Origin of the sequence: Paenibacillus pinisoli (assembly GCF_003605435.1) — a bacterium.
Taxonomy (GTDB): Bacteria; Bacillota; Bacilli; order Paenibacillales; family Paenibacillaceae; genus Pristimantibacillus; species Pristimantibacillus pinisoli.
Map to the genome: position 1 here is coordinate 172641 of NZ_QXQB01000003.1, position 694938 is coordinate 867578.

A 694938-nucleotide genomic window follows, 5' to 3' on the forward strand; every position below is an offset into this window, starting at 1 on the left:
AGACTGCGGACGTCGTGTTCACTGCTTGCGCCGAACTGGGGCAAGCCCAGCAATTTTACGCTAAATTAAAAGCTCAGCTGCCTGCATTCGATCGTCAGCCTGATGAATTGAAAGTAATGCCTGGCGTCATGTTCTTCTTGGGGGATACCGAAGAGGAAGCCAGAGCCCTGGAGGCGGAGTTCCATGAGCTGATCGTCCCCGAAGCAAGCACATCCTATCTCTCCCGCTTGCTGAATTATGATCTGAGCGCCTATCCGGTCGACGGTCCGCTTCCGGACATACCCGTTCAAGGCAATTCCAGCAGAGCCCTTATGGTCATAGAGAAAGCGAAAAGGGACAGCCTTTCGATCCGTGAGCTCGGCTTGTACTTCTCCGTGGCGCGCGGGCATCTGACCGTGACCGGTACGGCGGAGCAGATTGCGGACAAGCTGCAAGAGTGGTTCGAAGGAGGAGCCTGCGACGGCTTTAACATTATGCCTCCTTATTTGCCAGGCGGACTGGAGCAATTCGTGGACCGCGTCATTCCGCTGCTGCAGGCACGGGGCTTGTTCCGTACCGAGTATGCGGGAAGCACACTTCGCGGGCATCTTGGACTTAGCCGGCCTGCAGGACGGTACAGCTTGCTTGAAGCAAGCGGACAATCAACCTAATCAACCTAATTGATACAGTAGGAGGCTTCATACTATGAAAACTGCACGCGCATCGCTGCTTATTTTATCCGCTCTCACCGCCCTTATCGTATTGGCGGCATGCGGACAATCCTCATCCGGGAATGATCCCGGCCAAGCCAATAACGGCAGCGGGACGAAGAGCGCGGAGGGCGTCGTCGTCTCCATCGAGTCCAGCCAGATCGGACCGATTCTGATTGCGAAGGAGAAGGGCTACTTCGAAGAGGAATTCGCTAAATTCGGCGCTACCATCAACTATCAGCCGCTGCAGAGCTCCTCGCAGTTTCTGGAGGGCATTGCCGCAGGCAGACTCGACTTTGCCCGAATCGGCTATATCGGTACGATTACCGGACAGACAGCCGCTATACCCTTCCTCTCCATCAGCGAAGGAAGCGACGGCGCAGGAGACGGCATTCTCGTTCAGCAGGACAGCCCGATCCAATCCGCCGCTGATCTGAAGGGCAAAAAAATCGCCGTTGCCAAAGGCAGCAGCTCATGGGGACTCATCCTGCGGGCGCTGGACAAGGAGGGGCTGAAGGCCTCCGATGTCGAGATGATCAACTTGCAGCCGGATGAAGCGCAAAGCGCCTTCCAGTCCGGAAAAGTAGACGCTTGGGCAGTCTGGGAGCCTGCGCGGTCCAATCAGGTGAACAACTTCGGCGCCAAGGTTATCGCGGATTCGAAGAGCATAGGAGCCTATACGCCGGGCTATAATATCGTCCGGTCCAAATTCGCGGAGGAGCATCCGGATCTGGTCGTTGCGTACCTGAAGGCTTACGAACGCGCGCTCCGCTGGGAGAACGAAAATCTCGATGAAGCGATTGCCCTGCTCGCTGGACTGAAAAAGCTGGATGAAGAGACCGTACGTGTGTCTATTGCGAACAACGTTCCTCTTAACCTGCCAATATCGGATACAGCCAATGAGAGCCAGCAGAGAACCGCAGATATATTGCTTGAGCTAGGAGAGATCAAAGAACAAGTCGACGTGACCGCAGTAGTCGACAACACGTTCATTACACGAGCATTAGAGGAACTTAAGGCCGAGTAGTAAACCATCCTGCTTCAATTGAAGGGACTGTTCGGCTTAGTGAGCTCCGCCGAGCGGAAAGCACAGCTGCAAGACGAGAAACTCGGCTTAGAGAGCCGCCGAGCGGAAAACGAAGCTGCAAGACGTGTGAAACCCGGCTTTGAGTGCGCCGCCGAGCAGAAAACGGAGCTGCAGGACGAGAAACTCGGCTTAGAGTACGCCGCCAAGCAGAAAACGAAGCTGCAGGACGAGAAACTCTGCCTAGAGTGCGCCGCGACACAGAAAATGGAGCTGCAGGACGAGAAACTCTGCCTAGAGTGCGCCGCGACACTGAAAACGGAGCTGCAGGACGAGAAACTCGGCTTAGAGTGCGCCGCCACGCAGAAAACGGAGCTGCAGGACGAGAAACTCGGCTTAGAGTGCGCCGCCGAGCGGAAAGCAGAGCTGCAGGACGAGAAACTCGGCTTAGAGCTGCCCCGCAGCTGCCAATCATAGCTCACGCCGCAAGCGAAAAGCCTTCAAGTCCACTTTTACGGTGGTTTTGAAGGCTTTCATTCAAGGTTGGGGCATCCACTTAACCGTTGCTTCCCTTCTGGGACAGCCCCTTCCTTCACTTCCTGATCCATCAACCGCTTTATCCTTCAAATAAATACGCAACTTTTCCCGAAGTACAAGCGTCCTTACTAGTATATGTTTACATAACCTATGACGTACAACGGGAGAAGATCATGTTGAACAACAAGAAATGTTGGATTATAACCCTTCTTGCGCTTGCGATGTCACTCGCGCTGTCTGCTTGCAGCAGCGGCAATTCCAATAACCAGTCTAGCATGCCGCCCGGTCCCAGCGAGAACCCGATAGAGTCTACAGCGCCCTCTGCGACACCGGAGCCGGAACCGACTGCAAGTGCCGATCCCAAGGAAAGCAGCTCGTCTGCGGAGGAAGAGCCGCCGTCCCAAGCACCATCAGAGCAACCGGCAGAGACGCCTGTCGCAACAGAGAAGCCGAATGCGACAGCAACTCCAAGCGTCAAACCTACTGCTACAGTCAAGCCGACGCTGCAGCCATCAATCAGGCCAACCGTGAAGCCGACCCAGCAGCCTTCGCTGAAGCCAAGCGCGAAGCCTACCTTCACACCGCCGCCAACTTCAACGCCGACACCAACACCGCTGCCGACCCCGCAGCCGTCGCAGAAGCCGACAGAGAAGCCCAATACGGCAGTGACCGTTCAGGATATCGTAGACAAGATTACAGCCGATCTCGAATTTGCCGGTCAGGCAACCATAGAGAAAACGGCGGTTCCCGACTTCTACAACGGGATCGATCCGGATAGCCTCCTCGAGGAAGGTATCTTTCAGCAAGCAAGCTTCATGATCTCCGCCAGCGAGTTCTCGATCGTAAAGCTGAAGTCTGCGGATCAATACGATACGATTAAGCAAGCTTTCGAATTCCGCGCAGCGACAGTGCAGAAAACGTTCGAAGAATATTTGCCAGACCAATATGAGCTTGCCCAGAATTATAAAATCGTGCGGAACGGCAACTATGTGCTTTTCTGCATCTCCAGCAAGCAGGATAAAGCAATCGATATTTTCAACGGATTTTTCACGAAATAAACGCTATAAATAAAAAGGAAGCAGCGCCGATACGTCGGCCGCTGCTTCTTTTTGTGTAGCGTGCATGGCAGAGACAATTCGATTAAATAGCCACATTGTCGATAAATTGCTGCTCCACCAGCTTGGCATACAGCTCATGGGATTGCAGCAATTCGGCGTGCGTGCCTTGGCCGGTCACTTCGCCCTTCTCCAGCACGACGATCTTATCCGCATTGCTTATCGTAGACAGACGGTGCGCAATCACCAGAGTTGTTCTGGCCTTCATCAGTTCGTTCAGCGCCTCCTGCACCAGCTTCTCCGAATCGCTGTCCAGATGCGCTGTCGCTTCATCCAGCAGCAGAATATCGGGGTCGCGCAGCAGCGCTCTTGCAATCGCCAGACGTTGCCGCTGGCCGCCGGACAGCTTCACGCCCCTCTCGCCGACTTCAGTCTCCAGACCTTGAGGCAGCGATGCGATGAAATCCGTCAGATTAGATTGCGCCAGCGCCTCTCTAATGCTGGATTCCTCTGCTTCTGCGAGGCCATAGGTGAGATTATGGCGGATCGTCCCCGCCATCATTGGGCTGTCCTGGGACACATACGCAATACGGCTGCGCCAGCTCTGAAGCCCGATATCCGCGATCGGGACATTGCCGTACCGGATGACACCGCCGCTAGGGTCATAGAATCGCTCGATGAGAGAAAACAGCGTCGTCTTGCCTGTTCCGCTCGGTCCCACAATAGCGGTCATGCCTCCCGGCTGCGCCTCGAACGTCAAGCTCTTCACGATCGGTCTGTCAGGCGAATAAGCGAAGCTGACGCCCTCGAAGGACAACGCCTGGTCCTTGCCTCTTGCCAATGCCTGCGCCTTCGCGGCAGCTCCCGAACCATCCTTCTCCGCTGGCTCTTCCATCAACTCGATGATGCGCATCGACGCCCCCATCGCCTTCTGAAATTGTGTGAAGAACGATGCCATCTGAGTAAACGGCATAACGATCTGGAACATATAGAGTATAATGGCTACCAATTCACCCGTGGACAAGGAGTTCTGCGCGACCCTAACCCCGCCATAGCCGATCAATAGAACGAGAATGAGCAGCATGATGGTCATCATAAGCGGGGTTACGATCGACATAATCTTCGCTTCCTGCAAGCCGAAGCGGAATAAGCTCTTGATCCGCCCTTTGCCCTGCTTATACTCTACCTCTTCGGCCAGAGAAGCTTTGACGAGCCGGATATCGGACAATACTCGCCCGAGATCGCCTTGGAACAGCGCCGTCTCATCTTGCATGGACTTGGAGATTTTGAACATTTTGCTGCCGAGCGGCCATAGAATCAGCATCGCAAGCGGCACAGCGATGAACATGAGCACCGTCATCTTCCAGTCAATATAGAGCAGAATGACAATGCCCCCGATAATAGAGACGATGCCGCCCAGGAACGAGATGACATGGCTGATAATAAAATCCTTAATGACATTCGTATCGTTCGTCACCCGGCTCATCGTCTCCCCGGACGTATTCCGGTCATAGAAGGGAACCGGAAGGCGAAGCACACGCTGCCACAGCTCCTTGCGAATGCCTCCGATGATGAACTGGCCAACGTAAGACATCGTATAGACCGAAAAACCGGATGCCGCAGTCTGCAATACAAATACCGCGGCAAGCGCTATGATCGTAAAGGTCTCCAGTGCCGAGGCCGAAAGCTGCTCCACCACATCCTTCGTCAGCAGCGGAATGAGCAGCGACATGACGGTCTCCAGCAGCCCCAGCACAACAGCCGCCACAATGATCCACTTCGCAGGCCTATGCTTGCCTATCAGCGCAAAAAACGGTTTAATGTCCATCGGAATTCCCCCTGGCTTCCTGATTTTCAATCTCTTTCTCTCTTTTCTCGAGCTCCTGCATGACAGCCTGCACAAATGCCTCCTCTTCCTTGGATAGGCTGATCTGGAACAGAACCGGATCAAGATTCTGCTCGATTTCCTGCTCCAGCTTCGAAAGCTCCTGCTCGCTCAGCTGGCTAATTGCTGGTTCCAGCACCTCTTTTACGATCTCTACCATCTTGCTGCCGACAACCAGCACCTCCGGATCGATTGGACTTTTGCCGGCCTTGCAATGCGACAGAAGCTCGATGAGTGTAACGGTCATTCTGCGCTCCCGCTCCAGCCTGACCTCCTCCTTCACGCCCACATGGTAGATCGCGTCTACCAGAACGGAAGGCATGCGCTCCGACAGATATTGCTTCTGGCTCTCTTCATTCTGAATGTTGTGAATGAACATGAGGAGCAAGCCGCTATCCAGCTTTTCCGTTCCCTCAACATAAGTTCTGAGCCGCTCTATGGTAAAGATCGCCTGATCTAGCTGCTGCCGCTTCTTCTTGAGCAGCTCGTATTGAAGAGACAGCGATTGCTCCAGATGGGCCCCCGGCTTGGCGAATTGCTCCGCGATTTCCTCCAGGCTGAAATCGAGATACTTCAGCGTCAATATTTGCTGCAGCCGAAGCAGGTCCCGTTCCGTATAGTAACGATGCCCCTGGGTATTGCGGCCGGAGGGCTTAAGCAAATCTTTGCGGTCATAAAACCTCAGCGTGCGCTCGGTCACTCCGGTCAGCTTCGCGAATGCCCCAATGGTGTATATCTTCTCCGTATCCGGTCTGCTCTCCATCCTGTCGTCCTCCTCTCTCTATGATACGAGCATATCACTTGACGTAACGTCAAGCGCAAGCTTTTTTTCACAAAAAATTGTAGTCGGCCCAGCTTGTCATCATCGGTCGAATCGTGGATAAGCGCCGCGATAATTTTGGTTTTAATTACGGCATTCCTCTATATAATGAATTGTGGCTTTCTAGCTACCTATCCCGTTCGGAAGGAGCGATTAATGTGGAGAACAACCAGATTCCGCCATCCTTCGAAGAAGGCGGTCCCCAGCATACTTACCATCAGCATGCCTTGCAGCAATCCCGGGACACGGCGCCTATCGTACCGGTCAAGGAGTGGCTGCTCACGATGCTGATCATGATCATTCCTGTTGTGAACATTGTCATGATGTTCGTATTCGCCTTCGGGGAGGGCAACCCGTCGAAGCAAAATTACTTTAAGGCTGCGCTCATATGGGCAGCCATTATTCTGGCTTTTTATCTGCTTATCGTGGTGCTGTTGTTCGGCACGCTTTTTGCAACCAACTTTTAGATCAGCCCTTGCGAAAAGAATCAGCCGGCGATTGTGTCCGGACCGCGCATATAAAAAAGGCATAGGAGCCAGCCAAGACTTAGTCCTGGCAAACTTCTATGCCTGCGCGAATACTTTTAAGATTTTTTCCCTTTAGGCGCTTCCTTCTCCGGCGCCGCCTTCGGTTGAGGCTTCGCTTCCTTCTCCGGCGCTGCGGTCGGCTGAGGCTTCACTTCCTTTTCGGGCGCTGCGGTCGGCTGAGGAGTAGGCTCCTCGCGCTGCTCGCTTCTTTCCTTCCAGTGATGCTTCTCCTTGTCGCCGTGTGCCTTCTCGAGCTCTTCGCGAAGCTGATCCTCGGTCTTGCCCTTCGTCTCGATGCCATGCTTCTCGGCGATCTTCTGCAGGTGCTCCAGCCGCTTGGCACGATGCTCAGCCTTGAACGCTTCCCACTTCTCCTTGTTCGCTTCCTTGGCAACGAGAAGCTCCTTCTTCAACTGATCTGCGGACTTGCCTTCTGTCGAGATGCCGAAGTATACAGCCATTTCCTGCAATCTTTTCAACCGGTAAGCTTCGAATTGCTCCTTGGACATGCCGCCGTGATGATGCTTCAGCTCTTTGTCGTTCTTAAGGTCCGGCCCCTCCAGCATCTGAGCTACGGATTGATGCTCCGCATAAATGGCTGTATGGGACGAGCCCACGGAAGCTGCAGCTATGCCGATTGCGGCCGCCATTATCAGGTATATATTGACCTTCTTCATCTGTTGTCTCACCCTTCTGTCGCAATGTATGTGGAGCCAATGCAAGTGCAAGTGCATTCCCCTCATTTGGAATATTGTTTCCATACATGCGGCTGATTAGACATGATTCAACAAATTACGACTTCACTTGCAGCTCCTCAATCATCTTCCTTAGCTCGTCCTTGGAGAAGTGCTCCCCGATAAATACCGCTACATCATTCACATGGCCTTGCGGATCAATTCGGATGAAATCCGATTCCTTATATGCATATTGGAACAGATAACGGCTGCCGCTCGACATATCCGAGAAGGACACAACCCCTTTGGCACGATAGACAGCATCCGGCAATCGCTTCAGCAGAGCCTCGAACGCTTCGCTTTGAACGGGGCCGTCAAAGTAATGCGTATACGCCATAACATGGCTGTGGCTATGATGATGTCCATGATGCTCGTGATGACCGTCAGGCTCGCTATGCCCGCCTCCTGCCTCCGCATCCCGCTCCTTCAGCTCGGGAGCAGCCGCTTCATCCAGCCAGCCCCAATCGTCAATCCCGCATCGTACCGCAGGCACGATGGCTGCGTGGGCATTCAGCTCCCGAAGCAATTGCTGCGCCTCCACCAGCTGATCCGGCGCCAGCTTGTCGGTCTTGTTAAGCAGCAGAAGCGTAGCGCATCTGATCTGCTCCGCCATCAGCTTATAGGTCCGCCCTTTGCCCAGCTTCCTCCGCTCCAGCAGCTCAGGTCCGTCGACCACGGTAATAACGGAACGAAGCTCCAGCGAAGCGTACATCGATGCATCCGTCACCCCATCCAGCGTCTCCATCGGATGGGCGGCTCCCGTCGATTCGATGATGATGGCATCAGGATGATGCTGCTGGACCAGGGATGCAATCTCCACGCCCAGATCGCCGCGAATCGAGCAGCAAATGCAGCCTCCGAGCATCTCGGCCATCGGCACATCGCGGCTGACTAATTCTCCATCCAAATTAATGTCGCCCAGCTCATTCATAATGACGGCAGGCCGTTTCCCTTCATTCTTCAATCGGGCCAGCATACTGGTCAGAAACGTCGTTTTGCCGCTGCCAAGGAAACCCGACAGCAAGTATACGGGAATCCTTTGCGTTTCCCCTGCAAATTGATTATGTTCATTCATCATTCATTCTCCTCATACCGTTCTAAGAGGGCACCCTCCCCAGCAATTGTCCCAGCGCCTTGGCATGCGCATCCTGGACGCTCGCAGCTATCTTCTTCGGATCTCCTCCCTCCAGCAGCTCCTGCAGCCCGTCATTTAGCGCCTCTGCGCCTTCTGTTGTCAGTACACTGTCATAGACAGGGGTCAAGCTGACGCTGTTCACCAAATCATAGACTTCAGCGAAGATGGGCGAGACCTTGCTTTTATCCAGTTCAATCTTATAGCTGACCAATTGGTTGCTCTCCAGCGTCCGCTGCTGAGCCTCCGGGCCAGCCATTGCATAGATCAATTCGAAAGCAGCTTCCTTCGCGGCGCCCTCCACGTTCTTGCCCAGCGCCATGCCGGATCCGACTACCCCTGCCATCGTATTGGGATCGCCCTTGCCTCCCGGAATAGCAGGCAGCAGCTCAGCCCCCATCTCATTCATCGCTTCCTGCGAGGCATTCGCCGCCAAATTCGTAAGCGCCCATCCGCCGTCAATCATCATGGCGGCTTCGCCTCGGGCGAACTTGAGCTCCATCTCGACATTGTCGATATGCTGGTAGCCTTCTTGAAAAGCGCCCGAATCGCCAAGCTGCTTCATATAATTCAGCGCATCGATGAACGCCGGGTCCGTGAAGCGAACGCCCCGTTCCTGACGCGCCGCATTCATCAGCCATTCAGTGCCGGTCACGCGGTCTGCAAGCGTGCTGAAAATGCTGGATTGCGCCGGCCATCCGGCCTTGTTGCCGAGAACAATAGGCGTAACCCCATTTTTGTTGAAGGTATGGATCACATACAGCAACTCGCTCCATGTCTTCGGTACGGTTAGTCTGTTCTCTTCGAATATCCGTTTGTTGTAATACAGAATGGATGTAGGCGACAAGCCCATTGGAGCGCCGTATACCAGTCCACGGTCCTTGAAAGCCTCCAGCGAATTAGGCAGGAAACCATCCCTCCATTCCGGGTACGCATCCACCAGCTCGTCAATCGGCTGAATTAAGGATTCCGCCGCATACTCCCTAGTCATCGCCCCGCTCCAAAGGATGAATACATCCGGCATATTCCCGGACTTGGCGCTTTCCTTGAGCCGTTTTCGGTATTCATCAGGCGCGATTTCCCTTACTTGAACTGTAATCTTGGGATGCTCCTCTTCAAATTCTTGTATGATCGCCCGCATCGTCTGCGCGCGCAGATCATCTCCGGTGAAATTATGCCACAACGAAATGGTTGCCTTGATGTTGCCGGCATTGCCCGCGCCCTTCAAAAAGCTGCAGCCTGCCGACACGGCAAGAAGAACAGTCAAGGCGATAGCAGCCGTTACAGTTCTTTTCATCCCGTGCTTCCCCCCATATGAATAATAAATTAACGGCTAGCACGAGCCTACCCCCTGCGGCGGTATTCCCAAGGTGTATACCCTGTATAATTTTCGAATAATCCGCTGAAAAACTCCACATCTCCGTAGCCCACACGACTGGAAATCTCGCTGAACGATACATCCGTTTCTTTCAGCAGCTCCATCGCCTTATCTACTCTGGCCTTCGCCACGAATTCCGCATACGTCTGGCCAGTCTCCCGGCGGAACACTTCGCTGAAGTGATGCGGAGTCAGCTGGACACGCCCCGCCACAAGAGCCAGCGACAGGTCCTCATCCAGATGCTCATGGATGTAGGCAATCGCGCGATTCATAGGCGGCATGCTGTGATGGCCCGAAGCGGTCAAATAATGCTTCATTAATTCCAGCACGCGGCTTACCATCATCTCGCGCCCGTGCTCGGCAGCAAGCTTTAGCGGAACAGGCTGCGCCTTGACGGCCTCCGGCAACTCTGCTCCCGACTCTTGAAGCAGGCGATGGACCGTTTCCTCAGCACATTGCAGCATAGCGTTCAGATAAGCATGATAGGATTCCGGCGTCGTCTCCTCATCCGATTCCAGCGCTTCCGCCACGCCTTCCAGCCACAGCTGAAGCGCCGGCGCATCTCCCTCCAGCAGCAGCGCATGAAGGTCTTCCTTATCCGCTGGCGTGCATACCCGGCGGCTGCCCTTGCGGCTGCTGACATCACGGGTATGAATCATCCTGACGTCGGGCAGCAGACCGTGGTACAGGAAAGTGTGCACGGCGCTGTCAATGGAGCGCTTCAGCTCGTCCAAGCTGCAGACTTCCTCGCCAATTGCCGCGTACAGCTTGCACTTCAGCTTGCGCTCGATCCGCATCAGCATATCTTCCAGCTTGGCCAGACTGCCTTCATCGCCCTTCACAAGCGGGAGGATAAGCAGAATATGATCCTCCCGCAGGGCCGCTTCTCCGTCGACCAGCTCATCAATTACATTATGGGCGGCGAACAGCAGAAGCTTGCCGTAGCCGTTCTCCGTCCCCCATCCGGTAGCGCCGATACAGCAGACAACATAGCGCGAAGCCGTATCCATCCGAAGCCGCGGCAAGAGCCTCATACTCTGGCGCAGCGTCCCGTAGTCCACTTCTCCGCCTTGAACAAGCGTCTCGATCAGCTTCTCCCGCAGCTCATTCCGATTGCCGCTTTCACCGCGCATAATGATGCGCTCGCGGGCGGCGCCTATCGCGCTCTTGATTTCGTCGGGTCGGCTTGTCTTGAGCAGATAGTCGCTTACCCCTTCCGTAATGGCCCTTCTTGCATATTCGAATTGATCGTACCCGGTCAGGATGATGACTTCCGTGCTGGGCAGCAGCCGCTTCACTTCTCTCGCCAGATCGAATCCGTTAAGTCCGGTCATCTGAATATCGGTAAGCACAATATCCGGCCGCTCCGATTCCAGCCTTCCAATCGCCTCTTCCGCCGATGCGGCAGGGCGAAGCAGCTCATAGCCGTATTCCGACCACGGAATTACAGTGCTAAGGCCTGTGCGAATGATGACTTCATCATCTACAATTAACAGCTTCATTCCAACTCCGCCTCCTCTTTAAGCGCTAACGGTATGGCGAAGGTTACCTTCGTCCCCTCTTGGTATGCACTCTCTATCCTCAAGCCCGATTCCATGCCATAGTGCAGCTGAAGCCGCTTGTGCACATTGCGCAGCCCATAGCTGCCTCTCTCTAGCCGCTCCATATCCCGCTTCTGATCCTCGGGGCCGTGCAGCTCTTGCCTGATCTCGGACAGCTTCTCGGGCGGCATGCCGGCTCCGTTATCCTCCACGCTGAAGAGCATCCGTCCCTCCGCACGCTCCGCGGTTACTTTGATCTCTCCCGCCTCCGGCTGCTGCTGAATGCCGTGAATGAGCGCATTCTCGATCAGCGGCTGCAGCAGCAGCTTCAGCATGCGCTCTCCATTCAGGTCCGGATCGATGTCCAGCTTGATCCAGAACTTGCCCGGGAAGCGAATGGACTGGATATTGGCGTAGTGCTTGGCATGAGCGACCTCCTGCTCCACGGAGCAGAACTCTTCCCCTTTGTTCAGGCTGAACCGCAGGAAGTCGCTTAGGCTCCCCACCATATCGGCTATCTTGTCATCCCTGTTCATCAGCGCCATCCAATGAATCGACGATAGCGTATTGTATAGGAAGTGGGGATTGATCTGCGCCTGCAGCGCCTGCATGTCCGCTTCCTTCTTGCTGGATTCCTCCTGCTTCACCTGCTCGGTAAGCTGGGCGATCCGGTCGCTTAGCTTATTGTAGCTTCGCACGAGCTGGCCGACCTCGTCCATCGATTCGACGGGATACGTCTGAAAGGAATCCTCCGGGTTTGAATTTTTCATAAAGCTTGTCAGCATCATCAGCGGGTTCGTAATGCGTTGTACAAAATATAAAACCAATATGGAAGCAATGAGCATCGATACGCCAATGACCGCTACCATCAGCTTCAGCACGTAGCTGTTCTCATTGCGGAAGTCTTCCATCGGCATAATGCCCGTTAAGGTCCAATCCACGCCCTCGACTGTGTCATAGATTACAGTGCGCTTGTTATCTCCAGTCCCATCATAAAGCCAGCCCGACGCTTTCTCAAGCCGGGAGTCCATTAGCAAATCTGCAAGCTTGCCCGCCTGATCCGAATTCTCGCCCGTTCCGGACAGGACTGTGCCTTCGGCATTGCTCAGCCATACCTCTCCGTTCTCCGATATGCTGGCCTGATTCAAAATTTGCGTAAGCGCTCTTTCATTCACGCTGATGACAAGCGTGCCCAGATGCTTGTAGCTCGTCAAGCTTCGGATGGGCCTGACCAGCGAGATCACGTTGTTCGTGCCTGTTGCGGTATCCGTCACATATTTGCCTGTCCAGAATTTAGATAAGGATTGAAAATCCTCAATCCGATTGTCCGCCTCCGGAAGCTCCGTATGGAATATCGTTGTATTGGATATCGGCGGAGAGGAATGAACCGGATATATAGTAATATCGGAAATATAACCTTTGGAATAGACCAAATTCGATAAAAACTCAATCATTTTCGTTTGCTGCACAGGATCGGTGCCCGGGCCGCTCAAAAATTGCTGCACATCCTTCTGTCCGATCAGAAAAAGAGAGATATTCTCGGCGTCCTGCACGATGAACTCCATATTGGTCGCCATCTGCCTAAGAATGCTGGTGCCGGACTGCTTCGCCTTCTCCTCCGTCGCTGTCGCCGCCATATTGTAGGCGAACAAGCCAAGCGCAAGTAAAGGAATCAATACGGCCAACAATAAAAATACGGATAGTTTGCGTTTCAACGAGCTGCTGATCCAACGCATAATTTCTCATTCCTCCTGCCCCAAAACCTCTATTTAGAATGACCATTCCAGCCATCGTCTATCTGTTCAACAGCCTGTCATACTTTTTTTTAGTATAACAAAATTTTAGTTTGATTTTTCGTTTGCGTAGGTGTACCATTTGGACTAGATAAAGGTTAGAGGTATGGAAAGGGGGCGTACGTTGGAGACTATATCCCAGGAATTTATGTTTTTTGCCGAGCTTGCCAAAGGCTTGGCCGCTCAGTTCGGGGACAATTGCGAGGTCGTCATTCATGACTGGTCGAAGCCTTATGACAGCACCATCGTCGCCATTGAGAACGGGCATGTAACGGGACGAAAAGTCGGCGATCCCAGCACCAATCTCGGTCTGGAGATTATGCGCGGCACATCCGACGGCGACAATCGCCATAATTATATTACCCAGACGGCGGACGGGCGCATCCTACGCTCTACCTCGATGTACGTGAAGAACAAGGCAGGCCAGATTATCGGAGCCGTATGCATTAACTTTGATATTACCGACATCATGATGGCGGAGCGAACACTTCAATCCTTGACGGGAAGCGGACTTCAGCCGGTACGCGAATCGTTCGTCAGCAATGTGAACGATCTGCTGGATACGCTGATCATGGAGGCTCAGGAGACGATCGGCAAGCCGCCGGCGCTCATGTCCAAGGAAGATAAGATTAAGCTGATTCAGCTCCTCGATGAAAAAGGCGCTTTCCTGATCAAGAAATCAGGAGAGAAAGTATGCGGATACTTAAGCATCTCCAAATTCACATTATATAACTACTTGGAAGAATCGAAATCTTGATGGATCACTAGGAGGTTCTTATACAATGAGCCGTAACGCAAGCACAATCGCTGCAGCAATCGAAACACCTGGCGTCATCATCTCGCTGGAAGCGGTTGCCGCCAACATCGCCAAGATGGCGGAAGCGATCAGTAAGACGGGCGTTCAATTGCGTCCGCATGCCAAGACGCATAAGCTGCCCCAGATGGCGCAGCGCCAGCTTGACGCGGGTGCAATCGGGATCACCGTAGCCAAGATCGCAGAAGCGGAAGTCATGGCTGCCGGAGGCATCACCGATATCTTTGTCGCTTATCCGATCGTAGCGATGTCCAAGCTGGAGAGAGCTGTCAAGCTCGTTCAATCCGGCGTCCGTCTAATCATCGGCGTGGATAGCCTGAGCGGCGCGCAGCGCGTCTCGCAAGCTGCCGTGAAGCATGGCGTACAGCTGGAAGTAAGGCTCGAGATTGAATCCGGCTTGAACCGGACGGGTGTCGATGCGGCGGAAGCGCCGGCTCTGGCGCAGCAAATCGCCAAGCTGGATGGCGTCCTGCTCGGCGGCATATTCACTTACCGCGGTGCTATGCTGAGCGGTGCTGCCACGATGGACCTGAAAGCGGCAGGCCATGAGGAAGGCCGCATCATGGTACAGACTGCTGAAGCGATCCGCGCTGCCGGCGTAGAGATTCGCGACATTAGCGTCGGCTCTTCGCCAACCGCCCTGTACGCAGCAGAGGTTGAAGGCATTACGGAGGTTCGTCCCGGAACGTATATCTATCAGGATGTCATGCAAGCGGCATTCGGACTTTGCGAGACTGGCGATTGCGCTGGCGCTGTCGTGGCTACAGTAGTCAGCCGTCCGACGCCAACTCGGATTGTCATTGACGGCGGCAGCAAGACGTTCGCAACGGATGTGCAGCCGGACAAAGCCCCGCTTCATCTGAAGGGCTTCGGCCATATTGTCGGCGATCCCGACGCAGTGTTCGAGCGCATGAACGAGGAGCATGGTGTCATCTCGGTCAAAGCGGACAGCACTTATCAAGTCGGAGACGTCATTGCCATTATTCCTAATCACATCTGCAGCACGATCAATTTGCATAACTTCGTCTACCTGCAGCAAGCCGACGGCACGCTGGTCCAAACGCCAGTAGCCGCACGCGGTCTGCTGGAGTAGCGCCACACGAGAGGAGATTGGCTAACTATGCTTGACTTAGTATTAAAGAACGGCAAGATTGTCGACGGTACCGGCAACCCTTGGTTCCGCGGAGATATCGGCGTCAAAGACGGCATGATCGTATCGGTAGGCAGCATCGATCAAGAAGCGCATAAAGTCATCGACGTCGGCCGTCAAATTATTTCGCCCGGCTTCATCGACGGCCATTGCCACTCTGACCTAATGATTCTGGATCATCCGAACAGCGACATCAAGCTGCAGCAAGGCGTGACTACCGAAGTTGTGGGCAACTGCGGCCTGGCTCCCGCTCCGCTTGTGCCAAGCAGAGCGGATTTGCTGAAAACCTACATTCAGCCCGTTGTCGGCAATACAAGCTGGGAGTGGCCTTGGGAGACAGTGGGCCAGTATATGGAGCATGTCGCCAAGTCTTCCATCTCCGAGCACATCGCAACCTATGTCGCGCATGGCGCGCTGCGCATCGCCGTTATGGGCTTTGAGAACCGCCCTGCTACTTCGGCTGAGATCGCGCGCATGAAGGAGCTGCTGGAGGAAGGACTCCGTGCGGGAGCTATCGGCTTGTCCATCGGCTTGCTGTACGCGCCTGGCAGCTATACATCCCGTGAAGAGCTGGCCGAGCTTTGCAGCGTACTGCCGAAGTACAACGGCCTGCTGTCCACTCATATCCGCGGCGAAGGCAACAATCTGCTTCCGTCGGTAGCGGAAGTGATCTGGATTGCCGAGAAAACAGGCATCTCGCTGCACATCTCCCATCTGAAAGCCGCCGGCAAGATCAACTGGGGCAAGGTGATGGACGCGCTGGAGCTTGTTGAAGCGGCAAGAGGGCGCGGCATGGATGTAACCGTCGACGTCTATCCGTACAATGCGGGGTCGACTACACTGACGACCGTTCTTCCGCCGTGGGTATTGGAAGGCGGCATCGAAGCGACTTTGGAAGCTTTCCGCAACCCAAGCCTGCGCGCACGCATCAAGGAAGAGCTTAGCCACGAGCAGACCGAATGGGATAACCTTGTATGCTCTACCGGCTGGAACAGCGTCATCGTATCTTCCGTGAACTCGGACAAAAACAAACATCTGGAAGGCAAGCATATCGCGGAAATCGCCGACATGCGCAGCCAGCATCCGGTAGATTGCATGATGGATCTGTTGCTTGAGGAAGACGGTCAAATCGCGATTGTCTACTTCCATATGTCCGATGATGATGTGAAGAAGGTCATTTCTTACGAGAAAGCCTTGATCGCATCCGATAGCTTGAACTGCGAGATCGGCAAGCCGCATCCCCGCACTTACGGCACATTCCCTCGCGTCTTCGCCAAATACGTGCGCGATGACAAGGTATTGTCGCTGGAGCAGGCGGTCCGCAAGCTGACTTCCTTCCCGGTACAACGCTTCAAGCTGGGCAAACGCGGTCTTCTCGTGCCGGGTTATGCAGCGGATATTACCGTATTCGATATGGATACGATTCAAGATACGGCTACTTTCGCCGATCCGCGCCAGTTCCCGAACGGTATCTCTCATGTCGTTGTTGGAGGCCAGCTGACTCTGTCGCATGGCGTTCATACACATAAACGCGAAGGCTCGCTAATCCGGGCTCAGCACTGCTGCTCGCATCATCATTAATGAGCAGCAATCCAAAAAAAGTTTCAAAGGAGAAATGAACATGTCTAAAATCGAACAACGTCTTGCTGAACTAGGAATTACTTTGCCGGTATTGCCAGAACCAAAGTTTCTGTACAAAACGGTTAACCAAACAGGCAACCTGATCTACACATCCGGCTTCGACTGCCGTATCGACGGCGTTCTTATGTATGAAGGCAAAGTAGGCTCCGACCTGACAATCGAGCAAGGCCAAGAAGCGGCTCGCCAAGTTGTCATCAACCTGCTTGCTGCTATGAAGCAGCACCTGGGCGACCTGGACCGTGTGGTGAAAGTCGTGAAGATCCTTGCATTCGTGAACAGCGCTCCTGGCTTCGGCGACCAGCCATACGTAATCAACGGCGCTTCCCAGCTTCTGATCGACGTATTCGGCGAAGCTGGCCGTCATGCCCGTTCCGCAATCGGCACAAGCGACCTTCCGTTCCATACGCCAGTTGAGATCGAACTGATCGCAGAAGTTCGCGACTAATATCCTGACCTGGCGCATTCCGCGCGTCATGGCAAAATCCCCAAGCGACAACATCGCTTGGGGATTTTTTTGATTCCTATCGTCAGCATGTGGACTCGCTTATCATGTTGGTTCGCTGCAAGTTCGCTCTGAGTACGTATTAGAACAGAATAGTGCGTGTTATGATAACCAACAGAATAAATAGAACAAGGATCGCTCCAGCGTTATTTGAGCAAGGATTGCCGCAAGCTACGCCTGCGACTGGGAAGTGGGAGTTAGGTCCACCGGATACATTAGCGGCGGATACGTTGGCCGCTGACATGTTTGCCGCGTAATTCAAGTCGTTCAGCTCCTTTTTTTTGAAGGTACAGTATCCTATGTATTTCTCCCCAAGATGTATAGGCGATTCGGAAAATTGTGCATTTGCTCATTTTTGCGCTGCGCCCGCACCTTTTCTCTTGTGTCACGGCATGTGGCCAGGCCCTTCTGAGCCTCTGCCCCGCTAACTAGGCGTTAGCCGAAGTTTAATGTCCGCATGATAATTGCCCAATCATATTGAACCAGAGGCGAATAACATACAGAGTACTCAAAACGTAAGGAGGTGCATGTAGCAATGTCCGGTTGCGTTGGTGGTGCTTTCGGTAACAACTCCGTTGGAGCGATTCTGGTTCTCTTTATCCTGTTGGTGATTATCGCTTGCAGCTGCTTCGGCTTTGGCGGCTTTGGCGGCTTAGGCGGTTTCGGCGGTAAATTTTAATCTGACGTCTGATATGTATCCTCCATGCATGCAGACTTGTTAGGATGCCCTTGACTCATTCAGAAAGGCCCGCTTCGGTGGGCCTTTCCTTCAGTCTTGTAACGGGACAAGACTATAGCCGGCCAGCTCCATCTTGAAACGAAGCGTAGTTATGCCTCGTAAAAAATAGCATCAATCTTGAAAATTAGAAAAGAGAGCCGCCGCCGGCAGCTCTCTCTGTTAACCAAACAAAACTAATTAATAAATCCTGCTTGCTGCAGCAGCCTGCGCACCATCGCGGCCGTCTCGGCTCTCGTCATTGTAGCTTCCGGATTCAGATTGCCGTCCGGGCTGCCCTTCGCAAGTCCGCTCTGTACGATCGCCGCCACAGACTCCTGCGCCCAAGCCGCTACCTCACCCCCGTCATTGAAGCTGGATAACGCCGACCTTTGCTGCGTCTCCGACAAGGAAGGCTGATCCGCCGTAAGTTGCATCGCGCGAGCGATCATTACTATCGCTTCCTGTCTGCTAATCGTAGCGCCCGGCTTGAAGGTTCCATCCGTGTACCCCGTAACGATACCGTACTCTACAGCCTTGCTTACCGCCTGATAGTACCACTCGCTCTGGCTCACATCACTGAAGGAATTGGAAGCTCCATTGTCTTGCAGCCCTAACGCCCGGACAAGTATAGCCGCGAACTCTGCGCGGGTCACAGAGCCGTCTGGATTGAAGCGGTCCTCACTGATTCCTTTGACGACTAATCTCGAGCCCATATCATTCACATCCTGCTTCGACCAGTGTTTCTCCACGTCCGCAAATTGAACAGGGTTCCAAATAACGGAGTATACACTGTTCGTCAAGCTATGAATATGAGCAGAATATTGCCCGTCTTGCAGTGATACAAAGGTTGGTACATGATAGATGATTTTGCCGTCCTGATCGAGTACAACCCCTGTCGTTATTTTCGAAGGATCGATGCCTTTAGGAAGCAAAATCTCTCTCTTTACGAATCCGGTGAATGTATTCAGTTGGACAGACCGCTCTCCATTCGTGACGTGAACTGTAAATTCCACCGGGTGAACGATCAGCTGTGCTCCCGCTTGCTCAGCTGCTTGGCTAAAGTCTGATTGCTGCCGTTCAGAAGCTTTACTTAACTCAATCGTAATTTGAATATCTTCTATCTTCGCGCCCAGCTGTTCAGCAGCCTGAGCCAGATTCAAACTAGCTGCCGGCAAAGTATAAGCTGCGCCATTGGTCCGAATCTCTAGTGACGACTCCCGCGCAAGAAGCTTCGCAAGCAGCTTGCCGCTCAGCGTCACGTCCAACTGATCAGGATCGGCATTTACCTTTAGATTCAATTGAGAATGCTGCCCTTCTTCATCCAGTTTCTGCGCAGCCTTATCCTCGTTCAATTGAACATCGATCATTTTATGATCGCTAGAGACGGCAGCTTCTTTAATCAGATCCTCTGAGTCACCCTGTACATTACTGGACACAATGCTGTCCCCTATCGGCGGATTCGTTACCGGATCCGGATTCGGGTTCGTTCCAGGCGTCCCCGGATTGGGGATTGCCGCCCATTGGGCATACAAAATAATATTCTGTGTCCCGATGGTCAGTGTAGAGCCTGCTGTATAAGCTGTACCGGTTCCATCCGCCTTCGTATTCCAGCCGGCGAAGGTGTAACCCGTTTTTCTAACGGTTCCAATACCCGCAACCATTGCAGAAACGCCCGATTCATAAGCTGTAGCGTCTACAGGAACATTGCCGCCCGTATGCCCATTCCCTTGATACGTAATAGTAAAGGCAGGCGCCGGCACATTCGTCCATTGCGCATACAGCGTTACATTCTCAGACACCTGCAGTGTTGCGCCTGCTGCGTATGCTGTGCCCGTTCCATCTGCCTTCGTGTTCCAGCCTGAGAAGATAGAGCCTGCTTTGGTCATACTTCCCGCTATTGCCAGAGTAACTGGAGTACCCGGAGCATAGCTTGCGCCTGATGGTACTGTGCCTCCATCACTTCCATTGCCATCGTAGCTGATCGAATACGTGATCAGCTCCCACTGCGCGTACAGCGTTACATTAGCTGAACCCATCGTCAGCGTCGAGCCTGCTGCATATGCTGCTCCCGTTCCGTCAGCCTTTGTGTTCCACCCTGCGAACGAATAACCGGCTTTCTCCAGTGTGCCTTGCGGAGCCACTGTTACTTGAGCGCCTGGAGCATATGAACCGCCCAGTGGTGCCGTGCCGCTGCCACTTGTGTTTCCATTATAGTTCAGCGTGTACGTGATCAGCTCCCACTGCGCGTACAGGGTTACATTGGCAGCGCCCATCGTCAGCGTGGAGCCTGCCGCATAGGTAGTACCCGTTCCATCCGCCTTCGTGTTCCACCCTGCGAACGAATAACCGGCTTTCTCCAGCGTGCCTTGCGGAGCCGCTGTTACTTGAGCGCCTGGAGCATACGCACCGCCCAGCGGTGCCGTACCGTTATCACTTAGATTTCCCTCATAGTTTAACGTGTACGTGATCAGCTCCCACTGCGCGTACAGGGTTACATTAGCTGAACCCATCGTCAGCGTGGAGCCTGCCGCATAGGCTGTGCCCGTTCCGTCAGCTTTTGTGTTCCACCCTGCGAACGAATAACCGGCTTTCTCCAGTGTGCCTTGCGGAGCCACTGTTACTTGAGCGCCTGGAGCATATGAACCGCCCAGCGGTGCCGTGCCGCTGCCACTTGTGTTTCCATTATAGTTCAGCGTGTACGTGATCAGCTCCCACTGCGCGTACAGGGTTACATTAGCTGAACCCATCGTCAGCGTCGAGCCTGCCGCATAGGCAGTACCCGTTCCATCCGCCTTCGTGTTCCACCCTGCGAACGAATACCCGGCTTTTCCCAAAGTGCCTTGCGGTGCTGCCGTCACTTGTGCACCAGGGGCATGAGAACCGCTCGCTGGCACGGTTCCACTTTCATTTCCATTGCCATTATAGCTAAGTGTATACGTAATCTGTTCCCATTGTGCATACAATGCGATATTGGCTGTGCCCATTGTCAGCGTTGAGCCAGCTGCATAATGCGTCCCCGTACCATTAGCAGCCGTATTCCAGCCCTTAAACTGATAACCCGGCTTGGCTAATGTGCCCTGCAGCGCCACACTCACAGTCTGACCTGTTAGATAAGTATGGCTATCAGCGGGAACATCTCCGGATTGCTGTCCATTCCCGTGATAGCTTACGCTATATCCAGCCAGATCCCACTTTGCATATAAGGTAACATCAGATGAACCAATCGTGTAGGCCCCGTTAGCCGGATATGTAGTGCCTGTTCCATCTGCTTCTGTATTCCATCCTGCAAATGCATAACCGTCACGAACCAATGTCCCCTGATTGGCCAAGGTTATAACATTGCCTGGATAATTCTTGCTGGAAGGCGCAGGCGCAGAGCCATTGGACTGACCGTTGCCATTGTATACAACGCCATACCCGCTGCTCACATTAGATACTGTGATATTATCTAAATTAAGATTAGAAGGCGCAAGACTATCCGTAAACTTCCATGTAATTTCGATAGCAGCAACATTAGAAATGGAGTAGCTGGAAGAAGCTCCGAGCAGCGCCGACAACTGTGTAACTGTCGTCGTTATTCTTATGTTCCCAGAATTCGTTAAGGATTGAATGATCCCGCCATTATGATCTCTTAACACAACGGATAACTGAGAGAGCTGATACCCTGTACCGCTGCCCATATCATAGCTGCTGAATCCGAAATTATTAAATGCAAAAAATTTGTTTGTCGCCATTCCCTCAGCCTTTAAAACAAAAGTTCCCGTTGTATTTGGATCTTGTTGATTCATTGACCACAAATTCGTAGTTCCCGGATCGTTGACAAACCCATTGCTCACCAGAAACTTATCCCCGCTCTTCTGAAATCCCGTAACGTCCGAAGACGTTAAAGGACCGCCAAAATCATAGGTCCCATTCCCGGTACCTTGCCACGCGGCCATAGCCTTATCTGCGCCAAAACTAGCGATCCCCCATAAAGTCATTACCATCATAGCCGTCACGAGCATCATCGTTCGAATGGCTTGGTATGCCCTCTCATTGCCGCTGCCGCTCTTCTTCATTCGAATTCCTTCTCCCTTTCCTACAGTCCGCTATCCTATGAGGAATATGAACACTCACGCGGGCAATAGGGATTCAATTACATACGCTTTCTGTTATTTAACACAGAAAACTGCATAGAGCCGGATGCTCTATGCAGTTGTCATGCAGGCCTGATCAGCTTATAAAGTTTGTATCCTCGGTTACTGCTGTTTGGGAGGATATACACCTTCCAAAGCGATAATAAAATTCATGGCCAAAAACGGCTGCATATTGTTATGCGGCTGGCTTCCCCCTTGGACTGACAACGCTGTAGGCAGCATCTGAACATTCGGCTGCTGTCCATAAAGTGACAACTGCACAGGCGGACGCCCAATGGCGGCTGTCTCCGCCCAATACTGGTTCGCCGGATTGCTGGCCGTCCCCGGCTGATTAACGGCTTGCGGCACATGGGTATGCATCGGCATCTGATTTTGCGTTAAGGTTACCGACTGTGTCCCTGCCTGCTCTCCAATCGTACGCGGCGTCAAGCCAGGCCCTTGGCCTGTTCCCATCGCAGCTTGTCCCATTAAATTCGGCAATTTAAAATTCGTCTTGCCATCGCCGCCATATTGGAAACCAATTACGCTAAATAAAGCTGGGTTTTGTTCAATCCGGATTTCCTGCCCATTGCATAACGCCCAGCCTGCAGGCGGATAATTCCCGGCAAATATTCTTATTTCGCCAACATACGGATCCATGTTTTCCCCTCCTATTGTCTTGGTGGAAAGATACCCTGCAGGGCAATACAATAACGTACCGCCAAATAAGGCTGCATATTGTTATGAGCCTGACTTCCGCCCGAAGCTCCGATCGCGCCAGCATTCATGGTTGTTATAGCTGCAGCTGCCCCATAACGATCGCTTACACCGGCCCATACTTTCCCTTCCGGATCCGGCGATTCTGCCGGATTGGATGAAGCCGATACTTGATGCGTATGCGCAGGCATTTCATTCATAGTCAGCGTATGATTCGCCTCGCCGGCAGAGGTGCCATAATTAATGCCCGCTCCCGCATGAATCGGCACCCTTCCGCGCAGGTCCGGAAGAGCAAAGGTCGATCTTCCATCTCCGCCATAAGTCGCGCCTAACAAAGAATACAATGCCTGGTTGGTTTGAATATTCAAAATCTGTCCTTCGCAAGGCATCCACCCGCGAGGCGTAATACCGAATGGAAATAGACGAAGCTCTCCCAAAAATGGTTCTGCCATCTCAATTCCTCATTTCATAATTAGTGGTGGATAGAATCATTAGCCCTCCGATGGAAATATTCCCTCAAGCGCAATAATAAAAGATACAGCCGTCGAGGGCATCATATTGTCATGTGCCTGGCTTCCGCCTGCCGGAGCAACTGCATTTGCATTCATAGATACAATTTTGCTCGCATCTTCCGAATAATTCGTAATCGCAGCCCATACTCCATTCGCAGGAGAAGACTGATCACCCGTATTCGCAGTTGCTGAAGCCATGTGCGTATGCGCAGGAAGCTGCTGCGATGTCAGGGTAACTTTCTCCGATCCTCCTAAGCTGCCCAAAGGTATTGTATTATTGTTATGAATCGGAACTCTTCCTCTCAGATCCGGTAATGCGAACGTAGTTCGGCCATCGCCGCCATATGTCGTCCCTAATAGAACGTATAAGACTTCATGCTGAGAGATGCTCAGCAGTTGACCATTGCACAGCGCCCAGCCTTGAGGAGCGTAATTCCCTGCAAACATTCTAATTTCCCCAACGTATTGATCACTCACCATAATCACCTCGCGCATAGATTTAAAAGCGGCAACACTACTATTGAAATGTCATTTCGATATATATCTCATTTTCAGCTGTCTTCAGGAAGCCAAGGCGCTCGTAAAGCCTGATCGCGCGATTGGACCTCATCACATGCAGCATGGTCGACCTCCCCGTGGCCAGAGCTTCTTGCAGAAGATTGTTAATGACTAACGTGCCGATACCGTTATTTCTGAAGTGCGGGAGTATAGCCACATCAACCAATCGAATGGCTGTGTCCTCTCTCGCCACCAACAGATGGCCAACCTTCACCCCACCGTATAAAATGATTTGATAGGATTCATTCGGATAACGGGCGGCATATGACCTTTGCTGCATCATAAATTGCATCTGGAGAAAAGCATCCTGCTGGGCGTCATTCCAGCCCATCATCTCCATCTCCTCAAGACGGGTGCTTGCATATACCTCGTATTGAAAAGCTTGGTCTTCATGCCCTTCCCTGACAGGGTCCAACATTATGGGCTGCTGTTGTACCATGACTTTTCTCCCCCTGCCATTTAATGCATATTTACTAGTTTATACCGGAATTATTTTTTATTCTAGTTAATTTTCTATGATGAACCAACTATTTTGTCGATATATGTAACTCATTATCTCTTCACTCTGTCATTTTCTTCTTTTCACATTGCACTTCCCCCACTATACTAGAATTCGTACACCATTTTTCCAAACGAGGAGAATGCCAATTGAAAAAGAAAATTATGCTGCTTTCGCTTGCTCTCATGCTGGTGGCAATCGGAGCTGTCAGCGCTGCTGCAAAGTGGGGAACATTCGAGGGCTATAACATCGTCAAGCTTGTCATTAATGGCAAAGAGGTTATACCGAAAGATACCCCGCCTGTTATATTGAAAGGGCGCACCATGGTGCCATTGTCCATGCTGGAGCAAGCCGGAGTGAAATCGACTTGGGACGGCTCGACATACACCGTAAATGTGGAATCCAATGCCCCCGTCAAATCGGATAATGAGCAGCAAATCATCAACTATGTAGAAGCGATGGACTTCTACAAAACCCTGGATGACCTTGGCGTCCGGCTAATGGATTTGGCTGAGAGCCTGATGGATGCCTATGACGGCATTATCTATTACGACGAGACTGACACGCTCGACAAGTGCTATGACTATTACAACACAGCCGCCAAAAACTACAACAGCTTGCTGAAGGAATATGAGGCTTATAAGAAGCTGTTCACCAGCATTGGTATGGATACAAATGGCGTGACCAAAGCATTTACACTTTACAAAGGTGCCCTAGACGACTATAGCAATGCACTGGATTATTTGGAAGACATCGTTTTGAAGCCTGATTCGGAAGCATTGACTGATCAATTCCTCGATGTATTCGTCTCCGGGCACGACAAGTCAACCGACGGATCGATTATCGGCATGCAAGGCTACTATAAATACAGAGGACTGATTCTGGACTAGCTCCCTCTGCAGCCAAAAAAGACCCGCAAGCGGCAGCTGTGCATACAGCTCGCTTGCGGGTCTTTATTATTCAGGCAATCGCTCATCCTGATGAATATGAACGCTCAGCACCAAGCCGATCGACAGCATATTCGTCAATAACGAGCTTCCGCCATAGCTTACAAAAGGCAAAGCGATGCCCGTCAGCGGCATGAGGCCGGTATGCATAGCAATGTTCTCAAAGATCTGCAGCACCAGCATAGCGATAATACCGACGATGATATACGAGCCGGCGCGATCCCGGCTTTTGTAAGAAATAATGATCATACGATAGATTAACAGAAAGTAAAGCAGAAGCAGCACGGTGGATCCGATAAAGCCAAACTCCTCGCCAATCACGGCAAAGATAGAATCCGCATAATGATATGGAACATAGCCGCCTTGTACGAGACTGCCTTGCATGAAGCCTTTGCCGTACAGCTGGCCCGATCCGATCGCGGTTTGGGCATTTTTCACATGCCAGCTGTTCCCGGGATCCAGTGTAGGATCAAGGAAGGTCTGGATGCGCTCAAGCTGATGCGGCTTGATTACTTTCGAGAACAGATCAAATTGCACGTAATATAAGGCAGTTACTCCGGCTGCAATGACTGCGATAACGGATAACCCTATCACAATCTGCTTCCACTGCATATTAGCCATCCATAGGATGCTGACCAATATGCTGATAAAAACAATCGCCGTCCCCAAATCCGGCTGCTTAAACACCAGGTAAAAAGGAACAAGGAACATCATGAGCGACGGCACAATATCCTTCCAAAAACGGAGCGTCTGGCCTTCGCGGGTTCCCAAGAAACGGGCCAGCGTCAGAATAAAGGCGATTTTCATCAATTCCGACGGCTGGAACTGCTGCGAGCCGATCTCAATCCAGCGTGTCGAACCATTCAAATTAACGCCAATGAGCAGAACCATAACAAGCAGAATAATGCCAACCACATAAGACGGATAGGATAAATACCGGATGATAAGCCGATAATCCATCATGGCAACGATCAGCATCGGAACCAGCATGATGGCATACATCTCGATATTCGCTATATGCAATCCTTCATAGCGTGTGCCCGTCGTCGCGCTTTCGATAACCAACGTACTTATAATGGCAAAACATGCGACAATGCCGAGAATAATGCCATCCAATCGTTTAGCTTTTTGAATCATAATAATAGCTTAACCTTGCTTTCTGACCGACACGCATTACGTTTCGATCTGATAACGAATCAGCTTGCCGATTCGAGCGGAGGGGTGAGCGAAGTCAATTGCTCCACCAGCGTCTCCAGATTCTCATCATCCACGATCACAAACGGACTCTGCCATTCACCAGGGAATGATAGACTGTAAATATTATCCTTATTCATCTTACCATAATAAGCTCTCACCATCGAGAGCATGGTTCCTGGCGCCATATCTGTCTTAAGGTTAGAGGTCACAATATCTACGATCTCGAATGCTTTGGGAAGGCTGTTCCATGAGTTCAGCTTATCCACGAGTGCGCCAATCACCTGCTGCTGCCTCAAGCCGCGTTCAAAATCATTGGAATGATAGGCTTCGCCGCGGTTGTCCTTGCGGAACCGGGCATATTGCAGCGCCTGTTCTCCATCGAGCACCTGCAAGCCCGGATAAAGGCGGATGTACATATTTTCACTGGGGGCATCATATTCCATACGTCGCTCCACGTTGACCTCTATCCCGCCTACCGCGTCGACAAGCGACGTCAGCGTCTCGAAAGATACAAGAAAGGTATAATCAATATGGATATTAAAATAACGCTCTATCGTCTCTCTGGCTGTTACCATGCCTGAGCTTATGTATTCCTCTGCAACCTTAAGGCTGCCCAGCTTCACCTTCTTGCCGGATAACAATTCCGGATGGTCCCGTGCTTCTCGTACCGCATACTGGTATCCGCTCGCGAACATCGAATTCACTTTGGCCCCTGACCCGCGCAGATTGGTAACCCGAAGATCTCTTGGAATCGACAGAAGCTTCACGCTGTCCGATTGCGGAATGACATGCGCTAGCAGCAACGTATCGGTGTTCATCCCGCTGTGGCTGTCGCTATGGTCAAGACCGATAACAAGCATATAGAAGTCTTCCTGCACTTCTGCCAGATCCTCATCCAATCTATCCTCTTCATCCTGGTCGGCCGTCTCTATCATCTCTCTATCGAGAATGGGATTGTTCAAATTAATCGTCGTATCCGACATATGCTTATACACCGCAAAACAACCTGCCGCAAGAAGCAGCAGCCCAACTAACAACACTATATACAAGCGATTGATCCTCAAACGAGATACCCCTCCTGATGCTGGACGCGACATGGCTAGCGCTGACGCGCGTTGACACTAATATATCGAATACGTTGACAAATTGTCAACAGACCGATATATTCATTGAAATCAAAGCGCCTTATATCGCATAATATAATGGCAAGGAGTTAATACCGAGGAAAGGATCGTGTATCTGTCATGACCGAACCGAATCGCCTGAATCCCTTGGGGGAGCAAATGAAACACACGCTGCATCAGCGCGGTTACTCTTTGCGTAAGTTCAGCGAGCTTACATCCATCGATACAGCTACAATCTCGCGAATTATTAACGGGAAGCGCAAAGCTACACCAGAGCATTTGCAGCGTTTTGCCGAATGCCTGAACATTCCGGCTTCAGAATTGTTTCTGGCGGCGGGCTATTCTGTGGAGCCCCGTATGACGGATCTTCAATCGTCGATTGCCGACATTCAGTCGCTGCTTGCCCACTCGAACCTGAATACGCAAGCTTACAACATGGCCAATATGGAAGAAGAGCTGGCCAAGTACGAGCTGTTCTCCCAAACAGAGGAAGGCAAAAAAACCATTCTAAAAAAATTCGAGCAGAAGCTTGCAAAAGCCGGGAGCGCCGGTCCGTATATTCAATTTCTGAGCAGCATGTACGAGAAGTTCCGCCTGAACAAAGGGACCTGGGCAGAACGGGCTCTAATCGGGAGCGCGCTGATTTATTTCATCGTCCCCACCGATCTGATACCAGATTATATCTTTCCGCTAGGTTATATCGATGATGCTATCGCCGTTAATCACATCGTGCAAAAGCTGCATTTGAAAAACCCATCGTTTTTCAATTAAGCCCATACCATGCCTAAGTTTGGGCATGGCACGCGTATGTACACGTGTTGTCAATTTGTCATTATAATTGCCATACTGACAAAAAATGTTTTTCTCTCCGTTCACATGACCATGCCTGCGCCATATACATGGATATCATCAGACACAAAGGAGAGATTGACAACATGACAACATGGATTATGATTGCCGCTCTGACGCTATCATCAAGCTTGGACAATTTAGGGGTGGGCTTGTCGTATGGCATTCGGGGGATACGAATTCAAATTCGCGCCAATGCCTTTATTGCCTTAATCTGCTTTTTGTTCAGCATCTGCGGCATTTATTTCGGAATGTGGGTATCGGATATTCTGCCTGGGATTCTTCCCATCATACTCAGCGCAATCATTCTGGTATTGTTCGGCATTCGCATGATTTTATTATCGGTACCCCGCGGCGCCAGTCCTGCCGATGAACCTGCGGAGGTCCTTATATCCGGGAAGCTGCAAAGAGTCATGAATGATCCCACTGCCGCCGATTTCGACCGTTCCAAGAGCATCGGATTAGGCGAGGCTGCCTTTCTTGGCATAGCGCTCTCGGCCAATGCCTTAACCAATGGGGTTGGCGCCGGCTTGCTTGGATTGTCCCCCGTCCTCATCTCGCTGCTAGCCGCGGCTGGCAGCTTCATCACCGTATGGATCGGTGTCTCTTTCGGGATGAAGCTCGCTCATATACGGCTTGGCAAATGGACGATCGGGCAATCCGGAACGGTTATCAGCGGCGCTTTTCTTGTGTTGATCGCCGTCAGCTTATTTCTAGAAGGATAACTAGCTGCAGAACAATAGTTGATCGACCCTGCTATGTAGGATAAGATAGAACAGAATTTATGAAGGAGGCAATGAAACATTTTGGAATGGAGAAATCTTTACCGGGGTATGCTTATGGGCATTACCGATCTCATCCCCGGCATAAGCGGCGGCACCATTGCCGTCATGCTCGGCATTTATGAAAGGCTGCTTGCAGCAATCAGCGGGTTTTTCAGCAAAAACTGGAAGCGGCAGATCGGGTTTCTTATCCCGTTAGCCGTCGGCATGGGATCGGCCCTGCTTATCTTCAGCCGTCTCATCAAATATTTATTAGAGCATCATTATGAGCCGACGCAATTTTTCTTCATCGGTCTCGTCATCGGCGTGTTGCCTCTGTTATTGCGTCAATCCCAGGCCAGAAAGAACTTCCGTCCCGGACACGTTATTCTGCTGGTTCTGTCAGGCTTGCTTGTCGCATCGCTCGCATTTTTCAACGCAGACAAATCGGGACTGCCTATCGATGACCGTTCGGCCTTAACGCTGCTCGGCCTGTTCTTCTCGGGCTGGCTCGCCAGCATGGCGATGCTGCTGCCTGGCATTAGCGGTTCCTTTGTACTTCTGATTATTGGAGTATACCCGACTGCCATCAATGCGCTCTCTTCGCTGGACTTTTTACTTATTGCAGTCATCGGCGCAGGCGTCATGATCGGCTTCGTCGTCAGCAGCAAAGCGATCCGCGCGCTCCTGACCCATCATGCCAATCTGACCTATGCGCTTATGATCGGAATGATTATGGGTTCTGTCGCCGTCATGTATCCCGGATTCGCGGGTGAGACAAGCACGATTCTGCTGAGCGTGCTGACCTTTGTTCTTGGCATCGCTGTCACGCTGTTGTTCAGCTTAAGAAAAAAGGCTTAAACAAAAAGGCTCTGCTTTCGTTCAGATGAACGGGGGCAGGGCCTTTTAATTGGATAACTGTGCAGCGCGAGGTTAATCGCATGATGCGTTCAAGCTGCGCAGCTTCAATAGAATCCTCAAGAACACCTTGTCCTTAGCAGCCATCCCCCATATTCCCTCTTGAAACCGCTCTTGCCGAACAAAATAAGTGAGTGCTGCAAGCAGTATATCCCTGTCATTCGTTTCGTCTATCACTTTTAGGATATCCTTCTCGGGACCAATTTTATCATTCAATAAAGCCAAATAATTACTGTTCATCAGCCCGCTTTTATCTACAGCTCGAATAAACTCTTGCAGCCTATCATCATAAACGGGGTACGGCATGTAACTCATGCCATTCTCGAGCTTTTCTCCTGTTTGCCATCTGCAATACTCGATATCGTCGTCTTCGAAGTAGCTGATGAAACCAAGCAACTTTATTAAACCTTGCTGCTCGTCCAAAATGACCTTCCCCTTTCAGTTGCAAATTTTAGCGCATTCAAAATAAGAATAGCTGAGGACTGAATAATAAATAGGCTTCTCACAACATTCGGTTAGAACGCGTGAGAAGCCTATTTTAGTTCAATGCGTTAATGCATGGAGCGGTCTCCAGCTCCATCGGCAATGAAAACTACCGCTACAGCGCGGTCGCTCATTATCGAATTACTTCGATAATGATTTCATTACATCATGCCGCCCATACCGCCCATGCCGCCCATGTCAGGCATGCCAGCGCCGCCAGCGCCTTTTGGTTCTGGCTTATCGGCAACAACTGCTTCAGTTGTCAGGAACATAGCCGCTACGGATGCTGCGTTTTGCAGAGCGGAACGTGTTACTTTCGCAGGGTCAACGATACCCGCTTCGAACATGTTCACCCAAGCGCCAGTAGCTGCGTTGTAGCCTACGCCGATTTTTTCGTTTTTCAGACGCTCAACGATAACGGAGCCTTCTTGGCCAGCGTTCGCTGCGATTGTGCGGATTGGCTCTTCCAGAGCGCGAAGAACGATGTTCACGCCTGTCGCCTCATCGCCTTCTGCGCTAACAGCCGCTACCGCTTTATATACGTTCACAAGAGCTGTGCCGCCGCCGGATACGATGCCTTCTTCCACCGCTGCGCGAGTGGAGTTCAGCGCGTCCTCGATGCGAAGCTTGCGCTCTTTCAATTCAGTTTCAGTAGCTGCGCCGACTTTGATAACCGCTACGCCGCCAGCGAGTTTCGCCAGACGCTCTTGCAGCTTCTCTTTGTCGAAATCGGAAGTTGTTTCTTCCAATTGAGCTTTGATTTGGTTCACACGAGCTTGGATATCAGCGGAGTTGCCAGCGCCGTCTACAACGATCGTGTTTTCTTTTGTGATGCGTACTTGACGCGCGGAGCCCAGTTGCTCTACAGCAGTCGATTTCAGCTCAAGGCCGAGCTCTTCTGTAATCACTTGGCCGCCAGTCAGAGCAGCGATGTCTTGCAGCATAGCTTTGCGGCGGTCGCCGAAGCCAGGAGCTTTAACCGCTACGCAAGTGAATGTGCCGCGCAGCTTGTTGACGATCAGCGTAGCTTGAGCTTCGCCTTCTACGTCTTCTGCGATGATCAGAAGCTGCTTGCCGGATTGAACCACTTTCTCCAGAACAGGCAGGATCTCTTGAATGTTGGAGATCTTCTTGTCTGTGATCAGGATGTATGGATTGTCCAGGATCGCTTCCATTTTGTCCGTATCCGTAATCATGTACGGGGATACGTAGCCGCGGTCGAACTGCATGCCTTCAACCACTTCCAGCTCCGTATTGAAGCCTTTGGACTCCTCAACGGTAATAACGCCGTCGTTGCCGACTTTCTCCATCGCTTCAGCGATCAGTTGGCCTACTTCTTCGTCAGCGGACGAGATGGAAGCAACTTGAGCGATCGATTGTTTGCCTTCGATTGGCTTGGAGATAGCTTTCAGCTCTTCTACAGCAGCTTTAACAGCTTTCTCGATGCCTTTGCGGATAACCATAGGGTTAGCGCCGGCTGTAACGTTTTTCAGGCCTTCGCGAATCATCGCTTGAGCCAGAACAGTCGCCGTAGTTGTACCGTCGCCTGCTACGTCGTTCGTTTTTGTTGCTACTTCTTTAACCAGCTGAGCACCCATGTTTTCGAATGCGTCTTCCAGTTCGATTTCTTTTGCGATAGACACACCGTCATTAGTGATGAGCGGGCTGCCGAATTTTTTCTCCAGAACGACGTTGCGTCCTTTTGGTCCAAGCGTAACTTTCACCGCATTTGCCAGAGCGTCAACCCCGCGGAGCATGGAACGGCGAGCGTCTTCGCTAAATTTGATTTCTTTAGCCATGTTCAATTACCTCCCGAAAATTGGATTAAACTAGATTAAGTATGTGTTCGCGATATTATCCGAAAATCGCGTGAATGTCGCTTTCTTTCATAATCAAATATTCTTTGCCTTCATATTTGATTTCTGTGCCCGCATATTTGGAGAACAGAACGCGGTCGCCTTCTTTTACTTCCAATGCAACACGAACGCCGTCTTTCAGCGTGCCGCTGCCCACTGCTACTACTTTGCCTTCTTGCGGCTTTTCCTTAGCCGTATCCGGCAGCACGATGCCGCTCGCAGTTGTTTCTTCCTTCGCGATTGGTTCGATCAATACGCGTTCACCCAAAGGTTTGATCATTGAAAATAGCCTCCTTCTAAATTTGTCGCTTATTGTAAATTCGTTAGCACTCGTAAGCGTGTAGTGCTAACAACCATTTTTATCATACTTTTTTTTGCGATTGATTTCAAGTGCCTGGCTTTATTTTTGCACGATTTTTACACCCGCTTATTCGCCTGCTTGTCCCGCTGGCTCTAATATCCGGGCGTCATTCTCCATTGTAGCGCAAGCCATGCAGGATAAAATCCGTCAGATCATCGGCCAGCGCCTCTACATCCGGCTTCTGTTCCTCGCGAAGAAGCATCCAATACTCCTGATCCCGGTGAAACAGCAGCGTTCCCGTGACCGACATGAATGCCGTATCCAGCGAACGGAAGGTGAAGTACCCTTGCCTGCGCCCTTCCTCCATCCAATGCCTCAGCATCTGCCACATCGGCATGACATGCTCACGGATCTTCTGGATGCGCGGCGTATTCAGAATGATCTCCTGTTGAATAATGCTGATCAGCTGAGGCTCCGCATGGCGGTACATCGTCACCTCGCGGATAATCAGCCTCACTCCCTCTACGGGATGAAAGCCAGGATCAATCGAGGCGATTTTTTGATTCGGAAAAAAGTTCTCGAACAGCGCGCCGAACAAATTTTCCTTCCCGCCGAAATGATACGAGACAAGCGCCACATTGGCGCTTGCCTCCTCGCAAATTTGTCTGATGGTCGTACCGTCGAATCCTTGAACCGCAAACAGCTTTTTCGCCGCCAGCAGAATCCGTTGTTTAATATCATGTTCTTCGGCCAATATCATAATCAACCTCCGATAATCATTGTGCTTACTTTTCTTTGCGCTGGCCCGCAATCGCAACCTCCGGCTGGCGAACCGCCTGCCCTCTCCCTTTGGCAAGCACCGCTGCTGCGCTAACGACGATCGCCGCCAGCGCGATAGCCACCAGCATGCCGGCATCAGAGCCGACGCCCGGACCGCCGAACAGAATATTCATCGTTCCGTCAACCGCATACGTAGCCGGCAGCCACTCGCCGAGCCCCGTGTAGAAGTTCGAGAGCAGCTCGCGAGGCACGATTGCGCCTGAGGATACGAGCTGGGCCGAGAGCAGCATAATGTTGAACAGCATGCCTGCCATGCCGAACAGGTACAGGAACATTTGAGATACGAACATGAAGGTTAGCAGGAACAAGCATTGGAACCCCCACAGATACAGGAATCCGTGATCAAGCTGGCCTCCCAAAGCTACGAGCAGAGCAGCGCCTACCAGCGACACCAGAATAGCAGAGATGACATTGATGATTGCTCTTGCTCCGAACCTTCTCCATTTGCTTACAGCTGCGGCTGTAGCCATAGACGATTGCTCCAGATTCATCCCCATAATCATCGCTCCGACATAAGAAGCGAGCACCAGCATCATCGGCACCATCTGATTGTTCATGCCTTGTACGACGTTGGAAGACTCGACAACGCCCTTAACCCGCTCTGCCAGTACAGGCGCGGCAGAGGCTGCCTGGTCCTCCGGCATATGCATGCCCGTCAGCGTCTTCTGGATGCCCATCGTAACCGCTGTACGATTCACTTCATCCGTAATTTGAGCTGCAGCGCTGCTCATGATGCTTTTGATCAAAGCCGGATTCGATTCATTCAAGTAGTAATGCAGATCGGCCGGTTCGCCCGGCTGTCCCGCTTGCTCGCTGAAGCTTGCCGGTATGTGCAGCACCATCTGAACCTCGCGTTCATTCAGATCAGTACGCGCTTCCTCCAATGAAGAAATCTGTACAATGTCGAAAGGAAGATTTTGCGCCAGATTAGCGGCAATCTGCTCTCCCATTACGGCATCTTCGTTCACAACCGCAATACGAAGCTGGTCCACACGGTCTGTCACTCCATTATACCCTGTCATCCATATGACTGCGAAAATGATTTGGAACATAAATGCAGTAATAATGCCTACCCAAGTCGTAGGCCTCTTCATAAACGCTTGAATTGCTGACTTCATCCTATCCACTCCTATTTATATATGTTAAACGTTTGTTTAAAACATTTGTTTAAATTATGCTCCTGCTCCTCCGATCTGTCAAGCATAAAAAAAGACCTGCCGTAATCACGACAGATCTTCTGTAAGCTATGTCGGGCTTCGCCCTGCTATTCTTCCTCTTCCCGCCACTTCGCATCCGCAATCTGCTGTTTCTTGTAGACCACGTCAGACATGAACAAGCTAAGCTCGTACAAAGTAATGAGCGGAATCACAACCAGAATATCCGATATAAAGTCCGGAGGCGTTACGACGACGCCGATTACCGCTAGAATGAAATAGGCCAGACGGCGCATCTTGCGGAGCCGTTTCGGATTCAAAATCCGAATCGCCGTCAGGAACATGATTAGAAGAGGCAGCTCGAACAATAGCGAGATCGGAATCAATATGCCGAACATAAACGAAAAATATTGAACGATGCCGTACGTTTCCTCCAGATTCAAATGTCCCGCAATCGTACGGGTGAATTCGAAGGCAAGCGGAAAGACGACAAAATAGGCAAAGGCCAGTCCAATCAAAAACATAATAAGCGCGAACGGAACGTACTTCAGCGTAGAACGCTGCTCATTCGGCCTCAGTGCCGGCTTTACGAATGACCATAGCTGGAAAGCGATGAAAGGGAGCGTCACGATAAGCGCGATCACAAATGCGATCTTCATGTACATCCCGATGCCGTCCCATAATGAGAACGTATGTAGACTTAATGTGTTGGCCGGCTTTTGGCTCATCAGGAAATTGTAAGCGGGCTCGGCAATGGCAATACCCAGCACAAGGCTTAGCGTAAGCACGATCATCACATAGATAAGGCGCTTCCGCAGCTCTCCCAGATGCTCTAGCAAGGGCATCAGCCCTTCTTCACGTATCAGCTTTCTGCGTGATATCGCAGCCCCATCGGTTCTCTCTTTCGTCATGCCAATTTGCTGCTCCTTTCTACCCGGGCTTAAGCAAGAAAAAAGCGGACCCGTTTAATCCGGAAGCCGCTTATTTTCCTTCTCGTTATGCTCCGACCGATTCACTTCGGTGCGATTCTTGTCCGAATCTCTGCGATCATTGTCGTCCATAATGTCACGAGCACCGGATTTGAACTCACGAAGCGTCTTGCCGAAAGCGCGTCCCAGCTCAGGCAGCTTGTTCGGTCCAAACAGCAACAGCGCAATCAACACTAAAAAAATAATACCAGTAGCGCCAATACCACCCATAGGTCAAACCTCCACATCTGAAAATTCTATTCTAGTATAGGTCATAAAAATGGTACATTCAACCTGACCGCCGCATTAGCGGCCAAGCAAACCGCCGTAGCCCATCCCTACGATATCCTCGCGGACGATCCGGTCTCCTGCCAATATCTTGGGCAGCAGCACGTCGAAGGAGGTATACGGATCATGCATGACACAACCGGGCAAGCCCATAATCGGCACTTCCCCTATGTACCCTATCAATAACATCGATCCCGGCAGCATCGGCGTTCCGTAGCTCACAATATCCGCTCCGGCTGCCCCAATGGCGCCAGGCGTACGATCATCGGGGTCTACCGACATACCGCCAGTTACGAGTATCATATCATACCCTTGGCTCATCAAATAGTGTATTTCTTTGACAATTATTTGTCGGTCGTCCGGGGCGAAACGCTGCTCCGCTACTTCGGAGCCGAAAGAACGCAGCTTTTCTTCAACAGCCGGACCGAATTTGTCTTGAATTCTGCCGTAATACACTTCTCCGCCCGTCGTGAGCAGGCCAGCTCTCGCCTTGCGGAACGGCCGAACCTGGAGAGGTGCTTTCCCATGCTGCTCCCTGTATGCCGCAGCGATTCGTTCGACTTGCTCGACCTTCTCCTTCGAGACGACAAGCGGAATCGCCCGAGTGGCCGCGAGCGGGCTTCCTTCCTTCACGACAGCATCCGTCTTCACTGTCGCCAAGGCGATCTCGCCAAGCCGGTTGACAGCTTCCACCACTTCCTCGGCAATATGGGCAAGTCCCACAATTGGCGACTTGATGCTGACCTTGCCTTCATGAGGCTCCGTTAGCAGAAGAGATGGATCTGCAAGCGCCTTAGCCATGCGGATGGCGGCATCATCCTCGTGGAGCTCTGCCTCATCCAGCTCCATGATGTAGATATGCTCTTTGCCGATATCGAGCAGGCTTGGGATATCCGCTTCAGTGATAGCATGTCCGCGCTTGAACAGCCTCCCTTTGAACGATCCTGGAATGATCTGCGTCAAATCATGGGCTAGCCTGAGTCCAATCGCGTCCTGAACCCGCACTTCCTTTAGCTTTGTTTTCATGCCTGATGCGGTTGCTGTAAATTCTGTATCTATCGATTTTTCTGTCTTTTTCATGCGTTATGATCACCATGCTGGCCCGATAGAATAGCAAGCGCATGAGGCAGCTGATCCATAATGGCCATGAGGCTTTCATGAACGCCTTTTGGACTGCCGGGAAGGTTCACGATCAAGGAGCTGCCGCGGATGCCGCAGACGCCTCTGGACAGCATAGCCCTTCGCGTCTTGTGCAGGGCGCCCATCCTCATCGCCTCCGCAAGACCAGGGACTTCACGATCAATAACCTTGAGTGTGGCCTCCGGCGTAATATCGCGCGGTGCCAGCCCTGTCCCTCCAGTCGTCAGCACCAGATCGGCCTGGTAATATTCCGTCATCTCGATGATCGCCGCCATAATCTCGTCTTGTTCATCCGGTACAATCCGATAATCTACGATCTCACCGCCAAGCTCTTCCTCTACAAGCTCCCGAATCACCTGCGCGCTTGTATCCTCGCGCTCCCCACGCGAACCTTTATCGCTGGCTGTCAACAACGCAACCTTCCACTGCATATCCCGTTCCTCCCTCTCTATTTCGTTCATGGGTATGCTTAACGCTTATAATCTCCGCTCTTTCCCCCAGACTTCGCCATCAATTGGGTCGGTCCGATAACCATATCCTTCTGCAAAGCCTTGCACATATCGTATACGGTAAGCGCGGTAGCAGATACCGCAGTTAAAGCTTCCATCTCTACGCCTGTTTTTCCTTTGGTCTTCACCGTTGCTTCTATGTAAAGTTCATCCGTTCCGTTATCGCTGAACGCAATATTAACGCCCGTGAGCGGAAGCGGATGGCACATGGGAATCCAGTCCGATGTTTTTTTGGCCGCCATGATGCCGGCTACTTGTGCGACAGCCAGCACATCGCCTTTGCCGATGCTGCCTTCCTTTATACGTGCAAGCGTCTCGCTTGCCATGCGTATGGTCGTCTGGGCTGTCGCTTCCCGCACCGTAATATCCTTATCCGATATATCGACCATCTTGGCACGTCCCTGGTCGTTGAAATGGGTCAGCTCCATTCTTATCGCCCTTTCCTCCATCAATATAGCTATTGGCCGATCATCGCCAATTGCCGTTCCGTAACAAGTCCGTCCAGCCGCAAGTCATGCGGATCGGACGGAACAGCCCCTTCCAGAACCTGCGCTTCATACCCCGCTCCTATCCAGAGGGGCTTGCCGCCTGCATTCGATACGGCTTCTGCGAACCGGTCATAATAACCGCCTCCATAGCCCAAGCGGCCGCCATTCCGGTCAAAGGCCAGTCCAGGTACAATAATGGCTTCCGGTACTGTACCCGCAGGCTTAAGGGCGGACAAATCCGGGTCAGGCTCTCTGATCCCGTAAGCACCCGTAGCCAACTGGCTCCATTCTGTCACCGAATAAAGCTGCATAGAGCGGTCCCTCTTCACACATCTGGGAAGAAGCAGCTCAATCCCTTGCCCCCAGCACCATTCTATGAATCCGTTTATATTCAATTCGCTTCTGAACGATACGTAAGCCATGACACTCCGGCATGATTGCACCTCACACCACTGAGCCAGATGGCGGCATGCCAGATCCGACCACTCTGCACGAAGCTCCTCAGCCAGCCCGTTGCGCCTATCCGCAAGCTTCGTCCGCCAAGCTGCCTTATCATGCCCCGCATATTCCGTTAGCATTTGACTTCATCCATTCTTCCTGTTTCAACTAATCTTACCTGTAGTGTACCATTGTTATACAACTTTCGCCAATGGCGGCGCTGGTTTGTGGTACACTAAAGGGTAATAATTGATGACATTTAGGAGTGGAGGATTCATCATGTTGTTGCAAGTTTCCAATATTTCCAAAAGCTACGGCGTAACCGCCATATTATCTAATATATCGATGCAAGTACTGGAGAAGGAACGCATCGGACTTGTCGGTGTCAACGGCGCAGGCAAATCCACCTTGCTCAAGATCATCGCCGGGGAAATGTCTGCCGACTCCGGTGATGTTCATAAGCCGAAGGAGCTGAGGCTCGGCTATCTCGCCCAGAACAGCGGCTTGCAATCTGAACGCAGTATTATAGAAGAGATGCGTGCGGTTTTCTCCCATCTGATTGATGCCGAACAGGAACTGCGCGAGCTTGAAGTCAAGATTGCCGATCCAGAGCTTCATGCCGATGAGAAGAAATATGCCGAGGTGCTGGACCGTTATTCCCGCCGTTCCGACTGGTTCCGTGAGCAGGGAGGCTTCGAGATCAACACCCGGATTAATAGCGTACTGCATGGCATGGGGTTTGGCACATTCAACCATGACACGCCGATCTCGACGCTTAGCGGCGGACAGAAGACTCGCCTTGCGTTAGCCCGCATTCTGCTGCAGGCACCCGACTTGCTTATGCTGGACGAGCCTACCAACTATCTCGATATCGAGACATTAACATGGCTGGAATCCTATCTTCGCGGCTATCCCGGCGCGATTGTCGTAGTCTCTCACGACCGATATTTTCTCGATGCGCTTGTCGACACCATTATCGAGATCGAACGGCATCAAGCCAAGCGTTACACAGGGAACTATAGCCGTTACCTGGAGCTGAAGACCGCCGAATACGAAATCAACCTCAAGCACTATGAGAAGCAGCAGGAAGAGATCGAGCGAATGGAGCAGTTCATCCAGCGGAATATCGTCAGAGCCTCTACCACAAAGCGTGCCCAAAGCAGGCGCAAAGCGCTGGACAAGATGGATCGCATGGACCGACCTGCAGGCGAGCTTAAGAAAGCGCACTTCTCGTTCGAAATCGAACGAATGACCGGCAAGGATGTCCTGACCGTCGATAACCTGTCCGTGAAGTTCCCGGGAAAGGACGACCCGCTGTTCCGCAATGTCAGATTCAATCTGACAAGAGGCGAGACAGTAGCCTTGATCGGACCGAATGGGATCGGCAAGTCAACGCTGCTGAAGACGCTCGTCGGGCAGCTTGAGCCTTCCTCCGGCACTATTCAATTCGGCTCTCATGTCAAGCTTGGCTACTATGACCAGGAGCATACAAGGCTGAATGGACAAAATACGATTCTGGAGGAAGTATGGGGGATGTACCCTCATATGGAGGAAGCACGCATCCGAACGGTATTGGGCAATTTCTTATTCAGCGGCGAAGACGTGCTGAAGCGGATTTCTTCACTGAGCGGCGGCGAGAAAGCACGAGTGTCGCTCGCCAAGCTGATGCTGGCGCAAGCCAATGTACTCATTCTCGATGAGCCGACGAACCACTTGGACCTGTTCAGCAAGGAAGTGCTGGAGTCCGCTCTGCTGGATTATGAAGGCACGCTCTTCTTTATCTCCCATGACCGTTATTTCCTGAATAAAATGTCTGATTGTATTGTCGAACTCGGTCCGAACGGCGTCGATCATTTCCTGGGAAATTATGACGAAATGTTGGAGAAGAAACGCGAGATCGAAGATGCAAGACTCGAAGCAATTGCAGCGCAGAGCAAAAACCAAAAGCCCGGGGAATCATCGGATGTTACGCCAGCATCCTCATATGAAGCAGAGAAGCAAGCAAAGCGCGATGAACGCAATCGCCAGCGCAAAGCAGAGCAGTTGGAAGCTGAGATTGCTCTGCTGGAGGAAAAGATCGGCGAACTGGAGCAGCAGCTTACTGACCCTGAGGTGTTTAACAATTACATTCGCATCCAGGAGCTGCAAACTGAAATCGACGAATTGAAATCGAAGCTGGCCTCAGCCTATGAACAGTGGGAACAATATATGTAGCTTGTAATAATGGCGGCCTCATGATGGATTCATGAGGCCGCCTTCGCATTGTTTCTTCTATTAATATTGCTCCATGCTAATCAAGCCTAGCCGCTTCGCTTCCCTTATCGCTTCAGATCGGGATCTCACATTCAGCTTCTCGAAGATTTTGGTCAGCTGGTATTCTACATTCCGCTGGCTGACATGAAGCATCGCGGCCAGCTCTTTATTGCTTACGCCAGCTGCCACTTCATGAAGAATCGTCATTTCCTTCTCATTGATCGATACATCATCAATGGACAGCTCCGAGCGCGAGATCGCCACTTCATGTCTTCTGAGCTGCTTGAGAAGAGGAATCGGAATAACCGCCTCTCCCCTAAGGGCGCAGCGAATGGAATTATGCAGTTGATCCCTGGATGCAGTCTTCGAGATAAAGCCGGATACGCCCGACTCTACCAGCAGATTAAAGTGCGTCCCGATTTCATATCCGGAATATATAATAACTTTCCGCTCCGGGTCATTCTGAATCAATCGCTTCGTCAGTTCCAGGCCGCTAATGCCAGGCATATTCAGATCGCATAATATAATATCAAAAGGCTCGGAATGAACCTTGTCCAATGCCTCTAGCGCAGACAGCACTACCGTTACTTTCATATCGCTGTCTTGCTCAATCATTGTTTTGGTTCCTTCACCAACGGAAGGATGATCGTCAACTAATAAGATACGAATCACGCGATATACCCCTCTCCGAAAGTCCGCTCGACACAATGATCGGCATCAAAATAATGACCTCCAGGCCTTTACCGCGTTCCGAATAGAAGGAGATGTCTCCTTCAAGGCTAGCCACACGTTCTTTAATTCCTGACAGGCCCATATGTTCAAACGTCTCTACCATATAATTCACATCAAGGCCGACACCGTCATCCTGATAACGGAAGTAGATCGTACCCTCGCGCAGCTCCAGCTCAAGCTGGACGAGCTTGGCGCCGGAATGCTTGTCTGCATTGCGCAGCAGCTCTTGGACAATCCGGTAGATGGCCGTGATTTGCTCCTCGTCCATCTGTTCGTGAATCGCCTTGGAACGGAACTGCACCTCGAAATTAACCCTCATTTGCGTATGCTCGATAATGGACTCGACAGCTTCAACTACACCCATCTCCTTCAGCAGCGGAGGGCGCAATTCATTACACGTTTCCCTTATCTGATGAATGACATCAAGCAATCCTTCTTTAATATCCTCCAGCTCGTTCCCAAGCTTATCCGATATTGGATGATCCATCATGACAGACTCCAGCTTGCGGTACCATAGCAGTTGATCCTGCAGCGCAGAGTCATGCAAATCCGCAGCCAGCTTCCTTCTCTCATTCTCCGACAGACAGAAGAGAAGACGCAGCACCCATGGCGATGTCGTGTGCTCCTTGCGCACCTCCGACTCCAGATCCTCGATCAGCCCTTCGATCAAATACAGGTTCTCGAATACAATGCTGGAATAATTGGACATGGTCTTGAGCCATCTAATCTCATCCGAGTTGAACCGTGTATGGTTGGTCTTGAGACCAATCCACAAGATATGATAGCGCGAACGCTGTCTGCCGATAATGAGGCCAAGCCCGTATGGCAGATCGATCAATTCGCCCAGCTTGAACGTATTCATCACGCTCAGCAGGAAGTCGCCCGTTACTCTTTCCTCATGATCATCGCCCATCGGGAAGACGGCATTCTCCGCCTGATCCACAATGAGGAACTTAATGCGGCTCACCGGCAGCAAGGAATCAATCTCTTGCTTCAGGACAGCTTCAAGATCAGCCTGCTTCATAACCCGGGCGATGCTTCTGGAGAATCGGTCCAGACTATCTTGATAGCTGTACATCGCCTTGAACAGCTTCGGCCGGAAGCGCTGGTCGATCTGCTCCTTGGCATACAGGAATAAGGTGATGCCGATGAAGATGACAAGAAAAATTCCAACCCAATTCGTCCAGACAATACCCGGTGTATCCATTAATACGGCCGAGATAATGAGCGTGATCACAATAGAAGGAATGAGCGAAAGCGCAGTGTAATATTTGAAGCGCGTCAAAATAAAATCGATATCGAACAACTGGTTCGAAGTCGACAAATAGAAATAAACGACTGGCAAAATAAATAGGAACAACGCCGTAAAAGCTGGAGGCAGAATTTGCCCAGCGCCGAACATTTGCGGCAATAAGTTAAGTGTAGCAAATGGCGTAAATGCTACGAGATGGGAAGTCAGAGTAATTGTGAACAGCGACTTCAGTTTTGTCCGCCGATGCTTGATAAACTTTCCAATCAGCTTCAGCGCACAAATCAAATTGCTTATTAATACAATGGCGCTATATGCACCCTTAATATAAGTAAATACTTCAATAGTAAATAAATCCGTCCATATATAAATCAAGCTAAATAAGCTCTGTGCTCCTACAATGGCATAAAGCACAGACAGCGTTTTATTCCCGATTAAGTAATTATCGAACCGCTTCAAATAGATGTTCATGAAGCTCATGAATATAAGCGGTATATTAGGCAAAACGACATAAATAATAGAGATACCTATGGGATCTCGTAAAATCGAGGCGGAGGAGCTGTAATAGGAAAGTCCTATAGATAAGAAAAAAAGAATAAGCATGATAACAGCCGGATCATGCCTTCTTTTCACGTAGAGAAAGACGGAAAACGCACAAAAAATAATCAAAGATATCCCGGGTATATATAGCTGAAGCAAGAGTTCTAACGTGGAATGGTCACCTGACCATGCTTTAGAGAAAGTAATCAGTTTCGTCTCATTATCACGATTTAATATGAGGACATTATCGGCGTATTCCAGTGAATAATATTTTGTTACATTCTCGAACTCTTCTGCAGGCCTGTGATTGACTTCCAGAACCCGATCGCCAATCTGAAGGCCTGTCATCCTTGCTTGCCCTTCTGGTTCAATGGATTCAACCGTGTATCCATTAACCGGATCATGGGTAAGCACAGCTCGTATAGATGGCGCACTGGTTATGACCAAGGTCAGATATACCAAGAGACCGACAAATACCACCAGGAAGAAGGTTGTAGTGATGCGATTCAACATAGTAGATTTCATACAACCTCTTCCTTTCAGCCCGTTAGTCCATTAGTTCCAGATGAATGCGTATCCATTCTTTTCGTGTTTGTTGTTCATCTCGTTTAGCAGAGCCTTATGTTCTGCCGCGGAAACTCCAGCGAATTGAGGTTGTCCTCCCAAAGCCAGTGACATCTTTTCAGTGCTGCTGACCAGTTGACGAATTGTGTCTTTCAACATTAGAACTCCTCCGCCTCTCTACTAAATCTTATATTAATTCTAGTACATTTATACTATATCAAGATTTAATAGGATAGCCAACGCAAAACTAATTCGTATTTACCGAAATGGGTTTTGCGCGATTGTCGAAAAGTCTTATGCTGACTGGCCTCCCGCAAGCAGATGAAGCAGCTTGTCCTTCCAAACCGCATCCGCTTGCAGCTCCGCCAGAAGCTCTTGAAATCGGTTATAGTGCATACGGCTTACGACAGAACCGTATAATATTACGCCGGATTGCTCGCATGCCTGCAAAAATAATTCTTTCTTCCCGGTTGCATCATTTTGGCTTCCGCTGCCGTTGTAGTAGTCCCTGATCCAGCCTACCTGCTCGTCTGGCCCTTCAAGAAGATACATGGTCAGCAGCGTATGCTTGCGGTTCAGAAAATCGCTTTTCTCATCCCATCGCAGCAGATCTCTGCAATCGTTCCGAATCTGCGCCGATATGCCTAGCTCTGCCGCATACTCCGCAACCGTCTCATTCCATGGACGGCCGGCAAGCAGAACACCCGCCATGCATGCCATCACGAGCAGCGAAGCGGACTTGCTTCGCACCATCTGGAAGTAGCTTTCTTCCGTAAGCGTGTCATTGGCCAAATCCAGCATTTGCCCGTTGGCCGATAGGAGCAACTGCTTGTTCATCATAATAGCCAATTCGCCCCGAAGTGCGGGATCAGCAGCGCTGAGAAGCAGCGCTTGCTGAGAGAGTGTCACCAGCGACGTGGCAACGTGAAGAGCAATCGGCATAGGCGCCTTCATCCAAGGCTTCGACGGAGCATCCCCGTCCTCCAGATCATCCAGAATGTCAGATGCGAGAATAAAGAGTTCAACTGCAGCCGCAGCCCCTTCAATATCAGCGTCTTTGCCCCGGAACATATGATAATGGATGGCGGTAAGCTCGCCGAACATCATGGTCTCTCCCAGCTTTTCTTCTATAAAGGATAGCGAGACATCCAGCAGGGGCTGCGCTGTAAACCACTCTGAGGCATACTGCTTCATTCGGGTGCCTACATGCTCTTTCACAATTGACACAGCCAGTCCTCCGATGCATTCAATAATATTCCAATTATACTATGAATATCGGATTGTTTCATCCTTGCTTGACGACTTCTTATTTCCCCCCTCGCTTCTCTTCATTAAGAGATGTGCAATCATCTCCATACGTTTCTCCACTAGGCTCTTGCGCTCATTGGCCGGATCGTTGCCGCGTCTGCCGAGATTCGTGGATTTAAACTTCAACACCTCCCGCATTGCTTACGGCGTAATGCATATATACGGCTTCCATGGTCAATCCGCCACCAGGGAGTTCTGCAATCAATTTTGTCGGGCTGTCACAAGCAACTAAGCTTCCCTCCCTCATGACACCAACACGATCACAGTGGTACTGGATCTCGGTCATATCATGCGATACGATGACGATGGTTTTGCCCTGCAATTTGAGTGAGGCCAGGATGGCCCAATATTCCTTCTTCGCTTGTGCGTCGAGCCCGGTTGTCGGCTCGTCCAGGAAGATGATCGAGGGATCGTTCACGACGGCGATCGCCAAAGTCGTGCGCTGCCTGAGTCCTCCGGACAGCCTCCTTACCACCTTATCCTCATAAGGCGTAAGGCCGAATTGCTTCAAGATGCCTTCAATATTATTCTTCTGATGGTAGAATCCCTGGAACATGTCCAAAGCCTCTCGTACCGTAAGCCTGTCAACAAGCGAAGTGCTTTGCGAAAATATATTGATATGCTCCTTCAGCTTGTCCCCTTCCGTGCTCATATTAATCCCCATTACATTCAATACGCCTTCATCGAGAATCTGATTGCCGGATAGCAGCTCAAGCAGCGTCGTCTTGCCTGCCCCATTCTTGCCGATTAAACCGAATAGCTCGCCCTTCTTGACCTGAAAGGATACTTGCTTGATCGCATTATTCGTCCCATAGTGCTTGCTGACTGTGTCCATCTGAATAATCGCTTGCTTATCCATTCGGTTGCCTCCGTAATTATTTTATTGATTCTACGATAGCGCATTCAAAACGCGATTTCACCGAAAATCTGACTCGTAATTAACGCAAAACAATTGCGTTCCGAAAAACCTCAAAAATGTTATGCACAATGATATCCACAGACGTGAATAAATTGTTAGTTAATTCTGTCGAAATATATAACGAACTCCTTTACTAAAAATGTCGTTTTGGCGCGAGGCGGTCGTTTCTCAATAAAGAACGTGGATCATTATCCACGTTATACACATTATCCACAGTGTATAAGTGAAAAAACTATCCACGTTTGCATGTTTTATTTTATTATCGTAAACCCGCATAATTGCACATATTAATGCAATTATTCACACTATTCTGTAGGTATGTGGATAACTTTGTGCACAATTCATTCATCCACAGCTTTTTTTACGCTAAAAAATCATTTTCGCCGGCCAATATACAAAATATGAGTAGAACTGCCAAGCATAGACGGGTCATCCGACAATTCCGAGATGAGCTCCATCAGTTGACGGCAGCTTTCTTCTCCCTGACCGCTCCAATATTCGTACGACTGGCCATGCAGCGCAGACGCATATCCGTCTGAACCGACCAGTTTGACCGTCTCGAAGCCCTCTTCTTCCATAAAAGGAGCGATTCGCTCCACGCGCTCGCCATACATGCCAGTGAACCTGCCGGCGTCGCTATGATTAAATACCCCCGTCCGCGCGAATTCAACCAGCCCATCGATGCGGTCATTAGGCTTCCATTGCAAAGGGTTCTTCATGCACTGCTGCAAGAATGCGCCGCGGGGCATAAAGGCCACAGCCGCCATTCCGCCAGGCTTCGTAATGCGGCGCAGCTCCCGAACAGCCTGTCTGCGGTCCTTCTCCTCCTGCAAATGATAAAGCGGCCCCATCATGACCGCAGCATCAAAGGACACATCCGCAAAACATTCCAGCGCTGTTGCATTGCCGACATGAAATCCCGAGAACGCGCCTTCCACGCCTGCCGCCTTAGCATTCTCCCTTGCCTGCGCTGCAAAGCGCGGCATCATATCCGCCAGCCCTACGCGATACCCTCTCTTCGCAAGCTCGACCGCATACTTGCCTGGCCCCGATCCAATATCGGCAACATGCCCGCCTTCCGGCAAGTACCTTAGCAAGTAATGCAGATTTACAAAAAACTCGAGCGGCTCCCGATCGAGCCGCCCCCATTCATCATACTGTTCGTAATAATCCTGTACCGTTCCCACTGGAACTCCCCCTGCCTATTCGCCCGCAGTACGCTTCTCTTTCGCCTTGCTGCGCGCCCCTGCGGTCATTATCGCTTGGTTGCACGCCGAGATATAAGCTTCTGCCGCCGCCAAAATAATATCCTTGTTCGCTGACGTTCCGCGATATCGCGTGCCATTATGGATAATGCTGACGACTGCTTCTCCATGAGCATCTTCTCCTGTGGACAGCGAGTGCAGCTCCAGATCTTCGAACTCCACCGATACCGGAATCGCTTGGCCGATCGCATGAATTACCGCTTCGACAGGACCGGCGCCCATCGCGATGTAGGACTTCTCAGCGCTTTGCCCATTCTCGCGAACCGTTACGGTAGCGCTGCGCGAACGCTGTGTTCCGGCATGCACATGCAGATCGACAAGCGCGAACGGATCAGGCTGCGTCTTGGTCATCTCGCCCGCAATGCGAATCAATTGATCGTCCGTGACAATCTTCTGTCCATCCGCCACTTCCTTGAAGCGGTTGTATACGCTCTTGAATTGCTCCTCTGTCACATCCACGCCGTACTCTGCCAGACGATGCTTGATGGCATGGCTGCCGGAGTGCTTGCCCAGAATAATCATGTTGCGGGAGATGCCCATCGCTTCCGGGTCCATAATTTCATACGTATTGCGATTTTTCAGCAGGCCGTCCTGATGGATGCCCGACTCGTGCTGGAAGGCGTTGCGGCCGACAATCGGCTTGTTGTACGCGATCGGGAAGTTCATCGTGCGGCTGACAAGACGAGAGGTCTCGTAGATCTCGCTAATATCGACATTCGTTGTCGCCTGCATGGCATCCTTGCGCGTCTCGATTGCCATAACCAGCTCCTCCAGCGAACAGTTGCCCGCACGCTCGCCAATGCCGTTCACTGTCACCTCGATCTGCGTTGCTCCGCCTTGAATCGCCGCCAGGCTGTTCGCTACAGCCAGACCCAGATCATTGTGGCAGTGCGCGCTGTAGCGGACCGTCTCCCCGCCTCTCGCTTCACGGCGGACCGCTTGGAACAAATCGATAATTTCATTCGGCATGGCATAACCAAGCGTATCTGGCAGATTGATGACCGTTGCCCCTTCAGCAATGACCGCCTCCACCAGCTGAATGACGAAGTCGCGACCCGATCTTGTCGAATCCATTGCCGAGAATTCAATCTCGTCGACGAACTGCTTGCCATAGGCTACCATCTCACGCGCAATTTGGACGACCTCGTCGCGAGACTTGCGCAGCTGATGATTCAAGTGAATGTCCGAAGAAGAGATGAACAGATGCAATCTGCGCTTGGCCGCGTCCTGGGTCGCTTGCACTGCAGCATCAATATCCGCTTTCACTGCGCGAGCGAAGCCTGCAATCTCTACATTTTGCAGCTCACGGGAAATTTGCTGCACCGCAGCAAATTCGCCCGGGCTGGATACGGCGAATCCAGGCTCAATAACATCAATGCCAAGCTTGGCCAGCTGCCGCGCAATAATGATCTTCCGCTCAGGCGCAATGGAAGCGCCCGGGGATTGTTCGCCATCTCTCAAAGTTGTATCGAAAATTTGTACATTCTTCATTGTGTTCGTCATTGTGTATTCCTCCTAATGGGTTTTGGGTAACAAAAAAGCATGCCGTCTCGATGAAGAGACGACATGCTTTCGCATATGCCGTGGTACCACTCTACTTGGCAGCATCGTATGCAGAACGCCGCATGCATACTGCATGCTTTATGCGCGTCCTGGGACAACTGCCCGCTTGGAGCCGGTTGACGACGGCTAGCCGTAACGGAGTAGGATATCCCCTGCCTTATGCCGGCAAGAGTATCGTTCCCCTGTTCCGCTCCCAGGCGAGTTTCAAGCCAGGCATTCGGCTGCGTCGCACCAACCCGCAGCTCTCTGCTTGAAGGACTGCCTTCTCGGGTTTCGAGAAGAGCTCCCCTTCGTATTCCTGCTCTGACTTTACTTGCTCCTGTTCATTGCGTTTGTGCTATAAGAATTGTCGGTTAATTGATGATTGAATCTACTTGCAACCTCCAGACAACAAGAAAAGCCTGTCGCCTCTACTCAAGAGACGACAGGCTATAATGACCCGCGCGGTACCACCCTTGTTGACCATCTCACGTTATTGGATCATAACGGGAGACATGCCCACCTTAGTCATAAGACCGGCTCCGGATGCCGATGCTTATGTACCCCGTTACGGAGGTTAACCGTAGCCATGTACGCAAGCTCGCCCAAGAAAACAAAGGCCGCTTCTTTCCATCGCTCCGCTCCCAGGCGAGCTTCGAACCCTTCTTCGGCTGCGTTGCACCTTCCCGCAGCTCTCTGCTTCCCCGATTGGTTCTACTGTTCCTGTTCCCAGCGTTTCATCCATATGTGATTGAAGTATTGTTGCTTATTATATCCATTCCCTAATTATCTGTCAATTCTGAAATGATTATTCCGCCAAAAAAATGATTATACGCCCCTGGACACCGACCACTCTTCAAGCGAGAGACCAGGGTCAGCCTTCATATCCAGCTCGGTGAATTGTCCTCTAGTCAGCTTCAAATAGGCGGCAGCCCCAATCATGGCGGCATTATCTGTGCATAGCGAGTTAGGCGGAATCAGCAGCTGAATGCCCGCTTCCCCGCACCGTTCGGAAAGCTCCGTCCGCAGTCCGCGATTGGCGGCTACGCCTCCGCACAGGAGCAATTGCTTCGTTTCGTACTGGGCAACTGCCCGAAGCGCCTTTGTCACCAGCACATCTATGACGGATTCCTGGAACCCCCTTGCAAGTGCCCCCTCGTCCAACTCCTGGCCCTTCATGCGGGCTTGATTAATGACCGCCAGCACTGCTGACTTGAGCCCGCTGAAGCTGAAGTCATAGCTGTCCGCCTCCAGCCAAGCCCTCGGCAGCGTGATCGCTTCGGATGCTTCGCCCGCAAGCCTGTCGATATGCGGTCCGCCCGGATAAGGCAGCTTGAGCGCGCGGGCCACTTTGTCGTAAGCTTCACCTACCGCATCGTCTCGCGTCCGGCCAATCACCCGGAATTCCCCTTCGCTCTCCAGCAGCACCAGCTCCGTGTGGCCTCCCGAAACAACCAATGCCATGCATGGATATTCCAGCTCATGCACAAGCGCATTGGCATAGATATGCCCCGCGATATGATGCGTGCCGATCAGCGGAATATCCAGCGCCAGCGCCAAGCTCTTCGCCGCCACAATTCCGACGAGCAGCGCGCCGACCAGCCCCGGGCCTTGCGTCACTGCTATCGCCGTCAAATCGCCCAGCTTATGGCCGGACTCTCGCACCGCCTGCTCCATAATGATTGTAATCGTCTCGACATGCTTGCGGGACGCAATCTCCGGCACGACTCCGCCGAATCGTTCATGCACATCAATTTGGCTGGAGACGATATTGGACAGAATATGTTTGCCGCCCCGTATGACCGATGCTGATGTCTCGTCGCAGCTCGTCTCGATCGCAAGGATCAGACTGTCGCCGTATAGATTATCTTGCTGTATATTCAATTCCATCTCTCTCCCGTCTTAAGCCGGTCCGCATCAAGCTCCGCCCACATAATAAGCGCGTCCTCGTCATTATCGGAATAATACCGGGGGCGAATGCCCGCAGGCTGGAACCCGAATTTGCGGTACAAATGCTGGGCTGTCTCATTGGACACCCGCACCTCCAGCGTCATGCGAGCCGCTCCATAAGATACTGCCTGCCGCTGAAGCTGCTCCAGCAGCAAGTGCCCGAGCCCCTTGCCTCGCAGGTCGGAGCGCACTGCAATGTTCGTCACATGCGCCTCGTCCATAATGATCCACATGCCTCCATAGCCAAGCAGCTCGCCTCGATATTCCATAACCAGATATTTGGCGAACATATTGTTGGTCAGCTCGTTGATGAAGGCATCTTCCGTCCAAGGACTGGTGAAGGCCTCCTGTTCAATAGCGATAATAGCCGGAATATCGCCCATCTCCATTGAGCGGTACAGCAGCTTGTCCGTATCCATGCTCATCGCTTCGCCTCTTCCGCTTCCTTCGCCTTCCACTTCACTTCTGCTTCCGTCAGCTGCGTATAGTTCGGCGTGAAGCCATGCACATGATCCCGTTCTCCGCTGTCGTAACGCTTAGCTCCTAGATAAGCAAGCGCGCTTCCCTTAAGTACATGGGTGAGCAGCCGCACCTCGATGCCCGCTGCCGAGCAACGCTCCTGCAAGGAAACGGCGGAATCGCCGTGCAGCGACAAATCGCCTGTCAGCCAGATGGTCAGCGGGCCTTCTTCCGCCTCCGCTGCCGCCGCAATCTCATCTCCCCAATCCTTCATCATCCTGACGCCATCATTCAGCCAGCGGCTCCAGCCTCCCTGCGCATCCATCGCAAAGCCCGCGCTGTATACCTGCCCGCGGCGCGCATCCATAATCGGAAGCAGCCAGTGCTTGCCCGTCGTCCCTGCCGGAAGCGCTTCGCCATACCGCATATCGAGACCGGCATGCAGCGCGCCAAATGCAATCGCCTCCAGGCTGGACACGCCGATAAGCGGCTTCTCCCATGCCCACGCCAGCGTCTTCGCCGCTGATACCGCAATCCGCATCCCCGTATAGGAACCGGGTCCGCTGCCGACTACAATCGCATCCAGATGCTCTGCCCCCATGCAAGTATCCCTAAGCATATCCTTCAAATGCGTAATGACATGGACGGAATGGTTGCGCTCCGCAAGCGATTCTATTTCCGTCAGCACCTCGCCATTCCGGGTAATGGCAGCCGCCATGGCCGCCGTCGAAGTGTCCAGCGCAAGGAATGTTCCGCGTATAGTCTGTTCCATTAAGTCGTCGCTCCCATCTTGTCCCGTTCATCGCACCAAGCGGCGTACGGCTCTCCAATCCCCTTCGCGCGGATAATCCGTTCTTCTCCGCCCGCATGCTCGATATACAGCTCCAGCCGGCTTGCTGGCAGCAGCTCCCCAATCAGGCTCGCCCACTCGACCAGCGTCACGCCGGAGCCGAAGAAGTAATCGTCCAATCCCAGCTCATCCGCTTCCTCAAGCGAAATCCGGTATACGTCCATATGATAAAAAGGCATAGAACTGCCTTCATATTCTTTAATAATCGTAAAGGTCGGACTGTTCACAATTCCCGGCACGCCAATTGCAGCGGCAAAGGCCTGGGAGAACGTCGTTTTGCCTGCGCCCAGATCGCCGTCAAGCGCAATGACCGTACCAGGTCCCGCCTTGCTTGCCAGTAAGGCGGCAAGCTGCGCCGTTTCCTGCAAGCTGCCGATCCGCCATTCGGCAAAGGTTGTTCGTTGCTCCATGTTAACCACCCGTTCATGTTCCAAAATGATTAAATCCTCTCTTGGGCAGCGGCAATCTGGCAAGCGTCTCATTCGCTGCCCCGTCTCCGCTGCCGTCCCATCCGCGAGGAAGCGGAATCAGCTCCACTCCCGGACTTCCCGCTTCCGTCCTGCCAATCACATAGAAGGGCAGTCCATGCCGCTCGAATTCCGCCTTCACAGCAGCCGCGCCCCCGCCATCGATTGTGCCGACAAGCACGTAATCCTCTCCGCCGTACAGCATCCAATCAAGCGGATTCGCTCCGGCTCTCGAAGCATAAGCGCTCATGCTTCCGCTTCTCGGCAGGGAACGCTCGTCCAGCACGATACGCAAGCCCGAAGCTTCCGCAAGCTCCCAGGCCTCGCTCGCCAGACCGTCGCTCACATCGTTGAGCGAATGGCATATTCCGGAGCGAAGCAGCAGCCTCCCTGCTAATACCGATGGCGCGGGCTGCTGATGGGCTGCAAGCAGAGACCGGTAAGCCGGGTCATCTGCCCCCGGGCGATCCGCTTTGCCGGCCGCCGCTTGCAGCAGGTGCAAGCCGGCTGCCGACATCCCGACCGGCCCCGTCACGAAGACGGCATCGCCGGGCTTCGCCCCTGACCGCACCATTTCCTTGCCGGCCTCTACCGCCCCTGTCAACGCTACCGAGATGACCAGATGAGACGGCGACGAGGTCGTATCTCCGCCTACAATCGCTACACCGTATTGCTCGGCACAGGCATACAGCCCGTCATAAATTCGCTTCATGCGATCCGGTCCCCAGGATGGCGGCACGCACACCGAGACGACCGCATGCAGCGGCACGCCGCCCATCGCCGCAATGTCGCTGACGTTGGCCGCCAGCGCCTTGTGGCCGATATGCTCGTCCGCCATCGTATGCTCGGCAAAGTGAATCTGCTCCACCATCGTATCGGCCGCGAGCAATTGCCTTCTCTCTCCCGGAATGCCGTCCTTTGCGGAGCTGAAGTCCAGCACAGCCGCATCGTCGCCGATGCCGAGCGCGACACCGCGCTGGAGCTGCCATTCGGCCGATTGGCGCTCCAAGGTCCAATATCGTATGCGTGCGAACTCTTCCACCTGCGTCCAATCCCCTTCTATGGCGCTTTCCTGCTCTATTTCTCATCATTTTACCTTAATCGCCACTAGAATCAAAGGCCATGCAAGCTTAAGCGGCAATCGAGCCTTTCTTGTAGCGGCTGCCCATGTGCCGGAACAAGAAAGGCTCGATTGATCTACAGTTCTTTTATAATCGTGATATGCGGGGTATCCTTCAGTTCAATCTCGTATGGAGATGCCGGCGGCTTGCCGTCCGGTTCCTTAATGACGCGAACGCGCGGACGATGCACTGCCAACTCGTTGTTGTGCGAGACGACCACCTCTTGCCCCGTGCTCAGCATCAGCGTCGTCGCCACCGGATAGACCGAGATATGGCTGCAGAACAGCTTGATCAGCTCCAGGTCGAAGAAGGTTCCGCCTGCGGCGAACAGAAACTCGATCGCTTCGCTTGTCGTGTAGCGTTTCCTGTGCGGCCTAGGAGATACAAGCGCATCGTAAGTATCCGCCAGTCCGACGATTTGCGCATAGATATGAATTTCGTCCTTCTTAAGTCCGCGGGGGTAGCCGGAGCCGTTATACCGCTCATGATGCTGAAGGGCGCAATGCGCAGACACAATGGAGATGTCGTGATATTTCCGTAAAATATCGAACCCTTCCATCGGATGGGTATGAAGAATTTTCAGATCATCGGTTGAGTAACGGCCTGTGTGCGTCAGCAGGGTTTGCGGCATCTTCGTCATCCCGATATCGAAGAGCAGCGCGCCGATGCCAAGCTCTTCCAGCTGATTCCGGTTGAATCCCTTTGCAATTCCCATAATGCCGGCGAGCACTGCCACGTTGAAGGAGTGCTGGAACAGATACGCATCCCTGGAATGGATGCTTGTCAGATTCACCAGCATATTCGGCCGTGTAGCGAGGTCCTGCATGATGCTGCCGAATACGGCGCGGAAGTTGCGCCCCATATCCGGAGCGATCGTCCGGTTTCTCGTCACGATTTCTTCCTTGAAGGAATTCATCGTCTTATATATGACATTGACTGCATTCGAACGCGTCTCGTCTCTGATCGTATCCTCAGGTACGATGTCGGTCGTGTTCCCGTCTTCGATATACAAAAAATCGATGCCCAAGTTTTCCAACCGCTGAATATAACGCTCGTTCAACTGGACGCCTTCCCCAAGAAGAACGTTGCCGTTATCTTGAAAAACGGATTTTGCAACCTTGTCACCAGGCTTGACCATTCCAAGTTGCACTTTTCTCATTAGACTTGTTCCCGCCTTTAAACAAAACTTTGCACTTGCAGCCAGATAAAACTATCTTAACAGACTGTGATCCTTCTTACTATGTAAGGAGCAGGTAACTACAAAATGGAAACTTGCCTCACCCGACCGCAGCTGCCGTACGCAAAAAATCCCAGACAACGCGCCGGGACTTTAGGCTAGCTTGCGCTTCACAATACGGTTGCGCCCATTGTACTTCGCCTCGTATAAGGCGGCATCGGCTTGAGCCATTAGCTCGCGAAGGAAGGCCTTCGGATTGTCCAGATCTGCCGAATTGAACTGCTCGATTGAGATAACGCCCATGCTGATCGTTACGGCGATCGATCCGTCGCCGATGCCTGTCGGCACCAAATTTTGCTCAACAGCGGACTTCACCTGCTCGGCAATAAGATCCGCTTGCTCCCGATTCGTGTGCGGAAGATAGACTGTAAATTCCTCGCCGCCGAACCTTGCAAGCACATCGGTCAGGCGCAAGGCGCTGCGCACCGCGTCGACTGTGCTGCACAGCACCTCATCGCCGATCAAATGGCCGTACTGGTCATTGATCGTCTTGAAATAATCCAGATCGAATATGAAAATCGAAAACGGAATGCCATAGCGGATATTGTTGACGATCTCGCCTTCAAGCTGCTGCAGCAAATATCTGCGGTTGTAGCAGCCGGTAAGCCCGTCCGTAATCGCCATATGCTCCAGCTTCCGGTTCGCTTGATACAGCTCGTCCTGCATAATAAGCAGTTCGCGGTTCCTCTCTTGAAGCAGCTCGTTCTGAGTATTGGTCTCCTCGACCAGCATACGCAGCTCCGTCACATCGTGGAAGGTCAGCACACGCCCCACAATCCGCTTCTTCTGATTGAGAATCGGCGCCGACTGGACAATGACGTGGCGGATATGGTTCATATCAAGGAACAGCTCGATCTCCAGCCGCTCCATCGGCCGCTTCCGCTGTGCCTCGAAGAAGGCATGCAGCTGCCTTGCGGTGTCGCTCTTGAACTGGGCAGCCAGCACGTCGGGATTGAAGCTGTCTCCGATCCGAATCCGCAGAATGGGCTTGATGACCTTGTTAACCTCAATAATCGTGTCGTTCTCGTCCATCACAATAATGCCCATCGACATCGTGTTCATGACATCCTTCTGGACGATCTGAATAATATCGAACACCTTGTTCCGGCTGATGGCATGGACAATATAGATTGCCGTTACCGTCATCCCCACCGAAATAAGCGGGATATACCGGGCAAAATATTCGATATAAGCCACATTGACGAAGAAGTCGGTTATGGAGAAGAACGAGAGAACAAATACGCTATTGAGTGCGGTTCTGACCATCTTCCGCTGCCGGATGGAGTCGTCTTTCCTGCCCACCTTATATAGTAGGATGACGAGAGATACCGATAAATACAGCACAAGCTGGATAATCATGACCCAATACAGCGAGCCGTGCTGAAGCTGTTTAAGCGGTTCCACGGATTGGTTAATATCAAGAAACCCGCCGTCAGGATTCCATATAACGACAATAACCGACACAAGTGCCGGTATCGATAGCAGAAGTAAGCGACTCTTCCGAATGATGTAGTACTGTCCTGTCAAAAAGAGAATAAATGCAAACCAGCCAATGCCTAGCAACGAAAGGCCTATGTACGATGCTGATAGGTAAAAAAGCCTATAACTAACCACGGTCGTCGTCTGCGAGGCGAACTGAAACAGGGGCCACAGCATGAAGACGATATGCAAGAAGAGGTAGATTCGGTGCAGAACCGTAACTGAGCTTGAGGAGAATAAATACAAAAATAAGCCCAGCAGCACCACAAACGTACTAAAGTCTAGCCAAATCATCCATTCCAATACGGTTCACCCATTCATTTGGTAGCCATCTTCTTCCATTGTAGCAAATGTTAATCCTATCGACAATTGGCTATTTCGTAGTTTTTACGAATTCCTATTCCGAGCCCGGCCAGCGATCGGACAGCATGCGCTCTAGTGCTGGAGATAGATGCAGAAAGTCTCTGAAGCTTTCATATTGCTTCCACTTGGCGAGAGATAGTTCTTTGTGCGGAGCTGCAACCGCACGGATGAGCAGGTTCTTCGGCGTATGCTCCGGATCTACGAATTCCAGCATATTCACCCTGTAGCCCAGCACCTCCAGCAGATTCCCCCTGACGGCATCGGTGGCGAGAGCAGCGAATCTCTCCTTCAGCAGACCCTGTGACAGCAGCGGTGCCATAACATCGTTCTCTACTTGCCGGAACAGCTCATGCTGGCAGCAAGGCACCGACATAATAACGGAGGCTCCCCAGCCTACCGCTTTGGCCAAAGCGGCGTCCGTAGCCGTGTCGCAAGCATGGAGGGTCACGACCATATCGGCCGCTTCCAGATCTTCATACTCCGCAATATCTCCCACGAGGAATTGCAGCTTGTCATACCCCAGCTTCTCTGCCAGACCGGAACAGAAGGCGATTACGTCCTTCTTCAAATCCAGACCGATGACGGAGATATCGCGTCCCTGCTCGACAGCAAGCAGATGATACAGGGCGAACGTCAGATAGGACTTGCCGCAGCCGAAATCAACGATCTTCAGCTGGCGGTCCCGCGGAAGCGCGTCCAGCACATCGGTCACCATCTCCAGGAACCGGTTGATCTGGCGGTACTTGTCCTGCTTCTTCGCATGAACGCGGCCATCCTCCGTCATGATGCCCAGCTCCACCAGGAACGGAGCCGGCTTGCCCTCTTCCAGGATGCGCTGCTTCTTCCGGTTATGCTCCTGCGGCGCGGACTTCTCCCTGCCGCTCACCGCCGCCTTGCGTACCGTAGCCTTGCCCTTCTTGCTGAACAGCAGCTGAACGTCCGTATCCGGCGTCTTCAGCAAGCCCTGCCGGTACAGCGGCCCCACAATCTCCAGCAATCGCGCGATTGTCTCATCTTCATCCAAGTTGTGGTGCAGCACTTTATTTGCAAAGTGGGACTCGAATTGATAACGCAGTCCCTCCTTCAGCTTCACCGGGCGCACAATTGTGCGCGGAGCCGTCGTCTCCCCGCCGCCGCGAGGCGAGCTAAGCGTCGCTTGCAGCAGCTGCCCGTTACGCACCCAGCTCTCGATATCCTGTTGCCATTGTTCCGTCATGCTTGACTGGTCACTCCCTCGTTGCCTTATGCTTTCACTGCCGATTCCAGATCGGCTATGCCTTGGCGGATCTCTTCTCTTGGAAGGCCTCCCGCCTCCAGCGCTTCATCACTATGCGCCAGCAAGCGGTGATAAATCCCCTCCGCTTCCTCCGCGGACAGCCCGCCTGATTCAAGCAGCTCATACATGATATTTTCGGTTTGATCGTAACGCCCTTCCGCCTCATGCCACTCCATCAGCAGCCGCTTGGCTGAATCAGGCAGCTCATAAGCGCTAAGCAGGCCAAGCAGCTCATGGATCTGCTCTCTCGGCTCTACGATCGTCGGCTCCGCCCCCATGAGAGACAGCCGGATGAAGAGCCGGAGCGAACGGACATACATGCCGTAGCACTCCGTCTCACGCCCAAGCTCGCCTTGAAGCAGCCCCTCTTGCTTCATGATTACCGCAATCGCCTGCAGATGGTCGGTATCGACCAGGCCATTCGTCGTCATCACCTTGATCAGATCCTCATCGGACAATGACCGGATCAGCTTGCTGCTTAGCCGAAAATGCTTATCCAGCAGATCGTCCAGCACAAGCAGCGCTTCCTCCTGCTTCATCTGCTTGCGGAGGCCAAGCACTTGCCCAAGCGCCTCTGTCATCTGGCTGATCATTCTCATGAAATAATCCCGCTGGAACATCGCCCGCGTCCCCCTCGCCCTTCCTCATTCCCAACCGCCTAAATCGACCTTACGAAAGAAGCAATCTCTTCCGCAAGCTGCGGCGCGCACTCCATCATGCTCATATGTCCCGCCTGCTCCAGTTCAACCTTTCTTGTCTCTTCATTCACAGCAGTAAAAGTGCTCTCCACCGGAATGACTCCGTCCCCAGCGCCTGCCACGAGCAGCACCGGAAGATTGGAGCCGCGAATAACCTCGCTGCGATCCGCTCTTTCCTTCATTCCCTTGGCCGTCGCGATGGCGCCATGCTGCGCCGTAATCTCACCGATCTCCTTGCACCAAGCTACCTCAGGCCCCATGCCCTCCAGACGGTCCTTGGCGAACAGCTTCGGAATGAGCCCGTCGACGAACGCAGCGACGCCGTTCTCTTGAATCGCGGCAGCTGCCTTGTCCCGATTGGCGCGAGCTGCCTCGCTGTCCGGCAGCGGCGTGGAGTGAACCAGCCCAAATGCAGACAGCCTGTCCGGATAGCGCTCCGCGAATGCCAGCGTAATATACCCGCCCAGAGAATGGCCCAGCACGATCGCTTGGCGAATGGACAATGCATCCAGCAGGCCAGCCAGATCATCAGCGAACAGCTCCATGCCGTACACCTCGTCGCCGGGAGCAGAGCTTCTCCCATGGCCTCTCGCGTCGGGCGCTACAACCCGGATAGACGCCGCCAGCTCGTCTACAATCTTCGTCCAGTAGGCAGAGCTGCCGCAGTAGCCGTGCAGCAGCACTAACGCCGTATCCAGTCCATGCGATTCCTTGGAATCATAATAAGCCAGCTTGGCCCCGTTCCCTGCAGCAATAGTATCCTCTGCTATTGATAGTTTGCTTCCGTCCGATTTTGAATGTTGTTCCATCACTTCATGCCTCCTTGTCAGTTTGAATTCCACTACCCGTTTTGCGCTTCGGCCAACCATGCTCCCCTGATCGCCGCTGCCGCTTGCTTCGCCATGCCCATGACCAAATGCAGCGATGTTGTCTGCAGCATCCCGTACGCCTTTACGCCGTTCTGGTTGACGACTCCGGCAATGCTGTAATCGCCCACGGCAGGCAATCTTCTTCCTCCAGTCGCCGCGCCAGGCTGCAGCGGTCCTTCCCAGGCAATAAAGCCTCCTACCGATTGCGGCTTGCCAAGACAAGCATCCACGGCAACAATCGTCAGCCGGCCGCTGCCTTGCAGCGCTATGGCCTCTCGAACAGCCCCTTCCACTGCGTGAGCATCGCAAGGCTCCTCCAGCGTGCCAATAACATGCTTCCAGCCTTGCTCCTTCAACAGCGAGCCCAGCAGCGGTCCGAAGGCATCTCCCGTAGAACGGTCGGTCCCGATACAAATGAACATAATGCGCTCACGGTCAGGCTCCTTCTCTGCAATCCTATCCAGAAACTCGGCCAATTCCCCGGCATCCCTTACTGCCGGAAGCTCGGCCACCGCTTCCCTGCCTCTCACTCTGGCCCTTGGACCTTTCGCTTCGCCTTGTCCTATAGACTGCTCTGTTATCCGCAATTGCTCTTCACCCGTTTCCGCACTCTTTCCCAATCCCGTTTATTGTACCGAAAATTGCCCTTGTCTTCAATTTGTGGCGATCGCCTCCCGAGTCGTGATACAATGACGGAAGCCAACTCCCAAGGAAAGGGGCGTATCCCTATGAGCAATATGGATCAGCAGACTCAAGAAAACGTTGAGATCATGATCGAAGCGATCAAAACCAAGCTAAGAATGGCGTCTGGCGCGGCCATGCAGGCATCCAACTTTAGCGTAGACCAATACGAGGATATTAAGGATCTGTATGATATCGTCAACGGCAAAGATAGATTCAGCATCAGTGAAGTCGAAGCATTGGTATCAGAGCTTGGCAAGCTCCGCAAAAAATAATAAATCGATAGACTTGCATATATCGTTTATTCTGCCATTAAGAACCATTAATTATCATTATTCGACAAAAAAGAACCGGGATCGTTCAAGACGATTCCGGTTCTCTTCTTATCCAATTCCGTTACTCCTGCGTATCCGAATCTTCGCTTTGCTCCGCATCCACCGCTTCAATAGACAGCTTAATGGAGATCTCCTTGTGCTCGCCCTTCAGGAAATGCGCCAATCTCTCCAGCTTATCGGCCAGCTCAGGTCCTGCAAGCGTCGTGTTGAGCTGATAGCCGAACGAGTCGGAAGGAAGCTTCGCGCCATAACTGCCGCCGCGCCAGCCGCGATCATCGGCATGGCCTTGCCGTTGGTTCAGGTTTTCTTGCGCAGGGTAGAACTTGTCCGATTTGTTCACAACACGTTCGTAGATTCTCAGCTTCTTCAGCAGCATGTAATATTGCGCAGAATGCTTGAAGTTCCAAGCCTCCCGAATATCTTTAAGCGTATAGTCCATCTTCCATCGCTTTAGTTTCTCCACCTGCTCATCTGAGCTGAGCTGCAAAAATTCGTCGAGCGGCAGCATTTTTTCTGGCATTACTATCCCTCCATTATGATCTATCATCATTAAAAATTATTAATTCTAAAAACAATATTTATTATATAAAAAATACCATAATCATTCAAAAAACACAACAAAGAACCTTCCCGTTCATCGCATCGCCGATTTTCAGGAAGGTTCGCTATTCATTTTGGACTTGTTCCTGCCGACGCAAGGAACCGATGGAAGGCTTCTTGGCCCTGCTTTGTACGCTTGAATACGCCAGCATCCGTCAGCACCTCAAGGAACCGCTCGCCGGTTTCCCGCTGCATGATTGCCCATGCCTCCGCCTCCGAATTCGCCGTGCCGTACTTCTCCGCCAGCTCCAACAGCCACTCTGCATGCTTGTGCAGCGGATGCTCGTCCCGCTCCAGCAGTCCGATATCCTCACCCGCATCCGCCGTCAGATACAGGGACAAGCTCCGCAGCTCCTCGCTCAGCCTGCCCGGAAGCACCGCCAGCCCCATCACTTCTATCAGTCCTATATTCTCTTTCTTGATATGATGCAAATTCTGATGAGGGTGGAAGATGCCGTCCGGATGCTCGCTGCTGGTCCGGTTGTTGCGCAGCACGAGGTCCAGCTCGTAGTCGCCGTTATCCCGCAGGCGCGCGATTGGCGTAATCGTATTATGAGGCTCACGCTGTCCGCCGGCATGTTCCGTCCATGCCAGAACTTCGGCAGCTTCATCGCTGTAGCCTCGCCATGCGTCAAGAATCCGTCCCGCTGCAGCCAGCACCGCATCCCGCGACGCTCCGTTCAGCCGGATGACCGACATCGGCCACTCCACGATCCCCATTGTGACGCCAGGGCAAGCGGCATCCGTAAAGCTCGCCTCAACCTTCGCCGTCTCCATCGGGAATACATGACGCCCGGCCTGGAAGTGGTCATGGCTCAGAATGGAGCCGCCTACAATAGGCAGGTCCGCATTGGAGCCGATAAAGTAATGCGGGAACTGCTCGACAAAATCAAGCAGCCTCACAAACGTGCCCTGGGAAATCGACATCGGCTCATGCGCCGCTTTCAGCACGATGCTATGCTCGTTGTAATACACATAAGGCGAATATTGAAAATACCAGTCTTCGCCCCCAAGTCTAAGCGGGAGCACTCTCAGGTTCTGTCTGGCCGGATGATCGAGCCTCCCGGCATAGCCTACGTTGTCAGCACATAGGAGGCATCGCGGATATCGCCCTTGCGGCATCGTTCTCAGCTTCGCGATTTCTTGCGGATCCTTCTCCGGCTTGGACAAGTTGATGGTCATCTCCAGACTGCCGTAGGAGGTATCATGACGCCAGTACAGATTGCTTGCGATTCGGTCCATGCGTATATAATTGCCCGCGATGCTCATCCGGTAGAAGGCGTCCGTCGCGCTTGCCAGCCCTTCCCGCTCCGCCCGCTCGCGGAAACGCGCGGCCGCTTCGGAAGGCCTTGGCATCAGCAGCCCCATGATCCGGGCATCCAGCAAATCCCGTTGCGTCATTGTGCTATCCGGCACAAGGCCGATCGAGCAGCCGTAATCCAGCAGCGGCTCCAGCAGCTCGGAGGCATTCTCCACAGCTCCCTCCGGGACCGCTCCGCCATAAGGCTCCGTAAATCCGAATAGATCGAGCAGGGCATTGCGCCCATAAGTCAGATCCAGCTCATGAAGCAGCTCCTGCCGCTGCGCGAATGCCAATAAACGTTCGATCAGCAGCAGCGCTTCTTCAGAGGAAGGCAACGCTTGCGTAGCGATACTCATGCTGTCCAGCTCCTCTCGCGCATGTGCGGGTTGATGCCCACTAGCCCTCGTAACCGTTCGGGCGCGATACATGCCAGTTCCATGCGCTTGTGATAATATGCTTTAGCTCGCTGCGGCGCGGCTCCCATCCCAGCTCCGTGCGCGCACGCTGGGAAGATGCGATCAGCACGGCAGGATCGCCTGCGCGGCGCGGCTCGATCACCGCCGGAATCTCCTTGCCGGTTACAGCCCGGGCATGCTCGATGACTTCTTTGACAGAGAAGCCCTGGCCGTTGCCCAAATTGTAGATCGCGCTGTCAGCGCCGGAGCGCAGGCGGTCGACTGCCAGCACATGCGCGTCTGCCAGATCGCTGACGTGAATATAATCGCGGATGCAGGTGCCGTCCGGCGTATCGTAGTCATCGCCGAATACGGAGATATGAGGACGCTTGCCAAGCGCCGCCTCCAGTACGATCGGCACCAGATGCGTCTCCGGCCGGTGGTCCTCCCCGATCTTGCCGCTCTCATGGGCTCCTGCTGCATTGAAGTAGCGCAGGGATATGAATTTGATGCCATGGGCCGTATCGAACCATCTCATCATCTTCTCCATCGCCAGCTTGGTCTCGCCGTAAGCATTAGTAGGCAATGTCCGGTCATACTCGTCGATTGGGACATTCTCCGGCTCGCCGTATGTCGCTGCAGTCGATGAGAAGACAATTTTTTGAACCTCGTATTCATTCATCTTCTCAAGCAGGCACAGGGTTCCGTATACATTGTTGTGATAATATTTGCCCGGCTGCTTCATGCTTTCGCCGACAAGAGAGTTCGCGGCAAAGTGAATGACCGCATCAATCTCGTTCTCTGTGAATACCCGGTCCAGCACGTCGGCATCGCGCAAGTCGCCGACATAGAGCTTGCCGCCAAGCAATGCTTCCTTGTGACCCTGCTGCAAGTTATCCAGCACAACGATTTCCTCGCCGCGCTCAACCAGCGCCGCTACCGCATGGGAGCCGATATAGCCTGCTCCGCCCGTTACTAATACTGCCATTTCACCATCTCCTCGTTCATATTGGCGGCAAGCAGATTACGCTTCCAGCCGTTCGACGCCGTTGCCGATGCTGCATACATAGAAGTCTGCCTTAAGTCCGGTAGCCCCTGTATACTGGCGCCCGACCTCTTCCTGGAACAGAGCCACGCTTTCCTCATGAACAAGCGAGACTGTGCAGCCGCCGAAGCCTGCTCCAGTCATGCGCGAGCCTGCCACGCCCGGCACTTCGCGGGCGGCATCTACCAGCGCATCCAGCTCGGGGCCGGTTACTTCGTACAAGTCGCGCAGCGATTGATGAGAGGCATACATCAGTTCTCCGAATCGCTCCAGATCTCCCTCGCTAAGCGCCTTCACCGATTGCAGCACGCGCTCATTCTCTTCCACCACATGCTGTGCGCGCCTTCTGACCGTCTCGTCTTTTATGAGATGCTTGCTGTTATGGAATTGCTCCGCGCTTAGCTGGCCCAGCAGCTCAAGGCTTGCATACTCGGCGCGAAGCTCTTCGACTGCGCGATCGCATTCGGAGCGCCGTTCGTTGTATTTGGAATCCGCAAGGCCTCTACGCTTGTTGGTATTGGATATAATCAGGCGGTAATCTCCTGTGCGGAACGGAACCTGTTCAACTTTCAACGTATCGCACATGAGCAGCATCGCATGATCGCGCAATCCATTCGCGACAGCGAACTGGTCCATAATGCCGCATTTGACGCCGTTGAACTCATTCTCCGATTTTTGGGACAATAATGCAATTTTTGTTTTATCCAGAGGCAAGCCCTCCATAGACAGCAATGCATAGGCCGTCACCACTTCAATCGACGCAGATGAGGACAAGCCCGCTCCATTCGGAATTTCGCCATGATAGAGCAGATCATAGCCTTGAGTGAACGCAATGCCTTGGCTCAGAAGCTCATGGACAATGCCTTTCGGGTAGTTCATCCAGTCGTCCTCGCGGTCATACGCCACGGAGTCGATGGACAACAGCTTCGACAGCTGAAAGTTGGTCGAAGCCAATCCCAGGCTCCGGTCCTTTCTTCTCCGGATCAGCAATGTTGTGCCGAAGGTAAGCGCCGCAGGGAATACATAACCTCCATTGTAGTCCGTATGCTCGCCGATCAGATTAACTCTTCCGGGCGCATGATAGACTTCAATATCCGACGGCTGTCCGCCAAAGTGTTCGATGAATTGAGTTTTTAGAGCTTCTATATTAGCCATTCGCCTTCACGTTCCTTTGCTGATGGAATTAAACTCTGGTCTCTTTAGCCTTAGTATAGTGGATGAGGGCTGGAAGGGAAATGGCGGAATGGTTACATCATATGGATTTATGTGACTTTTCGCAGCCTATTCATGCATGATAAGATGGTCGCACAAGCTTCGGATTACAGAGTCACGGAAAGGGGTAATGCTTATGAAGCCGGAAACCTATCGCGTCGCATCGAACCCGGCCATTGAGACTGACGAGGATACGGCCCTGCGCGTCTTGTTCTCCGGTGAGAGCCAGACCGCTCCAAGCCATCTTCTTGGGCCGAAGGTCTACGACTTCTACCTTATGCATCTAGTCTTATCGGGACGGGGCACGTTCGAGCTGGAGGGCGCAAGCTTCAAGCTGGAAGCCGGACATACATTCCTTATCAAGCCGGGCCAGCTCATTCGCTATGAATCCGATGCGGCCGATCCGTGGCGTTACCGATGGATTGCTTTCAAAGGAACGCAGGCGGACGACCTCGCGGCATTAGCCGGCTTCGACGCCGGGAAGGGGCAGCCTATTCGCCTATCCGACCTCCGCCGTGCAGCTATTTTGTACCGCAGCGTTTACCTTGCTCTAAGCGGCGATGGCGCTGCCGCCGCAATGGAAGCTGCCGGATATCTCCAGATTCTTATGGCGGCATACCGTAAGGCCTCCCTCGCGTCCAACCGTCAGCCGGGGGAAGAGGACAACCACGGCGATCAGCTGTATCAGCGGGTTGTGCGCTTCTTGTCCGCCCAATATACGCATCCTGTATCCATAGGAGCGATGGCCGATTCGCTTGGTTATAACAGAGCTTACCTGTCGCGTGTCTTCAAGAAGAAGACCGGCTTATCGCCGGTAACATTCCTGCTCAGGCTCAGGCTCGACCGGGCTAAGCTCATGCTTCGCGAGCAGCCAGAACTAACCGTAGGGCAAGTCGCCGCGTCTGTCGGCATACAAGATGCGCTGTATTTCTCCAAGCAATTCAAGAAGCAGCACGGACTGTCCCCAATGGCTTATAGACAGGATATACGAGGGCAGCTGGCGGATACGTGAGAACCGGCGATGGATATACTACAGATAGAGCTTTCAAGGGAAGGGTGTATCTATGAAGGAGCTTCACTCAGGACAACTCTATTGGCCGACAACACGGCCGGAATCAAGATCTTATCCCGCGCTCCGGGAATCGACATCAGCCACAGTAGCCGTCATAGGCGGGGGCATGTCCGGCGTGAATTGCGCCCACGCCTTCATCTCAGCGGGATTGGATACCGTGCTTGTCGAGCGCGGGGAAATTGCCGGAGGGAGCACGTCGGCGAACACGGGCATATTGCAGTACAGCAACGACGTGATGTTATGCGACCTGATCGGCCAGATCGGCCAATCCAATGCGCAAATCTTCTATAGAAGATGCCTGCAGGCGATAGATGAATTGGAGCAGACTGCCTCGGCCTTGCCTGAGAATGTCGGCTTCAAGAGAAGAAGCAGCCTGTACTTTGCATCTACGGAACAAGAGCTGCCCAAGCTTAAGAAAGAATTCGAGGCGCTAAGCGAAGCTGGTTTGCCAGTAGAATACTGGTCAGCCGATGAGATCTCAAAGCACTTTCCATTCCGGAAGCCGGGAGCGATTATTACGCATGGAGACGCAGAGGTGAATCCATTCCAATTCGTAAACGCGCTTGCCGATGCGGCATCCGGGAAAGGCGCACGTCTATATGAACACACCGATATTGTCCGTCATGAGAGACTTGATGGCGGCCGACACAGACTTCACACATCGGGCGGCCATACGATTGAAGCGAATTACGTTGTATTTGCTATCGGCTACGAGCCGGAAGAGCTTCGAGGCAAGCTGGTAAAAGCTATTATGAACCGTTCTTACTCTATCGCTACTTCCCCCGTCCCAGAACCGTACTTGAAGCAATGGCATCAGCATTGGCTTATCTGGGAGACAGCCAGACCCTACCTCTATATGCGGTTGACTGGGGATGGACGCATTATAGCAGGCGGTCTGGACGAGCAAATCGAGCAGCCCGTCCATAGCGAAGAAGTCTTGAGAAAAAGAAGCTTGCAGCTATTGAATCGAATTCAATCCTTATTCCCTGAATGGCCGCTGGACATTGAATATGTATGGAACGCCACCTTCGGAGAATCGCAGGACAATCTCCCCTTTATCGGAGAAGATCCTGCACTGCCCGGGGTTTATTACAATCTGGGATATGGCGGGAACGGAACCGTCTATTCTATGATTGGGGCGAGGACGATACTGGGACTAGTGCTTGGCGATTACTCGGCTCACCCACTGCCCTTTATCAGCATACGAACCTAAATCAAGCTGCCTCATCGGCATCATCCCGATGAGGCAGCTTTTATGATATAAGATCATTATGCGGCAGCCGCCTTCTTCCTCTTCCCTTTGCCTTTGCCCGGCTTCATGCCGAACAAGGCAACGACACAGCATAATAACGCTACTCCCGCCAAGGAATAAAACAGCCATTCTTCATGATTTAGAAGCGCAGACGCCGTTAACGGCCCTACGGCTACACCAATAAACCTCATACTGCTGTACAATGACGTGATTGTCCCCCGCTGCTCCTTCTCCACGCCTTCCGTAATAAGCGCATCCAGGCAAGGCAGCGATAATCCTATCCCAACGCCGCCTGCAAACATGACGGAGATTAGAAATACGATACTCTTTGTATTCACGAGTCCGCATATCAGCATAGCCGCTGTGAGCAGTGCCGCCCCGACAACGGAGAACCATTTCATCTTAGGCTTGCTCTCGCCAACAACTTTGCCGGCAATGAATGAAGACAAGCAGATAGCGCATAGCGGAATCGCAAGGATAAGGCCCTTCCAGAGCCCGTCGATATGATAATGATCCTCCAGTACGGAAGATAAATAATAAAGGAAGGCGAACATCACAAACATCAAAATACCGCCAATCGCGAAGATAGCGTAAAGCCAACGATTCTGGCCCAGTATTTCCTTTGTATTGCTTATGAAGTCCTTCAAGCCCCTTGGGGCTTCCTTCTTCTGCTTCTTCGGTTTTGGCACTTTTACGAAGTAAGCCACAGCAAAGATTGATATCGCCGAAAATAAAGGAATGACAGCAAGCGGCATAAACCAGATGATCAGCGCCAGAGCAGAGCCGAGTATCGGGCTAAGTACCTTGCCAAATGTATTAGACGTCTCGATCATGCCGAGTCCGCTGCTGATCTGCTGCTGGCTTCGGAACATATCTCCAACCAAAGGGAGCACAATCGGAAATGCGCCTGCTGCTCCCATGCCTTGTACAAGCCGTCCGCCTAAAATAACGTAATAAGCGGCTTGATCCTGTAATAGCCAGGCGCCTAGTCCTGAAATAATGCCTCCAATAGCTGCAATTATTAATCCGATAAGAATAATGAGTTTTCTGCCGAAACGATCCGACAGATAACCCGCAATCGGGATGCAGATAATGGAGACCGCGGCGTATACCGTAATAATCAGGCTGGATTGGACGGGAGAAATGTTCAGCTTTTTCTGCATCAAGGGCAGAACAGGGATCAACATGGAATTGGCAAGCGTCATGATGAGGGGGATAGAGGCTAACGCCGCCAAATCCCATTTTTTCTTATCGCTCACGCTTATTCCCCATTCTATAATGTGATAACAACAATAAACCACCGACGCTGCACCGCAGACTCGCCTATTCTCTCCCGATTAATTTGTACGGTTAGACCAAATATATTCCGCATCCCTGCTGTCAGAATATGAATAAGACAGGGATTCCACCCCATAGGCTATTGTAGGGAGGGATCGTACATATGGATGAACAAGCTTGGTTCGAGCACCGCTTCTGGCTGCAAATATTAGGGGATCATTCCAGATTTATTTACAACGCGCTGTCGCCCGTGGAATTAAAAGATATTCAGACCGCCTCGCAATTTATTCATCACTATGATCAGCTGCTGAATCAAGCAAGGGAGCAATCCATTGCTCTTGCCGAGCTGAATGCGGCGGCCAATACCTTGACCGGACAGCTTCGCGCCTTCAAGCTGGATCTGCTTGACCGCACGCTGCGCGGGAAAGTGAAAATCGGCTTTACTCCTACATTCCTGAATCATATGGTCAATGAGCTGGAGGAGTATCAGCGTATCCTGGCTTCCTTGCTGGAGGGAAAAGGAGTTCCCCAGTTCCCTTCGCTTCACCATGACCTGCTCTGGCTTCAGGATGCTTCCGGGCATGCCGCCTCCATCGCCATGGATCTGGATTCGGTCGAAAAGCGCCTGATCAAAAAAAGCCGAAAATTCGAAAAGCACTTTACCCAGTTCTATATAAAATCCATTGAACTGGTAGGCTACTTCCGTACCATGAGAGACCGTTATCCCGTATTAGGCAAATTCCATAACGACGTTAATTTGGAGATGAAGATATTCATGTCGTTCCTGAAGGAGCTCGAAGAGCTGGAGCTAAGCGAAGAGCTGCTCAGCCGTATCGATCCGCTTATGCCCAATCACATGTACCGGGAAGAATGTTATTATTTGCTCAAGCTGTCCCAAAGCGGCGATATCGCCAAACCTGATTGCGACCCGGCGGAGCCCAGAATATAACAGGGGGCCTTCACAAGCCCGACTTCAATGAGGCATCGGCTTAATGCGGCATTGCCATTTCATTGAAATGCTCGGCGAGCGTCGCTAATTGCTTCTCAAGCTCTTCATCCTGCATTGGCATGCCATGACCCGTTATGACGGCGCGCGGCTTTAACGCTTCCAGCTTGCGAACCGATTGCCTGGCCGCCTCCCAATCGGTCGTCAAATATTTGGGCGGCCCGTTCATCTCCCGCTCTTGCGTGAACACCTTGTACAGCGACTCTTGCTTGACTGTAACAAAAGCATCTCCGGCTATCAAAACACGGTCACGCTCACGGAATAATGAGATATGGCCCCCTGTATGACCGGGTGTATGCAGCCACTTCCAATGGGGCAGATAAGGGATGCTTCCATCCTCGGGCAGCGTATGGATATATTCCCCCAATTGAATCGGCCGGACGGGGAACAAGGGAGACATCTTGGCAACAAGGCCGCTATCGACACTTGGGTCCGGCTCTGGATAGCTCTCTTGTCCGGTCAGGTAAGGCATCTCCGCAAGATGAGCGTACACTGGCACATTCCAATGCCTGATAAGCTCCACAATAGCGCCGACATGGTCGAAGTGACCGTGCGTCAGGACAATGGCCGCCGGCTTCTTCCCGCTTCCGAATCGCCGCTCTGCTGCCTCAATGATCGCATCGGCAGAGCCGGGCATACCCGCATCGACCAATACCCACCCTTCCTGCCCAGGCATGCCGACAAAGCATATATTGACGATCTGAACCGTATATCCCGCAACATCCGAAGCCACTTCATGAATGTCCCCGCTCTCCAGCGAAGTTACTGGAAGATAATGATAGTCGCTTCCATAGGATAAATGGTCATGCTGCTTCTCTTCCATTCGTTCCTCCTCCTAACTTCCATCGGCAATACGATACGCGCCGCAGCGGCGGAAGGCCGCTTCCGCAATGCCTAGCTTGGAGAGATCCGGTCCGCCGTCCTTGTCGAGAAGCGACTTGCTTTCATCGGTTTCTACAATAAAGGCGATCGCGCCGCTTCTTACGGCCTCCGAGCATAGCTTCGATTCCTTGCTGTCCAGTCCAAGCGCCTGGTATGCGCGGGTGCTGCTGTTGTCGATGAAGCCAAGCGGCGCGCCCGTCGAGTAGTTGCCGTTCCATCCGCCTCCCGCCGAATCCAGAAATGAAGTCATGCCATACCCGCCCGCCACATTGGGATAGCCGTTGCTAGGATTAATGACCAAGCCCATATAGCTAAGCTCTCCTCCCCTTGTGCCTGTCTCCTCCAGCTCGCGCATTTCCTCTACATGAGTGTCGGTCTCCGTCTCGATTCGTCTGGAGTGCTCCCAATCCTTCGTCAGAATAAGCATCTCTCCCGGCGTAAATCCCGCCTGCTCAAGCTCCTCGATTGCCGTAATAACATCCTGCTGCCTTTCAAATAATCCGATTTTTTTGGCCATATTGATGGTTCGCTTCCCTTCCTTAAGCTATTGGTCCTTTCAGTTGGTATGCCCAATGGCACTCGGAATCAATCGAATTTGTCGCTTGAAGCAGAATTTTGACAAATAACGTCAGATTAGGAGCAACAGGTTGTGCGGCTAGCCAAGTTCGGGGTATGATGTTGTGTAGATATGGGAGAAAACGAGCAAAGGGGATGGAAGGATGATTCATCGGATGCTTCGGTATCCCGAGGGCTGGGAATGGCATGTCGTTCAGCAAGCCAGATACGAGCCCCTGGATCAGCAGCCGCTCCCGAGCAGGAAGGCCGCCGCTAGAGGCGAAGATGCACCTGCATTGACACGCGCAAAACCAAAACCTACGGTGTCCGAAGCACAATCGCAAGCCGAAGAGCACATTACGGAGTTGAAACGCGAATTTCCGGAATGCGCAATATGGCTGGATGAATGCCAGGGCAGACGAACGAATCATATATATGTAGACGAACAGCCGGTGATTGGCTCCATTCTGTGCGGCACCTTGATGATCCAGGTGACCGAGGATCAATCCGACTTGCAGCCCTTCCACTTCTGGCTGTCTCGAAGCCGATTGGTTACGATGCATGAAGATATGCGGGTACCATTACGGCTTCAATCCGGCTCGCATACGCTGAAGTTCGATGATTGCAAGATTGCGCCAGAAGCTTTCTTCATTATGATCAGCGTGCTGCTGGAGACCTTCCACACCGGCTTGGACGGCTTTGAGCGCAGACTTGGCGAGCTGGAGAAGACGATGAGGCAGCGCAATCAGACCGGATTGCTTGATGTTATCTTCGAGAGACGGTACGAGCTTCTCCACTGGAGTCATCTCTTTATTCCAATCAGAGAATTGTACGGAGCGGCTAAGGAGTCGTTCACAGACGATCTGGGGGACAAGGAAGCCTTCATCCGCATCACGCATAAGCTGGAGCGTATCGAGACGCTGCTGAAGCATTACGCACTGGAGATCGATACCCTAATATCCATGGACGATGCCATATCCAGCTTCCGAGGCAACGATATTATGAAGACGCTCACGATTTTCACTGTTCTGTTCCTCCCTGCTACAATTGCAGGCTCGCTTATGGGAAGCAACTTTAGCAATCTGCCGTACAAGGATCACCCTTGGGGCTTCACAGCCATGACGATTGGCATCTTCGCCATTACAATCGGCATCTACATCTGGCTATATAAAAAAGGCTGGACCGGCGACTTGCTGAACAAAAAAGGAAATCCAATTCTTATGGAAGACAAGCCGGATTTGCAAAAAGGCCGCAGCTCTCGCAGGCAGGCCAAACGGAAGAAAGCAGCGAAACCAAAAAACAGCCATGCGCCAGCACCTGGCGATACATCCCAGACTTCCCTTGCTATGCGTTCCCGAAAAAATCGCGTGTAATTCGCCGATTGAGTACGGGAACGTTTTTTATATGCGCGCCTGTGCAAGCACCTATTCTGGGCGATTCACATACATTATCCCATCAGTCGGTTGCGACGGAGGGATGACAATGATGTCAGAATCGGAGCATGCGAGAGGCATGGAGCCGGATTTGGGGACTGCGCTGTTCATGGCTGCGGTATGCGGACAAACTTACGTACAATTCAACAACAAAGATGACGGCTTATTCCTCGTTCCCCGCTCATACAGTCTGGTAGGGGAATTTACCGCTGCGAACGCTTATGATCAGCGGCAGGAACGCTTCGGCTTCCTGATCGTGTCTGAGCAATGCGCTATATTAGCCTTTAGAGGCACCGGCTCCGCGGTGGATTGGGTTTCAGACTTCATCGCGCACCAGACGGTCTATCGCCCTGTCCGCAATGCAGGACTGACACATAAAGGCTTTACCGATATCTATATGTCCGCGCGAGATCAGGTGCATGCCTTGCTCGGGCAGCTTCCATACGACAAGCCCTTGTTTATTACAGGCCATAGCCTTGGCGGCGCTCTTGCTACTCTGGCAGCGCTGGATATCGCAGCGAATACGCCGTTCCTGGCCCCCATGGTCTACACCTTTGGCGCCCCTAGAGTCGGCGATCCCAAATTCGTGCAAGCCTATAATTACATCGTACCTTTACACTTCCGATTCCAGAACGAATTCGATATCGTGCCGCATCTGCCTCCGCTTGTTTATCAATCGCCGCGAACGAAAGGCACGTATTTCTATTTGCACGTCAAAGGCGAAGTACAGCGCTCCTTCCGCATGGGCTCTGTCTCCAGCAATCATATCTTATCCAGCTACTTCTCCGATTTGGCCAAAGAAAAACCCGCAGACGCAGCACTGATGTGCGCTGAGCCTCCGGGCTGGTGTCCGGCTGTCGAGGATGAATAAGGATGCCTCTATGCCGGCAAAACGTAAAGCAGAATAGCAAAGAAATGAACAATCGATCCCGCCAATACGAACATATGCCATACGGCATGATGATACGGGAAGCTGCGCCACATATAAAAGATGGTGCCTACCGTATACAGAATGCCTCCAGTTACAAGCAATTGCAGGCCGCCTGGCGCCAAATGCGTCGTTAGCGGCTTCCATGCAAATACGATAATCCAGCCCATTGCGATGTACAATATCGTGGAGGTGAACAGGTATCTGGATGGAAAAATCGACTTAAATACCGTTCCGACGATGGCGATTCCCCATACAATGCCGAACAATACCCAACCAAGCGCTCCTTGGACGATATGGAACAGAATAGGCGTATACGTACCCGCAATAAAGACATAAATTAATGAATGGTCAAGCGATTCGAATACGCGCTTGGCCTTTCCAATCGGAAAGCTATGGACAAGAGTCGAAGCCAAATACAGCAGCAGCATGGCGGAGCCATAAATCGTGAAGCTGACGACATGCATGGCCGTGCCCTTTAGAGATGCGAATACAATGAGCAGCACAAGCCCCGCTATGCTGAGCAGCGCGCCAATGCCATGCGTAATCGCATTGGCAATCTCTTCGCCTTTGGAGAATGTATGAGTATTAGCCATAAGATAACCATCCTCTTCCGACGCGGCCTGCGAACATGCAGGAAGCGTCATGGTATGATGCTTACCTTCAAGTCTAATGGATTACAGCCATTCTTTCAACCACGCCCGCACCCGCCCGATCGTCTTATCCAGATTGCATACCGATTCCGTATCCATAAATGGCTCCGTATTGCGGAAGTAATCGGCATGTCCGCCCACCGTCGGAATGCCCTCCACATATCCCGGCGCATACTTGAAGCGATTCCAGGTCGGCATGGTCCGCCCCGCTCTCGTCCACCCGCCCCAGCTGCCAATGCGGCTAATGGGGTCGTTCAGCTTGCCCAGGTTGTCGATGGAGTGAAAGTAGCTGACCCGATCCTTAAGGACAGGATCGATCGGCGTTCGCGGCGAACCGACTTGTACAACGCGCAAGTCCCGCACGGAGCCCTCTTCGACCAGCATGCGGGCGGCCTGGTAAGCAGCTGCGCCTCCACCGCTATGACCAATGAATAGCGCCTTCTCCCCTTTGACGGTATCCTTGATTTGCTGCCATACATATTTGCCTCCGATTCTGCCTGCCCGCATCCGATTGGACAAGTCCGTCTTGACCTCCATCAGTTGCCTCATTAAGCTGCGGCTGGCGTCACCGTAAGGAAATAACACCTGTATCGTATGTTCAATTCCTTCCGCATGCAGCTGCTCAGTAAGCCTGGACTGGCATGCATTGAAGGAGCAAGGGTTTGTCTTCACTCCGGCAAGCAGATAGACGCGGAGCGACGATGTACTCACTGCCATAGAGAATCCCTCCAGTGAAATATCGATGTGTCGTTATCCTCATTATGCGGGGACTCCGGGATAATCATTCTTGAATTTCACTGTCAGTTCCGACCACACTTGCAACCCGGCACAACACCCGTCCAAAAAACAATTCATGCAAACAACTGCCGCTGGCAGCGCTCACATGACAACTAGGCTATATCCTATTCAACACATTGGCGGATTGCGAATCCGTCAAATATAAAAAGAACGCCAATCGCTTCTCGCGGCTGACGTTCCGTTCATGATATTGCGTGTTATACGCCCATTTTTTTGCGCTGGTTGTTAACCTTTTTTGTGTTCTGGCTTTTCAGCTCCTGAGTCCCGGTTGAAAGATGCTTCTGACCTGGCTTGCCGCCGGAGGCTGCTTGCTTCTTCTGAGCCAGCAATTGCTTGGCGCGCTCGGCCTGGGATAACGGCTTGGACGGCTGAGCTTCGTTTTGTTCATTCGTAGACATAGGTTCACCTCGCTTTATGCTCCAATCATTACTATTCTACTACACTTACATACCGCGTAAAAGAGCCTTTCGACAGCCTTGCCTGATTCCTTACCCTGAAATCCGCTTTGATGAAACGCTCCGGGATATCCTCCGTCGTCACAATGACCGCTCGCCCCGCCATTCTTCGGACAGCCCGCAGCATATCCAGCGATTCCTCCTCCGGCAAGACAGAGCAGAGGTTGTACGGCATGTCCACGATCGCCGCGTCATACTGCTTCGCCGCATTCCGCATATCGCCAAGCATCACCTTATCGGGATAGCCGAAGTGAGCCAGGTTCAGCCTCGCTCCCCGCACTGCAAGGGGGTTGCGGTCTATCCCGTCTATAGCAATGCCCATCGACATCGCCTCGATAAGCACCGTACCCATGCCGCAGCATGGATCGATCAACCGCAGAGACGCCGGCTTCGCCTCCCCGGCAGCAATATTCACGATCGCTCTGGCCGCGCGGGTTGGCAGCGCAGTGGAATAATTTTGAGGCTTGCTCTGGTGCTTGAGCCATATCGATTCAGCGTCCTCGCTCGGTCCGAACAGCCAGCCCCCCTTGTAACGGATCAGTCCAAACTGCCTATCCGGCCTGCGCATCTCTGCCTGGCCCTTCATGACGGAACCGACAGTTCGCTCCAGCTTGCGGCGCTCTTCATAATCGTGATGCTCGTCCCCTTCCGTGTACAGCACCTTAAAGCTTCCGCTCACAGGCTCAAGCAGGGCAAGCCGCTCCGTAAGCTCAGTCAGATTCTCCGCTTCCTCCAGTATGCGAATGCGCCGTTTGAAGAATGGGCTTCGGTTCACGGACGGCAAGTCTTCATTCGCCTGCACAGATACGATGCCAGGCCCGATAGCCGCCTCGCACCCGAACAGGGAATCCAGCTCCAATGCGCATAACTCCGCCTCGTCTTCATGCCTTGCATATGTATAGATGGCTTTCATGCTCTCACACCTTAATTTTTGCTTTCGTCCGCTCCATCCGCCACGCTATTCGGCTGCTCCTCTGAAGAGAGAGATTCCTTGTCGCCATCGTACGCATAGTTTGCCTCGAACTTATCCGATACAGACGGTCCCTCCGCTATGCGCTTCTCAAGCGACTTGACTGTCTTCTGAAGCTTATAAATCCGCAGCATCCCGAACAGCCCTACAGTCAGTCCGCCAAGCAGCGTCGATACGAGAATAACGAGAATAAGCGGTGTGTTCGTCTTCGCGAATAAGAAATTCACCTGCACTTGATCCACATTAATGACTGCGAATACTGCGATAACCAGCGCAAATGCGAATGCCGATATCAGTATGCCTTGTCCCTTCATGAATGATCCCTCCAGTTCTTAGGATTAGATTCTCATAATTAGTCCAAATAGTCTAGTGGTAAGGGGATCTCCGTATGGCAAAAAAAGAGCCGGCCCCGTCCTGTGACAAGAGGCCAGCCCTTCCTTTTCCTTTATTGATAATTAATAGCCGCGGATATAAGCTTTCGGCACATGGGCGCGGAAGTCGCCGCCCGTCTCCTTGATCGCGTGGATCGCCCAATACGGATCGCGCAGCAAGCCGCGTCCAATCGCCACCAGATCAGTCTTCCCAGTCGCAAGCGTCTCGGCTGCGAAGTGAGGATCATCCAGCATGCCGACTGCAATCACCGGTACGCCCAGAGCTTGCTTCACCGTATGCGCGGCTTCCAGCTGGAAGCCAGGCTCAACCTTCGGCCGCTTGGCCGGAGCAGGCGTGCCTTCGCCTCCTGTAGAGATATGAAGCAGATCGACTCCTGCTTCGAGATAAGCGCGGCACAGCTCGATCCCGTAGTCAATGCCGTAGCCGTCCTCGACATATTCGAGCGCAGAGATACGGAATAACAGCGGCATATCCTCAGGCATATGCTTCTTCGCTTCGGCAATAGCCTCTCGGCCGAACAGCGTCAGATCTTGCCCATATTCGTCATCCCGCGTGTTCGTGCGGGACGAATGGAATTGATGAATCAGGTATCCGTGCGCGCCGTGCAGCTCGATCGTGTCGAACCCGGCTTCTACCGCCCTGCGGACGGCTTCTCCGAATTTCTTGACCATATCCTTCACTTCTGCCGTTGTCAAAGCGCGCGGCTGCTTGTATGTCTCGTCGAACGCGATAGCCGATGGCGCTACAGGCTGCTCTGCATCCTGTGCCTTGCGCCCGGCATGCGCGATCTGGATGCCGATCTTGGCGCCATGCTCATGCGCAGCATCGACAATACGCTTCAGCGCCGGAATTTGGTCATCGGACCATAAACCCAGACACTGGTCCGTAATCCGGCCGTCCGGCTCGACATTCGTCATCTCCACGATGACGAGCCCAACGCCTCCAAGGGCTCTGGATGTATAGTGTACATAGTGCCACTCATTGGCAATGCCGTCCTTCTCCGTAACGCTGTACTGGCACATAGGCGCCATGACCGTTCGGTTGCGAAGCTGAAGTCCTTTCATGGCAAAGGGCGTTTCTAACGTAAATCCACTCATTGGTTTCTTCCCTCCCTGAATCTGTCTATGACCGCGCCGTTCGAACGGTACGTGGTTATCTATTGTACTGCTGCGGTCATAAGCTTGCAAGTATTCAGAGTGGCCCGCCGGCTCCAACCGCCTGAAGCCAGGCTCTAGCCATAAGCGCATGTCCGGCAGGAGTAGGATGGACGCCGTCCGGCGCCCAATAGGCAATGGATGCGGTTGCTCTCGCTTGTGCAAAAAGCCCGTCGAGCGGTATGTAGATAGCACCCAGCTCCTCCGCCAGATCGCGGATGGCATGGATCTTGGGATCGAGATCCTCGCGGCATTGCCTATGAACCTCCGCTTGCGGCAGCACGAAAGGCTCGATCAGAATGAGCTTGGATCCGCACTTCCGGGCTGCCTCCAGCAGCAGCTTCCGGTAGATGCCGATGAATCTATCCGCTGGCGTATGCTGATCGCGGTCGTAGCGCCTCATCGCATCATTAATGCCGATCATGACACTGATCCAGTCTGGCTTCAAGGCGATGCAGTCCTCTTGCCAGCGGCTCTCCAGATCGATGACTCGATTGCCGGAGATGCCCCGGTTATAGAACTTGACACCGAGATGCGGATACATGGCTCCGAACATACCTGCAGCCATAAGCGCATAGCCGCTTCCCAGACTGTGCGGATCACTATAGTTGCGCCCCCCATCGGTTATGCTGTCCCCGATAAACAATACGGTCTCGCTCTTCTGAATAACAGGACTGGACACTTCGATCATCTCCTTCAGAAAGTTTCGGCTGCCTGGTAGCGGATAAGCGTAGCAATCGATTTGCCAGGCACTCTGTAGTTCTCATAGGCCTCCGCAGCGCGCTCCAGAGGGTAGATGCCCGTAATGAGCGGCTTCATTGAGATGCGGCCTTCACTAAGCAAGCGAATGTACTCTGCGATGTTGCGGCCTTCCGTCCACCGGACGTGGCCGCGGGGATAATCCCGATTCTCCAGCTCATATTGCGGGTCGTACCGCCCCGGCCCGCCAGCCCGCGAGATGAGGATTTGCGCTTCCTTGGCGAACATAAGCGCCCTGGAGAACACCATAGACAGATCGCCCACGATAACGACCTTGCCGCGATCCCTGATCCACTCCAGCGCCTGATTGATTAACGCCTCTCCCGGACCGCCGGCGCACAACAGCACCGCGTCCGCTCCGCCCGCTCCCGCAGCCTCGCTCAGATTGGCGCTGAGCTTGGCCGCATCGTCGTACATCTGAGGGTACCCCTGCCTTCTCAGCATATCCGCCCGCTCTGTGCTGATGTCCACTCCAGCGGTCCGAATCGCAGCGGCGCCGGCAATCTGGACGATCAGATTGCCCAGTGTTCCAAGCCCGGCCACTATGGCCGATTCGCCGAAGCGAAGATCCGCCACGCGCAGCGCATGAACGGCAATTGCGCCCAGCCCGGCGAAGGCCGCTTCCTGCGGATCGACGTGATCGGGCACGACAGCGGTCAGATTGGTCGGCACGTTCAGCCACTCTGCATGTCGGACATATGGCACGCCGTAGCAAGCAAGGCGTTGTCCCCGCCGGAGGCCTATGACATCTGCGCCTATGTCTTCTATAATCCCTACAGCGCTATAGCCCAGAGGAGCCAGCGCATCCCCGCCGCGGGTGACAAAGCCCATCTCCGTGCCGGGACTGATTGCTGAGTATTCCGTACGGATCAGCACATGGCCCGGCGGAGTCTCCGCCCTCTCCATTTCGGCGATTACGATTTTTCCGTGCTGCGTGGCAACTGCTTTCATCCCGTTAGCCTCCTGTGCTTGTCAGCCCGTATTTTGTTTTTGTTTGCGATATTCGCTCGGCGAGATGCCGTAATATTTTTTGAATGTCGTTGTAAAGGTAGAGGAATTCAGATATCCGGTCTTCTCTCCTATCTCGGATACGCTGTAGCTTGTTTGCCTCAGCAGCTCGCGCGCATGGGACAACCGCACTTTGTTCAGATACTCCACATAGTTGACGCCGAACGTTTTTTTAAAGTAGCTGGAGAAGTACTTAGGCGAAGTGCCTGTTACCTCCGCCAGCTGATCCAGATACAAATTGCGCATATAGTTCAGTTCAATATATTGGGCGATGTACGCTTTGTTCAGCTTGCTCGCCGGTTCGACAGTCGCGCTATGCTGCACGATATGCTGCGCCGCTTCATGAAGAAGCTGCTCCAGCTTCTCAGGGTCAGCTGACGTCTCCGCGCAGCGGAGAAACTCGCTCTCAAGCAGGTACAGCTGGTCGTTCCGGTTAGCGGAAGGAGCCGCATGACGGACCATCGCATAGAGTAGCGATTTCGCAATATATGCGAATTGATGCTGATGCACATTGCGCTCCGCCGTCTCGCGAAGCGTCTCTGTTATGACCAGCTTGCTCTCCTTCAGCTTGCCGTTCATAACGAAGCTGGCCAGCTTCTCCAGCCTCTCGATCGGCAGCGGCATGCTCCACTCATACTCCAGCTTGCCCGCATCAATGACAGAAGCCTTTTCATTGACATGGCGGTAAGCCATAGCGCTTGTCAGGCTTTGATAAGCCTTGCTGCAATTCGCGAGCTCCGACGCATATACCTTGCTTACGCATGCAACGCCGGTATTACCGGCCAGCTCCCCATGCTGGAGCTGGCCGAGCAGCAAGCCTAGCAGCTTGAACAAGGTATCGCGCTCACTCGCCTGCCTGATGCCGATCAGCGCCAGGAATTGCAGCTCCCTCTCATGGTAGACATTCGCCATAGCCTGCCTCTCGCGAAGCCCTGTCTGAAGCAGCTCTGCAATCGACTCCGCAGATACTTGCGGCCCCTCCCCTGCCGGAGTGCTCCAGCGGAACATGACCATGACGAACTGCTTGTTCAGGAAGAAGTCCGATTCATAACGCCGGATAAGCAGCTCATGCTCAGCGGACAGCTCGCGGTTATCTAGAGCAAGCAGCAGAATTCCTCTGCGCGCTTCTCCATCTACGAATGCCAATTGTTTTTTATAAATGTCGTTCTCCGCTTGCATATGCTTGATTCCGCTCAAAATCTTGGCAAAGTCATTGCCGCTATGCCGTCCGCCCAACTGATGCAGAATACGCTTCACGGGCTTGTTCAGATAGATGCTGAGCAGGATAGACAGCAAGATGGCGCATAAGATGGCGGTGAACATAATAAGCCGGTTCGCCTGCGAGACGGAATCGATGTTCTGGAACTGGAACGGAATCTTCTCGATATAAATAAACCCGTTAAAGTCCGACTTGTAGAAATGGTATTCATAGTTTTCCCGGGTCAGCGAAGCTTCCTGGGTCGAGCTCAAATAAACCTCTTCCATCATGCCCGTAATGTTCAGCGCCGAATCTGTCGTATAGATGACCTGTTGATTCTCATCCAGTACAATTAGCGAAGCGCCTGGAATCATCAGGTTTTGGCTGACTTGCTTCATGAATGCCTTTTCATTAATAAGGAGAATTACATTTTTATTGGACAATCTGACCTTATTGCCGCCTGCCGCGACCATCAGCTTTTTGCTCGTTTCCTTGAACGTATCCGACGAGATGCGGTAATACTCGCCCTGGAACAGCTTGAACGAGTTGCGCTCTTTCATATAAGTGCGCCAGTAGCTGGCATTGAACCGGTCATGCTTATACTTCTGGTTGAAAAATGCTGGAAGGCCGCTCGTCCCTGATGAAGTAATAACTAGATCATAATCATCGTAGAAGACGACCGCCTCCTCGATAAAATCGACTGAGGACACGAGCGATGACAAATTATCTTGCAGCAAATAAACATCGGACATATCCGCATGCCCTTCATCGTCCGGCTCTAGCACGTTATAGGGCAGCATATGAATGGAATGAATCAAATTGTTGATCGATCGGAAGTTGTTGTCAAAGGAGCCGATCATCGCCTTCACGGCAAGGGAATTGTTCTCTGTCATCCGGTCGTAAATGCCCGAGATCGAATTTCTGTAGAGATAGTACATGGAGATCACCATGATTCCGATGACAAGCAGCATTGCGAAGAAAATCTGGAAGGTTCCTTGATTTTTCAACAATCGCTTCATCCTGTCGGCCACCCTTTCTGCCCATGCTGTATCTCAACTATTTCTACAAAGAGAGCAGCTACCCCTTCTCCGCCCCCAACATGACACCTTTGGCAAAATACTTCTGCACGAACGGATAGATGAGCAGCACCGGCACCATCGACAATACGATCGTCGCATTCTTCTTCGCCTGCGGCGCGAGCGCAGAGGCGTCCACCAGCCCAGCCCCGCTGCCTTCATTAAAAATTAGCATATCCCGGAGCACGACCTGAAGCGGGTACATATCCGAGTCGTTCAAATAAATCATCGGCAGAAAAAAGCTGTTCCAATGGCCCATGAAATAGAACAGGCCGATAGATGCAAGCGCCGGCTTCGACAGCGGGATGACGATATTGAACAGGATCCGGTATTCCGACGCGCCGTCAATAAGCGCGGCTTCCCGCACCTGCGAGGACATGCTCTCGTAAAAACTCTTCAATATAATAAGCTCCATCGTCCAGATTGCATTCGGGATAACCAGCGACCATACGGTATTCGTCAGCCCCAGCTCCGAGACGATCAAATAATTCGGAATTATGCCCGGATTCAGGAACATAGTCAGCACAATGCCGAGCATCCAATATTTGCGCCACAGAAAATCCGGCTTCGACAATGGGTAGGCAGCGATTGCCGTTACAAGCAGATTAATCGCCGTACCCAGCGTCGTATACAATATCGTATTCAAATAAGCGCGCGGAATGCGGACATCCTTCAGCACATCCGCATACGCCTTGAAATTAAGATCAATCGGATACAGCCACACGCTGCCCTGAATAACCTGAGAAGTGCCGCTAAGCGAGATAGCGAGTATATATACGATCGGATAAAGTGTAGCCAAAGCTGCGATCGTAAGGACCAAGCCGTTCAAGATGCCGAACAGCGTAATTCGTGATTCTCCTACCATAAGCCGCGACCTCCTAGCCTTCTGCTGATGAAATTAGCGGCAAGCAGCATAATCATGGCAATCAGCGCTTCGAACATGCCGACAGCCGCTGCATAGCTGTAGTTCGTCTCCAGCAAACCTTTGCGATAGACGAATGTCGAGAAGACATCGGCGACCTCATAGGTGGTCGGCGTATAAAGCAGCAGCACCTTCTCATAGCCGACGCGAATCATCGATCCCGTCTTCAGAATGAACATCACAAGCACTGTCGGCAGAATCCCGGGTAAGGTTATATGCCAGATGCTGCGAAGCCTGCTGCTTCCGTCTACCCTTGCGGCTTCGTACAGCGTCGGACTAATGCCCGATATGGCTGCAAGATAGATGATGGCTTCATATCCGGCAGTCAACCATATATCAGATACGACATAGACCGTCCGGAACCACTCCGGCAGGATGAGGAAATAGATTTTTTCCAATCCGAACCATGCGATGATTTGGTTAATAATGCCGCTCCCGGGCGACAAGAAGTCAATAATCATGCTGCTGATGATGACGACGGATAGAAATGCCGGCAGATAGGTAAAGGTTTGCACCGATTTTTTGAACCACTTCACCCTTACCTCGTTCAGCAGAACCGCCAGAATAATCGGGAAGGGAAACCCGAAGATAAGCGAGTAGAATCCAAGCAGCAGCGTGTTTTTGAACAAGAGATAGAAGTCATCCCCCGTAAAAAACTTGGTGAAATGCTTCAGCCCCACCCAGTCGCTCCCCATAATTCCCTGAAAGACGCTGTAATCCTTGAAGGCAATAATCAGCCCGTACAACGGGCCGTAACGGAACAGCAAATAAAAAACAATGCATGGAATAAACAAAATAAGAAGCTGCCGGTCGCGCTTCATATGCTTCCAGGTTGCTTGCAGCCTTGAACGGAATGAGGCGGAGCCTCGCCGGTTCTCCTTGACCGCCGTCCCGGTGACTGGACTTGCCATGTTTCCTTCCCTCCTTACGAGGATAGCGGCGGCGTCCAATGGCAGACGCCGCTCGCAGCATCCTGGCCGATCGTTATTTCGCGGCAGCATCCAGACGCTTCTGTGCAGCGTTGTACACTTCCATATACTTGCTCTCGCCCAGCTTCTCCGCCGTCTTCAGCCATGCTGTCCATTCTTTCTCGCCATACGACTTGTTAAGAACATACTTCGCGTTGAACTCATTGGCCGCTTTCTCCATAGCTACCTGATATTCCGCGACAATAGCGATTTCCTCATCCGTCAGATTGAGCTCCGGGTCCATGGGCTCGAACTTGTTCGCCGATACGATCTTGTCCTGCGCCTCCTGCTCCTTCTCGGTGAAGTTGTAATAGACGGAGCGTCGATCAGGGGCCAGATACATGCCCTCCAGCCATAGACCATAGCGGTCCTCCAGCACCTTAATGTCGACCAGCGGGACATCCGTAAGCTCCGGATACACCGGCTTCCCAGTTGCATCAAAGTTGAAGGTCTCGCCTTCCACGCCAAGCGTAACAAGAGCGGCACCCGACGGGCTTGTCAAATAATCCAGCAGCTTAAGCGCGGCCTCCTTATTCTGGTTGTTGGCTACAGCGATGCCAAAATTGGTATCGATCTTAGCCAGGGTCCTAATATTGTTTGTCGGTCCAATCGGATTAGCGTAACGCATATCATAGTCCGGGTTTTCCGCGCTGATCTGGTTGTAGAACAAGTCCAGACGGCCTATCCAGTCCCATGTGACGAATGACTTGCCAGTCGTCATCTTAGACGTCCAGGAATCCGGCGTATCGGTCAGAAATTCAGGATCAAGCAGCTTCTCATCGTACAGCTTCTTCAGGAAATCAAGCATTTGCTTATGCTCCGGCTGCGTAGAAGCAAACTTCCACAGCTTCTCCGATTCATCGAAATATGCCGGATAGCTGGCGCCCCCAAGCCCCCATCCATAAGCCAGATCGCGGAAAATATATTCCTTTGTCTTGGATGCCATCGGATACGAATCCGGGTATTGTTCCTTCAATTTTTTGAGCGCGTCATAGAACTCATCCGTATTCGTCCATTCCTCAATTCCGTGCTTGTCGAAAATGTCCTTGCGGAACATCATGCCGTGATTGACATCACGGTTCATATTATAGATAGGCCAACTGTACAGCTTGCCGTCCTGATCGCCATGGGAAGCGATAACCGACGGATTCTCGTCGATATACAGCTTCTTGAAGTTCGGCAGCATATCTGCGTAATCGTTAATGGCGACTACGGCTTTCTGTTGGCCGATCTTTTTCAGCTCGGATGGCTTGAGTCCATGAAAGATATCGGGCAGCTTGCCCGAAGCCAGCGTCATCCGCAGCTTATCCTGATACGTCGCCGAGGAATAGTTCTGAATATCAAGCTTGATGCCGGTGCGCTTCTCGATTTCTTTTACAATCATCTTGTCATTGACCGGGTTCTCGCTGACGAGCATCCAGGTCAGCGTGGTTGGCTTATCGACGAGCGGCAGCGTCAGCCCTCCCGTATCTCCATATGGATTCACCGCTTCTCCCCCGTCAATATCTCCGTCGCTTGAAGGCGGCGGCGACTGCGGCGGCGCCGTGCCCCCGCTGTTGCCATTGCCGCTGCACGCAGCAAGCATAGATGCGACCAGCGTCAAGGCAAGCACAATTGTCATTAGCTTCTTGGACATCTCTGTTTCCTCCCTGTGGTATGGTTTGGCTAATTCCATGCTGTATGTTCGACCCTCATCCGGCTGATTCACATTGTATAGAGAGGCTGCTGCATTCGTAAATAAAGCGTTTTCATTTCTGTCGTCTTTTTGCTTCCGCATATGATCATAATCCCTATGAACACAGTCCTGTCATGGGTTTCGTAGCAGTGGAATTTGCTAAACCGATTGAAATTGCTAAAGCAGCGCGGCGTAAATACAAGCAGGCTCGTTGCTGAATTCAGCAGCCAGTCTCTGCCGATTGGCAGACAATAAAAAAAAGACCTCTGTCGCAGAGATCTTTGATATTAAGCGGTACGGAATGCGCTAGCGGCCGGCACGGCATCGCAGCCTGCATAGGAATGAAGCTTGCCGTGATACACCAGCTCCAGCTCCGGCGTATGCTGCAGATCGCCTGGCGTCACCAGCAGCGGTGATTTGTTGACCAGGCTCATGCCGCTTCGCTCGAAGACGGTCGCTACAAACTGTGAGCAGAAGTATGCGTAACGGCGTTCCCACTCGATATTGAATACGACGCCAAGCATGCCTACCAGATTATATTTGTATAGATCCTGATATTGTTCAAAATGCTTGATTTGGTTGCGGATGCTGTTGTACGTCGCTTGGCTGACCTTGCAGCGGTACAATGCGCACATCGACTCCTCGAAAAAGTCGCCCCGCACATTCTCTCTCACAAATCCCGCAAAAAAAGGATTGCTGGGATTCTTGCGGCCGAAGCTGTATACCTCGTTCAAATCCTTGTCAAAGGCAATCGATGCATGGTTAAGCGGATCTTTCGTGAAGGTTCTTATAATTTTGGTTAAAACGGTTCCGGTATCGGTAAGCAATACATATATTTCTTTATCTCGGTTCATGACCTTTCTGACCTCCACATGAAAGAACTCTTCTAGGTATTAACTTTAATGCAGGAGACGCAATTTATTAACCTGCTCAGGTAATAGATGACCCTCGACTTTAGTCCAGTTGTGCCAGTCTCTCATGAAAGAGAAAAAGTGAATTTTTTATGAACGTCATCAATCCTTCTTCATTCTACTGGATTTTCCAGCTTTACTCAACCTATCAAATAAAAAGAGTCATCAAAAATAATTCATGTTCTTCCAGCATTTGCAGGTGCACTTCGAGGCGCCGTGATATAGTAGGAGATAGCTTGTTCCCTTCATATCCTACTCTATTCAAGAACGGGAGATCGGTTACAATGGACTGGTACCAAAGACACGCTGCAAGACTGACATCTGCATTTCGCGAAGCCCAGCTCCGCATCTCGCAATTTCCGCCGCCTCTTGGGGCTATCGGTCATGCCTACGCGGAGAAATTCAACCCCGTGGATGAGTCTGATCAGGGCAAAGATTACATATGCGCCTTGCTTCCGTATTGGATGCAGGAGGTTACCGGCATTTCGGACGAGCAGTCCCATAGGCTGGCGCTTGCCAATATATATGGCATGCTTTACTTTTTTATTCTTGATGATGTAATGGATAGTACGCATGCGGGAGGGATAAAGTCTCAACTTTCTCTGGCGAGCCTGCTGCAATTGGAGATGTATGCCCTGTTTCGGGAGCTGTTCTCTTCCGATAGCCCATTCTGGTCTTACTACGACCGCTATGTGACGACATGGGCGGATTGCGTCGTCAATGAGGCTTCGGCGGACTACTTTGTGAACGATCCTATTCGTACTGCCGGCAAGGCAGGACCTGTCAAAATAGCAGCCGTCGGCGCCTGCCTGCTCGGCGGTTATGAGCAACGGATCGAAGAAACCGAGCAATCCATTGATTTGGCGCTGATGACCTTGCAGATGCTGGACGACTGGGCGGACTGGCAAGAGGATATGGAGGAAGGAAGCTATAACGGTCTGCTCGCAATGATAGCTTCCGAGAAGGACATGGCCTTGGGTTCGCTAACAGAGGAGGCGGTCCGCACGCAAATCTACGTGCTTGGCTGCATGAATCGGTATGCGGACATTGCAAACCGCAATCACGACAGCTTATTAAGGCTTGGCTATCGCATTCCCTCGATTGAGGAATACCACTACTATATGGCGAGCAGCCTTCGACAAATTGCCGACGGGATCGAAAAGGCGAAACGCAAAGCGCTGGGCGGCGGCATCAACTTTTTGGGCTAGCGTCACACAAGCCTATTTTCCTAGACCTCAAATCCTAGTATTTTGTAGAATCTAGTAAAAAAGTTGTAGTAAATGTCGAATAATCATGCTATCCTATTCTTGGTAATCCTATACATATTTGAGAGGATGATTACGGTGCCAAGCGAAAAGGAACTACGAGAGAAGATTATTGAGAAAGCATGGTCCGACAGCGCGTTTAAAGAAAAGCTTCTAGCGGATCCGAAGTCCGCCATTGCAGCTGAATTTGGTATCGATATTCCTGCCGAATTCAACCTCAAAGTGCTGGAAGAAACAGATGATACATTCTACCTGGTTCTGCCTAAGAAGCCAGATGATAACGATAGTGCGCCTACTCAGGTCTGTGGACCAAGATGGATTTAATAAATAAAACCGTGATCTCGCAATAAGAGATCGACGGTTTTTATTTTTAAGCTGATCTAATTGTTATATAAGCTTCCGTTCCGATGCCTTTTGTACTTTCAAATTTCAAATTCCCATTCATCGCTTCGATTATTCGATAAGTAACCATTAGACCTAATCCCGTACCTTTGGTTTTCTTCGAATAATATGGTTCTCCTAGTCTCTTTAAATCTTCTGGGTCAATACCTTCTCCATTGTCTTTAACTTCAATTACGACATCATTGTTTTCGTTTTTATATGCATTTATCTCAACCTTTCCATTTTCCCCCAATGCTTCGATGCTATTTTTTATAATATTAATTAGTGCTTGCTTAAATCTTGATGAATTTCCACGGATTAATAATGCTTCGTCACAGTCTAATTTTACCGATCCTCCTGACATTGTTGCTAATGGAGCTATGATAGCTGCAATTTGTTGCAATTCCTCTGAGACATCAATTTGTTTTACTTCACCTAAATCCGGCTTTGCAAATGTAAGGAAATCAGTGATTATCTCTGATGCTCGGTCCAGTTCATCTATTGCCAATGTCATATAACTTCTGTCTCTATCGTTAGATTTTTGACCCAACAATTGCAAAAAGCCTCTTGTTACTTGCAATGGATTTCTAACTTCATGTGCGATTGATGCTGCTAGATTGCTGATTAATTCTATTTTTTCAGACCTTTGTAGCTCGTTGTTGAATATCTCTATCTGTTTTGAATATTGAATGGCTTGCTCATAGTTGTGCATTACCCTACGAACTAAAATAATAATGAGCGATGCCAGGAAAAATAGAATACTAATTTTCCAATAGAACATCTTATATAATTTGTTATTGTAAAAGTACCAAAGCAGCTCTAATAGCACTACCCCGGCGAATATAGAAATTCCTGTTGATAATATCATAGCTTCTTTATTTTTACTTTTGAATTGATAGGCTAACGATACTAATAATATTATGTTGCCAATCAGGATAGAAACCGTGAAACCAATAAACCCAACACTATAATATATCTGGGATATGGTATCAGAATATAAACTCGCTATTAATAAGCAGAGATAAAACACTATAAAATATTTCTGAATAGTTTTATATTTTGTGATTAACCCATATGGTCCGCTTCCAAATATTTTTTCGAAAAATGAAAATAGTGCTGGAATTAACAGAGATGAAGCAACATCAAAGAGGATATAAACCACTTTCCCATATTCAGGAAAAAACTTATCGACAAATGAAGAGTAAGTAAATATCATGACGCCAATTGTCAACATTACTAAAAAGAGCGAGTTCCATCCCGGCAAGAACCTTCGACTTAGAAATAACATACTTACCATCATAAAAAATGCAATAAATATTAATCCGGTACCTAGTACTACATCAATTAAATCAAATTTAATATAATTTCTATATAAGTCATCGTATTCCCCAATTTCGATTGGGTTCTGCAACCCTAATCTTTCTATATTCACAACAAGTTTCACGTATATCGTTTTAAAAGATTCTACATTTGATAATGGGACAATTACTTCATTAATATCATATGAGTAATTCCTGTGACGCTCCATCGTTATGCTATCTTCAATATAAATAAGCATATCCTTAGCATAGAGCTTGGAAATATTTAAAGCTGGTCTATTAAGACTTAGCTCTGGTAATTGAAATTTTAACCACGCCGATTTGATTCCCTCTGGGAGTACCGGGTACTCCCCTTCAGCCTTCACGGGGAACCAGCCATCTTGGTCGCCTAGCGCGCTGACTTGCTCGATTGTCATCTCTTCGCCGGGCTGCTCCCAGAGCATTTGCCACTCCGTAATGGCGCTGACTTGCTCTTCGCCTGCGGCATGCAGATGGGCCCAAGGCACTAGAAAGGACAAAAGAACTAATGAGATGGCAATTCTATGTATAAATCCTCGTGTTTCCCCCATTGTTGACACCGTTGACCAACCTCTTCACGTTGAAATATTTTTCATAATTCGACAATCTTCAGCAAAATTTTCCTACTAACATTTTCCTCTATTCCAAAAATAATAGCAACAGTCTAAATGGGCTGTTTTGCAAAAAAAATGTCCCGGTTGCCTCTCACTCCATGAAGAAGTGATAAGCACCGGGACATAACGGGACACATCGTTTAGATCAATTTTCGCTTAATAGCCGCCTTGCGAAGCATCGCATAATTGATGGCCATAATAATCGCAACAATGAACAAAATCAGCAGCATCTCTACTATGAAAGGAATCTCTGGCCATGCAATCGCGGATCCGAACAGCTCCATTGTTCCATTGCTGCCCACTGCCTCAATTAATATAAGAGGCAAGAGAGATAGTATGGAGATCACAACGCCAGCCTTCCAATTATAACGGTAGAAGCCGCTTCCGATCATCCATCCTACAACATAATAAGCCAGAAACCCAAGGAAAAATTCCACGCCAGATTGCAGCAGCGAAGGATTAGCCATAATCTCTTTCCCTCCAACCCAGTCCCTCAGCAATTGCTCCACAGGAAAGCCGAGAGTCATCACGACAGCGCTGATAAGCGCCATCGGGATGCTTAATAAAATGGTGCCTCCCACAAAATGCTTGCGGGTAATGCCATTAGAGACATAACTCGTCATGGATACAGGCGTAAGCAAAATGCCAATGACCAGCAGATATACTTTCGGCGAAAAGCCGGCTCCCGCCCAAATTCCTTGAGTTTCCATCTGGTCGGATAAGTTATTGGGCAGAAACAAATTAATGCCTACAAAGACAACAACAAAGATCATCCAATACCCGATTAGCGAGGCACGATAGCCGGACCATAAACTATTAGATACAATAAGCACGGGATGCTTGCGCTTCGCTGTCATGCTCCCTCGCCTCCCTTCTTCGTCAAATGAACGAACAGATCTTGCAGAGGCACAGGGCCAAGATCCAATCCATCCGTACGTGCGCGATTCACACGCTCCTGATTCAGCTCTCCGTAGACTGTCACGGACTTCGTCCCGCCAAGCCGCTGTTCCCCGAGCACTTGCAATCCGATCACAAAATCATCCACCCGCTCAGCCGGCCCTGTAATGGATACCCCCCGTTGTCTCAACGTGTCGGATTCCTCATGCAAGAGCAGCCGCCCTCTGTCGAGGATGAGCACCTCTTCGAACAAATTGCCTACTTCCTCAATGAGATGCGTCGACAGAATGAAGGTGCGGGGATGCTCCATATAATCGCGAAGCACCTCGTCATAGAAGGCATAACGCGTAGGCGCATCCATGCCGAGATATGCCTCGTCGAATATCGTAACAGGCGCCCGGCTTGCCAGGCCAAGCGTAACGCCAAGCGCTGACTTCATGCCTCTCGACAGGCTGGAGATGCTCTTCTTGAGCGGCAGCTGGTACAGGTCCAGCAAATGATTCGCATATTGCTCATCCCATTTCGGCCAGCAGCTTGCTGCCAGCTTGATCGCATCCTTCACCTTGTAGCCGTCCATCATATGGCCGTTCTCTTGAATGAAGCATACCTGGCTCATAATCTCCGCATTCTCGAAGGCGATCTTGCCGTCGATCAGCACTTCACCCTTCGTAGGTTCCCTGAAGGAAGCAAGCAGCGACAGCAAGCTGGTTTTGCCCGAACCGTTGCGCCCTAGCAAGCCGTAGATTTTGCCCCCTTCCAGCTTGAAAGAGACATTCTCCACCGCTACCGTGCGTCCGTACTGAACCCCTGCACCTCTTACATCTATAGCTAGCGTCATTGTCCCTCACCCTCCTTTCGAGCTTCAATATGCTTCAAAATATCCGTAATCGGCACGCCGATCTGTCTTGCTTCCTCAACCATCCGGTCGACAACTTCTTCAAAGAAACGATTCTTGCGCACCTGAACGAGCGCCTGCCTTGCATCCGCACTTACGAACATGCCAATCCCTCTCTTCTTATATAAAATGCCTTCCTCCGTCAAAAGCTGGAAGCCCTTCGCCGCCGTTGCCGGATTAATCCGGTAAAATGCTGCATATTGATTGGTCGACATGACCTGCTCCTCTTCCTTCAATGCGCCGGATATAATGTCAGCCTTGATTTGATCAGCGATCTGCTGGTAGATCGGACTCCGTTCATCAAACATGCCATCACCTCATTACTTATATGGTTCATTACTTATGTAACTAACCATACAACTTCTAATCATCAGCGTCAAGCCTATTTTGGAAAAAATCTATAAATCTTGCGTGCCAAAATGGTTTGCCCTACCATGTGAAGGGAGCGGTTAATGAAGCAAAGGAGCGGTTCAAATGACCAAAACTATACATGTAGCAGGGGCTGTCATCCGCAATCAAGACGGATATGTTCTATGCGCCCTGCGTTCCCGGACGATGTCAATGCCTGGACTATGGGAGTTTCCTGGCGGCAAGCTGGAGGCGGAGGAGACGGCGGAGCAATGCCTTGTGCGGGAAATTGAAGAGGAACTGGGCTGCATCATTCAGGTTGGACGCTTAATCGCCGATGTTGTTCACGAGTATCCGACCATTCGGGTACGACTCGTCACGTATGAATCCAGTCTGGCAAGCGGCACCCCAGCGGCGCGTGAGCACGAGAGGCTGATCTGGCTTCCGGTTAACCGTCTGACAGAGCTGGAATGGGCCCCTGCAGATTTGCCGACCGTAGATGCCTTAATCACCATGATCTGAACCTTGCATCATGATGCTGAGGAATTGTAACTTCTGAAACCGTTCTTGCGTTGTAGATGATAACAACAAGGAATTTCGGCACGATGTGAGAGGAACACATTTTATTCATTCAAAAGGAGGAAAAGGCTCATGAAGCGAACTGCCTTATTGGCGGCTTGCCTGGCGATTGCGTTATGTCTTCCTTCTTCGCTTCCATGGTCGGCAACTAGCGAAGCCCAAGCTTCGCAGAAGCCGATTCGCATCGAATTGGAAGGAAAGGAACTGCCGCTGGGGTCGTCCGCTTATATTGAACAGGGCTCTACCCTCGTGCCTGTACGGGAAATTGCCGAAGCATTGGGGGCGGTGGTCACCTATGACAAGAAAAACGGAGTACGGACTATACTCTTGACCAAAGGAGAGCGGGAAGCGCAGCTTACGATCGGCTCGAAGGAGATGCTGGCGCAAGGCAGAACCATCGCGCTTGCCACAGCCCCGCGTACCGTGAACAGCATCACGTTGGTCCCGCTCCGGGCGATATCCGAAGCGCTCGGAACCGTTGTGACATGGGACAGCTTGACTCGTACCGCCCATATCGACAAGCCGCTCGAGCTCCCGGCGATTAGATCGCAGGAGAAGCTTATCGAGCTTCTGAAGTCGGCTCCCACCGATGACAGAGCCAAGATCTCGCTGCCCGGGTTTTCAGGCAGGGACGAGATAGCTGTCGACAGCTCCAATTCGCCGCAGGCCGAAGCTGCCGGGGAGGGCGGATCTCCTGGCGCCGGTGATCATTCACAGACGAACATTCAAGTCAGCGGCGTTGACGAAGCCGACTGGGCCAAGACCGATGGCCGGTTCATCTATCAGATCAGCGGCGCCCGCGTCGTCATTACGGATATCTCCAACCCTGACAAACCGCGTCTCGCCAGTGTACTAACATACGAATCGGCAGAACGCTTCCAGCCCGAGCAGCTGTATGTAGACGGCACGCGTCTAATCGTAATCGGACATTCGACAGACTATGGCACTGACACGGATACGGTCCAGCCGCAGAACGCGGCAATCGCCGTTCTGCCTGACAGCGGCAGCATGCCGTTATTGCCTCCGTCACAGCTTAAGCAATCGGTAAGATCTTATATCTATGACCTGCAAAGCAATGGCCAGCCGAAGCTGCAACGCACGCTGGAGCAAGAAGGCACTTATCTGTCCTCCCGCAAGATCGGCGACGCGTTATACATCATTACGAATAAGCCCTATCGCAATTATTCGTTATATGCCAAATCCAAAGGGCTTCATCTGGATGCCATAACCGGGCAGTCGACTAACTTCAATGAGCTGGCTGCTTCCTTTCAGACCGGCTATACCGATACAGCCATATCCGATAAGCCGCAGAGCTTATCGCTTGACGATGTTCGTTACTTCCCTGACATCATTGATTATTCTTTGCTGCTTATCGGGTCTATCGATCTCGGGCAGCCGGAAGGGCTGCTTCAAGTATCGGCCTACCTGGGGTCCAGCGACAGAATTTTTGTATCCCAGCGGCATCTCTATGTGTCGCAGGTGATCTATAAGGCAAAGGGCGGCGCATTTGAATTCATTACGAAGTTCCACAAATTCCGGCTGGATTATGGCAGCGTGCTCTATATGGGCGAAGGCAGCGTTCCCGGCCTCGTTACCGATCCGTTCTCGATGAATGAGCATGAAGGCTACTTCCGCGTAGCCTTGACCAATGGCGATCTTACGTCTGACCATCCAGGGGAATCGAGCCAAATCTACATTATGGACGAGAAGCTTCGGATCGTCGGGAAGCTGGATGGCATAGCGCCGGGCGAGAAGATGTATTCGGTGCGCTTCATGGGCAAACGCGCCTATATGGTCACCTTCCGCAAAGTCGATCCCCTCTTTGCCATTGACCTGAGCAACCCGCAGCAGCCCAAAATTCTTGGCCAGCTTAAGATTCCGGGATACAGCGATTATTTGCATCCTTATGACGAGAATCATCTGATCGGCTTCGGCAAGGACACAACGGAAATCAAAAGCCACGGATCAAATGATACGAGAGCAATCGCCACAGGAATGAAGGTCGCACTGTTCGATGTCAGCGATGTCAGCCGTCCAAAGGAAAAATTCAAGGAAATCATCGGAGACACCGGCACTCACTCAGAGCTGCTGGACGACTACAAGGCGCTGTTGTTTTCCAGAGAGAAGGGTCTCTTGGCCTTCCCTGTCACGCTCTATGAAATCGGGGACAAAGGAAATACAGACCTATTCTCCTACGGCCAATTTGCCTATCAGGGCGCTTACGTGTACAGCCTTGATCTGGAGAAGGGTTTCCGGCTGAGAGAGAGAATTACGCATCTGTCGGATGAGGATATGCTAAAGAGCGGCATGTATGGCTACAACCCATCCAAGGCGGTTAGGCGGATCATGTATGCGGGAGATACGCTGTATACGTTATCGGATGCCATGCTGAAAGCGAACAGCCTAAGCGATCTTAAGGAACGCGGAGCGCTTCTATATCCATAGGTGCGGCAGGAAGGAGGCCAGCGATAAGCTGTCCTCCTTCACTATTTTTCGATTTGCGCGACATCCCGCTTTAATCTGGTATACTATTGACCGATAACCATGATGCAACAGAAGCTATGCTAACCCGAGGAGGAATTTCGACATGCCACAGCCTTATGACTTGCCTTTGGAACAGCTTCGCACTTATAAGCCGCTGCCAACCAGACAAAACGACTTCGACGACTTCTGGAACACGACTCTGGAGAAGCTTGCGGAGGTCCCTCTTCACTACGAACGCACGGAGTTATCCTATCCTGTCAAAGGAATCAAAGTGTACCGCGTCCTATATGCCGGATTCAATCATGCGACGATCGAAGGCTTGCTGGCTTTGCCCGAGCAAGCGGATCCTCTGCCGGGAATCGTATTCTACCACGGCTATAATTGGTGCGTGGACAGCGATATTCATGATACGGTCAATCTGGCACTGAAAGGCTACGCGGTCATGAAGATGGTATGCCGCGGCCAGCATGGGCTGAGCATCGACAATGTCGTGTCCTCGAACGGGCATGTGGCAGGCTGGATGGCAAAGGGGATTCAGGACAAAAACGAATATTACTACAGAGCCGTCTATATGGACGCGGTACGCGCCATTGACGTTCTGGCCGCTATGCCTGAGGTAGACAGCGAGCGCATTGCCGTAACGGGCGGCAGCCAAGGCGGCGCCCTGACTCTAGCGGCAGCTGCTTTGTCAGACAAGCCCAAGCTAGCGGTGGCGGACTACCCGTATCTGTCCGACTTCCAGCGCGCGATTGATCTTGCGCCGCGCGGGCCATACGGCGAGCTGAACGAATATTTCCGCCGCCACTCCGGCAGCCCGGAGATTGAGGCGAATGCGCTGCGTACGCTTTCCTACTTCGACCTGGTCAATCTCGCGCCGCGCATTCAGTGCTACTCCTGGCTTACGATTGGTCTGGTCGATGATATTACGCCGCCTTCCACCGTATTCGCCGTCTATAACCATATGGAATGCCAGAAGGATATCGCGGTATACCGCTACTTCGGCCATGAGACGATTCCAGGCACGATCGCGCCAAGACTCCAGCTGTTCATGGATTATTTGCAGCAGAGCTGAGCTTGCGCCGATGCCATATCCTATATCAACGAACGACAGCAACGGACTGCGCTTGCATTCCGCTTCTGTCGTTTTCTTTTTCCAACCATTGACAATAACGCTTTATTCCACTATCATTTTTACCGAGGTAAATATTTTTTCCTCAAGGAAACAATTTGGACTTGCGAGGTGGATGAAATGCCGAGAGCCGCTATTGAGCACCCGCTATTCGAGCAACTGATTGCTTTCCGAACAACCTACCCCAGACATACGATTTCGCGCAACGGATTGCAATGGAAATATCATATAAGCGGCAAAGGAAAGCCCGCGCTGCTGCTGCTGCCTGGCGGTCTGGGCAGCGGCGAAGCGTTTTTTGCGCATTTCATGGAGCTGGCGGGCCGCTACACCGTTATTGCTCCTTATTATGGCAGAGCCGAGCATATGGATGAACTGGCGGATGGCATAATCGCTATCATGGAGCATGAGGGCATCGATACGTTTCATGTGCTGGGCCAATCCTTTGGCGGACTTGTTGCGCAAGCCCTGTTATCGAAGGCGCCGCATCGGATCGACAGAATCATTTTATCCCATACCACCACCGCATCTCCCGACCCCACAGCTGCTTCCAGCCTGAAACGTATCGTTCGTATCCGCAATTTGATGCGCGTCATCAAGATGGTTCCGCGCTCCATGCTGATTACCGTATCCCGCAACAAAATCCAGAAGCACTTCCGTTCTATGCCTCCTGAAGAAACGCCGTTCTGGCAGTGGTATTTTGGTGAGCTGATACAAAATCAATCCAAACAAGAGCTTCTTGCGATCTACCGGTGTATGTTGAATCTGGATTCGAACCCTGTCCCGCCAGTAAGTCCGGCATTCGACCAGAGCAACATGCTCATTATCGATTCGCACGCAGATGCGTCCTTCTCGGAGGAAGAACGAAATGCGGTTCGCACGCAATTCCCGGAAGCCGACTTCCTGCGCTTCAAGCATGCCGGACATCTGAGCATCATTACGGAGCGGAAGCCGTATATGAAGGAAATCCGCAAGTTTCTAATCTCTTGAAGAAACATGAAGCAGCTTATACTCCGCTATTGGGGCGCAGTAAAAGCTGCTTCATTCCTTCCTGCCCGTTCTCTCTCGCTAGCGATATACCCGTATGCTGATCAGCTCCGCGTGCTCTGAGCCGTTCGTCGACAATACGGTAACCCGCAGCGCTTGAACCGGCAGAGGAGCGTCCAGCTTCAGCTCATTGCGGCGCTTGCGGTTGCCGTGAATCTCGAAGAGCGGCTTCCACGTCCCTTCCGCCAGCGCTTCAATCCGGTAATCCTTGGCCAGCTCCGGGATCACTTCGAAATCTGTGCGATGATGATGCAGGTTAATCAAATCTTCGTTCACGTCATCATTCCAGATCAGCTGTATGCTTCCAATCTCGACAGGCTCCTGCCAATCGAGCTGCAGCCATGGCGCTGCATCGTTCCGTCTGGAGCCGGACATCCACATATTAGGCCCGCTATATGGGCGCAAGTAGCCGTCCAGCGCTTTCGCCGGCTCGTATACGCCTGCCGCCGCATCGCTTCGGAAGCAGAACGGCCGCCGTACAAGCCGTTTCATACTCCATTCCAGCACCGGCTGTGTCGGGTCCAGATCCTCCAGCTCTCGCGCCGCATTCGGCGCGGGCCGCTTCTCGAACGCCAGAACTCCGGAGAGCGGGCGGGCGGATAGATGCAGACTGACGGCTTCGTTTTGCGAGATGACGACGAATGCATTCTGAGGCTTCTCAGGCTGCCATGCAAGCGGCACGCTTACCCATTGACGCATCCCTTGCCGCAGGCGAATCTCTACCGCTGCCCGCACGCTTCCCGGGATGTAATTATCCGGTCTGCCCGTATCATACAGCTCCACCCTCAGGGTCGTATCCTCCTCTGCATCTGCGAGCAGCTCCAGCATGCGAAGCTCGCGCCCGACCGGCAGAAGCAGTCCGGCTTCATGCTCCAGTCTGCAGGTTTCGCCGCTGCTCTCTTCAAGGGAGAAGCGTACGAGCGCCGAGGAACTGCTGGCTTGGGCGCTCTGCGCCAAGTCCAGGCGATCCGGCAGCGAGAGGCCCACGATGGATGCGTCCTGGCGAAGCAGCGTCCGCTGCAGCGTCTCCAAGTGCTCGCTGTAGAGCTCGCGCGGCGAGGCTCCAAGCTTGCCGCATAGCGAAGCCGCCGTGCCGGCTGCTTCGCCCATGACGGCACATGTCGCCATGACGCGTGTTGTGCCAAACGCAACATGGGTTGCGCTGATATTCCGACCAGCGAACAGCAGGTTGCCGACGTTCACCGAATACAGCGAGCGGAACGGAATGGAGTAGACGCCGTCGGGATGCATGTTCTTCGAGCCGCTTTCCGTGGCATACATGCCCTGGGGCGGATGCAGATCGATGGACCAGCCGCCGAAGCCGATCCGGTCATGGAACGGCTCTTGGGCGATAATATCGTTTTGGGTGAGCACGTAATCGCCCACGAAGCGTCGAAACTCCCTTTTGCCCGGAATGGAGCCGACCCACTCCAGCGTCATCGTATCTGCATCGAATTTGCCCGAGTTTTTGATATAATCCCAGACGCCATAAATAACCGCCCACAGCTCATCCCGAATGCGCTCATTCTCATGGACGGTATCCAGTTCGCCGCCCCACTCGATCCACCAATAATGGCAGCCGGAATCGCCGCTGCGGATGACCCGCTTCATCGGAATCGACGTCGCAGCAATATCCTTCGCGAAGCTCGGCGGCACAAACTTGACCGGATGGCCCGCATCCTTTGTATAGAACAGGATCGTACTGCCCAGCGTCACATCATCCCCCTGCTCGGGAGCCCATATCTCGTTGTATTCATGCCGCGCTTCCCGGCCAATCCGGTACTTGGCCCCTGCCAGAAACCCGACAAGCCCGTCTCCCGTGCAATCCAGATACATGTCACCGGTAAAGCGTATACGCCGCTCCGACCCCATCATCCAGCCCGTCGCCGACAGGATGCGGCGCTCCTGCTCGTCTCCCTCCGCCTCCACTTCATGCACATCGGTGTTCAGGAACAGCTCGATATTCGGCTCCGCCTTTACGGTCTCCAGCACGACCAAGTCCCAAATATACGGATTGCCATCCGGATTGCGGTATTGGTTCTCCACGAACATTTCGCCCATAATCCCCGTCTCCCGGGCATAGCGATTCACCCCATGCTTGGTCGCCCCGCACACCCATACACGCACCTCGCTGCTGGAGTTCCCTCCAAGCACCGGACGGTTGTTGATGAGCGCAACCGAGCTTCCGTTTCTCGCCGCCGCCACAGCCGCGCACACCCCCGCAAGTCCGCCGCCTATTACGATTACATCCTTCCGTACCTCTTCCAGTCTCATCTTGTCGTCATCCCTTCACCGCTGTATTGGATATGCCCTGCACAATAAACCGCTGCCCAAGCAAAAACACGATAATCATCGGAATAATCCCCGCCGTCGCCGCTGCCATCATGCCGTTGTAGTCAACCGTATTTTCCAGAATAAAATTTTGGAGTCCGAGCGGCACCGTATAGAGACTGTCGTCAATCAGGAACACCAGCGCATTCTCGTAGTCATTCCAGTGCCAGGAGAAGTCAATAATCGCAAGCGTCGCAAGCGCCGGCTTCGCCAGCGGCAGCACCAGCTGGAAGAAGATGCGAAAGTGGCCCGCCCCGTCAATAAACGCCGACTCCGATATTTCATAAGGCACCGACAGGAAAAACTGGCGCATCATGAACACGCCGAAAATCGTGAATAGTCCCGGCAATATAAGCGCCAAATGCGTGTTATAAATCCCCGCCCAATCGAACATCAGAAACTTGGGAACGAACAATACCTGCGGCGGCACCATCATCATGGACAAATAAATCATGAACAGCGCGTTGCGCCCCTTGAAGTAAATTCTCGCAAACCCATATGCGGCAAAAGCAGACAGAAACGTAGCGCCCGCTGTGCTGATAATCGATACCTTCAAGGAATTCAAGTAATAATGCACGAAGCTGTTGTCGCCGGTCCACACCTTAATGTGATGATCCCATCGCAGGTCCGCGGGGATCCATTTGATCGGATATTGGAACACCTCCGCCGGCGTCTTGAACGAGGTGCTGATCATCCATAGGAACGGCACTACCATCAGGATGCCAAAAAACAGCATGACCAGCGTGGCGGCCGATTGGAACAGCCCCTTCTTGACGACGGCGGTGTCCGGCTTGCGCGCAGGCTCGCGAGAAGGAGGCTGCAGAGATGCTTTTGCAATCGTGGTTGTTTTCATCGAGTCATCCTCCTTCTAATAGTGAACCCAGCGCTTCTGTCCCCACCACTGGATCATCGTAATGACCAGAATAAGCGCGAACAGCGCCCAAGAGATGGTGGCGGCATAGCCCATATCGTAGTAGCGGAAAGCATTCTGGTAGACGAACAGCGACAGAATCGTCGTACTGTTGCCCGGCCCGCCTTGCGTGATTGCCTGTATGATGCCGAAAGTTTTGATCGTCATGATCAGCCCCGTAATAAGCAGCAGGAACGTGGTCGGACTGACGAGCGGCCAGACGATGCTGCGAATAATCTGCCAGCGCTTCGCTCCGTCCATGCGCGCCGCCTCCAGCAGCTCGCTCGAAATCTCCTGAAGCGCCGCCAAATAGATGATCATGTTGTAACCGAGCATGAACCAGATCCATATGATATCAATCGCAAGCATCGATGTCTCTGTCGTCGACAGCCAGCCCGGCGGATTGCTGAAGCCGATTGCGCGCAGGAAGCCGTTAATCGGTCCTTGCTGCGGCTGGAACAGCAGCATCCATACAAAAGCGATGGCAACGCCGCTCGTAATATACGGCATGAAGAAGAGTGCCCGCAGCAGCTTTTTCATATAAACAGCGCCGTTCAGCACCACTGCAACCAGGAATGCCAAGCCGATGGATACCGGTACGGACAGCAGGAAGATGACCGTATTTTTGAGCGAAAGGTAGAACAGCTCGTCCTGGAACAGCCGCTTGATATTGTCCAAGCCGACGAAGCTCACCTCCGGATTCATGAACTTGTAATCGGTGAACATCAGATAGAACGAATAAAGCGCCGGAATTACGAAAAACAACAGCACGCCCAGCATATTCGGCCCGATAAACAAATAGCCGAGCATGGACTGGCGCCGCATCCAGTTGTTCATTTTCATTTGCGTTTCCCCCTTGGCAGGCTAACTAAGTTTGGCTGACCCCATCTTACCAAGGAGGAACAAGGCTTATAAGGAACATATCCACCGCTTTCGTATTACAAAATAACGCTTTTTCGCCGCCCTCCCCGCCAGCCGTAATCGTAGATTTGTTCTATATGTGCGGCGCTGGCACCGCTACATCGCATTTCCGCGCCATTCTCGCTCTCCAAGCACTCCTGACACCGCTACATCACATTTCTGCGTCACTCCCACTCTCCAAGCACTCCTAGCAACGCTACAACGCATTTCCGCACCACTCCCGCTCTCCAAGCGTTCCTAGCAACGCTACATCGCATTTCCGCGCCATTCCCGCTCTCCAAGCGTTCCTGAAACCGCTACATCACATTTCCGCGCCATTCTTGCTCTCCAAGCACTCCTAGCAACGCTACAACACATTTCCGCACCATTTCCGCGCTCCAAGCACTCCTGACACCGCTACACCACATTTCCGCGCCATTCCCGCGCTCCAAGCGTTCCTGGCACCGCTACAACACATTTCCGCACCATTCTCGCTCTCCAAGCGTTCCTAGCAACGCTACAGCGCATTTCCGTGCCATTCCCGCGCTCCAAGCGTTCCTGGCACCGCTACAACACATTTCCGCACCATTCTCGCTCTCCAAGCGTTCCTAGCAACGCTACAGCGCATTTCCGTGCCATTCCCGCGCTCCAAGCACTCCTGACACCGCTACAACACATTTCCGCACCATTCTCGCTCTCCAAGCACTCCTGACACCGCTACAACACATTTCCGCGCCATTCCCGCGCTCCAAGCACTCCTGACACCGCTACAACACATTTCCGCACCATTCTCGCTCTCCAAGCGTTCCTAGCAACGCTACAGCGCATTTCCGCGCCATTCCCGCTCTCCAAGCACTCCTGACACCGCTACAACACCTTTCCGTGCCATTCCCGCTCTCTAAGCTTTCCTAGCACCGCTACAGCGCGCATTCCACCCAATCTCGCTCTCCAAGCACTCCTAGGCTTGAACCGCTCCGCCCCCTAATCAACAAAAAAAGAGACACTCGTCTTCAACGAATGTCCCTGCTTCTGCAAACCCTCTATTCTATCGTACGCCAAGCCCACCTATCCTTGCTCTACAGTACGCCTATCCTAACCTTGCTCTACCGTACGCCTATCCTAGCCTATCCTTGCTCAACCCGACTACCCCGTCCAAATTCCCGAGGCTTGCCGAAGCTCGCCGCAATGCGCCACCACACACCAAAATCTACGCCTGATGCAGCTTCTCATACTCATGCTCCAGAATGGAGTACTGGTGAGAGTCATGCCATTTGCCCTTATGGAACATATGCTCCCGCATATGACCCTCATAGGTCATGCCAAGCTTGCGCATCACGGTGGCGGAGCCGAGGTTCCCGGGGCGGCAGGTTGCATAGATGCGGTGAAGGCCTAGCTCCCGGAAGCCGTACCGCATCAGAGCGCCTGCAGCTTCCGTCGCATAGCCCTTGCCCCAATACCGCCGGTTAAAGCAATAGCCGATCTCGCCCTGTGACGAAGGTAAGGCGTATAATCCCGCACCGCCGATCAGCTTGCCGCTTTCCTTCAGCACGACAGCAAGCTCGTACGCTTCTCTCGGCAGCTGCGCCTGCATGCGAAGCATATGCACAATGAAGTCTACCGTGTCCGCCGCCGAGTTCGGCCCCCAGATCGTATGGGTCGTCACCTCAGGGTCTGACGCATATTCATGCACGGCTTCATGATCCTCATGCGTAAACTCCCTTAAGCACAATCGTTCCGTCTCCAACTGCATGTCACACCGCCTCCTCTAATCTGTTTTCGTTCAAGCAGCACTGCGTGGCTCAGCGAAAATGACTGTTATGAGAATGCGCAGCACTGCGTGGCTCAGCGAAAATGACTGTTATGAGAATCCGCAGCACTCCGTGGCTCAGCGAAAATGACTGTTATGAGAATGCGCAGTACTCCGTGGCTCTGCGAAGATGAATGTCATGAGAATGCCAGCACTGCTTCCCCTTATATCTCAACCCAAAACCGCTTCAGCACTTCGCCGTTATCCGTCGTAAAAAGGGAATCCAGCACGCCTCCTGCTCCGCGGATCGTCCGCTCCGAAGCCGTGTTGTCGTCATCGCAGACGATCAGCACACGGCTCAGTCCCATCGCTTTCGTAATCTTCAGCGCTTCCGCAAGCTGTACCGAAGCGTATCCTCTGCCGCGGCGCGAAGGACGAATGCCATAGCCGATATGCCCGCCGCTCTCCAGCAGCTTCCTATTAAGCCGATGGCGAATATTGACCGCCCCAACCACTTCCTCATCCTCGTTGATCAGCCAGTACGTCGAATGCGGCACAAAGGCGTCATCCTTCAACTTCTCCTCGCTGTCCGCCGAGCTCAAGAATGCCAAATAAGCTTCGAAGTCCTGCGGATCTTGAGCCGCCACCCAAGGCACGACGGCATCGGCACCCTCCGTCATCCAGTCTTCGTAAAAATCCAAATAAGCTTCACGATAAGCCATAGACGGCTCCACCAGTCTCAGATTGCCCATGCGGCATCCCTCTTTTCCATTTCCAGCATCAAGATAATGGACACTATTATATCGAGGCGGCTGCAACAATGCAACATCAATAAAGCCGTCCCCAGGTTCATCCAGAACCCAGGAACGGCTTTTCTTAACTATAACTTACTTCTGCTGCTTCAAATAATCATTATGGCGCTGCGCCATGCGAGCCAGCGTCTCATCGGCTGTCTGGTTCCCGAGGAAATACTTCTCGTACTCCTGCGCGCGCAAATCCATGACCTCCTGCGGCACGCTGCGCACGAATGTAGGCGTCTTGTCTTCGTACAATACATAGCGCAGTGAATCTACATCATACGTATCCGCCTTGTCGCCAAGCAGGCTTGTCAAAGCCGTCTCCTGGTCCACATCCTTTGATGCCGGCAAGCGTCCGCCCGCTGCCATCGGCGCCATGCCGCCGTCAGCGTACCATTTCAGAAACTCCCATGCCGCTTCCTGGTTTTTCGACTTGGCGTTAATCGAGATAAAGTCGCCTAGTCCGCCGCGAGTGACGAAGTCAGCCCCTGAATCGGACAGGCGCGGCACTGGCGCAAATGCAATTTTGAAATCGCGAGGGAAATCCGTTGTATTGTTCGAGCTGCGTATCAGCCATTCGCCGATATTGAGCATCGCCGCTTCGCCGCCAAGGAATACATTTTCCACCGGCATCTTCGAAGTCAGCTGCTCGCCGAGCAGCGGAGTCGTCTTATCTTCGCGCATCATGCCGTTCATCGTCTCCAGCCACTGCTTCACTACCGGATTCTCCAGATTGGAGCTGCCGTCTTCCTTCGTATATCCGGCTTTCACCAGTCCCGAATCCACCGGATCGATCAGCGGCTCCGTGTGCTGAACCAAGCCGTAATTGAAGTCCGCCTTAAGCGTCTTCGCATACTCGCGCATCTCATTCCAGGTCCATTCCTTCGGCACCGCAAGCCCCGCTTTATCAAGCGCATCCTTGTTCAAAGCTACGAAGAAGACGTTTTTCTTCGTTGGGATTCCGTAGTATTTGTCGTTCACCTTCCATGCGGCTGCATCAGCGCCCATCTTCTCGTCAATGTTGTAATCGGAGAATCCGCTCAGATCAAGCGCAACATTGGAGGCAATTCTCTTCTCCACCTGTGTCAGCGAGTAGTTGACGTACAGATCCACATCCTGGCCGGTGAGCAGAGCCGTATCCAGCTTCAGGTTGCCGTCGTCGTCATTGACGAACCGCACATACTCCACCTGGATATTCGGGTTTTCTTTATTCCAAGCATCCACCACAGCCTGCGGACCGGACTCCGGCGGCACGCCTCCCCACATCTTCAGCTTGACCGGCTTGGCGTCGCCGCCGCCTGTGTTCGAACTCTCCTGCGGCTTGCTTCCTTCATTGACCGGAGCGCTATTGCCCCCTTTATTGCCCGCACAGCCTGCCAGCAGACTGAGCACAACGACCAGCATGACTGATAACGTAAGCCACTTCCTATTCTTCATTCGGTTATCCCCCTTGGAAGTAATCGCAGTATCCTGCATGACCAGAATAGCAAGCCGCGGGCAGCCCTCATAAGTAACAATTCTGTTTTCTTCATGGAACAAAATCACTTAATTAAGCGCTTTCTTTTAGCCGCATATCATCTATTTGTTCTATCGCTTCGCCTCGGCATGGCGGTATTGGCTCGGGGTGATACCCGTATCCCGCTTAAAGATTTTAATAAAATAATTATCGTTGGCAAAGCCGACTCTCAGCCCGATCTCGTGGACCGGAAGCTCCGTTTCCTTAAGCAGCCGCTTCGCGTGGCTGACGCGCACCTCATGGACGTAATGGATAATGTTCCGGCTCGTCTTTTTCTTGAACAGGGCACTAACATAATTTTCGCCCATCATCACGTATTGCGACAACGATTTGACCGTAATATCCTGCGCGTAGTTTTGTTCGATATAGTCCAGTATTTTGTTCACTTCGGGATGCGCGGTCTGGGGCGTTGTCCGATCCGGCGGCAAGGTCTCGGCTCCTCCGGAAGCTGAAGCCGCTGAAGCCCCCTTCTCTTGCCCCAGCAAAGCCGTCAGCTCCTTGTTCATCTTCATCAGCGTCTCCCGCAGGTCATTCACGCTCATAGACAGCTTCAGGATATAGTTGGACGCTCCGTATTCCATGGCTTGCCGGATATATTCGAACTCGCCCATGCACGTCAGCATAATGAACTTGCTCCGCATCCCCGCTTCCTTCGCTTCCTTCAGCAGCTGGATACCGTCCATGCGGGGCATAACGATATCGGTCAGCACCAGATCGGGCGCATCCGCCTTCATTTTCTCCAGCGCTTCAACCCCATCCCCTGCTTCTCCGATAAGCTCGAATCCAAGCTCCTCCCAGCGAATCAGCTCCTTCACCGACTCCCGCACAAAAAACTCATCCTCTACCAGCAGCACCTTCCACATCTCTCGTCCCCTCCTTCTGCTAAGCGTTAAGCTTATTCCCTTCAGCCAGCGGCAAAGACGGCTCATCCCCCAGCTTGAACGGCTCCGAGAGCAGATACGGAATCGTCATGCGTACCAGCGTTCCCTGCTCCAGCTCTACAGTCTCCAGCTCCCCCTCTTCCTTATAAAGCAGCCGAAGCCTCTCCCGCACATTCGTCAGCCCGATACCCGGCCGAGTACGGTGCCGCTTGCTCATCAACGACTGCTGAATGCCGATGCCGTTGTCCTCCACTTCAAGCTCCAGCGCATTCCGCTCAGGCAGCATCCGAATCCGGATTCGAATACGCCCTCCCTCCGGCAATGCCGATACGCCGTGCTGGATCGCATTCTCCACCAAGGGCTGCAGGCTGAGCTTCGGCACCAGCGCATAATGCAAGCTATCATCATAATCATAGCGGACATCGAAACGATAATTATGGCGCACTTGCTGGATGTAGACGAACGCCTCGATCAGCTCCAGCTCGTTCCGCAGATGGATCAAATCCACTTCCGCATTCAGGCTAGTCTCCAGCAGTTTGCCAAGCGATACGCACATATCGGCAATATCCTTCTGCTCATGGCGCAGCGCAATCCACTTCATCGTGTTGAGCGTATTAAGCAGGAAGTGCGGATTCATCTGCGCCAGCAGCATCTGGAACCGGACGGCATCCTTCTGTCTCTGCTCCGCGCGCAGCTCCCCGATCATCCGGTCCATATCGCCAAGCATCCCGTTGAATGTACGTGTCAGATCAAGCACCTCACCGGCATATTTTCGTTCCGGAAGACGGATTTTGAAGTTTTTGGCGACGGCATCCTTCATCTTGTGCTGCAAATGGGTCAGCGGCCTGACAAAGGCATGAGTAATCAGGAAGGTCATAGCGATAAAAGCGGCTGTCAGCAAAAAGAACGTCATAAAGTATTTATTCTTGAGCTCATCCAGCTCGCCGAACAGCAGCGACAGCGGTATCCGGTTAATCATGTACCAATCTACCGAATCCATATAGCTATAGTTGATCAGGCTGTCCGTATCCGCATCGATAAAATAACCGTCATCCCGATTGCCCGTAATGCGTTCCATCACGGTGTCGGGAAGCGCCGCATCGCGCACGGAACGCGCCACCGTCTCCCCTTCCTGCGTCACTATGAAATAATCCTGATCCAGTCCCGACCCCGACACAGTCGATTGGAACCAGTAAGAGTAATCGATGCTTACCCGGGCTTTGCCGTACGGCGTCCCGTCCCGCTCCCGCAATATCGCATACAGCGACAGCAGATAGGGGCTGGTCGAGACATCGCGGAACACGTAGTTCTCCTCATTCGGCACCCAGCGGTACGGAACCGTATCCTTCTCTGCCAGCTCGAACCATGGATTGCCCCCGAGCTCCTCATAATTCAGCGACTTCTTGGGCTGATAGGATGTATAGACATGCCCGCGCAAATCGAGCAGCGAGAAATAGACAGACGGATTATAGAGGAAGAAGCTATTATTCAGGTTTTTGAACTTCTCTTCCATCAAGTCCTTATTATCCAGCACATCTCTGGACTCCGGATGCTTCAGCACATCCTTGACGGTAGAATCCTGCTCCAGAAATATAAGAGTTTTGAAGGCTATGCTCATTTGGTCCAGGAGCTGGCTATGCAGATTTTCAAGCTGGTCATGGCTCTGTTCGCTAATCTTCTCCTGCATCAAATCTTCAATCCGATGATAGTTGTAAAAATTCAGCAAGCCGAACGGCAGCAAAATGAGCAGCACAAACGCGACGAAGATCCGGTGCTTCAGCTTGGAAGGCAGCAGCCATCTTCCCCAACTCTTCATGCGAGCAGCTCCTTTAAGTCATAATCGTAAGCTCCTTCATTATAGCACCCTCGTGTCCAAGTTCGGCTTCCCTCCAAGAAATGCATCGAATTGTTGCCTCCCGGCTGCATTCCGAAATCTGCATGTGTAGATTTGTTCTATTGCGGACTGCCTTTTGACAAAATATGCAACTCAATTCAATCCAAAAACGTATTAATGATGTAACTTATTGGATTAGATGGAATCAAAGAGTAAATTCGAAAGGAGAACACAATGAAAAACTGGTTTAAAAAAGGGGCAGCAATCGCGGTCGCAACTTCGCTATTGGCAGGCTGCAGCTTTGGCGGCAACGAGGAGGAACCCGCTGCGCCGCAGGCGCTGAAGGTCATGTATCACAATGAGGACGGCTTCTACCGGGACTACGGCATGCTGTTCAGCACCGCCTATCCGGAGATCGAGATATCCGTTGTCTCGACAGGAAATCTCTATCGCGGCAATTCAGGCGAGGACGGCGAAGAATTCGATTACGAAAAGGCGAAGCAGGAACTGATTGAGAAAGAAAAGCCCGACATTCTGATGCTTAATTCCAGCGAATACGAAACGATGGCGCAAGAAGGCAAGTTCATCGACCTTGAGCCTTTTATTGCAAAAGATAAATTCGATACGTCCGGCATTGTGCCCGGCCTCATTGACTTCATGAAAGAAATTGGCGGCGGCCAGCTGTATGGTCTGCCTTCCGGCTTCAACAGCCAAGTCTTGTTCTACAACAAAGGGCTGTTCGACAAATTCAATATTCCTTATCCGACGGATAGCATGACGTGGAATGAAGTCATTCAATTGGCCAGACAATTCCCGACCGACGGCGAGAAGGATGAGCGAATCTACGGCCTGAAGGCCGGCTACAGCGGCAGCCTGAACGAGCTGTCGCAGATGATTGCCGGCTCTGAAGGGCTGAGCTACGTCAACCCTGCAACCAAGACGATGACGATCAATTCGGCGGGATGGAAGAACGCAGTTCAGACTGCCCACGACGCCATTAAGTCGGATGCATTATATTTTGAGTCGAGAAATCATATGAGCTACTCAGGCAGAAATGAATACTTATTAAATAACCCGTTCACCGGCAATCGTATCGCGATGTCGCTCGATTACAGCTATTTGATCCGTGAGCTTAAAGAGGCAGCAAATTACTACAGCAATGAAGAAGGCAAAGTCGCGAAGGATTGGGATATTGTGACGATCCCGGTCAGTCCGCAAATGCCGGATCAGAGCTCGGGCACATGGTACAGCAACATCTTCGCTATTTCCAAGGATGCTCCGAACGCTGACGCGGCGTGGAAGCTGATCTCCTACATCTCCGGCGAAGAACATGCGCGCGTCAAGTCGAAGGTGGCTTTCAACAATGGCTTCCCGATCCATACGAAGTACATCAAGGATGAAGAAGGACGCAACTTTGCAGCCTTCTACAAGCTGAAGCCAGTCAAGCCTGCGGTTAACTACATAGAGATGGAGAAGCTCCCGAAGCAATTCGGCGTTATATTCTACGCCGATATGGAAGAGCAATTCAAGGCAATCCAGGACGGCCATACATCTGTTGACGATGCGCTTGGGCTCCTCCAGGCGAAGGGCGAAGAGCTGCTTGCTCAGGAATCCATGACCGATGAAGAGGTCAACAAGTTATGGGAAGAGCGAAATGCTGAAATGATGAAGAAAATGCAAGAGGCTGCCGGGGAAGCTGGAGAAACCGTTACTATAAATTAAGATTCGAATAGCAAACGAGACATCCCCTGGCCTCCGGCCAGGGGATGTCTCGTTTTTCGTTGCTTTTATTCTACAACAACAGAGTTTACAGCAGGGCTGCCAGACTCTTGGGCATAGCGTTCTTCCCACAGCTTGTTGATTTCCTCGTCCGTCATCGACTCTTGGGCAAGCAGTTCCTCGCCTTTCGTATGCAAGGCCGCAAGCGCATCGTCTGCAGACTTGTTGCCGTCTTGAACAGCTTTGAATTCATCTTCCATGTAGGAGTAGAACATCATGCTGAACTGCTTCGGAAGCTTCTCCATTTCCTTGTAGTCCATCGTAGGTTTTGCAGGCTTCAGCTTATAGAAGGCTGCGTAATTGTGGCCCTCTTCATCCTTGATGTACTTCGTATGAATGGAGAATCCGTTGTTGTATGTCAGCTTCGACTTCACGCGCGCATGCTCTTCGCTGGAGATGTAAGAGATGAACTTCCACGCCGCGTCAGCATTGGTCGAATCCTTCGTAATGGCAAAAATGTTATTATACCATGCGCTGGTGCTTTGATCCGGCATTTGCGGGCTAACCGGAATGGTCACGATATCCCAATCCTTCACCACTTTGCCTTCATCCTTGCTGTAGTACTCCATCGCTTCCTTCATCTCGCGGATGTAGTAGCTGCCGTCAATCGTCATCGCCGCCCGGTTGCTTGTGAACGGGTTGCGCAGCAAATAATCATTGTAGTCGCCAGACCAGCCCATATTGTTCTGGTCTTCAAAATATAGCGCCTCAGACTTAATCGCATCATAAGCGGTCTGTACCGCATTCTTCCATCCCGCCGAATTGATCGTCATCGTCTTGGTTGCCGGATTGACATAGTTCAGTCCTTCGGCGCTCGCAATCATTTGGGCGAGGCCGCTCAGGCTGCTGTTGTAGCCGGCTTTGAGGCCATAGATACGGTCTTCCTTCTCACCGTCGGTCGGGAACTGTCTCGCCAGCTGAATAACCTCGTTCCAGGTCATGTTATCCGTCGGGTAAGAAATATTGAATTTATCGAACAGCGCTTTGTTGTAGAACAACACTTGGCTGCTGAAGCCGGAAGGCAGTCCGTACAGCTGGCCTCCGCCCATTTGTTTCATATAATCAATCATGCCCGGCACTAGACCGGCCGTGTCGAACTTGTCCTTGGCAATATAAGATTCGAGATCGATGAACTTGCCTTCCTGCGCCATCTTCTCGTACTCTGTCATATCAAGCATGACGATGTCCGGCTTTTCTTTATCGATCAGATCCTGCTTAGCCTTCTCATAGTCGACCTCTTCGCCATTCTCGCCAGAATTGCTGCGGTAGATGCTCTGAGTCGAGACAACCGTAATTTCAATCTCCGGATACAGTGTGCTGAACAGCATGCCGTACTCCTGGAAGAAGCCGCCCTCATCGTAATACATGACCTTCAGCGCCTGCGGCGTAGCAGAGCTGTCCTCTTTGCCGCCAAAGCTGCAGCCCGCCAGAAGCGTCGTTACGAGCACGACGGAAGCCGCTTTTTTGAACCAATTTTTCATTTCTTTTTCCTCTCCCCGTCTTTTTACTGACTCCCATGAAACCCAATATGTACCATAGACTATACGTTCTTAGGGTCAAAAATGTTGCAGATGCCATGATAATTTAAAATTTTTTTTCATAGTTGCGATTTTGCCCTTGTCCCGCTTAGTATAGAAGGGGTTTTTCCCCCTCTTAACTATAATCGGAAATCCTTTTTTAGTTGTAAACATGTTGTAAAAATGTTGTAAATATTTTCTTAAACTTTCTTAAGAAGTGGACTGCCTAATCATAGAAAAAAGAGCCGGTCACTTGAACCAGCCCTTCTCCTTGAATCTCGTAATGGCTTCGATCCGATTGCTCACGCCCAGCTTATCCAGAATGACGGAGATGTAATTGCGTACCGTCCCTGTTGTCAGAAAAAGCTCGCTTGCGATTTCCTTCGTATTTTTGCCGTCGGCCACCAGCCCCAGCACTTCCTTCTCCCGCTCCGTCAGAGGATTGTCGGAGCCGCCGCCGTATGCCTCGTCCATCAGCTCGGATGCGTAGACTCTCCGGCCGGATATGACGCTTCGGATGGAGCTGGCAAGCTCCTCGCTGGGACTGTCCTTCAGCAGATAACCGCTGACGCCCGCCTTGATCGCCCGCTCGAAGTAACCCGCCCTCGCGAAGGTCGTCAGGATGATGACCTTGCACGTGCCTCTCATCTCTTCCGCCGCTTCCAACCCGCTCTTCAGCGGCATCTCGATATCCATAATGCAAATATCCGGTTTATGCCGCTTCACCAGCGTAATCGCCTCTTCGCCATTCGAAGCGCGGCCTACTACCTTCATGTCGTCTTCCAGATCCAGAAGCGAAGCAAGCGCGCCGAGCAGCATCCGCTGATCCTCCGCTATGACTATGGTAATCATTCGCCCGCCTCCTTCGTTGGCCGCTTCACCACATGCGGCACTGTAATATGAAGCTCGGTCCCGCTGTCCGACCTTATGCTCATGCTGCCGTTCACGAATTCCAGCCGCTCCTTCATGCCGCGCAGCCCGTTGCCCCGATAGTACCCCGGCCGCACGGTCATGCCTATGCCGTCATCTGACACCATCACCGTAAAGTCGGTAGGCGTCGATATGAAGGCGATCATGCACCGCTTCGCCTTGCTGTGCTTTACGACATTGGTGACTGCTTCCTTCAGGCACATGCTCAGCACATTCTCCGTCAGCAGATTCGTATCATTCAACCGGTAATCTCCTTCTACGAGCAGCTCGATATCAGCGGCGCTCAATATTTGGGTAACCCGGTGCATCTCTTCATCGAGGCGGGCTCCTCTCATCTGAGTAACCATCTCGCGCACTTCCTTAAGCGCCGTACGCGCCGTCTGCTGCACGTCGCGTATCTCGGCCTGGGCCCGGGACGGATTCTTATGAATCAGCTTGCCCGCCAGATCGCTCTTAAGTCCGATGAGCGACAGCTTCTGGCCCAGCGTATCATGCAGATCGCGCGCAATCCGCTGGCGTTCCTCCTGCTTCACCAGCTCTGCAATCCTTTTGTTGGCGTCCTCCAGCTGGCCTTCCAGCTGGCCTTGCTTCTTCTGGCTATACGTATTGAACGGCAGCAGGATGACGACGATCAAGCTGATCAGAATAAACGGAAATTGCGTGAAGAACAGCTGATTTTGAGTCGCAAAGCCATAATTGACCGTGATAAACGTACTTGCCAGATGAATCGCGTATAAAGTAAAGAACCCTGCGCGGTTCTGAATATTGCCGATAAAAAAAGCGAGAAAGATCGAAAAGTACACATAGCTGAACAGAAGCGTCATCGCTATAGAAATAAGGATTTGCACACTTGTCCAGAAATAGACAAGCCATCCTTTGGAGACAAAGGACAGCCGGTAGCAAACAAAAAATAAAATGATCATGACAATGCCGGATACAACCTCCGGCGTGGATGACGATCGGAATATAAAGTAGAACGGCAAGATGCAGAAGACGACCCATACGTACGGGCTCAGTCCTGTATTGCGGTGAAAGATTTGGTACCACTTGTTCATCTGCGCTCACCCTCTGCCCTGCGGCTCATGCCGCCTGTCTTTGCCATTATTGTAGCATACTCCGCATCAGCTTGCCTTGCGGGGATTGCCTGCCGCTGCCGCTGTCCGGCCTGGCGATGCCAGATTGCGCAGGCGATCCTTCACCGCGCGGAAGCTGACGAATCGCTTGCTCTCCTCGTCCCACAGCCGGAACTTGAGCGACTCCAGGCTTTGGAGAATCGTAATCGTTGTTGCTTTATGAAGGGGCGGCACAGCGTCATGCGCCGACTCCAGATAATAGTTCGGAACTTTCGGGCTCAGATGGTGCACATGGTGGAAGCCGATATTGCCGGTCAGCCACTGGAACAGCTTCGGCAGCTTGTAGTACGAGCTGCCGTCTACCGCAGCTTTCACATAGCTCCATTCTTCCTCATTCTCGAAGTACGAGTCCTCGAATTGATGCTGTACATAGAACAGCCATACGCCCAGCACGCCGGACAGATAGAAGACCGGTCCTTGCACAAGCAGCATCGCTTCCCAGCCGATCGCCCAAGTAAGCAGCGCGTATGTCACTACGATCAGAGCGTTCATCAAGTAAGTATTCATGCGCTCCTTGCGCCTTGCACCCTTGCGGTTGAAGCGGTACTGGAACAGAAACACGTAAATCGGGCCCAGACCGAACATGATGAACGGATTGCGGTACAGCCGGTAAGCCAGCTTCTGCAGCTTGGATGACGACGCGTATTCCTCCACGGTCAAGATCCACAGATCGCCGACTCCACGCTTGTCGAGATTGCTGCTTGTCGCATGGTGAATAGCATGCGAATTTTTCCATTGCTGATAAGGCACCATCGTGATGACACCCGTAATAATCCCCATGATATCGTTGGCACGCTTGCTCTTGAAGAATGAGCCATGGCAGCAGTCATGGAAGATGATGAATGTTCGAATAACAAAAAACGAAGTGGCTACGCCAAAAGCCAGCGTCAGCCAATAGGATATGGACAAGCTCCAATAAGCGGCGTACCATAAGGCAACCAGCGGGAGCAGCGTATTAAACAATTGTCTTATGCTTACAGAAAGCTCGGTACGCTCGTATGGCGCTACGCTTTTCTTTAATTGCAATTGCTTGTGATGATCAGCCATGTTGACGTCCTCCTCGAATATCCAAATGAGCGGGAGGAACTGCCTTCTCCGGCTCTTACTTCCTCTATTGTAGGGGAAGCGCATACCGGCTCCTAGTCATAAACGTCAAGTCGCCTATATGACATTTGTCATATAGGCGGCTTGCGCATCATGTATGGATACAACAGAATAAGGCCTGCTATGTACAAGAACACCGCCACAAATGCGGGAAGAAGATGCATGAAATCAACGTAGCCAATTCCGAAATGAACCGACAGTCCGGCATAGAATCCAGGCGCTCCTCCGATTAAGAGCGTCCACCATAACCAGCGCTCGCCTTGGCCGATTCCCCATAAGGCAATGATGAGTATGGCAATGGCATCGCAGAGCAGCGCTCCCCCGAAGCCCGCACGGTCATGGGCGATCAGCGAGATCAGCTTCGGATTCACAGCATTCAGCTGATCCGGCGTCGTGCCGAGGAAAGCCAGATCCGCCTTCACGAATACATTCGTTACGCCGACACCGGCAATTGCGATGCCGCCGGCTGCAAGCGCAAAGCCTAAAGCAACGAAGCAAAGCTGTCCCCACATCGCCAGCTTCCACGCCCGGTCATTACGCAGATTGACCGGCTTCAGATTCGGCCTGTCCGTATGACCTCTTAGCGAGAAGATGAACATGGGCAGCAGCACGGCAGCAGCTAGCGCATGGAGCGGGTCGAAATAACCGTAGCCCAGGTAGAGAAAAAAGCTGGAGAAGCCCACTATGCAAGAGGATACGATAGCCGTACGCGCCCAGTGCTGGCCATAACGCAAGCCATGCCTCGCAAGCTGATAGTAGATAATGCCAATCGAGATCATCGTCCCTGCCAGCGTAATCCGGTCATGGGACATAAAGTGGAGCAGATGATGGTTCACATGATGAATATCTGAGATGGCCATTCCGAGAAAGCGGGTATCGTAGGTGAGCAGCACCTCTGTCGCCCCGATCCACCAGGCCAGCAGCCCGCCAATAATCATGCCAATCCCAAGCAAGCACATCCACCCCCAATTGCGCCAGAAGGAAATCGGCTCGGGCGGCGGTTCCTTGCGAACCGTCTCATAGATGACCGCTTCGTTAATCCGCTTCGGCAAGCCAGGGCCGGAATGAACAAGTCCGCTATGCAGCATGATCAGGTCCGCTCCTGCCTCCAGCAGCCGCAGCGCATCCAGCGGCTCATGAACGCCTCCGCCGGCTTTGATGATAAAGCCATCCCCCATCCGCTCGCGAAGCAGCACCGTCTTGCCCAGCGATGCCTCCAGGCCCGTCTTGCCTACGGCAGCCAGCCTGGGAGGACTGCCGTTCCGCACTCCCGCCCTCGCTATCTGGCTGTCCGCTGGGATAATATGATCCAGCCAAGCTTCCCCGATGACAGCGCCTTGCCACTCTATATCTATGGTGCAATCCAGCCATTCGCTCAGCCGGTCATCGGGCAGCGACAGAGGGACGTATACATACAGCGGCAGTCCTGCAGGCATGCTTAGGCCTGCCAGGCCCTTCCCTATCTGCAATACATGCTCCCACGGCTGATTGCCTGAAGCGATATCGAGATAAAATCCGGCCGCTCCTGCCTCGCCCAGCGTCTCTATCATCCGTCTAATTTGATCCAGCGCCTCAACCGGCGATGCATCCGGCATCGGAGCCAGGCGCGCGAATTGGGGCAGCCCATGCCCCTTGCGCGATATCCGCCCGGCGATTGCGGTGAGTCCGTCATTTTCGAAGTAGTCGGGATAATAGATCATCTCGCCTCTGAGATCATTCCTTATCGGATCATCGCTTCGAATCGCGTCGACCGTTACAGGTCCCAGCTCCATAAAGCCGGGCCCGAACTGCGCAAGCGCCTTATGTGCCGCACCCGAAGGATCAACGCCGCCCGATACGCCGATAGGCGAAAGAAGCGTCAAGCCTGCCGCTTGACGCTTCAATATCGGGGACAGCTCCATATGGCCAAGCGTCCGGATGACGAACGAGCCGCCGGGCAGGCGGCTGATCATCCCCATCGCCCCTAGCGTGAATGACCGGCTGACGCGAGACGGCAGCCGGGACAACAGCGGTCGGAATATGGTTTGATAAGACCAATCCGGCATGCGTGCAGCTCTCCCCTTCCCTAAGCTTTGCCTTTAATCTTCGGCAAGCTTATTAGATTGCCCAAGCTCCCTTGCGGAAGACCGGTACGACTGTGCCGTCAGCCTGAATGCCGTCGATATCCATCTCGGCAGAGCCGATCATAAAGTCGTTATGCGTAATGCTGGAGTTGACGCCATGAGCTTCAAGCTCCTCCGGCGACATCGTCTTGCCGCCTTCTACGTTGAACGCATAGCCGCTGCCGATGGCCAAGTGGTTGGACGCATTTTCGTCGAAGAGCGTATTGTAGAACAGGATGCCGGACTGGGAGATAGGGGACTCGTGAGGCACCAAAGCTACCTCGCCCAAATATTTGGCGCCATCGTCCACATCAACCAGCTTCTGCAGAATCTCTTCCCCTTCCTCTGCCTCCACCTTCACGACGCGTCCGTTCTCGAACGTCAGCTTGAAGCGGTCGATAATGTTGCCGCCATAGCTAAGCGGCTTCGTGCTGGATACATATCCGTTCGTGCCTGTCTTCACAGGAACAGTAAATACTTCCTCCGTCGGCATATTCGCCATGAAGGAGAAGCCCTTCTCGTTCGTGCTGCCTGCCGCTACCCAGATATGCTTCTCATGCAGCTCGATTGTCAGGTCCGTGCCAGGCGCTGTGTAATGAAGCTTCTGGAAGCGGTGCGCGTTCAGCGTCTCGGCCTTCTGATGCAGTGTATCGTTATGCTTCACCCATGCTTGCACCGGATCGGCATCATGCAGACGGACGGAATCGAAAATCGCTTTCCAGAGCAAATCCACCGCTTCGCTTTCAGATACGTCAGGGAATACTTTTTTGGCCCATTCCGCGCCTGCCGCAGCTACGACCGTCCAGCTTACTTTATCCGATTGAATCGCTCTGCGGAATTCACGCAGGCCTTGGCCGGATGCCTTCTGGAATGCGGAGATGCGCTCCGACGGAATGCCTTTAAGCAGATCAGGGCTGGAAGCCGTGATCGAGATGAACGCCGCTCCGCGATTCACGAAGTCATTGCGCTTCGCTGTCTCCCACTCCGGGAAGTTGCTGAACACATCGTCCGCAGCTTTCTCGTATTTCAGACGGGACAGCTGGTCATCCGCCCATTCCACATGGACATTGGAAGCTCCCGCTTCATAAGCCTTCGCAGCCACAAGCCGCACAAGCGGCGCGATCTCGATGGAGGCGCCGTTAATGTATACCTCTTGCCCCTGCTGAATGTTAACGCCGGTGCGAACGATCAGCTCGGCATATTTCTCAAAGTACTGCTCCATATTTGTGCTCATATGTACATCTCCTCTATCAACAAAATAATGGATTCGGCATGCGCCTATCCTTAATTTATGCACGATTCCAGTATACCACTCGGAGCGCCTCGATTTCATCCATGATCATCTTTCTTAGCGCGGACGGCTCCAGCGCTTCCATGCCCGCTCCGTAGCTAATCATAATCTGGCAAGCCGACTCCAGCGTCTCGAATTCGACTCGGGCCCTCACCCATTCTCCGCCTGCAGTGCCATCCTCTTCTTGATGAACAGACAGGACATACCTCTCTGAATTCAACTGGCGAAGAAGGCTGCGCTTCATCCTGACCAATGCCGGATAACGCGGCAGCTGGTCCTTGAATTCCGCCAAGGAGCGCTCCCAATATTCCGCGAGAATGAAGCCTTCCGGCGGGCGGAATCCGCCTGGCAGCAGCTCTGCAGACCGAAGCCTCGATACGCGGAAGGTTCTGATCTCATCCTCTTCCGTCAAGGCTGCGACGTACCAGACATTCCGCTTCGCCACCAATCCCAGCGGCCTGATCATGCGTTCATATACTGCACCTTCGCGCTCATAGGCGATATGCAGTTCCCGTTCTTCCCAGACCGCTTCCTGCACAACCGGCAAGAGCGGATGCTGCACCTTGCCGAATTTCTCCGCATGCCAGCCCGCTCCGTCGATATGAATCTTGCTGCGGACCAGTTCGGCATTCTGCCTCGCCGCATCTGTCGTCGCCGCCAGCAGCTTCCGAAGCCCCGCCTCCAGCGATTGCCGCTGCCCCAGATCGCCAAGCGCTTCCCCTTGGCTGGACAGCAGCAAAGCCGTAAGCTCATCCGCATGCAGACCTGTCAGGCTAGCCCGATATCCTGGCGTCAGCAGCCAGCCTCCTTGCGGACCGCGCTCCGCATACACGGGCACGCCCGCGCTGCTCAGCTCCTCCATATCACGCAGAACGGTCCGCTCAGTGACCTCCAGCCGTTCCGCAAGCTGCTTCGATGTCAGCTTCCCCTCGGACTGCAGCAGCAATACAATAGAAACCAGCCTTCCTGCACGCATCCTCTTCACCCTCTGTCCAATGATTGTCGTCTGCTTTTATTTTATCATGTTTATATGACAAGGGATGTCGTATACAGCCGCTATGCTTAAAGAGAAGCATGCGGATACTATATTGAGAGCGAAGGAGCTGGACAAATGATGTCAACCAACAAACCGCTGAAAGGAAAAATCGCCGTTGTGGCCGGGGCTACCAGAGGGGCGGGCAGAGGCATCGCCGTCAGCCTGGGCGAAGCGGGCGCAACCGTGTACTGTACGGGACGCAGCATAGCCGGAAGCCCGTCAGATCTGAACCGGAGCGAGACGGTGCAGGAAACGGCGCAGCTCGTCACCGAAGCGGGAGGCAACGGCATCGCCGTTCGCGTCGACCATACGAATGAAGCCGATGTGGCGGCGCTGTTCGAGCAGATCAAGCGCGAGCAGAACGGGCAGCTGGATGTGCTCGTGAACAATGTTTGGGGAGGCGAGAAGCTGGTGGATTGGGACGCGCGATTCTGGAAGCATTCGCTCGCGAACGGCCTCCTTATTCAGGAGAGAGCCGTGAAGGCGCATCTCATCACCAGCTATTACGGCGCTCCTCTTATGCTTGAGCAGGGATCAGGCCTTGTTGTCGAGATTACCGACGGGATCGATTACCGGTACCGGGGCAATCTATTCTACAGCCTTGCCAAAATCTCGTCGATCCATCTGGCAGAAGCCATGGCCGCGGAGCTGAAGCCGCATGGCGTGTCCGCTGTCGCTGTGACGCCAGGCTTCCTCCGCTCCGAGGAGATGCTGGAGCATTACGGCGTGGCAGAAACCAACTGGCAGGACGCCGTTGGGAGCGGCAAACCGAACGCTGAGCACTTCGGGCAGTCGGAGACGCCCCGCTTCATTGGCAGAGGCATCGCGGCGCTGGCAGCCGATCCGGATTATGCGGCGAAGAGCGGCGCCGTGCTGGCGAGCTGGGATTTGTCGGACCTGTACGGCATTATGGACATCGACGGCCGATACCCGCATTGGGGACGCTATGCGAAGGAGCGCGGCTTTCTATAAGCCTTCATAGAATTGGCTGCGCATGACGCGAGAAGCCTCCAGAACCACCATGAACGTGGGCTGGAGGCTTCTTCTATGCGTCGCCTTATCCGTTCACGATCTCTCCGCCGTTAATATGCAGGATCTGGCCTGTCATATAGCTGGAATCTTCGCATGCAAGATAGACATAGGCTGCCGCCAGTTCATGGGGCTGGCCGGGCCTGCCCATCGGCGTATCCGAGCCGAAGGTCGACACCGCCTGCTGATCGAAGGAAGCCGGGATAAGCGGCGTCCAGATCGGTCCGGGAGCAACGCCGTTGACGCGTATGCCTTGTCCTGCGAGATTGGCCGCGAGCGCGCGAGTGAACGATACGACAGCACCCTTCGTCGAGGAGTAGTCGATCAGCGTCGGGTTGCCTTTGTATGCCGTGATCGAAGCGGTATTAATGATCGTGCCGCCTTGCTTGAGATGAGGCATAGCCGCAATCGTCACATGGAACATGCCGAATACATTGGTGCGGAACGTCGCTTCAAGCTGCCTTGGCGTAATATCCTCCAGCTTCTGGCGCACATGCTGCTCTGCCGCATTGTTCACCAGAATGTCCAGCTTGCCGTGGGCTTCGATAGCTGCGCGGATGAGCCCTTGCCCGAACGTCTCGGATCCGATATCGCCCGCTACAAGCTTGCATTTCACGCCATGCTGCTCCACAATCTCCTTCGTCCGGTTGGCATCGTCATGCTCGTCCTTATAAGCAATGACAAGCGATGCGCCTTCCTTCGCGTAAGCAACTGCGACCGCCCGGCCTATACCGCTGTCCCCGCCTGTAATGACCGCAACCTTGCCCTCCAGCTTGCCTGCCGCCTTGTACTGATTCGTCTCGAAGATCGGCTGCGGGCTCATATCCGCTTCAATGCCGGGCTGTCTCTCCTGATTTTGAGGCGGGAACACTTGCTTCTTCTCATTGGAGTTCGCCATTCTTACCCTCTCCTTTACTTTGCAATATGATAAAAAATTTCGTCCATCTCGCGCCGGAGCAGCCTTTCAATCTCCGCCTGCTCGCCTTCGCTTAACGAGTCCTTCGTATACCCGAACAAATAATTGTTCAGATCGAACTGCTTCAGCCTGCATTTCGTATGGAACGTATTTTCCTGATAGATGTTCACGTCAATCATGTCGTAGAGCCTGCTCTGCTCCTCCGGGATATAATTCTGGATCGAGTTGATCTCATGGTCGATGAACAGCATGTTGCCATCGATATCCCGGGTAAAGCCGCGCACCCTGTAATCGATCATCATAATATCCGTGTCGAAGGAATGAATCAGGTAGCGCAGCGCCTTCAGCGGCGATATCTCCCCGCATGTCGATACGTCGATATCCGCGCGGAACGTGCTGATCCCTTCGCTCGGATGGTACTCGGGGTACGTATGCACCGTAATATGGCTCTTGTCCAGCGCCATGACGACAGTGGAGGGGAGCGGACCCGGGGTCTCCTCGAAGGAGTCGATCGGCACTTCCACGACAGGCCCTTCGGATACGAGAAGCGTTACGCTCGCCCCTTGCGGCACATAATCCTGCTTCGCCGTATTGAGCACATGGGCGCCGATCATATCCGCCACATGATTCAATATCGAGGTGAGCCTGTCCGAATTGTATTGCTCGTCGATATAAGCGATGTACGCCTCCCGCTCGTCCTTCGTCTTCGTGTAGCAGATGTCATACATATTGAAGCTCAGCGATTTCGTCAGATTGTTGAAGCCATGCAGCTGAATCCGCTGCTCCGGCGTCAGTTTCACTTGGGAGCACCTCTTTTCCATACCTACTATTTCCTTTTACCCCCCTGCCAATTCCATGAATCTGCCCTCGGCTATTCCCTGCTCATCCGCCCATACCAAAAAGACACCCGCCTCGCTGCCCGTTATAGGGAACAAGGGGATGTCCTCGGCCTTAGCTTTCTTCGTTTTTTGCAACGTCAACCACAATGCTTCCAATCAGCTTGCCGTTCATATAAGGCAGCAGCCGCCATTTGCCCGGCTCCGGCAGCATCATGGAGGATGGCAGTCTGTCATAGCTGCCCGCCGGCCCGTACTTGAGGATAGATAACAGCTTATCGCTGCCTTCCCTGACAGCCTTCACCTCAAAATCGCCCTTCTGAGCCAGATTCCTGTCCAAGAAGAACCACATATATTTGTTGTGTTGGTTGGCGATAAAGCCGGGATCAACGAAAGCAATGGTGCCCGGAATGCCTCTTAGCTCGTAGGTTTCCTTGGAGAAGGTTGGTGTAAGCGACCAGTCCGGCTCCGCGACCTCCAGCACCACATCCGCATAATGCTCACCGTCTAAAGTGAATTCATATCGCCACATTCCCGGCAACGGCAGCGCGAAGCTTGCGGTCCATCTCTCCAGCCCCTCGTAGCCTGAGCTCGGGGCCTCGACTACAAAAGGCTCAACAGCCTTTGTCCTCTCTCCCGTGCGCAGATGCACCGCCTCCAGAGAAAGCGTCTTTCCTCTCAACTCTTCGAATGGAGCTGCAAAATGAAACAGATATCCGTACGAAATGCCTGCCTTCAGCTCAGGGTCGGGGAATGCCTCCAGCAGCAGCTGTCCATCCCGATAATAAGCCTGACGCGCCTCTATTTGCTCCCCCCTGCTGAAGAGCGAGCTTCCGTCCATCGCATAAAAGATAACCAATCCGATAAAAGCGACCGCCCCCAGGAGCACGGCCGGCACCCTAAGGCTCCTTCTTACAGCACCGCCTTTCACACGGCTTCTCACGTTTTCCTTCAGCTCCTCTGTGAAACGGGACGAATCAAAGGGCGATTCCGCCAGCCGATCCTCCCAGCTCCGATCATGCTTGCTCATACTCATGCCTCCCGTCTTCCCTGCGCGACCAGCATTCGGACATCTTTTTCCTGGCACGGGACAGCCTGGACTTGACCGTACCTTCCGGCAAGCCGAGCGCTGCTGCGATCTCCTCCGTCTTCAGCCCGAAGTGATAGGCCAGGAGCAGCACTTCCCTATACTTCCTTGGCAGCTCCAGCACGGTATCCCATACCTCCCGCGAAGCCATTCGCTCGAACGCGACTTGCTCGGCGGACGCTGAGGCGCCGTCCTCTCTGAACGAACCCATCAGCACGACTCTGCGCACAAAGGCATTGCGCAAATACCCCAGCGCCTTGTACCTCGTAATGCCAAGCAGCCAGCTCTTGACGCTGGCTTCGCCCCTGAAGCTGTACAGGCTGTTGTATGCCGCAAGAAACGCGTCCTGGGCTATGTCATCGGCAGCCTCCCTCTGGCGGGTCAGAAAGTAAGCGAAATTCCAGACATCCTCGCCATACTGACTCATCAGTTCCTCCAGCACGGCAGAGCGGTCGAAGCCCGGCGCCAGATGATGCAAGTAATGCTTCTCCACTGCTCTTCACCTCTATGAATAAGTGTCTTCAAGCGGCCTTCCGGTTCCCGTTTTCCAATATTTTATCGTTTCATGTTCCGTATCCGGGGTTATTTACCTTAAAGCTATCATGATTCGAGAGCAATAGGGAAGGGGACGAATGAGATGTCGTGGAGAGAAAAAAAGGGGCTGAAATGGCTCGTAGCCGCTATTCTGGTGCTGCTGTTGTTTTATCTGCTCCGCCTGAACCGCGAATGGCTTCGTCCCATCGGCGTCGTTCTGAATGCGGTGTTTTTTCCGTTCGCCGTTACCGGCGTCTTGTATTATCTGTTTCGCCCGCTCGTGGAATGGCTGGAGAGGCGAAAAGCACCGCGCGGGCTCGCGGTGCTTCTAGTCTTTGTCGCTATCGGCTTGTCGCTTGCAGGCATCATCTGGACGGCGGGGCCGTTCTTTCAGAAGCAATTCACCAGCTTCGCGGCGCAAGTGCCCGAGATGGTCGAATTCGTAGCCGACGGCATCGAGTCGCTCCGCAACGGGCAGGAGGCGCTGGCCCCGCCTATCAAGGAAGCGATCCCGAATCTCAGCCAGGAGATCGGGTCGGAGTGGAACCGGTATGCAGGCTCCATCGCAAGCAGCCTGCTGCGCGTCTTCAACTGGATGAGCAATGCCTTGTTCGTCCTTGGACTCGTGCCGTTCATTCTGTTCTATATGCTGAAGGACGGAGACAAGCTTGTGCCCCGCTTAATCGCCTTGACGCCTCCAGCCTACAGAGAGCAAATGCCCGCTTTGCTGAAGGAGCTGGACGAGACGCTGTCTTCCTTCATCCGGGGCAAAGCAGTCATCAGCATCGTTGTTGGCCTCATGCTGTTAGCGGGCTATTCCATCATCGGCCTGGAGTATGCGCTAGTCCTCGCCGTCATCGGCATGCTCGCCAATATCGTGCCATTCTTCGGGCCGGTCATCGGCGCGGCGCCAGCCGTGTTGGTCGCGCTGTTCCAGGACCCCGTCAAAGCGCTGTACGTCGTGCTGGTCACCGTCATCATCCAGCAGATTGAAGGCAACTTCATCTCCCCGCAGGTCATGGGCAAGACGATGGACATCCACCCCGTCACGGTCATCGTGCTAATCGTAGCGGCAGGCAGTGTCTCCGGACTGATCGGCATCCTGATCGTAGTGCCTGTATATGCGGTTGTAAAAGTGATCATCAAGCATGGGCGCAATCTGTATCTGTCCCGTCGCCGCGAGCATGACAAAGGCTGCCACGGAAGTCGGTTATGACTTCCGGGCAGCCTTTATTAGACCGTGGAGCTTCGCTTTATAGGAATACAATCATCGAAAGCACGAACATAAAGATGACTCCGGCAATCATTGGAACAGACGTCCGTTTGACAATGGCGATCGGGTCGGCTTTCACCGTTCCGGCCACGATTAGGATTACTGCGGCTACCGGCGAGACGGCACGGAAGAGATTGCCCGACAGGCCAAGCGGAACGGAAATCGCAATCGGGCTAATGCCCGCTGCAACCGCCAATGGCACGATAAGCGGCACCATCGCAAAGATCAGGGCTGTGCCGCTTCCGCTCAAGATAACGATAAGAGCAGTCAGCGCTACCAGGATGAGCGGCAGGATAAAGTCCAGCCCATTCCCTTGAATATGCTGCATCGAGGTTTGAAGCTCGTCCACCAAACCAATCGATTTCAGACCCGTTACGAATACGGATGCGGCTACGAGCAATGCCACGATCGGAATAGCTCCGCCCATGCCTTTGAAGAAGGCTTCCGTCTTCTCCAAGACACTCTTATTTCCTTTATGCCTGATCAATTCACACACAATAGCGAGAATCAGGGATACCAGTGTCGCTACCTCTACACTAATGTTGATCGATTCGCCTGTCGTGATCTGAACAGCGTATACACCTAACAACAAGATGATAGGGAAGATCGGAAGAATCGCATATACCGTTTTGAACAGCTTGCCTCCGCTGATCTCAGCAACAGCTGGCGCATCAAGGTTCTCTGCTTCATCGGCTTTTACATTCAGCTTTTCTTTTTTATCCATTCGCTTCTGCCAGAAGTAATGAACGATTGCGATAAAGATCAGCGTCGGAATGGACACGACGGCATGATAGTTGAAGACATAGTTCGTAACATTCATGCCCTCGAACATGGCATGCTTGGCCAATTCCTCGGCAATCGCCACGTTGTCGCTTCCTAGCGGAGTCGGTACAATGGTTGCCGACGTAGCGATGACCGCGCCTGCGGTCAGGGCTGTCATGCCCGCTTTTCTCAAGATCGGATAAAGAGTGGCGAGCAAGATGATTGCCAGGTTTGATGCACTAGGAATAACCAGGGACAATGCGTTGCCTAACAAGAATACGATTGGTACCAAGATATATACGGATTTGATTTTGGCGATAGGTTTCGTTAACGCATTTACCGTCACCTCATTGGCGCCGATGGAGGACATGTAAGCCGTATATCCGCCCAAGATAAGGACGATAAAGCCCGCGGCTCCAAAGGTTTGTTTGAACTGCGCAACTATGACTTCAAGCGGATCCAGCCAAAACGATCCCGTTGACTCAAATCCTTTAATCGCAATTTCTTTTCCCATGCCCATGCTGATGAGGATGAGAATGATGCCCATCAAGAAGAGCGTAATTTTGATATCCATCTTTTTGATCAGCATATAAATAACGATCGATACGGCTATAATCGCCGAAGCATACATGATGATGTTAGAATCCATGATGTTATTCCTTCCCTAATTGGAATGGTGTAGTTAATTGCATTTTCTCAAACTTTCCATGAACCATTGCTTGAACATGTCCGGATCCAGATCGACGCATACTTTGGCGTTGCTAGGCTGCTTCAAGTATCCCTTCAAATCTACGACCGTACATCCCGCAGTTAATGATCCGTTCAGCTCTACATCCACAAATGTGTCCGCCACTTGGAACATTTCCGGCTGCAGCAGGTAGGCGATCGCGCAGCTGTCGTACATCTTCAAGCCCGTCTTCATGCTGCCGCCTCTATATTTTTGGAACAATTGATAAATCATGTTCCCGGTCTTATTCATCACTTTCAGCTCAGCGCTGTCTTCCGGATACACCAATGCCTTCAAGCCCACATCGAGTCCCACCATGACAACAGGCAGACCGGCAGAGAAGACGATCTTCGCCGCTTCCGGATCGGCGAATATATTAAATTCGGACATGACGCCCATATTCCCGCGTGTTGTGGAGCCGCCCATCAATACGATTTCCGCAATCTTCTCTTTGACTTCCGGGTACATCTTAAGCAAGAGCGCGATATTGGTTAGCGGACCGATAGGCACCAAGGTGATAGGCTCATCGCTTTCCATAATGACGCGGCGCATAGCATTCACGGCATGCTCCTTCAACACCAGATCCTCCGTCGGCTCTTCAAATTCAAAGCCGTCCATCCCCGTTGAACCGTGGATATCGCTGGCATCAATAGGAGCCTTGATGAGAGGCCTATCCGCACCAAGCGCAACCGGGACGTTTTTGCCAAAGAACTTCAGCAAACGCAAAGCGTTAGTCGTTACCTTCTGAAGGCTGACATTGCCGGCAATCGTCGTAATTAAGCGGACATCCAGCTTTTCGCTATAAAGAGCTATGGCAAGCGCAACGGCATCATCAATCCCTGGATCTGTGTCAATAATGATTGGTCTTGGTTGTTGAGTCATCGTATAATTCCTCCTAAAATGAAATATGAAGTAAGCGATTCCAATGCATATATAAAGCAGCCGCCGGGTTATTACGCCCGGCTCTTAATAAACTCTTCCACTTCTGCTGCTGTAGGCATTCCTGTCTGTGCTCCAAGCTTCGTAGTAGACATCGCTGCAACTGCGTTCCCATAGTAGCAAGCTTCCCTGAGCGGAACGCCTTTCGAAAGCGCAAGGGCCAGCCCTCCATTAAATGAATCCCCGGCTCCAGTCGTATCCACTACATCGATCTTGAAAGCTGGAATGTGGATGTCCTTGCCGCCCTCGCGAATGGACACGCCTTGGCTTCCCTTCGTGACGATCAGCTTCCCATCCAGCTCTTCTGCGCTTCTCCCTTGTCTGAGCAAGGTTTGTTCGTGTTCGTTCGGAGTCAGATAATCGATATCGTGAATGAGTTCAGACGGCAGCTCTTGAATAGGGGCCGGATTAAGAATAACCGTTACGCCGTTCTCCTTCGCAATCTCAACAGCCTTCTGTACGCCTTCCAGCGGAATCTCCAATTGAAGAATGAGAATATCGCTTGCTGCAATCACTTCCCGCTTGGATTCAACGAACGCAGCTGTTACATAATTATTAGCCGCAGGCACAACAATGATACTATTGTCCCCGTCAGCCACTACAATCGTTGCCGTCGCCGTCGAATCTGTAACCGGTTCCACATTGCTTACATCGACACCTTCCTTTTGAAGATGCCTCAGAATCTGCTGGCCAAAATCATCATTGCCAATGCAGCCGATTAATTGAACATGAGCTCCAAGCCTAGCGGCAGCTACTGCCTGATTAGCTCCTTTGCCTCCAGGATTCATTTGGAAACGATTGCCGAAGAGCGTCTCGCCTACCTTCGGCACCTGGGAAGTTATCGTCACTAAATCCATATTAATGCTGCCTACAACGGTAATTTTGGGTTTCTGCTCCACACCGGTAACTCCTTAAGTAGAATTTCTCTCTATCAGCTCTACATCCAATTTATAATAAGTGTTCTCTATAGGTTGTTGCTCCATTAGACTAATCAGCATCTCAGCAGATACTTCTCCCAATTTGTAAATAGGCTGAACAATGGTCGTTAGCTCCGGCGTCATAACGGTGGACAGCTTAATTCCGTCAAATCCGATAACGGCAAGCTCTTCGGGCACCTTCTTGCCAAGCTGGTGAGCGACTTTAAGCGCCCCGATAGCCATAATATCATTGGCTGCAAAAATGCCGTCTATCTCCGGATGCTGACGCAGCAGCCCTGCCGTCGCTTCAATGGCTGTCTGCATATCGTAGTTTCCTTCCACGATATAGCTTTCTCTGAACCAAGCCTCACCCGCAACGACTTCTTTATAGCCTTCATAACGCTCTTCCGCATTGACTACGCCATAAGAACCTCTGATATGGCCAATGTGCTTGCACCCCTTGCTCTGCAAATAGCGCGTTGCCATTATGGCGCCCTTCTTGTTCTCCACTACAATTGTCGGAAGCCCCTTGCTGATCTCTCGGTCAATGCTTACGACAGGAATGTTAAGCTCTTCAACCTGCTGAGCAGTCAGTGTATTGGAAGAAACAATAATACCGTTTACATATTGCTGCTTCAGTACATCCAAGTAGGCTTGCTCTTTATCTCCATTACCATCGGAGTTGCACAGTATAACATTATAGCCAAGCTTCGTGGCCATATCTTCAACAGCCCGGGCGAGCTCGGTAAAGAATGGGTTCATGATATCAGGAACAATTAAGCCGATCGTACTCGACTGCTTCTTGAACAAGCTTCTCGCCACTTCGTTGGGCTTGTAGCTTGTTTCTTTGATAGCCTTTTCAACCTTTTCTCTTGTGCGCTGACCTACATATCCTTTATCGTTCAGCACTCTGGACACCGTCGCAACAGATACGCCCGCAATCCTCGCAACGTCTTTAATTGAAGTCATACTCTCACTCCACCCTGATAGGTAACCGGTTACACAATTAATATACACTTGATTATAACGTTAGTCAATATATCAGATTTTGTCGGAACGGTGTCGGCCGAGGTTCACTGAAACGACAAAGAGACCAGCGCGGCAAGCGGCTGGTCTTCTAGTTGAGAAATTAAGATAATCTTACGAGCTTACAAACAAAGCCATATTCACCCGGTTAAGGGTTAAAACGAAGTTTGGGATACTCGCCGGGCTGCATGTCCCAAATCCCAACAATCGGTAATGACATCCACCCATTATACGTACTGGGATTTTGCATCATTAAGGTTAGCATTCCGACGCCTTTTCCAATATCGAATTGCAGGCTCTTCTCCATGTCGTAGTAGCAAGCCATAATGCTTCCGCCATTCATGCCGACCAGTCCGCCCCTGTTCTGAGCGGCGCTATTCACGGGGCCAATCGAATAAGAGTGGGTAATGGAACCCTGGTTATAATTCTCGCCAACCAAGCCCCCGACATTGTTGGAGCCTCCCTCGACAGTAGCGCTCGACCAGCTATTGGTGATTGTACCCAGATTAATGCCTGCTAACCCGCCTAATCCCCAACCATTATTGGATACATTGCCGGTTGCGTAAGATTCCAAAATAATTCCCGAATTAGCCCCTACTAATCCGCCAATGTATTGCAACCCTTCAATATCGACATGGGCAGATGAGCGGAACAAAGTAGCCTGGGGCTCCAACCGGCCAATTAATCCTCCAGCATATGAAGCACCTCCATTAGGATCTCTGCGAATCGTCGTTGTCGCATGAACATTTGTAATTGTCACGCTGCCTTCCACATATCCAGCCAAAGCTCCTATGTTGAATGCTCCCTGGATGTAGGCATTCTCCATTCGCAAATTCCGGATATCAGCCTGTTCACTTATAGTACCGAATAATCCAAGACCAGTGTGACTTGAGTTATCTGTAATGGTCATATTACTTACCTTGTAACCATGTCCATTCAAGCTTCCGGTAAATGGGCGCTCTCTGGTTCCAATCGGCCTCCAGCCGTTACCTGTAATGTAACCGTTCAAGTCGATATCCGCACCAAGCGCAAAGCTGGAAGTCGGGAAGTCCCTCATCATATCCAAATGAGAAGGCGTCATTACGATAAAAGGGTTATTCAGTGTGCCTTCCCCATCATGGAACGGAGACTCGATCGTAATGGGATCGCTCTCTACGGCATGAAGACCATTTGATGTGAATTCAATCCTGACAGCTGTGTCCATCCCCTGGATGCTTAAATCCATGAACGCCGCCACTCCTTCTTCAGCCTGTACGGATGTAGTCCCGCTAAGCTGATGCCCGGAGTCTGTTAGCGCCGCTGTTACGATAGCTGACGATAACGTTCGGTTGCCGTATTTGTCCACGATATGAATAGCAGGCTGAACAGGCATAATCTCCTTATACTTAACTACGATGCTTGGCTGTTCCGCAATCACTAGTTGGGCCGGAGAAGAAGCTTCAATCGTCACAACTCCGGTAGTTGCCGGATGGACTAATCGTCCAATGGTAAAGGATAGGCGCTGCTCCGCAGCGTGATGGAGCTTCATACTTAGATTTGCTTCACCATTCACAAATTCGGCTTCCGCAAGAATGGAGTTTGCAGTGATCTCCAGCTCCTCCACGCTTCCAATTGTTCCATCCGGCGCTTTGCTGAATCCTGACAACAGCACCTCTTCCGTACCTGTGAAGCTTTGATCAACGCTATCGTCTTCCCTCATAACAATCAACTTAACTTCAACCACATCACCTGCGATATGATTACTCGTGATCACATGTGCCTCTGCCCGAAAAGCCCCTTGAACAGGTGTTGGCGTTGGTGTTGGCGTTGGCGTCGGCGTCATTGTTGGTGTTGGCGTCGGTGTTGGCGTTGGCGTTGGCGTCGGCGTCATTGTTGGTGTTGGCGTCGGTGTTGGTGTTGGTGTTGGTGTTGGTGTTGGCGTCATTGTTGCTAGCGGTCCCGGCCAAGTCGCTCCTTCGTATTCGATTTGCTCCACTACACCCAGCCCGAGGAAGCGGGCAAGCCCTTTAATGACAGCTTTTGCGATACGTGTCCCTTTCTCCAAATCGACTATTAAATCCGAGCCCTGATTGACGGTCAAGCGAATGATCTCTCCGCTGTTCAGTTCAATGCTAATAGAATCCGCATCGGATACAACTTCGTCGAAAGAACCAAACAGGCGAATCAGCGACTGAGCCGCAATTTCCTTCGTCAGCCATAGCGCCTCAAAACCTTGCCCCGAAAGCTCCAGTTCTTCCAATACAGCTCCCGACAGCAGCGTTGTATTAGCGATTGCTGTAGTGCCGGAGACGACAATACGCACGTTGCCGTCAAGCTTGTTTACCGTCAAGGAACGGATATCGCTGTCTTCCACATAGATGCTGTGAAGACCTCCACCTCGAACGTAGAGTTCTCCGTTAACGGTCACATTCCGCAGGTAGACTTCTCCTGCACCGACAGATTCGGCAATCGTCAGATTGCCGTCTATGATGATGTTGCTAAGCATTACGCCAGGTGCTGTGATGCTCGTAGAACCGGACAGTTCGAGATTACCGTCGGCCGGCCCGTACGATCCCGCGGCACGGTACGTATACGCAGCTTCGCGAATCATCTCATATGCTCTGTTCAATACGACAACAGCTTGCGCACGCGTTAACGGATTGTTGCCTCCGAACGAGCCGTTCGGGTAGCCCTTCATCCAGCCCGCTTCGATCACTGCTCCCACGGAATCCCGGCTCCATTCCGGCAATTCCTCTGAAGAAGTCGGCATCTCCTGCCCCTTCAGACTGCCAAGCCGGGTCAACATCACAGCCGCCTCGAACCTTGTCAGATCTTTCTCTGGCAGCAGTTTACCGCCTTCGCTCCCGCTCATATACCCCTGGGCGACGGCTGCAGCCGCATCATTGGCATACCAGTCCGATTCCGACACGTCGGTATAGACGACACTGCCGAAGGACCCCCTGAATCCAAAAAGGCGATTGACAAGACTCATCCACTCTGCCCGCGTCACGGAAGCATCAGGCCGGAATGTCCCGTCCGGATACCCGGACATGAATCCTTTTGACAGCCAATCCTTTATCTCAGCTTTGGCCCAGTGATTTCTCAGATCTGGAGGTTCGCCTCCAATGCCCGCTTGGCTGGCTTCTCTTGCATCCGCCTGCTCAGCTGTCAGCGGCAGCACGGATACGATGACCGCCACTGAGAGCGCAACAGCGGCTATCTTCCGAATGATCTTCTTCATTTGACTTGCCTCACTCCCTTGCTTTCTTTCATTCTAGTATTATAAATGGTGAGGTCTTTCAAGAAATCTACCCGCGGTTATAGGTAAGGTTATAGACCTTCTAATTCCTTGCCGCGGCGCAGCGCTTCAACACGGTTGCTCACTTGCAGCTTGCCGTAGATATGATTAATATGCGACTTCAATGTGCCCATGCCGATCCCCAGCTCTGACGCAATCTCCTTATTGTGCAAGCCTGCTGCCATCTTGGCATAAATCATATATTCCCTCTCGGTTAATATAGTCTTGAGAGACACCTCTCCCGCCGACGGGATCGAGATGGCCTGCTCTCCGAAGCCAAGCAGCACCCGCCTGACGAATGCCAGTGTCGGCAAGCCCCGGTCACCGCCCACATGGCCTCTTTTGCGATGCATCATATACTCGTTCAGCAAGCCTGCAACTTCCACTCCCTTGTCCAAAAAGATACGAGTGTACCCGTCCGGCTCCGCATAACCAAGCGCCTCCTCCAGCGTCAGCAGCGCATGCTCCGTCTTGCCCGTCCTGCGATACATCATCGCCTGCAGAATCTGAACTTCAAGAGCGTCCATTGGACGGTGCCCCTTCTCTGATACCTTCAGCAACTTAATCGAAAGCGGATAAGCCTCGTCGTAGTTCTCTTCCGCTATCAGAATGCGCAGAAGCAGAATATAAGGAAATAGCAGATAGATGGACACAGGGTCCGTAGACGATAATTCGTATTTGTCCCGCCATTCAACCGCCGCTTGCAGCCTTCCATGCTCTATCTCGATGGCTGCATGCTCCGCTTCAAGATACAGCCAAATATCATCTGACGCTTTTCTCGCTACGGCCTCAGCAGCCGCTTCATCCAGCCATCGGAGCGACTCCTCCGGATCCTGTCTCGCACGATAGAGCCTCGAGAGGAATAAGTAGACAGGCAGATAGACCTTCTCCGGTTGGAATGAATTGCCGGTGTTCTCTGCCAAAGTCAGACGCAGCTCCTTCTCTGACTCTTCCAGTTCGTCGCGCTCGTACAAATATTCGGCGTAGCACATTCGCGCCTGCGCCTGAATATTCATAGGCGTAAAAAACTCAATCATTCCACGAAATAATGGCTCGGCCACCTCCCGCGGCAAATGCTTGCCTCGTTTACCGTTATAATTGCGGAAGGCAGTAGGGACCAACTGGGGCGAAGGCGAGGCATACAGCAGCTCGCTCCCCTCTGGAATATAACGCATGGAATGCATAATATGCCCAAGACCGTCCACAACGTCCATCTCATATTTGGTTGCCTTGATGCTTCGCAAGAAATGGAGATTGCCGAGCAGGTTTTCTTTCTCCCCTTCTTTCCAATCTGACACCGGATCGCTTAAGCGCTCGTCGGCTTGCCTCAGCAGCAAGTCCGCCTGATCAGGCTTATTGTCCATTAACAAAGCAAGTATGTAGGATAAATAGAGCGACCGATTCTCCCATAGCAATGCTTCCGGAATAACCGACAGCCATCCGCGCAATGTAGAGAATTCGCGCCGAATCATGAATGCGTTCATCTTTGCGAGCAACCGGACCGCCTCTTCATAACACTTCCCCGCCAAGTAATAATCGACCGCTTCCTCCTCAAGCTTCTGGCTTTCGAACCATGCCGCGGCTGCTTTTTGGAGCTCGGTTACTCGCCCGTGCCGCTCTTTCTCCAATCTGGCCCGCAGGAAATCTGCAAAGAGATGATGGAATCTCCACCATCCCCGTTCATGGTCAAGCGGAATAAGAAACAAGTTGGCATTCTCCAAAAACTCTATGCACTGTCCCGCATCGCCCCTTCCTGTAACCGCGCGGCATAATGGCTCGCTGAATCGGTTTAATGGCGAGCATTCCATAAGAAAGGACTTTTGTTCGGCAGTCAGTGACTCAAAAATCTCCTCGAACAAATACTGCTCCATCATTTTTCCGTTTACCGGAAGATTGCTTACCTTTGCAAGATCGAATGACTTGCCTTCCCTTACCTGCGATAGCAAAAGCAGCTTCAGCCCAGTAATCCAGCCTTCCGTCATCTGCAGTATTTGTTCCTTCTGTGCGCCAGTCAAACCGCGAACGCCGCTCTGCCTGAGGAACTCCTCTGTATCCCCCAGATTAAATCGAAGCTGCGTTTCATCAAGCCGCATAGCCCAGCCCCTGCTGAAAAATCTGGCTTTCGACAGCATCGCATCGGTTCGCGCCGCCACAATCAAATGCATATCCTCAGGCAAATAATCGATCAAATAAAAGAAGGCTTCTATGACGAGCGGTTCACGGATCAAATGAAAATCGTCAAGGACCAGGTATACTCTCCCTTTATCGTTTCGAAGCTCGTTCATAAATCGAATCAGAAAAGACTCGAAGCCCTCTGAAGGCATGGATGCAAGCGCTGGCATGACCCGCCCGGCAAATCCCGGACGGCAGCAGTCGATGGCAGCGGCGACATATTGCCAGAATCGGACGGGGTCGTTGTCTCCTTCATCAAGGGAAAGCCAGCCGATTGCCCAGCCTTGACGCTGATGAGCCCATGCGCTGATCAGCGTGGTTTTTCCATAGCCTGCCGGAGCGGAAACATAGGTGATTCTTCTTCGGGCCCCTTCATCCAGCAAATCAAGCAGTTGAGGCCGAGAGACATATGCTTTTGACGGTATGGGCATGTGCAATTTGGAAGTCAATAGATGCGAGTCAGATCCAGTCATCCTGCTTCTTCCTCTCTGTGCATTATCTTTGATGTCATTATACCTCACATTTTGTCAGAACAGCGTCGAAAAGAGTGTAATGAACCGCAAAAAAAGACCAGTCCGGCAAATGACTGGCCTCTTCTTGATAAAACCGGCATAACTAGTCCCTGATGCTCTCTACCACAGAGCGGCAAGCGGTCAACGGTACCACTATCTGCATTTTACAGCAATAGCTCAAGCCACTGTTCTTTCGTAATTGCGCCAAAATAATACGGCAAATCCAGGCTGTCCGTCAGCTCGCGCAGCGAAGCTGCATCATAACGGGTGCCCGCAAGACGCTCCGCAACCTCGGCGCTGTCGCCCCTGCCGAAATAATCGCCGAAGATGGCCGCTTCCGCAATGACGCCCTCTTCCACTTGCAGACGGACGTCGAAGGTGCCGACGCCTTCAATCCGCTTGCGCTGCTGCACGTTGAAAGCAGGCGAGCGGCCATAGTTCCACTCCCAGCTGCGATAGCGCTCGTCCGCCAGCTTGCGGACCTTGTCCCAGTCCCCGTCGCTCAGCTCGTAGACCGGAATCTCTTCGGAATCCTCGAACAGCGATTGCAGCAGCTTCTGCCGGAATTCCTCGGTCGTCATCGGCTCCTGCAGGAATTCGGAAATGTTCGCCACGCGGCTGCGGATCGATTTCGTCGACTTGGATACATATTTTTCGGCGTTGACCTTAAGCGCCGACACCACGTTTTCAATCTCGGAGTCGAACAGAAGCGTGCCGTGGCTGAACATTTTGCCCTTTGTATGGAATTGAGCATTGCCGGATATCTTCCGCTCTCCGACCTGCAGGTCATTGCGTCCGGTCAACTCGGCTTCTACGCCCAGCTTGCGGAGCGCGCGGACGACAGGCTCCGTGAACTTCTTGAAGTTATGGAATGAACCGCCGTCATCTTTCATAATGAAACTGAAATTGAGATTGCCCAGGTCGTGATAGACCGCGCCGCCTCCCGACAGCCTCCGCACGACATGAAGATTGTTGTCCTTCACATATTCGGCGTTGATCTCTTCAACCGTATTCTGGTTTTTGCCGATAATGATGGACGGCTCGTTGATATAGAACAGAAGATAGTCGTCTTCGTCCGGCAAGGAACGAAGAATGTATTCCTCAAGCGCCAGATTAAGCGCCGGATCGGTAATGCCGTTGTTGCTGATGAACCGCATGAGTCATCCTCCTTCACGTTGTCGAAGCTATGGCCGCTTCCAAAGGTACATTGTCTAATAGGCATGTCCTTAGGGAGATTATACCTGTGAGCGGCTCTCCGGTTCAACCGGGATAGCTTTTGCCGCGGACGAGGAGTAGAATGGGTAAAAAATGGTGAGGAGCTGATCTGATATGGAATACCGTCGTTTGGGAAATAGCGGGCTGAAGGTGTCCGCTCTGGGACTGGGGACGAACGCGTTCGGCAAGCGGTCCGACGAGCGCGCTTCGATCGATATTATTCATGAGGCGCTGGATAACGGCGTTACGTTCATCGATACTGCCAATATCTATGCCGGAACGGAGTCGGAGAGGATCATCGGCCTCGCGCTGGAGGGCAGACGCCATGAAGCGGTGCTGACGACCAAGGCAGGCTTGCCGCGCGGCGCGGGCGCCTATGAGCGCGGATCATCCCGCCGCCATCTGATGAGCGAGCTGGAGGGCAGCCTGCGAAGGCTGAATACCGATTATGTCGATTTGTACCAAATCCACACCTTCGATCCCGAGACGCCGCTGGAAGAGACGCTGCGGACGCTCGATGATATGGTGCGCTCCGGCAAAGTCCGCTATATCGGCGCATCCAACTACTATGCGTGGGAGCTTATGAAAGCACTCGGCATCAGCGACAAGCTGGGACTGAATGCGTACGTATCGATGCAGACGAGCTATTCGCTTGCGGACCGGACGCCGGAGCGCGAGCTTATCCCGCTTTGCCTCGATCAAGGACTCGGCGTTATTCCATATTTCCCGCTGGCGGGCGGCATTCTTACCGGCAAATATGCCTCGGCGCAGGATGCGCCGGAGGGTTCGCGCGCAGACACTGACCCCGGCTTCAAGCGGTTCATGGAAGAGAGGAACCTGACGCTTGCGCGCCAGGTGAATGAATTGGCGGCGGAAATCGGCACGACGGCAAGCACGCTGTCGCTTGCCTGGCTGATGGCCCGGCCCGCTGTCTCCACGGTCATCGTCGGCGCGACACGTGTCAGCCAGCTCCGCGACAATCTCTCCAGCTTAGATCTGAGGCTGAGCGCTGAGACGCTGGCGCGGCTGGACGAGATCAGCCTGCCGTTCAGGCAAGGCGAGCCATTCGCCGTGTACCGGCTGTCTTAATCCAGCCCGTCGCTGGAGCTTTCGTGAGCTGCCGGCTCCGATACGGCCGTCACCCGGCTGGCCCGGATGACAAGCTCATTCATATGCTGCAAGCCGCTGCCCGAATCCAGCAGCGCGCGCAGCTCGAAGCCGCCGCCGCTTACGTCCAGCTCCTCATAGAGCCAGTGATTGCCCGGCAAGGGACTGAGCGCCTCATAATGGGTCACACCTTCGAACCGAAGGAATAGATGAGCATGGCCAAGCATCGAGCCGCTGCAGTCCAGCAGCAGCTCGATGCTTTTTTCATCCTCGCTGACCGTTGCGGCGATGACCCTCGCGTCATGAAGCCGGTGGATGATGCTGCGCTCCTCGGGCAGCTTAGACTCGACCCGCCGGTAACGCGTCCAATATGCATCCCTTGCCTCTTCCCATTCGCGCTCAAGGTCTTGCTTCCATGCCTCGGCTTTTCTACGAAATTCAGTGGACGGCATCCCCATTCTTTTCAAGTCGCCTTCGCCGCGCTTAATAGCTTCCTGTAGCTCTTGCGGCATATGGCGGGTAATGATTGGCTCCAGATAGGAATAGAAGGCAAGCGATTCCGCCTCGTAATCCCTGTCATTCTCCACATACCACTGCCTGTCGGCTGCATAGTCCTCCTCACTTTCATGAAAGACGAGAAAGCCCCGAATTTGCATCTTCCGATACTGCTCCGCCGTGAAGTACTTCAACCTAGTCCCCTCCTCATATGAACGCCAGACACCAATCATGCCAAAAAAAGGGCCGGATACGAGCTCCTCTCCCTCGCCCCGGCCTTAGACCTTCTATACGTTATCGGCTGGATAGACAATGCCGAGCTGCCTTCTGGCCTCGTCCATAATTTCCATCGTAATAAGAGACACCTCGTGCGTATTTACCGATGACTCTCGCTTGCCTTCATTCAGCAGCTGGATAAATTCATCCAGCTCATAGTACATCGTATGCTCGATTGTCGGCCTTGTCAGATCCTGAACCTGGCCGTCACGCGTATGCAGCTCGATCCGCACCGGCTCGCTGATTTTATTAATGACAAGATTGCCGTTCTCCCCTTGAATCTCATTCGGCAGCGATGAACTAGTAATCTTGGAATGCATCAGCACCGCATCCATCGAATCGTAGCCCAGAATGATGCTGCCTTCTCCGTCTACGCCTGTCTCAAGCTTAACCCCTTCCGCCTTGACCGTGCGAGGTCTGCCGAATAGGGCAACTGCAGGATAGATGCAATAGATGCCGATATCCATCAGGGAGCCGTTCGACAGCTCCGGCTTGAACGCATTCATCACCTCGCCTGCCTTGTAGGCGTCATAACGGGAGGAATATTGACAGAAGCTCGCAAAATATCGCCGTACCGGTCCGATTCGCTCCAGATTGTCGCGCAGAACGCCAAAGCCCGGCATAAGCGTCGACTTCACCGCTTCCATCAACAACGTGCCTGTGCGGTTCGCCGTTTCTATCATTTCCTTCAGCTCGCGGACATTGGAAGCCGCCGGCTTCTCGCACAAGACGTGAATGCCGTGATTCATCGCCGTGACCGCATGCGGAGCATGAAAGCTGTTAGGGCTTGCGATGTAGACGGCGTCGATCTCTCCGCTGGCGAACATAGCGTCCAGGCTCGTGAAGCGGTGCGGAATTCCATGCTTGTCCGCGAATGCCGCAGCTGTCTCTTCCGTGCGGGAATAGACCGCCGTCAGGCTGAATTGCTCGTGCAGCTTGGCCGCCGCGAGGAATCTTTCGGTAATCCAGTTCGTTCCGATAAGGCCGAATCGTATCATGTTGAACAGCTCCTTCTCATTTTGACAAAAACATATGTTCTATATTATATTGGGCGAGAGCATCAGAGATATCCTAACGGGAGGTAGAATATTGGACACATTGATCTTGCTTATTCCGGGTCTGATCGTATATATTTCCGTTCTGATCGTATACGGGACGCAGTCGAAGCCGAAGAACGGCATCCTGTTCGGCCTTAAGCTTGCTGAAGCTGCGCATTCGGACCCGCGTATCGCCGCGCTCCAAGCGCAATTCCGCAAGTCGTACCGCTGGTACGCCGGCGCCGCGCTGCTCGGGCTTGCCCCTTTGCTATGGCTCGGCTCGTATTTCACGTTATCTTTCATCTACTTCTTCTTGTGGGTCGCAGGTGTCATGTACACCTCCACCGTACCATTTAAAACCATCCATCACAAGGCCGTCGCGCTGAAAAGGGATGAGCAATGGTTTGTCGGCAAGAAGCGGTACATATCGGTCGATAAGGACATTGCCCGACTGGCAGCCATGAAGCCTTGGTCGCCTTATTGGTTCATCCTGCCCGCCGTTCTGAGCATTCCGCTGATCGCCTTGTCGATCTCGCATGACAATCCGCTGCTGCGCCTGACCGGCTTCGCCTCTCTGGCCATGACCGGCATTCTGCTGCTGCTGTCGCTCAGCTTCACCCACGGCAAGGCGCGGGCCTACAGCCGGAACCCGGTTGCCAACAATGCCATTCATCATGCGGCTAGACGGTATTGGTCGATCTTATGGCTGCTGCTGGCGATCTTCGAGGTCGCCAATGCTTTTATCGCCTATAACGTGCTTTCTGAAGGAACGATGATTCATATCAACCTATGGATGGGCGGCATCGCCATGGTCTCGCTCGTTCCCCTGCTTGGCATCTATTACGTGCACAACCGCGTCAAGGAGCTGGAATACCGCTTCGGCAGCACCGACGGCAAGGGCTACTATGCAGAAGACGACGACCTTCACTGGAGGCATGGCTTGTCCTATTACAATCCGGAGGACAAGTCCATCATGGTGCAGAAGCGCGTCGGCACCGGAACCACCGTCAATCTGGCCGCCAAAGGCGGCAAGCGGATTTATTACGGAAGCCTTGTGCTTGTTGCCGTCATCGTCCTGCCCGTTATCATCTTGATGATCCGGGCGGATGCTTCTCCGCCGCAGCTGCGGATTAGTGACCAGGGAACGGTATCGATCAAAAATACCGAATATGCCTACAGCTTCGAGCTCGACGAGATCAAGGAGCTGACGCTGGAGGATGCTGTGCCGACAGGCTTCCGCACGAATGGCATGGCGACCTCAGCTTATGCGAGAGGCAACTTCAAGCTGGCTGAGCTTGGCCCTGCCAAGCTCTATGTATTCAAGAAGACGCCGCCATACATTGTAATGAAACTGGATGACTTGGTGGTCATCTACAACGATGAAGAGCCAGCCAAGACAAGAGCTCTCTATCAGGAGCTGAAGAAAGCGTCTGGACTTTAAAGCGGCCTGTTATTATGGAGCGTTGGTGCGGCTACGCCTCTAAGCAAGCAGCCCCTGGTTTACACCTCATATCCGGAATCATATTTTAATCGCTTTAGTAAATGCCGGCTGGCCCTTCGGGGCCAGCTTTTTATTTGTTTATCCGATCCCTATTCTTCGTTCAGCAAATCCTTCAGCAGCCGGTCCCGATTGTTCAGAAATTGCTTCGTAATGATGTAATGCTCCGTCTCCTCCCAAGTCGTCGTGTTAACTCCATCAGCAGTCAGCTCATATATAACGGAATCCGGATAAGCCATGACGATTGGCGAGTGAGTCGCAATAATAAACTGAGAGTTGTCTTGAATCAAATCATGCATGCGGGCGAGCAGCGCCATCTGTCTGGACGGCGACAGCGCCGCCTCGGGCTCATCGAGAATATACAGCCCGTTGCCGCCAAATCGGTGGAGGAAGGTAGAGAAGAACGATTCCCCGTGCGATTGCTGGTGGAGCGACTTTCCGCCGTAGGAAGATATGATTGGCGGCCCCATCCCCACACCCTCGCGATCCATCTCGTCTATGTTCGTCGCCAGATTATAATAGCTTTCAGCCCGGAAGAAGAAGCCGTCTTTCGGCCTTTTTGCGCCGCGAACCGGCTTCAAATACTGGTGCAGCTCCGAATGCGTCGCTTCGGTCTGGAAGGTGAAGTTGACCGTGCCGCCCTCCGCATTAAAGCCGAGCGCAACTGCGATCGCCTCCATCAGCGTCGACTTGCCCGACCCGTTTTCGCCGACCAGGTAAGTCACTTTCGGGTGAAACTCCAGCTCATCCAGCTCTCGCACCGCATTCAGGCTGAAGGGATATTGGCGGAAGGAAGGCACGCTATCCCTCAGCAGGGCAATTTTGCGCAGGAACCCGCTTCGTTCATGTATAGACATGCTTCATCGCTCCTTTAATATTTTATCGCCCGCTAACCTATTCCTCTTGCCACTACTTTTACTGCTTCTCTTACAGCTTCCTTTACTGCTTCTCTTGCCACTTCTCTCCCTGCAGCTGCTTCCATACCGTCTTGTTGCTGTATTGCTTCTGCGAGCTGATGTCCTCCCCGAACCATTCCGGCGCCTGGAAGGAGTTAGCTTCCTCCAAGGAAGGGAACTCCACTTCAAGCACAGACAGCTGAATTTGGTCGTAGGTGTCGATCTCAACCGTTCTGCCGTTCCATGATGCGGTAATCCGGTTTTTGGTCAGCGGCATAAAGCCGAAGGCCTGGGTTACCTGCTCATAAATGCTTCCCGATATGCTGTACTCCACTTCTTCTCTCACAAGTCCGTTGCCGCTCTTGAACGTATGCGTGTGGGACACCTGGCCTGTCGCCAGATCAGTCAGCCTGCGGACTCTCAGCTCTTCATTTTCATCCATTGCCAGATATGTCTGCTCGATGCGCTGCTCCGATTGGAGAATCAGTTCTCCCGCTTCAATCTGCGCCGCCGGGTAACGCGGCAATAAAAACTTGCGTTCTATTTCCAATGACATACGAGTTCACTTCTCCTCTGTGATTGCTTCTCTCGATAATTGCTGTAATTGCTTATTCTCCAAACTACCAAATTCGCCAAACCGAATCAACCGCGCTGCCCGGCGTTTATAAAAAATACATTTCGACAGGCGTCCCGCACTGATACAATAATAGCTAATCTATGTGTGAGGAAAGGAAATTCCACTATGTCATCTGCAACCGTCATCCGCAAAGCGTTAACGATAGCCGGCTCGGACAGCGGCGGCGGCGCGGGCATTCAGGCTGATCTGAAAACCTTTCAGGAGCTGGGCGTATACGGGATGTCAGCGGTCACAGCGATTACCGCGCAGAATACGCTTGGCGTGCAAGCCGTCTATCCGATGGAAGCAAATGCCGTTGCCGAGCAGCTGCGCTCAATTGGCGATGACCTGCCGCCCGATGCCGTCAAGACGGGCATGCTGGCCCATGCCTCTATCATAACAGCCGTCGCTGACCAAATAGCCCGCTACAAGCTGCCCCAGCTTGTCATTGACCCTGTCATGATTGCAAAAGGAGGCACCTCCCTGCTGCAACGCGAAGCGTTGTCGGCCCTGATTGCGAAGCTAATCCCGTTATCCTTCATGATTACGCCGAATATTCCGGAGGCCGAAGTGCTGACGGATATGCGTATCTTGAGCTTGAACGACCGGGAAGAGGCGGCCCGCCGATTGCATCAGTTGGGCAGTAAAAATGTGCTGCTGAAAGGCGGACATGATCCCTCTACGCGCGACTTGGTCGTCGATATGCTGTATGACGGCACAACGTATCGTTACTGGGAGCATCCGCGCATCGATACACGCCATACGCATGGCACCGGCTGTACCTTCTCGGCGGCGATAACCGCCGGACTAGCTCAGGGCATGAACGCTTATGACGCAGTCGATCTTGGAAAAGCGTTCATCCACGCCGCTATCCAGCATTCGCTCCAGATTGGGGCAGGCCACGGACCTACCAATCATTTTGCCTATCGCCGATTGCAATGAACTGATAGATATACTCTCAATTTCTGCAACCTTTCTAAGCATCCGACCGTCTAGTTGTTCGACTTCAAGAGATGAAGGAGAGAACAGCATGATCAACAACAAGAAGCTATTCAAGACGGCGGCTGCCCTGGCCATTGCATTGTCATTATTGGCAGGCTGCAGCAATGGGAGCGGCAAAGAAGCCGGCAACGCAGATGCCAGCCCGAATGTGACCGCATCGGCAACGCCTGATTCTGGAGGCGCCACGAGCGGTGAAGACGCAGACGGTTCGCCAGATCCATCTGGCGAAGCGGAGCTGCAAGCCTCCGAGACGCCTGCTACGGATGAGCCCTCGCAAGAGAGCGCTGCACCGTCTGCAACAGCGAAGCCATCTGCGGAAGCATCCGCAACGGCGAAGCCGACACCGAAGCCTACAGCAAAACCAACAGTAAAGCCGTCTGAGAAACCAGGCTCCAAGCCAGCTGAAAAGCCGTCGACCTCGACACCAAGCCAAAAGCCGTCACCCAAGCCGACTGTGAAGCCTACCGAGAAGCCGAAGCCATCGCAGAAGCCGGAAGCTTCCGTTAATGTGAAAACTTCCGAAATCGTCGACAAGATCAAAGAAGAAGTTGAACTGCCGATGCTGTTGTCCGTATCGGGCGAGCAGGTGAAGGATTCGTATTATTTTGATCCGAGCGAGCTGATTGCCGAGGGTTCCTATAACCAGGCGATGATGAACACAAAAGCGACGGAGCTCGTGGTTGTGAAGCTGAAGTCGGACAAGCATTATGATGCTGTCAAAGAAGGTCTGACCAAGCGCGCCGAGGACATCATCAAGACGTTCTCGCAGTATTTGCCGGACCAGCACGAGGACGCAAAAAACTACCAAATTGTGCGTCAGGGCAACTACGTGATGCTTTCGATCTCCCACGATCAAGAGGCGATCAAGAAGGTTTTTGATAGCTTCTTCAAGTAAGAGAACTTGCGCCTAAAACTGCGGTATACATAAAGAGGCTGTCTCCCAGGTCAACAGTGTTGATCCTCCGGGACAGCCTCTTTGATTTGCTCCGCGCTTCGCTCCATTCACAGAATTTGCTCCTCTAACGACGTCACGCGGCGCTACATCGCTCCATACGCCGAGTTTGCTCCTCTAACGACGCCTCACGGCGCTACACCGCTCCATTCGCAGAATTTGCTCCTCTAACGACGCCTCACGGCGCTACACCGCTCCATCCGCCGAATTTGTCCCTCTAACGACGCCTCACGGCGCTACATCGCTACATTCGCTGAATATGTCTCTCTAACGACGCCACGCGGCGCTACATCGCTCCATACGCCGAATTTGCTCCTCTAACGACGCCTCACGGCGCTACATCGCTCCATTCACCGAATCTGCTCCTCTAACGGTGCCACGCGGCGCTACACCGCTCCATTCGCAGAATTTGCTCCTCTAACGACGCCACGCGGCGCTATACAGCTCCATACGCGAGTTTGCTCCTCTAACGACACCTCACGGCGCTACACCGCTCCATCCACCGAATTTGCTCCTCTAACAACGCCTCACGGCGCTACAACGCTCCATTCGCAGAATTTGCTCCTCTAACGACGTCACTCGGCGCTACACCGCTGCATTCGCAGAATCCGCTCCTCTAACGACACCTCACGGCGCTACATCGCTCCATTCGCTGAATCTGCTCCTCTAACGACGCCTCACGGCGCTACATCGCTCCATCCACCGAATTTGCTCCTCTAACGGTGTCACGCGGCGCTATACAGCTCCATCCGCTTAATTCGCTCCTCTAGCGGTGCCACACGGCGCTATACAGCTCCATACGCGAGTTTGCTCCTCTAACGACGCCTCACGGCGCTACACCGCTCCATCCGCCGAATCTGCTCCTCTAACGACGCCACGCGGCGCTACACCGCTCCATTCGCTGAATCTGCTCCTCTAACGACGCCTCACGGCGCTACACCGCTCCATTCGCGCTACATCGCTCCATCCACCGGATTCGCTCCTCTAACGACACCTCACGGCGCTACACCGCTCCATCCGCCGAATCTGCTCCTCTAACGACGCCTCACGGCGCTACATCGCTCCATTCGCTGAATCTGCTCCTCTAACGACGCCACGCGGCGCTACATCGCTACATCCGCCGCATTTCCACCTCTAACGACGCCTCGCGGCGCTACACCGCTCCATCCGCCGAATCCGCTCCTCTAACGACACCTCACGGCGCTACATCGCTCCATTCGCTGAATCTGCTCCTCTAACGACGCCACGCGGCGCTACATCGCTCCATCCGCCGAATCTGCTCCTCTAACGACGCCTCACGGCGCTCCCTAACTCCACCTCACCGCTCCAAAGCGTTCTGAATGACCAGACCATTGTACCCTTTCATACCCAGGTTGCTATCCAGCTCCGTGTAGCCCTCCGAATATTCGGTTCGCAGCGTGCCAAAGTCATGGAAGGTCCATTCAAACTCATCCAGCCTCAATAGTGCATCGAGATGGGCAACCCATCCCACCGCATAGAACAAATTAAACGCAAAGGTAACACGGATATTACCGTATTCGTCAAACCGCGCGTTGACCGGCTGCAAGGCAAAAGCGCGCGACGGATTCCCCTCCTTCTCCAGCTTCGCGAAGTCCGTCTTGAGCCGCTGGAAGCCAGGATTATGCCAAGCCTTCTCCGTAAATAACGAACGCAGCTTTACCCCGTCCATCTTGCCTTCCGGCAGCGCAATATCAGTCAGTCCCAGCGCCTGCTCCAGCCGGTTGGCATATCGCTCCACGACCGTGCGGATGCTTTCATACTCCTTCGTCCGGTCCTCGAGCGCAGTCAGCGTAAGCGTCTTGGCCCCGGTATCTGCCCTCCAGGTTAACTCCATGCGCTTGTCACCCACGTAGGACTGCATAATTGCCGTTTGCCCTGAGACGCCAACTGCCGATTCCTGATTCATAATGCATATCGACTCCGCTAATTGAACCCCTCCCGTGCCCGCGTAGCGGAATGTCAGCGGCGTTGCTTCCCCCTTCTCCGTCACTGCAAAGGCATATACATTGCTAGTTCCACTATCATAGCTAATATTAATCCGGGACTGATGCGTCAGCAGCATAACGAGATCGTATCCGTCCATTGACCACACCTTCATCTCTCCAACAGGCTGTTCCAACAGAAGCTCCGTCTCTTCCAAAGCAGGAAGACTGACTTTTTGTCCGGCAGCATTAATGAACTCTACATCATATCGTCCAAAATACCGCCGCGCTCCCTTATATTGCTCAAGCTCCCCTTCTTGAGATCTTACCTGCAGCGTGCCGTAGCGGCTCTTGCCCATTGCGCGAATCTCATTGCCGGGCAGTCGAACCAAGGTATCGTGATTCTCCTTCCACCAATCCGCCGAAGGTTTACGGGCCATTTCACCCGGCAAGAGAGGCAGCCCCTCCGTATTGCGCTCCGGCTCCGCCCGCGTATTCATATAATAATAGGAGCTTTCATTGCGATCCTTGAACATGAGCCAATTGCCAGCCACCTGGTACAGCTGCTGCTCCGACGAGTTTGTGCTGTATACCATACGCAGCGACTTAGTCTCTTCATTCCATTCAAAAATGCGCCTCTGCATGTCAGCATCGGCCACGTTGATATACAAGCTTCCGCCGGTATGATGCGTCCACCCCTTCACATCCGGCGTCCATATCCGTTTGCTCTGCTGATCAAGGTATACGAAAGCCTTGGAATCATAGGTTCCTCCAGCAGTCCGGAGCGTCAGCGTCTCGCCGTTTGCCAGCTTGGTTGCGTCCTGCTCCATGCGGTAAGCCGCTAGCTTGCCAGTACGCACATCATATTCTTTATAGACGATGTCGCCTTTGCTCCAGACTGCCCTTGATCTCTCTACCGGGCGATAGCTCTCAATTAACAAGCGATGCTCGTCCAGCCAATCGTACACGCTGAGCCGCTCACCGCTCCCGGCATGAAGCACTCGCGACCTCTCTCCATTCGCATCATAAAAGGCAATGTGCTGCGCGAAAACAACGGGTCCGCTGTCATAATTGACCCCCATCTCCTCGCCTTTCTTCGCATATTCCAGAAAAAATCGGCTGCTTTCTTTATTCCATACCAAGCCCGAATCCGACAGCTGCATGCCATCGTCGATACTGAACAGCTTGAATATCTTGCCGCTTTTCGAATCCGCAACCATAAAGTGATTGCTGATATCGATTGGATCTTTTGCTGTAAAAGAGTAGGCGAATCTCTCCAGGTCAGGCGTCGGGTACATGAGCGGCCTGGACGGGCCGCCGCTGCCGGCATCACCCGTCGCTGGGTAGGTCTGGCCTCTATGCCCAATGAGCTTGAACCCTTCCAGGTCCATCAGCCATCTCTTGCCCTCATAGCTCGTCAGCATGACCTCAACTACATGTCCCCTCTCATTCCATTCATAGTGGGCGCTTAGCAGAAAGTCGCGTTCCTCGTCGCTGTCCGGATGAACCTTCCAAAAGACTGGGAGAGTGAGCAAATTCCCGCTGCCCAATTGAAGCACGACAAGCTGGTATTGTATGACCTCTCCTTCCATCAAGCGTCTAATAAACATCACTTCATGCTCGTTCAGAATCTTGACCTTGGGATAGTAATAATGCTTTATTTCTTGTTCTTCCGTATACAAAGGGAATGTATCAACTTGGCCGCTATCTGGCCGAACGACGACAAGATCATACTGCTTCACCCATCTCCGTTCGTGATCACCCGTTTCGACCTCCCTCTCCACCATATGAACCGCCATATTCCCCATTGCGTCTTCAGCCACGCTGTTCATATACAAAGCATCGCCCTTGTCCAATACCAACCGGATACCGCCTACGGCCGGCTGCAAGTATGCGTTCAACGGCGGAATACCGTCTTCGCCGCTCTCCTTCACGACCGTTGACAGAGGCTGCTCTGCCTGATCAGGCGGAGCTATGTTTATCGTAAGCGGAGTTTCCACAGCCTCAAGCGCAGGCTGATTCATATCCCCCGGCTTCTCCAATGCCGGAATAATCAGAAGCAAAATAATAACTGCAGATACGAGCGCCATCATAATCATTTGTCGAATCATTCGCTCTTCTCCTTATGCTCTTAATAATGCTTGCAGCCTAGTAGACGGTATAAATATTGAAATTGTTACACTTTTTTACAAAATAAACGAGTGTAGTCCAATTTCTTCTACATGTCCGGCGTAGTCTGGTATATAATAGGGTCGTCCCATTCGGACATCTCCATACGAGAATGACAGATACGAAGGAGAATGAACGTGGATATCATTGAACTTCCGATTGCGCTTATTGATGAAGACAAAGATCAGCCCAGATACCAGTTCGACGAGGAAGCGCTGCAAGAGCTCATGCGCAGCATCGAAGAGCTTGGCTTGCTGTCGCCGATTAAAGTAAGAACGACCTCGGACGGACGCTACAAAATCATATATGGTAACAGACGCTACAAAGCGACCGAGCGGCTCGGACGCGCTACCATTCCTTGCATCGTCAGCAATACAACCGATGAAATGGAAATTTATCTGGAGCAGATTGCAGAGAATTTGACCCGGGAAGGCTTCTCGCCGATTGAAGAAGCGGAAGCTTTTGATAAACTGATGAATGATTCCAGATTCCGCAGCTCGCTTAAATTCCTGGCGGCAAAGCTCGGAAAGCCGGAAAGCTATATCAAAAATAAATGCGAGCTGCTGAAATTCAGCAATGCCGTGAAAAAGCTGATCGTCAGCGGCGTCGAGATCCGCAAGGACAAGCTGACAGAGGATCAGCTCATGCCGCTGAAGGATCTGCCGATGGAGCATCGCGATCCGCTGGCGCTTATTGCCGCCCGTGACGAGCTTCCCGTCAGCGACGTGAAGAAGATTGCCAAGCTGTTCAAGGACAAGACGATCTCGGACAGCACCAAAGAAAAGCTGCTGCTGAAGTCGGGACCAGGACTCATCGAAACCTGGTCGGTCTATGAGCAGAACCGGAAGGAGCGCGCCCGCCAGCAGGAGGAGCCTAAGCCTCAGAAGCCGGCCGCCCCAAGCGCCAGCCCAGCTGCAGCCGGCTCCGCCCCAAGCGTAACACCGCCCGAGAGCAAGCCGGCCGCTCCAGCCCATCCGAATCCGGCGGGACAAGCTGAGCCCGCTGCCGCTGCAGGTTCCGCAGCTGCGGCGCAGGCCACAGCGCAAGCTGCTGCTCCATCCGTCAGCGCGCAGCCTGCCGATTTGCTCGCTCAATTGCAAGCGCAGCTGAAGCAGCAAGATGAGCTGGCCGCGCAGCTTATCGCTCTCGACAAGGCTAACGGCGGCGTGTTGTTCCCGCATGAAATTGATGACATCATCACGCAATTAGAGAAGCAGCTCGCCCAGTGGAAAGCGCTTCTGTAACCTGAATAGGCTGCACGGAGTCTCCTTGGCTCCGGCAGCCTATTCTTTTACGCGCATACAGAAGCCCTGCTTCTTCGCATATTTTCCAGCCCGCAGGAGCACCTTATTCTGGAGCGGGTATGGCGATGCTCCCGTTCCAACTGCTCGATCAGGAGGGATGCAAGCTGGCTTTTCTCAAAGACTCGCTGCTCGTCATCGGCCGCATCTATACGATCTATCCGCTGCTCCTGGCGATCACCTTGTATATGGGGAGGCGCTCGATCGGACAGCTGCCCGTCTTCGACTTTCTGATCTTCCTATCGCTCGGCTCGGTGGTGGGCGCCGATATTGCCGATCCAAGAGTTCAGCATGTCCATACCGCTGTTGCGATTATTGCGATTGGCATTATGCAGAAGCTGTTTTCTTACTTTCTGATCAAAAGCGGCAAGTTCGGCAAATGGATGACCTTCGAGCCCGTCGTCGTATTAAAGGACGGACAGTTCCTGCGCAAGAACCTGAAGAAGCTTCAATATAGCGTGGATGATATTTTACGGATGCTGAGAGAACAAAGCATATTCGACGCCGCGCAGGTCGAGGTCGCGATTCTGGAGGGCAACGGCGAGCTAAGCGTCCTGAAGAAAGCGATACATCAGGAGACAACGCCGTCCATGCTTGGCATCCCGAATAGCTCGCTCGGCCTCTCTTACGCAGTCGTGAAGGAAGGGAAGCCCCAGTTGCTCACGCTAGGCGCTCTCCATCTCAGCGAGGAATGGCTGGAGCAGGAACTGAACAGCCTGAACCTAAAAATAGAGGGCGTGTTTTTCGCCACCTTGGACGAAAGCAAAAAACTGACCGTCACATCCTATCATCAGGAGCCTGCGGTAGAAGTTTTTTTCCGTTAAAGCATCAAGCAGGGAAAAGAATCGGCAGCTTACAATTCCACAAGACATCATCTCTCACTCACAAAAAACAGCCTTGGCCGTTAACCGGCCAAGGCTGTTTCGCATACAAGCGAGTGTCAAAACTAGTGTCCGATTACCGCAGGTTCCGGACTGTCTCCGCCGACAGCTGCCGATTCCTCCTTCTGCTGCTTCGGCTTGCGGAGCAGAAGCGTCAGCGCGACTCCCGCCGATACGAGGCATGCGGATAAGAAGAATGTATCGCCGTAAGCCGCAACAACGGCGGTCAGCGGATTGGTTTCCGCTCCCGTCCTTGCGGCGTGGAATGTCATCTGCGACGTTAGATAGCCGGTAAGGCCGGCAGCCGCGAATGAGACGACAACCTGCTGGGCTGCAGTGGTCATCGGCGTAACACGGCCTACCAGATGACGCGGCGCAGCGCTTAGAACATGCGTGTTGAGCGGCATCATCGAGAAGCCCATGCCAAGACCCATGACGGAGATGCACACCATAATCAGCCATAACGGAGTATCCATTGAAAGGCCGGATAAGATGAACAAGGCAATGGACACGACGGATAAGCCGCAGATGGCGAGCGGGCGGGCGCCAATCTTGTCGAACAATCGTCCGCTGATTGGCATACCGATCGCAGCACAGATGGCATAAGGCATTAGAATCCAGCCCGACTCAAGCGCGCTATAATGCATGACCCCTTGCAGATAGAGCGGCACAATCAGCAAGGCGCCGAACAATGCCAGCTGTATGACCCATGTCAAGACGATGCCGCGTGTAAAGTCGGACGACTTGAACGCTCTCAGCTCCAGCAGCGGCTGCTTCTGCCTCAGTTCTACGATGATGAATAGAATGAGCGCAATGCCGCCCACGGTCAAGCCTGTAATGGCCGATGCGCTGGTCCAGCTCGTGCCGCCTTCGCTTACGCCGAATGCCAGCATGGAGAAGGCAATCGGCGCAAGGCACATGCCGATAATGTCCAGATGCGGCGCGGCATGGCGGGCGGACTTCGGCAAATATTTATAGCCGAGAATGAAAGCGATAATGCCGATAGGCAGATTGATCATGAAAATCCAGTGCCAGCTGACCGAATCGACCAGCCATCCCGACAGCACCGGGCCGAATGCCGGTGCAATCAGCATGGGGATGCCTAGCACGCCCATAATGGAGCCGCGGCGTTCCGGAGGCGCAAGCTTGAATACCATAGCCATGCCGATCGGTCCCACCATTCCGCCCCCCAAGCCTTGTATAATGCGGAACAGGATCAGCTGTTCCGGCGTTTGCGCAATGCCGCACAATACAGAGCCGATCGTGAATAGGGCTATTGTCGTCATAAAAATTTGCTTAATGCCGAATTTATCCGACATCCAGCCTGCAAGCGGAATAACGGCGGATAAAGCCAGCGTATAGCCGGTGATCGTCCATTGAATCGTCTTCAGATCGGTGTCGAAGTATTCCACTAGCTTTGGAATGGCGTTGTTGACGACTGTGCTGTCGAGAATAACCATAATCATCCCGACCACAATCGCGATGAGCGGCGGCAGAATCGCTTTTAGCGAGAAGCTGCCTTCTTCTGGTGCTGGCGGATTCGTTGGCTTAAGAGTAGTCATAGATCCCTGCTTTCTGCTCATTTGAGCTTAATATCGATTAATAGGAAGCTTGCTCATATAAATCCGCAGGCAGCGCCTGCACGAATGGCGACCAGTCTCCCGTTGTATACAGATGAAGCCGGTGCATAGCTCGCGTGCACGCCGTATAGAGAAGCTTTCGTTCGTGTTCCTGACCGTAAGTCTCCGTAGAAGCGTCCCAGACCAATACCGCATCGAACTCGACACCTTTGGCGAGGTACACAGGAATAACCATTACTCCTTTCTCAAAAACCGGCGTTTCCTTCGTAATGAGCTGCAGAGCCTCGACTTCATGCATGCGCAGAGCGTCATACACCTCGCGGCTTTCGGCTGCGGTTTTCGTAATGATGGCGATGGAGTCGTAGCCCTCGGCGATGAGCGAAGCGATATCTCCCGCCACCTGCGCAGTGCGCTTCTCGCCGCTCCCCATTGTCGCCAGCAAGGGCTTTTGCCCTCTCCGGTCGAACGGCATAATGGCATCCCCGCCTGGAAGCATTAATTTCGTAAACTCAACGATCTCTTTCGTTGAGCGATAGCTGCGCAGCAGGCGGATCAGGGTCGTCTCATCTGCGCCATAGAGGCGAACCAGCGGCGAATTCGACGCGTCCAGGCTTGTAGCCTGCATGAAGATCGCCTGACCGAAATCGCCAAGCACCGTCATCCGGGCGCGAGGAAAGAGCTTTCTCACATATTCATATTGGAACGGCGAATAATCCTGCCCCTCATCGATGAAGACATGCCGAACCTCCGTATTCGTCCGAACGCCTTCAATCAGTTCCTTTAAATACAAATATGGAGTCGCATCCTCGTAATACAATGCCTGCGCGTCCAGCCTGTCTCGGGTCTGCCTGCAAATTTCAGGCCACAGAGCAGGAAGCTCCTCCCGATTAGTCCTCTCCCGATAAACGGCCTCGCTCTCGAATAGCTGGCCATATATGCTTTTGACATCGATAAAAGAGAACTTTCGGACACCCTTCCTAAGCGGTTTGAAGCTCTCCTTTGCCACTCTTTGGCGAAGCAGGTCTTCCTCCTTCGAGGCAAAGTCAAAGTCGCCTTCATCTTCCCGGCGCTTGTTCATTAATTTCTCGCGAACGGAGGTGAAGTGCTCCGTCAGGTCGAATAGCTCCTTCTCCTTATGCAGCGATCGGAATGCCTCCGCATATTGCTCATTGTCCAGATAATTCAGCTCTTCCTCCACCCAAGACGCCGCTCGTTCCTTGCGTTCCAGCAAAGTCAGCTCATCCAGCAGCCATTCCTGCAGCAGGGCGATTCGATTGTACAGGGGCAGGGAGCGTTCATAATCGTAAAATGCAGCCCGCATACGCTCTGCGGTGATCAGTGTGCGGTTTCGAAAACGTATAGGTTTGAATCGCATGCCTTCCCGGCCCAGCCAGTTCCCGTAGTTCTGCAGGTCTTGCAGGAAAGACTCCGATGATTTGTATTTCATCCCTTGCAGCCTGGCCTCATAGCCTGGCTCTTCTTGCGCAGTCAGCACATATTCGATCCCGTCAAACGGGTCCTCCAGCTGCAGCGTGGAACCGAGCCAGTAGTCGAGATATTCTTGAAAGGTCGTCTGCTGCATATTCTCTTCGCCAAGCTCCGGGAGGACGGTGGAGATATAGCTGGCAAACATCGTATTGGGCGAAAAAAGCACGATCTGATCAGCCTTTATCGTCTCGCGGTATTTGTACAGCAGATACGCGACACGCTGCAAAGCCGCCGATGTTTTGCCGCTCCCCGCGGCGCCTTGGACGATTAGCATCCGGCTCTTGTCATTGCGGATAATGGCATTTTGCTCTTTCTGAATCGTGGCTACAATGCTTTTCATTTGCGAGTCCGCGCCTTTGCCAAGCACCTGCTGCAGCAATTCATCTCCGATCGTCTCGCTTGCGTCGAACATATTGCGGATTTGCCCGTTTTGAATTTGATATTGGCGCTTGAGCTCCATCACTCCTTCGATTTGCCCTACCGGCGTGACATAGGCCGCCGGGCCCGGAGAGCAATCGTAATACATGCTCGCAATGGGCGTACGCCAGTCATAAATTAGGAAGCTTAGTCCGTCATCGTCTACGAAGGAGGATACGCCGATATAGATCTGCTCGTTCTGGCTAGCGCCCTCCTCTTGAAAGTCGATGCGTCCAAAATAAGGGGACGGAAGCAGACGATTCATGTTCCGCCATTGCTGCTTGAGGAGCTTGTGGCCGCGCTCCCGTTCCGCCAATATCGCCGATTGCTGGTTAATCGAGTAGAAGGACTCTTCGAAATCTTCATACGTGCTTGTGTTGATCGTCACTTCTTCCCAAAACCGCCTCCGGATATCCGCCGCCTGGTCGTACAGGCCGCCAACTTCCGGCTCCAGCTCGCTGATTCTCGTCTGAAGCTTGTTCCTGACCCAATCCAGCCGCTTCTGCTCCTGCTGCCAATTGTTTGTATCCATCTCTCGATCAACACACTCCTTTTTCCATTTTTCTGGGTTAAAAAAGGGCATTGACAAATCAAAACTCAAGATGTACAATTAAAGTGGGAATAAAACTGAATACATCCATTTTGTGAAATGTCAATGACGCTATCGATTATATCATAGCGCTATTTTGCGTTCAATTGGTTTTTTGTGTATTTTATTAAAAATGTAGATGAATTTATTGGGCGGCAGATTCGATCCCCTCCCCCTTGCCTAAATCATGAAACGGTGCCACACACCGCTAATTGCAAAAAAAGCGCTGAGTTTCGGATATAGCGACGTATAGCGTCGTTAGAGACTCGAAATCGCGACTTGAGATGATACAACGGTGCCACACAACGTTACACGCACCAAAAGCGCTAAATTTCGGATATAGCGACGTGTAGCGTCGTTAGAGACTCGAAATCACGATTCGAGATAATGTAACGGTGCCACACACCGTTACACGCACTAAAAGCGCTAAATTTCGGATATAGCGACGTGTAGCGTCTTTAGAGACTCGAAATTGCGACTTGAGATGATACAACGGTGCCACACAACGTTACACGCACCAATAGCGCTGAATTTCGGAATTAGCGCCGAAACGTACAGGAGTGCCCACAATGATTGGCTAGATAGAAAACGAGTGACGTCCTCTCAAAGTCGTATTAAACAAAAAAGATGGCGGTGCAGGGAACACCCTGACACCGCCATCTCATCATTATCTCCGATCTATATTCATCAAGCGAGATGACTCATCGAGTTAACCTTCTTTTGAAGACAGCTCCATCTTTTTAGGCAAGTGGAAGGCTTGCCCAACATTTGTAATGAAACTGAAACATTAAGTTCATCGTCCATTAATGAAAGGGGCATATAATAAATCTCGACCCCCTTTTTTATAATATAAACCTTTTGGCCCGCTGCCCGTTGCAGCGGGTCCCTTTTTGTTTTTAGAGAGCTTAACGCCACTACGGCGAGCGCGAGTCTTGCGGGAACCGCCCTTTCGTCTCGATACGCTCGCCGTGTTTTCACCCTGGTTCGCTTCATCTGCTTGCGCTGGCGTCTCCGTTGCCACCTCATTGGTGCTGGGCGCATACTGCCGTATATTCCCGAATATGATCGTGCCTTCATTTTTGCATATCTGCACATTTCCGAGGCAACAGGGCATACCATCATCCGCCTTCTCCGTTTTCTATCCTCCGTATACGATAGCGTATGCGATTGATAGAAGGGACGAATTGGCGCTTCCAACAGGTCATTCGCCTCTTTTGCGATGGTAACAGACTTCTCTTATGCCGCCGTTTCTGCAGTCAGCTCAACCACCACGATCTCGGGCTGATTGAACAAGCGCAGCGGAAAGCTGCTGTTGCCCAGGCCGCGATTGACGATCATGGCGCTGTCGCCGATCTCATGCATGCCCTCCGTCCATTCAGGCCACATGCCTTGGCCCGGGGAGAATACTCCGCCTTTGAACGGAATGCGGATTTGCCCGCCATGGGCATGTCCCGTCAAGCTTAAGTCGATTCCATTCTCCGCGTATACAGGGAATAGCTCTGTTCGGTGGGATAGGAGCACCGTGAATGGATAGGAGCCGTCCGCATCCGCCAAGGCTTCGGCCAAGTGGGCGTTCATCTTGTCGGCATCGCCGTCGCCTTGGCGATTGTACGTAGGATCATCCACGCCGATCAGCCTGATGACTCCATCACCAAGCGGAATATCCTCATGGGCATTCTTCATAATATGGATGCCAAGGGCAAGCAGGCGCTCCTCCAACTCCTCATACTCTCTGGAAGCCTGCTCATGGTTGCCCCGGACAAAATACACGGGTGCAATCTTCACCAAGCCTTCCATCAGCTTAAAGCTCGCCTCCCCGTCATAATGCACCTGATCTACAAGGTCTCCAGTAAAGACGATAACGTCGGGATCCAGCTTATCCACCTTGCGGATCAGCGGGCGCTGCTCCTTGCCGAACTCCTTGCTCTGAAGATCGGACAGCTGCACGATACGATACGAATCAAAGCCGTCAGGCAGCTTGGCGCTGGCGACCTTATAGGTCGTTACGACGATTGAATTGTTTTGCGCGTACAAAAAATAAATGCACAATACAATGGCAGCAGGCAAATAGATAAGCAACCACCTCTTTGTTCTGCTCATCCTTCACCTCCTCATTCATTCTTTCCTGCGTCACGGCAATTGACGATGGTAAGACAGGTTCCACGATTGCCAATGCTTTCGTCTCTGCGCTTCTCCTTCATATCCTTGCAGAATATCCCCCAGCTGCGTATATTCCGGATATTTCTCATATAGCTTCGCAATCGCTGGAGCGGCATCGGCGGACAACGATCCCAGATAGTACATATCGATCTTCCCTGTCTCCTCAAACCGTGCAATATTATTGACGGCAATACGGGCGTCAATGTTCACGAAATTCATAATGACATACGAAGTGATGGCTATGGCAATATATATTTTCGCTAGCGAGAACCTTGTATACCAAATTCGGACGAATGCCACAGCCATAAGCACGCCGAGGAAAATCATAAACCCATGGACAAGAAGGCGCAGCTCCGTATAACCGTAGATCTCCTCGTATAGCGACAGACGGCTGTAGGCCGAGATGAGCATGACAATCGTGCAGCCCATCAGCACGCTAAGCATCACTTGGCGCAGCCGCTCGAACAGGGCGCTGCCTTTGCCGATGAAATGCAAGCCTACCAGCAAGACGCCGATATTAATGAGCGCAACAATGACCAGCTCCGTGAAGCCTCTGCGCGCATATTCTGCATATGCTGTGCCTTCCGGAAGCAAGCCTTCGGCTGCCCCGAACAAGTAAGTAAACTGGATCGCAGCAAATAGGACATACACAATGTTGACGCACACAAGCACAGTAGCCGCCGAGATCGGATCAAACTTCTCCCGCTCCACACCGGGACGCTGCTTCGGCTCCCCGTCAGGCGTCAGCTCCGTGGCGCTCCAATCCGCAGTCTTGCGCTTCTGGAACAACAGGCCCCACAAATAGCAGAAAACATATATCGATAAGCAGCATGTAAAAATAATTCTGCTCACAACACTGTCGATAGAGTCGCCGGCGAACAGCGTGCCAAGCCCGTTCATCCAGGACATAAAGATGCCGTCGGCCGAGGCGAGCAGCAGGATAACGACAAATAAGAGCGGAGCGGCCAGCATAAGGCCGAAGCCGACTTTGCCTGCTACCGATCTCGCTTTATTGGTATCCCTTCTGCTGTTCACCCAATCCGCCATCGTATTGAACGGCGCAGTCAAATGGGCGAAGGGCGTAACCAGCCATTGCTTGACATGCTCCAGGATGAATCGGGGGCGATGCCACGGCTGCGAGCCTCCGCGCGCAAGCAGCATCGTCTGGGCTACAATCAATATAAACAAGGCGAGCGGATTCAAAAACCGGAAGAGATCATTCGCGAATAGAACAAACGTCATGGAGAGCAGAGCGACCGGCGCGAACAGGAACCATCCCATTCTCGATTGCCCTCTCCAACGGTCGAAGCCGCCCATTCTTCCTTTCATCGCATAGAAAAACAAGACGTAGAACAACGCGACGAATATCGGTACGGACACGCCGGCCGGACGGCTCACGAACAAATATTGTCCGAGAACCCCGAGCAGGACCGATAAAATCCACATATTGTTGTATCGCCTCTGCCATGGCGCGGGATCTCTCATCGCAAATAACCTCCCTTTGAGTTAATCTCCCTTTTATTGTAACCTATAAAATAAGAACAAAAAGTGCAACTTTCTATTGCAGAATTTCATATTTTGCGTATAGCGGAGGATCATCGTGAAAATTCGGAGACATTATTTCATATTAAGAGAAGCCTACCCGCAGGCGACTGACGGTATACCGCTGGAAGTGACGACAGCCGAGCTGGCCGAGAAGCTGGATTGCACGCACCGCAATATGGTTCTATTGCTGAAGCGGATGGTGCAGGAAGGCTGGGTCGACTGGTCGGCCCGGCGCGGCCGCGGCAATCGCTCCCTGCTCACCTTCATGCAGCCGCTCGACTCCTTGCTGCTGGAAGAAGCGCAGGAGCTCGCGATGAGGGGCGACTTGCAATCCGCGCTGGAGCTGCTCCAGCCGAGAGGCGCCGCTGTGGTCGGCCGCTTCCAGCAATGGCTGTCGGGTCAATTCGGCTTCCAGACCGTTGTGGAAGGCGAGCGGCGGACCGATACGCTGCGCTTCCCGATGCCCGGCATCATCGACAGCCTCGACCCTGCCCGTATCCATTACATCGGCGAAGCCCATCTGGTGAACCAGCTGTTCGACGGGCTGGTCAGGATGGATGTGCGCGGCGATAGTGTGCATCCTCATCTCGCCCATGCATGGGAGACCAATAAAGCGCGTACGGAATGGACCTTCTTCCTGCGCAAAGGCATATACTTCCACCATGGCCGCGAGATGACCTCCTCGGATGTCAGATATACGCTGAACCGCCTGAATCGGCTTGCGCCGAATGGCCTTTACAGCTGGGTGTACAACGGCATTGAGCATATGGATACGCCGGATGACCTGACGATCCGCTTCCGCCTGAAGGAGCGCAATGAAGCATTCCTGTCGTTTCTTTCCACCAACCGGGCCTCCATTGTGCCGGAAGATCTGTGCGAGCAAGTCGGCGATTCTTTCGGCCAAGCGAGCGGAGCCGTCGTCGGCACCGGCCCCTTCAGGCTGGCTGGCAGCAGCCACGGCATCTGGACGCTCGAGGTCTTCCCTTCTTACTTCCAGGAGCGTCCATTCCTCGACCGGGTAGAGGTATGGACGATGCCCTCCGGAGCAGAACGCAAGGAAGAGGACATAGAGGAGCTGCGTCAATTCCAAGTCATGCACAACGTTCGAATCGAAGGCATGGCTGGCGGCGAATGGGAGCAAGTCAGACAGTCCGGGACGACTTGCAAGTTTCTAACCATCAATGAGCTGAAGAGCGGGCTTCTTGCAAGTCCGGCCTTCCGGCAGGCGCTGGATTGCGCCATTCATCGGAAGGAGCTGCTGAAGAAGCTGTCCGGCGATGTCCTTGAAGAGGCAGCAAGCTTCTGGTCCCGGCCAGCCAATCATGATGCCAGAGATATGGATGACGATGATCTGCGAAGAAGATGCAGCGAGCTGCTGCATGAATGCGGTTATAAGGGCGAGACGCTGACACTGACGACCATTCCGCAATATGAGCATGATGCCGGCTTGATCGGGGAGCTTTTGGCAAGCGCAGGCATTAGGCTGCAGATCAATCTCATCGCGGCTGAGCAGTTCAAGGGACGGGACCGCATGTCTGCCGACCTGCTGCTATTCGCCATTATGCTCGACGAGCATCGCGAGCTGCGCCTCATCGACTTGTACAAAAGCATGATGCAGCATATGGACCGGCCTGCAGGAGCCATTCTGGGCGATGCGCTGCAGCGCATTCTCGCTGAGCCCGACGCGGCAGTCAGGATGAACTTGTTCATGCGGATTGAAGACGAGCTGATGGAGCGGCACTCCCTGCTGTTCCTGTACCGCAAGCATCTCAAGACCGCATTCCACCCTTCCGTCCAAGGGATCTCGTTAGAGTCGCTGGGCTGGGTCAGATTTCGAGACCTATGGTTTAGGTAAGTGCAACACGAGAGCCGGAAATTACGTATTAAGAGTAGCTCGCGCAATCGACGCGGCCGACAATAAATCAGGGGGTTATCGCCATGTTTGACTTTGGGCCCGGTCCATCATTTCCCGGCGGGGGCGGCGGATTCGATTTTATGTTTACGGTTGTGCCGATCATCATTATTATCGGGTTCGTTTTTATGTTCGGGCTGATCGTATATTCGATCATCACTCATTTCCGCAATGCCCGCGCGCCTCAAGAGAGCGCCTATGCAAAAATTGTTGCCAAGAGGATGGATGTCCAAAGCCATAGCAATCACCATCATCATCAGGAGAATCATATCGGCCACACCAGCACGTCTTCGCACACGTATTATTACATCACTCTCGAATTCGGCAACGGCTCGCGCAAAGAATTTCTGGATGTCAAAGGGTTGTATGGACTAGTCGTAGAGGGCGATGCGGGTTACGCCGCGACCAAAGGCGACTGGATCGTCGCCTTCGAACGAAGCGCGGGGTAAGTTCAGAAAGCGGGACTATCCGATTCTCTTCTCCATGCAGAGGCTGGAGGCACAGCCGATATATTCCCCGAATGCGGGAATCTCGTAGAAGCCCAGCTTTTTATAGAAGGCAATCGCCTCAACCTGCGGAGCGCCCGTCTCCAGCCTGATAATCGAGCAGCCAAGCTCCAGCGCTTGCTGCTCCAGGTACTGGTACAGCTGACGGGCGACGCCATGCCTTCTCATCCGCGGATCTACATAGAACCGCTTCAGCTCCACAGACTCCCCGTCCAGCTGCCGCAGACCGGCGCATCCTGCCGGCTCTCCATCTCCATAGGCCATGACGAATACCATCTCGCTTGTCTTCGGATCGTCGAAATCAACGACAAATATCTCCTCCGGCGGATACAATCCTTCCAGATAGCGGTCCAGCTCACGGATGAGCGCCGCAAGCCCGGGATTTCCGGCCGTCACTCTCTCAATGACAAGTTTCTCCATGCTCTAGCCCTCTCTCCCCGAGATCTGCTTCTCGAACCAATCCCATCCGAAGCCGACCTGTTCCGGCTTATGCGAGTCGGATCCATACACGCATGGAATGCCCAGCTTCAAGCATTCCGCCAGGAACCACTCCGGGACATAAGGCTTGCCGCAGGTTGCGACCCGCATCCCGGCCGTATTGACGTCAACGCCCACGCCGGATTTTACAAGCAGCGGCAGCATCCCTTCCAAGCGGCTGCGAATGAGACCCTCGTCGATCTCAGGAAGCGCCTGATTGAACTTCTCGATCAGATTGATATGGCCGATCCGCTTGCGCATCGGGAATCTCGCCGCCCATTCAATCGCAGCTTCGACATGGTCATAATATTCATCGACGACCCGCTCCATGGAGCCATAATACGTCAGCAGCTGCGCCTTGAAATGCTCGGCCTTGAAATCCAGGCAGCGCATGCCGTCTCTGCCCGGCAAATAATGCACCGAATAGACGACATCTTCCAGCTCGTCCTGCCAGCTGTCCAGCATGCGCTCCGTATAGTCCAATCTTCCCGGCAAATAGTCAAATTCCAGTCCGGCTGCAACCTCAATCCTGCCTTCATAGGCTCGCTTCATCTCTTGCACATAAGCCATATAGAGGGGAAGCTCCTCCTCCGGCATCGCAAGCTCGTCCCATATGTCATGATCGGCAATCCAGCCTTGCGGCAGCGGCGGATGCTCGCTAATGGTATAGCGCTCGAATCCTAGCTCAATCGCCCGTTCCAAGTACAGCTCCTGTGCCGCATCGCTGCCATGATAACAAAACTTCGTGTGTGTATGCCCATCCCACTTCAGCATGCCTCTCGCTCCTGTCCCAGCCCTTCATGCGGTTATTATTCACCAGCCTCAAGGCTTCTTTTTCAACTAGCGTATCACGCGGCGGGCCCGGCGTAAATATCGTTCAAAAGTCATGGAAACCCCTATAATTCCCGGCAATCCGATAAATCTGCAGCAATTGGACTCGAAATAAAGGATTTTTTTGGAGACGTGTCGAATAGGAGGAAGTTGAAGACGTATTGGAAAATCTAGGAGGAAAATCATGAAGTGGATGTCAAAGCGATTCACGTTCGTGGTCATACCCGACGCGAATCAATCCGTCCAGCGCTACAGCGTATCTGGACTAACCATCGTACTCATACCCGCCCTTATCATACTGCTTGCTGTCTGTTCAGCATTATTCATCGTATTATTCTCGGGACAGGCCGGTAATCTCAAGGAAGCGAAGCATCAGCTGTCCCTCTCCGAATCGGGTTATGAGGAGCAGCTGAAGGAACGGGAGGATACCATCGCCGCTCTGGAAGCCGATGTAACCGCCTTGTCAGCTCAGGCGAAGCATGTCGAGACCAAAATGTCCGAGATTGCCGAGCTGGAGCTTCAGCTTAAGGAAATTGCAGGCATCCAGGAATCCGAGGTTCGAATCTCCTCTGGCGGCGTTACGGTCGAGGAAGGAGGACAAGGCGGCGAAGAGCTTCTCTTGCCTGAGGATCTGAACGATGCGCTTGCGGCGGAGACGCTCCAGGAGCTGTCCAGCATGGCCTTGCAGATGGATGAGATGAAGCCTAGCCTGGAGGCCACGAAGGAAGCGCTTCTGAAGCACCAGCGCATATTGGAGATCACGCCAACGATATGGCCGGCCGATTCCCGCAAAATCACATCCACCTTCGGCGTGCGCCGCGATCCGTTCACGGGAAGGGCAGCCGTACATTCCGGCCTGGATCTTGGCGGCAGCCGCGGAGATCCGATCTACGCCGCAGCGGATGGTACCGTTACCTTGTCAGAGCGGACATATCCGCACGGCAACAATATATTGATCGACCACGGACGCGGCATTGAGACCCGTTATCTGCATCTGAACAAACGGCTGGTCGAGGTTGGCGACAAGGTGAAGAAAGGCGATCTCATCGGCGAGCTTGGCAATACAGGCCGAAGCACGGGACCCCATCTTCATTACGAGGTAATCGTAGGCGGCGAGCATGTCGATCCTATGCCTTATCTACAAGAAGACAGAGAGGAAAAGTGACCATGTTCAAAAGCAGCAAATCGGGAAACGGAAAAATCAATCCGGATACGACGGATACGCTGATCGGCGAAGGCACGATCTTCGAAGGCAAGATCAAATCCGAAGCCAGCATCCGCATTGAAGGCAGCATTATCGGTGACATTATGTCGAGCGGAGATGTCATTGTCGGGGAGAACGGAGTAGCCAACTCCAACATTATCGCACGGGACCTGGTCCTTGCCGGACAATTGAACGGCGACGTCGAAGCAAGAGGCAAGCTGACGATTTGCGCATCCGGCGTATTGAACGGCAACATTACCGCCCAGTCGCTTATAATCGAATCCGGCGGCGTGTTCAACGGCAGCAGCAAGATGGCGGCCAGTCCAGCCCCTGCAGCACAATCGCAGAAGGAACTGAAAGCAACCTCATAATTCAAGAACCGAAGAACAGTCGCTGCAGCGCCTCTCTTCGGTTCTTTTTTTCAATTTAACAAACCTTTATATCGCCTTGACATTCCGTTCACACTCATCAGGTACACTGGTCCTAATCAGACAACCTCGGGTAAGGAGGAACAAGCGATGAAGCTTCCAATCCGCAACATATTCCTCATGCTGTTCGCAGCCGCAACGCTGTACGGCGCGCTCGCCAGCCCGCCTGCTCCTGAGCAGGCAGCTGTCGCAGCTCCCGTTCTATCCGCTCATTCCGAATCCGCAATTAAACTGGCATCCGCCCAAAACCCGTCTTATGCTCCGCTGCATGAATTGGTGAATCAATATGGTGGCCTGCTGACCTATAACCGCGAGACCGATACGATCGACCTGACGGTAAGCGGCGCGAATTTCACCCTGCTGCTGGAGAACGGTACGGTCCTTCAGAACGGTTATGAAGCTCCGGGAGACTATTACTTGCAGGACGGTGTGTTGTACATGAACGCAGACCAGTTCAAGAAGCTGGCTGCGTTCTCCGATCTTGCCTCATGACCCTCGATGCTGCTCCATCCAGCTCACACCGTAATCCACCAACCTGCGAATCGGCATGAGCCGCACTTCCGCATCTCCTATCTTTCCTCTGAGCACGGCATCGGCACATTCCTTCTCGAACGCTTCTCCAATTGCATTGAAATCATCCGAATCGTAATCCAGATCCTGATACACCGTCCACTCGCGCAATCCATTGACAAGGCGTGGCGCACCTTGCTGCCTGTACTGTTTGGTCCGATACGCCGCTCTATGCTCCGACAGATGAAGAGATGTATTCCGGTCGTATCCTACGCCCAGCAGCATCACCCATCCGTCCAGATCATACAGCCTGGCCAGCGGCGATTGTTCGCCCAGACCATTGGTTAAACCATGACCCTCTGTCATTCTGGCAGCATGCGGACCTCGAGCCGCGAAGGATACTTGCGGATGCGAGCTTCTCAGCGTCCCCTCCTGCTTGCGGAAGCATTCTGCCGTATGGCCCATGCTTCTTGTAGGCGTCAGATCCGCTTCGAATGGCGGCATCTCGGCTCTAATGATAGGCCACCAGGCTTCCGGAACAGGCGGATTCTGCCACTCGGCAGGGTCCGACAAGTCAGACGTATGCGTCGGCATAACCAGCGTACCCTGCGGTCCCAGAGCATGCTCCAGCGCGTGTATGACGGCGGCAGGCCCTCCCACAATCCAGCGCCCGGTTGCCTTGAGTGATGTATGAAGAAGCAGCGTCAAGCCGCGCTGAACCCCCAGCTCCTCGAAATCCCGCGCCAACCCCGATACCGTCAGCGGCAATTGCTGTATATTCATAGGCTTAGCCCGCCTCCCTTTTCTCATGCATGTATAACAACTATTGTATCGCCTTCCGCGGGGACGGCGCCAACCCTCATTTGATTATAAGCAAAAAATACAAAAAACCATGCCAGCGCAGCATATGGCTCCGGGTGGCATGGTTTCATCTCGTTACTTATTGTATATCTATTGGACGGTCCTCTGCGTATTACAGCTGATCCGCATTCCTCAAGGCATGCTCCCAGCTAGGAAAATAAAACAGCGCATTCCGCATTAACTCAGGATCACTCTGCTTTACCTGCTTCTTGCTGGTGGCTCCTCCGCTCGATTGCAGCTTCTTAATCCGGCGAACGACCTCGTCCGCGCCTAGTGTGAATTCCATCGGCTTCGCTCCTTTCCTAGGATGCTCCCCCATTCTCCAGTCTTTCATCGAGAGGAAGATCTATACCTATGAAAGTGAAATTCGTGGAAGCCGCTAGAACTGGAAGTAGATAAAGCTGCTTGATTCGCCTTTCATCAGCAAGAAGAGCAGCACAATGGCAATGATCGCATATACGGCGCCCCGCACGATCGACGGCACGTTAAATTGCCATGCCAGCGACCATCTCTTGAATCGGGATACGACGATATATTCAAGGATATGAAGCAGGTAAAGCCCCGCTGCCACCGCAAGGAGCAGCAGATGCTGCTTCGTAAACTGAATGCCGTCCATCATCGTCATCTTCTTCAGCATATAGACAGCGTCCGACCAGCTGTTCGCCCGGAAGAAGACCCAGCCGACTACAGTCAGGTGGAAGAATACAAATATCGAAAATACTTTGTAAATCCGGTTATTAAGCGCATCCTTCCAGCCAAGGCGCTTAATGCCCTTGTCATACAGCCGGTGGCCCGCCGACAGCAAGCCGTGGTACAGGCCCCAGATGATGAACGTCCAGGCCGCGCCATGCCAAATGCCGGATATCGTCATCGCCGCAATCAAGTTGGCATATATGCGCCAGTTCGCTACGCGGGAGCCGCCGAGCGGGATAAAGATATAGTCGCGAATCCATTGCGACAGCGTAATATGCCATCTTCTCCAGAACTCGGCCGGATTCGCGCTCAGGTAAGGCGTCTTGAAGTTCAGATCCAGGCGCAGGCCCAGCAAGAAGCCGATACCGACCGCCATCTCGCTGTAAGCGGAGAAGTCGAAGTAAATCTGGAACGCAAAGAGATAGGAGGCGATCCATGATTCCACGCCGCTAAGCGTCTGCGCTTTGGAGAAGTAGTCGTTCACATACGGCGCGATCTGCTCCACAATCACCACTTTTTTGAACAGGCCGAGCAATATAAACGCCAGTCCCAGCTTCACGCGAGGGGTGCGGAACAGGATTGAGCTGATCTTGCGCAGCTGCGGAATGAAATCGTTGCCCCGCAGTATCGGGCCTGCCGCGGAATGCGCGAACAGGGAGATAAAGACCCAGAATTCCAGCAGCGAGCGGCTAGGCTTCAGCTTCCCTCTATGCACATCGACGAGATAAGCAATGAGCTGGAACGAGTAGAAGGATATGCCGATCGGCAGCGCAATGCTGCGGTCCGCGAACGCCGTTCCTTGCAGCGAGAAGGTCATTCCCAGCATGCTCTCGATATTTTCGAGCAGGAACATCGAATACTTGAAGAACAGAAGGTTGGCAAGCACGACAGCCAGTCCAAGCCCCAGCGCCAGCTTGCCCTTTGGTCCCTGCAGACCCTTGGATATAAAGTACACAGATGCCACAATGGCGAAGAACAGCAGAAAGTAGCCCACTCCCGCGTAAGCGTAGAACGCGGCATTCGCCAGCGCCAGAATGATCATTCTGCCGCGAGGGAACGCATAATACAGGGCAAAGACGGCAGCCAGAAATATGAGAAATGTCGGTGAATTAAATAACATGATTAAGCCCCCTTACCCGTCCAGGCGTCCCAAATGATACGGGCAAGGAGCTCATTGCCTTCTTTGGTCAGATGAACATGATCAGTGAATAAGTTCGGATCAATGCGGTCTTGCAGCGTGACGTAGTCCACGCCCAGCTCCGCCAGATAGGAGTCGATTTTCTCCATATTGGCGACATAGCCGGGATTCGTCACTTCTTTCTTGGACAGCTCGCCGTTGCTTCCGGCCACGAAGACAAACAAGCGTTTCCCTTGCTGGTGCTCCGCGATCCGGTTCATGAAGTAGACGGTCCAGTTGGAATCCGTCATATTGAACGGCTCCGGACTGAAGAAATTCAAATACTGCGGCGATGTAATCCACTTTTCCGAAAATTTCTTTTCGTTCCATGCCCGCGGATCGCCCATGACGTCGCTTTCTTTGCCCATTGCCTTAATCGCTTCCGGGATAACCGTCTTGTATTTGATAACCGGCACCCAATCCGTGATCGCTTCGATTGCGTTATGCTCGGTCCCTTTCCAGCCTGTCACATTTTTATAGCCGTTCGCTTCCAGATGCGGCAGCACCTTCTTGAAGGTAGCCGGATCCGCTTTCTTCAAATCGTCACCCAGCCAAAATACCTTCCGTACGCCAGGACTTGCCTCTACGAATGAGGAGTATGTCAAGCCGATCATAACGTTGTCCGTCTTGATGCCGCGCTCGTCCAGCATCAGAAGCAGCGTGTAGGCGTCGCCCGCCATAATCGACGGCGCCGACAGATTGAACACCGCCTGAAGCTTGCCGTCTCCGTCCGCCGTAGCGTTGTCGGACAGATATCTTCCCAAGGAATGATCCGAGCTCTCATTCGTGCCCCAGGCAACAGAGTTGCCAATCAGAATCGCATAGTTGGTCAAGCCATTGTCCTTAATATGCCGGGCCATCTCATCGACGACAATGCCCATTACCTTGGAATCGGCCAGGAACATGTCATAGTTAAGCCTGTGCTTGTATACGGTATCCAGCTTCACCATATAACTCGCCGCAAACTGTGCCAGAATGAAAAATAGTAACGCAAATGCAATGCCGTAGTACCCGTATCTCGCTTTCCGAAGCTTGGAGTAGGGGGCTTTCTTGCGCGCTGACGGTACTGATATCTGCGCTGTCGTGTTCAGTTCCTGGTTCATGACGTACTGTAAACCTCTCTTCAACTGATTGTAGTTGGATAATCGAAAGTTGTCTCTAACATTTATACCATGCGTGACGACAATTGGATAGATGTGTCGCATGCCAAAATATTTGTCAGCAAGGTGATTGCCAATCCTGATTCCGCCTCGCTATAATGAGTCGTTGAGATTCGGGGAGGCTATCTAATCATGCTGCTCGCGCTAGGTATTTTTGCAATTACGATTACATTCGTCATCTGGCAGCCGAAGGGATTGAATATCGGCTACTCGGCAGCGGGCGGCGCTATTATCGCGCTTCTGCTGGGCGTAGTGACGCTTCAAGACGTCTGGGATGTTACAGCTATCGTCTGGAACGCCACACTCGCTTTAATCGGAATCATGATCATTTCTTTGCTGCTGGACGAGACCGGATTTTTCGAATGGGCTGCGCTCCATGTGGCCCGATTATCGGGAGGCAGCGGCAAGCGGCTGTTCGTCTATATCATCCTGCTCGGAGCAGGCGTGTCCATCTTCTTCGCCAATGACGGAGCCGTGCTTATTCTGACGCCGATTGTGCTGGCGATGGTCAGAGCGCTGCGATTCGATGAACGGATGGTCTTGCCTTTCGTCATGGCAGGCGGCTTCATCTCGGATACGGCTTCGCTTCCGCTCGTCATCAGCAATCTGGTGAACATCCTGTCGGCCGACTTCTTCGGCATCGGATTCATGGAGTATGCCAGCCGCATGATCGTGCCGACCGTATTCGCGGTTCTATCCAGCTTGCTGGTGCTCTATCTGTTCTTCCGCAAGAGCATTCCGCAAAGCTACGAGAACAATGATCTGAAGGAGCCCCGCGACGCGATCAAGGACAAGCGAATGTTCACGCTATCCTGGTATGTGCTCGCCCTGCTTCTTATTGCTTATCTGGCAAGCGAATATATCCCGGTTCCGATCTCCGCCATGATCGGCGCCGCTGCGCTGGTGCTGCTCATGGCCGCCCGCAAGAGCGAGGCAGTCCGCACGCGGGAAGTGATCTGGAAAGCGCCGTGGTCCATCGTCATCTTCTCCATTGGTATGTATGTTGTCGTCTACGGGCTTCGCAACGCAGGATTGACTGACCAGCTCGGGGCGTTGTTCCAGTGGGCAGCCGATCAGGGCTTGTTCGCCGCAACAATGGTTACCGGCTTCTGCGCGGCGATCCTCTCCTCGGTCATGAACAATCTGCCTACGGTCATGATCGATGCGCTTGCGATTGACGGCGTTGCCGCTGAAGGCGCGCTGCGGGAAGCCATGATATACGCCAATATCATCGGCTCCGATCTGGGTCCCAAGATGACGCCTATCGGGTCGCTTGCGACGCTCTTGTGGCTCCATGTCTTGTCCAGAAAAGGAATGCGGATCACATGGGGCTATTATTTCAAGGTTGGCGTCATCCTGACGCTGCCCGTCTTATTCCTAACGCTGCTCGGCTTATATTTGTTGCTTTTTTCCATCTACTAATTTTTAGAAATTAAACAACAGAAAGGTATCTCTTCAGGGAGCTCGCTCCCTGAAGAGATACCTTCTTTTTATATACAGGGTGGGGAGAAGCCGTTATCCCCCAATCCCAAGCGCTCCGCCTGCAGCACCTATCACGACGATGATCCATGGCGGAAGCTTCCAATAGGAAAGCAGGACAAACAGGATAGCGGCAAAAGCAGCGTCCTGCGGCGAGCCTATGGCGCTTGTCCAGATCGGATCGTAGAATGCAGCAAGCAGCAGGCCGACGACTGCCGCATTGACGCCGGCAAGCGCCCGGCGCGCCAGCGGCACGCTCCGCAGCGTGTCCCAGAAGGGAAGCGCTCCGGCGACGAGAAGGAACGCAGGCAAGAAGATCGCAAGTGTTGCTATTGCGGCGCCTAGAGGCCCCTCCATAACGGTCCCCAGATAAGCCGCAAACGTAAAGAGCGGACCCGGCACAGCTTGAGCCGCGCCATAGCCGGCCAGAAACTGCTCGGCGCTTACCCAGCCCCTGCCTGCAATCTCGTCCTCCAGCAGCGGAAGCACAACATGCCCGCCTCCGAATACGAGAGAGCCTGAGCGATAGAAGCTGTCTGCCATAGCCATAAGGCCTCCTGTCTCCCGCAGCATGGGCAAGGCAACCAGCAGACCTGCGAACAGCAGCAAGCAGATCATGCCGAAGCGCCGGGACAGCGGTGCGCGGCGCTCCGGCTCCATCTCGACCGGCTTCAGCGTCCCGGCCTCGCCCGATTGATCCCGGCACAGCCACACCCCTGCCGCTGCTGCCAGCGCAATTATGGCGATCTGAGTGAAGGCAGTTGGCCAAAGCAAGGCTGACGCCGCCGATACGACGGCTATCGTAGCAAGCAGCCGTCCCGAAGCCAGCTTCTGGCCCATGCCCATGATGGCATGGGCGACAATCGCAACCGCTACAAGCTTAAGCCCGTGCAGCCAGCCGCTCCCGTCCGTGCCCGATGCTTGCATATACCATCCGAACAGCATCAGCGCCAGTACAGACGGCCACGTAAAACCGATGAACGACAGGATTCCGCCAAGCAGACCGCCCCGCTTCAGCCCGATGCCAATACCGACCTGGCTGCTTGCAGGGCCGGGGAGGAACTGGCATAACGCGACCAGCTCCGCATATTCCCCCTCGCCGAGCCACTTCCGGCGGCAAACATATTCATCATGGAAATAGCCTAAGTGGGCGATAGGCCCGCCAAAGGAAGTCAGGCCAAGCTTCGTCGATACCCATAACAGCTCCAGCCATACGGCCATCTTGCTTTTCAACGTATCAGATCCTCCCTGTATACTGATCCTATATAGCTAACGCCATTGTAAATTAACAATCAGCGGCTGGGAAGAACTATTGCAGCAGGCGAGTGTCCTTGCAGGGAGAATGCTTATCCGGCGAGCGTGCTTCCGCCCTTCTTCAAGCGCCATGCTTCCAGACATGCCCGCAAGCCAGCCGCTGTCGTCACGACCAAAAATGCGAGCGCCGCAAGCGGCAGCAGCGACCATTCCAGGAGCGGCCGCTCCAGCAAGGTCTGCACACCGATAGCCATAAGCCCTCCAATAAACGTCACCCCTGCAATATGGAGCAGCGTCCGCTGCAATCGCTCCGTCATCGCGCTTCTCCATGCCAGCCACGCGATAATCGGCAGCACCTGCAGCGCATGGAACCCAAGCCCGTGGAACCAGATCAGATTGCCATCCAGGCCGACGTATCTGCCGCCGTTAATCGAGATGCAAATTCCACCTATAAACGAGAACATAACGGCGATCATAGCGTAACGCACGCTCAGTACGACGCCCCGCTGCAGCTGTGAGGCGCGCTTCCGGAAAAACGCCGCCGCAAAAACCACATAATACGCAACCAGCAGCAAAGCGACCATTCCAAAACCGTTCGCTACCGCAAGATCAAAGGCGGAACCGTCTGTCACGAACCGGGGATTAACCCCGCGAATATGCTGGACCGTCTCTGCAAAATAAGAATACAGCCCAAGCGCAATGTACGACCATCGGAAGAAGGCTCTGCTCTTGCGCCCCATACCCGAATACGGGCTGACAGCTGCCGTAGACAGCAAGAAGATGCCAAGCGCCGCATTAAACGAAAAAGCTTTGGCCATGCCGGAGCCCGGCGTTTCGTCCGTGCCGAGCAGAAGCGCTCCTAATCCGCACACGAGCGCCAGGGCGAAGCCCAGAAGTCCCGTGAGCACCATCCACTTCTCGCCTTTAAACCATAATGGCTGTTCCTTCACCGTAACCATTCCTCCTGTAAGTTCGATAGCTCAACTTTACAGAAGGATGGATCATCCCGTTACGGTCGGCGGCTGTATTTCTTCCTCCGACATTGGTTCATGGGAAAAGCTGGACTTCAGTCGCATCGCCTGTCATTCTACAGACAGAACTTGGCCATCGCCTCCACGACTCCCTCGCCGTAGCCATGCTTGCATACATAATCAGCCTCCGCCTTCAGCTCATCATGAGCGTTCGCTACAGCTACTCCAATCTCGGCATATTGCAGCATGTCCAGATCATTCAGCTGATTGCCCAGCGCCATAATTTCCTCTCGCTTAATGCCGAGCCGCTCCGCAATCTTGCGCAGCGCCGTCCCCTTGCTCTGTCCGCCATTCATAATCTCCCAATAGTCCGCTTCCGACTGAAAGGCGGAGAACCGGGCATGGACTGGCTCATGGTGCGCCCATACCCCGCGGATCGTGGTCATATCGCCCATTAGAATGACCTTCTGAATGGGGACGTCCCTCCAAGTGCGGTCTCCCTCCCCCAGCAAGGTGCACTGCACGGCCTCCTTCACCTCGTAGCGTCTTACCGCTTCCGATTCGCGGAATACAAACACGCCATCCTCGCGGAACAAGAATGCGTCGACCGCAGCCTCTCTCGCATCCCCGAGCAGCGCTTCAACATCGCCGGCAAGGAAGGAGGCCGACTCCAGCACCTCTCCCTTCTGCGCGATGACAGCGCCGTTGCACAGAATATAGGGCATGCCGAGCGCCAGCTCTCTCTCGAAAGGGGCTGCGGTAAGCAGCGGCCTCCCTGTGGCGAACGTGAACAATCCTCCCCGCTTTGTGAATGCCTCAATGGCCTCCTTGACCGGATTCGCCAACTGATGTTCAGGAGACAACAGTGTGCCGTCCAGATCGCTTGCAATAAGGCGTATCGTCACCTAATTCCCTCCTACCCAAGCCTTAATTTCCATGAAAAAACCGAGTCGCCACACGAAGCGAACGGGTGACTGCCGACCCGCCCATCGCCTGATTCCTCGGTTATCTCGTCAACTCGATCCTTATATAAAGCTGTTATCGCTGCTTCCAGAAGCTCGGATGGCCGACGGACACATAATCCGCGCCGCTATTCAGCGCCTCTTGGATCTCTTCCTCATAGCGGATCAGCCCGCCCACGATAAGCGGCCGGTTCACCTTGGCCTTCACCTCGCGGATAATGCGCGGCATGAGGCCGGGCATCAGCTCGACCTCGTCGGGCTTGCTTGTGCCCGTCAGCCGAATGCCCGTCTCGACCGCAGCCGTATCTATCGCAAATACGCGCTGCACGCTGCGAATGCCGGCTTGTCTGGCCGCAGCAATAATATGACTTTTCGTCGTGACGATGCCGTCTACGCCAAATTCTCTGGCAATGAAATGCACGGCGGATGCATCCCGTCCGAGCCCGTTCACCATCTCCATATGGACATACACTTGCTTGTCCATGCTGTGCAGCTTGCTCACTATGCCGCCCAGTGTCGTAATGTCGCCTGTCATCAGGATGACGCGGGTGAGCGGAGCGTCCCATACATGAGACAACTGCTCCTCATTCGTAATCGAGGCAATAATCGGGCTGTTCATCGTCAATTCCTCCCTTGAAGCTTACTTAATGCCCGAATGAATAAAGCTGTTCATGAATTGGCGCTGGAACACCATAAATCCAAGCAGCAGCGGCAGGATTACCAGCATCGTCGCCGCCGTTACCTCGCTCCATTGCGCGCCCGTCTCGAACGACTGGGCGAAGATCGCCAGGCCAACCGTAAGCGGCCGGTTCTCGACGGAGTTCGTAATGATGAGCGGCCACAGGAAGTTGTTCCAATGATAGCTGACCGAGACAAGCCCGAAAGAGACATAGGCCGGTCTGGCTAGCGGCATATAGATTCGCCACAGAATTTGCCACAGGCTGCAGCCTTCCATCCGTGCGGCCTCGTCCAGCTCGAACGGAATCGTCTTGAACATCTGCCTGAGCAGGAACACCCCGAAGGCGGAAGCAAAATACGGAATCATAATGCCAAGCTTCGTATCCAGCAAAGACAAGTCTCTCAGCACCGTATAGTTCGGGAAGATGAGAATGTCTGCCGGAATCATGATTTGAGCAAGGAAAAGCAGAAAGATTGCGGACTTGCCCCAAAACTCTACCCGTGCAAAGGCGAATGCCGCCATCGACACCGTCAGAAATTGAACCGTGAATACCCCGGCAACGATGAGCAGCGTGTTCATGTAATAAGTGCCGAACGGCGCCGAGTTCCATACATGCGTAAAATTCGAGAGGGTAAAGTCAATCGAGATCGATGACGATAGCGCCAGCCGTTTTGGACGAAAGGCGGTCCATACCGTCCACACAAGCGGAATGAGCCAGACCGCCGCCAGTATATACATCAAGCCATAGCTTATTTTCTTCATCATAAAGCGGTTCCTCCTATCGGTAGTGAATGCGGCGGTCGAACCCGAAAAACTGTATGGCCGCAAGCACCAGCAGGAGAATAATCATCACAGTCGTCAGAGCCGACGCCATGCCTTGGTCCCAGAAGCTGAAGGCCGTCTCGTAGATGTAGAACAGCAGCAGATTGCTGGCGTTCTCCGGGCCTCCCTTGGTCATGATCCATAGATGGTCGACTAGCTTGAACGAGTTCGTAAGGGCGATAATCGAGACGAACAGCGTCGTCGGCATAAGCAGCGGGAATGTAATCCGCCAGAATACGCGCCATGCCGGAACCCCGTCCACTCTGGCAGATTCATAGAGCTCCTCGGAGATGTTCTGCAGTCCGGCCAGATAGAACAGCATGAAGTAGCCGGCTTCCTTCCATACAATCATAATAATCATGGCCCACATGACGAGGTCCGGCGTACCGAGCCAGTTGGGGCCCTTAATCCCGAAGGTTTCGAGAAATCGGCTGACCATGCCGTATTCCGGGGTATAGATGAACAGCCAGATGTTGCCGATGGCAATCATCGGCACGACTGTCGGGTAGAAAAATGCCGTCCGCACCAGACCTCTTGCCCGCATGACTTTGTTCGCAAACATCGCCATCAGGAGAGACAGCAGAATGCTGGTCGGCACGGTGCCGATTGCGAACCAAATATTGTTGTTGACCACTTTCCAAAACACGCTATCTTCCGCCATGCTTTTGTAGTTGTCCAGCCCGATAAAGGAAGGCTGCGGAGTGCCGAGGTCAGCCTGGAACAGGCTGAGCTTCAGCGCCCCCGCAACCGGATAGAGCGTGAACACAAGGAGGAAGATGAGCGAAGGAAGCAGGAGCAGCCACGCGAATGCGTTCATTTTCCATGCTCTTCTGCGCCTTGCCGCCATCTTCATGTCATAACCTCCCGCTTATTTGTTGAATGGCGCAAGCGCTTTGTCCGCTTCTTCCTGCGCCTTCTTCAGCGCAGTTGCGGAATCGGATGAACCTGTCAGGACGGATTGGATCGCGTCGCTGAAAATTTTGGACACTTTGCCGTTGTTGTGCGTCGACAGCTCTGCCGAAGCGTATTGCAGCTGGTCGCGCGCCACAAGGGCTGCAGGGAATTCCTGCACGTACGATTTCATCTTGTCCGTCTCATAAGCGGAGATGCGCGGCGCTACATAGCCGGTATCGATGCTCCACTGGGCAATGCGCTCGGATTCCGTCATGAACTTAATGAATTTCCAAGCCGCTTGCTTCTTCGCTTCGCTGATGCCTTTGAACATATAGAAGTTGCCGCCGCCTGTAGGCGTGCCGTATTGCTTGTTTTTTGGAAGCATAGCTACGCCGAAGTCAAACTTGGCATTGTTCTTTACGTTCGTCAGATTGCCTGTTGTATGGTACATCATAGCTGTCTTGCCTTCGATAAAGTCGGACGGAACTGTGCCCCACTCGATCGCGCCTTCCGGCATCGCCTTATGAACGGCTGCAAGGTCTCTCCAGAATTGCATCGACTGCACATTTTCCGGCGTATCGAAAAATACTTTTTTGCCGTCTTGCGTCATGATGTTGTCGCCGCTTTGAAGCGCGAACGTCTGGAACATCCAGTACAGGAAGCCTGTCGACGGAATTTCAAGGCCCCACTGTCCGTCCTTCGTCAGCTTCTTCGCATAATCAGCCAGCTCTTCCCAAGTCGCAGGCGCCTTCTCCGGATCAAGGCCGGCCGCTTTGAACATTTCTTTGTTGTAGAAGAGTACGATCGTGCTGCGCTGGAAAGGAATCGACCATGTCTTGCCGTCTGTCTGGCCGTTAGCCAGGAAAGCCGGATAGAAATCCTTCAGATATTCATCGCCGCCGTCAACCGCAATCAGCTCATCCAGCGGTTCGATTGCATCCATATCCAGCAAAGTGAACAGCTCCGTGCTCAGAAGCACAGCCAGATCCGGAGGCGTCTTGCCTTGGATCGCCGCTTGCGCTTTGACCATGGTGTCGGCATAGCTGCCCGTGTATACCGGCTTCACCGTAATGTCCGGATTTTCAGCCATAAAATCCTTCGCCATGTTCTCGATCACTTCCGTGATCGGACCGCCTACCGCGACCGGGTAATAGAAGCTGAGCTCTACCTTCTCCCCTGCAGGCTTGTCCGTCTCCTTAGCTGGCGTCTGTGTTGCCGTGCCGTTGCTGCCGGCATTGCTTTCGGATGGCTTCGCTCCGCCATTGCCGGAACAGCCGACGACAAACATGGCGCAAGCGCAAATGACAATCAGTGCTTTCATCATGGAACGCATGGATGGATAACTCTCCTTTTTACTTGTCTTTTTTATATAACATGGCGGCCCCCGCAGCCAGCGCGCTGAAGCTTGTGTGCGGCGAAAGGGCTGCCAACGTTATTGCAGCTTTATTGCGGCGTGATGCAAAAGAAGGCAATAAAAAAGAAAACACTTATTTGAGCAGAAGTAATCATCACGGCATTCCCCTTGCGGAATAATCGCTCGCGAACGACCGTACATCTTTTCAAACAAGGGTTTTCTCATATTCTCAACCCGTGTGTTGGCGTATTCTGTTGGTGCCTTGCTTCTAGGACAACTATAGCTCCCAACTATTAAAGCAGTGTCAACGAAATGTAGAGATGTTGTAAAGAAAAGATGATCTGTCTTTCCTATGCATTGCATTTACCCTGAACAAACTCACCCTGCGGGTAATTGAAAGTCACAAGTGTTTTTCGATGCTGCTCCTGATTCTGTTCCTATTCCTGTTCCTGATGCTGATCTTGATGCTGTTCCTGATGCTGATGCTGATCCTGATCCTGATTATGTTCCTGATGCTGATCCTGATGCTGATCCTGCCTTCTAACGGAACTGAGAGACTCTATGCTTCGATTTTTGAAGGTTTTAACGTCTAACGGAATCAAGAAGCCTTATTTGCACCATCCGACCCGTATTTCGGTTCATTTAAGGCAAATAAGGGCTCTCTGTTCCTTTACCGTTAAAAATGGTAGAAAAACAGGCAAATAGAGTCTCGTAGTTCCCTTACGAATTTCAAAAAATAACTAACCCCACTTCAGGACCTGCTTCAGCAACTTTAAGAAGGTTTTTGCTGCTTAGAACTCTCCTTTCGACGGATTTATCCGCATCATTTCCTTTCAATTAAGTTGCCTGGATTCATAATCCCGACATATCCAATATAAGAGGGTTGTCCCCAAGTCATCAGTGATGACTTGGGGACAACCCTTCTCAGTAATTGCATGACTAGCCATAACTTTAAATCAGCAAGCTCTCTTATGGTTTAAGGCAATAGATTAAGTTTCACTACAAAGTTGTATAGCGCCTGTACGCTTTCGGCTCGGCTTGCTTGCTCCAGCGGAGCGAAGCGATCTTCGCCGCGACCGTGCATAAGCCCCTGCTCAAGTGCTGCGGCTACCTCTTGCACGGCCCAGTCGGCAATGTCAGACTTATCCCGCAGCGCGTCAAACGAATTGGATCGCGCTATAGATGTTCCTGTGCCGCTCGTTTGTTCTTGCCCATGCTGCTGAGCCCACTGCGCGGCGCGCACAAGCAGAATCGCCATCTGCTGGCGAGTGATCTTCGACTCAGGCGCAAAGGTATCTTCCGACACTCCGCTTACGAGTCCCGCCTGGTAGGCTGCCGCAACGGAATCGGCATACCATCTTCCGCCTGCAATATCCGAGAACGGCATGTCGCCGGCCGTTGCCTGCAAGCCCAGCGCCCTGACAAGCAGAGCCGTAAATTCCGCTCGCGTCACCGGTCGCTCCGGAGCAAAGCCGCCAGTTCCCGTACCTTCTGCAATATGCTTGGCAGCTAGTCTCGTAATCGCTTCATGCCCCCAGTGCAGGCTTGGCACATCATGGAATGTCGGGCTGTATTCCATTACCGCATAGCGGCTAAAGTGCATGCTGCCTGTTTCGATATATCCGTTGTTCACCTTGCCTCCGGCATAACGCAGCGTTCCGTCATTCATCAGCTGGTAGATGCCCGCAAGCCATGGATCCGTTCCTTCCTCAAGCTGGAATTGCATAGCAGCCTCTTCACTAAACAAACTTACGACCTTCCGATTGCCGTCTCGATCAACGACCTCCAATTTGAAATCCATGATCATGCCGCGCTGCTTCATTCCATCAATCCCGTTCTGCGCTGCCTCGACCGGAATCATGGACAGCTCCAGCCTGCCATCCTCCCGCTGCTCTTTAGGCAGGGCTTGCAGCGCTGCCTGCAATAGCTTGGATGGGAGCTGCAGCGTCCATGAACCGGCTTGGACAGACAAGCCGTCCGCAGGAAGCCAATCGCTCATACCACCCGGCATGGACAGCAGCGTCTGCTTGCCGCTGAGCTTCAGCTTGCCGCCAAAGGCAGCAATCTCGGCTGCGGCAGGTTCATATCTGGATGCGTCCTCCGAACCTTGTCCGCCATCCCCCGGTGTGACCGGTGCAGTCTGATTCGCTACCGTCACCCGAATCGGCGCCGAATAGACTCTCCAGCTCGACTCCGGCACAGCCTCTCCTTCCACCGGCTGGAACAACGGGAAGTCATGATAGAATTGCAGAGTCGCATGACCGGGTTTAACTGCCTTGATCAGATTGCCGTCCAGTTCCACAGCGCCTGAAGCTTCGCCTAGAATGCGGACTCCGCCATTCAATGAAATGTCTGCTCCTGACCGTGATGCAACAGCAACAAGCTCATCAAAGGCCAGCTCTGCTCCCGGACGCAGCGTGTAGCTGCCGCTTGCCCGCAGGCTGCTTAGACCGGTTGGCAGCTCATTCATCCAGTTCGCATAATCGGTAATAATGCCGCCGACTCCGCGCGTCACCAGCTCCTGCATGCCGCTCTTTGTATTCACCGTCCAGCCTACGGCGGTCACGCCGCGCTGCTTGGCATAGGCGACAAGCTCTGGCGTCATCAATGTCGTATTGGCCAGCAGGAATGCGCCAAGCTGCACATTGTCCGTAATCAGCTTCTCCGCTTGCACCAGCTCTTTGCCCGCCTCAGGCGCGCCGCCGTCCAGCACGAAGCCGATGCCAATCTGCGGGTTCAACTCATGCACCCGCTTTAGTACCTCACTGCTGAAGCTGGACACATAGACATTGGCGACCATTCCGTATTGCTCAATCAGATCGACAAGCTCCCGCTCGTATCCGATCCCTTTCATCTCCAGCGCCAGTACAATATCCTTATCCTTTGCATAGGCAAGCAGCTCAGTCAGAGTAGGGATTCGGGCATCCGGGAATTGATCATAGATCGGCTGCCATGCTGCCTGATCCGTACGGTTGGCCGTCAGCGCCTGCAGCTCAGCCAATGTCATTTCGCTCGCCCGTCCGCTGCCATTTGTTGTCCGGTCTACTGTAAAATCATGCAGCAGCACCAGCTCCCCGTCCTTGGTGCGCAGCACATCTGTTTCAATCACATCAGCGTTCATCTCTACCGCAAGCTTGAAGGCATCCATCGTGTTCTCCGGAGCCAACGAGCTCATGCCGCGATGCGCGACGAACAACGGCGGAACGCTCAGCGTCGCTTGTTCGCCATAGCTTTCGATCGCTTCTACCGCCGCTTGCGGTGTGCTTGTCATCAAGCCGGTAACGCCTGCCGCGATCGCCTGGTGAAGGTCAGCCTCTTGCTCCATTCCGTATGCCCACACGGAGATTCCCCGCGCAGCCAAGTAAGAGGTCAGCTCGGCGCTTGCGGCCCGGTAATCCAGCAGAGCTGTCAAGCCAGTGCTGTTTCTCACGGCTATGACGATATCGCTCCATTGCTCCCGCTTGAAGCTTGTGCCCTCCATACGCACAACTCCGCGATATTCATCATTCAGCTCGCGCATGTCCTTCACGATGGCCGCATTCCCCGAGACGATCATGACATCCTGCATGCCTAGCTCGACCAGCAATCCGTGTACCGCCAGCATAAGCGAACGGTCCCTCAGCTCAAGCATCGGCAGTCTATGGCCGTCAAGCCGCTGCAGCGCATCCTTCAGCTCCATGTTCACATTGGTTGCCATCAGCTTGCCGCCCGATAAGCCAACCGTCAGCAGAAAAGCCGATGTTCCTGCGGCTAAGGTGTCCGGCAGCACGCCGGAAGCATCCGCTATCGTTGGCGCAGCAGCCAGCCTGCTCTGCGGCTCTTCGGTCAACAGCACATTCTCCTTCAAGTCCGGTACCGGAATCAGATCGGGACGTCCATATGGCCCGAACAGCAGCAATCCCGGCGTCGGATTCGGCTGATCGATAAAGTCGGCGCGGCTGTTTTTCGTATCCGCTTCGCTAATCCGCTCCAGTGAATGCCCGCCCGCAACGCCCGGATGGGCTTCAATGCCCATATACATGCCGGAGCGGTACACGACGACATCGATCAAAGCCTTATTGCGGTCAAGCAGCAGCACCTCGTCGCCCGTATTGGCAAGCTGCATATTGCCGCAGCCCCAATCGCAATTCGGAATCATTTTCGCCACTGCTGGATCGGACTCGTCAAGCTCGAAATCAGCTTTGATGCCATAACGCTCTTCAATGCCTTTGGCATTTTTGGCCACGACAATGACCTCATAAGGCGCAAGCACCGTCCCTTCCGGGAAGTTATACATCCCTTCCGCAGCTGCCTGTCCTTCCGTTTCTTCATCGCCCAAATAATAGCCGCTTATATCAATAGGCTGTTGGGAAATATTCGTCAGCTCAATATACTCGCCCGTAATCTCTTCAAAAAGGGGATCGTACACCACTTCTGTAATGAGCAGCGTCTGGCTGGTCGGAATCGGGATCGGCCTGTTCGGCAGCTCCGGCGGCGCAGCCGCAAAGTCCGCTGCCGGAACGCCGGTATCGCTGATGCGATGAATCGCATTGCCGTTGCCGCCCGCCGCAGCCGTTACCCCTTTGTAAGCAATGCCGCGGTACGTCATATCTTTCAGATAGGGCACAAAATCAACAACTTCATTGGCTCTATCCATCAATAGAATTTCGTCGCCGCCATTCGCCAGCTGGATGACGCCGGTGGACCATGTCGTCGGCAGCAGATTAGGAACGGACGGATCATCCTGCGGCCTGAATACGCCCTCCCATGGCACTTCGAAGTCTGGCGATACGCCGTACGTTTGTTTGAATATAAGCGCGGATTGGCTCACAACGATGACCTCTCCCGGTTCCATCACCGTACCGGCCGGGAATTCTGCCATGCCTTCGCCGCCGCCTTCGTTAATGCCGTCACCCAGCTTGAAGCCGCCGATATCCACCGGCTCCGTGCCGTAATTACGCAGCACAATATATTCCTTGCCGTCATCGGCACCCGGCGCATCGTACATGAATTGCGAGACGCGAACAGGCGGCCGCTCCGCTGCCGGAGGCTCCGTGCCGTAGTTCTCCCATGCCGCCAGGTTGAGCTTCAGCATCCGGTCCATAATGAATGTCGTGGTATACCGGTATTTGTTCGCCCCGGATTCCAACAATACATACAGCTCTCCTCCCGCCACGGCAATGCCTTCCGACATCGGCACCGTAACAAGCGAAGCATTCGTCTCTGCTGCGGATTGGCCGTCCAGGAACCACAGCGGCACGGTCACGCCGTTCACTACAGCGCTCGCATGCGGCGTGCCTGCCAGATCCGGCGTACGGTATCGGAATAGCGTGCTGTCATTGGCGCGACCGTACGATGTGCTCAAATAGACATTGCTGTCGTCGAATGCCGCTCCTTGCACTTTTTCCCGAATAGAGAAGAGATAATCAGGCGTTGCTGTTGCTGCCTTATCTCCATTCCAGTTGTCTGCGCCCGGAAGGCCGGTGTCGACCGACAGCTCGTAGCCCGCCATCCATGCATAATGCGTCTCGCCATCCCGGTTCGCAATATGATGCTGAGGATCGGTCGGATACGACTTCGCCTCATAGAACTCGCCTACCCACAGCACTCCGTCCGCATAAGTCATAAAGGCTGCTTGCAGCGGCACCGGAATGACTCCTGTGAAGCGCACCTCTCCGCCATGCTGGGCCGCCTCAATATCCGCAACGTCGAGCCGGTACAGGTACGTCTCCGAAGCGACCCACACATGCTCGCCGATAATGGATACGCCCCCGGCATGGCCCATGTAAGGCGTACCGTTCTCGTTCATCAGCGCGAGCGACTCCAGCTGAACGCCTGTCGATGCCTGCATGACCGACAGCACGCCGGGACGGCCGTCATCCATATACGACACTGTTACAAGCCAGTCCAACCCTTCATCGTAAGCAATGCCCTGCGGCACGACGCCTTCGGCAAGGCCGGGAATAACCGGCCCGGCTTCGCCAATCGCCCAGGTCAGCGCATATTTATCCGGCTGCTGGAACGGTGCCCGCTCCGTCTGCGTCAGCTTCTGATGATTAGGCTCTGCTGAGGCAATCGCAGAAGGAGCGGATTCCAGATCCGATCTGTTCACCGCGCTTACTTGGAAGTCGTAAGAAACATTGCCGATCAGCCCGTCTACCCTAAAAGAAAGCTGGGATGCCGGCACCTCGAATTGCAATTGTCCATCCATATAGATGCGGTAGCTCCACAGGTCCGCTTCTCCGTTCGGAGACCAGCTAAGCTCTGCCGAACCCTCGCCTCCAGCAGCGGTCAGCCCAGCCGGAGCTTGTGGCGCTTCCGTGTTGACGACTGGCTTCGGAGGAGCTTGTCCCGCTACGACATAACCCGGCGTCGGCGCCTGCAAGCCCCCGGTCAGCTCCATGGCTGTGCCGCCTCCGCTTGGATAGCGGAACGTAATCGATTTGCCTTCCGCCACATGCGAGGCGGAGTAGGAAGCTTTGGCAATCTCATTGCCTGTGATGCCTCGAACCGTGACGTTTTGATTGCCGCTGTTCGTCAGCCCGCCAATGTTCTCAAAGATGCGATAGCTGCCCTCGCGCACATATTTGCCCGCATATTCGGCGTAATAATAGCTGTTGAAAGCATCCATGCCGATTGGCGCAATCTCGCCTCTGCGCGTCCAGATCACATAGGTGCTCCACTCCGGCAGCACAAGAGAGTCTTCAATGGTTACAGTCCAGCTGGCGGAAGCAACCGTGTGGCCCTGAAGTTCTACGGGATGGCTTGCAGCATTGTACAGCTCGATAAATTCAAAGGCGTCGTATCCGGCAAAGTTAGCCGTATCCGGTATTAGCTCCGTAATGAGCAGCTCGCCCGGAAGCGGCGCCGCAATATCGCCCTCGCCCGGCGATGGCGTAGGCTCAGGCTCGCCGCCCGGATCAGGCGCTCCCGGCAACTGCTCCACCAGAAGCGTGCCCGGCGTCGGCGTCTCGTCATTGCGCAGCCGCTTCATCTCTGTTGCGTCTCCTGGCTTGTAGATAACGCTGCGATTTAGAAGGCCATCGGCTGTGCCTTCGTTGAACAAGGCCGACACTAACGGCTGTCCAGTTGTGTCCGCGATCGCCACTTTGCGAAGTGCGCTGTCATGAAGACCTTGCGCCGATGTTGTAAGCGCTATCTCAATGACATCTGCGGAGTCCATCGAAACGCCGTAGTTGGCGTTAAAGTCCTCCAGCGGGACATTCGGGTAGTCGAACTTTTTCAGCCATAGCACCTTGGTCTCCCCTGCCCCGATTGTCGTATTGCCAATAGGCCAGCGGTTGGCCGGATTCGTCATGCTGCTGGTAAAGTATTGAAGCTGATATTGATTCAGATTGATCGCTGCCTCGCTGCTGTTGTGCAGCTCGATAAATTCATAAGGCTGGCCCTCTCCCCCGGAACGCGGCACGATCTCGGTGATCCACAGCGCTGACGGCGACTCGGCCGCATGCGCGCGGTCTGTCCATCCCTGCGGCAGCAAGCCTGCGAGCAAGGCGGCAACCAGCACATACGCACTCCACTTCTGAAACTTTTTCTTCAACACGATCCCTCCCAGAAATATTGGTTTCTACCAATCTCACAACCTGCGAATCCGGGTCCGATAGCTTTTGCAACAAAAAAAGAGAAAACCCCGTTTGATTCAGGTAGAAGCAAATTGCTTCCAGCCTTCGTGCAAACAGGGTTTTCTCGTCTTCTCCGACCCTAATTCAATTCAGTTGTTAGCCTTATTATATACACGAATGTTACGAGAGTGTGAAGAAGATTTTGAGAAGTTGTAAAAAAAGTAACAGAAAAAGGGGACGAACGCCCTAAAAAAAGTAATAGTAATAGACTTGCCTGGCTTCAAGAATGACACGTTTAAAGAATCCATAGAATAACAAAATAACAGGAGAGCGTGCGAAAGGAGTGTTTGGGTATGACGATTCTGAACAGAGGCGAAAGAGGCGCGGAAAAGGATAGCTGTGATTTCACAATTGAGGTAAGCGGGGAAGGCATGACATCGGCAGCTCCGGACCGGACGATCATTACGCTCGGCGTTGTGACGGAAGGAAAAGAGGTTGTGCCTGTCCAGCGCGAGAATGCAGCTGCAATCAGCTCCATTATCGAAGCGCTGACGGAGCTTGGGCTGCCGCGATCGAATGTGCAGACGAAATCGTACAGCATCGACCCGCAATATGATTATGAGGACGGCAAGCAAGTCTTTCGCGGATACAAGGCCACGCATCTGCTGCAAATCTCGCTGGATGGCGTGGAGAATGCCGGCACGGTGCTGGACACGGCTGCCGCTCATGGCGCTAATCTGATCTCCGAGGTAGCATTTGCCTCCTCCGAAGCGGAGAAGCATCAGGCGGAGGCGCTAGCGCAAGCTGTGCGCCGCGCCCAGCAGAAAGCGGCCGGCATTGCGGCAGCGCTTGGCGTATCCCTGTCCGCCGTGCCGTGCAAGGTACAGGAAATCGGAGGCGAAGGCGAGCCCATCCGCTTCAAAACGATGATGGCAGCCAGCGACGGTCATACGCAGATCGAGCCGGGTCAATTGACTTTCAAAGCGGCTGTGCGGCTTTGGTATCTTTTCGCATAAGACACGTTCAGCTTATGGCGATCCAGCTCAGGATAGTCGGTCAGCTTGCCTTCGTACACCTTCTCCATCCGGGGGTGGTGATGGAAGTGCTGAGGCGTCACGAGAGCAGGCGGCAATTCGCCCGCTTCCGGGCTATTCCATAGCGAGAGTCCGCCTCTGCGGAGCACCTCCGCCACGAATTGCGAGCAGAAGTAAGCGTCCGGAATGTCGAGGTCGCGGTTCAGCAATACGCCGATCAGACCGATCAAATTGTAGGAATAGCGCTCCCGTTCATGGCCGAATTGCTCGATTGCCGCGGCGACGGCTTCCTTCTCCTGGCGCGTCACTTTGAGCCGCAGCACGATGCAGGATGTATTTTGATAATAGCTGTAAGTGCCATAATAGATGTCCTCTTGGACAAAGCCTGCATTGAGCGGATTGCGCGCCGTCTTGCGGCCAAAGCTGTACAGCTCGTTCAGCTCCGGATCTAGCGCGATGGACGCATGGTTATAGGGAGCATTCGTAAAGCATTGAATCAGCCTCGAAAATGCCGTTCCCGTATTCGTAAGCAAAATATATAAGTATGATGGGCGTTTGGAAGCAACCTTCGGATGATTGGTTTTGGTTTTGCCTGCTGTCATATCCGTCACCTCTTCGTTCATAATGGCAGCCAGTCGTATGTTTAAGACTTGGTACCAATATATCAACGGTCCGAGCGACGGAATAGTACCAACTCTGTGTGGTACTGGCCTGAACGTGCCTTAGTAGCGTGTGGCAGCGTTATTTTGCTCACGGCGAGCAAATTGGGGCATGCAGCGGGGCGTGGCAGCGTTGCACGCCAAAAAAGAGCATTTCCAGGCTTGCAACGGTGCCTGGCGGCGTTGCACGCCAAAAACAAGCACTTCCAGACCCGTAACGGTGCCTGGCGGCGTTGCATGCCAAAAATGAGCACATCCAAACCTGCAACGATGCCTGGCGGCATTGCATGCCAAAAATGAGCACTTCCAGACCCGCAACGGTGCCTGGCGGCGTTGCACGCCAAAAATGAGCACTTCCAGACCCGCAACGGTGCCTGGCGGCGTTGCACGCCAAAAACAAGCACTTCCAGACCCGCAACGGTGCCTGGCGGCGTTGCAGACCAAAATCGAGCATATCCAGGCTTGCAACGGTGCCTGGCGGCGTTGCACGCCAAAAACGAGCACTTCCAGACTTGCAACGGTGCCTGGCGGCGTTGCACGCCAAAAACGAGCACATCCAAACCTGCAACGGTGCCTGGCGGCGTTGCACGTCAAAAATGAGCACATCCAGACCTGCAACGGTGCCTGGCGGCGTTGCACGCCAAAAACGAGCACATCCAAACCTGCAACGATGCCTGGCGGCGTTGCACGCCAAAAACGAGCACTTCCAGACTTGCAACGGTGTGTGACGGCGCTATTTCGCTGAAGTCGAGCATAACCTGGCATGCAGCGATGTGAGGCAACGTTATTTTCTGGTTTTTAGTGCCAACTCCTAATTAGCGTTATGTCGTAAAGTTATTTCAATTTTGGCCCCTGTTCCTTCAGGTGAATAAAGCTAGCACTCCACACAGAGCATAACAATAGAGCATATATGTCTCAGAACATAAAGAAACCTCGCGACCACACAGGTTGCGGAGCTTCTTTGCTTGCTTTGCACATTGACGTACGCCTTGCATCTGCATATTACTCATCAGCACACGCTTTGCATTTACACATTACTTATCAGCGCACGCCTTGCATTTGCACATTATCAGCACACGCTTGCATTTACCTATTACCACTCGCGGCACATAATGCATTTACCTATTACCACTCGCGTAAGTTAATGCATTTGCATATTGCCCTCCCGTACACTTTGCATTTGCATATTTGCGCATTCGTTGCGACTATTTCAGCCAAGCATCAGCGTCTTAGCGAAGTCGTGCTTACTACGCCGTAACGGGACAGCAGCTTGCGGCCGATCCAGGCGACGCCGCGGTCGGTCAGGAAGCCCATGAGGCCAAGGCAGATCAGGCCGACGAAGATCCAATCCGTGCGGAAGAACAGACGAGAGTTCCAGATCAAGTAGCCAACGCCCTCATTGGATGCAATCATCTCCGCCCCAATAATCGCCATAAAGGATGTGCCCATCGCCAGCCGGATGCCGGTGAACATATAGGGAACGGTGGAGGGAATGATGACATGCAAGACAATTTGCCATTCCGATGCACCCATGCTGCGTGCGGAGCGGATTTTGTCCTCCTCCACCGACAAGACGCCGGTCAGCGTGTTCAAGACGACGATAAAAAATGTCGCGTACAGAATCAATGCAATTTTGGACGTTTCGCCGATTCCGAACCACACCAGGAAGAGCGTAATAAACGCAATCGGCGGAATGAACCGGATGAAGTTCAAAAACGGCTCCGCTACAGCGCGAATGGCCCCTACTTTGCCGATAATCAATCCAACCGGAATCGCAATCAGGCTGCCCAGCGTCCACCCCGCCAGCACCCGGTACGAGCTGATGCCGATATACTGCAGCAGCGTGCCGTCCTGCAGCAGCTCATATCCGCCTTGCGCCGTGTAGATCGGTCCCGGCAGTATCTCCGGTCCATACACGAGCGAAAGCAGCTGCCACACCGCTAATCCTCCTAGCAGGAAGAGGCTGTGAACCCCCCATTTTTTCAACCTCGCACTCATGATGATCACTCCGTTTCCCTAATCAAAATCATACGCCGTGCTCCCAACGATTGAGCTGCTATTCTTCAAAATGCGATTGGATCGCCCCATGCAGCTGGTGGAAATCCGGAGAGGCCAGATCGCGCGGATACGACAGCGGCACTTCGTAAATATGGGAGATGCGCGACGACGGTCCCGCTGACATGATCCCGATCCGGCCGCCCAGCAGAAGCGCTTCTTGAATGTCGTGCGTCACGAAAATGACCGTCTTGTCGGTGCTGCGCCAAATGTTGACCAGCTCCCGCTGCATCGTGCGCCGGGTCATGGCGTCGAGCGCCCCGAACGGCTCATCCATCAGCAGAATGTCGGGATCGTTAGACAATACGCGGGCGAGCTGCACACGCTGCTTCATGCCTCCCGAAAGCTCGCGCGGGAACTTCCCTTCATGCCCGGAGAGGCCGACCATCGCAATGTACTTGTCGGAAATCTCCTTCCGCTTGGCAGCCGGTATCCGTTTCATACGAAGCCCGAATTCTACATTTTCCCGAACGGTCAGCCAAGGGAACAGAGAGGAGTCCGCCTGCTGGAAGACGACGGCGCGATCCTGGCCGGGACGCACCACTTCCTTTTCCCCGACGCGCACCTCGCCCGAGGTTTTGGAGACGAAGCCGGCGATGAGGCTGAGCAGCGTCGACTTGCCGCAGCCGCTTGGCCCCAGCAGGACAAAAAACTCTCCGCCTTTAACGGTCAAGTCCACATCCTTGATAATGTAATGGAGTTCTCCTGCCGACGGCTGCGAATAGCTTTTATTCAATCGCTCGATATAAATTTCATTGCTTTTCGGCGCTGCGCTCATCCCATCATCCCCCTATTTCAATTCGACGCGATCCGGGAATGCCTCCCGCACCAGCTCCAGATTCAACTTATCGTCCAGATTAAAATCCTTCTCGATAATGCCGTTGTCGACCATATACTGCTTCTGGCCGGCCATGCCCTCATAAGCCTTTTGTGTAAACCCGATGTTCCACGGATTTTTCGGCAAATCCTTCAGCGTCGCCTCGCGCGGCTGCTTCACTTCCTTGTACAAAATATCAGCCGTCTCGTCGGGATGCTCCTGCGCATAACGCGCAGCTTCGTCGACCGCCTTCAAAAACGCGATGACACCGTCCCGCTTGCTGCCGATCAGCTCATTAGAGGTAATCAGCCCCGTGCCCAGACGCACCGGCGTCTGGGACATATCCGTCAGCTCGCGGGCTTCTTCCAGCGCGCCGAATTTTTCGTTCAGTACCGCGCCGTACACCCATGCACCGTCGATCTCGCCTTTTTTCAAAGCGACATAGGCTTCATCAAAGCCGCCTTGGCCGATCAGCTCAACCTCGGACAGGTCAATGCCGTTCTCCGCCAAATATACGTCCCACAGGTACGGAACAAAGGTGCCTCTGGAGAAGCTCAGCTTCTTGCCCTTCAAATCCGCCGCGCTGCCGATCTCCTTGCGCACGAACAGCTTCCACTCGCTGGCACTCAATTCGGTGGCGGTGCCGGAGGAGGCGATAATGGAATAATCGCCTTTGCTGACGGCATTAAGCAGCGGGAAATCGGCGCCGAACGCGACATCAACCTGCTTGATGAAGAGAGCGTTAACCCCCTCGGCCGGAGTCGCGAATGTCACCAGCTCGGCGTCAATGCCGTGCTTCTCGAAGAAACCTTTGCTCTTCGCAACCTGAAATACCGTGTTCGTTGTAATGTCTGCGATTCGGAGCTTAAGCTTGGCGTCTCCGTTTTTTCCGCTGGAGCAGCCAGCCATCAGTGCCGCAGCTACGGCCACGGTCAGCAGCACCAGATTCCAACGCTTGAACGAGCTACGATCCTTCATGGCTATCCCCCTCCTTCACTGGAGCCTCATCGGTGCGTGCCACGCATAAAGCACCCTCTCCATATGACAATGTGCCTTCCACTTCTACTGCTGTAATCGCACCTCTAGGCGCTGCGCCCGGCAGCCGATAGTCCGCTACATCCAGCAGCGCAATCTCCGTCTCGACCGGACGCTCCAGCTGAGGAACCCATTCGTACGGCACGCGATAAGCGCGATAGACCATGTTGGAGTTCCGTTTGTTTTTATACGGGGAGATATGCTCCCACACCAGCTCATGCTCACGCGTCACTTCGAAAATGCGTCCGTCCGCGCCCTCCGTAATGAGCGTATTGCCGTTCGGCAGCCGCTGGGCGGAGCTGATATACGGGCTGTAGAAGCGGTAGGAATCAAGCGGTGCCTGGAAGCCCGCTTCCGTCGGCGTATATTGCCATTCGATCTCGAGCGTGACCGGATTGATCTCCAGAATGCGGGAGTGGTCGCGCCTCGCGTTTTTCAGACCGTCCGGAGATTCCGGATTCGGCGAGCCGTAGCCGCCCCAGCCGCCGTTGTCGAAGATAAGAATATTGCCCTCTCCCGGCAGTCCTCTCGGAATCATGTGGGCATGGTGCTGGCCGATAATCCAGCCGATATGCTTCGTCGCTTCGTCATTGTAATTCGGGCCGAGCTTCCATACGATGCTCCCTGTTTTTTTATCAATAATGGCAATTATATTCGTCTCGCGCGCATCCCAAATGATATTGTCCGGATGGAACCGCTCGTCGCCCTCGTCATAAAATTTGTTCGGGCCAAGCACCGAAGCGGAATTGATGTGCATCCAGTCGCCTGCGTTTGTACCAAAAAATCTCGTATTCGGATCCTTGTACAGCGCCAGCTTCGCATCTTCGTCAAAGCCCAGCTCCTCGAAGTGGTCGCTGCACGTCCATTCCCATATCACATTGCCTTCCCAGTCGACTTCAAGAATCGTGTCGTCCAGCAGCTCTTTATCGGAGATCTCAGGCCTGCTTACATTTTTGTGGGCCAGTACAATTGTATTGCCGGAATCCGTCTTCGGCTCCTGGCCGGGCACGTAATAGCCGACGGGATTGCCTTCACGCTGATAATCATGATGCTGGCGCGCCATCCACTGAGCTGGATGTCCAGGATCTTCAATCCACTGATAGCGGTCGAACTTCCAAACGATATTGCCGTTCCAATCGACCTGCACCAAATTCAGCTCATCCTGAAAGCCGTATTGCGGATCGCGCTCCGCCGTGCTGCCAAGCACATAGCCGCCGGGCAGCAGCTTGTTCGGAAAACCTCTCAGTCCCTTCCAGAGATGCACCTCTCTTCCGTTCATATCGACCAGCAGCGCGCCCGTCTCCGCCGCCTGATAAAGCGTATAGCCGCTCCATGCCTTGACCGGGTTATATACCGTCGTTCCTGTCGGATAAATCGTAGGGTGTCCCATCGTAAAATTGCTCCTCTCTCGCGTCAAAGATTAGTAAGATATAAATCGATTCGTACGGCTTGACGGCTCTTGGCTCTTCGCCTTCTCGCTCCCAGCCTGCTTCTCCGCCGCATAAGCCATCACGGTATCCGAGAATCGTTCCACATTGCGGCTCAGTCGTTTGAAAGACCCGACTTGCGCAGCCAGTTCCTCGGACGTAAAGCCCTCGAACAATATCGAGATCATATAGGCTCCCGCATCCCGATTGCGCTTCAGCAGCTCCCGCCCTTGCCCGGTAATCCGCAGAACCACGGTACGGCGGTCTTCCTCGCTTCGCACCCGGACGGCAAAACCGCCATCCTCCAGCTTGTCGCATAACGCTGTGACTGCTCCGGATGTAAAATCCAATTGTTCCGCCAGCTCCCCAAGACGCTGGTCTCCCTGCTGGGAGATGGAGTTCAATATGAGCATGCCTGGCAGCGAAATGCCTTCAATCGTAATTTTGTCGCGCTCCTTCACAAAACGTCTGACCAGCTTGCGGAACAGCCAATCCGCTTCCTCAAGCAGCTCCCAATCCCTGTTGTCCATGTATCCCCCTTCATCCAACGCCAGGTAACAAAAAAACTCCTGGCTTCCTCTAGCAAGTAGAGAAAAGCAGGAGCCTTTGGCGGTCCAATCGGCGACTGATTGATTTAATTTTAAGATAATGAACATTCATCAAATGACCAATCATTAAATGAGCGTTCGTTGATTTGCGTTGAATACAGACTAAACCAATTATTCATACCTGTCAAGTGGGAATAATAAATATAAATGATGACACCTCAAAAAAAGCTCCCGCGCCCTGTTCAAGAGACGCGGAAGCTTCGTTCATCATATGGCGCTTTCGCTTTTGGGCTCCAGTCGTTCTGGCCCAGCAGTTACTTCTGCGCTGCGGCAAGGCCCGTCTTGCGCAAGTAAACTCTCCAGCTTGTGCACCACAGCGCCGGATCGTCGAGCGATGATTCGTCAATGCGATGCACGGTGCTGGCATGCGGCGCATCCTTGACGATTTGCGGCTCGTTGTACGCCTCGTAAGAGATATGCTCCAGCGCGGCAATGTACTCGTCCAGATCGTCCTTGGAGTACGATTCCGTCGGCTCCAGCGTGAACGGCTGCGGTACGATATACGGATGATGGCTGGTCCAGTAATGGAGGCCGAAATCGCACATTCTGCGCTGGACATCTTCGGTTGTCACGCCTGTTTCTTGCGCAAGCTGCTCCCAGCTGTAGCGCACTTGCTCCAGACGCATGCCCTCGACATACGGCGCGCTGGCTCCGCGGATTTTCGTAATATGGTGGTACAGATAATTGTTGTTGAGCACGGCGATTTGGGCCACATTCAGCAATCCCTCTGCGCCAAGGCTGCGGATCCAGGCGTACGAGCGCAGCACGGTCTGGGCGACGCCATGGAAGGAGCGCACTTTGCCGATGCTCAGCTCCTGATCCCACTTGAAGGTGTAACGGCCGTTCTCTTCCTCGACATAAGGCCCCGGAAGGAATGGCTTCAGCTTCTCCACCACGCCGAGCGCGCCCGTTGCCGGACCGCCGCACATATGCGGCGCGGCAAATGTCTTGTGCAGGTTGAAGAAGCACATATCGAAGCCCGCTTCCTTCGCTCTTGCAATGCCGAGCAGCCCGTTGGCGTTCGCCTGGTCATAGAAGCACAGCCCGCCCGCTTCGTGCACCAGGTCGGTAAATTCGCGGATGCGCGGATTGAAGATGCCCGTATCCTCCGGGTTCGCCACGACAAAGCCCGCCGTCCGCTCCGAGATGACCGCCTTCAGCTTCTCGATATCCGGGAAGCCGTTCTCGTCCGGGTAGAGGGTAATAATCTTGTAGCCCTTGACCGCAGCCGTTGCCGCTTGCGATGGATGGGAGAAGATCGTCGTAATGATCTCATCGCGCTGATCGCCTTCGCCGTTCGCCTCATGATAGGCGCGAACGATCGACGCCATGGCGAACAGCGCCTGCGTGCCGCTGCTCGGCTGGAAGCTGAATGCATCCATGCCCGAAATCTCCCGCATCGCCAGATCCATGCGATGATAGATTTCCAGCATGCCCTGTACGGTGCTTTCATCCTGCAGCGGATGCAGATCGGCTACCTTGTCGCTGCGGATCAGAAACTCGTTGACGCGCGGAATGTATTTCATCGTGCAGGTGCCTTGCCCGATCTCGACATTGAGGTCGGAGCCAAGCGTTTCCTGCGATAATCTCAAATAATGGCGCAATACCTTGGCTTGCCCGATTTCCGGCAGCTTGGGCGCTTCGCTTCTGCGCATCGATGCCGGAATTTGCGATACGCCATCGCCGACCGCTTCCTTGATTTCAGCCTCCGCCTCGGGCACCCAGACGCCGCGCTCGCCGGGCTGATGCAATTCAAATATAACCGGCTCATCCCATTTCGCCTGGTGAAAGGCTCTTACTTTATGCTCTCTCTTGATCGGTTTCATATGATCGCTCCTCCCCTTACGCTCTGTCCGTCAGACGCTTCAGCGCCGCAGCCAATCGGTCGATGTCTTCCTGGAAAATAACCTCTGTTACGCAATAGAGCGCGCATTGCCCTAGCTCCGGGAAGTCCTCCGACAGATCCTTGCCGCCGAAGATGCCTTCCGCCAGCAAGCCTTCATTCAGCTCGCGCACCGTCTTGCCCGTCCCATTGAAATCTACGACAAACTCCTTGAAAAACGCGCCTTCAACCCTGACTTGGACTCCCGGAATTCGCCCAAGCACGCGCGCCGCATACTGGGATTTCTGCATAATCGTTGTGCCCAGCTCCCGCATGCCGTGCGGCCCCATAATGGCGAGATAGACGCCTGCTACAATGCCCCACAGCGCAGTCTGCGTGCCGACCGATTCCTTGCCCTTCTCCCGCTTGGCGAAGGAAGTCCGCTCATACGCCACGTCGCCGAAGCCGTATTCGCCTTCCACGCTGGTCGGCGCAATGCCGAACAGGCGGGACGGATATTCCATCACATAACGCTCTTCGTCGCGTGTCGCGATAAAGCCGGCTTGCCCGCCGCCGTAATTCATCCGGATGCCAAGCGGCTGCAGGTCTCCGCAGACGATGTCCGCGCCGTAAGCGCTCGGCGGCGCAAGCACGCCGAGCGAGCTTGGATCTACGCCGACTACAAATTCCGCGCCATGCGCATGCGCCAGATCGGCGATCTGCCCGCCGTTTGCCTCAATCATGCCGAGATAACCCGGATTCTCGATATAGACTGCGGCAACGTCGCCGCCAAGCTTGCCCTTCAAATCTCCCAAATCAAGCGCGCCCGTTGCCGCATCGAACTTGACCGTCTCCACTTGAATGACCGGGGTGCAGTAGTTGGTGATGATTTTGAGCTTGTCGGGCGAGACAGAGCCCGCTACCAGCACGCGTCCTCTTCCCGTCATCCGGGCAGCCATGCGCAGCGCGGTGGAAGCCGCCTGCGCCCAGTCGAACGTCGGCACGTTAACGACATCCATATCGATGAGCTCAGCCATCAGGCTTTGGTATTCGAACAACGCCTGGAATCGGCCATGATCCTCGTACGGCTCGCCGGCATACGCCGTCACGAACTCGGAGCGCTGGCTGATCTCATCGCATACCGCCGGAATAAAATGCTGCCAGCAGCCCGCGCCCAGGAAGCTGACCGCTTCCTTCGCGCTAGTATTGCGGGCAACAAGCCGCTCTACATGCCGCTGCAGCTCATACTCCGCCAGCGCCGGAGGCATATTCATCGCCTCCGGCATCCGCAGGTGGGCGGGTACGCCGCGGTACAGCTCTTCTATATCGTGAATGCCTATGGAGCGAAGCATCGCTTCGCGCACCTCAGGCACTGTATTCGGAATATAAGGATGGACCGTTCTGTTAGGGGAAGTCATGTCATTCGCCTCCTGATTCTGATGAAAATGTTGCATCGCTTCTATAAGTCAAAAAGACCGTTGTTCAACACATGAGCTTCTGCTTCCGATGATGCGTTTTTTCAAAACGCTGCAGAAGACGGGATGAAGCTGAACAGCCTCTTTAGGCCAGCCCGCCGCCGTCCACGACCAGCACAGAGCCTGTCACCCATTGCGACATATCGCTTGCCAGGAACAGCACTGCATTCGCGATATCCTGAGGCGTGCCGAGCCGGGCCAGCGGACGATCCGCGGAGGAGACGAGGAACGACTTCTCCTCCAGCTGGAGCTGCCGCGCCTCATCCCGCAGCAGCGGCGTATCGGTGTCGCCGGGGCAGACGCAGTTGACCCGGATATTGTCCTTGCCGTGGTCAATCGCCATTGCTTTCGTCAGATTGACCATGCCGGCTTTCGCCGCGCAATAGGCGGCCGCCTTGTCGCCGCCCTTCAGCCCCCAGCCGGATCCGGTATTGATAATGCTGCCGCCCCCATTCTCCGCCATGAACGGAATGATGAATTTGGAGAGAAGGAAAGCGCCTTTCAGCGTAACGTCAAGGACGAGATCCCATTCCGCTTCTTCGGTCTCGACAACGGTTTTGCGGCGGATAACGCCTGCATTGTTGAACAGAATATCCGCTCTGCCGAACCGCTCGCGAATGCTCTTGACCGCCGCCTCGCATTGCTCCGCCGACGTTACGTCGCAGCGGAAGCTCTCCGCTTCTCCGCCGCCCTCGCGTATGCCCTCTGCGGCAAGCTTCGCTTGCTCTTCGTTAACGTCGAGAATGGCTACCTTCGCTCCGAAACGGGACAGCGTCTGCGCCGCTGCCAGGCCGATGCCCGACGCGCCTCCGGTTACAACGGCTACCTTCCCCTGCACATTCAGCAACTGTTCAAACATGTCCGCTTTGCCCATTGTCATGACTCTCGCTCTCCTCTCGTTGTTAATTCCGCGCCCAGCGCTACAGGCGATATCTCCTCCGCATGGTACGGCTTCAGCTTCACCGCGAATTGGAACGGCTCCGGCTTCGCCTGATACGGCGGGAGCTGTCCCGGACCGCAGCTGTTGCTGCCAAGGCCGGATTGCTTCCAGTCCAGATGCCAGACGATATACTCCCGCTCCTTCAGCTCGGTGCGATGCTTGGCAAGATCCAGATCCTCGGTCGTATAGCGATGCGCGCTGAAATTCAGCTCCGGCGCGCCTGCCGCCATCAGCCCGATGCCTCTGTCATCATGGAGCGTCACCCAGCGGACATCGGTCCGGTTGCCGTTCTCCTGCGGGTACACGTACGGGAATTCCAGCTCCTCCACACTGCTGCGATAGATGCCCACCGGGTTTGCGCGCTTGCTGTCGGCATAGTTCTCGCCCGGTCCGCGCCCGTACCATACAGCTTGGCGCAGCGTTTGCGGCACCACCAGCTCCCAGCCGATGCGCGGCAGCATCTCCGGCGGCTTGCCCTCCGGCAGGCCCGATACGTCCAGCGTAACCAAACCATCCGGCGCAATCCGGTAGACAACCTCGCAGCGGAAGCCCCAATCATAGACCGGAGGCGCGATGCGCAGCGAGAAGCAGATCAGCCACTCGTCTCCGTCCGCTTCGGCATGCCATCCATCTACACGCGTCTGCATCCGGTCCATATGGGCTTTGCGCCAATCCTTCACGACATACATATCGTTGTCGATCACCGCGCGCCAGAAGCTCATGCTTGGCCCCTTATGCAGCAGCGGGCTTCCTTCGAACGTCCACTCCGTCAGCTGCGCCTTGTGCAGATCGAATTCAAGCATGAAGCGGTCCCCGGCAATGACAGCGCGGCTGCCCTCTTGCTCATAACGCAATGCGCCGCTCATCTCTCGCTGCAGCTCGACTGCCCCGGCTTCTTCGGCTTCAGCAGCTGCTGCAAGCGGCAGCGCCCATTGGTCGAAGGCCAGCTCATGTCCTCTCGGCGCCCAGCGCTGATCCGACGCAAGCGTCACGCTGACGCGCAGCCAGGCGTCTCCGCTGCCAGCATTCAGCCCTCCGCGCTCATACGGCAAACTGATGATCCCCTTCTCCCCTGCCGGAATCGGCGGCAGACGAAGCTCTCCGCTTTGAACAGCCTCTCCATTCTGCATAACCGACCAGGACAGCGACAGATGGTCCAGCTTCAGAAAATCGTAACGGCTCAGCAGTTCCAGCTTGCCATCTGCGGCATCCAGAATCCGCATCGTAACCGGCTCAATCGTCTTCTTATATTCCAGCAGCCCCGGCGACGGGGTGCGATCCGGCAAGATCAGGCCGTCAATGACAAAGTTGCTGTTGTTCGGCTCATCGCCATAATCCCCGCCGTAAGCATAATCCGTTTTGCCGCCCTCGCTTTTCAGCAGCAGACCGTGATCGATCCACTCCCATACGAAAGCGCCTTGCAGCCGCTTGCTGCCGCGGAACGCTTCCTCGTATTCCTGCAATCCGCCCGGACCGTTGCCCATGGCATGAGCGTATTCGCACAGGATATGCGGCTTGCCCAAATCTTCTTTCTCGCCAAAGCCGATCATCTTCTCCACGGAGGAATACATCGTGCTGTAGACGTCGCATACCTCCGCCTCGCGGTCTCCCTCATAATGGATAAGCCGCGTCGGATCGGCAGCCTTGCACCACGCGCTCATCGCGCGCTGATTGCAGCCGAAGCCGGATTCATTGCCGAGCGACCACATAATGATGGAAGGGTGGTTTTTGTCCCGCTGCACCATACGCGCGACGCGGTCGACATAAGCGGCCTCCCATGCGGGGTCGTCGCTCAGCATATGCGGCTTGCCGATCAGCTCCACGCCATGGCATTCCAGATCGGCTTCATCCATGACGTACAGTCCGTATTCGTCGCACAGGTCATAGAAGCGCGGATCGTTCGGATAATGCGCCGTACGAACGGCATTGATATTGTGACGCTTCATCATGAGCACATCCTGCTTCATGACCTCATACGGCACATAGCGGCCGAGCTCGGGATGATGATCGTGGCGGTTCACGCCCTTGAGGCGTACAGCCACCCCGTTCACCTTCATCAGCCCTTCGCTCACTTCCACCTGACGGAATCCAACGCGGGCCGGAACAACCTCGATGGTCTCGCCATCCGGCGTTTGCAGCGTCATAAGCAGCAAATACAGGTTCGGCTCCTCCGCCGTCCATTTCCGCGGAGCGGCAATCGTCGCCTTCTCTCGCAGCACTGCTTTCCCCTCAGCATCCATGCGAACTGTATCGCTCGTCCACGAAGCAATCTCGCGGCCGCTGCCCCACTCGGACAACGAGTAATGAATCTGGCAATCGGATGCCCCGCCACGGCCTTTGCCCACAAGCTCGCTGTCAATCGACAGCACAGCGTCATCGCTCCCGCCTGTAAGCCCGGTACGAACCGTAAAGTCGCGAATATGGGTCTGCGGGCGGGCGATCAGCGATACGTCGCGGAAGATGCCGCTCAGCCACCACATGTCCTGATCCTCGATATAGCTGCCGTCCGACCATTGGTAGACCTTCACAGCAAGGCTGTTCCGCCCTTCCTGCACGTAGTCGGTAATGTCAAACTCCGAAGGCAGGCGGCTACCTTGGCTATAGCCGACGGCCTTGCCGTTGACCCAGACATGGTACGCGCTGTCGACACCCTCGAACCGAAGCGTGATGCGGCGCGACAGCCAGCCGCCCGGCAGGCGGAATTCCTTGCGGTAGCAGCCTGTCGGATTGTCGCTCGGCACGCGCGGCGGATCGATCGGGAACGGATAATACAAATCGGTGTAATGCGGCTTGCCGTAGCCTTGCAGCTGCCAATGTCCCGGTACGGCAATGCCGGCCCAGCCGCTGTCATCGTAATCCTCGCCGTGGCAATCCTCCGGCGCCAGCTCCGGCGCTTCGGCGTAGCGGAACTTCCATGTTCCGTTCAATAAGCGGAACCAAGGCGACTTGCCCCGGTCATATGACCTCGCGCCCGCCTTGTCCGGATATGCGATAAAGTAAGAGCGGCCCTCCTCGCGGTTCCGCTCCAATACGTCCAGCCGTTGCCAGTCCGGCAACCCAGTAGATGTTGTCATGCTGTATGGCCTCCTGTCTCTTTATGTTGCAATAATGGCTGTACGAACTTGTAGTAATAACCGTAGCCGAGCAGCAGCATAACGCCCGTCACGGCGAACGGCAGCTCCACTCGGCCTCCTGCCAGCAGGAGCCCCGCCGTATAGGTGGCACCCGCCGAACCGACGCTGCGGAAGACGGAGCGCATGCCCGCATAGATGTTGCGGTCGCGCTCATGCAGCGCCGACATCGACTGGCTGTCGATCATATTGCTTAGCATGGTGAATCCGCCGCCCCTCATGAGCAGGAGCATAGCGAACATGGCCACCGGCAATTGCATGCTCAGCACGAATGCCAGCAGCGCATTGCCCAGATACACCCAGCGGAACGCCTTCGCCGTGCCGAAGCGCTCCAGCACCCACGGCGTCAGCAGCGAAGCTATGAACAGCAATATGCCGTTCGCCGTAAGCAGCAGCGAGATCGCGCTGTCCTCCCAGCCCGTCCGGTGCTTCACCATCACGTTCAGAAACCCGCCGATCATCGCAAAGCTGATGCCGCTAATAAACGTATAGCAGGCCAGCGTCCATACCGTCCGGCTCGGCTTGCGCCATACGAACGTCTTCGGTCCGCGCCCGCTCTCTTGAGGGGTAGCTGGCGATCCGGCAGACTGGCGGCTTCCCGCAGCCTGAGCCGTAAGCCCTCCCTCTGAATTCGCTGCGGTCATTCGTCCGCCCCGGCGCTCCGGAGGGAGCCATAGCGCCCTCAGCAGTCCCAGTGCCGCGAGCGTGCCCGCAGCGCAATAGAGCACCGCCCGGTAGCCGGCTGCGGCCCCTTCCGGGTCCGCGCTGCCAGAGAGCCAGCCCGGAATCATGCCGCCAAGCAGCGTCCCCGCTCCGACGAACATGGTGAATACCGCAAACATCAAGCTGAACGACCGGGTTTCTTCCTTGCGCGACCGGCTGTAGGAGAACAGCAGCTGCACCTCCGTCGTCTCGATACAGCACAATCCCATCGATATCAATATTTGAGCCGCATAAAACCGAATCTCTCCACTGCCCGAGGCGAATAAGGCGACCCCGCCCGCTACGGCGAACACGCCGGACACGAGCAGGGGCTTGCGCCCGGCCTTGCCCGCCAGCAGGCTCACCGGAATCGCGAGCCCGCCCATCACGAGAATGCCTGTCGAGACGATGCCGCCGACCTTCGCTTCGGTCAATCCCATCGCCAGCAAATAATAATTAAGCACAAGCGTGTACAACCCGATGCCGATCCCGTACAGCGCCTCGCTGGTCAGAAACCGGCGCGCGCCTTCGCTCATTTGCAGCGTATCTCTAAAGTAGCTGTTGCCTGCCATGATGTGTCAGAACCTTTCCCTGCTCACCCTTTGATGCCCGTTCCCGCAACGCCTTCCACGATATGCTTCTGCGCCATAAAGAAGATGGCGAGCGGCGGGATGCAGATGAGCGTCGTTACGGCCATAATGCCCTCCATGTCGACGCCGTACATGCCGCGGAATTGCGCCAGTCCAAGCGTCAGTGTGTACTTGCTTTGATCGTTCAGGAAGATCAGCGGTCCCAGATAGTCATTCCAGCTGTTCAGCATATGGAAGACTCCGACCAGCACCAGCGCCGGCGTCATAAGCGGCGTAATGATGCGCAGGAAGATTTGCACGGGATTGGCTCCGTCGATCCGCGCCGCTTCCTCCAGCTCCACCGGGAGCGTCATGATGAACTGCCGCAGCAGGAAGATGAAGAATGGAGCCCCGAAGAACGAAGGCACGATAAGCGGCTTCAGCGTATTGATCCAGCCCAGATAATTAAATTCCATATAGAGCGGAATCATCGTCACTTCCCACGGAATCATCATCGTCGCCAGGAGCAGAATGAACAGCGCGTCGCGCCCCTTGAACTTGTATCTCGCAAAGCCGTAAGCGACCAGCGCAGAGGACAGCAGCTGTCCGAGCAGCGACAGGCAGGTGACGATCAGCGAGTTTTTGAGAAACAGATTGAAGGGCTGGGATGTCCACGCCTTGGCGAAATTATCAAAATGAAGCGCTGACGGGAGCCACTTCGGCGGGAACAGGTACAGCTCCGTAGGCGACTTCAGCGACGTCGTCAGCAGCCAGAAGAAAGGCGCCAGGAACAAGGCGGACAGGAACGCCAGCAGCGTATAGATGATGACTTTTTTCATGCGCGTCCCCTCATTTCGCTTTCTTTTTATTGCCGTTCTGCTTCATCTCGCCCTCGTAGTACACCCACATGCTGGAGGACTTGAAGACGACCATCGTGAGCGCCAGCACGATCAGGAACATAAACCAGGCGTTGGCGGAGGCATAACCCATCTTGGAATATTTGAAGGCGTTCTCATACATGTACATCGCGTAAAAGTAAGTGGACCGCATCGGCCCGCCGCCTGTCAGCACAAGCGCAAGCGTCAGCTGCTGGAACGCCGCAATAATCGTCGTAATCAGATTGAACAGCACCGTCGGGCTGAGCATCGGCAGCGTAATGCTGAAGAACTGCCGGCCGCGTCCCGCACCGTCTATCGAAGACGCCTCGTATAGCTCCTTCGGAATGTTTTTGAGCCCGGCAAGAAAGATCAGCATCATCGTCCCTTGCCCCCACAGGCTGGCGATGACGATGGCCACCGGCGCCCATGTCGTATCGTTGAGCCAATCCGGCCCCGTAATGCCAAGCAGCGACAGGAAGTAATTCAGAATGCCGTATTCGCCGCTGTACACCCAAGCCCAGATCATCGCCAGCGCAACGCCAGAGATGACGGAGGGCAGATAGAAGATGGTGCGGAAGATCGACTTGCCTCTGACATTCTGGTTCAGCAGCATGGCAAGCCCCAGGGCTATAATGATATTGAGCGGAACAAATAGTGCCGCGAACTTGAGCGTGACGCCCAGCGATGTCCAGAACATCGGGTCTTCCGTGAACATTTCCGAATAATTGCGAAAGCCTATAAACTCCACCTGGCCGACAACCGGCCAATCAAAAAAGCTGATGACAAGCGAAAAGAGGAGCGGCCCCAGCGTGAAGGCGAACAGACCGATTATCCATGGGAGAATAAAGAGGTAGGGTGTTGCCCTACCCCATTTGATCTTGCTTCGCCGTTTCGCCGCTTGCGGGGGGATGATCGCTGTCTCGTGTGTGCTCATGTTAATTCCCCTTCCCCGGCGCATTCATCGTTATTTCAAAAACTTCTCCGATTCCTTCACAGCCTGATCCAGCATCTCCTGCGGATTATTGCCGAGCATGATCGCTTCCACCGCGACCGACAGGTTCCGGTTGATCTGGCTCCAGTTCGGATGCAGCAGGAACGCCGGCGCATTGGAGGAGCGCTCCAGCATGGTGTAGAACGGTTTGTACAGCGCGTCCTCCTTGAAGCCCTTCTCTTCAACGATGCTGATGCGGATCGGCAGATCGGCCGTTCTCATCTTGATCGCTTCCTCGGAGACATAGAACTTCACGAACTCCCATGCCGCTTCCTTATGCTTGGAATCCTTGGCGATGGAGACGGCGGATTGCGCCAGCACGCCCTTCACATCCTTGCCCGGGAAGACTGGCGGCTCGACCGTACCGACGTCGATGCCCGCTTCCTTGAAGCCCTCCAGCGGCCAGATGCCGCTTTCCCACATGGCGATTTTGCCGGCTTTGAAAATGTCATCGCCGCTTTGCTGGTTTTTGCCGCCGACGAGCACGCCGTAGCCTTCCTTCACCGCTTGGCCGAGCACGCCGATGGCTTCCGCTGTTTCCTTGCTGTTCATATAGCCCTCGATAGCTTTGCCGTCATCGCTGATCAAGCTGCTGCCGTTGCTCCAGACGAAGCCTTGCAGATCATAGGTGTCGTTGTCGGCGCGTACGCCGATGCCGTATTGCTTCTTGCTCTTGTCAGTCAGCTTCTGGGCGATGGCCTTCATGTCGTCCCATGACCAGCCGTCCTGCGGATACGGGATGCCCGCATCGTCGAACAGCTTCTTGTTATAATAAAAGACCCTTGTCGTGAAGCCCGCCGGCAAGCCGTACAGATTGCCCTCTACTTTGTTGTAGGCGAACAGGCCCGGATAGAAATCGTCAATTTGGAGCGTCTCATCCTTCTCGACAAAGCCGTCCAGCGGCTCCAGCGACTTGTAGTACGTCGGGAAGTCCCACATGTACATCACATCCGGCGGATTGCTTGCACCGAATCCCGCAGCCAGCTTCTGGTCGAAGCCGTCGCCGTAAGGCTCCACCTGCACCTTGATGCCGGGATGCGCCGCTTCGAACTTCTTGGCGATTTCCTGCTGAATCTTCAGCGCCTCTCCGGTATCCCACGTTGCGAAGCGAATCGTAGCGTTGCCTGTGCCGTCTTTGCCTTCATTTTGCGTGTTGGTATTGCCTTTGTTCTGATCCTTGCTTCCTTCCGAATTGCCGCCTCCTCCGCATGCGGATAGGGCCAGCACGATGACCATCATGATTGCGGTCAGGAGCATTGCGGACTTCTTCATTTCGAATTCCCCCTGTGGTGTAGGATCGTTGCGGGTCCAAAATAATTGAACCGCTTTCATTGTAGCTCGATGAAAGCGGTTCAAAAACGTTCACGCGTCCGCTCTTTGGCATCCGTTTGTTCGATAACGGGCGAGCTTCGCGAATTTGTATGTTAGGATTCTCCTTTTTGTTGGCCCCGATACTGGCTCGGGGTCATGCCGCTTGAGCGCTTGAACCATTTGCTGAAATATTTGCCGTCGATAAGGCCGATATGCTCGGCAATATCCTGCTGCGTCAGCGTCGTATGGGCCAGCATGTCGCGGGCGGCCCTCAGGCGCATCCGGTGGATGAAGTCCACAAAGTTCTCCCCCGACACCTTCTTGAACAGCGTGCTGAAATGGCTGCGGCTCAGCCCCACACGATCCGCCACGTTGCTGACGGACCACGGATAGCGGAGATCCTGCGCCACAATGGCGACTGCCTTCTGCAGCGCCTCCGGCCATGATTCCGCATGTATGCCGTAGCTGCGGTCGCGCTCCGCCTTCGCATGCAGCGAACGGACGGTGCGCAGCCAGCCCTCCATGCCGCGCTGTGCGCCCTCCTTGTACCAGCGGAAGGAGGAGTCCTTGCCCAGCCTCTCCATCAGCAGCGCATCCAGCTCTTCCTTCAGCCCAGGCGCAAATACGAGATAGCAGCGATTGTGCCCGCACAACAGCGCAGCGGCTCGCGGCTTCTCCGCAAGCGAATGGGCGAGCTCGCCGAGACCTTCCTCCTGCTGCAGCAGGTAGACCTCGTGGCCGCCCTCCATCCAGCTCCATTCGGCCGCCCAGCGCTGCCGGAGCCCCTCCAGAAATTCGGCTTCGTTATGCGCTCCGAACAGCCAAGCGCAGAACAGATCGTCCAGGCGTCCGGCAGCCTTTGATTCCCGAGGCGCAGCCGCTTCGGCGGACAATTCGTCCCGAAAGCCCCCGAGCAGCCGCTCCATCTCTTCATCCTCGAAGGCGGTCTTGAGCAAATAACCAGCCACGCCCAGCTTGATGCCTTGCTGCGCATACTCAAAATCGCGGTGGCAGCTGAGCAGCAATATTTTGGTATGAGGGGCCAGCTCCTTGATTTTGCGCGTCAATTCAATGCCGTCCATCTCCGGCATGACGATATCGGTAATGACGACCTCCGGCCGATGCTCCAGAAAGCTCTCCCACGCCTTGCGCCCGTTCGGAACATCGTCGACAACCTCCATCCGGAAGTCGCTCCAGTTCACCGTAGCGCGCAGTCCTTTGCGGACAATGCTCTCATCATCGGCAATCAATACCTTAATGCGTTCATTCATGCGAAGCCGACTCCTTTCTGGGCCATACGATCATGATGCTGGTGCCTTGCTCCGGCGTTGACTCGATAGACAATCCATACTGCGGGCCAAAATGCAGCTTGAACTTCTGATCGACATTGGCGACGCCAAGCCCGCCCCTCGTCGTCCGCTTGCTGCCCGGATTTAGCAGCGCACGCGCGCGCTCCTCCGTCATGCCGCGTCCGTTGTCCTGAAGCGTCAAGCGCAGCAGCTCCTGCTCCGCTTGCAGCTTCAGCGTGATCAGGCCTTCGCCATCCTCAAAGCCGTGAAAAAATATATTCTCGAACAGCGGCTGCAAGCTCATGCGCGGAATAAGCGCCTCTGCCGCTCCTTGATCGACATCCACCTCATAGCTGAACATATCGCCATAGCGAATGCGCTGAATATGCAGGAAATGATCGATCATCGCCAGCTCCCGCTCCACCGTAACAAGCTCCTGCGTAATGTCCAGATTGCCCTCCAGTACCATCGTCAGATGGTAGAGCATCTTGCGGATGTCCTCGTTGCCCTGTAGCCGCGCCTTCCACTGGATCGAATTAAGCGTATTGAACAGCAGATGGGGATTGATCTGATAGTGGATCGCTCGCAGCTCGGCCTCTTTCTTCTGCTGCTCTGTACGGGTCACCTCGTCCAGCAGCGTCTGGATTTGGGCGACCATGTTGTTGAAGCTGCGCCCCAGCACGCCAAGCTCGTCCTCGGAGTCCACCTCAATCCGGGTCTGCAGCTTGCCCGCCCCCGCTTTGTTCATGGAATCCTTCACCCGCTTGATGCGCGAGGTGAACTTGGACGCCAGCCATACCGCCAATATCAAAGCAAGCAGAACAGACAGCGCCAGGCCAATTACCGTATATGAGCGAATGACATTCGACGATTGATAGAACGTCTCGTACGGCAAGCGCGCCTCTACTGTCCAGTCATTCTCCGCAAGCGGCTGCGACCAGATGACATCATCCGTCTGCGGCTCCCTGTCGCCTAGCGAATCGTAGATGACCTTCCCGGCGCTATTCCGAATGGTTAGCGAAGCAACCATATCCCGCTCGAAGCGCTTCAGCTGATCATAGATATCGTCTGCTTCCATCTCGATCAATATGCTGCTTTCCTTGAGCGGCCCCTCTTTATTGCGAATCGGCACGACCAGCCCCATCACCTTGCGGGATGCATCGCGATAGTCGGCGCGGTAATGATGCGTCTCGTACAGGCCTGTCCAGTATTGACCGCGGAACTCGGGGCTAATGCCGGTCCACCAGCTCTCCTGCCGCAATACGTCCGGCATCAGCGTATTCTCGCCATAGAAATAACCGGATTTCGTGACGATGAATACACCGGCATGCATCTCAGTTTTAAGCGCTTTCAAAAAATCTTCCAGATTGTTTTTCTCCTGAATTTGCGAATAGGACTTCGGCACTTCTTCCGTTATGACGCTTTTGGTCGGGTCAAGCAGATAGGAATGGATATATTCGGCCGTCAGCCTCATCTGGCGAAGCTGGGCATCGATTTGGTATTGAAGCTGGGATACCGCATTCTCCCCGTATTTGCCGAACTGCACATGCAGCAAGTCCGAGGAAGTGCGGTACGATAAGAAACCCAGCGACAGCAGCGGTATAATGGCGACTACCAGAAAAAAAGTGAGCAGCTTGAAGCGTATGCTCTTGCGCGGAAGCTGCAGTCCTCTCCGAATCCAACCTTGCGGCGTTCTGTCCACGCTAGTCGCCTCCTCCTGACATCATGCTTGTGTATCAGAAGTGTATCACGCCGGATGCCTCTCTTCAAACGGTGGAAAAATGTTCCTTAGATGCGTATTCATTCGCCAAAATCAGGAATACGCTTGATGTCCAGGTGAATGCCCGGTCCCGCAAGCCTTCGCCGGTCAAGGCATTGTAATTCTCCGCCATGCCGCTTACGCTCGCCATGCGGCAGAAGCGCTCCGCAGCCGTCCGCGCAAGCTCATGCTCCCCAGCGCTTGCCAGACCGTCGGCCAGCAGCATCATCACCGGCGCCCAGATCGGCCCGCGCCAATAGCCGTCCGGCGAATAATACGAGCTGCCGACGCTTTCGGTGGCAAAGCCGTGCTCTGTCAGGAAACGTCCCTCCTCCGCCAGCCCCGCCACCAAGTGGCGGAAGAGTGGCTCCGGAAGCCGCTTCCCAAGAATAACGGGCATATACAGCAGGAGGCTGTCTCCGCCCCGCTCCAGCTGTTCGTCGCGAACCCATGCGCATAGGGACGTTCCGTCCCAGAAGCGTTCGACTAGCCGGTCCGTCAGCGACTTGGCGCGATGCTCCCATTCCCGTCCCTCGTCAGTCTTGCCCAGCTCATGGGCAACCTTCGCAATCGCCTCGCATTGCAGGATGAGGAAGGCGCATAGATCCGGCGTCTCGATCGGACCGCCGAAGCGGAATACGGTGCTGTTGTCCCAGCCGCTGTCATTGCCGTGCTGATACTCCGGAATGTCGTTTCCGTTGTCGTCGCGCTCCTCGAACCACCAATTGGTCCATCTTACGAGCGGCTCGTAAATTTCCGCAAGCTTCTCCTTGCCGATCCAGCCGGACCGCTCCATCATCCAGTTCAGCGTCCAGCCGTGGATGGGAGGCTTACAGCAATTCCATAGCGCGTACTTGTCATTGATAAAATCGGGCAGCGCCCCGCTTTCATCCTGCGCATCAAAGAAAATCATCAATTGATCCCAGGCCAGCTGGGGCTGATGACGGATTAACGCCATCGCATTGAAGCAGTGGTCCCAGCTCCATATATTCGTCATCCAGTTCTTCGACATATACATGGCCGGCCTCGTCAGCATGCCCCGCTTCGGCACGACACAGGACCAGGTAATATAGGCCGCCAGCTTGCGCGCTTCGCTCCACTTGCCGTCCGACGGCAGCGTGCGGCTAAGCCATTCGCGGTACTCGTTCCCCGCTTCCCGCTTGCATGCCTCCATCATCCTCGTTACCCGGACCGGCGGACGCACTGTCCAGAATTGCTCCAGCTTCACTTCAGCCAGCCCGCTCTCGGCATCCTTGCGAAGCTCGGCAATTACATGGCTGCACTTCGTTCCCGACCATGGCGCATCCACCGCCAGCTCGCCCGAGACGCTCTCCAGCATGAAGCGCGACTCTGTCGAGAAGTGATTCACTTCCCATCGTCCGTCCTTCATCGGCGAAGCATAATCATAGCCTCCGCATACCAGCGTCAGCCGGATATCAATTCCGCAGGAGAGAAGCTGCATTGTAAGCTCCCCTGTAATGCAGCATTCCGCATACCCTTCCGCTGCCAGCAGCCGCACGCTCTCCGGCGATGCGATGGTCTGGCAGCTGACTGCCTCACCCTCATGGATAAGCTCCAGCTTAAAAACCGCGCCATGGCTATTATCCCCGCCATGCACCGTGCGGATATAGATTCCTTCCTCCAAATCGCCTTGCTTCTTCAGCGGAGATACAACCAGAAACGAGCCATAGCGGCTATACGGCACTTGATGAAGATCATAAGTAAACATGGTCGGCAATTCCCCCTCGCTTCAAGTTAAATCTACTTTCAGTGTAGAGGAATTCGGTTCATTAGCAGACTTGCATCAGTCGCTTATTGCTCTCCATTTTGTTCGGCCCAAGCTTTAAAAACGCTTACATTCGTTCTTTTGTCAGTCGGGATTCTTCTTTTTGTCCGATCCTAAATACGAGAACAGCCCCTTCCTGGCTCCCGGCGTTGGCCGCAAACGTTGGAAGGGGCTGTATAGGATTTTAAGCTAAGCTTATTTAAATACTTTCACACGCTCTTCAAGCGAACCGAATTGCTTCTCGCCAGCAGGAGCGACGGGCTTGCCGAATGGCATTTGAGCTAGCAGCTTCCAGCCGGATGGAATGTTCCATTCCGCTTTCACCGCTTCGTCGATAAGCGGGTTGTAGTGCTGCAGCGACGCGCCGAAGCCTTCAAGCTCAAGCGATGTCCAGATCACGAACTGCAGCATGCCGTTCGATTGATTGGACCATACCGGGAAGTTGTCCGCATATGCTGCGAATTGCTTTTGCAAGCCTTCAACAACGGACTGGTCTTCGAAGAACAGCACCGTTCCGTAGCCTGCGCCGAACGCATTCATCTTCTCTTGCGTTGGGGCGAATTGGTCGGCAGGCACGATCGCTTTCAATGTATTCGTAGTGATTTCCCACAGTTTTTTGTGCTGGTCTCCCAGCAGTACAACAACTCTTGCGCTTTGCGAGTTGAACGAGGATGGCGTATGCTTCACCGCATAATTGATTACTTCATGGATGCGGTCGTCCGATACGACCTGTTCATTGCTGATGCCATATATAGAGCGTCTTCCCTCAACGGCCGCGTAGAAGTCCGTTGCCGACGCTTCCGAATTTTTATTTCCTGCTCCAAATAAAGTGTCCATAATTCCCATTGTAAGTTCCCTCCGATTGGTTGCTCTTGTTGGTGTGTGACATATTCCTTATCCAATAAAGCTCTATCTATATGAAACGCGCCAGCCCGCTTACGCTTCGCCGACAACGGTATATCTTTGGTTGAGATGTTTCGGGTTTTCGATTTCATCCAGTACCGCAATGGCATAATCGGCATAGCTGATATAGCTGTCGCCTTTGGCATTGAGGATCAAATGATCCAGACCTGTTTCATAGGCGCCCGTTCTTCTGCCTTCCGCATGGAAGAAAGCCGCCGGACTAAGGAATGTCCATGTCACATCTTGCTGCTTTTGGAGAATCTCCAGATTTTTGCCCTGATTCTGCGCAGTCGCCAGATAAGCCGCCGGGAAATCAGGTGTTTCGAATACTCGGACCGACTTAGCTTCATCTACAAAGAGGCTGCCAGCTCCACCTACAACGAATAGGCGCACCGATGTGCCCTTAAGCGCATCAATTAGCGCATTACCTGCATCAACATGAAGATGCTCTTGACCGGGCGCAGCGCCAAACGCATTCACCACTACTTCGAAGGAAGCCAGGTCAGCTTGCTTCAGATCGAATACATCCTTCTCCAGCACGGCTGCGCCCGTTATCTGTACGTTCGCCTTGTTGCGGACAATCGCTGTAACCTCGTGGCCTCTGCTAAGAGCCTCCTGCGCGATCAGCTTGCCTGCTTTGCCGCTTGCTCCGACGATACCGATTTTCATTGATCTATTCTCTCCTTTATTTCATGTGTGTTGTTCAGACTGCTGCCCTAAGCTGTACGGCTATCCCGTTCGGGTCCTTCGTCCACCAGGACGAATCCCTCAGCTCCAGCTCTATGCCTAGCCGCTTCACCCGCTGGACTGTCGCTTCCAGTTCGGCTGCATTCGGCACAATAATCGTAAAGTGCTCAATGCCCGTACCGTTTGGCTTTACAGGAGGCGCGCCGGCTCCTGCCCATATATTAAGCCCCATATGATGATGGTAGCGGCCAGCCCCGATAAAGAGCGCGCCCATCTGCCGCATCAAATCCGCCTCAACCTCGAAGCCGATCGCATCGCAATAAAATTGCTTAGACTTGTGAAGATCGCCGACATGGAAATGCACGTGGCCGATGACAGTGCCCTCCGGCAAGCCGTTCCACTCGCTTCCCTTCGCTTCGGCAAGCAGCCCCTCCCAATCGATCGGGTCGGTTGCCATCTTCACAAAGCCTTGAGCATCGTATTCCCATTGTTCCCTTGGACGGTCCCGGTAAATCTCAATGCCGTTCAAGTCCGGATCAGATATATACAGCGCCTCGCTGACCAGATGATCCGCTTGCCCGATCTTTACGCCTGCATCCATCAATCTGCGAAGCGAAAGGCCAAGATCCTTCCTGGTTGGCAGCAAGATCGCAAAATGATACAAACCGCTCGATGAGCGAAGCGGCGTAATCGTCGCGTTCGGCACTTCTTCCAGCACGAGCAGCGGAGTACGACCATCGGCTGTCAGTTCAGCTATGCGTTCCGTACGCGACAACACGCGGAGGCCGACAATTTCCTCGTAAAACTTCAGCGAGCGCTCCAAATTGCTGACCCGCAATTTGACTTCGCCTAAGCGCGTATCTGCATGAAGCTTGTTAGCCATGCGATCACCACCTTGTTTTTCGCTTGTTACTTACTATTTGTAATTAAGTATATAATCAATATATACTTCAGTCAAGTTTAATATTTTACTCCAGATGTAGAATGCCCATATGCCGATATTTCACGCCTGCACGCGCCAAAAAAAGGATCAGGGAAACCCAAGTTCCCCCGATCCTTCACCTTACATGATTTAGTTCTGGCTCTGTCCTGTCAAAGCAGCGATCTCGGATAAATGATCGGCAAATCCGACGAATACTTGGCCGTCAATGACGAGCGTCGGCACGACTTGCTTGCCTGTCAGCTCCCATACTTCCCTGCGGTACGCTTCCTCTTCCTCGCACTTCAGCTCCGTATACGGCAGCCCTCGTTCGCCAAAATAACGTTTTGCAAAGGCACAATCGCTGCAAGTGGGAATCGTATAGATTTTTATCGAGTGATCCAATGGATATCCCTGCCTTCCAAGTTATATTTTCATACGCTGCAGCCGGAGCGCATTCAGGACAACGGATACCGAGCTGAGCGCCATAGCCGCGCCTGCTACCCATGGCGCCAGCAAGCCGATTGCCGCAATCGGAATGCCCAGCGTATTGTAGCCAAGCGCCCAGAACAGATTCTGCTTAATGTTCGCCATCGTCTTGCGGCTCATCATGATCGCATCCGGAATGCTGGACAAGTCGCCTCTCATCAGGGTCACGTCAGCCGCTTCCATCGCTACGTCCGTTCCGGTGCCCACCGCCATGCCGACATCGGCCGTAGCCAGCGCCGGAGCGTCGTTGATGCCGTCTCCGACCATCGCCACTTTTTTGCCTTGCGCCTGCAGCTTCTTCACTTCCTCGGCCTTACCCTCCGGCAGAACCTCAGCGAGTACATAGTCGATGCCAACCTTGGCCGCTATCGCTTTGGCGGTACGTTCATTGTCGCCTGTAATCATGACAACCTCGATGCCCATGCTCTTCAGTCTGGCAACCGCAGCCGGCGAAGAATCCTTGATGGTATCGGCTACTGCGACCATGCCTGCATACTCGCCGTCAACCGCAGCCAGCATCGCGGTTTTCCCCTCCATCTCCAGCGCCGTCATCGTATCGAGTGCATCTTTCACATTAATTTGATGGCGTTCCATCAGCCTTCTTGTACCTACCAGCACTTCACGGCCGTCGATTGCCGCGCTTATGCCGAAGCCAGGGATGGCTTCAAAGGATTGAGCGTCCGCAAGCTTGATGCCGCGCGCTTCAGCACCTGCTACAATCGCCTCCGCAAGCGGATGCTCGGAGCCCTTCTCCGCCGATCCGACCAAACGGAGCAGCTCTTCTTCATTCCATTCCGTTACAACATCGGTCAGTTCAGGCTTGCCTTTGGTCACCGTTCCCGTCTTATCCAGAACAACGGTATTAATGCGGTGCGTGCCCTCCAAATGCTCGCCGCCCTTGAACAGGACCCCAAGCTCAGCCGCACGGCCGGAGCCCGCCATAATCGAAGTCGGCGTTGCGAGTCCAAGCGCACAAGGGCAGGCGATAACCAGTATCGCAATGGCCTTCTCCAGCGAGCCGCCGAAGTCGCCCGGCGTAACGATAAAGTACCATACGAGAAACGCCGCAATCGCAATCGCTACAACAATAGGTACAAAGATGCCGGAGATGATATCCGCAACCCGCTGAATCGGCGCTTTCGAGCCTTGCGCGTCTTCCACGACCTTAATGATTTGCGCCAGCGCAGTATCTTTGCCGACCTTTGTTGCCGTAATGCGCAGCAGGCCGTTTTTGTTTATTGTTGCGCCGATGACATGGTCACCTGCATTTTTTGTAACCGGAATACTCTCGCCCGTCAGCATTGATTCATCAACCGCCGAGCTGCCTTCCAGCACCTGGCCGTCTACCGGAATTTTTTCGCCCGGTTTGACGATGACGATGTCACCTTTCAGCACTTCTTCAATCGCAACGGTGCGTTCCTCACCATCTCGAATGATAAGCGCCGTCTTCGCCTGCAAGCCCATCAGCGACTTGATCGCTTCCGAGGTCCGGCCCTTCGCCAGCGTCTCGAACAGCTTACCTAGAACAACGAGCGTAATCAGAACGGCGCTGGTCTCGAAGTACAGGGAAGGACCGTGATGCGAAGATGCTCCGTCCGCCCACCATTGCAAGGTGAGATAAATACTATAGAAGTAAGCCGCCGATGTTCCTAATGAAATCAGCACATCCATATTCGCGCTGCCGTTGCGAAGCGCTTTATACGCGCCTTTGTAGAACGGAGCGCCTACATAGAATTGAACCGGCGTAGCCAATACTAACTGGAACCATGGGTTCATGAACAAATCAGGCACATACATCCATGACGTGAACGAGAAGTGGCCTACCATGCTCCAGAGCAGCGGCAGCGACAGAAGCGCGGACAGGATGAGCGTCAGCTTATGCTTTCTCGCTTCCCGGGAGCGATGCTCCTTCGTCTCTTTCTCCTCTGCCTTTAGTGCCGCAGCATACCCTAACTGCTTCACTTTGCTCTGCATATCCTCCACAGAAATCTCCGAGGAGGAGAAGCTGACGCTTGCCGTCTCCATGGCGAAGTTGACGCTTGCCTGTGAGACTCCGGGCATCTTGTTAAGCCCCTTCTCTATGCGGTTGGCGCAAGCTGCGCAGGTCATGCCTGATATATCGAAAGTCACTTGATCGGTGCTTGCCGTTAAAGCTTCCTGTTTCATCTTGAACACTCCTATGCTTCTTGATGGGATATGATGGCCTAAAGTTCCGCTCATTAGCGGATGGATGAAGCCATTTCCAGTTCGTCGACATCATCAGTATACCCCACCCCCCTATATTCGTCAACGAAAATTTACGATACCCCCGTACCCTATTTTTCGAATAGTGAGAAAGGCTTGCTTTCTTCCCTTAGTATGTTCTTTTCTAGAAAAGTCATAATAATTGGCTGGCTTAGATACTAGGCTTGTATAGTCTCCCCTTTTTCGTCCGTATCCAAAAATGGCGGCCTCAAAAGAATATTTACTCGAAGCGCGAAAATGCAGAAATGGCGGTGCCAGGGTATTATACCTACACCACTATTTCTGCTAAGAAAATAGTATTATAACTGAACGATGCCTCCTTCAACTGCTACAGCTACTGCTTGAGATCTGGAACTCACTCCCAGTTTGTTGTAGATATTCGTCAGATGTGCTTTAACCGTACGCTCGGATATCCCCATATCACCTGCGATCTCTTTGCTTTTATAACCACGTGCTATAAACTGTAGAACGATTCGTTCTTTCTCAGAAAGCACCATATGCTTCAAGGATGTATCTCGCATATCCTGACGTTTTTTTCTTGCCGCAAATACTCTCTCCATTATCTCAGGCTGCAGCAACATATCGCCGTGAACTGCGGATTCGATCGTTCGAAATAAATAATCTCTACCCGTGTCTTTCAAAAGATAACCTTTGGCACCCATTTCTAGTCCGTTTAACATCAGTTCATCTTCATTATAAGTCGTTAAGATAACGACAGGAATTTCAATATTTCTTTCTTTAAGCTCCCTCATTGTATCTAATCCACTCATTACAGGCATATTTAAATCCATGAGAATCACATCTGGAGAAAGAGTTTCAAGCAATCGCAGAGCCTCTTCCCCGTTTCCGGCCTCACCAACAACTTGAAACTGATCATTCGTCTCGATCATAAACTTCAACCCTTCTCTTACGACCAAATGATCATCGACAATAAGCACGCTATATGTCACGAACACTCGCCCCCCTCAGCCACTGTGTCAATCTTAATCAACGTCCCTTGTGGCACGTTATTGGTTATGTTAAGCGATCCACCTAAGATACGCACACGTTCCTTAATACCTATAAGGCCATAATGTCCCGACATGTTGCCGATTTGATTTAAGTCAATGCCTTTCCCATCATCTTTAACCTCTAATTCTAAGTTTTCGTCCTCTATACGGATGTATACCCACACTTGCCTAGCTTCAGCATGGCGGGCGACGTTAGTTAAGCATTCACCTATAATGTGGAGCATATGCTCCATCACCAATTCAGAAATGCCGCCATCAACTCTCATATCAAGAACGACTTGTATACCTGTTGCTTTCTTGAAACGCTCTACTTCTTCACGAACAGCATCGGAAAAGTCAATCGTAACAAAAGCTTTTGAACGCAAATTGTCAATTGCCAATCTCGCTTCCGACAGCGTCTTCTTTGCATGACCCATGGAATGCTGTACAATTTCATGAGCTCTTTTCGAATTGCCTTTCATCAAATGTGCATCGGCTGCATCCAATTGCATGACGATACCCGCCAAGCCTTGGGCTAACGTATCGTGTAGATCCCGTGCCATCCGCTGACGTTCATTTGCCAGGGTCAATTCCTTAACCTTCCGATGAGCGAGTTCTAGTTCTTCAAGAAATGCTTGCGTTCGAATTCGAGCCTTCACTTGTTTTAAATATAAACCGGCGAATGAAACAAATACGAAAACCATCATCATATATAAGATCGACATTAATATCAATATTTCAGATTGCCCCATCAATAAGAGTGTTGCGACATATAAACCATAATACAAAGCGGACATAAGAATCATCTTGATTCTGTGATTGTATTTGCCTACGCTTTGACCAGTCAAAACGGGGTACATTCCTAACAACAATAAAAATGCGGCTTGATACATAATGAGCGCACAAACTTGAATAATCAGACCTTGAATCAAAAAATAAACCCAAGGATGTTTTTCTGTAAGTAATGGAAAGTGCCATATTAATGAGCCGTGAAGAAGCATCAATCCCGAAAAGAAAGCCAACGAAATGATCGAAGGCTCATACAGAATCTGTACAAGCATAGATATGATATAGATGAATAGAACCCACATCATGCTCGGAACTCTGGCATTGAACATGGCATCTGGCAAATCATTAAATCGATTGCGCTGCAGCCATTTCATGAACCCGCTTCCAATTACCATTTGTCCCCCTACTTTCATCCTCTAATTCATCGTCATCTTGCATATTTGATATTTCTCCTATTATACCCACATAGTAAAACCGAAAAAAATCGTACATAAGGGTAGTTCCCTCATGTACGATTGGGCAATGACACAAATCAGCTATTTTAGATTCAGCTTCACTGTATGACAGATTTTCTCTTTTCCTCAAAATTTTTGGTTATGGATTCTCCCTCGACATCTATATTTGGCAAGATCCGTCCAAGCCACTTCGGAAGATACCAAGCCGTACGGCCCATAAGGGTCATTACTGCCGGCACGATTGTCAACCGCACAATAAATGCATCGAATAATATACCAAAGGAGAGGGCTAAGCCCATTGACTTAATCATGGTATCCTCGACAAAGATGAAGCTTGCGAATACAGCAATCATAATTAACCCTGCCGCCGTTACGACAGTCCCGCTATTTTTAAGGCCAGACAAGACAGCGCCTTTCGCATTCCCCGTGTGGCTAAACTCCTCACGCATGCGACTGACCAGAAACACCTCATAGTCCATTGCCAAGCCAAACAGGATTCCTGCTGTCAAGATTGGCAGAAAGTTAAGAACGGGACCTGCTGCAGGAATATTGAATAGCTCGGCGAAATGACCATCCTGAACGACAAATACGACGAGTCCAAGTGTTGCTGTAAGGGTAAGGAGATATCCTAATACGGCTTTGATCGGCACTAAGATAGACCGGAACACCATCATAAGAAGGATTAATGCAAGTCCAACGATCAGAGCCGCAAATTTAGGCAATGCCTCATTCAACTTCTCACTTATATCAATATTAACGGCCGTTGAACCGGTAACCATCACCTCTACTTGGTCCTTCTCCTTGAATTCAACCGCCTTCTCACGGATCAAATGAACCAAATCAGTTGTTTTCTCATCCTTTGGATCTGTTCCCGGAAGGATCGTTACCATAGCAACGTCTCCTGATGCATTCGGTATCGGAGGCATTGCCATTGCCACATTCGGCAGCTCCCCTAGCTCCTTGGCAACTTTCGCAAAAGCCGCTTGGACATCATTTGTTCCGTCTGCTTTAATGATTATTGCGAGTGGTCCATTCATACCTGGACCAAACCCGTCCGCTATCAAATCATACCCTCGGCGCTCGGTTGTTTCAGTTGATTTAGATCCAAAGTCCGGGAGACCCGTCTGCATATGAAGTGCCGGTAAACTTATAGCTCCTAATAATAATATTCCTGCGAGGGCAATCGGCAATGGATACTTTGTAATGAAGCGCCCCCATGAATTTGATTGTTCATGATCCTTCTGAAGACGCTCTGCAGAAGCAGCTTTTGCCTTTGGACGAATCCGTTCACCTGCCATACCGAGAAGCGCAGGAACGACGATAACGGAGACCAATACTGCGATTAACACCGTAAACGCCCCGGCTATACCCATAATCGTGATAAATGGAATTCCGGTGACAGATAATCCAGCCAGTGCAATGATTACCGTTAATCCAGCAAAGATAACCGCACTGCCTGCAGTCGCATTTGCATGCGCAATGGACTCCTCTACACCTTTGCCTTCCACAAGATTCTGTCTGAATCTTGATATGATAAACAGACCATAATCGATTCCTACCGCGAGTCCAAGCATGATGGCAAGAATGAGCGAGAAAGAAGCCATTTCTACAAAATTAGATGCGATGATAACGGACATGACTCCTATTCCAAGTCCGATTACAGCTGTTAATATTGGCAATCCTGCTGCAAGCAATGATGTGAATGTGATTGCCAAAATCATAAATGCTGCGATGATGCCTATGATTTCCGAGGCTCCGCCTATCTCAAGAGCTGAGAATTCGACTGTTCCGCCAAGTTCAGCCTGCATCCCTTTGCTTCGCACTTGCTCCACAATCTCCAATACGTGCTCTTTAGAAGCCTCCGTGACTTTGGTTGCTTCGTTCTTGTACGTAATGACTGCATATCCAATCTCTCGAGTAAAACTAATCGTTCCTCCCTCATAAGGGCTTACTACAGATTCAATCTCAGGATCTTGTGATATCGATTCTAACGATTCAGCGATCAAGTTTTGAGCAGATTCCGATTCTAACGTTTGACCTTCAGGAGCTTTGAAGATCACTTGTATCGTTCCGCGTTCCGGACCTTGCGAAAATTCTTCCTTCAACACTTCCATGGCTTCCTCAGATTTTGTGCCAGGAATGTTCATTTCACCGTTCAGATGAACTCCCATGCCAAGACCTAGAGAAACAACGAGGATAAGGACCCCTATACTCCCAAACAACACTTTTTTTCTGTTTCTTGATGCAAAAAGCCCTAGCTTGTACAAAAACCTTGCCATACAAATCACCTTTCTCTACCTACTCTGCATTTCTCCTTATATTAACGTGTAAACAACACTTTGAAATCGTACAAGCGGGCAGCAGCAGCATGTACTTTTGGGCATGCCCTTTTGTGAATGCATAACAAATAAACAAATAAGACTCGCTTGATAAGACAGCTCAACTCTTGAATAAACGGGTGAAGATAAAGAAATGGCGGCGCTAGGGAGTTATCCCTGCACCGCCGTCTTTTGCTTATGGTTGTCTTTCTATTTAGAGGAGAGCGTCCCAAGTTTTCTAGCCATTCCATTCTGGACACCCCGTACTTTTGAAGTAATTAGCGGTGTGTGGCACAACTAATTCGCTTTTTCGGGGCGATTCCGAGCCTTTAACGTTGCTCAACAACGCTATTACAAGATGCTACCCTTTCGATTCGATTATTTGTGTACGGCACAACTATTCCGCTTCTTAAGACAGTCCCTTTCGCTCACTTCACCCTCTGAATCGGTACCCACCGCCGTTCTTCCGCCGCCTGCATGACGGCCTCCATGACAGCCTGCGCATAATACCCGTCGGCAAAGGTCGGGTAATCGGCCGACGCTTCCGCCGTTCCTTCCTTTCGGTCCCGTATCCGGTCGATCCACTTCCATACCTCATTGCGATCCGTCAGCCGCCAAGGCCGGAAGCTCGATTCCGAGGACGGCTCGTCTTCATTCCAAGCCGGAAGGCCATCCTCGCGAAGGTCTACTACTGTCTTGCCGCCTTCGTGCAGCGTATAAGACAATGAAGAGCCCAAATGGCTCACAGCAAATTCAATGATACCGAGCGCGCCGTTCAAATGCATGCGAATGGTCTGCCCCTTCTCCCCTTGATGCTCCATCCAGCTTGTGCGGAAAGAATGCTGCGCGCCCCCCTCTGAACGGGCCAGGAAGATGACGGCATCCGCCGCCGCATCAGGGTTCTTATCCCGATGTGCGAACGTCGCATCGGCGCTCACCTCGGACAAGCCGTCACCGGTAACGTATTGCGCCAGGTCGATCAGGTGCGAGCCCAGATCCGCCAGTACGCCGCCAATGCCGCCTTTGGCAATCGAGCCTCTCCAGCCCGGAGGGCCGGTGACGCCATAGTCTCCCGTATATTCAAAATGTCCGGATTGAAGCCGGCCGATCAAGCCTTCCGAAAGCATCGCCTTGATCCGGCGTACGCCAGGATGCTCCCTGTACGTAAAATTAACGCCATGGATGATGCCGCTTCTCTCTGCGGATAACATCATCTGCCCCGCTTCCTTAAGGTCGAGCGCAAGCGGCTTCTCGGACATGACATGAATGCCGCGATTCATGGCGGCCTCTGCGATCGTCACATGCACATCGTTGGGCGTAATGATGCATACGCCGTCAAGCCCGCCTCGCTCCAACATCTCCTCGTAAGAGCCGAATACATGCGGAATGCCGTATTGATCCGCCATTCGTCTGGCGCTTCCGCCGCCTTCGCTGCATATCGCATAGAGCTCGGCATCCGGATGCATCTGAACGACCGGCAAATACCATAAATCCGCAAACCAGCTTGCTCCCACCAATCCTATTTTCACTCGATTCTGCTCAGCCAACCGCAATCCCTCCCGAATTGATGTTGTCTTGCACACGCGCGGTGCGCCAGGCCGGCTGCAGCTAATCTGCCCTCTCCGGTCCCGGCCCACGCCTTGTCTCTATTGTAGTATAGGCTGCGTCATGTTGCACGGAAATGCCTGTTCCAGTTACTTTTTGTACAATAATGACTTTGCGCAAAAGCACCGTTCCTAACCCGGCGCTCAATAGAGCCATTACAATAACGCCTGCGATGACAGCCGCTTGCAGCGATCCCCACTCCGCCCATAACCCGAGTGCAATCGTCGTCAGCATAATCAAGACGGCCTCGACAAACCCGTTCACGCTGCCGAATCGTCCCATCATCTCTACCGGAATGTTGTTTTGATAGAACGTCGCAAAACCCGCGTTGGCGAATGCGATAAAAAACGCCAGAATAAAAAATCCGGCTGCCGCAATCCCGAATGAGGAGGAGGTCGCATAGAGCAAGTATCCGCCGCTGACGCCAAGCACGCCAAGTCCGATTAGGGCAACGGGCTGCGCTTTGCCTGCCACCGCCGTGTTTACCAGCGCGCCTGCGATGATGCCCGCTCCAGAGACGCTGACAAGCAGCCCGTAGCTGCTCTCCGACAGTCCCAGCACTGTCAGCGCAAAAGCCACTTCGAGCGAATCGACCGCTGAAGCCATGACCATCATGATAGCGCCGAATAACAGACACACAGCCGTGACGTATACATGCGACCGATAGAATCGCAGCACCGTTCCCCAGTCCGCTTTGATCACCGACCACTCCAGCTTGACGCTGCTCCCTTCGCTGTAAGCATTCTTCTCCAGATTCGGCATGAATAGCGTAATCACCCCGGACAGGAGCATTGCCGCGGCGTTAATATAGATCGCCATCACCGGAGAGCCGGCAAGGAACAGCAGACCGGCAATCGCCGGACCGATCAAGAAGGCTCCGGAGCCGATCAGCGCATTCAGCGAGTTGAAGCGCGGCCTTTGCTCAGGCGGTATCAGCATCGTAATGTATGTGCTGGAAGCCGGACCGAATACGGAGCCCGCCATTTGGATAAAAAACACAAGGCCATAGATATACCAGACGGAAGAATAGAGCGGCAAAAGCACGATCAGCCCCGCCCTCAGCACATCCAGCAAGACCATCAAGCTGCGCTTGTTCGTCCGGTCGATCAGGCTGCCCGCCCATAGATTGCTGGCCATTGTTGCTAACGGGCGGATGAGATATAGCAGGGATACCGCCAAGACGGACCCTGTCCTATCTAAGACAATCAGATTAAGCGCGATAAAATAGATCCATCCCCCGACATTGGATATGCCGATGCCGAACAAGAGGATGGACGGATACTTCCACTTTTCCAACCAGGCATCATTTTTCATAGACGCGGCTCCTTCACCTCATGATGATCGACAACAAAAAAATCTCGCCCCCAAGACCAATAGTCTTGGGGGCGAGATTGATCATCGCGGTGCCACCCATATTCGCCGGCTTGTCGCCAGGCCGGCCTCTTCAAGTACGGCATGCTGCGCGCATGCTTATACTCTAGCCCTGTAACGGGAGCACCCGTCACACCATCCCGGGGTTGCTCGCGCCCGTTCCAATGTGCCGCTCGGAGGCTTGGTTCAGCAGTATGTTCCATGACTCCTTTTCAGCGGGCGGAGCTCTCTGTACATGGACATGAAGGCTTACTCTTCTCGTCATTGCATTTGTGCTACTCTACCAGACGCCCTTGCCGCTTGTAAACCCCTATCTCTTAGAAAAATGGAGAGACCGCTACCGGATGCGAAGCCGCGTAGACTGAATCATGCCCCTTGCCGCACGCGGCGCCAGCCTTGCCAGCGCCGGCAAGGCGCGGGACAGCAGGGCGGAGCTGAGCAGCGATTCCGCGAATCGTCCCCAACGCAGCGGTCTGCTGAATTCCCGCGCAATCGCCGCCTTGTATTCGCGTTCCCATTCGCTAAGAGAGAATTCGCCGCGCAAGTACCCGTCAGCATATGCTGAGCATAGCTCCGCGGAGCGAAGCGCCATCGACATGCCGTCCCCGCACAGCGGCGGGATGCGGCAGATGGCATCGCCGATCAGCGGGATGCCGCTCCATGCCGCGGGACGCATGCTGATCCGGACGGGCGATACGGCGGCAGCGGAATCGGGCAGCGGGCTTAGCGCTGCCATCCGTTCACGGAGGGCTGGATGGCGGCGGGCAGCCTCCTCAAGCATGGCGGGCACGGAGCGATGATTCAATGGAATATCCCCGCGTTCAAGCAAAGCCGCGATATTCACCTTCCCATCCTCCACCCCATTAATGCCTGCATAGCCTCCCCGGAAGAAATACAGCTCCACGGAATCCCCCCCGCTAGCCAGTGCAGCCGAGTCTGCGCTTAGATAATGCATCTTCACGCCGACCAGGCCAGGCGCTTGCGCCGAATGCCGTGCGGACTGGCCCCTTGAGTTCCTTGCAGGCCCCTCCATTCTCCGTTCGCTCGAACGCTCGCGACCATCCGGCAAGATTCCGGTGAGACCCGCTCCGCCCCATGCGGCAATAACTGCCCTGGCACGTAGCACCTCCGTCTCTCCTCCGCACCGCACGATCAGTTCATAATGCCCGTCCAACCGTTCAACCGACAGGACCACAGCACCCTCCCGAATAGAGGCGCCGGCAGCGGACGCTTCCCGATGGAAGGCGCTGTCCAAGCTATATCGGCTAACTCCAAGCGCCGCGTCCGGGAGCGGAATCCGGATAACGCCCCCGTTCTCGAGGAACAGGCTGGTCTGGGTAATCCGACTTGGCGATAACGACTGCACAGGCTCCAGCAGCCCGAGCCGGGCAAGCGTCTCCAGGGATTCCGGCGACAGAAACTCGCCGCATACCTTATGTCTCGGGAATCGCTGGCGGTCCAGCAGAACGGCGCTCCAGCCTCGCGAGGCAAGCGCCTTGGCCGCTGCGCTGCCCGCGATTCCAGCCCCAAGCACCGCCGCATCATAGATCATCCGCGCCGCCTTCCTTTCTGATCATGACCGAATAACGGAACAATGGCCGCCAGACATACTTGAACTCCGATGGGTCCAAATCCAGCGCCTCCCGCAATTTCCTCCAGTCCTCTCCCCGAAAGCCCTTCGCCACCGACAACGGTCCGTCGTGCCGGATATAGGGATTGCGCGAGATGATTCGAGTGGCCATCCATACAGCCGTCCAGGATATGGGATGCCGATGAATGTCATTAATGACAACGCCCATCCGCGACGTTTTCAGCATCTGTCTTGCAGCCTGCTTCAGCTCGTCTCCATTGAAGTGATGCAGGAATTGGGTTCCTGTGACGATATCTGCAGATTCAGCCTCCAGCTCGAACAGATCGCCTTGGCATACCTGGACACGCGATTCATTCCAGAAGTACAGGCTGGCCTCCTTCACCGCTTCTTTCGTCATATCGACAAGCGTGACATTAAGGCGGACGCCTTCCTCCAGCGCCCATCTCAGCAGCTTGTCGTTCACATCGCCCGAGCCTGCGCCAACATCCAGTATCGACAATTCCTTGGGCGAGCCCGCCGCCTTCCATAAACGTTTGACCCCATACAGCGTAGGCGACGCCGCCCCGAACAGCCGGTTCAGCCGGCGCAGATGGACCAGCGCTTCCTGCAGCCGCGGACCGCCTTGAGATGCATCGTCCATATGCTCGGGCCTGTTCTCCCGTTCCTGAAGATTGTTAAGCATAGGCATCGGCCTCTTCGGCGCCAGCTGTCGAACCTCCCGCTTGGCAAAGTTGCGGGTATGGCGAATAGGCGATACGTATCATCTCCGCGGTGACGCCGGGTCCAAAGGCCAGCGCGATGCCTTCCTTGTAGCCTGCCTTCTCTTCGCCAAGCATGCGCTTCATCTCGCTCAGCACAAACAGGATCGTAGCCGAGGACATATTGCCATAGTTCCGCAATATCGAGCGGCTGGCGGACGTCTGCCCGTCGCTTAATGCGAACGTCTCCTGCATAATGTCGACGATGCCCCTGCCGCCGGGGTGAATGGCCCATAGCTCCGGCTCTGGCCCGCCTTCCAGCAGACGGTTAATCTCCGCCGGAACATGCTCGCCGATCAGCCTGGGAATGGAAGGCGACAGATAGAGATCGAACCCGTGGTTGCCAACCTCCCAGATCATCTCTCCCGCGCTGTCCGGCAGCAAAGCCGAACGCTCCTCGCCCAGCAGGAATACGCCGCGATGCCGCTCATCCGGCCTGCCAATGACACAAGCGGAAGCTCCATCCCCGAAGAAGGACGCGCCATAGAGCGCTTCCCTGTCGCTGGAGGGCTGAATATGCAGCGTGCACAACTCTACACATACGACCAGCGCCCGCGCATTCTGCTGTCCTGCAACAAGCCCCTTGGACAAGCAGACAGCCTTTAACCCCGCCGCGCAGCCGAGAAAAGTAAGCGGCACCCTTGCGACTGTCGGGCGAAGCCCCAGTTCGCCGATCAGCGCTGCATCCAATCCCGGCAGGAATTGCCCTGTGCAGCTCACCGTAATCAAATGCGTAATGTCCTCCGGATGAATGCCGCTATCCGCCAGCGCTTTCTCCGCCGCCTCAGCAGCAAGCGGTACGGAGGCCCGCTTATATAGGGCCATGCGCCCGCTGGTCGACGGCACCGCCGCTTCGCTGTCTGCGCTGGGGAAGTACCTGCAGCTTGCAGCCGACTCAAGCAAATTCGGCTCGCAGGTATAGCGGCTCTCCACGCCGCACTGCCGGAATATTCGCTTCGCCCACCGGCTGGAGTCGGAATGCCCCGCACTTGACAGCGCCTCCGTCAGCCTGCGGGAGGTATCCTCCTGATCCATCCGATAAGCCGGCACCGCCGTCCCTAGTCCCAATATTGCTGCGCCTGATCGTTCCATGCTCATTATCGCATCCCTCTTTCCCTTTCATGATCAAGCTTGTCTCCTCGATCTGACCGTCAGACAAGCTGCCTGTTATGGAAAGTGTATTCGGGCTTGTACCCGATTATGAAAGAAGATGTCCATCATCACCTTCAGCCGAGCCAATCGAGGGACATCAGCCCATCTCCGAACACGCCAAAAAGCCCCGTTCCTTGCCTCGGCAAGAAAACGGGGCTTTATGTGTGCGATTAATGATTCTATCAGGAATGGTCGCCGGTAGAGTGGCGCAGCTTCAGCTCATGCGGCACCCAAATCTTGACGGGTATTGTATAGCGGCGTTTCAAATAGTCGAGCAGCGTACCTGCAGCAATCATGCCCATCTCCATCTTCGGAACATGAATCGTTGTGAGCGGCGGAGAAGTGAACTGTGACAGCTCGATGTTGTCGACGCTGAAGAACGCGACATCTTCAGGAATGCGCAGCCGCTGCTCCGTCGCCGCCCGCATAGCGGGTATCGCCATCATATCGCTGGCGCAGAAGAACGCCGTCGGACGCTTCACTTGCCGGGAGAATGCCTCCTTCATCATCTCATAGCTTTGAGAGACATCCCAGTTAACGTTAATGATCCACTCCGGATCAATCGCCAGACCTGCCTCGTCCATCGCATGCTGGAAGCCGCGGAACCGCTTCTCCCGCTGAATGTCGCCGTAGCGGCCGGGCCCGCCCACAAATCCGATCTCGCGATGCCCCTTGGCGATCAAATGCGCCACAGCCGCTTTGGCTGCCGCAACGCGATCATAAGCGATAACGGGCACTTCATGGTCGGAGATGTCGATGCCGACGACGGCGCGGACATTTTTTTTGATCCATTGATACGCTTCGGGCTGAATGCCTTCCACGACAATCATGCCGTCGACGCCATGGTCCTTCACGAGCCGCTGCAGCTCGCTTAGATCATCGCCGGTCGCCATGCTGTGTATGAACTCCAGGCGGTAGCCCTGCGAGGACAGGCCGCGCTCGACCCCTTCCAAAATAATTGAGAAATAAGGGTGGTTATATTTATTTTGAGGAACGGCTACGACACAGCCCACATGAAATCCCGGAATGGCGGCGTCGCGCTTTCCTTTTGCGCTTTTCCCGATTTTATTCGTCTTATAGCCGAGCGTATGCGCGGCCTCCAATATTCTGTTGCGCGTATCTTCGTTGACCGAGCGGCTCACATCGTGATTGATGACCCGGGATACCGTGGACACCGAGACGCCAACCTGATCGGCAATATCCTTAAGCTTTACCAAATTTTGAGTGCCTCCTTCCCTTCCACTTAGTTATATCATTTCTGCTCGTTTGCGGCAAATGTTTTTTCATTTCAAAAAAAGTTGCCGCAAACTACATCGGACTACGGCGTATACGTCAGCCGCGAGCGCGAGAAATGTTCACTGGCAGCAGAAGGAGGGAATGCAAAAAAAACTCCCCCGAAGCGTCTGAACAGTACAGCGCGCTTCGGAGGAGTTCCACATCCTGTCAAATTGGCTTATTGAATTTTGGATGCGAGGTCCGCGATGGCAGCGGCGAGGTCGCCGTCGCCTGCCAGCGGGTTCTTCATCACTTGCTCGCCGTATGTCCAGACGAGGTCGGTTTTTTTCACGGTGAACGGCGATACGATGCCGTATTGCTGCGCATCCAGAAAGATTTGGAACTCCGAGCCGGCTGTCTCCAGGTATGCGCTTGCCGCCTGCTTGTTGGCCGGAATGGAGAAGCCTTGCTTCGCAAGCGCCGTCTGCCCATCCGAGCCAGCCAGCCACGAAAGCAGCTTGTAAGCCGCCGCTTCATGCTTCGTCGAAGCGCTCATCGCGACGCCAGCCGGCTGCACTACTGTCTGCGTCGTCTTGAACTTCGGCAAATGCGTGATACCGTACGTAATGCCCGCTTCCTTGTAATGCGTCGTATTCCAGCTGCCGCCCGCGTTCATGGCTACCTTGCCCGTCGTGATGCCAAGGTTCGCTTGGCCGCCGAGGCCTTCCATTTGAGCCGGTGTCGTGTTGATGTTGCTGTTTTTGGTCATGTCGATAAAGTAGTTCAGCACTTCCTGAGCTTCCGGCGTATCCAGCGCCAGGGTGCCGTCGTCATTGATCAGCTTGCCGCCGTTCGACCAGAGCATCGGCTCCAGGAACCAGTCCATTGTCGAGCCCGGCACGAGGGAAAGCCCCCATTGCTTGATCGAGCCTTTGTCGAAGCCGTCTTCGCCCGGATTTTTGTTGTTGGCATCAAGCGTCATCTTGGTCGCGATATCCGCTACCTCTTGCCAAGTCGGCTCCATTCCCGGGTAAACCGCGCCCTTCGGATTCGTCTCCGGATTGTCGAACAGTCCTTTATTGTAATAGAACACGATTACGTTGGCATCGATTGGCATGGACACCTGCTTGCCTTGATATTGATGAAGCCCAAGCAGGCTCGGATCAACATCCGCAAGCGGGAAGCTGTTGCTTCCAAGCAGGCCGTCCAGCTCCTTGAAGATGCCAAGCTCGGCGTATTTCTCGATAAACGCGTAGCTCGTCTTCAAGACATCGGGAAGCGTGCCGCCCGCGGCATTGGCCGTCAGGCCGTCCCAATAGCTGCCCCAATCCTTGCCCTCCAGCTTGACCGTAATGTTCGGATTGGCCGCCATGAACTGGTCAAGCAGCTCCTGCACGCGCTGCAGCTCCTCCGCCGTTCCCCACTGGGAATACGTAATCGATACTTTATCCTCAGGCGCCTTTGTGCCCTCGCCTGCCGTCTCTGATGGTTGGTTTGTATTTCCGCCGTTGTTTTTATCTCCGCTGCCGCAACCCATCATAACCATGGAAAAGACGAACATCAATGATACGATCCATACCCATTTCCTCGAAACTTTCATGGACAAAACTCCCCTTTTCGATCCAATAGAATGATGATGCCGTCATGCCTGAACATAATTGCCTTAGCCCTTCGAACCGGTCAGCACCACCCCCTCGACGATATACCTTTGCGCGAAGAAATAAATGACGCCGATCGGGAGGATGCTGATAAACGCGCCCGCGGCAAGCGCGGGGAAGTCCTGGCTCGTTTGCCCGATCAGGAACTGCAAGCCGACGCTTAGCGTATAGTTCTCGCTCGATTTGAGATACAGGAACGGACCCAGAAAATCAAGCCACGAGTACACAAAAGCAAAGATCGACGCCGTAATGATAATCGGCTTGGACAGCGGCATCACAATCCGCGAATATACGGTAAAGCGCCCGCCTCCGTCCAGATAAGTCGCCTCGTCCAGCTCACGCGGAATGGTCATGAAGAACTGGCGGAACAAGAAGATATAGTAAGCGCCTCCTAGCCAGGCCGGCACAATCAGCGGCAGCCAGGTGTCAATCCAGCCCAGCTTCGTGTACAGCACGAAGGACGGCACGATCATGACGGAAGCCGGAATCATAAGCGTAATAAGCACGATGAAGAACAGACCGTTTTTCGCGCGGTTATCGAACCTCGCAAAGCCGTAAGCGGCCAGCGAGCTGGAGACGACCGTCCCGAGAGCGACCAGCACCGAGATCAGCACCGAGTTGCCGATCCACTGCCACATAAGCGGCTGCAGCGTGAACAGCCTTTCGAACGCCTCGAACGTCACGGTCTCCGGGAATAACGATGGCGGATATTTGTATGTTTCCGCTTTCGTTTTGAGCATCGTGGAGAGCATCCAGAGCAGCGGCCCGGTGAACAAGGCGAGGACGCCGATCAGCAAGATGTAGCTAAGCGCTTTGGAGGCCGCCTTGCTTCTTTTGTACGATACGTTCATCCATTAGCCCCTCCCTTCGCCTTCATAATAAACAAACCGGTTGGACGCCTTCAGGATGAACATAGTCACTGCCAATATCATCGCGAACAAAATGATCGATTGGGCCATCGCCATGCTGAACTTCAAATCCGTAAACGCCGCTTTATAGATATGGAACACATACGTGTAGGAAGCGTAATTCGGGCCGCCGTTCGACAGCAGCATCGCTTCCGTGAACATCTGGAAGTTGTACATCGTCTGGATGACGAGAACGAACAGAATCGAGGGGCTGATCATCGGCAGCGTAATGGAGAAAAATCTTCTGATTCTGCTTGCGCCGTCGATCAGTGCCGCCTCGTACAGATGGGACGGCACGCCCTTCAGCGCCGCCAGGAAGATCAGCACGCCGCTGCCGGATATCCAGATCTGAAGCAAGATGATGACCGGCTTGATCATGCCCGCTCCGCCAAGCCAGTTCACCTTCCCCATGCCGAACAAGCCGAGGAAGCCGTTCAGGACCCCAAATTCGGAGTTGAACACCAGCCGCCAAATAATAACCGTCGCAACGATCGGCACCAGCGTAGGCAAGTAGTAGAACGTGCGGAAGAGCGCGATGCCCTTCACGTCCAGATTAAGCAGCAGGGCGATCAGCAGCATGCCAGTGGTGACAATCGGCACCCCGAGCAAAACAAAATAGATCGTATTCGCTACGCTCTTGCCGAAGATCGGATCGCCCATCAGCGTCGAGAAGTTGCTCATCCCGATAAAGTTGAAATCCGTGGAGCCCGGCAGCCGGGCATCCGTAAAGGCATAGAATACAGCGGTTCCAAAAGGAAGAAGGAAAAAGATCGTGAAGCCGATAAGCCACGGGGCGATAAAAAGCAGAAACTTCCACCCGTCCAGCCGTTTTGATGAGATCAAAGGATCGCCCCCCAGCTATTTGATTTCGTCGATGTAGACATACCGTTCCTCGCGGATCGACTTCTCCGCTGCCAGCGCAACCAGAAGGGCATCGCGTCCGATCTGGCCGTTCGCGAACGGCTTCTTGCCTTCGAGGATGCACGCCACAAAATCCTTGCGCTGCGTCTGCCCGCCGGTATGGCCGCCCATGATGGAATCGGAGCGGACATCGACATCGATATATTCTTTCGTGTAGTCGTCGCCGCCGTATATGCCGATGCGCGAATCTCTTTTTGCTGTCATCTGCACGCCGTTATTGCCGATCAGACCGAACTCCAGGCCGTCCTCCATCAGATTGCGCGGCTTCAAGTACATGCATAACCCCAGACTTGCTTTGCTTCCGTTCTCGTATTCCACGATGACCCAAGCATGGTCGACGATCGAGCTGTCCGAAATGACCTTGGCAGGATAGTGGGTATAGGAGTTGTTGATCAGGATGTCCTCGCCGTTCTTGATGACATGCTGTCCGCCTGAGGCGAATACGCGCTTCGGCCGCGAGCCGATCATCCAGTTGAAAATATCGAAATGATGGCAATCCTTCTCCACCAGCGCGCCGCCCGACTTCGACGAATCATAGAACCAGTCCGCCGGAGGGAACGGATCGCGGAATTCCTTGCACCACATCATCGATACCTGGCCGAGCCTTCCCGAGGCCAGTTCCTTGGCCATGCGGCGGTACAAGTTAGAGTAACGGTACACAAGCCCGATCTGCAGCAGCTTGCCGCTCTTCTCCGCTTCCTCCAGAATGGCATCGCAATCCTCGATGCTTGGCGCAACCGGCTTCTCCAAAAATACATGCTTGCCGGCGCGCAGGAAGGCAACAGCGACTTCGCGGTGCAAATAATTCGGCACGCTGATGACGACCGCATCAATGTCTTCCTTATCCAGCAGTTCCTTGTAATCTTGGACGATGACCGGATTCCCGCTGCGGATCTCCTTCAATGTCCGCTCGATATTGCCCTCATGGAAGTCGCATATGTAACGCACATCGCATTCCGGCAGCATATCGAAACCGATCGCATGATGGGAGCCCATATCCCCAACACCAATAAAAGCCATTCCGATTTTCGTCATTGCACTCTCTCCCTTGCTGTGTCTGCTAGTATCATTTGCGCCAAATTTTACGCAATTTATTCGCATTATTTGCGCCAAATATTACTTAAATAGTAATCCAAACGGGCTTCCTTGTCAACGACTTTTTGCTTGCGATTTGGGTTCATTTTTTGCTGTTATGTTAGGCAAACAGGAGATGCTCAGGTCTACAGCCGGTACGGTCCAAAACCGCTAATGCGCATGAAAAAGGCAGGCCCAGCGGCCTGCCTTTCCCGCGTATCAAGGCAGAAAATACTGCAGCAATTGCGCAGCTTCCGCTCTTGTCGCCCCCTTCACGGGTCTGAAGCTTTCATCCGGATAACCGCGCATATACCCGGCATCCGCCAGCAACCGGACGGCATCAAGCGCCCAATCGCTAATCAAGTTTGCATCTGCGAATGAATCTGAAGGATTTTTTTGCGCCAAATTTATATCCAAATAATTAAGCGAACGAACGACTATCACGGCGATCTCTTCGCGCGTAATGTAAGCATTCGGCTCGAAGCGGCCGTCGGCTTTGCCGGATAGAATTCCGGCTGCCTGCAAGGCTGATACATGGCCGCGATACCAAGCGCCCTCGTCAACATCGCCAAATGACGTTCTTGCCGTTTCTGCAAGGCCGAGAGCGCTGGCAATCCACGCAGCGAACTCCGCCCGCGTGACCGGCTGAGCAGGCGCAAACGTCTCTGCTGTCGCGCCTTTGACGATGCCTTTCGCCGCAAGCCGCTTCACGGCGTCAAGCGCCCAATGGCTTTGCGGCATATCCGCAAACCGCTTGTCATAGAGCAGCGCAGCGTACGTGCCGGACGCATTCGCTTCGAACGTCCATCTGCCATCCTTGAAAGTCCCGCCCTCATAGCTGATCGTCCCGTCAGCAAATCGGTATACACCGGACAACGCGCCAGCGTCCGCAGAAGGCACGGATTGTGCCAGCTCCAACCGCACAGGCGCGGCAAACTCGCCTAATTCGACCCGCTCTCCGCTACCCTTCTGCAGAGACAAGCCGAATACAAGTGTCCGGCTAAGCTCATGGAGACTGGCATGCTCCTTCTCTCCGGCAGCCGCCCAGTCCGCGCCGTTCTCCTGGCGGAACTGGAACAGCAGCTTGGCCTCGGAATCACCGTCAGCCAGCTCCCGAAGCTGGGCGATCAGCTCTGCCGGCAGCTCTGCCGCAAAGCCGTCTCCATGCAGCTCAAGCGCATATTGCTCCTTCCCGCTCCATACGGTCAGCGGCACGATGACCTTCGATTTGCCTTCGGAGATAACAATGGCCAATTTGTTCTCGCCGGACAGGGCAGGCGAATCGACATGCTGCTCGTCAGGCGGAGGCGCCACACTCCCGCCGCCTCCCCCGCCGGAGCCTGACCCGCTGCCCGCAACCTGGATCTGGCCGATCCGATAGCTGCCATCCGCTTCTCTGCCTTCGTTCGCCAGACGAATGCCCGGCTCTCCCGTCTCGGGATCGAGAATCGCGACATTCAAAGCATAGCTGCCTGCAGCCAAGCCACCAGGCAGCTTGAGGCTGGCGGAAGCTTCTGTTCTTCCCGGCAGCCATTGTCTAATATCTGAGTTCTCTGCTGTTGCTTTAGCTGCAACCTGACCGTTATTATCGACCAGTCGAAGCTCGAGCGGCCAATCGAAGTAGAAAGGCGCCACCCCTTTGTTGTTCCACAGCATCGACAGGTTAAGCTCTCCGCCCGGGACTGCGGAGCCGGTCAGCTTTGCCGCTTCCAGCACAAAGCGGTAGCCCATCAGCTTGTGCATCGCATCGATGTTGCGCTGCAGCTCCGAGCCAAGCGGAATATCGCTTGGCGCAGCTGGTCCCAGCCACGACGTGTGGCTTTCGCGCGTTTGACGCAGCGTCTCCATAATGGCATCGTCCCTCAGCCACTTGGCCGGATTGCCTTCGGCGAACTCTCCACCGGAGAACGAATGCTTCCAGAAATCAGGCATTGCGGAAGCTGCCTGCTTCTCGGCAGGATCGTCGCCCGCATCGACAAATTCGCCGATGCCTGCCCAGCCGTTCTTCGACCAGCCCAGCCATTCATTGGTCGAAGACTTGATGCCGAACACGTCGTTGAACAGACCCAGGTTATGCTCGTTTGCAATCGGGAACGGTTTTCTCATGCCGATCTTTTTGTCTGTAAAATAGGCCAGATAATGTCCGACATATTGATCCGATACGCTCAAATTCGGGAACACGCCGGAGCCTGCCGGCCATGTATGCCATTCGCCCCAATGCCCAAGGCTCCCGAGCTGGATATATGCAATGCGCGGATCGTTGTTGTAGCGCTCCGCTACCGCTGCAATCAAACGCTCATGCTCTTCGAGCAGCAGCTCGCTGTTGTAGTTCGGACTGAAGCCGGCGCCAATCTCCACGGTGTTATACCATACCCCCGCATCGCCTTCATCCGCCAGACTATCATACAGCCAGTCCGGGATGTCCAAATGCGCAGGGTCTGAGGTCGGAAGATCAAGCACGATCCGCAGATTGACCCGTTTGCCCGACTGCGCCCAGAAGTCGAACTGGTATTTCTCCTCGACGCCCGCCCAGTCGAACTGCCCGCGCACCGGCTCCAGCTCCCTCCAGGAGACGCCTGCATAGACAAGACTATGCGGCTGCGCGTAGCTTTCGCCGTCCGGCTTACTTTTGTCCTTCGCCCACGGCACCCAGCCAGCGTACGGATTGTTCAGCACCTCGAACGATTCCTTGGGAAAGAACATACCTTGCCCGCCCGGATGAGCGATTGTGCTGTCGACCGCCAGCGCCGAATCGCCGGCAAGCGGGAGCGGCAGCGCATTTCGGCCCACGTAGCCAATCTTGATGCCGCTGTTCGCCGTCGCGCCGATATCGGACAAATACAAGTACATCTCGGCCGTTTCGCTTGTCACGTTCGTATAGACAGGGCCGCGCGCCTCCCATTCGCCTTCGTCGTAAGCGTATAATATGCCTCCACTCACTTTGTAGTCCATGCCGGCGTCCGGCCAGCGCTCGCTTGAGTAGCCGGTTGCGGCATTGCCGTCGCTGTCCAGGAAATAGTCATTGTCAAGATTCAGCTGATTGCCTGACACAAGTGTATACAGCTTACGGTCGTCGCGCACCGCCCGCAGCTTGGTGACGAAGCCGGAAGGAGACGCGCCAATTGCAATATCCGCCCAATCATCCTCCTGTCCGTCTACCACAATTTCCGCCGTAGTTGCTTTCAGCGCGATGGCGGCCGGATCGCCTGCGGTATCAGGCGCCGCCTGTGTATTAGACAGGAACGCCACATTAATGCCATCCGCATCCGATAGGCCAAGTACACTTAACGGGATGCTCCATTCGATAATCTTGTCCGCGCCTGTGCCTGCGCGGGCGTAATCGAATGCTGTACCGGTATCGTTCCATGCCCAGCCGCCATCCGCGGTGCTTTCATAGAGAAGGCCGAATTGGACCAGATACTCCGCGCCAAGCGTATTCGCCCATGCCCATGAGACGCTGCCTGTCGCCGGATTGCGGTCGGCATCGATCAGAATATGCTCCCATATGCCATCGGCAAATTCATTCGTATCGATCGCCCCTCTGATCAGCATATGAAGCGAGCCGCCCGATACATGGGCATAGATCTTGGTGGAATCGCCCTCAGATGCCGCCAGCTGCTCCACACCTGCCCACTCCGAAGGATCGCCGTCCGCTTCGACAGCTATGGACAGCGGAACTTGCACATAAGCGGGATCGCCTGCAGCATCAGGCGCCGCCAGCGTGTTGGACAGAAAAGCGACATGAATCGAAGTCGGCTCCTCCAGTCCCAGCGCCTCCAGCGGGACCGCCCACTCGATCACTTTGCCCGCGCCGGTGCCGGAACGGGCATAATCGAACGCTGTGCCCGTGTCGTCCCAGCTCCAGCCGCCGTCAGCCGAGCTCTTGAACAGCGAACCCGATTGCACAAGGAAATCCGCGCCAAGCGTATTCGCCCATGCCCATGAGACGCTGCCGGTCGCAGGATTGCGATCGGTATCGATCAGAATATGCTCCCACAGCCCGTCCGCAAATTCATTCGTGTCAACCTGCCCTTCGATCAGCATATACAGCGTCCGATCGTAGATGTTGGCCTTAATGGTCGTGGATCCGTCGGCCGTCACCGCAAGCGGGGACGCTCCTGCCCAATCAGCAGGATCTCCGTCGACGGCAATCGCTCTGCCCTCGCTTGCTGGCACCCCTCCTGCTGCAGCCTCTACGGTCAGCATGGCTCCTCCCATCTCCGGCAGCATGCTCGCCCCGTCCTCGACATAACCGACCCTCAGCTTGCCGGATGCGGCGAGTCCAAGCTCGGACAGGCTAATGCCGAATTCGGCGAAGCCTTCCTCATAAGCCAAGGCTGCCGGCGAGACGGGCGTCCAATCCACGCTATCGTAACGGTACAGCCCTCCGTCCGACACCTTGTAGTCAATGCCTCCGCCATTGCTCCACAGCCCGGAGCTCCAGCCAGTGTACGCATCATTGTCGCTGTCGATGTACAGCACGCCTCCTTCGGACACTGAATTCCCTTTTACCGCTACATGCAGCGAATCACCCGTTTGAAGCGCTTTCAGACTTAACAGCCCATTAGCCGCTGCCGCCTCGTCATAAGCGATGCTCTCCCATTCCTGCGGCGTACCCGCAAACGGTGGCGTTATACGGCTCCCGCTCCCGCCCGCGCCCTGCGCGGACAATCCCGGGATGTGAAACAGCCCTGCCAACAGAAAAACAGTAAGAGCTATCGATAATTTCTTGGACCTCATGGCAAATCCCCCTTTCAAATTTCGATAAATTTGGCGCAAATATTACGCAAAAATAGCATAAGTTGCCTGATGTTTCTTTGTCAATCCAAAAAAATAAAACCGTTTTTTATAGGCGTGAATTTGCCCGCCGCTGAAAAAATTAAGATAAATAGGGGATTTACAAACGCTCAGACCGCCACTTATAATCTCTACTGGAACCGCAAATTCAAGAAAATTTGCGCCAAATACAATATCGGAGGTGCTTCATGGATCAAATGAATTCATCCTCACCCGCATTGCATGAGCAAACGCGGCATCCGCTCAAGGCGTATGCCCGGCTGCTGCTAGCCTTGCTGCTGGCATTCGGCAGCCTGGGCGGAATGGCTCCTGCCGCGAAAGCCGCCACCTTTTACCCCGCCGAGCTGAACAGTCCGCTGAACAACCCGTTCAAGGGCTGGGCGCCGCGGGCCGAAGGCGGTCCATACGCGCAGTCGCACAAGCTGGTATATGCCGGGGTCACCTGGAAAGAGCTTGAGCCAACCAAAGGCGTATACGACTGGGCGGGCATCGAAGCCAAATACAAATTCAGCTACTGGAGAAGCCAAGGCGTACGCATCGTGTTCCGCCTGCTGCTCGACAGTCCTTCCGGCGTGGCCCATCGCGATATTCCGGACTGGCTGTACAACGATATGATTGCCCAGGAAGGAACAGCGGGCAAGCCTTACCAGGATAATACCGGCGGCATGGGAACCGGCAACAACACCGGGTTTGCGCCTAACTACAGCTCACCCTACCTCATCGCGCGCCACCAGCTCCTCATCAATGCTATCGCGAACCGCTATTATACGCAGGACGCCCCTATCGCTTTTGTCCAGATCGGCTCTCTCGGCCATTGGGGCGAATTTCACAGCTGGCCCTATGTCGGCCCGAACAATGAGCAGAATTATACCGGCGTCTTCCCTCCGAACTCGATATCCAACCAATACATCCAGCACTATATATCCGCATTTCAAAATAAAACCGACCGCATCCAGGTGATGATCCGCCGCAGCGTACAGCTGGCCGTGAACAACCAGCTTGGCATGTTCAACGACATGTTCGGCGACCAGCCTAGCTTCGATTCGTCATGGGGCTGGTACACCGGCACCCAGAACGGCTATTGGGACGATATCGGACAACAGCAGCCGGCCTATGCGAATTTCTGGAACAACGCGATCTCCGCAGGCGAGTTCTACGGCGGCGCGTCCGGGCTGCAGGCCAGCCTGACAAGCGGCGCGGGCTTCAACGAGACGATGCGCCAGCTGGAGCTTAGCAAACCAAGCTGGCTTGGCCCCAATTCGCCGGCGTCATACGCGATCGGCAATCCGTACCAGGCGAACATGGATGCGCTGGAGAAGCGGATGGGCTACCACTTTGTAATCAAGCAAGCCGTGCATGACGCTTCAGCCCCGCAAGGCGGCACCCTGCCCGTCGCGCTGACGGTCGAGAACAAAGGCGTTCAGCACTTCCCGTTCAACTGGCCGGTCGAGCTGCAAATCCGCAGCGGTTCTACGATCCATGCCAAGGCGACAACCTCGATTCAGCTTAAAAACTGGAAGACCGGCACATACACGCATAACGCGTCGATCGCCATTCCATCCGGCCTCCCGGCCGGCAGCTATACCGTAGCTGCGGCTATTCTTGACCCGGCCACGAACGCGCCAGCCGTTGATTTCGCCAACGTAGGCCGGCTCAGCGACGGCTCGTTCCCGATCAGCACGCTGAACGTGACGTCCGGCGGCGGAGTCACGCCTCCGGCCATTACCGTAGACGGCTCGGCATCGGATTGGAGCAGTGTTGCGGCGATTGCCAGCGGCAGCAGCTCCGTCGCCGCTTTGAAGGGCTTGAGCTCAGGCAATAACCTGTACCTCCTGGTCCAGGGCAGCGGACTGACCGATACAGGCGCATTCTACATCAACGCCGACAACAATACGGCTACCGGCTATAATGCGACGGGCTGGCCTAGCAGCGGCGCCGATTATTTGCTGGAGAACAACGTTCTGTATCAGTACACCGGCAGCGGCAACAGCTGGTCCTGGAGCCAGGTCGCCACGCTCGGGACCGGACAATATGCCAAAAACGCTTCTGTCGTCGAGATCGGACTGCCGCTTACTTCGATCGGCGCTAGCTCGGGCCAGACGGTGCGTGTCGGCTATATCCGGAACGGCTCCGCTACGGAACGGCTGCCCGCGCAAAACGCCGCTTTGCCGGCAATTTCCCTCTAGGAGGTACGGATCATGTTCGCTGGAATGAAGCTAAAGCGGCTTGCCTTCCTGCTGAGCCTGGCGACACAATCACGCTTTGCTTCCTGAAAAACAATTCCGCCACGGAGCGACTGCCCGGTCCTAACCTGTCGTTCCCGGCAGCTTTGCATGGAGGACACCTCCATGCAAAGCTATTATTATCTGGCAAAAGCTAATAGTTGCCACGCCGCACACAATTAAGCGTTTCTTGCACAACTAATCTCCTCAAACACACCCGTTTCAATCTTCTAAGCACTCTTGGCACCGCTAGACGCCCAAAAACCCTGGTTTCGCACTTCTAAGCACTCCTTGCGTCACTAGACACTCAAACACAACCGTTTCGCACTTCCAAGCACTCCTAGCGTCACTAGACGCCCAAACACACTTGATTCACACTTCTAAGCGCTCCTTGCGTCACTAGACGCTCAAACTCACCCGTTTCGCTCTTCTAAGCACTCCTAGCACCGTTAGACGCCCAAACACAACCGTTTCGCACTTCTAAGCACTCCTGGCACCGCTAGGCGACTCAAACCCGCACGTTTCGCACTTCTAAGCACTCCTGGCACCGCTAGACGCCCAAACACACTTGATTCACACTTCTAAGCGCTCCTTGCGTCACTAGACGCTCAAACTCACCCGTTTCGCACTTCTAAGTACGCCTGGCACCGCTCGACGCCCCAAACACACCCGTTTCGCTCTTCTAAGCACTCCTGGCACCGCTCGACGCCCAAAAACCCTGGTTTCGCACTTCTAAGCACTCCTGGCACCGCTAGACACTCAAAAAACCCCGTTTCACTCTTCTAAGCACTCCTGGCACCGCTAGACACTCAAAAAACCCGGTTTCACTCTTCTAAGCACGCCTGGCACCGCTAGACGCCCAAACACAACTCTTTCACACTTCTAAGCACGCCTGGCACCGCTAGACGGCTCGAACACACCCATTTCCCTCTTCTAAGCACTCCTGGCACCGCTAGACGCCTCAAACACAACCGTTTCACTCTTCTAAGCACGCCTGACACCGCTAGACACCTAAAACCCACCCGTCTCGCACACTTAAGCGCCCCCTATACCACTATCCCCCGCCAATCACACTTCTCGCGCATTAAACCTTTTATTACTCTTCCATCCCCCTCCAGCTCCCCTGATGCACCAGTTGCCTTGCACAAACACACACATCAAAAAGCGGTTAACCGGAGCCACGCTCTCGGTCAACCGCTGTTCCCTCATGCCGCATACTCTACGACGAGCCTAGCAGCGCATCCATCTTCCGCGCAGTTTCATCCAACGTTGCTTTGACATCTTTGCCGCGAATGAACAGGTCCTCCATAGCCGTGTCGTACAGCTTCTCGATCTCGTTCCACTGCGGAATCGACGGCCGGTAAAAAGCATCCTGGATGCCCTCCATATAGGGCGCAAGATATCGATTGACCGGAAGGTCAGAGGCTTTGCCCTCATCGAACGCTTCTGTATTAACGGGAATCAATCCCGCTTCCATCAGCTTCAGCTGCGTATCCTTGCGGGTCATCCAGCTCATAAAGATCCATGCCTCCGGCTTGTTTCTGGCGCTTTTGGTCATAACCAGATTTTCGCCGCCTATGATGGAGCGATACTCACCCCCGCTCGGGAACGGCGCAGGCTTCGTGCGCTCCAGCAAATTAACGTCTACCCCCGCGCTATTGAGCAGAATGCTGTAGTACCAAGGCCCCTCGTCCATCATAAGAAAGCGCTGCGACAAATATACCTCCCGCCACAAATCCGCGCCGGTCTCCAGCAGTTGGGGATTAAGGACGCCCTCACGGAACATTCGGAGCAGCTCTTCCATCGCCGCGATGCTCCGTTCGCTGTTGAAATACCCTTCCGTCCGGGTAAACGCCTCATCCGCAAGCTGTCCCCCTGCGGCAAAAAAATACGGCAGACTGTTCCACAGTTCAATGCCCGACATGCCCAGCGAATACCCGTTGTCCTCCGCCAGAGCGGCAAGCTCCGCAAAAGAGGCAGGCGGCTTCAACACCTGAAGCTTCTCTAGCAGCCTCATATTATACACAGCCGCTTTGGTCGTGACATTCAGCGGCAGGCCGTATACGTGGTCCCCGTAGCGGTTGGTGTCCAGCATTTTGCCGCGCAGCTGCTCCGACACTTCCTCGAACATCGGCATCGTCTCGATGGGATGCAGCAGCCCTCTTTGCGCAAAGACCGGAATCCAGGTGTAGTCCATCCGAATAATGTCGGGCGTCTTGCCTGCCGAAGCGCGCGCAAGCAGCGCAGCGTGATATTCCTGGTTATGCGTCTGCCTGACGGATTCAATGAGAATGCCGGGATGCTCCGCCTCGAATGCAGGCAAAATCTCTTTCTCGAACAGAAGCGTCTCCTCGTCGCTGTACGTATGCCAAATGACAATCCGCTTCTGGGGCTCCTCGCCAAGCCGCTTCACCGAATCCGGATCGTCGATGATGGAATTGCCCAAGCAGCCCGGCAGCATAAGAAGGAGCACCAAAGCAGAGAACCACCGCGAAGCGGCCCGCCTCATGACGGCTCCTCCTCTCGCGTCAATGAGCTCGCGGGAAGCGCCAATCGCTCGCGGTACTCCATCGGCGAGCAGCCGGTCAGCTTCTTGAACAGCTTGCTGAAATATTTTACATCGTTGAAGCCGGATTGCTCCGCCACCTCGTATACCTTCAGCTCCGTGCCGCCAAGCAGCTCCTTCGCCCGCTGCACGCGCAGCGTAATGACATAGTCGATAAAGTTCTGTCCGGTTACCTTCTTGAACAGGATCGAAAAATAGTTTTTGCTCACATGCACATAATCGGCTACCTGCTGAAGCGTCATCGATTCCAGGTAATGCCCGCGAATATATTCGAGCGCCTTGTCGATCGGATGGTGAGAGCCCGGCGCATCGAAACCCGCGATACGCGCCTTGCGCAGCTCGCTAATGCCGGATTGCAGCGCGGTGCACAGCTCCCCAAGCGATTCGGTCTTGAACAGCCGGTCGAAGGACTCGACCAGAGCATAAGGATCCGCTTGCTGCTTGAACATGATTGAGAGCACCCGGCTCGCCTCTTCCTTCAGCGCAAGCGGCGGACAGCCGCCCTGCTGCCAGTCGGCTCGCCATTCTTCAAGCATCTCCGCCAGCCTGTCGTCGCTTACACCTTCATTCGCCCGGTACAATACCGGAAGCCGCAAGCCTTCACGCCTTTCGGCGTCCGAGAGCTGGTAGCGGTAAATGCCGCTCCCCCAGAAAAAACCGCGGTCCGAAGCCAACTTCCCGTGCTCGAACGTCTCGCGGATCGCAGCCGCACCGCGTCCCCAGGTATATCCAATCGTGACGCTTGCCCCGACCTCTTCCTCCATCCTCGCTTTCAGTTCCGCAAGCCGTTGTCCCGCATCATCGCCAGATGCGGCAGGCAGCAAGAGGAACAGCTCATGCTCTCCCGTCTGCACGCTTATGCCTTCAGGCTCCGCAGCATACACCGCATCCGTCAATTGCTCCAGCAGCACGGACTTGAACAAATAGCCCTGCTGCTCTTCAATGGCAGACACCCCGTTCAGCACAATCGCCAGTCCCCAATAATCGCCAGCAACCCAGGCAGGAAACTCGCCGCCTGCAAGCAATCCGCGCTGCTGGAGCAACAGGCGCTTGAGCTCCCCTTCCCAGCGCTTGCGCTGGCGCGCCGCCTCTTCACCGTCCGTGCCTGGACGAAGATCCTTTGACCGCTCTTCTTTCTCCAGCATCGCCAGACAGCGCCGAACCACCTGCTGCAGATCCTCCGACTCCAAGGTATGCTTCAGGATATAGTCGGCTACGCCCAGCCTGAGGCCTTCCCGAACATATTCGAAATCGTTATGGCTGCTCACCAATATTACCTTAGTCGCAGGATGCAGCTCCAGCACCCGCTTCGTCAAGGCCAGACCGTCCATGACCGGCATCTTGATGTCGGTGATCAGCAGGTCGACCGGCTCCTCCTCAATCAGCTGCAGCGCCTCCGCACCGTTGGCGCAATCGCCCGCCAGCTCGATCCCTTCCCGGCTCCAATCGAGGGATGCCTTGATCCCAAACCTTATGATGGGCTCGTCATCTACAATGATGGCTCTCCACATGATGCTCCTCCTCTCTGACCGCCGCTTCGCCTAGCTTCACCCGATTGCAAAAAATCAGCCTTTCCCATCCGGGACCAGCACAATCCTCGCCAGCGTGCCGCCTTCCTCCCGTGCCTGGATCGATACGCCCGAGCCTCTGCCGAAGTAAAGCCGCGTACACTCGTAGACATGCTGCAAGCCGATGCCGGTATCGCCGTCTTTGACCGCCCGCTCGACCGATTCCTGCACTTTCTCCTTGCCGGGCAGCAGACCGATGCCGTCATCCGTTACCGTAATGACCGTTGCTTCACCCTCTCGCGCCACCTCGATCTCGATGTCGCCATCGCTATCCTTTGGCACAATGCCGTGGAATATCGCATTTTCGACCAGCGGCTGAATAAGCATTCTTGGCACCAGCAGCTTCGCCGCCTCATCATCGCTGCGGATCGTCAGCCGGAATTGCCGGTTATAGCGCATCTCCAGAATAACCAAATATTTTTCGATAATATCCAGCTCTTCGGCGATCGTCACAAAGTTGCCCTTGCGTCCCATATTCGCTTCAAGCAGCCTGGTCAGCGCCGATATGCCCTCGTATGCCCGCTCGGACTGGCCGTATTTGATCAGCCAACGAATCGTGCCCAGCGTATTGAACAGAAAATGAGGGTTGATCCGATGCACGGCCGCCCGCAGCTCCGCCTCCTGCTTCAGCCGCTGCTCCTCCGTCACCTGCTGCATCAGCACATTGATGTCGCCGATCATTTTATTGAACTGATGGCTCATTAGGCCGAACTCATCGTTGGTATCCACATCCGTCCTTACCGTCAAATCGCCTTTCTGCACTTGGCGCATGCCGCGGGTAAGACGTTTGACTGGCTGCGTAACCCGGCTTGCGATAACTAATCCCACACCTATGCCAAGCAAGGTGAAAACACCAAATGAAAGCAAAATATTGCGATGCAGCGCACTGAGCCGATCTGTAATTTCATGCACCGGCACAGTGCCGACAAGCAGCCAGCCGTTGCTAAGCGTCTGCTTCACGCCGTAATAAGGCACCTCGTCATGCTTGAATTCAAACTCGATATGGGGATCATCCATGATATGGCCGAGCAGCTCGCCATTCCCTACCGTCTTCCCTATCCGCTCCGTCTCGGAAGCGACCATAATCCGGCCCGCTTCGTTGACGACCAGAAAGCCGCCCGTTTCGCCCAGCCGCATCTCATCGATCTTATCGATCACCTTCCGGCCATTGAGATTAACAAGAATATATCCGATCGTCTCGCCGCTCGTATAGTCTTTGACTGCCCGCCCGATGGGAAGAACAAGCTCCGTATTGTCGCCGCCGCTGCTCAGCTGGTCCGCCCGGATCTCATTCCAGACGAGACCGCCCTCCAGCCCTTCCGCCTGCTTCGCCCAAGGCTGCTCCTGCACGTAGTAACGCGCAAGCTTGATGCGGGAAAATGTGCCGCTGCCCCAGCCCGTCTCGTGATCCTTAAGCACATATACGATATTGACGAAGGAGCTGGAGTAGACGATATTGTTCAAAAAGCTTTTCATATATTCCTCGTTCTCCCGCCACAGCAGCAAATCCGCGCCGCTTGCCGGCTGATTCGCAATCACATGCCGCACTCTGGGATCGATATAGATCATATCGGACACGTCGCTGCCCGCATTCAATATAAACGACAACGAATCGGCGCCTTGCTTGGCGATTTGAACGGAGGCTTCGCGCACGTTTTGCTTGACCGTAGAGTTGGACACGACATAGAAGGAGAAGCTGGTGAACAGCGTCGGGATTAGAATAACGAGAACAAACGCCATAATCATCTTGGTCGTAAACGACATGCGCAGCCGCTTCCGCAATTTCTCGGTCATGCTTCTCCCCCCCTTTGTTGCCTTAGTATACAACGCTGAAGTGGCATTTGTCCGAAGGCGCCGCAAAGACGCCCCGACAGGGCGCCTTTGATTACATTAATATTCCAGAACAACCATATTCCAATACTTCAGCTTAGGCAGCGTTACCGTCAGTTCGCCATCCTTCTGCGTGAAGTCCAGGCCGACAGCCGAGCCGCCGTAATGATCCGGCGAAGCAGTCCATACCTTCTTCACCTTGCCGTCCGCCTTCACCGTCAGCTTGATGTCCGCAATTTCCTTTGGCTCGGCCTGCGACGCCTTGTTGTCCTGCCATTCCATCGTCGTCGCGTCGGTGAAATTGATAAGATGCAGCATGGTGCGGCCTTGCGCTTCCTTGGCAAAGCTCCATACTTTGCCGCGCTCCGGCATAGCTGACAGCTCAGTTCCCTCTGCCGCTGCAGCATCCAGCTCCTTGTCGGCAGTTCCGTCGCGCAGCAGATTTTGGTAGGCGGTCAAGAAATCGTAATAGGAGACCAGCGAAGTCTCCAGCTCATCCGGTATGCTCAGATTGCGGTTCGGAAAATATTCCTTGGCCAGCATGTTTTCGCCCAGCTCCAGATGGGAGCCCCCGGAGGCGAAGATTACGGCGTTCGTCAACAGGACGCCCGGCGTATTGAATTCCCCTCTGGAGTCGGCATGGTCGTAGTTCATGTAAGCCGCGAATACCGTATTCAACGACCCCGCGCTGTACTTCAAGTTCTGGTCTACAATTTCCTTCAAATTGCGGTATTGCGGGTGAGCGTCCCATACCTCCGTATACAGGAACTTGACGGGCGTCTTCGCAATATAGCTCTGGCCGAACTGGCCTACGGCGTTCATGACATAATCGACATCAATCGCTTTCTTGGCCGCATTCATGAATGGCACGTACGTCTCCGGCAAGTTGAGCTTGCCGGCATTGCCGTCATACAGCACGCCGCGGTCGCCAAGCTGGTCGACATGCCAGCCGTCGAACGGCAGATGCTTGAACGCATCCTTCTCCTTCGCGAACAAATACTTCTGCCATTCCTCATTCGCCGGGTTCATCAGCATAATGTCGCTGGCCCAGCTCTCCGGCAGCGGATGGCGGTCCTGGCTTGTCAGCAGCGGGTCTTTGAACAAGCCCCATTCCCGCTTCACGCCGTCCTGCTCCGCATCTTCAAATGCGCCGAAGAGCAGATTATAGTTCATCGCCTTCATATTCCGGCTATGGGCCAGATCGATATAATTCTTCACCGTATCATAGGATACGAGACGATTGGCAATCTCCGGCCACTGGCTTGCCGGCTTGTCGCCGTCAAGCTTCAGCGGAATATGATGCTTCCACTGCCAGTCGTAGAACTGAATGCCGTTAATGCGGAAGCGATTAAGCCGTTCGATCGTATTCTCCTGCTCACCCGCATCCATCGTCATAAAGTCGGCCAAGTAGCCATACCTTGGGAACTTGCCCCAGTCCGATGATACATCGACGGCAATGTTCGTATGATCGACGATCTCTTTGCCCTGCCTCAAATAAATCTCTGCCATGTAGCCCTTATAATCAGCAGACTCCGGCTTCCATTCCCACTGCACCTCCGCAGCTGCTCCGTCCCATTTCACCGTCGACTCGCTTACCGTCTCATCGAGATGCTTATAGCGGATTATCACATCGCCGCCTTCTTCCGACGGATTCATCGACAGCGTATACTTGACCGGATCGCCGGGGCTGTACCTAGCCTTATCCGTCGTGACATAGGCGAGCAAGCCGGCGTCGCCTGCCTGCTCGGGCGCCAGGGCCGGCTTATCGGCGAGGCACCCGGACAGCAGACCCGGGATTAACAGTATGCCGACGCAGACCGCCGCTGTTTTTTTGCGAAAAACATGTCCAGGCATGGATGGTCTCCTTGTTTGTTGGATTCGTTGTATCTGATGCGCTTGATTAACCCTTAACGCCGCCTTCATTGTAGCCGGATTGCACGAATTTCTTCTGGAACGTAATGTACAGCAAAATGACTGGCAGCAGGGCAATCATTGAAGCTGCGAATACTTGGCCGTAATTGGTTGAATATTTGTCATTGAACATCAGGATGGCGATTGGCAGCGTACGCATCGCCTCGCTCTTGATCAGCGTGAGCGCCAGGAAATATTCCTCCCACGTGCCCTGGAAGATGAAGATCGCCAGCGTGCCAAGCGCAGGCAGCGATTGCGGCAGGTAGATGTTCCAGAAGATGCGCCAGTTGCCTCCGCCGTCGATCAGAACGGATTCCTCCAGCTCCTTCGGAATGCTCTCGAAAAACCCGCGCAGGAAAAAGACGTTGCCGATGACGCCGCCCGCAATATAGACAAGCCATAAGCCGCTGTACGTGTTGACGAGTCCCATATCCTTGATGATGACGAATTGCGGAATGATGTTAATGACGCCCGGAATGAACATGGTGAGCAGGAAGATCCGGAAGACCAGCTCTTTGCCCGGGAAGGTGAATCTCGCAAAACCATATGCGGTCAGCGCGCCCAGGAAGAGCGAGCCGACCATAGCAACCGAGGTAACGATCACGCTGTTCATGAAATAATTGACGAAGTTATTTTTGTTCCAAACGGTAATGTAGTTGGCGAAGTTGACTTTGACCGAAAATACTTGCTCCGGCTTAGGCAGCGTATTGGTGCCCTGGAAGAAGGTCGTCAGGATCATATAGATGAACGGGAAGACGAAGAGAAGAGCGCCCGTTATGATGACCGCATAGACGACGATCTTGTTGATTAGCGATGTTTGCATAGGCGATCCTCCTTAGAACATTCTCTGCCTTCCGATTTTTTTCATCTGCGTATACGTCAGGATAAAGACGAGCACGCCCATCATGACCCCCATAGCCGAAGCCGGTCCAAACTTCAGGTTCTGGAACGCTTCGATATAGATCAAGCTCGGGATAACATGCGTCTGGTTCATCGGTCCGCCCTGCGTAATGAAGTAGACTTGCGGGAAAAATCCGAATGCTCCGTTGATCAGATTGATGACGATGAAGAGCGTAATCGGCTTCAGAAGAGGAATGGTTATTTTCCAAAACTTCTGGCCCGCGTTGGCCCCGTCGATATCGGCTGCCTCATACAGGTCCTTCGGTATGCCCTGCAGCGCCGCAAGATAGATGACGACGCCCCATCCGACTGTCTTCCAAATATGGAACAGCCAGATCATGATCATGGCCGACCAATAGTTGTTGCGCCAGGAAATCGGCTCGCCAATGATGCCTAATTGCTTATGAAGAATGAAATTGATAAAGCCGCCGTCGCCGTCTGCGAACAAATATTTGAACAGCAGCGCGATAATAATCCACGATGTGACGATCGGCAAATAATAAATGGTGCGGAACGCAATTTTGAATTTGACGAACCTGGCGTTGATCAGGACGGCGAAAAACACTGCCAAAAACCAGTTGACCGGCACCGTCGCCGCCACGTTCAGGAACGTGTTGCGCAGCGCGATCAAGAAGCGGTCGTTCGGGTCCTGGAACACCTTCGTATAGTTGTCGAAGCCGACCCACGGATTCGCCGCATTCGGCATAATGCTGTAATCCTGAAAGCTGATCATAATGTTGCGGATCATGGGATAAATCACGAATACGGCGATGCCGATAAAGCCGATCGCGACAAAAGGCAGTACGGTCAGCCATTGCTTGAGGCCGAGCTTGAACTTGCTTTTGCGCATCAGAGGCGGCTGCTTGGTATCCGGCGTTAATGCGGAATCGGGCATAAGCGGATGCCCTCCTTTCGCTGGTTGAGAGAATGTCTGGTTGTTGCAAGGAGGAAAGGGCGGCTTCGCCGAAGCAGCCGCCCCGCAAAGTTACCCTTTCCATCGATGCTGCTTATTTCAATATCGCTTCGATCTGCTTCACCGCTTCGTCCAGCGCAGCCTTCGGCTCAGACTCGCCGCGAATCGCTTTTTCGAATGCCAGGTTGAAAATCGCTTCCACTTCGCCCCATTGCGGGATCGGCGTGCGCGGCAGCGCCGTCTCGAGCTGCTCTACGTACGTATCAACGAACGGAATGTCCATCGATTTCATTGCATCTGCCGCTGCTTTATTGGAAGGGATGAGGCCTGTTTCGGCCATAATTTTTTGCGGCTCTTCGGTCAGCATCCACTTTGCAAATGTCCATGCTTCCTCCGGATGCTTGGAATTCGCGAACATCACCAGATTCTCGCCGCCGATGACGGAACGGCTGCCGCCGTCTCCTGCCGGCATAAGCGCTCTTACCGTCTCCTCCAGCGGATCGAAGCCTGTTGCTTCCTTCTCCGCAATCTTCGTGCTGTAGAACCAAGGACCGTCATCGCTCATCAAATATTCGCCGCTAATGATGCCGTCCCATGTGCCCGGCTCGCCGCCAAGCATAACTGGCAGCACCAGCCCTTTGCTGTTCCAATCCATAATGGTTTGCAAAGCCTTTACGCTGGCTTCGCTGTTCAGATACCCGTCTGCTTTGGTATAGTCATCATTCGTGATGGAACCGCCCAAGCTCCAGAACCATGGCGCGAGCCCCCAGGCATGAATGCCCGATACGCCCATGCCGTATTTGCCCTTCGCCTTCAGCGTCTCCGCTGCCGCAACCAGCTCATCCATCGTCTTCGGCGCTTCTGTCAGGCCCGCTTCCGCAAGCGTCGCCTTGTTGTAGATCGCAACCTTTGTATTCGTGTTGACCGGAACGCCGTAATAGCCGCTGTTAAAATAATTCGTGGCCATCGGAGCTTCAAATACCCTCCCTTTCAGCTCCTCAAAGCCGTCCAGCTTGCTCACTTCCATCAGCGCGTTCTGTGCCGCAAATTCCGGTACCCATACGATATCCATGCGCATCAGGTCCGGCGCCGCATCGCCGGCTACACCGGCTATGACTTGCTGCTTCAGCCCTTCATAAGGCATGCGCGTCAGCTTCAGCTCGATGTTCGGATACGCTTCCTCGAAGGCCGGCTTGATTTTGTCGGTCAGCACCATTTCTTCCGCGTCGCTGTAAGTGTGCCAGTATTCGATCGTTACTTTTTTGCCTGCGGGCTTATCGGTTCCGCCGTCCGTCCCTGACCCGCCATTGCCCGAAGACCCGTTATTGCCTCCGTTGCCGCCAGAGCACGCGGCCATTACCAATACGAGAACAAGCGCCATAAGGGCGATTGCCGCTTTTCTTGTCTTTTTCATTCTCTATTGCTCCCCTCATGATAGGTGTGTAATCCATAGGTCGATTATCACCCAGGGGCCGCGCGGAAGTAACCGCTTACTTTCTCATCATCGTGTCGTATAATCTCCTCTTCCCGGCGGGCGGAGAGCAGGCTGCAGCTTGTATGGTGTTCGATTTTATGCTGGGGTGTGTTTTATTCTCTTGGGTGAGGGGAGGGATAGGGCGTTGCGGCATCGCGATTATTTCAAAGTGACAAGAAGGATAATGCTAGCAGAAAGGGGATTTTTCAGAAGGTGCACAATATTACGATGGGGTGAACATAAGACACCCCACCGTTCATGTGCGCGTTAACTGGAGAGCATTACTTGGTTAAAGAATAGACACGTGCTTCGTATGGGCGTAGAGTGAATTGACGAATATCGGCCGGCGCTTCAATATCATCGTAGTTGCTAATGATCAATTCCCTGGAGGCATGCGCCAGCTCGTCAGGAAGAATGAATTCAGCTGGCTCTCCAAAGAAATTAAGGATGATCAGCCACCGCTCGCCGTTCAGTTCCCGCGTATAAACGTAAATGCGGTCATCGTCCGGCAGGATCAGCTCATAGCTGCCATACACCATAATATCGTGTTTCTTGCGAAGCTGGATCAGCCGCTTGTAGTAATGGAAGATAGAATCCGAATCGGCTGTTGCCTGCTCCGCATTGATCCGGTCGTAGTCCGGATTCGACGCCAGCCATGGAGTGCCGGTCGTAAATCCGCCATTCGGCGAAGCATCCCATTGCATCGGCGTGCGCGCGTTATCCCTGCCTTTAGCATAGATAGAAGCCATGACTTCCTCTTCGCTTCTGCCGTGCTCATATCTGTGCTCCCGGTACATATTGAGCGTCTCAATATCGCGGTAATCGTCGATGGACGGGAACTTTACGTTAGTCATGCCAAGCTCTTCACCCTGGTAAATGTACGGCGTGCCTTTAAGCGTATGCAGCAGAGTTGCGAGCATTTTGGCGGATTGCTTATGATATGCGCCTGTGTCGCCGAACCGGGATACCATGCGCGGCTGATCGTGATTATTCAGATAGAGGCTGTTCCAGCCGTCCTCCGCCAATCCCACCTGCCACTTATGCAAAATATCCCGAAGTCCTTTCAGCGTCCATGGTCTGAGGTCCCATTTGCCGTATGGCCCGGAATCGACGTCCATGTGCTCGAACTGGAACACCATGTTCAACTCGCCGCGGTCCTTGCCCGTATAATCCTTAGCCTGCTCGACCGTTGCGCCCGGCATTTCCCCTACTGTCATAATGTCGTACTTCGACAGCACTTCACGATTCATTTCTTGCAGGTAATCATGGATCTTAGGCCCGTTCATAAAATGCTCGCCGCCCCATGCGTAGCGATCCCCGCCAACACTCGGCAGCCCTGGCGTCTTGGAAATGCAATTGATTACGTCCATCCGGAAGCCGTCGATTCCTTTATCGAGCCAGAACGTCATCATGTGGTACACTTCCTGGCGGAGGACAGGATTCTCCCAGTTCAGGTCGGGCTGTTTTTTCGAGAACAAATGCAAGAAGTATTCGCCCGTCGCTTCATCATACTGCCATGCCGAGCCGCCAAAAAACGAAACCCAGTTATTCGGCTCTTGCCCTTCGGGACCGCCCGGACGCCACATGTAGTAATCGCGATAAGGGCTGTCCTTGGAGGAACGCGACTCCATGAACCACGCGTGCTCGTCCGAAGAATGGTTCACCACGAGGTCCATGATCAGCTTCATGCCGCGTTCATGAATGCCCTGGAGCATTTCCTCCCAATCCGCCATCGTGCCGAACTCATCCATTATGTTGCGATAGTCGCTAATGTCGTAGCCATTGTCATCATTAGGCGACTTGAACACCGGACTCAGCCAAATGACGTCTACGCCCAGCTCCTTCAAGTAATCCAGCTTGGAAATGATGCCTCGCAGATCGCCAATGCCATCTCCATTGGAGTCCATGAAGCTCCTTGGGTAAATTTGATACACAACGGCTTCCTTCCAAAACGCTCGCTTCAACTCGCTCATCCCTAAGTCACTCCTATTCGTACGCATTATCGTAACTGCTACCTAGTATGAAGAAGCTCCCGCCCCGCGAAAACGTACAACCTTCTCACGTTGCGGAATATAATGCACCCTTGCGGCGTTGGGCACGCCTTGGGTTCGCTGCAAGCCGAGTTTCTCGGATTAGAGCGCGCGGCACGACCCATTTGCGTGCTGCAAGCCGAGTTTCTCGGATTAGAGTGCGCGGCGCGGCCCGTTTGCTTGCTGCAAGCCGAGTTTCTCGGATTAGAGTGCGCGGCGCGGCCCGTTTGCTTGCTGCAAGCCGAGTTTCTCGGATTAGAGTGCGCGGCGCGGCCCGTTTGCTTGCTGTAAGCCGAGTTTCTCGGCTATCAGTCGCCCCATCCCTGCGAGTGCGGAAATAGGCCCTGTCTCTAATGCTGGACCAAAAGAGAACAGGACCTATTGTCAGCGTATGCCGGCTGCTTCGACTTTAGCCGGCTTGCTTTTTACCCCAATCGTACGTGCCAAACAAAAACTAACCTGCTTACTGCTTACTTGCTTTTGCCGATCGGTTCGATCGGATCCATCCGGCCGGAGCGAGTAGCGGCGCCTGCGATAGGCGCGGCCCAGCGAACGGCGTTGCCGATTACCTTCAGCACTTCCGGCTGATGGTAGATCGGGAATGTCTCATGGCCCGGGCGGAAGTAGAACAGCTTGCCCTTGCCGCGACGGTAGCAGCAGCCGCTGCGGAACACTTCGCCGCCTTCGAACCACGAGATGAAGACTAGCTCGTCCGGCGCCGGAATCTCGAAACGCTCGCCGTACATTTCTTCCTTCGGAATTTCAAAGTAATCGCCAAGACCTTCCGCAATCGGATGACCGTGCTCGATAACCCATACTCTCTCGCGCTCGCCGTCATCACGCCACTTCAGCGTCCCCGTCTTTGTGCCGAGCAGCCGTTCGAACAGCTTCGAGCCATGACCGGAGTGAAGCACGATCAGCCCCATGCCGTCTGTCACAACGCGGTCGCGCACCTTCTCCACAATGTCATCGCGCACTTCGCCATGCGCCAGATGTCCCCACCAGATGAGGACATCCGTATTCGCCAGCACTTCATCGGTCAAGCCATGATCCGGCTCATCCAGCGTAGCTGTGCGAATCTCAACCGGCTCATTGGTTTTCAAATAGTTGCCGATTGCGTTATGAATGCCCTCCGGATAAATGCTTGCTACATGCTCGTTTTCTTTCTCATGCCGATATTCGTTCCATACGGTAACGCGAATGGTCATAATCTTCATCTCCTATTCCTGCTGCATTTTTGATTTCACTTCGGCATTGCCTTACCTAGGTCAATTTCCAGCTCAACCTTACTTTCCTTCAATCCTTCGATCCATTCCAGCTTGGCCTGGCCTTCTCTAGATGATTTCCAGCTCGGCTTTACCTTCCTTCGATACTCCCGGCTCAGCCTGGCCTTCCCTACATCGCTTCCAGCTTCGTCACGCTGTCCTTCACTACCGTGGACACCCAGCGCTCCTCCGCAAACGATTCAATAATGGCATCCAGCGTTAACTGATTAATATAGCCGTCCTCGATCGTCGCATCCAGCCCGTCGCCCTTGCCCTGCAGCAAATTGAAGAACGCCTGCATCTGCTCAGCTGCGCAGCTCTCCGGCACGGCCGCATCCCTGAAGCCGCCCTCTTCATCCGTAAAGTTCACCTGCAGCGAATCCGATTCCTCCAGGTTGTATACAAGCGAACCCTCAGAGCCGTAAACTTCGATGCGCTGGTAATTGCCCCGGCCGAACGCAAAACGAGAGATTTGCATGGAAGACGAAATGCCGCCCTCCATCCGGCCCAGCACATGGCAGAAGTCATCGACATCTACTTCGCCTGTACCGTTGCCGCCGATCAGCTCACGCTCGCGGATAATGGTATCGGCATGCCCGATGACCTTCTCCGTCTCCCCGACGAGGAAACGATGCAGATCCAAAATATGCGATCCCAAGTCGCCAAGCGCGCCGGAGCCGGACAGTTCCTTGCTGAAGCGCCATACAAGCGGAAGCTTCTCGTCAATGGCCCACCCTTGCAAATACTGGCTATATATATGATGGATGCGTCCAAGCTTGCCCTCGGCAATCAACTGCCTTGCATAACGCGCAGCAGACTTGTAGCGGTATGTGAAGCACACCATATGAGGGATCGGAGACTTCCGCAGCTCTTCACGCAGCACAAGCGCTTCCCCCGTGTTCATCGCAATCGGCTTCTCCAGCGCAAACGGCTTTCCGTAGCGAATCGCGTCCCGCGCCACCGCAAAATGGTTGAAATTCGGCGTGCCGATCATAACCGCGTCGATCTCTCCGTTCTGGAGCATATCCTCATGGCGCGCATAACGCCTCTCCGCCGGAATGCCCAGCGACTCTCCCCGCTCCGCAAGCGCAGTCACATTGACATCGCAGATGGCCCATAGCTCGGCATCCGGACTTTGCTCGATGCCCCAGATGTGATAATTCGCAATTCCGCCAAGCCCAATGACTCCGATTTTCAGCTTCCCCATATCCACCATCCATTTCACATTCGAGTTGGCCGTTCACCAACAAGTATAGAGTGTGCTAGAATGATCGAAAATGAGCAATGGTGACGCTTTTTGTACAATACCGACTTTTCCAAAATAGAGGATGTGATCCTGCATGTTAAAAATGAATGTCGAACGGGTCCCCAAAATCATGCTGATAGGCTACGTTTCCTATACCGCTCCGTGGATTCATTTCCACCGTAATACCGACGAGCATATTCTGTACATCGTAAAAAACGGCGAGCTTCACATGAGGGAGGACGGCCGCGACTACGTGCTGAAGCGCGGTGACTCGCTGCTGCTGGAGCCTGGGCTTGAGCACGAAGGCACCAAAAAAGCGGCATGCGACTACTACTACTTTCACTTCAAGCATCCGGGTCTGTCATCCGCTGAAGATCTGAATCCCGTGGAGCTGGCCAAAAGCATTCTGCTGGAGGAGCAATCCGACCCGGAGGAGGAGACGACCTACTACTTCCCCAAGCTGCATTCGCTCTCGGACAAAACCAGCTTCAGCCAAATGATGCATGCGCTTAATGAGCTGCTTATTCTATACAGGCGCAAGCATTACAACCGCGGATTAACTGCGCTGCGCTTCTCCGAGCTGCTCATTGAGCTGTCGCGCGATTATTTCCTGCACAAGCTGCGGCATGAGGGCGGCAAAGGCTCCAAAGCGGTTGCCAAAGTCCATGCACTGCTCGACTATATCCACCAGCATTACACGGAGAAGATTGGCAGCGCCATGATCGAGAGGGAGTTCGAATCCAATTACGATTATTTGAACCGGATTTTCAAGGAGACGACAGGCTACACCATTACGCGATACGTCAACAAGGTGCGCATCCAGCACGCGCAGGAGCTGATCCAGGCGACGCATATGAGCTTCGGGGAAATCGGATATCTCACAGGACTAGAGGATCCATATTACTTCAGCAAGGTGTTCAAGCAGTTCACGGGCGTAGCTCCGGGGCAATATTATAAGCAGGTGCGGGAGCTATAGTGTATAAACTACCCTGCGGGTGATTGAAAGTCACAAGTGATACTGGCCCTGGTCTTGGCCTGCTTGCTGGTCCTGATCCTGGCCTGCTTGCTGGTCCTGGTCCTGACCTGCTTGCTGGCCCTGGTCCTGGCCTGCTTGCTGGCCCTGGTCCTCGCCTGCTTGCTGGTCCTGGTCCTGGCCTGCTTGCTAGCCCTGGTCCTAGCCTGCTTGCTAGCCCTGGTCCTGGCCTGCTTGCTGGCCCTGATCCTGCCTCTTGAACTTGTCTCCTGATCCTGCCTCCTAACGGAACTGAGAGACTCTATGCTTCGATTTTTATACGTTTAAAACATCTAACGGAATTAGGAAGCCTTATTTGCACCATCCGACCTATATTTCGGTTCATTTAAGGCAAATAAGGGCGCTCTATTCCGTTACTGTTCAAATATGGCAGAAAACGGGCAAATAGCGTCCCGTAGTTCCCTTACGAATTTCAAAGCATGACTCCCCCCATCAGGATCGCTTCAGCCAACCTGCTTCAGCCAGCTTTAAGCAGGTTTTCGGCTGCTTAAAGCTCTCCTTTCGGCGAATGTATCCACAACTCTAAAATTGCATAATTTCCAAACAACAAGAAAACGGCCATCCCTTCAGGATGCCCGTTCAATCGTCATTGCCTTAATACAATAACCGCCACAAATAGAACGTCGCATACGCCTCCCAGCCGCTCCAGCCTTCGGACAAAGCGACCAGTTCGGGCTTGGTCGGCTTGCGGTCCATGCCAAGCTGCAGCTTGATGGCGTTATGCAAGCCAACATCATCGATCGGAAAGGCATCGGGCAGTCTCAAGCAACGCATAATGGCATAATGAGCTGTCCAAGGGCCGATCCCCCGCATGCCGGTCAGCAGCTTCTCCGCCTCCTTCAGGCTGCCCGCCCCGATAACCCGCTCCTTGCTAAGCGCGCCTGAAGCGACCGCCTCAGCTGCTCCAATCAAATACTCGCATTTCTTCACCGTCATGCGCATCGGCTCCAGATCGGATACCGACAGCGAAGCGATCAGCTCCGGCTTAGGGAAGAGCCAGTGCGTGGCGCCTTCCGCCACCACTGACACGCCGTAGGCCTCCACTAGTCTCCTCTTCAGCGTATAGGCAAATGCCAGATTGATTTGCTGTCCGATAATCCCCCAGCACAACGCCTCGAACAAATCCGGGATGCCCATCAGCCTTAAGCCATGGAATTGCTGGACCGGCTCCTGCAAGAGCCTATCCCTTGACGCAAGCTCATAGAACGGCGACAGGTCGCGGTCCAGGTCGAACCATTCCCGCACATACGCCTGAGCTGCGGCTATAAGCTGGTCACGAACCTCTACGTTTGCAGGAGCCGCTGCTATAAGCTGGTCACGAACATCCACGTTTGCAGGAGCCGCAGCTATAAGCCGGTCACGAACATCCACGTTCGCAGAAACTCCGACTAACTCCAGCTGCAGTCCGCCGCCGGGTGACGGACCAACCTTCATCACAGCCTTATCATCACCATGCGCTATCGCTTTATAGACATAACCATCCTCGATCCGGTACATGCATTCATTCGCCGACCTCTGCAAATAAGCCACATTCTTCTCAAAGCTGAACGCCTTCGGCACCTGCAATTCGATTGTTATTGGATTCAAACGTATTCCTCCGCTTCGCTTACGCCTTCTTCTTTAGTTGTAACATAGAATACGAAGAAATAAACTACGGAATCTTGCTCTTTTAGTCTGAAGCCGGCAGCACGAATCGGGCAAATCTCGAAGTCCAACTGCACCAAGAAGCGAGTGTCTGCGCGCCGCAAGTTGTCCATAGAGACACCCATCGCCATTCAAAAAGCGCAGCCCCTAAGCAGGAGCTGCGCCGCGAATACATCGATAAGTCCGCTAAAAAATCATATTATAAGCGGCGCCATGCTTAATGGTGTCGCCTTCCTCCGCCGGCAAGGACGTGCGATCCACGCCCTCCTCCACGCAGGAGAGGATACAGAAGAAATTCTCGGCGCCGAAGCCGCCGCCGTCCGCGACATATTTGCCGCCCTTGAAGTGTGCGCCAATCGAATGGAGCCGGTTGCCCGCGCCCTCGATATGGAAGTGCGCGGTGTCCGCATCGGCAGCCGCGCTGACGATCTGTCCGATGTTGAAGGTAACGGCGTTGCCCCCTTCGGTGCTTTTGAAAAAGGCTTTTTCGCCGTTGGTGCCGCTGAATTGAGCTCCGCCGCCCAAGGTGACGCTTTGCGCCGCATTGCCGCTTGTGGACTTGTCCCATGCGCCGGTCAGCACGAAGCCGCAATTAATAAAGCCGCCGCCTTGAATGACGATCTCCTTGGTGCCTACCCGAACCTTGCCGGTTGTCGGCGATGCTCCCTTGAACCAGGTGTTGATCAGCGTCAGCTTGTTCAAGCTGCCGATATTAACATCCTCGACATTATAGAATTCGCAGTTCGATATTTGCAGATCGCCGTTAATCGGCGTGTAGCCGACCGTATTGGCACGGATCGGACGGGCAATCTCATAGCCGTTCAGCATGCCGAAGGAGCTGCTGTCGATGATGTTTTTCCGCTTGGAGAGGGACGAGCCCTTGGAGAGCGTAATCATGTTCTCCGCCGTGCAGCCGCGCATTTGGAGACCATCGACATTGGCCCAGATGGAGCCCGAGTTGGCGAGCCCTTCCTTCACGATCGCGTAGCAGTCCTCCAGCGTCAGGTCCGTCAGCCGCTTGTTGGCGACAATGCGAGTGGCGATATGCTTTTTCACCGTAATCCGCTTGGCGCTGTCTCCCCAGGTCGTGCCGCTGTTCGCAAAGGAAAGCAGACCCGAATTGCCGATATAGACGAGGTCATGCTCATATTGACCGTGTGTCACGAATGGACCGTAGTCGTCGCCGTCGCCATGGCAATTCTCCACCATGCTGTACGCTGCGCATGTGAAGTCATTCAGATGCCGGGCGTTGCTCGTATTGCAGTCGCGCACATGGCCGTACAGCACGTTCAGCTGCTGGGTCAAATACCCCGTGCCGCCCCAATCCCGTTCCTCCGGATTGACCAGCTCGCATTGCTCCGTTATGTAGTGGGAGCAATACCGGCGCTGAATGACCGGCCAGAACACTTTGGTCGCGCGGATCCCCGACACGTTGCACTCTACCGCAAATTCGTAAGCAACAGGATTGGAGCCGATCTGATCCCATGTCTCGAACGGACGCACGCTGGCAGACGGATTCGGCGGCACAGGCACCCCGACGAATTGCATATTGCGCACATGGCAATGGAAGACCGGATTCATCTTGGTATACGTAATCGTTCTGCCTGCTGCGAGCGGCCAGCCCAGCTTGTAATTGACGCGTATGCTGCTTGAGGATACAATCTCCGTTACTTTCACCAAATAATCCAGCTCGCGCTGCGCGCTGCCGCCAGAATTGTTGCTGATTCTGGCAATCCACCAATCATCGACCTGAAACGCTGAGGCATTGGATACCTCCAGCACATCCCTGCCCTCCGGCAGAGCTGCGCTTAGCGTCACCGTCTGGCTGCCACCCGCCTGTGTGCCCTGAAAGAATAATACCGCGCCAAACGGATTGTCTCGCGTATTCAGCTCGATGCCATCCGTTGTAACCGTATGTCCGCCGAAATCCAGCTCAATATGGCTGCGGTGGAACACATGTCTTCTGGCAAAATTCAAGTCGGTATGCGCCTCAACGCGATGAATAGACGGATCGTTCACCATGGCATCCAGCGCGTCGTCGGCATTCTGGTTCGGCCCGAATATGCCGAACCAGCGGAAATCCGCCGCCCCGTTATGAATAGTCAGCCAGCGGCCGGCGCCTATGCCCGTTCCCTGATGCACCGTACCTCCGTTGGCCCCAGCCGTGCTGCTTTGCGACCAGCGGACCACATGTCCTCCGCCGTCGCCAGCTGTATAGTATCCGCTTACATAAACAAGCGTGCCTTCTTTCAATTGGCCTTTCGGTATGGATGAGAGAGCTTGAACATTGGCCACTTGAAGCATGCTGGACGGAGCGCCCTTGTCGAGCTTCTGATCGTCCTTGCCCTGGGCTTCGCTGTCCGCGAATGCCAGCTTAGGAAATAAAGCGCTTCCAGCAAGCATGACACTTCCAATGCCAATCGCTTGGAGCATCTTTCTTCTGCTGATCGACACTTCTTCCTTATGCTCCGTCGGAAAGCCCGTTGCCGTCTCCGCTACAGCTCCAGATTGCATATCCTCAGCGAGATTATTGATGTCTTTCTGATTCACGAAGATTCCTCCATTCAATCAGTTAGATTGCAGAATTTCACAGCTAGGACTCGTTTTTCTTTTCTCCGGCTTGCTCTGCTGTCTTCGCTTGCTCGTCCTCTGCCACGAGCGCTCTCGTGCCGCTTCGGAATTCGCGAATCGTTGTCCCTACAGCCTTCCCCAATTCAGGAAGCTTCTTCGGACCAAACAGCAGCAGCGCCAAAATCCCAACAAGAATAATTCCGGTAATCCCGATATTAGGCATATACAACCTCCTCACCCTGTATTTGATCTCCATCTAGTGTACATTTAAGTTAACAATAATAAATTATAAATTAACTAATGTACATCTGATACACAGATTATACAAGCCGTTATTTTTGGATGTCAATCTAATATTTTGAATTGTGTAAATTGAATGATAATTAATGAAAAGCAACAAAAAGGGCCATCTCCTAAGAGATCGCCCTTTGTCAAACAACACGGCCCTTGACCGTAATAACTGAATACTTTCTGACTATGCGACATCAACTCTGTCAATATTCCTGATGCTCAGCAAAGTAAGCAAGATGCCCAGCGCGGCCAGCGACAGCGGTATAGCAATGATCGAGCCGAGGCTGAAGCCCATATTATTGGAGCATACAACCATAACAAGCAGTACAGCTGTCACTATCGTGGACGGCACCGATTTCTTCCTCATCCCGATCGTCAGCGGCAGCAAGCTCATGCCGGCTGCTGCGAGAGCATTGGTAATGACCGAAATCCCATGGTTGATCAGCAGCTCGGACGAAATCGTATCCGGCACATAACCCAGGTTGGCATTAACCGTTAGAAATATCGTTCCGATCAAGAAATTCGCAATGATTACATTGGCTAGGGTCCATACAAACACCATCGACAGCTTCGCAGCCAGCAGCTTCTTGCGGCTTACCGGATAAGCGAACAGAAGCGCCATCGTCTTATTCTGGAACTCCCCGATTACGAGCTTGGCAAGCAGCACCGAAGCATAAATAATAAACGTTGCGCGTATAAGCGTGTCAATCAGGCCCAGCATCTCCGCATTGCTTTGGAAGATCGGCTCGGTTTGCGTCGGACCCTCTACCAGGTAGATCAGGAGCAGGAAGCCGAGAATGACCGCATACGTAATCAGCGATCCCCACAGATATCCGCCCATCTTGCCCTTCTTAAGCTCAAGCTTGATCAAATGCATCATGCTTGCCCACCTCCCCGTGTAAGATCCAGGAAGTACTCTTCCAAAGAATGATGGCGTCTGTTGATCGCCGTCACCGGCACGTCATTCAGGATCAGCCCTTTGAACAGCTCTTCTTGCGTGATCGTCATCTCATAGATGCGTACTGCTGTATTGCCTACGATCTTGTAATTGCGAATTCCAAGTCTGTCATCCAGCACAACAGCACACAGCTTCACATCCGTCGTCGTAATTTCCACATATTCCGTTCTTGACTTGCGGATGCTCTCCATCGACACTTCCTCCAGCAGACGGCCGCGATCCAGCACGCCGATCGTGTCCGCGATCTGCTCAATCTCCGCCAGCATATGGCTGGAGATCAGGAGAGTCATGCCGTATTCATCGCATAATCTTCTGAATAGCGAGCGTGTCTCCTGAATGCCCTCCGGGTCCAGGCCGTTGATCGGCTCGTCCAGGATGAGCAGCTCCGGGCGGGTGCAGATCGCTCTAGCGATGCCCAGCCTCTGCCTCATGCCAAGCGAGAATTGCTTGACCGGCTTGTTCTCGATACCTCTCAGCTGGACCATCTCCAGCGCTTCCTTAATGGCGCCCGGGCGGTGATACCCCATATATTCGCAGTGCAGCTCCAGATTCTGCTCAGCAGTCAGCTTCTCATAAAAGACTGGCGCTTCAATCATGTGTCCAATCCGCTTGAGCGGCTCAATCGTACCTGGCAAGAGCCTCTCGCCGAATAGCTCAATCTCGCCTCCAGTCGGCTTGACCAGATTAAGCAGCATTTTCATAAGCGTCGACTTGCCCGCCCCGTTGGGCCCAAGAAATCCGTAGATTTCTCCTCTGCCGACCTTCATACTTACATTCGTCACGACGTCCGCTTTGTCATACGTCTTGCTTAGCAGCCGCGTTCGGATGATTTCCGTCATGTCCTCACTCTCCCGCTTGAATTCGTTATGGACTAATCTTATCGCGGGACTCTCTCTTTTTTCTGTCTGAAATCTTACTTATTTCTTACTTCCCGCATTTGCTGCCGCTTGAGGCTCAGCCGCCTTCAGAGATACGGTAAAGCTGGTTCGGACATCCGGCACGCTCTGAACGGCGATGCTGCCACCGAGCCGCTCGATCAGACGCTTCGTTATCGTAAGGCCGAGCCCGCTTCCCTGCACATTCTTATTGCGCGAATCCTCCAGTGTATACAGCCGCTCGAATATCCGTTTCTGCTCGCGAGGCGGTATGCCGGGTCCGCGGTCCGCAACCTCTATGACAATCTGCTCGCCCCGCCGCAAGATGGACAGCCCCAAATATTTGCCGATGGCGCCGTACCGGACCGCATTGGAGAGCAAATTGTCCAAGATGCGGGTCAAAGCCTCTTCATTGGCATACACCTGAAGCGGCTCTTCCCTAATATCAATATCGACCTCATAGCCTTCGGAAGCAAGCAGATCGTAATAAGCCAGGATACGGTGGCGAGCCACCTCTCCGATATCCAGCACCGCCATCTCCAGCTCAGAATCATTCGCCTCAAGCTTGGCCAGGTCGAAGAAGGCATTGATAAGCGCAAGCACCTCTTGCGTCTTCCTGTAGATCTGGCCGAGCAGCCTGCGCCGCTCCTCCGGCTGCAGATCCGGGCTGCGGTCCAGCATCTCCGCATAACCAAGCACGACCGTAAGCGGCGTCTTCAAATCATGCGAGACGTTAGAGAGCATGCGGCGCATCGCTTGTTCCGTCATCGCATAATCAGAGGCCGACTGGCGGGCGCGTTCCACCAGCTCGTTCACTGAGCGAAGCAGCTCCCGCAGCTCATTCAGCTCTGTTACGACCTGCACTCGTTCTACAGAAGAAGCCGGACGGCTTGCAATCTCGTCCAGCTTCGATTGAATATAGGTCAGATTAGTCCGAATCTCTCGGTTGCGGGCCCGTTCACGAGCATACAAGAGAGCGAACAGCACAGCGAGAACAAGCGCCAGCCACAGCATCTATGCTTCCCCCAGTCGATATCCGATTCCCCATAGCGTACGTATGTAGCGGGGGTTCGACGGATCATCCTCAATCTTCTCCCGAAGCCGCCTCATATGAACGTTGATGACATTCTCGTCGCCATAATAATCTTCGTTCCAGACCAGCTGATAAAGCAGCGCCTTCGTATAAACCCTGGTCGGATGCTGAACGAACAGCTTCAGAATGTGAAATTCCTTCGCTGTCAGCTTCACGTCCTCGCCCCGCTTGGTCACGGTGAAGTTGTCGATATCGATGCGCAAATCACCGAACGCCAGCAACGCTTGTTCCTTGTCCTCGGCAGGCGGAGGGGACTCCGGCGCCGAGACATATTGCGTCGCTCTGCGAATCGATGCGCTCACTCTCGCCGCCAGCTCCAGCAGGGAGAAGGGCTTGGCAATATAATCATCCGCGCCGAACCTGAGGCCAAGCGCCTTGTCCACTTCGCCGTCCTTGGCCGACAGGATGAGGATCGGCACTTTGCTCCGCTCGCGGATGCGCTGCAGAAGATCAAGCCCGTTCACATTCGGCAGCATCAAATCCAGCAGCACCAGATCGTAGCTGCCTCCGTCGAACGCCCGCAATGCATCGCCGCCATCATCGACGGTCGTCACGCGATAGCCTTCTTTGGATAAATAGTCGACGACCATCTCGCTGATGGAGAGATCGTCTTCGATGAGCAGCAGGCTGCCGGTCATGCAGAGCGCCCCTTTCTTATTTCTTTCTGAATACGAGCAGCAACACCGTAATCAGCGTAAAGGCGATCAGAGCCAGGAACGGGATCGTCACGAAGCCGAACCAGTCAATATAATCCTTGTTGCAAGGAACCCCTTGCGTGCACGGCCTGATGCCCGAAAACCCCGGAATCTTCTGCTCCATGTAGTGGAAGGAAGAGACCAGCATGCCCATAATGGACAGCGGCAGCACGTATTTCTTAATCGAATGCTCGTCGAAGAAAGCGGCAATGCCCAGCATAATGCTAAGCGGATACATCAAAATGCGCTGATACCAGCAAAGCTCGCAAGGGATATAGCCTTTAATCTCGCTGAAATACAAACTGCCCAGCGTCGCCACAACGGCCACCAGCCAAGCCAAATACAAGACATTGCGTCTCATCAGCTCCATAATTAGCCTCCTATTTCAGCTGTTGCTCGATTGCCGCCTGAATCGCCGCATAATCGAACGGATTTGCGATTTTCACATCGTTAATCATGATGGTAGGCGTAGCCTGAATGCTGAACTGCTTCACAAGAATTTCGTCAAGCCCGACTAGCTGCGCCGCTTCCTCTGTAGCCATCGTCGCTTTCAATGCTTCCTCATCCAGATCCGGCACAACCGCTTTGGCCGTCTCCATCACTTTCTCTTCCGTCAGCCACAGGCTGTCGTGATCCTCATTCGGCTGGGCGTCAAACAGCTTTTTGTGGAAATCCCAGAACTGCTCCGGATGCAGCTTCAGCATCGATTCGCTCGCAAGCGCGCCCACCTTGGACTCTTCGCCGTGGAACAAAACGTTGATATAAGAGAATGTTGCTTTGCCAGTGTCGATATAATCCGCCTTCAGCTTCGGCCATAATGTCTCGCCCCATGCTTTGCAGGATGGGCATTTGTAGTCGCCGAACTCCACGATGGATACTTTGGCAGCGCTATCGCCCATAACAGGCTGCGCTACCGTCGAAGGCGAGCTGCCGATCGACACATTGCCGTCTCCGTTCTTGGACTGCTGGTTGATGACAAACAACGCAACGACTACAACAATGATGATAGCCGTGTACAGCACGAAATAACGCGATCCGCCCGGCTTGGTTCCTTTTTTGGAAGCCATATTCGTAAAACCACCTTTTTCAACATATTAGATTGGCTTGCTACCTCACCAAACAATATCATATCGAGGGCTCTTCCACTATAGAGCCGGACGGGCGAAAACGCACAATTTTGAAAACGCTGAAGGCTCCATGCGTGTAGCCCCATTCGCTCATATCCAGCAATCCTTTAGCTCCTCTGAAGATTCAAGCTTGTCTAATTTTAGTTATATCATGACTCCCGATATCCGACTATAACCAACGGACAAAAAAAGCACAGTCGGAAGTCATGCTCCCGTCCTGTGCTTTACATCCATTGAACTAGCTGTGGAAATCCGTGCCGGAGAGAACAGGCTTCACGTAGCCTGTACGGATCACGAAGTCGCCAAAGTGCTCGTTGTTGTCGCGCTCTGCCGCATAGCGGTGCAGAATCGGCGTCAGTGTATCGAGAATTTCATTCTCGTCCACGTTCTCGCGGTACAGCTTGCTAAGACGATCGCCGGAGAAACCGGCGCCCATGTACATATTGTATTTGCCCGGGGACTTGCCGATGAAGGCAATCTCGCCCAGCGCCGGACGAGCGCAGCCGTTCGGACAGCCGGTCATGCGGATGTTGATCTCATCGTCGCGCAGGCCGATCTCTTCCAGAATCGGCTCCAGCTTATCGATAAGCGTAGGCAGGTAACGCTCAGCCTCCGCCATCGCCAGTCCGCATGTAGGCAGAGCTACGCAAGACAGGGAGCTGCGGCGAATAGCAGAATGATTCCCGCCATCCGTTATGCCGTGCTTGCCGAGCAGCTCGATAATCTTTGCTTTTTTGGCCGTCGTAATGCCTGCGATCATCAGGTTCTGATTCGCCGTCAGGCGGAAGTCGCCGGTATGGATCTTCGCGATCTCGCGCAGGCCTGTCTTCAGCTCATAGCCCTCTTGGTCCGCCACGCGTCCGCTCTGAATGTACAGCGTCAGGTTCCAGCGGCCGTTCTTATCCTTCTGCCAGCCGTAGCGGTCGCCGCTGCTCTCGAAGTGGAATGGACGAGCCGGCTCCAGCTCCCAGCCGAGGCGCTCTTGCAGCTCCGCTACAAACCAGTCCAGGCCGTGGCGGTCGATCGTATATTTGAAGCGAGCATATTTCCGAACGGAGCGGTTGCCGTAATCGCGCTGGATCGTCACCGTCTTCTCAGCGATATCATTGACTTGCTCCGGTCTGATAAAGCCGATTACGCGGCCAAGCTGCGGATACGTATTCGTATCGCCATGCGTCATGCCCATGCCGCCGCCGACTGTAACGTTAAATCCTACAAGCTTGCCCTTCTCAACGATAGCGATATAACCCAAGTCCTGCGAGTAGACATCTACGTCATTGGAAGGCGGCACCGCGATGCCGATCTTGAACTTCCGCGGCAGATACACCGGTCCGTAGATAGGCTCTACCGGATCTGCGCCTTCAGCTTTCAGCAGCTCCGTGCTGTCAATCAGCTTCTCGCCGTCCAGCCAAATCTCATGGTAAGCCGGCGTGCGAGGAGCCAGATGGTTCGTAATCTGCTGCGCCCAGTAGAACACATCCGAATGCACTTGGGATTGCTCCGGATTCGGGTTGCACATCACGTTGCGGTTGACGTCGCCGCATGCCGCAAGCGTCGTCAGCAGCGTGTCGTTAATGGTTCTGATCGTATCCTTCAGGTTCCACTTCAATACGCCATGGAGCTGGAACGCTTGTCTGGTCGTCAGCTTAATGCTGCCGCTGCCGTACTTCTCGGCAAGCTCGTCGATGACGAGCCATTGCTCCGGCGTGGAGACGCCGCCCGGCGTGACGACGCGAAGCATGAATTGGAATGATGGCTCCAGCTTCTGCTTCTGGCGCTCGTTGCGCACGTCGCGGTCATCCTGCATGTAGCTGCCGTGGAATTTCAGCAGGCGGTTATCCAGCTCTGAGAGCCCGCCAGTTATGCGATTTTGCAGCGATTCGACCAGCGATCCGCGCAAGTAATTGCTTTCCTTCTTCAAATGTTCAACGTCGCTCGGCGGTCCGCCGACCGGCTCAACTTTATGTCCCTTTGTCATTGCTGCAGGCCCCTTTCTCCGATGCGCATTACGCGCACACGCTATCTCTATCGATTCGATTAATATACGTCACGTTGGTAGCGCTGCTGCGCCTGCAATTCTGCCAAATAAGCTTTTGCCGCTTCGGCATCCAGTCCGCCCTGCTGCTCAATAATGGTTAGAAGCGCATTATGGACGTCATGCGCCATATGCTTCTCGTCGCCGCACACATACACATGCGCGCCTTCCTGCAGCCAAGCGTACAGCTCGGCCGCTTGCTGCAGCATACGGTGCTGCACGTACACCTTCTCCTTGGTGTCGCGGGAGAACGCCACATCCAGCTTCGTCAGCACGCCGTCCTTCAGCATCCGCTGCCAGTCCGTCTGGTACAGGAAGTCCGTTACGAAATGGCGGTCGCCATAGAACAGCCACGTCTTGCCTTCCGAGCCCAGCTCTTCGCGCTCTTCCAGGAATGCGCGGAAAGGAGCGACGCCCGTACCCGGACCTACCATAATAATCGGCGTCTCCGGATTGGCAGGAAGCTTGAAGTTCGGGTTGTGCTGAATAAAGATCGGCAGCGAGTCGCCTTCTGCCAGACGCTCCGACACTTGTACGGAGCATACGCCTCCGCGGGCGCGTCCGTGCGCCTCGTATTCCACTTTGCGGATCGTCAGATGCACTTCGTCTTCGTTCGCTTTGTTGCTGCTCGCGATGGAATAGAGACGCGGCGGCATTTTGCGAAGGATGGATACGAGACCCGCTGCTGTCAGCTTCCAAGGTCCGAAATCTTGCAGCAGATCAAGCAAGTCGCGTCCGTTCGTATAAGCTTTCAGCTCGGCTTTCTTCTCGGGAGCCAGCAGTTCGGCCAATTGTCCGTTGTCCGTAAATGCTGCGGCCTTCTCCAGCAACGGCTTCGTCAGCACGGTAATCTCAAACTGGCGAAGAAGCGCGGAACGAAGGGTGCCTTCGTCTCCGTCTTTGCCCGGCACCACCACCTCGGATGGCGACCAGTTCATCGCGGCGATAATGGAGTCGACAAGAGCCGGATCGTTCTCCGGATAGATGCCGACGCAATCGCCCGGCTCATAGCTGAGGCCGGAGCCTTCCAGAGACAGCTCCAGATGGCGCGTCTCGCGGTCGGAGCCGCGTCCGTTCAGATTAATCGTCGTCAGAACCTCGGCCTTGAACGGATTGGAGCGCGAGTATTCGGATTCTGCCGGTGCTGTCGCAGCAGATGCGGACGGAGCGCCGGCTGTTGCTGCCGCTGCTCCCGCTCCGGTTGCTGCGTCAAGCGCACCGATTACACTAGCCATCCACTCGCCTGCAGGCCCTTCAAAGTCGAGATCGCAATCGACGCGAGCGGTCAAACGCTCTGCGCCAAGCTCGGCCAGGCGTTCGTCGAAATCGATGCCTGTTTTGCAGAAAAATTCATACGAAGTATCGCCGAGCGCCAGCACAGAGAACTTCAGTCCGTCCAGCTTCGGTGCGCGCTTGGAATATAGGAATTCGTGGAAGGTGAGCGCATTGTCCGGCGGATCGCCTTCGCCATGCGTGCTTGCCACGATAAACAAATGCGCTGTCTTCTTCAGACCGTTCGTTTTGTAGGCGTTCATAGCAGACAGTGTCACGTCAAAGCCTTGCGCCTTCAGCTTCTCGGCCAGCTTGCCAGCCAGACGCTGCGAGTTGCCCGTCTGCGAGCCGAATAGAATGGTCGCTTCGCGCGGAGCTGCCGATACGCTTGCGACAGCTTGCGCCGCTTGCTCCAATGCTGGCGCAATAAGCTGCGCGCTAGCCGCGGTCTCGGCCGATGCCGCACCCGCCCGATAAAATGTCAAAAACCCGCCGAGCCATTGTGTTTGCGCCTCCGTCAACGTCGGCAGGAGCTTGTTAAGCAGCTCTACCTGCTCTTCCGTAAACGGACTGTTCGTCACCTTCAGTTGCAACAACATCCACCTCGCATCAAATCTCGTTCATCATCATCATTCGCATTCGTTCATTTTCAGGCTAATCCCAAGTATATCACTATGATTTTATTTTCTGCTCTAAACCTACCACAGACTTACATATATGGTCAATGAAATCCGCCGCATTCCCTCTATAAGAAGTTTTGAATTTAAAATGAGGGTTTGCTTATAGAAAGGATTTGGTAATTGGATTGGCAGTGAAATGTATTCCTATGTAATTAACACGAACAAAAAAACTGCTTCAGTCATCTCGTGACCAAAGCAGCTTTGGGATCATTCTATTCTATTACCCCCGCGCCAAGCTATACCGCTGCTTATGGAGCCAGTCAATATCCTCGGCGAGCGCGCTTAGCGGGGAAGGGCCGAACCATTCCAGTGAAGCATAGCAGTCGAGGTGGGCGGCTTCCTCCAACAGCTTCCGGTAGTCGAGGAAGCCCTGGTGCAGCGGCACCATGCCCTCCCGGTCGCCGGAGGCGGAGTAGATGTTGCCAGGGTTGAACAAGCCGACCTGGCTTGGCGATGCGATGTTCTTGAAGTGGAAGTGATCGATCCATGGCTCCAGCACATGCAGCATATGCAGCAGATCTCCGCCATATTCCCATACATGAAGTACGTCGAAGTTAAGCCGAAGCGAGTCCTGACCGATATCCGACAGCAGCGTCAGCGTGGAATCCAGTTCGTCTGCCAGTGTGCCGGGATGCGTCTCGACAACCAGCTGCACGCCCCCTTCTCCGCACATGCGGCACAGCTTTCTAAGCCGCTCCGTATAGATATCCCGCTCCGCCAACGATACGAGACGGCTCGCTTTGTTCCCGGCAAAGGTTCGCAGCCGCGGCGTGCCCAGCCAATGCGCCAGACGAATCAACTGCTCGCACTTTCGCTCTGACCGGGCAAAGCCCTCCTCCGAATCGATATCCAAATAATCGCTGAGCATGGATACAGCCAGATCGTCTTCCGCCATGCCGCGCAGCAGCTCCTCCGTTTCCTTGCGCTCATGCTCATACATGCCTATCGCATGAACGCCCCATATCTCAATGCCTTCGAATTGCTTCTTCCGCATAAACCGGAGAAGGTCGGCGAAGGAGATCAGCTGATGCCGGAAGGAGATTGTGCAGAAGGAATATTTCATCACATCGCCTCCCATAGACCGTATAGCCGGTACAGCTCGCGCTTGATCTCTTTCTCGATGCGATCCATCTCCTCCAGCTTGCCCAGAATGGAAGGCAATTGGCCGCGGTTGCCTGTCATCGCAAACTTCATACATTGGTACTGAACATTGTTGAAGCCCCGCACCAGCTCCTCCACCTTATCCGTATACGCTTCGAATGTCTCGTCGGACGAGCCTGTTGCTTCAATAAAGTACATAAGCGCATGCTCGTAGCTATACTTGCGAATAGCCAGGACGGGCAATTGCTTGACCGCCTTCTCCACCATATCCATGGTATATCCTGCATCGCCGCTTCCGATTGCCGCCAGCCGTGTCCATAGCGTATCCGTCAGCTTGTTCTCCCAGCGGAATACCTCCTGAAAGTAAGCTTCAACCCCCTCTCGCGAAGGCTCGGAGATCCGTCCTGAATCGACGTAAAAGCCGCCTCCAAACGGGTTTTCCAGAAACGCTTGGACGACTCTCTCCTTCTGTACAATGCCCCGCCATCTAAAGTCGGCGTCGATCATCTGCCACTCGCCCTCACACTCCGTCCTCGCAAGAATAAGGAAATGCGGGAACGGCTTTTGATGAAATTTGTTTTCGCGTTCCGGCATGAGAGACAAGTCAATCTGAGCTATGATGTAACGATCGGGCGGACAGTGCTCGATGAGATCCAGCAGCCGCTCCAAATTCGCCTCCCTCGGCAAAGCCGCGTCATACCATTCATGGACTGGAGCTCCGAACAGCTTTTCATACCATTGGAAATAATGGCTGTGGTCCAGATCATGCTGATAATACGTAATTTGCCCGTCTTCCGTCACATCGAACGGCGCATCCCATAACCCTATGTAGAACGGGCGGTAATCATACTCGGTCCGCTCGCGGATCACCTCGCACAGACAGCTGACGATACAATGAACCTTAATGCTGACTTCCTCCTTGATCACCATGCGCGCTTCACCATCTCTGCAGACTGCTCTTCCTCTGTCGTTCCCTCCGGATAAGGCTCCAGGCTTTGCATGAAATCAAGCAGCGAGCCCACCGTTGCGAATGTTCTGGGGTCAACCTGGTCATCCGGCACTTGCAGCTTAAGCTCTACCTCAAGAAATACAATCAATTGCACAATCATAATCGAATCGACAGCCAAATCTTCATTCAATCTTAGTCCGTCATACAGCTCATCGACGTTTATTTTAAACTTATGGCGTATAAGACCTTGCAGCTCACTCTTCAACGCTTCCCGAGTACGTGTCATCATGGTCATACTCCTTCCTGCTCCAGCAGCTTGCGGCTTATCTTGCCTGACGGCATTCTTGGTATGCTTGCAGTCATTCGCACCTCTGACGGCGCTTTGTAAGGAGGCAGATGTCTCAGGCACCACTCCCGCACATCTCCTGCCGTTACGCTATCCGAAGCGACGACTTGCGCTCGGACCGTCTCGCCGTTAATAGGGTGAATGCCCCGGTAGACGACTGCTTCCACAACGCCTTCCAGCCTGCAAATCACCTCTTCGACCTCAGCGGGCATCACCTTCAGCCCTGAGACATTAATCAGATCATCCATTCTCCCCAAAAAACGCAGGTTGCCCTCTCCGAACGTACAGCCCAAATCTCCTGTAGGAATGGTTCTTCCGCCAATCGTAATCACCAACTCCGATGGCTCGGCTGCCGCTTGCATCGACAAATGGCCGAGGGGTATACCCAGATCGTCATAGGCTTCCATACCGACGGCAAGGCTCGCGCAGCCTGCCTCTGAACACCCGTACTGCTGAAGCAGCAAGGCCGATGCCTGTCTGTAATGCTCATACAGAATCGGCGACATAGGCGCGCCTGAACTCATGACGCCCCTCAGCTTCACGCCTCCATGCTCGAACAGCGGAGCAAGTCCTTGCAGAAGTGCCGGCACTCCGTACAGCAGATGTTTTGGAATTGCCCTCAGGCATTGCGCAATGGCTTTCGGGCTTGCGCCGCTCATCACAACAGGTTCGGCGCCTCGCTCCATCGCAGACAGCACGCCCGAGATCAAGCCGTATGCATGCGTAATCGATGCAAGCACCACAGGCGTTTCCTCTGCAAGCGAATATGAAGCAAATCGGTCGTTATATGCGGCTATCTCCCTGCTCACCTCTTCCCATGAACGGCGGATCAGCTTTGGCTCGCCCGTCGTGCCTGAGCTGAATTGATAGATGGACGGCGGTTCATCCGCTCGAACAGCCGATGCTTGCAGCGGATAATATTGCTCTGCCGATCCATAGAACAGCCCCGCGCATCCGGCACGCTCTGCCATACGCAATGCCGTCTCAAGCGGCGTATCTCCATGCAGCGGCAGGACGGACTGGTCCGTCTCTCGCAGGAATAGAATCATAGTCAATGCGAATAGGGGATCAGAGGAACACACCGCGTAACTGCGGGCTTCACGAACCCCATGGCGGAAGATCTCCAATTGCCCGTAACGTTCTATTGCTTGTATATAGGCAGAGCGGCTGATCCGCTCTTGATTTACTGCGAACATGATGAATTCTCCCTTTGATTAGGATTGTCCGGCGGGCGGACTTGTGACAGTGGATTAGGCGCAGGGCGCGGCATAATCTTCGTGCCGCCGAACATTCTGCGCTGGACCAGCGGCTCAATGGCATACTGAGGCGCAAAGATGCCTAGCGAATCGAATCGCTCCTGCAAGGCAGGGAAGGATGCCTGATACGTCTCAAGCTCCTCCGCTACAACCGTCCACAGCTCCCGTTCCCCGATTGGATACCGGCTTGCCATAAAAGCAATAATCGTACCTACATTCATGAACCATAACGCATCCATCAGCATCTCGCTCAAATCCTGCATGCTTCCCATCTCAAAAAAGTCGCCAGGCTCCCCTTCCGCATAAGCGGGATGCAAACGCCCGAAATCCGGCACCAGCTCCGGCGCAGCCAGGAATGGCCCGTAATATTCGACGCCCTCGTGGAAATCTCTTAACGCTGCGCGTTCCGGCATGCCGCCTCTATGCACCAGCACCATATTCTGACCATGCGACTCCAGCACGATGCCATGGGCGACAAGCAGATGGACAACGGGTATGACGCTCCTGCACAGCAGCTGCCGAAACCATGCCTCCATGCCGTATTTGGCAATCCATGGACCAATATAAGCAGTACCGTCTGACTCGGTCGCAGCCAGCGTAAAGAACGGCACCGCTTCTTCTCCCGGCCGCAGATAACTCTGCACATTTTCCCGCCAGATCGCCCCGATGGCTCCCTCTCCGGCATTCACGGAAATGCCCGCGTACTCATGAAGCAGAATCAGCCCCGATTCTTGCAAATAAGGATCGGAGTCTGCCACCTGCTGAAGCCAGGCCGATACGGCTGGCGCCGCTGCCGTGGAATGTACCGTCAAGTGGCGCATCGAAGACGTATTGACGATGCCAAGCGACAGCTTCACATCGCCTCGCGCTGCATGGCTGACGCATGACAACGTTCGAATCGATTGTTGAGGTCGGTACGCATCAGAGCCATAACCTAGCGGCACGATCCGCCCCTCTGCAAGCAAGTCTGAACGCTTCTCCTGAAGGAAGTCCCATTGCCACGGATGCACTGGAAGAATAGCATAGGCCTCTGAAGACAACCCGCGGGAAGCCAGCACTTCGCAAAACTGCCTCCGGTCCGCTTCCGCCAGTTCTTTGCCGATAAAGCTTCCCCAGTCCTGCTCTTCCCCCGCATGCCAGCTAAGCTCAACATAAGGGGCAGCCAGCCAAAACAAACGGACGTCCGGCTGATATTCAGGCCCGTAGGCCCGATTATGCTCAGGGGTAAAACCAATTCGGGATTTATAGCAGGGATGATAGGGGTGTCCCTCCGTCGAGATGCTCTCCAGCTCCGCAAACGATAGGCCTAACAGCTTACGGCCTCCTGGATGCAATTCCCGTTCTTCCATCCACTGGGCTTGCTTGCGCACCGTCTCCTCCAGCTCTGCGATAAAGGAAGGCAGCACTGTAAGCTCCGGATGGCTCGCCGCAACCGTCTCTTCCAGAAACAGCGCTATACTATCCGCTTCTCCGCATTCCAGGCCATGTCCCTTGAAGCAATTCCTGAACATCGGGTTCCCGCTCATCCGAATCATGCCGAACGAATACGACTTCCAGCCCTCGAAGGAATACATTACGCGATTGCCCGCCTTGTCCCTTCCTTTAATGACATACACATCGATATGGCTCTCGCGCATCTTCAGTCCCGCGCAATAGGATACGGTACTGCGGGCTTCCAATACGTCTTCAAAAATTAAAGCCTCCACCAGTTTGCGAAAAACATGCCTTCGTGCGATTGCATTCATGTCACTCTTCCCTATTGGGACCTGCTGCTTCATATCACCTCTCCATTCCTGTTACGCATGACTAGACTGCTGAGCCGTTCTCTCCCTTCTCCATATCGCTGTAACCAGCCTTGCCTTGCGAATCGCCTCACGGTCAGGAAGCGCTGCGCATAGCGGATTATCCATCTCGGCATAGACCGCTTGCTCCAGCTCTGTCTCCAGCTCATCCACGTCGTACAGCCGTGTCAGCAAATTCGCCTTGAACCGCAATGTGCGGCGTGTCAGCCAGTCGCGAGCCAGCCTTGAATGTGCGCCTGGCACTGCGGCCAAGGATTCCAGCTCGTCGCGAAGCTCCATCAGCAGCACCCGCTCATCCAGCAAGCCAAAGACGCCGAACGATTGAATCAACCCCAGCATATGATTGACAATGAGATAATAGCCGAAGCGCTCCTCCGCCAGCTCGTCATCATATACGTTCGGACCAGACCCGATCCCGGGAACCAGCTCCTCCAAATATCCCACTCTCGATCTGGCGTAATAATACCCTTGGCTGTCGCGGTAATAGAAGTGCTCTGGGTAGCCATTAGCGCCAAGCTTCACTACGCTGTTCTGCAAATGCGCCTCCAGCGCAATGCCGTATTTGGCATACATCATCATCATGGGCCTCAGCGAAATCGCCAAGTAAGCCCGGAACCAAGCCAATCCGGCTTGGGCAACGGAGCATCCCTCCCGCCCCGCCGCCTCTCGGAGTATATTCACAAGCAACGGCTGCGAGCCGCTGGAAGAGATCGCTTCCTGGGTAAACGCAGCGGCTAGCAGAACTTTCTCTCCCTGCGGTCCGGCAAAAGGATTCTCCCGTATAATCAGCTCGAATCCGCTCTCTTCCGTATCAGAGTGGCCAAGCGTCACATAAGCGCCATCCTTCACAATATGGAAGCCGGGACAATGATCCCGAAGCCAAGGCTCAAGCTTGCCGGCCAGACGAGCGGCTTCGAGCGCTCCGAACAGCTCATGCCTCTTGTTCACCCGCATGGAGTTCGTTATCTTGGCGCGCAGAGACAGCTTATACATATAATCCGAATCAGGCTCGCAGACGGTACGTATGGAGGAGGTCGGATAATACATCCTTCCAATTGCCCCTATGTAGATCAGCTTCCCTTGCCGCATCCAGCTCTGGACATGTCCATCATGCAGCAGTTCTTCTCCCTGCACCGGATGGACGGGAATCCACTTATAGGACGGATCGTGGATGGCTTCTGCAGCAGCAGACGACAGCGCCTCTCCAGGAGCGAGCGACTCCAGCAGCTCACGCTTAATAATCTCGGTTGCGCCTGCCCTCCATACCGAATCCTCCTCCACAAGACTGTGATGGGCAGCAAAATAATGCAGCTGAAAGCTGCCTTTCGTCTCGGGCGAATACAGATGCTGTCTCCACTCGGGGAAGCCTTGCCTGCTCTTAGGTGTCGGATGGAATACATGGCCGAATAGAAGGGATTGTTCGGACTTCAGGAAAGTAAGCGAAGGACTGTATAGCTCGGGGATATCGCCTGATCGCATCGACAAGAATGCCTCCAGCAGATTGCAGCTCTGGAGCGCGCGCAGTAGCAGCTCCTTCGTCTCGGAGCCTTCATGCTTCGATCCCAGCTCATCGGCAAGCAGCGATACAGCAGTCGCAATACCGATCGGAGCAGGCTCGCCTGAGCCGCTCTGCAGGCAAATCGGCAATTGGAACAGATGCCTTCCTGTTGGGGATTTGTAATGCGCTGTTGCAACTAGGGCCAGCTGAGTGGCCGAAAGCGGAAGCCGCAGCACGTTCATCTCGCCTTCGCTTCCCTTACGCACATGCCACTGGCCTTCACCTGTCTCGCGCAAGTAACAGTTCAGGAAGCTGGTAACGGCGGCTCTCTCGGCAACTTGCTTCGGATTAACCATAGTTCTCCTTCTTCCTAATTAATAATGATTATCAGTATCAATATTATAAGGGTTCTATCTGAAGGTATACATAGACAAAAATTCCAATTCTTATGGATAATTTATTCACTCTCTCATGCACTTTCATGCACAAAAAAAGCCCCCGCGCCATAAGGAGCGGAAGCTTTCGTTTGCCAAGACCTGTTATTTCATCGATGCCAGCCAATTCGACAACGTATCGATATCGGCGCTGCTCAGCTTATCCTTGTATGCCGGCATGCCGCCTCGGCCGTTCGTAATCGTCGCCTTGATCTCGTCTACGGATAACTTGGCGCCTACCTTCGTCAGGTTCGGACCTACGCCGCCCGTCATATCAACTGCGTGACAGCCGATGCAATTCTGTTTGTAGATCGCTTCAGCCGCTGCCGCATCGACGGCTCCCCCTCCTGCATTATTGCCGCCATTCGTAGCCCCATTGTTTGTGCCGGTGTTGGTTCCGCCGTTATTTTTGTTTCCTCCGCCGCAAGCGGACAGAGCAATTACAAGCACAACAGCCGCAACTAGCAATAACCACTTCATATTGCGCATCATGAAATAGCCTCCTTGATTGGTAAATCTGTTATTACATTTCCCTATATTCGGCTTCCTATTCAACTTCCTATCGCCTTGCTCAGCTTCCCAAGCAGAGATTCCAGCGCGAACGCATAACGATTCGCAGGGTGGACACCATAAGGTAAGGTCATGACAGTATTTAGCAAAATCCATCTAATTGCCGAGGTGATGCCATGAATACGCAAGAGGATCTTATCGGCCATCTTGCGGAGCTGAGAAAGCGGCTGATCGTCGTTGCGGCGAGCTTCCTTGCGGCCATGTGCGGAGGCTTGTACGCTTCCCCGCATATATTGCGCTACATCAAAGCCGGACCGACAGCGGAGTCGGTGGAATGGAACGTCTTTTCGTTCACGGACGGCCTATTCATTTACTTGCGCTGCGCTTTTCTGTTCGCAATCCTGTTCGTGCTGCCCGTCCTGCTCTATCAGCTATGGGCTTTCGTCAGGCCGGGACTAACGTCGACAGAGGCAAAGGGAACATTGGCTTATGTCCCGGTATCCTTTGCGCTCTTCCTGGCCGGCGTGTGCTTCAGCTACTTCCTCGTCTTCCCCATGATGATGCAGTTCATGATGGAGATGAACCATAACATAGGCGCTGTAGAGACATACGGCATCGACCGGTACTTCTCGTTTATGTTCAGCATCGTATTCCCCCTTGGGGTCGCCTTCGAGATGCCGCTCGTCATGCTGTTTCTGACCAGGCTCGGACTGCTGACGCCGGAGAGGCTAACCTCGACGCGCAAGTACGCCTATGTGGGACTGGCTGTCGTAGGCGCCTGCATCTCGCCGCCGGATTTTGTGTCGCATTTGTCCGTGACCGTCCCGCTGCTCATACTCTTCGAGATCAGCGCGTTTCTGTCGCGCCGTTTTGCCAGGAAGATGTCCCAAGCCGCTCCGTCCCCTACTTAAGAGGTCGTTCGTATTTAAAAGTACTTCAACACAAAAAGGAGTTTTGACACATGTTCAACAATATTGGCGTTTCCGGGTTGATCATTATTCTGTTGATTGCGCTTATCGTCTTCGGGCCAGCCAAGCTGCCGCTGCTCGGCCGGGCGTTCGGCGATACGCTTCGCGAATTCCGCAGCTCGACACGCGGCATTGTAGAGGAAGACACGACCGCGAAGCTTGACAAGCCGGATGAGCTGGAGAAGCTTCTCTAGAGGCCCAACTGCAGCAAGAAGGGGCTGTCCCAAAAGGGAAGCAATGAATAAATTAATTCCCAAACGTAGATGAAAAAGCCTTCAAAACCACTGCAAAAGTGAGTTTGAAGGCTTCTTTCTTGCTTTAAATCTTGTATAAGGTAGGGGCTGCAAAATCATAAAATGACCTATGGGACAGCTCCTGTTTTTTGGGTTAATGAGGCGGCAGCTATTTGTTTGGCAGCTGCGGGTTACCTTTAAGCCGAGTTTCTCGGCTTGCAATTCTGATTCCCGCTCAGCGGCACTCTCTAAGCCGAGTTTCTCGGCTTGCGGCTCTGATTCCCGCTCAGCGGCACTCTCTAAGCCGAGTTTCTCGGCTTGCGGTTCTGATTTCCGCTCAGCGGCACTCTCTAAGCCGAGTTTCTCGGCTTGCGGTTCTGATTTCCGCTCAGCGGCACTCTCTAAGCCGAGTTTCTCGGCTTGCGGTTCTGATTCCCGCTCAGCGGCACTCTCTAAGCCGAGTTTCTCGGCTTGCAGTTCTGATTCCCGCTCAGCGGCACTCTCTATGCCGAGTTTCTCGGCTTGCGGTTCTGATTCCCGCTCAGCGGCACTCTCTAAGCCGAGTTTCTCGGCTTAGAGCTCTGATTTCCGCTCGGTTTAACGAGACTGTCCCAAAAGGTAGCTTCTTTAGATAACTGAGGAACGCCCGTCTTACGATTAACCATGCGGCACAACTATTCGCTTTTTGGACGGTCCCTTTTGTCTGACCTGTTCTAGAGCAGCCTGCTGCCGGCTTCAGATTCTTTTTATACCAGCAATCCGCCGGACTGTCTGTACTTCAGAATCCCTTCCGCCGTACGGTACGCGAATGCGCCTACGGTTGCCGTCGGGTTGTAGCCGGCATTTTGCGGGAAGCTGCTCGCGCCTACGACAAACACATTGTCCGCATCCCACATTTGGCTGAAGTTGTTGACAGCGGATGTGCCCGGTTCAGCTCCCATAATGACGCCGCCGGTATTGTGCGTAGACTGGTACGACATAATCTCATACGGTCCAAGCTCCTTCAGATAATCCACCTTGTCGGCGCCCATCTCCTTCACGATCTCGTTGCAGCGTTCTGCGAGGTACTTCGCCAGATTCTTGTCCTGATCGCGGAAGTCGAACGTAATGCGCATGAGCGGATCGCCGAATGTATCCTTGTACGTCGGATCAAGGTCAATGAAATGCTGCTTGAAGGACATGGATGAGCCTTGCGCGCCAACGGCAAGCGTACGGTTCGCATAATGAAGCGACTGCTTCTTGAATTCCGCGCCCCAGCTAGCCGTGCCGGATGGAACCGTATTGTTCTGAATCGGCCGCGCGCCTGTCTGGCTTATCGCGATTACGCCGCCATGGATAAAGTCGACATTGGAATGGTCGAAGTTATCGCCATTGTAATCATCGAGCGATACGCCGAGCGAGCCGGCGCCTGCGAATGTATTGAATTCTTTATTTTCGAAAAATCCGACCGCGCTGCCCTTGATAACCTGATAAGCATAGTTTTTGCCGACAACGCCCCTACCGCTGGACGGATCATAAGGCTGTCCTAACTTAGATGTGAGCAGCAGCCGCACATTATTGAAGACGTAGCTCGTCACAACGACGATATCCGCAGGCTGGATGATCTCTTCGCCTGTAGTGACGTCTATGTACATAACGCCAGTCGCTTTGCCGCCCTTATGGAGAATGCGCCGTACATTGGAGTGCGTGCGGATTTGGAATTTGCCTGTCTTGTTCGCTACCGGAATGACCGTCACGACCGGATCGGCTTTGGCTCCGTACTCGCAGCCGTACCGCTCGCAGTAGCCGCAATATTGGCAAGCCGCGCGCGCAACGCCGTCCGGATTCGTATAATTCTCCGACAGATTGGCCGCCGGCATCATATACGGATTCAGCTTCAGCTTCTTGGCTGCATCGGTGAACATCTGCATTCCCGGCGTCTTCTTCATGGGAGGAGTCGGATACTCGCTGCTGCGCTTGCCGCCAAGCGGGTTGGGCTCCCCGGAAATGCCCGCCATCTTCTCGAACTTGTCGTAATACGGCTCCAGCTCATCATACGTAATTCCGTAATCTTGGATCGTCATATCCGCGGGAATTTTGTTTTTGCCATAGCGTTCAATCGTTTTGCTTCTGATCTCAAAATCATACGGCAGGAAACGATAAGTCTGCCCGTTCCAGTGAACGCCAGAGCCGCCAAGCCCGTCTCCAAGCAGGAAGGAGCCGTACTGGCGCATCGGCAAGGCGCGCACCTTGTCGTTGCTGCGGAACGTAATCGTTTCTTTGGACAAATCCTGCATCATCTCGTAGCGCATGGAATAACGAAGCTCGTCATGCACCATGAAGTAATCCTCTGTCTTGCGCTCCTTGCCTCTCTCCAGTCCGACGACATTCAGGCCGGCTTTGGTCAGCTCCGCCGCGATAATGCCGCCGGCCCAGCCGACGCCGACGATAACAACATCTGTTTTTGGCAATGTCTTGGCCATTCCTATCCTCCCTTTCCTGTGGGCTCCGCTAGTGCGAGGCCAAGTGAGCCTGCAAGCTGGTTGGCTCAATCTTCGTAAATTCTTTGTCGATAATGTTCAAGTAGCTCATCTGAGAGCCCGGGTAGCTGCGCATGCGCCAGCCTTCCATGTTGGCATTGCCGCCGTATAGCGGATCGCTGTATACGCCTTCGAGCGTAGCGGCGCGCAGCATCCGGAAGAAGAAGCTCTCCGAGATGGTCGGCAGATTGGCCTCCTCATTCTCGAATACCTTCAGCACCTCATCCTGCTGTGCGCCCTCCAGCTCGGCAAAGCCTTTGCTGTACTTCGTCATGCTGTAGTTCTCCAGCTCCTGGATGCCGATATCGAAAATTTCTTTTCGCTTCAGCCTGCCTTGATACCCTTGTACCTTCTCGCCTGAGTAGAACGGCGGACTCATGTAATCCCTGCCGTTAAAGCCCCAATCGCCGGCAAGCTGGTGGTCGATAAAGAACGCTACGCCAAGCTTCTTGGCGCCCGGACCATTGTCATCCTCCGGATAAATACGCTCTGTTGCGCTGTCCACGATGCGGAATTGCGCCTGCGTGAAATACATAAGCGCGCGGTTGTAATTCGGAATTTCGGTTTCCTTCCCGCCTCCGGGGGTCGCTGTCGGCTCCTGCGCGTTGCCGCCGTTGTTGTTCGTGCAGCCGAACATCGTGCTCAGCGCGCCGCCAACCGCGAGCGTGCCGATCACATAACCAGAATTGACCAAGAACTTGCGGCGGGAGTTGTTGTTGATTTGTTTGTTGTTATAATCGTCTCCGGCATGCTCGAGAACTGCGCCTTCATTCGCCTCGGCTTGCTGCGCTTCGCGTTCCGCTTCCTTATCCGCTACAAGCCCGTTGCCATTGTTCCCTACCACCTCATGCACCTCCTGTATGATTCTTCTTGCTGTCTTCCCGCTTATTATTTTCCAAGCCATCATGAATATTCATTTCAGAGGAAGGGTTATCCTAAAGTCGAACGAGTGAACCCTTAGTGGAGGATGATACCCGATGATGAAAACATTCAAATTGCTCGCCTGCACTTGCCTATCGGCAGCAGCCTTGGCAGGCTGCTCCATGACCCCGGCAACCGACGGCAATATGACAGCCCGCAACAATGCGGTCACTCAGCAGGCCACGCCGATTCCGAAAGGCCACCATAAAGCCCATTCGCTTAACGATTCCTCGCTTATTCCAAGCGAGAACGGACAAAAAACGTACACGACCAATAACCTCGGCCAAACGACGTATGGCCTTGGCACTTCCGTCTACAGCATGATCGGCAGCTCCGGGCTGCATGCGAACGGATTCTCCGCCCATCTGGAATCGCGCCTGAGCAGCGCAGGCATTGCCGATGTGCGCGTATTCGTCTTCGACGACTCGGTCGTCCTCGCAACAGCGAAGCGCGAGCCAAGCGCATCGAGCTACGACGAGCTTCAACGCAAGTTGCTGAATCAGAACGAAGGCATGTCTACAACCGGCACAGCTCCGCGCGAAGGGCTTGGCGGCGTGGAAGGATCGGGCGGCCAGCATGATAATTTGAGCAACGCAGCGGCGCATATCAAGCAATTGATGGGCGCTGAGGTCAAGGTGCTGCTGGCCGAAGGCGAAAAAGCGGTGCAAGCCATCGACAAGATCCGTACCGACGCGCTGGCGGACAACATCTCGCCGGATCAAATCGCGCAGGATATCCACGCGCTGCTGAGCATGTCGACGCGGGCGGGGCAGTAAACTCGAGAAGTGGGCAGGGCTGCCCTTAATAGCAGTGCGGCTCGTCGCTAAGCGAGACAAAAGGGCGGAATTACGCAGATAACGGTGTAAGGCACCGTTGCATGCCTAAAATCGCCCCAAAAGTCGATGTAGCAGTGCCACTCGTCGCTAGGCGCGACAAAAGGGCGGAATTACGCAGATAACGGTGTAAGGCACCGTTGCATGCCTGAAATCGCACCAAAAGTCGATGTAGCAGTGCCAGACGTCGCTAAACGCGACAAAAGGGCGGAATTACGCAGATAACGGTGTAAGGCACCGTTGCAGGCATGGAATCGCCCCAAAAGTCGATGTAGCAGTGCCACACATCGCTAATCGTCCGAAAGTATGGGATTGTCCGAATGAATGGCAAGATAAATAAGGACACCCTTTGTAAGTTGTAAGCCAATCCAAAAGCCAAAGATGGCGGTGCCGGATAACAACCCGGCACCGCCATCTTTTCGTTTCGCTGGTTCATCATCCAATGAGTTATCTCTTCGAGTTAACTCTTTTGAGGAAGCTCCATCTATTATAAATATATTCCTGCAATCTGTTATGGTGCTACCGAGAACGCTACTTCCTTTCCGGTCAATTCCATCGGCTCTTTATTCTCATTTTCTTCCCCAAACTCGCCTACGTTGAAATCTGTAGAGCCGACAACGGTGTAATTGCCAGCTGGAAAAGGAATATCAGCAGGTTTCCCAATAATCGTATCGGAGCCGTCGTTTAAATAAGCCCAGCCGTTCGAATACTTCTCTATAAGAGGCTTGCCCGGATACAAAGTCGTATGAATTAATGGCTGAGGCATCACGAACATGAATGTATATTTGCCCGTAGATTCTTGAATACCATAGTAGAACGGCGACATCGCATGATTAATCGTCACCGATTTGCGATCGCCTACATACTCCAGTTCTGAAATAAAGGTCACTTGATCGCCTTCCTTGTAATCGTCCCGCTCCAGGTAGAACCTGTGAACAAAATCCGATGCTTGCACCGGACTTACGCTCTCCCTTTTGTTCATCGCTTGAAGCACTTCGCTGCAACCGGCAAGCTGCATAGCTATCACCAATAGAAGTACGCCCATGATCAGTCCCTTTGATTTCCTCTTCATTGCAGAGTGCATTCTTTCCATTGCATCATCCACTCCCGACTTCGCTTTACTACTTTTAACGCTCGTTTCCCAAAAAATGTTTCTTCCCATCCCTCTTTCCAATTCATTAGGCTAGTGCAGCGATCTGCAGCGCTCAGGCAAGCTCGCAAAAAAATTGGTCTAAACCAAAAAATATACTTGTCAAACGATATGCTGCCATGATAAGATACTGTTTGTGTCTGTGAGACACCTTGAAAGTGTGGAGCTGTGGTGTAGAGGCCTAACATGCCTGCCTGTCACGCAGGAGACCGCGGGTTCGAATCCCGTCAGCTCCGCCATTTTCGACTTAAATGCTCAACGGATGAGCTATACATAGGAATGAATGAAGAGCGGCCAAGCCTGCTCTTTTTTTGCATGTTACGAGGAGAGTGATTAGGATGAAGCGACGCGGACGATTTGCACCGACGCCTTCGGGATTGCTCCATATCGGCAATGCGTTCAGCGCACTTGCCGCTTGGCTTCAAATGCGCCAGTGCGGCGGGGAATTCCTGCTCCGCATCGAGGACATCGACAAGCCGCGCTCCCGTCCGGCTTTTGCGGAGCAGCAGCAGGACGACCTGCTGTGGCTAGGGATCGACTGGGATGAGGGACCGCGAATGGGCGGCCCATTCGCGCCCTATGAACAAAGCAAGCGCGGGCAGCTATATGAAGCAGCTATGGATGTCCTGCGCGAGAAGGGTAGAATCTATCCCTGCTACTGCAGCCGCAGCGAGCTTGCCTCCATCGCCAGCGCGCCGCATGGCCTTTCGTCCGAGGGGCCCGCTTATCCGGGCCTTTGCCGCCATCTCTCCGCCGAAGAGCGCTCGAGCAAAGCAGAGAAGAAGACGCCCTCCCTCCGATTCATCATGCCGGAGGAAGCGATCGTCTTCCAGGACGGCGTAAGCGGTAGGATGCGCTTTGACGGGGAAGCTCTAGGCGACTTCATCGTCAAGCGGGCCGACGGCATATTCAGCTACCAGCTAGCGGTAACGGTCGATGACGCGGCGATGGGCATTACTGATGTACTTCGCGGAGCCGACCTGCTCGACTCCACTCCGCGACAGCTGGCACTGTATGATGCGCTAGGGCTTACGCCGCCATCCTTCTCGCATGTTCCGCTAATTGCGGACGAGCAAGGCGATCGATTATCAAAGCGGGACAAGTCGCTTACGATAGCATCGCTTCGGGAAGACGGGGTCTTTCCCGAACGACTCGTTGGCGCTATCGCCTATGCCGCCGGATGGACGGACCATCTGGAGCCAATAGCCGCGCATCAGCTAATCCCCATCTATCAGCCGCCAAGCGGCAATAAGGAGCCTATTATCATCACACAACACATGTTAGATTGGCTTCGACATGATTAACTAGGCGTTGTCTCAAAAGCAGGTTAAACCCAAGTGATACACCACACTTGACAAATGAACCAGCAAAAAATGAAAAGATGGCGGTGCAGGGATAACAACCTGTCACCGCCATCTCTTCATTTTGCTTTCAATTATAGAGGGGTGTCCCTTAGTAATCTAGTCTTTCAGTCTGTACAACACCGCCCTTATGGAGCGATTAGCGATGTGTAACACTACTATTTCCCCCCCTCGAACAGCCCCTTATCCCGTTTCATTACCCTTCAATAATCTTCACATGAAACTTCCTAGTGCGAGGGCCATCGAATTCGCAGAAATACACGCCTTGCCAGGTACCCAGCACCGGCCTGCCGTCCTGAATCAGCACGAGCTGGCTCGTTCCTGTCTGGATCGCCTTCATATGCGCGGCAGTGTTTCCTTCGGCGTGGCGGTCCTTCGGATGCTCCCAAGGATAGATTTCGTCGAGCCTGCGCAGCACGTCCCGCACAACGTCAGGATCGGCATTCTCATTAATTGCGATGCCGGCAGTCGTATGAGGGCAATAGACGATGGCATAGCCATCCTGCACGCCGCTCTCCCCGACCGCTTCGCGCAGCCGATCGGTCACTTCCACCATTTGATCCCGCTCTCGGGTTGCGATCTGATACGTCCTCAGCTTCATGTCAAAGCCTCCCATCTTGCCCACAGCTCCTGCGGGTTCAGCTCGTATACTTCTTTGTCCCGGTACATGTACTGATGCATGATGAATTCACGCCGGATCGTCGCGAAGTCGTCGTGGTAGCCTTTAATAAACTCGTTCATTTCCTTCTCGCTGTATGTGCGGCCCTTCTCCAAAGCAGACACGATATGCTCCAGCACGATCAGCTTCTTCTTCAGCTGGCTCGGGATATTCTTCAGCCTGCCTTCCGCTGTGAAAAAATTGCGAATGACAGAAGCGCGCAGCGCCTCGTTCTTCTCCTCCATCGTTCTCCCTCCTTCCTCCGATCTGCGGTAGATCAGCTCTTCCGTTGCAGCAGCGCTGTTTTTGATAAAATAATGATTGAGACTGAAATAGATCGTGTTCTTGTCGCGCCTCTCATTAATAAGGCTGGCTTCTCTCAGCTTCGTTGCATGATGGGTAATCGTTGCAGGGGTAACGTACAGCCTCTCGGCAAGCTCTCCCCCGTTCAATTCCCCTTCCGCGAGCAGAATAAGCATCTTGATTCTCGTAGGATCAGCCAGCGCCTTATGGTAGTTAACCACTTTCTCCAACTGCATGCTGATGGTCGCCCCTTTAATTTAACATATATCTAATTAGATATTCATTAAATCAATAATAGGCATGATTCCGGCATTTGTCAATTCTATTCATGAATTTATATCGTTGAGGCTTCATCATGAATTGTATATACTGGGCTTTGGAGGGGATATATTGATCATTGCCTATATGGAAAATGAAGAATTGGAGTCGATGGAGGACCAGTCGCTGGGAGCCGCTTGTTTTGCGCCGCTGATAAGGGCTTACAAGGAAGAGGAGAGCTCTGGCGGAGATTTCGCCGGGAAAGTCTATCCGCAATTAAGCCGTGGACAGCAAGCATTGTTCGCATTCTGGACGTACTACAGCCATGTACGGGATTCGAAAACGGATCTGTATTGGTGGAGCGCTTATTTCATGGCTATCCCATTGCGATGGAAAGCAGTGCAGGCAGGCTTAGGGCTTTTTGGAGACAAAAGCACGCTGAAGATCGTCAAGGCGATGGAAGCGGCATTGTCGGAGAGAGGGCATCCCCGCAGCTTGGCGGGTTTCGATGTGTCATTCGAGGATTTGGAGCATGACCCGCCATTGTCCGCCATCGTATCCGAGCATTATGATCAACTGCTCTCGGCATTGCCGGCAACGCTTGGCCATATCGCAGCCTATATTAAATCCCATCGAGAAGAATTCATTCATATCCGCTCATAATGGCATGCCAATAGACCGCTCAGGCAATCATCTTGCTTGACCGGTCTTTTTCGATTAGCTAGCCAGGCCAGCGCCTGTATAGTGATGCGTTACTGCTGTTCAGCTACTGCCGCAGCGAGCATTGATTTCCAATCCGAAAACCGCGTTTCTCTGGCAACATGCCGGTTAAGCAGTTCCTCGGGAATCAGGTTCATATCTTCCTTTGTGTATGCCTGGAAGTTCCCCTTCTCCAAAAACTGCTGCATGCTTTTGCAATTCGAGTTTTTACTCATAAACGATTCATTGAACAGATAAGCAAGCGACGATTGTTCCCGTTCCGCCTCATTCGCTTTCTGTTCCTTCAGCTCCACCAACAGATCATCAAATGACATCGGTTTGTTTCTTCTCAAATTACCACTCCTTGGATTGTATACGTCATTATTGTATTAAGATTGGGAATTGCTGCCGCCGCTATTCTTTGTGCCCGATGCAGCAGTGTCATCCTTCCTCTTCGTTCCTTTGCTCTTGTAAGGCTTGGGAGCGCTCTGTGCGCGTCTGGCGCTGGCTTGCCAACGGTTCCAGCCCTTCTTATCCGTGCCTCTGCCCGTTCCGCCTTTACCTTTTCCTTTGCTCAATTGATCACTCCGTCACAAATGCTTGTCTTTTCAAGTCGCACGTTCCATTATACGTGATAACTCTCCTTCTTACTATGAATATCCTGATTACGGCATCTCTAAACCCAAAAAAAACTCTGCACGAAGCCGCAGCCTCGTACAGAGCCAAGTTCCAATCTATATGTCGAGAAGCATGCAAGCCCCGGCGATTAAGCTCCGTATACCTCGAATTCCCAAAGCGAATATCCGTATGCGGTCGCTCTTGTCGTCGCATAGACGCGAACGAATTTGGCATTGGCCGCCGCAAATGCAATATCATCTATAGCGCCGTCGCCTGTCGTCGTGCTGTATACGGTCGTCCAGTTCGTCGGCGTCGTGCCGCTGTCGTTCGATACTTGAATGGAATAAGCGGTCGCATAGGCGTCTTCCCAGTTCAGCTTCACCCGGTTGATGCTTTGCGTCGATCCCAAATTGACATAAATCCATTGTGGCGATGCGCCGTAAGCGCTGGCCCATCTTGTTGCCGCATTGCCGTCTACCGCTTTATCTCCTTCATGGCCTGCTGTCTCGACCGAGCTTGTCGCTGTCGCTTTGTTCAGCGCCAGGTTAGAGGGGGCAGTGCTGCCCCCGTACACCTCGAATTCCCAGAGCGAATACCCGTAAGGCGTGCCTCTGACCGTCCCGTGCACACGCACATATTTGGCCGTGCGTGCCGCAAACGTAATGTCATCGATGCCTCCGTCGCCTGTAGTTGTCGTATATACTGTCGTCCAATTCGTCGGTGTGCCGCTGTCATTGGACACCTGGATCGTATAGGAGGAAGCATATGCCGCTTCCCAGTTCAGCTTCACGCGATTGACGGTCTGCGAAGAGCCCAGATTCACATAGATCCACTGCGGATCCACGCCTTCAGCGCTCGCCCATCTCGTCGTGCTGCTGCCGTCAAAAGCTCTGGACGCCTCGAACCCGGTCCCTTCAACGGAGCTTGCGGTTGCCGATTTGTTCAAAGCCAGATTGGTACCTGTCGGCGGCGTCGTGCCGGATAAAGTCGTCGCAGAAGCCGTATTGCTGTTGCCGGACAAATTGCCCGCAGCATCGAACGCTCTTACCGTATAGCTGTAGCTTGTATTCGCGCTTAGTCCGGAATCGGCATAAGACAATCCTGTTGCCGTGCCGATCTGATTGCCGCCGCGATAGATGCGGTAGCCCGACACTCCGATATTGTCGGTCGAAGCCGTCCAGGTCAGATTAATGCTGCTGCTGGAAGTCGCCGTCGCCGTCAAGCTGCCCGGCACCGTAGGCGCCTGCGTATCGCTAGAAGCTGCCGTCGGCTTCCACCAGTTGCCCGTAATGAACAGCATCGTCATCAGGTTATAGGAATCGCTGAAGTAGTTCTCCTGCTTGTTCTTCATCCAATCCCAGCCCGCATTGACCCAAGCCTGATGGCTTGTGCTGGTTGTGCCCGCCGCAATGAACGGCGATACGAACACCGCTGTTGCGTACCCGCCAATTGTCGTGCCGTTCAGCTGGTAGCCGTCACGGATATTGGCCGGGCTGTTGCTTGCTTTGCCTTTAATCCAGACCGCGATTTTGTCTGCGATCGTCTTGCCCCGCGTATCGCCGTACATCGCATAATCCATGACGATGCGGAGCGGCACGCGCGCTGCGTTATAATAGTAAGCATTGGTTTGCTGGAATTCATTCAAGTACCATTCCGGTGCAGGCTGCGGAGGATTGTTCACGACGAAGTCGGAGATCAATCCTGTCGATGAAGCGTAGTTGTTGCTCACTTGCGTATAGACATTGTACAGATTGTTGATGACGTTGATCCATGTCTGATCGCCTGTGAACTCGTAGAAAGCGCGAAGATGGGACAGCATCCAGTCGGAAGGACGCGTAGCCAGCGAGCTCTTGGAATCCCAGTCGCCCAGGTTCAGACGGTTGTTCGTCGTTACATAGCTCGCTTTGATGCCGTTCGTAATCATGTTTTGTGCTTCGGCCAAATAATTGACCGTACCATTCGAGCCCCATTGCTTATGGGCAAGCAGCAGGGAATACGCGATGTCGAGATCTCCGTCCGTCGCAGAGCCAAAATGCCCTTGGGCATTGATATGGTCCGCCACGACCCAGCCCATCAGATTGGGATTGCCCGAGCTCTTGTAAGCGCGTGCAGTTTTGAACAGTCCATTGAAGATGGTTTGGGCATTGGGATCATGTCCGGCCATCAGCGCCGTAATGACCATGCCGTAGCCTTGCCCCTCGGATGTGCCTAGCGGCACGAAGCCGTCAGCGCTGCCTGTAATCTCACCTTTTACATAATACCCGCCTGGAAGCGTAGAGAGATTGTTTTTCAAATACTTGCCTTTCCAGTAATCATAATAGGCCGCTACGGCTGTATTCATAGCCGCTTGCGTCACATGGTTAGGCTTTATAATGCCGGAATAACTGACTTGCTGCGGGAACGGCATCATCTCGCCAGCGGCGTGAACCTTACCCACATTGCCCTTCGGAACGAAACCAATCGATACAACCATAGCCAAGCACAGAAGCAGAAGAAACGCGGACTTCAATCTCGGTGAACCGGATAACGATGAAGTAAACAAACTGCAACGCCTCCTTAATTGGATGTTGGCTAACCTAGGCTCATAAGTTTAAGCGCTTAAACTTTTGAACCAAAAAAATAGGGTTTCGAAACCTGCTTTTAAAATAACACATTTCGATTCCCGTGAAAACACTTTCTTCTAAACTCTACAAACTCTCTATTATTTCGCTATTGTTCCGCACTATTGTCGAATGGAGGGCAGCTCGAACAGGGCAAGTCTGACCTCTGGCGCAATCTCGATCTCGCCCGCATCCGCGAAGCCGAAGCTCCGGTATAACGCAATGGCCGGTTTGTTGCCGGCTCCGGTACTCACCTTGACCCGCTTATGCTTGCCTGCGCCTTCCAGCACATAATCAACCAATGACCTAGCGATGCCTCTGCGAAAATAATCCGGGTGGACGACCATTCGGCAAATATCGATCGCGTCTCCTTCATCTTCGTATGATATGAATCCGGCCAACGCACCTTCTATTCGATAGCCGACAAAGGTCTCTCCGCTCGCCATCATCGTCTCCGCTGTATCCCGAAGCGGCGGAATGTCCCAGAAGCCGATCAGCTCCGCTTCGATTCGGTATGCGGGCAGCTGCACCGCCAGCAATTGCTCCGCGACTCCCCGGTCTTGATGCTGCTCAATTCCAATCATGTTTTTCTCTCCTACTGTTCAGTTAGGTGCCGGGCCGGGCACTGCCTGCGCAAGATCGTTACCCGACCAATGTAGCACAAGTGATGAGGTCCAGTCTAGCATTTGAGCCCATCCCGTGTAAGGGTTTCCATGTATCCCGATTTCAATAGGAATTATCTATAAGCTTATAGTTAAACTATTGAATTAGATTCAGACATGTAATATAGTAGAAAAAATCAATTTAATCCATTAGACAGGGGCATGCTTCGCCTATGAATCAACCGACTAAACATCTGTTTCGCTTTACGATCAACCGCAAGCTTTTTGCAGGATTTGCCGCCGTACTCCTCATCTTGATGGCCACCGTTGCCATCGGCTACTCTCAAATCACCCGGGTAGATAGTCAATATACGTCCATCATCGAAGACAAGGCCCACAAGCTGATACTCATACAGGAACTGAACGCCGAGGTCAAAAAAGAGCAAGCGGCGATGCGCGGCTATCTGCTGCTGGGCGATGCTGAATCGCTGCAAGACTTCACCGACGCTCACAATGGCTATCGGGCGCTAAGCCGCAATCTGGAGTCGATCATCGAGCATCCGGAGGCCGCTGCCATGCTCCAAGAGCTGAACCAACTGGAGAGCGAATACTACTTTACCTCTAATAAGGCTATCAAGCTCAGAGTTTCCGGCGATGCCAAGCAGTATCTGGAGATTGCTTCGTCCCAAGCTCAGCCTATTCTGAAGCAATTCGACCAGAAAGCCGAAGAGCTGGCCGTCTATCAGCAAAGCCTGCTCAATGAAAGCAGGGAAGAAGTACATAGCGAGATTGAATCCATCAAGCAGTTGGTGTTGCTGCTTGGCGTCGCAGCCGTAGCGATCAGCCTCGTTATCTCGTGGTTCGTCGGCCGCATCATATCCAGGCCGGTCAAAGCTATTGCGGCGACGGCGGAGCGAATCGCGGCAGGCGATCTCACCTCCGAGAAGGTCAATATCCGCAACCGGGATGAAGTAGGCGATCTCGCACGTTCCTTCAATGCAATGTCGGAGCAGCTTCGCGGGCTTATCCGCCATGTCCATGGCAGCGCCGAGCAGGTGGCCGCTTCCGCCCAGCAGCTGACCGCGACAAGCGAGCAGGCCTCTGCCGCTTCAGGACAAATCGCGGGTACGATGCAGCAAGTCGCGACGGACGCGAACGACGGCTTTACCCATCTGGAGGAAGCGTCCCGTACGATAAGCGACATGTCGGCCGGCGTGCTGCATATCTCCGATAGAGCCCGCCAAGTATCGGACTCTGCATCCGAGGCTTATGAACGGGCCGAAGACGGCGGCCAAGCGATCCACACGGCAACCCGGCAAATGGGCTCGATTCATGATGCGGTATCCGGATTGTCCGTCCAAATCCATACGCTCGGCGAGCGCTCGGCCCAGATTAGCCATATCTTGAATGCCATTACCGAGATGGCGAAGCAAACGAATATTTTATCGCTGAACGCCGGCATTGAGGCGGCCCGTGCAGGAGAGAACGGGAAAGGCTTCCTCGTCATCGCAAGCGAAATCCGCAAGCTGGCTGAACAATCCTCGCATTCCGCAGGCCAAATCTCGGAGCTGATTGCGTCCATCCAAGAGGAGACGGGCCAAGCGGTGCAGAAGATGGATGCCGCTTCGCAAGAGGTCGCATCGGGTCTCGGAGCTGTCCGTTCTGCCGGCACTGCGTTCGAGCATATTCAAAACTCTGTTCATGCCGTGAACGGCCAAATCCAGGATGTCTCCTCCTCGATCGAGCAAGTGGCTGCGGGCGCAGAGCAAATTGTCGGCGCGATGAAAGCCGTCATGACCGCGTCCGAATCGACGGTGCGAGGCGCCCAGGAGGTAACTGCCGCAACGGAAGAGCAGCTTGCTTCCATGGAAGAGGTAGCTGCTTCCGCCCGTATGCTCTCCCGCATGTCTGAGCAGTTGCAAGGGCAACTGGAGAAGTTTAAATTATAGAGCTAAGAGAGAAGGGACTCCGCTGCTTCAAGCGGAGTCCCTTCCTTGCTCTCTCTATTTCGCGCCGTGCAGCGCTTCTAGTCCCTCTTCCTCAGTAGCCTTGAAGAAGAAGTGATTGCCGTGATTGCACTCATAGATAAAGTCCCTCAAGCTTTTGCTGTTATAGCCGCTAAAGTCACCGACAATAGCCAGCTTCGTATGATAATTGGTGCATTTTTGAAAAATCTCACCTGCCAGCCCCGTCTTCAGCTCGAAAAAGTCCTCATGGATCAATTCCTTCCGAATCAGCACCTTGGCGCAGTCCAAATAATGAGCGTTCATGATCGCATCCAGTGCATCCTGCACACCCTCGATCACAACACCGTCTCCCGACAGGATCGCAACCTTCGAGTCGTCCTTTGCATCTATAGTTAAGTTCATCATCATCTCTCCTTCCACAATTCAAAAGCTTTTTCTCATATAATAATGCTTGTATCCCCCGGCATTGTCAATTTGTCCGTAAGTCTCGAATCCTAACTTTCTGTAAAAATCGTACGCCTGAAAGCTGAGCGTATCCAGCTTCATAAAGTCGCATTGACTCGCGCGGGCCAGCCGTTCCGCTTCTTGCATCAGCATCCGGCCGCAGCCATGCTTGCGCGCATGCTCCTCGATATAAAGAATATGGATCTCCATCCAGTTCCAGCAGATCTCGCCGATAAGCCCGCCGCAGGTCCGTCCCTCCCCATCGATCAGAAGCAGATTTACCTCGCGATACCTATCCCTCAATTCCGACGGGAAATGAGCCTGGTTGAATGCAATGAGACCATTCCGGACAAATGATTTGGACTCTGCCGAGTTTTGTTCTTTGATTACATACTCCATGCGTCTGTGCTCCTTGTATTTATTTATCGCTGATTTCCACTGTATGACGGGTTGGCCTTTTTCGATTAAAAGAACACGCCGCTGCGATTAAGGCTCCTTTTCAGTGCGCTCATTCGCAGCCTGCCCTTGTATGATTTCCTGGCTCCGTTAGATCGTACACTAAGCTAATTGGCTGTATCCTAGCTCCGTTAGGTCATACGCTAAATACTTGGATGTATACCCAACTCCGATAGGTCATACGCTAAGTTAATTGTTTGACAAATGCACGGTAAACTTCTTTCCCAGGCTTCGTATCATATATGGCAAACACAACTTTGCGGAATACGCCCCGGAACTTGTCGCCTGTAAGCGCCTGCCGGAACCAAGCAGCCACTTCTTCCGGATTGTTCCGGAATACACCGCAGCCGTATGCGCCCAGCACTAGCGTTGTTTGCTTATGTGCCTGTGCCACCGCCAGCACCTTATCGATTCTGCGACGCATCACGGGATCAATCAGCGCTATATTGTGAGGCTCTCGCTCTCTTACTACTCCCGCATTTACCGCTGGCGCAGTTATGATCGAGACCGGATATGCCTCATCCAGCAAGGCACCGCTATCATCACGGAATACCGGAACCTTTGGCGAATAAATCATAAAGTCGGAGTACAAGCAAGTGCGCTGCCCGGCATTGTGACTGTACATTTCCTTCATCTGAGCAATCGTCGGGTAGAGGCCGGAGGCGCGTGCCAGACTTTCCTCCTGCGCTCTGGCCCCCGTCAGAAACCCGCCGCCCGGATGCTTCGCGGAAGCGAAATTCAAACAAGTCAGCTCTGTATCCTCCTTCGCCAGTCTGGCCGCAGCCTCAAGCGTCGTTTCCTCCGTCACTTCGATAATCGTCTTGTTCGTGTGCTCAGGCTCCAGCTCGGATAACAGTTGGTCCGTATCCTCGATCCGGTAAAGCACAGCTCCTTCTATCGCATAGGTCAGCGCGCCGCCTATATCCACATTCTTATTGTTGGCATTCCGGTAATGCCCCTGCTCTATTATGGTCAACGTTTCTTCGGCAACTCTTGCCGCTGCGTTTCGATTCATGGCCCTTCACCTCTTCAACTTTTCGTCTACATATTGCTTGCTTATTAGGTCGATTGTAATGGATTTTGAACGGCAACCCTACTGACAGAATAGTTTAAATAAAATTTTCCTCCCATTTCAGCCAATAAAGCAACAGCGCTTTCTGGCCATGCATCCAGTTTTCCGTCTGCTCTTAAATTACCTCGACAGTCTAAGCCGGGGGCCACGCTTCTAACGCCGCCTCGCATCGATACAGCTTCATTTCTGCCAACTCTACGCTTCTAACGCCGCCTCACACCGTTGTAGCAGCATTTCTGCCAATTCCGCGCTTCTAACGTCGCCTCACACCGTTGCAGCGTCATTTCTGCCAACTCCACGCTTCTAACGCCGCCTCACATCGCTGCAGCATCATTTCTGCCAACTTCACGCTTCTAACGCCGCCTCGCATCGCTGCAGCATCATTTCTGCCAACTCCACGCTTCTAACGCCGCCTCACACCGTTGCAGCATCATTTCTGCCAATTCCGCGCTTCTAACGCCGCCATACACCGCTACAACATCATTTCTGCTAACTCCACGTTTCTAACGCCGCCATACACCGCTATAACATCATTTCTGCTAACTCCACACTTCTAACGCCGCCATACAACGCTACAGCTTCATTTCTGCCAACTTCACGCTTCTAACGCCGCCATACAACGCTACAGCATCATTTCTGCCAATCCCGCGCTTCTAACGTCGCCTCACACCGTTGCAGCATCATTTCTGCCGAGTTCACACTTCTAACGCCGCCATACACCGCTACAGCATCATTTCTGCCAACTTCACGCTTCTAACGCCGCCATACACCGCTACAACATCATTTCTGCTAACTCCACACTTCTAACGCCGCCATACACTGCTACAGCTTCATTTCTGCCAACTTCACGCTTCTAACATCGCCATACACCGCTACAGCATCATTTCTGCCCCGACGGCCGATCCGGCTACTGTAAGCCGAGTTTCTCGGCTTACAGCCGCCTAAACAGCGGAACCAACCGCTGCATGCAGAGTTTCTCGGCTTACAGCCACCCAACAAAAAAAGCCCCGGCGCACTCGCGCCGAGACCCTGTATAACACATTATTTTTCACCAGATCGACTCATGGATAGCATACTGCCAGCTTATTAAACCATCTAATAGGTGAACTCTGCTATTCGACCATTCGTCTAGGTGAACTCTGCACATATGCATAGTATTCGTCCATTCGTCTAAGCGAACCCTGCACACATGCATAGTATTCGTCCATTTCCATTTCCATTGTCATTCCTATTCCCATTCCATCCCATTGAGCGTCCTCACCCTATATTACTGGGACAAATAAGAGCGCTGTTCTTCATACACAGCTTTGCTGCGGGACTTCAGCAGCCGGCCTGCCCATCCGAAGATGACATGGCCAAGCATAATTCCGGCGAACACATCCATCACCACATGCTGCTTTACGAATAACGTCGACAAAATAATGGACCACGTAATGATGCCGATCCCAATCTTCGTACCGCGCCCGATTGACTTCGACTGGGTAGCGGCTCTGAACAGCAAATAGCTGGACAAGCAATGAATGCTTGGAAAACAGTTGAACGGCGCGTCATTCGTATAGACGAACTGCACCAGCCAGCTCAGCAAGTCGTTCCCCTGCAGCTCCGCTCTCGGTACGGTCGTTTGGAAGATGGCATAAATGACGTAGCATATCAAGACACTAATGACATAGGCAAGCAGCGTCCGGTAATACGTGGGACGATCCTTGAAGTAGAAAAAGATAAACGTAAGATACAGAAAAGGCATCCATATGGCGTAAGGAATGATGAAGACCTTCATAAACGGAATCAGATCATCCAAATCCGTATAGAGCATCCACACCTGGACCGGCTCCTGGTTAATTAATGTGTAGATCAAACCTAAAGTCGGAATAGCAAGCAGCATCCATAGCGGATGGGCAAGCACCCTCTTCATTCCTTCCTTCGTCAACATGGAATCCCCCCGGTAAATATCTATGTCTTAAAATCGATAGGTCCAAAAATGCTCCGTTCCAAAACGGGCTTCAATTTCTTGCTGTGTCAGCTCATTCTTGCCAAGCAGCTCAGCCGCCTGGAACTGGGAACGGTGCGATTGGATCGAAGCAAGCTTATGCTTCAAGAAAGCTCTCACATCATAATGAACATCTGGCCGTCCGATAGCCTCCTCATGATTGCGCGAGAACGCCAGACAATGAACGGTCGGCCGCTCTTCAGCCGGCATCTGGCTAATGACCCGAATAACCGCCGCGCCGCAAGCGTCATGATCCGGATGCACGCTATAGCCCGGATAGAACGTCACTACAAGCGTTGGCGACAGCTCCTCGATCAGCTCGCGGATTCGGGAATCCAGCAGCTCCTGATCCTCGAATTCTATCGTCTTATCATGGAAGCCCAGCAACCGGAGATCCTGAATGCCAATCGCGCGGCAGGACGATTCCAGCTCAGCCTTCCGAACCGCCGGCAGCGTGACCCGCGAAGCAAAGGGCGGAATGCCCATATTACGGCCCATCTCGCCTAGCGTCAGGCAGGCGTATGTAACGCGCGCCCCGTTATGAACATGCATAGCCAGCGTGCCGGACAATCCGAACGCTTCGTCATCCGGATGCGGCAATACGACTAAAATTTGTTGTTCCATTGTATGATTCATCTCCTCTCGCCTAGAAGGGCTCCGGGCTTAATTGAAGCGCTACGATCAGCTTCCCTTGGCTGTCGTGGCCTGCCATAATAAGCCGCTCGGTCTCTGTATCCTCGTAGTGCGTCAACCCTTCCGAGTATACCCAGCCGTGAGCCATCTTAAGGCCCACCCGAAAAGGTCCGTTTCCCGAGATTGCCCCGTGGCTGTAGCGGATTCGCGCATTGGTCAGGAACGATGCCGCCGGATGCTTCGAGCTGTCGAAGTGTGCAGCATAGGCGCCTGTCGTCTGTTCGATATGAACATACAAATCTTGATCCTTCAGCTTTTCTATCAGCTGTTGTACTTTCGATGGTTGGATAAGCTGCATGCGAACTCTTCCTCTCGTTATTAATCATGCCTGTAAAAGGCTTCGATGGAAACTGGACATTAGTCCAGAGCGAGCCTGGACTGACGGCCCTTGCTTAGCCCAGACCGACAATCGATCTAAGCTCGCTCAAGTGGCGGATTTCATATTTCGGCTTGACCGAAGTCGTATTCGGTTTCCCGAGCGGATTGTACCAGCATGTATCAATGCCTGCGTTAATGCCGCCCTGCATATCCGAGGTTAGAGAGTCGCCGACAATAAGCGCATTGCGGCTGCCCGTCAAATTCAGCTTCGCAAAAGCAAAGTCGAAGATAGCCGGGTTCGGCTTCTGAATACCGGCATCCTCTGATACAATAATATGCTCGAAGGCATCGGCAAGCTCCGACCGCCCGATGCGGCTGAGCTGAACTTCCTTTATGCCGTTCGTAATAACCGCCAGCCGGTGTCCTCCGGCAAGCAACTCCCGGCAAATCTGGACGGCGCCGTCAATCAGGAAAGAGCCTTCTCCCAAATAACGAAGGTACGCCAGGCTGAACTCCTCGGCTGTCCAGCCGATCGTCAAGCTGTTCTCAGCGATCAGTCTTGCGAAGCGCTCGCTGCGCAGCAAAGCCAAATCGATAGCGCCCTGCTCATATTCCCGCCAAAGCTGCTGGTTGATCGCCCTGTAGCTGCCAGTCAGCTGCTCGGACATTTCCAGCTTTGCCTCTCTGAACGATTCAGCCAGCGCATGTGCTTCCGATTGCGCGTAATCATACAGCGTATCGTCGGCATCAAAGAAAATGACATCATAAGACATGGTATAAATCCTCCTGCAATCTGTACGCCAAAAAAGCGGCAAGACTTCCGGGCGTGAATAATTCGACCGCAAGGAGCGGAGCTGACAGCTGTATCCGGTCACGCAATAATGCCGTACTCCCGCGCTGCTTCCGCCTACTTGCCGGCTGCTATAAAAAATCGGTGTTCCCTGCTCATGAAGTATCCATCTTCCTCTATCTTCTCCTGAAGCAGACTTAGTTCATTATAACATTTTTCGACGGAAAACCCGGCAAACTCCCACTCCACAATTTTCGCCAAATATACAAAAGCTCCTACATCGTAGAACCGCTGCTCCGGGAAAAACTCCGCGCGCTCACGGATGTCGAAACCCGCTGCTGCCAGATCTCTTGCACTGTTCTCCAGATTGAACTGCGGATCCACGGCCATCGCGCCTTCACCAAGCAAAAAACGAGACAGCTCACGATTGTTCTGCCCGCCGACTTGCTGCGTAATGAACAAGCCGCCCGGCTTCAATACCCGGTAAACCTCCTCCGGATTGTACATCTCATGACGGTTAATAATAAGATCAAACATTTCGTCTTCGAACGGCAGCGGATCATCGTCGTCATATACTTGTCTAATATCGATGCCGTATGGCGGCAGCTTCTGCTGGCATAAAGCCACATTCGGCGGATACGCCTCAGTCGCATAGGTTCGGCCTGCAGGCGGAGACAGCGATAAGAGGAACTCGCCTCCTCCGGTCCCCATATCCAGCATAACCTTCTGATCGGCCATGCCGGCTTGCACCGCTTCTTTATAATTCCAGGGAAGCTCCTGTTCCCACACGCGATCCGCGATGTAGGAGAAGTCCCATCCTTGAAATACGTGCTCTTCCTCCGAAAGCCAATACTGCTTTCTTTCCTCAGGCGTCATCTTCTTCTCCCCCTTCTGCGTACTTCTCGAAATCATGTATCTCCCAATGTCAGCAATCTGGCGAAACGCCTTGCCCGCTGCTTGTTATTTGACAGGCGGAACCGGCCTTTCCAGCGCATACAGCTCCTCTTCGATCGAAGCCATTCGCTGCTCAATGACACGCCTCGCGTCTGCCATTGCTTGATTATAAATATAGGGAGCCAGCTCCTTCATCATAAAATCAAGCATGTTCTCTCCGGCTAGCTGGCCCATGTCCACCGACAGCTCATCATAAGCATATTGCTGGAGATTGGAGACCAGTTGAAGCTTCTGTTCCCTTGGCAATTTTATAGGTACCATCGTTAAGCCCCTTCTTTCCATCATTTCTTTCCTCGATCATATCACAGGAATCGCAGGTCCACGATAGCCCGCTAGAACGTGCGCATCATGAGTCAGTATGGCTGATCCTGAATCATTGCAGCCGCCTCTTGCATGGAGAGAAGAGATTCTTTCGATTCTCGCATATCCTTCAGCCTCACTACCCCGCTGGCCGCTTCATCGCTCCCAACCAGCACAACATATCGAATACCTTTGGCAGACGCTGCAGCCAGCGTCTTCTTCAGCCTGCGGCTGCCCGTCTCCAAGGATGTTCGGATGCCGGCACGGCGAAGCGCTGCGGCCGCCTTCAACGCTCCGGACTTGCCTTCTTCACCGATCGGCACGACTGCCGCTTGCGCAACAGGCAGCGACAATTCCCTCTCCCGCAGCATCTCCATAATAGACTCCATTCCAAACGAAAGACCCGCCGCCTTATATGATACATCCTCCCTGCCGATCAGCTTCCCGATAATGGCGTCGTATCGCCCGCCGGCGCCCAGGCTTGAGGTGAACACGCCGCTTGCGTCAAAGATTTCGTAGACCGTCCCGGTATAGAAGGACAACCCGCGGGAGAGGAACGGATCGAAGATGCAGGTCTGCTCCAGGCCAACCTCGAGAATCAGTCTCTCCAGCGCCGCAGCTTCCCTCGTCCCTTGCGAATCCGAGATGCCTTATCGAATCGCGATAGCTTGCAGGTCCTGCTTCTCTTCCGAAGCGAATGCCAGAATCGCATCCTGGACGTTATCGGCGATCCCCTTCTGCCTCAGTTCCTCCGTCATGCCAGCCAGCCCGATTTTGGCCAGCTTATCAAGCGTGAGCATCACAGAGAGCAATACATCATCCGGCACTCCCATCGCCACAAGCACTTCTCCCAGGAAGCGGCGGTTATTCCAGCGCAGCGTTACTGGAATATTAAGATGTCCAAAAGCATCAACTGCGAGCTGCATCAGCTCAGCTTCGGCTTCAGGCCCGGCTATGCCGACCATATCGACATCGCATTGCAGAAATTCACGGAGGCGCCCCCGCTTGACTGGTCCGTCGCGGAATACTTTTCCAAGCTCATACCGTTTGTACGGCATCTCCAGACCGGGATTATTCGCAATGGTTTTGGCGAACGGAATCGTTAGATCGTACCTCAAGCCCAGGCTGCGGCTGCCTTGATCAGTCAAGCGGTACATTTCCTTCAGGATCTCATCCCCGCCTGCGTATTTGGATGCAAGCAGGTCCAGCTCACCTGAGCATCGCCGTCTCCATCCCTTTGAAATCGTATAGCTCGAACAGCTCCGTAAGCACATCCTGCACTTTTTTCCTAAGCGCCTGCTCCGGTCCGATGAAATCATAGGTGCCCTTTACGTTTTGCATCATGGCCATCTCCTTTGATAGGTTGGTGGAAAATAAAAAACGCGCAGGACCTCTTGGTCCTGCGCGCTCCATATGCCGCAGGGAGGCTAGGCGCGAAATGCGCTAGCCCGCCCTGTTCATTCAGGCGTGCTAACGCTGCTTGTGATGATGAAGTTGATTCAGCTTGGAAATACGCATAGCTTAAAACCCCTTCATGAATAAATTAAAGCTGATTATAACGAATATGTTCCTCATACGCAAGGGCCCAGCCGCTACAGCTTACACATCGCCGCTTAGATGCTCGTGTATGAGCTGCCATCCGTCATGCTCCGACTTTACGAATACATTAGTGGCCCTTCCGCTTCCCGATACCGGCTTCCCTTCGTGAAAGCCTTCGAACCGGTACGTATAAAGACAAGTGGCAGAACGCTCATCAACGCTAATCCAGCTTACGTCGTTCGCGGAGTAGACCTCTTCTTCAATGATGTCCCAGGCCGTCTCGAAATAAGCCTGAATATCATCTATTGTTCTGCATGTTCGATCCGAGAACCAGTAGACAGCTTCGGGATGCAGCAGTTTTTTTACATTTTCAAAATGGTGGGTATTCGTAGCTTCTATGTATTGCTTCAGCGCTTGCTGATGACTCATCATTGCGGAACTCCCTTCCAGTCCGTCTATAGTGTTAGCGCACTCCGACAGCTATTAGGAGAGATGGTATTCGACCGTCTCTATCATAACTTCGCTATTCAGTGAATTGCTTATGGCACATGCCTGCTCGGCTACAGCGATCAGCACTTCCTTATAGTCCTGCTCGATGGTAGAAGGAAGCTTCACCAGCACCGTAAAATTCGTAAAAGCGTTAATCCTGCTGTCTGTCTTCTTCGCTGTCACTTCTACGCTAAGCGGAAGGCGCTCGAAATCGATACCGTCCGTCTCCAGCTTCTGCTGAAGCGAAAACGAAACGCAGAGCCCCAGCGCCGATTCCAGCAGTTCTTTGGGCGACAGTCCGCTTTGATTAGGTCCGCTGCTGCCAATTAACTGCAGGCCCGCTTCATTATAGATTTCATTCTGTCCGTTCATCAGTTGGATTCTGGTAGTCATGATAATCTCCTTTCATTGCACCGAGCGGCAAGCCATAGAGATTTGGCGATATCAATAGAACGCTCCTTATGAGCCTTTAGTTCAACTTTTTATAAAACAAATTTCTATGTTTTCCGTTAAATTTCGATGAATGACGAGTTTATTTGACAAAATAAATTCATAGTAACCGTATAGTCTTAATGTAATGGCAAAATAGTAATGCACTTTAATAACTGTGTCAACCTAGAGCTTTTGATAGTAATCGCCTTGCAGCCCGCTGACGGGGGGCATATCTCGTCGATTTTTTACACTTTTCATGAATGTAAGTGCTTTATTTATCGTATAGAGATCGTTTGTATGGAACAAAATGTAATAAACTTTTTTCGTGATCGCCGCTCCTTGCTTCCGTAAAGGAAAAATAAGGGCAATAGCCTGCTCCAGGCGAAGCTGAATCTTGACCTCGAAACCGGTAATCAGAGATAATGGGTATAATTTAACGTCGTATGCGACTGGCGAAGAGAGTGGAATGAACCACGAGGAAGCATACGATCGGCAATCATCCGTTCGCCTGGGAGAAGTATCTGCAGCGGCTCGTCTTGAGCCTTCGCGGATGCTTTTTTTCGTTTTATTCGATCATGTCCGCTAAGGAGGATGCAAGAATGGCATTACTGATGAAAGCAAAGGAAGCAGCAGATCAAGTCTGCTCAGAGATCATTGCGGAAGTGAATGAGCTTGGAAGACACGGCATTCAACCTCATCTTGCCACGATCATCGTAGAGGGCGATCCCGCTTCCGCTTACTATGCAGAAGCAAAGCGCAAAATTGCCGAGCGGCTTGGCATCTCCTTCCGCCTGCATGCATTCCAGGCAGATGTAGAGGAAGACCGGATCATTGCGCTCATCCGTGAGCTGAACGAGGACGTAGCCGTGCATGGCATCATGCTGGAGCTGCCTCTGCCGCAGCATATCTCCGCCAGAAGGGTCGAACGGGAAATCCATCCGGGCAAGGACATCGATGGCGTCACGCCGCATAGCAAATTGGCGACTCTGACAGGAGAGCCGGGCCTATATCCTGCCACGCCCCAAGCCTGCATCTATCTGCTCAAGCATTACGGCTTCGCTTTGGAAGGCAAAAACGTCACGCTGGTCGGAAGAGGACAAACGGTCGGCCTCCCGCTGTTCCACTTGCTTCAGCGCGAGCAAGCCACCGTCACCGTATGCCACTCCCGTACGCCGGACATTGCTTCACACCTGAGCCATGCAGACATTGCTTTCCTGGCCGTTGGCAGGCCGAACCGAATTACGTCTGACATGGTTCATGAGAGGTTGATCGTAGTGGATGCCGGGATCAATGAATCAGAGGATGGCCGTATAACCGGCGATGGCGCCGCTGATCTAGCAACCCATGTCGCGGCTGTATCCCCGGTGCCTGGCGGAGTCGGCACGCTGACTACAGCCATTCTGTTTCAAAACCTGATGAAAGCCATCCGCATGCAGCAAGAGGAGGCGTGTCCATGAGCAATGTATCATGGGATCATTCCGTACGGCTCTTTCTCCAACAAGCAGGAAGCTCCGAACCGACTCCCGGCGGAGGCAGCGTTGCGGCACTGGTCGCCGCGCTTGGCGCTTCTATGACGGCGATGGCCGGCAGCTTGTCCCAAGGCGAGAGATTCGCCCCTTATGAGGAGCAAATACGGCAAACGCTGACGGAGATGCAGCAGCTGACGGCAGCTTCGGAAGAGCTGCTCCATGCAGACATTGAATCATTCAATGCCTACATGGCAGCGTTAAAGCTGCCGAAATCATCAGAAGAAGAGACGTCATCACGCAAGCATGCCCTCGCCTCCGCCACGATCCGCGCCATCGAGGTTCCGCTTCGGCTGATGAAGCTATGCTTGGATGGCATAACCGGCACTGCCGCTATAGCCGATTCGGCCAACAAGCATGTCATCTCCGACCTTGGCATCGGCGCGATCTTGTTCGAGGCGGCAGCACGCTCCGCTTTGCTCACCGTGGAGATTAACCTGCGCTCCATGCCGGAGTCGGATGCGAGAACCCGTTATACCGAACAGGCGGCTGCACTCATGGAGGAGATCGAGACGCACAACAAAGCTATTCTCCTTACCGCGCGTCAAAGAATGTAACTGCCCAATTAATAAGAGACTCCCAGCCGCAGTATCGCGGCCCGGAGTCTCTTCGTTTTTCATATTCATAACCCTTATGAAACCATTAGATCAAGTACTCCAAAAATGCCGTCGCAATCCCGAAGTAGATCAGCAGCGACAAAATATCATTCAGCGTCGTAATAAGCGGACCGGACGCTACAGCAGGGTCAACCTTCAGCTTATACAGCAGCAGCGGAATGACTGTGCCCGCCAGCGTGCCTATAATAAGCGTCATAACTAGCGATCCGCCCACGACAAGCCCCAGAATGGGACTGCCTTGCCAGATGTAAGCAATCACGGAGATCAGCACGCCGCAAATGCCGCCGATCATCAGCCCGACCATCAGCTCGCGCCATACCAGCCTGCGGACGACGCCGCTGGTCACTTCCTTCGTCGTCAAGCCGCGGACGACAACGGCCAGCGACTGCGTTCCTGTATTCCCCGTCATCCCCGCTATCATCGGCATGAAGAACGCCAGCGCCACAACCTTATCCAGCGTCTCTTCGAATCGGCTAATAATCGTGCCGGATATAATGCCAATCAGCAGGAGGAGGATCAGCCAAGGCAACCTTCGGTATGCCGCCACATGGGCTTTCGTATCGAAGTCGATCGACTTGCCCGATGCGGACAGCTTCGCAATATCCTCCGACGCTTCCCGGATGACAACGTCGATAATATCGTCGACGGTTACGATACCGACAAGCACGCCGTCCTCTTCCACAACGGGAATGGCCAGGAAGTTGTAGCGCTCGATCTGCCGCGCCACTTCCTCTTGGTCCATGTCGGCCGGAACCGAAATCACGCGTTCATACATAATATCCGTAATCTGATCGCCAATATCAGCCAGGATCAAATCACGGTACGACACGACGCCGATCAGCTTTTTCTTCTCATCCACAACGTACAAATAGTTAATAGATTCTGCAATCTCAGCAAAATCCTTCAGCTTATCGACCGTATCGCGCACATTGTAATGGCTCGGTATCCAGACGTACCGGTTCGTCATGATCCGGCCGGCCGTCTCCGGCGCATACGCCATCAAGTGCTGTACCGCGAGCGCCTCTTCCTTCTTCATGTAATCCAGGAATGACTTCTTCCGTTCCTCGGACACGCCTCCAAGCAGGACAGCCAGATCATCATTGTCCATCCGGTCCATCAGCTCCGCCGTCCGCTCCACGCCCAGAAGCGCAAATACCTCAACCTGCTGTCCTTGCTCCATCTCGCCAACCATCGACGTGAGCTGCTCGATCGTCATATAAATGACGAAGCCCGCGCGGTACTTCTCCGGCAAGCGGTCGTATACAACCGCCATGTCGTATGGCTGCAGCTCCTCCGCAACCTCTTGAACCTTCGTACGGTCGCCTTCCTTAATAGCATTCTGGACAAGCAAGTCCAGCTCCGTACCGCTCAAATTTTGAATCATTGGGCATGCCACCTCCAATCCAGCTTGCAGTGAAAATCCTACTTCTTACCCTTATACCCTTTTTGCCCGGAAATATTGCAGCAAATCCAGCTTCTACCCCCAAAGTCCGAGGACGATAATTCCCGCCGTGATTAATATCGAGGTCATAATCCGTCTCGGCCCTTGCTGCTCCTTTAAAATAAATATGCCCAGAAGCGTTCCGAAGACCGTCCCGATCTCGCGCATAGGAGCCAGCTGAGCTACCGGCGCAAGCGATACGGCGAACATAAACAACAGATATCCGCCAGGGGCCAGCACGCCTCCAAGCAGCATCGTCTTCCAATTCACACGCAGCTCCTGACCGATCGCCCGTGAACGCAGCGCAGCCCAGGTCAGCACAAGCACATTCCCGACATTAGTTGCCTGGAGAACGATAACGGCGGGAAAATAGTCCAGCGCCATCTTATCCACCACGATATAACCGGCAATGCAAAGTCCCACGGCGAATGCCAGCAGCGGAGCCTTCGTGGACGAGCTCCGCTTCAGCTTGATCTCGCTTAAGAACAATATGCCTGCCACAATGGCGGCCACCCCGGCCCAGCCCATCGGACTAAGCGATTCATCCAGAAATAGGACCGCCAGAAACGGCACAAGCAGCGGGCTGGTCCCCCTCATAATCGGATAGACCTGCGACAGATCCCCCACCGTATAGGCCGCAGCGAGCAATAGCACATACATCCCGTGAAGAACTACGGAAACCAGCATAATAAGCAAAGCTGTTCCAGTAAAATGAAACGCATCCCATTCTGCAATCGTCCAAGGCATCAGCACAATAACCGCAATGATTTGGCAAATCCATAGAAACACAATCTTGTTCATGCTTTTTTTCGTATATAAGTTCCATATGGAATGGACAAACCCGGAGCCGAGCACTAACGCAAAAGCTAGTCCTGCCATGACTTCACTGCTTTCTCATATAATGTTTCAATTTCGAGTCGATCCGACCCCTTTTTCTTACAAAATCTACATAAAAACGATCTAAAGTCCCACTTCCAGCGTCAAAAACATACTAATCGACCCAAATACAACGATTGGTTATTTTTGTAGAATGTAGTAGTAAATAGAGAGCGCTTACGACGTCCTTCGCTAAACCTCGCAACTCGCTTCACTATTCCGCATGCTGACCGCAACAGCTGTCGAAAATTTGATTAAGGGGGAATTCAAGTGATAAGCAAAAAACAGAATTTGACAAAGCTGTGGTCTTCCTCGTACCAACTGCTCGTAACGCTGATGAGAATCCTGTTTGGATTAGGCTGGCTGATGGCGGGGTTGACCAAAATGACGGGAAAAGCAGGAGAAGCATCCTGGTACCAGTACCCGGGGCAGTTCCTTAACGACTACTTTCACGCCGCACTTCTGAAGCCCAATGTTCCAGAGTTCTACAAAGTCTTCATCGAGCACTTCTGCCTGAACGAAGTATTGCCCTTCAACTACATCATTCCTGCTGTCCAGGTCATTCTTGGCGTACTGCTCATCCTTGGCATCTGGATTCTGCCATCCGTCCTCATCTGCATGTTCATGCATATCAACTTCATTCTGTCCGGCAATATGAACATCATTAGCTTGACGCTTTATACAAGCGCTTTCGGAATCATGATGAATCTGGAGAGAGCTCATGCGCTAAGCCTTCACAGCCTGCTAAAAAGCAAAAGAAGCGGCAACCAATCGTCCGCTCCCGCCTTGTCCGAGGTATCCGAAGAAGTCCTGCAGCCTGCCGGCGTCAGTCTTCCTTAATCGCCGAAGTCCAGCCCCAGAAGAAAGCGTCGCGGTCCCAGGCGGCCTTGCCGCCATGCAGCTTCTTGAAGGCCTTCTTAACCTCCTTGTCGATCGACGCATGACCCTTTTCATTGACGTAAATATAGGACTCTCCGTAATGCGTCCGGATATGCTCAACGGCCTTAGCCTGATAGAGCACGCCTGAATTCTTCATCTCGCTGAACATCCATTTTGCAATTTCATCCGTTGCTGCGCTCATGCCCGTCCTCCTGATTGCTGTCATATCCATATCCTGCTTTCGTTAATGGAACCTATTTCCTTTCATTGTACCATAGAAAAGGGCCAAGCCCAGATCAAATGGACTTGGCCCTGCTATTCAGGCAACTTATTCGTTACGAACTCTGCTTCTTATCGTCTCCAGGCTCGATCATGCCGTATTTGATCTTAACCCGCTCAATCTTCTCGATCATCGGCCGGGCAATCAGAAAGAGGAAAACAATTGTAGACAAAGCGTGGATGATATCGAACCAGAAGCCGGAGATGTAGGTCGCCAGCAGCGCTTTCCACGAAAAGTCCGACGTGAACATTAACAGGCTTCCCAGATTAATAATGCCGCCATAAATAAGGAATGTCGCCAGTCCGCCGAACAGGCACAGCGACAGCCTCGACTTCGGCAGCTTCCCCTTCTGGAACAATAACCCGGCAATAAATCCGATTATGCCGAAGCAGAACATTTGCCACGGTGTCCATGGCCCTTGTCCAAAGAAGAAATTCGATACAAAGCCCGCCAGCGCTCCAACCAGAAATCCGGCTTCAGCGCCCAAGCATACCCCTGTAATAATAACAATCGCAACAACCGGCTTGAACTGCGGCACCATATAGAAGGCTGAACGACCCGCCACCGCCAGCGCAGCCAGCACGGCAATCAGAATCAACTCCCTCGCCCTCGGTCCCCGCTGCTCGAATACCATAGCAAAAGGCAGCATTGTGTAGACGATGATTAGCATGCTGATGAAATAATACTTGCGGTCATCCAAGTAAAATACGCCCGCCAGTATAGTCAAAGGAATGACGATCAGGATAAGGAACGCGGCAAGCAGCTTTCTCTTGCTCCCTTTGTTCAATGACTGGATCGGCATAGTCTTATTACATCCTCCATTGTAATAGCTTCCCGGCATAAGTGCCTCGCCATTCGGTTGGCGGCTGTCGTATAAAAGCTGTTGCCTGCAAAGAAATCGCGCGTCCGGTTCGTCGTAACCACATCGCCGTCGAAGAAGAGCGCGCATGTATCGGCATGCTTGGCGCAAAACTCGATATCATGCGATACCATCACGATGGTTACGCCTTGCTGTGTCAATTTAACCATGATGTCTGCCAGCTTCTCCTTAAAGAATGCGTCAAGCCCTTTGGTCGGCTCATCCAACAAGATAATTTGAGGCTCCATCAGCAAGATTTTGGCCAGCGCCGCCCTTTGCTGCTCCCCGCCGCTTAAATCATAGGGATGCATAAACCGAACATCCTTTAGCTCGGTCAATGCAATGACTTCCTCTACCTTGCGCTGCTGCTCTTCCTTGCTTAGTCCCGAGTCAAACAGCATCTCCGCCAAATCGAGCTCGACCGTCTTTTTCAGGAACAAATGCTGCGGATTCTGAGGCAATAGGCCCAAATTTCGGTGAAAACGCTCCTTAAGCCCCTGTTTCTGAATGTCCTTCCCGTTCACAAGCACCTTGCCTCTATAGGGAATCAAGGTTCCGCCGATAAGGGATAAGGCTGTTGTCTTTCCTGTTCCGTTGCCCCCGACGATGCAATACCATTCGCCTTCCCTTATTGTAAGCGACAAATCCTTGATGGTGTCAGGAGCCGCCCTTTCGTAACGGAACCAAATACCCTTCAGCTCGACGACTATTCGGGCTTCACTTGCTTCTTCATCAGCGGATTGCGGTAATTCGCCTACCGTCTTCCCATTCATCCAATTGCCGATCCAGCTTCTCCCCTCATTGATGGTAAGCGGATACGCCTCATGTGAACTGGGTTGCAAGGCTGCGGCAATCTGCATAGCGGCAGGCATCGCCGTGAACATCGGATGGTTCAGCCCGGCCAGCACAGCTCCAGCCTGTACTGGCGGCGCATCCGCAATAATCCGTCCCTGGTCCATTACAATCAGCCGTTCCGTCAGCGGCAGCACCTCCTCCAGCCGATGCTCGGACAGAATGATAGTCGTGCCAAAATCCCGATTGATTCTGCGCAGCGTCTCCAGAAACTCCTGAGCAGCGATGGGATCAAGCTGGGAGGTCGGTTCGTCCAGAACCAGGACGGATGGCTGCATCGCCATGACGCCAGCCAGGTTCAACAATTGCTTCTGACCGCCAGACAGCTCGGCTACCCGCTTGTGGAACCAGGCTTGAATCCCGAAGAAGCTGGCCATCTCCGCGACGCGAAGCCGAATCGTCCGCTGGTCGCAGCCTAGACTTTCAAGTCCAAAGGCAAGCTCATGCCACACTTTATCCGTTACAATCTGATTATCCGGGTTCTGCTGCACAAAACCGATCTCCGACGCTTGCCTTCGTTGGTCAATGACGGACAACGGCTCCCCTTGAAAATAAATGATGCCATCCCGCTTGCCATGAGGAGTGAGAATCGTCTTGAATTGCCGTAACAGCGTACTCTTGCCGGACCCGGATTGCCCGCATAAGGTAACAAACTGTCCGCTTCCGATTGTAAAGTCCAATCCGTCAAGCGCCTTCCGTTCCGTCTGAGGATAGCTGAAGCTTACATTTTCGATTCGATACGCTTCCATTTCCAAGCCTCCTGCAAGTTAATCATGACCGGAAGCATGCACAGAAGCGCGTATGCGGCATATACCGCCCCGCTCCATCCCGTAACCGGGGCCAGCTTCAAGGATGGAAAAAACCGCATGCTGACTGTTCCCAACATCATTCCGGCGCCCATAGTGAAAGCCAGCACAGCCATAATGGCAAGCAAGATGCCGTCCCTGCGGTCAAAGCGGAAGATCGAGAAGCTCGTTCTGCCTGGCAAGCCATAGCCCCGCGACTTCATCGAGTCTGCTGTCTCCATCCCGTTCTCCAGCGCCCATGTCGTCATTATCGATAAAATATGGATGCCATTCCTCGCCCTTCTCCATAGGCTTCCTTGCGACATATCCCGCCCAATCGAACGCTGCGCATACGATATCGCCTTGATCTGCACGATATACCTCGGCACAAACCGCAGCACCATCGACAGCACTAGTGAAAGCGCGGGAATAACTCTGCCGAACAAATAAATGAATTTGTCCGACGTCATTACCGCATTGTAGCAAGAAAACCACAGTATAACGGTAATGAACATGACGGCCGCTGCCACGCCGTACAGGATCGACTCCAGCGTGACGGGGTTCCCGCTTTTCAAGTAAAACAAGATGGTCACGCCCTGATGATTAAAGGCCGGGTTCATCACTGCCATAATAAGTAGCATCGGAAGCAAGTAGAAGAGATTGAATCTCAGCGCCTTGGCCCCTTTCGCGAGCACCGAATAGCTGAATGCCCCTGCCAGCGCAATGGCTTGGGCAACCGGGTGCATAACGAGCATGCTGCATGCAATCATACTTACAAAGTAGCCAAAGGTTACGGCAGGATGCAGTGCGGCGAAGCTGTCTCTCATTGCTCGCCTCCCGCGACAAAGCCTCCGCCGATATCACGGCCCAAATCGCATGTATAGACCCAATCGACGACATCGCCATCCTTCAGCACATAGCGGCTTGCGCCATAATTGGGGAACCAGTCGTTGACCTTGTACATCCAGCCGCTAAGCTCCCCGCAATCGAACTCATAAATATTGTTAATGCCCTCGACGTAATTGCTGTTGTACATCGGCGTCATGACGAACTCCATATGAATTTTGTTGCGCTTCATCTCTCTCAAGAGCACGTCGAATACCGATTCGCCTTCATAGAACGTCACCTTTTGAGCGGGATAGATGACGCCATCCTCTGGCAGCACCTCCAGCTTCTTCTCGTTGAACAGCTTCATATTGTTCAGAATGGTCTTCGCCGTCACGGATAAGGTAATGCTCATCTCCTTATCCTTATTGATCGTGACATCCTGCCACTCCACCGGCTTCGGCTTGCCGGTCGGCACAGGATCCGTCAGGTAGCGGTCCTTGCCTCCCTCTGAAGGTGCCGTCGTAGCAGCCGGCTTCGGCGTGGCGCTTGGCTGAAGTGAGGGCTTGACTGTCGCTTCAGGACTCTGCACGCCTTCCGGATTGCCGGTTGCGGGCTGACCCGGCGGCTCCAAGGCAGGAGGCGCTTCCGACGGCCGCTCCTCCTCCGCCGCTTCCCCGCCTTTCTCCGTGCCGGGAGGCTCGCTGGCAAGCTCCGGCTTCTGTTCATCCTCCCCAGGGACGACCTCTTCGTCCACATCGCCATCTGCCGTCGCAACCGCGGATGGCGCTGCAGGCTCGTCTGCATCAACAACATGTGCAGCCTGCTCGGGCGTCAATGGAACTACCTCATGCCGCGGCCCAAGGAAAAAGGCAATAGTGAGGGCCAGACCAATGCAGATGCCAAATAAAAGTTTTTTATTGCTCATCCATTTTTTCATTTCGGCTTCACATCAGTCAGATCGTACAGGCGATTGTGCTCTAGCAGGAATCGATCGTACGCCACAAGCGCATACATAGCCTGATCGGTCGCCATCGGATCTACGGTGCCAGGCGCAGCTCCGCCATTGCTTTGATTGCCCTCCAATATATGATAGAACCCGCCGCCAGGGACAGCATAGCCAAGCAACGCATCAACGGCGGAACGGCCGTTCTTCACAAACCTCGGGTCTAGATGCGCATCAATGCCCAGACCGGACAGGGCTACGATGACTTGCGCTGTGCTTTCCGAGTTGACTGCGCCCCAGCTCTTGAATCCTCCATCCTCATGCTGTGCCCGCGACAGCCACTGGATGCCGCGGTCTACTGCCACCTTCACTTCCGGCTTTGTTGTATAATATGGAGTCAGCGACTGAATCGCCATTGCCGTAATATCCGGGTCCGCTTGCGCAGGTTTCTCGCCAAGCGCCCAGCCGCCTCCCTTAATCTCTCTTCCCAATATAAACTCGATCAGTCCGTCTCTAGTCGTCTGTACTTCTACTCCGGCTACCTGCGGAATTTCGTAAGCGCGACTATCTAATGCGATAAGAGCAAATATTGGCCCGTTAATGCCTTGCACCGTGACAGCATTGAAATCCGCCAGCGGCTTCAGCAGGTTGTAGCCCGCCGCATCCGTCACGTCTTTCCCGATAGCGCCAAGAGCAAGAATGACCCTGTCGTACTCTGTATACTTCACAGAATGAAGCACGCCATCCTTAGCCTTCAGTGTATTAGTCATATTGGCATAATATGTCTCGTAATAAGTATCAGGCACTTGCACGCCTGAACGCGCAAGGCCAAAGACAGTCCACTCACCCCCGATCGATGCCACGACCGGATTCGTAATAGTCTTCTGCATATGGACGGCCGTGTCCGTTATCAACCTGTTTACCTGCTTCTGAATGGAATCCTGCGATTCTTCGCTGGATTGCTCCTGCTCCTGATAATGGTAAGCCCTGACCGCAACCACAATGGCCATTTCTCTTGTTACTTTGTCTCTTGGGCTGAACTTGCCGTTGCTTCCAGCCATCAAGCCGGAAGCTGTAACCGCCTGAACCGCAGGTTTCGCCCATTCCGAAATGTCTTTCGCATCCGCTGGCTGAGCCTGTCCTTTAGACTCTCCCAGCTTCAGAGCACGAACGATCATGACAGCCATCTCTTCGCGGCTAATCGGCTTATCCGGATGGAAGCGTCCCTCATAACCCGTCACAATGCCTGCTTGATACGCTGCATGCACCGCTTCATAATACCAGTCGCCCGGCTTCACATCAGCAAAGGATGCAGCAGGCTTGGCCGCCTTCGTCAGCTTCAGCACTTGCGAAATAATAGAAGCAAATTCTGCTCTCGTCACAGAAGACTTTGGATTGATTTTGCCGTTACTGCCCTTAACAAAGCCGTTCTGCACCGCTTCGGCGATGGATGTATAAGCCCATTCCGAGATAAGCTTGCTGTCGCTGAATAACTTGCCTAGATCAGGCTTTTCGCTGCTTCCGTTATTCTCGGACGGCTTGCCCGGTTCTGTCGTCCCAGGCGTCTCCGGTGCGGTGCCCGGATCAGGGTTATCCGGGTCTTCCGGCGTCTCCCAATCCGTATCCGCACCTACATCTCTGCCTAGATCCGTCGTATAACGCCATTGAATGTTATCTCCGTCCTTCAAAACATAGCGGCTTGCTCCAAAGTTCGGGAATACGCCGTTCACGCTATACATCCAGCCGCTTTCATCGCCATGGTCGAACTCGCCGTCCCCCGCAATCGAGGCCACATACACGCTCTCGTATTGGTCATACCAGGAATATTCGTAGGCAATTCCCTTTTTATCGAGGATACGCTTCAACACATTCCATACTGTCTCACCTTGCTCGAATTCCACCCTCAACGGCGTGATAACAAATCCTTTATTAATCGTCAGCTTGTCAACTGACAGCGTCGCATGCTTGAGCTGCGGCGTTCCGCCTCCTGGAGGTACGGTTGCCGCTGTGGTGCTATAAGCAACATAATCCGTAAAATGATTCGTTCTTACTATCAAATCATTGCCATTGTCGAACGCATACTCCGCTTTACCGCTCTGTTTGCCCAACTGCTCGCTCTGGAACTTGGCGATAGCATGAATCTCTCCATCAGCGATATAAGCGGCATCCATTCCTTTCATTCCGGCAAAGGTGAGGGTAATATACTGATCGAACGTCACTCCGGAAGCTCCACCCATCGTGAACAGAGCCGCCACCTCCGACAGCTTCTTTCCGGATGGAACGAGCGTGCCGACTTGCTCCTTCAAGGCAGTTCCTTCCGTATCCAGAAAAGTCATAAGCTCAATCGCTTGAGCTGGATCGCCGGCGGACATCTGCATGCCTGCCGGGAATAATGCAGTAATATGGCCCTTCGTTATGGTGAGCTGAGGCAGCAGCCTGCCGTTCGGAAGCGCGGCCCATACTTTGGAGGTCTTTCTTTCAGGGATGACAATGGTAATTTCTTTGTCTGCATCTGAAGGCTTAACGACGACCTTATAACCATCTTCATCATTCGGTATGACAATAGATGGCTGCACTTCGCCTTCCGGCAACGTAATTATGTTAAGCTCCGGTGTTTCAAAACGAAGCTTGCCAAGCTTGTACCAAGTGGACTCGCCGTTCACCACATCTGCGACTGCGACAGCCGATTGCTTCGTTGCCATTCCAATGGAACCGATTTGATTCAACTGCCAAGTGAAAGAGCCATTGTCAAGCTGATGCTTCAACAGCGCGTCAATCGGTGTCTTGCCGTCAATTGCCCAATAGCCTGCCCGATCAGTCATATCCTCTCCGATTGCAACCAAACCTTGAATGGCACAGGCAATGCTGTTCGAGTTCTCGGTATCCCACGAGCTAGTGCCGGCGAAACCGCCGCCTTCCTTCTGCATGCTCTTCAAATATTGCTTAGCCTTAACGATGCTTTGTTCGACGGCCGCTCCCTCAAATCGGGATAATACAATGAGGGCCCAGCCCGTGTAGTCTATCTGGCTGAAGGAGCCGAAGCTGCCGTTGTCCTTCTGTTGCTTCAGCAGTGACTGAAGCGCCTTATTGCGATTCTCTTCATTCCAAGAGCCTACATCTGCGCCCAGATCAGCCCCAATCTCCAGCGCAACCATGGCCCATATTTGCTTGCCCAGATTGGAGAAGCTTCCTGTCTCTTTGTTCTGCTGGCTCGCCAGCTCGGCGAACAGATTTCGCTTAGTATCAAAAGCCTCCGCCGGATTCTGCCCGACGCCAAGCAAGCCGTATATATAGTAGATATGGCTGTTATCCGCGGCATCTGGCTTAAAGCCCGGATCCTTAGTGCGCCATTCATAGTTCGGCCAAGGCGTAATGGCAGCATGATTGCGCGCCTCCGCTACGGCTACGAATGCTTCCCAATCACCGCTCGGCTGAGCCGGAAGATGGCTGCTATAGTAGTCCGCAAGCTTGAGTAAAGCTGACTCCGGTGTAGGATCAGGCTCTGGCTCGAAGCTTAATTCGCCCAGCTTGTACCAGGAAGACTCGCCATTCAAAACATCCAATACCGCAACGGCGGATTGCTTCGTCGCCATGCCTATCGAACCTGTCGTACCAACCTGCCAGGTAAAGGAGCCGTTATCGAGCTGATGTCTGAGCAGCGCATCCATTGGCGTCTTGCCGTCAAAAGCCCAATAACCCGTCCGGTCAGTCAGATCCTCTCCGACTGCAACCAGACCTTGTATAGCACAGGCGATGCTGTTCGAATTCTCGGACTCCCATTGGCTGGCGCCATTAAAGCCGCCACCTTCCTTCTGCATGCTCTTCAGATATTGCTTGGCTTTCTCAATGCTTTGGCTAACCATTTCCCCCTCGAATCGGGATAAGACAATAAGCACCCAGCCTGTATAGTCAATCTGGCTGAAGGAGCCAAAGCTGCCGTTGTCCTTCTGTTGCTTAAGCAGCGACTGCAGCGCAAGTCCGCGGCTCTCTTCGCTCCACGCACCGACGTCCACGCCCAGATCGCGCCCAATCTCAAGTGCTACCATCGCCCAAATCTGCTTGCCGAGATTGCCGAAACTGCCTGTCTCCTTATTCAACTGGCTCGCCAGCTCGGCAAACAAATTCCGGTGCGTGTCAAAGGCATTGGCTGGATTCTGCCCAACGCCCAGCAGACTATAAATATAATAAATATGGCTATTGTCAGCAGCATTGGCATTAAAGCCTGGATCCTTCGTACGCCACTCATAGATCGGCCACACAGGCAAATCTACACGCTCCGAGGCAGCCTTTAACGCTACAAATGCTTCCCACTCCCCGGAAGGCGAGCTAGGCATCTTACCTGCATAATAAGCGGCAACCTTCTCCATAGCTTTCGTATAAGATGCTATGGCATCATCCTCTGCGGCCAAAGCGGCTGCTGTTTCCTCCACGGTTCCTTCTGATTCATCCGATTCGGAGGCTTGTCCTCCCGTCTCCTCATCTTGAATTGTCATGCCAATATCTTGGCCAGCCCCGGATTCATCTGGGGTAGCTTCAGCAATCTCCTCAAGCTGCAGGAGCGGCATGCCTGCCTCGTCCGCCGCCCATGCATAAGCAGGGCTGAGGACAGAGATCAGCATCATCAAGCTGAGAATTAGTGCTGCGAATCTAGTTTTCGCTCGGTTGTAAAACATTACGAATTCACTCCTCTTAGTAGTTGGACACAACAAAAAAACACCTTCCTTCACTTAGAAGAAAGATGTTGTACGAAACAAAACTATCATTCAATAGAGCAAGACAAACGAAGCCCTCCATTAAATGGCGCCAATACCTCCCTTCCCATCCGCGTGGGATTCCATAGAGCATTTTCATGGCAGGTCTCCTGGCTTCGCTTCATCGCCGGGTGATCTCCTTCCCATCCTAAAGAGACAGTGGATTATGATCATAGGCTCTGCGTTACAGTGGCGGGACCGCGTTCGACTTGCACGAACTTCCCTTTTAACTTGGATAGCAATGAACCATCTACCCAAGCACCATAAAAATCTTATTCAGTTGGCTACATGCTACTACATGCAACCTATGAAGGCAATAAAAATCTATGACCGCACACGAAATTGTGCTAACTTTCAGATCTGTTTTCAGACGGCGCCAAGCTTACAAACTCCAATACCGGTAGCCTTCCAGCTCGAATGCCTCTCTATTGTAAATCCCTTTCACGTCGCATAGAAGCTTCTTCTGGCTGTCCCCGAACAGCTTGTCGAAATCCGCAACGCCCATATCGGCAATCATCTCGTGCGGTGTTGCCACAAGCACGGCATTCAGGTGATGCAGAGCCGATAGGTCGGACAGCTCTATACCATATTGCTCATAGGCCAGCCGTCTGTCCACCAGAGGATCGACAATAATGGGATAAATCCCGTATTGCTGCAGCTCATCCACAATATCAGATACCTGCGTATAGCGGATGTCAGGGTTATTCTCATGCGCGGCAAATCCGATAATGCCTACTCTCGCAAAACGGATGTCCATTCGGAGTCCCGTCAGCTGCTTGATGAACTGCTGGGCAATATATCTGCCCATGCCGTCATTAATATGACGGCCAGCACGCAGAAGCGGAAAAGCGTAACCGGCCGCTTCGGCATGACGCAGCAGATCGCAGGCACCGGCTTCTTCGCTCTGCGACCCGGGCAATCCGGGACGAACGGGAAGCTCCTCCTCATATACACAGGCAGCCTCCATCGCCGCCCTCGTATCGACTCCCAGACGATTGCACAGCATGGACAGCTCGTTCATAAAGGCCAGATGGAGGTCACGCCGGGCCTTCCCGATGGCCTGGGCCGATTCAGCCGCCTTCATGCTCCCAGCGCGGAATACGCCGCTGTCTGCAATCATGCTGTATACGCTGGCTACGATATCCAGCGCTTCATCGTCCATGCCGGACACAATCCTCTTCGCTGCCCTGCGGGACAGCTCTGGAGAATCATCGCCTCTGCCGCTTCCCGGCGAGCACCCCACCTTGAAGTCCTCGCCGGACAGAAGGCCGGACACTTCCTCCAGCACAGGGATGCAGGTTTCTTCGATCATACCGGGATAGAGCGTTGTTTCGTAGACGACGACTGCTCCAATCTTCATCCGTCTGGCGACCGTCTGGCTCGCTTCAAGCACAAGAGACAAGCCCGGGGCAACCCCGCGTCCCGTTGATGCCGGAACAGCAATAATATAGAAATCAGCATGCTCCAGCCGAGTTTCGTCGGAAGTAAACTCTATATGGCTGTCCCGAATGGCTGGATAGCTCCTATCGCCAGTCGCGTCGATCCCCTGGCGATACCGCTCGATCAGATCTGCACGGCTGTCAAAACCGATAACCGGCGCATGCTTCGAGAAAGCCAGCGCCAGAGACAATCCGGCATGGCCGAGACCGATGATTGCAATTGCAGTCTCCCGATTGGCTAATCGCGTATACATCATCCGCTTCATCCCCGTTTCTTCATTCATCCTGCATCAATTCCTTATGACTCCTGCTTGCCGCATGATTCAGCCATTCTTCCATGGCAGGCGCCTCCATGGGCTTGCCGTAATAGTAGCCCTGCATCACATGGCAGCCCAATTCCCGAAGCAGCGTCATATGCTGCGGATCTTCCACGCCTTCGGCTATAACCTCAACGTTCAAGCTTTCCGCCATAAGCACAATCGCTTGTACCATCGTCTGCTTCACCGGCTTGTCGAGATCGCTGGTGAACAGCCTGTCCAGCTTGAGCGAGTCGATCGGCATCCGGTCCAGCAAGCCGAGGGCAGAATAACCGCTGCCGAAGTCATCCATCGCAACCCGAATGCCCAGCTCGCGAATTCCGGTCAGCTGCTTCATAATATCGTTCACATCATGCAGCACGACGGATTCCGTAATCTCCAGCTCCAGCCGGTCCGGAGGCAGCCCCGTCTGCTTCAGCACCGTCCGAATGGTCTCCAGCAGGCTGTCATTGCGGAACAGGCTGAGCGATACATTAACCGCTACCGGATGATCCAGCCCTTTATCCATCCATTCCTTGCACTGGAAGCATGCCGCCTGCAGCGTCCATTCCGTTAACGGCATAATCAGCCCGTTCTCTTCGGCAACGGGAATGAATTCATCCGGATGCACAACGCCCAGCCTGCCGTGATTCCACCGGATGAACGCCTCATAGCCGGACAAGCTGTTCGTCTGCACATTCCATTTGGGCTGATAGACCAAATAAAATTGCTTCTGCTCCACCGCTCTGCGCAGCTCCTTCTCCAGCTCCATCCGCCGGATTTGCGCATTGCCGATCTGCTCGTTGTAGAAGCAATATTGATTTTTCCCCAGCGCCTTCGCCCGGTACATGGCCGTATCGGCGGCCTTCAGCAGCGTAAGACGCTCCTGCTCGCGCACAGAGCCTACGCTAATTCCGATGCTGCATGTCACATAGAGTTCATTGCCCTCGATGAGGAAAGGCAGCTTCATGTCATGCAGAATTTCTCTTGCAAGCTGCTCCGCGCCCTCTATATCTGCGGATTGCCTGATGAAGAGAAACTCATCTCCCCCTATTCTGAATGCATGCTGGCGAACACCATCCGTGAATGCCCGGAGCCGCGCTCCAACCTCTTTCACGAGCTGATCGCCGATATGGTGGCCTAATGTATCGTTAACGGCTTTGAAGTGATCCAAGTCCATAAACAATACACCCGCAGAGCCTCCCGCCTCATAACTGTCGAAAAAACGCGTCATCGCATGCCGGTTGGGCAAGCCGGTGATGCTGTCCCGGTATGCCAGCTTCTCCAGCTCCTGCCGATACGCGGCGTTTGTTCTCTTTTGCAAAACAATATAGATCAATGAGCCTAATAATAAAAAATAAAGAACAACAATAGTAACCAGTCCTTGTATGTAAATAATGAATTTGTCCCAATACTGCTTTCATCCTATCAAACCATTCTGAACAATTTCTCAACAAGGCTGCTCGCTATCCTGAAAAACAGGTCGAAGGGATGAGATATGACAGAAGTTAATAAGAGCTCCTGAACAGGAAATTGACAAATCGTGTCGAAAAAATCAGATATGATGACTACAAAAAAACTGATTGTTCTCACCTTCATATTCATAATCGCGCTCACTGCTGTACGCATGCTTTGGTACAGCCCCGCGCTATCGCCACAGCCCCAAGCGGAGCAAGGGCAGCTTGACCTGCGTAATTGGCACCCTTCATCCAAGAAAGTTGTGGCTCTGAATGGCGAATGGGAGTTCTATCCGATGCAGCTGCAGGATGCAGGGCATCCCGCTCCAGAATCCTCTTCCTATATTCAAGTGCCGGGAGGCTGGTCAGAAGCGTTCGATGAAGGGGACGGCAAGTTCCACTACGGTACCTACCGTCTGCGCATATGGCTGCCGAAGGATGTGCAGAGTTACAGTATCCGAACCGGCAATCTGCGATTCGCTTCCGCTATATATGCCAATGGAGCGCTAGTCAAGCAGATGGGCCAGCCTTCCGCATCATTGGAGCTGTTCAGTCCTGTGAACCGGCCAACGACGATTGAGCTGCCTTCAGGGACTGATTCGATCGAGCTCCTGATCCAGATGTCCAGCCATGCGCCGAAGAGCGGTATTACCAGCGCAATGTGGTTCGGGACAAACGAAGCCATTCTATATAAGAGCAGCGTCTCAATTGCAATGCAGCTCATCGTGTGCGTCGTGATTCTGCTTCACGGGCTTTACGCCATCATTTTGTTTTTCATCGGGCCTTCCCATAAGACGCTGCTCTATTTCTTCCTTCTCGTGCTCGCGGCAGCCTTCAGCGTGCTGGTTGATAACGACAGGCTGTTGTACCATTGGATACCTGTCCCTTTTGAGCTGGGAATCAAGCTAATATTAATGGCCTATATGGGAATTGCGGCTGTCATTCCTCCGCTCATCAGACAGCTTTTCCCTCTATATAAAGGAGACCGCTCCTTAATCTGGTTCCATGTATTAAGCACCGTTCTTTTTCTCTTCGTCATTCTGGCGCCGTCAGAGGTTCTGCTGGACTACTCCGCCTGGCTGGTCCGCCTGCTGCCTCTGTCCTTGCTGGTGTCGCTCGGGACGCTAGGAAAGGCGATTCGTTACGATCGGGATTCGATCTTCCTGCTGCTTGCCACATCAGCCGTCATTTTGAATGTCACTTGGGGAGCTCTCTCCAACAGGGCGCTGTTCTCTCAGCCGGTCTATTATCCGATTGACCTCATTATCGCGTTTCTTTGCTTTGCAGCCTTCTGGTTCAAACGCTTCATGCGCACCAGCGAGCAAAGCAAGCAGCTGGCGGACAAGCTGCAGCGCGATGACAAGCGGAAGGACCAATTTCTGGCCAGCACCTCCCATGAGCTGCGCAATCCTCTGCACGGGATTATTAATATCGCCCAATCCATGCAGGAGGACAGGGAACAACCTCAAAGCAAAAGCAATGCTAGAAATCTGGAGCTTCTCATCAGCATCGGCAAACGAATGTCCTACTTGCTGAACGATATGGCGGATGTTGCCAAGCTCAATGAAAATCACGTTGCGCTCCATACCGCTCCCCTGGATATGCGTGCCGTGACGGCTGGCGTGCTGGAGATAGTGCGGTTCATAACGGAAGGCAAGCCTATCCGTTTCAGGACCGTCTTCCCAGACTCGCTGCCTCGCGTCATGGCCGATGAAAACAGGCTTATTCAGGTGCTGCTCAATCTGCTTCACAATGCGATCAAGCATACGGATGAGGGTGAAATTGTCGTGAGCGCAGCCCTTCAGGAGGGGATGGTATGCGTTCGCGTCACCGATACGGGGGTCGGCATTGCCAGCGATGACCTGCAGCGCATCTTCCAGCCGTATGAGCAAGGACAGTCCAGTCTGGCCAGGGCCGCCGGCGGCTTCGGTCTCGGGCTCAGCATCTCAAGGCAGCTTGTAGAGCTCCATGGCGGGAGCATTGAGGTCAGCTCCTCCCCCGGCAGGGGTTCGACATTCAGCTTCACGCTCCCGGCGGCAGGAATAGAGCCTACAGCTGCTGTATCTGAACAACGGTTTTCATTCTTGCAGGCAAGAGAACACACGGAGGAGCAAGTAACGTATCGGGTTATAGAAGCTCCTGAGCCTCGTCCGGGGAGTAAGGATAACCGCCCTGTCGTGCTCGCTGTCGACGACGATGCGCTTAATCTCAACATTGTAGAGAAGGTTCTAGGCAAGGAGCAATATCGCATTCAGAAAGCAACCAGCGCTTCCGAAGCGCTCCTCCTGCTGGGACAGCAGCTTCCGGATCTGGTCATTGCCGATGTGATGATGCCTTATATGTCGGGTTATGAGCTGACTCGTACAATAAGGGAACGCTTCTCGATGGTCGAGCTGCCAATTCTGCTGCTGACCGCAAGAAGCAGCCCGGAGGATATCTATACCGGCTTCCATGCCGGTGCCAATGATTACGTGACGAAGCCTGTGGACAGCCTGGAGCTGAGAAGCCGCGTGCGGGCGCTGACAGACATGAAGCAGACGATGGCCGAGCGGCTTCGCCTGGAGGCGGCTTGGCTGCAGGCGCAGATCAAACCTCACTTTCTGTTCAATACGCTGAATTCGATTGCTGCGCTCAGTACCTTTCACCCGGAGAAGATGCAGCAACTGCTGGATACGTTCAGCCAGTACTTGCGCATCAGCTACGACTTTCACAGCTCCGACCGCCTTGTTCAGCTTGGCCGCGAGCTGGAGCTCGTTCGGGCTTATCTGTATATCGAGCAAGAACGATTCGGGGAACGGTTGAATATCGAATGGGACATCAGGGCAGACAACAATACAAAGGTACCGCCCTTGTCCATCCAGCCGCTTGTGGAGAATGCCGTCAATCACGGCATTCTGAAGAAGGCCAGCGGCGGAACCGTCACTATCCTGGCGATAGAACACAACGGCCGAATAAGAATTGCAGTAAGCGATGACGGCTGCGGCATGAATTCAGCCACCGTCATGCGGCTCCTGGATGATGGCGCGCCTGCTGGCGATGGCGCGCCTGCTGGCGGCATCGGATTGCGCAATACCGACCGGCGGCTTAAGCAGCTGTACGGCCAGGGATTAACGATTAAGAGCACGCCCGGAGAAGGAAGCGAGGTCAGCTTTCTCATCCCAGCAAACAGGGAATGAACGGTTGATCCGCTCATTCCCTGTTTTGTTCGAGCCACCGATTGTACCACTCTTCAATATACGGACTCGGATGTTCATTCAAATTGGCCAGCAATGTTTGCTCCAACAGGCGGTATTGGCGATTGACCGCGGCAAGATTGCGCTGGGACGCATACAGCTTCATCAGGCCAAAATGCGCCTCCTCCGCGATGGGCTGGCGCAGCCCGATCTCCAGATAGCGCAGAATGGCCTGATCTGCTTGGCCGCATGCCTCATGCCATTCGGCGATACGCAGGGATGCCCGCAGCCAGAGCTGGCGCAGCCGCTCGCGCTCCGACTCGGCCCACCAATAGTCATACTCTTGCAGATAGTCGCCGCTATACCATTCCATGGCGGTCGTATACCGCTCGATCGTCTCCGCCGTCAGAGGCTGTTCGAGAGCAACAGAGCTCTCCCACTCCTCCACGTCGAACTGCACATCGACAACGTCCAGCCGGTAACCATCCGTCGTGTTCATAAGCTCAAAGTGGCGGCCAAGGCTCGACAAGCCCTTGCGGACATGATAGACGGTCGTATATAGCTGCGCATATACCTTCTCGGATTCCCCTGCTTCCGGCCATAACAAATCAATCAGAGTCGATTTGCGAACAAGTTCCTTCCGGTGGTGGAGCAAATACAAAAAAAGCTCTTGGGCCTTAGCCGTCCGCCAATGCATAAGCTCATAAGAATGCGAGCCGGTCCCGATCTCCGCTTGCCGGAACAGCTTCATGCGAATGGAAGACGCCCCCCGATTCTCATCTCCGGCGGACTCGCGCCGCTCCTTCAGCCGGTTAATCGTCTTGAGCAGCCGCTCCTTCAGCACCGGCTTCACGATATAGTCCAGCGCATCAAGCTCAAAGGCTCTTACCGCATATTCGTCGTAGGCGGTCACGAACACAATATTGAGATAAGGCTTCTTCTCCAGCAGCTGCTCCGCCAGCTCCAATCCGCTGATCTCGGGCAAATGAATATCCAAAAAAACGATGTCAGCATCGCTTTGAATGATTTGTTCCTTCCCCTTAAGAGGATCGATATGTTGGCCTATGATATCAATCTCCGGCAAATCGGCAAGTTGATAAGCCATATAATCTAGCGCAAGCCGCTCGTCATCGATCAGGATTACTCTCATATGCTACCGCCTTACTCTTGATATGCTCCTATCTATCCAAACAAACTATCGATTTATTGTGCAAGTTGACAAGTAGATTATACCATCTATACATTCTCTTTATCATCTTGGTTCCACATCTCACTTGAATGATCCTTCCAGACGTGATAATTTAATGTTCGACAACTTCTGCAGGATCATTATAAAAAGGCGGTGACAATATGAGAGCCTTATTAGTAGACGATGAGCGGCTGGCGCTTCAGCGTATGGAATGGCTCATCAAACAGCATGCCGGCAGCGAGCTGGCTTGGTCGGGAGCCTTCCTTGATCCCTATGAGGCGCTGGAGGCCGCGCAAGAGGAGCAGCCGGATATCGCATTCCTCGATATTGAGCTGCCCGAGATGAACGGCTTCGAATTGGCGGAGCGCCTGCTGCTCATTCGTCCTAAAATCCGCATCGTATTTGTAACAGCCTACCAGGATTACGCCATCAAGGCCTTTGATATTAATGCGCTCGACTACTTGCTGAAGCCGGTAACCGCCGATCGCCTAATGCTCACGATACAGAGAGCGCGCGAGACGATCGTTCCCGTGAAAGCAGAGCCCCCCTCCATTGAACCGGCAACGCTATGCTGCTTTTCCTCTCTCTCTTACCGGGACGGATCGGGACAAGCACAATTCTTTACATGGAAGACGCTGAAGGCGGAGGAATTATTCGCTTATTTGATCCACCGCCGCGGGCTCACCGTGAACAAGCAGGAGCTGCTGGACCTGCTGTGGCCGGACTACGACGCCAAAAAAGCGACAGCCCAGTTGCATACCGCAATTTATCAAATTCGCAAAGTGATTGAGTCCGCCAATCTGGATGTGCAGATTACGTATAAGGACGGGGGTTATCGGCTGACGATCGGCTCGCTTGCGGTCGATATTGAGCTTTGGGAATCCCATGTCCGTGAGCTGCCGCCGCTGACTGCCGATACGCTGGCGCTGCACCTCCGCGTATGCATGGAACAAAGCGGCGACTACTTGGCCGATCATCGTTACAACTGGGCAGAATGGGAACGGGACCGCATTCGCCTCGTCTGGCTAAGGCAAATCACTCCGATTGCGGACTGGTATTACCGCTGCGGCCAATATGACGATGCCGCCGCAATCTACCAGCAGATGATAGACCGGGCTCCCGACATGGAGGACGGCTACTTCGGTTTAATGAAAACGAATGCCTCGCTTCATTATTCCAGCGAAGTCATGAAGCTGTATGTTACGGTCAGAAGCAGGCTGCAAGACGCGTTTAACGTCGCCCCCAGCCGGGAGCTCACGGAGTGGTATACGGAGTGGAAGCGTGCTGCGCTGTCGTCGGATTAGCTTCTGCTAACGAATAGATCTGAAATGCGAGCACCGGCATTGAGCTCCCGCCCCCAGCCTAACAGGCTAGGGGCTTTTTCATATGCCCGGTAACTTTCAGAAAATATTTAGTGGCATGCGGTATATTGGTGGGTGTTCTGACAACCTTCGACTATCATCGTCAGACCATCCAGAAATGCGTGTCGAACAAAAGATTTTTTTGGAGGTGCATCATACAGGCATGAAGTTACGAAGCAAGGCATTAAAATGTGTGGCCGCAGCCATCCTGCTGTTCCAGGTCATGCTCCCTACTTCCTTCGCCGACAGCGGCCCAGTCGCTGATCCGCCTGAAGAGATTGTAGAGGCGGCGGACCCGGCAGAGGAAGCGGCTTCTGGGGAGGAGGCGCCAGAGATGCTAGCGGCAGCAGCCGCCAGCGTTATCGCAGAAAACCTGATTACCTCAATCAAGATGGTGGATGAAAACGGCGACCTAATTCAGGACATCAGACCTGATCAGGGCTCGCGGGTGGATATCCAACTGGAATGGACTCTGCCGGCCAATCACGGCTACGGGGCCGGATCAACGTATACCTTCCAGCTGCCGAATAAATTCAGGACCGATCGGGTGCTGACAGGAGATCTGACTGGCGGAATCGGTACATACGAGGTGACGCCAAACGGTCAGGTGACATTCACCTTCAATGAAGAAATTGAAGACAATCTTCAGCTTGACGGCGACTTTACGGTATGGAGACAATTCGATGCCAGCAAGCTCTCCGGCGGAACCAAGCAGGATATCTTCTTTGACTTTGCAGGCATTACGATCCCTGTCCACTTCAAGAGCAGAAGCGGCAGCGAGATGAACAAGACGGGCAATGCCAACAAAGGCATGAACCCGAACCGGATCAGCTGGTCCGTAGAGTTCAACAAAGGCGAGAAAGCGATTCAGAATGCCGTCTTCAAGGACAAGCTGCCGGCCGGACTTGCACTGGATCAAGCTTCGGTGAACGTCTACTTGCTGGAAGTTCAGCTCGACGGCACTACCCGCAAGGGAAGCCAATTGACGGATGGCAGCGACTATACATTCAGCTCGGTTGCTGACGGCTTCGAACTGGATATGGGCAATATTACCGGCGCTTACCGCGTCGAATATGCAACCCATATTACAGGAACCGCCGATACCACCTATCGCAACGAGGCGACGCTAAGAGGCGCGAACCTGACTACGCCGCAAACCGGCAATGACAGTGTACAAGCTATCTACAGCAAGCCAATCGAGAAGCTGGCGAATTACAATTCATCCACACAGTCGGTGACATGGACGGTTCGGTACAATTACAATGAACAATCCATTGCTCAGGCTAATGCCTGGATCAAGGATACGTTCGACACAGCCAATCATACGCTGGATACAACCTCATTCGAAGTGTATAAGATGACGATTGCCGACAACGGCAGCGCAACACGTAACGGAGCGAGGCTTACTTACGGCACAGATTATACGGTATCGCCGGATAGCAGCGGCTTCACGCTGAACTTCGCCGCCGGAATTGATTCGGCTTATGAGATCCGCTATATCACGAAGTCGAACGACCGGGTCTACGACGATACAAAATCAATGAGCAACAGCGTTGAGATGATCGGCGGCTTAACGGATTCGGAGACGGTATCGTTCAGACAAGTCATCTTCTCCAAAGGAGCTGGCACGGTCGACTACAAAAACAAAACGATCGAATGGCAGCTGACGCTGAACGAAGATTCGAAGACGATGGATGCCGTGGTTATTAAGGACCGCTTCGCGGGCCAGGGCATGACATTCCTGGAGAACAGCATCGCGATCAGCGGATTGACGAAAGGCACGGACTACTCTGTTGCGCTGGATTCATCCGCCTCCGAAGGCATCATCATTACTTTTGCGAATACGGTAACGGGCAGACATGTTATTACGTACAAGACGGAATTTGACCCGACGTTCTATACGCCGACCCAAATCAAAACCGTTAATTACCACAATAACGCTTCGCTTGAATGGGAGGAGTCTGGCGTCAAGCAGACAGCCATTGCGAAAAGCGCAAGCGTCAACCCGGACAACTATACGAAAAACAATGGCGCCAAGCGTGGCGTATATGATGCCCGCACGAAGGAAATTTCCTGGACGATCGATATCAACTACAATCTGCATTCGGTCAATAAGCCGGTTGTCCGCGACTTCTATACGGGAGAGCAGACCTTGAATCTTAGCTCTATCAAGGTAGAGCACCTTACGATTAATAGCGGCAGCAACAATGTATCACCGGGCAGCGCTTTAACGGCCGGCACGGATTATACCGTTACGCCTCAGACATCAGGCAATAAGAACGGCTTCGAGCTGACATTCGCGCAGCCGATCGACTCCGCTTACCGCATTACGTACAAGACAAGCCTGATGAATCATCCGGTAACGTCCCAATACGTCAATGATGCAGTGATGTTCGATGCTGATGCGCCTGCCGTTCAGCTGTTCAAGCAATCGAGTACAGTCAGTCCGCTTCATGGCGGTGAATATGTGAAGAAGACGGGCAGCCAAGGCACTGGCGCGGATCAGGACTTTGCCTTCTGGACAATCTGGATTGACCGAAGCCAATCGCATATGGAAGCCGGAGCGGTCTTGACGGATACGCTGTCGTCCAATCAGATTCTGGTGGCCGATTCCTTCAAGCTGTATACGACAACACCAGATCAGGCAGGCAACCTGACGAAGGGAGCTCTGCTGCCGGAAGCGGCTTACGAGCTTGAGGTTGCAGGCAACACGTTCAACCTGACCTTCAAGCAATCGTTCGATGCCGCATACGTGCTGGAGTATAAATCCTTCATTAACGCTGGCGATGGAGATACGATCGGCAATGACGCATCCTTTGCCGGACAATCCTCCGGATCGGTCAGCGAGCAGAATTCCAGCTCGGTCAATGTCAGCTTCTCCGGAGCAGGCGGCGGCGCCTCGGCATCCAAGGGCAATCTGAAAGTCGTGAAGGTTGATGCAGCCGACTCCAGCACTCCGCTAGCCGGAGCAAGATTCGGACTATATGATGCCAGCGGCACCAATCTCCTGAAGGAGTTGGTCACGGACAGCGATGGCATTGCTGAATTTGCGAACTACAGATATAGAGAATATGTCGTAAAAGAATTGGAAGCCCCATCCGGTTATCTGCTGTCAAGCGTGTATAAAGACGGGGTTAAAGTGACGCTGGATGCGGCGGAGAAGGAGATTCAGGTCACCAACCAGAAAGGCGTCTGGGACCTCGAATTCGTTAAGGTCGACAAGGACGCTCCGTCCAAGACACTGAGCGGCGCCACATTCGCCCTCCAATTCAAGAACGGCGCAACGTTCGAAGCTGTCGACGGCATGGATGAGCTGACAACGGACAGCCAAGGCAAGATCTACTTGGCTAACCTGCCCCATGGCGATTACCAATTAATCGAAACCAAAGCGCCTCGCGGCTACAAGCTGGACCCGACGCCGGTTCCATTCACGATTGCTGCCAACCAGGCAATTGCTACTCAGGTAACAGCAACGAATGAAATCAACCGCGGCGATGTCGAGTTGACCAAGGTGGACGGATACAATGACGCTCCGCTTGCAGGCGCGACATTCGATCTGGTGACGGCAGCCGGCACGACGGTGAGAACAGGGTTAATCACCGATGGAGACGGCAAGATTAAAGTTGAGGATTTGACAGCAGGCATCTACCGCTTCATCGAGAAAGCTGCCCCGGCCGGCTATGATCTGGCAACCGATCCGCTGCAGTTCGAGCTGGTAGACGAGGCATTGCTGGAAGTCAAATTCGCCAATAAAATGACTAGCGGTTCGGTCAAAGTTATTGCGATATTCGACCGCAGGCCTGATCTTCCGATCAAGGACGCAGAATTTGTAGTGCTTGACGAGAACAAGCAGCCGGTCAAAGACAGCAGCGGCAATAATATTATCGTGAAGACCGGCGCTGACGGGACGGTCAAAGTGACCGATCTGCGTCCGGGGAAATACTATATTAAGGAATTCAGAGCACCACGCGGCTATACTTTGATCGAAAACAATATTCCATTCGAAGTGGTTAGCGAAGAGGAAGCCGAAGTGACAGCTCGCTATAGGACGGTCTTCATCTCTCCTGATCCTGAACCGCCAACCGGCGGCGAGCCTGAAGGCACCGAGGAACCAGGCTCCGGTGAAGAAGGCAACGGCTCAACAACGGAGCCGGGCTCTACGGATAACCCTGACAAGCCTGACGGCAACGGGCCGGGCGATAATGGCGGAACGGACAATGGCAACGGGCAAGTCGGCAATGAAGACGACGGCAATTCCCCGGGCGGCGGCAATTCCGCAGGCGGCAATGGCCAGGTGGCAGGCGAAAATGACGGAAGCGAAGGCGTGAAAGGTGTTGAGGTCCTCCCGAAAACGGGTGAAGACAGCACGCTGCCATACACGCTATCCGGCATGTCGCTGGTTCTGCTTGGGGCAGCCATGCTGCTTTACCGCAAGAACCGCAGCGTACGCCAGCCATAATGAACAGAAAAGACCTTGCAGCAAGTCTCCCGTTTTTTCCCAGGGGGCTTGTGTGCAAGGTCTTTTTTTCAACTGTATGACGCTTGTGTTGGCGGCTCTGCCATTATTTCAACGTAATGTCCTTCTTCCATGCCAGCTCCTGCCCCTGCTCATTGGCAAAGGTGAAAATTGCTTGGCCCTTCTCGCCCTTCATGGAATCGGGATAGATAAAGCCGGAAAACTGTCCGTTTCCGCTAATATAGAAGCCGTCTTCGCCGTTCCCGCCGTGCTCGGCTGCTTCCGCTACCGTATTTTTAATATGGCTCGTGTCCGATTTCCACTCCATCGCCGTCAAACGATAGCCTTCCGGCGCTTTATTGACCGCAAAGTCAAACATATTTCCTTCGATCGGCTTTTCTGTCTGATCAATGACAATCAATATCTCCTGATCCCCTACTGGCTGGTCCGGCTGTGACGTTGCTTCAGTGGAAGGAGTAGAAGAGCTTGCTCCTGAGCTCTCGCTTTCGATTCCGCAAGCGCTAAGCGCCAGTGTCATCGCAGCCACTACGGCAATCCAATAAACGGACATTTTTTTATTCATGATTATTCCCTCCGCTTTCTACTAATGTGAAATAAAATGCGACTCCGCGGGATGTGTTTCTTACGCCGTATTCGCTTCCATGCAGCTCCAAAATGTGTTTCACAATAGCAAGGCCAAGGCCCGTGCCGCCAGACTTGCGGTCCCGAGACCGCTCCACCCGGTAGAAGTGATCCCAAATCTGGTCCAGATCCTCATCTGCGATAGGCATCCCGGCATTCTCAATCGTTACGTGAATCCGCCCGTCCAGACACCGCTCCACCGTAATGTCGATTACGCTGCTTGCCTCGGCATGGCGGATCGCATTGCTTAATAAATTCAATACGACTTGCTCGAGCTTGGCTGGATCAGCCTCTACAAGCAGCTCATCCGCTCCGCCAAGACTTAGCCTGTAAGACAAGTTCTTGCCCTCCATCTGATGCGTGAAGGAATCCAATGCTTGCTGAATAAGACCCTGCAAAGAACAGCTCCTGACATGAAGCCGAACGGCCTTCAATTCAAATTTGGACAGCTCCAGCATATCCGCAATCAGCGTATTCATGCGATCAGCCTCGCTAGCAATAAGGGCAAGGTAACGTTCCCGCTTCTCCTCCGCTACGCCATCCTGCAGCCCTTCGGCAAAACCTTTCACATTGCTGAGCGGCGTCTTCAGCTCATGGGATATATTCGCGATCAGCTCCTTGCGAAGCTGCTCGGTCCGCTCCTTCTCCTGCATGTCCTTATACAGCATGGCATTGGCAGCCGTCAGATCCTTAAGCGCGGCATCCAGATTGGTGGACATCGTAATCATATTGCGCGACAGCTCCCCGAATTCATCCTTTGACCGGATATTCGGCCGCTCGGAGAAATCCAGCCTCGCCAGCCGCTCCGCCGATCGGCTGAGCTGAATGAGCGGGCGGGAAACCATGCGGGAGTATATCAGCGACAAAATCAGAACGAGCAAAATAATAATCGGCGCCATGAAGGCGGAATACTGCTTTAGAATACCGACCGCTTCGCCCACCGGCTGCAGAGAAGTCACAACCATGACATAGCGTTCGCCCTGCCCGCCCGGCAAGCCGTGCACCAGAATGACGTAAGGGATACCGCTCCACTTATCCACCCATTCCGTCCTGAACTGCCCTTTCGTCCTCAGTGTTAGCAGATTCGATTCCTGCATGCCGCTCCACTCTCTGAGCACATCGTCGGTCAAGGCGTCCAAATAGTACGGATTGTACGACCGCTGCTCTGGCAGTAGAAATTGTTCAATTGTCCCGCTGACTCTTGCGAGTCCCGTATCAGGAGAATTCCCCTCCGGCAAAATCGTGTATGGCTGCAGCACCGTATCCCGCTCATCCATGAAGATCCCGTCAATGGTTAGCCTGTCCCCGGGCTTCAGCCCCTGCGGGAGGCTCTGGCGCGTCAGCCCTTCCCTTGGAATGGCAATGGTAATGACTCTCCCGTCATCGGTATGCATCTCCAGGAAATACGGATTCAAATTAAGGCGCTCCAGCCGGTTGTTCAGAATCGAAAAGCTCGCATCCTGATCGTTCATAAAGATGCCCAGCATTCGGGCCAGCTCTCTGCCGCTTGGCTTCTCCGCCGTGTAGCGATCCGCGAATTCGCCGATGCTTTGCTCCAGCTTGTGAATTTTGGAGGAACGGTAAAAACGCTCAAAAAACAGCCCTTCCGACACCATGACGACCAAAAATACCAATAAGACCAATACCGAAGTCACAACAAAGAGCTTGAACGCAACGCCGCGGTTTCTCATCCTTCTGCTCCAAACTTATAGCCCGATCGGACGACAGTGCCGATATAACGGCTTTCCTTGCCCAGCTTGGCTCTCAGCTTCTTCACATGCGTGTCCACCGTGCGGAGGTCGCCCAAGTAGTCGTAGCCCCACACTGCATTCAGAATGTAATCGCGGGACAGCACCTTCCCCGCATGCTTCATCAGAAACAGCAGCAGCTCATATTCCTTTGGTGCCAGATTCACAGGCTCTCCATCTATAGTGACGGCATGCGACTTTCGGTTCACGGCGATCCCTCCGAAGATCAGCATGTCGCCGTCGCGGCCGACCGTCCCCTCCGTTCGCTTCATAAGCGCGGTGGCGCGGGCAACGAGGACACGAGGACTGAGCGGCTTCATGACGTATTCATCGGCGCCAAGCTCGAAGCCAAGCAATTGATCATCATCATCCGTTCTAGCGGTCATAATCATAATCGGCACATCGGACTGCTCGCGGATTCGCCTGCACACGCTCCAGCCGTCCATCTCCGGCATCATAATATCGAGTACGATTAAATCAACCGTATTCGTCTCGAACAGCTCCATGGCTGCCTTGCCATTCTCCGCCTCCAGCACGTCCCACTGTTCCCTTTTGAAATAATCGGTAATAAATTCACGCATGAGCGCATCGTCTTCCACCAGCAATATTGTTCGATTCATGCCAAGACTCCATATCTAACCTTTTTCTATTTCTTATCCTCATTGTTGCCCTATTGAAACCTTGATATAAACCTTGCTTCGGTATCCGGTCAGCGTCACGAGCTCCGCACCTCCGTTGCCCTAAGACGAACTATAACGGAGTTCTGTGTACAACGTGTGTCTGAGGCCAAATAAAAAATACTCTCGAATGAGAGTATTGAGTGACTGCTGCCAGCCGCCTGAATAGAAGATTGCGAGGCGGATTCCATTCCGCTCAACCGTAAATCGACAATTCCGGCGTATAGTCTGTGAATCGGTACAGCTGGGCTGGACGCTGAGAATATTGATTGGACATAAGCGGCTGTCCCTCCGCATTCCGAACCTCCTCAATAATGCCTCTCCGGCTTTGCGTCGATGTAATCTTGCGGATGAAGTTGCGCTCCTGGAATGACGGCACGACGGTCTGAATGACCTGATACAGCTCGCTCATCGTAAAGCGCTCAGGAAGAAATTCTCTGGCAATGGTGGTCGTCATCATATGCTGCCGAATCTTGTCCAGCGCGTCAGACAGAATCGTGCCGTGATCAAAGGCAAGATCCATCTCCAGGGCTTCCTCTACCGGGATTAACCGGACATCCGCCGCCTCGTCCGACGTGCGTCTGCTTGCGACATACGCCTCCTGCACCAACGCAAAAAACGCATGAGAAATCATCCACCCGCGAGGGTCTCGTCCCGGCGCGCTATATACGTTGAAATAGTCCAAATGTACGCCTGATACTCCCGTCTCCTCCATGAGCTCCCGCTCGGCGCATTGCCGCACCGTCTCCGTCTCTTTCGTGAAGCCTCCGGGCAATGCCCACTTGCCCTCGAACGGCCATTGCTTCCGCTTGATCAGCATGACTTCAAGCGCACGGATAGGCAGGGACTTCTTAGCCCCTGCCTTCTCCGTCGATGTAATGGTAAAGACGACGATATCGGTCGGCGCGCCATCCGGCGTCCGGTATTCTGTTGATGTATACGTTGTAGAATGGTCATTCATAGCTTAATCTCCTGCTACTATTAATTGGAATTACAAATTCGCGAGCAGCCGGGCGCGAATATCGGCCAGCGTATGCGTACGAACCAGCTTCCCGTCTGCAAATACATCCTCCAGCAAATCTGTTCCCTCAAACTGATTATACTGCTCCATGCTCAGATTATCGATAAAGTTCATCGTTCCATCCTGTTCGACAACCCGAACCAGGCCGGTTTGCGATTTCTTCATCTTGTTCGTGTCGGTTGCCGGGTCCTTATAGATTTTGCGTTCTTCTCCGTCCACCACCGTAAAGGTCGACTTCAGCGCAAAGCCGAACGTATCACGCGTGTTGTACTGGTACGTAAACGAGCCGATACCGTACACCATGTTCGTCGAAGCAAAGCCCTTCTGGGCCAGCTTCTCGCAAATCTCCCGGCAGCGATCCAGCGTAATCGCATCGCCATAGATTGCGCCAATGTGGCTGTCCAGCTGCTTGTAGCCGCGTTCGGTAATCGTTCCGCCAAAGATATCCCACAGGATCTCAATGACCCCTTTGCGGGCAAGCGGATGCTCCGAATCGGGATCGCCGCACAGAATGAGGACAGGGTCGCCGCTATCCGGACGGATGACTACCCTGCCGTCCCGGCTCATAATATCTTCCTTCAGCCCGCGGATGACGACATCCAGCACGCTCCACAAATCCCAGGTATCCGACACAATCGATACGAATCCGCTAGGGTAGACTTCCTTGATCAAGTAGCGGTACGAAGCCATCTCGTCGCGGCCATGCGCGCACATGACGCTGTGCTCCGTAGCCGGAATCGACGTGCCCACCAGCTCCGTCTCTATATTCGCATGGTAGTGGTCCTCCAGATACAGAATAGCCGGAATCGTATCCGTACCCGTGAACGACAGCAGATGTCCCGCGCCGCTGCTCTTCGCCGCTTCCAGCGAGCCCATGCCGCGCATCGAGAAGTCATGCCCTTGGAACGGCACCCCTGTCGTGTCTCCATTCGTCCGAAGCGCATAGTCCTGAAGGATTTGGCGGTATTCGAAAGCAATCGTGGCGCTGTTCGCCGGCAGCCAGAGCTGGCACGACATTAATGTCTCCAAGTAGTTCGTCAGCCAGAAAAACTCCGGCTTGGTGTTCTCAATGGTCAGCATCGGCACTTTGATCGGCACCAGGCTGCCTTCCTTAACGGCCTTGATCCGAATCGGCAAGTAACCCAGCTCATGAAGCTCCGCAATATGAGCGGCATCAGGATCGGCAATGCCTAACGTAAACTGGATAACCCGTTTATATTCGCGCACAACCTCATCCTGCGGCCTGTTAAAAAAGTTGCGGTTAAAGTAATCGATCAAGTAGTCCTGAATAAAGGCTTGGAAGCCGAAGGCCACCACATGCTCGACGCCGGCCAAGCGGCTCGTTCTGGCTGTCCAGGTCGAATATACGAGCTCCGTGCCCTTTGGATATTGATTCTTATGGCTTACCTTATAAAAATCGCAAAGCAGCGTGGCTGGATATACGTAATTGCTGTTCATTTGTACATACCTCCGATTGGGAACATTTTCATTAGGTCCGTGCTGGCCTGGCTCAAAATCGTGTCCGTCGTATACACCCGGTCGATTAAGCCGGATGTCAGAAGCTTGCCTTCGTAGATCGAATCCTCGCAATGGCTGACTAGCAGATACACTTCCGAAGCGCCTAGCTCCCTCAGCCGCTCTGCGCTTAGTAAAAACGTGCCTCCGTAAGAGCATAAATCATCTATTATAATGGCCTTGAATCCTGTCTCCCCGACTGTCCCGACGACATCGAGCTGCTCGATGCGGCCCGTCTCAAAATTTCTTTTCTTGAACCCGACCAGCTCTCTGTAGCCCCCCAGCTTGCTGTAACGCTTCTGCGCTCCCGCATCCGGAAAGAACAGATAGTCCTTCTCGGTGTGAAAACCCGTCTCTTCTATGACGTGCTGAAGCAAATCGCCGGTAGGATAGATGGCCTCGCTCCGATGGATGAGCGCTGTAGACACATCCGAATGCGGCTCTATAATGGTGACGCGCTCAAAGTTCATCGCATTAATCATATGTGCTGTATATTTCAAGGTGAATACGGAGCTGCCTTCGACCCGGTCCATCCGGCTATATGGCATATAGCTGATCAAGAGCGATGCCTTGCAACGATGGTCATCCAGAAAGCTCTTCACGAACAACAGCTTCAGCAAATCGCCGTCGGTCTCGTATTTCAAGCTGATCCGATTCTCGGACTCCGCAAGCTTCAATATTTGCTCCCCATCCACTCGGGTCTCCCCGTTCGGATAACTCATGAACGTCAACTGCTGCCCATTTAATGCGATCATGTTCGATCACGCTCCCGCTGTTTGTTTGCTCTTATTCGATAACTTCATCTTGATATTATCATAATGACAATATTAAAAATTGTCAATAGTTTTTTTGTAGCTGCTGCCTAATTCTAAACATAGCTTTCATGGCTGGAAGCCAAACTACGCAAGACCTATCCCTCCGATCGCTGTTGGGCCCAGATTCCTTGAATGTGATCAAAGGAGGGAATCCGGGCACAAAGGCGAACGCTAACGCTTCTCCAGGACAGGTCTTACTCCGTTTGTTTTTGCCATGTACACTACATTAATAAACCCATAGACTAAACCTACTGTGGACAATTCCGACTTCGTCCCCACTGTCTTGATGAAGAGATATCCTAATCAACTAAGGCCAACGTGCGAACTCAATTCGCAATACTCAGCGAGCCTCCTCGCCCACCAGCTTCCAGTCTGAGGCTGTGTAATTGCCCATATGCCATAAGGAGACGCCTTTCAGTCCATAGAACTTGGCCAGCCATACTTTCTTGTCAATGCTTGCCGTGTCTTCATAATAGATCAAATGAGTGCCCCGCTCGTCCGCAAACGTAATTTGATTCAGAAAATGCGGCATCATCAATTGACTGCTCACACCCGGCATAGCCAGACGCTTCTCCACGTCCCCGATAGACGGTCTGAACACGTTGGAGGTTACGCCATCCGCCGTAATCCACTGATTGGCCTGCTTGGAAATCCCCATTACCAGCTTTTCTTTCGGAATCGATTGCAGCGCGGTCTGTACCGTATCGTTCACAAGCTGCAGCGGCGCCGATGGCAGCCTGCTCTCGCTATGCGTGAAATCATACGCCATCAGAATAACGGAGTCGGCGAGTTTGCCGATTGCAGCCAAGTCATAGCCTTTGTAATAGTGAATAGGCGGAACCGCAACGGACAAGGTAAAGGATGTGCCCAGCTGCTTCTTCAAATCCTGGAGAAAGGCAACGAAATCCGCCGCGCTTTCCGCTTCCTTCAGTCCCTCAAAATCAATGCTCACTCCGGTGAACGAGTAAGCCGAATCGTTGAGCGTGGCATACAGAGATTCGATAAAAGCCTTCTGCGCAGGCTTGTCCTTCAGAAAATCCTTCAAATTCGCCTGATTGTAAAACACCATCAGTTCCTTGCTAACTTTCGCCTGATCAGCCTTTGTCAGCACTTCTTCATACCCGAGCGGTACCCGGTACTCCGTCGTTCCCGTATTCAGCTTGGCAGCTCCCGGACCGCTGTACTCCAGATTAGACCAACCGAGAATAACATCCGAAAGCTTATCCATATGCTGAATCGCCGGATAGGATGACAGCGCGTAATAGCCTGTAAAGTCCATCTTTTGTCCCGATACCCGCTCATCAATCAGACGATAAATCACCGCCGCAGCTTGCTTGCGGATTAATGGCTGTCCAGGCTTAAAGCCCGCAGCATCGCCCTCCATAATGCCGCGATGCGCCGCATAATACACGTAAGGCTGCATGGCCTCGCTTATCGAATCGCGGTCCTTAAAGCCGCGGGCGTCCCGCTCCTTCTTCCAATCCGCAGACAGCCACTTCTCGCGCGTCTCCGGCTTCTCTGCCTCCAGCAGCGACTGGCCAACCAGCATCGCCACTTCTTGTCTGGTAATCGTCTGCGCCGGGAGAATGGCTCCCTTCTGATCTAGCAATCCGCCAAGCCACTCACGCTCTAGCGCCGCTGAGATGTATGGCGCGGACCAGCGATCGTTCGCGACATCCGCCGGCAGCTTCCCCGCAGGAGCATCCGTCTCTAGCTGGCTAGCCATAACCAGCAGCTTGATGAACGCCTCCCTGGAAAGATCCACATTCGGGCGGTAGGTCCGATCCTCATAGCCATTAATAATACCGAGCGCCGACAACGCATAGATCGGCTCCCTGGAATAATCGTTCTCCTCATCCTTAAACGGCAAAAGCTGAACATTGTACGCCAGTGCACTGTTAGCGAGCAGCAGCACAAGCGCCATGGTTAATATTGCTGTTTTTTTGAACATGTCATCCGGTTCCTCCCCATCCTTCTAAATCTACGATCACAGTCTCTACCATGTAATAGACGCAACTCTATTCTATGTAGTTACAGGTTTGGATAAATTAATAGAGCAATCGACATATCATAAAGCAAGGGCGCGACACTTTGCAGTGTCGCGCCCTTGTCATCGCGGATGGAGATCGCCATATACGATCGTGATCGACTCGCAATCGGAAGTTAAACTCCGTTTTTGCGAAGCTCAAACTCCTTCAAGACTACATGACTCTCTACCAGTCTGTTTAAATGCTGCACTACTTCGGGCCTAGCCAATACATGGCCGTTGCGATTCAACAGCATCCAGCGGAGAATGCCCAGCGCTTCATAACGTTCCAGCTCCTGCTGCGGCACATCATGCGCCGCCTTAGCATAAGCCGTTCGAAAATGATAGGCATGCTGCTCCGATAGATAGAGCCGGAGTAAAAAGTAGGACCAGGCAAAGTCATACCTGGGGTCTCCCAGCTGCCCGTTCGTCCAGTCAATTACCGTGTAACGTTCCCCGTCTACCACAATATTTTCCGGATGAAAATCTCCGTGAACAATTCGGTCCTGTTTCATTTCAACCGTAGGAAGAATGGATTGAATCGCAGCGGCAATATCGTGATGAGCGTCTAAGCCTTGGAAGTGGTAGGCGACAAAATCATAGCAGGGCAAATTCAGCCCTTCGATGTCATGCGGATTAAGCAGATGCAGCTCCCCCAAAATCCCTGCAATGGCTGTCATCTTCTCTGGATGCAATGGGTTAACGGATATGCCATCATAGGCAGTGAGCAGCGCCTGCGCGCCGCCGGGCATAACGCCCCAACCGAGGGGCCGGGATACAGATATGCCGCGTTCGAACAAGGTGCTAAGCAGCCGATATTGAAACGACACATCAGGCCTGGAATGCTTATTCCATATTTTCAGGATATAGCTGCCGTGCGTATCGGAATGAAGCTTCACAACCTCGGCTTCGAAGCCTTGTTTCATTGGAGATACAACAAAGGAACCCTCTTGCTTCAATAAGACTTCCAAACTTTTCGTTTTCTCCGCCCAATCCATTGCAGCCAATACAGCTGACATTGTCACTCCTCCTATAGACGAATATAAGAACGATACCTATCCCGCTTAGATCCGAGTCAGCTTATCAGGATTTCTCACGAAGTAAATATTTTGAATACAGTCTTCCTGCATGTTCAGCAGCACGACCGTCTCCACAATATTGTCAGAAACGACAACAAGCCCTGTCTGCCCGTTTATCCGTTCCATCACCAGCTCCGTACGCCCTTCCCCCGCCGACATATTGCGGATAAGACCAGCCAAAAACCGGATAACACGCTCGCGGGATTCGATTGGGTGCACCGCCGCCACCGCTTTCCCGCCTCCATCCGATATGAGAATGACATCCTCAGCCAGCATAGCCGTGAGCTCCACTGCCTGATTCTGCTGAAGCGCCTTGAGGAAACGGGCAATCCATGCTTCACTCGCTCCTTCAATAGAGGTATATTCCCCCGGAGATATTCCCATCTTCGCTTTTGAACGGCTGAACAGCTTGCGGCAATTGGCCTCGCTCATCTCGATCATCGACGCAATGTCTGCGTATGAGAAGCCAAGCGCCTCCCTCAGCACGAATACCGTACGCTCGGAGGAGGATAACCGCTCTAGCAGGACTAGTATTCCATACGACAACAGCTCATGCTGAATAATAGACTCTTCAATGGACTCATCAGAGGAGAGAAGAGGCTCGGGAAGCCACGGGCCAAAATATTGCTCCCGCTTCTTCCGTGCCGACCTGAACACATCCCGGCAGCGATTGGATGCCATCTTGCATAGGTAGGCTTTAGGGTTATCTATGTGATCAAGCCCCCCAACGGCATAGGCCTTCAGAAAAACATCCTGCACCACATCCTCCGCATCCGAGACGGAGCCTGTCATCTGGTAAGCAAGCGCAAATAGCAGACTCCGATATTGCTTATACAGCTCTTGCATGCCGTCACATCCATTCTTTAAGCCGTTCTATACTATATCCTTACTGGAAGCTAGCTGAATCCCATGTAAACTTCCTTATAATCCAGCCCAGCTTACCCGTTATGACCATATCAATGCCCCATTTGCGCGTCCAGGCCATTCCTTGCTCCGGCCCTAGGCCAAAGCAGAAGAACTCCATATACGGCTCATGCTCAGGAGCCCGGCGCCCTTCCAGATCGGCAGCGATTATCCGGCCTAGCCTTGCGGCTTGAGCGATAGCTTCCTTGCAGGTTTTCCCGTCTGCCCGGCCGCTTGCCGCATCTGTAATATGGGCGCAATCTCCGATGCAATACACTCCTGAAGCGCCTATGACCCGATAGCTTTGATCGACGATAACATAACCCTCCGGGTTAACCGGAAGCCCCATCGCCTGCAGTCCTGCATTAGGAAGCAAGCCTAATGTCCATATGCATAATCCTGCAAGAACTTCATGACTGGCGGACAATGTCAGGATGCCATCCTTCTCTTGGAGCACTTTGCAGCCATGTATCGTATCGACCCCGCTCGCAGACAAATGGCGCTCCAGCTTCTGCCCTACCTTCTCCGGGCCTTCAGGGAATAACCGGTCATTCGCGTTGTAGAGATGAATGCGGACATCATTTTCAATAAGACCTTTGTTTCGCGCTTCAATTCGTGCATAGTGAGCCAGCTCCGCCGCTGTCTCAATTCCGCTAATTCCCGCTCCCGCAACGGCAATCGTCATGAGCCGCTGACGTTCTTTCCGGTCCGATTCCCGGGTCGCCTTCTCCAAATTGTACTGCCAAGCCTCGCGAATGCGCCGAGCCGAATCGAAATCCGCCAACGCAATTCCCCCTTGGTCGGATGCAGGTGTCCGCGCCACACTCCCGAGAGCGACCACAAGCATATCGTAATGGAACGACTGAATGATTCCTTGAACATCCTGTACAAATATATCCCGCTTCTGCGAATCCATGCTTACGACGGTTCCTTGCATCCATTCAACGCCTTCGGGAAATAGTTCCTTGAACGGCACCTGAATGGCTGCATCTGCTGTTGCAGCAGGCTTAAACAGCAATACTTTGCGTATATGTTCATTTTGCTTATCAATCAGAATAAGTCTCAGGGTCTCTTTGTCGCCTCTTGTTCTCCAAGCTTTCAGAATTGCTTTTACTGCATGAATGCCAGCGTATCCTCCGCCAATGACGATACATGTTTTTCGGTTCATTGCAACCACTCCTTTTTTTCGGCTGCATATGTAACGAGAAAGGACTTCATTTTGTGACAGAGGCACTGACACTTATGAATTAATTCTCCCTGTAATGGGACGTATCTCCGTATAACTCCACTGTTATCTGGTCACCTTCGCATACGACTTTGCATAAGGCTGTCGAATGTACAATGGGAGGCAGCCACAAATTGGCTAGCTCCCGGCCTTCGAAGAAGGCCATAATAACCTTCAGCGTAGCGGCGTGGGTCACAATTAGGACGTTCTTCCCTTCACTAGAGGCAATTATATCTTGGATCTTGGGAATTACGCGCCGCTGCAAATCGTGGTAGGACTCTCCGCCATTCGTCGGCACATACTGATGAGGATTATTCCAAAAATCGAAATGGCCGTCTGGGGAATGAGCCTCGATGTCGCTGTTCCGCTGGCCTTCCCAGCTGCCCATAGAGATTTCCTTCAGAGCATCCTCCGGCACAATATCAATTGTTCGATCACGGCGCAAAATCTGGGCTGTCCGAAGCGTCCTTGGACTGGAGCTGGCGTATATCGCATCGAGCGATATGCCGCTCATCGATTCGCTGAGCCAAGCTGCATGCTGAAGGCCCAGCTCGGTCAAGGGAGAATCCTGGTGCCCTTGCAGCCTTTGCTCGATATTCCATTCCGTCTGGCCATGCCTGGTCAAATAAAGGGTTGTTTTCATGAGATGCCTTCTTTCTATAATAGGGTGATTTTTCAAACATAAGGTGCGTAATCTTCTTCGAACGATTTTTTTGTCTCTTCGTAGGATGGGATGTCAATAAACTCAATTTTGCCGAATTCCAAATGCAGAAAGTCGTCATTAAGAATCTTTATACTTTTTTCAATTTCTTGCATGTCCCATGCCGTAGAATGTGGTTCGAGGTATTAGAAAGCATTCAACATCAGCGTAATGAGGTCACTATGAAAGACTTAACAAACGAGGCAGATTAGTTAAAAAGGGATTACTGTCAATTTTGTAGAATTATCAATTTATCTAAAATAAGGCGTGGTCATATCAATGAAAAAGAATTTTAAAAATAAGCACCGCATGTTAGAAAGTTTCGGTTATGAGTTTCTTGTTGCTTGTCCCAATTGTAATAGTAAATCAAAGGTTATTTCATTGGGAGAACACTCCCCTCATAGCACAGGAATTACAAAAAGGTTTGTTTGTTTAAACTGTGGAATGACCAATGATATCCGCTTTAACCAATCCATAATATCATATAGTAGCAAGTGGAATGAGGGCATTATAAACATTGGAGGGTCATTTGATTGGTATTTTGGCTATCCTTTATATTTACAAATACCTTGTTGTGGTCAGACTTTATGGGCATATAACCTCGAACATTTAGAGTATCTTAAAAACTATGTTCAAGCTGAACTAAGAGAAGACCATCCCTATTATCTTAGCGTAGAAAGTAGGCTTCCTTTGTGGATGAAATCTGCTAAAAATCGAGATGCGGTTCTTAAAGCTATTTCAAAATTAGAAAAAAAAGCAAATGAGAACTAAAAAAGTGCATTCAATAAGAAAAAACCTTGTGAAGTGTTTTCTTCAACTGCTGGGGACGTTAGTTAAGGAAATGAATAGAATAAGCCTTTGCATAAAAAGCCCTCTCCATCAGAGAGGGCTTCGCGAGCTGCTAAATAGGCTATTCTGTTGATTCCGGATCATATTGGAGGAATACATCTCTGCCTTCCATGTGCGAGAAGTATATTAAGTGTCCGTCCATCCAGAATCGGGTGTGCACCGATTCTATAGCTGCACCTAGTACAACTTCGGAGAGCACCTGTTTCTTTTGACGTTTCAGATCATATACAACGGTGTCTTCTTTCCCATCCATCAACATCTCTACCGCCACATAGCCCTGTTCCGGTTCCATAATCATGAGATGTGTCGCATCTGCCTCTCCGAGCGATGTAAGCTCCGCAAACTTCCCAGTGCCTGACTCATATTTCAATAGGTCCATTCGGCTCTGTTGCTGCTTCTGCCGGTTAAGCGTAAAGTATACATCCCCTGTTGTTTCATCATACACCAAGCTGTAAATATTTCCGTTCGTCCAATCCCCTGACACTGGCATGTCCTTGAGCGCAAATATAATCTGAGAAGCTGCATTATCGGCTGCTCGTGTAACCTCCCCATTGGAGATCGTGACGACCTGATTGTTTAATTCCTCCATGTCATCAATCAAATATCCCCTGTCGCCTTTGGACAGCCAATAGCGAGTGGATTGAATCTCATAATAAGGATCTGAGTAGGATAAATAGGTGTTGGCATCTACATATGTCTTTCCGTTCTCTTGGCCGCTGTCTAAGATCCTGTAACCGACCTGGCGAGGGCTTGTTCCTTTCAGATAACCCGGGTCGTAGCTGAAAAAGCTATGGGCAAAATCTTCATCCCGGTAGATTAGCGCTTGAATAGATCCGGCGACCACCTCTTCTGGCCCGGCCATCTTGCCGGAAACCTCGAATTGCATCAGCTTTTTCCAGACGACATTGGTATGAAACACTTTGTAGACAAATAATTGTCGGCTGTCATGGCTCCACACAGGTTCTTCAAAGGTATAGCGCGGCTGCTGTTCACCTTCAATTAGCTGTCCGGTATCCGGGTCCCATGCTTCAGCCAAGCTATTATGGCTCACTTGCTTGCTCGTCCTGAAATCGGAGTCCGCTACCCAGATATCTTCAAGCGCAGGCTCTCCTTGGGATTTTTTAATATATGCGATGTAGGCGCCGTCATTGGAGATAGCCGGATACCGCCCTGAATCCAGCACCGTTTCCTGTCCGTTGCCCAAACTTTTGCTCATAATGTTATTGTCGCGCTCGAACAGAATCGACTTCTGATCAGCCATATATGACGGGTATGTTCCAATCGCAATTTCCTTCACAGAGTTACTCTTAAGCTCCAGCTCCATAATTCGGCTTTCTGCTTCCTGATCTCCCGTCCCCTTCTGTACAAATAAAATGTGGGTGCCGTCCGGCGACCATGCGGGAGTCTCCATTCTTTCCTGAGATGAAGCTCTCATTATCAGATCGCGGCTGCTTTTGCTATCGATTTCATAAATTCTCAAGCTTCCATCCTCTACATAAACCAGTTCCTTGCCGCTCGGAGATACCCGAACAAATTCAATATTACCGGCAATCAGCGGATAGAGACCCTTCTTATCATAAGCGTACAATCCTCTGTCCTTCAGCGGAAGGTAAACGGTACCGCCATATTCCGCCATGCCGGAGCTGTTCTCCTCTCCTAATTGCTCTAATAGGGAAAAGGAGTGGTTAAAATGCAGTGTTGCCGCTTCCACCCTTGGAACAGAGCTGTTGTTAAACCATATGTTCCCTGCAAAAACTACACAAAGAATGAGAGCGACAGCGCCGGCCCATATGCGGCGAGAACGTCGCCGTGGAACAGACCTTTGATTAAATGATTGGCGGAGTTCCGCCTTTAATTGCTCATTTACAGGAAGCTTGCTCTTAAAATCCTCCATAAGCACATCCAGCTCCTTGTCGTTCATTTCAACACCTCCATGCATTTGTTGATCGACAATGCCATCTTTTGTCTGATGCGTTGGACCTTTGTTTTAAGCCACAATTCGGCTTTTCCAACCACTTGGCTTATCTCGGAATACTTCATTCCGGCAATATATTTAAGGTTAATCATTTCACGCTCATCCGGAGCGAGAGCGAGCAAGGATTGCTTCAAGCAATCATGCTGAAGATCGATTGTCTCCATAAGCTCGCTTATTCGGGTGTACCCAAGCACCTCAGGATCATGTCCGTATACCCATTCTTTTTTCTTCCGGTAATGATCGATTACCGTGTTGCGGGCAATGGTGAACAACCACGGCTTCACTCGCCCCTCGTCCACCTGTTGATTTCGATAATGCTGGAAGGCTTTTCGAAATATGTCGCTCACGAGATCATCCGTATCCCATTTGTTTCCGGTTTTATAAAGCACAAATCGATAAATATCATCAAAATACTCGTCGTAGACAGAAACGAACGGATCATTCACTTGCCTGCACTCCCCTTTCCATAAGTATTAACGGCATCGACTCAAAAAAGTATCAATAGCTATCCCAATATATAAAAAAAGACCCTGCTAAAGAGTCTGCGAATACATGGCCGCCTCCACTGCTATTTTACTAGATAGATCTACCCGAGAATTTTCTCTGTTACACGAAAAAAGAGCAGCCTTCTCATGGCCGCTCTCCAATCTTTTGAACTACCCTTTAACCGAACCTGCCGTCAATCCTTTAACGAATGACTTATAGGTAAAGAAGCCGATGAGAATAGGCACTATTACAACCATCGTACCTGCCGCCGACATCTTGCCCCAGAAGAAACCTTGCTGTGTCATGAACTTGCTCATATATACCGGCAAGGTTGCGGATTGAGTAGCGGTTGCCGTTACAGCAAAGAAAAACTCGTTCCACGTCACAACAAACACGAGCAGCGCGGATGAGATAATGCCGTTCTTCACGAGCGGCAGCATAATCTTGAAGAAAGTGCCCGCCTTGGAACAGCCGTCTATCGTAGCCGCTTCTATAATTTCACCGGGAATCTCCTTAAAGTAGGTCGTGCACATCCAGATCATCAAAGGAATTCCCGCTCCTGTATTCAACAAAATTAAGGCAAGCTTTGTATCCAACAAATGAGCTTTCGCCAACAAAATATAGATAGGCGTAATCACAGCAACTGCCGGCAAAAAGATGGTCGTAATAAACCAGAAGTAAATACTATTCGCTTTTTTGATACCGGAATAGACTAACGCATAGGCGGCAAGCACGCCTAGTACAGCCGATACGATAACCGTACCAAAAGTAATTTGCACAGAGTTGGATAAATATTTGAAAAATTCAGGGGTGACAACAGCCCGATAATTGTCCAATGTCGGTGTAAAGGTTAAAGATGGAACGGCAACCTGGCTTTCAAATTTGAAGCTGGACAGAAACATGTATAACATCGGGAATAGCCATAATATTACGATTACATACGCCATAGTTGTCAACAGATTTCTATTCAATCGTCTACTCAATTTCCTCACCGCCTAGACTATGTTCATATATTCTTCGAGTTGTTTTTGTTCATAAATCCATAAAAACGTTGGACAACAATAAGCGTAAGAGCAACAGTTACGACTGCAATCGCAGCGGCGGTTCCCACGTTCCAGTCATAGAACAGCGCCTTGTACGAATAATACGGCAAATTGCTTGACGAGCTGCCCGGACCGCCGGATGTCGTGACATAGATCAATCCGAATACCTTCAAGATATTAATTAACCCCAGCGTCATAGCCACATTGATGTGATCTCTGATTAAAGGCAATTGAATGTGCAGCAGCAGCTTCCAGCCCGTAGCTCCATCTATTCTTGCGCTTTCCAATATTTCAGACGGCATGTTCTGAAGCCCGGACATAATGATGAGGAAGAAGAACGGAGTCCACTGCCAGATAATCAATAACATGATGGTGAGCAATGCATATTTGCCGAAGAAATCTATGGGCTCTAGTCCGAGCGCGTTGGAGATGTAGTAATTGAGACCAAGCGACGGGTTCAGCATCAAGGTTTTCCATATAATTCCGACTACAGCCTCCATCACAAAATAAGGGATGACAAACAGCGTTCTGAGCAGGTTCACACCCTTGAACTCACGATTGAGCATCAAGCCGAACAATATGCCAAGCACGGTACAAATCGTTAGACCAACGACCACAATGAGCAGGGAATTTAATATCACCTGGTAGAACTGACCATCGGACAATATTTTCTTGTAATTGCTAAATCCAGCGAAACTTATACCCAGATCGGGTCTCTTGACGTTCCAGCTAATAAAGGAATAGATAATGGTAAGGATAAATGGAATCTGGGTTACAATTCCTACAACAATGAGTGCCGGAAGAATTAATAATTTGCTCTTATCGCCCTTTGTAGTCATCATTCTTCTCCTCTTGTCTATTAATAAAATTACTGGTACGTACCTCGCACGTACCAGTAATTTTGGAGAGTGAAGTTCTATGGTTTACTTCGCATATTCTCCCGCAACAGCCACATCCGTCAATATCTTTTGCCCTTCTTCCAATACGGCTTCAATATTCTTTTGACCGACTAGATAAGAAGCAAGCAATTGTGCGATTTGTTCGCCCCACGATGAGTATTCAGCCATATTCGGAATGGAATTGCCTGTATACGGTGTTTTATTCATAGAAGGATTAAAGAAATCAACCTTCAGGATCGCTTCTTTGGTAATGTCCGCAAAATCACTGGCCTTCTTATAGTTTTCATTGTCATAAGTGGATACGCGGGTGCCGGAAGGCGTGCTTTCCCAGCCCTTCTTCTCGCCAACCAGGTTAATGTACTCCTTGCTTGTCGCCCAAGTTAGAAACTGGAATGCTGCTTCTTTCTTCTTGGAGGAAGCGTTAATCGCTATGCCCCATCCGCCAATAGTATTGGTCGCATCTTGCTTCACTTGAAGCGGCGCCATTGCATAGCCGATTTTCCCCGTGACAAGGGAATCCTTGGAGTTGGCAAGCGTACCAGCCGATACGCTGGCGTCATACCACATGGCCGCTTTTCCAGTAGACATGAGATTCAGAGCTTCTGTATAACCTGTTGAGGTTGGTCCCGCTTGTCCGGCATCGGCCAAAATTTTCTTATAGAACTCGATCGCATTTTTCATCTCTGGCGTGTTGAACGTCGCCTTCCAGTCCATATCGTAATATTGCGCCCCGAATGCATTGGCGATTGAGCTGAAAATAAACATGTTCTGTCCGCTGCCAGGCAAGCCTCTCAGCGCGATACCGGCAATGCCCTTATCCTTGTCCTGTGCCGCTACAGCCAGCTCATACACTTGCTCCCACGTTGGGTTTGCAGGCATCGTCAGGTTTTTCGCTTCAAAAATTTCTTTATTGTAGAATAGCAGAGTTGTTTCTGCGTAGAATGGCAGCGCTCCCAATCCTTTCGATTCAGAAGACAGCGAATCTCTGACTACTGGAAAAACATCTTCCAGGTCATAGTTCTTTTTGTCTTCCTCGCTCATGCCATTCAGCAATCCATCCAGCGGCTCCGTCCATCCATTGTTCAAATAAACGGCAGAGTCCTGAGCGCCGATTGTAAATAAATCGTATTGCCCGCCGCCGAGGCCAACATCCTGTGTAATTTTAGAGCGAATCTCATTTTCAGAAAGAACGGTATAATTCACTTTGATGCCTGTTTTTGCTGTGAACTCGGACGTCATCTCTTCCATAATGACCATATCGTTGTTATTGACAGTAGCGATATTCAGCACGGCTTCTTCATTTGCATTTTTGTTATTGCCGCCTGAGCAGCCGACTAACAAGGTCCCTGCCAGAGCAATAATTGAAATCAAACTAATCGCATACTTAAACGGTTTCTTCATACATAGACCCTCCATTATATGAAATAAGAACAACTTCATTATGTGTTGCTTTCCCGGCTTGTCTCTGTTCTCACCCTTCATGACTACCCGTAGTGGGTTTCAATGAAATCGATAATGTCGAGCGAGTCCATATATTTCTTCACAACCATCAATCCGGCTCCTTCCAGCATGCCTCCTTTTTCATAGCTGGAGAAACGAATATCAATAGAGTCCACGATTTCCTCCGGCAAATCATAGCTTAAATTAAGCTTTAATTGCGCCAGCAATTTGGGCGAATTGACAATCATGTCGCCGAAAACAATCGTATCCGGATTCAGGATGTACAGAAGATTTTTGATTCCATAGGAAAGAAACCAAGCCATCTGATTCACTGCCCATACGGCCAGCTCATCATCCTTCTCGTAATAATGATAAATATCGCTTATCGTAGAATGCTCATGCAGCTGCGAATGGGGAAAGTCATGCAATCTCTCTTCCACTGACCGGATCAGATTGATCGGAGCCGCATACCGCTCCAGGATGCCGACCTTATTGAATTCATTGCGCTTGGCATTGAAATTGATCCCCATGTGCCCGATCTCGCCTGCGATTCCATTCTTGCCGCGGATCAGATTGCCGTCAATAATGATGCCTCCGCCAATTCCATCACCCAAATTGAGATACATCATAATGCCTTTGGTAAGACCTGTTTCCTCTACATAGTCTCTCCATTCTCTTAATGCAGATACGTTGGCATCATGGTCGATAAATACGCTCAATTGCGGATATTGGGCTTGGATTTGCTCCTGAAAATCGATCTTCGAAAGCTCCGGCATATCATATACCTTAGCAATCGTTGTGTTGTTAAAGGTCATAAGCGGTCCAACGATCGCTATTCCGATGCCTAATACCTTCTTGTCCTCCATGGCGAGCATCCGGTCTATCCCCTCGTAAGTTGACGCCAATATAGAAGCAATAGGTGTAGACTTATCGATTCTGACCATGCTCTTATGCAGCACGGCCGCGTGAATATCGCATAAGGCGAATTCAATTGCATCGCGGTTAATCCTTACCGCCACTGTTGCCACATCATCCAGAGCCAGCGTTATTCCTGTAATTTTGCGCCCATTGTCCGATAAGATCGGCCCTTGCTCCCTTACCACGCCCATCTCCACAAATTCATTCACAATATTGGTAATGGTCGCTTTATTCAATCCGCTCTTGGCCGCTAGCATCGATCTTGAAATAAGCCGGTGTCTTAGCAGCAAATTCAGTACCAACCCCCGGTTGGCCTTTTTCACTTCATCTATGTTTTGTGCTCGTTTCATTTGTCCTCCGTTCTGTTTATTATATAAACTAATTTTGAAGAAAAAATTTACATGATTAACTATTCGTCATTCGACAACTTGAATATATTACACACTGGAAGCGTTGTCAACTCCTTTAACGCTATTTTCATACGTGAATATGCCAAGTTTTTTGTCGAATTTAGAGGAAACCATACGTTTTCAATTAAATTTTTTCATCCACTATAGTTTACATGATAAACTTTATAATTTATGATATGGGTATATTTTATCATTAATACTAGATGAGATGAGGAGAAATAGAACATGGGCAAAACAATGAAGGTAGCCATTATGAATACAGTAGGGAAACTGGATTTTGAGCAAAAGCCGATTCCTCAAGTGAAAGATGATGACGTGTTGATCAGATTGGATTATGTCGGAATCTGCGGTTCAGATATGCATCTGTTTGAAAACGGTTTTATTGGAGAAAAGCATGTAACCGACCCGATTGTGCTTGGCCATGAGCCGGGCGGAATCGTAGAAGCGATCGGAAAAAATGTAACCGGACTGAAGCCCGGAGACCGTGTTGCTGTAGAACCCGGCATCCCCTGCTATAGATGCGATTATTGTAAATCGGGAAAATACAATCTTTGTCCAAAGGTATACTTCTATGCCTCGCTGCCTGTACTGGAAGGCTGCTTTGCCGAGTACATCGCTCACCCTGCCGACCTTTGCTTCAAGCTTCCCGATAACGTAAGCACCATGGAAGGAGCGATGATGGAGCCTCTGGCTGTCGGCATGCATGCCGCGCTGCAATCCGGCGCTCAGGTGGGAGCGTCTGCCGTCATACTAGGAGCCGGTGCGATCGGGCTGCTGACCATGCTTTCGCTAAAAAGCATGGGTGTGCATGATATTACGGTCGTTGATCTTGTGCAAAACCGTCTGGACAAAGCCAAGGAACTGGGATGCGCGCATACCGTCAATGCCAGTGAAGCCGATGCAATAGACACTGTCATGGCGCTGACGAACAATGAGGGCGCAGATTACGTGTTTGAGACAGCCGGTTCCGAAGCAACGATACTGCAGACAGCCAAGCTGACCAAGCGCGGTGGAACGATTGTGCTTGTAGGCTATACAAGCAGCGGCAAAGCGCAAATGCAGGTGAACCATATCGTTGATAACGAGATTACAATCAAAACCGTATTCCGCTACCGCAATATCTACCCTAAAGCCATTGAGGCTGTGTCCAAAGGAATCATCCCGCTTAAAGCTATTGTTTCCGATATTTTCGAGTTTGAACGCATCCAAGAGGGTATGGAGAGAGCGATTCAGCATAAAGACAAGGTTACAAAATGCGTCATCCGCATTCGCTAACCATATCCCCCTATGGCTGTTGCGTCGATTAAAGGAGGTCTTATCTTGGACAATAAAGCAGGCGCTATCGTTGCCGGCGCAGACTTTGGCAGCGATTCTGTAAGAGTCATTATCGTTGAAGGAGCAACGGGCCGGACCGTCTCAGAAGCATCCTGCGCCTATCCGCGCTGGGCCAAACGAATGTATTGCAACGATGAGATCAGCCAATTCCGGCAGCATCCCCTCGATTATATCGAAGCCTTTACCGCTGCTTTCCAATCTGCGTTGCAGGATGCGGGCGAGCATGCCGGCCAGCGTCTGCTCAGCATAGGCATTGATACGACGGGATCGACGCCATGTCCTGTCGATGAAGCAGGCATTCCGCTGGCTCTCAGACCTGAATTCGCAGATAACTCGAATGCCATGTTTCATCTATGGAAAGACCATACCGCTATTGCTGAAGCTGAAGAAATCAATACGATCTTCTCTACAGCTGATACCGTGGACTACACGCAATATCAGGGCATCTATTCTTCGGAATGGTTTTGGGCCAAAATCCTGCACACAATTAGAAAAGATCAGCAAGTAAAGCAAGCTGCCTTCACATGGATGGAGCATTGCGATTGGTTTGCCAGCTTGCTGGCCGGAGGGACGGATCCGCTGGCCATGTACCGCTCCTCTTGCGCGGCAGGCCACAAAGCGCTTTGGCACAGCGCCTTTGGCGGCTTGCCATCAGAAGAATGCCTTCGGCAGCTGGACCCGTATCTCGTACTGATCAAAGAACGTTATGGCGCGGGGCCGCAGCATGCTGATGCCGCAATCGGGACGATCTCCAAGGAATGGGCGGCCCAATTAGGCGTCAATGAACAAGTCATCCTATCCGGCAGCTCCTTCGATGCCCATGCGGGAGCTGTAGGAGCCGGCATCAGGCCGCGCACGTTAGTGAAGGTGGCCGGCACCTCCACCGTCGATATGATGATCGAGCAGCCGGAGCGTTTGGCGGGCAAGGATATGAAGCATATATGCGGATTGGCTGAACATTCCATCATTCCCGGCTATGTCGGAATTGAAGCCGGGCAAGCCGCTTTTGGCGATATTTTCGCCTGGTACAAGTCCCTGTTGATGTGGCCGGTCGAGCAGATGCTTCAGCAAACGGACCTCTTGTCCGAGGATCAGAAAAGGCGGCTGCGGGAGCAATGCTCCGAGCAGCTTCTATATAACCTTGAAGCGGCGGCAAAGGAAATCCCGCTCACGGCGGTCAATCCACCCGTTGCTCTGGATTGGTTCAACGGCAGACGGTATCCCGTATTAAATGAGGCTGTGAAAGGAACGATTGCAGGTCTTCATCTGGGCAGCACCGCGCCTGCTATCTATCAATCGCTGCTGATGTCCGCTATTTTTGGCGCGAAACGAATTTTTGACAGCTTCATCGAACACGGACTGCAAATCGACCGAATTGTCGTCATTGGCGGCATCGCCAAAAAATCACCCTACATTATGCAGATGATGAGCGACGTATTAGGCAGGCCGATTATGATCAGCAAGCAAGATCAAGTCTGCGCGAAAGGAGCGGCTATCTATGCTGCGGTTGCAGGCGGCCTGTTCACTAGCATCGAGGAAGCGCAGCAGATGTATTGCGAGCCGTACGAAGCCGACTATGAGCCGGATCCCGAGAAGCAGCAAGACTACGCCAAGAAGTACAGGCAGTATTGGCGACTGGCTCAATCTATTGAAGAATTCCATAGTGTGTAAACTTCATTAAACAAAGGACGTGCATTTGAGATGACGAACATCGAACAGCTGTCGGTTCAATCGCTGCGCAGCTTATCTATTGATATGATCGAACAAGCGAATTCGGGCCATCCCGGCATGCCGCTCGGCTGCGCCCCGATGGCCTATACGCTGTGGACTCAATATATGAACCATAACCCCAAAAATCCGGACTGGTTTAATAGAGACCGCTTTGTCCTGTCTGCCGGACACGGATCAAGCCTGCTGTACAGCTTGCTCCATCTCTCCGGGTATGCATTATCGATTGAAGACTTAAAGCAGTTCCGCCAGTGGCAAAGCAAGACGCCAGGGCATCCGGAATACAAGCATACACCGGGAATCGATGCGACCACCGGTCCGCTTGGCCAAGGCATAGCATCCGCTGTAGGCCTTGCTATTGCAGAGCAGCATCTTGCCGCTGTATACAATCAACCCGGGATGCCTGTTATTGACCACTTTACGTATGCGATTTGCGGCGACGGGGACTTAATGGAGGGCATCTCCTATGAAGCGGCATCGCTTGCGGGTCATTTGAAGCTAGGCAAGCTAATCGTTCTGTACGATTCGAATGATATATCACTCGATGGAGAGCTGCATATGTCGTTCTCCGAAAATGTGGAGCAGCGCTTCGGGGCCCAAGGCTGGCAGTATATCCGCGTAGAAGATGGCAATGACTGCGAACAAATCTCTCAAGCTCTGAAGCTTGCGAAGGCCGATCTCACAAAACCGGCTCTCATTGAAATCAAAACGACGATCGGCTTCGGCTCGCCGAATAAGGCAGGCAAATCCGCATCCCACGGCTCGCCTCTAGGCTTCGATGAAGCCAAATTAACGAAACAGGCGCTGCAATGGACGCATGACACTCCTTTTTATGTGCCGGAGGAAGTCTACTCGCATTTCCAAGCAGAGGTTGTTCAAAAAGGAATTCAGCAAGAGGAAGCATGGCAGGAGCTGTGGGACACGTACGCCCTTGCTTATCCGGACCTGGCCAAGCGGCTGCTCGCATCCATGGAGAATCATCTCACATTGAACTGGGATAGCATACTTCCGGAATATTCGACAGGGAGCTCTGCCGCAAGCCGCGCTGTCTCTGAAGAAATCATCAACGCGCTGGCCAAGGAGGTCCCTGGCATAATAGGCGGATCGGCTGACCTTGCGAGCTCCAATAAAACGATGATTAAGACAACAGAGCCATTTCTGCCCGGATCCTACCACGGACAAAATATTTGGTTCGGCGTTCGAGAGTTTGCCATGGGCGCGATCCTCAACGGCCTGGCCTTGCATGGCGGATTAAAGCCTTATGCCGGTACCTTCTTTGTCTTCTCCGACTACTTGCGCCCGGCAATCCGCCTAGCAGCACTCATGGGATTGCCTGTCACTTACGTCTTTACGCACGACAGCATCGCAGTAGGCGAGGATGGGCCCACGCATGAGCCAATCGAGCAGTTGGCCTCCTTGAGAGCCATGCCAAATCTGTCCATCATCCGTCCGGCCGATGCCAATGAAACAATAGCGGCATGGAGATTAGCTATAGAATCTCAAGACATCCCTACCGCCCTCGTGCTAAGCCGCCAGAATCTGCCGACTATGAAAGATACCCGGCAGCGCGCATACGAGGGAGTGTCAAAAGGAGCTTACATCATCTCCAAGGGCAAAAGTGACCAGCCGCAGGCGCTATTGCTCGCTACCGGCTCTGAGGTTCACCTGGCGGTGCAAGTCCAACAAACACTGGCCGAGGAGCAAATCGATACAGTCGTTGTCAGCATGCCGTCTTGGGACCGCTTCGAAAAGCAGAGCGTTGAATACAAACAATCTGTATTAGCTCCTTCTATCAAAAAACGGGTTGCTATCGAGATGGCTTCCTCCTTAGGCTGGGAACGTTATGTAGGCGATGAAGGCGAAATTATCGCCATTGACAAATTCGGCGCTTCCGCGCCGGGAGATACGATCATCGAACAGTACGGCTTCAGCGTTAGCCAGATTGCGAAGCGTGTGAAGAAGCTGCTTCATATAGATTAATCTGTCGAAGCAATTCGCTTCATCAAAAAAAGTTGCAGACATGATGTCTGCAACTTTTTTTATTCTTACTCCTTCACAATACCATCCGCTCCGAACGTTTCCGCTGCAGCCTTATTAACCGATTCGAACATTTCCTCCGGGGTGATTTCATTGGCAAGCAAAGCTTGCAATTTAGGTATAATGACCTCTGTCTCCACTTTGATCGCTTTGGCGCCCAGCTCAATTGGAATATCCGGGCGGGCCGGCGCCGCCTGCTTGAGCAAACGTTCAAGCGCGGCAAAGTTATCCGCATTTTGGATGGACTCCATGCTTTCTGCCGCTTTGCGGCCGCTGTCTGTAATATCAGCCAGGAACGACTCATGATTGACCGTGGCTGCGATTTCACCGCTCGCCAGGAAATACGCCGCTTTCACCACATTGGCTTTATGCTCATCCGTCGGTTCTTTTTTGCCGCGGAATGTCACGTAACCGTCAACAGCGGTATGGGATACCGCTTTATGGCCTCCAAAGGAAGGCAATGGCAGCACGACATAATCCACCTTAATGCTATCCTGCACGGCGCTGTCGTCATTCGCATCGATTTTTTTATTATTGATGTTCGCCGAATTTTCGAATGAAGTCATGCCTTTGCCTGTAATCATGGTTTGTCCCGTCAGGAACATATTCCAGCGTTTCCCGGCATCAATCGAGCTCAGCTCCTTCGGCATGGAACCGTCGTCAATCATCTCGCGAATCGCTTTTAATACGTCAAGGAAATTCGAGCTTGTGTAAGCGTACTTGTGATCCTCCGTAAACGGCGAAGGCAGACCCGCGTTTTTGACCAGTATGGTTAAATAGTCTTTCGATGTGACGCCGGCAGTGGCAAAAACAAAGCCGTAACGGGTGGTTTTTCCATTCTCTTGCACCACGCCTTTTTGGATCGCCTCCCGGAATTGGTCATAGGTCCAGCCTTCTTGCTGCACCTTCTTCCAATCAATCCCGGCAGCCTCCATAAACTGTTTGTTTCCGCCGATGGATTGAACGGACATATACGCCGGGAAACCGTATAAGCCGTCCCCATTTTTCATATATTCCAATGGCACCTCGTCGAAGTCCTCCACCATCTCTGGAGTTACAATGTCCTTAATGTCCATGAGCATGCCCATTTGCGCATACTTGGCGACCACATCGGCTCCGATAAATGCCAGGTCGGGAGGGCTTCCCGCATTGACTTGCGTATCAAGCTTTTGGGCCATATCTTCCCAGCTTGCGGGCTCGATTTTCAAGGTCAAATGAGGATACAATTCATTGAACTTTTTTTCCATAGCGTCAAAATTACTTTGAAAGTTGGCAGAGACAGGCGGAAGCAAAGCCGTGATGGTGTCCTTGGCAGGCGAATCCGTTGCCGTACTGCCGGTAACGGCAGACTGGGTTGCGCTCGGCGTATTCACAGGGTCCTTCGTTCCACAAGCAGCTAATATCATCCCCATAGATAACGTTATGGCCAACACGGTTGAAGCAACTTTTGTCTTCATGTTCAGGTTCCTCCCTGTAATAGGTTCCTCATTCCGCAAATAAAGCGCTTTCAATCAACATCATCTTAAACCGATTGGCAAAAGATAGTCAATAGTTTTTGAAATATTACTTCTTTATGAAGTATATATTCGAAATTTAATAACATAAATCTCATTAACAGCTACTTGATCGATTCTGATATTTTATTCCGTTTTTATAATACAATATGATTTTTTATTACAAAGATTCATTGTCTACTCTGCTTTGGCATGCTAGTATGGGTTACAGGAATGCGTTTATGCGCTTCGAAAGGAAAGCGGTTCCAGATATCTTACGGATTTGACAGCAGCATTTACGAAGACTTGATGCTCTACATCACCCAACCATTCTATTTTCTGGAGGAGATTACGTATGTCAAAGATTCTTAATGTGATCGTCATTGCAGCGCATCCCGACGAGCCGGAGGAATATGCAGGCGGCACCGCTGCCCTTTATGCCGAGCTCGGTCATCGCGTAAAGTTCCTTACTCTTACTAACGGAGATATTGGGCATTACGACTACAAAGGCCCTGAGCTTGTCAAACGCAGAGGCGAGGAAGCGCTTGTAGCTGCTGAACGCCTGGGCGTACAGGAATATACAATCTGGAACATATCCGATGGCTGGCTAGTCCCTAGTCCCGACAACCGCGATAAGGTGATTGAACAAATTCGCGAGTGGGACGCAGATGTCGTGATTACGTTCCACGGCCATGGCGGCGGCCATTTCGATAATCGCAACGCGGGCAGAATCGTCCGCCAAGCCGCCGAATATGTAGCGAGCGGCGCTGCTTCATTCAACAAACAACCTCTATTCCTTCTCATGCCGGACTTCACCGCACGTTCCATCTATAGAGCCGACCTTGCCATTGACATTTCCACCGTTCTGGAGAAAAAACTGCTTGGCTGCGACGCCCACGCTTCACAATTCTATGAACTGGCCCCTTGGCAAAAACGAATCGATCACCTCGTCCCAGAGAGCCTGGAGGACAAAAAGGCCTTTATTCTGAAGTATTGGGCTAATTTCTTCAACGTGTCGGAAGAGATGCTCCCTGCGCTGGAGCGCTGGTACGGGAGGGATAAGGCCGCCGCGATCCAATATGCCGAGCCTTACGAGATTGCCGGCTACAACTTGCGCGAGTGGAGCGAGGAGGATATTAGAGCCTTGGTTCCGATGCTGCAAGCTTAGAGCCATAGATCAATAGATCCTTTTACTTTGAAAAAGCGGCAAACCAGATCAAGCCATCGCTTGATATCAGGTTTGCCGCTTTAATGTGCTTATTTTGGCACAGATTTTGATATGGATATCTGCTATTCTCATAGTTGACAGAATGTTCCCTTAATTCTATAATACACTAAACATATTACAATAGTAGGAAATATATCAACTATTAACTCCATACTCATTCATTATCCAGAAAAAGGAGACCTCATCCATCATGGCAAATGTTAAAACATTTAAAGCAACTGCGCAGCTGCAAGACGGCGTCAAAGTCCTCACCAAAGCAAGACAATTCGAATTGCTAATTGACGAGCCGCAAAGCCTTGGCGGAACTGACACAGGCATGAATCCCGTTGAAGCTTTGCTTGCCTCCCTGGGCGCATGCCAATCCATCGTGGCACGGGTCTATGCTCCCAAATTCGAGGTGCAGCTTGAGGATTTCCGTGTAGATGTGGAAGGCGAACTCGATCTTGACGGTTTCTTTAACCGTTCCGAAGTCCGTCCCGGCTACTCCGACATCCGATACACCTTCTACATCAAGACCAATTCTCCTCAAGAGAAAGTAGAAGCATTCGTACAGTTTCTGGAGAGCAAATGCCCGGTAGGCGATACCATTGCCAATCCGGTCAATCTTAAGCTGAATCGGATTGTTATTGAAAGTTAGACTTACTGTATAAGCCATTCCAGCTAATTGAGAAAGGCCCTCCATAATGGAGGGCCTTTTATCTATATCCTATTTGATCAATTGCAAGATGGATTGCGGATTGGAATTGGCGTGCGATAACATTGCTTGGGCTGCCTGAGTCAAAATGTTGGATTTCGTCAACTCCATCATTTCCTTCGCCATATCGGTGTCGCGAATTCTGGATTCGGCCGCCATTAAATTTTCGGCATAATTGTCTACCGACTTCATCGTATGCTCGAGACGATTTTGCAGGGCTCCATAAATCGATCTAAAATTGTTCACTCTTTTTAAAGCGCCTTCGGTCTGAGCCAATGATGCTTCCGGATCAGCCGGCGGCAGAATACCAATATTTGCGATTCCAAGTCCGTCTGACTTCACATTGAATAATGGAATATTAAGTACCTGGTTTTCTCGATCCCCCGTTTGAATGTCTACCTTGGGCGGAATATAATCAATGTCCTTAATATCCGTGGTCACCGTCTCGACAATAGAATGGATGGTTTCAGTATATTCCTCTTCAAATCGGAAGACGTCTTTTTTAAAATTAAAATTGCTCAGCGAAAAACCGAATTCCAGCACTTCTCCGTCATCTAGAACCGCATTTTCCCAGGCTGTCGTAATTGCATTGTAAGCCATAGCCAGCTCTGCACTATCTGTCGTCAACGAATCTGGCTTGGAATAGCTTCCGCCATTCAGAAATGCAAATTCAAAATCGACCAGATCGTTGGACAATTCAAATACCGGTCCTGTATCAGGAATGTCCGCACTGGCTGCCGGGGTACCGATCGGCACTCCGTTAGAGGAGGAAATGTCGTAGTTAGCGTCGTATCTCGGTTTAAAAACTGTACTGAACTTGATTTGCTTGTCATCCACGCCGGACTGATTGCGCACCTTGAACTCCGCTGTGAATGACGTTCCGTCAGTCGTTATCATTTTTTCGATTTCGATACCGTCCTTGGAATAAAAGACCGATATAGAACCTGGCGATATGTTCGCACTGTCTACCGTAAACGTACTCAGCGTGTGTGGGACACCGTCAATTTCGATTATCGTACTCCCGTCCTGGAATCCGCCGAAATCGGGGTATTGGCCCGCCACCGTTGAATTGACAACATATTCTGTCTGGAAATAAATATCGCCAATCGTCATGTTTTTAATATCCAGCTCTTTAAATTTCGGTTCGTTGTACCAGATGCGTTCGAAGGTAAACTCATTTGTGGCAGTCGTATCCGTTTGCGTATGAACATTTTTTTCGTAATCGTTATAGCCCGGTCTGCCATCCGGTGAAACGATCGGAGTTAACTGCGCCTCATGATCGTATTCGTTATTGGTCGTCGTTTCTGTTGTTGACCTTACGACATACTTAGGCTGGTCGGGAGTGTCGACAGGATAAAAACCGTAATATACTTCCCGATCTGTTACCGTAGTAGGAAACGGACCTGAATTCGTCACATCAACATTCAGGCTCGAACGATCCTCCAGCACTTGATAATCTTCTCTGGAAAGAAGATTAATGGTATTAAAATCGGTTCTGCGCGCAATATTGTCGATTTCCTCCGTAAGCTGCTTGATCTCAAGCTCTATATTGCGCCGGTCGTGATCGGAATATGTGCCGTTCATCCCCTGAATAATCAGTTCTTTCTGACGGTGGATCATGGCGGTGATTTCTTGGAAGCCGCCCTCTGCCGTCTGAACGAGCGATGTGCCGTCCTGAATATTTCGGCTCGCTTGCTCCAGTCCCCGGATTTGTCCCCTCATCTGCTGGGATATGGCAAGACCTGCCGCATCGTCTGCCGCCCGATTGATACGAAGTCCGGAGGACAGCTTCTCCAAGGATGCGCCTGAGCTTTTGTTGCTTTTATTTAAACGGTTTGTTGTATTTAATGCCGAGATGTTATGCGCTATTTTCATTAACCCCACCCATAATCGTCGCTTTCTTATCTATATCGGCAAGTGGTATCCTAATATTTAGCATTTCTCGCATCTTTTTTGTTACTTTGGTCACAAAAATTTACGACCAAAGCTTCCCAAGCTCACCTTCCATTAGTCCAAAAGTAGCAATTCATCATTGTGCATGTCACACTTGCACATTTTATGAAAGTCTATATTTATAGCTATCAGCATCTCACATGTCTGCGCTTGAAGCCAATCTCCTCTTTGTCGATGGCCTTCTGAATACGGTCGGAAGCGTTCAGGAAGTCCCTTTTCTTGCCCTTCTGCACCTCTACCGGGCCCACTTCGCCAGCAATCTCGACCGCTTTCTCATGCAGCGGCACAAAGGATACCCCTACAGTGTAGATGAAATTATTCATGGAGTATTTCGCACGCTCGGGTGCGTCGTGAATCGTATTTTTGGCCAAATCCAGCAAATCGGTCATCTTTTCTACGGAAAACTCATGGTCCTTGCGGTTCCCCAGCAGCCAGCAATAACAGCTCCAGCCCGCTGACCTCTTCAGCTCTTCATCGCTTGCAATCCATTTGTCCGCGACTTGCTGCGCGATATCAGCCTCGGCGAGAGTGACTGCAACGATATAGTCGGAGATCATATAAAAATAAGCACGATCGATCCAGCGGTCAAAATCCGCTTCCGTCATCACTTTCGGCTCTGCAATAACCCCTGCGAAATACATGGCGTCATAGTTGCCTGTAGCATAAAGCTGCTCGGCCAAAGGCTGGTTTAATCCTGTTTTTTTCTTGATCGGCTTCATTTGACCGGTCGCTACGCCGAATAACGGCTCCTGTGCGCCGTTGGACATATATATCTTTTTAGTGCGTTCCTTGCCAAGCGCTTCAAGCTCCTGCATAACCGCTTCAAATTCCATCGTCATTGCACATCCTTTTGTTTGAGTTTACCGTGACGCTTCCATTCTTCATATCGTTCTGTAATAACCGGCTCGAGGATGAGGTAGTTTTGGAGGGAATCCTCTACATGCAGCTCGATATCGGATTTATCACTCCTCAGCGCTCGCTTGCTGACGAGATCATTTTTGACCAGCCAGGCGATGAACATACCTGTCGGCACATAGCCTGGCTGCGGTCAGCTCCTGCGGGAAGTCTCCGTCATAATGCCTTTTGGCTTTATCGTATACGTACTTTTCTTTCTCCACAAGCTGAAGCAATATATCTACCGGCTCTTCGGCATAGCCTTTCGCTATCCATTCCTCCGCAAGCTCTATAGTAGATTGTACACTCGTGCCACAAGTCTTGTCTCTTCTTCAGCAGAATCAAAAAGCGCCCTGCAGACGAATCTGCAAGGCGCTTTGATCAGGGACAAGTCCCGGATCAATCAAACCCTATTATTTTTTCAGCCATAATGCCGGCACAATAGACGGTTCCCAGCCTGTCATAGAAGTATGTGCTTGACGGCACACGTAGGTTGCGCCGCCATAAGTCACTTCGTCCCCGATCTTATACGATACCCCTGGGGCCCAAGGAGTGGTCGGCTGTGTCGAACCGGAATCCGTCGTTACGGTTACAGCATTGCTTGCGGCGGACCGGTTGCCTGCGGCATCCATGGCTCTAACCGTGAACGTATAGGCTGTATTGGCCGTTAAGCCGGTGACCGTAGCCGAAGTATTCGCGACTGTAGCCGCTAATGAGCTTCCGTTATATACTTCATAGGCTGTTACGCCCACGTTGTCGGTTGAAGCGCTCCAGCTAAGCGATACGCTTGTGCTGGTCTTGCCCGTGGAGATTAGATTGCCTGGGGCGGTCGGTGCTTGCGTATCCCCGCCGCCGCTGCCGGCGCTGAACTGAATCGTTGTATTGGCTGTGCTAGGCTGATAGCCAGAAAGTGTAGTATTGGCCGAGATTTGATAAGTGCCGAGCGCCGTTTGCGCATTCGAGGTTATCGACCAGGCAGCTACACCTGAACTGTTCGTTGCAGCCGCGCCTGTAACCGTTGTTCCATTGGGACGGGTCAGCGTAAAGTTCACCGAAGCGCCTTGCAGCGCATTCCCTTGCTGATCCGTGACTCTTGCCGTGATATTAATATTGTCCCCGCGCTGATACACGGTTTTGTCTGTCTGAACGGTTGTCGTCGTTACCCGATTAGGCTGAGGCGTCCCGCCTGCCGCCAGTACAGCAGCATGAGCATCAACAATGCCATATCCATACTGATTGGCGTTACCTGCAGGCTGGGCTGTATTCCTGAGTATCGTTCTGGCCGCGGCAGGGGTAAGACTCGGATTGACCGATCTCATTAATCCTAAGACGCCGGCCACATGAGGAGTTGCCATGGAGGTTCCGGACATGCTTCTATATTGACCGTTCGGAGAGGTGCTGTAGATGTTCGACCCAGGCGCCATCACATCAAGGCCCGCTCCATAATTGGAGAAGCTCGAACGCGTCCTGCTCGATGTCACGGAGCCCACTGCGATCGAGCCGCTGTAAGCAGCCGGATAAGAGATGCTTGAAGCCCCCTCATTGCCAGTGGCCGCCACAACGATTGTGCCCAGGCTCACTGCCGTTTGAATCGCTTCATCCATCCCACGGTCGTAACCGCCGCCGCCCAGCGACATGTTAATCACATCAGCTCTAATATTAGCGGCATGAAGGATGCCTTGCTGAATGCCATACATCGAACCATTGCCGCTGTCGTTAAGTACTTTTACCGGAATCAAGGTCGCGTTCTGCATCACGCCCGATACCGGTCCGTAGCTGGCGATCGTTCCCGCTACATGCGTGCCGTGCCCATGGCGGTCCAGTGTGGTGCTGTCTACAAAGCTGCGGCCCAGGCTGGTATTCACCAGATTGCTCAAGCTGGGATGATTGCTGTCAATGCCTGTGTCGAGCACGGCGATCCGCACCGAGCTTGATCCTGTGGTTACTCCCCACGCTTGCGAAACCTTAATCATGTCATAATGCCAGCGTTGATTGTTATGAATAGCCTGTACGGAAACATCCTGCACGGCTGCTGTTTCGAGCGCATACATTTTGCGGTTTTCCGAGATGTAACGGACCTGTTGGCCGAGGTTCTCTAATTTTGCTTTCAATGCTTGTTTGGCGGAATCGATCGAAGCATAATCATTAACGGAGTACTCAACCAAATAGACCAAGCCCATTTTCTCTATCGCCGCAGCCTTGACATCGCTATCGAGCGACTGTACCGAGAAGGTCCCCGCATCCTGACCAAACAGCGAATTTGTAACGGCAAAGCCGCTCTGCGCAAGCGATGCCGAATGGATTAATAGATCATCCGTGCTTTGAATCGAATACGAATCGGATTGTTCCGCGATGGATACCACGAGCTGGCCTTCAATAAAATCAGCTGACTGCCCTTGTACAGGGCTGCCGAACGCTGCCCCTGCAAAAAGAGTCGCCATTAGCATCGTAGTCATTAAGATGGAGCTTATAAACCTCTTCATCCTTAAACCCTCCTTCATGAAATAAAAACCGATCCAGTTGCGCTGGTTTCTTATTTACTGCATGATGAACAGAGTTCTCAACCCTAAATTGAAAGCGTATTCATATTGGGGCGCGAATTTGCCGGATCACCTTCTTTCCTCTCAATTTCCCTGCATCCCTGGTTCCCTCCCTTCTTGATTCCATTCATTATTATTTGGTATTTAATATAAATATTCCCAACCGATAACAAAAAGCCATGAATCCCACACCAGGCGGATTCACGGCTTCTTTATCATATACCCGCTCTGCGAGCGATTTCGTCCATTCGATTCTTGCTCTCATGCATGATGCGCTCTTCGTCAAGCGTCAGCATCTCACGGTTTTTCATGACGATTTTCCCGTCGATAATGGCATCCTCCACATCCCGCGGCGTGACCGACTCCACAAGTGTGTTGATCAGGATGCGCGACGGAGTAATGTGAGGCTGGTCGATATCGATCAGAATCAAGTCGGCTTTCTTGCCGGCTTCAACGGTCCCAATCTCATCCGCAAGCTGAAGCGCGGCAGCTCCGCCGATCGTGATCATCTTTAGCAGCTCCGGCACGGGAACGACCATAGGATCGAATACAGGGAGTCCCCAGTAAGCATGCATGCCAGAGCGGAAAACGCGCATCTCATCGAACAAGCTGAGGTTCGAGCCGGACGCGCCGTCGCTGCCCATGCCGATCGGCATCCCCATCATGATCATGCGCGGCGTTTTGGGGAACCCGTGCGAATTGAAGTTGGCCCGCGGACAGTGAACGATGTTCACGCCATACTGCTTCAGCAGCTCCAGCTCCAGCTCAGAATAAACGACATTGTGCGCGGTCAGCAGATTCGGACCGAGCGCGCCGAGCGACTCCAGATACTCGACCGGGCGCTTCTTATACCGCTCCAGGCAGTACCGCACCTCGTCGCGGTGCTCGGCCAAATGCATATGCAGCCCCGTACCGTATTCACGGGCTTTCTGCGCCGCAGCTTGAATCAGTTCAGGCGAGCAGGACATAACCTGCCGGATGCCGAACCAGATCTGGATCCGGCCATCTCCAGCTCCATGATATTCGCGGTGCAGCCACTCATTGTTGTCGATGATCGTCTCCAGCGGCTGCTTCATCGTATCCGGCAAAAAATCGCCAATATCGATACTAGACCGCGTAATAGCCGCTCTCATCCCGGACTGGACAGCCGCTTCGGCAACCTTATGCATATGCACGCCGCCGGCATCGGCAAAGGAGGTCGTGCCCGATTTGATCATCTCCAGACAGCTCATCTCCGCACTTACGCGAACATCGTCTTCGTTCAGGTTGCTTTCGAACGGAACGAGAATACGCGACCAGATCATCGGAAGCTCATCCATCGTCTGGCCTTTCAGCAGCTGCTGGCATGTATGCGTATGGGCATCGACCAGGCCCGGCATGCACAGCTTTCCTTTGCCGTTCAGCGTGTCGGCAGGTTCATATTTGGCTATCAGCTCTTCATTCGGCCCGATCTCGACAATACGCGTTCCGTCGATTGCGATAGCGCAATTCTCGACGATTTCGAAGCCTGGCGTCATATAGCTGCAATTTTTGATTAACAAACTACATTTCATGTTATCACCTATTTTCTTTCTGTTGCATCACTTCACGCCGCCTTCGGTCAAGCCTCTGACGATATACTTCTGGAAGAACAGCACCAGCAGCAGCACGGGCAAGCTGCCGACGATACCCGCCGGGAACATAATCTCGTAAGCGATTCTGTCTTCTCCTATAAACTCCGCCATACGGACGGACAGCGTCTTCACATTCATATTCGTCATCGCGCTGGCGAACAAAAATTCGTTCCATGCACCCATGAATACGAAAATGCCTGTCGTAACCAAGCCGCCCATCGAAAGCGGCAGTACGATTTTCCGGATGACCTGCATGCGGGAGCAGCCGTCCAGCTTGGCGGCTTCTTCGATCTCATAAGGAATCGCGATAATAAAAGAGCGGAACATCCATACGACGTAAGGCAGCGAAAAACTGATATAAGTCAAAATTAAGCCCTGATGCGTATACAGCAATCCCGTTAGCTTCATAATCATAAACAGCGGAATCAGCAAAGCCATATGCGGAAGCATTTGCGATGCGAGCACGGTTAAAAAGAATGCGTTTTTGCGCGGAAATTGAAACCGCGCAAACGCATATGCGCCAAGCGCCCCTATGGATAGGGAGATGGCAGTCGTAAAGCCAGAGACGATCAAGCTGTTCAGCATAGCGGAAGTAAACGATTTCTCCTGCAGCAGCTGAATGTAATACTTGAATGTCCATTTGCTAGGCCATAGCTCCGGAGGGTTGCTGAACAAATCAAGCGGCAGCTTGAAGCTCGACAGCAGCAGCCACAGCATGGGAAACAGGATAAAGATCATCAGTGCAATCGAGATCATGATCTGAACCGTTTTTTTTGCGTACTTCACGCTCAAAAACATCCCCTCGTTTGTGTATTGGGCAGCATTACTTTTGGCCGATCATGGCCAATATTTTGGTCTCGGCATCTTGAAGCGCCTGCTCCGGCGTTACTTTGCCGAGTACAGCCGCCAAGATGTTGCGGGACAGCTCGTCTGTAATTTTCGTTGCATCCTCGTGGCGGAACAAACCGAACGGATACTGCATTTGCTCCGGCAGCAGAGCGTAATGCGGATATTTGGCCAGCAGGTCGGCGTCCTTCACCACTTCGACGTCGCTTGGGATTTTACCGTTAGCGAGCGACATTTTCTTTTGCTGGTCGGCATTGGTTACAAATTTGATATATTCCATGGCCCACTCTTTATTCTTTGAGGCAGCTGGAATCGCCAGCCCACCGGTCTCGCCGTAGGAAGCGGTCTTCAGCTTGCCGCCCGGAATGAGCGCTACGTCCATTTGACCGACAACCTTCGATTTATCTTCATCATTCGCCATCGGCAGCGTTTGCGGCGTGTTCATGTTCATGGCGATAGCGCCTTGCGTCAATACTTCCGTCATAGCGCCGGAGCTCGTAAATTCCTTCGACAGCGGGCTCATGATGTTATGCTTCAGGTTCATATCGGCCATAAATTGCAATGCGGCTACGCCTTCAGGGCTGTTAAAGGTCGGACGGTTGTTCTCATAATCCCAGAACTCCCCGCCATTGGAGCGCAGATGAACGATAAAGCTGGAATAGGACACGATGCCGCCCCAAGTTTCCGCATACGGAGACACTTTATCGTCTTTAATTTCTTTGGCGACCGTGATCAGCTCATCCCATGTTTTTGGAGGATCCTTGATCAGCGTCTTGTTATAGTAGAACTGCCATAGCCATACATAACGAGGAATCGCATACTGCTTTCCTTGGTAGGACATCGCTTCCATCGTTTGCGGGTTCAAGCGTGTTTTCATATCGTCGGTGATATAGGAATCCAGCGGCTCCAGGAAGCCCTTGGAGGCGAACTCGGTCGCCCAGTCATCGCGGACATGCACGACATCGTACTCACTGCTGTTAGCCATAAAAGAGACGAATACTTTATCGTGCAGCTGCATGAAAGGCACAGTCTCGTATTTCACCTTGATGCCGGTAGCTGCGGTAAACTCTTCGTTTTGCTGCTTCCAGAACGGCTCGTCCAGGTAAAGGACGGTGATTTCCTTATTCTCATTGTTGTCCTTACCGGTTCCTTCGGCCGCTTGTCCGCCTTTATCGGCAGATGTTCCGCAAGCCGCCAGCATCGATACGAGCAATGCCGCAATAACCCCCATTTTCATCCATTTGACATGTTTTTTCTCCATGACTTTTTCCCCCTATTCGTTTTTGCCGATCGTTTTTAAATAAACAACTGTGAAAATCAGCGTACAAATCGTTATGAAAAACGCCAGCGCCGAGCCATAGCCCATATCGAAGTTACGGAAAGCTTGCTCATACGCATACACGTTCAACACCATGGTCTTGTCCAGCGGACCGCCTTGCGTCAGCACCCATATGAGGTCGAAGGCGCGCAGAGCCCACATCGTCTCCATCACGAACAGCACCATCAGAACCGGCTTCAGAGAGGGAAGCGTGATGTGGAAAAACCGCTGGATTGTCCCTGCGCCGTCCACTTGACCTGCGTCATACAGTTCCTTGGAGATCGTCTGCATGCCGGCAAGCAGGATGAGCGCTGCAAAAGGAACGCTTTTCCAAATGTCGGCGAGAATCACAGCGCCGAGCGCTGTCGTGCTTTCAGCCAGCCACGATTTATATTCATCGATCAGGCCAAGCCTCATCATCAGCTCGTTAATGATCCCGTTGTTGCCGTTGTACATCCATTTCCACATCAGGCCGTTGACCACGTTCGACAATGCCCATGGGATAAGAAAGACTTTCTTGAAAAATTCGCCGCCCCAAATACCGTGAAATATAGTGAGGGCAATCCCGAAAGCGATGATCAAAGTGCCAATGACTTTAGCCGCCGTAAAGGTAAATGTCTGCAGCAGCACGTTCGGGATGCGCAGATCCTGCAGCATCTTTGCATAGTTATCCAAGCCGATAAAGGTGAAATGGGCGCGGCCTGAAACAAAGTCCATTTTCGCAAATGAAAGGAACAAGGCGTACGCCATCGGAAACAAGATGGTCATAGCCAGCAGTATTAACGTCGGCGTCAAATAGACGCCGGCCGCAGCCGAATCTGACATCCGGTCAAAGCGGCTCAGCCAGCCCGTATGCCCGGGTGTCTTGCGATGCTTGCTCATGCGGGTTGTCCTCCTTTTATCTGCTGAATGCTTGATCGGTCCTGCTCAGAAAATCGGAGACAAACCGCTCCGCATCGACTCCCATGCATACCTGCGTATTCGGGCTGGCAGGAGACTCGCGGTGAATGTCTTCCACCGTGCGGCCTAGCGCATCCTCATCCAGATCCACGGTAATATGCATGGGCACGGTCCCCACCAAATCCGGACAGGCGGCCACGCCGACGGCCAGCGGATCATGCAGCGCACAGCCTTGCAAATACGGATGATATTTCTTGTAAGCCTGCAAATAATATTCCGTAAAGGTCGCGAAGAATACGCTGCTCTCCGTGCCCTTCTCCCGCCACTTCTCTGCGGCTTCCTGGCGCAGCACCGTCTTTCTCGTCACATCAAGTCCGACCAGTGTAATGGGCAGGTCGGAGGAGAAGACGACGCGGGCGGCATGAGGGTCAATAATGATGTTCGCTTCCGCGAACTTTGTGACATTGCCGGGCGCTGCCACCGCGCCGCCCATCGTAACCACGCGCCCGAGCTTGCCCACTATGTCGGGCGCCTTCTGGATCGCCAGCGCCAGATTGGTTAGCGGCGCTGTCGTGACCAGCGTCAAATCGCTGCCGTGCTTGCGCGATTGCTCGATAATGAAGTCGACGGCATGCATCTCCTCAGCCGTCCGCTTCGGCTCGCGACGGTTGACGTCGCCAAGCCCGTCATTGCCGTGGAACGTGCCGCTGTAGACGCGGCTTCGGACGAGCGGCTTCTCAGCGCCGCGGTATACCGGCGCGTCGCACTTCAGCAGCTCAAGCACAAGCAAGGTGTTGCGCACGGATTGATCGACGGGAGCCATGCCGTAAGTCGTCGTGACGCCAAGCAGCTCAAGCTCGGGGATTGCGCAGGCGTAAGCGATAGCCAGCGCATCGTCGATGCCCGTATCCATATCCAAAATCACTTTGCCCAAGGAATGTCCTCCTTCGCTGCCGCCGGATATTCGCAGTACATCCGGCAGCCTTCTGTCGTGTATGAATAGTGTTCCATTCGAATCCGAATGGAAATCATTCACGGTATTTATGACAAAAAAAGCTAGTTGTTCTTATATGCGGAACATCGTTCTTTCTTATGGTTAAAAAAATTAGACTCCTCCGAGTCTAGCGGATATTAGCTCCGCAGCATTCTGGCATTGCAGCAGCAGTTGATCCGTGATTTTATTCATGCGGAATTCGAGTCCCGAGATCGACAATCCGGCTATCACTTCTCCTGTATGGTCTCTAATAGGAACGGCAATCCCCATACCGCCTAGCGAGAAGTCGTTCGCGGAGATACAGTAGCCCTGTTCTCTAATCGTCTGCAGATGATCCAGCAGCTCCGACGGGTCTACGATCGTATATTCCGTATACTTTTGCAAACCATTTGATATAATTTTGTTAATCTTGTCGGGCGAAAGATTAGCGAGTAATATCTTGGTAGTGGCTCCCGCATGCAAGGACACTCTTTTGCCCAGAGGCGACGTATACCGCACGCTCTGCGAACTTTCGACCTTTTCAATACAAATGCCTTCTAACCCGTCGACGATCATAAGCATAACGGTCTCATTGGAGCTTGCGCACAAATCCTCCATGATCGGCTTGCTGACCGCGCGCAGACTCATCCGGTTCGTTACGATCGTCCCCAGCTCGAACAGCTTGATGCCGAGCGAGTATTTCTGTGTGACCGGACTTTTGCTGACAAAGGCGCGATTCTCCAGGGTAACCAGCATCCGGTGAACGACGCTTTTGTACAAGCCCAATTGCTCGCTAAGCTCGGTAACTCCCCACTCCGGCTTTTCTGCGGTGAAGCATTCAAGCAATCGTAAAATGCGGTCTCCTGTTTCTAAAACGGCGGTTTTCTTCCCATTATTCTCCATCACAACATGACCTTTCGTTCCGCAAATAAGAACAGCGTTCTTTTATCATAAAAACTTAATTTCATTATATATCATTTTATGTAAAACGCAATCACTTTTGTAGAATTCCGCTACAAGAAGAAACTGCGGCTATCCTTCTTCGAGGATGCCGCAGCCGAATGTCTGGCCAAGTACGGCCTCACGAGATTTCTTACGCTTCCGCCGCAAAATCCGACAGGTTCACCGCAAAGCCTTCATGCAAGCGGGAATGCTCAGCCGCAAAGGCCATCAGATGGCTTTGCAGGGAGGCGGTTGCCGACGTCAAGCCATGCGACGGATTAAGCTCAAACTGGCGAACGTCGCGCAGGAACGAATTCACCATCCGCTCATCGCCGCCGCCATGCCCGTCCCCTTCCACATTGCAGCGAATCTCCACCTGCTCGCCGGTCGCATAACGGAACAGCGTAAAAGCTCCTTTATCCATATCTCCGATAATTTCGCCATGCGTCCCCATAATCTGAACCCGGCGAGTGCCGCTTTGCGTCAGCCCCGACATGATAAAGGAAGCGTTCGCTCCATTCTCAAAGGCCAGATTAACCACCTGGTGATCCACGACATTGTTGTCGCAGCGATAGACGCAGCGTCCGAATGGCCCTTCCCTCAGCGCCTTCATGATCCCTTCTTGGGATAAATCGCTTGTCATATAACGCGCCCATGGATGATGCGGAGGCTGAATATACATCTTCATAGCCGAGAATGGACATTCCCGCTCCACTGCGCAGCCGTCGATGCAGCGGAGCGTCGAGCCTTCCGGAGCATTCTCTTCCCGAAAATGCAGCAAGGAGCCGTACGAGCTCACACTCGTGCAGGGCTGATCCATCAGCCAGGAGATGATGTCCAGATCATGGCTGGACTTCGCCAAGATCATAGGGCTGGTCTCCTCCGAATTGCGCCAATTCCCTCGCACATAGCTGTGCGTCATATGGTGATAGCCGACATTTTCGGTTAATTGAATCGTCCCGACGGTGCCCAGCTCCCCATCCTGAATGCACTTCTTGATTCCCGACCAGAATGGCGAGTATCGAAGCACATGCGTCACCACCAGCAATCTCTGATGGCGAAGCGATGCTTGCTCAAGCTCAATGCATTCCGCCAAGGAAGGCGACATCGGCTTCTCCAGCATGACATGATAGCCCAGCTCCATCGCCTTCATAGCCGGCACATAATGCATCCGGTCGAGCGTGCATATAATCATCACATCCGCGATGCGGCCTTGACGGAATGCCTTCTCCCAGGAATCATACACAAACTCCGGCGGAATCCCATGGATCTCCGCGAACTGGGTTCTGCGCTCTTCATCCGGCTCAGCTACCGCTACGATCTTCAGCTCATTCGGGAATTTCTCCGCATAAGGCCCATAAATATATCTTCCTCTGCTGCCTGCGCCAAGCAGTACGGCCCTTAATGTTTTCATGCCTCTTCCCCCTCTTATCCCCATCTGTACTTCCCATTGTAAAAGGAGGCTGGAGGAGGAGAAAGAGACTGTTCATGACATCCATATACAATTATTGACCTTTCATCTGCCCCCGGCGCGAGCTGTGCGGAAATCCTGCGGCGTCGTGTCGTTCATCTTCTTGAAGAAGCGGATAAACGCAAGCGCCGAATTATAGCCAAGCTTGGCGGATATTTCATTGACCTTCATCGACGTGTTCAGCAGCATGTCGATCGCAATGACATTCCGGTAGTCATTCACGTATTTCGACAAGCCGATGCCGGTCATTTGCTTATACAGCCGCGACAAGTAAGACGGATTCAAGCCTACGTAATCGGCCAAAGCGGTGAGGGAGATGTCCGTCGCTATATTCTCCTCGATATAGCGATGCACCTTATTGACGACTTCCGTCGGCAGCAGACTGCCCCTGAGCGTATTCCACTCGAAGAAGCAGTCGGCCAGCCGTTTGTAATAGTGAGTCAGCTCAGGCCATGAGGTCGATTCGCCGTGGCGGAACAACGGATCAAGGTCCATCTGCGTATTGACGTAATCGCATATATCCCGATTCTGGTGCAAATAGAACAAGAACACCGCAGATAAAGAATGATACAATTCAATCTTCCGCTCATGGTTAGCACCCGTATCCGCCCATACCGATGTAAGCTCGGCATAAAGCTTGTTGAACGGCTCGCGATGGTTATTTTCAAGGCAGCTCATAAGCAATTGAACGCGGGTATGGTAGAAGCTGTCCCGGTAGCCTCCCGCTTTGTCGCCGGACTCCCTGCTTTGAATATCCTTGTCGGTCATAATGACCTCATGAAACAAGCCATGCCCCTGCACCAAGCCGTATTTGATGGAATGGAACCGGTCCGACACCTCGCTCCAAGGGGCCGGTTCACTGCCCAGCAGGAACGATACCGACAGCCCCAGCAGCTTCTTGCAGGTCTCCTGAATCGTCTCCAATATTCCGCTGGCGTAGCGGTGCGCCCTGATCCAATCGAGGCTGCCCGGATCGCCAGTCATGCCCCCCGATGCTTTCGGCTGGAATAGCCACACGATCTTGGACAGCTCGAAGACGACCGAATAACAGCTGGCCTGCGCCGTCAAATATTCATCGCCAACGTTCTGCAGAGCATAAGCAAGCAGCGCTTTGTCAGGTGTTGTGAACATCTCTTTCCAGGCATCTATTCGTCCAACAAGCATATAGACCGGCATTGACGCATCCAGCGGAATATTGATTTCTTTAAAAATTTGCGCCAGCTGGCTCTCCGTAACTTGCTTCCCTTGAAGCAGGCTCCACATGTACTCCTTTTGCAAAGAAGGCAATGCCCTTCGCATGTTAGACTCGGCCCTTGAGATCATTTGCGCCTGGTCCTGCTCCTCCCTCAGCTTTTCAATAGCGCGTTCGATGGCTTGAATGATTTTCTCATCGCTTTCTACCTTCAGAATGTAGTCAAAGCCGCCATAGGTCATCGCATCTCTGGCATACTGGAAATCATTATATCCCGTCAGAAAGATCACTTTACACGCAGGCCATTGCGGCAGTATTTCCTGGAGCAGCTCGATCCCCCCGATCCCGGGCATCTTAATGTCGGACAACACGATATCAATGCGATGCCGGGACAGAATTTGAAGCGCCTCTTCGCCTGAATAAGCTTTGTGCACCTCCAGCTGCAAATGCTCCGTCTGCTCGAACAGCTCGAGCAGGCCGTCAACTATAATAGGCAGGTCATCCACGATTAGCAGTCTGTACATGCTGATTCCTCCTCTAGCTCGCGCTCAGTTTAATTCTGACCTGCAGTCCTCCCAGCTCGGACCGCGACACCATGAGACCGTATTCCGCTCCATACCGCAGCTGGATCCGGCGATGAACATTCAGGATCCCGGTCGTCTCCTCGATCCGGTTCGTCGAGTGCAGCAGCTTCTTCCGCAGCAGCTCAATGCCTTCATCCGTTATGCTCCGCCCGTTATCCTCCACATAGATGGAGAAGTCTTCTCCCTTCAGTTCGCTGTGAACCCACAGCTCGCCAGGCTCCAGCATATTGCCCAGCGCATGCTTGTATGCATTCTCGATAATGGGCTGCAGGATCAGCCTTGGGACCATAATATCCGGCCCATCGCCTTCGAACAGCACATCAATCTTCTCGCCATAACATATCGATTGCATCTTCACATAGGTGCGGGAATGCTCCAGCTCAAGCTCCAGCGGGATATCATCTTCATCGTTGCGGGTAATGAACTGGAAGTATTGTCCGATATAAAGGCAGAATTGATAGGCCTTCTCCTTCTGGCCCTCTGACTTGATCAACCGGCATAGCACAAAAAAGCAATTATATAAGAAATGAGGATTAATCTGCGATTGCAGCCGCTTCAGCTCCGAACGCTGATTGCGGATTTGCCCCTCGTAATTTTCTTCGATCAGTGTCTTCAAATATCGGACCGTATCGTTGAACGCTTCATACAAATAACCGAACTCGTCGGCCCCGCGGTCGATCACGATTGGATCAAGCCTGTTCTGCTGAACGCGGCGGAAGGAATGGACCAGCTTCATGAGCGGCCGGTAAATAAACCTTAAAAGAAAATACGTGAAGAATAGCACGATGACCGCCGCAAGCGCACAGGCCCACCAAAATAAAGTGCGGTACACCTGAAGCGAACCGAGCGCCGTCTCCTCCGGAATGCAGGTAATGGAGTACGCGTTCCAAAGCTCGGAATACTGATACACGGCAAGATATCTCTCGCCCTTGTAATGGATGGTTTCATACCCGCTAGTTGAGAGCGCTTCCTTTTTTCCCTCCGCAAAAACCTTCATTTCCTTCAGCCAATCGGCATCCGCGCCGCTGTCCACGCTCCATTCCCTCTCCAGGTTGAACAGCGCCGTGTATCCGCCCCGCTTTCTGCCGATCTGCGCCAGCGTTTCTTTGATCTTGGCGGTAGACAGCTCGACGCCTATCAGATACAACGGTTCCCTGGACGTGTTGATCGGGTATTGCATCGTAATGAACAGTCGGTCTCTCCAATAGATGAACGGTTCCTCGTACAACTTAGCGTTATGCTGCATCGCCTTGTATTCCTCATCGTCCAGGAACGTTTCATAGCTGTTGCTGAGCACCGTGCGCCCGATGAGCGGAATATAAGCTTTGGCTTCCCTTATGAACGGACTGGAGTTCTTCATCAATTCCAGCCGCCTCTGGACATCCAAGATAATGCGGGAGCGGTCATACGAGCTCATCTCATTGCCCGTTGCCGCAATTTCCATAAGATCCTGGTCCATGACGTAATTGGGCAAATAACGGCTGATCCGGTCCGCTTCCTTATCGAGCGAATCCATATAGAACTGCGTCGTATTCAACACCGACAGCGAAATTTCGCTGCGGATCGTATCGGAGCCTTTCTCTATAATCATCCACGTAATGGCCAGAAGCGGCAATAAGGCCGCCAGAAAGGCAGCCATAATCTTTTTGAAAATAGAGGAATCATGCAAGAAAAATACGCTTCTCATAAGGTGTTCTCCCATCGGAAAAGGTAGAGCGCATATATCCTATTCTTTGACACTCCCCATGACGATGCCTTTGATAAAAAACCTCTGCAGAAACGGATATACGATTAATATCGGGAAAGCCGCCACAAAAATTTGCGCCGCCCGGCTCGTACGGTCCGACAGCTTCAGCAGAAGCTCCACGTTCTCCGCCTTGATGAACCGGAAATCCATCTTGATGATTACGGTCTGCAGGAAGGTTTGAAGCGGATAATTTTCAGTATGATTCATATACAGCATGCCGTCAAACCAGCTATTCCAATGGCCCACCATCGTAAAAAGTCCCGTCGTGGCCAAAGCCGGCAACGATAGCGGCACATAGATTTTCCAAAGGGTTGTAAAATGGCTCGCGCCGTCAATCCGAGCGGATTCCTCCAGCTCCTTGGGCAAGCTGCGGTAGAAGTTCAGCAGCAGGATTACGTTAAACACAGGGATTGCGGTCGGCAGCACAAGCGCCCACAGCGTGTCGATCAGGCCTAGCGACTTGACCGTCAAGTAGGACGGAATAAGACCGCCGCTGAACAATATCGTGAATACGAATACCCAGGCATACAGCGTTCTGAGCCTAAGCTGACGGTTGTCTTTCGATAACGGATAGGCCGTTATGATCATTAGCACCATGCTAATCGAAGTCCCGAGGACGACGCGCTGGATCGACACCCAGAACGCGCGCAAATATTCCGGCTTGCCAAATACGTTCTGATAGGCGGCGGTTGTGAAATCAACCGGCCAAAGGGTTACCTGACCGGCTGCCGCCGCGCTCCCCGAGCTGAATGAAAGCGCCAGGATGTGAATGATCGGCATTAGACATAAGACGGATATGAACAACAGGAATGTGTAGTTGCATGCTACAAATATTTTTCTGCCGGGTGATCTGCTAGTAATCACGGTAAGTCTCCCTTCTGCATGGCGGATGAATCGTTAAAAGATGCGGTAATTCGCAAGGCGGTAAGCCATGACGTATGAAAGTGAAATAAAAATAAACGAAACAATGGATTTGAGCAGTCCTACGGCGGTAGCGAAGCCGAACTGCGCCTGCTGAACGCCCATGCGGTACACAAAGGTATCGATAATATCCGCGCTTTCATAGACAGGAGGGCTGTACAGGTTAAAGATTTGCTCGAAGCCGGCATTCAGCACATTGCCGATGTTAAGCGTAAGCATTAACACGATGATCGGCATCATGCCGGGCAAAGTCACATGGAATGTCTGCTTCCACCGCCCCGCGCCGTCAATCTCTGCCGCTTCATACAGGGAAGGGTTGATGCCCGTCAGCGCGGCGAGATAGACTATTGTGCCGAATCCGAATTCCTTCCACACATCGGAGCCCACCATAACATAAGGGAACCAGGCATTGTCCCCCAGAAAGAAGATCGGCTTGATGCCGAATATGCCCAGCAGCTGATTGAGCACCCCGGATGATGGCGACAGCACATCCACCAATATGCCGCTCAGCAATACCCATGACATGAAATGCGGCAAATACACCAGCGTCTGGAACGTCCGTTTGATCCATTCCCTCCGCAGCTCATTAAGAAGGATCGCAATGGTAATGGGCACAAACAGCCCCGCTACGATTTTCATGACGGCGATATAAACGGTGTTGAAAAAAATGCGGCCGATATCGGGATACTCCATCAGCAATTGAAAGTTTTTGAGCCCGATAAAGGGCGATCCGAATCCCTTGTTCGGCACGTACTTCTGGAAAGCCATTATAATGCCCGCCATCGGCACATAGCTGAAGATGAGCACCAAGCCAATAGCCGGAAGCAGCATCAGATGAAGAGGCCATTCCCTCTTCCATAACCGTGATAGTCCACTCATGCCTTTCACCTCGTTGTTAACTGAATCCGAACCGTTAAAGCCTAACAAAAGAGGGATTGTGCCACTGTCACCCAATCCCCCGATTTATCCGCTTTGCGATTCTTGAATTATTTATGAGTCGCGTACCACTCGTTTACTTCCTTCGTGATTTCATCTCCGCCAAGCTTCTTCCACTCTGCGACGAATTTATCGAATTCATCGATGGATACCTGGTTCATGATGATTTTGAAGAACACTTCATCCCGCTTCTTAATCAAAATTTCTTGTCTGTCCGCCATAGCCGGGGTTGGCGCTCCATAAAATTTGTTTTGCAGGAATTGATTGTTTTTCTGGATTTCTGGCACGAGCGAATATACGCCTTTTGGACCGGAGATCAAATATTCCCACCACATGCTGGTGTCGCCGTCCTCCACATACTTCATCGCGCGCTCATACCGCGTTTTGTGATCCTTCGTTTCCAGAATGCTTGGATCCTTGTTCTCAATCGCTTTCGGCAAAATCTCGCCGTTGTTGTCCTTTTGCTTGCCTACGCGCAGCGGGCTGAGCAGCCAGTAGTTATTGCCCTTCTCCACGCGGTCCTTGCCGAACTCATACACCTTCTGCTCATCTGTCGGATGGTTGTCGACCGCAATCCATTGGTTCAGCAGTCTGATGACGCCTTCCGGATGCTTCGCTTTTTTGGAGATGACATAATATTCATCCACGCCAAGGCCGATTTGACCAAGCGTCGGATTGCTGTCCACGGAAGGAATCGGGAACGCGCCCCACTCCTGCACGACTTTGCCGTCCTTCACCGCGCCCTTGACCAATTGTGCCGGCGTCCAGGATGCGCCGAATACCATGCCGATGCTGTTGTCGTAAATCAGCTCAGCCGCTTTTTCGGTATCTTTAACCGCAAACTCGGGATCGATCAAGCCTTTTTTGAACATGTCCTGCAAAGCGGCAAGCGCTTCCTTCACCTGAGGCTGGATGTCGCTGTTGACCAATCCGCCGTTGCCGTCTTCGATCCAGATGTTCTCGTAAGCATGATAGCCGTTCAGAAAAGCTCTCAGGCCTGTAACGCCTGTCTCGATGTTGAATGGGTTTTTGCTGACAGCAAGCCCGTAAGGAGTGCCTGTGCCGCCCGGATCCTTCGCCTTAAACGCCTCAGCGATCGTCATCATGTCTGCCATTGTTTTCGGCTCCGGCAAGTTCAGCTCCTTCAGCCAATCCGTACGCACAAACAAGGTCTGGAATTGGAATGGATTGTAGGAGCTTGGAATGCCCATCAGCTTGCCATCGAACGTGGCCGTCTTCATCTGCATGCCGCCGTCCATCGTCAGAAACTTTTTCGTCTCTTCCGTAGCATGCTGGTCATACACTTCCGTCAAATCCATAATCATGTCCGCTTCAGTCAATTCTTTGAGCTGCGTCGCATTGACGAGCAGGAAATCCGGAAGATCATTGGAAGCGATGGTGATCTTCACTTTTTCCTTGAACTGGCTGACATCCGCTACCCACTTGTTCGTAATTTTGACGCCGATATCTTTTTCGTACGCATCATATACCGCGTTTTTCTCGAAGCTTTCGCCTTCGTCAAACTTCAGATATTGATCGCTTGGCGAAACGGTGGAAACTTCAATCACTTCATTTTGTCCGCCTTGCTCAGCAGGCGCGCTTGCACTTGCGCTTGGACTTGGACTCGCGTCATTCCCGTTGTTGCCCCCGCCCTTGCCGCATGCGGTGATGGTCAGGCAAAGGATCATTGCGACGATCATAAGCACTTTCTGTTTCTTCTTCATGCTACCCCTCCAGATGATCTCAATGTGAATATCGCTTCGGCTTTCATAGTTCTAGTATAGAAAGGTGATCGCCAGCCAGCCATATACTACTCTTTACTTTCATATACACCTCTTGACAAAGCCTTATAATTTCCATAAATTTACTAAAAATCGTATTGACTCTCCCAATAAATTGGTTAAGATGTTGAAAAAGAACAGCAGCCTATACCATTCAATCGGAGGGATAAGATGAAAAGTGTAAGCCGAATTTTCAATAAAAAAGGATTAATCGTATCTTGCCAGGCGCTGCCGGATGAGCCGCTATTCGGCGGAGATACCATGGCGAAGATGGCGGATGCGGCAGTACGGTCAGGCGCTATCGGCATCCGGACGAATGGGGCCGACGATATTAAGGCCATTAAACAAAAAGTGAAAGTGCCGGTTATCGGGCTGATCAAACGGGACTTTCCAGGCTCGGACATCTTCATTACGCCGACGCTTGATGAGGTCATCACGATCATAGCCGCGGGCGCTGACGTCATTGCGCTGGATGTGACGGACCGGGAAGGACGGCTGGAGGCAGTGCAGCCTCTCATCAACTATGCGCATCGGCACGGCATTGCCGTCATGGCCGATGTATCTACCTTTGAAGAAGGAGTTGCCGCGCAGCAGCTCGGAGCCGACTTCGTCGGGACAACGCTGTCGGGCTACACGCTCTATAGTCCGCAGCAGGAAGAGCCCGATCTTAGGCTCGTAAGGCGGCTAAGCGCAGCGCTTGAGGTGCCTGTTATAGCGGAAGGCCGCATATGGTCGCCTGAAGATGCCGCGAAGGCAATGCAAGCAGGCGCTTCCTATGTGGTCGTAGGCAGCTCCATTACCCGGCCGCAGCTCATCGCAAGCCGTTACGTTGAGGCGCTGAGCGGACTGGCGGCTAAATAATGGCTTCTATCAGAGAAGGAGCCATGCAGGCTGATATAACAGAGTTGTTCGATCCTACGTCGCGGTATGCAATCGGCGTCGATATCGGGGGAACCAAAATAAATGCGGGCATCGTGACGTATGAATTGTTCGATCCGGCATCCAATTATGCCATCGGCGTGGACATCGGAGGAACCAAAATAAATGCGGGCATCGTAACGTATGAAGGAGAGATATTGCTTTCGAAGAGCTTGGAGACGTTAGCCGGACAGGAAAACACAGTTCACCGCGTTCAGGGGGTCATCCAGCGTTTGCTCGAGGGAGCAAGCAAGTTGTGGCCGGATATTCGCTATCGGGGGATCGGCATCGGGAGCGCGGGCCAGGTCAACTGGCAGGAGGGCAGCATCCGGCATGCTTCAGAGCTCATTCCCGGATATAGCGGTGCGCAGCTGAGATCTATTTTGGAGCAACAGTATGGTATGACGGTATGGGTCGACAATGATGTGAATGTTATCGCGCTGGCAGAGATGAGGCTCGGCGTTGGGCTTGGCAAACGTCAATTCATTTGCCTCGCGCTTGGAACGGGAGTCGGCGGAGCCGTTGTTGCCGATGGCCGCCTGCTTCACGGCGCATGGGGCGGAGCCGGGGAGCTAGGCCATATGTCGGTCGACTTCCGGGGCATTCCGTGCATCTGCGGCGCAAGAGGCTGCCTGGAGCAATATGCGTCCGGCACGAGCATCGCCCGGCGGATGCGCGAACGACTAGCGGCAAGAGGCAAGCCTGATGAGCAGGTGAACGCCCGTGATGTATTTGCTCTCTGGCAAGCGGGCGACCCGCTGGCAGCTAGCGTTATGGACGAGACGATTGCCGCGCTTGGCACAGCCATCACTTCGCTCATCCATATCTTTAATCCGGAATTGATTATCATCGGCGGCGGAGTTGCTGAGTCCGGTCCACAGTTGGTGGATCGGTTGCGCCAGGAGGTCAGCAGACTGGCTATGCCTTCGTTCGCAGAAGGTGTCCAGATCGAAACCGCCCGCCTCGGCAATTGGAGCGGCATGATCGGCGCTGCGTTGCAGGCTTGGGAGTATGGAAAGCAGTAGCGTAGCGAATAACCACTCGATGGCCGCATATAGCGAGACAGCTGAGATGATTGGAGCGGTGATCGGCGCAGCGTTGCAGGCTTGGGAGTATGGAAAGCAGTACCGTAGCGAATAACCACTCGATGGCCGCATATAGCGAGACAGCTGAGATGATTGGAGCGGTGATCGGAGCGGCTCTGCAGGCTTGGGAGTATGAACAGTAGTAGCGTGGTGAATAACCACTCGATGGCTGCATATAGCGAGACTGCTGAGATGATTGGAGCGGTAATCGGAGCGGCTCTGCAGGCTTGGGAGTATGAACAGTAGTAGCGTGGCGAATAACCACTCGATGGCTGCATATAGCGAGACTGCTGAGTTGTGTGCAATTCTTTTGTGTGCTTGACGCACGCCGCGCAAAAAAGGACATCCTCCCCCATACTGTGGGGTGTGGATGTCTTTGCTTTTTGCTTTCCTCACAACCACTTAACGTAGCGCTAGTGGAACTGAGCGACGTTATTTCCTGAATTCCAGCTGAAATGAAGCTCTAACGGAACTATATAGCGTTATTGTCCCTTTTCGAGGAGTAATCTTCGCATTTATCAGGAAATAACGTCTCTCAGTTCCGATAACCCTCTCAATACACCCTCATTTGCTCAAATAACGACTGTGAGTTCCGTTACCGTCTCCGTCGTCAAGGGCTTGAACGATGAACACTTAAATACTGACTGCTACTTTGCAGTTTGAGCCCATATATTGGGGAGCAAATTATACGAATACTGCATGTAATCCCATATAGGAAAATTGAATATAGTAGACTTAATTGAATGGATTTGATTGTACAGATGAATACGAATTTCCGCGCGAAAAAGGTTGTAAAGAAAGGAAGTTTGACTTGAACATTATAGAGAACTTATACGAAGGAAACATTGACCCAGCAGCATCGATTGTCCCAAGAAATCCTGAATACCGCGTATTAATCCAAAAAATATCAGACGACTTACTCAAATGGAAAAAGAAACTTTCGGAAGATGAATTTGCGGAGCTTGAACGATTACTGGACTTACGAAGGAAACTCGAGATAATGCAAGCACGGGAGTCCTTTATACAAGGGTTTAAGATTGCCGGGCAAATGATGGTCGAGGTGCTTAACGTAGAGGATTAAAAGGGGTATAGCTGGAATGGAATGACTCATTTGCCGCAGTTGGTGAGGAGCAAGGCCTATTTATTTTATGAGCAAATAAAATCATCTGTCTTGGTAACATCCGCCTTCATTCACTTTCCATTCGTGTATTTTTCCAGAAAATAAATAGTAACTACCAACACCCAACTGTAGATAGCGAAAAGCACAACCGACTTAATCCCAGCCCCAAAATGCTGGCTTGAATTCAAACCATTATTGATGATACGGTTCAGCTTAACGAGCCTATCGACGAAAAGGCCTAAAAAACAACCATCGACGACTTTGAAAGTCGGCGACAATCACACCCGCGCTAAATCATGAGAATTGCCAAAAACCTGCTACTGGATCCTGTATCTCATCCGTCCCTACTTTGGCGAAAATATAGAGTGACCCAAAACCAAAAGGATAACTGTAATCATCTTGAAGCAAGGTTTCGGGGTAACCATCTTCATCTACCTGAAATAAAAAAGAAAATGACTCCTCCCTCAACTTCGTAAAATAATAATCTTCATTTTGAATAAGTCTCGGGTTTCCCCCTACTTTAATTAAAAAAGACTGGTCCCTCGATTTCTCGTCATTGCTTAGTTCCCCGTCTGAAATTGCATGTTTGATAAGACCTGGGTTAGTAAACATATCTTTAACGCTTTCAATTGAAATTGGATGCTCAAGCACTTTTATCGAGCAATTAGGATAAATATTGTTTTCCAAATATTCCTCATAGTCCTCAGGAATGAAGATCGAAATCATGCTCTCAGGTTTAAAGGGATGGACGAGACTCAAGTAAAAATAATATTTTTGGTTACCTTCGTGGATGAGGTCTGCTTGGTCATCAAAGAAGGCAGGTGCATTCCCGCCGATCCAGCCTTTACCCTGTTCGTTCGATAGGCCTGATTCCGTATAATATAGAATACAGTCTGTTCTCTCAACTAAAATATTCATGTGATTTTCCATAGTCATATTACTTACGAATCCTCATTGTTAAAGGATTCATTCCCCTTCCTGATAGGATCAATGGCAAATTCCCGATTTAAACATTGATGTAAAATACATTTAATTTTACTCAATACTATCATATCCAGCAGGATATTGGACTAATTCTTAGGTGTTGGCTCTTTTCTCTTCATTCACATTCGTTTAGCTCTAATTCCAATGCTTCAGCGAAGTTCCAGCTTTAATAACAAATCTTGTAAATGCGTGAATTGACGTAATAGCAAGCACTTTTCGAGATAAAATTCTCTTCACCGCGCTGTCCTCAACGGCAAGTTTTAGAGCCATCCCATGCGGGATGGCTCTTCTTGAAGAAATACAATATCGTACCCATTAGTGAAATAACAGTAAGTTAACACAAATTTATTTTACACAGATTACTCGTCCTTTTGTCATTTGCACTAATTCTTCGGGTGTTAATTGAAACACTGCTCTTGGATGTCCGGCAGCAGCCCATATCTCTCTAAATTGTAACAAATCTTCATCAATAAGAGTGATGATTGACTCTACATGTCCTAAAGGTGGTACGCCTCCAATAACAAATCCTGTGTGTTCACGTACAAAATCGGCGTCAGCTTTTCCTAATTTGTCATTCAGATGGGTGTTAATTTGTTTTTCATTAATTCGATTTACTCCACTGGCTATAACCAATAAGGGTTTATCGTCATTTTTGAGTCGAAAGATAATTGACTTAGCTATATGTGCAACCTCGCAACCTATCGTATCGGCAGCTTCCTGTGCAGTTCGTGTACTGTCAGGCAGTTCTATAACTTTATTTGCATATCCCAACTCTATTAGTTTGTTTTGAACCTGTTGTGCACTATCTTTAAGTTGACTTGTCAACGTGTATCCCTCCTTAATGATTACAGGCAATTAAAATTCTTCATAATACATAACAACCTGTATCGTCACATCTTCGTCCGATTTATTTATATATCGGTGTTCAACATTGCCTGCAAATCTTATAGCCTGTCCTTCTTGTAAGGCGTATATTTCATCCTTAATCTGTAGACTAAACACTCCAGCGATAACTGTGATGTACTCTTGAACCCCATCATTGTGTGGGAGTGACACATAATTACAAGTAGGACTAAGAATAATCGTAAACATTTCAATACGTGTTTGTGGGTCAAACGGAAACAATAAGTATACTCTGCAATTTCCATTGTCTTCTGTTACATCTGGAATTTCTTTTCGAGTTGCAATGGATACTACGGCCTCATCCTCTTTAAGTAGAGATGAAAACGAAATATTGAGTCCCGTAGCAATTTTCCACACGGTTGTCACTGTGGGCTGCGTTTCTCCTCGCTCAATTTGATGAAGCATACCTTTACTAACCTTTGTTAAATCAGCGAGCTTATCTAAGCTTAACTGCCTATGTTTTCTAATACGTTGCAGGTTGTTTCCTATCCTGATGTGTATAGCATTCAAGAAGTAACACCCCCTATCGTTTATTATATTATACAAATATAACATTATACAATACGATTTACAAACGTGGCTATTGGACTAAACTGCCAGTTAGCTGAATGATTGTTACAAAGATACACGGATTCCTGGCGAAGCTGGTATTGAACTTGTTAGGGAGATAAATAAGCCGCCAAACGAACTATTGCCCGATAGCAAGGGTCGTTTAATGCCGTTATAAACGAAACAAACCCGGCCTATAGAAAGGTCCAGGTTTGGAATAAAGTTGTTAAATATTCATAAAGTCATAAAATTCATTTTTTACGCAATGGAGTCAACTTTGTAAATCGAAATATTTACAAGGCAGGAGCAGGTGGTTCGTCTATTTTCATACGGAGTAGACTATAAGGCTTCTGCCGCACGTCATCTCCATAATGAAATCTTGCCTGCCGATGTAATTGGTTCACGATGAAATATAAGTATTGATCTGGACCAATAGAAAAAGTATCCGGCCATAAAAGCCTCGGATCATGTGCGATGGTTTCCATTATTCCATTCGGCAATATCTTTCGAATACTATTGTTTTCATAGTCTCCAGCGTAAACGTTTCCTTTTGCATCGGTGATCATTCCATCTGAAGCACCTTTTTCTCCCCAATACTTCACGTGAGATTGTAGATTCATATCCGGTATCGTTCGGTCTCTTAGGGCTTCCGTTGAAATCGAGAACAGATGACGACTGGAGAGAGGACAAAAATACAACATCTTGCCGTCCGGGGAAATCGCTATACCATCGGAGGCCAGTCTAAAGGGTGAAGCAGATCCGTCTTTGTTTCGATTCATCAGGATTTTACCTTCGACTTTCGGCAAGAAAAAGCGATCGGGTGAAGTTGAATTTGCCCCGTTTAACCGCCTCCAGGCATAACCGGTTTCTAAATCAACGACAATAATGGCTCCTGGTCCTCGGGAAGACGAATCCGTTATATACGCATACCCTGCTTTACCAACACGAAAGTCAACTCGGACATCATTCAGATAAGTGGTTGGAAGGACAACATCCTCCGTAAATGTATATACCCTTCTTATGGTATTTGAATTTAAATCTACAGCGACTAACTTCGCCCCCCCTTTGATGGGTTCTGAGAAATTAGGAGCCCCCGTATCCAGTACCCAAAGCGTTCCCTTTCCATCCGCAACGACACTTTGGACACTAACGAAGGTCGTTGTAATATTCGATGGGCTTACCACATTGGCGTCTAAACTAGGATAAGGCTGCAAAGTGCCGCTAACGATTTCAGCCACCGTAAATTCAACGTCGTCTCCCCATTTTGGAAAGCAAATAAAAATGCGCCCAGTTTCAGAAACAGTAACACCTGTAGGCATGGCTCCGTAAAATAAAAAAACCGCCTCGAACTTACCGAAATACTTTTCACTCGGTAACATCACTTGTATAAAATCCTCCTCAACAAGTTCGAACTGCTATCACTATTTATATGACTGAATGTGGTTCAAGTGCCTGGATAATAAAATAATTTTACGGCCAACTTTTAGAATGGAACTCATAGGTAACCTACTGTGTTGGAGCGATTCTTCTGACTTTTTTCTCTGAGAGCCGAACGAAATTCAATATATTACATGTATCACTATCTTGACTCAGCGCCAATCCCTGAATTCAGCTTTTCACATTAGAAGAAGAGCCTGCCAACCCGCCTAAACGGATTAACAGGCTCCTAATCGTTCTATTTCATCTTATAGTTTATTGAACATGTTCAATATGGCTTGCGCGGTTTGGGCGCGGCTGGCGTCGGAAGCAGGATCGAAGATTCCGTTTCCTTTGCCCTGCAGAAGTCCTGCAGCAATGGCTTTATTCACTCCATCTACTGCCCATGAAGAAATGCCTGAGCCATCCTCGAGACCGGCTGTTTCTTGACCGGTCGCTGCAATTGCGCTGTTCTTGTACTCATAGGCACGAACGAGCAAGACCGCCATTTGTTCACGGGTGATTCTCGCATTTGGATCGAATTTGGTCTCCGATACTCCCGAGAGGAGCCCCGCTTCATAAGCTATTGCAACTTCCTTCGCATACCATTGACCCGCTTGCACATCGTCGAACGGAACAGTGCTCGCTGCTTTCGTCAGGCCAAGTGCCCGCACTAGCAAGGATGTGAATTCAGCGCGAGTTGTTAGTCCATTTGGAGTGAAGTGCGTATCGCTTGTGCCGTTAATGATATGCTTCGCCGCCAATACTTCCAGTGTCCGAGCAGCCCAGTGGATCGAAGGAACATCCGTGAATGACTTCGAGTATTCCAGCACCGCATATTGGCCCAGATGCTCAAGAGCAGCCGTCACTAGATACTTGGCAGAATCTACGCTTCCTCCAACGTATTCCCACTCTTTGCTGCCTTCATTGTAATAATAAATGCCCAGCAGGTCTTCATCTGCCTCATTGTGATAAGGCAAGGAAAGTTCAACTCCGCCGCCTGCCTGGCTGATGTCGATGACTTGGTTGTCGTGCTTCAGCCTAAGCGTCATGTCGTAGGCTACGCCTATAACTTCCACACGCGCTTGACCGCCTTGGACTGGAGCATTCGCGATATCTCCAGCGGTCACTGGAGCTACGGTTACTTCAATACTTGCCCCGGACGGATTCCCCGCCGCAGCCAGCCAGCGCTTCAGCGTATCAGCTTGAACCGTTAGAACTGCATTCGCTGCCCTTACCTGCAGGGATAGACCGCCTATATCCTGTACAGGGATAGACTTCGATGTAATGCCGCTGCCAAGCTCCACAATCGCTTTGTCTCCGTCCTTCACTACATCTGTTGGCGGTGTCGATGGTTCTGGATGGCTAGGAGGATTAGTTGGACCTGGATGGCTTGTTGTCTGGCCGCTAATCGCAATCGATTTCGTTCCCGTGATGCCCGATCCGTCGCCTGCCGTCGCCGTCACCGTTACGGTGCCGTTGCTTACAGCCTTTAATAGACCCGACTCATTGATCGTTGCGCTGCCTGTTCCATTCTCGACAGACCAGGTGACCGCTTTGTTCGTTGCATCTGCCGGCAGCACCTCTGCTGTTAGCTGAAGCGTGCCGCCTTTTGTTGTGATCGCATCATTACCGCTGACATGGATCGTTGCAACAGGTATAGCCTCGATTTCCCTCGACCAGTGCGCATAGATGCTGACGGACGCGGCCTGCCAGTTGTCCTCAAATACTCTAACGCCGTCACTATTGTAATACTGCTGGCCATTCCCGCCAGTGTCTTCGTAGAATCCTCGGAAATCATATCCATCCCTTTCAGGGCGGGTGATTCCCAGCGGCAGTCTACCGCCGTAGGAGACCGATACGCTTCCCGTACCGCCTGTCCCGTTCTGAGGATCCAGCGTAATGCTGTAGCTATTCGCCGTAAATCGGGCGTAAAGGGTCAAATCGCCGACGGAGTTGACTGCAACGCTGGTGAGCTTGGCGCTCGGCAAGAATTGCGGGTCGGTAAACCAGCCGTTAAAGGTATATCCTTCCTTGGGGCTCGGGTCGCTCAGGTTAAACGTCGCCGTTTCAATGGTATAGATGGCGGGCTCGCTGCCCGGCATGGCGGCAGAGACGGCACCATCCATATAAGCAATGCTGTAAGGCACAATCTCCCACTTGGCGAAGAGTGTTGTCGCCTCTGTCACGGTGTCTGAGTCAAAGCTCCACACATTATTGTAATCCGAATCCTTGAACCATCCCTCGAAGGTATAACCGTTCCTGACCGGCGGTTCTGGCGCAGTGATGGCGGTGCCGCTCACCACGTTAGGAATGGACATGACCGGGCTGCCGCCCTGAGAATTGAACTTAACCAGAAATTTGTCGGCTTCCAGCTCAATCCATCCGGCGTAAAGCGTCATCGCGTAAATATGATCGTCGCCGAGGGTGTTGACCACAGGGGTATCAAAATCATACTCCTGGCTGAACGCCGAATCGGTGTACCATTTTCCATCGAAGAGATAACCGCTGCGGGTAGGGTCGGTTGCCGGACGGCTCGCCTTCTCCCCTTCACGGACATATTGATTGGCGACCAGGCTGCCGCCCGATGTGTTGAAAATCACGCCGTTGCGTCCCGGCGGGAATACGCCGCTGGCTTCGAAGCCGATATTGTTGCCTGCGGCAAAGGCCGTGTCCCAGTTAGCGCGAGCGTTATTGCCGCTATCGGATGAGCCGTTGATGGTAAAGCCAGTTGCTCCGGTGCCATAGAAATAGAATTGCTCATGATTGAGCATGGAGGCGGTAATCGCCGGTTGATTGGTTTGTTGCCCTGAGTTGTTATTGAATATAATTCCGCCGACGGCAGCCCATGGCATTGCAATCTTATACCAATGGGTGTCGGCGCCATTGTATTTCATTCTCGTCATAGCGCCACCGGGCCATCCGCCAAACAGCTCGGGGTTGAAACTATAGGCCCACACTCCAGAGCCAGCCCAGGCCTGGAAGTCCGCATTACGGTTGACGGAAAAATAAACGTTGACGTGCGTTGGCTCTTCGACCGGCGGACCGACCACTTGTTCAGGCTCGACCCTAGTGTAGGTAAATGCTCTGGTGATCCAATTGCCTCCGGCTGCCCGGCCCACCAACGTGACGGTGATGGGGTCGTTATAGTTGCCGCTCACGCTTATGATGTCGTCATGAGCAAAGCTCACGGCGTCGCCGTTGTTAATGGCGTACATGGCATTGCTCACATTGACGGCCGACATCCTTAGCCGGAGCTGATTGCCGGTAAAGCTGTTGCCGGCGACCACATCGTCATCGCTCGGCAAAGCGGCCAGAATGGCGGGGATTGCTTCCTCCCTGTCCATCAGAACCACAAGGCCGGGGTTGGCAGTGGTGTCGGTGTTGGATATTTTGGCAGGGTTGCCGGGAATAGTCCCGCTGATCCTGCCTCCTGATACGGTAAAGACGTTGGTCGGATTCAATGCATCGACATAGAAGCCATCCTTCAAGAACTTCACTGGCACACTGCCCAGAACACGATCGGTTGTACTAGTGTTTAGCAGCACCGCACCGCCGCCGTCCGCAATTGTGCCGCGTTCGACCATGACGGCATTGTTACCAAGGCTTACCAGATTCTCGTCCCGCCCCGCCATAGCGTTGTGGAACTTGTTAACGGCCACGACTTCAGGATGGCTCCACTGGGGCCTGTTATTATCTACGTGATCTGCGGTCCGTACGCTATTTCTCTGACTCCCGTCGGCATTGATATTACGGGCAAAGAACAGGGGCGAGGCGTCCTTGCGGGCGGCAATCATGGCCCAGCCCTGTCTGATCTGCTTCGGGCTGAAGCTCAGAGACTCCCCTTCGTTGTTGTAGGTGTCATGGGATTCCACCCAAGGCACCAGCCGGTCGGCCGTCAAGCCCTCGGCGGCATAATCCTCCCATTTGTCGAGACGGCCGATATCCCCTACCTCAAGAACGCTGCGCACATCATGCCCGTACCTGGAAGCAGTCATGTCGATATACTTGGCATAGCCGGCCATCCTGTCGTTGCTCGGGTCTCCCCCTTGCAGCACCTCGCCGTACTGAAAGTTTACTTTGCCTTTCTCCTCAAAGTAGGCTTTGGCGGCGCCGGTCACATTACTCACATAATCGCTTTTGAACTCCCCTGCTGGATATCTCTGATTCGTTGCACTCGCGGCAATGCTCGCCGGGGAAGGCGCGTCGTCATCCAACTCAATGTGCTTGATGGCGTCATAGCGGAAGCCGCTCGCGCCAGCGTCGATCATGTCCTTTAAATAGGCGATGAAGGATTCTTGGACAAACGAGCTGTGCGTGTCCAGATCCCTTAGCCCGCCGATCATTTCCGGCTGGGTGAGAAGAAAACGGTCATTATAACCTACGCTGCCGCTCACATTGTGGAAATAGGTGTTGTCATTCCACGGGGCATGTGAGTTGCTGGTGCTGCCCATATGGTTAGGCACCACGTCGACGATCACCTTGATGCCGAGCGCTTCGGCGGCGGAGGTCAGGCTGACAAACGCGTCCCTGTCGCCGTATCTGTTGTCTTCACCCCCAGCAACCATGTTTCTGGGCTGATAGGCAGCATACCATTGGGCCCCGGAGCCGACGCCCATGATGGGCGAAGTCTGTATCGCCGTGTACCCGGCGTCGGCGATAGCCTGCAGGTTCTCCTCTATGACACTTAAATTCCAGTCAAAGGCGTGCAGGATAACGCCATCCCGGATACGTTCCGGGATATCACTGTTCCCTGTGGAGGCCGCCTCAGTTACAGGTACATCCGGCAAGGATTCGGCCAGGACAGCAGTCGGCATGGGAAAGACCGAGACCAATAGCACTAGAGTGAGAAGCAGGCTAAGGATACGTTGTCGGTTCAGTTGATTTGTCCGTTTCATTGAAATGTTCACTCTCCTTATAGATAAATTGGTAATCACAGAACACTATTTCACGAAAAGAGCAGATTGTTGCTTAAATCTTGTACCACGTACATCACCACCTTTGTAAAAACAGCTAAATGTAAGCGCATTCAAAAACGGGCTATTTGAATACATTCGCATTATCTTGACGCTCCCAAGGCAACGATCGTCGTCCGGAGACCGGATCGTTGCCTGCTTATTGGAACGACTAGCTATGAGCGCGAACCGTGATTTCAATAGAGTCCATAGGGCGGTCGATCTCTATCGTGAGCTCTCCCGCTACTTTGTCGTACTGCCACTCCGCAGCTTGAACTGGCGTCCAATCGCCATCCGCGGCAGCAAGATCTCGCCCCTCGCCGGAACGCTTCACTCCCACTTGATGAGGGAGGAAGGACAACCCTTTGAACGTTAGTCGCCAATTCACGCGACCTCCTGCATAACCGCTGCGTACGAGCTGAACCCGGAACGTGGCGATTCCTTCCGCCTCTCTGAGCGAGAGCCGGGCCGAATAGTAGCTGCCGCCGCGATAATCCACGGTCAGCCCGTCATCCTCGTAATAGTCGAATATAGATTCAGCCGCGCCACCACCATAAAGATCAATGGATAACACGCTAGCGCCTGCCGCTGCTTCTTCGCTGTCCGATCCACTCAGCCACTCCATCGTCGAGCTGGCGACATCGGCATGCGGAATGATGCCGCCTGCCTTGACGTATAGCGGCAGCTTATCCAGCGGCGCATAAGCCAGCACATGACGTCCGCCCTCCAATGTCTCTCCCGTCCAGTAGTCTTGCCAGCGGCCGGAAGGCAGGTACACGGCCCGATGGTCGGTGCCCGCGCGATAGATCGGCGCGACCAGCAGCGAGTCGCCCAGCAGGAACTGATCGCTCAGGTTCGCGACGCTCGGATCGTCCGGATATTCCAACACCAGCGGCCGGATGACCGGCAATCCCGTCTCCGCCGACTCGCGGAACACGGAGTAAATTAGCGGCATCAGCCGGTAACGCAGCCCGATATACTCGCGGCAGATGGCTTCGATCTCCGGACCGAAGCTCCACGGCTCCTGTCGGATGGAGCTCAGCTCGCTATGGTTGCGGCAGTATGGGAACAGCGCCCCCATCTGCGTCCATCTCGCGAGCAGCTCACCGCTGCAGTGGTGGGCAAAGCCGCCGATGTCCGGCCCCGCGAAGGATACGCCCGACAGCCCAAGATTCAGCACCATCGGCATGGCCATGGCCATATGCTCCCAGAAGCTCCGGTTATCGCCCGTCCATACAGCCGCGTAGCGCTGAATGCCCGCATACCCCGCACGGGTCAGCACGAACGGCCGGTTGCCGCCGAGATGGCGGCCGAGCCCCTCGAACGTCGCCTTGGACATCAACAGGCCATACAAGTTATGGATCTCCCCATGCGTGACGGGACTGCCGTTGTTGCCGTGAATTGTATCGATGTCCATGGTCTTGCTTTCGTTGAACACGGCGGGTTCGTTCATGTCGTTCCACGCGCCTTCAATCCCCATCTCTGTGTAGAACGTATGAAGGTCTCCCCACCACCGGGATACGGCATCTTCCGTAAAATCAGGGAATACGCTCTGTCCCGGCCAGACAGGCCCAACGAACGGTTCTCCGCTTGGCTTCCGGCAGAAGTAGCCTGCTGTTACACCCTCGCGAAACACCTCGTAGTTCAGATCCAGCTTCACGCCCGGATCGACGATCGGCACGATGCGAATGCCCATCGACTTCAGCTCGGCAATCATGCTCCGCGGATCCGGGAAACGGACGGGATCGAACGTAAATACGCGATACCCTTCCATATAATGAATGTCCAGATAGATGACGTCGCAAGGAATGTCCTTCTCCCGGAACGTGCGCGCGAGCTCCAGCACCTCGTCTTGCGACATGTAGCTGTAGCGGGATTGATGGTAACCGAGAGCCCACTGCGGCGGCAGCTCCATCCTGCCCGTCAGCGAGGTGTACCGACCGACGACCTCCTTCATGGCCGGACCCGCAATAAAATAATAATCGAAGCTTCCCGTCTCGGACTGAATCAGGAAACCGTCGCCTTCGCTTCGCATGTCGAAGCACGTGCGTCCCGGATTGTCCAGGAATAAGCCGTAAGTCGCCTCCTCTTCATGAACAACCAAGAGCGGAATCGATTGGTACAACGCGTCGATCTCCGGAACATGCGGCGCGTAGACATCGCTGTTCCACATCTCGTAGCGTTCGCCTCGCTTGTCGAGCCCTCCGGTCTTCTCGCCAAGACCATAGTAGCGTACCGTCTCCGACGCAGCGAATCGCGCGGTCACCGCCCCAAGGTCGTTCCAGAGCAGCCCGCGCTGACGAGCAACCACCATGCCGCCGATCTCCGCGAACGTCACGGAGCCGTCTTCCTTATCCACGCCCACGCGAAGGAGTTCCGTCGTCAGGACATACGCCGACTCCTCTTCTTCGACCGTGAACGCCGGCTCCTTGCTTGCAGCATCCTCCACGATGGCGATCGTCGATGCCATGCCCGGCTGCCCGCTCTCCTCAGCCGTGAACAGCTTCACCCGAATTAATCCATCCTGTACGACGCGAACGGCCAGCATGCCGCCCTCCGCCGCAACGTTCATTCCCTGCTCCACCGTGGTTACGCCTGTCGCCTTGCCCAGCGCAAGAAATCCGAACGCGCCTCCCAGCGCCCTCACCTTGTCCGGGCTAATTGCTTCGCTTGTCAACATGTCTTCCTCTCCTCCTGCTTCGATTGCCATCTATTAGGATCGCCATGCCGCTGCCCGCTTTGCTGCCGGATAGAGCGGGCGGCGGCGCCTGTCTTGCCTGCTTACATCACACTGCACTCAGCCTTTGACCGAGCCCAGCGTAATCCCCTTGACGAAATACTTTTGCAGAAACGGATAAATTACCAGCAGCGGCAGCATGGAGATGAAAATTTTTGCCGCGTTCAGCGTCTGGTTGGACAGCTCTGCCGTCCGCTTCACTTGCTCCGCGTCCATCTTCGTAGGGTCGATGACGACTGCCACCTGCTTGATATACGATTGCAGCGGGTACATATCCGACTTGTTCATCAGCACCAGCGCCTGAAAAAATTCATTCCAGTGATATACGATCGTAAATACGAGAATCGTCGCGAGCACGGGTACCGACAGCGGCAAGCAGATGCTGAACAGTATGCGCCAAGGTCCGGCTCCGTCGATCAGCGCCGACTCCTCCATCTCCTTCGGCATATTGCGCAGATAGTTCATGACGAGAATGACGTTGAAGACGGGCAGGCCTCCGCCCAGCACCAGTCCCCAAATGTTGTTGATCAAGCCGAGCGACTGCATCGTCAGGTACCACGGCACCAGACCGCCGTTGAACAGCATGGCGAATATGAGCAGCCACATGAATACGTTCCTCGGCTTGAAATCCCTCGACGTCTTCGACAACGGATAAGACATGAGCAGAATGACGAAGAATGAGATGGCCGCGCCGAGTACGACCCTTTGCACAGAAATCCACGCGGAGCGGAAGAACTGCGCATCCTCCATTATTTTCATATAAGAGCCCATCGTGAAGCCCTTAGGCCACAAGAAGACTTGGCCTCCCGCGGCAGCCGCCTTATCGCTCAAGGAAATGGACAAGGTATACCAGACCGGGGCGAGGCACAACAGCATGATAATAATAAGCAGTACGAAATTCAGTCCGTTTAACAATCGGGACGCTGCCGAACGTTCGGCTATCATGGCGATCCACTCCTGTCTCTATGTTTAGAAGATCCTGTAATTCGCGAACCGGTAGGCCAGCGTGTACGATACGGTGATGAGCACCAGGCCGACAACCGACTTGAGCAAGCCGACAGCCGTTGCGAGACCGTGCTGGAAGTCAATGAGTCCGGCGCGGTATACCCAGGTGTCTATGATATCGCCCGTCGAATAGACGGATGGATTATACATCGTGAAGACCTGATCGAAGCCCGCATTGAGAATATTGCCGAGGCTCAGCGTCGCAAGAAGCGCCGCAACAGGCATGATGCTAGGGATTGTGATTTTGATCAGACGCTGCCACTGGGACGCGCCGTCGATAGCCGCCGCCTCGTACATCTCCGGATTGATCGACGTCAGAGCCGCGAAGAAAATGATGGCATTGAAGCCGAACTCCTTCCAGATATCGCTGCCGACGATAAGCGCCGGGAATGCGTTCGCGTTCGCTAAGAACAAGATCGGCTCCACTCCCATAGCGGACAGAAGCGAGTTGACCGGACCGTTGTACGCGAAGATATCCAGCATCATGCCCCCGACGATGACCCACGACAGGAAGTGGGGCAGATAGACGATTGTCTGCACCGTCCGCGTGAACAGCCGGTTCTTCACTTCGTTCAGCATCAGCGCGAAGACCAGCGGCACAATCAGATTGCCGATCATCTTAGAGAACGCGATGACGACCGTGTTGCGGAAGATGATCTTGCTGTCATCGAGCTCGAACATATACTTGAAGTTCTCGAGACCGATCCACGGCGAACGCCAGAGGCCCAGCCCCGGATTGTACTCCTTGAATGCCGCAACGACGCCGTACATGGGATAGAGGTTGAAGAAGATTAGCCACAGCAACCCCGGAATCAGCATGATGTAAAAATGTTTGGCAAAGCTTCTAGGTATCACTCTCTCCACTCCCTGCTTAGAAGATCAAGACGAGCGGCCGAGCCGCCCGTCTTGATCTTCGCTTTCTATTTCAGCGCGTCTACCTCTTCGGTAATTTTGTCGCCGCCCTGACTCTTCCACTTGCTCACGAACTCGTCGAACGCGCTCAGCTCCACGCTGCCCATGATGATCTTGAGGAACGTCTCGTCCTCGAGCTTCTTGAGATTTGTCCAGCGGGATTCCATTGTCTTCGTCTGAGCCGTCGCGATGCTTCGCGTCCAGTTGATATCGGCGTCGACGAACGTGGAGCCGCCGTTCAGATGCGCGTAGATGTGGGAGAAGAATCCAGGGTCCGCTTTCTGGTCGAAGTATTGAATGTCGTAGTTGTCGAATGGCTCCTTCTTGATCGCTTGAACGTGTCCAGCCATCTCGTAAGCCCAGCTGTAATTAATGTCGTCGACATCATCCAGCTTCATTTCGCCCGTCAGCACTTTGCGGAGCGCGTCCACCGCGTACTCCAACTGATCGCCCGCGCCGAGAATCAGGAACAACGGCACCTCTTGAGAAGTCATTTCCTTGCCATTGGTCAACGTTTTGTACTCTTCGTCCTTGGTCCACTTATGAAGCGACGTCATCTTGATAACGGCTTCGGGATGCTTCGCGTTTTTGCTCACGACGATGTAGCTGCTGCCTGTTGCCTGGTTGGAATTGAACTGGCCCGCGTCGTTCAGCGGAGCCGCGTACGGTCTCCAGTTGGCATTCGGATCGTTGGCCATGGAATCGCCGATGTTGTAAGCCGCCCACCAAGGACCGAAGAAGATGCCCGTCTGGCCGCTGGCTACGACTTCGGCTGTCGACTTGCGGATGCCAAGCTCTTTGTCGAGGATGCCGCTTGCATACCAGTCTCTCATCATGGACAGAGCATTCTTCGTCTCTTCCGTCGTGGAGCCGTATACCGCATTGCCGTCCTTATCTTTCACCCAGATGCCCGGGTAAGCGTCGTTCGCGAAGAACAATGGCGAGAAGTTATACCAGTGATCCGTCGAAGCCAGGAAGTTGGAGGACAACGAACCGCCTTGCTGCGTGCCCACGATGCCTATCGTGTTGTCGCCGCCCATCTTGTTGTCGATGAACGCCTTCGCGATATTGCCGAGATCTTGGAGCGACTTCGGCTCTTCCAAGCCGAGCTTATCGAGCCAGTCCTTGCGGATCCACGTCATCGGAGCGGAAGGGAGCGTCGTCTCCGGCAATGCGTACAGCTTGCCATCGAAGGTCACGCCATCCAGCAGGCCCGGGTTGGAATCGTAGACCGCCTTCAGCTCGGGACTCGCGTACTTGTCGTACACTTCTTTCAGGTCGGCCAACTGACCGGCTTTCACCATTTGGCGAAGCTGCGTTTCGTTGACAACCATCGCATCGGGAATATCGTTGCTGGAGATGGCCAGGCTGACCTTCTGCTGATAGTCGTCGCCTTGCGCCGCTTCCCAGGCATGCTTCACGACGATGTTGTATTTATCCTTAAGCCAGCGCGTATAAACGTTGTCTTCCGCTATGTCGTTGCCGTCGTATTTGTAGTTGGGATCGATGCCGCGACCAATGGACACTTCCGTCGCTTGCTCGAACTTAGCGAATGGATCGATGACTTCTTCTACTGCCGGAGCGTTCGTGGACGTTCCTGCGTTATTGCTTGGTTTGGCCGTTTCCGTGCTGCCGCCATTACCACTGCATGCAGCCAGGCTTGCGGTGACGATGACCATGGCAAGCGTGGTGAACAAGGCTTTTTTCATGTGTATCCCCCTTAAAATTCGTTCGTTGTCTTATCGACAATCTCAATATAGCACAGCCGGCTTGGGGCCCTGGATAGAGAGCCTTATGGAGTCGGGGTAGAACATTTATAGAGAATGGAGCGGCTCAGCACACCCTCGCAAGACGATCCGATGCCAGCTTGCCGCATCCTCTTCCAAGGGGGACTCTCGCAACAAAAAAAGGGTGACATCTTTATGATTTCTCCCCCCCTTCCGGGAAACCTCAAAAAAATGTCTACCCTATTTACTAAAAGAGGCCAGGACACGTCGACGCAGCATTGATACCTATTTTTATGCTTCATTCCGCCCAGATCGCCTATTGTACTTCCTACGCGGCTGAGACCGGCTCGAACCGCTGCCTGCACTAATGCCGCTGCCTGAACTCGCTGGGCAGGATGCCGACATGTTCACGGAACAAGCGGCTGAAGTACTTCTCGTCGTGATAGCCGATCTGTTCAGCGACCCACCCGATCGTTTTATTCGTGCTGCGAAGGTAATCCTTGGCGCGGTCCATCCGAATGTCCCGGACGTAGTCGGTGTACGTGCGCCCGACGTATTGCTTGAAGCATTGGCTGAAGTAGCTGCCACTCATGTTGACCATCGCCGCGACCTCCGCCGAGGAGATCGGCTCGCTGACGTTCTGCTGCGCGAGGCTCATCGCCTTCACGATGCTGCTCTGAATCTCCTGCGAGAACAGCGGCTTCGTTCCCCCGCGCTTGATCCGTTCGCGCGCCTCCGTCAGCCAGTCCCGGAACAAGGACCAGCTCGGGAAGAAGTCCTCGATCTCGATCGGCTGAGCCAATATAGCTTGATAGAGCCGGTTCCATTCATCCGTCAACGAATAAAAAATCCGTATGAGCCGCACGGGCGGCATGCGCAGTTCCTTCAGCTCGGAGAGCTGCTCCTCGAACCGGACGTCGTCGGATATCCAATCCGCTGCCGACCAGCGCTCCTTCAGCTTCCCGATCGGCGTCGCGCCGCCCGCTTCCCGCTCCTGGTCCAGACAAGAGGAGGCATCCGTTTCCGTGAACGGCCTATCCGGCTCATAGTCATAGAACAGATTCCGCTTGCCGTAAGAGCGAATCATCCCCAGCACGGACTTGCGATCCATTCCGGAGAAGCCTCGGAACCGCACGCAGGCAACGAGTGAACGCTGACCTTCGGCCGCCTGCTCGGCCGCTCTCCGAGCGGTGATGACCGGCGGCTCTGACGCATACCAGATGCCGGCTTCCGCTTCTTCCGCCATTACCGGAATGACTGCATGACGATGCCCCTCCTCAGGGTTGGCGCTTAGCGAGTAGTACACATAGAGCTCATCGCCTCCCAGCGCCGATTTTGTCAGCTGGTCGCCCACGTCTCCCGGCAAGCTGCCATCTCTCCTGCCCATCAGCCGCACGATGCGTCCCAACACTTCTTCGAACTGTTCCTGCTCCAGCTGGGTTTTGGCGATATAATCAATGGCTCCTAATCGGAGCGCCTCCTGGACATATTCAAAGTCCTGATGCAGCGACAGCACCACGATCTGCACCAGCGGATACTTCTCCCGTACGATCCTCATCAGTTCAATGCCGGACATGACCGGCATGGACAGATCCGTTATAAGCAGGTCGATGGGATGCGATCCCATGAACTTCAGCGCATTCTCCCCGTTATTCGCTTCGCCTACGATTTCCATCCCAAAAGCCTTCCACGGCATGGAGGAAGCCAGACCTTTGCGCACCAGCTTGTCGTCGTCAACGATTAATACGGAAATCATGGTCATTCCTCCTTTGCTGCCGGCCATTGCGGCTTCATTGATGAAACCGCAGCAGATGCAGTCTCGTGTGCAACGCCAGGCGAAAATCTGTCGTCAAGCTCATGCCCGTCGGTTGCCTTGCGCTCCCGTGCAAGCCTGTCGGCGGCAGCCCTCGCTTCTTCCGTAACTGGCAGTCTTAAGGAAACAACCGTGCCTTGGCCTACCTCGCTGCGAATGTTCAGCTTCGCTTCGTCACCGTAGCTTGCACGCAAGATCCGCTTCACATATTTCATTCCGATGCCCATGCCAACCTTGTCACTGTCCTCCGTATCCTCGTCCAGCAGCTCAGCAATGATCTCGCGGCTCATGCCAGCTCCGTTATCCTGGATCGTAATTTGCAAGCTGTCCTCCTGCAAAGCGATGCCCACATAGATGTAACCATCGTCGCTGACGCCATGGTACAGCGCGTTCTCCACCATAGGCTGCAGCAGGAAGCGCGGACTTGGCAGCCCGAGACTGTTCTCGTCAACATCGATATCAACGTCGAACTGGAAATCGTACCTGATCTGCTGGAGCTGCAGATACTCCTTCAGCGCTTCGATCTCATCGCCGATGGTAGAGGTTTCGCCCATTTTGCCCAAGTTATAATACAGCAGCTTGTTCAGGCTCAGCACCAGCTTGTCGATCTCCTTCTGCCCGTTCATAACCGCCAGCCAGTGCACCGTATCGAGCGTATTCATGAGAAAGTGGGGATTAATCTGGTACAACAGCTTCTCCACCTCCAGATCGGCTCGGCGCTTCTCCTTCGTCTCGATCTCGTCGTAGAGCGTCCAGATCTTGCGCTTCATGCTGCGCGTCTGATAGAGCAGATAATCGAACTCCGGAATATGGGTCAGCTCCTCCTTCTCCCGCTCCTCCGATTGGGTAAGCGACTTGATCTCGCGGTGGAACTTATCGAGCGGCCGATACACCATCTTCCATAACAGCCAGGCAGCGAATACGGCGAGGATGAGGAAGAGCAGGAAGAAACCCGCGATCTGCAGCAGCCAGCGATTGCGTTCTTGATTGATCTCGTTCTGCGGTACGACGGACACGAGGCTCCAGCCCTGATTGCTGACCTCCTTGCTCCAGAAGTAGCCTCCCGATGTACCCGATGATGGGGCCGCTTCACGATGCGGGAACGGCGTCCGCTCCTCGAACACCTCGTTCACTTCGCTAAACGCGACCTGCCCTTCATTGTCGAGCAGGAGCAGCCTGCGCGAGCCTTCCTTGTGATTCTGCGGCGCGAACAACGTGGTCAGCGCATTACGACCGGTCTCAATGTAGAGGTACAGATTCTGATCGGGCAGAGTTACCTTGCGCATAATGCTGAACACATATTGATTGATCGAGCCATTATAGCTCAGATGGGGACCATAATACGTAATTTCCGGATACTCCTCCATTAGCGGCAAGCGGTCCGGATGGAAGTCGCCTCGCACACGGAAGTTCTCGAACTCGTACTCTCCGGTGTCGGGAGCATAATACATCAGCAACCCGATATTAGGGTTCGAAAAAGTTATATTGTTAAGCTCGCTCCGAATCTCGTTGTTGAGACGAAGCCGCTCATACGGATCGTTCTCTACCTCCAGCTGCTCAATCAAACGATTCGTGCTGCCGCCGTAGGCGAGCTGCTGGGATACATGGTTCAGGTTGTTCAGCATATTCTCCAGCGACATCAAATCCTGCTTCAGGTTGCTCTGGAGCGCTCCCTCCACTTTATTGCCGATAATGGAGTCAATCGTATAGAACGAGGTCAGGCCAAGGCAGATGAACGGGCCCAAACTGCTAATGATGAAGATAAAGATGATCCGGTTCTTGAACGTGACGTTATTCAGCCGTTTGGTTAGCATAAGCGCTGGTGCTCAGCCCTTTCGTCATCATCTCGCGGGTACGGGAAACTTCGGTTTCCGGCCCGGCGTGTTGTGCAGAAGTTTATACCTCTGCCTACTCTATCATAACCTGAATTTCCATGCCTCACGTGCGAAGATTATGAGGAATTAGGGGGGGAGAATTTTTGAGGGGGAATGTCCGTAACCTGAATGAGCCTTACTGCAAATGAGCTGCAAAAACGTCCAATTCACTCCTTCACCATTCTGCTTGAAGCCTCTCCTTGCATGTAGCGTTCAACCGACCGCTGCAACGCCTCCTCACATCGCTGCAGGACCCAAATAAACAAACCGACCGCTACAACACCGCCTCACATCGCTGCAGGACCCAAATAAACAAACTGCCAGCTGCAACACCGCCTCACATCGCTGCAGGACCAAAATAAACAAACTGCTCGCTGCAACGCCGTCACACAACGCTGCAGGACCAAATTAAATCAACCGCCCGTTGCAACGCCGCCTCACATCGCTGCAGGACCCAAATAAACAAACCGCCCGCTGCAACGCCTCCTCACATCGCTGCAGGGCAAAAATAAACAAACCGCCCGCTGCAACGCCGTCACACAACGCTGCAGGACCAAAATCAACAAACCGGCCGCTGCAACGCCGCCTCACATCGCTACAGGCCTAAAATAAACAAACTACCAGCTGCAACACCGCCTCACATCGCTGCAGGACCAAACTGCCAGTTGCAACGACGTCACACAACGCTGCAGGACCAAAATAAACAAACCGACCGCTGCAACGCCGCCTCATATCGCTACAGGCCCAGAATACGCAAACTGATCACTGCAACGCCGCCTCACACCGCTGCAGGATCAAAATAAACAAACTAATCGTTGCAACGCCGCCACACTTTATTCTCTTCCTTGAACCAAATTAAGATAGAATACCAATCATCATCCGAAGTTCTTAAAGCGTCTCCGTATGCTTACGCCTCCTAGCAGCCTATGATACAATTGAATTGTTTTACATTTTACTTATTTGGAGGCGTATTTAAACATGCGACAAAACCATTCTGCTAGGGTACAACAATTAGGGGAAAGCGCATAATTGGCCCTATAAACTGCGACTCCCCTTCACCTTAAAGGGGTTATATGCAAGTGTTACATCGAATTAAAGCTCACGATTCCCGGCTCATCCTTTGGCTGAGCATTTTGACGTTCTTCAGCGTGATGAATGAAACTATGTTTAACGTGTCATTACCGGATATTGCTGCTTATTATGATATTTTACCGTCGGCGGCCAATTGGATTAATACCTGCTTCTCGCTCTCTTTCGCGATTGGCATCGTTGTGTACGGCAAGATATCGGAACATACAGGAATGAAAAAGCTGCTGTTATTCGGGATGTTAATCTATGGTTTCGGTTCGATTGCTGGCCTATTAGGCCATACCTGGTATCCGGGCGTGCTGATCGCGCGGTTTTTGCAGGGAGTCGGCGCTTCGGCCGTACCATCTCTGATTATGGTGATCATCGTCAAGATGGTCGCACCTGACAAACAGGGCAGGGCATTCGGCCTGATAGGCTCTGTGGTTGCATTCGGCGAGGGGATCGGCCCGGTCATCGGAGGCGCAATCTCCGGTTATATTCACTGGTCCTTGTTATTTGCACTGCCGTTGCTGTCACTGCTGGCCCTTCCTTTCGTACTGCGGACCATGCCTGACGAGACCTCGGAAAGAAAGCCATTCGATACCGCCGGTGCCGCTCTGCTGTCTGTCGGCATTCTCTCATTTGCTCTGTTCATGACGCTGTACCATTGGATTTATCTGGCTGCAAGCCTGGTTCTGTTCGGGCTTCTCGCTCGTCATTTCCGCCGGCAGCAAGAACCGTTCCTGGAGCCCTCCCTGTTTCGGAAGAAAAGGTATATGGCCGGTGTGCTCACAGGCGCTTTGCTGCTCGGCACGATAGCCGGTTTCTTCGCCATGATTCCTTATCTGATGAGAGCGGTATACCATATGCCGACGGGGCTTATCGGAAGCGCCATTCTGTTCCCGGGCACACTCAGCGTTATCTTGTTCGGGATGCTCGGCGGGATGCTGGCAGATCGAAGGGGACATACCGCCGCGATGTTGTCCGGACTCGGCATGATTGCCGCCGGTTTTCTGATCGTACTCTTCTATACGGATCGAGCTCCCTGGTTGATTGCAAGCTCGGTGATCTTGACGTTTGGCGGCCTTTCATTTGTAAAAACGGTCATTTCCGCAAGTGTCGCCACGACGCTGGAGCCGGAGGAAGCAGGTTCCGGCATGGGCATGCTCAACTTTGCCTGTTTCCTTGCCGAAGGGATTGGCATAGCCAGTGTAGGCGGACTGCTGACTAAGCCATGGCTTCACTCCCCCTTGATCACGGCCATAACCAATCAAGCAGCCGCGCTTTACAGCAATATCACGCTGATCTTCATGGCACTTGTATCGCTTGGCGGCCTTCTGTTCATCTTGTCGTACAAGCGCAAGCGTCATTGATTGGCTGCTCCAAGGATGATCAGGAACTGACCTCATGCATAGCAACTGAACTTCATAAATAGCAATAGAAAGCCTCCAAATCCATTTCAATAATGGATTTGGAGGCCTCTTCACGTTTAATTCAGTCCCTTTATTCCTCTTTCAGTTGTCCAAGCATGCGAAGCAGCATAACGATTGCTTCCACGCGTGTTGCCGTTTCATTCGGCACAAAATGGTTCCCGCCGCGACCATCCACGATGCCAAGCGTGCGGATTGCCTCTATCGATCCTTTTGCCCATTGCGGAATCGCAGCGTCGTCATCAAAGCTGGTAGAAGCCGTGACGTCGATTGGCAGCTGAAGCGCCCGCTCAATCATAACCGCCATCTCAGAACGGGTAATGGAGGCATTCGGACGGAAGCTGCCGTCTGCATATCCGTTGATAATACCTGCTTGCGCCACCTGCGCAACCGCCTTTGTTGCCCAGTCCTCGATAAGCTCATTATCGCTGAACGACATCGGCAGTCTGTTCTCTTCCAGCTTCAATGCACCTGCCAGCATAACGGTAAACTCGGCACGGGTGACGTGATGGCCCGGTCTGAATGTATGATCCGGATATCCGCTGACGATCCCTTTCTCCACGGCACGCTTGATATCATCTTCCGCCCAATGTCCTGCAATGTCGGTAAAATGGGTGACTGGCTCAGACGGGTTTAATATTTCGCGGTAAATGGACAGCGTATACTCTATTCTGTCCCCGTTTTCCGCCTGCACGATCAGCACGATCGTGTTATCCCCTGCTTCCAGCTTCACCTTCGTTCTCTCTGTAATCTCTTTATCCTGCAACAGCACTTTCGCCGCAAAATGTGCGGCCTTCACTGCAATGTCGATCTGCTCCGCTGCTGTTCGAGCTGTATAACGATTGGTTCCGGCTGGAGTAAGCACAAGCTCCCCGTCCATAGCCCATATCTGCAACTCTTCCACATCGGCATTATTAGATAATACGGGTCCGCCTCCGCTGCCTCCGCTCGAAGAGCGGGCTGTCGTTACTTGTATGGCAATAGTCGCACTCTCGTTGCCAGCCAAGTCGTAAGCTGCGACTGTGACCGTATAGGTCGTGCCTGCTGTTAAGCGGTCGATGGTCGTTGTATGGACACTGCCGACTACCGTCTCATGCTCCGTACCATTCACGTATAACCGGTAGCCGATCACACCAACATTATCTGTCGCAGTAGGCCATGACAGCTTCACGCTCGTCTGCGTAATATCTGACGCCTTCATCTCACTGCCATCCGGCCATTGCGGCGCTTCGGTGTCCGGGTCCGGCGGCTGTGGTAATGTTCTAGCCGATACGGTCAGGGCATTACTCTCTTTGCCTTCTGCGTTAAAAGCTATGACTTTGACTGTATAGGCGGTGTCTGCGCTCAAGCCTTCAACAGTGGTCACATTGACACTGCCGACTACCGTCTCATGTATCGTACCATTCACGTATATCCGGTAGCCGGTTACTCCGACGTTATCTGTCGCTGTTGGCCACGACAGCTTCATGCTCGTCTGCGTGATGTCCAACGCCTTCAACTCGCTGCCATCCGGCCATTGCGGTGGTACACTAGGCGACAAGGCTTGCGGCGTTGCGCTAACTTCCTCCGAATAGTCACTTTCGGTCTCATCGTTTCCTGCTTTTACAACATAGTAACGGGTAATGTTATTAGTCAGTCCTCTGAAAGTATAATCGCCCGTGAAATTTGTGATTCTCTCAGTTTTTTGATAACTGCCCGAAGCTTCACCCTCAAAAATATCATAATAAGTGGCTCCCTCCACGGGCTCCCAGGACAAAACAACCTCGCCATCCCCGGCTGTTGCTTTTAAACCGTCAGGCGCAGGGAGTCTGTCAGGCTTATAGATAATAACACCCCAACTTTTGAGCAGTTGCTGTTCGACCCCCGGTGCCGCTACTACTATGAATTCGTTCACGGCAGACAAAGGCGCCGTGTATACAAAAGAGAACTGTCCTTGGTCATCTGTGTAATCGTTGATCGTTTCCTGGATAGTTGAGATCGTAATCGGCAAACGAGCCTTGGTATCGATGTGTCCATTGATTGTGATCGTTTTGCCTGTTTCCAATATGTGCGGTGCATCAAGGGAAATAACCGTTGGAGCTTGCAGCAAAACAACAGATTCCAAATCGTCGCCGGTAGTCTTATTTGCCGAAATATCTATTCGGATGCCTGTAGCAGGAACTGGCTGTGATGCGAGACGGAACATGCTAGTGTCCATCAAAGGGTCTGCTGAGTCAATCTTTAGCCACTCTGCGCCATCTTTAACGTCTAAATTACCGGACGGACCTCTCGCTGAAATCCCTTTACGAATATCATCAACGAATATACTGAGCCCATCAGCGCCTTTTGTCGTGAACAATAGATCTGCATAAGGCTCGTTCGTGAGATAGACGTTACTATCCATTTTTTTAAACTTCCTCGAATCATCACCTACATGCGGATGATCAGGGTCGTGGGGAACAGGCTGTAGCTGCGTAATTAATTTGCCGGTGTAAATCGGGAGCGTCATGGTTGTGCTCTCGACTGGCGGCAAGCCCTCCGTCTCGAACGAGAGCTTTGCTTCCGTTACCACTACTCCATTCGCTGCACCAAGACCGGCAAAGGTGACGACACCTGCGCTGGCCCTTGCCGTCGCTGTTCCGGTAAGCGTCCAAGCCCCCTTATCCTTTTTCGATGCCGTTACGACCGTGCTGTTATCCCCTGCACTCTTATTGCCGTAAGCATCGAGAAGCGTGATGACAGGCTGTTGCGCGAATTGGCCTCCGTTGCTGGCTGGAGCCTCCATGTCTGTAGTCAGCGACATCGCAGCCGCCTTTCCTGCCACAGGCGTAATAATCAAAGAATTGGCCGCTGGCGACAATACACCCTCCACACTTAGATTGATCGTCTGCGCTTCCGCTTTGTTCAACGCCAAGTTGACGGTTGCTTTCCCTTTGGCAAACGCAATACTTGCTGTATGCGCCGATTCAAGCAAGGCCGTCCCGTTCAACCTGCCATAGGAGTTGTCCGGCGCTTGCAAGTATCCCGAGATCGTCACCTCACGCTCTCCGTTAAATTGCGTATCCGTGTTCCCATTCTCATCCTTCACGGTCAACGTGATCGTATTATCCACACCGACTCCGGGAATGGACGACGCGGCGAATGCAACGACAGTTTGTGCGCTCAAGCTTATTTTCCGGATTCGATGACTGAACACTTCCGCTATATACAGATTTCCACTGCTGTCTACCGCTGCTTCGTAGGGTCCATGCAGCTCTGCCGAGGTCGCCGGTCCGCCATCTCCCGAATAGCCGAACCGCCCCGCACCCGCTATCGTGCTAACGATCCCCGATGTATCGATTTTACGAATTCTGAAATTGGAATAATCCACGAAATATACATTTCCGCCGCTGTCTGCAGCTATCCCAATGGGGCGGTTCAAATAAGCCGAAGTCGCCGGCACCCCGTCTCCCCAATAGTTCATTTCACCCACACCTGCTATCGTGCTGATCTTCCCCGCAATATCCACTTTGCGAATTCGGTGATTAGCTGTATCCGATATATACAGGTTTCCGCTGCCGTCCGCTGCCACTCCAGTAGGGGAGTTTAATTGAGCCAGCTCGGCATCTCCTCCGTCCCCTGAGTAGCCGCGAACGCCGGAACCCGCTACCGTGCTAATGGTTCCCGACGTATCGACTTTCCGGATCCGGTGATTGCCTTTATCCGCGATATACAGATTCCCGATGCTGTCTACCGCCACACCGTCCGGATAACTCAATCTAGCCGATGTCGCAGGTCCCCCGTCACCCATATAGCCATTGCCTCGCCCGCCCGCTACGGTGCTGATCTCCCCCGACACATCAACCATCCGTATACAGTCGTTAGAGTAGTCCACGATATACAGATTTCCAACGCTGTCTAATGCGAGCCTATAAGGGTTGTTCAATTGGGCCAACGTCGCAGGCCCCCCATCCCCTGTATAGCCGGCCGTGCCTGTGCCCGCTATTGTGCTAATCGTTCCCGTGGCATCGACCTTCCGGACCCGATGATTGGCAGAATCCGCAATATATATATTGCCGTCGCTGTCCACCGCCACTCCGCCAGGATTATTCAATGTGGCCGATATAGCAGGTCCCCCATCCTCTGAAAAGCCGCCTGCTCCCGTGCCCGCTACCGTATCTATCTTGTAAGTGCCTGCAGCATAGACTTTTCCTTCCAACCATTCAGGCAGCAACGACGTGATCAATAGAAAAGCCAGTACGCCAGCTGTCAGCCTTTTTATTTGCCTTCGAATGTTGTTCCACTCCTTTCATCCATTCTGTAATGTAGATGTACAATCCCATTCATTGTATAGGACTATATTCGCAGCGGTATCTCACATTTATCGCAAATTCGTCTCATGTATCGGATGGCTGCTGTCATCAGGAAAAGGAGGTTTGCCTTTTATGTCGAATTGGTACGAAATGCGGACGTTCCGGCGCAGGACCAATATCCCGATTTGCCGAAAGGAGGGACATAGCGGTGATGCAAAAGCTCGCCGAAATACTGGATTTAGAACGAAGCCGCCTGTTTGTCGGCAGAGAATCAGAGCTTGATCTGGTGCAAGCTTGGCTAGGACATGCGCAAGCTCCCACTGAAGTGCTGTTCCTCTCCGGTATGGCGGGAATGGGGAAATCCTCGTTATTGCTGCAATTTATGAATATGGCACGACGGAAAGACGCTGCCGCAATCTGGCTGGACGGCCGCGCTTGCACCGGTTCTGCTGCTGGCTTTATGGAGGCGCTGCAGGATTATTTTACGTTTCATCCGCAGGCCCCGAGTGAGCCGGGCAGCATCTATCAGCAGCTTGCGAATCTCATTGCGACCAAAAAAACCTTGCTATGCATCGATCATTACGACTCCATACAGCGAATGGAAGGCTGGCTGCGCGAAGCGTTTCTCCCCCAACTGCCTGCAGCAGGCTTGCTCGTTATCTTGGCGTCCAGACAAGACTTATCCGCAGCCTGGGCAAGCGACTTAGCTTGGGGCAGCCGCAGCAGGAGCATCCAGCTTGGCGCCTTGTCGCGCGAGGAGATCATCAGCTGCTTAAGCCAAATGGGCTGGCAGAATACGAATGAAATGGAGCGGCTGTGCAGCCGCTCCCGCGGACTGCCTCTGGCCCTGAACCTGTATGCCGAGCAAATGCGGCGTTCGCCGCTGGAATCAGGCGGATCGGACTGGCCGATCTCCATGCGAATCAGTGCAGCACTGCTTCGCGAAGAAGCCTCTTCCGAGTTCAATGACCTGATCGAAATCTTATGTATCGTGCCTTATGCAACTATAGAGTGGCTGGGGAAATTCCTGGGCACTCCGTTAACTTTGCAAGAGCTTATACGGATCAACCGGCTCTCTTATATCCGGCCCACAGCCGGAGGGATTGCCCTGCATGATGCAGCGCGGTTCTTCCTGGCCGATGACTTCCGAACTCGCGAGCCTGAGCGGTATCGGACATTATGGCGCCGCATTATTGATGAACTGGCATTGGAGCTGGGCCATGCGGCCGGGCAGGAAAAGGGCCGTATTGTCTCCTTGATGCTGTCTGCCTCACAAGATATGTATCAGATCGATTCGATTCCCTTGTTGTCTCCCAAGCTGGATGCCTTGTATATGGAGCCCTTCCAGCCTAAGGACTTGCCCTGCTTGCATCAAATGATGAAAGAAGAGGATAAGTACTCTATTTCATCCGAAATCGACCATGCCATCATGGACGTCTTAGCCTCCTATTTTCCAGACTGCATCCGCGTGTATCGCGGCTCAGAAGAGAAGCCTCTTGCATTTACGGCAGGACTTCTCTTATATAAGGAGACCGCAGCATTATTAGAGCGTTTATTTCCCGGACTGCTGGATGCCGTCTTCCCCAAAGAGATCAGGCTGCTGAGGCGAGCATCAATGGAAGAGGCCGACACCTATTATCATCTGCGCGCAAGCGCATCATCCCATAGCCCGGACTATTCCTATCATGAGCTCATTGGAATTATTACGAAGGATCTGATCACACACCATTCCATTGGAATGCGTTTTATCCTTGTGACAGCTTATAGGGAGACCAACGAGCTTCTCGGCAATGCTGGATTTCGAATACGCGATTTGCCAGATCACATCAGGGACCATCTGTTCCAGGGAGCGAAAGCATCCATTCATGAACAGGATTGGCGCGGCACCAATTTCGTTGATCAAATATTTGACCTCATCCACTTTACTCCGGACGGCAACGAAACCTTGTCTAATCCCTTCGAGCTGACGGAAAAAGAAGTTAAAACCGCAATCGCTTTAATGAACGATCATGAGGCGCTGGCTCAAAGCGAGCTTGCAGACAAACTATCCTGCAGCGGGGTCACCTTGCAGCAAAAATTGCACAGTGTGTTCTCCGACTCCCCGCCCTTCCCGCTTAACAGCAATAATCTCGCATTGCTAAAGCTATATGCGAAGGCACCGCAGCTAGGCGTAGAGATGGCTGCCCAGCAGCTGCACATGAGCCGGGCTACTTACTACCGTATCCGCAAGGAAACGCTGCTTAATCTGAGAGATGTGCTGTGCCGAAGGCTTGTATAAGAAAAAGAGGGGCCCTCAGCCCCTCTTTTGCATTTTCGCGCAGCGAGTTACTCTACGCTTTTTAACGATTCAATCATGTGGATGCGGTTCACTTTCCTCCTCAACAGCATGCTGGATAGCATGGTAAGCAAGAACGCGAGAATAATTGAAATCAGCATGTTCACCATGTTCAATTGGTCCGGGATTTGCTGATGGGCACTAGACAGCGCCCTTACAATGATTGCATAAACATAGCCGCTGACCGGAAGGGCCACAAGGACTGCGAATGTGGTAAGAATAATATTTTCAAAAAATATAAGCCTGTTTATTTTATGTTTGGGATAGCCTAATACCTTAAGCGTTGCAAGCTCACGATTCCTTTCATAGATGTTGATGGAAGAGATCGTATAGATGGCGCCAAAGGAAAGCATGACTGCACTAATAATAAACATGATGAATACAAAGCTGTTCTGCTGCAAAATATATTGGGCTGATTTTTTTAAATCGCTTTTATCGGCAATAGCGTCAACTTGTTGGTCTTGTTCAAAGAAGCTGCGGATGCTTGCCAGATCCGCCGATCTGCCGGTTTGAATGAATAGTGAGGTTGGACTGTAATTTACGCCAAAGCTCCGTATATAGTCTGGCGTGCTGTAAAGTGAAGGATTCGAATACTGATTGGATATATTCAGTACCTTCATATCCACAGCTTGATTGTTCAGCCCTGGCGCAGTGAACTTGATTGGAATGATATCTCCTACTGAAATCTGATGTTTGTCGGCATAGGACTTGGGCATGAGCACACCATGATCCTCCAAAGCGATTCTGCTGTCATTTTCATCAAAGAAATGAACGAGGCTGTTTGCCTTGTCTGTAACAATTAATGTTGCTTGTTCTCGTTCATTATTTTTTTCGAATTCAACAGGAAAGGCAGATAAGGAGTATCTCTCTTTAATACCAGAGGGCAATTGGACTGATGCTAGCGAAGTTCCCGCCTTATAATCTACTCTTAGATCATAGGTATACACATCTTCAATCTGGTTGGCTACCTTCAGCAAAGCCGATTGTGTGCCGAAGGCCGTTATTAATAACACTGTGCTTATGACAACGCCAATGGAGCTAGCCAGAGCTTTTTGCTTATTTAAAAACAGGTTTCTCAATATGAGCTTGTAGCTGTAGGGAATCCGGCTCCAAAGTCCGGGGATTCTCTCTGCCAGCAGCCGCTTCATCTTCTTCGGCGGTTTCGGGCGCATGGCCTGGGCTGCACGCTCTTTTAATATGGCTCTGCCGCTTAAGTAACAGGCCGCGATTCCGAATGCGCTGGAGAAAATAATGGGAGGAAAGATCGAATAGAAAGAAAGAGAAAACGTAATATCGGGCAGCGAGTAGGCCCTTGCATTAGACACCGTTACGAATGGAATAAATACAGTAGCTGCAATCGCACAACCTATGATTGAGCCTATTATGCCTACCAGCACTGGATACCCCATGTAATGCAGCATAATGCTTCTGTTTTTCACACCCAAAGCCTTCATGATGCCCACTTGTTTTCTTTGCGAATCGATAACACGCGACATAACAAGAAACAGGATAATCGCTTCAATCAAAAAGAGAACCAGAGGTATAACCTTGCTCATTAATTTATTGTTATGTATCGTTTGCTGGATCTGAGAATAGTTGAACGTACGTTCCTTGCTTACCTGCTCCACATAATCGAGTTCCTTGGAATGCGCTTCAATGGATTGGCCCAAATCAGCCGTGTCAAAACCCTCCTGGGCTGTTATCATGATCTCATTATAGTAAAAGCCGCCTGCGATTGCGGATATCGTCTCTTCGGCAATATAACCTACCCCATAGGTTTTATGGTCTTGGATGTCGTTCTTTTTGGCATGCTCCACATTCTCGCCCAAGCCGCTAATGGTAAGCGTGATGTCTTGCTCATTCGTTCTGAGACTGATTGGGTCTCCGATCTGAAAGTGATGCTCCTCAGCATAGCGGGAATCCAATAAAATTTCGCCATCTTTTGACGGGATGCTGCCTTCAATCAGAGCAGGCGTGTTTATTTCATTTTGTGCCGGGATCGAATGAATTTTTATAGCGGCCTTATAACTATCAAAGGCTTGCTCGGCATCAAAGGTATAGCGCCCTTCTAGTTTCTTAATGCCTTCCAGCCTGCTTAATCGGGCCGCATCCTCCTTGGATATTTGACTGTAATAGACATTCAGATCGCTAAGACGATGTTCTTCAAAATAATGCTCCGTATAAGTGCTAAGATTATCGCTATACGTTACCAGCCCCGCATAGAAAAAAGCGCCTACAGCGATAACCAAAACCAACGCGATCGTTTGGCCAATAGATTGCTTAATATCCCTCAGCAGCTTTAATAACAGCTTCATCACCACTCAATCCCCTCAACGCTTTGTTTCTTAGGATTGATCATCACGCTTTCGATCTTTCCGCTTTTAACCTTTATAATCTTATCTGCCATAGGAGCAATAGCAGAATTATGCGTGACTAGGACAATGCACTTCTTCGTCTCCGTGTTCAAGTCTTGAAGGAGCTTGAGGACAGATTTGCCTGTCACGTAATCCAGAGCCCCGGTTGGCTCGTCACAAAGCAAGAGCAGAGGATTTTTGGCAATGGCCCTAGCGATAGCCACTCTTTGCTGCTCGCCTCCCGAGAGCTGGGAAGGGAAGTTACGGATACGATCCGATAATCCAACCTTATGTAAGATGTCTTGGGCATCCAGATGGTCCTTGCAAACTTCAGCGGCAAATTCAACATTCTCCAGAGCGTTAAGATTGGGTATCAAGTTGTAGAATTGAAAAACAAAGCCCACTTTCTCGCCGCGATACTCGGTTAATTTTTTTTCACTGAGCTGTGATATTTCCTGTCCGCCGACAAACACTTGTCCCGAGGTTGCCGTATCCATGCCGCCAAGAATATTCAAGATGGTGCTTTTTCCAGCCCCGCTTGCTCCCAGAACAACAACAAATTCCCCCTCCGATATGGAAAAGTCCACGCCATTCAGAGCCTTGATCGGCACTTCTCCGATTTGATATTCTTTCGTTACTTTTTTGAATTCAATCAGCGTTTTCACTTAGGACATCTCCCCGCATACTATAATCGACTATCTGGATTTAAGTACCATATTATAGAAATTAAAAAATACTGCATCCTGCAGCCGATGTATTTTGGTATCCGTCCCCGGAAGGAGCTTGACCAAAGTGGATCCGATCTCTCGCAAAAAAAAGAAGCAGCCGCTTAATGGCTGCTCCATCTCCTGTTGTGCATTGCTTATTCTATTTCTCCTTGCCTGATTCGCCTGACGTTTCGGTTCATCAGATGCCGTACGACTCGGCTAAACATCATTTTTTTGAGCGGACTCAGCCTTTGCTGGTGAACGGAGAAGAACGCATCTGGACTATCGTAAATCCCAAAGTCCCGTACAATTCCTTCCTTCTGCACGTATGTATCGTTTTCATCCCAATAAATGTCCGGATTTTGGAAATTATCGGTAGCAACACCGTACCCGCAGAACGAGCCTGTACACTGGCCGAATTTTTGCTGCAGCTTAGTTAAATATGGAATGTCCAAAATAAACCCTTCGATATTCAACCACTTGCCGTTATAATGCACTTCAACCCAGCTGTGTACGATTTCCTGGGGCGACAATCGATAGTACCATCCTTTCATCGCACCCTTTTGAAGTTTTTTATCTATGGTAAATCCATGCATACGGCAGGGCACCCCAACACCCCTTAGCAAGGCCATAAAAAGGATCCCCTTTGTATTGCACTGACCATAGCCATCCCGCAGCACTTCCGATGCTGAAATCGTATCCTTACGATTATAGCCAAACAGGATCTCGTCACGGACGTAATTATAAATGCCAAGAATTTGTTCTTTCTTGGGCAGACGGTCCCATTGGCGACTGTTAATGACTTGCTGGATGGATGGATAAGTGTAATTCAGCAAGTCTGTTTCCTGCAAGTATGCTTTCATTGGAAACACCTCCTGCACCCATTGTAAGGTCAATGCAGACAGGAAACTTGCAAAAAGACGCTATCCTTGCGAATATCCTTCGCCGTCATCCCCAGCAGCCTCTTGCTGGTGGCAGCCAGATGCGATGGGCTGTCAAACCCTGCCGCCATAGCCGCATCCGTTATGCTAAGCCCTTTGAAAATAAAATAGGTTGCCTTCTGAAGCTTGTGCAGCAGCATGTATCCGCTAAGCGGTATGCCTGTATTTTCTTTGAACAGATGCGACAATCTGCTGTTGGACAACCCCAGGCTTCGGGCATATTGACCAACGGAGTGCTCAGAATCGGTGCATTCTTTCACGAGCCCTATGAACTCCCTTATCCTAGGATCGGCAATAGCTGTGTTCAGGTGTTCCACGCCCAATAGCTTCATAAGCTGTTCCAGAAAAGAAAGATAGCTCTCGCTATCCTTAACATTGGGGTACTCTCTGGGCACATATTCGCGAATGCCCTTCATCTGCTCCGGCGGAAGCACTTCATACTTTCGATCGCCAATTAATCGCTTAAAGCTTGCCGCCATATCAGAGGTGCTGTCCATAAGGAGCAGCAGCAAAGGGTGTCCCGATCCTTCCAGACGATGAGCAACGTTGGAATTGATGACAATGCCGGAGCACCTCAAGCTCCGCCCTTCTACATCAATTTCAAATTCGCCCTCCAAGGATAGGGTCACCTGCAAAAAAGAGTGCTGATGCTCTTCCGCCGCAATCGCATCGGATAGCACCAGCAAGTGATGTTCCGCCCCATACAAAATCATCATCGTCCAATCACCCCATGCCCTATTCTACTAGCCTTTATTTTTTCTGTCTAACTTAGCCGCGCAAAAAAAGAGAGCCCTTAAGGCTCTCTATAAGCTGGCTGCATTAACCCTTTAGCAGGTTCATTCACTGGCTGATCATCATAATATTGCATCGGATACGGCGATTGCATTGGATTTCGCAATGGCGCTGTCGGCTGCTGCGCGGTTTGATACGGCTCATCCACATACATGAGTCTGCGCTGAATTTGCATAAGCCCGTTCACGACGCGAAGCGCGATCCAAAACATGACAAGGCCAATGCCTGCGTACAGCATATATTGCTGATTATAGGTCCAATCGATATGGAAATAGCTGAATAGGCTATTCTCCAAAATATCGAGCTGAATTTCATTCATCAAGACGATATGCACGACTGGAAGGGCAATAAGCCCAATTCCTAGTGAAAGCGCCGTTACCATAATCACAAAGAATACAATGCCTGTTACAAATCTCAGCAGGATGAGCATCAGGTTTCGAATGAACAGCCCGCTGTCAAAACCTCTAACCATTCGAATAAACCAGCTATACCCGGCTTCAGTCTCTCGATTGTTGCTATGCGTAACAGGAGCTGCCGGCAAACCCAAAATGTGACGAATCATGCTTTGTTCAAAATTCACAATTCCGTTCAACATTTTAGCGACTCCAAAAAACAGAGGTATGCCGATAAATATTGGCGTTAAACCGATCGATAGCGCCAGCCCCGTTACCGCTACTGTAAAATAGAGAATCCCTAACGGGAGAGATAGCAATAAATAAAGAATCGTTGCATAGGTTTTGGGATTAAAGAGCACCCAGTTCACTTTGCCTGTCGGCGCGGCGGCCGCTTCTGTTGCCTTCATATTCGAACACTTCCTTTGGATTCATAAATTCACGCTCAAAGTTATAAATCCATTGTAACCGCCTTATTCCATCGTTATAACCGTCTTAGGAAGTGTCTGAACCTAGCCTTAAGGCTAGGAGCTGGCGAGCACCTTCCTCAATCGGCTTCCCGAGAGGATGCTGCTCACGAGCAGTACGAATCCGCCAAACAGATAAGGCAAGTTGACTTGGACTTCAAATAAAATCCCTGCCAGCATCGGCCCAAATATCATGCCAAGGCTCGTATACGCATTATTCATCCCTGCCACAAACCCTTGTTCATCTCCAGCCACTTTGGACAGCAGCGTATTGATCGTGGGACGCAAAATATTGGTGAAGGTAAAGAAAAGCATCGTAACCGCCATCACATAATAGAAATGGCCGGAGAATAACAAGAGCACAAGGGATACCGCCGACAGCAGCAGCATGGCGCCGATGATCCGTTTTTCGCCAAATCGCTGTGTGATCCGGTCGGTCAACAAGAGCTGATTCAACGTGCCGATGAGCGAGCATACGGTCAGCAATATAGCGATCTGACGCGTTGAGAATCCATAGACCTGTACGACAAATAGCGGGAAAATCGCTTCAAAATGCGTTAAACCGAAGGTCATGGCGAAAACAATCAGCAGCAGGACAAAGTAGCGAGTACGAACCGAAAGCACAATTTGCCGGAACACATTCTCCTTCTTTTCCTTCACTTGCTGACGCATCCTGCGAATGTCCGCCGACAGCGATTCCGGCAATCCCCATAGACTGCAAAGCATCGCCAGCAGCCCTACACATGCGGATACATAGAATGGCGCCTTGATGCCCCATTCCGCAAGCAGTCCGCCGACCCCCGGTCCGATAATAAACCCGGATGTCATCGACGCGCCTAACCAGGACATAGACTTGCTGCGCTGATCGGCTGTAGTAATGTCGGCAATATACGCAATAATGGACGGGATTAAGGCTGCTGAGCCTACTCCGCCGATCAATCGCGATACGAATAATAAAGTGAGATCACTTGCTAATGCTGCGAGCAGGTTGGAGAGTCCGAACAGGATCAAACCGATAATAATCATCGGCTTACGGCCGTAACGGTCTGATAAATTGCCTGCAAGGGGCGAGAATAAAAACTGGGTCAGGCCGAAGCAAGCAACCAAATAACCCGCGGCCTGTCCGCTTGCCGAAAACATCTCGAGAAGCTCCGGCACGATCGGAATGACAAGACCCATACTTAGATTAGCGAGGAACATATTCAACAACAGTAATGGGAACGCTGACTTCTTTAACATGAAGGACCACCTATACGATTGATTAAAAGCACGGCACGAAGCGGAGACTGAATACCCGTCCCCTTTCTAACCGCATTTGTATATGTTAGCATGCCGCTCTCGACAATCCTAATATAAAAAACATTGGCGGACGTAATTTTTTTGATATACATAGGGAAGCTTCTATACGAAAAGAGAACGCCCCTGAGTTGAAGGGACGTTCTCTGACACACTGCTTATAGCGTATAAATTTGCGTTACCTTGCCATTCGTAAAGGCGACATATTGACTGCCGTAGCCCCACACTTCAATCGTTGTCTTCTCGCTCGTTAATTTGGAGATATCATTAGGCCGTCCCCATGAAAACTCCACTTGCGTCTTGTCCATGCCGATTGAAATTTTGGATGCTTTGATAGATTGCCATGTTGAGGCTGACCAGTTGTACTTCTTGTACGGATCATAAGACAAGAAAGTATACGGATCATTCAGAACGCGAGAGACAAAGTCCCTCGACATAATATCGGATTGAAGCGTATTCCCTTTGGCATCCTTAAAGACTACTTGGAAATTGTCGCTGCCTACTGGATTTTTGCTGAATTCTGGAGATGCTTGACCTTAGGCCTGGCCTAAGCTGTATCGTGGGTTTTATACCTTACACGAACAGAGGATGAAGCGGAATGAACCAGTTGAAAACACGGATAACAGCCCTTGACTACACAAGAGCTTGGGCAATCTTTGGCATGATAATCGTCAACTATAAGCTTGCCATGCAAGCAGGGAACGGCGGATCGGAGCTGTTGCAGAAGATCGCTGGATTATTGGAAGGAAGGGCGTCCGCCCTGTTTGTCCTGCTCGCCGGTATCGGGGTGTCGCTCATGACCACGAAAGCCCGGATGGCAAAAAATGAAGAGCAGATTCGGCGCAATCGGTACAGCCTATATAAAAGGGCGGCTTTTCTGTTGGCGGCCGGCATGGCCTTGCTGCTGCTTGACTGGAACGCTGATATTTTGCATTACTACGCGGTGTTCCTCGTTGCAGCATCGCTGCTTATAACAGCGCCAGATAAACGTTTATTGGGACTGTTTATCTTTGTCTTGGTCACTGCGCAGTTGTTGTTAGTCCTATTCGATTACACTAAGGGATGGGACGCGGGCTTTCAGTCGTACGCAGGCTTCTGGACAGCAGAAGGCTTCACCCGCAATCTGATGTTTAACGGCTTCCATCCATTCTTTCCTTGGTTCGGCTTCTTCCTTATTGGCATGTGGATAGGCAGAAAAGGATGGCTGAGTCCTCAGCACCGTTTGAAAGTGTTGCTTTATTCCTTATCAGGGGCCGTTGTGATTGAATCTCTTTCATACTTTTTGATCAAGCTTATCTCTCCTGTTCTGGGAAACGAGGCCGCGATTTTTCTATTCGGGACAAAGCCGATGCCGCCTACCATGCTATATGTGCTCTCCGGTATTTGTACCGCTGTGGCCTTCCTTGCGCTCTGCCTATATACAGTAGAGAAATTCGATCAATCTATCCTGACCCAAGCGATGATTCATACCGGGCAGCTCTCCTTGTCCCACTATGTTGGCCATATCGTGCTTGGTCTGGGGCTGCTTGAATTTGCCGGCTATTTGGAGAATGGCAGCCTGGAGTTTGCAATGGCTTACGGAAGCTTATACTTTGCAGCGGCTATCGTCTTCTCGCATTGGTGGCGAAAGCGAATGGCAAGAGGACCGATCGAGTGGGCCATGAGGAAACTAGGCTAGGTGCTGTGGAGTGCTTGAAAAAAGAAACCTCTCGCTTCTTGAACTAGATGCTCAAGACGGGAGAGGTTTGGTTATTATTCATCCGCTGCAAGCTTGGAATAGATGCTAATATCCTTAAACTTGCCCTTTATTTTTTCGTACTGTCTGAGTGTGCCTTCGTGCGTAAAGCGCAGCTTCTGCAGAACTTTTATGGAACCCGCATTTTCAGGCTCTACCTTGGCCTCAACCCGATTCAGCTTCAAAGCCGAAAAGGCGTACTCTAACAATGTACCGACAGCCTCCGTTGCGTAGCCTTTGCCCCAATAGTCTTTGGCAATGTCGTAACCGATCTCTGCCTTGGCATGCTCCATATCCAGGAAGTTGTACCCGCCAGAGCCAATGATCTGACCGGACTCCTTCTCCATTATGGTGAAACGAATCGCTTGGTCATCCTCAGAGAGACTATTTAGGAACCGAATCATTTCCCTGGCCTGGCTCTCATCTGTAAATTGATCGATATTCATAAATTCGGTAACATCCGGATCAGACCAAATGCGGAACAAACTGGCCGAGTCCGAAGGATCCATTTTGCGCAAATAAAGGCGTTCTGTGTGCAGCTCTGGGTTCAATGTTGTGCCTCCAATACGAATACTGTTATTTCATTTTAACACATTGATCTATAGCAACCGTAATTTCACCCTGGGTGAACTCATTTCAGTCTATCTCCTTAAAAACAAAACAGGCTATCTCCCCATTTAGAAATAGCCCGTTTCGGTTTTACCGCTTTTGCATTACGGCCAATCATAGCCGCCGCCTTGAGGATTACAGCGCTTGAGCCGCTGTATTCCCTTGCGTGTACCTTTAAATGCACCATACTGAGATACCGCAAGAATCATATACTCGGAGCAGGAAGGCTCGAATCTACAACGATTGCGTATGTAGTCAGGTGCAAAATGCTGATAAAGACGTACGATACAAAGGATAATTCTTTTAAGGCGTACAATGCAATATCCTAATGTGAACATCGCTGCAATAAACATCGCTGTCCAACGAGCCGCCCCCCAATATCTTGTCAGGTAAAAGACACCTGCAGCTGCCAGCAACACCACTATGATATGGAGAAACAGCGCCCCCCACTGGATTGCCGGTCTAACAAGCGTCCGTTGGTAATGGACACTTCTTGGATCACCCGCATCCCCTTCAGGAAAGAGAGCTTGAATGAGCATGTTTTTGTCAGGATGATCGCCATAATGGGCCTTCGTTTCTTTGAGTTCCGATTGCAGAATTCGTTCATTATGCATCTGTATTTTCTCCATAAATATATTCACACAGTGGCTTTCACTATATTAATTTCTCTATGAAAAAATACGGCTTACTCTTGGACAAAAATGAGCATATAATAGTTGGTAGGGGTAGCTTGCTGAAAACAGCCCGGCTTCTCTGTTACCGTAATAGTTTCCATCGAATGATACTCCCAGCCATGTTGAGCCTCGTTATTAATGATATCGGCAAAAAGATTGAATGCTGCCTGAGTATCTCCTTTGCCAACCTGTACGTTTTTTGGACCAGCTACTGCTTTATACCTCTTCATTTAAAAACCTCCATTGTCATTTAAATTATGTGAAGTCATTTATTACTCTTTTAAAAATAATTATGTATATCCTGTATAGGTCAGTGGTCGGAGGTAAATCGAACCATCTATACATGATTTTACATTGAATCGGCATAATTTCAAGCAATATTATGAAAAAAATGTCGATTAACCAAGAAAGACGTTCTCCTTCGCTCTGTCCTTCTAACCTTATATACGTGAGGCAGCAGAGTATTTTTATAGAAACATTGCTAGTTGAGAGAGTAGGATCGCACTTAATACAAATTTGGCATTACTTCCAATTTTGTAAATCTTTTTAGTAAAATCAAACTATACTCTACATATGGAAAGGTGCGTATGATGAAAGGTACTGTAAACATTTTGGGAGTGCCCTTCTCCAAGCTGACGCTCAACGAGACAGTCGAGGAATTAACCGACCATATTCAACAAGAACAGCCGAAGCTGTATCATCTGATAACCGCGAATCCTGAAATTACGATTACCCACCAAACGGACAAGCTGCTTCAGACGATTGTGAAAGAGGCCGATTTGATAACGCCTGATGGAATTGGAATCGTCATGGCTGCAAAGCGCAAGGGCGACCCCGTCCCTGAGCGTGTCACAGGGTATGATCTGCTGCTCCGTCTGCTGGAGAGAGGGAACAAAGAGAACTGGAGCTTCTACTTTCTCGGTACTGATGAGGAGACCAGCCTTAAAGCTGTGCAAGAGATAAGTAGTCGCTATCCGAATGTAGTAGTTGCCGGACGGCATCACGGCTTCTTCTCCGAGGGCCAAGAATCGGGCATCCTGCAAGGCATTGGGCATTTGAAGCCCGATGTGCTGATTATCGCCATGGGAGCGCCTTACACGGACAAATGGATCTATAAAAATAAAGCTAACCTTACTAACGTTAGGGTTGCATTTGGCGTCGGAGGAAGCTTGGATGTCATCGCCGGCAAGGTCACGGCTACGCCAGCGATCTGGAAGAAGCTCAATCTGGAATGGCTTCACCGGCTGCTTACCGTCCCTGTAGCGAAGGGGCAAAAATCTCGCTGGCGGCGTCAATCTGCGTTGCCCAAGTTTTTTTACCGGGCAATTATTCGGAAGTAATCCCTAAGAATACATTGATTGGGGCTGCCCAAACGTTACCTTCTGGGACAGTTTCGTGTGAGCGGAGAGGAAAACTACGCTGCATCACGAGAAACTCGGCTTAGAGCGTGCGGGCAGGGTGGAAAACGGGCTGCATCGCGAGAAACTCGGCTTAGAGCGTGCGAGTCGGGGGGAAAGCATGCTGCATCACGAGTAACTCGGCTTAGAGCATGCGGGCCGGGTGGAAAACGGGCTGCATCACGAGAAACTCGGCTTAGAGTGTACGAGCCGGGTGAGAAGTCGGCTGCATCTCGAGAATCTCGGCTTAGAGCGTGCGAGTCGGGGGGAAAGCATGCTGCATCTCGAGAATCTCGGCTTAGAGCGTGCGAGCCGGGGGGGAAAGCGGGCTGCATCGCGAGAAACTCGGCTTAGAGCGTACGAGCCGGGTGGAGAAGTCGGCTACAAGCCGAGAAACTCGGCTTAGAGCGTGCGAGTCGGGGGGAAAGCATGCTGCATCACGAGTAACTCGGCTTAGAGCATGCGAGCCGGGGGGAAAGCGGGCTGCATCTCGAGTAACTCGGCTTAGAGCTCTCCCCACAGCTGCCACTCAATAGCCTCCACCCCGCAAAAGCAAAAAAGAAGCCTTCAAATCCACTGTAACCGTGGGTTTGAAGGCTTTTTCCATCAACGTTTGAGAATGACGTATCCGTTGCTTCCCGCATGGGACAGGCCCATCTGAGTAAATATCAAATTCTCAGCGACCCGCGAAAGCCCCTTGCAGCATAATAAGACTCTGCCCCGTTGTGGTACACAAAGACAGTGTCATAGCGGCGGTCGCAAAAGAGGGCCCCGCCGAGCTTTCTAATAGGAGCAGGTGTAATCACCCAGCTCGAGGATTTGGCATCAAAATTCCCAAGCTCCTGCAGCGACCGGTATTGCGCTTCCGTTAACAGCTCAATGCCCATCTCGGAAGCCATTCCCACCGCACTATTGGCTGGCTTATGCTCCTTCCTCGACTCCAGCGCCGCCTGGTCGTAGCACAGGCTTCTACGGCCTTTCGGGCTTTCCGCCGAACAATCATAGAAGAAATATTCACCTGTTTTATTCTCATAATGAACGACATCCGGCTCGCCGCCCGTTCTCTCCATCTCATTAAGCGACCACAGCTTTCCGGCGTTTGCCTCAAGCTTCGCTTGTACACTCGCCCATTCCATACCCTCATGACGGTTCATGTTTTTCTCAAACCGGGCTTTCAATGCTTTGAATAAGGCTTCGCGTTGTTCTGCTGTAATTTCATTTTTACTCGCCATGGTAATGACTCCCTTCGAATTGACCTGCAAAAGATTCGTTGTTACAATGTCCCCATCAACAGGAAAAGGATGAGGACGATGATACGTCGTTTGAAACGGTTTAAGAATGTTGCCATTGTACATGGCTTCTAAGTAAAAAGAAATTCATTTACTTGGAAGCGAGGAATCGACATGACACAGCATCGGTTTAACCATTGGTCGGAAATCAAATATTTGAAGGATATCGTCACCAATCCAATGATTGAAGTAGGGGAATACTCCTATTACTCCGGGTATTATGATCAGCATGATTTTGAAGATGGATGCGTCAGATACCTGTGGGGCGACGAAAAATCAAGAAAGTTGTTTAATCCCGCCGAAGACTACGGCTGGGTTTTAGATAAATTAATTATAGGAAATTATGTATGTATTGCAAGCGGCGTCGTTATCCTAATGGGTGGAAATCACAATCATCGTTCGGATTGGATTACCGTATATCCGTTTGTGGAGCAGATTGCTGCCTCTTATGAGCCCAAAGGGGATACCATCATTGAAAGCGATGCCTGGATTGGCATGAACGCCATGATTATGCCCGGCGTGAGAATTGGCGAGGGAGCCATTGTGGCAGCGGGATCAGTGGTAATTAAAGATGTCCCGCCCTATACGATCGTAGGCGGCAATCCTGCCAAGGAGATCAAGAAACGCTTCACAGATCAAGAAATCGAATGGTTAATGGAGATGCGCTGGTACGACTGGGACCGCAAGGATATTGAACGGGCCGGCCACATCTTATCAAGCTCTTCTATCCATCGGTTGTATGATTTCTATCAAAGGGAAATAAGACCGTGCCCAACTAACGGAAACGATAATGAATTGGATTTAACCAGAACTTAATATGGCGTATTAAAAGCCGCTCTTGTGCTGTTCGGAGGAACAGCAAGAGCGGCTTTCTCGTCACCCATACAACATCTAGGCTAGGCTGCCGTCTCCAGTTTCTAGATGTGAGACCAATAACTTGGGATCCTTCTTCGCAATATAGCTCTCTAGAGTAACCCGATCAGCCAATGAATTGATGACTCCATCGCGGGAAACTGAAAAACCAGCGGCATAGGTAGCGATTTGAATCGCATCCTCCAAAGAGCAGCCTCTTAGCAGATAGGATGCTAACGCACTAATGAATGCGTCACTTGCACCCGTGCTATCGACAGCCGAAAACTCCGATGCAGGAAAATATCTTTCAACATTTGTTGTCTTTAAATAACATCCTTTTTTCCCTAATGTTACAATGACATTTTTAACCCCTTTAGATAGAAGAAAATCCGCTTTTTGTTCTATAGAATCGAATTGCGGGCACAACTCCAAGAGCTCGTCTTCATTCGGAATCAAATAATCGATTTTTTTCAAGATCGTATCTGGAATGATCTTTGAAGCTGAAGGTTTGAGAATGATGGATAATCCCTCATTTTTTGCAATGGAGCAGGCCTTTTCAACAGTCTTGAACGGGATTTCGGTTTGAATCAAACAAAATTCAGCATCGGAAAATAATCCTGTCTGTTGTTCTATTTTTATGGGTGAAAGATCCGCATTTGCTCCTGGAAGGACGGATATCATAGAATCTCCGCTCGATTCGACAAAAATGTATGCCTGGCCTGTTTCAGTATCACTTGAACGTGTGATTCCGATCGTACTGACACCATTTTTCTCTAACTCTTGGAAGATGCTATTGGATTCCATATCTGAGCCTAAGCATCCAATCAGCCTGACCCGGTGTCCAAGCTTTGCCGTTCCTACTGCTTGGTTGAACCCTTTTCCACCAGGAAGTTTTGTAAAGCTGGATATAAAATTCGTTGCACCATTGTGAGGCAGTTGAGGAGAGTAGAGAAAAGTATCCATATTTATACTTCCAACAACTAGGATTTTCGGTTTCCCGCCCTCATCTGGCAAACCTAAAGTGTTGGTGTTGTCCAATACCATTTTTTCCTCATAAGGTTTTATGGCATCAGCTCCAGCTATTGTGTTGATCAGCACATTGCAAATATAGGCGCCAAAATTAGAATTATTGATGGTTACGGTCGATATCGTCTTTTGATCCGCAACTAAAGAGTAGTCATAGTCATTTTGTATGGAAAGCAAGGAGTAATCCTTTGGCGATTTCAAACCGCTCTGGATAGCTAAATTATAGAGCTCAATGGACTTATATAAATGCGAGGAAATAAATCCTGAAATTTGTCCTCCAATGATAAAGTCATTAATGGTTTCATCAAGCGATGAAAGCACCATAGATTCATGGAATTTGAGATTACTGTCAAAAAGCGCATGCTTATATCCCTCTATAAAAGCATTCTTTCTGTGCCCTTCCCCAACTATACATGCAATCTTCCTATGTTTCTTTTCAATCAACTGTTTGGTAAGGAAGTACGCTGCCAGCTTATAAGGCAATTCCAAAGAATTAGCTTCTCCACCCCCTCCGACTAATACAACGGGAATGTCTGAAGAATTAAAATGAATGCGATTTTTTAAGCTTTCTTCATTTACCGGTTCCCAGATAACCCCATCCACTTGCTTCGTAATGAGTGAAGTCATGTTCTTTAACTCTTGGTCCAAATCTCCGCAGCTATTTAAAATCAATGGACTATATCCCTTGCGTTGGGCTTCGTTGATAATTCCGTTTAGCATCGAGTCCGTCGAAACGGTTGAATTTATCAAAACCCCTATTATTCCAGTAGAAGTCGCTTTGTTAATACTAGAGGAATAAGGAGTGTAGTTGTATTCATGGACGATCTTTAATACTCGTTCACGAGTATCTTTACTAATGCTGTGATCTTTTTTATTCACAATTTTGGAAACGGTAGAAACCGAAACTCCCGCCAATTTGGCGATATCTTTGATGTTCATAGCCTTCTCCCCTCTTCGTATTTTTGAAATCCGGCAAGCATCTGCATCAAGATTTTAGCTTGTCCTTTTCATTCTACAATAAATTAGAACGGATAGATTGGATAAATAATCTAGTTGACATTTCAATTTATCGATGATAGTCTCTGGTTACAGGAAAGCGTTTTCCGAAAGCGATTTCTTAAATGATTATATTACATTTTTTAAGAGAAGGGCTACTATGAGACAATCTTTTTTTCGAAGGTTTCTTCAGACTCAATTTTCCACAAAAGCGCTGGTTTTGATACCAATCGCTGTAGGGATAAATTTAATCGGAGGCACCTTATCCTCAACCTTAAAGCTGCCGCTTTTTCTGGATATGATCGGAACGGTCTTGATTGCATGTCTTGCAGGCCCTTGGGTCGCCGCACTTTGTGGATTGGCAACCAATTTATTCTTATCCATCGTCACAAATCCAGTTTTTCTTCCATTTGCAATTGTAAGCGTTTTATGCGGATTGGTAACGGGCTACATGGTCAAAGCCGGCCTCTTTAAGAATGGGTTTGGTGTCGTGATCACTTGGTTGGCCTGTACTTTAACTAATGCAATAAGCGCAGCTTTGATTACGATTTTTGTTTATGGCGGCGCTACAGGGATTAATAGCAGCTCCCTCTTTACAGCAGCCTTGATCGCAACTACAAAAGAAATCATGCTTTCGGTATTTTCAACTTCGATACTCGAAAATCTCATCGACAAAGGGATTGTATTTCTAATCGCTTACTGGTTAGTAAAGAAAATCCCACGACGCTTTTCAAGTCAGTACGCTCCGCTGGACAAGGATTATTTACTACTTAAAAGCCGCAAAGGGTCATGAAGGTGATGGAACAATGGAAACGATCGACAACTCTATAGCTGTTCTAGTTAGAAATATAAATCCGATCACGAAGCTGCTTATCGTATTTTGTTTAGGAATTGGCTGTCTCATTTATCCGCTGCCCTTTGTTGGATACGGAATATTATGCTTGCTTGTCATACTGGGTATTTTGATCGGGCAAGGAAAACAGGTATTAAAGCTGATTGCTGGTTTTGGCATTCCGGTAACGCTAATGCTGCTTTTTATCCAAGGCTTATATAGTCCTAAAAATATAACCATGATTGCCGACTTCGGTTTTGCACAAATGGGACTAGAGGGCACGATGTACGCATTAAAGATTTCATCAACGCTTTTAATATTTTTAGCCGCATTCTATCTAATGCTGCAAACAACCAAAAATTCAGAGACTGTAGCCGCCTTAACACAGTCGGGGCTGAATACGAAAATTGGATATTTAATTTTGGCAAGCCTTAATGTAGTTCCTCAAATGCAGAGAAAAGTCAAAGTTATTCAAGAAGCGCAAGAATCACGCGGGGTTGAAATCTCAGGCTCATTCATACAACGGGCGAAAGCATTTTTGCCGCTTATCGGGCCGGTTGTTCTCTCCTCTCTGACAGACGCTCAGGAAAGAGGAATGACACTCGAGATCCGGGGTTTTGGAATCAATGGAGACAAACCGACGAGCTATATAAAGGTTGAAACTACAAGCTTGGACATTGTCCTGAGAATAATTGCAATTTGTTTCTTAATCTCGAGTTTGATCCCAAGACTCCTCTGAACAATTGGAAAAAGAGAGGAAGTGAAAAGGTTGACGAGCACATTAATACAAGTCAGTCATTTCTCTTATCGTTACAACCAAGAATCAGAAGTTGCTTTAAAGAATGTCCATTTGGAAGTTGCAGCAGGTGAATTTGTTGCCATGATTGGCGCGAATGGTTCAGGAAAATCCACCTTATGCAATGCCTTAGTCGGGCTGATTCCTAATTATTTTGTTGGATATAGTGAAGGGAGGATAACAGTAGATGGCAAAGATACGGCTTCCGTGAGTGTCGGTGAACTTTCGCAAACGATTGGGCTTGTATTTCAGAACCCGTTTAATCAGCTGTCTTATACGGCAGATACTGTTGCTGAAGAATTAGCATACGGGCTTGGCAATCGCGGGGTCCCCAGGGACGAGATGTTCAGCAAGATAAAGAAAATAGCCGAGCTGATGCAGATCGATGAATTATTGGATAAAAACCCCCTTGAGCTGTCCGGAGGCCAGGTTCAAAGAGTCGCATTGGCATCAGCCATTATTCTGGAACCAAAAATTCTCGTCTTGGATGAGTGTACAACACAGTTGGACCCTATAGGCAGTGAGCAAATCATGGATATTATTAAAAAGTTAAATGAAAGCGGTATCACTATTGTAATGGTAGATCATGACATGGAAAGGGTTGCTGAGCTGGCAGATAAAGTATACGTCTTGCAGCATGGCTCGATTGTTCTGGGAGGCACGCCAGAGGAAGTATTTTGTTCACCTCAGCTAGCAGAGTTCTCAGTAAGCCCGCCTGATTATTATGAGATAACCAAGAACGTTATCCAACCTGGCTATAGGGAAAAAGATTTTGCCTTAACAGAAAGCCAAGCGATTGCATTATTACAGGAGGTTCTCTATGAAGATAGAAATCAAGAACCTCAAGCATAAATATCCTTCTGGAGGTGAGGCCCTCAGAGGAATAAATACTGCTTTTGAGGGAAGTGACCCTATAGCCATAATCGGCCAAAATGGAGCCGGCAAAACGACTTTTGCCAAGCATCTCAACGGTTTATTGCGGCCTACCGAGGGGCAAATCCTGATAGATGGCGAGAGCATCCATGAACACACGACTGCCTATTGGTCAAAGTATATCGGCTATGTGTTTCAAAATCCCGATAATCAGCTTTTTCTAGAAACGGTAAGAAAAGAATTTGAATTTGGACCTAAGCAGCTAGGCGTGCCGAGACATGAAATTAACGACCGCATTGACTTTGTCTCAGAATTGGTTGGACTCAAGCATCGGCTTTCCACACATCCCTTTGATCTCAATGCCACTGAGAAAAAGTTTTGTACGATTGGTTCCATACTCATGATGGACCCCAAAGTCATCATTTTGGATGAGCCCACTTGCGGCCAGGATGTTGAAGGCAATCAAAGATTAACTGAAATCATCACCTATCTTAAGAACAATGATCGGCTTTGTATCACGATTACTCATGATATGAAATTTGTAGTTCGTAACTTCGATCAGATTGTCGTGATGGCAAAAGGCCAGATATTGATGTCTGGCAGTAAAAATCTTGTATTTTCTGATACCAAAACATTGTTAGAGAGCTACGTTACTCCGCCGCCTATCACCCGTGTAGGACAGGCGTTGGGGCTTAAAGATATCTCTTTCAGCAAAGAAGAGTTTATCGATCATTTCACAAGAAGATTACATCAGAGATGAAGGCGAGGACAAATGAAATGGAGAAAGTAATTGGTGTTCCTGTACCCAAGGAAGGGACAGAAGAATTCGAGCGAATGAATAAAATGGCCAAGAGGGCCATTCCGCTGGTTTTATTGATTTTTACATTAGGTATTTTGGAACAACAAGCGTTTGGCATGATTTTTGTTAATATTGGCGAACAGCTAGGCGTACCCAACTTATCTTCGTTAATTACTTCAATTCCCGGTATTGTATTGGGCATCGTATGTGTTATTTATGGTGCATTAGGTGATTTTGTTTCACTGAAGAAAATGACCCTTTTGGGCATAATTCTTTTTGTTGCAGGTTCAGCGATTGGGTTTATTTTTGGGCCAAGCAGCATTTGGGCAGTCGTTATTGCTCGCGTATTGCAGTCTGCAGGCGGTCAGGTGGCAGGCTCCGTATTCCTGGTACTTGTCTCTAAATATATTAAAAAAGTAAATCGCGTAATTTACTACGGTATTTTCGTTGCTGTTTTCCGCTTTTCTGCTGCACTAGGCGTAGTAGCTGCCGGATATATCACCAACATCGACTGGCGCTGGCTTTTTGCAGTACCTTTGATTGCTATACTGTTCATCCCTTCTTTATTAAAAAATCTGCCGAACGAACGCGCTAAGGGCGCAAATATCGATTGGGCCGGATTTACACTTATTGGCGCTTTCGCCGCCGCAATGACCATGTTCTTTACAGATATGAATCTGTTCTGGGCTATCTCCTCGGTCGTTACTTTGATATTGTTCCTTGTCTACATCAACAAAGCTAAGAATCCATTTATTACGCCTAAGTTCTTGAAGAACCCGGCTTTTGTCGCAACGATGACGGTTATCTTCATTGGTTACTTTTTCAGCTATACCCTCAATGCGGGTGTGAATGCTATCGGATTGAACGTATTTGGCATTGACTCCGCTCAAGTTTCCTTGCTCTTAGTTTGGTCCATTCTTCTGGCGGCTGTACTGGGATTCGTGTCTGGTCCAGTTGTGAAGAGGATTGGCCGCTCCGCTTCCATCATTATGGCTTTAACATTCATGGGGCTTGGATTGCTTGCAGTTGCGTTCCTCATTCCTTACGGCAAGGTTCTGGCTTTGGCTGTAGCGCCATGCATTTATTACTTTGGCACCTCCTTCCTCTATTCGCCAATCGTGGATACCGCAACGCTAACCGTAACGCCCGAAGAATCAGGCCGTGTACTTGGTGTGAATGACCTGGTTCAAGCCATTACTGGCTCTGTAGGTGTAGCTGTATTTGTGGGAATGATGTCATCAGGTGTGATGAGCGGAGGAAGTATGGCTGGTACAGATGCTGGACAAGCATCCACCTATGCCAATGTGTTCATGGTTGGCGGCGGCGTTATATTCTTAGCATTGGTCATTTTCCTCTTCACCAAAAAAATGATTTATGCGCATGCTGAAAAAATCCAACAAAAAAACTGATTTACGGAGGAGATAAATATGACAAAAAAAGTGATTTTGGATTGTGATCCCGGACATGACGATGCACTGGCTTTATTGATGGCTATCGCCTCTGAAAAAATCGATTTACTTGCCGTAACTACCTCTGCGGGCAATCAAGTTCCCGAAAAAACATACGTAAACGCTAAAAGATTGTTAACCTTGGCAAAAAGCGAACATATTCCAGTAGCAAGAGGCGCTTCAAAGCCTTTGCGCCGAAATTTGATTATTGCGGATGATGTTCATGGAGAGTCAGGAATCGATGGTGCAGAATTGCCTGAATCTGCTATTCAGGATCTTGATATCTCTGCGAATGAATTGATCGCCAAAATATTAAGAGAATCAGAGGAGAAGGTTACGCTTATTGCGACAGGACCTTTAACCAATATCGCTATTTTCCTGTTGTCACATCCTGAGCTGAAAGAAAAAATTGAAATGATCTCATTCATGGGCGGTGCATGCTTCGGAGGAAACATCACTCCCCATGCCGAGTTCAACATCTATGTTGATCCGGAAGCTGCAGATATTGTTGTGAAATCAGGAGTTCCTGTCGCGATGTTCGGATTGGACGTTACGTTAAAAGCTCAATTGTTTGAACATGACATCAAGGAAATTAGAGAAGTCGGAAATGATGTTGCACGAACAATGGCTGACTTATTGGATTTCTTCAACTTAACAACAACTCGTCCATTCTGGGCAGATGAGGATCATGTTGAAGGCATTCATATGCACGACCCTTGTGCCGTTGCGTATATCATTGATCCCGATATGTTCACTGTCTATCCGATGAATGTACAAGTGGAGACGAGTGAATCACTGGCACTGGGCAGCACAGTTGTTGATTATGACAATGTGTATAAAAAAGAGAAAAATGTCTTGGTGGCGTTTAATCTTGATTTAGCTAAATTCAAAAAATTGACTATGGATACGATTAAGTATTTTTCCTAAAACAAAATCTGTTAAAGGGCGGTATTAAGTGGAGACGAGAAGATATGAATAAGATTACAGTAGTTGGCAGCATTAATTTTGATACCACTGTAAGAACAGAGCATCTGCCCAAACCAGGCGAAACCGTTCATTCCAAAGAAATGTTTACGAATGGCGGCGGCAAAGGCGCTAATCAAGCGATTGCTGCCGCCAGAAATGGCGGGCAAGTCAGCTTCATCGGCGCAATAGGCAATGATGAAACAGGACAAGCATTGCTTGGATTGCTCGATCGAGACCATATCAATACTGCAGGTGTCAGAAAACTAGATACAACAAGAACAGGCAGCGCTTATGTCATGGTCAACGATGAAGGCGAGAACAGCATTATCATTTATGGCGGCGCCAATCAAGCGATTGCAGACGAACATATCGAGGAGATGCGCGGCTTAATCGCTGAGAGCGACTATGTCATCGCTCAATTTGAAACCAATTTATCCAGCATCGAAAGAAGCTTTGAAATCGCGAAACAATATCAGGTTACAACGATCCTAAATCCGGCGCCTGCGAGAGCAACTATTCCTGAACGGATTATTCAATTGACCGATATATTGATTCCTAACGAAACGGAGTTAGAAACCATCTCCGGACAACCCATTACGAATCAACAAGAGTTGATTGCTGCAACACAAAAGGTACATGAGATGGGGATTCAAACCGTAATTGTTACTTTGGGGAGCAAAGGCGCGTTCTATTCCTTTGACGATGGACGTACGGGCTTTGTGCCAGCATTCAACGTCAAGGCAGTGGACACTACGGCTGCCGGGGATACATTTATTGGAGCGCTGGCTACCAAACTTACTGCTGATTTCAGCAATATCAACGAAGCAATTGTCTATGGATGCAAAGCTGCATCGTTAACCGTTCAAAGATATGGAGCACAGCAATCTATCCCCTACGAATCTGAAATTAACCTGTCTGAATCAAGCAGCTTAGTGACAGAGTAACTAAAAATGCTGAGTTGTAAGTTGATGAAGAAGCCTTCAAAACCGAAGCAGCCTCCTAAACCGAAGCAGCCTCCTAAACCACCGCAAAAGTGGGTTTGGAGGCTTTTGTCTTGCTTGGGATCTTGCCTAGAGTAGAACTGCAAGATCATAAATGACCTTTGTGACAGCTCCTGTTTATCTGATTTTATGAGGCGGGAGCTATAATTGGCAGCTGCGGGCAGCTCTATGCCGAGTTTCTCGGCTTGCAGCTCTCGTTGCCGCTCGGCAGCACGCTCTATGCCGAGTTTCTCGGCTTGCAGCCCCATTGCCGTTCGGCGGCCGCTCTCTAGGCCGAGTTTCTCGGCTTGCAGCCCTCGTTGCCGCTCGGCGGCATGCTCTAAACCGAGTTTCTCGGCTTGCAGCCCCATTGCCGCTCGGCGGCACGCGCTATGCCGAGTTTCTCGGCTTGCAGCTCTCGTTGCCGCTCGGCAGCACGCTGTATGCCGAGTTTCTCGGCTTGCAGGTCTCGTTGCCGCTCGGCAGCACGCTCTATGCCGAGTTTCTCGGCTTGCAGCTCAGCTTTCCTCTCCGCTCACAAGAGACTGTCCCAAAAGATATGGTTAGTTGGCTAGGGTTTGAACAGTATGTGACCCAACGAATTCGCTTTTGGGACAATCCCTGTTGTAACGTGAGCCGCACTCTAGAGTGGAACCCTCAATGGACAATGGGGGTTGGCGAGCGCCTGCCATTCTCTACTCCCCCCCATAAACATCCCAATATGACAAATTCACTATTTTAATTGAGAATGATTATCATTTATAATGAGTGGTAGTTTATTATTGCTACGCTGATACATTTAGAAGGGAATGAATTCGCTCAATGAAGATGAGTGATCACCTGTTGCTATGGAATCAAGCCTCGATCAAAGTGATAGATGTTCGCCGCACTGTCATGGAGCCGGGAGAGATGCTGCGATCCTATCGACTGCCTTCCAGCACCTTTATTTATACGATTCGCGGTAGCGCTCAGGTGTCGATGGATGGAAACGCAAGCTTCGTAGACCGGTTTCATGTGCTGCATGGCGGCAAAGGGATGTGCCTGGATATTGCGGCCCAGCATTTTTTTGAATATTATATGATTTTTTATAAATCGGTTCTGGCCTTGCCTGCACGCCAGCCATTGGTGAAGCTGATGGAGATGAACAATCCGTTCCAATTGCAATTGAGCTTTGCCCCGGATTATCCAATCCCCCTGTACCACCAGGTTGAACGAATGGAGAAGGAATGGCTGCAGCCGAGCCTGATGGAGAAATTGCATATAAAAGTTCTATTCTATCAATTTGTATATGAGCTGTTGAATCAAATGAGCCGGCAAGGCATTCAAGGCAAGAAGGTCGATCTTGTCTCGCAAGCGATGCGCTACCTTCAGGAGAATTACGCGGACCGGGTCACACTGGACGAGCTTGCCGAGCTGCTCGATTGCAGCGTGAGCTACTTGTCGCGCAAGTTCAAGCAGACCGTTGGGAAGAGCCCTATCGACTACATGATCGCGCTTCGTATTGACAAGGCCAAGGAGCTATTGCTGAACACGGATGCTACATTGCAAGAAATTGCGGAGAGCGTTGGCTTTTCGGATGACAGTTATTTCAATCGGATGTTCAAAAAGCATGTGGGCCTCTCGCTAGGCCAATTCAAAGTAAAGGTTCAAAATAATCCTGCTGATCGTTCAAGATATGCAATTGTCCCACACAGACTCAGACGTTATATTGGTAATGGTTATGAAAATCATTATCATTACAAGAAAGTGGGAAGATCACCTATGTACAGCGGAAAAAGAACACCGATGGCTGCTTCATTATTGCTTTGTTTCATTTTGTTGCTGAGCGCTTGCTCAACGGGGACATCCAATACAAATTCGGCAAATGGCGGCTCTAATCCAGTGAGCGCCAATGTCTCGACTTCGACGCCCGCTCCTACGGATGCGGCATCAACTGAGGCTCCTCGCGTTATCAAGCATGCGATGGGAGAAACAACGCTGACAGGCACGCCTGAGCGTGTTGTTATTCTTACGAACGAAGGTACGGAGGCGCTGCTTGCCGTAGGCATTACACCGATCGGTGCTGTCCAATCCTGGATTGGCGACCCATGGTATGACCATATCAAGGATGAAATGCAGGAAGTTACAGCAGTCGGCGACGAGCTGCAGCCGAATATCGAGATGATCGCCAGCCTGAAGCCGGACCTGATTATCGGGAATAAGGTCAGACAGGAGAAGATATACGAGCAATTGAATCAGATCGCTCCAACCGTATTTGCGGAGGACCTGGGCGGAGATTGGAAAGTCAACTTCAAGCTGTACATGGATGCTGTCAATAAGACTGAAGAGGGCGACAAGGCTATGGCAGAGTTTGACAAGCGCGTGGCCGAGGTAAAATCCAAGATTGGCGACAAAGCGAATACCAAGGTTTCGGTGGCACGCTTCTCGGCTTCTCAGGTCCGGATCTACCAGAAGCAGACGTTCTCTGGCGTACTCTTGAACGATCTTGGCTTCGCACGTCCGGAATCGCAGGATAAGGATTCCTTCATTGAGGTTATGACGAAAGAAACCATTCCTAGCATGGATGGCGACGTCTTGTTCTACTTTGTTACAGAGGCTGCCGGCAAGACGGACGCTGCCAAAGTAGTCGAAGAATGGATGAATGATCCACTATTCAAAAAACTGAATGTCGTGCAAAACAATAAAGTCGTCCAAGTGGATGAAGCCATCTGGAATACGGCAGGCGGCTACAAAGCTGCAAACCTGCTGCTCGATGAGATTGTGGCTTATTTCGACATCAAGTAATTCGGCATAGAAAGACGCAGGGCTGACGTCGTGATTACATGACGTCAGCTTATTTATGATGAAGGGAATGAATCCATATGGCTTTTGGGCTGCACAGCCGCAGGAGGAAGCAGGCGGGGCTCGTTATTGGCTTGCTTCTGCTGCTTGCCGGCATGCTTGCCAGTATTTTGTACGGCATCCATTCCTTCGAGATTAGAGATGTATGGCTGGCCTACACCCAATTCGACGGTTCCGACGCTCATATTATCATTACGAACACACGGATGCCTCGTGCGCTTATCGCGGCAGCGGTAGGAGGAAGCCTCGCTATGGCGGGAGCTATTATGCAGGTGCTGACCAGGAATCCGCTTGCCTCCCCTTCCATATTCGGCATTAATGCAGGAGCCGTGTTATTTATCGTGATTGCGCTGGCCCTTCTCGGTTCATCCCTAACGATGAGCGGAATGGTATGGATTGCCTTGGCTGGAGCAGCAGTCACCTCGCTGATCGTGTTCACGCTTGGCTTTCAGGGAAGAAGCGGTTTTGAGCCGATCAGGCTCACACTGGCCGGCGCATCCATCGCGGCTTTTGCCTCGTCTATCACCTCCGGCATTATGCTGGTGAACAAGCAATCGCTTGAGGCCGCCTTGTTCTGGATGATAGGTTCAGTTGCCGACAGGAAAATGGATCATCTGATTATTGTACTGCCCTATCTCGTTATCGGCTGGATATTGTCGCTGCTGCTGTCAGGCTCTCTTAATGTGATGGCACTCGGCGATGACAGCGCCAAGAGTCTGGGCCAGCGGATGCTGCTTATCCGGGGACTCTCCGTGATTGCCGTTGTATTCCTGGCAGGCAGCTCAGTCGCCACCGCTGGCCCTATCGCCTTCATCGGCTTAATCGTGCCGCATCTTTGCCGCTATCTGGTGGGCAACGACTACCGCTGGCTTCTGCCCTACTGTGCATTAACGGGCGGCCTTCTGCTCGTATGCGCGGATCTCGCTTCGCGATTCATCCTTATGCCGAAGGAAGTTCCGGTCGGTGTAGCGACCGCTCTTATCGGCGTGCCATTCCTGATCCATGTGGCTAGAAGGAGGCAGCATGCATAAAAGAAAAACGCAAGGCGCCGTTATGATCATAGCTGGCTTTAGTCTTGCCATGGTGGCATTAACTGTTGTCTGCTTGTCTTTTGGCGGGACGAACATCCCTTTCAGGGAAACCCTTCTGTCACTTGTCGGCCAGAATGAAGAAGCAAGCGACTTGATCATTATACAGTTCCGTCTGCCGCGCATCCTTGCCGCCATATTGATCGGAGCTGCTCTGGCCGTTGCCGGCGCAGTGCTCCAGGGCGTCATTCGCAATCCGCTGGCCTCCCCCGATCTGCTGGGCGTAACGGGAGGAGCTTCGGTAGCTGTTGTCGCATTCATGACCCTGCTGACTGGTTACAGCATTCACTGGATACCGGCCATCGCTGTTGCCGGTGCGTTTCTGACCGCTTTGATCAACTATGTATTAGCTTGGAAAAAGGGGATTTCTCCCTTTAGACTAGTCTTAATCGGCATCGGCATATCTACCGCGATGGGCGCGTTGACCATGTTTTTACTTATCAGCGGCCCCGCTTACCTGGCCGCGCAGGTTCTGAACTGGATGACGGGAAGCATCTACGGGACGAATTGGAGTTACATCGAGGTGCTTTGGCCGTGGGTCGCCATATTTATCCCCCTATCCTTCCTTTATGCCAAAGAGCTTAATGTGCAATCACTGGGAGAATCGACTGCGGTCGGGCTTGGGAGCAGGCTTCAGCTTAGCCGGATGATCTTGTTGTTCTACAGCGTCGCGCTCGCGGGAGCAGCTGTCGGCGTTGCCGGCATGATCTCATTTATCGGATTATTGGCGCCGCATATGGCAAGAAGGCTTGTCGGCCATTCGTATAAGCTGATTATCCCCTTATCGGCAGTGCTTGGCGCCATGATCTTGTTGCTCGCGGATCTAGCCGGGCGCATGCTCTTCCTGCCGCTCGATATCCCTGCGGGCGTCTTCACTGCCGGGATCGGCGCGCCTTTCTTTATGTACCTGCTGTTTAAACGGAACGCTGCGAGATGAGGCATCTGCTTATATTGAATCACGAATAGGGCACTTCGAAGTGCCCTATTCGTTATTCAATTCTTCACGTATGTCTTTGCTAGTGCTATCAAATCGTCCTTCGCCATATCTCCCCAAAGCTCTAAGGTGATAACATTATGGTCGGCCGTTTTATAGCTTACTAATAATCGATTCTCAATATCGCCAGCACTAAACATAGCCAGTATATCATCCGTAACTTCAACATATTCCCATGAAGCTCCAAAGTTCAATTCCAGAGTCTTGCTTGGATCTTTCACAGTATCCGCCATATGGCCATCAAGATCTTGTTTGACCATAACCTCCGATTGTTTCCATCGAAATATATCGAAAAACCCGCCAAGATACCATTCATCTATTGTCTTCATACGATAATCAGGATCTTTCGGGATGACACCAAACGATTGAACAAGTGTAAATTTGCTGTCTTGCGGTCTTAATAGCGGAAACGGAAATTGAACCGATGCTTCATCTGCCGATATTTTCTCCCAAATAGTCGAGGACTCCGCTAAATATGTCTCAAACTTATCCTTAAAGGAAAGCTCATCCTTATCAGCAGGAATGAGTATACTCTCGCCCCTATCACTGATATTAATTTGGATTCCATTCCAATTGGTTTTGAGGAGAGCAGCAGCGCTTACCGATGCGGTAGAAATAACGAGTACGGCACAAATCGCGGCCCAGATGGGGCTCATTCTGAACCACTGCCGTTTTTGATTGCCCTGAAAGGAAAGTACTTCTTGCATCACTTTACCGGATATCTCGACCTCAGGTATCTTGGTCTCTTTCATTTGGTGAATTAATTGGTCAATATTCAAATTGCTGTCCATACCGGGTACCCTCCAATTGGTTTCGATTTCTTATTAACTTTCCCTTAATGCGCTCGAACCGCTTTCGCACTGTAGCAGAGCTAATACCCAAAATAGCTGAAATTTCTTGAAAAGGCCGATCTTCAAGGACTCGCAATGCCAGAATTTCCTTCTCTGCCGCGGTCAGCCCTTCAAGCAGTTGCAGTTGTACATCGGCCTTATCGGAAAATGTCTGTTCGGCACTCTTCTCGTTACCCTCGTTCCTAAATAACGGCATCAAAAGGAGCCATTTATTTTTCCTTTTGAGCAATGTCCTGCAATGATTCGATGCAATCTTGTACAACCATGCCAAAAGCAACTCGTCACTTTCATGCCGATAGCTTGCCAAATTCCGATAAGCCTTAAAAAACACTTCTTGCGCTGCGTCCTCTGCCTCCTGCCGATTGGCAAGCATGAAATAGCAAAATGAAAATATCTTTCTCTCAAAATGACGAACAATCATTTCAAATTCATCGAGATTTCCGTTCAGTACCTGATCGATATGCCTCCTCATCTCCTAATAGAGTCCTCCTTTCTTCTTTCAATTTTTGTCCGCTCATCATGTATAACTATCCAAGCGCCCCCCCTGTGACCGACTCGCAAAATTATTGATCCGCCACACCCTAAGTCTCTTCTATTTTTTATACTACCCCTTGTTCCTCCAATATAAAAAGAGTTCAGGCGTATTTACCTGAAGCAAACAGGAGCGAATAAATGAAAGCTGGTCATCCTACATCTCCTCACCTTGGCTTATTCATAAGCTTCCGTTCGTTTTCTAGGGCTTTAGACCAGTATTATAGCTGTGCAATTTACTTGATAAAATGTATTAGATTTGACACTTATGTCCAAGGTTCCTTGAAACACATAATTCCAAGATGTTACATTTAGATCATGCAATATAGTCACGACTAATAATGGAAGGAAGGCTGACAACATGGGAATGCGCGGTTATTACTTTACTTTGGATGACAACCTGGTGCAGCAAATCGCTGCAGGCGACATTGCATTGAAGAGTTTAAAAATAGACAACTATCCCGGACTTAGCATCGATAGAGCCTGGGAGGCGATTCACTACTTGCTCTGTGGAGTTATTTCCGATGGTGAGCCCCCTCTCGGGTATATTGTTCCGCTGACGTCTGACAAAGGCATCGATTTTGGCTCATTCGGAGCATTTTCATTGCGCGCCGAACAAGTAGCAGAAGCGCTGCAGGCTATGTCCCAGCTGGATGAAGCACAGCTCCGCTTGCGATTTGATTTCCCCGTCATGCTCAGGGAAGAAGTATATCCTCTTGAGCCCGGCATTGTCTCAGAAGAGGATGCGGACGAGTTCTTCGCCTACATCTTGCAGCATTTTAACGAAATCCGGCGGTTCTTCAGCCAAGCTGCAGCCGAGGGCAAAGGTCTCATCTTCTATATTTACTGATCAAAAAAGACCTGGAATCCCATTAGGTTCCAGGTCTTTCTCTGAGTAATGACATTAAATCAGATCGGATTTGCGAAGCAGCCGCTGGATAACCGTCGCAACCTCGGCTCTTGTAATATAAGCCTTCGGCGCGAGTTGAATGGCGCTTCTTCCCATGATGATGCCTGCTTGAATGCTATCCGCGCTGCTGCTCCGCGCCCAATCGGACACAGCGGCTGCATCTGCAAACGGATCAAGCAGCGATTCAGCCGACGGCACCGAAAGCTTGGCGCTTAGACCGGTAATCTTCATCGCCTTGACGACGATGACCATTGCCTGCTCCCTTGTAATCTTGTCGTTCGGGCGGAACGTCCCGTCGCCGAAGCCGTCAATCAATTGGTATGCGACTGCTGTACTGATCGCTGTATTATACCAATCGGTCCCATGGACATCTGTGAAAGGAGCGGCTTCTTTGCTCGGTTTGAGCCCCAAGCCGCGGACGATAATCGCTACAAATTCAGCGCGGGTAATGTCGCGATTGGGACTAAACTTGCCGTTGCCGGTGCCGCTCGCAACCATGCGGGAACCCATGTCGTTCACCGCATCCTTCGCCCAATGCTTCTCGACATCACTGAATTCAAGCGGATGCCACACGACTGAGTACGTGCTGTTGGTCAAGCTATTGATCACGGCGTAATATCTGCCGTCGATCACTGTGATCTTGGTCGGCACATGGCGAGATGTGCCATCCGGGTCGACTACGACACCAGTCGTAATCTTGTTATGATCGACGCCATCCGGAATGGCAATAGCGCGTTCAACATATACGCTGAAGGTTGAAATTTCTACCGTCTTGTCGCCATAGGTACCCTTGACGATAAAGTCCATCGCTGGCATTACAGGCGTAAAGCTTCCCTTCGTTGCCGATTGCTCGACGATCTTCGCCATATCGGCCGGTGTTGAGCCAAATTGAAGCTCTACGGTAATGTCCTGCAGCGATACATTCGTTCCGAATTGCTTCGACAACTCATTCATGTTGATCTGAACGGAAGGCACCGTGTATATTGCACGATCGGTCTTCACAACAAGAGTAGCTTGCAGGTCCTCCATCTCTTGGATCAGCTCACCATTAAGCTGAGCCACCACTATATCGGAATTGGTTTTCACCGGAACTGTCACGACTGCGCCAAATCCTTCAGCCGCAAGCTTGTCCTCGATCTTTTTTTGATCAACGATGATGATCATCGCCGACTGACCGTTAATAGTAGTGGGCTTTGCTATGCCTGCATTTTCGGCTTTGCCATTAACCAAAACAATGACGCCAGTTTCAGACTCGCTTGAATCGATAGGTTCTGAAGGATTCTGCGGCGTCGACGGAGTCGAGCCGCCATTCCTAACGGTTACAACTATCGTTTTGGTATCCGTCGCTCCGGCAATATCTACCCACGCCGTACCGTTCCACGTTTGCTTCTGGAACGTTGCTGTCACTGTATAGGTTCCAGCGGACGAAGGCCTGTAAGCAGCCGTGTATTTGCCGTTATTACCCTTCGTGAACGTCCCCGTCTTGCCGCTCTCTGTCGAGCTCCAGCTTACCGGCAAGTAACGCTCGTCACCGGCAAATGCTCCGTCCTCCGACTCCCTGTCGCCAACAGCTGTCAGCGTGGCTGCTGTGCCCGGCGTTACGCTGCTCGGGCTTGCGCCCACAATGTTGTTGTCCGGGTTCGCTTCCGTCGATTCCGTTACAGCCGTGACCGTCATCTGTGTCGTCTTCGTATTCGTCGCTCCGGCGACCGCCACCCAGGCGGTGCCATTCCAGGTTTCCTTCTGGAAGATCGCGGTTACCGTATAGCTTCCAGCGGCGGAAGGCTTGTAAGCAGCCGAATACTTGCCGTTATTGTCCTTCGTGAACGTACCCAGCTTGCCGCTCTCGGTAGAATTCCAGCTTACCGGCACGTAGCGCTCGTCACCAGCAAGCTCTCCATCCGCCGATTGACGGTCGCCCTCAGCCGTCAGAGTAACTGTTGCGCCTGGCTTTACGCTACTCGGGCTTGCGTTGACACTATTGTTGTCCGCGTCCGCTTCCGTCGGTTCTTCAGGCTCCGGTGCCGCCGTGACCGTCACTGTAGTCGTCTTTGTATTTGACGCTCCGGTGACTGACACCCACGCCGTACCATTCCAGGTTTGCATCTGGAACGTTGCCGTAACCGTGTAGGTTCCAGGGGCGGAAGGCGTATACGCTGAGGTGTACTTGCCATCATTATCCTTAGTGAAATTACCAATCTTGCCGCTTTCCGTCGAGCTCCAGCTTACCGGCACGTAACGCTCGTCACCATCAAGCTCTCCATCCGCCGATTGACGGTCGCCCTCAGCCGTCAGAGTAACTGTTGCGCCTGGCTTTACGCTGCTCGGGCTTGCGCTGACACTGTTGTTGTCCGCGTCCGCTTCCGTCGGTTCTTCAGGCTCCGGTGCCGCCGTGACCGTCACTGTGGTCGTCTTTGTATTCGACGCTCCGGTGACTGACACCCACGCCGTACCATTCCAAGCTTGCATCTGGAACGTTGCCGTGACCGTGTAGGTTCCAGGGGCGGAAGGCGTATACGCTGAGGTGTACTTGCCATCATTATCCTTAGTGAAATTACCAATCTTGCCGCTTTCCGTCGAGCTCCAGCTTACCGGCACGTAACGCTCGTCACCAGCAAGCTCTCCATCCGCCGATTGACGGTCTCCTGAAGCTGTCAGCGTGACCGCTGTACCCGCTGTTACGCTGCTTGGGCTCGCGCTGACACTGTTGTTGTCCGCGTCCGCTTCCGTCGGTTCTTCAGGCTCCGGTGCCGCCGTGACCGTCACTGTGGTCGTCTTTGTATTCGACGCACCGGTGACTGACACCCACGCTGTGCCATTCCAAGTTTGCATCTGGAACGTTGCCGTGACCGTGTAGGTTCCAGCGGCGGAAGGCGTATACGTCGACGTGTACTTATCGTTATTATCTTTCGCGAACGTACCTGTCTTGCCGCTTTCCGTCGAGCTCCAGCTTACCGGCACGTAACGTTCGTCACCGTCCAATGTGCCATCCGCCGATTGACGATCCCCCTCAGCCGTCAGCGAAACCGCTGTACCCGCTGTTACGCTGCTCGGGCTCGCGCTGACACTGTTGTTGTCCGCGTCCGCTTCCGTCGGTTCCGGTATCGCGGTTACCGTCACCGTAGTCATCTTCGTATCCGTCGCATCGGCAACCGCTACCCATGAAATACCATTCCAAGCTTGCTTCTGGAATAGCGCCGTGATTGTATAGCTTCCAGCTGCCGAAGTCATATAGTCGGATGTGTATTTGCCGTTATTGTCCTTCGTGAACGTCCCCATCTTTCCGCTCTCCGTCGAGCTCCAGCTTACCGGCATATAGCGTTCGTAACCAACAAATGCTCCGTCCGCCGATTGCCGGTCGCCTACAGCCGTCAGTGTGACTGTTGCTCCAGCTATCACGCTGCCCGGGTTCGCGCTGACACTGTTATTGCCCGCGTTCGCTTCCGGGGCTTCTGGTGCAGCCGTTGCCGTCACCGTTGCCGTCTTCATATCCGTCGCTCCGCTAACATCGCTCCACGCCGTACCGTCCCACTTTTGCAATTGGAATGTCGCCGTTACTGTATAGGTGCCCGCAGAAGCAGGCGTATAATCGGATATGTAGCTGCCGTTATTGTCCTTCGTAAACGTACCCGCCTTGCCGTTCTCCGTCGAGCTCCAGCCTACCGGCACGTAGCGTTCGTCACCCTCCAATACGCCTTCCGCCGATTGACGGTCACCCTCAGCCGTCAGCGTAACCGCTATACCTGCTGTTACGCTGCTAGGGTTCGCGCTGACACTGTTGTTGCCGGGGCTGGCTTCCGTCGGTTCCGTCGGGACCGTTACCGTTACCGTTGTCGGTTTCATATCCGTTCCGGTATAGTACCATATGCCATCAAAAAGCATTTCCTTGTGGAAAGTTGCTGTTACATCATAACTGCCCGCCGCCGAAGGCGTATAAGCAGACGTGTAGTTGCCGTTGCTGTCCTTCGTGAATGTTCCTGACTTCCCGTTCTCCTCCGATGTCCAGCTTATCGGAACAAACCGTTCATCATAGGTGTTTCCGGTACTTGCTTCCTCACGGTCGCCTTTGGCCGTGAGCGTCACTGAGCCCCCTAACGAAACTTCGCTCGGACTTGCCGTCAAGCTGTTATTGTCAGGGTTTGCAGTTTTTGCAGGAGGCCGATTTACTGTCAAAGCCGGGAGGGGAGACGTCGCCAAAGATTCTTCATATTGATCGTTCCAGCGGCCGTCATACCACCTTTGCAGCATAAACTTAACATCGATTTCAAAGCGCCCTTGATTTCCAGGAGCATACTGGGCGGTGTAACTGCCATCATCGTCAAGTGTGAAGGAGCCTGTCTTTCCAAGTTCAGTGGACGACCATGTTGTCGGTATATAGCGTGTGTCCCAATGATAGTACGTACTGCCCGGAGGGCTGTCTCCTTCCGCTGTCAGAGTGACTGCCTCGCCTACATTAATAGTCGTTGAGCTCAAAGTAAGCTTGTTTTTGAATTTATCTGCCTCGAAAGACTCAACAATTACACCTAATAACTTGGAGAGGTCGCGTCCATTTTTAACTTCTTTCCATTCTTTTGAATATCCATTGTACTCCAACTCCTTGAATATAACCGTCACAGTAAAAACTCCACTGCTTGAAGGCGTGTATACAGAAGTGTACCTGTTCTCGCTATCCAAGGCAAAAGAACCCTCCGGATTGCCAGATTCCGAGGATCTCCATTTGTCCGGAATAATCTTCTGATCGCCATGTCCGACTCCTTCTTCGAACTGCCGTACTCCTTCAGCAACTACCGTGAAAGACGAACCGCTGTTGATTGTCGTAGAAGGCTCGACCAAAGCCCGAATCTGATCTGAAGGAGCAAGCACTGGCCATGGAGATACCAAAAAATGAGTTGTTTTAATATCAACAACGTCGGTATCCACCCAAACGCTGCCGTCCCATACTTGTTTTTTGAAATAATAGTTCAAATCAAACAATCCCAAGGTAGTACTTGTGGTAAACCATAATACCCCGCGGTTTTCTTTGTTTGAAATGCCCCCATTATAGTCCGTTTCCCAATAATCAAAGATATATCTCTCATCTCCGATCACTTCCGGAGCCATATCTTCTCTATCTCCAACTACGTTTCCATTTCCTATCCGAATATTGCCATTAGGGGGATATGATTGTACGGAAAGATCCTGATAAATATTGCGGCTGGGATCCGCCAAGGTCGGCGAGGCTGCCATTGCCTTCTGTCCGCCAACAACAAAATCAGGCAAAAGCAAAGCCAACACAAGAAATCCCGCAAAAAATCCTTTTAATACTCTTATCCTCTTTCGAGTCATCTTCTAGTCTCCTTCGCAGCATATTGTGAACTCGAACTGCCGTTTCTTGTAAATCTATCAATGAGACTCGATCCTCATTAGATAGGCACCCGCATCATTGTACATCTCGAGAATAAACATAAAATAAACAAGAGTAACCTCCATACAATATGGAATACATTTGATTATTTAACATTTTGATGGACTCGAAAATAAAGCTTTGATCTCCTTGCAGGCAGCGAAGCGCTCATCAAAAAAGCCCTCTCATTCAAGAGAGGGCATTCTGCATTAACCTTCAAATTAACCCAAGAAGGCAATAGATTGTTTCGTTTTCCTTGCAAATGCAATGGGATCATCGATCGACTCCCAGTGAATATACATAATGCGCGGGTTCTCGAACAGCCAATGATTATGGACTGCTGTTACTTTGATCCCGTGCTTGCGAAGGTTGGACAGCAATTGATTCACTTGACTCTGCAAGAGGGCCGTTTCTCCCAAACAAAGCGCCCGGCCCGATTTGTCCAGCGATTCGAACGAAAATAACTGATAAAAAACGACTGGCGATGTAGTGCGTCTTCCTAATATTTTGGCCTTAAATACTCTATTTCTGGAAACAAAACAAACCGGGCCCTTTGTAATCTCATGTTCTGTTCCGCCTAAAATAGTTGAGAATTGGTTGCATAGCCTTCTAAAACGAGGACTTGCTTTCGCTTGAGCTGCCACAAGATATCATCCTTTCGTAATATGATGAATATAGTTTCATCGCTAAGCCGCATTAACCCAAGAATGCAATGGACTCCTTGGATTTTTTAGCAAACACAATCGGATTCTCAATGGCTTCCCAGTGCACATACATTATACGAGGAGTTTCATTCAGCCAGTGGTTGTGAAGCGCAGTCACTTTTATCCCGCGTTTACGAAGATTGGACAACAATCGATTAACTTGGTTTTGGTGTACGGCGGTCTCGCCCAAGCAAAGTGCGCGGCCCGACTTATCAAGAGATTCGAACGAAAACATTTGCATTTGAACCAATGGGGAGCGCGTTCTTTTTTTCAGGATCGTCGCTCTTAAGTTTGTCATTCGCATGACAAAACAAACCGGGCCTTCATCAACCTCCGATGATGTACCTCCCAAGATTCTGCTAAATTGGGTACAAAGCCTTTTGAATCGAGGACTAACCCTTTTTGCCGCCATATGAAGCCTCCTCTAATTATTTTCCGGATAGCTTATGATCAAAGCAGCGAAGGTGTATGGGTATATTGCTATGGTACAAGTATAAGGAGCAACTTTAGGCTCCTATCAAGCCTTTAACCCCGGGGAGTCCATGCTATTTTCGGTCTAATCCAATGAGTGAATCATACGCTAATAATGATAACGACAACCGGGAGGGCATGTAGTTGAAAAAAGTTAAAGTCCGTCTGCAGCCTATTGTCAGCAGGATCAATATGCCGACTATTATAAAAACAACGGTCTTGCCGGGGGATTCGATCGAAAGCATTATTGTCGCAACCCAGGTCGGAGAGATCTTCTATATTAGACGCGGAGTGATTGGGACCTTGGCAGATATACGCCAGCAAGTCTTGCAGCTAGGCGGCACCAGTGGCGGATACGACGAACGAGGACTGTTAGGCCTGGCCTTTCACCCTCAGTTCTACTATAACGGTTTGTTCTACCTCCATTACTCAGCGGCTGGAACCCAAGGGCCGACAGCTTTTTCGGAGTCTTTTAAACCTAACCCGTGCGATCCTGGCACTTTGAATCTAAAGTGGATCAACAGGGAGCAACAATACGACCATATCGATACCCTTGAAGAATGGATTCTGCCATCGAACGGCCAGCCTCAAAGACGGCGGACACTACTAAATATAAGAAGGCCCTTTCTAAATCATAATGGCATCAACAGCTTAAACTTTTCTCCGGAGACAGGTAATCTTGTATTAACGACCGGGGATGGCGGATCAGCCTATGACCCTTTTAATTTGAGCCAAAACATCATGGAGATTGCAGGTAAAATCATTGAAATGGATGTCGGGATGCACACATTTACTGATCACCCGCCCGTCGTTACACGATTTAACGAGCTGCCCGTGCCTATTCAGGAGACGCTTACGGTTATCGCCAAAGGGGTACGCAATATACCAGGCATTTCCTATCAAAGGTTCAATAATCATTATGTGAAATACGCAGGCATTGTCGGACAGGAGCTGGTAGAATCCGTCTATTCATTCGTTCATTACACACCGGTACCGGTTACTCAAATTGTTCAAGCTTCCATGATGGGAGCTGATCTTGCTCAGGAGGAATTGATCAACTTTGGCTGGAGAGGGTGGGAAGGCGCCTTGCCTACCTCTGTGCCAAGAGACTGCTCGGCGAATGCGATGCTGAACGAGAAAACCATTGCCTATTACGATGAGGCTTTAAAAACCTCAGTGCTGCGTCTACAGCCTTTAACCAGTTATTATCATGAGGATTCCCGCCCAGACAAGTTTGGAGGAATTGCGCTCACTGGCGTTCAGGCCTATAGCGGGAATGAAATCCCCGATTTGACGGGGAGCGTCGTCTTTACTGACCTTGCCCGGAAACAAGCCAATTCTCCTGTCAGGGGAGTTTTAGCCTATACCAGGCTCAAAGCGGATTGCGGGCCAAATGATTATACGGTTATGGATACGGATTATCATTTCGGCTCTCAAGCCGCTTATTATGTTGGTCTAGGGGCTAACATGAATCAAACCCGGCTATTTTTAGGGGTTTACGGCTCTATGAAAGTCGCTGATGCTCATCTGGGCACTGTATTTGAGATTGTTCCATGGGGGCCGTAAAGAGCGTGGTATCAGTAACATTAGAAAAGATGCCCCTGACGAGTACAGAGGCCATCTTCTTGTTAGTTAAGTTCGTGCATTTTCTAAATCGCATCCACAAACCTATGCAGACAATTGGTTTTACAGGTACATAAATCATTTTGCTAGCTGAGACATTTCTATATTTCGTATGACTAAAACTTAAGGAGAGCCTAAGCGCTGCGCTGACAGCACTTAGGTTATTTATCTTTAATGGAGTTAAGTCCATAATTTGATAGGAAAGACCTCCGCTGCAAGCAAGGCGTGAGAGTTCTTTAGCAACTATAATGTCAATTCATGTCCTCCGGCATCCTGTAAAGGAGAAAAAAGGGGTTTTGGGAAACATTGCCGAATAATAGAATAGTGCTATACACCTATAACCATCTCAGGAAGGGGTCAAAAGAAGTGCAACAACGTAACAATAGAACTACATTCAATCAGCCCAACAGGCCAACGCCTGCCCAAGCTAACAGAGCGGTTAGCGGTCAATCACGTCCGGCTAGTCCTCAAGTAAATAGGACTGCTGTCAGTCAGACAGAGGGAGCAGGCAGTCCCTCCACAAATTCGAATGTACCTGCAACAAAAGCCGCAATGAAGAACCAACCGAAAGATAGACTTGGATCAGCGGTAGTGTCCATGATATTCGGTATATTCGGAATTATATTGTTCATAGTAGGAATGATGAAATTGAACGATGATTCACTGTACAGCTATACGACTTCGCCGGGTACAGCAATTAGTCTTTTTTTCGCTTTTGTTCTAAACCTCGTTGGGTTCATCTTGGGAATTAGAGCAAAACGTTCTTCTAGTGGAAGAGGTATGGCAATAGCGGGAATTACCCTGACAACATTGCCGCTTATCGTCTTTTTATTATTTATTGTAGGGATTATCCTTATCTCGATTATGAATAATGTTGAGATAAGGTAAGTCTAAGAGTCGCTTCCTGCTTCAACAGGGACGGCTTTTTCTTTTTCTTTTTCTTTTTCTTTTTCTCCCTCCTCTTCCCCTTACTTTTTATTCGAATCAGGGCGCCGCGGATTGACCGTGCCAAAGATATGATACGGCGTTATCCCATTTGCAAATAGGCTATCGATCAGCTTGACCAATTCTTCCGACGATAGATCTTTGCCGTTGCGTATCCAAAGGCGAAACATAGATATTAATGTTGATATGTAAAACTCAATGATGTATGGCGCTAAGACATCATTTGTTGGAAAGTCCACAATCAATCTCTCAAAGGGAATTTCTCTTTTCAGGCGTTCAACAAAATGAACAGAACCATAGTCGCCCAAGAGGGCTTTAAGAACTGAAATTTCCTCTGCATTTTCCAAGCATTGAAGTGCATCTTGAAAAGTATGCGTAGAAAACTCTCTGCTTGCCATTTCCTCGTGAATGGATTTCAAAACATTCTCTTCAACGTAGTCCAACAACGCATAGATATCTGTAAAGTATTGATAAAATGTACTGCGATTATATCCTGACTTGTTAGCAATCTCTTGAATAGATATTTTTTCAATTGGTTTTTGGCTATATAAATCACAGAATACATTTATAAAGGTTTGCCTTGTTTTGTCCGTAATTTCAGGTTGCTTGTTCATGCTTTGCCCCCATTTCCGGTTCAATAGATGATCCGACAAATATTAAAAATCTGATGGTTGATGACCCTATAGTGAATTCATACAATATTATTATACAACACGTTGTTTGATTATTAACAAGGAATATCAACTATTTTAAGGAGGCTAACATGAGAATTTTATTCTTCGGTAGAGGTGTAATATCGACCCAATATGCGTGGGCTTTTGAGCAGGCAGGGCATACAGTTGAGTTTTACGTTAGAAAAGGAAGAAAAGAAACCTTCGGAAGCCGCATAGAGCTTGAAATGTGGGACGCACGAAAAGGGAAAAAGCTCATACAAGAAAACTGGAACGTCAAACTGCATGAGGAGATGCTTCCAAATTATGATCTTATTTTTGTGAGCGTCAACACGGAACAGCTTCCGAAAGCTGTACAGTTCCTATCAACTGCTGCAGGCAATACCCCTATCCTCATATTCAATAACATTTGGCAGGATTTGAAATCATCGATCGCACCATTGTCTATGAACAATGTTGTCTTTGGTTTCCCCGGAGCAGGAGGCGGCATCGCGGACAACAGGCTTAGAGGCGGCTTTTTGAAAATGGTATTTCTTGAAAAACCGCGGGCAGGCACTGAACATATCAACAACAAGGTCAAAGAACTATTTGAAAGTGCCCATTTTAAAATTAGTTGGATCAAGGATATGCAAAGCTGGCTATGGAATCACTTTGCCATGAATGCGGCAATGGAGACCGAGGTGTTAAAACGGGGAAGTTTTCCAGCGATCTTGAACCATAGCGACTCATTCGTAAATGTTGGTAAGCATATGAGGGAAATGAACCCTGTACTTAAAGCAAGAGGCGCAAAGAGTGATATGATTTTGCTACTGTTGACTAAGATTCCGCCGGCACTTCTCGGCACGCTTTTTAACATGGTTATTTATGCAAAGGGCAGCTTACCGCGACTTTTCGTCGAATACAACAATAGTAAAGCGGGTTTTGCGGTATCTGAACTTGTGAGAGAAGCAAAAAAGTTAGGCATACCTTTGCCGCGTCTTACTGTGGCATTGGAGAATACTGAACAACACAAAGCTATTTAAGATCAAATCGGCGTTTTTGCCGATATCCACGGTCCCCATATCATTCATCCGGCCGAGAAATCCAGACCCGTTCAGGGTTGTCATTTGAAGAACATGAAGCGCCGGGATACCGGCCTTGTGATACATTAGGACTCATTCAGGTAAATCCAAATACTACTCCCTCACCAACAACACACAGCACTCCACATGTAACGTGTAGACAGTGACAACAAAATATGTACGTGTTCGAAGGAAGAGTGTTTGCTCTAAGTGAACCGATGTTATTCGGTTCTGTTTAATCTCGCCACATTTCCAAATGTAATTTTCATGTTGGAAGCATATGTTAAATACGATTAGATGTACAGGAGTTTCGATTTTCCAAATTTATATTATTTATGTAAAAATCCGAAATCGCCAAACCTATGGCGATTTTTTTATTGCTCTACTTGCCCCTGATGTGTACATTTCAATTCAAAAATTGAAATTATTCTCGAAACGTAAAAGGAGCGTCTAGTCGTCAGTTTCTCTGACTTTCTAGGCACCCACTCTCACAAAACAGTGCAACAAAAAAAGTTGGAGTGGAAACTTTTTGACTTTAGAGACTAATTGGACAGCCCGCCCATTTTAGTAACGAAACAGCCTCCATAATCCCTATTTCCTGTATTTTTCTATATCTACATCCCATGCTTCTACGTCATAAGCATCTGCTTTAAATTTATCGTGATTCCCTTTGTATGCTAAATAATTCATTTTAGCAATCCAGTCATTATCATTTCTATGTATGATTTTAAAAGCAAATTTCGATTGAAGATAGCTCTCTCCCGATTTCTTTGCTTCCTTACCCTTATCATTTAATTCCATTACATAATGATATGCTTCATACCTGACATATTTAGAAACTTCATGGAACGCTTCTTTGAAATCATAGTATTGATTAATAATATCATAGGGGATATAGTCACAAATCAATCGCATGACGTTATCAAGCTCAAGATCATGCTTTTTTTCATAATCAGAAAGATTTATTGTAACATTCGTAATGATACCATTATCGCTGTCTCCGGTAGTAACCAATAGCAAAGCATCTTCATAAAAAGTTGTTCCACTCGCATTCACTACTATAGCCTTATCATATTCCTTCCAGAAGCTCTTTGCGGCTTTATAATCTCCATAAAATTTAGGATGCTCTTTTAATGTCAACAGTTCCATATCAGGTAAACTCTGGCTTATCGTATTCTTTTGGCTTATCGTATTCTTATCAGAATTCGAAGAAGAAATTACCCCAATAAATACAACAATAAACAATAGCGTTATCAGACTAGCAACTATTCCACTTTTCTTTTTTGGTATTTGCTGCACAGCAGTCGGATAAGGATTAACTTGAACTATTCGTCTATTTATCAAATCCGCTCTACAATCGGAACAGACTGGCTCAAACGAATTCTTACCGCAATTAAGGCATGTTCTGGGCTTATCACCTTTCGTAACATTACAATTAGGACATTTATTACCTAAAAAAGTCGTTTCACAGCTTGTACATATATTTTTAAATTCTTTTGCCCCGCAACCAGCACATTGTACAACATCATCTGCAGCCTTTGATCCACAATATTCACATTTCTTCATTCTCTCATATATCCCCCTACAGATTCACATCTTTACGAACTCAAGAGAGCTCGGGCAGTTTAATCTATACAAACAGGTTAATGTAGCCTCCAAAAACAACTTTCGTTTGTTCGCAGGCCTTCCCTATTCCGATGACTTCACCATCTTATAGACCAATATTAGCATGTTCGTTACCTTTGTTAGGAACATTTCTCAATAAAAACTTTATCTATTCTGAAATAATAAAGCTCAAGCGCAACTACGCCTGAGCTTCGTCTGATGGGTAAATGTCCAACAAGCTATTTCCTGATAAGCAACACACAGCACTCCACATGACTTGAGTGTCGGTCACTGATAATAAGCCCTAAATATCGGCGGTGGCGGCGAACTTATAATGAATGTTCGCAGTACCATCCGCCTTGACTACAATCTTACTTATCAAACGATGAAGCATCTCGGGCGTAAGTTCTTCATGCCCCATGTACTTCTTTAGTTCCTTTTTCAATCGCAACATACTTTCCATACTGCCATTGCTATTACTCGCAGTAAGTTTCATTAACTTGGTTTGCAAGCTTGCAATTTCTTGGTTGTTGCTCTGAGTAACCTCTTTATAGTCACCTTCCGTTATCGTTCCATTGGCTAGAAGTTTAATGAAGTTCTTCTTTTCCTCTTTCAACCTCTCAATTTGTCTTGACAAGGACTGTACTTGTCTCTCCGCTTGTTTAGCCGCCTGTTTGACTTTGAACTCAAGTTGCCCCATATACTCTTTCTCATTAAGCGTGGCGATTAGGCGGCGCAAGTCATCAAGGATTACCCCAGTAAGTTCCTTTTCCTTAACACTATGTTGGCTACATACGGTCTTACCATGCTTGTAATAATTACCACAAACATAGCCTTTACGATGCTGTACGTACCATAGGCTCTTTCCACAATCTGCACAGTACAAATGATTCGTATACAGATGCTTTTTAGCTTTCGGCTTTGCCTGTTGTCGCTTTCTTCCCTCCATGTACTTATGAACAGCTTCAAAGTCTTCTTTAGAGATAATGGCAGGGTGGGCGTTTTCAACGATAATCCTCTGTTCCCTTGGCAGTTCAGAGCGTTCTTTGCAGATTACGCTTGTTGTCGTCTGCCTACCTTGTTCTAAGTTCCCGACATAATGAGGATTACTGAGGATTTTCTTCACTGATGAACCCTGCCAATATAACCCTGCGTTCCTTTTCCCTATTACTTGAGCAGGTGTCGGCAATCCTTCACGTGTCAGTGTTCTAGCGATTGAATCGAACCCTTTACCTTCAAGGTACATGCGATAGATTCGCTTGACTACGTTAGGTGTGTCATCGTCAGCAAGTATCAGCTTACTTTGTTGAAGCCTGTACCCATAGGGCGGAACAGAACCCTTGAACTCACCTTTTCGCGCTTTACTGTTGAGGGCGGCTTTGATTCGATTGGACGTTCTCTGAGATTCTTGCTCATACATCCAAGCATATAGTCCAAACATCTCACTGTTGCCTTCAAGAGTATTAATAGCGTTGTCCAAAGTGATAATTTGGATACGATTCTTTAACGCAATATCCCTAATTTGATACGACAGCCCACCATTACGAGCAAGCCTTGAAAGTTCTTTGGATAGGATGACATCGAACTTCTTTTCTTTAGCATCGGCAATCATTTGAACAAGATTCTCACGCTTTTCAGTTGTCCCACTCTCGACATCGACATACAGATGATGGATGTCCCATTTCTGCTTCTCAATATAGTCATAGAACAAGCTTTTTTGATTCTCTAAAGACAACTTCTGTTCTTCTTTATCTGTCGAAACACGAATATATACTGCACATCTCATAGTTACGCAATCCCTTCACTATGAGATGTATTGGCGTTGCCTTCATTATACTGGAAATCCGTTTCTTGTTCTATCAGTCTGTCAATCACTGAGTAAATAAGCGGCTTAAACAGTTCATGTAACATTACATTTTCTTCATAAGTTCGTTCAACTTTCATATATGATTCCTCCCTGAGCGTTGTCATGCTAACAATCGCGGCAGGGCATTAAAAAATTGCGATACGGTTTCTAATTTTTTATATGGGCGGCTAATGCAACGAACCATATTCAAATTTCGATTGCTAATTCGATAGCATAACCTAGTCATTACATTAATCCAGTTCCTTAATAACCCACTATCAGCAGTTCCAATCGCACTTTAAGGACTCTGTTAATTTACAGAAATGTACATGGTATAAACTGATTTTTGTTAGCTTCGTTCTCTGCCTAAATGTTCGAATGGAGATAACCTTTAAATAAAATCGTAAACAGCATTGCTATGGCAGTCACTTTAGCATCCATAGCGTTATAGGAATAATACAAATGCTTGTACACCGAAATAGTAGTTTCCCTAGATAATTACTGGTTTTATCCTCTGTTTTTTCTACCATACCTAACTATAAAGCTAACATGAGACTTCACGAAGTGAAGGCTCGGGTGGGCATCAGAGAGTATCGACTGGTATAGAACACTTACCTAGATATATAAACAGAAAGGAATATGGAATATGAACATCATTAAGGACAAGCTGAGAATCGTTGCATCTTTAACCCCCGAGGAAATAGAACATATTAAGAAACGGTTTCCTTGTAAACGCCCCAATCCATACTTCAAGTATTGTTACTTTCAACGAAAGCCCCATTTCTTTGCAGTTTGGTTGCTACCGATGAAAGGATATGTTTACCGATATTTCAACGCTATGCTGTCCTTTAATCCTGCAAACCCACCGCTTGAAGCTTTGGAGATATTCAATATGATTGAGCCCGAGCGTTGGAAGGTTAGCCGATTGGATATTGCTTTTGACTTCTTAACGCCATATGAGGACTCCTTTCTACTACCGCCGCCAACAAACATAAAAATCAATCGTTTCAATACGACCCTATACTATGGGGCGGTTAGGTCAGCATGTACGGTCTGTCAGTACAATAAGCAGAAGCAATTAAAAGAAGTTCATGGGATTGAATCTGTACCTTTGACAAGAATTGAGTTTCGATTCAAACCTAAACTCAAGCCTATAACACAGTACGAGAAGAAGGACTTTGTCAAAATGGAGGGGTATCGTTTTGTCTCCAATACGAAGGAATTGACAGGCTTGAGATGCTTACTAAAAAGCATAACCAACGGGAAACGTGATTGGAAAACGCTTGGGCGGAAAGACAAGCAAGAGATTTCAGCGGCGGTCAAGGAAAGAACGGTCGACATGCTCGATTTGTTCTTAGAATACATTGAGGGAGATATAGAAGGTTTTATGCTTGATGGTCTTAGTATCAATCCAACGAAAAACGAACAACTTCATGCTGTATAAAATGCTAGGGCGGCTAATTTAATCCGCCCTCAGCCTTTTTTACTGGTTTAGTACGAAGGGGATGGAGTGCCTAGTAGGATTCAATGTTGGCTCTTGTGGAAGTTTAGGCTCGTGATATAAGCGAAAAATTTTTCTGAAATGTTGTCCCACATAAATAAATCATTTTAGATTGTTACACGAACTATATAGCGTTCGAAGGTTATAGGTAAGCCCTTGTCAGTAGCGTGTTTCTCAAATATCTGCGTTATCTCGGACATAGACTCCTGAATTACCGTTTCAAATACGGAAGGCTTTTGACCGAAAAGACTCATTTTTATTAAATCAATTGGCTCATGCAGGTATTCAATGCTTCTTACAGTTTCAATTTCAGCATTTTCTAGTCCCCCTTCCTCTAATCTTAGGGTTATATTGTCGAGTATAGGAGTACCCGAAGGGGAAGGTTCAAAAAAGTTAGGGAATAACTCCCACAACCCCGAGGTAATATTATCACCGGGGTGAAGACCGATGAGTTTCCCACCCTGTTTGATAACTCTCTTTACGTCAAGGTAAGCTGAGGTAGGTCCTCTACGGTTATAAGCACAGTCAAATTCCTCGTCTTCAAAAGGGAGCTTGTCTTTCGTGTTTGCCGTTATAAAGGTTACATTTTGCCGACCTGCATCATTTCCCTGCTTAATGAAGTCACTCGTTATATCTATACCAACAATATGCTTTACGACCGGGCTCCATTGTAAGGCAAACTCACCGTGCCCACAGCCAATATCCAGTACCTTCTTGCCCGGAACCATCTGAGACACTTCATTAGTGAAAATCAATTCACCATTGGGCTCAGTAATTGTCGATTTCCAAGAATACGAATATTGTCCTGTTAGTCTTCCTAATTGAGCATACCATTCGATTGAATGGGGACGCACCCAATCCGTATGTGTTTTCGGATTAAACAATTTAATATTCATAAAACACCTCCAAAAATAATAGTGAAGAACTCATATTATAAAATTTACCAGTCAGACTTGCAATACAATTTCGGAAGAAAGAAAAAGAGGGGTTCGCCGCCCCTCTTTGCTATTTCCGCCAATACATCTCCGATTTAATTGTCCTTCCGTACTAACAGTGAGCAACACTCCACATGGCTCGTCTGAGGAAACATATCCACCGGCTGAACCCATTCCAGCTGGTATCCGCTGTCCAGCAGCACCTTGCAGTCCTTCGCAAGCGTTGAAGGGTTGCACGACACGTACACGAGCCGCTTCGGCTGCGCTTTCGCAATCGCCTGCAAGAGCGGCAGCTCGCAGCCTGTGCGCGGCGGGTCGACGACGACGACGTCTGGACGGACGCCTTGGGCGACCCATTGCGGGAGCAGCTCCTCAGCGCGGCCTTCGAAGAAGCGCGCATTGTCGATGCCGCTGGCACAGGCATTATCCCGCGCATCCGCTACGGCCTCCGGAATCACTTCAATGCCGCGCACCTCGCTTGCATCCTTGGCCAGCCACATGCCGATCGTACCGGTGCCGCAATAAGCGTCGACAACCAGCTCTTTGCCAGTCAACGCAGCCGCTTCCTTCACCGCGTCGTAAAGCTTGACCGTCTGCTCCGGATTGAGCTGGAAGAATGCCCGCGGCGACAGCGCGAACCTCACATCGCCAAGCGTTTCGTTCAGACGCTCGTCTCCCCACAGCACAGTCGTTCGCTCGCCAAAGATAAGCGGAGACTTGCCTTTGTTCACATTCTGCGCGATCGTCTTCACCATCGGCAGCTTCTCGCGAATGCGCTGGACAAGTCTTCTGGCATCAGGAAGGCGGTCTGCCGCTGTAATCAGAGTCAGCTGGACATGCTCGGAAGCCCGTCCTACCCGCGCCACAATCGTCCGCACCGCTCCCTCGCGGGTCCGCTCATTATAGATAGGGATATCCAGCTCGCCAAGCACCGCCTTCGTTCCCTCAATGACTTCATTCACAATCGGATCCTGCACCTCACAGCCGCTAATATCGACCAATCGATGCGAGCCGGCAGCATACAAGCCGGTCAGGATCTCCCTGCCTTGCCGTCCCGCCTGGAGCTGCGCCTTATTGCGATAGCCCCAAGGGTTGTCCATCCCCAGAATCGGCCGCATGGGCAGTGAATCGATACCCGCATAGCGCTGGAATGCTTCTCGCACAATCTCTTCTTTGGCCATCAGCTGCGCCTCATAGGTCATATGCTGAAGCTGGCATCCGCCGCATTCCTCATAGACTGGGCATGGAGGCTGCTGGCGATGCGGGGACTTCTTCTCAATCTCTGTCACCGAAGCTTGGATATAACCGCGCTCCGCCTTCGTCACCTGCGCTTTCACGACTTCGCCGGTCAGAGCCCCTTCGATGAAGACCGCCTTCCGCTTGTAATAGCCCACGCCTTCGCCATTGATGCCGATACGCTTGATCGTAACCACAATACGATCTCCCGCCTTCACCTCTTCAGCCGACGAATGAGCGTTTAGAGAAGAAGCTGGTTTGATTTTGCTGCCGCTGCGACCCTCATGAAACGTACGCTTTCCTTTGACTCCCGCATCTTTCCGTTGTCTCTCGCCTCGATTGCGATCCGCTCTCTTGTCTTCCATTCGTGCCATTATGACTTCGCTCCGTTTCCGCTCTTGGTACATCCACTATACCATAGCGCATGGCCAATCCCAACGGTAGCATCAGCCAGTTGACTTGCATCCATCACGCAGGCAAGCTATGTTATGATTATAGGAATAAGATGGACGAGGAGGCCAAGCAATCATGTTTCTGCGCAAGAAAAAAACAGCATCCGGCTCAGCGCCTTCCGGCAAACGCGGACTTGTCATGACGCGAATATTTAACCTGCCTAAGGAAGAGCTGTTCGAGCTGTTCACCCAAGGCGAACATATGAAAAACTGGTGGGGACCGCGAGGATATGAAATGACGATTCTCGCTCAAGAACTGACGCCTGGAGGGATCATTCACTATAAGCAGCAATCCCCTGAAGGCAACGTGATGTGGGGCAAATTCACATATCGTGAGATCGCGGGACCGGACAAGCTGGTCTATGCGAACTCCTTTGCAGATGAGAATGGCAAAACCGTTCGAGCCTACTTCAGCAAGGATTGGCCGCTGGAGATTCTGAACACGGTAACCTTCGAGGAGCAAGAGGATGGGACAACCAAGCTAACCCTGCATGGCCTGCCCGAGGATGCCAAGAAAGCTGAGATGCGCGTATTCGAAGCGCTCCGCGACCATCTGCGGCAAGGCTTCGCCGAGACATTCGACCTGCTGGACGAGTATATCCAGAGCCGGTCCCAATAAAGAGAAGGCGCAGATCGCTCAAGGGAGCTAATCCCCAAAGCATCTGCGCCTTTTTCTAACCAATCGGCTCTATTCTTCCATTACATATGCGATAAGCAACGCCGCCGTATTCACAACCGCCTGCTCATGCGTACGCTCCATGCCGTGCGAAGCATGTACGCCTGGCCCCATAAGTGCGGCCCGCACATTGCTTCCCCCGCCTTGGGCAGCCGAAGCATCCGAGCTGTAACGCGGATAAATATCTACCGCATAAGGAATCTCCTCCCGCTTCGCTAGCTCGATCAGGCGGGTCGTCATGCCATAATCGTATGGACCGGAGGAATCCTTCGCGCAGATGGATACATCCTTCTCTGTCGCAGACAAGTCATCACCGATCGCGCCCATATCCAGCGCAAGCAGCTCCGTAATATCCGGCGGGATATACGCGCAGCCATGTCCTACTTCCTCGTATGTGGAGATCAGCAGCTTTACCGTGTAAGCCGGCTCTTTTCCTTCCCGCTTCAGCCAATCCAGGAATCCCATCAGCGCCGCTACGCTTGCCTTATCATCCAGATGGCGGGACTTGATCCAGCCATTCGGCAATATGCGGGTCCGGGGATCCCATGAGATAAAGTCGCCTACCGAAATGCCTAGCTTCAGCGTGTCTTCTTTGGAGGCAACAGATTCGTCGATGCGAATCTCCATATTCTCTTCTTCCCGTTTCATATCGCGGGCGTCACTATATACATGCACCGAAGGTTTGGTTGTCAGCACCGTTCCTTCATATTTGCGCCCGTCTCTCGTATGAATAGTGCAATATTCGCCTTCCACTGTGCCCATAGCATAACCGCCGACCGGAGTGAACCGGATCATGCCATTCGACTTGATCGAACGGACCATTGCCCCCAGCGTATCCACATGCGCGGACACACCGATGACCTTTTCTGTGCGCTTCCCGGGAATGGTGATGATGCCTGTTCCTTTCGGCGTCTGCTCCATCGTATAGCCCAGCCGTGCAACCTCTTGGCCCAATTCCTCCATGATCGCCATGCAATAACCGCTCGGACTCGGGATACTTAACAGATGGCTGAGCTGCCGAGCCATATAGGCTCGATCCAGCTGTGGTTTTAATGCGTTAGACATGATGCTCCACTCCTTTTCATAGCTCGGAACGATAATTTTGAATGATTTCATCTTACCACAACTTCTGAAATGGAAGCCAAACCCCTTGCCTGGCGCACCCTCTCAGGCCTTAATCGCACAAAAACACAATTGATTTGTATCACAAATCGTTTCATATTGACAAAAATAAAATCATTCGCTATACCTATGTATATTTTGTAAAAAATTCCCCCTTTCATTCCACGAATTTACCCCTTCCGCTTACTCATCGTTCGAATCATGATAGGAGTAGCTACACTGCATTTCCACTAAAACTAGGGCCTGGAAGGAGGGGCAATTACGCATCTATTGAACCGTTAGCGGACTAATGTGCTTGCTAGCCAGAATGAATTCCACAAAAAGAAAACGCTATCACAAAAAATGCTCCCATTCAAAACGGACTAGCTTATCCTCAGTCCAACTTGTGCAACAACCGTACATGGTATCCAACTATTGCGGCTCGATCGCAGACATGTACGAGACAACGGCTGGCACACAGCACGAGATTTCCGCCACACACTCAAAACTCCCTGTTCAACATCCAATGAATCATCTATTTCTATTTCGACATCATGAATCTACCCTCATCAGCTCCGCTGCAACACCTGCTTAGCGGCTGATCTGTCATGCCGCGAGGACAGACTATTATAATGAGGTGATATGGTGTATTTTGCTGCACGAAAAAAAGAAGTGAAATTAGCATTTATGATTATCCTGGCAATCGCTCTCGTATTCAGTCCACTGTTGCAATCTATTGCCTATGCGGATGACACGGCTCCTGTCAATCAGGAACAAAACAATGAGCCTGCGGAAAATAATGAACCCGAAGAAAATAATGAACCTGAAGAAAATTCAGAAGAATCGCCTGCATCAGAAGTAGATCTGCTGGCGCCTCAAAATTTAAGAATTGCCGAGGGCGGATTAAAACATAACAGTGTCGTAATAGAATGGGATTATCGTGCAAATGAAGACGATAATAATATTCAAATTTATAAAGAGGTTATAAACTCTAGCGGACAGGCAGTATGGGCATGGCAGACATGGGGCAATTTCTGGTCACGTACAATAGCACTTGTGCCTGAAACCTCCTATAAATTTATGATTGTCTGGAACGGAGATACAACGCTTGAGCATAAAAGCAATGTCATCGAGTTTACTACGCCATCTGATGAAAGCGAATATGCAGAGCTGCCTCTTCCAGCTCCGCAAAACCTAAGACTAACTTCCATCTCCGAGACATCTGCCACCTTCAAGTGGACTGGCAGCCCAGGTGCTGATGGCTATGACTTCTATCTAAATGCCAAATGGGCTGGTGGTGTATGGAATGGTTCCAATACATACGTCCACACCTTCACGGATGCAGAGAAAACACCTGGCGCCAAAAATACTTTTTTAGTTGCGGCACAGAACTCTTCTAAAAAAACCGAATCTGAAAAAAGCAATGCCGTTACCTTTAAATGGGGTGAGCTGGCAGCACCGCAAGGCGTTACCATTGCTTCCGCTACACTTACGACAATAGCGCTTGGCTGGGCACCTACGCCAGGAGCAACAGTGTATGACGTCTATCAGGATGGCAAGCTGATTGGATCTACCGAATCCAATCGATATGTCATTCATGACTTGAATGACGGGCAGTCTTATGACTATACCATCGTTGCCAAAAACGCTCTCTGGTCATCCGAGCCTAGCACAGCCTTGGCAGCTGTCCCTGGCAGCCAATACAGCAATATCACGTATTTCACTTCTTGGGCCAGATCGGATACGGCTCGCAATCTGAAGCCTGCAGATCTTGATTTAACCAACATCACTCATGTTAATTACGCATTTGCTGATCTTTGCTGGAAGAAAGTCGGCTCCAGAGCGAATGCATGTCAAAACGAGAGCATTCCACTTCAAGATCGTTATGTACATGACGGAGAAATGATTTTGGGCGATATCGAGTTTGACCCGCTCAATATTGAAGAATTTGTTCCAATCAAGGAAGCTAACCCGCATTTGAAGCTGCTCGTTTCCGTTGGCGGCTGGACCTTCTCCAAGAACTTCTCCAACATGGCTGCTACAGAAGAGAATAGACGTATTTTTGCGCAGTCAGCCGTTAAGTTTTTACGCGCATATAACTTTGACGGACTTGATATTGACTGGGAATATCCGGTCGAAGGCGGAGATGAAGCCAACTCTCACCGTCCAGAAGATAATGTGAACTTTACACTGCTCATGCAGACGGTGCGTGAAGCATTGGATGCTGCAGGATCTGAAGATGGAAAATACTATCTATTGACCATCGCTTCGCTGCAAGCTGATCGCTTCATCCCTAATGCGGATCTTGCAAATTCCGTGAAATATCTGGACTTTGTGAACATCATGACCTATGACTACAGTGGAGACTGGAGCTTACTGGCGCATCACAACTCGCCTATCTACTATGATCCCAATCATCCTTCCGTCAATGCCAAGCGCAATAATGTTCGCGGAGGCGCTCTTGCACATTTGAATGGCGGAGTGCCTAACTACAAATTAATGCTTGGAGTGCCGTACTATGGAAAAGCTTGGGCGGGCTGCGAAGAGCCGGGCGAATATGCTACTTGCAAATCCATAGCGTTTGGCACATGGGAAGCCGGATTATTTGATTATAACGATCTAGAAGACAATTACTTCAATAACAGCAGTTACGAAAGATACTGGAATCCTTATTCGAAGGTTGCCTACCTGTTCAATAAGGAAAACGGCTTGTTCATTACGTTTAACGACGAAACGTCCATGGTATACAGCGCGTCGCTGATTAAGTCGCTGGATATTGCAGGTGTGATGAGCTGGGACATCACCAGTGACAAGAACGGCACTCTGACCAATCGGCTTGCCAATAACCTGCCGCAAAACGGAGTCTCGCATGCAGATGCTCTAAAAGCGCCTAAAAACCTGAAAGCAAGTTCGGCAAGCAATACCGCAGCTACGTTCACTTGGGATGCTGTAGATGGGGCTTCTGCTTATGAAATCTTTGTTGATCATATTTACCTGGGCACTACTGAAGGTGACGAAACGGAGGGAACCATCGAAGGGTTGTTCACTGGCACGGAATATACGATTAATGTTTATGCCGTTAGAGAAGCCGGCGGCAAAATTATTGACGTATCCCCTGCGAGTAAGGAGCTAACAGTTAAAACTACAGGCTTATCTTCACCATCCAACGTTCAAGTAGTTACTAAAGGACACAATTTCATTGACGTGCAATGGGACGCGGTTCCAGAAGCGGATAAATACGCAGTTTATTTATCCGATGAGCTTCTAGGCTACACTTCTAATACAACATTTAAAATTGACGATTTAGAACCGGGTAGTCCATATTCCTTCTATATCACTTCTGTGGCTGTAAATGAAGAGGACGAGGTGATAGATGAATCAACAAGAATAGTTTTAATTGATGTTGTTACACGCAGTATTGCTCCTCCGACAAATCTTGCTGTAGAAAGCACGTCAACGAGTTCTATTAAAGTAAAGTGGGATTCTGTCTCCAATGCAACAAAATATGAAGTCTATCTAAATAACGAATTAATAGGGACAACCGAAGAATTGGACTACACATTCAATGCACTTACTCAAAATACGGCTTATTCAATTAAAGTTATAGCTGTTATCACTGAAGGTGACGTGATAATTGATTCTTCATTAGCTAGTACGGTTGATACGAGAACCACATCCGTTCCTGTAACTCCATCGCCAGGACCAGTACCAAGCATAAACCGAACAGAATTTTCAGTATCTGTTAACGTTAATGATGGAAAGTGGCTTCTGAGCGTAGAGGAATACCCTACTGTAGACAACATTGCAGGAGCGGACGCAACAGACTTTACGATCACGGTTAGTGAAGGAGCTCAATCCATCGAAGTGGAGCTTCCGCAAAAGGTTGTAGCCGCTCTGGCTGCAAAAGGCGCGAATGCTCAATTGTCTATCGTTTGGAACGGTGTAACGTATGTCATTCCGGCACATGCGCTTCCGCTTGGCGTCGATCTGCAAATCTCGATTGCGCCTGCGTCTGCAAGCACAACAGCCGCAATTGAAAAACTAGCCAAGGACAGCGGACTGAAGCTTCTGGTCCAACCGCTCGACTTCACCATTTCGAAGCACACCTCCGATGGCAAGCTGGAGGAAATCACGGACTTTGGCAAGCATTCGCTAAGCCGCATCTTCACGCTCGAAGGAGCGGATGTGACTCCAGCGAACGCAACAGGTGTTGTATATGACCCGGCATCCAAGACGTTCCGTCCGGTTCCAACCCTGTTCACAAAGCTGTCTACCGGCAAAGTAACGGCTGAACTGAAGCGCAGCGGCAACAGCATCTACACCATTGTACAATCTAATATTTCGTACAAGGATGCAACAGCAGCCTGGGCTAAGGATGCCGTAGCGCGCGCCGCAGCCAAGCTTCTGCTTGCAGGCGAGTCTGCAGACACATTCGGCGTAAGCAGCAGCATTACGCGCGCTGAGTTCACGTCCATGATCGTCAAAGGTCTTGGCATCCTGCCAGTGACCGGCTCGGCTCCATTCCAAGACGTCGCAGCTGATTCCAAGTATGCCGGCGACATCGCTGCCGCGAAGAAGCTCGGTCTGATTCAAGGCAAGTCCGAGACAGCCTTCGATCCGAACAGTACGATTAGCCGTCAAGACATCGCGGTTATTCTGACGAACGTCCTGTCCTATCTGGGTGTGAAGAAGGATGCCGATGCATCGAAGCTGAACGCTTTCGCCGATGCGAAGGATATTGCCGCTTACGCGAAGTCGGCAGTCGCTCTGGCTGTTCAAGAAGGCATCATGATCGGCAAGTCCAGCACCACATTTGATCCGAAAGCAGATCTGACGAGAGCTCAAGCAGCTGTCATCGTCATCCGCATTCTAGAGGCTCATAAGCTGGATAAAGTATAGTCGTACAATAAAGAGGGACGGAGCAAGCATAAGCTTGCTCCGTCCCTCTTTTCTCTTACAGCACGGCTTTCCCGCCTTCGCAGCTTATATCAGCTCCAGCAGCTCTCTCTCCAGACACATCGCCATAGCTAACGTCTTGACATTGTTCTCCCCGAAGCGGATTACAATGCTTTCACCGTCGGAACGCTCTATGCAGCCTACGCCGAATACGCGATGCCGCACATTGGCTCCAGCCGTCAATTCTGCCGCATCCTTGACGGCATTGGGGTTGGCCTCAGCCTTCGCAGGCTCCCGGCTGGTAGTGAAGCTCGTGCTTTTCGGCCTGGCGGAATTACGCCTAGACTCTTCGGCGGAAGACGGAATCGATTGACGCTTCGAATCTGAAGCCATACGAGTGCTTAGCCGGCTCGGGTCTATAATATCTTTTACAGCAGACATAAACGAAGACTCCGTCGCTTGCTCCCCGTCGCGCTGCCCATACGTGACCATTTCCAGCGTTTTTCTTGCACGCGTCATGCCGACATAGAAGAGGCGCACCGCCTCCTCCATAGGGGGCGAATCCCCGTCTGCCCCCTTCTTCCCATCGTCCGATGCCGGAATAATGCCTTCAATCAGATCCACCATGTAGACATGGTCGAACTCCAAGCCTTTGGCGCTATGGAACGTCGAGAACGTCACCGCATTTTGCCCTTTTCTCGACTTTGCCCCTTTCAGCACCTTCTCCAAATATTTGAGACGGGCCGCAAAGTCAGCCATCGTCTCCAGTCCCTCCGCGATATCCTCCAGCGTATTCAATATGCCGATCAGATACTCCTTGCGGAAGCCGAGACGCTCGCATAGCTTCTCAAGCGCCTTCTCATAACCGAGCCGCGTCCGTATGACACGAATGGCATGCAGCGGCGGCATGCCGTTCATCTCGCGGAATGTTTCCTTGGCCTCCTGCAGCGGTTTAATCTGATATTCGTGAAGCTGCACGACTGACAACAGGTTGTCAAAAACGGATTCGCCGTTTTGAACGGATTTCAGAACGGACATTTGATGCTTGCTGATATAACCGTTGAATTTGAGATGAATGCTCTCCAAGATGTCCGGCCGCTTGTCCGTATAGGACATGCGCATGAAGTTCAGCACATCCTCAATGACCCAATGAGAGAAGAAGCGATTATCCGCATCCTTCATATAGAAAGGAATTCCCGCACGGTCAAATTCATTCATCAATGCGATCGAGGACGAATTGTTCCGGTACAGCACGGCTGCTTCGGCAAGCTTCTCCACCTTCGCGATTTCCCGCGCTGCGTATTTGGCCTGCTCCCTATAGTCCCGAAGAGTCTTGAACGTTATAGGCTGATAGGAGGCGTTACGGGTAAACATTTCTTTCTCGTAGCGGTTTCTGTTGCGCTTGATAAAGGTATTCGCCGCCGTCACAATTTCAGGCGAGGAACGGTAATTTTGCACCATATACAGAGTTTCCGCAGTGGGGTAGACATCCTTGAACTTGAGCAAATAGGACGGCTCTGCCCCTCTCCAGCTGTAGATGGATTGGTCATCATCGGCTACGACGCACAGATTGCCATGCGACTTCGCCAGCTTCTCGATCATCGTATGCTGGACCATGGACGTATCCTGACTCTCGTCCGTCATGACGTAATCATAACGGCTCTGCAGCTTGCGCAGCATGGCGTGATCCTTCTCCAGCACATCATTAGCAATCGTCAGCATATCATCGAAATCTATCAGCAGCTTAGGCGTTCCGCTGCGCTTGAACACCTCATATTCACGCAGAATGCGCTCTGCTTGCGGCACATCCGTCTTGATGCTGGCCCATTGCTCCGGCGGCAGCATCTTATTCTTCACATAGCTGATATAGGTCGTCAGTTCCTCCATGGCATCATCGGTTGCATTCTCGCCGACAACATCCTTGAACAAATTGCGTAATATAATCTTCTTATGAAGAGGCAGCGGCTTCTCCGCACCGTTCGCCTCATCCTCCTCTTCTATCTCCACTGCGCCTTCGATTATGTCATATGCGGTTCTCGTCTTATAGAAGTGTGTGCGCACGATCTCGAAAGCCAGGCTATGTATCGTTGAGAAATCCACTGGTTGAAGCTGCGGAAAAAACCGCTTGAATCTCTCCTTCATATCTCTCGCCGACGCTCTGCTGAACGTAACCGCTTTGATCCGTGCCGGGTCCGCTCCAAGCTCCTCAATCAAATAGCCGATTCGCATAATTAGAGTTGTAGTTTTACCCGAACCAGGCGACGCCAGCAGCAATAGCGGCCCTTCCGTCCGGCCAACAGCCTGCTTCTGCACCTCATTTAATAGGACGCCCAATTCCTTATGCTTGCGCTCCAAAAACAGCTCCAATTTCCCCATGCCTTGCAAGTCCCCTCCGAACAAAAACAATGTCGCTATTATAGCACATTTCAGCGGCTTGTCCTTTTGGCAAGGAGTGGACGCGACAATCTGCGGCGCTTTGAATAAAGTTATACGAATCACCGTAAGCCGACATATCTATGTTGCGGCTACGCGGGCTCTAAGCCGTAAAACACGGCTTACAGCGGGAAACCAAGGCCATTCAGTTATGCGACCCCCTAGCTTCTCTTCTCACACTTAACGATACGGCGTCCCCCTGAATATACCTGGAGATGTCCCCAAACTCCGTGGTCTCCAGCAACACTTTCTGATGGTCCAACAACACATATGTAGGCGTATGCTTGATTTCGAACATTTTCGCTAAGCGATAATTAGGATCATTGGTGTTTACTTGAACAACCTGAACTCTCGCAATGTGCAACGATTGGCGGAATGCATCCGATTCGAATGGACGGAGCAAAGATGCAGGCAATAACGAACCTTCTGCGTTCTCCTTGTTCCAAAACACATAGACGTTGTAGTAGCCGAGCTCGTCCGCCGCCATTTCCTGAATGAAGTCAGCGTGATCCTGCTCGTATACGATGGGTATGCACACAAATATAATCAATAACAAAAGCAATACCCATCTCTTCATAATCCACCTCCACGGGCTCTTCATATGATTATCTCTATAACACGCGAAACAACAAGAAAGTAGCAGAATTTTGTCGAATTATTTTACCATACTTTACTTAACTCATGAGATTAGTCGGATAAATTTTTGCTTATTTCGAGAGAAATTGCAAGTTTTTATAAAATTTCTAAAAAAAGCGCAACGAACAAAACCTTTCAAGTGTTTATATAGTGGATACGGTTCATGATTATCTATACTATCGTCATGAAAGAGGGTGCAGGGATGAAAAGGGAAGATTTTGATGCGAGGTTTGACCATGCATTAAGCGAAAGTGCCAAGCTTACCCGTCTTGTGCCCGATCATGAGGAATCCTGGATACGAATTCAGAAGAAGCTCGCACAGAGAGATCAGATGAGAAAAGGCAATAGAGTGCTAAAATTATTACCTTATGCTGTCGCTTCATTTTTACTTGGCGCGTTTCTATTTGGAACTCCATTGGCCTCAAGCGCCATTCACAGCATTGCCGCAGCCTTCAAACAAGACCATGCTCAGAATGTTAACGATACACCAACCCCCGCTCGCTATGTCATACCTAAGACTGCACCGCCTCCCGACGTTAATTACAGGCTTAACGGTGTCCTATCCATTTCAAAACAATCACCATCGGGCTCGTCTCCTGCTTACATCCTATATTCCAGTACGACTGAGCCAGAATAGACGGGGCATGATCTTGCCATCGTCTTTTTTTGTTTCTTTGCATTCCCTCAACTATAAAGATTGTCTAATTTTCCTATAATACATTAACCCCCATATACGGTATAATGGCAACAGACATAGACTTACACGATCTTCCAAACTACAGAAATCCATATGCATCCGTAAGGGGGTCGCTTTACCTGTGGGAAGCAAGCTGTTTCTTCTGTCAGGCGCCAACTACCATGCGCTTAGTCCGCAGCTTCAAAAGGAGATCTACGAGGAGTTTTACCAATTCGTATATTCTCCCATCATATATATGGTTAAGGATCATGCTGCGACAGAGGACATTATTCAAAACTCTTTTATAAAGATCATAGACAGTGTGCCGCGCGCCGAGAACGAAGCCCAGCTGAAAAGCTGGCTTAAAGTCGTGGTCAGGAATATGGTTTATAATTATTTTCGAAAAACGAAAAAAAATCGCAACGAGATTGACTCTGAGAGTGTTTATATAAATGAAAGCGCGCCGATGTCTACCGAGGCAGCATCTCTGGAGAAGGAAGTAGAGCTCAAGCTGATGACGGAGACGATTAGCCAATGCTTGAATGAGCTGCGGCCGGAATACAAGGCGTTAATTGAATTAAGATGGAAGCGAGAGCTTAGTTACCGGGAGATTGCAACTGAACTGGAGACGACAGAAGAACGGGTGAAGTATAAGCTTTACCGGGCAAGAGAAGCGATGAAACGAACCTTTTCCAAGAAGTGGGGTGAGTAGGGTGAACAAAGAGGAATTCGATCAATTATTCGACCAGGCCTTTGAGGAGAGTGTCCAAAACCATAACTTCACCCCTGATGCGGGACCCTCCTGGGAAAAGCTGCAGTCGCAGCTTGCGAAGAAAAAACGCAGAAAATCCCAGCTTCGCGCCTTGCCCTATATAGCGGCTTCGTTTATTTTAGGCGCATTTTTATTCGGCACGCCTACAGCATCGAATGCATTTCAACCCTTGTTTCAAGCCGTTGTGACCATCAAGGACGACGTGGTACGAATTGTGTTTGGAGAGAAGAATACCAATAAAGTGGTGCCCAAAACCCCTCCTCCTCCTGGAGATGATAATGTCTTTATACAAGAAACAGTGCCCTCCGACGGCAGTTCTGCCGTGTTTGAATCGAAGCGCGTAAACTATAAGACATGGGAAGAAGCTGCCCCCTTTCTTGACTTCCATGTTCCCGAAATTCATTACATTGCAGAAGGCTTTCAGCTAATGGATGTGAACCTTATTTATGATCAAGTCGACTCCCCTTCTCCTCGAGTAGCGGTTATCACTTATATCAATGATGAAGGATTCGTATACTCCATTACGGTCCAAAGAATACTGCCCGGCACGTTCTATAAGATAGGCGGAGGAGCTGGAATTGATGTAGAGACTTTAGAGATTGGCAACATTAAGAACTACATCACCTCCACAAAAGATGGAACAGTTGCTCAAGAATTTGTAATTGATGATATCCGTGTCTCCATAATAGGTCCTCTACGCCATGAAGAAGCCAGGCTTATATCGGAGGAGATTATTAACGGGATGACTTGATCTCATAAGGAGAGGGGCGCTGGATGCGCCCCTCTCTTTTTTGACGGTGAATATATTCGTTTTTAATGAGCCAGGACCGTATCCGAATATTCTGTCACCGTCTCCGTTATACCGTTGTGCGTAATGGTATGGGTCACTTTGGCTCTATAATAATAGCCGCTTCTTACTGTCTTCGATGTATTTCCATTAGCAGAGGTTACATTTTTTGCGCTGTATGTGTGACTCGGAACAAGATTGATCCATGAAGTGCCGGACCACTCTTGAAGCTGAATATTGCCTCCGATGTTGGATACTGATGATTTCGCATTGGTAACTGAAGCCACGTAGAGATTCAAGTTTGATTGCATAGTAATGGTTACATCTGAAGACTGAAGATATGTGTAACCATCAAACACAGCCATTGGCTGCACCATCATAGGGGGTGGAGAGGTTTGCGGTACAGTTGCTTCTCCGGCGGCGGCGAGTTGTGGAACCATGACAAGTGCAAGTGCGAGCATCAGACTAATTGCTGTTGTTGAGAAACGTTTGATTTTGACCATCCTAACCATTCCCTTCGTTTGTGTAATGTGTTGATAATACTTAAACGAATTAATGATTAATCAGGTTACATTTATTTTTCATAAATGTTCAACATTCGGTTGCTTCATCCTGCTGCATAAAAAAACAATAACCGATGAACGGTTACCGCTTTGCTATTTCGGATGATTGGACTTGAATACTTCTCCAGATCGACGGTTCTAGTCCAGTTATTGTTTCTTCATCAATTGCGGCATCTGAAGTGCCATTGATACATTGCACAGCATGCCTCTAGCCATGAAATCGGTTGTTCTCTCATCCACGTCTGAAATTCCAGCCTGCTGGAAGGCGTCCTTCACCAGCGTCTGCACTCTAACCATACCTGATTGCATCGCCTCGCGAACAACCGGCTCCTGTATCGTCAGCGCCTGCATCTGAAGGAGCACTTCATGCCGGTGGGATTCCATAACCTCCTCATAGGCACGAATCAAGCTGATCTCCAGTTGTTCCGGCACAGCCGTATCCGTAATCACTTTGTGAAAAGCCTTCATGATGCGTTCCCATGACAGCTCAAGAGCCGCAACGAGCAGTGATTCCTTCGTAAAAAAGCGGTACACATAAGGCTGCGAAATATCCGCCTTCTCCGCGACCTGCGCCGTTGTCGCCCGGTAATAGCCAAGCTCGGCGAACACCTCGACTGCCGCCGCTATTATATCGTCTCTTCGGTTGGATGCCGTTATGCCGCGAACCATAGAATAGACACTCCTCTTTGCCACAACTTTATTGATCGACCAATTACTAATCATTTGTACCCAGTATAGTACAGCTGCCGCATCATAGCAAGCTCCTGACCCCGCACCCTAAATACATTACCCGCTCGCCGCAAATGAAAAAGCCCATCCGCTGCAACGGCTGAGCTTTCTGGCGTCTATTGGACCTGCTAGTAACAATTCTCTTCTACCGAAACCGCCTTGCCGATAACCACCTTGGCGCTGCCGGACAGCGTCTCCGTATATCCGCATACTCCGGTCGTTACGATTTCTCCGCTAGCATTGGTGTGATTCATATATATGCCGTTTTCGCCAGTAAGCTCAAGCTTTGGCTTGAAGGAAAGCCTCTCGCCGCTCTTAATGGTACGATTGATTGTGTCCTTGGAATCACCTCTCACCAAGCCTGCCTCAACAATGACGATATCATGCTCCGTTTGATTCTCTACCTGCACGATAAATCCGCGCATGTAATTAAGCACGCCGCTGCTCTCCAGCATGCTGCCGCCCGCCCATCCAAGACATAACACCGCAGCTGCAGACGCTGCCCAGATTCCGATCTTTGTCTTCTTCTTCATGTCTCTCCCTCCCTCGTATGTATAACGATAGAAGCGAGACAAATGTTTCCATAACGCGTCCAACGGCAAGCTACTGATCCTTGCTCCCGTTATCCTTTTCCTTTGCCGACCATGCAGCAAGGCCCCATACCGATGCCAGCAGCATAATCAGAAATGCAACCAAAATCGCATTCAACAAGATGAATCCTCCTTTCGGAACTCTTAACCTTCATTTCCCTGTATCCCTCCCGGCCAAATAGGCGCAAAAAAAGAAGCCTGCGAAGGAGGATCCCTCGCGGCTTCTTCATATAGGCATGGCGAAATAAACTTCGCTCATGCTGAAGAGCTGCAATTGGCCTCTCTCGAGTCGCTTACGAGGTTAGCTGTCGGATTCGGGCGTGAGAGTCGCCCTACCGGACCTTCCTGGTCCGGATTCACCCCGGGATTTCACGCTTGGCGCAAAATCGAGTGGTTCCCCCGCTTTCTGCGATATGCAGAAACTCAGCGTATTGCCTGGTTAACATCCTTATTTGCGCATCAAAAAACCACAGAGGCACGTGTCCCCTGTGGTCGCTAATGCGATCACAAGCCACTCCCTCCCCATCTACGCTTACGAGGTTAGCTGTCGGATTCGGGCGGTGAGAGTCGCCCTACGCTTGGCTCTGCGCCTAATTGGCGCTGCAAGCGATTCACCCCTTGCTTATTTGGCTGCCGGCTCTCACACCGGACTGCCCCTTAAGCGGTTGGTTCCCCCGTTTTCCCGTCTTCTGCGGGAAACTCAGCGATTGCAGTAAAGCTTAATCCGAATATTACTCCTGTCTGTGAAAAGTGTAAAGCTGCGGTAAATGCTGCTTTCCCCCGTTTTAATACATGGCCTTCCGATTTATCGCATACATCGGGTCTTCTCAGAGAAAAGCTCCTCTACACTCGCGTAATCACGCTCGCACACCATTTGCTCTTCGCAAGCGCGCCCTTTTATTGTTTTTTCCGCAGACCGCCTGTCGCTAGAAGCAGCACAAATGAGATAACGACCATGCCGGCCGTCCATGCCCATGCCATTGCCATGCTCCCTGAATCGACAGCCACGTAGATGGCAGTGGGGATTGTCTGGGTCTTGCCCGGGATGTTGCCCGCAATCATTAGCGTAGCTCCGAACTCGCCCAGGCTGCGCGCAAAGCCCAGAATATAAGCCGTCATCACGGCGCGCATCGTCAGCGGAAGCGTCACGTAGCGGAATACCTTCCACTCGCCTGCGCCCGCCGATCTCGCTGCATCCTCCAAGTTCTTGTCCACCGAATCAAGCGCAACCTTCATCGTCTGGTACACCAGCGGGAATGCCACTACGATTGAAGCGATGATGGCCGCCCATGGCGAGAAGAGCACCGGAGCGGAGAATATCCACTCTGCTGCCTTGCCCAGAATCCCTTGCCGCCCCCATAACACGAGCAGCAGGAAGCCAACGACCGTTGGCGGCAGCACAAGCGGCAGCATGAAAGCTGTCTCCAGCAGCACTTTGCCGCGGAATGACCGCCTAGACATCCACCACGCGGCAGCAATCCCGGCCACTGCCGCGACAACGCTTGCGACAAGCGCCACCTGCAAGGACAATACGACTGGCGGCCAGAACGACTGCCAGTTCATTAAGGCTGATTCGGCAGGCTGAATCCGTATTTCACGAACAGATTGAGCGCCTCTTCCGTCTGCAGGTAGTCGTACAATTCGCGCGCTTGCTTCTCATGCTTGTTCGCTTTAATCATCCCGATCGGATACAGAATCGGCTTGTAGCTGCCCGGATCTGCCGCAAAAGCGATATCCGTCTTGGATTCCGACTGTAGCGCGTCCGAACGGTATACAAATCCCGCATCAACGTTGCCCGTCTCTACATATTGAAGCACTTGGCGGACATCCTTGGCCTGCACCGATTTATCTTGCAGCTGCTCCCACAGGCCGGCGTTCGTCAGCGCTTCCTTCGCGTAAGCTCCGGCGGGCACGCTCTCCGGAATGCCGATGGCCAGCTTGCCTACTTCGTCAGACAGCAGGTCCTGCACGCTGCCAAGGCTGTCTCCCTTGCCTTCCGGCGTCACCAGAACCAGCTCGTTGGACAGCAGATTGGTCCGATCCTTCTCATCGATAAGTCCCCTCTCAACCAAAGCGTCCATATTCTTGGTCGCGGCAGACAGGAACAGGTCAGCAGGCGCCCCTTGCTCAATCTGCTGCTGCAGCGAGCCGGAAGCCCCGTAATTGAACAATAGCGTTACGCCTGGATGCTCTTTCTCATAACCCTCTTTCAGCTCGTTCAACGCATCGGTTAAGCTTGCCGCTGCGGATATTGTCAATTCGACTTTCGGATTTGCGGATTCTTTCCCGCATGCTGCCAATACGACCGCCATGATGATGGCCATCATCAGTGCAATTGCATTTCTTTTCATTCGTTCATTCTCCTCATCCCAATCACTAGATATATCTATTTATATTTAAATATATCTAAACATCATTATACCCACCCCTTTTTGGATCTGTAAATCCTATTCGGCTACTCCGACTTTTCGGCTTCATATGCTACAATTGGCTATATCGAAATTGGAAACGGACCAGGAGGACAATCCGACATGTCTCAGCACCTTTCCTATACAACGGAAGAAATCGCCCAACTGCTGAAAATATCAAAGCTTACCGTCTACGATTTGATCAAAAAAGGGGAGCTTCTCTCCTATCGGGTCGGCAAGCAGATGCGCATCGACGCATCCGACCTTGATGCCTACAAGCAGCGCAGCAAAGCCAGATCCGCCGGACAAGAGGCTTATGCCGCTTCAGCAGCAGCCTCAATCGTTGCCCATGGGACGGGTACAGCGCCTGTCCTCACCGGTCAGGATATCAGCCTCGATATGCTCGCGAGCCATCTGGAGCGCCGTATGCCCGGACTGCGTCCGCTGCGCTCGCATACCGGAAGCCTCGACAGCTTGATCAGCATGTACAAGGGCGAGGCAGATATCGTCAGTACGCATCTCCTGGACGGAGACAGCGGCGAATACAATATCCCTTATATCCGCCGCTTGCTTATCGGCATGCCTTACATGGTCGTCAATCTGCTGAGCCGCCCTGCCGGATTGTACGTGGCGAAGGGCAATCCCCACAGGCTTGCCGGCTGGCCGGATCTAAGCCGACCCGGCCTAAGGCTCGCCAATCGGGAGGTAGGCTCTGGGGCGCGTGTACTGCTGGATGAGCAGCTGCGGCTGAACGGTATCGCGCCTGGCAGCATTGCAGGCTATGACAGCATCCACACCAGCCATATCTCCGTCGCCTCCAAGGTCGCATCGGGCGAAGCCGATGCCGGAGTAGGTACGGCAAGAGCTGCATCGATTGTAGAACAGGTTGATTTTATCCCGCTCACGCAAGAACGATACGACCTGGTTATCCTGAAGAACGGCCGCAGCAAGCCATGGCTGAACGAGCTGCTGGCCATCTTGCGCTCGGATGAGTTCCGGCAGGAACTGCAATCCGTCTCCGGATACGACCTGTCTCTGACCGGCCAAGTGCTGTATGAGACGCCATAATTCATCCATATCTTTACACATATTGGACTGGTTCATATAATAGATATATAAGGAACATATCGGGGTATGGCGCAGCCTGGTAGCGCGCACCCTTGGGGTGGGTGAGGTCGCTGGTTCGAATCCAGTTACTCCGATGCTTTTTCTAAACCAAACTCGATAAAAAAGACTTCACACCGACATACCAGTGTGAAGTCCTTTTATTATGCTCGAATCCAACCTATTTATCCTATTCCTATAAGAACTATCAGATCGGTAAAGAGAGGGTTATACTTCCATTATCTTGTTTTTCTGTTTCTCATATTCTTCCCGAGTAATTAACCCTTCCTTAAGAAGTTGTGACAGCTTCATTAGCTCATCAGCAACTGACGTATTTTGCATTTTTCCCTCACTTTGACTTGAGCTTATTTCGTTATTATCCTTTTGAATAATAAAAGAAAATATATTGTACCAATGCGTGGCATTATCATGATCTCTTTTATATTCGGGAGTACTCTTGGTTGTTTTTTCAGGATAATAGCCAAAAGTAATCCTAAAGAATGATTTTTTACTGTTATTAACGACAATTTGAAGTTGAATTTTATTAACGCTATCAGTTGAACTTGTTGATGCCCCTAAACCACCGATAATCGCTCCAACACCTCCGGCGAGTACACCTCCGACAAGCGCACCACCGATCTGACCAGTCCGTGAGGTTTTTGTAATACTAATACCATCAATTATTATTTCTGACTGCAGAATCTCACTATAGCCAAATTCAAATACACTATAGTCATATTTGCTCAATCCATCAATTAATTCTGAACCACTATTATCGTTTTGATTCTCAACTATTAAAATCTTTTTAGCACTTTCATCAATTGCAATTAATGTTTCTCTGTCCTCAGAAATAAATGTTTGACTCGCTTTAAAACCATTCACCTTCACAACTTCTTCCATTTGTATTCTTAATTTCTCTTTTAAATTTGCCGTTTCTTTATTATCAAGAATTAAAGCTGCTAACCCGCTTATTCCTAATCCAATCACTCCAACCCACATAAGAAAACCATTTTGACTCGCAATTCCTATAATTAATAAGATTCCAAAAACGACCCCCACTGAACATCCTATACCCAAACCTCTCATCTTCCGCCTCCTACACTTTTGTCTTGGTTTTCTATTGCTATGATCCCTTCTATTTCATTAATACGTCCTCCAGTTCAAGAATTTATACTATACTACCACATATCGACAAAATAGGTCTCTGGTTTTATATTAAAGCTAATTGAATGGTGATGATTTCCTATTTTTTTCACTTATATTGCAATCATTAAACATATTTTTAAAATTTCCAATGACAAATGAATAATCTTGAAAAAGGTCTCACACACAATAATATTGTAATTTCTTTGACCACTTTAATTAATCGTACAAATTTCATAGACTGCCTAACGGTTCTCGGACAGATAAGTAAGTTCACTTTCTCACATCAATCCCACCCAAGGAATAATTTCCATATTTAAGCACATCCTAAAGCTATTGCCGTTCGAGCGACGGTTAAATTTACATGTCCATACTTCAGGAGGAACCCATGAAAAAAATGATGATGCTCCTTACTGTGCTGCTGCTTGTCCAGACAGCAGCCATCGCCAGCGCGGAGGAAGGCAACGCTCCTGCGGAGCAGTCGGTCACCATTGTGAACACTAAAGGCGAGGAGATCGGCAGCGCCCAATTGAAGCAGCAAGGGGGCAAAGTAATGATTCAGCTGGAAGCAAAAGGCCTGACTCCAGGCGTACACGCCATTCACATCCATGCCGAAGGCAAGTGCGAGCCGCCGGAATTCAAGTCGGCAGGCGACCACTTCAATCCGCAGCATAAGCAGCATGGCTTCAAAAACCCGAAGGGCTTCCATGCCGGCGATCTGCCGAATATTAAAGTGAAGGAAGACGGCACAGTCACCGCCATGCTGGAAAGCGAGACGGTTACCTTATTGCCGGGCAAGCCAAATACTCTGAGCAAAGAAGGCGGCACGTCGCTTGTCATTCACGAGAAGGGGGACGACTACGTCACCGACCCTTCCGGCAATTCCGGCGCACGCATCGCCTGCGGCGTCATTAAGTAACGCCCATACAGCCGTTCCCGCCATACTAATGCGCGGGACGGCTTTTTTTTGTTTCGTACTCCGCGAATCGGGTTAATAAACCCTTAAGAGGCGATATACAGATTCGTATGGCCCAATAGATTCGAAGGAGAGATGCACTATGTCCAAAAACACATCCACTAGCGGAGTTGTCGTCGGAGCATTGGTAGGAGGGGCGGTAGGCGCGATTACAGCCCTGCTGTTTGCGCCGAAGTCAGGCCAACAGCTTCGTGCGGATATCGGAAATCAGCTCCAGTCGATCGGTCAATGCGCCAAGGAGCTTGCAGCGAGCGTAGGCACGCATACCAAAGAGATGGTGACCAGCGTAAGCGAGCAGGCAAAAGAAAGCGCCCAGGCCGCTGTAGAAGGCGTCAAAGCCGATGTTAATTCGATGGCTCCTACAGAGGAGGACATCAAAAAGCTTGGCAAGGAAATGGATCAAATGCCTACCAATTCCGAGGTCAAGAGCAAGGGACGCACACCCGATCCGGCTCAATAATAGATCATCCCAATGAAGAAGGAGCGCCGTCAAGGCGCTCCTCTTCTTGTGTCTGCTTGCCCATCCATATGCTATGTCCGATCTCTCCTGCTGCGATATAGTCCCCAGCGAATCATTCCGCAAAGCAAAATAGCCTGCAAGCCATCCTTATGGCTTACAGGCTATTCTATCTTGGCAGAGGCGGATTCCGGCCGGCAGCATCAGCCAGCCTTAACTCCCACCCTCCTCATCATCGTCGGCTAAGAGCGTTTTCAACCGCTCGATCGCCCGTCTCTGGATGCGGGAGACACTCATTTGCGAGACGCCCAGCCGCTCGGCCACATCGCGCTGCGACAAGCCGTGCGTGTAGACAAGGGTCAGCACATGCTGCTCCTGCTCCTTCAAGCGGCCGAACGCCTCTCTGAGGTCCATCCGGCCCTCAAGCGCTTGGAAGCCGTCAGCTTCCCCGGCAATCATATCGCCGACCGTAGCCGCGCTCTCCCCTTCCGAGGACAACGGCATATCCAGCGATACATATTGATACGCCTCGCGCGATGTCATCACTTCAATGGTCTCTTCGACGCTCAGCTCCAGAACCTCCGCAATATCCTCAATCTTGGGGGAGCGGCCTAGCTTGACCGTCAGGTCGTCGATCGCCTTTTGCAGCAGCAGGCCTTTCTCCTTAATGCGGCGCGGCACCTGGATGTACCAGGATTTGTCCCGCAAAAAATTTTTCAGATGGCCGATCACGCTCTTCATCGCATAGCCTTCGAACGGAATGCCCTTCTCCGAGTCAAATTGCTTGAACAGCCGGAGCATCGACATCTGTCCCACCTGGAACAGATCCTCGTACAGATCGGGTCTGCTCCTGGACAGCTTGCCTGCCGCCATCCGAACGATGGATTCATAATGAAGAAGGAGCTGCGTCGCGCTCTCATTGCACTCATGCAGACGATAACGCTCCATAAGCATCAATGCGTGCTCCGGCGTCAATCCCGAGGATTGTCCAGTCATACCATCTCCTCGTTTCTGCTCATGCGCTTAATGAGTACAACCTCCGTACCATTCTCGGAGCGTACGTGAACCTCATCCATCAGAGCCTCCATCAAGAAGATGCCCAGTCCGCCGACCGCAACATCCGCAATCGGCGACTGGTGCAGCACGGAAGGCGCTGCGCTGTGCGCGGCTCTAACCACGTTCCCTCTTCCATCATCCTTGACCGTAATGCTCAGCACTTGCTCATCCCACAGGAAGGACAGCTCGACCATTCCGCCGAAGCCTTCCTCATAGGCATGCCGAATCGCATTCGTGCACGCCTCGGTGACAGCAACCTTCATATCTTCAATAGCCTCATAAGAGAACCCGGCCTTGCTGGCAATCGCGAACAAAGCGGCTCTGACAATGTCCAGATAATCGGCTCTCGCCGGAATACGTATAATAATAGGTAACGGATTCATGCTTCACGATCCTTTCTCGCACTTTCAATTATAGCTTAATTCTGCCTTAGACGGTTCCATATTCGGATGGACGAAGCGATGCCGTCCGCAATCGCGGCGATCGTGCCGCCCTCCGGCCTCCCAATATCCCGGCTCGTCCGTTTCACCTTCGAAGCCGCTCCTGCAGCGGCTTCCTTGACCGATTGCGTCACCACATGAGTCGCTTGGCCAATCTCCTTGACGCTGGAAAATAATGCGTCAAGTTCCTGCATTTTTTTCTGCGCATCCACCGTTACGGCATTCGTATTGCGGACAACCTCGCGGGCGTCATGCGTGATTTGCAAGATTTCGCCTCTCAGATCGCCCAGCGTTTTTTTCGCGTCCTCAATCGCCGCTCCCGCCAGCTTCAGCGTTTTGAATGCAGCGAAGAGCATGACGACCGCAGCTATTGCAACCACTACGATACAGATTTCCACAACTAGACTCATAGGAACACGGCCCCTTTCCAACTATCCTTTCTCCCGTATTACCCTGCGCGGCTAAGGTTGAAACGGCGAATAGCGGAATCGCTCAAATTTTTCCGATTGGGCCCGGCATGCTATAATAGTAGAAAGAAAAGGCTCACACAGAGTACGGGCATCCAGATTCAGATACAAGTCCTGCACAAGAAGGAGGCTGTCATGCTTACGCCACGCAACATAAGCATCCGCTTCAAGATCGCGGTTGGCTATATTCTCATCATTTGCTGTCTTGGCGCAGCAGTCGTTATCGTATCCGAGCGAATTCAATCGCTGCAGAACGAGATTGAGACCATCACATCAAGAGATATGGAAATTCATAATCTGATTACGAGCATCCGGTACAACGTTATCAGCATGGAGACGAGCCAGCGGGGCTATCTGCTGACTGGCGACGAGAATTACTTGAAGCCGTACACGGAAAGCAAGGCGGAGTGGGAGGACAATCTGAACCGCCTCAGCGGCTACTTTAACGATGATGTCGATAAGCGGAGGGATCTCGATAATATCCGGGCCACGATTCAGCACTGGATCGAGACCTCCGGGGAACCGACCATCGCACTCAAGCGGGAAAATCAAACCGAAGCCATCATCGATTATTACAAAACCGATTCGGGCAAAGAAGACGTCGACCAGCTGCGCGATCAGCTAGAGCAGCTGCGCCTGAAGCATCTCGATACCAACCGCATATATATCGGAGAGCTTGAGAAACGGAACGAGCTGCTTACGCTCAGCCTGATCGGCATCCTCATTGCCGTCGCAGTCGTCTCGTTCTTTATCGTTGCTTACGTATCCAATGCTATCGTGCGCACGATACGCCAAGTTTCTTCTACGATTAACGAAATCGCCGATTCCAGAGGCGATCTGACGAAACGGATTAAAGTGAATTCCAAGGACGAAATTCGGGACTTGGCCGACGCAACCAACGTGCTGCTCGAGAGCCTGGAGTCCCAGTCCTGGGTGCAGACGCATGTCGCCGATGTGGCGACCATGAACCATGGAGTGAACGATCTGAAGGAGCTTGCTTCTTCTTTCCTGAGCAAGGTCGCGCCGATGATTGGCGCCTCCTACGGCGTCTTTTACTACCGCAGAGGAGCCGGCGAGCAGCTGCGCCTGGACAAGGTCGCAGCCTACGCCTCATCCGGTGACGAGCAGGCGAAGAGCAGCTTCCGCTTCGGCGAAGGCCTGGTCGGCCAGTGCGCTCAGGACAAGCGCCCGTTCCTGCTTAATCAGCCTGAGCAATACAAGGCGAGCATCACGACAGGCCTGACGGAGCTGCAGCCGCGAAGCGTGCTGGTCATTCCGGTGGAATTCGAGAGCAAGGTCATCGCCGTCATCGAATTTGCGTCGCTTGACCCGTTCCTTGCCCAGCATCTGAAGCTGCTGGAGTCAATTGAAGAGCACTTCGGCGTCGCCATCGACAACGTGGCAGGTCGCATGGAGGTCGAGCGGCTGCTCGGCGAGTCCCAAGCTATGACAGAGGAGCTGCAGGCCCAGACGGAGGAGCTGCAAGCGCAATCCGAAGAGCTGCAGATGCAGCAGGAAGAGATGCGCATGACGACCGAGCATCTGGAGGAGCAGAATCTGTATGCGGAGCAGAAGACGAAGGAGCTGGAGCAAGCCAAGGCCGAGCTGGAGGACTATGCAGAGAAGCTGAGGCAGAGCGCGCAGTACAAAACCAACTTCCTGGCGAATATGTCCCACGAGCTGCGCACGCCGCTTAACAGCATTCTCATCCTGTCCCAAATGCTGTACGAGAACGACAGCAAATCACTTACTCCCGAGGAGGAAGGCTACGCCCGCGTTATCCACTCCTCCGGCAACGACTTGCTGACATTGATTGACGACATTCTCGATTTGTCCAAGATTGAAGCAGGCAAGATCGACCTTGTCGTGGATGAAGTGAATGTGTCCGAGGTTCCGGAAATGCTGAAGCTCAGCTTCGACCCTGTCGCCGATAAGAAAGGGCTGTCCTTCCTGATCGAGCAGCAGTCCGAGTTGCCGCAGATCATCCGGACTGACGGCCAACGCCTGCAGCAAATTCTGAAAAACCTGCTGTCCAATGCCTTCAAATTTACCGAAAGCGGTACGGTAACGCTGAAGCTTCATCTGGCTGATCCGTCCATTATCGAAGAGCGCATGCCGGATGCGCAAGCGGAAGGCTTCATCGCCTTCTCCGTGATCGATACCGGAATCGGCATACCGAAGGACAAGCAGGATCTTATCTTCGACGCATTCCAGCAAGTCGACGGCAATACGAACCGCATCTATGGCGGCACAGGGCTCGGCTTATCGATCTGCAGCGAATTTGCCCATCTGCTGGGCGGCTGCATCGTCGTGGACAGCGAGCTGCATAAGGGAAGCACCTTTACCCTGTATTTGCCGTATGAGATTAATGAAGCGCAATTGGAGCTGAACCAGGCCTTGCTGGAAGTCGCCGCAGCCGCTCCAATCGGAGCGCCGTCCAGGCCGAGCGAGCACGCTGTGCCTGTTGCAGATGTCTCCGTCCCAGAGCCCGATTCCTCGATTTCGAACGCAGAAGAACCGGAGAGCTCCGATGAAGATTCCGCCTTCCAGAATAAGCGGGTGCTGCTTGTAGAGGACGATGCGCGCAACGTCTTCGCTATTGTCAGAGCGCTGGAGACCAAAGGACTTGAAGTTACCGTTGCCCGCAATGGGCAGGAATGTCTGGAGATCGTCGATACCGATTCCAGCTATGATCTGGTGCTTATGGATATTATGATGCCTGTTATGGACGGCTTCGAGACGACCAAGGCGCTCAAGAAGCATCCGCTGATGAAAAACACGCCAATTATCGCCCTGACGGCCAAAGCCATGAAGAGCGACCAAGAGAGCTGCCTGGCAGCCGGCGCGTCCGACTATATAAGCAAGCCAATCCAGATGGAGCAGCTGTTCTCGCTCATGAGGGTCTGGCTGACAAAGCAGGTGGAACATTAACATGGTGGATGATGGCGTGTTGCGTCACGGCGGATCGTTGCGGGATATGGATGAAGAAGCGTCTGACTATGGAGAGATTGAAGAGCTTGAGCTGGATTTGCTGCTGGAGGCTATGTACCGGCTAAGAGGCTTTGACTTCCGCAATTACTTGCGCTCTTCCCTGCGCAGAAGAGTGCGGCACCGGATGAATCTGGAGAAGCTCCCGACCATTTCAGCTCTACTGGGCAAAGTCCTGCATGAGGAAGGCTTCCTTGAGAAGCTGCTCGAAGACTTCTCGATCAAGGTGACGGAGATGTTCCGCGACCCGGAGTTTTTCCTGTCCTTCCGCCAGAAGGTCGTCCCGCATCTGAAGGCGCATGATGAGCTGCGCATATGGCATGCCGGATGCGCTACTGGCGAGGAAGTCTACTCCATGGCGATCCTGCTGCAGGAGGAAGGACTGCTGGAACGCTCCATCATCTATGCGACGGACATGAGCAAGTCGGCTATTGAACAGGCCAAGCAAGGAAAATTCCCGCTCAAGCGGATGCAAGCCTATACGCGCAATTACTTGCAGGCAGGCGGCACGCGCGAGTTTTCCGCTTATTATAAGACGGATCATTCCTATGCTTTCTTCCAGCCTGAGATTAAGGGGCATATGATGTTCGCGGAGCATAATCTGGCGACAGACGGCTCCTTTAACGAATTTCACGTCATCCTGTGCCGCAACGTGCTCATTTACTTTGATCCCGAGCTTCAAAGCAGGGTGCATCGCGTACTAACGGAAAGTCTGGCGCCGAACGGCTTCCTGGCGCTGGGAGGGAAGGAATCCTTCCTGTCCCCTTACAAAGCCAAATTCGCTGAATATGCGCCGGAAGAAAGAATCTTCCGCAAGCTGTAGGCAGATCCCATCGCCTTATCCATCAAAAATGGCGTGTCGCTAACGGTAGCGACACGCCATTTCTTATTGTTTATCTATGATAGCAAGCTCTGCATTCCATCCGTTGCTAAGGCACAGAAGCTCTTATGTTCATCCCCGGTATTTCATGAGCCGTACTTCCGTCCTCTGCTCATCGGAACTCATCTCCACTTCATCCATCAATGCTTCCATCAGATAGATGCCGAGGCCGCCTACGCGCAGCTCGCTGGGATGGTTGCCCTGAATGCCTGAAGCTGCCTTCCGCGCATCGGAATACGCAAAGGGAACGCCGTAGTTCACAACGCGAATAACCAGACCAGCAGTGTCGAATTCGAAGGACACATCGATTACGCCGCCAGTCTCCTCCTTCGCGCCATGCAGCACCGCATTGCTGCAAGCTTCGGATACCGCTACCTTCATATCTTCAATCTCCTCGAATGAAAAACCCAGCTTGGTCGCAACGCCCAGGAGGTTATTCCGAACCAAGTCGATGTAGTCCGCATCTGCCGGTATTTGCAAACGTACAGCCTTCATGCCCCTGCCTCTTCCTTCAAGTAGCCGGACAATCCCGTCATATCGAATAACCTCCGGACAGTCGGCGGGATATGCCGCACATAGAATGGCGCATTCACGCTATCCCTTGTCTTCAGAATGGAGACAATAATGCCGATGCCTGTGCTGTCGATATACTTCAGCCCCTCCAAATCCAGAACCATAGCCAGATCCGTTCGTCTCAGATAAGGCTCTACTGCCGCCTGCAATTGAGGAACGACAGCCAGATCGAGCTCCCCGCCAAGCTTTAATACGAACTGTCCGTTCGTCTCTTGTTGTTCCATACGAAAAGGTTCCATTTTCATTCTTCCTATTCACTCCGCTCTATTTGACCTTATATTGATCCTATCAATTGAATCCCCATTAGACAAGTTATACCGTTGCGATATGGTAGTAGCTTACATATTGCGGCTCATGCGTCTCCTCATCGAGGAACAGCTTCAGCACCGCATCATCCCGCTGGAATACGATGCCGTCCTCGGCCGTATAATCCGGCTGCCCGAACGCTTCCGTCAGGGCGGATTCTGTAATGGACAATGTCTCCCCGTCCACCTGCAGCTCTTTATCCGCCTCAATATTGACGTACTGAATAAACTCACCGTAAAAGGCAACCTCTACATCCGGATATTGATATACCGTCAGATCGCCCCATATCTCATCTACCGATTTGCCGGCCGGCTCGCCCAGCTTGGATACGACAGCCTCAGGGCTGTCATACAGGCTGATTCCGTTAACGCTATTCAGCTCAAGATCGTGATGCGAAGCGGCGTCGCTCTCTGCTGCCGGCTGCGGCTCTGCGTGCTCCGCCTCCAAGTACATCGATACTTCCTCCGCGTGGTTCAACGACCCGCTAGGCTCATATAATGCCGGCATAATGATCAATGGTGCAGCAACACTCTTCACTGACAGCTGCGCATCAGCCGTTTGCTCTGGCGACTGTAGCCCCGTTGCAATTACACTTGCTATTATAAAGACATATAGAATGATCGCTTTCATGATGAACTCCCTCCCGCTATGGATGCTTATGCTTCACTTAGCCTTCAAGGTTCCTATGATCATGTATAAACCATTCTCTGTCATTTGAAACATGGGGTTCAGTACTACTTGAGCGTAATCTGCAGCAAGCAAATATCATCGCGCTGCCTGCTGGTGCCGTCTTCGCTTTGGATCAGGCCTTCCACTACTTCGCCCGGCCCTGCGCCAAGACTCTTGCGCACTCCCTCTGCCAGACGCGCCACAAGCGCATCGTCGTCCCCATCGCCCATTGCTTCCAGCAGTCCGTCCGTATAGAGCGCAATTACCGTTCCCGGCTTATACGGAATCATGCCTTTGCTTACGCGGATATGCTCGAACAAGCCGATAGCCGGTCCGCTGGGATTCAGCATCGCCAGCGAATCGTCCGTGACGACAAGGCCGGGCGGATGGCCCGCATTGACGTATTCGACCGTATGCTTCGCTGTATCGATCAGAACAAACACAGCCGTAAAATAATAATTCATCAGCTCATCGGAGCGATAGAGCTGCCCCATATACCGGTTCAGCTCCAGAATCACTTCCTCCGGATCGGTAATGCGCAGCATCATGTCCTTCAGAACGGACGAGATGAACATACAGACGAGCGATGACGAAATGCCATGTCCCATCATATCCAGCAAAATAACCGCGTACCTGTCCCGGTCGATGCGGAACCATGCATAGTAGTCGCCCGCCAGCTCGAAGGAAGGCCGATAATCGGCTACAATGCTGATCTGCTCATTCTGAATCGGCGAGCTCAGCACGCTGCGCTGCACTTGCTTGGCCAGCTCCAGCTCATAGCGAATGCGCTTGTCCCGCTCCTTATGCCAATCCTTCTCATGCTTCAGGCGAAGCGCGGAACGAATGCGGGCCATCAGCTCCAGCTTGTTGATCGGCTTCATGACATAATCGGTCGCGCCCGCGTCAAGCGCCTCCGCCAGCTTAAGGGAATCGCCGACCGCAGTTACGAATATAATCGGCACATCGCGGTAACGGGTATCCGCCTGAATTCTGCGGCAAGCTTCAAGCCCGTCGATTTCCGGCATCATCATATCCAGCAGGATGAGATCAACCGGCTCCTCGGCACGGCATTCGGAATCAAGATGCAGCATGCCGAACAATTGCTTGGCGGATGAAGCGATGCGCAGATCGGAATAACCTTCCTTGCTTAATATCGTTCTTATAATCATCTGGTTCGTCACATTGTCGTCTACGATTATAATACTCAAGTGGGTTGTCCTCCTATGACAAGTTGCTAGAGAGGTATATAGCAATAGCCTACCCTTGCGGGCAGGCTATTTCAACCTATTTGTACGGAGGCATGTTATGCATCGTATAAGGGTACGGGTAGAAGTACACTTCGCGATCGAAGTCGTCGTCGTAATACTCTCTGCCGCCCCAAGCGATCACAACAATCGCATCGCGGTCCATTGCAGCCTCCAGCCTCTCGGCTTCTTCCTTCGAGACGCCAAGCGATCTCATCTTGGCTCTTAAGCCATCGCCCGTCGATCGGAATATATTGGCAATCGATGTGCCCAGACCTTGCTCCGCTACTCCGATTTCTTCCGCATCTGTGCGCTCCGCCAGACGCTTCGTTCTCGTCTTGTCATGCGTCAATACAAAGATGCGATCCTCCGCGTAGCCTTCATGGCGGAATTGTCTCACTTGCTCCTGCACTTCGTCGCGTGTCATAACCGTGCGTACTTTGGTTTGCTCCGTATTTGCTGTTTTCATGATAAATCCCTCCTGAATAAGTATGGTTAGTGGTGATGCGTTAATGTACTGCCTTGGATATCATCAGACTTTTCTTCTGCCCAGAATCAGGGAAGCCAAGAACAAGACCACAAAGATGACGAATAGTACCTTGGCTATTCCCGCCGCAGCGGAAGCTATGCCCATGAATCCGAAGATTCCAGCTATTAGAGCGAAAATGAAAAACATCAATGCCCATCCCAGCATAGGAATCACCGCCTTTCCCGGTTGCTGGCGATTTGTGCTCGCCGGCTTGTTTGTTCTTAACCCGATCCGACCGGCTTGAAACAAGCGGTACAAGCATAAAATTTGGCAGCCATTATCCGATTCAACCGTTCAATCCCCGGGTAAGGAGAGCTATACCTTTCATAAAGGAGTGGAGTGTTATGAATACCAATATTCCGCAGCGCAACGTGGAAATCGAAGAACGGCATGTTCAGAAAAAGTCGGACTCCAGCCAAGTTTTATCTACCCTTATCAAATATACCGCATACATTGTCATTGTCTTTGGCGTCCTGTACTTCCTTGTCCGCTTCGTGTTTCCTCTTTTCTAAAGGAGCTTGCGGCAGCAAATACCGCTTGAAGAGCGCACACTCTTCAAGCGGTTTTTTGCGTTCGTCCTTCGAATGACGTTCCATACGATATCGTTCCACCCGCTCAGGCCACGAAGAAAACCTCCCTGTTCTCAGGGAGGTTGCTACAGCGTTATCATCTATAATTATTCCGTCACCGTATCGTCGGCGTCGCCAGGAACGACAGGGTCTGCGTCACCAGGCACAACAGGATCTGTCACAATCGGATCATCCGTTACAACAGGTGCGTTATTGTTCAGGTTATTGGATGTACCGTTCGTGTCGCTGTTGCAGGCTGCGGCTGTGAAGATCATAATTGCACACATTGTAGCTGTCAGCAGCACCTTAGTCATTCTTTGTTTATTTGCGAGTTTGTTCATTGAGAATTTCCTCCTGATTGATGGTTTAGAGTAAGGAGCACTGCGTCTCCTATCCCTACTTAACCCAACCTTCCAAGGATGAATCATCCCTGCCGATGAGAAAAAACTCATAAACGAATGTGGTCTGCAGCGCTAATCCGCTGGCCCAGCCTTATTCTGATTGCTCCAATCCATGCTCCTGCAGCAATTCAATCAGCGCAGCTCTGGCATCCCCATGGAACAGTCCGCCGTGATAGCAGACAAGCTCGCGGATCGGGTAGGTCAACATGCGTTCAACTGAGCTTATAGCGGCTTCCATATCGAGCGTGAACTGCGGATTGGCAATGCCGAGCTTGCCGTTCTCCTCGATGACAACCGCATCGCCCGCAATCATCGTGCCGCTTTCCCTCACGAATAAGGAGGCATGGCCCGGCATATGGCCTGGCGTATGAACAAGCTCCGTCCCTCCGCACCACGGCAGCAGCGCGCCGTCAGCCTCCGTGCGGTGCACCAGGGCGGGCTCGATGCTTCTCAGAAAGGCGATAAAGCCTTCCGCATGCTGTCTCTCCGCTTCCGGCATTCCGTCGAGAGAGGCTTCGGCTTGGATCAGCCTGAGCGACTTGCGCTTGCCGGCCACATACAGCGCCTCCAGCTCATAGGCAACCGTCTCCGCCTGCGGATATGCCCTCTGCAATTCCGCAAGCGCTCCAATATGGTCCATATCGTGGTGAGTCGCGAATATATGGGTCAAATCCTGAAGCGACAAGCCCTGCTGGCCTGCCGCTTCCTCCAGCAGCGGCACAAAGCCGGGATAGCCGCAATCGACGAGCACCATATGGCGCTCATCCCGCAGTATGACGGGGGTTATCGTCTGCCGCTGCCCGTTATTCTCGAAGGCGATCGGCAGAACGTACACTTGATTCATTGCGCTCACATCCATTTCTGCAACTTCGGCGGGATGCGATGGCGCGTGGCCTGCTCGAATCCATATGCCAGCTTAATTAGTGTCGGTTCGCTCAGGGCAGGCCCGGAGAAAATGACGCCGAACGGGCCTTTCGTCGAATCGCCGTCCGGATCGATTATGCCGTTCTTCGAATATCCCGCCGGAACGCATACGAGCGGATAGCCCATTCGGGCAGCCATATATTTGCCGTCCGCATCGCCAGGCAGAAGAAGCGCATCCAGCCCTTCCTGCCGCATCAGATGCTCGATGCCTTCACGGCGCGCCCTCTCTTTGTATGTGGCCTGCTCCAGATCATATTGTTCCTTTGTCATTTCCGCAGCGTCTGACTCCTCCAGCGTATCCTGCCCATAGGCCAGCGCTTGCTCCGAATGGTCACGATGATAGGCAATTAACTCCGTTAAGGAATGAACGGGAGAGGATTCGTCCAGCCGCGACAAATAGGCGTTAATGCCCTCCTTGAACTCATATCCTACGACGCCTTGGTTCCAATTGCTGTATTCTACAGGCAAAGGAATATGGTCGACGATCGTTGCTCCTTCGCGCCTCAGCACCGCAATGGCATCCTCCATGATCGCCAGGCGTTCCTCGTCCAGATGCTCATAGTACGGACGCGGAATCCCGATTCTCGCTTGCGCCACATACGAAGAATCGAGGAATTCCGTATAGTCCAGGCCAGCCGCTTCTCCCCCAGCCGCCGTGAGCGCATCACGCTCATCCCGCCCCGCAATAGCGCCGAGCAGGATAGCCGCATCCTCTACGGTTCGAGCAAGCGGACCCGGCGTGTCCTGATTGTACGAGATCGGTATAATGCCCGATCTGCTTGCAAGCCCTACCGTCGGCTTGATGCCTACCAGCGCATGCTGTGCGGCAGGCCCTACAATAGAGCCTGCCGTCTCCGTCCCGATCGCAGCTGCCGCAAGGCTTGCAGCGACGGCTGCCGCCGAGCCGGAGCTGGAGCCGCTGACGAACATCTCGCCCGGGCCGTAAGGATTAAGCACCTGCCCGCCCCGCGAGCTGTAGCCCGCCGGCATGCGACTGGACATAAAGTTCGACCATTCCGTCATATTCGTCTTCCCCAGCAGTACGGCCCCCGCGGCGCGCAGCCGAGCCGCAATATGGGCATCTTCCGCCGCCCGGCTATTCGCCAATGCGACAGAGCCGGCGCTTGTATGCATGCGGTCGCCCGTATCGATATTGTCCTTGAGCAATATCGGAATGCCATGCAGCTTGCCCCGGCTCCCCCTCTCCTTCCGCTCCGCATCAAGCGACCGGGCAATTGTGATCGCGTCCGGGTTCAGCTCCAGCACCGCGTTAATAAGGGGATTGATCTCCCTGATCCGGTCGATATATGCCGCTGTCAGCTCCTCCGAGCTGATCCGGCCTGACTCCATCGCGGATTGCAGGCTCATGATATCCGCTTCTGCAACCCACTCTTTCAATGGCATATTCATCAATCCCACTCCATATCTACCGAAATGTATAGATTAAACCTACCATATCCCCCAGGCCACAGGTACGGAAAGATCAATTATATTCAATTGTTAACGCCTTCCCGCCGCCCTAACACCATGTCTATAAAAGCCTGATGAGCGCGGGATATCCATTTGTTCTTGTGATAACAGACTTGTCCGTAGAACATCAGCGCATCGTCAGACCGAAGCGCCGTCATCTCCTTGCCGCGCAGCAGTCCCTCTACGCTCATGCGGGGCATGAGGCTAATGCCCAGGCCGCTGACGATGCATTGCTTCATCGCTTCCATGCTCGTAAATTCCATATGGCTGCCGGCTGTCCAGGCTTTGTCCTCCATATAGGATTCGAAGGTTCGGCGGAGCGAGCAGTTTTTTTCGCTGAAAATGATGCATTCACTCTGAACTTCCTCTACCGAGCAACCAGTCAGATGGTTTCCCCCGACGAATACCAGCGGCGACTCCAGGAATGGGATCGCAATCAGCCCGGCATCTTCAACGATAGGCTCCAGCGTCACGGCAATATCCAGCTCTCCGCTATGCAGCTTCTCTCGAAGCGGCATGCAGTTGTCATTATGAAGCGATAAGGTCACATCGGGATAAAGTCTCTTGAATTGCGACAAGACAGGTCCCAGCTGATAGACCGTCATTGTCTCGGAAGCTCCGATCCGAAGCTCGCCCCGTACGGTATGCTCACTATCGGAGATATGCTTAATCTTCGAATACGCTCCCAGGAGCTCCAGCACATATGGATACAGCTCCTTGCCTGCAGCTGTCAGCGTAACCCGCTTTCCGAGCCGGTCGAACAGCGGATAGCCAAGCTCCACTTCCAGCTGCTGAATATGGGAGGTAATGGTCGCTTGGGAATATTGCAGAGCTTGAGCCGCTTTCGTGAAGCTGCCTAGTTCCGCCGCAGATTTGAACGTCTGGAATTGCCGAATGTCCATTCTCTCCACCTCTTAGAATTCAGAAAATCTGAATATATGGTTCAAATCATTCAATTTTACGAATATCTCTATCTATTCTATCATGTTTTCAACAGGACTAATTCATCATTCAAGGAGTGACGTTCATGAGCAAGATTTGTCTGCTGCTGCCGAACGGCTTCGAAGCCGTTGAGGCAAGCGTATTTACCGATGTGCTGGGATGGAATTTGGAGGAAGGAGACGGCACGACCGAAGTGATCACAGTGGGGACGCGAGAGAAGCTGCGTTGTACGTGGAACTTCACCGTACAGCCGGAGAGGCTGCTGGCTGACGTGAGCGCAAGCGAATTCGATGCGCTCGCCTTGCCTGGCGGATTCGAAACCGCCGGATTCTATGAAGATGCGTTCCGGGAGGATGTACTGGACTTTATTCGTGAATTCGACCGGCAAGGCAAATGGATGGCATCTATCTGCGTCGGGGCGCTTCTGTTCGGAAAAAGCGGAGTTCTGGAGGGAAGGCGGGCAACGACGTATAATCTCAACAATCGAAAACGCCAGCTTATGCTGAAGGAGATGGGAGCGCTGGTTGTTCCGGATGAGCGCATCGTCGTTGACCGCAATATTATAACTTCCTTCAACCCTTCAACCGCATTCGATGTCGCATTCATGCTGCTTGAGAAGCTAACGAGCACAGACAATGCGAATGAGGTCAGACGATTGATGGGGTTTGCTTAGAAGAGCGTTCCGTCAGCTTCGCCCGTTTCTCGATTTCCTCGAGCAGCTGAGGAAGCGGGCAGCGAAGCAGCTTCAGCGGGATATGCGCTTGCGCGGAGCTGAGTCCTTTGTTCATTCTCGTCAGCATCCGCTGGAGCCCTGTCATACGGTTCACAATCAGGTCGGGATCATGGGTGAAAATACACAAAAATTGCTGATTCGCCATGCTCATCGTTCCGATATCTCTAATCTCTTCCCAGCGTATAAAGCCTGCGGACCCATAGCTTGCCTGATCGGTTAGGCCCTCTTCGGACAGAATAAGCAGCGGCGTATTCGCAACCAGCTTGCGGATATATATCCAAAGACAGAAGCCGAAGAACAAGATGCTCACCGCGCCAATCACGGCCAGCATTACCCCTTCGCCGGCATTATCCGCCTTAGAAGCCAACGCAACCATTAGAATGCCAATTGCCACAAATACCAAGGATGCAAAGCTAAGCGCGACCATACGGCCTCTTTTTGCAAATACTCGAAAATCATCCATCAAAAAATCCTCCTGATTCTAGTTCATTCTCTTGCAACATCTTTCCTTCTCCAAGCGTACTATTCCATAAGACTAGCAACCGAAGGGAGCGGATAAGAGATGGAATTGTACTTTAGCGATCAATTCTTCAGCACGGGCCAGACGGATATTATGGATGGTGGAGGGAATCCGGCCGGCACGCTGGACCTGGAGAGTATGCTCACCTCTTCTGTATCCGTCTTCGCACGGGACTCCAGTCTGACCTGCACCGGCAAATTCCGATTCATGAGCAATACATGGGAGGTGTCGAATGCGGCCGACGAAGAGCTGGGCGCACTGCGTGCCAAGTTCTCCTTATTCAGCAAGCGTTATGAATATGACGCGGGACACCGGGGCTTCTATACGATAGAATCGCCTGCCTTCTCCCAGGACTATGCCATTCTGGACCAACGGGAGACGACTGTCGCTACATTCCAGAAAGTAAGCGGCTGGCTGCAGCCAGGGGCATTCCGTCTTCAGAATTATGCCAGCGAGCTCGACAGCTATGAGCTGATTGCCGTTATTATGGGCGTGCACAGCATTCAGAAGCGCCACAACAATAACCATGCGGCTCACACATGAATCATATCCGACCGTCCCTTCGCCTTGCCGGCAAGGGATTTTTCAGTTTATTCAGCTCATTTGACTCCCTGGCCGTTGCTCCTCTACAAGTCTTGCGACAGACGTATCATGTCCACGACTTGTATCCCGTTCTCGAATATGGCTTCCTCATAATGCCGGATGAAGAAGTCTCTGTCGACACCCGTTATTCTGAACCCGCATTTCTGATAGAGCGCGAGCTGGCTGACGCTTGAATTGCCGGTGCCAATCTCGATCGTCTTATAACCCGCCATTCTAGCCTGCTCAATCGCATGGTTCACCAACTGCTTGCCATATCCTTGTCCGTGACAGCCCTCATCTACCGCCACATTCACAAGCTCGACCGTATCCGGTCTCGTCGGCAGCAGAACATAGACACCAATAACGCCACTCTCCGACTCTCCGGCAAAGCATTGCCCTCTGCCCACATATTGCTCCACCAGCTTCCGGGAAGGATCAGCCAGTAAAAGCAAATCCATCGGCGGCTGTTCTCCTGCCTGCAGCATACGTATCTTCATTACTCATTCTCCTCCTATGCTTGAAAATCGTATATAAATAGTTAGCTTACCAACGGGAGCTATTCACCAGACTGCTCCGGCGCGAGCTCAAGCTGGCTTTCATTCATAATGGGGACAAAATCCACATCCACATCGCCGCTCTTGGAGTATCCGCGGCTCGAACGGACCCTATCTTCGAAATAGTCAGGAATCCAGCCCGTATACATCATGGAGCGCTGCTGTGTGCCGAACATGATGCCGAAGAGGCCGTTGACGGGCCTTCTGCTCTGCTTCAGGTCCGCCTCTATCAGCTGTGCCCACTCTTCCGGGAATCGAATGGCCCCGTAATTTTGTTCGGCTAGCGTTACCGGCAGCTCCAGCTGAATTCGCGGTATATAGAAGAAGTCATCATAATGTCCGTACGCATTCCGGTCGCGCAGCAGATAGAAGGTAAGCTGCTCCATCTTATCCTTGGGATCGATATGATAGACAAATACGCGCTTGCGGGGATCCTTCTCGTCAAGCTTCCATATATGCGGCATCCCGTTGTCGTCCACTCTAGTAAGTCTCCATGCCCGCTTCTCCCACTTCCAGAAGCTCATCCCATACTCTCCGTACTCCGACACAAACGGTACGAAGGCATGCCTGCTATCCAGCAAATCAACGGCAGCCAATTGCTCGACCTTTCCTTGATTATAGGTTTCATTAATGGCATTCACCATATACTGCTCATCGGGCAGCGCTCCCGGCTTGCCTTCCCACTGGGAATACCCGATAACAGCTGCAACAGCGACAATTGCCACTCCTACTGCTGCAATAATAACGGCTTTAATCCTCATGGGCTGTCACCTCCAACTTCACCAGAGGTTCTTCACTTCGGAAGTAATAATGGCGCTCTGCGGTCTGAATCAGCAGCCCTTTGCCGTCAGACTCGAGGAATACGGCGGACTCGTAGCCGCTGCCCCAGCTCGGCTTGGCTCCGAGCAAGGCGTAAGGAAACTTCTCGCTTGCATGCATCGTTTCACCTGCCGGCCTCGATTCGTAATACCAGTCTAACGTATTATAGGACTGCTCTAGCAACAGATCTGGAAGCCGCTTCTCGAACATCGCCTGATCCCAGCCGATATGCCCGGCGGAAGGATGGATGCCGATGACTTGCACCTGCTGTATATCCGCCAGATAAGTGGCGGGATCGGTCTTATCATATACCGTCTGATGCAGCCAGCTTCCAAGAAGGGTAGTCGCTACAAGAATATAGCTGGAGAAGAAACCGATCCATGCGAACCGCCTATACGTGCTCCAGGTGCCGTTTCTCATAAAAAGGAATACAAGCAGCACGCCAATCGGCACGACCGAGAGCTTAACGGCTGTAGAGAAGACAGAGACATGGATTGAAATGGAGAGAATGCCCACTAGTGCGGCGAGAATCATTTTCCATATAGCAGGCTTCTCTTGCAGCTTGCGATATCGCAAAATGATCCAGCACAATACGATTGTCCAGCCCACAATACTTGCGGTGACGGCTATTATATTTTGAGGTAAATCCAATTCCAGTGACATAGGTACAGCCATGCCCCCTTTCGCAATTCCTCCATCTCCACGCTCCACACTGCTGCCAAGCAACGCTATAGCGTCCAATGGACCATTTCACTCTATCACACCTGTTTTGGAAAAGTAACCCACTTCTTTCATTTCGTTAGCGTTAACTGGTGAATATTGCGGGATGACTGTAAACATAAAAAGCGACTGTTCCCAAGCGAACAGTCGGGACACACGATTAATCGCAAGATGGGGCCCCCTTCGTCATGTAACGATACACTTTTGCCGAGAGGAAAGCTGGGCTGCAAGCCGAGTTACTCGGCTTACTGAGTGCGATCGAGCGGAATGTCGAGCTGGATGCCGAGAAACTCGGCTTAGAGAGCACGAGCGAGCGGTAAGTCGAGCTGCAAACCGAGAAACTCGGCTTAGAGAGCACGAGCGAGCGGTAAGCTGAGCTACAAACCGAGAAACTCGACTTAGAGAGCACGAGCGAGCGGAAAGCCGAGCTGGATGCCGAGAAACTCGGCTTAGAGCGTGCGAGTCAGCGGAATGGCGAGCTGCATGCCGAGAAACTCAGTTTAGAGCATGCGAGCGAGCGGAATGGCGAACTGCATGCCGAGAAAATCGGCTTAGAGCGTGCGACCGAGCGGAGAGGCGGACTTTACTCCGAGAAACTCGGCTTACAGAGTGCAAGTCAGCGGAATGGCGAGCTACAAGCCGAGAAACTCGGCTTAGAGCGTGCGACCGAGCGGAGAGGCGGACTGCAACCCGAAAAACTCGGCTTACAGCTACCACGAAAGAAGCCTTCAAACCCACTAAGCGTGGTTTTGAAGGCTTTTTCAATAGGTTTGGTGAATGATTTATCCGCTGCTCCCCCTTTTGGGACAGCCACATTCATTATCATTTTTGCTTTATAACGTACAAACTACTATTTCAACTTCGGTATCCTCAAAAGCCTCTTTAATGATTTCTCTTACTTTGCCCCATTGCAGCTTATCAAGCCCACAGCCGATTTGCGGCATGGCAAGCTTAGCAATTCCTTCGTTCAAGCACACATCTTTCATAGACGCAACGGCCCTGGTCAATGATTCGTATGTTGGTTTATGCCAGTATTTTGATTTGGTAATCAGATTCAAGGTTCTGCCTGCTTTATAACATCTTCCTATGGTTAATGGCCATATCTTGCAGGGATTTAAGTTTAAATCTCTTTCTAAACTCAACCGCAATGCCCGCACCCATTTTGGCATCCGAGGAAATACAGTGCGCCAAGAAATATTCATCTGCCATAGAGAACAGGTCTTTTTTGATTTCTATAAACTCCACGACTTGTCACTCCTTATCAAATGATGACTTGTGCCAGAGTGTCTTGCTTGATTCCCAAGTTATGCGCCAACTCCCATATCCCGCTGCATCGTCCGCTTTTCGCCCAGCAGGTAGAACCAGATGGAGATGATCGAAACGACTGCAACGGTGATGAACAAGCTTCGTCCCCCGTAGCCCTGCAGCAGCATGCCGCCCAGCCACGGACCGAGGAAGTGACCCAGATTCGTGAACGTCTGGGCGCCAAAGTAAGTGCCCCGCATCTTGTCTGGCGCCAGCCGGTCAATAATCATGGCACCGGCCGGGAACGTCAGAATCTCGCCCCAGGTGAAGATGACCATCGATACAATGAGCATCCACCAGCTGTCACTGAAGGCAAAGCCGACATGGCCGATCGCATAGCTGATGCTGCCGACCGCAATCGCCGTCATCGGCGACTTCTTCTCCGCCCACTTGGAGAATGGAAGCTGGAAAGCAATGACGACTACGGCGTTAATGCTCATCATCCAAGCGAACAGCGTAACTCCATTCGCGAACTGCCCGTCCACAAATTGCGATAGGGTGGACGTCATCTGCGCGTAGGAGATAGCGCTAATTATGCCCCCGATAATGAAATATCGGAACGCTTTGTCCCGGCGAATCACATTCCAGGACTGGCCGATCGTAACCGGCTCCTTCTTCTCCCCTTCAATGCTGCGGATGCCGAATTTGTTCAGCAGCACATGAAGCAGGACGCCATAGCACAGATAGATGCAGCCGGTAATGATCCACGGCAAGCGGCCGCTCATCGCGGCGAACAAGGTTCCAAGAAGCGGACCGACCGATACGCCGATATTGATCGCCATGTAACGGAGGGAGAAGACCTGATACCGCTTCTCCTTCCCGGTCAGATCGGCCATTAGCGCCTGTGAGACAGGCTCATAGAAGGAGCGGCACAGCCCGTTAATGGCATTAAGCAGCGCGAAAATGATGGGGACGCCGGTGAAGGCAAAGCCCAGAAAGACGAAGCCCCACATATAGATCGCTGCCAGCATAATGATTCTGCGCCCGAACCGGTCGGACAGATAGCCGCCGAAGAAGCCTCCGAGCATGCCTGCCAGCGAGCCGATGCCGACGGTGACGCCGATCATCGTAGGACTCATATCTGTCGCGGCTAATAAGTAGATGGCGAGGAAAGGCAAGCTCATCGAGCTGGCAATTCTGGCGAATATGGTGCCCGCCAGCAGCACCTGAACGATGGGATGGAATTGGGTAACCGTCCCGAAGACACGACGCAACAAACAAATCCCTACTTTCTCTTGCTGCAACGATACAATCCTAGGAATGCGATGTTTGTAGTTACCGCGCCTGCGCAGGCTATCGGTTCAGCAAATTTTTGTATAGTTTAATAACACTTTGGTGCTGGCCTTCATGATACAAGGCAAGGCTTAGAAATTGCTCCGGCGAATCCATCGTAAAACCCGTCGAAGTGGTGTAAGGCGTAATCTTCTCCTGCAGCCGATCCTGCAGCGTCGCCTGAATACGGGCATTCTGCTCTCCGAGCAGCTGCTCCAGCTCAGGCAGAGACGGCAGAGGCGCAGAGCTTGCGCTTGTTAATGGAGAGGTGCCGTATTCGAACCGCTCCTTGAAGCCGTCCGGCAATTGCTGCGGAAGCCCGATGTATTGAAAGGCGAACCGCTCCAGCACGACATAGACATGCCCCATGTTCCAGCGAATCGAATTGCGGAAGCCGTCCGGTATAAGGTCCGCCATCTCCTCCGTCACCCCGCTTGCCGCCTTCAACGTGCCGCTTCGGACAAAAGCCAATTGCTTAAACAGATAATGCTCCACTCTACCCGCTCCCAACATTTTTAAATGGTATATAAAAAGAACCTTTTCAATGGAAAAAGGTTCCCTCTACTCGGCTACAGCTATTGCATCCCGCACTATTCACATCGGAATAAAATAAGAAATTCGCAGGAATTGCAAGGCCAAAAAGTGTCGATTCTGTGAAAGGTATGCCCATTATACCTGACATCGTGCGAACGGACAATCTCTTTTTTGCCAAATGATCAAGAGCGCATGCATTCAAATGCAAATAGCCGCCTCCCGCAGATTCCTCTGCAAGAGACGGCTCTATACTTGCTCCTATCCTTTATAGCTGTATGTGTATGACGGTATTATTCCCCTGCAATCAGCCTTTTGTTGTTTTGCCATACTTCTGTGCGCCATTCCAGAAGCTTGGTATAGCCGGCATCTTGCGCGTTTTGCTCCGCTTTGTCCAGGATGCTGAGCACCTCTGCGTCGCTCTTCGCCATGACGCTTTGCGCATAGGCTTGCGTGAAGATATCGTCCACACGCTGCTTGACGAGGCCCAGATCGCTATTCGGCTCCGGATCCAGGTTGATGTATTCCGTAACGTCGGCTTGAGTCGGCCAAGTCACTTCATTCTGATAACGCGCCGCCCAGTTCTGCTGCTCCGGCGGGAGCTTGCTTTCATACTTCATTTTAGCCGGGTCGATGTAGCCCGTGTTGCCGTTCCACATGATGCGGTCATGCGCCTGCTGAAGGTCCAGCACTTCCTTGGCATCGTATTCGTCCGTGTAGACCGGGTGGCCGTCTTCGTCGAAGCCCTTCCAGTTCTTGCCCTCCGGACCGAAGAAGAGAAGCGCCTGTCCTTCCGGTCCTGTGTACCAGTCCAGGAATGCGAAGATCTTCTCCGGATCCTTCGCCGTCTTCGTGATAACGCTTACGTTCCAGCCCAAAGCGGAGTAAGTGCCCGGGTAAATTTTGTTTTTGTCCAAGCCTTCTTTATGAATCGGCCAGATCATGAAGTAACCGGCTTCAGGATCGTTCTTCGAGAGCTCTTGATGGGCATCCATCGCAATCGGGTTGGAGCCTGCGTAGACCGCTACCCGGCCCTGCATCACCTTCTCCTCGATCTGGTCCAGCGTCTGTGTGAATGCGTCCTGGGAGATCAGCTTCTCGCGGTACAGCTTGGAGATATACTGCTGCGCCTCGCGGAAGGTCGGATCTGTGAACAGGGATGTCAGCTTGTCGCCTTGCGGCACAGCGCGCATGCCCAAATATTCATAGAGAGCGTTTTCAGCAAATCCCGTGTAAAGCACGCCAAGCCCCTGCAGGTCCTTCGCCAGATGCGGCTCGAACGGCACGATGCTGTCGCCGTACTTCGCTTTTACTTGTACGAGATAGTCGTACAGATCTTCTGTCGTCTCCAGCTTGGGCGAACCCAGCTCGCCGTAGATTTTCTTGTTGATGACGTAACCTGCGTTGCCGTTCGGGCGGTTCGTATACCAGTTAGGGAACTGATACAGCTTGCCGTCGGAGGAGCGGAGAAGGTTGATATTGTCGCCCATCCAAGTTTTCAGATTGGGATATTTGTCCAGATAGTCATCGAATGGAACGAGCATGCCTGCTTCACGCAGTCTCTCTACCTCTGCACCACGGTCCATCCATATCACATTCGGCAATGTGCTTGAAGCAATCATTGTGCTCAGCTTCTGATCGGCATTGCCGCTTGCCGTAATCGGAACGATGTTGACCCCTTTGTTCTCCTTGATCCATCTTCCTGCTACCGTGCTGTCCCATGCCGGCACATCGTACCAGTCATAATGTCCGTACATGGTGAATTCGATCGGCTCCGAGCCCAGTTCCCACTCCGCCGTTGCTTCGGAATCGGACGGGCTTGGAGCAGGCTCCGAGTTCGTCTTCTTCGAACTGCTGCAGCCTGCTAGGATGGTTCCGCATACAAGAATCGCGGACACGATCAGCATCGTGGTCTTTCTGGCTTTCGTCATGCTTGTATTACCCCTCTCCATATGATGTTATATGTCCAAAGCGAAGCTCGCCCTAAACCAATGGGATATTACGAAAGTAGCAAAATCGATCAGCACGATATGCACGATGTTGGTCAGTTGCCCGGATGTTGGTGTGCCAACCCTCTTATCCTTGCTCGCTACCGCCTAGGCGTAGTTGCCCGGCTGTGTCTTGCTCTTCATAGCCATACCGAAGTCGGTATAGATGCGGTTCGTCAGGTCGATGCCTCTCGCCCCCGCAATATGATGCGCTAGTATTTGAAAAGGAATGATCAGCGCAAAAGGCGCGGCGTACTCGTCAATAGCGAGGTCCAGCCCAATCACATTCGCTTCGGAGGAGCTTCCTGTCGTAATCGTGTAGACATGCCTCGAGATGCGCTCTTCATAGCTGCGAAGCCGCTCCAGACGATCCTTGACCGGGCTCTCCGTCTCAACGAAGAAGAAGCGGTGCTCTGGATTGACCTCCAGATACGGGCCATGCATGAACGCCTCCACCTCTACGCCCTGCGATGGCACCCGGACGGTCTCGACGAATTTGGTCTCGAACTCCTTGATTGTCCCTACCGCAGGTCCATAACCGACCGCCGTGAACCGCGGCGCGCTGGCAAGCTCTTCGCGGAACGTCTCGAAGAACGCCTCCGTGCGGGCAATCGTTGCCGGAATAGCCGCCGCAGCGCGCCGCAACGAATCCAGCTGCACCTGCACCTCGACAGCGCTCATGCTGCCGTTCAGCTCGCCTGTGCGCAGGCCCGCAAGCATCAAGGTGAGCACAGTAGCCAGAAAGCCCTTTGTCACATAGCCGACCCGTTCCGCGCCGCAGCCGATATCGACCGTTAAGTCGGCAGCTTCGCTTATGGCGCTCTCCGTATCCGCGCTCAGTGCGATTACAGGCAGCCCCGCCTCCTCGCGCATGCGCTCCAGCGCTCCGATCGTTGAAGTGCTGTGACCGCTCTGGGAGATGCCGATCGCAAGATCCGTATAAGGGCTCATTTTGTCATAATGCGTGAACGGGAACGGCTCCTTGATGTCTACGCGTACGCCCGCCCAGCGCTCAATGGCGTACCTGGCACTCAGCGCTGCGTTGTAGCTGGAGCCTGTTGCGACGAGCAGCCAGTCCTGCTTGCCGGAGGCAAGCTCCGCGAACTTCTCCACATTGTCCGGATAGGCGGCGAGAATACGCTCCGACATCTCCTTCTCTTCATTGATATAAGTCATCATGGTTGGTTTCACAGTCTACACCTCCGCTGCGTACAGATCGGCTACGATGGACATCCATTTGCCCGCTACGCCGGTCCATACTTCTTTATAAGTTGCGTTATTGAATTGCGGCCAATACGGCTCATCCTCATTGCCGAAGGTTTGTACGCCGACCGGCAATTCGCCCGTCATCTCGCCGCACAGCACCGAATATTGCTGCGCATAGCGGTACCCTTCGCCGTGCATCATGGATTGGCCGAACGGATTTTGCCCGACGATCCAGCGCAGCTGGCCCTCCGCAATATCCAGCAAAGCCTTATCCTTCAGATGGAGGCCTGCGACGGAAGCCGCCTTCCCTTGCGACAGCATGATCGCGTTGTTGCCTCTGAACGAGAACCATACCGGGAATCTGCGCAAATAATACTCTTCATTCAGCTTCACGCCCGCATTAAGCTGGTCGCCGTAATCTTCTTGCGCTTGATGGTCGATAAGCAAATGCTGATAGTTGAAGCTCTTGTCGTCCTGATGCTCATTCACATGGTAGACGCCGCTTGCCAGCATCGGATACGGCAGCGTATATGCTGCAAGGCGCTTGACGTATTCCGCGTAAGCCTCGATCGATGCCAGCCAATCGCCAGCTTCAGGATGCTCCCCCTGCGTCTCATGGATGGCGGAGAAAGCCATCATATAGAGATGCTCACGCGCCTGGTGATTGAAGTGCTGTACGACCTCTTGGCTTGGATTCCGGTAGAAGAAGCCGCTCAGCTTGGCTCCGCCCTCTACCTCGATGCCTTCAAGCTCCTGGGATCTCCTCACAAAAGCGATGAACTCCGCTGCCTTCTTCGCATAGAAGCTGTCCTTGGTCGCCTTGTAGAGCATCGACGCCGCCCATGAGGCTGTTGCCATGTACAAGCTCTCGGACGATTGGTACGTATGCTCCCAGAAAATCGGCTTTTGGTCGAAGCCATGCTTCTTGAACTCTTCCAGCGCATATTGGAAATCTTCCTTGGCGATCACCAGCAGCCGCTTCGATAAGGCTGGATGATGCACTATCCGGCTATGGATATAAGCTTCAATGCCTGCGCAGTAGAAGTTCTCATAGGCCTGGTTATGGACTCGCGCTTCCGCGTCATCCATATTGCCGATGCGCCCGTCCGTCCAACGGGTAATACCTGCGCTTGTTGCGCGATAACCGTCTCCGAATCGGGTTTTCAGCATAAAATCAAGTCCCCACTCGCCTTCCTCCAGCAATCGAAGATAGAGATCCTCATCGAATGGCTTCACTTGCTCCGCCATCTCGAACAGCGAATGCGTCACCTCTGCCGACTGGATCAGCTGTTGAGAGACATCGCCCGCATCGTGCCAGCCGCCGTTGAACGACAGCATAGTTCCTTTATGGTTCGCTACAATATCCGCATGGCAGCTGCCGTGGATGCCTGGAACCGGGTAGCCGCAGCGCTCGCAAAAAATAAAGTTCAGCGATTTCCATACGGAGGCATGCCATACGCCCGGCGCGGCTCCAATGGCGAAGCTCTGCGTCGCTGCGCCGCCTGCGCTTAGCGTATAGCGGCCGTTCTGCTTGAACTCGGAGAAGTCCATCACTTGGAACGTTCCCCACTCCGTCTCCATCTCGCTTAACTTGCCGGTGAATACTGCCGCCCCGCTGACTTCGTGAAGCAGCTGAAAGAGCTCCCCCTCAAGTCCGACAGCAAAGGCCGTCTTGCTTCCATCGACGGAATAGCCGCTATGGGAATACACAATCTCCCCCCGCTTCGGCACCCAGCCCTTGGACACATGATGTCCGTCCACTTTCTCCAGCGTAATATCCTTGAGCGCCAACTCAATGACGTCTCCCGTCGCCTTCTCTTTGCCGTTCAGGTAATATCCGATAGTCAGCTCTGTAATGACGTCCCTAGGAAGCTCTTGAATGTCCAGATGAACGGTGTTCCACTCATGGTTATCCATATTCACGCCATGTACGCCCTCGCGGTGATACAGATCAGGAATCGGAATGGCGCCCTCGTTCTTGAACTTGATCATAATGTAGGCGTTAGGCACGCCGTGAAAATCAGGATGCAGGTTAAGCGTGATGCGGTTGAAGGCTTCCCAGTTCACCTGCGGAAGCTTCAAGGTCATCCATGCGCTGCCGAAATTCACATAATCACCGTCAGCAGGCGCTCCTTCCGGCCAATGGGGCATAATGGAAGGCGATACGAGCTGGACTGCTTGCTCGCTTGTTCTTAGCGACCCTACGCCGTGATGAACCCATTGATGGCTTTCGCCGACAGCCGCATCGAATAGTGTTTCACGGGAGAGCACAGCCTGCTTCGCTTGTTCCTTCTCCATCGAATGTTCCCGGTAGATGGACAGCGGGCGATGAAGATAACCCGACTTTCTGATGTCCTGCTTGAAGCTTTCGTTCATCATGAGACAACACTCCCCTGCTTCATAGTCCATGCTTCCAACCCCACCATGGCTGCGCCTACAAGTCCCGCTTCCGGCGTCTCTTGCTTCGTGCCTGCAATTCCGTTCGCAACAAATCGCATCGTCTTCGGATTGAGGTATTGCCCGACCAGCTCCTTGAAGTACGCATTGCCGCCTACTCCGCCGCCCAGCACGATCGTATCCGGGTCGGATACGCGCACCATGTTCATAATCGCGGCAGCCAGCGCCCGTGCGCCTTCCTCCGTCACCCGCTCCGCCAGCGCGTCACCCGCTTGGGCTTGCTCGAAGATCGTCTCGGCCGCTACCCGCTTGCCCTCTTCAATAGCGATCGCGGTATCCGGGTATTGGCTGCGCAGATTAATAACCCTTTCGTGCAAGCCGAGGCCGGAGGACAATCGCTCGACGCAGCCTCTGCGGCCGCAGGCGCATATAGCGTCACTGTTCATATCCACAACCATGTGCCCGATCTCTCCCGCATTGAAATGCGAGCCTTCGATGATTGCGCCATTAACGACGAAACCCGCCGCAATGCCCGTGCCAACGTTGAGGTAAATAAAGTCCTTCGACTCCCTGCCCCAGCCATGCTTCAGCTCTGCCAGCGTCGCGCAGGACACATCGTTGTCGATTCCGCATGGAAGGCCAAATTGCTGCTCGATGATGCTCCTTACGTCGGTCGGGTTTGTCTTGCCCGGCTGGATCTCCATCCACACGCCCTGGGCTCTGTCTACCCGGCCTACTACGCCGATGCCAATCGCGATGAGCTCTCGCGCTATTCTCGGCGCGGTACCCAGATAATCGGATATAGCCTTCTGTATATTCTCCATGGCAGCTGCTTGTGTCGCCGTATTCGTGGGATACGACTGCGTATGCAGCACTTTGCCGTCCAATGTGACTTCTCCGAGCAATATCGACGTACCGCCCAGATCGACTGCGAGTATAGATTGCGTAATTGGCTGTTCCACAGCTGCACCTCCTATCAATTTGGTATCGTTACCAAAAACGGTTGCATTATTTCGTTGTTGTCATGAGATTAACAAATGAAAAAGAAGCTGTCAACAGCATATTCAAGCGAAATTTTGAGTAAAATCGAGATAAAGCCAATGGAATCAACCTCACCCTTCATTTCGTGGTAACGATACCAAACATCTGTTGAATAAAACCTGATCTTGGGTTAAAATTTAGCTATAAAACACAGCATCGGCCAAAGGATGTGCCCCGTTGAAAACGAAAATGACCATTCAGGAGATCGCCCAAAAAAGCGGCGTATCCGTGTCCACTGTTTCGCGTGTGCTTAACAACAGTCCGTCCGTCTCTCCCAAAAAGAGGGAGAAGATTCAGCAAATTATCGACGAATACAACTATACGCCAAGCGTGTTCGCCAGAGGCATGGTCAATCACACATCGAAGAATATCGGCATTATTTTGCCGGACATTACGAACCCTTACTTCGCTTCCTTGTTCCTGGAGGTTCAGAACTTCGCGCTGAAAAATCAGTATGCCACGCTGCTGTTCAACACGATGTTCGTCCGCCATCAGCTGCAGAATGAGCTTCATCTGAATGAAGAGGACTATTTCAAAATGATTTTGGAGAAACAGGTGGATGGCGTGCTGATTCTCGGCGGCAGCATAGACAAGGAGGATGTACCCAACTCCTTCATCCATGCGCTCAACCAATTGCAGCGCCGGGTGCCCGTCGTCATTGTCGGCTCCAAGATCGACGGCTGCGACTGTCTCTTTATCGAGCGGAACTTGAAGCAGGGAGTCACCTCGATCGTGCATCACTTTATCGCGCTCGGCCACGAGCGAATCGGCTTTATCGGCGGCGAGCCCGGCATCCGCATCACATCTGCACGTATCGATGCGTTCAAGCACAGCCTGCAGGTGCTGAACAAGCAGGTCGACGAGCGGCATATCGTCACATCCGACTACTATGCGCAGGACGGCTATTCCGCGATGATCCAGCTGCTGGACACCTCGGCGGATAGCTTGCCGACGGCGGTGATCGCCATTAACGATATGGTTGCCATCGGCGCTATTCGGGCCATGAGGGACCGCGGCCTGGATTGCCCGGGCGACATCGCAATCGCCAGCTGCGATCAGTTCCTTCAGAGTGACTACAGCATCCCGCGCCTGACGTCGCTGGATCAGCACAATGAATACTTGGGCCGCATGGCGGTCATGCAGCTCATTAGCGCCATTAACGGCTCCGAGGAAATGCTCAGCATCAACCATTCCCCGGAGCTCATCATCCGCGAATCCTGCGGAGCCGCGGGCGACGCCGGCTCCCGCACGTAATTGAAGCCGCTGCAAGCCGAGGTTGGTCGGCATGCAGCGGCTTCGCGCGTTGGTGCGGCTTTCGCTGGCGCTCTAAGCCGAGTTTCTCGGCTTGCAGCTCTCTTTGCCGCTCGGCGTCACTCTCTATGCCGAGTTTCTCGGCATGCAACGCTCTTCGCCGCTCGGCGGCGCTCTCTATGCCGAGTTTCTCGGCTTGCAACGCTCTTCGCCGCTCGGCGGCGCTCTCTATGCCGAGTTTCTCGGCATGCAACGCTCTTCGCCACTCGGCGGCGCTCTCTAATGCCGAGTTTCTCGGCTTGCAACGCTCTTTGCCGTTTGACGGCGCTCTCTATGCCGAGTTTCTCGGCTTGCAACGCTCTTCGCCGCTCGGCGGCGCTCTCTATGCCGATTTTCTCGGCATGCAACGCTCTTCACCGCTCGGCAGCACTCTCTATGCCGAGTTTCTCGGCTTGCAGCTCTCTTTGCCGCCTGGCGGCGCTCTCTATGCCGAGTTTCTCGGCATGCAACGCTCTTCGCCGCTCGGCGGCACTCTCTATGCCGATTTTCTCGGCTTGCAACGCTCTTCGCCGCCTGACGGCGCTCTCTATGCCGAGTTTCTCGGCTTGCAACGCTCTTCGCCGCCCGACGGCGCTCTCTATGCCGAGTTTCTCGGCTTGCAGCTCTCTTTGCCGCCCGACGGCGCTCTCTATGCCGAGTTTCTCGGCTTGCAACGCTCTTCGCCGCTCGGCGGTGCTCTCTATACCGAGTTTCTCGGCTTGCAACTCTCTTTGCCGCTCGGCCCCACGCTGTAAGCCGAGTTTCTCGGCTTACAGTTTATCTATACTCCCAAACGCACCAATAGCCGATACAGCCCTTGAGGCTGTACCGGCTATTATGTTCTAATCAGTTATTTCCATGCACTTCTCGCACTTTAAACCTGATCCCTGCATGCGATCCACCAGCCAAGCTGTGCGGTGATCGGAAATTTTGCAATTTAACCCATTCGTTCGCATAAAACTAACTACTCACCATCCCCCGCTACCTGGCTTTCTTCGACACGACCATAATGGACAGCAGATAGAACAGCACCGTCGTCCCGAGCAACACTCCGATGCTCAGCGCTGTTGAAGAGATTGTGCTTCCATACTGAAAAGCGACGCCCATCTCCAGCTTGAACTGCTGCACCATCTCCGTGCTCGCTCCCGTGAAGGAGGCTTGCATCGGCTGCTCTACCATAACGCTGCGGATCAAGGCTCCGGCGTGAGAGACGGGAAATAGCTTGATCATCCATTGTACTGGTTCCGGCAGCGAGCCAATCGGGATGTAGATTCCCGTCAGAAAGCCGATTAGCGTACCGATGATCGTTCCTGCCGTGGAGAATGAATTGCGGCTGTTCAACAGCGACGTTATGAAAAATACGATGGAGCTGCTGGAGAGCACCGACAACAAAATAAGACCGATTACTTTGATCCACGCGGCAAAAGGCAGCCACTCTCCGCCCTGCAGCACAATATAGATTTCCGCCAGCACAAATGTAACTAGACTAAGCAACAATCCAATCGTAAAAGCGCTAAGCAAGTACCCTCCCACAAGATCATAACGTTTGATCGGGGCTGCCTTGAAATCTTTCAAAATATTTTGCGTGCGATCCTCGACCATAATGCCGAGCGCGCCAAGCGTTGCCGTGACCGATGTAACGGCCAGAATGCCCGCCATCACCCAGCTGTCCAATATGAATCCGACACCCGGCATATCCGACAAGCCTGACTTCAACGTATCTCCAAGAAACAATATATAAAGGCCAAATATGATAAACACGGACATAAAGGACATAACAACATTTCGGCGGTCACGGAAAAATAACTTGATATTACGCGCTGCAATGACGTTCATTATGCTCTCATCCCCGTTCCTGTCAGATTCAAAAACACATCATCCAACGAGCCGCTAACAATTTCGATGCCGGTAATATTGCCCTTGCATTCCTCGATCAGAGGCAGCGCATCAATTGTTCGCTTTAGCGGAATCAGATAGATGCCTCCCTGTACGGTATGCGGCAGCGATCGGTCATTCAAGTATTGAGCCAGCTCAGTCGGGCTAGTCGGTATCAGCTTGAGCAGATCTGTGGCGTACCGGTCCTTCAGTTCGCTAGGCGTTCCTTTTGCCAACAGCTGCCCATGATCCATCAGCGTAATATAATCGGCTTGCGCAGCTTCTTCCATGTAATGCGTCGTCAAAAATATCGTCATGCCCTGCTCCTTCTGAAGCTGGCGGATTGTGGTCCATACATGCTTGCGCGTCTGCGGATCCAGGCCTGTCGTCGGCTCGTCGAGGAACAAGACGGACGGCGCATGAATGAGCGCCCTCGCGATATCTGCCCGTCTGCGCTGACCGCCGGACAGCTTGCCGTACGGACGGTCCAGAAAGCCGCTGACGTCGGCCACTTCGACCGCTCTTGCCACCGCAGCCTTAAGCTCCTTGCGCGTGAGCTTATAGAAGCTGCCCCGGACGAACAAATTCTCCTTCACCGTCAGGAACCGATCAAGCATACTGTCCTGGAATACGATGCCGATCGAGGAGCGGATGCCGTCATCCTCTTTGCCAAGCCTGTAGCCGCCTACGCTTGCCTCCCCGCCGTCCGGCTCCAATTGTGTCGTCAGCATATCTATCGTTGTCGACTTGCCGGCTCCGTTGGGCCCGAGGAACGCGAACATGCTGCCCTGTTCCACGTAGAAGTCAATGCCTTTTACCGCCTCGAGCTCTCCGAACGATTTGCGCAACCCGTTAACCTCAATGATCTTATTCATGCTACTCTCCTTTTCCCTGCTTCATATCCAGCTTCCGCTGGGAAAGCTGCTTGTTAATCGCCCTTGCATCCGCCTGATCCCGTATCATCATCAAAGCGCTGACTGCAAAATAAGTGAGCAGAATCATACCGATGATCGGACCAATATACTTCCATTCCAGCGGGAACATTTCGAACACAATCCCGATGGTGAACACAACCGCAGCAATGGCTGCAATCCGAAGCAGCGAGACCATCACATAGCTGGTGACAGGCAGCAGATCGATCAGTGCAATCAGGCCCGTCAGACAGACTGTCATCAGAAAGTAGATAAACACGTCATCAACCGACAGCGGCGTAAACAATTCTATTTTCGCAAAAATCGAATACATCAGCGTAATCAACGTAAAGGTATAGCAGGTAATCGTAAAATAGCTCTTGAACCTGAACATGCCATCCCCTCCTTAAAACTGAATTTTATCTTTGATCGCCTGAACATAATGGCGGTTAATAATCAGCTTCTCCTTGTTTACGAGCTGCGCCTCGAACTTGCCGTTCAACAGCGCACGCACATTCGCCAGCATGGCGATGTTCAGAATGCAGGACTTGCTGATCCGCACAAAGTGACTGTTCGCCAAATGCTCCTCCAGCTCATACAGCTTGTAGTGGCATTCGTACACATCCTTTTCGCAGTAGAGGAAGGTCTTGTTGTCTGTCGATTCGAAGTAGTAGACATCCTCCAGCCGAATGAGATGGCTGCGCCCATCCTTCTTGCCTGTAATGGAGAATGAATAAAGTCTGATCTGGGCAATTAGCCGCTCCAACTGTTCGTCGATGATGCCGCACTTAATTGTAATTTCGACGTCCTGATGATCCAGCGACTGGTCTATAATAAGCTTCAAGCTCACAGCTCCTTCCGGCTTGCCGATTCCTCTTTTCTGTAACTCAGAATACCATTTTTCGTCTGCACTTCAAGACCTTGCGCGGTCAGTTGCATATAGGATGAGGTGAAATGCATCAAAACAATAATGACCCAGCGCCAGTAAGGCTCCGGGTCATCGTTCAACTCTCTCATGCGGGCGCGATCAATTGAATGGCACAGAGCAAAATTTCCGTGCATAGTTCATGCAAGCTTCCAGCCATATGACATAGCGGCACGACCATCAACGTTAATGGCAACATATCAGCGGCTTTTGCAAATTAGAGCTGCCCGAAATCCGTCCAAGCAGCCCCTTCCATATGTCATTCGGCAATTCTCCGTTCATACAGATTGGCGCTCCAGCCTTCTCCATCAAAACGGCCCTGCAGCCCAAAGCCTTGGCTTTGGTAATAGCGATTGAGGCCGGCATTGTCCGCCATGCAGTCGAGACGCAGCCAGCGCTTTCCTTGGCTGCGGATATAGCTCTCCGCTGATGCAAGCAGCTGCCGGCCTATTCCCGCACCTTGATATCGCCGAGAGACAGCCAATCTATGCACATAACCCGCATCTTCATGGTAGCGTTCCCCCCAGATTTCCTCATACGTCCAGTGCACAGAGTAGCATCCAACCAGCTCCCGTCCCCGCTCCGCAACAAACACCTCATGCTCCCCGATGAACGCGTCGACCGAAGCTTGCGTGAAGTTCTCCTCCCTCCATTGCCGCAAGCCATGCGCTGATTGAATCCATCTGGCTGCCTCTTGCAGTAACTCCTGCAGTTTTATTGCATCCTCTGTAGTCGCTCTGCGAATCGACAGCTGATCATCAAAGACATTGAGAACAGGAGCTTCACGATTCCAGTGGTATTCAAGCTTTGCTGCCGTTTCGAGCGCGCGTCCTTCGCCCGCCAGTCGTTCCACCGCATGCAAAGCCGCATCTATGCCAGCCGTCACGCCAGCCGACATAATAATACTGCCGTTGTCTACATAGCGGACGCCCTCCACAATGCGAGCGGAAAGCGGCGCTGCTTCACGAAGCAGATCCATAGCGCGGCTGTTCGTTGTAATCGACAGGCCATCCAGCAATCCCGCCTTGGCAAGCAGCAATGCCCCGGTGCAGACGGATATCGTAAGCTCCGCCTTTTTCGATAAGGCTCTGATCCACTCCGTCATCACCGTATGATGCATCTCCGTACGCGCTCCCCAGCCTCCCGGCACAATCAGGATATCCGGAGTTGGACAATCCTCGGCGCTATAAGACGGAACAAGCGTGATGCCGCTAATCGACCGATACTCCCGCTTCTCCAGCGCTGCTGTATAAACCTGAAAATCCTGCCCCCAATTGCTCGCCACTGCAAACACATCGAAAGGACCTGCCAGATCAAGCGTATCCACACCCTCATACATCAGCACCGCTACTCGCTTCTTCGGTTTTCCCATCCTATCTACGCTCCTTTGAACATAAAAAAGCATTCGATCGATGATCAAATGCTTTGCCCAGGCGAACGGCTTGTATGACAGATGTGCTCCCCCGTAGTCATCTACGCTCTCGCCAGTTACACATCCAGATATTTACTGATTATTATAAATTTTCTGATGCAAAAGTCAACTCTCTACTTTCTTCTTCTCATCCCGAGCAGTGCAACAATGAGGACAACGGCTATCGCCGAAAATAAACCAATCATCAGTCCGCCAGAGATGCTGTTCCCGGAATCGGATGGCTGCCCTTTTTCCGGACTGCTTGCGATCATACGGCTCTGGGGGTCATCATCGTCTGTCCGATCGGTTGCTGCCGGGGCTTCGGATGCATCTATTGCCGGCGGCTCGCTCGCAGGTTGTAGTTGGATCTCCTTATCTTTCAAGTAATCCAGTTCTACTCCGGCTAGAGATAATTTTCCGGTTGGCGAGCATAATTGGTTCTCCCACTTGCCGTCGATATTTTTCAAATAGTACAGGTACTCCTCGCCTTCCTGGCTTTCGCGATGGTCTTTCTCCCAATATTGATCCTCTTGAATCGTGATGTGGTCAACCTCAACCCCTTTGAAGCTTTGCTTCACGTTAAGCTTTATCTTGTGCTTGGACTTGCCCTTTGCAACTTCCAGCACTTCTGCCACTATGATCCCGTCATGCTTCTGATATCGTTCCTCAAGCGTTCCGGGCTGCACACATTCAAGAGCCATCGCTTGACCGGGTTGCATGAGCCAATACGCGAGCATAACCGCCACTAACAAGACCGCTTTTCTCATCTTATCCCCCCTTGCATCCATAGACGAGAAGAGGTGCCGAATTTGTTTCGTGTGGGACAAATGATAAGCAGCTAAAGATTTGTTCGCATGGGGCTGATCTAAGCCGAGAAACTCGGCTTAGAAGGCGCGCGAACCCGCGGCTGGCGGCTGCATGCCGAGAAACTCGGCTTAGAGGGCGCGCGATATCGCGGCTGGCGGCTGCATGCCGAGAAACTCGGCTTAGAGGGCGCGAGACCGCGACTGGCGGCTGCATGCCGAGAAACTCGGCTTAGAACGCGCGCGAAACCGCGGTTGACCACTGCATGCCGAGAAACTCGGCTTAGAGCGCGCGAGAGACCGCGACTGGCGGCTGCATGCCGAGAAACTCGGCTTAGAACGCGCGCGAGACCGCGGCTGAACGCTGCATGCCGAGAAATTCGGCTTAGAACGCGCGCGAGACCGCGACTGGCGGCTGCATGCCGAGAAACTCGGCTTAGAACGCGCGCGAGACCGCGGCTGAACGCTGCATGCCGAGAAATTCGGCTTAGAACGCGCGCGAGACCGCGACTGGCGGCTGCATGCCGAGAAACTCGGCTTAGAACGCGCGCGAGACCGCGGCTGAACGCTGCATGCCGAGAAATTCGGCTTAGAACGCGCGCGAGACCGCGACTGGCGGCTGCATGCCGAGAAACTCGGCTTAGAACGCGCGCGAGACCGCGGCTGAACGCTGCATGCCGAGAAATTCGGCTTAGAACGCGCGCGAGACCGCGACTGGCGGCTGCATGCCGAGAAACTCGGCTTAGAACGCGCGCGAGACCGCGGCTGAACGCTGCATGCCGAGAAACTCGGCTTAGAGGGCGCGCGAGACCGCGGCTGGCGGCTGCATGCCGTGCAACGCCAAATAGCATCCAGGCAACCCGGATGCTATTTGGCATAACTTTATAAAGACAAGCTACTTCTTCGATTTGGACGAAAAAGACGACCATGGCGAAGGAAGAATCGATATAACCTTGCCCGACTCCTGGTGTACTTCCTGCCGCGGCTGCAGCTGCGAATTACGGCTAGTAGAAGACGGCCTCTGCTGATGCTGGGATCTGGCCGGCTTGCCCGATTGACGCTGGCTCTGTCCTTCGCGCGTACGGTCACCCTTCGCATGGCGGGACTGATTCGGCTTCGCCGCTGCCTGTCCCTGCGAACGCACCTGCTCCTTCTCTTGCGGCTTGGAGCCGTCCGAGCGTTTTGGCTTGCCGGCCTGCTGCCCCGCCTCACCGGATTGCGCAGGCTTACTTTGCCGCTTCACCGAACCAGCCGCGTTCTCGCCCGGGCCAGCCTCCGATCCCGACGCTTTACCCTGCGGCTTACCTTGCCGCTTAACTGAACCAGCCGCACTCTCGCCCGGACCAGCTTCCGCTCCCGACGCTTTAGCCTGCGAATTGCCTTGCTGCTTCTCCGAACCAGCCGCATTCGCTCCCGCACCCGCGCTCGTTCCTTGCGGCTTGCTCTTCTTCCGGCGAGACTTCTTGCCGCTGCCCGCGGCTCCTTCCGCCGCCGGCTTCGCTGCAGAAGCACTCGGCTTAGAGGATGCCTGCTCCGCCACAACAGCAGGCGCATCTCCTGTCATCGGATAAGCGTGATCCTGGACGACCGGAATTTTCTTTTTAATTAATTTCTCTATATCCTTCAGGTATGGAAGCTCGTCCTTCTCGCAGAAGGAGATCGCCGTACCATCGTGTCCTGCCCTGCCTGTCCGGCCGATGCGATGCACGTAGGTCTCCGAAATATTCGGCAGGTTGAAGTTAATGACGTGCGACAGCTCCTCCACGTCAATGCCTCTCGCCGCAATATCCGTCGCCACAAGCACGCGGGTCGCGCCGCTCTTGAAGTTGTTAAGCGCGTTCTGGCGCGCATTCTGCGACTTGTCGCCATGAATGGCCTGCGCCGTAATCCGCTGCTTGTTCAGTCCGCGGGCTACGCGGTCCGCGCCATGCTTTGTCCGTGTGAACACAAGCGCTGATACGATCGACTGATCCGAAAGCAGCTCGTTCAGCAGCGCCTGCTTGTTCGCCTTGTCCACCAGATAGACGGATTGATGAATGCGGTCGACCGTTGACGATACGGGCGTGACTTCCACCTTAACCGGATCCTTAAGCAGACTGTCCGCTAGATGCGCGATCTCCGGCGGCATCGTTGCCGAGAAGAACAGCGTCTGGCGCTTGGCCGGCAGCTTAGCAATTATTTTTTTGACATCGTTAATAAACCCCATGTCCAGCATGCGGTCCGCCTCATCCAGCACGAGCATCTCTACTGCGCCCAGATTAATCACCTTCTGGTTCAGCAGATCCATCAGACGGCCTGGCGTTGCAATCAATATATCGGCGCCTTGCGCAAGCGCACGCTCCTGTCCGCTCTGGGATACGCCGCCTACAATAGCAAGACAGCTCACCTGAGTAAACTGGCTGTAAGCCTGGATATTGTCCGAAATTTGGAGCGCGAGCTCCCGCGTTGGCGACAAAATCAATCCCCGGATAGGGCGGTCTCTCCTCGCCCGCCCCATGCTGCCGCTCAGCAGCTGGATCATCGGAAGCGAGAATGCCGCTGTCTTGCCCGTCCCGGTCTGCGCGCAGCCCAGCAGGTCGCGGCCCTCCAGCACGGATGGAATGGAGCGCTCCTGAATCGGCGTAGGCGCTGTATAGTTTTCTTTGCTCAAAGCTTGCAAAATGGGCTGTATCAGCTTCAATTCTTGAAAATTCATTAGTGTCGTTCTCCTATTTGAACACGCATGTGTGTTGTAATCGTATATAGCGTCTAAGGATACCACAAATAAGTGTAAAATAGTAGAAACATTCGAAGATGTTCTGCATTTTTCACCTATTTCCCCAGTCGCCTGCCCTCATTCCCGCAGTTCCTCTCCCAGTCTCCCGAACCAATCTCTCGCATAACGATGCGCTCCCAAGCCATAATTCAGCGTCAACAGCTGATACCGGAAGATGTCTCGATATGGCTCCGGCACATCTATCCGCTCCAATTCCCGTCTTGTCCGCTCAAGACCCTCCAGCGCCCGCTCCAGCTTGTCTGCAATCTCGCCAACGATACGCTGCTTCTCCGACGCATCATCCATATGCCCCAAAAAAAACAGCTTCGATAACGCCGCCACCTCCAGCTTATGGTCCGGCGTCTCGCTCAGCATCCAGAGGCGGAATTGCTCGCGCCCTTGCGGGAGCACGCGGTATATCTTCTTGAGCCTGCCGTTTTCAATGAGCTCCTCGCAGCATACCCACTCCTTGCCAAGCAGCTTCTTCAGCGCCGTCTGCAAGCTGCCGTAGCTTGCGCTGTAGAACAAGGAAATTCCCCGCTTGAAGCTTTGATACAGCTCGTACAAGGTCTGGCTCTGAATCATCAGCAATCCCAATATAACATGTTCCATCCCCTCACCGCCTTTCCATCCCGATTGCCGCAGTCATGAACTGCCGCTATTAGCAATATATCTATTAGGGATAAAAAAAAGAACGGCAGGAGGCCTGCACAATGACATCGCAAACTGAATTAGCCTCATCAAACAATCCCGAGCTTTCGCAGAGACTGAATGACATCTTTCGAAAATATGAGCAAAAACAGATTGGCGTGCCGAAAGGCCGCAAGACGGAGATTCAGGGACGGATATACTCCGCCTCATCCGGCATCGATTACCGCTTCCCCAACAGCCCAAAGCCGTATCACGCCGCCAGCGTCGGCAAGCTGTTTACGATGACGATGGCGGGTATGCTGGCCGATCAAGGACTCATCGGACTTGGCGACCGCATCGCTTCTTATTTTGAGAAAGAGGAGCTGGAACAGTTGTTCCTGCACCGGGGACGAGACTATGCTTACGAGGTGACGGTCAGCCAGCTGCTGAACCATACATCGGGCGTCGGCGATTATTTTGAAGGTCCCGTCACCAGCGGACGGAGATTCCCCCACAGCATCTTCTCCGAGCCGAACCGAATATGGACACCGCAAGAGCTTGTCGCTTTCACAAGAGAGCGTCAGCGGGCATTCGGCCCTCCGGGAGAGCAGTTCCGATATTCCGACACAGGCTATATTCTGCTGGGACAGCTCATGGAGAAGGCAACCGGCAGCTCCTATGGCAGCCTTCTTCGCAAGCATATTTTTGAGCCGCTGGAGCTAAGGGATACTTACCTGATGTTCTATACCGAGCCTATGAATGCGCCGGCTCCCCCTATCTCTCCGCTCTGGTTCAAAGGACGCGATCTAAGCAGGCTGGACAGTCTCAGCTGCGATTGGTCTGGAGGCGGCATCGTGTCAACGACCGACGACTTGATTGCCTTCAGCAAAGCGCTGCATAACGGGGAGTTGATCGCTCCTTCCACCCTGCAGCAAGCCGCCTCATTCCCTTACCGGTTCCGACCTGGCATCTATTACGGGCTCGGCATGATGGAAATCCGGTTTGAGCGGCTGTTTTTTCTGCTGCGGGGATACCCCAGATTAAGAGGACATCTCGGCATTACAGCCGCTCATCTTCACTATGATCCCGCCAGCGATACCCATATCGCGCTTAATTTCGGCTCCGATGCCGCCATGAATGCAAGCTTCCGCGCCTTGGTCGCGGTCTTGAACGAGCTGAAGAAAGTGCAAATCAAATAGCTCCCAATATTAACAGGCACACAACCGAGATTGCGTGCCTGTCTACTTATTGCGACCATTCTCCCGGTCTGTGCTGCAGATTACTCCTCTTCTTTACTATCCGGCTTCCGCTCCGGCTGCTTGATCAGCGAATAGGCAATATGTCCAATCAGGCCAAGGAACAATCCGGTGCCTACAATCACATAAAGCATCATGAATACCTTGCCCAGCACGGTCTGCGGCTCGAACGTCGGATGTCCCACCGTACTTAGCGTCAAGACGCAGACATACAGCGCATCGACGATGGACAGCCCCTCATTCCGGACAAAAAACACAGTGCCCGACAGCAGCATCACGACAACCAATACAAACAATGCCTGAAAATCTTTACGCTTGAATGAACGCCACAGCGCGCTAAGCAGGCGCTTGACGGTTAAGAGGAATGATAGCATGGCACAAGCTCCTATCTTCTCGAACATTAACAATCAGACCCATAGAATAAAACATAAACCGGCTCTTCGTCCAATGGTTTACCGTGCGCCTCGATTCAGCAGTCTTCAGCGCCATCCCGTTAAACTAGCGCCGCAGCCGTCCAGTCTAAGCCCTGTACGCCGTGTCCAATCCGCTTCCCGCTTGCCGGAATATGCTACAGCATACCGAAATGAAAGGGGCGAGAGGATGGACGCTTGGAGAGACGAATACGAGCAGCTGCTATTCCTGCAAGACAGGTCGATCGGGTTCAAAGCCATCGTCGCCATTCATAATACGAGACTCGGCCCTGCGCTTGGCGGCTGCCGGATAAGGCAATATGCCAGCGACAAGGATGCCGTCATCGATGCGCTGAGACTGGCCCGCAGCATGACCTACAAATCGGCGCTGGCCGGTGTTCCATACGGCGGAGGCAAGGCCGTCATATTGGATTCTCCGAATGCCGGGCCTCGCGATGCGTTGTTTCGTACATTAGGAAAGCATATCCAGAAGCTTCAGGGGCAATACATTACCGGCATGGACCTGGGCTCGACCGTTGCGGATATGGATACCGTGCGGCAAGAGACATCCTTCGTCACGGATGTGAGCGGCTCACTAGGGGCGGTCGGGGATTTGACCGCTAAGATGACGGCCTACGGGGTATTTCTTGGTATTCGGGCCTCGCTGAAGCGTCTGTTCGGCTCCGAGTCGCTGCAGCATCGAAGCGCAGCCGTTCAAGGATTAGGCAAGGTAGGCTATCATCTATGCCGTTATTTGAAGGACGCGGGAGCCAGACTTACGGTGGCGGACATTAATAGCGAACGGGTCCGGCTGGCGGTGAAGGAATTCGGCGCAGCCGTCTCCCGGCCGGACCAGATCCTGGCGGCGCCGTGCGATGTGCTCGCCCCCTGCGCGCTCGGCGGCGTGCTGGACGACATCGCGATCGGCCGGCTGAATTGCCGAATTGTCGCTGGAGCTGCTAATAATCAGCTGGCGGAGGAGCGGCACAGCATCAAGCTGCAAAGCCGCGGCATTCTGTACGCCCCTGACTATGTCATTAATGCAGGCGGCATTATCGTAACCGCGTCCGAGCTTAGCGGCGGCGACGCGGCGGAGGCCAAGCGCAATGTAGAGACGATCTATGGCACATTGTCGCGTGTTTATGATCTGTCCGATGCGCAGAACATCCCCACATCGGCAGCAGCGGACCGTCTGGCGGAACAGCTTTTCCTCACGCCATAAAATGAAAGCCTCCAGCTCCGCATAAAATTGCAGAACTGGAGGCTTTATCTCTTTCACAAAATAAAGACCCGTATTAATACTCGCATACTTCCAAAGCGTTGCCATCAGGGTCATAGAATGCAAAATACTTTGCCCCGTATTCCAAAATCCCCTCTACTTGCACATCATGGGACTTCAAATAGGCGAATGCTTCTTCGGCATTAGCAACATAGAAATTAAAGGCAGCACGCTTGGATTGAAAAGCGGTCTCGTCATCGGTCAAGCACAGCGTGAGAGAAGTCTGCCCGAACAAGATGCATTGGTATTCGCCCTTCTCGCTCCTCCAGCCTAGACTGCCGCCCATGATGCCGGTATACCATTCTGCAGCTCTGTCTATGTTTCTGACTGGAATAAAGACTGTATCGATATGCTGAAAAATCTTGGTCATCTTTTTCCTCCTTCTAATCATTCTAGACCGCTAAGCCTCCGCCGCTTTCACAGCGAGCGCCAGTGCGCCGCTAATCCCTGCCTTGTCGCCCAGACCCGGACTTACGATATAACGATCAATGTCCCGGTCCAGCGCAGGATGATGCACATAGCCCTTTAGCAGCTCTTTCACCTGCTCTCGGATAAGAGGGAACAGATGCGCCTGATGCATGACGCCTCCACCCAGAATCAGCCGCTCTGGCGACAGGATCAAGATGTAGTTCATGAGCGCCTGAGCGATATAGTAGCTTTGGAAGCGCCACGCGGCATGATCCTCGCCAAGCTCGGATGCATTCACTCCCCAGCGCGCCTCAAGGGCTGGGCCTGCGGCAAGCCCCTCCAGGCAATCTCCATGAAACGGGCACTTCCCCCCATAATGGTCCTCGGGATGGCGGCGCACGATAATATGCCCCATCTCCGGGTGCGTAAGGCCGTGGACAAGCCTGCCCTCCGCTACGGCACCTGCGCCAATACCCGTGCCTACCGTCATGTAGAGGCAGCTTTGCAGCCCTTGGGCCGCTCCCCACAACAGCTCGCCCAGCGCCGCGGCATTGACGTCCGTATCAAAGCCCACTGGTACCTTCAGCTCCCGCTTCACGTAGCCGACCAGATCATAGCCGCTCCAGTGAGGCTTCGGCGTCTTCGTGACAGAACCGTATGTCGGACTGTCCGCATGGACATCGACCGGACCGAACGTCCCGATGCCGATTGCCTCGATCTCTTTGCCTGCGAAATAAGCCATTGCCTTGCTCATCGTTTCTTCCGGCGTGGTTGTCGGGATGGATACCGTATCCTGTATCGTGCCATCCTCCGCGCCGATGCCGCATACAAACTTCGTTCCCCCGCCTTCGATCGCTCCATATCTCTTCACGTCTGCATTCCCCGCCATTCTTGTGCCTGTTTTCTATTAACGTATCAGCAAGTCCGGCAGATTTCAAGCTGGCAGCGAATAAACGCAGGGAACCCCGCTGTCATCAGACAGCGGGGTTCTCATTGGCAATGCTTGCTGGCCAATCCCATATGGAAAAACAAAGGGGGAAAGGCTATATTTTCTTCCCCTAATCGTATATAGTAAAAGTGCTTTCCATCTTTCAGATCGGAGTGAGAATACCATGACAAAGCTGCGTTTTGGGGTCACCTACGCGCTGCTGTTCGTCGCGATTGGCGGGATCGGCGTTCTGATCTATCAATTCTATAATAATGACACTCCCGTATACGCCTACCAAATGGATGAATCCATTATGCTGCAGGACTTGAGCAGCCGTAGCTATGTATCCATCGATTACTCCGACAAACCGACCGTGCTTCTGTTCTTCACCTCCTGGTGTCCCTATTGCAACGAGGACGCTCCGAAGATTGTTGAGCTGCACGACAAATACAAGGAATTCATTAATGTGTATGGCATTAATGTCATTCAGCGGGACGAATTGTCCGAAGTCATCGGCTACGTCGAGAAGCATAATATCGACTATCCGGTGCTGCTGGACGAGTCGAATCAGCTCTATACGAATTACGGCAGCCACGGCTTCCCGTCCATGTTCTTCATTACGCCCAAAGGCAAAACCATCGATGCGATTGTCGGATCAGCGGATATGGCCTATATCGAGGAATCCTTCCTTAAGCTCATGAACTAACAACGCGACAAAAGCGCGCGACTCATCCCCAATATCATGTTCGAGCCTTATCATGCAGAGAGCACCGCGCGTCGGGAGATTCGGGCCGTGCGAAAAAAGCCTCCGTTCGCTCATCGCGAGCAGGAGGCTTCTTCTTCCTACTTATGTTATGAATGGCTTATCAAAAAGGCTTCGATCTCCGCTTTGTCCGGAATCGAGGATTGCGCGCCCGGCCGAGTAACAGCCAATGCGGCAGCAGCGGCGGCGAAACGCAGCGCTTCCTCGGTTGCAAGACCATCCGTGCACGCTGCGGCGTAAGCGCCGATGAACGTGTCGCCCGCAGCGGTCGTATCGACCGGCTTCACGCGGAACGCAGGCACGGCTGCGCGAACGCCAGCAGCGCTGGCATAAAAGCAGCCTTGCTCGCCCAGCGTCACGATGACGCTGGCAGCGCCTTTGGCCAGCGCCCGCTCTGCAGACGCTTCAGCGGAAGCGAAATCTATAACCTTTACGCCAGTGACGACAGCTGCTTCTGTCTCGTTCACAATCAGCGTGTCGATCAGCGGGAACAAGTCGTCCGAGAGCTCTCTCGCCGGCGCCGGATTCAGAAAGACGCGTACGCCTTGCGCGCTCGCGCTGCGAATCGCAGCGACTGTCGTCTCCCACGGAATCTCATTCTGCAGCAGCACCGCATAAATGCCATCCCACTGCACGCCGGAGGCGATATCCTCTTCGCTTACCTTTCCGTTCGCCCCGGCGGACAAGATGATATTGTTTTCGCCTTCCTCATTGACGGTAATGAGCGCTATGCCTGACGTCCCTTCCTTGCGCAGGACCGAATCCGCCTGCACGCCCTTCTCCGCCAAAGATTCGACGAGCGTATCGCCGAACGGATCAAGCCCGACAGCGCCGACCATGGTGCACGCCGCTCCCGCTCTGGCGGCAGCAACGGCCTGGTTGGCTCCTTTGCCGCCCGGTACAAACTTCGTGCCGCTGCTGTGAATGGTCTCTCCCGGCAGCGGGAATTGCTTCACGTTGCTAACGACATCCATATTGACGCTTCCGATAACAAGCAGTTGCTTCAACGCTGCAACGCTCCTTTCCCCTAATCGTGCTGTGCTTTATTCCTATTATTCTACTTCTGTATATACCCGCACGTCGCGAATTTCATTTTCGACCGGTCCCAGGCTCCCGAAGCCATACATGCCGCTTGCGAAGTAGCCGTCTCGGCATTCTAGAACATTAACCCCATTAATAAATAGGTCAAAATGATCCCCGTCCGCAACGACCTTCATACGATATTCCTCGCCATGCTTCCAATCATACGCTGCGCTGATTAAGCGCTCCTGCCCGAAATCCTCGCGGATGAAGGAGACCTTGCCCGCTCCGTCTAGGCCGGCCAGATAATGGCGCTTAATGCCCTGCGCCCGCGTAATAAGCAAGTGGCTATCCCCGGCAATCGGCTTAACCGTCGCTTCTACAATGATCCTGCCGGCATAGTAGTTGCCAGAGTATGCGGAGCAGTCCGTCTCGCTTACGCAATGCAGCGCTCCGTCCTTCAGCTCCCACTTGCCGCGGTGCTGGGCGAATGGCGTGACCGAGCCGAACTCCTTGTATTGCTTCGCAAAATCTATGGCGTACTCCGCTGCTCCCGTCACATGGAACCGCCCCAGGAACAGGCTGCCGATCGCACGGTTCAAGAGCGGAGAATCGCTCTCCAGCACCCAGCCGATCTCGTCGATTACAGCCCCATCGGTGTCCGGTACCGTAAAGACAACATCGGTCCACGCTCCGCATACAGGCGCGAACGAGTCCAGCTTCACTTCTTCCTTCGTATGCGTGTTGCGCACATACGGCGTAAGCGTAAGCGGCTCTCCCTCCCATTGGTCGAGATAGAAGGATGCTGATACTTGCTGTCCCGCAGCGATAAGCGGCGCAAAGGTGGGCTTATACTTCTCGTCATTGAACTCCTCGCGCCGGTAGAACGGCTTGAAGTACAGCTTGCTGCTGTCGCCTGTCACAAGCCGGTCGAACACCACTTCAAGCGAGCCGCGGCTTTCCTTCGTATGCTGCGCGGAATGCCGGACGACCGGTGTCTTGAAGCTGTTGCTCGTACGGAACCCGTGCGTCGAGCCCGGCAGGTCGAAGTCGAAGTAGACCTCTCCCTTCTTCACGCGCTGAGCCAGCCCCTCCGGCGCTTGCTCTCCGTTCATCCGGTAGCCAAGCAGCGCCAGCTCCTTCGAGAAGGTCGGGAAGTCGACCAGATTGAGGTAGCCGGAGACGCTGGAGGCGACGATAAAGTCGTTGATCGGCTTGCGGTAATGCGCCGGAATGCCCTCCAGCCCTGCCATTACGCCCAGTATAGTTCCGACGTTGCCCGCGTTGCAATCCGTATCCCAGCCGCACATCGATGCGATCTCGACGGTACGCGCGAAATCTCCTTCGCCGTACAGCATCGCCAGCACGCATACGCCCGCATTCGGAATGATATGGCAGACGCCGGTATATTTGTCGTAGCCCCAACGCCCATCCAGGTAGTGCCAGCAAGCGCGGAAGTCCTCCGGATTGTCGCGATGGAACTCCATGACGGCATGGACCACTTTGGCATAGGTAGAGTCGGCCGGAATAACGCTCAACCCAGCCTCGATGACATCATCGATGGACTTGGTCTCGAATGCCTTGGCGATACAAGCCGCCATGAAGCGCGCGCCGTACAGCCCATTGCCGTCATGGGATACGCTGGCCGCCTTCTCTGCGTAGTCCGCCGCTTTCTGCATATTGCCCGGGAACAGAAGGCCCCAGGAATCGATAAAGATCTGGCCGCCGATCTGCTCAGCCATCTCCAGCCCGTTCACTTCGATAGAGCCGGATCGAGGGGCGGGAATGCCCCTCTGCAAGTTCAGATATGCGGTATGCTCGGTGCTGACGTTCTCGCCGCCCCACCAGAACATGCCGATGCCTTCCCTGGCGTAGTTCAACCAGGCCCTGCCGACATCATCAGGCTCCAGCTCACGGTTCACAGCGTCATCATACAGCGCCCGCAGGAAGAAGACCGGTCCATTCGCATCGTCATCTGCGGAGAACGTCTTGTATTCCTTCACATAGGTGCGGATATCTCCGTATACGTCGCGAATGCGGTCATGCGTCCATACGACAGGCTCGATCGGCGCTCCCAGCCGGATGCCGACATTCATGCCGAGGAAGCCGGCATAGATCGTTTCTACATAGTTGTTCGGTATCATTGCTCTCACTCCCGTCCCTATTGCGCTAGCTAAGTCTCTTTATCTACAAATATCGTCTCTGGCTGCTATTCCAATATGCTCCTCCTTGCTTCATGCGCGCGGAGATCATCCTTGATGATATTCGCCGCTACATCACTGAATTGGTCGGCAATGGCGAACAGGTCCAGACGGTTCACCTTGTTTAGCTGTTCAATATCGGACGTGCTGATCACTTCGTGCCCATACATCGCTCCCAGGATGACACCAGCCATTACACCGATAGAATCCGTGTCGCGTCCGGAGTTGACCCCGTCCAGAATGGAGCGGTAATAGTCGCCGTCGTTCAATACGATGAACGCAAGCGCCATCGGCAGCTCCTCGATTGACCACAAGCGGCTTGGCGTATAGTGATTGCTCGGCACGCCTACCTTGTCGATATGGCGGCTGACATCGTCGCCCATAGGCGAATACTTGAGCATAATGGCCTGGAATTCGGCGATCACCTTATCCATATCGTCCCGCTCGGCGCGCAAGGCTCTGGCCTTATTCGTCAGCTCCTTAATCGCAGCCTTGGTGCCGTCCTTCGCCAGCCCTACCGCCGTCTCTACGATATCGTCTACCGTCACGCCCGGCTCGAACGCCTTGGCTACGCAAGCGGCGAGCACGCCCGCCGCCTCCAGCCCATAGCTGTTCTGATGCCCCATGGCGAACAGAATCGCTTCGTCATACGCCGCCTTCGGATGCCCCGCATTCACAATCCCGATGGGGGCGATATACATCGCCGCCCCGCAGTTCACCATGTTGCCCATGCCGCCCTCTCTCGGATCGCAGTTCGCCAGCACGTGCCGCATAAAGATATATTTCTCGGGATAAAACAGCCGGTCTATAATGTACGTCTCCTGATTCAGCTCCGGCACGAACGTCTTCCGGAAGGCAATCTCCTTCACGAACTCATTGCCCATATCGTAGGCGTCCAGATGCCGTCCTTCAGTGTTGTACACGTTCATCAGCGCAACCGTCATGAGCGTATCATCGGTCACAATGCCGTCGCCCCTTACTCGCCCAAGCCGGACGTCTGCGGGCAGGTCCATCTTATGCCAGCGGGTCATGATCGACTCCACTCTGCCATATTGCGACTTGATCCCCTCATAGGTCAGCTTCTCGATTGGCGCGCCCATTGCGTCGCCCAGCGCGGTCGATGCGACCACGCCTCTCACTCGGTCACGAAACGAAGTCATGGCATTAGCTCCTTACTTGATGTTTTCGTTAGCGTATTTTGTAATGTCCGTGCCGCCTGCCGCATTCCAAGCTTCTACGAACTTGTCGAACTCGGACAGGTTTTTCTTGCCGGTAATGAAGTCAGTCGCGTATTCCTTGTACAGGTTGTTCATCGCATCCCAGTTCGCAATGTATTGCTCTGGAATGATAAAGTTATTGTCTTCCGTGTAGAAGTCGGCTGCAGCTTGCAGCGAGCTTGTGCCCGGCTCGCCCAGCAGAGGCGTCTTCAGCGGCGTCTCGGATTTCATCTCAAGCGGCTCCCAGAAGCGCGCGTACCATTCGCTGTAATATTTGTCGTTCAGCTCGATCTGTCCGTCCGCTACTGTGTAGTGCTCATTCTCAAAGCCAAGACGGTCCAGCATTTGGCCTTTCGGGCTTGCGAGGTAATCGAATACCTGGAATGCCGCGTCCTTATGCTTCGATTGCGAGGAGATCGCCAGACCTCTGGACTCCTTCGTGACATCGGTTGCCCCGAAGCCTTGCGCGACGCCTTTGGCAGGAGGCAGCACGACCAGGTTTGCGCCGTCGCCGTTCAGCTCTTTCATTCTGCCGTCGTACAGGTCGATGATTTTGCCCGCAGTGCCTGTGATGACTGCCGCATCGCCCTTGTAGAACGCATCTTCCTTCGTATCCCATTGCTTCGTGATGAATTGCGGGTCAAGCAGTCCTTCGTTATACAGCTTGTTGTAGAAGGCGAGCTTTTCTTTTTCGTTCTGCGATACTTTGGAATATTCGTATGTGCCGTCTTCCTTCTTCAGCCAAGTTGTATCCAGGCCGAAAGCGGAGTTGAAGATGAAGTTGATCTCTGCGATATCGCCGGCTGCCGTCAGCGCGTAGCCAGGCTTGTCGCCGCCAGGCTTCTTCTCGACCAGTTCCTTGAAGAAGGCATAGTAGTTGTCGATGGTCGGATCCGCCAGCAGTGCCTTGGAGCTGTCCATGGCGTTCAGCCAATCCGCGCGCACGACCGGCGTTTTGGACGCAAGCGGCTTGATCCACAGCAGGTATGGATAGCTCGCCATTCTTGTTGCGTTATGCGGCTCGATGATGTCTTTCACATACTTGGATTGTTCGATATATGGCGTCAGGTCCTCCAGCAGGCCTTGCTCGGAGATTTGCTGGTCGCCGCCTTGGAAGTAGATGATGTCAGGAATCGTCCCGCCCAGCAGGAGCAGATTCAGGTTCTCGGCATAGCTGCCTTGCGCCAGGTCGACCAGCTCGAACTTCACGTTCAGCCCTTCGTCTTCCTTAAGCGCTTTCTCTAGCGTCTCAAAAAATTTGACGGAGACCGGGTTGGCCGTTCCCTCGTCTTTGTATACGATCTTCAGCGTGACAGGATCAGCGCTTGGATTCGGCGATGCGGTTCCGGGTTCATTCGACGGTTGGTTGCTGCCAGGCGAGTTCGAGTTGGAGCTGCAAGCGGCAATAACCGTAACCAGCATTGCAATGATGAGTACCAGACTTACTTTTTTCATGGTTGATTCTCCCCTTTAATAAATTGGCACTTCCATTCCTGCTTTCGCAGTGTGTCTTCCCGAGCTAATCCTTCACCCCTCCCTCAAGCGCTCCTTTCGCGTAATACTTCAGAATAAATGGATATAGGATCAGCAGCGGCACAATCGCAATCATAATCGTACCGGCCTGCAGGGAAGCAAAATCAAAGTTGACTGAGCTGTCGAACAAGTTGTTCTGGTTGCCGATAATGGACGTATTGTCTTTCCTGACGACGAACTGCCTTAGCACCACCTGCAGCGGCCACTTGCTCGGCTCGGAGATATAGATGGTCGCCCGGAAATATTCGTTCCAGCGGAACACGCCGTAGAACAAGCCAAGTGTCGCCAGTCCCGGCTTCGACAACGGCATCATGATGCGGGTATACATGCGGAAGTGTCCAGCCCCGTCGATCCGCGCCGCCTCCAGAATCTCCTCCGGAATGTCCTGGAAGAACCGCATCAGAATGAACAAGTAATACACATTGATGGCTTTGTACAGAATAAGCGCCGTCAGCTTGTTCATGAGCCCGAGGTCCTTCACCAGCAAATATTCCGGAATAAGCCCCGGCTCAAATACCATGATGACGATTAGGAAGAGCAGCACCAGCTTCTTCCCGATAAAATTCGTTCTGGCCAGCACATACGCCGCCATCGACGTCAGAATCAAGTTGAGCAGCGTGCCTGCGCCCGTAATCCAGACCGAATTGACGATACTGCCCGTAATAAGCGGATTGGACAGGAGCAGCTCGTAGTTCATCAGAGAGAAGCCTTTCGGAATAAGATCGAGGCCGCTCATCAGATGGGCTCTTCCAGGTGCCGTCAGGGACAGCGCCAGCAGGTTCAGGATCGGAACCAGCACGGCGAGCGTGGACAGAAACAGAATGGCATAGATGATGATTTTCGATAGTTCCAGTCGTCTCATTGCTTGATCCCTCCTCTACCAGACGCCTTTGCCTGAGATGCGTTTTGAGATGAAATGTGTGCCCAGAATAAGGACGATGCCAATAACGCCCTTGAACAAGCTTGCTGCCGTCGCATAAGCGAACTGGCCGTTGCCGATGCCGATCCGGTATACGTACGTATCCAGAATGTCCACGACGCTGATGACGGAATCGTTCATAAAGTTGAACACCTGGTCGAAGCCCGCATTCATAAAGAAGCCCAGGTTCAAAATGAAGACGGTTACAATTGTGCTGTATAGATGCGGGAGCGTAATGAATGTCATCTGCTGGAGCCTTGTTGCTCCGTCAATCTTCGCCGCCTCGTACAGCCCCGGGCTAATCTTCATAATCGCCGCAAGATAGATGATGGAATCCCACCCGGCGCTTCTCCAAATCTCCGATACGACGAACACCCAGCGAATATGGTCTTTGCTAGTCATATAGTCGACAGACGGAAGGCCGAAGAAATTGCCGATCAGGTTCACGCCGCCTTCGGTCGGATTCAGCAAGCTGATCCAGATGCCCGCAATGACAACCCAAGACAGGAAGTGGGGCAGATAAACGACTGACTGTACGTACTTCCGGTACTTCGAGCTGCGCACCTCATTAATCAAGAGCGACAGCGCGATCGGAATCGGGAAGACGAAGATGATTTTCATCAAGCTGATAATAATGGTGTTCTGCATCACCGACGCGAAGGCTGGTGAGCTGAACAGGACGTTAAAGTGCTTCCAGCCGACCCAGACATGATCGCCAAGGATGCGGTAATCCTGGAAGGCCAGCTTCATGCCGTACAACGGTATAACATGAAAAATGACAAAGTAAAGAATGGGCAAAGCGAGCATGGCATACAGCACCCAGTCCTGCCGCATGCGTCTTAGAGCTTTCATGTCTATCCCTCCTCTGCGGTGTCGATGGCTAGCATCATAAGAGGCGCATGCTGTTGGGCGCCGTATACGTCACGATCGCCGACTGTGCCTGACGAGATGTCCCGGGAGATCGTAATTTTGAAGCCAAGCGCCTGATCGAAAAAGACCAAGTGATGAATCTGCTCCTCCGCAATGCCGTACAGCTCGCAGACGGTAGCTTTCGTAATGCGTCCGGATGCCTTCACCATACGGTAGTTCTCTTCGGAATCGAACAATACGTCTAATGTAAGCTCGAAGGGACCGGAGTTTTTGCTTCTCAGCACCTTCGCTAGCTGGCCGAGTTGGGTCATGTTCTATCCACTCCTAAAAGTTTTGCTTCAGCAAAACTGACTTCGTAAGCATTGACTTAGTTTTGCCTAGCGTAAACGGCTGTCGCCGACTTTTTTGAGGTAAAGCTTCGTTTCGCGTTTGAAATATAAGTACTGTATAGGTACAACCTATACGATCTTATATTTGAAGCAAAACTGACTTCGTAAGCATAATCTTTGGCTCAAATCCGCTCAATGCGGAAGCTTTCCCCCGACATCTCCATCAGGTGGTATACCGAAAATTCGTACACCGGACCGAATTCGATATCGCTTGGCGCGAACGGGAAGGCGAGATTGCCAGCCGTCGACTTCCGTCCTTCATAGCCGTAATGCAGGAAGGTGGATCGGACGGTGGCACATAGGCTGCTGGCCAGCTCCTGCGTCTTCGCCACTACTTCGAACATGACGCCGACCTCATGCCCCCGGAACGTCTCCAGCTCCTTGCTCCCCAGAACGCCGTTAATGCCGTAATTATAGAAATGAATGCTGTAATCGGATTCCGGAATATCGCTGTAGTAATCCTGCGCTCCTTGCTTCACCAGCGCCTCGACCTCCTCCAGCTTGCCGATCAGAATCGGATCGCGGATGCCGGCTACGACAAAGGTACGGTAAGCGACCAGCCTTGCGCCTTCCAGCTTGATGTTGTAGGTGTCGGCCGGGATGAAGCGGCTGCCCGTGACCCGTACGACGCCCTCCTTCTGCTCCTCGAACCGGCAATGCTCCAGATCCAGCGTGAAGCCCGGTCCATGCAGGATGTAAGGGTGCTCTTTCTCGTAAAAGGTATGGGCCGCCACGCTCGTCGGGCTGCACTTCCGCGCCGGATTCAGCGACTGCACCAGGAATGCGTCATCGGTAATCGTGCCGAGTATGCTGTCCTTGGTCGTACCTGGCTCCGCGCATAACGCGCCGCATTCCAGAATTTTGCCCAGATGATAGGATAGTCCGGGGTCTTTGCCGTGGTAGATGCCAATCGCCGCGAATGGCGAAGGATCATAAGCGCGCCCGCATACAATGATATCGGCGCCCCCGTGCAGAGCCTCCACGATCGGCTCGTGGCCCATCTGGGCAACGATGCTGTTCGTCTCGCGAATCGCCGCTTCATCCAGCGGAGGAATGTTGGGACTAAGCCCGTGAATGCGGCCTTCGCGTCTCGCCTGCACCACTTCCTCCTGCGTAAAATCTGCCCAGATAACGGATATGTTCGCCTGCAGATTGCGTTCCTGCAATATCTCTTGGATAATGTCCAGCGTCCAGTTCACATGCTTCGCCGCGCCCGAGCCGCCTGCCGACCCGATAATGATCGGGATGCCCCGGGGAACGCCGCCGGCAATCATAATGTCCAGGTCCTTCTTCGCCGCCCGCTTGCTGACAATCGAGACGCCTGCGCCCAGCTTGTGCGGACCTGCGTCCGTCGATCCGGCATCGACGACGATCCCGTGAATCTCTTGATCCATGCCTCTCAAAAAGGATTGCTCCGGGAATCCGTATCCCAGCATGCCGCATGGCGATAAAATCCGAATGTCTGTGTTCATGTGCAATCCCTCTTTTATGCTATAAATTCATTCATGCAAGATTTGGATAACTGGGTGATCCAATTTAATGAAGAGAGGGCAAGATTTCCCCCTGCTTACGCATGAACGTAGTTTTTCTGAATATTCTCCTTCACTTTGCCCAGATGATGAAGCAGCGCCAGCTTGGCTTTGACCGGATCCCGTTCCTTAATGGCCTGAACAATAAGCTGATGCTCCTCGTAGACTTCGCTCTTGCGGCCCGGAATCTTCGCCGTCTTGCTGAGCGTCCGCTGCAGCAAATCCATATGCAGCTCAATCATATTGACCAATACGACGTTATGCGTCGCCTTCGCGATGGACAAGTGGAATGCCTGATCCGGCTTGGACCGGTCCTCGCTCTCCTGGTCGATCTCGCCCCACTTCTCGAACGCCGCCTCGATCTCCTCAATATCCTCCGCCGTAGCGCGCTTCGCCGCCAGCTCGACGATCCCTGTCTCGAACAATTCCCTCGCTTCAAGCAGCTCCATAATGGTCGCCCGCTCGATATTGTCCATAATGCGGTTCTTGTCTTCCGCAACGTCAAGCGCCTTGCTGAGGAATCTGCCTCCGCCGGGCCTTGCGTCAATCAAGCCTTCGCGCTCCAGAATGCGGAACGCCTCGCGCAGCGTCCCCCTGCTGATGCCGAATGCCTGAGCGAGCTCCCGCTCCGTAGGCAGCACATCGCCTGGGGCCAGATTGCCTTCGAGAATGAGGTTTTTGATCTGTTCGATGACATCCTCGTACACCCTATGGTATTTAATCCGTTTAATGGTCATATGAATACCCTTTCACTTCGTAATGCGCTAGCGGCAATTGGTCCAAAATTGGATCACCCAATTAGCCGCATCACTAGAATAAACGTTACTCGCCTATAGTGTCAAGTAAAAATGCAGCGCTTTCATTAAGTATTGACAGGTTATTTCCATCATATTAGTATAGTAATCGGACAATTGGATGACCCAATTAAGCCATATTGCCAACTGGAGGGATGTTCATGTATCGCAGCAAGAAGAAGCTCGCGGCTGCGCTGCTGGCGGCTGTCATGACCTTCTCCGTTGCCGGCCAGATGAATCCTGCCGCTCAAGCCGCGGGACTGACCAGCCGCACAACGGATGTCGTAACGTTCGCCTCGAATGCGCTCGCGCAAGACCGTAAGCCCGGCAACGACGAACTGACTTACAAGCTGTATCTTCCGAAAGGCTATGATGAAAACCGCAAAGAAGGGTATCCCGTGCTCTATCTGCTCCATGGCAGCTGGGGAGACGAGAAGGGCTGGGACGATTTCTGGAGCACGCTTGACGAGATGATTGAAAGCGGTTCCATCGATCCGGTCATAGCCGTTGCTCCTGCATCGGGCAACAGCTACTGGGTGGACTCCGACAAGTACGGCGCTTACGAATCTGCGGTCACGAAAGACTTGATCGCGAAAATCGACAAAGAGCACAACACGATTGCCAATCGCGGCGGACGTTATCTCATGGGCTACTCCATGGGCGGGTATGGCGCGCTTCGTTACGGCATGGCGTACCCCCAGCTATTCGGAGCTGTAACGCTGCTTAGTCCAGCGATCCAGAAGAACGAGCCCCCTGCAACATCCGGCGCTGTCGAACGCGGCTCCTTCGGCGACCCCTATGATCCGTCGCTCTGGACCGCGAACAATTACCCGACAGCGATTGAGAGCTATGTGAAGCAGCCTTATCGCGTTCCGGTCTATATTTTCGCCGGGGACGACGATTGGAATCATCTTAGCGAAAAAGAAGATTTGCCTGCCGATTCCTATAAATACAATATGGAGGTGCAAGCTGTTGAGCTCTATCAGGAGCTGCACCGGAAGAATCTGTTCGGACTGCCCTTCGAGAAGTGGGAGGATGTGCCGGGCAGCCCTGCCGAGCTTCGCATTATCGATGGCGGCCATGATACGGACCTGTGGCTGACCGGCTTCCGGGACGGACTTCGGTATATGATGGGCAAGCCGGAGAGCGCTGAGCTTGATCCTTCCTACAAAGCTGAAAACTACGCGCCAAAGCGTCAAGGCACCGTTACAACCGAGACGGCAAAGCTGGCCAGTCTGGCCGGCAATACGGAAGGCTCAGTCGGGACGGAGCTGAGCTACCGGCTGTATCTGCCGCACGGCTACACAGAGAAAGCATTGACCCGTTATCCAGTCATGTACCTGCTGCACGGCAGCGGCGGAACGGAGACGAGCTGGGATCAATTCTGGCCGATTCTCGATTCCATGATCGAAAGCAAAAAAATCCCGCCCGTTATTGCCGTAGCGCCTGTAACAGGCAACAGCTATTGGGTGGACTCCGGCAAATTCGGCGATGTCGAATCTGCCGTCATTCGGGACCTGATCCCGCTCATAGACGATACTTATCCAACCCTTGCATCCCGCGAAGGGCGCGGACTCGTTGGCTTCTCTATGGGCGGCTACGGCGCGCTCCGCTATTCGCTCGCCTATCCGGAGCTGTTCGGCGGCGCCTCCTTGCTAAGCCCGGCGATCCAAGACGGCGAAGCTCCGGCGACATCGGGCGCAGTGGAGCGCGGCTCCTTCGGCGAGCCGTTCGACCCTGCGCGCTGGGCGGAGCTGAATTACCCGCAAGCGCTGAAGGCCTACGCGGAGAAAAAGCTGCCCGTCCCGATGTACATCATCGCAGGAGATGATGACTGGAACCATCTCAGCGAGCAGGAAGACTTGCCGAAGGACGCCAACCGCTACAACATGGAGGTGCAGGCCATATCGCTGTATCAGCAGCTTCACCGGTCGAATGTGTTCGGCTATTCGTTCGAGAAATGGGAGGATGTGCCCGGCAGTCCCGCTGAACTGCGAATCGTGAACGGAGGCCATTCCATGAGCGTATGGGCGGAAGGCTTCGAGCAAGGCCTGCCCTATCTGTTCAAGAACGGCCTGGAGGCTGGAACGGCGGGCTTCAAGGATATCGAGAAGCATTGGGCGAGGGCGGATATTGAAGCTCTTGCCGCCCAAGCGATTGTGGCGGGCCGCGGAGAGGGACGCTTCGCGCCGGAGGCCGACATTACACGGGCCGAATTTGTATCTCTGCTTGTCCGGGCGTTTGATCTGAATGCTGAGGCTGAGGAGGCCGACCCGTTCTTCGATGTGGCGCAAGACGCCTGGTATGGGGATGCGCTCGCTGCAGCTATGAAAGCTGGCATCGCCCAAGGCAACGGCGACGGCAAGTTCTGGCCGGATAAGCCGATTACCCGCGAGGAGATGGCAGTATTCGCCAGCCGCGCGATGGAGGCTCGCGGAGCTGCTCCAGTGAAATCTGAGCCTGGCTCAGCCGCAAGCTTCAACGATGAAGCGCAGATTAGCGCCTGGGCGCTGCCGGCCGTTAAGCAGACGACGGAGCTTGGGCTGCTCCAAGGCTACCCGGACGGCACATTCGGCCCGGCGATTCAAGCAACAAGAGCGCATGCGGCCGTCATCCTGAACCGCTTGCTTGGGATTATAGAATAATTAAAAAGCTGGTTTCGGTTTTACACCGAAATCAGCTTTTTTTATCGGAACTATTTTCCGCTAGATTGCATTAACCGCCTGCAGCGCTATTCCCCTTCGCCTTTTCTTGCCGCCCGAACGCGAATTACCCCATATGCGGCGAAGCCGACAATGCCGAGTGGAATCGCAGCATACTGCCATGCAAATGACGATTTTTCATCGGTTGGTGTGGAAGCTGCGGCTGCCAGCCGCGCTGCGGATTCGTCTTCGGCTTTTTTTACCGATTGAAGCTGAAAGCTGTCAGCCCCATTCAGTTGCAATGGAACCGCAGAATCGAAGTGCAGTTGAATCTCTCGCTCTTTCAAGTAAGCCAAATCATCCGCCGCCTCGTCCAGCGGTTTGGTTGGAGAGCAAAGCGGCAGCTCCCACTTGCCGTTGTCCTTCTTCAAGTAGAAGAGATAGCTCTCCCCTTCCTTACTGGTTCCCCAGTCTGCATTCTCGTACACCTTAATGGAGGTTTCCTTCACCTTTTTAAAGCTTTGCAGGACTTTCAGCTTAAGGATATTCTTATGCTTTGACTCCTTGATCTCGTCTACCTGAGCAACAACAATCCCGTCGTAATGCTCCGCATTCTCTTCTATGTTCGGCTGCTCCATGCATTTTAGCGCATCCGCCCGCTGACCAGGCAGAGCCAGATAACAGACAAGCATCAACGCTATTAGCGCCAGTGTTCTCGCCATCCCCTATCACCTCTTGCCTATTCAGACGCAAGCATGGAAGGAAAAGGTTGCACACGACTATTCTGGCTTGCCAGCCAGCCTGCTTGCTTAGAGCTTCCTAACGGGCATCCGCAATATCGTTTTTCGGCTTGCAGGGGCACTTTTTCGCGGATCGGACAAATAAATTTCGTGATGCGGCCCGTTGCCGGTCAAACCCTGACGGGTCATATAGCCATGCAAGCGCTCCAGCGTGGCAGGTTCATCGCTATAAGGGCCGATATGCATAATTTGCACGCACTCGCCTTCATGAATAGGAAGAAAAGCTATTGCCTGAATCAGTCCATTCAGCGCAGGCTTCTTCTTGCCGGCTGCAAGCTTCGCGATGACTACCTTATCAGCTGTCACAAAATCAGGCATCCGAATGAGAATCCGCCAGCGCCACTCCTCGCGCGGGACCTTAAGCGGATCTTGGGCACCCGAATCGACCCACCACAGCCCCTCCAGCTTGGCTACCGTAAAATCCGCTTGCTCGCTCTTGCAGAGCCCTTTGACGCCATAAGCAACTGTATAGAGCGCTTCTGTCGATTCCCGGAATGCTTCTCCATTGGGATCCCCCCGCCCTTCTAAAGCCAAATAGTTCAGCTCCGGAAAATTGACAAGTCTCGGCTCAAGCGCTGCCGTGTAATAAAGCTTGTCCTGCTTGGCCAAATCCAGCTTCTGTCCATTCATCATGCCATTCATCACCCTTCTATATCAGATAGAGCCACTATACAACAGCTTCCCTGACAAGATGGCTGTCAGGGAAGCTGTCGGGCTGGCAGATGAGTTCAGGATTCATGATGTCGGGCCAGCTCCCTCGCGAGTGCGACCAGAGCTTCCTTCAGTGACTGTGGCTGCACCACCTCGATCTCCTTGCCGAACGAAAGCAGCATATGGGGCATATAAGCCATCATCGCGTCCTCCGCAAGCAGCAGGCTTGCTTCACCCTCGCTCCGTTCAATCTCGGCGCTGTGCTTCAAATACCATTGGCTGCAAATCGCGCTCAGCATTTCTTCGCTAGCCTTTAACGTAACCCGCACCTTTTGACCGGCATGCTGCTCCGATGCAGCCATATAATTGGCCAAATAAGCTTTTGCCGAGAAGGATTCCGGACGCGCGAATCGGCTTCCGTCAGGCGACGCCTCGCGGATGCGGTCCCCTCTGAACACCCGAATCGACTCCCGGTTATGGCAATAAGCAATGATATACCAGCGCCCTTGCCGATACAGCATGCCATAGGGATCTATGGACCGGGAGCCAGGAGGCTCCTCAGCCGTTTTCGCATAATGGATCTGCAGCGTCCGGCCTTCGATAATCGCTCCATCGAGCACATCCAGCACGCGCTGCAAGCCGTCTGCCTTGTCCGGCTCATCCACTTCAATGCCTGTTGTGCTCCGCTCCAGCTCCTCCAGCTGCGACGCATTCAGCCGATGCCTAATCTTATCCAGCGCCCTTATGAGCGAATCTGAATACGGATAATGCGCCTGCTGCGCCAGCAAGACGCCATGCGCCATCGCCTTCAGCTCGCTGGTGTCGAAGAACAGCGGCATGCCTGCGAAGCTGCTTGGCAGGCTGTATCCTCCGCCATGTCCCGCCTCGGCAACGACAGGCACACCGCTCATGCTAAGCGCATCAATATACCGGTATACGGTTCGGACGCTTACTTCCAATTCCTCGGCGATCTGCTCGGCAGTTACCCGTTTTCTGGAGCTTATAAGCCACAGTACGGACAGCAAATAATCCAACTTAACCATAATGGAATACGCCTTCCCGCAAAGTTGCCAGCTTGAAACCCGTCATCATATCCGTCCTTTACCCTGGAATACAGAAAGTATAGCATGCCGCACGGCCGAGCTTAAGGGGACTTACAGGTTATGACTCAGGCAGATCAGTAACTGCGCCTTTGTTCGCCGACGATACAAGCCGGGCATACTTCGCCAGCGCGCCGGATGTGCGTTTCAGCGGCGGCTGTACCCAAGACTTCCGACGCCGGTTCAGCTCTTCATCCGTTACGTCGAAATCCATTCTCTGCGTCTCGCTGTCTATCGTAACCATATCCCCGGTGCGCAGCAGCGCAATCGGCCCGCCAGTCTGTGCCTCCGGCGCGGCATGCCCGATGACAAAGCCATGAGAGCCGCCGGAGAAGCGGCCGTCGGTCAAGAGAGCCACCTCGCCGCTTAAGCCTTTGCCGACAATCAGCGCCGTCACCGACAGCATCTCCGGCATGCCCGGTCCGCCCTTCGGCCCGCAATATCGGATGACCAGCACATCGCCGCGCTGGATTTCATCCCGGACAATCGCTTCAGTAGCGGCTTCCTCGCTGTCATACACTTTGGCCGGTCCGGTGAAGCGCAGCTTCTTCATTCCCGACATCTTCGCAATCGCCCCGTCTGGCGCAAGGTTGCCGCGAAGCACAACCAACGGCCCGCTAGATTTAAGCGGCTCGTTGAACGGACGAATGATCTTCTGGCCCTCATGAAGCGGCTCGCTTGCCGCCAGATTGTCCGCCAGAGTCCGCCCTGTAACGGTCATGCAGTCGCCATGCAGCAATCCTTGCTCCAGCAGCAGCTTCATCACACCAGTGACGCCGCCCGCATCATTCAAGTCCTGCATAACGTATTGGCCGCTTGGCTTGAGGTCAGCCAGATGCGGAACCTTCACCCGGATGCGCTCGAAATCATCGTACGTCAGCTCCACGCCTGCGGAGTGAGCAATGGCGATGAGATGGAGGAACGCATTCGTAGAGCCGCCAAGCGCCATAACGACCGTAATCGCATTCTCGAATGCCTCTTTCGTCATAATGTCTCGCGGATAGATGCCCTTCTCCAGCAGCGCAATAACTGCGGCGCCCGCTTCCTCGCATTCCTCCGCCTTGCGTCCTGCGATGGCTGGCGTCGAGGCGGAGCCCGGAAGGCTCATGCCCATCGCCTCGGCAGCGGCCGCCATCGTATTGGCGGTGTACATGCCGCCGCATGCCCCAGGTCCTGGACAGACGCTGCATTCCACTTTATGAAGCTCCTTCTCCGTCATTTTCCCGTCATGATATTGGCCGACCGCTTCAAAGGCGCTTACGATATCGACCGGCTTCCCGTCCAGTTCGCCCGGCTGTATCGTCCCGCCGTATACATAAACGGATGGAACATTCAGTCGCCCAATCGCCATGAGACAAGCCGGCGTATTCTTGTCGCAGCCGCCAATCGCCACTAGTCCGTCGAACCGCTCAGCGCCTGTTACAATCTCGATGGAATCAGCTATTGCTTCGCGGCTCGGAAGAGAATAGGTCATCCCTTCGTGCCCCATTGAGATCCCGTCCGATACGGTTATCGTATTGAAGATCAGCGGCGCCCCTCCATGCCTAGCCAGTCCCGCCTTCGCGCTGAGAGCCAGCTCGTTGATATGCATATTGCAAGGGGTAACCTCGCTCCAAGTGCTCGCTACGCCGATCATCGGCTTCTTGAAGTCCTCGTCCGTAAACCCGACTGCGCGCAGCATCGCCCTGTTCGGCATCCGATTGGCGCCCTCGCTGATCACCCTGCTGCGAATTCTCAAATCCTTTTTGCCCGCCATACCCATCACTCCTTTGCAATTGATCGCTTCTTGTAATATGCAATATATCGCATATGAATGCGAAATTCAATCATTAATTTATGTATGCAGGCTTGGTTAATGAATTTAGTTATTCTCCATAGAATCGATGTGCAGCACGGAACTTTACGTTGCGCTTCAGCAGGAAGACGAATATACTTGGAAAAAACTATGAACGGAAAGATGGCAAGAACGCTTGATTGCAACTACACAAAGGAGGCCTGCCTTCATGAAGAATAGATCTATTCTAACTATCTTGTTGATGATCGTCTGTGCCGTTCTTATTGCAGATCGGCTTACCTTTACTTCATTCCAAAAACAAGTCTTGAAGCCATTAGAAGACAACGAACCGATTAAAATTACCGTTAACCGAATATCCGATCTGGCCAGGCTGACTATAAGAGATGAACAAACGATGCAGAGCATCTTGGGGGATCTGGCGAATACGAAGCTGTGGAAAGTAAAAAGCACGCCTTCAATCGGAGATATACACTTGCGGATCTATCATGCCGATGGGCGCTCTATCGATCTTGATATTACAGCAGACAAACGTTACGTCACGATTACGGAACACCCTATTCATACCAGCTATAAGGTGTTGAAAAATGATGGTGATTATCTGAAGACGATAGAAACTCTGGAATGGGAGTATCCTGAATGACAAGACGGCTCTCCGAACTGCCGGAGAGCCGTCTTGTCATGTTGAGCAACGGTTATATTGGACGCCAGACGCCCAGCTGTCTTCGAATAAGTACGATTTGGCCGCTATGGTACGCATCATGCAGCTGCCATCTGGCCAGCTCTTGCCCGATTGTAGAGTTGCCGAACGGCTTCTCCAAATCTTCATCGGACAGCGATGAGATGGTTTCCTGCAGGCCTTTCGCCAGCTCATGCGTTCTAGCGACCACAGCCTGCCAGCCCGCCTCGTCATCTGCACTGCCTGTTGTACCGAAGGTGGCTTTGTTGTCCACTCGCGTTCCCAAAGGCAGATCCTTCAGCCTGTATAACAAATCTTCATTGTAATAATTAATATGAAGCAGCGTCTGCCATATGGAGTTGCCGCCCCCTTCCGGCTCCCAAGCTGCGGCCTTCGCCGTCAATCCGTCAAGCGCAACGGCCAGCGGCACAATCCAGCCTTCTTTATTCCAGGCCTCTTCCCTTTGCTGCAGCAGCAGCTCAACCTTGCTCAATCCCATAAACCCGTCAGCTCCTCTCAACTTGTAACTAGCTATTATTGATTTGGAACGTTACAATGAAAAAGTACCATATATAACTATTCATTGCAACTACCTATTTCAATATAGGTGGTTACATATATAAGTTGGAGGTCAGCAAGAATGAACAAGCTATGGACCGACTTTGCCAATAGCTTATGGCATGATTGGAGAGGCGACGGTCATACGGAGGATCGGCTGCTCATGACAAAATGGCAAGCTGCCTTCCTGGAAACCTGGAAGCTTCAGGCTCCCCTTCCCATTCCAGCAGGGGAAATAGCGGGCTTGCAGCAATTTAGAGAAAGTCTGAGGGGCTTTGCGATCCAATTATCTATGGATACCGCCATAACCCAGGAAATGGTGGATGCCATTAATGAAAAGCTTGGGTTAAGCCCAGCTACACGCCAATTAAAACAAGACGATGATGCCGTTCAAATGGTATGGCTGCCGCAAGAGCACACTTGGAGGAGCGTAATGGCGGAGGTAGCCGCCAGCTTCGCGCAGTCGCTGGCTGCTGGACTAGGCAGCCGAATTCGGATATGCGAAAACAATAACTGCAAATGGGTGTTTCTTGACGATACTCGCAATCGATCCAAACGATTCTGCGACGACAAGATGTGCGGCAATCTCATGAAGGTTCGGCGCTTCCGGGAACGGAAAAAGTCCGATTCTACGTAAGGCAGATTAGATTAAGGCTGTCCGAGCAAAACAGCCGACTGTCTTTCATATAATACTTTAAAGCTCGTGATGCAACTGAATGGGGTGAGAGATTTGAATCCTAACGAACAAATGGCAGAAGCGCTTAAGCAAGCGAAACGGATCGCCGTCTTGAGCGGCGCCGGCATCAGTACGGCCAGCGGCATACCGGACTTCCGGTCCCGCGGCGGCATATACGATCAAGAGCTAGACGTGGAGACGATCCTCTCGGAGACGTATTATCACCGTCATCCCAAAACCTTCTGGGCACATTTCAAAACGATTTTCCATTTCCATGCGATCCGGCAGTATGAGCCTAACCCCGGCCATCTGTTTCTGCGCGAACTGGAACAAGCCGGCAAGCAGGTCACCATTATTACACAAAATGTTGACGGGCTGCACAGCAGAGCGGGCAGCAGCCGCATTCTGGATGTGCACGGCTCCATCCATACAGCCCACTGTCCCAAGTGCCGCACCACCTATGGCCTGGAGCATCTGATTAGCGAGGAGATTCCGCGCTGCGGCAAGGACGGATTCATATTGAAACCGGATGTGGTGCTATTCGAGGGAATGGTGAAGCATCTGGAGGAAGCCTTTGAGGAAGCGGCGGAGGCCGATCTGTTCCTGGCCATCGGAACGTCGTTAAAGGTTTATCCCGTTAAGGAACTGCCCCGCTACAGCAAAGGCCGCCGAATTCTGTTGAACCGCGAGGCAACTGAGATGGACGGCTTGTTCGATATCGTCGTTCATGGAGACATAGTGGAGACGTTCCAAGCGGTTAAAGCGTCGTGGTGAGAAACTGGCATGGACAAATGAATGAGTAACAATAGGACAAGCAAAGCCCCTGTGGCGGCCAATGGAATTGGCTGCTGCAGGGGCTTTGCTGATGCCATCTCATCCGAGCGGACCGCCTAAATTTCAGTCTCGAGGATGAGGTAAGCATACCGTATGCACCATATACTGTTTATATAATAAACAATTTAAGCAGAGGTGATTGCACTTGAACCAAAATGCGATTGAAGTAAAAGGATTAGTCAAATCGTTCGGCAAGGCGGCGATTCTGAAAGGAGTCAATCTTACCGTGCCCTCCGGCACGATCTTCGCCTTGCTCGGGCCGAACGGCGCAGGCAAAACGACGCTTATTCATATTCTGTCTACCTTAACCAAGCTGGATGAAGGCAGCGTCAAGGTCGCCGGGTTCGACGTCGAGTCCGAGCAAAAGGAGGTCAAACGCTCCATCAGCTTAACCGGGCAATTCGCTGCCGTAGATGAACTGCTGACCGGCGCTGAGAATCTGCGAATGATGTGCAGACTGTCCGGCTTGTCAACAGATGACGCCAATTCCAGAACAAGAGAGCTTTTGCGGCAATTCGACCTGGAAGACGCTGCAGACAAGAGGGCCAAAGCCTATTCCGGCGGCATGCGGCGGAGGCTTGATCTGGCAATCAGCCTGGTCACGCATCGGCCAGTGCTTTTTCTTGACGAACCTACTACCGGGCTGGATACCATTAGCCGCCGTACGCTTTGGGAGATGATACTTGGCCTTAAGCAGCAAGGCATCACGGTCTTCCTGACCACACAATACTTAGAGGAGGCGGATGAATTGGCTGATGAGATTGCTGTCATACACGGAGGGCGGATCGTCGCATCAGGGACAGCAGATGAGCTGAAGTCACGGGTAGGCGGCGAAGTCATCGAATTGCGCAATAGCCAGGATGAGCTTATAGGCACCTATCCGACATCCGGGGGGCTGGCCGATGTGAGGCAAGTGCTGAACAGCGCCGCGCATGCTTTCCACCCCGACACCAAAATCACAATACGGAAACCGAGCATGGACGATGTCTTCCTGGCCTTGACCTCAACCGCAACAAAGGAGGCGTCCATCTCATGAATAGTGCCAAAGCGGTCCAGAAATCGCCGTCGCTCTTGACAACCAATCTTGTGTTTATTGGAAGAAGCCTGCGCCACAGCCTGCGCAACGTTGAATCGCTGCTGATGGCGATACTCCTCCCTATCTTCCTTATGCTGCTGTTCACTTATGTATTCGGAGGCGCCATCGATACAACAGGACAATATGTCACCTATGTCGTTCCCGGCATCATTCTGCTATGTGCCGGCTTTGGATCCTCCAGCACCGCCATCGATGTGGCGACAGATATGACGAACGGCATCATCGACCGCTTCCGGACGATGCCGATTAGAGCCGTCAGCGTAGTGACCGGGCATGTCGTCGCAAGCGTTGCCCGCAATATGCTGGCGACATGCATCGTCATTGGCGTTGCGCTTCTGCTCGGCTTCCAGCCTGAGGCGGGCTTGAGCGACTGGCTGTTCGCGCTTGGGCTGGTCGTCTTGTTTATCCTGACTTACACGTGGCTGTTCGCAGCGATCGGCCTTGTGACAGGAAGCCCGGCTGCCGCCGGCGGATACGGCTTTGTGCTTCTGTTCCTCCCTTATCTGTCGAGCGCATTCGTCCCGACCAACACGATGCCGTCCTGGCTGCAAGGCTTCGCGAACCATCAGCCTATTACACCGGTCATTGAGGCGCTTCGGGCGCTGCTCATCGGCGGACCTATCGGGAACAATGGGTGGATCGCGCTTCTCTGGTGCGCAGGCATTCTGCTCCTGTCCCTCATCTGGTGCGCAGTTGCCTTCCGCATGAGAGCGGGCCGCCGTTAATCCTTTTGACTTCATCCTAAAAAAAGCAGCGACTCGACTATACTCGAATCGCTGCTTTTTGCTTCTATTCACCTAATGCCTTCTTAGTCTCCATATATTGCTCCATGCCGTCGAGGATGCGCTCCAGTCCGAATGCGAGGTCGTCGCCAATGGGATTGTCCGCCTCTCCCGTATAAGCGCCGCCCATTAGGACCGGATACAGATGCGGATAGTCTGCTTGTTTGACGAGCGCCTTCAGGCCAGCCGAGTAGGCCAATCCGCTGAACGCCTCCAGACTGTCGTCGCCTTCCTTGATGATCACGTCCTTATCCCGCTCAATCAGGCCGCATGCTCTGGCATAGCTGTTCAGCAGCAGCACAAAGGACATTTTCTCGTAATCACTAAGCGGAAAGTCCCGCATGATTCGCAGCGTCCAATCGATCAGCCTAAGTGTATTAGGCGTTAACGGCACATTGCGAATCGTAATGTCGCTATACCAGGGGTGTTCGCGGAATATGCCTACGCAAGCTCTGACAAATTCGCGCATCTCTTCTCGCCAATCCCGCTCCGCTTGCTCTTCAGGCACGGGAATATCGCATGCCGCGTCCTGCATGAGCAGCAGCAGATCATTTTTGCTCGAGACATATCGGTACAGGGACATCGTGGTAAACCCCAGCGACTTCGCGATCTTGCCCATAGACAAGGCTGCGAGGCCTTCACGATCCGCAATCTCGATCGCAGTCTGAACAATCTGGGCGATGCTAAGCTCGCCCTTCGGCCCCCTGGTCGGCTTCTTCACCAGGCCCCAGCTTAAGGTGACCCCGCCCGGAAAGCTCTTGAACACTTCATGATTCGGATCCATTGAATTGCCGTCAGACATAGCATTGCTCCTCCATCTAATAGCCCGTACGGCTCTGTTCATCACGGTTTGCTTCAAATTGTGTATGTCGCAAACAGTATACCATAGGCCGAACGCTAGAAGGAACCGGCGGCATTCTACCGCTGAATCATATAATACGTGCCGAGCGATCCGATTTGAACGTTGGACAGATCGGTAACGGATGCTTGATCAAAAGCCTTGATCAAAGAGTCCTTTAATTCATTATCCGACAACGCTTCCGTCATTCGAACAACGATGAGGTCGTCGTCACCGCTCTGCAACAGTTCAGCAACTTTGCTCGCAAATGTATTGGCGGAGTTGACCTCCAGACCCTTCACCACGTAATAATCCATTGAATTATCCGTTGATGCGAATTGATCCAGCTCATGGTCAAGCCAATAACCTTCGTCCAGATAGAAATTCAAAGCCAAGGCCGTGTCGTCGCTGGCGCCATAGAGCAAGAATGGAATACCCGAATTGGTCGCGTTATTGGTCGCATCTACATGAACCCATGAGCCGCCGATCTTCGCCTTATTCCAGGCATGCGGCACGCCGTTCATATCGCCAGTGACGACAACAGACTCCAGGCCGGCCAGATCGCTCAGCATCTTGTACGTAGAGGCATAGGACGCGCATACACCTACTTTTTTCACCATAATGCCATAGGTTGTAAATGAATCGTTGAACTTCGGATCAACCGTCTTGAATCCATTCTTCTCCGCTTCCTCGAGCGCAGCATCGTCATAGACGGTATTGTCATTCAAATATTCATATAAAGCCAGATGCTTCTCTTCCTCCGACATACCCTCCTTGAAGATCGATGCGACAAGCTGGGCTGCTTCTGCAACGATCTCCTGCTGCTTGCGGGCAATCGTCTCGCGGTCATCCTCATAGGCAACGAACAATGTAAGCGACTTATAGTCATAGGCATATTGCTTAACGCCTAGAATCATTGGATTCTGAAAAACGACCTTTTGAAGAACATCGGTCAAGGTATCGAAGTTCTGCGCCTCCGGGAACGCCTTCAGCGAAAGCTCCTCCTGTCCGTCAATCAAGCCAAGAGCCAAATATTCTTCCAGAGCCGAGTCGGCATTAACCGGAACATCCGCCACTACGGCAGGTACTGTGACCGCCTGGGCATTCCCTTCATCAACTGTCCTGCTCGTATTCTCTTTCTGGGCCGTAACAACTGAAACCTCGTCATCCGCAGAAGGCGTGTCTGTAATAATTGTCGGAACTGTCGGATCTGGAACGTGGTCTGTCGTATTGCTCGGCGGCACATAACCGTTCGCTTCCTTCTCCGTTCTCGCGGACAAGGCGTCCAACTCTTCCTGCGTAAATGAATTCACACTGACGTATCCAACGAAGGCCGTACCGTCAGTTGTATGTTTGATTAGTGCCGCTCCATTGCCTTCAATCACGACTTCCTCTGTCCAATAATGCATCCGACGCGGCGCGATTGATCCGTCAATATACTTCACATCAACGGTCTCCGGCAAGTCCTTGACCGTTGCATATTTTTGATAAACAATACTATCCATCATCTTAGTCGGCAGGCGTTTCGATAATGGAACGGTATCAACCGGCTTACTGAAGCCCGACTCCTTGTCGCCCGCAACAGCGGTAACGTAATATTCCCCTTGAACCAGACGGTTCTGAGCAGTAATAAAATAGTTAATTTCGTCCAGCGCCTCGGTTATCTGCAGACCGCCGTCGCCATCTTGCATGAAGTCGTTGAACTGCGTCTCGGTCACCTCAGCAATCGCCATTGGATGAGGACCTATATAACCTTCCTCTGCGCTCGACTGCGGCAGATTGAACTGGTCCATAGTCGGCCTCGAGCGCTTATAGACACGGTAGCTCTCCGCACCCTCCACTTCGTTCCAGGACAACAAGAGCCGGCCTGTAGTATCAATTTCATATTGGAGGGTCGGGACAGGCAAATCCGATTTGACCGTAAATGGAATAACGAGCGGTTTCTCCAGCTTCGTGGCAGTTGTCGCATCCATATCATAGTTGATGCGAATATAGTAGATAGGAGCGCCGCCCCATACCGAAGTGCTCTGTCTCATCGTATCTGTCGCCAAAGTAGCAGTGAAGGGTTTGACGGATACACTGGTTTTGCCATCCGACAATTCCTCTCTCGTCATTTTTTCCTTCACATTATGCCAGATCGTGGCCATAATCTGACTTTCCGGAAGCACCTTCTGGTCTGTATGTATGGAGACCAAATCTTTAATTGAGAGATCTGCATCTGACAGCTCAAAATTAAAATCAAATATGAATTCCTTATCCTGCTCCACATTATAAATAGGCATAATCGCCTTTTCTTGTTCCGAGCCGTATTTCTTCTTTAAATCCAGCACGGTAGCGCCGGAGGGTACTTCCGACTCCACAACCTTCGTACTCTCCGGCGCCGTCGCCGATTCGCCGTTTTCGCTAGCTTTGCATGCCGTTAATAGAATGCTTAACGCTAATAATAAGTATAATAATTTCCGCAATGGTTAACCCTCCGTTGATAGAAAAAGATTCAAAGATGTTTCGCCTAGTCCCTTAACCTCATAGAATTGCGCTACATTCGTCAGCAATTCAAGCGGATCGCAAGCGAGCAGCCGGAATGGAATATGTACTTGTCCGTCAGTTAATCCTTTGTTGAATAGAATCAGGAACTTCTTGAACCCGCTGTAGCGATTAATCATAAGGTTTCGATCATAAGTGTGGATGATTAGAAAGCCCCAGCCCTGCACTCTTGCAACGCTGATATGCTCAATCTCCTCCCACTTGATCAGTCCCCCAGACATGTACGTGGAGCGATCCAGAATCCCATTCTCAGACAGTGTAAGAACCGGATCTGCATTCAACATATTCCTAAAGTTATGAATAAACACACCAGCTAAGGCAACCGCCATTAGCCCGCCTATCGCTCCTATCATAAAACTGCTATTGCGAATAGCCAAACTAACCAAAAATATTCCGACTGCTGTCCCGGCGATGCCGAAGATGGACATTCCGATCAGCCGACCGCGTCTTCTGTAATAACTAACCTCACCCATACCCAACTCCCCTTCATCTATGACTATATACCTATGAACGAGACTAGCATATATTTCCTATGAATTCAAAGGTTTTTTCGACAAATTTCGGGATTTAAGAAAAAACAATCCTCAATTGATAGATAAAAGGGATGCATAAAAATCTGCGGGATTAACATTGCAAATATACTCCCGTGGAATATTGACGCCCTGTTATTCCGTGTACAAACGGGAAAGTATTTTTTCAATCCTGGGAATTATGCTTATAATATAGTCTTTAATAAATTGATTATGGGATTCTGTCTGAACTATAGAATGGATATATATGCCGACATCTTCGTGATACACTAAATTAAATTCAATACCATTCTTATTGCACTTTGCTATCCGGGAGTATACACCTTCAATTACATCTAGCACTTCACAACTATCTTCCTTCAAAGCCCTTAGAACAATTTCGAAGTCATCAAAATATTCTAATTCAACTAAATAAAATTCCAACTGTTCTAACCGGTTTACAACCTCTGCTAATCGGACTCCCAAAATCCTTCTCCTTACCTAAACCAATTTGGAATTAACGTTATATAAGTATAGATAGATTCCAATCAGATTAAAGTCCGGTACCAATTGTAAAATTCAAAGTCGCCGTATAATAACCTTCGCGGGTACCTACATAATCGCCAACTTTAAATTTGCTATCCGTACCTGTCAGGCTGATGATCTCCAGTGTCTTAGGAACCAATAGCGTATAGCGAATAGGCACGTTATAGGAGCCCATGCCGAATCCCGGCTGTGCTCTTACGACAGTTTGGCTGAAGTTGCTCGCTGTGAAACTGCTTGCGGCTGGACCATATGTAGCATCCACAGGCTGCCCGGATACCAGGTTTACGCTTGATGTCTCCAATTGCAAGTTGGACACAGGAAGCTTGAGCACCAATGAAGCCTTGCCGGCAGATGACGGATCAGCCAGATCCTGGCTGAAGAAATCTGTTGCTGAGATTTTGACTGCCCACCCCTCGCCGTTGCCCCGATTATCTGTAATATTAGCTGTTGTAGTCATGGTAGTTGTCATAGTCGTCTGATGATTCAACTGTACATCCATAAAGGATCCGGAAACGGTATTAAGCTTCAAATCGCCTCCAATGATCCCAACTTGGGTAGTATCTCCAACCGATACCAAGCGCTGTAACTGAACATCATCAATAAAGAGGTTATAATAGCCGCCGTTTGCGTTAATGACCACCTCGAACGCAACGACCATAAGGTCTGTATCTGCAGGCACCAATGCGGTTACTTCATATGCGGAATAGTCTGATGTGGCATTTGTTATTTCTCTGAGCGACCGGCCCAGGTAAGTGCTGTCAGCCTTATAGTACTCAACCTTTGCTCTAAGCTTAGCCTCTGCCAGCGAGGTAATGTTAGTTTGGAAGGTCAATTGAAAGGAGTCGCCTGCTGTAAAGCCGGAGTCGATTTTGTTGACAACTCTCAAGGTTTGTCCCGGAACAGTCGTTCCGTCTTGCGACAGTCTCTGAGCATAAGCTCCTTCGCTCACGCTTGCAGTAGATAGCTCTGCTATATAAGAATCAGGTGCTCCTTCTGTACGGAAAGTCCAATGATCAGCCGTATTGCCGGATGCATGCACCTCAAATCCGCCATTGTTCAATAAATTGCCTGTCGCGTAAGTTGTTCCCGGTGCAATCGCAGCCATTAACAAACTAAATACCAATACCATTCTTATCGTTTGCTTCAACATTGCTTATTGCCTCCCTTTGAATTGTCTCTGACTCTTTCCTCTTCTCCTTCTTCCTTTTCCAGAGGAGAAAGATAATAAAGAGCATCAATAAAAGAAAAGTAATCATAATAATTAAAAACCATATCCAGTACATGTATATAAATTCTATGAAACTAAGCTTATACGTAGGATTAATCTGCTCTGCTTTATTAATAGTGGATACGACTTCTCTCGGAGAAAGACTGAATGAATATTCGCCTTCTAAATCGCCGCCTTGAAAAGTTGTTTGATAAGTCAGTACATAATCACCCGAACTTAATAGATCCGGCAATCTCATATCATAGAGTCCAGTTGTGCCCACATATACAGAATCCATAGCATATTGTTCGGACTTAATGATGGTTCCCGATGAGTTCCTGAGCGTCAATAATCCAGAAGGCTTAACCAGTATGGTTCCTGTATTTCTATGAGGAATGTAAATCGTGATTAGACCATTCTCCTCGATTTGGTGATAGATAGGATCTATGAGGATTTGACGAGCAGCTTTTGCCTCATTTAAATTTATTACGGTCTGTATGGGTTGCCTGATATAAATGTCCGATAAGACTGACATTCCGGACTCATTGGTGACTGTTTGCGCAGGGATAAATTCTTCGAGGACAATGGCACCGATATACTGGCCATCTTGGATATTGGCGGGAACTTTTAGCGTAAAGCTATACTCGGCAGACTCTCCCGCTTTAAGAGAGCCTGATTTCACTGGCTCTTCAAACCAAGTGCCTACAAGACGATTCTCTTCTGAGCTTGAGGGATAGCTCCAGCCGCCTCTTAAGGTAGATAATACATCTGTAGCATAAATCTTGAACGCCGCTTCTTGGCTAGCGATATTGCTCACTTGTACTTTGAACACTAGTGACGCATCTGCCTTGGAATTGGCCATAAAGATCGACTTGCTGTCAGATTGCAGCGCACTTATGGAGAATGAAGAGCTGGGAGCAGTCCCTTGTACGGATTGAGCTGACACTCCCAAACAGCCAACTAAGAAAAGAGCAATTGAAAGAATTAGCGTCCTATTCACCGTTCACTTCCCATTCCTGTACTTTCATGCTGATTTCCAAACGTATTAGTAAATCTTTTCTATTACTGTTTTTCTATATTCGCGATCCCGAATGTTCCCATGTATATATTAGCACATTTTTCCTAAGCCTTAAATACTTATTCTTACAAAATTCGGGACTATTCGATCATTTTTTCGATTTATTTGCTGTGAAATTAATTCATCGATTAGTTCTCAGGGCACTCTATTTTCCAAATACAGAATTAAAAAGGCTTACTCCCGCGTTTTAATAAAACGGGAATAAGCCTTTTTACATATATATAATCCATTAACGACACAACGTCGAACTGGAAATACGCAGACCAAGCACTGTACGTTAGTTACTCAAGAGCACTCACTATGATCCCAAATTCTTTTTCCCACTCGCTAAAAAAGACTTTTTTATCCTTTATAAAAATCTTGCCTTCAGAATAAGCCTGCAACACTAAGGAGTTTTTTTTCATAATTGATAATACCCAAAAAATCTGAAGCTATGATTAGATAACTCCCCTTTTCATCTCGATCAAATACCTTTTTGAAAAATCAGTTAACGTTGCATTTATATGTCCATAAAACTGCTTGTCTAAAGCAAGGTTATTCGTTAACAAAAATGGCGCGACAGGGATATCATTTGTTTCTAGTACCCATTTAAGTCCCTTATGTGAAATGTGAATTGTACTTACTTCCCCATTGGAAATAATGGACTATTATCGTCTCACTTGTTTGAAATTCGGTATTCTTCTCTTACTTTTCTTATCGTCAAAAGTGATTAGATCAACGAATTCAGGCGCTCGCACTCTAGAGAAATGAATGCCATTCATACATGAATTACACCATATATCTAAACATCCAATTCTTGTTTCACTGTTCCCTGTATATTGAAAATATATCGCCTCTTTACGACATTCAGGACATTGTAACAAGCAGCTCTGCTGTGAATTTCCTGAAATACTTGCACTTAACTTTAGCCAAGCAGAAAAATTAGTCATTATAACCCCAACTCCTTACATCGGCCTGAGAATTTCTCAATATAGTCTTTTAATTTTTCTGGCTCATTTGTTAGATCGACTACCGTGCTTACATTCCTCTTTTTACTTACTGAATAGGCATAGTCCCAAGAACGAAATCCATCATCCGGCCCTTCAATTTCTTTATTTCTAAAGAAAAACCAACAACACTCTGCCTCATGATATTCCTCTCTTAATAAAGGAATACTTTCATATCGTCTATATTCACTTAATTTAGAATATGCTACTTGATTCGCTAACTCCCTCGCATCTTCCAAAGTAATCTCTTGAATGTACTCTTTCAAAAAGGGCACCCCTTTCTTCTACATTCGATTTTCACATCATTTTATTTTTTCTCTCTTAAAATTATGATTCAAATGCAGTTTTATCTGGAAATATCCCTCCCTCTTTAATTAAGCAAACCGCGAGTCTTTGAGCCGCTCTATCAAAATAAAATTGGTTTGGAAGGTTAGGATCAGATAACGCTTCTAATTCAGAAAACATCTTGGTTATCTTATTCAATTCAATCTTCCCCATTACATCTTCATTTGGACCGTACCTATAAACAACTGTTTCGTCATCTTCGTGTTCTTTTAGAAGCAATACATATGAAGCCAAATTTACTCCTCCTCAGGTGGTTACCACGGACGACCAGAATAAATTGTTCTATCGTTAGCAGTTCTATAATCTGAACGTTATATTATAAATCTTTCTCTTTAAAATGATTTGACATGACTTGGAGATATTCATGCAACTTATCTGGTTCATCTGAAAAATCAGCAATGAGTCTTAGTTCTCCCTTTTTGCTTATTGCATATGCAGCTCCCCATGTTAGACTCGGCTTCAAGATACATATCATTTAGTCATTCTCTATGATCTCTAGTTCTGCTTAAAAAAGCTCATTCCTACTTATTTTTCAAGTTGGAAAGAGCTTTTGAATATTACAAAAATTATTCCTTTACTTAGTGTTTAGTTTGACTTGTATATCTTTCATAAAAATCATCACTCTTATAACTCTGTTCTATCATATAAAATAGATCTACATCGACTTCCTCTGACCATACATCAAAATCAATGTATGGAGACTCTCTGTATTCAATTTCTATGTCATAGTCTGAAATTGTAAATTTACGTTGCTTATCATTTTTCAATAATGAAATTGTTAATTCCTTGTTTATTGAAAATTCCTTACCTCCATAATAGATGCATGGCCCTGATTTTGTTGGATAGATTGCAAAAAAACTAGCTTGATCCATATAATAAAGCCCAGTAAACCCCGGAATTTTCTTTATTGTCGAAAACTCTTTTTTTCCAGTTATTAAGTCCAATTCGCAGTACTCTCCAAAACCATACTTTTTCAATTCAATACTATTCATTACTTTATTGCCCCCTTAACCATTCTTCAAATCCCGAAAGCAGTTTATTTACATCAGGATTTGGTCTGGACGAAGATTTAATAATTTGTGCGTCCGTTTTACCATCTGCCTTTAAAAACTCATATGTCGGTCCTAACGGATCACCGCCATAACGCTCCTTATTGACTGCATATATATAGTCTCTCAATGGTCCAGGTGTAACATCCTTATACTTAACGCCCACATCGCGTCTCGCTTGGTTCATTATCTTTGCAACCTCTGCTTCTGATTTACCTTGCTTTAATAATTCCTCTGCTTTCTGCGCTAGCCCAGCAACTTCATCTTCATATGCCCGTCTAAGGGGGTGAGCTTTTATACCATTCTCCGTCTCCTTTAAAATTTTTTGAATTTCTTCATCACTATATTTAGGAACTCTGCCATTTGGTTTCTTTTTGATATCCCCATCCTTCACAACAGCCTTCTCCAGGCTATTTATTAATTTCTTTTCAACTTGCTGAAGCGTAGCTTTTGTAGCAGTAATCGCTACCTTGCCTGCAGCGCCTACCGGAATGGCTGATACCGCCACGTTTCCTAGCAACTGGCCAATCGCCTTCGACTTCTCCTCCGGGCTCATCTTGGCAAATGCCTGGTACGCCGCCTCCAGCGAGCCCCATTTTTCCTTCATGTATTTCTCCGGGTCCGCTATCAGCTTCTTGGCCTCTGCCTCCAGATCGACCACGAATTGAACCGCTCCGTCCTTGAGCGCCTTCATTGTCCCCACAGGATCTTCATATACCTGCACCGCCAGGCCTGCCACATCTTCAAATACCTGGGCCACCCCTTGGCCGAAACCGGATATAAACGCTGTGACTACATCCTGCTTGAACACAAATTCTGTCGTATCAAAATAATGCTTTCGTTCCGCAATATACTTTAGCGCTTCGGCTTGGTCGATCCCGCCAGGACCCACCTTCTCGAACGTCCGCGGGTCATAGCCCTGCTCCAGTGCAAACTTCAGAAAGGCCTCCAATTTATCACCATCGAAATTCCGGGTTTGCACCATGATATCGCCGGTCATTAGCGGCACTTCCCGCCAATCCAATCCGTTATAAATCCATAGCGCGTACTCCAGATTCTCTAGATTAAGCGTTTGCTTTTGGCCTCCGTCGGTGTTGAATACAAACTGGTTTCGGTCGTCATCGAATGCGTAACGGTCAGCTGACGAAATACCAGGACCTGCTGGTTTCCGGCCGGCTTCCAGCCAGCTAGCCGCTTCAGGCATTAGTGCCTGAATCTCCGATAGCAGCCCTTCTACTTCGCTGGCTTTGGATGCCAGCATGCGCTGCGCCCATTCAGAAGCCCCGCCCATTCCCGAGTTAGCCAGATCAACCAAACCCCGATGCTGCTCGACCCAGTCGTATGCCGCTTTCTTCTGATCCAGCATCCGCTGCGCCCACTCTGATGCAGCCCCCATGCCAGCTTCCGCCAAGTCAATAAGATCCTGATACCGCTCCCGCCACTGAGCCTCTCTGAGGCTTGCCCGTATACGGTCTTCCATGGTCTGAGCGGAATAGACCACGCCTCGTTCGGTATTGCGCCAGCTTTCGATCCCTTGCTGCTGATGCCCCTGGACAGCCATTAACGCTTCCTCTAGCCGGCGAATGGCTTCCGATACCCGGCTCAACCGTGTGCCAATACTTCGCCTTGCCCGTATTCCGGCATCTACTTGGCCCGTAACCATGAATACATCCCGCCGAGTATTCCCCGTCTGGCGAAGGAGTATCCCCATCCGGGTCAAGGCACCCTCTGACCTATCAAAATCAACGCTGCTAAGCGCCATTACCCATCACCCGATCTCTTATCAATTTTGCGATGGTGTCGGTCTAGTTGTCGGTGCATGGTCTACCAGCTAATTTTGATCAAATAATCGGCTCCCAAAGTTTCTATGATGAAATTATTGCTGCGAATCGATTCAGCTGTCTTTCCGTTAATCGCGACATTAGGGAAGTTGTGCGATACCGATTCCCATAGTTCCAAAGCAGATTTTGGGCTTTTCTTGGAGCCAATCTTCACATAGTTCGCCCCTACTCTTACATCGAAGATGGTGTCCAAATCAGCATAGACTTTCCCTCTATATGAAACGCCTTTGACTTCAGATGCAAAATCCAATAGCCGTTTCATGGTGACAATAGATTGTTCTCTTGTGTATGGCTTATCAGGCTCCATACCTGCTGCAGTTCCTTGAAAAATTTTTGCATGGTAGGTGATGTTGGCTGACTCTGCAGCCCAGGAAGGGATAACGGAGTAATCCACATAAGGCGCCTTATCATAGGACAAGCCTTCTAGACGCAGCGATTTCATCAGATTGCCCATCATCACAACCGCTTCTTTTCTCTCGATATTTCTTGCAGGCTTAAACTCAAGATCGTTAATTCCGTTTACAATTCCTAGTTTATATACATGATATACTTCTGCATTAATCGTATCCTGAAACAAATGCTCATTGAGGATATGATCCATATGATTAGTGCCCCCAACTAATTGAACCACTACGGGATAAACTAGCGATGCATATTCGGATCTTGTAATTTTGGCTGTATAATTCCCTTGAAGACCATCAGGGACCAATCCGGCTTTAATCATGTAGGATACATCGTTGGCTGCCCAGCCGGAGGGCTGATCGGCCGTTCTACCGTTCGCATATGCTTCGCTCGTTATTCCATAAATTCCTGTTAGCCAGAATAACGACATCATAGACAGAATAGAAATCATGATTCTCTGAGCTTTCATAACTGTTCGTCCTTTCCTGTAACGAACTTGCTATAAGGCAAAAAGCACACTCGCTTAGTCGCGAATATAAAGGAAGGGAAAAGGGGCTCCCCCTCTCCCCCTCAATCTGTTAATGAGTACCCGATATCTGCAAATCGTCCGCAGAAGACTTATTCGAAGAATACACAGCCACTACAGGATAGGGAATGCTGTTAAGCGGCCATGAGGTTCCTGCTAGTTGCAGGCCTCCATTGCCGTTAGGCGCTTTGTACTGCAACGAGTACGTATCGCCGACAGCCACAATATCGGCTGCCAGCAAGATAACCCCCGTATTGCTTCGAAGGGCATTAATATTAGCTTGGGTCGCCGCCTGCCCTTTCCGTACCGCTACAGCTGACGAAGGGAGCACATAAGAATAATGCCACCGTTGCGCCTGCATGGCATATTCAAGAATAGACAGCCTGTTCCCCGGATTCTTGTCGGCGCCGTAGGTTGTGTCCTGGCCGATATAGGTTCTGTTGCGGCCTGTCAATTGCATCAATTGAGAGTTGCCATACGGATAGATTCCATAAGGCTCAGAAGCCTTGCCCGTTATGTTATCTCCGCCAGACTCTGCGAAGAGCGCCGCTATGCGATTAGTCAAGTCGGTTTCCGGCACGGTTACATTCCGTCTCCTGACATCCCGCTCTTCCCAATTTAATGTCACCGCATTGGAATATACGGTCGACGGGTTCCAACTCGGCTGCACCGCTCCATGTTTGTTAATGGCCTGATAACTATCGCCGACCTTCATATATATGTCTACCGGCGTAATCACTCCGCTCTGCAAATTCAAATGGTAATAATAAGGCGTAATCTGCAGGTTGCCATAATAATTCCCCATGGTCTGAATATCCGTGAACACCTCATAGCCTAGACGGAGCGGCTGCTTCTTCAGGGCTTCAATATTGTTCTTTTCCGCGGATAGAGGGAATGAGATAGGTTCCCGTTCGAGATGTCCTAGCAATCCCCATGTATTGAGATACCTTGTTGGTACATCAACCTTATCACCTAGTATCGTGACCCTATCTCCGACAATATGATTTTGCGTATAAGGATCCACCTTTTTCACAACGTTCGGAATTAGCCATTGTATAGGATTCAACGGTTTCTTGAACAAATTGGAGAATCGGAAATCGCCGGTATCCTGAATGGTCATATTGCCGATTCGTCCCACCACATCAATGTCATACTTCTTGTTCGTACTGTGCTTAGCCGATAATGGCAATGGCGTATTATATCTGACCTTATTAGTTGGCGTATCATTGTCTTCATATGCAGCGTTAATCGCAATGCTCTTCCATTCGACGAGTGCGCTTATCTTCTCTCTGTTGGCTAGTGGCAAATAGAAGTCGAACACGGTCTGATCTACCTTTAACGGAATCCACTCATTGGCAAGATATAATGAATTATCATAGATTACGTTAAAGTCAAATTTGACAGATTTCGCTCGAGTCCACTCCGTCGTGTCCATATTATCCGTGAAGCCTTTTCCCCGAATCTCCGTTGTCTGGGACCAGCCCCATTGGCCATTGCCAAAGAAGTCGCCCGTGTTAGGGAAGTAGAGCTGGAACTTGTAATCGAGCAAAATGAATTTGCCCGGGGTATATCCGCCGGCTGGCTGATTGGGATTCACTGTTACCGGTACCAAGATGTAAGCATCCGATGGAGGCGAGGTATCCGAACCCCCGGCTAGTGTTGTGATCGGTTTCGTTGGACTGCCGGATGCAGGGAGATCTGGAACAGAAATCGAGACTTTGCCGTTGCCGCTTTGGATACCGCTTTGCATGGATCCGCTCTGAACGCCTCCAATATAACCAGAGCCGCCGCCGCCGCCGGAATCATCCGGATCATCATAGCTTGGGTAGTCGTTGCCGCCCGCTCCGCCTCCATACCAGCCGCCACCGCCGCCGCCGCCGCCGGAGCGTGTGCCTGCGGTATTGCTACCTCCATGACCCAAGGTCCCGGCAGTTCCATAATTAGAGCCGCCTGCCCCGCCTGAGGTTTGGGTGCCGCCTGTGCCCGGGCTTCCATATCCGTCATCGCCTATGCCGCCGGATTCACCGCCGCCGGAGCCGCCCTGGCGGGTACCGCTAGGTCCGCCGCCGCCTCCTGCTACAATAATGCGATGCTGCAAGGAAGTTCCGCCCTTGCGGACATCGGATGCGCCGCCGCCAGACTCTGTATCTCTTCCATGACCAGAGCCGCCGCCGTTCCACCCCGTATTGCCGCCGACATATATATTGAGCGTTTCCCCTGCATTCAGGTTTATCTCGCCTTTAGCATATCCCCCTTTGCCGCCATAGGCTGTCGTACCGCCTTGGGCGCCCCACACTTCAATCGTATACGTGCCTGATCCTTCCGCTTTAAAGGTTTGTTCAGCTCCCGTATATTCAAATGTCTGTGCCTTGGCAGGGGTTGCCGGTCTATAATCCGGATTTGCAATCTCTTCGGTTACAGCTACTGGCTCAACTGCCACAAACTCTTGCTTGCTCATATTTTTAAGCGAGAGATTATCGGCAAACAAATAATCTCTATCATAAGACTTGGAGTCCACATTATTGCCTTTTATCATATGAACCCGAAGGTAAGCCGCATCGGCCGGACTTGTAAAGGTAAACGTTTTGTGCTGCGCTGTTCCTGTCGCCGTTACAGGAGAGTTGGCTCCGATAGCTGATCCGGTGGACTTCATATCAGAAGTATAGAAGTTTAGCGAGAAATATCCGGTACATCTATGGCAGCTGATATCCCCATCGAATTGATATTCCGTGCCAGGCTTGACCGGTATATCCTTCCAATAGCCGCCTGTCGTGCCTGACTTGGCCAGAGTATTGACCTCAAATGTTTTTTGGCCCGGACCGATGACCCATGTATCTTTGGCTCTGTGCGTAAATACAATATTGGCCGCATCACCCGTCGCTACCCAAGTATTCCAGCCCGCAACTGTACCGTTCACATTCACAATCTCGGCATCCGGATTCGCAATAATGTTCTGCCGGTAATTCGGATCAAGAATACGCTGGTACTCTGCAATGCCTTCTTGATTATTCCCGCCGATTGCTTTCGACTCCGGTGTCCGCTGATCCAGGTGGGAAGACAACGGTATGACTAATGCGTCCTGCACAGAGACCGGATTATGGATGACGACATCATTGACTTTAGAATGAATGGGAGAATACGCCGTTGTATAGCTCAGCCCTCTCCCGCCAAAATGAGCATCCTGCTGCACAGGATAGGCAGTCGGCAATTTATCGGGATTATCATTCAACACATTGCTATAAAACAGTCTGGACGTTCCGGTCATGTACTCCCCATTCGGAAGCCAATCCGGCACATCCAAGCCAGTCTGCATGATTCTTAGAGCAGCCGAAGGACGGGCAGGCCTATTTAGTCCTGCAGGCTTGCTGTCGAATACGGTGCTGACAGTACTGCCTCCTGCCGGTGAATACTTATTGGAAGGAGAACCATAGTTTCCATTGTACGATCCGATATGAATCGTATCTTGCTTGCTCCAATTAGCTGCAGATAACGGATTGTTAGTCCACATTGTAGCGAAGTCCGTTATAGGAACATCCAACTGCTCTGTCGTTTTTGCAGTATTCGATTGTTTCTCGAAATACATCACAGACTGGTCGCCCGAGGAGGTTTGCAAGATCAGAAAATCGGACACTGCTGTTACATTGCCGGTTGTATTGCGGCGCTCATCGAATTTCTTTTGTTCGTTGACAGGGCCTGCCTTGGAATTGCTCAGGCAATTGTCAGAGTCGCCTTCATTCCAATACACCGTATCATGCTGATTGGTCTCAACCGAATAACGCAGTCGTCCGGATGCGCTCGTATCGGTGGCACGATTGTAGAACCAGGTTGGATCGCCTTGTTTAACATTGGCGGTAACCTCATCTGTGCCCACCAGCGTCGCCATTCCATTCACTTCGGAGCGTTCAATCTTCCATACTACTGCCTTCTCGATTTTCATATAATCGAAGGTTACCGTCTGCGTCCATTCATCGATATATCCCCCCACTTTCGTGTTTGGATGCCCGGATTGATACCATCCGTACTCCGTTCCATAAATTGGCTGAGGATTTTCACCTGTAGTATATCCCTTAATATAAGGTGCGCTCGTCTGAGTAACCTCTTCTGTAAAAGAGACGCCGCAAGCATCCTTTACAACTCTGGCAGCCGGCTTGGCGGGCGCCGGATCGGACTTTCCTCCATCAATGGACTCCATTGCCCAACCGTTCACTACCGATTTGAATTCGGATTTATATGTTCGCTGTTGTGTCACCTTAGGCACATACTCTACTTGAACATCTACAATAAACTCGGATCCGCCTGTTGCAAAATAAAGATTGCGGGTCGTCGGTGTCCCAGACATAGCATCGAATGTCTCATTCGAGCTTGTACCGGAGGTTTGCGGTGAGCCTTCCTTTATTTCCGAATAATACTTAGGCACGCTAAAGAAAAAACCTTCATCCACATCCGGCTTTTTCGGTCTATACCAGGTCATTTCCGTTGACGGGCTAAGCTTGATGCATTGCCTGAATACTTCCTTGCCGGCCTCGTCTTTGGCGTAAATGTACACATCTGCATTGTAACGGAAGCTGACCGTCCCGCCTTCAGGTATCGGATACTTGGTCAAATCGTCATCGAACAATACCTTGCTGTCCTTACTACCGTCCAGATAACTTATCAGCGCTTTTGAATTGGCAAGCTTATTTCGCAGATTGGGAGCGTCATCTGTAGCGGGCTCCAATACCTTACTCTTGGACCAGACTGGCCTTTCCCCTGTATTAGCCAGATCTTGCAGAACATCGGTTTGATCAGAACGCCAAACGCGTATTCGAATCTCGAAGTCCGTCTTGCCCTTGACCCATTCCTTCCAGTCCTTCAAATCATCTTCCTTCTGCTGAAGATTGACCTGCATGGTCACTTTTTTGCCTATGACCTCATCGTCTACAGGTACTTCTCCCTCAAGTTTATCCTTGTTAGGAATGGTCGTTTCCGCACTGCACTTACAGTCTGCGAATCCATATAATGCGACTACATAAGTGCCGCCTACATAAACTGGGGGTTCCCGTTCCGTAACCGTGCCGTCCCGGATCCAATAGGGTTCCCCTTTTTCTTTATCGTCACAGTTTTTCGTCTCAGGATTTTCTATTCTTGTAATATAGGAGCACTGGAGCACGTAGGTCTTATTATCTTTCGTAATAACCCTATCGAGCTGAACACCCTTTTTATCTTTTGTTTTCCCTTTGGCATATTTCCAAGCCGGCCATTTGCCACTCTCATAGTCTTCATCATTTGGCGGACCGTAGGTGCTTATTATTTCGGTATCGTTCTTAAGCGAATTCTTTCGATTCGTTTCCAGTTGGGATTGGACGACGAGTGGGTACGAACCGTAAAAGGTTACGGGTACATCATAATAGTTGCGAAAAAACTTTGGATTGGCCCAGGGCTCTGCGTCATATATGCCGCTTCCGCCATACCCCGTATTCCCGTATCCTTTTCCATTATGTCGCAATTGAGTGAATTCATAAGTCCATTCCGGAAACTTAGGATCATTAATCACTCGAAATATAGTGTTCAGATATACGGTCTGTCCATCTTTTAAATTTTCAAATTTCTTATGCAGTGGTTTGGTTAATAACTTCACAAAATCATCTTTGTCTATTTCAAAATGTGCTATAACAATCATTGGGTCGCACTTTCTTCCCAAATCTATTTTACGCTTCAGCGCGTACTCGCACTCATTAGGATCACCTCCATCTTTATTTAAATACGGAAGTTTCCATTGTTCATTATTTCTATTTCCTTTATTATCATATAAGTCGACTCTTAAGTATTCTTCCTTGCCTCCAGTAAGCGGTCCGCACTGAGCGCGATCAGGATCCACGGCCGCAGATTTACTGTTCGAAAGCTTATCGCATGTAGTATCAGCCCTTATTACAAAAGCTTTGGTACTGTAACGAATATTCGAAGTAGCCTTCTTATTGGGACTTACGAATATAAGCTTTCCATCTTTGAACCATGCCCCTTGACGAAACTCTTCACTGTCCTCTTCCGCTGCTTCAACTACCGTATTTGGACCCATCGGGAAACTCATTATTAAGATCAAAAATGCTAGGATACCTATCTTTAATCTATTCACAAAAAAGCCTCCTTAAAACTTTAGACAGAGAAACTAAGGAAGTCCTCATTCTCAAACTCGGTATTACTCTAAAATATTGTAAAAATATTTATTAATATAGAACATATTCTCTAAATAGCGAATCCCTTGAGATTCTCCCCAGGTACTGTTAGCAACGTTAGAAGTCATTCTTATTACGGAATAGCCATCGTACCAGACGCCCTTCTTAAGTTTAAAAGAGTCAGAGGAATTAGATACATCCCAGTTATCTAAGAAGGTTTGTGACGAGTCATTAGCAGAAATAATCATAAATTTAAAGCGAGTAGGGAACCAGTTAAGTGAACCCGATTCGTAAACTGTTGATAATTCAGGATCGGCATAACCCTTGGCAATCACTTTGTTTTTCTTCACCCAGTTTACATAGCCTTTGATGAATTCTTTGTTTCTAGCTGTGATATAAGCATTTTTTGTCACATCACCAGAAAAGCTATTCATCATGGCCTCAGATAGCTTATCCGCACTGATTGTTCTGTAATCCACATTAAGCTGAACAGCATAATAATTGCGTATTTTATTTCCTAGTACATCTGCAATCTCCTTGTAGGATTCAGTAGGTCTTTTTTCAATAAACGCCCTGCTGTTACGAAATTCATGATCATAAAATTTATAAAACCCTGCACTCTCGAGATCCGTAAGCTTCATCCATCTGGCACTCCATGTTTTGCTGTACTCGCGCCCCCATGGATCTAGAGCTACTTTGCCTGCATCGAGTTTGGCTTGATATGCTCCATCCGTAACTCGAACCGCACGCGCACCTTCATCCCACACCACTGTAGAGTCTAGTACTTCACTTACAAAACGGAGCGGAACCATGGTACGTCCATCGTACTTTTCAGCAGCCGTATCCAGTTCTGTCGGTTGCCCGTCCAGCGTAACCGTTTTGGAGCCAATTGACATGCGGATCTCTTTGGAGGAGTAATGAATCACAACCGTGCTCGTCGCTTCCTCCCACTTCACATTCGCACCCAGCTTCTCACTAATAAAACGCACCGGAACCATCGTCCGCCCGTCCGTGTTGATATAAGGCTCCGTATCCGGGAATTTCACTTTTTGACCGTTCACAATTACAGGAATGATGCGAAGATCCTTCCCAGGCGCCGCAGATGCCGCACCAGACAAAACACCGCCTGCAATCATAGTTGCTGCTAAAATAGCTGTTATCGTTTTCTTAAACATTTTAAAATCGACTCCTTTTCTAGTTATCATCTGCCAAAAATATTAACCTGCCAACATCACCTAAAACCTCAAATCACTCTACTATATTGTAAAAATATCTATTGCTATCGAACATATTCTCCATATAACGAATTCCTTGAGATTCTCCCCAGGTACTTTCGGCAAAATTGGGAGTTATTACCACTGGAGAATAGCCATCGTACCACACGCCTTTTTTAAGTTTAAAGGAGTCAGAAGAGTCAGATGCATTCCAGTTATCCAAGAAGGTTTGAGACGAGTCATTAACAGAAATAATCATAAATTTAAAGCGAGTAGGGAACCAGTTAAGTGAACCCGAACCCGATTCGTATACTGTTGATAATTCAGGATCGGCATACCCCTTTGCAATCACTTTATTTTTCTTTACCCAATTAACATACTCCTTAATGGTTTTTTTCGCTTCCGAAAGCTCTGACTCAAGACAACAATATTCAACAAACCACCTAGACCTTAGGCACTATAAAGAATACTTTCATTTCCTCATGAATCTAACTTCCTTTCTATTTTTAGTACTATTTATATAAAACTTATCTATCATTAATTTAGCACATTTTTCCTGCACATCCAATCACTTTTTGCATAATTAAGGACTTTTCTACCATGAGAAAATTGTTAAACTTTATATTTGTTTGTTACTCTCATAACACTTGTGCCTGCTACTCTGTATATGCAAATACAATAGAAAAAAGCCAGTCATGGTATGCCCATAACTGACCAACAATAGCCTGTACTAGTATGATTATTTTATGAATAATACTATATCATCATCATTAAATTCCTCTGTTAACACGCCTCTCTCCAAATACGTAGATTCAATCATTTTCAACAAGTGAAGCGCATAAGTTAATCTATAAATCACAAAAAAACCTCTTTCTGCTTCTAAAGGCATGGTAGTAAATCGTTTTTGCATATTTTCATCTATATAACTCACGATTATTTTATCAGCCTGTGCTTCGGCATAAACTTCTTGGGGCATGATTTGGTTAAAACTATAGTTCTTATCTTCTATACCCAAGTGTCGAAATAATGTTTCTAATTCCTCAAACGATTGAACTCTATGGATTGGATGATTCGGAGTGTGAATTTTTTGGAAAAAGAACTTTTGTAATGTTTTTAAGAAGAAGAACTTGATTGCCTTCTCCTCCGATATAAAATTTACTGCCCCTTCTTTCTCTGGGGATGGCCTCTTTTCGAAATTCATTTCAGAAAAGTACCAACCTGCATCGTCAGTCTCTATTTGATTGTAATTCTCGTAGTACCCTTTCATTTCTTTAATACAATTATCGTTAACATGTAATTCAATTCCTATATCACCGCAAATGAACTGCAACTGGTTTCGATTCATGGTATGAACTCCCGTCCTTAATTAGAGAATTATGATATTCTAAAGTTACGCTTTATCCATATCAGAAAATAATTACACGCACTCTCTTCGCTATCAAATACCCTACATTCCTTTTTATTACCACGCTCACTATAATACGTTTTCCACCCATCAGTATTTTTGTCGATACAAAATGTCTCGTTAGGCAGCCCACCATTTAATGAATAAGCATGATCCGGAATGTTCATTTCTAAGAGTTTATTCTGAAGCTCATTTAGATTCATTAAATCAAAACCTCCTTCGAAAAACTACTATCTTGTACAATTCTCCAATCATTATTTAGGTGGATATACTTCGCCCTGTGGTAGACATCATCATCCTACCCCCATAATATTGACTGCTTCAGTATAGAATTCATCGAAGTAGCCTTATACACACCTATAAAGTCAATGACAAACATTATGTATTAAAATAATTCTGACTATTTATTATCCAGTATCTTTCTGGTATTGGTACGTTATCTAAAAAGCTTTCATATAATCCAATCATGAGGTATATATTTCTTCAAAGATGCGGGTTCAGATGGATTCTTCTTTTAATAACTTTGTGGGATTGCAGTTTCACTTACAAAAAATCATCAAACCATTTAGATACATCAAACGCCACTATTTCTCCGCCTTGCCATTTCTCTATGAGAAAATATTTCGCATGCTTAATGTTGTACTTATATAAATGTGAACATCTTTTCGAAATTCAAAAAAATCGTAAGGAAGCAAAAATAAGGTCAATTATGGTGGTATCTGACCATTATCGACCTGTTCAATGTAACGGAATAGCGTTATTTAGGGTATTAGATTAAAGCATTGTTGTACGTCAATAGAAATTACAAAATTCTTATACGGATATTATATGAGTTATATATGTTATTAGTTGAATGATGGCCTCATTCCTTACTGGGTAGCTCCCAAGTATAATACAACCATCCTAACAACTTCTAAAATTTTGATAATTCTAATATTCAGAGTCATCAGCTACAACAGGTATTAATGGTGACAAAAATGGATCGTCTCTTTCTTCAATGTTACCCCTCGCAAGAACGTAAACTTTAAATTCGTTAAAATGTTTTGGGTGCTCATCATTAAAAACATAGAGCATTCCATATGAGCCAGGTGCAATAATTCCTACATTCTTCATTATTTCCACTGGATTAAATTTTGCTGAAGGCTCACGATTCCATAATCCTGTCATCCAAAGATGAAATTGTCCATTTATCGCCTTCATGTCTAACACATCTACATTCGGCTGTAAATCTTCAATATACTTTTTAACTGTATTAAAAATATTTACTTCTCTTTCATTACTGGCCTCATCACCAGTACTTTCTAAAATGACCGCCCAACCATGATATTGATACATACTTCACCTCTCTAGTCCTTCATTAAAATGGCGAGATATCAATAATAATCTCAACGTCGTATCTCTTCTCATATTCTCTTAATTGTCTAATTACTTTATCAGCAGGTGCTGTCTCAAAATGAAAGTATGCCTTCCTACCTGTTTCAATAGCAGCTTCAATGGTTGCCTTTGCTTGTTCCCTAAATTGGGAGCTTAGACTGTTCATTGAAGTTTTGGTTTGACCAATGTACTGGTCAGAAATCACATCAAATTCTCGACCTTTAGGGTCTTTATTGAATATCATTCGAGACTGTCCGCCGAGTTTTTCTGCAAGCAAATCTGCACCTGCATCTTCCTTAGCTGCTTGCTTTATTCCACCTGAATACTGGGTATAGATACCTTTACCACTATTTAATCTAGAAGCAGCATCACCCAACCCCTCAAGCGGACGATCCTTAGCAGCCCAGTTATAATAGTCCGTATCATCAAACTCATCGATCGGTCTGTTAACCCCTGGCCCGCCTTTTTTTGTGCCGCCTTTGACCGCGTCAACCACTTCATCCCCATGCTTAGCAACACCCGCTAACTTGCCTGCTTTGCGTATCCAGGGAAAGAGGATTCCACCTGCGGCGAGCGCTCGCTCCGCCGGGGTGAGTACCTCGCCTGTTATAATATTTTTGCCGATGATTGCCTCTGCGCCAGATTTGACATTGCCCACAACAGGAGCGAAATCCGCCCCCGTAGAAAAAGCTTCCAGAAACCACTTCGGACCTTCCTTGTTGTCCTCGTAATACTGCTGCCGCTTTTCAACATAGCTGTGGGCATCCGGATTATCCTGCATCTTCTTCCCTTTGTACTCGAAGGTGACCGGGTCATAGCCCTGAGAGATCGCATAATCCAGAAACTCTTGTATTTTTTTGCCGTCAAAGCCGCGCACCTGCTCGAAGACATCCGATGGCCACATCTCTACCATTTTGCCTGCATTGTATTGGTAAAGCAAGATCTCCAGATTCGAAAAACTGATCTTCGTCTGCTTCCCGTCGGACGTGTAGACCACATAGTCATTCACATCGTAATTGAACTCATAATACTTCACCGAGACATCAGGCGAAATCGTTGTTGGAGGCGGTGCGCTCGCTTGCCGTTCTTTGAGCTGTTGTTGCCACTGTATTAGCCACTCCAGCCCAAACATAATGCCTTGCCCCATAAGCGCCAATGCCGCCAATTGCTCCGGCGTCCAGTCCCCCGAGCCAGGAGAGCCTGCACGGAGCGGAAAGTTCCCCACCCAAACTCCGGTATCCGATGATTTGCGAATGAGCCCGTTCTCTACTTTATTATACTGCTCCGTAGCATTCTTAATAAAAAGTTGTATATCACGGAACCGCCGATCAATCTCCTGCAGATCGCTTCTCGCGCGAGATATCCGGGAGCTGATAGAGCGTCGCGCCGCTATTGAACCGTCTACAGAGATGAAGTTAACTCCGCTCTTCGCTGTCGTTAGACGCATCGCCTGCGTATTCAGAATAGCATCCTGGCTCTGTACCCTTCCGGTATCAATCTTGATTTGGGACATAGCTTCCCTCCGACTCTAAAAGTATCCGTTCTCCTAACGGAACGCCTCTTCGAATATATCTGCTACTTCTTTGCTCTCAAATGGTTTGACCCGATTCAACGAGCACGCCCGGATATGCTGGGATCGCGGAAGCACAATAACCTTCGCCAGCAGCGGATCAATCGATAGATCTTGCACCATGCGCATCGGATCAACCGGCGGATCAATAAGAATCACTTTCTGGGCAATATTCGGCTCCTGGAACGATTCGACGGCAGGCTTAAGCAATTCCGTACCGCGCGGTTTGCAATCCGGAGGGGCTGTTCATAAGCCACCAAGATAGAGCACCACTAGGCATAAGGGGGATTCTATAGTTATTTCTGTGACAGTCTCACTTTAACTTAAGTACATCAGCTTTGAATTCATCGAAATCATCTTCTAATTCCAATTCATTTAGTCGTTTCGCATAAAATTAATATTTCAATTTTTACCAATCATAATAAGAGCATAAATAACATATATACAACTCGTTTATTTGTATAAATTATGGATGTCCCCCCCCTTTTACTCTCTGTTTACTTTATCTAAATACCTTCTCGACGAGACGAAGCACTTCAAAAACCTGTGAGAGAACGAAGAAAACAAAAACAGGTCATATTACAGTTTCATCTGTCCATAACTAACCTGTTTGATGTAATGCAATAGGTAGCGAATTCAGTTTACACAGTTAAAGCATTTGATGTGAATACAACCGAAATACAGCTAGCTTTATCTTTAGTTATTCGCTCTCGGTAGTCCCCAAAGCTTTAGTTGAGTCAAGTTGATATTCAACCAATAACCTCAACATTCTGTATCTCTATTTCAAGTGATTCAACACGCCGACTTAAATCCTTAGCATCATCTAAACCCAATTCTTCAACAAAGTTATCAATATCAAAAACTTTAATGATATTTTTGATTTGTTCATGGATGCGTGCAGATATTATCCCATTATTAATTTGCAAATGGGCTAAGCTTATATAAAATATAGTTTTCTCAGTTTCGCCCTCTTCAATTACATTTGCATTCATACAAGCATCGTCCCCCGGCTTGTAGAGCATTTAGTCCATCGTTAACTGAAATATTGAATACCTCTTCAACATAATCTATTAGCTCGTTATAGCCCCATTCTTGCATAACGTTCCCCTCTCTGCCTATTTTACGACCTTACCATCATTTGTGAGTACATTCACTGTGATGTTTGGATATTCTCTTCTAAAAGCCATTATTATATCAGAGCAACTTTGACAGGTAAGACGTTCAGTAAACAGATTAATTGTTCCTTTTGCATTTTTGTTACCAGAAAGTTGTGTTGCGATATCATTTAAAATTTTGTATTCCGTGTCATAATCTCTTAAGTATGATTCAGGTGTATCAATCTTTGCGTTATCTGGGTCAACCTTCTTAGCTTTAAATGCAGGCTCTCCCTGAGGTTTCAAAGAGATACCAGATAGTGCATCCTTGTCTGTAGCTTCGTTTATTGAACTGTGGGCAAAGAATTCCTTATTATTAATCCTTGAATATCTACTTTAGCATCCACTGGGCGACTACTGAGTAGGAAAGATTGCTAGCCTGACACGTATCCTCACCTGTTCTATGTCAACTGGTCGTCACCAGATTTATTAACTTGCACAATATCTATCTCGGCAAATAGCCCGATTGTTGCGGACAATTTACCAATAAGTCCTGACAATATTAATGGTCGATCTATCCATTTTAGAAGGTAAGATGGCTAAGACAGCTTATCTATCGGACAGCGTACCCTACAAGAGAAAGTGAACATAACAAAAAACAGGTCAATCATGGAAGTATCTGGCCATAATCGACCTGTTTCATGTAACGGAATAACGTTATTTAGGAAATAAAATTAAAGCATCTGATGTGCGTACAATCAAAATGACGAAATCTTTATACGGGTATTACATGGGTCACATGTATTATTAGCTGAATGATGGGTTCATTCGGCACTGGGTAGCCGACCGACAGAAAATAAACCGTTAGTAGCAAATGGGGCAATTGGTTGTTAATCGTAGCTTACTAATCTCTTTCCGATTAAATCCTCAGCAATATAGTCGCCTGGCTCTAATTGAATAGTTATGGATTCTGTAAGGCTAATGTATTCCTGCCTATTAACCAGTGCAACCCCTTTAACAAAATAAGATCTTGAAATGTCGGTTTCATCATGTAGAACTTTTCCCTGGAGACTTCCATTTGGTTTTCCTTCAATAGCAACTATATTGGCAACCCTGATATAGAAAGCTGTTTTGACCTCAATTGAAAACATATTCTCACCTCGTCATTTCCCTAATTCATCTAATTCTTGTCTCATTCTTCTCAATCTCTCAATCGTAGCTCTTGTCTCATCATTAGGAATCCCATACGCTTTTCTGTAATTTATGAGTTTTTCGGCGGCTTCAATTTCCACAGTGAGCACTGTTCTTGGCGTTTGGTCGGGTATTTTCCCTGCTCTGTATTGTGCAGTATGAATGAATTCTTCAAATACCGCAGAAGTCGTTGGATTCTGCCTTAATTGTATTGTTTTCTCATTCCAAGTGACAGCCTCTGCCCCACGATAATCTAAATATCTTATTGCCTCGTCGGACTGATCAATTACTCCTCCTTGTTTTTCAAATGCCTTTTTCATCCTATCAAATTTAACAGGGTCTATAGAACCGGTAGATTGCCCCGTACTTCTTGCAAGACCTTCTCCCGTCCCCTCAACCGGACGATCCTTAGCAGCCCCTGGCCCAACTTTTTTTGTGCCGCCTTTGACCGCGTCAACCACTTCATCCCCGTGCTTAGCAACACCGACTAGCTTGCCTGCTTTTCGTACCCAAGGTAGCACGACCCCGGCAGCAGCCATCCAGCGGTCCGCAGTGCTCAGATCTTCTCCGGTTATCGCATTCTTTCCGCTAATCGCTTCCCAGCCTGCCTTGATGTTGCCCGCCACTGGAACAAAATCCAAACCGAAGGAAACACCGTTCAGAAACCACTTCGGACCTTCCTTGTTGTCCTCGTAATACTGCTGCCGCTTTTCAACATAGCTGTGGGCATCCGGATTATCCTGCATCTTCTTCCCTTTGTACTCGAAGGTGACCGGGTCATAGCCCTGAGAGATCGCATAATCCAGAAATTCTTGTATTTTTTTGCCGTCAAAGCCGCGCACCTGCTCGAAGACATCCGACGGCCACATCTCTACCATTTTGCCCGCATTGTATTGGTAAAGCAAGTTCTCCAGATTCGAAAAACTGATCTTCGTCTGCTTCCCGTCGGACGTGTAGACCACATAGTCATTCACATCGTAATTGAACTCATAATACTTCACCGAGACATCAGGCGAAATGGTTGTTGGAGGCGGTGCGCTTGCTTGCCGTTCTTTGAGCTGTTGTTGCCACTGTATTAGCCACTCCAGCCCAAACATAAGGCCTTGCCCCATAAGCGCCAATGCCGCCAATTGCTCCGGCGTCCATTCCCCCGAGCCAGGAGAGCCTGCACGGAGCGGAAAGCTCCCCATCCAAACTCCGGTATCGGATGATTTGCGAATGAGCTCGTTCTCTACTTTATTATACTGCTCCGTAGCATTCTTAATAAAAAGTTGTATATCACGGAACCGCCGATCAATCTCCTGCAGATCGCTTCTCGCGCGAGATATCCGGGAGCTGATAGAGCGTCGCGCCGCTATTGAACCGTCTACAGAGATGAAGTTAACGCCGCTCTTCGCTGTCGTTAGACGCATCGCCTGCGTATTCAGAATAGCATCCTGGCTCTGTACCCTTCCGGTATCAATCTTGATTTGGGACATAGCTTCCCTCCGACTCTAAAAGTATCCGTTCTCCTAACGGAACGCCTCTTCGAATATATCTGCTACTTCTTTGCTCTCAAATGGCTTGACCCGATTCAACGAGCACGCCCGGATATGCTGGGATCGCGGAAGCACAATGACCTTCGCCAGCAGCGGATCAATCGATAGATCTTGCACCATGCGCATCGGATCAACCGGCGGATCAATAAGAATCACTTTCTGGGCAATATTCGGCTCCTGGAACGATTCGACGGCAGGCTTAAGCAATTCCGTACCTCGCGGCGTGCAGTCCGTAATAAAATGAACCGATAATGCCGATGGCGCAAGCTTGCTTAGAAGCTCCGTCTGCGAAGCATCCAGCAGAACATGAATATGGGCGTAATAGTTAAGGCGCAGCTTCAATTCCGCTACCATGCCTTCTGCTTGCTCCAAATCGATATCCGAGCCTCCGGCTACACATAGGAACGGCTGCTCCAACCGCTGCTCCAGGAAAGTCGCCAGCGACACCGCCTCAACGCCGTATTGGCCTAGCTTGGTATTCCCGGTCAAATCCAGCAGCAGCGTATTTTGCCGTCTCGATACGACGCCGGACCATGTCAGGGCAGTTGCCGTGCGGCCAGTATTGGACGGGCCTACGAACAATCGCAGCGAGTTTTTTATGACATGATCCACAATCACAACATCCTCGATCCGCTGGGCTTGCAGCAGCTTGATCAGCTTCTGCTGATACTCGATAATCGTAGCGTCCTCTTCGCACAGCTTAAACACCAGATTGACTACGCTTTTCACTTTTTCTTCTATAATAGAGAACGTTACTTTGTTTCGATTAAGGTCCGACAGCAGCCGGCTTGTAATAGCCGCCATATTCTGCGGAATAAACAACGGCTCCAGCGGCTGCAAAATATCATTAACGTACGGATAGCCGCTCGGCCCTTTGTCCTGGAACTGGTCGATCAGCTCATTCACGCTAAGGTCCATCGCTTGGTACATCTCGATGATCTCTTTGGAAAGCTCCATGAGATCCATCTGTACCGACATACGCGCATCAACCAGCTCTTGCAGCTTGCCATAATCCTCATAAAGGAGCCGCGTCGACGTAATCGTGTCCAAAGCATCGCGCATCTGCCTGATACGGGCATCCACCGCTTCTTCGGCTGATTGAACGACCAGGTCCATGACAGAGGCCAGCTTGTCCGCCAGCAATCCATTTTCGATTCCTTTATAGGCGGCCCGGTTCACGCCGATCTGCCTTAATTGCTCAAATCGCATATCGGGAGGAATCGTGCTGTCCTTGAACACCTTGGCGATCTGCGCGTCCAATTCCTCCAGCATGTTAACGGCTTCGGCATACTGTACATTCTCATGCTTAAGCTCGTATTGAATCGTTTCCTTATCCATCTGCTTCTTCAAAGCATCAAAGCCGCTAAACTTGCCGATCGCCTCAAGACGAGCCTCAAGACCTGCAGCCGTCTCCAAGACCACTGGCGGCTCTTCATACACCAATGACTGCGAATCATCCTCTTCTTCATCTCGCCAGGACTCAGGCGCTGCCTGCTCTTCCTGCTCGGCATCATAGCTGTAGCCTCTTGTATCCCCGGATTCGATCCTATGCTTGCCGCTGATCGATTTATTCTGGATAACGGATTGAAGGGCTCCGACCACATAATCGAAGGACAGCTTAATCAGCTGCGTCTTTTGCACATCGCCCTCTACAAGATCGGCTTCTGCGTCCTTTTGATACAAATACACAACGTCAATAGCGTCATGCTTCTTTAGAATGGCCTCCCTCAATGCCTTGCCTTTTGAGCCGCCCATATCTTTGGGACCAAGCACGACCACATCCATTTGGGTTACTGCAGGATCAATAGGCAACAGCTCAATTAATTTTTGACTGTTGGTTTGAAAGCCTTTGTCCGGCATGGACTTTTTGACGAAAGCTCCCAATGAAGCGCCATATATCATGATTGCGGTCCTCCTGGCAAGAAATGATCTTTATAATCGGTATAAAACTTAAAATTAAGCTGAGCATTGCGGTTTTTATTGTAGATAAACGGGAAATAGTAATGTTCCACAATATCAATCTGCTCCTGCACATACTCATCAAGGTTATAGGCATATTTGTAATAATCATTGACATAACGCATATAGGTCTCTGTAGCTGCGAACACCTTCTCATGCAGCTCCTGGTCCTGTGCAGAATCCTTCTCTGCCAGCTTCTGAATCTCGCTATACTGCTCCAGCAGCTTCTGAACCAATTCATCGCTGCGTTGGCCAATCGGCTTGCGAAGCTCTTCGATCTCCTTGCTCATCAAGGCAATCGCCTTGTCTCTGTCTGCAAGCTCCTGCTTCAACTGCGCAATCTCCGCATTGACCGCCTGCTTCTGTGCTTTGGTCTGTACAGGCCCGGCATCCGCTAGTCCTTTGAAGTAATTGTACGCCCAATAACCGCCCGTTCCGATCACACCTACTATCACAAGCGCAATAAGCGGCTTCATCAGCTTGCCAAGCAGCTTACCCGGCGAACGCTTGCGCTTCTGCTTGCTTTGATCTGACAATTGCTTTTGCAGGGACTCTATCGCAATCTCAATTTCCTTGGCTACACTCTCATGAGGCTGAAGCGCAAGAATAGATCGGTAGGTTTCAATAGCCTTCGGCAAATTGCCTTTGCTCTCATAATCTCTTGCCTTGCGCATGAGCTTGGCGCTGCCATTCTGGTCAGGCTTTGAAGTCGCAGTAGGTCTCACCGGTTGAGCTGGTTCAGGCTTGGGCAAAGCTGCTGCCGGACGAGCTGCAGGGGCTGCAGCAGCCGCTGCTTCCTGTCTGACCAACGGTGCCATTGTCTGCTCTTCGCGTCGCGGCAAGGCCGCTCTCGGCTCCTCGCGCTTTTGCATCGATACCGTTACATCCTCGCGCAATACGGACTGGTCGATCTTGGACAGCTCCAGCATCCATTCACCAAAGGTCGGACAGTGCCCCAGCTCGTCGCTTTCCCATGCACGTTGCATCAATGAAGTGACTCCCGCTCCCCATAGCGGCTTAACGGCTTGAACGAGCTTATCATAACGATCGCAATGTGTTTGCAGCTCTCCTGGGTCAAAATAACTCTCTCCCCAGGCATGCTGTGTGAAAGTGCCTGTACATGCAGCCAGCATCTCCATAATAAGAACAGCTCCTGCAAAACGGTCCCCTTGCGCATTCCACATCTGCGCGCTGGCATATTTCGGGGCATAACCCGGAGAACCTGCCGGCAAATACTCCGGCCGCTCGAATTGCACGGAAAACAACTGTTCCAAATCGATAAGCTGCACAAAATTAGAGGACTTAACAGGATTTCTTCCTTCGGTGAACATCGGCATCATGACGTTAGGGCCTGACAGATCGCAATGCGCAAGGCCCCGCTGCTCCATCGTCACCAGAATTTCGACCAGAGCGTATGCAGCCGTGTAGCTCTGCCTCCGCGTGATAGGCTGCTTGTTCAGAATCATATCCATCCAAGTCGGACCTTCGATCCACGGCATTAGAACGGCATAGAGCAAATCCGGTTCCTTGGCAAGCAGCTCCGGGTTATTATGAGGGGTAATGGTAGCCCGTTCGCAGGCAGCGAGTCCGTTCATTGCGGCAAATTTGCTTATCTGCGAAGACAAATGCACAGTGGATGGATTAATAAGCTTGGAACGAAACACTTTAATCGCTTTCTTATGACTCGTATCCGTTGATTCCAGAAGATAGACAGTGCCTTGCCTGCCCTCCTGCCCGTAAGGTATGCCTGGCGCAAAAGGATGCTCGCCAATTGCATAAGTCTCTCCGTCTATGGTCAGCTTCGCATGAACATCTGTTTGAAAAGCCATCGTCCGATTCTCCTTCAATTTGAATGAATGGGGGGATGTCAGGGCGTCTGCCACTGAATATGTATAATGGACATATCGTCACTGGACGGATCCGCAGCTTCGTGCGCAATGATATCGGTGATCTTGTCTTTTGTTATCCGGCTTGAGGCGTCCAATCCCTTTAAGCCGTCCGAATACGCCAATACAGCGCCACTGCCGCTTCTCGAACAAGGCAAGCTGCCGACATGAATATGCGGTGACCCGCCGACCGGTCCGGACTTTGTGCTCCAGCGCTCGCTCGTATGGAAGCTGTCCCCCAAGAGACCTTGCTGCTCGACGCCATTCTCCCAAATTCTGATCCGAGTATCGCCCTGCCAGGCTAAGAGCAGCCTGCCGTCAGCGTTATTGCTGCTGGGCCACTCGATTTTGCCGCAGCAATAGATGGTGCTGCTGCCCATTTCCTTCTTAGCCAGCAGCACCTCGCGCAATATGCCTTTAATATGAGAAGGAATTTGATGGCGCTGCAATTTCTTGTCCGCTTCTTGGGCCTGTCCTATGAGATATCCATGCAAGCTCTCACGCAATCGAGAGGCATCCATTAAAGCGGAATCTTCCGAAATCAACCAATCCAGCAAGCTTTCCCCAAGAAAGCTCGCCGCAATATCGCCGTAATAGGACATGCTGATGCCATCGCAGAGCGCAAAGGCAAGATATTCCTTCTCCTCAATGATGGTCAGATAGTCCTGGCCAGCCTCCCCATTCTCCCTTGCTTCGGCCGAGCGGGAATAACTGTACTGATAACGCCCAATACCGCTCTCGACACTTGCCGTCTCGGTCTCGCTTCCTTGTGGAAGTCTGATTCTGGCCATCGTTAGTGGATCGGCGTAGCCGCGGACATCTGAAAGCCCAGCGACACCAGCTCAGGATTCGTACCGGGGAACATAAGATAGGAACCGTCGGCAAGATTGAAATTGGCCTCTCGCATCATTTGCCTGTAGCTTTCCGGAATGGGCGAGGACATCCGCATCAGCTTGCGGCCATAGTCATCCCTGAATTCAGTGTTGTCCTGCACCCCTGGCCAACGCTTCGGCTGATCCACTTCGCTCGACAACACATCGTCCGAAATAAATATATTTTCGACCAGGACATTGCCGTCCTTTACTGTCATCTCCATCAATCTGCGCGCGATCGGCTCCGGGTCCTCGCCTGTATAGATGCCGTCCGTCATATGGCAGATGAGCGGGGCCGGTCCATCCTGAATATGCGGAAGCTCCGCCTTCAGCAGCTGCTCTGCATACAGGAAGGCCTGGGCTGTATCCGTAAAACGCTGAGTCTTGAGCGTCGGCAGCATGCCTGTATTCATCAATTCGTCGATGCGCTTAATGCCTCCGAACACATCGTGAATATCTTCGCTATAGGCGAGCACGGCTACCCGGTAACGCGGGGAAATCCGGCTGCCTTTCGTCGATCGGAATACCATTTGCTTCAAGGCTACATATAGGGAATCAGTAACAATATCCAGACGCCTGCGCGAACCGTTCATGAGTGTCATGGAGCCGCTGACATCAAGCAAATAGATAATAAGCGCCGGATGGCTCTGGGTGGCTTGAACCGTGTGCATTTTACGGGAAGAAAAACCGGTCTGCTGCTTATAGAGATGTGTTGTCGCCTGCTCATGAACGGGTGCCGCAACTGCGCTGCGGGGAGCCGCTGCAGCAGACGACTGTATCATCATGGTTTTAGCCAATTCGCTCTCAGGCATGGATACTGCCCCATCTCCTTGCAACTTCTGAAGCACAGCAGCAATATCCCGTATGCTTTGATAGCGCTGATTCGGGTCGGTCTCCAGCAGTCTTTGCACCATGTGCCTGAATTCTTCAGGGTAAGAGGCAAGGGCCTGCGCTAGCGGCATCGTATTGCGGAAGTAATAGTGGCCTCTGCTTGCGAGGTAGTATAGAATGGCGCCAACCGCATATATATCCGTGCGAGGATCAGTCTGTCTGTTCTCGAACTGCTCCGGAGCGGCGAACGCGATGGTTCCCATCTGAACCGTATCGGAAAGCTTGGATTCGTCGTATTTGCGCGCAATGCCGAAGTCGATCAGCTTCAGGCGCCCATATTCATCTATCATAAGATTGGACGGCTTCAAATCGCGGAATACAATCGGATGCTCTTGCTGATGCAGATAGTCCAGCACCTCACATAATTGCGAGGCATAAGAAATAATAACCTGGAAGGGCAGTTGAAACCCTTGCCCCTCAAAGTGCTGCTGCAACGTTACGCCCTTAATATATTCCATAACCAGATAGCAGTAGCCGTCCTCATTCGGTTCGAAATAGTCCGTAATTTTGGGGATGCTGGGATGAGTCAGACTGGTAAGCAGCCTTGCCTCTTCCGCAAAGCTGTTATCATGCTCCATATGGGCCATTTCTTTGACAACCCATACCTTATTATTCAGCTTCGTATCCTGAACCAGGTATACGCATCCCATTCCGCCCTTTGCCAACAACGATTCTACCCGGTAACGTCCGCCTATGACGTCATTCTGCTGCATCATTTGTGCTCACCATCCATTGCGAATATATGCTTCAGGCAGCTAGTCCTTCCACACAAGCTCTGGCTCCCTTTCCTGCTGCTCTTCCTCGGCGGGAGCATATCCGATTTTTATATGTACATATTGCATCGTGTTATCGCCAGAGAAGAGATGATAGATTGGCGTAATTTGCGTATATCCGTTAAGATTCATATATTGAATCAAGCTGGCATAAGCCTCCTCCGTCGCTGTCTCAAATTGCTTATGTATGGCTACACCAAGCATATCTTCGATATTATAATAGCTATGGTAGCGCATATCCTCTGGAAGCTCGACCTGGTCCTCTTCTACCGGCATAAAAAACTCTGCCATCATCATTTCATCAAGCGGCACATTGTACAGGGCATAAAACAATGGGCCCTTCACCGTTGCATGAACACCAATAATTTCGTTAATAAAGCTCTCCATCACCGTCTTCATGTCATTGAAGTGGTAGTAGTATTTCTTGGAAATCACATTGGTGAATCGGATGGAATCGCCAACCAGTACCATTCTATTCCTCCCTTGCGATTGGGGCGCAAATATCGATGATCCCGCCGCCAAACACATCGAGATATATATTGTAGAAAGGCTCCTCTAATTTCAGTTGATTCGCCTCTGCACACGCGCGGAGCAGCGCGTAGGATTCGGAGATATCGTCATCCAGATCAGCATGCCTCAATAACAGCGCATCTTGCACAACCCATGTTTCTTCAAAGCTGTACTCACTTCCTTCTTTCATTTCCACAGGGCGATCGACTGGGATGTGGAAGGTGAATTCCGCTGTGCCATTCTCCGTGTCCACTTCTCTTACCTGATACATGACAGGGCCGGTACCATACAGCCCGTTGCGGATTACCGCATTGCGCATACCGCGGATCCCTTCATGCCATTGATCCAGTTCCGTCGTCAAGTTGGCGCTAATCACATTGTTGAGCACAATCGGGCAGCGCTTTATTTTCATCATGGTTCTCTCCCTTTTTTATGTAACGTGTTATTTCTCTGACCTAACCTTCTCTTCTGCCGTTTAACCGTGCTATGATATTGTAATTCCACCAAATCCATATCGGCAGCATACAGAGGATGAACAGCAGCAATCCAGGCTCCGTATCCAGCGAGTCCTGCTCCGCAATATAGAATCCGAGCTTGAACAACACAATAAAGCTGCCTAACGATAACATGCTATTAATAAAGAAATGACCTATGAATGCAACCGCATAATGGCCAATCCACTTCAACAAAGCTATGAAAATTACGATATATAGTCCAGCCCATATAGGATTTAATGTGCTCAGGGAGACATCAGTCAGTCGAAATATCCATATAGCCAAGCACAGATACTGGAATACGATTACCAAAGTGGTACCACGTGCGTAGGTTGTTGCTCGCGAGGCGCCCTCACCGCTATGCCCTTCGTTGGCAGCAATACCTTCTTGAGAGGATTGCCTCGACATGCAGGTCTTGCCGGTCCATTGTGCCGATATATAATATTGCGCTAAGGCTAGATGATAGACATATAGAAACGAGAATCCTTCTGTCAGTATTCCGAGGCTGTGGGTTATAAGCCGTAATATGATCAAGACAAATAAATAGAGAAAAAGCTTTCCCCATATAGAGCCTAATAACCGGAACCTCGCCTTTCCCGAATGTTGAACAGTATGTTCTCCCTTATTTTTGTTCCGATAATTAATTCCGACAATGCACGCATTAATGACTCCCGCTGCAAAAATCACTGCTGCCAATCCATTATCCTGTGCGGATAATTCAAGCCTATTACCTAAAACATAAAACAATAGATAAGCATCTATAACAGTCTTCCAAATAAGTATGTTTAATAGTACTAGCTGTTTTTCAGGTGTGTATCTCCACTTCTTCCATACTGCGGAACCCGCTATGAACATAATCAATGTGAGCAACGCGGAAATATAAACAACCACCTCCATAATTGCTGCAGAGGAGTGTTTCATCTGATACAGGCTAAATATAGAGAACCCGTTAATCAGAAAGGCTATCATTCCAACGATTAACCAATACTGCCGCAAGACAGTAATGGAAACGCCTGCGATGCTTGATAAGCCTTTATTCATAACCCTCAATTTCAATCCCCCCATTCATCTGTCTACCAGAATACAGCAGACAATGATTTGCCTATATTATTCAGTCCGTCTTTCACGCTATTGCCGACGTCGTTGATTTTACCCCCGATATAGCCGACTGCCTCTGTTGCCTTCTGGCTCACATATTCTTTGGCTTCTGTCGCCTTCTTGCCGACAAATTCATTTAACTCTTTTTCTTTTTCCCGCAAATAATTTATGCCTGTATTCAATCCCTCTTTAGTGAAGTCCGTTATGCTTTTATTTCCAAGAGCTTCAAATTTGTGGTTTATCGCAATATTTGCGACCACTCCGACTCCCGCGCCGACGACTGTGCCTACCGGTGGCAAGAAGAGCGAGCCCACTGCTGCTCCGGCGGCCATTGAACCCACTGCACCAGCGACATCAACGGTTGTGCTTACGGCGAATTGCTGTATATTCTTTGTTGTCCAGCTTCCTGTATCTTTATCATACAAGTAGGTAAAGGCATTTTCGCCGATTGTCAGCACCGTTCCGGCAATACCCGCTGCTTTCCCCACCTTGGTCAGCTTGCTGGCATCCCCCCAACCGGTAAAGTCCCTATAAATAGCGTTGTCTTTGACTCCTTCCCAGGCCGCTTTTCCCATTTTCGTAAAAGTTCCGTCTTTCAAGCCTGCAATGGCACTATTGAGTCCAGGAAAATCTGTTTCCATGAACTTCCCGCTTCTTTTGGTGTAGCTGTCCATTAATTTGCCATTCTCGTCTCGCAATTGATGCTTGCCATAGATGAACAGCCCATCCTTCAGCATTCGCTCAATGGTTGTGCTGTCCCACTTTTTCCCCGTTCCGCCGAGGGCATCCGACAGCAAATTTCTATACTTGGAGTAATCAATATTTTTGATATCATTCGGGATCTTCAAATGCACATTCCCATTCTTGTCGACAAACTTAAATCTCAATTGATCAGAAGCGATCAACAATTTATCGGCATCCAACAGATTGGCTCCCAATAGAAGAAGGGCATTCCGATATACAATCGGGTTTGCATAATCATTTAGGAAGTTAATATAATTAATGATTGCCGTTTGTACCGGCGATTTCCCTACCAGTTCTGCTGCTCTGACCACTTTCGTCTCGTTCTGATCGTATAGAACAGCAGCTTCGCCGGTTAACTCTGCAATTTTTTTCAATCTTCCTTCAACCGATAATAGCTGATTGCTGGCTTGGCTCAGACGCTCGCCGATTCGCCGTCGGGCGCCAATTCGATAATCCAGTCCGTTATTAACCTTGACCAGATTCATCCAGTTGCTATTCATGCTGCCGATTTGCGAATTCATTCTTTTTGTTGAATTTCGCACAGCATCTATCGTTATCGATATTTCCGCCACAGGAGCTCTCCTCTCGCCAACCTATGAATCTATACTTTGCCCAAAAGAAAAGCTATAAGCCAAAGGGGCTTTTTTTGCCCGTTGTGCTTTGCTGCTGTCTGGCCCTTGCCTCTGCTTCGAGCCTCGCTCTTTCCTCAGCCGCTCTCCTTGCGGCTTCTTCTTCTTGCTGAATTTCTCTGGCAACTGCCACAATATCGCTGCTAAGAGAATCCAGATCGGAACAAATTGTACTAAGCTCGATATTAAGCTTATCCAACGCCTGATTCACGTATTTCATCTCTCTGGATTGCCAGGCCGAATTGATCTCCGACTTGTATTGAAGGAGGCTGCTTTTAATTCCTCGAAGATCGCTAGCATACCTGCTAATACTGCTTGCCTGAGAATTGGCCTGCACTACATTGATTCCCATAATGCCACCCGCCTTTCTTCATTTATAAGTAGACGGCAAACCGGGGAAGGTGACTCCCCCGATTTGCCGCTTATTGCTGCTTATCTAAACTTGTCAGCGTTATTGTTGATTCTAGTTTCATTAGCAGTGTACTCACTTACCGTGTGGTCGAGGAATTTTGAGTATGCTTGAATAACTTCAAAATGCTCGTCAAATTTCGCCGAGAACTTATTGAAGTTATTGCGAATTGTTGTTCCGGCCTCACTTTGCCAGCTGTTATTCAGATTATTCATTTGAGTTTTTACTTCATTTAGTTTGTCTTTAAGACTGCCATTAATTGTACGGATTGATTCTGCAGTTCTGCTAACCTCTGCAAACGAAATATCAATTCCATCAGCCATTCTAAATTCCTCCTCTATTTATAATTCAAAAATTGTTTAGGTAACGATCCTGCGAGCCCCAGACTCCAGTGTATCCTGTACCAGGGTGTAATCTTTGGCACTATTGGTCAAAAACAACTGATAATCGGAAAGCATTGCTTTCATCTGTTTAAAATCATTTTCAAATTCCTTAATTTTTTCCGTGTAGGCGCGATTGTCCCTTCCCTTCCAAGCAGCTCCCATCGCATTCACTTCCGTGTACAGGGATGTATACAACCTTACATAATCCCCTAGCATGCCTTCGATATTCTGAGCAGCTTCAGTTAGTTTTAGCGGATCAACCACAACTTTTACTTTTGACATGTTCATTTCTCCTTTCAAATCGGAATTTTTATATTAACATCAGCCTGGAGCCATTTTGCAAACCTAGCTCCAATGCTGATTTGTTAATATCCAGCAGCATGCCGCTCGACTTGTCGCACAATACAGTGTCGGGCCGTACGGTAAAGTAGCCATCGGATAATTCTGTTACAGCTGAGGCAAGCAAAGCCTCCACCTCGCTCAGCCGTGTGGTGGCCGGGATATAAACGTCATAACTTCTGTTCAATACCGGAATGTATACCTCTACCAAATATTTATCCAACCAGCTCCACCTCCAGCTCAGTCGTTACAGATGAAAGCAGCTTCACCAGCTTTGCTTTTCCTCTCACGATGCAGTAGCCAAACTCTTCGCCAATTTCCTGATAGAATTCGCTCGACGTTTTGTTGGTCTTAAGTTGATATTGATCAGCAAAGCCGTTGCCAAGCCAGATCCCATCGTTGGCTGATACGTGGTTTTTATACCAGGCATCGTAAGCATAAGAAGAAGTAGCTGAGACGGCATCGCCCAAAATAAAGTTGACGTTATAGGCAATACTGCCTTTTTCAAGCAATATTTTAAGATTGTCCTTAGAATCATCAGTGATCATGGACAATAAGCTTGAGAAAGAAGGAATAATAATGGTTAACTTGTCGAACTCCGGCAATGGCTCCCCGGCTTCCTTAGCATCCTTATACGTATTGTTGCGGGTAACCAAGGTATTAAACAACTCCGAGATCACATGATCGAATTGTCTTTCATCGTAGTAGTAGCCATACGCTTTTGCCGGATCCGCTTCAAACTGCGCCTGGCAGTCAAGCACCTTAACCTGCGCATCTGTCAGACTCCCGATGACCTCTGCCAAGCCTTGCATAAACAACGGACGATCAATAGCTTGCCATAGAACAATATTGATATAGCGATTGAATGAGAATTGAGACATTTGCAGGCTGCTCTTCTCTACGCCCACCGGAATAACCGTCCAATCAGCAATGCGACTTTCTTCTCTGATGTATTCTACATCGATTTTATCTGGAAGAATCGGTACCCTCGGAGCCGTATATCCATTCCAGCTTGCAGCATAACGACCGCAATATTCTCGGATGCAATCAATCGTACGATCTGCTTCCTTGAACGCATGCGCAGTTTGGAATTCATAGACCTTATCGGTTTTCAAAATGCCGCGTCCCTTGAGCTTCGAAGGGAAAACTCCATCTACATTGCCGAGTACACCCGAGTAATCCGCCTCATCGTTAAGCTGCAGCACATAAAGCTGTTTAAAGTTCTGCAACATACGGTAACGGACTGCATTCGTATTAAGCGCCGTCAGTATAAAGTAGATGCCATATTTGACACCCTCCCTTGTTAGATACAAGAGTGTCTCTTCCAAGTTTTCGTATGTCTCTAAAAATGCCGCAAAATTATGAATCACAACAACAATAGATGGCATACTGCTCTGAGAAGTGCGAATGTAGGAATGATAATCGCCGCCGTAATCAGAGAACAGCTTCTTGCGCTTTTCAACTTCTTGATGAAGCATTTTGACCAAATTGCTTGTCTTCTCGGTATCGTGAGCCAATAGCACATCACCGACATGCGGCGCTTTGGCAAATGCCTTAAGTGTCTCCGAGCCAAAATCAAGAAGATGCAGATTTATTTCCTCTGGTGTATGGTCCTGCATAATCGAATATAGAAGCGAATTGATAAAGGTCGTTTTGCCGTTGCCCGCAGAACCGTATATGATTGCATTCCCCTCTTGGCTAAGCGGGAATGTCATAAGCAGCTGTCGCTGGTTCGCCGGATCGTCTATCTCGCCGATCGTCGGGTTAAGCCAGTACGGCTTGGCTTTGGGCACGCCATACTTCTCTTTCAATTCATCCACAAATATAAATTCAGGTATCGGCTCCAGCCACAGTGGCTTCACCTTAATGCCTTCTTCTCTGGCAATCTCCGCCAAATACTTGTTGATCTCATCGATCTGCTTAGGCGGATTGCTGGATACTGCCTTACGTTTGTCCATTTTCGCAGATTTGAGCGTACGGCCAAGATTGTCAATAATGATTACACTTTCATCCTTATGCTTCTCCACACGATCTGCCGGATAATAAGGAGCGCCAGCCCATGCGGATTGGCCAAGCTCGAACAGCTCATTGAAGCCGACTTGCACATAATAACGGCCCGTTACAGAGAGCTCCGCAGCATCAGGACGCTTGATCATGTCCATACTGTCCGCTTTTTCCTGAACCTTCAGGCATATTCTGAACTTGCTGTTGCTCCAGATTTGGTCATCGACCACGCCGGACGGCTTCTGGGTTGCCAGAATGAGATGGACACCGAGGCTTCGGCCGATCCGGGCCGCACTAATGAGCTGTGCCATGAATTCAGGCTGCTGCGTCTTCAGCTCCGCAAATTCGTCGGAAATCATAAACAAATGCTGCAGCGGCTCGCTGACAAGCCCGTCTCTGTACAACTTCTGGTATTTGTAAATATCAATGTTGCTCGTATTGACTTTTTTGCTAGTTTCGCTGAAGATCGCCTGCCTGCGCTTCAATTCACTCTGAATGGAAATAAGCGAGCGCTTGACGGCGGCCCCATCCAGATTCGTAATCGTACCCGCCAAGTGAGGCAGCTGCGTAAAGGCATTGGCCATCCCGCCGCCTTTATAGTCAATGAGTATGAATGCGACCTCGTGCGGATGGTAGTTAACAGCCAGCGATAAAATATACGTCATAATAAATTCACTTTTACCGGAACCGGTCATTCCCGCAATCAAACCGTGCGGACCATGATACTTCTCATGCAAATCAAGCTTGAACAGCTCGCCAGACGGATCGATTCCAATCGCTGCCTCCAGCGACAGTGTCGGATCATTTTCCTTCCATCGCGACAGAGCATTCAAGTGATCGATTTTACCCACCTTAAACATATCCAGAAACGTCATCATATTCGGCAATGCAAAGTTAGCATCCGAGGAATGAAGTTTCAGATTCGCCAGGTTCACAGCAAGCTCCCGTTCATCCTGCTTCATATAGAAGTCAGGTTGAAAACCAAGATATTGTCCTGTAATATTGTCGCGGTCATAAAGCTTGGACTCGCCCCGGTCAGCCTCCACTACAATTGAACATTCCTTGGGCAGATTCATGAGTTCGTCATACAGATGGACGACGCTGATACCTAAGTTCTTCTTATGTTTGTAAATGGTAGTCAGCAATTCCGTTCTTGTTGCCAAATCTTTGTCCATTGCAAAGATAATGTAATAAGGAATCAGCTTATCAATCTCTTCGTTGGAAGAAATTAATTCTTCTCGCTTGGACAATTCTTTCTCCAGGAAGACGGACATTTCTTTCACTTCGCTGGCCTGCGTAGCAATGAACCGTATGCCCGGCTCTGAATTCCATACATGCGGCAACCACTTGACGAAGTCCCAGACCGGTTGTTCCTTGCGGTCATAAATAAATACAAATTTCAGTTCGTCATAGCTGTGCAAGGAAGCCAACTGCAAGATAAGGCCTTTGGTCAAATCAATGACGCTATTGCGCGATCCAATAATGCCGGTTATCTGGTCCTCTAACAAAGAGAGTGTAATCGGAACCTGTTCCAGCGTTTTCGGCTCGTCCGTCAGCGTATGCAGCTCATCCAGCAAATTATCGTCTTCCAGAGAGAATTGCCGCTCCTGAACTCTAATATCCGCATCCAGCGGCAACGTGCCCATACCCAGTCGGATTCTCAGGAAGTCGTTCTGCCCAAAGGTTCGTTCCCACAAATTCCTCTGACGGAAGCGGATCCGATTGAGCGTGTGGTCAAGCGACGGATGATTCTCCCGCAAAATCTCACTTTGCCGTTCGGATTCTTCCTCAATCTTTTCATTCATATCAATCAAATATTGCTTATACTTCTCTTGCCGAAGCTTCTCCCGGGCTTGCCGTTTCTTACGTTCATGGCGCCTGGACAAAATCGGCCAAAGAATCGCGCCGAGAATCATGCTCGAAGACATCATAAGCGTAGGAAGCGCCTGGGTAATATCCCCCGAGTTTCTTAGCGAGTTCTGAACGGCGAAGAAGGCCATGAACATGGATGACATCCCCATCGTTAGCGCCGGACCGAGCATCAGCATGATCGGTGTCTGCTCTTGATTGCCTAATGCGGGCGGGTTATCGATTTTGAATTCCGCGCGTTCAATCTCGCGTTTGAACCTCGGCGAGCGATAGAAGAAATCAACCTGTGCCTCGTCATCCCAATCATCATCGTCTTCGATTGGCAAGGCGGTCGGCTTGGCGAACGGAAATAGCAAAGCGCGGTTATACTGCAGCTGTCCGTCCGGATTATTGACCGAAATAAATCCTTGGCCGGCAATTATCTTAAGGCCCATAATGTAGACGACATCGCCTGGAGCGAGCGTCTTCTGCTTGACCCTTATCCCGTTTACAAAAGTTCCGTTAGAGCTCTCAAGATCCTGGATCATTAGCTCATGATTCGAGATGACCAGCTCCGCATGCCTTGAAGAGGTGTACAAATTGGAATAGCACATATCGCAAACCGCTGCACGGCCAATCACAATCCTGCCTTCGGAGGGGAGCTGAAGCTTGGTGAAATGCTTCCGGTCCTCCGTGACCGGCTCGGTATACAGCCAAGCCCGCTCATTGGAACGATTCAGCGACAAGCCGTAAAAGGCCAGCGGCTCGAGCTCCAGTTCCTTGATGCGCGTTTGATTTGGGTTAATCAGAGTGGCGTGCTTGTTGGATTTGATTATCCATTTCCCTTCTGTTCCCTCGATCCCGATGACACGTTCCTCGTATCCCTCGTCATTGATCTGCGTGACCCAATACTGTCCCTTTCGCCGCTCAGGAAGCACGCAAGTATATAACACATTCTCTTTGAGCAATGAAAGCTGCATGGATACACCCCCTCTTAACTCTTCTTATTGGCGATCTGCATTCATTTCCTGTATAACAAATCCGGGATCAGATCCGGCATCCATCGCAATATCCCAATACTCCACCATTTCATCGCCAAGCTTAATTCTCATGCCCCGCTTCACCTTCACTTGCCGATGTGTAATTTCTTTCTTAAGCACGACGCGCGCAGCATCATACTCCATGACCGTCCAAGTTCGCATCCGATGTTTTCTGGAGCCGAACATTTTGGGAGGATTGCGGTACAAAAATTCAATCAGCTCGTTGCATACTTTGCCGGTGGCAAATTTGCTGAAGGGCATGATGTCCAGCGTAGCATGTGTTAAGATATAAGCATCATCCGCTTTATTGGCAAATGCGATCAAAGCTGGAAAATCAAACGGGTAAGGATGATCGGGCTTCTTGTTTTCTTTCACTTCCTGCAAGACCAGCCTGACCACATAAATTATTGCCGCTGCAAATACGGCCAAAATCAGGATTATAAGCATCAGTGTCACCGCTTTGCCAGTAATCACTCCCAAGGAGCTGTTGAACTTGAAAACAACGGAAGTGACCGCCCAACGCTTTGCCGACAAGTTCGGACCCGAGCATGTCGCACCCGGTCCGTTCGCCTATTACGAATGCGACAATGGCCTGGGCATTATTAAGGATACGGTCAAAAATACCATTCAGCTGGTTAAGCATTCCCAGTTCATAGAACAAGATTTGTCCCCTGAGGACGAATTCGCCATGCTTACCGCTGTTAGCGGCCCATTCGTCCCGGACACGATTCATCCGCCGTACGAGACCTTGGCAGACTTCGAATTCCGGGAGCGTAAAGCTGCAACCGCATTATCGGCGACTTGGAGCATTCTCATTCTCGTATTCTTGACGTGTCTCGTTCTTGCTATATTACTGGCAGTGAACTTGCTCTCTTAACCTATTTCTTAAGCAGCATCATAGGCACACCGTTCATAATATGGTGACGCTCCGCCTGCTCCGCGCTTCTCTCTCGCTCCATGATGACAGCGTCGGATAACCGGGGAGTAATGAAGAGCTGAAGCTGATCTATCGCATCCTTCACCGAAGCTGCCAGCTCGCTCAAGCCATTAATTTGGTCCCTGTCGACCTCTGACTTCTCCTGCCTCAGCGCCTGGCCTACCGAAACGTCATTCAAGCGGTTCAGTTCCGCTTGGATAAGCTTCAGCTTGAGCTCGGCATCCTCATAGAATTGAAGACTCTCTTTATATAAGCCGCTTAATAGCACAGGGTCGAGCAAGTTGCTTTTACCGCCCATCCGTCTCGCCCTCCACTTCATCAGTGGGAAAATTCGAAGCTTTGCCTTCCGCCATTGCAGACAATTGGGATAATTGAAGGAGCAATTCTCCGTATTTATCCTCTATGATTTTAATAAAGGTCAAGTCGCTGGCTGCCGCTGCCGCTGCATATTTGTTTTTCATTTGCTGCGCCATTTGCTGCAACAGCTCCACTTCCTCAGTCACTTTGGCCATAGGATCAGAGAGGCCTTCCGCTTCAGGGGCATCCATATCCAGCTCCAGAAATTCTACACTCATGCCGGGTTCCTCCTTTGCTCACTGCTTCCGTTCTATAACAGCAATTGCTTGGTCGCTTTTTTCTCTGCCGCCGTAGAAGCATACATGCTTTTAGGCGCTTCGGCCTGCTCTTCCTCTCGACGAACGGAGAACCCTTCCAGCATGGAGGTCGCCAGCGCTTCCGCAGGGAGAGCTTGAATTGGCGCCGGCTCGGCTGAATATGCTCTCTCTGGTGGGGCTTGCTGCACTTCGAAACCCGCCGCATGTTCTTGATATACTGGCAGAGCGGATGCCATGGCCAAATGGCGCTTCTCGTAAGGGATTGCCGTCATGAGGAAGCTCTCCCAAGCCATCTCGTATTCATCCTTGATGCTGAGCGAGAAGGATACGCTCTTCCGCACCTCTTGAGGCTTATGAATGAAATGGCGAACTTGAATCAGCGATGTAATGACATGCAGCGCGCCGCAGCACAGCTCAAGATCCCGCTCCAACTCCCCTTCAATCAGATTCAGAAATGGAGCCAGTATGTTCAGCGGCTTTGGAGCTTGGCTGTAAAACCAGCGTGCGGTCTCCCTATTGTCCGCGCCGCCTCCTACAAGCGTTGACAGCTCATCCAGCTCAGCATATTGGTCCGCAAGAATGACAGCCTGGTCATATACGTCCCTATGAATGTAGAAATACAGCCCTCCTGCATGCAGCACCAGCGTATTTACCGCAACCGGCAAATAGCGTTTTGGGGATACTACCAACATCTGTCCTCACATCTCCCGTTTTTTAATAAGGCACGAAGCGGCCAGGGTCTACTGATTTCCCGTTGATATATACGCCGAAGTGCAGGTGTGGACCGGTTGTCCTGGATCCGGTGTTGCCTGATCTGGCAATGGACGCATACTGGAATACTTCCTGTCCGACCTCCACATGATAGCTTTCCAAATGTCCATATAGCGTTTTGACGCCGCAGCCATGATTGACGACTACATAATTGCCCAGCTCATCGGTGCTTGAAGCCTCTTCGACAACTCCGTTGAATGCAGACAGAACTGTCGTACCCTCCGGCGCATATAGATCCATGCCATGATGGAATGTAATGGAATCCAATGTGATTGGATCCAGCCGCTCGCCATACGGAGAGGTCATCTGCACCGGAATTTCAAGCGGTGAACGGAACGTTGAGATTTCGCCTATAGCCGGGCAGGATAATGCCTGCTCATAGGTTTGCTTTTGCTTCTCCAGCTTAGGGCTGAGCGATTCCAGACGATTGCGCTCGCGCTTAGCGTCTTCTAGGCTTAAAGTCGATACGACACCTTCTTTGGGAACCAGCAGTTGCTCCCGCTCATCCTGATTTTTTTTCAGCTGCCTCAGCACAGACCTGTACTCGCCATCCAGCTGCATAATGGCCTCGACAGTGTCTTCCTTGCTCGCTTTCATTTGATGCTCCAAATCCTCCAAGCGGTTGCTTAACTCATAGGTATCGGAGTCTATTCGAGTCAGGATGGCTTTGCGGCGTTCGTCATACAGCTCCATCGCCGCTTCCAGCATCGTATTGGTATTGACGCGATGAGCGATATCCCGGTATTCCTCCTCTAACAAATACAGCTTCCTGCCTTCCTCTTCGGGGTCGTATCCGGATATGTTGTATAGCTTAAGCAGCTCCGACACCGATTCTGGCTCAGCGGCAGCGGATGCCGGGAGCAGCATAAGCAGCAGCAATATATAGATGGCTATCTTATTCCGCATCGTTCATCTCCCCCGTTATGGTTTCTCCAGCCTCTTAACATCGGCGAAATAGCCGGCTTCAGCTGCCTCATTAATGGTATAAAACAACTCTTGGATCTCTACATTGGATGGAGCCCGGTCTGCAAAGGCATAGTACTTGGTTCCCGACAGCTGATAACCAACGACCATTCGTCTGGCCTCTACCGAGGTCCCTGATATGCTGAATCCGCTAATCGGCTTGGTTGAGCTTAAATTCACGCCTTGGACTAGCACCAGTAAGCTCGGCCCTTCTATGGGATTAACCCCGCCAAAGGTCGTTAACTGGTTCGGGATAAAAAAGACGTTTTTCCAATTCGGATTTTCCTCGTTAATGGTATTAATCTGGTAGGCCATATCATTGGATATCGTCGTATTGATTAACGCTCTTGCCTCTTGGCTTGACATCGTTCCGTAAGGCGTCAGCGGCAGGCCATCGATTCGGTATAGCTGATCGTCCGTCAGCGTCAACGTATCCCGCAGGCCCATATTAAGAGCATAATGAATGCTGCTGGTAGGCGTTGGCGAATAGCGGTAGGGCTTCTTCATGCTGAACACCAGATCCCAATCGCCGTCTCTTGCCGGAGACTCCGGATGATTGACTGCGCTTCGAATCAGCTCCTGCGTTGCAATATAATAACCGTCGTAAGCCGCCACCGCTGCAACCGGTATAAAATCCTTAACGGTCGCCCGATTGAACTCCGTCGGGTACATCCCATAGTTGAAGCAGAACACATCGATAAATGTATCCAGCGCTAGTTGAGGATTCACCTTAAAATACTTTTCCTTGGTATAATCCATATCCAGATCAGACGTTTGCAGCATCGCCTGCGTTCCCGCATCTGATGCATAGTCAATCGCGTAGGATAGCTTCAACCTCTCGATTTCATCTCTTTCTTTGCCGACATAGCTGATGTATCCCATAAATAGAGCAATAACAAACAGCAGCGAAACAAAATTGACGACGCCAAAACTTTTTCCCACCCGATCACCTACTTCCTGATCATGCCTGCCAAGGTCTGGTCGAACTTCGGCGGAGTCAGACGCAGCAAATAGTTTTGCAAACGCTGCGCTCCCGAGAAATCTACAGCCCTGACTCTCACTTTAATAATGTCACCTGTATTCCAGTGCTTATGATCATCGACGAGCATATAGGAAGTCACCGTTCCTCCTGCTGCGTCGGGATTGACAACTTTCATATAGCGGGAGATGGTGCCATCCATCGCCATGCCATGAGACGAGATGTTGACATAAAATTCGGATAAATCCTGTTCTGATAATCTTCCGTTATCGCTGACCTTATCGATTAAATTGGTCATTTCATTCAAGACGCTTCGATTCATCGTCAAGTCTTTTTGAAGAGCAGTAATGACTAACGGAGCCCCGACTAATAGAGTAAACGCGATAACGACTCCCAATATCTTATTGATTATATCTGTCATATCCGTTCCTCCTAAGGCTGCTCCTTTACATTCCAATACCGCATGCCAGAGGGACCTATATACAGCTGCAGGTCAATCTCCCTGTTGAACGGCATGACCTCTTTGGCTCCAAGGATATGGGCGGCTCGATTGAGCAGAAATACATCATCAATCGGCACTTCCAGGGAGCTTGTGCCGCCGTTGAATTTAAGCTTGCGCGGCTCAGGCGCAAATTCATCGGCAATTACAAGCATGAGCAAGGCATCATTTGTTTTCATCTCAGGTGGCTTGTTATAGATCTCTCTAGCTGTTTCGAAAGCCGTCTTTTCAATTTGGACGTTGAACCCGCCCACCTCTCCTTTAAAGAAAGGAATGGAATAGTAGACCATGAACGGAGTAAAAACAGCCAGCAGCATGATCAAAATGATCATATCGAACGCATCATTGGACTCATGCACGGGTATCGTTCTCCTCCCTTAGCTCCACATAATAGATTCCGTCTTCGTCATCGTCATGTACCTTCATGCGGATTTTTCGATCGAACAAAGGCATTAGATCTTCAGGCTTCGTTATCCATTTGGAATAGATATAAGAGGGCTGAAACTCTATCACCTGCTCATTGCGCTGCAGCAGCACGTATACAGATGCAGCCGGAACTGGTCCATGAGCTGCTGCTAGAATCAAATCGGAAGAATAGACAGCCTTCGTCAGATTGGCCGTCTTATCCAATTGCTCACGGCTGAAGGCTTGTCCCAGGTTTGTAAAAAAGGTAATCATGCCAATGACAGCAGCGATAACGATGAGATTGATCATGATATGAATACTGTTGCCTACCTCATTATCCATCTCATTGCCTCCTGAACTCGATTCGGGATACGACCCCGTTCAAGTCTCGAACTAGCTTCGCATCATATAGGGCGACAAGCGGGAATCGCCCTACTAGTTTTGCAGTTGTGTACTCTTCCGGAAGGGTGTTTTTCGTCCACTTCCATAAGAAGTACTCCCCTTGGCCCTCCTCTATATCAACCCATATCTCCGGGAACCCCCGGGACTCGGAGATCGCCGTAATGACATCTGACGGATACAAGCCTTTGGTGCTATCATAACGGCTGTATTCCCGGTATTCTTGTATGATGGCGATAGCATCCTCATCCGTCTGCTGAATCTTAACGGCTTCCCTCGCGAATGACCCCAACACAAAGACAAGGGACAACACTAACGCTGCCGTCATGGCGCTAATACTCGCCCATACTGCCGCAGGCCATTCGTTCATAATTTACCTCCATAGCATAATGTTGTAAGCGAAAGATCGAACTTGTACACGTACCGGCAGCAAGCCCGGCTTTCGCTTACTCATTTTTAATAATATAAATGCTTACGATGCTTGTTGAGTGAAGCAGATGCCTACGATAGTTCCGGTGGAATCCTTGATCAGCTCTGCCAGAAATTTAGCCGTAGGTCGGACAAATGAAGCTGTCCCCGATTGTGTAGTCGGCAGGTAATACATGTTGTATTTAATACCATCTGTACTCTCTAAACCAACCTCATAATGAGAACCTTTTTTTGCAATCGTAGTTTTGGTATATAACTTCGTACTTGTATCTAACGTTGCACCAGTTAGAAGCGCACCGTAATTGTGTCCTCCCCTTGTGTCCAATGAAGGATTAGCACCCAAAAAAGAAGTAGTTCTAACCAATTGTGCCACCGGACGACCCTCGAACAATTTAATTGCGGCAACAACTTGCGTGCCGGACATTATTTTTTGATCGTAATCATCAAATTGAGCCAAGGACATGGAGTCCATCGAGTTCTGTACCGTTGTGATGCCCTGGTTGGTTGTCCCTCTAGTAAAACCTAAGATGACAAAGATGATTGAAATAATTACCCCGATTACAATTAGTGCGATGGCTATTCGTGCTCCAGATCCCAGTTCGCCTTCCATTGTTTACTCACTCCTCTTAGTTCATTTTTTTATAATCAAGCCTGGTTTCAGGCTTAATTCACCTTTAAGCGTTGACGTGAGACAACGCGGTCAAGAACTCTTTGAATCCCAATATGCCTAGCGGCACGAGAATGTATAGAATGGCGGTCATCACCAGCGGCGCCATGGACAGCGGACTGACGAACATCCGCTTTTTGCTCAAGGTCGCATTTTGCGAGATTTCCCTGATTCGCATGACATGATCGCGCTCCGTCACGAGATCGCTGAAGGCTTCCGCCAATGTGATCTGATGAATCGTCAGCAGCATCTTGTCCACCAGCCGTTTGAAGCTTGGCAGTACAGCCTTTGCTTTCATGCGGTTAAGCGCCAGATCGGGATCAGACGGATATTCGTGATAGGCATCGAGAATCGCGTTCTTATGCACCCGGCTTTGCTTCTCCAGCCAATACAGCGTCTCCAGCGTATCCGCCGATGTATTCATCAGAATGGAGATAATCGTCTGGAGCTGCAGCACATCCTCCTCGCTTTCCGTCTTAAGCATCCAGGCTCTCGCCCGCAACATTAGCTCTGGAATGAAGAAGCTCCCTGCCGCTGCCCCAAATGCAATGACCAACATCCACCATTTGAAATACGTATTGTAGTAGCTTTTATACTTCTCAGTCAGACGCTTGACTTGCGCATCCTGGTCGAATGGCGGCAGCTTAGGCAGCATCTCCTGCACAAATTCGCGTGTGTGGCTTTCCTTCGGCAGCGTCGGCATGGACAAGTAAATATCATCCATGCGCTGCCGTATGCGAACATCCTCATCCTTCAGCTTCTCGCCTCCGACAAGCGATACCTCGCGCACATTGTCCCGAATAAACTGCTTGCCCAGATTAACCGCAAAGAACATGCAGCTGATCGATAATACAAAAGCCATTACGGCGAACAGCACCTTGCTCGCATACAGATGGCGAAGGTCCTGCATGCTCATCGCGCCTTTGACCAGCCTCATTTTTCTCGCTTTTTTGAACAGCCGCTTTGGCGCAATATCGTTCACCATTCTCGAGAACCAAGGCTGTCTGAGCGCATACATGACTATCGGATTGCGGTCATCCTTCTTGACCGGCACCGCACTATTTACTTTAACAATGACGGTATAGCCGATAATGGAAGCGAGCAGGATAACCGCTCTGGATATATATCCGATTGGGCCGTGATAAATCACGGAAGTGCCCGGGATAATGTTGACAAAGAAGTTCTCAATGACGCCAATTGCCAGAATCGGAGCTATCGGCAAATATTCCAGCATGCCGAACCGCGCCTTTTGAAGCGAGATTCTACGGATTTCCAGGTTAACTTCATCCGCCATCATGCCCATAGCTTGCAGGAAGTTCGAGGAACCGTCCCTTAGCTTCGTATCCCCCGAATTGTTCAAGATGTAGCAGACCCCGGCAAGCGTACTGAGCAAGCGGAAAGGCGTCGTGGCGTAGAATTCGTTCAATCGCGCCTTGCCGTCAGGATCGGTAAGAATATTGTAGATTTCCTCAAATGCCCGATGCAGCTCCGAGCCGGTCTCGGCCTCTGCAATTGCCTGCGGGATCGAATTCAGCCTCAGATAATTTTGCCTGAGCGAGGACAATGCGTTCGAGAGCTGCTTAAGCAGTCGGAAATGAACCCTGTCTATCTGCTTTCCGACCAAAATGTTATTGATAATGACCGCATACAGCACAACTAACAAGATGGTAAACAAATCTCTGAAAATAATCGCGCCTACCAGTACAAGCAGCAAGGAAGAAATGGTGGAGATTGCATATACCTGTACGGCAAACACTTTAATTTCTTGACTGGAATAGACGGAGAGCATGGCTATCCGCTCTTTCACTTTCCGGTATCCCGTACGAGTCAAGAAGAACTCTTCAAGAAACTGGCTGATTCTGAAATACGACGACAGAGATATAAGTCTTTTGTTCTTGCGGTGAGTCCCTTTGCGATTCTTGGCACGCTTCCGATCATTGACTATGATCATGGTGACGCCGACGATGGCCGTTAGAAGGATAGCTATTATAAGAAATAACACCTGTTACAGCCTCCAATTGTCCAGAATGAATTTTTTGAATTCCGGTATTTTATCCAGAGGCATCACATCAAGCATTTTTTGCGTCAACTCGGTCGTGAACCAATCAAAGGTCTCGTAAGTGTTCGTTTCCAGATCGTATTTCAGAATATCCCTTGTCGTGAAAGACTTGCGGTCGGTTCTGCGCGTGTAATATTCCTTCGTAATTTCATTCATGGAATGCAGCGGATCATCCCTCATATAGTCGGGATAAGGCACGCTCTCATCCAGCTTCACAATCTCGGATACACGCTCGATATACCTGCGGCCGTCAGTGGTGTAGTTCAAATGAATATCTACCCGGATGACGTCGATAACCTGTTGTTCCGCTGTGATCATATTCCCTGAAAACCCGCCCGCATTAACAAGCGAGTTTCTAATCGCATATACTAGCTGCTCGGCCAGATTGGCATGATGCGAGAATATGGTAAAGATCGATGCTACCTGGCCCATCTGAATCATTCGCGCTGCGATGCTGTCGGTAGCTACCTCGCCGATAATCGATACCGCGGCGTCTGATTTCTTCAAGGCATCCTGCAGCTCAGCGGCGGATACATAGTCGGTCTCTTGGACGGATAAGATATTTCGCTCCGGATACAATTCCCTCAAGTACATCTCGGGAGCCATCTCCAGTACGCGAATGGTATAGCGCGGATCGATATATTTGACCGCGGCCGTCATCATTACCGTCTTTCCGGCGCCCTGTCTGCCTGTGAAGCCGCATGTTATCTGCCCCAGCATCAGATATTTCACGAGATTAACCGCCAGATACCCTTGATTGACATAAGGCTTATCGATCAAGGCCTCGAGAGAGGAATCGCTCAAGGTGAATTTCCGTATAAACACAGCCCAATATTCGGATGCAGGCGGCCTCAGCGCCAGCACGCGGGACTTGTCATACATCGTATTAACCATATAGCCGCGCTTCTCTGTAAGCGGCCCCGGGTTATTGTATCTGCATAGCAATTGAACAACCCGGCGCAGTTCTTCCTCCGTGTTAAAGCTCAAAAACCGCAGATGTATATATTTCCCGTTGAAATACAGCCATACCGACCTCGGCGCTTTCATGATTTTGATATCTTTATTCAGCAATGCGCTTAATATGGAACCGGAGGTTCCGCAGTTGAACCCGTTGATATTCATTTCGCGAAGTGTGTCCACAACGCCAAAGCCCTTATATCTCTGATAAATCATAATAACAAGCATATCCAGCATTACATTGTAGTTAAGCTCAAAGTTTTTCTCTGCGAAAATCGTATCAATATCTTCTTCGCTTATGAGATAAGACGGCTGGGATTTATCCTCAATCTGATACCGCTCCCGAGCAAGCTTGTACTCATTAATCATCTCGGCCAATGCATCTTTGCCGAACGTTTTTTTATAGTGATACATTAGAAGCTCAAACTTAATTCGCGGCTCCAAATAATGCGAGCGGAAATCATAAACCTCCAAAATTTCCTCTTCCGTTTTCAACATATCGGCAATAATGCTGCGAATCAGGTCCTGAACAATCAGCTTGGCTGAATCAATACCGTATACGCAGTTCTGCATTGCATCTTGAATTCTCGCTTTGCGTTTATACATCGACTCGAATTCTTCATCGGCCAACCCCGTAAAGTTCTCGTCTTTAATAAGGTCCGCCAAGCTGTATTTGACAATCTCCAGCAGCTTGTCCATCGTCAGCTTGTCGCTTTGCTCTACATCCGGCTTCTCGCGCCTGGATTTCCAATAAAGCACCCCTACGATCAGGACGATACTGAGGAAGGTGATCAGCATAAGGAGCGTATTCAGATTCATTGATTTACCTCCACTCCACCTGGCTCTCCAGGGCTTCCATTATTGCAGCCACACCATTTTTCTTCCCAAATTGGCTGTTACGATGGCCAAGCATTCCTTCAAATCATTGTTCAGTTCAATCACTCGCGGATCCTTATCCAATATATAAGGGAGTATGGTCTGCAGCTTGCCGATATTGCTTGTTTTTTTAATAAACGGATTATAGGACAGCTTCGCGCATCGAGTATGCTTGATCTTCATGCTCTTGCTCGTCATTCGGAACGCCTCGACATACGGATCATACTGATTGACGATAAATACCAAGCCTTTGGCATTCAGCCTGCCCATAATTTGAGCTTGTTCCCATTGCCGCAGCTTCTCTTTAATCTCGCGCGATTGGGTGACGACCATCACAATAAGATCCGATTCATCGATGATAGACGCTGTAATCTCTTCATAGATTTCGGTGGATACATCTGTAATCACGATCTGATGGCTCAGCCGGTTGATAAAAAACTTCAACAGCTTTGCCGTCTCTTCATCCGTAATTGAGTCAGAGGATGTATCCACAAGCTGCAAATTCGGAACGCCGGGAACCTGAATGCAATAATCAAGAATCTCCTCATTGGAAATGGCATTCGATTCCAGAAGCTTAATGACTTGCGTTAGGCTTCTTGTCTTATCTTCTAAGGGCTTTAAGCCTAGCATTCCGTTAATCGAATTCTTGCTGCCTGTATAGGTAAGGCATGTCGTATAGTTTTGCGTCTGTGCCAAAGCAAGCGCCAGCAGCACGCTGACCGTCGTCCCGCCTTGTCTCCGATCGGGCGATATAACCGAAACTCTCATCGTAACCACTTCCTGTTAAGCAATGTTAGAGAGGACTTGGGCGGCATATTCAGAGAAGGTGTCAGCAAGCTCGCAACTCCCATGTTCAATTCTTTGGAAGGTAGAGCATACAGCACTTTGTAAAACTCAATGTTCTCTACCGTCTTCCATAACAACGGAGTAGGCTGAATATTGACAGCGCCTCGCTCCGGCTTGCCGTCGTACGTTATCTTGAACACTTGGTAATCGCCCAATAAATCGAGGAAAGCCTCCTCTTCTTCATCTGGCTTGTAGCTTTTGACATAAATGATATGCGTCAAATCATCCGGAATCGTATCTTGGATATCGAACACAATATGCTCGAAGTCATCCGGGGAATGGCCGATTTCCCCGAATATTTCATCCGGCGTTGCATCCGATATCGCAATCATGATATTGGCCATATGGCCTTGGGATTCGCCATGCTCCAGCAGACGCTTGTAATGTCTGTTATTGCTTATTAACGCTACATCGCCTGTAGCTTGCAGCAGCTTCAGCAAGGCATAAATGACAGGACGCTTATCCGTATAGCCGTATACTCCAATCTGCATTACTCCACTACACCTTTCTCAATTTCCAGCAATGGGTTGCCCGAAGGAGTACTGGTTCCCGTGCCGGATGAACTGCTTGAACTGCTCGTACCGCTTGAATTGTTTGCGCTGCTCGTACCATCAGTTGCCGAAGGCTCTTGAGCCTGCACTTCGCCCAGTCTATCAATCATCTCCTGGCGTTCTTTCTCGGCATTTTCATATTTGGTTTTGCCTGTATCTATTTTTCCTGTAACTTCGCTTCGCCCAGCAGCTATTAAAGAAGCTTCGAGAACATCGATGTCGAATCGGCCTGCGTCGATCAGATCTCTCGCCGTATTGTTGATTGCGGCGTTCACCTTCGGCATTAGATTTGGATCTGCTGCCATAATAGCCAGTATATTTTCCGGTACCGCGTAGTACGCTTCCGCCGGCTGCTGCATTCCCGGCTCCAGATACTTGGACAAATAGATCGATGCCCCCATCTTGGACTGTAGGAAATAGTCGATTAACGCAGCTTGATAATAGTGAATCTCCGTTTCATTCAGCTTCAGCTTAATGGTATTGTCATTAATCGCCTCAACCCGCTTATGCGGAAGCACAATGTAGTCTTCCCCTCTTGGGTAGATCAGCCTGAAATCAATATAATCTCCGACTTTAAGGCCAATCGGCATCACGCTTGCCACAACGTCAAATTCCCGGACCGTATCATCGACGGGATCCTCCATCACTAAATCCATGGACAGCGGCGTGCCTGGAAGCAGGCCAATCCGATAGTACTTTCCGATGATAGTCTCTGGATTAAGAACCAAACTCTGAGTAACAAAGGATTCCGGCAATTCGCGCTGCACCAAATCCTGCATCTGAATTTCTCTGCCTGCATACAGATCGGTTACGCCATCCCCGACTGTCCATATATTGACCAGCGGGCCGATCCGATCAAGCTCCGCTTCCAAAACGGAAATTCTCGTCTCATAGGTCAGCTTCATTTCTTCCATCTTTGGCTTCCAAATCATATAGTACTGGCCGATATTCGTTCCTATAAACAGAACTGCGACTCCAGCCCATATTAAAATGGTTTTCAGATTCCACTCAATTCTCATTCCTGCGTCCCCCAATAAAAGACCTTTAAACTGCCATCCAGCATAATTACTCTTGATTGGGCCCCATTTTTCTCCAAAACGTAGTCCACATAATAATCGCCATGATCAACCGTAACGATATTCCAGCCATCAAAACGTAAGGATTCCACATAAACAGCGCCTTGTTCAATAGTCGCGTTGTATGTAAAGGGAATTGATTTTTCAATTCCGAGGTTAAGACTTGTCGGGTTTATAAGTGTCGTATCTTCGATGTGTGAGAAATCAAGCACAGCATAACGAGGCGCATCCAGTAATTTTTCATTGAATTTCTTGTTGTAAGCGGCCCATGATAGGCCTTCAAGTGAGGAATAAGCTGATTCGTCTACTTCGGCTCTAATCCACCAGTTTCCATCCGTTTCTATACCGAATTGTTGAATAGGAACTTGAGAACCGCCAGAGCGGACCTTCTTCTGAATATCTTCCGGATTTCCATAGAGCAAATAGATACTAATCTTGTTTGCTAGAGAAGAATCATAATCCTTCGATTCATTTTCGAGAAAATCTTCAACCCATTTCCCCATCATCTCGTTTTGATTAACATATAAATCCATATTATTGTTAAATACACCATTAGATATTGTATTTATTATTCTTTCCATAACCTGTTCCTTGATTAAACCAATATCAGTCTGTTGATTTTGATTCGTCGCATGGAGTATCCCCTCGCTTTCCGCATTTCTGTCACCCCAATAATCTTTCAGAATCCATATAGACAGTGCCATAATCCCTATCAAAACTGGGATCCCAAGCCAATATCGTATACCCTTAGTCATGCAACCACCTGAACAGATAGCATATAGCAGGACAAAATACCCACAATAACCACCACTTCCATCCAAAGTTCATCTAATTTCTATCCTAGGAAAGGTATTCTCGAAGTTCTTTTATGAAGAAATATTGTATAATAATACCTAGGTAGAGATTAGCATATTCAACCTATTGTTTCAAACGTTTTTTTGACATTAATCGGGACTATTCGATTATTTTCATGTATTCTCTCAGCTAATTTTGCCTAGTTTAAGAGACCTAAATACAAAAGATCCTCTCCACTTAATACATTTACATAATATTTTTCCATTTTAAGTAACAAGGACTTTAGTCACTATTTTCAACACTTCATAGCATTTTGTTGATATTTTGTTGATACGGCTTACCATATAAAAAAGTCGCGTTATATGATGAGAGAACAGCCTTCTCTTCATTCATATAACGCGACTTCGCGTTAATCTTTATAGCTAAACCATATAATTTAAAAAAAGTAATGATAATACGCTTTCTTACAACAAACTATCTTGTTTTTCATAAACATTCTGCCATTCTCATTTCCACTCCGTCATTCGGCAGAAAAAACAGATACTAAAGTCACTTTTCCATAAAACGACATATTTACTGATGTTTTTTAAGCTACTTGTTGTTTATTAGTTGTGAACTTTTAGAGAAATTACTTATTTTGCAAAGCTATGATGCCCAATAGTCACAATGACATCCAGACTCGACCAGAACTCGCCTTTGGACACCTTCGGATTGAAGAAGTAGACGGCATCCTCCACGTTGTTCTTGCCGTTCAAGGCATCCTTGGCTGCGCGAAGCACGCTTGCATTCGGCTTGCTCTTGTCGAGCAGCCCGTTATGCGCCGGCGGGAATTGCTTGCCGGAGTAGATAACGCCCTTAACCGTATTCGGGAAGCGTGAGTCCTTCACCCGGTTCAGAATGACATTGGCGACAGCCAGCTGTCCTTCATACGACTCATAGCCTGCCTCAACCTGCGTAATCTTGGCCAGCAGCGTCATATCCTCTTCTGTGAACGCCTTTGCTTTGTTCTTCAATATAGAGGGCATAACGACACGCAATTTCGCGCCAGACTTAATCTCATCCTTCGCATCAAGGCCATTGCGCTCCAGCAGCTTTGCCTTGCCAAGCCCGGTTTCCTTTGCAATCTCGGCTAGCCCGTATTCCTCTGTGACGATTGCAGGCTCTACTGTTGTCAGCTCTGCCGTGTCCGTCTCCGCATCCCACTTCACATTGGCGTGAAGCAGCTCTGCTACATAACGCAGCGGAATGTACATTTTGCCATCAGCCAGGAACGGTGTTTCCTCCAGCTTGTAGCGTCCTTCATTAAAGTACACCGTAGGCACTTCATTGCCTAATACGATCGTATCGCCCAATAAGGTATGTATGGTCGCTTCTTCGTTCTTCTTATCCCATTTCACTTTCGCGCCGAACATCTCTGCCACTCGCGCAACGGGCATATAAATTCGTCCGTCCTGCTTCCGTACCGCTTCTATTATATCCACTGTTTCGTCATCCAGCTTGATTGTAATGCCCTTCGCGACCGGCGGTATATCCGCTGCCGCGACCGAAAGCGGTCCGACGCAAAGCAGCAGCATCGCAATGAATACCATAAGCGTGCGCCTGCCCATCGGCATGCTTCTTCTGATCATAGTAACCTCCCGTTTCAATTGGAACCGTGCGGAACCTGTTATCCATGCTCTTCGCAGATTATATCACAGCTCTAAGCGCTTACAGGATTAACGTTTTCACAGAATTGGCCATTTTTACGTCCAAATTGCGAAAAATTAGCCGCTTGCTTGTCCCGTTTCATGGAAATTACACCTTTTCGCGACGCAAAGCATCTTCCTTTATAGCATTAACTTTTGGGCTTTCACGTTATTTCAATAGCAAAAAATCGATCCCAGCCCTTCAAATTCGTTCAGCTAACAAAAAAGAGCCGCAGTGCGGCCCTCTTCCGTATACGCTACATGCTCTTGGCATCAGGACTCAGCTCTCTAACCCTTTGCCAGTAGGCGGTGACCGCCACATCCTCCTCCAAGGGATAGAGAAAATCAAGCTCGCCGGCCACATATTCGGCAGTCTCCCGGAACAACTCTCCCATTAAGAACAGCGCTTCCCAGACACTATCGTAGCTGCCTGCCGGATACGTCGCCATCAGCTTCTGCCACCTCTCCTCCGGGATATAGCGGTCCAGGAACTTGCCGTTCTTGCCCACACTTAGCGTGAAATCGGTCCGAACCCCCGCTTCCCACTCCAGCATCTTCACCAGCATCGGCCGCATCAGATTGTTCAGATGGTCTTGGGCGTACAGGATTTCCTGCCTCCATAGCCCTTTGGCCACATACGTCGACACCCACCAGAACTCGTTGCAGCAGTCCGCATAAAACGCCGCCGACGGCCGCTTCACCCAATAATCGATGTCCGTCGACGGCGGCACATTAGGGAAGAGTCCATCCTTATCAAGCAGAACCTGCATCAGCTTGTCTTCCTTCACATAATCGTCCTTCTCCTCGATCGGAATAAGCGTCATATCAATGCGGTTGCCGTCCTTGAACAACATCAGATAAGAGAAGCGGTTGCCCAGATCCGGCGGGAACATCGCCATTGCCTCAGGCATCTGCATAATCAATCTCTCGCCGAAAGCATCAATCCAGTCCGGCTGGTCGATGTACGACTGCATATCCGTCACATGAAAGCTGATGTCATAATCCCGGAATAAGTCCTTGGGCACATTAGGATTTGTCCTGGAGCCCTCCAACGTGACGGCCCTTACCCGCTCATCCCCCTCGGCCATGCCCAGCACCAGATTCATCATTTCCTGTTCGCTTCTCATTGTTCTCCTTCTCCTTCCACAATTCGCCTCCCAATGAACTCTACTTCTGTGCTACCATAAATAAATACTAGTCCATGAAGGAGGCGCAAGATGTCTCATCCCTATACAAGCTCTGCGAGCAGTTACTCCGCCCAGCTGCAAGCAGACTGCGAGCGCTGCTTCGGCTTATGCTGCACAGCGCTGCCGTTCTCCGCATCGGCAGACTTCGCCATCGACAAGGCAGCAGGGCAGCCCTGCACCAATCTGCAAGCGGACTACCGCTGCGGTGTTCACCGTGACCTGCGCAAGCTGGGCTTCAAGGGTTGTACCGTATACGACTGCTTCGGCGCGGGCCAGCATGTATCGCAGGTTACCTTCGAGGGGCGCGATTGGCGCAGCCATCCAGACCATGCACAACTGATGTTCGAGGTGTTCCCCGCCATGTGGCAGCTGCATGAGCTGCTCTGGTACATGAACGAGGCGCTAACCCGTCCGGAAGCAGCCGAGATTCATAACGAGCTGCAAAGAGCGATTGCCGAGACGGAACGGCTTGTGTCGCTCGACGCGGACTCCCTGCTGAAGGTAGACGTACCCGGCTGGCGGGCAGAGGTGAACCAGTTGCTGCTCCGCGCCAGCGAGCTTGTCCGTCAGAATGAGCTCCGCCGAATCAAGAACCCGAAGGGCGGACGCAGAAAGACATACGGACGAGGGGCCGACCTTATTGGCGCCAACCTGAAGGGCGCCGATCTGCGCGCGGCCAATCTGCGCGGCGCTTATCTGATCGCCGCCAATCTGAGAGATGCCGACTTGCGGTCGGCCGACCTCATTGGCGTAGACTTCCGAGATGCCGATCTGCGCGGCGCCGATCTATCAGGAAGCCTCTATCTCTCGCAAGCCCAGATGAACTCGGCAAGGGGCGATGCAGCAACCCGTATTCCGCCAACGCTGACGCGGCCGGCCCACTGGAGCTAGCGTATACAACTGGAACTAGCGTATGCAGGCAACGAAAGTTTTCGCTGCCTGTCGCTTTTTCTGGGCTTATATCCCAATATCATCTAAAGATCATGCTCATAGATTCTCTTCTCTTCATTCTTCAAATTCAAGGAATTCAAGGCGTCCACTACAATATCTCGAATCTGCCCATCATGCCATAAAACGAAGTTTTGCTGAAGATCACGAACCATAGCCAACTTGGAAACTGCGGGGGCCGTACTCATATACCGCCTCAGCTCTTCGATATCCAGACTTTCATCTTTATGTACGTAATACGGAACATGGATCTCACCTTCCCCAAAGTTGCCGATCACGCCAAGCAAGTCCTGCGTCTTAGCGGCAACTCTTTCTTGGCGCTGCTGGGCTAAGTCCTCCAAATGCTGGTATGGGTTCTCGATATAAGGCAGCGAAATACGCTCCTTTACCAACCGGATAATATCATTTTTCTGCTGCACCTTTTCCTCCGATGGCCGGTAAGGCGACGCTTCCTCTTCCTCCCTCCAACGTTGCTTCGCTGCACGATAGTCCTCCTCCGTTGCGAAAGTATTGTAGAACAGCTCCTCGTCTGTCAGCACTATGCTCAGAAACTCCTTAATGTCGTTAGCTATGATTTTGGTAGGACCGTCAAAATCCATCGGACTGACGCATACAACGGTCGCATGCTCCAAATCCTCCGCCATCCCAAAATCCGTCAGAAAGCCGTAATGAATGCCGTCCCCTCCAGTTGTGCCAAATACCACAACATCGCAAGGCGTATTGAAATATCGCATCGCGCCTAACTCCAAATAAAAATTCAGCCCCGTGTAAAAAGGCTCTTGCCCGCCTAATTCATCCTTCAGACGAATAAGCTCCTTCAAGGTAGGCGGCACCTCATACGAACCGTAGTTTCTATTTTTCATCCCCGTCTCCATCCTTCTCCCGATTGAAGCTCTATACGTTACGCAGCTGCCACTGTACGGTAACGAGTTAGCAGCCCAGCGAGAATAGAAGCCGCCCTGAATAGGACGGCTTCACACTTTATTGATTTGACAGATCAAAAACATATTGCGTTATTACATTATCAATGAACAGATAATGCGCCAAAATCAGCTTGTTGTCTTTAATCTCAACAACTTTCAAACCGTCCCATCGACTGAACTCGTAGCCTATTTTTTCAAGCGACTGAAAAATCCCCCAGGTTTCCTCATCCAATACCGCTTCTGCGAGCAGCGTCGTCTCCTTGGTATTCCGGTCAACAAGCGTCAGCCACCCTGTACGCTCCGGCCGTACAACCATATAGTTGTCATCGAACCACTCAACTTGGTAGTCTTTATCCTCGTAGCCGGTCAAAGCTTTAAGGTCATGCTTGCCTACCAGTTCTCCTTCCAGATTCATTTCATAAAGCGTAGCACCGTCTATTAGAAGCGCATTGTTGTTAGCCGATCGTTCTATATTGTTATTTGGATGCCAATAATAAAAGGTTCTAGTCTCAAGAGTAAGCTTTTGATTAGCAATCACTAATTTATAGATGACATTATTAAAACCGGGTTCCCCAAAACTATCGTAGACTTGCAGCACATGAACATTAGCCGACAATGATTCTACTGTAAACTCCGATGAGCCGAGCACCTCAGCCTTTGTATCCGCAATCAGCTTGGCAGAGTCCGCGTTGCTCGCGCTGTATAGCTTGCCGTTCGTCTTTTCCAGCCAGTAGCTGGTTGCGTCTTGAGTTGTGTATATGTACTTGGTTTCCATCGTGATATTTACACGGCGTTCCTTCTCATGCCAGTCGACCTGGGCTCCAAACGCTTCGCTAATGAATCGAACCGGCACATAGACAACGCCGTTTTTGTTATAAGGGACAGTCCTTAGTTCCACATTTTTGCCATTAACCTTCGCTTGCTTGCTGCCTAGCGCCAGCTCGATGCGCGCCTGCGGATTCGTGATGACGATACGCTTGCCCTCCGGAATCCAGGTCGTCTTGCTGTTCAGCAGGTTGCCGATTTCCCTCAGCGGCAATTGTGTCGTACCGTTCTGAAGAATAGGCGGATTCTGAAGCTCTACCTCTCCGTTATTGTGAGTAACGGTAACCGGCTTTCCGGCCGCATCAGCTTCCCCAGGCCAGACTGTTGCCATTAAGGCAACGGACAGCATCAGTGCGAGTACCCATTTGCTTTGTTTCATCCTTAATTCCTCCATCGCCAAAAAATACGCTCTCTAGTTAAACGCCCAAAATCAGTAAAAGGTTTCCTTTTTAGGAGTTGTTTTTCACACTCCATAGAAAAAAGGCAGCCCATTAGAGCTGCCTTAGTATAAATAGATAATGGACACAACGACAATTCACTCTATTCGCCGACTCCGCACCTGTAACGCCGCCTCACATCGCTATTTCGCTCTATTCGCCAATTCAGCACCTGTAACGCCGCCATACAACGCTATTTCGCTCTATTCGCCGATTCCGCACCTGTAACGCTGCTACGCAACGCTAATTCGCTCTATTCGCCGATTCCGCACCTGTAACGCCGCCACACATCGCTAATCCGCTCTATTCGCCGATTTCGCACCTGTAACGCCGCCATACAACGCTAATTCACTCTATTCACCGATTTCACACCTGTAACGCCGCCACACATCGCTAATTCGCTCTATTCGCCAATTCAGCACCTGTAACGCCGCCACACATCGCTAATTCGCTCTATTCGCCGATTCCGCACCTGTAACGCCGCTACACAATGCTATTTCACTCTATTCGCCCATTCAGCACCTGTAACGCCGCCACGCAACGCTAATTCGCTCCTTCTGCCCTCTCGCTTTCCAAAAAAGCACGGCCACCTGCAAGAGAAGGCCTGGAGCCGCTTATTAGGCTGAAGTATGTTGATGCAGGATGCGATCCAGCCTATCTGAGAGCAGCTGAAGCAGCTGCGGGGCTTCGCTATGAATGAAGAAATGTCCGCCAGCCAGCATATGAAGCTCGAATGCCTGTCCGCTCTGCGTCTCCCATGCCTGGAGGTCGTCCTGCGGAATGCCGGAATCGGCTGTTCCGCCGAACGCGGTCAAGCCGCAAGGAAGCGGAGGGCTCTCCGCATAGACATACGTATCGCAGAGCTGCATATCCGCACGGATCGTCGGCAGATAAAGCTCCATCAGCTCATCGTTTTGCAGCAACGCCTCCGGCGTGCCATTCAACCGTCTGAGCTCTTCCTTCAGCTCATCATTGGACAGCAGATAACGTCCTTGATCCGTCCGCGGAAGCTGGACAGCCCGGAAAGCAGAGACGAACAGATGCTTGAGGCTGCCCGGAAACGGAAATACGGACTCCAGCCGCTTCGCGGACTCATAAGCAAGCATCGCACCCATGCTATGGCCGAATAAGACGAATGGCTTGTCGCCTAAGTAAGGAATCAGAACAGCCAGCATCGGCTCGATAACCGCGTCCAGTACGCCGACCGGCTTATCCATAAATCGATTGCCGCGCCCCGGCAGCTGAATCGCAACAACCTCAATGTCCGGCGATAACGACGCCGGCCATTCCCGGTAGATCGTTGCGCTCCCTCCCGCGTATGGGAAGCAGACCAGGCGCAGGCGGGCGCCCGGATTCGGCTTCGGAATATGCAGCCAAGGGCTGTCGGTTCTCTGTGGATTCATAACGGTTCTCTCCAATCATGAAAGGGATGCGACAGGCTGTTCGTCCCAAGTCCTCATGCGCGCCGCAAGCCCTGCGATGGTCGGCTGCTCGAACAATACCCGAAGCGGCTGCGGACAGCCGGTATCGGCCTGAAGCCTGACCATCAGTCTGACCGCCAGCAAGGAGTCACCGCCAAGCTCGAAGAAGTTGTCGAACACACTTACCGACTCCAGGTTCAGCAGCTCCCTCCAGATCGAGGCAATCCGCTCCTCCATCTCCGTTCGCGGAGGGACGGCCTCTGCCGAGCAGGCAATCTCCGCGAGCTCCACGACAGGCAGCTCCTTGCGGTTCACCTTTCCGTTCGCCGTCAGCGGGAGCGCATCCAGTACCATAAAGTAGGACGGAATCATGTAGTCAGGTAGTTTATTCGCCAGATAGCCGCGAATCTCCTCTTGATCCATCGCCCCGTCCTGATGCAGCACCAAGTAAGCTGCCAGCCTCTGCCGGTTGCCCTCTCCCGCCACTGTCGCAACTGCCTCTCGAATATGCGGATGCTGCGCAAGCGCCGCTTCAATCTCCCCGAGCTCTATACGGTAGCCCTGTATTTTGACCTGGAAGTCCTCTCTACCCATAAATTCAATATTGCCGTCCGGCAGCCATCTGCCCAAATCACCGGTCCGGTAGAGGCGCTCTCCGGTTCGCGGATGAACCACGAAGCTGGCCGCAGTCTTCTCCTCGTCTCCGTAATAGCCTTGGGCGAGGCCGGTTCCTCCGATGTATAGCTGACCTGATACCCACGTCGGGCACGGTTCCATTGCCTCATTCAGCACATGCATGGTCTGGTTGCGCATCGCCTTGCCGTACGGAATGCTGGACCAGGCTGGATCGACCTCACCGATCGGGTATAGGATCGACCAGATGGAAGCCTCCGTCGCTCCGCCCAAGCTTATCAGCTCCACATCCTCGCATAATGCGCGAATCGCATCCGGCAGGGCAAGCGGAATCCAATCGCCGCTCATCAGTACAAGGCGCAGCGACTTATTAAGCCGCTCGCGCTGGCTTGAGGCGAATTCGACCAGCATATTCATTAAAGCCGGCACCGAGTTCCAGATCGTCACCCGTTCCTTGCGCATCATATAGAGCCAATGCGCAGGATCCTTGCGATGCTCCGAATCCGGAATTATGATCGTGCCTCCCGCAGCGAGCGTCCCGAACAGGTCATAGACAGAGAGATCGAAGCTAAGCGCAGACAGAGCAAGTACCCGATCGGAGCTGGACATGCTGAATCGCTCATTCATGTCCAGCACCGTATTGACCGCGCCAAGGTGGTGGATCATAACGCCTTTCGGCTTGCCGGTCGAGCCGGATGTGTAGATGACATAAGCCAGATCCTCCGGCCGCTGCAACGACTCCAGCGGACCATCCTGCAGCCCTGCGAGCCCGTCATAATCCAATGCAACCATGACCATATCCTCACCGAGCCAATCGAGCTTCGCCTCCAGCCATGGCTGGGTCAGCACGATACCAACCTGCCCTTGCTGAAGCAGATATTGCATGCGCTCCTTCGGCGTATCCGGATCAATCGGCAAGTAGGCTGCTCCCGACTTCAGCACGGCAAGCACAGCCGCCGCCTGCTCCCAGCCCTTCTCCATCACCACGGCAACAAGCCGGTTAGGGGCTGCCCCGTTCTTGCGAAGCTGGCGGGCATATCTGCTGCTTACCCGGTTCAGCTCGCCATAGGTTATCTCGAACTCAGAGGTCGCAATAGCCGCTTGCTTCGGATCCCGGCGAGCTTGCTCGCAGAACAGCTCATGCAGCAACGGGTTAGTCTTACAGCTTGAGGCAGCCCTATCCGAGTAAGCCTCCTCTGCTGGCATAGCATCGGAAACAGCAGCCAAATCGCTAGACTCCACCGCGGTATCGGAGACTGCCGCTATAACCGCTTGCCCCTCTTGGCTGGCGCCTGACGCAGCCTCTCTGCCGGCGCGAATAACCCAGCCTTCATGCCAGACATCATCTTCGTTCGCGAGCCGATGCAGCAAGCCGAAATAAGCGGCGAACATCTCCTCCAGCATGCCCTCCGGGAATAACTCGCGGACGACATCCCAGTTGCAGTACAGCACCTTCTCGTCTTCCCATACGCCGCAATCGAGCCATACCTGAGACGTCTGGGTAATACTGTAGAATGGCTTCAGATCAAAGCCGCTGCTTGCGCGGTCCGGAATCGGAAGCGTAAGCGCGCTTGTAAAGACAACAGGCATGAGCGCCCGGGTCACGCCGCCCTGTGCGCGGCTCAGCTCGCGCAGCACATGAACGCCGCTCACATGATGATGCTCCAGATCGTTCCACAGCTTCTGCTGTGTCTTGCCCGCCCGGTCAACGAAGCTGATGCCGGCGGCATGATCGATCTCCAGCAGCGTCAGGGACGTGAACTCGCCCACAATATCATGAACCTGCGGGTGAATCTGCAGCCGGTTCAAGAAGGTCAGGTTCAAGCAGAAGCTATGGTTCTTGCTCCAAGCAGCCAGCACTTCGGCGTAAGCCGACAGCAGCACCCCGGAAGCGGTCAGACCCATGCGGGTAGCCTTGGCTTTCAAGCGGCTCCATACATCAGGGTCCAGCCGGTTGTGCAAGCGGGAGAAGTACGGGTTCTTGAGCGAGCCCGGACTTTTTGCCATCGGAAGCTCGGGAGCCGGCGGCAAGGAAGGAATCCGTTCCTTCCAGTAGGCGAGCGAGCGCAAATAAGCGTCCGTCTCCTTCATTCGTGCCTCCGCATGCACGTAATCCCGGAATGTCAGCTCCAGCTCCGGCAATTCAGCCTCCGGATTCTGATGAAGCTTAGACAGCTCCTTCAGCAGAATGACATAGCTCCAAGCGTCGAATATTAATGCATCTGAACTGAGATGGATGCGGGCCCTGCTATGGTCAAGCAACGTGAGGCGCAGGTCAAAGACCGGCCATCGGTCCGTCTCCAGCATCTGATGAGACATGCTCTCCCGCAGCGCCGCCAGCGCGGATTCCGTTGACTCTGCCGAATGGCCTCGCAAGTCAAGCACGGTAATCTCATACTCAGGCACCTGCTCCAGTACCTGCTGCATGCCGTCTTCCGTCACAATGGCGCGCAGCATATCGTGGCGCTGCACCAGCCGATTCCATGCCAGCTGGAACCGGGCAGGATCGATGTGCTCAACCTCCAGTTCGTCATAGCTGTGCGTCGACACATTGCCCATCTCGAACGCTTCATTGCGCCCGATCCAATAAGCCTGCTGCACTTCCGTCAGCGGGAAAGGATCATGTCTTCCTTCGGGATCCTTCTGAAGCTCCGGCAAGGCCTGCACCGCCTCCTGATAGTATTGCTGCTGACCGCTCTTCTCCGCGATAACTGCAGCCAGCTCCGCAATGGTTGGCGCTTGGAACAGCACCTGCAGCGTCAAGTCCACCCGGAACGCCTCGCGGATCGAAGCGATCAATTGAATCGCAAGGAGTGAATGGCCTCCGTTAACGAAGAAATCGGAGTGAATTCCCATGCGTCTCACCTGGAACAGCTCCGCCCATACGCAAGCCAGCTTCTCTTCAATAAGCGTGCGGGGCGCCGCATAGGAGCCGTCATCCTCCGACTGCAAGGTCGGAGCAGGCAAGGCGGCTCGGTCGATCTTCCCGTTCGCCGTCAGAGGAAGCTCCTCCATGACGACGAAGGAAGCCGGCACCATGTAATCCGGCAAGCTTAGCTTGACAGCGCTCCGGAGCCTGTCCGTATTGATGCTCATGCCCGTCTCGGGAACGACCCAAGCCGCCAGCATCCGGTTCTCCCAGACTTGCACGACACATTCCTTGACCGATGAGTCACGGATAAGCGCCGTCTCGATCTCTCCCAGCTCAATCCGGTAGCCGCGCAGCTTCACCTGATTGTCCATGCGGTCCAGCAGCTCGATATTCCCATCCGGGAGGTACTTCGCCCTATCCCCCGTCCGATAGACCAGCATTCCCTCATGTCCGGGAATCGGATGCGGAATGAAGCGTTCCGCCGTCAGAGCGGGGCGGTTCCAGTAGCCGCGGGCCAAGCCGCGTCCTCCAATATAGAGCTCACCCGGCACGCCGACAGGAACAGGCTGCTGATCCGCATCCAGCACATAAGCCTGCTGGTTCGGAAAAGGCCTTCCGATCGGGATAAGCTGATTCGGCGACATCGAGGCAGCATCGCCTTCAAAATATGTACTGTCGATGGTCGCTTCCGTCAGACCGTAAGAATTGATCAGGCGTGTATCCGGCCCGCAGAAACGTCTGTAGTGCTTATACTCATGTACGTACCACCGGTCCGAGCCGATACACAGCACACGCATGAAATCCAGCTTTTGCCCCGTTGTCTCCAAGTAACGGATCAAATTCCGGAATACCGCAGGCACGAACTCGGCGGCATCGACCCGCTCCTTCTTCATCAGCTCAAGCAGGCGGGGAGCGTCCAGCATCGTATCCTTCTTGAGCAGCACAAGCTTGGCTCCGGAGCATAACGCCCTGACCCAATCTCCTGTGAAGACATCAAAAGAAAAGCTTGCCAGCTGCAAGTGAACTTTCGCATCCGTCTTCAGCCGGTACGCCTCTTCCCAGCCAAAATAAGCGTTCACAAGGCTTGCATGGCTTACCATTGTTCCTTTCGGCTGGCCCGTCGTTCCCGACGTGTAGATCAGATAAGCCAAATCCTCATCCTTAGTGTCCGGCTGAGTCAGCCGTCTTGTCTCCTCTCCCGGTGTTGCCGTCTGCTCCGCATCAAGCAGGAATAGGGCTAACCCGCCTCCAGCAAATCTGTCTGCGAGAACTTGCTGCGTCAGCATAACAGACAGCTGGGCATCCTCCACCATGTAGGCAATTCGCTCTGCCGGATAATCGGGGTCGACGGGCACATAGGCACCGCCTGCCTTCAGAATCGCCAGCACGCCTGCAATCATGTCCAGAGACCGCTCGACGCATATGCCGACGCGGGATCCCTGGGCGATGCCCATTTCCTGGAGTTTCAGCGCAATGCCATTCGCCCGCACGTCCAACTCCCTGTACGTGAGCGACTCGCCTTCCATCGTGACAGCTGTGCCATTCGGAAGCCTTGCAGCCTGGCGTTCGAACAAATGATGGATCGCCGCAACCCGCTCATACGGCCTGGATGTGCGATTCCAATCTGTCAGCATCCGCTCCCGCTCCGCTGCCCCGAGCAGCGGCAATTCAGCGATACGGCAGCTCTCGCCGCCCGCGACCGCCTCCGCCAGCACTTGGAAGTGCTCCGCCATGCGGACGATGCGGTCGCGGTCGTACAGGTCTGTATTATATTCAAATATGCAAGTAGGGCCGTCCGGACCTTCGAAAATATCAAGGGATAAATCAAATTTGGATGTGCCGCCGTCTATAGCTTCATATGTAATGGAACGATCCCCTGTCCGGATAGGCGGAAGGGCGTTCTGGTAGGTGAACAATACTTGGAACAATGGATTATGGCTCAAGTTTCGATCCGGCTTTATCGCTTCGACCAGCCGGTCGAACGGCACGTCCTGATTCTCGTAAGCGCTCAATGCTGTCTTGCGCACCTCGCCGAGCAGATCGGCAAAGGTCTGATCGCCGGAGATGCCCGTCCGCAGCGGCAGCGTATTGACGAATACGCCGATTGCATGCTCGGTATGAGGCAGATGGCGGCCGGAGATCGGAAACCCTACGATAATATCGGATACGCCCGTATAGCGGTAAAGCAGCACCTTGAACAGCGACAGCAAGGTCATGAACAGCGTAGCCTCATGCTCCCGGCTATAGCTCTTCAGCGCATCATACAGCTCTCGCGGCAGCACCAGCGTATGCATCGACCCGCGGAAGGTCTGCACCGGTGGTCTAGGCCTGTCTGCCGGCAGCTCCAGAACGGGAAGCCCGCCTGCCAGATGGTCCTTCCAATAGGCAAGTTGCCGCTGCTGCAGCTCCTGGCTCGCCCGCTCCCGCTGGGCATATACATAATCCGCATATTGGGTTGCCGGCTGAGGAAGCGCCGACAGTTCGCCTCCCGATAACAGCGTGTCATAGATGGATGACAGCTCCCGAATGAATACGCCAAGCGACCAGCCGTCGAATATGATGTGATGCATGGTGAACACGAGCCGGTATTCCTGGTCCTCCAGCCGGATAAGCGTCGCCCACCAGAGCGGTCCGATTCTAAGATCGCATGGACGCTGCACATCATTACTCACGATCCGCTCCGCCTCCGCAAGCCGCACTTCCTCCGGCCATGTCCGAAGATCGACGGAGCGCAGCGTTACCTTAGGCGAAGGCGCTACGATCTGTACGGGTCTGCCTTCATCGCCAAGACGGAACGATGTACGAAGCACTTCATGCCTGCGCGTCATCTCCATTAAGCTCTCCGACAACAGCCCTTCCTCCCACTCTCCGAAGAGCCGGAAGGCGGAAGGAATATTGTAGAACGGGCTGTGCGGGTCCAGCTCCTGCAGGAACCACAGGCGCTGCTGCGTGAAGGAGAGCGGGATCGCTTCTCCCGTCCGCGCTCTTGCCGGAGCAGGCTCTGCCGCTTCCGCTGCCTCCCCGGCTTTCTTTTTCTTAATCGCTTCCAGCAATTGAAGCCTCTTCTCGGGCGGCAACGCTGCCAGCTTGTCCGTCAACTTCTCATTCATTCCATAGGCCCCCTGCCGGCTGCAACCTCTTGAAGCAGGGCTTCCACCTCTTCCAATGAGAGGGAATCTGCTTCCGATAGCAGCTCCTTCAAATCTGCATCCAACTCCTTCATTTCGTCCGCCAGCTGAGAGAGGAGCATAGCTGTCAGCTGCGACACGCTTGAGCCTTTCAGCAATTCGACGACGGCGACGCTCGTGCCCAAATTCGATTCAATCCGATTCTTCATCTCAATGGCCATCATCGAATCCAGACCCCAGATGCTAAGCGGCTGTTCAGGCGACAGCTGCGACCGGTTGATTCGCAGAATGCCCGATACCGCTTCCATCAAATACTCCTCCAGCAAACGGTACCGCTCATCGGCGACGGAAGCCCCTTCGAGCCGGCTCCGTATACCGGCTTGTCCATCGTGCCTGCCCCCTGCTTGCCTGTCCTCCCCGGTCTGTGCCGACAGGCGTTCCAGCATGATCGGGGCGATTCCCATCGGGAAGTTCTTCTCCGCTACAACCGGCCAGTCGGCAGCCAGCACCGTCGCCTGGGAGAGCCTCTGGCCGAGCAGATGCTCCATTGCCTCCAGGCCTTGCGTATTGCTCATCGGGTAAAAGCCCCGATTGCCGAAGAACTCAACCAGATCGAGCTGAGTAGCCATGCCAATCTCGCCCCATGGCCCCCAGTTGATGCTGAGCCCCGGCAAGCCAAGCGATCGCCGATGATGCGCCAGCGCGTCGAGAAAGGCGTTGCCCGCCGAATAGTTCGCCTGCCCCGGCGATACGACCACCGATGCCAGCGATGAGAACAGGACGAAGAAATCGAGAGGCGCGTCCGCGAACTGGCGATGCAGATTCCACGCCCCCGCGACCTTCGGCCGCAGCACATCGCTGAATTGCCCTTTCGTCATCTGAACGAGCAGCTGCGGCTCCGCCACGCCGGCTGCATGGATGATTCCGCGCACCTCAGGCCAACCCTCCAGCTCATACGTCTGCATGAACTCGGCGAGCTGCCCGGCATCGGCAACGTCCAGCGCAGCTACATGCACCGACGCTCCCATCGCTTCCAGCTCGCGTACCGCCGCAATGCGCTTGGCCGCTGGCGCATGATCCCGCTGCGCAGCCTTCCATTGCGCGCGCGGCGGCAGCTGCTCGCGGCCGGCCAAAATAATCCGGCGCGCCCCGCGCTCCACCATCCACTTCGCGACAAGCTGGCCGAGGCCGCCGAAGCCGCCTGTAATCAAGTAGCTGCCGTCGGGACGCAGCTTCGCCGGAATCCTCGCCATTGGAGCGCATTCCTGGAGCCTTGCGATATATCTCTCTCCGCCCCGGAAGGCCACTTGATCCTCGCCGTCCGAGCGGAACATTTCCTCCACCAGCATATCCATGCAGAGCTTCTCCGTATCGATAATCCCGCCCCATATATCCTGATGCTCCTGATGCCCAAGCGTCCTCGCCAGCCCCCATAGCATTGACTGATGGATCGCAAGACCGCGGACGCCAGGCTGAACAGGCTGGCTGTCGCTTGTCACGAGCCACAGCTTCGGCTTCCTTCGCCAGCTGCGCGCGGCAACGGCCTGCACCAGATGCATGACCGCAATGACCCCCTGCCGCTCTGCCTCCAGCAGCTCCGCTTGATTCGCTTCTTCTCCATGGTCCGCATTCAAGCTCCATAGATGGATAACACCGCGAATGTCCGCTTCTTCGCCCGCGCATACCGATTCCAGAAGGCGAATAAAATCGTCAGGCGATGCCGGATTAACTCCGTATTGGCCAAGCGGCTCATCAGCCCGGTACTCTACCTCCGGGTATATCCGAATACAAGCCGCGCCTCGTCCGGCAAGCTCGCCGGCAAGCTTCTCTCCAGCACCATGCCGGTCCATGAACAGCAGCCAGCGTTCACCCGATTGCTGATCTTCTATTGCCTCGGACGGAAGCCGTTCCTGACGTACCCAGTTCAGCTCGTACAGCCCTTGCGGCTTATTCAGAGCAGCCGATTCGTCCCGCAGCGAGACGGCGCGGCAGCCTTGAATATCCAGAATAAGATTGCCCTCTCCATCCATCAGCCGGATGTCGCCAAGCAGTCCGGAAGCATCCTGCTCCGAGATCGCGGCATGAATCCACATCTCATCCGAGAGCCGGCGATAGACATGGCCCCGCGCAACTCCGACCGGCATGTATACCGACGAAGCTTGCGGATCAATCGGCAGCGCGGCCGCCATAACCTGGAAGCATACATCGAGCACGGCGGGATGCACCCGGTAGTCGGGCAGCTCCGCCGACAGACTGTTCGGCACTTGTACTCTAGCCAGCGCTTCGCTGCGGCCTTGCCATAATTGGCTAATCCCCTGGAACGTTACGCCATACTGAAGTCCCATTGTTTTGAAATGGCTGTAACAATCCTCGCGGGCGATTTCATTCCCGCAGCGTTCCCGCAACAACTGCAAACTAACGGCCTGCTCTTCGCTATAGTAAGGCCGGACGGAGCCCTCCGCATGGAGTGTCCACTCCGTGTCATCCCGGCTGCTGAATATGCTGAATCGGGAGGCTTCGGGATCGACTGTCAGGCGAAGCTTGACCGTCTCTCCCTCCCCGATAAAGAGAGCCTTTTTGAATGCGATTGATTCGGTGTGAAGGACGCCCGCTTCCTCGCCGTACAGCTCCTTCGTCGCAGCAAGCCCCATCTCGACATAACCCGCTCCCGGAAATACAACCGCATTCTGAATGCGGTGGTCGTCCAGAAATGGAAGGCGGCGGGTATCCAGCTCCACCTCCCATGTAGGGAAAGGCGACGGCAGCCTGCGTCCGAGCAGCGGATGGGAAGGCACCCCGATCCGGTCCTGCTCCGATAATGCCGATTCATGCCAATAGCGCTGGCGCTGCCAAGGATAAGACGGGTAGGGGACAAACGGCTTCTTGCCTGGGTACAGGGCGTCCCAGTTAATCTCGTAGCCGAACTCGTACAGCAGGCCGAGCGACTCCAGCACCGTTCTCCGCTCCGAGGCGCCGCGCTTCAAAGAAGGAATGGTGTGGCCCGTCCGGCCAAGCTTCATCAGCAATTCCGAGATCGAGCTCGACAATACGGGATGAGGTCCGATCTCGACGAATACGCCGTAACCGTCGCGAATCATGTCCTGTACGGCTGAGGCGAAGCAGACGGGCTCGCGCACATTCCGCCACCAATAGTCCGCATGAAGCTCCGTGCCTTCGATCCGGCGGCCTGTAGCCGTGCTATAGAGCGGAATAGCCGTCTGCGTCAGCTCCAGATCGCGAAGCACTTCCAGCAGCTCGGCCTGTAGAGGCTCCATGTAATGGCTGTGGTACGGAACGCTGACATGCAGGTACTTGCAGAAGATGCCCTCCGACTCCAGCTTGTCCGTCAACGACTTAAGGGCCTCCGGTTCTCCGACCAGCGTCACTGCGCTAGGGCTGTTAATCGCAGCGATGGATACCTCTCCCTCGGCACGAGCCAGCCTCCGCTCCGCTTCCTCCAGCGAAAGCCCAACGGCGGCCATCTTGCCTTGCCCCGTCGTCTTCTGCTGCAAGCGGCTGCGATGATAGATGACCCGCACAGCCTCCTCAAGCGACATCGCGCCTGCGATATAAGCAGCCGCTACTTCTCCTGCGCTGTGGCCGACAATCGCTTCCGGCGTAATGCCCCAAGATTGCCACAGCTCAGCCAGCGCCACCTGTATGGCAAAGTTGGCTGGCTGGGCCACCTCGGTCTCGCCCATGCGCGACTCCGCTTCCTTCGCCGTCATAGCATCCAGCAGCGACCACCCGGCATGCGCCGCAAACAGCCGGTCGCACTTCTCGATTGCCGCGCGGAAGACGGGCTCGTCACCGAGCAATTGGCGGCCCATCGCCCACCATTGCGGGCCCATGCCGGTGAAGACGAACGCAAGCGGCGGCAACGCCGCAGCCGTGCCATCCCGGTTCAGCCCGCGCTGCTCCGAGACGGCATCACGCTGGGCAATGGACTCCAGCAGTTCTGTCCATTCCTTCTTGGTTCCCGCTACTGCTGCAGCACGAACACCATGATGGTCGCGGCGTCTCGCCAGCATATAGCCGGTATCCTGCAGGGATGCCGCTCCCGCATCGCGCTCCAGCCTCGAACTCATCGCCATGGCGAAGGTCCGCAGCGCCTCCTCGCTTCGGGCAGACAGAGGCAGCAGCATATCCCGCTCCTCCTCTCCTCCGCCCTGACGCTGAATGCCGCCAAGACTCGGCGCTTCCTGCACAATGACATGGGCGTTCGTGCCGCCGAAGCCGAATGAGTTCACGCCGGCCAGTCGCGGCCCGTGCGCCTCCGGCCAATCGGTCAGCTGCTGCGGAACTTGCAGCTTCAGCTCGTCGAACCGGATATTCTCGTTCGCTTCAATCAGATGCAGATGCGGCGGAATCTGGCGATGCTTAAGGCAAAGGACCGCCTTGATCAAGCCTGCTACGCCGGCAGCCGCTTCGGTGTGGCCGATATTCGTCTTCACGGAGCCGATGAAGCAAGGCTTGCCGTCCTCCCTTCCTTCAGACAGGAACGCGCCCAGCGCATTCGCCTCGATCGGGTCTCCGACCGGCGTGCCGGTGCCATGGGCTTCGACATACTGTACATCAGCCGGGTGCACGCCGGCCCTTCGGTATACTTCCTCCATAAGCGCGCGCTGGGCTTCTCCGCGCGGAACGGTAATGCCGGAGCTGTGGCCGTCCTGGTTCACGCCTGTTCCTCTAATGACGGCATGAATCGGATCGCCGTCCTGAATCGCCTTTGACAGCGGCTTCAATACGATGATTCCGGCTCCCTCGCCGCGTACATAACCATTCGCCCGCGAATCGAACGCCTTGGATCGGCCATCCGGGGACAGCATGCCCGCCTTTGATTCGGCAATGAAGTAATCCGGCTTCAGCATGACATTGACCCCGCCTGCAAGCGCCATCGAGCTCTCCCCGTTCCACAAGCTCTGGCACGCCAGATGGACGGCTACCAGAGAGGAGGAGCATGCCGTATCCAGCGAAATGCTAGGACCGCGGAAGTCGAAGAGATAAGAGATTCGGTTCGCCAGCAGCGTCATCATCGCTCCGGTCGCCGTATGCGAATCTACTAGATGCCGGTTGCTCTCTGAAAATTGCAGAAGCTTGTAGTCCAGCGTGAAACCGCCCATAAAGACGCCGGTATCGGAACCCTTCAGCCTCTCGGCCGCCTGTCCCCCGTTCTCCAGCGCCTCCCAGCATACCTCCAGCAGCAGGCGCTGCTGCGGGTCCATAAGCGATGCCTCGCGGGGCGAAATTCCGAAGAAGGACGCATCAAAGCGGTCGACCTGCTCCAGAAAGCCTCCCCACTGCGTATTGGTCTTGCCTGGCTTCGATCGGTCCGGATCGTAATAGGACGCTTTGCTCCAACGATCCTGAGGAACATCTGTAATGCCGTCAACGCCCCTCTGCAAGATGTTCCAGAAGGCTTCGGGATTGCTCGCTCCTCCGGGGAAGCGGCAACCCATGCCAATGATTGCAATCGGTTCTTTTGCATGCTGCAACTCGTTGATGCCCATGGCTTGTTCCTGTCTGTTCACCCGACCCTCACCTCTTGTTTTCTATGAAATTTTTTGTTGATCCGATAGACTCTGATACCAGGCCATCGTCTCGGCAACGGCTTGCTCATGAGGTGTCGTATCCTTGCCGAACATTTTCTCATATTTGCTCGTGTTGACAACTAGCGGCTCCTCGAACAAGTAGAGCATTTCCTTGATTTCTCTCATATTCGCATTGAATAAGGAGAGCAGCGATACGAATGCCTTCGGCGCGACGCGGAACCTCGGCTCCCTGCCCGCCATGGAATAAACCATCGAGACCATCTGCCTTGTCGTTAGCGTCTCGGACGCCGGGATATGCCAGATATGGCCAAGCGATGCTTGAGATTGTCCCAGCTTCACCAGTCCCTTGGCAAAGTCGCGGATGTATATATAAGTGTGAGGAGCGTCAATGTTGCCCAGCACCTCGGCCGGCTTGCCCTCAAGCGCTGCCCGGAAGACACGTTCTCCCAAGGCGGAATCCAGCACGCCCGGACCGAAGAAATCCGGGGCGCGGCCGATCGCGGCCCGCAGCTTGCCGCTGCGATGAGCGGTCAGAAGCCTGTTGGCCATCTGGGCTCTTGTGATGCCTTTGCGCCCGTCGGCCCTGTTCGGAAGATCTTCTGTCAGGTCGCGCCTCGTAACGCCGTACATGTATAAATTGTCGGCATAGACCACAATCGCCTTCTCGTTCTCTGCCGCTTCGATAATGCCGTCCATAATGGGCGGGAACATCTCGGGCCAGGCCGTATACGGCGCTTTGGCGCAGTGGTAGATGACGGACGCCCCGCGGCAAGCCGCTGCGAATTCAACCGAGCTCGTCGCATCCCCTTTCATGACCTGTACGGAACTGGGTACATTGGCATGTCCGCTTCGATTCACCATGCGTACCTTTTTGCCCTGAAACAGCAACTCCTCCATAACCGCCATGCCGAGAGGCCCGGTACCAATGACTACATGAAGTTCATCCATCTCCTCACTCATTCCCCTTCCTAATATGGAGTCTACAACCTACGATGCTAATTATACCCATTTTGAGAATCGCAGTAAATATCTTTAGTCAAGTAAATTTTATTAATTGTGTTCACTTATTTACGCACATACCCAAAACCATCGGTCCGCTCAAAAAAAGCAAGCAGACAGCGGGTTTGACCCGTCTGCCTGCTTGCTTCAGCTTGGCAATCGCTATAATACATTCACGTGCTGTCTAGAGTTCCTATGCCTGCTACTGCTCTCTGCCAAGCCTTTCTCTTGCCGTATCCTTGCTTGCCACAATCGGCTGATGAGTGCCTGCCTTGGCCAGGCCGTATATAGGCATATTGTTGTACATGGCTTCATAGCCGCCCGCGCGCACCTCATATGTCTCATGGTAGATTCCGACGCTGCCGCTTGCTCCGACCTTCCGGTGGAAGTTGCGCCAGGCTTTCAGATGCTTCTGCCCATGCCTCGCGTAATGCTCCAATTGGTCAAAGGAACGCCAGTACTGAATAACCGTCAGGCCGCGCCAGGAGAAGTGGAAGCTGGAATGCAAGAAGCCCAGCTCCTTGTTCGTGTACAGCTCCTGCAGCATGGGGCTCATCGCAAGCGTCACCGGCAGCCACTTGTGAATGGCCCATATCCGGTTAATCCGCACGCCAATGAGGAAGACAACAAAGTCTCCTTCCATCTCCGCGGTATGCCTTCCGGGAAAAATGCCGGCCATCGTCGCTTCTACCCTTTCTCCAGCAGCTGCAAATGAATCTCGTAGAACCCGATAATATCGGTAGAAGCATATTGCTGTGCCGTCAGGAAAGAGCCGTAGAAGATCGTGAACAGCACCTTGACCGCGCGGTCCAGCGAGATCCCTTCCTTCAAGGTCCCGTTCTTCTCCGCATATTCCATGCTGGTATGAAAGATCTTGTATAAATCAGGCGTAGAGCTGCCGATCTCCTCATGATCAGGGAAGAGCAGACACACCTCGGCTTCGGTTAACTCCTGCAAGTGGGGATGCATCCGCATCTCCGCCAGGAACGAGATCAGACTCGGCAGAATGCCCGGCGTCACCTTCGTCTGCTCGGCCACCTTATACAGCAAATGCCGGATCGCATCGAAGCCCATCTTCTTCTCCTGCTCGATCTCGATAATCCGCTCTGTCAGCCAGACACGCATGAAATAGACGAGCACATCTTCCTTCTTCGGAAAAAACTTAAAAAACGTAACACGCGACACTTCGGCCTGTCGACAAATGTCTTCCAGCATCACTTCATGGAACATTTTGTCTTCCATTAAGGACAGGCTAGCTTCATATAAAGCAATCTTGGCTCTAGCCTTCTTGATCTCCCTCAATGAAATATCCGCTATAACCACGAGCATCATCCTCATTTTTTCGTTAACTCATGTCAATAACTTTACTTACGATAAATATTATTGTCAACATTTATTCCAAACTTTAACAAGATTGCCGCCATTCAATAGACATCAAACCACATGCGGCACACTCTTTCTTTTGCAGCAAACGGCTCTTGAACGATTTCTCCCATCATACCATTCCGGCAGGTCCATCCGATACGTCGTCTCGTCTCATTCCTATCGCTTATTCTTGTCGGCTTTTGTCGAACGCAGACATGTAGATTTATCGCGGATTTTTGCATACACTCGAGTAGGCTGCCGTAGGCATTATTCGCCGATTTTCTCCATGCAGCCGCAGCTTTGGGGCTGCCGTTTTTATTATATTTTTTTGTGTCTATTTGGCTTTCAGGCCGTCTAATAGAAGAACGATGCTGCGGAGATGCGGGAGAGGTGATGGTTTGCAGCGGCAACTTCACCGTACGGATACAGCAGAAGGAACAAGCGATCTTGGTTCATCGCATCCTGCATGCGCTGCCGGAGTCTTATAGGAAGTGTTCACGCTGAAGGTATTCGGTGAGCTCACCTTTCGGGAAATTGCGGGGCTGTTCGGCAAAACCGAGTCTTGGGCGAAAATGACCTATTATCGCGCAAAAGAACGAATCATAACGGAAATGGAGGAGCATCGATGAGCACATCTTGCCGCATTGTGTATGGCCTGCTGCCGCTTTGTGTCGATGAGGCATGCTCCGTAACAAGCAGGGCTATGTGGAGAAACATCTGGCAGCTGCCCGTCATGCCGGAAGAAATATGAGGCAATGGCGAGCAGAGTCGAAGTTGGGGCGTTTGCCTCACTCTGTGCTATTCGCCCCCTCCCCCATCTCCAAAGATCATTGCGCAGCAACTGTGATATGATGAAGATACTTGGAGACGGACAACCCACATTTGGATACGGAGGATGAACAACAATGAGAATTGCATTTATTGGACTTGGCACGATGGGCAAACCGATGGCGATGCATCTTCAGCGCGCAGGACATACGCTAGCCGTATACAACCGCAACCGCGACAGAGCGCGTGACTTTGAGGGGCTGGAGTCGGTTACGGTCGTCTCTACGCCAAAGGACGCTGCGGGACAAGCAGATATTGTTTTCACGATGCTGACGGATGATGCGGTAGTGGAGGCAGTTTATTTGGGAGAGGATGGAATATTGTCTGCTTGTACAGATGATGCTTTCGGTACACCAAAGATTGTCGTGGATTGCAGCACCATCTATCCCGATACAACCACGATGCTGGCAGAGCGTCTGGCGGCAGTCGGCGTCGATATGCTGGATGCGCCGGTATCGGGCAGCGAGCCGCATGCCATCGAAGGCATTTTGACCTTTATCGTTGGAGGCAAAAAGGAAGCGTATGAGACTTGCCTTCCCCTGTTCGAGCTAATGGGCCGAAAAGCGCTCTATATGGGGCCTAACGGAACTGGAGCCAATGCGAAGCTGGCGAACAACCTCATTGTCGCCGCCAATATAACAGCGCTGGCTGAAGGCATGTCCATTGTTCAGAAGTCCGGCGGCAACCCGGAGCTGTTTCTGGAGATTCTGGCTGGCGGAGGCGCGCGCAGTGCTGCGGCCGAGGTGAAGGGTCCACGCATTCTAAACCGCGACTTCTCGCCGCAATTCATGGCCCAGCTCATGTTCAAGGACATCAAGCTCGCCGGCCGTCTCGCTCAATCCCTGCAAGTGCCAACCCCTATTCAAGCTACGGTGCAACAGCTGTTCCAAATGACATGCAACAGCGGTCTCGGGCAAGAAGATCTGAGTGCCGTCGCGAAGACTTATGAGTCGTGGATCGGGCAGACGATCGGGGAGAATTTGGAGAAGAAATAAATTGTATAAAGAGAGTGCCGAGAGCGACCTTTCTGTCGCTTTCGACACTCTCTTTTATGTTATTCAACTTTTCTAAACGATCTCGCACCTACGTGAGACAACGGCCGGTTGTTGGCCCTTGTGGATGAATTGGATATTTTCAATCCACGCACCTAAATAAGGTGCGACATTTCCTACAGGCATGTTGCCTGTGCAACTAATTATTTCAATCCACGCACCTACACAAGGTGCGACAGCGATTTTCAGCCAAGAATACGACCTTTAATCACTTTTCACTTAATCCATCAATTCTATCCATTTTATATACTCTCTCATTTCAAAAACACTATTTCATGCCATCAAATTGGTGCGAATCCCCCAGGGATTTCATGTGCGCTTTACATTCGCACCAACGCTTAGCACTACACCCGTATGACACGAATCACTTTGTCAAAAGTATAAGCCAACCATCATTTTTTTACAATTTCATTCTCGTCCGAACTTCAACCCCGCAATTCAAAAGAAATGATACCTGTCCCAATCGGTTATAGTAAGCATATACCTTAAATTCACGGGAGGATGCTAACCAATGGGAAAGTTGAAGCCGTACATCATTTCGGAGAATGCCCGAACGCAGGGCCAATTCTACATAGACGCGCTTGGAGGTCGGCTGATGTCGGCCATGACGCACGAGGAAGCCATGGGAGCGCAGCACGATGACAAGGACAAAGTCATGCATATGTGCATTGAGGTCGCAGGCGAGAACTACATCTTCTTGGCGGATGGCATGGAGCCGTTCACTCATGGTTCCGGGCTATATCTATCCCTGGAGCTGGATTCGGAGTCGCAAGCTCGCGAAGCATTCGAGAAGCTTTCGGATGGAGGACAAGTGAAGTACCCGTTCGAGTTCCAGCCGTTCGGCTTATATTTGGGTGAAGTTAAGGACAAATACGGTGTATGGTGGATGATTACAGCGCAAGGCGAAGCAAACTAAGCACGCGATCTCGAATATGCCCTTCCCCAATTAAAAAGACGAGCTCATATCCCTTCGGATATAGCTCGTCTTTTCCATTTAAACTTCCACTGACAACAAGTCCAACCTTAGAAAATCGTCGGCACCATTCCCCCGTCCATCCGGATCGGCGATCCTCTGAACGCAGAGGCATACGGACTGCACACAAAGGCTGCCAGTCTGCCGATTTCCGCTGGCCGGATGAATCGCTGAAGCTCGGACTGGGGCAGATTGCTCTTTATAAATTGCTTTTCTTTTTCCGAAAAAGTCATGCCTTCATCCGTATAGATACCGTCGATGATCCCATGAACATTTTCCGATAGCGTTGGCCCCGGCATGATCGTGTTGACGGTTACCTCTGTGCCTGCCGTTAATTTGGACAAGCTCTTGGCCAGCGACAGCAGCATCGACTTGGTCGCGGCATATTGCGGCATTTGGCCGGATGGCATGACGGCTTCTTCGCTCGCTATGAAGATCACCCGGCCATCATTGCGATTCACCATGCCTGGCAAATAAAATCTGGTCAGCGCATTGGCTGCGAGAACATTGGTGCGAATATATTTCTCCCAAACCTCATCGTCCGCTTGCTCATACGGCATGATTTCATAAATGCCCATATTGTTCACCAGAATATCAATCGCGGGATGCTGCTGGAACAAGCCCTCTCTTTGCCCCGCATCGACCAGATCAGCTGTTGCCTTAAGCGGCGAAGTATCAGGAAAAGCCGCCTTTATCTCCTGCACCGTACGTTCCGCTTCTTCCTCATTCCGGCCGTTTATGAGCACATTCGCGCCTTCTCTAGCCAGCTCATAGGCAATGGCTTTGCCGATGCCCTTCGTCGATCCTGTTACAAGAGCCGTTTTATTGGATAATCCCATATTCATCAATAATCACCTTCCCATTATTGTCGCTCAAGACATGGCCCTGAGCTCCGGATAGGCATTAGTTTACCGCTTATGGATTGTCCGGTAACTAGCGCAATGCGCCAACATTCTTGCATCACACGCCAAATGAACTGCAAGGTTAATCTCATCCATTGTCTGCAGCTACTCGTCTACAACAATCCGTTCTGCCCGCCAATGCGATGGCGTATCCCCCTCCCAATAACGGAAGGCCCGGTAAAATGAATTTTGGTCCTCATAGCCCAGCAGGAAAGCGACCTCTTTAATATCCAACGAAGGGTCCGACAGATACTCGCGCGCCTGCTCATGTCTGACCTCTGCCAGCAGCTGCTTGAAGCTTGTATGCTCATCCGCAAGCCTGCGCTGCAAGGTGCGTTCACTGATGCCAAGCTCCTTCGCTATCTTCCCCATATCAGGGCTTCCTCCGGCAAGGCTGCGCTTCATCATCCATTTCACCTTCTCGGTTATAGAGCTGTTGTTCAGCTCCTCCTCCAAGGACCGGTCCAGCACCGGTGTGAGAATCTCAAGTAATTCTTCGTTATAGGAGATAAAGGGGCGATCCAGATCTCTTCTATTCAATGTCAGTCGATTGCAAGCTGCATTCACTCGAACGCGGCAGCCGAAGTAAGCTTCAAGAACCTGCACATTCCCCATAGGCTGCGAAAACTCCACCAGCTGCGCGGTTAAATACTGTCCGGTCCCCCGGCGTCCAAGCTCCAGGAGATACGCCAGCGTAATCCCGATCAGCATCGCCGGACCTTGTTGTCCGGCGTTATACAGCCATGCAAGTTCAATAGTACACTTCTCGCCCTGCTCGGTGATGAGCAAGCTTTCCGGGGGACATAACTGCTTATAGCGCGCCATGCGGTGCAGCGCATCCCGATAATCGCGGGCATGGTAAGTCGCCAGGACGGTAGGCGGATATTTCGCCGTCTCATACAAGGTGGCCAGCTTGACGATGCCCTCTGCGGTATCGCCCATCAGATCGGAGTAAGCTTGCCAGATAGCAAAATATTCCGCGGCAGTCACTGCCGGCTCTTGAATAATGGCCAGAGGCAGTCCGGCTTTGCGCGCAATATCATCCGCTGCAATTCCCGCCAGACGCACGCCATCCCAGAAGCCCGGCGGGAACTTGATACGGCTTGCCAGATCAGTGTTCATACCGCCAGCCCCTCCTTGTCATATAAAGCATAAATCATCGATTCGCAGCTCCGCTCTTATGAAAGACTTGTATGACTATGGTACCTCATTAAGCCCATGAATAAAAATAAAGCGCTTAATCTTATGTCCATGGCCGCCAGACATTCCTTCCTCCGAAAGCCAAACTAATGTCAAAGTCAGACAAAATGAAAAAAGGGCTTGAATTAAATTTTAATTAACGTTAAATTATTTTTAACGTTAACATAAATTAAACGATGGTTTATGCAAAGTACAAACCATCGTTGAAAGGAGGATTCAGATGAGTATCCCTGCAGCCCAGACTTATACCTCGCCCACGGCTTCATCTCCCATGCGCGCGTTGCTGCTGCACAAGCCCTTCCTTGTGCTGCTCTTTGCCAAAATGGTTACCCGATTCGGAGATTCTATCGATTCCATTGCCTATAGCTGGATGGTGTATCAGCTTACCGGTTCCAAAATGCTCATGGGGGGCTTATTTGCGCTCAATTTTGTGCCGGGCATTTTGTTCAGCCTGTTCGCAGGCGTTCTTGTCGACCGCTTGCCTAAGAAACCGCTTCTTATCCTGTCGTACGCCTCAAGATTTGCAACTGTCGCCTTAACGGTGCTGCTGTTCTCTATCGGCCAGCTTAGGCCATGGCATCTATTCTTATTTACGTTAATGAACTCTTCCTTTGAGTGCTTCTCCAATCCTGCCGAGACCTCGCTAATCCCAAGGCTGCTGCCGAAGCATCTGCTGCTCAGCGGCAATTCCATCCTTACATCCTCTTCCCGGATTGCCGAGCTTGCCGGGCTGGCCCTGACTGGCCCGCTTATCGCATGGATCGGGATTGCCGGCGCCATCTGGGTCGATTCAGGAGCCTTTCTGCTGTCTGCTCTGATCCTGTTGTTTATTCGAATTCCTGCCACTGAAGACGAACAGGCTGCGAAAGCAGCAGAAGCGAAGCCGCCACAATTCTGGCAGCAGCTCCATGAAGGGCTGAGCTTTATACGCTCTGAGCGAATCATGATCTACACCTTAAGCACAAGCGCTGTAATCAATGTCGGCCTGACCCCGCTTAATGTCATGCAGCCGGTCTATGTCCAGGACATTCTGCAGTCCGGTCCGGCCACGCTAAGCGTGCTGGGAGGCTCGATCACCCTGGGCATGATTCTAAGCGGGCTGGCAATGGGAGCTTGGGGAGGACGGTTCCGCCGAAGCACGCTGATCGTAACCGGCTGCTTCCTGCTTGGAATCGGGCAAATCTGCTTGTTTATTCCGTCGCTGATTTCTTTGCAGCCGCTATTCCTTGCGGGAGTGGGTGCTTTCGCCAGCGGGCTGGCGCTTCCCTTCATCAGCACGACATCGGCAACGTATATGATGGAGGCCGCTCCCCAAGCGATGCTCGGCCGCGTCAGCTCCGTATCGAGTATGATCGGCGTTGCCTTCATCCCGATCGGCTCCCTTACTGTCGGCGCTGCAGGCAGCCTATTCAGCGTGGAATGGCTTTTTCTAGGGGCAGGCATCCTGGTGTTGATTCCTCCATTCTTTCTCCTGACGCAAAAAAAATTCATGAAAATATAGTATACTGAAGACTGACTATACTTCTCCAGGAGACAGGAAGTGGCCGATATCGATAAAAAAGTGCTGACGACGATCGAGGAAATCCGCATTTTCTCCGACCCGTACCGAATGAAGATTATGAACCAGTTCCATAAGGCTTCGCATCCGGTTACGATCAAGGAAATCGCCGACAAGCTGGGAGAGGTTCCCGCCAAGGTCTACTATCATGCGCGCAAGCTGGAGAGCATCGGACTTCTGCAGATCGCGGAGACTAAAATGATTAATGGCATTACGGCCAAATATTATACAGCCTATGAAGGCACGATTGAGATCAACCAAGATCACGTGGACGACTCGATCAAAGAAATCTATGCCTCTGAGGCGCAGAAGCTGATCGCCCGAACCTTCGATGAAAGCAAAGATAAATATCTGACGAACAAAGCCTCTATTTCGGCAGGCGTTGCACTCTTAATGAATTCCGATCTTTATTTGACACCGGATGAAGCCAAGCAGCTGAAGGCTGACCTGGAGAAGCTCACACGCCAATACGGCAAAAAAACAAAGCCAGAGCAGGCCTCCTACCATTTCTTCACCTCCATGTCCCAAGATTCCGACTAAGCGGACGCTCAGGTTACGAAGAATTCAGAAGCCGGAATAGACAAGCGGCAGCCATGGACCTTTAGTCCGGCTGCCGCTTCTCTTTATTCAAAATCCCCCATAATCAGCTGATCCAATGTCGTCCCGCCAAGAACCATCGGATATACATTCTCTTCCCTAGGAATCACAAATTCCACCAGCACCGGTCCCGCTGTATCCAGCGCCTCCCGCCAGACGCGGCCCGCCTCGGTCTTGGTCCTCGCTCTCAATCCCTTGACGCCGTAAGCTTCCGCAAGCTTCACAAAGTCGGGACTGCCCGCCAGCTCGATCTGGCTGTATCGCCTCTCGTACATGAGCTCCTGCTGCTGCCTTACCATCCCCAGCACTTCATTGTTAAGGACAACAATCTTCACGGGAATGTTCTGAATGGCGCAGATCGCAAGCTCCTGTGCGCACATCTGCATGCCGCCGTCGCCATTGATCGATATGACCAGCCGGTCAGGGTTCCCGATCTGGGCGCCGATAGCGGCTGGGAAGCCGAAGCCCATAGTCCCTAGTCCCCCTGAAGTCACGAGCGAACGGGGATGATTGAACTTGTAGAATTGAGCGGTCCACATTTGATGCTGGCCAACATCCGTCGTTATAATCGCTTGGCCTTCCGTCGTCTGATGAATCATCTCCAGCACGTACTGCGGCTTAATCTCAGCTTCGGAATCCTTGTATCTCAGCGGATACTGGAACCTCATCTGCTGTACCTCTTCAATCCAGAGGGAGGATTGCGCAGGCTTGGCTTTGGCATTCGCGTAAGCCAGTACAGCTTTAATATCGCCGACACATGCAATATCCGTTTTTACGTTTTTGCCGATCTCTGCCGGGTCAATATCGATGTGGGCTATTCGTTTGGCCCGGGGTGCGAAGCCGTCCACCTTCATCGTTACCCGGTCATCAAAGCGCGCGCCGATGGAAATAATCAAATCCGCTTGTTGCACGGCCATGTTCGCTGCATACGTGCCGTGATGGCCCATCATGCCCAGACACCAATCGTGCCCGCTAGGGAAACCGCCTAATCCATGCAGTGTGGCAGCTACAGGAATACGGGTTTTATCCACAAATGCCAGCAGTTCGCTCGACGCGCCGGAATAGACGACTCCGCCCCCGGCGATAATGACTGGCTTCTCCGACTCGGCAATGGCCTGTATAAGCTGATCGACCGCCTCCCAGTTCGGGCTTGGAGCCCCTCCATATCCCCGCAAGCAGAGCTCATGGGCTGGCCTGTAAAGCATCTTGTGATTGGACACGTCCTTCGGAATGTCGATCAATACCGGGCCCTTCCTTCCTGTGCTGGCAATGTGGAAGGCCTCATGAACAATACGCGGCAAATCATTAACGTCGCGAACAAAATAATTATGCTTCGTGATCGGCATCGTCATGCTAATAATGTCCGCTTCCTGGAAGGCATCCGTGCCGATGACAGCCGTAGAGACATTGCCTGTAATAATGACCAGCGGAACCGAGTCCATATAGGCTGTCGCAATGCCGGTGATCAGATTGGTTGCGCCGGGTCCGGAGGTGGCGATGCATACGCCCGTCTTCCCTGTCGAGCGCGCATACCCGTCCGCCGCATGAATGGCTCCTTGCTCATGCCTGGTCAAAATATGCTTGAAATCCGGACGGTCTACCATTGCGTCATAGATGTACAGAACATTGCCCCCCGGGTAGCCGAATACACAATCTGTTCCTTCCTCCAGCAAGCAGCGCAGCAGCACCTCCGATCCGGTTATCCACTCCTGCTCCTGCTGCTGTTCCATGCCCGCCATTTTTTCTTTTCCCATTTAAGCTCCTCCTTCAATCAAAATAACCCCTCTCAGCAAGCAGTTATAGCTGCCACGCTGACAAGGGGCGAAGGGGAACATTTCGCGGTACCACCCTGGGTTTGCCGTCAACCTCACGGTCCACGGCCTCATGAGGCAAGGCTTCCCTTGCCTCCAGCACGATAACGTGTGCCAGTCCGTCTGGATCTACTCATCGAACCAGTGAGTCCGATTTTCCGCCAAAAAGCTCCGAGACGACATCGCATAAAGGGTTATGGCAAAGGTTCCACCGTTTCCTCTGCTCTCTGTACATAAGATCCCTTATGCTCTTCTCTTCATCGCTATATCCGTATCCATAAAGAAACCCCTCTCATCCTCGGCAGGCAGACGCAAGCTGCTTGCTGAAGGGACGAAAGGGGAACATTTTCGCGGTACCACCCTGGTTCGCCGGAAACCTCGCGGTCTCTGGCCTCATGAGGCAAGGTTTCCTTGCCTGCAGCACAGTAACGTGTGCCAGTCCGTCTGGATCTACTCATCGAACCTGGAGGGGTCCGATTTTCTGCCAGAAAGCTCAGAGGGTGACATCGCATAAAGGGTTATGGCAAAGGTTCCACCGTTCCTCTGCTCTCTGTACATAAGGGCCCTTATGCTCTTCTCTTCATCGCTATATCCGTATCCATAAAGAAACCCCTCTCATCCTCGGCAGGCAGACGTAATCTGCCGTACTTGAAGGGACGAAAGGGGAACATTTCGCGGTACCACCCTGATTCACCGGAAACCTCGCGGTCTCTGGCCTTATGAGGCAAGGCTTTCCTTGCCTGCTGCACGGTAACGTGTGCTTAATCCGTTTGAGTCTACTCACCGAACCCTGGTCAGAGTCGGCTTTCTGTCAAAATGCTCCGAGACGACATCGTACAAAGGAATATGGCAAAGGTTCCACCGTTCCCTCTGCTCTCTGGACATAAGAGCCCCCGTACTTTCTTCTCTTCATCGCAACATTTATTGTTTTTCATGGTAACACAGAATATTGGGATTATCAATTGGATCATGGCACACTTCCCGCTACTCTCCGTGCTCCAGCAAGCGCCTTGCCGTAATATGATCCGTCACAAGCACGTTCGCGTAGCCTCCGTTCAAGGCTCCGATGATTCCGGCGATCTTGTTCATCCCGCCAGCGACCAGAACCGTCCTGTCCTTGCGCTTCAGCTCCTCCAGGCTTATGCCGATCGTGCGCTGATCAAGCTCCTCTGAGCAAATTACACCTGCCTTGTCGATATAGCGGGAGCAGATATCGCCTGCTGCATTCGAACGGATAATGCCCTTCTCCTCTTCGGTGAAATAATCGGCCCGAATCAGCACCGAATCCTCGCTTGGCGCGCCTACGGTAATGACGGCGATATTGGCCTGCTTGCCAAGCTCCAGGATGCCGCGGATATGGCGGTCCTTCTCAATCGTCTGCTTCACGACCTTATGGTCGACCAGTGCCGGCAGCGGGATGAAATACGGCATAGTGCAGAACGCCTTGCCGAACAAATGGACAACCTCATGCGCATACGTATTCGTCTCCGAATGGCTGACGCCGCCGTTCAACTGCACGACCTTCACATCGCGGAGGGGTTTATGCTTCAGCTGCCGGGCCACCTGGTACAGCGTCGTTCCCCATGTGACGGCAATAATGTCGCCGTCCAAGGCCGTATCATACAGGTAATGCGCCGCCGCTTCGCCGATATAGGTTTTGACGACCTCGTTCTCGTAGCTCGATACGGGCGCGATGACCGCCTTTTGCAATCCGAATCTCGATTCCAGTCCTGCCGCCAGGGCGTCATAGCTTTCGCCCGGATGGACGATCTTGATCTGCACATAACCTTCGTCTCTGGCCTGCTGCAGAAACCTTGAGATGGTCGGGCGCGACACGCCGAGCTTCTGGGCGATCTCCTCTTGATTCAGATTCGATTCGTAATACATTCTTGCTGCGTCAATCATCTTGCCGAGCTTGTCATCCGATCGTTCATCCGCCATCCTGTCCACTCTTTTCCGCCGAAATTTTACCTCCTACACTATACTAGACGACCGTTCAATTGACAATGGCCGCCGCTTGCGCAGGCAACAAACGTCCCGGCTCACTCAGGCCGTGAGCCGGGACGCTGTGTTCGTTAAGACAGAAATATGGGATAAAGCCTTACTCTTGCTTGCTCTTCACGTAATCCAGCACGGACAGCAGCAGCGTCACAACTTGTGCTCTTGTGGCGTACGCTTCCGGCACGAAGCGGTTGCCTCCCATACCTTCCACCAATCCTGCTGTGGCTGCCGCCGCAATGTACGGCTGCGCCCATGGCTGAATGTCGTTCGTATCGGCAAAGGCCGGCTTCGCATTGGGATCAACCTTGATGCCGAGCGCACGGACCAGAATCACGGTCATCTCGGTCCGGGTGAGCGGCTTCGATGGACGCAGCGTATGATCCTCATACCCCGTAATAACCTCATCCTCAATCAGTCGGGCGAAGAAGCCTTGCGCCCAGGCCGGCACTTGCCCGGCATCCGCGAAATTCAATTTGCCATTCGCAGCTTGGTCAAGCTTAAGCGCGCGGCCGACCATCGTCACAAACTCCGCTCTTGTCGCCTGGCCGTCCGGACGGAAGCTTCCGTCCCCGTAACCGTTGACGATCCCCGAAGCTACCGCTTTGTTGATCGATTCCTTAGCCCAGTGGTTGCCCACATCTTCAAACGATGCCTCCAGTGCTGGTGTTGGTGTTGGTGTTGGTGTTGGTGTCGGTGTCGGCGTTGGTGTTGGCGTCGGTTCCGGCGTTGGCGTCGTTGGTGTAGTCGGCGTCGTTGGCGTTGGTGTCGGCGTCGGAAGCGGACTTCCTTTCAAGTCGACAATTCTTCCTTCAACAGCCGATGTCTTAGCCGTAATTGTGCCTGCCTTCTGAATATAATTGGTGAGCACCTCGTAATCCGGCAAGTACAGCAGATTGACGCGCCCTTCATTATAAGCTTTCTCGAGAGAAGCATAGAAGTCGCCGCCCTTGGCTGTAAATGCGTTCGTAGCTACCTCATAAGTCTTATTCAGCTCAAGCGGCACGTAACGATTGCCGTTCTTCACCTCGATACGCACGACGCGTTCGTTCACCGGCTTCGTAGAGTCATAATCGAAGCGCATGCCTGCGATATGCGGGAAGCGGCCGTCCTTCGTCGTTGTAATCGTGGATACGCCGTTCTCCATCGCATCCTTGATTTCTTGTCCTGTCAGCATGATCGTAACCAGATCATTGTTGAACGGAAGCACGGTCAGCACTTCGCCTTGCGTAATCGGGCCCTCGTTGATGGAATCTCGAATGCCGCCTCCGTTCTGAAGCGCGATGACCGCATTGGTGCCTGCCGCCTTGGCTGCACTCAGCATGCCGTCAGCAATCAGGTTGCCGAGATTCGTCTCCTTGGAGCGTACATCCGCCCGTACGCCGTTCAGCACAACTTCCGTGTTGCCGACTACGGTTTCGGTAAGCTCCATAATGCCCGGCTTATATTTGGTATCCAGAATCTGCTTCGCCTCTTGATCCTCCGCGATGACATAGCCCGCGCCATCCTTCGCATCAATGGAGATCAGCTCTTCATCCCAGTCAACCAGTACGCCCGCTTCATCGAACAGAACCTTCAGTCTGCCGAGGAACTGGCCTTTCTCGCCGGTCTGTACAATAAGCTTCGGCGCATTCGGCTGAGTGCGGTCTACTACCGCTTCATCCAGCTTGGTATGGCTATGTCCGCCGACGATGATATCAATGCCAGGGACAGCTTTGGCAAGCTCCAGATCCGCCTCATAGCCCAAGTGGGACAGAACGATAATTTTGTTGATGTTCTCCGCTTCCAGCATAGCCACGGTATCCTTGGCGCTCTGGACCGCGTTCTTGAATTTCACATCGCCCGGAGATGCGATATTCGCCGTATCCTCCGTCGTCAGGCCGATAATGCCTACTTCCTCGCCATCTACATTCATAATAATAGCCGGGTAGATATTCTTCTTCATGCCTGGCTTGCCGATCTCGTTCTTGAACATGCCCTTCAATATCGCATCCGCTGTGAAATCCACGTTGGACGACACGAACGGGAACGCGGCATTGCCAATGAACTCGGACAGCACTAGCGAGTTTTTGTCGAACTCGTGATTGCCGAACGTCATCGCGTCGTAGCCGACCAAATTCATGAACTCCAGGTCCGCTTGGCCCAAATATTTGTTGAAATACAGCGTACCGGAGAATACGTCTCCCGCATCGACGAGAAGCGGATTCGTCGCGCTTGCCTTGGCTTCCTTGATCGCCGTCACGCGGCGCAGAATGCTGTTCGGCGAGCTTGTGGTATCCAGGTTCGCATGGGTATCATTCGTGTGCAATATCGTAAGCGGGAAGCCCTCTCTCAGGTCAACCTGCGCCATCACCGCGTCGTGGTCGGATACACGGCCTGCTGAAGGAGAGAAGTCCGCGTTCAAGTGAACCACATCTACTTCTGCGCTCGCAGACAGATTTTTGCTGACCAGGATATGGTCAAGCACCTGCGAGTTGCCGTCAAATGTATACGTGTAACGCTCATTCAGCGGCAGCTTGTCGATCAGATTGTCCAGCTCATTGCCTTTCAGAATAGCGGCTGTGTCGGTGAACTGGAAGTCATTCAAGTCACCCAATGCGACGATATTGGCATCCGGATTTTGCGCCAGTACGTTCTTCACGAAGCCGTTCACAACGGCTGCGATCTTATGGCGCTGCGCCTCGCTAGACAGCACTGGAGGCTGAACGACGCCGAACGGTCCGTTATCGCCCGATTTGGAATTGAAATGGTTGGCGATCACAATGACCTTTTTGCCTTTGAATACGAACTGAGCGGCAAGCGGCTTACGCGAGCTCGCAAACACTGTATTCGCAGGGTCAATTCGGCCCGGATTATGGGTCAACTCATCTGTTGCAGCTGTATATTGGACGGCCTGGGTTGCGCTGCCCTTGCCATTTGCGCTGCTTGCCAGACTTACGCGATCCGGATTGTACAGGAAGCCGACGCGGATATTGCCGCCCGGCGCTCCGCCATCCTGCTTATTCTGCGGCGCAATGTCCGTATAGATATATTCAGGGCCGCCCTTGGCTTTAATCGCCGCAATCAGAGCAGAGGCGTCTGCCTCGACCAAGCCCGTGTCAGCCTCGCCGTTGCCGTCCTGCATCTCGACGACGCCGATAATATCCGGCTTCTTCATATTGGAGACAATGGACTCTGCCAGCTTGTTTGTCTTATCCGCCCCTACGCCCGGATAGTAGTTCTCGATGTTGTAGGAGGCGATTAGCAGCTTGTTGTTATCCACTTCAATTGTCGTCGTTTCCTGCTGGAACGTGCCCCGTTCAATGGAAGGAAGATCACCGCTCGCCGGAATGACTTTGAAGTTTCCGTTGTTGTAGCCAATTACCCCGGTCACGTCTGCTGTGAATTTGTCGCCTGTGCTCACCTCTTGACCCGGATTGCCGTAAGCGATCAGCAGACGCTGCGGGTTCAAGTTGCCCAGCTCCTTCAGCACGAGGCCTCCGGCAGGCGTAATGACATCCGTGCCGTCGTTCTCTATGCGTGTCGGAATGTTGTATACCATGGAACTGCCGCCGCCGCTTGTCCAGTACGGGCTAAGAATGGTCGGCGTCGGCAGCGTTACGAGCATGCCTTCGAGCGATTCATAGAAGTCGATCGCATCCTCTTCCGGCTGGAATTCCTGCATCGCATCATTGTCGATGATCGAGGACGGGATGACTCTGCCGTTTTTGCCCAGCACCACCGGCTCCGGCATCTTGTAATTATGATCCGGCGTGATCGTTCTCGAGGTCATCGTAATCTGTGTCGAGGTCAGATTGCTGGCGCTGCCTTCATTGTATTCGGATACTGTGCCCGATACGGCAACCAGATCGCCGATCGCCGGCTTCAATGCCGCGTTCGTGCTGTAGACAAAAATCCCTTCGGAAGTCTTGTCGTTATCGTCCGGCTGCGGATCTTGCATGAAGAAGCCCTTGTAAGCTCCTGTAGCGAAGGTGTAGCCGTACTGCGTTACAATGCCTTCAATATCCGATACTTGCTGGCCGTCGAAGTCCGATTGATGGGACTCGCCTTGAATATCGTGAATCCGTACCTGCTCGGACACCTCATAAGCGAAAGTATATACATCGCTCTCCTGGGCATCGGCAATGGCGATCGCTTTGATGACAACATCCTCATTGACCTGGATCGGTCCGCCGTACAGCTTGCTTGCAGCCGTCGGCTCAGAGCCGTCAAGGGTATAGTAGATCTTTGCGCCGCTCATTGGGCTTGTGAGCACCACATCGCCGCCGGCAATAATGCGGCCCGCTCCCGGGCTTGCCATAACCGACAGCAAGTTCTCCACAAGCGCCGTCTCGCCAAGCGGAATGAACTGATAATCCGCGTTGAATTGCTTGATAACGCCCGTAATCTTCTCGAATGTTGCTCCTGCTTTCAATTTGGACAGGCTCGAGTAGATCGTGAACGTATCGCCGCCTTGGCTTGCCGTCACACGGCTGCCGTTCACGGCCTCAATCTTCACATTCTCCAGCGTAACCAGCTCTGCCTCATGAGCCTCGCCATTGGCTGTCGACAGGTCAGCCCCAGTCAGCAGCTTAGGCTCCGGCAATCCGGCATTTTCTTCTACTACCTTGTAAGTCAATCCAGTCTGCGGCTTAAGCTCCTGCAGATTGCTATAGATCTCCATGACGCCGCCAGCTTCCACACGGTCGCCGACTTTGGCGAAGTTGTTGAAGCCATACAGCACAATACCGGCTGTCTCGTCCTGGATGTACATTTCTGCGCCATCGATGAAGGTGACTATACCTTCCGTCAACGCATTTTGACCCTTATCTCTCACTCGGGTGGCGGCTACATCCGATTTCTCCAGAATCGTATAGTCGAAGGTCGATTCCGGGCTGTCAGACATGCCGTCAGCCTTTGCGTAAGCCTTGATCGTCGTCGCTTCGTTAATAGCGATTGGTCCTGTGTATGGCTCGTAAGCACCCGCTCCAAGGGCCGCCTCGATCGAAGCGCCTGCCGTAGCCGTGTTCAGCGTGACTTCCGTTCCCGCAGGCCATGCATTAGACTCTGGCGAAGCTGTCACGGCGCTTACCGCCAGCTCATTGAAGGAGCTGTTGCGCGGGTCAGGAGCCTTGACCTCGAAATCCGCCAGGTTATTGTCCGTGTCCTCGCCGCGGCTGGTGCTTGGCGCGCCTGCAGCCGCTTTCCGAATCGCCGCCGTTGTGTTCGTCAGCGGCAGAGTCGGGCTCGTCTCGGATTGATTGGCAGTACCATAGCCGACCAGGTCGATGGTGCTGCCGGAGCCGTCTACCAAGTCTACCTTTCCGTTGGTTCCGGCCATAGCCAGAGAACCGATTACATCGGGAGCCGGCAAGTCCTTTGTTCCGCCTGTCCCTGCAGCTTGCTGTATAAGATAATACCCTTTGGCTTCAATCGTTCCGTTAATTGGGGTCACATTTGAATCGTTGCTGAACGTCCCGGCAGCGCTTGCATAACGCACCTTCCAGTCCGTCATCGTGACGGCTTGATCCGTCGGATTGTACAGCTCGATGAAATCGTGCTTGTACTCCGCTCCAGAGTTTCCGCCGCCTCCGTATACCTGTGAAATCACAACATGGCTTGCCTCTGCCGCCCTGGCGGGCGCGCCGATACTGCCGAGCGTGCTGCCAGCCAGCAATACAGCCGCCAGCACCATGCCTGTCTTTCTCTTCATACGAGAAATCCATCCCTGCATGTCTCTTATCTCCTCTCTTTGCTTGGGGATTCCATGAACTAGATTCAGTACTAGAATCACGGCCTCATATAGAGTAGCCCCCGATTGTCATCGAAACGTCATCATGAAATTAAGTTCTGGTAAAGATGAACATTTGTTCATGACAAGGAACAGCTTATCTGGAGATTTTATTAAGCTGCTCGTCCATTTATGCGCAAACCATAACAAAAGGCTTCGCCGGTGAGGGCGAAGCCTTGGTTCCCGGCTTGATTGATTTTTGAAACCACCCTCACAAAATGACAAATGAAAACAACACATTATGCTATCCTTTTGCTTGCCCTAATTGACTATAATGATAGGCAAGAAGGAGCTGATCCGATGAAAAAGCCAAATATTTTGCTCATTACAAGCGACCAGCAGCATTGGAATACAATAGGCGCATTTAACCACGAAATCCATACTCCCAACCTGGACCGGCTGGTTCGTGAAGGGACAACGTTCAGCCGGGCTTACTGCCCCAACCCTACCTGTACGCCGAGCCGCGCATCGATGATTACCGGCATGTACCCAAGCCAGCATGGAGCTTGGACTCTTGGAACGAAGCTGCTTGAGGATCGCCACACCATCGGCGAAGACTTTCAGCAGGCCGGTTATCAGACCGCGCTGGTTGGCAAAGCCCATTTTCAGCCTTTGCATTCAACGGAACAATATCCATCGCTCGAATCGTACCCGATTCTTCAGGACCTGGATTATTGGAGAACGAATCAGGATTCTTTTTACGGCTTCTCTCATGTGGAGCTGGCACGAAATCATACCAACGAAGCGCATGTCGGGCAGCATTATGCCGCTTGGCTGGAGGATAAGGGCTGTACCAATTGGAGGGATTATTTCTTGCCGCCGACAGGCACCATGGATCCCAATCAAACTTACAAATGGCCAATCCCTGAGAAGTACCACTATAATACATGGATCGCTGAACGAACCAATGCTTTGCTAGAGCAATATAAAGAGAATGACGACAGTTTTTTCTTGTGGTCCAGCTTTTTCGATCCACATCCCGAATACCTGGTGCCTGAGCCATGGGATACGATGTACGATCCCGATCAGCTTACCATCCCCTCTCTGGTTCCGGGTGAACATGATCTGAATCCGCCGCATTTTGGGATGACACAGGAAGAAGCCCCTGACTTCACGGGCTTGCGGGAGAGCGGCTTCGACATCCACGGTTACCGCTCCCATCACTACTACGAATACGGCAGCAAGTTCAGGCTGACGGAGGAAGACAAGAAAAAATTAGTCGCCGTCTATTACGGCATGGTCAGCATGATGGATAAATATATCGGGACCATTCTGGATAAGTTGGACCAGCTCGGCATGGCCGATAATACCTTGATCGTCTTCACGACCGACCACGGCCATTTCTTCGGGCAGCACGGCTTGCAAGCCAAGGGAGGCTTTCACTACGAGGATTTGATCAAGCTTCCGTTCATTGTGAGATACCCGGGACATGTAGCGTCCGGCAAAACCTCTGCGGCTTTCCAATCGCTCGTCGATCTAGCCCCTACCTTCCTGTCTTTCTCCAATCTGCCTATCCCCCATGCCATGACAGGAGTAGATCAGAAGGAGGTGTGGCTCGGCACATCGGATCAGGCAAGGGACCATGCGATCTGTGAATTCCGGCATGAAGCAACCACCATTCACCAGAAGACGTACGTCGATGCGCGATATAAAATTACGGTTTATTACAACCAGACATACGGTGAGATATTCGACCTGCAAGAGGACCCAAACGAGCTTCGCAACTTGTGGGACAACCCTGATTACGCCGCCTTGAAATCAGAGCTTCTGCTCAAATACGCATGGGCCGAGCTTGGGAAGGAATCGATGCCGATGCCTAGAATTTGCCACGCTTAAACCGTCCGGTCTGAAGCAGAAAAGCCCGCAAGCTGAAGCCCATAAAAGCATGGCGCCAGCTTGCGGGCTTTATTGGAATAACGCGCTGCTATTCTATTCATCCGCCCTGATGTTAAAATGATAGGGACATCCATCACCCTTTAACATTGGAAGAGGTTGTGTGCATGATAGAGTTCATCCATGAATATGCGGAGCATTTATATCACACGCCTAATGCACTGGAGAAGCATAACGGCGTGATCCCTATACGTATAGGCTATAATGAGGCCAAGCCAAATTATCATATCGGACCGCGCTTTATCGCCTATTACAGCTTCCACTTCGTTCATGAAGGGCAGGTGACCTTGCGTGTGAACCAGGAAGAGATTGTCCTGACGCGAGGCGATCTGTTCGTGTTATTCCCGAATAGCATTCATGAATATTACATTACCCCTCATGAAGAACCTGCTCTCAAAATGTTCTGGGCGGCTGCCGAGGGCAAGCAAATGCCGCTAATCACCAGCCGTCTTGGACTTACGCTCAAAACTCCCTATATCAGAAACTTTTTCGACCAGGAGCTGGAGCAGTCGTTTTTTCAGTTCGCCTTAGAGTGGAAACATCTTGTGAAGCAGGATGACTTCACGTTAACGCAACGGTTTTACGCTTTACTGAATCAGATTGTCCAATTGTCCAAGCCGGCAGAGACAGCCTTAAGCTCCGATGATTGGGTAGCTACAAGCATAGACTACATTCACCTGTATTATAAGGAAGGCATCACCGTAACCGATATGGCCGATCATGTCGGGATCCACCGCTCGCATTTCTCCAACGTCTTTCGCCAGAAGGTCGGCATGCGGCCGCATCGGTACCTGACGAAGCTAATTATGGAGGATGCTATGAACATCGTGAGCACGACAGTGCTGCCGATCTCTCATATCGCTCTTTCTCTTGGGTATTCAGACGTGTACTCCTTTACTCATGCCTTTAAAAGCTACTATGGTCAGCCGCCAAGCTTCTATCGGAAGCCATAAGTGAATCGACAATAAGAAGCGGACTGCGCATCTTGCACAGTCCGCTTCTAAATGTTCATTTATGCTAAATTAATGGCCTTAATCGTATCCAACGGAATTTTTGGCTTGCGATCCTCTGTCAGAAGCCCGTTGATTTCCTGCTGGACGTCGGCAAGCTGCGTATAGCAGTACCCGCTAATATAGGCAACGTCCTTAATCGCTTGGGTGATGCCGCGGAACCGGTTAATGAAATCCTCTTCCGATGCAACCTGATCGCCATAGCCCCAGCCCTTGTCCGACTTGAATGCGATTCCGCCGAACTCGCTGATTATAATCGGCTGCCCCCGGTATTCGTAGCCTTCGGCAAACGCATACTTCCATTGATTGCAGGTCGTTTCATTGGTGACTATCGCTTCCTTGCTCACATAACGCTTCAGGAAATCGTCTCCTAACGCGACATAGTCATGCAGCGTTAGAATGTCCGACACGGTATGCTCCCAGCCGTCGTTCGTAATAACCGGACGGTAAGGATCGATGGATTTGGTCAAATGATAGATGCCCTCGGTCAGCTTCTGCTGCCGCACATCTCGCAGAATGAGCGGAACTCCCCATGATTCATTGAAGGGAACCCAAGTAATAATGCTTGGGTGATTATATTGCTGCTTCACAATCTCCAGCCATTCCTTCGTGAAAGCCTCAACCGCCCTGTCATGAAATTCGAAGGTAGCCGCCATCTCGGACCATACCAGCAGGCCTTTCACATCGCACCAATAGAGGAAACGCGCGTCTTCGATTTTCATGTGCTTGCGCACGCCATTGTATCCCATCGCCAGAATATGATCGATATCCTCGATCAGAGCTTCCTCGCTAGGCGGAGTCAGATGGCTGTCGGTCCAATAGCCCTGATCCAGAATCAATCGCTGGTAGATCGGCACATTGTTCAGCAGCACTTTTCCATTCTCAATGGAAACCTTTCGCATGCCGAAGTAAGAGAACACCCGGTCCACGACCTGGCCATTCGCATACAGCACAAATTCAACGTCATAGAGGTTCGGTGTATGGGGAGACCAGAAGCTTCTCTTCCACGGTCCGTTCGCCTCATGCAGCAGATCCACCTCCACGGTCAAGCAAGGGCGGTCAATCGCTAGGCTAACCCGCTTTACAGGCCTGTCCTTGAACGTAACGATGGCTTCCAGCCTTAAGTCGCCGGCTGCCTCTACCCCACGCACTTCATAATCGAAACGGACGATGGAACGGTCGAAATCCGGGGTGATCTTGACCGCATCCAGACGTTGCTCCTCGACATATTCCATCCATACCGTCTGCCAGATCCCGGTCGTCTGGACATAGAAGCATTCGAAATTGTTGTCGGTCCAGCGCTGCTTGCCGCGGGGCTGATAACAGCTGTTGCTGTCTTCGGCTTTCACCGTGACTTGGTTATCCGCCCCGAATACAAGATACGGGGTGATATCTATCGAGAAGGCCGCATAGCCGCCTTGATGCCCGCCTGCCAGCGTTCCGTTCACCCACACCTTGGCTTCATAATCCACCGCTTGAAAATGAAGGATAACCCGCTTCCCTTCAGCTTCCTTCGGGATGTGAACGGCCCTGTTATACCATACTTGCGGATGGAACTCTTCGATTCCGATTCCGCTCGCCTTGGTCTCATACGTAAAGGGAACATTGATTTTATGCGTCTCTTCGAATTTCTCCTGCCACTTCTCTTTCTCTCCTGCATTATGGTCATCGAAGCGGAAGCTCCATTCGCCGTTCAAGGAGAGCCAGTGATCGCGTACGAATTGAGGTCTGGGGTAGTCTTTAATATATGCCTTGGTTGTCATGCGTGCCTCCTATTTATGATGCTTTGCCTTTATTTCCAGTACATACACAGAAGCAGGGCGCAGCAGGTAGCCGAGCTGCCATTGTTCGGCAGGAACGGCTTTCTCCTTACATAAAACCCGTTCTGGCTCGAACACGGAATTCATATCATCGCAGGCTTCTCCTGTAATTTCATATAGAATCGTCTCCTCCGAAGCCTCGAACGCTCCCAGATCAAGCGCCGCCTTCACCTCGTTCAAGCTGCGGTTCACGATAAATACGGTAACGGAGCTTCGATCGCCGTTCGTGCCTGCTACAATATCAAGATCAGGCAGCGCGTCCAGCTTCATCGGAGTCTCCTTAAGAGCCGGAACGGCAAACGTCCCGCACTCCGCTTCGACGGGGAGAATATGCCGAACATCCCGATTCGCGTAAAGCTTCATGACTTCATAAGTTGGCGTTCCGTATACCGTAAGCGGCAGCCCGCTCCAGCCGGATTCCTTGCCGCAATATTGGTCGGCATAATAATCGCCTACGCGAATGCATCCGCCAAGCCAGCCATTCACCAGATCGGAGAAGCTGCCGATGTGAACCAGGTCGCTGCTGCGGATCATTTCGTTCAGGTTGGCCGCATTAGCGACAGCCGCGCCCAGTGTATGCTCGTTCGGCAGCCCTTTCCGGGTCGTGTTCGGATAATACATCGTGTTGTATTCGGTAATGGCCAGCTTCACATGGCTATGCTTCGCGTCCGCCAGAATATGTCCAGCCGTCTGCTTGATATGATGGCGGGTAAATTCAGGAAAAGCAGCAATCGCCTTATACCGGTCCTCCTCCGGCGTATCGCGATTCATGCCGAAGAGGCCGTAGCCATGATACAAATGCAAAGTAAGATAATCCATATGCTCGCCGGCTATATCGAGGATGGTCTTATTCCACTCCTGTTCAAAATGGCCGCAGGCCAAGAGCACGATGGAGGGATCGGCCGCCTTCATGGCTTCAGCGAAGGAAACCGCGCGCTTCGCGAATTGCTCCGCGGTGCAAGTGCCTACCTGCCACTGTCCCCACACCTCGTTGCCAATCTCCCAATAGCGGACATTGTACGGCTCGGGATTCCCGTTCGCCGCACGCAGCGCTCCCATGGGAGTATCGGCGCCGCCGTTGCAGTACTCAATCCACTGGGCAGCTTCCTCAGGCGTACCCGATCCGTCATTGACGCAGATAAGGGGCTCCACCTGAAGCTCGCGGCAGAACTGGATAAATTCGTCCGTGCCGAAGTATTTGCTCGCCCAGCCGCCCCACGCTTCGTTGTACATGACCGGTCTCTCGAGCACCGGACCTACGCCATGCTCCCAGTGATAGGCACTAATGTAGTTGCCGGCAAGCCTCATCATCCCCGCATTCAGATCCCTCGTCATGTCGATGACTTCACGCTTTACCATGGCGATGCTGTCGTCTGGCAAGAGAGACACATGATCCAGCCACAGCATGCCGGTGGACACATGATCGGTCCACCTCGGGTGATCCGCCGGAACGTATACGCGGATTTCGGCGTCAGCACACTCGCGGACAATCGATAGCCGCGCCTCATACTCGCGCCAATTGTGGCCCCCCAGCTCGAACCGGACTCTTCCCAGAAGCTCCTCCGAGCGCCGGTCCACCGCTTCGATGATGATCGCCTTCAGCTCGATGGAGGCACGAGCCACAAGCTTGACCATGTATTCCGCAGGTCCCTTGAGCGCTGCCTTCTGCGCGATGCCGGCATAGGCTTCGTCATCGCTCAGAAGACGGATGCGCTGGGCGCGCCCCGAATGCTTCGGGGCAGGCGACTCCAGTGCGTACTTCGTGTTCCGTCCGTTCGTATAGGCGTACCAGCTTCCGGATATCTCCCTCTTCGTCTCGGATTCGCTTTCGAAATCCATATCCTTAAGCGGGAACGCAAGCATCGCTTCCATATGATCCCGAATGTCCTCTACAAAATGGCCGAACAAATAGGGGTTGACCGTATGCTCGCTTGCCTCACTGCAGTCGATCCTGATCTTTGCGTGTGTATTCAAAATAAACCTCCAGCTGATTTGTCGTAATGGTTGCGGATTTAGCCTTTAATCGATCCGATCATAACGCCCTTGACGAAATGCCGCTGCACGAATGGATACATGATCAATACCGGCAAAGTAGACACGATAATGACCGCGAACTTAATGCTCTCGGAAAGCAGAATCTGCTTCTCCAGCCCGACACTGCCGCCCTCAATGGCTGACGATGCGCTGATCATCAGTATTTCGCGCAGCACCAGCTGAAGCGGATGCAGCGCTTCGTCGCGGAGATAGATCAGCGCCGGGAAGAATGAATTCCAATGGCCAACCGCATAGAACAGAACCATAACCGCCAATATCGGTTTGGAAAGAGGCAATATAATGCTAAATAACAGTCTCCAGTTGGAGCAGCCGTCCATGTGGGCCGCCTCCTGCAGCTCCCATGGAATGCTGGACTGGAAGTACGTCCGCATCACAATCAGATTGTACGTGGCGATTGCCCCGGGAATGATCAGCGCCCACATGGTATTGACCATCCCCAGGTCCTTCACCAGCAAATAGGTTGGAATCAATCCGCCGCCGAGAAACATCGTGAGCGTGATCAAGACCATAATGACGTTACGCCCGGGAAGGTCCGGCCTGGACAATGGATAGGCCGCCAGTATGGTCATGATGATATTGATGACGGTGCCTATCAAGGTATAGAGGATCGTATTGCGGTACCCCGTCCAAATTTTATCGTTGTGCAATATGCTCTCGTACGCTTCCAATGTCACGCCCTTCGGCAGCAGCCATACTTCTCCATTCAGCACCTTGGCCGGATCGCTGAACGAAGCGCTGACAATAAAGATCAGCGGATACAGCACAATAATCATGATGACTGCGGCGATCGCGTACACAATGAAGTCGAATATCCGTTCATCCGACGGCTTGCTTATGGCCTGTTGCTTCGACATGTCTGGATTTCCTCCTTTACCATAAGCTCGTCTCCGACGTCTTGCGCGCGAACCGGTTCACGAGCAGCAGCAAGATGAGATTGATAACCGAGTTGAACAGCCCGATAGCCGCGGTATAGCTGTATTCACCCTTCAAGATGCCTGTTGTATAGACAAACGTGGAGATGACATCGCTTGATTCCAGATTCAAGTTATTTTGCATGAGCAAAATTTTCTCGAAGCCGACGTTCATGAAGTGGCCGATATCCAGAATGAGCAGGATGACGATGACCGGAGCTATGCCCGGCAGCGAGACATGCCATATCCGTCTCAGCCTCGACGCTCCGTCCATCTTGGCCGCTTCGTATAGCTGCGGATTCACCCCGCTGAGCGCTGCGATGTAGATAATCGATTGCCACCCCATGTTCTGCCATATATTCGAGCCGATGAAGATCGTCTTGAACCAGCCGGCCGACTCCAGGAATCGGACGGATGAGCCGCCGAATGCCTCGATCAGCATATTGATCGGCCCTGTCGGCGACAGGAACACGTTCAATATGCCTACGATGACGACAACGGAAATGAAATGCGGAATGTACGTAATATTTTGCAGCCATTTGCTGTAGGTTTTGCTCCGGATTTCATTAACGAGCAAAGCCAGCATAATGGGAATGGGAAATGCGATAAGCAGCGAGAACAAGTTGATGGACACCGTGTTCCATAACAGCCTCCAGAAATAATACGAATCGAAAAACCGTACAAAATGCCCGAACCCTTCCCAAGGGCTTCCCATGATGCCCTTGGCTGGATTGAAATTTTTGAAAGCGATTTGCAGCCCATACAGCGGACCGTAGTGAAAGATCAAGTACCAGGCTATCGGCAGAAGCAGCATGAGGTACAGGTCATACCGCTTCGCTATATTCCGGATTAGGCCGGAGCCGCGCCTTGGCTGGATAAGGGACACATCGGCTGCATCTTCTGGCAAGCTCTTCATGAGCATTCACTCCTTGCTAATGCAGTGTCGAGATTACTTTGCCATCTTGTCATAAGCAGCCTGATAGATCCCTTCCAGCTCGTCGATCTTCATCTTGTTCAACGTAGACTGGAATTCCTCCCACTTATCGAAGCTGAGCGCGCCGACGATAAACTTCGTGCTCTGCTCGTTGACATACTTGTCGATGTCGTTGCGCAGAATGTTAACCTTCTGAGCCGTCTCTTCATCGAACATCGGATTCGCGTAGCGGATTTCCGGCATGTACGGCTCCAGCTTCTTGAACGCCTCTTGCACTTGCGGCGGATTGATGAAAGACGCTACCTGATCGCTGATCAAGTGAGGAGCGCCGCCTCCTGCATACGGAGTCATCTTTCCTTGTGCGCCTGTAACGGCGATAAAATCATCAAAGTAATACGGAACGCCGTCCCTCATCTCGTAATGCTCGCCCTCTCTGCCGAAACGCAGTAAAGTAGAGCCTTCGTCACTGTAGAAATAGTCGATCCAACGCATCGTCGCTTCCGGATGTTTGTTCACGGATGTAATGGCGAAAGCTCCGAAGTCGCGCGGCACCGGCGCCACTGCGCTTTGCATCTGGTCGCCATTCGGGCCGGCTGGAGGAGCGATGCCCACATATTGATCCATGATAGGCAGGAAATTGTTGTTCGTCTGATCGAAGAACAGACCCGCATTGCCCGATCCTTGCTTAGCCAGATATTGCGCTTCCGTATGCGAGAAGATCTCCTGATCCAGCAGCTTCTCCTTATACAGCCTGTTCAAGTACATCAGCAGCTCTTTGTGCTTCTCGTCGCCGCTCCAAATATTTACTTTGCCGTCTTCAATGTTGATGTTATAGCCAAGCTGCAAATCCAGGCCAAACGATCCGGCCATCATATTGACGATAATGATCCCGGCAGCCGCATTGCGTGCGGTCATCGGAATTTCGTCCGCTACGCCATTGCCGTTCGGATCTCCATCCCGGAAAGCGACGAGCACATTATAGAGCTCTTCCGTCGTGGTCGGCTCTTTCAGGTTCAGCTTCTCAAGCCACGCTTTGTTGATCCAGCGTTTGTCCGTACGCGCCGAGCCTGTCGTTACGATGCCGGGGATCGAATAAATATGCCCTTCCGGAGTCGTGATGGCCGAGCGGATCTCTGGATATTGCTCCATCAAGGCTTTCAGATTAGGCGCATACTCCTCAATCAAATCCTCCAGAGGGATCAGCTGCCCGGCTGTCCCGTAGCGAATCGTCTCAAGCGGATTGAGCTCGGAGCGGAACAATGCATCCGGAAGCTCATTGGACGCGAACAACAGATTCTTTTTCTCCGCGAAGCCGTCTGTAGGCGCTTCGGTGAATTCAACTTGAATATTGCTTAATTTCTCATAGTCCTGGAACACCGGCATTTCTTTGAACGGTCCGTTAGCCGGCGCAATTCTTGTGAACATCTTGAGCTTGATCGGTTGATCTACGATCGGGAAACCCTCCGCTTTAACAGCGCTTTCAGTTGAAGGCGGCGGACTATTGTTCTCTTTCTTTGAGTCTCCGCCATTGCTGCAGCCGGCCAATATAAGACCGGCAATGATCAGCGTGGCAAGCGCGCTTCTTCCCCAATGTCTACGCATATATCTGTGACCTCCAATGTTCGATTCACCGTGGTTTGAAAACGTTTACTTCCGGTGTTCACTCATTATAGTTCACCCGTTTCATCGCAAAGTTATAAATATATGACTATTTACTCCACATATTTTACGACTTCGCCGCCGCCCTGCCGCCTCCCAATCCATTCAAGTAAGCCTGAGGCGTCACGCCGGTTATTTCCTTGAACACTTTAAAGAAGTAGTTATAAGTAGCAAAACCCGCCAGATTGCTGATTTGCTTGATCGAATATTGACCGCTGCCCAGCAGCTTGCGGGCCGCATCGATTCGAACCCGGTTCACATATTCCGAGAATGTCGACTGCGTCTCTTCTTTGAATATCCGGCTTAAGTACGACGGATTCAGGCCAATGGCCCCTGCCGCAAGCTCCAGCGTAACGATGCCCGAATACCTCTCCAGAATGAATACGACCGCTTGTGACACATGCCGGGAATAAGCCCCCGCCGCGTGCTGCTCCCTCAGCAGCTTCAGCAGTCCGGCATAGAAGTCTTGCAGCCACTGCTCCAGCTCTCCCACGCTTCCTAACCTGCCCAGCTCACTGCGCGCAGGCAGACTATCCATCGCAGAGTCGGCTTGCGATATCCATTTCTTCAATGCCTTATCCCCGATATGCAGCAGCTCGCTGATAATCATCTGCACCGATTGAGAATGAACCGGCTGCTCGCGAATGGAATCAAATACAGAGGCAATCAGCCGATGCATGCCTTCCTGATCCAGTATCTCGATAGAGAGAAGCAGCTGCTTCTGCTGCTCGATGGTTAAGGACACACGCTGACTGTGCGCGCCACCCTTCCATACTGTCGCTTGGCTTGCCGGCTCGGCATCAGAAGTAGAGTCAAGCTTCCGCTCAGCGGAAACGTAGCTCTCTTCAAGCTGAGACAGGTTATGGCATACATGCCCGATGGCATAGACACATTTCAAATTCAGAAACAGCTCTAATGCATGGCTAAGCTTGCTCATCATGCGTCCGGCTTCGCTTATCGCGACATGCTCGCTCCGTTCCTTGAATGCAAATACAACAGCCAGGCGTCCATTCTCCAGATAAGCGACCGTGCGTTCTTGCACATCGCCTAAGCTCTGCTGCATAATCTCTACAGCCTGCTGGACGAGCCGATTCGTCTGCATGTCGCTGTACGATTGCGTCAGCAGCAGGAATGGGACAATCTGAAGAGACGCTGCCGCATAGCGGATCGTCCCGGGATATAAGCCATTCTTGCTCGCGAAGGCTTCAAGCTCCTGTGCGGATCCCGGCTTCCCCCTCACGAGATCGGCTATAAACCCGCGGATAAGCACAGGATTCATTCGTTCCGCTATTGCCTTCTGAGCGCTTAGATCCTCAAGGATCTGATGATCCTGCCGCAGCTCCAGAACCGCTTTATTCAACATCCCGATAAGCGTAGCGCCGTCCAGCCGATGCTTCAGCAAATAATCGATGGAGCCGTTCTTCAGGCAATCGCGCACATAATCATAGTCGTCGAAGCTGCTAAGCATGATCGTCTTGATGGCCGGATATCGTTCCTTAATCGCCCGATTAAGCTCCACACCATTCATCTCGGGCATATTCACATCAATAATGGCGATATGCGGCGGAGACTGCTCGATCATCGCCAAAGCCATGAGTCCGTTATGGGCTTCGCCGCATATTTCAAAGCCGTGCTTTCGGAAATCCACTAACGTCCATACATCGCTGCGGGCCAACGGCTCATCGTCTACCAATAGCACTTGATACATGACTTATATCACCTCTTGGACGGATTTTCGCTCCTCCCGCAGATCGGGAAAAGTGATAACGACCTTCGTATACAATGTCAGCTCGCTGTACAGGCTCACCCCATACGGCTCTCCATACTGACGGACGATTCGTTCATGTACATTGCGCACCCCCATGCCGCTAAAGCGTGAAGGGGTCCCTCCTTTGAAGGGGCCGCCCAGCAGCAAGTCCATCTGCTCCCGGGTCATGCCTTTGCCGTTGTCCGTCACTTCAACCTTAAGATCTTGATTCTCCATATAGATCCGAATCGTGACCAGCCCGCCTTCCTCCAGAGGACCGATCCCATGAAGGATGGCATTCTCCACAATCGGCTGCAGCATAAGCTTCGGCACCGGGCAGTCCAGCAGCTCTTCCTCAATCTCCTCCTGCACTGGAATCGGCTGCATGTATTTATATTTCACGATGGAGATATAGCTGCGCACATAGTCCAGCTCCTCCCGAACTGTAACATATTCGTTGGAATGGCCTAGAACCCCGCGCATCAGCTCGATTAATGAGCCGGATACCTCCTCGATATTAGGCACCCCGTTCATCTTGGCCAAATATTTGATGGTATTAAGAGAGTTATATAGAAAATGAGGGCGAATCTGTGCTTGAAGCGCGGTCAGCTCCGCCTCTCGCTTCTCCTTCTCGCTGACTCGGATCCCCTCCATCAGCCGATTCAATTCCTCCACCATTCTGATAAAAACTTGGTACAGCTGCCCGACCTCATCCTTCGTCTTGATCTCCTTCATAGGGAACGTCAAATTGCCATCCTTGACCAGCATCATCATCGACTTCAGGCGGCGGATATTAATCGTGATGCGGGAAGACACTTTCAGCGAGCCGATTAACACGACGATCAGCACAATGGCCGACACTTCTGCCATCAGCTTGCGGAGCTGCGCGGATTCGCCAAGCAGCGAATCCATCGGTATAAGCGCCAGCGTCGTCCAGCCCGTGTATTGGGATGAACGGCTGACCACGATATAGGATTTTCCGTCGATACTCATCTCCGCGGCATCGCCGGGCCCTGAGAACTCCTGCCTGATGCTTGTGATTTTCTCGATGGAGGGGGCGAAGGAAGGCGCCGATTCGGACTGATAGACAAATCCGCCCTCCTTATCCAGCACATACAGCATGCTATCGGCGGTCGGCTTCACACCGTACGTTTTTTTGATAAAATCATAGTTCAAATCCACCATCACGACGCCGATGGTCTCCCGGTTATAGCGAACCTCACGGCCAACCGTAATGGCATCCGATACGCCGGTCTGCTTCCAGTAGGCATGGCGCGATCCGTTCTCCAGCATGTAATGGATCATCGGCGTCCCGATGACCGTCCGGTCCAGCCAGGGGCCTCCGGTAAAAAACACCTTTCCGTTCAGACCGACAACGGCAATTCGCGAAATATAAGGCTTGTAGTCAATAAGCACCGATAGAAATTCATCAATTCGCTTCTGCTCCAGAAACCATTCATAGCTGATCTCCACCGACGGGCTGAGAATCGTATCGATCACCGTATTTTTATTCGTCACCACCACGGTATTCAGACGATCGATCTCCTCCAGCATCATATTGAGCGATTCATCCGCTTGGCGAATACTATCCGACACTGAGGTGACTGCGTTTTCCTTTATGTTCTCACGCATATTCACGTAGACAATTGCGATCGTGGAGAAAATGGAAAGCAGGGCGACCAGACTGAATGCGATGAATATTTTCCCCTGGATGCTAAGTCTGGGCGAAATCCATCGCCTAAGAGTGGACAGCTTCATATCGGGAAGTCTCCTTTGCGTTCGTAGGACATGTTAGCTTTAGATCGACATAGCTATAAAGTGCCGTTCCCGGTTAGTTGATCATCCTCCGCAGAGCTTGAGGGGATTCCTTAAAATAAATCTTGAACGCCCGGGTGAATGTGTACAGGCTCGGATACCCAAGCGACAAGGCGATTTCCGTAACCGTCGCGTCTGTATCGATCAGCAGCTGCCTTGCCTTCTCCATGCGGATCTTCTGTATGTACTTCATCGGAGGCATGCCAGCCTGGCTCGTGAACACATGGGTAAAGTAAGAACGGTGCACACCCGCGAAATCCGCTACCTGCTGAACGGAGATTCCCTCCGAAGCATGCAGGTCCATATAGTTCATGCATTCATGAATCCACTCGGCAAGATCGGCATCAGGAGCAGGCGCCGTCTCTGTTATTAACTCGGCGAACAGCGCATACACCAGGCTTTGCAGCTCCAATGCCCCAGCCGGAGACCACCGCTTGGCGGATGCCAGCGTATGAATGATGCGGTCCGCCGATACTCTGACGCCCGGGCTGACCGCTTTTTTTCGAAAAGGCTTCTCCTGCGTTAACCCCGCAAGCTCCAGCAGCCCCAATGCCCTCTCGCCATCCACCGCCAGCCAGCTCATTTGCAGCGGCTTTCCCGAGGGCAGCATATCGTAGCTATAGGTTCGTCCCGGAAACAAACAAAACAGGTCATCCTTCTGCAGTTCAACCTGATTGCCCTCATACTCCAGCCGAACCCTTCCCTCCTGAACGAAGTGAAGGCTGTAGCACTCGATCCTTTTGGGTCCTACTTTGTAGTTCGGCTTGGCTATGCTGCTGCCCGCCCGGACCGGCCATATGCGTCCTTCCTTATCCAGATCCCCTGGCGTATAGTAAATGAAATCAGCAAACTCGTAATCGTATTCCTGCATCATAGAGCCCACTCCCATCTCTTGTTCGCTTCCTCTTACTTCCAACAAAATGATAATTATAATTTCTATATCCTTTAAATATAAAGCGCTTTCTTATAGGTAATATCATAATTTGAGCAGGAGTGTCCTGTCTAGTAGACCTAACATATTGCTAATAATAACCTTATCCTCGACCCAATCCAAAAAGTTCCTATGGGACGCTCTGGCGTATATCTACCCTTTGACAAAACAAGAAGAACAAACTTACCCTGCGGTAATTGAAAGCACAAATGTTCGATCCTGATGCTGATCCTGCCTCTGATCCTGTTTCTGATCCTGTTTCTGAACCTGTTTCTGATCCTGCCTCCTAACGGAACTGAGAGACTCTATGCTTCGATTTTGATATGTTTAAAACGTCTAACGGAATTAGGAGGCCTTATTTGCACCATCCGACCCGCATTTCGATTCATTTAGGACTATTAAGGGCTCTCTGTTCCGTTACTGTTCAAAAATAGCAGAAAACGGGCAAATAGCGTCCCGTAGTTCCCTTAAAAACTTCAAAAAATAACTTACCCAACTTCAGGAACTGCTTCAGCCAACTCTAAGCAGGTTTTTGCTGCATAGAGCTCTCCTTTCGATGAATTCTTAAATTACATAATTTCCTAAACAAAATAAAAGGCCCCAACCCTGTAGAATCCAGGGCTAAGGCCTTATTCACGATGAATTAATTCTGCTGACTACTCGACGAGATGCAGTTCGTAGTGGAATCGATCTCTGTGTGTGCTTAAAGCTATATCCCGAGCGCCGCCAGCAATTTGTAAATCATAGCGGCTGCTTCGCCTCTCGTCGTTTCTCGGCCCGCGCGGAAAGCGCCATCCTCATAACCGCTCAGAATCCCCGCGGGCAAAGCCTTATCGACCGACGAGTTCGCCCAGGACGGTATGTCCGAAGCGCTTTACCCGTCAGCTTCCGAAAAGCTGCAAAGCTCTTGTCCGTCATAACGGCCGCTTCCGCTCTCGTCTCTGTTCGCCCGCCCTTGAAGCTTGTCATGCCCGCTTCCTCGTAACCCAGAATCAGACCGGCTTCAACTGCAGCTGCGACATGCGGCTGCGCCCAAGACGGATATCTCTATTATCCGAGAAGTTCGTATCGCGGGAAGCTTCTGTATGGCCCAAGGCCGAAGCCAGCATCTTCGCGAATTCGAACCTCGTAACAGCTTCTTCCGGCCGGAAGATTCCATCCAGGTATCCGGTGGCGACTTTCATCCGTGCGAGTCGGCCCTTTTACTAAATAGCTCTATTTTATAGAGGTTTTGATTTGTCTTACGTGATGGGGGTAATTTCCGACCTATTTTCTTAGTGATAAGCTTTTCTGGCTTGGTCGATTGTTTCGTTAATAATGGAAGCTGCAGATTGATCCTTAGCCAGTCTCAAGCCTTGCCCCGCCCAGAGTGACATATACTCCGGGTTGTTGGCCTTTGCCGAAGCCTGTCTGATATCCTTTGTCATGGCATGCTGAATAGGGTACGCAGGAATTTCACCTGGATATAGCAACATATCGCTCATAAATTTCGTTTGAATGCCCCTTGCTGCTTTTCCAGAGTAGGCACGCGTAACTTCTGTGGCATCCTCGCTAGCCGAGAGCACCTTTTCTTTATAGGCCGGATGCGCTCCGCTTTCCGTACAGGCCAGAAAAGCAGTGCCCATTTGCACAGCCGAGGCTCCCAATGCCAGACTGGCTGCCAGCCCCCTGCCATCCATGATTCCACCTGATGCGATCACGGGAACCGAAACATGATCAACCATTTGAGGGACCAGCGCCATAAGTCCTATCATTGAATTTGGTGCGCTTTTCAGAAATGTCCCCCTGTGCCCGCCTGCTTCACTCCCTTGGGCTACAATAGCGTCTGCGCCAGAAGCCTCTAATTGTATAGCCTCATCCACTGTAGTTGCTGTGCCGATGACTAACGTTCCGCGCTCCTTCATGCTTTGAATCACATCGGGTGAAGGGATGCCGAACGTGAAGCTAAAAACAGACACACGTTCTTCTAATACGGCCTGTACCTGCTCTTCAAACGATTCTGCGTACTTTTGAGGTAATGGAGGTTGTGGAATGCCAAGCTCATGACGGTAGAAGCTGAGGTGCTTGGACATGTTCTCAATCGTATTTTCTTCTGATTCTTCCGGTTGATCGAGGACAAATAAATTAACTCCAAATGGCCGGTCAGTGAGCTCTCTAATCTTATGGATTGTATTTCGAATTTGTTCCGGAGTTAAATACCCTGCCCCCAGATTGCCTAATCCGCCTGCATTGGATACCGCCGCTACTAATTCGGGAGTCGTCGGCCCGCCTGCCATCGGCGCCTGAAAGATCGGATATTTGATCTTGAGCTTGCGTGTCAGAAATGTGTCAAACACGTCTGAACACCTCCTGCAATTATTGTTTATTGATGTCCGCCCCGCTCTACAATCATTGTACCCCCCTTCATCTATCACGTAAAATGCAATAGAAAAAGCCGAACGATCATCAGTTCATAATGAACTGATGATCGCCGGCTTAGCAGCAAATTTACTATTATTAAATATCTATGTGCTTAATCCAATTGTCTCCGTTTCTACTTCTGCTGCTCCTCCACCAACTGAAGAGCGCGATACAGGAACGTCGCCGCTTCGGCTCTGCTGGTCTTGCTCTTCGGCTTCATGTAGCCGCCCGAGCCCGTAACTAGCCCATGCTCAAGCATCGCTGCTACGCTGTCCGCAGCATATGGCGCAATCTGGGTCGCATCACGGTAACCTTCAAGCTTTGAACCGGATGCGGACGGCTTGATTGCCCCCGTCGTTTGCAGCGCTCGGGTCAGCATAACCATAGCGTCTTGGCGGCTGATCGATTCGCGAGGGGCGAAGTTGACTCCGTTCACTCCCGTAACGATGCCTAGCTGCTTGGCGATGGAAACCGCATCGTAGTAATAATCCTCCGGATGCACATCGGCGAATGTCGAGGAAATCTCGGTGCGCAGGTCAAGCATGTTCACCAGCATCAGAATAAAGTCCGCTCGCGTTACCGGGCTTGCCGGGCTGAAGGTGCCGTTTTCGATGGAGGTGCCTTTGACGAAGCCCCTCTCCGCCAGCATCTCGATCGCCTCGCGTGCCCATTCATGCTTGCCAAGATCGGTGAATGCAGCCTTCTTCGCACCTCCGACGGCATAGATGCCGACATGATCGATGGAGAATCGCAGCACACCTTTTTCTTTATCATACGATGCGTCCTTGATAGCCGCCGCACGGTCGCCCGTCAGCTCGTAGGCCTGCAGCAGAGCCGCCTGCTCTCCCTTCTGCAGCGAATACGGAATCGCAATCGGGATCTTACCCTTCGAATTGCTCCATGCCCAATCCTTCCCGTCCAGCTGCAGCGCAACTTGCACGATCGGCCTGTTCCCGATCCGGCCGGCCGCTTCGTTGCCGCGATACTCGCCCGTATGATCGCTTAGGATAACGAGCAGCTTCCCGGCGTTCGCCTTGACTTCTGCCAGCATGTCGCCGGTCAAAGCAAGCTGGGCGTACGCCGTGGAGATATGCAGGATCAGATTCGGCTGGTTCGCCAGACTAGTCGCGGGAAGCTCCAGCGCATAGCTGCCAGCCGCGTTCGACGGCTTTAATTCAAGATGAATATGCTTGTTGCCGCTGCTGTCGGCCACTGCCTTTTGCATGGCGGCATTCAGATCGGATGCTTCGACCGAAGCCGCAGCCTGTTTGCCGCTTAGCGTCGGGACGAGCACAGCTTTGACTGAACCGTCCGCTTGCAGGGTATACGGATCCGGCGCCGAACCGCCCGCGCCGCCGCCGTTTCCTCCGCCAGTGGAAGGCGGCTTGCGATATTCGAACGCAGCCGTCTCGGGAGTCGTCATATCGTCCGTTTCAAGCTCGACCGTATACATTCCTTCTGCTTCTCCGGTCAACGTAAAGGCGATCCGGAAGCTTCCATCGTCCTCAGTGACCGTCTGACCGGCATATTGAATGCTGCCGCTTGGGTCGAGCACTTTGACATACACCTGCTCCTTCTTGCCGTTCATGACCAGCCCGTCGATCGCAACTTTTTTGGTAGAGGCGTTCACGGAGGCTTGTATGCCGTCGAGCGTCTTCAGCTCTTGCTGCTGCGCAAGATGATAGACGCCAAATTCGTAGAAGGAATACCCATAGAACGTTGCCCGGTTCAGCCCCTCAAACTTGATGTATCTGGCCGTCGTTGCCGGGAATACCAGCGTGTTCTTGCCGTCCGCCGCTTTAACTACGCCATTGCTGCCGACGTTCAAAGTACGCCACGTCTGCTGATCATCCGAGACGGTCAGGCGGTATTGGTCCGCACGCGCATATTCCCAGTCAATGCGGATCGTATCGAAGGTTTGCCCGCTGCCCAGATCGATCTGGAACCAAGCCGTATCGCGTACTTCGCTCGCCCATCGCGTGGCCGGAGCGCCGTCCAGCGCCTTCCCTGGCTCCAGGCCTGCCGATTCTACCGAGGACGCTTCCGCTTGCTTGTCTTGAGCGATGCTTCCAATCTCGTAATATACGCCTTCCTTCAGCGCCGTATAAGCGCCTTCTGACACAAACTCAAGGCTTTTGGCCTCTTCCAGCTTCGCATTGAAAGCCAGCAGATAGTGCTTGGCTTGCTCAGGATCGCTCTCTTGCGTACGCTTCATCATGATCAAGGCGTTGCGCATTGCCCGGTTCATGCTGGCGTTGCTCAGCTGATTGTTCCCGGCATATTTGTCCACAAGAGCCAATAGGCCTTCAGCGCCCAAGCGAGCCTCTATGACATATTTAACGGTCTTGGATTTGGCCGCCGCCACCGTCAGCTCCAGCACATGCTTGCCCGGCTTGCCCGTGAGATCCACTACAGTCCCTTGCGTATATGGCTTGCCGTCATACTTGGCCGTTACTTTGACAATCCCGCTGCCATCATCTCCCGGAATCGTCCAGGTAAAGGCGGCCTGGGTCATATCAGGCACGATCGTATGCTCCGAGATCGGCTGCCCGTTCATGAGCGCAACAGCATCAGGCGGAGCAGCGTCTTGCTTTTGATAAGTGCCCTTCGAGAATTGATATAACCAATCGTAGAGGACGCGGGTAGCAGGGTCCGCGCTTTTCGCCGCGTTGTACACAGCGTTGTTGCCTTGATAATAGGCTTTATACCCTTGCTGCATCAGCCCTGTATCCACGCCGCTGTTCAAGTAATCGATAAACCGCTCGCGGAAGACGGCGTCGTTGATCATGCGGTCATCGAACTCTATCTCTAGCGACATGCCGTACCGCTTTGCCATATCCGCTGTATCCTCCAGACGCGAAGGATCCAGCTTCTCAAAGAAATAGTTCGGCTGCAGAGATACGGCATCGATGCCGACATCCTTCCACATGAATGCCTTATAGGCCAGAAAATGAGGAATCCAGAATAGCTTAAGGCCTGCGTTATGAACGATGTCGCTTGCTCTCTTCACCATCTCAGGGCCGGTCGCATGCGTGCTGATCTGTTCCTCCAGCCAATACATGCCGACAAGCTCCAGATTCGAGTAGCCCGCAGCCGTCCATCTGGCCTGCACTTCATCGGTCCACCACTGAATCGCTTTGGCCCGATTGTCCAGTGATACGGCATTACCCACCGCGCTAACATCGAAGTTCAGATTTTCGCCGTTAATGCTGCCGAAGTCGGACTGATATTCGCCCGGATCGGGAATCATCAGGACAACCTTCGTCCTACGGTCAGGCTCGCCAAGCTTCGCGCCTACCTCAGCCGTCGCCTCGTTCAACGCGCTCATATCGCCGCCGGCGTTAAACGTTTTATCCAAATACCATTCCCATTCCGCCCTTCTGGCCTTGCCGGGCGCTTCCACCGCTCCGAAGCCTCTGCCGTTCTCCGACGTCAAGCCCAGATAGAGCACGCCGTCGAACAGCCAGTCGACAGGCTCCCCTTGCTTGTTCACATAGCTGATATTAGGAATAACCCGCTCCTTCGTCCAAGTTCCTGTGCCGTCCGCGTAATGCCCGTTATACAGCAGGCCCAGATTCTCGATTCCGCTAGTATCATTCCCAGGCTGCTGGAGGCCGTAAGGCTCGGGCTGCACCGTCTGAGCTCCGTCAATCAAGCCGTCCGCGCCGGTAATTGTCACTTCGTCGATCATGCTCCATGCCCTTGAATGCATGGAGAATACCACTTTCACATACCGGGCGTACACGGGCCCTTCGGTATAATCGCCGCGCCTCACAACTCCAGTCTCCGCGCTGCCGTCCCATGTAAAGGTCTCCATGTTTGTCTGATCGCCCCATAACAACTGAGTTGCATTATGGGACAATATGCCCCAGTTCAACCCATCGTCCGACACGTAAAAGGAGACGGTGAGCGGGACGAGCGTTTCGTTATTCGGCCAGTCGTGCAGGAAACGCGCGTTCACTTCCTGAATCGTCTTCTGCTCGCCTAGATCAAACACAACCGACCGGGATTTCTTGCTGCGGTGGCCCACCCAGTTGCCGCTGTCGCGCGACGGGTCGGCGGCATTGCCGTCCGTCAGCTTCGTCCCGTCATCTGGAAAGGCTCCCTCCGGCTGTTCTGACCAAGTGTACGTTTTCCCAAGAGCCAGATTATAGAAACCGGCGCTTTCTGCGGCCTGCTCCTCCGCATACACGGATGACATCAACGACAGCAGCATGACGTGGACAAGCAGCAAAGCAGTCAAACTTCGTCTTGTTTTCACCTAAGCTCACTCTCCCTTTCTATGCCAAATTAATTCTGCTCCTGCGCCTGCAGCTTCGCAAGCGCATCAAGCAAGTTCAGAATAACGACCGCAGCCTCAGCACGCGTGGCCGTAGCAGCCGGCGCAAACCGGTTGTCCCCGCGCCCGCTCATCACTCCGGCCTCCTGAGCCGCCGCCACATATGGCTTCGCCCAAGCCGGGATTTGGTCTGCGTCCGCGTATGAAAGGGCAGAGCCCTCCGCAGGCTTCAAGCCCAGCCCCCGTACGACCATTGCCGCCAGCTCCGCGCGGCTGATTGAAGCCTTCGGACGGAAGGTTTCATCCGCGTAGCCGCTGACCAGGCCGGATGCCAAGGCCTGCGCAATATACGGCTTCGCCCAAGGCTGAATCGAGCCTGCGTCCGCGAACTCCAGTGAACGGCTCGCTCCTTGCAGCTTCAACGCTTTGACCAGCATGACAACGAACTCATCCCTGCTGACCGTCTTATCAGGCTTGAACGACCCGTCCGTATAGCCGGCCACGAATCCAAGCTCGACGGCCCGCTTGATCGGCGCTTCCGCCCAGTGGCTCGCAATATCGTTAAGCGTGACCGTTGTCGATCCGCCGGACTCCGAGCCATTGCCGCTTCCATTCCCGTTGCCATTGCCTGGATCTCCACCGCCCGGATTGGAGCCGCCGTTCTGGCCTTCTTCCGGATCTGGAATGACCGGACTTGGAACCCATCCTCCGCCGCCGGAGCCCGTCAGCGCTTTAATTTTGACCTTGAACGTCTTATCGGCGGATGCGGCTCCCTTGCTGATCGTCGCAGTCAGCACAACCTCCAGGTCGCCTGCTCCGCTTGACGGACGTCTCAGCAGCTGTCCGTTGGCATTCAGATAATCGGGCTTCGAGCTGCTCCAGACGATGCGCGTGCCCAGCTGTCCTTTCTGAGGCAGATAGAGATTGGAGACGATGCTTCCGTCCACGTTAAGCTCGATCAGGTCCATCACGTCTTCGATGGTTAGACGGTCGCGCGCTACGCTCAGCCCGGCATACGCTTGCTCGGCTTCAGGACGGGAGGGCTGTGCGGTCTGGATAGCCGCCATCGCTTGCCTCATCGCTTGCTGAAGCTGTGCCCAGCCCTCCGGGGAGTAATTGGCTTCCGCGAGCTTGTCGGCCTCGATGGACATTAACAAGTCGATAATCGGCCGTATATTGCCTAGCTTATACTCCTCGCCGTACACTTCGAATTCCTCAAAGGAATAGCCGAATATGGTAGCCCTGGACACGCCTTCGAACTTCACGAATCTGGCCGGCGTGCTCTGGAAGGTGGTTACGACGCGTCCCGGCTTGCCGTTGATCTCGCCGTTATTGTCCTTCACAACGTTCGTCCAGTTCACCTTGTCCTCGGATACGAAAATGCGGTATTTCGAACCGTAAGCCGTTTGCCACAAAATAGATACGGCATCAATGTTCTTCACTTCGCCCAGGTCCACCATGAACCAGCTATCGTCCACCCAATCGCTGGACCATCTGGTGTCCCCTCTGCCGTCCACCGCTTTGTCCGCCGTATAGGACGAGGATTCCGGCTGCGAGGATTCGGCTTGCTTATGCAAAGCCAGGTTTCCATGCAAGTCCACGTAAGTGTTTCTTATGACTAGTTCGTCAATCAAGCCTTTAAACGCGTTCGTTGCGCTGCCGATTTTGGCAACTGGCAGCACGAACGTTTCCAGCTTGGAGCCGTCTTTTAGAGCTGCCGTGTATTCACTGCCGTCGATGAAAATGGAAGTTCCCGTATCGTCGCCGGCAATAATCACATGCGTCCAGCGGTCGGTCGGCAGCTTGTAATTAAATTCGCTGACGTAATTTTCTTTCGTGATGGCGATTTTGCCGCTGCCCCCGATGTTGTATTTCAGCGCTCCGTCCGGAGATTCCAGCAGCACGGCCCCCTGCGGATTGTCGGCATCCGGCTTGATCCACATGGACATCGTCCATCCGAACCCGAGCGTGCGAAGCGGCGTCTCCACATAGCTGGCTCCGCCTTTGAGCCTCACGGCTTGCCCGAAGATTCCTTTCTCCGCGCTTGCATTCACCGCATTGCCGTCAAAGCCGTTGCCTGAACGGTCCGCGAAGCCTTCGTCGAAGGTGTAATCCAGCACGATATGGCGCTCATTGCCGACTTGAAGCTTGTGCGACTGATGAACGCCTGGCGGGTCCCCATATCTTGCGGCATCCGCCTGGAAGCTTGCGAAGTCCCGATCGATGCGATTGCCTCTCCACAGCTTCTCCGCCAACACTTGCATGGAAGGCAGAATCCGCTGATGCGAGTCCGCCATGGAGACGCCTTTCTCTACTGACACATCGTTCCATAGCGCGAACATGCCGCCTTTTACCTGCGGATGCGCATAAGGAAGCTTCGTCTCCAGCCAATCGTTAGGCTCCCATTCGTTGTAGATGAAATCGTAACTCAAATAGTTGCGGTACAGCTGCGGAACGATATAGAGCAAATTGGTGTTGGTGTTAATAATGTCATAGCCGAGTTCAACGGCTTGCTTGGCGCTTCCGTACGGCTCATACCAGATGTCCATCGTCGCATTGTTGCTGACCGGCGTCGTGCCGTCGTATGCGGACAGGCTGCCCCACAGACGGGCCCGCTTGCCTTTTCCGTTAATGTGGTTAAGGAGCATATCTGCGTACCTGCGGAACGCTTCCTTGTCGCTGCCGAAATATTCATCCGTGCCGACGTGGACGTCCGGGCCGACGAAGGTCGGATCGCTGCCGTCCAAATATTCGTCAAAGAGAGCCTTGATGAATTCAATGGTCTCTGAACGATTGATATCCAGCTGATTGTTGCTGCCCAGCCGGGAATCGTAAGCGATGAAGGCGCCGGAATGGCCCGGCGTATCAATCTCCGGCACGACGTTTACGCCGTATTCCATCCCAAGCAGCTGCAGCTCTCTGAATTGCTGCTTCGTATAGAAGCCGTCCTTGCTCGTAATTCCCGGGAACTTCTCGCTCTCCAGACGGAAGTAGCCGACATCGCCGACATCATCGTTTAAGTGAATCTGCAGCCGGTTCATCTTATAGTAGGACATCAGCTTGACATAGTCCTGCAGAAACTCGATCGTATAAAACTTTCGGGCCACATCGAGCATAAAGCCTCGATCCGGGTATTTCGGATAATCGCGCGTTTGCCCTTTAGGCATCGCCTTATGATCGGCAGCATGGCCGAGCAGCTGCAAGATCGTTCTTGTGCCGAACATAACTCCCCTCCCATCAGAAGCGGCGACGGAAGCATACTCGCCGATATTCAGCTCATACCCCTCTGTCCCCAATTCCGCTTGCGCGGCATCCAGCGCCAGATAGATATCTCCCGCCCCGGGAGAGCCAGCCGTCACCGTCAGCGGCAGCTTCGTTAAGTCCAGCAATTCCTGTTGCAAAATGCCAGCCGTCCCCCGCAGAGCCGCTTCATCCTCCTCGCTAATGACGATTTTGGATTGGTCCGTCAAGCGGAACTCGCCGGTTGCGCCCAGCCACTCCCTTAATGAAGGAATGACGCGCGGCTCCGGATTCCGGTCGCTTGTCTGCTTATTGAGACCAGGCACAGTGACAAGCGCATTATCCGTCAGGAGATATGCCGGATCGCTGTCGCTCTGGATTTGCAGCAGCAGCTGAACCTGCGTATCGACAAGCGGCGCATGGATATTGCCCTGCGCGTCGATCACCGGCAGGCTGTCCGTGTTCACCAGCGACAGCGTAAAACCGGCCGGCACTGCGGGCAGGTTCAGATGAGCATCTCCTTCGGAGACGGCGATGCTGGATTTGACCCCCTCCATCATAGGCGGCAGCAGCGCTCTGCCTTTGTAAACCTCGAATTCCCAGAAGGAGTATCCGTAATAGACACCCTCAATCGGACGCCGCGTCACTCCTTGGAACTTGACATATTGAGCCACTGTCGGCTCGAAATCAATCGTATCCTGGACCGGACCGGGAGCGGTAAGCACGCGATTGTCCGCGAACACATTCCGCCAGGATTCCGCATCGTCGGACACGAGAATTTGATACTTCTCCGCCGGAGTCTGCCAGTTGATGACGACTCTTCCGATTTCCGCGGGTTCGCCCAGATCAACGTAGAACCACTGGTCATCCGTTCTTTCCGAGGACCAGCGGCTTGCATTCTGGGTGCCGCCGTCCACCGCTTTCTCCGGGCCGAAAAAATCCACTTCGTTCGACGACGAATATGCCATTTTCCCTAGAGCCAAATTCCCTGTTGCGGCGCTGGACTTCTCCGAAGGAGCAGCAATGATTATGAAAGCGGTAACAAAAAGGGCTAGAATAATAATCCCATGCCGTAAACGCACTCTAAAACCTCCTCGTTGTACTTGCACGAATTAATCAAGCTTGTCGCATTACCTCCATGCTTATTAGCTGCAGCAACTTCATTATAAGTAGGGGGGCATTCCAGCATCGATATACTTATGTTTACATTCCATATACAAATGTGGACATTGGGCCTCCTCACCCCACTTTCTCAGCTTGAAATCGGAAGGCCATCCTAATAATGTAACTGTCCAATAAAAAGAAAGCCGAACGAAATTCAGCTATGGTAACTGAAGATCGTCGGCTCAATAGCAAACTTATGAAGGTGATAAGAGGGCTGAAAATGAGTGCAGAGCCTGTTTAAATTGGCAGACTGCTTGAATAGAATTAAGCAATTCCCAATCTCCGCTAGCCTTTGGTCGCGCCTGCCGTCAAACCGCGGTCGACAAAGTGGCGCTGCAAGTACATGAACAGCAGCGAAATCGGTATGGCAATGAATACCGCTCCCGCGGCGAACAGAGATTCCCCCTTATTCATATCGTTTGGCCTTGCATCCAGCTTTGGACTTCATAGCGCAGCGTCTTGCTGCCGTCGGCGATGAACCGCCGCTTCGGCACGTCCTCCCCCTCCGGACCCGCTTCCCTCAGACCCGAATGCTCCGAGATGTGGAAAGCAAATCCCGTATTTCTCGGCAGGATAAGCCGTCTGCGGTAGGAGCGCGGCCCGGACTTCTCCAGTTCCGCCCCCGCGTACACTCTCGCTGTGGCCGGAGTGTCGTCGGGAACGATAACTTCCAGCTCCACTTCGACCTCTTCGGACAATTCCGGCACGATCCGGATTGTTGTCGAAGCGGTCAGCGCATATCCGCTGTATATGATCTCGCACTCCCCCGCCTTGGCCGCCCGGATCAAGCCTGCCGGGTCGACCGCTGCTGCGCCTTCGGGCGTTACGCGGAAGCTTGCATCCAGATCGACCGACACTAAACCGCTTTCATACGAGACAAGCGGGTAGACCCATGCGTCGGTTCCCGCAATCCCTGCGATTGGATCTCCAGTCAACTCGGCCGAGACAGGCGCTCCTTTGTCTCCGAAGAAGAAGATAAGCGGCGCATGCACCCTCCGTTCCCAGGCGGCTTCGTTATGCTCGGCCATCGGCTCGTAACAGAACACGAGGTCGTCTCCGGACCGGTAGCCAAGCTTTGTGAAATGCTCCGCCATGCGCCTGACGTGATCGACGCGCACGGTCATGCCTTCCATGCCGCCCGTATCTATCCAGATTTGAAGCGGCCCTTTCTCGTCGAAGGTCTGAACGATGGGCAGATGCGTCATCGATTCCTCGTCGTATTGGGCAAAATAAGGCGAAACGATAGCCAGCTTCCCGAAAACATTGGAACGGCGGAACCCGATATGGTAAGTCGCAAGCCCGCCTCTAGACGAACCCATCAATGCGGTATGGCGGCTCTCCCGCTTCGTCCGGTATGCACGGTCGATGTGGGGCTTCACTTCCTCCGTCAAGAAACGTTCGTAGAGCTCTCCCCGGCAAGGGTAATCAAGCTCCTCCGCGTATGGGCCTTGATGCGCGAACTCGCTGCTGCGCTCCAGTCCCATGTTCGAGACCGCCACGACGATTAATTGTTCAATTCGCCCTTCCGAGATCAGCCGGTCGCATACGCGGTGCAGGTTCCAGGACTGCCCATTAAACGCTTCATGGAATACATTCTGCCCGTCATGGACGTACAGCACCGGATACGTTCTGTCCGCTTCCTCCCCGTAGCCGGGCGGCAAATAAACGAAAATATCCCTTTCGTTGCCCATAATGTCCGATTGAAACCCCGCGATGGTTTCCACTCGCGATAACTGCGTCATTCACACCTCCTCCCCTCTTCCCGCATCGGGCCTTATATCTATCCAATTATGAACCGTATAGGCGACTCTCTTGTCCCCGTCCGCGACAAGCCTTCTGTAAGGCAGGCGCCCGAAATCCTGGTCAACCTCTTCCTTATCGTAGCCGCGGGTGATGAGAAAATCGAAGGTTAATCCTCTAGGCAGCCGGACCGTTCCGCCGTACAATCCTTTGCCGAGCTTCGGAACGCCGAACGTCGCATAGATCTCGGCATCGTCCGGCGTCGTATCCGGCACGCGAATTTCAAGCTCGACGTCGACTGTCTCGGACAGCCGTTCCACGACCGTATACGTCCGGGCCGCTTCCTGGCCCCCATAGCTGCAAATAATCGTAGCGGTGCCTGGTTTCTGCGGAAGCAGCCGTCCGTCTGGCGAAATCCCGAGTACGTCCGGATTGTCAGTCCGGTAATCGGCACTGAGCAGGCTGAAGCGAATGCCGTTGTGAAGAGCGGCAACCGCGTTAATGACGACTGCGGGCCCGTCGACTCCGACGATATCGTCTCCTTCAAGCGCGAGTCCCGATACCTCGCCGGCTTCACCGAAGAAGTGCAGCAGCGGCATGTGCGCCCGGCGGCTCCAGTCCCATTCGGAATGCGCGGCTTCCATGTCCAGGTAATAATATAGCTCCTCGCCTTGCTTCCAGCCCGCCTGCTGCATGTTTTCCGCAACGCTCCGCACGTGGGACGGCATGAAGAACCCCTCCGCCCCGCCTATGTCCATCCATATTTTCTGCCCATCGTTATAAGGGTATAGCCGATACTGATGCGTTTCCGCCAGCGTGCCGGGATCTACCTGGACGAAAAAAGGCGACAGGATGCCTAGCATGCCGAATACGTCCGGACGGCGAAGCCCGATGTTGTACGTCGCAATCCCGGCCGCCGAGGCACCCATTAACGCGGTATGCTCCGCATCCGGCAGCGTCCTGAATCCGCGGTCTACGATCGGCTTCAGCTCTTCGATCAAAAAATGCTCGTACAGCTCGCCGACGCAGCGGATGGGATACGCGTACAGGTCATGGAAATATTCGCTGGTCCCGTCCTCGTACTTATGCTCGACCGCCACGATAATAACGGGCCTGATGAGCCCTTCGGCTATGAGCCGGTCGGCTACGCGGTGCATCCCCCAGGACTCTCCGGATGGCTTGCTTGGCTCGAATACATGCTGGCCCACGTGCATGTACAACACGGGATACCTTACCGACAGATCATCGTCATAGCCCGCAGGCAAATAAATATATATGTCTCTCTCGTTCCCTAGCCGGGATGCGTGCACCCCGGGCAATACGATCAGCTTCGATGGAGCCGAATTCGCCATTTTGCATAACCCCTTCTGCGAACTTAGTTCTTCGAATATTTTAACTTAACCGGTTAAGTGGTTTCAGTATAGGTCGTTTCCCAAGGCTTGTCAACGGCTAGTTTGACATCCTTCCAAGTCCGGACTTATGATTATCTAAACTTATGATCCTAACGAGGCGGTTCCCGATACGATGAAAAAAACGACACTCCGCGACGTAGCCAAAGAAGCTGGCGTCTCTGTCGCCACGGTAAGCTACGTCCTTAATCACGTGAGCACCCAGACGATTCCGGAAGAGACGCGGCAGCGGGTCTTCACAGCTGCGAGCAAGCTCCATTACGTTCAGAATCTGACGGCCAAGTCACTCTCGCTGGGCAAAACCAACGTCCTCGGCGTGCTGTTCGTCAGCACGGGCGGCGCCCGCATTCCGAAGCCGGTCAGCTACGGCGTATTCCTTGACGGGCTGGAGCGCCGATGCCGGGAGCAGGGCTATCATCTGCTTGTATCCCAGATCGATCCGGCAGAGCCCAATTTCGAGATTATAGCCGAGCGTAAGCTGGACGGCGTCTTTCTGATCGATGCTATCGAGCAATCCTTCCATGCGATATCGAGGAATCTGCAATACGGCTCGCCGCTGATTATCGTCGACAGCCTGATCGACGACTCCTTGTTCCGGCAAGTCAATCCTGATTTCCAGCGAATGTTCAACGATCTGAGCGCGTCATTGCCGGCCGGACAACCTTATGCGCTTATTCACGAACGCATGTCGAACGAGCGTTATCAAGAGATCATCCGGTCCGCTTCAGGATTGGATGAATCGAGCGTATTCGCGGCTGGCAGCGACGAGGATCAGCTCAGGCATTTTATCCAGCGGCACGAGGACAAGCCCCTCGTTGTCGTCAACGAATTTCTGGCCTTGCAGGTATTGAAGTACCGGAGTCCGGAGAGCCTTGTCGTGGTCTGCACCTCGGAATGCCCGGAGCTCCTTCCCGAGCGGGTCAAGAAGTTCGTCTTCTCCCGCTCCAAGGCCGAGGTCGCTTTCAGCTTGATGAGCGCGCTGCTGCACACTCCCTTCGGCGCTTCTGAGGATGAGTATATCTCGCTGAGCATGACGAATTAAACTGCTAATGACGTCACAGACCTGTGAGCACTCGGGGACCAAGCATCGAACCATGAAACGAGCAGCAGTGAGCGGCTCGCTTGGCATAAACCTGTTCGAAACAGCAAATGGCTTCGCCCATGTCAAGGGTGAAGCCATTTGTCGTTTCATATTTATCTAGCGGCAATAGAGGTTTCAGCCCTGCTGCTTTTTTTAAATAGCAAGACGGCAAGAAGCAAAGCAATGCTTACAGCGGCAAAACCCAGCCAATTCAAATACAGGACAGATGTGCCACTGATAACAAGCCCGCCTAATCCAGATCCCAGCGCAAATCCAAATTGGATGAACGAAGTATTTACGCTAAGGGCAATGTCCGGATTCCGAGGCGCCAGCGTAACCAGATATAGCTGCTGGGCAGGGGAAATGCTCCACGTTGCCAGCATAAAAATCATGATAACCAAAATAAGTACAAAGAGATTCACACCGGCTAAAGCGAACAAAAGAAGAGTCGCCCCCTGCAGCACAAGTCCGAGAAAAATGGTGAATTTCGATCCCTTTGCATCTGCTAGTTGTCCGCCCGCTTTCGAACCGACAAAGCTGCAAATTCCCGCCAGGAATAGCACACCGCTTATTTCTGTTATAGAAAGAGAGGAAGTGGCTTGCAAGTATGGCGTGATATAAGTGAAAAGGGTCGAATAGCCGCCGACATAAAATAAAGTAATAGCCAAGGCAGTCAGAACTGTCGGATTCCCTAACATAGAGAGCTGCATGCCAAGGGTTACTTTTTCTTCTTCCTTGATTGACGGGATCTTTTTGTAGATGATAAGTAAAGGAAGAACACTTAATACACCGATTAAAATAAATAGAGCTCTCCATCCGAATATCTCGCTAAAAAAAGTGCCAATGGGAACGCCGAGCACCAGCGAACTGCTCAGCCCCATCAAAATGATGCCGATGGCATTGCCCCTTTTTTCTTTTTCCACAAGTCGCGTGGCTATGGCCATGGCTACTACGGTAGCGATTCCTCCGCTGGCCCCTTGAATCATTCGCACCCATAGCAATGTTTCATAGGCGAGGTCCGCCAACATAAGTACGTTGCTGGCAATAAACACAGTAAGGGTGGCCATCAGCAGCTTCTTGCGATCCGCATTAATCGTTAATGCAATTAATATCGGAGCGATAATGGCCGCTGCGAGGGCAAACACAGTCACCATTAACCCGGCTTCGGAAGTCGATACTCCCAAATCCAAAGCGATCATTTCAATGACTCCCGTAATAATGTATTCAATGGTTCCAATCAGAAAAACAGCCAGTGCCAAGACATAGATGATCCATTTATTACTCATTCCCTGACTCCTTCTCCGGTTATCTATTTATAATTGGTATTTGTATTTCTATGAATTGAGCATCTTGCTCTGGGGATAATGGCAAATAGATTTCCCTGCTATATTCATTTTCCTTGATTTGATAATTATTTTTTTCTATCCATGAAGCTAAATAAACACAAGCCGTACCGGCAAAGTGAGAGTTTGAACGGAAAGCCAGTGTAGCCATCATCGGCTCAGGAGGAAGCGTCCGCAGCTGAAAGGAGTCTAGAGGCAATAGCGGCTCACCGGTTACAAAATAGCCGACTTCAAACTCAAATTCATCCTCTGTTCCGTGTAGTTCCTTCCACAACACAACCTGCGGACCTTGCGCCAATTGGCGCATTTCCTTTGTTAACAGCTGATCAAATTGACGGAACAACTCTGGAATGTCCTCTTCCCTCCCGCATGCTTTCTGAAAAAGAAAGGACTTGGCGCCTTCCGATTTGAATCTGACTTCTTGTCCCGTTTCGGCTTGCCCTTCTGTTTCTATAAGCTGCATACGCTCCTCAATTCTGGCGAGCTTGGCTTGTTCCGTATCGATGATTTGCTGGATTTCGCTTCTTTTCAGCTTAAACATCCCTTGAATATTCTCCAAAGTGATATCTTCCTGGAGCAGCTGTGTAATCTGCGGCAAGGTGAAGCCCAATTCCTTATAAATTAAGATTCGGTTGAGCTCGAGAAGCTGATCTGCGGAATAGTAACGGTAACCCGTATCGTGATCCACCCTTCTCGGCTTTAATATGCCAATCTGGTCATAGTAGCGCAGTGTTTTTAAGGAAACCCTGCTGAGCCTGGAAAACTCACTGATTTTAAACAAAATATCAACTCCAATCTATAACATAAGGCGAGTATACAGTTTCCCCTGCAGGGGAAAGTCAAGGATGCAGCTTCATTTTGTGCTAGTTGATTTTTATGCCGTTTGGTGTGATATTCCGTAGTATACTTTTATCACAACAAACTAAAGGAGCTCAATTTCCCTATAACTGAGATTTAATTTGGCCATCTCCAGCAGGCAACGATTACTTACAAAGATTATTAAGTACCTAGAATCTTAAAAAACAAAAAGTTATTTACACTTTCTCAGCTTCCTAAATCTTAGTAATTGGAAAAATCCAGGATAGGATCACGTCCTCTTTAGGAAGATTCATTAGTCAAAGAGACTACTCAAAAGCTTAAGGAGGTTGCGGATTTTTCCGGCAGCTTCGTCCTGGTTGTATTATGGACTTAATGTTTCCCGTTAGCAGAATGACAGTCTCGCCGAAGACTCAAGCTGCTAACGGAACTCACAGGCCTTATCTGCGTTCAAAACCGTATTCGTAGATTCTAACGGAAATGTAAGCCCTTATTGGCCCAATATCCACTGTCCACCACCGAAACACTGCAAATAGCGTCTGTCAGTTCCGTTAAATGAACAATACTGCCTGAAATAGGTAGAATAACGTCTGTTGGTTCCGTTAGAATTTTGCAATTTACAGATTTAAAAATACCATCCTCCACCACTACGAACAACGGCAGCCGATCTTAGGCGGCTGCCGTTGTGTTTTGTGGGGCTAAAACTTCCCGATAGTTCAATTCCTTGCTGTATAGACTTAGATGCCGAAATGAACAATCAGTTGGTCATTATTTGAAGCTTTGACGGCTAAGTTAATTAATGATTCTAATTCACTCTGCATTGCTTCTCGCTTCAGCCAAATTGTAGTCTCTACCCAGTAACCATCTTCATTCTTCTCTTCTTTCCAAACGGTTTCTCCTCTTAAACTAAATGTATCAGTTGCTTCTTCGATTAGTTTAAGCCATTTAGCTAATATACTTATCAGCTTCTCTGCTCCCGTTTTGTTAATAACAGTTACCCCATAATAGTTTAACCCTATGTGACTCTCTCTCTTTTGTCTCAGGATTATATAAAGGCAACCAGTTCAAAAAGTCCGTCATGTATTGAATAATTCCATCTGATACTACAGACTTCCCAATCCATGTATGACGATTAGCTCGGTACCATTCATATCTGTCATTCAAGTCAAAGTCGCAGTTAAGCAGAAAAAATTCATGGGTTAAACTCATAGAATTACCTGGGTTTGCCCGTGCAAAATTAATGTCCTGCAAAAACTATATTACCACACATTGGAACTAAACTACCCATTAGCTTAATGAGGCCAAGATAATCTATCGCTTTACCTACTCAATCTGATGCTTTGTTTTCTTTGAACAATCTAGCTTGCAGTTTTATCCTTGCTTCAGCGGTTGTAAACCCGCTGCCAACAAGATTTGTGCTCTTCTAATCGCCCGGGCAGAGGCTTTTAGCTGCGTAAGCTTACTTGTTCTTGCATCGTCAAACGAACTCGATTTTTAATGGGTTGCATCTATGAATTCTTCTTTTTGATACTACTAATCAATAAAATGCACGTATTGCAGGAACCTCTTCAGCATAACCGCTGCCTGCGCCCTCGTTGCATACTCTGTCGGCGCGAAGCGTCCGTCTTCAATCCCGTTCATAATGCCGACTTCCAATGCTCGGATTACCGCCGCTTTCGCCCATGAAGAAATGGAGTCTCGATCCGTGAAAGCGGCCAGGCGGCCCCCGTCTTGTCCATCGCCACCGCTTCCATGTCCGGTGAAGGTTAAGGCGCGGCCGATCAACACGGCCATTTGCTCGCGGGTAATCGGGTCGTTAGGCGCAAAACGGTCGACACCGATGCCGCTCACCAACCCGCTCGCCACCGCCGCTTCAACCGCAGACGCATACCATGCGGACGCAGGGACATCCGCAAAACGGGCACCGCCCTCGCTCTCCTTCACGGACAGCCCCAGCCCGCGAACGAGCAAGGCCGTGAATTCCGCTCGAGTAATGGTTCCCACTGGCCCGAAACGGTCAGCCGCTACGCCGTTCACCAGCAGCTTGGACGCCAGATGCTCCACATCCTCCTTCGCCCAGTATCCGTTTAAGTCGACGAATTTTCGGGCCTGCACATCTACGACTGTGTACAAGCTGTTATGCGGCACGTTCAGAATCGCTTCCGTTGTGCCGTCTGGACCGGTTTCCAGCTGTGCCGGAAAAAAATCGATGGTTCCGGCTGCCGGGATATACTGAACGGCAACCAGGTTACGGTTCGTTTTCTCTCCGTCCAATTTAATGGTCCGGATCAAGTATGATCCGCCGAAGTCGCGCACCTCCAACGTTTTCCCGTTTGCTTCCGCCGTCACCTTGTAGTCGATGACGTCGGCGAATACAGCAAAACCTTGGGAAACGCCAATCCGATCGATCTCCTGTCGAACATCCTCTCCCGCCTGCTCCTGAGTGATGCTTACGGCCAAATCCGACACTTCCGCGTCGAGACGCTCTGCCAAACCGGTCAGATTGATCGCGCTTATCCGCAATTGAAAGCTGGAGTCGTTCAGCCTCACCTCGATAATCGCATTCGGATAATCCTTGGCCATATCCGCTATCCAGTCAGCGGGAAAACGTGTCTGTACCGCTTGCTCCCGATCGCCGATTTTAATGCTGACAAACGGTTGCTTCGCATCTTTCAGCAGTTCCAGCACTCGCTCCCTCGTCCGTTCGGAGAGGATGACCTGTTCGATCACCGTGCCGTCCGAACGCGTGACCCCTTTGATGTCGGTTGGACCGACAAGAACAGTAATCCCAGCCCCCTGATTTATCTTCACGGTCGTCTCCAATGTGATCGGTTGATCGCCGCCATTCGACGGAGACGGTGTTGAGATGCCGGTGAGGGTAATGGCTTTCACTGCTTCATTGCCTACCTCGTCTCGGGCATATACGGTATAGTCGCCGTTGGCAGCTACGGTGAATTGACGCGCGGCCAAAATATCGGTTCCTTCCGTTCCGCCGGCAAAATCAGCCTCGCTAAGGTTTCCAGGCAGCCATCGGAGCTCCGTCAGCGTATTACCCGCAGCTGCTCCGTACACGCTTGCCATCACGCTGACCGCTTTACGTGCCGATCCGTTCGACGCAACCGTCAGGGTAACATCGGGCGGTATCGCTACTATACGTATTCCGCTCGTGTCCGGTGCTTTGTACGACAGTGAAGCGGCGGCTCCGCCGGAGGCGCGAACGATGCTTGCGCCGTTCGGGAGCGCAAGCGCGGCGGCAACTTCAATACCGTCCACATCCGCGAGCCCGGCCGGAACTTCGTATTCGAAAGCAAGTTCCGTCAAAGCCGTGCCGCGCGCTCCCGTGTACGTGGCATATACCGTCTGAGTCACGGAATCGTCTCCGACCATGATCGGAACGGCCGGTGTCCCGGCCACGGTTACCCCGTATCCGTAAAATACCGTAAAGCGAAGCGTGTCGCTCGTGCCGTACAAGTCATTAGCCGAGGCGGTTAGCACCAACTCCACCCAAGCGGCTTCGAATTCCGCCAGAGCATGGCTCAAACTGGCGGCGGCCTCATCTAATAGAATCTGAGATTGGTTTTCCGCATCGTCGGCAATAGCCTGCGCCGCATCTATCGCGGTCTGCAGGGCAGCGCGGTCGTCTGCCGACGTCTGCCCCACGTTGACGCCTTCCGGATGATCCGTCAACGCCTGGTGCGCCGCCGTGATTGCCGCGATTAGTGCCGTCGGAATGCCCGGTTGAAGAACTGCGGCATTAAACACTTGAACCGATGAATTTAACTGGCCGACGGCAGTATCCAATTGAGCCTGCGTGTAATTACTCGCGTTATCAAAAATCTGCTGCGCAGTACCGATGGCAGTTGCCAGCGTGGTGCGAGTTGCCGCCGACGTCTGCCCCACGTTGACGCCTAGCGGATGATCAGTCAATGCCTGCTGCGCCGCCGTAATCGCTACGCCCAGCGCCGTCGGAATGCCCGGTTGAAGAACTGCGGCATTAAACACTTGAACCGATGAATTTAAATGGTTAACAGCAGTATCCAGTTGTTCCTGCGTGTATTTGCTCGCGTTATCAAGAATCTGCTGAGCAGTTCCGATGGCAGTTGCCAGCGCGGTGCGAGTTCCGGCCGACGTCTGCCCCACGTTGACGCCTTGCGGATGATCCGTCAATGCCTGCTGCGCCGCCGTGATCGCCGCGACCAGCGCCGTCGGAATGCCCGGTTGAAGAACTGCGGCATTAAAGGCTTGAACCGATGAATTTAACTGGTTAACGGCAGTATCCAGTTGTCCCTGCGTATAATTGCTCGCATGATCGAGAATCTGCTGCGCAGTTCCGATGGCAGTTTCCAGCGCGGTGCGAGTTCCGGCCGACGTCTGCCCCACGTTGACGCCTTGCGGATGATCCGTCAACGCCTGCTGCGCCGCCGTGATCGCCTCGGCCAGCGCCGTCGGATCGCCGGATGAGATAATCATGTCTTCGAATGCATCTATCGCCGTTTCCAAACTTGCGATAGCCACGTCCAATTCGTCCTGCAGATATTGGGCGGCCTGATTGAAAATTTGTTGGGCTGCAGCAATCGCATTCTGCAAAGCGATGCGGTCTCCCGCCGACGTTTGTCCCACGTTTACGCCTTGCGGATGATCCGTTAACGCTTGCTGCGCCGCCGCGATCGCCGCCCCCAACGCCGCGGGATTGCCGGCCTGGACAATTTGCGCATGGAATGCCGCGATTGAAGAAGTCAGTGGGGTAGCGGCGTCAGCCAAGTCGGAGGCGACGGTGGCATTCCCGATTCCGTCGACATAAAGCTTGGCTGCGTCATAGGCTGCAGACAAGTCGTTGTAGGTATTCGCCGGCACTTGTCCTACGCCGGTGCCCGGCAGGTGAATTTTCAACAACGACTTGGCGCTTGCGACCGCTTTAAACAGCCCCGTTCCGTCCACAAACGCATGTCCGTTGCTCGCCGCATAAGCGGCTGCGGGAGAATTGGCAATTCCAAATATTTTGAGATTGCCCGGATTGGCCGCAAATACGCCTGTCCCAAAAGTTGTTGCATCGCCTAACACCGTTACGCTTGTCAAGCTGTTATTATAAAATGAGCTGCTGGCGACATTCGTTACACCAGCCGGGATGACCAGATTCGTAATGCGATTGGTGTCGAAAGCCCCGCCATTAATCGTCTTCAGATTTTCCGATAATTTAATTGATGTCAAACTATTCATATAGAATGAATAGTTGCCGATAGTCGTCACACTGTCCGGAAAAACGACGGTTGTAAGCGGATTGTTTTCGAATGCGCTGGCGCCGATCGTTAACAAGCTATCAGGAAGGTCTATGGAAGTGAGGCTAGTATAACGAAATCCATACGTTTGAATGACCTTCACACTGTTCGGAATTACGACACTTGTAATTTTAGGTTTGCCCGTACCGTATGTATCAAATGCTGATCTCCCAATCTCGGTTACAGTTGTCCCTTCGTACGTAGCAGGAATAAGCACGTTCAGATCCGTGCCCCCGTAGTTCGCAACCGTTGCGCCGTTGGAACCGACTGTAAAAGTAAAGTCGTTCTCGGCTGCATTTACAGTTCCAATCTGAGAGAATGAAGTCCCGAATGCAAATAATGCAATTAATAGGCAAATGACTGAATTTTTCATGATTTTTCTCCTCTACTATAATGGATGAAGCAGATAGGTTTCTGCGGTATCTGCAACTGGACGAATACTTCATCTCATTATAAAGAAGGCCAATAAAAGAATTATGAAAGAATCAGTCAAATTCGCGCACTATCAAGCCTTGCGGGATTTTGACGTTTTTGTGAAGTCGACTTTCGGATCATGATGTTTTATTTGCAAGTGAGCACAAAGCAGAGTCAAAGATTATATCTATTTTTATAACAATCATCGCCCGCAGAGAAAATTAAATAAGCTGTCTCCGGTACAATACCGAAAACAGCTTATTGGGTTGGTTTTTTCTAAATGTCCACTAGCAGTATAGCCAGTTCGGTTAGTCTAACACTTTATTTTCTTCGGACAACAACCGTTATTGCGTCTCTTCCCCCTACTCCACCGTCACACTCTTCGCCAAATTCCTTGGCTTATCTACGTCATGTCCTAGCGCCAGGGAGGCGTAATAGGACAGCAATTGCAGCGGTACGACAGCAAGCGCTGGCGTCAGCAGCGGAAGCGTACGCGGGATGACGAAGGTCTCGTCGACGGACTTCGCGATCTCGTGTTCGGAGCCGCTGTTCGCTACGGCCAGCACATGAGCGCCGCGCGCCTTCACTTCCTTAATGTTGCTAAGCGTTTTCTCATATAGCGCTTCTTGCGTGACGAGCGCGATGACCGGTACGCCTTCTTCGACAAGCGCAAGCGTGCCATGCTTCAGCTCGCCGGCTGCGTACGCCTCGGAGTGAATATACGAGATTTCCTTCAGCTTAAGCGAACCCTCCTGCGCAACAGCGTAGTCGACGCCGCGGCCGATGAAGAACAGGCTTCTGTGATGGGAGATCGACTCCGCTACTTGCTTAAGCACCGGTGCCTGCTCCAGAATCTGCTCCACCTGCTCCGGCAGCGCATGAAGTCCAGCGATCAACTCCTCCACGGTCGCCCGCTCCTGCGAGCCCAACACTCCAGCCAGATGCAGGCCGAACAGGTAGAACGCGATCAATTGCGACGTATACGCTTTGGTAGATGCGACAGCAATCTCTGGGCCTGCCCAAGTGATGATGACATCATCCGCCTCGCGGGCGACGGAGCTGCCGACCACGTTCGTAATCGCCAGCACTCTGGCGCCATGGCTTCTAGCTTCGCGCAGCGCAGCAAGCGTATCCGCTGTCTCACCCGATTGGCTGACGACAATGACCAGCGTATCCGGCGTAATAATTGGCGAACGGTAGCGGTATTCCGAAGCGACATCCGTCTCCACCGGAATGTGCGCGAGCGACTCAATGACCGACTTGCCGACAAGTCCGGCATGGTACGCAGTGCCGCAAGCGACAATATGCACCTTCCGAATCGAACGAATGTAGTCTTCCGACATCGTTAGCTCTTTTAATTGGACGGACTTTCCATCATCCGAGATTCTGCCGCGCATCGTGTCGCGATATGCCTTCGGTTGTTCGTGGATCTCCTTCAACATGAAATGATCGAATCCGGCTTTCTCCGCTGTCACAATATCCCAGTCGACATGAAATATTTCCTTGGAAATACTTTCGCCGCCGGTCGTCATCAGTTCGACACCACTCTGTGTCAGTACGGCCATTTCGCCGTCGTTCAAAATATACACATCCCGCGTATGCTCCAATATTGCGGGAATATCCGAGCCGATAAAATTCTCGCCGTCACCGACACCAATAACGAGCGGGCTTGCGAAGCGTACGGCAACCAGCCTTTCAGGCTCGTATTCCGTCAATACGCCTAGCGCGAATGCGCCGCGCATCCGTGCTACCGCGCGCTGCACCGCTTCGACAATATTGCCGTCGTATTCATCGGCGACAAGATGCGAGATGACTTCTGTATCCGTCTCCGACACGAATACGCGGCCTTTCGCGATCAGTTCATCCTTCAAGTCCAAATAGTTTTCGACAATTCCGTTATGCACAACTGAGAACTTGGCGGAATTGTCCGTATGCGGATGGGAATTGACGTCCGACGGCTTGCCGTGCGTCGCCCAGCGCGTATGCCCGATGCCGACAGAGCCTTCCAGCGGCTCACCCTTCAGCTTATCCTCAAGTACAGCGAGACGGCCTTTCGATTTCTTGATCTCAAGCCCGTTCGACGTGAAGACGGCAATACCCGCGGAGTCGTACCCCCGATACTCCAGCTTTTTCAGACCTTCCAGCAAAATATCCTGAGAGCCGCGTTTACCAATATATCCTACGATACCACACATAATTTAATAGACCTCCGTTATCGGTATATTTCCCCCGTCCAACGGATGCCTGCCTATGCGCAGCCAAGGCAGCTATGAAGTTGTCACATATTCATTCTTATAGAGGTTGTTCAAAAAGTCCATGCTCAAAGAGAGGCCGCCGTCACTAAGGCGCCTGTCTTTCCTGAACGTCCATTATAGTCTCTCGAAAAAACGTGTAACTCTCCTGCCCGAGCCGGCCCCACAGGCGGCATCGCAGACATATGGGAGCAAAATTTGCAGCAGCCTGCCGCACGTTTGTCGGATCGGTCGCCCGATCGTTTTGCGTTACGGCTTACGGTTGGCCCGCTATATACCGGAAGGTCCCCGCCGAATGCTTCGAACACCTTCACCTCGTCAGCTTCCCGTATGAATGGCATATTCCGCTAGCCCCTCTCAGGACCGCATCCCCCACTCATCACGAAAGCTCTGGCGCTTGTGGATCACGTACAACCTCTATCCTCGCTTTCCTTCTTGAATCATACTACCTATCATATTCATTTTGCCGTTCTCGCGCAACCATTTTCTGAAAACAGCCCGATATCGACGACAAGCCTATTTTTATAACAGGTATTGCCAATTCCCTCAATCGTATGCTACTATTTGAATTAGATAGGGTTGTGAAATTAATCACAAAACTAATCTATTCGTTTATTTATCCTCTAAAATACCGATGCTTTGATTGTGAATTTTTTCCCAATCATCGGCTTGAAGCAGTAAGCACGCCTATTGTGATGTACTAAAGGGGCGATCCTTTTTACCTTCATAAGTTTGTGATTTTTTTCTCAATATAAATAAGAAATGGCTGCCCCTATTCCATTAAGGAGATGATCGCTTGAAACAAATTGTCATTTTAGGCGGAGGATACGCCGGACTGCTCTGCGCGCTCACTGTACGGAAATTTGTCTACGACAATGAAGCTGTCGTCACACTTATCAACCGCTCATCCTCCCATCAGCTGATTACCGAGCTCCATCGTCTTGCAGCAGGCAATCTGCCGGAACAAGCCGTTGCCCTATCACTGACCAAGTTGCTCAAGGGCAAGCGCGTGCAGCTTGTAACGGAGGAGGTTACCGGCATCGATGCAGAGCAGCGTGAAGTGCGCACCAGCGGCGGCGACTACAGCTATGATTATCTGGTTGTCGCCATGGGCAGCCAGACCGCTTATTACGGCATTCCGGGGCTGGAGAAGCATAGTCTGCCGCTGAAATCGATACACGAGGCCAACCGGATCAATAGGCATATTCAGGAGTCGCTCTCTCGCTACAATCAATCCCGCAGGCCAGCCGATGCAACAATCGTAGTCGGGGGCGGCGGTTTGAGCGGCATCGAGATGGTAGGCGAAATCGCCGACATGCTGCCTAAGTGGTGCGGCGAGCATGGCATCCAGCGCGAGGACATTAAGCTGTACGGCATTGAGGCTTCCCCTTCCATCCTGCCTGGCTTTCCCGCTGAGCTGGCGGCCAGAGCCCAGTCCAGTCTGGAGCGGCGCGGAGCTAAGTTCATTGTCGGCGTGCCTATTGCGGCTTATGATTACCCTGTTGTTCTGCTCAAGAACGGCCAGTCCATCGCAACCCATACCTTGATTTGGACCGGCGGCATACAAGGGAATCCCATCGTAGCGGACTCTGCTATCGATACGCTTCGCGGACGCGCTGTCGTTAATGACTACTTGCAGTCGACGTCCCACCACAATATTTTTGTCGCGGGCGACAGCGCCATCTGCTATCAGGATAACGGCCAGCCGCTGCCGCCGTCCGCTCAGCTCGCCTGGCAGATGGGCGAAGCCGCAGGCTACAATCTGTTCGCCATGATGAACGGGATGCCGCTGCAGCCCTTCAAGCCGGTCATCTACGGCAAGCTGGCGAGCCTGGGACGCAAGGACGCTGTCGCTGCACTAGGCAGACACGACAGGCCGCTTAAAGGCCTTCCCGCTTCCCTGATGAAGGAAGCCAGCAAAGCCAAATATTTGACCCATATACGCGGCCTGCAAGCCTACCTGCACTAAATGCAACTAATCACAACACCCGGCATATACCCATTTCCCTAGGGGCGCCTTTCCCTATCCGAAAACAACAAAGGACAGCCAAGCGAAGCTTGATGCTTCTCTCAGCTGTCCTTCTCTATGTCTATAAAGCCTTACTTAACCTAGTTCACGTTTCACCACATTAGCGATCTGATCCACATACGCTTCTACCTGTTCCTTGTCAGGACCTTCCGCCATGACACGAATCAGCGATTCCGTACCAGATGGACGCACAAGCACGCGGCCATTGTCGCCTAGCTCCGCTTCCACCTGCTTCACCGCTTCTTCAATAGCGGCATTACCGTTGTACAGGCTCTTATCGGCTACCCGCACGTTCACCAGCTTCTGTGGGAACTTGCGCATCAGGCCTTTCAGCTCGCCCAGCTTCTTGCCGGAAGCCGCAACTGTCTCTACCAGCTGCAGAGCGGTCAGAATGCCATCACCTGTCGTAATGTAATCAAGGAAGATGACATGGCCGGATTGCTCGCCGCCCAGATTGTAGCCGCCGCGGCGCATTTCTTCCATAACATAGCGGTCCCCGACAGCTGTCTTTGCCGTCTTCAGGCCAATGCTCTCTGTACCTTTGAAGAAGCCGATGTTGGCCATGACCGTCGTTACGATAGTATCCTCGGCCAGCTTGCCCTCCCGCTTCAAGCGGTCGCCAACGATGCAGAGGATGTAGTCGCCGTCGACTTCCTCGCCCTTCTCATCGATTGCAATCAAACGGTCAGCATCGCCGTCGAAGCTCAGGCCGAGATCGGCGCCATGCTCCAGCACTTTCTCCCGCAGGTATTCCGGATGCGTCGAGCCTACGCCGGCATTAATATTGCGGCCGTCCGGCTCCGCGCCTACAGTCGTCACGTCCGCGCCAAGCTCGCGGAAGATCGCCGGAGCAAGCTGGTAAGCGGCCCCGTTCGCGCAGTCGAGAACGATTTTAAGACCGGAGAAGTCGCCCTTCACCGTTGTTTTCAAGAAATCCAGGTAACGCTGCTTCGCGCCTTCATCGGTTGTTACCGTTCCGATGTCACCGCCGACCGGGCGGGGAAGCTCGTCCTTCTCCGCATCCAGCAGCGCCTCGATCTCAAGCTCCGTCTCATCGGACAGCTTGAAGCCGTCCCCGGCAATAAATTTAATGCCGTTATCTTCAACAGGGTTATGCGAAGCGGAGATCATAACGCCGGCATCAGCACCCAGCTCCTTCGTCAAATAAGCCACCGCAGGCGTAGATACAACGCCAAGCCGCACGACACTTGCGCCGATCGACAGCAAGCCGGCGATTAGCGCCGCCTCCAGCATCGGGCCCGATATCCGGGTATCGAGGCCAATGACCACCTTCGGCTGATGTGCCGTTCTGGTCAGGACATAGCCTCCGCAGCGTCCGATCTTGTAAGCGAGCTCAGACGTAAGCTCTGTATTGGCAACACCGCGCACGCCGTCCGTTCCGAAATATTTCCCCATATTTATGTTTCCCCTCTATTCCCCATATTGTTACGATCCTTCTTACGATTAACGTATGAACACCCTAAGTGGTTGCGTCCTCTTTTTGCCAAGACATTAAAGAATTCGACGGGGATCGGCGGTTTGCGTCCACCAGCGCGTACTGGATGCTCCCGTTCGAGCCTGCTGACCGGGCGCTGGCATTGCCAGTCCCGCTTCCGCTATTGCCCGGACTGCCGCCTTCGTGGCCCTCTTCAGGCGGGCTTGTCGGGTTGCCGCCCACCTCGATATCCTCCGGCTCCTCGCCGCCATTCGAAGCGGTCGTATCGATAATCTCGATCGTTGCGCTTAGCGACTGGCCGTCAGCCAGCACCGGCTGCACATAGGGAGGCAGCTCCAGCTCCAGCGCGACCGTATGCGTCCCGGGATCCAGTCCGGCGACCTTCGCGACAACGGCAATATCATCCGCACGCACATCAGCCAGCACAGCCTCCGCCCCGCTTATCTCCAGATCTATCGTACCGCTCGCAGGGGTCGCCACCTGGGCGGCTATTCCCGGACCAGCGCCTGTTATTGTAATCGGTATATTCGACAGCTTGCGGGTCGTCGCTACCTCGACGACGATATCCAGGTCAATCTCTCCCGGATTGACTGCTTGAATATGATCGACAGGCGGAGCCTTCACCTTGATCGTCCCCGATTGCCTCACCTTCGACAGGTCAAGCACCGCGCCATCATAGATCGAGACCGCATCCAATTCTTCTTGCGTCGCATAGACCGTCACATGATCGACGCTCGGCTTCACCGACACAAGGCTCATGCCTTCTGGAAGCTCTCCGGAATACCGCAGCTGCAGAGGCACTTGCTTGAACGGCAGCGTCACCTTGACCTCAGCATGAATCGTTGACGGCTGGGCGACGGCATTCGGAATTTCCTGGCCTTCCGTATCGTAGACGACAAGCTTTGCTTTTTTGTTCACAACCGTTTTCTCTGCATCCGAGATATCCAGCGTCGCCGCAACAAGGCCTACCCGGTCCATATCATCTTTAGGCAGCGTCACCTGAACGCTTCTGCCGCCCTCCGACAGAATCTCCGGCTCGCCCACGACAAATCCGGAAGCCGGATCCCCTACGGTCATCACCTGAGCATCAAAAGTTTTGGTCACAATCTCCTCTATATGGACCATAACCCGTCTAGGCGAAAGCTCCACTTCCTTCACTCCGCGAGGCAGCTTAAGCGCCAGCGGCAGCTCCTGGAATCCCGGCTTGGTCACGCCCGACAAATCCACATTCACCACATAATCCGCGTTCGTCGCAGCTCGCAGGTTCGAGATCTTCCCCTCTACTACGAGCCTGGCTACCGTCGGTTCCATAGCCGTCAGCACGTACTTCTCCTCATCAAGGCCGATCGGGACAATCGTAGCCGCCTCGATGACCTTCGTGTCAATGCTGGAGGTTAGCGTCTGCGGCGACGTCTCCGGATCTATATGTACCACTGCGAACAACAGTACCCCTAATAATACAGAAATGATTTTCAGCGCAGTAGGATGACTTAGCCATTTATCCATGTCATTCTCCCTTCCGCTTCCATAACGCGGCGAAGCCGCGCTTCTCCTTGTCCTTGCCGTCATTCGATGTCAATTCCTCGAACAGCTTGGAGATAAGCGATTCTTCGTTGATATCCCGGACAATCATGCCGTTAATGGAGAGGGAGACTTGTCCCGTCTCCTCCGATACTGTGACGGACAGCGCATCGCTCACTTCACTGACACCGATTGCGGCGCGATGCCTTGTCCCAAGCTCTTTGCTGATAAAAGGATTCTCCGACAGCGGCAAATAACAGCCCGCCGCCATAATCTGACTGCCTCTAATGATAACCGCTCCATCATGCAGCGGCGAATTCGGCGTGAAGATGTTGATCAGGAGCTCCGATGAAATGCGGGACTCCAGCGGAATGCCGGACTCAATTAGCTCCGACACGCCTGTCTTGCGCTCGAACACAATCAGCGCGCCGATCTTCCGTTTCGACATATGCTGTACAGCCCGAATGATTTCCTCTAATTGCTCGCTCAGCGCATTGCGTTCGATGGACGAAGTCCGTGAGAACAGATTGCCCCGTCCAAGCTGCTCCAGCGCGCGCCGCAGCTCCGGCTGGAAGATGATCACGACGGTAATGATCCCCCATGTGAACATCTGATTCATCAGCCATTTCAGCGTATACAGATTGAACCAGGTACTGATTGCCCATGTGGCGACGAGCACAAAAATCCCTTTGAGAAGCTGGACCGCCCGCGTACCTTTCACAATCAAAATCAATTTATAAATAATAAAGCTAACGATGCCGACATCGATAATATCCTTCAGCCAATCCTGCCATGTCGAATCTGTTAAGTAGCTCATACGCCAACCCCCAACTGCAGACCACGTCAGTATGTTTTTAATCGCGTTTCAACTTTATTGTTTTCTATATCGGGGATTGGAAATCCTTTATTTTTAAATTATTTTCAGAAATCTTTTCAGAAGTGTGTAGAAAAAAAGCTTCCCTTCTACATAAGGGAAGCCGCTATGCTATTTCAATGAGGGATTACGCCGCCGAAAGCGGACGTTACCTTATACCAGAACCAGTCCAGCGCCTGGTCGATCGTACGGCTTTGTCCCGCGATATGGCCGGTCGAAGCCAGCACCATGGAGCCGTCGATGACGGTCACGTTGCCGTCGACGGACCCTTGCACCTCTACTCTGCCGTTCTCTACGGTCAGGTTACCCGTTACCTTCACGCCCTCGGGCACAATCACCGTGTTGCCGTTAATGACGACATGCTGCAAGTCCTCGCCCGATACGATCATCCTGGCGTCCTGATCCCATGAGGAGAAGAAGCTGCCCAGCATGACCAGCAGAAATACAGCCGCGGCGGTCAGTCCCGGATAACGGTACAAGATGCGGATAAAGCGATTGCGCTCGGTGTTCTTCGGCTTCGGCAGCTGCGCCATGATGCGATTTTTCAGATCAGCCGATGCGGCGCTGCTGAGCTGCGCGGCTGGCTTGACCGATTCCCAGGCGGCGAATGCCGCTGCATCGGCCTTCTCCAGCTGTTCTAACCGCTCGCTGCAAGCGGAACACGACTTCAAGTGTGTTTTTAGTTCGGTAATTTCTTCACGTGGCAGCTCGCCGTCCAGATAGTCATGGATTTTGACGATGGCGACTTTGCATTCCATAGCAGCCATTCCTTTCTTCTATGCTCGATTATACGAATGTCATCCCGCTTCGGTCGGGAGAATAAATTGCCTGCTAACGCCCTAATGATTCTGCTTGCCCGTATGATTCCTTGGTAAGCATGATCTCGTTATAGGATACGTATCAGAAAGAGGGATGTTTCAAAAAAATAAAATTGCTTCTGCTTATAATCGATGCTCGAGCTTCTTGCGAAGAAATTCTCGGCCTCTATGGACGCGGGTTTTGATTGTGGTAACCGGCATATCCAGTATATCGCCCACTTCCTGCAGCGACAGGTCCTGTATATATCTAAGCATCATAACGGACTTGTACTTCGGCGGCAGCGACTCCATCGCCTGATGGATGATCCGCTGCGTATCGGACAGGATCAGCTCCGACTCCGGTGTCCGGTTATCGCTTGGAATCATGGAATAGCCGTCAAGACCGTCATACTCCTGCGATTCGGCATCCAGCGAATAGGTTGGCTTCCGCTTGCGCAGACGGTCGATACATAAATTGGTTGCGATCCGGTAGATCCAGGTTGAAAACTTGAGCGTCTCGTCAAACCTCTCCAGGTTTTTGTATACGCGCAAAAACGTATCCTGAACGACATCCTCGGCTTCTTGCCTGTTGTTCAGCATACGGTAAGCCATATGAAAGAGCTTGTCCTGATATAGGTCCACAAGCTCAGCGAACGCTTGCTGGTCGCCCTTCAGCGCGAGCCTCGCAAGCCTATTCTCCAACACGTTCACCTTGTCATTTCCTCCAAACGTTACGATCGTTCGTCTCCGCCGCCTTATGAGCGGACGTCCGGAACGATACCTCTACCACCTATGCTTTATCTAATCCAATCGGCAATCACTTACAAGGGACATGCAAATAAGAATCCTTCTAGAAAAATGGTAATCGACATGAACCCAAAATGCAAGACCATTACGCAAGCGATTAGTCTCATTGGACGAGATTATGAGGCTTCGGTCCGGGATGGGGACACCCTTGGCTTATCCGGAGTGGTAATATCTAACTAAAGAGGGGCGAATGATGAAAAAGAGGCCGCTTGCCAGCCCGAAGCTGCAGCGTCCTCTCTTCACCGTCTTCTTACAAAGTGTTCGTCTTCAGCTTCTCCAGCACTTCCAGAATCGTCGTCGTCGGAATCGCAAAGCCAATGCCCTGGGCTTCAGCATTCACCGCCGTGTTCATGCCGATGACCTCACCCTTCGCATTCAGCAGCGGACCGCCGGAGTTGCCGGGATTAATCGAGGCGTCGGTCTGAAGCAGATGCTCATACTTATGCTCCCCTTGTTCATCCTGGATCGTAATCGGACGTTCCTTCGCGCTTAGCACGCCCATCGTCAGCGTATGGTCGAAGCCGTACGGGTTGCCGATCGCCAGCACCCATTCGCCGATCTGTGTCTCATCGGAGCTGCCCAGCTTGAGTGCCGGGAATGTGCCTCCGTCCGGATGCCTCACCTTCAGCACCGCCAGATCCAGGTCATAGCTCGAGCCCAGCACCTCCGCCGTCAGCGGCTCGTCGTAGCCCTGCACTTGCACCTTCACTTCCGATGCGCCGGACACGACATGCTCATTGGTCAGGATCAGCCCTTCCTTATCGAAGAAGAAGCCGGTACCGGAGCCATTCAACACCAGCGAGCCTTGATCGTTCTGGGGCGTTGCCGAGCCGCCATTCCGGTCAGGCGAGACTTGTCCGCCAAAGAACTGCTCCAGCCATGGGTCCATCCTCATGCTGCCTTGCGCCTTCGACTGGCCGTAGTTCTCGATCTTCACGACGGCTGGACTGGCCTGCTCGTAGATCGCAGCCATATCGTCCTTCGTATTCACCGACGCTGTCGTCAGGCCTGCATCTTGTCCGTTGCCGCTGCTAGCCTGTATGCCGGCTGCGCCCTTCTCACCCATTAGGCCGCCTGTGAACAGGTTGTTTTTGTCCGCCGCATACGTAAATCCGCCAATGACCAGCGCGCCTGTCAGAAACGCCGCGAATAGCGGAAGCGCCGCATTTTTCTTTTTCCGGCTAGGCCGGCTTTGATTCACTTCCCTATAATAAGCTTCGAATTGTGGAGCAGCCAGCTGCCTTCCCGTATCCGCATCATTTCGGCTAGTCGTGTTATAGTTGTTCTCTTCGTTCATTTTCATCATCCTCCCTCATGAACTGGTGAACTTTATAGCTCTATCATGAGGGCTGCACCTTAAACCAATCTTAAGAGGGACTAAAACCTACATAAATATATGCGCGCATGAAAAAACCTCCTCCCCGGTGTCGGAACCGAGGAAGGAGGCTGGAATTTGAAGCTACAGACATTAGCCCGTATTGCGAAGGCCGGCTGCAATTCCGTTAATGGTCAGCAGCACTTCGCGCAGCAGCTCTTGATCATCCTGATCATTCGCGCGCAGGTCGCGAAGCTCCGTCAGCAGCTGCACTTGCATGTAGCTGAGCGGATCAACATACGGATTGCGGAGACGGATCGATTCTTGAATGACTGGAACGTTGTCCAGAATCTCGTCTTGGCCCGTAATACTCAGGATCAGATTGGAAGTCAGCGCGTACTCGGCTTCAATCTGCGAGAAGATGCGATCGCGGATGCTTTGCTCCTTGATCATATTCGCATATTCCTTCGCGATAACCAGATCAGCCTTCGCCAGCGCCATCTGCAAATTATCAATCAGCGAGCGGAAGAACGGGAATTGCTCGTACATGGTCTTCAGCGTAGCCAGCTTCTCCCCATCGTCGCCGACGTATTGCTGAAGCGCCGTACCGGCTGCATACCATGCCGGCAGCAAGTAACGGCTTTGGGTCCAGGCGAATACCCATGGAATCGCGCGCAGATCCTCAAAGCGGTCGCTGTTCTTGCGCTTGGAAGGACGGGAGCCGATGTTCAGCTCGCCAACCTCAGGCAGCGGTGTAGACTCCTTGAAGAATGTCAGGAAGTCCGGATCGCGGAAGATCAGGTCCTGATACTTGTTCAGCGCCGTCTCCGAGATCGAACGGGAAATCGCATCCCACTCCGCTTCCGCTGCTGGTTCCTGCTGCGGATACTTCGCAAGTCTTGCGGAAGTAATCAGCGCCCAAGTCGCTTGCTCCAGGCTTCGGTAAGCGATGCCCTGCATCGAGTAACGCGAAGACAATACCTCGCCCTGCTCCGTGATCTTGATGCCGCCGCCAACCGTATGTGGAGGCTGAGCCAGAATACTGCGGTTCAGCGGCATGCCGCCGCGTCCGAGCGCTCCGCCGCGTCCATGGAAGAACTTCAGCTTCACGTCGTATTCCTTGCCGGCTGCCGTAATTTCTTTCAGTGCTACGCGCAGCTCCCAGTTCGCAGTAACCACGCCGCCATCCTTGTTGCTGTCGGAGTAGCCGAGCATGATCTCGTGCATGTTGCCCCGCGCTTCTACCGCCTTGCGGTAGACCGGAATCTCGAACAGCTCCTTCATAATGCCAGGAGCGGCATGCAGATCGTCGATCGTCTCGAAGAGTGGCACGGATTGCAGCGTGCAGCGAATCGTGCCATCGGCTTCCTTGCGGAACAAGCCGACTTCCTTAGCGAATACCATAACCTCCAGCATATCGCTGGCGGCTTGCGTCATACTGATCAGATAACTCGTAATACAGTTCTCGCCGAACTCCTGCTGCGCACGGTAGATCGTCTGATACACATCCAGACACTCGCGAGTCGATTCGGAGTAGTCCAGATGGCTCGATGTCAGCGGACGCGGATCGTTCAGCAATTGGTGAAGCAGCTTCGTCTTCTCTTCTTCCGAGAGGGAAGCGTAGTCCTCTACAACATGCATCTTCGCCAGGATCTCAGCCATGGCGTTCTCATGCTCTTGGCTATGCTGGCGAACATCCAGCGCCATCAGGTGGAAGCCGAACAGCTCCACTTGGCGGACCAGCTTCGCCAGGTCCGTATCGGCAACATAATCGGCATAGTGATGACGCAAGCTGCGGTCAATCACCAGCAGGTCTTCACGAAGCTCTCTTGGATGGTTGTAGCGATTCGCCGTGCCCTTCAGCGACTCATCTCGCGTATTGGCCAGCTTCTCCAGCATATAAGCCAGCTTGATGCGGTATGGCTCTGTAGCAATGCGCCAAGGATCTACGCACTTCAGCTCGACATGCTCGCGGTCGGACTGAATCGATTGCTGCAATTCGTCCGTAATCGTCACCAGGTTCGTGCTAAAGCTCAATAGGTCCGTAAGATCATTCAGCTTCTCTTCGTACTTGTTGAGCGCCAGCTGACGATGCAGCTGAAGCGTCTCCCATGTCACCTTAGCGGTAACGGAAGGATTCCCGTCGCGGTCTCCGCCGATCCAGGAACCGAAGCGAAGGAAGTCAGGCACATGCCAGCGATCCTCCGGATAGTACTTGCTGAGGCAGCGCTCCAGCTCTTCGTATACGCTTGGAAGCACTTCGAAAAGCGTCTCGTCAAAGTAATACAAGCCGTTGCGCACTTCGTCGATAACGGTAGGCTTGCGGTCACGCAGTTCATCCGTCTGCCACAAGGTTAGAACCTCGTTAAGCAGCTTCTCCTTCAGCTTCTCGCGCTCACGGAAGGTCAGCGTTGGATTGTCCAATTGCATGACGTCCTCTGCAATGCGCTTATGAATATCAAGCACCACACGGCGTGTTGCTTCCGTCGGATGCGCCGTCATAACCAGCTCCAGAGAGATGCCGCTCAGAATGTCGCGTACATCCTCTACGCCAATCTGGCGCTCCTTCAGATCCTGAATCGCGCTTTCGATGGAGCCGCGCTGCACGCTCTCGCCTGCAGACACTTCATAGTCACGCTTTCTTCTGATACGGTGGTTCTGTTCGGCAATGTTGACCAGTTGGAAGTAAATCGCGAAAGCGCGAATTACCTGGTGCCGAATTTCCGGACTTAGGGAAGATACTGTGGACTTGAATTGCTCGAACAGCTCCGGTACAAATTCCGCGCGAAGCGCTTTGCTTTGTTCCCGAATTTGCTCAACGATCTCAAGCAGCTCGCGTCCGCCTTGGTGGACGAGAACTTCGCCTAGAATGTTGCCCAGGAAACGTACATCCCGTCTAAGCAAATTGTTTGTTTGTGTTCGACTAGCCGCTGTTGATGATACAGATTGTTCCGACATACCGTTCCTCCTACAAATCTGTGCAGCAAACCCACTTTGAAAGCATCCGCTCAATCGATACGCACATGCCTATTTCAAACTTCGTAAGGTCACTCTCACTTTAAATGGCGTAATCACTTCTACTATCATACTACAAAACGACCCGCCGTTGAAGTCCCGCAGCGCAATCTGTCGCCTTATTCTGACGACTTTCATGATTTACCACAGGAAAGCGTGTTGGTACAAAAAAATCCCCCTGCATCGCAGAGGGAGTCGGTTGTGATTACTGGAGCGGGTGATGGGAATCGAACCCACGCTATTAGCTTGGAAGGCTAAAGTTCTACCATTGAACTACACCCGCAAGAATGATGGTCGGGACGACACGATTTGAACATGCGACCCCCTGGTCCCAAACCAGGTGCTCTACCAAGCTGAGCTACGTCCCGAAATATTGATTCATTCTAAGTAAAGATGGCGCGGCCTAAGAGATTCGAACTCCTGACCTTTTGATTCGTAGTCAAACGCTCTATCCAGCTGAGCTAAGGCCGCAAATAACTATGGAGCGGAAGACGGGAATCGAACCCGCGACCCTCGCCTTGGCAAGGCGATGCTCTACCGCTGAGCCACTTCCGCACATAAAGTGTATCGTCGCTTTCTGCAACTTATCGTCGCGGCGACAAGTAATAATATATCACCTTCTGAAATGAATTGCAACTCCTTTTTTCGAAAAATGTTTGGTTTGTAAAAAAAACCGCATTTCCCTTGGGGAATGCGGCTCTTTGTTCCTCTATTGGGCATTTCGCCAGGCTATCTAATATCTGCCTGAATCTAAGCGCCTGCAGCGGTGAGCTGTTCCCGTTCTTCACGGTTCTCTTGCTTCATAACACGATCGGACACCGGCGGCGCTGCCAGGGCGAACGGAAGGCATAGCGGCAGTCCTGTGCGCGGATCCGGCACGATGTCGGCTTCGATGTTGAACACCTCGCGCATAATCTCAGGCGTGATAACCTCTACAGGCGATCCTTCACCCTTGACCACACCGGACTTGATCGCGATCATATGGTGGGCATAACGAGCCGCATGGTTCAAATCATGGACAACCATTACGATTGTCCGGTTATTCATCTCGTTAAGCTTCTGCAGCAAATGAAGAACTTCCAGCTGATGCGCCATATCCAGGAATGTAGTAGGCTCATCCAAGAACAGAATATCCGTCTCCTGCGCCAAAGCCATTGCGATCCAAGCGCGCTGGCGCTGGCCGCCGGACAATTGGTCAACCGGGCGGTCCGCAAAGTCAGCCATGCCCGTAGCCTCAACCGCCCACTTCACGATTGCGCGGTCTTCCTTGCTCAGCGAGCCAAATCCCTTCTGATAAGGGAAACGGCCATAAGCAACGAGTTCGGACACTGTGAGGCCGTCTGGAGCTGTAGGGTTCTGAGGCAGGATTGCAAGCTGCTTCGCCACTTCCTTCGTGGATTGCTTATGAATCGACTTGCCGTCCAATAGCACGCTGCCCTTGGAAGGGTTCATAATACGCGCCATTGTCTTAAGTATGGTAGATTTCCCCGAGCCGTTAGCGCCAACAAGAGCCGTAATCTTCCCTTGGGGAATGGAAATATTCAAATTCTGAACGATCAGACGTTCCTCATACGAAATATCTAGTCCTGTAGTCGTTAACCGAATCATGCCATGCACGCTCCTTCCGCCATCACTGGGCTGGGCTTGGCTGTCCTGCGCCTTGAGCAGTGATAACGATTATCAATACTATTGATGATAATAGTTATCAGTCCAAATGTCAATGGCATTCTTCATCCACTCTTCATAATGGAGGAAAATATTAAAAACTAGGCATTCTAATAGATTGCCAGATTTGATTACAGGCCTTCGAATCTAGTACACTGTGAGCAAGGGAGTGGATGAATCATGATGAACAAAAGATATACGCTTGAGGAAGCCAATGCACTGCTTCCTGTCATCAAGCAAGAGCTTCGGCAGCTTCAACGCATGGCTGAAGAAATGGAGGATCACTACACCGCTTATCGCAAAGTCAAAGCCATCTATCAAGACGGCCAGAGCGATGCCCTGTTCGAGATGGAAAGCAGACTGGATTTCATGCAAGTTGAGCTGAACTTATATATGGAGAACTTCTCCCGCAAAGGAGTGCTACTCAAAATGATCCATCCCGGCTTGGTCGACTTTCCGGCTATCCTGGATGGCGATGAGGTTCTTCTCTGCTGGCAGGAGGGCGAGCCGAATATTACGCATTACCACGGCTGGACAGAAGGATTTATGGGCAGAAAACCGCATCCTGAGGCTGAAGGAAATTAAATAGACATAACAAAAGACCCTTCTGCTCGAAGGGTCTTCTCATGTATGGTGCGCGTAGAGGGACTTGAACCCCCACGGTCGCCCGCTAGATCCTAAGTCTAGTGCGTCTGCCAATTCCGCCATACGCGCGTGGGTAACTCTAGAATTAGATCATACACGATATTCGATCAAAATGCAACCTCTACACAATAATAAGCCAGGCATCCACACGGGATGCCTGGCTTACATTTATTCAATCGTTTGAACTCGCGATCACTCACGTTTATTCGCGACCGGCTTTCTCGACTTCTACATCGTCCTCATCTTCTCTTGCATTCAGTACAAGGGAAGCCTGCAGAATCTGATGGTTGTCCATCTCAACGATGGTCCACCGGTGCTTGCCGTGGTAGATCGGCACAGGCTCCTCATCGAAGGAGATTAGCTGGACTTGCAGCCATCCGCCGATCGTGTCGACATTGTAATCATTGTCGAATTTGATGCCGAATTGCTCTTCAATATCGCTAAGCAGCACTCGGCCGCTGAATACATATTCTTGGTCGGATACCTTCATAATATCGGGCTTCTCATCCGCATCGAATTCGTCACGGATCTCGCCTACGATCTCCTCCAGAATATCCTCCATCGTTATGATGCCGGCCGTACCGCCGTATTCATCAATGATAAGAGAGATGTGTACGCCCTGCTTCTGCATCTTCAGAAGAACGTCTTGCAGCGGCGCAGTCTCATGGATCGCTTCGATATCATGAATCAGGTCCTTGAGAGGCGTTGGACGATTCAACACCAGGTTTGTAACCAATTCCTTCGCATTCAGGAAACCGATAATTTTGTCTTTATCGCCATCCTGCGTGACAGGGTAGCGCGTATATCGATTCTCGTCAATAATGCTCAATATTTCATCATTGCTCATCTTCTCGTCAATGGCCACGACTTGAAGCCTTGGCACCATGACATCTTTCGCCACGCGCTGGTCGAAGGCAAAGATGTTCTGCATGTACGAAAGCTCTGTCTGATTAATCTCGCCGCTCTGGAAGCTCTGCGTCATAATGATCTTCAGCTCTTCCTCGGAGTGGGCCTGTTCGTGACCGGCAGGCTGAACGCCGAAGATGCGAAGGAAGACACGGGCAGAACCGTTAAGCAACCAAATTAACGGGAACAAGATCTTTCCGAACAAGACGAGCGGTCTGGCAAGTAATAACGTCATCCGTTCTGCATACTGGATTGCTAGTGTTTTTGGCGCAAGCTCACCAAAAACCACGTGCAGGAATGTCATTAACGACAGGGCTAGTGCATAAGAGATCGGTGTGGCCCATGCGTCTGATACGCCCCAATCATGGAATAACGGATGCAACAATTTCTCGATTGTCGGTTCACCCAGCGCACCGAGTCCGAGCGCTGTAACGGTAATACCGAGCTGACAGGCAGACAAGTAGTAATCGAGGTTCGATACAAGCTTCTTGGCTGCTAAGGCTGTCTTGTTGCCTTCTGCAATCAATTGATCAATACGGGACATTCTGACTTTGACGACGGCAAATTCCGATCCGACAAAAAATGCAGTTAACACAATTAATAATAATACCAGTAACAAATTGATGACTATGGCTACGTCCAACTAGTTCCCTCAGCTGAGGGATTCACCTCCGTGTAGTTAAAAATGCTTTCCCTATTGCTATACGTCCATCCGAACACCGCGTTTCAACAATCTTCAGATTTCTTCACTGCTTTATTATGCTAATACTCGGGGAGGTTAATTCTCACTGTCCCGCCAGCCACTACATATAAAGTGGCTATGCTCCTTCTCAGGGGCGTAATCGACTAAGACAAGATCAGTCACATCCTCAACCGTATAAAGGCTTATACCCCGATTGTACACCGTTCAAACACTTTTATAGACAGCAAAAAACCCTTCTGCTCGAAGGGTTTTCTCATGAATGGTGCGCGTAGAGGGACTTGAACCCCCACGGTCGCCCGCTAGATCCTAAGTCTAGTGCGTCTGCCAATTCCGCCATACGCGCGTGGGTCTTGCCGGATAAAAAACTGGTGAGCCATGTAGGACTCGAACCTACGACACCCTGATTAAAAGTCAGGTGCTCTACCAACTGAGCTAATGGCTCTTAATAAAATGGCTGGGGATCAAGGATTCGAACCTTGGAGTGACGGAGTCAAAGTCCGTTGCCTTACCGCTTGGCTAATCCCCAGCGTTACGGTATGGTGGAGGATGACGGGATCGAACCGCCGACCCTCTGCTTGTAAGGCAGATGCTCTCCCAGCTGAGCTAATCCTCCATAATGGTGACCCGTAGGGGATTCGAACCCCTGTTACCTCCGTGAAAGGGAGGTGTCTTAACCCCTTGACCAACGGGCCTAACGAATAATTGCTGCTATTAGCTTGTCCATTGCAATGATACAGACCTCTTCAGAGAAGATCTGGAGCTCTCAACCGGGATCGAACCGGTGACCTCATCCTTACCATGGATGCACTCTACCTACTGAGCTATGAGAGCAAGTATGGCTCCCCGAACAGGACTCGAACCTGTGACAACTCGATTAACAGTCGAGTGCTCTACCAACTGAGCTATCAGGGAACATTGCACATTGTTGTAATAATGTGTCCAAGAGCTGCAATTGCTTTAAGACAAGACAATTCAAAGTGTTTTGCACCTTGAAAACTGGATACGAAAGTAATGCTTCAACTTCTTTAGCGTGCTCGCCAAGTTCCAGGCTCACCCAAGCATATGCTTACGATGTCAGCCTTTCCTTCGGAAAGCTTGTAGGATAAGCCCTCGACCGATTAGTATTCGTCAGCTCCACACATTGCTGTGCTTCCACCCCGAACCTATCAACCTCGTCGTCTTCAAGGGGTCTTACTAATTGGGAAATCTCATCTTGAGGGGGGCT

At 51.9% G+C, this 694938-nt stretch carries 566 protein-coding genes, 14 tRNA genes, 1 rRNA gene, 6 pseudogenes, 5 riboswitches and 1 other annotated feature (1 of these 593 cut by a window edge); of the genes and pseudogenes, 130 read left to right on the plus strand and 457 right to left on the minus strand.

The window, feature by feature from the left end; all coding sequences use genetic code 11:
• The 4 genes from D3P09_RS14280 to D3P09_RS14295 form a co-directional block, all read left to right on the plus strand.
• Positions 1 to 650: the end of an LLM class flavin-dependent oxidoreductase gene (locus D3P09_RS14280; protein ID WP_120112453.1), read on the plus strand. The gene continues 697 nt to the left of window position 1, outside the view; the window shows 650 of its 1347 coding nt (coding positions 698-1347); the start codon falls outside the window, past its left edge; the stop codon is at positions 648 to 650.
• Positions 651 to 684: 34 nt separating this feature from the next.
• Positions 685 to 1716, plus strand: a complete 1032-nt coding sequence (locus D3P09_RS14285) for an aliphatic sulfonate ABC transporter substrate-binding protein (RefSeq protein ID WP_120111216.1) — start codon at positions 685 to 687, stop codon at positions 1714 to 1716.
• Positions 1717 to 1755: 39 nt separating this feature from the next.
• A complete protein-coding gene (locus D3P09_RS14290; protein WP_120111219.1) occupies positions 1756 to 2190 on the plus strand; it encodes a hypothetical protein in 435 nt (144 codons plus the stop codon).
• A 233-nt stretch (positions 2191 to 2423) separates the two neighbouring features.
• Complete coding sequence (locus D3P09_RS14295) at positions 2424 to 3308, plus strand: DUF4358 domain-containing protein (protein ID WP_120111223.1); 885 nt, start codon at positions 2424 to 2426, stop codon at positions 3306 to 3308.
• Between the two features lie 82 nt (positions 3309 to 3390).
• On the opposite strand, the gene D3P09_RS14300 is transcribed toward D3P09_RS14295, so the two are convergent.
• Together D3P09_RS14300 and D3P09_RS14305 are read right to left on the minus strand one after the other, a co-directional pair.
• Positions 3391 to 5133, minus strand: a complete 1743-nt coding sequence (locus tag D3P09_RS14300; protein WP_207892497.1) for an ABC transporter ATP-binding protein — start codon at positions 5131 to 5133, stop codon at positions 3391 to 3393.
• On the minus strand, positions 5123 to 5953 hold the full coding sequence (locus tag D3P09_RS14305; RefSeq protein WP_120111226.1) for a MerR family transcriptional regulator: 831 nt from the start codon (positions 5951 to 5953) through the stop codon (positions 5123 to 5125). The genes D3P09_RS14300 and D3P09_RS14305 overlap by 11 nt, the downstream gene beginning before the upstream one ends.
• Positions 5954 to 6168: 215 nt before the next feature.
• Between D3P09_RS14305 and D3P09_RS28125 the strand changes: the two genes are divergently transcribed.
• Positions 6169 to 6477 carry a hypothetical protein gene (locus tag D3P09_RS28125; RefSeq protein ID WP_243644186.1) on the plus strand — a complete coding sequence of 103 codons (309 nt, stop codon included), beginning with the start codon at positions 6169 to 6171 and terminating at the stop codon, positions 6475 to 6477.
• 116 nt (positions 6478 to 6593) lie between these two features.
• Here D3P09_RS28125 and D3P09_RS14315 read toward each other — a convergent pair whose 3' ends face one another.
• The 5 genes from D3P09_RS14315 to D3P09_RS14335 form a co-directional block, all read right to left on the minus strand.
• Entirely contained in the window at positions 6594 to 7214 is a 621-nt protein-coding gene (locus D3P09_RS14315) for a hypothetical protein (RefSeq protein WP_120111229.1), read from the minus strand.
• 115 nt (positions 7215 to 7329) lie between these two features.
• Positions 7330 to 8349 carry a CobW family GTP-binding protein gene (locus D3P09_RS14320; protein WP_243644188.1) on the minus strand — a complete coding sequence of 340 codons (1020 nt, stop codon included), beginning with the start codon at positions 8347 to 8349 and terminating at the stop codon, positions 7330 to 7332.
• A gap of 19 nt (positions 8350 to 8368) precedes the next feature.
• Positions 8369 to 9700, minus strand: a complete 1332-nt coding sequence (locus tag D3P09_RS14325) for an extracellular solute-binding protein (RefSeq protein WP_120111235.1) — start codon at positions 9698 to 9700, stop codon at positions 8369 to 8371.
• Positions 9701 to 9747: 47 nt separating this feature from the next.
• The gene (locus tag D3P09_RS14330; protein WP_120111238.1) at positions 9748 to 11283 is read right to left on the minus strand and encodes a response regulator; all 1536 of its coding nucleotides are present in this window, start codon (positions 11281 to 11283) and stop codon (positions 9748 to 9750) included.
• Complete coding sequence (locus D3P09_RS14335; RefSeq protein WP_243644189.1) at positions 11280 to 13058, minus strand: cache domain-containing sensor histidine kinase; 1779 nt, start codon at positions 13056 to 13058, stop codon at positions 11280 to 11282. Before D3P09_RS14335 ends, D3P09_RS14330 begins: the two co-directional genes overlap by 4 nt.
• A gap of 181 nt (positions 13059 to 13239) precedes the next feature.
• Here D3P09_RS14335 and D3P09_RS14340 point away from each other — a divergent pair, with 181 nt between their 5' ends.
• From D3P09_RS14340 to D3P09_RS14365, 5 genes are all read left to right on the plus strand, one after another.
• Positions 13240 to 13872 (plus strand): helix-turn-helix transcriptional regulator, encoded by a 633-nt coding sequence (locus D3P09_RS14340; RefSeq protein WP_120111242.1) that lies wholly within the window; start codon positions 13240 to 13242, stop codon positions 13870 to 13872.
• Positions 13873 to 13897: 25 nt separating this feature from the next.
• A complete protein-coding gene (locus D3P09_RS14345) occupies positions 13898 to 15022 on the plus strand; it encodes an alanine racemase (RefSeq protein WP_120111245.1) in 1125 nt (374 codons plus the stop codon).
• A gap of 27 nt (positions 15023 to 15049) precedes the next feature.
• Positions 15050 to 16660, plus strand: a complete 1611-nt coding sequence (locus tag D3P09_RS14350) for an N-acyl-D-amino-acid deacylase family protein (RefSeq protein ID WP_120111248.1) — start codon at positions 15050 to 15052, stop codon at positions 16658 to 16660.
• A 40-nt stretch (positions 16661 to 16700) separates the two neighbouring features.
• Positions 16701 to 17165, plus strand: coding sequence for a RidA family protein (locus D3P09_RS14355; RefSeq protein WP_120111250.1), 465 nt, complete (start codon positions 16701 to 16703; stop codon positions 17163 to 17165).
• A gap of 592 nt (positions 17166 to 17757) precedes the next feature.
• Complete coding sequence (locus tag D3P09_RS14365; protein WP_120111256.1) at positions 17758 to 17901, plus strand: sporulation protein YjcZ; 144 nt, start codon at positions 17758 to 17760, stop codon at positions 17899 to 17901.
• A gap of 233 nt (positions 17902 to 18134) precedes the next feature.
• Here D3P09_RS14365 and D3P09_RS14370 read toward each other — a convergent pair whose 3' ends face one another.
• The 5 genes from D3P09_RS14370 to D3P09_RS14390 all read right to left on the minus strand — a co-directional run bounded on the left by D3P09_RS14370 (position 18135) and on the right by D3P09_RS14390 (position 24281).
• A complete protein-coding gene (locus tag D3P09_RS14370) occupies positions 18135 to 21998 on the minus strand; it encodes an InlB B-repeat-containing protein (RefSeq protein WP_120111259.1) in 3864 nt (1287 codons plus the stop codon).
• 180 nt (positions 21999 to 22178) lie between these two features.
• Positions 22179 to 22715 (minus strand): phage tail protein, encoded by a 537-nt coding sequence (locus D3P09_RS14375; RefSeq protein ID WP_120111262.1) that lies wholly within the window; start codon positions 22713 to 22715, stop codon positions 22179 to 22181.
• Positions 22716 to 22726: 11 nt separating this feature from the next.
• Positions 22727 to 23224: a phage tail protein gene (locus tag D3P09_RS14380; protein WP_120111264.1), complete on the minus strand. Its 498-nt coding sequence runs from the start codon at positions 23222 to 23224 to the stop codon at positions 22727 to 22729.
• Between the two features lie 39 nt (positions 23225 to 23263).
• Positions 23264 to 23761 carry a phage tail protein gene (locus tag D3P09_RS14385; protein ID WP_120112458.1) on the minus strand — a complete coding sequence of 166 codons (498 nt, stop codon included), beginning with the start codon at positions 23759 to 23761 and terminating at the stop codon, positions 23264 to 23266.
• Positions 23762 to 23801: 40 nt separating this feature from the next.
• On the minus strand, positions 23802 to 24281 hold the full coding sequence (locus D3P09_RS14390; RefSeq protein WP_207892498.1) for a GNAT family N-acetyltransferase: 480 nt from the start codon (positions 24279 to 24281) through the stop codon (positions 23802 to 23804).
• A gap of 209 nt (positions 24282 to 24490) precedes the next feature.
• On the opposite strand from D3P09_RS14390, the gene D3P09_RS14395 reads away from it, so the two are divergent.
• The gene (locus D3P09_RS14395; RefSeq protein WP_120111267.1) at positions 24491 to 25231 is read left to right on the plus strand and encodes a stalk domain-containing protein; all 741 of its coding nucleotides are present in this window, start codon (positions 24491 to 24493) and stop codon (positions 25229 to 25231) included.
• A gap of 66 nt (positions 25232 to 25297) precedes the next feature.
• Here the strand turns inward: D3P09_RS14395 and rodA are convergent, their stop codons facing one another.
• On the minus strand, positions 25298 to 26425 hold the full coding sequence (gene rodA / locus D3P09_RS14400; protein WP_120111270.1) for a rod shape-determining protein RodA: 1128 nt from the start codon (positions 26423 to 26425) through the stop codon (positions 25298 to 25300).
• A gap of 59 nt (positions 26426 to 26484) precedes the next feature.
• Entirely contained in the window at positions 26485 to 27549 is a 1065-nt protein-coding gene (locus D3P09_RS14405) for an LCP family protein (RefSeq protein WP_165867443.1), read from the minus strand.
• A 219-nt stretch (positions 27550 to 27768) separates the two neighbouring features.
• Between D3P09_RS14405 and D3P09_RS14410 the strand changes: the two genes are divergently transcribed.
• The 3 genes from D3P09_RS14410 (at position 27769) to D3P09_RS14420 (ending at position 30080) form a co-directional block, all read left to right on the plus strand.
• Positions 27769 to 28380: a DUF1232 domain-containing protein gene (locus D3P09_RS14410; protein WP_341538291.1), complete on the plus strand. Its 612-nt coding sequence runs from the start codon at positions 27769 to 27771 to the stop codon at positions 28378 to 28380.
• A gap of 164 nt (positions 28381 to 28544) precedes the next feature.
• Positions 28545 to 29183 carry a sporulation membrane protein YtaF gene (ytaF, locus tag D3P09_RS14415; RefSeq protein WP_120111278.1) on the plus strand — a complete coding sequence of 213 codons (639 nt, stop codon included), beginning with the start codon at positions 28545 to 28547 and terminating at the stop codon, positions 29181 to 29183.
• An 81-nt stretch (positions 29184 to 29264) separates the two neighbouring features.
• A complete protein-coding gene (locus tag D3P09_RS14420) occupies positions 29265 to 30080 on the plus strand; it encodes a DUF368 domain-containing protein (protein WP_120111281.1) in 816 nt (271 codons plus the stop codon).
• Between the two features lie 72 nt (positions 30081 to 30152).
• Here the strand turns inward: D3P09_RS14420 and D3P09_RS14425 are convergent, their stop codons facing one another.
• The 11 genes from D3P09_RS14425 to D3P09_RS14475 all read right to left on the minus strand — a co-directional run bounded on the left by D3P09_RS14425 (position 30153) and on the right by D3P09_RS14475 (position 38742).
• Positions 30153 to 30560: a DUF6508 domain-containing protein gene (locus D3P09_RS14425; protein ID WP_120111284.1), complete on the minus strand. Its 408-nt coding sequence runs from the start codon at positions 30558 to 30560 to the stop codon at positions 30153 to 30155.
• 221 nt (positions 30561 to 30781) lie between these two features.
• Positions 30782 to 32419 carry a chaperonin GroEL gene (gene groL / locus D3P09_RS14430; protein WP_120111287.1) on the minus strand — a complete coding sequence of 546 codons (1638 nt, stop codon included), beginning with the start codon at positions 32417 to 32419 and terminating at the stop codon, positions 30782 to 30784.
• A 55-nt stretch (positions 32420 to 32474) separates the two neighbouring features.
• A complete protein-coding gene (gene groES / locus D3P09_RS14435; protein ID WP_028609403.1) occupies positions 32475 to 32756 on the minus strand; it encodes a co-chaperone GroES in 282 nt (93 codons plus the stop codon).
• Between the two features lie 187 nt (positions 32757 to 32943).
• Complete coding sequence (locus D3P09_RS14440; protein ID WP_165867444.1) at positions 32944 to 33537, minus strand: TetR family transcriptional regulator; 594 nt, start codon at positions 33535 to 33537, stop codon at positions 32944 to 32946.
• Between the two features lie 25 nt (positions 33538 to 33562).
• Entirely contained in the window at positions 33563 to 34735 is a 1173-nt protein-coding gene (locus tag D3P09_RS14445; protein ID WP_120111292.1) for a YhgE/Pip domain-containing protein, read from the minus strand.
• Between the two features lie 146 nt (positions 34736 to 34881).
• The gene (tatC, locus tag D3P09_RS14450) at positions 34882 to 35682 is read right to left on the minus strand and encodes a twin-arginine translocase subunit TatC (RefSeq protein ID WP_120111294.1); all 801 of its coding nucleotides are present in this window, start codon (positions 35680 to 35682) and stop codon (positions 34882 to 34884) included.
• Positions 35683 to 35736: 54 nt separating this feature from the next.
• Positions 35737 to 35970, minus strand: a complete 234-nt coding sequence (locus D3P09_RS14455; protein ID WP_120111296.1) for a twin-arginine translocase TatA/TatE family subunit — start codon at positions 35968 to 35970, stop codon at positions 35737 to 35739.
• A 75-nt stretch (positions 35971 to 36045) separates the two neighbouring features.
• Complete coding sequence (locus tag D3P09_RS14460; RefSeq protein WP_120112461.1) at positions 36046 to 37053, minus strand: molybdopterin-binding protein; 1008 nt, start codon at positions 37051 to 37053, stop codon at positions 36046 to 36048.
• A 50-nt stretch (positions 37054 to 37103) separates the two neighbouring features.
• The gene (locus tag D3P09_RS14465) at positions 37104 to 37598 is read right to left on the minus strand and encodes a MogA/MoaB family molybdenum cofactor biosynthesis protein (RefSeq protein WP_120111299.1); all 495 of its coding nucleotides are present in this window, start codon (positions 37596 to 37598) and stop codon (positions 37104 to 37106) included.
• A gap of 38 nt (positions 37599 to 37636) precedes the next feature.
• Positions 37637 to 38104 (minus strand): cyclic pyranopterin monophosphate synthase MoaC, encoded by a 468-nt coding sequence (moaC, locus tag D3P09_RS14470; protein ID WP_120111302.1) that lies wholly within the window; start codon positions 38102 to 38104, stop codon positions 37637 to 37639.
• A 29-nt stretch (positions 38105 to 38133) separates the two neighbouring features.
• A complete protein-coding gene (locus D3P09_RS14475) occupies positions 38134 to 38742 on the minus strand; it encodes a 5-formyltetrahydrofolate cyclo-ligase (protein ID WP_120111304.1) in 609 nt (202 codons plus the stop codon).
• A gap of 139 nt (positions 38743 to 38881) precedes the next feature.
• On the opposite strand from D3P09_RS14475, the gene abc-f reads away from it, so the two are divergent.
• Positions 38882 to 40816, plus strand: coding sequence for a ribosomal protection-like ABC-F family protein (abc-f, locus tag D3P09_RS14480; protein ID WP_120111306.1), 1935 nt, complete (start codon positions 38882 to 38884; stop codon positions 40814 to 40816).
• A 60-nt stretch (positions 40817 to 40876) separates the two neighbouring features.
• Here the strand turns inward: abc-f and D3P09_RS14485 are convergent, their stop codons facing one another.
• The 18 genes from D3P09_RS14485 to yyaC all read right to left on the minus strand — a co-directional run bounded on the left by D3P09_RS14485 (position 40877) and on the right by yyaC (position 60330).
• Entirely contained in the window at positions 40877 to 41527 is a 651-nt protein-coding gene (locus tag D3P09_RS14485) for a response regulator transcription factor (RefSeq protein ID WP_120111308.1), read from the minus strand.
• Complete coding sequence (locus D3P09_RS14490) at positions 41505 to 43307, minus strand: sensor histidine kinase (protein WP_165867445.1); 1803 nt, start codon at positions 43305 to 43307, stop codon at positions 41505 to 41507. The genes D3P09_RS14485 and D3P09_RS14490 overlap by 23 nt, the downstream gene beginning before the upstream one ends.
• 624 nt (positions 43308 to 43931) lie before the next feature.
• Positions 43932 to 44099, minus strand: a complete 168-nt coding sequence (locus tag D3P09_RS27690; protein WP_165867446.1) for a hypothetical protein — start codon at positions 44097 to 44099, stop codon at positions 43932 to 43934.
• A gap of 135 nt (positions 44100 to 44234) precedes the next feature.
• The gene (locus tag D3P09_RS14495; RefSeq protein WP_120111314.1) at positions 44235 to 45167 is read right to left on the minus strand and encodes a polyprenyl synthetase family protein; all 933 of its coding nucleotides are present in this window, start codon (positions 45165 to 45167) and stop codon (positions 44235 to 44237) included.
• A 196-nt stretch (positions 45168 to 45363) separates the two neighbouring features.
• Positions 45364 to 46107, minus strand: a complete 744-nt coding sequence (locus D3P09_RS14500) for an ABC transporter ATP-binding protein (protein ID WP_120111317.1) — start codon at positions 46105 to 46107, stop codon at positions 45364 to 45366.
• A 434-nt stretch (positions 46108 to 46541) separates the two neighbouring features.
• The gene (locus D3P09_RS14505; protein ID WP_120111319.1) at positions 46542 to 47354 is read right to left on the minus strand and encodes a class I SAM-dependent methyltransferase; all 813 of its coding nucleotides are present in this window, start codon (positions 47352 to 47354) and stop codon (positions 46542 to 46544) included.
• 15 nt (positions 47355 to 47369) lie between these two features.
• Positions 47370 to 48935, minus strand: a complete 1566-nt coding sequence (locus tag D3P09_RS14510; protein WP_424452440.1) for a 2-isopropylmalate synthase — start codon at positions 48933 to 48935, stop codon at positions 47370 to 47372.
• A gap of 867 nt (positions 48936 to 49802) precedes the next feature.
• The gene (gene tsaD / locus D3P09_RS14520; protein WP_424452441.1) at positions 49803 to 50858 is read right to left on the minus strand and encodes a tRNA (adenosine(37)-N6)-threonylcarbamoyltransferase complex transferase subunit TsaD; all 1056 of its coding nucleotides are present in this window, start codon (positions 50856 to 50858) and stop codon (positions 49803 to 49805) included.
• Positions 50855 to 51349: a ribosomal protein S18-alanine N-acetyltransferase gene (gene rimI, locus D3P09_RS14525; RefSeq protein WP_120111325.1), complete on the minus strand. Its 495-nt coding sequence runs from the start codon at positions 51347 to 51349 to the stop codon at positions 50855 to 50857. Before rimI ends, tsaD begins: the two co-directional genes overlap by 4 nt.
• Positions 51346 to 52155 (minus strand): tRNA (adenosine(37)-N6)-threonylcarbamoyltransferase complex dimerization subunit type 1 TsaB, encoded by an 810-nt coding sequence (gene tsaB, locus D3P09_RS14530; RefSeq protein WP_120111327.1) that lies wholly within the window; start codon positions 52153 to 52155, stop codon positions 51346 to 51348. Before tsaB ends, rimI begins: the two co-directional genes overlap by 4 nt.
• Positions 52155 to 52643, minus strand: coding sequence for a tRNA (adenosine(37)-N6)-threonylcarbamoyltransferase complex ATPase subunit type 1 TsaE (gene tsaE / locus D3P09_RS14535; RefSeq protein ID WP_120112464.1), 489 nt, complete (start codon positions 52641 to 52643; stop codon positions 52155 to 52157). The genes tsaB and tsaE overlap by 1 nt, the downstream gene beginning before the upstream one ends.
• A gap of 13 nt (positions 52644 to 52656) precedes the next feature.
• The gene (gene thiL, locus D3P09_RS14540; RefSeq protein WP_120111330.1) at positions 52657 to 53742 is read right to left on the minus strand and encodes a thiamine-phosphate kinase; all 1086 of its coding nucleotides are present in this window, start codon (positions 53740 to 53742) and stop codon (positions 52657 to 52659) included.
• A gap of 155 nt (positions 53743 to 53897) precedes the next feature.
• Entirely contained in the window at positions 53898 to 54980 is a 1083-nt protein-coding gene (locus tag D3P09_RS14545) for an HD-GYP domain-containing protein (RefSeq protein ID WP_120111333.1), read from the minus strand.
• Positions 54981 to 55151: 171 nt separating this feature from the next.
• Entirely contained in the window at positions 55152 to 56831 is a 1680-nt protein-coding gene (locus D3P09_RS14550) for a histidine kinase N-terminal 7TM domain-containing diguanylate cyclase (protein ID WP_243644253.1), read from the minus strand.
• A gap of 103 nt (positions 56832 to 56934) precedes the next feature.
• Entirely contained in the window at positions 56935 to 58116 is a 1182-nt protein-coding gene (locus D3P09_RS14555) for a class I SAM-dependent methyltransferase (RefSeq protein WP_120111339.1), read from the minus strand.
• 26 nt (positions 58117 to 58142) lie between these two features.
• Positions 58143 to 58796: a DUF6483 family protein gene (locus D3P09_RS14560; protein ID WP_120111341.1), complete on the minus strand. Its 654-nt coding sequence runs from the start codon at positions 58794 to 58796 to the stop codon at positions 58143 to 58145.
• A 38-nt stretch (positions 58797 to 58834) separates the two neighbouring features.
• Positions 58835 to 59683: an alpha/beta fold hydrolase gene (locus D3P09_RS14565; RefSeq protein WP_120111344.1), complete on the minus strand. Its 849-nt coding sequence runs from the start codon at positions 59681 to 59683 to the stop codon at positions 58835 to 58837.
• A 32-nt stretch (positions 59684 to 59715) separates the two neighbouring features.
• Complete coding sequence (gene yyaC, locus D3P09_RS14570; RefSeq protein ID WP_243644191.1) at positions 59716 to 60330, minus strand: spore protease YyaC; 615 nt, start codon at positions 60328 to 60330, stop codon at positions 59716 to 59718.
• A gap of 141 nt (positions 60331 to 60471) precedes the next feature.
• Between yyaC and D3P09_RS14575 the strand changes: the two genes are divergently transcribed.
• On the plus strand, positions 60472 to 60699 hold the full coding sequence (locus tag D3P09_RS14575) for a DUF1128 domain-containing protein (protein ID WP_120111347.1): 228 nt from the start codon (positions 60472 to 60474) through the stop codon (positions 60697 to 60699).
• 121 nt (positions 60700 to 60820) lie between these two features.
• Here the strand turns inward: D3P09_RS14575 and D3P09_RS14580 are convergent, their stop codons facing one another.
• The 4 genes from D3P09_RS14580 to D3P09_RS14595 all read right to left on the minus strand — a co-directional run bounded on the left by D3P09_RS14580 (position 60821) and on the right by D3P09_RS14595 (position 65257).
• A complete protein-coding gene (locus tag D3P09_RS14580; RefSeq protein ID WP_120111350.1) occupies positions 60821 to 61279 on the minus strand; it encodes a hypothetical protein in 459 nt (152 codons plus the stop codon).
• Positions 61280 to 61428: 149 nt separating this feature from the next.
• On the minus strand, positions 61429 to 63018 hold the full coding sequence (locus tag D3P09_RS14585; protein ID WP_120111353.1) for a UDP-glucose--hexose-1-phosphate uridylyltransferase: 1590 nt from the start codon (positions 63016 to 63018) through the stop codon (positions 61429 to 61431).
• 40 nt (positions 63019 to 63058) lie between these two features.
• Positions 63059 to 64045 carry a UDP-glucose 4-epimerase GalE gene (gene galE, locus D3P09_RS14590; protein ID WP_120111355.1) on the minus strand — a complete coding sequence of 329 codons (987 nt, stop codon included), beginning with the start codon at positions 64043 to 64045 and terminating at the stop codon, positions 63059 to 63061.
• Between the two features lie 36 nt (positions 64046 to 64081).
• The gene (locus D3P09_RS14595; protein WP_120111357.1) at positions 64082 to 65257 is read right to left on the minus strand and encodes a galactokinase; all 1176 of its coding nucleotides are present in this window, start codon (positions 65255 to 65257) and stop codon (positions 64082 to 64084) included.
• A 193-nt stretch (positions 65258 to 65450) separates the two neighbouring features.
• Between D3P09_RS14595 and D3P09_RS14600 the strand changes: the two genes are divergently transcribed.
• Both D3P09_RS14600 and D3P09_RS14605 read left to right on the plus strand, forming a co-directional pair.
• Positions 65451 to 66326: an AraC family transcriptional regulator gene (locus tag D3P09_RS14600; protein ID WP_120111360.1), complete on the plus strand. Its 876-nt coding sequence runs from the start codon at positions 65451 to 65453 to the stop codon at positions 66324 to 66326.
• Positions 66327 to 66378: 52 nt separating this feature from the next.
• On the plus strand, positions 66379 to 67599 hold the full coding sequence (locus D3P09_RS14605) for an NAD(P)/FAD-dependent oxidoreductase (RefSeq protein WP_120111363.1): 1221 nt from the start codon (positions 66379 to 66381) through the stop codon (positions 67597 to 67599).
• Positions 67600 to 67655: 56 nt separating this feature from the next.
• Here D3P09_RS14605 and D3P09_RS14610 read toward each other — a convergent pair whose 3' ends face one another.
• A complete protein-coding gene (locus tag D3P09_RS14610) occupies positions 67656 to 68897 on the minus strand; it encodes an MFS transporter (RefSeq protein ID WP_243644193.1) in 1242 nt (413 codons plus the stop codon).
• Positions 68898 to 69079: 182 nt separating this feature from the next.
• Here D3P09_RS14610 and D3P09_RS14615 point away from each other — a divergent pair, with 182 nt between their 5' ends.
• Positions 69080 to 69865: a DUF2935 domain-containing protein gene (locus D3P09_RS14615; protein ID WP_120111366.1), complete on the plus strand. Its 786-nt coding sequence runs from the start codon at positions 69080 to 69082 to the stop codon at positions 69863 to 69865.
• 40 nt (positions 69866 to 69905) lie between these two features.
• On the opposite strand, the gene D3P09_RS14620 is transcribed toward D3P09_RS14615, so the two are convergent.
• Positions 69906 to 70745, minus strand: a complete 840-nt coding sequence (locus D3P09_RS14620) for an MBL fold metallo-hydrolase (protein ID WP_120111369.1) — start codon at positions 70743 to 70745, stop codon at positions 69906 to 69908.
• 12 nt (positions 70746 to 70757) lie between these two features.
• Positions 70758 to 71321 (minus strand): general stress protein, encoded by a 564-nt coding sequence (locus tag D3P09_RS14625; protein ID WP_120111371.1) that lies wholly within the window; start codon positions 71319 to 71321, stop codon positions 70758 to 70760.
• Between the two features lie 202 nt (positions 71322 to 71523).
• Between D3P09_RS14625 and D3P09_RS14630 the strand changes: the two genes are divergently transcribed.
• A complete protein-coding gene (locus D3P09_RS14630; RefSeq protein WP_120111374.1) occupies positions 71524 to 72732 on the plus strand; it encodes a magnesium transporter CorA family protein in 1209 nt (402 codons plus the stop codon).
• 109 nt (positions 72733 to 72841) lie between these two features.
• Positions 72842 to 73663, plus strand: a complete 822-nt coding sequence (locus tag D3P09_RS14635; RefSeq protein WP_243644195.1) for a lipase family protein — start codon at positions 72842 to 72844, stop codon at positions 73661 to 73663.
• 8 nt (positions 73664 to 73671) lie between these two features.
• Here the strand turns inward: D3P09_RS14635 and trhA are convergent, their stop codons facing one another.
• The 13 genes from trhA to D3P09_RS14700 all read right to left on the minus strand — a co-directional run bounded on the left by trhA (position 73672) and on the right by D3P09_RS14700 (position 86603).
• A complete protein-coding gene (gene trhA, locus D3P09_RS14640) occupies positions 73672 to 74316 on the minus strand; it encodes a PAQR family membrane homeostasis protein TrhA (protein WP_120112470.1) in 645 nt (214 codons plus the stop codon).
• A gap of 81 nt (positions 74317 to 74397) precedes the next feature.
• The gene (locus D3P09_RS14645) at positions 74398 to 75090 is read right to left on the minus strand and encodes a lipase family protein (protein ID WP_120111379.1); all 693 of its coding nucleotides are present in this window, start codon (positions 75088 to 75090) and stop codon (positions 74398 to 74400) included.
• Positions 75091 to 75368: 278 nt separating this feature from the next.
• Positions 75369 to 75569: a hypothetical protein gene (locus tag D3P09_RS14650; RefSeq protein ID WP_120111381.1), complete on the minus strand. Its 201-nt coding sequence runs from the start codon at positions 75567 to 75569 to the stop codon at positions 75369 to 75371.
• A 31-nt stretch (positions 75570 to 75600) separates the two neighbouring features.
• Positions 75601 to 76539 carry a TRM11 family SAM-dependent methyltransferase gene (locus D3P09_RS14655; RefSeq protein WP_120111384.1) on the minus strand — a complete coding sequence of 313 codons (939 nt, stop codon included), beginning with the start codon at positions 76537 to 76539 and terminating at the stop codon, positions 75601 to 75603.
• 11 nt (positions 76540 to 76550) lie between these two features.
• Positions 76551 to 76910 (minus strand): LapA family protein, encoded by a 360-nt coding sequence (locus tag D3P09_RS14660; protein WP_120111388.1) that lies wholly within the window; start codon positions 76908 to 76910, stop codon positions 76551 to 76553.
• Positions 76911 to 77051: 141 nt separating this feature from the next.
• Positions 77052 to 78086, minus strand: a complete 1035-nt coding sequence (locus D3P09_RS14665; protein WP_120111391.1) for an NADH:flavin oxidoreductase/NADH oxidase — start codon at positions 78084 to 78086, stop codon at positions 77052 to 77054.
• Positions 78087 to 78180: 94 nt separating this feature from the next.
• On the minus strand, positions 78181 to 78834 hold the full coding sequence (locus tag D3P09_RS14670; protein ID WP_120111393.1) for an SGNH/GDSL hydrolase family protein: 654 nt from the start codon (positions 78832 to 78834) through the stop codon (positions 78181 to 78183).
• 5 nt (positions 78835 to 78839) lie between these two features.
• A complete protein-coding gene (locus D3P09_RS14675; protein WP_120111396.1) occupies positions 78840 to 79853 on the minus strand; it encodes a zinc-dependent alcohol dehydrogenase in 1014 nt (337 codons plus the stop codon).
• A 21-nt stretch (positions 79854 to 79874) separates the two neighbouring features.
• Entirely contained in the window at positions 79875 to 82127 is a 2253-nt protein-coding gene (locus D3P09_RS14680) for a helix-turn-helix transcriptional regulator (RefSeq protein ID WP_120111398.1), read from the minus strand.
• A gap of 58 nt (positions 82128 to 82185) precedes the next feature.
• A complete protein-coding gene (locus D3P09_RS14685; protein ID WP_120111401.1) occupies positions 82186 to 83049 on the minus strand; it encodes a carbohydrate ABC transporter permease in 864 nt (287 codons plus the stop codon).
• Positions 83043 to 84017 carry an ABC transporter permease gene (locus D3P09_RS14690; protein ID WP_120111404.1) on the minus strand — a complete coding sequence of 325 codons (975 nt, stop codon included), beginning with the start codon at positions 84015 to 84017 and terminating at the stop codon, positions 83043 to 83045. The genes D3P09_RS14685 and D3P09_RS14690 overlap by 7 nt, the downstream gene beginning before the upstream one ends.
• Before the next feature lie 73 nt (positions 84018 to 84090).
• On the minus strand, positions 84091 to 85710 hold the full coding sequence (locus D3P09_RS14695) for an extracellular solute-binding protein (RefSeq protein ID WP_120111406.1): 1620 nt from the start codon (positions 85708 to 85710) through the stop codon (positions 84091 to 84093).
• A gap of 326 nt (positions 85711 to 86036) precedes the next feature.
• The gene (locus tag D3P09_RS14700) at positions 86037 to 86603 is read right to left on the minus strand and encodes a C40 family peptidase (protein ID WP_120111409.1); all 567 of its coding nucleotides are present in this window, start codon (positions 86601 to 86603) and stop codon (positions 86037 to 86039) included.
• Between the two features lie 341 nt (positions 86604 to 86944).
• On the opposite strand from D3P09_RS14700, the gene D3P09_RS14705 reads away from it, so the two are divergent.
• Together D3P09_RS14705 and D3P09_RS14710 are read left to right on the plus strand one after the other, a co-directional pair.
• Entirely contained in the window at positions 86945 to 87868 is a 924-nt protein-coding gene (locus D3P09_RS14705) for a hypothetical protein (protein ID WP_120111411.1), read from the plus strand.
• 135 nt (positions 87869 to 88003) lie between these two features.
• Positions 88004 to 88249: an NHLP leader peptide family RiPP precursor gene (locus D3P09_RS14710; RefSeq protein ID WP_243644198.1), complete on the plus strand. Its 246-nt coding sequence runs from the start codon at positions 88004 to 88006 to the stop codon at positions 88247 to 88249.
• Positions 88250 to 88295: 46 nt separating this feature from the next.
• Here D3P09_RS14710 and D3P09_RS14715 read toward each other — a convergent pair whose 3' ends face one another.
• The 4 genes from D3P09_RS14715 to D3P09_RS14730 all read right to left on the minus strand — a co-directional run bounded on the left by D3P09_RS14715 (position 88296) and on the right by D3P09_RS14730 (position 92357).
• Positions 88296 to 90194 (minus strand): ATP-binding protein, encoded by a 1899-nt coding sequence (locus tag D3P09_RS14715; protein WP_243644255.1) that lies wholly within the window; start codon positions 90192 to 90194, stop codon positions 88296 to 88298.
• A 203-nt stretch (positions 90195 to 90397) separates the two neighbouring features.
• Positions 90398 to 91114: a hypothetical protein gene (locus D3P09_RS14720; protein WP_120111414.1), complete on the minus strand. Its 717-nt coding sequence runs from the start codon at positions 91112 to 91114 to the stop codon at positions 90398 to 90400.
• Entirely contained in the window at positions 91111 to 91992 is an 882-nt protein-coding gene (locus D3P09_RS14725) for an ATP-binding cassette domain-containing protein (RefSeq protein ID WP_120111416.1), read from the minus strand. Before D3P09_RS14725 ends, D3P09_RS14720 begins: the two co-directional genes overlap by 4 nt.
• Positions 91989 to 92357 (minus strand): GntR family transcriptional regulator, encoded by a 369-nt coding sequence (locus D3P09_RS14730; RefSeq protein WP_120111417.1) that lies wholly within the window; start codon positions 92355 to 92357, stop codon positions 91989 to 91991. Before D3P09_RS14730 ends, D3P09_RS14725 begins: the two co-directional genes overlap by 4 nt.
• Positions 92358 to 92523: 166 nt before the next feature.
• Here D3P09_RS14730 and D3P09_RS14735 point away from each other — a divergent pair, with 166 nt between their 5' ends.
• From D3P09_RS14735 to D3P09_RS14750, 4 genes are all read left to right on the plus strand, one after another.
• Positions 92524 to 92919, plus strand: coding sequence for a (deoxy)nucleoside triphosphate pyrophosphohydrolase (locus D3P09_RS14735; RefSeq protein ID WP_120111420.1), 396 nt, complete (start codon positions 92524 to 92526; stop codon positions 92917 to 92919).
• Between the two features lie 129 nt (positions 92920 to 93048).
• Entirely contained in the window at positions 93049 to 95421 is a 2373-nt protein-coding gene (locus D3P09_RS14740; protein WP_120111422.1) for a beta-propeller domain-containing protein, read from the plus strand.
• A 142-nt stretch (positions 95422 to 95563) separates the two neighbouring features.
• Positions 95564 to 96532, plus strand: coding sequence for an acetylxylan esterase (locus tag D3P09_RS14745; RefSeq protein ID WP_120111425.1), 969 nt, complete (start codon positions 95564 to 95566; stop codon positions 96530 to 96532).
• A 177-nt stretch (positions 96533 to 96709) separates the two neighbouring features.
• Positions 96710 to 97576, plus strand: coding sequence for an alpha/beta hydrolase (locus D3P09_RS14750; RefSeq protein WP_120111427.1), 867 nt, complete (start codon positions 96710 to 96712; stop codon positions 97574 to 97576).
• 78 nt (positions 97577 to 97654) lie between these two features.
• Here the strand turns inward: D3P09_RS14750 and D3P09_RS14755 are convergent, their stop codons facing one another.
• The 8 genes from D3P09_RS14755 to D3P09_RS14790 all read right to left on the minus strand — a co-directional run bounded on the left by D3P09_RS14755 (position 97655) and on the right by D3P09_RS14790 (position 108531).
• Positions 97655 to 99907, minus strand: a complete 2253-nt coding sequence (locus D3P09_RS14755; RefSeq protein WP_120111430.1) for an FAD-dependent oxidoreductase — start codon at positions 99905 to 99907, stop codon at positions 97655 to 97657.
• A 7-nt stretch (positions 99908 to 99914) separates the two neighbouring features.
• Complete coding sequence (locus D3P09_RS14760) at positions 99915 to 100700, minus strand: carbohydrate ABC transporter permease (protein WP_243644257.1); 786 nt, start codon at positions 100698 to 100700, stop codon at positions 99915 to 99917.
• A 132-nt stretch (positions 100701 to 100832) separates the two neighbouring features.
• Positions 100833 to 101717 carry a carbohydrate ABC transporter permease gene (locus D3P09_RS14765; protein WP_120111435.1) on the minus strand — a complete coding sequence of 295 codons (885 nt, stop codon included), beginning with the start codon at positions 101715 to 101717 and terminating at the stop codon, positions 100833 to 100835.
• Between the two features lie 1264 nt (positions 101718 to 102981).
• The gene (locus tag D3P09_RS14770; RefSeq protein ID WP_120111438.1) at positions 102982 to 103524 is read right to left on the minus strand and encodes a GNAT family N-acetyltransferase; all 543 of its coding nucleotides are present in this window, start codon (positions 103522 to 103524) and stop codon (positions 102982 to 102984) included.
• Between the two features lie 221 nt (positions 103525 to 103745).
• Positions 103746 to 104273, minus strand: a complete 528-nt coding sequence (locus D3P09_RS14775) for a GNAT family N-acetyltransferase (protein ID WP_120111441.1) — start codon at positions 104271 to 104273, stop codon at positions 103746 to 103748.
• Between the two features lie 135 nt (positions 104274 to 104408).
• Entirely contained in the window at positions 104409 to 105755 is a 1347-nt protein-coding gene (locus tag D3P09_RS14780) for an ABC transporter substrate-binding protein (RefSeq protein WP_120112473.1), read from the minus strand.
• Between the two features lie 150 nt (positions 105756 to 105905).
• Positions 105906 to 106697, minus strand: coding sequence for a response regulator (locus tag D3P09_RS14785; RefSeq protein WP_120111443.1), 792 nt, complete (start codon positions 106695 to 106697; stop codon positions 105906 to 105908).
• Between the two features lie 19 nt (positions 106698 to 106716).
• Positions 106717 to 108531 (minus strand): cache domain-containing sensor histidine kinase, encoded by a 1815-nt coding sequence (locus tag D3P09_RS14790; protein ID WP_120111446.1) that lies wholly within the window; start codon positions 108529 to 108531, stop codon positions 106717 to 106719.
• Between the two features lie 252 nt (positions 108532 to 108783).
• On the opposite strand from D3P09_RS14790, the gene D3P09_RS14795 reads away from it, so the two are divergent.
• Positions 108784 to 110271, plus strand: coding sequence for an ABC transporter substrate-binding protein (locus tag D3P09_RS14795; RefSeq protein ID WP_120111449.1), 1488 nt, complete (start codon positions 108784 to 108786; stop codon positions 110269 to 110271).
• Between the two features lie 65 nt (positions 110272 to 110336).
• On the opposite strand, the gene D3P09_RS14800 is transcribed toward D3P09_RS14795, so the two are convergent.
• The 7 genes from D3P09_RS14800 to D3P09_RS14830 all read right to left on the minus strand — a co-directional run bounded on the left by D3P09_RS14800 (position 110337) and on the right by D3P09_RS14830 (position 119381).
• Positions 110337 to 111809: an ABC transporter substrate-binding protein gene (locus tag D3P09_RS14800; protein ID WP_120111451.1), complete on the minus strand. Its 1473-nt coding sequence runs from the start codon at positions 111807 to 111809 to the stop codon at positions 110337 to 110339.
• A 285-nt stretch (positions 111810 to 112094) separates the two neighbouring features.
• Complete coding sequence (locus D3P09_RS14805) at positions 112095 to 112697, minus strand: response regulator transcription factor (RefSeq protein ID WP_120111453.1); 603 nt, start codon at positions 112695 to 112697, stop codon at positions 112095 to 112097.
• Entirely contained in the window at positions 112694 to 113830 is a 1137-nt protein-coding gene (locus tag D3P09_RS14810; RefSeq protein WP_120111456.1) for a sensor histidine kinase, read from the minus strand. Before D3P09_RS14810 ends, D3P09_RS14805 begins: the two co-directional genes overlap by 4 nt.
• 66 nt (positions 113831 to 113896) lie before the next feature.
• Complete coding sequence (desA, locus tag D3P09_RS14815) at positions 113897 to 114955, minus strand: Delta(5) desaturase DesA (RefSeq protein ID WP_120111458.1); 1059 nt, start codon at positions 114953 to 114955, stop codon at positions 113897 to 113899.
• A 128-nt stretch (positions 114956 to 115083) separates the two neighbouring features.
• Positions 115084 to 117057, minus strand: coding sequence for a dihydroorotate dehydrogenase (locus D3P09_RS14820; protein WP_120111461.1), 1974 nt, complete (start codon positions 117055 to 117057; stop codon positions 115084 to 115086).
• A 52-nt stretch (positions 117058 to 117109) separates the two neighbouring features.
• Complete coding sequence (locus D3P09_RS14825) at positions 117110 to 118348, minus strand: aminopeptidase (protein ID WP_120111464.1); 1239 nt, start codon at positions 118346 to 118348, stop codon at positions 117110 to 117112.
• A 55-nt stretch (positions 118349 to 118403) separates the two neighbouring features.
• Complete coding sequence (locus D3P09_RS14830; protein ID WP_120111467.1) at positions 118404 to 119381, minus strand: helix-turn-helix transcriptional regulator; 978 nt, start codon at positions 119379 to 119381, stop codon at positions 118404 to 118406.
• 135 nt (positions 119382 to 119516) lie between these two features.
• Here D3P09_RS14830 and D3P09_RS14835 point away from each other — a divergent pair, with 135 nt between their 5' ends.
• Positions 119517 to 120413 carry an SDR family oxidoreductase gene (locus D3P09_RS14835; protein ID WP_424452442.1) on the plus strand — a complete coding sequence of 299 codons (897 nt, stop codon included), beginning with the start codon at positions 119517 to 119519 and terminating at the stop codon, positions 120411 to 120413.
• Between the two features lie 85 nt (positions 120414 to 120498).
• Here D3P09_RS14835 and D3P09_RS14840 read toward each other — a convergent pair whose 3' ends face one another.
• The 4 genes from D3P09_RS14840 to D3P09_RS14855 form a co-directional block, all read right to left on the minus strand.
• Positions 120499 to 121368 (minus strand): SDR family oxidoreductase, encoded by an 870-nt coding sequence (locus tag D3P09_RS14840; RefSeq protein WP_120111470.1) that lies wholly within the window; start codon positions 121366 to 121368, stop codon positions 120499 to 120501.
• A gap of 14 nt (positions 121369 to 121382) precedes the next feature.
• Positions 121383 to 122186 carry an adenosylmethionine decarboxylase gene (gene speD / locus D3P09_RS14845; RefSeq protein WP_120111473.1) on the minus strand — a complete coding sequence of 268 codons (804 nt, stop codon included), beginning with the start codon at positions 122184 to 122186 and terminating at the stop codon, positions 121383 to 121385.
• Between the two features lie 151 nt (positions 122187 to 122337).
• Positions 122338 to 123252: a DUF4871 domain-containing protein gene (locus D3P09_RS14850; protein ID WP_165867447.1), complete on the minus strand. Its 915-nt coding sequence runs from the start codon at positions 123250 to 123252 to the stop codon at positions 122338 to 122340.
• Positions 123239 to 123802: an RNA polymerase sigma factor gene (locus D3P09_RS14855; RefSeq protein WP_243644200.1), complete on the minus strand. Its 564-nt coding sequence runs from the start codon at positions 123800 to 123802 to the stop codon at positions 123239 to 123241. The genes D3P09_RS14850 and D3P09_RS14855 overlap by 14 nt, the downstream gene beginning before the upstream one ends.
• A gap of 144 nt (positions 123803 to 123946) precedes the next feature.
• On the opposite strand from D3P09_RS14855, the gene D3P09_RS14860 reads away from it, so the two are divergent.
• A complete protein-coding gene (locus D3P09_RS14860; RefSeq protein WP_120111477.1) occupies positions 123947 to 125059 on the plus strand; it encodes an AI-2E family transporter in 1113 nt (370 codons plus the stop codon).
• Positions 125060 to 125096: 37 nt separating this feature from the next.
• Here D3P09_RS14860 and dcuC read toward each other — a convergent pair whose 3' ends face one another.
• From dcuC to lplA, 7 genes are all read right to left on the minus strand, one after another.
• Positions 125097 to 126527 (minus strand): C4-dicarboxylate transporter DcuC, encoded by a 1431-nt coding sequence (dcuC, locus tag D3P09_RS14865; protein WP_120111479.1) that lies wholly within the window; start codon positions 126525 to 126527, stop codon positions 125097 to 125099.
• Between the two features lie 33 nt (positions 126528 to 126560).
• A complete protein-coding gene (gene rihC, locus D3P09_RS14870; protein ID WP_120111482.1) occupies positions 126561 to 127487 on the minus strand; it encodes a ribonucleoside hydrolase RihC in 927 nt (308 codons plus the stop codon).
• A 71-nt stretch (positions 127488 to 127558) separates the two neighbouring features.
• The gene (gene rbsK / locus D3P09_RS14875) at positions 127559 to 128443 is read right to left on the minus strand and encodes a ribokinase (protein ID WP_120111485.1); all 885 of its coding nucleotides are present in this window, start codon (positions 128441 to 128443) and stop codon (positions 127559 to 127561) included.
• A gap of 12 nt (positions 128444 to 128455) precedes the next feature.
• Positions 128456 to 129430: a LacI family DNA-binding transcriptional regulator gene (locus tag D3P09_RS14880; RefSeq protein ID WP_120111488.1), complete on the minus strand. Its 975-nt coding sequence runs from the start codon at positions 129428 to 129430 to the stop codon at positions 128456 to 128458.
• 205 nt (positions 129431 to 129635) lie between these two features.
• A complete protein-coding gene (locus tag D3P09_RS14885; protein ID WP_120111491.1) occupies positions 129636 to 132707 on the minus strand; it encodes an S-layer homology domain-containing protein in 3072 nt (1023 codons plus the stop codon).
• 89 nt (positions 132708 to 132796) lie between these two features.
• The gene (locus tag D3P09_RS14890; RefSeq protein ID WP_120111493.1) at positions 132797 to 135409 is read right to left on the minus strand and encodes a winged helix-turn-helix domain-containing protein; all 2613 of its coding nucleotides are present in this window, start codon (positions 135407 to 135409) and stop codon (positions 132797 to 132799) included.
• Between the two features lie 203 nt (positions 135410 to 135612).
• The gene (gene lplA / locus D3P09_RS14895; protein WP_120111495.1) at positions 135613 to 136605 is read right to left on the minus strand and encodes a lipoate--protein ligase; all 993 of its coding nucleotides are present in this window, start codon (positions 136603 to 136605) and stop codon (positions 135613 to 135615) included.
• Between the two features lie 172 nt (positions 136606 to 136777).
• Here lplA and D3P09_RS14900 point away from each other — a divergent pair, with 172 nt between their 5' ends.
• Positions 136778 to 137752, plus strand: coding sequence for an aldo/keto reductase (locus D3P09_RS14900; RefSeq protein WP_120111497.1), 975 nt, complete (start codon positions 136778 to 136780; stop codon positions 137750 to 137752).
• On the opposite strand, the gene D3P09_RS14905 is transcribed toward D3P09_RS14900, so the two are convergent.
• Both D3P09_RS14905 and D3P09_RS14910 read right to left on the minus strand, forming a co-directional pair.
• On the minus strand, positions 137749 to 138459 hold the full coding sequence (locus D3P09_RS14905; RefSeq protein WP_165867448.1) for a DUF4085 family protein: 711 nt from the start codon (positions 138457 to 138459) through the stop codon (positions 137749 to 137751). The two genes, D3P09_RS14900 and D3P09_RS14905, sit on opposite strands and share 4 nt — an antisense overlap.
• 93 nt (positions 138460 to 138552) lie before the next feature.
• On the minus strand, positions 138553 to 139539 hold the full coding sequence (locus D3P09_RS14910) for a Gfo/Idh/MocA family protein (RefSeq protein ID WP_120111502.1): 987 nt from the start codon (positions 139537 to 139539) through the stop codon (positions 138553 to 138555).
• Positions 139540 to 139630: 91 nt separating this feature from the next.
• Here D3P09_RS14910 and D3P09_RS14915 point away from each other — a divergent pair, with 91 nt between their 5' ends.
• On the plus strand, positions 139631 to 141019 hold the full coding sequence (locus D3P09_RS14915; protein ID WP_120111505.1) for a DUF5808 domain-containing protein: 1389 nt from the start codon (positions 139631 to 139633) through the stop codon (positions 141017 to 141019).
• 149 nt (positions 141020 to 141168) lie between these two features.
• On the opposite strand, the gene D3P09_RS14920 is transcribed toward D3P09_RS14915, so the two are convergent.
• Both D3P09_RS14920 and D3P09_RS14925 read right to left on the minus strand, forming a co-directional pair.
• Entirely contained in the window at positions 141169 to 141933 is a 765-nt protein-coding gene (locus tag D3P09_RS14920) for an AAA family ATPase (protein WP_120111508.1), read from the minus strand.
• Between the two features lie 82 nt (positions 141934 to 142015).
• Positions 142016 to 142528 (minus strand): CYTH domain-containing protein, encoded by a 513-nt coding sequence (locus tag D3P09_RS14925; RefSeq protein WP_120111511.1) that lies wholly within the window; start codon positions 142526 to 142528, stop codon positions 142016 to 142018.
• A 186-nt stretch (positions 142529 to 142714) separates the two neighbouring features.
• Here D3P09_RS14925 and thiD point away from each other — a divergent pair, with 186 nt between their 5' ends.
• Positions 142715 to 143530 (plus strand): bifunctional hydroxymethylpyrimidine kinase/phosphomethylpyrimidine kinase, encoded by an 816-nt coding sequence (thiD, locus tag D3P09_RS14930; RefSeq protein WP_120111514.1) that lies wholly within the window; start codon positions 142715 to 142717, stop codon positions 143528 to 143530.
• A gap of 88 nt (positions 143531 to 143618) precedes the next feature.
• Positions 143619 to 144485 (plus strand): DUF4358 domain-containing protein, encoded by an 867-nt coding sequence (locus D3P09_RS27695; protein WP_165867449.1) that lies wholly within the window; start codon positions 143619 to 143621, stop codon positions 144483 to 144485.
• A gap of 1375 nt (positions 144486 to 145860) precedes the next feature.
• Here the strand turns inward: D3P09_RS27695 and D3P09_RS14945 are convergent.
• Positions 145861 to 148596, minus strand: a complete 2736-nt coding sequence (locus D3P09_RS14945; RefSeq protein ID WP_120111520.1) for a hypothetical protein — start codon at positions 148594 to 148596, stop codon at positions 145861 to 145863.
• Between the two features lie 195 nt (positions 148597 to 148791).
• On the opposite strand from D3P09_RS14945, the gene D3P09_RS14950 reads away from it, so the two are divergent.
• Both D3P09_RS14950 and D3P09_RS14955 read left to right on the plus strand, forming a co-directional pair.
• A complete protein-coding gene (locus D3P09_RS14950; protein WP_120112479.1) occupies positions 148792 to 149898 on the plus strand; it encodes a ParB/RepB/Spo0J family partition protein in 1107 nt (368 codons plus the stop codon).
• Between the two features lie 125 nt (positions 149899 to 150023).
• The gene (locus D3P09_RS14955) at positions 150024 to 150779 is read left to right on the plus strand and encodes a DUF421 domain-containing protein (protein WP_243644201.1); all 756 of its coding nucleotides are present in this window, start codon (positions 150024 to 150026) and stop codon (positions 150777 to 150779) included.
• A gap of 122 nt (positions 150780 to 150901) precedes the next feature.
• Here D3P09_RS14955 and D3P09_RS14960 read toward each other — a convergent pair whose 3' ends face one another.
• From D3P09_RS14960 to D3P09_RS14980, 4 genes are all read right to left on the minus strand, one after another.
• Positions 150902 to 152398 (minus strand): DHA2 family efflux MFS transporter permease subunit, encoded by a 1497-nt coding sequence (locus D3P09_RS14960; protein ID WP_120111522.1) that lies wholly within the window; start codon positions 152396 to 152398, stop codon positions 150902 to 150904.
• Between the two features lie 37 nt (positions 152399 to 152435).
• Positions 152436 to 154853, minus strand: coding sequence for an RNA polymerase recycling motor HelD (gene helD / locus D3P09_RS14965; RefSeq protein ID WP_120111525.1), 2418 nt, complete (start codon positions 154851 to 154853; stop codon positions 152436 to 152438).
• Between the two features lie 1293 nt (positions 154854 to 156146).
• Positions 156147 to 157010 (minus strand): metallophosphoesterase, encoded by an 864-nt coding sequence (locus D3P09_RS14975; protein ID WP_120111531.1) that lies wholly within the window; start codon positions 157008 to 157010, stop codon positions 156147 to 156149.
• Between the two features lie 30 nt (positions 157011 to 157040).
• Positions 157041 to 158555 (minus strand): DUF4153 domain-containing protein, encoded by a 1515-nt coding sequence (locus D3P09_RS14980; protein WP_120111534.1) that lies wholly within the window; start codon positions 158553 to 158555, stop codon positions 157041 to 157043.
• A 115-nt stretch (positions 158556 to 158670) separates the two neighbouring features.
• On the opposite strand from D3P09_RS14980, the gene D3P09_RS14985 reads away from it, so the two are divergent.
• Complete coding sequence (locus tag D3P09_RS14985) at positions 158671 to 160470, plus strand: ABC transporter substrate-binding protein (protein ID WP_120111537.1); 1800 nt, start codon at positions 158671 to 158673, stop codon at positions 160468 to 160470.
• An 83-nt stretch (positions 160471 to 160553) separates the two neighbouring features.
• Entirely contained in the window at positions 160554 to 160976 is a 423-nt protein-coding gene (locus D3P09_RS14990) for a DUF2500 domain-containing protein (RefSeq protein ID WP_120111539.1), read from the plus strand.
• A gap of 15 nt (positions 160977 to 160991) precedes the next feature.
• Here the strand turns inward: D3P09_RS14990 and D3P09_RS14995 are convergent, their stop codons facing one another.
• Together D3P09_RS14995 and hisJ are read right to left on the minus strand one after the other, a co-directional pair.
• Positions 160992 to 161453, minus strand: coding sequence for a GNAT family N-acetyltransferase (locus tag D3P09_RS14995; RefSeq protein ID WP_120111542.1), 462 nt, complete (start codon positions 161451 to 161453; stop codon positions 160992 to 160994).
• 3 nt (positions 161454 to 161456) lie between these two features.
• Complete coding sequence (gene hisJ, locus D3P09_RS15000) at positions 161457 to 162284, minus strand: histidinol-phosphatase HisJ (RefSeq protein ID WP_120111544.1); 828 nt, start codon at positions 162282 to 162284, stop codon at positions 161457 to 161459.
• Between the two features lie 241 nt (positions 162285 to 162525).
• On the opposite strand from hisJ, the gene D3P09_RS15005 reads away from it, so the two are divergent.
• The 3 genes from D3P09_RS15005 to D3P09_RS15015 all read left to right on the plus strand — a co-directional run bounded on the left by D3P09_RS15005 (position 162526) and on the right by D3P09_RS15015 (position 164465).
• Positions 162526 to 163506, plus strand: coding sequence for a M23 family metallopeptidase (locus D3P09_RS15005; protein WP_120111547.1), 981 nt, complete (start codon positions 162526 to 162528; stop codon positions 163504 to 163506).
• 2 nt (positions 163507 to 163508) lie between these two features.
• Positions 163509 to 163916 carry a bactofilin family protein gene (locus D3P09_RS15010; protein WP_120111550.1) on the plus strand — a complete coding sequence of 136 codons (408 nt, stop codon included), beginning with the start codon at positions 163509 to 163511 and terminating at the stop codon, positions 163914 to 163916.
• A 147-nt stretch (positions 163917 to 164063) separates the two neighbouring features.
• Positions 164064 to 164465, plus strand: a complete 402-nt coding sequence (locus tag D3P09_RS15015; RefSeq protein ID WP_120111553.1) for a hypothetical protein — start codon at positions 164064 to 164066, stop codon at positions 164463 to 164465.
• Here D3P09_RS15015 and D3P09_RS15020 read toward each other — a convergent pair.
• The 4 genes from D3P09_RS15020 to D3P09_RS15030 all read right to left on the minus strand — a co-directional run bounded on the left by D3P09_RS15020 (position 164460) and on the right by D3P09_RS15030 (position 168317).
• Complete coding sequence (locus D3P09_RS15020) at positions 164460 to 165266, minus strand: AAC(3) family N-acetyltransferase (protein WP_120111556.1); 807 nt, start codon at positions 165264 to 165266, stop codon at positions 164460 to 164462. The genes D3P09_RS15015 and D3P09_RS15020 overlap by 6 nt on opposite strands.
• A 190-nt stretch (positions 165267 to 165456) precedes the next feature.
• A complete protein-coding gene (locus tag D3P09_RS27700; protein WP_165867450.1) occupies positions 165457 to 165630 on the minus strand; it encodes a hypothetical protein in 174 nt (57 codons plus the stop codon).
• A gap of 93 nt (positions 165631 to 165723) precedes the next feature.
• Entirely contained in the window at positions 165724 to 167157 is a 1434-nt protein-coding gene (locus tag D3P09_RS15025) for an MBOAT family O-acyltransferase (RefSeq protein ID WP_120111559.1), read from the minus strand.
• Between the two features lie 2 nt (positions 167158 to 167159).
• On the minus strand, positions 167160 to 168317 hold the full coding sequence (locus D3P09_RS15030; RefSeq protein ID WP_120111561.1) for a hypothetical protein: 1158 nt from the start codon (positions 168315 to 168317) through the stop codon (positions 167160 to 167162).
• Positions 168318 to 168506: 189 nt separating this feature from the next.
• On the opposite strand from D3P09_RS15030, the gene D3P09_RS15035 reads away from it, so the two are divergent.
• Positions 168507 to 169796, plus strand: coding sequence for an arsenic transporter (locus tag D3P09_RS15035; RefSeq protein WP_120111563.1), 1290 nt, complete (start codon positions 168507 to 168509; stop codon positions 169794 to 169796).
• Between the two features lie 93 nt (positions 169797 to 169889).
• On the opposite strand, the gene D3P09_RS15040 is transcribed toward D3P09_RS15035, so the two are convergent.
• The 7 genes from D3P09_RS15040 to D3P09_RS15070 all read right to left on the minus strand — a co-directional run bounded on the left by D3P09_RS15040 (position 169890) and on the right by D3P09_RS15070 (position 176768).
• Positions 169890 to 171074 (minus strand): chromate transporter, encoded by a 1185-nt coding sequence (locus D3P09_RS15040; protein ID WP_120112483.1) that lies wholly within the window; start codon positions 171072 to 171074, stop codon positions 169890 to 169892.
• Positions 171075 to 171199: 125 nt separating this feature from the next.
• On the minus strand, positions 171200 to 172057 hold the full coding sequence (locus D3P09_RS15045) for a hypothetical protein (protein WP_133305009.1): 858 nt from the start codon (positions 172055 to 172057) through the stop codon (positions 171200 to 171202).
• Positions 172058 to 172194: 137 nt separating this feature from the next.
• Entirely contained in the window at positions 172195 to 172983 is a 789-nt protein-coding gene (locus D3P09_RS15050; RefSeq protein WP_120111568.1) for a Cof-type HAD-IIB family hydrolase, read from the minus strand.
• A gap of 133 nt (positions 172984 to 173116) precedes the next feature.
• The gene (locus D3P09_RS15055; protein ID WP_120111569.1) at positions 173117 to 173659 is read right to left on the minus strand and encodes a glycerol-3-phosphate responsive antiterminator; all 543 of its coding nucleotides are present in this window, start codon (positions 173657 to 173659) and stop codon (positions 173117 to 173119) included.
• A gap of 21 nt (positions 173660 to 173680) precedes the next feature.
• Entirely contained in the window at positions 173681 to 174484 is an 804-nt protein-coding gene (locus tag D3P09_RS15060; protein WP_120111572.1) for a carbohydrate ABC transporter permease, read from the minus strand.
• Positions 174485 to 174497: 13 nt separating this feature from the next.
• Complete coding sequence (locus D3P09_RS15065; RefSeq protein WP_120112485.1) at positions 174498 to 175388, minus strand: carbohydrate ABC transporter permease; 891 nt, start codon at positions 175386 to 175388, stop codon at positions 174498 to 174500.
• Between the two features lie 21 nt (positions 175389 to 175409).
• Entirely contained in the window at positions 175410 to 176768 is a 1359-nt protein-coding gene (locus tag D3P09_RS15070) for an ABC transporter substrate-binding protein (protein ID WP_120111575.1), read from the minus strand.
• 2 nt (positions 176769 to 176770) lie between these two features.
• Here D3P09_RS15070 and D3P09_RS27395 point away from each other — a divergent pair, with 2 nt between their 5' ends.
• Positions 176771 to 176968: a hypothetical protein gene (locus tag D3P09_RS27395; protein WP_133305010.1), complete on the plus strand. Its 198-nt coding sequence runs from the start codon at positions 176771 to 176773 to the stop codon at positions 176966 to 176968.
• Between the two features lie 237 nt (positions 176969 to 177205).
• Positions 177206 to 177382 (plus strand): hypothetical protein, encoded by a 177-nt coding sequence (locus D3P09_RS27705; RefSeq protein WP_165867451.1) that lies wholly within the window; start codon positions 177206 to 177208, stop codon positions 177380 to 177382.
• Positions 177383 to 177765: 383 nt separating this feature from the next.
• On the opposite strand, the gene D3P09_RS15075 is transcribed toward D3P09_RS27705, so the two are convergent.
• Positions 177766 to 184329: a lamin tail domain-containing protein gene (locus D3P09_RS15075; protein ID WP_133305011.1), complete on the minus strand. Its 6564-nt coding sequence runs from the start codon at positions 184327 to 184329 to the stop codon at positions 177766 to 177768.
• A gap of 375 nt (positions 184330 to 184704) precedes the next feature.
• On the opposite strand from D3P09_RS15075, the gene D3P09_RS15080 reads away from it, so the two are divergent.
• Entirely contained in the window at positions 184705 to 185367 is a 663-nt protein-coding gene (locus tag D3P09_RS15080) for an SIMPL domain-containing protein (RefSeq protein WP_120111580.1), read from the plus strand.
• Here the strand turns inward: D3P09_RS15080 and D3P09_RS15085 are convergent.
• The 36 genes from D3P09_RS15085 to D3P09_RS15260 all read right to left on the minus strand — a co-directional run bounded on the left by D3P09_RS15085 (position 185319) and on the right by D3P09_RS15260 (position 235425).
• Positions 185319 to 185987: a C40 family peptidase gene (locus D3P09_RS15085; RefSeq protein ID WP_120111582.1), complete on the minus strand. Its 669-nt coding sequence runs from the start codon at positions 185985 to 185987 to the stop codon at positions 185319 to 185321. The genes D3P09_RS15080 and D3P09_RS15085 overlap by 49 nt on opposite strands.
• A 1278-nt stretch (positions 185988 to 187265) precedes the next feature.
• Entirely contained in the window at positions 187266 to 188042 is a 777-nt protein-coding gene (locus tag D3P09_RS15090; protein ID WP_120111586.1) for an ABC transporter permease, read from the minus strand.
• A 58-nt stretch (positions 188043 to 188100) separates the two neighbouring features.
• Positions 188101 to 188877, minus strand: a complete 777-nt coding sequence (locus D3P09_RS15095; protein WP_120111588.1) for an ABC transporter ATP-binding protein — start codon at positions 188875 to 188877, stop codon at positions 188101 to 188103.
• A gap of 12 nt (positions 188878 to 188889) precedes the next feature.
• Positions 188890 to 189825 carry an ABC transporter substrate-binding protein gene (locus tag D3P09_RS15100; RefSeq protein WP_424452450.1) on the minus strand — a complete coding sequence of 312 codons (936 nt, stop codon included), beginning with the start codon at positions 189823 to 189825 and terminating at the stop codon, positions 188890 to 188892.
• A 55-nt stretch (positions 189826 to 189880) separates the two neighbouring features.
• On the minus strand, positions 189881 to 191341 hold the full coding sequence (locus tag D3P09_RS15105) for an aryl-sulfate sulfotransferase (protein WP_120111592.1): 1461 nt from the start codon (positions 191339 to 191341) through the stop codon (positions 189881 to 189883).
• A gap of 30 nt (positions 191342 to 191371) precedes the next feature.
• Complete coding sequence (locus tag D3P09_RS15110; protein ID WP_120111594.1) at positions 191372 to 191908, minus strand: MarR family winged helix-turn-helix transcriptional regulator; 537 nt, start codon at positions 191906 to 191908, stop codon at positions 191372 to 191374.
• A 332-nt stretch (positions 191909 to 192240) separates the two neighbouring features.
• On the minus strand, positions 192241 to 193812 hold the full coding sequence (gcvPB, locus tag D3P09_RS15115) for an aminomethyl-transferring glycine dehydrogenase subunit GcvPB (protein ID WP_120111596.1): 1572 nt from the start codon (positions 193810 to 193812) through the stop codon (positions 192241 to 192243).
• 16 nt (positions 193813 to 193828) lie between these two features.
• Positions 193829 to 195226, minus strand: coding sequence for an aminomethyl-transferring glycine dehydrogenase subunit GcvPA (gcvPA, locus tag D3P09_RS15120; RefSeq protein WP_120111598.1), 1398 nt, complete (start codon positions 195224 to 195226; stop codon positions 193829 to 193831).
• Between the two features lie 142 nt (positions 195227 to 195368).
• Entirely contained in the window at positions 195369 to 196142 is a 774-nt protein-coding gene (locus D3P09_RS15125; RefSeq protein WP_120112486.1) for an SDR family NAD(P)-dependent oxidoreductase, read from the minus strand.
• Between the two features lie 17 nt (positions 196143 to 196159).
• Positions 196160 to 199297, minus strand: coding sequence for a glycoside hydrolase family 2 TIM barrel-domain containing protein (locus D3P09_RS15130; protein ID WP_120111601.1), 3138 nt, complete (start codon positions 199295 to 199297; stop codon positions 196160 to 196162).
• Complete coding sequence (locus tag D3P09_RS15135) at positions 199294 to 200628, minus strand: MFS transporter (protein ID WP_120111603.1); 1335 nt, start codon at positions 200626 to 200628, stop codon at positions 199294 to 199296. Before D3P09_RS15135 ends, D3P09_RS15130 begins: the two co-directional genes overlap by 4 nt.
• Positions 200629 to 200651: 23 nt before the next feature.
• Positions 200652 to 201464: a carbohydrate ABC transporter permease gene (locus tag D3P09_RS15140; protein ID WP_120111605.1), complete on the minus strand. Its 813-nt coding sequence runs from the start codon at positions 201462 to 201464 to the stop codon at positions 200652 to 200654.
• A 10-nt stretch (positions 201465 to 201474) separates the two neighbouring features.
• Positions 201475 to 202437 (minus strand): carbohydrate ABC transporter permease, encoded by a 963-nt coding sequence (locus D3P09_RS15145; RefSeq protein WP_120111607.1) that lies wholly within the window; start codon positions 202435 to 202437, stop codon positions 201475 to 201477.
• Between the two features lie 30 nt (positions 202438 to 202467).
• The gene (locus D3P09_RS15150) at positions 202468 to 203766 is read right to left on the minus strand and encodes an ABC transporter substrate-binding protein (protein WP_120111609.1); all 1299 of its coding nucleotides are present in this window, start codon (positions 203764 to 203766) and stop codon (positions 202468 to 202470) included.
• Between the two features lie 152 nt (positions 203767 to 203918).
• Positions 203919 to 205076 (minus strand): response regulator transcription factor, encoded by a 1158-nt coding sequence (locus D3P09_RS15155; protein WP_120111612.1) that lies wholly within the window; start codon positions 205074 to 205076, stop codon positions 203919 to 203921.
• Positions 205069 to 206796 carry a sensor histidine kinase gene (locus D3P09_RS15160; RefSeq protein WP_207892499.1) on the minus strand — a complete coding sequence of 576 codons (1728 nt, stop codon included), beginning with the start codon at positions 206794 to 206796 and terminating at the stop codon, positions 205069 to 205071. The genes D3P09_RS15155 and D3P09_RS15160 overlap by 8 nt, the downstream gene beginning before the upstream one ends.
• Positions 206797 to 206860: 64 nt before the next feature.
• Complete coding sequence (locus D3P09_RS15165; protein WP_120111615.1) at positions 206861 to 208582, minus strand: amylo-alpha-1,6-glucosidase; 1722 nt, start codon at positions 208580 to 208582, stop codon at positions 206861 to 206863.
• A 252-nt stretch (positions 208583 to 208834) separates the two neighbouring features.
• Positions 208835 to 209485 (minus strand): nitroreductase family protein, encoded by a 651-nt coding sequence (locus D3P09_RS15170; RefSeq protein ID WP_424452443.1) that lies wholly within the window; start codon positions 209483 to 209485, stop codon positions 208835 to 208837.
• A gap of 90 nt (positions 209486 to 209575) precedes the next feature.
• A complete protein-coding gene (locus D3P09_RS15175) occupies positions 209576 to 210211 on the minus strand; it encodes an NAD(P)-dependent oxidoreductase (RefSeq protein ID WP_120111618.1) in 636 nt (211 codons plus the stop codon).
• A gap of 34 nt (positions 210212 to 210245) precedes the next feature.
• Positions 210246 to 211112 (minus strand): VOC family protein, encoded by an 867-nt coding sequence (locus D3P09_RS15180; RefSeq protein ID WP_120111621.1) that lies wholly within the window; start codon positions 211110 to 211112, stop codon positions 210246 to 210248.
• A 189-nt stretch (positions 211113 to 211301) separates the two neighbouring features.
• Entirely contained in the window at positions 211302 to 211553 is a 252-nt protein-coding gene (locus D3P09_RS15185; RefSeq protein ID WP_120111623.1) for a glutaredoxin family protein, read from the minus strand.
• 21 nt (positions 211554 to 211574) lie between these two features.
• Positions 211575 to 213803 (minus strand): heavy metal translocating P-type ATPase, encoded by a 2229-nt coding sequence (locus tag D3P09_RS15190; protein ID WP_243644204.1) that lies wholly within the window; start codon positions 213801 to 213803, stop codon positions 211575 to 211577.
• A 377-nt stretch (positions 213804 to 214180) separates the two neighbouring features.
• The gene (locus tag D3P09_RS15195) at positions 214181 to 214831 is read right to left on the minus strand and encodes a response regulator (protein WP_120111628.1); all 651 of its coding nucleotides are present in this window, start codon (positions 214829 to 214831) and stop codon (positions 214181 to 214183) included.
• Entirely contained in the window at positions 214828 to 216033 is a 1206-nt protein-coding gene (locus D3P09_RS15200; protein WP_165867452.1) for a sensor histidine kinase, read from the minus strand. The genes D3P09_RS15195 and D3P09_RS15200 overlap by 4 nt, the downstream gene beginning before the upstream one ends.
• A gap of 179 nt (positions 216034 to 216212) precedes the next feature.
• Positions 216213 to 218393, minus strand: a complete 2181-nt coding sequence (locus D3P09_RS15205; protein ID WP_120111635.1) for an MMPL family transporter — start codon at positions 218391 to 218393, stop codon at positions 216213 to 216215.
• 467 nt (positions 218394 to 218860) lie between these two features.
• Positions 218861 to 219979 (minus strand): Gfo/Idh/MocA family protein, encoded by a 1119-nt coding sequence (locus tag D3P09_RS15210; protein WP_165867453.1) that lies wholly within the window; start codon positions 219977 to 219979, stop codon positions 218861 to 218863.
• Between the two features lie 61 nt (positions 219980 to 220040).
• Positions 220041 to 221351: an MFS transporter gene (locus tag D3P09_RS15215; protein WP_120111641.1), complete on the minus strand. Its 1311-nt coding sequence runs from the start codon at positions 221349 to 221351 to the stop codon at positions 220041 to 220043.
• A gap of 64 nt (positions 221352 to 221415) precedes the next feature.
• Positions 221416 to 221682 (minus strand) — a binding site (T-box leader).
• Positions 221683 to 221745: 63 nt separating this feature from the next.
• Positions 221746 to 222960, minus strand: coding sequence for an NAD(P)/FAD-dependent oxidoreductase (locus D3P09_RS15220; RefSeq protein ID WP_120111644.1), 1215 nt, complete (start codon positions 222958 to 222960; stop codon positions 221746 to 221748).
• Entirely contained in the window at positions 222950 to 223681 is a 732-nt protein-coding gene (locus D3P09_RS15225) for a methyltransferase domain-containing protein (RefSeq protein WP_120111647.1), read from the minus strand. Before D3P09_RS15225 ends, D3P09_RS15220 begins: the two co-directional genes overlap by 11 nt.
• On the minus strand, positions 223674 to 224855 hold the full coding sequence (locus D3P09_RS15230) for a type III polyketide synthase (RefSeq protein ID WP_424452444.1): 1182 nt from the start codon (positions 224853 to 224855) through the stop codon (positions 223674 to 223676). Before D3P09_RS15230 ends, D3P09_RS15225 begins: the two co-directional genes overlap by 8 nt.
• A gap of 236 nt (positions 224856 to 225091) precedes the next feature.
• Positions 225092 to 226126, minus strand: coding sequence for a LacI family DNA-binding transcriptional regulator (locus D3P09_RS15235; RefSeq protein ID WP_120111650.1), 1035 nt, complete (start codon positions 226124 to 226126; stop codon positions 225092 to 225094).
• A gap of 236 nt (positions 226127 to 226362) precedes the next feature.
• On the minus strand, positions 226363 to 227724 hold the full coding sequence (locus D3P09_RS15240; RefSeq protein WP_120111653.1) for an ABC transporter substrate-binding protein: 1362 nt from the start codon (positions 227722 to 227724) through the stop codon (positions 226363 to 226365).
• Between the two features lie 63 nt (positions 227725 to 227787).
• Positions 227788 to 228633: a carbohydrate ABC transporter permease gene (locus D3P09_RS15245; RefSeq protein ID WP_120111656.1), complete on the minus strand. Its 846-nt coding sequence runs from the start codon at positions 228631 to 228633 to the stop codon at positions 227788 to 227790.
• Between the two features lie 3 nt (positions 228634 to 228636).
• Positions 228637 to 229533 carry a carbohydrate ABC transporter permease gene (locus tag D3P09_RS15250; RefSeq protein ID WP_120111659.1) on the minus strand — a complete coding sequence of 299 codons (897 nt, stop codon included), beginning with the start codon at positions 229531 to 229533 and terminating at the stop codon, positions 228637 to 228639.
• Positions 229534 to 229548: 15 nt separating this feature from the next.
• Positions 229549 to 230646 (minus strand): Gfo/Idh/MocA family protein, encoded by a 1098-nt coding sequence (locus D3P09_RS15255; protein ID WP_120111661.1) that lies wholly within the window; start codon positions 230644 to 230646, stop codon positions 229549 to 229551.
• 258 nt (positions 230647 to 230904) lie between these two features.
• Positions 230905 to 235425: an S-layer homology domain-containing protein gene (locus D3P09_RS15260; RefSeq protein ID WP_120111663.1), complete on the minus strand. Its 4521-nt coding sequence runs from the start codon at positions 235423 to 235425 to the stop codon at positions 230905 to 230907.
• Positions 235426 to 235670: 245 nt separating this feature from the next.
• On the opposite strand from D3P09_RS15260, the gene D3P09_RS15265 reads away from it, so the two are divergent.
• Positions 235671 to 237668 carry a DUF4832 domain-containing protein gene (locus tag D3P09_RS15265; RefSeq protein WP_120111664.1) on the plus strand — a complete coding sequence of 666 codons (1998 nt, stop codon included), beginning with the start codon at positions 235671 to 235673 and terminating at the stop codon, positions 237666 to 237668.
• A gap of 1255 nt (positions 237669 to 238923) precedes the next feature.
• On the opposite strand, the gene D3P09_RS15270 is transcribed toward D3P09_RS15265, so the two are convergent.
• The 10 genes from D3P09_RS15270 to D3P09_RS15315 form a co-directional block, all read right to left on the minus strand.
• Entirely contained in the window at positions 238924 to 240213 is a 1290-nt protein-coding gene (locus D3P09_RS15270) for an extracellular solute-binding protein (protein WP_120111667.1), read from the minus strand.
• Entirely contained in the window at positions 240210 to 241781 is a 1572-nt protein-coding gene (locus tag D3P09_RS15275) for a response regulator transcription factor (RefSeq protein WP_120111669.1), read from the minus strand. Before D3P09_RS15275 ends, D3P09_RS15270 begins: the two co-directional genes overlap by 4 nt.
• Before the next feature lie 54 nt (positions 241782 to 241835).
• Positions 241836 to 243632, minus strand: a complete 1797-nt coding sequence (locus D3P09_RS15280) for a sensor histidine kinase (RefSeq protein ID WP_120111671.1) — start codon at positions 243630 to 243632, stop codon at positions 241836 to 241838.
• A 96-nt stretch (positions 243633 to 243728) separates the two neighbouring features.
• Positions 243729 to 245522, minus strand: a complete 1794-nt coding sequence (locus D3P09_RS15285) for a glycoside hydrolase family 66 protein (RefSeq protein ID WP_120111673.1) — start codon at positions 245520 to 245522, stop codon at positions 243729 to 243731.
• A gap of 46 nt (positions 245523 to 245568) precedes the next feature.
• Positions 245569 to 246402, minus strand: coding sequence for a carbohydrate ABC transporter permease (locus tag D3P09_RS15290; protein ID WP_120111675.1), 834 nt, complete (start codon positions 246400 to 246402; stop codon positions 245569 to 245571).
• Between the two features lie 12 nt (positions 246403 to 246414).
• Positions 246415 to 247374 carry a carbohydrate ABC transporter permease gene (locus D3P09_RS15295; RefSeq protein WP_207892500.1) on the minus strand — a complete coding sequence of 320 codons (960 nt, stop codon included), beginning with the start codon at positions 247372 to 247374 and terminating at the stop codon, positions 246415 to 246417.
• A 112-nt stretch (positions 247375 to 247486) separates the two neighbouring features.
• Positions 247487 to 248806: an extracellular solute-binding protein gene (locus D3P09_RS15300; RefSeq protein ID WP_120111677.1), complete on the minus strand. Its 1320-nt coding sequence runs from the start codon at positions 248804 to 248806 to the stop codon at positions 247487 to 247489.
• 341 nt (positions 248807 to 249147) lie between these two features.
• Positions 249148 to 250830 carry a glycoside hydrolase family 13 protein gene (locus D3P09_RS15305; protein WP_120112494.1) on the minus strand — a complete coding sequence of 561 codons (1683 nt, stop codon included), beginning with the start codon at positions 250828 to 250830 and terminating at the stop codon, positions 249148 to 249150.
• Between the two features lie 536 nt (positions 250831 to 251366).
• On the minus strand, positions 251367 to 252107 hold the full coding sequence (locus D3P09_RS15310) for a ThuA domain-containing protein (protein WP_120112496.1): 741 nt from the start codon (positions 252105 to 252107) through the stop codon (positions 251367 to 251369).
• 184 nt (positions 252108 to 252291) lie between these two features.
• The gene (locus D3P09_RS15315; protein WP_243644206.1) at positions 252292 to 253368 is read right to left on the minus strand and encodes a Gfo/Idh/MocA family protein; all 1077 of its coding nucleotides are present in this window, start codon (positions 253366 to 253368) and stop codon (positions 252292 to 252294) included.
• Positions 253369 to 253501: 133 nt separating this feature from the next.
• On the opposite strand from D3P09_RS15315, the gene D3P09_RS15320 reads away from it, so the two are divergent.
• Entirely contained in the window at positions 253502 to 254383 is an 882-nt protein-coding gene (locus D3P09_RS15320) for an AraC family transcriptional regulator (RefSeq protein ID WP_120111682.1), read from the plus strand.
• 651 nt (positions 254384 to 255034) lie between these two features.
• Here the strand turns inward: D3P09_RS15320 and D3P09_RS15330 are convergent.
• The 19 genes from D3P09_RS15330 to D3P09_RS15420 form a co-directional block, all read right to left on the minus strand.
• On the minus strand, positions 255035 to 256027 hold the full coding sequence (locus D3P09_RS15330; RefSeq protein WP_243644209.1) for a DNA-3-methyladenine glycosylase 2: 993 nt from the start codon (positions 256025 to 256027) through the stop codon (positions 255035 to 255037).
• Complete coding sequence (locus D3P09_RS15335; protein WP_120111684.1) at positions 256024 to 256215, minus strand: hypothetical protein; 192 nt, start codon at positions 256213 to 256215, stop codon at positions 256024 to 256026. Before D3P09_RS15335 ends, D3P09_RS15330 begins: the two co-directional genes overlap by 4 nt.
• Positions 256216 to 256270: 55 nt before the next feature.
• On the minus strand, positions 256271 to 258634 hold the full coding sequence (locus D3P09_RS15340; protein WP_120111686.1) for a peptidase C14: 2364 nt from the start codon (positions 258632 to 258634) through the stop codon (positions 256271 to 256273).
• A gap of 43 nt (positions 258635 to 258677) precedes the next feature.
• Positions 258678 to 258878, minus strand: coding sequence for a twin-arginine translocase TatA/TatE family subunit (locus tag D3P09_RS15345; protein WP_120111688.1), 201 nt, complete (start codon positions 258876 to 258878; stop codon positions 258678 to 258680).
• A 252-nt stretch (positions 258879 to 259130) separates the two neighbouring features.
• Positions 259131 to 259826 (minus strand): ABC transporter permease, encoded by a 696-nt coding sequence (locus D3P09_RS15350; RefSeq protein WP_120111690.1) that lies wholly within the window; start codon positions 259824 to 259826, stop codon positions 259131 to 259133.
• Entirely contained in the window at positions 259823 to 260743 is a 921-nt protein-coding gene (locus D3P09_RS15355; RefSeq protein ID WP_120111692.1) for an ATP-binding cassette domain-containing protein, read from the minus strand. The genes D3P09_RS15350 and D3P09_RS15355 overlap by 4 nt, the downstream gene beginning before the upstream one ends.
• Before the next feature lie 78 nt (positions 260744 to 260821).
• The gene (locus D3P09_RS15360; protein WP_120111694.1) at positions 260822 to 261793 is read right to left on the minus strand and encodes a sensor histidine kinase; all 972 of its coding nucleotides are present in this window, start codon (positions 261791 to 261793) and stop codon (positions 260822 to 260824) included.
• Positions 261794 to 262510 (minus strand): response regulator transcription factor, encoded by a 717-nt coding sequence (locus tag D3P09_RS15365; RefSeq protein WP_120111696.1) that lies wholly within the window; start codon positions 262508 to 262510, stop codon positions 261794 to 261796.
• Positions 262511 to 262526: 16 nt separating this feature from the next.
• Positions 262527 to 262937, minus strand: a complete 411-nt coding sequence (locus D3P09_RS15370) for a disulfide oxidoreductase (RefSeq protein ID WP_120111699.1) — start codon at positions 262935 to 262937, stop codon at positions 262527 to 262529.
• Positions 262938 to 262947: 10 nt separating this feature from the next.
• On the minus strand, positions 262948 to 263634 hold the full coding sequence (locus D3P09_RS15375; RefSeq protein ID WP_120111701.1) for a thioredoxin domain-containing protein: 687 nt from the start codon (positions 263632 to 263634) through the stop codon (positions 262948 to 262950).
• 298 nt (positions 263635 to 263932) lie between these two features.
• Positions 263933 to 265672, minus strand: coding sequence for an assimilatory sulfite reductase (NADPH) hemoprotein subunit (gene cysI, locus D3P09_RS15380; RefSeq protein WP_120111704.1), 1740 nt, complete (start codon positions 265670 to 265672; stop codon positions 263933 to 263935).
• A gap of 59 nt (positions 265673 to 265731) precedes the next feature.
• A complete protein-coding gene (locus D3P09_RS15385; RefSeq protein ID WP_120112500.1) occupies positions 265732 to 267594 on the minus strand; it encodes an assimilatory sulfite reductase (NADPH) flavoprotein subunit in 1863 nt (620 codons plus the stop codon).
• Between the two features lie 307 nt (positions 267595 to 267901).
• Positions 267902 to 268744 (minus strand): sugar phosphate isomerase/epimerase family protein, encoded by an 843-nt coding sequence (locus tag D3P09_RS15390; protein WP_120111707.1) that lies wholly within the window; start codon positions 268742 to 268744, stop codon positions 267902 to 267904.
• A complete protein-coding gene (locus D3P09_RS15395) occupies positions 268744 to 269712 on the minus strand; it encodes a DUF6005 family protein (RefSeq protein ID WP_120111709.1) in 969 nt (322 codons plus the stop codon). Before D3P09_RS15395 ends, D3P09_RS15390 begins: the two co-directional genes overlap by 1 nt.
• Complete coding sequence (locus D3P09_RS15400) at positions 269706 to 270017, minus strand: phosphopantetheine-binding protein (RefSeq protein ID WP_120112502.1); 312 nt, start codon at positions 270015 to 270017, stop codon at positions 269706 to 269708. The genes D3P09_RS15395 and D3P09_RS15400 overlap by 7 nt, the downstream gene beginning before the upstream one ends.
• A 5-nt stretch (positions 270018 to 270022) precedes the next feature.
• On the minus strand, positions 270023 to 271273 hold the full coding sequence (locus tag D3P09_RS15405; protein ID WP_120111711.1) for an AMP-binding protein: 1251 nt from the start codon (positions 271271 to 271273) through the stop codon (positions 270023 to 270025).
• The gene (locus D3P09_RS15410; protein WP_165867454.1) at positions 271261 to 273078 is read right to left on the minus strand and encodes an IucA/IucC family protein; all 1818 of its coding nucleotides are present in this window, start codon (positions 273076 to 273078) and stop codon (positions 271261 to 271263) included. Before D3P09_RS15410 ends, D3P09_RS15405 begins: the two co-directional genes overlap by 13 nt.
• A gap of 51 nt (positions 273079 to 273129) precedes the next feature.
• On the minus strand, positions 273130 to 274989 hold the full coding sequence (locus D3P09_RS15415) for an IucA/IucC family protein (RefSeq protein WP_120111715.1): 1860 nt from the start codon (positions 274987 to 274989) through the stop codon (positions 273130 to 273132).
• A 183-nt stretch (positions 274990 to 275172) separates the two neighbouring features.
• On the minus strand, positions 275173 to 275559 hold the full coding sequence (locus D3P09_RS15420) for a c-type cytochrome (protein ID WP_424452445.1): 387 nt from the start codon (positions 275557 to 275559) through the stop codon (positions 275173 to 275175).
• A gap of 194 nt (positions 275560 to 275753) precedes the next feature.
• Between D3P09_RS15420 and tatC (D3P09_RS15425) the strand changes: the two genes are divergently transcribed.
• A complete protein-coding gene (gene tatC / locus D3P09_RS15425) occupies positions 275754 to 276488 on the plus strand; it encodes a twin-arginine translocase subunit TatC (protein ID WP_120111717.1) in 735 nt (244 codons plus the stop codon).
• Between the two features lie 50 nt (positions 276489 to 276538).
• On the plus strand, positions 276539 to 276739 hold the full coding sequence (gene tatA, locus D3P09_RS15430) for a twin-arginine translocase TatA/TatE family subunit (protein WP_120111719.1): 201 nt from the start codon (positions 276539 to 276541) through the stop codon (positions 276737 to 276739).
• A gap of 785 nt (positions 276740 to 277524) precedes the next feature.
• Here tatA and D3P09_RS15435 read toward each other — a convergent pair.
• A complete protein-coding gene (locus D3P09_RS15435) occupies positions 277525 to 279240 on the minus strand; it encodes a GMC family oxidoreductase (RefSeq protein WP_120111721.1) in 1716 nt (571 codons plus the stop codon).
• 28 nt (positions 279241 to 279268) lie between these two features.
• Positions 279269 to 280141: a gluconate 2-dehydrogenase subunit 3 family protein gene (locus tag D3P09_RS15440; RefSeq protein WP_424452446.1), complete on the minus strand. Its 873-nt coding sequence runs from the start codon at positions 280139 to 280141 to the stop codon at positions 279269 to 279271.
• Positions 280142 to 280274: 133 nt separating this feature from the next.
• Here D3P09_RS15440 and D3P09_RS15445 point away from each other — a divergent pair, with 133 nt between their 5' ends.
• Positions 280275 to 280994 carry a hypothetical protein gene (locus tag D3P09_RS15445; RefSeq protein WP_120111723.1) on the plus strand — a complete coding sequence of 240 codons (720 nt, stop codon included), beginning with the start codon at positions 280275 to 280277 and terminating at the stop codon, positions 280992 to 280994.
• Positions 280995 to 281341: 347 nt separating this feature from the next.
• On the opposite strand, the gene D3P09_RS27710 is transcribed toward D3P09_RS15445, so the two are convergent.
• On the minus strand, positions 281342 to 281494 hold the full coding sequence (locus D3P09_RS27710; RefSeq protein ID WP_165867455.1) for a hypothetical protein: 153 nt from the start codon (positions 281492 to 281494) through the stop codon (positions 281342 to 281344).
• Positions 281495 to 281562: 68 nt separating this feature from the next.
• Positions 281563 to 282123 (minus strand): hypothetical protein, encoded by a 561-nt coding sequence (locus D3P09_RS15450; RefSeq protein WP_133305012.1) that lies wholly within the window; start codon positions 282121 to 282123, stop codon positions 281563 to 281565.
• Positions 282124 to 282363: 240 nt separating this feature from the next.
• Here D3P09_RS15450 and D3P09_RS15455 point away from each other — a divergent pair.
• Both D3P09_RS15455 and gluQRS read left to right on the plus strand, forming a co-directional pair.
• Positions 282364 to 282440: transfer RNA gene (locus D3P09_RS15455), tRNA-Asp, on the plus strand.
• A 99-nt stretch (positions 282441 to 282539) separates the two neighbouring features.
• Positions 282540 to 283505 (plus strand): tRNA glutamyl-Q(34) synthetase GluQRS, encoded by a 966-nt coding sequence (gluQRS, locus tag D3P09_RS15460; RefSeq protein WP_120111727.1) that lies wholly within the window; start codon positions 282540 to 282542, stop codon positions 283503 to 283505.
• 253 nt (positions 283506 to 283758) lie between these two features.
• Here the strand turns inward: gluQRS and D3P09_RS15465 are convergent, their stop codons facing one another.
• Both D3P09_RS15465 and D3P09_RS15470 read right to left on the minus strand, forming a co-directional pair.
• Complete coding sequence (locus D3P09_RS15465) at positions 283759 to 284163, minus strand: secondary thiamine-phosphate synthase enzyme YjbQ (protein WP_120111730.1); 405 nt, start codon at positions 284161 to 284163, stop codon at positions 283759 to 283761.
• On the minus strand, positions 284160 to 284759 hold the full coding sequence (locus tag D3P09_RS15470) for a DUF2087 domain-containing protein (RefSeq protein ID WP_120111731.1): 600 nt from the start codon (positions 284757 to 284759) through the stop codon (positions 284160 to 284162). Before D3P09_RS15470 ends, D3P09_RS15465 begins: the two co-directional genes overlap by 4 nt.
• Positions 284760 to 284913: 154 nt before the next feature.
• Here D3P09_RS15470 and D3P09_RS15475 point away from each other — a divergent pair, with 154 nt between their 5' ends.
• Entirely contained in the window at positions 284914 to 285444 is a 531-nt protein-coding gene (locus D3P09_RS15475) for a hypothetical protein (RefSeq protein WP_120111734.1), read from the plus strand.
• An 89-nt stretch (positions 285445 to 285533) separates the two neighbouring features.
• Here the strand turns inward: D3P09_RS15475 and D3P09_RS15480 are convergent, their stop codons facing one another.
• The 5 genes and pseudogenes from D3P09_RS15480 to D3P09_RS15495 all read right to left on the minus strand — a co-directional run bounded on the left by D3P09_RS15480 (position 285534) and on the right by D3P09_RS15495 (position 289282).
• On the minus strand, positions 285534 to 285833 hold the full coding sequence (locus D3P09_RS15480) for a hypothetical protein (protein WP_424452447.1): 300 nt from the start codon (positions 285831 to 285833) through the stop codon (positions 285534 to 285536).
• 36 nt (positions 285834 to 285869) lie between these two features.
• Positions 285870 to 286058: a DUF3934 family protein gene (locus tag D3P09_RS15485; RefSeq protein WP_120111739.1), complete on the minus strand. Its 189-nt coding sequence runs from the start codon at positions 286056 to 286058 to the stop codon at positions 285870 to 285872.
• A 188-nt stretch (positions 286059 to 286246) separates the two neighbouring features.
• Positions 286247 to 287332: a discoidin domain-containing protein gene (locus tag D3P09_RS28130; RefSeq protein ID WP_243644260.1), complete on the minus strand. Its 1086-nt coding sequence runs from the start codon at positions 287330 to 287332 to the stop codon at positions 286247 to 286249.
• Between the two features lie 9 nt (positions 287333 to 287341).
• Positions 287342 to 288589: pseudogene (locus D3P09_RS28135) on the minus strand (family 8 glycosyl hydrolase); the annotation flags it as partial.
• 231 nt (positions 288590 to 288820) lie between these two features.
• Complete coding sequence (locus D3P09_RS15495; protein WP_120111741.1) at positions 288821 to 289282, minus strand: GNAT family N-acetyltransferase; 462 nt, start codon at positions 289280 to 289282, stop codon at positions 288821 to 288823.
• 251 nt (positions 289283 to 289533) lie between these two features.
• Here D3P09_RS15495 and D3P09_RS15500 point away from each other — a divergent pair, with 251 nt between their 5' ends.
• Entirely contained in the window at positions 289534 to 291249 is a 1716-nt protein-coding gene (locus tag D3P09_RS15500) for a methyl-accepting chemotaxis protein (RefSeq protein ID WP_120111744.1), read from the plus strand.
• A 54-nt stretch (positions 291250 to 291303) separates the two neighbouring features.
• On the opposite strand, the gene D3P09_RS15505 is transcribed toward D3P09_RS15500, so the two are convergent.
• The 14 genes and pseudogenes from D3P09_RS15505 to D3P09_RS15560 form a co-directional block, all read right to left on the minus strand.
• A complete protein-coding gene (locus D3P09_RS15505; RefSeq protein WP_120111747.1) occupies positions 291304 to 291669 on the minus strand; it encodes a DUF4180 domain-containing protein in 366 nt (121 codons plus the stop codon).
• Positions 291670 to 291690: 21 nt separating this feature from the next.
• On the minus strand, positions 291691 to 292110 hold the full coding sequence (locus D3P09_RS15510) for a GNAT family N-acetyltransferase (protein WP_120111749.1): 420 nt from the start codon (positions 292108 to 292110) through the stop codon (positions 291691 to 291693).
• A gap of 241 nt (positions 292111 to 292351) precedes the next feature.
• Entirely contained in the window at positions 292352 to 293182 is an 831-nt protein-coding gene (locus D3P09_RS15515) for a TIGR02452 family protein (RefSeq protein ID WP_120111751.1), read from the minus strand.
• A 1324-nt stretch (positions 293183 to 294506) separates the two neighbouring features.
• Positions 294507 to 295169: a phosphatase PAP2 family protein gene (locus D3P09_RS15520; RefSeq protein ID WP_120111753.1), complete on the minus strand. Its 663-nt coding sequence runs from the start codon at positions 295167 to 295169 to the stop codon at positions 294507 to 294509.
• A 27-nt stretch (positions 295170 to 295196) separates the two neighbouring features.
• On the minus strand, positions 295197 to 295850 hold the full coding sequence (gene bshB2, locus D3P09_RS15525) for a bacillithiol biosynthesis deacetylase BshB2 (RefSeq protein ID WP_120111755.1): 654 nt from the start codon (positions 295848 to 295850) through the stop codon (positions 295197 to 295199).
• Between the two features lie 22 nt (positions 295851 to 295872).
• Positions 295873 to 296217, minus strand: a complete 345-nt coding sequence (locus tag D3P09_RS15530) for a YojF family protein (protein ID WP_120111758.1) — start codon at positions 296215 to 296217, stop codon at positions 295873 to 295875.
• Positions 296218 to 296311: 94 nt separating this feature from the next.
• Positions 296312 to 297010 (minus strand): YjjG family noncanonical pyrimidine nucleotidase, encoded by a 699-nt coding sequence (locus tag D3P09_RS15535; protein WP_120111761.1) that lies wholly within the window; start codon positions 297008 to 297010, stop codon positions 296312 to 296314.
• Between the two features lie 134 nt (positions 297011 to 297144).
• On the minus strand, positions 297145 to 297939 hold the full coding sequence (locus tag D3P09_RS15540) for a class I SAM-dependent methyltransferase (protein WP_243644211.1): 795 nt from the start codon (positions 297937 to 297939) through the stop codon (positions 297145 to 297147).
• A 48-nt stretch (positions 297940 to 297987) separates the two neighbouring features.
• Positions 297988 to 298242 carry a DUF2164 domain-containing protein gene (locus D3P09_RS15545; protein WP_120111767.1) on the minus strand — a complete coding sequence of 85 codons (255 nt, stop codon included), beginning with the start codon at positions 298240 to 298242 and terminating at the stop codon, positions 297988 to 297990.
• A 92-nt stretch (positions 298243 to 298334) separates the two neighbouring features.
• Positions 298335 to 298670 carry a His/Gly/Thr/Pro-type tRNA ligase C-terminal domain-containing protein gene (locus D3P09_RS28140; protein ID WP_341538295.1) on the minus strand — a complete coding sequence of 112 codons (336 nt, stop codon included), beginning with the start codon at positions 298668 to 298670 and terminating at the stop codon, positions 298335 to 298337.
• Between the two features lie 51 nt (positions 298671 to 298721).
• Positions 298722 to 299555: pseudogene (locus D3P09_RS28145) on the minus strand (ATP phosphoribosyltransferase regulatory subunit); the annotation flags it as partial.
• Positions 299491 to 299625 carry a hypothetical protein gene (locus D3P09_RS28330; RefSeq protein ID WP_279387131.1) on the minus strand — a complete coding sequence of 45 codons (135 nt, stop codon included), beginning with the start codon at positions 299623 to 299625 and terminating at the stop codon, positions 299491 to 299493. The pseudogene D3P09_RS28145 and the gene D3P09_RS28330, both read right to left, overlap by 65 nt.
• A gap of 255 nt (positions 299626 to 299880) precedes the next feature.
• Complete coding sequence (locus D3P09_RS15555; protein WP_120112506.1) at positions 299881 to 300249, minus strand: YybH family protein; 369 nt, start codon at positions 300247 to 300249, stop codon at positions 299881 to 299883.
• A gap of 54 nt (positions 300250 to 300303) precedes the next feature.
• Positions 300304 to 300702: an OsmC family protein gene (locus D3P09_RS15560; RefSeq protein WP_120111770.1), complete on the minus strand. Its 399-nt coding sequence runs from the start codon at positions 300700 to 300702 to the stop codon at positions 300304 to 300306.
• Between the two features lie 474 nt (positions 300703 to 301176).
• A riboswitch (ZMP/ZTP riboswitch) is annotated at positions 301177 to 301262 on the plus strand.
• 78 nt (positions 301263 to 301340) lie between these two features.
• Here D3P09_RS15560 and D3P09_RS15565 point away from each other — a divergent pair.
• Together D3P09_RS15565 and D3P09_RS15570 are read left to right on the plus strand one after the other, a co-directional pair.
• Positions 301341 to 302198, plus strand: a complete 858-nt coding sequence (locus D3P09_RS15565) for a bifunctional 5,10-methylenetetrahydrofolate dehydrogenase/5,10-methenyltetrahydrofolate cyclohydrolase (protein ID WP_120111773.1) — start codon at positions 301341 to 301343, stop codon at positions 302196 to 302198.
• A complete protein-coding gene (locus tag D3P09_RS15570; RefSeq protein WP_120111775.1) occupies positions 302195 to 302824 on the plus strand; it encodes a cyclodeaminase/cyclohydrolase family protein in 630 nt (209 codons plus the stop codon). Before D3P09_RS15565 ends, D3P09_RS15570 begins: the two co-directional genes overlap by 4 nt.
• A gap of 85 nt (positions 302825 to 302909) precedes the next feature.
• On the opposite strand, the gene mgtE is transcribed toward D3P09_RS15570, so the two are convergent.
• On the minus strand, positions 302910 to 304268 hold the full coding sequence (mgtE, locus tag D3P09_RS15575; RefSeq protein WP_120111778.1) for a magnesium transporter: 1359 nt from the start codon (positions 304266 to 304268) through the stop codon (positions 302910 to 302912).
• A 93-nt stretch (positions 304269 to 304361) separates the two neighbouring features.
• On the minus strand, positions 304362 to 305204 hold the full coding sequence (locus D3P09_RS15580; protein ID WP_120111780.1) for a DMT family transporter: 843 nt from the start codon (positions 305202 to 305204) through the stop codon (positions 304362 to 304364).
• Positions 305205 to 305471: 267 nt separating this feature from the next.
• On the opposite strand from D3P09_RS15580, the gene D3P09_RS15585 reads away from it, so the two are divergent.
• On the plus strand, positions 305472 to 306041 hold the full coding sequence (locus tag D3P09_RS15585; RefSeq protein WP_243644213.1) for a DoxX family membrane protein: 570 nt from the start codon (positions 305472 to 305474) through the stop codon (positions 306039 to 306041).
• Here D3P09_RS15585 and D3P09_RS15590 read toward each other — a convergent pair.
• The 8 genes from D3P09_RS15590 to D3P09_RS15620 all read right to left on the minus strand — a co-directional run bounded on the left by D3P09_RS15590 (position 306028) and on the right by D3P09_RS15620 (position 318437).
• Entirely contained in the window at positions 306028 to 306282 is a 255-nt protein-coding gene (locus D3P09_RS15590; protein ID WP_120111782.1) for a DUF6953 family protein, read from the minus strand. The two genes, D3P09_RS15585 and D3P09_RS15590, sit on opposite strands and share 14 nt — an antisense overlap.
• Positions 306283 to 306415: 133 nt before the next feature.
• Positions 306416 to 307162, minus strand: coding sequence for an ECF transporter S component (locus D3P09_RS27715; protein ID WP_165867456.1), 747 nt, complete (start codon positions 307160 to 307162; stop codon positions 306416 to 306418).
• Entirely contained in the window at positions 307144 to 308820 is a 1677-nt protein-coding gene (locus tag D3P09_RS15595) for an ABC transporter ATP-binding protein (protein WP_165867457.1), read from the minus strand. Before D3P09_RS15595 ends, D3P09_RS27715 begins: the two co-directional genes overlap by 19 nt.
• Positions 308793 to 309683 (minus strand): energy-coupling factor transporter transmembrane component T, encoded by an 891-nt coding sequence (locus D3P09_RS15600; RefSeq protein ID WP_120111784.1) that lies wholly within the window; start codon positions 309681 to 309683, stop codon positions 308793 to 308795. Before D3P09_RS15600 ends, D3P09_RS15595 begins: the two co-directional genes overlap by 28 nt.
• Positions 309680 to 310519 carry a DUF4430 domain-containing protein gene (locus tag D3P09_RS15605; RefSeq protein ID WP_243644215.1) on the minus strand — a complete coding sequence of 280 codons (840 nt, stop codon included), beginning with the start codon at positions 310517 to 310519 and terminating at the stop codon, positions 309680 to 309682. Before D3P09_RS15605 ends, D3P09_RS15600 begins: the two co-directional genes overlap by 4 nt.
• 98 nt (positions 310520 to 310617) lie before the next feature.
• Entirely contained in the window at positions 310618 to 315300 is a 4683-nt protein-coding gene (locus D3P09_RS15610) for an S-layer homology domain-containing protein (RefSeq protein WP_120111786.1), read from the minus strand.
• Positions 315301 to 315461: 161 nt separating this feature from the next.
• A riboswitch (cobalamin riboswitch) is annotated at positions 315462 to 315659 on the minus strand.
• Positions 315660 to 315760: 101 nt separating this feature from the next.
• Positions 315761 to 317101: a nucleotide sugar dehydrogenase gene (locus tag D3P09_RS15615; protein ID WP_120111789.1), complete on the minus strand. Its 1341-nt coding sequence runs from the start codon at positions 317099 to 317101 to the stop codon at positions 315761 to 315763.
• Entirely contained in the window at positions 317094 to 318437 is a 1344-nt protein-coding gene (locus D3P09_RS15620; protein ID WP_243644217.1) for a putative bifunctional diguanylate cyclase/phosphodiesterase, read from the minus strand. The genes D3P09_RS15615 and D3P09_RS15620 overlap by 8 nt, the downstream gene beginning before the upstream one ends.
• 219 nt (positions 318438 to 318656) lie before the next feature.
• Here D3P09_RS15620 and D3P09_RS15625 point away from each other — a divergent pair, with 219 nt between their 5' ends.
• The gene (locus D3P09_RS15625; RefSeq protein ID WP_120111795.1) at positions 318657 to 321746 is read left to right on the plus strand and encodes an ATP-binding protein; all 3090 of its coding nucleotides are present in this window, start codon (positions 318657 to 318659) and stop codon (positions 321744 to 321746) included.
• Positions 321747 to 321759: 13 nt separating this feature from the next.
• Here the strand turns inward: D3P09_RS15625 and D3P09_RS15630 are convergent, their stop codons facing one another.
• Positions 321760 to 322893, minus strand: a complete 1134-nt coding sequence (locus D3P09_RS15630; RefSeq protein WP_120111798.1) for a response regulator — start codon at positions 322891 to 322893, stop codon at positions 321760 to 321762.
• Between the two features lie 200 nt (positions 322894 to 323093).
• Between D3P09_RS15630 and D3P09_RS15635 the strand changes: the two genes are divergently transcribed.
• Positions 323094 to 324236 carry a response regulator gene (locus D3P09_RS15635; RefSeq protein ID WP_120111801.1) on the plus strand — a complete coding sequence of 381 codons (1143 nt, stop codon included), beginning with the start codon at positions 323094 to 323096 and terminating at the stop codon, positions 324234 to 324236.
• Positions 324237 to 324456: 220 nt separating this feature from the next.
• Positions 324457 to 328752, plus strand: coding sequence for an LPXTG cell wall anchor domain-containing protein (locus D3P09_RS15640; protein ID WP_165867458.1), 4296 nt, complete (start codon positions 324457 to 324459; stop codon positions 328750 to 328752).
• A gap of 103 nt (positions 328753 to 328855) precedes the next feature.
• On the opposite strand, the gene D3P09_RS15645 is transcribed toward D3P09_RS15640, so the two are convergent.
• The 11 genes from D3P09_RS15645 to D3P09_RS15695 all read right to left on the minus strand — a co-directional run bounded on the left by D3P09_RS15645 (position 328856) and on the right by D3P09_RS15695 (position 341043).
• Positions 328856 to 329332 (minus strand): hypothetical protein, encoded by a 477-nt coding sequence (locus tag D3P09_RS15645; RefSeq protein WP_120111806.1) that lies wholly within the window; start codon positions 329330 to 329332, stop codon positions 328856 to 328858.
• Positions 329325 to 331082, minus strand: coding sequence for a sensor histidine kinase (locus D3P09_RS15650; RefSeq protein WP_120111808.1), 1758 nt, complete (start codon positions 331080 to 331082; stop codon positions 329325 to 329327). Before D3P09_RS15650 ends, D3P09_RS15645 begins: the two co-directional genes overlap by 8 nt.
• Complete coding sequence (locus D3P09_RS15655; RefSeq protein WP_120111810.1) at positions 331079 to 331759, minus strand: response regulator transcription factor; 681 nt, start codon at positions 331757 to 331759, stop codon at positions 331079 to 331081. The genes D3P09_RS15650 and D3P09_RS15655 overlap by 4 nt, the downstream gene beginning before the upstream one ends.
• A 253-nt stretch (positions 331760 to 332012) precedes the next feature.
• Positions 332013 to 332777, minus strand: a complete 765-nt coding sequence (locus tag D3P09_RS15660; protein WP_120111813.1) for an NUDIX domain-containing protein — start codon at positions 332775 to 332777, stop codon at positions 332013 to 332015.
• Positions 332778 to 332807: 30 nt separating this feature from the next.
• Positions 332808 to 334295 carry a nicotinate phosphoribosyltransferase gene (locus D3P09_RS15665; RefSeq protein ID WP_120111816.1) on the minus strand — a complete coding sequence of 496 codons (1488 nt, stop codon included), beginning with the start codon at positions 334293 to 334295 and terminating at the stop codon, positions 332808 to 332810.
• A complete protein-coding gene (locus D3P09_RS15670; RefSeq protein ID WP_120111818.1) occupies positions 334292 to 335107 on the minus strand; it encodes a ribose-phosphate diphosphokinase in 816 nt (271 codons plus the stop codon). Before D3P09_RS15670 ends, D3P09_RS15665 begins: the two co-directional genes overlap by 4 nt.
• A 400-nt stretch (positions 335108 to 335507) precedes the next feature.
• Positions 335508 to 337118: a glycosyl hydrolase family 18 protein gene (locus tag D3P09_RS15675; RefSeq protein WP_120111821.1), complete on the minus strand. Its 1611-nt coding sequence runs from the start codon at positions 337116 to 337118 to the stop codon at positions 335508 to 335510.
• 212 nt (positions 337119 to 337330) lie between these two features.
• Positions 337331 to 338212: a phosphotransferase family protein gene (locus tag D3P09_RS15680; RefSeq protein ID WP_120111823.1), complete on the minus strand. Its 882-nt coding sequence runs from the start codon at positions 338210 to 338212 to the stop codon at positions 337331 to 337333.
• A gap of 45 nt (positions 338213 to 338257) precedes the next feature.
• Positions 338258 to 339118, minus strand: coding sequence for an RNA polymerase sigma factor SigJ (sigJ, locus tag D3P09_RS15685; protein WP_120111826.1), 861 nt, complete (start codon positions 339116 to 339118; stop codon positions 338258 to 338260).
• A 40-nt stretch (positions 339119 to 339158) separates the two neighbouring features.
• Positions 339159 to 340343 carry an NAD(P)/FAD-dependent oxidoreductase gene (locus tag D3P09_RS15690; protein WP_120111829.1) on the minus strand — a complete coding sequence of 395 codons (1185 nt, stop codon included), beginning with the start codon at positions 340341 to 340343 and terminating at the stop codon, positions 339159 to 339161.
• 79 nt (positions 340344 to 340422) lie between these two features.
• Complete coding sequence (locus D3P09_RS15695) at positions 340423 to 341043, minus strand: histidine phosphatase family protein (protein WP_120111831.1); 621 nt, start codon at positions 341041 to 341043, stop codon at positions 340423 to 340425.
• Positions 341044 to 341379: 336 nt separating this feature from the next.
• On the opposite strand from D3P09_RS15695, the gene D3P09_RS15700 reads away from it, so the two are divergent.
• Positions 341380 to 341871, plus strand: coding sequence for a hypothetical protein (locus D3P09_RS15700; RefSeq protein WP_120111833.1), 492 nt, complete (start codon positions 341380 to 341382; stop codon positions 341869 to 341871).
• Between the two features lie 139 nt (positions 341872 to 342010).
• Here the strand turns inward: D3P09_RS15700 and D3P09_RS15705 are convergent, their stop codons facing one another.
• The 6 genes from D3P09_RS15705 to D3P09_RS15730 all read right to left on the minus strand — a co-directional run bounded on the left by D3P09_RS15705 (position 342011) and on the right by D3P09_RS15730 (position 349060).
• Positions 342011 to 343585, minus strand: coding sequence for a PD40 domain-containing protein (locus tag D3P09_RS15705; protein ID WP_165867459.1), 1575 nt, complete (start codon positions 343583 to 343585; stop codon positions 342011 to 342013).
• 281 nt (positions 343586 to 343866) lie between these two features.
• Positions 343867 to 344370, minus strand: coding sequence for an RNA polymerase sigma factor (locus D3P09_RS15710; RefSeq protein WP_120111837.1), 504 nt, complete (start codon positions 344368 to 344370; stop codon positions 343867 to 343869).
• 210 nt (positions 344371 to 344580) lie between these two features.
• Positions 344581 to 345393 (minus strand): carbohydrate ABC transporter permease, encoded by an 813-nt coding sequence (locus D3P09_RS15715; RefSeq protein WP_133305013.1) that lies wholly within the window; start codon positions 345391 to 345393, stop codon positions 344581 to 344583.
• Between the two features lie 23 nt (positions 345394 to 345416).
• Complete coding sequence (locus tag D3P09_RS15720; protein ID WP_120111842.1) at positions 345417 to 346295, minus strand: carbohydrate ABC transporter permease; 879 nt, start codon at positions 346293 to 346295, stop codon at positions 345417 to 345419.
• 81 nt (positions 346296 to 346376) lie between these two features.
• Positions 346377 to 347753 (minus strand): ABC transporter substrate-binding protein, encoded by a 1377-nt coding sequence (locus D3P09_RS15725; protein WP_165867460.1) that lies wholly within the window; start codon positions 347751 to 347753, stop codon positions 346377 to 346379.
• A gap of 83 nt (positions 347754 to 347836) precedes the next feature.
• Complete coding sequence (locus tag D3P09_RS15730; RefSeq protein ID WP_120111847.1) at positions 347837 to 349060, minus strand: ROK family transcriptional regulator; 1224 nt, start codon at positions 349058 to 349060, stop codon at positions 347837 to 347839.
• Positions 349061 to 349345: 285 nt separating this feature from the next.
• On the opposite strand from D3P09_RS15730, the gene D3P09_RS15735 reads away from it, so the two are divergent.
• Genes D3P09_RS15735 through tkt form a run of 3 tightly spaced genes read left to right on the plus strand, consistent with a single transcriptional unit; the run spans position 349346 to position 354163 of the window.
• Positions 349346 to 350395 carry an NAD(P)-dependent alcohol dehydrogenase gene (locus D3P09_RS15735; RefSeq protein ID WP_120111849.1) on the plus strand — a complete coding sequence of 350 codons (1050 nt, stop codon included), beginning with the start codon at positions 349346 to 349348 and terminating at the stop codon, positions 350393 to 350395.
• A gap of 45 nt (positions 350396 to 350440) precedes the next feature.
• A complete protein-coding gene (locus D3P09_RS15740; protein ID WP_207892501.1) occupies positions 350441 to 352126 on the plus strand; it encodes a ribulokinase in 1686 nt (561 codons plus the stop codon).
• Positions 352127 to 352156: 30 nt separating this feature from the next.
• Complete coding sequence (gene tkt, locus D3P09_RS15745) at positions 352157 to 354163, plus strand: transketolase (RefSeq protein ID WP_120111854.1); 2007 nt, start codon at positions 352157 to 352159, stop codon at positions 354161 to 354163.
• 65 nt (positions 354164 to 354228) lie between these two features.
• On the opposite strand, the gene D3P09_RS15750 is transcribed toward tkt, so the two are convergent.
• The gene (locus D3P09_RS15750) at positions 354229 to 355683 is read right to left on the minus strand and encodes an ABC transporter substrate-binding protein (protein WP_120112511.1); all 1455 of its coding nucleotides are present in this window, start codon (positions 355681 to 355683) and stop codon (positions 354229 to 354231) included.
• Between the two features lie 385 nt (positions 355684 to 356068).
• Here D3P09_RS15750 and D3P09_RS15755 point away from each other — a divergent pair, with 385 nt between their 5' ends.
• Complete coding sequence (locus D3P09_RS15755; RefSeq protein WP_120111857.1) at positions 356069 to 356881, plus strand: PIG-L deacetylase family protein; 813 nt, start codon at positions 356069 to 356071, stop codon at positions 356879 to 356881.
• A 250-nt stretch (positions 356882 to 357131) separates the two neighbouring features.
• The gene (locus tag D3P09_RS15760; protein ID WP_120111859.1) at positions 357132 to 357578 is read left to right on the plus strand and encodes an OsmC family protein; all 447 of its coding nucleotides are present in this window, start codon (positions 357132 to 357134) and stop codon (positions 357576 to 357578) included.
• Between the two features lie 69 nt (positions 357579 to 357647).
• Here the strand turns inward: D3P09_RS15760 and D3P09_RS28335 are convergent, their stop codons facing one another.
• The 16 genes from D3P09_RS28335 to D3P09_RS15850 all read right to left on the minus strand — a co-directional run bounded on the left by D3P09_RS28335 (position 357648) and on the right by D3P09_RS15850 (position 378189).
• Positions 357648 to 359510 carry a flagellin N-terminal helical domain-containing protein gene (locus D3P09_RS28335; RefSeq protein ID WP_279387132.1) on the minus strand — a complete coding sequence of 621 codons (1863 nt, stop codon included), beginning with the start codon at positions 359508 to 359510 and terminating at the stop codon, positions 357648 to 357650.
• Between the two features lie 206 nt (positions 359511 to 359716).
• Positions 359717 to 360421, minus strand: coding sequence for a DNA alkylation repair protein (locus tag D3P09_RS15775; RefSeq protein ID WP_120112514.1), 705 nt, complete (start codon positions 360419 to 360421; stop codon positions 359717 to 359719).
• Between the two features lie 2 nt (positions 360422 to 360423).
• The gene (locus D3P09_RS15780; RefSeq protein WP_120111861.1) at positions 360424 to 360609 is read right to left on the minus strand and encodes a hypothetical protein; all 186 of its coding nucleotides are present in this window, start codon (positions 360607 to 360609) and stop codon (positions 360424 to 360426) included.
• 286 nt (positions 360610 to 360895) lie between these two features.
• Positions 360896 to 362965 (minus strand): S8 family serine peptidase, encoded by a 2070-nt coding sequence (locus D3P09_RS28340; RefSeq protein ID WP_120111865.1) that lies wholly within the window; start codon positions 362963 to 362965, stop codon positions 360896 to 360898.
• Positions 362966 to 363237: 272 nt separating this feature from the next.
• Positions 363238 to 364575 carry an amidohydrolase family protein gene (locus D3P09_RS15795; protein WP_120111867.1) on the minus strand — a complete coding sequence of 446 codons (1338 nt, stop codon included), beginning with the start codon at positions 364573 to 364575 and terminating at the stop codon, positions 363238 to 363240.
• 27 nt (positions 364576 to 364602) lie between these two features.
• Positions 364603 to 365421 carry a carbohydrate ABC transporter permease gene (locus D3P09_RS15800; RefSeq protein ID WP_165867461.1) on the minus strand — a complete coding sequence of 273 codons (819 nt, stop codon included), beginning with the start codon at positions 365419 to 365421 and terminating at the stop codon, positions 364603 to 364605.
• A gap of 37 nt (positions 365422 to 365458) precedes the next feature.
• A complete protein-coding gene (locus D3P09_RS15805; protein ID WP_120111871.1) occupies positions 365459 to 366742 on the minus strand; it encodes an ABC transporter substrate-binding protein in 1284 nt (427 codons plus the stop codon).
• A 12-nt stretch (positions 366743 to 366754) separates the two neighbouring features.
• A complete protein-coding gene (locus tag D3P09_RS15810; protein WP_120111873.1) occupies positions 366755 to 367681 on the minus strand; it encodes a carbohydrate ABC transporter permease in 927 nt (308 codons plus the stop codon).
• 16 nt (positions 367682 to 367697) lie between these two features.
• Positions 367698 to 368633: a nucleoside hydrolase gene (locus D3P09_RS15815; RefSeq protein WP_120111876.1), complete on the minus strand. Its 936-nt coding sequence runs from the start codon at positions 368631 to 368633 to the stop codon at positions 367698 to 367700.
• Positions 368634 to 368804: 171 nt separating this feature from the next.
• Positions 368805 to 369575: an IclR family transcriptional regulator gene (locus D3P09_RS15820; protein WP_120111878.1), complete on the minus strand. Its 771-nt coding sequence runs from the start codon at positions 369573 to 369575 to the stop codon at positions 368805 to 368807.
• Between the two features lie 190 nt (positions 369576 to 369765).
• Positions 369766 to 371028: a Gfo/Idh/MocA family protein gene (locus D3P09_RS15825; protein ID WP_120111880.1), complete on the minus strand. Its 1263-nt coding sequence runs from the start codon at positions 371026 to 371028 to the stop codon at positions 369766 to 369768.
• 102 nt (positions 371029 to 371130) lie between these two features.
• A complete protein-coding gene (locus D3P09_RS15830; RefSeq protein ID WP_120111882.1) occupies positions 371131 to 372801 on the minus strand; it encodes a response regulator in 1671 nt (556 codons plus the stop codon).
• Between the two features lie 13 nt (positions 372802 to 372814).
• Positions 372815 to 374548: a sensor histidine kinase gene (locus D3P09_RS15835; protein ID WP_120111884.1), complete on the minus strand. Its 1734-nt coding sequence runs from the start codon at positions 374546 to 374548 to the stop codon at positions 372815 to 372817.
• Positions 374549 to 374587: 39 nt separating this feature from the next.
• A complete protein-coding gene (locus tag D3P09_RS15840) occupies positions 374588 to 375472 on the minus strand; it encodes a carbohydrate ABC transporter permease (RefSeq protein WP_120111886.1) in 885 nt (294 codons plus the stop codon).
• A 33-nt stretch (positions 375473 to 375505) separates the two neighbouring features.
• Positions 375506 to 376408: an ABC transporter permease gene (locus D3P09_RS15845; protein WP_207892502.1), complete on the minus strand. Its 903-nt coding sequence runs from the start codon at positions 376406 to 376408 to the stop codon at positions 375506 to 375508.
• A 107-nt stretch (positions 376409 to 376515) separates the two neighbouring features.
• Positions 376516 to 378189 (minus strand): extracellular solute-binding protein, encoded by a 1674-nt coding sequence (locus D3P09_RS15850; protein ID WP_120111888.1) that lies wholly within the window; start codon positions 378187 to 378189, stop codon positions 376516 to 376518.
• Positions 378190 to 378417: 228 nt separating this feature from the next.
• Here D3P09_RS15850 and D3P09_RS15855 point away from each other — a divergent pair, with 228 nt between their 5' ends.
• The 3 genes from D3P09_RS15855 to D3P09_RS15865 all read left to right on the plus strand — a co-directional run bounded on the left by D3P09_RS15855 (position 378418) and on the right by D3P09_RS15865 (position 381330).
• Complete coding sequence (locus D3P09_RS15855) at positions 378418 to 379107, plus strand: N-acetylmannosamine-6-phosphate 2-epimerase (RefSeq protein ID WP_120111891.1); 690 nt, start codon at positions 378418 to 378420, stop codon at positions 379105 to 379107.
• A complete protein-coding gene (locus tag D3P09_RS15860) occupies positions 379107 to 380189 on the plus strand; it encodes an ROK family protein (protein ID WP_120111893.1) in 1083 nt (360 codons plus the stop codon). Before D3P09_RS15855 ends, D3P09_RS15860 begins: the two co-directional genes overlap by 1 nt.
• Positions 380190 to 381060: 871 nt before the next feature.
• Positions 381061 to 381330, plus strand: a complete 270-nt coding sequence (locus tag D3P09_RS15865) for a DUF6809 family protein (RefSeq protein ID WP_120111895.1) — start codon at positions 381061 to 381063, stop codon at positions 381328 to 381330.
• A gap of 333 nt (positions 381331 to 381663) precedes the next feature.
• Here D3P09_RS15865 and D3P09_RS15870 read toward each other — a convergent pair whose 3' ends face one another.
• From D3P09_RS15870 to D3P09_RS15920, 11 genes are all read right to left on the minus strand, one after another.
• Positions 381664 to 382305 carry a hypothetical protein gene (locus D3P09_RS15870; RefSeq protein WP_120111897.1) on the minus strand — a complete coding sequence of 214 codons (642 nt, stop codon included), beginning with the start codon at positions 382303 to 382305 and terminating at the stop codon, positions 381664 to 381666.
• Positions 382306 to 382698: 393 nt separating this feature from the next.
• The gene (locus D3P09_RS15875; RefSeq protein WP_120111900.1) at positions 382699 to 383178 is read right to left on the minus strand and encodes a YbaK/EbsC family protein; all 480 of its coding nucleotides are present in this window, start codon (positions 383176 to 383178) and stop codon (positions 382699 to 382701) included.
• A gap of 30 nt (positions 383179 to 383208) precedes the next feature.
• The gene (locus D3P09_RS15880; RefSeq protein WP_243644218.1) at positions 383209 to 383766 is read right to left on the minus strand and encodes a helix-turn-helix domain-containing protein; all 558 of its coding nucleotides are present in this window, start codon (positions 383764 to 383766) and stop codon (positions 383209 to 383211) included.
• Positions 383767 to 384098: 332 nt separating this feature from the next.
• Complete coding sequence (locus tag D3P09_RS15885) at positions 384099 to 385184, minus strand: L-dopachrome tautomerase-related protein (protein WP_207892510.1); 1086 nt, start codon at positions 385182 to 385184, stop codon at positions 384099 to 384101.
• A 306-nt stretch (positions 385185 to 385490) separates the two neighbouring features.
• Positions 385491 to 390119 (minus strand): InlB B-repeat-containing protein, encoded by a 4629-nt coding sequence (locus D3P09_RS15890; RefSeq protein WP_120111906.1) that lies wholly within the window; start codon positions 390117 to 390119, stop codon positions 385491 to 385493.
• 229 nt (positions 390120 to 390348) lie between these two features.
• Positions 390349 to 392856, minus strand: a complete 2508-nt coding sequence (locus D3P09_RS15895) for a glycoside hydrolase family 31 protein (protein WP_120111909.1) — start codon at positions 392854 to 392856, stop codon at positions 390349 to 390351.
• A gap of 117 nt (positions 392857 to 392973) precedes the next feature.
• The gene (locus D3P09_RS15900) at positions 392974 to 393858 is read right to left on the minus strand and encodes a carbohydrate ABC transporter permease (protein ID WP_120111911.1); all 885 of its coding nucleotides are present in this window, start codon (positions 393856 to 393858) and stop codon (positions 392974 to 392976) included.
• Between the two features lie 24 nt (positions 393859 to 393882).
• Positions 393883 to 394737 carry an ABC transporter permease gene (locus D3P09_RS15905; RefSeq protein WP_424452451.1) on the minus strand — a complete coding sequence of 285 codons (855 nt, stop codon included), beginning with the start codon at positions 394735 to 394737 and terminating at the stop codon, positions 393883 to 393885.
• Positions 394738 to 394838: 101 nt separating this feature from the next.
• Positions 394839 to 396539, minus strand: a complete 1701-nt coding sequence (locus tag D3P09_RS15910; RefSeq protein WP_120111915.1) for an extracellular solute-binding protein — start codon at positions 396537 to 396539, stop codon at positions 394839 to 394841.
• Positions 396540 to 396921: 382 nt separating this feature from the next.
• Positions 396922 to 398313 carry a response regulator gene (locus D3P09_RS15915; RefSeq protein ID WP_120111918.1) on the minus strand — a complete coding sequence of 464 codons (1392 nt, stop codon included), beginning with the start codon at positions 398311 to 398313 and terminating at the stop codon, positions 396922 to 396924.
• 2 nt (positions 398314 to 398315) lie between these two features.
• Positions 398316 to 400184, minus strand: a complete 1869-nt coding sequence (locus D3P09_RS15920) for a sensor histidine kinase (RefSeq protein ID WP_120111920.1) — start codon at positions 400182 to 400184, stop codon at positions 398316 to 398318.
• A gap of 1139 nt (positions 400185 to 401323) precedes the next feature.
• On the opposite strand from D3P09_RS15920, the gene D3P09_RS15925 reads away from it, so the two are divergent.
• Positions 401324 to 402685 (plus strand): MFS transporter, encoded by a 1362-nt coding sequence (locus D3P09_RS15925; protein WP_243644220.1) that lies wholly within the window; start codon positions 401324 to 401326, stop codon positions 402683 to 402685.
• A 130-nt stretch (positions 402686 to 402815) separates the two neighbouring features.
• On the opposite strand, the gene D3P09_RS15930 is transcribed toward D3P09_RS15925, so the two are convergent.
• A complete protein-coding gene (locus tag D3P09_RS15930) occupies positions 402816 to 406946 on the minus strand; it encodes an NHL domain-containing protein (protein ID WP_120111925.1) in 4131 nt (1376 codons plus the stop codon).
• A 278-nt stretch (positions 406947 to 407224) separates the two neighbouring features.
• On the opposite strand from D3P09_RS15930, the gene D3P09_RS15935 reads away from it, so the two are divergent.
• A complete protein-coding gene (locus tag D3P09_RS15935; RefSeq protein WP_243644265.1) occupies positions 407225 to 409291 on the plus strand; it encodes an ATP-binding protein in 2067 nt (688 codons plus the stop codon).
• Between the two features lie 47 nt (positions 409292 to 409338).
• Here D3P09_RS15935 and D3P09_RS15940 read toward each other — a convergent pair whose 3' ends face one another.
• From D3P09_RS15940 to D3P09_RS15970, 7 genes are all read right to left on the minus strand, one after another.
• Entirely contained in the window at positions 409339 to 411663 is a 2325-nt protein-coding gene (locus tag D3P09_RS15940) for an ABC transporter permease (RefSeq protein WP_120111930.1), read from the minus strand.
• Positions 411663 to 412367, minus strand: coding sequence for an ABC transporter ATP-binding protein (locus tag D3P09_RS15945; protein WP_120111933.1), 705 nt, complete (start codon positions 412365 to 412367; stop codon positions 411663 to 411665). The genes D3P09_RS15940 and D3P09_RS15945 overlap by 1 nt, the downstream gene beginning before the upstream one ends.
• Before the next feature lie 197 nt (positions 412368 to 412564).
• A complete protein-coding gene (locus tag D3P09_RS15950) occupies positions 412565 to 413272 on the minus strand; it encodes a transglutaminase-like domain-containing protein (protein WP_120111935.1) in 708 nt (235 codons plus the stop codon).
• A gap of 29 nt (positions 413273 to 413301) precedes the next feature.
• Positions 413302 to 414066 carry an AraC family transcriptional regulator gene (locus D3P09_RS15955; RefSeq protein ID WP_120111938.1) on the minus strand — a complete coding sequence of 255 codons (765 nt, stop codon included), beginning with the start codon at positions 414064 to 414066 and terminating at the stop codon, positions 413302 to 413304.
• A gap of 77 nt (positions 414067 to 414143) precedes the next feature.
• Entirely contained in the window at positions 414144 to 414944 is an 801-nt protein-coding gene (locus D3P09_RS15960; RefSeq protein WP_120111941.1) for a sensor domain-containing protein, read from the minus strand.
• 114 nt (positions 414945 to 415058) lie between these two features.
• Positions 415059 to 416240 (minus strand): MFS transporter, encoded by a 1182-nt coding sequence (locus tag D3P09_RS15965; RefSeq protein WP_120111944.1) that lies wholly within the window; start codon positions 416238 to 416240, stop codon positions 415059 to 415061.
• A 215-nt stretch (positions 416241 to 416455) separates the two neighbouring features.
• Positions 416456 to 416686, minus strand: a complete 231-nt coding sequence (locus D3P09_RS15970; RefSeq protein ID WP_133305015.1) for a hypothetical protein — start codon at positions 416684 to 416686, stop codon at positions 416456 to 416458.
• Between the two features lie 209 nt (positions 416687 to 416895).
• On the opposite strand from D3P09_RS15970, the gene D3P09_RS15975 reads away from it, so the two are divergent.
• Positions 416896 to 417975 carry a DUF418 domain-containing protein gene (locus tag D3P09_RS15975; RefSeq protein WP_120111949.1) on the plus strand — a complete coding sequence of 360 codons (1080 nt, stop codon included), beginning with the start codon at positions 416896 to 416898 and terminating at the stop codon, positions 417973 to 417975.
• 74 nt (positions 417976 to 418049) lie between these two features.
• On the opposite strand, the gene D3P09_RS15980 is transcribed toward D3P09_RS15975, so the two are convergent.
• From D3P09_RS15980 to D3P09_RS15990, 3 genes are all read right to left on the minus strand, one after another.
• The gene (locus tag D3P09_RS15980) at positions 418050 to 418583 is read right to left on the minus strand and encodes a GNAT family N-acetyltransferase (RefSeq protein ID WP_120111952.1); all 534 of its coding nucleotides are present in this window, start codon (positions 418581 to 418583) and stop codon (positions 418050 to 418052) included.
• Between the two features lie 162 nt (positions 418584 to 418745).
• The gene (gene yidD / locus D3P09_RS27915) at positions 418746 to 419255 is read right to left on the minus strand and encodes a membrane protein insertion efficiency factor YidD (RefSeq protein WP_207892503.1); all 510 of its coding nucleotides are present in this window, start codon (positions 419253 to 419255) and stop codon (positions 418746 to 418748) included.
• Between the two features lie 71 nt (positions 419256 to 419326).
• Positions 419327 to 419545, minus strand: a complete 219-nt coding sequence (locus tag D3P09_RS15990; protein ID WP_120111954.1) for a DUF4177 domain-containing protein — start codon at positions 419543 to 419545, stop codon at positions 419327 to 419329.
• Between the two features lie 357 nt (positions 419546 to 419902).
• Between D3P09_RS15990 and D3P09_RS15995 the strand changes: the two genes are divergently transcribed.
• On the plus strand, positions 419903 to 420655 hold the full coding sequence (locus D3P09_RS15995) for a WecB/TagA/CpsF family glycosyltransferase (protein WP_341538292.1): 753 nt from the start codon (positions 419903 to 419905) through the stop codon (positions 420653 to 420655).
• Between the two features lie 725 nt (positions 420656 to 421380).
• Here D3P09_RS15995 and D3P09_RS16000 read toward each other — a convergent pair.
• Positions 421381 to 421944 (minus strand): DUF4256 domain-containing protein, encoded by a 564-nt coding sequence (locus D3P09_RS16000; protein ID WP_120112519.1) that lies wholly within the window; start codon positions 421942 to 421944, stop codon positions 421381 to 421383.
• 171 nt (positions 421945 to 422115) lie between these two features.
• On the opposite strand from D3P09_RS16000, the gene D3P09_RS16005 reads away from it, so the two are divergent.
• Positions 422116 to 422817: a CatB-related O-acetyltransferase gene (locus D3P09_RS16005; RefSeq protein WP_120111961.1), complete on the plus strand. Its 702-nt coding sequence runs from the start codon at positions 422116 to 422118 to the stop codon at positions 422815 to 422817.
• 75 nt (positions 422818 to 422892) lie between these two features.
• On the opposite strand, the gene D3P09_RS16010 is transcribed toward D3P09_RS16005, so the two are convergent.
• Positions 422893 to 424818 (minus strand): PfkB family carbohydrate kinase, encoded by a 1926-nt coding sequence (locus D3P09_RS16010; protein ID WP_120111964.1) that lies wholly within the window; start codon positions 424816 to 424818, stop codon positions 422893 to 422895.
• Positions 424819 to 425035: 217 nt separating this feature from the next.
• Between D3P09_RS16010 and D3P09_RS16015 the strand changes: the two genes are divergently transcribed.
• Genes D3P09_RS16015 through rbsK (D3P09_RS16045) form a run of 7 tightly spaced genes read left to right on the plus strand, consistent with a single transcriptional unit; the run spans position 425036 to position 431533 of the window.
• A complete protein-coding gene (locus D3P09_RS16015; protein ID WP_120111966.1) occupies positions 425036 to 425668 on the plus strand; it encodes an ECF transporter S component in 633 nt (210 codons plus the stop codon).
• Positions 425669 to 425681: 13 nt separating this feature from the next.
• Positions 425682 to 426446 carry an energy-coupling factor transporter transmembrane component T gene (locus D3P09_RS16020; RefSeq protein ID WP_120111968.1) on the plus strand — a complete coding sequence of 255 codons (765 nt, stop codon included), beginning with the start codon at positions 425682 to 425684 and terminating at the stop codon, positions 426444 to 426446.
• Between the two features lie 30 nt (positions 426447 to 426476).
• Positions 426477 to 427355, plus strand: coding sequence for an energy-coupling factor ABC transporter ATP-binding protein (locus tag D3P09_RS16025; protein WP_120111970.1), 879 nt, complete (start codon positions 426477 to 426479; stop codon positions 427353 to 427355).
• Entirely contained in the window at positions 427324 to 428136 is an 813-nt protein-coding gene (locus D3P09_RS16030) for an energy-coupling factor ABC transporter ATP-binding protein (RefSeq protein ID WP_120111972.1), read from the plus strand. The genes D3P09_RS16025 and D3P09_RS16030 overlap by 32 nt, the downstream gene beginning before the upstream one ends.
• A 17-nt stretch (positions 428137 to 428153) precedes the next feature.
• Positions 428154 to 429584 (plus strand): MFS transporter, encoded by a 1431-nt coding sequence (locus D3P09_RS16035; protein ID WP_207892504.1) that lies wholly within the window; start codon positions 428154 to 428156, stop codon positions 429582 to 429584.
• A gap of 18 nt (positions 429585 to 429602) precedes the next feature.
• The gene (locus D3P09_RS16040) at positions 429603 to 430550 is read left to right on the plus strand and encodes a nucleoside hydrolase (protein ID WP_120111976.1); all 948 of its coding nucleotides are present in this window, start codon (positions 429603 to 429605) and stop codon (positions 430548 to 430550) included.
• Between the two features lie 44 nt (positions 430551 to 430594).
• Positions 430595 to 431533, plus strand: a complete 939-nt coding sequence (rbsK, locus tag D3P09_RS16045) for a ribokinase (RefSeq protein WP_120111978.1) — start codon at positions 430595 to 430597, stop codon at positions 431531 to 431533.
• Here rbsK (D3P09_RS16045) and D3P09_RS16050 read toward each other — a convergent pair.
• Complete coding sequence (locus D3P09_RS16050; RefSeq protein ID WP_120111980.1) at positions 431482 to 431940, minus strand: hypothetical protein; 459 nt, start codon at positions 431938 to 431940, stop codon at positions 431482 to 431484. The genes rbsK (D3P09_RS16045) and D3P09_RS16050 overlap by 52 nt on opposite strands.
• Here D3P09_RS16050 and D3P09_RS27400 point away from each other — a divergent pair.
• From D3P09_RS27400 to D3P09_RS16065, 4 genes are all read left to right on the plus strand, one after another.
• Positions 431940 to 432311, plus strand: a complete 372-nt coding sequence (locus D3P09_RS27400) for a hypothetical protein (RefSeq protein WP_133305016.1) — start codon at positions 431940 to 431942, stop codon at positions 432309 to 432311. The genes D3P09_RS16050 and D3P09_RS27400 overlap by 1 nt on opposite strands.
• Before the next feature lie 80 nt (positions 432312 to 432391).
• The gene (locus D3P09_RS16055; RefSeq protein WP_120111982.1) at positions 432392 to 434353 is read left to right on the plus strand and encodes an AraC family transcriptional regulator; all 1962 of its coding nucleotides are present in this window, start codon (positions 432392 to 432394) and stop codon (positions 434351 to 434353) included.
• A gap of 77 nt (positions 434354 to 434430) precedes the next feature.
• Positions 434431 to 435441, plus strand: a complete 1011-nt coding sequence (locus tag D3P09_RS16060; RefSeq protein WP_120111984.1) for a FecCD family ABC transporter permease — start codon at positions 434431 to 434433, stop codon at positions 435439 to 435441.
• A complete protein-coding gene (locus tag D3P09_RS16065; RefSeq protein WP_243644222.1) occupies positions 435434 to 436435 on the plus strand; it encodes a FecCD family ABC transporter permease in 1002 nt (333 codons plus the stop codon). Before D3P09_RS16060 ends, D3P09_RS16065 begins: the two co-directional genes overlap by 8 nt.
• Positions 436436 to 436491: 56 nt before the next feature.
• Here D3P09_RS16065 and D3P09_RS16070 read toward each other — a convergent pair whose 3' ends face one another.
• Positions 436492 to 437283, minus strand: a complete 792-nt coding sequence (locus D3P09_RS16070) for a hypothetical protein (RefSeq protein WP_120111985.1) — start codon at positions 437281 to 437283, stop codon at positions 436492 to 436494.
• Entirely contained in the window at positions 437261 to 437815 is a 555-nt protein-coding gene (locus D3P09_RS16075) for an RNA polymerase sigma factor (protein ID WP_120111988.1), read from the minus strand. Before D3P09_RS16075 ends, D3P09_RS16070 begins: the two co-directional genes overlap by 23 nt.
• A gap of 426 nt (positions 437816 to 438241) precedes the next feature.
• On the opposite strand from D3P09_RS16075, the gene D3P09_RS16080 reads away from it, so the two are divergent.
• Positions 438242 to 438724 carry a YfbM family protein gene (locus tag D3P09_RS16080; protein ID WP_243644224.1) on the plus strand — a complete coding sequence of 161 codons (483 nt, stop codon included), beginning with the start codon at positions 438242 to 438244 and terminating at the stop codon, positions 438722 to 438724.
• A 54-nt stretch (positions 438725 to 438778) separates the two neighbouring features.
• Here the strand turns inward: D3P09_RS16080 and D3P09_RS16085 are convergent, their stop codons facing one another.
• From D3P09_RS16085 to D3P09_RS16095, 3 genes are all read right to left on the minus strand, one after another.
• Positions 438779 to 443884, minus strand: a complete 5106-nt coding sequence (locus D3P09_RS16085) for an S-layer homology domain-containing protein (RefSeq protein ID WP_165867464.1) — start codon at positions 443882 to 443884, stop codon at positions 438779 to 438781.
• Positions 443885 to 444388: 504 nt separating this feature from the next.
• The gene (locus D3P09_RS16090) at positions 444389 to 444811 is read right to left on the minus strand and encodes a DUF1259 domain-containing protein (RefSeq protein WP_120111995.1); all 423 of its coding nucleotides are present in this window, start codon (positions 444809 to 444811) and stop codon (positions 444389 to 444391) included.
• A gap of 52 nt (positions 444812 to 444863) precedes the next feature.
• Complete coding sequence (locus D3P09_RS16095; RefSeq protein WP_120111997.1) at positions 444864 to 445283, minus strand: DUF1259 domain-containing protein; 420 nt, start codon at positions 445281 to 445283, stop codon at positions 444864 to 444866.
• 203 nt (positions 445284 to 445486) lie between these two features.
• Between D3P09_RS16095 and D3P09_RS16100 the strand changes: the two genes are divergently transcribed.
• A complete protein-coding gene (locus tag D3P09_RS16100; protein WP_120111999.1) occupies positions 445487 to 446908 on the plus strand; it encodes a PQQ-dependent sugar dehydrogenase family protein in 1422 nt (473 codons plus the stop codon).
• Between the two features lie 423 nt (positions 446909 to 447331).
• Positions 447332 to 447853, plus strand: a complete 522-nt coding sequence (locus D3P09_RS16105) for a DUF4190 domain-containing protein (RefSeq protein ID WP_120112001.1) — start codon at positions 447332 to 447334, stop codon at positions 447851 to 447853.
• 80 nt (positions 447854 to 447933) lie between these two features.
• On the opposite strand, the gene D3P09_RS16110 is transcribed toward D3P09_RS16105, so the two are convergent.
• On the minus strand, positions 447934 to 448524 hold the full coding sequence (locus D3P09_RS16110) for a TetR/AcrR family transcriptional regulator (RefSeq protein WP_120112004.1): 591 nt from the start codon (positions 448522 to 448524) through the stop codon (positions 447934 to 447936).
• A 149-nt stretch (positions 448525 to 448673) separates the two neighbouring features.
• Between D3P09_RS16110 and D3P09_RS16115 the strand changes: the two genes are divergently transcribed.
• Entirely contained in the window at positions 448674 to 449603 is a 930-nt protein-coding gene (locus D3P09_RS16115; protein ID WP_120112007.1) for a ketopantoate reductase family protein, read from the plus strand.
• Here D3P09_RS16115 and D3P09_RS28495 read toward each other — a convergent pair.
• From D3P09_RS28495 to D3P09_RS27725, 4 genes are all read right to left on the minus strand, one after another.
• A complete protein-coding gene (locus D3P09_RS28495) occupies positions 449538 to 449729 on the minus strand; it encodes an amidohydrolase family protein (protein WP_120112010.1) in 192 nt (63 codons plus the stop codon). The genes D3P09_RS16115 and D3P09_RS28495 overlap by 66 nt on opposite strands.
• A gap of 504 nt (positions 449730 to 450233) precedes the next feature.
• Positions 450234 to 451208: a hypothetical protein gene (locus tag D3P09_RS27405; protein WP_133305017.1), complete on the minus strand. Its 975-nt coding sequence runs from the start codon at positions 451206 to 451208 to the stop codon at positions 450234 to 450236.
• Between the two features lie 343 nt (positions 451209 to 451551).
• The gene (locus D3P09_RS16130; RefSeq protein WP_120112014.1) at positions 451552 to 453033 is read right to left on the minus strand and encodes a recombinase family protein; all 1482 of its coding nucleotides are present in this window, start codon (positions 453031 to 453033) and stop codon (positions 451552 to 451554) included.
• 2 nt (positions 453034 to 453035) lie between these two features.
• Positions 453036 to 453191: a hypothetical protein gene (locus D3P09_RS27725; protein ID WP_165867465.1), complete on the minus strand. Its 156-nt coding sequence runs from the start codon at positions 453189 to 453191 to the stop codon at positions 453036 to 453038.
• Between the two features lie 548 nt (positions 453192 to 453739).
• Here D3P09_RS27725 and D3P09_RS16135 point away from each other — a divergent pair.
• Complete coding sequence (locus D3P09_RS16135; protein WP_120112016.1) at positions 453740 to 454537, plus strand: hypothetical protein; 798 nt, start codon at positions 453740 to 453742, stop codon at positions 454535 to 454537.
• 164 nt (positions 454538 to 454701) lie between these two features.
• Here the strand turns inward: D3P09_RS16135 and D3P09_RS16140 are convergent, their stop codons facing one another.
• Positions 454702 to 455490: a class I SAM-dependent methyltransferase gene (locus D3P09_RS16140; protein ID WP_120112018.1), complete on the minus strand. Its 789-nt coding sequence runs from the start codon at positions 455488 to 455490 to the stop codon at positions 454702 to 454704.
• A 134-nt stretch (positions 455491 to 455624) separates the two neighbouring features.
• Positions 455625 to 457130, minus strand: coding sequence for a 23S rRNA (uracil(1939)-C(5))-methyltransferase RlmD (gene rlmD, locus D3P09_RS16145; protein ID WP_424452452.1), 1506 nt, complete (start codon positions 457128 to 457130; stop codon positions 455625 to 455627).
• Between the two features lie 163 nt (positions 457131 to 457293).
• Here rlmD and D3P09_RS16150 point away from each other — a divergent pair, with 163 nt between their 5' ends.
• Positions 457294 to 457836 carry an SRPBCC family protein gene (locus tag D3P09_RS16150; protein ID WP_120112022.1) on the plus strand — a complete coding sequence of 181 codons (543 nt, stop codon included), beginning with the start codon at positions 457294 to 457296 and terminating at the stop codon, positions 457834 to 457836.
• A 69-nt stretch (positions 457837 to 457905) separates the two neighbouring features.
• Here D3P09_RS16150 and D3P09_RS16155 read toward each other — a convergent pair whose 3' ends face one another.
• The gene (locus tag D3P09_RS16155; RefSeq protein ID WP_120112522.1) at positions 457906 to 458958 is read right to left on the minus strand and encodes a M42 family metallopeptidase; all 1053 of its coding nucleotides are present in this window, start codon (positions 458956 to 458958) and stop codon (positions 457906 to 457908) included.
• A 678-nt stretch (positions 458959 to 459636) separates the two neighbouring features.
• Here D3P09_RS16155 and D3P09_RS16160 point away from each other — a divergent pair.
• Complete coding sequence (locus tag D3P09_RS16160) at positions 459637 to 463893, plus strand: glycosyl hydrolase family 18 protein (RefSeq protein ID WP_120112024.1); 4257 nt, start codon at positions 459637 to 459639, stop codon at positions 463891 to 463893.
• Between the two features lie 84 nt (positions 463894 to 463977).
• Here D3P09_RS16160 and D3P09_RS16165 read toward each other — a convergent pair whose 3' ends face one another.
• Together D3P09_RS16165 and D3P09_RS16170 are read right to left on the minus strand one after the other, a co-directional pair.
• Entirely contained in the window at positions 463978 to 466266 is a 2289-nt protein-coding gene (locus tag D3P09_RS16165) for an ATP-dependent helicase (RefSeq protein WP_120112026.1), read from the minus strand.
• 202 nt (positions 466267 to 466468) lie between these two features.
• A complete protein-coding gene (locus D3P09_RS16170) occupies positions 466469 to 466900 on the minus strand; it encodes a hypothetical protein (RefSeq protein ID WP_120112028.1) in 432 nt (143 codons plus the stop codon).
• Positions 466901 to 467122: 222 nt separating this feature from the next.
• On the opposite strand from D3P09_RS16170, the gene D3P09_RS16175 reads away from it, so the two are divergent.
• The 3 genes from D3P09_RS16175 to D3P09_RS16185 all read left to right on the plus strand — a co-directional run bounded on the left by D3P09_RS16175 (position 467123) and on the right by D3P09_RS16185 (position 469158).
• A complete protein-coding gene (locus tag D3P09_RS16175) occupies positions 467123 to 467596 on the plus strand; it encodes a hypothetical protein (protein ID WP_165867466.1) in 474 nt (157 codons plus the stop codon).
• 181 nt (positions 467597 to 467777) lie between these two features.
• Positions 467778 to 468347 (plus strand): RNA polymerase sigma factor, encoded by a 570-nt coding sequence (locus tag D3P09_RS16180; protein ID WP_120112032.1) that lies wholly within the window; start codon positions 467778 to 467780, stop codon positions 468345 to 468347.
• Between the two features lies 1 nt (position 468348).
• Positions 468349 to 469158, plus strand: a complete 810-nt coding sequence (locus D3P09_RS16185) for a DUF4367 domain-containing protein (RefSeq protein WP_120112034.1) — start codon at positions 468349 to 468351, stop codon at positions 469156 to 469158.
• Positions 469159 to 469220: 62 nt separating this feature from the next.
• On the opposite strand, the gene D3P09_RS16190 is transcribed toward D3P09_RS16185, so the two are convergent.
• From D3P09_RS16190 to modA, 5 genes are all read right to left on the minus strand, one after another.
• A complete protein-coding gene (locus tag D3P09_RS16190) occupies positions 469221 to 469697 on the minus strand; it encodes a hypothetical protein (RefSeq protein WP_133305018.1) in 477 nt (158 codons plus the stop codon).
• A gap of 207 nt (positions 469698 to 469904) precedes the next feature.
• Positions 469905 to 470426 carry a TetR/AcrR family transcriptional regulator gene (locus tag D3P09_RS16195; protein ID WP_120112040.1) on the minus strand — a complete coding sequence of 174 codons (522 nt, stop codon included), beginning with the start codon at positions 470424 to 470426 and terminating at the stop codon, positions 469905 to 469907.
• A 188-nt stretch (positions 470427 to 470614) separates the two neighbouring features.
• Positions 470615 to 471019: a hypothetical protein gene (locus D3P09_RS16200; protein ID WP_120112043.1), complete on the minus strand. Its 405-nt coding sequence runs from the start codon at positions 471017 to 471019 to the stop codon at positions 470615 to 470617.
• A gap of 331 nt (positions 471020 to 471350) precedes the next feature.
• A riboswitch (cyclic di-AMP (ydaO/yuaA leader) is annotated at positions 471351 to 471515 on the minus strand.
• 75 nt (positions 471516 to 471590) lie between these two features.
• A riboswitch (cyclic di-AMP (ydaO/yuaA leader) is annotated at positions 471591 to 471792 on the minus strand.
• Between the two features lie 181 nt (positions 471793 to 471973).
• A complete protein-coding gene (gene modB / locus D3P09_RS16205) occupies positions 471974 to 472639 on the minus strand; it encodes a molybdate ABC transporter permease subunit (RefSeq protein WP_120112045.1) in 666 nt (221 codons plus the stop codon).
• Positions 472639 to 473427, minus strand: a complete 789-nt coding sequence (gene modA, locus D3P09_RS16210; protein ID WP_120112048.1) for a molybdate ABC transporter substrate-binding protein — start codon at positions 473425 to 473427, stop codon at positions 472639 to 472641. The genes modB and modA overlap by 1 nt, the downstream gene beginning before the upstream one ends.
• Positions 473428 to 473607: 180 nt before the next feature.
• Between modA and D3P09_RS16215 the strand changes: the two genes are divergently transcribed.
• Positions 473608 to 474552 carry a substrate-binding domain-containing protein gene (locus D3P09_RS16215; RefSeq protein ID WP_120112050.1) on the plus strand — a complete coding sequence of 315 codons (945 nt, stop codon included), beginning with the start codon at positions 473608 to 473610 and terminating at the stop codon, positions 474550 to 474552.
• Between the two features lie 60 nt (positions 474553 to 474612).
• Positions 474613 to 474686 (plus strand) — tRNA-Pro (locus tag D3P09_RS16220).
• Between the two features lie 130 nt (positions 474687 to 474816).
• On the opposite strand, the gene D3P09_RS16225 is transcribed toward D3P09_RS16220, so the two are convergent.
• Positions 474817 to 475674 carry an SHOCT domain-containing protein gene (locus tag D3P09_RS16225; protein WP_120112052.1) on the minus strand — a complete coding sequence of 286 codons (858 nt, stop codon included), beginning with the start codon at positions 475672 to 475674 and terminating at the stop codon, positions 474817 to 474819.
• Between the two features lie 445 nt (positions 475675 to 476119).
• On the opposite strand from D3P09_RS16225, the gene D3P09_RS16230 reads away from it, so the two are divergent.
• Together D3P09_RS16230 and D3P09_RS16235 are read left to right on the plus strand one after the other, a co-directional pair.
• Positions 476120 to 476650: a superoxide dismutase family protein gene (locus tag D3P09_RS16230; RefSeq protein ID WP_120112054.1), complete on the plus strand. Its 531-nt coding sequence runs from the start codon at positions 476120 to 476122 to the stop codon at positions 476648 to 476650.
• A 139-nt stretch (positions 476651 to 476789) separates the two neighbouring features.
• Positions 476790 to 477167: a YtxH domain-containing protein gene (locus tag D3P09_RS16235; RefSeq protein WP_120112056.1), complete on the plus strand. Its 378-nt coding sequence runs from the start codon at positions 476790 to 476792 to the stop codon at positions 477165 to 477167.
• A gap of 210 nt (positions 477168 to 477377) precedes the next feature.
• Here D3P09_RS16235 and D3P09_RS16240 read toward each other — a convergent pair whose 3' ends face one another.
• The 3 genes from D3P09_RS16240 to D3P09_RS16250 are packed head-to-tail and all read right to left on the minus strand — an operon-like array spanning position 477378 to position 479070.
• Positions 477378 to 478160, minus strand: coding sequence for a sigma-70 family RNA polymerase sigma factor (locus D3P09_RS16240; protein WP_120112058.1), 783 nt, complete (start codon positions 478158 to 478160; stop codon positions 477378 to 477380).
• A complete protein-coding gene (gene rsbW, locus D3P09_RS16245) occupies positions 478157 to 478603 on the minus strand; it encodes an anti-sigma B factor RsbW (RefSeq protein ID WP_120112060.1) in 447 nt (148 codons plus the stop codon). Before rsbW ends, D3P09_RS16240 begins: the two co-directional genes overlap by 4 nt.
• Before the next feature lie 35 nt (positions 478604 to 478638).
• Positions 478639 to 479070 (minus strand): DUF948 domain-containing protein, encoded by a 432-nt coding sequence (locus D3P09_RS16250; protein ID WP_120112063.1) that lies wholly within the window; start codon positions 479068 to 479070, stop codon positions 478639 to 478641.
• 192 nt (positions 479071 to 479262) lie between these two features.
• Here D3P09_RS16250 and D3P09_RS16255 point away from each other — a divergent pair, with 192 nt between their 5' ends.
• Entirely contained in the window at positions 479263 to 482058 is a 2796-nt protein-coding gene (locus tag D3P09_RS16255; protein ID WP_120112066.1) for a response regulator, read from the plus strand.
• Between the two features lie 46 nt (positions 482059 to 482104).
• Positions 482105 to 482938, plus strand: a complete 834-nt coding sequence (locus D3P09_RS16260; RefSeq protein ID WP_120112523.1) for a CheR family methyltransferase — start codon at positions 482105 to 482107, stop codon at positions 482936 to 482938.
• A gap of 129 nt (positions 482939 to 483067) precedes the next feature.
• Here the strand turns inward: D3P09_RS16260 and D3P09_RS16265 are convergent, their stop codons facing one another.
• The 6 genes from D3P09_RS16265 to D3P09_RS16290 form a co-directional block, all read right to left on the minus strand.
• Positions 483068 to 483490, minus strand: a complete 423-nt coding sequence (locus tag D3P09_RS16265; protein WP_120112068.1) for an ATP-binding protein — start codon at positions 483488 to 483490, stop codon at positions 483068 to 483070.
• The gene (locus D3P09_RS16270) at positions 483487 to 483807 is read right to left on the minus strand and encodes an STAS domain-containing protein (RefSeq protein WP_341538293.1); all 321 of its coding nucleotides are present in this window, start codon (positions 483805 to 483807) and stop codon (positions 483487 to 483489) included. The genes D3P09_RS16265 and D3P09_RS16270 overlap by 4 nt, the downstream gene beginning before the upstream one ends.
• Positions 483808 to 483880: 73 nt before the next feature.
• Positions 483881 to 484504, minus strand: a complete 624-nt coding sequence (locus D3P09_RS16275) for a hypothetical protein (protein ID WP_120112072.1) — start codon at positions 484502 to 484504, stop codon at positions 483881 to 483883.
• A gap of 104 nt (positions 484505 to 484608) precedes the next feature.
• Positions 484609 to 485751 carry a SpoIIE family protein phosphatase gene (locus D3P09_RS16280; RefSeq protein WP_120112074.1) on the minus strand — a complete coding sequence of 381 codons (1143 nt, stop codon included), beginning with the start codon at positions 485749 to 485751 and terminating at the stop codon, positions 484609 to 484611.
• A gap of 76 nt (positions 485752 to 485827) precedes the next feature.
• Entirely contained in the window at positions 485828 to 486256 is a 429-nt protein-coding gene (locus D3P09_RS16285; RefSeq protein WP_120112077.1) for a YflT domain-containing protein, read from the minus strand.
• 63 nt (positions 486257 to 486319) lie between these two features.
• Complete coding sequence (locus D3P09_RS16290) at positions 486320 to 486481, minus strand: DUF1328 domain-containing protein (RefSeq protein ID WP_120112080.1); 162 nt, start codon at positions 486479 to 486481, stop codon at positions 486320 to 486322.
• Between the two features lie 179 nt (positions 486482 to 486660).
• Between D3P09_RS16290 and D3P09_RS27730 the strand changes: the two genes are divergently transcribed.
• Entirely contained in the window at positions 486661 to 486828 is a 168-nt protein-coding gene (locus D3P09_RS27730) for a hypothetical protein (protein ID WP_165867467.1), read from the plus strand.
• Positions 486829 to 486992: 164 nt separating this feature from the next.
• On the opposite strand, the gene D3P09_RS16295 is transcribed toward D3P09_RS27730, so the two are convergent.
• The 4 genes from D3P09_RS16295 to D3P09_RS16310 form a co-directional block, all read right to left on the minus strand.
• Positions 486993 to 487226 carry a hypothetical protein gene (locus D3P09_RS16295; protein WP_120112082.1) on the minus strand — a complete coding sequence of 78 codons (234 nt, stop codon included), beginning with the start codon at positions 487224 to 487226 and terminating at the stop codon, positions 486993 to 486995.
• A gap of 151 nt (positions 487227 to 487377) precedes the next feature.
• Positions 487378 to 488130 (minus strand): MBL fold metallo-hydrolase, encoded by a 753-nt coding sequence (locus tag D3P09_RS16300; protein ID WP_120112525.1) that lies wholly within the window; start codon positions 488128 to 488130, stop codon positions 487378 to 487380.
• 5 nt (positions 488131 to 488135) lie between these two features.
• Positions 488136 to 489620 (minus strand): amidase family protein, encoded by a 1485-nt coding sequence (locus D3P09_RS16305; RefSeq protein ID WP_120112085.1) that lies wholly within the window; start codon positions 489618 to 489620, stop codon positions 488136 to 488138.
• An 83-nt stretch (positions 489621 to 489703) separates the two neighbouring features.
• Positions 489704 to 490582: a LysR family transcriptional regulator gene (locus D3P09_RS16310; RefSeq protein WP_120112087.1), complete on the minus strand. Its 879-nt coding sequence runs from the start codon at positions 490580 to 490582 to the stop codon at positions 489704 to 489706.
• Positions 490583 to 490707: 125 nt separating this feature from the next.
• Between D3P09_RS16310 and D3P09_RS16315 the strand changes: the two genes are divergently transcribed.
• On the plus strand, positions 490708 to 491295 hold the full coding sequence (locus D3P09_RS16315) for a DJ-1/PfpI family protein (RefSeq protein WP_120112089.1): 588 nt from the start codon (positions 490708 to 490710) through the stop codon (positions 491293 to 491295).
• On the opposite strand, the gene D3P09_RS16320 is transcribed toward D3P09_RS16315, so the two are convergent.
• Complete coding sequence (locus D3P09_RS16320) at positions 491270 to 491818, minus strand: STM3941 family protein (RefSeq protein WP_120112092.1); 549 nt, start codon at positions 491816 to 491818, stop codon at positions 491270 to 491272. The genes D3P09_RS16315 and D3P09_RS16320 overlap by 26 nt on opposite strands.
• Positions 491819 to 491917: 99 nt before the next feature.
• Between D3P09_RS16320 and D3P09_RS16325 the strand changes: the two genes are divergently transcribed.
• Positions 491918 to 492418: an LURP-one-related/scramblase family protein gene (locus tag D3P09_RS16325; protein ID WP_120112094.1), complete on the plus strand. Its 501-nt coding sequence runs from the start codon at positions 491918 to 491920 to the stop codon at positions 492416 to 492418.
• Between the two features lie 83 nt (positions 492419 to 492501).
• Here the strand turns inward: D3P09_RS16325 and D3P09_RS16330 are convergent, their stop codons facing one another.
• The 11 genes from D3P09_RS16330 to D3P09_RS16375 form a co-directional block, all read right to left on the minus strand.
• On the minus strand, positions 492502 to 492954 hold the full coding sequence (locus D3P09_RS16330; RefSeq protein WP_120112097.1) for a GNAT family N-acetyltransferase: 453 nt from the start codon (positions 492952 to 492954) through the stop codon (positions 492502 to 492504).
• 59 nt (positions 492955 to 493013) lie between these two features.
• Complete coding sequence (locus D3P09_RS16335) at positions 493014 to 493772, minus strand: hypothetical protein (protein ID WP_120112099.1); 759 nt, start codon at positions 493770 to 493772, stop codon at positions 493014 to 493016.
• Complete coding sequence (locus D3P09_RS16340) at positions 493762 to 494493, minus strand: hypothetical protein (RefSeq protein WP_120112102.1); 732 nt, start codon at positions 494491 to 494493, stop codon at positions 493762 to 493764. The genes D3P09_RS16335 and D3P09_RS16340 overlap by 11 nt, the downstream gene beginning before the upstream one ends.
• Positions 494494 to 495383: 890 nt before the next feature.
• The gene (locus D3P09_RS28160) at positions 495384 to 495608 is read right to left on the minus strand and encodes a macro domain-containing protein (RefSeq protein WP_243644229.1); all 225 of its coding nucleotides are present in this window, start codon (positions 495606 to 495608) and stop codon (positions 495384 to 495386) included.
• A 13-nt stretch (positions 495609 to 495621) separates the two neighbouring features.
• The gene (locus D3P09_RS28165; protein WP_243644230.1) at positions 495622 to 495795 is read right to left on the minus strand and encodes a macro domain-containing protein; all 174 of its coding nucleotides are present in this window, start codon (positions 495793 to 495795) and stop codon (positions 495622 to 495624) included.
• Between the two features lie 59 nt (positions 495796 to 495854).
• Positions 495855 to 497069, minus strand: coding sequence for an MDR family MFS transporter (locus D3P09_RS16350; protein ID WP_424452453.1), 1215 nt, complete (start codon positions 497067 to 497069; stop codon positions 495855 to 495857).
• A gap of 79 nt (positions 497070 to 497148) precedes the next feature.
• Entirely contained in the window at positions 497149 to 497622 is a 474-nt protein-coding gene (locus tag D3P09_RS16355) for a DinB family protein (RefSeq protein WP_243644234.1), read from the minus strand.
• Positions 497623 to 497951: 329 nt separating this feature from the next.
• Positions 497952 to 499589, minus strand: coding sequence for an extracellular solute-binding protein (locus D3P09_RS16360; protein WP_120112108.1), 1638 nt, complete (start codon positions 499587 to 499589; stop codon positions 497952 to 497954).
• A gap of 165 nt (positions 499590 to 499754) precedes the next feature.
• Positions 499755 to 500837 (minus strand): SIS domain-containing protein, encoded by a 1083-nt coding sequence (locus D3P09_RS16365; protein ID WP_120112109.1) that lies wholly within the window; start codon positions 500835 to 500837, stop codon positions 499755 to 499757.
• 3 nt (positions 500838 to 500840) lie between these two features.
• Positions 500841 to 503228, minus strand: a complete 2388-nt coding sequence (locus D3P09_RS16370) for a glycoside hydrolase family 9 protein (protein ID WP_120112528.1) — start codon at positions 503226 to 503228, stop codon at positions 500841 to 500843.
• Positions 503228 to 504211 carry an ROK family protein gene (locus tag D3P09_RS16375; protein WP_243644239.1) on the minus strand — a complete coding sequence of 328 codons (984 nt, stop codon included), beginning with the start codon at positions 504209 to 504211 and terminating at the stop codon, positions 503228 to 503230. The genes D3P09_RS16370 and D3P09_RS16375 overlap by 1 nt, the downstream gene beginning before the upstream one ends.
• Positions 504212 to 504479: 268 nt before the next feature.
• On the opposite strand from D3P09_RS16375, the gene D3P09_RS16380 reads away from it, so the two are divergent.
• The 3 genes from D3P09_RS16380 to D3P09_RS16385 all read left to right on the plus strand — a co-directional run bounded on the left by D3P09_RS16380 (position 504480) and on the right by D3P09_RS16385 (position 506335).
• Positions 504480 to 505544, plus strand: coding sequence for a LacI family DNA-binding transcriptional regulator (locus D3P09_RS16380; protein WP_120112531.1), 1065 nt, complete (start codon positions 504480 to 504482; stop codon positions 505542 to 505544).
• Between the two features lie 91 nt (positions 505545 to 505635).
• Positions 505636 to 505824: a hypothetical protein gene (locus D3P09_RS27410; RefSeq protein WP_133305019.1), complete on the plus strand. Its 189-nt coding sequence runs from the start codon at positions 505636 to 505638 to the stop codon at positions 505822 to 505824.
• On the plus strand, positions 505772 to 506335 hold the full coding sequence (locus D3P09_RS16385; protein WP_120112112.1) for a hypothetical protein: 564 nt from the start codon (positions 505772 to 505774) through the stop codon (positions 506333 to 506335). Before D3P09_RS27410 ends, D3P09_RS16385 begins: the two co-directional genes overlap by 53 nt.
• Before the next feature lie 226 nt (positions 506336 to 506561).
• Here the strand turns inward: D3P09_RS16385 and D3P09_RS16390 are convergent, their stop codons facing one another.
• The 9 genes and pseudogenes from D3P09_RS16390 to D3P09_RS16430 all read right to left on the minus strand — a co-directional run bounded on the left by D3P09_RS16390 (position 506562) and on the right by D3P09_RS16430 (position 514872).
• Positions 506562 to 507416, minus strand: a complete 855-nt coding sequence (locus tag D3P09_RS16390) for an ABC transporter permease (RefSeq protein ID WP_120112115.1) — start codon at positions 507414 to 507416, stop codon at positions 506562 to 506564.
• On the minus strand, positions 507416 to 508330 hold the full coding sequence (locus tag D3P09_RS16395; RefSeq protein WP_120112118.1) for an ABC transporter ATP-binding protein: 915 nt from the start codon (positions 508328 to 508330) through the stop codon (positions 507416 to 507418). Before D3P09_RS16395 ends, D3P09_RS16390 begins: the two co-directional genes overlap by 1 nt.
• A gap of 1 nt (position 508331) precedes the next feature.
• Positions 508332 to 508760 (minus strand): DUF3021 family protein, encoded by a 429-nt coding sequence (locus D3P09_RS16400; protein ID WP_120112120.1) that lies wholly within the window; start codon positions 508758 to 508760, stop codon positions 508332 to 508334.
• Between the two features lie 12 nt (positions 508761 to 508772).
• On the minus strand, positions 508773 to 509210 hold the full coding sequence (locus D3P09_RS16405; RefSeq protein WP_120112123.1) for a LytTR family DNA-binding domain-containing protein: 438 nt from the start codon (positions 509208 to 509210) through the stop codon (positions 508773 to 508775).
• 2 nt (positions 509211 to 509212) lie between these two features.
• A complete protein-coding gene (locus D3P09_RS27735; RefSeq protein ID WP_165867468.1) occupies positions 509213 to 509383 on the minus strand; it encodes a hypothetical protein in 171 nt (56 codons plus the stop codon).
• A gap of 167 nt (positions 509384 to 509550) precedes the next feature.
• Positions 509551 to 510663: a GNAT family N-acetyltransferase gene (locus D3P09_RS16415; protein WP_120112127.1), complete on the minus strand. Its 1113-nt coding sequence runs from the start codon at positions 510661 to 510663 to the stop codon at positions 509551 to 509553.
• Between the two features lie 48 nt (positions 510664 to 510711).
• A riboswitch (ZMP/ZTP riboswitch) is annotated at positions 510712 to 510793 on the minus strand.
• Positions 510794 to 510836: 43 nt separating this feature from the next.
• Positions 510837 to 511469: a hypothetical protein gene (locus D3P09_RS16420; protein ID WP_120112130.1), complete on the minus strand. Its 633-nt coding sequence runs from the start codon at positions 511467 to 511469 to the stop codon at positions 510837 to 510839.
• A gap of 1486 nt (positions 511470 to 512955) precedes the next feature.
• Positions 512956 to 514200 (minus strand): annotated as a pseudogene (locus D3P09_RS28170) (DEAD/DEAH box helicase); the annotation flags it as partial.
• A gap of 138 nt (positions 514201 to 514338) precedes the next feature.
• Positions 514339 to 514872: a helix-turn-helix transcriptional regulator gene (locus tag D3P09_RS16430; RefSeq protein WP_120112135.1), complete on the minus strand. Its 534-nt coding sequence runs from the start codon at positions 514870 to 514872 to the stop codon at positions 514339 to 514341.
• 101 nt (positions 514873 to 514973) lie between these two features.
• On the opposite strand from D3P09_RS16430, the gene D3P09_RS16435 reads away from it, so the two are divergent.
• On the plus strand, positions 514974 to 516089 hold the full coding sequence (locus D3P09_RS16435) for a serine hydrolase domain-containing protein (RefSeq protein ID WP_120112138.1): 1116 nt from the start codon (positions 514974 to 514976) through the stop codon (positions 516087 to 516089).
• Positions 516090 to 516169: 80 nt separating this feature from the next.
• Here D3P09_RS16435 and D3P09_RS16440 read toward each other — a convergent pair whose 3' ends face one another.
• Complete coding sequence (locus tag D3P09_RS16440; protein ID WP_120112140.1) at positions 516170 to 516520, minus strand: potassium channel family protein; 351 nt, start codon at positions 516518 to 516520, stop codon at positions 516170 to 516172.
• A gap of 226 nt (positions 516521 to 516746) precedes the next feature.
• Here D3P09_RS16440 and D3P09_RS16445 point away from each other — a divergent pair, with 226 nt between their 5' ends.
• On the plus strand, positions 516747 to 517778 hold the full coding sequence (locus D3P09_RS16445; protein WP_120112142.1) for a Leu/Phe/Val dehydrogenase: 1032 nt from the start codon (positions 516747 to 516749) through the stop codon (positions 517776 to 517778).
• Positions 517779 to 517851: 73 nt separating this feature from the next.
• Here the strand turns inward: D3P09_RS16445 and D3P09_RS16450 are convergent, their stop codons facing one another.
• On the minus strand, positions 517852 to 518205 hold the full coding sequence (locus D3P09_RS16450; protein WP_120112144.1) for a VOC family protein: 354 nt from the start codon (positions 518203 to 518205) through the stop codon (positions 517852 to 517854).
• Positions 518206 to 518235: 30 nt separating this feature from the next.
• On the minus strand, positions 518236 to 519114 hold the full coding sequence (locus D3P09_RS16455; protein ID WP_120112533.1) for an ROK family protein: 879 nt from the start codon (positions 519112 to 519114) through the stop codon (positions 518236 to 518238).
• A gap of 241 nt (positions 519115 to 519355) precedes the next feature.
• On the opposite strand from D3P09_RS16455, the gene D3P09_RS16460 reads away from it, so the two are divergent.
• Positions 519356 to 519877 carry a TlpA family protein disulfide reductase gene (locus tag D3P09_RS16460; protein ID WP_120112146.1) on the plus strand — a complete coding sequence of 174 codons (522 nt, stop codon included), beginning with the start codon at positions 519356 to 519358 and terminating at the stop codon, positions 519875 to 519877.
• Positions 519878 to 520023: 146 nt separating this feature from the next.
• Here the strand turns inward: D3P09_RS16460 and rbsK (D3P09_RS16465) are convergent, their stop codons facing one another.
• The 9 genes from rbsK (D3P09_RS16465) to D3P09_RS16505 form a co-directional block, all read right to left on the minus strand.
• A complete protein-coding gene (gene rbsK / locus D3P09_RS16465; protein WP_120112148.1) occupies positions 520024 to 520941 on the minus strand; it encodes a ribokinase in 918 nt (305 codons plus the stop codon).
• A 45-nt stretch (positions 520942 to 520986) separates the two neighbouring features.
• A complete protein-coding gene (locus D3P09_RS16470; protein ID WP_120112150.1) occupies positions 520987 to 523098 on the minus strand; it encodes an ADP-ribosylglycohydrolase family protein in 2112 nt (703 codons plus the stop codon).
• Between the two features lie 65 nt (positions 523099 to 523163).
• Positions 523164 to 524315, minus strand: a complete 1152-nt coding sequence (locus D3P09_RS16475; RefSeq protein WP_120112152.1) for an ADP-ribosylglycohydrolase family protein — start codon at positions 524313 to 524315, stop codon at positions 523164 to 523166.
• Between the two features lie 12 nt (positions 524316 to 524327).
• Positions 524328 to 525827, minus strand: coding sequence for an extracellular solute-binding protein (locus D3P09_RS16480; protein ID WP_120112154.1), 1500 nt, complete (start codon positions 525825 to 525827; stop codon positions 524328 to 524330).
• Positions 525828 to 525891: 64 nt separating this feature from the next.
• Entirely contained in the window at positions 525892 to 526767 is an 876-nt protein-coding gene (locus D3P09_RS16485) for a carbohydrate ABC transporter permease (RefSeq protein ID WP_120112156.1), read from the minus strand.
• A gap of 15 nt (positions 526768 to 526782) precedes the next feature.
• Positions 526783 to 527676 carry an ABC transporter permease gene (locus D3P09_RS16490; RefSeq protein ID WP_120112159.1) on the minus strand — a complete coding sequence of 298 codons (894 nt, stop codon included), beginning with the start codon at positions 527674 to 527676 and terminating at the stop codon, positions 526783 to 526785.
• Positions 527677 to 527678: 2 nt separating this feature from the next.
• Positions 527679 to 528005 (minus strand): DUF4387 domain-containing protein, encoded by a 327-nt coding sequence (locus D3P09_RS16495; RefSeq protein WP_120112162.1) that lies wholly within the window; start codon positions 528003 to 528005, stop codon positions 527679 to 527681.
• A 200-nt stretch (positions 528006 to 528205) separates the two neighbouring features.
• Positions 528206 to 529555 (minus strand): acyclic terpene utilization AtuA family protein, encoded by a 1350-nt coding sequence (locus D3P09_RS16500; protein WP_120112164.1) that lies wholly within the window; start codon positions 529553 to 529555, stop codon positions 528206 to 528208.
• 95 nt (positions 529556 to 529650) lie between these two features.
• A complete protein-coding gene (locus tag D3P09_RS16505) occupies positions 529651 to 530349 on the minus strand; it encodes a FadR/GntR family transcriptional regulator (RefSeq protein WP_120112167.1) in 699 nt (232 codons plus the stop codon).
• A gap of 218 nt (positions 530350 to 530567) precedes the next feature.
• Between D3P09_RS16505 and D3P09_RS16510 the strand changes: the two genes are divergently transcribed.
• Complete coding sequence (locus tag D3P09_RS16510) at positions 530568 to 533051, plus strand: alpha/beta fold hydrolase (protein WP_165867470.1); 2484 nt, start codon at positions 530568 to 530570, stop codon at positions 533049 to 533051.
• An 86-nt stretch (positions 533052 to 533137) separates the two neighbouring features.
• On the opposite strand, the gene D3P09_RS16515 is transcribed toward D3P09_RS16510, so the two are convergent.
• From D3P09_RS16515 to ilvD, 4 genes are all read right to left on the minus strand, one after another.
• On the minus strand, positions 533138 to 533770 hold the full coding sequence (locus D3P09_RS16515) for a hypothetical protein (RefSeq protein ID WP_120112172.1): 633 nt from the start codon (positions 533768 to 533770) through the stop codon (positions 533138 to 533140).
• An 87-nt stretch (positions 533771 to 533857) separates the two neighbouring features.
• Positions 533858 to 534481, minus strand: a complete 624-nt coding sequence (locus tag D3P09_RS16520; RefSeq protein ID WP_243644241.1) for a GyrI-like domain-containing protein — start codon at positions 534479 to 534481, stop codon at positions 533858 to 533860.
• 95 nt (positions 534482 to 534576) lie between these two features.
• Complete coding sequence (locus D3P09_RS16525; protein WP_120112174.1) at positions 534577 to 535542, minus strand: helix-turn-helix transcriptional regulator; 966 nt, start codon at positions 535540 to 535542, stop codon at positions 534577 to 534579.
• A gap of 118 nt (positions 535543 to 535660) precedes the next feature.
• Positions 535661 to 537355 (minus strand): dihydroxy-acid dehydratase, encoded by a 1695-nt coding sequence (gene ilvD, locus D3P09_RS16530; RefSeq protein WP_120112176.1) that lies wholly within the window; start codon positions 537353 to 537355, stop codon positions 535661 to 535663.
• 247 nt (positions 537356 to 537602) lie between these two features.
• On the opposite strand from ilvD, the gene D3P09_RS16535 reads away from it, so the two are divergent.
• Complete coding sequence (locus D3P09_RS16535) at positions 537603 to 538034, plus strand: hypothetical protein (protein WP_120112178.1); 432 nt, start codon at positions 537603 to 537605, stop codon at positions 538032 to 538034.
• A 52-nt stretch (positions 538035 to 538086) separates the two neighbouring features.
• Here the strand turns inward: D3P09_RS16535 and D3P09_RS16540 are convergent, their stop codons facing one another.
• Positions 538087 to 538569 carry a DinB family protein gene (locus tag D3P09_RS16540; protein WP_120112181.1) on the minus strand — a complete coding sequence of 161 codons (483 nt, stop codon included), beginning with the start codon at positions 538567 to 538569 and terminating at the stop codon, positions 538087 to 538089.
• A 141-nt stretch (positions 538570 to 538710) separates the two neighbouring features.
• Between D3P09_RS16540 and D3P09_RS16545 the strand changes: the two genes are divergently transcribed.
• The 4 genes from D3P09_RS16545 (at position 538711) to D3P09_RS16560 (ending at position 541959) form a co-directional block, all read left to right on the plus strand.
• Positions 538711 to 539265, plus strand: coding sequence for a CGNR zinc finger domain-containing protein (locus D3P09_RS16545; RefSeq protein ID WP_120112183.1), 555 nt, complete (start codon positions 538711 to 538713; stop codon positions 539263 to 539265).
• Positions 539266 to 539358: 93 nt separating this feature from the next.
• Positions 539359 to 540078, plus strand: coding sequence for an NAD-dependent protein deacylase (locus tag D3P09_RS16550; RefSeq protein ID WP_120112185.1), 720 nt, complete (start codon positions 539359 to 539361; stop codon positions 540076 to 540078).
• A 205-nt stretch (positions 540079 to 540283) separates the two neighbouring features.
• Positions 540284 to 541174, plus strand: a complete 891-nt coding sequence (locus D3P09_RS16555; protein ID WP_120112187.1) for an ATP-binding cassette domain-containing protein — start codon at positions 540284 to 540286, stop codon at positions 541172 to 541174.
• Positions 541171 to 541959: an ABC transporter permease gene (locus tag D3P09_RS16560; protein ID WP_120112189.1), complete on the plus strand. Its 789-nt coding sequence runs from the start codon at positions 541171 to 541173 to the stop codon at positions 541957 to 541959. The genes D3P09_RS16555 and D3P09_RS16560 overlap by 4 nt, the downstream gene beginning before the upstream one ends.
• Positions 541960 to 542023: 64 nt before the next feature.
• Here the strand turns inward: D3P09_RS16560 and D3P09_RS16565 are convergent, their stop codons facing one another.
• The 36 genes and pseudogenes from D3P09_RS16565 to D3P09_RS16740 form a co-directional block, all read right to left on the minus strand.
• Entirely contained in the window at positions 542024 to 542818 is a 795-nt protein-coding gene (locus tag D3P09_RS16565; RefSeq protein WP_120112191.1) for a TetR/AcrR family transcriptional regulator, read from the minus strand.
• 116 nt (positions 542819 to 542934) lie between these two features.
• Positions 542935 to 545319 (minus strand): transglutaminase domain-containing protein, encoded by a 2385-nt coding sequence (locus D3P09_RS16570; protein WP_120112193.1) that lies wholly within the window; start codon positions 545317 to 545319, stop codon positions 542935 to 542937.
• A gap of 3 nt (positions 545320 to 545322) precedes the next feature.
• The gene (locus tag D3P09_RS16575; protein WP_120112194.1) at positions 545323 to 545871 is read right to left on the minus strand and encodes an STM3941 family protein; all 549 of its coding nucleotides are present in this window, start codon (positions 545869 to 545871) and stop codon (positions 545323 to 545325) included.
• A gap of 589 nt (positions 545872 to 546460) precedes the next feature.
• Positions 546461 to 547603 carry a WxL domain-containing protein gene (locus D3P09_RS16585; protein ID WP_120112199.1) on the minus strand — a complete coding sequence of 381 codons (1143 nt, stop codon included), beginning with the start codon at positions 547601 to 547603 and terminating at the stop codon, positions 546461 to 546463.
• Entirely contained in the window at positions 547566 to 548660 is a 1095-nt protein-coding gene (locus D3P09_RS16590) for a WxL protein peptidoglycan domain-containing protein (protein ID WP_133305020.1), read from the minus strand. Before D3P09_RS16590 ends, D3P09_RS16585 begins: the two co-directional genes overlap by 38 nt.
• A 1006-nt stretch (positions 548661 to 549666) precedes the next feature.
• Positions 549667 to 549990, minus strand: a complete 324-nt coding sequence (locus D3P09_RS16595) for a hypothetical protein (RefSeq protein WP_120112203.1) — start codon at positions 549988 to 549990, stop codon at positions 549667 to 549669.
• Between the two features lie 61 nt (positions 549991 to 550051).
• The gene (locus tag D3P09_RS16600) at positions 550052 to 550303 is read right to left on the minus strand and encodes a hypothetical protein (RefSeq protein ID WP_120112205.1); all 252 of its coding nucleotides are present in this window, start codon (positions 550301 to 550303) and stop codon (positions 550052 to 550054) included.
• Between the two features lie 344 nt (positions 550304 to 550647).
• Entirely contained in the window at positions 550648 to 551061 is a 414-nt protein-coding gene (locus tag D3P09_RS16605) for a hypothetical protein (RefSeq protein WP_120112207.1), read from the minus strand.
• Positions 551062 to 551065: 4 nt separating this feature from the next.
• Entirely contained in the window at positions 551066 to 552781 is a 1716-nt protein-coding gene (locus D3P09_RS27920) for an SH3 domain-containing protein (protein ID WP_207892505.1), read from the minus strand.
• A gap of 161 nt (positions 552782 to 552942) precedes the next feature.
• Positions 552943 to 553830 carry an S-layer homology domain-containing protein gene (locus D3P09_RS16615; protein WP_120112209.1) on the minus strand — a complete coding sequence of 296 codons (888 nt, stop codon included), beginning with the start codon at positions 553828 to 553830 and terminating at the stop codon, positions 552943 to 552945.
• 109 nt (positions 553831 to 553939) lie between these two features.
• A complete protein-coding gene (locus D3P09_RS16620; RefSeq protein ID WP_165867471.1) occupies positions 553940 to 559372 on the minus strand; it encodes a glycine-rich protein in 5433 nt (1810 codons plus the stop codon).
• Between the two features lie 690 nt (positions 559373 to 560062).
• Entirely contained in the window at positions 560063 to 561214 is a 1152-nt protein-coding gene (locus D3P09_RS16625; RefSeq protein ID WP_165867472.1) for a copper amine oxidase N-terminal domain-containing protein, read from the minus strand.
• A gap of 778 nt (positions 561215 to 561992) precedes the next feature.
• Positions 561993 to 562598, minus strand: coding sequence for a hypothetical protein (locus D3P09_RS16630; RefSeq protein ID WP_120112215.1), 606 nt, complete (start codon positions 562596 to 562598; stop codon positions 561993 to 561995).
• A gap of 29 nt (positions 562599 to 562627) precedes the next feature.
• The gene (locus D3P09_RS16635) at positions 562628 to 562861 is read right to left on the minus strand and encodes a hypothetical protein (RefSeq protein ID WP_120112217.1); all 234 of its coding nucleotides are present in this window, start codon (positions 562859 to 562861) and stop codon (positions 562628 to 562630) included.
• 727 nt (positions 562862 to 563588) lie between these two features.
• Complete coding sequence (locus tag D3P09_RS16640) at positions 563589 to 563993, minus strand: Imm7 family immunity protein (protein WP_120112219.1); 405 nt, start codon at positions 563991 to 563993, stop codon at positions 563589 to 563591.
• Positions 563994 to 564015: 22 nt separating this feature from the next.
• Positions 564016 to 565545, minus strand: coding sequence for a restriction endonuclease fold toxin (locus D3P09_RS28175; protein WP_243644243.1), 1530 nt, complete (start codon positions 565543 to 565545; stop codon positions 564016 to 564018).
• 33 nt (positions 565546 to 565578) lie between these two features.
• Entirely contained in the window at positions 565579 to 565812 is a 234-nt protein-coding gene (locus D3P09_RS16650; RefSeq protein ID WP_120112221.1) for a hypothetical protein, read from the minus strand.
• A 539-nt stretch (positions 565813 to 566351) separates the two neighbouring features.
• On the minus strand, positions 566352 to 566594 hold the full coding sequence (locus tag D3P09_RS16655) for a hypothetical protein (RefSeq protein WP_133305021.1): 243 nt from the start codon (positions 566592 to 566594) through the stop codon (positions 566352 to 566354).
• 123 nt (positions 566595 to 566717) lie between these two features.
• Positions 566718 to 567077, minus strand: a complete 360-nt coding sequence (locus tag D3P09_RS16660) for a deaminase domain-containing protein (protein ID WP_120112226.1) — start codon at positions 567075 to 567077, stop codon at positions 566718 to 566720.
• A 509-nt stretch (positions 567078 to 567586) separates the two neighbouring features.
• Positions 567587 to 567847, minus strand: coding sequence for a hypothetical protein (locus D3P09_RS16665; RefSeq protein ID WP_120112227.1), 261 nt, complete (start codon positions 567845 to 567847; stop codon positions 567587 to 567589).
• Positions 567848 to 567859: 12 nt separating this feature from the next.
• Positions 567860 to 569365 carry a pre-toxin TG domain-containing protein gene (locus tag D3P09_RS16670; protein WP_120112230.1) on the minus strand — a complete coding sequence of 502 codons (1506 nt, stop codon included), beginning with the start codon at positions 569363 to 569365 and terminating at the stop codon, positions 567860 to 567862.
• Between the two features lie 33 nt (positions 569366 to 569398).
• A complete protein-coding gene (locus D3P09_RS16675; RefSeq protein ID WP_120112232.1) occupies positions 569399 to 571327 on the minus strand; it encodes a hypothetical protein in 1929 nt (642 codons plus the stop codon).
• Complete coding sequence (locus D3P09_RS16680; protein ID WP_120112235.1) at positions 571324 to 573213, minus strand: protein kinase family protein; 1890 nt, start codon at positions 573211 to 573213, stop codon at positions 571324 to 571326. The genes D3P09_RS16675 and D3P09_RS16680 overlap by 4 nt, the downstream gene beginning before the upstream one ends.
• Positions 573214 to 573251: 38 nt before the next feature.
• Positions 573252 to 574061: a hypothetical protein gene (locus tag D3P09_RS16685; protein WP_120112237.1), complete on the minus strand. Its 810-nt coding sequence runs from the start codon at positions 574059 to 574061 to the stop codon at positions 573252 to 573254.
• A 2-nt stretch (positions 574062 to 574063) separates the two neighbouring features.
• Positions 574064 to 574813, minus strand: coding sequence for a vWA domain-containing protein (locus D3P09_RS28180; protein ID WP_243644269.1), 750 nt, complete (start codon positions 574811 to 574813; stop codon positions 574064 to 574066).
• Between the two features lie 210 nt (positions 574814 to 575023).
• Positions 575024 to 575749: pseudogene (locus tag D3P09_RS28185) on the minus strand (serine/threonine protein kinase); the annotation flags it as partial.
• A gap of 39 nt (positions 575750 to 575788) precedes the next feature.
• Positions 575789 to 576277 (minus strand): DUF5085 family protein, encoded by a 489-nt coding sequence (locus D3P09_RS16695; RefSeq protein ID WP_120112242.1) that lies wholly within the window; start codon positions 576275 to 576277, stop codon positions 575789 to 575791.
• Position 576278: 1 nt separating this feature from the next.
• The gene (locus D3P09_RS16700) at positions 576279 to 576731 is read right to left on the minus strand and encodes a DUF5085 family protein (protein WP_243644245.1); all 453 of its coding nucleotides are present in this window, start codon (positions 576729 to 576731) and stop codon (positions 576279 to 576281) included.
• Between the two features lie 40 nt (positions 576732 to 576771).
• Positions 576772 to 577860, minus strand: coding sequence for a hypothetical protein (locus D3P09_RS16705; protein WP_120112248.1), 1089 nt, complete (start codon positions 577858 to 577860; stop codon positions 576772 to 576774).
• Between the two features lie 23 nt (positions 577861 to 577883).
• Complete coding sequence (locus D3P09_RS16710; RefSeq protein WP_120112251.1) at positions 577884 to 579224, minus strand: hypothetical protein; 1341 nt, start codon at positions 579222 to 579224, stop codon at positions 577884 to 577886.
• Positions 579225 to 579276: 52 nt separating this feature from the next.
• Positions 579277 to 579633: a hypothetical protein gene (locus D3P09_RS16715; RefSeq protein ID WP_120112254.1), complete on the minus strand. Its 357-nt coding sequence runs from the start codon at positions 579631 to 579633 to the stop codon at positions 579277 to 579279.
• An 80-nt stretch (positions 579634 to 579713) separates the two neighbouring features.
• A complete protein-coding gene (locus D3P09_RS16720; RefSeq protein WP_120112256.1) occupies positions 579714 to 580013 on the minus strand; it encodes a pore-forming ESAT-6 family protein in 300 nt (99 codons plus the stop codon).
• Positions 580014 to 580049: 36 nt separating this feature from the next.
• Complete coding sequence (locus D3P09_RS16725) at positions 580050 to 580355, minus strand: WXG100 family type VII secretion target (RefSeq protein ID WP_165867473.1); 306 nt, start codon at positions 580353 to 580355, stop codon at positions 580050 to 580052.
• A gap of 28 nt (positions 580356 to 580383) precedes the next feature.
• Complete coding sequence (locus D3P09_RS16730) at positions 580384 to 580635, minus strand: ubiquitin family protein (protein WP_120112262.1); 252 nt, start codon at positions 580633 to 580635, stop codon at positions 580384 to 580386.
• Positions 580628 to 585244, minus strand: coding sequence for a type VII secretion protein EssC (gene essC / locus D3P09_RS16735; protein WP_120112265.1), 4617 nt, complete (start codon positions 585242 to 585244; stop codon positions 580628 to 580630). Before essC ends, D3P09_RS16730 begins: the two co-directional genes overlap by 8 nt.
• Before the next feature lie 24 nt (positions 585245 to 585268).
• On the minus strand, positions 585269 to 585751 hold the full coding sequence (locus D3P09_RS16740) for a hypothetical protein (protein WP_120112267.1): 483 nt from the start codon (positions 585749 to 585751) through the stop codon (positions 585269 to 585271).
• 46 nt (positions 585752 to 585797) lie between these two features.
• Between D3P09_RS16740 and D3P09_RS16745 the strand changes: the two genes are divergently transcribed.
• A complete protein-coding gene (locus D3P09_RS16745; RefSeq protein WP_120112269.1) occupies positions 585798 to 586181 on the plus strand; it encodes a hypothetical protein in 384 nt (127 codons plus the stop codon).
• 1 nt (position 586182) lies between these two features.
• Here the strand turns inward: D3P09_RS16745 and D3P09_RS16750 are convergent, their stop codons facing one another.
• The 18 genes from D3P09_RS16750 to D3P09_RS16835 form a co-directional block, all read right to left on the minus strand.
• Entirely contained in the window at positions 586183 to 586539 is a 357-nt protein-coding gene (locus D3P09_RS16750) for a hypothetical protein (protein ID WP_120112272.1), read from the minus strand.
• A complete protein-coding gene (locus D3P09_RS16755) occupies positions 586529 to 586816 on the minus strand; it encodes a hypothetical protein (RefSeq protein WP_120112274.1) in 288 nt (95 codons plus the stop codon). Before D3P09_RS16755 ends, D3P09_RS16750 begins: the two co-directional genes overlap by 11 nt.
• A 32-nt stretch (positions 586817 to 586848) precedes the next feature.
• A complete protein-coding gene (locus D3P09_RS16760; RefSeq protein ID WP_120112277.1) occupies positions 586849 to 587547 on the minus strand; it encodes a hypothetical protein in 699 nt (232 codons plus the stop codon).
• A 22-nt stretch (positions 587548 to 587569) separates the two neighbouring features.
• A complete protein-coding gene (locus tag D3P09_RS16765) occupies positions 587570 to 588532 on the minus strand; it encodes a M23 family metallopeptidase (protein WP_120112279.1) in 963 nt (320 codons plus the stop codon).
• Positions 588533 to 588547: 15 nt separating this feature from the next.
• A complete protein-coding gene (locus tag D3P09_RS16770; protein WP_120112282.1) occupies positions 588548 to 589531 on the minus strand; it encodes a hypothetical protein in 984 nt (327 codons plus the stop codon).
• A gap of 8 nt (positions 589532 to 589539) precedes the next feature.
• Entirely contained in the window at positions 589540 to 589989 is a 450-nt protein-coding gene (locus D3P09_RS16775; protein WP_120112284.1) for a hypothetical protein, read from the minus strand.
• An 11-nt stretch (positions 589990 to 590000) separates the two neighbouring features.
• On the minus strand, positions 590001 to 590426 hold the full coding sequence (locus D3P09_RS16780; protein ID WP_120112286.1) for a hypothetical protein: 426 nt from the start codon (positions 590424 to 590426) through the stop codon (positions 590001 to 590003).
• The gene (locus tag D3P09_RS16785) at positions 590419 to 590814 is read right to left on the minus strand and encodes a hypothetical protein (RefSeq protein ID WP_120112289.1); all 396 of its coding nucleotides are present in this window, start codon (positions 590812 to 590814) and stop codon (positions 590419 to 590421) included. The genes D3P09_RS16780 and D3P09_RS16785 overlap by 8 nt, the downstream gene beginning before the upstream one ends.
• Before the next feature lies 1 nt (position 590815).
• The gene (locus D3P09_RS16790) at positions 590816 to 591241 is read right to left on the minus strand and encodes a hypothetical protein (RefSeq protein ID WP_120112291.1); all 426 of its coding nucleotides are present in this window, start codon (positions 591239 to 591241) and stop codon (positions 590816 to 590818) included.
• 102 nt (positions 591242 to 591343) lie between these two features.
• Positions 591344 to 591910 carry a hypothetical protein gene (locus D3P09_RS16795; protein WP_120112293.1) on the minus strand — a complete coding sequence of 189 codons (567 nt, stop codon included), beginning with the start codon at positions 591908 to 591910 and terminating at the stop codon, positions 591344 to 591346.
• A gap of 64 nt (positions 591911 to 591974) precedes the next feature.
• Positions 591975 to 593969 carry a hypothetical protein gene (locus D3P09_RS16800; protein WP_120112295.1) on the minus strand — a complete coding sequence of 665 codons (1995 nt, stop codon included), beginning with the start codon at positions 593967 to 593969 and terminating at the stop codon, positions 591975 to 591977.
• 3 nt (positions 593970 to 593972) lie between these two features.
• A complete protein-coding gene (locus tag D3P09_RS16805; RefSeq protein WP_120112297.1) occupies positions 593973 to 595802 on the minus strand; it encodes a Flp pilus assembly complex ATPase component TadA in 1830 nt (609 codons plus the stop codon).
• 39 nt (positions 595803 to 595841) lie between these two features.
• Positions 595842 to 596627 carry a CpaE/TadZ family protein gene (locus D3P09_RS16810; RefSeq protein ID WP_120112299.1) on the minus strand — a complete coding sequence of 262 codons (786 nt, stop codon included), beginning with the start codon at positions 596625 to 596627 and terminating at the stop codon, positions 595842 to 595844.
• Positions 596624 to 597196: a hypothetical protein gene (locus D3P09_RS16815; RefSeq protein WP_120112301.1), complete on the minus strand. Its 573-nt coding sequence runs from the start codon at positions 597194 to 597196 to the stop codon at positions 596624 to 596626. Before D3P09_RS16815 ends, D3P09_RS16810 begins: the two co-directional genes overlap by 4 nt.
• The gene (locus D3P09_RS16820; RefSeq protein WP_120112303.1) at positions 597196 to 598275 is read right to left on the minus strand and encodes an SAF domain-containing protein; all 1080 of its coding nucleotides are present in this window, start codon (positions 598273 to 598275) and stop codon (positions 597196 to 597198) included. Before D3P09_RS16820 ends, D3P09_RS16815 begins: the two co-directional genes overlap by 1 nt.
• On the minus strand, positions 598272 to 599087 hold the full coding sequence (locus D3P09_RS16825) for a hypothetical protein (protein WP_120112306.1): 816 nt from the start codon (positions 599085 to 599087) through the stop codon (positions 598272 to 598274). The genes D3P09_RS16820 and D3P09_RS16825 overlap by 4 nt, the downstream gene beginning before the upstream one ends.
• Before the next feature lie 672 nt (positions 599088 to 599759).
• On the minus strand, positions 599760 to 600755 hold the full coding sequence (locus D3P09_RS16830) for a cell wall hydrolase (RefSeq protein ID WP_120112308.1): 996 nt from the start codon (positions 600753 to 600755) through the stop codon (positions 599760 to 599762).
• Between the two features lie 314 nt (positions 600756 to 601069).
• The gene (locus D3P09_RS16835) at positions 601070 to 601939 is read right to left on the minus strand and encodes an aminoglycoside 6-adenylyltransferase (RefSeq protein ID WP_120112310.1); all 870 of its coding nucleotides are present in this window, start codon (positions 601937 to 601939) and stop codon (positions 601070 to 601072) included.
• A 90-nt stretch (positions 601940 to 602029) separates the two neighbouring features.
• Between D3P09_RS16835 and D3P09_RS16840 the strand changes: the two genes are divergently transcribed.
• Complete coding sequence (locus D3P09_RS16840) at positions 602030 to 602890, plus strand: pentapeptide repeat-containing protein (RefSeq protein ID WP_120112313.1); 861 nt, start codon at positions 602030 to 602032, stop codon at positions 602888 to 602890.
• An 83-nt stretch (positions 602891 to 602973) separates the two neighbouring features.
• On the opposite strand, the gene D3P09_RS16845 is transcribed toward D3P09_RS16840, so the two are convergent.
• The 8 genes from D3P09_RS16845 to D3P09_RS16880 form a co-directional block, all read right to left on the minus strand.
• Positions 602974 to 603810, minus strand: a complete 837-nt coding sequence (locus D3P09_RS16845; RefSeq protein ID WP_120112316.1) for a hypothetical protein — start codon at positions 603808 to 603810, stop codon at positions 602974 to 602976.
• Between the two features lie 118 nt (positions 603811 to 603928).
• Positions 603929 to 605074, minus strand: coding sequence for a copper amine oxidase N-terminal domain-containing protein (locus tag D3P09_RS16850; RefSeq protein WP_165867474.1), 1146 nt, complete (start codon positions 605072 to 605074; stop codon positions 603929 to 603931).
• A gap of 675 nt (positions 605075 to 605749) precedes the next feature.
• Positions 605750 to 606535, minus strand: coding sequence for a thioesterase II family protein (locus tag D3P09_RS16855; RefSeq protein ID WP_120112322.1), 786 nt, complete (start codon positions 606533 to 606535; stop codon positions 605750 to 605752).
• A 15-nt stretch (positions 606536 to 606550) separates the two neighbouring features.
• Positions 606551 to 613168 carry a non-ribosomal peptide synthetase gene (locus tag D3P09_RS16860; RefSeq protein ID WP_120112324.1) on the minus strand — a complete coding sequence of 2206 codons (6618 nt, stop codon included), beginning with the start codon at positions 613166 to 613168 and terminating at the stop codon, positions 606551 to 606553.
• Positions 613165 to 618717 (minus strand): type I polyketide synthase, encoded by a 5553-nt coding sequence (locus tag D3P09_RS16865; RefSeq protein ID WP_243644247.1) that lies wholly within the window; start codon positions 618715 to 618717, stop codon positions 613165 to 613167. The genes D3P09_RS16860 and D3P09_RS16865 overlap by 4 nt, the downstream gene beginning before the upstream one ends.
• A gap of 21 nt (positions 618718 to 618738) precedes the next feature.
• Positions 618739 to 619686 (minus strand): NAD-dependent epimerase/dehydratase family protein, encoded by a 948-nt coding sequence (locus D3P09_RS16870; RefSeq protein ID WP_165867475.1) that lies wholly within the window; start codon positions 619684 to 619686, stop codon positions 618739 to 618741.
• Positions 619687 to 619939: 253 nt separating this feature from the next.
• A complete protein-coding gene (locus tag D3P09_RS16875; RefSeq protein ID WP_120112328.1) occupies positions 619940 to 620416 on the minus strand; it encodes a DUF4188 domain-containing protein in 477 nt (158 codons plus the stop codon).
• An 8-nt stretch (positions 620417 to 620424) separates the two neighbouring features.
• Positions 620425 to 621060: a TetR/AcrR family transcriptional regulator gene (locus D3P09_RS16880; protein ID WP_424452448.1), complete on the minus strand. Its 636-nt coding sequence runs from the start codon at positions 621058 to 621060 to the stop codon at positions 620425 to 620427.
• Between the two features lie 533 nt (positions 621061 to 621593).
• Between D3P09_RS16880 and D3P09_RS27740 the strand changes: the two genes are divergently transcribed.
• From D3P09_RS27740 to D3P09_RS16890, 4 genes are all read left to right on the plus strand, one after another.
• Positions 621594 to 621731 carry an RNA polymerase sigma factor gene (locus tag D3P09_RS27740; RefSeq protein ID WP_165867476.1) on the plus strand — a complete coding sequence of 46 codons (138 nt, stop codon included), beginning with the start codon at positions 621594 to 621596 and terminating at the stop codon, positions 621729 to 621731.
• The gene (locus D3P09_RS28345) at positions 621728 to 621853 is read left to right on the plus strand and encodes a hypothetical protein (RefSeq protein ID WP_279387133.1); all 126 of its coding nucleotides are present in this window, start codon (positions 621728 to 621730) and stop codon (positions 621851 to 621853) included. Before D3P09_RS27740 ends, D3P09_RS28345 begins: the two co-directional genes overlap by 4 nt.
• Positions 621854 to 622007: 154 nt before the next feature.
• Positions 622008 to 622925, plus strand: coding sequence for an NAD(P)-dependent oxidoreductase (locus D3P09_RS16885; protein ID WP_120112330.1), 918 nt, complete (start codon positions 622008 to 622010; stop codon positions 622923 to 622925).
• A 568-nt stretch (positions 622926 to 623493) separates the two neighbouring features.
• The gene (locus D3P09_RS16890; protein WP_120112332.1) at positions 623494 to 623898 is read left to right on the plus strand and encodes a VOC family protein; all 405 of its coding nucleotides are present in this window, start codon (positions 623494 to 623496) and stop codon (positions 623896 to 623898) included.
• Between the two features lie 107 nt (positions 623899 to 624005).
• On the opposite strand, the gene D3P09_RS16895 is transcribed toward D3P09_RS16890, so the two are convergent.
• A complete protein-coding gene (locus D3P09_RS16895; protein WP_120112335.1) occupies positions 624006 to 624800 on the minus strand; it encodes an SDR family NAD(P)-dependent oxidoreductase in 795 nt (264 codons plus the stop codon).
• 162 nt (positions 624801 to 624962) lie between these two features.
• On the minus strand, positions 624963 to 625979 hold the full coding sequence (locus D3P09_RS16900; RefSeq protein ID WP_120112338.1) for an AraC family transcriptional regulator: 1017 nt from the start codon (positions 625977 to 625979) through the stop codon (positions 624963 to 624965).
• 298 nt (positions 625980 to 626277) lie between these two features.
• Here D3P09_RS16900 and D3P09_RS16905 point away from each other — a divergent pair, with 298 nt between their 5' ends.
• Positions 626278 to 627558 carry an MFS transporter gene (locus D3P09_RS16905; protein ID WP_120112341.1) on the plus strand — a complete coding sequence of 427 codons (1281 nt, stop codon included), beginning with the start codon at positions 626278 to 626280 and terminating at the stop codon, positions 627556 to 627558.
• 39 nt (positions 627559 to 627597) lie between these two features.
• Entirely contained in the window at positions 627598 to 628155 is a 558-nt protein-coding gene (locus D3P09_RS16910) for an ArsR/SmtB family transcription factor (RefSeq protein ID WP_120112343.1), read from the plus strand.
• 83 nt (positions 628156 to 628238) lie between these two features.
• On the opposite strand, the gene ilvB is transcribed toward D3P09_RS16910, so the two are convergent.
• From ilvB to D3P09_RS16925, 3 genes are all read right to left on the minus strand, one after another.
• Positions 628239 to 629966, minus strand: a complete 1728-nt coding sequence (gene ilvB / locus D3P09_RS16915) for a biosynthetic-type acetolactate synthase large subunit (RefSeq protein WP_120112345.1) — start codon at positions 629964 to 629966, stop codon at positions 628239 to 628241.
• A 1041-nt stretch (positions 629967 to 631007) separates the two neighbouring features.
• Complete coding sequence (locus D3P09_RS16920) at positions 631008 to 631964, minus strand: sugar-binding transcriptional regulator (RefSeq protein WP_120112347.1); 957 nt, start codon at positions 631962 to 631964, stop codon at positions 631008 to 631010.
• 160 nt (positions 631965 to 632124) lie between these two features.
• Complete coding sequence (locus tag D3P09_RS16925) at positions 632125 to 637713, minus strand: 5'-nucleotidase C-terminal domain-containing protein (RefSeq protein WP_243644249.1); 5589 nt, start codon at positions 637711 to 637713, stop codon at positions 632125 to 632127.
• A gap of 378 nt (positions 637714 to 638091) precedes the next feature.
• On the opposite strand from D3P09_RS16925, the gene D3P09_RS16930 reads away from it, so the two are divergent.
• Both D3P09_RS16930 and D3P09_RS16935 read left to right on the plus strand, forming a co-directional pair.
• Positions 638092 to 639627 carry a sulfatase family protein gene (locus D3P09_RS16930; RefSeq protein ID WP_120112351.1) on the plus strand — a complete coding sequence of 512 codons (1536 nt, stop codon included), beginning with the start codon at positions 638092 to 638094 and terminating at the stop codon, positions 639625 to 639627.
• Positions 639628 to 639791: 164 nt separating this feature from the next.
• On the plus strand, positions 639792 to 640637 hold the full coding sequence (locus D3P09_RS16935) for a helix-turn-helix transcriptional regulator (protein ID WP_120112353.1): 846 nt from the start codon (positions 639792 to 639794) through the stop codon (positions 640635 to 640637).
• 59 nt (positions 640638 to 640696) lie between these two features.
• On the opposite strand, the gene D3P09_RS16940 is transcribed toward D3P09_RS16935, so the two are convergent.
• The 16 genes and pseudogenes from D3P09_RS16940 to D3P09_RS17020 all read right to left on the minus strand — a co-directional run bounded on the left by D3P09_RS16940 (position 640697) and on the right by D3P09_RS17020 (position 666741).
• The gene (locus tag D3P09_RS16940) at positions 640697 to 642457 is read right to left on the minus strand and encodes a glycoside hydrolase family 2 protein (protein ID WP_120112355.1); all 1761 of its coding nucleotides are present in this window, start codon (positions 642455 to 642457) and stop codon (positions 640697 to 640699) included.
• Positions 642458 to 642466: 9 nt separating this feature from the next.
• Positions 642467 to 644488 carry an alpha-L-arabinofuranosidase C-terminal domain-containing protein gene (locus D3P09_RS16945; protein ID WP_120112358.1) on the minus strand — a complete coding sequence of 674 codons (2022 nt, stop codon included), beginning with the start codon at positions 644486 to 644488 and terminating at the stop codon, positions 642467 to 642469.
• Positions 644489 to 644526: 38 nt separating this feature from the next.
• Positions 644527 to 645423: a carbohydrate ABC transporter permease gene (locus D3P09_RS16950; RefSeq protein WP_120112361.1), complete on the minus strand. Its 897-nt coding sequence runs from the start codon at positions 645421 to 645423 to the stop codon at positions 644527 to 644529.
• A 16-nt stretch (positions 645424 to 645439) separates the two neighbouring features.
• Entirely contained in the window at positions 645440 to 646396 is a 957-nt protein-coding gene (locus tag D3P09_RS16955) for an ABC transporter permease (protein ID WP_120112364.1), read from the minus strand.
• A gap of 33 nt (positions 646397 to 646429) precedes the next feature.
• Positions 646430 to 648016: an extracellular solute-binding protein gene (locus tag D3P09_RS16960; protein ID WP_120112366.1), complete on the minus strand. Its 1587-nt coding sequence runs from the start codon at positions 648014 to 648016 to the stop codon at positions 646430 to 646432.
• Between the two features lie 124 nt (positions 648017 to 648140).
• Positions 648141 to 649781: a response regulator gene (locus D3P09_RS16965; RefSeq protein ID WP_120112368.1), complete on the minus strand. Its 1641-nt coding sequence runs from the start codon at positions 649779 to 649781 to the stop codon at positions 648141 to 648143.
• 3 nt (positions 649782 to 649784) lie between these two features.
• On the minus strand, positions 649785 to 651578 hold the full coding sequence (locus tag D3P09_RS16970) for a sensor histidine kinase (RefSeq protein ID WP_120112370.1): 1794 nt from the start codon (positions 651576 to 651578) through the stop codon (positions 649785 to 649787).
• A 73-nt stretch (positions 651579 to 651651) separates the two neighbouring features.
• On the minus strand, positions 651652 to 652509 hold the full coding sequence (locus D3P09_RS16975) for an AraC family transcriptional regulator (protein WP_341538294.1): 858 nt from the start codon (positions 652507 to 652509) through the stop codon (positions 651652 to 651654).
• A 766-nt stretch (positions 652510 to 653275) separates the two neighbouring features.
• The gene (locus D3P09_RS28500) at positions 653276 to 653428 is read right to left on the minus strand and encodes an S-layer homology domain-containing protein (protein WP_120112372.1); all 153 of its coding nucleotides are present in this window, start codon (positions 653426 to 653428) and stop codon (positions 653276 to 653278) included.
• A gap of 130 nt (positions 653429 to 653558) precedes the next feature.
• Positions 653559 to 653750 carry an S-layer homology domain-containing protein gene (locus D3P09_RS16990; RefSeq protein ID WP_120112376.1) on the minus strand — a complete coding sequence of 64 codons (192 nt, stop codon included), beginning with the start codon at positions 653748 to 653750 and terminating at the stop codon, positions 653559 to 653561.
• A gap of 90 nt (positions 653751 to 653840) precedes the next feature.
• Positions 653841 to 654902 carry an NAD(P)H-dependent flavin oxidoreductase gene (locus D3P09_RS16995; protein ID WP_120112378.1) on the minus strand — a complete coding sequence of 354 codons (1062 nt, stop codon included), beginning with the start codon at positions 654900 to 654902 and terminating at the stop codon, positions 653841 to 653843.
• A gap of 197 nt (positions 654903 to 655099) precedes the next feature.
• The gene (locus tag D3P09_RS17000; RefSeq protein ID WP_120112380.1) at positions 655100 to 659227 is read right to left on the minus strand and encodes a DUF4855 domain-containing protein; all 4128 of its coding nucleotides are present in this window, start codon (positions 659225 to 659227) and stop codon (positions 655100 to 655102) included.
• A gap of 29 nt (positions 659228 to 659256) precedes the next feature.
• Positions 659257 to 663567, minus strand: coding sequence for an S-layer homology domain-containing protein (locus D3P09_RS17005; RefSeq protein ID WP_120112382.1), 4311 nt, complete (start codon positions 663565 to 663567; stop codon positions 659257 to 659259).
• Between the two features lie 367 nt (positions 663568 to 663934).
• Positions 663935 to 664048 (minus strand): annotated as a pseudogene (locus tag D3P09_RS17010) (sugar ABC transporter permease); the annotation flags it as partial.
• Positions 664049 to 664059: 11 nt separating this feature from the next.
• Positions 664060 to 665391, minus strand: a complete 1332-nt coding sequence (locus D3P09_RS17015; protein WP_120112384.1) for an alpha/beta hydrolase — start codon at positions 665389 to 665391, stop codon at positions 664060 to 664062.
• Positions 665392 to 666741 carry an alpha/beta hydrolase gene (locus D3P09_RS17020; RefSeq protein ID WP_120112386.1) on the minus strand — a complete coding sequence of 450 codons (1350 nt, stop codon included), beginning with the start codon at positions 666739 to 666741 and terminating at the stop codon, positions 665392 to 665394.
• A 172-nt stretch (positions 666742 to 666913) separates the two neighbouring features.
• Between D3P09_RS17020 and D3P09_RS17025 the strand changes: the two genes are divergently transcribed.
• Positions 666914 to 667840 (plus strand): LacI family DNA-binding transcriptional regulator, encoded by a 927-nt coding sequence (locus D3P09_RS17025; RefSeq protein WP_120112387.1) that lies wholly within the window; start codon positions 666914 to 666916, stop codon positions 667838 to 667840.
• Positions 667841 to 667992: 152 nt separating this feature from the next.
• On the opposite strand, the gene D3P09_RS17030 is transcribed toward D3P09_RS17025, so the two are convergent.
• From D3P09_RS17030 to D3P09_RS17040, 3 genes are all read right to left on the minus strand, one after another.
• On the minus strand, positions 667993 to 669165 hold the full coding sequence (locus tag D3P09_RS17030) for an MFS transporter (RefSeq protein ID WP_120112389.1): 1173 nt from the start codon (positions 669163 to 669165) through the stop codon (positions 667993 to 667995).
• 19 nt (positions 669166 to 669184) lie between these two features.
• Entirely contained in the window at positions 669185 to 670003 is an 819-nt protein-coding gene (locus tag D3P09_RS17035; protein ID WP_120112391.1) for a MerR family transcriptional regulator, read from the minus strand.
• Between the two features lie 1568 nt (positions 670004 to 671571).
• Positions 671572 to 675687, minus strand: a complete 4116-nt coding sequence (locus D3P09_RS17040) for an S-layer homology domain-containing protein (protein WP_120112393.1) — start codon at positions 675685 to 675687, stop codon at positions 671572 to 671574.
• Positions 675688 to 675904: 217 nt separating this feature from the next.
• Here D3P09_RS17040 and D3P09_RS17045 point away from each other — a divergent pair.
• Positions 675905 to 676027, plus strand: a pseudogene (locus tag D3P09_RS17045) (IS3 family transposase); the annotation flags it as partial.
• A 63-nt stretch (positions 676028 to 676090) separates the two neighbouring features.
• Here the strand turns inward: D3P09_RS17045 and glmS are convergent.
• Positions 676091 to 677923, minus strand: a complete 1833-nt coding sequence (gene glmS, locus D3P09_RS17050) for a glutamine--fructose-6-phosphate transaminase (isomerizing) (protein WP_120112395.1) — start codon at positions 677921 to 677923, stop codon at positions 676091 to 676093.
• Positions 677924 to 678776: 853 nt separating this feature from the next.
• Between glmS and D3P09_RS17055 the strand changes: the two genes are divergently transcribed.
• The gene (locus D3P09_RS17055; RefSeq protein WP_120112397.1) at positions 678777 to 679949 is read left to right on the plus strand and encodes an NAD(P)/FAD-dependent oxidoreductase; all 1173 of its coding nucleotides are present in this window, start codon (positions 678777 to 678779) and stop codon (positions 679947 to 679949) included.
• A 135-nt stretch (positions 679950 to 680084) separates the two neighbouring features.
• On the opposite strand, the gene glmM is transcribed toward D3P09_RS17055, so the two are convergent.
• The 12 genes from glmM to D3P09_RS17115 all read right to left on the minus strand — a co-directional run bounded on the left by glmM (position 680085) and on the right by D3P09_RS17115 (position 691402).
• Positions 680085 to 681425, minus strand: coding sequence for a phosphoglucosamine mutase (glmM, locus tag D3P09_RS17060; protein ID WP_120112399.1), 1341 nt, complete (start codon positions 681423 to 681425; stop codon positions 680085 to 680087).
• Between the two features lie 64 nt (positions 681426 to 681489).
• On the minus strand, positions 681490 to 682971 hold the full coding sequence (locus D3P09_RS17065; protein WP_165867478.1) for a CdaR family protein: 1482 nt from the start codon (positions 682969 to 682971) through the stop codon (positions 681490 to 681492).
• A gap of 1 nt (position 682972) precedes the next feature.
• The gene (cdaA, locus tag D3P09_RS17070) at positions 682973 to 683803 is read right to left on the minus strand and encodes a diadenylate cyclase CdaA (RefSeq protein ID WP_120112404.1); all 831 of its coding nucleotides are present in this window, start codon (positions 683801 to 683803) and stop codon (positions 682973 to 682975) included.
• A gap of 173 nt (positions 683804 to 683976) precedes the next feature.
• Entirely contained in the window at positions 683977 to 684618 is a 642-nt protein-coding gene (locus tag D3P09_RS17075; RefSeq protein WP_120112546.1) for a zf-HC2 domain-containing protein, read from the minus strand.
• 183 nt (positions 684619 to 684801) lie between these two features.
• Complete coding sequence (gene sigW, locus D3P09_RS17080) at positions 684802 to 685368, minus strand: RNA polymerase sigma factor SigW (RefSeq protein WP_120112406.1); 567 nt, start codon at positions 685366 to 685368, stop codon at positions 684802 to 684804.
• A 346-nt stretch (positions 685369 to 685714) separates the two neighbouring features.
• Positions 685715 to 686770: a S1C family serine protease gene (locus tag D3P09_RS17085; RefSeq protein WP_120112408.1), complete on the minus strand. Its 1056-nt coding sequence runs from the start codon at positions 686768 to 686770 to the stop codon at positions 685715 to 685717.
• 162 nt (positions 686771 to 686932) lie between these two features.
• Positions 686933 to 689737, minus strand: coding sequence for a phosphoenolpyruvate carboxylase (ppc, locus tag D3P09_RS17090; protein ID WP_120112410.1), 2805 nt, complete (start codon positions 689735 to 689737; stop codon positions 686933 to 686935).
• Positions 689738 to 690003: 266 nt separating this feature from the next.
• A tRNA-Gly gene (locus D3P09_RS17095) sits at positions 690004 to 690077 on the minus strand.
• A gap of 8 nt (positions 690078 to 690085) precedes the next feature.
• Positions 690086 to 690162, minus strand: a tRNA-Pro gene (locus tag D3P09_RS17100).
• 26 nt (positions 690163 to 690188) lie between these two features.
• Positions 690189 to 690265, minus strand: a tRNA-Arg gene (locus D3P09_RS17105).
• Between the two features lie 9 nt (positions 690266 to 690274).
• A tRNA-Gly gene (locus tag D3P09_RS17110) sits at positions 690275 to 690349 on the minus strand.
• 195 nt (positions 690350 to 690544) lie between these two features.
• Positions 690545 to 691402 (minus strand): ABC transporter ATP-binding protein, encoded by an 858-nt coding sequence (locus D3P09_RS17115; RefSeq protein ID WP_120112412.1) that lies wholly within the window; start codon positions 691400 to 691402, stop codon positions 690545 to 690547.
• 237 nt (positions 691403 to 691639) lie between these two features.
• Here D3P09_RS17115 and D3P09_RS17120 point away from each other — a divergent pair, with 237 nt between their 5' ends.
• A complete protein-coding gene (locus D3P09_RS17120; protein ID WP_120112414.1) occupies positions 691640 to 692044 on the plus strand; it encodes a DUF2203 domain-containing protein in 405 nt (134 codons plus the stop codon).
• 46 nt (positions 692045 to 692090) lie between these two features.
• Here the strand turns inward: D3P09_RS17120 and D3P09_RS17125 are convergent.
• The 10 genes from D3P09_RS17125 to D3P09_RS17170 all read right to left on the minus strand — a co-directional run.
• Positions 692091 to 692173 (minus strand) — tRNA-Leu (locus D3P09_RS17125).
• 133 nt (positions 692174 to 692306) lie between these two features.
• The gene (locus D3P09_RS17130; protein WP_120112416.1) at positions 692307 to 693653 is read right to left on the minus strand and encodes a hemolysin family protein; all 1347 of its coding nucleotides are present in this window, start codon (positions 693651 to 693653) and stop codon (positions 692307 to 692309) included.
• Positions 693654 to 693973: 320 nt separating this feature from the next.
• Positions 693974 to 694056 (minus strand) — tRNA-Leu (locus tag D3P09_RS17135).
• Positions 694057 to 694079: 23 nt separating this feature from the next.
• Positions 694080 to 694155 (minus strand) — tRNA-Lys (locus D3P09_RS17140).
• 9 nt (positions 694156 to 694164) lie between these two features.
• Positions 694165 to 694239, minus strand: a tRNA-Gln gene (locus tag D3P09_RS17145).
• Positions 694240 to 694250: 11 nt separating this feature from the next.
• A tRNA-Val gene (locus D3P09_RS17150) sits at positions 694251 to 694326 on the minus strand.
• Between the two features lie 4 nt (positions 694327 to 694330).
• Positions 694331 to 694405 (minus strand) — tRNA-Glu (locus D3P09_RS17155).
• A gap of 63 nt (positions 694406 to 694468) precedes the next feature.
• Positions 694469 to 694544 (minus strand) — tRNA-Thr (locus D3P09_RS17160).
• Between the two features lie 5 nt (positions 694545 to 694549).
• Positions 694550 to 694625: transfer RNA gene (locus D3P09_RS17165), tRNA-Asn, on the minus strand.
• Positions 694626 to 694811: 186 nt separating this feature from the next.
• A 23S ribosomal RNA gene (locus D3P09_RS17170) occupies positions 694812 to 694938 on the minus strand; the annotation flags it as partial.

Bases quoted from the DNA above. Each gene is read 5' to 3' on its own strand.
- tkt (WP_120111854.1), top strand. From the start codon at position 352,157: ATGACGAACATCGAACAGCTGTCGGTTCAATCGCTGCGCAGCTTATCT.
- D3P09_RS15100 (WP_424452450.1), bottom strand. From the start codon at position 189,825: ATGGCTGGCTGCTCCAGCGGAAAAAACGGAGACGCCAAGCTTAAGCTC.
- D3P09_RS14575 (WP_120111347.1), top strand. From the start codon at position 60,472: ATGAGCAATATGGATCAGCAGACTCAAGAAAACGTTGAGATCATGATC.
- D3P09_RS16195 (WP_120112040.1), bottom strand. From the start codon at position 470,426: ATGGTTCGCGGCATAACGGCATCCAACCGAAGAGACGATATAATAGCG.
- D3P09_RS14990 (WP_120111539.1), top strand. From the start codon at position 160,554: ATGTTTGACTTTGGGCCCGGTCCATCATTTCCCGGCGGGGGCGGCGGA.
- D3P09_RS15595 (WP_165867457.1), bottom strand. From the start codon at position 308,820: ATGGAAGCGTATCGAATCGAAAATGTAAGCTTCAGCTATCCTCAGACG.
- D3P09_RS14755 (WP_120111430.1), bottom strand. From the start codon at position 99,907: ATGAGACTGGAAGAGGTACGGAAGGATGTAATCGTAATAGGCGGCGGA.
- D3P09_RS14555 (WP_120111339.1), bottom strand. From the start codon at position 58,116: ATGACGGAACAATGGCAACAGGATATCGAGAGCTGGGTGCGTAACGGG.
- D3P09_RS16505 (WP_120112167.1), bottom strand. From the start codon at position 530,349: ATGACCATTAAACGGATTAAATACCATAGGGTGTACGAGGATGTCATC.
- D3P09_RS15775 (WP_120112514.1), bottom strand. From the start codon at position 360,421: ATGGAATTTGAAGCGGTTATGCAGGAGCTTGAAGCGCTTGGCAAGGAA.
- D3P09_RS16420 (WP_120112130.1), bottom strand. From the start codon at position 511,469: ATGAGAAAAGCGGTCTTGTTAGTGGCGGTTATGCTCGCGTATTGGCTC.
- D3P09_RS15170 (WP_424452443.1), bottom strand. From the start codon at position 209,485: ATGGGAATTATGGACACTTTATTTGGAGCAGGAAATAAAAATTCGGAA.
- D3P09_RS27395 (WP_133305010.1), top strand. From the start codon at position 176,771: ATGGATAACTCTCCTTTTTACTTGTCTTTTTTATATAACATGGCGGCC.
- D3P09_RS14885 (WP_120111491.1), bottom strand. From the start codon at position 132,707: ATGAAGAAGATCATTCGGAAGATAGCCGCTGTTGCGCTCTCAGTGGCG.
- D3P09_RS16820 (WP_120112303.1), bottom strand. From the start codon at position 598,275: ATGAGAATTGAGTGGAATCTGAAAACCATTTTAATATGGGCTGGAGTC.
- D3P09_RS16970 (WP_120112370.1), bottom strand. From the start codon at position 651,578: ATGAAGCTGTCCACTCTTAGGCGATGGATTTCGCCCAGACTTAGCATC.
- D3P09_RS16315 (WP_120112089.1), top strand. From the start codon at position 490,708: ATGAGCAAGATTTGTCTGCTGCTGCCGAACGGCTTCGAAGCCGTTGAG.
- D3P09_RS15640 (WP_165867458.1), top strand. From the start codon at position 324,457: ATGAAGTTACGAAGCAAGGCATTAAAATGTGTGGCCGCAGCCATCCTG.
- groL (WP_120111287.1), bottom strand. From the start codon at position 32,419: ATGGCTAAAGAAATCAAATTTAGCGAAGACGCTCGCCGTTCCATGCTC.
- D3P09_RS14750 (WP_120111427.1), top strand. From the start codon at position 96,710: ATGCCGAGAGCCGCTATTGAGCACCCGCTATTCGAGCAACTGATTGCT.
- D3P09_RS15600 (WP_120111784.1), bottom strand. From the start codon at position 309,683: ATGAGAGACAGCTTCGCCGCACTGCATCCTGCCGTAACCTTTGGCTAC.
- D3P09_RS15225 (WP_120111647.1), bottom strand. From the start codon at position 223,681: ATGCTTAACAATCTTCAGGAACGGGAGAACAGGCCCGAGCATATGGAC.
- D3P09_RS16535 (WP_120112178.1), top strand. From the start codon at position 537,603: ATGAAGAATAGATCTATTCTAACTATCTTGTTGATGATCGTCTGTGCC.
- D3P09_RS15015 (WP_120111553.1), top strand. From the start codon at position 164,064: ATGAAGCTTCCAATCCGCAACATATTCCTCATGCTGTTCGCAGCCGCA.
- D3P09_RS15205 (WP_120111635.1), bottom strand. From the start codon at position 218,393: ATGGCAAGGTTTTTGTACAAGCTAGGGCTTTTTGCATCAAGAAACAGA.
- D3P09_RS15255 (WP_120111661.1), bottom strand. From the start codon at position 230,646: ATGACGAAAATCGGAATGGCTTTTATTGGTGTTGGGGATATGGGCTCC.
- D3P09_RS16470 (WP_120112150.1), bottom strand. From the start codon at position 523,098: ATGATACCGAACAACTATGTAGAAACGATCTATGCCGGCTTCCTCGGC.
- D3P09_RS16680 (WP_120112235.1), bottom strand. From the start codon at position 573,213: ATGGCTTTTCAAACAGATGTTCATGCGAAGCTGACCATAGACGGAGAG.
- D3P09_RS15265 (WP_120111664.1), top strand. From the start codon at position 235,671: ATGGATCAAATGAATTCATCCTCACCCGCATTGCATGAGCAAACGCGG.
- D3P09_RS16525 (WP_120112174.1), bottom strand. From the start codon at position 535,542: ATGGTTAAGTTGGATTATTTGCTGTCCGTACTGTGGCTTATAAGCTCC.
- D3P09_RS15060 (WP_120111572.1), bottom strand. From the start codon at position 174,484: ATGATGAAGAAAATAAGCTATGGCTTGATGTATATACTGGCGGCGGTC.
- gcvPA (WP_120111598.1), bottom strand. From the start codon at position 195,226: ATGACTTCCCCTAACAGAACGGTCCATCCTTATATTCCGAATACAGTG.
- D3P09_RS16775 (WP_120112284.1), bottom strand. From the start codon at position 589,989: ATGACAGATATAATCAATAAGATATTGGGAGTCGTTATCGCGTTTACT.
- D3P09_RS16440 (WP_120112140.1), bottom strand. From the start codon at position 516,520: ATGCTATCATTCCTCTTAACCGTCAAGCGCCTGCTTAGCGCGCTGTGG.
- D3P09_RS15820 (WP_120111878.1), bottom strand. From the start codon at position 369,575: ATGGAGAATAATGGGAAGAAAACCGCCGTTTTAGAAACAGGAGACCGC.
- D3P09_RS15700 (WP_120111833.1), top strand. From the start codon at position 341,380: ATGAAAAAGAATTTTAAAAATAAGCACCGCATGTTAGAAAGTTTCGGT.
- D3P09_RS16565 (WP_120112191.1), bottom strand. From the start codon at position 542,818: ATGTCTGACGGCAATTCAATGGATCCGAATCATGAAGTGTTCAAGAGC.
- D3P09_RS14300 (WP_207892497.1), bottom strand. From the start codon at position 5,133: ATGGACATTAAACCGTTTTTTGCGCTGATAGGCAAGCATAGGCCTGCG.
- D3P09_RS14370 (WP_120111259.1), bottom strand. From the start codon at position 21,998: ATGAAGAAGAGCGGCAGCGGCAATGAGAGGGCATACCAAGCCATTCGA.
- D3P09_RS16370 (WP_120112528.1), bottom strand. From the start codon at position 503,228: ATGAACGAAAGCTTCAAGCAGGACATCAGAAAGTCGGGTTATCTTCAT.
- D3P09_RS15855 (WP_120111891.1), top strand. From the start codon at position 378,418: ATGAAAAGTGTAAGCCGAATTTTCAATAAAAAAGGATTAATCGTATCT.
- tatC (WP_120111717.1), top strand. From the start codon at position 275,754: ATGAATACGCAAGAGGATCTTATCGGCCATCTTGCGGAGCTGAGAAAG.
- D3P09_RS14910 (WP_120111502.1), bottom strand. From the start codon at position 139,539: ATGATACGATTCGGCCTTATCGGAACGAACTGGATTACCGAAAGATTC.
- D3P09_RS15540 (WP_243644211.1), bottom strand. From the start codon at position 297,939: ATGATTTCGAGAAGTACGCAGAAGGGGGAGAAGAAGATGACGCCTGAG.
- rihC (WP_120111482.1), bottom strand. From the start codon at position 127,487: ATGACTCAACAACCAAGACCAATCATTATTGACACAGATCCAGGGATT.
- gluQRS (WP_120111727.1), top strand. From the start codon at position 282,540: ATGAAGCGACGCGGACGATTTGCACCGACGCCTTCGGGATTGCTCCAT.
- D3P09_RS14725 (WP_120111416.1), bottom strand. From the start codon at position 91,992: ATGACGCTAGCTATAGATGTAAGAGGTGCAGGGGTTCAGTACGGACGC.
- D3P09_RS15400 (WP_120112502.1), bottom strand. From the start codon at position 270,017: ATGACACGTACTCGGGAAGCGTTGAAGAGTGAGCTGCAAGGTCTTATA.
- D3P09_RS15665 (WP_120111816.1), bottom strand. From the start codon at position 334,295: ATGAACAGCAATTACGTATATCCAGCCACGCTGCTTTGCGATTTTTAT.
- D3P09_RS15955 (WP_120111938.1), bottom strand. From the start codon at position 414,066: ATGATGATTTTGTATGGGGCGGAACATCACTTGCTGGTGCTATCCGAT.
- D3P09_RS27695 (WP_165867449.1), top strand. From the start codon at position 143,619: ATGATCAACAACAAGAAGCTATTCAAGACGGCGGCTGCCCTGGCCATT.
- D3P09_RS16165 (WP_120112026.1), bottom strand. From the start codon at position 466,266: ATGGGGAAATTGGAGCTGTTTTTGGAGCGCAAGCATAAGGAATTGGGC.
- D3P09_RS16855 (WP_120112322.1), bottom strand. From the start codon at position 606,535: ATGAATCCACAGAGAACCGACAGCCCTTGGCTGCATATTCCGAAGCCG.
- D3P09_RS15890 (WP_120111906.1), bottom strand. From the start codon at position 390,119: ATGAAACGGACAAATCAACTGAACCGACAACGTATCCTTAGCCTGCTT.
- D3P09_RS15095 (WP_120111588.1), bottom strand. From the start codon at position 188,877: ATGAGCGCAGCGCCGAAAAGCAATGAAATTTATATCGAGCGATTGAAT.
- D3P09_RS15675 (WP_120111821.1), bottom strand. From the start codon at position 337,118: ATGTTCAAAAAAACAGCAATATTAACCATGGCGCTTGTGCTGCTGCTC.
- D3P09_RS16850 (WP_165867474.1), bottom strand. From the start codon at position 605,074: ATGAAACAAAGCAAATGGGTACTCGCACTGATGCTGTCCGTTGCCTTA.
- D3P09_RS15315 (WP_243644206.1), bottom strand. From the start codon at position 253,368: ATGGGGAAGCTGAAAATCGGAGTCATTGGGCTTGGCGGAATTGCGAAT.
- D3P09_RS16415 (WP_120112127.1), bottom strand. From the start codon at position 510,663: ATGGGAAAACCGAAGAAGCGAGTAGCGGTGCTGATGTATGAGGGTGTG.
- D3P09_RS14625 (WP_120111371.1), bottom strand. From the start codon at position 71,321: ATGGCCAAAAAAATCGGATTATTTGAAAGGCAGCAGGATGTTATTACG.
- D3P09_RS14465 (WP_120111299.1), bottom strand. From the start codon at position 37,598: ATGCAGTGGAAGGTTGCGTTGTTGACAGCCAGCGATAAAGGTTCGCGT.
- D3P09_RS27920 (WP_207892505.1), bottom strand. From the start codon at position 552,781: ATGGTTACGGGCCAAGTAGATGCCGGAATACGGGCAAGGCGAAGTATT.
- D3P09_RS15905 (WP_424452451.1), bottom strand. From the start codon at position 394,737: ATGCTGATTCCGGGGTTGCTGTGGCTAATCTTCTTCAACCTCTATCCC.
- D3P09_RS15230 (WP_424452444.1), bottom strand. From the start codon at position 224,855: ATGAGCATGGAACGATCAGGCGCAGCAATATTGGGACTAGGGACGGCG.
- bshB2 (WP_120111755.1), bottom strand. From the start codon at position 295,850: ATGGAACAACAAATTTTAGTCGTATTGCCGCATCCGGATGACGAAGCG.
- D3P09_RS15010 (WP_120111550.1), top strand. From the start codon at position 163,509: ATGTTCAAAAGCAGCAAATCGGGAAACGGAAAAATCAATCCGGATACG.
- tsaE (WP_120112464.1), bottom strand. From the start codon at position 52,643: ATGGAGCAACGAACAACCTTTGCCGAATGGCGGATCGGCAGCTTGCAG.
- D3P09_RS16935 (WP_120112353.1), top strand. From the start codon at position 639,792: ATGATAGAGTTCATCCATGAATATGCGGAGCATTTATATCACACGCCT.
- D3P09_RS16235 (WP_120112056.1), top strand. From the start codon at position 476,790: ATGTCCAAAAACACATCCACTAGCGGAGTTGTCGTCGGAGCATTGGTA.
- D3P09_RS14305 (WP_120111226.1), bottom strand. From the start codon at position 5,953: ATGGAGAGCAGACCGGATACGGAGAAGATATACACCATTGGGGCATTC.
- D3P09_RS16515 (WP_120112172.1), bottom strand. From the start codon at position 533,770: ATGGCGAGAACACTGGCGCTAATAGCGTTGATGCTTGTCTGTTATCTG.
- D3P09_RS15900 (WP_120111911.1), bottom strand. From the start codon at position 393,858: ATGATAGCCGAACGTTCGGCAGCGTCCCGATTGTTAAACGGACTGAAT.
- D3P09_RS28495 (WP_120112010.1), bottom strand. From the start codon at position 449,729: ATGTATCACAAGGCCGGTATCCCGGCGCTTCATGTTCTTCAAATGACA.
- D3P09_RS15215 (WP_120111641.1), bottom strand. From the start codon at position 221,351: ATGAAAAATGATGCCTGGTTGGAAAAGTGGAAGTATCCGTCCATCCTC.
- D3P09_RS15035 (WP_120111563.1), top strand. From the start codon at position 168,507: ATGCTGCTCGCGCTAGGTATTTTTGCAATTACGATTACATTCGTCATC.
- D3P09_RS15530 (WP_120111758.1), bottom strand. From the start codon at position 296,217: ATGCAGCTTATCCAACCATCGAAAGTACAACAGCTGATAGAAAAGCTG.
- D3P09_RS28340 (WP_120111865.1), bottom strand. From the start codon at position 362,965: ATGAAGAGGTTTATAAGCTCCATCTTAATGACTACGATGCTAATGGCG.
- D3P09_RS16320 (WP_120112092.1), bottom strand. From the start codon at position 491,818: ATGGATGATTTTCGAGTATTTGCAAAAAGAGGCCGTATGGTCGCGCTT.
- D3P09_RS16070 (WP_120111985.1), bottom strand. From the start codon at position 437,283: ATGGACAGCAATTTGAATATTGACCAATTAATTCACCAAATGAAAGAG.
- D3P09_RS14295 (WP_120111223.1), top strand. From the start codon at position 2,424: ATGTTGAACAACAAGAAATGTTGGATTATAACCCTTCTTGCGCTTGCG.
- D3P09_RS15730 (WP_120111847.1), bottom strand. From the start codon at position 349,060: ATGAAACGAGCACAAAACATAGATGAAGTGAAAAAGGCCAACCGGGGG.
- D3P09_RS15570 (WP_120111775.1), top strand. From the start codon at position 302,195: ATGAGCAATGTATCATGGGATCATTCCGTACGGCTCTTTCTCCAACAA.
- D3P09_RS15500 (WP_120111744.1), top strand. From the start codon at position 289,534: ATGAATCAACCGACTAAACATCTGTTTCGCTTTACGATCAACCGCAAG.
- D3P09_RS16520 (WP_243644241.1), bottom strand. From the start codon at position 534,481: ATGATGAATGGACAGAAGCTGGATTTGGCCAAGCAGGACAAGCTTTAT.
- D3P09_RS15040 (WP_120112483.1), bottom strand. From the start codon at position 171,074: ATGGCCGTATGGCTGGAGCTGTTATGGGTATCGACGAAGCTTGGCCTG.
- D3P09_RS14740 (WP_120111422.1), top strand. From the start codon at position 93,049: ATGAAGCGAACTGCCTTATTGGCGGCTTGCCTGGCGATTGCGTTATGT.
- D3P09_RS14350 (WP_120111248.1), top strand. From the start codon at position 15,050: ATGCTTGACTTAGTATTAAAGAACGGCAAGATTGTCGACGGTACCGGC.
- tsaB (WP_120111327.1), bottom strand. From the start codon at position 52,155: ATGGAACAGACTATACGCGGAACATTCCTTGCGCTGGACACTTCGACG.
- D3P09_RS16095 (WP_120111997.1), bottom strand. From the start codon at position 445,283: ATGGCGGCAAAAAGGGTTAGTCCTCGATTCAAAAGGCTTTGTACCCAA.
- D3P09_RS15590 (WP_120111782.1), bottom strand. From the start codon at position 306,282: ATGAGCGCAGCAACGGATGAAATTGCAAAATGGATGTTCAGCGAGATG.
- D3P09_RS16445 (WP_120112142.1), top strand. From the start codon at position 516,747: ATGGACGCTTGGAGAGACGAATACGAGCAGCTGCTATTCCTGCAAGAC.
- sigJ (WP_120111826.1), bottom strand. From the start codon at position 339,118: ATGCAAGAGCTGTATAAGCAATATCGGAGTCTGCTATTTGCGCTTGCT.
- tatC (WP_120111294.1), bottom strand. From the start codon at position 35,682: ATGACGAAAGAGAGAACCGATGGGGCTGCGATATCACGCAGAAAGCTG.
- D3P09_RS15495 (WP_120111741.1), bottom strand. From the start codon at position 289,282: ATGATTGGAATTGAGCAGCATCAAGACCGGGGAGTCGCGGAGCAATTG.
- glmM (WP_120112399.1), bottom strand. From the start codon at position 681,425: ATGGGGAAATATTTCGGAACGGACGGCGTGCGCGGTGTTGCCAATACA.
- D3P09_RS16975 (WP_341538294.1), bottom strand. From the start codon at position 652,509: ATGATGCAGGAATACGATTACGAGTTTGCTGATTTCATTTACTATACG.
- D3P09_RS14780 (WP_120112473.1), bottom strand. From the start codon at position 105,755: ATGAAGAATAGGAAGTGGCTTACGTTATCAGTCATGCTGGTCGTTGTG.
- D3P09_RS27725 (WP_165867465.1), bottom strand. From the start codon at position 453,191: ATGAAAGTTGAACGAACTTATGAAGAAAATGTAATGTTACATGAACTG.
- D3P09_RS15635 (WP_120111801.1), top strand. From the start codon at position 323,094: ATGAGAGCCTTATTAGTAGACGATGAGCGGCTGGCGCTTCAGCGTATG.
- D3P09_RS16155 (WP_120112522.1), bottom strand. From the start codon at position 458,958: ATGTCTAACGCATTAAAACCACAGCTGGATCGAGCCTATATGGCTCGG.
- D3P09_RS15695 (WP_120111831.1), bottom strand. From the start codon at position 341,043: ATGAAAACAACCCTTTATTTGACCAGGCATGGCCAGACGGAATGGAAT.
- D3P09_RS15935 (WP_243644265.1), top strand. From the start codon at position 407,225: ATGCAAAAGCTCGCCGAAATACTGGATTTAGAACGAAGCCGCCTGTTT.
- D3P09_RS14735 (WP_120111420.1), top strand. From the start codon at position 92,524: ATGACCAAAACTATACATGTAGCAGGGGCTGTCATCCGCAATCAAGAC.
- D3P09_RS16230 (WP_120112054.1), top strand. From the start codon at position 476,120: ATGAAAAAAATGATGATGCTCCTTACTGTGCTGCTGCTTGTCCAGACA.
- D3P09_RS14580 (WP_120111350.1), bottom strand. From the start codon at position 61,279: ATGCCAGAAAAAATGCTGCCGCTCGACGAATTTTTGCAGCTCAGCTCA.
- D3P09_RS15070 (WP_120111575.1), bottom strand. From the start codon at position 176,768: ATGCGTTCCATGATGAAAGCACTGATTGTCATTTGCGCTTGCGCCATG.
- D3P09_RS17115 (WP_120112412.1), bottom strand. From the start codon at position 691,402: ATGATTCGGTTAACGACTACAGGACTAGATATTTCGTATGAGGAACGT.
- D3P09_RS15670 (WP_120111818.1), bottom strand. From the start codon at position 335,107: ATGATCGCATTAAATGGGCAGCAGTTGACGTTCATGAGTTATCCGAAC.
- D3P09_RS15940 (WP_120111930.1), bottom strand. From the start codon at position 411,663: ATGAAGCTGTTATTAAAGCTGCTGAGGGATATTAAGCAATCTATTGGC.
- D3P09_RS16740 (WP_120112267.1), bottom strand. From the start codon at position 585,751: ATGCTTATAATCCTGATTTTGGCCGTATTTGCAGCGGCAATAATTTAT.
- D3P09_RS16765 (WP_120112279.1), bottom strand. From the start codon at position 588,532: ATGCGGAATAAGATAGCCATCTATATATTGCTGCTGCTTATGCTGCTC.
- D3P09_RS16115 (WP_120112007.1), top strand. From the start codon at position 448,674: ATGAGAATTTTATTCTTCGGTAGAGGTGTAATATCGACCCAATATGCG.
- D3P09_RS14345 (WP_120111245.1), top strand. From the start codon at position 13,898: ATGAGCCGTAACGCAAGCACAATCGCTGCAGCAATCGAAACACCTGGC.
- D3P09_RS14975 (WP_120111531.1), bottom strand. From the start codon at position 157,010: ATGAGCAGAACAAAGAGGTGGTTGCTTATCTATTTGCCTGCTGCCATT.
- D3P09_RS14635 (WP_243644195.1), top strand. From the start codon at position 72,842: ATGATGTCAGAATCGGAGCATGCGAGAGGCATGGAGCCGGATTTGGGG.
- D3P09_RS14955 (WP_243644201.1), top strand. From the start codon at position 150,024: ATGCTCCCGTTCCAACTGCTCGATCAGGAGGGATGCAAGCTGGCTTTT.
- D3P09_RS16670 (WP_120112230.1), bottom strand. From the start codon at position 569,365: ATGTCCCAAATCAAGATTGATACCGGAAGGGTACAGAGCCAGGATGCT.
- D3P09_RS16585 (WP_120112199.1), bottom strand. From the start codon at position 547,603: ATGTTGAAGCAAACGATAAGAATGGTATTGGTATTTAGTTTGTTAATG.
- rsbW (WP_120112060.1), bottom strand. From the start codon at position 478,603: ATGAATCCGTTACCTATTATTATACGTATTCCGGCGAGAGCCGATTAT.
- D3P09_RS16240 (WP_120112058.1), bottom strand. From the start codon at position 478,160: ATGACTGGACAATCCTCGGGATTGACGCCGGAGCACGCATTGATGCTT.
- D3P09_RS14830 (WP_120111467.1), bottom strand. From the start codon at position 119,381: ATGCGTGCAGGAAGGCTGGTTTCTATTGTATTGCTGCTGCAGTCCGAG.
- D3P09_RS15125 (WP_120112486.1), bottom strand. From the start codon at position 196,142: ATGTTTGAACAGTTGCTGAATGTGCAGGGGAAGGTAGCCGTTGTAACC.
- D3P09_RS16160 (WP_120112024.1), top strand. From the start codon at position 459,637: ATGGTGTATTTTGCTGCACGAAAAAAAGAAGTGAAATTAGCATTTATG.
- trhA (WP_120112470.1), bottom strand. From the start codon at position 74,316: ATGGCTAATACTCATACATTCTCCAAAGGCGAAGAGATTGCCAATGCG.
- D3P09_RS14765 (WP_120111435.1), bottom strand. From the start codon at position 101,717: ATGAAAATGAACAACTGGATGCGGCGCCAGTCCATGCTCGGCTATTTG.
- D3P09_RS16135 (WP_120112016.1), top strand. From the start codon at position 453,740: ATGAACATCATTAAGGACAAGCTGAGAATCGTTGCATCTTTAACCCCC.
- D3P09_RS14860 (WP_120111477.1), top strand. From the start codon at position 123,947: ATGTCGTGGAGAGAAAAAAAGGGGCTGAAATGGCTCGTAGCCGCTATT.
- D3P09_RS16450 (WP_120112144.1), bottom strand. From the start codon at position 518,205: ATGACCAAGATTTTTCAGCATATCGATACAGTCTTTATTCCAGTCAGA.
- D3P09_RS14775 (WP_120111441.1), bottom strand. From the start codon at position 104,273: ATGGGCAATCTGAGACTGGTGGAGCCGTCTATGGCTTATCGTGAAGCT.
- D3P09_RS15360 (WP_120111694.1), bottom strand. From the start codon at position 261,793: ATGCTGTGGCTGGCGCTTGTTCTCGCTGTGCTGTTCGCTCTCTTGTAT.
- D3P09_RS14440 (WP_165867444.1), bottom strand. From the start codon at position 33,537: ATGATATTGGCCGAAGAACATGATATTAAACAACGGATTCTGCTGGCG.
- D3P09_RS15245 (WP_120111656.1), bottom strand. From the start codon at position 228,633: ATGAACGTATCGTACAAAAGAAGCAAGGCGGCCTCCAAAGCGCTTAGC.
- D3P09_RS15845 (WP_207892502.1), bottom strand. From the start codon at position 376,408: ATGAGTGGACTATCACGGTTATGGAAGAGGGAATGGCCTCTTCATCTG.
- D3P09_RS15835 (WP_120111884.1), bottom strand. From the start codon at position 374,548: ATGAGAAGCGTATTTTTCTTGCATGATTCCTCTATTTTCAAAAAGATT.
- D3P09_RS14460 (WP_120112461.1), bottom strand. From the start codon at position 37,053: ATGAAAACAAAGCTAAAGGAAGTGCGGGTTCAGGACGCGATTGGACTC.
- D3P09_RS14355 (WP_120111250.1), top strand. From the start codon at position 16,701: ATGTCTAAAATCGAACAACGTCTTGCTGAACTAGGAATTACTTTGCCG.
- D3P09_RS14660 (WP_120111388.1), bottom strand. From the start codon at position 76,910: ATGAAGGGACAAGGCATACTGATATCGGCATTCGCATTTGCGCTGGTT.
- D3P09_RS16110 (WP_120112004.1), bottom strand. From the start codon at position 448,524: ATGAACAAGCAACCTGAAATTACGGACAAAACAAGGCAAACCTTTATA.
- D3P09_RS16830 (WP_120112308.1), bottom strand. From the start codon at position 600,755: ATGATCAGAAGAAGCATGCCGATGGGCAGGCGCACGCTTATGGTATTC.
- D3P09_RS15110 (WP_120111594.1), bottom strand. From the start codon at position 191,908: ATGGACAACAGGGATTGGGAGCTGCTTGAGGAAGCGGATTGGCTGTTC.
- D3P09_RS14800 (WP_120111451.1), bottom strand. From the start codon at position 111,809: ATGAAAAATTGGTTCAAAAAAGCGGCTTCCGTCGTGCTCGTAACGACG.
- D3P09_RS14475 (WP_120111304.1), bottom strand. From the start codon at position 38,742: ATGCTAACGGAATATGCGGGGCATGATAAGGCAGCTTGGCGGACGAAG.
- D3P09_RS15410 (WP_165867454.1), bottom strand. From the start codon at position 273,078: ATGAATGCAATCGCACGAAGGCATGTTTTTCGCAAACTGGTGGAGGCT.
- D3P09_RS15645 (WP_120111806.1), bottom strand. From the start codon at position 329,332: ATGAATAAAAAAATGTCCGTTTATTGGATTGCCGTAGTGGCTGCGATG.
- D3P09_RS15145 (WP_120111607.1), bottom strand. From the start codon at position 202,437: ATGAGCACACACGAGACAGCGATCATCCCCCCGCAAGCGGCGAAACGG.
- D3P09_RS16655 (WP_133305021.1), bottom strand. From the start codon at position 566,594: ATGAATGCAAATGTAATTGAAGAGGGCGAAACTGAGAAAACTATATTT.
- D3P09_RS16225 (WP_120112052.1), bottom strand. From the start codon at position 475,674: ATGAGAGGTTTGGGTATAGGATGTTCAGTGGGGGTCGTTTTTGGAATC.
- D3P09_RS16310 (WP_120112087.1), bottom strand. From the start codon at position 490,582: ATGGACATTCGGCAATTCCAGACGTTCAAATCTGCGGCGGAACTAGGC.
- D3P09_RS14760 (WP_243644257.1), bottom strand. From the start codon at position 100,700: ATGCTGTTTTTTGGCATCCTGATGGTAGTGCCGTTCCTATGGATGATC.
- D3P09_RS14665 (WP_120111391.1), bottom strand. From the start codon at position 78,086: ATGAGTGGATTTACGTTAGAAACGCCCTTTGCCATGAAAGGACTTCAG.
- D3P09_RS14545 (WP_120111333.1), bottom strand. From the start codon at position 54,980: ATGAGAAAAGTGCAACTTGGAATGGTCAAGCCTGGTGACAAGGTTGCA.
- D3P09_RS16200 (WP_120112043.1), bottom strand. From the start codon at position 471,019: ATGAAGAAGAAGACAAAGATCGGAATCTGGGCAGCGTCTGCAGCTGCG.
- D3P09_RS16380 (WP_120112531.1), top strand. From the start codon at position 504,480: ATGACCATTCAGGAGATCGCCCAAAAAAGCGGCGTATCCGTGTCCACT.
- D3P09_RS15655 (WP_120111810.1), bottom strand. From the start codon at position 331,759: ATGAATCGAACAATATTGCTGGTGGAAGACGATGCGCTCATGCGTGAA.
- D3P09_RS15405 (WP_120111711.1), bottom strand. From the start codon at position 271,273: ATGTTCGCAGTAAATCAAGAGCGGATCAGCCGCTCTGCCTATATACAA.
- modB (WP_120112045.1), bottom strand. From the start codon at position 472,639: ATGAACTGGCAGTCGTTCTGGCCGCCAGTCGTATTGTCCTTGCAGGTG.
- D3P09_RS16360 (WP_120112108.1), bottom strand. From the start codon at position 499,589: ATGACGAAAGCCAGAAAGACCACGATGCTGATCGTGTCCGCGATTCTT.
- D3P09_RS14880 (WP_120111488.1), bottom strand. From the start codon at position 129,430: ATGACTTCAATTAAAGACGTTGCGAGGATTGCGGGCGTATCTGTTGCG.
- D3P09_RS16000 (WP_120112519.1), bottom strand. From the start codon at position 421,944: ATGGCGAGTAAAAATGAAATTACAGCAGAACAACGCGAAGCCTTATTC.
- D3P09_RS16560 (WP_120112189.1), top strand. From the start codon at position 541,171: ATGAATAGTGCCAAAGCGGTCCAGAAATCGCCGTCGCTCTTGACAACC.
- D3P09_RS14805 (WP_120111453.1), bottom strand. From the start codon at position 112,697: ATGATTACCATAGTCATAGCGGAGGATCAGCGGATGCTGCTCGGCGCG.
- D3P09_RS16475 (WP_120112152.1), bottom strand. From the start codon at position 524,315: ATGACTTCGTTTCGTGACCGAGTGAGAGGCGTGGTCGCATCGACCGCG.
- D3P09_RS16930 (WP_120112351.1), top strand. From the start codon at position 638,092: ATGAAAAAGCCAAATATTTTGCTCATTACAAGCGACCAGCAGCATTGG.
- D3P09_RS14320 (WP_243644188.1), bottom strand. From the start codon at position 8,349: ATGATGAATGAACATAATCAATTTGCAGGGGAAACGCAAAGGATTCCC.
- D3P09_RS15760 (WP_120111859.1), top strand. From the start codon at position 357,132: ATGGCAAATGTTAAAACATTTAAAGCAACTGCGCAGCTGCAAGACGGC.
- D3P09_RS28175 (WP_243644243.1), bottom strand. From the start codon at position 565,545: ATGTCCCAAATCAAGATTGATACCGGAAGGGTACAGAGCCAGGATGCT.
- D3P09_RS16335 (WP_120112099.1), bottom strand. From the start codon at position 493,772: ATGAGGATTAAAGCCGTTATTATTGCAGCAGTAGGAGTGGCAATTGTC.
- D3P09_RS15320 (WP_120111682.1), top strand. From the start codon at position 253,502: ATGTTAAAAATGAATGTCGAACGGGTCCCCAAAATCATGCTGATAGGC.
- moaC (WP_120111302.1), bottom strand. From the start codon at position 38,104: ATGGAGCTGACCCATTTCAACGACCAGGGACGTGCCAAGATGGTCGAT.
- D3P09_RS27690 (WP_165867446.1), bottom strand. From the start codon at position 44,099: ATGTTGAAAGACACAATTCGTCAACTGGTCAGCAGCACTGAAAAGATG.
- D3P09_RS27700 (WP_165867450.1), bottom strand. From the start codon at position 165,630: ATGGAATTCACACTAGGCGCGGACGAGGTCGTTCGCCGGATTAAGAAG.
- D3P09_RS16665 (WP_120112227.1), bottom strand. From the start codon at position 567,847: ATGTTTTCAATTGAGGTCAAAACAGCTTTCTATATCAGGGTTGCCAAT.
- D3P09_RS28335 (WP_279387132.1), bottom strand. From the start codon at position 359,510: ATGAAAATAGCGCATAACATCTCGGCATTAAATACAACAAACCGTTTA.
- D3P09_RS16250 (WP_120112063.1), bottom strand. From the start codon at position 479,070: ATGAGTCTAGTTGTGGAAATCTGTATCGTAGTGGTTGCAATAGCTGCG.
- D3P09_RS15960 (WP_120111941.1), bottom strand. From the start codon at position 414,944: ATGAAGGCAACAGAAGCGGCCGCCGCGCCGACAGGCAAAGTGAACTGG.
- D3P09_RS15140 (WP_120111605.1), bottom strand. From the start codon at position 201,464: ATGAAAAAAGTCATCATCTATACGCTGCTGGCGTTCCTGTCCGCCTTG.
- D3P09_RS16810 (WP_120112299.1), bottom strand. From the start codon at position 596,627: ATGAGAGTTTCGGTTATATCGCCCGATCGGAGACAAGGCGGGACGACG.
- D3P09_RS15615 (WP_120111789.1), bottom strand. From the start codon at position 317,101: ATGAATGAAGAAACGGGGATGAAGCGGATGATGTATACGCGATTAGCC.
- D3P09_RS15445 (WP_120111723.1), top strand. From the start codon at position 280,275: ATGATGAAAACATTCAAATTGCTCGCCTGCACTTGCCTATCGGCAGCA.
- D3P09_RS15990 (WP_120111954.1), bottom strand. From the start codon at position 419,545: ATGAAGAGGTATAAAGCAGTAGCTGGTCCAAAAAACGTACAGGTTGGC.
- D3P09_RS15080 (WP_120111580.1), top strand. From the start codon at position 184,705: ATGACGATTCTGAACAGAGGCGAAAGAGGCGCGGAAAAGGATAGCTGT.
- D3P09_RS15690 (WP_120111829.1), bottom strand. From the start codon at position 340,343: ATGAACCGAAAAACATGTATCGTCATTGGCGGAGGATACGCTGGCATT.
- D3P09_RS14680 (WP_120111398.1), bottom strand. From the start codon at position 82,127: ATGAAGCGATTGTTGAAAAATCAAGGAACCTTCCAGATTTTCTTCGCA.
- D3P09_RS16925 (WP_243644249.1), bottom strand. From the start codon at position 637,713: ATGAAGAGAAAGACAGGCATGGTGCTGGCGGCTGTATTGCTGGCTGGC.
- D3P09_RS14330 (WP_120111238.1), bottom strand. From the start codon at position 11,283: ATGAAGCTGTTAATTGTAGATGATGAAGTCATCATTCGCACAGGCCTT.
- D3P09_RS14850 (WP_165867447.1), bottom strand. From the start codon at position 123,252: ATGAGCAAGCATGATCGGAGCTGGGAGGATCGGCTGGCGGAATCGCCC.
- D3P09_RS15895 (WP_120111909.1), bottom strand. From the start codon at position 392,856: ATGTTGACAAGCGAAGCAATTAGCCCGGACAAGGTGAGGGCGCTGGGA.
- D3P09_RS14790 (WP_120111446.1), bottom strand. From the start codon at position 108,531: ATGAAGAGTTGGGGAAGATGGCTGCTGCCTTCCAAGCTGAAGCACCGG.
- D3P09_RS16965 (WP_120112368.1), bottom strand. From the start codon at position 649,781: ATGTATCAAGTGCTATTGGTAGACGATGAGCCGTTGGCCCGCAGCGAT.
- D3P09_RS16300 (WP_120112525.1), bottom strand. From the start codon at position 488,130: ATGAATCAAGTGTACGTTCTGCCGATCGCCTTCGAGAATAACGGGCAG.
- D3P09_RS27715 (WP_165867456.1), bottom strand. From the start codon at position 307,162: ATGCCGATCCAGTCATTGAACAAAGGGAGCAAGAGAAAGCTGCTTGCC.
- D3P09_RS16635 (WP_120112217.1), bottom strand. From the start codon at position 562,861: ATGAATCTAAATGAGCTTCAGAATAAACTCTTAGAAATGAACATTCCG.
- D3P09_RS15995 (WP_341538292.1), top strand. From the start codon at position 419,903: ATGATGAAAGGTACTGTAAACATTTTGGGAGTGCCCTTCTCCAAGCTG.
- D3P09_RS14410 (WP_341538291.1), top strand. From the start codon at position 27,769: ATGAAACACACGCTGCATCAGCGCGGTTACTCTTTGCGTAAGTTCAGC.
- D3P09_RS17030 (WP_120112389.1), bottom strand. From the start codon at position 669,165: ATGAGTAATAAATGGATCATCTATGTCTTGGCACTGGCTGTTTTTCTG.
- yidD (WP_207892503.1), bottom strand. From the start codon at position 419,255: ATGCATAATGAACGAATTCTGCAATCGGAACTCAAAGAAACGAAGGCC.
- D3P09_RS17025 (WP_120112387.1), top strand. From the start codon at position 666,914: ATGAAAAAAACGACACTCCGCGACGTAGCCAAAGAAGCTGGCGTCTCT.
- D3P09_RS15240 (WP_120111653.1), bottom strand. From the start codon at position 227,724: ATGAAAGTTTCGAGGAAATGGGTATGGATCGTATCATTGATGTTCGTC.
- D3P09_RS14945 (WP_120111520.1), bottom strand. From the start codon at position 148,596: ATGATTCGACAAATGATTATGATGGCGCTCGTATCTGCAGTTATTATT.
- abc-f (WP_120111306.1), top strand. From the start codon at position 38,882: ATGTTGTTGCAAGTTTCCAATATTTCCAAAAGCTACGGCGTAACCGCC.
- D3P09_RS16905 (WP_120112341.1), top strand. From the start codon at position 626,278: ATGAGTATCCCTGCAGCCCAGACTTATACCTCGCCCACGGCTTCATCT.
- mgtE (WP_120111778.1), bottom strand. From the start codon at position 304,268: ATGATTCAAAATTTGAGCGGTACGGAGCTGGACTTGCTTGTCCAGAAT.
- D3P09_RS16900 (WP_120112338.1), bottom strand. From the start codon at position 625,979: ATGAACACTGATCTGGCAAGCCGTATCAAGTTCCCGCCGGGCTTCTGG.
- D3P09_RS15130 (WP_120111601.1), bottom strand. From the start codon at position 199,297: ATGACAACATCTACTGGGTTGCCGGACTGGCAACGGCTGGACGTATTG.
- D3P09_RS15805 (WP_120111871.1), bottom strand. From the start codon at position 366,742: ATGGAGAAAAAACATGTCAAATGGATGAAAATGGGGGTTATTGCGGCA.
- D3P09_RS14365 (WP_120111256.1), top strand. From the start codon at position 17,758: ATGTCCGGTTGCGTTGGTGGTGCTTTCGGTAACAACTCCGTTGGAGCG.
- ppc (WP_120112410.1), bottom strand. From the start codon at position 689,737: ATGTCGGAACAATCTGTATCATCAACAGCGGCTAGTCGAACACAAACA.
- modA (WP_120112048.1), bottom strand. From the start codon at position 473,427: ATGAAAAGAAATGCAATTGCACTGATGATGGCCATCATCATGGCGGTC.
- D3P09_RS14645 (WP_120111379.1), bottom strand. From the start codon at position 75,090: ATGGCAGTGAGTACATCGTCGCTCCGCGTCTATCTGCTTGCCGGAGTG.
- D3P09_RS15795 (WP_120111867.1), bottom strand. From the start codon at position 364,575: ATGAAATGTAGTTTGTTAATCAAAAATTGCAGCTATATGACGCCAGGC.
- D3P09_RS14745 (WP_120111425.1), top strand. From the start codon at position 95,564: ATGCCACAGCCTTATGACTTGCCTTTGGAACAGCTTCGCACTTATAAG.
- D3P09_RS16480 (WP_120112154.1), bottom strand. From the start codon at position 525,827: ATGAAAAAAGTAAGTCTGGTACTCATCATTGCAATGCTGGTTACGGTT.
- D3P09_RS17065 (WP_165867478.1), bottom strand. From the start codon at position 682,971: ATGGATAAATGGCTAAGTCATCCTACTGCGCTGAAAATCATTTCTGTA.
- D3P09_RS15535 (WP_120111761.1), bottom strand. From the start codon at position 297,010: ATGTCTTATGATGTCATTTTCTTTGATGCCGACGATACGCTGTATGAT.
- D3P09_RS15135 (WP_120111603.1), bottom strand. From the start codon at position 200,628: ATGGCAGGCAACAGCTACTTTAGAGATACGCTGCAAATGAGCGAAGGC.
- D3P09_RS15150 (WP_120111609.1), bottom strand. From the start codon at position 203,766: ATGAAGAAGTCCGCAATGCTCCTGACCGCAATCATGATGGTCATCGTG.
- D3P09_RS16050 (WP_120111980.1), bottom strand. From the start codon at position 431,940: ATGGGGCTGCAAGCCGAGAAACTCGGTTTAGAGCATGCCGCCGAGCGG.
- D3P09_RS14390 (WP_207892498.1), bottom strand. From the start codon at position 24,281: ATGGTACAACAGCAGCCCATAATGTTGGACCCTGTCAGGGAAGGGCAT.
- D3P09_RS28345 (WP_279387133.1), top strand. From the start codon at position 621,728: ATGAGCACATCTTGCCGCATTGTGTATGGCCTGCTGCCGCTTTGTGTC.
- D3P09_RS16495 (WP_120112162.1), bottom strand. From the start codon at position 528,005: ATGACCCAACTCGGCCAGCTAGCGAAGGTGCTGAGAAGCAAAAACTCC.
- D3P09_RS15365 (WP_120111696.1), bottom strand. From the start codon at position 262,510: ATGACCGGCAGCCTGCTGCTCATCGAAGACGATCTCTCCATCAGCGAG.
- D3P09_RS15295 (WP_207892500.1), bottom strand. From the start codon at position 247,374: ATGCCCGATTCCGCATTAACGCCGGATACCAAGCAGCCGCCTCTGATG.
- D3P09_RS27735 (WP_165867468.1), bottom strand. From the start codon at position 509,383: ATGAGAGAGTTGAACGATGACCCGGAGCCTTACTGGCGCTGGGTCATT.
- D3P09_RS15810 (WP_120111873.1), bottom strand. From the start codon at position 367,681: ATGAGCAAGCATCGCAAGACACCCGGGCATACGGGCTGGCTGAGCCGC.
- D3P09_RS16390 (WP_120112115.1), bottom strand. From the start codon at position 507,416: ATGAACGTCATTGCAGCGCGTAATATCAAGTTATTTTTCCGTGACCGC.
- D3P09_RS17040 (WP_120112393.1), bottom strand. From the start codon at position 675,687: ATGAAAAATTCAGTCATTTGCCTATTAATTGCATTATTTGCATTCGGG.
- D3P09_RS16305 (WP_120112085.1), bottom strand. From the start codon at position 489,620: ATGAATATGCCATTGAAAGAGTGGGTTGCAGAAGCGGATATCATGAGC.
- D3P09_RS14335 (WP_243644189.1), bottom strand. From the start codon at position 13,058: ATGCGTTGGATCAGCAGCTCGTTGAAACGCAAACTATCCGTATTTTTA.
- D3P09_RS15415 (WP_120111715.1), bottom strand. From the start codon at position 274,989: ATGGTTAATCCGAAGCAAGTTGCCGAGAGAGCCGCCGTTACCAGCTTC.
- desA (WP_120111458.1), bottom strand. From the start codon at position 114,955: ATGGCTGATCATCACAAGCAATTGCAATTAAAGAAAAGCGTAGCGCCA.
- D3P09_RS16385 (WP_120112112.1), top strand. From the start codon at position 505,772: ATGCCGAGTTTCTCGGCATGCAACGCTCTTCGCCACTCGGCGGCGCTC.
- D3P09_RS16615 (WP_120112209.1), bottom strand. From the start codon at position 553,830: ATGAAAGCTCAGAGAATCATGATTTCTATTCTGTCTATGATGTCGTTA.
- D3P09_RS16510 (WP_165867470.1), top strand. From the start codon at position 530,568: ATGTATCGCAGCAAGAAGAAGCTCGCGGCTGCGCTGCTGGCGGCTGTC.
- D3P09_RS16065 (WP_243644222.1), top strand. From the start codon at position 435,434: ATGCATAAAAGAAAAACGCAAGGCGCCGTTATGATCATAGCTGGCTTT.
- D3P09_RS15175 (WP_120111618.1), bottom strand. From the start codon at position 210,211: ATGAAAATCGGTATCGTCGGAGCAAGCGGCAAAGCAGGCAAGCTGATC.
- D3P09_RS14995 (WP_120111542.1), bottom strand. From the start codon at position 161,453: ATGGAGAAACTTGTCATTGAGAGAGTGACGGCCGGAAATCCCGGGCTT.
- D3P09_RS16055 (WP_120111982.1), top strand. From the start codon at position 432,392: ATGAAGATGAGTGATCACCTGTTGCTATGGAATCAAGCCTCGATCAAA.
- D3P09_RS15910 (WP_120111915.1), bottom strand. From the start codon at position 396,539: ATGAAAAAAGCCTTGTTCACCACGCTTGCCATGGTCATCGTCACCGCA.
- D3P09_RS16685 (WP_120112237.1), bottom strand. From the start codon at position 574,061: ATGGCCAGAATCAGACTTCCACAAGGAAGCGAGACCGAGACGGCAAGT.
- D3P09_RS16325 (WP_120112094.1), top strand. From the start codon at position 491,918: ATGGAATTGTACTTTAGCGATCAATTCTTCAGCACGGGCCAGACGGAT.
- D3P09_RS16400 (WP_120112120.1), bottom strand. From the start codon at position 508,760: ATGTTCAGGTTCAAGAGCTATTTTACGATTACCTGCTATACCTTTACG.
- D3P09_RS16060 (WP_120111984.1), top strand. From the start codon at position 434,431: ATGGCTTTTGGGCTGCACAGCCGCAGGAGGAAGCAGGCGGGGCTCGTT.
- D3P09_RS15465 (WP_120111730.1), bottom strand. From the start codon at position 284,163: ATGAAGCTGAGGACGTATCAGATCGCAACCCGAGAGCGGGATCAAATG.
- D3P09_RS16700 (WP_243644245.1), bottom strand. From the start codon at position 576,731: ATGATGAAAATAAAGCGCTGCCCGATTGTGCTCAACAATGTGATTAGC.
- D3P09_RS16875 (WP_120112328.1), bottom strand. From the start codon at position 620,416: ATGGCCGGCATTTTTCCCGGAAGGCATACCGCGGAGATGGAAGGAGAC.
- D3P09_RS15355 (WP_120111692.1), bottom strand. From the start codon at position 260,743: ATGACGGAAATCATCCGAACGCGGCTGCTAAGCAAGACGTATGACAAA.
- D3P09_RS14685 (WP_120111401.1), bottom strand. From the start codon at position 83,049: ATGGTAGGAGAATCACGAATTACGCTGTTCGGCATCTTGAACGGCTTG.
- D3P09_RS16435 (WP_120112138.1), top strand. From the start codon at position 514,974: ATGACATCGCAAACTGAATTAGCCTCATCAAACAATCCCGAGCTTTCG.
- cysI (WP_120111704.1), bottom strand. From the start codon at position 265,672: ATGACAAAGGGACATAAAGTTGAGCCGGTCGGCGGACCGCCGAGCGAC.
- D3P09_RS15395 (WP_120111709.1), bottom strand. From the start codon at position 269,712: ATGGTGATCAAGGAGGAAGTCAGCATTAAGGTTCATTGTATCGTCAGC.
- D3P09_RS15650 (WP_120111808.1), bottom strand. From the start codon at position 331,082: ATGAGAAACCGCGGCGTTGCGTTCAAGCTCTTTGTTGTGACTTCGGTA.
- D3P09_RS14690 (WP_120111404.1), bottom strand. From the start codon at position 84,017: ATGGCAAGTCCAGTCACCGGGACGGCGGTCAAGGAGAACCGGCGAGGC.
- gcvPB (WP_120111596.1), bottom strand. From the start codon at position 193,812: ATGAAACCGATCAAGAGAGAGCATAAAGTAAGAGCCTTTCACCAGGCG.
- D3P09_RS14785 (WP_120111443.1), bottom strand. From the start codon at position 106,697: ATGTGGAAGGTGCTGCTGGTAGAGGATGAGTTTTTTGTGCGGGAGTCG.
- D3P09_RS15965 (WP_120111944.1), bottom strand. From the start codon at position 416,240: ATGTTAAAGAAGTCAGCGTTCCCATTACTGTTGTTGAATATGTTCCTC.
- D3P09_RS16895 (WP_120112335.1), bottom strand. From the start codon at position 624,800: ATGAATATGGGATTATCCAATAAAACGGCTCTTGTAACAGGATCGACG.
- D3P09_RS16330 (WP_120112097.1), bottom strand. From the start codon at position 492,954: ATGAAGATACGTATGCTGCAGGCAGGAGAACAGCCGCCGATGGATTTG.
- D3P09_RS14630 (WP_120111374.1), top strand. From the start codon at position 71,524: ATGATTCATCGGATGCTTCGGTATCCCGAGGGCTGGGAATGGCATGTC.
- D3P09_RS15420 (WP_424452445.1), bottom strand. From the start codon at position 275,559: ATGATGCGCAATATGAAGTGGTTATTGCTAGTTGCGGCTGTTGTGCTT.
- D3P09_RS16430 (WP_120112135.1), bottom strand. From the start codon at position 514,872: ATGGAACATGTTATATTGGGATTGCTGATGATTCAGAGCCAGACCTTG.
- D3P09_RS15190 (WP_243644204.1), bottom strand. From the start codon at position 213,803: ATGAAACAGGAAGCTTTAACGGCAAGCACCGATCAAGTGACTTTCGAT.
- D3P09_RS15780 (WP_120111861.1), bottom strand. From the start codon at position 360,609: ATGTTCATCGCCTGGCTGGTCAAAAATGATCTCGTCAGCAAGCGAGCG.
- D3P09_RS16540 (WP_120112181.1), bottom strand. From the start codon at position 538,569: ATGGGATTGAGCAAGGTTGAGCTGCTGCTGCAGCAAAGGGAAGAGGCC.
- D3P09_RS16870 (WP_165867475.1), bottom strand. From the start codon at position 619,686: ATGGATGAACTTCATGTAGTCATTGGTACCGGGCCTCTCGGCATGGCG.
- D3P09_RS15920 (WP_120111920.1), bottom strand. From the start codon at position 400,184: ATGCTAACCAAACGGCTGAATAACGTCACGTTCAAGAACCGGATCATC.
- D3P09_RS14510 (WP_424452440.1), bottom strand. From the start codon at position 48,935: ATGACGAACACAATGAAGAATGTACAAATTTTCGATACAACTTTGAGA.
- D3P09_RS14670 (WP_120111393.1), bottom strand. From the start codon at position 78,834: ATGATCGAAGTGTCCAGTCCTGTTATTCAGAAGAGCGAGACCGTATTG.
- D3P09_RS16545 (WP_120112183.1), top strand. From the start codon at position 538,711: ATGAACAAGCTATGGACCGACTTTGCCAATAGCTTATGGCATGATTGG.
- D3P09_RS14825 (WP_120111464.1), bottom strand. From the start codon at position 118,348: ATGAGCACAAATATGGAGCAGTACTTTGAGAAATATGCCGAGCTGATC.
- thiD (WP_120111514.1), top strand. From the start codon at position 142,715: ATGTCATCTGCAACCGTCATCCGCAAAGCGTTAACGATAGCCGGCTCG.
- D3P09_RS16695 (WP_120112242.1), bottom strand. From the start codon at position 576,277: ATGGTACTGGTTGGCGATTCCATCCGATTCACCAATGTGATTTCCAAG.
- D3P09_RS14720 (WP_120111414.1), bottom strand. From the start codon at position 91,114: ATGACAGCGAAGCGCAAGCATCCCGTGCTTATTGTATCTAATAGTTTA.
- D3P09_RS16760 (WP_120112277.1), bottom strand. From the start codon at position 587,547: ATGTTGGTAGTATCCCCAAAACGCTATTTGCCGGTTGCGGTAAATACG.
- D3P09_RS15290 (WP_120111675.1), bottom strand. From the start codon at position 246,402: ATGCAAACATCGCTAATCAACAAGATCGTCGTCTATGCGGTCATCATA.
- D3P09_RS28180 (WP_243644269.1), bottom strand. From the start codon at position 574,813: ATGCACACGGTTCAAGCCACCCAGAGCCATCCGGCGCTTATTATCTAT.
- D3P09_RS15850 (WP_120111888.1), bottom strand. From the start codon at position 378,189: ATGAAGAAGAAACAGAAAGTGCTTATGATCGTCGCAATGATCCTTTGC.
- D3P09_RS14700 (WP_120111409.1), bottom strand. From the start codon at position 86,603: ATGAACCGAGATAAAGAAATATATGTATTGCTTACCGATACCGGAACC.
- D3P09_RS16605 (WP_120112207.1), bottom strand. From the start codon at position 551,061: ATGAATAGTATTGAATTGAAAAAGTATGGTTTTGGAGAGTACTGCGAA.
- D3P09_RS14810 (WP_120111456.1), bottom strand. From the start codon at position 113,830: ATGAACAAGTGGTACCAAATCTTTCACCGCAATACAGGACTGAGCCCG.
- D3P09_RS16075 (WP_120111988.1), bottom strand. From the start codon at position 437,815: ATGAGGAGGCATATCGATCAGGTACTGAACGGAAATCTCGATGAATTT.
- D3P09_RS16030 (WP_120111972.1), top strand. From the start codon at position 427,324: ATGAAGATAGAAATCAAGAACCTCAAGCATAAATATCCTTCTGGAGGT.
- D3P09_RS16010 (WP_120111964.1), bottom strand. From the start codon at position 424,818: ATGAACATCAAAGATATCGCCAAATTGGCGGGAGTTTCGGTTTCTACC.
- D3P09_RS15350 (WP_120111690.1), bottom strand. From the start codon at position 259,826: ATGATGCATTTGATCAAGCTTGAGCTTAAGAAGGGCAAGATGGGCGGA.
- D3P09_RS16990 (WP_120112376.1), bottom strand. From the start codon at position 653,750: ATGAAAGTCGCCACCGGATACCTGGATGGAATCTTCCGGCCGGAAGAA.
- tatA (WP_120111719.1), top strand. From the start codon at position 276,539: ATGTTCAACAATATTGGCGTTTCCGGGTTGATCATTATTCTGTTGATT.
- D3P09_RS16285 (WP_120112077.1), bottom strand. From the start codon at position 486,256: ATGAAAACAGCAAATACGGAGCAAACCAAAGTACGCACGGTTATGACA.
- D3P09_RS15510 (WP_120111749.1), bottom strand. From the start codon at position 292,110: ATGGAGTATGTAATCAAAGAACAAAACTCGGCAGAGTCCAAATCATTT.
- D3P09_RS16260 (WP_120112523.1), top strand. From the start codon at position 482,105: ATGGATGAAGAAGCGTCTGACTATGGAGAGATTGAAGAGCTTGAGCTG.
- D3P09_RS16920 (WP_120112347.1), bottom strand. From the start codon at position 631,964: ATGGCGGATGAACGATCGGATGACAAGCTCGGCAAGATGATTGACGCA.
- D3P09_RS15280 (WP_120111671.1), bottom strand. From the start codon at position 243,632: ATGACCGAGAAATTGCGGAAGCGGCTGCGCATGTCGTTTACGACCAAG.
- D3P09_RS15565 (WP_120111773.1), top strand. From the start codon at position 301,341: ATGGCATTACTGATGAAAGCAAAGGAAGCAGCAGATCAAGTCTGCTCA.
- D3P09_RS14490 (WP_165867445.1), bottom strand. From the start codon at position 43,307: ATGAACATCTATTTGAAGCGGTTCGATAATTACTTAATCGGGAATAAA.
- D3P09_RS15055 (WP_120111569.1), bottom strand. From the start codon at position 173,659: ATGAACAGCCCGATTATTGCCTCGATTACGAATGAGGAGCAGTTGTCT.
- D3P09_RS16265 (WP_120112068.1), bottom strand. From the start codon at position 483,490: ATGAAGGCTGTACGTTTGCAAATACCGGCAGATGCGGACTACATCGAC.
- D3P09_RS14560 (WP_120111341.1), bottom strand. From the start codon at position 58,796: ATGTTCCAGCGGGATTATTTCATGAGAATGATCAGCCAGATGACAGAG.
- D3P09_RS17085 (WP_120112408.1), bottom strand. From the start codon at position 686,770: ATGATGAAAATGAACGAAGAGAACAACTATAACACGACTAGCCGAAAT.
- D3P09_RS16625 (WP_165867472.1), bottom strand. From the start codon at position 561,214: ATGTTTAAGAAAACGATAACAGCTATTTTAGCAGCAACTATGATTGCA.
- D3P09_RS17075 (WP_120112546.1), bottom strand. From the start codon at position 684,618: ATGGAATGCAAAGTCGCCATCGTCAAAATCCATGACTATCTGGACGGC.
- D3P09_RS15975 (WP_120111949.1), top strand. From the start codon at position 416,896: ATGAACCAGTTGAAAACACGGATAACAGCCCTTGACTACACAAGAGCT.
- D3P09_RS14715 (WP_243644255.1), bottom strand. From the start codon at position 90,194: ATGGGGGAAACACGAGGATTTATACATAGAATTGCCATCTCATTAGTT.
- D3P09_RS16295 (WP_120112082.1), bottom strand. From the start codon at position 487,226: ATGAACAAACTCGCAAATAAACAAAGAATGACTAAGGTGCTGCTGACA.
- D3P09_RS16835 (WP_120112310.1), bottom strand. From the start codon at position 601,939: ATGAGAAGCGAACAGGAAATGATGAATCTGGTGCTGGGCATGGCCGAG.
- D3P09_RS16960 (WP_120112366.1), bottom strand. From the start codon at position 648,016: ATGCGTAGACATTGGGGAAGAAGCGCGCTTGCCACGCTGATCATTGCC.
- D3P09_RS15505 (WP_120111747.1), bottom strand. From the start codon at position 291,669: ATGAACTTAACTATAGATGCAAAGGACGACTCGAAGGTTGCGATCCTG.
- D3P09_RS16725 (WP_165867473.1), bottom strand. From the start codon at position 580,355: ATGTCAAAAGTAAAAGTTGTGGTTGATCCGCTAAAACTAACTGAAGCT.
- D3P09_RS15610 (WP_120111786.1), bottom strand. From the start codon at position 315,300: ATGTTTTACAACCGAGCGAAAACTAGATTCGCAGCACTAATTCTCAGC.
- rimI (WP_120111325.1), bottom strand. From the start codon at position 51,349: ATGAGCATGGATACGGACAAGCTGCTGTACCGCTCAATGGAGATGGGC.
- D3P09_RS15220 (WP_120111644.1), bottom strand. From the start codon at position 222,960: ATGATCTATGATGCGGCGGTGCTTGGGGCTGGAATCGCGGGCAGCGCA.
- D3P09_RS15580 (WP_120111780.1), bottom strand. From the start codon at position 305,204: ATGGCAGGACTAGCTTTTGCGTTAGTGCTCGGCTCCGGGTTTGTCCAT.
- D3P09_RS16890 (WP_120112332.1), top strand. From the start codon at position 623,494: ATGGGAAAGTTGAAGCCGTACATCATTTCGGAGAATGCCCGAACGCAG.
- D3P09_RS14770 (WP_120111438.1), bottom strand. From the start codon at position 103,524: ATGCAGTTGGAGACGGAACGATTGTGCTTAAGGGAGTTTACGCATGAG.
- D3P09_RS15705 (WP_165867459.1), bottom strand. From the start codon at position 343,585: ATGGCGGAATATGGCGGTACCGTTTACCTTCCGCTGAAGGACAGAGGA.
- D3P09_RS15630 (WP_120111798.1), bottom strand. From the start codon at position 322,893: ATGAGAGTAATCCTGATCGATGACGAGCGGCTTGCGCTAGATTATATG.
- D3P09_RS16085 (WP_165867464.1), bottom strand. From the start codon at position 443,884: ATGGCTCCGGAAGTGATCGGAGATGAGAGATATATCTTTGATTATTGG.
- D3P09_RS15085 (WP_120111582.1), bottom strand. From the start codon at position 185,987: ATGACAGCAGGCAAAACCAAAACCAATCATCCGAAGGTTGCTTCCAAA.
- D3P09_RS14285 (WP_120111216.1), top strand. From the start codon at position 685: ATGAAAACTGCACGCGCATCGCTGCTTATTTTATCCGCTCTCACCGCC.
- D3P09_RS14375 (WP_120111262.1), bottom strand. From the start codon at position 22,715: ATGGATCCGTATGTTGGCGAAATAAGAATATTTGCCGGGAATTATCCG.
- rbsK (WP_120111978.1), top strand. From the start codon at position 430,595: ATGAATAAGATTACAGTAGTTGGCAGCATTAATTTTGATACCACTGTA.
- D3P09_RS14795 (WP_120111449.1), top strand. From the start codon at position 108,784: ATGAAAAACTGGTTTAAAAAAGGGGCAGCAATCGCGGTCGCAACTTCG.
- D3P09_RS15375 (WP_120111701.1), bottom strand. From the start codon at position 263,634: ATGGCTTCCAAAAAAGGAACCAAGCCGGGCGGATCGCGTTATTTCGTG.
- D3P09_RS17020 (WP_120112386.1), bottom strand. From the start codon at position 666,741: ATGGCGAATTCGGCTCCATCGAAGCTGATCGTATTGCCCGGGGTGCAC.
- D3P09_RS16950 (WP_120112361.1), bottom strand. From the start codon at position 645,423: ATGTCGAAGCAACAGGCCATAAGCAAGCCGTCGGATGAACGGATATTC.
- D3P09_RS16005 (WP_120111961.1), top strand. From the start codon at position 422,116: ATGACACAGCATCGGTTTAACCATTGGTCGGAAATCAAATATTTGAAG.
- D3P09_RS28330 (WP_279387131.1), bottom strand. From the start codon at position 299,625: ATGATGCAAAACGTAAAGGGCACCTATGATTTCATCGGACCGGAGCAG.
- D3P09_RS15660 (WP_120111813.1), bottom strand. From the start codon at position 332,777: ATGAATGACCATTCTACAACGTATACATCAACAGAATACCGGACGCCG.
- D3P09_RS15560 (WP_120111770.1), bottom strand. From the start codon at position 300,702: ATGACTACCAGAATCCAACTGATGAACGGACAGAATGAAATCTATAAT.
- D3P09_RS14445 (WP_120111292.1), bottom strand. From the start codon at position 34,735: ATGAAGTCAGCAATTCAAGCGTTTATGAAGAGGCCTACGACTTGGGTA.
- D3P09_RS14925 (WP_120111511.1), bottom strand. From the start codon at position 142,528: ATGTCATTGGAAATAGAACGCAAGTTTTTATTGCCGCGTTACCCGGCG.
- D3P09_RS14455 (WP_120111296.1), bottom strand. From the start codon at position 35,970: ATGGGTGGTATTGGCGCTACTGGTATTATTTTTTTAGTGTTGATTGCG.
- D3P09_RS16255 (WP_120112066.1), top strand. From the start codon at position 479,263: ATGCTTACGCCACGCAACATAAGCATCCGCTTCAAGATCGCGGTTGGC.
- D3P09_RS16885 (WP_120112330.1), top strand. From the start codon at position 622,008: ATGAGAATTGCATTTATTGGACTTGGCACGATGGGCAAACCGATGGCG.
- D3P09_RS14820 (WP_120111461.1), bottom strand. From the start codon at position 117,057: ATGCCGGATTGGTCTTATCAAACCATATTCCGACCGCTGTTGTCCCGG.
- ilvB (WP_120112345.1), bottom strand. From the start codon at position 629,966: ATGGGAAAAGAAAAAATGGCGGGCATGGAACAGCAGCAGGAGCAGGAG.
- D3P09_RS15725 (WP_165867460.1), bottom strand. From the start codon at position 347,753: ATGAAGAAACCGTTTAAGTATGCGATTAGTTTGATTTCAATTATTGCT.
- D3P09_RS15825 (WP_120111880.1), bottom strand. From the start codon at position 371,028: ATGAAAACATTAAGGGCCGTACTGCTTGGCGCAGGCAGCAGAGGAAGA.
- D3P09_RS14980 (WP_120111534.1), bottom strand. From the start codon at position 158,555: ATGAGAGATCCCGCGCCATGGCAGAGGCGATACAACAATATGTGGATT.
- D3P09_RS16630 (WP_120112215.1), bottom strand. From the start codon at position 562,598: ATGAATCGAAACCAGTTGCAGTTCATTTGCGGTGATATAGGAATTGAA.
- D3P09_RS16805 (WP_120112297.1), bottom strand. From the start codon at position 595,802: ATGAATCTGAATACGCTCCTTATGCTGATCACCTTCCTCAGTATCGTC.
- D3P09_RS15390 (WP_120111707.1), bottom strand. From the start codon at position 268,744: ATGAAATATTCCTTCTGCACAATCTCCTTCCGGCATCAGCTGATCTCC.
- D3P09_RS14615 (WP_120111366.1), top strand. From the start codon at position 69,080: ATGGATGAACAAGCTTGGTTCGAGCACCGCTTCTGGCTGCAAATATTA.
- D3P09_RS15885 (WP_207892510.1), bottom strand. From the start codon at position 385,184: ATGTTACCGAGTGAAAAGTATTTCGGTAAGTTCGAGGCGGTTTTTTTA.
- D3P09_RS16815 (WP_120112301.1), bottom strand. From the start codon at position 597,196: ATGCAGATTGGAGTATACGGCTATACGGATAAGCGTCCTGTCATTTAT.
- D3P09_RS28140 (WP_341538295.1), bottom strand. From the start codon at position 298,670: ATGGAGTCTATTATGGAGATGCTGCGGGAGAGGGAATTGTCGCTGCCT.
- D3P09_RS14650 (WP_120111381.1), bottom strand. From the start codon at position 75,569: ATGTCTACGAATGAACAAAACGAAGCTCAGCCGTCCAAGCCGTTATCC.
- D3P09_RS15345 (WP_120111688.1), bottom strand. From the start codon at position 258,878: ATGCCTAATATCGGGATTACCGGAATTATTCTTGTTGGGATTTTGGCG.
- cdaA (WP_120112404.1), bottom strand. From the start codon at position 683,803: ATGAGCTACTTAACAGATTCGACATGGCAGGATTGGCTGAAGGATATT.
- D3P09_RS16460 (WP_120112146.1), top strand. From the start codon at position 519,356: ATGACAAAGCTGCGTTTTGGGGTCACCTACGCGCTGCTGTTCGTCGCG.
- D3P09_RS16640 (WP_120112219.1), bottom strand. From the start codon at position 563,993: ATGTATCAATATCATGGTTGGGCGGTCATTTTAGAAAGTACTGGTGAT.
- D3P09_RS15270 (WP_120111667.1), bottom strand. From the start codon at position 240,213: ATGAGGCGGGCCGCTTCGCGGTGGTTCTCTGCTTTGGTGCTCCTTCTT.
- D3P09_RS15155 (WP_120111612.1), bottom strand. From the start codon at position 205,076: ATGAATGAACGCATTAAGGTATTGATTGCCGATGATGAGAGCATTGTC.
- D3P09_RS16755 (WP_120112274.1), bottom strand. From the start codon at position 586,816: ATGAGTGTAGAATTTCTGGAGCTGGATATGGATGCCCCTGAAGCGGAA.
- D3P09_RS15030 (WP_120111561.1), bottom strand. From the start codon at position 168,317: ATGAACCAGGAACTGAACACGACAGCGCAGATATCAGTACCGTCAGCG.
- D3P09_RS15915 (WP_120111918.1), bottom strand. From the start codon at position 398,313: ATGATTTCCGTATTAATCGTTGACGACGACAAGCTGGTGCGCAAAGGT.
- helD (WP_120111525.1), bottom strand. From the start codon at position 154,853: ATGGATACAAACAATTGGCAGCAGGAGCAGAAGCGGCTGGATTGGGTC.
- D3P09_RS16340 (WP_120112102.1), bottom strand. From the start codon at position 494,493: ATGTCACTGGAATTGGATTTACCTCAAAATATAATAGCCGTCACCGCA.
- D3P09_RS16955 (WP_120112364.1), bottom strand. From the start codon at position 646,396: ATGAAGAGCTTGCCAGAAGATGCAGCCGATGTGTCCCTTATCCAGCCA.
- D3P09_RS14960 (WP_120111522.1), bottom strand. From the start codon at position 152,398: ATGACTACTCTTAAGCCAACGAATCCGCCAGCACCAGAAGAAGGCAGC.
- D3P09_RS14920 (WP_120111508.1), bottom strand. From the start codon at position 141,933: ATGTCTATACATGAACGAAGCGGGTTCCTGCGCAAAATTGCCCTGCTG.
- D3P09_RS14605 (WP_120111363.1), top strand. From the start codon at position 66,379: ATGAAGGAGCTTCACTCAGGACAACTCTATTGGCCGACAACACGGCCG.
- D3P09_RS16175 (WP_165867466.1), top strand. From the start codon at position 467,123: ATGATTATCTATACTATCGTCATGAAAGAGGGTGCAGGGATGAAAAGG.
- D3P09_RS15370 (WP_120111699.1), bottom strand. From the start codon at position 262,937: ATGGAGCTGATGAGACGCAATGTCTTGTATTTGGCTTGGCTGGTGGCC.
- D3P09_RS15515 (WP_120111751.1), bottom strand. From the start codon at position 293,182: ATGAATCGAAACGCAGCGGCAAGAGTTGCCGAAGAAACGTTGACCATA.
- D3P09_RS15200 (WP_165867452.1), bottom strand. From the start codon at position 216,033: ATGAAATGGCTGCAGCGCAATCGATTTAATGATTTGCCAGATGCCATG.
- D3P09_RS15020 (WP_120111556.1), bottom strand. From the start codon at position 165,266: ATGAATATACAGCAATTGCCGCTGACGGTATCGGGGTTGGCGCGGGAT.
- D3P09_RS15285 (WP_120111673.1), bottom strand. From the start codon at position 245,522: ATGCCTGGACATGTTTTTCGCAAAAAAACAGCGGCGGTCTGCGTCGGC.
- D3P09_RS14890 (WP_120111493.1), bottom strand. From the start codon at position 135,409: ATGACTGGATCTGACTCGCATCTATTGACTTCCAAATTGCACATGCCC.
- D3P09_RS27730 (WP_165867467.1), top strand. From the start codon at position 486,661: ATGAATACCAATATTCCGCAGCGCAACGTGGAAATCGAAGAACGGCAT.
- D3P09_RS14705 (WP_120111411.1), top strand. From the start codon at position 86,945: ATGGACTGGTACCAAAGACACGCTGCAAGACTGACATCTGCATTTCGC.
- D3P09_RS27405 (WP_133305017.1), bottom strand. From the start codon at position 451,208: ATGAAGAAATGTGAATATTGTGGATCAAAGGCTGCAGATGATGTTGTA.
- ilvD (WP_120112176.1), bottom strand. From the start codon at position 537,355: ATGGCGGGCAAAAAGGATTTGAGAATTCGCAGCAGGGTGATCAGCGAG.
- D3P09_RS16500 (WP_120112164.1), bottom strand. From the start codon at position 529,555: ATGAACACAGACATTCGGATTTTATCGCCATGCGGCATGCTGGGATAC.
- D3P09_RS15830 (WP_120111882.1), bottom strand. From the start codon at position 372,801: ATGTACAGACTGCTAATCGTGGATGACCTGCCTATTATAGTTGACGGC.
- D3P09_RS17120 (WP_120112414.1), top strand. From the start codon at position 691,640: ATGATGAACAAAAGATATACGCTTGAGGAAGCCAATGCACTGCTTCCT.
- D3P09_RS15720 (WP_120111842.1), bottom strand. From the start codon at position 346,295: ATGATGACTACAAAGGGCGATAAGAGCAAATTATTAATTCTTCCGGCA.
- D3P09_RS16485 (WP_120112156.1), bottom strand. From the start codon at position 526,767: ATGAGACGACTGGAACTATCGAAAATCATCATCTATGCCATTCTGTTT.
- D3P09_RS16040 (WP_120111976.1), top strand. From the start codon at position 429,603: ATGACAAAAAAAGTGATTTTGGATTGTGATCCCGGACATGACGATGCA.
- D3P09_RS17015 (WP_120112384.1), bottom strand. From the start codon at position 665,391: ATGACGCAGTTATCGCGAGTGGAAACCATCGCGGGGTTTCAATCGGAC.
- D3P09_RS15545 (WP_120111767.1), bottom strand. From the start codon at position 298,242: ATGGTACCTATAAAATTGCCAAGGGAACAGAAGCTTCAACTGGTCTCC.
- D3P09_RS15450 (WP_133305012.1), bottom strand. From the start codon at position 282,123: ATGAAGAGGAAATCAAAGGGACTGATCATGGGCGTACTTCTATTGGTG.
- D3P09_RS16940 (WP_120112355.1), bottom strand. From the start codon at position 642,457: ATGACAACCAAGGCATATATTAAAGACTACCCCAGACCTCAATTCGTA.
- groES (WP_028609403.1), bottom strand. From the start codon at position 32,756: ATGATCAAACCTTTGGGTGAACGCGTATTGATCGAACCAATCGCGAAG.
- D3P09_RS16270 (WP_341538293.1), bottom strand. From the start codon at position 483,807: ATGGAACCTTTTCGTATGGAACAACAAGAGACGAACGGACAGTTCGTA.
- D3P09_RS15260 (WP_120111663.1), bottom strand. From the start codon at position 235,425: ATGAGGTCCAAGAAATTATCGATAGCTCTTACTGTTTTTCTGTTGGCA.
- D3P09_RS15520 (WP_120111753.1), bottom strand. From the start codon at position 295,169: ATGTTGACGAAGGAAGGAATGAAGAGGGTGCTTGCCCATCCGCTATGG.
- D3P09_RS16840 (WP_120112313.1), top strand. From the start codon at position 602,030: ATGTCTCATCCCTATACAAGCTCTGCGAGCAGTTACTCCGCCCAGCTG.
- D3P09_RS15755 (WP_120111857.1), top strand. From the start codon at position 356,069: ATGTCAAAGATTCTTAATGTGATCGTCATTGCAGCGCATCCCGACGAG.
- D3P09_RS16715 (WP_120112254.1), bottom strand. From the start codon at position 579,633: ATGGGAATCAATGTAGTGCAGGCCAATTCTCAGGCAAGCAGTATTAGC.
- D3P09_RS16795 (WP_120112293.1), bottom strand. From the start codon at position 591,910: ATGGAAGGCGAACTGGGATCTGGAGCACGAATAGCCATCGCACTAATT.
- D3P09_RS16020 (WP_120111968.1), top strand. From the start codon at position 425,682: ATGGAAACGATCGACAACTCTATAGCTGTTCTAGTTAGAAATATAAAT.
- D3P09_RS15005 (WP_120111547.1), top strand. From the start codon at position 162,526: ATGAAGTGGATGTCAAAGCGATTCACGTTCGTGGTCATACCCGACGCG.
- D3P09_RS16130 (WP_120112014.1), bottom strand. From the start codon at position 453,033: ATGAGATGTGCAGTATATATTCGTGTTTCGACAGATAAAGAAGAACAG.
- D3P09_RS14900 (WP_120111497.1), top strand. From the start codon at position 136,778: ATGGAATACCGTCGTTTGGGAAATAGCGGGCTGAAGGTGTCCGCTCTG.
- D3P09_RS16150 (WP_120112022.1), top strand. From the start codon at position 457,294: ATGTTTCTGCGCAAGAAAAAAACAGCATCCGGCTCAGCGCCTTCCGGC.
- D3P09_RS14315 (WP_120111229.1), bottom strand. From the start codon at position 7,214: ATGAAGAAGGTCAATATATACCTGATAATGGCGGCCGCAATCGGCATA.
- D3P09_RS15300 (WP_120111677.1), bottom strand. From the start codon at position 248,806: ATGAAAAAGACAAGAAAAGCGGCAATCGCCCTTATGGCGCTTGTTCTC.
- D3P09_RS16215 (WP_120112050.1), top strand. From the start codon at position 473,608: ATGTCTCAGCACCTTTCCTATACAACGGAAGAAATCGCCCAACTGCTG.
- D3P09_RS14695 (WP_120111406.1), bottom strand. From the start codon at position 85,710: ATGTCCAAGAAGCTAATGACAATTGTGCTTGCCTTGACGCTGGTCGCA.
- D3P09_RS15555 (WP_120112506.1), bottom strand. From the start codon at position 300,249: ATGAGTCATCAGCAAGCGCTGAAGCAATACATAGAAGCTACGAATACC.
- rodA (WP_120111270.1), bottom strand. From the start codon at position 26,425: ATGATTCAAAAAGCTAAACGATTGGATGGCATTATTCTCGGCATTGTC.
- D3P09_RS15165 (WP_120111615.1), bottom strand. From the start codon at position 208,582: ATGTTTACTTATGATCTTCATCAAGTGCCGTATAGCCGCTATGGCTCG.
- D3P09_RS15180 (WP_120111621.1), bottom strand. From the start codon at position 211,112: ATGGCTAACAAGCTTCATGCAGATACGCGCTTAGGCGAAGTCAAATTG.
- D3P09_RS16750 (WP_120112272.1), bottom strand. From the start codon at position 586,539: ATGGGCGGTAAAAGCAACTTGCTCGACCCTGTGCTATTAAGCGGCTTA.
- D3P09_RS14585 (WP_120111353.1), bottom strand. From the start codon at position 63,018: ATGAGTATCGCTACGCAAGCGTTGCCTTCCTCTGAAGAAGCGCTGCTG.
- D3P09_RS16825 (WP_120112306.1), bottom strand. From the start codon at position 599,087: ATGACTAAGGGTATACGATATTGGCTTGGGATCCCAGTTTTGATAGGG.
- essC (WP_120112265.1), bottom strand. From the start codon at position 585,244: ATGCAGCTTTCATTGCTCAAAGAGAATGTGTTATATACTTGCGTGCTT.
- D3P09_RS14675 (WP_120111396.1), bottom strand. From the start codon at position 79,853: ATGAAAGCAGTTGCCACGCAGCACGGAAAAATCGTAATCGCCGAAATG.
- D3P09_RS14655 (WP_120111384.1), bottom strand. From the start codon at position 76,539: ATGAAAGCCATCTATACATATGCAAGGCATGAAGACGAGGCGGAGTTA.
- D3P09_RS16790 (WP_120112291.1), bottom strand. From the start codon at position 591,241: ATGAACGAATGGCCTGCGGCAGTATGGGCGAGTATTAGCGCCATGACG.
- D3P09_RS15470 (WP_120111731.1), bottom strand. From the start codon at position 284,759: ATGCAGTTGGAGAAAGTGGTTAACTACCATAAGGCGCTGGCTGATCCT.
- D3P09_RS14565 (WP_120111344.1), bottom strand. From the start codon at position 59,683: ATGGAACAACATTCAAAATCGGACGGAAGCAAACTATCAATAGCAGAG.
- D3P09_RS15335 (WP_120111684.1), bottom strand. From the start codon at position 256,215: ATGGCGATGGGTGTCTCTATGGACAACTTGCGGCGCGCAGACACTCGC.
- D3P09_RS15105 (WP_120111592.1), bottom strand. From the start codon at position 191,341: ATGGGACACCCTACGATTTATCCGACAGGAACGACGGTATATAACCCG.
- D3P09_RS15435 (WP_120111721.1), bottom strand. From the start codon at position 279,240: ATGGCCAAGACATTGCCAAAAACAGATGTTGTTATCGTCGGCGTCGGC.
- galE (WP_120111355.1), bottom strand. From the start codon at position 64,045: ATGGCAGTATTAGTAACGGGCGGAGCAGGCTATATCGGCTCCCATGCG.
- hisJ (WP_120111544.1), bottom strand. From the start codon at position 162,284: ATGCTGAAGTGGGATGGGCATACACACACGAAGTTTTGTTATCATGGC.
- D3P09_RS14600 (WP_120111360.1), top strand. From the start codon at position 65,451: ATGAAGCCGGAAACCTATCGCGTCGCATCGAACCCGGCCATTGAGACT.
- D3P09_RS14840 (WP_120111470.1), bottom strand. From the start codon at position 121,368: ATGGCGAACTCCAATGAGAAGAAGCAAGTGTTCCCGCCTCAAAATCAG.
- D3P09_RS16575 (WP_120112194.1), bottom strand. From the start codon at position 545,871: ATGGGTGAGGTTAGTTATTACAGAAGACGCGGTCGGCTGATCGGAATG.
- D3P09_RS14620 (WP_120111369.1), bottom strand. From the start codon at position 70,745: ATGGAAGAGAAGCAGCATGACCATTTATCCTATGGAAGCGACTATCAT.
- D3P09_RS15065 (WP_120112485.1), bottom strand. From the start codon at position 175,388: ATGGCGGCAAGGCGCAGAAGAGCATGGAAAATGAACGCATTCGCGTGG.
- D3P09_RS16785 (WP_120112289.1), bottom strand. From the start codon at position 590,814: ATGGATAATGAGGTAGGCAACAGTATTCATATCATGATCAATCTCATC.
- D3P09_RS16395 (WP_120112118.1), bottom strand. From the start codon at position 508,330: ATGAATAAGATCATTGAGGTTAACGGGTTGCGCAAATCGTTCGGAGAG.
- D3P09_RS15735 (WP_120111849.1), top strand. From the start codon at position 349,346: ATGGGCAAAACAATGAAGGTAGCCATTATGAATACAGTAGGGAAACTG.
- D3P09_RS15680 (WP_120111823.1), bottom strand. From the start codon at position 338,212: ATGTCAGCTGTATTGGCTGCAATGGATTGGGCGGAGAAAACGAAAAGT.
- D3P09_RS15090 (WP_120111586.1), bottom strand. From the start codon at position 188,042: ATGAGTGCGAGGTTGAAAAAATGGGGGGTTCACAGCCTCTTCCTGCTA.
- D3P09_RS16015 (WP_120111966.1), top strand. From the start codon at position 425,036: ATGAGACAATCTTTTTTTCGAAGGTTTCTTCAGACTCAATTTTCCACA.
- ytaF (WP_120111278.1), top strand. From the start codon at position 28,545: ATGACAACATGGATTATGATTGCCGCTCTGACGCTATCATCAAGCTTG.
- D3P09_RS15025 (WP_120111559.1), bottom strand. From the start codon at position 167,157: ATGTTATTTAATTCACCGACATTTCTCATATTTCTGGCTGCCGTCTTT.
- D3P09_RS16275 (WP_120112072.1), bottom strand. From the start codon at position 484,504: ATGAAAGCGATCATTCTATATGTCTTTATAATAGCAAGTGTAATTGCA.
- D3P09_RS14380 (WP_120111264.1), bottom strand. From the start codon at position 23,224: ATGGCAGAACCATTTTTGGGAGAGCTTCGTCTATTTCCATTCGGTATT.
- D3P09_RS14500 (WP_120111317.1), bottom strand. From the start codon at position 46,107: ATGGATAAGCAAGCGATTATTCAGATGGACACAGTCAGCAAGCACTAT.
- D3P09_RS16290 (WP_120112080.1), bottom strand. From the start codon at position 486,481: ATGCTGGGATGGGCATTGATGTTTTTCATTTTCGCTCTAATAGCTGGA.
- D3P09_RS16035 (WP_207892504.1), top strand. From the start codon at position 428,154: ATGGAGAAAGTAATTGGTGTTCCTGTACCCAAGGAAGGGACAGAAGAA.
- D3P09_RS16140 (WP_120112018.1), bottom strand. From the start codon at position 455,490: ATGAATATTAAATTGTTTAATCCGAAAACACATACGGATTGGGTGCGT.
- D3P09_RS15275 (WP_120111669.1), bottom strand. From the start codon at position 241,781: ATGTGGAGAGCCATCATTGTAGATGACGAGCCCATCATAAGGTTTGGG.
- D3P09_RS15950 (WP_120111935.1), bottom strand. From the start codon at position 413,272: ATGAAAGCATACTTGCAGGAAACAGACTTGCTGAATTACACTTATCCA.
- D3P09_RS14730 (WP_120111417.1), bottom strand. From the start codon at position 92,357: ATGTTTGATGAACGGAGTCCGATCTACCAGCAGATCGCTGATCAAATC.
- D3P09_RS15860 (WP_120111893.1), top strand. From the start codon at position 379,107: ATGGCTTCTATCAGAGAAGGAGCCATGCAGGCTGATATAACAGAGTTG.
- D3P09_RS16190 (WP_133305018.1), bottom strand. From the start codon at position 469,697: ATGGTCAAAATCAAACGTTTCTCAACAACAGCAATTAGTCTGATGCTC.
- glmS (WP_120112395.1), bottom strand. From the start codon at position 677,923: ATGTGTGGTATCGTAGGATATATTGGTAAACGCGGCTCTCAGGATATT.
- dcuC (WP_120111479.1), bottom strand. From the start codon at position 126,527: ATGGATTCTAACATCATCATGTATGCTTCGGCGATTATAGCCGTATCG.
- D3P09_RS16860 (WP_120112324.1), bottom strand. From the start codon at position 613,168: ATGAATGAGAAGTTGACGGACAAGCTGGCAGCGTTGCCGCCCGAGAAG.
- D3P09_RS14595 (WP_120111357.1), bottom strand. From the start codon at position 65,257: ATGGCTAATATAGAAGCTCTAAAAACTCAATTCATCGAACACTTTGGC.
- D3P09_RS16080 (WP_243644224.1), top strand. From the start codon at position 438,242: ATGCGCGGTTATTACTTTACTTTGGATGACAACCTGGTGCAGCAAATC.
- lplA (WP_120111495.1), bottom strand. From the start codon at position 136,605: ATGCGGTTCATCAGCAACAACGGCATTACCGATCCGGCGCTTAATCTG.
- D3P09_RS14325 (WP_120111235.1), bottom strand. From the start codon at position 9,700: ATGAAAAGAACTGTAACGGCTGCTATCGCCTTGACTGTTCTTCTTGCC.
- D3P09_RS14550 (WP_243644253.1), bottom strand. From the start codon at position 56,831: ATGATTTGGCTAGACTTTAGTACGTTTGTGGTGCTGCTGGGCTTATTT.
- D3P09_RS14835 (WP_424452442.1), top strand. From the start codon at position 119,517: ATGATGTCAACCAACAAACCGCTGAAAGGAAAAATCGCCGTTGTGGCC.
- D3P09_RS16170 (WP_120112028.1), bottom strand. From the start codon at position 466,900: ATGAAGAGATGGGTATTGCTTTTGTTATTGATTATATTTGTGTGCATA.
- D3P09_RS16490 (WP_120112159.1), bottom strand. From the start codon at position 527,676: ATGAAAGCTCTAAGACGCATGCGGCAGGACTGGGTGCTGTATGCCATG.
- rlmD (WP_424452452.1), bottom strand. From the start codon at position 457,130: ATGGAAGACAAGAGAGCGGATCGCAATCGAGGCGAGAGACAACGGAAA.
- D3P09_RS15870 (WP_120111897.1), bottom strand. From the start codon at position 382,305: ATGACTATGGAAAATCACATGAATATTTTAGTTGAGAGAACAGACTGT.
- D3P09_RS16675 (WP_120112232.1), bottom strand. From the start codon at position 571,327: ATGATATATGGCGCTTCATTGGGAGCTTTCGTCAAAAAGTCCATGCCG.
- D3P09_RS27705 (WP_165867451.1), top strand. From the start codon at position 177,206: ATGCTGCTCCTGATTCTGTTCCTATTCCTGTTCCTGATGCTGATCTTG.
- D3P09_RS16720 (WP_120112256.1), bottom strand. From the start codon at position 580,013: ATGGCTGATGGAATTGATATTTCGTTTGCAGAGGTTAGCAGAACTGCA.
- D3P09_RS16845 (WP_120112316.1), bottom strand. From the start codon at position 603,810: ATGAAAAATAGAAACTACGGTTCGTATGAGGTGCCGCCTACCTTGAAG.